Origin of the sequence: Bacillus cereus group sp. Sample62, assembly GCF_036851315.1 — a bacterium.
GTDB classification, from domain to species: domain Bacteria; phylum Bacillota; class Bacilli; order Bacillales; family Bacillaceae_G; genus Bacillus_A; species Bacillus_A wiedmannii.
On the sequence record NZ_JAFLPK010000001.1, the window covers coordinates 2,596,686 to 3,519,431 of the forward strand.

Sequence of the window (922,746 nt, forward strand, 5' to 3'; positions counted from 1 at the left end):
TGTAAAATTCACCTTTTCTTTTTACATGATTAAACTGATTTGGATTAATATTAGCTTTTTGTGAGAGTGCTACAATCTCTTCTTTTGTAATTGAATCTTTAGTATTTATAGATGCTATATTTGTATATTTTCCATCTTCTGTTTTTGGAATTTCTAAAATCCCTTTATTTACAAGATCAACTACAGCCTTATGCTCTGAAGAATGTGTATCTACACCAGTAATTTTCCAATTATGCATAACTTTTGGCGTATATACACCGTACTTTACCTCTTTTAAATATGTAGTAGCAAGGTTACGAATGGTTCCACCTGTTTCTCCGAATGCATTCTCTTGTTTAGATGACCAAGTTTGTTCAAATTTCCGCCCCTCTAAAGCTCCCCCTTTTGCCTGAAGAGCCTCCATTCTATACGCATTCATTCCTAGCGTCATAACATCGCTCATTTTGATTGGTTTATTTGTGCGAATAGAGCGTAAATTTGTAATTCTACTACCATATGGCTTTGTTAAGTCAATTTCGTATTTTACGCCTCCAAAGAAATCGTTCGTACTGTATTTAGACGCGCGACGGTTTTTATCAAAGCTAACTGTTACATCTCCAGCACGAGATGAGTTAAAATATCCTGCTGCCCATTCCATATAATCTTTTAAATCTTTTCCGGTTATCTTATATACTGTAATTTCTCCCAAGGCATATTGATAATTATACGCAATATCTTTCTTCTTTATAGGACCTATATCCAAACGGGCATAGTCATTATCAATTTGATGGGCTACTACATCCGCTTTGCTGTAATGGAGCATGACTTCATGAAAGAAATCTGATAAAGGTGTCTCTTGAATCTGCACACTTGGAATACCCTTTATTTCATTTTCAGGAACAAGGTTTCTACCCTTTAATTGAGCGACAACAACATTTGCATCTCCTCTCGCATACTCGTGAAAAGGTGTCAGTGTGTCTTCAAGTGTAGGATCAGATACTATTGTTGTTCCATCAGTATTTTTTACAGGTATAGCTGTAGCAGTTTTATTTTTTAGAACCAGCTTTCCATCTTGCTTTGTAAAAGTAAGGTCAATACGTGAAATATGCGTTCCATATTTATCTGGTTCTGTAATAATTACGCCATTTACAACTTCTTTTTTTACAAGTTTATGCATATGAGCCGCAAAAATAGCACTTAGTTCCGGACAAGCATTCGCAATATCTTGAACACCAGTACCTGGGATTCCATTCTCATTTTCTAGTCCCATATGCATAACCCCTACCATTACATCTACTTTACCTTCTAATTCTTTAATTGCCTTTTTTGTCTCTTCTACTGGATTTTTCACTACTAAACCATCCAAATGATCTGTCCCTTTTTCAAAATCACTAATCATTGGTGTATTCATACCAATTATCCCGACTTTAATTCCACCTTTTTCAACAATCGTATATGCAGGAAGAAAACGCTCTCCATTTTCCTTATAAATATTTCCTGCTAACGTCTTTCCCTTATATTGCTCACTAACTTTTTTCAATGTATCTAATCCAAAGTTGAATTCATGATTTCCAAATGCCCAGGCGTCATATCCCATTGTATTCATCGCTACCATCATTGGCGATTGTGGCTTATCATTGAATAATTCTACTGAGTTTCCTTGAATTGTATCCCCGGCATCTACTAATATGGTATTTGGATTTTCTTGACGTACCTTCTTTATAACCGTATAAAGCTGTGTCAAACTTCCACTCATATTTGCTCCATCAAGTGCATAATCCCAAGGCATAAATCTACCATGAATATCTGCCGTACCTAACAATGTAATATTAACATCAGGTTCCTCAGCCTTAGAAATAGCTGGTTTGGCTGTTACTACTGTTACAAGAAGCATAAGAATAATAAAATAGCATACATAGTTCTTCCATTTCATTTTTTGCATAATAACAATATTTCTCCCCTTTTTGTACTGCTATAAAGTTGCTTGAACTTTAAAAATGTAACTTATTATTCGGAAAAATTCAACTACAAAAGATAATTTTGGAGGTGGTACTGCTGTGAAAATATAGAGAATAAAATGCATATACCCCCTAGCAGAATAGTATTTACTTCTTCCTCCAACGTGTGAAGAGCGCTAAACCAACGATAGATGTATATGTACTGTCAAAATTATGGACATATAACTCATTTCCGGAAATCATTATAACGTAAAGATATAGTGTGTAATGCTAATTACATTTTCGGATTTCATTGCCAATTTATTTCCTTCTAAATGAAAATGCTGAGATCACTTCCAAAAATAATAACCCCGTTCTTCATTTAAGACGGGGTTACACTTATACAGCAATTCGGATTCAGTTTTTTTCGAATGTTCATTTCTTATTCAAGAGTAAGATCTGCTAGTTTCGTATTTTCTTCTGCTTATTGGTTGCTTTCAACTAAATTCATCATAATTTTAATCAGGACTTGTATTTTATCACTCGAACCCTTGATGCTTTCCTAAATCGCTAAATAAATAGATAATAATTTTTACTTTTCAACTTCACAAAGCAATTTAACCTCTTTGATTTGTTCTATATGACGCTGTTCATGCAAATAGATTAATTCTATCCACTGATCAAGAAATAATTCTCCAAGAGCTGGATGCATCACTGATTTTTTTGCCAATTTAGATTCATCTTCTATTGTACTCAGAAAACGCATCAATTCTTTTCTAGAGTCGTTTAACAAATCAACCATTTGCAGCACTTCAAATGGTTCTATACTTGGTTCAATCATTTCTGGTGCTATAAATTTTATCGATCTATCTAATACAATAGTATGAATTTCTTTACGCTCATTTTGGAAACTATCCATCTTTTTTAATCCTGACGAAATAACCGTTATAACTCTCTCATCTAATAAAACTAAGTGATGACACACTTGTGCTATACTCCATTTATCCTTATCTGGTTTTCTATTAAATTGAGCATCACTTAACAAAGTAATTTCCTCAAATAATTGATTTCTCGTTTCATAAAACTTGTCCTTTACAAATGTATTCATGTGAATTCTCCTTTCATTAGAACCTATATACTTAGATTCCTGCGTTAGAAATATTCTCTATAGAAGAAAGATTTTCCTTCACTACTGTTTCTCTAATTCACGACTAAATATATAAGTTTTCTCAACATCCTTGAAGATTTCATTGAGGTTATCATGTGCTACAGCTATACCATATTACTTTCCCGCCGAACCCTTTCAATACAACTACATAAAACGTTCCTAATTATCAATCTAGTATTACATAAATGTAAAAAATGCCCCTATACATTCATTTTTCATGCGTATGTATGTACATTTGTTAATTTATTCGATATATTATGTGTATTGAATGATTATGAAAAGTTTATAGGTCGCTTAAAAACCTTATATTTTTATATCCGTGAAAACTACAAAGTGTATGAAATTCCATTTGTCAAATGAATTTAATGCGGAAGGAGGTTTGTGGTTACTTCATCGGGATATAATAATCAGTTTTAAACTGATAAAAATATAGGAGGCGACATAATGTTTCGTACGATTTCAAATTTCATGAGAGTAGCTGAGATAAGAAACAAAATTCTTTTTACACTAGCGATGCTAATTGTTTTTCGAATTGGCACGTTTATTCCAGTTCCTCATACTAACGCAGAGGTATTAAAAGTACAAGATCAAGCTAACGTTTTAGGTATGCTAAACGTATTTGGCGGAGGAGCACTGCAACACTTCTCAATCTTTGCTGTAGGTATTACACCTTATATTACAGCTTCCATCATAGTACAATTACTACAAATGGACGTTATACCTAAATTTTCGGAATGGGCAAAGCAAGGAGAAATGGGCCGTAAGAAATCAGCTCAATTCACTCGATACTTTACAATCGTTCTCGCATTCATACAAGCCATTGGGATGTCTTATGGTTTTAATAATATAGCAGGTGGACAATTAATAACAGATCAAAGCTGGACTACATACTTATTTATTGCGACAGTTTTAACTGCAGGTACTGCATTTTTACTTTGGTTAGGTGAACAAATTACCGCTAATGGCGTTGGTAATGGTATTTCGATGATTATCTTCGCAGGACTTGTAGCAGCGATTCCAAATGTTGCGAATCAAATTTATTTACAACAATTTCAAAATGCAGGCGATCAATTATTCATGCACATCATAAAAATAGTTTTAATTGGTCTCGTAATTTTAGCAATAGTTGTTGGCGTTATTTACATTCAACAAGCTGTGCGTAAAATACCGATTCAATATGCAAAAGCTGTTTCAGGAAACAATCAATATCAAGGAGCAAAAAACACTCATTTACCTCTTAAAGTAAATAGTGCTGGTGTAATTCCAGTTATCTTTGCTTCCGCATTTTTAATGACGCCGCGTACAATTGCGCAGCTCTTCCCTGATTCAAGCGTATCGCAATGGTTAGTTGCAAATCTTGATTTCGCACATCCACTTGGAATGACGCTTTATGTCGGTCTGATCGTTGCTTTCACGTACTTCTACGCATTTATTCAAGTAAACCCTGAACAAATGGCTGAGAATTTGAAAAAGCAAAATGGCTATGTGCCTGGTATTCGTCCTGGTAAATCAACAGAACAATATGTAACTAAAATTTTATACCGTTTAACATTTATCGGTGCAATTTTCTTAGGGGCAATTTCAATTTTACCGCTCGTATTCACGAAAATTGCTACATTACCACCTTCTGCACAAATCGGTGGTACAAGCTTACTTATCATCGTCGGTGTAGCACTTGAAACAATGAAGACGTTAGAAAGTCAGCTTGTGAAACGTCATTATAAAGGGTTTATAAAAAAAGTAAATTAAGTAAAAAACACAGTTGGTTATTTTTCCAACTGTGTTTTTAATTCTACTACCTCTAATTTTCCCACTAATGTATCAATTACATTTTCCAACTTCACTATTTTTTCTTCTAAAGCTTGAATGCGTTTATCGCTATCTTCTACTTTATTATATTTCAAATCATCATTGGACGATTTGAACTGCTTCCATAATTCGAAAATAGTATTTTCGGTAGGTGACTTTGATTTTTCACTATTACTGGTTACTTCTTTATTTGATTCTAATTCAAATTGAAGTTCATATGTATTTCCAGTTAATTCTTTGGCTATTTGCAAAATTAAATCTTTATAAGACTTTTCAACCCATTCTTGTTGGAATTCATTTTCAAAATAAATGATCAATGAATTTTCATTTATTTTGGCTGTCGTTTCTTTCATCCACGTTTCATATGAAGGTCTTGAAATTATTAATTGCATTTTATCTTTTATTTGATTCCAAATTGTATTCGATTCCTCTTGTCCGGAAGTGAGTTGATTATTTTGCATATGATGAATTTGTGCTATTAAAGCGGTGTTTGATCCTATTTCAAACCATATTTGATATTCTTCATTAGTAATTTTCTGTACGGTAGTTGAAATTATATTTTTATACTCACCTTCAAGCAAATCACGATGAAACGCATCTTCACAAAAGATTATTAATGTATTATCTTCTATAGTAGCATTTGTATTTCTAATCCAGGTCATAAATGTTTTCTCTGCTAATTTTGGCCTTAACGCTTTCTTTACTTCATCCCAGCTATTAAGCCTTTCTTTTTGAACATCTTTCAATTTAGATGGTTCGCCATTACATAGATCAAACTGAATTTCAAACGTCGTATTAAACATTTCTCTTAATGTATGAAATACTAATTCTTTGTAGTGAGATTCTAACCAGTCACGAGCAAATTCATTCGGACAATAAATTGTTAATATATCATCCTCTAAATAAACAGTAGTATTAGTAAACCAAGTTTCATATGATGGTTTTGAAATTTGCGTTCGAATTTTTTCCTTTACTTCAGTCCAATTCATTTTCATAATAACTCCCCTCTTTTTACAGTTCTCTTTCATATAGCTTAATAATATTACGCCTTTCCAATAAATAAAGTCAATCCGTATCATGAATAAAATTCAAGCAGCCCTGTTATATACAGGGCTGCTTCTTTATACAACTACATTTCCTTCTCAAACAATTTCCCTTGCTTGAGATAGCTCCGGAGTGTGGATCGATTAGCTAAAAATACACCAACCAAAATAAAACAAGCACCTATTCCCATTGTAGGGTTTAAAGGTTCTCCTAATATGATATATCCTACTATAATAGCAATTAACGGTGATACATATAACCACGTTGACGGGAATACAGGGTTTGTTTTTGATAAGAGCCAGTAGTATAATCCGTGTCCGCCAATTGATCCAATAAAGATTAGATATAAAATAGGCCACTGTACACTCCATGAAGCTAATACAGATACATTCGGTTGTTCTACTATGACGGATACGATTAGTAATAAAACCCCTCCGTAAAACATTTGAATACCATTAATGAGAAATGGTGATACACTTTGTAAATCCGAAAGTATTTCTTTTGAGCGAATAGAGCCTATTCCGTAAAATAACTCTCCTATTATTAAAACAAAACAAGCGATACTCCATATGAGACTTACTTCTTGGTGCGTTCCTGGTAAAGAAACAAAAATAACACCTATTAGTGCAATAATTAATGCTACGAGTTGCTCCTTTTGTAATTTTGTCTTATTTCTCTTTGCTTGTAATAACAAAATCATCATCGGCCCCGTAGCAGAAAGTACAGCAGCTAAACCTGAAGAAATATATTGTTCTGCCCAGTACAGTGATGCGAATGTCATAAACGTTAAACAAAAACCAGCATACATAATACGTTTTGAAAATACATGTGGCATAATTTCTTTTCTTTTTAACTTAAATATAATCATCAGAATTAAGCCTGCTAACAAGAAACGAATTCCTGCTGAAAATAATGGAGGCGCCCCTGCTTCAATTCCGATTTTTATCGTTAAAAATGTTGTTCCGAAAATAATACATACTAAAATATAATTGAAAATGACCATTTTTCTTCCTCCTTTTTACTCTTAACATGAGTATAGAAGGTGTGGTGTATAACAGTGTAACTATGTATATAACAGTTACTTAAAATTGTAGTTGATTCTCTTTATATTTTTCGCTTTAATAAAATAAAAACGAAAAAGGTGAAACCATGAAGATTGTCCTTCGTAAAGAATCCAACATACCGTATTACCAACAAATATATATGCAAATCGTTGAAAGAGTACAAAGTGGCATGCTTGCGCATGGTGACGCACTTCCATCTTTACGCTCTATGGCCGAAGATTTACAGATTAGCCTATTAACTGTTCGTAAGGCATACAAGCAATTAGAAAAGAAAGAATATATACGCATTGAGCAAGGAAAAGGTGCTTATATACATAAACATGTAAGGAAAGATTTCAAACCAATTCCGTACAAATGGCAACAAACGAAAACGATTAATGTTATGCGATCTCAATATGCAATGAATCAGCACCGAAAATATTACGATTTTTCACAAGCGATTTTGTATCCTCGTTTATTGCCAAATCCATTCTTAGCAGACGAAATGCATAAAATACTTCATAAAGACCAGATGATCCTAGCAACTTATGGGCCAGTACAGGGTGATTATGAACTGCGAGTTGAAATAGTAAATTACTTAAGTGAACACCAAAATTTAGTGACCGATCCATCTAAATTACTAATTACAAGCGGAGCACAACAAGGAATTGATTTAATTGCTCAAACATTATTAAAACCTGGTGATATTGTATTAGTGGAAAGTCCTTGTTACAGTTCTGCACTTGATATTTTCATCAATAAAGGCGCTAAAATTATACCAGTTTCTCTTGATAATCATGGAGTTCGATCCGACTTAATCGATGATATTTGTCAAAGTAAAAATCCCGTATTATTGTATACGAATCCAACTTTCCAGAACCCGACAGGTACAGTAATGAGTAATGAAAGGCGAATGGAACTTATAGAATTAGCAGAGCTATATGAGTTTTTTATAATTGAAGATGATTCTTTCGGAGAAATATATTTTGAGGGTGCTACTATTCCCCCTCCTATCAAAAATTTTGATACGAACGGTCATGTAATATATATAAAAGGATTTAGTAAAACGTTAGCACCAGGATTGCGTATCGCATCTCTTATTGCCGATGGGCCTATTTTTGAATGGTTATTTGCTGTAAAAGGTTCAATGGATATCGGTAGTCCTTTATTAACGCAAAAAGCACTCCTTCCTTTTTTACGTGCAGAACGTATGAAAAATCATTTAGAAAAATTACGTACGGCTTTACAAATTAGACGTGATATAACGATTGAAATGTTATCACCACTTAAAGAATTACGATTTGAAATACCAAATGGTGGCTTTAATTTATGGATTACACTTCCTGATTCGATAGATTCCTTTACCTTATTACAAAAAGCAAATGAAGTAGATGTCTCTTTTTTACCAGGAACAGCTTGTCTATTAAATACCGATATAAGTAATAACCAATTACGGATTAGCTATTCAATGTTAAATGAAAAAGACATGTTGATTGGTTTACAGAAATTACATGATACAATACGAAACTGTATATTATAGAAATAACATTACATGTCCAATAAGAAATACTATCCAAAATGAAAATGTGACTTTTGGGATAGTATTTCTCTCTGAGTTTTTTGTGGTTCAACTTCACTTTCTCTACAAGCCACTATCTTCATTATTCTCCGACTTTTATTACAATTTTACCTCTAACATGTTGACCTTCACTCAAAATATGAGCTTCTCTAACCCCCTCTTCATTAAAAGGCACAACTTTACTTATAATTGGCTTTATTTTTCCGTGTACAATTAATTTTGATAATGCTTCTAATTGCTTCCCGTTTGGTTTTAGCCATAAAAACCCTGATTTTATCCCTTTTACTTTTTGAATGGGCTCATGAACAATCGAAACTAACACACCACCAGATTTTATAATTTGAAAGCTTTTTTCTTGTACTTCGCCACCTATTGTATCTAATACAATATCGAAATCTGATAATAATTCTTCAAATTTATCTTTTTTATAATCAATAACGAGATCTGCTCCTAAAGACTTTAAAAACTCTTCATTCTTACTACTTGCAGTTGTCGCAACAAAAGCTCCAAATGATTTTGCGATTTGGATTGCCAAACTTCCAACTCCACCAGCTCCAGCATGAATGAGTACTCTGTCATGTTCTTTTATTTTTGCGTAATCTACAAGACTTTGCCACGCTGTAAGTCCTGCCAGAGGAATAGAAGCTGCCTCTTCGAAACTTAGATTAGTAGGCATATAGGATACTAAATCCGATTTTACTGTAATGAATTCAGCATAAGAGCCCTTCCCTATATTTTCAGGTTTCGTAAATACTTTATCTCCTACTTTGAAGCACTCTACCTCTTCCCCAACTTCTTCAATTACCCCAGCTACATCCAACCCTAAAATAATTGGAAATGAAAATCGCAACTGTTCTTGTAAGTCTCCTTTTCTTATTTTCCAATCAACAGGATTAATAGATGTTGCGAGAATGCGTATCAATACCTCGTTACCTTTAACAATTGGTTTTAAAACTTCTCTTTCTTTTAATTCTTCAACATTACCATATTGATCTATAACAATTGTTTTCATTTCCATTCCTCCTTGCTATTTATTTTAATAACATATAAATATTTCTCAAAATTTTTTGCCTTAAATTATCATAAACTTATTTTTGGGGGTAATTACGTAAGAAGCATTATGAATTCCATAAAGAAACGTACACTCACCTTAGAATCGTTCAAAACTGTATTTTCAATTACATTCAAAAGAAATGGGGAGAACTCTATGACTGAAAAGATATTTAAAATAAACGGGATTGATATATGTACAGAAAGCTTTGGGAACCCTAAAAACCCAGCTATTTTATTAATTATGGGTGCTACGTGTTCAATGATTTATTGGGATGAAGAGTTTTGTGAACAGTTGGCTAACACGGGGAAATTTGTTATTCGTTTTGATAACCGTGATGTAGGATGCTCTGTTACATATGAGCCTGGAACTTCCAATTATACAGTTACAAATATGGCTGAAGATGCAATTGGGGTACTCGATGCTTATCATATTGATAAAGCACATCTATTTGGTATGTCATTAGGTGGTATGATCGCTCAAATTGCTGCTGTAAAACATCCCGAAAGAATTTTAACGTTAACATTATTAGCTACAAGTATAATAGGCTCTGACGATAATACGCGCGATTTACCTCCGATGGACGAAAGAATTTTAACACATCACGCAAATGGCACGCATTTAGATTGGACAAATGAAAATGTTGTAGCAGAATATTTAGTTTCCGGATCTCGCCTATTATGTGGATCCAAACGAACATTTGATGAAAAAAGAGTCTATAATCAAGTAAAACAAGAAATAGAACGCGCAAACAATCTATTAAGTATGTTTAATCACGCTTTACTTCAAGGTGATGATGCTTATGACGGTGTGCTTCACTCAATACAAGCACCTACATTAGTTATCCACGGAACAGACGATACAGCACTCCCTTTTGAACATGGTCTCGCACTTATTGATGAAATTCCTAAATCAGTCCTACTAACCCTTGAAGGCGCAGGACATGAAAATCATCCTGATGACTGGGCAGACATCATTCATGCAGTTACTGAACATACATCTAAAATATAGATAAATAACGAATAGAAGGAGCACACCATAATTTGTGCCCCCTTCTATTCGTTACATGTAAAAAAGCCCATCACTGTATCCGTATGTATAGTGATGGGCAATACTTATTTTCTCTATGTTTAAAAAAACGGACAATCTAATTGATCAACAGATTCCCATGATTTTTTTTTTATAGTATCGGTGGATTTATTAGCTTCTAGTGGCACGTTTTTAAAGGGATTTACTTCGACCTTTAATAAAGATGATGGCTCCACGTATAATGAGAAAACATGGCTACCTGGTATAGCTTTTGACACATCAATATCTCCTACTTGTTTAAAGAGTTGCTGCGCTGCAAAGAAAAAGAAATTGGTTGGGTTTGATTGTTTATTCAGCCATGCAATCATTTCAGGTGATACTGATTTATGAATATTGATTTTTACTCGATCACCACGTTTATATCGCCTAGATCGCATACTTCCACCAACTAACTTATCGTTAAGTTTGTAAATCCTAACTCTTTTTGCTTATGCTCTCTATATTTTGGCGAACAAGTGTAGACTAATAATCCACGTGCATTTGTAAATAACGGATTATCTACAAAGATTACATTTGTTAGTCGTCCTTTTTGTTTTAAAATCATTTTTAAACTGTTTTTAATAATTACTGCGCCCCCGCCATAAATAAATACGTATGGATCGTCTTTCATGTCATCAATTTTGTTTATGATATCCGTTGCGACACGCGCTGCTAAACCTAATAATGCTGGTTGTGATTCTTCAACTAGTAACGCATTTCTTGGGTGCTTTTCATGTAAATAAATTTGGTTAAACTCTGTAATACTATCAATCGTCTTTGTTGGATACTTCCGGTTCCATCTTGTAATAATTTGTAGTAACGTTTCTTTCACACCGTATGATAAGCCCTTACTTAGTTGTGGTCTAAAGTTCACACCTAGTGAAACCACTTCTTCTGTCGTCCCTGCACCAATATCAAAAGACAATAAAGTTTTATCAACAAAATCAATTTCTGAAACTTGATTTTGTTCACATTCTATTTTATGTTTCACTACATTTCCTTCTTCATCATATACAATGCCCCACGTACCAGAAGCGCCCTCAGGCAGGCATTTACAATATTCGATTGAAATATTAATTGTCACATCACGTCCGTTTGGATAATGGAAAACAACCTTATGATTGCCCATATAACGTTTCGCATTTTCCGCAGCTATTTCTTGTGTAATAAGCTGCATAGGAAGAGCAACAGATAAATCATAACGAATATTAATATGACTAGAAGTTGGACTTTGACGCATAGCACTCACCGCTAAACCAGATAGAATTGTAATAACCATTAACTCATCAGTTGACTTATTTGATTTCTTCTCAACCTCAGTACCTTTTAATTGATCTTGAATGACTTTTTCACCAACGATATACCGCACATTATTTAACATTAGCGATGGAGAACTAATGGTCACATCAATGTGATTTTCTAATTCGGATAATGAAACATCACTCTCATCTAATAATCCTGTAGGCTCTCCTATATATAAAGAATATATACTCGGAATAAAAATAGGGTCTTGCCCTTTCACCATTAACTTCAAACCGTTATTTCCTGCATCAGCACCAGCTTTTAATAGAATAGACATAACTACCCCCTAAATTAATCTGACATCCCTTCCAAATATATGCGAGCCCATTCTTTTACATTCAAATGTAATGTAATTTTTTATTAATCGTAAAAACAAAATATCATATTCTTGTCCCTTTATGTAAAAAGTATTTGACATAATACTTTTCCAATTTTATACTATTGGTGTAAAGAGTTTTTTACAACTATGGAGGTGTCATTTCTAATATGAATCGCAAAAATTTCATTTTACTAACAATCGTTTTATCGTTACTTGGAGTACTAATACATGGAGCCTTTAAATACATCTCTGAAGGTACGATTTTAGGCGGAACAATCTTCGCCAGCGCTATAATAATTAGCTACCTCATCAATCATATTACGTGGGGAGATCCAAACGGAGTATCAGAAGAAAGCAAAGATGAAATGGGACAACAAATTCAATATAAAAGCTTTAAAATCGCTTATTTTGCACTTATATGCCTTATGTTTTTTATTTTAATATTATCAGAAGGATTTGCATTCCTATTACTCGATGAAATAAAGAATCTTCCTCTTTTTATCGCACTTTGCTCTTCATTCTTTATTTATCCTATCGTCGAACTTATAGTCGCAAAACAATATAAATAAAAAGATGAGATTTTGTAAAGTGATAATAATGTTATTTAATTTTGACCAAAAAATATAAGAGCCTCGCTACAAATCATATTGTAGTAAGGCTCTTTAAAGTTGTTTAATTTCTAACCTTTTAAATGAGTTTGTAGACAAATTATTGAGATTCTTCTTCTAGAAAATTAAAATCACCATCAATAAGATTCTGTAAATATTCATCAAAGCTGTTTGCAATCACTTCATATTCATCAGGGTCGTGCAAAAAACGAATGATTTGACCACATACACCTTCATCAGAAGGGTTAAAATCAATATAGAGTCTTGATGTTCCACCATTGTTCATACAGTCTGAAAAATGAATATAAGTGCCAGGGAGAAGTCCTTTTGGATTTATCTTAGAATCAACAGCATCCTCGTCATCTTGGTATTCTAAAAGATAGGATACGTCTTCTTCTTCTTTTGAACTTTCGAGCATCTGCTGTGTAGAAAGCAAATAATATGGATACTCTTCAACATCTGAGCCTAAAATACATACCGCAACTTTGTCTTCTCCATATTTCCGCCAATATGTACCATCAATATTTTCAAGAAAAGAGATTAGTGATTCTGGACAATTTGGATATTCTGACCTTAATGTATCAATATCCTCTTTTGTAGCACCGCACGCTTTATTTAGTGTTTCGAGATCATCTGTTGATAATGCTGCTCTCAAGCCGTTTAAAAATTTGTTAACCAAATCCATTATTTTGTCCTCCAAATAATAAAATATAAAAAATTTTTATTAGTCTATATACCTAACATAAATAAGATTTGACTTTTAACTGTTTTCACATCTAATTTAATTTGTACCATTAAGCTCTATTCCTTCTCGATTAAAGTATTGTTCTAGTAACTCTTTACCTGTTTTGATTGTAGTATAGTACTCTCCACCATACAGTTTCCCTTCTGATGGATTGTGAAAATCTTCGTATTTCTTGAAGTCTTCATTTTCTTCAAATGATTTCTTTGCAAGTTCCATGTCTGTTGTTTCAATCGCACCAAAAACTCTACCAATATCAAAAACCCCTTCTTCAAAACTCTCTTCTAAAAGATAGTGTTTATCCTCTTCTATAGACGTTATCTTACCTTTTGTAAGTGAGTATAGGTGCTTCGTTTCTTCTACTTCTACCATGATAAAAATCCAACCAACTCTTATAACTGTACATGGTGCTAACCCCTCTAATGTAAATGCAACTACCTTTTGGTCTTTCAAAAATTTCCCCATCTTACCTACCCCTTAATTCGTTTTATTTTATACTATAACCATAGTCTCTTAAACATTTATCTACCCTAAGTAATACGTCTCTAAGAGTTTTCTTTTCTGTAGATGTTAGTCTATTGTCAATCGTATTCCAATATACTTTACCGTATTTCTTTACATACCCTCAACTATCGCTTTTAATTTATTCACAGTCCGCCAATTTCTTACTGTAGCTGGTGTATGTAACTTCTGAAACTGGTTCATTAATTTAGAATTTCGAATGCTATTTTTGAAAAATAAATACACAACTTTTTCATGAATATAGCAATCTTCAGTCTCATTTTTTTGCATAAGCAGCTGATCTTTTTCTTTTTCAGAAAGTTCATTTGCTAAGAAAGCAACATGTATACTTTCACCTTCTAGCAATGAATCGGCTTCATAAGGACAACTTTTTATAATATTTATAAATTCATCATGTGTTCTTAACATGACTGGAACATCAAAACCAAAAACATTTTTAATTTCCGATTGTATTCGTTTATTTAAAAAATCAATATCTTTTTCAGATTCGAACACGATATTACCGCTTTGAATATATGTTTTTACTTGTTTTAACTCTATTGATTCAAACATTTGTTTTAAATCCACCATTTTGATTACCTTATGCCCGCCTACATTGATTCCTCTTAGTAATGCAATATAAATTGTCATATCATTTCTCCTCGTTTAAATGTGTTTCAAAGTTGATGTAAAGTTATTTAATATAACCTATAAGAACCTTGCTACATTTTATTGTAGTAAGGTTCTTGGTGTTTAATTTCATTTAACGAAAGCACCTGTTTGTTGAATAAAAAGTGATTTTGTTATAGAGCCGTTGACTTTTTAAACAAAGGTATGTACCCGCCACTAGGCCCATAAGCAACTCCAATTTCTTCCCATCCATATTTTTCATAATATCCGTTAAGATCTGAAGTAAGATAAAGAAATTGATACCCTCTCTTTGCAGCTTCTAGCAGTCCATGATTCAACAATTTTGCTCCTATAGAGTTGCCCCTAAATTTTTCATCTACAAACACACTAACCACGGGCTCAAATCTTGACGACTATTTAAATCATTGCGAATTAATGCATACGTTCGGACAATCTTATCATCTACTTTTGCAATGTAAAAACTCGGTATGCCATTTGGATCAGTTAAAGCATTAATCATACAATCTTCATAAAATGCACGCCCACCTTCCTCACCCCATTCTTTCCAAAAAACATCTATGGCCTTATTAAATAAGTCATCTTTCTTTAGTAATTGAATAAATTCCATAAAGCTACACCCCCAAAAAGTATTATTTAATGATTGTAGAACTTACTAAATTTAAAGTTTTTCAAGTATCTTTATTTTTTTATGTAACTAGCTATAATTTCTTGACTCTTAAATATAGCCTTTTCATACATATTCTCTTATCGTTCTAAATAAAAAAACTTACTACTTTGTTATGCAAGAGTAAGTTTTTTTATTATTATTTCATGATAGATAAATGCATTATGATTTGTTGACCAATTGGTCCCATTCTTCTAAAACCTTTATCTTGGAAGCCGACTTTTTCATATAAATTTTGTGCCGGAATATTTTTTTCATTCACAGCAAGTACAACTTCATTTTTCATCGGAAAATAACGTTTTACAAACTCTTGTAATAAAGCCAATGACTTTTTAGCATATCCTTTTCTTTGTCTATTTTGATTTATAGAAAACGAAGTTAAAAGTAGAGCGCTTTCATTATCTGTAAACTCCTGTACTCTATCTCCCGTTTGCAATGCGAAAAGACCAACAGGTACCCCATTGTAATCTAAAATAACAATCACATTTTTTGTTCGATCACTTTTTGCTTTCTCCAATAATTCACCTGGATCTGATGTGAATTGAACTTGTTCACTTGGTAAAGTGAATGTTTGTATAACTTCTTTATATTTCTGCTTATACGGAACTAATTGAATTTCCCCTGTATGTATGTTCATGCGAAACTCTCCCATTTTTCAACTTATTAACTTAAACCTTGCTGCGCTTTTGAATGCACTTTTCCATCTAAAAAGGTAATTTCAACTAATGAAGTTGGATCGCTTCCCTTCCATGAAAAAATTTGTTTAATTTGTGTAGAATCTTCTACACCTTCTTCTATAAGTAAATTACCATCAAAACCAATTACATCTTTCACTTCTATATAAGTCATTCCTTCATTTATATTCGAGAAATGATTTATATTGATAGGCTCTTTCTTCTCACTTTCCAACACAGTAGAAGAAGTCGCTGTTTGTTTTTTCACTTCTTTCTTTTGTTCACACGCTGTCATACTGAAACCTAAGCATAAACTACATACTATTAATGCGCTTTTTTTCATCATAACAGTTGTCCCTCCCATCATAATTAAACCATATATTCCCTTAAAAATAAACTGAATATTAAATATTATATTGAAAAATCCCCGTACAATTAAGTACGGGGTTAACTTTATTTATTCAAATGATTATTTGATTGGTCATTCTGTTCTTTTCTTAGTTCTTGTTCTTCATCTTTTGGTAATTGTTTATCATTATCTTTAATTGGATTCGTTTCTCGATTTTCAATCATGTCATTTGGAACTTGTGGCATTACTCGGCCAACAATTGCTGCTAACTCATCAAGTATACCTTCACCTGTTTTGCCTTTTTTAATTTGCTTTCCAATTTGTTTGAGTCGTTCATACGTATCAACATCCGCTACAACGACTGCATTAGCACCATCCGGATCGTTTTTTAAACTTTCTGCTACAGAGTATTTAATGGACTCCACGCGAGTTCGATCAAGTTTCGCTTTTACATCAATACCTACAATAGCATATTTCCCCACAACTACCGCTGTTGCATCATTCACACCTGGCACACTCGCGGCTAAAGATGCTAAATGGTCCGCTGCTTTTTCATTTGGCTTATTTGGTTTGTTCGTATAATTAACATTTTTCGTCGAAACATTTTTTTGCTCTGGTTTTTCGTTTGGATTGTCCTTTTTTCCAATACTGCATCCTGTTATAAAAAAGCAAAGCATCAACAAATATATTAGGATTTTCATTATTCTCACCACTTTACTATTAAAGTTTAATCATAAATTTTTTCAACAGCTTGCATTTTCTTCACTTTTTCCTCTGCTCCGCTATTTGCATTAATGAAAATTTGGTACGTATCTTTCCCTAAAGTACCTATAAATTCATAGCAAAGTACTTCATTATGCAAATCATTTACAACTACAGCTTTACGTTCTTCCATAACTTTAACATCTGGATTGATTTTCTTTCTTGCTTCTGCTGCAGTTAGCTTTGCTGAGGGAACTGTTCGTTTTTGGTGTGATGCTAAATATTCTTTTGCGGAAAATCCAACGATGGAACCGTCATCTAAAGCAATTTTCATTTGGATTGCTTCTGGGTAAATTCGTATGCCATTCTCATTTACTACATACGTAAATACACCAACATTATCATATTGCGAGCTATCATAAAGCTCCATATTATTAAATTTATGGTCTTTTAAAAATGTCAAACCTTTACTACCAGCATCGTTTAAACTAATTTTCTGCTCTTTAATTTCTCGATTATTCATTACCCAAATTGGATATCCACCTTTTCCGGTAATATCCATATAAAACTCATTATTCGTTGCTTTATCTTTAATTTTCACACTATAGAAAGATTCTTTCGCACCTTTTCCGCTTTTCTCAACATCTACTTTTTCATTTCCTTTTAAGTTCAAAAATGATTTTGCAATTTTCGCTGCTTCATCTTTAGAGATTGCTTTCCCTTCTGCTTCAAATCCGCCTTTTTTATTTTTTTGTGCACTAGTAAAGGTCGGTCCGAAGTTTGTAGATGAATACGATGTTACGTTTTTCTCTACTGTTTTTAATCCGTCAATAATTGTGTTGTCTGCAGGATCACGATTTGATGCGAGTGCCATCTCAACATCCATCCAGCGTAAATTATTTTTCAAAACTAGATGCTGTACTTTTCGTAACTCATCTTGTATATTTCCTGCATTTGAATATAAAGTTTCCAACGTTTTGTATTCTTGATCATTTAACGGTTCTTTTTCTAAATCACGAATGGCTGCACGATAACTAAAATCGCCGATATTCGCTAAAAATTCTTCCGTTTTATTAAAAGGCATTAATGTTAAAGGAAGTTGTCCTACATCCGAACGAGCTTCAGATGTTAAACGCCATACATCTGCTAATGCAGGTGATAAAGATGCACGCGAATTCATTGCAAGCGTTGTTCCAATTTTATCGTGCAACAAATCAACTTCGTATGCTAAATCATGAAACGCACGTTGATAGCTATTTTCTGCTCGAATTAATACTGCATTCTTCTCTTGGTGCTCTTTATAGCCCCAGTATCCAGTTCCAACTACACCGATTGTTAATAATACGATTACAATACCTCGTAACACAATTCCACCTCCGCTCTATTTACAGAAAATATGTTTCCCAATCTTTTTAATTTGTGGACGAGTCCAAATCCATTTACTTGTTGCAGTATCTGGATTGAAATAATACAATGCGTTTCCTGTTGGATCCCATCCATTTATTGCATCTAATACAGCTTTTTTCGCTGTTTCATTTGGCGTTAAATATATTTGTCCGTCTGCTACTGCTGTAAATGCTCTTGGCTCAAAGATTACACCCGAAACGGTATTTGGGAACGATGCACTTGTAACACGATTCAAAATAACCGCAGCTACTGCAACTTGCCCTAAGTACGGCTCACCACGAGATTCTCCATATACTGCGTTTGCCATGAGCTGAATATCATTTTGAGAATAACCATTTGGAACATTTGTCCCTTTATTTTGAGGTGGTTTATTTTCTTGTGCAGTACCACCACTATTTCCTTTATTCGTAGTCGTTCCTTTATTAGCAGTTGACTTGTCATACTTAGTTGCCTTCACGAGCATTTGCTTCGTTTTAGCTCCAGCTAAACCATCAACAGGTAGTCCAAATTTCTCTTGAAAATTTCGAAGTGCCCAGTATGTACCCCATCCGAAAACACCATCCACTTTTCCCGTATAAAATCCGTTATATTTCAAACGAGATTGCAGCTCAATGACATCTTCGCCAGATGCTCCTCTTTGAATGACTTGATTAGAAAAAGCTTCTACATTCTTTAGTTGTATACTACTGACCATCAAAGATAGTCCTATGAACGCAAGTAAAACTGCTATTTTAAAAATAGCTTTTTGACGCATAATTTTCCCTCCTTAATTACGGAAATGATTTCTTGGTTATGTTTTGTAAAAGCCTCGCTTTTATGTAAAGAAGACAAAAAAATCCAAACTCATATCGTTGAAAAAATATGTAAACAATATGAAAAAAGGATAAAAGGAGTTCATCATGAAGAAATTGTTATTAAAGCGTGTCGCCCTCGTTATTCTGTTCATAACAACATGTTCAAATATATATATCGGTCCATCAATTGTTCATGCGCAGCCACCGTATGCAAAATGGGGTAAACTTGCTGTAGAAAAGACGAAAGAACAATACCCAAAAGCGGAGATTATTGATTATCTTCATATAGGTAGAAAACCAAAAACCGTTCAAATAACAGTTGAAAAATTTAAATTGTGGCTACGTGAAAATGGAAAAGAATATGGTGTTTTTGTTGATGTTGAGTTTGAAACGAAGACGGATAAATTTTTAAAAATGTCGTTTCATAAGACGAGTAGATAAAATGAAAGAAACCCCACTGTTAACATTTTAACAGTGGGGTTTCTTTCATTTCTAAAATTCTTTCCTAAAATCTCGATTCCCTAAAAATCTTACCAATATACAAATAGCACCAATTACAATCGCTATCCCTATACTGTATAAAAGCACTCTACCATATCCGCCTATTCTCGGATTTAAAAATGGATAAGGATACCAATTCACAATCGTGCCACGTATTAAGCTGTACACAACGTAAAAGAACGGGAATAAGAGCCAACTTGCAGCTTGTTTCCAAGTGATTTTCTTACTAGGTGGATTTATAATCCAATCTAAAAGCATGGCAATTGGCATGATATAATGTAGCACCGTATTTACCCATGGTATTGCGGTTTGAAGTGATTCTTCTAATCCTCTTAATAGCAAAAAATAAATGAGTCCTGTCGTAAGTATATATACAGTTGCGGCACCACGAAGTATACTAAACTGCTCTGACCGACCAAATGTAGCTGTTCCAATGCTACTTAAAAGGAGAATACATACAACTAAAATGTTACTTTCGATCGTAAAGAAACTAAAAAAGTTAACTGGATTGAACGGTTTCACTTGTGCCCTTATTATAAATTGCGTAATAATGGCGCTACATGCTAGAAGACTTAAACATAGTCTAAATAAAGATAATGTTTTTACACTTCTCATACATTCTCTCCTCTTCTTATTTCAACTTATCATTCTCTTGTACATGTTCAATAAATAATTTCAATGGAACGAGTCCACGTTTTGGCATATGACTACTTATTACAGCAACAAGCTCTAATTGAGGTATGATAACGATGTATTGTCCGCCGTACCCCATAGCAAAGTACATACAATACGGTATGTGAAATCTTTCGTTATTCAATACCCACCAGTGATATCCATATGCCCCGACATGTTCATACGTTTCAAATAGAGGTGTACTTGATTCTTCTAACCATTTCGATGATACAATTTCATTCCCCTGCCAATATCCATTCTGCAAACATAATATTCCGAGCTTTAATAAATCTTTAGATTTCATTTTCATACCGAAACCACCGACATGTATGCCTTGAGGATCTTGTTGCCACTCATATTCGGTAATTTCTAACGGATCAAATAAATATCTTTTTGCAAATTGTTCTGTCGACATTCCAGTAGCTTCTTGAATAATATAACTAAGCAAATGCGAAGACCCTGAGTTATAATTCATTTTTGTAGCGGGTTTTTCAATTTTTGTTTTTTCTAATATGTATTGCACCCAGTTTTCCGATTCTACAAAATCATTTGGGAACACTACTCCATTTCCGAACTCTTTCCACTCTTCACCTGTAGTCATCGTTAATAGATGATAAATTGTTAATTCGTTTTTTTCTTCTGGTATATTTGGAATCCATTTTGTAATTGGTGTATGTATATCATTTATATATCCTTTATCGATTGCAATACCTATTAATATGGATACAATGCTTTTTGTAATCGAATTTATTTTAAATAGATTATTTTCACACTCTAACGTTTTATAATACTCAGTTGTTAACTCACCTTTTTGATAAACGAGAAATGTATTTACTTTTTTCTTTTCAAATTTATTTTCTAGTTGCTTGAAATCCAAAACTTTACCTCCAATTAAATCATTACCTTATTTATTATACCTTGTAGCTTTAATTAAATCATAAATGTGTTCAAATAAAAAACAAACCTGTCAGTAATAAACTGACAGGTTTGTTTTTTATAATTTCGTACGAACATTCCAAAGCTCTGGGAAGAAACATTGATCAAGTACCCTTTTCAAATAAGATACACCAGAAGATCCACCTGTTCCCATTTTATGACCAATAATACGTTCTACCGTTTTCATATGACGGAAACGCCATTGTTGTAGCCAGTCTTCAATATCGATTAATTTTTCAGCAAGCTGATATAAATCCCAATATTTCTTCACATCTGCATACACTTCTATCCATGCCGCTTCTACCGTTGCATCTTCTTCATAAGGCTGCGTAATATCACGATTTAACACATCTTTATGAATAGGGAATCCTTCTTTTACAAGAGCTTGAATTGCCACATCATACAAACTTGGTGCATGTAGTGCTGTATGAAGTCGAGCGTGTAATTCTGGATCCTTTTCATAAATTTTTAATGCGTGCGGTGTTTTATAGCCAAGTGCATACTCAATCATACGATATTGATACGATTGAAACCCTGAGGCTTGACCGAGTGAATCACGAAACTCAATATATTCAGATGGTGTTAATGTCGCAAGAATATCCCAAGATTGAATGATTTGCGACTGAATTTTTGATACACGTGCTAACATTTTAAAAGCTGGTTGTAATTTATCTTGTTTAATAGATTCAATTGCTGCATTTAACTCATGTAAAATTAATTTCATCCAAAGCTCGCTTGCTTGGTGAATCACGATGAATAACATTTCATCATGATGATCTGATAATCTCTTTTGAGAAGATAGTAAACTATCTAATTGTAAATACTCCCCGTACGTCATATTCTCTTTAAAGTCCGTATGAATTCCTTTTTCCATAATTACCTTTTCGATTTCTTTCATATTAGCCAAACGCCCCTTTTATATATTTCTACTTATAATGGTCTAATAACTGCTCGAACTGGACTTCCATCTGCATCTGTTAAGGCAAGTGGTAATGCGATTAATTCATAATCACCGTCTGCTACATGATCTAGTACGACATTTTCTAAAATGTGTATGCCATGTTTAAACAATTGATGGTGCGCTGCTAATTCTTTATCATCTAATGGATCAACTGATGGTACATCAACCCCAATTAAACGAATTCCCTTTTCAGAAAGAAAGGGTGCGATATCAGCACGTAAATGCGGGATTACAACTGGGAATTCATTAGCTTTACCATGTGAAGATGTGCGTAACAACAAGCGTTCTACGCCTTCTAAATGAAAGTTTTCTAATTCCTTTTTCCCAATGCTTTCAAGATTAGAAACATCAATGATCCGTGCTGGACCGACATAAACTTGAACATCTAAATCTATTACTTTCTTTCCATCATTATCAAAATGAAACGGTGCGTCAATATGAGTACCTGTATGAATACTCATCGTTAACTTTCCGACATTTACTGAACCACTTTCTTCTTTTGACCATGAAACTTCATACGAGAACGGTGTATCGCCTGGCCAAGTGGCAATATCATTATTTAGCGGTTGTGAAATATCAATCCACTCTGATGATTTCATGTTTATGCCACAACCTCTCGCTTATTTTCAAACTGCTTATATTCTTCATCTTTCATGATTTTCTTTAAAATTTGAACAGAATGCCATACTTCTTCGTATGTATTATATAAAGCAACTGGCGCAAGTCTTACTCCATTAGGTGCACGGAAATCAGGGATAACTCCATTTGCTTTTAACGCTTTACAAATGCGTGCTGCTTCAGCGTGCTCTAAATAAATGTGTCCGCCTCGTTGTTCATCTTCTAATGGATTGCCAATTGTAAATCCGAAATCTTTTAATTCATGATCAATTAAATTAAGCATATATCTTGTTATATGTAGCGATTTTTCACGTAAACGTTCTATACCAGCATCTTTAAATATTTCAAGAGAACCAATTAAAGGTGCTGTACTTAATACGTGCGGTGTGCCAATTTGATAAGCACCTGCATGATCAGCAGCTGTTAATATATGTTCCATATCGAACTGCTTATCTTTTCTAGAACTAAACCACCCTGATAATCCAGGAAGTCTATTAAAATGCTCTTTATTTATATAAAGGCCCGCAACTCCACCAGGTCCTGCATTTAAATATTTGTAATTACACCAAATAGCGAAATCAACATCCCATTCTTTGAAATGATGCGGAATAGAACCGATTGAATGACATAAATCGAATCCAATATGAATACCACGCTTATGCGCTTCCGCTGTTAAACGTTTCATATCAAGAATTTGGCCACTTCTATATAGTACAGAAGGTAATAAAATTAACGCGATATCATCTGTCATTGCGTGAATAATATCATCTTCAGAAAGTGTTCTACCATCTCGGCTTTTCACTCGTACTAAATGCTCATCTGGATCTAATCCTTTTAAACGAATTTGACTTTGAAGTGCATATATATCTGATGGAAATGTTAATTCATCAGCAAGGATTTTTGTGCGTATTCCTTTCGGCTCATAAAACGTCGCAATAACTTGGTGTATATTCGTAGTAGTGGAACCGGTTACAATTGTTTCTTCCGGTAAAGCTCCAATAAGAGGTGCTGTCAATTCACCTAATTTCTCCGAAAGGAAAAACCACGGATGCTCACCCTCTGTCCAACCGTCAATACCATGTTCCTTCCATGAATCGAGTAACGTAAGTAACGATTTTTCTGCTCTTTTTGAAAGGAGTCCTAATGAGTTTCCATCTAAATATATAGTTCCTTCTTTTTTATAGAATTCAGTTTGAAAATCTTTCAGTTCATCATGTTTATCACATTCAAGCGCATATTCATAAGTTGATTGAAATGGTTCTTTATACATGGTGTCACCTTCTTTTAATTTTCTTTTTATTCTAACTAATTGAAATATATCACCTTAGTTGATATAACGTCAATGATATTGTGTCAGTTGACTTTATATATGAATTTCTTTTACAATACAGTTATATTTTCAGATATTTCAGTATAAAGAGGTGATTCTTTGAAAAACAATACTCTTTCATCAAGAAAACACCGCTCCTTAGAAACAAAGAAGAAACTATTACACGCCGGTTACACTATTTTTATACATAATGGATTTCAAAAAACGACAATTACACAAATTATTAAACATGCAGAAACTGGTTACGGAACAGCATATGTATACTTTAAAAACAAAGATGATCTCCTTATCGTTTTAATGGAAGATGTCATGAATCAATTTTATGATATTGCTGAGCGTTCCTTTTCGCCTCAAACGAAAGAAGAAGCACATAAAATGATTCAAAATCAAGTTAGAGCATTCCTACAACTAGCAGAAAAAGAACGAGCTATATTGCAAGTTGTTCAGGAAGCTATAGGATTATCAAAAGAGATACGTCAAAAATGGGACGAGATACGGGAACGCTTTATAAACAGTATTGCGCAGGATATTACATACTCTCAAGAAGGTGGATTAGCACATCCTGAATTAAATAAAGAAATTGTAGCTCGTGCTTGGTTCGCTATGAATGAGATGTTTCTTTGGACGATTGTGCAGAATGATAAAAAGATTGACTTAGAAGAGATTGTGCATACGTTAACTGAGATGTATACAGCGGGGTTATATAAATAGCACACCTTCAATAAGTAAGGTGTGCTATTTTACATCTATGAAAATATTTTATCTGGGTATGGTAACGCTAAAGGCGGCTTTTCAGATAAAGAGAAATATTGTAGTTTTAAAGATTCACCATCTATCGATTTTAGCTCGCCACTAGTAACTTCACACTCAAACACAACAACTATATATTCTACTTCATCACCATTCGGATATGTATGACGGTACTCTTCTCCTCCAAATACCCCTTTTTGTTTTTTTACTTGCACTTTCAATCCTGTTTCTTCCCAAACTTCCCGAACTACCGATTTTTCTGGAGTTTCTCCAGGTTCAATTGCTCCAGCTGGCAAGCTCCAGTATTCTCCTCCAGGATATTGAAATAAGATTTCTCCCTGCTCATTTTTAATAACTGCAGCTACACTCGGTATTAGAATTAGTTCATGGCCTAATTGCTCCCGGATCTTTTTATAATATAGCGACATAGACATATAATTCTCTCCTACTCTATAAATAACTGTATTTCCTGACATTTATTGTATAATAATACCAATAACAATTCCTATATAGAAAGGATAAGAAAATGTCTCAAGAACAACTAGTAAATAGCTTTCTATCATTTTTAGGTGCTACAAAACAGCCTACTAGCTTAAATTTTTTAAATGAGCTTATTAAAGCTCATCAAGAAAAAGTAAAGTGGGAAACTCTTACTAAAATAATTGACTAGGAAAAAGGTAATGAAACAGGGGATTATTTCCTTCCATTGAGACATACATAAACCGTATTACAACAAAAGGTTTGGGCGGTACTTGTTGGACGCACTCAATTGGATTCCATTGGTTACTATCCAATCTTGGTTTTGATGTTCATTATATGTATATAGACCCTGGACATTTATGTTTACGAGTTAACTTAGACAAACCATATTATGTCGATGTTGGTTACTGTGCGCCTTTATTCCAAGCTTATCCACTTTATAAATCATTTCAAGTAAGTAATGTACGAGAAACTTTCACTTATGAAGTCTCAAATAATAAGATAAAGATTACTAGCAATCCAGGTCCAGCAGAAGTTTTACATACAGAGCCAATACATTTATCAAGTATGAAAGAAATCATTACAAAGTCTAATGATTGGCGTATATCTCCTGTATTAAAGAAAATTCAGATTTTCGGTTATATCGATGGCATTCCGACTTCTATTAATAATAATGTTTTAAAACAATATTCCCAAGGTAAGAAAATAGAACAAAGCCTTATATCTTCTGAACTTAATTATTGGATAACAGAAAGATTTTGTATTAATCAAGAAATATTTGAAAGAGCTATTGAGATTTTCAATGAAAAATCTTCAAATAGAATATTACAAACAAGTTCCTTAATATCTTTAGGCTGAGGTAAATAGCTAGTTGAAGGAGCAATTTCAAAATTAAAGCTTATATGTCCACATCCAGTTAGCCACATATAGTGACATTTCAACTCTTCATCGAACATATATTTCACAATATCTATAGATAATAAATCTCCTGCGTATTGCAACAGAAACTCCATATTCGAGCTACAAGTATAATAATTGTCATTGTCATCGTCATCAAGATTTTTTATATTATATTCCGCCAAATCCCATAAAAAATCTTCTTTTAATATATTTTTAATTTTTTCAACAATGCTTATACACCCCGAATTTTCCCAAGAATAACTCTCCAATCTACTTAAAATAATTTCAGTAAATTCTTCAGCAATGTCCTTAGAAATCTCACCACGATTTTCAATAATATCCCAAGCAATATTAATTGAAGTCCATCTCATCAATGAATTCTTTTCAAATTTTAAAAACTCTATTATTTCCTCCTCTTTCATTTCACTTAGAATCGCTTTTAATTCACTTTCTTCTAATTTGCTTCTTTGATCATAATCAGTTTGATTTTGTATTTTTAAATATTCCTTACTTTCTTGATAAAAAGCAATCTTTACTTGTTCTGGTGATAAATCCGCTAATAGGCTTTCAATTTCTTCAGCGCCTATTTCTTTACCTTTATTTATACATTTGAAATAAATATGTTTTAATCCTGCTCGGTCTTCTTTGTGATACCAAGATAATATCCCAAAACTTAATATCCAAATAGAAATTAACTCTTCAATATCAGTAGCAATCTCCACAAAATCAAATAATTGATTATATATTAAATTTAACGAGAAACGAAATTCTTCATCATGTTGTCTAACTTGCCATATATCATTAATCCCACTTTTTACTGCAGCAGTTGCAATTTCTTTTTGTATATCGTACGAGGCTCTATTACTCCCCTTTATATCTGCTACACTAGATAATTTATACAGTTCTAAACCTCGCGTTTTCCATTCTTGTGAATCTTGTTTAATTATCTTTTTAAAATATTTTAGTAGTGGCCATAAAGCATACTCCTTATGATCTACATAACTAACAACATCCCATTTTAACTTTTCATTAATTTCACTCATAAGTTCGGGTATTACTACTTCACCATATTTTTTAAAACATTCATGAGTTTCTTCGTAATTTTAAAATAAAGTTTGATTAAAAATATCGTGTTAACCCGTATTCTATGGTAAATAAAAAGAATCCATTTTGAAAAAGATTGATCAAAATGGATTCTTATCCAGCAGGTTTATGTTTTGGTTTTATAAAAAAGTTTGATCATTTTCTATCAATGAAAACAATTAATTGACTATTTTTATTATGAAAAGGTCGGAGCAGGAAATTCATCAATTTTGATACGAAGTAAACTATAAGGTTTCTGTCGTAAGTCTTTTCCATAATGAAATCTAGGCTGTCGATGTAATTGGTTCACAATGACATACAAATATTGATCCGGACCAATTGAAAAAGTATCCGGCCACAAAATTCTCGGATCATGTGCGATAGTTTCCATTATGCCATTTGGCAATATCTTACGGATACTGTTGTTTTCATAATCTCCAGCATAAACAGTTCCCTTTGCATCGGTGATCATTCCATCAGACGCACCTTTTTCTCCCCAATACTCCACATGATAAGGTAAATTCATGTCCGGTATCGTTCTGTCTCTCAGGGCTTCTGTTGAGATCGAGAACAAATGCCGACTGGTTAGTGGAGCAAAAAATAATATCTTTCCATCGGGAGAAATCGCAAGACTATCAGACGCCAACCTAAATGGAAAAGTTGAACCGTCTTTGTTTCGATTCATTAAAATTTGACCTTCTACTTTCGGTAAAAAATAGGGATCGGGTGAAGTTGAATTTGCTCCATTTAACCGTCTAAACGCGTTTCCATTTGATAAATCTACGACGATAATAGCTCCTGGTCCTCTTGAAGGAGAATCCGTTATATAGGCATAACCTGCTTTTCCAACACGAAAATCAAAACGGACATCATTCAGATAAGTTGTAGGCAGGACAACATCTTCTGTAAAGGTATATACTTTTCTTATTGTATTGGTTTCTAAATCAACAGCGACTAATTTTGCCCCCCCTTTAATAGGTTCAGAAAAATTGGGTGCCGCTGTATCTAATATCCAAAGCGTTCCCCTTCCATCAGCAACTACACTTTGGACACTGATGAAAGTCATTGGGATATTCTCGGGGTTAGCCAAATTGGTTTGTAAATTAGGATAAGGCTGCAATTTATCCTCAAAAATTTCCGCCACCGTAAATTTAACATCGTCTCCCCACTTCGGAAAGCAAATGAAAAGACGACCGGTTTCTGAAACAGTAACACCTGTAGGCATAGCCCCATAAAATGCATAAACTAGTTCTAAATTACCGAAATATTTTTCACTAGGTAACATAGGTTTCATAATATCCTCCTCAAGCATTCAAACGGGATATCTCCTATATATGATTTATATTTTTTCTAGTGCATGTTTCTTAATAAGTTTTTCTATATGAAAAGATGATTGAATTGATTGTTTTCGAAATTTAATAAGTCTGTCAGAAGAAAGGAAACATTTTAATTTAAAGGTCTCCAGATGAAGTAGAATTCAATTAGCAGGTAGCGAAGTTCAATATTCCCGAATCAACGTTAAGCTGGTATAAAAAATGGGGAAATTTCCCCCTTTAAATTTGTGAAAAAATGTACTTAAGCTAAACTGCCCGTTAGTTTAAGTGTAACACTTCACAAACAATCTTTTGAGTATTCTTATTATTCCTGTTTCCTCAACAATCTGGCCCTTTAATTGAACAATACAACTGAAATTTAAGGGGCAAAAGAAAAACCTTATATTAATACAGGGTTTTATCAATCTTTTTTATAAATTATCAAACTTTATTTTAAATCAATACCACACTTTATTCCATGTTCCATGAGTGACTAACGGGTGCTTTGAACAAGAAAATAAAGGTGAGTACATATTATACATGACTAATATGCGCTCACCTTTATTTTTTTAGGATTTTTAGCTTTTAGGTCTTGATAATAATTTTTAGTGGTTTTATTAACAATTTATATTTAGTAAAATTGCTTTTTATGAATTTGATATAAGTCCAAAGAATTTCCTGGTCAATATAATAATGTATATCAGCACACTTTTTCTTTATTTATTCTACTTACAATTCCAACTATAAATTTATATTCAATCCTCCTCTTCTTAGTTTTTTTAAACCCTTCTTTCGTATCAAAAATAAAACACGTTTTCCGAAACCACATTCGTACATATAGTGACTCAAAATAAATAGGTTTTATAATTCCTCGTTCCTCAAATTCAGTTCCATCTTTATTTTCAGTTTCTGTTCGAACGAACCACCTATTTCCGAAGCCAATTTCAATATACTTCACATAAGTCCCCCTTTCGGAAATTAATTTCTAACTATTCTATTATTTCCCCGGTAAGCGCACATTCCGACAGAACGTGAGCCCACAAAGAAAAAGTAGATTACAAAAATCTACTTTATAACTTATATTTTTGCATTCGTTTATAAAATGTACTTCGAGGTACATCTAACAGTTTTGCAGCTAACGAAACATTTCCATTCGTCTTTTCTAGCGCTTCAATCATACTATCACGCTGTATTTTTTCACGAAAATTTAATGTATGTTCTGTTTTATTTTCTGTTTGCAATGCAAGTTGATGGTGATTTCCCATCATTGTTTGTAATAAAAAAGAGATTTGTTTTTCGCATATTTCCCGTCCTTGCGACAAAATGTATATGCGTTCTAATACATTTAATAATTCTCGAATATTTCCGGGCCATGTATGCTGTGAAAATTGATTACAAATACTCTTTGGAAATACAACATTCCAATCCTTTTGTTCACAAAAATGTTGTATGAAGTACGGTATATCCTCTTTTCTTTCTATTAACGATGGAACATATAATGGATACACATGTAAACGATAATATAAATCTTGACGGAACTTTCCTTCTTCAACTAATCGCAGTAAATCTTTATGTGTCGCAGTAATAATACGAATATTTACAGGTATCTCTTTTGAACTGCCAATAGGTGTTACTGTTCGTTCTTGTAAAACACGCAATAATGCTACTTGCATCTCTGGCGGCACTTCACCAATTTCATCTAAAAATATTGTTCCTCCGTCTGCTTGTTCGAATTTCCCTTTATATCCTTGGCGCCGCGCACCTGTAAACGCACCTTCAGCATAACCGAACAATTCACTTTCCATTAATTCTTTCGGCAATGAACCGCAGTTAACAGCTATAAAAGGACCATTTTTTCTTGGACTATTTTCATGAATCGCTCTCGCTACATATTCTTTCCCTACACCTGTTTCACCACAAACATATACACTAGCGTCAGTTGGAGATACAAGCTTAATTTCTTCTAAAGTATGTTGAAATGCATTGCTTGTCCCAATAACTCCTGGGAAAGTAATTCCGTTTATAAATGGGGAAGTAGAAAATAAATTCTCTCGCTTATTTTCTTTTACATAAATACATTTCCCGATCATTCTATCATTACTATATACTGGTACTTCTAATTTAGGCTTCAATCCATGTTGCATTAAATCTTCAAGTTTCATTCGTGACCAATTAGAAACACGTTCTCGAACCTTTTTGCTTGCGGAAACGATGACATCACGATGATTACAAATGACAACTTGTTCATCACTGTCAATTACATCTAAAAAACGATGGATTACATGTAGTTCATTTTGATGCACTCGAATACTACATTCACGTTCAATCGCATGTGCAATCGAAGTTACCATCCCGAGCATATACGGATGTGAAAATTCAATTGGACAGGAGAAATCTAGAACTCCAATTAATTTCCCGTCATCATTATGAATCGGAGCGGCCGCACAGCTCCAGCTATGAGATGCGACAGAATAATGCTCTGTACCACTAATCATAATAGCCTCTTCAATCTGTAACGCGGTTCCTATCGCATTTGTACCAACAGCTGCTTCCGTCCATTTCACACCTTCAATGAAGTTAATATGTTTCGCTCGTTTCAACGTTTGCTTATTTCCACTTAACGATAGAACATAACCGTCTGGATCAATTAATAATGCCATCATTTGCAGTTCGTCAATAGTTTTTCTCATATTTTGTATTTGAGGTATTGCTATATCAAGGAAGATTTCACTCTTTTTCTTTTGATTGTGAAAAATATTAGAAGACAAAATTTTCAGACCTTTATTCATATGAGGATTCACATTTGCTTGTTTACATCGATACCATGACTCTGAAATTCTTTCGTTCATACGGTTCGAATCAAGGACTCCTTCATCAACAAACTTTTTCCATGTATGTAAGTAAAACGGTGAAGCTAACATTGTATCATCTCCCTATTCATTATTTTGGAGATCTGTAAAAACATACTTTTATTATAAAACTGAATAAAAGCGTTTTCAATAAAACTAGAAAGACGACACAAATATGTTAATAATTTGAATATATTAATGCACTTCTTTATTCTTTTTTAGTAAAACTATATTTTGTATAATGGACGCAAAGAAAATACATAACCAAAACCACTTTTGTGGATTGCCGTCTATAAAAAAAACTATTACAGCTATGGCAAATAAAATAGTGGATGCTAAACTAAAATATAATTTTGTTTTAATTCTCATTCCCCCTCACCTCTTTATCAAATTACAGTACATACTAACTCTTCATTTTTCAACTCTAATATGTACTTCTGTAAAACATATTCTCTTCCGCCATGTTTTTCATACCAATCATGTATTCTTTTAACATGCATCTCATCACTTCTAATTTTCGATTCAATTTCTTTATACTGTTCATAACTATCATATTCCCATATGGCGAATATTTCTGTTGTACCATCATTATTATCTTTCATCCAGCGTCCTATTAACCTGGAACCATGCTTTAACTGATTAGGTAAGTTCGTGTGAGTAAAATGCTCATTAAATATTTTTATAAATTCATTCTTTACTATATAGTACTTCCTTCTATAAAACATACATTTCCACCTCTTTTATGAACAGACTCAAATACACCTTCCCATTACTACCGTATTATAATACTTCCCATTCGATAATCTTTTATCATTTTTTAAAATACCTTCTACTTCAAAACCTGATTTTTTATACAGCTGAATGGCTTTTTCGTTTGTCTCTAACACTTGTAATGATATCTTTTTCACTTCATTTTCATCAGCCCACTGAATAGATTGTTGCAATAGACTCTTACCCATTCTATATCCCCAAAACTCTCTTAAAATACAAACACCAAATTCTACCTTATGGGATAATCTCTTCAAATTTGATCCTTCACATCTTGAAAATCCTACGATTTGGTTATGCACTTCTGCAACTAAAAAGAGATTCTTCATCTCTTCACTATCTGCTTTTATTATTTTTTGAAAATCTACCTTGTCTATAAATCCCTCTCCAGCTTCTCTATCCATATTTTCAGTTTCGCCATCGATCTGAACTCTAATTTTCGATAACTGCTCAGCATCCGTTTCAGCTGCAGAACGAACTGTATAAGTTAATCCATTTATATGAAACTCTTGTCCTTTTATAATCATTACAAACTCCTTTTAAATGCAGTCTATTGATGCTATTACAATTTCTTTCCCTTGTTTCTCAAATTGTAGAATTGTTTCTTTATTAGCCTCTTCATCTGTTATGATAAGGTCAATTTCTATTAGTGACTCTCCTATTATAAAGCAGTCTATTCCGAGTTTATTATGAGGAGCTAAACAAATATTTCTTCTAGCAATTTTACTTACTCTTTTTCCAAAATAAGCAACTTCCGGAGTTGCAGTACTTATACCGTTCAATGAAATGCCACCACCTGTAGAGAAATAAAGATCTATAGATAATCTACTTATCATTTCAGAGGCAAGTGTATCTGTCATATTTCCTGATGGTTTCACCTTTCCACCAATTAAGTACGTATCAATCTTCTTATGTTCCCGTAAGGTACTAGCAATTTCTAAAGAATTCGTAATCACTGTAAATGGCATTTCAGGTAAATATTTTAACATAGCATAATGAATAGAAGCCTCGCCAATAAAAATGGAATCTCCTTCTTGTATGTAGGATGCAGCAACTTTTGCAATCGCTTCTTCATTTATAGAACGATTACTATAACGTTTCGATGGTTCGGCAGCTAAGTTTCTCACTCGCGTAAGTTCAATTGCACCTCCGTGCGTTCTTTTTAATAATCCATCCTTTTCCATAATAGACAAATCTCTTCTTATAGAATCAATAGACATATCGAAACTTTCCGCAAGATCTTTAGCAATTACCCTTCCATCTTTCTTAAGTAACTCTAAAATGTTCTCTCTACGCTCTTCAGTAAACATGTTCCCACCACCATTATTGAAGATTCAGAAATTTAATCTTTATTTTAATTATATGCATGCCTCTTCCGTTTTACAATATTTTCAATTCTTATTTATTCCGTTTTATACAGTTTTCCCCCTCTTTCTATCACGTTAACTTGACAACGAAATAAATGTATATTTATATATTCCGCAAATACACTTCCATTTAACCTCCTATTGATGTAAAATTATTCCTATGTTTTACTTTTTAATACAGAAAGGGATTACTATGAAATCTATAATTAAAGTAACTTGTACAGCATTATTATTTACAGGAATAATGGCAGGATGTAGTGGAAATACTGCACCAAAACAAGAAAAGAGCGCTTTTGAAAAGAATGCAATGCACTATGGGGAAATATTTAAAAACGAATACTATAGAGCAACTGTTGAAAATGCAAAATTCGATAAAATAGACAAAGAGTGGCGTCTCACAGCTCGCGTTACTATAAATAATGCTCGTGCTGAAGGACAAACGATAGATCTTTCAGAAATAAAATATTTCCTAAAAGATGCAAAAACGGGTGAAAAATACGAAGGTGAATTTATACAAAATGAAAATGCTAAAAAGGTTCCATCTGAGTTTTCTTTAACTACCGACATTGTATTTAATATGAAAACTTCTCCAAAAGATTTAAATAATATGTATTTATACATAGATAGCAAAGCTGCGCCGTTAACAGATACATATTGGAAACTTGATAATTTAGCATCTAAATAAAAAACAGTCATATAAGACTGTTTTTTGTTTGTAAAGTTATAAAGTTTACTAGTTACTTTTCTTAAGCAATACATCTTTTGCACAAATCGTCACTTCTTCAAATGGGCAATCAAATAAAACACCCAATTCGAAACCTTCATTAGTAAGATCTATTTCATGACATAACCACCAAGCACCTTCAAAATTTTCCGGAATAGAACATTTCGTTACGCCTGTAAAAGTTACTTCCAGTTTGTCAAATTCACTGAAAGTACCACTGCAATCTAAAGTAATAATTAGCGTATCTTTTGACCTTCTCTCTACTGATTTGACTACACTGTCATGTAGTGAGTATTCATGTAGTTGAACGACATTCTGCGCGAGCTTTTCTTTTATAGCATTATAATTATCTATATAAGCTTGTTCTAAATCATTCATTCTTTTCTCATAATCTTCTGTCCAATCAAGCATAAGTTTCTTTAACTTTTCTGATGGGTATTCTGACTTAATTGCATTGTCATGAATGTATGGATGTAGTGACTTAGGTAGAAACTTTAATAAATCTTCTTTCTTTTCTTCCACGTCTTCTCTCAAACTTTTCTTATAATCCATTCCTACCTTTTCGCTCTCTCGCAAAATCTCTTCCCATTCTTCTAATGTTTCTGAGAAAATTAAAAATCCAGATACTTGCATTTCTTTATACCAATCTTTATTGAAATACTTCAATGGCTTTCCTCCTAAAACATTTCAACATCCAACAATAGCAATATATCTATTTATTATATCATTCCAATAGCTATTTTTTCTAAAGAATAAATGCAAAACTGTAAATATTCCGCCTATTATTTCTAAAACTTCAGAATATTTACAAAAATACGAAATTAGAATACATTTTACATGTACAAGTTTTACCTGTACAAAAATCTAAACAAAAAGGGATGGTTATATGTTGAAGAAATTAGTAGCAGGGACATTAGTAGCAGGTTTTGCATTAACTGGAGGATTAGGAGTAGTAAGTGCTGCAGAAAAAGATAATACAATTAAATCATTTGATTATTTAAAAGTTGATGAAAAGAATGTTAATTCATTCACCAAATTAAGCGATCAATCAAAAAAAGACATCCAAATTACTATGGTACTACCTAAGCAAAATGAAAATGGAGATTGGTTAGCTTATGGCTTTACTAGCAGAGAAACATTGAATGCTTTTATTGAAAAGGATAAAAAGGCACTTAAAAATCAAATTAACCCTTTAGGTAGTGGTGCTGGTAGTACCGATTTTTATGAGCATCAAAATAAAGGTGGACAGTATATTTATTGGAGCAGTGGCTTTAAAAACCTACCTTCTAGCTGGAACGACAGAATTTCTTCTGTAAGTACAGCTTCACCTTCTGCAAGTTATTCAACAACGCTATGGGAACATTCTTCAACTCAAGGATATGGAAAAGGTGTCTCCTTTAGACACTCTGATTGGTATGGTCAAACTGCTAATTTAGCTGCAGATTGGAACGATATAACTTCAGCTATTGAAATTAAATAGTAATTGTATATTTGCTAATAAAAAATTTCAAACCACTATTCTCTTATTCATTTAGAGAATAGTGGTTTATTATATTTTCATCTAGGCATGTACAGCATGCCCTACAGCTTGCAATAATGCTTCATGAATCGCTTCAGATAAAGTTGGATGCGCTGCAATATAATCTCTCATTATATCAGCGGTGACTTCTGTATGAAGCATTACGGTTCCTTGTCCGATCAGTTCGGTTGCACGAGGACCGATAATTGAAATCCCAATAATTTCTTGATATTTAGGTTCCACAACGACTTTTACTTTCCCCGTTTGTTCTCCAATAATAAGCGCTTTTCCGTTCGCTGTAAAAGGAAATTCTCCAATTTGTATGTCACCGTACTGCTCTCTTGCATCTTTTTCATTTAAACCTACACTTGCGATTTCTGGAGATGTGTATATACATCGAGGTACTGCATGATAGTTAACTTTCACATCTTCTCCACTCGCATGTAATGCTGCTGTCGTTCCTTCATGGAAAGCAACGTGAGCAAGTTGTATTCCACCAATCACATCACCTGCTGCGTAAATATGTGATACATTTGTTTGCATATATTCATTCACAGAAATTCCTTTATTTGAAAACTGAACGCCTGCTTTTTCTAAATCTAATTGTTGTACACGCGGTTTTCGGCCGACAGAAACGAGAACATATTCCGGATTGGCTTCTTGGATACTTCCTTCATATTCAAATGAAGCTTGCTTCTTATAATTATTTAATCCTTTTAAAACAGCTCCTGTAAATATTTCAACACCATCATTTTCTAGTTTCTCCCTTAAAATATGTTCGATATCTTCATCTTCACCAGGTAATAATTGCGGTGCCATTTCAACAATCATAACTTTTGTTCCAAGACGACTATAAATACTTGCAAACTCGCAACCTATTACACCACCGCCAACGATTAATAATGATTTCGGTATATTTTCTAGGGACATTGCATGGCTACTATTTAAAATCCACTTCCCATCAAATGGAGCAAAAGGTAATTCAGTTGGTTCTGATCCTGCCGCTATAATGAACTGGTCTCCATCTACTATATCTACATTATCACCGTGTGTAACTCGCACACGGTGATCCGTTTCAAATTTCACTTTACCTTGTATGACTTTTATTTTATTTTTCTTCATTAAATATTGAATTCCTTGGACGAGCTGCGTTACGATTTGTGATTTCCTCACCTGTATTTGCTTCCAATCAATTGATATACTTCCATTGTTAAGTGTAATTCCATAATGATTCGCTTTTCTCACAATGTCATGTACTTCCGCACTTTCTAACAATAATTTTGTAGGCATACAACCGACATTTAAACAAGTCCCGCCAAGATCAGCTTCATCAATAAGAGTGACATCTTTTCCATTTTGAGCCGCGGTAATTGCCGCTACATAGCCAGCAGGTCCGCCTCCAATAACGACTAATTTACTCATTCTCTCACCTTCTCTTTATAAAAGAATTGTTACAGGTTCTTCTAAATAACGTTTAATTGTGCGTAAAAATGCAGCTGCTGGTGCGCCGTCTAATACACGATGATCGAAAGTTAAACTTAAAGGTAATAAACTTCCTTTTTTAAATTTTTTCCCTTTATATACTGGAACATGTTCAATTGCACCAACACCTAAAATACCAGTCTCAGGTGTATTTAATACTGGTGTGAAATATTCAATCCCAAAGCTACCTAAATTACTAATTGTAAATGTTGTTCCTTGCATATCGTCACTACTTAAACTACCTTCTCTTGCTTTTTGTGCCACATTTTTAATTTCTTTAGATAACTCTACTAAAGATAAATTATTAGCAAAGCGAATAGCCGGAACGACTAATCCTTTTTCTAACGCGACTGCCATGCCTAAATGAACATGTTCAAATTGATGAATTGCATCATCTATATAAGCGCTGTTCATTTCTTTATGCTCCGCAAGTGCTAATACAACAGCGCGAGAAACGAGATCCGTAATGGTTAGTTTGTTATCGTATCGTTTTTGTACAACTTCCGATATGTCTTTATGTAAAGCAACTAAATCTGTCACATCTACTTTCATCGTTAATGTTAATTGCGCACTATTTTGTAAGCTCGCATGCATACGGTTTGCGATTGCTTTCCTCATACCAGTAACAGGAATGACTTTACTTTCTTCTTGTTCAAGTACTTCTGGAATTGCAACTCTTTCCTCAAGTACCTTTAAAACATCTACCTTTGTAATTCTTCCGCCAGGACCTGTACCAACTAACGCATTGATATCCAGATTTTCAGACTTTGCAATTTTTTTCGCAACAGGTGAAATTTTGATTCTTTGCTTCGCCACTTCTTTCGCATATGGTTCTGGATGTTGTATATTTTTATGTTCTGCATTAGGTGTTTTTTCTTCAACAACATTTGTATTTTCATAGACTTCTACTTTTTCGTTCGGCTTACCGATGTAGCAAATAACAGTGCCAGGTGGAACTCCCTCATCTTCACTTACAGCTATATCAAGAACAGTTCCATCAGCCGGTGCTTCTATTTCAGTTTCGATTTTTTCCGAGTTAATGCTAGCAATTAGTTCACCTTTTGCTACGTTATCGCCTGTTTTAATATTCCAGCTCGTAATAATACCTTCTTTCATCGCCATACCTAACTTTGGCATTACAACTTCAACAGCCATGTTTCTCTCTCCCTTCTCGTCGTTTCATTACACATGTAATAAAGATTGGTCTCCGATCATTTCTGATACAGTTTCAATTACTTTCTCCGGCGTTGGTAAATATAACTTTTCAAGTGGTGGTGAGAACGGAACTGGTGTATGTGGTGCTGTAATTCGTTTAATTGGTGCATCTAACAAATCGAATCCTTTGTCCGCTACAATTGCTGCAATATCCGTTGCGATACTACATCTTGGATTTGCTTCGTCAATAACAATTAGGCGATTTGTTTTTTCAACAGATGCTAAAATCGTATCTTCATCCAGTGGTGATAAAGAACGTGGATCAATTACTTCTACTTCAAGTCCCTTTTTCGATAATTGCTTTGCAGCTGTAAGTGCTGTATGAACTTGTTTTCCAATTGCGACGATTGTTACATCAGAACCTTCTCGTTTAATATCTGCTTTTCCTAAAGGAATTGTATAGTACCCCTCTGGTACTTCGCCTTTCATATTGTAAAGTGTTTTATCTTCAAAGAAAATAACTGGATCGTCATCTTCAATTGCTGCTAATAATAAGCCTTTTGCGTCATACGGAGTAGAAGGAACGACAACTTTTATACCTGGAATACTCGTAAATAACGCATATAAACTTTGTGAATGCTGTGCCGCTGCGCTAAAACCAGCACCATGCATCGTACGTACTGTAACTGGCACTTTCGCTTTACCACCGAACATGTAGCGGAATTTTGCGCCTTGGTTTAACACTTGATCAAGACAACTACCGATAAAATCATTAAACATTAATTCGGCAATCGGACGTAATCCTGTTGCAGCAGCTGCCATCGCCGCTCCCATATAACCCGCTTCTGAAATAGGTGTATCTAAAATACGATTTCGGCCAAATTCTTGTACAAGGCCTTTCGTAACACCGAGTACACCTCCCCATGCTTCATCGTCTTGCAAGTGATCAACTTGTGCACCGCCTGCAACATCTTCTCCTATTAAAATTACATTTTCATCACGACGCATTGATATTTTCATCGCTTCATTAATTGCAGTTGACATACTTACTGTTCTAGTCATTATTTTTCACCCTCCTCTTATTTGTAAGAAACGTATACATCTTTTAATAATTCTTCATCCTCTGGATATGGACTATTTTCACTAAATTCAATTGATCTTTGCACTGCTTCATCTACTGCCTTTTCCATATCGACAAGTTCAGATTCAGTTAATAGCGCTTCATGAATTAAATGCTTACGGAAATTCACAATCGCATCTTTTTCATTTAAATGTTCTTCTTTTTCTTCTGAAGTTTTATACGTTTGTGCTTCACCTTCGAAATGACCGTAATTGCGATATGTCATACATTCAATTATTGTTGGGCCACCGCCATTACGCGCACGTTCCACCGCTTCTTCAGCAGCTTTGTATACTGCAAGTAGATCTTTTCCATCTACTTGAACACCTGGAATATTATAAGCTTTTGCACGATCAGCAATAGAATCACAACTTGAAGCATATTCAAATGTCGTTGCTTCACCGTAACCATTATTTTCTGCGATAAAAATAACTGGTAACTTCCATATCGCCGCTAGGTTGACCCCTTCGTGAAACGTCCCTTCATTATTTGCTCCGTCACCGAAGAAGCAAACACTTAGATCTTTTGTTCCTTTATATTTAGCTGTTAATGCCGAACCGCAAGCGAGTGGAAAACCGCCACCTACAATCCCATTTGCACCAAGCATTCCTTTATCTAAATCGGCAATATGCATGGAACCGCCTTTACCTTTACATAATCCTGTCGCTTTCCCGAAAAGTTCAGCCATCATACCATTTAAATCACAGCCTTTTGCGATACAATGCCCATGACCTCTATGTGTACTTGTAATACTGTCACTATCCGTTAAGTGGGCACATACACCAACTGCTACCGCTTCTTCACCTGCGTATAAATGAACGAAACCTGGCAGAACGCCTTGCGCGAATAATTCATGTACCTTATCTTCAAACTTACGAATTTCTAACATTTTTTCATACATCCAACGAGCTTGTTCTTTCGTAATTTCATTCCCTTTACTTTCAGTTGTTTTTAACATGTCCAGCCCTCCTATTTTCTTGTTCATCTTTTATATTGCAAGTACTGTGCCAAATTCTAAACCTTGATTTCATAGGTTTTCTCTTTTCTTTCATAATAAAAAAGTGGACAAAATGAGACTTATGTCTCGTTTTGTCCACTTTTGTTCACCTAATTTGAGAATTACGATCTTATTCATTATCAAAACTTTTCTGTAATTTTCGGATGTAAATAATTTGACCAATATGATAAGCATTATGAGTCGTTACATTACTAAGCACTTCCCACCACTTCGCATTTACGGGAAATCCAACTACATCGCTTTCAACCTTCTCTTCATTTATAAGCTTTTGCCATTGTAACAGTTTCTCTAGTAGTTTTTCTCTCAACTCATCGAAGGTTTGATTATTTGAAAGCATAAAACTTTTGTTATTATCACCAATAGCAGGCACGGCATCCACATTCGATTCTTTGTACCTAGTTTGCCACGTTGAATTCCAATAGAGTAAATGTTGTACAATTTCAGCTATACTATTACTCTCTTCATTCGGTTTCCAGATAGCTTCTCTCTCAGATAGATCTTTCACTGCATCTGAAAATGGCATATACCAACTAGGATCGTTTGCATTCGCTAATAATTGATCTGCTAAAACATCTTTCACATGAGCCATTTTTCTTCCCTCATTTCATTAAAGTATTAATACTCACTTCTCTATATACGCTGAGTCCGTATTATTCCCTCTTTTAAAAATCTCATAGAATATAGAATTAACGGGTATTACTCTCAAAACGAATGTAAGAATAATAGATTTTCTTTTCATAACTCGTTATGATAAAAGAAAAAGAAAGATGGCGGAATATGAATAAAAAAATCGCAATTATTACTGGATCCTCAAGTGGATTCGGACTATTAACTACACTCGAACTCGCAAAAAAAGATTATTTAGTTATCGCTACAATGAGGAATCTCGAGAAACAAGTGAACTTAATATCTCAAGCTACTCAGCTTAACTTACAGCAAAACATAAAAATTCAACAATTAGATGTAACCAATCAAAAATCTATACATAATTTTCAATTATTTTTAAAAGAAATAAACAGAGTAGACCTTCTTATTAATAATGCAGGATATGCAAATGGCGGCTTTGTAGAAGAAATTCCAGTAGAGGAATACCGTAAACAATTTGAAACGAACCTTTTTGGAGCTATATCAATTACTCAACTTGTATTACCTTATATGAGAGAACAAAAAATTGGAAAAATCATAAATATAAGCAGCATTAGCGGCCAAGTCGGATTCCCTGGTCTTTCCCCTTACGTTTCTTCAAAATATGCATTAGAAGGCTGGAGTGAATCCCTTCGTTTAGAAGTTAAGCCTTTCGGAATAGATGTTGCTTTAATTGAACCTGGTTCTTATAACACGAATATATGGGAAGTTGGTAAACAACTAGCTACAAACCAATCTGATACATCTTCTCCTTACAAAGAATATATGGGTAAAATACAAAAACATATTAATAGCGGCAGTGATACATTTGGTAATCCGATAGAAGTTGCTAATAAAATTGTAGAAATCGCTGAATCTAAGCGTACGAATTTACGATATCCGATTGGAAAAGGTGTAAAATTTATGATTTTTGTGAAGAAGATTCTTCCTTGGAGATTGTGGGAATACCTTGTTTTAAAGAGCTTTAAGAAAATGTAAAAGACTTTTTGAAAACCATTTTGAAAGAGGTGCTAATTAAATGTTAGGTTTACCGTATGGAAAAGTGTTTTTAGTTCCGTGGACTGAAGAATGGCAAATTGAATTTATGAAAGAGAAACACTTCATTGAGGAACAAATTGGCAAACATATTTTAGCGATACACCATATTGGTAGTACCTCTATCCCACATCTAAGTGCAAAGCCAATTATTGATATAGCAATCGAATTAGAAGATTATAAGGACGGTTTAAAATGTATTAAAAAGTTAGAACTACTAAACTATAAATACAGAAAAGATATACTGCCAGAAAGATACTATTTTAATAAAGGTGAGCCAAGAACTCATCAAATTCATATGTATGAACAAGGAAATACATATTTAATAGAGCAATTACAATTCAGAGATTACTTAATAAACAACAAAATTTCTCGTATACAGTATGAACAGTTAAAGATTCAACTTTCACAAGCTAACCCTAATAATAAACATCAATATGCAGAGGATAAAACAAATTTCGTTACATCTATTTTAGCTAAAATAGATGCTTAAATAAATAAGAAACCATTTAGCAGTAAGTGGTTTCTTATTTATTAGTTATTTCATTATTTGCACCATCAATAATAAAATCTGCACCGCCACAACCATCAATACCTATTATTATATGTGATTGCTTTTTACGTTTTTCATGAATACGTTTTAAAATTACGTTTAAGTCCAACCTCCTCCCTCTTATAGTTCTTGCATCAATCATTATCTTGTTATGCGGCAGATGGAAAGAAGTAAAATAGTATTGAAGTCATAAAAACAAACGTGAATATCCCAATTATTGAAAATATATATTCTTTCGATTCTCTATCAAATTTCCATTCCATCAATGCTCTTAATATCAACGTTCCCCCTAAATAAGTAAAAATGAAATAAGCAATATTAACGCTTTCGAATTTAACGATAAAAATAAAACTAGTTATTAAATAAATAAACATTAGTCCTATTTCTAATTTTTTGTGTAAACTATTTACATGTTTTTTATATCCCCAAAAACCACTCTTTGGCATATTCAATTTTTTTCTTAAATACTTATCCAATAAATAAACAACTATACAAAAAATAATACTTATAATCCAAAAAGTAGAAGTTCCCATTACTCCACCTCCTATTACTTTATTTATTTTTAGAAATAAAGTGGACTATATTATGGTTATCCTTTTCTAAATAACTTACAATCCCTTCAGGGTATGTTGGCTTCGTTTTTAATTCTTCTATACTTTTCCAAATTAATATAATATCCGCATGTTCTTTATGTCTTATTTCATTGGTAATTATCGCTTCAACAGTTCCCCAATGTAGCAATGTACAGTGATGTCCTTTTTCATTCTTCCACTCAAAAATATGCTCGCTTACAATTGCTAACTTTTGAACATCCACTTTCAAATCATATTCTTCCATCAACTCCCGCATTATTGCTTCTTGTGCCATCTCGCCAAATTCAATAGAACCTCCTGGAAAACGGTAAAATGATTCATTCTCATCACATTGAACAAGCACTTTAGAATGATCTTCATTTAAAATCATTACTTCAGCACGTAATTTAGGATTTTTCATTTTGTCTCCCCATTCATTCCACATATGATTAACTCCAATAGCTATAAAAGAAAAGATTAAGCATAATTCCTGTTATTATTAATAATGGCACCGTGCCTAAAGAAATGACATATTCCCTTGACTCTTTATCAAATTTCCATTCCATATATGATTGAAAACAGTATAAAGTTATTAAAAATAAAATGGGTAAATTACTAATATAAATAGGATTTAAAGTGGCACATATCATCGTTACAATTATATAAGGAATGATAAGACACCTAGTCCCCCATTTATGAGCGTTGTTTACATATTTACTATTCCATTCTGTTTGTTTCGGTATATTTAATTTTTTTCTCACTACTTTTTCCAAAACAACTAAGAATACGATCCATAATACTAATAAAATCCCTTTAACTACAAGCAGTGATGTCTCCTCCTTTACCTTTTCTCCGGTTGATCACTCGGATACGTAGCATGTATTTTGTTTTCTACGTCCCAACTAATAATTGTCGCACTATCTCGTCCGAATTGATGATGAACATGTTCTAATACATGATGAACACTTTCTTCAAGGTCTATATTATTTCTATTCATATCATTATATAGATTCAATGGTGTTTCATAATGACGTTCCCCGCATTCTAATACCCCATCTGTGACCATGACAATTCGATTCTTTCCAGCGCGTAATTCACGAATTCCTGTTGAATAGCAAGGGACTGGTAAATGAAATGTGTTTACATTTCCAATCCATTCATAAAAATGACGTTGATTTAATGCATATTGTCCTAACTTATGTAACTCTTCATGAAAAACATAAATGAGACAATCGCCAATAGATAACCACCATATATAATTTTCTTTTCTTACACATAATAAGCAAGCTGTTTCACCTTTAATTTTTTGGCACTTTTCTTTAAATGAAGAGGACTGAAAAATTGTAAGTATATGATTTTCAACAAATCGAAATGCTGTATCAACCGATTCATTCATTATTACTTTTATATTTTCATATTCTTTTTGGATTGTATTTACTACTAAATCAACACTTTCTGCACTATTATGTCCATCTAAAATAGCCGCAAATTCCCAATCACCATTCGACCAAACTAACGCACCATCTTCATTCTTTTTTGCTCCAGCGCTTATATTCCCACCATATGTACCGAGCACAATGTCACCATATTTTTTTACTGAAACTTCATCTAAACACATCTTCGTATTTCCAACCCATGAATATTGTCTATTATCAGTTGTATTCATATCCATCACCGACCTTTTCATATATAATATCATAAAAAAAGGAAAAACAGGATTTATATTCCGAAAATTCATTCTTTTAATAAGGGAATTTTTTGAAATAAATTTACAACTTCCTTATTTCTTCAAAAACGCAATCCCAATTACAATTCCTATCACAATTCCGATTACTAAATTATTAGTAAAGAACCCTTGAAACACACCGATTACAACGCCTATACCGACACCTATCGCCATTGCATCATTTCTTTTTTTATTTTTAGTCAAAATTGCATCTCCTCCCATCATTTCTTCCTAAATAACATACATTTACTTGAATGTATTAATATATTCACTATCCCATTTGAATATTTCCAAAAAATATACTTTAACTTCACATATAATATTTTCCATTTTCTGTACATACTCCTTTTATCATAATAAAATTTCAAGTAACCATTAATTATACATAGGCATTTACTATAAGAAAGCTTCGTAATTTATTGAAGGAGGAAAGATTTAAATGCATCCTCACTGGAATCCAAATATAAATCAACAATATGTGTACTCCCCTCATCCCGGAAGAAATACACTGCTTCATGATTCACAATATATGATGCAGCGTATCGCAAGTCTTGAAAGCCAATTAGCGAAACTAATCTCATTAATCGAAGAAAATAATCAATTAATTAAATCAATGGAACAACAACAAAACCAAGTTTGCGCACCAGCTGGCGGTTCTGTTATCGTTCGTATGTAATCTTTTCAAACAAAAAACACACTTTGTATAATAAAGTGTGTTTTCTTTTTATCTTCTTTTTTGATGAAATCCTTGTGTAATGCGGTCTAATATAATCGCAATGACAACAATAGCTAGTCCGGCTTCAAATCCCATTCCGATATTAACTTGTGTTACAGAGCGGTATACATCAACTCCAAGACCTGGTGCTCCTACAAGAGATGCTGTTACTACCATTGATAAAGAAAGCATAATGCTTTGGTTCACACCAGCCATGATCGTTCCAGTTGCAAGTGGCAATTGTACTTTAAATAATTTTTGTGATGCGGTAGAGCCAAACGCATTCGCTGCTTCAATTAAATCTTCTGGAACTTGTCTAATTCCTAAGTCAGTAAAACGAATTGTCGGTGGCATTGCAAAGATTACGGATGCAATAATCCCAGGTACTACACCTACTCCGAAAAATGTAATCGCGGGAATGAGATATACGAATGCCGGCATTGTTTGCATAAAATCTAATGTCGGTTTTAAAAATTTTGAAAAACGTTCATTTTGAGAAGCTAAAATTCCGATTGGGATTCCTACAATAATTGAAATAATAACAGACGTAAGTACAAGTGCTAATGTTTGCATCGTCTGTGCCCAGTAGTTAATATTTAAAATAAATAATAAACCGATGAGTGTAAAAACAATTAAAGATACTTTTCTCGTTGTGTACCAAATGAGGAAACAAAGGATAATAATCATCAATATGGCCGGTATTATTGTTAAAAAATTAGTGAGTAAATCAACGAATCCACCGATAATATAAGAGAATCCGCGGAATAAGCCTTCAAGGTGCTCATATAAACTTGCAACAAATGAATCGACCCATTCCCCTAATGGAATACGGGGTATACTACTCATCGTCTTTCACCTCTTCCTCAATATTACCTGCAAGAGCTTGAATGACACTTTCGCGTTTAATAATTCCTCTTAGCCTTTTCTTCTCATCAATTACGGGTAACGGATATTTCATCTCCGCCATTTTTGCATATGTTTCTTCCAGTAAAGTATCTAAATACACATGCGGAATATCGTTAAGTAATAAATCAGCAATTGGCCATTGTTTTTGAACGGCTTTACTCGCATCATCCGCGGTTAATATACCTAAAAATTCATATTTTTTATTTACAACATATACAGTTGAAACACCTGCATTCCTCATAATTTGAAGTGCTACACGCGGTCCACGATCAATTAATAAAGTCTCTGGTCGTTTTAATATAGATTCCGCCGTAATTACTTTTCCTAAATTTACGTCCGCAACAAACTTCTCAACAAATTCATTGGCAGGGCTCATCATAATTTCTTCCGGCGTTCCAATTTGAACAATCTCTCCATCTTTCATTAACGCAATCCGATCACCAATTCGAAGCGCTTCATCTAAATCATGCGTAATAAATATAATTGTTTTCTCCATTTTATCTTGTAGCTCTAACAATTCATCTTGCATTTCTTTGCGAATCAATGGATCTAAAGCACTAAATGACTCATCCATTAACAATACATCTGGATTATTTGTTAATGCCCTTGCGATTCCAACACGCTGCTGCATACCGCCGCTAAGTTGACTAGGATAATTATCTTTATGATGATCAAGTCCTACTAACTGTAGCGATTCTAACGCTTTATTCTCTCGTTCCTCTACTTGAACTCCTTGAATTTCTAACCCGTACGCAACATTTTGTATCACTGTACGATGTGGAAATAAAGCGAACTTTTGAAACACCATACTCATCTTCGTTCTTCTCACTCTTCGCAACTCTTCTTTTCCCATCGTTGCGATATCTTCACCATCTATGTATATATGCCCCGCTGTTGGTTTAATTAATTGGTTTAACATCCGAACTAACGTAGATTTACCGCTACCAGACAAACCCATAATAACGAAAATCTCTCCAGTATATACTTCAAAGGTTGCCTTTTTTACACCAACGTTCATTCCTGTCTCTTTTAAAATTTCTGACTTACTTTTTCCTTCTTTTAATAAAGACAACGCTCTTTGCGGGTGTTTCCCAAATACTTTTGTTACGTTTTCAACACGCACCTTTGTATTATCCATGTCACTACTCCTTTTCTACCCATCTATTCATATAGTGTTGCGATTTTGCAAAGAAATATTACATAAAAATGACATTCATAAGATTTCTTTAAAATTCGCGTTTCCGTTCATAATAAGAATGCTTACTTATACATTTATTTAAAAAGGCAAACGTTTCTTAGGAGGGTTTCGATGAAAAAGAAAATATGGCTTATATGCCTTGCATTATTTATTACTATGATTTTCTCTTCATGTAATGCAACAAATGCAAATTCGAAAGGAAAAATTAAACTTGGTGTAACAAGTTGGAAAGAAAATATTGCAACGGCAAACATGTGGAAAGTTCTATTAGAACAAAAGGGCTACAAAGTTGAACTCATGTATTTAGAAAAAGCGGCAATTTGGACTGGCGTTGCTCGCGGTGATGTTGATGCTAATTTAGAAGTGTGGCTACCCGTTACGGATAAACCGTTAAATGCTCGTTATAAAGATGATATTGTCCTAAAATCCAAATGGTATGAAGGTACTGGACTTGGCCTCGTCGTCCCTTCTTATGTGAAAAACATTAACAGTATTGAGGATTTGAATGCACATAAAGATGAGCTAGATAACAAAATTGTCGGAATCGAACCCGGTAGTAGTCTTATGAATTTAACGAACAAAGCAATGAAGGAATATGATATAAAACTAAAACTTGTCCAATCTTCTGAAGCTGCGATGATGAGTGAACTAAAGAAAGCATATACGAAAAAGAAACCAATCGCTGTTACGCTTTGGAATCCGCATTGGGGCTTTTCAGAATTTGACTTAAAATATTTAAAAGACCCTAAGAAAGTATATGGTGAAAAAGATGACATTTATTACTCTGTTCGTAAAGGTTTCGAAAAAGATCATCCCGATATCATAAAATACTTTGACAAATGGAAAATGAACGATGAACAGCTTGGTACATTAATGGTCGAGTTAAATAAAACGAAAGATCCCGAAGAAGCGGCGCGCAAATGGATTGAAAAGAATCAAGCGCTAGTTGATGAATGGGTAAAAGATTAAGAAAACAGGCTAGAGGATTAACATATCCCCTAGCCTGTTTTTATCTTATTTTTTCGTAACAACATCATCTACTATCCCATATGCCTTCGCTTCTTCTGCAGTCATAAAATAATCTCTTTCTGTATCATGTGCTACTCTTTCAATCGGTTGCCCTGTTTTTTCTGCAATCATTTTATTAATATCACGCTTTAACTTTAGTATTCTTTTCGCTGTTATTTCAATTTCTGTTGCCTGCCCCTGTGCACCACCAAGTGGCTGATGAATCATAATTTCACTATTAGGGAGTGCAAACCGTTTTCCTTTTGCACCTGATAATAATAACAATGCACCAAATGATGCTGCAAATCCCATGCATAGCGTTTGTACATCTGGTTTAATGAGATTCATCGTATCTAATATGGCAAAACCCGCTGTTGTTGAACCACCTGGGCTATTGATGTATAAATATATATCTTTCTCTGCATCTTCCGCTTCTAAAAATAATAATTGAGCTACGACACTACTCGCTACTTGATCATTTATTTCTGAACCGATAATAATAATACGATCTTTTAATAACCTTGAATATATATCATAGGAACGTTCTCCTAATTTCGTTTGTTCTACTACATATGGAATTGCATTCATTTTAAATCCCTCCAATAATTGTTATGCCGCACAAAGCATACAACTGTAGGAAGAAGGGTTTTTCGCATAAAACAATAAGACTGGCTGTATAGATGGTAACTTAGTAAAATCTATTGTCGGAAGGAGTTTCGTTAATAATTCTGGTCTCTCCTCACGAATAGACGTTACTACAACTTCAATATCATCTGTGAATTCGACAATCTCTATCCCTTCTTCGCTTACAGTTTTCAGCCTATTTCTACTCCGAAATAAAGAGGCTTTTACTGCACCTTCTGATACGGAACATACTTTAGCAATATCAGTGATACTATATTGAAAAACATCTTTTAATAATAAAATTGTGGATTGTTGTACATTTAATGACGATAATACTTTCCCTACCATTTCATGCAAATCTGCAATATTCTCTTGTGGGGCATCAAAAATAATTTGTTCCTTTATTTTTTCATGAACTGATTTTGATTTCATCTGGTCTATCCAGCGATTTCTAGCTATTTTATATGCAAGCGTCATACAAATATCTTTATTACTATATTTTTGAAGAACTTTACAAACTGTTTCTTGAGCAAGATCTTCGCCGTCCCATTTGTTTTTCGTTAAAAATGTACAGTACCTTTTCAATTCTCCATATTGCTCAATTAAAAAATTTATATTTGAATGATTCATATCGATATGATTCTTTAAAATATGAGTTACTTTTGTGCACAAAATAACCACTCCTTTTCAGCGCTTACTTAATTAACGATTCAACAAATAAAAAAGTTACGGGGCATATAAAAAAAATTATGTTTATGTTCAATAATTCGCGGTCATAAATATGTTATGTACAATATTACTTGAGGAGGAACAAATTTGCCAAAATTAACAATTGAAGGTGCGGGAACTTTTGATGTGAAAGAAGGAACAAAGTTAGTATTAGCAATTGAAGATCACGGTGTACATATTCTCCATCGTTGCGGTGGTAAAGCACGTTGCACTACTTGTAGAGTTGAAATTATAGCGGGTGATTTCTGTGAAGCGAGCACAAATGAAAAAAATGCGATTACAGAAAAGGGAATTGAAGATCACTTACGTTTATCATGCCAAATGCACGTACATAAAGATATAGTCGTTCGTCCTATACTTACAGTAGAAAATTCAGGTCTTGATGCAGGCCCACGTCCAGCAGAATGATATGCTGAATTTCAAACAGCTCGCTGGTGAATATGCTGCTAACTTTGTAAAAGATGGGATGAAAGTTGGACTTGGTACAGGTTCTACTGTATATTGGACGATACAAAAATTAGGTGAGCGTGTAAAAGAAGGCTTATCATTTCAAGCTGTACCAACGTCAAAAGAAACGGAAGTATTAGCTAAACAACTAAATATCTCTCTAATTTCGTTAAACGACGTACAAAGTCTTGATCTTACAATTGATGGAGCGGATGAAATTGATGCTAATTTACAGCTTATAAAAGGTGGTGGTGGCGCATTACTTCGCGAGAAAATTGTTGCCACTTCCTCCAAAGAACTAATTATTATTGCTGATGAATCGAAACTTGTAACACATTTAGGTACTTTCCCATTACCTGTTGAAATTATACCTTTTTCATGGAAACAAACCGAAAGGAAAATTCAATCTTTAGGTTGTCAAACAACGTTACGTTTAAAAAATAATGAAACGTTTATTACCGATAACAATAACGTGATTATCGATTGTATATTCCCTCATAACATAACTAATCCTGCCAATTTACACACTCAATTAAAAATGATTACAGGTGTAGTTGAAACAGGGTTGTTTGTTAATATGACTAGTAAGGCGATTATTGGAACAAAAAATGGGATAAAGGAATTATAATGAAAGCTGACTCTTACAGTCAGCTTTTTATATTTTCTCTTTATTGCGTATCATTATGATATACTATGAAAACAAAAGCACATCACACTAGAAAGGGCTGAACAATTTGCACTCCAAACTCATAACAGAACTTACAGATTTAGAAACTACCTTTCATATTCGAAAAGAAGTATTTGTAAAGGAACAAAATGTACCTCTTGAAGATGAATTCGATACATTCGATGAAATCGGTGAGGAATGTAAACATATTTTAGTTTATTATAACGAGCTTCCTGTAGGTACAGGTCGTATACGATTTGTTGACGGCGCAGGAAAATTAGAACGTATTTGTATTTTAAAAGACTATCGTAAATATGGATTAGGAAAAGTAATTATACAATCGTTAGAAGAGATTGCTCGTGACAAAGAAGCTACGAAAGTAAAACTACACGGTCAAACACAAGCTGAAGGATTTTATAAAAAACTAGGTTATCAAACTTCTTCTGATGTATTTATGGAAGATGGCATTCCGCACGTTCTTATGATGAAAGTATTGTCATAATAAAAAGGGTAGTATATGAACCTACTTTATGTATTCATATACTACCCTTTTATATTAATAGAAAAGTGAATTCTCAAGAATTCTTTTTGCATCAAAGCCCATTATCTCTTAGTTCATACCTAGGTAAAGCTTACACTGTTTTCCATAATGATAAGGCATAAATCCAGTTTGGATCCCCATTTCCTTGATAGCTCTGGACTGCTTCATATACTTTTCCTTCGTGTAGAACTCTATCTCCCTTTTCATATGCTTTCTTTGCATCCCAACCTTCATATGAAGCGCTTTCAGTTTTTGTAGTAATTGTGAATATATCACTCTGTACAGATTCATTTCCAGCTACATCAACAGCTTTCACTACATATTTATAAGTAGTATTAGAGAGTAAATTTTTATCCATATAAGAAGTCGTATTAGATGTTGCAATCTTTTTCATTGATCCTTCTGTTTCTCTATAAATATCGTAATGGTCTACACCAATATTATCGTCAGATGGACTCCACATTAAATCAACACTTGATGCTGTCGTTCCCATACTATGTAATCCTTTTGGCTGTGTTGGTGCTTCTGTATCAGGAGCCTCAACTGTTGTTTTTACTGTAAGCGTTGCACTTTCTTTCGAGACATTTCCAGCTACGTCAATTGCTTTTACAGTATAAGAGTATTCTGTACTTGGTTGTAATTTTTTATCAATAAAATGAGTTCCTGGTACTGTATCAATCATCTCTCCGTTACGGAAGATTTGATACCCTTTTACTCCTACATTATCCGTAGAAGCGTTCCATGCTAGTTCTATACTATTCGCTGTTACTTTTTGTGCCTGAATTCCATTTGGAATACTTGGAGCTTCTGTATCTGGTTTTACGTCATTGATAAGATTAACATCGATTACATTATAGAATGCATTTGCTGTATCAGCTACATCCCATACTGCTAAAATCACATGATATCCACTACGATCAGTAGGTACATTGATTTTGTGAGTTACATGATTTGAGGCTGCAGAACCATCATGTTGTACAGTTCCAATTGGTTCAAAATCTGCTCTTGTGAGCGCTTTATTTGGATTCCATCCTTTTTTTGTAATATAGTAATGCCATTTGCTCGTTAAGTGAGGCGCTGTATACTTCCAAGTAAATGTATTTTCTCCACCAGTGATTGTATTTTTAAACCAACGATTTGCTGTTTGTTGATCTAAAATACCACCAAATTTACCACCTGCAGAAGCGATTTGTCCATCAAGTGGGCCACCTTGCGGGAATCCTTTTGGTGCTTCTAAGCTTTGCGGTTCATACATAACACTTCCGCAGTTTACATTTAGTGCACCATAAGTTGGACTACATAAAGCAGATCGACTGCCAGGCTTTTCAACAAAACCATGCGCGTATGCGTTTTGAGGAATAAGTGTCGTGCCAATAATTCCGGCTGTTAATGCAACAGCTCCTAGACTTTTTTTGTTCATTTTCATGTTTTGTAGTTGTTTTAAAAATCGATTATTCATGTTCCTGTCCCCTTCTTGTTATACTTCGTAGTGTAATGTGGGCTTTGATGTAAAAGAATAACAAGAGACAATCTTGTATCGATGTATGTGTTAGTAATTCATACACCATAGCGAGAATATATTTCGTTTCTTGTGAAATATTTCACTTAATGAATATATCATGACATAGAAATCACCAAAGAATGTGCAGAAGTTGCGCAGAAATAGTGACATCATTACTAACATGTGAAATTACACCCTAAGTAACAGTACTTACTGCGGATTTCAGGTGCTTTTGTCAAAATTAATATTCATCCTTTTTCTTTTTAAATAGTAGAAAAGTGCCTATATCATTTAATATAGGCACTTTTTCATGTGTAATTTTATACTTATTACCGACCTATAAATGTAAAAATAATATCAACAGCTTGCTTATATCCACCAGACTTCCGGAAAGACTCCTTCAAATTCAAAGCAGATTCTTTATATGAAGGATTATATAATACAAGTTCTACACTTTCACGTAGTTGTTCCTCAGTCAATTCTTTCATGTGCAACTTAACCCCAGCTCCGAGATTCTCCACTTGCTTCGCGATAACTGGCTGATCTGCACTTTGCGGAATTACAATAAGCGGAATCCCGTTATATAATCCTTCATGTGTACTGTTCATTCCGCCATGTGTAATAAATAACTTTGTATATGTAAGTAGTTTTGTTTGTGGTACATAGTTTTTTACAATGAAGTTTTTAGGAATTTCACCTAAATCACTTATTCTCGTTTTATTACCAATAGACATCACAATTGTATGATTACTATTCTCGAACGCTTTAAAACAAAGTTTATAAAAATCAAGTGCTTCATTAAAAACAGTACCTAGTGAAATGTAAATCGGGCTTTTCCCTTCAATTGTAGTAAAATCAAACTCTTCATTTTTTACTTGTGTAGAGATAGATGGACCTACAAATGTAAAAGTTTCATTAAACATATCTCCAAAAGGTTGGAACTCCTTTATTGTATACACTATAGTAAGTGGCGCTGGATTACAGAAAACTTCATATGGTGAGTTTATTTCAACACTATATTTATCCGCAATTCCCTTCGTTAAGCTTTCAAAATCATTATGTATCTTTTCCTGAACTTCCACTGGGATACTTTTAGACAAGTGGTCTAACATTTGTTCAAATGATTTTTCATCCTGTGCAAAAGACGTACAGGAATTTATTGCTGGAAGCTTTAGAATTTGAGCAATTATATGTCCACAACCAAACATTGAATCATGAATGATGTAATCAAAATGTTCCCCTTCGATTTGTTCAAGAACATTTGGTATAATAACATCTGACGTATGTAAAAGACCATTTATTCTCTCTGATAAATAATTTCGACCACCAGAAAGAAAAGCTTTTATAAACTTTTTCTCGTCAATTATTCGAACAGTAGCACCGGCCTTCTCAATACGCTCTCTAAAAGATTCTATTGAAAAATAAACTACCTCTTCCCCGCGTGAAACTAATTCTTCTACAACTTGCAATGTTGGATTTATATGTCCTTCTGATCCGGTATTAATGAATAAAACACGTGCCACTTTAAACACTCCTTAATTTAAATCTTGTCTATGTTACCATTAGTATTACAGGTATTTTGTCTTATTCTTCTAAATGGACCTAGCAAGCCTAAACCCAAGATCATCTATATGAAATGTAGGATGACTACGCCGACGACAGGTCGCACCACAACCTCTTGCAGCTTCAGCCCAGCTACCGCCACGGAAAATTCGGTATGATCCGTACACTTGTTCATCATATAAATCATAGCACCATTCCCAAACGTTTCCTAACATATCGTAAAGTCCCCATGCATTCGGTTCTTTTTTTCCGACCTCATGAATATGTCCACGTGAATTTTCATTGTACCAAGCAATCTCTTTCAGTTCTCCATATATGTATCCCGTAGTTCCTGCTTTACACGCATATTGCCACTCTGCTTCAAAAGGTAATCGGTAGCCATTTGAATCTAAATTACAACTAACAATTAGACCATCATCACTAATAGAATAATATTCTTTTAATCCCGCTTTTTTGGAAAGTACATTACAAAATATAATGGCATCATTCCATGAAATATTTATAACTGGTTTATTTTTATCTTTCAATAAACTTGTTTTATTATTCGCAATCGCATCATATAATTCCATCGTTACAACATATTTTGCAAGAAGAAATGGTTTTATTTGAACTTGCCATTGTTTTTTTATTCGATCATCTCTTAATTCTACTTTTCCTGCTGGAATTTTCACCATATTAGAATCAACCGGGCCAATGAATCCATTCAATCCTATCCCCCCATGTTACTTCTTTTTATAGTCTAACTATCTATGGTATCGTATTTCTCTAAAAATAGTCTTACTTCTTTTGAAGATTTTAAAATAATAACCTCTTTTTCCTTACTCAATTGATTTAGCCTTTTTAAAATTGAGGGTCGTTTCGTTTTAGGATATTGCCATATCCATTTGAAAAATTGCAAATCAAACCTTTCTTCACATCCAGCACCCATATCCGGTCTTGTTTTATTCCGATATTGTACAACCCTTTTAAAAGCACGATAAACACATATTGTTCTATGAATATCAAGAAAGATAATTGTATCAGCTGCTTTAATTCTTATGTCCATTGTCCCGCCATAATTCCCATCAATAATCCATTCATCTTCCTTAACTAATTCATTTTGAACCTTTCTTTGCTCCGCTTTCGGTACACCTTCCCAATTCGGTTTCCAAAATAACGCATCAAGATGATGCACTTTAATATTTAATTTATTCCCTAACTGTTTTGCTAATGTAGATTTTCCTGAACCACCAGAACCTATTAATATTATTTTTTTCATAAATACCCCTTCTTACATCTTTTATCTATTCCTTAACATAAACTCACAAAACATTCCAATCCCAATACCTATTGTATAAGCAACTAAATCACTCCACAAAAATCCGTAACCTAATACGAGTCCACCTAAAGTCGTTGCACGAATGCTATCTATCCATTCGGCATGGTACAATTGGCTCAATTCAATCCCATAGCAAAATAACAAACTAATAAAAACCACTTTCTTCGTTTCTATTTTAGGAAATAAAAATCCGAATACAGTAAAAATCATCAATGCCCATAAAGCATCACCTAAGTACGCGTTTAATAGATGAGGTAACGCAAAAGCTAGCTTTCTTGAGCTAAGACCTAAAATAATTATAACTATAGTAAATAGCACATATAATAATCTACTTCGTTTCTTATTCATCTCAAAATCTCCTAATATGTAATTTAAAACTGTAAATAGCTAGTAAAATATAATTATTTTACTAGCTATTTTTTAATCGATTTCATAATAAGAAAATGTGGATTTGTATTTAAATAATGATATGATTTTTCGTTTACTTCTCTCATTTTTTCAACTGGCCTCGGTTCCTCCATTTTATCTAACACAAAATAATTTGTTGTTTCATTAATTATATCTTGGAGTGATCTTCTAAAAAAGCTAACTTCTATTGTAATATTTGGTTTAACCCAAGTATCTACTAATAATTGTTTTTCGAAATAATGTTCACAAGGAAACTTTGTAAAATCCATAAAAGGATGATGAATGGAGTATATAAATTCGCCACCTGGCTTCAATACTCGATGAAACTCCTGGAATACTTTATTCCAATTTTCTAAGTAATGAAGCGTTAACGAACTTACAATAACATCAAAAGTATTATCTTCAAATGGTAATACTTCTTGCAAATCATGACAAAGAAGCGTTGCTTTATTACCTGTACTTTCCTTTGCAGCTTTTACCATTTCAGAACTTACGTCAATTGCAGTAACATTTGCTCCTCTTTCTACAAATTGAGTAGTATACCACCCAGCTGCACATCCAGCATCTAATATACTCTTCCCTTCTAAATTCTTTGGAATCATCTCCATCATCGCTGGTCTTTCATAATAACTGTTATATGGATTTGCCAAGTCTAGATTTTCTTTATATGTACTCGCTAATTTATCATATGTATCTTTGATCGTGTCTTTCATTACTTCCACCCCTTATACATACTAATCTAATAACTCTTGCTGCTTTTTCTTTGAAAATGATTGTAGAACTAAATCATATGACCAATCAATCATCTTATTAATTTGCTCTTGCTCTACATCTTCATGTATATACACTGTATTCCAATGTTTTTTATTCATATGATACCCCGGAATGATTGCTTCTGGATACTCTTCTCTTAATCTTAGTGCAAGTTCTGGATCACATTTTAATGTAATCGCAGCTTTTTCTCCTTCTTCATGGTTTATTATCGCAAATATTTTATTATTAAGCCTCATACATGTTGCATTCCAACCATCGGGAGAATCTTCAGTCGCTTTTCTTTTTGATAAACAATATGTTCTTGTTACATTCATTCTCATTGGCACCTCTTATTCTTTCACTATTTGATTACGATGCATCACAATTTGCTTTGTCGCTTGAAATTGCTGTTCACCATAAAACTTTATTAATTTCTCTCCACAAAATAGACTAACAATGTGAACATGAGATATTTCTTGAAGTAATATTGTAAGCATCTTCTCTCCAATACCTTTATTTCTTACATTCTCATGTACGACAACATCTTCTATGTACGCTCGAAAAACACCATCAGAAATAACTCTAGCAAATCCAATTAATTCATTTTCTTCCCATACCCCAATTGCTATACTATGCTTTAACATTTTTTGAATATCGATTTCTTTTCTTTCTGGCCACCAACCGACAGAGTCATAAAGTTTTTTTATTTTTTCTACGCAAATTGGTTGTTCATGTTGCAATTTATACGTGTACATTTTCCTTCTCCCATCAAATTGCTCATTATATATAATTTGTCTTACTTTACTTCTTTCAATATAAAACTATAGAATCCAACCTGTTACAAAAAAACTTCATAAAATAAATTTATAATATTGATTTTACAATTGCAATCGTTACTCTCATCCTTTCATATTAATTATATCAAATATACAGAATAAGAGAGAATCAATGAATATAACACCAAAAGTATTTCTATAATAATATTTAACTATTAAAACTTGAATTCCTTGAAAAAAATGGTAAAGTTAATTAGGTAAAAAACACACAAAGTGAGGCGATTTTTTGAAAAAGTTTAGTTTATTATTAACAGCATTTGTCATAATCTTATCATTATTCATCCCTAATTTTACAAGTGCTAAATCTTTCCCTGATGTCCAATCTAATCATTGGGCAATTAAAGAAATTAACTATTTATCGGATAAAGGTATCATTAAAGGTACGCCAGAAGGAACTTTTAAACCGAGTGATGATGTAACTCGTGGACAAATGGCCTTAATGCTAGATTTATCATTAAAATTAGAAAAACCATCTAGCTATAATCATATTTTTTCCGATGTATCCAAAGGTATCTATTACTATGATTCTGTACATAAGTTAGCACATAATAACATTGTACAACGTGAAACAAACTATTTCCCTGATCGCTCATTAACTCGTGCAGAAATGGCAAAAGTTTTAGTTAAAACTTTTGATTTGAAGCCTACAGGTACTGACGTCAATTTCCCTGATGTTCCATCTACTCACTGGGGTTACAATTATGTCAAAATTTTAGCACAAAATAATATCACCACTGGATTGCCTGATGGTACATTTGGTCCAGGTGTAAAAGTAACTCGTGAGCAATTCGCTGCATTTTTGGCTCGTGTATTAGAACCAAATTTCCGTCCCGCTCTTCCTAAGCCTAAAGGTAACTTAGAGGTACACTATATTGATATCGGACAAGGTGATGCTACTTTTATTAAATCTCCAAGTGGAGAAACGATCCTTATTGACGCTGGTAACAACGGCAAAGGTAAAGTAGTAGCAAATTATTTAAAAGGATTAGGATTCCAAACTATTGATTATATGATTGCCACCCATCCTGATGCTGATCATGTAGGCGGATTAGATGAAGTGCTTTATGCTATGAATGTAAAAAACGTTTACGCCCCTAAAGTAAGTCATACGACACAAACGTTCAAAGACTTCCTAACTGCAGTAGCTAACAAAGGATTAACAATTAAAGAAGCGAAATCTGAAGTAACTTTACCAATCAACGGTTTAAACTCACAATTTTTAGCTCCCGTAAAAGAATACGGTAACGACCTAAATGAGTGGAGTGCGGTATTAAAAGTAACACACGGTAGCAAATCTTTCTTATTTACTGGTGATGCTGAATCTAAAAGTGAAAAAGATATGGTTCTAGCACATGGTTCTAACCTAAAATCTGATGTATTAAAACCTGGTCATCATGGAAGTAAGACATCTTCTTCTCAGCCATTTTTAGATGCAGTGAAACCAAGTATCGCTGTGATCAGTGCCGGTGCAGGTAATCGCTATGGCCATCCTACACAGGAAACTTTGGCCAAGTTAAATGCAATGTCTGTTAATGTATATAGAACAGATTTAAATGGCACTGTAGTTATTAATAGTGATGGTTCAAATATTTCTGTAAGAACGGAGAGATAATTATGAAAAGAGGTATTATTGACCGTTTTGAAGGCGAACTAGCAGTTATTGAACTGAATAACGTGACAATTGATGTACCTAAATCCAAAATCCCTTCCACTGCAAAAGAAGGTGATGTTCTTATAATCGAAAATGATACGTATACAATTGATAAGAACGAAACAGATAAAAGAAGACGTGAAATCCAAGATTTAATGGATAAATTATTTGAATAGCAAGATTCAATAATAACTTGAGAAGAGCCGTCTTGTTTGATGGCTCTTCTTTTTTCACATATAGGAGCTATTTAACTTCATACCACCAACCTTTTTGATCAAGCCAGCCTTTCATAGCGTTTAATTGCGTATCACTAGTAGGTTCAGTAACAAAATACGTTAAACCATCCGATTGTAAAATGAAGGTAGCAGTCATTTTTAAAGAAGTTAATGCTCCCATAACATCTGGAGTTTCATAAGGTGAAAAGGCTCCAGATTGAATAATATTTTGTTTAGAAACTTGTGCTTGTATATTTTCTTGTTTTGGTACTGATTCAGTAAACCAGAAAAGTGGCTTATTTCCTATTAATTGATTTAAATCACATTTGCCAATACCTGGTACATCACCTGTCTCGGTGTATTGCCAAATATCACAAGGATATGCTGGTTTATTACCTCCATATCTAGGAATCCATACAAAATCACTTTTTACGTTCGCCATACCGAATGGTTCATATACATGATGACCAACATATAAGCCAACTTTCTTAGCTCCTAGTCGGCGTAATTCATCGATAAAAGCTTGTGTACCGGCTCTCATATCATCCATTGTTTTTACTTCTACATCAGCCGCCCAAACTGTAGCGCTCTTATCACCGCGATTCCAAAAATCTTGCGCTTCCTTCTTCGCATCAGCAATTGAAATAAATCGGCAAAATGCATAATTACCGAAAGGAATATTTCTTGTTTTCATTGCTTGTACGTAATTTTTATATAAAGGATCTACGTAATTTGAACCATCTTGTACCCTAGCGATTACGAAATCTAGTTGTGGAGCTGCTACATCCCAGTTAATGTTACCGTTCCATTTCGAAATATCTACAATATAACCCATTGCTTAACACCTCCTTTATCATTATTATATTCAGAGCTCGTCTTATTGCTCTTCCTCTCCTAAAAATTCAATAGTATTTATTAGTACATATAGTAAATACGACAAGTGTCTTTTACAAAGACAGTAACTCATTTACAGTAAAAAAGAAAATCATAGCTATACGAATCGTACTATTTGTCCCCATAATTACATCAGCTTGAGTAGTTGATATAAATTAAAAATAGCATCACCTTGTTTGGTGATGCTTTTAAAATCCACTTTCCTTCTAGAACACGAATACTATTACTATAACCACTTCTCTAAAAAGTGTTGACTATGTCCTTTAGGATGATCTTCAACTACACCATATTCTCGGTATCCGTGCTTTTTATAAAATTCTGGTGCTTGAAAACTAAATGAATCTAATAATATTAATCTACAACGTTTTTCCTTCGCAATGTCTTCAATTTTATGTAACAGTTGACTACCATAACCATCATGACGAACTGATTCATCAACCCACAAAAAATCTATATGAAGGTGATAAAAATACATCGTTCCTGTTACCCCGCCAAAGATTTTTCCACCCTCATCTTTCACTACGAAACTTACTTGTTCCATCGGCTGTTGTGCTTCATCTGTTAAAATAGACATGTTATATTGAATTACTTTATTTTTTATGTATTCTCCTTCAGCGCGAGTCCCATTCTCTATGTGTTTCATATATTTCTTCCTTTCAACTTAGTAAGCTACCTTTAATTTTTACTTTTTAAAATACTAATAAACACGAATCCACCATAAGTAACAAAACATGAAAAACCAATTATCCCCGGTACAGAGACGTAACCTGTTCTTATATAACTAATAACGGCAAAGCAAGCGATAGACAATAAAATAAATGGCCAAAATATAAGAGCTGTTTTTCTTCGTCTCTCTTTCGATGTACTTTCTTTCTCTTCAGAAACACGTGTGCCAAAAAGCAAAACAATACAAATAAGGATTGCTGCAAAGTAAATCGTATGTAATGACAGATTATGATCATAAATCGCGATTCCAACTTCCATAGCGATAATCGTTAAAATTAATATGATGATTGTTGAAATTTTTAAGTTTCTTTTCAATCGCTCACCCCTAGTATGCCTTTGCTATACTTTTTGTAAATACATATCCTTACCTCTTTTTATATAGTTTTATCATCTTCTCAAAATTCGATATAGAATATAAAAAACCTTTTTTGTTACGTGATATTTATGCATACAATAAATAAGGTAGCATGAAATTTCTCCATGCTACCTTTCTAAAAGAAATACTAAGCAAAACGCAAATATCTATTCTTCCGTAGGCCTTTTAGGACCATTAAGCTCCAATTGATAAAAAGCTAAATCTAACCACCTATTAAACTTATAACCAGCTTTTTTTATTGTCCCAGTATGAACAAATCCATAGTTTTCATGTAAGGCAATGCTTTTCTCATTTTCTGCATCAATTCCAGCAATTAAGGTCATATATTCTCTTTCTTTTGCAACTGTGATCAATGCTTTCATTAAAGAAGTTCCTATCCCATTTTTTCTATATTCCTTATGAACGTACACAGAATGCTCAATTGAATATTTATAGGCAGGCCAAGCTCTAAACGGGCCAAATGTCGCAAATCCTACTATTTTATTATCTAATTCACATACTAAAATCGGATAGCCGTTAGCCTTTTTTTGTTCATACCAATCTATTCTATTTTCAAGGGTTACAGGTTTATACGTATAGACGGCTGTTGTATTCAATATAGCATCATTATAAATATCTAAAATGTTTGTTATATCTTGTTTCGTTGCTTCCCTTATCATTGCTTTCTTCCTTTCATAAAGTATATCTTCTTTCCTTTCACTCCTACATACGAATACGAGCTTTTCGGAAACCATCAAATATATTTAATACTGCAGATAAAATATAAATGATTATACCTCCACCAATTAACCACTTTTTAAATTCCTCTGGAGAAGTAGTAAACACATTTGCCACATACGTAATAAATCCTTCGTTAAATAAATGCGGATTTACTACAATTACAATGAATACTATTGTTCCAGCTATTTGAAGAAAAGCATTCCCAATTGCCAACTTTTTTGTCCATTGTCCTTGTACTAACTTATAAAGAGATATACCTATTTCAAAAACAATCATAATTACAACGATTGGCCAATACTGAAGTAACACATCTTGATTAAAAGTTGGCGCGACAAACTTCAGTCCGTTTTCTGTACCATGATATACACCTACAAGATGATTCGCATAAAAGTAAAGTGTGGCCCATATTGCAGTCCACATCAAACCTCCAAACACTTCAAACTTTGAGATCGCCTTTTTCTTCGGGATATACGAAATATTTTTCAAATCATCTGGCGTCCATTTTTTTAAACTTGTTGTTAATGGTTGTGGGTCCTTTTCTTTATCCCTTCTTTCTATAACAGCAAATACAAGTGTCAACCAGAAAAATACATGAAGGCCTACTTCGATAATTTCCCCAAGTCCTTTACCTATCAAATTTAAAATAACATTTAATACCGCTTGCTCACCATTATATCCTACAAAATTTTCTGCAACCATTGCAATGAGTGCGATTACAGCTGCAATTGGTATAATCATTTTTAATAACGTCGTATATACATCAAAATAACGTGGTCCAATTAAATGCATCGGTCTATCCAGATAGCCATTAGCCAATGAAACTGGGCTTCCCAATTTTTCAAGGACACTCTTTACATCTTCCTCATTATACTCATCAGGTAACATATCCTCGATAGTTGACCGTAGTTCAAGAATAATATCTTCACGATTTTTTTCAGGTAATCTCTTCGCTACTTCTTCGACATAAATATCAATCAAATTCATTCTTGTCCTCCTCCTTTAATAAGTTATAAAGTTCTTTCGAATCCTTTATCCATGCCTTTTTTAACTGCAAAAATATCTCTAATCCATATTCACTTAAAACGTAATACTTACGAGGTCTACTCTCCGTTTTATCCCAACTACTCGTCACTAGCTCTTGCTTTTCTAATCGGCGAAGTAGTGGATATAGAGTACTTTGATCGATTGTGATCCCTGATTGCTCCAATAATTGGACAAGTGAATACCCATACTGCGGTGTTCTTAACTGGCTTAAAACCGCTAATGTTAATGTACCTCTTCTTAATTCAGTAATTAACGAATTTAATAAAGTATCCATTCACTCACCTCATTTCCATTACTATATGTCATACAGTATATGTTTTATACTATGTATCGTACAGTATTAGTGTGATAAAAACAATGCGTATTTACAAAAAATAGATAATAAAAAAGCACAAACTATATTATTTGTGCTTTTTTTGTTAATTTAAACGGCTATTACAATCTTAATTTTGTACCTCTTATAATATAAACTCTCCTTTTTCTTTAGTAAATGGAGTAACATCTACAATTGCCTCAATATGAATTACCCCATATACATGCGGATATTCTTGACCGTTAGAAGCAAGTTCATATTTTATATCTGCTTTTATTAAGGATGGATCAATTGTTAGTAATAAAACATCTTCTTCATGACTAAAATGTTTTACAGCAACTTTTAAAGCTTGCTGTAAAAATGAACAATGAATAAATCCCTCTTCTTTAAGTGAAGCTTCATTAACTTCTCCATCTACCTTTGCGATTTCCCAATTTCTTTTTGTTATTACTTTTGTTATCATAGTTATTTTCTCTCCATGTCTTTATATAGAAAAACAAGAGGTTCTTCTTATTGTTACTAGAAAAGCCTCTTGTTTTTCATATTTATTTTATTCCATTAATTAAAGGTGATACTTCTCCGCTATGGAAAATCCATAAATCATGAAGTGACCTTGTACATCCGACATATAGTAACTTCGCATCATGTTTCGTATTTTTATAATGTTCTTCATCAACATCGATTAATAGAACAGCATCAAATTCTAACCCTTTTGCCAAGTATACAGGTACTACTGAAATACCACCTTCATATTTACTTTGATCTGCTTCAATGACGTTTACAGCTAATCCTGCATTTGTTAATTTCTCATATAAATCGCGGCATTCATCGTCTGTTCTTCCTATTACCGCAATTGTTTTCACATCTTCATTTTGTAGATGTTTTAACGTCTTCATAATCTCATTAAATTGATCTTCTGTATGGATTACTTTAACATCTTCACCGCTGCGAAAAACTGGTGTTGCGAGCCCCACTGGAATCTCTGCATTTTTAATTATCTCGTTCGCAAATTCAATAATTTCTTTTGTAGAACGATAACTTCTTGTCAGTTCATAATAACCTGTTTCTTGGAACACTTCTTTAAAAGCACTCCAATCTTCAATCCCTTGATAATCATAAATTGCTTGAGATAAATCACCTAATATAGTAAAAGAATTACCTAGTGTAATTTCTTTTAATACGTAAACTTGGAATGGTGAAAAATCTTGCGCTTCATCAATAACGACGTGATGAAATTTCTGTCCGATTTCAATACCTGTTATGCGGAGATGTATGTAAATTAAAGCTGGTAAATCTTCTACATACACTTCTTTTTTACGACAACTCTTTTCAGTTTCTTTCACAAGTTCTTCAGGCAATACTTCGAGTATTTCTTTATTTTTCAATATTGAACTATATAGTGAAAGTGGGCTCATTTTCGGCCAAAACTTCATATAATTGTTCAATCTCTTTGTCGCTTCTTTTTTTAATAATTTCTTCTCGTTTGTTTCTCCATACTTTTTCAGTTCAATTTCAATCCAGCGCTTCATTCGGCCGACTAATCTTTCTCTTCTTTTCTTTAATGGATAATGTTTATATTCCACTTGCATCCATTTTTTTATGTCTTCTACTGGAATAATAGCTTTGTCCCATGCCTCAAAATCACTTGTTGGTACTAATTCATTTTCAAATTGAATCATTCTCTCTTCAATAAAGGACTTAAATTCTAGTGTACCTTTCAATTTACCGAGCATAACCTTTTCTTCATCACGATTAATAGAAAATGCTTCTATCAATTTTTCTTCTGTCTGCTTCAGTTTCACCGAATCATCTAACGTACGTAATGCCCAATCTGGAAATGTTGTTTGACTAATATTCCCTACACCTAATTCAGGTAGTACACTCGAAATATAGTCTAAAAACAGACTATTCGGAGCGAATACAATCATTCTCTCAGCTTCTAGCTGCTCACGATATTCATAAATTAAAAAAGCAAGGCGATGTAAAGCGATTGTTGTTTTTCCGCTCCCTGCAACCCCTTGAATTAATAATGGTAAGTTTCTTTCCGCACGAATAATATCGTTTTGCTCTGATTGTATCGTCGAAACAATATCCTTTAGTTTATTATCTTTATTCTCACCTAATCGATATAGAAGAAAATCATCGGCATGCGATACATCTTCATTTCCTTTCACGTATGTATCAACAACACGTTCTAGTTCTCTTTTTCGGATAGAGATATTTCGCTTTAAATACACATCACCTTCTACTAATCCGTCTGGTGATTGATAAAACGCTAATTCATCTCCACCGGTAAATGAATAAAACATACTTGCGACAGGTGCCCGCCAATCAATTACAATTGGTTTCATCGTATCTTTATCTGAAACACCTACTTTACCGATGTAAATCGGCATAACATCTTCCTTGCCATCCTCTTGAAAGTCTAGTCTCCCAAAGTATGGCTCATGCACACCAATACGTAAGTTTTGTCTATTAGACTCCCTCATACTTTCTAGAATCTGTTCTTTAAAATCATCTCCATAATAAACCGGAATTTTTTCGAGCTGTTCTAATTGATCATCCATCGTACTTAATGTATCTTTCATCCTTTGTAACTCTACCTCAAAAATGTTGTTCATTTGATGATTCCCTCCTGTCCGTTCTAATTTTTCAGTCGAAATATAATTGTATTAAAAATCCATTTATAAAGTCAATAGCTTTAGTAAGAATTTTCTAAATCAAAAAAGAGTAGAGATTAATCCCTACTCTTCCTTACTTTAATTCGATATGCCAAACATTCATTTAATGTTGCTAATTCTTTATATTTTCGTTTTTCAAAATCATATGCTCCACCTGGGAAGAACCCTACAATACTTAATCCAGCTTCAGCACATAGATTGCTAATCTCATCTACCGTATAACATCGTAAAGACTGTGTGACTATATCGTTGGGATTATTCGGATGCCACCAATGATCTAACATTCTTTCATTTATACTATCATATTCGTATTTTCGCATAGCTGCACTTAAGGTCATTTCTTGTCCACTTGCTTTTTTCCAATACAATGGTTGATACATATCAATAAGTGCACATCCATCATCCTTCATCCAGTTTTTAATGCGTTTTAATAGAATCAATTGTTCATCATCTGCTCCTACACCAAATCCATCTAAATAACTAACAACATCAAACTTTTCTTCAAAATTAATTTTATAAAAATCAGCGCAATGAATATCTATATCATTAGTAGAATGTTCTTTTGCAAACATAGCTAACTCTGGTACAAGCTCAACAGTAGTCATTTTTACATCTAACTTAGCCATCGCCCTTGCGAATCCACCATTTCCTGCACCTAGTTCCAACATCGACTGAAATGGATATCCAACTTGTTCTTTAACTTCTTTAGCAACTTGCTCTAACCAGCTTTCTGTATTGATATCGTAATTGGATAGTTTGAATTGTTTTTCGTAAAATTCTCTCACATCTAATTCGTTCATTATTATTCTCCTCCTGCAATAGTTTTTTCTTCTACAGGTGAAAAACTAAATCTCTGACACCCATGAAAAAACCATTCTAATTTCCCTATATTTACAATTTATCAAAATAATAAGAATTTTGAAAGTACCAATATAAAAAGCAGATAATGGATGATTCCACTATCTGCTCTTCCGCTACTTTTATTTACCTTTTTGATACATCACCCAATCACCAGAAATGATAACTTTTTTCAGTATCCCTATATCTTGAGCAACATACACAAATGCACGTATTTCTCTATCACCTAAATAAACCGTTTCGGTGATTCGGTCATATAAATCACTTTCTGCATTACCTGTATATTCTTCAAGTTCATCTAATTTTTGCAGAACAACCTCATTTACTTCATAAACTTCTCCGTATACTTTGTCCTCATTTGAACAAATCATTGCCGGATACCCCTCGTTTGTGTCAAATAATTTACCATACGTCCATGCTCCGTCTGCAATGCATATTGCGCCTTGCATAAAATGAGCATTCGTTTGCTCTTTTCTTAATGTGCCATACACGAAAACGTGATGCATATATCCCTATCCCCTTTATATATATCTACTTTCTAAATTGTAAATATGCACGAATCATAAAGTAACTCACTTCATTTGGAAGTTGTTCCTTAATTGATTTCAGACCACCCTCTGCATTTTGCACGGCAGTTTCAATCAGTGATTCATATTCTGCAGGAACAAAACTGTTCCAGTCTATTTCCATTCCATCTTCAAAAGAGCGAATTAAATGATTTTCAATTGTTTGTCTTGATAAGCCACGTTCTTTCGCAATTTCATCTAGATCAATGCCTTGTTTATACATTTCATACGTTTCTAAATGAGAATTTGCTGAAGCTTTCCCTGACTTTTTCCGCTCTGTCACTACTTCTGTTTTAACTGTTTCGGCATAGTTTGGATTATCCTTAATAAAGTGCTGAACTGCTTGTAAGAAGTGAGAGCCATACTTCACAAGTTTATGTTCGCCGATCCCTTTCACAGTTAAAAGTTCAGAGTCACTTTGCGGCATTTTTGCACACATATCTTTCAACGTTTGATCAGAGAAAATAACGAATGGAGGTACACCTTCTCCTTGCGCAATTTCTTTACGTACTTCGCGAAGCACTTCAAATAAAGGATGATCTTGAACAATTTGTCTTGTCTCTACTCGTTCTTTACGTAAAACATTCTCTTTACCTAATAATACATCTTTCCCTTTTTCCGTAACTTTTAATGTTGGATACGTACCATGTTCAACTGCAATTAACTCATCTGAAATTAGAAACTCAATAAATTCACTAACTTCTTTTACGCTACGATTTGATAGTAATCCGTATGTTGGTAACGTATGAAAATTAAATTCAATAACTTTCTTATTTTTAGATCCAGTTAAAACTTGTGCAATCATTTGTTTACCAAATCGTTGGTTCGTTCTAATCATGCAAGATAGAACCATTTGTGATTCTCTCGTCACATCGATACTTTCGCGGTCGTCCGTACAATTACCGCAACGTCCACAATCTTCTTTCGGTTCTTCTCCAAAGTATTGCAAAATAAATGATTGTAAACATTGTTCTGTATGACAGTAGTCAGTCATATTTTGCAGCTTTTCAAGTTCATTTGAAAAACGAGATTCTCCAGTCGATTGATCAATTAAAAAGCGCTGTACTTGCACATCCTGAGAAGAATATAACAATATACATGCACTATCTAATCCATCACGGCCTGCACGGCCTGCTTCTTGGTAATAACTTTCCATGTTTTTTGGTAGTTGATAATGGATAACGTAACGAATATTCGATTTATCAATCCCCATCCCGAACGCAGATGTCGCTACCATTACACTCACTTCATCACGTAAAAAGAGTTCCTGCTGCTCATTTCGATCGTTATCACTCATACCAGCATGGTATTTTGATACCGAAACGCCCGCTTTCATTAAATCTTCAAACAACTGATCAACTACTTTTCTAGTAGCTGCATATATAATCCCAGATTCCTTTTGATTTTGACGAATATAGTCCGCTAAATATGCATTACGATCTTGTCCTTTAATAACAGAAAATGATAAGTTCTCGCGCTCAAACGTTGTCATAATCGTATTTTCTTGATTAATTCCAAGCGTGTTGCAAATATCTTCACGAACTTGTGGTGTTGCCGTCGCAGTTAATGCTAGGACAAGCGGCTTTTCTGGAAGATAATCTAATATGCGATGTATATGTAAATAACTCGGACGGAAATCATGTCCCCACTGCGAAATACAGTGCGCCTCATCAATTGCAATCATCGGGATTTTCATATCGATAAGTTGGTCAACAAATTCCATTGAATCAAGACGCTCCGGCGCCACATAAAGTAACTTATAATGTCCTTGTTTTGCTAATTGAATTCGTTGATTCGCTTCCGCAATCGAAATAGAACTATTAATATAAGTAGCTGAAATACCGTTTTGTACTAATGTATCTACTTGGTCTTTCATAAGTGAAATCAATGGTGAAATAACTAATGTCGTTCCTTCGAATACTAATGCGGGAATTTGATAACAAATTGACTTACCACCACCTGTAGGCATAATACAGACAGTATCTTTCCCATCTAATACATTTTTAATTGTTTCATCTTGTCCTCTTCGGAATGACGAATAACCGAAATAAGACGCTAAAAGTTCTTGTGCTTTTGTAAACAAAAAAGAGTCACCTGCTTTTCTTTATCTTTCATCTACTCCTATTATATCATCTCTTATGCGTCATGAAAGTGATGAATACATAACTAACAGCCTGCTTTTTCATTATTTTATGCTTCTTTACGTTTTAGAGATTGATTAGCAACTATAACGAATTTCAAAATAAATACACATTTTATTAATTCTCCTTGAATACTACTAATCTTATACATATGAATTCAGGAGGTTGCTATATGAAGCACCGTGATATTAGGTTCATCAAACAGAAAACAGTACCGAACCAACTCCAATTCTCAAATAATGATGCGTGGAAATATGAATCATATTATAAGTACCAACCATTATTTTCTTATAGAAAGCTTTTTCATTTTCTTTCTCAACTTTTTAAACATTAATACACGTGCGAAATATATCATTCATAATAATTTTCTCAATATAAACCTTATAGACTTACTACAATACAGTTGTTAACATATGAGATATTCTGTTGGATAAACCCCTTAAGTTGACCTGCTTATTTGTGCAGGTCTTTTTTGATTTATATATATTTCAGTACACTTTTTGATGTGATTGTAAATCTTTTCTCCATTTTATAACCATACTCCACTTACACCAAATCGTGATAATAAAGAGATGTAAAATATAAATTCTAAACATCCAATGAAGTAAATCTTTTTTTCTCAATACACAAAACGAATTTCACTTGTTATTATAAAAGTACTCCAGATGAGTTTTTGCTCATCGACATTATCTAGTTAAAGGGATCTGCCGCGGGAAGCAGGTTCCTTTAACTTAATTAAGTATCTACTTTCATTTGGACACATTTACCAGGTTTTTTTAATAGAATTTTATGATAACATTACTTAGTCGAGTCCGACATCTCGGCAATACCCTTTTGAGGCTCTGCAACTTCCCTTGCAGAGCCTTGTTTATTATCATATTCATTTTATTTATATATACCACAATAAAATTCTTCATCTTTTTCCATATCAATTTCTGAAATTAATCTAGGACACGTAACTAAAAATAAATTCCCATCATACTTTGAGTTATACATGTTCAAAGGAGTGTTACCGTTTATGTATTCTTATTGGCAATCGTATTACTCCCCCTATCATAACCCTTATGTACACTTTGATACATCTGTACGTAATTACCGAATTAGTAAAAATGAAAACTTTTTAAAAGGTTATATGCGTTCTTTATGGGAACAACACGTCGCTTGGACGAGATTAGCTATTATAAGTATTGTCTTTAATTTACCAGACGTTAACGTTACAGTTGGGCGTCTTCTTCAAAATGCAACACATATGGGACTATCTCTTGAACCATTCTATGGTGAGGATGCTGTAAAAAAATATAGTGCACTAATTAAAGACCACTTAGTCATTGCAGCGGATCTAGTTAAAGCTGCAAAAGCTGGTGATCAAAATGCAGCTGCCGCTATAGAGAAAAAATGGTACGCTAATGGTGATGAAATTGTGGCGTTTCTTACTAGCATCAACCCATATATAGACAAAGAAGAATTTAGAAAAATGTTTTATGAACATTTAGCACTTACGAAAGCAGAAGCACTTGCCTTTCTAAATAAAGATTTTGAAGCAAGCGTAAAACTATACGATAAAATTGAAAAAGAAGCATTAGAAATGGCCGACATGATAACAAATGCAATCGTAAAACAATTCCCGCAAGTGTTTCAATAACAATAAGCCGATTTGAAAAACAAATCGGCTTATAATACTTTCTATCAATGAAATTTCACCTCTCCTCTTTACATTTAACGTATATCGATATATTTTATTAATATCCGTTTTTTATAGGAGGAAATAGTTTGATTAACGCCATTGGTCTCGTATTTATCCTCACAAATAAACACGAGAAAAAGAAGAAAGTTTATCTAAATGAAAAATTCGCATTAATAGACATTATTGATTCTAAAGAAGTAATTGATGATGAAGGGAAGTCACTAGTAGAACTAACATGTAAATACAGTATTTATTTAGATGAAAAATATTACTGTAAATCTCTCGATGATTATACTGGACAAGTATTTCCGTTCTTGAGCGCTAAAATAGGAAAAGGTCTTCTCAGAAACTTAAATTACTATTTCTCTTACGTTGATGCCTATGATAAAAAACCACCTGTTAAAGAAATTAGACCACTTATGAAACAAGTAACGAACAGATAGCGAAAAATACTAAAAAAGAAAGTATCTAACTTCGGATGCTTTCTTTTTTGAATCTAGAATAGAACTCGTTAAGTTCTATCCTTCTTCTAAAAGTATGTATCTAGGCATACTTTTAATTAAAAACAATGGAGGATTTAACTGAATGAAATACTCAGAAACGATTGTTAGTAAACGGCTTCGAACACTTAAAATATTTAGTATGTTTATTATGCTAGTTTTAATTGGATGGCTTGGATATACAAAATTACTTTATGAGAATGGATTTCTTCAAGAAAAGAAAAATTCTGTTGAAGTAATGAATACTAGCATTACAGGTGAAATTGAACAAAGTTTCCATGTGAATTTACAAGGTTACCGTAAAATAGACGTTGATACTATTATAGATGCAAGTAAAACCGATCCGAGCGAACTATCATTAATCGAGCTAATTAATACATCTTGTTCGCGAGATTGCATAAGTGAACCATTGACATATGTGGACGAAAACAATGGATATATCTTTTATAAGGAATCTACCGGAACTAATGTAGCTATCAAGATTAAAAAACAAGACACATGGGAAATTGTAAAAAAATCTGGTCAAGATGGAATATAACCTTAAAAAATTAAAGAGTACTTAGCGTACTCTTTTTTATTATTAATACCCTTCATGTTTACAATGACATTTCGGTTTCTCTTTACAATTGCATTTTTCACAATCACACTTCGGTTTCTCCTTGCAGCAACACTCGTCACAATTACATTTTGGTTTCTCTTTGCAACGACATTCGTGACAATCCCTGCATTTACATCCACATCTTCCAAACATTAAATCATCCCAAAATGAGCGCCTACAATTACAATGATTCCCCATGAATATGCATCCTCCTAAATAGAATTCATCATATTCTATGTTTAAAAGTAGAAAAAGGTTTGTTTACTAGTCTATGTTCTAGATTTATAAGTATAGTTATAAATGTTGTACTTTTCTATTAGTTGTACTTTATATATTTATAGGGACTACTATAAAGAAAAAAGCCCAATAGTTGGGCTTTAAATTCATATGTATTTTCTTTCTTCTCGCTCACAATATACGTATTGAAAAGCTCAAACAAATCGTTAACTATAATTCCTTCCCTTCCCCCACAGCCCCTTTCAACCTCTGCAACATATACCCAATTCCTTTACATCCTGCTAACGGATACGTAATAATTTCTTCTGCATATAATTGTGTCACTACTTTCTTATGCTTCTTGCCTGCAAGTAAAACTATTTCATCAAACTGATGTAAGTCTTTTTCAATCATCTGTTGTTTTAATTGTTCCACGCTAATAATCTCATCGCTTTTTGAATCAAATGCAAGATCATAGTTTTCTAAAACAATATCATTTGGTCTTAAAAATCCATGCTTCGCCGATAATATCACCCAATTCTCAAAAAACATAGTTGCATACACCTGACATGCTTTTCCGAACGGACTAATATATACTTCTTTTGCCTCCATCGATCCGTAATCTGGATACTTATCCCAAATTTTCTTTTTTCCGCATGGAATTATGCATAACCTTTTCATCGTTATTTCTTACCTCACTTCTAACTTTTTAAATTTAAAAATATAGAATTCCCTACTTCTTCATACTCAGCTTCTATATCTCCAATACCCACTACGTTCCAACCATTATTTGTTTCTATTGGCTTTTCATTCATTATAATATGAACTTGTTTCATATTTTTAAAATCTTCTTCAAAAGATGCTAAAACAGGTTGATTTATCATATATGTTTTATTATGTATACTTACACTTAAAAAAGTTTTATGTAACACTTTATTTTTGTTTAATTTTACATTCATCGGATTAAACGAATTTAATTTTATATCCCCTACTATATACAGATCATACCCTTCTTCAACATAAAATTGCTTAATATCCTTGTCTCTTTCGTTTTGAACAAAATGAAGGATTTGCTTCGTTTCTTTACTTATTGCAATTTCATTATTTAAACTTAAAACAACATTTATATTTTGTTTTAAAAAAGCATATAACGATTTATCACTATAAAAGAAGCTCTTTTTCCATTCAGGGAGGATTTCATCTAATAATAAACATAAAAGCATTCCTGAGCTATAGCAGCTCTTTCTAATGTTATAATTAGCATCATATGCATCTAAAATAAGTCCGCTATATTTTCGTAATGTTTCACTTTTAACATTTTTACATACTGCAATGTAAGTATTCATTTCAACATACCAAGCAGGCCCTTCTATACTTTCAACCATATACTCATATGTTATAAACTCTTCTCTCATAAATCTAGCTCTTTGCTCTCTTAGTTCAATAAATTGCTTAATATAATTACCTTTTTCAGCTTGTGACTTACAATGAACAGCATCATATAAACACTTTCGTTCTTTATTTCGCAATTCTATATTTTCTTCCATTATAGGATATTGAAATCCTAGAGATTCATTTGGAAATCTACTTCCTTTATTCGAATATTGATAGCAATGAAAAAGTTCATGCACCACCACTGCAAGTAGACTTTCATAATCTTTATGCCTATTCATATTCACGATGGCAGTTGGATAATCTTTTAATAAGATAAATGTATCAGCCTTAAATTGGTCATCTCGCTTTAAAACGGCATACTCACCATCATCTTTCAAATATAATGGATGATGAAATACATACACATGCTCATCATTATATAATGCAAATGCAGCCCTCTTAAAACCAGGCCATAGCCCATTCAATAATTCTATATTTACATCTTTCTTTATTCGATTTAATATATTGTTCATTATATGTAACACCCCTATATCATTCTACATACACCTATTCTATTCCACTTAATAACAACCCTTTTATTTACATAAATGTTAGAAAAACATATATCTTTTCTCAAACTATAATTTATTATATAAATATACATGTGATAATTTTATGAAAAGGGGGTGAACAAATGAAAAATATAATCCCTGCACTAGTACTCTATATTATCGTTTGCGTAATCGCTATGATTGCTCCAGCATCTGAAGGTTATAATCATGTTGGCTGGAAGTTGTTTGTTGGGCAAGCGTATGCTATACCTATTTTCCTCATTGCGGCTATTATTACATTTTATATAAACAAGAAAAAATCTACGAACAAGCAGTTATAAGGATAGCAAATGCTATCCTTATTTTATTCATTAATCAAATCCAAAATAACACTTGCAGTACTTTCTATCCTTTCTTCCGAAAAATCAAACGTGACACCTGTTTTTTCATATATTTCTTGTATGGATAAATTCCAATCTGCACTCGCACCTTCTTTAAAGAAAGCAATCGCTTTTTCTGGGTCTTCCCGGTAAATTTGAAACAATTGCATTGCTCCTATTTGAGCAATTGCATATTCAATTTTATAAAAAGGAAACTGAACAAAGTGAAATGACTCTAACCAACTCGAACCAATTTCATCTTTTAATCCAGCAATATTGACTGATGAATATTGATATCTTTTACATAGTTCAGCGTATTTCTTATCACGTTCTTCTGATGTATGGTTTGGATTTGAATAGAGCCAGTGCTGGAATACATCTCCTGCAACTGACGACATTAATAAAGACAAAGCACGGTATAATTGGACGCGCTGCACTTCTTTATATTCATCCTTTTTCTTATAAAAGATATCCAGCTTATCCGTTACTAGTAACTCAAGACTTAGGGAATAAAGTTCAGCCACCTCTTCACGAAGATATCTTTCCTGCATGCTACTATCATTGTTAAATTGTTTATAAAAATGAAATGCATGTCCCACTTCATGTATTAACGCGTTAATTGCATAAAATGATGGACTAAAATTAGAATACACAAAAACCTCTTTACTATGAGGCAAGGTAAAACAAGCGGCTCCTGGCGCTTTATTTTCACGTTCTTCTACGTCAATGAATCCCCCTTTTCTTATATGAATAAATTTCTCATAAAAATATAAATCTGTCTTCCGAAATATTTCTTCCACCCCATTCAATACATCAATGGCATTTTGAAACGGGATTTTTGGTAAATTACTTGGAGTAAGATCCCAAGGGCGATACGTTTTTACACCGAGATTCTTTTTAGAAAGAATCCCCAACTGTTCCCATATTGGTACAACATACTTTTCTATAGATTCATGAAGTTTATAACACTCTTCAATACTATAATCTCTATTTTTTTGTTTAAAAGCATATTCACTATAATTATTAAATCCTGCATGTAAAGCGATCTCATTCCGCAATTGTACGAGTTCATTCATAATACAATCTATTTCTATTTTCACTACACTTCTTGCTTCACATAAAGCATACCAAGCTTTTTCACGAATAACTCTATTGGGGTTATCTAACTTTGCTTTTATGTATGCATACGTCTTTAGCTCTCCTTCCCAATTAATAGATATGTTAGACATTATTTCTCTATACTGCGTTATAAGCTCTTGCTCTTTAATGGAAAGAGCAATGTTCTTTTCATTAAATGTTTTACTTTTCACCAATCTTGCTTTTTTCATAAATCCATATTTCTGCTCATCTAATAAATTTGAAAATGGACACTCTCTAAATTTCTGGTCAAATTTTGCATTGTATCTTTTTAAAAGTGGTTGAATTGTATTTTGATTATACATATGTAAATTACGTATATTTCTGTCATTTGTATCTCTATACATGGCGATTAAACTACTTGTTATCTCCTCTTCTATTTCAGCGTTTACACGCAATTCCTCCAAAAGCCAACGCTCTAATTCTGAAACAGAAGTAATATTTCGCTCTAAAAGTGACTGTAATTTACTTTCTAAATCATTAAGCATACACAATCCTCCCGTTTTTAATTTTCTGTTTTTTGGAGATAAAAAAGGACAAGTAGCCAATCTGACTACTTGTCCTTTTTTGTTAAACCATACCCAAGTATATTAAGCTTGGAATGCTTCTGTTAATACTGGTACGATTTGTTTTTTACGAGATACAACACCTTTTAAAGTCGCAGTGTTGTTTTCTAGAGATACGTTGTATGCTTTCTCAACAACGTTTGCTGCTTTACCGATCGCAAGACCGACAGAATCGTTAGTTAAGATATCAGTTACAACGAATAAGAATAGGTCTAAACCTTTTTCTTCAACTACTGCAGAGATAACTTTTTCAAGTTCCGCTTGGTGTACAAGAACGTCGTTTGTATCAACAGCGTTTACTTGTGCGATTTCAACTTTCGCATTACCCATTTGGAATTCTTTAGCATCAAGAGAGATTAATTGCTCCATTGTTTTTCCGCTTAAGTCAGCACCAGCTTTTAACATTTCTAAGCCGTAGCTATCAGCATCTACACCAGCGATTTCCGCTAATTCACGAGCTGCTGCTACGTCTTGCTCTGTGCAAGTTGGAGATTTGAATAGTAAAGAATCTGAAATGATTGCAGATAACATTAAACCTGCAACTTCTTTACGAATTGTAACGCCGTTTTCTTTGTACATTTTGTTTAAGATTGTAGCTGTACAACCAACTGGCTCACAACGGTAGTAAATAGGATCGCTTGTTTCAAAGTTAGCAATACGGTGATGGTCAATAACTTCTAACACACGAACAGATTCGATATCGTTAGCACTTTGTTGACGCTCGTTATGATCAACTAAAATAACGTTGTCCACTTCGCTTGCAACTGTCTCAACAAAACGCGGTCCTTCTACTTTAAAATGGTCTAACGCAAATTGAGTTTCACCGCTGATTTCGCCTAAACGTACAGGCTCAGCATTCATTCCTAATTCTTTTTTCAATTCTGCATAAGCAATTGCAGAACAAATTGCATCTGTATCTGGGTTTTTATGCCCGAAAACTAGTACTTTTTCCATGTTTTCCACCTCTTCATGAAAAGGATATCTTAAAGAAGCAAATATGACAATATTTAAAGCCCATTTTTTTATAAATAATTGTACTTTCTTCTATATTTTTCATCGTTTTTCGTAAAAAAGATCATCTAAAATGAATTAGATGATCGAAATGTATATTTTATTTAAAATAAGGTAGGAGCCTGCACTACATGATTTAGCGCGAAATTCGATGCCAAACCGTTATTTACAAGGTTAACATCTATAACTTGATAAAATGCATTCCCAGTATCTGCAATTTCCCAAACAGCTAAAATAAGGTGATATCCATTTCTATCAGTAGGTATATTTGCTTCATGTGTTACTGAAGTTCCTGGTCTAGTTCCTCCATCATTTTTCACATAGAACGGCACTAAATCTAAACTAGACCTTGTTAAAGGCATATTTGGATTCCAATCCTTCTTTGTAATGTAGTATTTCCATTCTTTCGTACTATGAGGAGCGGTTAGTTTCCACTTGAATGTATTCGTCCCACCGTTTAACGTAACTTTCTTCCACCTATCGACTGTTTGAACCTCTAAAGCAGGAAAATGGCCAGCTCCTGCGATTTGTCCATCAGAAGGTCCTAATTGCGGGAATCCACCTATTCCTTCTACACTTTGCGGCTCATATTGAATCGGTCCGCAATTTACATTTACCCCTTGCTTACATAAATAAGAACGGCTCGCTGGTGATTCTACATATCCATGAGCTGAAGCTTTTTCTGAAAAACCGAAAGTTAACAATCCCGTAAGTAATATACCACCACTTAATATAACTTTCTTCACCTTCTGTAAACCTTGCGTTCTCATCCCGTCATCCCCTTTCCCATAATAAAGCGAAAATAACTATAGTCGGCTAGTCATCTTCTCTACATCCATTATAAGTCGAAGAACATACCTAAAAGAACCCACTAAAAACTTTCTCAAATTCATTTAGTACATTAAATAAATTTTATTGATACATTCAAATAACACCGCTAGAGAAATATAGACGGTGTTAAATATACTCAATTAAACTATTCGTTTATAAATAAATTACGAAATTGGCAAAGTTAGTCTAGTTATCAAATAGCCCTCTCCCTCTCAGATTTGCGGAAACTGGCTCCTTTCCGATTTCACGTGCCCATATAGATAACTGGCCGATATGATGGATTTCGTGGACAATGACATGACGTATTAACTCTCCGTGTGTACATTCAATGACTCGGCGCCTAATTGGTGCGTCTCTTGAGCTAATCGGCTCTTCATTGAAGTCAGCTTTTGAAAGTTTCCGAGAATCCATTTCATTTGTCCAAGAGGTCACAAATGGCTTCACTTTCTCGTGGTACTGAGCTGAAAGATTTTTCACTTTTTGTAAGCTGGCATACTCTTCAAACAATGGCTCCTCAGGCACTGATTCACCACGCAACCCTAAGATCCACATATATTCCACATCTACAATATGAAATAGGGTATGTAGTATACTGCCGAATCCACCGACCCGTTTCTTTACCAGTTCTTCGGCCGACATGTCTTCGCACCATGTAAACCAATCATCACGAACTTGCCAGTTATATTGAAACAGTTTCAACATCACAGCAACCTCCATCTTTTAGATTAACATTTAATATTCACCAAAAGACTTCAAAATTCCTATGTGAACTACCACCCACTTAGTATCTCTTACTAGCTTACCCCGGAGTGGGGGCTTCTCGGTTCATCGTTACTTTTGATAGCTAACGAATTTGTCCTAGGACAGACAGCCGAGCTAACACGCTTGAGGAAGGAGACTTCTTTCGGATAATACGTTAAATAATAACTCTAAAAAACCTGTTATCCTCCTACAAACTAGCCCTTTAATTGAATGTTCCAGATGAAGTTACAAGGTTTTATCAAACATTGTTTTAAATTATCAATATTTTTTATAAATCAACGCACGAACATAATAACAAATGTGTTGTTTGAAATTATTTCCCTTTTTAAATAAAAAACTAAATCATTTTATAATAAATTACCGTTGCATCTAACTCACCATTCGGAGAAATTGCATACCCTGGTATTTTTCCGGATTCTTGATAGTCTAACAACTTATACAATCTATTCGAAGGATCTCCTTCTCTAGTATCTAGCACTAAAAGAGACCTTTTTTCTTGCTTTGCTCTTTCCTCTGCTTTTTGCATAAGCGAACGTCCAATGCCGTTACGTCTAAAGTTCGGGTGAGTCATTAACTTGCAAATTTCAGCTCTATGAATCCCATTAGGCTTTGTAACTAAATGTAATTGAATACTCCCTGCCACTTCATTATTTATTTTAGCGACATATAAGATCACTTCTGGTGCTAAGACTGTTTCCCAATACTTTACCGATTCTTTTTGTTCCAGTGGAGGTAAAAAGCCAATTGATGCCCCATCATCTACAACCGTTTTCAAAAGATTCGAAAGCTCCTCCACGCCATCTTTTATTTGCTTAATCTCTTCAATTACTAAATTTTGCATTACTAATCCCCCTTTTGTTTCATTGTACCAAGTTTTATAGAAGGAATAACAGATTACTAAAAGGAAATATATATTTAGATAAAACATACTTATAGAATGTATGGAAAGTGGAGGGATTAACCATTAGTAAAACAGGTTTTGACTTAATAAAACATGAGGACAACTTTGATCTTGGCTATGAAGATATCAAAGAGATATCTATGAGCTGTAAATTCTCTAACTGCACTCATACAAATGAACCACATTGCGCAATTAAAAAAGCTATTTCCGATGGATTTCTTACAGAAGAAATAATAAATAGTTACTATCGAGATAAGAATGAATTCGAATATGTATGTAAACAAAAGAACAAAACAAAAGCTATTGATTATATGAAACAATTGAAACTTTTTAGAAAATCTTAATACTAAATAAATAGTTGTTATTTCTCATTCCCACTAAATTTAAAATTCTTACTTTAATACATCACATACCAAATAATTTTTATACTCAAATTTAATCTCACGTAAAAGAACGTTTTAAACATAAAGTTTAAAACGTTCTTTTATATTCAATGCTTTTGATTTTTCAGTTCACTTAAACACTCTTGTACTAATGTTACTGCTTGACTCATTGCAGCTCCGCCAGCAAATGCTGCTGATACACCACATGCTTCCAGAATCTCTTTATCTGAACATCCTTGATCAAGACAACCTTTTGTATGATAAATGGTACAATATTCATCTTGCGTTGCTAGACTAATTCCTAATGCGATAAGTTGTTTTTCCCTTTTTGTTAAAGCGCCCTCTTGAAAACAAGCTTGCGTGAATGCATTATATGTTTCAGCAATTTCAGGAATTTGGTTTGTAAAACTACCAATTCCTTCTTTATAATGATGTAGAACATCATTTACTGAACTATGTTGTTCGTGTTCCATCTTATTATTACCCCCATTCAAATTATGTGTACCTATTGTAGTATGTGATGAAAAGAAGGCAATATACCTCGTTAAAAAGAAAGAATATTCAGTTTATTGTAGTTACAATTTCAGACTATCATCCACTACAGATTGTTCCTTATAGTTTTTCCTTTCAATCTCTTTACTTCTTTCTTCCCAAAACGTTAATCCTTCAATCCCAACATTTTTAGGATCAAATACTGGATCTTTCCCTTCTTTTTTCTGTGCTTCATAATCTTTTAACACTTTTAATGCGATTTTACTTAATAGTAGAATTGCAATTAAGTTTAACCATGCCATACTACCGATTCCTAAATCTCCAAGATTCCATAAAAGCGACGCTGATTCTACGCTACCGATGTAAACCATAATTAAAAAACCAATTTTTAAAACTGGTTTTAACCATCTAAGTTTAAGATCACGATCTAAATAAGTAAGCGTCGTTTCAGCGATATAGTAGTATGCGAGTAAAGTTGTAAATGCGAAAAAGAAGATTGCGATTGAAATGAATAATGGACCAAACCCTGTCATAACAGTTTCAACTGCTTGTTGTGTATAGATTGGACCTGCATCAACATTCCCTATATTCTTTACTATAGCGCTTTTCCCTTCAGGTATAACATTATACATACCTGTTATTAAAATCATAAGAGCTGTCGCTGTACATACAACAATTGTATCGATATATACAGAAAATGCTTGAACTAACCCTTGTTTTGCAGGATGGGATACTTCAGCAGCAGCGGAGCTATACGTCGCTTCTCCAACACCTGCAACATTTGAAAATACAGCGCGCTTTACGCCCCATGCAATTGCTGCACCGACGATTCCACCAAACATTTCATTTACACCAAAAGCACTAGAGAAAATTAAAGCGAACATACTTGGAATTTCTGTTACATTCGCAATTAATACGATACATGTAACAATTACATAACCAATTGCCATAAATGGAACAAGCATTTGCGAAACGCCCGCAATTCTCTTTACGCCACCAAAAATGATTGATGCTAATAATATAACTAATAATATTCCAGTTATATATTTGCTAATGCCATTAGAGTTTTCAAATCCAACTGCGATACTACTAGACTGAATACCTGGTAATAAAACGCCATATGAAAGTGTTACAACAACCGCTACAATGACTGCAAACCATTTCATTTTCAAGCCTTTTTCAATGAAATATGGTGTACCGCCCCGGTATTCATTTCCAACTTTACTTTTATACACTTGAGATAATGTTGATTCAACAAATGCACTCGCTGCTCCTAAAAGAGCCATTACCCACATCCAAAACACAGCTCCTGGTCCGCCAAAAGCGATAGCAGTCGCGACCCCTGCGATATTACCTATTCCAACCCTACCTGATAAGGCTAAACAAAATGCTTGAAAGGATGAAATTCCCGTCTCCGAGCTCTTCCCTTCAAATAATAGTTTAATCATCTCTTTAAAATAACGAATTTGCAGAAAACGAGTGGCAATTGTAAAATACACACCTGCCCCTAATGCAAAAACAACTAGCCCAATACTCCATACTTGCCCTACTAACCACTCTACTAATTGCTCCATCCAAATCCCCCTTATCATTCTTTTAAAAGCTATTTTATATATAAGAAAACGGACAACTATTTTTAACACTTACAGTTGTCCGTATCGCTCATTATTTCATCCCTCTATTTATTAACAGTTAGATTCTCTATTACTTTATATTTACCCAAACGCTTTTCACTTCTGTATAGTTATCAAGCGCATATGAACCTAACTCACGACCGATACCAGATTGTTTAAAGCCACCAAATGGTGCAGCTGCATTTTCTAAATTATAATCATTAATCCATACTGTTCCTGCCTTTAATTTATTAGCAACTTGATGTCCTGTTTTAATATTTTGTGTCCATACGCCCGCAGCGAGTCCGTATGAAGAGCGATTTGCTCTTTCTATGACCTCTTCTGTTGAATCAAACGAAAGTACAACGACAACTGGTCCAAAAATCTCTTCTTTCACAATTGTCATATCATCAGTAACATTTGTGAATACTGTTGGCTGTACAAAATAACCTTTTTCAAATGCACGTTCACCACCAGCAGCAACAGTAGCGCCTTCAGCTTTTCCTTGTTCAATGTAATGTAGCACACGCTCTTGTTGTTTTTTAGATACGAGCGGTCCCATTTCTGTTTCCTTCTCCATACCTGCTCCAAGTTTCACGTTATTCGCCATTTCTACTAGTTCATTTACGACTGTTTCGTAATGTTTTCGGTGAACGAACACGCGAGAACCGGCACTACAATTTTGGCCGTGATTATACATAATGCCTTGGAATGCACCGTTAATCGCTTCTTCTAAATCAGCGTCTTCTAAAATGATATTTGGTGATTTACCACCAAGTTCTAACGTTACATGTTTAATTGTTTCTGCAGATTGACGCATAATATATTTCCCTGTAACTGTTGAACCTGTGAAGGCTACTTTATCAATATCATGATGGTTTACGATTGCAGCTCCTGCTTCAGGGCCAAAACCTGGAACAAAGTTTACAACACCGTTTGGAAAACCTGCTTCTTTAAAGAGCTTGGCTGTATATAATAACGATAAAGGCGTTTGCTCTGCTGGTTTTAATACGATCGTACATCCTGTTGCTAGTGCAGCTCCCATTTTCCAAGAAGACATAACGAGCGGAAAATTCCATGGGATAATTTGACCTACAACGCCAACAGGTTCATGGCGTGTGTAATTTAAGTAATCTTTTGAAATCGGAATCGTTTGCCCGATAATTTTTGTAGCCCATCCCGCATAATAGCGATAATTTTCTACAGTCGCTGCAATATCATCATCCAGTGCTACTTGATATGGCTTCCCATTATCTAAAGCTTCTAACTGCGCTAATTCTTCTCCATGCTCTTCAATTAAGTCTGCTAATTTATAAATAAGGTGCGCTCTTTCAGCAGTAGTCATCTCTGCCCAAGGTCCTGATTCAAATGCAGATTTTGCCGCTTTTACTGCGACATCAATATCCTCTTCTTGCGCTTCACATACGACAGCTAGAACATCTTCTGTTGCTGGATTGTATGTTTCAAATGTCTTCCCGCTAATGGAAGGTACAAATTCACCATTAATAAACATTTTAATTTCTTCATTTAAAAACGCTTTCACTTTTGGTCTCAACTCAATATTTGTCGTTAACATATATGTTTTCCTCCTTATTTAAACAGCTGCATGAGCTGCAATTTTTGAAATAATCATTTGTAGTTTTTGATCTTCTTCTTCAGTTAATCCGAGTCTCGGATAACGAGAAGGTCCCCCAGCTTGCTCGTGTAATTCCATTGAGCGTTTAACAATTTGTACATATTTTCCTGATCCTTCAAGGAACTCGCAAAGAGGTAAAATAGCATCGTTTATTTCCCAAGCTTTTTCTAATTCACCATTTTGGAAATGCTCATACATTTTCGTAACAAGTCCCGGTACGATATTTCCTGCTACTGAAACCCATCCCGTTGCACCTACTAAATAAGATTCCATAACTAAATCTTCAGATCCACAGAAGACTTGAAAAGCACCTTCGCCTCGGCGTACTAAATCTCTTGCTTTACGAATATCTCCGCTAGATTCTTTAATATGTGTAACATTTTCACATTCTTTTCCAATACGTAGCATGAGCTCTGTACTCATATCAACACCAGATGTAAATGGATTATTGTATAACATAATTGGTATATTTACAGCGTTTGAGATTTCTTTAAAATGAAAATAAATTTCCTCTTCTTTCGGCTTACAATAGTACGAGTTAATAATTAATGCGCAATCCGCTCCGTGTGCTTCTGCATGTTTCGTATATTCAATCGTTTCTTTCGTCGTCTCCGCAGCAGTTCCCACAATAACTGGAATACGGCCATCAACTTCTTTTAATACTGTTTCTACCATTTTAAATCGTTCTTCTTTTGATAAACTAACAAACTCTCCTGTACTTCCATTAATAATAATGCCAGCTACCTTTTGATCGATAAAATAGTTTACGTTTTGTTTTACACCGTTCCAATTAATTTCTTGAAACTCATCCATCGGTGTGATTAATACTGGAAATGCCCCTTTAATGTTTTTCATATTTATCTCTCCCTTTAACTATTTTATTTTAATAAAAACCCTGTCGGAAAAGGATCTGTAGAGTCTAATAGAAACGTCTGCATTCCTGTAATAAACCCTCTACTTTCAAAGCGAAAAATGTATCCTTGTTCTTCTTTCTTCACTTGTTCCACTGTTATAAAGCTATTAAAAATACTTTCATTTTTAAAAGGTTTATCCGCTATATAATCATTTTTAAATAATGTATGAACATAAGATACAATAGTAGAAACAAAACCAGGCGAACGTACTATAAAGTTATCTTCATGAAATGTAATCGACTTTATATGGTTCTTTTCTGCTTGCATAGATTCTACTAAAATAAGTCTTTTTATTAATGACTGTTTTTGTATAGCTTGAAGTGTAACTTCACCCCATTTTTTTAATTTAGAGATATTTTCAATACTGATTTCTGGTGAATATGCATCCTTTTCTACAACTGCATATACTTTATCTGCCTGTATGAGAGAGTAACTTATATTACCCACTTGCAAATTTTTCTCAATCATATAACATAGTTTACTTTCAAACGAAACAGATACAACTTCATCATTCTCTACATACGCATGGATTGAAAATATACCAGATAGCGTTTCGATTTTGTATTGGTTCGTCTCTCTCTTTTTTAAATACCCGCTTTCTAGTAACATCGTTATTACTGCCACAATGCCTCCATAATGAAGCGGAATGGATCCTTCATGATTAAAAAATAATACAGCTGCATCGACTTCCATATGAATAGAAGGAACAACAATACATCCATTTAATCCGATAAAACCACGTGGCTCATTTAATAAAAGCTTCATTTCTTCTGCTAATTCACCTGAAAATTGTTCGTTTAATTGCTCTAAACTGTAGTAGTATTTGCATGGTACATCTTTCATTACACGAAATGCTTCACCATTTACATGTACGTCTACTGCTGTATACATTTTTTGAATGTTCATTTTACATCCTCCGTTTCATGTTCCATCGGCGGAATTAGCAAAAAGCCTTCTTTCAGTGGGTCCTTTTCATTATAAAAAAATCTATGCATCCCCATAAGCCAAGCTGAACCTGCAATTTTCGTTACGACAGCTTCAATATTTTCTACAGATGTTGTATTTATAACGCACCCTTTAAATAAAGAGCCCACGATACTCTCATGAATAAACTCTTCATCCACTTTAATTTTTTGATTTGCGTATAATACAGCTAACTTCGCTGATGTTCCTGTACCACATGGAGAACGATCAATTCCTCCTGGCGGAACGACAACTGTATTTTTCACATGAGCACTTTCATGAGTAGGATCTGTATAAAATTCAATATGTGTTAACCCTCTAATAAACGAATACTGCGGATGTATGATTTCAAATTCCTCATTAATGATATTTCTAATATGAATTGCCTTATCGATAATTGTAGATGCGTTTTCTGGTACTAATTCTAAACCTACTGACTTCGCATCGATAATGGCATAAAAATTTCCTCCATACGCAATATCTGCTTCTACAGTTCCAATTCCTTCGACTTGTACAGTAATATGTTTCAGTAAAAAAGCTGGTATGTTACAGAAAGAGACTTCTTTCGCTTTTCCATCTTGAACAAAGATATCCACTTCAACTAAGCCGGCTGGCGTGTCTAACTTTAACGAAGTAATCGGTTCCACTACCGGAATTAAACCTGATTCAATTAAAGCTGTACATACACCAATTGTATCGTGACCACACATCGGTAAATATCCACCTGTTTCTATGTAAATAACACCAATATCTGCTTCAGGATGACATGGATCTGTTAATAATGCTCCTGACATTACATCATGACCACGTGGTTCATTCATTAACAATTTGCGAATCCAGTCATACTCTTTTTTCATATGTAACATCTTCTCTGCCATCGTCTCTCCAATTAACTTAGGAAGTCCACTAATCAATGTTCTCGTTGGATTCCCACCCGTATGTGTATCAATCGTCGTAAAGACTCTTTGTGACCTCATCCGTTTAACACCCTTTCTGTAAAACGACTCAAACGAAGTGGTTCAATAGGAATAATTGTTTCTTTTTCATTTAATAATTCTTCAATCACTTTCCCAGTAACAGCTGCAAGGCTAATGCCATCTCCTTCATGCCCTGCTGCTATAAAGTAATTCGGGATATGTTCCACACGTGAAATGATCGGCAAATGGTCTTCTGTCCACGGGCGTAATCCAGCATATGAACGAATCACCATCATATCTGCCATTTTCGGATAAAAGCGAATTGCTCTGTTCGCAATACATTTAATAACCTCGTTATTTATCCTCGTATGCATCCCTACAAACTCTCTACTACTACCAATTAAAAAATTTTGACTTTCTGTCGGCTCAAATACAAGAGCTACCCCATATTTTTCAGTTAAAGCATCCACTTTTCGTTTTCCGCCAAATTTAGAAATTAAATAACCAAATTCCATTACTTTACGACAGCCAACGTGTTGTTGCCTTGAAGCTACAATAATATGCCCTTTTCTCGGTTCAATTGGGACATTTACATCCAACATTTGTCCGATTTTTGGAGCCCATACACCGGCTGCGTTCACCACTTGCTTCGCAGTAAACGTCCCATTTGTCGTTTCTACAATAAAAGAACCGTCTATATCCCTTTTCATTTCTTTTACTTCCGTATGATTAAAAGCTTTCGTACCAAATTTCTTTGATTCTGCAAGAAGTGAAAAAGCAAGAAGATATGGATTTACAGTTGAATCCGTTGCGCATTCTAACCCGCCTAATAAATCATCTGCAAAAAATGGCGATTCTTCTCGTATATCGTGTCTATCAAGCATTCGAAACGGTAATCCAGCTTCCTTTTGACGATTCACCCATTGCTGTGCAGCTTCCATTTCTTCGTCTGACTCACATACGAGAATGCTTCCTGGCGCTCTATATTCAAATGAGTGCTCCAGCTCTTCACTTAATTCTGTTACTAATTTTTGACTAACTAAAGACATTTGACTATCAAAGCCTGGATCTTTATCAATAGCCAAAATATTCCCGTCACACCGTGAAGACGTTCCACTGACAAATTCTCCTTTTTCAATGATTGTTACGTCTCTTCCGTATTTTGAAGTGTAATAAGCGATAGAACAACCTATAATTCCACCACCTATTATTAAAACGTCACAGTGCCTCACGTAGCACCCCTCCCTTCTTTTTATTCCCTCACTTTCTTTTATGCAATTGACATGCCAATTCTACTTACATACACTTTTTACAATAAATATTTTTATTTGTAAAAATATTTTAAATTTATCGTAAATAGGTGTATTATTTTTTTATCACTGTCAAAATTTTTATACATAACAGGAGGACAATATGGCATTCTCATTTCCTACAATAAAAGAATTTCTAAAAACTTTATCAATTGATCGTACATACAACATGCAACCTATTCAGCGAGTTGGCGAAACATTTTATTACTGCCCTTCTACTACAAAAGAATATAACTGTGCAGTTATACATGAAGATGATTCATTTAACGCTTTAATTAACGCGTTTTCCAATGAACGATTCATTATCATCATGAACGGAAATAAAGAGCCTATATGCTGTATAACGGCTCAACAAATCATTCCGTTTCTTGTTAAGACTTACAATGAACTACAATCTTTTTATAACACCGTAATACAAACAACGGATTCTTCTGTTACAGTTATCGATGATAAAGAATGTGTTCGCACTTGGACAGATGGCGCCGAAAAGATTTTTTCGGTCAACCATACTGAAATTATTGGACAACCTATCACTCGTTTTTTTGACTATAAAGATTTAGAAATCTTGCAATCATTACATGACGGAAAAAGCATAATCGCTCAGTTCCATCAGCCTCGTCCAGATTTGTTCGTATTAATTAATTCAAATCCAGTGTATTGTAACGATGAAATTATCGGAGCTGTCGTTTCAGAAACTGATGTAACAAATCAAGTCGCTTTAAATGAAAAACTATTTAATATGTCACATGAAATGCACCGTTTAGAACAGGAGGTTGCAAAGTACAAAGATGAATCCGATCCTTTCCTTGCGATGAATGGAAAAAGCCCTGTTATACAAAGAACGATTCAATTAGCTAGAAAAGTTTGTTCGGTGAAATCAACTGTTTTAATACTCGGCGAAAGTGGTGTTGGAAAAGAAGTATTTGCAAAAGCGATTCATGAAGCAAGTGAATCAGCTAAGGCACCTTTCATTTCAATTAACTGCGGCGCCATTCCAGAAGCGTTATTTGAAAGTGAATTATTTGGGTATGAACGCGGGGCGTTTTCTGGTGCAAGTAGTAAAGGCAAAAAGGGTAAAATAGAGCTCGCGCAAGGCGGTACATTATTTCTAGATGAAATAGGAGAAATGCCGCTCGATATGCAAGTAAAACTGTTGCGTGTACTACAAGAACGAAAATATTACCGAGTTGGTGGAGAGAAAGAGATTCATATTAATTTCCGCATTATCGCTGCTACAAATCGTGATTTACAAGAAGAAATGAGAAAAGGCACGTTTCGAGAAGATTTATACTATCGCCTAAATGTAGTTAGCTTGCATATTCCACCGCTGCGTGAAAGACGCGAAGATATTATTGAATTGACCTATTCTTTCTTAAACGATTTTTCAATCAACTATAACAGACCAATTCGTGACTTGCCTTCAAGCATTATGCATGAACTGCTTCATTACAATTGGCCAGGTAATATTCGCGAGCTCCGAAACGTTGTTGAAAGACTTGTCGTATTTGCAACTGACGGTATTATAAAACAAGAATATTTACCATTTCATACAACTGAAACGTTAGACAATCATACGGCTCATTCCCTATTACTCAGCAACAATAATACAATTCTCTCTTTGCAAGAAGAGATGGACGAACATGAGAAAAAAGTCATTGAGAGGGCTTTACGTATTTTGAATGGGAATAAATTAGAATGTGCGAAACAGCTCGGTGTTACGAGGGCCACTTTATATAACCGCCTAAAAAAACTCGGGTTACAATAAACCTTCCTCCTCTATTTTGGCATAGTTTTTGCATAATAATTTGTGCAAACCGAACTAGAGGAGGAATACATATGACGAATAAAGATCACTTAATTGTTTGTCGATGTGAAGAAGTTACATACGGACAACTTCAATCGACAATTGCTGAATATAAATGCTCGGCAAGAGAATTAAAACTAAGAACACGTGCTGGCATGGGATTTTGCGGTGGCCGCACATGTAGAATGATGATAGATCGAATGATTGAAAGTGCAAATCCCGACGTAAACACTAATGAAATTCCATTAAAATATCAACCACCCGTGCGCGCAGTTACCTTTGGAGCGGTAGGTGAAAATCAATGAATAGAATTACACACCACCCGATTTTAGGGAGTTTAAATAGTAGTAAGCGCATCACTTTCCAATTTAACGGGCAACAATATGAAGCATATGAACATGAAACCATTGCGGCGGCTTTACTTGCAAACGGGATACGAACATTAAGAGTACATGAAGATAGCGGAACGCCGCGAGGTATTTACTGTAATATCGGGCATTGTTCTGAATGCCGCGTGACAGTAAACAATCAAACGAACGTACGAGCATGCTTAACTGTTGTAGAAAAAGATATGGTAGTTGATAGTGGTAAACAGCATCCAAATATCGTGAGAGAGATGGTGAAAAAGCGATGAACGATGTCATTATTATCGGTGCTGGACCAGCAGGTTTGTCAGCCTCCATCTCTTGTGCTCGTTTTGGACTAAATGTACTTGTTATTGATGAATTTATGAAGCCTGGCGGAAGATTGCTCGGACAATTACATCAAGAACCTACTGGAGAATGGTGGAACGGAATAGAAGAATCAAAACGCCTTCACGAAGAAGCAAAATCACTTTCAGTTGATATTCGATGTGGTATTTCCGTCTATAATTTAGATAAAGATGAAAGTTCTTGGTTCGTACATACGAATATCGGTACGTTAGAAGCACCGTTCGTTTTACTTGCTACTGGCGCTGCTGAGTACTCAATCCCCCTTCCTGGTTGGACACTTCCAGGAGTCATGTCGATTGGTGCAGCCCAAGTAATGACAAATGTACATCGCGTTCAAGTTGGGCGAAAAGGAGTAATTATTGGCGCTAACATTTTGTCCTTCGCTATTTTAAATGAATTACAATTAGCGGGAATTAAAGTGGAACAGATCGTACTTCCTGAAAAAAGTGAATTAAGTCAAAAGGCTGGTGAACCAGAAGAAGTTTTAAACTCTCTATTACATGCTGCACACCTTGCCCCTTCGCCTTTATTACGTATAGGTAGTCGATTGATGAAATATAATTGGGCGAAACAAGCTGGATTAAACTTCTATCCAAATAACGGTATGAAAATAAATGGCACACCACTTCACCTTCGAAAAGCAGCTCTTGAAATTATCGGTACAGATCAAGTTGAAGGTGTACGCGTTGCTAATATTGATACGAAAGGAAACATCATAACTGGATCGGAACAAATATATGAGGCAGACTTCGTTTGTATTGCTGGTGGCTTATACCCTCTTGCTGAGCTAGCCGCTGTAGCTGGTTGTCCTTTCCGTTACATTCCGGAATTAGGCGGACATGTTCCACTGCATTCCGAAACAATGGAAACCCCTCTTCCCGGTTTATTTGTAGCCGGAAATATAACAGGCATTGAAAGCGGAAAAATCGCGATGGCACAAGGAACAGTTGCTGGATATTCAATCGTAAAACAAGCAAATACAAAATCCCATTCGGTTGAACAACACTTGCAACAGGCGATCCAACATGTACATACCGTACGACAACAAGCTGCCATTCAATTTAACCCGATGGTTGATGTTGGTAGAAGCAAAATGAATGAAATTTGGCGTGATTATTCCCTGGCATATGCACATACTAAAAAGAGCTGCTGAGATTACTCTCAACAGCTCTTTTTTCTACTCATCTGAGTTATTAAACTTTGCTAATGCGTAAATGCCTTCTTCATCATCTAATTCAAGTTGTAATCTTGCTGCGAATGAATTGACATTATATTCTCTGTCAAGCAATAAGCGTAGTGCTTCGATTAAGTTCGCTTGAATTAAAATTTGTTTGCGATCATTTACTTCTACTTCAGCAGAAAAACCGTAATCATCGTCATACATTAATTCAACTAAAACTTCTTCTGGACCAACTTGTCTTTTTTCAGCGATATATACGCAAAGTGCATTTATTAATTCTTGTTCAGAAATTTTTATTGTTTCCATGCTACTTCATCTGCCTTTTTCTTACGTTGATCTTTGAAGTATTTAAATGCACGAATTGCTAACATTACAATACCAGCCATTACTAACATATTTACCATAAATGCTAATACAGAACCAAGAGCTCCCATATTTGCAAATAAGCTACCCATTAGTAAACCACCAAGACCACCTAGTAATAAACCTTTCATAAAGCTTCCTTTATTACTTTTCGGCGCTGTGTTTGTTGCTTTTGTTTTTGAATCTGTTGTCGTTTTTTGTGAATTTACGTTACTATCTTTTTTGTTCAAATCAACTTTTGACTTTTGACCAGAACTTGGTGTGTATGATTTTTTACCAGATTTGTAACTCTTCGCTGCTGCGTGATCTACAAACATGAAGCTACTAGCTCCAAAGATAACCATGAATGCTGTCATGACTGCTACAAGTTTTTTCAACATATTATATCCATTCTCCTTTTATATAGATATATGTGAAATCTACCTTTCTAGTAAATTCAGAATGATAGATTTATTTTTAAGAACATTTAAAGGTTCTTATGAACTCATTATATGAACTTTTGTCGAAATATGCAAGCATTATTTACTTCCAACAGTTTAGTGACAAAGGAAAAATTAAGCAAAACTGAATTGACTTTAAATGAAACAAAACATATTATAAGTTCATAAGAACTTTTTATTATTTTGGAGGTGAAAAGATGGAAACATTTCATCTCACACGAAACGAAATGGCAACCCTCCTTCTATCATTAAGAGGATGGAATACGAAAAAGCCGCTCGGTATTTTACAAGAAGCTTGGGCAAAGTCACATAAAAAAGATATTGAAAGCGGACAAAGCGTAACTGCTTTTATTACTACCGCACTTTCACCTATTTTTGAAAAACTAATTAAGATTGAAGATACGGACGTTGGTTTTTCATTAAATGAAATAGTTGCGCTTGGAAATCAAATTGAAAATACAAGTTTCTCAGTAACGGCCATGCAAAACTGGGTGAAACGAGATATAAAAGAAATGATTGGCTCTCCTCAAAAAGGAAAAAAATATTCAATTGAACAAGCAGCCTTACTATTCATTGTTGAAGATTTAAAAACAGCACTTGATTTTGAATCCATTCGTAAGCTATTACGCCTTATCGTAAATGACCCAGCCGATCGAAGTGATGACTTAATCAATCCTGTTCATTTATATGGAGCATACTCTTCTCTATTTGAAGAACTCAATCAAGGTAATTGCTTACAACTAAATGCAACAGATACAATCCATACAATTGAAAATATCGTGAAAGAAAGAGCTGATAAAATTGCAAGCAAGTTCGATCAGGTTAATAACGAACAACGTGAAGCAATTCGTAACGCTATTATTATTGCGACACTTTCTGTACATACCGCTTATGTACAAATGTTAGCGAAACGTTACGTAACAGCAACTTTATTTTTACAAAATTTAGAAGTGAAACCGTAAAAAATAGGAGCAGAAATGCTTCTATTTTTTTATAATGAAAACAAGCATCCACCTGTTATATATTTAGAACAGGTGGATGCTTGTTTCTCTAAGTATTAATTATAAAAAACAATAAGCGCCTATTATTAATTCAAAAATGAATATTTCATTCTATTAAATTTCGAACAAATTTTCTCGATAAATTTAATTCCTTCATCTTTGTAACTCTTTACAAATTTCGATTTGAGCTTTTGAGCTATTAGCAAAACTTAACCAACCCTGTTCCACATTACTAGTGTTTTCAGTTACCAAAAGTTCAACGATATCTAGATGTGAAACATTCGTTGTTATCGATTTATTTATACCATTAACTTTAGCACCTGACATATATTTAGCAATCTCAGGTTTTAATGCGAAAGCAAAATCAATTACAGTAGAACCTTGCGGTAAGTTCACGGAATCTAACTTAGGAGTAAATGCTACAATGTTATCTTGGAATAGTTCATATGATACTAAATCATAAAATTCAATCGCATCTTGAGTTACTAGATCATTTGTCTTAATAAAATGATCCATCAATTTATGAATTATATTTTGCATATCCTTATCAGTTATACTTTTTGTAAGAATATGAAATACCCCTTTATCTCGTATCTCCTGATTTATTTTTGTTTCAATACATATCATTATTTCATGGTTATTGATTACCACTTTGGTCTTTAAGTATTTGTTTAATACATCACTTTCAATTGCTATATTATCTTCAAATTGATATGGAATTGGTTTGTATAGCTGATGTATAATTCCTAATATTTTATAACAGTCTAAATTATTTGAGGCCGTGATAATTATTTTTGACACTGCTGTAATATCTTGAATATCTTGGAGACGAGAATAAGCTGTATAAATAGGGCTTACTTCATAGTCAACTTCAAATATTAAAGATGTATTTAGAAAATTATTTATATCTTGCATGATATTTTGAGACAAATCCTCTAACAACTTAACATACTTTTGTAAAAGAATTTTCATTCCCTTATATTTAGAATGATTAAGATAAAAAAAGCCTAAATCTTCTAACTCGTGTTGAATATGAAATATCCCTAGCCTTTTACAAATCGGAGCGAAAATTTTGAGTGTTTCATTTGCATAAGGAATTTGTTTCTTTACAGCTTTCACCTGTAAAGTTCTCATGTTATGTAGACGATCTATCACTTTAATAATAGCTACTCTTATATCTCCTTGCGTAGCTAACAATAATTTCTTTAAGTTTATTGCTTCATACTCTTCTTTATTAGGGATTTGTTTTTTATCAATTTTAGTTAACCCTTCTACAATATCAGCCACTTTTTTACCGAATATATCACGTATATACTCAATTGTATAATCTGTATCCTCCACCACATCATGTAATAACGCTGCAACTAAAGTTATAATATCCGCCTTACAATCTAACAAAATTTCTGTAACTGCAAATGGATGAGTAATATACGGCTCACCTGAAACGCGAAATTGTCCTTCATGAGCTTTCTCGGAAACTAATATAGCTTTATGTAATTGTTCTAATTCTGCTTTATGTAGATATGAGGCCTTTTCTAATAATTCCTTTTTCATATTTTCACCTTCATCACGTTAATTTTCTATAAAAATTTTATTAACATTATAATTCGTTATTTGAAAGTGAAGTACCTGTCTAAGTGATAAGAGAATATTTATTATCTCTTCATGAAAACTAGGCTTATATACTTTACTATAATACCTATGAGAGACATAAAAGAATTGAAATAGCAATCCCCTATATAAATAAGGTATAATCTACATATGGTGAACCTTTTATGTTATTAAATAAATGGTTCACCTATTCAAAAATACATAAACTAGAAGGTGCAACAATGGTAAGTAGTTTTATTCATTCAGTATTAACGTTTTTTGAAGGATTAGGTTATTGGGGCATTATGCTTGGGCTAATGATTGAAATTATTCCAAGTGAAATCGTCCTAGCTTATGCGGGATTTTTAGTATTCAATGGTAGTATCTCATTTGTAGGCGCCGTTGTATTCGGTACAATTGGCGGTGTTATTGCCCAAATCTTTATTTATTGGATTGGACGATACGGTGGACGCCCTATATTAGAACGTTACGGAAAATATATTTTCATTCATAAAAAACAAATAGATGCAGCTGAAGATTGGTTTAATCGTTACGGAACTGGTGTAATTTTCACTGCACGTTTTATTCCAGTAGTACGCCATGCGATTTCAATACCTGCTGGTATTACAAAAATGCCATTACTACGTTTCACTACATTAACAGCACTTGCAATCATTCCTTGGTCTATCATTTTCATTTATTTAGGTGAAAAACTAGGTGAAAATTGGGAGAATATTAATGATATTGCTGGGCCATATGTGAAATCATTCGCAATTGGCGGTGTCATACTCGTTCTTTTATACTTCATTATTAAAAAATGGACGAAAAAACGTAAAAATCTTGCTTAAGATAAAAAATAAAAACCGCTATACATTCATTACGAACTATAGCGGTTTTTTATGTTTAAATTGACTAATCTTTAGAAATGACAAGAAAACCCCTCAGTTAACATTTACATGGATAAGCAACAATTCACTCGTCCATTTCGTATATTATCTCAAAAAGGAGTGATTTCCCTATGCATTGGCAACAAAAAATACAATACTTAATCGGACGCCCTATCGGCATTTCTTTCATGAACGGGCAAGGTACTTCTGGTGTATTATGTTCAGCACATGATGGTCAATTATATGTGTATGAATACCTTTATCAAGCTCAATTCGCAATGAAGCATTATGATTTTAGACAAATTCAAGATATACATGCCTTTCCGAATTGTCCACATCAAGATACTCTGTACTAAAAAAGGAACAGCTTATAGCCGTTCCTTTTTCTCCACACTTATTTCTCAGTATAAAAGTTTTGTACCGCTTCATCAAAGTAAATCCAGCCTTTCCAACCTAAATGAATTGTATCTTTTAAGAAATACTTATCATATTCATGGCCAGAGAAATCAACAACTGGGTATCCTGCATTCTCAACTTGTTCCCGAACTTTTTTATAATACACTTCACGGCGCTCTTTAGGGAAACCAGCGTAATCATACCATGGTCCGTTTACAGGTACAGAAATAAAGAGTGGCTTAACATTTTTCTCTTTAAAAATATTTAAAACAATTTGTAAGTCATCATATTCTGGTGATTCTTCATACGATTCATTTGCTCTAAAGTTTTTTAAACCTTTTAATTTTTTCTTTAAATTATGTTTATAGTAATACGGATTTTCAATTCCGAATGTGTTTGTAGTAGATTCCAATTTCCCTTCTTCCTCCGCATGTTTACGTGCATCTACCCAAGAAATTGAACGTAGCCCCATATTTGTTTTTTCTTTCATCGGTTCAATCTTAAATAAAGAGTTAAATAAATCTCTATGATCTAATATATTTCGATGCATATAAGCAAGTGGTTTAACTAAACCTGCTTTTATGTTATGTTTCGTATCATTATATACAATACCTTCTAATGAATGCTTTAATATATCATCTTTTTGAACAACTTTATAGTCTAATAGTCGTTTCGCAATTTGCTTCTTCATTTCAGCATTTATTTCATCATTAAAAATAAAATGATATGCTTGTTGCTTAGAGAAATTGTTCGTAAAATCCCCCTGTGATACCCCAGTCTTTGTAAACCATTGTGGTGATAGAACAAAGACTACTTTTTTACCTTCTAACTCATCCATTGTAGACGTCATATTTAATATATGAGCTAAACTTTGTGTACCGCCAATCCCCATTAAATATGGCGTAAAACCTGCGGGATTTACTTTGAAGTAATTAGACGGATGATATGCATCCATTCGTAAAAATTCAGATGAACCATACATCGGTAAATACTGCGAATTCTCTAACATTTTTTGCTGTAAGAAAACACTTTGCAATTTTTCTTTTTGCAAGGAAGTTGCTGCATCTTCTACCTTCTTATCACTAATAAGTGATACTAAACTTTTCGATGGGATGAGTATGATAATGAAAAAAAGCACACACGCTAAAATTATGGGACCAAAAGCATGCTTCATTTTCATCGTCTCTTCCTCTTTCTATCGCTATTAAATTGTAACCCTTGTTTTTGACACGCCATCATTTCTCTCCTTTTTCTCTATACATGTTCCATTCTATTTATCTATTATATACATGTATGTATTTCTTTCCTTGTTCTATTAAGTCCTATATAAATAGCACAAGAAAATGTTTCCATAGAAACACGTTAATTATACAAGATTCTACATAAATTTCACACTGGAATTTTACTAATAATTTTATTTTTAAGACATGAAAAAATATATAAAATGTCTATACATTTGAAACTGCACAAAAAAACAGACTATCACATACGTGAAGTCTGTTTCCCCATAATTTTATTTCTGCACATCTGCCCATTTTAAACTTGTAGCTGGACCGAATTGATGTACATATAAATCTTTCACATGCGGCTTTTGTAAGTAAGATAATCCGCGCTGGAATACCGGTGCAATTACTGCATCATCGAGTAGCATTTTTTCAGCGTCTTGCATTGCTTTCCAACGAGCTTTTTCATCATTACCTAATTCTGTTTTAATCTTCTTAATTAACGCATCATATTCTGGGTTTGCATATTCTGTATTGTTCACACTACTTCCAGAAAGGAATACTTCTAAGTAAGTCATTGGATCTGGATAATCCGGTAACCAGCGTGATAATGACATTTCATATTCTTTCTTCTTCTCTAACGCTAGTTTTTGCGTGTGTGGTTGTAATTTTACATTTACTTTTAAGCCTGGTAAGTTTTTCTCTAGCTCTTCTTTAATGTATTCTCCTACTTTTTTGAAGTTTTCTAAGTCATAGTTTAATAACTCAAGCGTCACTTCATTTGAACCGGTCTCTTGCTTCGCCTTTTCCCAATATTCTTTCGCCTGTTTTACATCAGTTTTATTAAACTCACCTGCTGTACTTCTAAAATCTTTTTTATCTGGACCTTTTAAAAATCCTTTTGGTACGTAATAGTTAGCAGCAACCGAACCATCATTTAAAAATGAAGTCGCAAGTCCTTTCTTATCAAACACTGTACTTAGCGCGAGCCTTGCGTTTTTATTTTTAAGAATCGGTACATTTTCATTGAATCGGAAGAAGTACATAACCGGATCTGTATATTGTTTTAGCTCTTTATTATTTTTATATTTATCGACGAATTCTGTAGAAATGACAGCTCTATCAACTTTATCTGTTTCATATAAATTTACCGCAGTTGAAATTTCTTTAACAATTTGATAGTTTACTTCATCTAGCTTCACTTCTTTTTTATCCCAATACTTATCGTTTTTCTTCATTGTAAAGCTTGCTTCATGCTTCCACTCTGATAATGTAAATGGCCCGTTATACACCGCTTTATTTGCTTCTAATCCGTACTTATCGCCCTGCTCTTTCGCATACTTTTCGTTAATTGGATAGAAGGACGGTAAAATAAGTAATTTCGTAAAATACGGCACTGGATGTTCTAGTTCTACAACGAATGTTTTATCATCCGCCGCTTTCACTCCTAATTCCTCTAACCCTAATTGTTTCTTATTTATTTTCTCCGCATTTTTCACATCGTACGCAATGTATGCATATTGAGAGGCAGTATCCGGATTAATAAGCTGCTTCCAAGCGTATACGTAATCTTGTGCTGTTACTTGATCTCCGTTAGACCATTTCGCTTCACGCAAGTGGAATGTATATGTTTTTCCATCTTTACTTACTTCATATTTTTGTGCTCCAGCCTCAATCACTTCATCATTTTTCGATAAACGGAATAATCCTTCCATTACGTTATTTAAAACGTTAAATGATACTGCATCTGTTACTTTCCCTGAATTTAATGACGGAATTTCACCAGTTTCTAGTAACTGTAATACTTTCTTTTCATCTTTCGGCTTTGTCGTTGTTTTTTCTTTTGCGCATCCTACTAAAAATGAAGAAACTAATAGAGTACTAACTAATGAGTAACGAACAACTTTTTTCATTTGAAAACCCCCTCTATTTTTTAAGGTAAGTAACGACGAGCACCAGCGTATTCTTCTATATATCCTGGTGTATTTAGCGGTATAATTTCAACTGATCTTTCAGCTCTTGGTGAGTGAATCATATTTCCGTCACCAATATACATAGCAACATGGTGAACACTACCTTTTCCTTGATCATGTGCAAAGAAGATTAAATCGCCTTTTTGTAAATTTTCTTTATCAACTGCAATTCCATTTCTCGATTGCGGACCAGAATCTCGCGGAATAGTAATACCGTGCGATTTATAAATCGTATGTGTAAATCCAGAGCAATCAAATCCAAAACCACTCGTACCAGCCCATATATACGGTAATCCTAAAAACATTTTTCCAGTGTTTATTAAATCATCAGCCGCCGGAGTTGGAATATCATTTTGCGAACGGTAAACCGTTCCATCATTTTTTCGTAGCCAAGCTTTCTGTCCGTTTGGTAACAACACGCGGTACGAAATTGTATCTTCACTTAGTAGCGGCAGTCGCGTATTATAACTCACTTCAATCGATTTATGTTTTTCAGAAGGGTTAATATACAAAATGGCTGTCGGTTTCGTTACTAATACGAAAGGTTCATTTGTTTTATCTGCAAAATCTTGATTATATGTTAATTGTTTTTCAGGCATCCATCCCGGGTAACCTTCTTCGTTTCGTGGTGTTGGTTGACCATGGACTAACACTTTCACCCAGTCGCCTTTTTTATCAACAACCGTTACTTCTTGACCTAATAGTGCTTGCGTTTCTAATTTATTTGCATTTGTTAACCAAAGTTTCTCGTCAAGCGTCATCGATTTCGTCCACTTCCACAAATCAACTGGATTTGTAGCGCTCGGTACATCTATCGGCCGTAATGAATCAGGCGCAGTCCAAAGTGTTGCGGCAGATACATCGATAAACGCTTTACTATCCTTCTTCTCTTCAGCATTTGCTGATGTAAACGATGAAAATATAAATAAAGTTGTTAAAAATGCAGTTCCTACTTTTTTCATACATATCCCCCTTAAAAGATAGTTTACTAGTCTCTTCTCCTAAGATTTACTATTCACTGTCGATTGAAGGTTTACCTTTGATCCAGAATAAGTCATTCCTTCCGGTTCTTCCATTAACCAAAGCGGTGCATCCAGATCGAAGTAATGAATATTAGGATGGGCAGCTGCTAAATGGGCTACAGCGCTAACAGAAAGTGAAGATTCCATCATACTTCCGACCATACATTTTACACCAGCTGTTTCGGCAATATCGGCAATACGCCACGCTTCACGTATGCCACCACATTTCATTAATTTAATATTAATTAAGTCTGCATATCCCCCTTGAACGATTTTCAATGCATCACGCGCTGAAAATATGCTTTCATCTGCCATAATGGGCGTTTGTACATGATCTTTGACATACTTTAACCCATCCCAATCTTTCGCATGAACAGGTTGTTCAATAAACTCGATATTTAAATTACGATTTTCCATCTCTTTAATGATCGTAACCGCTTCTTTTGGATTCCACCCTTGATTTGCATCTAATCGTAACGTCGTATTTTTTGGTACACTATTTCGAATTGCTTCAATACGTTCTAAATCTAAATGAGCAGATTTTCCCACTTTAATTTTTAAAGTTTGAAATCCTTTTTCTACATGTTGCTTTGCCTCTTTTGCCATAATAAAAGGCTCATCTACACTCACCGTAATATCTGTATGAATTTCTTTCTTCCCGCCTAATAATACGTAAAGTGGAACGTTTTGATGTTGACAATACACATCATATAAAGCAATATCTACTGCCGCTTTCGCACTTGGGTTTCCAATACAACTCATTTGAATGTGCTGCAGTAACTGCTGAAATTGAATGATATCTTGACCAATTAAACAAGAACGCATCGGTCCTAAAATTGCTCCTTCAATCCCGTTAGCGAAATCCCCCGTAATAACTGGTGTTGCGGTTGCAGCACCCTTGCCAACAATTCCTTTATCTGTATGAATATATACATCTATACTTTCTATTTCGGTTACGGTACGAAGCGCCGTTTTAAACGGTGTATGAAGATTTACACGTCTACGATTTACTTTTACATCGGTAATTTTCATATTGTTCATCCTTTCGTTGTCTGAGAAAGTGGAACCTTAATCCCCCAAAAAGAATTAATTTTTTAGGAACAATAAATCTCCTCTTTCGCTTACTTTTCATGTAGGAAGTTAATGTGAAATAAAAAAATCCAGCCATAAGAAGATTCTTATGGCTGGATTTTGTCTAGGAATGGGTAGACAAAGCAGCGATTTGATTATATTTTTTCTGTGCATCTTTTAATGCTACAAGGAGTGCTTTTTGAGACGAACCGAAGTATCTATTTTTTATTTCTGTTACCAATAGTGGATCATTAATATTTTTATGTAGAAATAAATATTTAACGAATTGAGATGTTAATGCAATTGTCGCTGAGCAATCTGCATCTACAATTTCCCCTGTCTCCTTAACAAGTACAAACGCTACAAAATAACTTTTGAACTTTTCGGTAATAGGATTATTTTGAGGTGCTTTCGCATCCCCTATGATATAAATTGTATTTGAAGCGTACACAGCTATCTTCCTTTCTAATACGGGATAACGGTTTTCTTAATAGTCGTATGAGTGATAAACTCAACGTTGATTAAGAAATGTATCCGCTCACCTTGTATTATAATACAATTGACAGAATTTTAACAACATTTATTTTGGTATATATTCCATAATTATAAAAACAGCTCAAACTCTTCATTTTTACAATATGTGATTGTTACTTGTACCATGCTATTTATACATGAAAAAACAGTTAGCTATCTATCGCTAACTGTTCAATTACACTACTTCGGCATCACAAATATAGTTTCATTTGACTTTGAAAATTGATATTCTTTTCTCGCAAACTTCAAAATCTCTTCCTCATCGTCTGTTAAATTTTCTATGTTAGCCTTTAAAGAGCCTTTATCTTTCTTTAAAGATACTAATTGTTTCTTTTGATTCATTATTGTATCTTTTTTTCCCACGATTATTTCTTGTTGTTTCGTTAAAATAAATTGAACGTACAATGTAGCCGCCGCAATAAATATAAACATGAATATAAATCGCCTTAGTTTCTTCTTATTAATTGCTCGATTCTCATTAGACTGTGATAGTTGTTCTTGTATATTAGGAACATTTATTCGCTTGAGTTTCCTCATTTTGAAATCCCCCTAACACATATATTTTTACTACCATCGGCATGATCTCTTACTAACTGTAATTCTATTCTTATAAAATAAGCTCCTTCACAAAAATATCTCACAAATTAACCAATTAAAGATAGCATTCGACGACATTTCCATATTTACATTGATTTTTTTTATGTATGCTGCCATAAAATAGTAGTTTCTGTTATTCTTTTTCTATTATTGTAGAAGAGTTTTTTTACATACGAAATTTCTCCTCGTTTTAACATGCTTACAAGGAGAAAAAAACTTCATTTTCGTACATTCGATAAAACCTGAATTATTGATTCAGAATTAGAAGTTGGATCATAGATCAACTCTTAAGGCACTTACCTATATACATTCAATATAAAAAAGCCCAAATTGGGCTTTTTTAATCTTGTAAATCAATATCATATTCCATACTTTTGGCTGTTTCCTCAGCAATCTCCACACCTAACAAATTTTTCACAATATGAAATGACATGTTAATACCAGCTGAAATACCTGCCGATGTAATAATGTGTCCTTCATCTACAAATTTTACATTCTCCATTACTTCTATATTCGGAAAGTCTTTTTTGAAAGTTTGAATACTGGCCCAATGCGTTGTTGCTTTTAAACCTTCCAATAAGCCGGCTTTCGCAAGTAATAGCGCACCCGTACAAACTGAAGTCATTAGCTTTACTTCTTTCATTTGCTGACGAACCCAATTTATTATAATATCATTTTGCATTTCATTTTCCCTAACGCCTTTACCACCTGGAATGATTAAAATATCAATTGGTGGTAAATCTTCAATACTATAATCCGGCTTTACCTTTAATCCATTTCTTGCTGTAATCATTTCTCCATTTTGGCTAACTGTATATACAGTAAATGGTTTTTCTTCATCCGCTTCGGTTACAGAAAAAACTTCAAATGGTCCTGCAAAATCTAACACTTCTACATCATTAAATAAAAATATGCCTACGCTCCATTTATTTATCATACGTTCACTTCCGATTTTAAATGATGTAAAAGGTGATCATATCCTTTTTCTAACGCAATATCATATGCTGTTTTTCCATCATTTTTCTTAATCGCTTTATTAGCTCCATTTTCAAGAAGTAGCATAACTATTTCTTCACTTCCTAATAATGCTGCTTCATGTAACCCTGCCCAACCACCACTTTGTATAACATTTACATCCAATCCTTTTTCAATTAAGAAAGTAACAAGTTCACTTTGCTTATTCGCGATGGCAGCTTGCAAAGGTGTATTTTCATTTTCGTTTTTTGCTCTATTATGTATATCTGCTCCACTTTCTAAAAGAAAACTTGCTATCTCTTTTTGTCCAAAATAACCCGCTAAATGAAGGAGAGTCCAGCCATCGTCACTAAATTCGTTAACAGCACTTGGATTCGTTTTTATAAACTCCACCACTTCTTCCTTATTACCAGTTATAACAGCTTGTACTATTGATTGTAAAATTCCCATAATAATCTCCTATCTTTCAAATATTTAAGCATACTCTTCTATATGTTCTATTGATTATGCTATTTTCCTGTAAATATAGAAGTTTACATAACAATATTATCTAACCGATCCCCATCTTTTATTTTAAATATTAAAATTTTTTGTTAAAATAAAATTATCATGTTTTATACGGAGGAGAAATTATGTTACAAGTAATGCCTTTAAATAGTGAAGACTATGATTTAATTACAGCTGCTGAAAAAGTAATTGAAAAAAACTATAAATATGGCCATCATCATATCGGTTCAGCTGTAAGAACTACAACAGGTAACATTTATGCAGCAGTGCATGTTGAAGCGAATGTTGGAAGAATTACAGTGTGTGGTGAGGCTATGGCGATTGGAAAATCTATTTCAGAAGGCGATCATGAATTTGATACCATTGTAGCAGTCGCTCACCCACACCCTCATGAAGATATAGAAAAATGTTGGGTTGTTGCTCCATGTGGTATGTGTCGAGAATTAATAAGTGATTATGGAAAAAATACGAACGTTATACTTTCTTATAATGGTGAACTTGTAAAATGTAACGTAATGGAATTATTACCTGAAAAGTATACAAGTGAAGTAGAATAATCATTCCTGTTTTCCATTCATCAAATAATATTATTCCAATAAAAAAAACAATCCATTTTTAAAATGGATTGTTTTTTTATTTCTTTTTTATGCAATTTATTTTATTTTTCTATTTTTAACAACAATAGAATTATCATTAATAAAAATGAAATCCAAATATTAAAGCGCACATTGTAGAGTGTTTTTCATTTGAAAACAAAAACGATATTTCTCATTACATTTGAAAAAACTTATTATAAACTCTCTAAAATCAGCAGTCTTATCATACCAATCTATAACAATTCTGTCTTCTTCCCTTACCTGTTTCCTTTAACACATATGATTTTAAAACGAGCGCCGTTAATGAATCTGTTAATGTTTTATATGATAAATTAGATAATGCTAATAGATCGTTCGTATATAACATTCTATGCTTCTCTAATAATAATAGTACTAATCGTTCAGACGGTTTTAATGCTTCGTCACTTTCTAGTATAAAGTCTATATTTTTCATTTCTCTAATTATTACTCCTTATATAAAAAAATACTTACACACCTAATTTAATATAAAAATAATACACAACAAAACTTGATTTATATTAAAATAATATCGTTTCAAAACACTATTATACTATAACATAGAAAAAGCATTTCCCGAAATAGGAAATGCTTTTTTAAATTGCTTATATGTTTTTTCCAAACCTACAATATATCTCAAACTCTTATCCGTACAATTCCCTCCTAATTTCTCTGGTCACCTAAAAGTATTTATAACAAATCAAGTCCTTCCAAAATGATTTAAATAAAAACGGCTAGTCATACATGCTATAAACATGATAGACTAACCGTTTTCCAGCTTCTTCTCAATTATCATGTTCTACCTTAAATATTTCTTGCGATATGCGGCTTACTGTAATGACTTGTTCCACCGCCGCCTACTACTACTTTACCGCCTTTTTCAAATATTAATAATTTACTTGAACCATCTGCAAGAAGTACTATTACTTCAGCATTATTACTTGTTGCTACATAAATTACATAACCACTTTTTGATATACATGTTTCCCAATTTCCATCAAATTCAGATCTTACTACCCGATTTGAATACACTTGATTTTCAATTCTTCCTTGTTCTACGTTTTCCAAATTTATCCCCCTACTGCTCTAAAATATCATTTATAGTAAAATAACAGCCCTATTTAAAATAATGACTGACTTTAACATAAATAGTATATGTAGCTACTAGAAGAATGCTTGGACAATGAATATGTAATGACCTGTAAAGAATTCACAACTAAAACAAGGGAGTCGATATAATATCGATCCCCTTGCTTTCATAAATAGTTCTTTATTCTTCGTTTCGCACAGCTTCAAAAGTAAACATTTGATTTGCATTTGACGGCTCTTTTCCATAAACATAGTCAGCAGAGCAAGTAACGTTAGAGAAACCTATACTTTCTAACAGAAGATTAAACTCTTCTATTCCATACCAGCGCAGCGCGAAGCGTTGTAATTCTGTTTGTACTAACTGTCCTTTACTCCATTTTTCATATTTTAAATATGATAGAGTAACTTGGTTCAGCCAATCTATTTCAATTGATTTATTTTCTAATGTAATTCCGTCTCCGCTTGGCAAAGAAAAAGTCGATGTATGAATTTTCCCAGTCTTCCAGTCATGCGGCAGCATAATATCTACGATTAGTCGCCCGCCTGGATTAAGATGTTCATAAAAACATTTCAATGCGTTTATAGAATCCGTACGATTTTCAATTAAACAAAAAGATCCAGTAGGAATGATAATTGCCTCGTATTTATGTGGCAGTGAAAATTGTTGTAAGCTTCCCTCATATAAATTAGGATGTAAGCTTCTCTCTTTACATCGTATGCGGCACGATTCTAGCATTTCAGGTGAATAATCTATCCCATCTACTGTAAAACCAGCTTCAAGAAGCGGGATGATAACGCGCCCTGATCCTACTGCCGCTTCGAGAATTCTTCCTCTACAATTTTTTAAACGTTCTTCGTAATACTCAATATCACCATTTAAAGAATAACCGACAGGCTTTGTGTAATCATAAAGTTCCGTGCAAAGTGTACTATAAAAACTAAACATTTATTTTCTCCTCCGTTTTTTACGTACGGAAGATTTTCTTTCAATTAATCTTCCTGTACCTTTATTTTTAATGAAAATTCGAAAGAGCTGACTGTCATAATATATCACTCGCTTTCCATACAATATAATTATATTGTATAATATTTCCTTCGAAATGAAAATATAGAAAATGAAAATTCAGACTTTTATCGAAAGGAGGATATGATGAATTCATTAATTGGATTTGTTTTTCTTCTTATTTCTTTTAATATACTGATTTTCTTTATAGCAAATAAATATCCACAAATATGGAAAATAGCGAGTGGTCTTTTCATTCTTTCTTCCCCTATTGTTTTCTTCGCCACTTTGCACGTAATTGGTGAAAAAGTAGGAGATGGATTTGCTGGAGGTTTTGCTGGGCTTACCTTTAGTGGTCTATTGATTATGAATGCGATTTTTTTATTTGTTGTAACCATTTTTGTATCTGCTAATAAAAATTCAAAATAAACTCCCCCTTTCAAAGTTTAAAGAGCTTACTATGCAGTAAGCTCTTTATTCATAACTATTTATTTCACAATCGGCAATGTTACTTCACTTAATTTTACTGTAAGCTTTGTGCCCGCTTTCGGTCTAAATGTATAATCATAGTCACTAGCGATTAAAATGACCCCTATTTGATGCCCCGCTTTAAATACATAATCATCAGGCTGCATATCCCATGTAAATGTATAATCTTTGCCCGGTTGAATCGCTGTTGAATTTTCTATACTCTTTAAGTTTTGTGGATCCATCCAGCCTCTCGTAACAATTTCCGGCTTTGCTCCACCATAATCAACAAGTAAAGCAGTTAAATTTGATACAGATCGATCAATATTTCCTGTAATTGAAATCTTTGGTGTACCGCTTATACGCGTATCTTTTTGGAGTACAGGCATTGTATACACTAATCGATTGGCTACTTCTAATTCTGGGTTTGCTATTAATTGATTTGATTTCATTTTTGCATCATCCACGAATGAAAAAACTTTATTTGCAGAGCCCATACTTAATGGCAAATTAACTGCTTTGTTACTTAAATACATACGAACTTTTGACGGTACAGCTGCTGGATCCGGCCAATTTTTTATTTTATCCCAAGTTTTATTTTCACGTTGAACATCAACCATTGGTTCATTCATAATTCCATTTTCAATTCCATACAACCAATAATCGAACCATTTATTTTGTGTTCTTTGCCAGTCATTCGTTGATGTTCCACCATGTCCACCTTGATGTAACCACATTTTACGAGGAACATTATTTTCTCCAAGCGCATCCCACCATTGCGCGAACTGCTTCGTCTTAACATTCCAATCATTTAAACCATGAACCACAAATACACTTGCTTTTACATTTTTAGCATCTTTTACATAATTACGTTTATCCCAAAAATTATTATAATTACCAGTTTTCCGGTCTTGTCCAGCTGTTAACTCTTTTATTACTTGTCCGCAAACTTCAGGATTTTCTCTTGTTAGTACTGCTTCTGCCATATTATCTGTATCTTCTCCTTGGTATCCACCTGGCGCAATGACTGCACCGTTTGCACGATAATAATCATACCAACTACTGATCGCTGCGATTGGAATAATTGTTTTTAAACCTTCAACGCCAGTCGTCGCAACAGCATTCGGTAACGTACCATTATAAGAAACTCCCGTCATCCCTACATTTCCTGTTGACCAATCAGCCTTAACTTCCTCACCATTTTCTGTATATGCTTTCGCACGCCCATTTACCCAATCAATGACAGATTTCGTCCCTAATATTTCTTGCTCATCCCCAGTAGTCGGACATCCGTCTGATTTTCCAGTTCCTATACTTTCACCTAAAATGACTGCATAGCCTCTTGGCACATAATAATTGCCGTATGAACCGAGATTAACAGCTCCATACGGTTTCCCTTCATACGCATACAATTCTTCGTCTACATTATATACAGGAACATCTTTTAAGCCAGATCGATATGGACTCATTTCATAAATAATGGGAACTTTCACATTCGACTCAGTTTTTGGACGCATAACTTTAACTGATACACGATCCTTGTTTCCATCTCGATCACTATCAACTTCCGTTTCTACAAATAGATTTTCGATAATTGCTTCATCAAGCGAGTAAATCGGCTTTGTCATCCCATTTTCTAATTCGATCTTCGTATTTGATTGTACCCCTTCTGAAACTTTCCCATTTAACTTCACGTCATTCTCATTTATGTAGTTTGTTTCTTTATTGTCTGCATACGCAGTCATACTAGAAACTCCTGATGTGACTGATAAAGATAAGATTGTTGATAATGTAATTGCTATTTTCTTTTTCCCCATACTTTTTCCTCCCCATGTATGTCTCCTTTTACTATACAACAAAATTACAGAAAATTCAGTTTATATTTTATGCAACAACTTGAAAAATTTGTAGAACACTCTTCACACGAGCTTTCAAGATTATTTATCCTGATTTACCACTCTCATATAATCAATAAAAAACATCGCCTAATAATAGACGATGCTTCTAACAGTATTGAATTAGTCATTCTTCATATTCATATAAAATCGTATTTCTCCATCTATAGTAGATACTCCATAGTCAAAACCATGTCTCTCTAAAATACTTTTCACTATCGCTAAGCCTAATCCTGTACCTGAATGGTCTTTACTACGAGAAGATTCTAAGACGTAAAAAGGTTCCCAAATTTTATCGATATCTTTCATCTGTTCCGCATTCATACCATTTTGAATTTGAAAATATATATTTTCATTTCGATTTTCTAAAGTAATTTTTATATTTTGATTTGCTGTATATTTTATCGCATTAGATATTAAATTTTGAAACACCATTCTCATTTTATTTACATCAGCATAAACAACTTCATCGCCAACATTATAGTTCACTTGCAAATTGATTTCTTTCGACTCCAGTTCAATCTTATGCTTATCTAATATACTTTGGACTAGTGATGTAATAGAGAATTCTTCTTTTTCTAAAACATCTCTTTCTAGTTTAGAAAATCGTAATAACTCTTCAATTAGGTTTGATATGTGATCAGTTTGTTTAATGATTGTATCTATGTACGTACCATCATCTAAACCATCTTTGATTCCCATAGAATATGCTTTCACTAATGCGATTGGAGTTTTTAATTCATGCGTCACATCACCCATAAATCGTTTTAAATGTTCATTTCGATCTGTTAAATCTTCATGCGCTTCATTTAGTTTTTCACTCATGATATTAATACTATTAGCTAAGTCCCCTATTTCATCATTTGTTTTCACTTTCGCTCGTTCAAATTTCAAATTTGAAATATCTTCTGCAACATTACTTAATTCTTTCAATGGTCTGGTGATTGTTGTTGAAAGCATCCATACAAGTACGATAATGAGAAAAATCGTAATGCCAAAAATGTAAAAATAAAATGAATTTAACGTTTTTATTACTTCATTAGAATGTGCGATTGAAACTCCTACTAAAATTAACATATCGTCTTTCGCAATGTATTTCACAAAAAAACTAGATTTAATCTTTTCTTGATCATATATTTTATTCGCTTGCCCGAAGTTCTTTACTTTCATTACTTCTTCTTTTGTAATCCAAAGTTTATTAAGGGCAACCCTTTTCCTTGTAAGTTGCATACGTAACTCATCATTAATTTGATCTTCCGAATTCTTAATTGATGTATACGCAATCGTAACATTTCCTTTATTTTCAATGCTAGTAATCGCTTCATCCAGTTGTTTGCTCTCTATGGACTGTATTTGTGCTGTAATACCTTCTAAACTTTCTCGCGTTTTGTAAATATTATATTTCGGTAAAAGATAGTTAATTAATAATAAAGATATCGAAAAAATAAGAATAACAGTTAAAGAAATGCTGAGAAATAGCTTTTTTCCAAGTTTATTCACTCTGCTCCTCCAAACTATATCCTAAACCACGATGCGTTTTTATAATATTTTCTCCTACTTTTTTACGTAATCTTCTTACATGTGTATCAACCGTTCGCTCTTCTCCATAATAGTCAAATCCCCATACGATATCTAACAATTTTTTACGAGTTAAAATCATGCCTTTGTGATTTAAAAAACACTTTATTAATTCTAGCTCTGTTTTTGTAATATCTAACTCTTTGTCATTTTTATAAACTTTATTTTTAGTGAAATCTATTTTCAAATCTTGAACTTGAATGACATCATCATGCTGTATTAGCTTTTTCGCTCGCGTAATCAGTACGCCTGGATGAAATGGTTTTTTTACGTATTCATCTGCCCCACTTTGAAGCGCTGCTAGCTCATCTTCACTTTCACTTTTCGCCGTAAGCATTAATACTTTAACGCTAGAGTTCTTCTTTATTTCTTGACAAACAGTAATACCACTATGTTTCGGCATCATCCAATCTAAAATAGCTAAATCAATTTTTTCATCAAAAAATATTTGAAGTGCTTCTTCTCCATCTTTCGCTAATAAAACTTCGAAGCCTTCTTTCTCGAAATAAGCCTTTAAAATCCTTAACATATCTTTTTCATCGTCTGCTATTAATACTCTCATACATTATCCTCCATTGCTATTAAACAAAAACCAATTGTATTATACAACTTCTTTGTTACATAAATATGACAGAAAAATATTTGAACATTTTAAGGGTATAGTAAAAACGAGGTGTTGTATTATGATTAAAAAAATCGGGGTCATTACTCTTCTTTGTTTCTTATTATCAACAAATGTGTTCGCAAATACAAATCAACAAATTGAAGTGTTTGATTGTCAAAAAGAAATGGTCATTCAAAAACAATCTTTAGATCCAGCTATTCAAAAAAAAGCTGTTCAATATGCTAAATCCATTACTGGCCCGTTCAAAAACTTAAATGTCGTTCCAAAAGATGGTCACATGATAAAAATCCCTTTATCTAAACCAATTTCTATTACAAATCAATGGCTACAAACAACAATTGATGAAGTACTTATTCTTCTACCACTTAACGAAAAACCTTATATTATGCTTTACGACGATGAAAACAATCCACATTTTTATTATGTGAAAGGTGATCCGAAGAGATTATTGAAGCAAATGAATGTTAAGTTATAATGTAAGAAAGATCCCACAAATATCATTCGCGGGATCTTTTTTTATCAATTAACAACTTGATTTTCATTTAAAAAATGACTAACCTGTCTTTTATGATGGTTATCATGATCTACAAATTCTTTAATAATATATATAAGAGAATACGGCGTTCCAGTATGAGGACAATGTGATACTCCATTGGCAGTTAAAGGTTTCTTTAGATTTTCAGCAGACAGTAATCTAAGTTCTTTTACGAGTAACTCTCTTTTAGCTTTTGCTTCTTCAAGAAGTTTCATCTTAGATATACCGGATTTGGCATAACTAGATGCTAGTTTATTATATATATCAAAATCAGGGAACTCCATTCCCTTTCCATCTCTCACTGATGATAATGTCTCACGTAATAGATAGTCATCCCAGTTCATAATATGAGATATGATTTCGCCAATAGTCCATTTCCCCTCTGATATTGGTACCACCCACAATTCCTCTTTCATACCTTTCAATGTATTTATCCAAATTGAATATTCATTGAAATCATTAATAATTTTATTTTCTCCCATCATCCAATTCCCCATTCTAATATTATATTCATATAAATTATAACATCAATCTACACAAAACAGAACAAAAGTTCTGTTGAAGAGGTAAAAAATAATTCACTACATCCTTTTATATAAGTTCAAATAATGGCTCGCTCCCATATATTTTGTCCCTTTCACAAATCCAATCGAAGTATAAAATTTGTCACCCTGTACTGTATCTGTATTTAAAACAACAATATTAAAATATTTTTTCGCATCGCTTATAATTCTCACTAATAATAACCTCCCTAATCCTTTCCGGCGGTATTCTTTTGCAATATAAAATCTTCTTACCCTACCAATCTTATTGTTTATTATATACGGATCCTCAGTTAACCCTCCTATTCCGATTAACTTTTCCTCATGAAAAATCCCATATAAGCATTCACCAGTTTTATTAAATGTGTTTATTTTATTTTCATATTCACTGATTAGTTTTATTAGGAAATAAAATCCTTCGTCTTTGCTTTCCTGAACAAGATATTCGTGTTCGTATATCATTAAATCTTCAACTTGTTGAATATGTATATCTTTCAAGTAAATCCCCCTTACTATGAAAATACATAAAAATGCTCTAGAATTATTGATTCTGAGCATTTTTATGATTGTTATCTTATTCAATTCGTAGTATGTGTATTCTTCACTTCAGATGTAAATCGATAATATAGTTGTTTAAGTATTATTGAACTAAAGCAGCTGTTTGTTTAAATGAATACATTTATAGTGTCTCTCAAATATAATATCAGTTTTTAAATTCACCATTCTTCTCTAACAGGTTCAAGCTAAGTTATAATTTGTTAATCTAAATGTTTATGTAACCACAGTTCAAATATCTTTAACTGTTCTTCAGTATGAAAATAATGTTCACCTGTCTCCACGACCTCTAATTCACAACGATGTTTTTTTGTAAAATAGTTTATAGTTTCAAATTCACACAGTTCATCCTTAGCTCCATACATAATATATGTATCTGTATTCCATTTATTAATGGGATGTTCTTTTACATAGCATAAATAATCCCAATATAACTTTTGACCAATAGGTGTCTCTATAGTCATTTCTTTTTGCAAAAGTTCTGGTGTTACATTAAACCATTTCATCATATTTTCGATAATTCGTTCCATATTAACTACTGGTGATAAAAATAATGCCTTTTCTATCACATCATTTTGATAGGCTAAAAGGCTAAAATAAGCTCCTATACTACATGCAAACACGCTTACTTCTTTCCAATGTTCTTTTGCGTAATTCATAATTATAGATAATTCACTAACACAAAACTGTACTTTGCAAGGAGTATTATCATTTGTTCTTTCTCCATGCTCAGGTAAATCAAAGCTTAATACTTGATAACCTTTTTGATTGGCTGCTTCAGCTAATATTTGAATAACTGCATCTTCCTTATTTGACATATTCCCATGTACGGCAATAAAAACTTTTTCACTTTTATCTCCCCACAAAACCGCGGGAATATTACTAATGTTAAAATTATTTTTAAGCATATTTCCTCCTCGGAATAAGATATACAGAAATCGGCAAAAAACTGCGCACACTTTATAATCCTCTACTTAGTTTTAAAACAAATCAAACTATTACTGATTTATCACAAATGAATTCTACTCCGCTAGTGGAAGAAGGCTTTTTATACAATTTTATAATTTTTGAAAATGATTTTATTACCTCTGCACAACAGGCAATATTCCCTTCAACTCCAATAAATCATCTATTACTTTATCCGCTTGAGCAAGCTCATCTTCTTGTGCAAAATCGAAATTGCATCCAATCGCAATCAAGCCATTATCTTTAGCTGCGTTTATATCAGATAAACGGTCCCCAACTACCGCTGCTACTTTTATATCATATTTGTTCAAAATACTTTTTACTAAGTCACTTTTATTAAGAGAGTTTATTTGTTCAATACTAAACGTTTCAGTAACCCATTGATCTAAATCATAATAAGATACGATTGCTCGTAAATATTCAGTTAAACCATTGCTAGCAATATAAATTGAACAATTATTTTCTTTTATATATGTAAAAACTTCTTTTACGTTCGGATATAAAGCACCTTTTCCCCTCTTAATGTTTTCAATTAGTCTTTCTAAAAAATATGCATCTGTTTTTTCTCTTACTTCAAGAGAATAATTCGGTAATAAAGCTTCCCAAACTTTCGGTAACGGCACACCCATAATTTCACGGTATTTTTCAATAGGTGTTACCGTATCCCATAACTGTAATGATCTTAAGTGATCAAATGTATCATCTAACGATAATTCTAAAATTTTATCTGTCTGAAATAACGTTCCGTCCATATCAAAAATTAATGCTTGTAACATGTCATTCTCTCCTTTTGAACTATAAGTATTACTCGATATATTTTTCAGCATCTCAATGATAATTTCTGAACAATAATTTGCAGCCGTTTTCGCGAAATCAACATAAGAAATTTGAGCTTCATCGTCTGCACTGTCTGAAATACATCTTATAACGAGAAATGGTACATCATTTATATAGGCAACATGTCCAATTGCTGCACCTTCCATCTCTGTACAATGAGGTGCATATTCGTCTATTAATTTCGCTTTTAGTTTTGAATCCTCAACAAAACATTCACCGCTGACGATTCTTCCTTCATGAATTTCCATATGTAAACTACTACTATTGCATGCTTTACGTGCTAACTCTATTAATTCCTTATTTGCATTAAACTTTTCTTGGAACGGGAATAAGTTTTTCATTTGAGTTTTACTTACATCATGGTGGGTAACATTCGTTGAAATAACGATATCACCAACTTTTACATCTGGGTGTAACCCACCAGCAACACCCGTATTGATAATAGCATCTACATGAAATTTATGAATTAATGTTTGCGTACATGCGGCTGCATTTACTTTCCCTACACCACATCTTGTAACAATCACTTCGGTTCCCATGAATTTCCCAGCGTAAAAAGGCATCCCCGCAATCGTCTGTTCGTCTTCTATAACTAGTTTTTCTAAAAGTAAGTCTATTTCAATTTGCATTGCTCCGATAATGCCGATTCTGTTCATGTATGTCGTCCCCTTTTTCACTCTAAATAAGCCTCAAATATTCATCAATATCTTTAGAAATTTGCCTAAAAGCTTTATCCCAGAACGCATAACTTGTTATATCTATTTCAAAATATTTTTTCATAAGCTCTTCCACTGGAGCCTTTCCTGTTTCTCTTAAAAACTCTTTATATTTCGAATGAAAAGTACTTTTACTTTCTTGAGCTATTTCTAATAAACTAAAACTAGTTAAATACCCAAATGTGTATGGATAATTATAAAATGGAACATCCGCTATATAAAACTGAACATATTTCATCCAAACAAACGGCTGATATTCTGATAATGCATTCCCGTATGCTTTTTCTTGCGCTACTATAGATAATCTCTCGATTTCATCAGCACTTAAAGGACCTTCTTTACACTTTTCATAAAAGTTCTTCTCAAATTCAAACGAAGCACGTATTGCCATTACATAATTAAAACAGTTTCTTATTTTCCAACTAAGCAATGACTTTTTCATATCTATACTATCTGTTGATTGAATTAAATAGTTTATGAGCATGGTTTCAAAGAAAATAGACGCTGATTCAGCCGTACTCATTGGCAAATAATCATCTAAAAAAGAAGTAGATTGCTCAAAACTCATATTATAAAAATGCCAAGCATGTCCTAGTTCATGCGCAAGTCCTCTTACACTATCAATACTTCCGTCATAACGCATTGAGATTCGTGATTCTTTTTCACTGAAAAAAGGAGCACAAAATCCACCAGGTGGTTTATCATCTCTCGGTTCCGCATCCACCCATCCACTCTCTATTGCATTCCGTGCAAATTCTGCTAATTCTTTATCAATATTTTGTAATGCATCGTATATGTTTTGAACTGCTGCTGAAAAAGGAATAATAGCCTCGTTGTTTTCCTTTACTGTCATAAGCTCATGCCATGTAATCGTTACTCTGTCTTTCTTATACACATTTAAAGCACTTACTAATTTATCAAGATTTTCTTCTGTCGCATTCCACATTTGTAATAATACAGTTTTAGAAATGTCATTCGCATAAAGAGATTGTGTTAAAATCTCTCTATCTTCTAATTCATTACTCTTTGTATTGCGTAATCTCCCTATTTGATTTAAGACAGTAGCGAAGATTTCTTTTTCCTTATGTAAGACACTTGTTAATAACTCGAATACTTCTAATCTTTCCTTTTCATTATCACTATTCATTGCAATATTATTTGCTTGGCCAAATGATAATTGCTTATTATCGTGCTCTATTTCTATTTTATTCCTTAATTGTATGTACATATTTTCCCATGCGTTAAGTTCATCTTTTATTAACCTAGTATTAATATTATCGGAAGTTTCCACTTCACTTTTTTGTATTACTTGCTGTACTTCTCTTTTCAAATCTTTTACTGTAGCAGTCAATATAGTAAGATCAGATGAAACACTTTCTTCAGCAGATCGGCAATACAAATAGTATTCTGCTTTTTCAATAGCTTGTATAAGTTTTGAAAGAATCTCTACATCTTGTGTCCCATAATATTGTTCTTTCAACCCCAATATTGGATTTAGAATATCCTCAATTGGATACAATCGATCTAAATCCCACTTAGCAATTTCATGCATTTTTATAGCCGCCTCCTATTTTTACAAATAGTTACAGATATTTCTCCCTACACAATTATATATGAAACGGAAAAATTTTAATATCTTTAAATATTTAGATTTCTAAAAACATATTCTTATTTATATTCTTTTCTTCTGCTACTGAAACACACATAGCATAAGCACATGAATGCTACGGCTACTGGAATCAGTATTACTCCTCCAATAAAAGGGTAAACAACTACACAACAAGTAAAAGCTACTATAGAAAAAATTTTGCCTAACTTATTCTTTATTAATTTCATCCCGGCCGCAGTACCGACTATATATGTAACAATTCCTAACGAATTCGGTATTAAAACAATTTTATCTATGCTAATATGGAAAACGAAACTTATTAACAGGCCTATTATTGCAATAAAACCTACAACTTTTACTGCATTTGTTGGTGTTTCTCTTTTTTTATTAATACGTGCTAAATAACGCGGTGCAACTTCTTCTTTTCCTAGTGAATAACCTAAGCGCCCCATACTTGCAATAAATGCATTTGTCGTCCCTAAACAAATGATAAAAGCTACAAATCCAATTATCCAAGCAAATTGGTCGCCTAATGTTTGTTTGATTACAAGCACGAGAGCTGTAGTATTATCAGCATTTATATGATAAGATTTCGTTCCAATTACTGAAAATACAATACCAATATATAAAACTCCAATAATAACAATCGCAAATCCTGTAGATAAAATAATATTTCTTTTTCTAGGTGATTTAAATTCAGGAGCTAAACTTGCAATTGCTTCCCAGCCGAAAAAAGACCAAAAAATTAATAATGATGCCTCTAAAATTGGATTTATTTCTTGCATAGAAATATGTACATTTATATTTTTTATTTCAATATAAGATAGTGAGCTAATAATTGTTACAATTAAAATAAAGAAAGTTAATACACCCATACATACTTGAAACCACCCACTCATTTTTAACCCGTATAAATTAAAACCAATTGAAATACTTGAAATAATAAGCGCTATAACGTAAGAGAAACATGGTGATAAAGCAAACACTTTCACTATATACATTCCACCAGTCATTGAGACTACGATTTGTCCAACGCTACCCGCAATAAAAAAACACCATCCTATAATAGCACCTATATTTTTACCGAAAGCTTTTTCTGCAAACGTGGCAATTCCACCTGCACTTGAGTACTCAATCGATAAAAAAGCGAATGTGAATGCAAGTGGAACACTAAGTAATATCATAATAAGCCAAGAAACAATCGCATTCCCTTCTGCTACACTCGCTGTCATACCAGGTAATATAAGAATTCCCGATCCTAAAACCGCCCCGACATATAAGGCTGTTCCCCTTTTAATAGAAATTGTTTCATCAAAATGATTAGACATTATAAGCACCTCCATTTATATTTTAATTATAGAAAGTTATCAGTCTATTCAATATACAAAAGTGTATGTATTTTTACATAAGGTTTTATATTATGTATTTGTTTAAGAAATTTACTTTCAATTTTGCAAAGGAGCATAATTCATGGATGAAATTGATAAGAAAATAACGCTATTACTACAAGAAGATGCCAGAATGACAATTACAGAAATGACCGAACACTTACACCTCAGCCGCCCTAGTGTTACAGAAAGACTAAAGAGATTACAAGATACTGGAATAATTGAAAAATATACCGCACGGATATCATTAGATGCAGTTGGAAAATCAATTCAAGCATTTTTAAGAATTGAAAATCTAAAGATTCCTTGTAAAAAATTTGAGGAGAAAATCTACGAAGAATATAGAATACTCGAATGTCATCGAGTAACAGGTGAAAGTAGCTATTACTTAAAAGTAGCGGTTCACTCTATGAAGGAATTAGAGGAATTAATTGATATCGTTATACCATATGGAACAGTCAAAACTTCGATGATTTTATCTTCACCGATACCATATCGACCGATTATTACTGATTAATAAGAAAAAAGGATTGATCAAAAGATCAATCCTTTACTCTACTTCATTTAAGAAGAACAATGTTAACGCACCAGGTCCTGTATGCGCTCCGATTGCTGCTCCAATTGTATTTACGATAAATACTTCACAGCCAAATCTTTCAGTAATTAATGCTTTTAATGCTTCAGCTGTTTCTAAGTCATCGCCATGAGTCATAGCGATTGTTTGACCTTTAAGGTCTTTTCCGCGCTCTTCCATAATATCTACAATTCGGCTTAGTACTTTCTTTTTCCCTCTTACCTTTTCAAGTGGTACAAGCTTTCCTTCTTGCACGTTTAAGATCGGTTTAATGTTTAGTAAACCACCGATAAAACCAGCTACTTTACTTAAACGTCCACCTCTCACTAAGTACTGTAAGTCAGCTACTGTGAAGATATGTTCTATATGGTTCATTAGAAAATCAACACGTTTTAAAATATCTTCTTTTGATGCGCCGTCTTTCGCCATTTTAGCAGCTTCTAATACGACAAGCCCTTGACCAAGCGAAGCACATTTCGTATCAATAATTTCTAAATCTAAATCAGCATATGTTTCTTTCACTTCTTCTTTAATAACAACTGACGATTGATATGTACCGGACAGTTCAGATGAAAAAGCTAAATATATACAAGGATTACCTTCTTTTGCATAAGAAACAAATTTTTCTTGGAAAGTTTCAAGTGAAGGCAATGACGTTCTATAAACAGCGCCTTCTCTCATATTTTGCAATAATGTAACTGACTCTAATGTAACTCCATCTAAATACTCTGTTTCTGCTTCATCATAAACACGGAGTGGAATTAAATCAATATCATATGCTTGCAGCAATTCTACCGGTAAATCCGCCGCACTATCCGTAATGATTTTAACACCCATTTTTAAACCTCTATTCTGTTATAAATATAAAAAATATAAAATAAAAATAGTACTTTTAAATTATATACGTAAAACTTAAATGAAGAAAGGAAAAGACTTTATATTGTATGCACTATTCTTCAAAACTTGAACCTTTACTAAAAATCATTCTATTTTAACTATTTATTATTCTTTCTATAACACAAATGATTTTATGATTATTTTGCATTTATATATTTTATTTTTTAATTCAATATAGTCTTTTCAAATTTATACTGTTTAAAATTAAAAAGCCAAATCCAATAAAGGAAACGGCTTTTTAATTTTTTAAAAAATAACCAAACTTTATTTTCCATCACATTGTTTGTTAACCTTATTATTTATGCAATGTTAAATATTAGTCCAATTATGATTAATATTTATAGCCTGTACTAGAATTAAAACAGTGAATATTTATCACTAAGAAGCAGCATATATATAAAATAGGTTAAATATTTTATAGAATATTTAATTTTACTAGTAAAGCTAATAAAATTTGGAGAAGAATTTGAACATTTACTGCTATGTCTGTATCCGTAGTCGTAACTGTAACATTTCTAGAATTTCTAATGACAGTTTCTTGTTTATTAACTTGTTTAACAGATGATTTTTGAAACAATTCTTGTGCTACACGGTCAGCTTTTTCACTATCTGCTATAGAAATACTTATTATAACCACGATAGCTGCTTGTAATGCTGCTTGAATAGATAACGCGGCTTTTGTATCTGTAGTAGTAACTTCTACATCTGCTGAATCAACAATTATAATAGATTCTTCAGAAATTTGATAAGTTTTACTTTCTTGCGCAGCTGCTTCTGAAACGCTAGCATTTTTAAAAGACGGATGAGGATTTGAGTAATCTAATGCACTCCACTTTTTATTTTCATCTGTATGGCATGCTTTGTCCATAAGTTCACCCCCTTTCAATCTAAATAATTATTAACCTGTGATTGTATTTCAGAAACAATACTTTTAATTTGCTGTTTTTTTTCTGGCGATAAATTTTTTAACCTTTCTTCATTTATCCCATGCCTATTAAAAATATCTGAGAGTAAAAGGTCTATGATTATATTCTTTTGATCCTTATCAAACTTAAAGGAAGAAAATTTGTTTAAATCATCCATTTACAATATTCACTCCAATCAATTTTCTATAAAAATTTTAAATAACTACGAGCATTATATGTAATTTAATAAAAATTGCTTGGACAAGTAACTTAATCTTCTATTTCCACTTCTTTTTCTAATAAAATCAAAAAGCTGGCTTCTAATAAGAAGACAGCTTTCCTTCACATAAACATAAGTTTCATTTACTTTTAAATAATGTATTTAACTTTTACTATTGTGTAGTTTTCTACACTTACTTTCCCATTAATCTTGAATGTTAATTCAGTCATAATAAGAAGTCCAAGCTTGTACCACATATTACAACAAAAAATATTTACTTAGAATGAACCTTTATAGCTAAATATAAACAGGTTAGAAACTTTATAAAATATTTAGTTTAACTAATAAAGCTAATAAAATTTGAAGGAGAATTTGAATATTCACTGCAATATCTGTATCAGTAGTTGTTACGGTTACGTTTCTGGAATTTTTAATAAGTGTTTTTTGTCTATTAATTTGTTTAATAGATGATTTTTGAAATAATTCTTGTGTTATTTTATCTGCCTTTTCACTATCTGCTATAGAAATACTTACAACAACCACAATAGCTGCTTGTAATGCCGCTTGGATAGATAACGCAGCTTTTGTATCTGTAGTAGTAACTTGTACATCTGCTGAATCAACTATTTCAATGTATTCCTCAGAAATTTGATCGATTTCATCTGTTTGTATAGCTTCCTCTAAAAAATTTGCATTTTTACTAAACGAATAATAATTTAATGATTCGCAATCTTCTTTCTTTGGTTCACGATCCTCTTTTTTCGGCTCACAATCCTCTTTTTTTGGCTCGCAATCCTCTTTTTTCGGCTCACAATCCTCTTTTTTTGGCTCAGGAACTCGTTTTTTCGGCTCAAACTCCCGGTTTAATGGATCCCGGTTTTTCTTTCTTCTACAAACTTCACATTCACACATAAAATCACCCCTTTTAGTCTTAAAAATTAGCAATATTAAAATATTGACTAACTACTAGCATTTTATGTATTTTTTTAAAATTTGTTTGGACAAGTAACTTAATCTTCTACTTCTTTTTCTAATAAAAAAAGCTGCCTTCTAATAAGAAGACAACTTTCTTTGTGACTACTCTAGAATAGATTTCATACAATATAATTGTTCCTTCCTTATAACCTGAGTTCGTCACTTTAGTTATAAAAATGTGGGTATATCCTATAACCTTTTTAGGGATCATCCATAATTTATTTCATAAAAAGTGCTTTATTTTACTGAAAGGTGGTTGCGGAAACAACCGCCTTTTTATTCGGAACAAAATAAAACTTTTATATAAAAGGCCCATAATTAAATACACTTAACTTCATATGATATATTGCATCCTTTCTTTTTAGAATGAGTAGTCGTTACTGAAGGGCACTTTTCGAAGTGCTCTTATCTTTAAATCCCTTTTCTTTTTCAGGAGGTTTTTTTCTAAATCCTAATACGATTTTTATCACTCAGGCTGGTGATTATTATATTTCCTTACTAGTTCCAATAATATAGTAGCTACACCAATTAAAATAAGCCTATAAACTCTATACGCTTAAATAATAATGCGTTACCAAACACACGAAATAGTTTTACACTAAATTCACAAGGTTCTTATCCTCTTTTAGTTGAAGTAATCATTTCAATACCAGCAAATCCACACCTTCAACTAGCAAATGTGCTATATCAAGGTTCTTTTGATATAGCATCTTATGTTTTATATAATAAAGATAGTGCTAGTATTCCGAAGGAGGGTGTCTATGAGTATTCAAATGGCTACATCTAACGATTTAGAATGGATTAATAATCAATATGACTCAATAGGATTTGTACGAAGTGATTTAAAAAGAGATAAAGTTGCAATCATTACATACAACAACGAGTATGCAGGTGTGGGACGATTAGTCCAAATAGATGATGATACTATAGAAATGGGTGGAATTTTTATTCTCCCTCAATTTAGAGGGTTACATTTAGCTGGGGAACTTGTATCATTTTTAGTAGAAACTGCGAAAAAATTACAAGTAAAAAATGTATATTGTCTTCCTTTTGAGGAATTAGAAAACTTTTATAAGAAATATGGCTTTACTGAAGTTGATGCTACAAAAGAGGTTATCCATCCAATTATTCTAAAAAAATATAACTGGTGTTTGGATACTTATGATAAACATGTTTTACTATTTAAGTTGTGAGTTTCTAAATTAGGATTTAACACCTTGTATTTCCCCACATGTAAAAAAGATTTATCACGTTTCACCTAGTTAATTAACGTATTGTTAATTACTACATTGGCAGTATTTCACTTCCAATGCATGTTAGCTAGCTTGTTTGCAGACTTGCTAGCACTTTTTGTGTTTTTCTATTACAAACTCCTAAAAAAATTCAACTGATTGATAGTGAAATAATCATTTATGTAATTCGCACACGAACTTCCTGTTCTTGTAATAATTGGACGTTTAGTTCCAATATAATATTTTGCATTAACTGGTAGATCTTATCATGATTTTCACTTTGTTCTGATGTAAATTCAATACACTGAAATATATAACCTTCTACACGTAAGCTTCCTTTTTCAATTATAGATGGATTTTTTCCTTTCTTTATTATTTTTGGCAATAAGAATTCTTTGTTTGTTACAATAATTTCTTGTGATACTTCTTTTATTTCTATAACTGTTTCTTTAAAAACGATCTTTTCTATTAGACTAATTTCACCTTTATACCTCCCTATTTCAATTGGTAATTTCGCAGTTATATAATTATTTACATCTGCTTCAACTTCCTTCTCTAATATTATACCGTGGATAGGAATCCATGAAGATGAGCCTACCCAACCCTCTTCAATATTCCCTTTTTCTTTTTGATTAGAAAGTTCTAAAAGTACCCTCTTTTCATGAAGGTTTGAAGAAACTAAATTACAATCAATCTCTCCATGATAATATTCCATTGTAGTTAGTAACGTAGAATCCAGCTCACGCCCTCTTGCATCTTCTTCATTACGAAATACATATACTTCTTGATTTTTCACATTCATATTAGGGGATTTTTTAAAACTAGTAACATCTGAAATAATAGAAAATGGGGTTTTCACTTCTATTGAACGTTCTGAATTCGCTATTTTTGATTCAGAATCTATACTTTTCCCCTCTAATCCACTCGTTTTATGTTCTTTTCCTAGGAAAATTTTTTCAATTTTTTTCTCAGATTCATTTGCTTTTTCTTCCTTTTGGGGCTCTGGTTCTTTATTTTCTTTCTCTGCTTGTATTGCTTTTTCTTCTTTTTTTGACTTTGTTTCTTTATTTTCCTTTTCTGCTTGTATTGCTTTTTCTTCTTTTTTTGACCCTGGTTCTTTACTTTCTTTCACTGCTTGTATTGCTTTTTCTTCTTTTTTTGACTTTGTTACTTTACTTTCTTTCTCTGCTTGTATTGCTTTTTCTTCTTTTTTTGACTTTGTTTCTTTATTTTCCTTTTCTGCTTGTATTGCCTTCACCTTACGTTCTGGTCCTTTACCTTCTTTCTCTACTTGTATTGCTTTCTCTTTTTTCTCTGAATCTGTTTGTTTACTTTTCTTATTTTCTCTTATTTCATGAGATTGCTCTTGATCAATCAGTATCTCTCCTTTGTAAACTTTGTTCCATATTTTCTTACCAACCCATGGATTTTTCATCACCATCCCCCCACCAATGAAACTCATAAAAATATATTTTTGTACGCGACCATTTCATTATTATATATGTTTTATAAAACGAAAAAAAACATTGTCTTTTTATCAAAGACAATGCTTTTTTAGTTTTACACTCGTACTTGTTGCACTTGTAAAACTTTTACAGTAAGATCCAGTACAATTTTCTCACGAAGAGTCTCAAATGATTCGTTTAATTCTGTTGGACAAGGAGAGAAGTCTAATTCAAAAAATTGAGCGCTAACTAATTCGCAATATGGTTGTTCATTATAAAAAACAGTATTTTCAAAGAAGTATTTGTCTAAACGTGGTAAGTCACCGTTATTAGGATTAATAAAGTGAGATGTAGTATCTGAGGAAGCAGCTACTATTGCTAGTGATAGAAAATCTGTTTCTGTTAAATCTGCAAAACCAGAAAATGGAACATTTGCGATACGATCAAATAGTACTGAATTACATCCACTACCTGCATATTCAATGTTTTTACGAATATATCCTTGTACAAATAACTTTGCTCTTGTAACTCGGCGGTAATTTGTACCTGGTACTGGAGTGAATGCTACTGGAACTAACTTACACTGTGTTAAAAATACGTTTTTTAACACACGTTTAATTTCGGATGCTGCAGGTGCTAATGGAACATCTGATTCTACAACAATTTGAATTGTTCTTTCGGCTAATACAACTGGGATTTTTACAATCGGTGCTCCTGGTGTAAGAATTGGTGCTGCTGCCTCATCACTTAATGGTGTTTGGGTTTGTCCTACTACCTGACATGGTACATTAATTGGACATTGTTCACTCATAATATATAATCTCCTTTATAAAAAAAAATTAGAGTTTTTCAACTCTCTATACTGTATATGTACTTTTTCTATTAATGCGTGGGTTTGTATCATAGTCACTTTTATCATTTGCAAAATAAGAGATTCATTTCCCCTTTATAGTTAAAAACATATAAATTAATAAAAGGAGCCTATACTGATATCTACCTATATAAAATAGAAGGTCACGACTAATTTATCTTTTTATAAAAAATAAAAACCGACTAAAAAAGCCAGTTTTTGCACTCAATATATTATAAAATCTTCTTATTATTGAACTAATTATTTTATTTTCTAATGTTTTGATAGATTTTTAAAAACTCTATCAAAACATTCTAGTCATCTGTCTTTCCCTTTAAACTCTATACTTTGTACAAATCTTACACTCTCTGCTCATTCATCTATTATCCACAAAATAAGTATCATATGCCTTATCAAAAACATATCCTAACTTTTCTGCTAGTTTTGCAGATGTAGTATTCGCTGCATCCCAGTTTGGATATATCTCTTTTTCTAAACAGTCCAAGATGAGTGCTGCACTAACTATAGTCGCCAATCCTTTTCTTCTATGATTGTGATCAGTCGCTACCTCAATTTCAATCCCTTTATCATAAATGCTATATGATGATGCACCGCATATAACTTCTCCTGTATACAAAATACAATACCCTATACCTCGGTTTATATAATCTTCAACTGATTGAAATTGACTTGTAAAATCTTCAGAGACTTTATGTAATGTAGGGTTATTTACGATATCTTCATCTATTCTTCTTAACTCGTATCCTTTTGGAAGCACTGATATAAAAGATTGTAATTTTGAACGATTAAAAACTTCTGCATTACGTTTGAATTTATAGCGTAAAAACTTATCTATTTTTCTTCCATAAAATGTTTCTAAACGCTTTTTCCACTCTTCACTATTTACGATTACTAACATTCTATCAGGAATGTTACGTACTAATTCTTCTGTTTCTTTCGCATTTGAATCCCCAGCATAAAATGTGAAAATCCCTATCGTAACTTGCGCTACTGTTGGATTTTCAAGATTATTTACCCAAGCGGTACCCATATGTCCTTGTAAATAAGAAAGTAAAACAACGTTATTGAAATCTTCGAACATAGTAACTAATTTTTCTCTTGTATGTATATTCGCTTCATATATCATTTACATTCCTGCTTTCTTTAGAATTAATGTACTTCTACTCTTTTCTACATATAAGCAAACGTCTACTACATTCCATATAATTATAAATTATTCATAAATATAAAATTATTATAACATTTCATCAAAAAGTAAATGACTTCCTAGTGTATAGGTTTATAGATAATATACTTAATAATAATTCACAATCTATAATCTTTTATTATGTAAAAACCCTCAACATTAGTCTAAGGGTTCATTTAAATATATATGTTATAACTCATTCTTATAAAGAAATGATTCTGTTGCCCCGCTTTTATATACTTTAGTCACTTGAACAACTGATGAGTACGTATTATCGTCATTCGATATCATCTTTCTCATCTCTTCTATCTCGGTATTACCAGCTCCACTTTCAATTTTCAAACAGTTCGATATGTTGAGGTATCCACTCGATGCGAAAAGAATAATAAACGTAAGATCAGGGAAATTAATGAACAGTATTCCAAACTTTAAAGGGTTCGTAGCCGTATCAGATAATACTAGTCGGAAACTTAATAATTCAGGCACTTGAACAAAATCTTTAGAAACAATTGCTTCACCTATTATAGTAATTTGCTTTACTATATTTCCCATCTCATCTATAAACTCAGTACAACTAGGTGCATCAATTGTTTTTGCTTGAAGTGATAAATTCAATTCTGGATTGTGAAAGTCAAAAAAGAGTGTACTTCCTTCGGTTAAACATTGCGGACAAATATTTCCAAGTAGACTAAAATCCTCTTCAATAAATTTAACTTTCGTTTTACAACTACAAACTTTTCCTATTCGAATTGCATCAATCTTAGAGCAATCTACAAAAATAACCTCATTGTCCTCTTGTACGAAGGATACGATACCATTCCTCTTATTAAATGAAAGAAAATAAGATACAACAATTCCATTTCCTGCTATTACAATACTCTCAACTTTAGTATACGGTTCAAGACTTTGTAAAAATTCACATATACTATTTTGGCAACATCCACAATCACGTTTCGGCTCACAATCCACTTACACTCCATCCCTTCCCAATATGTTTTTATCTAATACATATAATATGAGCGGAGTATAAAAAAAGCTTGGACAATATAACTTTAACGTAAGAATTCACACTAAGTATAAGGAATAACACATATTTTTTACTATAAATACATATAACAATTTCATCTTTCATGAAAAAAACGTTATAATAAGGTGTAGCCTCTACGATTACGTTATAAAGGAGATTAAAACAATGGCTAAAATTAAAGTATACCAAGCAAAAGAAGAAAATATGGAAGCAGTAAAAAACATCATTGATGTTGAGGAACAAAATCCAACTGCTGACAACTTACAAAATCTATACGCATGTGTATTAGAAACTGAAGATATGGCATTGCCTGAATCATACATTGAAGAAGATATCTTAATCGATTCTATGGAAGTTATGGTTAACGCTTCTCAAAGCAAGCTACGAGACTTAGGTACATATGATGTAATCGAAGTTCAAAACAAAGGTAAGAAAACACAAATATTATTATTAGCAGACGAAGAATACGAAATTATCGAAGGCTAATCTAAATCCGTACATACGAAAAAGCTCCTTTCCAATTGGAAAGGAGCTTTTTCATTACGCTTTTGATGTTTCACTCTTTTTATTCGTTTGTTTTTTCTTAATTACCATACGCTCATTTCCCATAAAGAAAATAAATATGAATGCTAGACCTGCTGGTACCAATGCCCACATAAATGTTTGAACAATGGAGCTAGAAAGAGCATCAATAATTTTATCTAATATTTGCGGCGGGATTTGAGATCTTGCCGATTCTGATAGAATAGCTCTTGAATCCCCTAAAGCGTTTGTATTCATTCCTCCGCTCATACCTTTAAAAGCTTCTTCTAATTGATCTTGGAAACCTGTTCTTTGAATCATTCCGAAGATTGTAATACCTAGTGTCATTCCTAATGAACGAATGAAGTTACTCGTTGAAGTCGCAGACCCTCGCTGTTCCATACCAAAGTTGTGAATAGCTGCCATACTTAGTACAGAGAATGAGAATCCAACTCCAAATCCGATAATAATCATATACACTGTTAATAATGCACGACTTGTTTCTGGTGTTAATGTACTTAATAAAAATAATCCAATTAGCATAATAACAGCAGAAATAATCATAATGTTTCGATAGCTAAGCTTCGTCGTTAAAAACCCACCTAACTGCGCTGTTACGACTGATCCTAACATCATCGGTAAAAGTAATAATCCTGAGTTTGTTGCGTTACCACCGTATACACCTTGAATGAATAACGGTATGTATACAGTTGCTGACATGAACGCAGCACCGTAACATAATGCAATAATGGTACTCATTCCGAATAAACGTTGTTTAAACATTTCAAATGAAATGATCGGTTCTTCTACTTTACGTTCAATAAAAATAAATGCAATAATTAAAATAGCGAATCCGCCAAATAAACTTAAAATAAAGTTAGAATCCCAATCATACTTTTGTCCACCTAGTTCTAAAGCAAACATTAGCGAAACTACTGCACCAACTAAAGTAATTGCGCCAAACCAATCAATTTTTTGCTTTCTATGAACTCGTGATTCCTTATAAAAGAATGTAATAAAAATAAGTGCTAAAACGCCAAGCGGTAAGTTAATGTAAAATACCCAGTGCCAGCTTATGTAATCTGTAATATACGCACCAAGCAACGGACCAAAAATACTTGATAAACCAAATACTGCTCCGAATAATCCACCCATTTTCCCTCGCTTTTCAGGAGGGAAAATATCAAAAACGATAGTAAACGCGATCGGCACTAATGCCCCACCGCCAATACCTTGAATGGCACGATAAATACCTAACTGTGTAATATTTTCAGCAGTACCACAAAGTGCCGAACCAATCATAAAGACGATTAAACCGAAAATAAAGAATCTCTTTCTACCATACATATCTGATAGTTTTCCAAATATCGGCATACCTGCCATTTCTGCGACCATATAGGCAGAAACGACCCATACAAAGTTTTCAAGGCCTCCTAAGTCACCAACAATCGTTCCCATCGCTGTTACGACAATGGTATTGTCCATTGATGCCATTAAAATACCTAGCAATAAGCCCGCCACAACAAAGTCGAGCTTATTATTCTTCTCAACCATAACCTTGCTCTCCCTCGTACTACTTATATTTGTTTATGTTCTTTTACGACTGCATTACCTTTTTGGTTAAAACTAGTATGATATTCTACAACACTAATTTCACATCCTGGACCAATGGTAACGTTGTTTCCTCTTACAACTTCAGCAATCGTATGCTCTAAATAAATTTCATCTCCTTCAATGATAGACGTTTGGAGGCTTCCCGCATGACTTGTAAATGGAATAAATCTCGCTTTTTTATGAACGGTAATCTTCTTACCACCAATCTCTCTCACTTTACTTCCTTCATAACGAAGTGAAATATCAATGTTTTCAGCATTAAGTAATCCATCACTTTCAAGGCCACCAGTTAGTGATAGTTCTTCAACTTCAATATCTCCTTTCACATTTAAAGCGCCTTTCACATCTACGAAATCACCAGTAAACTTCCCTTTAACTTCTATCATACCTCTTACTTTCGTTTTTTCAATATGGGCATCACTATTCATTTGTGTATTTCCGTATACTTTTACATATTCAGCAGTTACATTTCCTTGTACTTCACTATCTCCATACACGACATAATTTTTCACTTTCATATTACCGCGCACTTCACTCGTTCCGTACGTTTTAAATTCATTACAGCTCATATCATTAGAAATTGTTCCTTCACCGCGAATCTTCACTTTGTTATAATCCCCGCCTGCTGAACTACCAGAACCATTGACAGTAAGACTATGTTGATGTTCCATATTATTTTCTCCCTCCCATTAAACCTGCTTCATTTCTTTTACATTTGCGCTTTTATTAACAGTAAGAACACCAGTGTATTCAATCAATTCAATCTCACAGTTCGCTCCTACTGTAACATTATTTCCTCTTACCGTTTTTATGTGAGCATAATCAATATCGATATTGTCACCTTCTAATAGTTCAGCCTCTAATTGCATACCAAATACCGATTTAAACAGTCTACTAAAAGTACTTAGTCTATGTTTTACTTTAATCGTTTGACCACCAATTTCTTTCGCTCGACATGTACCGTGAATATTAATATTTATTTCATCGGCGCTTAATAATCCACCAATTGTAAATTGTCCTTCTGAAGAAAAAGTATCCACTTCACAATTACCATCAATCGTTGCTTGACCATTGATTTTAAATTCTTCACCAGTTACATTTCCACCTACTGTACCTTTTCCTGCAATTTTTAAACTGTTCGCCTTCACATCTTGCGTAATTGTTGCTTTTCCATCAATTCGCATCGTCTCCGCAATAACTGTACCATCGACTTTACCCGATCCACTAATTCTTGCATTACTACTTTTCAAATTTCCAGTAACAGCACCGTAACCGTTACATTCAAATTGATCACATTCAACATTTCCATTAACAGTCCCTTTTCCATTTAATTGCACTTTATGAAACTCGCCGCCATTCGATGAACCGTAACCATTTATAATCAAATTATCTGTACGCATACTTTCTCCTCCACTACAACAGTTTCGTTTTTAATGCTTCGGTATATTTCATAATCGCTTCGCGTAAAACAATTTTGGTACCTTTTTCAAAAATTAAATCGTCCACGTTTGAAACTAAGAAACATGTAGAAATCCCTAACTTTCGGACGATGATTAAGTCACAAGTTTTATGCTTAATCGCTTCATAATTTTCACGTAAAACTTGCAAGACCATTTTTCCTTCTTCTAAACTAATCTCTCCCGATTGTAGTAATTCTTCTAACATATACACATAAAGAATATCTACAAATTGAAACTCTGTTGTTTTATTCGTTTGTTCTATGAAGAATTGTAAAACTGGCTCTGATGCAATTCCTTTACGTAAGACGTCTTCCTTAGTTAAAAGGATTTCTCTTACACTCGGTGAAAACATATTTGCTAGTTCATCAAGTGATAAATCTTCTTTCATCGTTTGGATTTTATCAATACGCTCTAATATCTTTTCTTTCGGAAAAAATGTCTCTTGACCCGTGAATGTTGATTTTCGTACAAACCAATCTTCCGGTATTAAATTTTTTCTTTTCCACCTATATAACTGTCCGTATGAAATACCAGTTAGTTCTAATAAATCTTTTTTTGAAATTAAATCTGTACTCAACTGTATAACACTCCTTCCTGATAACAATGTAACATAACACTGTTACGCTGTAAATAGACTTTTATCGTAAGTAGCGTAACAATGTGTAAAACAAACCTGTTTCACACACAAAAAAAGGCTCTTACACATCATTTAAAACGTGTAAAAACCCTTATATATCAACATGTAAACCATATTTCATAGAAATCAATCCACCCTTGTGAATTAATCATTATATTTTGTACTTTTTCATGAGAAGTTACTTGTTGTTTGTTACGATATAAAGGAATAATATGAATGTGACGCAACAAAGTGTCCTCAATATCGCGTAACAATGTAACTCTATTCTCTAAATGTTCTTCTTTAAAATAAGGGGAGAACTTTTTATGAAAGTCCATGCTGCTTTGCCCATGAATAAAACTATTTTTTGTAAGAAACATATATAGCAGACTATCTTCTATTCGTTCGCTAATTGTTGCACTATCATGCATCATATCAGCCTTTTGTATCGTACTGATTTCCAATAACTCTTCAACTTCAAGAAAATTATTTTCTACACGAATCCCATACTTCGCACACTCTTTCTGAATCCATTGTGCATCTTCTACGTGATCTTGTCCTGTAAATGTGTAGAGTTGTAGCACTTCATGATGATACATACTCCTTTTCACTAAGCATTCTATCTCTTCCTTAATCTCTACTTTTCTTTCATTTGCTAATATTAGTTTCTTTGCCACTTCTCCACGTTCTCCGCCGAGTTCTTGAACAATTCTATCGCCATGAATGATTTTATGTAGTGCCTTTCGAAGCAGCTCATCTTGCATTGGTCCTTCTTTTACAAGATTGCACGTTACATATGTCACGTTCGATTCAAGCCGAGACAACTCTTTATTAGGCTTTTCTTTATCTTTATATTGCGCCTTTACTAACACGTCATACGTATTTACATTTTGCTCTACATTCATTAGTTCAATTCGGTCAAGAAAAGGTCTTTCACGATAATATAAATCATGCACTTCTAATACAAATAATTGTGCATTTTTCTCGCGTAATATAAAAGGTCCTGTACCAATAAAGTTTCCTGCTTCATCTACATTTACGATAGAACACTGTTCTGCACTTAACATATGTAAAAACATCCTATTTTCCGTATGTAATTGAATTTCAACAACAAATTCATCCACTGCACGGACATTTTCAACATGTTGCAACATCCATGCGTGTGGGTTGTTTTCCGCTTTCATAAATCGATTCAATGAATGTATAACATCATGTGCGGTAAGTCGTTTTCTATTATGAAGATGAACGCCTTTTCTTAAATAAAATGTCCAAACCTTTTCAGCGTCATTATATTGCCAGTGAAAAGCAAGTCTTGGCTCAATACAATTTGTTTCCTCATTCACATATACGAGTGTATCAAAAATATGTTTAACCATATGACATTCTGAGCGCATCGTGGCGTAGACCGGATCTAAAGCGATGTCTAGATTCATTTGTACTTGCAACCGAAGTACATCTTTTCTTCCTTCAGGTGTCCTTTCTATTTTATGACCAAATATGGAATCTACCCAAGCTTCATACTCTTTCTTTACTAATGGAAATTGTGAGCTGTATCGTTCCACAAATGAGATTCCACTTTTCACATCCCCTTTTTTCGTTAGTTCTTTTCCTCTGTCTAAAATTAATATCATCGGTTGCTTTTGAAATATTAATTTAGAACGATTCCCTCTTCCGCGCCCTGGAAACCAAGCGATCCAATTTAACTCTTCTAATTTTTTTATTATTAATTTACTATTACGCTCCGTACAAAATAATGTTTCTGCTATCATTTGTACGGTAACTTCTAATTGTTCTCCTTCTTGTCTACCTTTACCATAGGCACACCATAGTTCAATATATTGATTTAAAATAAACATCATAATCCCCCTAAAAGGTGAAAAATAACCCCTTTTGTTTCTACCCTTTTTCCACTTCTCCTTTCATCTTATCATTTCAATATAGAAAGGAGGAATTAATATTGAACAATCTCATACTACGTTATAATAAACCCATTATTATTAGACTGTGCGGCGAATTATTAACCCGAACGACTGAATCTATGTTAGCTCTCATTATGATTATTTACGTTAATAAAATGTTAAACGGTAATATAATAATAACTATGCTCATTTTCGGACTACAACCTCTCTCAGACATTGTATTTACACTTATTGCTGGAGGAGTGACGGATAAATATGGGCGAAAGAAAATTATGTTACTCGGCTTATTGCTACAAGGCGTTGCAATCGGCAGCTTCGTCTTTGCTCAATCTATTTTTATATTTGCTTTGCTTTACGTCATAAATGGGGTTGGCCGTTCCTTATATATTCCCGCTCAACGTGCACAAATTGCTGATTTAACAAAACAAAAACAACAAGCAGAAATTTTTGCTCTTTTGCATACGATGGCTGCAATTGGTTCCGTAATCGGTCCAATAATTGGTGCTATCTTTTATCATACTCACCCTGAATATTTATTTATAATGCAAAGCATTACACTTATGGTATATGCAGTAGTTGTATGGACTCAGCTTCCAGAAACCGCTCCAGTATTTACAAAGCCAAAGCAAAAAGTTGAAGTATCATCTTCAAAACAATTTGTAAGCAAGCATTACGCCGTTTTAGGACTTATGATTACTACACTCCCTATTAGCTTTTTTTATGCTCAAACTGAGACAAATTATCGCATTTTCGCTAAAGATATATTTCCAGATTTCGTATTCATGCTCGCTTTTATTTCAACATGCAAGGCTATAATGGAAATCTTCCTGCAAGTTTTCCTTGTGAAATGGTCTGAACGATTTTCTATGGCGAAAATTATTCTTATTTCTTACACCTGTTATACAATAGCTGCAATTGGCTACGGGATTTCAGCAACAATCACGTCACTATTCTTCACATTACTCTTTTTAGTCATTGGGGAAAGTATCGCCTTAAACCATTTACTTCGATTTGTTTCAGAAATCGCTCCTACAGATAAGCGTGGATTGTATTTTTCAATTTACGGGTTACATTGGGATATATCTCGTACGTGCGGTCCTGTACTTGGTGCGGTTTTATTAAGTAAACTAAACGGTAGCATGCTATTTTATATTTGTGCTTGTTTCTTAATAATGGGAGGGATTATTCAAGCACTGTTTATTCATAATGTAGAACGTAATAAAATAAATAAAGACGTTTCGGAGCATACCCCTCATATTTTATAGGATGCTTTCTTTATAAAAAAAAGGATGTCACAAAAGTCTCAAGACTTTTGTGACATCCTTTTTTATTACCCTGCCATTTTATTAATACTATCTTCTGGTGAAAATACCGAAATATGATTTACCTTACCAGTCGATTTTGGAATAATGAATTTTAACTCAAACTGATTGTTTACTTTATATAAGTATATTTTATCTTCCCCATTTACTTTAACTGAAGCTGGTTTTCCTAATGCTTTCTCTATTTCTTGTAATGTAATTGATTTTAGCTCTGCATGATAGGAGCGTACATCAAAAACTTGTGACCCTTTATTAAAACCGAAGGAAACATTTTTATTTGTAAAGGTAGCGTACATTCCGTTACCTGCTTGTTCCGTTTTATCTGCTTTACCCCAATCTTTTTCTATTTCTTCAATATCACCTGTATGTGCTGCGAACGGAACATTAGGTACTTTTCCTTCTTTCGCTAGTTCAAACACATCTTTAATGTGGTTAATTGATTTTTGATTTATAACTGTATCTTTCGTGCTTGAATCTGTCTTTGGTTTTGCTGATCCTTCATTATTTGATTTTGCTTCAGGCTCTTTCTTTTCTTCAGAAGAATTATTTTGTTCATTTTTACTATTTTCCGAGGTTGGGTTTGTTTCCTTTTTTTCGTCTGTCCCTTTACATGCTACTAATGCAAATATGCATGTAAAAGCGAGAAATAACATAGCTATCTTTACATACACTTTCATACATTTCAGCCCCCTATTATAATCTTATTCCTTTCTATAACCAATCCATGACACCGCTTTTCAAATTGTGTTTGTTCCAAAAAGTAAATGCTTCACTCTCTCCCAATGCTTGTACAACATATTCTACAAAAGCTGTTCCTAAAAAATAACCGAGTCGGTTGTATCCAAAATACTGTCCTCCAGATAACCGAAACCACTCTTTCTCTTTTTCAAACGTCCATCCTTCTATACAATCTTCCAAAAAACGATTCTTTATTTGTTCTTCATTTTCTATATAGCATTGTAACCAACGTTCGCCATCATTGTTATATGAGTAGTACACTGATTCATTTAAACCTCTCATAATTTGCTTTGATAAATATGTTGCAACACCTTCACGATACAAATTAACTGACCCGTCAGTCCAATCGGCTTTACCCCAATCCATTCCATCATTGTGTAACATAACATTATGATATATATGTCCTATTTCGTGAGCGACAATAACACGAAGGTGATTTAAATCTGGAGATAATTTTTCTGCCGAAAAGAATATGTCTCCAATAATTTCTCTTTCTACAAATGCATTAGAGCCAAACCCTCCAACAAATAGATGAAAATTCATATTTACATCAAAGTTATATTTATAATGATATTCATTCGTTATCTCTTGAATAATAGTCGGTAATGTTTCCGCAATGATACGAATTTCTTCTATTTTTGCGGGATATTGTTTAATCGCATTAGAAAGACGTTCTCTCGTTTTAGGACAATGATACTTAAAGTATTCTTCAAATATCTCTGGGTGCGAAGTAAAGTATTGGTTGAGGACTGCTAATTCTACATCGTTACTTTCCCATAATTTTAAAAAACTTGGAATCGTATTATTTATCATTTTTTCCATCTCCTTATATATCCCTTCTCGCCATTTACACTGCAATCCTTCCTGAAACGTAGAAAAAGCAACAAAGAAAGATGAGTCTTCTTTGTTGCTTTTTCTGTTTAATCAAACCATTTATCACCATCAGAAATCCATTTACCATTATGCAAATCATAACATTCATCATAATAATAAAAAAAGCTGTCCAAAAAGGACAGCTTTACATATGTATTTTTACACTTCGATTGACTTACCATCTTCAACAATATGATAAAGTAAGTGAGCTAAATGATGAATTGGGCCATACTCTTCCTCTTCCTCATCTGTTTCACCGTGGAATTCAAGATCATTTAAGTATAGTGCTAAAAATTGATAGTATAGTTTTAAATCAAATCCGTAGCACGCAGTTGGCTCTTCATGATCCCCTTCGTATTGTAACATTAAGTATTGATCATTACCTTCTGCATCTTCTGCGTCAAAGAATACGAAGAATCCAACGTTTGTATCTAAATCAAATAGATGACGAGTACCTTTTTCTGTTGCTTTATTGAAGTCTTCTTCACTTAATTTATGTACTGTTGTCGCTTTAGCATTATCTTCTTGATGGAAATTTACTGTAAATGTTTTCAATGCTGACACCTCCTGATTGTATAATACTAGCATAACATATAAAAAGGACTGCTTACAAATGTAAACAGTCCTTACATTCATTTTCGCATTGCTCGTAATAAGAAGCTTACGATGAAAATTAAAACAATCGCACCGATTAAAGCTGGAATAATTGCATATCCGCCAATGACTGGACCAAAACTACCAAGTAATTTCGAACCAATCCAAGAACCGATAATACCAGCAATAATATTACCAATTACACCACCTGGTACGTCTCTTCCAGTAATTAAGCTTGCAAACCATCCTAATAAACCACCAACGATTAAAGACCAAATCATATGATAACCTCCTTTAAATTTCACAGATCAAAATATAATTAGAAACAATTGCTTACCATTAGTTATGTTACATTTTTCATTAGTTATTCATAAAGGGTAACTATTAGATTATTTCAAAATAATGAACGACCAGTTTTTGACTTCCGGTTAATACATTTCGTATTTCACATATCAGGGACAGTCAGGCTTTAATATTGTCCGCATAAACTCTTCTTTAAAAGCTGGATAGTTAAAACCAACTGCAATTTTTTGAATAGGCCTATTATCAAACGTTGTCGGCACAGCTATTTTTCTAAAGTCTGCCACACTTTGTCCTCTTGTTACGTCATTTGTTGTACTAATCCAAACTGCAGATTTTTTGTATTCAAAAATATCATCATTTATAAATGAAATGAACGGAAGTAAATCGTGAATCGGACTTCCAGCAATACCCGGGTATTCTTTTTTATAAAAGTTCTCATAATAAAAATCGATCATTGGTTTAATAAGCTTCGCCTGCCCTGTTCCTTCTTTATTAATAATATCCACCATTTCTGGAGTAATGAGGGCTGCTTGCGTTACATTTAACGGATAAATAGTCGCATTTTTTGCGTACTTCATTACAATATTTGCGGCGATTGGATCTCCATAAAAATTAGCTTCCGATACAGGAGTAACGTTACCAGGAAATAAAAAAGCACCGCCCATAATATAATAGGAGCATACCTTATCCATTACATTTGGATATAATAAAAATAGCGTTGCCAATGTTGTTAAACGTCCTGTCGCTACGATAATAATATCTTCTGGACAAGGTTCAATTAATTTAATTAGTTCACAAAAATTTTCCCGTTTACAAATCCTCATATCAGGTGGAATAATTGGCCCTAAACCGTGATCTCCATGTATTTCAGGAAAGAACAAAGGTTCTTCAGCTGTCATCGGTCTTGCTGCACCCTCAATGATTTTTATTTCTGTAGCATAGTATCTTTCTAAAAAATACACATTTTCCGTTACAATTTCTCGCGATACATTCCCATATTCAGCAACAATACCTATAATATCCAATTCACATGTTTTATTTGCATAAATTAACGCCACCGCATCGTCAATACCAAAGTCTCCAAAAAAGATGATTTTCTTATTAACTATCCTCACCCCTCTTCAACATAATCTACTATTATTATTATGTAAAAAAGACAAGGCTGTGAAACGGTGCAAACTAAAAAAGCCGCCTATTTATTGGCGACTTCAATCTTTTTATAAGATAAGTATGCTAGTACATTTTTACTTGAATCGTATTTTGGATTATTCCCTTTTCTAGGTTCTCTCATATGTATTTTTTCAAATCCAGGAATATCCGGCATTTTCTCCATAAATTCAAGCATTTCTTCTTCAGTTCCTTCAATACGTACGCGAATCATTATTACTTTTCCTCAATTCTCATTTTCTCTGTACTAAGTATAACGTACTTTGAAAAGACTGCAAGAAGTTTATCTTTTTAATGTCGAGCTTTTTTTACATACAAACAATGCCATTTCAGTATAAAACGATTTAATTTTATTATTTTCATATTGAATGTTAAAGAATTCTTGCATTTCAACTGATGTTTTCATCATACACTCTGTTAACTTCACGCGTTTCTGCAAAGGTACATTCATCATATCGCACCACCAGTCAAATTCAAATTTCTTGTCAAAAGTAAGGCATGATTGCATCTGCAAACCGTTTTTTTCTAACAAGGTAATCCATTCTGTTTTTTTCAGCGCTCGTTCATGACTCGGATCTCGCTTTTTTTCTATAAAATTATAAAATGTATCAAATTCATTATTTTCCGGTGAAACATTATCTATTAAAATAAACAATCCATTATCTTCTAACGTACGATTTACTTCATAAATAAACTGAGCTGGATTCGTAAAATGATGTGCTGCAATTCGGCATGTAATCGTATCAAAAGAACTATCGGAAAACGGTAAAATTTCAGCGTTTCCAGCGACAAAAGATACATTTTCATGTCCATTACTGGTAATAAAGCTTTTCGCATTCTCTAACATTTTTTCTGTTAAGTCTAAGGCAACTACTTCTTTAAACAATGGAGCTAATACATTCGCAACATGTCCACCGCCAGTAGCAATATCAAGAAGACGATTATTATGACGAGACTCTACTTGTTGAACTACATATTGTAAATCCGGTCCTTTAGCATGAATTTCACTTTTCACATATTTTTCCGCATTATTACCAAACTGTTGTTTTACAAGCTCTTCTTTACTCATTTTATCATCTTCTTTCTATTGTTATTTACATATAGGATTCATGTAATAATTAAAGTTCTCTTTATGTATTTTCAAATCCTCTTTTCAGCTCACTTCTTATCCTGCTGTCCTATCATCAATATAATATAAATTTTATGTCTTATTACTAAACAAAAAAGGCTACGGGAACTTGTCCCCTAACCTGATTAAATATTTATTACATTTTTACTTTTTCATATACATCTATATAATATAAATCCTCTTTCAACTTCATAATAACGTCTACTTCGTTATAAGTAGCCTCACGAGCATGTAAACCAAATTGATCCATACCAATCCATATCCATCCAGGTGTATGATGTAGAACATCTATGTTAAAATAATCTAATTTAATAAGCTCCGATTTTATAAATTTATCTTTATTAGTGATTTGTTTATCTATTAAACCATATTCTTTTCCATTTTCAAGTAGCGATATAATTTTCCCTAAAATCGGATGTTCACGTATAATAAAATGATATTCCCTTTCGTCTACATTCGCCATAATTAAACGAGAATCAGATAAATCAGATCCTAAATTAGACATCTTTATTTATTCACCTCCTTTATGAGTTTCACAAACATAATAACAAATGAATATTCAAATAATATTAATATAATGTAAAAAATAAAAAAGCTGACTCCCTTTTAGAAATCAGCCTTTATATTTGAATCATCTGTTTACTTTTACAAACTATTATAATGTTTCTTTTTCCTCATCATTCCCGGAAACTAAATTCCCAATAGCATCAGCTGTTACTTCTACTACAAATTCACAAATACCTGCTACAACTTCTCCAATTACTTCATCCATCTTTTTACCCCCTTATTTTATGTAACATATTTGTAGTATAGGAGAGATTGGTTATTTTTAACTATCGGAAAACGTGACACCAACATTACAATTTTGTAATCTTTTATAATTTGTTTAGTTTCTATCCTTTGAAACTCCAAGTATGATTAACAAGCATATAGGCCATCATAATATTAATTAAGTTCCAATTATGCTAGAGGAGGCGTGTAAAATATACTACGTAAAATTAATTAAAGGTCAATCATTCTATGCTTTTGATCATCGTTTCTTAATGTCTGAAGAAGAACAGGTTTCCGAGAAAGTTTATAATTACTTACGTCGTAATGAATTTTTCGAAGTACGTAAAGAAGAATATTCTGCTTAATTACAAAAGCATCAAGAATATATCACCTAATTGTGCTATATCTTGATGCCTTCATTCGATCTCCCTCTTTTCAGAAATTGTGCTATATTCTCTTAATACATTCTATTATTTGTCCAAGCTATTTTATCGTAAATTTCATATTTTAGTATATGAGGAGGTGACAATTATGACTCATATCATTGATTACCAAGCTACTCAACCTATAAGTAAAACTGGTGAAACAACTTTTGCAATCCCAGCTTCTCCAAATAAAGCAATTCTAGCAAATTTGAAATTGAGAATTTCAAGTAGAGATTCACGTAATAATCGAGTAGAATTAATCGCTACAATTGGTGTAGAAGGTATAACTGGGACTTCACAAGTTTTATTCCGAATTTTCCGTGATAACATTGAAATTTTTAATGCACAAGTAGGTATTGAATCTACAGATTCTGAACAATTCTACGTACAAACATTTCAAGCTATAGATCAAAACGTTAGCAGTGGAACACACGAATATTCATTAACTGTAGAAAACCTTACTAGTGGTGCAAGCGCAGAAGTTGTTGGCCCACTATCTTTTAGCGCTTTAGCTATTGGACAAGAGCGTAAATGCTGCTAAGCCAATCTAATATTTAATTTTGTACTTGAGAAAAGCGAGACGTACTATGTGCGTTCTTGCTTTTTTATATGTATCCTTACTCTCAATAGTCAATTCATCATAAATTTTTTCACATTTTTATTGCTTATTTCACCAACTAATAAATCATTTTTTTGACAAATCAAAAAGATTGTAATCCACTCATGAAACACGTAATATAGACTCTGACTCTAAAAAAGTTCGTTATAAATTATACATAAAATAAGGAGGTTTTATATACGAGTTTTTCATTTTAAAAGACGGAGAGGTTTTACATTATGTGGCGTAATAAAAATGTTTGGATTGTGTTAATCGGGGAATTTATTGCTGGTCTAGGGCTATGGCTTGGTATTCTTGGCAACCTTGAATTTATGCAAAAATATGTCCCTTCTGATTTCATGAAATCAGTTATATTATTTATCGGACTATTAGCTGGTGTACTAGTTGGTCCTATGGCTGGTCGTATTATCGATCAGTATGAAAAGAAAAAAGTTCTTCTTTATGCTGGGTTCGGTCGCGTTATTAGTGTTATTTTTATGTTTTTCGCTATCCAATTTGAAAGCATTGCCTTCATGATTGCATTTATGGTTGCTCTTCAAATTTCTGCAGCATTTTACTTCCCTGCATTACAATCTGTAATTCCACTCATCGTACGTGAGCATGAGTTATTACAGATGAACGGTGTACATATGAATGTAGGTACAATCGCTCGTATTGCAGGTACTTCACTAGGTGGAATTCTTTTAGTTGTAATGAGTTTACAGTATATGTATGCCTTCTCAATGGCAGCATACGCTTTATTATTCCTCTCAACTTTCTTCCTACAATTCGAGGATAAGAAATCAACAACACCAAGTAAACAAGCTGCAAAAGATAATAGCTTTATGGAAGTATTTCGTATTTTAAAAGGAATTCCTATTGCTTTTACAGCACTTATATTAAGTATTATCCCTCTATTATTTATAGCTGGATTTAATTTAATGGTAATCAACATTAGTGAAATGCAACATGATCCAACAATTAAAGGCTTTATATATACGATTGAAGGTGTCGCATTTATGTTAGGGGCCTTCGTTATTAAACGTTTATCTGACCATTTCAAACCTGAAAAATTATTATACTTCTTCGCAGTTTGTACCGCTTTTGCACATCTATCATTGTTCTTTAGCGATATAAAGTGGATGTCTCTTACATCATTTGGTTTGTTTGGTTTTAGTGTCGGTTGCTTCTTCCCTATTATGTCGACAATTTTCCAAACGAAAGTGGAAAAAAGCTATCACGGCCGTCTTTTCTCATTCCGTAATATGTTTGAGAGAGTTATGTTCCAAATCGTTTTACTCGGTACTGGTTTCTTCTTAGATACGATTGGTTTACAGTACATGGTCTTAATTTTCGGTGTCATTTCATTATTAATTATTTTCATTTCATTATCTAAACAGAAACAATATGAAAAACAGCCTTCGCAATCTGCGAATTTATAACATAAATAAAGACGCATGGATCATATTAGATTAATCCATGCGTCTTTGTTATATAAATCCTTATTTATTACGCTTATTATAATTATTTAAAGGAGTACCCTTTTTCGCTTTCGAATACAGTAACAGTATACTAACATGATATATACAGGAGGTGCGAAATTGTCTGATGGTATGCAGTTATTTAGTATCTTTATTTTTGTATTAGTTCTGTTTAGCATCATAAACTTTTTAGCAATTTCCTTATCTGGACATAACCTTAAAAGAAGAATTATCGCAGGTTTCATTTTTTTACTACTAACTCCTATTGTTTTTTTTGCTACCGTAGCATTCGCTTCTATATTCGATAAAGCTGGATTTGGCGCAGGTGGGATAGCCTTCATTGTTGCAATTATATATATTTTAAATGGAATAATGATCTTACTTTCCTCATTACTTTTCCTCAAAAGAGACATAACATAGGCTATAGTACTCTGCATGAATCTGACTTTATACTAGATTCATGCTTTTTCAATTCCCCCCAAATTTTTATGTGAAATTAAATAATTCTTTATAAAAATTTAAACTTTATTTATTACAATATTTGTATCGTATTCGCACGTTTATTGAAAATGAAAAGAAAGGAGTACAAAATGAAAAAGATTCTATTAATTATTCCAATATTCATCGTTCTACTTAGCGGATGTAGCAATAATGATATATACGGTTCTTGGGAAGTCGTTGACAACAAAAATGGTCTTTGCCCTGCATCTTATAAATTTGAAACAGTTGTAAAAGAAGAAAAGAAAGAAAAAATTGTTCAATATTTAGTGGAGATGCAAACATCAAAGGAAAAAGAAGATTTATACAAAGGCTCATTTGTAAAAAATTCTAACGTATATCATATTGATTATGGTAACTCATTTACATCGGATCAAACTTTAAAAGTTGTCGATGGCAAATTAAATGTATACTTTTATGCAGTGGAAAAGTTATGTACATATAAAAAGAAATGATTACACTTCATATAAGACGCAGAAAATATTTTCTGCGTTATTTTTAATTTACAAAACCTCCCCAAAAACATTTTCCTCTTTTAAATCTTTAAATTTAAATGTATTATTATATAATAACAATATTTTAATGCGAGGTGCTTTTTTTGAGAAGTTTAAGTTCATTAATTGTATCAACAATCTGTTCCATTATCCTAATCCTATGGAGTGCACTTTCATTTTATGAAAGATTCACGACAGGAAATCCATACTATTGGCTTAGTGGTATATTAGGCCTCGTTTTCGTGTTCTTTTTCATCCAAAATATGCGAGATATACTTAATAAAAACTATAAAACATCCTAAACCGTATAGAAAGATATAATAAACAGTTCAGTTAACCAATCCTTATTTACAACGCCCTTTCAAAAAAGACTAATCCTCCCTCTAAATTTGTCAATCGTTTTAATTTTCATAAAAAAATGATAAAATGTAAACATGTGTTTTCAGAATAATTAAAAATGCAGAAAGAAAACACTGTTTTTAGGAGGGGTTTTGATGACTTACACGTTAGCAACTAGAATGAAAGCATTCCAATCTTCTATATTTAGTGAATTAGGGGCTTATAAAAAAGAAAAAATTGCAGCAGGTCACAAAATGATTGATTTAAGTATCGGGAATCCTGATATGCCACCTGCTGACTTCGTAAGAGAAGAAATGGTACATACAGCAAGTGAAAAAGAAAGCTACGGATACACATTAAGTGGTATTCAAGAATTTCACGAAGCTGTAACTGAATATTACAACAACACTCATAACGTTAAATTAAATGCCGATAAAGAAGTTTTATTATTAATGGGTTCACAAGACGGACTTGTTCATTTACCTATGGTTTATGCAAATCCGGGAGATATAATATTAGTTCCGGATCCAGGATATACAGCTTATGAAACAGGAATTCAAATGGCTGGTGCAACATCCTATTACATGCCTTTAAAGAAAGAAAATGAATTCTTACCTAATTTAGCAGCTATCCCCGAAGATATTGCTGATCAAGCAAAGATGATGATTTTAAACTTCCCAGGGAATCCAGTTCCAGCAATGGCTCATGAAGATTTCTTTAAAAAGGTAATCGCATTCGCGAAAAAGCATAACATTATTGTTGTCCATGATTTTGCTTATGCTGAATTTTATTTTGATGGCAATAAACCAATTAGCTTCCTCTCTGTACCTGGTGCTAAAGAAGTCGGAGTAGAAATCAACTCTTTATCAAAAAGTTATAGTTTAGCAGGTAGCCGTATTGGATATATGATTGGAAACGAAGAAATTGTTCGTGCACTTACTCAATTTAAATCAAATACAGATTATGGTGTGTTTTTACCAATTCAAAAAGCGGCATCAGCGGCACTAAGAAATGGCGCTGCGTTTTGTGAGAAAAATCGCGGTATTTATCAAGAACGTAGAGATACTTTAGTTGATGGATTCCGAACATTTGGTTGGAATGTTAATAAACCAGCTGGTAGTATGTTCGTCTGGGCCGAAATTCCGAAAGGCTGGACTTCTATAGATTTCGCTTATGCATTAATGGATCGTGCGAATGTCGTGGTTACACCAGGTCATGCATTTGGACCTCATGGAGAAGGCTTTGTACGTATTGCACTTGTTCAAGATAAAGAAGTGTTACAACAAGTTGTTGAAAACATTAGAAATAGCGGTATTTTTTCTCTTGAAAAAGTAAATGAATTAGTTAAAAATTAATGATAACTCCCCTGCTTAACTGTAGCAGGGGTATTATTTATTGGAGGTACTTTCATATGCATATTAAAGACACTCTTCCTCATCGTTATCCTTTTTTAATGATTGATAAAGTAACAAATGTAAAACATGGTGAATCCGTTACGGGATATAAACTCATTTCAAATAATGAGTGGTTTATAAATGATAATCAAAAACATATGCCTCATATGTTAATTGTAGAAGCACTTGCTCAGCTTAGTGCATTTGTAAATAAAAGGGACTCTGAAGGTCTAGGTTTCCTCTCCTCATTAGATGGGGTTGTGTTCCATGGAAAAGCATTTCCCGGTGATAAACTTGATTTACATTATAAGCTTACTCGCAATCGTCGTGGTTTTATTCTCGGTAAAGGTACTGTAACTGTTAACGATCAGCCGATTGTAACTATAGAAAAGCTATTAATATACCAAGCAGAATAGAGACGATGTAATTCGTCGGGATATCTCTCTCCTACAAATTCGTCTCACCAACATGAACAGAGTAAATAAATTACTTGGTTAGGAGCAGGAAAATGGAAAGTACTATCGGTATCGATGCTGGAGGAACATTAACGAAAATTGCTTATTTGAACGAACAAAAGCAATTAGCCTTTGAAAAATTTTATTCAAATGAACAAGATAAAATAATAGATTGGCTTAAGAAAAACACTCGTATAAAACAAATATGTATAACAGGTGGTAACGCAAAACGATTACAGCAACTACTTTCAGACTCATATAAAATAGTAGAATTAAACGAATTTGAAGCTACTCTTGTAGGTGTCCAATACATATTAAAAGAAGAGCAATATGATATAAACAACTTTATTTTAACAAATATAGGTACAGGTACTTCCATTCATTACGTTTATAATGACAAATATATTCGAGCTGGTGGAACCGGTGTTGGCGGTGGTACTATTATGGGGCTTTCAAAATTGTTAACAAATATAGATCATTTTGAAGACGTGATTCCTTTAACAAAAGTGGGTTCTAGAAATGAACTAGATATTACGGTTGGAGATATTTATGGTGGCATTCTCTCTCCTATTGATAATAGCTTAACTGCAAGCAATTTCGGAAAAGCTACCAAAACAGATTCAAATTTTAGTAGTGCTGATATACTAGCAACTGTGCAAGGACTTGTAGGTGAAGTTGTTACCGCATTAAGCCTTCAATTCGCCGAAACAAACAACATTGACCATATTATTTATATTGGTTCGACTCTATGTAATAACGTACACCTTCAAAATATTATTAGTAGCTACACAAAATATCAAAATAAAACACCAATCTTTTTACAAGATGGTGGTAATAGTGGTGCGATTGGTGCTTTACTTCATGTTACGAATAAAAAAAGCTGACACTTGTCAGCTTTTTTGCAACGGCACTTCAAATTCTATAATTAATTCCCCATTCTCTCCAATTCGCTCTACACTAATTCTATCAACTACACATTGTAACTTTTCAGGGAAACCATGAATATCCTTAGCTACTTCAGCAGCTAACTCAGCACTTTCTTTTCTCCCGACTGTTACATGCGGTATGTATGGAATATCTTCTTTCAAAAATTGTCTTAAAGGTCCTGTATACAACATATCATGTAGTTCTTCTATCTGTTTTCTTCCTCCCTCAACTTCTAAAAACAAATAGTTTCCTACACTAGTGATACGATTTGCAAACTCAATTTCAATTTTGCCTACCCCTTTTGATAAATTCAAAATATGAGATTTTAATTCATCATTTGAAATATTACTCTTAAATGGAAATAAAATTGTTATATGTGGTGGAATGAATCCAAATAAAGGATCATGTTTTTGTCTAATGTTCTCTATTTTATCGATAGACATGTTATTTAGAAAAACTAAAATTGTACGCATTTTTATACCCTCTACTTTCCCTCATCTTAATATGTATCATATTCTATGACAGCCTTGCACTTCAACAAATTGTTTTGCTTACATGTAAAAATAAAAAACTTCTCAAATGAGAAGTTTTCATATAGCATGATTACTATTTTCCCGCCAAACTTTCCTAAACTTTATATAACAAGCAATTCTCCACGGAATGATATACGATACTGCAACGACGTAAAATAATAAACCAATCGTTTGCTGATCTAAGTCAACAATATATTGTCTTGAACCATATCTTAAAATAACAATTCCGATAAAAGTAATTAAAAAGGCAGCACTTTTTTTCGTATAAATGTTTCCGTCTTCTCTTCGCTCATAGTTTGTTAGAAATATAAGTGGGATTGCGAAAATCACCCCAATGGATCCAGCTATAGTCACTTGTAATATAGCTGGATGTACTGGACCAAAAAACAATAAAATACCCGGTGTTAAAAATAGTAATGGCCACAAAATACGTTTTCCCGTTCCCTTTATCGGCTTATACATAGAACGATATCGTCGCCAAAAAATTAGCAGTGCCACGCATAAAAAGACGGTTATTAGTGAAGAAGTATCTCCCATTTATTATTCCTTCTCTCCCAAAGTATATATTTAATTATACTTTAAATCGTTTGCTCAAATGATACTTTTCGAATGAATATACCGCTAGTCACGATATAGACGATTGTTAATCCAATTGAAATGACAGTAAAATATGGGATATCTATTACAGATAAATTAGATGTAGAATTTAAATCCTGTATTCCTACTTCTCCATAAAGCACACTATTCAATGATATAAAAAGTGTTCCTCCTACCAAAAGACCAATCCACTTAAACCGTTTCTTAATTACTACTGCTACTTGAAAGAAAGTTGCTATTGTAACATACAATAATAGTTGTACAATAAACTGTTTTACTGAGTGTCCTCCTAAACTAGTATTAGCTGTACTATACAATGTATTTTGTAAAAGAATCACTTGAAGGAATGAGAAAACCGCAGCCTGTAATATAATATAGCAAACCGATCCAATGAAAAACTGTAACCTCGTTACTCCAAACGAAACAGCTAAATGAAACAGATCATCCTGTATAATGAAGGTGCTTACTACTATAAAAAATATAATTACAATCGAAGGATTACTTAAAATATGTTGTAAAAACCCTTCCTTTATTCCTTTTAAATCCATTACACTTGTTATTCCTTTTATAAGTAATACTGCAATCCAAAATATAATAAATGCCTTATAATGAAAATTTATATGTAACTTCAACTGCTTCATTAACATTTTCATTTTATTTCACCACCAGTTATATGAATAAATAGTTTTTGTAATGTAATGCTATCAATCAGTAACCCTTCTTTTTCAAGAGAGTAATAATCTTCATTAGAAAGTCCTTCCCATATAACAGCAATCCCCTTATTTCCATAAACTTCTCGATTTATTACTTTTTTATTGATTGAAAACTCATCCACTTTATCTTTTTTCCCTGAAATAATATGTCCTTGTTGTAATAGATCTTCCACTGATGATTGAACAACTAGTTTTCCTTCTTTTATGATGATTACATCTTCAATCACATGAGTAACTTCTTCTACTAAATGAGTTGATAATATAATTGTTCGTGGATATTCACCGTAATCTTCTAGTAGTAAATTATAAAATAACTCACGATGTGCTGCGTCTAAACCTGTAGTTGGTTCATCAAAAATAGTAATTGGCGCTCTACTTGCTAGACCTTGAATAATTCGGACGACTGTTTGCATGCCGTGTGATAGTTTATGGTATTTCTCTGTCATATTAAGCTGAAATTTATCAGCGAGTTCCTCAGCATACTTTCCATCCCAGTGTTTATAAAACATGCTGCACATCTTAAAAATTTCTTTTACTTTAAAACTTAAATGTGCTTCTTCTTTCACTCTAACAAAACAAATATTTTGCATCGCTTTACTATTCTCAAAAACATGTTCACCAAATATTGATACGCTACCACTACTTGAAGTGATTTAGCCTGCAAGTAAATTTAATAGTGTCGTTTTTCCTGCTCCGTTTCTACCGAGCAAACCATATATTTTATGCTCATCCAATGAAATCGTTACTCCATTAACTGCTACTATCTTTTTATATTTTTTCGTTACTTCTTTCGTTTCAAGTGCAATCATCCCTATTTCCCTTCCTTCATAATTTTTTGAATCATATCCATCAATTCGTCTTTGGATATTTCTAGTACTTTTGCTTCTTCCCACACTTTAGGTAAATATTCAGTCATAAAAGTATTTTGTCTTTTTTTAAGTACGACTTCTTTCGCTCCCTTTGCAACAAACATCCCGATCCCTCTCTTTTTATATAGAATCCCTTCATCCACTAATACATTTACCCCTTTAGCTGCAGTAGCTGGATTGATTTGTAACATCTTCGCAAATTGATTTGTTGATGGAACTTGTTCTTCTTCAAGTAATATGTCTTTTAAAATATCAGATTCAATCGTTTCTGCAATTTGTAAGTATATTAATTTATTTTGCTCCAGAGTAGGTTTCACAATTACACCACCTTAGGTTAATAGGTTCATTACTTATGCAATTAACCATATCACATTAAATTATTTATTTCCATAAATTTCTTTTACAAAAAAAGAGAGTCATTCGTTTAAGAATGACTCTCTTTTCTAAAATTCCAAAGTTTCAACTCTTGTTCTCAAACTCTTTTCATTTTATTACAACTGCTGCACCGGATATTTAACAAATAAATCTTTCCGAAAATCTTTATCATTTATAAGCAGTCTAATTTTTTCGTTATTATCGTTAAGGAACTTTACTACTTTCTTTGTATCCCATATATCATTTTCTTTTGGAAAATCATCAAATCTTTCATACATGATTGATAGTATTTCTTCTCTCTTTATCGCAAAATTTTTATTTTCTACTTGAAACTCGTAACTTTTCGCATTTGGTACTAAAATCGCTACATAAATAACGTTAAAGAGAAAATTCTTCTTCATCGTATCCTTACTATCAAACCAATACGTCTCAACCATATCTTCTGTAAGGGCTCCATTCCCTCGTGCACCATAGTTCACCTTTATACTTTCATTCTCTAAACTTATACTTTGAAATGTTTCACCACCGGGTAAATGATTAACAATTGCAACCGCATCTGAGTTATTACCAACATATGTCCCAGCATATTTCTTAAAAGCACCAGGTTCAATATCAGATATTTCTTTTATTCTGTCTCCGCTAGAACAAGCAGTAATAAGTAAAAAAATTGTTAGCATAACAACCACATTACGATGCATATATTTCATTTAGCATCCCCCATTTTTATCGATATTTCGTTCATTACAATACTTCTTCTCAAAACCCTTTAAAATATACGCACTTTAATCAAAATTAAAAATTTTCAATTTTTATGTTTACAATTATCCATTAATTGTATATACTTACTAACGTAAGAAAAAATTCTAAAAGGAGGTCGAAGGAAATGATGAAATTACAATTACATGCTTTAACTTTAGCGTTAACTGCACCTTTGTTTTTCGGACAATTAAATATGAATTCGACCACCCTAATGGAGAATTGAAAATCGCACTTTATTTCTATTAATTCATAAATTCGCCACAGGAGGTCGTATACTTTCCTGTGGCTTTTTGATGCCCAGCCATAGGAGAACTATATCTTCCTGTGGCTTTTTTGTGCGATTTTTTAGCCTCTTATATTATTTTTTAAAGAAAGGAGCAACATTCGATGACTATTAGCGTATTGTTTTTAAGTATTACGATTCAAAGAAATACAATTTCCAAAGATGAAATTTTTCATAATGAGCAAATTGAAAAAGCTATGAATGATGTTAAGGAGCGCCAAGCGCTTTATTGTAATCACCTGTAATTCCTTTTCGAAAGGAGGAATTCATTTATGACTTTTCATATTTTCTTTTTTACAACTGCACTTCAGAAAAACACTTTATCTGAAGATGAAATCATTCGTAAACAACAATTAAAACAACTGACTGATAAAATGACTGACATTAAAAGTTCATACTATACGCAAATGTATTAAAAATATATTTTAAAGGAGCATTACATTCATGAAATTTAAAGCATTCTTTTTAACAATCACCATTCAAAAACGTAAGCTTTCACAGAATGAGATTTTGCGTGAGCAACACATTCAAACTATTATGGACGAAGTGAAAGAGCACCAAGCTTCTTATTACAGCCGTCTTTTCTAAATAACTTTTAAAGGAGCAATACCTTCATGAAATTTAAAGCATTCTTTTTAACAATCACCATTCAAAAACGTAAGCTTTCTCAAAGTGAGATTTTGCGTGAGCAACACATTCAAACTATTATGGACGAAGTGAAAGAGCGTCAAGCTTCTTATTACAGCCGTTTTTTCTAAATAACTTTTAAAGGGGCAATATGTAATGAAATTTAAAGTATTCTTTTTAACGATCACCATTCAAAAAACTAAGTTCTCAGACAGTGAGATATTGCATGACCATCAAATTAATAAAGCTATGGAGGATGTAAAAGAACGTCAAAGTCACTACTGTAGCCATCTATAATTTCTTTCGAAAGGAGGAATGTATCATGAAGTTTCACCTTTTCTTTTTAACAATTACAATTCAGAAAAAAAACTATTCTGATGCGGAATTAAAACAAGAACAACAATATAAACAGGTTATAGACGAAATTCGAGATCGTAGAAGCAAGTACTACTCTCATCTATAATCTTTTAAAAATATAAAATTTGAAAGGGGTCGATTATGATGTTGCTAGCACGCTGTAAGGAAATGATTTGGATAGTTCAGAGGGATTCCACATAGTTTTATTGAGGCTATATCATACAAGTTTATCGTTATATTTGATATGTAATAAATATATAATAAAAGTTTATGCATACACTTTTTTACATTGATTAACAAACAAAAGATACACCACTTAAAAAGCGGTGTATCTTTCTCAACTTATACTATTTTCGATTACTTCGTTTCGTCTTAAACAATCTTACTAAGTTCGATACAACTGTTTTTGTTACTGCATAAACTGGTACTGCCAAAATCATTCCGATAATTCCCGCAAAGTTACCTACCCCTAAAATTAAAATAATAATTGTTAACGGATGGATATTTAATTTTGAACTCATAATACGCGGTGAAATGATGTTACTTTCAAACTGTTGTACAATTGTTACGATAATAATTACGTACAACGCTTGCATCGGAGATACGAACAGACCTACAATAACAGCTGGTGCTGCACCGATAAATGGACCTAAGTTAGGAATGATATTTGTAAATGCTGCTATGATTCCTAAAACGAAAGCGTACGGTAAATCGATAATTAAATAACCGATAAAAGTAAAAGCACCTACAAATATACAAACGAGCGCTTGCCCTTGAATATATGCAGATAATGTTTCGTTCGTTTCCTTAATGATACGAAGTCCTTCTTCACGGTAAGACTCAGGTAATAGACTAACTGCTTTCCCTGGAAACGCATGTCCATCTTTAAACATATAAAATAAAATAAACGGTACTGTGAAGATAACTAATGCAACGTTTGTGATAATACCAAATAAAGCCGTTGCACTCGACGTAATCGTGTTTGGTATATCCTTTAAGTATTCAATCGCGTTTTTCTCAATTGTTTCAATGGAAACATAGTTTTGTGTAGATAACCATTCAAATAATCTGTGATGGGATAAATCTTGTATGTATAGTTTTCCCTCTTTAATATAACCGGGCATATTTTTCACTAAATCCATTAACTGTTGTGAGATCGTTGGAACAACTACCCCAACTCCAACTGCAGTTAATGTTATAATAAAAAGATATAACAGTAAAATCGCTAAATTTCTAGGTACTTTTTTATTCTCCAAAAAGACTAACAATGGGTTAAATATGAAGTATAAAAATAACGCGATTAAGATTGGGAAAAACAACGTTGATATGAAGATGCCAATCGGTTGAAATAGAAACGATATTTTTGTGCAAATAAATATGATCGCTACAACCATTAGCACTTCTAATGTCCAAAAGTGCACTTTCGATTTCAAAAAAACGTCCTCCTTTAAACTAGCACTTCTCTTCATTGTACCAAAATAAGCAAGAATTTCACATAATATTTTCCTTTACAATATTCCAAAATACCAATAAATACACTACAATGAGATTACATACAAATTTGCAGGTAAAGGTGATAAAAATGACACAATGCATCATATGCAGAAAAGATACGAAAGAACTTAGTGAACAATATGTCATCCCCGAAATATTATGTGGATATTATTTCACAAACTCAATTTGTGATACTTGCCATGAACAAATGACAACAAATATTGATCGTCCCTTAATTCGGCATAAATTAAGTCAATTTAAGATTGAGCAAATGAAAAAACAAATTGATTCCCCGCTCTATACGAATGAACATGGTGAGGAACTTGCGGCTGCTGAGACAGATGTTGTTGAAGTAAGTGATGAAATACTTTATTCCAATGCATTAATTATGAAACTATGTAAAAAGCACGATATTTCACTTCATAATGAAATTTGGAAAGAAGAACGTGTAACGAAAGTAGCTAGCTCTATTCAACGTGAATTACTTTTAGATAACCGTAAATACAAAATGAGTGTATTAAAAATGGCTTATACTTTCGCTGTACAAGCAGTTGATGGCTATTTTGAAGATCCAGATGCGATTGATATTTCTAACATTCTATCAAATGCCGATTTTGTGGAATTAAAAGAAAAAAGTATAGTTCGCGATTTAAGTAAAAGTTCTTTATGGAATACATTAAATACAAATAGCGAGAACCATTACTTTATTTTATTAAGTGATAAAGATGGCCTGTTCTGTTTCATTCGTCTATTTGATATATTTGACGTTGTCGTTCATTTATCAGAAAAGAGATATGAACTTTCATCTCCAATTGTCGGCGTAAATGATGTAAATAGGCAGGAATTTTATGTCCAAACTTTAAAACAGTATATGGATGGGCTATTTAAAGAAAAAAAACCTACTATTTAATCGAAATAAGAACATACGGTCTCCTTTCTTGACGAAAAGACACTGTGTTATAATAAGCATGAAAAGAACAATACAATCACATAAACCAATTATTAATTGTAAATAAATAAAAAAGACCAGTGTGCGGCTACACACTAGTCCACGTAACTTAGCAGATTGGATTGTTCATTTATCCTATTTGTTTCTTACAAACAAAACAACCCACATTCTATTGGCATAGGTGGGTTGTTATTTTTTGAGCTTGTCTATTAAAACGACGACGAACGTTAACAATGCAACGAGAAACAGTCCACCCTGCAGTAGCAACGCTATTTCACTCACGTATTATCACCCCCCTCCTATTCGGAGAAGTGATAATTGAACAACCAACCGTACCTTAAGTTACTATTTAATTTTACCATATTTTCTAATAGTTTACGATGAAAACCCGCAAGTGAAATACTTGCGGGTTTTTTCAACCTGTATTAACAGGCAGTAAACAAAATGAAGCAAAACTTAGGTGAAACTTTAATTCTCACTATTTTTTTAGTGCAAATGCATCAGCAATCATTTCGCCAACAATTTTATTTTCTTGTTTCTTTTCTTCTTTCAATAAAGGGAATAACAGTTCTGCCACTTCATATGCCTCTTCTAAATGGGGGTATCCCGATAAAACAAATGTATCAATTCCTAACGCTTCATATTCTTTTATTCTTTCTGCTACTGTATGCGGATCTCCAACAAGCGCAGTACCAGCACCACCTCTTACAAGCCCAATTCCAGCCCATAAGTTAGGACTTATCTCTAACGACTCTCTCGTTCCTTTATTTAAATGTGTCATTCGTTTTTGTCCAACTGAATCATATCTTGCAAATGTTTTTTGAGCGAGCTCAATTGTTTCATTATCTACATATTGAATTAACCTTTCAGCCTCTTCCCATGCTTCTTCTTCTGTCTCTCTTACAATTACGTGTAGTCTAATACCAAATCGTACGTTACGCCCCTTCTCTTCCGCAAGTTTTTTTACTTCATCTATTTTCTCTTTCACTTGCTCTGGTGGCTCTCCCCAAGTTAAATATACATCACTATGTTCAGCCGCAACTTCTTTACCTGCAGCGGACGATCCGCCAAAATAAATTGGTGGATACGGTGTTTGAACCGGAGGAAATACAACTTTACTATCCGTAACTTTAATATGTTTTCCTTCTAAAGAAATACTTTCACCTTGCAAGGTCGATTTCCAAACTTTTAAAAATTCATCCGCTGCTTCATATCTTTCATCGTGTTCAAGATACAATCCATCACCTTGCAATTCAACAGGATCTCCTCCAGCTACTACATTAATAAGTAATCTCCCATCTGAAATTCTATCAAATGTAGATGCCATCCTCGCTGCAACTGTCGGTGACATAAGTCCCGGTCTAACTGCTACTAAAAATTTTAGCTTTTCTGTTTCAGCTGCAAGAGCTGACGCTAATACCCATGGATCTTCACACCCTTGACCAGTTGGAAGTAATACACCGGTATATCCTAAATAATCAGCTGCTTGTGCAACTTGTTTATAGTAACCATATTCAGCTGCTCTTCCTCTCTTTGTTGTACCTAAATATCGACCATCTCCATAAGCCGGAATAAACCATAATAATTCCATTTTTTTGCACACCCCTTTATTAATTTGAAACGTATATTAAAGAACTCTATATAAATTACCCCTAATAATTTATATGTTAATTCCCTGCCTCACCTTTAAAATTATCTCGCCATCTTAAAAACTTCACTTCTAATAAACGTACGAGTGAATCAGAAAACTTCCCAACGAATGCAAAGATGATAATACCGACAAATACGATATCTGTATTTGAAAATTGCCTTGCATCCATTATCATATAGCCAATACCTTCTGTAGATCCCATAAGTTCTGCTACTACTAAACTCACCCATGCAACTCCTAATGATAATCTTGCTCCAAGTAATAAGTTCGGCAATGCAGCAGGTAAAATCAATTTTGTAATTAATTTTCTTTTACTAAACTCTAACACTCTCGCAACATCATATAACTTCGAATCTACACCTCGTATTCCTAAAAATGCATTTACGTATAAAGGGAAAAATGCACCGTCCGCAATTAATAATACTTTCGATGTTTCTCCAAAACCGAACCATAATACGAAAAGCGGTGCAACTGCCAAATGAGGTACAGTTCTTAACATTTGTACAGATGGATCTAAATATTGCTCACTTCTCGTTGAAAATCCAACAATCGTTCCTAAAATAATTCCTAAACTCCCGCCGATAAAGAAACCAGCCGCAGCCCTGAATACACTGAAACTTAAATGACCGAATAACTCTCCTGTTTTTATAAGTTCTTGAAAAGCTAGTAATATATCTAATGGTGTTGGTAAAACTGTTTTAGAAACTAAATCGAATACGCCAGCTAACTGCCAAATAATTAATACGATAATCGGTATAGTAATCGCTCTTACTAGCACTTTTACATTCGTCTTTCGCACTTTCTTTACATTGTTTTTCTCAATCGTTATCCTCGTTGGTTTCATAACCGCTTTCGTATTTTCCAATTTATAAAACCTCTTTTCACTTCGCCTTTAACGCTTTTTCTACGAAAGAATTATCTACAACTTTATCTGTCTTAATTTCTTTCTTTATAGAACCGAGCTTATATTGAAAATCCGCTGTTTTTTGCTGTTCTGCTATTATTTCCTTCGTAACTGGAACTAAAATTGGTTTGTCGTGATTAAACACTTCTTTTACAATTTCTGCATCTATTTTCTTTGCAGAAGTATATATTTTTATTGCTTCATCTAAGTTTGACTCTTGCCATACACGTGCTTTTTCATAAACTTTGAGAAACTTCTCAACTAATTCAGGATGCTCTTTCGCAAACTTTGTTCTCGTAATTAAAAACTCTGGAGAAGATACATTTAATAGTTCACCATCTGCAATCACCTTCGTTCCTTTATTTACCGTATGTAATGATATGAAAGGATCCCAAATTGCCCATGCATCTACTGATCCTGCTTCAAATGCTGGCTGTGCTTCATCTGGTTGTAACTGTATGACATTTACATCTTTCGCATTGATACCTTCTTTATCTAGAGCTCGATACAATAAATTAAAAGCACTACTTCCTTTTGCAACTGCAATTTTTTTACCTTTTAATTCTTTTACACTCGTAATCTTGCTCTCCTTTTGTACAAGAATTCCTGTTCCTTTTCTCGCATAACTTGTATTAGCAATTTCGGTAAATTCAATACCTGCTGCTTGCGCAGAAATAACTGGGGAGTTCCCAACTTCACCAAAGTCTAATCGATTTGATGCGATCGCTTCAAAATAGGGAGGTCCGCTTTGAAACTCTGTCCATTTCACTTTAACCCCTTCTTTTTTAAACTCCTCTTCAAACCAACCTTTTTTTTGAGCCAGTAATAAAGGGCTTAATCCTTGCTGTATACCAATTTGTACTGTTACATCTTCCTTCTTACTACTTGCTGTGCTTTTTTCACATCCGAACAAAAATAAAGAAATAGCTAAAGCAAAAGAAAGAACTTTGATTTTTTTATACATATATACTCACTCTTTCCCTATATACTTGTTTGAATTAGTCCCCCGTGTTTAAACTGCTGTAATACTTTCTTTCGAATTTCTTGGAATGACTCCGAAGTTTTACTACGCGGATAAGGTAAATTATTTTCAATCACTTTATGTATTTTTCCAGGTTTTGCACTCATGATTATAATTCGGTTCGAAAGATATATTGCTTCGTCTATATCATGTGTAACGAATATCATTGTCGTCTTTTTTTGTTCCCAAATGTTGAGCAGCACTTCTTGCAAATGACTTCGGGTAAATGCATCCAATGCTCCAAAAGGTTCATCAAGCAATAATACATTTGGATCCCTTAACAACGCTCTTGCAATCGCAACACGTTGTGACATCCCGCCTGATATTTCTTTCGGATATGATTTTTCAAAACCGTCTAACCGAACGATTTCAACCCATTCCTTTACCTTACCCTTCACATATTTATCTTTTAATGACAAATCAGCTGCAATGTTTTCTTCAACTGTTAACCAAGGAAACAATCGATGCTCTTGAAATATAAACCCTTGCTTCTTACTCGGTTTTGTTATGTGCTCCCCATCAATAATAATTTCACCTTCAAAATCGTTGTCTAAACCAGCAACAATTTTTAATAATGTACTTTTTCCGCAACCACTCGGGCCAATTACTGTGACAAAATCCCCTCTCTCTAATTGAAAATTAATATTCTCTAATACTTGAACAGTACCAGTTTGTTTCGAAAAATATTTTGATACCTCATTAATTGAAACAGTCAATTCTTCCCCTCCTTGAAATGATTCATCTAAATGAATAGATTCGATATTTATACAATAAAAAAACCAAAGGCATTTTATCAACAGATAAAATGCCTTTGGTTTCTCCAATCAGCAATACGTTATGGAATTAAGTACATATTATACAAATATTTCCGATAAGTCAACTGGGTTTTATTAAAACATACGCATAATTTGTTTGAACATCTTGAATATTGTTTATTTGAAAGCTATTTTTTATGGTCCTTAATCCACTGTAGCCAATAAGAAAACTCACATGCTAAATGCATTTGATGCGATTTAATAAGACCATTAGGACAAAGTGCTGGAAACTCTACAACTAGACTTACTTCTATTCCAGTATCTGTATCTTTAAATTGATGTCGAACTCCACCAATAATAGTACCATCTTTCATACGTGCAACACCTGTTGATTGGTATTGATAAGACTTATCTCTAGGTGTCTTCAATCCCGTTTCGTCACCAAAAACAATAAAAAATTGAACTGGAAACGGAGAATTACCAGTAGTTTCGATAACCTCTAATTCATTTTCCCCAAAGGGTCTTAGTACATAGTGATCGGGACAAGCTGATAAATTCACTTGATCATTTTCACGTGATTGTTCAAGCATAAAACTATCAATCCCATTTATCGCTTCTTCTGCTGTAATCCCTTCTAAATAGATATTTGTTTTTGAAAATTTTCGTCTATCGCCAGATAAAACTGTACAAATACGCATACCCATTTCACTTAATTTAAGTTTAGATTTCAACTTATCATACATCTCATTGTATGAATAATTTAACTTTAGTTCTGTTAGTTTCTTTATCATAACGTCTGTATCATTTAATTCTGGCACTTTATGTCCTAATGTATTTAAAACTTTTTTAATCCGTTCTCTTTTCCACTTTGTAAGTTGATCATTCGAAATATTGTTTCCATCAATCATAATCTTCATATATATTCTCCTTCTCTTTGATCGTATCGTAGTGTATTTAATACTAAATTAATCATTTCTTGCTTCGTATCTAAATTCAAATTCACCTCTGAATGAGCAATACTGCTAAGACCGTATAAAATAAATCCAGAAGCTAATAATGAGTTATCAGTATTAAAAATCCCCGTTTTCACCCCTTCTTCAATCACTTGTCGAATTTGTGGCTGAATTCGTGTGAATAATTTCTGTTCCAGTTGAAAATGTTGTTCCGTCTGAAAAGAACTCACATTTTTATAGGGTGCTAATTTTTCAATAAATGTCCAAAATATATTTATAGAATCTTTCATCTTTTGCATGACAGACCGTTCATTTGAAACAAGTATTTCTTCAATTAACTCCATATTTTTCACAATAAACTCATTTAAAACTTCATCAACAAAATTGTCTTTAGACTTAAAGTAATAATAAAATAAACCTGTTGCTACACCAGCATGATTCACAACATCTTTTATGCTAAATCCTTTCATACCATTTTTCATATATAGTTCAAAGCCAATATCCATTAATTCTTGGCGTCTTACATCTGGATCTTTTGATATTCTTTTCATATGTTATCTCCTACTATGTTTTTTCCTATGACTGAATCTGATTCAGTCAATCTTTAGTTTCTATATTTAACAATCAATTTAAAAACTAAACAACGAAATTTCTATAAAAAAAGAGTACTCCCAAAAAATACGCTTCTAACCTTAGATTTATCAAAAAAGTTAGATCATATAACTTGAGACTACTCAATTCCATTAAACACGTATTCTATTTTCAAATCGATTACACTTTAGTTTAACCTCACCCTTTCTGTTTCTACAATCATTTGAGGTAGCGTCTTTTGAATTATTTCCTCTAATACATGAAGAGCTTCATTCACATAACCACCCTCAAAACCTTCTAAAGGCTCAGGTAACTCATCTTCATCTAAAATAAAATATTCTCCACTTGGAAGTACCAAAATATCAATAATTAAATCTTCAAATGACACTAATTCGTCTGTTATTTGTGTATTTTTTACAACATTAAAATAAGAGCCTAAATACATTCCATTCTTATCTCTCCATATGTATAAATTGTACGGACGATCTTCCCAGTAGTATGCAATAGTGTAACTTCCTTTTGGGATTGTTAGACCCTCACTACGTGCAGTCATTGTAAATGAATACTGAACCTCATGAAATAACACGATACTTTGCAACTGCTTTTCAAGTAATAAGCAAGTGTGATCTACTATTGTCGAGTCATATCGGATTTTTCTTTCTACAATTTTACTTTTAAGTGTTAGTAATTTATTCATTTTTTGTTTCCCCTTATGCTATGTCTAATCTTAATTATATCCATTTATATAGTCATAAAGAAGTATTTGATCTCCAATTACACAATAAAAACTCCCTCTTATTTTAGAAGGAGTTTTTCACTGTCCATGTTTCATATTTTTTCACTTCTAATGGAAGCTCATTTGTTTTCAGCCACTCTACTGCACTACATACAAGCGGAGATGAATTGCCTTCTGTAATGCTTTCGATAGGAATCCATCTAACTCCTGATGAATCTTGTTCTTCAAATTGTTCAGGTACTACGAATTCACCTTCGCACCTTTCAACACCGTAAAAAACTGCGATATGATGTACATGTGTGTACTCCTTGAATTTTGATGGAAATTGAAAATCAATTGTACCTATTTGTTTTACTACCGTTACATTTAGCCCGGTCTCCTCTTTAATCTCTCTATGCAGTCCAACTAATAATGATTCCCCATCTTCTAAACTACCACCAGGCAGATCATACCGACTTCTATATGGACCTTTAATTTTATCGATTACTAATATGTTATTACTTTCGATACAAATACCGTACACACCGAACGCCCGATGAAAATTAATAGCATTATTCACGTTACAACTTCTCCGTAACCGCATCATAAAATTTCCGTTCCTCATCAACATTTAAGTGAACACGACTTACTGTTTTAGAAAATCCATATAACAATTGAGCTTTCACTGGCTCTTTTAGTATGATTTCAAATGTTGGAGGTTCCTTTATAAATTCCATCACAGTTGCGTCAAGAACCTCTTTCTCTTCTTCTTTCTTTAAAGGTTCGCCTTTATAAAACGCAATTTTATCAATTTTTGTAAATGGTATAACAATTTTCTTTCCTAATCCGATTTGAATGATTACTCGTTCTTCTGTAACAATAATTGGATTTTTACGCATTGCTTGTATTTCAGCTAAAAAATAAAACATTGCATATACGTTTAATAAAAGTATAATCCATGCTATTACTGGATTCCATTGATGAAGCAAATAATGAAAACCGATACTTTCTATTAAGGTCGCATGAATGATCATAATATATACGCCTAGTGCACCAGTCTTTTTGTGATATGAGTATACAGATTCACCTTTCGGTACTGTTGCACGCCACGATAAAAATGAATAATAGATTAACTTACACTCTGTTACAATGATATCTACTAATTTATTTCTTTTCATAGTAGCATCAAACGCTGCATCAATCGCATAAGAAAATGAAGAATATTCTCTTCTATATTCTTTATATCTTTTGATTGTATTAGGGAGCACTTTAACGATTTTATAGAGAAGGAATAGTTCTAGACCTACAAAAGCAATTTCTCCTGCAACTATAATATAAGACACGTTTGAAAAAGCTTGTAAATAGTCGCTTGGAATAATAAATCTCGCAAATATATATCCAGCTATCACTACAGGAAATATATACGTTAATGAGTATCTTTTTCGAATAATAAAGAAATATGTAATAACCGGAATTACAAACATACAATCTAATAAAGAACCAAGTACTACTTCTTTCGGAGCGGCTGGTACAATCGGAAGGGCATACAATAAATAGTTTGATAACAAGATTAAAGATACGAGTCCAATCCAAATACCTTTTCGCCTTCGTGATAGTGTGGCATTCATACGTTCACTCCTCTATTTAAAAACCTCGTTTAAATGATCTTTATAAAATGTAATCGCACGTTCAAATTCTTTAACTTCGTCTACTTTTATAACCGTTTCAAGTAATAATTTCATCGCGGATTCATGATCGTTAACGTTATATTTTGCTAATGACAAAAATACTTTCATCACATCATTATCTGGAAACTGCTGCAAACCTGTTTCTAAAACAGTAATTGCTTTATCATACTCACCTATACAACGATATGTACTACCAAGGCCGATATATGCGCCGCAAAGTGATTCCCCTTCAAGACCGTTTGCAATTGCCTGTTCATAATACGGCATAGCTTCTGTTTCAAGACCCATTACATCATGTATCCAGGCACATTGATAAAGTACTTCTGCATCCCTCGTAAAGTTTGTTAATCCAATGAGTATCTCTTTAGACTGCGCATATTTCTTTTCTTTCCGGAGTTTAATAGCTTGCTTTAATAAATGTTCCATAGAATCCACTCCTCACCAATTATTTTATGTATTCATCTTAAATGGTTAACGTTTGTGTAAAAGTAAAATTCTCATAAATTAAAGTTTCGCTTACCCATATATACTATGCGGATTCACTCTTATCCAAATACTTAAAATTATAAAGCAGTAATGTGATTACATAGTACTTCTAACCTTTTGACAATTTCTTTCGCCGTTTCATCTTTCCCATTACATAACTTCCCATTACCGTCCTGTCCAATTACGTAGTGCACCGCTCCGCGTGAATATAAAGAATGCGGTGAATTTGCAATCATTACATTTGCCTTAGATTCTTTCATTCTATTTTTCGCTCTTTCAAACAATTCTTCTTCATTTACATCACTTTCAAGTTTAAAGCCAACGAGTACGATTTCTGGATCCCACTCTTTTATTTGCTTTAATACTTTTGGAGCCTTTTGAAAATGAATAATTGGCGCTATATCACTTGAGATTTTTCCATTCATATCAAGAACGCTTCCGTCTTGATCACAAATCTTATCCACAATCCAATCTGATCCAGCAGCTGCCATAATGACCGCATCGACCTTTTCATGCGTAATAATACTTTTCATTTTATCTTGTAAATCAACAATTCCTTCGAATGGGTGTAATTCTAATTGATTATTTATATCGTTTGGTTTCTCGGCAAAATAACCGTGTAAATATATAACATGTGCTCCTTTACTTATAAGCTCTTCTGCAATTATTCTTCCAATTGTTCCTTTTGCCATATTCGTATGACCACGCACTTGGTCCCATTTTTCTAAACAACCACCACTTGTAATTAATACCTTTTTCCCCTTCATTATAACCATCCCTTACTGATTTTTCTTGCGAAACCATTCTGTTCCAAAATCAACGATATCACGTTGTTTCATAAGACGGCACTTTGCGTTTCCTATTTTCCCCATTGTTACAGTACCCTTTTGCTCAAACTCTACACCGATTTCTACAAACTTATCAGAATCGTAATCCATATCAACAAACTCTTTCCATACTCTTTCACCATTTTCTATAATAGGTGCTCCTACTTTTATTAATTCACATGCACCAGAACGTACTTCAGATAAATGTACAGACGTGTTGGAATCATAACCAACACCAATTAATAATATGTACCCGTCTAAATCATATATTTTTCTTAATGGAGATTCCTCTCCTAAACTCATCGATAGTGACTGATTCATCGTTATTTCTTCTGCGTGTTTTCCCCATGCAGCAAAACTTCCTAATGGATGATTGCTGCGAACTACATTCGGATATGTACGAAAACATTCAACTACTTTTCCCATTGCCCTTGTTGGTGTTATATGTGGCTCAAACGCCGGGACGTTATCTCGAATAATTTGCCACCATTCTTCAGGTACAGGTGGTCTTGACCAATGTTTCGGATCAGATAAATCCGAAGATTGAGTTGGCATAATAATTGTTCCCTCTTCCGTAATAACTTTCATTAACGCCTCTACTACCGCAACGGCTCCGCCAGATACCCAGCCAATAGAACTGAGCGAAGAATGCACAATAACCGTCATTCCTTTTTCTAACCCTAATTCTCTTAAATCATTTGTAATTGTCTTGATTGTATTTGGCAATTGTGTACTTGCCACTATGTCATTCATTTTCACGATTGTTCCCCCATTTTTTAAAACTACTACATACATATATTATCATATTTTTCTTAATTTTTAACTTAATCATTTTTTCATACTTATAAAATATCGAACTATAAAAACAAATTGATTTTTAAAATATATAGCAAGGGCGTTTTACATCTCTTAAAAACATGTAGTTTTTATCAATTAACAAAAATTCTTAAAAATCAATTACAAATATAACACCTAAAAAAAGAATCACATATTATGTTAGTGATTCTTTTTCTATAAGAGAACGATGCCCCATTTCAACAAAAAAATGGCATGTTTAATTTTAAAATGTGCTTCTTATAAACATTTTAAAATTTATGTATTTAAATCTCGAACTTCAGGAACATTGGAAGTTATTTTTGCCCTTGTAGTTGTTCTACTATAGTTTTTGCCTGTGTATCGAGTCTCTGGGCCGCTTCACCAATACCATTGAATTCATGAACTGCTTGTTCTATACATGAGTAACTTTCAGTAACACTCTTTTCTGATTGTAGAGTCCCTGCACTAATCTTTTGTACCTGCTTAGTTATATTCTCTACATTAAAGTGTACATCTTTAGTTGCGTTTTTAACTTTATTTGCCAAATTACGAACTTCATTTGCAACAACATTAAAACCACTACCATAAGTACCCGCATGAGCGGCCTGAATTCCAGCATTTAATGCTAATAAATTTGTTTGTGTGGCAATTTCATTAATCGTTTTCACCATGTCGCGTATAATATTAGTTTGTTCGTTAAGCTCTTGTAATAATTTCATATTGTCATTAGTTTGTTCAACTATTTGTTTAATGACCGCGGAAACCATATAACTACGCTTAATCCCTTCTTGCGCACGTTCCTTTAGATTTTCCGCCATCTCTTGCAATTCATGCGTTATCTTTGCCGTGCCATCTTCACGTGCAGTAATATCTGTAGCGACTTTAATAACCGCTTGAATCTCTCCATTATTATCTACAACAGGGGTATATGTCGCTTCTAGCCATATAGTTTTCCCTTGTTTCGTAATTCTCTGTATTTTCCTTTGAAATGAAACTCCATTCCGAAAATTTCTCCAAAAGATATCATATTCTGGACTTTGAACAAACTGTGCAGTACAAAACTGGCGATGATGACTGTTTAATAGTTCATCCACTTCATAGCCCATTGCATATGCAAAATTATGATTTGCCCATATTACTTTTCCATAGGGATCAAACTCTATCATAGCTAGTGAACGTTCTAATGCTGCAAGTACCTCCCCTTGATTTAATACTTGAGTACTAAGTGAAGTAGTTTTGGAAATATACTCACTCTTCATATGTTTCTCCCCATTTCAAAAATAAATTAAATATCATCGCATCTCCATTTAATATGTCACTATCGAATTATACTAATATTTATATAATTTGTCCCACTTTAATTAGTATATATCAACGATTTTTAATAATATTTTTTTCAAAATAAAAAGAGCACTTTTAATTTCAAAGTGCTCTACCATTAATGCTTTTTTTCATATGTTTCTTACCCTTCAATTGTAACCCCTGTAAACATCGATAAGTTTCCCGTTATTTTCTCGCCTACACGTAAAAATAACCCTGCGGCTCTCCCGCTAATACAGTGTGAACCAATTAATAGTTTACCAGTATACGGACCATCCCATGTGTCAATTGTATAGTCAGGCATTTCTATGTATTGCTGATATATTTTCCGTTGTTCAAAGTAATACTCCGTTTTATCTTCAGCTAATAGTTCATCATTTTCGTATATAGATACCCCTCCGCCTTCACGGCCGTATAAAGGTTTAGAAACATATGATACATTTCTGTCTATAAACGGTTTATTTGTAAAATATGTTGGTAAGAAGTAGTTCTGAATGATTTCTCGCTCTTCTTTCTCAAAGAAAACTCCCTCTTCGAACAGTTGCCAAATTAATGCGAGTACACTTTTATTTTGCATAAGAAAAGCAGCAGGTGGATTAATAATTTTCACTCTTCCTTGCGCTATATGATCTAAAAGCTGAAGTCCAATTCTTTTCCCATTTTTATCGGTATCTGACACTAAATATTCGATTGGATATAGTCTATATAAATAATGGATTCGTTCACCATTTGGTGTATATATACCATCATCTGCAACGACGATATCTTGTATTCCTATATAGTCCGTTGATTGATCTAAGCAATAGTTTCTTAAAAATTGAACTGTTTGATGATCTTCATCATGCCAATCATAACTAGTAAAATATATCGTCTCTATAGGACTTATATTATAGTCATGTTTAATTTGTTCCCACGCCTGCACAATATGCTCTTCTATATGATTCGGATGGTTCACATCGTGATAACGGCACAACACTTCATTCGCGACAGACGGCTCTAAATAACCTGTTGGTGTGTCACAATTTACTTCTATTAACTTTATATCTTCACCATTTACGATAAAGTCAAACCTTGTAAAATATGAAAACAAACCAATATGTTTCATTCTCGCAATTTCCCACGTTTCAGCTGGAAATCCTAGTTTTTGAAAATCTTCTGTCGTATTGACAATATATTGATACGTTCTATATAACACGTACATAACTTCCTCTGTCGCTTTTGAAATAGCAGTATAAGTTTTTACTGGCATACGATACATACCTGTTGCCATATATTGATTCCATTCTTCATTTTCTAATAGACTCGGCCATGTAAAACCATCCCGACCAGCCTCTTCCGCAAGTGAAAACCATACTTTCATATACTCTTTCTGCTCTTGTTCTGTATACATGATCCTATTATCCTTTCGTGTTATGATCCGGCTGGCGCTTTTGCGTTTCCAATTCCACTTGAACCAGAATTCACTTTCGGCGTTTGAGTAGTAGATGATTTCGGCGTATTTGTATCTGGCGTCACTTTATTTGATGTACTCGGCTGTTGTTTGTTTAAATCTACTTTATTGGAAGAATTATTGTTGTTACTGTTAGTTCCACCGTAGTATCCTCCACCGCCGCTGCCACCAGTTCTACTTTGGTCTTTTTCACGATATGGAATAATATTATTTGCATACGGTTTCTTCATTACATTGGGTTTTGCTGTATAATTCATATTTGAAGTTCTGCTTGCTAATAAATATCCTGCTACGAATGGCAGTATCGGTAAATGTGAGTTTTCATTATACGATGAAAACGATGGATTAATTTCCTTGCATAACTCATCATTTTCTACATTTTCATTGGTAGGAGTTTTATCATCACAATGTAAAGCTTCTTGTTCATTGCCTTGCTTTGCACCATCTGTTTTAACAGCGGTACTTTCTTTCTGTGCAGTTTCTTCTTCATAATCACCACACCCAGTTAATAAAAATGATGATACTCCTATTGAAGCAGCGACTTTTATAAATTTACTTTTATCCATTCTCATGTGTTATACACCTAATTTCTTTTATCTATATTTTTCCATATAACTTTATTATATAATGTATATGTTAATTTTTTCAAACTAAACCCTATATGCACATTTGCATATTTCATGCTTTTTATTCCATGAATAAAAACAAACTATCATTAGATTATAATTTTATTTATAGACTATAAAAAATTGAAAGACGACCTAATACCCAGGTCGTCTTTCAATTTTTTTATTTTTATATATTAAACGTCTCAATAACATCTCTAATGGTCCATTCAGATTATTTTTTTCCATTATTGTAGCTAATATGACAGACAATATCCAAATACTTACAGCTATCAATGCAGCAAAAGCGTTACTTACATGCCCTCCTAAATCAAATGCTACAGGTGATAAAAGTATAACAAGCAGTGCCTCATTCAAAACAAAAAATGTTAATGAACGCTTTCCTAGAGCAATTAATGAACGGCTTAAGTACCCTAGATTTTTCAATCTGCTCCCTATTATACCGAAACCCGTTGCATATGCTAATCCTCCAACAATTCCAGTTAAAATATGAATTCCATTTATCATTCCAGCTGTAAATACACTTGGATACCATATAGTCCCTATAAAAGATAGAGGCAAAGCACCTATTAAGGATATTGTTAATCCTATAATTGTTATAAAATATAATTTTTTCAAATGTTGCTTTGGTTTTATTAATAACTGATATCTAGCAATCCACAAACCAAGAATTACCGAAGGAAGAATTGGGAACATAAAATGGATGAGAACAGGTATAACAGGAAAGAAAAGTAATCGTAACATTGTAGTACTTAGATACGTGTCTTTTGCTGAAACATCTGGTGAAAAACCGTAATCGCCTATTGCTTGCATATTAAATCCCCATATTATTGGAATAAAAATGGTATACAATATAGTGATAATCATAAATGTTCGAATTAATGTTTTCATTTTACACTTTAATAGTGGACTAACAAGAAGACCAGCTAAACCATACGCCATTAGAATATCTTGCCCTCCAATTAAGACCGCTAACACAATCCCAAACAGTATTAAATACCAAGAGCGTCTTCTTACTATTTTTACAGCTTGATTTTCATTTTTCCCTTTTGATATTTGCCCTTCAAGTGCTAGAACCAAACCGTAGCCTAATAATACGGCAAACATTGCTCTTGCACGGTTATCAATTATGAATATACCAAAAAGGTTTACAATTTGATCAAAGAAACTACCGCTTTCCACCCTATGCATAATTCCAGGATCTACAGCATATAAATAAAGCGGTGCATGAGCAAGTACGATTAATAGTAACATAGTACCCCTTGCTAAATCTAAAGAGACCGCACGCTTCTTCTCAATTGCTCCATTATTTATTGATTTACTCATATTTTACTTCCTTCCTTAGCATCAACTAACCTTTCTTACATTTTTGTCAAAAACTAATAACTAGTTGCTATTAAAATTAGAAAAAATAAAGTGAAACTTTAATCAGTGGAGCTTTTGTTCATCCACGCACTGATTATTATCCCCGTACCAATTGGCGTTTACGGGCTTCAGGGCTTCCACCTAGCTTCCTTACTCCAGCCGAATTTTGAGGTGGGAGTTTTACTGTCCACAAATAGCGGGATACATATAAAACGAACTACTTCTTCAAATTCTATTCCGGATATTATATTCTAAAATGATTTTAATATGTTTTATTTTTAAAATACAAATGAAATCTTTCAATCCCCGGATATTTTTCTCCTAAACTTTTAACCTGAAAACCAATTTTTTTATAAAATTCTACTGCCTCATTGTCTGTCTCTGCTTCTATATAAGTTAATTGAAGCATTTTTACTACTTCTTTTATCATTTGCAACGCAATTCCTTTATTACGAAATTGTGGAGCGACTGCTATGTGACATATTCTCGCTTTATTTGCTCCGATTATTTCAATACCTATACAAGCCTCTTCTTCATATCTGTACAAAGTCCCTTTATTACTTTCATAATATAATACTGCTTTCTTTAAGCTAGTTTCATTTGGCCCGACTGCATACTGTAACACATTTAAAATTGGATCTTTCTCAATTTGTTCCACTCGTTGCAAATTCATTTCTACATTCCTTTCCATGAAAAAAGATTAGCTCTTTCTATAAAGAGCTAATCTCATTACGCCGTTATTTTTTCTTCTTTTTTCACAACGACCGCTACATAACTATGTAGTATCATTCCGACAATAACAAGACTCATTCCGATCCAAGATAAAGATGACGGAATTGGCGCAGATAGCAAGATGAGCTCTCCTACTAGCGCAAATAAAACTTCACCGGACTGTGTTGCTTCTACTGTTGCTAGTTTTTGTGGATCATCTTTTACAAGATCTGTCGCAAAGAAGAATAGTACTGTCGCGATTAAACCAGAACTAACTGCTACAATAAAGCATTGGAAAACTTGACTACTTGACGGTAGCCCGCCTGTTGATACTTCATAACCTGATAGTAAAAACCAAAATGGTAAACTTGCTAATGTCATACCAAGAACCCGCTGGAATACATCTAATTCGCCTTTACAAACTTGCATCATTTTTCGATTTCCAAGAGGATATGCAAACGCTGCAATAAGTACAGGAACTACACATAAAACGGTTTCTCGAATTCCTAATGAAGAAGCATGTTCTACTTGCATGAGTACAACACCGCATAAAATAACCCCAGACATAACTAATTCCTTTATTGGAAGTTTTTTATGTAATGGATCTACTGCAAAAAATGGTGTTAACAAAATTCCTGCGACAATCGTAATTTGCCAAGTTGATGCAACAAGCCAACCAGGTCCAAATGCTCCGGCAAAACTAAGTGGTGCATAGAAGAGACCAAATCCAACGATACTCCACACTAACCATTCTTTCGGATTATTTTTCATATATTGAAAGAGTTGCTTTAAGTTCCCTCTATACATGACAATAAGTAAAAGCATTGGAACCATAAAATAGTACCGTAATGAAGCACTCCAAATCCAGCTTCCACCTTCTAAGTCCATCGCCCGGTTTAAAACAAAGGTAAAGGCAAAGAAAAATGATGCCAATATCCCTACTGCAATAGCTTTCATTATAAAACCCCTTGTTTAGTTTCTTCTTATACTATACAACAAATTAAATATAATTAAAATTCGAAATCTTTATCTCGCATCTATTCTAGCTCTATATAGTTTTCTTAACTGACTAATATGAGCTTGATGGTACCGATTATAATCGGCTATATGCCATATTCCCCACCTTATAGTCGCAGTTTCTCCCTTCTCATAAAAAACTTCCCTTGTTAAATCATTTTCTGTTAGTTTCATACACTCCTCATAAAACATATGTTGCACCGCTTCATAATCTTGCATTAATTCTTGTAATTTATACTTGCTTAAACTAGGCAATCCTCCCATTTCATTCAACATTGGTCCATATTTATTTTCAAATGTCGGTGGAACTTCCTCTCCTTTTAAACGGTACACCCAGTGTAAATCGACTATTGCTAAATGCTGAAGTAGTTGCCTAATACTGTTTTCATTATTTTCTGACCTTTTGAAGGACAGTTCTTTCACATTAGTACCTTCTACTACCTTTTGCAGTCGTTTAAATGTATCAGTAACCGTCGCATACAAAATCGCTACTTGCGGGTTCATGTTTTTTTCTAAATGGAGATCTTTCATACTAAACTCCCTCTATTAAAAGAACAAGACCATATGTTCATCATCACTATACATACCATTCATCTTTATAGCTCTCTTTTCAATTCCATACGTTTTAAAGCCCATTGATTCATACAATTTTTTTGCTGGTTCGTTTGTAGATACAACACCTAAGTTCAATTGTTCTAAGTTCATTTCTCTTGCTCTTTCAATTGCCTTACGTATTAACTCACGTGCAAGGCCACTTCTTCGATTACCTGCATCTACATACATCGCAACGATATGACCTTTATGTTTATACGCCTCTTTTTCTTCAGTTAGTAAAGTGACAACTCCAACTAATTGATGATCCTCATTAAAAGCACCGAATGTACAACTAGTAGTAGCTGTTAAATTACCTTCCACTCGTTTAATAGGATTTTCCTGGCGAATCGCCTCTTCATAAGTTGTTACAAATGCCTCTGGGTTTACTTGTAATGCTTGTAAACGTAAGTCCCAATATTGTTCCGCATCTTCTTTCGTAAGTAATCGGATCATATTTCTCCAGCCCCTTTAAGTTAACATAATATTTTTATAAACTACCATTTAAAGATTCGTATTCTTCTCTTAACATACTATAACGATAACGATGAATGAACTTCCCTTGACGTAATCGATCATTCCTCATTAGTCCTTCACAAACAAAACCAGCCTTTTCATAACTCTTTCTAGCTTGAAAATTATCTTCATCTACACGTAGCCAAACTTTCTCTAATTCAAATTCAAAGAATCCCACATGTAACATTCTATATAGGGCCGCGATTCCATACCCTTTACCCCAATACTCTTTATTACCAATCGCGACTCCCAGTTCTGCATTTTTATTTGTTTTATCAAAGTTTTTAAGATCTACCCAATATGTATGCCGTTCTCTGCAGTGATAGCCCTTTGTTCATAACCATTTTTTCGATTTATACATGCTTCAAGCCATTTTTCGTATCTTCACGAGTGAACGGTGGATATTGATCTGGTACCACTAAATGTTTTGTTACTTTTGTATCTAATGACCATTGATATCGATCTTCTACATCATTTAGTGTCAGTTCCCTTAATTGAACGAATGGTACATTCATTGCGTTATCTCCTTTTTATTTCCCTATAGAAAACCCTTCGAACATTCTTCCTCCATACTGTTCTAGCGTTTTTTCTACAAAAGCAATTAATTTTCTTTTCTCTCCCGTTTTATAAAAATGATCGAACGCTGCTACAAATTGGTCTGCATATTGTTCATCATACCTTCTAAGCATCCTTATAAACCATTTTGAATTTCCAAGCCACCTACCATTTACTCTTAATACATATTCATATAATAAATCAGCTAATAAATTCGCGATAAACAATTCTTCTTCCCTTTTTGATGCACCAATAAAATCATCCAAAGTATCTGTAATAAAATATCGCTTCTGCTTCATCATTTCTTCAGTCCATTTAGCTGGTCCTTTATTTAGTAAATCATTTGCTTCTCTTTTTAATTTCTCAACACTTTCATTTTCCCCTTTTAATACAATCCCCTCTGAAACTAATTGTGGTAACGAAGGTCTCCCGCGATTACAATCCATTTTAAAAAAGGTTTTATACGTTTCAAAATTATGTACAAACACCTCAACAGGCCATCCATTACTATAGAAGGATTCTCTATAACAAGACGTTAAACTTTGATCAACTATGACAATGTCCAGGTCAGATGTTTTTGTCGCTTCTCCTCGTGCAACGCTTCCTCCCAGTATAGCTACATCACAATTCGGAAATTGTGATGTAATGATTCTTTGTGCCGCTTCCATTGGTTTCATAACTGTTCCCCTTTTCTTATTTCACTTTCTTTTTTTCAACTCTTTCTCTCGCTTTTTTTATATAAGGTTCTGCGTCTGGAGTTTTGCATGATGTTGCCCCGTGATCAACCTGGACTTTTCCAATTTCACGTGCAATTTCAATCGCTTTTCTCTCTAAGTCTTCATTACGAATTCCTATCGCGATTAAAGCACTATTCATCGCTTCTTTTTTTCTATTTTTTTCATTATGTATATTTGATTTAATCTCTTCTAGATACGGAGAGAAGAAATCATCATGTAACTTTTTATTTTTAATCGCAATATTTGCTAATAAAGACCAGCCTGCTCTTCCAATCCATTCATCATCAGACTTTGTCCATTCTTCCATTCTTTCAATCGCGATTGGCGACGTACAAATAGCAGTCATCAAAACGTCCATTAAACAATAATAATCAACTTCCTCTACCCATTTATTTAGCTGTTCTGTCGTAACTTTCTTCGGATCTACAATCATCGTTGCTAAAGTCATTGCATCCATATTTTTTGTTTTCCATAACGAAATTGCTAAATCATGATCTTTTTTTATCTTCTTTTTTAACAATTTTAAATTTGCAAAACTAACTCCAAATAACGGCTCTTTCGCCCCATGATTTTTAAAGATCTTACGATTTTGTTCTGTTCCATATTCCTCTAGTCGCTGCAATACTTCTTCAAGTAACATATGTCCACCTCTTTATCTTTTATGTTGACCTCATATATGTATGTACGATATATTCTACATTACTTTTTGGTTTTCCTATATGTATTTTTTAAATACGGTATGTGAAATTTTATAGTTGCTATACATAACTAAAAAAACCACGAAAAACCTGTACATTTTACATATACAGGTTTTCATTTCATCAATTTCCCAAAGTGTAAGAAATAGAATATGAAAAAACTTTTATGTGTTTGATTTTCTCTTTATTTTTTGTAAGCTCTTTACATCTGACCACTCTCCTATAGACCCTACGTCCGGAAAAACTGTAACTACATTAAAATTCGCACCTTTCTCTTTTCCAATTTGTTTAGCAACTAATAAATTCACTGCCGCAGACGTTCCTATTTTTATACCAGTTTCATTATAAAAACGTGCCATTTCATACGAAAAGAGCTTCTTTATTCAAATGCGTTCATAAGCACAATTCTCCAACCATCTGGATCCTCTATTGTGGTCCCTTTCTCTATCCAATACGGATTTTCTGGTTCTACCTCAAGATAGCCCATATTACTTAATCGATTCACTATTGTTTCAATTTCATCTTTATTAGGCATATAAAAAACTAGTAAATTATCTTTTGTCGGTGCCGGACATGGACTTCCATTAACGTGCGTTGTAAACTCCAAATGATATTCGGCATCCGGTAATCCAAACATAACTCCATCATATCCTTCATGATTGTGAAATTCTCCTATACGCTTTAATCCTAACCCCGTCTCATAAAAACTTATAACTTCTTCAAATTTATCTGTTGGTCTTGCAATTCTAAATTGAACCCAATTCTTCATGCAAATTTCCTCCTTTTCATTTTCCAAAGCTTTATAGTAATTATTATAAGTTACATATATTTCCTTTCATATCCCTCATTAGTGTGAGAACTACCTAAGTTGAAAGACCTATTAGTTTATAAATAGTAAGACTTTAGTATTAAATTCATATAAAAGTAGTTATATAAATATTGAGATGAAATAAATAGTTCTTCCTTATATTTTATTACGTATGAAAAAGTTCTCCTTGCAGGGCCTTTATATACCGATCAGCAGATCTTTGTACAGCCTTATTCGCATCTTCCACCACACCATGAAATGCATTATATAGTCGACTAAATTGGATATCTTTTACTTTCTCTGCCATATCTCTAACTTTATTCGCTGGTAATGGGATGAGATTTGGATAACTATACATAAAACTTACCCATTTTTGATCGGAAACTACTTGTATAATATCACCTGATAACAAAATTCCTTTCCCTTCGTTACCTTCTTTCCAATGCATAACAGTCCCGCCCTTAAAATGGCCTCCTAAGCGATGCAATGTAAGTTCTTCCGATAATATCAAATGTTCCCCAGACCAAAATTTAATTTGTTTACTCGGGCGAACCACCCACTCTTTATCATCTTCATGAATATAGATAGGTACATTGAATGTTTCCGCCCATTTTACTTGTGTAGAGTAATAATGTGGATGAGAAAGTGCTATTGCTTGAATACCACCTAAATCATATATACTCTGAATCGTCTTATCATCTAAATAACTAATACAATCCCACATAACATTTAGAGTTTTACTTTGCATTAAAAATGCTGTTTGTCCAATTGCAAATTTAGGTTTTGTAGTAATGCTATACAAACCACTTTCTTCTTTTATTATTTCATTTTTGTATAAATTGCTATTTTTCATACTTTCTAATGTTGTCCATGACTGCCCAATTGGATTCACATATTGCCTTTCCTCATTACAAATTTTACAACGAGAAGGCGCTTCTTCACTTTCAGGATACTGTACTCCACATGTAGTGCAAATATAATTAACCATATTCCCACTCCCTTTTTAAATTTATTTTTTCTATACCAATATTTTAATAGAAAACAAAAATATTCAAATCAATAATTAGAACGAAAATGAAGTGATACGAAAGTATGATTAGTCCCCTTTCATTTTGATACCGATTCCCCTAAAAACCACCTACATCATTATTAGAAGAACCGAATTTGATTCTTAAAAATTTTCATAATAAACATTAAAATAACCCTGTTTTTTCAAGACTGCAATTGATACAAAATCTTGCATATTTTTTCACAAACTTTTTTGCGCTTGTAAAAAAGTTTTTTTGCAATTACCGCCCTATAATTGCTAATATAGTAGAGTAGAACTTTTATAGAGAGAAGGAAAATTATGCACAATGGAATTCGAATGACAACTTTAGTAAAAAGGGCTATGTTGATTTGCGCGGGGGTATTATTTACATACGAAGCAGCTTTAGGATCAGCACATACTGCTCTAGCAAGTACAGAGGATGAAGCAAAATCTGTTCAACTTGTAAGCGAAATTCAATCTTCTCTTGCACCGAAAGAAGCTCCAAAACAATATAACGGCCAAGTTAGAAAAGTCGCTTACTTAACATTTGATGATGGTCCTGGAAAATACACAGCTGAGCTTTTAGATATGTTAAAGAGAGAAAATGCAAAAGCAACATTTTTCCTAATTGGTTCAAACGTAAAAGCATTCCCTGATCTTGTAAAACGTGAAGATGCTGAAGGCCACTACGTTGGGATGCACAGTATGACTCATAACTACAAGAAACTTTACACAGAGGGTCATTACGTAGATGAAATGAAAGAAGATCAAGGCTTAATCGCTGGCGTTCTAGGTAAATCACCCGTATTAACTCGCCCGTCTTACGGTTCAATGCCAGGTTTAAATGAAGCGCTTCGCAACAAAGTTGTAGAGAATGGCTTAAAAGTTTGGGATTGGACAATTGATTCATTAGACTGGAGATATAACAAAATGCCTGTTGACGCTGCATCAGCTAAAATTGTAGAAAACGTTCTAAATGGTGCTAATAAACCAACAGAAGTTATTCTTATGCACGACATTCATCCACAATCCGTTAAAGCAGTACCTGGAATTATAAAAGGACTGAAAGAAAAAGGATATGAATTAGAAGCCTATAGTGAGAACGAACATTTCCCATTAAACTTCTGGCACGATAATCGTATGTAATGAAAAAGACTTGATTTCCTCTAGTAGGTTATTGAGTCTTTTTTCGTTTTGTTAATTCTCTCATATAGAAAACCTATACACGATTTCGGCATTTCTATTTTATATGTCCCTTCCCTTTTAGTAAAAAAAAGCAAATAAATGTACCTTTAAAAAATCACATGCTATACTATATCCTAGTTTAAATAAGTAGGTGTCACATGATCGTATATACAGTTCAAACTGAAGCAGCATGGAAACAATTTAAAAAACTTGGTTATTTAGAAGGCAGTAAAGAAAACATCGATCCCAATTTTATATATTCATACGATTGGATGGTACGTGTAGCTAAAAAAAGATTATCCCACTACGAAGGTAGATATCCTATTTGGGTCTGGGAAGCAAATAATTATCCAGATCGAAATGCTAAAGCCTGGGGTAGAGAAAATTCAAAAATGGTAATATTAACACTTGATGTGCCAAATGATTGGGTACTATGGAGTGATATTAGTTACTGGTGTTGTGCCATGACTGATAGCTCTATGTATTTTCATCAAACAAATAAACGAACATTAGAAGACTGGTTTACCTTTATGGATGAAGAGTACAGATTAATATTCGACTTCGAATATTTATTATCACATCCTGATTGGTATAAAGATAAAGAGGAATCATTAGAAAAACAAGGTGTTATCGGCAAAATCCCCCTTTCCTTCGTAAAAAAAGTAAGACGTTTCCGTGCTAAGGAAGATAAATCTATTAATGTAATCAGAAGTGATAACTCGGATAATAGAAAAGAAAACCGTATCAAAAAGATAAATCGAAAATTAAGAAAAAGAAACGAAAAGCAAAAAAGATTACACAAGCGACTTATACGAATTTAAAACATATATATCAAAATACAGTAAGAAATTATGGATTGAATATACAAATTCAATCCTATTTTTTATATTATCAACACTTTAGCACATATTACTCTTAAGGAGTGATGTGTATATGGATTTTCTTTCAACCGAATATTTGTCAGCATTACTTGCCATCATTGTAATTGATTTAGTGTTAGCCGGTGATAATGCCATTGTAATTGGATTAGCAGCAAGGCGATTACCGAAAGATCAACAAAAGAAAGTTATTATATGGGGAACTATCGGGGCAATCGCGATTAGAGCCCTCGCTACCTTAGTTGTCGTTTGGTTATTAAAAATACCCGGGTTACTTCTAATTGGTGGTGTACTTCTTATATGGATTGCTTACAAATTAATTGCTGAAGGCAAAGATCATGATATTAAGGCAGAAGAAGGATTTTGGTCTGCTATTAAAACCATTATTATAGCTGATGCATTAATGGGAATTGATAATGTTCTCGCTGTTGCAGGAGCTGCGCATGGTAATTTTTCTTTAGTAATCATTGGACTATTAGTATCTATTCCAGTAGTAGTATGGGGCAGTACATTAATTTTAAAATGGGTGGACCGATTCCCTGTCATCATTACGATTGGAGCAGCTGTTTTAGCTTATACTGCCGCGAAAATGATTGTAGATGAGAAATGGTTCGCTGGATTTTTCGAAAGTAACCCTTTCATAAAATGGGCATTTATCATTATTATCATTGCCGGTGTAGTATTCTTTGGAAAGATGAAACAAAAAACGAGAGATACTTCTATATAATGACAACGTTATATGTACAAACAAAAGCGCTACTCATATGAGTAGCGCTTTTTAATATTTATTTCGTTTCTCCGTCTTCAGTCGTTTTTACCTTCGTTTTATTTTTATCCCGATGGTTATAGTTGTACTTCGAACGATCGACCGGTGTAAATCCTTCCGGTGTATAGAATCGTAATAAGTCACCGTTTACGACTTGGTCAGAGTATTTCAGTGATTTTTGAACCATTTGTTCATTTTGTTTTATTTCGTCTGTTAATTCTACAGATTCACCAGTAGCTGTATCATAGTATTTTCCATTCAGTGCAGTAACTGTTGGACTTACGAAGTTACCGTTACGGAATGGTACAACTTGTTTATGCTCTGGTGATAATAAATCTGATCCGAACTGGACATAATTTTTCGTATCTGTACCTAGTAAGTGTAATAGTGTCGGAAGAACATCAATTTCTCCGCCGTATTGATGTTGTATGCCACCCTTCATTCCTGGAACACGAATGATTAATGGTACACGTTGCAGTTGTGCATTTTCAAATGAGTTCATTTCTTTACCCATTATTTGAGACATTGCTGCGCCATGATTATCTGAAATACCGTAATGGTCACCGTACATAACGATAATTGAGTTATCGTATAAACCAGATTGTTTCAAGTAATCCAAGAATCCTTTTACAGACTCATCTAAATAACGTGCTGTTTGGAAATACGTATCTACTGAAGAGTCACCTGTTTTAGCTGGTTCAATCGTCGCTTCCTCTTTATCAATTGGATAAGGGAAATGGTTCGATAGCGTAATGAACTTCGTATAGAACGGTTGTTTCAATGTTTGTAATAATGGTATAGATTCGTTAAAGAACGGTTTATCTTTTAATCCATAGTTTACTACATCTTTTTCGTTCATATCGTAGTATGACGCATCAAAGAATTTATTAAAACCAAATGATTTATAAATATCGTCACGGTTCCAGAACGTTTTATAGTTACCGTGGAACACTGCTGATGTGTATCCTTGTTGACCTAAAATAGCCGGTGCTGATTGATACGTGTTATGAGCTTTATTTGTAAAAACAGATCCTTGTGGTAGTCCAAACATTGAGTTTTCTAGCATGAACTCCGCATCAGATGTTTTACCTTGTCCTGTTTGATGGAAGAAGTTATCAAAGTATAACGTATTTGCATCTTTTGTAAATGAGTTTAAGAACGGTGTAACTTCTTGCCCATTTAATTTATAATCAATTAAAAAGTTTTGGAATGATTCTAAATGAATATAAATTACGTTCATTCCTTTTCCTTTACCAAAGTACTCAGGATTTGGACTTGCATATGTTGATGCAAGATAATTTCTAACCTCTGTCATATTATCTCCATCAGCTAACGCTCGTTCTGTTGATGCTTTCGCACTTTGAATGCCATCATAAATCGTATAGTTGTATGCCCCTAAATATTTCACAATATAATTACGGTCAAATGTTCTTGTTAATAATTCAGGACGATCCGATTCTGCAAGACCTAAGTTAATACTGAATAATAAAATACCTGCTACAAATACTAGTGATAATTTATGTTTCGCAACACGAATTGGTTTTGGACTTGCAAATTTTGTTGCGACTAAAGCAATTAAAATGATTGTATCTAAGAAATATAGTGGATCATAGACGTGTAGCAATGCAAAAATACTACCACCTAAATCTCCAAAGTTATTCGTTTGTGTTAATGTCGGGAACGTAATAAAGTCACTGAAAAAGCGATAATATACTACGTTTGCGTATAACAGTATAGACATTAACAAATTAATAACAATTAACCAAATGTAAGCACGTTTCCCCTTTGCGAATAATGCGAGCCCTAAAAATAAAACTGCTGAGCTTAACGGGTTGAAAAACAGTAAAAACTTTTGGATTGTGTTGGATATCCCTAAATTAAATTCTGTCACATATGCTGCGTATGTTTTTAACCAGAATAAAATAATGGCAAACACGAAAAATCCAAAGTGATTGCTTAACACTCGCTTACTCTTTAATAGTAATTGTTTCATCTCTCCACCTCTTTTGATCATCCAAGGCTTATTTTTTTATAAGTCTGTCTCTATTCAATTTTTTATCTTCAAATAGATTTTGTTTGTTTAACTAAATGAAGAATATTAGTAATTATAATTTGAAGCTAGTATTTATTCAACTATTTCTTTCTAGACATTTTGACCTTGGTTTCTATTTAATAAAATAAATTTGTAACATTTTCTGTTTTCTCCCAAGTCTCATCCACTAATTCTGACTCCACATACTATAAACCTTTCTTTACTGCTTCGCAAATAAATATGTCTCCAGTTCTGGAACATTAATGTAATATAATGAAATTCACAATAGATAGCATTTATTTTTTTCGGTGTAAATTAAATTCCTTCTTATATTTCAAGTTTATTCTTGATACAGTCATTTCTCTATATGTAACATCAAAAGGTCTTTTCTTCTCTAAAGTTATTTCTGTATAATTATTCACAATTCATAAAATCAAAGATTATAAAAAACCTCGCTCTCATAAAGAGAGCGAGGTTTTTTATCATTTATTATTGACCTTTGTACATTGCTTCTACTTGTTTTTGAAGTTCTTCATTTTCTAAGAACTCATCGTAAGTAGCCTCTTTATCGATTACACCGTTTGGCGTTACTTCGATAATGCGGTTTGCAATTGTTTGTACGAACTGATGGTCATGAGATGTGAATAACATTGTACCTTTAAATGCGATTAAACCGTTATTTAATGCAGTGATAGACTCAAGGTCTAAGTGGTTCGTTGGATCGTCAAGTGTGATTACGTTCGCACCACTTAACATCATTTTAGATAGCATACAACGAACTTTTTCGCCTCCAGATAATACAGAAACGTTCTTCTTAACTTCTTCACCTGAGAATAACATACGGCCTAAGAAACCACGTAAGAAGCTTTCTGACTCATCTTGTGGAGAGAATTGGCGTAACCAATCAACTAAGTTGGAGTCACTGTTCTCAAAGTATTTAGAGTTATCTCTTGGGAAGTAAGATTGAGATGTTGTAACGCCCCATTTGAATGAACCGCTATCTGGCTCCATTTCACCCATAAGGATTTTAAATAATGTTGTCATCGCAATATCGTTACGACCGATAAATGCAACTTTATCACCTTTATTTAAAGTGAAGTACACATTATCTAACACTTTTTCACCATCAATTGTTTTAGAAAGACCTTCAACAGTTAATAAGTCATTTCCTATTTCACGCTCAGGTGTAAAGCCAACAAATGGGTAACGACGTGATGATGGTCTAATATCATCTAATGTAATTTTATCTAATAATTTTTTACGAGAAGTTGCTTGTTTCGCTTTAGATGCGTTTGAGCTAAAGCGTGCAATGAAGTTTTGTAACTCTTTTACTTTCTCTTCTTTTTTCTTATTAGCATCTTGTGTTAATTTTAAAGCTAATTGGCTTGACTCATACCAGAAGTCATAGTTACCAACATAAAGTTGAATTTTACCGAAATCAAGATCAGCCATGTGCGTACAAACTTTATTTAAGAAGTGACGGTCATGGGATACAACGATTACTGTATTTTCAAAGTTCATTAAGAAGTTTTCTAACCATTGAATCGCTTTTAAGTCCAAGTGGTTGGTAGGCTCATCCAGTAATAGAATGTCAGGTTTACCGAATAATGCTTGAGCAAGTAATACTTTTACTTTCTCTGCCCCAGTTAATTCTGACAATTTCTTATCATGAACATCTTCACCAATACCTAAACCTTTAAGAAGGATTGCAGCTTCTGATTCTGCTTCCCAACCGTTAAGCTCAGCGAACTCACCTTCAAGTTCAGCAGCACGCATACCATCTTCATCACTAAAGTCTTCTTTCATGTAAATGGCATTTTTCTCTTGCATTACTTTATAAAGTTGCGTGTGACCCATAATTACTGTTTCTAATACTGGGAACTCTTCATATTCGAAGTGATTCTGTTTTAATACTGCTAGACGCTCACCTGGCGTAATATGTATATCACCTGTTGACTGTTCAATTTCTCCAGATAAAATCTTTAGAAATGTTGATTTACCAGCACCGTTCGCTCCGATTAAACCGTAGCAGTTACCTGGCGTGAATTTTATGTTAACATCTTCAAATAATTTGCGATCCGCGAAACGCAAACTAACGTTACTTACTGTAATCATTTGTGTCCTCCTACTAATACCGCTTATTTCAGCGTTTTCTCACCGATTGTCTTAAAAAATCGCATATTACGACTCAATTATTGTAGACTATAGCTATTATATAGTAGAAGATGGATGAATAGCAACGGTTGATTGCTATTCATCCATCTTCTATCTTGAATAAAATTTATATTTTTAACGAAACAATATTATATAGAAGCAAATTTCATAATGAATAGAGATATGAAAAATGAAGAATTTACAAAATATAAAGATGTGATGGACAAATTTATTAAATAAGAAAAATCCCCTTTTAAAAGGGGATTCTTTTATTTTCTTTTGCTTAATTTCTTTGTATAATCCTTCATTTTACTCGTTAACCCTATTAAAGCAGGTAACAATATTGGCATCACAATGATAGCTAATAGCAATAGTGCAACGCCAACAACAGATGCTACTTGTATAAGCGTCAATACACCTGAAGGAATTAATGCTGCAAATGTACCAACTAGAATAAGCGCCGCTGATAATACGACTCCTCCTATGTGACGAGATGCATTTACAATTTTCGTCGCTGAGTCCCCTTCTAACTCATTGTATCTCATCATTACAAAAATACTATAATCCACTCCTAAAGCGACAATCATTATGAAACTAAAGAATGGAACATTCCAGCTTAATGCATCTACATGTAATACATGCGTACTAATTTGTTCACTTATACCTAGTGATGCAAAGTACGCTAATATTAGCGATCCAATAATAAAGATTGTGTTTAATAATGAACGTGTAATCACGATTAATACGATCGCAATTCCAATTAACATAATTGTAGCCGTACGTAAGAAATCTTGCCCGGTTACTTCTTTTAGATCAACGTTTCTAGCTGTTGTTCCTCCGATTGCTGTTTTCACATTATTTAATTCGGTCCCCTTCAAAGTACCATCTATCGTTTTATTGATTTCTTGAATAATTGGCATCGCTTCTTTTGAATACGGATTTACGTCTAAAATGATTGTCATTTTAGCAGTCTTTCTATCATGTGACATGTACGTATTCAAAGCTTTTTGGAAATCTTCTCCCTCTAAAACCTCTTTTGGAATATAAAACTTCTCTGAGCTTTTTGATTCATTTAGCTCGCCTAAATATTTCTGTGCGTCATTTAGGCCGTTACTTACTTTCCCAAGCCCTTCAGTACTTTTAGATAAGCCTGATTGTAATTGCCCCATCTTTTCTTGCAAATCTTTCAGCCCAGTTAATAGCTGGCCTTGCCCATCATTTATTTTTGTTAATCCAGTTTGTAACTCTGATGACTTGTTCGCAATTTGTTTTGAACCGGAAGCACCTTCATTTAATCCATTTTTAAGATCAGTTGCCCCTTTTTGTAATTTAGTAACTCCATTTCTCATTTCTTTTAAGCCGTTATCGACTTTCAATAATGATTGATTTGCTTCTTTAAATGAGCCCATCGCCGCTTTATGCTGCGTTGCTAATTGATTTAATTCATTAGAAAGCACACCTAATTGCTTTTGAGCCTCTTTAGCAATTCCTATCGTTTGCAGTATGTTCCGATCATTTGCTAATTCTGGTTTCGTTTGAATGAAATTGGTCATTAACATTTCGATTTGTTCGTATCCTTTTTTCGCACCATCAATCGCTTGAGAAATGCTTCCGAAGTATTGATCGTAAGAACTTAAACCTTTTTCTAACTGTGCATAGCCAGCATGAAGCTGTGACGTTGCATTAGATAGGACATTTATATTTTCATTTACTGAAGTTAACCCGCTCTCAATTTGCTGTGCTCCTTGTGCCCCATCGTTTATTCCATTCGATAATTGATTCAACGCTGTTCCTAAAGCCGATACACCATTTTTCGCCTCGTTCGTTCCATCAATTAATTTTTGAACATTCGCGAGGCCGTCTGACTCATTACCATCCATTTTATTTTTAGCATCCGTTAAACCATCATTGATTTCTTTTATGCCACCATTGGCATCTCCTAATCCTGTATTTAGTTCTCCCGCTTGTTTATTTATATATAATTCTTTTATCTTATCTCCAGTTGGACGTGTCGGTGCATATACTTCTGAAACACCTTTCACTTTCGAAATTTTATCAGTTAACTCATCTAAAGTTTGTAGAGACGTTCCTTCATCTAATTTTTTGTTTGATTGAATCACTAACGTACTTGGTGAAGAAAAACCAGGCGGAAAATGATCTTCTATTACGTTAATCCCCATCTTTGATTCGTACTTATTGTCTACTTCAAATAAGTCATTGTAATTAAGTGTACTGGAATATTTTAATACGAAAGGAATCGATATCACGCATACAATAATTAAAGCTACAAATGGTCTTGCTACTGAGTTTTTCGCAAAGAATCCCCATAATCGACTGTCTTCATGACCTTTAAATGTTTTAACTGGATAAAACATTCCTTTTCCTAAAAGCACCATGAAAAACGGATTTAAAGTGGTTAAAACGAGTAGTAATACTAAAACACCAATTGCTACCGCTGAAGTAGATTGATATAATTTAAAACTTGCTAAAGCAAGTGATGCAAAACCAATTAGCACCGCAATCCCACTATACAATACGGTTTTACCTGCCGATTTAAATGTTTCTTTCGTAGCTAAAAATGCGGTTTCTTGTTTACTTAATTCTTCTTTAAATCTCGTAAATAATAAAATGTTATAGTCTGTTCCCACTCCAAACAGAACAACAACTACAAATACTTGCGTAAAGTTTGAAAATGGAAAATTAAATTGATCTACAAGATGAGCAATAATCCCCATTGAAACTAAGTACGATACACCAACTGTAAGAAGAGAAATTATCGGAACAACAGGTGAACGGAATACAATGATTAATACTATAAGAATGAAAATGATTGAAATAACTTCAGTCGTTTTCACTCCCTCTTGAGAGGATTTAAGAAAATCACCCGCTATTAAGTCACTTCCTGTTAAGTACGTTTTTACCCCTTTCGTTTGTACTTTTTTATGAAGATTATTTGCAACTTTTGATATTTCGCCATGCTTTTTATCTATTGATATTTGCGTTAAAATAGTCGTATTATCTTTAGAAACTAATTGCTTTTCCAAATCTTTATTATCTAAATGTGAAACAACTTCCTTTATTCCTAATTGTTCTTTTTCATTTTGCAGGGCGTTGATTGTTTTTGTTATTTCCTCTTTTTTCTCAGTTGTTAAAGCCGTTTTACTTCCACTATTAAAAACAGCTATAACATCATACTTTTCAGTCCCGTCTTTATCCATTTCTTTTATCATTTTGTCAGCAATACTACTTTGTGCTGTATTAGGAATCGTAATGTGCCCTTTTTCTTTCACTAATTTATCCATATTAGGCATCGTTACGATCATTGTAATAGTAATAAATATCCATAATAGAAAAGATACACTTCTCCAATTTTTCAGCTTGCTCATTTTAATCATCTCCCGTTTTGAAAGTTTCACGTAAGTTCAGGAATGAATATTCATTCCTATTATTCCGAAACTTTTTTAGGAATGAACGTTCATTCCTATCGTTCTATTAATTTATTTTATGAACCCTATTAAACTACTCTTTCCGGAATGAATGTTAATTCCCTTAGTTGCACAAATATCCTCTCCTACTTTCTTTTTTCAAATCTATTCAGGAATGAATATTCATTCCTATACTTATAAGCTATAGAATCAAATGATTCTAATAGCGTTCCAAGAACTTTCTTCCAATTCTTTTACTAATTCTTTTGAGTATTCTAATTGCCCTGTTGCAATTACCTTCGTTAGTTTTTCTAGCGGTTGATATACAATAATAATTAAAGCAACTGGAGGCAATGGACGAAGAAAACCTTTTGCGATTCCATCTTCAATAATATTCATAAAGAAGCCTATAAAATTGTCAAATATTTTCTTACTCTGTTCGTCAAGAAAATAACTATCGCAGTGAGAATTTGTAAACAAAAAAGCGTCCACATTGTTTCTCGCAAATTCAAATAAACGGTTGTACGTATGACTAAACTGTTCACGAATATTTGCTTCAACAGGAAAATCCGTTTTTATCACTTCAGAAAGCTCTAACATACTTTTTGAAAATAATGAGTTAACAAGCGCCTCTTTATTTTCAAAGTAGCGATAAATAGTACCCGCACCGACCTTTGCTTTTTCAGCGATCATTGGAATTGTCGTACCATCGTAACCACGCTCTGCGAAAAGTTGCATCGCAGCATCAAAAATATCCTCTTGTTTGTTTTTAGCCATTTTTTCCACCTCTATTTTCAGGAATGAAAATTCATTCCGTTTTTAATTATAAATTACATGGATTAAAAGTCAAGTGCGTGACTATGTATGTTGCGTCTTTAATTCCTTGTTTGTAAATAAAATAATATCAGCGATTCTCAAAATATATCGACTTACCGACAAAAGCGGGAACCAAAGAGAAAGCCGTCCCAAATTTTGTTTGAGACAGCCCAATTTCCTATTTATAACTTAAAAGAAATCATAAATAAATGCTTTACGTACCGGAACTATATTCTCAAACGCTCGTATTTCCTCTTCACTTCCGCTAATTAATTCTAGTTCATTAAGTTGTAACGGACGTTTGTATCCAAACATTATTGTAGATAATGCATTTATATCTAGCCTAATTCCTTTATCCTTTATTTCTTCTTCTATAATTGTTATTTCATGATTTGCAAGCCTCACTGTAACGTTATTCCACGGTGCAAATGAATCTGTAATATGTAAAATTACTTCTTGCTGTGCATTGTTCCAGTTCAACTCATATTGTTTTAAGAACTGCTCCACATCTACAATTCTGCCCATAAAATATGGTTTTATTTCTGCCTTCACTCGTGGCTCTTGCAGTGTATATAATAACGGTTCGTTTTCACTTACTGTCATTTCAAGTTCTTTAATCATAGAATCATGCTGACAAATAAAGTTCCACAGACCATTTCGTGCTTCATTATGCAGCGGAACAAATTCTTCTACTGTCATTTTGTAGTTTTCTATTTTATATAGCATGTAGCCAGTTGCCTTTTTATTTTCATCGTAATAAATCGCTAATGTTAAATCATCATAAACAGCTTGTAACCACCATTTTTCATCACGAACTAGCATACCAGAAAAACGTTCTGCAAATGTTTCATAAATCTTCTCGACTTCTTCTGAATGATTTTCTTTATTGAAACGTTTCACAGTACCATTTACTTGTTTTTTCATAACTAAATCACTCTTTGTCATATGACATACAAAGAGATTCGCACAAAGTTCCCAGCCGTATTTACGGTAAAATGAAACAGCAAATGGATGTAGCATCGATACTGTATATCCGTCATTTTTCATCGTTTGAAGTGAGTGTTGAAGCAATTCTTTTACATATCCACTTCTTCTATACTCAGGATACGTCGCTACCCCTGCAACGCCACCCATTTTAAATTTTTCTTTACCTATGTATATATGAAACGGAATAAGGTGCAGTTTTGCTGCTACATCTTCACCTTCCATAATACCGTATATTTCATGACTTTCTTTCATCTTTGTAAGTTGTTGCTGCAATCGTTCCTCATCAACTTTATATTGAAAAGCGTATTCCGATAAGCGTAATGCTTCTCTAAATCTATCTTCTTTTAATCGTATAACGTTCATATAGTTCTCCTCCATTCCTTGTTTGAATTGTACCATAATTCTCAATATTCCAGTGCGGCGAATGAAATTATATGAACTTAACGACACGAATCCAATATAAAAAGCAGATACATCCCGTATCTGCTTTTTATTACTTTATTTTGCTAACTTTTGAAGTTCTTCGAAGAATGTAGGATATGATACACCTACTGCTTCTGCGTCTTCAATTGTTGTTTTTCCTTCTGCTAGACAGCCGGCAATTGCAAGCATCATTCCGATGCGGTGATCACCGTAACTATTTACTGTATTACCTTTTAGTGCTGATTTTCCGTAAATAATCATGCCGTCATCAGTTGCTTCTATGCGAGCTCCTAGTTTCGTTAACTCCGCAACGACTGTATCGATACGGTTCGTTTCTTTTACTTTTAATTCGTGCGCATCTTTAATTACTGTAATTCCTTCTGCTTGTGTTGCCGCTAAAGCGATAACAGGAATTTCATCGATTAATCTTGGGATAATATCTCCGCCAATTTCAATTCCTTTTAATGAAGATGTTTCGATCGTAATGTTTGCTGCTGGTTCTGATGATCCTTCGTGAATTGGCTCTACAGTGAACATAGCACCCATTTTCTCTAAAACATCAATAATACCTGTACGAGTTGGGTTCATCCCTACATTTTGTAATACTAGTTTACTATTTGGAATGATTGCGCCTGCTACTAAGAAAAATGCTGCTGATGATACGTCACCTGGCACTTGAACGTCTGTTGCTTTTAACTTTTGCCCACCTGCAAGTTTCACTGTTTTTCCTTCGCGAGTTACTTTAACTCCAAATGCTTCAAGCATTCTTTCTGTATGATCACGTGAAATATGTGGTTCTGTAACAGCTGTTACACCTTCTGCTCGAAGTCCTGCAAGTAAAATAGCTGACTTTACTTGTGCACTTGCTACAGGTGAAGTGTATTCAATTGCTTTTAAATCTCCACCACGTATTGTTAACGGTGTAAACGTTCCTTCTTCGCGGCCATCAATGATTGCACCCATTTGTTTTAATGGATTTGTTACACGTTTCATCGGTCTTTTCGCGATAGATGAATCACCTTGTACGCAAGAGAAAAATGGTGTATTTGCCAAAATTCCTGACATTAAACGTATTGTTGTACCAGAATTACCAACATCTAATACAGCTTTCGGTTCTTGTAATCCTTCTAACCCTTTACCAACTACAGTGACTTCATCACCGTTTTGCACGATGTCTACTCCCATTTCTTTAAAGCAAGAAATCGTACTTAAACAGTCTGCACCAGGCAAGAAACCTTTAATTGTTGTTGTTCCCTCTGCAATCGCGCCGAACATGACAGCACGGTGTGAAATGGATTTATCTCCTGGAATTGTAATGTTGCCATTTAATCCGTTATTAACAGGTTGTATCGATCTTTCCTTCACGTTTTCACCTTCTCATTTAAATTGTTTCATAAGTTTGGTATTTTTCTTCTCCAAGCGCTAGCTTTGCTTTCATACGATCTTCTTCTCTTTGGAAGCTAATACGTAACACCCCAAGCAACCCTTCACGCGCTTCTAATATTTGCAAGTTCGTAATACTAATTTCTTCGCGCGCTAGAATACTCGTAATATGAGCCAATGCCCCTACTTTATCTAAGACATCGACGTATAAGTCGTGATAGGCAGGAATTGCCCCTCTCTTTCGTACTGGTAAAGAGTCACGGTATTCTTTCGCGTCTGCAAAATAGTTTTGAATCTCGCCTGCATCTCCGGTAGAAACTGTATCATATAAATCTTCCATTTCAGAGATCCACTCTTTTAATAATACCATTAAATGCTCACGATTTTGCTTAACAATATCACTCCACATTTTTGGGCTACTAGATGCGATACGTGTAATGTCTTTAAACCCTCCGGCAGCTAGTTGATGAATAAGTGGATTATCTCCTGCATGTTTCTCCACTTGTTTCACTAATCCTGCTGCGATAAGATGCGGAAAATGACTAACAATCCCTGTTACATAATCATGTTCTACCGTATTTAAAACGAGAAAATGAGATCCTGTTCCTTGTAACCAACGCTTTAGTTCTTCCACATGTTCATTTGGCACATGATTCATCGGCGTTAAAATGTAAAATGCATTTTCAAATAAATGCGCTTTTGCACTTTCAACTCCAGTCTTATGAGAACCTGCCATCGGATGTCCACCAATGAAAGATACTTCCTTTGAAAATAAAGCTTCCGCTTCATTCATAATCGTTCCTTTTGTACTACCAACATCGGTTACAATAACATCTTCTCTTAAACGAAATGACGCTAATTTGTGTAATAACTTCTTCGTTTCTTCAACTGGAGAAGCAAAAATAATTAAATGCGCCTCTTCGCATGCACGCTGTAAATCTACCGCTACTTCATCTACTACGTGTAATTCTTTTGCACGCCCTACTTGTTCTTGAAAAATATCATAACCTGTTATCGTTACATCGTGCTCTTTCTTAATTGCTAATGCGAGAGAGCCTCCTATTAAACCTGTTCCAATTAATACTACCTTTTTACGCATTTGTCTCATCTCGAGACTTTCTTTTTTTATTTTCAAAGTGTTGTTTTAACACCGAAATCACTCCTTCATTTTGCTCCCTTGTTCCGACTGTAATACGAACACCATTCGGGAACGGACGAATAATAAACCCTGCGTGTGCACAAGCTTCATAAATCTCCCCAGCATTCTCAACTGGCAAGAAGATGAAATTTGTTTGCGATGGATAAAATGGAATTTCATTTTCCTTACAAAAGCTTTCGTATTGTTGTAATCCCTCTGTATTCACACGAACTATTTCCTCAATAAATTCATCCTCACCAAAAGCGATCGTCGCTGCTTTTTGCGCTAATGAAGATACGTTAAATGGCAAACGTACGACATTTAATTTCTCGATTAGCTCTTCCTGTCCAACCGCATATCCAACGCGGAAAGAAGCTAATCCGTACGCTTTAGAAAATGTTCTAAGTACAAGAATGTTTTTATGCTTTTCTAAAAGCGGTAATGTCTCAGGGAAATCTTTTGCTGTTACGTATTCATAGTACGCTTCATCAATGACAATTAACGTATTTTCACTAATATCTTCAATAAATTGAGACAATTTTTGATCATTCACATATGTTCCTGTCGGGTTATTTGGATTACAAATCCATACGATTTTTGTATTATTATTTACCGCTAAAGAAATTTCGTCTAAATCGTATACGCCGTTATTTAAAGGGATTTCTTTCACTTCACAACCTTCAATAATTGCATGATGACGGTACTGAGGGAATGTTGCACCAGCCGTCACGATGTTATCTCCTGCTTTAAGTACTGCACGGCTTATTATTTGAATGACTTCATCTAATCCACTACCGCAAAGTACTTGTTCCATTTGTACATGTAACTTATTTGCAATTGTTTGACGGAGCGTTGTAGCACCTCCGTCAGGATATAAAGCATGTTCCAACCACGATTTTTGTAACTCATCTAAAACACGTGGCGAGCAACCGAATGGGTTTTCATTCGATGCTAATTTCACAAATGAATGATCTCCGTACACTTCTTTCATTTGTTCAGGTGATTTACCTGGTTTATATGGTTGTAATGATGATAGCTGATCTTTTACTTGCATGTTAAAACCACCTTTTTATTAAAATTCTTTTGCGTATTTGTTATGTTGCGTAATGTTTTGCTGAATTAAATCCATACGATCTTTTCCGAATTGTTCGACTAGTGCATGTGCAAGTTCCCATGCTACAACAGATTCAGCTACTACACCTGCTGCTGGTACTGCACAACTATCAGATCTTTCAATACTCGCTTGGAATGCTTCTTTCGTATCAATGTCAACACTTGCTAACGGTTTGTATAATGTAGGTATTGGTTTCATTACACCTCTTACGACTATTGGCATTCCTGTTGTCATACCACCTTCTAAACCGCCAGCATTGTTCGTTTTTCTCGTGTATCCTTGTTCTTCATCCCATAATATTTCATCGTGCACTTTACTTCCTGGCTGTCTTGCTGCTTCAAAACCAACGCCAATTTCAGCACCTTTAAATGCATTAATACTCATAATCGCACCAGCAAGTTTTGCATCTAATTTACGATCGTAATGAACGTAACTACCAACACCTATTGGCATACCTTCTGCAATGACTTCAACAATACCGCCGATCGAATCCCCGCTACTTTTAGCGTTATCTATCGCATCCATCATCTCTTGTTCTACTTCTTTATCTAAACATCGAACTGGTGAATTTTCAGTAATCGTTTGAATTTCTTCTATTGGTAAGTTTGAAATTCGTTTCGCTTGTACCCCACCAATTTCAAGAACATGCCCTGCAATTTCTACGCCTAATTCTTTCAAAATTTGTTTCGCAACTGCACCAGCAGCTACACGAACTGTCGTTTCTCTTGCAGATGAGCGCTCTAGTACGTTTCTTATATCACGATGTCCATATTTAATTGCGCCGTTTAAATCCGCATGTCCTGGACGTGGTTTTGTAATTGTACGTTTCATATCTTTACTTTCTTTTTCCGAAATTGGCTCTGCACCCATTACTTTCGTCCAATGTTTGAAATCATCATTTTTTACAATTAACGTGATCGGCGAGCCAAGTGTCATTCCATGACGAACACCACTTACAATTTCAACTGTATCAGTTTCAATTTGCATGCGTCTTCCGCGTCCGTGCCCTTTTTGCCTTCTTAATAATTCTTTATTAATATGTTCCGCTGTTAATGTTAAACCTGCTGGTACACCTTCTAAAATAACTGTTAACTGCGGCCCATGTGATTCTCCAGCTGTAATGTATCTCATTTCTCTTACCCCTTTACTATTTTTTTGTACAAAAAAGTCCCTACTGAGCGCTCAGTAGGGACGATGTTTATCGCGGTACCACCCTAGTTGTAGACAACTATCGTCTACCTCTCTTCTTCTTTAACGATCGTTTGACCGTCTTTCCCTCCATTTGCGGCGGGAAAGATGCTCCAAGGCTGTAATTCATGCTTACCTTTGTACTGATTCACACCGACCATCAGCTCTCTATAACAGGGAGATAAGCACTACTGTTTCCTCTTCAGTGCATATATGATATGGAATTAAGATAATTTATTTTTGAAACCTTTTAACTCATCCATGAATCTATGGAATTCTGGAATATCCATTTGTTGTGCAGAATCTGATAATGCAACCGCTGGGTCTGGGTGTACTTCAGCCATTACTGCATCTGCGCCAATTGCAAGTGCTGCTTTCGCTGTTGGTAATAATAAGTCTCTACGTCCAGTTGAATGCGTTACGTCAACGATTACTGGTAAATGTGTTTCTTTCTTTAAAATCGGTACTGCTGAAATATCTAATGTGTTACGTGTTGCTCTTTCGTATGTGCGGATACCACGCTCACATAGAATAATTTGGTCGTTACCTTGTGCAATGATGTATTCAGCTGCGTTAATGAACTCATCAATTGTTGCTGCTAATCCACGTTTTAATAATACTGGCTTGTTAACTTTACCTACAGCTCGTAATAAATCGAAGTTTTGCATGTTACGTGCACCAACTTGAATTACATCAACGTAGTCTAATGCCATTTCAACATCGTTCGGATTTAAAATTTCACTAATGATCGCTAAATCGAACTCATCTGCTACTTGACGTAAAATTTGTAATCCTTCTACTCCTAAACCTTGGAAATCGTATGGAGATGTTCTCGGTTTGAAAGCACCACCGCGCATTAATTTTAGACCTTGGTCTTTCATCGCTTGCCCTACTTGGCGAACTTGCTCTAAACTTTCTACCGCACAAGGTCCCATTATGAACGTTTGTGTTCCGTTTCCAATCAATTCACCTTTTACATTAACGATTGTATTTTCTTGTTTCTTTTTACGTGATACTAGTAATGCTTTACGGTTATCATCTTCTTGTAATTCTAAGCTAGCTTTGAAGATTGTTTTGAAAATATGTTGAACAGTTGACGTTTCGAATGGTCCTTCGTTATGCTCTGCGATCATATCAAGCACTTCACGCTCACGTACTGGATCAAAACGTTTCGTACCTTGTACTTGCTTTTGCTCCCCAATTTTTTGAACGATTTCACCACGTTTGTTTAAAAGGTGTAATAGTTGTAAGTTAATTTCATCTACCTGTTTACGTAATTGATCTAATTCATGATTTGCCATTTGGAAATCCTCCTCTAATGTTTTAAAAGTATAGTAAGAGAATGAAAAATTCTCTATTTTCTGAACTGATAAATTATACAAATTTTAAGTGGAATCGATACCTCTTCTTATTTTAAACGAATACTTACTATAAGGACACTATCGACTAGATAAAAACCCACTTTTTTGTACAAAAAATCCCTACTGATCCAATCAGTAGGGACGATATTTATCGCGGTACCACCCTAGTTGTAGACTTCTTTCGTCTACCTCTCTTCATTGTTAACGATCATCTGACCGTCTTTCCCTTCATAAAGACAATACTTATCTTTATTACGAAAAAGATGCTCTAGGACTGTAATTCGCTCTTGTTTTTGTACTGGTTCACACCAACCACCAGCTCTCTGTTACAGGGAAACAACAACTACTGCTTTTCCTTTCAACGCATATATATTTAATTTTCAAGTTGGACCACTAAAATACAAAAAGTCCCTACTGAATAAATCAGTAGGGACGATATTTATCGCGGTACCACCCTAGTTGTAGACTAACTTTCCGTCTACCTCTCTTCACTGTTAACGATCAATTGACCGCTTTTTCTTCATAAAGACGAAACTATCTTTACTGCGAAAAAGATGCTCCAAGACTGTAATTCATGATTATCCCTGTACTGGTTCACACCAACCACCAGCTCTCTGCTACAGTAAGACTAACCACTACTGTGATCTCTTCATTGCACTTTGTTTATTCAAATGTTTTTGAAATTGAATAAGTATGATTCGTATTATAGAACGCTTTTCAAAACACTGTCAACAACTTTTTATATATTTTTTAAAATTCCACTTCCGCCCTACATTTCTTCTTGTAAATTCTCCATAACAATTCCGATGCGAATTATCTCATTATCTATTGCATTTAATACATATTTTTCTACTCCATACTGGATTAATATTTCTTTTATTTGAATGATTTCAGTTTCAAGTAAATTGGCTTCCTGAAGCGTTTGTAATAAAGTAAAAAATACATTTGCATACAATTCTTTATACATTTCTATACTCTCTGTCTTTTCAAGTATTTCATTAAACAACTGTTTTAACTCCGTTTGATTCCCTTTTCCAACCACATCTGAAAATGTTTTTATTATAGATAATCCTCTTTCTACTATTTCATCCATAAATAAAATAATACGCAAAAGCATTACATATTCTCTAGCTGTGATTTCACCCATTTTCGGTCGCTCTCGCAAAAATACACTGAGCCATGATGCCCAAAATTTTTGTTGTTCTTTTGCACTTAGCGTTTTGACGTAATAGCATAAAAACTGCATAAATTTAATTTTATTTTCTTCATTTTCTTGTATAAGTAACGGGTATAACCAATCTGTTTTTTGCTCCCAATATAGTACACATTTAATAAATACAAAACTGAGCCATTTCAAGAAAGCTTCCCTCGTATGCGGATGTAATACTTTCAAATGTTCTACCGCATACTTAATAAATCGCTTCATCTCTGTAAATAAAGGTAAATTGATTTGCGTGTAACATAAGCCTGCCCATGCATATTTCGTAATCTCATTTTCCTTCTTTAAATCTAAATACGGTAGCAAATATTTTCGGCACCATTGCTTCTCGATATGATAAAGAAATGTAATATCTGCTACTAAACGCGCTAACATAAAATTTGTCCGTTCTGTACTAACTCTTACTTGTTCTTCAAATAAAAATAAATATTCATACACGTTACGATCGTATAAATGATCATATGATAACAGTTTTAATAATACAGCTGTCATTTTCCCAACAGGATGCTGGATCGATTCATTATAAAAGTCTTGTTTTCCAAGCTTAAAATCTGTATCACTTTTCATTACTTGAGGGAATACCGAAAAAGCAAAACGTTTCACACTGCGTATACTATTTTCCTCTAACTCTTCTAATCGATTACTAATTTCATATAGAAAGCTACTAATTAACCAATGAAAAGCAGTATTTCTGACAAATTTCTGTAATAGCGGAATTACTTTTTGGATTTGTTCATTTGTCAATCCTCGATTATTTCGCCACTCTCTAATACAAACGAACCATACTTCATTACTTATTTCGTGCATCCCAACTAATTGATAGGCAAATGAAATACTCCATTCTGTATTCAATTTACATGCTTTCGATAACATCTCTAAAAAATGGCTTTGTTCAAAAACACCGTCTTGAGAAAATTGACGAACTTGCTTCATAATTTCATCGTCTTTCAGCTGCAATAATCCATCAGCAGTTACATTACAAGTAATACTTTGATCTGCGGTCTCTTTCTTTTGTACACTATATCGATCAGAATGAAAGTGAGGATGTTTTTGCTTCATTAACTCATAACCTTTTGCTGTAGATGGACTATTCAAATCACAAGTGAATAATAAATCTAAAACTAAACAAACATCAAATGCTCTCTCCTCTGCAAGGTCCTTTAATACAATTTGAATAACCTCTTCCTTTGTTTTTTCTAAAGAGAGTACGAAATGATTTTTTATAAGTTGAAAAACTTCGTGTTTATACGTGACATCTAAAAGAAGTCCTTCCTGTAACAACCATTTCATTTTGGCATCGGCGCTAACGAATATATTTTTATTCATCGCATCAATTGCAATTCGGTTTTGAAGCATGCTGTTTGCTTCTATCATTTCTGTAATATAATAATTTGCTTTTTTTTCATTATTTTCACACAAATAAGTTAAACACTCTTTTACAATTTGAATTAAAAACGCAAGATCATTTTGCTGAAACTCTTTTTCAACATTTTCCTTATCCTTTTTTTTCAGTGCTGTTTGTCGTAGTGATAACATTCGCATCTTCTCTATTCCCATCATCATAATTGGTACGGCGTAATAGGAAATATAGGGTTTCATCTTCTCATTCCAAATTTGCTCCACATAAGAAAATGTAGACACTGGTAAACGACTCGATTCCTCGAGTTCTATTGATTCTTCTGTATCATTTCCCCATTTTCTCTCCCGCTTTAATTTAAGCTTTCCATCCAAAATAAACGTTAGTAATAATAAAGCAATCTCTTTATGCTCAGGAAAAGAACATTTTTGGAGTAAGTAAGAAATTTTTTCAATTGATTTACTATCTTTTTCAGCTGTTTCTAATAAAAGAAGTGTCCATCTTGCAAACAACAACGGGTCCATTTTAATTTTTGTTTCGTTTAAGTAGCTACAAATTGTTCTCCATAATAACGGAGATATTTTAGAATGATTTTTAAAAATTAATTGAAATAATTCTTTTTGATGACTAAAAAGAAATTGTTCCACTAACCATTCTGCAAGTAATTCATCTACCTCATTATCGTTTGATATAACTAAAAATAAATTTTGTAATTTCCCTTCCGCTTCAAGCCATTCCACCCATTCATAATCATGAGCAAATTCAACAAAGTAGCGGACTGTTTCAATTTTTTTTATGGATTGTTTTATGTATGATAATTGCTCCTGCTCTACTGACGGTGGAACTGTTACTATGTCACGAATCCGCATTCGTTTTGTAATATAATTATCTCCCATTAATTCTGCCCATCGCTTCACTGCTTTAACAAGAGATTGATGATTATTACCTTTATTCGGGTATACAATCGGCCGTATTCCTAAATGCTCCCAATGGTACGTATTTTCCCCTTGTGCAACAAATGCATAACGCCGTGTACTTGGCGGTAAACCAGTCGCTAAATATTTCATTACTGGGTCATTATGGCTATACCCAACGAATAAAACAGTATAATTCGAGAATAAATCAACTAAAAATCTTCTTGCCCATCCTTCGGTCAAGTAAGCCCTTCCAAAATCACCATCTGTTAAAATTAATGCCTCTTTCTCTTGTTCTATATTGCCATGTATGTAAGCGAGTCCTTTAAACGCTCTACCTGTAGGTAAAGCAGGTGCGTAATATACGTTTAATTCTCTATTCATTTCTTTCATCGCAGTTGTAAAATGTCCATCAAAATTTGTTGTTACAATGCGAACTTCCGTATCTAAAGGAAACAATCTCGGAATCGCATAATGCAGCGGATTTGGCTTTGACTTTTCAGTATGAACTAAATCTCTTGCAACTTGATGTACATCTTTTGTTTTCGCAATTTTACCAAGATAATAATCATGAGGTTCTGTTATTTCACGCGTTTCTACATATAACGTTTTTGCAATCTCATCAACTAGATCGTCAAAATTCGGTAAGTTTGATTTCCCTTTCATAGAAACTCCTGCTCCAACAAATAGTACTAACTTTCCTTGTTCAAGATGATCAATTAACTCATCTGGAATTTCTACTTCTGAAGTAATCCACACCCCGGATTCCCCCTTACCTAAAAATGTCATATACTCTCATTTTACTATAACATTTTTTCTTTGTTTTTTTAATATTTAGACAAAATTTGGACGTGAAAAAGTTTTATGTAAATATATTTGTTACAATGTATGAACTCCTAAATTTATTGTAAAACTATGTATAAATCGGAGGTGTAAATATTGAATGGTTTTACTGTAGTACTTATCAAATTTATATCGTGCATTATCGCATTTAGTATTGGACTCGCTTTATTTTTCCCTGCAACGTTCGTCCAAATTATTTCATTTAGTCTCTTTGTTACAATCGTATCCTATATGTTCGTCGATAAAATCATATTAAACCGAATAGGTAATACCGGTGCCATTATGTCGGATTTCTTGCTAACGTATTTAAGCGTATGGATTTTCGGTAATATTTTATTAGACAATTACATGCAAATTGCATGGGGGAGTTTCCTTTCCGCTACTGTCTTTACATTATCTGAAGTAATCGTTCATCGCTTTTCTAACTCCCACACAAGACACAACAATGATAACATTCATATTAATCGCCGCTTTGCATATGGTACGGAATTTGCTGAAGAACAGAATGTATTGGATAAAGATAAGAAGAAATAACATTGTGATGCAGGAGCACCCTTTTTAATTATGTGGTGCTCCTTTTGTGTCTTTTCATTATGGTGCGTGAAATTATACGAACGATTATTTCAAGATATCGATCTACCGAAAATATTTGATCCTATTTCTTACAATAAAAAACTGCCTCTTATTTAGAGGCAGTCACTTTCAAATCTTTTAACGCAACAACATTAGCAAACGCTCCAAACACTACATTATGATGTTTCACAATGTCTTCAGCACGTAACACTTCTGTATGAAACGTACTATGTGCATCACTCACTAACGTTACTTTATACCCTTCACTAAACGCTCTTCGCGTTGTCGTATCCACACAGTACTCCGTTTGCATCCCTGAAATAATTACGTGTTCAATCCCTTTTTCTTGTAATACTTCATTTAAGTTCGTCATATGGAATGAATCTGGCGTCGTCTTTTCAATGATACTGTCCCCTTCTTGCGGGGCAATTGCCTCATGCACTTTCCAACCAGCTGTACCTTTTTCTAACGGATGATCTTTTGGCCCGTTATGTTGTACATAAATAACTGGAATATCATTTGAACGACATTCCCCAATAAGCTCTTGCAATATTTCTAAAAACTTTTCCCCATTATGTACTGGCATTCCTGCTGTATACATACCTGCTTGCACATCAATTACTAGTAATGCTTTTTTCATTTCGCGCAGCTCCCTTTGTTTGTATTCCAACATCCAACAATCTTCTAATTTCCCCTCATGCAGCTCATGTTCCTTTAATATCTTCACTTTTTTAAAGCCGCATTTTTCATAACATTTTATCGCACGTTCATTATTTACTTTCGGATCCATTGCGATTGCTTCTGCTCCCGTGTTCTCCATAATATATGTAATTGCTGCCTGAACGAGTTTCGTTCCAATTCCTTTTTCCCAATAAGTCGGCTCTCCGATAAATTGATCCATTCCCCATACATTTTGTGATTCTTCATAGCCATATAATGTTTTCCACTCAGAATCAATTGAGTACATTTGTATGTAACCAATTGGAACAGCATCAAACTCTATTAAACATCTTTTTTCATGACTATTTGGATTATGTATAAAATGATTCAGTACCATTTCTACAGATTGCGGGTTATCGCGTCCTTCGTAATACCGCAAGACTTCTGGGTCTGTTAACCATTTTGAAATGATTGGTGCATCCTCTTCTATTACGTATCTAATCGATATATTACCTTTTTGAAATAGCATATAATACCTCTTTTTAATTATTTATATTTTTTCTTGTTGTGAAATCTTTCATTGCACCTATTAATGCGTATGGTAACAATGTAATCGCAAAAAATGCTGTAAACACATTAAAATGAGGAATTTCATATGGAGTGAACCATTCCGTGAAAAATTCAGAATGTAAAATTCTATTTAAAAACTCTCCACTTGGCTTAAAATTTGGTGCCCATCCTGTAATCTCACAAATAATAAATAGTAATTGAACAATTATAAATGCCCCTAGATAGCGAAACCATGTCCGTTTCCAAATCGGCTGCACCTTTTTTAATTTATATTCCATCTAGCTCCCACCTTTTTATTTCAATCCTATTAATTATACACTTTCCGCACTTTATTTGTTAAAATTTTCTATATACTCATTCACGCTGGGGGAATACATTCTGTCTAATCCTATACTTAAATCAACTTTAATCATTCTTAGAGGCAACTCCGCTTACTTTGATTTATCGTTAAAAGAAACGATTCGACGACATAACACAAGGGACCAACGACATGAATTTGGTGAGGATTCCCTAGAAAAATGGTATAATCCCCACGATACAATTGAAGTTCCCAGAGAAGCTGTTTTTACAGATAACTTCACGCAAAAAGATATATTTGATACGATTCTCACTGATGTTGCGATACAAAAATAAGACCGACAGAATATGTCAGTCTTATTTTCGTTATGTTATATTCTATATTTATTATAGAATTTTCACTTTAACAGTTTGTCTTCCCCAATTCATAGCTTTACTTTTTGAGCCCATTAAAACATCAATACGATTTCCTTTAATAGCACTTCCAGTATCACCAGCTATTGCTTCGCCATAACCTTCTACCCATACTTTAGATCCTAATGGGATTACTTTCGGATCTACTGCGATAATTCTCATATTCGGATTAGCCGTTAAATCATGCCCCATCGCAGTTAAAACGCGTCCACCATATGTACCATTTTCACTTGGATCAGCAGTATATGCAGTCGCTACTACCGTTAATTCACGTTTAGCAGACTGTATGTTATTTTTAGACTCTTCTTTTGCTTTTGCTTTTGCTATTTCTCTTGCTTTCGCCTCTTCCTTAGCCTTCGCTATTTCTCTTGCTTTCGCCTCTTCCTTAGCCTTCGCTATTTCTTGGGCTTTCGCTTCTTCCTTAGCCTTCGCTATTTCTTGGGCTTTTGCCTCTTCCTTAGCCTTCGCTATTTCTTGGGCTTTTGCCTCTTCCTTAGCCTTCGCTATTTCTTGGGCTTTCGCTTCTTCCTTAGCCTTCGCTATTTCTTGGGCTTTTGCCTCTTCCTTAGCCTTCGCTATTTCTTGGGCTTTTGCCTCTTCCTTAGCCTTCGCTATTTCTTGGGCTTTTGCCTCTTCCTTAGCCTTCGCTATTTCTTGGGCTTTCGCTTCTTCTTTAGCTTTTTCTACTTCTTGTACTTTCACTTCTTCTTTAGCTTTTTCTACTTCTTGTACTTTCACTTCTTCTTTAGGCTTTACTACTTCTTGTACTTTCACTTCTTCTTTAGGCTTTACTACTTCTTTTACTTTCGCTTCTTCCTTAGGCTTTACTACTTCTTGTACTTTCACTTCTTCTTTAGCTTTTTCTACTTCTTGTACTTTCACTTCTTCTTTAGCTTTTTCTACTTCTTGTACTTTCACTTCTTCTTTAGCTTTTTCTACTTCTTGTACTTTCACTTCTTCTTTAGGCTTTACTACTTCTTTTACTTTCACTTCTTCTTTAGGCTTTACTACTTTTTGTGTTTTAGCTTCTTCCTTAGCTTTAACCGTTTTTTGTACTTTCGCTACTTGCTTCGTTTTCTCTTCAGCTTTTTTTTCAACTGGTGCTGTACTTGATAGGAAAGAAACATTTGCATAAGCTGTTTTTCCTTTATACTCAAATTGCAGCCATCCGTCTTTTACTTGATGCGTTGATTCAATAACATCATCTTTTTTCAATCTACCAAGAATTTCTGATTCTGTATTTGCATCAGAACGGACATTTAACAAATTCGCTGTTACATGATACACATCTTTTGTAAACTCTGAACTGACAAACACTTCTTTACCGTTTAAATCAATTTTTGACCATCCATCTTCGGTATTTATTACTTTTAACTCTTGTCCCTCTTTTACCTTTTCAACAACTTTTGATTCCGTTGTCGGTTTTTCACGTACGTTGAGTACATCTGCTGTTACGATCGTTTCTGCGATAGCAGTTGTGGTAAAAGCCCCCAATCCCAAAACAGTTGCTGTTGCTGCGCCAATTACTTTTTTCATATTAGCCTCCATTACGTTTTTTGTATTCTATGAAAAATTTCCATAAAATCAGGAAATTTCACAGTGTATCAAAACATTTGCAACAGTATATTAATACCGCTTAATATACTGTTTTTAAAACTTCCTACTTCAATAGTATCAAATTCTCAATTCTAATTCTATACATTATCAATCTCCTCATCTTTTATAAACTCTTCATACCCTTCTTCATACTAAATAGTTGTCGCAATTCCCGCCAAAAATAAACTTACGATTGCTAAAAATTTTGTTCCGACTATAGCCCCTCTTAAATGAAACTTGTAATCTTTATAACCCTTCATCCCTTCTGTACTAGGAATAACAACAAATCTCGGGGTAATCCAGCAAAAGATTAGCCAATCAATTATAAACAAATCTACTAAATTAAAAATCATTAAAATACCAAAAATATGTAAATAGGCATCAATATATAATAATTTTTCATGTTTATGCAGTATATATGTAGAAACGAAAGGAGTACCGAAAAGAATAGCATTATATATGATATTAAAGTAAATCGTTTGCTTCTTTTCATCAATCGATTTTGGAAAAACTACCTTTTGAATATCTTTCGGATATTCAGTTAACGAAAGACGAGGATTATAATATAAAGATCCTAAAATCATTACGGATAGTACAATAGACATAATGACACCAACGTACATCATTTGCTCAAATGGATTCATATGCTTTATTCACCCTTTTCTGCATTCACTCCATAGTGCACGCACTTAATTACACATTGTATGTACGTTACTAACCAAAAATTAATAATTACCTTTAATAATCTTTTATAATTGAAATTATGATTTACGTGTCATTAAACTTTTCTGAAGAACATTAAAAATTAGTTTGGAGGAGTTATTATGAAGAAACTATATTTTAATAAATCTTTTCCCCTTGCTTTCCAGAATGGCAATTGATCCATATTCTGTCTCATTCTGATATACACGGGATTCATTCACAATTAAAAATTGGTTGCCACGCCTACATTCATACCTGTACAAACTACCCTTTTGATTCACTACTAACTTTTTACGATCAGGAATAATCGTTGATATATGCTCACCTATTATTTCATTTTCTTTACTCTGTAGCATGCTACAGAATAGTTTGTTGCTATATGTGATGATTCCATCATGACTTGTAACAGCAATTCCGTTATTCATTACCTGAAGAGCCTGACTAGTTACCTGCAAATTCATTCGTTCGTCCATATGCATTTGAAAGCCCCCTATCCAATTGTGCTCGTTCTCGCATGTATTATATATTCATTTTAAATATTTACTTTCCCTTGGTTTTTCCATTTGAAGTTATAAATTATTAAACTAGTAATATAGCCCATTAACCAGTGGCTTCTTTTTTTGGCACTAGCAAGAGTTTTATAATCTACTTTCTTTAGCTTCTTTTGAGAGAAGATTATTTCATGGGCTATTTGCAACATGCAGCAGGGACATGTTTAACACTTACATTTGATACATAAAGCAAGTTTAATAAAAATAAAAAACAGTTGACGTATTACCTTCTGTCAACTGTTTTTATTACGAATATTGGTGACGAAACCCATAATAGTTAGGTTTCCTTTAGCATAAAGTTCGGTCTCCTAGCTTCCAACTAAACCATCTCCCATGCCCTTCTGTTTCCCCAACCGTTTCACGATATTCGTTTCCGTTAATATAATAATCAATATGAAGGTCCCGGTCCCACATGTTGTTATACAGGTGGAATACATCACGTTTTGCACCGATTTCTTGTATTTGTTTTTCTAACTTATGTTTTACTTGTTCTGGTATTTGATTTGCGACGTGTGTATGGAAAATGCAGGTTACAGCATCTTCACTTATTTGTTCAATGATAGATGGTAATAACTCCACACCGTCTTCTTCTATTAATTGGACAGATTCGTTTTTTACTAAAGATGCTGCTTGGTCAAACATTTCAAGTCTTTCTTTATGTTCTGGCCAAATGAGTGCACGTAGCCATAAATAATCTTCCTCATTATGTAAATCATTCATATGTAAATCAAGCCCGATTCTTTCAACAACAGGTGGACTTACTTTTAGAAATTGGGGTACATTCTCCCCTCTTATTTCAGAAGTTAAATGTACATTTGAATTTATATTTCCGTATGTTTCATCTGTCCCGTACGAATAGCTATATTGATCCCAGAACAGTTGTAATCCAGAACTTGTCCCAATTTCAATTAACGCTAGCGGCTTTTTCACTTTATTAAATATGTAACAGAAACTTGGGTATAAGTACGCACATCGCCTTACTTCATTCGTTTGAACGAGTTTCGTTTGTACTAAAGTAATGATTTCTTCTCGATACTCTTTACAAAAATCTTTAAAGTGATCAAAAGCTTGATCTAAATTTGTATTCGTATTTTCAACTAAACTACTGTAATACGCTTTTAAAGGATGTTCTTTCCCTACTAGTAATAAATAATGTACGGCGCCTAATAATAAGTTTGGAATTGGTTGGCCTACTTGAGCGTAGGAAGATAGTGTAAGTACTTCCTCATCTTCAGCAATTTTTATTGATAAGTATTCATATAAGTCACTTGACCCTTTACATTCCTTTATTGAAAAATTTCGAAATAAGTTTGCGATTTGTTCTTGTGTACACATTGGTATCCCTCCTTTTTATTTTGCAGAATAATCATACTATTGTCAGGGATAAAATTCCATAAAAAGGTATCCTTTCTATCCATTCTACGATACGTAAGCTTTTTCGAGATAATTTCAAACTATAATTTTTTTCTATTTATCACCTTAAAAGAGCTTGTTAAATAAGATTTTTGGCGAATAAAACGTTAAATAGTTTAAAATTATCAGATAACACTAGATATTTTAGTCTATTAATTATTATAATAGAGTATGAGATGGTTATATAATTGAGACAAAAAAGGTATACACCTAGGTGGGGCCTAGGCGGTGTTTTCAATTTACGGCTTAGATATAAAAAAACACCTACTCTTTTTTGCCAATATAGGGGATGGAGAGATTATCATGAGCAACATGCAGCAAAAAACAGACGTTATCTTAATTGGTGCAGGAATTATGAGTGCAACGTTAGGCTCATTACTAAAAGAATTAGCACCTGAATGGGAAATTAAAGTTTTTGAAAAACTCGCAAGTGCCGGGGAAGAAAGCTCTAATGAATGGAATAATGCAGGTACAGGGCATTCTGCGCTATGCGAACTGAACTATACTTCCGAAAAATCTGACGGATCTATAGATATTAGTAAGGCTGTAAAAGTGAATGAGCAATTCCAGCTTTCAAGACAATTTTGGGCATATCTTGTAAAAAGCAAATTAATTCGTAATCCACAAGATTTTATTATGCCTCTACCTCATATGAGTTTAGTACAAGGTGAAAAAAATGTTGAGTTTCTAAAAAACCGTTTTGAAGCGCTTTCAAAAAATCCACTGTTTCAAGGCATGGAATTTTCCGATGCTCCTGAAACATTAAAAAAATGGCTTCCACTCATTATGGATGGTCGTACACCAAACGAACCGATGGCTGCAACGAAAATTGACTCTGGAACAGATGTGAACTTCGGTGCATTAACACGTATGTTGTTTGATTACTTACAAACGAAAAATGTCGAGCTTAACTACAAACATAGTGTCGAAAATATTAAACGTACGAAAAATGGTTTGTGGGAAGTGAAAGTACACGATATGAATAGTGGTAAAATCGAGCATCACACTGCAAAATTCGTCTTTATCGGCGGCGGTGGCGGTAGTCTACCACTACTACAAAAGACTGGTATTCCTGAATCAAAACATATCGGTGGATTCCCTGTAAGCGGACTGTTTATGGTATGTAAAAATCAAAACGTTGTAGAGCAACATCATGCGAAAGTTTACGGTAAAGCTAAAGTTGGCGCTCCGCCAATGTCTGTACCTCACCTTGATACGAGATATATAGACAATAAAAAAGCTTTACTATTTGGACCGTTCGCAGGATTCTCACCTAAATTCTTAAAGACTGGCTCAAATCTTGACTTAATTGGTTCTGTAAAACCAAATAACGTCTTAACGATGTTAGCTGCTGGTGTAAAAGAAATGGGACTAACAAAATACTTAATTCAGCAAGTTATGTTATCACATGAAAAACGTATGGAAGAATTACGCGAATTCATTCCGAATGCGAAAAGTGAAGATTGGGATATTGTAGTCGCTGGGCAACGTGTGCAAGTAATTAAAGACACTGATGCTGGCGGTAAAGGTACACTTCAATTCGGTACCGAAGTTGTTAGTGCGGCTGATGGATCAATCGCGGCGTTACTAGGTGCATCACCAGGTGCTTCTACTGCTGTTCACGTCATGCTTGAAGTATTAGAAAAATGTTTCCCAAGCCGCATGGTAGAATGGGAAGGAAAAATAAAAGAGATGATCCCTTCTTACGGCATTTCACTAACTGAAAATCCAAGATTGTTCCAAGATCTTCACACTTCTACTGGTCGTACGCTTGGATTAAATGAAAAAGAAACAGTTCATAATTAATGAAGGAATAAAAAACGTCCGATATATTCGGACGTTTTTTTGTTACTAAAAATTATATTTATCAATATTCTCTTTCGTAAATACAACCCGCTCTGGTAATACGATAATTCCATTTCCTTCTGCTTCATAATCATAACCTTGGATGGAATTTGGCTCTACTTTCACTTTTCCAATTCCTTTTACTTCAAAGCTATCCCCTACTTTTAACTTCTTCCCTTTTACAACGATTTCATTTGCTACATACGTTGCGAGTGCACCTTGTTGTTTTACATCCCATAATCCAAATTGCGCTACTGTTCCTCGTTTTACATAATCACGCATAACGTTAGGTGTCGAAAACCCTGTTACGACTACTTTTTTATCCATTTTTAAGTTTTCAGCTGCTTGTGCCATCGCTGGTAGTGCCGTTGCATCTGGACATATGACTGCATTAATATCCGGATACGTTTTTAATATATTCTCCCCTACGGATAAAGATTTTTGCGCATTATTTTCACCGTACTGCGTCGTTACAATTTCCCAGTTCGGATATTTCTTTTTAATAATTTCTTTCGCTTTCGTTACCCATTGATTTTGATCCGTTACTGTTGGACTAGAATAAAAGAAGGCTACTTTTCCTTTATCTCCAATTTGTTTGGAAGTCATTTCAATTAATAAGTTAGCAAGTTGGTCTGGTGTACCTTGGCTTATATAAAATGAACGGTCTTTCGGATTCACATCAGAGTCCCACGTTAACACCGTCATCCCTTTTTTCTTAGCACGTTGCAGTGATTGTGATAGTCCATCTACTGAAGTAGAAGAGACCATAAGTGCATCATAGTTTTGGTTAATAAAATTGTTTATATATTTCACTTGGCCTGATACGCTTGCTTCAGACGGTCCATCATATTTCACTTGCACCCCTAGTTTATCTCCCATCTCTTTTGCTCCTTCACCACCTGATGTAAAGAAGCCAACTCCAGTTAGTTTCGGAATGAATGCAAATTTCACATCATCTACTTTTTTCTTATCTGCCGTTTGACTAGAACAAGCGATTAAACCGATTAAGCAAATGCATACAATGAATACAATCCCTAGTTTTCTCTTCATGACATTTCCCCCTTATGCAAGTTCTTTCTTTTCCCCAGTGTGAATTGATGTAATTTGAAATGTCTCATAATAACTGAAAGAATAAGAATAATACCTATTACTACGTTGGATTGTTCATTTGTTAAACCTGTCATTTGCAAGCCATACTGCATTAGCCCTATAAAAATACTCGCCAGTACAGTACCGATAATACTTCCTTTCCCCCCTGTAATAAGTGTCCCGCCTAATACGACTGCAGTAATGATTGGTAAAATCGTTTCACTTCCCATATCAGCACGTGCGGAACCGAAATATGCAGTTAAGAAAGCGCCTCCTAATCCACCTCCTAACCCAGAAAGTATGTAAGCGATAATGACTACTTTTTTCGTTTTAATCCCAGTGTATTTTGCTGCATTTTCGTTCGAACCTGTTAATTTTACGTGGCGCCCATATATAGTACAGTGAAATAATATAGTACATAAAACTGTTAATACGATCAGAATCCATAATAAATTCGGTATTCCTATAAAACTACCGTTTGCAAGTTGTGCAAATGCGTCAGGTAAACCACTTATCCCTTCATATCCAGAAGCACCTGCCCCTCCTGAAATGACGAGTGCAATTCCGCCGTATAAAAACATCGTTCCGAGTGTAACGACAAGTGGCTCTACGTCTGTCATTTTTATAATGATTCCGTTTAAAGCTCCTGCTAAACAGCTGATTATAAGAGCTAATATGACCGCTAGCAAAATAGGTATTCCATTCATCCAAAGTACACCAATTATAATCGAAGTTAACCCCATAATAGATCCTACAGAAACGTCAATTCCTCCTGTTACAATAACGAAAGTCATTGGTATCGCCACGATTGCTATAAATAGAAAATCATTTGTACTAAAAAGGAGATTACTAATATTTAAGAAATCACTACTTATAAAACTAAAGAGAATGAATTCTATAAGAAGTAATACAATTAGAACACCTTCCCATCTGTACAAATACTTCATAGATTCATTCTCCTTTCCGCCTTCCACTTTTTCATAACACTATCTAATATAACGATTACTAATAGTAAAAAACCTGAAATAGCATTATTCCAAAATGCTGGTATTTTTAAAAAGACGAGTGAACTGCTTATCGCCTCTAAAAACAATGCTCCTAATGCGGCTCCAAAAATAGAACCTGTTCCCCCTTTTAAATGAATTCCTCCAAGCACAGCTGCTGCAATTACTTGTAATTCTAATCCTGTACCCGTTTGATTAGGGACGAACCCGATATTCATAACAAATATGCAACCAGCGAGTGCAGCGCTTATACCCGATATAATAAACGCATATATCTTTACTTTATTAACAGGTATACCAATGAGTCTCGCGCCATCTTCATTATCACCTACCGCATAAAAGTATCTTCCGAATGGCACTTTCCTTAAAAAGAAGTATAGTAGTAGTAAAATAATAAGAACAAGCCATACAATTATCGGCAAACCAAGTATGACGATAGATGACAGTTGCTTAAAATCGTTTGGTATATCTTCAATCCACTTTCCGCCTGTGAAAATTAACATCGCACCTCTAATGACCCCTAACATACCCAATGTCATGATAATAGCTGGTACCCGAAACTTTGCAACGCCAATCCCGTTTGCGAACCCGATAATAGCGCCAAGTAAAATAGCAGCCGTAATAGACAAGAATGCATTATATCCATCCGATAACAACATCCCGCAAACCGCTGCGCTTAATCCCATAATTGAACCAACTGATACGTCTATATTTTTCGTAAATAAGACGAACGATTGGCCAATTGCTAGCACGACTAAAATAACGCTTGATTTCATCATTAAAGATAACGAGTTAAGCTGAACGAAACTTGGATTTATCATTCCGACAATGGCAATGTAAATTAGTAATAACAGTATGATAGAGGTTTCGTGCATTTTATACATACGTTTCATTCCGTTACACCTCCGTATGCTAGACGTGTAACTTCTTCTACATTTATTTGTTCTTTCTCCATATGAGAAACAAATTTTCCATTTCGCATTACATATACACGGTTTACTAATTGAACAATTTCTTCAATATCTGAAGAGATTAATAATATTGCGAGTCCTTCCCTTTTCATTTTTTCTATCGTTTCATATACTTCAAGCCTTGCTTTCGCATCAATTCCGCGAGTCGGTTCATCAAGAATAATAATTTTTGGATTACACGCAAGATATTTTGCAAGAACGACTTTTTGCTGATTACCTCCTGATAAAGATGCTAGTACTTCATCCATGCTTCGTGCAACAATTCGAAACTGTTCTATATACGACTTCACTAAAGCGCTTTCTTTTTCTTGGTTAATAAAAAAACGACTATTTTGATGTAAACTTGCTGCAGTCATATTTTCTTTAACCGATGCAATTGAAAAAATACCATTTCTTGCTCTATCCTCTGGCACATAAACTAGTCCTTCACTTAGTCTTTTATGCAAAGAGTATGAATCAATTGATTTTCCTTCTAATAAAATAGAACCTGATTTTATAGGTTTCAATCCAAATATCGCTTCTGCTAATTCAGTTCTGCCTGATCCAACAATGCCAGCAATACCTACAATCTCACCAGTATGTACAGTGAATGAAATGTTTTCGAATGCGTGACTCGTTACATCAGTTACTTCTAATATTTTTTTCGTTTCTTTTGACTCTCGCACTATTTCTCTTTTCTCTTCTTGTTTATACCCTTTTGGTAATAATCCCTCCATCAACATGTCATATGTAAAGTTACATACATCCCCTTTGCTTACAATCATTCCATCTCGTAATATCGCCACTTTATTTGCAATTTCAAAGATTTCTGGAAAGCGATGCGTAATATATATCATCCCAATTCCTTTTTCTTGCAAACTTTTCATCAGCACAAAAAAACTCTTCATTTCGTGAGTTGTTAATGTCGATGTTGGCTCATCTAAAATAAGAATCTCGGCTTCTCTTATTAATCCTCTAACGATTTCTACTAATTGTTGCTGCGCAATGGATAGTGATCCTCCCAGTTCTTTAAGATCAATCCCCCATCCTAAACTGTCAATCAATTGCTTGATTTTTACTTTTAATTCCTTTTTCTTTCCTTTTAGTCCGATACATATATTTTCTTCAATGGTCATATGCGGAAAAATGAGTGGTTCTTGTGGTATTAAGTAAATCCCTTCTCGGTGGGCTTCTTTCGGATTTGCAAACTGTTTCCTCATTCCTTTTACATACATTTCTCCACGATCATACGAATATAACCCGGTTAATATTTTCATTAATGTTGATTTTCCAGCACCATTTCCCCCAACTAAAGCGTATATATCACCACGCTCTACTTGTAAGTCCACTTCTTTTAGCACAAGTTGATTTAAAAACGCCTTACTCATTTTCTTTACATGTAATAAAGGTACGTTCTTCACATGATGTCACCTGCCTTTATCCAGAACATTTTTTGAGAAAATGATTATTTGTTCTACTTGTTTTGTAGCATTGTATATTCCTTTTTTCATATCTAGAACACTTTTTTCACCAGACAATTAATCGTTTCAACTGGAATAAACAAAATATATGGCACATATGTTTAAGCAGTGGTCAATTGTTGAAAGGGATGAAGAGTATGACACAGCTGAACTTTGAAGAAAATTTATTAACGAAAGTCGCTTGGTACTATTATAAAGACCAATTAACACAACAGGAGATCGCTTCACTTCTTCATATTTCAAGAAATAAAGTCGTCCGATTATTAGATAAGGCTCGGAGTGAAGGTATCGTTACATTTCACGTAAAAGGGACTGGTTTGCACTGTTTAAGTATTGAGCGTGACTTAATGAAAAAATTCTACTTAAAAGATGCTTTTATTATCCCTACCCCAGTAAACAATTATCACGCGTCTCTCGGAAAAGCTGCTGCACAATATTTAGAAACTCATCTCCAGCAAGGCGATTTACTCGGTATTGGCTGGGGAGAAACAATTAGCAAAATGCTAGAAAACATTCATTTTGAAAGTTCTATTAATCTTTCAATCGTTACGCTAACTGGCGGAGTAAATCACTATCTCCCGAGAAAACAAAACTACTTACACTACATGCAGGGCGATCTTCACATTATCCCTACGCCGTTTCTAGCATCTACAACTGAAATGGCACAAAGTATTCTATCAGAACCGAGTGTAAAAGATATGCTTCATGTCGCTTCACTTGCTCATACGGCTGTTGTCGGTATTGGAGGATTATCTCAAGACGCTACGATTGTAAAAGAAGAAAAATTAACACTACGTGAGATGACATATATTCGTAGTCAAAACGGTGCCGGTGATATTTTAGGACAGTTTTATAATACAAATGGCGATTTATTAGAGCTCCCGCATCACAATCGTCTAATTGGCACGCCTCTCTCTATTTTGCGCAATATGAATCATGTCGTCGGTGTTGCTGGAGGTATAGAAAAGATAGATGCAATTTATGGTGCCTTAAAAGGAAAGTTTATTCATACATTAATTACCGATGAGGAAACTGCCCTCTCCTTATTACGAAAGGATGGTGATTGTTAATGTCTCATTTATTAGCTTTCGATGCTGGTACAGGAAGCATTCGAGCTGTTCTTTTTGATGTACTAGGTAATCAAATTGCAGTCAGTCAAAAAGAATGGGTTCATAAAACGGATCCTCGTTATCCAGGCTCTATGAATTTTGATGTAAAAGAAAACTGGCATCTTGTACAACAATGTACGAAAGAAGTTTTACAAAGAAGTAATGTCTCTCCCTCTTCTATTCAAGCCATTAGCGCTACTAGTATGCGAGAAGGTTTTGTTTTATATGATAAAGATGGGCAAGAAATTTGGGCTTGTGCAAATGTTGATGGGCGCGCATCTGCCGAAGTTAGTGAGCTAAAAGAAATTCGGTCGCATCTTGAAGAAGATTTATATACAAGATCAGGTCAAACTTTTTCATTAGGTGCTTTACCACGCCTACTTTGGATTAAAAAACATGAACCAAACGTCTATAATGCTATTCACTCTTTTACGATGTTAAACGATTGGATTTTATATAAATTAAGTGGCGTGCTGCAAATCGATCCCTCAAACGGATGTACGTCCGGTATTTTTGACTTACAAAATAGAGTATGGGATAACGATATCGCTATAGATTGCGGTCTAACTTTAACATTTTCACCAAAAGTAAATGAAGCTGGTACTGTTATCGGCAATGTTACAAAAGAGTGTGCATCATTAACTGGATTACGTGAAGGAATTCCTGTCGTTGCCGGAGGCGGAGATGCACAAATGGCCTCACTTGGAACAGGAGTCGTGAAACCTAATCAAACGTTAATATGCGGAGGTAGTTTTTGGCAACAAGAAGTGAATGTTACAGAACCGCTAACAGATCCATATGCTGCGATTCGGGTAAATTGTCACGTAGTTCCGAACCTATGGCAATATGAAACGATTGCATTTTTCCCTGGCCTTGTTATGCGCTGGTTTCGAGACGCTTTTTGCCAAGAGGAAAAGAAACTTGCTGACAAACTCGGTGTAGATGCTTATGAATTATTAGAAGAACAAGCGAAAGACGTGCCTGTTGGTTCACATGGCATTATTCCTACTTTTTCAAACGTTATGAACTACATTTCTTGGCGTCATGCCGCACCTTCTTTTTTAAATTTAAGTTTAGATGCTGACAAATGCGGAAAAAAAGAACTGTTCCGTGCTATTGAAGAAAATGCTGCCTTCGTTACACTTGGTAACTTAAAATTAATAGAAAATCTCACAGGAACATTCCCTTCTGAAGTCATTTTTGCTGGCGGTGCCGCTAAAGGAAAACTATGGCCACAAATTCTATCAGACGTACTCGGTATCCCTGTAAAAGTACCAGTTGTGAAAGAAGCAGCTGCTTTAGGAACTGCGATTGCTGCCGGAGTTGGCGCTGGTATTTATTCATCTATGGCAGAAACTGCCGAACAGTTTGTACAGTGGGAGCACATATTCGAACCAATTACTGAAAATCACGAACTATATAAAGAGTTCTATGAAACATGGAAAAACGTATATGACAGTCAGCTCGCTTTAGCTGATAAAGGGCTCACCTCACATATGTGGATTGCGCCTGGTGCACTGTAACAGATTACATAAGGGAGTGAAAAGTATGTTAAAAGCGAATGAAAATGATTTCTCCTATCGCTTCGGTGATAACGGGCCGAAATATTTAATACAAGGTCCTAATATTGATCTTGGCCTTGTTGTCATTCAGCCTGGGCAGGAGTTTCAAAATCACTATCATACAACTTGCGAGGAAGTCTTTTATGCATTAGAAGGTGAAATTGATTTCTATGTGAATAACGAAAGAGTCCCGATTAAACAAGGCGATGTATTGCAAGTTCGCCCTCATGAATCTCACTATCTTATTAACCATTCTGACAAACCTTTTAAAGCGGTTTTTATTAAGTCACCACATTTACCAAATAAAGATACGGTACAAACGGAAAATCCAACATTAACGAAGGAGTGATTTCAAATGACTTGGGGATTTAAAAATCGATTAAATACAATTTTACCTGATGGCAGAGCGGTTATGTTAGCGATAGATCACGGCTACTTTTTAGGGCCAATTCACGGGCTAGAACAGCCACTTGAAACGGTTAAAAACTTACTTCCATACACAGATTCCCTCTTTTTAACTCGAGGTGTACTTAGCTCCTGTATTCCTGAAAACTGCAGCACACCGATGGTTATGCGTGTTTCAGGCGGAGCTACTGTCGTCGGTAAAGATTTAGCGAATGAAACAATTGTTACACCTGTAAAAGAAGCGGTGAAACAAAACGCAATTGGCGTCGGCGTTTCTGTTTTTGTGGGATCAGACTATGAAACACAAACGGTTTCAAATCTCGCAAATGTAGTTTCAGAAGCTCACGATTACGGTTTGCCAGTACTCGGCATTACCGCTGTTGCGAAAGAATTACAAAAACGTGAAGCTCGCTTTCTAGCTCTCGCTTCCCGCGTTTGTGTTGAAATGGGAGCTGACATTATTAAAACGTATTACTGCGAAGGATTCGAAAAAATTACAAGCACTTGCCCTGCCCCAGTCGTAATCGCTGGCGGACCAAAACTTGACTCAATTGAAGACGCATTAAATATTACGTACAATGCACTGCAAGAAGGTGCGATCGGAGTAGATATGGGCCGAAACATATGGCAATCTGAACATCCTGCTGCTATGATTCAAGCGATTCATGGTATTGTGAAGAATAGATTGAATGTGAAAGAAGCTCTCCAATTATATGAAGATGTAAAAAATTAAGCTAAAATATATACAAAATCAATATTTACTATAAGGAAAAGCCTCTATGTTAGATTACTAAGTAACCTAACATAGAGGCTTTCTTTTACATTTTTTTGTTCCGAATTTGGTCAAATTTCTACAGATCGCGTACGTTCCAAACAATCTCACCGCGCTCCCCCCACGTACTATGATGCCGATGAAACCCTATCTTTTCTAATACCCGGAAAGACGCCGTATTCCAAGCGCCTACAGTTGACCAAAGTCTTTGGCGCCCCGTAGCAATCGCAGCCTCAAGCACTGCTGATGCTGCCTCTGTCGCATAACCCTTGCGATGAGCGCTTTGGAACAACTCATATGCAATCTCTGGCTCTTCAAGCGTGGAACGACCGATGATTAAGCCACAGTATCCGATGAAATCCCCTTCTTCTCGCCTACGTATAGTAAGAAGAGAAATACCATTTTCAGTTGCTTTCTTGCGCATTTCGATAAGATAGCTACGAACAGATTCAATGGTTGGCATGTCCACACCACGTTCACCAACTAATTTTCTCAGCCAGACTGCATCAGATTCCTCCCACATATTCAGGTCGAGTCGTTCCGTTTTTAGCTGGAATGCCATATCTTTAAATACAGCTGTCATAGCGATAACCTCCTATTCATTTTACTGTACTACTTATAATATTTTCGTACTTTACCCTATGGGAAACCTGCTTCATTCTCTAAATTTTCTTGCATCAGTAAACATTATTGTTATTTTATGCATAAGCAATTCCTTTGCAAAATAGACCTTGTTATCAAACTTCATTTTAAGTCTACAATATTTGATTTATGAATGATTTTAAATTTACACTTAATATTTATATCAAAAAAATGTATTGCCTTTTCTTTTTTGTTAAAATAAAGAAAAGGAGGAATGATTATGCAACGAATGAGTTTTGAACGCCCTACTGATTATTACAATGAAAGATTATATACTATCGATGAAAAAATTTGTGCCCTATTAAAAGAACGGAAAGAACTTTCAGGTGGTGATCCAGGTTTTCCACATGATGAAGCTATTTATAAATGGGCAAAGCAATACGGATTTTATCCAGACTATCTAAATTCACTATTCTCTTCCATGATGGACGAAGGTGAATTTAAACCTCGCGTCGAACCTATTACATTCAAAAAACATATACCTGTTTTTAAAACGTATGAACATAAAGGTATTATGTATACCGTAACTTTTATTCGGCAATATGCAAATGCTAGTGTCGTTTATTTATATAGCGATTGGGATTCCTCTGATGAAGTTTTTAATGAAAATAAGCCTCATAGTTTCTTCCAATTATCAATAGATGATACATATGACTGCTGGCCAGAAGGTGGCGGTGGCACTGATGGACATTTTAGTCATCATTTCGTTATATCTCCTTCCCTTCCTGATAATTTGTCTGGAATAAGCTTACGATTCAAAGAACTCAATATGCCGTTTAGGAAGGATCAAGCTGTACTTGAATTTGAAATTCAGATAAATTAATAAAGAAGTTGTCTTACAATTCATATACCTGACTAAAATTCGCTTGTTTTTTATTTTTTATGTCCCTTAAAAATAAATACAATAATCAAGCCCCTTTCCAAACTGGATAAGGGGTTATATTTACATCTTCAAACAATAACTCTTGTTTATTATTATAGAACTTTCTTACCATCTTTATAGTCAAGGCAGGACACTTCAATTAACAATCCGCTAAACATTGTAAAATAAAAACCATAACTACTACCTCTCATAGAATACGGTGCCTTTTCTATTTCAATGCCCCCAGCTACTAAACGATTATATGCTTGATCAACTTCACTTGAAGTATCCACTAAAAAACCAATATGAAAAGCTTCAGGATACATCACTTCCTTATTCCCCTTAAATGCTTTGGGGTCGCTTAGCACAAGTATAAATCCACTCTCATCACTCATTACTACTAGTGCCTTTCCCTTTTGCTCCAAAAATTGAAAATCAAAAAATGTTTCAAAGAAATGTCTCGCTTCTGATAAATCATCAACACATAGATTCAAATGATTTAACTTCATTCACTCATCTCCTTTTAAGCACAGGGTATGTAGACTCATTTTCATAACACCTAGATATGTAAGACATAATATTCAAGTGTTCCATCTAAGACTATGCTTTATAGTCTAATACTTTTCTCTATAGCCTAGAACGTTTTTTTAATGAATGCAATTACATGAACCATTCGACGTGAAATATTAATGTACCTATATATAATAGCCACATTATTTACTTTTCAAATTGTGTAAAATCCACTCAATCAAGAAGATTGCTGCAGAAGTACGTTCTGTCGTAGTACCTAAAAATAGTTTATGAAGCAATGCCTCCAATTGAATTGGTTTATTAGGCAACGCTTGAATATACCTTAAAACAGATACCGCTGGCGGTGTAGGTTTGTTATTAATAGCCCATATCCCTTCTAACAATGTCCACGTTGACGTATGAACGATGTATGAAGCTTTTAACTCATCATTTGTTTTCAAAGCAGACTGAATTTTAATAAGCGAACTATGCAACCAATGAGAAATACCTTTCACTTTGTCACTAGAAACACGATAGTTTTCAAATTCATATGTAGCTATCTCCTTTAACCTTTTCAACTCGCCGCTTTTATCAAATAAAATTTCCCCTTCTAAAAATGAGTATAGTTCCATCGGATTGTTTTTAAAGTTTACTAGTATTTGATTAACGTCTGCATACTTATATTCAACTGAAATTTCTTCTCTCGTTTCAGAATGAAACTTCTTCTTTTGTCCATCTTCTAACAGAATGTATAAGTCTAAATCCGAATCAGGATATGCATCACCTCTTGCGACAGATCCGATAAGCATACATCCAGTTACCTTATCTATTGATAAGATTTCAGCTACTATTGTTTGCACTAATTTTTTATGTTGTTCATGTTTAATAGATGTCTGTGCTTCTAACATTTGTAACCTCCAAACATATTATTATGGAGTTATTCCTCACCTAAATATATTGTACTTTTCTTATAATCTTCTACATACTTATTCAACAATTGTCAGTTCATATACAATTACATCTTCACTGCTTTTTGTTTTATCTTGAATCGTTACAATGTCTCCAGCCTTTATTTTCGAAGCGTTCACTACTTTTACCATCTCTGGTGGAACAACCCCTCCATCGTTCTCTTTATTTAGTGGTAACCACTTAACTGATTTACTAGTTGCTTCTAAAATTTTATATTTAATTGTACCATCATACTTTATTTCACCAACAAGATCTTTTACTAATGTAGGTGTGTATTTGCCCCCCTCTTTTTCCAAAGAGATATGATCACCTATATCTGGGATACCGTTTCTTACAGGTGCCTTCCATTTTGTTGAGTTTAAATCATTTAAACTTACTTTCACACTATCTTCTTTATTTGAACTAGCATCTTTTAGAAATATTTCATTATAATTCTTACCAATAATAATATACTCTTTCTGCTCTACTATTTTTGCACTACTTTCACGTTTTACTTCCTCATTGTTAGATACTTCTTCTTTCACCTCATTATTACTACACGCTGATAATATCGTTGTCGCTAAAGCTGTCATTAGTAACATTTTTTTCACTTCATTTACCTCCATTTATAACGAAACAATTAATCATATATCACATCCATATTTTACTATAAATCAAAAAAGAGGATATTTGTTTATTAATAAACAAATATCCTCTACCTTTACATATATATTACGACTGCTGATAAGCCGCTTTCGATGATTTTACATAATAAACTGCGTGATCAACGTTAATGATATGATCTGGTTTTGGTTTACCACGACTCGCTCTATGTCCTGCTAAATGTTCTTCACTTGTTTCCCAGTTTTTCCATGCTTCTTCAGATTCCCAGCGAATCATAACGACAACTTCTTCATCGCCGCGTCTTACTTTTTTCACAAGAACACTTAAGTCAATGAAACCTTCAAATTTTTCAATAATACCTTCTCCAGTGAAACGTTCTACAACTATATTTGATGTACCTTCTTTTACTGTAAATGTTTTCGTTTCGATAAACATATAATCCCACTCCCTCTTTGTAATACGAATACTACTATTCTTCTATTATAGTTGATTATGATAATTATTTTCAATTAAAAAGTTATAATTATTTGAATTATGCTGATTTCTCTTCTATCGCCTCATCTAAAAATTTGAAATACGGAAGTAATATTCCTATTAAAGAAGTGGTACATATAATCGCACCGATGATAAAGTATAGTGCTCTCACTCCCCATATTTCACTCAGTATGCCTCCTAATAACACACCTAACGGCATAGCGGATCGTATGAAAAATAACCGCACTGAAAATACTTGTCCTATCATATTGTTTGGTACTGTTTGTTGGCATATTGTCGTGTTATGAACATTGAAAAAGGCAATGCAAATGCCTGCAACTACTTCAATGAACACCGCAATTACTATACTGTGATTAAACCCTAGAGAAATATATGTTAGTCCTCCTATAAACAATCCCCCAAGCATAAGTATACGTCGGCTTTTATACGTTACTTTTCCGACTAGTATAGATCCAACTACATAACCAAGTGGGAAACCAGCCATAAAATAACCAAACTCCGCATACCCCGCTGAAAGCTCATCTTTTATATAAGGTAGATTTGTAACCAACGTTACCCCAACCCCAAATTGCACGAAAGTAAGAAATATACCGAGCCAAACAATCACTGGTTTTGTGAAAAAATATGTAAATCCGCGAAGAAACTGTTCTAGCCACGTTTTCCGAATAGGTTGTTTTGTTCTCTTTTCTTTTATATTAAGTAATAACGCACCACTAACAAATAGACAAATACATACGAAAGATAATGTAAGTTCTGTTCCAATCAAATGAATGACTACTCCGGCTAATATGGGCCCAAGAAACATCATAAGACGAGCCATCCCATCAATATACGCATTTGCGTCTTGAAGCTGTTCTTTACTTACAATGCTCGGTGTAATTGCTTGACTTGCAGGTGTATACAGCGGCGTAATAAGCCCGATTATTATTTGTACGACATACACATGCCAAACTTCTATACTGTTAGTAAGTAACATGACTAGCGGTAGTAAGAAAACCGAAGCTCGCACCCATTGCGAAAAAATCATAATCCACTTCCGGCTCCATTTATCAATAAATGGACCACTTATAAGTTGCAGTATGAGCGATGGGATAAAGTATAGTAACCACATACTACTTAATGCTGTTTTTGATCCTGTTAATTCGTAAACAAGAATCGAATTACATAACGTTCCGAAAGCCCCGCCTAACTCTGAAATTGCACTGCCAATCCACATATAAAAGAACGAACGGTTTTTCAATACATTTTTCAATTTCATACACCAACTTTTCTACTAGATTCCTCCCTCTATGTGCATTCTAGTTGCATATTATCTATTTAAAAACGCATCTAATTCTTTTGCTAACGACCGTACTGCTTTCTTTCTCAATACATATTTCCCGTCATGTATATCAACTAACTTCGCTGCACGTAACAATTTCAAATGGTGGTGTACTGTCGACTTACCGAGTTGCAGTCTCTCTGTAATTTCCTGCAATGTTCGTTCTTTTTCAAACAACATTTTTACAATGCGTAACCTCGCTTCATCCCCAAGCGCTTTATGTTTTTGAACTAAAAAATAATTCGGTTCATACAGATCTTCAGGATGAATGCTTTCGTTTGCGACTGGGTAATGAAATACTTTCGTATCTTCAATATCCGCCTCAATATTCCACGGTCTGTATGTCATTTGCGGGATAAGAAGTACGTAATGAACACTTGGCTCTGGCATATAATTCACGCCGCCAGTCGCCCACTCGACAAACTCTTCTGGTTTCACCTTTTTATTCATTTCATTTTTCGCTTCATAATCTCGTTTTAATATAGATAGTATTTGCTCTTCCTCTTTCTGAATAACACTCTCATACCAACCTGTCATAACAGCGATTAAGTGGGATTTCAGCTCTTGTACATGAACATCACATATAAAACGAATATACGTGGAGAAAAACTGATGATCACATGTCAGTTCCATTAGTTCATGTATTGCCATTACGTCTCCACTTGCTGCTAAACGTCTTTTCTCTTCATACTTCTCACCTAAAAACGGTAAACATATATACTTCAAATCTTCTTCTGAAAGCGAATCGATTTTAGCATGAAACTGTGATAAGTCCTGAAACTCTCCCATATACAACAACTGAAGTAACGCTTTCCACGTATTATGTTCTTCTACAAACTGTAAGTGCTCTCTCATTTCTTCTGTTAAGGATTCCTTAATCTCTTCCCATTCATTTTGACTCTTTTCAAGAGTATCGATTAACCTTTTATGAGTAATTGCCGCAATGCCAAGTGCGCATTCGAAAAGTATCGAATATTTCACTTGAACGTTATAAGTTTCCCTCTTTCTACTCGTTATGTGATAGACCTCCATTTTTATCCCCTCCTTTTTTGCTATATATTGAATTCTATTTTTATCGAATTTATCCTTCTATATTTTTAGAATCAATAAAATATGAGTTAAAATACATTCCTTTTAAATTAAGAAGAATAGGAGCTTTTTTATATACAAATAATAACTTTCAAGGAGTTGTTGACATGCATTTCATATTGAATATGTTAGGAATTATCATTGTAATCTTAATCGTTTTCCTCTGTTCGCCTAATAAAAAACATATAAAATGGAGACCAATCGTTATTCTAATTATATTGGAGCTCTTTATTACATGGTTTATGTTAGGCACGAAGCTCGGCAGTATTATAATCAATAAAATTGCGTCATTTTTCAGTTGGCTACTGTCATGCGCGAATGAAGGTATTCGGTTTGCCTTTCCTTCCGCTATGGAAAATCAAACAATTGATTTCTTCTTTAGCGCATTACTTCCTATCATTTTCGTTATCACCTTCTTTGATATTCTTTCGTACTTCGGAATCTTAACTTGGATTATTGATAAAGTAGGTGCAGTTATTTCAAAGATTTCTCGTTTACCAAAGTTAGAAAGCTTCTTTTCAATTCAAATGATGTTTTTAGGAAACACCGAAGCACTTGCGGTTGTTCGTGATCAGTTATCTGTTTTAAAAGATAATCGTTTATTAACTTTTGGAATTATGAGTATGAGTAGCGTTAGTGGATCCATTCTTGGCGCCTATTTATCAATGGTTCCGGCAACATATATTTTCAGCGCTATCCCTTTAAACTGTATTAACGCATTAATTTTAGCCAATGTATTAAATCCTGTAAAAGTTACAAAAGAAGAAGATGTCGTATATACACCTTCAAAAGATGAAAAAAAAGATTTCTTTTCTACAATTTCAAACAGTATGTTAGTTGGGATGAATATGGTTATCGTTATTTTAGCTATGGTAATTGGTTATGTAGCATTAACTGCATGTTTAAATGGGATTTTAGGCTTTTTCGTCACAGGTTTAACAATTCAAAAAATCTTCTCCATTATCTTTAGCCCCTTTGCTTTTTTACTCGGTTTATCGGGCAGTGATGCGATGTATGTAGCTGAATTAATGGGGATTAAAATAACGACGAATGAATTTGTTGCAATGATGGATTTAAAATCGAACCTAAAGTCTTTACAACCACATACAGTTGCAGTTGCAACTACATTTCTAGCTTCTTTTGCTAACTTTAGTACAGTAGGTATGATTTACGGAACTTACAATTCATTATTTGGCGGAGAAAAATCAGCCATAATCGGTAAAAATGTTTGGAAGCTTCTTGTTAGCGGGATGGCAGTTTCCTTATTAAGCGCTATGCTTGTTGGGCTATTTGTATGGTAAATAAATAATCTTTAAAACAAAAGACACCCAATCGAATTGAGTGTCTTTTATTATTAGTTTCGAATCTGACCATTTCCACGAATCACATATTTTGTAGAAGTCAATGCAGGAAGTCCCATCGGCCCCCTTACATGTAGCTTTTGTGTACTGATGCCAATTTCTGCTCCAAATCCGAATTCAGATCCATCAGTAAAACGAGTGGATGCATTATGATAAAGTGCCGCCGCATCAACAGATGTGAAGAACTTATTGACGTTTTCCTCATCCTCTGTAATAATCGCTTCGGAATGCATAGATCCATACGTATTTATGTGATAAATCGCTTCTTCTATAGAAGAAACTACTTTCACTGCCAGTGTGAGAGATAAAAATTCTGTACCCCAGTCTTCTTCTGAAGCAAATACAATTGAAGAATCAATTGCCAATGCTCTATGATCACCACGTAGTTCCACGCCTCTTTCCTTTAAAGCAGAAAACAGCTCTTTACCATATTGTTGCACCCACTCCTCATGAAGTACAATCGTTTCAATTGCATTACATACAGATGGACGCTGCGTTTTTGCATTAATAATAATATCAATTGCCATTTGTTTATTCGCTGTTTCATCAATGAAAATATGACAATTTCCTGCACCTGTTTCAAGTACCGGAACAGACGCTTCTCTTACTACAGTATCAATTAATTGTTTTCCACCTCTTGGGATTAGTACATCTAAGTACCCATTCAATGTAAACAACTGCTTTGCACTATCTCGCGTTGTATCTTCTATAAGCTGTACACTTTCTGGAGGCAAGCTTGTTTGTTTGAGCGATCGGTGAATAACGGCAACGATGGCTTTGTTAGAATTGATAGCAGAAGAACTGCCTCGTAATATTACTGCGTTTCCTGTTTTTAAACAAATTGTAGCAGCATCTACTGTTACATTTGGCCTTGCCTCATAAATCATCCCAACAACACCAAGTGGTACACGCATCTCCTGAATAGATAGTCCATTTGGTCGCTCCCATTCGCTTACACGTTCTCCAATAGGATCGCGTAATTCAATTAACTGCTTAATTCCCTCTGCCATATCAACAATTCGTTGTTCAGTTAGCATAAGTCGATCAAGGAGTGAATCAGAAAATCCTTTTGCCTTACCTTCTTCGATATCACGTTTGTTTTCCTCTACAATGTAAGCTGTTTCTACTATTAGCCTTTCAGCAATTGCAGCAAGTGCTTCGTTTTTTTGATCGGTTGATTTAAGCACAAGATCCCTAGCAATTTCTTTCGCTTTTTTTCCCTTTGCCAACACTTCATTCATTTTTATTTCCTCCTTCTTAACATCACTATTCTTAAAGTGAAACCCAATAATCTCTATGAATGACTTCATAATTATGCCTATCGCCTCTTGCTTGTATATCTTGGCTTTGCATACCTTTTACATCTCTTAGTTCCTCAGCACTATATGTGCATTGTCCTTTTCCAATTACGCGCCCTTGTTGCGTCATTACTTCTACGACATCGCCAACTTTGAAAAATCCTGACACATTCGTAACGCCAGCAGGAAGAAGACTCTTACCATGCTGAATGATAGCAGTAGCTGCTCCAGCGTCTACTTCAATTTGTCCACTAACAAGCGAATGCAAAGCAATCCATTGCTTATTCATCTTCATTTCTTTTTGAGGAGCATTTCCGACATACGTACCATCACCTTTACCCTTCAAAACATCTACAAATTTCTCTTGTCCACGTCCTGTTCCGATAAATACACTCACACCAAGAGAAAGTGCTGTCTTCGCAGCATCAATTTTTGACTTCATACCGCCAGTCCCAAGTTTTGAACCAGCATCTCCTGCAAGAGAAGCGATTTCTTCCGTAACTTCAGGAAGGAAATAATACTTTTTCGCATCCGCATTTTTCTGAGGATTTTTGTCGTATAAACCGTTCACATCCGTAAAAATCATTAGCATATCCGCCGAAACAAGCCCGCTTACTAAAGCTGACAGCATATCATTATCACCGAACGTTAGCTCCTCTAAAGAGATAGAATCATTTTCATTAATGATTGGTAGAGCAGAACGGTTTAGTAACTCTCCTAAAGTAGCATAAGCATTACTATATTGTTCTTTTCTAGAAAAATCACTTCTCGTCAGCAATAGTTGAGCTGTAACGATGCCATATTTACGAAATTCCTCCGTGTACGCCTGCATTAACAAACTTTGTCCAACAGCCGCAGCAGCCTGTTTTCCTTTAATTGTCACAGGTCTACTAGGATACCCTAGAGCTGAAAAACCTGCAGCGACGGCCCCAGATGTAATTAACAAAACTTCATGCCCTTCCTCTTTCAATTGAGCCAGTGCGGCAACGTGATCTGAAAGTTGTTCTTTAGAAATGCCTCCGTGACTATCTGCCAAGGAACTACTCCCAATCTTTACAACAATTCGTTGTTTTTTCACTTTTTTATCCCCCAAGTCTAAAATCAAAGTTTTTTATAAATTACACTTTTATTCATACAGCTTGCAGCGATTCTATTCTTTTCAATGCTCCGCCTAGCCTATTTAAGAGCAAAATAAAAATGACCGCTTCGCCCTTAATAAAATAAAAAGGACGAAACGGTCATTGTTCCGCGGTACCACCTTAATTGATATACATAGATATCCACTTGGCGCCTATAACGCAGGCGAACGCCTAAACTTTCATTTAAGACTCAGGGATAGGTTCGATATATTCTATACGAGGAATCTTTCAGCCGGTGAATTCCACTCTCTTTCGCAAGAAGACATATGTACTATTTCCCTTCAACGATTTTCGGTTTAATTTTTTATATTATGCGATATAATTTGATTTGGTGTCAAGAAGTATTTTTAAAAATAAATAGAGCGGCAAGTTACTTGTATGAAATTATTACCGTACTGAATGAAAATACAAATCGATATAAGTTTAACTCATATTCATCAACATAAAACCTAAAATTAAAGTGTATATATTTACATAATATCGAATATAATTGATTTTTAACTTTTAGTGTTGCAAAAAGGAATATATTCTCTTAGAATGTTTCTTTATATTACATAAAGATGTTATTGTTATTTTAAGATAGCAATTTCAAAATGATATAATTTATTATAAAAGGAGCAAGATTAAGTTATTATGGATAAACAAATTGGATTTATCGGTTGCGGGAATATGGGAATGGCTATCATTGGCGGGATGCTAAACAAAAAGATAGTGTCTGCAAATCATATTATTTGTTCGGATTTAAACACTACGAATTTAAAACATGCTAACGAAAAATATGGGCTAACTACAACTACTGACAACAATGAAGTAGCTAAAAATGCTGATATTTTAATTTTATCAATTAAACCAGACTTATACGCATCAGTAATTAACGAAATAAAAGATGTGCTAAAAAATGACGTTATTGTCGTAACGATCGCTGCTGGAAAAAACATCAAAAGTACAGAGGATTCTTTTGATAAAAAGTTAAAAGTTGTACGAGTAATGCCTAATACCCCTGCTCTCGTTGGAGAAGGTATGTCTGCTTTATGCCCTAATGAAATGGTGACAGAAAAAGACTTAGAAGATGTGCTAAACATTTTCACTAGCTTTGGTCAAGCAGAAATCGTAAGCGAAAAATTAATGGATGTTGTAACATCTGTAAGTGGTTCGTCACCAGCATACGTATATATGATTATAGAAGCAATGGCAGATGCAGCTGTATTAGATGGTATGCCACGAAATCAAGCATATAAATTCGCCGCTCAAGCTGTGTTAGGCTCTGCAAAAATGGTACTAGAAACAGGCATTCATCCAGGTGAATTGAAAGATATGGTTTGTTCTCCTGGTGGAACGACAATAGAAGCTGTCGCAACATTAGAGGAAAAAGGATTACGAACAGCGATTATTTCAGCTATGCAGCGTTGTACGCAAAAATCTGTTGAACTATCTGGTCAAACGAAAAAGTAAAACTATAAAAGAGATCGCGTTAGCTATGAATTCACTAAATGATAAACGGCAAAACTCATATATACTTGAGTTTTGCCGTTTCGGTTTTTAATTATATTAAAATAATTTAGTTCGAATCTTCTTTAAAAGTTCTAGTTTTATCCCTTACCTATTCCCTACTATAATTGTGTAATTTTATTAGAAACTAATAATTTTTCAATACATTTCGGCAACATATCTAATAATGTTTCAAATGCGTAATTTACATCTAAACGTTCTGTCCATTGATGTGCATCTTTCCCTACCGGCCCCATATTTAATACCGGAACGTCAAACTCTTCTAGATCCTGAAGTGGAATCGAATAACCTTTATCCCATAATGGCATATTGTCTACAAGTGAACTCATTGAATCTAGTGGATTTTGTAAGCCCACATAGCTCAAATCTGAAATTCCTCCAAAATAATTTTGGTTTTCAAATGTAATATTATGATTGAAGTGTGCATACTTTTCCATTTCTGTAACTACTTCTTTAATTAACGGATTGTTGCGTGAGCTTACAGCTGGATAATATGGCGGTGCAAAGAAAAGTACAATCATCGGTGCCTTCTCTTTACATAAAATAGATAGTTTATCTACTAAATCAATTGTTACCGCACGATCATCTTTATCTTTTCTATTTTTAATAATGCTAGATTGAATATCATCTATTTTCTCTTGTCCATGATGGTCAATTGCATAAGCGATAAGCTCTTCATACGTTAATACATTTACTTTCAGATTAGGCGGTATAAACGGATTATATTTAGAAAAACGATATGCTTGTTTTTCATATGATTCTTCTATTTTCTCTGCTACTTTCGTTACTTTTTGACGTAACAATGAAACGACATCAGTCATCGTTTTTTCTAGTAAAAATAAATTGAACAATGTGACGGCACGATGCGGAATTTGTACAGAATAATCCTCCTTTAAGTCCCGTTGAAGTAAGTTAGTTGGCGGAGGACTCGCTTCTCCTTCTACAACATCACAAAGATCCGTATTCAATTCTAATTCAGCCGTTAATAAAGCAGCCATATAACTCCCATTTAAACCTGCAAATGGTTCACCTACATGTGTCTCTTTTCCGTAGCACAGAAATCCTGGTAACACTTTACCAATAGAACCAGTGTAAATATACTTATTTTGGTCACCAGGATGTCGTGAAAACATAGGCTCTGAATTTAGTACCGTTTTATAATCTAAATCGTGTTCTCTTGCTAACTCTAGTAGTCTTGGGACAGCAGCTCTCATTCCTACAGAGTTTACTTCTTCATCTGGAACAGCTAATAAAAGAACATTCCCATCAAATCTTCCTTCACAGGCTTGCTCAATCATTGCCATTTGTAATGCGAGACCACATTTCATGTCCATTGTTCCTCTACCAAACAGCCAATTTCCTTGTTCTATATCTTCACGTACATGGGCTGGTAATTCATCTTTATGAGAATAAAACATAGATGTTAACTTTTTAGGATTAAATGCATCTTCTTTCCACACTCCGTAATCTTGCACATCTACAACATCAAAGTGACTAACTAGAATTACTGTATTTTTCGTACTTTCACTTTTCTTTACTAGGGCTGTAACAAAAAATCGTCCGTCCCCCGTCGGATTTTTTTGCAAATGATGTGGGTTTTCTTTGAAGTACTGTAAATCAGATAATTGTTCCACAACAAAGTCTGGCAATATCACTTCAGCTTCTGTACCTGTAATACTAGGAATTTCAACAAGACCGCTTAATAATTGAATCAATTGCTCTTTTGATTGCCACTTTGACATATAAATCCCCCTATTTTTCCACATTATGAAAATGAATTCCAGTATATGAATAAAAAATGACGACAGTTATCAAAATTATAGTTCTGATGTACTGCCGATTTTTATTGATATTTCATGAGCTGCTTGTTTTACCTTACTAATAAGAAAAGATAGTCGATCATCATTGATGCGATGACTAATTAACCCAACACTTAATGCTCCTACTACTTTATGATTAAACCCTATAATAGGTGCAGCAACTGACGCTGTCCCTTCTGTTTTTTCACCATAACTCACAGCATATCCTTCATTTCTTATTTGCTTTATTTGATCGAAAAGAATGCGCTTTTGTTCTGGCAAAGAAGATAGTAAATGTTCTAAAATTTGTTCCATTTCACTCGTTTTCATATTGGCAAGCATCGTTTTATTTGCTGCACCAATTGAAAGTGGAATTTGTTCCCCAAGATTATCGATAACTCGAATTTTTAAAGGGCTATCCATTCTTTCAATGATAATAGAATGTGTTCCGTTTGGAATGTTCAAATAAACACTTTCTTCCACTTCAAAAGCTAACCGCTTCATCACTTCTCTTGCAACTGATCTGTAGTCTACTTTCTCCAATTGACGTAATCCTATTTCCATCCACATTGGCCCAATTTTGTACTGTTTCGTTTCTGAAATTTGCGTAACTAACCCATGCTCGATTAAAGAGTTAAGTAATCTATGTACTGTACTAACTGGGAGATGTGTTCTGTCCGCTATATCAGAAATAGCCCAATAATCTTTTTCATTAATAGAATTTAACAACTTTATAATACTTATCGCTCGATCAATGGACTGTACCATAACTCACCTCAACTTGACTTGTAATATGTTAGTACGCTCAATTACCTATAAATTTAACAAAAATTCAAAATGAAATCAATTAATTTATTCAATTTTCTAAAAATAAAAATATGTTGCTAACAACAATTTGTAAGCGCGAACAAAAAAATATTGACTTTTCCTTTTAATTATCTGAAAATTATAACAAGATTTCACATCACGGAATACATTCCACAATACGGAAAAACATCAAACTTTATTCTATCAACTACGAAAGTGAGGAAAACAATGACGCAAGTAAGTAATACAAACAATGAATTAAAACGAACGATGAAAAGTAGACACTTATTCATGATTGCACTCGGTGGTGTGATTGGAACGGGGTTATTTAACGGATCTGGCTTTATTATTAGTCAAGCTGGACCTGGTGGATCCGTACTTGCCTTTATGGCTGGTGGATTATTAATGTATTTCGTTATGCTTTGTCTTGGTGAACTTGCTGTAGCCATGCCTGTTTCAGGTTCTTTTCAGGAATATGCAACTAAGTTCATCAATCCTGCAACTGGCTTTACAATCGGATGGTTGTATTGGTTAAGTTGGGCGAATACGACCGGTCTTGAATTTACAACTGCCGGCATTACAATGCAGCGCTGGTTTCCTGATATTCCTGTTTGGGTTTGGTGTTTAGTATTTGGCGTTACTATCTTCACTATTAACGCATTATCTGCTCGTAGTTACGCAGAAACAGAATTTTGGTTTTCAAGTATAAAAGTATCTGCTATTATAGCTTTTATTATTCTTGGCGGTGCCGCTATGTTCGGTTTTATTGACTTAAAAGGCGACGAACCCGCTCCGTTATTATCAAATTTCGTAAATCATGGCGGTTTATTCCCAAATGGACTTGCAGCTATTCTATTAACAATGGTTACAGTCAATTATTCCTTCCAAGGTACAGAACTTGTCGGAATCGCAGCAGGTGAAAGTGAAGATCCAGCAAAAACTTTACCTCGTTCTATTAGAAATATAATATGGCGCACGATGTTTTTCTTCGTCTTAGCAATCTTTGTTCTTGTTGCTTTAATTCCTTGGGAAGAAGCAGGATTAACAAAGAGCCCATTCGTTGCTGTATTTGATAATATCGGTATTCCATATGCAGCTGATATTATGAATTTTGTTATTCTTACTGCTGTTCTTTCTGTCGCAAACTCTGGACTGTACGCCGCAACTCGCATGCTTTGGTCATTATCAAAAAATGAAATGGCTCCGGCCTTTTTAAAAAAATTATCTTCACGAGGAATACCTTTAAACGCTTTAATTTTGACAATTTCTATTTCTGCTTTTTCTCTTTTAACAAGCGTCGTAGCTGCTGAAACAGTTTACTTATGGTTAATTTCCATTTCTGGAGTAATAACAATCATTGTTTGGATGTCAATTTGTGTCTCTCAATTCTTTTTCCGTAAACATTATTTAGCAGACGGTGGAAGATTAGAAGACTTAAAATTTAAAACTCCACTTTATCCACTTGTACCAATTCTTGGTTTTGGATTGTATGGCATTATATTAATTAGTCTTATCTTTATCCCTGAACAACGACTTGGAATCTATTGCACTGTACCATTTATCATCTTTTGCTACACTTACTATCACTTTAAAGTTAAGAAAAGAATTGCTACTAACACTCGTAGTGAAACTAAAATTAGCGAGACTATGTAATACTATACTTATATAAAAGACCGCACATGGCTTTCATTTCATATGCGGTCTTTTATCATTGTCATTTGTTCTATTCCCTTTTCATTCATTACCTCATACGAGTCAGTATTACTATATACCTTTACTTGGATTGCAAGTTCTTTGAAAAGTGATACCGATTTTCATAATGCGGTAAATACTACAATACTAGTAATTGGAATTTCCCACTTTTTATACGTTATTGATTTTCCTTACTGTTACTGTTTTGATATATTGAATATATATTGCTTAAAAATTTAAAAAAAGACAGGAGTTATCTACAATGATAAAAGGTTTCGGGGGAATATTTTGGAGGACTAACAATCTTGATGTTATAAAAAAATGGTACAGTGAAGTGTTGAAAATTGAAATAGAAAATTGGAATGGGACTGTGATTAAACCCCAATTAGGAAATGAGACTATTTTTTCTTTCTTTACCGAAAATGATAATTATTTCCCAATAGAACAGCAAGTGATGTTAAATTTTGAAGTACATAATTTAAATGAGACTATTCAGCATCTTGAACATATTGGTGTACCTCTTGAAAAGAAAGAAGAAATTAGTGAGTTCGGAAAGTTTATTTGGATTAAAGATCCTGAAGGTCGTCTAATTGAGCTTTGGGAGAAATAGACGGTTATAATCCTTTGCTATTAAGCTAACGGTTGCTTTCATTCAACAAAATAAATAAAAAAGTCGATTCCTTAACTCCACAGGAAATCGACTTTTTCTATCCCATCGCAATAATATGGAACTACTGCCCTTGATTAGATTGTTTTCAAACAAAAGATACGAAAAATAGTTTTTTCTGGCTGCTTATTTATCCCTTCTAATTCGCTTTAAAATTATATAATGGCTTAATAATGTGCTTTATATCTATTGTTTCTTTTGTATTTGCTATAATTTCATCCATTGGTTTGTATACCATTGGTGCCTCATCAATTGTGCTCTCTACTACCGATGTAGTCCAAACCTCTTTCATCGTATTTTGGAAGTCCTCTAGACTCAATAATTCTTTAGCCTTCTTACGACTCATGATACGTCCTGCCCCATGCGGACCAGAAAAGTTCCAGTCTGGATTACCTTTACCGAATGCAATAATTGAACCATCTCTCATGTTAATTGGAATAATTACTCGTTCATCTTTCTGAGCTGAAATAGCACCTTTTCGTAGAATCATATTTTCCATGTCAATATAGTTATGTATTGTAGTAAATTGATCAGTTACTTTCCAATCCATTTTAGTGACAATTTCATCAATCATTGCTTTACGATTGAACTCAGCATACTTTTGGGCTATATTCATGTCATTCATATAATCTTCGAATCCTTCTCCTTCTAAATAAGCTAGTTCTTTACGAATCTGTGGCTTCTTAATTCCACGTAAAGTTTCTTGTATTTCTTTTTCTCTCCCCTCTTTAGTTAATCTCTTAATAATCTCATCCTTCATTGATGTAACATGAATTAGTTGTTCATACGCGAAGTTCTGGTAATACTCTGCTATTTGTTTACCTAAATTACGAGAACCACTATGAATGACAATATATACATTTCCTTTATCATCTTCATTTAATTCAATGAAATGATTTCCTCCTCCAAGAGTACCTATACTTTTTTGAGCTCGTTGTAATGTATATGGGGCCTTCACACTATCAAAATCAATCATTTTTGAGAATCGATGTTCTTTATCTCTGATACGAAAACCACTTGGAACAAATTTACGAATCGTTTCGTCTAAGTAATCGAAATTAATTTCTTCTTTTTTCTTATCAATCACAACAACTTCCATACCACAACCAATGTCTACCCCTACAAGATTAGGAACAATTTTATCTTGTATTGTCATAGTTGTCCCAATCGTGCAACCTGCTCCTGCATGTGTATCTGGCATAATACGAATTTGACTATTCTTTACGAATTCTTGGTTACAAAGATCAATAATCTGCCCAGTTGCAGTCTCATCAACGTTATTAGTAAATACTTTTGCTTCATTGTATTTTCCTTGTAATTTCAACATCTTTCATGTCCCCTTCCTTTTGAAAGAATTATTTTATTACGTTGTATGTGTTCTTATAATTGCTATCATCCACCTTCCGCTTTCCATTATATATGTACTATATCCTTCACTATTATAAAAAATTATAATGATTCATTTTATTTAGATAATATAATTACTGTCTCTTTATATTTATACTTACACATAAGCATTCCCCCTCCTCAATATCGGTCATAAAATAATTAAACAAAAACTCCCCTTAAATCGAAAATGATTAAGGAGAGTTTTTTATATACGATGAAATTATAGTTCAGATTTCACTCGAACAGAAACATTGTTTTTAATTATTTTTTTGAATTCTTTAAAGGTAACAAAATTGTTACTTTTCTCATCCCAAAGACGAAAACGGAGTGATCGTAAGCTTGTAGCAAGTGTAATCGTTGGTACATTTTTTAACGGAAGCGTATTATTGTGTGCCTCTTCTAGTTTATAGTTAGGTACTCTTGGACTTAAATGGTGAACATGATGGAATCCAATATTACCAGTTAGAAATTGCAAGATTTTTGGAAGTTTATAAAATGAACTTCCTTCCACTGCCGCTTTCACATATTCCCAATCTTTATCCTCTTCAAAATAAGAATCTTCGAATGTGTGCTGTACGTAAAACAGCCAAATTCCTACTGAACCTGCTATTAAGAATATAGTGCCATGCACTAACAGAAACGATTGCCACCCAATTGCCCAGCAAAGTATAACTATTAAAGCAACGATTATAATATTCGTCAAATACGTATTCATACGTTCTTTCTGTCTAGCACCTTTTCGGTTAAATCTATTTTTAAGTAAGAAAACATAAATCGGACCTAATCCAAACATAACGAATGGATTGCGATATAAGCGATATGCTAAACGCAGTCTAAATGGAGCAGCTACATATTCATCCACTGTAAGCGTCCAAATATCTCCTGTACCTCTCTTATCCAAATTACCACTTGTAGCGTGATGAATAGAATGCTCATGTCCCCATTGATCAAACGGGAATAAAGTTAACACCCCCATACATGTCCCTACGATTCTATTTGCAGGTCGACTTTTAAAGAATGAATAATGGGTACAATCATGAAAAATAATGAAAATCCGTGTCATAAAACCAGCGGCTAACAGAGATGGAACTAACGATAACCAATAAGAAACGGACAAACTTTTATAAGCAAGGTACCATAAAATAATGAATGGCACGATTGTGTTAATAAGTTGCCACACACTTTTTTTAATCGTTGATTTTTCATAAGGAGCAACTTGTTTTTTTAAATTTTTAGTATTTTCTAATGTCATTGGTCTAATTCCTTTCCTTTATGTTGCTAATTCACATTATAGCATACTATTAGTATCAGGTGTTAAAAGTAGCTGTAATAAATATTATATAGTATAAAAATCTCTTTTTTCTTACTCATTACTTACAAATTACTTACGGTCAAAAAACCTTACATAATCGGACTGATGGAACATTTCAATTATAAAAGAAACATCTATTTTTTCCAATAAATATATAAAAAAGCAGAGGACTTTTTCACTTCTGCACATCTTTTCATTTCTTTAAATGGTAATTTTTTCAATTTGTATTTATGTAATAGTTTTTTCTCACAAGAAGAAAAGAGCTGCCATAAGTCAGGTTTCACCGACTTATGGCAGCTCCTTTTCATTTTATTTTAGCGATGGATCCAAACTGCACCTGCAGACTTGTCTTCAGCTTGACCTACTACTTCAAACTTCAATCCAAGTTTCGGCAACTTACGTCCGGCATCTGGAATAACACTATTGATGTATTGCTTAGAATCATCAAATTTCGCAACGCCTGGCAATCCTTTATAATCAAAGATACCGCGGGTTGGCGAATTTACTTTCCATGCTGGCGTTTGATCAAATGAGAATGCCGCATCGGCAATTTGATAACGTGTACTGCTCTTCACAGTTGGTTGTCCATTTAATGTTCCTACGATTGCCTCTGGATGAGAATCTACTACCCCAAGGAATCCTTCGCCTGGATGAACGCCTACCCAGTTATCTGTAAAGCTTTGATCCGCATACCATACAACCATTCCTGTATTAAATACTGGACCACGTGCATATTGTAATGCAGTATCAGCCCCAGCGTAATTACGCCACTCGATATAGTAGTTATGTTTTTTCTGTTCCAATCCGTTAGACACAGTAAATCCTTTTTGCGTCATTGCTGGCTGGCCTTCTGCATCATCAGAGAAAATAACTTTTCCATCTACCGTTAATGCTGCATTGTCTAACGCAAATCCTTTATAAGCTACTGCAATATCTGTTACATACTCAAATTGCAGTTTTACTTTCTTTCCTTTGAATTGACTTAAATCGTATGATTTATCAACCCACTTACCATCTGTTGTATCTACGCCGCCTTTTACATCTTTTTCGCCCATTCGATCAATACGTGTCTTCGTTCCATCTTCTGTAATCGCATTTACGTCAAGGAAATCATACTTCGCTTCCAATTCATAAAATGCCTTATAATCAAACTTAGCATCCGTTGCAGTCGTTAAGTCAAATACTGGTGTCTCAAGTGTTGTATGAATGTCATTTCCTTTTGTGCTGTAATAAAATTTCTTACCAAATGCTGATTCGATATTTTTTATATCTTTGTCTGGCAAGTTAACACGAACGATTCCTGGTCGATTTGATTTTGTAACACTTTGATCTAAAAATGTTGCAGTACCGATTCCTGTGCGCAGTTTATCATAATCTATCTCAACGATATTCGCCCAGTTACCCTTCATATTCTTTTGGAAAAACTCTTTATTTTGTGGCGAGAAACTTGTTGGCTCTGTTCCCGCAATTTTTCCAGCCCAGCTACCGCCGCTCATAAGGGACCATGATTCAACAGGTTCACCTTGCCCTGAATACTTTGTATCATATTCATCTGGTAAGCCTAAATCATGACCGTACTCATGTGCAAACACACCAACTGCTCCGTCTTCAGGCTCAATTGTATAATCATATGCAGCCATCTTTCCGCCCCAATTTGAAACAGAAGATTTTGTACCATCAATTGCATATGGCTTTGAGCCTAGTTTTGAACGATGAGACCAAATCGCATCATCTTTCAATTTGCCGCCGCCAGCTTCTTGACCTACGCCCGCATGTACAACCATTAAATGATCAATAATTCCATCTGGCTCGTTTTTATTTCCATCACCATCTTGATCGTATTGATCAAATTGATCATAATCAGCTAAATTAACGCCTTTTGCTACAGCTGCTTTTAATGCTTCTTTCACAAAATCTTTTGGTCCTAAAGGCCCCTTGTTATCATGACCAGTACCCGCATCCGCACCATAATCTGACGCTTTTCCTGGAACAGTAAGCCATTCTGTTACAGTTCCATCAACTGTGTAGCTTCCGCCCGATTGTTCTTCATAATATTGTTTAAATGTATTAATCTTCGATCCATCAAATAACGTAAATGGCTCATCACCAAATAACATTTTTTGATAATGTTCACGATTAAAGTCTTTAGAATACATGTAACCCGGTTCTTGATCAATATTATTATGCTTAAAATCGCTAAATTCTACGAGTAAAACAAGTACTTTATCTTTTCGAACAGCTCCATTGTACTCAGCTTGCTTCGCTGGTGTAGTAGGTACTTTTCCATTTAATTTTCTAGAATTCAATCCTGCATCTTGTCCAGCAACTGGTCCTACTTCTGGTTGCTGCGCCTGTTCATTCTCCTTCATTTTTGCATCTTTTACTTTTTTCATAAAATCTGAAGCTTCTTGCGTAAGGTTATCTCCTGTCAAGATTTCTTTTCCAGGGTTTTCCCCTTTCTTTTTCTCAACATAATTTTCGACAGCCTTTGATGTCTCAGCTTGTGATGCAGATTGATCAATTACTCCCCGTTGTTTCAGCGCTTCTGCCAAACGCTCCTCTGGAATTAAATGCTCATCTATTGGTAGAGATGGTGGCGTATCAGCATACGCTGCATGACTTCCAAAAGCAAACGTACTACTTAACACTGCCGCTGTTGCTAAAACTGATAATGGTTTTAACTTCTTATTCTTTTTCAATGCTTTTCCTCCCCAGTGTCTGCAAATTATCGTTTTTTTTGCCGATAGGAACATAATATTCGTTATAATACGAATATTCAATCTTTTTAAAGAACTAAAATGTTGAGAAATATTTTTCAGGGTGAAAAACCTATGATAAATAAATTTACAAGAAGTCCATTTTAGAATTTGTGATTCTCTTTACTCTTGTTTTCGAATGAAATTTCATCTACACAAAAAAAGCCAATTCCTAAGTACTAGCTAAGGAATTGGCTTTTTTTAATGAGAATATTTTATGAATAAATGGATTGCTTCTTCTGGTATATAAAACTTGCCATTGCTTTCTACAACGACACTACCTAATTTATATTCTTTATTCTTAATACGGATTATATTTTTATTTACAAATAATTGAGCTTTTACATTATTACGTTTTACTATGAGCACCGGGTTTTCTGCATCAGTATTATCTATTGTTACTGTTGCACCTTTTCGTTTAAAGGCTAATTCACTCTCTACAAATAATTTGTTTGTTACTTCTTCTAAGTTAAAGCCCATTGCTTTCGCCATCGTCTTCGCAATGTCTGTGTTTTGGATCAAACCGTTTGGCTTTTGAGGACCGTAAGAATATAAAAACACATCCTCACCTGTATGGCCTCCTGTTGTGAAGCCTATGTTCGCATGATTGGCCAATAATGAAGTAAGTATTGGACCTACATCCGATTTCTTTTTTGCTGCTTTTACTCTTTCTTTTTCATCATAAGTTAGATTGTCCAAACCGTATGATTTAGCTACATCTTCTACATTAGATAAATCAGATTTTAGTTTATTTGTAGCACCTTCAAGTGTCATTTTTGCTTTTTTTAATGGATCAATGTATGCAGAGACCGGCGTAATATTATAGCCTTTTGTTGTATTCGCATTCCCAATAGAAATACCGCTGTTACCATGATCAGTTACAGCTATTAACATCGTATTACCATCTTTTTTTGCAAATTCCAATGCTTCTGCAACTGCGTTATCAAATGCTAATACATCACTAATCATCCCTATTGGATCATTCACATGAGCTGCCCAGTCTGGCTTACTTCCCTCTACAAATAAAAAGAAACCATCTTTATCTTTTGATAGTGTTTGAATTGCTTTTTCCGTCATTTGAGAAAGTGTTGGTTGCTCCGGATTTGTTGCTTCACGATCCATATCAAACGCAAGTGCATTATGTGAGAAAGAGCCCCAAATTTTATTTGATTTAGAGTTCAATAATGCATCTTTCGTTTCAACAAAGTCGTATCCTTTGTCTTGAATCACCTTTACTAAATCTTCACCATCTTTTCTTTTTATAGGTAGCAGTACCTCTTTTCCCCCACCTAATACGACATCTATATTTTGATACACTTGCTGCTCCGCAATTACGTCAAATCGCTTACGGTTAATATGGTGAGCAGAAAATCCAGCGGGAGTAGCATGCTGAATTTCAGCTGTAGCAACTATTCCAGTTGCGCGACCAGTGCATTTGGCACCTTCTAAAACATTGGCAACTGGCCGTAACTTGTCCTCTTCTTTTATTGATTTTAAACCAGGTGAATTTACAATAGAAGGTAATATACCTACATATCCTGAATTCGATTTATTTCCCGTCGCTAAAGCTGTAGCTGCTGGGGCTGAGTCTGTTATAGCTGATTCCGCCGAATAGGTACGAACTCCTCCTGTTACAATTTCATCTAGTGCAAGTGGTTTCCCTTTATACAAGCGAGCTAATGTCGTTGCTGAAGAACTCGTTCCGTCCATAACCATTATGATTACATTTTTCGGTTGCCGTTCTACTTGTCTCACCTTAGCTTCCACCGTATGATAATTCATCATGCTTTCCGTACATAACATACTTAGTGTGATTGTTCCTACTAACAGTAACCTCTTCATCAATAAACCCAAATTCAACATTGTTGTTCCTCCGTATGTTTCACATTCATTTATATACAAAAAGATTTCCACAACCTATATATGTTTTATTAGTCCCCAATTTTCATGAAGCTAACAATCATTCCCTTCACTTTCTTTTATTAGTAAAGCAACGAACGGTACATATCATAGCTTTTTATGTTCAAATAACTAGAGACCACACCTTTTTTATAAAAACGTCTTATCACTCTCTTCACTAAAATTTGTTTCTCAATAAAAATCCGATTGAAATAAATAAGAATTTATTGTTAAACGATAAAATTTATGTTAAATTAAAATGATAATTTAAAAATGAGGTGCTTTATATGAAACAAGGATCAACACTCTTTTTAAAGACAGCAATTATCCTTATCGGTATTCCTGTTTTTACTTTGTGTATATTTTTAATTCCTAATATCGGGAATTATGCAGCAGACTTATACCCGGATATTGCATATATAAAATATCTTGTTTTAATCAATCTATATGCAACGGTGATACCTTTTTATTTTGCTCTATATCAAGCCTTTAAACTTGTAAGCTACATTGACAAGGGGAACGCCTTCTCGAAATTATCTGTTAGAGCTTTAAAAAAGATAAAACAATGTGCTATTACAATTTGTGTATTATATGTAGTAGGTATGCCACTTTTCTATCTTGTAGCAGAGAGAGATGATGCACCAGGTATTATAATAATTGGCATGATCCTTATCTTTTCTTCAATGGTTATCGCAGTCTTTGCTGCCGTTCTCCAAAGACTTTTAAAAGATGCGATAGATATAAAATCAGAAAACGATTTAACGGTCTGAGGTGAATAACATGGCAATAATAATTAATATTGATGTAATGTTAGCGAAACGAAAAATGAGTGTAACTGAACTTTCAGAGAAGGTTGGAATTACAATGGCTAACCTTTCTATATTAAAAAATGGAAAAGCAAAAGCAATTAGAATTACAACTTTAGATGCTATTTGTAAAGCATTAGAATGCCAACCAGGGGATATTTTAGAATATCAACCAGAAGAGAGTGAATAAAAAAAGTCCTTCATACGAGAAGGACTCTTTTTATTGCACATTACGGCGCAAAACTAATTTGACCAGTAAACAATAAAATAATTGCGATGATCCAAAATATAAAAAATGATAAGGACAGTATTAATGAAAGAATAGCGATCCCCTTTTTCTCTGTTTTTTTCGTCATCGTAATGATAGAAAGTATGATTCCTGCAACTGTAAGGGCAACTGTAATATAATCCCCAACTATATTACCTGCATTCGCAATCCTCGTCGGAGTTACAAAAACGAATAGAAAACATAAAATGCCGATGAGTAAAGATATATAGCTTATTATACTGTACTTCTTTTTAGGAACTATTTCAGTTTTCATACTAACCTACCCCTTCTCTATAGCTATGAATTTATATTAGCATAAATAACCATATTTTGGTTAAAACAAAAAACAGATAAAGTGGACACAACCACCTTATCTGCCATTACATTTCTACCTAATTACTAACCCAGCTATTTCTTCATTATCGTTATAAGTTACGATAAAGGTACGTTGTTCTTTACTATACTTTGCTACAAGAATAACAGTATATAAACCATCTTTTTCTTCAATCGATTTTTTCTCAATTTTTTCGAATGTACCAGCTTTTTCAATTATAGGAGTAAGTTCTTTCATTTGCTCTTCTGATAAGGCTGATTTCATTTTACTATCAAATTTTTCATGTACTTCTTTATACTTTGCTTCATTTAATAATGAAACAATTTCTTCTGCCTTCGGAATAAAGTTTTTTGATGTACTTTCATCTACTTTATTACCGGTACATGCTGCAAGCCCGAACGCCGCGATAGCACTTATAATAATAAGTAACATTCTTCTCATTTTCATACACCCTTTCTTTTTAAAATAAAACTATAACTAAAAACGAGTAAAGCACAAATTGCTATTGAAACTTCTGACATAATGATCCCGTTTTTCCCTGGTACATATAGAGATATAATGCCAGCTAATGCATTTGCGGTCACATGGATGAGAATTGCATATACAACATAACGGAATTTCTTTTGGACGACAGCTTGTAATACAATGAAGGAAAGTCCAATATGCAATATCATCGCGAAGATGCGCTCAATACCGCCGAAATAGTAACTGTCACCATTTTGAATGATTGTTTGTGACAATAATAGAGATATTACCGGGATACCAACTATCAACACTGCCTCAATACCACCATGCCCTGCTCCAAATAAAAAACCAGACTTCCAATCTCGTTGTTTCATAAAATAACGCATTGCGATAAAACGGGCTACCTCTTCAAAAATACCAGCTGATAAACTAAGCAAAATTACAAATAATACAGGCTGCATTACTGAAAACATTTGAAAATCTGTGCTAGTTCCATTTACATAATTCAGTATTGGTATGCGGATCAATATTTGTGATACAACAAAAGCCAATACACCTAACATATAAGGAATATAGCGTTTCTTCCAAACAGCATATAAAAGTGCTACAAGCGGTAAACCAAAGCTAATCATTGTTGTAAAAATAAGACCATTCATCTCGCTTCACCTCTTACTTAAAGTGTATATAAACGAGTGAAGGAAGTATGTAGTTCTTTCCTATTCGGTTTCATTTTCATCATAGATGGTCATTTCATCTCTTTTAATATGAATGTTTGCGTGAAATAAGGACTTACATAAGTTGTTTCTAACGTCGCGTTATTTGTTTTATTCATAATCCGTTTTAACGAAAATAGCCCGTATCCTCTCATTCCTGCTTTACTTGAATGGTTTTTCTCATAAATTTTTTGCAAATCAATCGCTTCACTCTTTGAACTATTACGTACGATAAAATATTGTCGTGAATCCATTTCAAAAAATGCGATTTGCAATATCTTTTCCTCACTATGTACTGCCTCTTCAATTGCATTGTCTACTAAAACTGAAATGATGCGAATAAATGAAATGATCGTCATCGAAACACTTTCAACGCTCTCCGGTATATCAAGCATTACTTTTATTTGATGCTGCTGGGCAGTGCCAACTTTCGCCCTTAATACACTTCTCACTTCAGGAATATGTATACGAGATAATTTCGCAATATCAAGTTCATGATCATTTATTGTTTTTAAGGTAGGAGCTATAACGTCATAATATACTTGCTCAATTTCTTTCACATTTTTCGTACGTATTCCCTCTTCTAACGATAGTAATACATTCATATAATCGTGACGGAAACTAGCAAGCTCATCATGCATATCCTCTAATTTCTCCACATAATCTAATAACTCTTTATCCAAACGTTTTTCATGCTCTTCTTGTAATTTTGCTTTCGATAAATGTGAACTTATAAGTACTATGATGACTAATAATAAAAATACAATAATCGCTGAAATATAACTTACATCACTGTATTGTTGATTTAACTTTGCTAAAAACGCAGAAGATGGCCGAGTTAAAATTAGTTCAATAATAAATCCGGCAATTAATAATATATAAGTTACATAGTATAGCGGACTACCTACTATATATTGAGCAATTTTTTGAATTCTTTTCCGAGCTACTAAAATACCGATAAAAGTAAGTGTCGATACGATACGATAAGATGAATAATACTACCTGTCCATAAATATAAATTAAATGTTGTTAACATAAAGATTTTCATTCCTAAATCAAAAAGCAACATTTTCACTAACGTTATAATTACCATACTCACTAGTGCAAAATATACATTATGCTTAAATTTCAATTCATTTTGCATTAATCCTAAACTTATTAAAAATAACACAATCGTACTATTCAACTCTGGATATCTCGTTACTGTTACGACAATAGCCAGTAAAATAATGAATACTGCACTTAAAGCTATTAACATTCTATATGATAATCTATTGTAACGGATTAATTGAATGTATAAAAACGTATGGCTTATACTAGTAAGCAGTATTGCAAATAAATCATAAATATACATTACACCTCACCCTTTAATATGTTACGTACTTTACTCAATAAACGACGTGATACTGGAATACGTTTCCCGCTTTTTAAAACTATCATTTTTTGCTTCGCATCGTAAGAAGACATTTGCTTCGTATTCACGATATATGATTGATGACAACGAAATAAACGTTCATCTACTAATTCAATTTCTTTTAAAGTCCCGTAAAAATAAACAATTCGATCTAACGTCACTAATGCTAAACGGTGCGGTTCATCAGTCATAACATATTCAACTTCATGAAATGGAACCCGTACAGTCGCATTACTATTTTCAACGATAAAATCATCGGACGGAATAATATGCTTATTACGCGCTTCATATTGGAGTAAACATTGTTCAAAAACGTTACGCCTCTCCTCGTATGGCAACCCTTTATCAATAAAAGTTAAAGCTGATACCATATATTGATATGAAATAGGTGCAAATTCAGAATGCGTCGTTACAAACACAATAATTCCTTGTGTATCATACTTTCGTATTTCTTGTGCCACTTGTAACCCTTTACGCTCTTCTCTTTTTATCTCTATATCTAAAAAATAGATTGGGATATACTTCGCCTTAGGAATGTTATTAATGATGGTTTCACTTTTACTAGTCACCTCAATAAAATCATAAGGCACCATATATTTCTCGCAAATCTCTTCAACTAGCCGCTTCATTTGCTGTGCTTGTATGACATCATCTTCTAAAATGAAAATACTCATGTGATCACTCGCTTTATTGAAATCTTTTCATCTATAGATTTATCTATAACTATATAATTCAAATCGTTATACCAATCTCCTCCTAAGTACTAGAAAGTATTAATTTTCTATCGTTTTTATAAAGCATAGAAAATAACCTCTACTTTCAAGTAAAAAGTAAAGGTTTTATTTGAATTATTTATAAAATAACCTCTCTATCAATCACTACGTTAAAAAATTCCGAGTAATGCGATAAAGCATAATCCGCTACATCACAATTCCCTTGAAACATACATGTTGAAATACCTAATTCTTTTGCAGGTAATAAATCTAATTCTCTATCCCCAATAGCTAAATCAATATTGTGTTTCTTATGTAGATGATCATAAGCTAAAGAGTTCGGTTTTCGGGGAAAGCCATCGTCAATTGTTACCATGTCTACGAAGTATTTGTCCCAGCCGTAATGCTTTAAAATAGATAATACCCCTGCTCTATCTTTATGAGTCATAATTACATTTTTATCGGCAAACTTTAAAACCTCTTCCACTTTTTCAAATGGTTTTATATCTTCTATCATAATGCGACTCTCTAATACATCAATTTCACTTTATTGGTTTTTAGAAATTTTGTAATAATCAATTGCGTGAGAAAGAATCTTTGTATAAACTGGATACGTATCAAATAACGTCCCATCAAAATCCCATAAAATATTCATTCAGTTCACCTTCTATGTTCCAATCATTGTATGACTAAATCCGCGCAATCCTTCGGCAATTCCGTTTCTAAGTAATAATCCTCTGCTTTCCAATACCTATTCTCAAACTTTGAAAGGTTCTTCTGCGTTTCCAAACTCTCCCGAAGAAAACGTGTCTCTCTTGGACAATCTAAATACACCATATAATGAAAGAAATCTCTCCACTCTTTTCGCTGTAGAAAAACACCTTCAATTACAATTACACCTACTATGGGGATCTGTATGTTTTTCATTTCGCATGAGTCTATCTCATTATTATAGAACGGTAATTTCAGTTTTGTTTCATTTTGTAACTTCTGAAAAAACTTCTGCCGAAGCGACTCAATATCCCATTGCAAATAATAATACTCATACCATTCTTCATAACCAGTATGATATCGTTTATTACGCTCTACTATATGATCATCAATATGAAAAATATGAAACGGAATGCTTTCTTGTTTCATATTTTCCTTTAAGTTTGCTACAAATGTTGTCTTTCCCGATCGACTTAAACCATCTATACCTAAAATGAATCTATTTTCTTTATGCTTCTTCATAATATTTATAAGCTCGTTTGTATTCATTACTTCTTCCACTCTTCTTTTAATAACGAGTATAAAATTGTATCATGAGCGACTCCATTTTGAATCATATGTTTTCGAAGTAATCCTTCTTCTTGAAACCCTGCTTTACTTAATAATTTTTGAGAAGCTTTATTTTCTACATATACAACAGCTGCAATTCTTATCAGTTGCAACGTTTCAAACCCGTAACCTAACATCGCCTGTAACGCTTCCGTTGCATACCCTTGTCCCCAATATGTATCGTCCAATTCATAACCAATTTCAGCTCGCTTATGATGCTTGTTGATTAAATGAAATCCGCACGTTCCGATTAATTGGCCCGTACCCTTTTTCTCAATTCCCCAGCGAAATACAGTTCCCTCTTCATAACGAGTTTTAAACGTTTGAATAGTCGTTTTCGCTTGCTCAATATTTTCGAAAGAATCCATTCCGAAATAACGTATAACAGATTCTTTTGAAAAATAATGGAACATCGTTTCTGCATCTAACAGTGTAAGTTCTCTTAATTGTAAACGTTCTGTTTCTAATTTCGGAAACTCCATCTCTTTTTCTCCTTCTATTCTAATGAACTGCAAATTTCAATATAATTCCCATCTGGATCGGCAATGTATGCAATTGTTTGTCCCCACGGTTTCACAATTGGTTCAACTAAAATCTTAATTCCTTGCTCTCTAAATTGTTCGATTGTTTCTTGTACATGATCAACAACGAATCCCAATTCAAAATGAGAAGATTGTAACTCGCCTTCTGTAAGTGGTAGTCCTGTTAATTCTTTCACATCTTGCCTCGTGTTCATCGCTAAAATTGTAGATCCAGTATTAAATTCAATATATGTACCGTGCTCTGCTTTTATAGGTAACTGTAAAATATCTTTATAAAACCTTACACATTCTTCAAACTTTTCTACATATAAAATGATGTACTTCATTTTTAAATTCATTTTACATCCCCCTTTATATCCATCCCTAAAATTTCGACAAATGTCTCATAAAAACCTTGTTTCTTATAATAACGAGCACAAAAAAATGAGGCCGATTTCTCGGCCCCCAGCTTATTGGCATAAAACAGGAGATTTGGTTTGGACATAACCAGTTCGTACTTTTATTATATTTTATTTTTTCTGAATTTTGAATACTTTAAATACCCATTTATATTGAGAAAGTTTTTTTCTTGCATAAAATTAATGAGTTTAAGAAATGCTACAAATGGAGGTGTATACATATGGAACCAATGCTATGTCCAAGCTGTAAAACGAACCGTACTCGCTTTAATATTCTTGAGCAACAAGTAAAACCAGTCAAGTTAAATCCACAAACTGGTCAAGTAGAAGAGGAATACACAAATGAAACGATGAATGCTTTTCATATGTCCTATCAAGGACCAACATACAGAGTCCAATGCGCTGTATGCGGACTTGTTGAAAACCCGGAACAATTTATTAAACCTGCGCAAAATCAATCTTTTTCTTAAACATTTTTATTACTCCCTACCGATTTTTTGTAGGGGGTTTTTCTGTTTAATATGTTAATAAAAAAACGTTTTTCTTCCTTATTATAAATTACACCTATTTAGCCTTCTTTTATTTTTTGATTTTCAATATGAATCGTTTTTTCTACATTTATTATTTTCGAGGTATATAACTTTTCAACTGTTAATTATTTACCTTCATATAGAGTTTTATTATATAAAAAAGAGCGAACAAAAATGCAATTATATAAAAACAAAAGAAGTTGATTCCGATTTCTCCTGCCTACAAAATCAACTTCTTTTTGATCCTACTCTTTATTATAATATTTCACTTTTTAATTTCTTAATTTTCCAAGTCAGTCTTATAAAGAAGTATATCCACATACAACCTGTAAGACCCGTCATAGCTTTCGCCCATATTGGCACTCTTGATTCCATCGGGCTTATAAATAGATTGTACATTGATGGTAATATACTTGCTGAAATAATAACAAGGAATACTAATAACTCATTTAGTTTTTGTACTCTCGTCTCCTTTTCTGAGTAAATATCAGGCAATTCATTTACCTCTTCTACTTCTTTACAAAAATAATTCCATCTCGTGAAACTTGTTACGCGTTTCCAACCAGACATTTCATATATTTCGAAGTACTCTTGTTGTTGTTCTTTCGAATCTCTATAAACCAATCTAAAATCAGCTTTATATATTACATCTTTTGGCTCAGTTTTCTTAAACTGATACATTAAATTGTATTTTTGTAATGCCCAACCTTGCTGATGCATCTTTCGTAAAAAAGCTTCTTCTTTTTCTAAATTCCATGCCGTAAAAAACTTAAATACCCTTTTAGTCTCCATCTTCCAATCACTCCCCTAATATACTATTTCCATTCCTTACAGATCTCTGCAACCTGTTATACTCTAGCTCTAACACTTCTCTACCAATGGGTGTTAACTCATAACACTTCTTCCTGTCTGTAGAAGCAACCTCAATAATTAACTTCTCTTTTAGTAACTTCGTCGTATTCCCGTATAAAGTACCAGGACCAAGCTTTACTTCCCCATTTGTCATCTCTTCTACCATTTGCATAATTCCATAGCCATGCATTGGCTTTACAAGTGACAATAGTATGTAATACGTTGCCTCGGTTAATGGAATATATTTTTGTGCTTTCACATTCATTATAACTACCTCCGATACATCGTCTTCTGATATATCGACTTGCGATACATCGTATACCGATATTATATATTCATATTCCAAAATATGCAAGGTTATAATTTAATAATCGGATATTTATTTCTTCGAATTGAAAAATCATATCAATTTTCTGAATAATTTGTTAAAATATAGAAATATCCGTTTTTATTTTGAAAGGAATGATACATATGATACATAAATTGAAAGAAAACATAGGGTCAGTTTTTGTTGGTAAAGAAAATGTTATTGATCTATTACTCGTTTCATTGCTTGCTGATGGACATGTACTGCTTGAGGATGTGCCTGGTACGGGGAAAACGTTACTTGCGAAAACACTTTCTAAAAGTATTGGTGGTAATTTTTCTCGTGTCCAATTTACACCGGATGTACTTCCGAGCGATGTAACAGGTATTGAATATTTCAATCCGAAAACGAGTGAATTCGAATTAAGACTTGGACCAGTTATGACCAATATTTTGCTTGCGGATGAAATTAACCGCGCTATGCCTAGAACACAGTCTAGTTTATTAGAATCGATGGAAGAACGACAAGTAACGCTTGAAAAGCAATCTACTCCTCTTCCGAAACCGTTCTTTGTTATTGCGACGCAAAATCCAATTGAATCACAAGGAACGTTTCCTCTACCAGATGCACAGCTTGATCGTTTTTTAATGACAATTTCAATTGGTTATCCATCTCCAGAAGATGAACTACAAATGATGCGACGTTTTCGTAGCGATGTACCTCTAGAAAGTGTCATATCTGTTATTTCTTTAGAAGACATTTTAGAAACACAGAAACGAGTAAAAGAAATTTTCGTATCAGAACCGTTAGAACATTACATTATTAAACTTGCTCACGCTACAAGAAATCATGATTACATAGCTAATGGTGTAAGCCCGCGTGCCACATTAGCTTTAGTACGCGCAGTTCAAGCACTAGCCTTTTTACGCGACAGAGAATATTGCACGCCAGAAGATATACAATTTTTAGTTCCTTCTGTTTGGAATCACCGTATCGTCTTATCAATGGAAGGTGCATTACGTACGACAAAAAATGAAATTATGCAAAGGATTTTAAAAGAGGTTGACGTACCAGTGGAGATTGAACAAACATGAATGGACAACGCGTTGTAACTGTACCTTTATTTTTCCAACTCCATATTATTCAACTAACTGTCCCAGGCGCTATACTATTTACATTTTTCATGCCACAACGAATCGTTATGTTTCTCTTTTTCTTCTATTATTTATTTGCGATTTTCATTTATAAATATGTCGCTTACATAGAGAAAACATTTGAAGTCGTAAATGAGAAACAAACTACTCGGCTTTTTCCTAATGAATCTGGGCAGTTTTTTATTCATTTAAAAAATGGCGCAAATATACCGCTCGTTAATGGTGTTTGTTATTTTCATTTGAATCCGTCACTACTACCACAAAAAGATCAAGGAATTGAACAAATATCAAAAACACTATTCTCTTTCCCGTTTTCACAACCTGCTCATTCGGCGCAAAAGTGGGATTTAACATTAACCGCAACGAAACGTGGTGTGTTTCAAATTGAACAGTTCGAATGTGTCTTGAAAGATCCTTTTCATCTTTTAACTGTACATTTGCCCATTTTTGATAAATTGAGGACTGAAATTATTGTGTACCCTTCTCCTAAAGAAGTAGCAGGCCTACAAGAACTACAGCAACTTTTAAACGGATCTTATCGAACGAATTTTTCTTTTTACAATGATGAAACATCTATTATTGGAGTTAAACGATATGAACGTGAGTCTTTCCGTTCTATTCATTGGAAAGCATCTGCTAAAATGCAATCATTACAGGCGAAGCAATATAAACCTGTAAAAAATTACAGTTGGACGATTTGTCTTTCATTAGCTGCTGATCGCGGATTTGGTTGGAAAGATAATATAGAAGACCTTATTTCATTTGCAACATACATTTGTCAATATGCAACGAAGCATCAAATACCGTTTGAACTATTTATTAGTGTATTAGCTGAAGGTGGTCCTCTGCACTTACCATTAAACGAAGGGCAAACACATTACGGAATATCTTTAGAGGAATTAGCGCGTATTTCAGATGATAGTACGTTACTTCCGAAACAAGGATTTCTTCATTATGTAACGAGAAAAAGAGAACGATCGTCTACAATGATATACATTGGTTTACAGAGAAATGAACTCCCTCTTCTCTCTCAGCCTACGTTTCTCATTAATAACGAAGGGATGGTGGAAAAGCTTGAAAACTTGGCTTTATCACGTTAATGACTTTATTCTGCTACTCCTCCTTTCGTTATTAACGGAAAGAGATGAACTCATCGGTATTGCTATATTTTTAGCAACAGGCTATATGGGAGTATTTCTTATCCATAAACTAATGAAGAAAAATACAACAGGTTTTGTCATACTGTTACTTACTCAAATAATCGGTTGTTCTTTCCTTCTACCTTTCTCTTTATTTGGCACAATTATGTTACCGCTTTTCTTCTTTATCGTACATGTAGTCGGACCAGGATATCCAGTTCAAAAATCATTAGGCGGTATTGTTTGGTTTGGTATTTCAGCTGTATTTTATGCGCCCTTTCCACCTTTATGGAAACTGTTACTGTTAGTTATACACATAATGATTACATTTTGGTTAACCGGGGCAAATCGTAATCAGCAGTTATTACGTTTCGCTTCTCTTATTACGATTGGAATCATTAGTGCTTTCCTCATTCCTATTTTCCCATACATTCGGCTTCTTTTTTCTTATGCCGTACAAGTAGTTGCTTTAGGATTTGGATACGCCATTAATCCGTTATTTTCGGCAGCTGAATCAAAAGAAACAGACGATTTGTGGTCGAATAAAGGGAATTTAAAGGATCCTCAAATTAAGGATGACTTTGGACAGCGTGCTTTTGATCCAACTCTCATAAATAGCATTACAATAATAGTATGTACAACCATTGCTATTTACGTCGTTTGGAAAATAATAAAAAAACGAAAATATTTAAGTTTACCAAATATGCCTGCCTTCGAATCTACTATTATCACTGATAAAGAAGGAATGAGTTTAAAACATTTTAAACGAAACAAACCACCACATAACGAAATTCGAAAAGAAATTTTTAAGCTGGAGAGTAAATTAACTCCTCCTTTAAACAGAAAACGAGGAGAAACTGTTGAAGCGTGGCTAGATAGAATAATTAGTGAAGAAGATGTAAATATTGAGAGTCATATTATTATAGATGCTTATAATACAGTGCGTTATTCAAATGGTGAGGATATGATGCTACTTCAGGAATTTAAAGAAGAGATTCATAAACTTTACTTGTATCAGAAGAGTTTGAAGAAAAGAAAGAAATAACATAACAAAAAAGACTCCTATTTTCATAGGAGTCTTTTTATACTTCAACGTTACTTTTTAAATTGAAGCGTTTTTCCCTGCTTCAATTTCTAACGACTCTTCATGCCACCAAAGTGTTTCTTCAGGGTCTTCTTTAGCGATTAGGTGTGCTTCCTTTTTCGTTTCAACTGTAGGATATGAACCTTTTAGCGCACGTCCTGAAGTTGTAACGAATAATACACTAAATACGACTAATCCAATAATACTTACACCTGCTAAATAAAATGCCGGTGCAAGTGGGTTACCGGTTGCATGAACTAAGTATGAACATACGAGCGGTGTTGTTCCACCGAATATCGATACAGAAATATTAAATGAGATCGAAAGTGCTCGATAACGTACATCGGTGAAAAATAGTGATGGTAATAATGACGGTAGCGTTCCTTCATATACACTTAGGAAGAATCCTAAAATGAAAATACCTGCAAATATAGCTGCAATATGTCCATTACCTATTAGTAAAAATGCTGGAATTGCAAATACTGTTAAACCAAGTAAACCAATTTGCACGACACGTTTATTACCAATTTTATCACTTAATTTACCGAAATAAAGGGCCAGTGGAATCATAAGTGCCATCGTAATAGAAATAATTAATAAGCCAGTTGTTTCTTTGACTTTAAGTACTTGAGTTAGATAAGAAGGAATATACGAAAGAATCATATAATTTGTAATGTTAAAGAAGGCAACAATAACTGTGCTTAATAAGAAGTCTTTTTTGTGATATTTTAATATATCCATAAATGAAAATTGTTCATTGTCTTCAGATTCCTCTTGTGCTTTTTCCATCTCTTCAAAGATGGGAGATTCATCTAAATGACGGCGTAAATATAAACCGACCAAACCAATTGGTGCAGCTATTAAGAAAGGAATACGCCAGCCCCAGCTGAGCATTTGCTCATCTGTTAACAATAACGTCAAAATGGTAACAATTACCGATGCAGCAATGTAACCTGAGAGTGTTCCAATTTCAAGACCACTACCGAGTATACCACGCTTTTTATCTGGAGAAGATTCTGCGATATAAACCATTGCTCCTGAATATTCTCCGCCTGTAGAGAAGCCTTGAATCATTCGGGCAACTAAAAGTAGTATTGGTGCCCATACACCAATTTGTTCATAGGTTGGTAGTAATGCGATGAATAATGTAGAAAGTGCCATTAAAATAATAGTAGTACTTAATACGATTTTTCGGCCGTACTTATCTCCTATTCTACCAAAGAATACACCTCCGATTGGTCGAACGAGAAAGGCCACTGCAAAAGTAGCAAATGTAAGTACAAGTTGCAATCCACTATTATCAACACCTGAGAAGAATAATTGACTTAAGATAACCGCTAAATACGCGTATAATCCGAAGTCAAACCACTCCATTGCATTCCCTATACCAGTAGCAACTACTGCTTTCCTGGCTTGTTTAGGATTGACAATATTAACGTCTTGAGGTTCAAAATTTAAATCATTATTTTGTTGCATACAATAAAACAGCTCCTTATTTAATTTAACTTCTTTAAGCACACCTTCTCTTATTGAATAAAATTAATTCGAAGCACTTAAGGAAAATTAATGTCTCCTTATCTGTTATTATTGTTTCACATAATTAATTATTTGTCCAATGAGATGCTCCTTAGGTTAAGTAATTTTAGTATTATAAAAAGCTGAAGAAGGCGCTATACGAGTACCTTTTTCAGCTTTTTATTTTAATACGTAAAATTATTTTTTTACCACTATTTTCTTCCTATTTGCATTAAAAATAAGGTGATTTTTCATTAAAGTTTTTAAACACTTGTAGCTGCTAAACTATGCATGCAAAAGATAAACTCATTAACAAATGTATCGATTTCTTCTTTTGTAATTATATATGGCGGAAGTAAACGGATGATGTTCCCTTGTGTAACATCAACTAACATCCCTTTCTCCATTAACTTTACCTGTAATTTCTTTACGTTTTCATTCGTATCATTCAAACTAATTCCAAACATCATACCAGCATGGCGTACTTCCTGAATATAATAAGAATTTTCTTTCTGAATTTCTTGCAATTTATCATTTAAATATAGCGACGTTTCATATGCATCTTGCATTAAACCACCGTCAATCAATGTATTTAAAACCGTTAATCCTAAAGCCGTTCCCATTGAAGAATGAGCAAACGTTGTGCCGTGATCTCCTGGTGCAAATACATCACATAACTTTTCACCTACAATAATTCCGCCAAGCGGTATCCCGCCTCCTGCTCCCTTACCAATTTGAATAATATCCGGTGTAATATTGAAATTTTGATAAGCAAATAGTTTACCCGTTCTCCCCATACCACTTTGAACTTCATCAACGATAAGAATGACATTATATTTATCACATAAGTTTTGAACACCATGTAAATATTCACTTGATAGAGGGTATATCCCCCCGCTTCCTAATACAGGCTCTAGCATAATCGCAATCGGATTTTCTTTAACAATTGTTTCTTCTAATTGCTCTATATTTTCACGCTCTACTTCATATACTGGAATCGATGTTTTAGGGAAATTTTGATATACACTTTCTTGTCTCGTAAAATGAAGTGCTCCTAATGTTCGCCCATGGAAACTATTCTTCAGCACTACGATTCCTTCACGTTCTACACCCGTATTAGCTCTATATTTATCAATTAATTTCAACGTCGTTTCTGTCGCTTCCGTACCAGAGTTTGTAAAAAAGACTTTTCCATTTTTTAATGAGCAATCAACTAATTTCTTTGCATACTCAATCGCAACTGGATTTAAAAAATGAAATGGAAGATGCAATGATTTCGTAACTTGTTCCATTGTCGTTTGCACGATTTTCGGATGATTATACCCTAATACGTTCACTCCGACACCAGAAAATAAGTCTACATACTCTTTACCATCCACATCATAAAGCTTGCATCCTTCTCCTCTTTCTATCGCAATCTTCGTACGACAATACGTAGACATCATATATTCTTTATCTAATTGAAACCAATCCGACATTTTAAATTCCTCCTAGTTATTTTCCCTGTTTATTTATGTTCATTCTCTATAAAGTCATGTATAAATTCATTTTTCAGATTAATATTTTAATAGTAATTTTCTTCCCGATATCCATTTTTCCATAATTTCTTCTATTTCAACAGGTCCACTACATGTGCATTTTTTTCATCTAGCGGTCTGTTACCGTTTTGGACTTTGCGTGTCATACATAATCAAGGCTATGAAATCATATATAGTAACAATGGATAAAAAAGATTTGGAGGCTATATCGATGGATGAAAACTATGATAAACAGGGGCAATCTTTACTAGGGAATGACTTTAATGAAAATGGAGAACGTAATGAACAAGCTTTACTACACTCTCAAACAGTTGGTTCACGTGGACCAGCTCTAGAGCAAGATAGTGTACTTCACGAGACGTTACAAGAATTTATTCACGAAAAAATTTTAGAAAGACCTGTTCATGTAAAAGGATTTGGTGCGTTCGGTTATTTTCAAACGATCTATCCCATGTCTGAACATACGAGACTAAGCTTTCTACAAAATTCTAATGAGAAAGTTCCTGTTATGGTGCGATTTTCATTAGCTGTTAGTACGAAAGGAACACCTGACACTTCTAGAAATGTACGCGGTTTTTCTACAAAGTTTTATACAGAAGAAGGCATTTTCGATCTTTTATGTAATCACATTCCTGTCTTTTCTGTTCGTGATCCGATGCGTTTCCCTGAAACGATTCAAGCGTTGTTACCTTCACCTATAAATAACTTAATAGATCCTAATAGATTTTGGAGCTTTGTCGCTAGCGCACCTGAATCCATTCATTTCGTTGTCCATTTATACTCTGATGCTGGTACAGCCAAAAGTCTGCGCCACATCCCAGGACATAGTGTTAATACATATGTATGGAGAAATGCAGAAGGTAATCGAAAGTATGTAAAGTATCATTGGTACCCCTTTGAAGGTGTACAATACATTACTAGTGAGGAAGCGAATAAACTGGCTGCTGAAAACCCTGATTATAGCGGGAAAGATTTATATGATGCAATTGCAAATGGTAAACCAGTGGAATATGGTTTATATGTCCAGCTCATGGATCCGAAAGATGAAGAACATCTTTCTTATGACCCTTTAGATGATACAAAAGTATGGGATGAAAAGTCGTATCCTCTTATACCAGTAGGCAAAATGATATTAAATAAAAATCCTGAAAATTATATGGAGCAAGTAGAAAAAGTCGCCTTCTCCCCATCTAATTTACTAGACGGTGCAGAACTATCAGATGATAAAATGCTGCAAGGGCGAGCTAACATTTATAGTGATTCTCAAAGAAGAAGAATTGGACCTGAATTCCGCAAATTAACGATTAACCAACAGCAAAATTGGACACCTGCTAATCAAATAACGAGTGGTGACGGAAGATACGTTGAAGGTAAGCTTGAAAGAACTTCTATTACGAAACAGGATGACTTTACACAGCCTAGTGAATTTTATGCAAAGTTAAAACCGGCAGAAAAAGAACATCTTGCTGAAAACTTAGCTAGTGATTTGAAAGTTATATCCGATGATATTAGAAAGGTCGTTTTGGGGTATTTTCATAAAGTGTCAGCTGATTTGGGGAATAAAATTGAGAGTGCAATGCAAAAGCTTTGAGAATATAAAAAAACGTCATTTTTAATCTTTAAAATGACGTTTTTTTTGACGAAATTACTAGTAATTTCTACCGCCTCATTTACAATTCTTAACGAAATTTTCCCCCTTCAAAATTTCCGTTATTTCATTTTAGATTATGTTACTCATTTCTCTTTTTCATATAATCTTTTTCACATTGCAACGGCTTGAATTTCACTTTTTTCCCTTTCTTCTTTTTCGTTTTTATAACGAGCCATTCCCCTTTTTCAACATCTAGGTTTAAGTGTTTCATTACATTGATATTATCTTCTTCCTTATAAAGTAAAAATGCTTCTTGTCCCCTCACGAATAAGCTAGGCTGCTCGCTAAATCCACCACTATCATAAATTTTAGTTAGCGAATTATAATAAGAATCATTTTCCTTTCCACCATACATCAAATGGGCAGCCTCCAGATTTCTTTTACTTACTTCCCAAAAACTATGTTCATCAATATTTAAATTAAACGTAGATTGAATGTCCCTCATAATGTTTTTCACATACTTCTCATCTCGAATTTTCCTTTTTTCAAGACAATCAGAAGATAGCTCTGGTGCATCTGTTTGAGAATGTACAACTTGTTGAATAGATACACATAATATAAATACACTTAAAATATACAATATTTTTTTCATATTTACATATCACCTCAAATGATTTAGATGCTATATTATTTGAGGCTTATAATATTCTTATGCTAACAATATGAAAATCCCTATAAATTAGACTTTTATAGGGATTTTCATTTTAATATTGCTTTATCAAATTCACTGGTGAAGCAATTACCTTACTACTTTTCACATCAAATAGTCCTATTGGCGTTACCCGTATAAATGGCAAGTGCGTAGCAGAAAAGAACAAAATAGTAAATGCAGGATCGTCATACGCGTAGCCACGCTCTTGCAATAATTTCACCATCTGTTTCTCTTCCTGTATTAATTCACTCATTTTTAAATTAGACATAATCCCGAGCAATGGTAATGCGATTTCGTGTAATACTTCATTCTTTTCAGCTATTACCATTCCCCCGCCAAGTTCTTTTACTCTATGAAAAGCTGTAAGCATATCTTCTTTATTCTTCCCGATAAGAATGATGTCACCGGTACCAGAATAAGAGCTAGCAAGGCCTCCTAATTTATTTGCAAATCCTTTTACAACTGTATTCACTCGCCAGGTGCCGTCTCGAGCAATCATTATAAGGAAACATTCATCATGCTCAATAGAAAGTTCATCACCGTTTAAGTCGATTTCAGTTACATATGGTTTTGTTATAACGTTATTTAATAAGTGTATACCTGTTTTATTAGAAAAAATCATATCCTCTTTTTCTATGGACCAATCTAATGATAATGGGGTTACTGTGAATTTACTCCACTCTATATGTAATGCTTCATTCTTGTTTACTCCGTCACGCTTCACCCATTTTCCCTTTGCAATTACACTTATTGGAACCGGGTTTTCTTTACTTTCTAAAATATTAATATTAGCAATTCTACCTATCGCAATTGAACCATATAGATGCTCCATGTTGTAATAACGAGCGATATTATAGCTTGCCATATGATATGCATCTACTACTGGAATACCTTGCTTTATAGCGGTAGCAATCATCACATTCGTCATTCCATTTTCATAAAAGGACGGATGGGAACCGTCTGTAGTAAGAATGAATCTATCAAACTGTTTTACTCCTAGTTCCAACAATTCTTTCAGTAACACTTCTAAATCTGGGCGGATTGAAGAATTTCTTAAGGAAACCGTGTAACCTTGCATAAGACGAGCAAAAGCTTCCTGCCCTGTCATCGCCTCATGATCACAATCTGTACCTAACAGTTTTAACTTCGCTAAAGTAGTTTCAGATGCTCCTGGAAAATGCCCTTCCACTTTTTTATGTAATCGTTTCGTTTCCTGCAACCAATGTAACATTTCATCATCGCCATGTAATAACTTTGGCCACGCTGTTAGCTCGCCGCCTTGAAGAACTGCTTCATGCTTAAGCCACTCTAGTATTTCTTCACGATTAAATAAAGATTCTCCGTTTTGCAATTCGGTTTGTCCATCAAAACGACACCACCAATACATACTTGCTGGAACCTTTTCAAATTCATCTAATAAACGAAATGCTTCTTCACGTTGTAATGTGAAAAACAAAGTTAAATTATCATTAATAAAAGTCGTTGTCCCAAATTGCATCGCATGATTTGCTAACGTCTCTGGGTTATATAATTGATACGGATGTGCATGCGGTTCTATGTAACTAGGAACTACATACTTTCCATCACAATCAATGACTTCACAATCATGTAGTTGCACTGGCAGTTTTTCTCCTACATATATAATACGGTCATCATAGATCCAAATATTTGTTTGCATCCATTCGCGCATATAGGAATTTAAATATGTTGCATTCCTTAATACAATGTGCGGACTTCTCGTTCCGTCTATTACTTCAACATGTTCTCTTAATTGCTTGTTACTCCATCTAAACTGATTTTCTCCCAATGAATTTCACTCCAAATCAATTTACTTTTATTTATTAAAATAAAAACAATTAACTAACTAAAGTATTCTCCATTCATAACTCCCCTGTATAACCCCTATACCTTTCATTATATGGAATGATTGTAAAAATAACAATTTTCAGAACAAAAAAGGATATCGTGTAACTGACATCCTTTTTTATACTTAACTATGCGATTGAATTACACTTGATGTCATACTATGAATGCTAATACTGTCCTTTAAAGTAGGAGCCTATTCGCATTCTATTCATCTATTTCTTAAATTCAATTTGCATCATTTTATTAAACTGTGTAAAAACATCCATCACACCTAAAGAGTTAATATTGGCAGCTAATGTATGTTTGCCTCCCATTACTCCGCCAACAAAAGTTGTAAATCCAGGAATTGCCCCTCCGTGACCCCAGACTGAAACACCGTTTGGAAGTTTAGTCTCATATATCCCAAGGCCATATCCATCACCAAGACCTTTTCCTTCTATAGGAACGGTAGTAAGCATTTCTTTCAGCTCACGTTCTTTCAATAACTTACCACCGAGTAATGATGAAAAGAACTTATTTAAATCGTCCGCATTAGAAATCATATCTCCAGCTGCGTTTGCTAAACTCGGATTATAATACGTCATGTCTTTCAACTCACTTGTTTCGTCAATTTTCATATACCCACGAGCATGATTCTTTCCAGGGATTACGGGTGAATTTCCTGGTAAAAACGTATTCGATAGATCCAAAGGCTCAATAATTCGCTTCTCAATTTCTTCTGCATAACTATTACCCGTTATTTTTTCAATAAGCATTCCTAGTATGACGTATCCTGTGTTTGAATACAGCCATCCCTTACCTGGCGAAAAATCAGATGGTTGAGAAAGTCCTATTTTTACTATTTCTTCTGCTGTATACGTTTTTTTCGAATTCATTATGTCAGCGTCTTTTGACTTTAAATATTCAGCTATGCCACTCGTATGATTCAAAAGTTGACGTATCGTAATTTGATTGCCATCATACCCGTTTCCTTGGATGAGACCCGGTAGCCACTTTTCAATTGGATCGTCAAGTTGTACACGATTTTCTCCTACTAATTGAAGTACAGTCGTAGCAGTAAAAGTTTTCGTCACACTACCAATCCGAAAGCGATAATCTGATTTTATTGGTTTCTTTGTACTTAAATCCGCCACGCCAGCAGTATAACTATTAGTTTTTCCGTTATTAGACGTTTTCGCTAATACCCCTGGTGTTCCAAGCTGTACTGATTCCTGCATTACTTGTTTCCAGCCATTCTGATTCTTTTGATCATGCACTTGTGACGAATTAGAAATATTTTGAGTAGATTCCGCTTTCATAGTAAAACCTGGTGTGAACAGAGTAGTACCCGCCAATAAAACTGCCAAACTCGCTAACTTAATTGAATTACATTTTTTCATAAGGTTCTCTCTCCTCTATTCATATCATATTGATTCAAGCTATACTTTCATCCTATATGATAAAACTCTCTTTTTTCTTATCCATTCCTTACGAAATACTTACTTTCAAAATTAGACGACCAGATGAGAAAAAGTAATGTATGAAAATAAAAAAAGAACGTGTTTTCAATTTATCAAAACACGTTCTCTTACATATTTAAAGCCCTATATCAACTTTTTAGTTCATTCACTTTTACCATCCTGCACTAGCGTTCATGCCATTTCCGATAATAGTAAGAAGTAACGGCCACAGCACTGGTGCTAATGTAAGAAATAGATTAAGCAGTATAAGTATTCTATATCTCCCAGGAATATTATTATTTTTACGATTAACAAATAATACAAAAACTAATAATATTATGGTCGTTACAAATAAAAGTAACACTAACAACCAATACCAAACCATTAAACTGAGACTCCATGGCTGTAATAGTTCGTGTACAATACCAAAGGTGATTCCCAATACTGCAAAACTAAAGGTAGTAACTGTTGCTTTGATAAACAATTTACTTAATTTTTTATCGTATGTATACTTACAATATAAATCTATTAACGTGTATAAAGATAAAAAGGCCATTAATACACCTATCCAAGACAATAACCAGTCTCCGCCTCCTCTAACTAACATAAACAGAAACCAACACATCCCTGCTGCAGAAAAAATAAAGGAAAGGAGTATGTTTTTCAATACCGGTTTCATTCTATTTTCACACCCTTACAAAAATTTAAATATAAATTATATTTTTTCACATGATACCCGTAATTGATTCATTTCTTTTTCATTCTATATTGATGAAGCGAAGATAAACTCATATAAATTTAACGTGCAATACTCTACTAAGGCAACCTTTTCCATTGGTAGAGATATAAAAAAGTAAGTATACATTACCATGTAATTAAATATAAGTAAATGAAATTAATTTATAGTTAATTTCATTTACTTATATTAATGTCACGCTTTCCCGTCTCGCTCTATCCATCGTACAGTCTTCTCTACATCTAACTCCGTATACGTCTTTTCTCCATATCGGACAGACTCATATATCGGAATAATATCCCTCGTTCTACAAATTCTGCTTAACCATTGTTGCATCGTTTCATAGGACCTTCTCTGTTCGTGAAATGGTAAAGTTCTTTCCCATTCAACTAACGTCTTCCTTATCGTATCTTTAGGTAACAGCTGTTCAAACTGATGCATCACTTTCTTGTTCTTTTCGGTTCTATCCGTATTTTCTTTTGTTATCGATTGTTTATCCTGTTCTATTTCTGATTTCGTTACCTTTTTCCTCATTAATTTATAAAAAGCATATAGAATAACCACTGCAATAATTACATAAAAAATGACACTAATCCATGCATTTGAAAGAACAGAAAACACATCATTCCATGAATTCCCCTGTTTGAAAAGCGGGATTTTCCTATCTATTTTCGTTCTGGTGTCTACAATTCCTGTTTCTTCATCTATAATTCTTTCAGGCTCATCAAACTGTTCGTTTATACTAGTAAAATCATAATTTCTTTCCGATATTATCTTAGTCTTACTAGAAAAACGTTCTTTCACTATTTCTTGCACATGCACAACACCTTGTGATAACGTTATCGCACTAACCGTAAAGAAAAGTATGATGAAAACTCTAATACTCCAAGTTTTCACTTTCATATGTCGCTCTTTATTAGCCATGACGTAAACCCCTTCTTATTCTTTAATTACGACCCATTTATTCGTTCTGCTGTATTTCCTTGGAGAAGTACCAAGAATTAATGGAACTGCATCTAGTTCCTTACGACGAAAGCCTGCTGTGTAAAAATAAGAAGAAGATACAGGCGTATCCTGATCCGATATTGAGGCGAGTACCTTTAATACATTTTGCAAATGTTTCCGGCTATCCCCATTTTTTATATGAAGCAAACCGTTATCTTTTACACTATTGATCCATACTTCAAATGAACAGTTTTGCATGAGCAGCTGTTTACATATGCCTGCCGTTAATTCGATTAGTTCCTCTGTATCATTTCGCAAAGAAACACCACTTTTGTTTTGCAAGTTGAGATAAATCGCGTATTTATCTGATTGCGTTCGCTCATACTTTTTCGCAGTTATCGTCCCTGTTTTCGCTGTTGCACTCCAGTGGATAGAACGAAAATCTTCATTTTCATAAGACTTCACTCCCATTACTTTCGTTTCATCATATAGCGGTGAAGACATCGCTTTTCGAAATCCCCGTGACCATTCTTGTAATTCAGGCACTTGTATTTTCGGCACAGCTGGTAAGACTAAATAGGAGGGCGTATCAACTTGTTTATATGTTATATGGTTCGTTATGAATCCAAAGAGATCAGTAATAACAATTTCAACTTCTTCCCATTTCGCAATTCCTCTTTTTAACGCTACAGCTTGCAAATCAAATGAAACTGACTCTCTTCCTTTTAAATTAAAATTCATATAATAATTTGAACCTGTACTATGATTTTTGTTTATTTCATCATGATTCCAAGTTAGCTTATTTTCACATTTAAATCGAAATACGATATTAAGAATAGGAAATATCGACTTGTTTGAAACGTTAATTTTGCACATATTCGTTTCACCTATAAAAACATTTGAATTCCCCTGACTGTATTCCCATTCAACACGAGATACTTTACGTATGTATACATACATAGCACCTATTAAAATTACATACAAAAATACGAGAGATAATATGAGTAGATTACTTGAAAATACACATAAAATAACGGCTACAACTGACATAACCCCTATTACGAAAGGCTCCGCTAAAGGTGTATACACAAGTTGTTGATTCATCGTACATTCTCCACTGGCACATTAATCGTATGAAGAATTTCTTTCATGATTTGTTCTTTCGTCGTTTTCATCTCCCCTTCAATCGTTAACGTTAAACGGTGAGCACAAACGGATGCAGCGAGTGTCTTAATATCATCTGGCGTACAATAATCTCTTTCATTTAATATTGCCCGTGCTTGAATCGCTCTCATAAATGCCAACGTCCCCCGCGGGCTTACACCAATTTCAATTAGCTCATGCTTTCGCGTTGCCTCAATGATTTCAAGAAGATAATCTTGCACATCATTTCCAACTAAAACTTCTCTTACACGTTTTTGCACTGTAATAATTTCTTCAGTTGAAATAATTGAATGTAACGTTTCTAACGGATCATTCATTTGAAAACGATTCATCATCTCCTTTTCTGCTTCTCTCGTAGGATAACCTTGACGTATAGTAAGTAAAAAACGGTCTAGCTGAGCATCAGGTAACGGAAATGTCCCCGCTGATTCTAGTGGATTTTGCGTTGCAATTACTAAAAAGGGTTCTGGTAATGAATGTGTCTGCTTCGCAATTGTAACAGTACGTTCTTCCATCACTTCCAATAACGAAGATTGTGTTCTCGGTACAGCTCGATTAATTTCATCCACTACTACTATATTTGCAAAAATAGGCCCTAACCTCGTTTTAAATTCTGATTCCTTCACATCAAAATATTCGAGACCAATAACATCTCCAGGCAAAGTATCCGCTGTGAATTGAATTCTTTGGAACTTAGCGTCCACACTTTTAGCCAAACTTTTCGCTAATGTTGTTTTCCCAGTCCCAGGTACATCCTCTAATAAGATATGCCCTCTTGCTATAAGAGCTATAGCTGCAAGTTCAATCGCTTCATCTTTTCCTATAATAACCTTTGAAATATTGTTCGTAATTTTCTTTAATGTACTCATATATGTATCTCCCACCTTTATTTATTCTGAAAATTAAGAATTATTTATTTCCAAATTATAACACATCGTAGTAGAAGTAAATATATTCCTATCAAAATAAAAAAAGATGACCCAGCAACACGCTAAAGTCATCTTTTTCACTATATTATTTTACTAAATCTCCATTATAAGCTTTTATATCTAGAGGAGCAGTTAAAAACTGTTTTACTTTACTAACGAAAGATGTGAAGTGTTCACTCGTATTATGACTCGCAACTGCCGCTTCATCTTTCCATATTTCTACCATCGTATACACATTTTCTTTTTCTGTATCTTTATATAAGTCATAAGATACATTTCCACTTTCTCCTCTTGAACCTTGAAGTAGTGGCTGAATTTCTTCTAAAAATGATTGTTGTTTCGCTGGATCTACTTGAAATATTGCGTGAATAATAATCATGGTGTTTCCCCTCTCATATCTCACTTATTTCTGTATTTATAAAATTACTTCCACTCAGCAACTTTTTCAATTGGAAGACGTACTGATTGGTAACCACTGTCAGCAGCTTTTCCGATTGAAATTAACATTACTGGTACGTGACGTTCTTTATCTAGTCCGAAAGCTTCTGCGATTTGATCTTTCTCAAATCCACCAATTGGGCAAGTGTCATAACCGTGCGCACGAGCTGCTAGCATAAATTGCATTGCTACAAGACCACCGTCAATTAGTACTGTATCTTTCATTACTTCTGGTGTAACCATTGAGAAGTAACCTGAAAGTTTCTTCATTTGATCTTCTTTTACTTCTGCTGGCATTAAACCGCGCTCTACTGCTGTACCGTAAATTTCTTCTGCGTTATCAAAGTTGTTTAAATCACCAAATACAGCAATCATTGCTGAAGACGTTTCTACTTGAGATTGATTAAATTTCGCAAGTGGTGCAAGCGTTGCTTTTGCTGCGTCACTTTCAATAACAAGGAATCTCCATGGTTGCATGTTTACTGAAGATGGTGCAAGTGTTGCTTCTGTAAGAATTTCAATCATTTCTTCTTTGCTAATTTTCACTGAAGGATCGTACTTACGGATTGAACGGCGTCCTGTTAAAATTTCGTTAAAATCATTTGTTTTTACTGAGTTAGTCATAGTTGTATTCTCCCTTTTTTAAAGTTCTTTTATATTTTCTTGAATGCGGTCTAACATCGTTAAAAGATTGTCGCGTTCTTCTTCACTTAATCCTTTAAATGCCGAAGTAGCGAAACGCTCTTTTTCCTCTTGATACACTTGAATTTTATTTCGTCCCTCTTCTGTAAGAGAAACTAACGTAATTCTGTTATCATCTGGATTTTTACGTCTTGTAATCATTCCGTTTGCTTCCAGTTGTTTTAAATGCCTCGTAATCGCGGCATTATCAATATTCACTTCTTGCTGAAGTTCTTTTTGGCTAATTTCACCTACTTCATATAACTGAAGTATAAGTTCTAGTCTAGATTGACTCATACCCGTACACCCTTCAAATTTCGAACTTACCTCTTTATTTAGAAAGTGTAATTTATATAAAATAATTGCTTCTTTTGAGCATGAACTTGTCAAATTACCCCTCCTTTACATCTAAACTAAAATCGTTTGATGTATCAATAGTTGATATGTCAATTAATATAATCTATATCGATTTAGAATGCAAGCATTTTGTTTTCATTTATATTTTTCCAAATTAAGGCGCTTTGTCGCGTTACAAATAATGTTAATTGCACTATAATAGTACTAATTTAAATGACTGGAGAGTGATTGTAATGCGGCAATACACAAATAGAAATGAGGAAATAAAAATGGAAAATGAAATGAGGATATTCACATATGACAACAATAAATATAGGGATTGTCGCGCACGTAGACGCTGGCAAGACGAGTTTGACTGAGCGTATTCTTTTTGAAACGAATGTAATTAAAGAAATTGGCCGAGTTGATAGTGGAAGTACGCAAACTGACTCAATGGAATTAGAAAGACAACGCGGAATTACGATTAAAGCATCTGTCGTTTCTTTCTGTATCAATGACTTAAAAGTAAATGTCATTGACACACCTGGACACGCTGATTTTATCGCTGAAGTGGAGCGATCATTCCGCGTTTTAGACGGTGCGATTTTAGTTATTTCTGCTGTTGAAGGTGTGCAAGCACAAACAAAAATTTTAATACGAACATTACAGAAACTAAACATACCAACCATATTATTCGTAAATAAAATTGACCGTAGTGGCGCAAATACTGAAAAAGTTGTGAAACAAATAAAAGAGATTCTTTCATATGAAGCATTCCCTTTCTACTCTGCTCTAAACGAAGGAACGAAAGAAGCCCGAATCATTGAGTACAAATCATATGACGATTGTATGGAACTGTTAGCACCATATAATGAATCATTACTTGCATCATATGTAAATAACGAAATAATTCCGGACGCACTATTAAGAAAAGAACTAGAAAAACAAATACAGCAAGCAAATGTGTACCCAATCTTTTTCGGTTCAGCCATGACAGGTATAGGTGTAACTGAACTGCTCGAAAATATTTCAACCTTATTTCCAGCTAATAAGTCGGCAGAAAACGAAATATTATCCGGTGTTGTGTTTAAAATTGAACGTGAACCTTCTGGGGAAAAGATTGCCTATGTAAGAGTTTTTTCTGGTAACTTACATGTTAGAAAATATATTGATATACAGCGCAATGAGTCTCTCCCACATAAAGAAAAGATTAAAAAACTGTGCCTATTTCATAATGGAGATGCCGTTCAAACTACTACCGTTCCTAGCAGTGAATTTTGTAAAGTGTGGGGACTGAATGATATTAAAATTGGTGATATTATCGGTGTACGAACTGATTATATAAAAGACATTCACTTTGCCGAACCACAAATGGAAGCTGCTATTGAAGCATTACCAAAAGAACGAATTCATGATCTATACGCTGCACTTATGGATCTATGTGAAGAAGATCCGCTCATTAAAGTATGGAAAGATCATATTCATAATGAACTATATATTTGCCTTTTCGGTGAAGTACAAAAAGAAGTAATTGCAACAACACTTTTTGAGAAATATAATTTGCAGGTTACTTTCTCAAATACGCGGGTTGTATGTATTGAGAAACCAATTAATGTAGGTAGTAGCGTTGAAGTAATGGGTGAAAAAGCGAATCCGTTTTACGCAACAATTGGCTTCAAAGTGGAACTTGGTGAACTGAATTCTGGCATAACGTATAACTTAGGTGTTGAGCTCGGCTCATTACCTTTAGCATTTCATAAAGCGATTGAAGATACAGTATTTCAAACGTTAAAACAAGGTTTGTACGGATGGGAAGTTACGGACATTATCGTCACGTTAACACATACAGGTTATGCTAGTCCTGTCACTACAGCGAGTGACTTTAGAAACTTAACACCACTCGTATTAATGGATGCTTTAAAGCATGCTAAGACATGTGTATATGAACCAGTAAACGAGTTTGAATTGACTGTACCGGAGCATGCAATTAGTACCGCAATGTATAAGCTTGCTGCTATTCCAGCAACTTTTGCAGAGCCTATATTCAATAATGATTCTTACCAGCTAACTGGATCATTACCTGTTGCGAAAACAGAGCATTTTAAGCGAATGCTCCATTCATTTACAGAAGGTGAAGGCATCTTTACAACAAAACCAGATGGTTTTAAAAAACTGAAGGCTCCCTTCCCTACTCGAAAACGTGTTGATTATAATCCGCTGAATCGTAATGATTATTTGCTTCATGTGTTGAAGGCTTATTAAGTAAAAAAAGAGGTGCAAATTGCACCTCTTTTTGCATGTATTGATAAGTTAGTTTGTCCTAACAACTTCTTTAAGTTTTCCTATTATTTTCGCTATCGCTTCAATTGAATTCTCGGTTTCATGTTCTCCAACATTTACAGAATGATTTGCATTTTTGACAACTTCAATCTGTAAATTCGTTTTATGTAATTGATCAATTTGATCTGCATTGTATTGGTGATCTTTATCTCCAATTACTAAAAGCCCTTTATGATTACTATGTAAGACAGAATCAAAAATCGTATCAAACGTCAGTAACGGTGTCATTAATATCATTTTCGACTGTAAAAACTCTTCTCTCTTCATTACATCATTTGCAATGGGAATTGTTCCGAGTGACTTCCCTAAAAACATTGTATGATTGTATTGCTCACCTTTTAATACTTCTTTTATTAAAGGATTAATATCATCCATCATTATTTTCGTTATTTCTTCCATTGGTTTATTCATTACTTGTTCGTCATAAGAATAATGAATATGTACAACATCTATTTTATGTTCAAGCATTAACATTGTTGCATAATAAAATAATGGTTTATCGTAATTGTATCCTGAACCTGAAAACATAAAGCAAACCCTACTAGAGCCTTTTTCGATATGTGTATAATGAATTACTTTGTCATTTATATGTATCTCTTTTTTAGTCCCTTTCATCGTTTTCCCCTCCCAATACATTTACTTTTGTAATACGATATGTTCTGTGTGAACTACTATATCCTTTACTTTTTCTTTTATAAATGCTGGTTGCAAGTTATATGCATGTAAATCTTCTACCGACACCCACTTAAACAAATATGTTCTACCCTCTTCTTCCAAAATATATTGTTTCGCTCCATTCGCGGGTAATTCATGCAGCTCTACTTCATAATAAAAACTAATCTCATGAAACTTCCGCTCAGAAAGTGTAAAGAAATTTTCTACTAACCATATTAATCTCATTCCTTTAATAGGAACAGCTAGTTCTTCTGCAAGCTCACGTTTTAATGCGTCTTCACTATTTTCTAGCATTTTCACTCGACCGCCCGGTACGTACCAAAAATCTTCACCGTCACCTTGCAGAATTAGTATTTTATTATCATGTTTACAAATTGCTCCGACGCGGTAATTAAAACATGTTTTTTCAACTTTAAATGTTAGATCCACACCGATTGCCCCCTATACTTCATTTAAAAATCACTATAAAGCTATTATGTATGTGCTGTACAAATAAGATTACTAAATTTTTCTATTTCATTCAATTTATCTTGAACTTTCTGATAATTATATTTATTTTTTATCATTACAGGGATATAGTTACTTTACACTTTATCATGTCTTATCTAATGAAAAATACGACGATATAGATATTGAGTTTGACTGCACTGAAGATGACGAAGAAGGTTTGAAAAAGATGTTTCCTAGGTTATGGGAAATATATATGGGGAAGAACCGATAGAGTTGTAGATAAATATTAGGACTCTGTTTAATCAATAGACAGAGTCCTGTTTTCATAGAATTCTTATTTACACACTCTTTGTTTCATTCCACTTATCTAGCAGCTCTTTTTCTCTTTCAATTGAAATACCTGCTTTTAATTCCCATTCGTCCACACTCTTCATCCACTCATATACATCTGTAACTGTATGTTCTAACCTTCTAAAAGTAAGTCCTTCTTTAACAGCACTCTCAATACTAATAGAAAAACCACCTTTCCACGGTTTCGTTTCACCTTCAAGTGAAAAAGTTTCAGGAAGCCATAAAGGCATCTCTGTCCAAGGCTGCACCTTATGTTCATTCATAAACAATTCATCTACCCAAACGAATTCAGCATCGCTATTCGTAACCTTTTTACACGTATTTAATAGTTCTTCCATCGTCAATTCATCATTCGGACCTGTTATATTGAATGTACCTGCTTTATTATTTTCTACCATGTTGAGTCCAAAGCTCGCGACATCTTTTATATCAACTATCTGCACTGGACGATCTTTTCGTCCTGGTACTAACACTTTCCCGCCCTTTGCTACACGCTGAATCCAGTATGGAAGCCGATCTGTATAATCAAACATTCCTGAAAGCAGTCCTGCCCTTACATGTAAAACACGCCCATGCCAATATTTCTCTGCTTCTTTTTCACATAATACTTTCAGCGCACCGTAATACTCATAAGGAGAAACTTCACCATTCTCTACAGCCTTTATTTGCTTTTCCGTTGGTTCAAGTTGTAATATATAGTCTTCTTTTATATGATGCGGAATCCAATCTTTATATACGGAAAGGCTTGAGATGAATATATAATGCTTTACATTATCTTTTAATACTTCGCCAACATTCCGAATATGGTGCGGAGAAAACCCACACGTATCTATGACAACGTCCCATTTTCGATTTTCTAAACTTGAGACATCATTATTTCTGTCACCAATTAACTGCTCCACTTTAGGAAAAATTTCTTTATTTGTTCCGCGATTAAATAATGTAACTTCATGCCCTCTTTTTAAAGCTTCTTCTACAAATGCTCTTCCTAAAAATCGTGTACCACCTAGAATTAATATCTTCATAGTTCTCCCCCATTCGTAATTGAAAATCCTTTCTTTTGTTAAACGCTTTTTTGTTGTGAAAAGTTACGGGGTTGGTCTAACTTTTTCTACAAGTTCAACATATGTAATTTCCATTTCATATATAATTAAAATATCGGATATTTGATTAATCACTTATACATACTTAGGTAGGTGAAAAATATTAATAGAAACTTAATTTATCATTCAACATTATGTATTTATCTTCTCACATCGCTTATTTATATCTTCTTACTGAACATAGAAAATAGTCGTAACTATTTAGGGTTTACGATGGTTGCTCCACTTTTAGCTGTTATTTTATATCAAAGATTATTTAAAAAACAAAAATTAGTTCACACATTTGGATTTTCACGTCCCAATATAAAAACACTAATTTTCTCTATATTATTGCCACTCCTTCTAGGACTATGTCTCCATTTTTATTTTTATATTTATAATATAAAGTTCTTATTTCATCATTGGAATGAATTAGGATTTCTCTTGCTCGTTGGTCTTACAATTGGATCTTTATCTGCATTATTAGAAGAGATTATATGGCGAGGGAATTTTCATTTCTATTTACGAAAAAAATATACATTCATGCAAACAGCTATTATTATAGCTTCAATTTGGTCTTCATGGCATTTACCCGTAGCAATCTTTTATAAAGATTATGAGTTTCACCTTGTAGGAATATTAAGTTATCTTTCTTTATTATTTATATTATCTATAATTTTGACGTACACGAGAGAATATGGCGATTCTGTAATATCACCCGCAATTTTACATGGTATGTTTAATGTATTTTATTTAACAGATGGAGTAGAAACAAAATGGGATATTAGCCTAATGGAATTAATTAAATTTATCTTGCTGGTAATTGTGTTTGGTATGATGTATCTAATACATCACAAAGTTAAAAAATAATTGAAAAGCTAAGAAAAAAGGTGTTTCCTCTTTTAGTTAATAGCGCCTTTAATAGATTATAAAGTACTTCAACACCTATTCGATAATTGAATAGGTGTTGAAGTTTTATAATCTTAGTTGCACAACTTGGTTAATACAACACTTTTTTCTATCGTAGAGAACAAAACAAGTTTAACTAAACCTTTCATTCTTATTTTTATAAAAATAACCATATTAATCTTTTAAATAAGGAAGTATGCACTCTTTAATTAACTTCCATCTATCCTCTGCATTTCGTATAACCTCAGAAGCAATCACCACCACCAATTCCTTCTCTGGAATACAACAAATCACATTCCCACCATCGCCCATTGCACAATATGAAAAGATTCCATCCTCTTCTCTTAACCACCATAAGTAACCATATTGATTTTGGTTCATTTCTGTCGATTCTTTTATCCATGATTTTGATAGTATTTGTTTTCCATTATGAATACCTTCATTCAAATACATCTGTCCAAACTTAGCCATATCCTTAACCGTTAACGTTAGTCCCCATCCGCCCGTCGAAATACCATTTGGATCATGAACCCATCCCTTTACATCTTTTCCGAATAAGTCATCAAATCCAAATGCTTTCATATTGTAGTTTGGAATTTCTCTTATGCCGAGTGGTTGAAATAAGTATTCATTCGCAAATTCACGCGCACTTTTTCCTGTTGCGCTCGTAATAATTGCTGATAGTACATGTGCTCCTGCAGATGAGTATTTAAAAGATCCGATTTCTCCGCCGTTCCCCATTCTATTAAGTGTATACTGTACCCAATCCTCTTGTGTACATAGTTCTTCTAACGGTTCCTGCCAGTCTACGAAAGGATGTGGGGTCGTCATTGTAAGAAGATGTCGTACTGTTATTTCAGATGAATTGACCGTATATTCCGGGAAAAACTCTATTACTTTTTGATCAACGCTTTTTATATAGCCTTTATCTATACATATCCCAATTAGGGCAGAGATTATCGTTTTTGTAACTGACACTATATGAAATGCATCATTTGGACCGTGACCGTTATAATAGTTTTCAAAAATAACATTACCTTTCTGTACTACTAACATCCCATTAACATTTTTATATTCTTCTTTTATAATCTGATCTAACTTTTCAGCAGTTTTCATTATTCATTCCCCTTTAACCTATGATTAAAAAGGTTCGATAGGTACATATATATCAACTATATGTTTATTTTCCGGGTGCTGCTTTGGGTCATTTTTATACATTTCAAAAGGATACGAATCTCTCGGTTTATATCCGCTATTTGGAAGCCACTCACCGTATAAGAAATCCCATGCTCCTTTATATTCATCTTGGAATATTTCAAAATGACCTACCGCATACTTTCCAGAAGGTATTACCATTATTCCAATGTCACTCGCTTCTACTGCGGACCCATTCGGAATTGTTATACATAAACTAGTTCTTAAATGATTGTCCTCAGTAAATTCATGATGATCGTGGTAAATGGTTAATACTTTCGTATCCTCAAATACATGACAGTTTTCCTCCGCTGCGTAATGAAATAATTTCTCTATCATTTTCGGAAAAGCTATCGTTAACTCTTCATATGTACCGATATGTCTTATGTATGCGACGTTTATATCGTCCGCTGATACAATTTCAACATTTCCTCGAACCTTCTTACACTCATTGTATTGAGAAGTTCCGCTTGCGTCTTTGCAATTCTTGCTATTGTCGTTTCGATATTGAGACGGACTTACACCGTAATAATTTTTAAATGTTCGGGAGAAAACTGCTGAATCTGTAAAACCAAAATGGTAAGCGATATCCGTAATCGTCATATCTGCGCGATATGTAAGTAGATGTGTTGCTCTTTCTAATTTTAATCGGTTTACATACCGTGATAATGGCTCGTCTACTATCCCCTTAAAAATCCGATGAAAATGAAACTTTGAAAATCCTGCTACATCCGCTAGCTCTTCAATTGAAAGTGAATCATTTATATGAGATTCTATATAATCTTGCACTTTATAAATGCGTCGTAAGTACTCTTTTCTACTTTGTTTACTCTCCATATTTTTACCTCCTCACAACAAAAAGGCTAACGTTAAGCTAGCCTACTTTTACACATTTTTCAAAAACAAAACTCTACTACCGCCGTTCCCATCATAATTTGTATGTACCGATACACCCTCTATCTCATCATCCCCGTCATCAATTCGAAAACCGATTTCTTGATGAAACTGTATCGATTTTTTATTAGTTGGTGACGTAATTGCTTTTACAACTTTACGATTATTTGCACGAGCGGCATCAAAGAAATAAGAATACAATGTCGATGCGATCCCTCTTCTTCTATACTTCGGATTTACACCGATAAAATGAACGTATGCTTCATCTTTATATGTTTGTGAAAAAAATCCACATAAGAAACCTAACGTTTCGCCATCTTCTTCAATAATAAAGCTCGTTTCTTGAAAATGAACGAAAAACAGTTTTGGCAACATAGCAGCCATTTCTCTTCCGTCCCACCAATCATTTAAAACCGAATGAATCTTTACATAATCTTCCCCTTGGATGTTTCTAACTCGCATATGCTTCTCCCTCTCACTCACTTCATTTTTTCATAAATTTTAATGACCGTTTCTACTAAAAGGATGAATACCCAAATCCCGCAAAATACAAGAACAGACTGGAATATAGAGCCTAACATAACAATACTTATTAGACCTAATTCTGAGCCTGAAATTGACATTTCATCAAATCCTATATTATGTATAAATGGACCGGTTGAAAAAGCCATAAAAATAGATGCTATTAAATAAATCACACTCATTATTTTTAATATTTTTATAGAAAGATACGAAGTTTGTTCTTGCTCCACTTGTGATAATTCGATTTCCCCGCTTGCAATTCCTTTTTGCAGACAATCTTCACACAAAAATTCTTCCTTTATTTTTTTACCCCCATGTATTGTACCCGTTATTTCTTTACATCTTGAACATTTTCGATTTATCATGTTGTTACCACTCCAATCTATTAAGATTATACTTATATCATTCTGCATTTACCTTAATATTCCTTTTATGTATTTTATAGAGAAAGGTCGTGTTTTAAGATTTCGAAACCCACATTTGGCTCAAAAAAACCTACTGTTCATTATGTATTAAGACCTAGTTGTTATGCGATTATTTTTCACTCATCTTCTTCAAAGATTGCTGTTATCCAAAAAGGAGACCGTTACTTTTTACCTGGTGGTGGTATGGAAGGTAATGAAACAAAAGAAGAATGTTTGCACCGTGAACTACTAGAGGAATTAGGATGGGCAATTGAAATTGATCAATATATCGGTAATGCGGCTCGATATTTTTATGCAGAGAAAGAAGATACATATTATATAAACGATGGGTTCTTTTATATTACGAACATGGTGCAAAAACAAACTGAAAATTGTGAGGAGGATCATGTTCTAAGGTGGATGTCTCCTTTACTTGCTATAGAGCTTCTCATTCATGAGCATCAAAAATGGGCTATTGAACAAGCGCTTTTATTACGAAATAAAAAATGATCTCCTTCTATATGAAAGAGATCATTTTTACTGTTAACTTACTTTTTTCAAATTAAGAGCAGGCTTTTTGATTCCGCCTTTTTTTACAACATATAAACCGATAAAGATAATAAGTCCGCCAACGAGTTGCATCATATTAATTTGCTCTCCAATTGTTACAGCTGCAAAGATAACTGCGAACAATGGTACGAGATACATATAAACCATTACTTTCGTTGAGCCTATTTGACTAATACCGACATACCACATTGCAAGTCCGAAAATTGTCGCAAAGACGACTGAATATGCTAGTGATCCCCAGCTTGGCGTATCTACTGGCCACGTTAAAGAATTTACGTTGAATAGACAGTATATAACTAGCGGTACAATTCCAATTAAAGTAGACCATGATGTGACTCTCATTGCGGAGTATTTTGTAATAAGAGGTTGCGCTAATATTGGATACCATCCCCACGCAATTGCTGCGACTAATCCAATTACATTTCCGAGCCACGCATATTCATAAGTAGCTCCTCCTGTATGTCCTGTTAATAAAACGAATGCTGCACCAATAAACGCTATTATTGAACCAATTTGTACTTTCATCGAAAAACGTTCTTGTTTGTGCAATACTGCTAATATCCCTGTAAATATAGGTGACATCGCAATTAATAATGAGGCGTTCGTTGCTGAAGTATATTTCACAGATAGCATAAACATCGTTTGATACATTGCCGTTCCAACGATACCGACTGCTATTAATCGTAACCAATCTTTTCTTTCAATACGTAATGAGCGTTCCATTAAAAATGTAATAAGTAATAATACCGGAGATGCTACTAAAAATCGTAAACTATTAAATTGAATGGATGACATATATGCCACGCCATACTTTCCAATTGTATAATTTGCTCCCCATACTAATGCTACTGATACTAGGAGCCATTCCATTTGCCATCGTTTCATCCGAATCTCCCCTTCCATATTTAGCATAGTAAAATTGGCTGGATATAGCACCGTCCAATTGGCTGTTTTTTTACCCAGCCAATTTGTTATACTTAATGTATATAAGATTTGCGGAGGCGTTTGTATGGAATGGAAGCTAGATAACGACAGTAAAATCCCTATTTATCAGCAAGTTGTTGACTTTATTGAAAAGCGTATTACATTCGGAGAACTTCCACCTGGTAGCTTCCTCCCTTCTGAACGGAAATTAGCTACGCAGTTAAATGTAAACCGAAGTACGGTAACGACTGCTTATAATGAACTACGTGCTATGGGAATTGTAGAAAGTACGACTGGTAAAGGTACACGTGTAAGTACACATATGTGGGGCGTTTCTCCAACATTAACGCCGAACTGGAGAAATTTCGTAGAAGGTGGCACGTTTTTACCAAACTTACCGTTACTTCGCCATATTCGGGCGGAAGTGCAACAAAATGAGAACATTATAGATTTCGCAAACGGAGAGCTCGGTTGTAACCTCTATCCTCACGATCAACTACAAACAATTTTACGAGAACAACCGTTAACACATTCATTAAGTTACGATCATCCGCAAGGGTATCTCCCGCTAAGACAAGCGGTAGTGAAATATATGAAGGAATATTTAAAAGTTGAAGCGACTGAACAGTCGATTATGATTACATCCGGCGCTCAACAAGCACTTCACCTTATCGTACAATGTTTATTAAACCCAGGTGATGCGGTCGCTTTCGAAAGTCCATCACACTGTTATTCATTACCGCTATTCCAATCAGCAGGTATTCGTATTTTCCCGTTACCTGTCGATGAACATGGTATTAATCCGGATGATGTACAAGAGTTATATAGAAAACATCGTATTAAAATGATTTTTTTAAATCCAAATTTCCAAAATCCTACGGGAACGATGCTTCATCCAAACCGTAGAAAAAAATTGTTATCACTTTGCGCAGATTTACGAATTGCGATTGTGGAAGATGATCCATCTAGTTTACTTACACTAGAAAAGAAACAACCTTGCCCTACTTTAAAATCGATTGATGAAAACGGAACTGTCATTTATGTACATTCCTTATCTAAAATGATTGCACCAGGCTTACGAGTTGGCTGGCTTGTCGCTCCGCAGTCTGTAGTAGAAAGGTTATCCGACGCAAGGCACCAAATGGAATTAGGTATGAGCATTTTCCCGCAGTGGCTTATGCAACAATTTTTCGAAACTGTACCATTTCAGTCTCATATCGTACCGTTACGAAAACAATTAGCAGAAAAAAGAGACGTTATCGTTCGCGCCTTAAATGAGCAACTTCACGACAAAATCTCTTTTTCAAACCCGACCGGTGGTATATACATATGGGGAAAACTAAAAGAACCGATAAACGAAAAACAACTTATTATGCAAAGTTTAAAACAAGAAATCGCTTTTATGCCAGGTAGTATTTTCGGCGCGAAAGATGGTTATATTCGTTTATCTTATGGAAAAGTGAATATTAATCAAATTGAGGAAGGTATTTCTCGTTTGCGGAAGGCTATTTTGGTTTGTGAAAAGTAACTTATGATAAAGGGGTCTCGTTTGACAAAACCTAAATCTACCATTATTATCAACACGAACCTAGTTATAGGAGTGATACCAATGAAAATTTACGTTGATGCAGATGCTTGTCCTGTAAAAGATGTGATTATTTTTGAAGCTACGAATGCAGAAATCCCTGTAACCCTCGTTACTAGTTTTTCTCATTATTCTAATGCTCAGCAACCAAAAGGTGTAGAAACAATTTATGTTGATTCCGGAGCAGATGCTGCAGATTACCGGATTATGCAGTTAGCAAAAAAAGAAGATTTAATCGTCACGCAAGATTACGGTCTTGCTTCGCTCGCTTTAGCAAAAGGCTGTATCGTACTACATCATAAAGGCTATAAGTATACGAATGATAACATTGAGCAATTGTTACAAACAAGATATTTAAGTGCAATGGTTCGAAAAAGCGGTAAGCGTACAAAGGGACCGAAACCATTTACAGCAGAAGATAAAGAGAAATTTAGAGTGCTCTTTAAAAGTATGATCGCACTTTAAAAATGAACATTCTATTTGCAAGGAAAACTTCGCAAAACAAAGAAGAGAATATCGAAATGAACATTCTCTTCTTGAGGTTTACCCTTTTAAAATGAAGGTAAATTATCTAAGTTATTTTCCTTTATTCCATCCGGTTCACTACGTATAATATCTCTACCATACTTATGAAATACGTCCACATGAGCTAACTTCCCTGATTTCGCTTCACTAAGAGCAGTCATATAATCTAACTCTCTCCCGCTACTTGTTTTAAACGCTATTAAATCACCATCATCATTTTTACGAACGGCAACAATTTGTTCTGCTCCTGAATTAACTTCATGATCTACTTCAAATTGCGCTTGCTCTTCTCCTTGATGTAAGTAATCATTATAAACTTTTTCAAAATCTTTTTTGTCCATAAAACTCACCTCCAACACATTTTATTAGTATGGTTGGGAGGTATTGGTTTTATGTACTATGCTCTTAATTTGGATATATTTTTAATACCTACGCAAACCCTTCAAAGTCTCCAATATATCATCTGTAAAGGCTGTACTACCTTCTGCCTCTAAAACTCTAAAATAAAAACTTCTTAAGAAAGTTCTAATATTTTGTACTAAAATAGCATGCTGTGGATGTCGGATATCTTCTACAGTTGCTATACTATGTAGCCAATTGCTCCACTCTTCTTCAGTTAAAATATTTTGGTGACGTAACGACATAATTGGCGCTACTAATCTCTCATCTTCAAAGTGCACATATACGTAATCACTTAATCGAGCCTTCTGGCGAACAGCAGCTAGTATTGCATATGAAAACTCACGATTTTGTATTGTACGTGCTAACGCATCGAGTGCATCCGCTGCATGCGCCGTAGAGTGTGCCCAGCCTTTTCCTTCTACGTAACCCCTTACATCTTCTTCTAAATAGACATATTCCAGCACTTGTTCTGCCACACTGTATAGTTGTTCTTCAGATAACAGTGGTTCTCTTTCATGAACAGATAAAATAAGTGGCGGAATTAATACAGAGAATGCACGTTTAAAAACAGAGTCTGTTCCCTTTTCACCAATTTTATAAAATAAATAATCAGGACTAATTGCCTGTAACATTAATCCTCGTAATTCTTTTTGTCTAAACACATCATTGGTAATCCATGTGTGAAGCGTACTATAAATTAAATCATCACGTAATTCAGCATCAGGTGAACCGATATAATCTAACATCCACTGCGCATATGGATATGCATCTACGTCTTCTGGTACAGCATAATTATTATTTTTAATTTGTAGTAGTTCTTCTTTTAATTCTAGTACTTCATTCATTATATTTCCTATCCCCTTTTTACTTTATTAACATATTTTCGCCTTATCCCCTGTAATTGCCTATCCTTATATGAACTTGATTCAATTATATATAATTTATCCTGATAAATAAAAGGAAATACTTTAGAACATCGCAGTCTCTCACTTTGTTTACATGCATCTCATGTAAGTTTAATTTATAACATAAATTATGTTTTTTCTTTTGTATTCAAACGTAGTTACAATCAAAAATTTAATCATTTTAGAACTTGTTTAATAAATTCTGTTTTAGCTTTTGTGTATGCTTCTCTATCTTGGTTATATCTTTTAGCTAAATCTTGTTTCAGATTTGAATACTCATAAACTAATTGTGGATTTTCTCGTAAGCGGTTACGAAATAAAAGTTGTTGCTCCCATCGCTCAGTTCCTTTAATCATCAAATGCAGGTGAGCTACACGCCTATTATTCTTAACTTTCACAAAGAACCTTCTCCAAGGTCTTTCATCTAATTCCGGGCTTACATAATGCCAATTATATATGGCCAATGTAGCTGAAATCTCTAGTACTCTTTCAAATGAGTCTATTTCAGCCATTAGATCAATGATAGGTTTTGCAGGTAAACCAGGTATGGATGTACTTCCTATATGTATTACTTTGCTTATACCAAGAGGCGCAAGCAGTTCATATAATTGCTGCTCTTCACATCGGCCTTTATCTTGCCAATCAGGATTTGCATTAACTATCTCTACTGACTCATTCGCCCATACAGGCCAATCGTTCGGATTATCTTTCTTATCCATCCAAAGCATCCCCTTCACGAATTTTTTGCTGTATAAACAATCTTAAATTTCTTTATATACAACTACTGGATCATCAAAGTTATTATTCCGAAATATAACATCCGCACAACTTTTCGGATTATGCTCATCTATATACACCTTACAGGCAACATGATATCTGTTTAAAAACATTTTCTTTGCTTTTTCATAACTTCCAAAAGCCTCCGTCTCGCGCTTTGCACCACGTTTTCTCGCAATCTCAAAATCTGTATCTACAAAGATTTTGTAATCAAATAAATACTCAACGTCTTTTTTCAATAGAAACGTTCCATCTACTATTAATATCATATTTTGCGTGGCCACTAATGGCTCATTATGTACAGGCATATCCGTTTTTAAATTATGAGAACTCGTTTCATATTGTAAATTCCCGTTTGGTCCTAAAGGCTTTAATAATCTTTCTTTAAAAGCTGTATAATCGTGTGCATCTTCATAATACCCTCTTGCAGATTCTTTACCTTGTGCATAGCGAATCACTTTTGGATTATGAAAATTGTCAATGCTAGCGCGTGTTACCGGTAACCCTCGTTTTTTTATTTCTTCCGCTAATTCGTTTGCAAATGTTGTTTTTCCTGAAGCTGTAATACCACTTACTCCAACTCTTGTTGGATGAGTTAAATTTAATTTTATAATATGATCTACAATTTCTTTCATGCGTTGTATTCGGTTCATGATATTTCCTCCTACAATTAGTTTACATAACATAATTACAGGTAATAATTCATGTCACTATTCGTCGGTAAGTCGATATCCTTTGTCGAATCGTCGATATATTTTAAGTTACGATAGATATATTTGAAAAATCGTTGATATATTATGATTGGCTTACTTCCCCTTAAACCCTCGATACAATGCAGTCCGTAACTCTTGTTTGTATTCCTCGATTTCGGGCATTTTTAGTTCTTCAGCTAACCGAATTGCCAATTCAATATCATACGGTACACGTACGAGTTGAACGGAAAAGCTCGCTGCTTCTTTTTCATTATAAGTTCCTTCAAATATTAAATAGGAAGCCTGTGTAATTTCAAGAGGATTACCTACACTACCAGCATTACATAACGTTTTCCCTCTGAAGTTTTGAACGAATGCTTGGTGAACGTCACCGTAGCAAACGACATCTGGTTTTCTTTCTCCTTCTATATTTTCTGTGAACTCACTATTTTCGAACATACTAATCCGCTCTTCTCTTGAGGCATGTGGTTGAATTCTTTCGTATAAACTTCTCGGTGAAGCGTGGAACATACGAATCAGTTTGCCGCTCATATAAAATTCGATTGAAAATGGTAAGCTTCTTAAATAATCATTTTGTTCTTCCGATAATTGTTTTTGATGCCATTTTAACGCTTCAAATTCAGTCGGTTTTGTAATGAAATCATCCCAATTTCCCATTACAACTCCATCACATTCTTTACGAATGATTTCAATCACTTCGCTAGAATGTGGACCTTTCCCGACTAAATCTCCAAGACAAATGATGCGCTCGATTCCTCTTAATTTAATATCTTGCAGCACAGATTCTAAAGCTGGAATATTACCGTGAATATCTGAAATTACCGCTATTTTATCCATATGAATCCCTCCATTACTTATTGTTTATTATATCCTCATGTTGTGATTGATACCATTTTGGAATATAGGATGAAAAATGATTATGATCTTCTAAAATTCCGTTCAATCTTTCCTTCATATCATCTACTAAATGCGGTGTACTCCGGTTTGTCCATACGATATCCGCTGGGAATGTCATTGCTGCATATAATGAATACAGTTGCCAAAAATGAAGTGACGGTTCTCCCCCGCAATAACCGTGAACTTGTCCAACCGCAAATGGTTTACTTATTCTTGTAGTAAAAATCGCTACGTTATAGAAATCGTGTATTGGATCGCCAAAATCATATCCACCAAAATCGATAACGATAAACTCTTTATTATGAATCATACTATTTGCTGGATGGAAGTCATCGTGTAAAAATGTGATTGGGCGTTTTTTCAATAATTGTTTATGCTCCCCTACAAAACTTAATACTGGCTTCAAATCAAGGAAGTCTATTTCATAGTTTGCTAACGCTTCTACGTATCTTTCGTATTTATTCCATCGAACCGTTTCCCATTTATTACTTGCACTTTCTCTCACAATTGAGTGAATCCTCTTTAATACTTCCCCTGCTTTTCTTCCTGCATTATACTGTTCTTCCACCGATAACTTCCCTAAACCTTCTTCACCATTTACACCTTGGGCCCATTCAAATACTTGAACACATTTATTTAATTCCTCAAGTTTTATGAAATGAATTAACTTGGGCGTTGGAATATGTAATAACTCTAATTGTTTCATATACGTATATTCTTCTTGTTTACGTTCAAAATGAACAGTATCACATACTTTCACAAAATAAGTTTCTTCGTTCTTTAATTCAACTTTATATTTTTCTTCATGTGAAAAACCTTTTGAAATAGCTGTACACTTTACAATACGAGGCCATTCTAGTTTTCTCCCTATCTCTCTAAGCATTTCCTTCACAACGTTCACCTCTATCAATATATGTACAAACTACCTAACACTTCATACTCTCGTTTATTTTCTCCTTTAAACTCCACTGCAAATGGATATTCGCCATGATTCTTCAAACGTTCTAGTACTAACCCTTCTCCTATTGGTTCACAAAACTGCACATGAACATCACCAAATGATACGCTTTGACACTCCGCATTCCATTCTTCATTCTTAACGACCTGGCTTGCAGTTAGCCCCATTACTTCTTTCCATTTCCGTACTGTTTCTCGAACATTTTTCACTGCGTAATGAATCGTTTCAATTTGTTGTACTTTGTTTTTATGTTCAGTGATCGTTCCTATGTTACGTAAATCATTTCGTCTTTCTTCATCCGTTTCATTCCATTGTATAAAGAAAGGTAATTTCGGTCCGTTCTTTTCTTGCTTTATAAATAACATTTTCCACTCTAAAAGGCGGCCATCTGTTCTCATACGTTTTCCTTCAAATGGTCCTATCGTATGTAAACCGTGCTTACTAAAATTATTTGCTAGGTCTTCAATGGCATCTGTTCGAATTGCGATTTGTAGCATTCCTTCTCCGTCTTCTAATTTTACTACTGTTTCTTGTACTAATGGATTGTCTGCTTTCTTCGCTTTATCTTCATGCTGAACTGCTAAAAATTCTATATATGATAAATCAAAATAACATAAACTATTCCAAGTACCCCAAGTAATATGCTCTCCGCCTAGTGCAGTATGAAATCCACGCTCCTGCATTTGTTTTGCCGCTTCCTCCGGTGTACCATGTACTGCGTGTACGAGATGATCAAATCGTAACATGTCTTTCTCCCCTTTCTCTCCATCCTTTTATTGTATATTTTATTTTTCTTTCGTTCAATTCAAAAAACTCAAAAACCTAGTTGATTTATATGATTAATGTGTATTATAATGAAACAAATTTCAATATTGCTGATTGGAAAAACCAAAGGCACTTTTCTCACACGGGAAAAGTGCCTTTTTCATTTACTATTACAGGGGGATTATTTATGCAGAAATTAATTGTCTTTGCTATTATTGGATTTTTTGCTCAATTGATCGATGGAGCGCTTGGAATGGCGTATGGGGTAACATCTACCTCACTATTATTAATGTTTGGTATCGCACCGGCTGTCGCTTCCGCATCTGTTCATTTAGCTGAAGTCGTTACAACCGCCGCTTCTGGTGCATCTCATATCAAATTTGGAAACGTTGATAAATATACCGTTTCCAGGCTTACATTACCAGGAGCAATTGGCGCATTTATTGGGGCATGTTTTTTAAGCAATTTACCAGGCGATGTAATTAAACCGTATATTTCCGTATTTTTATTTACTTTAGGGGTTTATATTTTATTACGATTCATCATTCAAAAACAAATTGTTACTTCAAAGAAACGTATGTCCGCTAAACAGCTTGTTCCGCTTGGCTTGTTCGCTGGATTCGTTGATTCAACTGGTGGTGGTGGCTGGGGACCGATTACGACACCTGTACTTTTAGCAAGAGGAAATGAAGCTAGAAAAGTTATCGGATCTGTAGATACGAGTGAATTTCCTGTTTCACTTGCTGCAACAATCGGATTTTTCATTTCACTTGGCTGGGAACAAGTAAGCTGGGTTTGGGTATTTTCATTAATGCTTGGCGGTATTGTCGCAGCCCCAATTGCTGCATGGTTAGTACGCATCGTTCCAGCACATTTACTTGGTGTATTAGTTGGTGGCCTTATTATCTTTACAAATATTCGTACACTGCTCACTACATTTAAAGTGGATCCAACTATTATTTCACTTTCTTACGTGGCAGTTGGCCTTGTCGTTATTATTTCTATTTTCATTGCTGTTCGCAATCATTCCAATCGTTCTAACGCATCAACAGATGGATATCCGAAAGATCAAAAACAAATGCTACCATAACGATAAAAATACCGCCCGATATACTTCGAGCGGTATTTTTTATTTTTCTATTTTCCAATTGATCATTGTTTCTGTAGTGCCTACTCTTTTCATATTTAATTTCTCTAATACACGAATCGAGCTAATATTTTCAAGAAGTGTCTCTGCAATAATTGTTTCTACCTGTCCTGTTTGAAAAGCCCAATTTATTAATTCTCTTACAGCTTCTGTTGCATATCCTTTATTCCAATATTTCTCAATAAATCCGTAACCAATTTCTACTGTATGTTCCTCATTTGGTTTCCCTTTAAACCCGATATCACCTAGAACGATGTCATCTTCTTCTCGAATGACATACCACGCCCCCCAAGGTAATACATTCTCATCTTTTTTTACATTTTCTACATGCCCTACAATATGTGGGCCACTATTGTATCCTTGCTCGTTAGCAACGCGAATACTCTCTTCTGTACACGGCACTATATAGAGCCTTTCTGTTTCTAATTTCATATTAATTTCCCCTTTTCAATTAAACAATACCTCAATTTTATCAGAAATAAAAAGAATATTCATTCTATTAATCAGGTTTATACTTATTCTTTGAAACGAATTTAAGGAATAATCCTCTTTTGTTAGTTATGTCGAATTATATTTTCTGAATTTTCTTTTAATTTTAAAGGGTTTTTCAATATTTTTTGCGAAACATTTGTATAACAATTTATTTCTTTATTTTTTGTTACATAACAGTAGGTTCGGGTGGAGTTATGCAAGCGTTTCCTATACAATAACCGATATTTTTAGACTTTTCCTAACAAAATATCTTGCAATATATTCAGAAAGTCATTACAATTGCCATATATTAAAAATCTTAGCAATATATAAATCCTCATCAATCCGATGAGGTAGAGGTTGCGACTTTTAAAAGTAAAATGGACGAGACACAGAGAATGTCACTGACTCCGTTTGAAAGGAAAAGTTGCCGAAGTTTATATTTCTTCTCTGGAAATATGAGCTGGGGCTGTCTCCGAAAGGAACAGAACTGTCACGTTTACAAAATTACCGTGTAAACGTGGGGTGCTATCTTAACGGAAGGGTATGATGGGGTGGTTATTTGTGAAACGTTCCGCCTAATTCCTTTGGCGGTTTTTTGTATTTTTCTCCCCCGCTCCTTCCTAACCTACAAGAAAAGGAGTGTTGAACATGAATAGCGCAACAAATCAATCTACCTCTAAAACGCAAACTACACAAGGACAAGGTGAATTAAAACGCGGATTAAAATCTCGTCACCTTACGATGATTTCTCTCGGTGGTACAATCGGTACCGGACTATTTCTTGCCAGCGGTGGTGTCATCCATTCAGCTGGACCTGGCGGTGCATTAGTTGCATACGCCGCAATTGGAATTATGGTTTACTTTTTAATGACAAGCTTAGCTGAACTCGCAGCATACATGCCTGTTACTGGATCTTTTAGCACGTATGCAACAAAATTTGTTGATCCGTCCCTTGGCTTTGCACTTGGGTGGAACTATTGGTATAACTGGGCGATTACAATTGCGGCAGAACTAGCGGCCGTAACATTAATTATGAAATTTTGGTTCCCTGATACCCCTTCCCTCATTTGGAGTGGGTTATGCTTAGCTATTATTTTCCTTTTAAACTATTTATCTGTTAAAGGTTTTGGTGAATCTGAATATTGGTTCGCACTTATTAAAGTAGTTACAATTATAATCTTTTTAATTGTCGGTTTTATGATGATTTTTGGAATTATGGGCGGCGAATCTGTTGGCTTTAAAAACTTCACTGTTGCAGATGCTCCATTTAACGGCGGTATCATGGCAATTATCGGTGTATTTATGGCAGCTGGTTTCTCATTCCAAGGAACTGAATTACTTGGGGTAGCTGCTGGTGAAACGTCTGATCCAGAACGCAATATCCCAAAAGCAATTCGTTCGATCTTTTGGCGTATTCTTTTATTCTATATCCTTGCGATTCTCGTTATCGGTTTATTAATTCCTTATACAACTGAAAGCCTTGCAGCAAGTGATGTTACAGTAAGTCCATTTACACTTGTATTTGAAAAAGCGGGCGTTGCCTTCGCTGCTTCTGTTATGAACGCTGTTATTTTAACGGCAGTATTATCTGCTGGTAACTCTGGTATGTATGCATCAACTCGTATGCTTTGGGATTTAGCTCGCCAAGGTAAAGCACCGAAGTTTCTTGGTAAATTAGATAGCCGTGGTGTACCTGTTAACGCTCTAATCGCAACATCAGTAGTTGGTAGCGTCGCTTTCATCGCTTCTTTATTCGGTGACGGTGTTGTATATATTTGGTTATTAAATGCTTCTGGTATGTCTGGCTTTATCGCATGGGTCGGCATTGCAATTAGTCATTACCGCTTCCGTAAAGCATATATCGCACAAGGTAAAGATTTAAAAGACTTACCATATAGAGCAAAATGGTTCCCGTTCGGTCCAATCTTCGCATTCACACTTTGTGTAATCGTAATTTTAGGTCAAAACTACGGCGCATTTATGGGCGAAGCAATCGATTGGAACGGTGTACTTGTTTCTTACATCGGTTTACCACTCTTCTTAGTACTATGGTTAGGATATAAATTTACGAAGAAAACAAAAGTGATTCCACTTGATAAATGTGAATTGAAATAAAGTGAAACGAGCAAACAAATATGTTTGCTCGTTTTTTATTCCAATGCTTCTCCCTTCCCTATTGCTCCTGTTTTTGCAATAATAAAGGAAATATACATAAAGGTTGGGATACCATGAACATTCGCATTACTGATGAAGCAAAAGCAGCCATACGTAGATTAGAACGTGAAGACAAAAAAATCATTCGCATTAGAGGAACAATGACAAACTCTTGTAGTATTTTCGTTGATGTGGATTTAATTTTGGATTCATATAATGCAGATGATGTTGTATATGAAGATCCTGAGTTTATCGTACAAATGGATTCATTCACGAAAGACTACACTGGTGATACGGTGAAACTTGATTATAAAACGACTGGTTTTAGTATTACGACTCCGAGTGAGACTTTGGTTTATGGATTGTCGATAAAAAAATAAAAATTGTTTTTAGCTGATCATTGAGGTGAAAACATGGGTAAATATGTTCCGTTGAAATTTTTATTTAATGAAGAATTAGCAGAAATAATGGCTGATTCTATTTGTAAACACGATCCTAATTTTCCGAAAAGAAACTTCGTATCTTCCGTAACATGTAAAGTTGAAAATTTAGAGTTAAAGCAACGTATAGAAGTAATAGCAGATGAATTACACGATGCATTACAAAAAGATTTTAATGAAGCAATACATATTTTACTGAAAACATTGGGACCAGAAAATACAACAGAAGTAGGTACATTTACAAACGGATATATGTACATGCCTATCGCAAAATACGTTGAAAAATATGGGCTTTACGATTTTGAAACTTCATTCAACGCCATGTATGAAATAACAAAAAGGAATACTGCTGAATATGCCATTCGTCCTTTTCTTGAAACATACCATGAAGACACACTACACATATTACAACAGTGGATTCATGATGAAAACAGCCACATTAGAAGATTAGTTTCCGAAGGTACAAGGCCCAGACTTCCTTGGGCTAAAAAGATAGGAGCTCTGAATGGTGACTTTAAGAACAATTTACAGCTTCTTGAACCATTAATGAATGATTCTTCTAAATATGTCCAAAAATCAGTAGCCAATCATATTAACGATATTACGAAAGAAGATAAAGAACTCGTTTTTCAATGGCTACAACAATTACGCGATAAACAGCATCCTGTTAACCCTTGGATTATAAAACATGGGTTAAGAACGGTAATAAAAAATGGTACTTTACCAAAAGATTTTTGTTTTTAAGTATTTTAAACAAAACCGCTTATGCTTCAAAAATGAAGTATAAGCGGTTTTCTCTTTCAAACATTATCCTTGCCTTAACATATTTTGAAACATTTCCGGCTTATTTCGTTCAAAGCTTTCTATAAGTTCTTTCCCAAATATCGTTATACTCTTCTCCCAAGGGTGGCCTAAATACCCCCACTTAAAGTCCTTCTGAATAAAGAAGTAGTACTCTCCATTCGGAAATACTGGTATAATCCACTCATCAAATTCATTTCTTTCAAACTCTAAATGCGGATTCACCCAATAACACTCATGTTGCCAATCCAGTGCCATGATATATTCATTCGATGCTGTAATTTCTTGAAAAGCTTGTAACGCTTTACTTTCCAGATTATCATATACATTTAAATGTACCGACTCTCCAAAGTAATGAGAAATATCATATGTAACAAAAGGGCTTGGCACCTTAAATGATGGAAAAGTAGAATCACTTGGTGAAAACTTTAGCTTACTATCTATCCTGTCCCAAATTTGATTGTCCTCTTTGTATGTAAACTCCATCCAGTTTTTCATTAAACAACTACCTTCCCTTATAACTTCAAAGGATTTCCACTCGATTATCCCGAATATATAAATAACCATTCTCACAAGGAGCGAATTTATATGAATCTATTTAAAAACGAAACGTAAAACCATTCCACTTTAATAAGAGGTCCTCCCTTTTTCTTTTCTCATCTTAGCATTTACTTACAAAATAGGAGGATACAATTATGAAACATGATTTATTATTTTCATCACTATTAGAAAGTGCAAATATAAATTTTAGCGGCTGGGATTTTTCTTTCATTTCAGAAACGGGTCGAATGAAGTGCGAGCCTTTATTGTGGTCGTACGGCAGCACTGCTTTTCAGCTTATGCAGCATACAGAATCAATGCTAGATATGGGTACTGGTGGCGGAGAGTTTTTATCTATGTTACAACCGTTCTCGTCAACTATTTTTGCGACTGAGGGCTATGCTCCAAACGTGCCAATCGCTCGGAAGAAATTAGAGCCTTTAGGGGTTACAGTTGTAGAGGTAACCGATGATACTACTTTACCATTTCAAGATGTTCAATTTGATTTAATCATAAATCAACATGAATCTTACGCTGCCTCTGAGGTAAACAGAATCCTTTCTCCAAATGGCATTTTCCTTACACAACAAGTTGGAGGTCTCGATTGTGCTGAACTTAATGAACAGTTTAATGCACCGCTAAATAGCGAATTTGCAAGTTGGTCTCTTGAAACTGCATGTAGTGAGTTAAAGGAAAATGGATTTACTATTTTAGAAGAAAAAGAAGAGTTCCCTTTTCAACGCTTTTACGACATTGGCGCTATCGTCTATTATTTAACAGCGATTCCGTGGCAAATTCCTGATTTTACTGTCGAAGGTTACAATGAGGAATTATATCGTATACATGAAATCATCTTACAAAAAGGTTATTTTGATGTGAAGCAACATCGTTTTATGATTAAAGCGATTCGCAGTTAATCATGGAGCATATGAAAAAGAGATGGATCTACCATCCCTTTTTTTATTTTCACTCAATATTTTCTATATTTAAACACTTCGTTTCACAGTAATAACCTTTGCCACCAACATAAACTTTTTCTATTTTATTCTCGCTATTGGTTGCTAATTTAACTAATATTTCGGAAGGCGAATGTAAAGAATGACCTTGTTCAAATACATAGACTTCTTTTTGTAAGTAGCGCTGTTCATAAAGGTAGCAAGCTAATGCACCGTTTGAAGTTCCAGTCGCTGCTTCTTCATTGATGTCGTATAGCGGAGCAAAGTTTCTGCATATAATTCGATTGTCATTAAAAGTATATAGATGCATCCCGACAACATTATAATACTTGCTGATTTCTTTAATTTTTTCAAAATTAGGTTGCATTGTATGTAATTGTGTTTCGCTTTTTATGGGAATTAAAATATCTTTTAAGCCCGTGGAGACAATTTGAATTGGGTATGTATTGTCTATATCTTTAATGTCAAAGCAGTCGATAAACTCATTTGGAGATATAACATCATAGAATATCGGTTCGTTTTGCTCCATGAATATGATGTCCTCTTTTATGGTAATAGTAAGAACACCGCTGTTCGTTTCAATCGTATAGCGATTCTTGAAAAGTTTATTTACATGCATCAGTATCGCGAAAGAGCCAATTGTGGCATGCCCACATAAATCAACTTCTTCTTTTGGTGTAAAATACTCAATTTTATAATCAGCAATTTCAGATTCTGATATAAATGCGGTTTCCGCATAGCCCAGTTGTTTGGCTATTGCCATTTTTTGAGTAGTGGTCAATGTATTCTCCATAAATACCACTCCTGCTTTATTTCCGCCTTTATGATCCTTGCTAAATGCACTTGCAACATAAACAGATATTTTCATAAGATACCTTCCTCCCCTATAATAAATTGTAGCATAGAACGTACTACATATATATATTGTTGGATAAATTAGCCATAAAGCAAGAGACAAACTATTTTTTAGCATCTGAACTCTCCAAAAATAGTTTGTCTACAGTCTGAAAGATGGATCTACCATCTCTTTTTCACCGTTTATTTTTAAAAATTTTGTGGTCGCTTCTAGATTGTTAAGTACGTTCACGTCTCGCAATCGCATCAGCTAATGTAATAAGCTGCTCGTACGTTATCTTTCCGGCTAACTTTTCTTTTATAACTTTTTCCATTTCTTTTGTAATAATCATACCTTCTATTGCTAGAGTCGCTTTAGCTGCCTCGAAAGCTTTATTTAGTTCTTCCTCGCTTTTGAATGCCATAATTTAAATTATCTCCTTCACATCATTTTATCTACTCTTTCAATACGAGAAAAGTAATATCATCCCATTTTTCATCTAATTTTAAAGTAGTCTTTTCAATACTAGTTCCAGTTAACAGATCATATCCTTCAATCTCAGCTACCAATTGTTTCGTTTTACTCTTTGGATTCATATCTTTGTATAAGATATACACCTTATTACCATGTACTTGTATATCAGAAATCCCTTTATCCTCTCTATTGATTTTTGTATTTTTGTCACTTTGTAATGAATATGTACGTATGATGTTCAAATTCTCATCTAACTCTTTCATTTTCTCATCATTATTTAAAACATACACCTTATTATCAATCACCTGCACTAGAACAGGTATAAATTGTTTTTTGTCTAATATCGTTTCTTTTTCTACTACTCTAGTCTTCGTATTTACCATAATTAATTTAGGTGGTAACTTTTGATTCACATTATCACTTAATACGAGTAATAATTTATCTTTATACTTTTGAAAAATTACTTTTTGAGCAGTTGGTGCAAAATACACATTTTCATTAGGAATTTCAAATTCGTTTATCTTTTTATTTGTCGCCAAATCTATTTCTGAAATATATACTTTGTCTAGCGTTTGTGAAAATGCGTATATGTGGTTCTCAATAATATGCGCTCCTTGAATCGTTCCCTTCAGTTCTACACTTTCTTGCCTTTTTTCATTCTCTTTCCAATATATGAGTTCACTTGTATACCCCTTCTTTTCATCTATCAGCCCAATGTTCACATCATAAAATTTATAACCTTGTTCTGCATGGATAAAATATGCCCCTGCGTTTACATCTTGTAATTGTTTCGGTCTATTGATTTCTTGCATCTTACCCATCTTATCAATTGCATAATGATTGTTGTTTCTATTTGATGAGAAGTAGTATCCCTTTTCATCTTTTGCATTGCTCATCATACTTTGCCCATCTACTTCTATTTTACTAATCTCATTTCCTTTCTTATCATATGCATATATGTAGCCACCGTTTTTCATTGCATTCGAATAAGATACAAGGTAATTTGCTTTTTGAATATCTTTAAGTTCTTTCTCACTTTTAGAACAAGCTACAAAAAGGAACATCGTACATATGACGATTATGCCTAATGAATTGTATTTCTGAAACATATAATCACCTCGCATATATAATGAGAGCAATCAACATAAAAATGCGGATTGCCCTATAAAAATATTATCTACTAGCGTATAAGATTGATTATTTTCATATTTTTTCTATTGAGAAACAAGTTGTTTTTCATACCGTTTGTTCACATCATCTTCCATTAAACATGCAGTTGTGTAATGAATATGCCGGTTATCATATGTAAATATATGATCCAGCTTATTTTCTTCTTTTAATATGATCGGTAAGTATTTTTGTAAATTGCTAACTACACCTCTATTATCACAATTTAATATCCAATCAATTTCTTTCCATTCTAATAACCCTTCCGCCGTACTTAATGGTGTATTCATATGTACTCCACCTGGCAAATCAGCAAGGAATACATACATTCCCTCACTATCCCAAGACTCGTCTTTATCTTTAAAAATAACATTCCCCTTATACGTTACACTTGGAAGCTCTATTCCCGTTTCTTCAAGCGTTTCTCTAATAATTCCTTCGTATGGCGTTTCATTATCTTCTATTTTTCCTCTGACACCATTCCACATTCCCATATTCGGCTTTTTATTTCTATTCAATAAGAGTATTTCATTTCCTTTTCTAATGAAGCAAATTGTGTACTTATACATACGTCCATTTCCTTTCATTTACACATGAGTTATTTAACTTATTTTTAAGTAAAAACACTCGCCTTACAATTCCTTACTACATAATATATAGTACAACTTTCATACGTAAGCACTTTACGTAAAACGAAAGAATCCTTTTTAGAAAGGAGAATTAACATCGATACTATAAGCAATGAATTTCTAAAACTTTATTACGACAGCAACGTTTGGTTACATGATACACACTGGCTCGGGGTCCCCATTCTCAAACTTCCCTCTGATCTTTTTTTGTATCAAGAAATTATTTATGAATTAAAACCCGATTTAATTATTGAGTGCGGCACTTGTTATGGTGGTAGCGCATTGTATTTGGCTTCTGTATTAGATTTAATTGGAAAAGGTCACGTTCTTACTATTGATATATTTCCTCAACCAAATCGTCCATCACATGATCGAATTACGTATGTAACAGCTTCTTCTGTTTCTGTACAGGCCGTTCAAACTATATTAAATATGCGCAAACCTGATGATGTGATTTTAGTTATTTTAGATTCTGATCATAGTAAAGAGCATGTATCAAAAGAACTTTTACTTTATAAATCTATCGTTACTACTGGTAGTTATATTATTGTAGAGGATACATCTATTAACGGAAATCCTATTTCTCCCGATTGGGGCCCTGGCCCAATGGAAGCTGTAGAAGAGTTTTTAGCTAAAAACAACAATTTCATAATCGATGAATCTAAACATAAGTTTTTCATTTCATTTAATCCAAAAGGTTATTTAAAGAAGATAAAGTGAAACTTTAATAAGTGGGGTTTTGTATAACCCCACTTATTCTATGATCTTCATTTTTGAAAAAGGATAATATACAAATTCCACTTTACCTATTATATTATCTTCTTCAATATATCCTAGGCCATTTCGACTATCTCTACTAAGTTCACGATTATCTCCCATTACAAATAACTTATTTGGCGGGATTTTTGTCTTTTGAAAATTATAAAACACTTGCGTATTATTGAATAAATCTTTATTTGTATACGGTTCTTCTTGCTTTTTATCATTCACATATACTGATCCATTCGTTATGTTAATTACGTCACCAGGAAGCCCTATTACCCGTTTCACATAATATTTCGACTCATCCTCTTCCTTTATAATGACAATTTCTCCGTGCTCTAAATTAGAAAAATGTACTGCTGCTTTATTTACAAATACGTAGTCTTCTTCATATAAAGTCGGTTGCATCGATTTTCCTTCCACTTTACATAAAGTAAAAGAATGATAGGCTACTACCAAAACAAACACGAAGAGTATGTATTTCCCCCAGCCTCTTTTAATCTCCTGTTTCATATCCATTCCCACCTTGTTTAAACGCTTTTTAACTCAAAAAATATATCACTGCACAATATGTCTCCATGCAGTGATACTATTTTTACTGGGCCTTGTTCGGCTGTTCTACTGGGACTGGATTTCCACCCGCTCTTTTCGTTTTCAATTCAAAATACGCATCCAAAATCTCTTTACCAATCGCGGAATTAATTCCTGATTTGTCATCATTCACCCAAGGTACAACAACTGAAAAAGCTACTTCCGGATCAGCATCATATGGTGCATAACCGGCAAGAGTTAAATTATAACATTTTTTTCGGTTATTGTTTTCATCTCTTCCAATATCACTTTCTCCACCGTATACAGTTTCAGCTGTTCCTGTTTTTCCAGCTGGTTTATACGGTAATCCTTTAAACGTTGCCGTACCTGTTCCGTCAGTTTCTTGAAAAACTCTTCTAAATCCTTCTTTTACATGATTAATGTATGAAGTGTCCATATCCACTCGATTTAAAATAACTGGTTCAATAGACCGAACAACTTTTCCAACATCCTCTGGTCTATGTGGTTGCTCTCTCACTTCTTGTACAATTTGTGGTTTCATTCGGTAACCACCGTTTGCAATTGTTGACATATATTGAGCAAGCTGAAGCGGCGTATATGTATCGTACTGTCCAATCGCATAATCAAGTAAAAAACCAGGTATGTCATCCGTTCTACCCATTTGACCAATCGATTCATTCGGTAAGTCAATTCCAGTCGGTACACCTAATCCAAACTGTCTAAAATAGTAGCGCATTTTATTAAATGTCTCTTTTTTAATATCTAGCGGATTGTTTGGTACATAATTTACACCTGCCATTTTTAATGCTGTATTAAACATATAAACGTTTGATGAAACTTGTAAAGCTCTTAAATCATCAATATCACCAAAATCTTTCCACGATTTCTTTGGCTTGACACTTCCTTTAAAATACATTGGTGCATCAAAGAAATGCGTATACGGCTTAATTGTTTCAGTTTGATATCCGGCTAATAACGTAGCCCCTTTCACGGTTGACCCTAATTCATAAGAACTTGTCATCGTCCCTAAAGCGAAGTCTTCTATTTGCATTCCGCCATCTTTATTTACAATTTTCTTTCCTGCCATTGATAAAATCTGGCCATTTTTCGGGTTCATCATTACAACGAACGCACGATCCATCATCGGCTCTGCAGAATGAAATGCTCGTAAATTCTTTTCAAGACTTTCCTCTACTTTTTTCTGTAACTCCATATCAACAGTTAACATTAAATTATTTCCGCTTTTTCCTTCAGTCACTTTTTCCGTCCGAATAATATTTCCTGCTTTATCCGTAATATTTTTAGACTGTTCTTTCGTTCCATGTAACGCATCTTCGTACTGTTTCTCGATGTAGCTCTTACCAATACGGTCATTGCGGTTATAATCACGCACTAAATAATAATCTAACTGTTCTCTTGGCAAACCCTCATTTTCAGTAGAAACGCTACCAAGAATAGAGCGAAGTATTTTATCATTTGGGTATTCACGTTCCCAATCCACTGTCGTATCCACTCCTGGTAAACTTGCCAATCTTTCACTTACGATTGCATATTCATTTTGACTTACATCTTTTTTAACAATTTGCGGCGTCATTTTATATCCCGCATTCATCCTACTTTTAATTGCTAGTACTTCTAAGTCCTCTTTTGAAAGTTCGCTTAATTCTTCTTGCGTAATTCTTTCTCGGCGCAACTCTTCTACTTTTTTATCTAATTCTTTCCCTTCTATCTCTTGCTTCCTAAATGTACTCTCATCTTCTTTCGTCACTTTTTCTGCTGCTCGTTTTTCGTTTAACTGCATCCAAAAATCTTTTTTATCTGTTTCTGTCAACTTATTTATATCTTCTGGCGACATTTCAATTAGCTGGGCTAAATTTCTTGCAACTTGTAAAACTTCTTTCGAATCTACTCCTTTCATTTTTGTATATGTAACGGTTCGTAGTGGTTTGTTATTTACAATCACTTGACCTTGCCGATCAAACATTTTCCCTCTCGGAACAGGAGTGCTTACCGTTACATCTTCCTTTTTGTTCACTTCATTTCTATACGTTTCTCCATCAATGATTTGTACTTTACCTAATTGAATTATAATAGCTGAAAATAAAAGAAAGACGATAAAAAATAGTACATTTAATCGAAAAGGAATATGAGTCTTTTTCTTTTTCGATTGTTTCTTCTGCTCCTTTTTCTGTCTCATTTCGCTCCCTCGCTTCATTCTATTAACATTTCTACGCAAAATCATTATGTATCAAATTTATTTATATGATATATATAGAATTTTATATTAATTACTAAAGAAATAAAAGATTTAATTTTCAGTATTTTAATTTTATAACCTATTTATTACCATTCCCTTATTAAGGAATAACATGAATGTTATTCAAACAAAAAAACTGAGGTGTTCTCTATACACCTCAGTTTTTCATAAAAATAATAATTTATTTAACCGACGATACCCCGTCAACAAACTCACCAATCTTATTTTGAAAAACAAAATCAAAGTTATATTCTTGTCCTGTTAACTCTTCATTTACTAAAATTGTCGTTGCTCCTATTTCCCTCTTTGCGATTTCTGGGAATGAAGCGACAGGTTGTACTTTTAATGACGTTCCCATAACGATAAGCACATCTGTTTCATATAAACGTGTTATCGCATTTTGATATTGCGGCAATGTATCTCCGTATAATACAACGTCTGGATTTAAAATGAAATGACACTTCTCGCAGCGAGGTACTTCATGATCAATCATATACTGCAAATCATATCCTGCTTTACACTTCGGACAATGTGCTGTTTGAAGTGTTCCATGTAAATCAATGACATGCTTACTACCGCCTAATTGATGTAAACCGTCAATATTTTGCGTTAAAATCGTAATATCTTTCCCTTGTTCTTCTAATTCCGCTAAAAAGCGATGACCGCGATTTGGTTTATATTGATGAAACGTATTAATTTGAAATATTTCTTTATAATGCTTCCAAAATTCTTTCGGGCTTCTATTATAATATCCCCTTGATAAATACATCTCCACATTCGCATCAGCATACAATCCATTTGCTGAACGAAAATCTGGGATACCACTTTCCGTACTTGCTCCTGCGCCTGTTAACACTGTAATTTTCTTCGCTTGCTCTAAAATTGAGCGTACTTCTTCAAATTGCACAAAAATCACCTCTATGTATATTGCTATACTTATTATACCAGTTGTTTACAGGAGGTGTTGTATGATTCGTTTTATTTAATGCGTCGTGCCCCCAATTTCCACAATATCCACCTCAACCGTCACCGTTACCTCAACTGCCAATTCTATCCCTTTACGAATAGTAGTAAGTGACATACTCGGTTGGCCTGGATAGTTACTCGCTTGTTCTGGTAAAAACGGAATATGAATAAATCCGCCTTTTATTTTCTTATCACGGTTCTCTATTTCATGCATAAGACCATAGAATAAGTGATTACAAACGAATGTACCTGCTGATTGTGAAACGGAAGCTGGTATCCCTTCTTCTTGAAGTTTTTTAACGATTGCTTTCATCGGAAGCGTAGACCAATAGGCAGCCGGTCCTTCTTCCACAACCGGTACATCTACCGGCTGATTCCCTTCATTGTCAGCAATTCTTGCATCATCAATATTAATTGCGACACGCTCTATCGTAATATCTGGTCTGCCTCCAGCTTGTCCAATACATATAATCATTTCAGGGTTTAGTTCTTGTATATATTCGTTTAGAACTTTTATTGATTTATGAAATACGGTTGGTACTTGTTTACTTATAATCTTGTACTCTCCGATTGTTTTTTCATGCAAACTTTTTGCGACTTCCCAAGCTGGATTGATACTTTCTCCACCGAACGGATCGAATCCTGTTAATAATACTGTTTTCATAGTTTTACCCTCCTAATTAGAAACGATATACTAAGCCGTACATAATAAACATATTTATGATAAAAATTGAAAGAGCAATTGGGACTTGCGCTTTAATAACCGCATTTTTATCTTTTAGCTCTAAAAGCATTGCCGGAACGATATTAAAGTTTGCTGCCATTGGAGTAAGTAACGTTCCGCAATATCCAGCAAACATACCAAGAGCTGCCATAATTGCTGGGTTTCCACCGTGCATTTGAACAATTAAAGGTAAGCCAATTCCGCCAGTAATTACGGCAAACGCTGCGAAAGCATTTCCCATTACGACTGTAAAGAGCATCATTCCTAAACAATACGCCATAACAGCTACAAACGGATACTCTGTCGGTAACACTTGTCCAACTAAATCAGAAACGACTTGTCCAACGCCAGACTTTGCGAAAATACCGCCAAGTGCCGCTAACATCTGTGGTAAAATAACAGCCCAGCCGACAGCTTGTAATAGTCTGCTTCCTTCTTGAACAGGCGTTGTTATTTTCGATTTTGTAATACGCATCGCCGCAACGAATGCAAGTAATGCTCCTAGTGCTAATGCTACTAGCGTTACTTTATCTGGATCAACAAGAGAAACATTTCCCCATTTGATTTTTCCTAACGTTAGCGTACCGATAATTGTAAAAATAGGAATTAATAGTGCAGGCATAAAAATTTTATTTTTTAATTTCTCCGCATGTTTCACACGTTCTTGCACCGGTACTTCTTTCTCCTCTGATTTTGTTACTTTGTTTAGTGAAGCTAACACGACCATAGCGAGCACGATACAACCAACGTAAAACGAAGGGATTATATTTCCGAATAAAAACGTAACTGCAAATAACGCCCAAAATAAGCTAGAACCAAATCGGTTTGGATGTTCACGATCAAATGCAATACGAACAGCGATAAAGGCAACGATTATACCTAATATGTAATAAATTGTATCCATTGTGATGATGTTCATTTTATATTGCCTCCTTCTCTTCTTTTTCTTTTGATTCCATCGTTTTCGCTATATATTTATCAAATCTTCTAAATCTGATCCAGCTCACGATAAGTGCTGATATTGCAGTTGGAATACCCCAAAGCGCCATATCCCATACACCGACATGCATACCTACTGAATCGAAGAACCCTTTCATTAATAAAATAGCTCCAGTTGCAATAAATATATCCTCTCCGAAAAACCAAGCTGTATTTTCCGCGGCTGCTGCATTCGCTTTAATCTTTTCTCTCAACTTTTCAGGAAGCTTACCATATTTTCCTTGCGCAGCCCCTTCTGCCATCGGTGCAACGAGCGGTCTTACTGTTTGCGCATGACCACCAATATTCAGTCCAAGTGCTGCTGATGATTCTCTTATCGTAAAATATGACATTAATACTCTTCCAGTTGTTGCGCCTTTTGATTTCGTTATAAGTGCTTCTGCTCTTTCTTTTAAACCGTAACGTTCTAAAATTCCGATTACCGGTAAAGTTAGTATAATAGGCATAGACATATATCTATTTTCTATGAAAAATTTACCGAACATGCTAATCACATCATAAAAACTTAATCCTGAAACCATACCAGTAACAATACCTGCAACCATAACTACTAAAAGTGTATTTAATCTAAATAAAAAGCCCACTGCAACAAGTAGTATCCCGATTAATTTAATCATTTCAGCACTTCCCCCTATTTTTTATTTCGGTGCACAAATAGAAATATCATTAAGTTCGAATGTTCTGTATATTTTTTTCGCAAATTGGACTGCTTTCTCTCCATCACCATGTAAACAAATTGTTTGTGCTTGAACTGCTACTTTCTCCCCATTCACCGAATTTACATATCCTTCTTTCACCATTTGAAGCACTTGCCTTATCGCTTCGTCTTCATTTTTTATAAGCGCATTTTCTTCCGTACGGCTCGTTAACGTTCCATCTTGCTTATACGTACGATCAGCAAAAGCTTCTTGTACGAGAGTTATATTGTATTTTTCCGCAGCCTGTATAAACGCCTCGCTATTTGCTAATCCGTAAAGTAATAGATTAGGATTACTATCATAAATTGCCTTCGTGATTGCATCTGCAATTTCCGGATTTGTCGCCGCCATATTATATAGGGCACCGTGCGGTTTTACATGATGCATTTTCCCGCCTGCCGCTTTCACAAAAGCGTCTAATGCACCGATTTGATATAAAACGTAATCGTATACTTCACTTGCTGAAACATTCATGTTTCTTCTTCCAAATCCAATTAAATCAGGAAAACCAGGATGCGCGCCAATTGCTACGTTATGCTGCAGTGCCTTTTCGACCGTTTTCCTCATTACAGTCGGATCACCTGCATGAAAACCACAAGCAACATTTATAGAGGAAACGAACGGAAGAATTTCATCATCATTCCCCATTTTATATGCTCCAAAACTTTCTCCTAAATCACAGTTTAAATCGATTGCCGTCAAGATATTTCCCTCCTAATGTCAGCTTCGTAAAGTGATGAATTTCTTTAATAGATTCATATTTACTTCTTGTTCTATGTACAATTGTTCCGCTTCTTCAAGCGTAATTTTCTCAAAAGAAACGTAGTCCCCTGGTTTTAACTGAGCAAGAAGTGGTAAATCTACTGAAATAATATTTCCCATTCTCGGATAGCCACCCGTCGTTTGCCTATCTACCATTAATATAATTGGCTGTCCACCATTTGGAACTTGAATCGTCCCAAATGTAACGGGACTCGATAAAATCTCTTTTTCTTCCACTCTATTTAAAACTTCTCCTTCAACTCTATAGCCCATACGGTCAGCGTAATTAGATACTTTATACTCTTTCGTAAAAAATGCCTGTTTACTTTCTTCTGTAAATTGATCATATTCAAAATTAGTTATGACGCGAAGCTTAGGATATTTCTTATACTTTGGCAGTACGCTGCTGCTAATTGCCCATTTCGTTTTCATTCGCTCATCCTTTTGTAAGTTTTGAATAAAACGACTCGCTATTTCGGAGTGCGTACCAATTTGAAAATAATCTCCTTTTTTCAGCATTCTTCCCTCAATACCACCAATTGCAGCACGTATGTAAGTACTTTTGCTTCCCATCGTACGATCAATATGTATACCACCTGCAAAAGTCACATACGCTCTGCAACCGCTTTTCACTTTCCCAAAACAAAGCATGCTACCTTCTTCCGCTAAAATGGGACGCCATAATGGAATACGCTTCCCATTGAGTAACGGCTCCATATTTGCTCCGCCAATCGCGAGTAACGTCGTTTTCTTTATTAACAATTTAGGTCCCATAATTGTCATTTCAAGTCCTGCTTCATTCTCTTCATTACCGACCAACATATTGATCATCCGAAGTGCACTTTGATCCATAGCCCCGCCAACTGGTACACCATATTGTTGATAATGAGACCGCCCTAAATCTTGGACTGTTGTAAACATCCCTGCATGTAAAACCTCTACATCCATTCTTTAGCCCCCTCAAGTGATACGTACTCTTCCTTCGTTATCGGGATAAATCGTAAATACATACCGCTTTGAATATAGGTTGGTGTTTCTTCTTCTGGATTAAATAAGGAGATCGGAGTTCGGCCAATAATATTCCATCCACCCGGTGTTTCAAGCGGATAAATACCTGTTTGATTTCCGCCAATACCTACTGAACCAGGAGAGATTTGCAACCGCGGTGTTTCTTTTCTAGGTGTTTCTAGTTCTTTTGATAGTCCTCCTAAATACGGGAACCCTGGTGTAAAACCTAGCATATACACAAAATATGTTGTTTCACTATGTATTCGAATCACATCTTCTACTTGTAAACCATGATAATGTGCCACCTCTTCTAAATCAGGTCCATATTCTCCCCCGTAACAAACGGGTATAGAAATATGTTTCACATCTCGTTTCAGCTCTTCCTTATACGTATCTAATATTCCAGTTATGTATTGGCATACGTAATCATACGGTCTTATCTTTCTATCATTTCCCTTCCATACTTCATACAAATTGTAGTAAACGGCTAATGAAGTAAACGATGGAACGCATTCAATCATTCCTGCAAACGGATGTTGCTGCAGTGCTTGAAATAGTCGTTGCACTTTTTCGTATGTATCCATCCCGATTTCTTCACCAAATGTAACAATAATTGCTTGATCCCCTAACGCAGAAAATTTCATCCTACTCCCTCTTTCTATGCCAAAAAACCGAGTTCTTTCGAAATGCGATGGGCTGTTTCTTTCACCTTCGCAATAAAATATGGAATGTTACTTTCTTTATACTCAATTGCTAATCCCGAAATACTAATTCCCGCTACAACCGTTCCATCGCTTGCAAAAATGGGCGCTGCTATAGCGGCTGTATGATTTTCTAACTCAGAGTAGCTAATTGTGTGTCCTTCCTTTTTCGCCATTTGTAACACTTCTAGCAATTGTTCCTTATCCACAATTGTTCCATCCGCAAACTGTTTTAAATCCGTTTCCTCTATGTACTTCCGTTTCTCCTCCTTAGAGAAATACGATAGTAAAATTCTCGGACATGCACCCGCATAAAGTGGAGCTCTTCTTCCAACCGCTGTATACACTCGTACAGGCTGAACGCCTTCCATCTTTTCCACATAAATCGCGTCATTACCATCTTGAATAATTAAATTAACTGCCTGCCCTAAACTATTTCTAAGCTCTTTCATATATGGAATCGCAATATTTCTTACAGATAATCTTTGTGAAACAAGTTGACCGAACCGTAAAAACACGACTCCTAAATGATATTTCCCCTTTTCGTTTTTTTGTAAAAACTCCATTTCTTCTAACGAGCCAATTAAACGATAAACAGATGTTTTCGGCATACTCGTAAGCTGAACCATCTCTGTTAAACTGAGCTCGTCATGCTCATAAAACAACTCTAAAATATCCATTGTTTTAACTGCCGTTTTATTTATACTCATTCTATCTCCCTCTTGTTCCGAATTTCGGAACTTAAATTCCGCTTTTCGAAACAAATATATAATTTAAAATTATAAAATATTCTTTCAATTCTATCAATATTTTTTTCACATACATAATCCGATATATTTTGTCCGCTATTAAAAAAACACAAATAATATGTGATTTATATAGAATGAAAGGCTCTTGAATGATTGACAGAACTTTAACACGTGAAGAACGAACTATTAGTGAATGTAATTTATATTGGAGTGATTCGCTTCCTGACAGTGAATATAAAATTAACTTTAGAAATCACGACGGTTCAATTTCTAGAGTTCACCTTTCATTAATAACACTGATATAAAAGAAAATATAAAGAGCATGTATTGATCAATTTTTGATCAATACATGCTCTTCTCATAGTTATTTAAAGTATTCTTTTTTTAACATGATTGATTGTTCCTTCGTACAACTAACAAGTCTATTAGTGACGTATTACTTATTTTTCAAAATCGTTCTTTTAGCTTTTTTAATAATTCTACTAGTTGATTTTATATCAGTATCCTTTTCCCATTCTTCACACAGGTTCATTACCCAATCCGGTTTCGTCTTACTTGCATCATTTAACCAGTTTCCAACCGAATCTTGTACATATTTTGATGGATCTGATTTAAGTAAATTAAGAATGGGAAGTGCTTTTTCAGGTTCTTGTTTTAATATTTCAATATGTTTACTCCATACACCTCGAGGACGAATAGATTCTACAGAGAACCTACGAATATTCTCATCTTCACTTTTTGCCCATTCTACTAACAATTCCACACTTTCTTCTATATTTTGTGAAAGATCTTCTCTAATAGACATCCAAGCAATTTCTCGAACACCAAAATGATGATCCGCCGCAAAAGATCGAATATACGTTAATGTATCTTTTAATGTGTTATTTGATTTTTTATTCATAAATGCTGCCCAACATCGTACACTATCTGAAATATGATCAGATAATTTTATCAGTATGTCTTCCTTGTTTCCTTCATACTCTTTGAGTATAATTTCATCCAATAAAGTTCCTGTTATTCGTATGACTTTCATTCCTGTTTCAACGTTCTGTTTTTCTAATTCAGCTACTATACATTCCAAACTATTCTTGAGTCCTATTGAAGGTAAGACATTTTTAAGTAGTTCAATATGATTTATAGCTAGCCATTCTGTTAGATTAACACTTTCTATTTTCCCTTGCTGTAGTAATTGTAAGACCTCTTTAGGAATTTCGTTTACTTTTCTGGCTCCTTTCCTGTTTAAAATAACTTCTGCTTCTTTCGTTATCATTTAAATTCCCTCCTTGCAATACTATCTTCAAATAAACAGAGGCCATTTTGAAAAATAATAATCAAAATGACCTCTGTCTTTCTTAAATGAACATTCAGTTTTACAAAAAATGTGATTTAAATCCACCAGAAGAATATTTCTCCCATACTTGCTTTATAATGCTCTTACTTGCTTCAACGGCCAGAAAACAGCTTGTCCTTTTCCGACAATTTCATCTTCTGAAATAAATCCGAACATACGACCGTCTTTAGAAACTTCACGATTATCGCCTAAAACAAATACTTGGCCTTCTGGCACTTTCGTTTTCCCTGTAATTTGTTCTAACGTAAAGTCTGGAGTTAATACACGGCCCGTCGCTTTTTCTTTAAATTCTTTTAAATATGGTTCTTCCATCGATTCACCGTTTACATATAAAACATCATTTTTATACTCCACTGTATCGCCTGGTAAACCAATTACTCGTTTTACTAAGTCGTATCCTTCTTTTCCGTGGAAGACGATAATATCAAAGCGATCTAATCCACTTATACTATAACCAATCTTATTCACGAGAACTCGTTCGTTATTTTCTAAAGTAGGCATCATCGATTCACCTTGCACTAATGAAGGTGTAAATAAAACACCGCGAATAATTACGATTAATACAAGAGTAAATCCTATCGTTTTAGCCCATGAGAATAATTCTTTCTTCGTATTTTCCTTCATCGTTTCTCCTCTTTCTTACGTGTTTATTGTATGATTTGAACTAATTCCTGTACTAAGTTAGGATCAATTTCAGAAAAACATGATTTTCCTTCTCTTACCGCTGTACCGACATGAGCTTGCGAAATTCCAGTTTCATCAAGCAATCGCTTTATATTTTCTTTCGTCACGCCAGCTCCAGCTACAAGTTGAATTTGACCATCGCTTACCTTTTGCATTTCTGTAAGCACCGGTATATTCTCTACTATATTTCCTTGTCCACCTGACGTTAAAACGTGAGTCACTTTATGAAACTTCTTTAAAGTTCCCATCGCTTCTACTGGATTTTCTATATCATCTATTGCACGGTGGTACGTTACATTTATTCCATCTACAACAGATAGTAAATCCGCTAATTTCTCTTCATCCACTTCATTTCGTTCGTTTAATACGCCTAATACAACACCAGCTGCACCTAACTTCTGCGCAATGATAATATCTTCCTTCATCATTTCAATTTCTTCTTCCGTATATGTAAAAGACTTCGCATGCGGACGAATCATAACGTGAATCGGTATATGTACTGCTTCTACCGCTTTTTTAATAAATGCATAACTCGGCGTTAAACCGCCTTCTGTATAAGATGTAATTAATTCAATTCGCTTCCCGCCAGCTCGTTCAATTCGTTTTACATCTTCTAAACATGTTGCAATAACCTCTAGCATGAGATGACCTCTTTTCGTGCTTTTTTCTTATTATAACATTAGTAAAAATAAGAAACCTAGCTTTCTCCTATAAAACTGTAAAAAGAAGAATGAAAAGAAAGATTTTTTCAATTGATGACGTTTATTGGTGATTTTATATTCTAAAAAAAAGAGTAACCCCTAGAACTTCTGACTAGGTATCACTCCTTTTTATTTTAGTTATTTTTCTTTGTTACCTCATTATAATAGTGGCTAAATGCTTCTACTAATGCGTCAACTGACGCATACAATTCTTCTGGTGTATTATCTACCCCTCCCATTTCAATAAGTAAAGCATTTGGAGAAAGATCTTGATTATATACTCCGTTACCGCTTTTACGATCTTTAATAAAAATCCCTCGGCTTAAACCGTAATACTTCTCATCTAAATATGAATTTATTGCTGTTACTATTTTTTTATTTTTTTCAAAGTTAGGATTTTCTCGTCCTAAAATAAAATAGAGCCGTGCATAATTCTTTCCGTTAATATTTTTTGTTGTAGTATTTTTTCGCGCATCGTCCCTATGTAGGTCCATTGGAAACATAATATTTTTATCTTGTGCTAATTTATCTTGTAATATTTGACGGGACCCTTTGTAAGATTGGGCCCAATTTAAATTTTTATTTCGCAGAAAATCCCTCATATTTGTCGTATCATGTGAAACACCTATTCCTTTTTCTTCTAACTTTTGTTTTAAATAATTTCCAACAAACGTAATATTCACTTCATTATTTGTACTAGAAGCATCATCGGGTATAGTGGCACCTGGAATTAGAGGAATAAACGACTCCCAACTATGTGTATGATAAATAAAAACTTTATTTTCACCGTTATTTTGAGTATTTGAATTGTTTTCTTTCTCACTCTTTGGGTGTTTTATAGCAGTACCTTTATTTTTAATATTCTCTAATGGAACACTAGATTCTTCGGGAATGTTAGTATAATCCGTTCCCTCTCCAGCAATTAATATTTCCGAATAAAATTGATTCATATTTGGAAGTTCTCGAGTTAATAAACTTCGGAGATCATTTACATTAATATTTGTAGAAAGTGAAAGCAAAAAAGATTCCAAAGACGCTCGTCCTTTTTCTTTATGAAATTCTTCTGCAAAATAACGATTTTCACTTCCTATCATATACATAAGACCTTTAGTAGAATTCGTTCCCAATAATTGATTAATATAATACGATTTAAATACGTTTGAATTACTAGAAATGAAGAATGAAGTGAGAATACATATAATGGTGAATAAAATACATATCATTACATACTTTATATTAAATACTTTCAGTTTCACTTTATTCATTTTATATCTCCCTTCATTTACTATATTCTTACGCATATTTTTTAAGTAATATGATTAATAATTTAATAGAACTACCTCAACTACTATGTTTTCATGTAACCTCTTTCCGTAAAGTGAATGAGGTTACATTTGCCGTGCGCAAATATCATCAAATATTTTAAAAAAAATTTAAATAACCTGAGTCTATATAAAATATAGAACTCAGGTTATTTAATACGGTTTACTCGACAGGAGGCGCTGCATTTTGATGGAATTTTTTATTTTTCAATCTTATTTTCCATGTCAATGCCTAATTGTTCTTTCAATAACTTCATACCTTTTTTTGTAAGATGGACGGCTCTATTCTTATCCGTTTTTGTAATCCATTCCTGTTCAAAAAATAGTTTTGCTATCGCAGGTCCTAACCAACCAGAAATATGGTAGCGTCGTTCACTCCAATCAAGACAAGGTTTTGCAAATACCCTCCTCTTTATTTCTGCTGTTTCAATATTTATTCCAAAATTCAGAAACCATTGCTTACCTTGTTCCGTTACAATGTATTCTCCTTCCTCTAAAATTATAAATTCCCTATGTAGTAACTTTTCAGTTATCTCTACACCGAGCCTGCCTGCAAGATGATCATAGCAAGTTCGAGCATAACGAATTTGTTTTAGCTGATCCGATTGTTTTAAAGACCGAACTTGGACTGTTGGTGCAATTGTTCCTAACTTTTCAAGAACTTCTGCTACCTCTTGATTAGCAAGTCGATAGTAACGATGTCTACCATGTTGTTCAACTGTAAGTAGATTCCCCTCTACTAATTTAGAAAGATGAGAACTAATCGTTGGATGTGAAACTTTTGCCTTATAAGCCAATTCACTAGCAGGTAGTGCCTGATTGTTCATTAAACAATCTAAGATAATTGCTCTTGTAGGTTCAGCAATTAGTTTAGCTATATATGAGATATTCGGATATACATTCATATTTCGATGATACTCTAACTGTTAAATTGATACAATTATTTTAAGTTTAATAGTAAAGGAGAATGTATTATGAATGCAATTGATCTTAGTATATTAAATTTGAAAGAAACGAGAAGGCGCTCAGAAAAATTATGGAATTCTCTTCCCGATAATTTTCTTAATTGGAAGCCTGATCATGAGGCTATGTCCTTTGGTGAGATGATTCGTCATGTTTGGACCTCAACTTTTTACTATCATATGATTTTAAAAAACAACGGCTCAATAAATGACATACATATCCCGTATGATAACGAGCCAATTACTTGTGTAAAAAAAGAAATTGAATTGGCACAATCATACTTTACTGACTTCATAGAATATGTTCAATCCATAAGCATAGCTGAGCTAGATTCAACCCTTATTGATCGAAGCGATGTTGGCTATCAAAGATATTTAGGCGACATGCTATTACGAATTGCCTATCATGATGCGGTCCATGCAGGTCAATTTTTACAATATTTACGAATGGTACACTTGGAAAGACCTTTAATTTGGGATTAAAAGTTGTCAAATTAACATTGCAATAAATATTCTTTCAGCCAATAACAATCCAAAATCATGATAATCATTTATACTAAAAATCTACATCTCAATTTGGTACGTCGCACACATAAAAAGCACGTGTTCGATTAGTAATCAAACATGTGCTTTCAAAACAACTATATTGTCCATAAACAATAAAATATAAGTTAAAAAAACTACGATTGAAACGCCGCATCCGCTAATATAGATAGTGTTGCATCATCCATCGGTGGATTGTGCAATCCTGCTCTGACGTTTAAATAGTAACGGTGAAGCGGATTTCTTTCTGATAAACTTTTGGCCCCTACGATGCGCATCGCTTTATCTACAATAGATATAGCCGCATTCGTTACGGCATATTTCACTGCCGCTAATTCTGCTTGCAATGATAATTTATCTTCTGCCTCATCGTACTTTTTCGCAATTTGATATAAAAAGACGCGAGCTTGCATAAGTTCGAGTTCTAATTCTCCAACCAATCTTCTAATATTCGGTAATAAACTAATAGAATGGTTTAAACTATTTGGCTTGTATGATCCCGCAAACTGAACTGCATAATTTCTTGCTGATTGTGCAATTCCTAAATAACATGCTGGTATATGTAGCAACCAGCCAATACCCTTTTGTTTCACTTTCCCGCCCTTTACATCTGTAAAAAAGCGACTTTCTATCTCTACATTTTGTAAGACAAGGTCGTGACTAGCAGTCCCTCGCATCGCTACGCTATCCCACGTTTCTTCAATGGATACACCGAGCGTATTTCTCGGAATGACAAACTCACCAACTTCTTCTCGGCCTTCAATACTCGCTAAAATAATAAAATAATCAAGTATTGGCGCCATCGTTGTAAAGGTTTTTCTTCCATTTATAATCCACTTCTCGCCTTGTTGAGTCGCCCTTGTTTCTGGTTTACCGCCACGCGTCGGACTCCCTGTTTTTGGTTCTGTTGCTGCCCGGTTAAAAAGTGCACCGTTACGCACTTCTTCGCAAAACCATTTGAACATCTCATCATTCCAAGAGTGATTTTCCGCTAGCTCTTTCACAATGCCAAGATGCCAGCCAATCGATAATGCAGTAGCTCCGCAGCCTTCCGCGATTTTCTCTTGAAATAAAACGAAGTCATATAAAGAAATCGCACTACCACCAAATTCCTTCGGTAACGTTAATTTCGTATATCCGATATCTTTCAAATCGCTCATATTTTCATACGGAAATGATCCTAATTCACTTAGTTGATGCTCCCTTTCCATGAACTTTGGAAGCAATTTATTTATTTGTGCAATAATGAAAGATTGTTCTTCTGTTTCAACAAATGAGAGTGCCATACTATAATCTCCTTTATGCTCGATTCATCAACCGCTCACTTTTTCATTATGATTATATGAAGCTACCTCTCTATTGTTTCACTATTCCGATAAAAATACAATGTTTTTGACTAATAAGAAAAGTTCCTATTTAAAGATAGGTTCTTTTCTTATATTAGTCTCCCTTCAATGCCTTTAATGGTAAAGAGGTTACATATCCAATGTACGAGAATAATTCTTTAAAGAAGAATGGAATTTCTGTATCTAACGTTTTATATGCTGATGTCGGCGTTGGTGAAGCATACGCTTCAATATTAATATGTTTTGCGATTCTCATTGCGCGTTTCATATGAAGTGGATCACTTACAATCGTGTATGTGCGTATTCCGTTCTCTATTCCAACTTCCTTCGCATTCTTTAAGTTTTCTTCTGTGAAAAGGGATTTTGTTTCAATTAAAATATCTTCCTCTTTTACACCTTGTTTCATTGCATATACTCTTGCAGTACGCGCTTCCTCAAGTTCTGCCTCGAACTTTGTACCACCTGTAAAAATAATCTTTTTAATATCTCCGTTCTTATATAAAGAAATCGCATGATTAATTCTTTCTTTAAATACAGGAGATGGTTTTCCGTTCCAAGAAGCTGCTCCTAGTACGATACCAGCATCCGTTTTCACGCCATCATTTGTTTTAAAACGATAACTCCAAATATCATAAGCTGCATAACTTACATATAAAATAGCAGAACAAATCATTAGTAAAAATACTTGAAAGATTCGTCTTTTCTTACTCTTCTTATTTTCTTTCATTTGTAATTGCCTCCGTACATCATCCATACTTCTATAAAAAAACATTTATATCAAATCGTTTTGTTTGAGTTTATTTAAAAGAAGGAACTTTACTTGTTATTTATGTATAAAAGGGTTTTCATTTAAAATTGAGGATTATCAATTCATTTTCATTTGCGGTTTTCATTACATGTTTTAAATTCATAAGTTTATTACCATACAACTACATTGTAACGAATTTTTTCTCAGAAGGGAACGATGAAACAAAAGGAATTAAAATAAAGTAGCATTTTGTAAGAAAAAAGGTATATTTTTCATGTCTCACGAACAATATACCTTTCAAAACACGAATTATAGCTTTTCTTTATACAACTCTAATTTTTCTAACAATTGTTCTTTTACGTTTGGCCATTCACTCGAGATAATACTGTACACAACTGCATCTCTCACATGACCACTTGGCAATTTTCTTTCATTTCTAAGCACACCCTCTTTTACTGCACCTAACCTTTCAATTGCTCGTTGTGCCTTTTCGTTTCTTGCATCCGTCTTAATTTGTACTCTCAGCATACGCAATTTTTCAAAAGCATACTGGAGAAGCATATACTTACACTCTGTATTTATACTCGTACGTTGCACACTTGGATGATACCAAGTCTGCCCTAACTCGACTGTTTTATCTTCTACTGAAATATTATATAGACGTGTACTTCCTACAATCGTATTCGTCTGTTGATCCACTACAACGAAAGGTATTTGAGTACCCTTCCCATAACCCTGTATCGCTTTTTGAACATATTGCTGCATATCTTGCACATTATCCATTTTAGAGATTAAATACGCCCAAATATCCCGATTTCCTTCTACAATCGAAAACAAAGTTTCGACATCATCACTATCTATTAACCGTAACTTTGCTCTTTCGTGAATCATTTCCATTTGTAAGCCCCCCTTTGTTGTTACTATATCACACAAAACAAAAACGTATTATAAGGGTGATTGAATACAATCTCCTCGTATAAGGTGTGAAGGCTCATCAATAATCGTTAATATTGCACCAATAAAATAATATTTGAATAATTTCCAATAAATACTATATAATAATAAACGGGAGGGGATAAAAATGCTAGATCAAATTACTTGGGGAACACCAGGCAGTTTATTATGCTTAGGATTCTTTTTTGCAGGACTAGGAATCTTCTTAAGAAGCATGACTTCATATTCAAAAAATAAATAAAAACATCTCAAAAACAGAAAATAGTATATTTTCACGTTTTAGGATATTTGATTTTCTTAGCATGATAGTGATGTGGGAATACCCCGCTTTTAAACAAAAAAAGCCTTCCTTTTACAGAAGGCTTCTTTTGTTATAGCTTTATCTTTGTAAAACTTTAAAGCAATAAATAAGCAATCGGCGTAATAATAAGTAACGTTAATATCGTTCTTTGTACATAGAGAATAATAAGTTCCGATACTTTTAAAGGAATATCTGTCGATAAAATACAAGGAATGGAAGCTGAGAAAAACAATATAGATGATACCGAAACAACCGCAATGACAAACTTTGTCACAAGTGGTGCACTTACAACTAAAAGAGAAGGTAAAAACATTTCTGCGATACCAACGGATGCCGCTTTAGCAGCTAGTTCTGCTTCTGGTAATTGTAATAGCCATGTAAATGGATAGAAAATATAACTGATCCAATCAAATATTGGCGTGAATTTCGCTAATACGATACCAATTAATCCTACTGACATAATGGATGGCAAAATTCCCATTGTCATAATAAATCCATCTTTTAAATTCACTGCGATATTTTTCATAATACTCGGTGCAGATTTCGATACTTCTAACGCATCTTCCCAAGCACGTTCTAACATTTTTTCTTTATAAACAGGTTCTGGAAACCCTTCTTCTGTTACATATGTATCTGGTTTTCTACTAAGTGGTGGGATTCTTACTGTGATAGCAGTTACGATGAATGTTACAACAAGAGTAGTCCAAAAATAAACATTCCATAAATGCATAATATCTAATGTTTTTGCGATGATAATCATAAATGTTGCGGATACTGTAGAAAAACCTGTAGCGATAATAGCAGCTTCTTTTGTCGTATACTTTCCTTCTTTATACACGCGATTCGTAATTAATAAAGCAAGCGAATAACTCCCCACAAAGGAAGCAACCGCATCGATTGCTGACCGTCCTGGTGTTTTCCATAACGGCCTCATAATTGGACGGCAAAACGTACCGATAAATTCAAGTAATCCATACCCGACTAATAACGCTAAAAAAGCTGAGCCAATTGGAACGAGTAAACTTACCGATATTACTAGTTTCTCATACAAAAACGGCCCTACATCTGGCGCAAAGAACCAGGCTGGCCCTACTTTCAAGCAATATAATACACCAAAGACAACACCAACTACTTTTAAAATCGAAAAACAAATGTCTACGATAGATGTATTCCATTTTTTCGTATAAAACGGATAAATCGCTCCCACTACCATAACGAGTAGAGCGTAATAAGGTACTACACTCGGAACAGAAGTCCTGATCCACGAAACGATATGATCAATCATAATGGACGAAGCACCATTTATCGTAACCGGTACGAAAAACATAAACAGCCCAACTAGACTAGCGAGTATAAAACGAAGAATGATCCTCTTCTCACTCCCTGTCTTAATTACATTCCTTTTTAATTCAATTTCACTCAAAATTCGACACCTCCCATTATCTAAATATTCTGTATAATCGTGTTAGATTCCTTCCATTTTGAATATTTAATTATAAAGACGCCAAATATAACAATATAAAAACTCCTTCGTTGAATTTATATAATAAGTATATAAATTCAACGAAGGAGTTTTTTCATGTAACACAATTAAGCATTATTAAAATTATAGGTATTTATATTCATTAATAGCATTACAGAATAAATAATAGCCGATCCAGTTGACGCCCCATGCCCATCAACTTAAAAATATTAATTACCTTCAAGTGTAAAAAAACGGTATTTTTATTTGTTAGTCTGATGGACATTTGACTGAACCCCTAATACTTTAATAATGACTCTTTTCATGAAATAAAACTCAGTTTATCAGTCTAAAACATTTTTTAGATTTAGCAATAACAAGCTTACATTTTTACTTTTCAGATAGCCTCTTTTATTCTAATTTCTTCATTTCTTTCAGCCGTTCTATATCCTTTTCTGAAGCATTTTCTATTTTATACAGTTCATAGCTACCCTTTATCTCATTTATCACTGCAAATTCAATTTCATTCCGAACATAGCTTTTAGTTTTTCCCTTTTTATAACCAATAACATTATCTAATATAGTTTCCCCACTATCTTTTTTATATAAATTATAGCTAACAGGTGGACAACCAATTACATACTTATTATCAGAAAATCCGACTATATCATCCCTCCCTAATCCTGTCGAAACACTCCAGACAAAAATAATCTGAAATATAGAAAAAATAACAGTACTGCATAAGAGCAAAAATAGGATTGATTTAAAAAATAACTTTAAAAGTATCCTGCCCAAAAACATTCCCTCCCATTTCATCTCGAGATAGCAAGAACAAAACGCGAATTTTTTAGATTGTTGAACTCACCCCCCCCCGTTAGTGCCATAAGAAAAAGAGTTACCGCAGTAACCCTATTGTTTTTAATACACGTCACTAGGAAAAGCTATGGATGAATAAAGTCAATCTATTCAATTTCCCACAATCTTTTAATCTCCACCAATTCCTGTCCATTGAATTCCATTCTGTATATATCTGGTTTTGATGTCTGTAGTAAAAAATTCAGACCATACTTACTATCATAATACCCCATCATCAAAGTCATAACAGCTCCATGGGTTCCTAATACTACTTTCTGTCCTCGATAGGTGTTTAATAATTCTTTTAAGACTTTTATAGCACGTTTCTGACAGTCGACATTAGACTCTCCCCCCGTTAAAGCAAGATCGGGTTCTAAAAATGACTTTGTTATCAAAGGGAATAATTCCTTATCCGACATTCGTTCCTCTTCAGCAATAAAAATTCTCTCTTTTAAGTCTTCAAATACTAAAACTTCTTGTCCTATTTGCTTCGCTAACTGCTGAACAGTTAGAATTGAACGATTGTATGGACTTGAGATAACAATGTCAATTCCCTCACCTTGTAATACATCTGTTATTCGTTGAACATCTAACTTTCCTTTTTCAGTTAATCCTCTTGTTTTTTCTTTTCCAGATTTCGGTGAATCCCCATGTCTCACCATATATATGAAAGTTTTCATAATTCCCTCCATTTTTAAAGGTTCCTTTACAATTCCTTTCTCATATTAGCATATATATCCAATTCAGTCCCTTAAAAAATAACAGAAAACTATGAATTCTAAATAAATTCACGATATTTGTAAGAAAGATGCGAAGTTTTCACTATCCTCTGGTATAAAAAAGCGTTATTCTTTCTAAACAGGCTAGATTAGAAAGGATGATGTTTTTTATAAATCTTTGGATCCAAAGTGAACTTCAATTATTTGCTGAAGAATTATATGAACATCTTACTCCTTCATTTCTGGAAAACCTCGCTCAAGAACTAGGGTTTGTACAACGGAATAGATAAAATTAATACACTCTTATGGGTTGGTTCTACTGCTAAAGGTTTATTTGCTCCTCTATTCAACCTGTTAATCAAATAGTATAAATTTAAAACCACCTCTAGAGAAAATTAAGCGCATACTAGCAAGCAAATTCTATTAGAAATACCCCCAAAATAAATAGCATAAAGCTGCAAACATCTCCCTCTCTAAAAAACAGTGCATATTTACAGAAATGAACACTTTTATAATAAAGTGAAACTTTAACCAGTGGGGGTTTTCTTCATCCCCCACTGATTATCAGCTCTCACCAATCGGACTTTTATGGGCAGTTGATCCCCCACCTAACTTCTTTGCTTTCGCTGAATTTTGAGGTGGGGGTCTTACTGCCCATTAAAGCGGGATAAATAATTCTATTACTTCCCATAATCATCCACAATCTCTTGAATGACACGATACGATTCTTCTGCCACTATCTTATTCGCATCGTATGTAATTAACGCCTTCCAAAGTGCCCATCCTCTCGCCCTATTCCACGTTTCTTCATCTATGCGCAATACTTCTTTAAATACGTTTCTACTATTCTTATCAAAAAACGTCCAAGCCATCGCCGCATCGCAAGCAGGATCCCCTACTCCTAAAATACCAAAATCAATTACGGCGCAAAGCTTTCCATCCTTAACGAGTAGATTTCCTGGTGCAACATCTCCATGAACCCAAACTGGTTTACTCTCCCACGTTGACTGAAGTGCTACATCCCAAAGATGCTTTAATACTATTTCATCAAAAACATTCTTATTATTTTCAATAGCATCTCTCGCCTCTTCATCATATACAGATATAAGCCCGCCTCGGTAAAAATTATGTGCTCCAGCTACCGGTCCATTACTCGCATCAATGGATTGCAATTCTACTAAAAATGATCCTAAGCCCGCCGCAAATTCATTTAGGTCACGAACATTTTGTTTCGTAACAGTATCTCCTTCTATCCACTTATTTATAGACCAAGGCCACGGATACTCTTCAGATGGATTTCCTTTTGCAAGTGGTGTAGAAATCGGTAAAGAAAGCTCCTTACTTAATATAGGTAGCCACTTATTTTCTTTCTCTACTTGCGGTGCATATGCTGCATCACTTGGCAATCTTACACTCATCTCATCCCCTAGATGAAACGTTCTATTATCATGCCCACTAAACTTTACAGGCTTCACTTCTAAATGTGCCCATTTAGGAAACTGTTCCCCTATCAACCTTTTAACTAAATCCGTATGAATTTGATTCATTCACTTACCCCCTTCTCTTTTGAAACTTACTAAGTCCATCTGTACTCCCAACATATTCAAAACCATTTTTCTTATAAAAATCATTCAACGTAAGATTATGTCCCACACAATCTAGTTTCAAAAACTCTTTGTCATGTTGTACATTCTCTTCTATCCACTGTAAAATCCATTCTCCGATCCCATTCCCCTTATACTTCCGTTTCACCGCAAATCTATGAATATATAATGAGTTAGAAACTTCCTCCTTACCAAAAATACGCTCATCCCATTCATTTTGTTTAGGAGATACTGTAACTGTACTGATTATTTCATCTTCTTTCATAACCACATATGTATATTTCTCTCTTATACCTTCTAGTATTTCAGCCGTAGCCTCTCCGCCTAATAAATACTTCCATTGATCTACTTCTTTATGTTGTAACTACTCTGCTACTTCTCTTAATAGAGTAATAATGCTATCGCTTTCCTCTTCCGTAGCAATTCGAATTGTATATTCTTTAACTGTATTTCTCCCCATATTACCGTTCCCCTTTCAAATTACTACTATACTGACAAACGCGTTCTACCGTCATTTTCGTCTGTCACGTATTCAACATAAAAACCTTGATTCAGTGCGTTTTCATACATCAATTCAATCGCTTTTTGATCTTTAGCGTAAACTGTTACGTATGTACAACCCGCAACTAGTAAAACTAATTCACACTTACTCTCTTTAAATTCTTCATATGTTTCAATATCTACTACTTCCTCTCCTTTTGGATACGCTTTTAAATCTGCAAAGATAACATAATATATTTTGTCTTTAAATAATCTTTTCAAATCTGATCCTTCCACTATACTTGGTTCTTTTGGAAATAATGCCTCATCCAATCCACCACGCGCTACTAAGTATGACTCCTCACTCCCCACTCGCCAATCAAATGAAGTAATATCGATCGGCTTTAACACTTTCCAAAGTAGATTATCATATTCATTTGGAATATCTACAATAATTCCTCTTTTCATTTATTTGCTCCTAGCTTATTTATTTTCGTTTTCATTTCATACATTATATACCAAATTCAACTACTATATTTCCTATGTAACTTGTATTTCACCGTGAAAAAACCGTCCCACTACTTATGAAACGGTTTTTTTCTGCTTATATTTAAGTTTTTCATTCAATTGTCGCACTGCGCTTTAAAATAATTTCTAATTTATTCATCACATCAGCCACTCATTCTTTATATTCACTTCGTCTTCACAAAATAATATAAAAACCACACCGCATGATTTTGTTCATCGGCAGCTATTCTGCGTATTAACTCTTTTAGATGTGCATCCGATGTTTCATCTGAAATTTCCAAGTAAAAATCTACTGTCTTCTGTTCATCTTGTATTGCAAATTCTAATCCTTGTAAGTACGTATTCGGGCATTCTTCTGTAATTTGTGGTTTCGGCTGCTGACCAGTCAAATTTGTATAGATTTGTACAAAATGATGAAAATGCTTTATTTCATCATTACGAATTTCAAGAATTTGATTTCGTTCCGCCCCATTTGGAGCCATGTTAGCTAATTTCGCATAACAATTTATAGCAGTAAACTCTCCATTAATTGCTTTTTCAATATCACGAATCAGCTTATCATTTTGCCTATACCAATCATAATAATTCGAATTATCCATCGTATCCCCTCCATTATTTCACATGACATTTTATGCAATTTGAAATAGTAGGAGCATGTATACAAAAAGAACCACAAATACGAACTTTTCATTTCACTATAAACTAATAATCATTTCACTACAAAAAAACGCTTCACTACGAGTGAAACGTTCTTTTTTCTAAGCGTTTAATTCTGTTGTATGTTCCTTTATTGCACTACGTTTGAAAGCAGTCATTAGAATAATAACGATACTTACCGCACCGATCGATACGAGCACAGTAAGGGGTGTGCTCCAGCTTAATCCTTTTCCGAAGAAGAAGATTTCTCTAAGTCCTTCAATCATAAATCGCATTGGCAACCATGCATACACCCAGTCTTGGTAAAATGGTGACAACATTTCAGGTGCTAATGATAATAACGGTGCACCGAAGAATAGTAAGAGAGCGAATACACCGATTCCTTTTAGTCCAACTAGTGAAAGTACCGCTGATATCATTAAGAAGAAACTAAACGATGTAATAGATAAAAATAAGGCCGTATCAGTGAAAGTTGAAATATTTAGTCCTACCATTCCATCCGCAATCCATGTAAGGCCAAATCCAATAATAAGTGCAGCAATTGCGCCTGTTACGATTTGCTTTAGTTTTAATACAAAGTTTTCTTTTCTTGTACGAATCGGCATTTTACTTATCGCAATAAAGATAATTGCTGCGCTCGCTAAACTTGCAATCCATAACGGCTGGAATAATGAAATTGGTGAGTTACCGTTCGCACTATTTTTACCGATTTCATTTACATTTGTCACGTTCTTTGTAATAGGTGTTACTAATTTCGCAGCTTGGTCTGTTGTTAAAATAGCCCCTTTTGCTTTCAATCCTTCTAATATTTGTGTACGAACAGTATTGTTCATATTATCAACTACCCCATTTAACATTTGTCCTGCCATAGTTGATGCAGCTGTATTCATTCCTTGATTTATGAATATTTCTACCTCTGGCGAAGATGGCTGTGGTGTTCGTAATGATGCTTGTTTTGTGCTAAAGTCTTTCGGAATAACTAATGCTGCATAATATTCTTGATTATTTAAGCCTTTTTGAACTGCTTCTTTATTTTTCACTTCTACCCACTTTACCGCAGGTTCTTCCTCTGATTTTGATGTCTTTTTCATATTATCAACAATCGTTTGCCCCATATTCATCTTCGGTTGATTCGGAATTTCTACTCCTTGATCCTCATTTACAATTGCGATTGGTAAGTTTTTCGGCTTAGGTTGAACGGTTGGAAATAATGTTAATGAAAAAATAAAAACAACAAGTAGTGCAATAACTGGAGATAACAATAAAAGTTTGTTTTTAAACATTTTCTTTTCTCCTCCTTTAATTTGATTTATAATAACCAACAACGTGTTGTTTATTTATATTTGAATTATATGTTCGAGTTGAACGTTATACAATAATCAAAAATCGTGAATGTGTCGGTTATAAGACATATCCTTGAAATGTGTTGGCTAAAATGAAGGAGGGACATACTTTGCGCGATAGTAATTTAGATTTACGTGTTATTCGTACGAAAACTGCCATACGAAATGCATTGGTGGAGTTAGTTGAGGAAAAAGGTTTTGACGCTATTACAGTGAAAGATATTACAACGAAAGCAAACATTAATCGCGGTACTTTCTATGCGCATTATCACGATAAATTCGATTTAATGATGAAATGCCAAGAAGAAATTATGTATGAGTTTTCTAGCATAGCCAAAAAGAGATTCCCAGAAGTGATTGCGGATCTTGGGTCAAACCCTTCCCCAACAATGCCGTTTATACTTATTACTTCTATTCTTGAATTTCTAAATGAAAATAGTGATTTTATGAAAGCTGTACTGAGCCCAAAAGGAGATTTATCTTTCCAAACAAAACTGAAAGACTTTATGTGGAAAACACTATTTGAAGATACGAATGGTGCTCTCATTAATAAGGAGAATTTACTCGTCCCAAGCCAATACTTAGCTTCTTATATGGCATCTGCTCATATTGGTGTTATTCAGCAATGGTTAAATAACGGACAAAAAGAAACACCTGAGGAAATTGCTCGTATTTTATCAACAATCGCAGTTCATGGCCCTTTTTATGCGGCTGGTTTAAAGAAATAACCAAGCCTGCATAGCAACATGTTTTCATCAATCTGACCATCAACAAATTGCTAAGTGTAATTTATGTTTCTATGAAAAAAAGCTGTTGAAAAGTATCCTCTTCAACAGCTTCTCCATTATTAACGATATAAACGAACTGCACCTGCAGTATTATCATCTGCTTGTCCAACTACTTCAAATTTCAATCCAAGCTTCGGTAATTTACGTCCTGCATCTGGGATTAAATCATTCATATACGATTTAGAATCATCAAACTTCGTTACACCTGGTAATCCTTTGTAATCATATGTTCCACGTGTTGGAGATACAACTTTCCATGCTGGCGCTTGGTTAAAGGAGAACGCAGCATCTGCGATTTGGTATCGTGTACTATTTTTAACTGTTGGTTTGCCGTTTAGCGTTCCAACAATTGCCTCTGGATGAGAGTCAACAACCCCTAAGAAACCTTCTCCTGGATGTAGACCAACCCAATTATCTGTAAAGCTAGAGTCTGCATACCATACTACAAGACCTGTATTATACGGTACACCACTACTATATTTTAACGCTTGATCCGCACCAGCGTAGTTTCTCCACTCTAAATAGTAGTTATGTTTCTTCTTATCAAAACCGTTAGATACAACGAAACCATTTAATTTTAATTCCGCTTCGCCTTCAGCATCATCAGAGAAAACAACATTTCCATCTACTGTTAATGTAGCGTTATCAAGCGTAAAACCGCTCGGTGCTAAACCACCATCTGTAATGTATTCGAATGCTAGTTTTATTTTTTGACCTTTAAATTTGCTTAAGTCATATGACTTATCAACCCATTTACCATCCGTTGTATCTAGACCATTTTTCACATTCTTTTCACCAACGCGATCCACTAACGTTTTCTTACCATCTTCTGTCACTGCATGTACTTCAAGGAAGTCATAATCTGTTTCAACTTCATACAATGTTTTATAATCAAACTTCACACTTGTTGCATTTGTTAAATCAAACACTGGCGTTTCTAATGTAGTATGAAGATTATCGCCTTTTGTACTATAGTAATATTTCTTACCGAATGCAGGCTGAATACCTTTTACATCTTTATCTGGTAAGTTTACGCGAATTAAACCAGGACGAGCTGATTTCGTTACACTTTGATCTAAGTACGTCGCCAAACCGATACCGCGATTTAATTTATCATAGTCAACCTCTACAATATTTGCCCAGTTCCCGCCCATGTTCTTTTGAAAATACTCTTTATTTTGCGGAGAGAAACTCGGTGGCGTTGTACCTGCAATTTTACCAGCCCAACTACCGCCACTCATAACAGACCAAGAGTTAATTGGCTCACCTGCGCCTGAGTACTTCGTATCATATTCATCTGGAAGACCTAAATCATGACCGAATTCATGTGCGAATACACCAACCGCTCCGTCTTCTGGCTCAATTGTGTAGTCGTATGCTGCCATTTTACCGCCCCAGTTATCAACCTTTGCTTTTGTCCCTTCAATCGGATATGGTGTTCCAAGGTTCCAGCGATGTGACCAAATTGCGTCATCACCTAGTCTACCACCGCCTCCATCTTGTCCAACTCCAGCGTGAATAACCATTAAATGATCAATTAGACCATCTGGTTCGTTTTTATTACCATCGCCATTATTATCATATTGATCGTATTGGTCAAATTCAGATAAATCAATTCCACTTTCTACAGCTGCATGCAATGCCTCTTTTACAAAATCACGTGGTCCTTTTGGTCCTTTATTATCATGACCACCATCTCCTGCATCTGCGCCATAATCCGCGGCATTACCAGGAACTGTTAACCACTTTGTTACTGTCCCATCGACTGTATAACTACCACCAGATTGCTCTTCATAATATTGTTTAAATGTTGGGACTTTTGAACCATCAAAGAGTGTAAACGGCTCATCACCAAATAACATTTTTTGATAATGTTCTGGATTAAAATCATTTGAATACATATAACCTGGTACTTGATCAATATTGTTATGCTTAAAGTCAGCAAACTCTACTAGTAATACTAAAACTTTATCTTTACGAACATCACCATTATATTGTTTTTGCTTCGCTGAAGTAGTTGGTACTTTGCCGTTTAATCCCCCTTTAACCGGCGCTTCTCCTACTACTGGGCCACCAGCAGGTTGATCAACTTTTTCTTTCGCATCTGCTTTTGCATCTTTAACTTTTTTCAAAAAGTCAAAAGCTTCTCTTGAGACACTATCCCCTGTTGCTGGTTCTTTTCCAGCATTTTCGCCCTTTTTCTTCTCTACGTATTTTTCAACAGCTTTTAATGTGTCTTCTTTCGACGTAGATTCACTAATTACACCGCGTTTCTTGAGCGCATCTGCTAAACGATCCTCTTGAATTAAATTTTCATCAATTGGACTTACAGTTCCTGTATGAGACGGCGTCGCCGCATAAACAGATTGACTACCAAATCCAAACGTGCAACTAAGCACAGCTGTCGCCGCAAGCGTAGACAGCACCTTAAAAGGTTTTTTCTTCATCCCTATTCCTCCCCAATATTAAATACGTTATAACGTTTATATAATAATGAAAATTCAGATAACTTACAAGATGTTGTCTGAATTTGTAATATTTTTGAAAATATTCTTTAGTTCAAATTGATATACATTCTGATTTAACAATGTTTTAGGTGGTAATAGCTGACTAAAAAAATAAAGAGATCATCCACTATAATTAGGGACTGATCTCTTTATTATCTAAGGCGAAACTATAACACTTCAATATACCCTTCTGTTCCATGTACCCGTATTCGTTGCCCATCTTTTATTAATTTCGTAGCATTCTCTACTCCGACGACTGCTGGTAATCCATATTCACGTGCGATAACTGCTCCGTGCGTCATGAGCCCGCCAACTTCAGTGACTAATCCTTTTATAGACACAAACAACGGTGTCCAGCCAGGGTCAGTAAATGCTGTAACTAATATATCTCCCTCTTCTAAATTCGCATCTTCCATGTTTAAAATAACGCGAGCTCTTCCCTCAATAACTCCTGAAGAAACAGGCAGACCTATGATTGCTTCGACCGGAAGATTTTCTCGTTTATATTTACCTGTAATGATTTCTCCATCAGACGTCATTACACGCGGTGGCGTTAGCTTTTCATATAATTTGTAATCATTTTTTTGTTTATGAATAAGCTCGTAATCTAGTTTATTCATACGGACGACTTCGTGAAGCTCTTCAAAAGTTAAATAGTATATATCTTCAATTTCAGCAATAACGTTATTTTGCACGAGTTTCTCAGCTTCTTTCAACAACGCCTGCTTATATATGAAGTAACGATTAATCATGCCGTATTTTGGATATTCACGATAACCGATACAATTACGGATGTTACGAATCATTCGCTTCGTCTCTTCTACTTTTTGTGTACCATCCGGCAAATGCTGCAATCGCTCTAATAACTCTTCTTCTTTGTTCAAAGCTTCTTGCAGCCCTTTTTCAAACTTCTGCTTACTAGCGCCAGCTTCAAAGTCTCTTATATTATTTAAAATCATTGCGATAATGATTGTTGGCTTTTCACTCCAGCGCGTTTTCGTAATGTCGATCTCTCCGCTGCATCTCATTCCGTATTTATTTAGAAAAGCTAGAATGGCATCTCGAGCTTTTTCTCCGCCTTTAAATTGAATTAATTCATCTAAAAAGTTATCATTTTCTACATGTTGTAAATACGCAATAACTTCTGGATATGGCCGAATCACATCAGCAACATCGAGTAATGCTAGCCCCATTTCAGACGTAATATTGTTTTGTACTGATTGAGAAAGTGTGTCTGCTGCATTCTTTTCGCCTAACCATTGCTCCATCTTTTCATTGATCCATGTTGAAGCATCCATACCTGCCATAATGACAGCCATACTTTGCGGATGAAATAATATTTTCTTTAATTGCTGAATATCTTCCAAAATAAAATCAAGTACATCCACCCCTGATTTCGTTTGCATGTTTCGTTTTAACTCTTCAATTGATGCTTGATTCATTTCTATTAAATCCGTAACGATTGCTGGATTGTTTTCGACTTGTGGTTGCGAACTTGTAGGTGGTCCACTTTTACCAACACTCTTTTCTTTTTCATCATCTCGTAACAATGTAATAAAATCATCTCGCTCGACTACAGTCGTTAATGCATCTTTAATAAGCGGTTCCGAATTCCCTATCATATTTAATAAAAGTTCTCTACTAGTAGGCGAAGCCAATCTTTGTGCAACATCAACAAACAACCTTCCTCCAGCTTGAAACCTCTGTCCAAAAGATGTTAACTGGAATAAAGACATTCCTAATGGCTTCAAGGGATCGGTCATCATTTGCTGGTGACCAACCGATACATACACATGATTTTCCCTATCATTTACTTCTGGTATTGGATATAAAGTCGTGATTGGACGACTTTGGACAATATAAAATGTATCATCCACTAAACACCATTCAATATCTTGCGGACAACCAAAATAGGATTCAATTTGTCTTCCTATACGTGCCAGGTGTAAAATTTGTTGTTCAGTAAGTGTTTGAATTTTTTGCTGGTTAGGTGCAATTTGCTTTGTCTCTGTTCCGCCTTCTTTCCGCCCGTAGATAGCTAGTTTTTTAGTTGCAATCATCTTATCGACGATTTCGCCTTCTTTTACTTTATAATTATCGGCAGAGACCAATCCTGATACCAATGCCTCGCCCAGTCCAAAACTGGCATCAATTGATAACACCTTTCGGTTAGAAGTAACCGGATCAGCAGTAAACATAATGCCCGAAGCATGCGGGAAAACCATTTTTTGAACGACAACACATATAGAAACTTGATTATGTTCAAAACTATTTTGCATGCGGTACATAACTGCACGCTCTGTAAATAAAGAAGCCCAGCATTTTCTTACATGCTGCAAAATCGCTTCTTTTCCGGTGATATTTAAATACGTATCTTGTTGACCAGCAAACGAAGCATACGGTAAATCTTCAGCCGTCGCACTAGAACGCACAGCATACGCATGTTCATTTCCAAAACGTGAGAGATAATGAGTTACCGCTTCCACTACATCAGAAGGGATTTCTACTGCCATAATGACTTCTCTAATCTTCTTACTAATTCCACCAATTTGAGTTCGGTCTTCACGTTTCAACTTTGTTAGCTGCTGCAACAAAGTTTGAAGCTCGTCATTTTGCTCGATGGCCTTTTCATATCCTACCGTTGTAACACAAAATCCTTCTGGCACTTGTATCCCTTGAATGTTGGATAACTTCCCTAAATTCAATCCTTTTCCACCAACGAGTGAAAGCTGCGTGTTTTCTATTTCCTGAAAATCGAGAACGAAAGAACTCATTTACCATCTCTCCTTACTATGCATGTGTTCTTGATTGTAGCAGTAGTAAATACGAATAAACAGTCTATTTCGAACTTGATTTACATGGTATAATTAAGTTAGGAAAAGATATTCCCCCTCTAATTCACTTCAATTATATCTCCAAACTTAAACATTCTTTAATTATGAAAAGCATCCGTACAATTAATCGCCTTATTTAATGGCGTTCTATTAGCTACTGTTATGCATTTTTTATATAAATACACATTGAAATATTAAGATGAATATTTTATTAACCCATCACCCTCCTCAAAAAAATTGTAGAAACTATTATATAAATTGATATGTCTCCACTTTAATTCTAGGACTTCATTTTTATTTTTTTGTAATCCCCCACTAATTCTTTGCTCAAATCCCCAAAATGGATTTTCAAAATTAGGGAACTATAATGTCGTATTACAATATGTTAAGGGGGATAAAAAGTGGACAAGGAAATGAATTACGGAAGTGATTACAAGTTTATTCCAGCAACTTCAATTGAAAGTGGTCATGGCATCGAAGTATTGCCTGATTTATTTTGCTACACGATTCAAATCGTCAACATATGTTTTGTTGGAAATCCGCATACTAATGATTTTGTTTTAATTGATGCTGGAATGCCTAAATGTGCAAATGAAATTATCTCTGTTACTGAGAAGCGATTTGGTACAAATAGCCGTCCAAAAGCAATTATTTTAACACATGGGCATTTTGATCATGTTGGAGGAATAATTGAACTCATCAAGTATTGGGATGTTCCAGTCTATGCCCATCAAATGGAGATACCGTTCTTGACTGGACAACAAAGTTATCCTGAACCAGATCCAACAGTTGAAGGTGGTATGATAGCGAAATTGTCTCCCCTGTTCCCTAATGAACCGATTGATTTAGGAAGTAGCGTAAAAGCACTACCTACCGATGGAACTGTTCCCCATATGGCAGAGTTTAGATGGATTCATACACCAGGACACACTCCAGGTCATATTTCATTATTCCGAGAAAAAGACCGAACTTTAATTGCTGGGGATGCTTTTGTTACAGTGAAGCAGGAATATCTATATAAGGTAATTACTCAGGAACAAGAAATAAGCGGTCCGCCTCGTTATTTAACAACAGACTGGAAAGCTGCTAAGGAATCCGTCATTAAATTAGAAGAAGTAAAGCCTCTGGTCGCTGTTACTGGACATGGAATACCGATGTCAGGTGAATTGCTATCAACAAGCCTCAAAACACTCGTTCAAGAATTTAATAAAATTGCTGTACCCGATTATGGAAAATATGTAGACAAAAAGATATATTAAGCACGAAAATACTTTTTATTCTTATATTTAAGCAACAAAATCATAACGGTAAAATTTATTAAGTCTAATAAAAAAACACTGTACTTAGGCAACATCTCTATTATAAGAATGGAACTACACTTTGTGAATAAAACTCGATTTTCCGCAAATACTATCCGTAGTATAAGCCTGCTTCTTACTCAGGTTGTACTTCTTACCATTTAAGGGTGATTAAAACGGGTTACGCTATATAGCATAACCTGTTTTTTATGAAATATTTTATTCCATATACGTTTAAACAATGGAGGAAAATGATGAAACATATTGTTGCTTTATTAATTAAATACACAGCGATAACTGCAGTATTGCTAATGGTACTCGGTATCTTTCAAGGCATTTCAATTCCTAGAGTATTACTCATTTCTCTTTTCCTAACAGGAGCTGCCTATTTAATCGGCGATCTCTTCATTTTACCTAAATACGGAAATATGATTGCTACAATGGCAGATTTCGGCTTAAGCTTCTTCGGCATTTGGTTACTAACATCCTTGTTTACTAATTTAGATGCTACTCGTAATATTGGACTTTCTTCATTCTTAGCTACTTTAATTATTGGCGGGATGGAGGTTTTCTTCCACATTTATATGAAGAGGTTAGTACTGCGTAACGACAATGAATTAAGAAATCAGAAGCATATTCATCATGATAAATATGCTATGGAAATGTCAGATGAATATATAGATCCTTCCACAATAAATAAATCCAAGCCTGAGGATACATCTAAAAAATAAAAAAGTGGTCAACGCCACTTTTTTATTTTTGTTTATTAAGCTTGATCTGAATTTCTTACATGTAACGGAGGTGGAACTACCCACCCTTTTTTCTTACTTAGACGCAGCAAAGTTACTCCTGCTTGCGCTTTTTTCATATGAAATTGTCCGAATAACATGCCTACATCTTCTCGAAGACATTTGCCCATTACTTGGCTACATGTCACAAGTCCAGCTGCTAATCCTGTAGAAACAGCTGCTGCTATTTCAGCATCATTAATACGTGCTCCTGGAGGAATGTCTTCGATAGATGCAACTGGACGTTCTGGAGGCGCTGGCGGTAAAGCGACCCCATTAACTTTTAAAAGTGCCTTTAATTCTTCTATCTCCGAATTCATATCATTTTCAATTAAGCTTTCTAAAAACTTCTTCAAATCTTCGTCACCTGTGTGATTCATAAATACTTGATGGCTTGCAATTGCCCCCTGTGCAGCAAGGAGATAACTCCAAATATCAAATACTTCTCCGTAATGTAAAGGTTCATTTTGAGGATTTCCACTTAATATACCCATTTTTAAATTCCTACCTTTCGAAAATATCATAATAAATATTGATTTCAATATTGAAATCAAATTTTTAATTATACTTTTTCCTGCAAAAGATTTTCTACTATGCATGGAAAACACCTTTCCAACACTGCGTGTTTATTGTTTAGGAAAGTAGTTTACAAATTAAATACTCAAAGATTATCAATAATCTTTGAGTGAGAATCTGTTTAATATAAGGGTTTTTATTTTTATAAATACACAAAAGAAATTGATTTACATATCTGCTATATTTTACACTAATTCTCTTAGCGGTTAGCTCTACCACCAAGTTGTTGTTCAGCCATTGCTACTAAACGTTTTGTAATTTCACCACCAACAGAACCGTTTGAACGAGCTGTTGCGTCTGCACCAAGTTGTACGCCAAACTCTTGTGCAATTTCATATTTCATTTGATCAAGGGCTTGTTCAGCGCCTCGAACTAACAATTCATTACGACTTCCACTATTATTGTTTGCCATATTGTTTCACCTCCATTGTTGTTAATATGCTACGAATCATGAAATAATAGTTATCCTTTTTATGGGAATTAGATTATGTATAAATATTGAGTTTTTTCTTAAAATAAGGCAAAAGATATAAGAAAGAAGAGTTGCTATAACGCACTTTCATAACAACACTATGTATAGATTTCTCTTTACTAAAGATTTCTGTTTTGCCAAGAGATACATATAAATTATGAAAAATGATTCCTAAGGAGATATGAGATGAAAGCTGTGACTTATCAAGGTCCAAACCAAGTACAAGTTAAACAAGTGGATGATGCAAAGTTAGAGAAAAAAGATGATATTATTGTAAAAATTACTTCAACCGCTATCTGTGGTTCTGATTTACATTTATATCAAGGCAACATGCCGTTACCTCCAGGGTACATTATTGGTCATGAGCCAATGGGAATTGTTGAAGAAGTTGGTCCAGATGTTACTAAAGTAAAAAAAGGAGATCGTGTTGTTATTCCCTTTAATGTTGCTTGTGGACATTGTTTTTATTGCCAACATGAAATGGAAAGTCAATGTGATAACTCCAATCCTCATTATGATTCTGGTGGATACTTTGGTTACACAGAGAAATTTGGTAACCATCCAGGTGGGCAAGCAGAATATTTAAAAGTTCCTTTTGGAAATTTCACTCCATTTGTTATACCAGAATCATGCGAACTTGAAGATGAATCTCTACTGTTTTTATCCGATGTTTTGCCAACAGCCTATTGGAGTGTAATAAACGCAGGTGTTAAGTCAGGTGATACTGTTATCGTTCTTGGTTGTGGCCCTGTTGGATTAATGACACAAAAATTTGCCTGGATGCAAGGTGCTAAGCGCGTAATCGCAGTCGATTACTTAGATTATCGGATAAATTATGCAAAAAAGATTAACAATGTTGAGGTATTTGAGTTCACAAAATTTCCTGATATGGGAGAACATTTAAAGGAAATTACGCATGGCGGTGCCGATGTAGTCATTGATTGCGTGGGCATGGATGGAAAAAAATCACCCCTAGAATTTCTAGAACAAAAATTGAAATTACAAGGTGGAACTCTCGGCCCTATTCAAATTGCTACGAAAGCCGTAAGAAAATACGGAACCGTTCAAATGACTGGTGTTTATGGTGGTAATTATAATGCATTTCCACTCGGGGCATTTTGGGTTAGAAATATTAATTTAAAAATGGGACAAGCACCTGTCATTCATTTTATGCCGGAACTATTTGAAAAAATAACAAATAAAGAATTCGATCCAAAGGAGATTATTACACACAAAATTCCTCTTGAAGAAGCGAGCTACGGTTATCAAATTTTTAATAATCGTGAAGATGATTGTATAAAAGTCATTTTGAAGCCTTGAAAATATATCCTTTTTAAATGATTATTTTTAACTATTCTTAAAGCTAAAGATAAGATTAAAATCCATGCCCTTATCTTTTTCACCCAAAACTAGTAGTTAATTTTGATTACATCCTACTTTCTTTTATGCCCTCTTTATTATACAAAAAATGCAAGTTGTAGCTTTTGTATAAGGCTTGATTCAATTAATTTAATAAACCTTGATAAAAGAACAAATAGAAAAAGTGTGTTTTGAAAAATTTTTTGATTAAAACACGCTTTTTCTATATTTAATTGAATCATCCTTTTATAAAAAAGTTTGATAATTTTTGTGATTCTTGCTCAATTAAAACGCCCTTTAACTGAAGGAAAAAATCAGTTTATCACTGATTTTTCTTCTCTAATTCTAATTGATTAACAATGTAAGATACTAATGTATTCAATGGATTAATAATAGTCTTAGATGTTTTATACTCAACTTGCTGAGATGCATCAACCATAGATAATTGAGCAACGGAGATAACTTTCTTTTCATCTTTAATGATTTGATTTAAGGACTTTGTAATTTCTTGGTTGTATTCTTCTTTTAGCCCTTGCATTATCAATTCAAAAATACTATCTATAACAATAACTTCTAAATCTAAAGATTTTTGATAGTTATTAGCATGATGTTTAAGACGTTTTACTGTACCTTCAACAGTTGCAGGATTTGTAAAAAGAATTGTCTGAGGTTGCTGTATATTGCTAATGTAATCAAAGAAAGGTTCATCAACTTTAATAATTGGCACTGATATTGAGAGTTGGTCTTCCTGTAAAATTGCAATATAGTTTGTACAAGTAATAAGGATAGCATCAACATTACATTGGGCAATCCATTCTATTTGCTCTTTAACTTTCAATTGAGCATCTGATTCTAGGAAATTTTCATTTGATGTAACTCGATACATTAATGCCGGGTCAACAAAATGTATTAATTCAATGTTAAATGAAGAAAGTGCATTTTCTATATATTCTATATTCGAATAATGGGCGTGTAAGCAGCCTAATCTTTTTCTCAATTCCATCCCACCTATATTATATTTCTGCTTATTCTATCAGTACGCGAATTAAAATGTCTATTAAAATTGAGAATGAGACCTTTCCTCTTATTTCACAAAATGGCCTTTTAATGAAACAACTTTCTTGTCACTTAACACAAAGGAGTAAATCATGGTAACTTTTTTATAAACATCTCGTCCTTCTTCAAAACAATGCTTCTTTTTTTAATAACATCGTGACTTTATTTAAAAGCAATACAAGTTCAAATCTCCCCACACTCATTTCAAATTTAAAATGGTTGTTTCACACCTTCACATTTTTGAGGAAAAACCCACAATCAGAGAAAAGAAGAATATAAGTAATAAACATCCTATTATTGGAAAATATAATAATGTTAACTATTTTAAAAAGAGGTGTACTTCATGTTTTATTATAAAGAAGAACTGATTAATATTATCAAGCCGGACAAACCAGATCCAGCTGCTGCAAAAGTTTTACAAGAAATATTAGGTGGGCATTATGGTGAAATGCGTACAATGATGCAATACTTTTTCCAAAGCTCAAATTTTAGAGGTAAAGAGAAGCAATATCGTGATTTACTTAGAGGTGTTTTTTTAGAGGAAATAAGCCATGTAGAGCTTGTACAACATACAATTAATCAACTATTAACTGGATCTGGTGAACATACGCCAGGAAATGCCGGTATTGACACAGCACCACTTGATGAAGCGGTTAAACATGCAAATCCTCACCACTTTATTGTAGGTGCTCAAAGTTCATTGCCTGTTGATGCAGCTGGAAACCCATGGAATGGATCTTGGGTATATAGTCATGGAAACTTAATTAGCGATTTACTAGATAATGTCGTACTTGAATCTACAGGTGTACTTCAAAAAACTAGAATTTATGAAATGAGTTCTAATCAAATATTTAGAGAAACTCTTGCATTTTTAATTGTACGTGATAACGCACATCAAAATGCTTTCGCAAAAGCATTAGAGACATTGGGTGTTGAATGGGGAAAACTCTTTCCTGTGCCGAACTATGATATTAATAAATACTCAGAATGCAGAAAGTATGTAGAAATGGGATTTCATAATGCACAATTTAATTTTAGATTGGACCCAACAAGAATGGGAGAAATATTCCAAGGTGAATCACCAAGTAGAAACAAAGGGACATTAACAGTAACTGACCCACCAAAAGGCTTTCCTGTACCAGAGCTTCCTGAAATGCCAAATGAGCATAGTCCCGGATTAAAAGATATGGACCTTTAAGATAATTATGGCCCACTATTGATTCATGGTTGGCCATAAACCTTTATATGGATTTAATTCACACTTTAATCGACCTCAATTACATCACCAAACTTAAACGTTCTTTGATTATGAAAAGCATCTCGGTACAAATAATTGTCTCATTTAATGGATTTTTATCAGCTACTGTTATGTAATTTTTATATAGATAGCTATTTTTATAATATGTAAGTAAAACCTGTTCCTCACCTAAATATGAAATTAACGGCTTATTTTCAATCCTTTCTTTAATACAGGCGAACTGCTCTGGCATACTAGCAACGATAAAAAGTAGGTATGCTAAAGAAGCCGATTAAGTTTGTTAAAAAATCGTTTTACTGCATGTATACAACGATATTACACAAAAGGTATTGTCCCCTTCTGAATTACCATTAATTCGGATTAATATATGTTATTATATATTTGTAATTAATGAAATAATAAGAAAGAAGGGGTTGTTGTGGAAACAAAGATTATAGAAACAGAGAAGAAAATTGATTCAAAATCTCTTTTGGCTTTAGGATTATTAATTATTTCAGGAATTGCATATCAATGTATCGCACTTATAGTCAGTCATATACCTGAATTATTAGCAATGATTCTTGAAGCTTCATGGAATCTTGTATTATGTGGAATTATAGGATACTATTTTTTAGGGAAAATATCTTTAGAGCAATTCAAACATTTTAAATTTAAGACATTACTCTGGGGTTTACCTTTAACGATTATCGTGGGCATGGGTTCAGGCGCACTATATAGTTATATTTTTGAACCCCCAACTACAAATTCTGTTGCTCAAGTAATAAGTGTTTCGATGATTTTAATCCGTGTACCATTCATGTTAATGGGTGAAGAATTGCTATGTACTAACATAATCATCGCATTACAAAAATTAGGATTAAAATTTGGTACAGCATCAATAATATGTAGCGTTCTGTTTGCCTTATGGCATATTCCTGCTTATGGTTTCGTGCCAATGCAATTATTGATAACTATAGTCCCTGTTAGGTTATTCCTGAATTATATATGGAAAAATTCAAAGAGCGTTTGGGTAAGTTGGATTTGCCATCTCACTTTCGACATTATTGGATTTTTACCGATGCTTTTTAAATAAAAAATTCCACTGTACTTATACGTAACAAACAATAACATAAAACAAAAAGAACCTTAGGGTTCTTTTTTTACTTAACAGAAAATGATTCATATTGAATTGTACAACCCATTTTTTTGCTAGGATATGTTCCACAAACATTATGCCGCCCACCTCCAACGCGACGTACAAGGTTAGAAACACGTATATAATTTATGAGTTTTTGGTTCATTCCGAATCCTTAAGTTGATGGGCATGAGGTAGCGCCACATACCCATCAACTTAAGAACAGAAACTTACGCTTGACATAATATCAAATTTAGATGAGCAAAGCTATTACAAATGAATAGAATCCACTCTTTAAGAATACATAAAATACATAAAAGCTTAGTCTGACCACTACATCATTAGTGAAAGTAGGATTCTATAGATTTGGGAGGAAGAGATATGCAAAAAAAGGTTCTTCTGTTTACAGATTTGGGGATTGATGATGCGTTTGCTATACTGTACACCTTTTTTCGTAAAGACATTCAACTTGTAGGAATTGTAGCCGATTATGGAAATGTATCAAGAGAAAATGTAATAAGAAATATTAACTATTTGAAGTACATTGCGGGAAGAGAAGAGATACCTGTATTCCTTGGTGCTTCTGTACCGTTGACAGGTATATTGATTCAGTATTTCCCTGAGGTACATGGAAAAGTCGGATTAGGCCCTATTATTCCCCCTGAAATTCCATATCCAGTTTATCCTTTAAATGATATTTATCAAATTATAGAATCAAATTTAGAAGATCTTACAATTATCAATTTAGGAAGACTTTCTTCGCTAGCTACGACTTTTGTATTGAATTTAGAAACAATGCGAAACGTAAGAGAATGCATTTGCATGGGGGGAGCTTTTTTCTATCCAGGTAACGTAACTGCTGTGGCTGAAGCTAACTTTTACGCAGACCCTTATGCAGCAAATTTAATTCTGCAGCATGCAAAGAATTTGACAATTATTCCTTTAAATGTGACTCAACATGCGATTGTTACACCCGAAATGGTCCAGAAAATCGATGCATTTCATCGGAATACACAGGATCCTGTAGGGCTTATCATCAAACCTATGTTAGATTATTATTATAATTTCTACTCCAAGTCTAATCCTGGTATCAGTGGAAGTCCTATGCATGATTTTGTAACAGTGTGGTATTTGCTGAATCAAGAGTCCATTGGCCTTTCAAAGGTACCCATTAAAGTAATTCCTGATCAAGGAGAAGGATTTGGTCAAAGTATTACAGACTTTCGTTTTGTTACTAATCCAGGCTATAAAACGCATAATGTAGCTTTTCAGTTTGATTATGAAAAATTCAAGAAGGATATTATGGAAACCTTCCTACAGAAAAGAGTGTAACAGACTTTATTAACTTCAGATAATACGGATTATGTAAATGAAATATTCCTGCACTTAACGTACAGGAATTCGACTAGCATACAAAACTTCTGAAATGTTCTGTATCATTCGGATGTTTGTTAACCATCAATTTTTCTTTCCTCTCCTATATATTCACGTTTATGTTTAGGCATACCGAAAATCCCAATTTCATTTTTCAATGAATCTCTAATTTCCTTATACTTATTAAGTTTTGGTTTAATCAATTCAATAGAACGAATACGACCGCTAGTTTGATATTTTATAATATCCTCTTCCATCTTCGATATCTGTACATTATAGTAATAAAAATTTTGAAAGAAAGTACATGATTCACAGTCATTTCAGAAGAAGATTTTGAAAATAAAAAAGGATTTGACCTTTAGGGCCAAATCCTTTTTATATTTATTATTTCGCAGCTAGTTTTTCTTTCACTTTCGCAGGAAGTTCTGTTTCCTTTACTTCTTCGTAATTCTTAACGAAGTGATTCCCTTCAGAATCTGTTGATTTTAGTACATTTACACGAAGAAATACGGACTTTTCAGACTTCTTATCAAATAAAGAAAAAGTAATTTTTTCTTTTTCACCATCTTTATTATATGCATTTAATATATACTCATTTGTTGTTGGATGCTGTTGTTTATCTTCATTACCTTGAATCTGCACATAATATTCTTTTGCTGTCGCCTTTTCATATAAACCGACTAGTGCACTTTTTTGCCATACTGCAAAAAAAATTATAAACAATACAAAAATCCCTAAATATTTTTTCATAGTAATATTCCTCCGCTTTCACTTGATTACATAATGAATTTATCATGAATCCTCCAATTGAAGGATTCATTTTTTTACATTAACATTACGATTTTGTAATATCTAAACGTACAATGGTATTATGAGACTTCTATATTAGAAGTCTTTTTATTTTCATTATTTTACTGCTAATTTTTCTTTCACTTTCGCAGGAAGCTCGTCCTTCTCCACTTCTTCCCAAGATGATACACCTTTTTCATCAGAGTAGTAGACACGTAGGAATGCATCTTTACGAAGGTTTTTTTGAGCATCGAATTCTAACTCTTTTTCTTTACCGTCTTTATCAAATCCAGTTATCTTATACATATACTTAAAGTTTTTATCACCTGAAATATAAACCCTAACTCTTTTTTTCTAAACTTATCTAGTGATTTTGATTTTATCCGAGTAATATCACTATTATTTATTATTATTTTTCCAGTAGTAACATGATCAATTGTTGATATACAGTTAAGCAATGTAGTTTTGCCACTTCCTGAAGGCCCCATTATCCCGACAAATTCTCCCGAATCTACCTTAAAACTAATATTATCTATAGCCTTTGTTACATTATCTTTATTACCGTAATATTTCTCGATTTTTTCCACACTTAATATATTTCTCATGTATACTTCCCCTTTGTCATTATAAGAATGCTTTAACTCCTAATCATTTATGTAATTTATTTTATATAATTTCATTCATAGTGTCAGTTGAATTACATTTCATTAACATTACATTTTTGTCATATTGACTAATCAGGATGTTTTTTCTTAATATATCCATACTAAACATAATATGAGATGATCATTTTATATTTAATGTAGATGTAAAAATGAGAATCGGTATTACATATTTTGAAAAATATTCCCTTAAATAGAGATAGACTCCATATTTAAACACGTTACAAAAGATTATCCACCAACATTTATTACTGTTGGAAATACTGCATCATTCAAAGATCAAGCCAAAGCATTAGCTTATGTATTGTAAGGGAGTACCTGTAGATAAGTTTTTCTTTGATAAAAATGTTTTTGGAGAGTTGGCACATGAATTTCAATTTAAAATGAATACACTAACAGGCCAACAAGTTTTTTACAAAGCTCTTGAGTTTTTAAATCCAAACAAATAATATGTCTTACGTTGGTTAAAAAAATAAAGTATTAACTAATATAAACGTTCGTGAAACAAGTATTAAACAAATTCATAAAAACCTTGCTACACTTCATATGCAACAAGGTTTTTATGAATGAATGTAATTACTTAAATTTATATGCTCCTAAAAAATTGATGCGCTCCAACTAGCATGTAATTAATAAATAAGCTAATTGAACATACATGTAATTTTGACCTTTGAACGCATATTTTTTAATTACACTTCTTATATTAAGAATCTGAATTTATATTATGTAAAATATTCTAATTTTGCATTTGGAAAAAATTTTTTCATATAAGAATATAGATGATTTTTTATATCCTCTTCTTCTTCTTTTTGATAAATATATTTACCAATTCCGTACTTTCCCCATTTATATCTTCTTCTCTCTTCATCTAATTCTAATTTTGTCATAGGATAATTTTTTTCAATCACCCTCTTAGCAGGCTTTGTAAAACGATGCTGAATAAATTCAAATGTAATATCATCTCTTGCATCAAGGGGTAATTCAGCGTCAAGACGTTCAAACATATGATAGTATCCCTCCTGCCAACCTTCATGAAGATAGATAGGAGCCACAATGAAACCTAGCGGATATCCTGCTCTGGCTACTTTTCCTGCCGCTTCAATTCGTTTAGCTAACGGAGAAGTCCCAGGCTCAAAATTTTTAATAACATAATCAGCATTTACACTAAAGCGAAATCTAGTTTTTCCGTTATGTTTTGCATCAAGCAAATGATCTACATGATGAAATTTTGTAACAAATCTCAACTTTCCATACTCAGATTCTCCAAAATGCTCAATTGCACGTTTAAGAGTATGAGTTAAATGATCAATTCCTACAATATCTGATGTACACGAGGCTTCAAACCTTGTTAATTCAGGTATACGAGCCTCCATATATTTGTCAGCAGCTTCTAGAATTTCGTCAACATTTACATAAGTACGGATATATGGCTTACTTCCCATCGTTGTTTGTAAATAACAATAATGACAATGTCCCATACACCCTGTTGCAAAGGGAATAGCATATTCCGCTGAAGGCTTTGAAGTATCAAATTTTAGTGTTTTTCTAACCCCTACGACAAGAGTAGATTTTGCTACTCGATATTTTTGAAAATCGTTTTCGCCTGGTAGGTCTCTTACTTGATTGTGGGAAGTAGTATGCCGAATTTCAACATCCATCTTTGAAAACTTCTCATAAAGCTCTTTCCCTAATGGATAATCTAATGCTTTGGGTTCAAAATATACAAGCTTAGGCATAAATGGGTTGTTCATTCTAACACCCCCTCTGAAGTATCCCCATAATAGTATGTGTAAGCTTGGTTTGCCTCTTCCTCAGTAGAATAAACAGCCATCTCATTTGTTAGTGGATAATAAGTTTCGTAAAGAAATAAAGCTAACTCATTTGGTCTCTCAGGATTATTTACAACTGCTGCGGCTTGTATATTTGCTACATCTTGAGCATGGGGGTTTCGGTAAAAAATATAGACAATATCTCCAGCATGATAAGCTATACTTTCATTAGAAAATTCCATTCAATCACCTTTTCTTTTGACAAATTTCAATATGTAAAGTAATACATTCTAAATTTTTTCCTATATTCCATAAAAATATGTCTTCTTTTATCAAGGAGAATCTAGGTTCTAATAATTGCAATCTTATTTGAGATGGACCGAATACAAAGAATTTCATTTTGGATTACATTTATGATTAACCCTATGGTGAGGTACCATCTGCTCATCGACTTAAGAATAGAAGCAAAATAAACTTTCGCTCATCAGGACTAAAGTATTCTTAAAGTAATGGTAAACTCTTAATTTTCTTTTTCATACTGAGCACACACCTTTTTTAAGTATTAGTACCAATATTGCCAGGTTTGAAAATTTCTTTCTAATAGCTTAAATTTGCTACACCATAACCAAATTAATTGAGCTGAATGGTGGTTCACATTGTTAAAATAAAAATTTGCACATAGAAAATAAGAAATTGTACAAATTAAGTATGAATCTATTACTTAATAGTGAGGTGATTAATTATGTCAGTACTAGACAATTTTGATCAATGGAAAAGCTTTTTAGGAGAGCGCTTAGAACAAGCAGAAGGAAAAGGGATTGCTGGTGAGGCTGTTTCAGATATGGCATTCCGTGTAGGGGATTATTTAGCAAATGAAGTAGAGGCGCGAAATGATCAAGAAAAATTATTAGCTGAGCTTTGGAAAGTTGCTGATGAACAGGAACAACATATAATTGCTAATTTAATGGTAAAGTTTGTACAACATAAATAGACAATCATAACTTGCCAGTCACACCTCTATATAAAAACGGTGTGACTATTTATTTTTCAAAACCTCCATCTCATTAAATAGATAATTTTTGTCTACCGTTTTTACGTATAAATTTCTCACCTTTAAAAACAATATCTATAAACAGGGGCTGTACTTTTGCTTTTCGAGAAATCATGAATAAATTTCTAAACTTGGCGGGTAGAATAAAATGCTATCTGTTTTTCTGTATAAGATTTTTCATTTCACATATACTACTTTTGCACCTGTCAACTAATACGAGCCATTTTGGTGTTTTGGATCTCCCTTCTTGGGATAAGTACTTTTTACTTATCCCTTTTTATATATTTACATAGACTTCGTTTAACAATAATTATGACCTGATTTTCTTTTTATGTGTGTTGTTCTAAACAACATAAATTTTTCTCCTCTAAAGGACACAGGTACAATTACTCTTGCTTTTTTATTCGTATCACATATTCCCCATGAAGAAGCGAGTTATGGTTATCAAATATTTAATAATCGTGAAGACGATTGTATAAAAGTTATTTTGAAACCTTAAAGGACTCCTTGTTAATTACTTAATATCAGTTGTTTTTTGTGCTAAAGATAAGATTAAATCCAAGATCTTATCTTTTTTACTAAAAAAATAAATATATTTAAGTTTGAAATAAAGTTTCTCATTTTAAGGGCTAGCCTATAAATACTTTCTTTTTGCCAGAAGCTCTTAGTTATCTTTAATTACTGCCTCTATAAAATAAAGCTGAACAATAGTATTTTTACTGTTCAGATTTATCCAATTAATCTGATTATAATATTGTGATTGCTGATTAATAGGCTGATAAATGCGTGCTATAGCTTTTATTTCAGCATCTGGTGCTGGTGATAATGGATAGTAACCTTTTTTCACCATGTATTGCCAAATATCATACGCATGTCTACTACTATTTAAAAAGGTTTTTTCTAAAAAAGACCTCAAATTTGGATTTGCACATTCCAATAAAGCTCTGGCATAATTTAATGCAGCTGATTTTTGATTTAAGAGATAGCCCGTAGCAATTGCTCGATCGTTCGAAGGTGCTCCGTTTATACTAGGTACAACAGGTGGATATTGTTCAATAGGTGCTTTTACATAAGAAACCAACCCTGGATTTAACTTAGAGGGCTGAAAACGCTCAATATCGGGCGTACTCTGGCTTTGGACAAATTCTATTTTAAAATTATAGTCTGCCACATGGAGTGGAAAATGTTGCTGTAATAATCGTTTTAATTCTAAATCTTGTGCTTGCTGAATGTATGTACTCATCGTATTAATTGTATTGTAACAGCCAGCAATTAATTCACTTCAATCACGTAACTCATGAGTAGCTAATTGCATCGGTGAAACCTCCCTTTTAAAGTTTTTTTATTCTCTCCCAAAATATAAAAAATATAAGGAATGCATATGATATTTCTTATTACCTCATAATATAGCTATTCATTTTCTTTTTATGAAAGGAGAAGTTTTAATGCATACGGTATGGAAAGGCTCTCTTTCACTTGGTTTGTTAAGTATCGGTGTGAGACTGTATAGTGCTGTCGAAGAAAAAGATATTAAATTTTTAAGTCTTCATAAAGAATGTCTTACTCCAATTAAGTATAAAAAGATTGCTCCTGATTGTACAGAAACTGAAGTAAGCGATGAAGAAATTGTGAAAGCTTATGAATATGCGCCGCATAAATATATAATTATTAATGATAAAGAATTAGAAACACTACAAAAAAAAGATGAGCCGCGAATTATTCGCATTTCATCTTTTATCCAAAATGATGAGATTGATTCAATTTTTTTCGATCGTTCCTATTTTATTGGTCCTACCAATGGGAATGAAAAGCCCTATTTGTTACTAAAAGAATCATTAGAGAGAACAAATAAACTTGGTCTTATTCATATTACTATCCGTAAGAAACCGCATCTAGCTATTATTCGTAGCTTTCAAGAAGGACTTATTCTACAGACTATCCATTATCCTGATGAGATTCGAAATATAAAAAACATGCCTGATCTTCCTAAGTTTGAAGAAAACCCAATACAAAAACAAGAATTAACTACTGCCATGAATCTAATTCATCACCTTACCACTCCATTTAAACCCGAAGAATATGCAGATGAATATAAAGAGGCGCTTTTTAATCTTATAGAAGAGAAAATTGAGGAACAAGAAAAGAACGAAATCATATCTCCAACCAAAAACATCATTAATATCATAGAAACATTAAATGCTAGCATTGAACAAGTAAAACAACAGAAAGAAAAAAATAAAAGAGGAATAAACGAAAAAAAAGCCAAATAATTGTGGCTTTTTTTACCTTCTCTTAAAGAGGATTACACTTTGGCATCTCTCCTCCAGATGATTGTGCTAATTTTAGTAAGTAGTAGCATTCTTCTCTTGCCATATGGTCTGCCATTCTTGCGGATAATGAACTTAATATTTGCTCTGATAATTCTAACTCTTCTATTTCATGAAGAAAATGCGAAAATAAATTAAGTTCTAATGAAACATCTTGCGTAAATTTCTTCAAAGCTGGAAAATGCTTAAGCTCTGTACGTAAATACCCCGTCATTTCAACAGCTTTTAAATAAAACTGTTCAAAGTGTTTGGCGTACATCTCACTCTTCTCTTTCAAACGTTTCTCTACAAGATCTAATTCACCTGAAATTGAACCAGCATGACCAGCCGCATCCGTTAACCATACAAGATGATAATGTAGTTCATGAAAAACAGGGGGTATTTCTCCTTTTATTAAATACTTTAATACGGTTATATACTCTTCTACTTCATTTACCATATGGTTAATAAAAGTTGGAGTAAAGTGAATAACTATTTTTCCTTCTAATTGCTTTTGTATAATACTTAACTTAAATTGCCTAATCTCTTCTGCCAATTGTTTAACATCTTTCGCAAATTCAATTAAACTAACAGTATTAATACGACTTAAAAACCCATCAAATTTCTCTACAAAATATATAGCTCTTTGAATATCTCCAGTTTCTTTTGGAGCTAATGCATCTAAAAGGAACTGTGCATGGTCTCCAAGAACTCTAAGCCAAAATTTATGTTCAAATAATGCGCTTTCTTCATAAGTTCGATTCATCTCATTTCTCTCCCTTACCAACATGTCTTTCTTACTGATTAATACTAATAAAATATATAAAATATGAATTTTAGCTAGTTTTAATTTATCTTCAAAGAATTAAAGGCTACTTTTATCTAGAGAATGTGCAGAAATACATTCAAATAGATTTTTAGTAGCATAAGCACCTCTGAATGCCACTCAAAATTATTATAAATATATACAAATAACATTAATAATAACTTAATCAATTCAAGGAATAAACCAACATCAATTAGATAAAATAGCCATTTTTAACTATCTAGAAAAAGAGTTATACAGTATGTTTTATTATAAAGAAGAATTAATTGATATTATTAAACCAGATCCAGCAGCCGCAAAGGTTCTACAAGAAATATTAGGTGTTCCTTCTATAAGTAATCTATTATATACATTAACTAGAAAGATTTTAGTTTTTATCAGGTTAAGTCTTAAATCAGTAAAATTTTCAATACCACTTATCCCCATACTTTCAACAGCCATTTTTAGCAGTTGTTGACGCTTAATGACATACTTACAACTTTACATAATATATAATTTGTGAAGAATTGATTTATATGATAGAAATTGAATGAACTATCTCCTATACTTACTAAATTTAATCTTTATCACCTGGCATACTTTCTAGAAAAAATGACATACTACGTATGTGCTATTACACTAATAGCTCAATTAATCTTTCATTCAACTGGCAGATAATCCATGTTTTTATCTGCCAAACTCTATTTATTGCCTTTTATTTTTAAAATCATTTATGTTCGGAGTTTATATAATTGAATTTTTCACATTCTAAAAAGGAAAAGAATAACTATTCCAAAAAATAACAACAAATGCTATTAACCCTATAATTCAACCTGTAAAACAAGCCATGAATGGATTGTATGGAATGCCAGAAACTGATATTGAAGATAAAGATCATCCCAAAAAAGGAATTCGAAAAATATTTAGTATTTTCAATATATTCTTTATTTCCCATACATATTTCAATAATGATAATAAACAAGGAAGATTAAATTATAAAGAAGGCAAGCATTAATATATGCTTGCCTTCTCTTCTAACGACGATGTTCTACAAGATCAATTACACCTAAAACAACGTGAGCTAAACCAAATCCAAATACTGTATTTGCAATCATTTTATTAGTTCCACGAGTTTGTTTAAGAGCATAACCTGCTGCTGTCACTGCTGTACCTAGTGCCGTTGGAATTAATCCTTCACGAATATCCACAGTGATTGCCTCCTTATATCGTAGTTAGTAATTTTGTTTTAATGTTTTAGAAGTAAAGTACTAAAACAGGTATTAGTATTTTTCTTTTAAGTAAAATTATGTAGGATTTCTATAAATAATTTTTTACAATCATTAAAATAATATAGACAGTAAAGAAAGATTCAATTCAATATTTTTATTAGTTTATTGTCCTTATCTAACATCAAGATCTTAGTAAATAAACGTCTTATTTCCAATATTTTTCTAGAACTTGTGTTGAATGTTTCAATCTTAATTATATGTCTTTACTATTTGACGCCAATAATTTCTGCCTTCTTTTATGCAATATTTTTAATTAAGTATGCAAAGTCCTTTACTGACTATCCAAAAATAATTTAAAGTATTCCCATTTTATATTTAAGCTTAAAATTATTATCTATTTTTCTTTTTGCAATTATGATTAATTAAAACTACTTACGCCCATACTATCCTTTGTTTAATACATACTACATATGGAGTTGAATTTAAAATGGAATATAAAGATAAAAATTCTACTGAAACTGCCCTATTACAATACAAACATGGGTTGAGTTTATTTGCTGAAAAAATGCCCAAACTTACTGAACAATTTAATTCTTTTACAGAAGAATGCTTTAAAGATGGTAAGTTATCAAAGAAGGAAAAACAATTGATTGCATTGGGTATAAGTCTTTATTCTCAGGATGAGTATTGTATCATTTATCATACAAAGGGATGTATGGATCAAGGTGCTTCAGAACAAGAAATCCTTGAAACGGTTGGAGTAACAGCTGCATTTGGCGGAGGCCCTACCATGAGTCAGGCGGTCACACTTGTTCAAGAATGTATAGAAGAATTAAGTAACAAAAATTAATTACAAAAAGATTTTCTTGAGCTTAAACTTTGTTTGTTTATTTCCACAACTTTTATATATTGACTAATAAACATAAAAAACTTGAGCATTTTTTATTATGCTCAAGTTTTCATTTACACATTTAATTCATACTATAAATTGTCCAAGATAAGTATGTAGCAAAGGTAGTCCATAACAGATAAGGAATTAGAAGCCACCCAGCTACTTTAGATAAGCGGAATGAATAAATGATAAGAAGAAATGCAGTAACAGCCACTAATAGACAATCTATTGTTGCTAAAAACAAATTTTTTTGACTGAATTGAAAGTAACTGAACGCTTGATTACAGATATAATTTAAAAGGAATAAAAACCAAAATGTTTTTGGATTAAATCCATACTTGTTGTAAATAATTGCAACTGACAATGCAATAAGTCCATATAATACAGCCCATATAATTCCGATCGTCATACCAGAAGGTGTCCAAGATGGCTTTTCTAACGCATCATACCAAATACGATCAATAGGGAATAAAATACTAGAAACATAAAACAAACCATATGTTAGTAAGAATACTATGACACTAGATTTTTTCATAAACATTCTCCTTTTTATAGAAGGTTTTAGAAACTCTATATGATTCGTATGTTCTTTCAATGAATAAAATTTTTATATTTAATATGCAAATAGACATTCTTATATTTTTAATTATAACCTTTACATATCAAATTTATATTGATTCGTTTATTTTATACAAATTCCTTCATATTTTTATATGCACAAAGCGCTCTCTCTCGTGCTGCCTTATGATCAACAATCGGAAAAGGATATGTATCACCAAGCTTTATATTGGCTTTTTGTAAAATTTGCTCAGATGCTTCCCAAGGTTTATGTATATATTTGTTTGGTATATCTCTTAATTCTGGTATCCAATTTCTTATATACTCTCCGTTTTCATCAAACTTTTCCCCTTGTGTAATCGGGTTAAAAATACGAAAGTACGGTGATGCATCTGCTCCACTTCCAGCAACCCATTGCCACCCCATTGTGTTATTTGCAATGTCAGCATCTAGTAGCGTATCCATAAACCACTTTGCTCCTTCTTGCCAAGGAATTAATAAATGTTTTACAAGAAAAGATGCAACGGCCATTCTTGCGCGATTATGCATAAAACCAGTTTGCCATAATTCTCGCATTCCCGCATCGATAAATGGATAACCAGTTTCCCCCTTCTGCCATACTCTTAATAATTCCTCGTCATTATTCCATGGGAATTTTTCGAATTTTTCATTAAGAGGCTTATATACTGTAAACGGATAATGGTATAGCAAATAATAAGAAAACTCTCGCCAAATTAATTGACGTATAAAACCATTAACTTGTTTTTCAAAAAGGCTACATTGCCTTTCAATACTTTTATTTGTTAAATAATGATATATAAACTTCACTGATATTTGACCAAATGAAAGGTAAGGCGCCAACATTGAATGAACGTTTTGATTAGGAAAATCCCTTCTTTCACTATAAGAGGGTAATTTATTAGAAAAAAATTGTTTGAATATTTTGTATGCCCCTTCTTCTGTAGGATTCCATATTGAGTCAATATGGGATGTCCAAGGTATAGTTGGAAGTAAGTTTAGCTCTGAAACAGATAAGCTTGCTGGTAGAGGACTTATCCCCTTTAAATTCTGCACTTTACTAATAGGTTCAGGTATTACTTGCTTTTGAAAGGCATTATAAAAAGGAGTAAAAACCTTATACTCTGTGTTATCTTTCTTTTTAATAATCCAAGGTTCTAATAACAAATGGGAATCAAATTCTCTACAGGTAATGCCTTTATCTTCAAGTACCTTTTTCATGTTTTGATTATATTTTAATCTCTCCGGATCATAACAAACATTCCAATATACAGCATTTACATTCATTTCTTCTATGAGAGATAGTATTTCTTCTTGTGTATTGCCTTTGCGAATTATCAAAGTAGAGCCTAATGCTTCAATCTGTTTTTGGACATCTGTTATAGCTTGATGTAGCCACCACTTTGAAGCACCTCCTACTAAAAAAGTTTCATCTTGTACATATACTGGAAGGATCTCACCCGACTGATTAGCCTCAAATAGGGCTAGGTTATCATATAAACGAAAATCTTTTTGAAACATAACAATAATTTTATTTTGCATGGTTATCCTTTCTTACTCTTAAAACATAATAGATTCTTTATGTGCATAAGTATCTCTTTTACTTTTGCATTATTATATTAATAATTCTTTGTGATCATAAATAAACTTTTCCATAGTTATTGGATTTCTATCTAGTAAATTTGATAAATCTGATGTGACTTTCTTAGCTAATCCTAATTTTGCGGTTGTATATATTCCAATCATAACCCAAATAAAGTCACTGTTAAGTCCCTTTTGAACCATTCTTTTTCTAAATGTAAATATACTTGGGTTTGTATAGACAATATGTTTATTTATTATTTTTGAAATAATAGCAGCAACTTCATAATATGTTAATGCCTCATTTCCTGTTAAAGAATAAGCTTTAAATTTATGTCCCTCTTCAGTTAATATCTTAGCTGCAACTTCTCCAATATCTCGTACATCTATAAAACTTGTTTTCCCTTTGCCGGCAGGTACCTCGATTATATTTTCATTTCTTAATTCATCACCATGTTGTGATAGTAAATTTTGCATAAAAAAACTCGGTCTTAGAAATGTATAAGGGATTCCAGAATCTTTTATTATAGCTTCAATTTTAGCATGAGGTACTATTGGATTTTTTTCTACTCCTAATAAAGATAAAAATATAATTTGTTTTATACCTATTTCTTTTGCAGCATCTATAACAGGCTGGAAATATTTTTTCGCATCAGCTAGATGTGGTGGTCGTATTAGAAATAATTTAGTAACACCTGTTAAAGCAGCCTTTACAGATGAGGGATTTTCAAAATCAAAATATACTCCTTCAGTTTCTCTACTGCGCGTTGCGACTTTGAAAGTAGCATTTCTTTTTATTAGTCCTTTTACAACCTCTTTTCCTACATTCCCTGTAGCACCTGTTACTAAAATCATTGTAATCACCCTCTATTTTTTTGTAAATTTCGAATCATACTTTGCAAAACTCGAACTGTATTTTCTACTTCCTCTTTAGGAATACTAGCTGTAGCACTTTTTATAACTTCATCGCTCACATTTTCTATTTCCTGTATTAATACCTTAGTTTCATCGGTTAAAAATATTAGATGTGACCGTTTATCTTTAGGATTATGTTTTATAAGAATCCATTCTTTTTGCAATAATCGTTGTATGATTCCAGTTACTGTTGGGCGGTCTGCCAAGAGCCTTTCAGCGATCATAGCAGGGGTGGTTCCATTTGGATAAAGAGATATATCCTTTAACACAGACCATTGCTGAGCTGTTATTTTATATTCTTTTAATTGATTTGATAATTCTGTTTTCGTCATTATACTTACCTTGTGTAATAAATAACCTAAATTATTCATATAACCCCCTATAGTTAGTGTACTAATTATATAGTTAGCATACTAACTATATTAAAAAAATGCAAATTTTAATTACTAATTTATATCTAAAAAAGATAAATCAAATTGTTTCTTAGATTTTAGTTTAATTTAACATTAAATTTTAGACTCACATTCTTAAATGGTTTAAATTTGTGCTATTTTATTAAAACATAACCTTCTTAACAGTGACATATCAGCGATAATTTATTTCTATTGCGTACAGTTGTTAACAAGTTCATTTGCAAACTTTTTAACAACTTTTTATATCTCTTCATAAATACAATCACCTTTACTACGATTGTTACAGCTTCTTTCATTTCCACTTCAGCTTTTAAGTTAAATAATCTATAAACTAAATCGAATTAATATTCCTATCCTAAGTTATATGGTATATATTCTTTTCAATGGAATACAGATACATATATTATGTATGGAGCCAAGGATGAACTGTGCGAATTTGAAACTATTAACTATTTTACAAAAAAACATCGTTGTGAATTAGAAGTCATGGAAACAGGTGAACATTACTTTCATACTGAGGAATAGTTAAAGATATTTAAACAGTGGTTACACAAACATATCGCTTAACAAATTACAATTTATCTTGAACCTGTTAGAGAAGAATCGTAAATATATAAACTGATATTATATTTGAGAGACATTATAAATGTGAATGTATTCACTTAAACAAACAGATGCTTTAGTTCAATAAGAATTAAACAACTTCATAATCACGCAGAAACGCCGCTGAAAAGCGGCGTCTTTAGTCAAAAAACTAAGTATACCTACTATTCCAACACATTACCGATTGGTTTTATGCATATTTCCTTCGAATTTTGCCAACCACCAATAACAGTAAGGGAATCCCTAGCTCATAAACGGGAAAAGCAATTGGAATTACGAAAAATATATAGTAATAATGGGTAAATGTCTGGATATTTTTAACTGACACAGCTATGATGAACGAAATAGGAGCAAGAACCAAAGCTACTTTTCGCCAATCCTTCAAATGAAACATTTGTGCTGTTCCATAACAAGCGATAAACATGTATAACGCCAGTTTAATAAAAATACTAAAAAACCAAATAATAACAATTAAAATATCCACATTTTGAATGAACTCCATGACGGATATGTACCGGCTCAGATCGTAAACTGGATATAAAAAACTTGAAGGTAAATTCGGACCGAATGTTAAAATGACCGCTAATGTTCCGATTGTTACCATGAAAACGGCTAGTCCTACTCCCCACATCGCCCTTGATGATGCTTGTTCTGGTTTGTCCATAAAGAAAACGAACATTGTCATCATGACAGCCTCTCCAAAAAATGCGGCTACAGGAGTATAGGAACCTTTAAGGATCGGAAGCCATCCAGAATCGTGATAAATAGGCCGCATATAATCCCAATTCATATTGCCAACATTCAAAATGATTACAAACATTATCATTAAAAGTACTATTGGTCCTATGATTTCACTTAAACGTCCAATCCCCTCTATCCCGCCTTGGTAAATAATAAAAATGAGCAATAACATCGCAGTGAAGACAATGACCCACAAAGGTGTATTATGAAATAAAGCGATAATAATGAACTCACCAAATTCACGGACGGTTATCCAAATTATCATGTACCAACCAAAGAAGTAGAAAATCATCAGTAGCTTGCCTAGCCATTTACCAAGAATGGTTTGGCTAAATTCAATTAGAGTTTGCTTCGGATAAAGCGAACCAAGTTTGGTTGCCAAAAAAGTAAGAGCAATCCCTATCGCTCCTGCAATCAAAATCGAGATCCACGCATTTTGTTTGACAGTACGAATCGTCGCTGGAATAACTAGAAGGAGGGACTGTCCCACTTCAAATGTGAACATCATCCAAAAGATTTGCCTGCCAGAGATTTTCATTGAATTTCTCACACTCTATATTCCTCCTTATTTTTTCATCTCATTTTTCTTTAACTGCAACGGTGGTCCAGTCAGTCCTACTCTTCGAATAGTAAGCTTTGTATGAACAGAAACCTGCACTTTTCGAAATTGTTTACTCCAATTCTTTTTTAGACCTTTCCATTCAGATGGATATTTTTGATGAATGGCTTCTCCAAATCCAAAGATATCGGTTCCGTATTGTTTTTGAATTTTTTTAATGATTTGAAGAGATTGCTTTTCGGATTGTTTTTCTAATACATGTTCTAAAAGAGTAAGATTTTTTGGTTGCGAAAGATCTAAATTCGTATTATTCTCCTGAATCGTTCCTTCACCAGAAAAAACAATGTCACACTTAATTGTGTCCCCTTGTATAGTAGGTATGATTTTTCTTTTGATTTTTGTCATATATAAACTTGCACTACCATTTCCTTTAGAGGCGCTTGCTGTAACCGTCTGTTTGCTTAAACGATTCACTACCCAAAGAGTCGTTAACCATTCCTGCATGTTTAAGTATCCTACCAATTTGAAATCGTTGTTAAATATAGCACCACCTACAATTTGAAAACCTTTGACCTCAGTTTTACCTTTTTTATGAGACACATTTAGTTTAATAACGGGCAAAATTGGGGTGATTCCATCACTCGTACCAGCAATAAGAAAATTTAATAAAGACATATCATATCTCCTAACGCCTCTATTTGCATCTGCTCTTTCAGTGCCCCAAGTGCCGGGATAGACTCTAAAGGGATGGATGCTTTCAGAAATTCTTTTGCAGTATTCCCTTTTATTACGAACGCACCTGCTCGTAATCGAATATCAGAATCGCGGCTATATGCATCTAAAACTGGAGCGAGACCGCTTTTAGCCATTTTTTCTCCGATCAATACAACACTGTCTGTATTATCTAAGCTTATTTTACTCTTTTCTATCCGACACTTACCAAAAATGGATATTTCCAATTAATTTCTCCCCGAAAATTTTTCTATTTTTGAGAAAAATTAAGATAACCTTTGATATCATTGTTAATATTAATTTAACTCTAAAAAAAACATCACTATAAAATCTTGCCATTTTCTTAATTCCTAACGCTTTTAATGGCGGTGTTGCTGCTAATACGATTGATCCACTACGGTTTATATCTCCTACAACAGCCAATTTTGTATATCGTGGATCCAGTCCTTTTTTAATACATGATACGCTTGCATAAAAGCTACGAAGATCTACACATAAAATAATACGATTCGGTAAAAGAGAATAATCATACACGGTTATCACTCCTAACAATAAGAACATTTGTTCTTATTGTATACGAACTCATGTTCTTTTTAAAGATATTTTCATGAAAATTTTGGTTAAAATAACCGTTATATCTGTGCGCTATCAATTAAGGCTGGAAAAACTATGTATACAAAACTGCTAGAATTTCAAGTAACTCATAAGCATAAAACTACTAAAACAAACCAATTAAACCTTTATTATCAAAACATAATTTATATAAATTTCTTTGTTTCTTATATGTGTGAAGATAATAAAATACTATTCCCAAAACAAAAAAGCATTCCTCTCTTCTATTAAAATTGTATAGATGGTTGATAGCAGTGTCATATACGAACCACACAGCTATCAATTCCCCCAATGATGAAAAGGCAACAATGCATTTGCAATCATTGTACCCATTATTTTCACAAAACACTCTTGTTACTGATTGTTTTATATGTAGGCCGTACTTATCCCCCCTTCACGCCTCCTTATATTTTTATCCTACACAATGAAAATCTCTTTTTCCTTACCTATCCCTTACATTCAAAATCGTTTCTATAATGAAAGGATTGAAGTAGCATCTGTGCCCAAAAGCACAAAAAACACCGATTTTTGTCGCTCCGGTGTTTTTTACACTTTAAATATTGAAGATTCATTTTACTCTTAACAGGTTACATTACTGATTTTTTTCTAATGTGATTATTTTTCTTGCTATATAACAAAATTTTATAGTGCTATATGAAACACTTATCACGTTGTCATTAAGACATATGATTCTACTTTTATTGATGCACTTGAGATGGACTCACTTTTTGAACAAGTATATCAAATGATTTCCCTAATGATATATCAACAGTTTTTGGTATATCAGACCCTTCGGTAGTTATCCCAGCGAAAATTGGATGTTGTTCGTTTAAGCAAGTTTTTGTTACTCCGTTCGCCTTGCGTACATCAATAAAAAATTGATCTTTTTTAACTTGTCCAAAGATGTAGTTATAACTGTTTGGATCATCTGATTTTAATGTTCCATAGGGGCCAAATTCACCATCACTATTAATTAGCCACAGTAAGACTTTATTTCAAACCCACAAAAAATAGATTACCTGTACACGAAAAAGTATAGGTAATCTATTTGTTTTTGAGATTAATAAAAACCTAATTTTTTTTTTGAATTCTTCCATCAATAATAGACTGAATTGGTTCTTTTGATTTTTTTATATAATCTACTAATGCTTCAAAATCAGTTGGTCCTGTTTCAGCATCTTTACCGTTTTTAAAGGATACAAATCCATCTCCACCTGAAGCTAGAAATGCGTTCGCAACGACGCTGTAAGTTTTAGAAGGAATAATTTCTTCTCCATTTGTTAAGCGAATACTTGTTACTTTTTCTCCATTAGGTTTGTTTGCATCCCAAGTGTATTGGATCCCTGAAATTTGAAGCATTCTTGTTATGTCTTTTTGCCATTGTTGATTTAAAATATCACGAATGTCTTGACCTGTTAAATTTACTTTTATTAATTGATTTCCGAATGGTTGAATACCATATATTTCTCCCCATGTAATATCACCAGCATCTAAATCATTACGAATACCACCAGGATTCATAAGTGCAATTTGGGATTGCATTGTTGTACGCTGGGCATCAGCAACTAAATTTCCAAGAGTAGATTCACCAGCCATATTGAGTTTGCGATCTAGTGGAGCAATAGACTTACCTACAACTTCATTGACAAGAGGTGCGATTTTTGCTTGATATTTCTCCATCTTCTTCTTTATTTTTTTATCAGGCTCCATGCCTTCATGGTAAGTTGTAACAATTTCTGCTTTTTTCTCAACAATATCTTGTGTTTTACGATCAATCTTTACATCAACATCAGCAAATGCCATACCATAAGAATTTGCTTGTACGACAAGTTTATTATTGACAGTTCCATTTACATAGGTGTGGCTATGCCCACCGAAAATAACATCGACTTCTGGATCAGTCTCATTTGCTAATCGGACGATATCACCATTTGTTACGCCGTTCCCATCTGTTATACCTCCGTTATGCGCAAGAACAACGATAGATTTAACGCCTAGTTTTTTTAATTGCTTTACGGATTTGTTAATAGCTTCAACTTCATCTGTAATTTCTACATTCTTTAGCATAGTAGGCATAACAAGGTTAGGAACATCCGTTGTTACGACTCCGATAAATCCAACAGGAACTCCTTGTACCTTTTTTATAGTGAATGGTGGTAAAAATAAACGACCAGTGGATTTATTATAGAAATTTGCGGCAACATATGGGAATTTTGCTCCTTTAAAATTTCCTGTTTTCTCATGGTATCCACCATAAATAAGGCGGTTCATTTCCTCAACACCTTCATCAAATTCATGATTTCCTATGGTTCCAACATCGAATTTCAAATCATTTAGAAATTCAATCGTAGGTTCGTCTTGTAATAATGCTGAAACAGGAGTACTTGCTCCAACAACATCTCCAGCATGTACCTTTAATGTATTCGGATTTTGTTTTTCACGATCACGTAAATAAGCCCCTAAGTACTCAATTCCCCCTGCATCTTTATTGTTAATTTTTTTTACAGTGTCTAGTTGCCCATGAAAATCGTTAATACCGAGCATTTGTACATCTATGTAGCGGTTTGGTTCTGTACTTGCTTGGGCTGAAGGCGCAGCAAATACACTAGTAAAAGTAACTGTACTTAATGCTAAAGCAACTGGAATGATTTTTTTCAACATAAAATTTCTCTCCCCTAATTGAAATCTGACATAATACGATGTTATTTTAATATATTAAGAGGATTATTTCTACAAAAATTCTACTAATTATAAAAATCAATAAGATTTTATTGTTTTCTGACAAAACGTTTCTTTGTTTTGAAGGTTATTCAAAATATTATCTTGATAGTAATATAACAATACTTCTAAGAAATCTAAAAAACTCTAATCAATACATTTTAGCTGTTAAGAAGAATATTCAATTCGAAACTAATGAGTATTTATCAAGCTAACATCTCAATATCACAATTTAAAAATGAATAAAAATTTTGTATGGAAGATTACGGTGGTGCACTACTCCGCATTTAAAAAGATGCTCGTGGATTTATCCAAGAGCATCTTTTATAAAGCTTTATTTTTACTTGTTTACAATTTATCAATTAACAATTATATAGTTGTAATCAGTCCTTTAAAAATAACAGGAGTGCTTCATTAAATTCTTTGGCATGCGTTGCATTTAGCCCATGCGGACCACCCTTTATTAACGCTACTTTAGAATTAGGAATTGCTTCATGTGTTAATTTCCCACTATATTCAAATGGTACAGTTGCATCTGAATCACCATGAATAACAAGGGTAGGTATATTAATCTTGGCTAAATCGCCTCTGAAGTCTGTTTTGCTGAAAGCAGCGATACAATCTAGTGTTCCTTTAGGTGATGCACCCGCAGCGATATCCCTATTGTAAAGTCGAAATGGTTCACTAACTAAGTCAGTTCGATCTCCAGCAGCAAAAAATCCTTTCGTAAACTCATCAAGGAATGCTAGGCGATCACTTTTTACTCCATTTTCAAATTCTTGAATTGCTACATCATCTAATACACCCTCAGGATGATCTGCTGACTTGTAAAGGAATGGTGGTACAGCTCCTGCAAATACAGCCTTCTCTACTCTATTCGTTCCATATTTCCCAATATACCGGGCTACCTCGCCTCCACCCATAGAAAAACCAACAAGTGTGACATTTTGAAGCTCTAACTGTTCTAATAGTTGATGTAAATCAGAAGTAAAGGTATCATATTCATACCCTTCCCACGGCTGAGATGATTGTCCAAAACCTCGACGATCATATGTTATAACTCTGTATCCAGCCTCAACAAGAGCGGGAACTTGGTATTCCCAAGATCGACCGCTTAACGGCCAACCATGAATTAGTACAACTGGTTTTCCTGTGCCATGATCCTCATAATATATCTCAATTGGTGCTTGATTTTCGGTTCCTACAGTAATTTTTGCCATTCTCCTACCTCCTTTAATATGTATCCTTTTCTTCAATAACCCGGATGAATCTCATAACCTATTTATGCACATTTATATTGTGGACTCTATGTATGAAACTCTATTGTTCCAATGATTCCATTTTCTCTTCATGGAACAATTCTCCATCTTATACCTTTTTCATCACGAAGTATTTGCTGAACATTCCTCCTATTCAATTCTAATAACAAAAATAGGTGACTATCAATATCATTCTATCTATAGAATGTATAGGTAAAATCAATCCATTTTATAGTGAAAATAACTATAGTTACCACCTATACAACTTATAGATAATTTAGAATTGATTAACCAATTAGTTTTCAAATACTATAAATTTGTATAGCGCTTCATGTTCCGTGAATGCTGCTATAACTAATATTAACGGTTAGTTTATTTATAAACTAACCGTAACAAACGAAGAATTTCGGGGTAATATTCCACTGTTTAAACTTTCTTCGATTACTTAATTTTTAGGAGGAATACATAATGACTGATCTCTATTCTCGTATTAACAAAGATGATGCTGTCGTTCTTTTAGTAGATCATCAAACTGGTCTTATGTCCGGACTAGTACGTGACTATGGTGTTGATGAATTCAAGAACAATGTTTTAGCTCTTGCTCACACTGCTAAGTTTTTTGATTTACCAGTTATTTTAACAACTAGCTTTGAAAACGGACCGAATGGACCTTTAATGCAAGAATTGGTTGATCTCTTTCCTCACGCACCCAAAATAGCTCGACCTGGACAAATTAACGCATGGGATAATGATGATTTTGTAAAAGCAATCGAAGAAACTGGAAAAAAACAACTTATCATCGCAGGCGTAGTTACGGACGTTTGTGTTGCTTTCCCGGCACTTTCCGCTATAAAAGCTGGATATGAAGTATTTGCTGTTACTGATGCTTCAGGAACTTTCAGCAAACAAGTTGCAGATGCTGCCAATACGCGTATGGCACATAATGGTGTGCAACTTATGAACTGGTTTAGCGTAGCTTGCGAATTACAACGAGATTGGCGCAACGATGTTGAAGGTTTTGGCAATTTACTTGCTAGTAATCTTCCAGGCTATCAAAATATAATTGGAAGCTATAGGGGAGCTCAGCGAGATTTTAGTAAACAAAATGCATAAATGTATTTCAAAGAAATAGCTTTAAATCACTTTCAAAAAATGGATAGTATACATTTAGTGCTGATTAAATCAGCACTCTCTTTTAATTTAAAAGGTATAGCAAAAATTTTATTTTTACGATTACAATTTTAAATTAACAGAAAATATATTATTTTCAATAATATATACATTTTAAACAATTAAAAAAGGAGCGTTTTATTATGAGTAATTTAGAATTGTTAAATCCGGAGAACAGTGCCTTAATTTTAATTGATTTTCAACCTCAAATGACTTTTGGAGTTGCAAGTATTGATAGACAAACATTGATTAATAACGTTATGTTGCTTGCTAAATCAGCAAAAACTTTTAACGTACCTACTATTCTTACTACAGTTGAGACACGCAGCTTTTCTGGTTATTTTTGGCCGCAAATTCTTGACATATTCCCAAACCATGAAATTATAGAACGCAGTTCAATGAATTCTTGGGAAGATCCAAAATTTGTTGAAGCAGTTAAAGCAACAGGTAGAAAAAAATTAATATTTGCAGCACTTTGGACTGAAGTTTGCCTTGCATTCCCTGTGCTTGAAGCAATTAAAGCTGGCTATGAGGTGTATGCAGTTGATGATGCTTCAGGTGGTACTAGTTTGACAGCACATAACGCTGCTATGCGTCGTGTAGAACAAGCCGGCGCAATTCCAGTGACAGCAATTCAAGTTTTACTTGAATACCAACGTGACTGGGCACACAAAGACACTTATGATGCTGTAATGGAGATTGTAAAGGAACATACTGGTGCGTATGGTCAAGGTGTAGAATACGCATATACTATGGTGCATGGCGCGCTTCCAAGTAGGAAAATATGAAACAAGAAGGAGTAGCTGTCGAAGAGACTCATACAGAGAACACAATGGATGCTGCCGATCCAGTAACAACGATTGTTACATGGGAAATTCAACAAGGTAAAGAAAAACAGTTTGAAACATGGAGACATGAAATCGAAGCTGCAGCTACTAAATTCCCAGGGCATTTAGGTGTAAATCTAATAGTCCCTAATAATGCATCCAGAGAGTATACTGTTATTTTTCGCTTTGATACGTATGAGCATCTACGTGCTTGGCAAGAATCAGATGTTCGCCGAGATTTGTTAAAAACGGCAGAACAATTTCAAGTTACTAATCCGAGTTACAAAACTGAAAGCAGTTTGGCTTATTGGTTTGTTACTCCGAAAACGCCAGTTCCACCGCCAAAATGGAAAATGTCTATCGTTACCCTTCTGGGTGTATGGCCTCTTAGCATGTTAGTTCCTAAATTGATAGGACCTATTATAAAACATATGAATCCTATTATGTCCGCTTTTTTCGTTTCTGTATGTATAGTGTCCTTGCTATCATGGGTAGTTATGCCGATTTTTGGTAAATTATTTCATCCATGGTTACAAAATAATAGGAAGTAGACGAGGTGTGAATATGAATGTACCGGATATGATCTTATATAACGGAAAAATTACTACCCTTGATCCCTCTCAACCTGAGGTATCTGCTATCGCCATAACTGATGGTTTAATAACTGCAGTAGGTGGAGATGAGATTCTTAATAGTGCCACAGAAAAAACAAAAAAAATAAACCTTAAAAGAAAGAGAGTTATCCCAGGCCTGAATGACTCTCATATACACGTTATTCGTGGCGGTCTTCATTATAATATGGAATTACGATGGGAAGGTGTACCTTCACTTGCCATAGCTCTCGAAATGCTCAAAGAACAGGCAAGGCGTACACCTGCTCCTCAGTGGGTAAGAGTAGTTGGAGGTTGGTCTGAATTTCAATTTAAAGAGAGACGGTTGCCAACTTTGGAAGAGATTAATGCTGTTTCTGAAGACACACCTGTCTTTGTGCTACATCTTTACGATAGAGCACTTGTAAATCGTGCTGGGCTGCGTGCACTGGGATACACAAAAGATACCCCAGACCCTCCAGGCTGCTTAATTGAGCGAGATAAACGAGGTAATCCAACGGGCCTTTTAATTGCAAATCCTAACGCTTCTATTCTTTATTCAAGTTTGGGTAAAGCACCAATACTTAATTTTGACGACCAGATTAATTCAACTCGCCATTTTATGCGCGAATTAAATAGATTAGGTATTACAAGTGCTATTGACGCAGGTGGCGGGTTCCAAAATTATCCTGATGACTACAAAGTTGTTGAACATTTAGCCGAGAAGGAACAATTAACTTTGCGTATTGCTTATAATCTATTTACCCAAAATCCTAATCATGAATATGAAGATTTTGCTTCATGGGCAAAAATTGTTTCTCCAGGTCAAGGAACTGATAAGTATAAAATGAATGGTGCCGGAGAAATGTTAGTATTCTCAGCAGCCGATTTTGAAAAATTTCAAATGCCACGGCCTGAACTAGCTACGATGATGGAAGCTGACTTAAAGAAAGTAATTTCTTTATTGGTGGAAAACCGTTGGCCATTCCGTTTACATGCAACTTATGACGAGTCAATCACACGTTTCTTAAATGTATTTGAGGAAGTCAATAAAGAAATTCCTTTTAATGGTCTACGATGGTGGTTTGACCATGCAGAAACAATCTCAGATCGTAGTATGGAACGTGTTAAAGCTTTAAATGGCGGTATTGCCATCCAAGACCGCATGGCTTTTCAAGGTGAGTACTTTGTTGATTTATACGGGAAGGAAGCTGCAAAGCGTACTCCTCCAATTTATCGTATGTTAGACCTAGGTATACCTGTTGGCGCTGGAAGTGATGCAACTAGGGTTTCTAGCTATAACCCTTGGGTCGCTCTTTACTGGATGGTTGCCGGAAAAACCATTGGTGGACTTTCAATATACGATGAAAAAAATAAACTTGATAGAAAAGTAGCCCTGGAATTATATTCAAAAGGAAGTGCGTGGTTCTCTGGTGATGAAGGTAAAAAAGGAACCCTTGCAGTAGGTCAGTTTGCTGATATTGCTGTATTGTCTGCTGACTACTTTACTGTGCCAGAAGAAGAAATCAAGAACCTTGAATCATTACTCACCATTATGGGTGGGCAGGTTGTTTATGGAAATGATGAATTTAAAAATTTATCACCTGGATTGCCGCCAGCATCACCTGATTGGTCACCGACGGGAGTTTATGGTTATGGTGGTGCTAACCTAGCCCACACTATACTTTCTCACGATGCCCATGATCACAAGTTACATAGTTGCAGTAACCCTCTCCATCAACACACTCATACCGTAATAGGAAAAGATGGAACTAAATGGGGTATTGGTTGTACTTGCTTTGCTTTCTAAGTCAAAACCACCGGTATAATGCCGGTGGTTTTCTTTCTACAATAAGGGTTTGGAGCCGAAGGCGGATCCAAATAGTATTGGTATTAAGATCATAATGGTAATATGGACTCTATGTAGATTCGAAATAGCAGTATATCCCTAATGGAATCTATTACTATGCAATAAGACCAAAGAGTTAATTGATTAACTTGACTTGTTTTTAACAGCCTTCTCTCCTTGCAAAGTCTGCCCTTTTCCCTTAAATAAAAGTCCATGGTATTCCCTTTTGAAATGACTACACCACACATATAAATTTACTTGCCCTTTGACTGTAATTTAGGTCTTCTCCCAAGACTTATGTATCATTTTTAATTCTCACACTATAATCATTTTTATACTAATACTTTTTCAGGATTATTTAACTTCTGCATAAAGATACGTGCTGCAAAACTTAAAAATTTATCATCAAAGTGAATAAGATTAATATCTTGACTTGGTGTTGGGTCAATAATACGAACTATGCTCAAAGTATCATTATTAACAAAGTTAACCAGTGAAAGAGGTATTATGGCAACCCCATGTCCATTGTATACAAGGCTCAATAGAGAAATAGAAGATTTTGTTTCTATATTTGCTTCAGATAAAGATAACCCTAAACTCTCACAATATATTTTAATAGATTCACGACAACTACATGAAACCATTATTCTACTCAGTCCTACTAATTCTCGAAAAGAAACAAATGATGTTTCATTCAAAGGATGATTTTTTGGAATGACAAGGACAAGCTCTTCGCTATACAAAAGGGTGCTTGTTAATGTGTCTGGAATTTGAGCACTACGCGTGATGCCTATATCAATATTTTTATCAACGATTTGATTTACAGCAACTTCAGATTCTATAATTTTTACTACAATGTTAGGATAATGTTGTTGAAACTTCATAATATAAGGTGTTAAATAAGTGAGATCCTCTAATAAACCTCCTATAGTAATTACACCTCTTCTTACCCCCTTTAATTCAAAAATTTCATTATAAACGTCATCAAATTGTTGCATGATAAATTTCCCTTTATCAAATAGCAGCTTACCCGCTTCTGTCATTTTGATACCTCTTCCAACTCGATGAAACAAGGGTGTATCAAGTTCACCTTCTAACACACGGATTTGTTGACTTAAAGTCGGCTGTGAAATACCTAGAACTTCCGCAGCTTTAGTAAAACTATTATTATTACAAACTTGAATAAAATACTCTAAATGACGTAATTCCATTCTTGATACCCACTCTCCGCTTTATGAAAGATTTATAATGAAAAGGACGATATGTATACGTTAACATAACAACTTTATTCCCTACTGTACTAATTGAAATTATATGATTTATTCATTTTGTATTATATTACATTTACTACCACTTATTAATTTTTCCTCCTATTTATTTAATTTATATTTAATTAGGATATTACTAAACAGAAATAGCCTCTACAAACTTACAATTTCTGTGCGTAATATCCTAACTTTTTCAACTGTTTCATTATCATTTTTTCTCAATATAGTCCAAACTACCAAATATTTGCCGAATCCCCTCTTTATGCTGAGGAAAAATAGTATCCACCAATTCAATACCTTCTGAAGTAATTGACGCATACGTGACACGGCGGTCTTTAGGACATGGTTTTCACCTCTTCTTTTCCAACCTATCCACTACATACGTGATACTACTACTTGCAAGTAATATTTTGTCCCAAATTTTTTTATAGGCTGATCGGCTTTACTGTATAGTAGCTCAAGCACTGCAAATTCAGTTGGATTAAGTCCATACATTTTTATATCCTTTTCAATACGTTTAGTGATTGACTGTAATTCCTTTGATAATATAACAAATAACTTTAAAGATAGGCTCTCATCGTTAATCACCCTCGTAATTACCAATCCTTTACAAGTTATCTTGAATTCGAGATTCATTATATTATCGTCAAAATATTATGTCAATCATTCATTTTAGCTTTACCAAGCCACTTATAATTTATTTCTCAACATAAGACATATGGAATTAGAAGAAAACAATTGTTAATATATAAGTATCTCAATTACGTTATTTCTTTTAAAGAGAGCTTGTTTTCTAACGCAAGTTCTCTTTTGTCGTATTCTAAATTGAATCGGGACAAATTTCAGATGGTGAATCTGCCCATGTGTATGATATAGTTTTTAAACAAAGATTAGAGCTCTCCTACAAGAAGAAGAGCTCTAATCTTTCATATAAATATTCACCATTTTTATCATTGCGGGGACATCAAAACTTTAACTTGATGGGGATATGATACTACCGCAATTAATAAATATTACTAACCATATATCTAGGTTAATATCTATCATATTTTTTATAAACAGGATTAATTGGATTTAAAAAAAGATTTCTTTTTCTTTACTCGTAATAAATCACCTGTCCATCCTTTGAATCGCATATACATATACATACCTCCTGTTGTGAAAATAATAAATAAGAGAGCAATTAAATAGCTATATTTCCATTCTAGTTCAGGCATATATTTAAAATTCATCCCCCACAATGCTCCTAAGGCCGTCAAAGGCGTACTCACAGCAGTTAATACAGTAAGAGCTTTCATAATTTCATTCCCACGATGAGAAGAAACAACTTCTTGTAAATGAATCATCGTGTCTAATTCTTCTTGGTACTCTTTAACAAGTTGTAATCCACGCTCTAATTTCAAGTATGTTTGTTTATAACAAAGAGTTTTTGTTATATTTTCTAACCAAGCTTCCTCCAAGCCTTGTAACACTTCTTGTATTAAGCGAAACACATGTGTGTTCATAAATAATTCATGACGAATATGATAAATTTTTTCTAAAACTGCTATGTTATTATGATGATAAAAATCCCATAATACATTTCTGAAATTGTTTTCGAAATAGTCAACCTTTCGCAAATAGTGAGATATAAACATTGATAAGATAGCACATAATCCTTCAGCGGAACTATTACAATTTTTTGTACCCATAGGGAAAGTATGTATTAATTTTCGGAAATCCTCTTCCTCTTTTTCTTGGACCGTTATCAGTATTCCATGAGCTACGAAATAATGAAGAAATTTTTGAATTTTGGCGTCCTTTTTATCTTGATCATATAAAAACGAACCATATACACAAGTTTGACTTGATGATAACGTATAAACATATAATCCATTTTCACAAGGAGAACTTATTTTCTTTACAAATTGAGAGAAATAAGATGTTACATCACGAGAGATTATAGAAGAAAGTTTTTCAAGCTCACTAGTTTTCACATGATACCAACTCCATTTCGGCATTTTTATGCATTCCATATTATTCTTCCTTTCTGAATAGTTTTATGTTCGATCGAATCATATCCGTAATATGAAATTTGTATGTAGATATTCATGTCTTGGAGGAAAAGTTTTTTGATCAACTAAATTACAAAATAAATGGCATAGGAGGTCTTATTCTGTTAAAAGGAAGCCCCCCTATATATTAGCTATTTTTATTCTCAATTTTAAACATTTCCTCTATACAAGCACTTTTTATCTTTTCTTATAAAGAATTTATTATATGTGGAAAAGAAGCTACATAATTTGGCACGTCTATTCAACGAACTCCATTTCGGTCGTTATTATAATTTAGATTCATATGCAGATTGATTGGTGATATCGTCAAATACTTGACTTCCAATAATATAGTATCCATGAAGTGCAGCCTCTTTCGAAGCGTCTACCATACGGAAAGAAGAAATTTCACCTTGTACTTTTTCAATTCGTTTTTTGTGGATATCTACTATTCCTCCTGTCCAAATAATAGTGTCATACTAGTCTAACTTAAATTGTTCCTGTAATACACGCATAACGTCTCGGAAGTGTGCCTCCAACTCTTTTTGAATCAAAGTATCAACCTGACTTGTCTGAGGATTTTCTTCTCGACCTCCATATCCTTTTTCTAAGATTTTTGGCATGTCGTTAATATGCAAGTGATTACTTTCACCCGCATGATTCTGCAGGATATTCTTAATATTTTTCAAAGGCTTGCTACATCCTAGTTCCGTCTCATAATGATTTAAAATGATATTTTGTTTCATATCTGTCATTTCTAATGTACGAAATCCACCATCAATAATTAAGATACGATCTCGTTCCTGAATGATTCCCTCTTTTAAGAAATAGGCATGTAAAGCGACTGGTTGCTGAAGAATCAAAGCATTTTCCACCGTAATATTAATAAATTTCCCATCAATTTGCACGGAAGTTTCTTTTTTTAGTGCACGTTGTAATTGCTCATGCTGACTACCAAAACAAGTAACGGGAAGCCCGGTAACAACTAAAGGTATCACGACATTTTCTTTATAATCCTTTGCAATGCAACCAAATATTTGTTGTTTAAACTGTTCGCTTTCATAATAATTTTCTATTTCTTCGTCAAATGGAGGAAGAAATGAAGCGTCAGATTGATGTGCTTCATTTCCCATGTAGTATGCAAAGTCTAGGTCTATAAAACTTACCTTTGTTAAATCTTCACTTTCAGCATGATTAGGTACAGGGGCTAGTGTGGAAGCTTCACTCTTGATCGTCATCTCAGAATCTACATCCTGTCGATATGCCCGCTTGGTAAAGCCAATTCCTACATCAATTGCATACAGAGATTTCATACTCTTTTCCTCACTTTCTATTTTTAGAATTAAATCTAGGCACTCTCTTCTTTCCCTTTTTTCATATATTTCGTTTCATTTTTCGTTTTTTCTCCGTCTATGTCCTTACTATTTTCATTTATTTCGTAATCCTTTTCATCTTTTTTCTTTTTGTTATTTTCGTTTTCTGTTAAATCTTTAATGGTAGAAATGACAACTGGTGTGGCTGTAAGCAGTTGTGGTGATGTTTGTTTTGCAACATTAGCTGCAGTTACAGAAAATTGTTTACTTGTCTCAGTTATCTTCTCTAATGTTTCCTTTATGTTCCCTTCTTGTAGTTTTTCTTTTACGCTTTTTCCTGTTGTTTGTATAGCTTTCCGATTTTCTTTTTTTAATAGGGAGACCATGATTCCGGTCGTAATCCCAATCACAGCATATTTAAATATTGTATGTTTCATTTTTCTCACCCTTCTCTACTTTATTTTTTTCAATGCTACACCCTAAAATAATTACCTTACCGATTTATCAGATGTTGCAATCTATTAGAGAGAATAATAGTTTTGTGGCTGCCTATCACTCGCCGTTGGTGTTTCAGCTGTTACTAGGAGTAAAATTGTCCCTTGATCTAATTTTCCTTCATATAAGTTAGCTTCCTCCTTCGACAACCCCATTTCCTCCATTTGATTTCGGAGTTCGTCCCCTTTTTTGGAGAAAAAGTTGATAATACTTGTGCCCAATCCTTGTTCTTTTACTCCAATCGTATTTGTGTTTGTATCATCCGCAATCTTTTTTGTTAGATGTTTTTCATGTGCTAAGACATAAATGTCATCTTGGCGAATCCCTTGCAATTCTAGCTCTTTTACTTTCATAACTACTTCCTGTTCATTTTCATATTCATGAACCACCGGTTTTCTTTCATTCTTATGCATGGTATTTTTCCTCCTTTAGATTTTTTATTTAGTTGTTATGTAATATGTAATACACCTATTTTAAAGATGTTAAACCTAAATTTTCAAAAAACTTTACACAATAGGTTATTAATGTTTTTGAATATCAAAGAGGTGTCATGAGAACTTTGCTTTGATAAAAGTGTTACAAATAACGATTTGTTTGGAAGGCAAGCCTCTTATTTTATAGAAAAATTCTATTTAGAAAAAGTTACAAAAGGAGTACAAGATACTTTTTTCGTTAATTAAATCAAAAGAAAAATAAAAAAACACTCCTTTTCAAAGAGTGCTTTTTAAAAACATATAACCTAATAAAAATGTTTCTATTTTGATTACAGAAAGAAAGTCTTTATTAAAACATATGGTTGCTAATTTAATTGCAATCTTCCTTGCACCCAAGCAGCAATATCATTTATAACATACTCAGGGATATTAGCAGAATTATAATATTCATCCGGTTTACTTATTTCGCCATAACCTTCTGTAAATAAGGGATTTAACTTTGGATATAGTCGATAATCAATGTTATCTCGTTCTTTTAATTGTTCTTTCCAAAGAGGGATTTCGATTTTCGATTGAACTTGATAGTCTCTTTCTCCTTGAATAATAAAAAGCGGTGTCTTTTGTTCTTTTGACATTTCCCCTGCTTTAATTTTACGGATAGAATCCTTACTTCACAGGATTTCTTTGCTGTTTTCACTATATCCTTACTATACAAATGAAAATATACAACGATACTAAATATACAAACTTTGCATAAAAAAATGATTTTATAGTATCTTTTTAATATCCATGTCCACCTTGCCAGCCACCATGTCCGCCTTGCCAACCACCGTGTCCACCTTGCCAACCACCGTGTCCACCTTGCCAACCACCGTGTCCACCTTGCCAACCACCGTGTCCACCTTGCCAACCACCATGTCCACCTTGCCAACCACCGTGTCCACCTTGCCAACCACCGTGTCCACCTTGCCAACCACCATGTCCGCCCGGCCAACCACCGTGTCCACCTTGCCAACCACCGTGCCCGCCTTGCCAACCACCGTGTCCACCCGGCCAACCACCCTGTCCGCCTTGCCACCAGCCTTCATAGCCTTGTCTCTGTGAGTTCATTCCTTCGCATCCCTTCTTATTAAAAATTCAAATACTGTAACTGGGTATTCTCTAAATATAATTATGTATCCCAAAAATAAATGTATCCGCAAACATCTCGATTATTGGTAAAGTAATTATCTAATAAAAAAACATTTATTATTGCAAATCTAAGCTCTATTATTTTTTTACTTTTCACTCCAGGATATCGAATCTTTTTTTAATTCTTATGGATCTAAACTGATCCAATAGTGATTCTGGTACAATTGTTCTGAAGTTTTTACACTAGAACCCTCTTATTTACGCATTGAAAAATGTTACCTATAACGAAAAAGCCCAATTTCTCTATTTAAACAAACTGCAAGTAACCACTTATCCTTAGAATGAGTGGTTACTCGGTATTTCTATATAAAGAACCATAAAAATAATGTCAGCATAAGAACCATCTTTGAACCTAATTTGGTTTATTCTCCTACCTTCTTCTTTAAACCCTAATCTTTTGTATAAATTTATAGCTCGTTCGTTGTTCGAAAATACATACAGGCATATTTTTTCTAATCCTTCTTGTTCTTTTGCCCATTCTATAAAATGAGAAAGTAATTTTGATCCAATCCCCATATTATAAAATCCTGGTTCAATCCCCATTCCAATAAACACTACTTTTTACTCCCTCAATTCCCATTACTTTCTCTATAAATAAAATTGCACGATCTATATTTTTCCACAACGAACTGAATACTAATCAAGAACAATCTTGCAATTAATTCACTTTGAACTTATAATGTTAAACCTAAATCAACAAATTTTACAGTATCAATAACTTTATCTTCCATCCACAGTTTGTAAAGTTCATCTTTACCTTCAAATACTTTTATTCCTCTTTCAATTATAGAAATTATGTATTTATACTCGTTAAATAACATTTTAGTTGGGCTCTATCTAACATATATAACTCCTTTCAGCCTTACCTAGTGTAAATTCAATTTTTTAAAATGTTATACAAGGAATGAGACACCACCTAGAATTAGTTCAATCATTATACATGAAAAAAGCGAAAGCTTCCTCGATGAAATCGAGGAAGCTTTCGCTTTTTAAACTATAAGAACTTTTTCAGTGCCCTAGACATAGCTAAGGACCTTTTTAATTAAATTTAACTACCAACTAACAATTCAGGGAATAAATAATGTAATACATACATAGTTAAACGTCTAGACTTTCCCTTATACGGATATATATGCATGTACATTGATGGATTAAAGTTTGCCTCAATAATTCCATAAGCATTTTTATTTGCTGCAGGAACTTCTGTATTTTCAATAATCAAATCTATACCACTAATATTAGCTCCAAGTGCAGCTACCGCATCTACAGCTAGTTTCTTATAATCGTCGGGAATTTGATCTGTCACATCAATTGAATCTCCACCTGTACTAACATTAGAATTTTCTCGCAGAAATACAATTTCGCCACTTGTTGGAATTGAATCTTTTCGATACCCTTGAGCTTTAAGCATTAAGAGTTCCAATTCACCTAATCGTATACTTTCTAAAGGGGTCCTATGGTCCATTCCTCTTAATGAATCTAAGTTTTTTTGTAGGACCAATTCTTCAATCGTATGTGTACCGTCCCCTACAACATTAGCAGGAATTCGTAATAAAACAGCATGAACTTTGTCGTCTAGTACAAAAAATCGATATTCTGTTCCATAAACAAATTCTTCTATTAATACGGATGAGTCTTCTTTAAATGCTAATGTGAGTGCTTTTTGATAGTCTTCGTAACTTGCTCCATCTTCTTTAAAGATAGATATTCCTAATCCATAATTTGTTGTTTTTGGTTTTACAACAAAAGGCTTTCTTGCAAATAAATCATAGGAACGTAAAGCTTTTTCTATGTCGTTAAATTCCTCACCTATTGGTACACGAAATCCATGTTGTTGAAGAATTTTCTTTGTTACTGTTTTATTTTCCATAATTAATGGTGATATATAACTATCTTTACTAGTCATATTCCCATTCTTCACATATTCGATATGATTTCCTAGCTTTAGTCTTAAAAATTGATCTTGTCGATCTAAAACGTCTACTTGTATTCCTTGTTGAATAGCATCAAACATTAAAATTTGTGTAGATAACTCCATGTCAGTAAATCCTGATAGCTGATACGGTTTATCCCATGATTTTTTATAATTTTCTTTAGCAATACGGGAAGCTACCTGTCTTTGACTACTTTTTATAATCTCTTTATAAAGTCGTCCAGCTAAAGTCTTACTTGGATCTGTTAGCATTTCTCTCAAGTTAGCAAATACTGTATTCGAAACCGTTATGCCTAACAGCTCTGTTACATGTTCCATCTCATCAACAATCCGCTCAGCATCTGTTTTAAATTGCGTATGTTCTAAAGGATGTTCAAGAGCCACTAAATTATTTTGAACATCACCGATTTTTACCCATTCATCATTATTATCACCTTGGTCAATCCAGAGTAAATAAATAAGGAAAAGGTGTAGAAATTCTGCTTGTTCCTGGCTAATTCCATATGTTTCAAAAGGATTTAAATCTAAGTTTCTTAATTCAATATAACGAATACCTTGATTATTGAAATCTGAGACTTGAGGACCGCCTCTTAAACGGACAGATGCATAAAATTCTTTTTCCTCTAATAAAACCCCTTTACGCACCAGCGAAGAAAGATCAGCTATATAGTTTTGTAAACTACTATAGGATACTTGAACATCATTTTCATTGCTATAACCATATTTACTATTTCTGATGCTTCTTACGGCGCCATTTAAAGGATTTTTTTCAAAGAAATTCTTTTCACTACTAGGAGAAGCACCGAAGAAATATGTTATTAGCCATTGATAGTGTAAATAATTCCTTGTGACTTTCAAATAAATTTCTGTTTTAAATTGATGATACTCTTTTATTTCTGATTGTAATTCAAATAATGTCTGAATTAAATCCTCACTAAATTCAAAATTAAAATGAATACCACTAATCATTTGTTTTCGTCGCCCATAAGAATTAGATAAATATCGGCGGTATAAAACATTTTCATGATTATTAAGTTTCGCAATCATAATATCTTCTTCTTTTTCGGGCAACTGTGGCGGCATACTTAATGGCCAAAGCATTTCGGTAACGCCCATAGAACGATAGGCAACATCATGAATAGCTGCTAAATAATTAAATAAATCTTCTAGTGTCTCGGTAACTGGTGTGATTAGTTCCATCTGTGTTTCAGAGAAATCCCGCTGAATATAAGGATGGTCATCTCTTACTGAAATACTATTGGGATGTTCTGTTTTAGCTAAACTTCCTGATAGATCCACTCGTTGACTTTCTTTTTCAACGCCAAAACGTGCTTTTAATACATATGGTTTAATACGGTCATTGTTTAACATTTTTTTCATTTCCATATAAACGGTACCCCCCATCAACTCAAATATTTGATATAGAAATCGCCAAAGTTATAGGCATTTTTTTGAATTTAGCATTTGGATATTAATGGCCACAGCATTTTATTCTTATCCACAGAAAGAGAAGGATTTTCGCGGATAGCTGCTAAGTAATTTATTTTGTCTTCTAATGTTTTAGTATTAAGTTGAATATATAACCTGGTATCTCTTATCGAAACGGATTTAGACGTTTCAGTTGAGCTTTCATCTAAGTCAACTTGTTGATTTCCCTTTTCAATCCCGTAACGAGCCTTTAATAAGGATCGTTTAACACGGTAATTAAATAGCATTTTTTTAATACACATAAACTCTTCCCCCACTTTAATTGTTTTTACAAACGATTAAACACGACAAAATATAACAATCAAAAATACCCACACCCCTACATGCGGATACTTTTGTTACTATATTTTGCTGGTAAATAAGAATCATCTTACATACTTCATATGGAAAGAGAAATGCTCATGTAAGAAAGTGGCAATAAAGAAGTAGCTATGATCATAGCCCTCCATTTTTTTATAAGTTACCATTTGACTATTTTTTTGAGCATTCTCTAAGAAAATATGCTCTTCCAATTGTTTTGGATAAAACTCGTCTTGACTACCTTGCATAATAAGAATAGGTGGAATAGTGTCTTCTTTAATTAATTCTGAAGCATCCCATTGTTTCCAAGAATTTTTGTCTTCACCTAAATAAGAGGTGAAAGCATTTATTCCCCATGGAACTTGACTAGGGGTTAGGATTGGCGAAAAAGCAGAAATCGCTTTGAATCTCTTAGCATTTTTTAAACCAATCACTAACGCCCCGTGCCCTCCCATTGAATGTCCCATTATGCTTTCTTCACCTGAAAAGTTAGGTACAATAGTCGCAGCAATGGATGTTAACTCATCTACTATATAGGAATACATTTTATAATGCTTTGTCCAAGGCTCCTCGGTAGCATTTACATAAAAACCTGCTCCTTGTCCAAGATCCCATGCCGCAACATCTGAAACGTGTTCTCCACGCGGTGAAGTATCTGGCATGATTACTGCAACTTGATGTTTTTCAGCCAAACGCTGAAATCCACTTTTTTGACTAAAATTATCATCTGTACAGGTTAAACCAGATAACCACCATATAAGTGGGATTTTTTTCTTTTTTTTATTTGATGGTAAATAGATACTAAATTTCATATCACCTTGCAAGACTTCTGAATAATGGCTATATTTACGTTGCTCTCCTTCAAAAGAACGATGTTGTTCAATACATGTAAGACTCATTATCTCACTCTCCATAAGTTAAAATCGTACGAATGGATTCACCTTTGTGTAATAAATCAAATGCCTCATTGATATCTTTAAATTCTAAATGATGAGTAATAAATGAATCTAAATCAATATCACCTTGCATATAATTTTCAACCATTTCTGGAAGCTCAGATCTTCCTTTAACTCCACCAAAGGCTGATCCACGCCACACTCGGCCCGTTACTAATTGGAATGGACGAGTATGAATCTCTTTACCAGCACCAGCTACACCGATAATGATACTTTCACCCCAACCTTTATGACACGCTTCAAGAGCGGACTTCATTACTTCAACATTACCAATACATTCAAAGCTATAATCCACGCCTCCATCTGTCATTTCGACTATGACTTCTTGAATTGGGCGATCATAATCCGCAGGGTTCACAAAATCAGTTGCTCCCATTTTTTTAGCTAGTTCCCATTTTTGAGGATTTAGGTCAACTGCAATAATTCGGCTTGCTTTCGCTTGAACTAGTCCTTGAATAGCAGCTAATCCAATCGCTCCTAAACCAAATACAGCTGTCACAGCTCCTTCTTCGACTTTTGCAGTGTTGTGTACAGCACCGATACCTGTAGTCACACCACACCCTAATAAGGCAACTTTATCTAACGGAGCGTTTTCGTCGATTTTCGCTAAATTAATTTCATTCACAACTGTATATTCACTGAATGTACTAGTTCCCATGTAATGATAAAGTGGCTCTCCGTTATAAGAGAATCGAGTTGTTCCATCAGGCATTAACCCTTTACCTTGTGTTTCTCGTACAGCACTACATAAGTTTGTTTTACCAGAACGACAGAATTTACATTCTCCGCATTCAGGTGTATATAGTGGAATAACATGATCACCAGGTTTTACTGAAGTAACTTCATCACCTACTGAAACGACAACACCCGCACCTTCATGACCTAGTACAGCAGGAAATACTCCTTCTGGATCGTCACCTGATAATGTAAAAGCATCTGTATGACAGACGGAAGTATATAGTATTTTAACTAATACCTCTTTTGCTTTTGGCTCTTCTACATCGATTTCTACGATTTGAAGTGGTTCTCCTGACTTAAATGCAACAGCAGCTCTACTTTTCAACTGAATCCCTACTTTCTTTTTCTATTGTTTACAACACTAAGATTACACTTTATAATTTTAATTACAATACTGACAAATTTGTCACTATAAACATTTTTTCACGAAAGGACGGACAAAAATTATGGTTATTCATTATAAGGACAAGGAATTTTTCACCGGAAAAGATTTAGCTTTATCTGTAATAGGAGGACGTTGGAAAATAGCAATTATATGGTGTTTGTTACAACGTTCACCTTTAAGATTAAGTGAAATACAAAAAAAGCTTCCTGATGTGAATCAGCGCATGCTAATCAGACAATTAAGGGAGTTAGAAGAAGATAAAATAATTACTAGGTGTGTATATCCTGTAGTACCTCCAAAGGTTGAGTATGAACTTAGTGAAGTAGGTCGTCGCCTAGAACGCGTAGTAACTGCCATCTGTGATTGGGGAGATGAATTTAGTGAATTTGTAGAAATGGACGCTACTCAAGCGCCGATTGAATAAAGCTTAATGCAATTTCAAGTAGGTCTGTAAAAGTTAGGGGACAATGTATAAAAATATGTACATGAATAGTTCAAAAAAGCCACTAAACGCTGGTATGAAGGCGTTTAGTGGCTTTTCAATGTCACCAAATGTATATCGAGTAATGATCCGATACTCTCTTCATGAATCTTAGTTTAGGTTTCTCTATTGCACCTGTAGCTACTGTTAAGCAATTCATACAAGAACAGATTTTATTCTCCTTTATCCACCCACTAGAAAAAATTAAAATAACCTTACAACTCTTTTTAAGAAAATCTTAAGAAAATCTCCCTTTATTCATAAGAATTTTTTTCTATACTGAAACATGTAAATGAACAAAAGGAGAAATAATCATGAAGAAATTTGTAATTTGCATAATAGGAATTGGTCTTCCTATATACTTACTACCTTTCATATTACGCGGGGATTTAGACAGATTTAATCCGATTGCTGAAGAAAAAAATGTATACGCCGTTGCGAAAGGATATGGCGTTCCGGATTACCATCATAAAGGAAGAGCTATGTACTCACTAAAAGGTGTTGATGAATTAAGGAATGAGAAAGAATATACAGTAGGAACAAACACTCCTAATGATTTTATAAAAAAAACTTACTTGAAAATTCATGTAAAAGGAAAGTATGTGTATTCTTACGATGTTATCGCTGAAAAGGACATACCGGAGAAAGTAAGAGAACAATTGAAAATTGTAGATAACTAAAAGAGCCTACTCGTATGAGTTGGCTCTTTATTACCTCTCCCACCTACCATTGAGCTAGGGGAAGAAGAGTTTTTCATAATTGTTTTAATAACCATTGTTCCATTACTTTCACTGTTTCATCTCGTTGTGCTTTTGCCGTAATTAAACTCGCATTATCCCCCTTTTGCTCACCATACATGCCAAAATGAGCATGGTTTCCCCCTTTTATCATGTGCATGGTTGCATTCTTTGACATGAACTTTTTAGTGTTCTCTATTTTTTCTACAGTTGCTAAAGCATCTACTTCTCCATAAATAGATAGCATCGGAATCGATTTGGTAGAGAAATCCTCTGCGGGATAAGAACCTAAGAAAATAATCCCGTCTACCTTGTCCTCATGTTGAAAAGCATACTTAGAAATCATAGCTCCGCCCATTGAATGCCCTGCAACATACCATTTTTGAACTTCAGGATACTGTTCAATTACACTGTCTACTTCATTGATTCCAAGTATCGCTAGATTTAATGGTAACTTAGGCATTACTACAAAATGTCCATCTTTTGCAAGAGCTTCTCCTAAGTAACTATAAGCCTCAGCTTCTACTTTAGCTCCTTGATAAAAAATAACCCCTATTTTAGCATCTTTCTCTCCAAATACTATATTATCTTCATCTTTTTTATCATTCACTAACGACAAAGCCTCTTTCGTTGGTTTATAACTAAACTGAGACCAAACAAAAAAAGTTATACTTCCCATAAGTAAAATGCCTAGTAAAGAGTACAAAATAATTTTCATCCACTTCTTCACAAATATGCCTCCCTAAGATGTATATATTTTATACTTTAATTATTATTAATAGGATTGTCGAATAATCTTAACTAATAAGTTTAGAAAAAATACTACTCTTTCTAAATAACATATTTATATCAAGATAATAGCATGACGGTATAAAGATAAAATGCAGAGATAGCCTTCCTATTAAAATGCTATTATAATTTTGTAATTGGAATGAATTTGAATCACATAAAAAACCAGAAGAAATACTATTATTTGGAGGTATCACGATGAGCTTTTTAATTAGAGAGTTAGAAACAAATGATTTAGATAATCTCCCGGAAATTGATGACAGTTTTATAGTGAATGCTCGGTTAGTTCTTTCTCTTTCAAAAGTAAATAGACGCATAGAATATACAGTAGAAGACGTTCCAAGTTATGAAAAAAGTTATTTACAAAATCAATATGATAATGAAGAACTGGCGTACAATGAATATATAAATAAGCCTAATCAAGTAATTTACATAGCACTGTTCCAAAACAAAATCATTGGATTCATAGTATTGAAAAAGAATTGGAATCACTATGCTTACATAGAAGATATAACAGTGGATAAAAAATATCGTACACTCGGAGTTGGTAAAAGATTAGTTGACCAAGCAAAGAAGTGGGCAAAAGAAGGCAATATGCCCGGTATCATGCTTGAAACGCAAAATAACAATGTCGCAGCATGTAAATTTTATGAAAAATGCGGATTTGTAATTGGTGGATTTGATTTTCTTGTTTATAAAGGTTTAGATATGACAAGTGATGAAGTTGCAATTTATTGGTATTTTCATTTCAAATGAAACTGTTTTTAACATGAAACAAAGTCAAAATAAAAACCCCAATCTCTCTATATAAAAATTGAGAAACTGGGGTTAAGTTATCTAACAATAGTTTTCATTTAAAACAAGTAGCTAATTAATAAGCCTGCCGATAATAAGAAGCCGAAAATCGTATTTGTCATCGCTGTCGATTTCATTGCGATGCGCATATATCCGGGATCCTTTGCTCCTTTTTGGAAACTTTGAATTGCAGAGATTGGTTTTCTCAAACCTAGGAACATAACTAATGCCCAAGGGCTTATATAACCCATTAATACAATTACAGCAATCCATAAATAAGCAATGAAAAAGGCTACAGCTAGTGTTACTACTGCTTTCTCTCTTCCAAGGAGGATTACTAATGTCTTTCTTCCACCTTTAATATCTTCTTCGATATCTCGGATGTTATTCGACATGTTAATTGCACCTACTAAAATTCCAATTGGAATGGAAATTAATATACTTTCAATCGTTATCGTATTCGTTTGAATAAAGAAAGCAATGAGTACAAAACATGTCCCCATTAACAATCCAGAAACTAGTTCTCCAAACGGAGTGTACGCAATCGGTAATGGACCACCTGTATATAAATAGCCAACCGCCATCCCAATTAAACCAATGACGACTAACCACCAGCTACTATTCATACAAATATAAACTCCAATAATTGCTGCTACCACATACAATAAAAGTGCAACTGTTAATACATTTTTCGGTTTCAATCCATGACGGACAATTCCCCCACCGATGCCAACAGAATCAGCGGTATCTAATCCACGTTTGAAATCATAGTACTCATTAAATAAATTCGTTGCTATTTGCAATGCTAAACATGCAACCATCATCGCAATAAATAAAAGCCAATGAACTTCTGCAACATAAAGTGATGCTACTGTTCCTAAAATTACAGGAGAAAACGTCGCCGTTAACGTATGCGGGCGCGTCATCTTCCATATTAATTTAGCGGAACTAATTTCTTTTTCATTCCCCATAATCCTGTTCAAGCTCCCTACATTTAAGTATAAATTACTAGCAGTATCTTTCTATCTATTTTCTGCTTCACATCTATTATATCAAAAAAAGAATTGGCGATAGAACTTTAATGCTCTTGCTTGCACGATAACTTTGCATCAAAATATCGTTTTTTCTAATATGGGGTGGTATCCCTAATACCCCATAAGAAAAAAAGAGTTTGAATCCTTTAACGTACAGGGCGTTCCATATATCATTGTAAAAGATCATGAAAATAACATTCAAAAATCAATTCTTGAATTCAGCACTCAATCATTAGAAGAGGCTATTTTATAATAATCATCCCCAAAAAAAAGAAACGAACAAAAATGTTCGTTTCTTTTTTTTGGTGTTTAATGCTCAAGAAAACTTATAACCGCATAAGTATATAGAACGACTAGAGCAAAGGCACATATTCCCATAATTATAATCGCTAGTGCGCTTTTCTCTTGTCTAAACCCTATAATTCCAAGAATAAATGCACTCAACATTGTTACCTTAAGCATTGTAGAAAGGTTGGGAATTGAATATCCGCTCAACCAGGTAGAGAAACTTACAATTACAGAAAAAGAGAAAAAAGTTAGAACAATAGATAATATATTAATGTGCTTCCCATACTTCAGTTGCATTTCGCTACCCCCTTTTCTTTTCATTAGTGAATAATAGGTAGGTGACTATATTTTAATTTTATTCTAAATTTTCTTTAAAATCTACAACAAAAAGAAGAGGTTGTCCCAAAATTCGCTGAATAGTTACTTTTAGGCAACCTCTTTTCTTTATTTTTTACTTTCCTCTAGTTTAGAGATACTTGTTTCTTTTTCAGGTAACGTATCAAGAAAATCCGTTGCTCAAATTCGAACAACGGACCTCCTTTATATGAACCAATGCAAAACATCCTCGGCAATCCCTTCCGGTCTATCCCAATGCATTAGGTGCCCTGTATCTGTATAAAGCTTAGTCGTAATATCAATATGCTTCCTAAATTCCGCAATCTGCAATTCTCTTATTTTTAAATAATTATGTGGAAGATCACAATACAATAGTAAAATATCGCTTTTAATTTTATGAGATTTCAATGTTTTATACACCGTATACTGGAACTTAATTACACCTCTAGCGGTATCACCAGTAGCATGCCATTTCACTTTATTATCTTCTTCTCGCATTAAATCATAAACCGCATGTTCTATTAATGGTTAACTACATCTTCACGCCTATGAAATGAATATAGTTTAATAATTGTAATATACGTTTATCATATGTGTGATGTTTCAAAGTTCGTTCCAGTCCATTTTTTGCTATTTGTTTTCTTTCTTGTACATGTTCCAAATAATACTCTGCTTTTTGTATAAACTCCCGTGCACTATTAAAAGTTTCTATTTCAACACCTGGTATGTAATGTTTTGCTACATCTGGTCGTATATCAGTTAATTGAAAAGAGCCTACAGCATTAATTTCAAACGTCCTATTGTTTACTGAATATGCTTGGATACTTGCAGAATTACAATTCAATTCCTGATCATTTGGTGAACGGTGTAAATTTATATTAATTTTAGTAGCTACGTAATATTGCAATGCATCCTCATACTTCGCAAGTGGCAAGACTTGTATTTTATCCTTTAATCGTTCATAATTCTTTAACTTCTCCCAACCGAACCCCACAATTTTTATGTTTTTTTCTGCTAAATACTCTGAAATAGAATCAACAAAAGCAATTCTATTTTCAAATGCTGTACCTATAAAACTAAGATCATATTTATATGTATCTTCTTTCTGAGATGGCTGAAACACATCTTGATTTGCTGCTAACGGGAGATGAAACACATTATTACATCCTAACCCCCTATAAAACTTGATACAATTTAAATCTTGCGTAAATATGTAATCATAATACGGAACAAGATTTTGTGTTACATCCGTATAATACGGATCATCTGTCAGCCAAAGTCCAATAGTAAAACCTGCACTCTTTAGGACTGGCATGACACTAATACATCCCTCATTTAAACCACTTAGTACCAAAATAAAATCCGGTTTCATTTTTAATGCAGTTTCTATCGCTCGTTCTGGGTTCACCATAATTGTATTACTGTTTACCTTTTGTAAACTATTCAAAATTGCTTCTTCGATCATTGGATAATAAAAAGGAATTCCTGATTGAATAAATAATATTTTCTTAGGAGCATTGTCTTTCATGTTGTTCCCCCTATTTCTACATAATCAAAGCACACGAAAATTAGCAGTCTTTATTCATTTTATGACATCTTACTTTACATGTATAAGCAACGTTTATGTCCATTATGTTGAACTCTCCTCTTTTCACAGGCTAACGATCATACTTCTTTTATTCATATCCCTAACATGATGTATCTATAATTTTTTATTGCTTATACAACTTCAAAAAAGAAAAACAAAATTATTTTCTCCTTTATTATCAGTTACACCATTTCGTAATACAAATTTGCGCTTTTTACTCATGCTTCTATATATATCAAAAGATACAATTCATATATAAATAGATGAAAAGGAGTAAATAAAATGAATGCATTAGTATCTGCAAGGAATGTAACAAAGATTTATAACAAAAACCAATTACCGGGACTTAATAAAGTGTCATTTGATATTAAAGCAGGAGAATTTGTAGGTATCATGGGGGCCTCTGGATCTGGAAAAACGACTTTATTAAATATTTTATCCACTATCGACACACCTACAGATGGCGATGTTTTTATAAACGGGGTCAATATCCAAACGCTTAACAATAATAAATCTGCTGATTTTAGGAGGGATTATTTAGGTTTTATTTTTCAGGAGTATTTTTTACTTAATAGCTTAACAGTAATGGAAAATATTGCGGTTCCCCTTACTCTGTTAAAAAAATCACCAAAGGAAATTGAATCAACAATAGAAAGTTTAGCAAGGCGTTTTGGAATATTTGAGCAATTAAGCAAGTATCCTAGTCAACTGTCGGGTGGACAAAAACAAAGGGTTGCAGCTGCAAGAGCCCTTGCGAAGCAACCTAGTATTTTATTTGCAGATGAGCCAACAGGCGCATTAGATTCAAATTCTGCAACAGAACTACTTCAAAAATTAAAAGAGGTAAACGAGGAGCTTCAAACTACAATTTTAATGGTAACTCATGATGCCTATGCAGCTAGTTTTTCTAGTAGAATTTTAATATTCAAAGACGGGAACATTATAAAAGAATTAAAGAAAAATAAGCAAAATAGAAAAGAATTTTTTGAAGAAATATTAAAAGGAATCTCTAAAATTGATGAAAATCGATATAACTAGAAATATGAAAGGAAGATTGAACTGTGGGATTATTTACAATCGCAAAAAAGAATTTAAAAAATAACTTCTCCTTCTATTCATTCTATTTTATTTCAGTAGCTTTTGTACTGATGGTATTTTTCTCCTTTATCTCTTTTTCCATGAACGACATTGTTATGGAAAAGATTTCGTCTGACGGTAGAGTAGAAACAATGTCAAAAACAGTGGCGATCTTTGTTATGGCATTTGTACTATTCTATATGTCATACTCTAATACATTTTTTATGAAAAAAAGAATGAACGAACTCGGCATTTACTCCCTTTTAGGATATAGAAAATCAACGATGCTAAAACTGTTAACTTTTGAAAATATTATCATTTGCTTTGCTGCCCTATTTGTAGGAATTATTTTTGGTGCTATTGCTCATAAAGGAATTGTAGGAGCGATAATCAAAATATTAAAATTACAAATAGATACTTCTAAAGTACCATTTATTAACCTTGATGCAGTACTATTCACTTTTGCTTTTATCTTTGCTGTTCTTTTTGTTTTATCTTTATCAAATTGGATTATCCTTCGAAAAAGTTCCTTACTAACTTTAGTACGTATGGAACAAAAGGAAGAAAATAAAGTGAAAATTAATACAGCTTTTTCACTACTAGGATTATCTTTAATTTTAACTGGCTATTTCTTAGCTCTCGATATTACGAGAGGCATGCAATCCTTTTGGAAAACAATTGGCTTTTCACCAATTGCTCTCTTAACAATGTTCAGTGTAATATTAGGGACAATCTTCTTTATTCATTCTTTTTTACCATATGCGATTCAAAAGCTAAAGAAAAATAAAATATGGTTTTATAAAGAATCCAATATTATTGTCATCCCAAACTTTATATTTAAAATCCGTTCAAAAGCAAAAACATTAATTTTGTTAACCTTATTAACCGCTGGAACTTTAGCTATTTTCAGTTCTACTTTACTAACACTTTACTATCCAGTTGCCGCTACAGAACGTATCGTACCTTCAGCTATTGAATTCCCATTAGAAGATAAAGAAGTAGCCAATAAATCACTACAAACTGTACAAAAAACTGTCGGTAAAGAAAGTATAAACTATACTGAAACAACCATTATTAACGTGAAATCTAATTCTGACAGTTTGCCAAAAGAATATAGTATAAAAAAGGAGAACGGATTTGATCTTATCTCTGAGTCCGATTACAGAGAGTTAATACATGTTCAGGATAAAAATGTAGAATTTAATCATTTAGCTAAAAATGAAAGCATCCTAGTAAAATATCGCCCTGAAAAAGAAAATCTAGATAAAGGGAAAATATATACTTTAAATTTAACCTCTACAACTAATATAGACGTTAAAGTAAAAGACACTACATTACTTAATCCCATTGGATTTGCAAATAGTGTAGGAACGCTTATTATCTCGGATCAACTGTATAAAGAAATAAAAGTTTTAGAGTTACCTCAAAAAACGATAGTAAGTTTTAATGGATTAGATATGAGGAATAATAAAACAGTTTATGAAAACCTAGCCCCACTATTTAAAAATAATATGTATTTCACAAGCAGTTATCAAAAAAATGATTATATCATTCAGCAAAATAGCTCAACATTCTTGCTTATTAGTTTCGTTACTATCATTTTCTTTATTGCAACAGGCAGTATTCTCTATTTTCATAACCTTTCAAGTGTAATGGCAAATAAAAACGAATTTATTATCTTAAATAGAATGGGCTATAACAAAAAGAAGATAAAAAGAATAATAAGTAAAGAGATTTTCACCTTATTTAGCATTCCTTACATAATAGGATTAGCACATAGCATGTTTGCATTAGTTGCCTATAAAACCGCGTTAATAGATGATCTATTAGGGAAAATCAGTGCCTTTATATTACCTATTCTTTTTGCAGTAATTATTTTTACTGTTGTATATATCGTTTATTATTTGTTAACAAAAAGGGCATGTTATAAAATTATATTTAACAATAAAAAATAAACACTTAAAAATAAAGCTGATGATAAATAAAAAAACATCAGCTTTATCTGTATGTAATTTAGCAAAGGTAAGTGAATTTATGAAAAACTACTATGAACAAAAGCAAATTTTAATTTTAATTAATCAACTTTGTATGATTATTTTTTTATGCTATGAATTTTCAATGAATAATATTATAGGAACAGCAAAATTACTCCCTTTACTGATTATAACGATCATGTCCATTTATGGATCATATATTAGTTTTATCAATTTAAAAAACAATACTCTATTATCACAGTTTTCTAGTTTACTACTTTTTACTTCTTGGCAGTTTTTACTTACACTAAATGATGAACAGATTTTTCGTACATTCAGTACACTGCTTAGTGTCTTGATTCTATATAAGATCGTACAATTTATACTCCTATTCTTTTTCCAAGATTCTATTTATAGTTATAAAAAAGAAAAGGATTGGATTTTACGAGTTACATGTTTACTAACATTAAGCGCATATTTAATAAACGATAGAATATTTTCCATTCTATTTTCATTTCAATGGCTTATTAGTGTTAGTTGTATTATTTTTCTGTTCCTGCAACATTACAAACGAATACAATTTGTTTGTAAAAGTGAAAAAAAGCATTTACTTAAATCTACTGCAATTCTTATCGTTCCTTTTATCGTATATGTTACGTTATTTGGAAAGAGTCCCGAATACGTAAATAATTTAGGATGGTACATAATAATTTTGTTTCCCCTATCTAGTATTCATGCAATAGCTTTTAAAAATCATATGTCTATGAAACAGTATTTCCCCTTAAAAAAAGGCACAATCACTTTTATGTTTTTATGCATTTTTATTTTTATGAGTGCACTCGGGGTACTATTTCAATTTAATATGATAACTTATTTCATTTTTATACATACAATTATTTGGTTCGTTCAACTTTATTTCACATTATTATTTCAAGACACAAAAAACACTATCTCAAATTTGAATACAAAAGAATTAAAAACTTTGCCAGACAGTTCTTATGTTCATAACTTAGTACAAATAGTGAAAGAAGAACAATTAAAAAATGGATTTTCTAATTATTTACACGATGAAATACTACAAGACATATTGGCTGTTAAAAATATGATGAACAAATCTAACAAAAAAGAAATTCATGACATGATCGTAGCGACACTGGACAACTTAAGTCATACGATACGCATTGAAATGCAAGAGTATCATCCAACTCTATTAAAAACACTTACATTAAAAGAAAATTATCTTAATTTACTCAAAATGATACAAAAAAAATATGAAATGAAACATGTTAATATATCCTTTAAGTGTAATGACGACTTATTTTTAGTAGAACCCTATCAGCTTGTCATATATCGAATTTTAAAAGAACTAGTAACGAATGCATTCAAACATTCAAATTGTTCACAGATACATGTAGATTTAACCCAACAAAATGGTGAAATACAACTTATTGTGAAAGATGATGGTATAGGTTTAACAACAAACGAAGCAGACATACTAAATGGTCATAAAGGATTGAATTCAATTAAAGAACAGTTACTTTTATTAAATGGTGAAATGACTATTTCAAATAGTCATCCTTCTGGCTTATGCATTACTATTCTTATTCCGATGAAAGGAGACGATTCCTATAAACATTTTATTAATAGATGATCACGCTTTGTTTGCAAAAAGCTTGGAGATAGCCTTAGAAGATTATCCTGAAATAGATGCCTTTCACTCATTACAAAATATCGAAAATACCATTACAATTATCAATCAGTTTAAACCAGATATTATCTTACTAGATATTAATTTAAGCAATATCAGTAGTGAAGATGGTTTGGAAGTAGCTAAAATGATTTTGGATAGTAAATGTAATACAAAAATAGTTATATTAACCGGTTATGATTTACCTGTTTACCAGTATGAAGCTCAAAAATTAGGTGTGAGTGGTTTTATTAATAAAAATATTTTGCCTGATGTATTGGTGCAAATATTAAATGACATTAATAAAGGCGCATTTCATTTTCCAACCTCTACAGAAATAATTGAAGAATTAACCCATAGTGAAAAACAAATTTTACAATTACTATGTGATGGCTATAAGCGCAAAGAAATTGCTTCTATGTTGTACGCTAGCGAACGTACAATTTCCAATCATATTCAGCACGTATTTGATAAATTAAATGTTTCTTCTTCTTTAGAAGCTGTCACAAAGGGAATAAAATTAGGGTATATTCAGCCAAATTATTAACCACATAAAATGAATACATAAAAGAAAGAGCCTACTCGTATGAGTTAACTCTTTCTCTTTTACAATATTTAAAATATGATTAAGCAAATAAAAAATTACTTCCAAACAACACCTCGCCTCTCATATTCCATTCTATATTCAACAGCAGCTGCAATTTTAGAACTTGCGAACTTTTCCGTAATCCAAAGACCTAAATCAATGCCTGAAGTAACTCCTCTTGCAGTAATAATATCGCCTTGATCTACAATTCTGTAATGAAGAAGCTCTGCTCCATATTTACTAATTTCAGTTTGTGCCAAATGATGCATTGTTGCCTTTTTATCATTTAATATACCGGATGCAGCAAGTAGCATACCTCCTGTACAAACTCCAGCAACAATCGTTCCTTCATTGTGCATCTCTTTAATCATTTCGGTCAAAGTACCAAGCTCTGCTTGCTTGCGTGCCCCGTACTTTGCTTTATGATTCCAGCCACCACCAGGTACAATTAACAAATCTGGACGATTATCCATTCGTAAAAAATCATGTAACTTAACCGTAACTCCAAACGAAGTAGTAATTTCTTGTTTTGGTTCACTTGATACGAGTTCAATCTTAAATGGAGCACCTTCTTCTATCGCTCTTTTCAATACTTCAAAAGGTGCAAAGGAGACAAGTTCTCCGAAACCATCAAACAACACAATTTGTATTTTCATTTTTAGAACACCTCATATTGTTTCTTTTTTGAATCCTAAATTTGTAGAATACATGTTATGTACAAATTAACAATGAAGATAGTCTTTCTCCTCTTACTCTGTAAACTTCCAAATGTTCTTCTAATTGCCTCTCATCACTTATTACACTTAGCGTTTCCCTCACAAAATTCCAATTCAAACTACCGGATAGCCATAGTAATGAAGACAGTCTTTTATAATCATTTATAGTTAAAATATCATGAGCCTTATACCCTTCTAAAAATGCACTAGCGATACTTGGACTAACTTCATGTGAATGTATTCCTTCTGTTCGAGAATACCACTTTATTAAAAAGGACAATCCTTCAATGCGGTCTACATAACTAATAGATTCAAAATCTACAATTCCTTTTACCTGTTGATTTGAGTCCCACAAAACATTTAGTGGATTCAAATCCGTTTGTGCGATAAACTCTAATTCACTCGCATATGCGCACTCTATATGATATTTAGCAAGCTCTATATACTCCCGTAATTCTTTACATGCGCTTGCCTTACTTTCTAACATATTAATAAACTGGGCATACCCATCCAAATGAGATTTCTTTTGAAAAATCGAGCTTTCAAATGGACTAGAAATATCGTGGATCTTTCTTGCTTCCTTTCCGAAGGCTTTTGCCATAGCTTCTGTACAATGTGTAATATGTTCTCCTTCAATCCAATTAGACAATACAAATCGGTATTGTTCATCATTCCAAGTGACAATTGTAAATGAATCTCCTGCCCTATTCTTGTTCATTTGCATAAAAGGAATCCCCTGCTCGCGTAAATAATACGTATACCGTACTTGCTCTATTAGTTGTTCGTTTGATAACGCCCCAAAAGCTGGATTGATTGTTCGCTTGCTATTTATAAACCTTGCGGAATACCGCTTTCCATTTACCATTATTTTATAATGCGGATCCGTATTCCAACTATCTTTATGTAACTCTTCTTCCACTGCTAGTGAATGAATTTCTTTAAAATAATTCATTACTACATTTCTTATTATGTGTTTCACCCCATTCTCTCCTTCCATACAAAAAATTAGGGTACATGTAATTCATTGCGCTTCCCATAACAAAATGTATTTCACTTAATTAAGCATAGCTAGGATATTTCAAATAGGAAATAGAATTATAGAAAATAGTAGATGGGAGGCATATTATTGAAGACCTTAAAATTCGGTATAATTGGAGCATTAAGTATCACCCTATTAATTGGATGTACAAGTAATTCAAATGAAACGAAAGCTTCCAATAAAAAAGCATCCACAGCAGTGAAAGAAAAAGAAATTGTATATCAAAACGTTATGTTTGAACAAAAAGAAGTGAGAAAACTTGAGATTAGTCCTGTAAATTCAAAAAGTAGTAATCAAGTAGTAAATACAGAAAATATAAAAACAATTTTCACAAGTATGGAAAGCGCAGAGAAAAAAACACTCCTTCTAGATCAAGAGGCCAAAAACTATATACATTCAAAAATGAAGGTTACTTATCAAGATAATTCTATACAAGAATTCTTTGTTTGGATAGAGTCTGATGGTGACATCGTAATAGCAAAAGCGAGCGATGAAACACACGGTGAAGGCTATGATCTACGTGAAGATAATTCTAAAAAAATCATTCAGTTTTTCGAAAAAGAACCCCAACAATAATTACAATACAAACAAAAAAGCCGCATTTGCGGCTCATAAACTTATTTAACTAACGTATGCCTATCGTTTAATCGCATCAACAAATTATTCATCAAATAGAAAATAATATCCTACATAATTAAAAACATTTGTAAACCCTACATTTTCCACAACTGCGACAGAAGACTTGTTCAATTCCATACAGTCCCAATATGGAGTAATGTCATTCTCCAAACAATCTTTCACAAAACTATGAGCTATCTTTTGAGCTAATTTTCTCCCTTGGTGCCCCTCTATTGTTTCAATATCTATGCAGTGTATATTTTCAAATACAAACCCTGAAAAACAAACACTCACAATTAGATTCATCATAATCAATGCAGTCATGCTTATGTATAGTAAAAAGAGCCAATCCCCTATGCAATAGAAGATTGACTCTTTCCTTTATTTATAAAAATTGTTTCATACATTGAAACTCAGACTACTCTTTTTCCTATCGAATCATCAAATCCCCAATGAACATGTGAGGGTATAATTGGGCACATATAATCCGTATGAATACAAAGAGCAACTATTAAATCAGCATCATTTAAAACTCAACCAAGCATCCGCCCAGTCCGCATGATCATTTCCATTTCCGTTACCTGCATCATCAACGACTAGTTTTAATTCTTTCTTGCCAGTAAGATTAACATCAACAAATTGGGCTGGCGTATTATAGTACATTGTGCCACTATTAAATACTTCGGCCCCATCAAGTAGCACCTTAAATACGACCGAACCTCCTTTACCACCAGATTCCTGGTCAATGCCTACGTACGAATTAAATTGTTTGTACGTTGCATTTGATATATCATAGGTAACTTCTGACTTCGAATGAGTTCCGATCCCTTTTTTATACGTAATCGGTCCTGTCGTTCCGAGTAGTGAAAGTGGGTTTCCATCGGTGCTTTTATCTTTTTGGACCGTTGCCCATCCAGCCGTTGCTTTTACCCACGGAATGTCACTAAGATAAATACCGCCAGAAGCGACTTGCACTTTCGTTGAAGTCACCACCGAATTCCCCAATTTTACGGAGACACCAACTTCTTTCATTCCTTTAAACTGATTTGGCGGAGTGATAATAAACGAGTATGTTTCTTCCCCTCCTGCTGGTAATTGAAAGTCCTTTGTTGATGGCTGTGCATTCCATCCTTCTGGTAATTGCAGTTCAATTTTGCCAGGTGTCACTTTTTCCTTTATTTCATTTTGAACCTTTACTTTTAATGTAGTAGAACCACCTTCAGCGCTAATTGGATTTGGTTCTACCTTTGCCGAAATGAGCTTTACTGCTGGCGTTACTTCTATTTGATTGGATTTACGAACCGTTCCGCTATCTGTATTTACTTCCGCTTCAATGGAATAGTTATTAGCAACTACATCAATTGGGACAGGTACATCTGCCTCAATTGTTTTCGATTGCCCTGGTTCAACGCCTTCAAAAGCTACTTGAATTGGTTTCACATTCCAGCTCTCTGGAGCCTTTACAACGACTTCTCCTGAAGAAGATTTCGATGTACCAAAGTTTGATACATGTGCCTTTACCTTAACTGTATTTCCTGCAATTACACTATTCGTAGATTCTAAATCGAAATTAAGCATAGACTCAATTTTATACTTTTTACCTTGTTCCGTTTTAAATGAAACCGTATCGCCATCTTTCGTAAATGGCACCGGTGTATTCGTTCCGACTCTTGTTACAGTAAATGGTGTATTGAACATTGGACTTTTTAACTTTACATCGTTTCCGTGATCAGAAGTCACCTGAATGACTGTAGGCATGCTGTTTTTCCAGTTCGCATCAATCGTAAATGCACCGCGTGCTCTTAGTCCTTTATAAGAACCGTCCTTCCAAGCTTTCGGAAGTGCAGGCAATAATTGAATGGAATCGGTATGGCTTTGAATTAACATTTCAGCAATTCCCGATGTTGCACCAAAGTTTCCATCAATTTGAAACGGTGGATGCGTATCGAACAGGTTACTAAGCGTACTTCCAGTAAGTTGCCCTTGCAGAATTTTATAAGCATGATCACCATCTAGCAAACGTGCCCATAAATTAATTTTATTCGCTTTACTCCAACCTGTTCCCTCGTCACCACGATGGTTTAAAGTAACTTTAGCAGCCTCAAGCCATTCCGGTGTATTGTGATTAATCATACTTCCTGGATATAGTGCAACTAGCTGGGATATATGCCTATGCGTTTCGCCAGGGTCATCTATATCATCCTTCCACTCTTGCACTTGACCATATCTACCAATTTGAATTGGTGGGAATAATTTATCCCTTTTAGCTTTCAATTCATCTCGGAACACCTTATCAATTTGCAAAACATCACTAGCTTCGATTACATTCGAGAACAACTCATACACTAACTGTTGGTCGAAGGCACAGCCATTCGAAATGCCACCAAGCTCTGGAGACCAGCACGGAGAAACAACCAACTTCTTATTTTGATCTTCAACTAAAAACTTACTATGAAACTCTGCCGCTTCTTTCAGTATCGGATAAATCTTTTCTTGTAAGTATTGTTTATCATCCGTAAACTTGTAATGCTCCCAAAGATTTTGACCAATAAAGGCGTTCGCACTAGGTGCCCATCCCCAGCCTAATCCCCAGCCAGGCGCAGTAAATCCAAATGGATTATTCATCGTATTAACGGTCCACCCGCCGCCTGTAACACCGAAATGTTTTTCCGCCGAAACCCTTCCTGGTGCTCTTAATGAATCAACATAATCCATTAATGGCACAGCTGTTTCAGACAGATTCGCCACTTCTGCAGGCCAATAATTCATTTGCAGGTTAATATTGAAATGATAGTCACTTTCCCACGGTGGTGTGTTTGAATTATTCCATACACCTTGTAGATTTGCAGGAAGCGTTCCAGGTCTTGAAGAAGAAATGAGCAAATATCTTCCATATTGGAAGAATAGTTCTTCTAAATACTTACTGTTTTGTTTACTATAAGATGCTAGTAGTTCATTTGTTGGAACAGATGGGTTTTCGCCTCCTAAATTTAAAGAAACACGATTATATAAAGAGTGATAGTCTTTAATATGCGTATATTTTAAAACCTCATATTTCTTGTTAGAAATAGCGGCCATGATTTTTTCAACCTTTTGATGTGGATCTTCTCCTTTATAAGTAGGGTATTTATTTTCATAATCAGTAGCCGCAGTCATTATAATTGTTAAGCTATCTGCATTTGCTACTTTAATTTTTCCATTCTCTGCTGTTAATGTACCGCCCTCATTCAGTACTTTGAATTCTGATTCATATTTCATTCCATTATTCGCTATTTGTCCTTTGATGGTAATTTTGTTATCTGTAGATGATACTTGCCCTCCCTGTGCGCTAGTGGGTCTAACATCTAATGAAAGCTGTTTAGATTCACTTGCAGTTAAACGCATGACCATAACGCGATCAGGATAACTTGCAAAATATTCCCTATTATATTGAACACCTTTATAGTTATAGGACACCGTAGCAATTCCCTCATTTACATTTAATTCCCTGCGATAATTGGAAAACGAAGACGCATCTGGCATATTAAAATCTAAGTATATGTCTCCAAAATTTTGATAGGAACCAAACCCTTTTTGAAGGCCTGTGAGAAATTGTGAGGATTCCCTTTCTGCCCCTGATTTATCACCTTTTTCTAACTTTTCTCTAATGCTACCTAAGTGACTCGCTGCCCCATCACGATTTCCGTAAGTATACTCACTCGTACTGCTTGGTCCGCCAGTCCAAAGTGTTTTTTCATTAAACTGAATACGTTCTTGCTGGACGCCGCCAAAGATCATGCCGCCCATATAACCATTACCAATTGGCAATGCTTGTTTTTCCCAATCTTTTGCCGGCTGATTGTACCAAAGCGACAGTTTCTTCCCCTCTGGTTTTGGATTTTCAATCGTAATAGGTGATGTTGCCTCTACCTTACTAAACTCTCCAGTGCTTCCTAAAGAGAATAATAAAGTACCAAAAAGCAATCCCCCTGTTAATACGTTTTTAAATTTCAAATTTCCATCCCCTTTTGAAAAGCGAATGTAAAATGTCCCCTTCTACACATTGACTTATTCTATTCTCTCCATGAAATTCGCTATTCTTTTATATGGAAGTGTAATAGACAAAAACATTTGTCTATTACACTTCTTTTTAAATACCTTTTCACAAGCGAAATAATTATCTAGTAAATGCCGCTGCTACGCCACCATCAACTGTAATCATACATCCTGTTGTTTTATCTGCCTTTGAAGAGGCAAAGAATGCAATCGATTCAGCGATGTCTTTCGAATAAATATTAACTAATAATGTTGTGCGTTTACGGTAATGCTCTTCTAACTGATCAGGCTCGATACCATATGCTGCGGCACGTTCTTCACGCCATTTTGAACCCCAAATGGCTGATCCTTGCAGAACCGCATCTGGAAGAACTGAATTTACACGAATACCATACTCACCGCCTTCAGCTGCAATACATCTCGCTAAATGCGTTTCAAGTGCTTTTACAGAGCTATATGCCGAAGCGTTTTTCCCTGCGTACACAGAATTTTTCGATCCGACAAATACCATATTCCCACCGATTCCTTGCTGTTTCATTTGCTTGAACGCTTCACGTGCCACTAAAAAGTAGCCCGTTCCAAGCACGTTCATATTTAAATTCCATTCCTGAAGTGTTGTCTCATCAAATGGACTAGATGTCGCAAGTCCTGCATTGTTTACGATACAATCAATGCCTCCGTAAACAAGAGCTGCCTGCTCAAATGCCTCCTTCACTTCTTCTTCTTTTGTTACATCCATTTTCACCGCGAGCGCACGACCTTCGCCATACTTCTCGTTAATTTCAGTCGCAATTTTTTCTGCTCCTTCAAAGTTCAAATCAGCAAGCACGACATGCGCACCTTCTGAAACGAGGCAGCGTCCTGTTTCACTTCCGATTCCGCCAGCGCCACCTGTAATAAAGGCAACTTTGCGAGAAAATTCCGCTTCCGCTGGTGCTAACGATAATTTATATAGCTCTAATGGCCAGTACTCCACATTGTAAGATTCATTTTCACCCAGAGAAACGAAACGTCCAAGTGTTGTGGAGCCTTTCATTACCGAAATTGCCCTATGATACAGCGCACCACTTACTTTTGACATCGCCACATTTTTACCGGTATTCACCATACCGATACCAGGAATTAAAATAACGCGAGGTGCAGATTCAAACATTTTGTCTCCTTCGTATTTATTACGTTCAAAGTAAGCTTTATACTCTTCTTTAAAGCTTTCCACACCAGCTTTTATGTTCTCTATTAATCCGTCCACGTTTTTTGTTTGCGGATCCCAATCGATATACAGAGGACTACGCTTCGTATGAACTAAATGATCAGGACAAGCCGCTCCAACTTGCGAAAGCTCTCCTGCATCGTGACTGTTTACAAATTGAAGGACTGCATCTGTATCGTCATAAGATAACAGCATTTTCTTTTCATCACTCACTGCCCCGCGAATAATCGGCATTACTTTTGCAAGCATACTTCTACGCTCTTCTGCTGAGAGTGCTTCGTATTTTTGACCTCCAAATACAGTACTTTCATTCACTCGCTCATGAATATATTGTTCTGCCTCATTAATGGCAGCAATTGTTTTTTCATAACTTTCCTTCGCCGTATCTCCCCAAACGACTAAGCCGTGTTTTTCCATTAACACTAGTTCAGCATTTGGATTATTTTTCACGCCTTCTGCAATCATTTTAGATAACGTAAATCCAGGGCGCACATACGGAACCCAAACGAAACGGTTACCGTAAATCTCCTCGGCAATTTGTCTTCCATTATGTGCGCAGCAAAGACTAATAATGGCATCTGGATGTGTATGATCCACATGTTTAAAAGGCAAGAAAGCATGCAATAATGTTTCGATAGATGCGCGCGGATGCTTATTGTCAATCATACAATGAGATAAGTACTCTACCATTTCTTCGTCTGGCATTTCTTCGCGCTCGATTAATAAACGAATGTCTTCCATTCTTAAAGCAGTAAAGTTTTGTGCTTTCATAGTCGCTAAATCAGATCCACTTCCTTTAACCCACATTACTTCTATATCGCGGCCACGAAAATCTTTTTCAAATGTCTTTATCGATGTGTTTCCGCCGCCCCAATTACATACTGCACGATCCGTTCCAATTAAATTTGAACGATACACTAATTCGTCTACTCCTTGCGACAATTGTGACCCCTTCGTTTCGTTCCATAAGCTATTAACCATATTTTTAACCCCCGTCGTTTTTTTATTGTTCTATTATTTCGGATACGAAAATAGTGTGTATCCATATGTTCAAGAGTTTTATATTATTTGCGACTCTTTTAAACACTACAATTGGTACACTTTCATTCCAATATGGAAAAATATGCTCTATAGTACCCCCCCCCGACATATTATCAGGGGGATTTTTAACTTAATGGTATAATGGCCCAAAGTTTTGGCAGGCACGGTAATCTGCTGCTTCTGGGTCTTTCGTTCCGAACATGCCCCATGCACTCGGTCTGAAGATATTCTCTTCTTTGACGTTATGCATATTTACAGGAATTCGGAGCATGGAAGCAAGAGTAATTAAATCATTGCCAATATGTCCATAGCTAATTACGCAGTGGTTTGCACCCCAATTATTCATTACGGTGTAAACATCTTTAAAGGCACCTTCCCCTGTTAAATTTGGTACAAACCAAGTTGTTGGCCAAGTTGGATCGGTTCTCTCATCCAATACGTCGTGAACCTCTTCTGGTATTTCAACCGTATAGCCTTCTGCAATTTGTAAAACAGGACCTAATCCTTTAACAAGGTTAAGACGGGCTGCTGTTACAGGCATATTTCCTTTTGTTAAGAAATCACTCGAGAATCCACCTCCGCGGAAATATCCTGTTGAAGCTGGTCTCCATGAAGTCGCTGCTAGACAATTTTGAGCTTCTTCCTCCGTAATTTCCCAAAACGGTTTTATAACAGGCTTTCCATCTTTCGTTTGTTGTCCTGTACCATCAAGCGCAGCAGAACCGGAGTTTATCATATGAATAAATCCATTTGCCGCCAATCCTTCAGGTTTATGCCCTGTCACACGTTCTACCGCCTCTGGACTCCAATACGTTCTTACATCCGCAAAAACTTGAGCCGTATTTGTTAATAAATGGCCAAATAACATCGTAACCCCATTTAAACTATCATTTTCAGTAGCCATAATGTATGGAGGACGAATTCCGTTCCAATCAAAGGACGAATTTAAAATTGTTTCCATAAAATCGCCATTTGGGAAATGATCCGTCCATTGGCGCTGACCTTGGAAACCTGCAGAAATGGCGTTATGTCCTAATGCTTCTTCACCATAGCCAAGTTCCTCTAGTCTTGGATTTCCAACCATAAGATCTCTTGCAATTAACGTCATTTTAACGCTAGTTTCCCAATCTTTATTCTTTTGCTCCCTTGATCGTTGCATCTCTTCCGCATTATTATCTCGGCCTTCTGGACAATATTCCTTCACCCAATTTAAAGCCATTTCATATTCTTCCTTATCATAAATTTCTTCATCTATCCTTCTTACAAATTCAGACATGTCGATGTATTCATTTCTCATTCCTAAATAATCTTGGAAAAATTCAGGTTGGACTGAACTACCGGCAATCCCCATAGAGACAGATCCCATCGAAAGATACGATTTTCCTTTTAAAGTAGCCACAACAAGACCAGACTTTGCAAATTGAAGTAACTTTTCCTGCACATCTTCAGGAATAGATGTATCACTTAAATCTTGCACATCTTTCCCGTATATACCGAAAGCAGGAATACCCTTTTGATTGTGGGCAGCTAGGACAGCCGCAAGATACACTGCCCCTGGACGTTCTGTTCCATTAAACCCCCATACTGCTTTTGGAATATCGGGATTCATATCCATTGTTTCAGAACCATAGCACCAGCATGGTGTAACAGTAATAGAAACACCGACTCCCTCTCCTGCAAATTTTTCAGCCGCTTTAGCCGATTCAGCCACACCGCCAATGCATGTATCAGCAATGACACATTCTACTGCTTCCCCATTATAGTGACGCAAATTTTCAGTTAATAAGTTTGCTACCGATTTTGCTAGATTCATCGTCATATCTTCCAGAGATTCACGTACACCATTTCTTCTCCCATCAACAGTTGGTCTAATTCCTATTTTTGGTAATTTATTGTAAAATCTATTATGAACAGTTTTCATTTTAAAACCCCTTTTTCATTACATTTTGGTCAATTATTTCGATAAAACGGCCGTATGCTTCCTGCCATTCTGATTGATTTTGAGGTTGATAATGTTTAACAGGAAACGAACTTTCAACAATTTCTCTACCTTCCTTTAAATCTTTTATTTTCCCAAGTGCAATCCATTGAGATAATGCATTTCCAATCGCACTCGCTTCAACCGGTCCTGCTATAACGGGGCGGTTTGTCGCATTTGCGGTAAATTGACAAAACAAATCATTTTGAATGCCACCGCCGCCCATATGGATAACCTCTATTGATTTTCCAGTTAAAGCTTCTAGTTTTTCTAAAACCCACCTGTACTTGAGTGAAAGACTTTCCAAAATACAACGGAGGAAACTCCCTTCCGTTTCAGGCAGCTGTTGACCACTCTTTATACAGAAATCCCGTATTTGTTTCGGCATATTTTCAGGATTGAAGAAAGAAGAATCATCGGGATCTATGAAATGTGTAAACGGTTTTGTATGTCGAATCAACTCTGCTTCTTCTTCGTAAGTAAAAATCGTACCTTCTTTTGCCCAAACCGCTCTACATTCTTGCATGAGCCATAATCCCATAATATTTTTGAGTAACCTGAACTCACCATCTGCTGTTCCTTCATTTGTAAAGCCCCATTCCAATGCCTGTTCATTGACGATTGGATCTTTTACTTGAACGCCCATTAAGATCCACGTACCACAACTCATAAACACAGAATTTTCTGACTTTATAGGTAATGCAGCAAGAGCACAGGCTGTATCATGTCCCGTTCCAGCAATAACCTTAACAGGCTGTATGCCAAATTCGTTATGAATCGAAGAAAGCGTCGGACCAAGAGTCGTTCCTGGCATCACAATATTTGCCATAATTTCTGTCGGAAGGTTCAGCTTCGTCATAAGGGAAGTATCCCAATTACGCTCATGAATATGAAATAACGATGTCGTTGTACTAATCGTATATTCATTCGCCTTTTCACCAGAAAATAAATAACTCAATAAGTTTGGTGTTAATAATAGAGTTTTTGCCTTTTCCATTAAATCTAGGTTATTCTTTTGTATCGTATACAGCTGGCAAATCGTATTAATTGCTGCTGGCGCGACTCCAGTTCGAGAGAACAAGACATCCCGTGGAATGACTTCCATGATTTCCTTTAGGCTGTCATTTGTATGCGGATCTCTATAAGAATACGGATTGCTAAGCAATTCACCTGTTTCAGAGAGTAGTCCGAAATCAACTCCCCACGTATCGATGGACAAACTTTCAATCGACTTATGTCCGTTTCTAATACTTTTACCAATCCCATTTTTCATCTCCTGGAATATCCTTAACACATCCCAATAGTAATGACCTGTTACGTAAACCGGACGGTTGGAGAACCTGTGAACCTCTTCAAGATAAAGGCGTTTCCCATCAAATCCACTAACCATTAAACGCCCATTGGATGCCCCTAAATCAAAAGCCCAAACTTTTTCCATTCATTCACACCCTTTAGAAACATGTAACTACTCCGCATCTTTTAGTAGTTGTAATCTATATTTCTCGGAAGATAGATTTCTTAATTCGTGACATTCATCCTCTGTCAGCACTCTTGGCACTCCTATTGTCGATGCAATCGTATATACCTTTGCCGCTTCTTCTAGAATTTGCATAAGAAAATATGCTTCTTTCATCGTTTTACCAACCGTCAGGACGCCGTGATTTCTCATTACTACTACATCATTTTCTTCAATTACGCCAGATACTGCGTTAGCCAATACTTCTGTAGTCGGTATCATATAGTCAAGATAAGCCACGCTTTGAATCATTGCCGGAAAATCTGGGAATAGACTCGGAATCGTATGGCCAGTACATGATACACCTACGGAATAACTCGGATGCGCATGTAAAACAGCTGTTATATTAGGGCATTTACGAAAACATTCCAAATGCATTAATATTTCAGAAGATGGTTTTAAATCATCTAATATCTCACCAGTTTCAATATCGACACGTACCCACTCGTCGTCTTCTATCTCTTGCAAATCAAAACCGCTAGGAGAGATATACATGATATTCCCATCTCTCATACTTAAATTTCCACCTGCCCCTACTACAAGGCCAGTTTGGACAATCTTATTTGCATATAATTTCAAATCATTTATTACATTGGTCAATGTTATACACCTCAGTTTCTATCTTATTTGTATTGCTAGTTTCGTTTTATATTTTATTGATATAGAACTTCCTTAATTTTTGGATCATCGATGTTCTTTTTATCGTACCAATAGAAACCAGTGTCAATTGTTTTTGATACTTGTTTCCCATCTAAGTTTTCAACAGCTGCTTTCACAGTTTCATAACCAATTCCAATTGGATTTTGTGTAATCGCACCTGCCATTACCCCGCTCTTAATCGCATCAATTTGTAGTTTACCAGAATCAAAGCCAACTACTACGACACTCTTTTTGTTCAATTCTTTAACAGCATTTACTACACCAATCGCAGAACCTTCATTTGTCCCGAAAATGCCTTTTATATTTGGGTACGCTTGCATAATTGCCTTAGCAGCGTCAGTCGATTTTAATTGATCACCGCTACCATATTGAATATCGACAATTTTGATGTTCGGATACTTTGATTTGATTGTATTTACAAACCCATCACGGCGTTCAACACCAGTTTTACTTGTCTGGTCGTGAGCAACTACTGCTACTTCCCCTTTTTCACCAATTAATCCAGCCATTTTCTCAGCTGCAAGAGCTGCTGCCGCTTTATTATCTGTTGCAGCTGTTGCTACAGGTATATCTCCTTCAACACCTGAGTCAAATGCAACAACCGGAATTTTTTTGTTTTTTGCTTGTTCTAATAAAGGAAGAGCAGCCTTAGAGTCTAATGCCGCAAAACCAATCGCATCAGGTTTTTTATCAAGTGTGCTACGTAGCATTTCCACTTGTTTATCAACCTGTGCTTCCGTCTCAGGACCTACAAATGTAATATTGACCTTATATTCATCTGCTGCTTGCTCAGCCCCTTTTTTAACTGCCTGCCAAAACTGATGCTGGAAACCTTTTGAAATAATCGCAACATAACGTTTGCCGTCATCTTTTGCAGGAGCATTACTATCCTTACTTCCCGTGCTTGCATTGTTTGAAGAACACGCTCCCATAAACATCGAGATTGCGAGAATTGACGATAAAACGATGCCTTTTTTTGCTTTTTTCATCTGAAATTCCCCCTATATATTGTTTGATTAAAAAACAGTATCACAGTTAATTCTTTGCTTTTTTGTTTCGTAACACATCTGCGTAAACTGCTAATAAGATAACAGCCCCCACAACTACTGTTTGCCATTCTTGAGGCACTGAAAGGATTTGCAGACCATTCGTTAACACACTCATAATCAATGCACCAATTACAGTACCAAGAATTGTTCCTTTACCACCACTTAAAGAAGTTCCTCCGATAACTACTGCTGCGATTGCTTCTAATTCATATCCTGCTCCTAAAGCAGGCTGAGCAGAATTTAAACGAGATGCCATGATAATCCCTGCAACACCAGTAAAAACACCTGCAATCATATAGATGATTATTTTCCATTTATCCACATTCACTCCAGAAAGACGAGTTGCTTCTTCATTGCTTCCTAGTGCAAATGTATATCTTCCGATTATCGTTTTATTTAAAATTAAGCTTGCGAAAATGGCCATTCCAAAAAAGATAAAAACAGCATTCGGAATAGCAAAACCAGGGATAATCGAACCCATCGCAATTTTGTTAAAACTCGGTATAGAAGTAAAATAGATTGGAGTAGCTTTCGAAATAACAAGTGCTAATCCTTTCGCGATCATCATCATCGCTAACGTTGCAATAAATGGTGGAATCTTCAATTTTGCAATTGCAGCTCCAGAAATCAAACCTACTACGGCACCTATTAAAATGCCTAAGGTAACAGCTACCCAAACTGGTAAGCCTAAGTTGACAGCAAACACACCTGTCATAACCGAAGACAAAGTCAGTACAGTTCCACATGATAAATCAATTCCACTTGTAACGATAATCATCGTTGCCCCTAAAGCGAGGATGCCTGTAACAGCTGTTGATAGAAAGATTCCTATAATATTATCAAATTGCAGAAAATTAGCTGAAGCAATTGAAAAAATGAAAACAAGTACAATTAAACTTGCAAATGCTAGAAGCTGCTGAAGAGCATTTGCATTAATTCCTTTCCCCATCTTCCCTTCAACTGGAAGTTCGACTACCTTTTGTATTTCCATTCTTGTTCACTCCTTTATCATCCGTTATTATCCATTACATAATGCGTTTTGTTGCAAGAGTCATAATCGCTTCTTGCGATGCTTTTTCATCATTTTTCAATTCTCCAGTTATCTTTCCTTCACACATGACAATTACACGGTGACTTATCCTTAATATTTCAGGAAGTTCTGAGGAAATCATAATGATAGATTTTCCTTGCTCAGCTAAATCATGTAGTAACTTATAAATTTCGTCTTTTGCCCCGATATCAATTCCGCGTGTAGGCTCATCAAAGATTAAGATATCTGAATCTCTAGTCAACCACTTGCCAATAACTACTTTTTGTTGATTCCCTCCTGAAAGATTTTTCACTAATTGATTACCTGATGGCGTTTTTATTTTTAACCTTTTAATGAGTTCCTCAGATTGTTGATCAATTTTAGAACCATGCATCAAGCCAAGAGGTTTTATATAATCTTTCATGGATGCCATTGCAATATTTGTTTTGACATCCATCCCAACTAGAAGCCCAAACTGTTTTCGATCTTCGGACAAATAGCCAATTCCATGTCGTACTGCATCCTTCGGGCTTTTTATACTCAGCCTTTTTCCATTTATGAAAATCTCCCCTGAATCTAATGGATCTGCCCCAAATATGGCACGGGCTACTTCTGTTCTTCCAGCTCCCATCAATCCAGCAAAACCAACGATTTCTCCTTTATACAGTTCAAAACTTACATCCTTTATCGTGTTCCCTCTCTTTAAATTTTTCACTTCAAACACTTTTTCTCGCGCTTTCTCTTTCATTTCTGGTTTTTGATTGTTATCAATTTTTCTTCCAACCATCATAGAAATAATTTGTTCAATCGTTGCATCTTTCGTGTTCATCGTCCCTACGTATGTACCGTCTCGCATAATCGATACACGGTCCGTAATTTTCTTTAGCTCTTCCATACGGTGAGAAATATAAACAATTCCTACACCGTCCTGCCGTAATTTGCGAATCATAACAAACAATGAATCGATTTCAGTATCAGTTAAAGCTGCGGTTGGCTCATCCATAATCAATACTTTTGAATCAAAGGAAAGAGCCTTAGCAATTTCCACCATTTGTTGTTTCGCAACCGTTAAATCACCTACCAATTCTCTTGGATCTAAATTTATGTTTAACCTTTCAAATAGTTTTCTCGCCCTGTTATTTAATTCTTTTTCATTTAAAAAAAGATTAAATAATCCTTTAGGTTCTCTTCCAATAAAAATGTTTTGGGCAACAGTTAAATGCGGAGCTAAATTAAGTTCCTGATGAATAATGCTGATTCCAAGTCTTTGTGCTGCTTTTGTATCTGGTACCTCTATTTCTTTTCCTTCGTATGCAATCGTTCCAGTATCCCTTTGATAAATCCCTGTTAAAATCTTCATTAATGTGGATTTGCCAGCTCCATTCTCCCCCAAAAGTGCATGAACTTCGCCTTTTTCCAATTCAAACTTCACGTCAGAAAGCGCTTGCACACCAGGGAACGCTTTACTAATTCCATCCATTTTCAGTAGCAATTCACTCATTCCATCACCTACTACCCCTATTAAATTTTTAATGAAACAATATATTAGTTTAATAATGCGTTAATCAGTAACCACGCCCTTTTTTAGAATCATATTAGCATAGAGAGCACTCTCACTCGTTGCAACAATTGCATAAGCATTCTTTGCTCTCTCATAAAATGCAAAGCGGTCAATCATCTCAAAGCTATCAAAATGAGTATCATATTGTTTAATCACTGCATCATACGTTTCCCAAATAGAGGGCGTGGTAGGATCTCCTTTTACAACCTTCATTAATGAAACGGAATGATTGCTATACGTATCGAGCGGAAAGAACTGTAAAATTGCATGTAAAACTTCAAGAACCCCATGTCCTTCACATCGAATGAGCTTCGCTCCGCAAGAGGCAGCGGGGAAATTTCCATCCGCTAAAACAATCTCATCCCCATGCCCCATTTCTAAAAGAATTTTCATTAAATCTGGACTAATTATTTTCGGTATTCCTTTTAGCATTTCTATCTCCCTTCCAATTTTTATTTCAATAAAAATCATCATTTCTAATCGTTTTAACTACGTACATTCTGTGCATCTATTAGTAATTTCGGTGTAAATATTTCATTAAAAGGACCTTCTTCATTGTTTAAACGCTTTAGTAAAATATCACCTACCCTTTCTCCCATTTCATATGGTTTGTGAGCTACCGATATAATCCCAGGTGCTTGTAATAATTGTGCTGCTTCAACATCACCAAATGAAGCTATCACAATATCCTCTGGTACAGAGTAGCCTCTCCTCGTTAATTCAAGAAGAACACCGAATGCCATTTCATTGTTCAAAGATAGAATAGCTGACGGTTTCTCAGTAAAATTAAGAAAATAATCAACTGCTTTCATTCCACCCTCTCTAGTGAAAGTGCTATTAAACGTATAGTTTTCATCCTCCTGAACCCCAAACTCTTCCAAAGCTTTCTGAAATCCTTCATAGCGCTCTTTACCTGTACTAACGTTTAACAATCCATTCACAAGACCAATCGATTTATGCCCCTGTTTTAAAAGATAGCTCGTTAATGTATAAGCACTTTCAAAATTACTTTCTATAACCGAATCTAATTTTGGACCTCCAATCTCAACAGTCCGGTCAACTAAAACAATTGGTACACCGGCTTGATGAATACTTCTTACTCTTTCTTCACAACCTCCAGCAGTCGCCAACACAATCGCATCTACCCGTTGTTCCACTAGTAGCTGCAACAATTTATCCTCTTTTTTAGGATTTTCATGACTGCTACAAAAAATAAGGTTATAGCCCTTTTGCTGTACAATATCTTCAATCGCCTTTGAAATTGTCATGTAATACTGGTTTGTGATATCTGGAATCACAACACCAATCGTGTATGTTTTATCTTGCTTTAAACTTCTAGCAATCGCATTTGGTTGATAATTAAGTTTTTTCACAGCTAAATGAACACGATCTTTAATGTCGTCACTTACAAATCCACTTGCATTTAACACCCGAGATACTGTAGCTGTAGACACATTCGCTTCCATTGCAACATCTTTAATTGTAGACTTAGCCATTTCATCACTCTTTCTAAGTTTTCAAGAAATCGTTTACTTCAGTTTCGTTTAAACCCTTACTTCATCCATGTAAACGATTACTTAGTAGTTTACATGGATAATAATAATTTAATTTTCAGAATATTACAAGACTTTTTATAAACATTTTTTTCACAAAAAATAAACCTATTCATCAGATGACCTGCAAAGTGTAAATGGACTCGTTATTTTCGTGATTAAATGGGCGTTTATTACACATTCTACTGTCGTAATATCGTTCTATTGTGAAGTTTCGTAGTACATAAAAAGTTGGATAAATGACAGTTGAATTTTAGTAATAATAAAAAAGAGCCAATCTCCAACACAATAGAAGATTGACTCTTTTCTTTATTTACTCCCTAGTTTCAGAAAATCGCTTTATACGTTCACCAATTTCATCACGCACATGTTGAAATTCAGACCACTCTTTTCCTGCTGGGTCATCAAATCCCCAGTGAACACGATTTACGTGCGGAGGTGTCGAAGGACAAACAGAATCTGCATGACTACAAAGCGTAACAACTAAATCAGCGTTATTTAAAATGTTTGCATCAATTATATCCGATGTTTGATTCGTTATGTCGATATTTACTTCTTTCATCGCTTTAATAGCATTTGGATTTACTCCGTGTGCTTCAATACCTGCAGAATATACATTCCACTTATCTCCTACATATTGTTTCCCCCATGCTTCTGCCATTTGGCTTCGGCATGAATTTCCTGTGCATAAAAAGTAAATTGTCTTTTTGTTTTCCATGTTGTTTTCCACCTTTGTTTTTAAATTATACTGGTTGATCATTAAAATATTTACGCTTAAACCAAAAAGCGACATTTACAAGTGCAATCATTACAGGGACTTCCACTAATGGTCCGATAACAGCTGCAAATGCTGCGCCCGAATGAATACCAAACACACCAACTGCTACAGCAATCGCTAACTCGAAGTTATTACTACCTGCTGTAAATGCTAACGTTGTTGTTACTGGATAACTTGCACCAATTTTTCTTCCCATAAAGAAAGAAACGAAAAACATCACGATAAAATAAATGAATAACGGAATTGCTATTCTTACTACATCGAGTGGTACACTCACAATCATTTCCCCTTTTAAAGAGAACATAACGATGATCGTAAATAGCAATGCAATTAATGTAAGTGGACTAATCTTAGGTATAAACACCTTTTCATACCACTGTCTTCCTTTTAACTTAACGAGTACAAAACGTGTCAACATACCTGCTATAAAAGGAATTCCCAAATAGATAAATACTGATTTCGCTACTTCTCCCATTGTAATATCAACAATAGCCCCTTCAATTCCTAACCATTCTGGAATGACTGTTACAAACACGTATGCATAAACGGAGAAGAATAACATTTGGAATACCGAGTTAAAAGCTACTAAACCTGCCGCATACTCTTTATCCCCATCTGCAAGGTCGTTCCAAACAATCACCATTGCAATACAGCGTGCTAAACCAATCATAATGAGTCCGACCATGTATTCTGGCTTATCCGGAAGAAAAATAATTGCTAAAACAAACATAAGTACAGGTCCGATAATCCAGTTTTGTACTAAAGATAAAACCAATACTTTTACATCTTTAAATACTCGGCCCATTTCCTCGTAACGAACTTTCGCTAATGGTGGATACATCATGACAATTAAACCGACAGCGAGCGGAATAGACGTTGTTCCAACTTGTAATGTATGTAGTCCGTCTACTACACTAGGAAATGCAAACCCTAAACCAATCCCAACAGCCATCGCTAGAAAAATCCATAGTGTTAAATATCGGTCTAGAAATGATAAACGTTTCATTTTATTTTCCATCTCCTATTAACAACAAGAATTTTTAGCTGCCTCATTTGAAGTCGTACAACAAGATGACTCTTCTATTTTGTGAACATCACTATCTGCTTTCGTATAAAAGAACTCCCACTCATTCCCATCAGGATCCGTTACCCAAAACTTATCTTGCACCGCATAGCAACAAGTCGTATCCATCTCATCACGCGCAAAGAAACCTTCTTTTTCTAATCTTTCTTTATGTAATGTAATCTCTTCAGCTATATCCACTTGGAAACCGAAATGATTTACCTGATTTCCCTTCACTTCATCTCGTACGTTCAGCGTGAAATTAAGACCTGGGTTTTCTAATAAAAATTTTGCATAATCTACTTTCACCTTAACTGGTGATACACCGAATACCTTTTCATAAAATTCAATAGACTTCTCTAAATTCGTAACGTTTATACCAACGTGAACATATCTCATAGCTTATTCCTCCTATATATATGTTATTAATCAATTTTTTTTGATTAATAGTGCAAAATTTTAACAGCAGCTACCTTTGCCTGTTTTTCTAAAGATACAACATAATTCTTCTGATAATAAATTGTTTACTTCCGCATCATTTAAATCATAATAACTCCACGTACCTTTTGTTTCTTTTACAATTAAACCTGCATCTAATAGAATCTTTAAATGATAGGACAACTTAGATTGCGTCATTTCAAAAATCTCTGTTAAATCACATACACAAGTCTGGCCTCGCTGGCAAAGTTCATACATAATCTCTAAACGCTTCTGATCCGCTAATGCTTTGAATTTTTTCTCATAGAGCTGAAAATCTTGTGCCACTGTAGTTCACTCTCCCTTCATCAATTTTTTTTGATATTTATAGTATATACGCTGTTTAGTTCTTTATGCAACTAATTCATCAAATTTTTTTGATTTATTAAAAAAACTTCCTCGCATCATATCTTTTTACAACTTAATAGTTAAAATATTTCCGAGGAATGGAGTCTCTATAACTGTTTTAAATTTTAATTTGACCATTATAGAGTAGTGCCCCATCAAGCTAAGAAAAACAAATACCTCCAAATGAAAAAAATCAATATAACTCTTCGGCAAATAAAGATAACTCTTGTTTTTGGTGCATATTCATAAAAAGCACGTCACCCTTTCTCAGTAACATAAGAGAATAGTAACGTGCTTTTAATTTCAAAAACAGTCTAAATCCTTAAGTTGATGGTTGTGAGGTGGGACCCCAATAAGAACGGTATCTAAGGTTGTATGAGAGGTGCTAGTTCCATTCTAAAGACCTCAGCCGACGATTAACTCAAGTACCTGTTTCGGATGACCCCCATGTGATGAAGTTCGTGTCCTGCGATGCCGTACGCGAGAGCGCGCGCCGTAATGCTTAGGTTGTTGGCTGTGCCCTTGCGGGTCCATGCCTCCGCCGGTAGCCCGCGCAGCAATGTGATCGTTGCTTGCCGTACGGCCCGGTAGTCTTCGGCCAATTGCGCCGTTGTCCAGCTTCCGAAAGGAGGCAGGAACAATTCCTGATCGAAACCGGTCAGAGGCGTCTGATCCCCTCTTGCGAACCGGAGCAGGCGGTAGGTCATGACGCGTTCCGCGTCTGCAATGTGGCCCACGACTTCTTTCAGCGTCCATTTTCCTTCCGCATACCGATATGCGGCCTGGCTTTCGGTCAACGATGCCAGGAGCTCAGTCATTTGCTTTTCCTGGGCAAGCAGAATGTCGATGATGTTACCGTCCGGCACCAAACGGATATATTCGCCGGAGTTCCCGGCGTATTCTTCTTCTGACGGTCTTTGATTCATGCGTAGTCACCTCTTTATGTAGATATAGAAAATTATAGCACTCGTCTATGTCTAATCAATTCGCGAAATGATAGAACTTCCCTTCTAATAATTGAGGATAAGCAACTATTTAGTCGGTCGGTCGCCACACTATCCTGATTCGTTAGCACAATAAGCAATGCTAATCAATAATGCATAAAATTATCTGTTATACAATATTTCGAAGTTATTAATATATAAAGGTAACACCTTCTTTTTTTAATTTAAAGATGAATTTTCAATTATATTTTGAAATGAACCGAAGTAAAACACACTAGTCTAACTACTTTTTTATAAACATCGTAACATTATTTCCCACCCATATTGCCATCAATTTGAGAAATGTATTCTTCTCAAAAATGAAAATCGACCTAAGATCCTATGGACAACTATGAAAGGATGAAATTTTCGTTTTGGGGATATTTCAGCAGTATAGCTTGATAGGTATGGGGTAGGGCCCCAAACAGTACGATTTTATTTCAAAGACACAACGATCTTACTACACACTTTTTATTTATCTCACACTCTCATCTGCTAGTATTACTATTTTTTATTACTAATGTTGCCGTTTCACTCGGATGGCTAAGAGGAAAATGATGGCCATATGGAACAAAATCAACCTTACCAAGATGCGATGGAGCAGAATAGTCTCTGTCATAATCCCCCCAAATAATGTGAAGATTATACTTTGTTACTTCATTGAAATCACCTTGATCGTTTTTCAGTAGTAAACTGTTAAGCTGAACCGTAGTATTTAAAATTCTAGGAGAAGTAAAACTGTTACTTATTTTTTCAATATAATTTTCAGGGATACTCTCCATACTTTCAAACAAACCATTACTTAATAAATAACGCCCTATCAAATTAGTAGTTGCCAATTTTAATGTCCATTTGTTCATAAATTGAGGAACATTTAGCGATTTAGCATTTTTTTTAGCAACAGGTGGCTGAAGTAAAGTGATTGAATACTTCTTATCTATGTACTCTTGTACCAATGCTTCCAGAAGAATAAACGCACCAAATGAATGGCCAATTAGATGTGCACCATTAGTAGCTTTCTCCAATAACTTTTTCACTACATTCAAATAGATATCTAGAAGATTTTTCTCTTGTTTAAAAGGAGAACGTCCCAAACCTGGAAGATCCACGATCCATACAGGTTGACCAGTTTTTTCATGAAGCTCTTGTGCTAAAGGAAATAAATCCTCTCCATCACTCAATAAACCATGTAATAAAATAAACGGTTTACCCTCTCCTTGTAATTGGTAAAGGGTCGTGTTATCGCATAATGTTCGTTTAAATAAATGATTATGCTGGCCATTTTGATACATCATTCGATAATCCAGATCAGCTACTACGGCAGGGAAAAATTTCATTACACTCGTCTTCTTAAACCAATCTCTTCCCATAATTTTTTTCGCTGAAACATTTGAAAATTTTCGTTTTGTAATAAAATTCAGTCCATCAGAAGGAATTTTTGTTATTTTACTTACTCCACTATTCATAATTGCTTTCATAAGTGGCATTGGGACAGAGATTCTTGGTGCCCTCATATTCATACTTTCCGACATAATACTTAATAATTCAGCAATGTTCTGATCGTGCTGTTTGTCTTCAACAAGTGTATATGTTTGAATAGTCGGTTGCTCCAATTTGAAAACCTGCACAATAAACTTCGCAAGCTCATCGTTTGAAATAAGTGGTAACCTATATCCCTTACCTCCAGGAATCACTGGCATGAGCCCTCTTCGCATACTCATCACAAGCAAACCTAATCCTGCTATCTGCTCTGTGCTCCCTGTTTTACTACTACCGACTACAGTTGGCGGATTAATTACAGAAAGCGGATAACCTACTGCTGATGCCTGGTGACGAATATAAAGATCTGCTAAAAATTTTGTTCTCTCATATGGATTTTTTATTTTCAAATAATTGTTTCCTTCTTTAAACACATCAATTGCAATCTTGCTATTTTTATCATCAAAGGGACTCATATAACCTACAACATGAATAAATTGTTGCAAGCCCTTCAATTGATGAATGCTTTTAGCTAATTCACTAATGTGTTTGGCGCCATTTAAAAATACGGAAGCTGCCTCTTTACTTGTCGCTTGAATATCCATGGGGCCTCCTGCGTGAATAATCACATCCGTTTTCAATACCCTCTCCTTATCTTCAGCACTTAGACCTAAATCTATTTTCGTCAAATCACCTTCAATAAAGTGCATAACTGCCTTTTTTAAGATGCCTCTTTCTTGAAAAAGGCGTATTGCTTTACTTTTCGACCTTACTAAAAGAAGAATTTTAACATCCTCTTTGGCTAATTCTTTCACTAATTGCTTTCCAATAAAGCCTGTTCCACCAATTAAAAATACTGTTCTCATATAAGATCTCCTTTTTAGTACTAATCAGTACTAATTTAATGTAAAAAAAATGCTTCTTTTATCGAAGCAATTTTAAAAAATGATCTGCTGTTTTCGTGATTACAGTTGCATCTTTCAATGTTTCTGAAATAAATAACGCTCCTTCAAGATTTGTAATAAAAAGTGATGCAACCTCATCAATATTAATCGTATTTCTGAATTCTCCATTCTCTACCCCTTGTTTAAGTAATAGAGAAACTTTCTTTTGTAATCCTATAAAAAAAAGACCTATTTTTTCTTTTATTTGCGTGGCCTGTGTAGGACTTTGAATATAAAGAGTAATAAATGGACAGCTCCCCTTATACTCTCTCGACTGAACTCCTTGTGATAATTGCTTTAAAAACAGTTGGATACGATCTTCAACTAAAAATTGGTTCTGAGAAAGTACGTCATCAATTGCAGATTGATACATTTCAATCCAATAATCAACGACCCCTTCTAATAATACTTCCTTATTAGAAAAGTGATAATACACATTAGACTTTGAAACTTTGCTTACACGTACTAATTCATCCATACTTGTATAAGCAAACCCTTTTTCTAAAAATAATGTTGCAGCTACTTCAATCACACGTTTTTGATTCATTAATTTTACCTTTGTCATAACTAGAACTATATAGTACTAATTTAAATATTGCAAGTATTTATGTTAATTTAGAAAAAAGTTTGATTAAAAAAGTTCCACTAACATTGATTTTACTGCAAAAAAATCTTATTTTGAATAAAGTTGAACTGAACCCCGAAATTGTTAATTCACTATCGTCTAATAGGGGTCACCATACATACCCATCAAATAAAGTGAAACTTTAATCAGTGGGGGGCTTCATCCCCCACTGATTATTAGTTGAACCAATCGGACTTTTATGGGCAGCCCGACCCCCACCTAACTTCTTTGCTTTCGCTGAATTTTGAGGTGGGGGTCTTACTGCCCATTCAAGCGGGATAAAATTTAAGGTTCATAGCGATGTGACGGTACTCCTATTAAAAACATTTCTCCTTCTAAAGTAGACAGTACTTGCAATCTTAGTACGAATCACAGTTGAATTCATGTTACTTAATCGTACCCATTCCGCCAATTTTAATCTTAACCTTGACGTTTACATCGCCTTTTGCTAATTCGTTACCCCAATCATTTTGTATTTTTTTCCATTCCGAATATGTGTATGTTCTTGCATATCCTCCAAGCCCAATAGGATCAATTTTGGCGATTTGTATTTTTTGTATTAATTGCTTGAAATCAGCTTCCAACTTAGTTTCAATCGCCTTTTGTAATTTTGCTGCGTCCTTTCTAGTGTTAAACGAAAAAAGTCGTTCTGTAATACCGATTCTCATCTTTACATCTACATTAAATATAAAATGATCATCATATCTTGCCTTTGTCTTTACTTTAATACCATAGGCAGTAAAACTTATCAAATCTTTATCTTTACTATCTGAATTTAGCTTAATTGGAACTGTAAATGGTAACTCTCCTGCAGTTCCTTGTTGCAAAATGCGTAAGAGTTTGTTTTCATCAGGTTTCAGCGTTAATTTATATTTTCCTTTTTCATCTAATAAAGCTGTACCTGTCACCCATATCTTATTCTTTTTTTTCACTTCAGTAATATTTGCTGTTAGCCCTTTGTCTGCTCTTTGCTCATATAGTTCTTGAAGAGTTGTTTTTACTGTGATATTTCTTAAAAAAGCGGTATCAACTAGTTTTGTTAAATATATAGGAAGTCGCGGTTTATCTTTTGGACTATAGAAGATGACGTCTGAAACAGGTCCATCTACAGCGACAACCCTTGCGGTAACTGTATTTTTGGGATCACGGTAAAATGGATCAAGGTAAATTTCCCAGTTTTTTTGTTTCAGTAGCCTTTTTCCAACTAAAATAACCTGTGTTTTACTTCCGGCGGTAAGTGCCATAACCGTAGCATCAAATTGGTCTCTTGCTTTTCGAACCGTAGCAGATTTCACACCAGTAGTTTCTTCTTTTATTTTTGCTTCTTTATTGAAAACAGGGCTTGATATATACACTAATAAATTATCATTACGATCTAAATCGATACCAAGAATAAGAGTAAGAGAAACATCTTCAACATTTCTTTGATCGAAGCATCCAGTCATCAAGAACACCAATAACCAAAGACAACATAGTACTTTTCTTTTCAATGTATTCTCCTCCGGCGAAACTTCTCATATAGACAGCAATACAACCATAAAATAATAGGTAATATATATGTTAATCCTAATCCAATATTCGATAATACCTGTTGCCAAATTTCAGATTCATTCCAACTAGGATGAGTCCAAAATGTGAATCCGATAATAAGCAATAAGAGAACAACTACATGAGAGCTGTGATCTTGTTTTCTAAGTAATTGGCTAGAACAAAATACCGAACAGTATAGGGCAGGGATCCATGATGTGGAAACAATGGTTAAGTAAACAGCCAATAAAATCATGTCAAAACGTTCTAAAAAACGAAATTCAATTACTTTCAGTAAATTTATTACTGGTTGATTATATTGCGTAATGCTATCAGGGCTAAAATAGGCAAAGCAAACAATAGTAGCAAATAAATAAAATAACATCGTTAAGGTGTTTGCTATAACCATTCCATGGACTGCATACTGTTTTTTTTGTAAAAATGGATATAAAAAGAAAGCAACATCAAACCCTAAATAAGCATAAACAGTGCTTGGTACAGCGGTTAATATCGGTTTCCATCCTTCTTTTAAAAGCGGAAAGAAGGGCATCCAACTTCCATTCCCTATAAGAGGAATTAAAAAAAATATCGGAATCCAAAGCGCCATATAAAAAAAAAGTTCGGCGTATCGTCCTAAAATACTAGGACCGTTACGTGCAACAAAATAGGTAGGAATCGAAAACAAAAAGATAACGATATAGTCAGGCGTTTTCGGGAGAAGCCATCCCTTAAGGTAAAGCATAGCATTTATAAGAACGATACAAGAATAAAAAGCGAAGTACATCATGTAAATAACAACAAATGCTCTCCCTACTATTTTTCCAAACAATCGTATAAGAATATCGTAAATCGTATCCTCAGGATATCTTGCAGCTATTTTCACTATAAATACACCTGATATTGTGGAGAATATCCAGCCAATCAATATAGCTATCCATCCATCTGTTCCAGCCTTTTCTGCAAGCACACGTGGAATTGATAGAACACCAGTTCCTACCTGCACTCCATTGATTAAAATAATATACTGCATAAGAGTGATTTCATTATAGGCATACTTTTTCATAATTTCACCTTTTATTACGATTCTTTCCTTGTCGAATAGATTGAATGGTTCCATTCCCCTTAGGACGCCTTCTTATTGTCCATAAAGGAAAGCGTATAAAAACATCTTTCATATCTGCAAAACGAAATGGTGCTAATGGTGTTCCGTAAGAAGTACCTAGCGATTTAAGACTACTTAGATGCCCAATTAAAGTCATCCACCCGATAACAAGTCCTACAATTCCAAATAAGGCAGCTGCTAGCATCATTGGAAAGCGTAAAAGTCTTACTGCCGCTCCCATATCATAGTTAGGGATAACAAAAGAAGAGATGGCGGTAACAGCAACAACAATAATCATAATATTGCTTACAATTCCCGCCTGAACAGCCGCCTGGCCAATGACAATACCACCTACAATTCCAACTGTCTGACCAATCGGAGTAGGTATCCGTAAAGCCCCTTCTCTCATCGTTTCCAATGTTATTTCCATGAGTAATGCTTCCATAACTGGAGAAAAGGGTACGCGCGTTCTTGATTCAGCAATAGATAAATATAGCTCTACAGGAATAACTTCAAAATTAAAGGAAATAAACGCAACATAACTCGCCGGCAGAAATAAGGCAACCATAAAGGCGATAAAACGAAGCAACCGAATAGACGAAGCAACTAACCACCTTGTACCGTAATCATCAACTCCTTGAAAAAAGGAAATAAAATTTGTTGGAGTAATTAATACATTAGGTGAATGATCCATTACAGTTACAAATCTGCCCTGTAAAATGTGAGATACAGCCAAATCAGGTCTTTCAGTTAATATAAATTGCGGAAACGGTGAGTAAGGGTGATCTTCAATGAATTCTATAAGTTCGCCATTACTAGTCACAGCGTCGATTATAATATTTTGAATTCGTGTTTCTAATTCCTTCAGCACATCTTCAGAAGCTACATCTTTCAAATATAAAATAGAAATTTTGGTTTTGCTTCGTACACCAATTACTATTTCTTTTATCGCTAATTCACGATGAGGAATATATCTTCGAATCATTGCGATATTTTGACTTCCAGTTTCTATGAATGCTTGATGTGCACCCTTTAGAGCTATTTCGTTATGTGCATCTTCAACACTTCTTTGTGGCCATCCTTTTGTATCCAATTGATGTGCTGTTGTTCGACTGTGGATTAATAAAACACTATCTCCCCCATAAATAGCATTTTCAATCTGACTCAATGTATTAATAATTTTAATTTGTCCTAATGGAATTGGAAGTTCTGTATTGGTATCAAAATCACTATTCATCAAAGGACTTAGGACATGATTCTGAATCAATTCTTTATCTGTTAATCCAGACAAATATACTAAAGCTGCTTCTAATCCATCTACTGTTATTTGAAACCGCCGAATTACTAAATCAGGCGCTTGACGAAATATATTCTGAATATCAGCTATGTTTTTGGTTAAATCAGCGTCTAAGAGGGCGTCTTCAATATTTTTTTCCTGAAAATGAGTATTGTCTAGTATTGGAAATGACTTAGGACTATCTCTATATTTTAAACGCCTCAAAAATTTAGCCATGATTCTCTCACTTTCTATGTACTTTTTATAGTATGTTTAGTATGCATATATTAAGAAAAAATATCCTACTAACTAGAGAGGTAACATTAGAATTATTACTATAAATTTTCGGGTGCATATTTCATAAAAATCAAGTTCAAAAATAGTCCTTTAAGTTGATGGATGTGTGGTACTACCAAGCTAGTAATGTGGTGCTCCCCCATCGCTATCAAGCTAAGCTCATGTAACGTCAATGATAAGCGAGATTGTTTCTTTTTTTCGAAAGTCTATATGTAGGTGCTTTAAAGATTTGCATACGAAATAAACCCTAACGGGTTTCCTTTTTTGAATTAAGCCGCTTGATTATCAGACATGGTACAATTGTAAACGACACCTAATATATCAAAGACTGTTTTCTTCACATATCGATGAGATTTTCGCCCGTTTTGCTGTAGAAGATTGAATAGGCGATATAGAACCTTTGATAGTTCTTGGGTGTCTTTCTGTATAGCTTGGAAAAGAAGAAGAAAATAATCTCTAATCATATATATGGCCTTATACTCACTCAGTTCTCGTTTCTTTTTCATAAGAAGTAATTGACGCATTTGAAACATGATAGAAGAACAGAGTAGAATGGCAATCAATTGTCCATACAAATGGCACTCCCATCTTTCTGGTTTTATCTTTTTACACTGATGAATTTGAAAGAATGACTTCCACGTTTTAAATAAAATTTCGATTTGCCAGCGTAAAGAATACCAATCATGTACTTGTCCCATCGGGACAATGTCTGTAGGTGTGTTTGTCATATATACATTGATGCCACTGAGTCGTTTACTACGAGTAGAATACTTCATTCCTTTCTTTTTTTCTCTTACAGTTTGATCTTGTAATCGTTTTTTTTGTTGTTCTTTGGTTAGTCGATGAACAATCACACGGGTTGGTACTTTATCAGTCATTCCTACATAAGCGTTGGATATTTCACATGTTTATCCTGGTTGAAGAGAGTTAGTTCATTAAGACCTCCATATCTATCTGTATATACTCTGTACCTTTCTTGATTCTTCCATCTTGAAAATAATCAGGAGTGGGATTTTTTTGATAAATACGTGTATTTGATTTAATACGAGAGATATAGTAAGCCTTTTTATCTTGTATATGTTGAAGATCTTTCAAGTGAAAATAACCTAAATCACGGATACATAAATCATTCGCTGTCACAGTTGGGGCACATAGAGAACCATAGGTTCGATCATGTTGTTTACCTGGGCCTGTATGAATATGTAGGAACTGTCCACTTAATAAATCATACTCAAGCTGAATCTTCACCCCAGCTGTATGGCTGCATCCTCCTGCACCTTGATAAACAGATGAAAATACATCGGGAAGTTGAAAGGCAGTTGAATCTAGGATACGAATACGTTTGAAAATAGAAGCGTATGGAGAAGTGAGCATCTTAGTTGAAGATAACTTTTGGTTGAGAAGTTCGGCTAACACTTGTTGTAGGAATTGCACGGCTTTGGCATTAAATCGTTGATGCTTCTAAACAGCTACATAAATGAGTTAAAGAGGTTTTAGCGACTTTTTGACTGATCCATACACATAAAGCGACTAAATCTTTTGCTTGGTACTTACTGGTTCTTTGCACAAAACCAACATTTCTAGCAAGATCTCGTAAGAAATTTGGAGATAAGAAGTTTTGAATTTCTTGAGCAAATAGTTGTAATTCATCAGATACAGAAATAGACATACAAAAACGCCATCCTTTCCTTTGATTCTACAGAAAGAATAGCGTATTTTTTCATTTTAGGGGGGATTTTATTTTGTTAGCTTGATAGCGATGTGACTCTACCCCTATATGGTCTTTTGTGAGAGTGATGGCAATCTTACATGTCAGAACGAGCGTCGCCTTTGATAGCAAGAAGTCCACTGGCGTTAGCCGGCTTGCCCCTTTAGAGGTCGGAGTGTCAATTCTTCTGTATATATTTGAAAAGATTGGCCTTTTTTTGCTGTTTACCTAACTGGGATACTATCAGGTCCCTCTAAGGGCCATTTCTCTTTCTATACTGTCTTTCTCAATGATTTTACATAACGTACTGTAATTAAAATCATACCAATGGTAAATGCAACTATTGATACCAATAATATAGCAATAGATAATATACCTTGATCAACTAATTCTATAGACTTGAATGGTAAAGACCATAAATATCCAAATCCCCACTTTGCTTCTGAAAAAAGAAATAAACCGATTAAAGATAGGATTATATTAACAAATGTAAAAGTGATAGATGTTTTTATAAATAAGAATAATAGGAGTTGCACTATTATAAGAGGAAATGTCGCAACAACAGAAATTAAAAATACTTTAATCATAAATTCTAAAGGAAATGGATCTGTAAAATCAAAATACATTCCTGATACATACAAGCTCATTAAAACTATTAAGTGTATTGCAGAAAATAATAACACACTAGATACAAATTTAGATAAAACAATTTTAAAATTAGTATTTGGAGATAGATGCATTATTTTCCAATTGGTTTTGTTTTCAAACTGACACAAGAAGGCTGTTACCATCCCTGAAATGACAGGGAGAAAAAAACCAACATAGAAAAAAGATATAAACATCCATACGCCCATCCATGAATTATCCAAACCGTGATTATACTCTCCTACCACGAATTTAGTATACATAATCATTGAATATATAGTCGGACAAAGTGCTAAGATGAAAAATGTAATTTGTTGTGGGTGTTTTCTTATTTTTATCCAATCGGAATAAATTAAATTTATCATTTGAGATCTCCTTTGTTAGTTTTTATTATCCATTTTAATAAATAAGATGTATCCAATTCCTAAAATAAGAATAGTAATAGGAATTCCTGCTAGCATGTACCATTTATCGTATGACCATAACGTATTAAAAACATCTAGATTATTCACATAATTGATTGGAAAATATAAGATTTGATATGAAATAGGAAACCACCAAAGCTTAGTTGAGCTTAATATATCGCCGAAAAGATACGAAGCTAGAGCTAGTGCAACGATCACTGATTGATTCGATACATTAATGGATATAATGAACGCCAAAGCGCAAAATGGGATGCTAATAAGAAATGGATATAACGTAAAAACAAACACATGCTGCATGGAAACCGCATCTAAAGAAACACCTAAACCTGGAAGTAATAACACTGTACAAATCATATGTATTACGGTTGTAATAATAAGAGCAACCACAACAACAAGGAACTTATTTATATACACACTAAATTTCTGTACTGGATACGTAAATGTTCTTTTCCACGTAGAATTTTTATATTCAACATTGTTTACACTAGCTATAATAAACACCATAAAAAAGTTTAATATGTATTTTAAAATTTGCAAGTTTATACCGAATATAGTTTCTAATTTAATAGTATGAGAATTACTATAGTAATTTAGTCCAGCAAATTCACCTAATGCAAGTATAATAGGTCCTAAGATAACCAAAAACCAAAAATGACTTTTTCTATATTTTATATACTCAGTGGCTAATACATTTCTCATACACTTACAGCACCTTGTTCAACAATATCTAAATATGCTTCCTCTAAATTTTGCTTTTTGGTTTGGAAAGATTGAATAAAAATCTGATTCGTTACTAATAGTTGTTGAATATCATTCAGTGATTTTTCATCGTTATATTCAATACTAAAGATGTTATTATTTACATTGAATGTATAATTGGATTGTTCAAGTAATTTATCAGTAAGAGTCATATTATTAACACTAATTTCAACAATATTTAATGATTGTTTATTTTGTAAAGAAGATAATAAACCTTGGTACTTTATTTCTCCATGATGAATAATCCCGATATGATCAGCCATTTGTTCCACTTCACTTAAAATATGACTTGAAAGGATTATGGTAGAATTAAACATTTTTGGAGCTTTTTTTATTAATTCTTTCACTTCATAAACTCCCTGTGGATCTAAGCCATTAGTAGGTTCATCTAATATTAATAATTCAGGGTTATTTATGAAAGCAGCAGCTAATCCTAAACGTTGTTTCATACCAAGAGAATATTTTTTAAAAGCACGATTTCGATCCTCATATAGTTTAAATAAATTCAAAAGTTCTTTTATATGTTCTTTATCATGAACATTTTTCATTTTAGAAGCAATTAACAAGTTTTCGTATCCAGATAAATGCTCGTAAAAGGTTGGAGCTTCAATTAATGAACCTGTTTTAGATAAGATTTCTATTCTATTCTTTTGTATATCCATTCCCAATACTTCTACAGTTCCCTCATCAGCCCCTATCAATCCTAAAATGATTTTAAAAAATGTAGATTTACCAGCGCCATTTGGGCCTAATAATCCAAATATTTCACCCTTTTTTATAGTTAAATCAATCCCTTTTAAAACATGTTTGTCTTTATATTTTTTATGCAAACCTTTAATGTTTAAAACTTGATTATTCATCATATCAACCACCTGACGTTAGAATTTTAAATCAATTACACGACTCTGGAGGCACATCTCCAGCACCCGCTATTTTTTTCAATTCATCTTCATCGATTGCACCAATTAATTTTTTTGTATCAAATTCTTGATTACGTAATTTAGCTAATTTTTCATTTTTAGACATAGTAACCATATTTTTCGGAATGTTAAGAAAATAAATATTAGAGTACTTCAAATTTCATTAACAAAGGTTGGTGACGGGTTTAGATGTTATAGAAGGTAATTTATGTTGCCTTCTATCTCCAACATCACCAACCTTTTTTATTCCTTTAATATAAAGCTGTCTGTTTAATCCATTGTAAGACGATTAAAGGTATCATTATTTTCTTGAAATCAAATGATAGCTGAATTTGCTCTTCTAACTCTCCATGTATCTGCAATTGCTTTTGTAAGGCTAACATACACTCTGTAGTTCGGTCCTGTAACTTTGGATACATAAATTCTTTTGAATGCTGAATGCTTTCGCTTTGGTTTATCATATATCCAATAGCTATAGGTCCTTTTTCTTCACCTATTCCAACCTTAAATTCTTGAATATTGATGCCTTTTAAATGAATAAAATAATCATTATAAAAATCTATTGCATAAGCACCTGGGGTAGATATACCAGTTACAATATTCGGTTGAAAAACAAATAGAATAGGTGCCAAAGCTGTAAATATTTGATTGTGAAATGCTTCATATAGAATTTGTGCTAAGGTATTAATATGAATAAATGGTTGAGCTAGACTAATCGATTCTTTTTGGGATGCTTGTTTAATCAATTGCTGTTTGTAAACATGATATGGCAATACGTCTTGTTCATTTAAAAAGTTTTTTAAACGTTGATTATTTTTCCCACCAAGATCCAAATGATAATTTATATTGTTTATCATATCTATAGAACTTTTTGTCTCTAGCATCAGATTAACCACCTCCTTGCTGTCTAACTTTCTGTACCTAAAATATACGTGTTAATTTATGTTAATAACAAGTAGTAAAATTCAGTTAAAAATATTTAAAATTATTGTTGTTTTTTTCTATATTATTTTACATGTTTTGTAATTCAGGAAAGTTTCTATAGGATTTAACCTTGTACAAATAAAAATATTGCTATCGTTGAAAATAAAATTAACTACTTAGTTTCGTTTAAAGCAACGTTAATATAATAAAAAAAACAGGTGGAACTTACTTTCCGCCTGTTTTTTATCTATGGATTATTTAATAAGGGTATGTATTTGAAGGAAATCTTGAATATGGGGGGATTAATTAATCAGCACCTGGTTGAATATCAGCGTAGAAAGTTGAGATGTCTTCTATACTAGTTTGTGCAGCTACATTTTGTGTAGTATCTGTACTAGTTATATTTTCAAATAAAGAAATAACGGATAACATAATAGCTGTAGTAAGAATGACATAATTTTCATAATTCCAACCTCCAGTAGTAGTTGCTTTGTTAATTTAAATACTAATGGATATCCTTTGTTACACGGAATTAGTAAAAAATTTTGATTTATAATTCCTTTTTTTATAAAAACAAGTTACCTATTTAACCAATTTTATTTGTGATTTATCTTATGTTAAATTATATTAATCCAATACCTACTATTACTGCAGAATCACATAGAGGGGATATTACGGATATCATTACCAAGATCCTTGATTAATCTCCCTCTATCTATGTATTTTTAGTTTGTTTTAATTCGTCGAATTTCCAATTGATATTTTTAGATATTTTGCTGACATTTTATAAGCGCGATTATCAAAAAAATAGTCTCCTAGTTCATGAGCCAGTTCACTTACTAAAGGATATTGTTTCTTTTCTAAACCAATTTCAATTGCTTTTTGCATCTGTTTTTCATATCCATAATCATCTCCTCTTAATTTAGATACCTTCCCCTTCAATCCATATAGTTGAACATTAGCGTAAGGTACATCAAAAATTGATAATATATCAAACGCTTCATCCATAAATTTATTAACAGTTTTCCAATCTTTAAATTCAATATGAATCTCTATTAAGCTTCGTAATGCGTATACCTTTTGATGTTTTTGTTCGAGAAACTCACTTAATTGCAAACATTCTTCATAGTACTTAATAGCATTAGTATAGTCTTTTAAACCTTGATAAATTTTCCCATAATTATACGAGATTATAGGTGAATACATAGAATCTCCTTTATCTTCCAACCTACTTTCTGCCTGCTGTAAGCATTCAAAAGCCCTGTCATATAATCCATCTAAATCATACAGTATTGCGAGCATTAACAAAGTATCTATTACTTTATTCTTTATATTAAATCTCAAAAATATTTTGTAAGCTTTCTGCGCATACAAACGACTAATGCTTTTATCTTTATACAGCGCTTTATTTACAAGACACAGATTATAATATACACTGGCGTGTTGAGTGGTTTCTTCTAGATCAAGCAAACTCTCTATCTTCACGTAGATTTCATGTGCAGCCATATAATCTTGTTTATTATAAAAATAATAACCTCGAGCCATTAAATAATATATATAATCTTCAGTATACTGGAGGTCTATTTGATTTGGAATAACTTGCACAGCCTGATTTACAATTGCTTCTACATATACTAAGTTATTATTTCGGGAATGATAGTATATTAAAACACCATAAGCCTTTAATAATAAAAGAATAGAGTCTATATCACGAACATACAGTTCTAAAGAAGATAAATCTTTTTCACTTATAATTTTATCATTTTTATACTTATTACATATTCCAAGGAACATATGTTCTATATGCCCATAACCTGCATCTACAAGAAAATTGTAATCAACTTCCATCTTTTTAGCGACCTTTTCTAAAAAAGAAACAGAAGGTTTAATTTGTCCATTTTCAATTCTGCTTAAATACGTTATAGAGCATATTTCTGATACTAATTCCCCTTGCGTAAATTCTTTATGTATACGGATTTGTCGAATACGTTCACCAATATTCATATTTCCACTCCTTTCTTCGAATAACCTGGTTTGATTATTTTAGGGCAATATAATAAGAATAACGCCTATATTATCTATCATAGTATGTGTATAGTTTTATGTTCAGAGAAGGAAATGTTATCAATACTTATTTGGATGCATATGAAATTTGTATGCCCGATTTACTAATATCAGATTTTCCACCTTCCACTTATATTACTATATTATACCAATTTACTCATACTTACGCCTAACAAAATTTATCTTTTATCCCTTCAGATCTTTAAAATAAAAGTCTTCTGTCTAAAAACGATAAAATAATTAAAGAACCTTATATGTTGCAGAAACTATCTCAAATCACGAAACATGTAAAACAATACAGAAAAAACTATAAAAAATTCACAATTTTTTAATTAAATTTTACTAATTGTTATTAACGGGGTACAGTCCCATCGCTATCAACCTAATAAAACAAAATACCCCCTAAAATTAAAAAATGAGCTGACTTCTCAAAATAAATAACTATAGAGAAAGAAAATTTTCATTTAGGGGGTACTTCAAAACCTTAGCTTGATGGGTATGTGGTGCTCCCCCATATAAAGAAATTTTAAACATCTTAATCTGCCTTTCCTTTATGTAAATATGGAAATAATGAAATTATCCCAAGGATAGCTAAACAAGCTCCAATCCATAGCGGAGATACAAAACCATATCCTTTACTGATCCCAAGACCACCTAGTGACGAACCAATAACAATACCTAGCGTAATAAAAGAACTATGAACGGTATTTATCATTATTCCATTACTAGCTGTTTTCATCACCCTCGCAACCATAGCTGGATTCAATGCTACACCAGTTAAACCAATAAAAATCGTAGAAATAACTGCAATGTATTTATTCTCTGCACTTAAAGCAAATAAAGACAACGCTATGATTAATATAATTAATCCACCCATAAGTATTTTCATTGTAAATTTATCAGCGAACTTGCCAATTATTATATTCCCAATTACCGTCGCACTACCATAGAGAGCAAGTAAATATGGAATACTTGCACTTGAAAAGCCTGTGATATTTGTAAAGATCGGAGTGAAATAACTAAATGCTGCAAACGTACCACCAATAATGAACATACTTGTTACGTACGCTGCCCAAAGATGAATATTCTTAAATCGCAGAAATTCATCTTTCCAACTTAATTGCTCTTTATTTGAAGATGATGGTAACAACCGTTGAATCATAATCCCTGATACTAGCACAAGAACAGAAACAGCCCCAAAACTAATACGCCAGCCAAAATAGTGCGAAATAACGGTTGTTATAGGTAAACCTAATACAGTTGCGAACATTAAACCTGCAAGTACAATTGATGCAGCTTTTCCCCTTGAATCAGAGTGAACCAATGTTGCAGAAAAGGAAATCGCAACTCCAAAAGCTGAAGCTGAAGCAATACCAGTTATAATACGTGAAATCATCATAATATTATAGTTCCAAGCAATAGCTCCGAGTGATTGACCAATTAAAAATACGAACATTAAAAACAATAATGCTTGTTTGCTGCGTATTCGTAAGAGGATTGCAGTTAAAATGGGGCCTCCTATTACCATTGCTCCTGCATAAGCTGAAATTAAATACCCAATAGATGATACAGAAACCTGGAATGCAAGAGCAAGTTCATTCATCATACCTGCAACCATAAATTCTGATGTAGTCATACAAAAGATTGCTAAAGCTAATAAATAAATAATCGATGGCATAAAAACACTCCTTATTCATTATTGTAATGATCGGTACAAAAATAGTGAGAAAAAAGAGCGCACTAAGCGCCACAAATAGACTCCACTGTTCCTTTGATAACTTGTTCAGACAACATCCGATTTTGCATCGATACATTAAGAACACGGAATCCGTAATAACTGCTTAAAAGCAGACTAGCTAATTCCTCAGCTGATTGCTTCTTTGAAATTTCACCTGTTTGCAATCCTTCCTCCATCACTGTTTCAATAGCTTGTTTAAGAAGTTCAACATGCTTCGAGAAAATTTCTTGTACCATTGAATCGTTTTTAGCACGTTCTATACTGGCGTTAATCAATAAACATCCTTTTTGATCCATATTCTCAAAGTCTTCTTTCAATGCCCATTCAAAAAAATTACTTAATCGTTCTTTAACTGGAATTGGAGTATGTAACAATTTTCTTTGTTCCCTAATCCCAATTTCATGGTAGCGTTCTAATACTTGTTTATACAGTTCATGTTTACTACCGAAAGTATTGTATAAACTTCCTTTTCCAAGTCCTGTATCACTGCATAAATCTTGTGTAGAACACCCTTCATATCCTCTTAACCAAAATGTTTTCATTGCAACATCTACAATTGAGGAATAATCAAACTCTCGAGGTCTGCCGCGTTTATTCAATCGTATCCTCCTCTCATTTTAAAGATAACATGAATAGAATACCCTTTTTTGTACCGTGTGGTCAACAATTTTGTTTTATTGTTACTGTAAAATAAAATTTGATTATGTTAGATTACGAATAATGAAAAATAGCTCCCTTATTCAAGTTGCCTAGCGAAAAAATCACGCTTTAATAGGCTTCTTTAGCATGCCTACCTTTCTATAAATTACGAGTTATGAAACAAGGATCGTTTCATAACTCGTAATTTACTTGATTAGCTTGATGGGTATGAAGTAGTGCCCCTATAAACAAAACCCACCAGAAGCATCTAAAATTTGCCCTGTTACCCAGCGGCTATCAGAGGAAGCAAGGAATGCGACTACATCTGCAATATCTTCAACTTGCCCTATTCGTCCGAACACAGATGAAGTCGTAGCAAAATTTCGTATTTCCGGATTATCTAGCAATTTCGCATTTATATCTGTCTTCGTATATCCAGGCATAATTGTATTCACTGTTATACCTCTTTCTCCAAGATGTTTAGCTAGAGGCAGTGTCATCGTATTTAGCGCACCTTTACTTAAACCGTATGCAATGGACCCTGCAAAACCAAGTCTTACTTCAGCTGATGAAATGTTAATAACTCGCCCCTCCGCTCGTAGTAACGGTAATGTTTGCTGAATTAAGAAGAACGGTGCTTTCATATTTACAGACATAATTTCATCAAAAACTTCTTCTGTCGTATTTTCAATCGTTCCTTGTGTGCCTATCCCTGCATTGTTTACTAAAATATCAATCTCTGATGTACCAACTCTTATTTGTAATTCATTCTTTAATTGTTCTACTAGATTTTTGACACCATCAATTGAATTGAGGTCAGCTTCAATTAAAAACGCCTTTCCTCCATTAGATTCAATCTCACTAATCGTTTCAACTGCAGCTGCTTTATTTCGGCCGTAGTGAATCGCAACTAATGCACCGTCGTTTGCCAATCTCATCGCAATCGCACGGCCAATGCCCCGACTCGCTCCTGTTACTAACGCTACTTTCCCATCAAAATTTTTCATGTTTTCCATCCTTCCTAAATTTCCGTGTAATAAAGTGAAACTTTAATCAGTCCTCACCAATCAGGCGTTTACGGACAGTTAATGTGAGATAAATTCCACACTTATATTTTCATGCAAAAACCAATCATTTTAAATATAGATTTATAGGTAATTTAGTTTGTTCACTTATGATATTATAGTTATAATTTGTAATTTACTTTAGAAAATATAACAAGGAGGCTACACAATGCAAAACACAGTAAAACTGGATGAAATCGATCATAAGATTATGAACTTGTTGTATGAAAATGCGAGAATTTCTGTTTCAGAAATAGGGCGAATTATATCCATGACACAGCCTGCTGTAAAAGAGCGTATTAATAAACTTGAGGATCAAGGTGTTATAGCGGCTTACCGAACAAAATTTGAGCCTTCTAAAATTAATAAAAACATTCAAGCATTCATCATGTTTAAAACGAGCCAATGCTCTGATTTTATCCAATATTGTAATGCCGCTCCTGAAGTAACAGATTTATATCGAATTAGTGGGGAGTTTAATTATATGATGAAGGTCATGAGCGATTCGATGGATTCTCTCGCTACATTTTTAGACTCTTTAATGCAATTCGGATTATCGTCTCCTTTAATTGTATTAAAGAGTGAGTTTGAGGAGAAATTGTCGTTCTGATAAAGGGATACGTATTATCCCCCGCTAACAGTAAAAGTTTTTCCTATATGAGAAAAACCAACAAAATCAATGATTAGTAAACAAAAAAGAACATTGATATTTCAATGTTCTTTTTTATATCTCTACTTATTAATTAGATTCCTCTTCGAATAGAGTACCCTTATCCCTGATTCCTCTGCGCCTCTCTAAACTCCTCCTTCACCTTCTCTAACAGCCCTTCTTCCGTAATTAATCGATACGCTGTATTTGCTAGTGCTTTTGCGGATGTAACTAACGCTTTATCTCCAAGTTCTGAACGTGCTGCTTCTCTAAATTCATTCGTATGCGCAATTAAGTCATCTGGACCGATTTTAATGTACGGGTGAATGGTCGGTACGACTTGACTTACGTTTCCTGCGTCGGTTGAACCGATACCCAGTCTTTCTTTTCGGTTTACGTCTTCACCTAGTAGTTCTAGTTCTTCGGCTACGATGTCGTTATATATTTTTGTTACGAGTAGTTCATCGATTTCATTTTGGAATTGATGAATTTTTACTTTTGCGCCTGTTGCTAACGCTGCTCCTTGTGCGATATTTTTTACTTTTTCTGTTACTTCCGCACATCTTTTTCGCGTTGCTGCGCGGATGAAGAATCTTGCTGCGGCATAGTCAGGAATAATATTCGGTGCTTTTCCGCCCTCAGTAATAACGCCATGAATTTTCACATCTGACGGAAGTTGTTGGCGAAGTGCGTTAATACTGTTGTACAGCTGAATAACCGCATCTAATGCGTTAATCCCTTCTTCCGGTGAAGCTGCGGCATGAGCTGTTTTTCCGTAAAAGTGAAAATCAAGTGGATCGACTGCTAGTGACGGACTCGTTGTCGCTGTTTTTCCGCTCGGATGAATCATAAGCGCCGCATCAACATCTTTAAATAAACCTGCTTTTACATAACTCGATTTTGCACTACCGTTTGGCCCACCTTCTTCTGCTGGCGTTCCGAATACGACAACTTCTCCGCCGATTTCTTCAAGCGTCTCTGATAATGCAATCGCTGCCGCAACGCTAATTGTGCCAATTAAATTGTGACCACACGCATGACCGAGTCCTGGTAAAGCATCATACTCAGCTAAAAATGCGATGACTGGTCCCTGTTTTCCTGAACTTTTTCGCGCGATAAATCCTGTTTCATGTCCAGCTATATTGTGCTGCAGTTGGAATCCAGCACTCCCCAGCAATAAACTTAACGTTCTTGATGCGTAAAACTCTTGATTACCAATCTCCGGATTTGCATGAATATCGTGACTTGTTTCTATGTACTTTTCCTTATTTCTTTCAATACTCTCTTCAATTGTTTTTCTTTGTGACGTTACTCCTGTCGCTCCCATTTTTCTTCCCCCTTATATTTTTACGTAAAAAAGCCTCTTTCTAAAAGATAGAAAGAGGCTTCTGTATATACAGTCAAAATGAGCTTCTTTCTTATCTTTCAAGTTACCTTGCTGGAATTGGCACAGTATTCATAAAGAATCCGCTGCCGAGGTGTCATAGGGCCAGTCCCTCAACCTCTCACGATAAGAATTTTCATAAAATTATATTAAATTACATTCATTCTAAGTTCATTCCGATTAAAAGTCAAGGAATTCCTATCCGAATTTACCGAATATCTAAAAATCCTTTTAACACACCAATTGTTTCCGGTGCTTGTAATCTTGCACATACGTACGGAAATTCCATACTACCTTCAAACATCATTTGAGATGTGAGCGGTGCTCCTGCCCAAAAGATTTCATCATCGATTACGATAAACGGGAATGCTTTATTTTGTCTTTGTAACTTTACATTTTTCAATGGAACTGGTCCATCACTATACACTGTTATTTGCGCATTTGTACGCATTAACGCTTGCCATACTCGTTTATCCACTTGCTTTGTGCTTGGAAGTGAAATAATAATTTTTCGTTTTGCAGCTAAAATATCTTTCAATAACCCTTTCGGCTCTTCAAGATTCATTTCCATAAACCAGCGTAAACGTTTCGAAATTTTCCGCTCCCACAATTGTCTTGATGTCGTGCGATCATATACATCTCCGTGCCGTTCTATATGAGCTGTTAATTGTGATAATGCTTGTTTTCTCGAAAGGTTTTTACGCATATAATGGCAATCTGATAATTGAATGAACTTCCCTCTCGCCCTTGTCACTGCAACGTTGACGAGGCGATGATTTTTATGGTCAAAGAATAACACGCCAGGTCGTTCTTGCGGATAACTATCAACCGTATCAAATATCATCATATCTCTTTCAGAACCTTGAAACTTATGAACCGTCGCCGCTAAAACTGGTATGTTTTGATATTTCGTTCTCTGCAACATTTCTCTAATACACGTTGATAAAAAGCGGGATTGTGCCCTGTAAGGTGTAACAACACCGATCGATTGAACACCATCTAACAGTCCGATTAACATCATTTGCATCGCTACTAAACCAGACATAATGTTAAATCGAGAACCAGAAGCAGCGTCCTTTAACGAAAAGGCTCCCATTAAGCTCGTATCAAATAAAACACTTGCCTCATTTGCGAACGGTTGTAGTTTCGCAAGTTCTTTACGCTCTGAAACAGACGGATGATCATATACTCTATTTTTATAAATAAATGAATTTGTAAACTTCGATATATCCGCATGCATACGTCTTTGTTCCTGCAACATAAAGAGGTTCGGATGTGCTTCTGATTTATTGACAGACTCAACAATCCCGGCATGGTAAAACATATCTTCCCCGAGCCATTTTCGAACGAGTTCATGGTTCGCCATCGCAATTGGAGGTAACTGTAAAAAGTCCCCACAAACGACAATACGTTTTCCAAGTGAAGCAGCTAATGCAATTTGCGGAACATATGCCATACTCACTTCATCTACGACAACTAAATCAAATGTACGCTCATAAATAAGTGAATCAATGGCACATTTCGATAAAGTTGCGCCGATTACTTTCGCATTTTCAATGTATTCTTTTTCTACTTCTTTAATTTTCGCTTTTTGCTTTCGAAGATCACTTTCAATCTCTTGTATACGCTTCTTATCAGCAGAAGTCGCTTTATATGATAAAATCTTTTCACGAAGATCTTGTCGTGTTTCCTCTAAATAGAGTCTTTCCTCTCCCCAAGATCCGTTCGTCGTTTCAACTAGCTTCGACGTAAGTAATGTTTCATGATTTCGTATATGTTCATGTTGACTATAACCGTAACGAACAATTTCGCCAGGCGTCCATTTCTTTTTCTTCTCAATTTGCTTCGTTACTTCACTCATTAATACGTCTACTGCCGCATTACTATGAGCTAATACAAGTACCGATTTTCCTTTTTGATAATGCGCCGAAATGATACGTGATAAATTGTAAGACTTCCCTGTTCCAGGTGGTCCCCACACGTACGTTGTCGGATTGTAAAACGAACGATACGCCAATTCATTTTTCGGATTTTTCATCTTCTCAATATGCTTCGGACTGCTCGTCCCATCAACAAGACGCTTTATACGATTACGTTTTAACTTATCTTTATGTGCCTCTTTCAATCGCTCTTGTAGTTGCTCTAACAATTGCCACGGTTCACTGTATAAAACAGCTTCTCGTATTTCACCTTGTATATAATCATTTAATTTCAGTTCTATTTCTAATCCATGTACAGATAATACTTCTCCTGTCGCTTCCTCACCATCAAACTCAATGCGAATTGGTGAACCTTCCGGTAAGCTTACTTCGGAAATAAGCTGAAATACGTATACTGTACTTTCATAATCTGTATATAAAAAACGACCGTTCATGATAGAAATTTTACTACCACCTATCGTTTTCCAATGTTTAATTTCATACGCTAATGCATAATGCCACTCTTTCATCGTTGCCGATAATGAAGGAGTTTGAGCAGGTGTATTCATCGTATAATCTCCTTCCTTCTCCCCAAACATACTTTCTCACTATACCATATAATACGCTAAAATTTGTAAGGTTTTTATCTTGCTTATTTTCTTAATTTTCAATAACATATTGTATATAATTTTCAGAAAGAAGGAATCTACATGCCAGTTAGAAGAATTGAACACGTTGGACTTATGGTTGCAAACTTAGAAACATCTATTTCATTTTATGAAGAAGTAGTCGGCTTACAGCTCATTAAACGTATGGGGCACCCGAATCCAGACTTAAAACTCGCTTTTTTAGGTGTGGAAGAATCGAAGGAAACGATACTCGAACTCATTGAAGGTTATAACTCTTCTCTTCCGGCAGAAGGAAAAGTACATCACATTTGCTTTAAAGTGGATTCATTAGAGGATGAAATTGAAAGAATACAAAAACACGGCGTAACATTTTTACTAGGAGAGGAAATCGAAACATTACCAGATGGAACACGTTACATATTCTTCGCTGGCCCTGATGGAGAATGGATTGAGTTTTTTGAGACTGAGAGATAAAACAAACCTTTATTTTGCAGGATAGAAAAGGAGCCGGAATTCCGGCCCTTGTTTTTAAATAGTGACAAGGAAACATATCTTCAATCCGAAGACTCCCCTATATTAAAAAACAATCATTTTGTTAGGAGGAGAGAATGGTAAATACATTCTTTATTATTGTTTTTTGGATACCTATACTATTTCCAATCCTTTATGTAATCAAGATAAAGGATTGGAATATAAAAACAACTGCCTTATTTGTTGGAAGAATTCTATTAAGTATAGTCTATTTTATAAATGGAATGGTATTAGGTCTGCAACGAAATTGGGTAGAACCTCCCTACGAAACAGAATGGGATTTCTTTGTAAAGTCTTTACTAAAAGGAAAAACTGATGCACTTATACACTTGTTACTTCTAATTATTATCATTACTTTGGATCTATTCATTGCATTTTATTATATTAATAAAAAGAAATAGGATATTCTCTCCTATTTCTTTTTTTATGAGTAGCGCCATATCGCTATCAAACTAAGGTTTTATGCTGCCCCTAAACAATAATTTTTTACATTTTTACTCTGGGGGTGTCAATTTTACTAGCTTGATGGGCATGGGGTTGATTTATTTTCTTAGGTTGATAGGCATGTGGTGCTATCCCATTGCTATTAAGCTAAGAATTTAAGTGTAATATCATTTAAGGGAATACTTAAGATACAAATAAAATATCTTTTCCATGTCGTACTGTTTTATTGAAGTCTATCCCGAGTTGTAGCTAGTTCAATGCGACTGTAAATTCGGAGTTCGGTGCGCCAGCAAATACAACCGTTCCGTTCTCTGGTAGTTTCACTTTGTTATTGTTACTAACGACGGTAAAATTGACGCATACTCCATTCTCATCATACACCGCGAATGAACTTCCTGATGGCAACTCCACATTCATCGTTTTCCCTGCTGCCTCTTGCGGGATTGTAAACCATTTCGCATGCCCATTTTTTTGCAGTGTAACTTTCGATAATTGACCTGTGTCAAGGGATTTTACGTTAGATTCACTGACGTATAAAAAGCTGGCCATATCCATATATTCCGTACCATCCTCTGTATAGAAATGGGCTTCCTTTGTATCCCGCCCATTCATCACGGGAATCTGAATTTGATGCGTCGCCGTATTCGGACCTGTAATTTTTTTGCCATCCCAATAGCCATCTTTGAGCGTAATTTGTGTGTTAAGAGGTATTAGTTGCCCTAGATAATTTATAGAATTAAATTTTTCGTTAACAAGGTAGAACTTGCCGCCCTCGCGCTTCGCCCATGCAGCAGCTGTTTTCTTCGGTAACACATTGTTTTCTAATTTCTGGGCTAAATAGTGAGTCATCACATTTTGCCCCAATCCCGGCGATAATTCATATGTGCTCTCTCTCAAATAAACTTTCCCATTCTTCTCTGTGACGAAGTTAAGCTTGGAAGTACCCTTCTCATTTATAAAGCTTCCATCCGCCGTATATACATATTTTTCTTCCGGTTTAGTTGGTAAAAACAGTTCTCCCTTCTTCGTAATTTCTATTTTGAAATGGCTGTAGCTATTTCCATACAATCCTGCTTTTTTTACCACGTCTTGGGGCACTTTAGCCTTGACTGGCTTGCCGAAAGATTTATCTGGTTTTATATCCTTAATTGTCCCTTTCTCTTTAAGCCTAGCTAGCAGTAATTTGTTTGCCAACAGTTGATTTGTCATGCTGCTGCCGCCGGAGGACAATACAGCTGCTGCCATCTTCTGTTCTGGAAGCACGACCAATGTAGCATGTTGCAGTATCGTATCCCCACCCTTAGCCAACGCTTTTATCCCATATTCACTGAATGGGTATAGTTTCACACTATCCCAGCCAAGACCATAGTTGACCACATTTTCGCTATCTCCCGGCCACATTCCTTTTTTATATTCTTCTTGTTCCATCGCCTTGACTGCTTTATTAGAGAGAATTTCTTTTCCCTGTCCCATAAATATTTGTGAGAATCGCACCACATCTTCTGCAGTAGAAGAGATTCCTCCTGTACCAATCACATTTACCATTTCACTTGGAAGCTGTCCCTGGTATGTCGGAGAATACTGTCCAGCCCGCTTTTCGTCTTCCCATTTGTCTTGCGATGTTATCGTATGGTTCAGTTTTAATGGCTCTGTAAACTTTTGATGTAGAAATTCAGTAAAACTCATACCGCTGACTCTTTCTACCAAGATCTCAGCCAGCGTAAAACCGTCATTACAGTATACTGAGAACGCGCCAGGGTCTGCCTTCAAGTTTTGGTTGGACAATTGTTGCAACAAGATATCATGGGCATAAGCATCATTATTTTTAAATAAAAATGCATTATTGAACGTCGAACCTTGCAAACCCGAGGAGTGGTTCAACAGCATACGCGGTGTAATACGCTTATATCGTTTATCTTTCATTTTGAAATCAGGAATATAGCGGGCAACAGGAGCATCCAAATCTACTTTTCCTTCGTCTACCAGTTTCATAACAGCCGCAGCTGTATATACTTTACTGGTTGAACCAATTCCGTATAGAGTATCTTTAGTTAGTGGCTCTTTCCCTTCTATGTCGTTTTTGCCTGTCTGCCCCGACAAAATAAGTTTACCATTATCAATCAGCGCATACTGCACGCTAGTCGTCTCATAGGACTTCGTGAGTAGTTCAGCGTTCTCTGCAGCAATCTTCTCCAAATCTTGGCTAGCAACTTCTTGGCTAGATACAACTGGAGTCTTACTGCTAGAAGACGCTATCGCTCCTGTTGGTAGGCTCATCGTTAGAGCTAAGGTAGCGGCTAACAATCCAGATAATTTATTTTCCATAAGAAAAATTCCTCCTTAGATAAATGATCGATTTCATCTTTTATTTGTTCAATTATAAACATCACATAAACTACTATTCTGGCTTTATCCCTACCGTCTATATTCAACAAGTAAAATACTTTTAAAAAGACCAGGATTCTCGGCTCTACCCATACACCATTCTGTCATAACCAAGGGTAAATCCTCTCTTTTTTACACATATGTTAGTACCATAAATTACTTTTTCATTTAGAATGCTCTTATTACTAGTTTATTTTTCGTATAAATGTATCCTATTTACCCTCCCTCTTTTACGTTTCTCTATATTTGTATCCTACATAATAAAAATTTCTTTTTTCTTATGCATTTCTTACAATTTCCTTACGTTCAAATCACTTCTATAATTAGGTAGGTTTTATTTTAAGATCTCCAGGATAATAAATGCTTATATAATCCCACGATTTCATAGAAGATGGATTAATAACCCTGCGCCAAATCATCATGCACATCTCTGATATTTCCTTGGATTCCCCCTCAACCTTTACCACAGTTCCAACCGGCATCAACACTTCTTCACGTTCTTATAAATAGTAATAACTAATCAACTCCTTACCTGGAAATAAATGAATATAGAAAAAGAGAGATAAGGTTAAAATACCTTTATCTCTCCTTTTCTCTCACATATTATGCGAAGGATTTTTTTGTGCGAGTCCCCTTACCATCAATTGAAGAATAAAAAAAGAAGGGGATTATCCCCTCCTTTTACGCTTGCTCCGACTGGCGGAATTATTTAATATACCCACGATTCAGTTCAGTTAACTTTTCATTGATGTTAAAAATTCTTACTCTAATATCTTTAACACCAGATGCTTGAAGTCTGTTTTTATGCATTTCCGCGTATTTTTCAGCATCTTGTTTTTCTTCAAATACATAAATGCCTCCAGCTTCTTTTGTTTCTTGATTCTCTGTCCATATTTTCCAGTGGAATCCTTCTTCTTCGTTAATACTATTTGCTAAATCCCAAAACGCTTTTTCCATTTCTTCACCAAAAGGACCTTCAAACGGAAAATCAACTTGTAATAAATAAGCCATTTTCACTCACTCCTATTTTTAATATAAAATTCATCAGGAATTCCTTTGTATAAAAATCCTTCCCATTCTTTTACTGATTATGATTCGAATGATAGTAATGTCTAAATTCGTATTGCTATTATTATTCAAGCACTAATTTGAGAATCCCCCTATTTGTAAAATAATCACAAAATGTTAGCAGCTTGAACGCATAAAGTGAAACTTTAATCAGTGGGGGTTTTGTTCATCCCCACTGATTATTAGTTGAACCAATCGGGCTTTTACGGGCAGTTGATCCCCCACCTAACTTCTTTGCTTCCGCTGAATTTTGAGGTGGGGGTCCTACTGCCCGACAAATAGCGGGATAAATAACATCATTACATTATTTTTTTTTCGGGAGTACAATTCCTTTAAATAATTGAACAGTAATCCAGTAATACATCGAGTAAATTACTACAAAAATAACAAGTGGTAACCAAATGCGGGAGTACGGATCGATTACAAGAGGGCTAAACATGTTCATACCAACTAATATATGAGTAATCCCTACAATTGCTGGGAATAAGAATATGAAGAATAACTCTTTATAAATTGATTTTGTTAATAACTCTCGGCGAACACCAATTTTATGAAGCATTTGATAACGTGTTACATCTTTTGATGCTCCCGACAGAACTTTAAACATTAAGCAGCTTGCCATCATTGCTAAAAATGCAATTCCAACGAAGAAACCCATAAACATTAGTCCGCTGGCAAAATCATGACTCATAATATATGTTTGATACTTACTACCCAATTCTTCCACATTTTTATATTTTGCTATCTGTAATTCATCAAGTTTTTTCCATTCTTTTATGTATGATCCAAAATCATCTGTTTTCCCCATAAACACAATACTTTCTTTACCCTTCAATCCATTGTATATGTTATAGTCTACAATTTTCATTTCATAATCAGGATATAAATAATTTGGCTGGATTGTTCTGAAAGCCTGAATCCATTGTTTTGTGTCTGTCTCTCCTTCAGCCCGTTTTATTGAAAATGCACCAATTGGTATTTCCTCTGAAACTTTCTCTATTTTCATACCTTGCAAGAAAGGGCGATTTTTCTCTACATCTTCTTTAAGATAATAAACATATCTATCATCAACTTTGTAATGATATTCAAGTTTTTCTTGAAATAAGATACTACCCAAAATTGTCTTTTCTTCCGCTGTTGGATTATGAATAACTGAATCGTAAATTTGTATTTGATCTGTAATTTTTAGGATGTTGTTTTTAAATGCCATACCACAAGCAATTCCACCAGCACCAAGAGCCACTAAAATTGCTACTGTTGCAAGCACATTTGTTAGACTATTAATGCGGAAATTTAATTGTGCAAAAGTAAAAGCATTAAGGCCTTTTTCACTACGTTTTTTATTACTCTTTAACTTGTTAATCATAACTGGAAGAAGTGATCCAAATATAAGGTAAGTACCAACGGTTGCTGAGATTAATCCAACAGCCATTAATCCCAAAACAATTAGCGAATTTGCATATGATATATAAATAAGTGATGCATAACCAATACCCAATAAAAGAATACCAAGGAATGCAACTACAACTGTCATTTTTCCTTTTATGGCAACACGTTCTGTTTGTTCATCAGCATGTACAAGTTGCAGTACAGAAATACGAGATAATTTAATACTATTCATAATTGCAGATAATACAAAGAGTGCAAAGAAAAAGATGCAAGTAATAGCTATAGATGGCAGATAAAATGCTTTATAACCTTCGCCAGCAAACTCGAGTTGTTTCATTAATAGCTGACCGATACCTTCTGCAAGTCCTACACCAATTGTAATTCCAATCAAAAGAGAGGTGGCACCTAATATGATTGTTTCAATGAACATAAGTAAGGTAACTTTATGCTTTTTTGCTCCTAACATCATATACATACCAAATTCTTTTTGACGAAGAGCTGATAAGAAAGAGTTTGCATATAAAATATAGAAAAATGTGATAATCGCTAACAAAACGGAACCAATTTTAAAGACAGCCACAATATCCCTAATAGAAGAGTTAGATTCAAGGAACGTTTTATTGGATGCTAGCGTTTGAAACATATAAAAAGTTGAAATAGAGACAATAAGACCAACCAGTAAAACAATGTAATCTTGCAACTTACTTTTTAGGCCTGACATAGAAAGCTTAAATAACATGATTGAACTTCCTTCCTTACGCTTTTTGTGTGCCTAAGTTTGCAAGCACATCTAAAATTTCTTTATAGAATTCTTCACGGGTACTACCGCGATGAATTTCTTTATATAACTCACCATCTTGAATGAATAAAATACGTTGACAGTAACTTGCGCTGTAAGGATCATGCGTAACCATCATAATGGATACACCTTGCTCTTTATTTAAGCTTGTCATGGCATTAAGTAAACTCGTTGCATTTTTAGAATCTAGAGCTCCAGTCGGCTCGTCTCCCAAAATAATTGCTGGTTCATGAACTAACGCACGTGCTGCTGCGGAACGTTGCTTTTGTCCACCAGATACTTCAGAAGGATACTTTTGAAGTATCGCTGTAATGCCTAACATATCAGCTACCTTTTCTACTTTCTTTCCAATATTACGAGATGAAACATCTTGAAGTGAAAGTGGAAGTGCAATGTTCTCATGAATAGATAAGTTCTCTAATAAATTAAAGTCTTGGAAAATGAACCCTAACTTTTGTGAACGGAAATCAGAAAGTTCACCTTGCTTCATTTTCGTAATATCCGTTCCTGCAATTTGAACAACGCCGCCCGTTGCTGTGTCTAACGTTGAAATTACATTTAATAATGTTGTTTTACCAGAACCAGAAGGCCCCATAATACCAACAAACTCCCCCTCTTGAATTGAGAATGATACACCTTTTAATGCGTGTGATTGATTCTCACCTTTTTTACCGTACAATTTTTGAATGTTTTTTACATCTACAACTGGATTTATCATTTATATCCTCCTACATTTTTTTATTTCATTACAATAAGCTACTAAATTTGTTTACTACTAACAAAATAGATATGTTACCTCCACCCTTAAGCTACAATGAAATCTTTCCTTTTATCTTCTTCACTCACCTCATCACTTTGAATACATCCATGATAAACTATGAAAATTAGGAAACACCCTGTAAAATTCTTAAGAATTCTTAAGTTTTATAAAAAAAAGCTTATGGAATCTGTAATTCCATAAGCCAGTCTATTTGATTGGATGTTCAACAATAAAGGACATCCAGCCGTCTTTATATTCTGCATGTATATTACCATGATGAAGTTCAACAATTCTTTTTGAAATAGCAAGCCCCAGTCCATTTCCCTGGTCATCTTTTCTTGCCTTGTCCCCCCTGAAAAACCTTTCAAACAATTTATTTGGATCGCTAACAGGCGGTTTCTCGACTTTATTTGACACTTTCAACATTGCCTTGTTACCTATTAGTTCAAGACATATAGATAATTCGGATGGTTTCATGCTGTACTTTATCGCATTCATAAAAAGATTTTCATAAACACGTACCATTTTTTCTACATCTATGAAGATAGGTATTGTTTCTTGCGTGATTGATTTTTGAACGATTAAGCTTTCCTTTTCAAATATAGGAATGTATTCTCCAACTATTTGCTCCAACAAACCCGATAAATCAACTTCATTAAGATTTAACTTAGCATCTATGCCTGATAAACGAGTATATTCAAACAGCTCATCAATTAAATATTTCAATCTCTTTGATTTTAAATAAGTGGTTTCAAGGTATTCCTGTAATTGTATTTTACTGTTGTATTGCCCTCTTTTTAATAAATCTATATAGCCAATAATAGATGTTAACGGTGTACGTAAGTCATGAGATACATTGGTTATAAGTTCATTTTTTGTACGTTCTAATCGTCTTTCTTGTTCAAATGTATTTTCCAATTCCTTAGACATATAGTTTATATTTTGAGCAAGCTGGGTCAATTCGTCCTTCCCCTTAACCCCAATTGTCAGACCTAGTTTTCCATTGGCAATATCATTCACATTATCAGAAATGAGCTTCAAATATACTATTTTCTTTCGAACCAATATTAAAAAAAGGATTATAAAGGTAAAGATTGCGAACGCGAATAAGAACAACAATACCAAATCGAATTCAAACATACCAAATTCTTCGTGTTTTATAAATAATGGATCTATGACGTATGCCAAAATGAGGATTGTTAAACCAAATGAAATAAAAAAACTAACTGCAACAGCACCAAGAAGTTTTATAATGATCTTATTTCTGAAACTAACATTCTTCATATTTTATACCCAATTCCCCAAACAGTTTTAATATAAATAGGATGTTTGGAATCCTCTTCAATTTTGTCTCTTATTTTTGTAATATGCACCATGACGGTATTATCTGATTTATAAAAAACTTCTTTCCAAACTGCTTCATATATTTTTGCTACACTCAGGACAATCCCTTTGTTGCGGGCAAGTAGTTCGAGAATAGCAAACTCTTTTGGAGTTAACCTTGTTTCTTTTCCCCTTACCCATACTTGACGAGTATCTGTATTTACGGTTAAGTCACCAATTTCTAGAATGCTTTTATTATGTTCTATGGACGTATTGTATTTTTTAAACCTTCTTAATTGGGATTTTACCCTAGCGATTAATTCTAGTGGGTTAAACGGTTTTGATAAATAATCGTCTGCACCAGAGGCTAGGCCCTGAATTTTGTCTATATCCTCAGATTTTGCAGATAGCATAATGATAGGCATATTGCGATCTTCCCTAATTTTCATACATGCTTCAATGCCATCCATATTCGGCATCATAATATCTAAAATAATCAAATCAAAGTCCTTTTCTTCTAACAGTTGTAAAGCTTGTATAGCATCTTCTACCTTTTGAGTTTTTAGGCCTTCATTTTCCAGATATACAGAGATAAGATTTCTAATCTCTTTATCATCATCAACAATAAGAATTTTTGAATCCATATTATTCCTCCACATTAAATGCAATAAGTATCCAATAAAGCATATATTTGTTGTTACTTAGTTAATAAACTTAATAGAGATGGTTTCTATCTTCTTTCTTTACTTCAGACGATTCTTTGTAAAGTACACAAAAAGACCGTCACAGTATTGTGACGGAAAAACAGGAAAATTTCAATAACTAATTACTATTATTATTTATTTTTAGCTTTCAAGGCATCTAACGCTATTTTGGTTGCTTCTGCAATAAGCTTATCATCGTATTTAGCATTCTCTTTATCATGATTAGAAAGTATCGCAAGAACAATTGGCTTTTTATTTGGTGGCCAAATAATTGCGATATCATTTCTGGTTCCATAAGATCCCGAACCCGTCTTATCAGCTACTTCCCATCCTCCTGGAACTCCAGCACGAATTAAGTTATCTCCCGTAGTATTCCTTTTCATCCAATCTATTAATAAATCCCGTTTCTCAGTTGAAAGTACATCTCCTAACGCAAAAGCCTGAAGACTAGTAGCTAATGCCTTTGGGGTACTTGTATCATGTACGTCCCCTGGATGCACTTCGTTTAATTGTGGTTCAAAGCGTTCAGGATTTGTAACGGTATCTCCTATTTCTCTCAGTGATTTTTTGAATTCACTAGGTCCACCTAATTGTTTAAGAATAAGATTTTGTGCAGTATTATCACTATATCGAAGGGAAGCATCTGCAAGCTCTTTCAGAGTCATACCTGTATCAACATACTTTTCTGTAATTGGATTGTAATTAACAAGATCTTCACGATTATACAAAACTCTTTGATTTAGATCTTCTATTGATTTCTTTTGTAAAAGTACTCCCACAGCTAAAGCTTTGTGGGTAGATGCGTATGCAAACCGTTCATCTGATTGATAAGTAACGGTTTGATTCGTACCAGTGTCCAATGCATAAATACCGAGTTTAGCATCAAATTCTTTTTCAAGTTTAGCAAAAGAATCATTACCAGTAGTTTCTTGTTTGATTTGATTTGTTTGTTTCGTTTGTTTAGGTGATTCAGATTGAGTATTACTATCGGAACAGCCTATAAGCGTTGCACATGAAAGAAATACTACAGGTACCATCTTTTTGTAATGTAAAATGTTAAAAAATTTGTTTAAGACTATCATACATTTTCAACCTCTTTCAAGAATATATGGTTTTTCTAGGTGTTATACATACCGATACAATTAAAGAATTTATAAGATATCACTCTTCTTGCATCTCACTTTTCATAAAATGAGCAAACTATCATGAACACCTGTTTTATACGTATACTTAATAGACAACCTAAGTAACAAGCTTGTTCCATTAATCCTATCTATATTTAAACGAATAAGATTAAATATATTTAAATTTTCTTGCTTTATCTAATAAATTGTTTAGGCACTTCTGTAACGTGCTTATCATCATCACGCCAATCATAGGTTTCTTTCTGTGAAATATCTAAAGTTTGCTCTCCAATTCTAACAATATTCTTATTTACCCATTCTATATATGGATCGGTATCTGGATAGTTCCAATATATATTTTTCTCTGAATCTGTATCAAGGTTAACTAATTCACCCCTAACAGCATCCGCACTTAATGATCCTGCATCATGAAAATAAGTCTTAATGAGATATTTTCCATCTGGAGATTTCACTGTTCGAATTAATTCCCCTTTTGGAACACCTTGCAAACTAAAAAATTTCCAATATCCAAATCCAATTATAATTACTAACATAGTAAGTATAGTTATTAATACTTTTCTTTTTGTTTTTTTAATTTCCCCTTTTGTATTTATAATACTCATTCAACTCCATTCCATAGAACGAATACCATATTATACCATTAAATAAATGGTATAATATATCAAAAATAAAAATCCTCCCGTAATAGTTTTTATAAAAAGGAAATATTTCACGTAGTTCTCGTTAACAGTAGTTAATAATGAATAGAATCTTCATTCTGGGAGACTTTACAATTTTAGGTTAATGGACATGTGATGGTACCCCTATCTACTAAAAGGGGCGGTAGATAGGGGTACATAATAAAACAGGACCTGATATATGAACATCAGATCCTATTAATTATTTTTAAATACATGAATACTACTAATAAATAAGCAACGCTACTAATAATGCCGACACACTTAAAATACACGTTAAGGTACGCAAGTGATTCAGCAACGTCCAACGTGATTCAAATCGGACTCTAAGTTCAGCCCAGCCAGAATCTCTTACAGGTAGTTTCGCCGAGATGATTGCTTTATTCATCGGGAGATTCCCTGTGAAAGTGATTAGTAGCGTGGCAACATAACCGATTACTGCAATTACTCCTAAAACGACTGTATCAAATTGCTGTAGGTAAACGGCTAATACAACAAAACCGATCTGCGCTATAAGAGCACCGTTTGACATGAAGAGAAAAATCGGATTAGCCACTGATGAGGTAAAGTGTCTAACGGAAAGAACGAAAGTACGATCATCCGCATTACGCAGACTAGGCATGACTGAATTAGAGTATGCAAAAACAATTCCAGCAACAATACTTGTCGTTAATATAGAAAGAAACGCTAAGAACTTAAATAATAATAATTCATTCATTTGTTTTCACATCCCCTATTTATAAAATAATTACAAAATGATATCAACTTGAACGCATAGAGTGTAACGGTTTTTATTTACGCTTAAAAAATATGATACAAACTTATCCCTAAACTAAGGACAAACAAAACAAGCGCAGGTATTGCTTTCTTAAAGGGATCTCTCGCTAATACAATTAGAGTTAATGCAGCTGCAAGCATCGTACCGCCTAACAACAATCCTGCCAATAAAGCTGCCATTGGGTACCAAATTCCGATCAACATTCCAATTGCTCCTACAATTTCAAAAGCTCCAGTTAAGAAATTAAAAAACGAAGGTAAACCAAATCGTTTAAACTCATCTGCCATTTTCCCAGATATAATTTTCGTACCTGTCATTAAAAAGAACAGAAACAATACAACTTTTACTACATTGATTAATATTAAAATAGCAATCACATCTTTCTTATTTATTTGATACATTTACATGCTATAGCATATACAATACGGAATTTTGACTGGTACTAGGAAAAAACGTGATCCTGAATCAAATATCATACAAAATAAAGATATCTCCACCATTCCTTAAAACAAAATTATATGCTATAGCATATATAATACATAAAACAAAGTTTGTTCCTTATGAATAGCATCAATAAGGAACAAATATTAATAGCGTGTATCATACAATTTGTTTAATAACGATTGTAATACTTTAATTTCTTCTTCGCTCAAATTACTCGTAACGAAATGGTGAGCGTCTGTCACCACAGGCAAGATTTCTTTTTTTAACTCATCACCTTTTTCAGTTAAAAAAAGGTTGTGTGAACGCCTATCTTGGTCATTCAAAGCCTTCTTTACAATCCCTTTTCTCTCCATTGACTGTATCATTCTTACGACAGTAGTTTGATCTTTATCAATCGCTTCTGCTAACTCTTTTTGAGTAGTGGCCCTTTGGCTACAAAGAACACTAATAATCCCCCACTGCTCTGGCGTAACTCCAAAAGGCTTTAATTTCTTCGTAAAATAATTAGTCATTTTCACATCAGTACGATGAACAAGATAACCTATTAAATCATGTAAGTTCATATATCACCTCTATAAATTAATATATAAAAGGGTACAGCATACCAGTCAATTCTGCACAGTGAATGAATTTGTTTTATTAATTATATGCTATGGCATACATATTAAATTAGATCATTTTAATTGTCAAATGAATTAGCTATTATTTTTCTACAGTATCAGTCCAGCTTATTAAAAATATGAAAATCCCGTATTTAATAAAAACACGGGATTTTTAAAATTAACACTTATTCAAAAGAAGTTCATTCGTTACATATTACTTATCTAATTAAGAAAAATTCATATACCAGCCCAAACATCTTTTCCATATCGCCCTTCATCTTGCACACGATCCAACCAATTCCTTGCTTCTTGTTCACTGGCTTTATGAATTTCTTGATATGCTTGACACAGGGTATCTTCTACGTCAGGAGCCATTTTACTTCCATCACCACATATATAAAGATGAGCTCCATTATCTAATAACGAAATTAAATTGATTCTATCTTGTTTTATTAAATGCTGTACATATGTTTTAGGATATCCTTCTAAGCGAGAAAAAGCTGTGTGTAAAGAGATTAATCCATCTCTTTCATCATTTTCTAGTTCTGTACGATAGAGATAATCCTTTTCAGGATGACGACAACCAAAATATAGATGTGCTTGTCCTAAGTTAATACCTTTTTGCTTTTGAACACGACGTGCTTGCAAAAATCCACGGAATGGTGCAATTCCAGTACCTGGTCCAACCATGATAATTGGTGTTTCTGGATTTTCAGGTAATTGAAAGTTTGATTGTGGCGTTCGAATGAAACAGGTAATCTCATCTTTATTATGACGCTGAGCTAAATAATTAGAAGCGACTCCTTCATATGTCCCTACCCCACTCCATGCAGGTGCATTAACAACACCAACCGTAATGCTCAGACGATCCTGTGCAACGATTGGAGAGCTTGAAATAGAATAGTAACGCGGTTTGAGCGCAGGAAGAAGTTCTAAAAAGCGTTCAAATCGGATTTCACAAGCCTCATACTTTTCAAGAAGATCCAACATTGACATACGTTTATTTAATATTTGTTCATGATAAACTCCCTCTTCCAATAATGATTCCAATTCCTTTTTATGAGGAGGGCATGCTGTAAATGCCACCATTTCTCGTATTTGTGCTCGAGTGGCTGCTTCTTGAATTTCTACACTATAACTAAGAAGGTCAAATAAACTAACAGGACTGTCTAAAGGTATGTGATTTACACTTCGTCCACTTGCACTCAATATGACTTGATCCTTCCCATTTAATGCAAAGCGTTTTAAAATTCGGTTGACATTTTTCTCACTATTAATTGGCAGCACCCCAAGGTGGTCACCTTCTTGATACGTAGCGCCTTCTGGCAAGGATATCTCAATATGTCGCGTGCTTCTTTCACTGCTAGATGATTGAAGTTCACGATTTTCTAGTATAGATGCATAAACTGCTTCATATGTTCGCGCAAGAGGAGATCCTCCAAGACGACTAACAAATTGTAAACTTAATGTACTACGTTCTTTCTCCATGTTTTTGTTAAGTTCCAATCCAAATGCCTTCATCGCATCAGACCACATGCTTTGTTTCCATTGCTCAAGCTGTTCCTCGAAATCACCACTTGCATCCGCTTCTCCACGTATAGAAAATCTTGTTGCTCCTTTTTGAGCCATTTGCTCATCAATGTATCTTGGAATCCGCTGATAGGTACTAGCCCAATTATGATCTCCACAACCAAAAACTGCGTATTGAACACCTTTTAGCTCATCCGGCTTTAATTCCTCCAACCACTGCACAAACTGCCCTGCATTACTTGGTGGCTTTCCATTATAAGAAGAAGTTACAATAAGAACCGCCCCTTCTTTTGGCAGACTTCCAATTCGATCGTTAAGAGCTACTACTTCCGTTTGAACACCTTCTAAGCTAGCTGTATCTGCTAGTTCCCTTGCAATACCTTCTGCTACCCCTGTATCCGATCCATATAGAACAAGAAGCGAAAGATTATCGGCTCCAATAATAGAAGGAGTCTTCTGAACTTGCTGTTCGATTTCATCGTTTTTCAGTTTCTCCTCTATAGGCGCAAGAACAGTAGGATGGCTAATAGTTTGATTTCGGGGTAGAATCCTAATCTTAAAATCACCGGGCTTTAGCGTTAATGTTTGTTTTACGTCCAACTGATAGTCTTGATAATCGATGAATTCAAAATGTTGAAGAAGCATTCCCATTACGAGAGTGGCTTCATGAAGTGCAAACTGCATACCGATACATGCTCTCTGACCATTTCCAAATGGCTTATAAGCATGGTGAGGAACCTTATCCAGCTCTTCAAATCGTTCAGGTTGGAATTCTTCCACATTGTCTCCCCACGCGTCTTTATCCCTATGTAGTTGTGGAATAAGAACAGAAATACGATCTTCTCCTTTCTTAATTGGGTATTTCCCACCAATGACTGTATCTTCTTTTGCATAGAGACTGAATGCTGGAGCAGTAGGCCATAGACGTAGCGATTCATTTAAAATCATCCGGATATACTTAAGTTTCATAACTTGTTGGTATGTTGGAGTGGGATCTGTTAAAACCCGATCTACTTCTTCATAGGCTTTTTTCAATTTATCTGGATTCTTTAATAAAAAATAGATTGCAAAAGATAATAATCCACTTGTTGTTTCATGCCCAGCTATTAAAAAAGTGATAATTTGGAAACGAATATTTTCATCATCTAATTTTTCACCAGTTTCCGGATCCTGCACATTTAACATACGGGAAAGTAAATCATTTTCTTCCTGATTTCCACTACTTTTACGTTCAGCAATAATATTATCTACTAAAGAAAACATAGATTGAATATCATGCTGAAATTGACGTTTCGTTCTCCACATGAGTTTATCTTCTATATCCAGCCGCTGCAATTGGTGCATCGCCTCATCTAGAGCACGGCTCATGCTAGTAATAAAAGGATGAGGGGTCTCACGATAATAGCTATTAAATCGATAATTAAAACCACATAGACCAATTGTATCCAATGTAAGGCGAGTCATATCCTCCGGAACATCTACGTCTTCATTCGGATTAAGCCGTTCCCATTTTTGAACGAGTTGTACAGCAATATCGACCATCATAGCATGATAATCTTTCATTGCTCGTTGGCTGAATGTAGGCATCAAAATATTATGAGCTTTTTTCCAGTTAGGCTCGTGAGTCTCGCTTGTAAATAATCCGTCTCCAGCAAAGGCGCGAACTTTCGCTAAAGCACCCTCTATACTTTTATCAAATCTTGTTTCGTCACAGACTTCTGCTACCAGTTCATGTCCAGAAACGACAATGATGGTATCACTTAAAGTTTGAATTCGAAAAATGGGACCATACTCTTCCGCTATCTTGATAAAGGATAAGGTCGGTTTATCTTTATCAATTAATGGGAGATTCCCCAGCGGTCCATATGTTTTCGGTTGAGGAATGGCAGATACTTTTTTTTCCATTAAAAACACCCTTTCAAAAAAGCATGAAATAAAATATCCCATTCAATAAAGAGAAGATAGCAATGCATCGCCTGGGATAAAGATATGTAATTGATTACCTTATTTTATCTTTTCCCTAACTATTCATGATTATGATATTGCTTATAAGGTTGGTAATCTAAGTTGTTTGTTGCTATTACATTTATAGCTTGCAGAGAAAATACTAAATTAATACGAAGCGAATTATTATAATGTTAATCAGAAATTGAGAGCTAAAGATTGTAGTATTGGGAATACCAGTAGTTTCTAATGTCAATTCAAACAAATACGATAAGCAAGTATACTGTGTGACTAATGAAAAAGGATCTGATATGAATATCAGATCCTTTTTACTATATATGATTATTTCACTGGTTCTTTTCCAGATTTAAATACCAGCGCCTTAGCAGCAGAAATTTACATTTCTTCATAGTCTAACTAAACAGCAAAAACTTATAGGAATCATGATCTTAAGTTTTATTTTACTCTACCGATTTAACCTCTCGACAGCTTCCGCACTTGTATCTACACGTTTAACGAAAAAAACTAATAGTAGTGCAACAACATTCATGCCAAGCGCTACATAGAATGAATATTGAATTCCGGATAATAAAGCCTTCTGAGTTAACATTGCCTTCGTAGCCTCTGTGAAGGCATTAGGATCTACATCAACCATTAGACTTTCAGCTTTTGTTTTTGTTACAGAATTCATAATCGTAACAAGAATAGCAGTACCAATCGAACCGGACACTTGTTGAGCTGTATTATTAACAGCTGTACCGTGCGGATTTAAACGAGTTGGCAATTGATTAAGGCCGTTTGTCATAAGTGGCATCATCACCATCGCCATCCCAAACATCCGCAGTGTGTAAATAAGAATAATATGTGTGTGACTAGAGTCGATTTGCAGGTTTGCCAGCATATAAGTTGAAACAGCTGTAATGGAAAGTCCTACTATACCAAGAATCCGAGGGCCATATTTATCAAATAGTTTACCTGTAATTGGTGACATAACCCCCATTATTACCGCACCAGGAAGCATCATCAGCCCAGAGCTCAGCGGCGAAATACCGCGGACGTTTTGTACATAAGCTGGTGTTAAAATCATACCCGAAAACATGGCCACTGCGTTAACAATCGCAATTACAGACGCAAGTGCAAACATTGGGTACTTGTAAACACGTAAATCCAATAACGGTTCATTCATTTTTAATTGACGGATAATAAAAGCAATTAGGGCAATAGCGCCTATGATTAAGGTTGTTAAAACAACTTTATTCGTCCAACCATCGGAGCTTGCAGAACTGAATCCATATAACAAACCGCCAAAACCGACAGAAGATAATAATAATGAGAGATAATCAAGTTTTGCATTTTTGTTTTGTCTCATGACATTCTCCGATTTCCAAACCCCTAACAGTAAGCTAATGATTGCTAACGGTAAAATCATCTCAAAAAGCAAACGCCAGTCATAATACTCTACAATATAACCCGATAGTGTCGGTCCAATTGCTGGAGCTGTAATCATAACTAATCCAAAAATCCCCATCGCTGTTCCCCTTTTTTCTCTTGGAAAGCTTACTAGCATAATATTCATTAACAAAGGTCCCATGACTGAAGAACCTGCTGCTTGAACCATCCGGCCAGTAAGTAATAAACTAAAGTTCGGTGCTAAAGCCGCTAAGGCCGTACCAAAAATAAAAATCACCATAGATGTAATAAATAAGCTCCTATTGGAGAAGCGGGTTATTAAAAATGCTGATGCCGGAATTAATATACCACTTACAAGCATATAGCCTGTAGAAAGCCACTGGATCGTCGAATAATCTTTAATGTCTAAATCCTTCATTATTGATGGCAAAGCTACATTTAAAAGCGAGTTATTTAGAAATGAAACAAATGCCCCAATAAAAAGGATTACAAGCATTAAATATGGTGGTTTTCTTTTATGTAATGTTTCACTCATATATTCATTTGCCCCTTCATTATAAATTCCATTGATTCGTTTAAATCTTTTGCATATCTGCACAAGAATACATTGTCCTTGCAGTATTTTGCCAAACTCTTCGAATGGATATTCTCTTTTTAGCAATTCTACTTGCTAGACATAACATTTTTAATTTTTTTTGTTGATTACACCTTTATAACCATTTAAATACAGGCTTGTAAATCTAGTTATGTAACCAGCCATAAAAAGGAATATTACATAGGCTAAGTCTAACATTACATTTTTAAAGTAAGGGGAATAAGCTTATGCACCAATATTGGTATTTGAATTCAATGGGAGACGAGGAACACTATAATAACCAAATTTCAATGTCATCATTATATTCACAGCCCCTAATAACTAAAGCTGAGGGAATGAATGGTCTGAGGATCTCTGCGAATTGTAGTCCTCGAGTCTATCCATTTGGTTGGGATTCACCAGCCAATTATACGGGTTTCAATACCCAAACCCCTCTCTTCCCTTTAGGTCAGCCAATCCATTATGCAGGGATGATGCCCCAAGGACATCCTGGTAATTGGACTCCATTACCAGGCCATGCAGGTTTTAATTTTCAAAAACCTCCCTCCCCCTGGGCCCAGCCATTCAATCATGCAGGGATGTTCGCACAAGGTCATCTTGCCGCTTTACTATCGCCGCCAGCCAAAGCTTTTAATTTTAATACCAATAAATGGGGTGTTTTCGGAAAGCCTCCAGGGTGGGGAGGACAGGTAAATCCCATGGGATGGGGGAATATCGGAGGGAACGGTCAACCAGGAATGCTTGGAAACTTACTTGCAGTAGGAAAAGGCAGCATGAATGGAATCGGAATGATTAGTAGTCTAATTGGTATGGGGAAGTTCTTCTTTTAGTTAATTAGAACGGGCGGATAGATCCATAACCCAGAACAAAAAAACACTTCCTTTAATTTCTCAAACATACTCCCTCCAAGCTCGTTTCCTCTCCTTTCAATTTATAAAAACATCTATTACCTTGTATGTGATAACTTGATAGAGGTGTGATGGCATCAACAAAACGCTAATTTCGTACGCTAAGCAAAACGCTACAAAAAACCGGTTCCTTTACGAAAGAACCGGTTTTTTGTAGCGTTTATTTATTTGAAAAGTAGTCAAATCTTTTTTCACTAGTTAACACTTTGAACACGGCCAATTTGTCCATCTTGTAATCGAACTTTAATGCCGTATGTATGTGTTTCACTATGTGTTAAAATGTCTTTCACAACACCACTTACAGTTTTACTATAGTCATTATCCAATTGAATAACTACATGTGAACCAACTGAAATGTGTGATCTTGTTGGTTTCCCACCTGTTGCTTGTGTTGTTTTTTCTTGTTTTTGTGTTCTCTCTTGCTGTATAGACTGTTGTTGCTGAGTCTTCTGCTTTTCTTGTTTACGTTTTTCTTCTTCTACTCTTTGCTGCTCTTCTTGCTTACGCTTCTCTTCTTCTACTCTTTGTTGCTCTTCTTGCTTACGTTTTTCTTCTTCTACCCTCTGTTGCTCTTCTTGCTTACGCTTCTCTTCTTCCGCTCTTTGTTGCTCTTCTTGTTTACGTTTTTCTTCCTCTGCTCTTTGTTGCTCTTCTTGCTTACGTTTTTCTTCCTCTGCTCTTTGTTGCTCTTCTTGCTTACGCTTCTCTTCTTCCGCTCTTTGTTGCTCTTCTTGTTTACGTTTTTCTTCCTCTGCTCTTTGTTGCTCTTCTTGCTTACGTTTTTCTTCCTCTGCTCTTTGTTGCTCTTCTTGTTTACGTTTTTCTTCCTCCGCTACTTTTTTATCTTCATCTATTTTTTGCTCATCTGATGCAACTTTTAATTTTTCTTCATCACCTTTACAAGCACTTAAAGCCATTACACATAAGCTCATAAGTACACATAATAACAATTTCTTTAACATTAAAAAATCCTCCTATATATACATCACAAATTAATAACTTTCATAGCATAACAAAAATATATGTGTTTTTTGTCAAAATTTGTCGTAAATATTTAATTTCTACTAAAAGACTGACACTACAATAAAAGCGGAAATTATTATATCGATTCGTGCACAGGAATTACGTTCGTTTGCTAATCATGTGAACTTAATTAATGAAATACAAGGAAAAACCTTCATCTTATGTATAAAAGGATCTTTCAATTAAAGATCCTTTTATATCGCTCATTTAACTAAATAGATTGGTTAATTACATAACGCTTTTCTAACTTTCCTTGCGAAGCTTAGCGGATCATCAACGTCTTCGATATTAACGTAAATTAAATTCGGCTCATCACATAACCACTCATTGTGTATAGACGAAACGATTATTCCTTGTTTAATAATTGTAGCAACAAACCCATTGACTTCTCTTTGCAATAGCGCTACCCGACCTAAACATAATGCTCGTCCAGTTTTATTATCTCGTGATTCGAATGAGAAGGAAGTTGTTACTCTAAAACGTTTTCCTAAGATAGTTGCTTGTATTTCATCCCGATTTATTGTAGCCACGCATTTTCCACCGGCGAACCCTTCTTGGCCACCTATAATTCTTGCAAACTGTTGACAAATTAATTCATCATGAAACGCCATACCTTGAATCATCCCCCCTTTTACTGTTAGGTTATGAATGAATACATAGTTATGAAACGGTAATGAATCTATTCTATTACAAAAAATATTATCGAAATCTATTATATGGTAAGGCATTTTTAGAGAGCACAAAAAAAACACCCTAAGGTGCCTCCGACTTGAGAATCATATATATGTATGGAGAAATTTAGAAAAGAGAAGGTTCTAACTATAATTTATAAAGCTATTATGCCATGAATTACATACATATTTCCTTATTTACTGGGAGCAGAATCCCGTTATATTACTTTCTGATCAGTCTCGTTAAAGCCATCCCAATAAATCCAGCCCCCATCCCTATTAGCCATCCAGCATGCGTATCGCCTAATATAGATCCCACTCCTCCGCCAAGAAACATGCAGCCAACAAATACTAATCCTCCAATTCCCCAATTCGGCTTTTCCATAATTCAATCACATCCTTTCAATAAAACATATGCTTTTAGCTATCTAAACTTTCTTGCATAGGATAGTTAATTTTTTTGCTTAAGTTTAGCATTTTCAGAGGATTCATAAGATGCGAAGATTGAACCATTTGAATGAATTACAGAAGGTGAATTTCATTTTTTCATATTAAATAACTTAAGAATGTGTTCCACAATTTATGACTCACCCCACCGCTATCCGGTTCAGAAAAGAAAGCAAACACGAAAATTATATGCATCATTGACTACTGTTAATGAGACGTTATGTTAACCTCACATGAAGACCCTATTCATCCAAATTTACACAAAGTTGTCCTTGCTGATGGTACAATTAAAATCATGGAGGGATATTATGGGAATTTTTTTGTAATAACACTACTTCTTATAAAAGGCACTGCAATATTCTTATTTTTCTTGTCTGTTTCACCAAAAATTAAGCCTAAAAACCTATCTTCAATAATGATCTGTTTCGGGATAAATCTAATCATAAGTCCAGCGGCTTTTCTTATAGGTTGGATAGCTGATTATGCAGGTGTAGCGGCTAATTATGGGGCTTATTTTGTGGGTGAGTCGGCAACAGCCCCTTCTCTAGTTAGTCGTGCACTTTATTTTTTGGGAGGATTTCTCTTTATTCAGGGAATTCCACTGCTCATACTACTTGCAGCTTTTTCGAAGTTTGCTAGAGCAAAGAAAATAAAACAAGTATAGAAGGATGAGTGGATGCTTTTTAGAGTAGGGGTCCGCTTTTTTCTCGCTACCAATAATAGGATTTCATGTCATACAATGGATTTAATATTAGAAAACTGTGAGGATGATTACGTTGATAAAATTTTTAATTAGTTATGCTGCAAATCTGTTTGCTTTTATTTTTGGATGGTTCTTGATTTCATATATTTCTCATCCTAGCTTTATTCACCCGAACGTTGTATTAGGATTCATTAAAACGATCTTCACTTATGGTAGTATACCGGCTCTTGTAGCCTGTCTAATTGGGGAAGTGTTATACAGGAAAATCAAACGATGTAGAGAATTTCAATTTGGAATTCCTATATTTATAGGACTAGCAGTTATCTATACACTTATACCATTTCTTTTTCTTTTTCCTTTTAATTTTTCCCATTTCTTTGATTTCGTTGCACCTGTTATTATGGGGTCCTTAGCTTTTTATTTAGTACGTAGAAAAATATAATTAACTTCAAGAGTGTGACAGAAAGAAGCCGGAGTGAGTATAACCATACAGAGCTCAAAGAACGCATCAATTCTTGCGAAATCAACAAGAAAAAGCATTTGTGGACTCTAGGTTTAAACAAAATGAGAACAATCAAAATGCCCCCATTGCTTCTCTTAAAAGAAGAATTGAAAAGCTAGAGAAAAAGAATAAAAGGTTTGAAGAAAACAAAGTAATTGCGTGAAAAAGGAAATGGAAAGCTTACTGATTACTTCATAAGGTTATAAAATTAGGACCGTACATATTAGACATATCTAAAGTGTACGGTCCTTTTGTTTACTAGTGGTTCACTTATCTAACCTAAAGATAAGTATGTGGTCCTTTTACCATTTGAATTTCTTTTTAAGCTTCTTATATTTTCTATACGAATGTCTAACAATGTTTAACATAAAATACGGTATTTTAATAGGGAAAGGGAATTTATAAATGAAAGGCAAATAAAATATAAAATATGCCTTTTCTAGGTCTCTCCACTTACTATCTTCTTTTGTTTTTAAGAAATCAGATACATCGACTACATATCCCCTTCCGTTTTCCATCATCACATTTTTCCCATGAACATCACAAGGAGTTAATCCTTGTTCCCTTGCATACTCTAAAGCTTCATTTATATCAAGGATCACCTGCTTAGGAATTTTAATTCCCTTATGAAGGGCGTCGTATAAGGTAATTTCTTTTAAACGTTTCAATACTATGAAATTTTCTCCTTTATATATAAGCTTCGAATAAGAAGGATGATTTCCGATTCTTCGGTATACTTCTGACTCTTTTTCAATTCCTTCTCCTTCTCGTGCGTAAACTTTCACTACCCAATCTTTATATTCTTTGTGCATAAATACTGCGGCATAATTACCCATCCCTAAACACTTCCAAAGTCTAGGAATATCTTTAACTACTACAGGCTCAAATTCATCCTCACTTCTTATACTTACCTCTTTTAATAATTCGTCCTTTATCGATCCCACAAAACTGTTTATACTCATCATTTCCACTCCGGTTTTGTTAAAAGGGGTCCCACCCACATTTTAACGAAAATATACACTAAGTGAATTTTAGCATAAAACGAGTCATCTTTTTTCTGAAAATAAAAAGATGACTCGTTTTATTTTAACTGTTGAATACTTAATATTTATTCCGCTATTCATAGCTAAAAACCTTACAACATAAAATATTTCCAACTATTTAGGTATTTTCATTTTTTCAAAGACAACCGTATAAGAGCTTTTAACAGAGGCCTCCCCTCATATCTCCTTATAGGGAGAATGATAAAGCTTTTTTTATTTACCCAATTACCGAGCTCTCAAATGTTTTAAATAGTTACAATACATGTATTGCTTCAACAATATATGATCATTCTTAAGAATGTCATTGAAATGTACCAATAGATGTTAGAAATTGTGTTATGATGTGAGCAAATATAAAACTATCTAACGGAGGGATTCACATGCCGCATGTTGTGTTTCGTGGAATTACTACTGAACAATTAAAACGCATAAGCAAGCCATTAGTAGAAGAGCTCGCAGAGATTTGTGAGTGTGGTACGGATAATTTTACGTTGGAACTACCAAGTTCTACGTTTGTATTCAATGGAGAAGAAATAGAAGCGTTTCCTCTTATTGAAGTGAAATGGTTCGAGCGTGGACAGGAAATTCGTGATCGATTTGCCAAGGCCATTACTACATATGTAATGGATTTTGGACTTCCAGAAGTAGAGGTTGTATTTACGGTTTTCACAGAATCAGCGTATTATATTAATGGGAAGCATTGTGCAAGTTAGAGCTATTTGAAAGATTTTTGTAACATTTATAAGGGGTAGAACCACATTGCCATCATGCTAAGAAAAGCGAATATCCAAACACAAAAAAATGAACTCAATTCTCATAGACAACTAGCTGTGAAGAGATAAAATTTTTGTTTGGGGGACATCAAAATATTAGCTTGATGGTGTTGTAGCGGTCCCCCTTTTAAAATAGTAGAATATAAACATGAAAAAACTCCTAACAAATTTCGTTAGGAGCTTTTTCAAATACGCGATATTTTTTTAATCTTCATTATTGATTTCTATTGTACCTGTTCTAGCACTAACTTTTAAACTATTTAACAGATTATCAGGTGTCTTGATTTCCACTTCATATTCAAATGTAGATTGTGCTAAGTTGTCATCTTCTAATTCGAATTCTTTTTTCACATTCATAATTTCTCCATTTGTATGCGCTAAAGAAATTTCACGAACTTGTTTCTCTGTGTAGTTTTCATTCTTTTTTGCATAATTGTAACCCATACCATAATATCCACCAACAATAGCAATACCACTTACTAAAATAGCAATTACACTTATCATTATTTTCTTTTTATGTTTTAACATTTTCATCCACTCCTTAATAATTAATCATCTATTCCAAATCTTGCTTCAAGCGCATTTTCTGCTTGTTCTAATTGATCTTCCAGTGTATCGTGTTCTCTTTCTTGCGCTTTATATTGTTCAATAGTTATCGTTCCGGCGTGATAATCTGCTTCAAGCTGATTATCAGATAGATCTATCTTGTCATCTAATTGATCAATTTCTTTTTTTGCTGCAAAGTACGTATTTAAGTTTTCTTCTTTAGCTCCAACTGGTTTCGTGTTATTTGCCTTTTCAACGATAGATGTGACTTCGTTTTTTAAATCTTGTATTTGCTTCGTATCATTCGTAGCAGGCACTGTTTTGTGTAGTTCTTGTTGTAGTTGAGAACTTTCTTTTTGCAATGTATCATTTTCCACTTTCAGTTGTTGTACTTCTGTATTGTTATCAGCTTGAGTAGAACAAGCTGTTAAGAATAAACAAGACATTGCTCCAATCAACATCCACTTTCTCATTCTGTTTTCCTCCCTTTACATGTGCACCTTATCCTTGCCTTTATATTACTGAACAAACATTAAAGGAAGATTAATGTACAAAAAAATAAAATGATATAATTAAATAGTTTCTAATCTTTCTTTAATGTTTTGGAATTATACTGATACATATTAATAAGAAGAAAAGGAGAATGTTAATGCGAGTTCTTATTGTCGAAGATGAACAAGACTTACAAAATATATTGGTAAAACGATTAAATGCAGAACATTATAGTGTCGACGCATGTGGGAATGGAGAAGATGCCTTGGATTATATAAACATGGCTACCTACGATTTGATTGTACTTGACATTATGATTCCCGGAATAGATGGTTTACAAGTATTACAAAGATTACGCGCGGACAATCATACAACTTCTGTCTTGCTTCTTACAGCTAAAGATACAATTGATGATCGCGTAACAGGACTCGACTTAGGTGCGGACGATTATTTAGTAAAACCGTTTGCTTTTGACGAACTGTTAGCAAGAATTCGCGTGTTAATGCGAAGAAATACAGGAAACACATCTAATGTGTTTGAAATCGCTGACCTAGTGGTAGATTGTAATATGCATAAAGTAACAAGAGGAGACCAAATTATCACTCTTTCCAGTAAAGAATTTTCTATTTTAGAATATATGATTCGTAATAAAGAAGTTGTGTTGACACGAGATAAAATTGAGCAACATGTGTGGAATTACGACTATGAAGGTGGCTCGAATATTATTGATGTTTACGTCCGCTATCTTCGCAAAAAAATTGATAGCCAGTTTGAAACGAAGTTAATTCATACAGTACGAGGAACTGGTTACGTATTGCGAGTAGAATCATGAAAAGACTATCAATCAAAATGAGAGTGACCCTGTGGTATACAGGGCTAATTATAATTATTATGGCATTCGTGTTAGCTTTTATTTTAACTTCTTCAGATCAAGTTTTGCTTTTTAATATGAAAAATCAATTGAAGAGCACAGTAAAAGAAAGCATGGAAGATATCGAATATAAACATGGACAATTAAAGATGGACGATGATTTTGAAACATTAGAAGATGGAGTAAATATCATCATTTATAATAAACAAGGTGAGCTGCTCGCAGGAAATAGTCCAACAAGCTTTAATAAAAAAATATCGCTTAAATCCGATGAAATACAAACCATTAAAGACGGTAATAAAGAATGGATTGTATATGATTTTCTCCATAATGCAGGTGGCGATGAGCAAGTCTGGATTCGTGGAATAATGACTATGGGCCAATTATCATCAACGATGAATACACTTATCGTGATAACACTCATCTCATTCCCATTACTTATTCTCATTGCCGCAGTGGGAGGATATTTTATTACACAAAGAGCGTTTCGACCTGTGCAACAAATGAGTGATTCAGCTAGTAAAATTGGTGATGGTAAAGACCTTTCCAAGAGAATTCATTTACAAGGTTCACCGAAAGACGAAATGTATCATTTAGCACAAACCTTCGACAAAATGTTTGAGCGATTGGAGACATCATTTGAAAGTGAAAAACAATTTACATCTGACGCATCTCATGAATTAAGAACACCAACATCTGTTATTATTTCGCAATGCGAATACGCATTATCGCAGAGGGATAATCCGAAAGAAATGGAAGAATCGCTAGAAGTAATTTTAAAGCAATCACGTAAAATGTCCGCGCTAATCTCACAACTTTTATTATTAGCAAGAGCTGACCAAGAAAACCATAATACTTTCCAATTTGAATGTATCAATATGAGTGAATTAACGGAAATCGTTGTAGAAGAGCTTTCATTAATGGTTCAAGAATCTTCGATTGATATAACAACTCATATAGAGGAAGACCTGTTTATGAAAGCAGATCAAACATTGATGATGCGTTTATTAATGAATTTATTGACGAATGCGATTGCTTATAGCAAAGCGAACGGCACTGTGCATATGCAACTGTTCCGTGATGAAACCAACATAATAGGTAAAGTCTCCGATAACGGCATAGGCATCAGTGAGCAACATATTACGAAAATATGGGACCGCTTCTATCGAGTTGACGCAGCAAGAACATCTTCAAACATCGGAAACACAGGTTTAGGATTATCGATGGTAAAATGGATTGTCGAACTACATGGAGGAGAAATTACGGTTGAAAGTGAACTAGGAGAAGGCAGTACTTTTACATTTAAACTACCAATTGAAAAACGAGAATAATTTATGAGTGTCTGTAGCTTCAGAATAAAGATCGATTCAAAAGCTCTCTTCAATCCTTATATAAAAGTAACCGATGCATTTTAATCAGCATCGATTTTATCATTTTTGACAACCTGTTCTGTTCAGTTGATATGCATATGGAAAAATATCGAAATAAAACCCCAGAAATCCAAAGGTCTCTGGGGTTTTATTATATATTTAGCTCTTTTTGCTTTTTGTTTTGTTTATGTCTATGCAGCAATTTTCGGCTTATGAGAGAAATCAGTAATAAGATCAGTACTAGTGCGAAAAGTTGCATAAATGATAAATTAAAATATTTAGCACCTGTAACGATTAAAAGTGTAGAAATCGTACCTTTTACAATGAAAAAAATAATAATCCATAATCCGCCTTTTTTCCAGTTCATTTTTATATTACCCTTTCCTACGTTTAAATTCTTAAATGGGACACCTTATTAGAAATCTATTATATTAATAAAAAAGTCATGTCTAATTAAATGCGACGATTCCATAATAAATGAAAATGATATTCAATGTCAATTTTATTGACTATTTGAATACTTATTTTTCATCTCAATCTCTTTCCAATTTGTTTCTTATAGACAATGAGCTCTTGTCTTCAAACAAAAAACACCTCCATTGAAATTGCACACTTAGTATGCAATTTCACGAGATGTTTTTTCATGTACCATCAAGTAAGATTTCCTGCTTTGTTTATTCGTCTAAGTTTTTGATACGTACCTATTTTCTAGTACACAATAACTGGATCATACGTGTTCAAACTATCATACACAGTTTTCGCAACGTTAGGAAGAAGGTTCACACACCCGCCTGATCCTCCTGTTAAATAAGCATTATTTGCCCAGTCTTTTCGCCAGCCTGCATCATGGAATCCTTGACCGCTATTTGTGAATGGAACCCAGTAATCTACTTTAACTGCATAATCAGCTTTACCTACTGCGCTTCCTTTCAGCGTGTATGGTGTTCGTTTATATAGAACGTACCACACACCTGGTGATGTATCTTCACTCGTGCTATGTTTACCAGTTACTACATTTGTTGTGACGACTAATTTCCCATCTTTATAAATCCAAATTTGTTGATCTGCAATGGAAACTTCTGCGTATGTATCTCCGATGCCATTATTCGATGTTGTTTTATAGCCGATCCCTTCCTTCTCCCAACCATTCCCGTAAATATTAGAAGCAGAAAGCGATTTTTCGCCTTTCTCAAAGGCTTGTTGAACTTGTTTTGTTTCTTTTTCCACATCTAGTGCCCAGCCGTATCCTTGTCCTTTTACTGATATGACTGAACCAGAATGTGTTTTAAAAGCGAAGTCTTTATGTAATGTAGATTTTGCCTTATTAATTTCAGCAACCTTATTCTTAATTTCGCTCGCATCGATTGTCACTTTCATGTCCTTTGACATAGAGGCATTTTGAATTAAATCTTTCGCTTTTAATGAATACACTTCATCCTGCACTTTATAATCAACGGACTGCCCAAGAAGATTCTGTAATGCTTTCTCTTCTTTTTTGATGATTGGATCGTCTTCTTTAATAGGCTGTATGTATGCAGACTTTAGATGAATTTCGCTTTTATGCTTCTGCTTATCGTAATCTTTTAGTAGATTCGTAACATCATATTGTTTTCCATCAACGCTCTTCGAAATTACAACTTTTCCTTGTTCGAGCTTCGCCATAGCATCTTGAGGCGCTTTTAATTTTTCATTCATAGAAACAAGCTTTTCTTCTACAAGTTTTTTCATCGTTTCACTACGATACTGATCCGCTTTTTCCGGTAGCAATGAATAATCTTTTTCCTTTGAGGAAGGGAAAAATGTCCACTGGCTTTTTAATAGTTTCTTAACTTGTGGCAAATCTTTTTCCGTCAGTTCCGTTTTTGTATCTTGTTCATCTAAAATTTGTTGTTGATCAATATAGATCTTGTTTGCTAGTCCAGATGTTTTTAATTCCTGTATTGCCTGATCAGCGCTCAAACCACCGACCTTTGTATCATTAATCGTAACATTTGAATTGAAGTGAGTTGCCTGGTAATAACTCATTCCCCCAATAAGAAGTGCAATTATACCGCCACCCGCTGCGATAAGCTTCCAATTTGTAAAACGTTTTTTTGATCTTACTCGTTTTTTCTCAACTTCTTCAACTGATTCATTTACTGTATTGTTATTCATTAATCTTTCCCCCGTATACATTAACGTCAATCGATTTTAAACCAAAACCATTGAATAGTGTACCTTATTTCCCCTGAAATTTCATTGTTTTTAACAGATTTCATCTCATTTAATCGATTAAAGTTAGATTTTTTAATAGACAGATACATTAAGATGGTAGATAAAGTGAAAAAAGGACCATATCAATCGAGCTACTACGGGTCCCTCGCACTCGCCGAATTTTGAAGGGCGACACTACTTAACTTGGTAAAATAATTTTCGGATGGTTCAAATCAGAGGAAGGCACCATAGAATGTCTATTATTTATGAAAAATATCCACAAAAAAAGGACTACATGTAGACTCTTTTTTGTGAATATTTTAATGTCGCATTTTTTATAAATTCAAATGCAAACTATGCTTCCCGCTTTTCACCAGGTTTCACAACCTCTACTATCAGCCTAACGAATTTCACCTTATGATCTTTATCATCAACAATTTCAAGTTTCTTTAAAACTATTATATATGTTTGTACCACGCTTTGTTGATACGTTGAATCTTTACAGGTGTTGAAGTTTTAGACTCATTCTTTGGTGTAATCCTATTATTAGAACATCCTGTAATGGTGAGACAGCATGTAGCCAATAAAACTAATAATATTAATTTCTTCAAATAGCCACTCCTATATAAGGAAAATATTATATTGAGAAAATTAAACATAACATCGAATCTTTGTAAAAACAATATATTTCCTAGTATTATTATTCATTAGCGGATTAATGGTCACCTTAAGGTTCTTTTTTTGCACTTATAAGCGTAAAACCTCACGCTCATCAAGTCAATATCCAATTTCCATTTTATCCTATTCTCAATGTTTATTCCAATATAAAAAGATAGCTATTTTTGTTGAAAACTACGTATCTCCAAAAATGAAAATATGAGATGAATTCCTATAACCCCATATACGTTTATTCAGCTAACTTCTTCCCTGTAACAATCTGAAACAAAGTGGCTGCATGTTTCCCTTCTAATTGAGCATACTGATTATCCCCCGCCTTAATTTCCAATTTCTCCTTATTAGTGCTTACCCAAATTTGATACAACACAGCTTTCGCCTCTATTTTCGGATTTTTAAATTGAAAAATAAAGTGATAATCAGCTGGCCGAGACATTTCCACTTTTTTATTTTCAAAATTAGTATCATTTAATATTTTCTTTACTTGCAACACTTCGTTATTATCTTTCACTACCTTAAGATCTTCATATTCATTATCACCAATATGTTTTTGCACTTCGATTCTTTGATCTTCATTTCCTGATATATTTGAACAGCCAGTTACTATGAATATACAGATAGCAATAAAAACTAGAGACCAATTTCTAACTCTCATATGAATACCCTCTTTTCAATACAAAATATCTAACATTGTAAAATAAAGGTAATTATTCTAAACTTAGAAATATAAACAATAAAGAGGAAGGAGTGTCGTTCTATGCAGTTACAAACATACACTTGGAAAAGTTATACGTTTCTCATTGTAAGTATATTCGTTACTATTAACCTCTTTCTCTTCTCACCTATTTTAGACAGAGTTGGAGTAGAATATGTCGCACCTTTCGCCTACTTCATATTAGCTTCCGCTATTATAGCAATCCCATTAGCAGTCGTCTCTTTTTGTAGCCGAGCTGAGAAGAAAATTTTAGCCATTATCGGTTTATGTTTTACCCTATTTAACACAGCAATTATTTTATTTTTCCTTTGGTTTGGTTACCATTTCGCTTAAGTGAGATATAAATAAATTCCATAAGCCACGAATAAAATTAACAGAATAGAAATGCTAAGTACCGTATATATGATCCACTTTAAATTTGAACTCATATAATCTCCCTTCTCACCTCACGATAATTCCATTATATAACAAAAAAGCATTGGATACCCAATGCTTTTCATACTTACGCAAATAAAGATGTATTCGCATATAACGCTGGTGAACCACCTGAATGTACGAATAAAATGTTGTCTTCTTTATTAAATGTACCTTTTTTAATTAAGTCGATTAATCCCGCTACCGCTTTACCTGTATACACTGGATCGAGTAAAATACCTTCTGTTTTCGCAAGTAATTGCACTGCTTCCACCATTTCTGGTGTTGGTAACGCGTAACCTGGTCCTACATATTCATCAAAGCATGTAACAGCTTCGCGCGGGATAAAGTTCGGAATACCAACGTGAGCTGACGTTTCCTCTACAAGTTTTACTACTTTCTCTTCTTGTTCTGCTTTTCCTCTACTTACGTTGATTCCGATTACAGGAATGTGACTTTGTGTTCCAGCAAAACCAGTAATTAAACCAGCGTGCATACCAGCACTACCACTTACGCAAACAACTGTACTGAAATCAATTCCTTGGTCAAATGATTGTGCCATAATTTCTTGCGCACAAGCAACGTATCCCATTGCACCAGTAGGATTTGATCCACCAACTGGTATTACATATGGTGTATTACCTTTTTCACTAACTTCTTTTGCTACTTTATGCATCTCTTCCATAAGATCTGCCCCGTTTGGTACGACAATTACATTTTCAGCACCTAGTAAATGATATAAGAAATAGTTTCCGTTAAAGTCTGGCTTCTCTTCTGGCTCAAGCCCTTCTTCTAATACAAGAATACATTTCATTTTTTCTTTTACCGCAGCCGCAAGTGTTAGACGGCAATGGTTTGACTGAATACCACCAGCTGTAATTAACGTATCTGCACCTTTTGCCTGTGCATCCGCAACTAGAAACTCTAACTTTCTCGTCTTATTACCACCAGCTGTTAAACCAAGTAAATCATCTCGTTTAAAATAAATAGTCGGCCCACCAAGTGCTTCAGAAAAATTGTTTAATTTTTCAATTGGTGTATATGACTCTGTATATTTTTTTCTCGGGAATTTAGCTAAATTCATAAATAACGCTCCTTTTGTACTTCTTTCACAATGTATGTAACGATACTATTATTGCATGTAAAAATGATGAAGTCATCTTTCTGGGGTAAAAATGTATTGGAATTCGGTTTTGGTTAGCGAAATTGCACAAACACTTCGGATTTCAATACGGTACATGAAATTATATTAATGATTTTAACCTAATTACGGTACATGAAATTTATATCGACGATTTTTCAAATATATCGTTCATAACTTGAAATATATCAACGATTTTTTCAATATATCGACTTGCCAACAAAAAGTGACAAAACAAAAAGAGCCCACTCATTCAAAAGTAGGCCCTTACCAATCACTTATTTGCCGAAAATCGAAGAAGCTGCGTTAATCCTGGTTCTAAATTCATTTCGCCTTTATGGCGTACGTATACAATTTTGTCCCCATCAATTTTTGGTGGATTTCCTGGATTATACGTATGCCACTCGTCCGTTCCTTCTATAGAGTACTCCATGTATTCTGTTGCACCGACGATTACATTTTTACTATCATCAGCGGTTACATTCGGTGCCATTTGTGCAACTTTCGAATCACTAATTAATAATTTTTTTATTTCCTTATCACGTTTGTAATCGTAAGCTGTCACCATTACATCGCTACCGTATGCTTTCACTTGCAACCCTTGTTTAAATGAATAGCCATCAGGAGCAGTCTTCTCTCCGCCATTTGGTCCAGCTGACATCCAGCCCGTTTCAATCCCGCCCGTATTTACAACCGTAAATCCTTTATTATCTCCGCCTGTAATTTTCTTTTTACCAGCCCAGTCTGGTAAGTTTAAATCCCAATGCGTATGACTCGTGAAGAAAACAACTTGCGGATAGTCTTTTAATATATCGTACAACTTATCAACGTTTAAATAATCTTGTAAATACGGATTTTGTCTTGATCCAGATACTGTATCAGGTAAAACGTGATGAGAGAAAATGAAGATTGGCTTATTTTTATCTTTTTGACTATATTCTTCTAAATTTTGTTTTAACCAACCTAATTGCTCATCACTCATAAATACTTCATCCCACATTTTTGAATCGTGGTATTTCATATATTTTTCAGTTCCTAAAAATAAAAGCGGATAACCGTCTAATTCTTTTTTATGATATACCTTTTCTTGCCCGCTAAATTGTAAGTAGCGACCAAATAGCGTTTCTTCCGTTACACCATTTGGCCATGTACTTTGAGAGAGCTTCCCATCAGCTGTCCATTTACCAGCATAAAACTCATGATTCCCAATAGTTGACCATACATTTTCTGGATGCTTATTTTTGTTTAACACACGCTTCACATCATCATATTGTGACTGTTGTCCGGTTGGCGTTATATCCCCATTCATAATAAGCGCTCTAGAAAGTGGTGTCACTTTGTTCATATCCTTTAATACGTGATCAAAATCCCCTAAATCCCCTTGAATATCACTAATAACGTTAAAAGTTGTAGCTGATTTTCGGCTTTGCTCCTTCCCTTCCGCATGCACTGAAAATGTCGGCAATAATGCCGCCATAACTGCTAACGAAGCAACTGTCTTTTTCATACAAATTCTCCCCCTAATAAATAATTGTACAAACTGACATATTCTGCTTTCTCTTAGGTGCTTGTCCAATTCACATTATAGGGGGCGATTGTAAATGTAAATTGGTTAAAAAATTAAGTGTTTTTTAAGAGATTTTGTCTTTTCATTGCACTCCACAATTCGAGATTCGCGTCAATCTAGCTTTCTAGCCTTTAACATTACATACATGTAAATTTTGATGTTAAATCTTTTCGTTTCATACGTTGTTTTTTATTACTTCTAATTTTCGGGAACAATCCACTAATTAATAATGTTATAATCCATACTATTATTAGAATAAAATTTATTGTATTACCGGAATTCAAGCTGAAAACTCTCCACAAATAGGCAGTACAAAATACGAGGATAGTAGTAATAGTAAGTAAAAATGTCCTAACTATTAATCCGATGTAGGATCTCTTCTCTTGCTTAAAAATGAACGTTCTTCTACCTTTGTACAATCTAATCACAAATAGCAGCAAATATAAACCAAGTGTAGCTCCAATAACAATTGATGTAATAGAGTTGTTTTTTCTCTGCTCAGCTAGAGAAAAGTAACTTTCAGGTAATTTTCCCGTTTCATATTCAATCCATACGTGGTAAATATCCTGTCTTAAGTCTATACCACCCTCACTATTCGTAAGGATTACCAATCCATCCTTTGTATTAGGAATAAAACCATAAAAAGAATGCCACCCTCGATTGTCACCAGAATGATAAAGTAATTTCCATTGATTAGATAGTTTTTTTTCAAATATACCTAAACCATTCTCCCCTAATACCGGCTTTTGCATTTCCGTAACACGTTCACTTTTGATGACACCATTCCCTTTATTATTTGCATCCATGCTTGCAAGTATCAATGTCATCATATCGGTAACATTTGTCTTAAGACCTGCAGCAGCCTGTTCGGTAAATTGGTAACTAGGGAGCTCCTCTCCAAAATATCCATAAGCTTTCGACAGGTTATGGTTTTCAGGACGTTGTAAGAATGAACTAGATTTCATTCCTAAAGGTTTCATAATTTGTTCTTCCATATAACGATCAAACGGTATTCCGGTAACCTCTTCAATTACAAGTTGTAAAATTGTATATCCACCACCAGAGTAAATTGTTTCTGAACCTGGTTTATTGGTAACCCCCACTGGTTCATTAAGCCATCCTTTTCCAGACAGAGATTCCTCAATAGAGTCAAGATGTTTCCCTGGTACAACCCCGAGGTATCCTTTATGTGCAGACAGCCCTGCTGTATGACTTAACAATCTTCTTATTGTGACTTCATTATTATTAAACTCTGAATTAGGTAATTTCCATTTGGTCAGATATTTTCCAACGGGATCATCTAGTAATAAACGTCCTTCATCTACAAGATGCAAGATTCCCCACGCTGTAAGGTTTTTAGATATGGAACCAGCTTGAAACAAAGTATCATCACTCACCGCTTTTTTTGTCTTTTTGTCTACATAACCATAGTTAAGTGTATAAGCAATACGCCCCTCATGTACAATCCCTATTGCAACCCCTGGCACCTCATATTTCTCCTGCCATTTTGGTACCTGTTCATCCATCTTTTTTTTGAAATCCTCTATACTCCTATTAGTCAACGTGCCCGATTCCGCCCTCACCACATTTGTAAACCATGCTTCATTCGTAATAAATATACAAATGATGAAACATAAAATACTTTTGCATATTATCGATGCTTTTTGTCTATTCTTCATTTGCTCCACCCCTTTTTTCAGAATATTCTACCCATCAATCAGAGTATCCCATTCTAATATCCCGTTCTATCGATTTTTATTACTTAACCTTACAAAATTGTAATAAAAATCAAAAATATGCATAAAAAAAGACACAGAGATTTCTCCCCATGCCTATTTATAGCTTCAAAAGTTAACTACTGAATATTTTTATTGCGCTCTAATTGGTTTTGAATTCCTGACCTATCAATTTGAATCCAATACTCTGCAATTTTCCCATCTTCTACTCTATATACTGCACTTGCTATTTGAATGATTGGAAGTCCTGTAGGTTCATATCCATCAATTTCTCCTACATGCATACCTACTTGTTTCCAACGTACATATACTTTACTTCCTTGTACTAAAAATTCTTGAATTTCTAAAGAAAAATTACCGTATACTTCAATCATCTCTCTTACATGTTCAGCATAATCTTCAGGTGTTCTGCAAACTGTTTGTTCTTCTTCAGATACAATTTGATGTGCCAATACTTTTTCTGCCATTAATTGATTTGAAAAGTCAGGATTATTCCCCGAACGTACTTCATCAAAAAATTTTCTAACAATTTGTTCTGGCGTCATTTAAAAACCCCCTTATTAAGAAATCCAATGCTAATCATATCATAGTTTATTTTAATCTACCTATTAAAGTAAACTGATTCATGTGTACAATAACAAGACAAAATCTCTTCTTTCTTAAGATATCCCGATTAATTCCCCTGAAAATTCACAATACTAATTATCTACTTCTTCACCGCATGCACATAATGCACCGTCTCAAAAGCTTCTAAATAATCGTTTCGTCCTTCAAAATATAATGTATGAATATCCTCTGGTGATAAGTGCTCATAAATGAGTAAGCCTGCCTTCTCTAACAGTGCTTCCATTTCGATATAAGAAAAACACGATTTCATCGGTTCCCCGCCTACTGCAGCCATTTTCACCATATTTTCAACTCGATTGGACAGTCCTTTTTCTGTAAATAAGTTTTCATCGGGATAATCGAAAACGATAGAACTCCCTGCTGGAACCAATTCGAATAATCGTACTATTAAACTAGAAAGCTCCTCTTTCGTTAAATAGTACGTAACACCTAATAGGCTAAAGAAAGTCTTTTTATTTTCAAATCCTTCATTCCGTAACTGTTCATAGGAAAATCCTTTCGTGAAATCCATCGAAACAAAATGAAGATTGTTTGGAATTTCATACTCTGCTTCTTTCACTCTTTGTATTTTAAATACTTGCGTAGAAGGATGATCCACTTCAAATATTTCTATTTCATTCTCTAATTCTCGATGTCTGAAACTAAACGTGTCTAAGCCTGCACCGAGTATGGCGTATTGTTTTGCTCCCAGTGTAATTTCATGTAGTAATACTCTTTCACAATATGCCGCACGTGCTAAAGGTGTTGGTGATAATTGAACTTGTGTAATCCACTTTAATATTTCTTTCGGATTGTCTTGAAACTGCTGTGCAATGTCTGTATTGAAAAACTGTATTCCTTGAACCATATTCGTTTCAATATCATTACGTTCTTTTTGTGGAATAAAATCTTTAGCTACATAATCATCAAAGATTTTAGGACGATCAAATTCACTATGATACGCTCTTCCGAAAGCTGATACTAGCGACGTTACACTTGCTTCACCTTTTTTCATGCACATACACTCCTTCATTTTCACAACAAAAATAGGGCTCCCCTGGCCAGGAGAACCCTATTATACACTTTATTTTTATTTTGGTAAATTATAGCATAAATAAGTTTTTTTGTCAAGTTTTCAGCCTACTATCACTCCAATCCTTTGTATATTCTCTAACAGGAAAATTGTCGATTCACACCGAATACCCCAAATGATAACAATACATATGGAGGCCAATATGAAAAGATTAGTGATTATTACCGTAGGAAAAACACACAGCGGAAAAACTACATTCGCAAGAGCATTAGAAAAAGAGTTACCCCATTCTTTCGTTATGGATCAAGATAACCAAGCAGAATTTATTAACACGCATTATGAAAAATTACAGCCGGCTGAAGGCGCTAATACATTTAAAAAACGGTCTTTCGAAATTCATTGTTGATTACGCAAAAGAACATACAAATTTACATCTTATTATTTGCAACTCCAATCGCAGTAAAAACGGAAGGTTATATTTACTAAACGAATTATTTACGCAAAATGAATATGTACGCATACTCGTTCACTTTGATATTCCATATGATGTACTTTACGAAAGAGTGACTCGAAGCACGCGAAGTACCAATATTTTTAGAGGTGGTTATTCAAATTTCAAAGAAGTACTCGATCGACAACAGGCCGAATCACTTCACGAAGATGTCGTAGATCCTATAGAAAACGAGGCTGATTATTTGTTTGTTATTCGTAATAGTAAGGATGTAAACTCTACTATAGAAGGAATTGTTCATCTAGCTAAAGATTTGTCCCCTACTCCAAAATAAGAGAATTTCATAATTATATAATCATAGATTATTATGCAAATACTTCCTCTAGACATCGTACATGGTATATAATGATAAGATAATCTACTTCTATATGCTCAATTTTACACAAAACAGCTCATGCATATGAAAGAAAAGAGGTACAAAAATATGAAAACAAAACAAACAATTGCTGCGTCTACACTAGCTTTAGCAATGATTGCTGGCGCAAACTCTGCTCATGCGGAAGTAACTGATGCTACTCCTCAGCAAAGTACGGGAGATCGATTAGCTGAAATTAAGCAACATAGACAAGAGTTAGATGCGAAATTGCAGCAACACAAACAAAACGTGGATCAAACATTGAATGAACTTAACCAAGTTAAGGAAAATGTTGATACGAAGGTTAATGAACTACATGAGCGTAAACAAGTTGCTGATGAAAAAATTAACGAAATGAAACAACGTAAACAAGAGTTAGATGCAAAACTTCAGCAAGACAAACAAATTGCCGAAGATAAAATCGCTGAAATTAAAGAGCATAAAAAACAAGTAGAAGACAAAGTTGCTGAAGTGAAAGAACATAAGCAAAATATCGATAATAAGGTTAATGAGATTAAAGAACATAAACAAACTGTCGATGAAAAAGTGAATGAAATCAAGCAACATAAAGAGAACATCGATCAAAAGGTTAATGAACTTAAGGAAGTTAAAAAACAGGTAGATGAAAAATTAGCTGAGTTAAAGAAAGCGAAACAAACTGCTGAGGACAAACTTGCTGAGCTAAAAGAAAACAAACCGAATACTGGTAACACGTTAGAGGAACTTAAGAAAATTAAAGGCAATTTAGATAGTCTTTCCGCTAACTTAGAACTAGCTAAACAAGATGTGAAAAACAAACTTGCTGAATTACAAAAAGCTAGACAAGATTTACTAAATAAAATAAACGAAATAAAACAATCGAAACAAACAGTTTCAGATGATTTAACAAAGAAAAAACAAGACTTAGATATTAAAATTAACGACTTTAAACATACTGAGAAAAAAATTGATGACAAATTAGCTGAGATACATACAACGAAGCAAAATGTAGACAACAAAATTAATGAAGTATCTCAATCGAAACAAACAGAGACAAAGACTGGTACTACAAATGCAAACAACAATGCTAGAGAACTTCCTAACGCTGGTAGTGAGCAATCAAATAATATGACTTTAGGTATGTTATCTGTATTAGGCGGGATTTTATTAGTAACACGAAATAAAATTAAAACGTTATTCTCAAAATAAAGCCATTATACTTCTTAAAAACAATTATACAAAGGCCAACCGCATATACGGTTGGCCTTTTTCTTTATATTAACTGTCCATCTCGAAGCGTCAATATACGATCACATACATCAAGCATTCTTTCATCATGTGTAATCATAATTGCTGCTTTTTGGCTTTCTTTTACTTCACGTTTCATCATTTCTACGACTTCACGTGCACGTTTTGAGTCTAAGCTTGCGGTTGGTTCATCTGCTAATATTAAATCTGGATTGTTCATGAACGCACGAGCGATTGCTACCCTTTGTTTTTCCCCACCAGATAGTTGATTTGGATAATGATTTTTTCTTTCTCCTAATCCAAATGCCGCTAATAAATGATCCGCACGCTTTTCTGAGTCTTGTTTGTTTTCTTTTTTAAGCTTTGCAATGTAAAGCAATTGTTCCTTCACATTTAAATATGGAACGAGATTTGCGAACTGGAAAATGAAGCCGATTTTTTTCAAACGAATATCTGTCATTTCCTTTTCTGATAACTGCGTAATATTTTGCTCACGAATGTAAATATCCCCTTTTGACGGTGATAATAAAGCACCCGCGATTGATAATAACGTACTTTTCCCTGATCCAGAAGGACCGACGATCCCGATAAATTCTCCAGCTTTTACATCAAGCGACATCGGATGAAGGGCTGTTACTTCCGTATTCCCTTCTCCGTACACTTTACTTACTTTGTCTAATTTCAATAATGAAGTCATTACATCCCGCCTCCAATTGCTTCTAATGCATCAACTTTTAATACTTGGTATAACGAAATAAGTGTTCCTAAAATACTAATGACGATAAAGATTGCTGCATATTGTGCAATCATCGGTGTTGTTAATAAGAACGGCATACCTGCTGGTAAAATTTGTTCTAATCCTTGTACAAGGACAATACTAATTACCATCGCAACGACTGATAAGAATAACGCCTGCACGACTAAGCTATTTGCTAAATAAGAATTCTTTGTACCGATTGCTTTTAATACACCTAATTGCTGTGTTTTTTGCAGTGTAATGACGTAGAAGAATACACCGATTAGTAACGCAGCGATAACAAGTAAGAACGCAATGATCATCGTTAATGTTCCTTGCTCTTCTTTAAATCCTGGAATACTTTGCAGTACTTCTTTTTTGTCGATAACGTGAGCATTTTTAATTTCTTTATCTGTATTCAGTGCAATTGCACTATAATCTTTTTGGTTTGGTTGTGAAATAGAGCCCCATACGTCTTCATTTACATACACGACTGGTGTATGGCTAAACATTTGGTCTTTCGTAAATCCAACAATTGTAAATTCTTTCTTTGAAACAGGATCAATAATTGTATCGCCAATATCGATTCCTTTTTCTTTAATTGATTCATCAGCAACCATTTCGTTATTTGCTGTACCTAATTTCTCACCTTTTACAATGTTCGGTTCTAAAAATGAATCACGTTCACTTGCGAAAATGGCAACATCCACTTTTTTCGAACTATCTTTCTTTTCATACGTTGAAACTTTCACACGAAACGGAACGGCCTCTTTCTCGCCTACTTGATTTACTACGTTATCTACATCGTCTTTCTTAATTTGTGAACGAAGTAATTTATTTTCCGCATCATCTGCTAAAACGAACTTATTTGCCTCCATATTTTGAATCGATGAAGCATTATCATATGATAGTCCATTTGCTAATCCTGAAATAACAAGGACTAAAAATGATAATAACACCATAATAAGTCCGATTAATCCGTATCTTAATTTTGATTGTTTCAATTCACGCAGAGCTAAAAACATTATGCCCGCCCCTTCCTCTTTCTTTCTATGCACTTATCATAAAAAAGAAATATGAACGGAATATGAACAGAAGATTACAGAAAGTAAAACTTAATTTTCAGAAATTATTGAAAATAATTGAAATCCTTGATACAATTCAGTCAAATAATATTGACCGAGTAATTTTATTTGAGGAGTTGATTATGTTGAAGCCCGTGTTAACACTAACTACTTATAGCCAACTAAAAGCATTAAGCGATCCACTACGTGCCGAAATGATGATACGTCTATGCGAACGTCCTTATACAGGACAACTGCTATCTGAGAAATTCGGCATTTCAAGGGCGAAAATTCATTATCATTTAAAAGAATTAGAAAAGAATGGGCTTATAGAGATCGTTTACACCGAAGAAAAAAATGGCATCATTCAAAAGTTTTATCAATCTGTCGCTAAGGGCTTCACCCCTGCCGCAGATCTATTACCTCATTTAGAAATATTAAGCGAATCAGGTCGCCAAATCTTTTTACAAATGATAGAAAGAACAAAAAGCCAAATTCTCGCTGCACCAGAAGAAGCTTTTACATTACGAAATGCAAGTGAAGACCCAGCTGAGTGGAATTACGTTTCATCCTGCTGGGAGTTTGATGCCACACCAGAACAATTTCAAGTGTGGGTGAAAAAGTTTTATGAATTGATGGCTGAATTAAACGAAATCACAAAAGGTGCAGATAAAGATCTGAATAGTAAACCTTACTATATTTCTACTACTGCACTTCAAATCGCTGAGAGAACAATGCAGCAATTTGTTAAAGAAGAAGAAAAATCGTAATACGATTTTTTTTACACTAACGGTCAAAATTATTTTACCGAATAATTTTTTTATAAAGGAGTGGATTAAATGGACATATTAAAAAACCGGAATTTCCTCTTACTGTTTTTAGGAAGAATTTTTACGAACATAGGAGATAGCTTGTATTATGTAGCTGCGATGTGGCTCGTATATGAACTTAGTGGTAATCCTTTTTATTCTGGATTGGCTGGTTTCCTTACATTATTACCTTCTGCACTTCAATTTCTTACTGGGCCATTCGTTGATAGATGGTCAATCAAAAACACCCTCGTCATTACACAAGTTTTGCAATGCATTCTTATATTAATCATTCCTATTACACACTACTTCGATTTATTAACAGTTCAACTACTACTCATCATTATGCCCATCGTAGCCTTTATCGAACAATTCGCCTATCCCGCACAATCAAAAGCTTTACCACTTCTACTGCATAAAACACAATTATTAAAAGGAAATTCACTCTTTTCATTTGCGTATCAAGGCATTGACTTAATTTGCACGACTCTTTCTGGCATATTAGTAGCACTACTTGGTGCCATTACTTTATATGTGGTCGATTCCTTAACATTCGCGATTACTGCCCTTTTGTTCTTTTCATTGAAAATGCCACAGCAAACCGAAACGGGCACATCACTTTCAACTAAACAATATTTCTCTGATTTAAAAGAAGGTTTTTCGATCGTCTTCCGTTCCTTAATGGGCGTATTCTTAATCGGTTCAGTAGTCGCTAATTTTTCAATTGGAATGACGATGGCGATACTCCCTTCTTTCGCTGATTCTTTAGGAGGCGTGAAATCATATGGCTTCTTCTTAGCTGCTATATCAGCAGGTAGTCTCATCGGTGCATTATTCAGTTCATGGGTTGGCAAACGTCATGTTGGCCGTGTCTCCATTATTAGCTTTGCGACTGGCGCTATCTTTTGGTTTCTCTCTACGATTGTACCGTTTCAATGGCTGTCTATTTTTTTATTCGGCCTAGCTTGGATCCCAATTGGTGCGACCAACATATTATTTGCGACAATTAGCCAAATTGTAATCCCAAATCAATTTATTGGACGCATCAATTCAGTCATGCGAAGTATGGGCACAATTGCTATGCCGTTTGGTTCTTTAATTGGCGGATACACCGCAAATGTATTTAGTAGCCAACTCATTTTCGCGCTCGCTAGCATCGGGATTTTATTCATTTCTCTCGTATGGCTGCTTCATCCAAAATTACGAGCATTGCCGAAAGCTGATGAAATTACAGCGGATACTTTTGGGGTTCGGTTTAAAGTAGAGCGCGGGAAAGGTACGGCTTTATAGCAGGAACAAATTTAACCCCGTTCTAAATTTGGGACGGGGTTATAATTATAGTTATTTAATTTTGAATGAAAAATCCTTCACTAAAAATATTACAATAGCACCAATTAAAACGTTCAGTTAACGATTTGATGGCCAAGACCCCTGCATTTTCCTTAATTGAATAATTTGGCCTGTATGATAAGCATCATGAAGCATAATGTCTAGTAATTTCCCCTCTAATGAATTTTGTTCCAGCTCTCTTTCGGAAATTGCACTTAATACCTGTCTTAAATTACGCTGAGCATTTTCAGAACGGTCAACGACTTCCTTCCATTCCGTATCATCATTAGATTGCTTAGTAAGATAAAAGGTGTCATTACCGTCAAGATTATGTTTCCATTCATGGCCTTCCAATTTTGCAGCAAGCCTCTCTTTGTAATAAATGAGATGATTAACGTTCTCCCAAATAGTATTCGTTGCCTCACCAGATGGTTTCCACATAGCCTGTTCGGCTGTAAGTCCTTCTATAGCATGTTTAAACGGTGCATACCAACTCTCTTTATCAAATGTTGAATCTAGTACGTTTAATAACAAGTCAATTCGTTTCAAAGTAATTTCCTCCCTACACAGTTCAAGTTTTAATACAATCCTTATAACTCTGTAGAAATTCTACATTTTCAAATAAACTTCCTGCTGAGCTCACTCCACAAACTCGTCCGATTATGTAATGAAAATGACTTACATTGTGTCACTTTACACGTATACTAGAGACCAAAAAAGAAGAGGCCGTTCCGAAGCAGCCTCTTCCATCTATTTCGGAAGCTCCACCTGAACAGTAGTCCCTTCCCCTTTCGTACTATACACTGAAACGTTTCCGTTATGCAGCTCAACAATTTTCTGCACAATCGATAATCCTAAACCACTACCTTCTACGTTTCTTGCCCTTGCCGTATCTACTTTGTAAAAACGATCAAATATACGATCCATCTCTTCTTTTTCCATACCAATTCCATTGTCTGATATAGAGATCATAATGCTCGACTCTAATTCTTCTACAACAAATTCAATTGTTCCAGCATCGTTTGAAAACTTAATGCTATTCGTAAAGATGTTACTCCATACTTGATGAAGTAAGTTTTCATCACCTTTTATAGCGATATTTGGTACATCAAATTCAACGGCGATATCTTTTTCACGCCATTTCCATTCGAGCATAAAAATGACGTCTTTAATTTGCTTCTGTAAATTGAATTCTTTTATTTGCAACACTTTCTCTTCTTTATCTAAAGAAGCGAGCGTAAGTAACTGTTTACATAAACTAGACATTCGCTTACTTTCGCCCTCAATAATTTGTAAGTAATGGTTTCTTTCTTCTGCACTCATCTCTTCTGACTGTAACGTTTTGGAGAACCCTTGTATGGAAGAAAGCGGCGATTGAAATTCATGAGAAACATTTGAAACAAATTCTTGTCTCATCTCATCTAATTCTTTAATACTCTTCGTCATCTTTTGAAAATTAGTTGCTAATGTACCAATTTCATCTTTTCGATTTTCATCTAATTCGATATCATATTCACCATTTGCAATCTTTTGAGTCGCTTTCGTAAATGTTCGAATGGGACGAACGATATAACCTGCTGCAATCGCTATAAAGATAATACTTAATAGTACGATAAACCCAAGTAATACCGCTAAGAAAATTCGCATCTCGCCAAATTGGTTCTGAATGTCAGGACGTATAAATAAAGCGTACTGTTTATCACTGTGTTGCACTGGTACACCAACACTATTTATTAATTCATTATCGAAAAAACCTGTAATAAAGAGACGTGTTGGATACGTGGAAACGCCATTAAACGTTTCTCCTTGCAATACTTTATGAACGGTATCATCACTAATAGACGTCTTACGAAACGCATTACCGATACGTTTTCCATTCTTTTGATCATCGACAATATAAATTTCATACCCTAGCTTCGCAATAGAATGTAAATATGCCTCTTTGTTTTCTTCACTTTGCTTTTCATATAACGATTTTACTTCTTCCGCATACATTAAAATCTTTTCACTGTTATACGGTTTTAACTTCACTTGATAGTACACATTTGTTAATAAAAAACCGATAATACTGCTAAGTAGCATGATCCCAACCGTCATAAAAACAAATCTAGAGTATAATGATTTCATTTTATTTCAACTCCAACTTATAACCGAGTCCGCGTACTGTCGTAATTTGAAAATCATCCGTTCGTTTTGAGAAGCGATCTCGTAGCCTCTTCACATGAACGTCAACTGTTCGTTCATCTCCTTCAAAATCCATTCCCCATACTAATTCAATCAGTTCTTCTCTTGAAAATGTTCTTCCAGGATAACTAGCCAGTTGCGATAATAATTCAAATTCTTTTAATGGAAGCAGAATCGTTTGACCGTTACACTTCACTTCAAACCCCTTTCGGTCAATTGTCGTACCGTGCAGCGTAATAATATCAGCACTCAGCATTTGATAACGACGCAGCAATGCTTTCATACGGAAAATGACTTCAGCTGGCTCAAATGGTTTTACAATATAATCGTCCGTACCAGAAATGAATCCTTTTTCTTTATCAACTAACTGATCTTTCGCAGTTAATAAAATAACCGGTATATCATGATACTTCCGGATTTCTTCACATAACGTATAACCATCAACAAACGGCATCATAATGTCTACTATCGCAAGATGAATATTTTCTTTCTCTAATACGCCTTGCGCTACCTTTCCATCTTCCGCTTCAAACACTTTAAACCCCTCTTTTTGTAAATGATAATGTAACAATTCTCTAATATGCTTATCATCATCAGCTAATAAAATATGTATCATCTTCATTAAACCCTCTCTTGTTCATCCTTCTACATCCTTACCTTAAGAAACAATTGGATTTTTTGCAAGAAAAAGAAAAAGAATCTATTTTGAAAAAAGATTATTCAAAATAGATTCTTACGTTTTAGTATTAAGATTATTTTAATGAAAAGTAATTTCTATGCTTTAGAAATATCAACGAATCCTTCTCCAAATACGTCACGAACATCGTGTATAGCGATGAACGCAGCCGGATCTGTAGTTTGAACAATCCTTTTCAGCTTTACTACTTCTTGCTTATTAATAACAACATAAAGAATTTCCTTCGGAGTTTTCGTGTAATAGCCATGACCTGAGTACACCGTAACCCCTCTGCCCATTAAGGTAGTTACCTTCCCGGCAATTTCATTCGGGTTATCAGAAATAATCGTAATGGCTTTCTTCGGATTTAAACCTTCAATTACAAACTCCATCACTTTCGTTGCTACATATAGCATAATAATTGTTATCATTAGTTTTTCTGCACCAATGATGAAATAAGATGAAAACGCAACAATTAAATCGAAGAACAGTAGACCGTAGCTAATGCTCCATCCTAAATATTTATGTGTCATCCTTGCTAAGATGGTAGTACCTGCAGTTGTTCCGCCAACGCGAATAATAAGACCAATCCCGCATCCAATAAATATACCTCCGAAAATGGCATTTACGAGCATTTCATCCGAAGCGATCGTCCAACCTTCTGTTAAATGAAGAAATAGTGAGTTCGTAACTACAGCGATAATCGTATAAATTGTTGTGATCTTATTTAAAAATTTATAACCGGCTATTAACAAAATCGCATTTAAAATTAAGTTAACTAAACCCGGTGACCATTCAAATAAATAGTACGTAATAATCGTGATACCTGTTACCCCGCCCTCACCAAACTCATTCGGGATAACAAACAAATTGACACCTAATGCAAAAAGAAATGCACCGATAATAATAAAAATAATGTCTGTCGTTCTTTTTTTCATACAGTACCTCACTTCTTATGTAAATATTTATTCTGTCATAAACTCTCACCATTATATCGTGGAATATTCAAATCGAACAGTGGTTTATTTTTATTTTAATATAGGATGATAAATCAACTTTATCCTATATCCACTTGTAATTAAGAAAGTAAAATAACTGTATTTATTATGTACTACAACTAAAGTTTTGATTTCACATGCAATTCAGCCTAAAAAATGAATATAAACACTCTCACTCGCACAAACTTCAAATACAAAGCAAATAAGCGAAGCTATAGAATAGACTTCGCATCAAGCGTGTGATCATAGAAATTCATATGGGATTTTATATTCATACGTTTCAGAAATAAATTCACTTATCTTTCTCCATATATTCTTTAATCTTTCGTTCTTCCCACTCTTTCCCGAATATCCCAACTGGAAAAGTTGTCAAACCGTGTATAATGATACCTATCCCCCAGCCTGCAAGTGGATATAAAAACCATAATTTACTTGAATCAGAACTTATATTTATAATAAAAAGCATTAAGTTCACTAGTATATAAACCGTTAAATGAATGTAAAAAGCTTTTAAATTCTCTACCCTTTTTTTAGCTCGTAAATAAACCTCATCTTGTTCCATCCTTAAACACCTCTTTCAATATTGTATTTTTTCACCTTCGCTCTAGTGTTAACATCATATTCTTATTGGAAATCCGTTATTCTCAAAAAAACACAAAACAAAAAGTACCCATCAAATTGTTATACACATAATAATTTGATGGGTACTACATGATACATTTAGTTTTTACATGTATTGTTTGGAGAAAATTGCAAATAACGACTTATACTCGCCTTATTAAGACCAAATCCATACATCATCATTATTTTCAACGTTCGTCTTTGCTTCATGAACTTTTTCAATATGGTCAACTGTGTTCCAGTTAATAGAACTTCCGCCCCACCCTACATACTTCATATCAATTTTCACTTTCTCACCCACATTAAATACTTGCCCCTTTGTTAAGAAAACATCAATAATATCTTTCTTCCCATTTAGCGATGGATACTCAACTACAACATATTTAGTAGCACCGTCTCCGTCTCCCTCATCTTCCATCGTTCCTACTTTTGATACTTCTCCAATTACATAATTAGGTGAGCCATCTTCTTTCATGTGCATACCTAACTTGTTTGTTGTATTTTCAACTGCAGTTGCAACCATATATTCTGTAAAATTACGCATCATAGATCCAGTAGCTTTTACTTCATCTCCTACTTTCACGTTTGAAAGTGAATCAATATACACACTAACAGGTTCCTCATATTGCTTAGATTTTACAACAATCACACCGTTATCTACTTCTACTACTCGTCCTTCTAACGTCGAGAAATTCGATTCAATAGAAGCTGCACTCGCTTTTGTTAGTTCTAATCCTGGTACATTTGTTCCTGATAATACTGCGATCCCTAAAGCACCTGCTAAAATTATTTTTTTCATACCCATATGTAACATCTCCATTCATGATGATTTTATTTTTTTGATTGGATACGACCAACCTGTAATCATTATAGTTACAGGTTGTAAAAATAACAACCGTTTTCCTCATGCAATGTTGCATACTGTAATTTTTAAATATATAACAATGAGTCTAGATTCTCGATTTACAGCAGGTGAAATTGTTGATGATGAAGAAGCTAATGTTATGCATCATATTTTTCAACTCTACGGTTTGTATAGCCGTAGTTCATTAAATTATGTAGGAGCGGGATTCATATGTTAATAAAGCCAAAGAGATTACAGCCAGGTGATATCGTGGCAACAGTAAGTCCTTCATGGGGCGGTGCAGGTGATTCTGAAATAAGATGGCGATATGAGCAAGGAGTAAAAAGATTAGAGGAAGTTTTTTGTCTTACGGTTGTTCCAATGCCCAATAGTTTAAAAGGTAGCGAATACCTTTATAACAACCCACAGGCTCGCGCGGAAGATTTAATGACTGCATTTAAAGATACGCGCGTGAAAGCAATTATTGCGAATATTGGTGGTGAAGATAGCATTCGCTTACTTCCCTATATAGATTTTAATGTAATACGTGAAAACCCGAAAATTTTTATGGGATACTCTGACGTTACCGTTTCACATTTGTTTTGTCATAAAGCAGGAATTTCCTCTTTTTACGGTCCAGCAATTTTAACTGATTTTGCCGAAAATGTAGAGATGAATCCTTATACAATTGAAATGGTAAATCGGACTCTCTTTTCAAATGAGACAATTGGCGAGATTCAACCAGCTCCTGAATGGACGAGTGAGCGTTTAGAATGGATAGAGGTAAATAAAGATACAAAGCGTACGATGAAACAAAACAATGGCTATGAGGTACTTCAAGGCTCTACTACCGTGCAAGGACGCTTAATTGGTGGATGTATAGAAGTACTGGAATTTGCAAAAGGAACGGAACTTTGGCCTGAGAAAAAACATTGGGAGGATAGCATTCTCTTCTTTGAAACTTCTGAAGATCATCCAGAACCAAGTTATATAAAGTATTGGTTACGAAATTATGCAGCGCAAGGCATTCTGCAAAAAGCACAAGGTATCATCTTCGGTAAACCGAAAGACGAAACATATTATGAAGAATATAAACATGAAATACTTACAGTTATGAAGGAACATCATTTAGAAGATTTACCGATTCTTTATAATTTTAATTTTGGACATACCGAGCCGAAGTTTATTTTACCTTACGGTGCAATGGCAGAAATTGATTGTGAAAATGAGTCTTTCTCTATTTTAGAGAGTGGCGTGGAGTAAAAGAAAACTTTAAATAAGTATAGCCATAAGTTTTATAATTATGTTTTCCTGATCCTAGAGGAAGAATAGCGTATTTTTTCATTTTAGGGATATTACTTATCTAATGATAAAGGGGGATTTACGTGTATGGAAGTAACATTTACAGTAAGTAAATGGGATGAAAAACTAATCGATGATACTAGAAAAGATTTCCCTATTAATATTGCCCATGTTGAATATGATATTGATGGGGAATTAAAAGGAAAAGCTTTTGTTGAATACTTATTATATTATTTAGACTCAAATATAAATGATGGTCACTTGGCTACTGCTAAAATTTCTGGATTTTTACACTTTGAAGGAATTTATAAGGGGCAACAAGGGACATTTACAGCTATAGAGCAAGGAATATTTGATAAAGGAAATTTAGATTCCCCAGGAACAATTATTAATGCTACCGGTAACTTAGAAAGTCTGAGAGGGGCCTATAACTATCAGTTTACAGGTCAAACCAGTAAACTAATTTTAGAATTTGAAATTTAGCAAAATACCTTATAATTTAGTGAAAAGGACATTTCTTGTAATACTAGGAATGTCCTTTTTGTTGACGAGCTTATTCAACGATGCATAAAATTTTCGTTATGGGGGGAATTAAAAATCTAAACCTGAGAGGCATGGGGCCCTCACTTATTCATTACTTTTCCTATCAATTAAAGAATAATCCCCGAGAAACTCCCCTTCATAACTTCTTTTTCAAGTTGATTCCTACATATAAACATTGCAATAATTTTTGTGCGATTTTTTTCATCGGGCTCAAATTGTTCAATGATTACGTCACAACGAATCGTATCACCGCTAAACACAGGACGTAAAAATTCAAAATCCATCTTGCGAGCTAGTACGTTATAGTCACCACCAATTTTTGTAGGCAACGTTGATGTTAACAGCCCTTGTACAACAAATCTCCCCTGCTCATCTGGTGTAACATGATGAACACCTTCATCTTTAGACACTTCCGTAAATAACGCAACATCCTCTTTCGTAAACGTTCGTTCAAAGGTGATTTTTTCGCCTACTTGCAATTTCATCCATACCCCTCCTCAAAAACACTTTTAACATAAGAAAAACCGAAACTATAATCATTTCGGCTTTTCAATCTAAAGAAGTCTATATTTATTTTAACGAATGTACAAACAACCCACTGCGCAGTTTCGGTTCAAACCACGTTGATTTTGGCGGCATGACTTCCCCAGCGTCTGCGATTGCTAATAAAGCTTCCATTGATGTCGGATATAATGAAAACGCTGCTTTATATTCACCGCTATTTACAAGGCGTTCTAGTTCTTCTACTCCGCGGATTCCTCCGACAAAATCGATGCGTGAATCAGATCGCGGATCATGTATTTCAAGTACTTGACTTAATAAATGATCTTGCAGAATAGATACATCTAAACCTTTCACGAGATCATTCGCATCAAACGTTTCCTCTTTCACTGTAAGCTTATACCACTTCTCGTTTACATACATTCCAAATGTTTTCGGCTCATTTGGTTTATACGGAGAAACAGCTGCTTCTTCTACATAAAAATATTGTGCAATTTGCTTTAAAAATTGTTCTTCTGATAAGCCATTTAAGTCTTTTACAACTCGGTTATAGTCCCAAATGGATAACTCATCGTGTGGGAATAAAACAGATAAGAAGAAATTAAATTCCTCTTCTCCTGTGTAATTCGGGTATTGTTCTCTTCGCATGAGCCCTACTTTTGCCGCTGATGCGGAGCGGTGATGTCCATCTGCAATGTACAAGTTAGGAATATCTTCAAATGCGTTTACTAACGTAGCCATTACTTCTTCATCAACTATTTTCCAAGCAACATGTTCCACGCCGTCTTCTGCTGTAAATGTATAGATTGGTGCATGTTCTTCTTTCCAGCTAGCAATGAAACGCTTTATCTCTTCTTTTGTACGATACGTTAAAAAGATAGGACCTGTATTTGCGTCACACACATCTACGTGACGAATGCGATCTAGTTCTTTTTCATGACGCGTTCTTTCATGTTTTTTAATTGTATCATCTTCATACTCATCAATCGATGTACAAACGACAAGGCCTGACTGCGTTCTTCCTTTCATCGTCAGTTCATAAATGTATAACGCTGGCTCTTCGTCTTGAATGAACACTTCTTCTCGTATAAATCGATTTAAATTTTCACCCGCTTTTTCATATACACGATCATCATACGGTGAAAGTGCCGGGTCTAAATCAATTTCTGCTTTATCAACGTGTAAGAAAGAATACGGATTCCCTTTTACAACCTCTCTTGCTTCTTCACTATTTAATACGTCATACGGTAAAGCTGCAACTTCCGCTGCTTTTTCTTCTACTGGACGAATGGCCCGAAACGGTCGGATTTTTGCCAAGTTTTCCTCACTCCTTTACACAATCATTCGAACGGCTACAACACCTGTAATTTTGCTTATATTTTCCACTATATTCTCTTTTATTATATCATCAATTCCGTTATCAATATCAATCATTGTGTATGCCCAAGAATGTTTACTACGATTAATCATATCCGCAATATTAATATGATGTTCTGCTAAACATCCTGTAATTTGTCCTACCATGTTCGGAACGTTTTGATGCATGATTGTAATACGTTTCTTTCCGATATAAGGGAGTTCGACTTTTGGATAGTTTACTGAATTACGAATATTTCCTGTCTCTAAATATTCACGTAATTGGCGCGCTGCCATGATCGCACAATTTTCTTCCGATTCAGATGTAGATGCACCAAGGTGAGGCGTCGCTGTTACATTTTTCATCTTTATCACATTTTCATTCGGGAAGTCTGTTACGTAATGCGCAATAACATCTTCTTCTAACGCTTTTTGAAGAACATTTTCATCTACAAGTTCTCCTCTAGAGAAATTGAATAAACGCATACCTTTTTTCATCTTCTCTACAGCGTGTTCACCAATAATTCCCTTCGTTTGATTCGTAAGAGGAATATGAAGTGTAATATAATCACATGTTGCGAAAATTTCATCTAAACTAAATGCTCTTTGCACATGTGTAGAAAGACGCCATGCAGTTTCAACTGAAATGTAAGGATCGTATCCGACAACGTCCATCCCTAAAGCTAACGCATCGTTCGCAACTAAAGCACCGATTGCGCCAAGGCCAATTACACCTAGACGTTTCCCTGCAATTTCTGATCCAACGAATTGTTTTTTTCCTGATTCAACAAGCTGCGGTACTTCTTCACCTTCTAAATTTTTCGTCCAGCTTACACCGTTAATAATGTTACGTGAAGACATAATAAGGCTGGCGATAATAAGTTCCTTTACTGCATTGGCATTCGCTCCTGGTGTATTAAATACTACAATCCCTTTTTCTGTACATCGCTCGACAGGAATATTATTTACACCAGCACCAGCTCTTGCAATCGCCTTTAAGTCTTTTGAAAAATCCTCTTGATGTAAAGAATAGCTGCGAAGTAAAATACCATCTGGATGGTCCATTCTATCCCCTACTTCATAACGCTCTCCGTCAAGTACTTGTAAACCTTTTTCCGCAATTTGATTTAACGTTTGAACACGAAACATATCCCCATCTCCCTATCTATTCTCAAGCTCAAATTCCTTCATATAATTTACTAATTGCTGTACACCGTGTACTGGCATCGCATTGTAAATACTTGCACGCATACCACCGACTGAGCGATGTCCTTTTAACGTAACAAGGCCGCGTTCTTTCGCTTTTTGTAAAAACTCATTGTTCAGCTCTTCTGACGGTGTTGTAAACGGAATATTCATAAGTGATCGATACGTAGGATCAACTGGTGAAGTAAACAATTTTGATTCATCTAAGAAATTGTAAAGAAGTGAAGATTTCATTCTATTCTGTTCTTCAATCGCAGATACCCCGCCTTGCTCTTTCAACCACTCTAGTACAAGTTTCGTTACGTAAATACTAAAGGATGGCGGTGTATTATATAAGGAGTTATTTTTGCTGTAAGTTTCATAGTTTAACATCGTAGGACAAGAGCGATCTGCTCCCCCAATTAAATCTCTTTTTATAATAGCAATCGTTAAGCCCGCTGGCCCTAAATTCTTTTGCGCTCCCGCATATATAAGGCCAAACTTCGAAACATCATATTGTTCTGATAAAATATTTGAGGACATATCCGCAACGAGCGGTACTTTATCTAAATGTGGAATGTCCACATATTTCGTACCCCCAATTGTATTGTTCGTTGTAATATGTATATAATCTAGTTTTTCATCATTTGGTAAACCATCCAGTTTAGGAATTGTAGTAAACTTCTCTTTTTCAGAAGAAGCAAGCACTTGTACTTCCCCTACTTTTGCAGCTTCTTGCATCGCCTTTTTAGACCATGAGCCAGTTAATACGTACCCTGCTTTTTTATACGTATTCATTACATTTAACGGTATCATAGAGAATTGTAATGACGCACCGCCTTGTAAAAACAGTACTTCATACTCATCAGGAATGTTCATTAATTCACGAAGTAGGTTACTCGCTTCATCTATAATACTTTGAAAATAAGAAGATCGATGACTCATTTCCATAATAGACATGCCTGTCCCGTTATAATTTACAAGCTCCTTTTGCACTTTCTCTAAAACTGGCAAAGGGAGTATTGATGGTCCAGCTGAAAAATTATATACTCTCTCCATCACCCTGATAACCTCCCTATTTCTTATTTTTATTTTTTTTAAACTTTCTGAATTATAACCTAAAATATAATACGTGGTCAATTTGTTTTCTATTATTACGGCGCAAGACGCAATGGAATCGCTTGCATGTGCAAACTATTTTTTATAAACATACAAAAAAGTGTTAAGTACATAATCGCACTTAACACTCTAGTAGTAAAAGAATGATAGCTAATTGTTCGTAAAGAACCGATCAAAAATTTGATAAATAGCAGAAAGACCAAAGAGCCAATAAATAGTGTCCACAAGCGCCGGCATAGAACCAAACCATTTCTCAACTACATTGTAATCTAACGCTACAAATAACCAATTCAAACCGCCAAGAATCACCAAAATTACTGTAAGGTAAGACAAAAATTTCATTCTGATTGCCCCCTAGGTGATAAGATGGTGAAAGGCCTTTCACTAGAAATATATGTAGTAAAATTCAAAACTTACCTATTTAATAAAAATTATTTTCGGTACCAGCCGTTAATAACTGCCTCTGCTTCTTTACTATGTATTTGATACGCATGCGTACTATTATGGGAGCCAATAAACCAAATTGAAAAACCTTTAAAATACGGTTTCGTTTCTAATACATCTCGGTAAGCACGCCATCCGTTTAATTGTATATCTTTTGAAAACACATTTGAAACATCTGGATTCCACGGATTTTGTAATCCAAGCTCTCGCGCCGGAACGTTAAATCCACCAAAATAAACTGGTTTTCCTGTTGCATTATGTAATTGTTCCAACTGCTGCACAACATTTTGCCCACGATTATACACTGTCGTCGCAAATAAACTTTGCTTTACTTCTTCGTATGTTGGATTTCTTTTTCCTGAAACTTCAAACCAACTATCAATACTTACAATATCCACCTTTTTTAAATACGGACGATTGATTTTCTCTTTAAACTTCGCTTCATAAGAAGGATCAAAGCTTGCTGTTAACCACCAATTCATTTGATACAAAACATTTCCTTTATACTGCTGACGGACGAAATCAATCGTATCGCTCCAATATCCTTCTGCATATTCCATATTCACAAAATTAGAAGCAATCTTGAGCCCGTACACATTGTATTTACTTGTAATTGAATGAAAGATGTCTTGTAGAATAACCGTTTTCCAATTCCAGAAGAAATCATTAATATTACTCGGATTCCATTCCGTTTCCCCAACATTTCCTTGCTGAATATACGGGAACGGTTCCACAATAACTTGAATATTACGCTTTAATAATTCTTGAATTAAAATAATAGCCTGTTTCTTTTGTGCTTGATTAATTACCATGTTCGTAGAAGTCACGTTCGGAATATCAACTTGAATCGGTACATTTACTGTATTTAAATTTAAGCGATTCACATCAGCTAACACTTTCGATACATTTCCAACTTCCCATACCGTTACGTTTCCTGACTTTATCTTTCCTGATTGAACAGTATTCACATCTGCCTGTATATTTCCTTGGAAACAAAAAGAAAACAACATCATACACACTCCTAAAAAACTTACTAAACTCTTATTTTTCTTCACAACTTTCCCCCTATAATTTTTGGCTTTCTTGATTATTTTATACAACGTTTCATATATATTCCACAAGAATATTTAATGAAATTTCATCAATAAAAATGCTATTCACTTTTTATCAATACCTTATTCATATTAACCTCCTAAAAATAGTAAGATAAATAAAAAAGGAGCGTATTTCCGCTCCTTTTTTATCTTTTCACAATTGAAGTTATTGAATTTTTTCTGATAACCTAACCGAATCTGTTTTTTCGTATAAATAAATTTTTATACTCATAAATGTATCAAAAAAATTTTATCTATATTCGTTTTTTGTTTGTATTACTTTCATATCTTTGAACACTCATGATCGCACCCCCATTATATTTGTATATAACATCCGTCTAATTATGATATTTGGTAAAATTCACTATTCGAGACGTAATTATTGCAGTAATTAAGATAATAATAGCGGTTATCAAGCCAGATTCTCCAATCCAAATCTCAGTTTGATATCCTGTACTTGCACGTGCGAAAGGTCCTTGTATAATGGCATTCCAAGTGGTATGGATGATAACCGAAGGCCAAACGCTACCTGTGATAAGTCGTAAATAAGCTGTAATATAACTGAATGGCACAATACAAAAATAGATGCCAAGCACTGAAAGTAGGACAGATGATCCCTCTACATATAGACCAGCAATAACAATTGGAACATGCCACGTTGCCCAAATCAATCCACTAATAAGGATGGGCCGTGAAAACTCTGCATCGACTAGCCTTGTGAGCATATAACCTCGCCAACCCATTTCTTCTCCCAAAACTGGGATTAAGTTAAGCAAACTTCCTAAAATGCCGCTCAATACTACTAGATAAATGAAAGTGAATGGTTCCTGTAGATACTGAAGTCCAAGTATATTGTAGATTGGTTCTAACATACCACCTTCGGGATGCTGAAACTTCGCAATTCCGCTCAACCAGGCGATAGAATAAGTAATTCCACATATTATCATAGGTATTAACAGAGCAAGACCAATCCCCTTCCATATCTTTAAGTTACCGAGACTAAAAGATACATCTTTAAATCCTTCTTTCAATATTATGCGAGTCAAAATAGAAGAAAATGCTGGGGTAAACATATATACCACAATAAGCGGCATACTTTTAGTAACCATTACTACTACATTTAGGATAATAGAAGTAATTGTTAAGATACTTAGAAAGAGTTGAAGTCCTATTTTAGCACGTTGGATTTTATCTTTATTGTGGAACGATTTTGCGTGTAATATCATTGTAATCCGCCCTTCCCCTTCAATTCACTTGTTTATCGAATTTACTTCTTGTCATTTCCACGGACACAACTTAGAATAAAAATATTTTGGCATACAGATCATTCATCTTTAAAATCCCTCCCAAACTCATAATCTAGTCTTACTTGCGACTCATCAATGTAATTATTATTTATAAGTTGTCATAGCCGATAGTACAAAAATGTAATGATTAACCTATGACTGGTGTCAATTTAACCTCATGACAATATGTAACTAGAAAATATGATATAGAATAGATAACAATTGAATTAAGGCAATTGATTCGTGCAAGTACATGAATCAATCTTGCTTTTAAAAATAATTCAATTGAGGTGGCAAAGATGAATAAGAAAAGAATGATTGCAATGGTTAGTACAGCTTTATTAGTCACAGGATGTGTGGAGGTAGGAAACGCTCAAACAGTAGCAGTCGAAAATTCAGGTCAATCAGTCCAAAAAAATATAGTTAAATCAATACAATCACAGGCTTACCCATTAAAAACGATAGAGCCATCAAAAACATTTGAGGATTTAAAACCACTTAAGAAAATGATTGGGAGCGCACAATATGTAGCATTAGGAGAGAATACTCATGGAAGCTCTGAAATTTTCACTATGAAGTTTCGCCTTGTGAAATATTTGGTTACTGAGATGGGTTTTACAAATTTCACAATGGAAGAAGATTGGGGAAATGGCTTAAAGCTAAATGAATATATCCAAACAGGAAAAGGAAACCCTAGGGATTTTTTAAACTTGTTATATCCTACTGATGAAATTATAGCCATGATTGAGTGGATGAAAGATTATAATGCTGATCCATCCAATAAAAAAAAGATCCAATTTATTGGGCTCGACTTAAAGGAGTTGGACCAAGGTTGCTTTAATAAAGTAATTGATTATGTAAGGCTGCATCGACCAGATTTGCTGGCAGAATTAGAAGAAAATTATAAAGAATTGTCGGCTTTTACTGGAAGTATACAGGAATATATGAAACTTGCTCCTGAAAGGAAAGAGAAGTTTAAAGCAAACGCTGAGAAAGTAGTCCGATTACTAAAAGATGAGAATAAGCAAGCCAACACAGAAATAGTTTCACCCGAGTACATCTGGGCGAAAGCAACGGCAAGTGCAATAGAGAAATTTACTACAATGCTACTCCCTAACGACTATCCAAGTATGATAAAGCTACATGAACAATACTTGGCCGATCATGCAATGTGGGCACAAGAGACATTGGGTGGTAAAACGATGGTATGGGGACACAATATTCATATAGCTAAAGGAATTATCGACGAGAAATTATACCCTTATGTTGCGGGGCAGTTTTTGAAGGAACGTTTAGACAATAATTATGTCACAATTGGTAGTACAACTACGGAGGGGAATTTCACCTTATACAGCGAATATGATCCTTCCACCGGGGGTAAGATTACAACGGATACGATTCCACAAAATGTAAATAGTTTTAATTATACTCTCGGGAAAGTACCATATAGCATGTTTTTATTGGATAACCGTCACCTTAAAGGACAAGCAGAGAAATGGGTTAAATCAAAAAGACCATTACTAAGTATAGGGGGACAAATCTTCCCGAACGAATCGGCATACTTTGATAAGTCATTGCTTGAGCAATTTGATATTATTTTTCATATTCGAAAAACAAGTCCATCTCATATTAAATAAAAGTACAAAACAATCCCGTTCTTGCATCTGCAAGAACGGGATTGTTTTATGGTAATTAATATAAGCATCTTTTTTAACCAGAAGTAGGCTGCTCTCCCCTTTTTAACATCATTTAGAACTGTCATATGACACTTTTACACTAGTGAGAATGACAAAAAAAGCAGTATGATTCGGTTATTACATAGATAGGAGCGATGAACTTTATGAAATCAAGATTCATACAGAATGGTTATTTTTTATTGCTAACTTTCGTTACAGGATTGTTTTATTTTTGTTTTTATCTAATAGCTCTGCTATTTAGTTTAACCCTTTCATTTACTGTTGTTGGAATTCCATTAATTATGCGTGTACTACAGACTACCACACCCTTTATCCAATTCGAGCGCATACAGACGAAAATCTATACAGATATTTCGACCGACTCTTACGATAGAAGTATAACAATGGATACATCGAACTGGGCTCAGGCGAAATTAGTGCTTACAGATCGTCGTACTTGGTCTGCTGTCTATTGGTTAATGCAGAAATTTGCGATTGGCATTATTAGTCTCATTAGTGCAACCATTTTTTATGTAATGCCACTTATGTTGCTGTTGGCACCACTACTATATCGATACATCGAAATGAACATTATATTCATACAGATAGATACTTTTTCCAAGTCACTCTTTGTAATGATTATAGGTATAGTATTTACCGCCATAAGTATTAGAATAGTAGATGGTTTGACAAAGAAAATTGGAGGCTATACACGTAGTATGATTCGGCAACTAAATCAATAGAAATTTGCAGTCTGTGAGTAGTATCGCAGTTTAAAAATAAAAAGTATAATAAGGCAGGAAGGATTAAATTATAATATAGGAAGTAAAACGGTAGGCTATTTAGGGGGTAAATGACTTGTTTGATATGGTTAAATATTGGTTTTGGTATGATTGGATTATGTTAGGAATCCGTCTACTTGCTAGTGTGTCTATCATTCTAGCTACATTAAATTTTCAGGATGGTTTAACATTACCACTTTGGATTATTATTCTTTGGGAAATTATTGCCTTCTCTGTTCCATGGGTAGCCTTACTATTCAATTATAAATATTATTTATTCACAGAAATATTGCTTTATGGTGGACTATGTATATATTTAACCTCTTTATTTCCAGAGGCTTACAATATTTTTCTTATATCAGTGTTTCTTATTGCAGCAAATAGTAAGCATTTGTCCTATTATTGGACAGCTCCAACAACAGTTTTTATAACAACTGGAATTTTCTATGCAGTTGCGCCAAGTAATAGCTATTGGGTTATGGTCATCTATTATGGATTCGCTTATGTAATGGGGTTCGCCTTTCATTTATTAATCGTCAATCATAAGCAAAATGAAGCAATTCGTAAACAAAACGCAGTACTTGAGCAGTATATGTCTCAGATCGAACGCATTACACTGGCAGAGGAACGAAACAGACTATCGAATGAGCTTCATGATACAGTTGGTCACGCTTATACTTCTATTATTATGGGGATGGAAACGTTGCGCACCGAACTTGCTACTGAAATGGGTATACAGAGGCTAGATTCTCTGCTTGAAATGGGACGTAAAAGTATTGAGGATGTGAGAGGTTACCTACATCAAATGGATTCTCCGTGTCAATCGTCTTCCTTGATTCAATCTCTACAAAATCTTGGAGCCGAATTTCAGGAGCACGCTCAGGTAAATGTAAGTTTTAGGACATTCGGAGAGGAATATCAATTGTCTCGGCAAGCGAAGATCGCATTCATTCGTTGCTTACAAGAGTCCCTTACGAATGCAGTACGTCATGGTCAAGGGACTGAAATTATAGTTTCATTGCAGTTTGAACAACAATATACGAGGTTAGAAGTTCAAGATAATGGAAAAGGAAATGTAGAATGGCAGGAAGGCTTTGGTATGAATGCGATGAAAGAGCGGACAATGAATTTGCAAGGTCAATTGTCTGTATATACAAAGCCAGATGAAGGTATGCTTGTTACTTGTACCATACCACGACAAACTGAAATAAAAGATGGACTTATTCGTTTGTTAATTGTAGACGATCAGCCATTTGTTCGGGAAAGTTTGAGGACACTACTCGATAGATATGAAGATTTAAATGTAGTCGGTTTAGCTGAGGGTGGCAATCAAGCCATCGATTTGTGTGGGCACCTTCAACCACATGTTATACTTATGGATTTAGATATGCAGCACATGGATGGAGTCGAAGCAACCAAAAAGATTAAGCAACAATGGCCACATATCCGCATATTGATTTTTACAACGTTTCAGGATACCGAACAGGCGTTGGAATCACTTCGCAACGGTGCAGATGGTTTTTTACTCAAATCTATTGAAACATTGGAGCTAGCTAATACGATCCGACTTATTCACAAAGGTGGGACACTGATTGATCAGGGAATGTCTCACAAAATATTTAAGAAGTTTGATGAGCAAAAAGAGACACCACATTCAAAAGCAACCGCTTATGAGCTAACAGCTAGGGAGATTGAAATATTGCAGCTAGTAGCAAAAGGACTTCGATACACTACCATAGCATCAAGGTTATATTTATCGAATGGTACGGTCAGAAATTATGCTTCCACAGCTTATACAAAGCTAGGAGTCCGTAACAAAGAAGAAGCTGTTCAAAAGGCTCTAGAAATTGGAATTATTGAATAACAAAATATTTTGCGGTGTATAAAAAGGAGTAACAAAGAAAAAGAACACTTTGTGTGGTTTCTTTTGTAACAGAGTAAATAAGGCCCGTTATCGTATAAGTAAATGTTAAAACACTTACTATTTTGTCATAATAAAATTATTGAAGCTTATCCTCTAAAATACAAAAGCCTACTATCATTTTAACTGATAGTAGGCTTTTAAAATTATTTAAGAACTGGGTTATGTTCTAGTCTATAAGTTTTCATCAGTGGAAATATTATCACTTCGGCTCTAAATTTAACACTCTCCCCTCTACCCCCTCCGTATTCAATGTAGTCGTATGATACGTTCCATTTACCCAATCATCGATTTGATCATGATACCAATCGCTTCTAAAATGTCCCGATTGCCCTGGCCCTACGATATGATAACCGTTTGACATATCTTTCGTATCAATCACAAATCGCCAAGAAGCTCCGTGATTGACAATACCGTTATCTCCGTAACTCGCTGCTTGAACGGTAACTTGGCTTCCGCCAATTGGAACGGGTTTTTCACGATTAAATGCAAGTAGTGCTAACATACTAGATGATTTTGAAATTGGATGTGTAAAAGCCAGTTGATGGTAATCGCCCCACTTCCACTCCGCAACATCGGGTCCATATTCCTTCTGTAATTTCTTCATTACATTCTCGTACGATGTATGCACAACTTTCGTGAAGCCTCCGTACTTCGTAAACCAAGCGCTATTTTCTCCTGCTACTTCTTTTCGAATCAATTCATCAACAACTTGTGACTTCCCTTCAAATAACTCCATCACATCTTTCGGTATTTCTTTTGAAAATAGCGTATTCGAAATCTCTTTCATTAACAAATGGAATATTAATGGTGCCGCTTCATCTTTACTATCGTAAAAATTCCACTTTGTTAATTGTTTTACGCCTTCTTTTTCTACTTCATTTAAAGATGCTTTATTTAACTCTTTTAACAATATAGGAATAAATTCTTTCCCGTATAAATTTTTTTGATCCATCTGTAACTCTTCTAAATCTTTCACCGTATACTTTTCTTTCTCTTGTAAAAATTCTTGAATACGCATTTGCCTATATGGCTGTGCCCACGTATTACTAATATGGTATGGATAATGATCATCCACAATTTTATTATTCGCAGTAGAAATAAACCCTTGTTTTGGATTTATTACTTTTGGAAGTTGATCATATGGGATATACCCTTCCCATTCATATTCATCTGTCCACCCTGGCACTGGCAAACTCCCATCACCTTTTTTACGCACTGGTATATTTCCATTCGCTTTATACGCAATTGTGCCGTCATTTGATGCAAATACAAAGTTTTGAGTCGGTGTATGAAAATCTTGAAGTGCCGTTTCAAACTCATTCCAATCTTTCGCTTTATTCATATTTAATACAGCCTTTAATTCAGCAGAAGGCTCCAAAGCAGTCCATTTCAAAGCGAATACTGTTTTCGTTTTCTCTTTCCCCTTATCCGCAAACTCTGAAATGACTGGACCATGCCTCGTAATCGTCACGTTATACGGAATTGTTTTCCCGCCTTTTACTTTAATAGATTCATCAACAATTGTAGCTTTTTCCCACTTATCGTTATACAAAAATTCATTTTCATTATTAGGATTTCGTTTCTCAATATATAAATCTTGTACATCAGGACCTGTATTCGTAACACCCCATGCTATTTTGTCATTGTGTCCTAATATAATACCCGGTACTCCAGCGAAAATAACGCCACTCACATTCAACTCTTTCATTTCAAGTTTTGATTGATACCAAATAGAAGGCGTCGCAAGAGATAAATGAGGATCATCTGCTAAAACTGGCTTACCAGACGCACTCTTCTCACCGCTTATGACCCAGTTATTGCTACCGTTAAACTCTGGCGGAATGATCGTTTTTGCAAAACTTTGCGCTACGTCCACATTTGTATTTTTCAGTTCAGCTAGCAATCTAGGTGCATCTTTCGGATATGTAGGAAATAGCTCATTTGCTTGCTCTTTCGGTAAATTTTTCAGCGCCCAATATCGAAACGCCTGTCCATGCCAATGTCCTCCTAAATCAAACGCCATATACTTTCCAATCGTTAAAGAATCCACAATTGACCACTCAGCAGGCTCATATCCTAATATAGTAAACTCAACTGGCAATTTCTTTTCCTCTTTCGCCTCGCGTATAAAAGCGTTCACCCCATCAGCAAATGACTGCAGGGCATATTTCGCTTCCCCGTCATATTGACTAACAGACGCTTCCGCTGCTCGCCGTAAACCGAGCGTTCGAAACAACTTATCTCGATCAACAGCTGCTCCCCCTACAACTTCACTCAACATCCCAGAAGCTTGCCTTCTACTTAAATCCATTTGAAACAAACGATCTTGCGCTTGTACATACCCTTGCGAAAAATATAAATCATGTGCATTTTCCGCTTTAATATGCGGTACACCTTTACTATCTCGTTTCACCGCAACAGCATGTTGTAAATCCTCTAGCTTTATCGTTCCATCTATCTTTGGTACAGAACTAAGCGTATATATGTTCAAAAAAATCGCTGTACAAATAACTAACAAAAGAACGATACTACTAGACCAAATAAAAATTCTCTTACCTCTAGTTCGTTTCTTCTTTATAACGACTTCCATTTTAACCCCCTCCTTTCTCAAACTATTCGCTTCTATTTTGATAGAACCTTTTAGAAAAGAAAAAATCCTTCCTTGCTCATGCTATGGATCATGTAAACTGAATACTCCTTCCTTTCCTTCACTCAAATTCCAGCTTTCTTTCTTACACCAATCCCTCAAAATCCCCTTCACATAAGCAAGCGTTCGCTTATTATGTTCAAGCGCAATTTTAAGAGCTTCTAATACTGTCTCTCCTGAAACCTTTTGTATCCACTCCTTCAATTCCTTTACGATATATAGGGATAAACTACTAATATGTTGTTCATAAAACTTATAAACTTCACTATGTGGAGCGGCCTCTTCTATACTTTCTACCTCTTCTACTTCTTTCTCTTCAATAACTTCTTGTAAACTACTAGTATCCTCTTCTATTGGCATACCAAAATGCTGCAATAACAATGGAATCTTCCATTCTTCTTCAAGACATTTACGTAAAAACATATGTATGAACTCTTTATTTTTCACATTCTTTAATTCACGTAACACACACTTCTCTACATTCGTATTTAAAATAGGGTTGTAGTGTAGCCAATTTACTATGTATAACTCTTTCGTTTCCGCATCGTATAAAATCTTTCCGTATGCAACAAATCTATTTAACAGCTTCTCAACAGTTTCCATACTGTATCCTGTTTCCAGTTCTGCCACACGCTTCGGTAATACGTAAATTCCACACTGCTTCGTTTTCGTACCAGTTAACAAATATATGTAAAAATAACGCTCCTCTGGCGTTAAATCTAATATGAATTCATCTTGCCAAAAGTTCACTTGCACATTACGGTACACCGCCATATGTTTACCTCCTCCTTGCATTCATAAAGTGAAACTTTAATCAGTGGGGGTCTTGTTCCTCCCCCACTGATTATTAGTTGAACCAATCGTGCTTTTACGGGCAGTTAATGCGGGATAAAAAGGCAGATTTCAATCCTTCAATATACATATAGGAATGCGGGGGTGGTTTTTGCATTTGAATTCCAAATTTTTTTAACTACTACAACGACGATTTTATTTTTTTCGCGCTTTTTATTCTTGTAGTTGTTTTTGTTTTGTTTTGTTTTTTCTTAGTGATTTATTACTTGGTAGGTGCTTATAAGGGGCTTGGAAGGGGCTTGATAGTAGTTAAAATAAAAAGGAGCTGTTCCAAATCCTCATTTTGGATAGCTCCTTTAAAATCCTTATTATTATTTTTTGCATCATTACAAATTTCTACATACCATTCATTTATTTCTGCATAGAGTCCAGCATCTTCACTAAAAAGGCAGCTGCCTCACCACGAGTTGTTGTACCTTTAGGATTAAACTCATTATTTCCAACACCAGTAACTACTTTTAAACTGTATAATCGTTGAACAGGCTGTTTGTATGTGATTAAATGTTGATCTGTAAATGGTAATGCGACTAATTTACCTGTAACACCTTTATACTGTAATGCGTTATCAATCATGATAGATGCTTCTTCACGAGTGATGGATGCGTTAGGATCAAAAATCCCTCCGCCACGACCGCTAATAATTCCTGCACTTGCACTACGTTTAATACCGCTATGAAGTGATGGATGCGCTTTGTTAATATCTACAAATGACTTATTTCCTTCTGGTAGCTTTAGAGCGTTTGAGATTAATGTCGCAAACTCAGCTCTCGTTACATTACGATAAGGCGCAAATACACCATTACCTTCGCCGTGCATAATACCTAGACTGTTCAGCTTACGAATATGTCCTTCAAACCAGCCACCTGTAATATCATCTTTTGGTTTTTGTACTTCTTTATTTAGCACATTATAGTTTATCTTAATCCAACTTGGGTTATAGAAAATCCACTCATCGTTACCTACTTTATACCAACCGTTTTTAACCGCTAACACTTTATAACGGTCTCCATTTGCAGCTTTACGAACGGTTTGATGTTCAAGCCCTGCACCGCTACGTACGTTTATCCCGTCACCATTCACTACAAGCTCCATATTAGGTTCAGCTGGATTATATTCATTTGAATCAAATAGCTCGTTTCTTTCTTTTAAAGGCGAGTCAATTTGTGCGTTAACATTTGCATACCATTGAATACCTTGTACGAAGCCAGTCCAATTTCCACGAGAAATTAAAATATCAGGACAGTTTTTTCCGCTCCATTGTTGATGCCTATAAATGTGATCCGCGCTAATTCCTTCTTTGTTCATTAAATAACCTGCAAGTCGCTTTGCATTCTCTAACGCTTTATTGTAATCTCCATCTTGGTTAACTGAAATTTCGATGCCGATAGACTCTCTATTTCCTGAGCCATCCCCATCTCCTGCATGCCAACCATTTTCGTTTGTTGGTAAGTGCTGATAGATTTGTTTGTCGTCCACAGTAAAATGCCATGAAGCTGTTCGGAATGTACCTTCCGTTGCTTGTTTATACAAATATTTCGCATGATTTTCAGCATTCGCACCACGAGCTGTGTTTGCAGTCTCGTGAATTGTAATATATCGTGCTTTCATCGGATTGGCAGGACGAATATCGGGGTTTCCTGCTGGAACAATCCACTCTACAAACGGGACACCTGCAAGTGTTCCATATTTCTTTGTAGTCATCGATGCACTATATTGAATAGCTCTTGGCTTTTCAACCGGCTTCATTTCGCGAGTAGAACCATCATTTCGACCGTCTACATGTTCAAATGCCTTTTCAATGTTTGAAATAGCTTCATCTTCTGCTACTTGACCTGTTTTGGCTTCTTTCATTTTATGTAACTCTTCTGTTTCATCATGTTTATGTTTATATTCTTCTAAAAGAATTTTCTCATTCTCTGATACTTCCGCTTCGTTAATTTGCATGTGATCTGGAGTTTCTAGATTGAAATTAGAATAACTTAATCCGCTCGTTCCACGTTCCCCTTTGGCAATACTAATTTGGTCAGTATGAGATTTGTTTATCTCTTCTGCTGATGTTGATAAAGGTGCACTCCCTAAAATTACTAGACTTGTTGATAGCGCCATTACTCTTTTTTTTATGATTTTATTCATTGCTGTAATCGACACCTACACTGTTCGTGTAGGTGTCTCAACCTCCCTTTATTTTCTCATTAGTGAAAGACTATGAATCTACTATGTATGTATAAAACTACGTTTATTCCACCCTTTTATAAATACTTTCATTTTATCCCCAGCAGGTAAATTATAGTTTCTATAAAATCCCTTAACAGACATTATTTTATAACCAATTGCAATCGCCGTCAAAAGCACTTATCCCCTTCACACTACTATTCCTCAAAAAATAGATTAGGATACCTTTTACTGATTTTCTTCATTATAATAGATTATATACTAGCGAAATACTTCTATTACAAATTCCCTTTAACGTTTTCGACAATCTCGTTTATCGTATTCCGATCAAACTTATCACTAATTTCGTATGGCTCACGATCTCCTACAAATTGTACGCCTACGATATCGCTGCGGTCCTTACCATACTGCACTTCAATAATAGATCCACGCTCTATTTGTTTCCAAACGAGACCTGCTTCATCTTTATTATCTAAAATAATACAATCCTCAATATTTTCATCAATTCCAATTAACTTATTGTCATCCATATATCCAACCTCGTATTGTTGACGTTCTTTCGCTTTGCCGCTTACTAATATACCTTTGCTTCCATACGAGTAATCCGTATAGTCCTTTTTCTCCGATTGTACCGCTTTCGGCTCTTTTTCTTCAGTTTTTTCAGCAGTTCCACAACCCGCAATAATACCAATTGGCATAACTGCAGTTAATATTACTCTCGTAAATTTCTTTATCATTTATAACCAACCTCACATATTTAACTTTAAATTCCATTTATCTCCTTACCAAATAATAACATGATAATACCGAGAAAGAGCCAAAGGTAAAATATTATTTTCATCCCAACAATCTATGTAAAAAGCTATACTTCTGTATTTCCTTCCCGTCTACTTTCATATAGTACACTTACAATTATAGATAGCTAGACTTTCAAAATTACTAACTGAATTATCGATAAATTATAGAAAGTAGACATCCTACTCACATAAGATTTAAAATTAGGAAGTATGGAAAACATGATAAAAAATTTAAACTAGATGCTCGCAATTAAAATGATTTTTATATGAAGGAAGGATGTGCACAGCTTTGGATTTTAAAACAGTTATGCAAGAGCTTGAGGCCTTAGGCAAAGAAAGAACGAAAAAAATATACATATCTAACGGTGCGCACGAGCCAGTTTTCGGCGTAGCCACAGGTGCTATGAAACCAATCGCTAAAAAAATAAAATTAAATCAAGAATTAGCTGAAGAACTTTATGCGACAGGCAACTACGATGCTATGTACTTTGCAGGTATTATTGCGGATCCGAAAGCTATGAGTGAGTCTAATTTTGATCGCTGGATCGACGGAGCATATTTTTATATGTTGTCCGATTATGTGGTGGCAGTAACTTTATCAGAATCAAATATTGCACAAGATGTTGCTGATAAATGGATTGCAAGTGGAGACGAGCTACGAATGTCAGCGGGCTGGAGTTGCTACTGCTGGCTTTTAGGAAATCGCAAAGACAATGAGTTTTCTGAAAGCAAAATTTCTACTATGCTTGAAATGGTAAAAAATACGATCCATGATTCACCAGAACGAACTAAATCCGCTATGAATAATTTTCTAAACACTGTAGCAATTTCATATGTGCCACTACACGAAAAGGCAGTTGAGATTGCAAAAGAAGTTGGTATAGTAGAAATTAAACGTGACAACAAAAAAAGCAGTTTGCTAAATGCTTCCGAAAGTATTCAGAAAGAACTTGATAGAGGAAGACTTGGTTTCAAACGTAAGTATGTAAGATGTTAAAAAAGAAAAAGGAGGTATCAATCTTTCTTGATTGATACCCCCTTTTTCTTTGACTACTGAACTCTCTTCTTAGAAAACATTTATTTACCTGTGGACAACTTATATGTTAGAAACTTCTTCATTCAATTTATAAACCCTATCTCTTTTCTCATCACTTTTGACAAAGATAAGCTTTCCTTCCTTAACAAAACCTTCTAATAGTAAGCATACTTGCCCATATGCTTTCGGCTTATTAGTTGTGAATCTTTCATCTGATATTTTGCCAGATCGTATTAATTGTTCACATAGCTCAAACGCACTTATTTCCTCAGAATCCACTAATTCCAATATATCTTTTTGTAATGGCGATAAAGGCTCTGGTATATTAGCTACCTCCACCTTTTCTGGTTTGTTTTCTTCTTCAAATAAATCTTCGAATGAAATTTGATTCATACTTCTTTTCCTCTCTAACGATTGATTTGTATAACATGAACTGAACACTATAGCGTAGTTATTATTATTATGTATTACTTACCTTTTTTCATAAATCACAAACTCATGTACATCGTTTCATATAGTATATTTCAATTATACCAAATATACGTTCTGTTTTCTATCACAGATTGGAAAATAGAACGTTTTACTGTATCTACCATTATTAAATAAAGATGAATTTTTATCCACATTACGGAAATTAATGTCAAATAATCACTATTTATATGTTACAATTACGATGTATATGTGTAATACGTATAATAAAGTTAAATGAAACTGGGGAGGCTTTCTCAAATGAGCAAAAAAACAAGCAAAGCTAAAAAAATTTTCGGATTCGTAATCACCGCAGCACTAGCAACTACAATGATGGTAGGCACAGCAAACGCACAAACAACTACGAATAGCTATAAAGTAGCTAGCAATGCGAACACTGTATTTACAGATGTACCAAAGGACCACTGGTCAAAAGATGCTATCGATTACTTAGCGTCAGCAGGAATTTATAAGGGATACGGAAATGGGAAATTTGGTTTTGGAGACAATGTTACTAGAGGACAGGTAGCTTCTTTAGTCAATCGACATTTAGGCTTAATAGCAGACGATAAACAGGCGAATATGTTTAGTGACATTACAAATCATATGTTTGAAAAGGATATTAAAGCCATTGCGCAAGCTGGAATTATGACAGGTGATGGATCAGGTACATTTCGTCCAGATGATGTATTAACTCGATATGAAATGGCAGTAATACTACAAAAAGCATTTCATTTAGAATCAAAAGGACAAGAGAAATTTAAAGATGTACCAAAAGGTCATTGGGCCTATGAAGCTGTAAATGCAGTGCGTAGTAACCGTATAGCACAAGGTGACGAGTCAGGTAATTTTAATGGAAACATGATTGTGAAGCGTGAGCAGTATGCACAATTTTTCTATAATGCAATAGCAAAGAACAGATCTTATAATTTCAACATTAATTCAAAAGAAGAACTGAAACAAATGTTAACAACAGCTTTACAGAATGGGACGTTTGGTCCATTTAAATTAAATGCACTGGGTAAAGATATATCTGAGGTAAAAAAAGAATATGGAGCGCCTGATGTTTTAAAGCAAGCACCATGTACAGAATGTGATGCACCTAATACAGCAGTATACGGAGATTATAATATTGACATGTACCCTTCGGACGCTAGATATATATGGGTAAAAATGGACATCACTATCAATGAATTAAAAGAGTGGTTTGGTGAACCAGATGAAATTGGAGCGGATATGACTAGTGAAGGCTTTATATATAATCGAGGAAGCTATTCTCTTTATTTCAGCTTCTCTGATGGTTATATTCAACGCGCTGAAATATCTAAAACTGAAGATCGTTAATACGTTACAAGCCATATAAAATATGTAAAGCATACTAAAATCCTTCAAGAACACTCTTATTCTTGAGGGATTTTATTTTGTTCCTATCTATTTTGCATAATATAAATCTATTAAACTCCCACTGATTAAACTTTATTTTTCTTGATACTCCGCATCCCATTCACTTAAATACGTTGCATATTCTAATTCATCTGGATCATCATATAGCATAGAAATAAACTCTAATTTATTTCCATCACAATCTAGAAAATATACGCTTGCAGCTGGTATCCACCTTTGAACGATCGGCTCTTCATTTCCTTTCCCCTGACTCCCTACTACCTCTATTCCACGCTTCTCTAACCACAATTTAGAAGTCTTTAAAAACTCTAAATCTACGCGAAAAGCGAAGTGTTTCGTCTCAAAATTTTCATTACTATGTACTTCCCATAACCCGAGCATTTGCTCTTTACTTTCTCCTACCCAAAAGAATGCAACTCGTCTTTTCGATAATTTTTTTGCTACTGTTAAGCCTAACTTATTTTGATAGAAATCTATTGCCTTTTCTAAATTTCTTACATGTAAATGAGTTTCATATATGCTTTGTATCATTATGTATCCCTCCCCTACATTCTGATTTTGAAAATATATTTTGTTTTTATCATACAAATAAATATATTTTTAATCATCCTACTTTTGTATCATTGTTCTTTCCTACAAAGGTATATATATTTAGCTTTATCATTTATGTCCCAACGCCAAAATCCCACTGATTATTCCCCAGCCAATGGGATGTTTATGAACTGTTAGCTCCCTCCTAACTTCCTCGCATTCGCTGATTTTGAGATAGAATTTTTACTGCTCACAAATAGCGGGATAAAAAATTTCATTTACATTCGTAAATTTTTATAATGTAATAAAAATAACATCTTAATAATAGAGGAGGAACCGTTCTGGATAAAACCAAAGTTATGGCTTATTTTAGTGTAACGGGTGATGCATTCCCTGTTGAAGCAATTAGTATCGAGCCTACAAGGACTTATAAAAAAGGGGATGTTGTTGCAAGGCATGATAATCCAAATCTTGTATCCACCAAAGTCATATACAGAAAAGAAACGGATTGGACTTTAAGCACTGGATATCAAGAATCATACGATATAAATAATCAGTTGCATGTTATTCTAAAATCCCTTGAAGGAAAAACAGAACAATTAAAACAACTTAAAGAGAAATATGATTTACAGTTTCTTTTTATGGTAGTGATTCAAGTGGAGAATAACGAATCACCCGCAATGTATTTACAAAAAGAGATTATTAATTTTGCTAGTTTCATTCAAGCAGAAATTCATTTTGATCTATATATTTTGTAACAATAAAAACGCTATTGATATTGGAATCAACAGCGTTTTCTTATGTGGCTATATGTTTCACCTTGCTTGTACCCCAAAGTAAATTCTTTTTATATAACTTATTACTTCAATTTCCCCTCAAAAACAATTTTTCTACCGCACGGTTCAACTTCTGTTTTGCCGTCTTTCTTCACTTCATGAAAGATTGGCTCTTCCATACGACGAGACGGTGCATAGCCTTCTTGTTCCATACGTGCTAAGCAGTCTGTAATTGTTTCGTTTTCGAGTACTTCAAATTTTTTCTTATTAGGTTGTTTTGTCATGCCCTAACCTACTTTCTATTTTTCTTGATGCGAATTGATTCTTCATGTAGATCATATATACCATTGCAAGAATTCCTATTATAATCATAACCGCAATAAAAAAGCTTGTATACTGTATTTTTTCTATAAATACGCCTCCTAATACAGGTCCCAGTATACTTCCTAAACTAAAGGCAATTCCAGATAATATATTACCTGCTGGTAGTAAGTGTCTCGGTAATAAATCTGTCATAAATCCAAGCCCTAAAGAGAAACACGATCCAATGACCATACCAGCTAACAGCATGCAGGCAAAGACGATCCAGTAATATTGATCAAATACGGCTGCCAGCAAGAAAATGCCCGTACTTATGCTGAACGTCCACGTTAAAATACGGTCTCTTCCATATTTATCACTTAATATGCCGAGCGGAATTTGTGTAATAATGCCCCCAACTGCAAATGCTGGTAATAAGAAGGATACTTCTGAAACAGACCATCCTTTACGAAGCGCGTATACTGGTAAGTTACTATTTAACATTGCTTCGAGTACGCCATATGCAAGTGGACCAAGTAACGCAATCCATCCTAATCCAACAACTTGTTTATAACGAGAAAATGATGATTCGCTCTTCACTTCTCTTTCATCTTGCGCTGGGAATGCATTTTTCGTTGGAAGTAATAGGAGCCAACCTATTAAACAAAGTATCGTAGATATAATAAATGGCGTTGCAAGACCGTACTGTACAGTGCTTGCTAAATACGGACCGACAGCAAAACCAATTCCGAAGAATACACCGTATATCGATACTTGTCTACCTATTTTACTTGGGTCTGATGTTGTCGTAATCCATGTTTGCGTTCCGACATGAAGCATATGATCTCCGACTCCAACTAGAAATCTAAGGATAAACCATACCCAAAATGAAAAAGTTTGTGTAAAGAAGAATAATGAAATAATAACGAGAAACCCACCAATAACGATAATTGGCTTCATTCCAAACTTTTGCATCGGTTTTTCAAGAAACGGTGAAATAACTAATATCCCAATGTATAATGCCGTCGCATGAATACCGTTAATACTTGAACTAACCCCTTCTTGTTCAAAAATCATTGCAATGGCCGGTAAGAGCATACCTTGTGACAAACCCGAGATTGCTACAATCCCAACCATAATCCAAAATGTAAAACGCATTGACATCCTCTTCCCTCTCCTTCTCACGCTGTCCACTTCTCATTATAAACTGTTTCTGCAAATGCGTGTACGAATATTCGCAATAAGAAGAAGCTAAAAGAATGAACCTTTTAGCTTCTTATCCTTCCCAAACTTGTGCTTTCACATTGTAATGAAAGTGCTTGAAATATGGATTTTCATAAAATGATGGTCCATATAAGTAGTGCTGTGCATGAGCTATTGGTGGCTGCGGGTATTGCATTTGTAAAGGAACTACAGCTGGTGAAACTTGCATATACATCGGAGTTATCATTATTTTTGTATATATATGATGATTATATGGTGAATAAGCGATTAAGGATGGTTTATGCATTGACTCTCTCCCCTTTTACATACAAATGTTATAGTATATGCAACACTTCTCATTTCGGGGATTCTTTCTATTCTAACCAATCCTCAACATGTTTTATAAATACATCTAAACAATCAATAAACGGCGAATGACCGCAATCCTCTAACACTTTCAATTCTGCATTCGGCAAATGTTTCGCTAACTCCTCACCGACTACTTGCGGTACGACGTAATCTCTGTCACCTTGTATAACAAGTGTCGGAGCTTTAATATGATGAATTTTCTTATTTCCCTCTATAACCCCGTTATGTTCATCCGAAATGTTAAATGTAATGAGCGCATAATTCACATCTACGAAATTACGCTGCGTCAACATATCGTCTAAATACTTTTCATAACGATCCGGTTCCGGTTGATTATGTGTATATATTAATAGATTCCATACTGTACGGTAATATAATTTATTCATATTTTTTATCGCATCTAGCACTGGAGCAATTTGTACGGGATCTTGTGCGATTTCTTCTTTCGTCTTTACTAAACTTGATACGATTGGCTGCCCGTTAATATCTTTTTTAAAAATTGGATATCCCTTCATGCCTACTGATTCTACTAAAATTAACTTTTCGACAAACGTTGGATGATCCGCTGTAAATTGCATCGCAACACCACCGCCCATTGACCAGCCCATTAATGAAAATTTCTCTAGTTTTAATTGATCGATAAATAGTTTTACATCAACCGCAAAGTCTTGTAATGAATCTACCGATTGATTATATGTTGATTGGCCAAATCCTCTTAAATCAAGAGCGTAAATATGGTATCGATCTTGTAGCTTTTCAATAACTAAATCCCAGTGTTGTGACGATGTCATGTTCCCGTGAATGAGTACAAGAATTTCTGTATTTTGCCTTCCAACTTCCTGATACGCAATCGTTTCTCCGTTCGATAGTGAAACAAACTCCATTGTTGCAGGCTTAATCATCACAAGTTCCCCCATTCTATTTAATAGAAAGAAAATTCTTTACTTACTTAAAGAATAACATACAGAATGTACGTTCTCAACATAAAGCCTATACGAAATTTTTACATAACTCAACATGTCTATTACTAGACAATTATAATAAAAAAGTATATAGTTAGCTAGGTAACTAATTTGAAAGGATCAAAATACATGGACGAAAAACAACATTTTTTCCACATTGTCAGCCAGACTTCTCGAAAATTCACAAAGAAATTTAATGAACGCGTATCTCCAACTGGACTATTCAGTGCGCAATGGGCTGTTATTTTCCGCATTAATCAAACCGGTTCTTGTACACAAACAGAATTATGTCAGTATTTAAATGTTGAATCACCAACGATGACTCGTACGTTAACACGTATGGAAACGATGGGCTGGATTATTCGTACAGAAGGAAAAGATCGTCGTGAGAAGCTCATTTCTTTATCAGAAACAGCGATAAAAATGATTCCGGTATGGCAAGAAGAAGTTGATACTTTCGAAGAAAAAACACTAGAAGATATTAACGAAGATGATTTACATCAAGCATTTGAAGTGTTACAAAAAATCATTAAAAATTTAGATTAAATTGGAGGGATGACGATGCAAAGTGAGAAACTTTGGACGAAGGATTTCCTCGGAACTTGTTTTAGTAGTCTATTTCTCTTCTTAACATTCTATATGCTTATGACTACTCTGCCTGTCTATGTAATAGACGGCCTAAAAGGAAAACCTGAGGAAATTGGTTTAGTTGCAACTGTTTTTCTTATTTCATCTGTTTTATGTAGACCATTTACAGGAAAATGGCTCGATGAATTAGGAAGAAAGAAAATTTTATTTATTTCACTTTCATTATTTTTAGCTGCTACCGTTATGTATTTCGGTGCACAAAGTTTATTTTTATTACTTGCCCTTCGCTTCTTACATGGTATTGGGTTCGGTATGGCAACCACTGCAACTGGTACGATTGTCACAGATGTTGCGCCAGCTCATAGACGAGGCGAAGCACTTGCCTATTTCGGCGTATTCATGAGTTTGCCGATGGTAATTGGTCCTTTTTTAGGTTTAACAATTATTTCTCATTTTTCATTTACTGTACTATTTATCGTTTGTTCCGTATTTTCATTGCTTGCATTTTTATTAGGACTACTTGTAAATATTCCGCATGAAGTACCAGTGAGCAAACAAAAACGAGAAAAAATGAAATGGAAGGACTTAATTGAACCATCCTCTATTCCGATCGCTCTGACAGGATTTGTTTTAGCCTTTTCTTATAGTGGTATTTTATCCTTTATTCCTATTTATGCGAAAGAGATCGGTTTAGGAGAAGTTGCTAGTTACTTCTTTATTGTATACGCACTCGTTGTTGTAATTTCACGTCCATTTACAGGAAAGATTTTTGATCGCTTCGGTGAAAATGTACTTGTTTACCCAGCTATCATTATTTTCACAATTGGGATGTTCATTTTAAGCCAAGCGCAAACTCCGTTTTGGTTCCTTGGCGCAGGTATGTTAATCGGTTTAGGTTACGGAACATTAATTCCAAGTTTCCAAACGATTGCGATCTCTGCCGCTGCAAACCATCGACGTGGTTCTGCGACAGCTACGTACTTCTCATTCTTTGATAGTGGTCTCGGTTTTGGTTCTTTCATTTTAGGTATCATCGCAGCGAAATCGAGTTACCATAATATGTATTTTATCGCAGCTATTATCGTTGCTTTCACTTTACTACTCTATTATGGATTACACGGACGAAAACAAAAATTCAAGAAACAACATACAGACGGAAAAGTTTCCGCTTAACATGAATAAGGAAAGTAAACTTCCCCGTTTACTTTCCTTATTTTGTATTTCTTTCAATAGACGCGTATACTAATAGTAGAAATAAAAAGGAGGGACCGATATGAAACTTAAAAAATCTCCCCTACTCTTACTCATAATCACATTTATATTTGTAATTACAGGGCTCGGTTTTACATACTTCAAACATAATAAAACAATCCCATCAAAAAATAACGTGACGAAGAAAAATTGGTTAGATGATCCTTACTTACGTTGGTCGTATACACATATGAAAGAATTCACTTTAATTAACGAGGTGAAAAATAACCCGGATCAAGTATCCCACTTCTCTACCGCATTGCAAAACTTAGACGATTTTGCTGTGGAGCGTAGATTTGGAAATACAGCTCCTCTAAAAAAACTTTTAGACGATAACAAAACGGATGCTTTTGTCGTGGTACACAATGGACAACTTGTATATGAACGATATTTCAACGGGTATAACGAGAGTGAACCTCATGGCATGGCGTCATTAGCGAAGGTCTTTACCGGGGCAATTATACAATCTCTCGCTGGTGAAAATCGTATTGACTTAGAAAAAACAGCTGACGCATATATAAAAGAATTAAAAAATACACCGTTCGGTAATGCCACACTTCAACAATTATTGGACATGCAAGTTTCTGTAGAATATCCTACTCACGGATATGAACATCCAGCGTTAGAAAATCAAGATGCACAACTATATTTAGCTAGCAATATTTTACCACGCGGTAAAAACTACGACGGCCCGATGAAAATTTATGATATGTTACGAGAAGCAGAAGAAACTGCACCGCCTGGTTCCGATTTTTCTTACGATAACGGATCAGCCGAAACACTCGCTTGGGTTATTCGAACGATCACTGGTAAATCATTAGCTGAAAATGTTAGCGAGCGCATATGGTCTCAAATTGGTATGGAAGAAAACGCGTATTACGTTACAGATGAAACAAAAGTAGAACAAGCAAGCGCGGGCTTAAATGCAACTGCTAGAGATATGGCTAGATTTGGGCAATTACTATTAAACAACGGGGAATATAACGGAAAACAAATTCTCCCTTCTTCTATTACTGAAGATATAAAAAATGTCCAAGAAGGTGAACTTGCAGTTGGCCCTGGAGCTTCCATTTCTTATCATAATCAATTGTGGATTCCGCACAATGAACAAGGTGCTTTTGAAGTGTTAGGTAGTTACGGACAAACACTTTACATCGATCCGAAAGCAAATATGGTCATTGTCCACTTCTCTTCTAACGCTACACCAAGTAATGAAATACATTCAGTTTACTCCAATATGTATATTGATATTGCACATCATTTAGAGAAGCTTCCACAGTAGTGGAAGCTTTTTCTTGTTGGGTTGTTTTATTTGAAACCATTACCCTCATCACGGTTATTCATAATTAAACTTTTTATTAGCAATCCAATAATACGTTACGAAGAGTGTCAATAAAATCCAAATTATAGTTAGTAATCCATTAATTATTGCGTTTGAATTTACTACCCCCGTGACTAACGTTTCCATTGCATACTTACTCATACTGGCTGGATTAACCTGATCTATTATTGGATTCAAACCGACAATTATTCTACAAGCTAAAAGAAAAACAATTGAAATTAGCGCAATAATACCTTGAGTTTGAAAAATAGCACTTGTCATTGTTGTGAAAGATACGATAAAAAGAACCCAAATTAAATAAAATAGTAAGCCAGTAATCATGTGCAAAAACGGAACAGCAGTAAAAAGGTAGTTTATATATAGATAAGAAGTAAAGTACCCAATCATTACACTGAACGATACGATTACATAATTTGATACTATTTTCCCCGCTATATATGAAGTAACCGTAACAGGTCTTGTTAAAATAAAGGCTAACATACCGTTAGCTTTGTCTGTTTGAATGGCACCCATCATAGAAATTACTAGAATCATAAGTCCGAGCTGATCAAACTGAGAACCCAAAGTACTCGCCAGTACTTCGCCCCCTTTTTGTGCTATCATACTCGGATCAATGGTAATTCCCTGTCCTCCACCTAACGCTTCTAGAATTGATGGTAAATAATGAGTTACTATCGGCTGTGTTGCGCCTAAAAATATAAAAACAATTGGTAGCCAAATGATCTTGAAATCACGTAGCATTTGAACACATTCTTTTTTTATCAATACCAGTAAGTTACTCATTTTTGCACCACCAATTTCAAGAAAATTTCTTCTAGAGTATCGTTACTTATTTCAAATTTAACGATGTTCACTTTATGTTCGAGTGCATTTTGCAGTAACATATTTTTGTTTATTTCGATACTTTCAACCTTCACTTTGATTTTAAGCCCAATTACTTCTACGTCCTTCACATAGGGCAACTTTTTTACAACATCAATCCACTCTCGATCTTTAGCTGTGATTTCAATGATTAATTTATTTTCGCTATTGCGGTGCAAAAGCTCAGTAATTGTTGTATCTTCTATCTTTGTTCCATCTTTAATCATGACAAATCGTTCACAGATTTCTTCCGCATCGCTTAATATATGGGTTGATAATAAAATGGTTGTATCTTTTTTTATTTCTTCAATCAAATTCAATACTTCCCGTCGGCCGATTGGATCTAATGCGGATACTGGTTCATCCATGACAATAAGCGCCGGTTTATGCAGTAATGCTTGTGCAATACCGAGTCTTTGTTTCATTCCCCCAGAAAAGGCACTCACCTTTGAACCTTCTTCTCCACTTAATCCAACTTTCTCCAAAATTTCTGGTATAGACTTTGACAACACTTCTTTTTTCACCCCTGAAAGTTGTCCCATAAACATAAGGGTTTCTCGCGCCGTCATCCAATGAAAAAAATTAGGGTATTGCGGTAAGTAGCCAATTTCTCTTTTCATTTTTGATATTTTTATCCCATTCAATAAAACTTCACCAACATCTGGATTAATAATATCCGAAATCACTTTTATTAATGTGGATTTCCCTGCTCCATTTGGTCCGATTAACCCTACACATTCCCCTGATTGCAGTTCCATCGAGAAAGTATTGACAGCAATTTTCCCTTTAAATGATTTTGTTACATTTTTAATCTCTAATTTCATAATTTCTCACTGTCCTTTCTCCCTATAATAAAGTACAGAATAGGTCCCAATACGTTAACAAAAATAATAATTAGCGTCCATACAAGTACATTTTTTCTTGTTTTTCTATTTCGGTATAAATCAATTAATGCAATGAAAACTAAAAGTGCCCCGACTGCAATAACTGGCAATATAATGGGTAGAAAAGCCATAATATCAATGTCTTTAAGATCATTCAATCCATAATGTATTTTCATTGTCATCACTCCTTTCAAATCTCATTATCATTATTGATAATGATAAAATAAAAACGGATGGATTGCAATCATTATTCTCATTATTTATAATGAGAATAAAAAAACAATACATAAGGTGATATAATGAGTAATAAAGTTGAAATTTTAATGCATCCTGTAAGAATGAAAATTTGCCAAGTGTTAATGAGAAATAAGGAAGATGGGCTAACACCATTAGAAATGGTAAAAATCATTAAAAATGTACCACAAGCAACACTATATAGACAGCTACAAACTATGGTTGATTCTGGTATCGTCCATGTAATTAACGAAAAAAAGGTGAAATCTGTTTCTGAAAAATATTACGCAATCAATGAAGAAGATGCAAAAATTGAAGGAAGTGAGTGGAAAGGATTATCTGATGATGACAAGTTAAACTACATTTCTTATTACCAGTTATCACTTATGACACAATATCAAAGTTACCTTAAGAAATTAGAAGAACAAAACAGTCAAGAAGATAAGGCTACTTTTTCTGTAGTAGAATTAAAGCTAGATGAAGAACACTTTGGAAAGTTTCAAAATGAACTTAACGAATTAATGATTAAATACTACAATAGCCAAAGTAAAGACGACGAAATAGAGGCTCCGGTTCGGACTGTCGCTATTACAATTATTCCAGAAACGTAAACTCACTCAATATACATAATACAGGCCGATGCTTCCTATATTAAGGAAACATTGGCTATCTTCATTTCAAAAATTGTTTAACTTCTATTTTTACTTCTGCTATATGGCTAGCGAAAAAACTGATCTAGAATTCGAATGTGCTTAAAGATCCTTTCTTTTTTATATTAAATGAACTCTTTTCTTTCTTTTCTCATGTTACTCTCATACCATCCACACTCTCTCCAAATACTTTTTAAAAAGAAGCATGGGTAAACTAATAAATATAAACTAGGAATCCACCAAGAAATATCGAAATCTAAACGGATTGTCCAAAATGCTAGAGCTTGTAATCCTGAACAAAAAGTTAAAATTAATGATAAGAATGCAAAGTGGCTCCAAATATGTTTTTGTTTAGAATGTAAATACATGAGCATACCCCTGTTGTTCCCTCTTATTAAAGGCGGAACTATTATGGGATTTGGTGGTAGTTGCGGTTTTTCTGAAGGATTTGCTTTATTAGTTATATTGTTTATTTTATTAATCATCATTGGAACTGCCTGCTTCTGCTAAAAAACTATAAGAAAAGACACTCTTATAGAAGGGTCTTTTCTACTCTCTTTAAAGAATTTATATCAACCTCATAAGTATTCCCATATGGTCTAAGCGATGGAATCTCTTCCTTTGGCCCATAAAATAATAGTTTCAAATCATCATCTTTATACTGAACTACGAAGAAATCATCAAAATGGTCAAATGTGTTTTGATTGATCGTGATAAACCCTTTTTCTTGGGCAGTTGTTTTAACACTTATTCTTCGCCCATCTTTAATGACATCATATCCATGCTGATTCGTCACTTTGGATAGCTCACCATTTGTGTAAAGAACACAAAAAATTCACCTAGACGACCTATAAGATGCCTTAATTCAGTCGCCTTACAACCAAGAACATTCATTTCAAATCGTAACATTTCAAAGTATGCCTCATATAACTTTTTAATTTGTGAGATTCCTATTTTATCCTTATCCTTATAGACAAGAAGTTTCCCATTATCCCACTCACCTACAACATATTCACAATCTGTCCCTTTAGGTTTGTGAAAAACTAATCCTGTATAAGGATAATTTTCACCTACATATCTATAAGTTTTTTTATTTATATATATAAACAGATTTTTATTAACCGCTCTCCCTTTGTTATAACGGTTATAACAATAATCAGCAGGATTAATACTCCCCGGTTCTGTATTAAATTTTGTTATTAATCTGTCCTTTATCTCTGCTGATGTTACAGTATCACCTATTTTTTCTTTAAGAGCCTCTATAAATTGCTCATAAATAGTCAATGTAACCCTCTCCTCATGTCTCTCAATATTTTTAGCCCTAGTAGAACTTTCACTCTATAATTTGGCCTGATTGTGGAATAATATATTTAAAGTTCTTCATAAATTTTTATAACTTACTATATAAATTTTAAATTTAATTAATTACATTTCATAGACTATTATAAAATATAAATTGGAGAATTTTATTAAATGCTCAAAATAAAGATAATACTCCATTAAGAGCTCGTTTATTTAGGAAACGTGTCTCTTTTTATTGGCTTTTTAAATAAGGTAAACGTGAAGAAGCATTATAAAAAGCAGGACAATAATATTAAATTAACTTCCATTCGAAGAAGTTTAAGCCTTGCATGAATGACTATAATGACTATTTGGTTGAGCAATCGATATGTTGTGCCGAAACGTCAATATATTAAAAAAAGGATCTCTCTTTATCAAGAGAGATCCTTTTTTTACTTCTTCTTCTTTTCTGTCGGTTGGCTTTGTTTAGCGAAATTAGATGAATCATCGAAATTCGGTTGCTTTTTACCAGCATTATTACTTCTACCTTTTCCCATATGTAATGCACCTCCTCTCGTCCTTACTATTCCCAATAAAAAAATCCTCTTGCATCCAAGAGGATTTTTTGTTGTGCTATTATTAATAATGCCCAACTGTTACCGCAGTACTTCCAACACGGTCCTATCCTAACTTTTAACCATGGTGTTGATCGTGGCCATCAAGCCTATGATTATCTATCCGTCTTGGCGTTTTCCTTTAAACGTACCCTATTCTTCGATTGCTTGATAGACCGTAGTCCAGAAGTCTTGGATAAGATGCGATGGGGCCGGAGTGGACATCCCAACCTGAGTGAACAGAATTCCAATAAACTGTTTATCTGGATCAGCGTAAGCTGAAGTACCGGTTCCACCATCCCAGCCGAATTGACCAATAGACGCGTAGTCTCCAAGATAGGTACGTACCGCCATCCCAAAGCCCCAGCCACCTTGGATCCCTTGTCCGAACGACAAATGGACGTTATTTTTGGCCAAATCGTCTCGGTATACTTGTTGTTCCGGAGTAAGACGGTTGGTGGTCATCAGCTGGACTGCGGGCCTAGACAGGATCCGTTTAGTACCGTGCATCCCTTTATTCAAAAGCATCTGCAAATACGCGTGATAATCGTCGACGGTTCCAAGCAGTCCACCACCGCCTGCTTGGAATGCTGGTGGTTTGCTATAACGTCCATCCGCCCCCTCATCCCACACGATGAATTCACCTGTCTGCGGATTGGGGTTGAAGGCTGGTGGAAGCCGATCAATTTTGAGCTGAGGTACGTAGAATCCAGTGTCCTTCATTCCTAGCGGGTCGAATATACGTTCGCGCAAGAACGACTCGAACGTCTGACCCGTGACCCTGGCAACAAGAACGCCGATTACTTCTATACTGATATGATACTGCCACCGCTCTCCGGGCTGATAGCTTAGCGGAAGTGCACCTAGGCGACGCATAAACTCATCTGGATCGGGCATATCCTGACCTGGCGTGTCGAATATCCCACTCTCGAAGAACGCGTTCATGATTGGAGAACCCATCAACGTGAGATCCACTCCAAGCCCGAATGTGGAGGTCAACAAGTCTCTTACAGTGATAGGACGTCGTGCTGGGACGGTCTCTTCTAGCGGGCCATCGGGCTGTTTCAACACTTGCCGGTCGGCGAGTTCCGGTAGCCATTTGTCTACTGGGTCGTCTAAATGCAGTTTGCACTCATCGAGCAGAACCATTACTGGTGAAACTGCGATTGGCTTGCTAGTGGACGCCAATCGAAAAATCGTGTCCCGACGCATTGGTGCACCACCATCATGCCTCATTGTTCCAAGCGCTTCGACATGCGTCTCGCCGTTTCGGCTGACTAAGGCGACGAGCCCAGGAATCTTTCCAGAATCGACATGCCGCGCCAATATATTGCGCATTTTGCGCAATCCTGTTTCAGAAAAGCCCTTATTATTTTGTCCCATTTTGTTCTCCTTTAGTTTAGATTGAGATTTCTAATACAAATTGACAATCAATTATTAGTTCTTCAAATAGAAAAATTCCCCTTTTTAATAATTTCGACAAACTGCATTTATATACATGGAGGCACCATGCATCACTATCAACCTAAGATAGGCTACATTTATGGGGATTTAATAATGGGGAATGCAATCATTAATAACATTGATACAGCCATAAAAAAATATGATTACAAGATTTGCGAATTGATTATGATACATCTAAAAACACCGATATTCTTTCAAACAAGTAAAAAAGCGCCCTATAACCAGGGCGCTTTACTCCAACCTAATGACTAATATTAGTAGTTGGGTATAATGTTGTTCCTCCAATTGAAACCTTTATTTCATTTGTTAGTGGAACATTTTGTTCATTAATAATGGTTCTCCACCATTCCCATGCAAGACCTGTACATTCTCTTGCTACGATTTTTATATTTTTTGAATTCGGAGGAAGTGGTATAACTGTAGAGTAATGAGCCGTTTTGTCTCTACCGCTTCCTTCCCATGTTTTATGTGTTAATATTTCTTTACCATTTTGATCAAATGTGAATTCATCCCAAGATACATCAAATTGAGCAACGTAAGCACCGTAATGATCAAGTGTCATTTTTGCACTTGAATACTCTGTAGTTGTAGTCTCGATATAATCTGTATTGTTATGAACAGCAGCAGTTGCATTATCTTTTAAGAAAGTACTTGTATATGAAATTGGGTATGCTGGATTTTTAAGACTTAATTCAGCATTATCTTTAATGATATTTCGAATTTCATTGAAATCTTTAGTAACAACCTTGTTATGCTCTTTCGCATCTCCACCTAATACTACAGCAGTAAAGGTACTTTCTTCAAAAATATCTTTGTACTGTCCACTCGTTTCGACGCTGTTATTCTTAAGTAAGGCTTTAAAAGCAGCTTGTACATCTTTGCTCTTAGATGTTGTTTCTAATTTTACATAAACTGTTCTACCATAAGCTACATTTGAAACCATAACAGGTGGAGCCGAATTACTTACTCCTTTACGAGTTAACTCATCAAAAGTAACACTATTATCAAAAAGATCGGATGGATTGTTAGGTAGTTCAGCACTTACGGTATAGAATATTTGCTTATACGCCGCCACCATCACTTTCTTCTCTCCATCTGCAACCGCATTAAAGTCAATATTTAGACTGTTATCGAGATATTTAGCGTTAACGTTAAGGGCACTTGCGATTTGTGATTTACTATAAACCATAGATTCTGTATACTGCATTCTTGCAGGTAACGTATGTGTTTTAGAATACTTTTCATTCCAAGTAGATACTAAATCATCTACTGCTCCAGCCACATTACCATATGTCGGATTTTGGACAGTGATTGTATTTTCTTTTCTCATGCCAGGTAAGTCTATACTAATATTCAAAGGCTTTCTCTTAGCCACTAATAAACTCGGTTGATTGTCTGCAAAAGCTTTATTGGCAAGTTGTACAGCTCCTGGATACGTGCGATTTGCTACAGAATCAATAATTGAAATATCGACTGGTGACGTTGTAAGTGATTTTTTCTCACGTTCCACTACTACAAATTTACCATTTGAATTGATACTTTCTTTCGGAACAAAACTCGCTACCTTATCACCATTTACAGCTAAAACCTCTTGATTATTATATTTAAGGCTTGCTATACCAGTATCAATGCTACTAGCATTTTTAGTTATATCAGTTGCATTTCCAGATTGTGTTTCTGCAAAAGAAATAGACGAATAATTAATGGTACATAGACTAACTAATAAACATGCAAGGAACTTTCTTCTTTTAGTGTTTTTCTTAATATTCAGAAAAATAACCCCGTTCTTTTTTAGTAAGATATAATAATGATTGATAAATGATAGCTAACGAATAAACTTACATAAATGCTTTTAAAAGCTCTTGGACTAAAGGAATTACTCCACCTAAAAATTTTAAAACTGCCATTGCGATTTCCATATTACTTCCTCCTCTTTGCTGTATTAAGATGTGTTGAGTATTTATGCTTTCATTATAATAAGCTTTTACATTTGTATCAATTCATTTTTATATGCAATATTTCATATTGGGGAAAAAGCAACTTTTTCTGTCAAGGTGATGATGGTACTCCTTATTTAAAATATTTCAATTCAAAATGAAGTAACGTATCGACGTAGAAGTTCAATCTCTTTAAAAATATCAGAATCTTCTAACTTTAAAAGGTTATCAACTAAACAACCTCGAATAATTGTAATAAATATACATAAGGAGGTTGATCTATTTTGTTTCGTTCTTTTACAAATGGTTGCGTCGCCTTAGTGCAACGTTTCTTGCCAGAACCGTTTATTTTATCATGTTTATTAACTGTTTTTGTTATCTTCTTCGGCATGTTTGCAACGCACCAAACGCCTGTCCAAATGATCACTCATTGGGGTGATGGAATTTGGGGACTTCTCGCCTTTTCTATGCAAATGGCACTTGTACTCGTGACAGGATCTGCTTTAGCAAACGCGCCTCTTATTAAAAAAGGATTAACGAAAGCTGCAAGGTTACCGAAAACGAATGGACAAGGTATTATTGCCATTTCAATCGTAAGTTTACTTGGGGCATACATAAACTGGGGATTTGGTATTGTTGTATCTGTTTTATATGCAAAAGAAGTGGCAAGGCAGCTCGAAGGATTGGATTATAGACTAGCCATTGCTTCTTCTTACTCTGGATTTCTCATTTGGCATGCGGGGCTTTCTGCTTCTATTCCTCTTACGTTAGCAACTGGCGGTGAAACGTTAATTAAAACGACAGCTGGAAGTATTAAAGAAGCGATTCCAATAACAGAAACGCTATTCTCACCATACGCACTTGTACCAGTTATTATTTTTCTCGTTACGATGCCTCTCATTAATAAAGCGATGCATCCAGATGAAAAACATACGATAACGGTAGATCCTAGCGTATTTCATGAAGAAGCTGCCGCTCAAGAGGTAGGGAACAATACGTTCGCTGAAAAAATGGAAAATAGTATCATTATTACACTTTGCGTTGGATTGTTAGGTCTCATTTATATTTTCAATTACTTTTATACGAAAGGCTTTAACCTTACTCTCGATATCGTGATTTTTATGTTATTAATTGCTGGACTTATTTTCCACCGTACTCCGATTCAATATATTCGCGCTTTTTCGGACTCTACGAAAAGTGCTTCTGGTATTTTACTTCAATTTCCGTTTTACGCAGGAATTATGGGAATGATGATTGGAGCAAATAGTGAAGGACTTTCACTTGGAGGAGCTATTTCGAATTTCTTTATTAGCATTTCAAACGAAACTACCTTCCCGCTCTTTACTTTTTTAAGTGCTGGCATTGTTAATATTTTCGTTCCATCTGGTGGCGGTCAATGGGCTGTCCAGGCACCAATTATGATTCCAGCTGGCGCTGAACTTGGTGTACCTGCTGCAAAAACAGCAATGGCAATTGCGTGGGGCGATGCTTGGACGAATTTAATTCAACCTTTCTGGGCATTACCGGCATTAGCGATAGCTGGTTTAGGTGCTCGTGATATTATGGGATTTTGCGTTGTTAACTTACTATATGCAGGATTTATCATTAGTCTATGTTTCTTATTTATCTAAACGAAAAGCTAGTTTTATACTAGCTTTTTTACATAATAAATCACTTATTTCCCATGAAATTTATTATGGCCTCCCACTCTATCTCCGTAAGATGTAATGCCTCACATGCAAAAAAATCTTCACATACTTTTTCAATTAAATGTGGATTTTTCTTAAGGAAATTCCACTGTAACGCTTTAGGAAGAAAATATGTATCATATTCTTTACTTCCTCTTACTACCTCATCAACTTCTCTTTCACAAATCCCTCTTATTAAATAATCATTTCTTAATTGAATCATCATTTGTTGAAACGTTTCACTGCATTTCTTCAATTGAACTAAGTGATTAATATATGTACGAAAAAGTTCGTTATCATACTGGCAACAATTTATAATACGTTCCATTTCATTCATAACGTACGAGCCTTTTCTTCTATTTGTAATAACCACTTTTCCCGCTTCTCTAGTTTACTCGTTTTCACTGATTGGAAAACTGACCGTTTTATATCGCGAATGCCGCAAAAACGTAACACGCCTCTCTTCATCATAATCCAATCTGCTGATCGGTATAATAATGCGACGTACCATAAAGGCGAGTCCAACGTATTAATCACCCACGCTTTCTTTCCGCTCAATAATCCTTTCGGCAGGGCACCTTCATATTTATAAGCAAATCCAGCTACGAAAATGCGATCAATAAATCCTTTTAAAATAGCAGGCATCCCCCACCACCATATCGGATAGATGAAGAGAAGCGTATCCGCTTCTTCCACTAACGTTCTGTACCGAGCTGTTTCTTCTTCATTTACTAAATCACGTCTTTTCTTCTCTTCATTAAATACAAGGACTGGATCAAATTGTTCCTTATATAAATCAAGTACCGTAACCGAATGATTTGTTTCTTGTAATCCTTTTTGCACATGCTTTAATATCGCCGCGTTAAAACTGGAAGGACTAGGATGAGCGTATACAATTAGTACATTCATTACAAAACAACTCCCTCTATAAGTTAAAGTTTCCCCTTCTTTAACATCTTCTCTACAATTTGCACGTTTTTCGAACTTTGTAATAAACGGTTTAATACGGTAAGTAACTCTTCCTTTTCTAAATCTTTCAGCTTCTCTTTAACCGTACTTTCACCAGCACCTTGAATATCATAAACAACTGCCGCCATATGCTTACAATAATTCTCATATGGACACTCGCAGCTACTTTCTGTAAAATTTTCAAGATCAATCATTACTTCATAGTTTCCTGCATTTCCAGTAACAAAAGCAAATATTTTCTTTTCTTGTATTTCAACATCTTCTACATGTCCTTCTTCATAATATTCATAACCTTTATCCATAATGTACTTAGGAATCCATTTCGTTATATCATTTAGTAAGTAAGCGTACATAACAACACCTCTTCCTTTAATTCCCTTTTGACTTCCAAAACCCTGCATGTTATTCTAATAACTGTCAAATAGCAAGTCTATATGACAAAACGACTGACACCTATTCGGCGGAGGTGTCTCTTTTCATTTGCAGCCGATATGAAGTGCCTCTTTCAGGCACATTCAATCTTTGACACTACACACTCAACACCATTCCCTTGTATCAGGCTGCTTAAGCAGTCTTTTACTCTACATACTTCAAAAAAAAGAGAGCTTAGCTCCCTTTTCCCGCCTTATAAAATACCCCTTTTTCAGTATAGAGATATTCATCAGCTAATGTAATTTTCCCATCCAGTTTCAGTTCATCTAATAGTCTTGATAAATAAAATTGATGTAACATCTTTTTCGTGAATTTTCCTTCATGATGCGAAACGATATGTTCTTGAATATCTAACAATGATATTGGCTTATCTTGCTCTATCATATATTCATAAACTGTACTACGCAGTTTTACGTATTTTTCGAGTGTCACAGTACTTCGCAACCCCTTTCTTCTTAATATAAATTTTCGTAATCGGTTTTTTTGCAACAAAAAAACCTCTCCGATAAGAAGAAGTTACGTATATATCTTCGTCTTATCTCCCAGAACAAATATGTTCTGCTGGAATTAGCACCTGCATCGCGGTTGCTGGGTTTCATCGGGCCAGTCCCTCCACCTCTCTGGATAAGAAAATATTCACTTAAATCCTACTATACGTAATTTCGTTTTAATTGTCAAATAAATATAACAAATTATATTTTGTTCCTTACTGTTCATACTATACATATATGAATATGCAAGGAGGATTATGAAATGCACGAAAATGCTCGCGGATATGTCCAAAATTCTTTTCAATCATTACAAGAAGCAAAACATTGTTTAGAAGAAGCGCTACAGACCGTTGAAAAAGATTTTAATCGCGCTCGTATTGAACAATCACTTTATGCGATCGAACAAGCTATTCAACGCTGTGATTACACAGTTCATATTTTAGAACAAGATTGAAAAAGCTTCCCATCATAAGGTGGGAAGCTTTTTCAAATGGCATACTTCATAATTATTACCGTTATGATTAAAAAATATACAGAATTAGCAATTTCTAAAACCCCTACTTTTATAATAGAAATTTTTTTGCCATACAACATAATTGCTCGAATGACACTCGGTATAAAAATAAGAGAACACCACGGATTCACAGAAAATACAATGATTGTTAATAGGATATGATACCCCCATGATATAAGACGATACTTCGGGTTATTTTTCTCGCGAATCATCGTTTTTACATAAAATGTACTTCCTAAAAAATATAAAAATAAAATAAGCGCAATAAATAATGCTGTTTTATCTATAAGTTTCATTGAAAAATAATAACTAACTAAACCACCAATACAAAAAATAATAATCGCACTTATGTCATTTAGTAATGCTCTTTCATTTTTTTGACGAGCGTAATACATATTTACTATAAAAAATGGAATTATTACTACTACGAATAAAAGAATTCGCCATTCATATAATAGAGAAATCATTCCAAATACGAACGCGATGATAAAATATACAATTGCTGCATGTAAAAACTCTTTTTTTCGTCTTTGCTTTATGTACGTAAGAAATGGATACGTAGCTAAATAGATAAAGAACCAAGCTAAAAACAATGGAATATGATAAATAGTAGGTTTCCCAAGTATGACACTTAATAGAAATGGTATAACGAGCATGGCCCATGCACCATGTTGCTTCGGAATAACTAACTTCATTAACTATACACCTCCCTTTTGAAAATAGTTCTCACCTGCTATTATACAAATAATTTTATATAATAACGGATATATATTGAATCTATTTTTTGACAATAAAAAATGCTCCTTACAATATGTAAGAAGCATGAAAGAGGCAAACGAATATGTAAGTCGCGACCCTACCTTATATGAGTATGCTTTTCTATGCCATGTTATGCTTATCTAATATGCCATATTTCTTTTTAAATCTTGTAAGAATCGTAATCCAAGACGTACTAAATAATAGTAAGAAAACAACATTCGAAATCGCATGGCTCAAATCGAAATAAAAACTTGCGATATAATACGAAATGACAGCTTCCCACGTTGCCTCACGTATGAAACCGAGAAGCCCCCAAAAGTTCATAATCCAGCCAAATAAAAATCCAACAAATAATCCGTATAGGAGTCTTCCCCATAGCTTTTTCATTAAAAATGTATTACGTAATAATCCAGCTATAAAACCAATCATACCCCACGAAAACATTTGCCACGGCGTCCACGGACCTTGTCCTAAAAAGATATTAGATACGATAGCCGCTGTTGCCCCAATCATAAAACCAGTTTCACTCCCAAACACAATTGCAGAAACGATAATAACAAAAGAAGTCGGTTGTACACTTGGTAAAATAGAAAATGGTACACGACTAACTGCTGCAATTGCCGCTAACACAGCAACGAGCACAATTTCACGTGAAACAAAAGCCTTTCTTTCAAAGCGGATATAGAAAGGTAACATAATAACAACTAATAAAAACATACTACTTAACATGTAATAACCGTCCATAATAAGTGTAGTAAAGAGTAATGTGCCTATTATCACTGCAAAAATACATATTATGAATGCAACATATCGTTTGGACACGCTTCATACACATCCTCCCACGTTAATGCATGTGGCAACTCTTTTCGAATGAATCGATTGATAGATGTTGTATAAAAGAAGTTTCCACTAAAAAATTCCTTCGGTGCATCATTCATAATAACTGCTCCGTCAAATAACATCATGCATTGATCAACGTATTTCGCTGCAAACTCAATATCATGCGTTGCCATTACAATTGTTGTACCTTCTTGTTGTAACTTCCTAAATAGCTCTCCTACTCTTTCTTTCTTCCATGGATCTAATCCTTTTGTCGGTTCATCAAGTAGTAATAAAGTTGGCTTTGATAATAACGTTGTACATAACGCAAGTAGTTGTTGCTCTCCCCCGCTACAATCGTGCGGATGGCGTTCTTTAAGCGAATGTAACCAAAACTGTTTTAGCATATCTTCTGCTATTTCTTTTCCTTGTTCTCCGTATAATTCACGTGCACGTTCATACACTTCTTCCCACACTGTATCAAATGTAAAATGATAATACGGATGTTGTGATACATACCCGATCCTTTTAAATCGTTCTTTCGAATCAATTTTATGTATGACTTTCCCATTCCACTTTACTTTCCCTCTTCTCGCTTTTTGCAATCCCGCTAAAATCGTTAACAGTGTAGACTTCCCTGTACCATTTTTTCCAACGAGAGCTACCCATTTTCCTTTTTCAATCGATACTGTTAAATCTCGTAAAATAAGTGAACTATTTTTTTCATATTGAAAAGATATATGCTCTGCATTTAAAATGACTTCTCGCTTTTCACTTTTTGCTACTGGCTCATTCACATATGATATCGCTGAAAAGTTATTCAGTTTCATTTGTGCTTCTCGCACTGTAAATGGAATATCTTCTACATTCCACTCTAAAAACAATCTTGGAATTTGCGGAATAAATGGACGGAACTGTTCGACTTCCCACATGTTCGCTATAACCGTTTTAGGGCTGCCATCATACACGATTTGGCCGTTATCCATACAAATAACGCGCGTAGCAAGTGGTATCACCTCATCTAAACGATGTTCACTTAAAACGATCGTAATGCCAAGTTCTTCGTTAATACGTTTTAACAATCCTAAAAACTCTTTCGCTGCAATTGGATCTAACTGCGCCGTCGGTTCATCTAATAATAATAATTTCGGCTGCATAACTAATACCGCAGCTAAATTGACGAGCTGCTTTTGCCCGCCAGATAACGTATGAACAGATTGATGCAATAAATCTTGAAACCCTAAGAAGCTAATAAGCTCTGCTATTCGTTTTTGAATAATCTGTGATGGTAACCCGATATTTTCTAAAGAAAATGCTAATTCTTGAATTACCGTATCCATTACGAGCTGATTTTCTGGATTTTGAAATACCATACCAATTTCTTGTGCAGATAATAAATCAGGTACTTCCTCTAATAAAACGTCATCATAAAAAATTTCTCCTGAACGTGTCCCAATTGGAAGTAATTCTTTTTTAAAATGTTTTAATAAAGTCGTCTTCCCAGAGCCTGATCCGCCGGCAAGTGCAATAAACTCTCCTTTTTGAATAGAAAGAGAAATATGCTGTAACGCATATTCGTCTTCATCAGCATATACAAATGATAAATTGTTTATTTCTGCATGCGCCACCATATCCATTCCCTTCCTTCCATTATAATTGGTAAACTAATAAACATCGTAAGTACGACAAACATCACTCCATCGTATTGCTGAAATAGAATAGATTCGACTTTCGGATAAATGATTAACTTTCCCCCGCCATACGTACTACATATAATAGCAATGATAAGTAGAATACTTAAATAACTGAGCGTATACCAATCTCGTCTTTCCATTCTATACCGAATATATGTCGTACGCTTCGTTACACCAAACCCACGAGCTTGCATAGAATCTGCTGTTTGCAGTGCATCTTCTAAAGAACAAATTAATAATACTTGCAGCAATTGCATACCATTTTTCACCCGTTCTACAATTGAACCTGCATCTACTTGTACACCTTTCGTTTTTTGGACGAGTGTTATTTTCTGTAATCGCCTCATAAACAAAGGAACAAACCGCACTGTAATCATCGTTAACAATGCTACTTTCGGTGAAATTCTAGAAAACAAATATAAAAATTTATGACTTGAAATAATATCATTATACGAAGCAAACGTAAACATAATCGCAACTAATAATAACCCCATTACTACTCCAAACATAATCGCCTCAAGCTTAATACGGCTATCACCTAACCAAAATAACGTAGTTCGACCTCTATGCGTTAATAACGAATTAAATAAAATGACCATAAAAAAGAAAATGATTGTGCTCGGTAACATCTTTCTAATCTTTTCGCTATTACCTTGCATTATATTTATTATAAAGATTAATAATATTGCCCCAATTAAAAAAAGAGGATGAAGACACATCATACATAGTATCATCACCCCGATATAATAGAAAAAATTCACAAAAGGATGTAAAGAAGAAAAACTTATTTTCATAGCCCTTTACCGAATGCCTTTCTTATTTTAATACAAACACCCACTCAATTGTATCGCCTGGCTTAACTGTTACTACACCAGCACTATGATTTGGAAAAGCACCATTCACACGATATTTCCATCCACTAGTAGCAGTAACATCTTTTTCATATAAATCATTAATCCCTTTTACATAAACTCCATCTTTAGAGCCCATTGCATCAACATCTAACCCTGTACGCTGCAATACTTTATACACTGTATCGCCTTCTTGTACATCCATCTTTTTCGCACCTAATAAGTATCCTTCATTACCTTTTACTGAAATTGTAACTTGTTTTGCTTTAGGTTCTGGTACTGGATCTGGTTTTTTCGGTTCAGGAGTTGGAACGGTCGGAGTCGGTATCGTTTTCTCCTCTTTATTCGGATCAACCTTCTGCTCCTGCTTCGGTGTTTCTTTCGGCTGATTCACAACCTTCGCTTCTTCTTTTACTTCTGGTGTTTTCGGTTGTTGTTGTTTCTCTTCTTGTGCTTTTTGTTGTTCTGGTTGCTTAGCGGCAGGCTGTTCCTGAGGTTTTTCTTCTTTCTTTACTTCCGGTTGTGCCTGTGGCTTTTCTTCTTTCGGCTTCTCTTCTACTTTTTGTTCTTGTTCCTCTTTCTGTTCGTCTTGCTTATTTTGCTCTTGTTCAGCTTGTTTTTCCTCCGGTTTTTCTTCCGGTTTCGCTTCATCTTTTTTCTCTTCTTGTTTTGCTACCTCTTCTTGCTTTGGTTCTACTTTCTTCTCAGGCTTTACAGCTGCTTCTTCACATCCGGCAAGTAACCCAAGTGAAAGCATTAAAGAAATGATCCATTTTATCTTACTCATGTTGTCTCTCACCTTTCATATTAAAAATTAGGAGCAAATGATTGCTCCTAATTTTTGTTAAGCTGCTTTACGTCTCCATAATACATATGCAGCAGCAATACATAATACACCCATACCTACTTCTGTAGCTGCACTATGAGAAGATGCTCCTGTTTTTGGTAACGTGCTACCGTTTCCGGATTTTTTATTTTTAACCGGTTCGTTATCGACAACAACTTTTAGCGTGTCATCTTTCGTTTCCTGTTGTACTTGTTTTTGTTCTTTTGGTTGTTCAATAACTTCTTTTTCTACTACAACATTTTCTGAATCCACATTTGGTTTCTTATCGATTTCAGGAACAGATACATTTGACCAGTCATAAATCGATTTCCCAAGGTCTTTAAACTGAAGTAAAGCTAAAAATGCTTGCTCTGTAGCCATTCCGCTACCGTTTTGATCACTTGGTAACCATTTGAATTCACCATTTGGAAGTTGGTATGATAGTAGATTTTGCATTGCCTTATGTAGACGATTTTCATCTACATCTTTCACAAGTGATAATCCAATAATCGCTTGCGCAACACTATTAGAATTTTCTTGTCCATCAGCAGAAAAACCACCATTTTCTAGCTGTTCGTTATATAAATAGGCAACAGCTTTTTCTACAGCTGGCTTCACATCTGGTCGATCTTGATAAGGAGCTAATGCTGATAAAACCATACCTGTTACATCAACGCTACTAGCACTGTCTTTACTGCTTGCGCTATCGTAAGTCCAGCCGCCATCTGTATGTTGTGCGTTTAAAAGCGCATCAACTAAAGCAACTCGATTCCATTTTGAATTCACTGGAACTTCATATTTCTTCGTATCAAATGCAAGTAAAGCAAATGTATAACCTGTAACAGAATTCACTTTATCTGATTCGTACAATTTTTGAACTAAATTATGTTCGCCTACCTTTGTAGGGTCTGCATGCATTGCATTCATCATAATAATTGTTCTAGCTAAATCTGTCGCTGAAAAACGATTAATGCGCTTTTCTACTTTTTCAGTTACAGACTTAATATAATTTAATTTCGCCTCAATTGGTATGTTCTTTCCAGAACGAGAAAGTCCTAAAGCTACCCAATCACTTTCAATTCCATCTTGTAACATCTTTTCAGACGTCTTAGAGATCGCTTCATTTACTTGCGCTGCTGGAATTTGAACGTTCTCTTGCTTTGGTTGTTCTGGTTTTTCTTGTTTTGGATCATCTGTTTTTGGTTCTTCTGGTTTTTCTTGTTTTGGATCATCCGTTTTTGGTTCTTCTGGTTTTTCTTGTTTTGGATCATCCGTTTTTGGTTCTTCTGGTTTTTCTTGTTTTGGATCATCTGTCTTTGGTTCTTCTGGTTTTTCTTGTTTTGGATCATCTGTCTTTGGTTCTTCTACAGTTTTACAAGTACCAAATTTATCTAATGTTTGCTGTAATGTTTCCTGGCTCATATTGCTCCAGTCTGCAACAAAACGAAAGACAACAACATCTCCAGCATTTAATTTATAACTATCTGCTCCAACTTCTGCAGATTTATCATTTACATCATATAACCAGCCGCTTGTGTCCCCAGCCATTAAACCGTCAATGCCTTTAACATACGTTCCAAAAGACATCGTCTCTGCTGTTACTTTGTCCCCCATGACTTTTTGCAGCAAACTTAAAGCTGTTTCCCCATCTTTAATTTGCTCTTCTTTCGGACATAACATAATGCCCTTTTGTGATTCACCAATAATTGCAAGTTTTGCTGTATTTCCTTCAGCAAACGTAATATGTACTGTATTCGCAAAAGAAACAAATACAAGTGTAACTGCCATTAACGACGTAAGCAGCCATTTTTTCAACATTGCCATCCCAAAATTTCCTCCCTTACTACTATTTACACAAAAAAAGGCCCTTCAAGGGCGTGCAATTGACACTCTTTTTTTTGTAAGTGTCGAACAAACTGCGCAACACCTCCGACCCGCATCATTCGCGGCTATATTTGTATAGGAAAAATAATTTTGTTTATGAACGTATCATTGTGATAACATTCACTTTTCTAGGCACAACTTACTTCCATTTAAGTTATCGTAAAACGATAAACCTATACATTCTGTTAATTATAAATTTCTGTATTATTTTACTATTGACAAAGAATTTTGTCCATGCTTTATCGGATTTATTTTCTAAGAATAGTAGTTTACTAGCCTTTAACGATGCAAACTCTTCTCACTAATAACGACGCCATCTTCATCCACATACACATATTCATTCGGATTCCATTCTACTTGTCCAAATTGCAATGAAATATCCCGCTCTCCTTTTCCTTCCTTTACACTTCTATTTGGCATCGTTCCTAACGCTAAAATACCAATATTAATATTCTTTAGTTCACTAGAATCACGAACATATCCATATACAATAATTCCTGCCAGCTTTCTCTCCTCAGCAATAGCTGCCAAATTATCACCAAGTAACGCACAATTCGTAGACGCTCCTCCATCAACAACTAATACCGTTCCTTCTGGTAATGTTTGCAATCCCTCTTTCACTAGTACATTATCATCCTTTACTTTTACCGTTGCAATTTTCCCGTGGAATTGTTCTTTCTTCCCAAAAGACCGAAAAGACTGGCGACATATTTGTAATTCATTCTCAAACTCATCACATAGATCGGTAGTTTTCCACATCTTTTTCCCCTCTTTTCCTTATTCCTTCTATATAACATATTCTTGGGTTATTTTCGTTTCCCTGTCTAACGTTGCAATAATTTGTATGTGCAGGAAAAGCATAGAAAAACTATTGCCTTAAGAAGCCACCTTTATTATAATCTATTTCACAGATAAATTTCAGAATATTAAAAATTAATCAAGTGAAAAAGGAGGGTTTTTATGCAATTACATACCGAGGTAAAAAAGCAGCCGAGTAAACGAAAGTTTAAAATGCCTGACGCGTACGTACTACTATTTTTTATTGCCTTACTTTGTGCCATTGCTACATATTTCGTTCCTGCTGGAGAATTTAAAAGAGTTACAAACGGTACTGTTACAACGACAATACCAGGAAGCTATCATTCTGTTCCACAATCTCCGGTAGGGTTTGTTTCTTTTTTTACCGCTATTGAAAAAGGGATGACACTTGCTGCTCCTATCATCTTCTTAATTTTATTTACAGGTGGAGCCATTGCAATTCTTGAAAAAACAGGTGCTCTTGACGGTTTAATCTATCATGTGATTAACAAATTTCGAAATCAGCAATTCCTTTTCATTTGCATTGTCGCTGCGCTCTTTTCTATTCTCGGCACGACTGGCATTATCGTTAACTCAGTTATCGGCTTTATCCCCATCGGCATCATCGTTGCACGCACATTAAAATGGGACGCTATCGTCGGCGTAGCAATTATTTATTTAGGCACTTATGCTGGTTTTAATGCTACTATATTATCTCCCTCACCTTTAGGCATTTCACAAAAGATCGCAGAACTTCCAATGTTTTCAGGGATTGGTTTACGTACGGCAATCTATATCTCTTTTTTAATTGCCACCATTTTATATATTAATTGGTATATAAAACGCTTAAAAAAATCGAATAAAGGCAGCATACTCGGAGATAACTGGTTTCCAAGTAACGCTCTTTCAAGTGAGAAAGATACAGAGAAAACAGAAGTTCCTTGGACAATACGTCATAAATTAATTTTACTCGTTTCAGCTTTATCCTTAATTGTATTTTTAATAGGCGCTTTCCGTCTACATTGGACAGACGCCGAAATGACCGCTACTTTTATTTTCATAGCAATTACAGCTGGAATAATAGGTGGCATGAAAGCGAACGATATCGCTTCTACTTTTCTAGCAGGCTGCCAAAATCTCATATATGGTGCTTTAATCGTCGGAATGGCTCGGTGTATTTCAGTCATTTTAGAACAAGGGAAATTACTTGATACAATCGTTAATCAACTCGCACAGTCTCTCGAAGGACATAGCCCTGTATTTGGCGTTCTCGGCATGTATGTAAGTAGTGCCGCATTACATTTCCTCATTTCATCCGGGACAGGTGAATCTGTTATTTTCATTCCGATATTAGCTCCATTAGCCGATTTCATGCACATTACACGCCAAGTCACAGTACAGGCTGTTATGCTTGGAGAAGGTGTAGTGAACTGCCTCAACCCAACTTCCGGTGTTTTAATGGGTGTTCTCGCAGCGAGCGGCATTTCTTACGGAAAATGGATTCGATTTATGGCTCCACTTGCATTCATTTGGTTTATCATTGGACTTATTTTTCTTATTATTGGCGTGAATATTGAATGGGGACCTTATTAAAAGACTCATATTATACTTAACTTGATAAAATAGCTATTCTATTATCCAATCCTATAAAAATTATTTATTCTAGTATAGATATAAATAGGGATTGATCATAGTGATCAATCCCTTCTCTCAAAGTAAAATACCTTTAAGTATTTTAGTTCCAAATTTTATTTACCCATTCCGGATGATCAATAAAAGGATTACGATTATGTTGATATTTCGTAAAAATCACTTCATTACGCTTTCGCTCTAAATCATCTACCGGGTCTTGTTCATTCCATTTTAGTAAAACGGATAGTTTGCCCATGTATGGATCTTTATTGTTATTCACCTTTTCATTTAATTCTAAGTCTATTTCCCCATTGTCTCCTTCATAACGAACAGCCATATAAAATAGCATTCTAGCGATATCTCCTTTTACACTATCACGAGGTTCCCAAGAATCACTATCATATTTACATTCTGTCGCTTCCGAATGATTCACACCACCATTATCAAAATCCAGATTTCCACGTGAGCTATTTACAGATACATCCGTCGCTCTTAAATGATGCAAATCAGTTCCAGCTCCTGCAGTCGTTCCAAAATTACCGTGAGATTTTGCCCAAACATGCTCTCGGTTCCAATTATCAACTCCTGAACCATTCGTAAGTTTCCCTTGCGAACGCCCAGTATATAAGAGTATCACATTGTTTTTATTATTTGGATCTTCATCAGTATCTCTTAGTGCTTCCCAAACCGCACTGTATGATAACTTTGTATGATCATCAATAATATTATGAAGTTCCTTCTTTAATTCTAAACCCGTTTTTCCTATTGCATTATTATAATATGTATCATCATAGCTTTTTACAGTAATCTCTTGTGGTGATGCAGAAGCTACTTCACCGTGTATGATATTTGTGAATGATAGAGATGCAGTACCTAAAATAAAAAATGAAGATAGTGTAACCATAGCAAGCTTTGTATTTCGAAACTTCATATACCCATTTCCCCTTTAACATATAATTTGAAGCTATTAACTAAAAAGTGCTTTCTAACCCCCCAAAACTTTTAGAAAGCCATACCCACCCTTTTCTTTTTATTTAATACAAAAACTCTATTGAGTCTGTATCATTTCCACACTTTTGGTTTATCTACTTTTCAAGGAATATCCTTCTCTAGTAAAAATTATTAAAGTATTCCTTACAATTAAAAAGTAGTTTAATGTTAACTCATAAATTTCAATTTTTTTATGCAATTATGCATATTTGATAAATCGACTTTTCCTTTTTCTATAACTGTCTTTATTTTTTGTGTAAAACCCTTCTTCCTCTGAAGAATAAGTACAAAAATAGATTGGATACCATGTAGGCACCAACCTATTTTAATTAAAGAAACTGTGTCAATTCTGAGTTCACAACACGTTGTGCAGTAATGATAACACTTTCAGCTGTTAGTCCATAAACACTATATAGTCCACCAGGTTGATTAGGAACAATTTGAACTTCATATTCAAATGCTTGTCCAAAAGCAGGATGAACTAAACTTAGAGTTGCAAAAGTAGAAGCATTAGAATTCACATTGAAGTTTATCTGTTCAATTAATGCTAATGAACCGTCAAGTCTAAAAACTCTAGCTACTCCAGTAAGTGGGCCCGCAGTACGGTTAAGGATCTTCACCCTAACTCTATTTGCATTAGCAGGTTGATTTCCTACGTTTTCAATTGGTCCTGTAGTAAGAGCCATATAACATCACCTCCATTATATTATTATGATATTCAATGATATACATTGATGTTATAGTTTAATTACCCAATTTATTTTAAATAAAAAAGCTTGTTTCTTATATTTTTTATAAGAAACAAGCTTTTCTTTTTCAACTACCATTCCTAAGACAAGTTTATCCGTCTCGAAAACATTTACAGTTACTTGACGTTTATGCTGGGACAGAACTACTACTATTTACTTTGCATTGAATCTATATATTTTTTAACTACTTCATATACATATTCTTGATTTGCCGCTGCTGTATTTGGGTTATATTTTCCGCCGTTTGTTTTATTGTTGGATAATACTCGAATTCCTAAAAATGGTACGTCATAAGCTTTTGCAATTTGAGCCGCTGCAGCGCCTTCCATTTCTTCTACAGATGTACCGTATTTTGTGTGGAACCATTTAATTCTATCAACTTCATTATTCCAAACATCTGCTGAACCAATCGTACCTTCCACTACTTTACCTTTTGTATATGTATCTTTTACCGCATTAGCTGCTGCAAGTAAATCCTTATCTCCCTCGTAGTATCGGATTTTCTCAGCATTTGGATCTTCTCCTGCACTTCCTTCAGAAGCCATTAAGTCCATAGAAATCCATTTTGTCGGCTCAATTCCTTGATTCTCATCCATATTTGTTGTTTTTAATGAACCTATGTTTGCTACTTGTTTTCCTAAAACAATATCAAATACGTTTAAATTTGGATCATGTCCACCCGATGTTCCTTGGTTAATAATCGCTATAGGCTTATATTTTTCAATAGCCACTGCTGTAGCGGCTGCTGTATTTTCCATTCCTTTACCTGTTTTCGCTACGATTACAGGATAATTGTCGACAGTGCCTTTATAAAATACGAAAGTTCCAGACTTTTCTTCTTTCACATTTTTTAATCTTTTTGCAAACTTCTCAGCCTCTATCGGCATTGGCCCTTGAATTAAAATAGGCTGTTGATTACTTTTTGCCTCAACTTGTTTTGGACCCGCATTACATCCCGCAAGTATTGAGAATGACAATGCAACAGTAGTTACTAGGGCAGCACATTTTTTCAACGTATTCTTTTTCATAAATAATCTCCTCTTTCTCTTGTTGTTTTCTATACTCGATGCTTTTGGTCCAAACAAAAAAGTTCTAGAAATTGTAGAAGAATCTCTACTTTCTAGAACTACGGTAGTCAAAGTTAATTAAGCACATGCAAAATTATAAATCGGTAGCGTACATTACATAGCACGGCCGAATACTTTAACCCGTAGTCCAGTTCTTTCATTGGGAACTAGGTAGAAACGCTCGGACCATATTACCGAGTATATACGAGTGATGATGTGTAAAATTATTATATTGGTAATATATCAAACTTTTAGTGTGTACGCAATCTAAATATGAACATTTTTAATAAAAGTATTTTTAATGTTCGTTTTTAAAAGGTCAATCGATCTAATTAACCATTCCAAAATGAAAAACACCATAAAAAAACTTATAATCCGAATGCCAAACTAAATCCACCTACAACAACCGAGCTTTTACAAGCAATTAAGCTTTCTCACATCCGCCTTATATTGAGCTGGAAGTCTTTTCACCCTCGTATTGCGAGATAAAACGCGCATCCATCCAATTCACAATTATTTCTTCCAACTCTGGATGAAGTGGCTTATCCGCACTTTCCACATAAATCTTTTTAAATTCTAACGCTTTAAAATCACCTTCAAAATATTTTAAGGTATGATCCATATTTTTTATTACATACACTTCAGAGTCACCTTGCACATAATCACCAATTCTCTTCGCTTTTTCAGAATCTGCCTGAAAGTCTTTATCACCAGCAATCGCTAACACTGGGCACGTTACTTTCATTAAATCTTTATAAATGTCATGCTGAAAATGCTCTCTAAACCATTTTGCGTTCATTGGCTTAAAACCAATTTTTACAATATCTTTTTTTGAGTTTATCATTTTCTCTGTTGCTTTTTGCGCCTGCTTTTCTCCTCGTTTCTCAATATTGAGCAGACGCATTAACTTTCCTTTTATTCCTTTTTGCTCTTTTAACTCCTTATAAATAATCTCTCTTTGTCTTTTCGTAGCCTCTTCTAATGATTCCGCAGCTCCTGTAAGAAGTATGAGTCCATTAACTGGTGTTCTTGCGTTTACTACAGTCGCTAACATACACCCTTCACTATGACCAACTAAAATGATATTTTCCGGATCAACAAATGGTTGTTCTTTTAAATACGTAATAACAGCTTCTACATCGGATACTAAATCCCACATCCCAACTTTCATAAATTCACCCCTACTCGCTCCAACACCACGTTTATCAAAACGTAATGTAACTACTCCGAGATTTGTAATTAGATGTGCCAAGTCTTTATACATATTCCCTTTCATATTCAGTGGCATTATCGTTCCATCACGATCAACTTCCCCAGATCCAGCAATAATGACAACAGCCGCATACTTCCCGTCGGATTTCGGTTTAGTAATTGTTCCTTGCAAAGTAAATTCACTATTTATCGCTACTTCATATTCATCAAAGATCATCCTTTTGCCCTCCCTCTATTCTTTTATACCCAATTTAAATTTCAAACTCGCTATAATATTTTTATACTCTAGTAAATCTTTCATCGATGCGAAAATCGGGTTCTCTGCAATGCCTTGTAACATACTCCGCTTTATAATCTCTTCATTTCTAACCGTTTTAGCGCCGAGCGGAAATTCTGCAAACCATCCATCAATCGCATCAAAATATGAATCACCGTGTAAATGTAGACTATTTACTGTGAAACTAGCCGCACAAACCGCTACATATTTCCGTAACATTTCTAATGCACTTTCATAGTTTTCTTGCATGCAATATACTTGCGCAACGGAATAGTAAACTTTTAAAGTCATATGCGGATGTAATTTTTCTATTTCATAAATGTCTATTAACTTAAAAGCTCTATTTAAAATTATCTTTACCTTTTCGGTATTTGAAGCATTTACTAATACATAATTCGGTATTGTCGCAACGAATTGTATTAAATGTTGGTACATACTAATTTGCATAATTTTATTCGCCTTTTCAGTATTTCCGAGAATTTGATACGCCTGTGCGATTAGATCTTCCTCTGGAAAGTTAGGACGAATCGTTTCACCAAGTAATTGAAGCACCTCATTTGGTTTATTGAGTATAAGATAGCAAGTTGCTTTAAACGTTACCGCCTCTTTCACAAGAGAAACATCATCACTTTCTTCCTGCACCCTGCTAAAAAGAGACATTGCCTCTTCTAAAATTTCAATTCTTTTATCCGTATCCTCTGTTAACATATGGTGGTTTATAAAAAGTAGTCCCACTTGAAGTAATAACGGAAAACAAGAATAATATTTTTTGATTATTTCTCTGCACTCTATCATTACTTCATGAAACGGTTCTTCACTAAATGCTTCCGCTAGTCGATGATATAAATTTTTAATATCTTCCTGCTCCATTTGTGGTGTATAACTAATTAGTTCATCAATACTTATGTTAAAGTACGAAGCTAACAGTGGTAAAAATGTAATATCCGGATAACTCTGCCCTGTCTCCCATTTGGAAACAGATGCCTTTGTAATACCGATATACGCCGCTAACTCTTCCTGTGTAATTCCCTTTTCTTTTCTCTTTTCCGCAATAATTTTATGAATCTTAATTTCTCTCACTGTATCACCTCATACTTTTATTATATGTACTATATTCTATACAAAATATGGATTTAAAGTCGACTTTCGTTAACAAAATCAACTGTTAGGAAACATCTCCCTAAAATGAAAGGCAGGAACATATTTGAAATGTTCCTGCCTTTTTATTGGGGGCTACCGATACGTGGTCATCTAGCTAAGATTTTGAAGTGCTGCAAAATCAAAAAATTCATCTCAATACAGTTTTTTATGAAAACCCAGTGAACAGCTTAATTGCATAATTTTCGATATAGGAAGTTATCAAATCTATTCAATTAAACCAACTATATCAAGAAAAATTATAGTAGTTATTATTGCGATAGCTGCTATAAGAAATTTAAATCTAAATTTAATCTTAATACCTAGCTTCTCTGGAATAAAATATATTCCCAAACCCATACTAATACGTCCTATTAATAAATATAATTGAAATAAAAATTCGTTATTTATTTTTTCCTTAATATATACTTTACTGTAATCAAACAATAGGAAATATATTAAAACAATAATTAAGTAAAGAATATATAATTTCACATAGTTTCTCATTTTAGTTTTTTTCAAAATACTTTATACTCCTTTTAGATGTCAATCAATTTATAAATTTTAATCTATTATTTCTCCCTTTATCGATGCCCCAAATTGTTTAAACATGTGATTCCCCCTTATTATCAAGACGTTCTCAATTATAATAGATTCGTGTAAGTAGTAAAGAGTTCCTCTTGTATATTCTATACACATCTAATTGACATAACGTCTCTCTGAAATGAAAGGCAGGAACATATCAAATATGTTCCTGCCTTTTTATTGTGGGGTACCGATACGTGGTCATCTAGCTGAGATTTTGAAGTACTTCAAAATCAAAAATTTCATCTCACCACAGTTTTCTATGGGAATCCAGTGATTAGCTTATTTACATCATTTTCGAAAGTGGAAGTTAAAAGTTTTTAGTTTCTTGCGCAATTAAAGCAATACATTAATCTAGAAATTTAAGTGATTCCAATTTTCCAATTATCATTGACTTATATTTGATAGCTTCATACTGTGAATTATCAATTTTTGTCTTTTTTATATTTAACATATCAAATATTTCTCTTTCAATATCTCTTCTTGCTTCTAAAACTTTAATTGTTCCGTCTAAACCGTGATAGCCTTTCATCTTCCCATACCCTTGATTTGTATAATACTCAATAAATCCAGAAGACCATTCTTTTGCTCTTTCATTAAATACCTTTCTGAATGAGAAGTCCAAATCATCTTGTTCTATATAAAACAATACTGGATTTAATTTCTCTATAATTTTCTCTAATGCATTAATATAACTTATAACTTTCTCTTTTTTTGCACCATATTTAACCATCCCAATTGTTAATGGATTTTGTATGAAGCAACATTCAAAAATATAAATTTTATTTTCGTTGTTGGCTATTTCAACAAAATCCCTCCATTTTTCAGTTATTAATTCAATATTCCTCTCTAGCGGTAATTCATATATATCATTTTTGAAAATGGTATTTAATAAATTTTCAGGAAAATTAGAGCTGTATTCATTTTTAATTTTTTTATATGGCAATAAATAATTGTTTTCTCGCTTCGTGACTCTATCACTAATTACTTCCTTAAAATTACCACTATTCACTAACAAACTTTCGAATTCACTTTTATCAAAACAAGATACCCCATCATAATCAGCAGGGTGGTCTGGATTCCCTTCAAGAAATAACTCAGCGTCAATATTTTTTTCAATTAGAATATCGTAAAGCAAGCTTGCAGTGGTGGATTTCCCAAAGCCAGGAAGCCCTTCTACTATGATTAATTTCGTATTCAAAAAATCTACACCTTTCTAAGACAAAACGGACTAATTATCCTAAAATCTTTATCTAAACTTAATAAAACTAGAACTTCTTTTCCTATATATCGTTATTTCGTTATTTCACCAAACTGCGCTCTCGTCACTTTCGCTAAGTCATCCACTTTCAGCTCAATTTGTATACCAATTTTCCCGCCGCTTACTATCATCGTTTCAAGTGATTGAGCAGTCGCATCAATGCATGTTGAAAGTAACTTCTTCATTCCGACCGGTGAGCAACCGCCGCGAATGTATCCTGATACTTTCGTAATATCTTTTACAGGAATCATTTCAATTTTCTTTTCACTGACTGCTTTTGCAGCAGCTTTTAAATTTAGTTCCTCATCTACAGGAATGATAAACACATGATAATTTTTACTATTCCCTTGAGCGATTAACGTTTTATATACTTCTCTCACTTCTCGTCCAATTTTCTCGGCTACTGATACGCCATCAATTTTTCCATCGTCCGGATCATATGACATCATCGAATATTCGATCTTTTCTTTATCTAATATTCGCATCGCATTTGTTTTATCTTTTTTCATGGGTTTCTCCTTAAAAGGTTATTTCATATTATTAAGTTTTATTATACACCTTTTTCCATTTCTCCTACATAACTTCACGTATATTTCAAAACTAAAAATATTGATAATTCAAATATCATCTGATATAATTTGGAAAAACTTATGTTAAGGAGAGATTTGTCATGCGAAATATTAATACTTCTTTCCAACTTCATCATCATACGTAATGCCGTGTATCCGAAGAAAAATTTTTCTTCGTGGGTACAGGGCTTTTCCTGTTGACCCACGAAGCGCTTATAAAGCTATGTGGGTATTTTTATACCTGCATAGCTTTTTTTATTTAAAAAGGAGTGATTACTATGGAAATGAAAAATGTAAAAGGAACGAAAGACTATTTACCAGAGGAACAAGTGCTAAGAAATAAAATTAAAAGAGCTTGTGAAGATACGTTTGAACAATACGGATGTAAACCGTTAGAAACACCAACGTTAAATATGTATGAGCTTATGTCTTACAAGTACGGCGGTGGCGATGAAATATTAAAGGAAATATATACGCTTCAAGATCAAGGAAAACGTGACCTTTCCTTACGCTACGATTTAACAATTCCATTCGCAAAAGTCGTGGCAATGAATCCGAACATCCGCCTCCCTTTTAAACGGTATGAAATTGGAAAAGTATTTCGAGATGGACCAATTAAACAAGGGAGATTTCGTGAGTTCATTCAATGTGACGTTGATATAGTCGGTGTAGAATCTGTCATGGCAGAAGCGGAACTTATGAGTATGGCGTTTGAACTGTTCCGAACGTTAAACTTAGAAGTAACGATCCAATATAATAACCGAAAATTATTAAACGGTATACTCGAGTCCATTAACATCCCTACTGAACGAACGAGTGACGTCATTTTATCATTAGACAAAATCGAAAAGATTGGGATTGATGGTTTACGAAAAGATGTATTAGAGCGCGGAATTTCTGAAGAAATGGCTGATACGATATGTAATACCGTTTTATCTTGTCTAGAGCTTACAATTGCTGACTTTAAAGAAGCTTTCAATACTCCACTCGTTGCCGAAGGAGTAAACGAATTACAACAATTACAACAATATTTAATCGCCCTTGGAATAAATGAGAATGCTATATTCAATCCATTTTTATCACGAGGACTTACAATGTACACAGGCACCGTATATGAAATCTTTCTAAAAGACGGCTCAATTACATCCAGCATTGGTAGCGGCGGTCGATACGATAATATTATTGGGGCATTCCGTGGTGATAATATGAGCTATCCAACAGTCGGTATTTCATTCGGTTTAGACGTTATTTATACAGCACTCTCACAGAAAGAAACGATATCATCTACAGCGGATGTATTTATCATCCCACTCGGGACAGAATTACAATGCTTACAAATTGCCCAGCAATTACGTGCTACTACTTCCTTAAAAGTTGAACTTGAACTAGCAGGCCGCAAATTAAAACGTGCCCTTAATTATGCCAATAAAGAGAATATCCCTTATGTGCTTATTATTGGAGAAGAAGAACTTAATACAGAAACCGTTATGCTGCGGAATATGAAGGAAGGTAGTGAGGTGAAAGTCTCCCTTTCTTCTTTAAGTAGTTATTTATAATACGAACCACCCTCGTTTGGGTGGTTTTTCTATTTTATAGATAACGAAACAATTAGTTTACATAAAATAATTACATTCTACTAAAAACCATAAGTATTCAATATCCAATTATCTATTATTTTTGGTAATATATAGATATTAATTATTTTAGGAGGATTTACTTTGAAAACTTACATACAAGCACTAAAGTGGGCCACAGGGATCTATCATCTTTTATTGATTCCTTTTTGTTATTTATTTCTAAATCATGCTAACCTATATGGGATACCTTTACTAGTGATTGCTTTACATATCACTACTATTTTATTATCCAAAAAAGCAGCCATGAATACGTACCCTCATTATATCGGTATTATCGTTACTCTAGTTGCCTTCTTTCCTTATATAGAAATCGTTCTACATATTATAGCAGCCGTTTTCCTTTTATTAGATGCAATTTCCACTACTAAAAAGAAAGTTTTTGATTCATAGCAAAATCAATAGCACATCCCAAGAATAGATTCACATGCATTTTAATGACAACCAAAATTTTAGAAAGTAAAAAATAAAAGGTGTCTTCACCTATGGAAAACACCTTTTATTTCTCCAACTCTTAACTATTATTTTTCGTATTCCTACTCTCCAAAACTTTCTCCATATTATGAGTTGCCCACTCCATCATTAATAGAATCATGGGACGTAGTGATTCACCAAGCTCAGTTAATGAATATTCTACTTTTGGAGGCACTTCACGGTATACTTCACGATGTATGATACCATCTGCTTCAAGTTCTCTCAGCTGCAGTGTTAACATTCTTTGTGTGATATTAGGTTTTAATCTTTTTAATTCATTAAATCTCTTTGTACCATCTAATAAATGATACAAAATAACCCCTTTCCATTTTCCGCCAATAACCTCAACCATAGCTTCCACTGGACAAGAATATTTATTTAAAAATGGGTAATTTATATTATTTTCGTTTGAACAATCCATAATAAATCCCTTCCCTTACCAATAGTATCTTTTTTGATACTATACCACATAAATGTGCGTACTTGTATCTATGTTACTTTAAAAATATAATTTACTTACAAAAATAAATTAACGAAAAGAGGAACTTTTATGACAAATACAAAACAAATTACAAAAGAGAAAATTATGGAGGCCTTTCATTTCAGACATGCATGTAAAGAGTTCGATCCTATGCACAAAATTTCAGAAGAGGATTTTAATTTCATTTTAGAAACAGGCAGATTTTCTCCTTCTTCTTTTGGTTATGAACCTTGGAAATTTATTGTCGTGCAAAATAAAGAATTAAGAGAAAAACTACAACCGTATTCATGGGGCGCTGGTGGGCAACTTGCAACAGCAAGTCACTTTGTCATTGTTCTTTCAAGAAACATTAAAGATATGCATTATGATGCAGAGTATATTAAATATATGATGAACGATATTATTGGATTACCTGAAGACACTCAAAAAATTAGATATGAATTCTTCAAAAAGTTCCAGGAAACAGATTTTAACTTATTACAATCCGATCGTGCTGTATTTGATTGGGCATCTAAGCAATCTTATATTGCTTTAGGGAATATGATGACGAGTGCAGCTCAAATTGGCATTGATTCTTGTCCAATAGAAGGATTTGATAAAGAGAAAGTAGATTCTTTACTTCGTCAAGAAGGCATTATAAAAGACGATAATCTTGAAGTGTCTGTTATGGTTGCCTTTGGTTACCGTAAAGAAGATCCAAAGCGTGATAAAACAAGACAAACTATGGATACAATTGTTGAATGGATTAAGTAATATAACACTCACAAATAAAACTCCTTCTAGCTAAATACTTATTCTATTGAATAATCAGTTGTTTTTCTAATGTATGAAATTGATTTTTCATGGAAAGATATGTTAGTATGTATACAGTTTGAGCGCTCTATTTTTTAGAGTCGAACAGGAGGAGAATGAATATGTCTGATATTGAAGTTGGCGAAGTGTTTACTCTCAGTGATGAGAATAATGAGGATCAGGAAGTAGAAGTACTCGGAGCGATGGATGTCGAAGGCGCAGAATATATTGCAGTTGCCTTCGTAGAAGACATTCAAACAGAATCTGAGGAAGACATTGATATTTTCTTTTTAAAAGTAGAAGAAGATAATGAGTTTTCATACATTGAAAATGATGAAGAGTTTGATAAAGTATCTGCTGCTTTTGATAAAATTTTGGACGAGCAAGAGCAAGAATAATATGAATGAAAAACACGAGGGTGGATGCATATCCACCCTCTTTTTATTTATCACTCATCCAAAGACTTATGCAACAATTCCAGTACATCTTTCATCACAAAAGGACCGTCTTTTTTCACATGCTCAGCGAATTCAGAAACGAGACGTAATGTTTTTACACTTTCAATCGGATGCTCGCCTGATGCACTTTCAGCGGAAAGCATAACAGCATTCGTTCCGTCCAGTACAGCTTGAAACACATCAGTTACCTCAGCCCTTGTTGGAACAGAATGATCTACCATTGATTGAAGCATTTGTGTCGCTGTAATAACATATGTATTCGTTCGATTACATTCCTGAATCATCATTTTCTGCAAGAGCGGAATAAATTGATACGGCAACTCTACTCCTAAATCGCCCCTTGCGATCATAATTCCGTCTGCTTCTATACATATATCTTGAAAATTCTCGATTGCTTCCATCGTTTCTATTTTGGCAATTAAATTAGGTGAAGTTTCTTTGTACTGTTGTATAAAATCTCGTATTTCTTTTATATGACTAGGTTTTCTTACGAAAGAACATGCGATAAAATCAACATCCTCTTCTAGAAGAAACTGAATGTCTTTTTTATCTTTCTCTGTAATAGCTGGTAAACTAACGATTGCCCCTGGTAAGTTCACCCCTTTATGAGATGAGATATTACCACCTGTTTTCACCTTTGTTTCTATTTTATCCGTACTTATCTTTTCAACAATTAATTCAACTTCTCCATCATTAATTAAAATTCTACTGCCAACTTTCACGTCATTCCCGATTCCTTCATAATCAACACTTGCTTCTCTATTGCTCCCTGAAACTGGTTGCGTATGTAAAATAAAAGAATCTCCAGCCTGAAGTGTAATTTGTTCTCCTTTTACTTCACCTAACCTTATTTTAGGACCTTGTACATCGCCTAAAATTTTAATAGAATCATCTAACGATTTTACTAAACGAATAATATCTTTATGACTTTCATGTGTGCCATGTGATAAATTCAACCGCACTATTTTCATACCATTGTTTATTAACTGCGCTAACGTTTCTTTATTATTACTTGCTGGCCCAATTGTACAAACTCGATCGATTGTCATTTTTATCACTATCCTTTTTTAGATAAGTTTCCCACATAACCTTAAAAATAACAGAGATCATAAAATGAATAGATTTAAATTTACACGAATTTCATAAAGTTAAACCTGTTTCCCTTGCTGTCTAAGCATTAGAAGAGATATTCGTTTTTTTACAAATGAAGAAATGTTGAATCAAAAGTAAAAGGTAAGTTAAGTATGGGACAAGTTATTGAGAGTTTCAAAATTTTCATATATTGTATGAATTGAGTTCGAACTCAAAAATTTAAAAAGGTGGGAAAATTAGTGAATATGAAAAAATCTTTAGCGGTGACAACTTTAGGGTTAGCAGTTTTAGGTTTTGGTTTTACTAATAACGCAAGTGCCTCAGAGGTGGGTGCTGCAGACAAGCAGCCTGTTTTAGTTGACTATGATACAGTTCAATCAGCAAAAACATCTAATGTTCCTAGTTTGGTTGTTGCAGCTGCACCTAAGAATGACTCTAACATTAGCGTGTATACTCCCTTTTTCGGTAACCCATATGCAGTTGCTAAATCGAAATCAACTACGACCGAAGACTATATTTATGCAAAAGCAAGAACTTTCAATGGCGATGGCTCAATAGTGAATACGAAAAGTAATAGTGCGAAAAAATCAACTTATGTAAGTGCTACAGCGACCAACACAAGTGTTTATTATGGAGATGATTATGCTATTGGTAATCATACCTATAAATTAAATGGTTATAATGATGTGAATCACGAAACAAAAGCTTCCTGGTAAGAAAGAGAAAAAAGATATGCATCTTGCATATCTTTTTTCTCTTATATTTTAAATATATTGAGGTGCTATTAATGAAACAAATGTATATTATTATCAGTGTTATACTTATTTCATTAATTATCATTTATATTTTATTCCATACTTCAATCATACAACCACATACATCTCCTAAAGAAAATAAGCGAGAGCAACAAACCAATACTATTTCTTACGGATTGAAGAATACTAAAGGTCAACATATTAACAATGGTAGTGAAATTACTATGGAGAATAATAAAATAAATGTATCGTTATCATTCATACATAATGTTGCTGAAGATCGAAAATATGGATTAATTGTCCTAGAAGATTACGAACAAAAACCTTTTAAAACAGATGAAGCTACTAATGAAGTATTACACTATTCTTTTGATATGAAACCAAATAGTTCAATTACTACGAGAATCACTTTACACACTTCTCCTAATGCAAGTGAATTAACCTTTTTAATAATTAAAAAACCTGAATATAAATTAAAAGATAATGACTTAAATAAAGCGGTTATATTAGAAGAGATTTTAAGTATGCGATACTCCATAAATTCCTCTCAGGAGAGAAGCAAAAAAATAAAACTCACCGTTATACAACCAAATACTATTTTAAAAGATGGTCTTTATGAACCATTATTTGTTACGAACAATGAAGAAAAATTACAAACTGTCTTCTCTGAAAAAGAAGGCAGACAATTAACCTTATCAAACGGTAATGAAACAAAAGATGAAATGACTTACGCAATCGTGGCATTTAAAGATTGGGAACAAGTTGAAATATGTAATGATAAAAAAATCGTTTATACTGCGGTCGCACCTGAAACGAGACAAATTTTCAATTTCACATTGCCTTCAGTAGATCAGGAAAGTAATTTTCAGCTCGTCGCTTTTCCATTTCCTTATAAAACTAGCGAAGAAGATTATGTCAGTCAACAAGCATTCGGTTCATTTCGTATCGTAATTGAAAATAAATAGACTTTTACAAAAAATACAAAAAAGCCTACTTTCACAGTAGGCTTTTGAAACTACGAAAGTTTCGTCAATAACTGATTTAAATCTTTTTTCGTTTTCGTCGTTAATGATTTCATTTTATTAATATCTATCTTTTCTTTCTCCGCTCCTACAATTAACGGATACATACTTTGTCCAATTGTTTTATATTCAGCTGGGTGAGATGCTTCTAACTCTTTCTCGATTACATCCCACTTTTCATTAATTTGTTTTCCAAGTTTATTTACTGTTTCTAATTTAGGATTTGCAGCTAATTGCTTGTCTAAACTTTCAATTAATGCAGCAACTTCTTTAACATTTGTTTTCACAGCTACGCTTTTCTTCGGATCTTTCGTTGTTTTTCCGTTTGAGTTTGTACTTGTACTTTGATCTGTCGTTTTTCCGCTAGTCGTTTCGTCATTCGTTTTTCCTGTCGTCTCTTTTTCTTTTGTTTTCACATTCTCATTTTGAGATGATGTTTTACCGTTACTTTCTGTTCCTGATGATTCTTTCGTATTTTTTGCATCTTTATCTGTTTTTTCATTTGACGAAGTATTTGTTTCTTTTTCAGTATCTTTCGTTGTTTTTGACGTCTCATCTGCACTTGTCGTTTTTGCTTCTCCTTCATTTTGCGCTGTTACTTGTTCTTTCTTTTCTGTCTCTTTCTCTGCTGAAGGACTACAAGCTGCCATAGTAAGCATTGTACCAATTGTTATCGATGCGATAGCGACCTTTTTCATTTTCATATAAATCCCCCTATGTTTACTTTATTTATCCTCCCCTTTACGATTCGATTTCCCCTTAAAAAATCCCTTTTCATACGAATTACCATCTTTCCGACAGTAATCTTCATAATAATACGTACAAAAACCGATAAACCAATTTGAATATTCGAGTTTCTTCTACTTCATTTTTCTTCTCTCTAGCAAAAGAAAAAGAGTATATTGTCACATGAAGAATTACTATCTTCATATGACGATATACTCTCCTATCAAATTTTTATCTTTCTTGACATTTTATTTACACAAAAAAATAAAATTTTCTTTTATTTTTTTGTTTCTCAACAATTGTTAACATAATATATTTATGAGTAACCACCGTTCGAATGAATGACTTGCCCAGTAATCCATTTTGCTTCTTCACTTACTAAAAAAGAAATTAAGCGCGCTGCATCCGCTGGTTCTCCTACTTTACCTTGTGGGAACTTCCATACTAAATGATGCTTCAGCTCCTCTGTTATCCACCCTGTATTCGTCGGCCCTGGATCAACAGCATTTACTGTAATCCCCTTCTCCATCGCAACTGGTGCTACTGATTTTGTAAATGCTTCAATTGCTCCTTTCGTCGCTACGTATGCTAGTTCATCAGGCATCGGCCCTAATGACTGCCCTGAAGTAAGATTAATAATACTGCCACTCGTTTTCAGTGCATAATGTTTTATAAATAATGAGCTTAATAACATAGTAGCGCGAACATTCACTGTATAATGTTTATCTAACTGTTCTACATTTAATTCTTCAATTCTCGTATGAGTTGCATACGCTGCATTATTAATTAAAATAGATGGACCACCTAAACGTTCTGAGACCATATAAAACAAACGATTTGGCGAATACGACTGCGATAAATTGATTTCTGCCATTTCACATCGAACACCTAAACTTTCAATCTCCTCTTTCAACAAAAAGGGCTCTTTGTCATGCATTCCCCACGGCATCGCTTTATCATACTGAGACCAGTACGTGAAAAAAATGTCTATCCCTTTTTGAGCAAGCACCTTGCATACAGCTGCACCAATTCCATTCAGACGAGTGGCCCCTGTTACAATTGCTATTTTCTTCACCTTTTCTCCTCCATCTATGGATAAATCCCCTGCACGAATACAGAGGATCTATCTTTTTATTCAATATTTGACAATATACGTTCTGCACCTAATTTCAAAATTTTAATGAAGATATAATTTACGATCGTAAACATTACAAATAAAACAATAAACATAACCCACAGTCCTACTTGAAGGAAGAAGTATAATAGACTTACTCCCGCTACAATAACTAAAGCTATAAAAATATTAGCTAAAAAATTCCACAATGTTGTATAGCGGCTCTTAAATAATTTCTGTTCTGTATCCCAATGTATATCTGCAGTTTGTGCATCCCAACGTGTACCGATTAAATTAATTAACAATAACCCGTTCGCACTTAGTAAAAACCACAGTAACATGAAAACAGGAGAAATCCCCGCTACAACTGCCATCGTAATACCGAATACTGCTAAAATAATTACATTAATTAACCAAGCAGTGATCGCTTTCGCAAAAAAGATGTCTGAAGCTTTTACTGGTAAATATCGATTCACAAACCAAGAGCTTCCATCTCGTGAAAATGATGTTGTTGCGATAACGTTACTTCCCATTAAAAATAACGATGCACAAAGTCCTACACCAATCGCCAATCCTGCTGATTTTGGATTATCAATATACCCTGTGATCCACTTTAAATTCCCATCTTGCACGAATAAAACAAAGAATAACATAATCGGCATAACAAAAGTTTGTACGATACAATTTAAGAAAAATTGCGGTGTACGGAATAACGTTTTAAATTCTTTTTTCACGTACGCTTTCAAATGTGAACTTTGTACCGTTGATTTCTGTAAGCCTTCTGCTGAAATGACCTCTTTTTTTGCTGTACTCGTTGAAAGTCCAATAACCCCTTTTAAATATGTACGCTCTGCAATGTAATAAAACAACACAAAAAATACAAATGAAATAAGTGCAAAGATGATTACGTATAAAGGACCCTTCCAATTTGCATTTTCTACTAATGCCACTGCTCCAAAATATGTAGTTGGAAAATAATTTGTCATTTGTACTAGAAGAGAAGATTCGTTGTTCGCAAGATAATTCGTAAGTGCATCTTCAGAAAAAGAACTTTTATTTTTCCACTGTAAAAATACATTAATTCCTACAATAAATAGTATACTTACGATTCCAATAAATATATTGCCTCGATCTTTATTTTTCGCTATATTCGTATACCTCATAATAACTGTCATCAGTAACGAAGCTAAAACTAACGGCACAATCGGGAAGAGTAAGTAAATAAAAATCATGTATATGTAATATGTAATAAATGCACTACTTTTTAACCCGTACGTAATAAAGATTGGTAATAAAATAAATGAACTCATTACGTATTGTGTAATTAATACCGTTAGAAACTTTGCCGAAATAATCTGCGCTGGTTTCAATGGTAACGGCAATAACATTTCAATGTCATTACTATAGTAAAATACAGTTAAAATGTTCGTTATACTCATTAAAAATACCCATATACTCGCAATCGCAAGTCCCATTGCGATAATCATTCCTGGATCTTGCCCTAAATGTTTCATACCTTCATACATTCCGTGCGTCATCGAACCAAATATTAAAAAGCCGACAAATAAAATGGCTGCAAATGAAAATACATACGCCCATCGCTTCTTCTTATCTGTTATGAAATCTGCATAATTTAATTTCAATAATACTTTCGTTAACGTCCAAATTTTACTCATTGCCCGTCATCTCCAAGAACATTTTTTCAAGTGATTCATTGGATTTAAAATGATCTCTCATTTCACCTAAATTCCCTTTAAACTGCAAATTCCCCTTATTAATAATCGCAACACGGTCACATATTTTTTCCGCCACTTCTAATACGTGTGTCGAGAAAAATACAATCTTTCCTTTATCCGCATGTTCTCTCATCATTTCTTTTAAAATATATGCGGATTTCGGATCAAGCCCCGTTAACGGTTCATCTAAAATCCATACATCTGGCTCATGCACGAGCACACCAATAATAACGATTTTCTGTCTCATTCCGTGCGAGTAACTTTGAATTTGATCCGATAACGCATTGTAAAGATCAAACTTCTTCGCTAAAGACTCGATTCGTTCTTGTCGTACCTCTTTCGGCACTTCATACATATCTGCCATAAAGTTTAAATATTCAATTCCCTTTAATCGTAAAAACATATCTGGGCTATCTGGAACATAACCAAACGTCTTTTTCGCTTCCATCGGATTTTTCATAATATCTTTACCGTTAATCGTAATCGTTCCTTTGTCCACCCCATGAATACCAGTAATCATCTTAATTGTCGTTGATTTACCCGCACCATTCGGTCCTAAAAATCCAAAAATTTCTCCGCTAGGCACAGATAAACTTAAATCTTTTACTGCATAAGTAGACCCATTATAACTTTTTGACACATTCGTAATTTCAATCATTACATCCAATCCTTTCCTTAATTACCAAATAACTATATCAACATTATAGCATACTTATATTTTTAGATTTTTATATTTTTTCAGTTTTTTTACCCTTTAAAATAAATATACACGCCTAATCCAACGATTAAAACGACAGCTAGTAAAATATAGATCATCGTCAGCCGTTTAATATTCCCTTTTGTCGCTTTACTATAATTCGCATCACCATTCCGCCCAATTAACACCGTTGCCACTACAGTAATCACTACAAGTAATACAACGATCATGATCCAAGTTAGCATTCCTTCCTCCCCCTTCTTACAACCATTTTACAATATTATCCTCTTTATTTCGCATTATATTTCCTCTTTTTACTATTATTATGAAAATAATTGGAAAACTATTATTACTATACATTTCCATATGTGATATATTTATAACATAACGTGATTTATTTCTAACATCGAAAGGAGAATCTATCGTGAAAACAACTTGGATAAAATATTTAGGTTTTCTCGGTTTCTTCGGTTTCCTCGGCTTTTTTTATGAAAAAGGGTTGTTTACTATGTTCTGTTTCTTCTCCTTTTTCACAACGTATAGAACGGTTCAACACGATGAACTATTTGAACAAATCGTCAATAAATCGTGCCGCAATGCATTTATCGTTACATTACTAACAACCGCTATCATTATGTTTATTGAAATGTTATTTCCAAACCCTACACTACGAGAGATTGATATCGCTCTTATTTTCAGCACACTCATTCTTACGTTCGGCTTCTCTATGTTCTTTTACGATAAACCAGTTGATGAAATGGAAGATGCGCCATGGCGTTCGTAACGAAAATAAAAGAATACCGCGCCAAATCGAACATGACACAAGAAGATTTAGCGAAAACTGTTGGTGTACGTCGTGAAACGATAAGCCATCTCGAAAAAGGAAAATACAATCCTTCCTTGCAACTTGCTCACGATATTGCGAAGGCACTTCATAGTACAATTGATGAGATTTTTATTTTCGAGGATTAATTGAAGACAAAAAATCATATAAAAATACCGGTATTCTTTCCATAAAGAATACCGGTACTTCTCATTTATCACCCATACAAAACAGCATGAAATACGCCTAACAGTAAATATTGATCCTCTATATAATCTTCATCATATACATCCATCTCGATATAATACATATCTTCCTCAAGACGAATATTCCAATCTGCGATTACATAGCCGTTTCGTAATAACTTTCCAAGCCCAATTGAAGTTTTGTGAACAACATATTCTTCTTTCTTATATGTAAAGGTAAATAAGAAATTTGCATCTAATAACTTTCCGTCACATACAAGTATTTCATGCTCTGCATCATTATTATCGATGTACGTTACTAAAATCCTTCTTTGACGCTGCCTACTTACATCCTTTGCAATGACGCGAATATTGTCCTTACTATCCTTTATTTCATAAATGATATTACTACCGACTTTCGGAATGAAGTCTAGCACTTTCATCAACGTATTTTTATAATAGCCTCGTACTACGCCTACTCCTTCGCTTCCATTGTAAACCTCTATCGACGTCGTATCTGCTTTACTATCACACAGTCGTTTGTAAGAAAGCTGCATCATTCGCTCTCCTCTTAAATACTGATCAAACGTAACAGGATATTCTATCGCGCGCAGTTCTTTATTTAGCTCATATAAATAACGTTGAACGCTCTCTACTAATACTGTAGTGGATATACGCTCTTGAAGTTCAAATTGCTGCCAACTGGAAGAAACTCGCCACTGATCTTCCTCTTCATAGAAGAACCCGAGAATTACTTCCTCACGGTCACTCGTTTCATAATTCAATTGTTCTTTCTGCCCATGTTGCACTTGTTCCATCCACTGTCCTAAATAAATGCCAAGCTCTGCAACCTTCATGCATGACTTATGAAAAAGTACGCGGTCACTCGTACGAATCGTTAAATCCCCTTCAATAAAGCCATTTGCATAAGCGGCATACCGTGGCTCATCCTTCTGCGGAATAGCCTTGTCTAACTCAAATAAAAACGTTAACATTCTTCACTCACCTCTAGTTGTTACACCGATCATAATTATAAATTGACCGCAACTCAAATTATATCAACACGATTAAAATGAAACTACCTTTTCTTCCGCTACTTCCACAATTTCTAAAATCTGTAGCAGACTCTCCACTTCATAAGTCGGCTTAACACTCGTCATGTTCTCTTTCAAACTCGGATTATACCAACACGTATCAATGCCGTAATCTTCTCCGCCTCTCATATCAGAAGTGAGCGAATCTCCAACCATTAGTACACTTGATTTATCCGTAATCCCAAACTTTTCAAACGCATAATCAAAAATCTCACGTGCTGGTTTTTGATGACCAACCTCTTCTGAAATAATAATATGATCAAAGAAATTACATAAAGGCGAGTTTCCAATTCTAGATTGTTGCACCTTCGTATATCCATTCGTAATAATACCTAACTTGCAATCTTGTAGATTTTCACATAATTGCACTGCACCTTCTATAAGGTGTACTTCTTTTCCTAAGTTTTCAAGGTATACATCACTAAATTGCTGTGCATCTACTTCTATATTATGAAGCATAAATAATTGTCTAAATCGATCTACCGCTAATTCACTTAGCGTAATCATTTTATTTTCTAAATCTCTCCATAGGCCATTACTAATCTCTTTATAACTTGCAAGATAATCACTATACCCTGTAGGCATGCCAAACTGTACAAACGCGTTATGTAATGCGGGTTTTTCCGTTTCAGGGAAATCTAATAATGTATCGTCTACGTCGAATAATATAACTTTATATTTCATTATGCTCTCCTCAACTAGTACGTTATTTACAACTTGTATTTTCTCACTAATTGTCTCTTAAGTCGAACTTTTTCCCTTTACGAATAGGAACTGTACAGTAATCTTAAAGTTGTTTAAGGCACACGAGTCATGTTATTCAAAAATAATTAATTGTGAAAATACTATAAATTTGAGATAATTTGGATAATAGGTTCAAATTTTAAACAGGCAATACAGGAATTGTATTACTACAGTTACTTTAGAAAGGGGCGGAAAAATATAGTAAATTCATGGGAAAGGCCTAAAATAAAAATCCCAAAAACAAAAAGTGAATGGGTTGGAGATATTGTTGGGTATTCATTGTTCTTTGGATCAATCATTTTTTTGATTATCATTTGGGGAAGATTACCCGAGGAAGTACCTGCACACTATAACGCATATGGGGCTGTAGATCGCTGGGGATCAAAGTGGGAACTTTTACTTCTACCAGGAATAGGAGCATTCATACTCCTATTAATGCAGACTTTAGAAAAGTTCCCAGAAGTTCATAACTACCCAAAAAGATTTAACGAATCGAATGCGAAGCAGTTTTATTTAAATAGCAGAAAAATGCTTAATCAACTAAAAAATGTCTGTTTACTTATATTTGCTTTCATCCAATTCGAAACAGTTTCAATAGCTTTAGATTGGAGCGGCGGTTTTGGAAAATTATTTTTACCGATATTATTAATTGGGACAGTTATTCCAATTGTAATAGGAATAATAAGGCAACGAAAAATTTCATAATAGAAACAGGAGGCTAATCCAATTAGCCTCCCTCCTCATTATTTATCTTCTAGCAATAACACTTTCATTTCCTCTAACGACTCTTTCGTAAAGCCAAGTGCTTTTTCAGCATACGCTTCAACTGAACCGTATTGCTTTTTCACTTCATTAATTGCAGCTTGTAAATACTCAGCGCGTGCTTCAAACATTGCACCTAATATTGCTCTACTTTCATCGTTTTGAAGTTTTGCACCTAAAAAGGCCATCATTTTTTCATTTAACTTTTCACGGAAACCGTTACTTAGTAAATAATCTTCCATCACTGTTTTCTCTGGTACACCTAGTAAAAGTAATAATAGTGCTGACCCAAATCCAGTACGGTCTTTTCCAGCTGTACAGTGGTTTACTAACGGTAAGTTTTCCGGGTTTTGCGCTAAGTTTAAGAAGCTCACGAATGCTTCATTACCACTTACGAAATCTTGATTCATTTTCACAAGGTATTCGCCTGGTTTCCCTAACATAGAAAGGTCACCAACTTGGAAAAACTCATTTATGTTCAAGTCTTTCGCTAATTCTTGCATAACTGGTAGGCACACTTGACGAGCACCCGTAATCTCTGGATTCGGCTTATGCTTCACTTCAAAGTCTGTACGGTAGTCACAAATTAACTTTAAGCCAGACTTTTGTAAATAGTCTATATCCCACTCTGTTAATCCTGCTAATTCTTCAGAACGGTATAATTTGCCCCATTTCACTTTACGGCCTTCTGTCGTTTCATATCCGCCCATATCACGGAAGTTAAACGCGCCTTGTAATGGCAATCTACGCTCAGCTACTGTCACTGCTTGTCCATTACTTCCTACCAGTCTAAAATATGGACGCTCATTTTCACTTGGGTTTTGAACTGTACATGATGATTCTCCATTTACCGTTGCAAGTAATTCTCCCGTTTCTTCAATATGATCTGGTGAAGTACTCCAGTAAATGCGAACTTCTTCTATATTATTTTCCCACTTTATATATAACGTATTATCTTCATTTCTTTCTACTGTTGCTTGTAACCAATTTCTTTGCTGCTCCATTCTTTCACCAACGCTTTCTCGTATAATTGAATCCTACTCTATTGTATTATAGGGATATCTACTTTGTCGTTCCCATTTTTCTTTTTATCTTACAAACAAGCAAAAAGTTCTTTTACTTGTTCAAAATTTGTACATGGATTCCCTCGAAATGAGTTCGAGAGAGTACATCCTTCATCCTTTAACCCTTCCTTACATACCGCTCAGTAGAACTCAGCAGTTGACATTCGTTCTTTTCAAAAACATCCTTCATCCACTCGTTTTTTACATTCGTCTCACCAATATAATAAGATGCACCTATTTCTTTTAAGACAAACATTGCCCCTGTAAAGAATGCTTCTTCATACCCTTTATTTCGCATAGTTGGAGCAATTGCAAAATACATAAGTTTTCCTTCTTCTAACGTACCTCTTTCAATATGCGGGATGACAATTCCAATTAGTTTATCATCGACACTCGCTGTTAAACAATGTTCTTTCCATTGCCCACCAATTTCTTGTAACATCATATTTACAAATTGATCATAATCGATTTGTTCTCCTGTCACTTCATTCCAAAGAGAATAAAAAACCTCTTCTCCAACTTCTTCAATCAACTTAAAATCAATGTCACTTTCTACATCTTCTACTTCGTATATATCTTTAAACACAATCATGTTTTCGGTAACATATTCAAATGAATACGTTTCGAAACATTTCTTATACACATCATAATTTGGGCTTTTTGAAGAGATCTCAAATTGTAATTTTTCACCCTCTTCTTTTTCAGCTTCAGCAACGCAATATTGCATCATTTCCTTTAATTGCTCTTCTGTAAAAACTTCTGCATTATTTTCTTTTATCATGATAGAAGAAGCACTTCTTCTTATTTTAAAATGTTTTTCTAACTGTTCTATAGTCATCATATACTTCCCTCATCTATGTCATTCTCGAATTTCTAATCGTTCTCCTTGCATGAGCAGGATTGTCCTTGAATATATAGAATACTAGAAAACATTGCATCTTTAAAGTGCGGAGGAGGTTCTCCATTGGATATTACAGCATTGCAACAACAGTTAGAGCTTATACAACAAAATGACTATACGCAACTGCATCATATAAATGTAAATGAGTTAACTTTGAACATGCTTCAGTATATCGGAACGACTGATAGTTACGTTCGTTACCAACTTATATATAAATGTTTTGCGCATTTCATTCATCATGAATTCCTTATGGATGATCAGCTAAAATTACTTCTACAAACTTGTTTAAGTGATGAGTATTTATATTGTGACATTTACACACCGCATACAGATGGGGTTTTCACACGTTCTTACACTGTTTCGTTACTTGCGTTAATACTACAATTCGCTAACTCGCACTACTTTTTTGCAGAAGAGGATATCGAAGAAATAAAAAACAAACTCATTACATACACAAACTTAGAAACGGATTTTCGAGGCTATATTGAAAATAAAGGATGGGCTCATTGTCTTGCCCACGTATCTGATGCCTTTACTGAAATTGTTCACAATTCCTATACGACCTTTGAATGGTATGAAGAATTAATTCATTGTTTATTAAATAAAATTTTTATCCCATCGGATCTATTTCATAATAATGAAGATGAACGAATTGTTACACCGTTACTATCGATGCTATATCATGATTTTCCGCAAGATGAGTTAATTTCAATTATTTATAAAAAAATAAAAAGGCTTCCTCAAATTAGAAAACGCCTTTCGCTTAACGAGTATTGTATTTTATGTGCCAACATTAAAACTTTTTTACGCACATTATTTTTTAGAACGAAAGATGATCATAACTTAGCATTTACATCGCGCAAAACAGAAAAAATGTTAAAAGAACTGCCTAACTATTATTAAATATAAGGAGAACAAGTATGGGTTATATTGAAGACATGAGAAATCTAGTAGGAAATCAACCACTTATTTTAATAGGCTCACACGCTATTATATTAAATGAGAAAAATGAAATATTACTGCAGCTACGTACAGATTTTAAGCGCTGGGGTATTATTGGCGGCGCCTTAGAATATAACGAAACGTTAGAAGACGCTTTAAAGCGAGAAGTATATGAGGAAACTGGACTTTTCATCAAAAATCCAGAACTATTCCGTACATACTCAGGACCAGATTTCTTTCAAATCTATCCAAACGGCGATCAAGTACACGGTGTACTCGTTGTTTATATTTGCCGAGAATTCCATGGTGAACTTGTGTGTGATCAAACAGAATCAAAAGAATTACGTTTCTTTCCGCTAGATGAGTTACCTAGTAATCTTCCTCCTGTTATTGAGAGAATTATTAAGGATTTTCAGCACTCCAATTAAAAAACATTACATATTAAGACAACCTCATTTCCCGTTATTATAACGAGAAATGAGGTTGTTTTATTTCACTGTAAATCCTAATTATCCCCTTAATAGTTAGATTGTTATCTCAATCTGATTTCCTTCAGGATCACTTACTACACTTTCATAGTAACCATCCCCTGTAGTACGCGGGCCGTTTAACACAGGGTACCCTGCTTCTCTTACTGTATTAGTTAATTCGTTCACCTTTTCTTTACTCCCTACAGAAAAAGCAATATGCGCATATCCTACTGTTTGTGTTTTTATTTTATCGTCTATCCCCACTTGCCTCATAAGCTCTAGACGCGCACCACCTTCAAAAGTTATGAAATAAGATTCAAACTGTTTTTTCGGATTATGATATAAGCTATTTTCTTCACCATTAAAGTACTGTTTATAGAAATCACGCATTCCTTCTAAATCATTCACCCAAATTGCTACATGTTCAATTTTCATAATCGACACCTTTTCTTTTATGTTATTCAACTGACAATTGGATGCTTCATTGCCAGTACCTTTACTTTTCTTTATTTGTTCTCGTGATCATAAGATCAAGTCCAAGGCTTTTTAACCCATATAAATAATCTTCTTTCCAATTACTCACTGTTATTTTCGGAATATGTTCTGCTGGAATGTACTGCGGACAACTTTTTACAATTTGATCTATTACAAATTGGTTCACTTCATCATCACAGAAGATAAAGGTATGAGGGTTAATAATAGCTATACATGTAGCTATTAAACGGGTAATAGCATCTATATTATATTTCTCTGGATTATTAGAATTTTCAACTTCGTCTTCACTTCTCAAAGCTTGCAAGAAATTTTTATTATCATATTGCGGAACAAAAGATATCTCTCCTGAGAAAAACGTACTTCCGCGTACGACATCTCCATTTACCATAATCCCCGCACCTGGGCCATTTTGACCTGAATACAAATATACAAGAGAGGAATTTTCATTGTTTCCAGTATTTTTATGATAGCCGAGTACTGCTGCATTCATATCGTTTTCTATTACTACAGGTATTGAAAACAGATCCTCCAAGTGACTTTTTAAATTAAAGTTTTGGAACTTTTCATAACCAGGTATATAAAAAATACGACCATTATCAACTGAACCAGGCACACCAATTGATATAGAGTTTATTTTCGGGAATGTAGCTATAAGACCTTCAATATGTTTAGATAATACATTTACACCAGTATCAATTAATACACTTGAAGTACTTCCTTGTTCTTTTACTTCCCCTAAACAGTTGAAAATTGTATAGTTCGTCTCATTTTTTTCTAAAAATATCGCTAATCCTAACATATATTCCGGATTATACGCATATCGTTTCGCTCTTCTGCCGCCACTCGAATCATCTAAGCCAACTAAAGTGACTTCACCGTCTTGTTTCATATTTTCTATAAATTTACTTATCGTTGGAAAACTAATTTCTAATGTATTACTAAGTTCAACTTTCGTCGCACTACCTCGCTCTAGAAGAGCTGTACGAATGCCGCGAAGGATCGTCTCTTTAATCGATTTTTGAGTAACAAATTGTTCACTCAAATCGCTCACCACCTTAATCAACATACTTATTAAACTCTTTTAATAAGTTGCGTTGACAATATATCATACATCATTTTCTAAAGCAATAGAGATGATATATTTAGGATGCGTGCAATCCTTATTTAGCTCGCTGTATTCTCTCTCGTAACAGATGATACAATTCCAGACAAAAGAACAAATAATAAAACCGCTAGCAAGGCATTACGTATTCCAAATGCTTCTCCAAGTATCCCTAAAAATGGTGGTCCGACTAAAAAGGCTGTATAACCAATGATAGAAACTGCAGCAACATTAGAAGTCGCATTTTCACGATTATCTCCAGCAGCTGACAGACCAATTGGGAAACCAAGCGCTGCACCAATCCCCCACAGTACTACACCAAATGCTAGAAAATACGAATTACTCCCAAATATTACGATTGAAATTCCTAGAATCGCCATCATAATAGTGGCACGTACGACAGCGACACGACCGAATCGATCAAGGAAATAGCTGCTACACATACGAGCTAACGTCATTGCCAATACAAAAATTGTGTACATAATAGAACCTGCCACTACACTTTGCTGATGTCCATCTACCATCACGATAGGTAGCCAATCATTTGCACTTCCTTCTGCAAATGCCATTCCAAGTACAAAAAGACCTATTAAAAGCACCTTGTTTTCCATGAGTAAGGAAGTACGTTTCACTCGCTTTTTGTTCCGCGATTTCTCCTTCTTTCCTGTTCCATGCGGAAGAAAACGATATACCATACATACAAGTAATAAAAACATAACCGAAATCGCAAGAAACTGATACAAAATTGGAATGTGAAGCGAGGCGGCAACAGAGCCACTGAGCGCACCTACTAAAGTTCCTACGCTAAAAAAACCGTGGAATTTTGGTAGAAGAGTTGTTCCTAGTTTCTGCTCAATAGAAGAACCTTCTACATTCAATGCGACTTCCGCCAATCCGTATCCTACTCCAAATACTAGTAAGCTACTAAAAGCCCCCATACTAGAAACAAAATAAATATTTATACCTAAACAAATCAATCCAACAATCATAAAAAACATACTGCCTATAATAACGTCTCTAGCTCCCTTACAGTCAATAAAGCGGCTTGCACTCAGTAAACCAATTATTGAACCGACAGATAGTCCGAATAAAACCCAGCCCATTTCTGCATTTGACACTGCTAAAATATCTCGAGTAGCTGCTGTTCTTGAAATCCATGTTGCAAATGCCACACCAGGCAAAGCAAATAAGAGAAACAGAGCGTTTCGAGAGGCAAGTAATGTCTTTGTATGATTATCCGCACTATTTTTCTCCATATGAAACACCTTTCACATTGTCTATACGATACGACACCAGTTTATTCATGTATCCGTAAAAAACGATTTCTATAAGTCTATCGTTTTAATAACTTTAGCTGGATTACCACCAACTACTACATTATGAGGTACATCTTTTGTCACAACTGCCCCTGAGGCAATTACAGCATTATCACCAATTGAAATACCAGGGTTAATAATAGCGCCCCCGCCAACCCAAACATTGTTACCAATCCTTACAGGCTTTCCATATTCTTTGCCAGAATTCCTCTCTACCGGATGTAACGGATGCGTAGCAGTGTAAATGTGAACACCAGGTGCAAACATACAATTATCACCGATTCGCACTTCACAAACGTCCAAAATCACACAATTGAAATTTGCGAAAAAGCTCTTTCCAACATGGATGTTGTAGCCGTAATCACAACGAAAATCAGGATTAATGTGAGGTTTTCCGTCAGCTGAAGAACCTAAAAGCTGATTTAACAACGTAAAATGTTGTTCATCTCCTGTCTCTATCGCCTCGTTATAAAGGCGTGTTAAACGTTTTGCCTCCACCCTATCAGCCACTAATTCTTCGTCATCCGCAATATACATTTCTCCCGCTAGCATCTTTTCTTTCTCTGTTTTCATATAATCATCTCCTTCGTTATCGAATAACCCCCACTTATTAAACTCCTTTAATAAGTGACTTTAATTTTACTTATTAAACACATTTAATAAGTATCCCTATATTAGCATACTTTTTAATATGTGCAACTAATAAATTTTGAAAAGAAATGTGAATTCTTACTTCACCTAATGAAATGTCGAAGAAATAATTAAAATTTATATCGGAAAATAAGGGAACGCTCAGCGTCCCCTCTCAAATCCAATCCGTTTTTTAATTTCTGCTAAATTCACCTTCGCGATTTCTCTTGCCCGCTCAGCACCTTGTTCTAACGCTTCATATAATAAATTTGGCTCCTGCATATACATTGCATATTTCTCCCGAGGTGCAGCTAACTCACGATCTACAACGCGGAATAACTCTTTTTTCACATCGCCCCATCCGATTCCAGTTTCATACTTTTCACGCACCGACTGTATTTCATTTTCTGTCGCAAATTCTTTATATATCATAAATAACGTTTCTAGTTCTTTCGGTTCATTTGGAAGTGAAGAATCTGTTTTGATTTTAAATATTAACTTTCGTAGTTTTTCTTGCTCTGCAAATAATGGGATTACATTTCCGTAACTTTTACTCATCTTCCTTCCATCAAGACCAGGTAAAATGGCACCTTCTTCTTGTATGACATACTCCGGAAGTGTAAATGTCATACCAAATGTATGATTAAAATACGTCGCAATATCACGCGCGATTTCAATATGCTGAATTTGGTCTTTCCCTACTGGCACATGAGTAGCTTGAAATAATAATATGTCAGCTGCCATTAAAATCGGATACGTATATAATCCCATATTCACTCCCGTGTCGACCTCTAACCCCGCTTCTTTATTTTGCTCTACCTTCGCTTTATACGCATGGGCACGGTTCATAAGCCCTTTCGGAGTTAGGCAAGCTAATATCCAAGCTAATTCTAGAATCTCCGGCACTTCTGTTTGTCGGTAAAAAATAACATCTTCTCTAAGTCCGAGTGATAACCAAGTAGCTGCTACCTCTTTCGTATAACTACTAAACTGACTTGGATCATGTACAGCATTTAATGCATGATAATCTGCTATAAAGTACAATGCTTTTCCTTCATCCTTCTTTGACATTTGCAATGCAGGTTTAATCGCACCAATATAATTTCCTAAATGAGGATAACCTGTCGGCTTAATTCCTGTTAACATTATTTTTTCGCTCACCCTAACTCCTCCTTCCTTAAAATAAAAAGAGCCCCTCATCCTATAAAAAGGACGAGAGACTCCCGCGGTACCACCTTCATTAGCTATCATTAATAGCTCACTTCAACTTCTTAACGTGAAGTAACCGTCTTTACCTACTCATTTCAGTTAGAAGCTCCAGAGCCCATTCCATATTCATCCCTTACTGATTTCCACCACATATCAGCTCTCTGAAAAGTTTTGAATATGTACTCTTCTCTTTCATTGCTTTTGATTATTTTTTACAGTTTATCACACTTTTCCTTCACGCAAAACTAAATATTCAAACTTTTTTAGCGTTTTAACAATAGCTATTACCAATTTATTCCGAACAATATATAATCAATATATATATAATCGATTTGCAATACAAAAACGAGGTGATGTCATGGGTTGGTTTACTAAAAAGAATGATACGTTTAAGATTGATGTATTTAAGAACGATGCTAACAGTCAAGATGATACTTTAGGGGTAATTATACATTTCACACCTATCGCTATATATTTATACACTTGCGATGAGTACATAGAAACATTTGAAGGTGCGCTCACTTTTGAAAATGAGAACGGAAATCAAGTAGAAATCGGGGGTACTTTCATTTCTCTTGAAGTAGATGCTAATTTTCGCATGGACGATTTAATATTTGATTACAAACTAAAGGAAAGCAATCTACCTATTATTGAATTAAAAGCCTACGCATAAGGTTTATTTGTTTACTACAACAAGGATATAAATAAAAAAAGCTAAAACAGTTTTATCTGTTTTAGCTCTTTTTCCTACGTATTTAACTTAACAAATCTATAACTATGCGTTACTAACACTTTTAATATCGCATATCCTGGAATTGCTAAAATAATCCCCATAATTCCAAATAAATTTCCGGCAGTTAAAATAATAAAAATGATAGTAATCGGGTGAATGTCTAGCTTTTTTCCCATAACTTGCGGAGAAATAAATTTACCTTCTGCTAATTGTACGACCATCATTACGATAATTACTTTTAACACCATTGATGGCGAGTCAATAAATGCGATAATTAATGCTGGTGTAATTGCAATGATTGGTCCTACGTACGGAACGATATTTACAATCATTGCTAAAATAGCGAGTAATACCGCATATTTAATACCAATAATAAGGTAACCGATTAATAACATAATACCGATAAACAAGCTAACGATAATTTGCCCTCTAATATACGAGCTAATCGCATAATGCATATCATCTAGTATTCTCATCGCTGCTGGGTGTCTTTGTTCTGAAATAAACTTTAAAAAGTGGTTCGGTAATTGTTCACCATCTTTTAAAAGATAGAACAATATAAATGGAACCATTACAAACGTTAAAACGACCTCTGTAACAGTACTTAAAAATCCAGTTACATTTCCAGTTACTGATGATAACGACTTCGTAAAATCAACTGTGTAGTCTTTTACCATACTCGCTACATCAATATTTAAATTCTCCTGAATTTTACCTAATAAATTACTTTCTCCAAATCTACGTGCTGCTCGTTCGATTTCATGACCGAAATACGGTAAGTTATCTATTAATGCATCGATTTGATCTTTAATAATCGGGATTACCGTAACAACTAAAAACACAAATAATCCTAGTACTATTATATATATAGAAGCGATTGATACGATTCTTGAAACACCTTTCTTTTCTAAAAGCGAAACGAATGGATGCAATATATAAAATAGCACACCCGCTAATAATACCGGGAAGAAAATTGTTTTTAAAAAGACGATAAACGGAGTAAAAACAAAAGAAATTTTCGTTAGCAGTAATATGTTAATGAACAATAACGCAAATCCAAGTAACACCGCTAAATAATTTTGTTCTCTAAAAAACTTTTTCAACTTATCTCTTTTTCTTATATTTACTTTTTCCAATGAAACCACCTCTTCGAATGATGAAAAGCCCTTATTCAGGGCTTTTTGTCATGATCTATATCTTTATTTTCTTGCAGCTTTCACTACAAATGATACAATAAGAATTAACACGATTGCTCCTAATAATGCTGGCACGACATGAATCCCACCAAATGATGGCCCGAAAGATCCAAATAATCTACCACCTAACGAAGCACCTAATAAACCTGCGATAATATTTCCGAACATACCACCTGGAAAATTTTTACCCGTTATAGAACCTGCAATTGCACCTATAATAGCACCAACTATTAATGTGATAATCCATCCCATTTTTAGTCCTCCATTTCTATTATAGTGTATTTCTTTTTGATACTAAATTATTATGTAACTATTATAATTATTATATCCAATAAAGAAAAATCTTGTCAAATCTATGAAAACAAAGCCTATAAGGAGGTTTTTACCCAGTGATTCAAAAATTAATAACAACTTCTCACAAAACCGCTACTTCTATTTTAAGCATTCAAATACCCGCTTATGAAATTGAGGCACAATACATAAATAGTACAGCTATCCCTCGCCTTTATGATACTGTAGCCGATATTCGATCATGTGATGAAATTTTCTATGGCTATTTTTATGAAGATACGCTTGCCGGGTTTATTTCTTTTAAAATGGATGAAGAGGAAGTTGATATTCATCGCTTAGTAGTATCCCCCGATCATTTTCATAAAGGAATTGCCACAAAACTACTACTTTATGTATTTGACATGTTCTCCCCTTCGCAAACATATATTGTACAAACAGGGAAAGAAAATACACCTGCTCTGTCTTTATATAAAAAACATGGCTTTATTAAAATAAATGATATTATATTACCCGATGGAGTGGTTTTAACCTCACTCGAAAAATCAGAAAAAATTAAATAGTTTGACTCATCAATTTATTTATGTTATCTTTTACTTTATAATACCTTTTGCTGAGTCCAATTTTTGGAGCGGGGGAACCATTTTTGTAGCTATGCTACTTGGGGCGAATCTTTTTTAAGTAGGGAAACTCTCACTTCCCGAGTCCGACAGCTAACCTCGTAAGCGTAATGGGAGAGGAAGGTGCTTTTTGCCTATGTTACACAGTGTACCTCCTTAATTATAAATATGGGATCGATACCAATAGACACCTATATTTATAGAAAAGGAGACATGTATAATGTTACGTTTATCTGATCACGCAATAAAAATGATGGAGCAAAGACTTCGACTCGAACAACATCGCACATATCAAGCTAATAAAGTTGTAGATAACTTACATCACAAATACTTCTTTCAACATATTTTTCAACCGAAAAGATAAAGAAAAAAACACAAGGTGTGTCTATACAGACATTCCTTGTGTTTTTTATATTCCTTATAGTATTCTCACTACATTTAAACTTGCCGTAATCGCACCTGCTATAGTCGTCACATGCCCTACACCTAACGGGCCATTTTGTAATATTAATGTTGAATTGGCACTCGTTACATTCACAAGAAGTGTATTTGAAATGGCTGGTTCGATTACTACCGTTGATGTCGTCACATTTTGTATGAAACTCCCTGTTACTTGTGTTCCATTTAATAGCAACCTAACGGATACTGTCTCATTCCCACCAGTCGCGTCCCCTTGGAAATAGTAGCTTACTAAATATATTCCTGGTGTGGATACTGTGACAGTTGTAGCACTAGTTAAAGATACACCCGTTCCATATACAGTTGATCCAGAATTAATTGGGATGTTGGCATTTGCTGCAATTGTACTTGTTGAGGTAGAGAAGAAATAGCCACCACCTGTTGATATGGCAGACAATCCAGTTGCTCCGGTTAAGCCGGTTGGGCCCGTAGCACCTGTTGGTCCTGTTACTCCCGTTCCCCCTGTTGCTCCTGTTATTCCTTGGATTCCTTGGATTCCTGTCGGTCCTGTTGCACCAGTCGATCCAGTCGATCCCGTTGCACCCGTTGGACCGGTTATCCCTTGTGGACCTTGGATTCCTTGTACTCCTTGTGGACCTGTTACTCCCGTCGATCCCGTTGCACCCGTTGGACCGGTTATCCCTTGTGGACCTTGGATTCCTTGCACGCCTTGTGGACCGGTTGCTCCAGTCGGTCCCGTTGCTCCGGTTGCTCCGGTTTCTCCTTGTGGGCCTTGGATTCCTTGAGGACCTTGAGGGCCCGTTACTCCCGTCGGACCTGTTGCTCCTGTTGCTCCGGTTGGACCCGTCGAGCCAGTTATACCTTGTATGCCTTGAGGTCCAGTCGGGCCTGTTGGACCAATCGGACCTTGAATTCCTTGAATTCCTTGAATGCCCTGTGGTCCTGTTGGGCCTTGTATCCCTTGTATTCCCTGAATTCCTTGCGGGCCTGTTGCACCTGTTGGACCAGTTGGACCCTTTGGACCTTGCACTCCTTGTATTCCAGTCGCACCGGTTGGACCTATATCTCCTTGTGGACCTTGAATTCCTTGGATTCCTTGAGGACCAGTTGGACCTGTTATACCACTTATCCCTTGTACTCCTTGTAAACCTTGAGGACCGGTTGGACCGATTGGACCTTGGATTCCTTGCAGACCTTGTAAGCCTGTTGGTCCAGTTGCTCCCATTACTCCTTGCTCACCTTGGATTCCTTGTATTCCTTGTGGGCCTGCCTGCCCAATTGGACCTTGTGCCCCTTGCACTCCTTGTTGACCGGTTGGGCCAGTTGCTCCTATCGGTCCCTGTACTCCTTGTAAACCCTGTAATCCGGTTGGACCTGTTAGCCCCATTACTCCTTGTGGACCTTGGATTCCTTGGTCACCCGTTGGACCAGTTGCCCCCATTGGTCCCTGTACTCCTTGCAAACCTGTTAAACCAGTCACCCCTGTCGGTCCCTGTATTCCTTGCACTCCTTGGATTCCAGTCGCTCCTGTTGCTCCGGTCGATCCAGTTGCTCCAGTTGCTCCAGTCGGACCAGTTGGACCTCCCGGTGATCCTGCTGGACCCGTCGGACCAGTTGGGCCTCCTGGTGGCCCTGTTGGACCTGTTGCTCCGGTTGGACCCGTTGCAGATCCAGTTGGGCCGGTTACCCCCGCCTGACCGGTCGAGCCTGTTGAACCTGGATCCCCTTGCAAGCCAGTTGCCCCTGTTGGACCTATTACACCTTGCACTCCTTGAATTCCTTGAGAGCCAGTTGGACCAGTCGGCCCCATATCACCTTGTGGACCTTGTAAACCTTGAACGCCAGTTGTCCCTGTTGGTCCCATCGGCCCTTGTTCCCCTTGAATTCCTTGAGAACCTGTTGGACCTGTTGGACCAATCGGACCTTGAATTCCTTGTATTCCTGTTATCCCTTGTAAACCACTACTCCCTAAATTACCTTGAACACCTTGTATACCCGTATTTCCAGTTGGACCAGTTGGACCGATTTCTCCTTGCACTCCTTGTATACCTTGTATTCCGGTTGGGCCGGTCAGACCAATTTCTCCTTGCACTCCTTGTATACCTTGTATTCCGGTTGGACCTGTTTCTCCCATTGGTCCAGGTATTCCTTGTATCCCTTGAATACCTGTTGGACCTGTCGGACCCCTTTCGCCTTGAATACCTTGAACACCTTGAATTCCCTGTGGACCTTGTTCCCCCATCGGACCTTGACTACCTTGAGCACCTTGTTGTCCTGTTAAGCCAGTTGGACCAGTTGAGCCAATTTCTCCCTGCACCCCTTGCACTCCTTGAATTCCTGTCGGACCTGTTGGACCAATTGGTCCTTGTACGCCTTGTATTCCTTGCGGGCCAGTCGGTCCACCTAAAGAACCTGTCGGACCCGTTGGACCAGTTGGCCCCGTAATACCTGACGCCGGAAAAGGAATAGGTGCTTGAAACTTACTACACTTATCTTGATCCCTCACAAGCATCTCCCCCGTTATAACTAACGTGTCAAACTATTTTTAATACATTTAAACTAGCTGTTATCACTCCAGATAATGTCGTTACATGCCCAATAGCTAATGGACCATTTTGCAAAGATAAAGTAGCATTTGAAGAAGCAACATTAATGACCATCGTATTAGAAATCGCTGGTTCTAATACAAAGGTACCTCCTGTAACATAAAAAATAAGACTCCCTGCGACTTGCGTTCCATTTAAAGTAAGACTCACAGAAATCGTTTCATTCCCCCCATTTGGATCACCTTGAAAATAATAGCTGACTAAATATATTCCCGGCGTACTTAACGTTACAGTTGTTGCATTTGTTAAACTGACACCGGAACCAAAAGTTGTAGATCCAGAATTGATTGGTATTAACGCATTCGCTGCAATTGCACTCGTTGAAGTAGAAAAGAAATAACCGCCACCGCTAGGTAAGCCAGTCGCCCCTGTTGCACCTACTATTCCTAAGAAACCTATAGCCCCTATACTACCAGTGGCTCCGGTAGGTCCCACAGCTCCAATCGGCCCTTGACTACCTTGCGCTCCGGCTAACCCTTGACTACCACTAACCCCTGTCATTCCACTTACTCCAGTTGGGCCTTGCAAACCTTGAATACCTTGAGCACCTTGTATTCCAGTTACTCCGGTTGCTCCGGTCGCTCCTGTACTTCCTGTACTTCCTTGTATACCTATAATCCCTTGAACGCCTTGTATACCTTGTGCCCCGGTCGCCCCTGTTTCTCCTGTCGCCCCTGTTGCTCCAGTTACACCTGTTATCCCAACATTCCCTTGTGGTCCCTCAGGTCCTTGACTACCTTGCGCACCTTGCACTCCTTGTAGACCTGTTATCCCGTTTTCTCCTAAATCCCCTTGGGGACCTCTAATTCCTTGCGAACCTGTCGGACCTGTTATTCCTTGTATTCCTTGCATACCTTGAGAGCCTTGCGCTCCTGTTGGTCCTACTATACCTTGTATTCCTTGAGGTCCCTGCAAACCGATAGCACCAGTTGGACCTATTATTCCTTGAATTCCTTGAAGACCTTGGGCACCTTGAGCACCAGTCAATCCAATTTCCCCTTGTATTCCTTGCACTCCTTGTATCCCTTGAACGCCAGCTGCTCCTGTTTCCCCTCGTATCCCTTGAGGGCCTTGTATACCTTGTGCTCCAGCTGCTCCTGTTTCTCCTCGTATTCCTTGTGGGCCTTGGACTCCTGCCGCTCCTGTTGTGCCTGTAGGACCTATTATTCCTTGTAACCCTTGTATTCCTTGTGCCCCTGTTGGACCTGTTACCCCTTGTATACCTTGCACACCTTTAGGACCTTCTGCACCAGTTGGACCAATTTCTCCCTGCGGGCCTTGAGTTCCTTGGGGGCCTTCTACACCAGTTGCTCCTGTTATTCCTTGGTTACCTTGAGAACCTTGTGCACCTTGCATTCCAACTACACCAACTACCCCTTGGGAACCTTGTGCTCCCCTTACACCTTGAGCTCCAGTAGGACCAGTTATGCCTTGTGACCCTTGTATTCCTATTGCACCTGTTCCTCCGGTTATACCCCGTGCACCTGTTCCACCCGTTGGACCTGTTGGACCCCCAGGTGGACCGGGTGGACCAGATGGACCTGTCACTCCACTAGATGGACCAATTGGACCGGTTGTTCCCGTCGGGCCACCCGGTGGTCCTTCTGGGCCTTGCATACCAAAACTCCCTGTTGCTCCTGTTATCCCTCGTACTCCTTTTGCTCCTTGAAAACCTGTGGATCCGCTTACTCCTTGTATCCCTTGAATACCTTGTGGACCTTGAGGGCCTATTACACCTGTTATCCCCTTTATTCCGCTTATGCCTTGAGGGCCTTGTATTCCAGTAGAACCAGTTGGGCCAGTTACACCTTGTATCCCTTGATCACCTTGGTGTCCTTGCTCTCCAGTAATTCCTTGTATTCCTTGTGGACCTTCTTCTCCTTGTATACCTGTAGTTCCGTCCTCTCCTTGTATACCTTGCGCTCCTTGGAGACCTTGAGGACCCGTTACACCTGATATCCCGGTTCCACCTATTTCTCCCTGCATCCCTTGTGCGCCCGTTTGTCCTCGCTCACCTATTTCTCCTTGTATCCCTTGGGCGCCTTGTATACCTTGACTACCAGCAGGGCCTGTAATTCCTTGTATTCCTTCTAGTCCTTGTAATCCAATATCGCCAACAGGACCTTGCTCTCCAATTAATCCTTGAGGACCTTGTAAGCCGACCGGACCAGTAATTCCTTGCTCTCCAGTATCACCAATGGCACCTTGTATTCCTTGAGCTCCCGTTGTTCCTCGCGAACCTTGTATGCCTTGAATACCTTGAGGGCCTTGTGGACCCGTTGTTCCTATAGGTCCAGTGATTCCCGGAGGTCCGACAGGACCTTCATGCCCTCCAGTTGGACCAGTTGGACCACTATTACCAGTAGGACCCGTTGCTCCTATAAGTGGAAGAGGCAGTGCCACTCCAAATTTTTTGCACTTTCTATGATGACGCACAACAATCCCCCTTCCCCAAAATAATTACACCTTTTATATGAAATGCATTTTTATAAGAAAAGTACACCTCTGACCTCATTTTTCAAAAAATAAAGAAGCCTATCATTTCATTTATTTGAAATGATAGGCTTCTTTTTATAAAGTACTTTACTTTCTCGCCTTAATAATAAAAGTCGTTGGCACCATTCTAGCTTTATATAACGAATAATATTTCGTAGACGGCTCAGCTCGTTCTTCATCAAATGAGCTAGATGGTTCAGGTTCTTCTATTCTCTCAATTGTAAATCCCGCTCTATTTAACTCATTTATGTATGTACTTATTTTTCTCTTATATAATGTCGCTCGTACATTTTCTCCTTTAAATGTTTCAAACGTAATAGGAGTTTCCTCATGATAAGAAGACTTTAAAAGGATTTCTTCTGTACCATACTGTAAGTTTGAATATACGGGATGTTCCCAGCTAAAAATAAAACTTCCTCCTGGCTTTAAATAGGAATAAATAAGCTCTACTGTTTTTCCTAAATTTGAAGTCCAACCTAATGCATAAATGGAATATACAATATCAAAATACCCTTTCGGAATATCTCCTTCTTCTTCCATTGCTCCGCATACTAACTTTGGATTCCAACACTTTAACGTTTCACTCGCTGTTTTAATTTGTTCACTTGAAAGATCAAGCCCCCATACTTCCTCTGCCCCGTGTTCTGCCATATATTGCAAAGAATGCCCACTTCCACATCCAATATCAAGAACTTTTTTATTTCTAATTGAATCGAACAAATGAATCTCATCTTCAGACGCTGTATACGGACCATATTTCGGTAAACAATCCACTTGAAAGAAATAAGGTGCAACTGTATCCCAACACTTTTTATTTAAAGCTAACATTTGTGTACTTTCCATATCCTTCATTCCCCCATCCTATCTTCTTCCCCTAATATTAATTACACATCATAACCCGATCTCCCTTTTCTCTTCGCTCGGTAGTTTTTTACTTTTGCAATCGTACCGCACGCTCTTCCTCCTGTTTCTCCAGCATACATACCGCACCATCTTTTACTTCCATTTCGCGAATGATCATAAAATACCCAGCGACAATCTGGGCATGCTTTTAACCTCCCCCACAAATTTTCTTGAATTGACATTAACACAATGCTTAATACTTTTGTATATACATTCTCTTCGTGCACAGGCTCATATGTAATACCTTTCATATCTTCCCTTACATGTACATGAAATGGGTATTTCTCTAACCACTTTTGCAATGATCCTTCGCCTTCAACCGTTAACCGAATATCTTCTCGAAAACTTTTTAATTCCTCTATCGTATGAAATGGAACCTCTTCATGAAAATATTCTTTCATAAAGAGCTTTATATCCTCTTCTGTTTGCAGCATGTCAATTGGCTCTCTCGTATCGTTTGGTATTTTCCATGTATTTAAAAATTCCCGAATATATTCTAATTCATTTGGTGCATTTTGATTCAATTCCATCCACCTTCTTCTTAAAATTTACTTTTTTCTGACTTTATGTATAATTATAATATAAAATAGTTAACCATTAAAAAAATTTACCGGTTACAATATTAGGAGGAGTTCTATGAAAAGTTTCTCAATACCGATACGTTTCATGCTTATTTCTTCATTTTTTATGTCTTTTGGGTATTTTGCAGTATACGCATTTTTAGCTATTTATCTATTAAGCTTTCTTCATTTTTCTGCTGTTCAAGTAGGAACAGTTTTGACGGTTATGACAATCACATCACGAGTTATCCCATTATTCTCAGGATTAATTGCTGACAAAATAGGCTATATCATTATGATGATATCCGGATTATTTTTAAGAGGAATCGGATTTATCGCTTTAGGAATATGCTCTGATTTCTATACAATTTCTATTTCTTCTGCACTTATTGGCTTCGGAACTGCATTTTACGAACCTGCTGCGCGCGCCATATTCGGCTCACAACCAGCTCATATGAGAAAAAATTTATTTACATATTTAAACCTTAGTTTTAATTGCGGTGCAATAATCGGACCAATTGCAGGAGGGTTCTTACTCTTACTCAATCCCATCTATGCTTTCTCTCTAACAGGATCTCTTATGCTGTTATTCGCTTTTATCTTTTACTTACTTAAAAATCACTTCCAAGTCACTACTGAAAACACGTCTATTACATTTGGAATACAGGCTATCTTACAAAACAAATCTTTCCTTTTATTTTCATTTATTATGATTTTCTTCTATATTATGTTTACTCAGCTTACTGTCGCACTTCCACTTCATATGAAAAACATTAGTAATAGCAACCAGCTTGCTACACTAGTTATTACGATAAATGCAATAACAGGCGTCATATTTATGGTATTATTTCGAAAACTATTTCATAAATACAATACACTTTCGATTATTAAATACGGTGTTTTATTAATGAGTATTTCCTTTTTACTCATTCCTTTATTTCAACACCCGTATTGGCTATTTATTTGTGTAATTTTATTTACAATTGGCGAAACACTCGTATTACCTAACGCTGATATTGCTATTGCAAACTACAGTAACGAATCCTATACAGCTACTTACTTCGGATTTTATCAACTATCACTCGCATTTGGTTTTATCATCGGTAATTATACCGGTACATCTTTTACATCCAACTTAGGCGGAATGTATACACCATGGCTTATTTTCGGTGGAATAGGACTTATTGGTTTTATTTCACTACATATTTTAAATATTAAAAAAAGATTCCCTAAAGAAGATATATACCTATGTAATAATACGAAACACCTTTAACACATTACAATTGAGATGGTACCTTTAGACAACCGGCCTATAATAAAAAGATTCGACCATCATATTTAACAGTCAAATCTTTTTATTTTTCATATTCAAGATGATTATGTCTTTTACAACCAAATAAATAGCAACCCCCTAAATGATAAGTTTCAAATTCTAACCCTGGAACATATCCAGATTTGATACGTTCTATCATTGTTTTATAACAATTATTCTCTTTTGTATATTCCTCAATTAACTCTGTCTTATCTTTTTCTGTCCAGTTTTCTTCTACTTCTTCATTTTGAACATCTTCTATTTCTGCTGTTTTCGCTTCGATAGATTCCCGTATAACTTCATTTATACGCGTGAAATTATTAGCTTTATATAAAGCATAAACAAATCTACCAATCCAATTGGGGCTTTTCCAAACTTCTTTGTATCCCTTTTCGAACCATTCAATTGCTTCTTTATAACAATTCAACTCAACATATAAATCTGCTACACGAATTTCTCCTACAAAATCATCAGCTTTCCTGTTAAAAGCATCTAACTTCTCTTTCGCTTCTGTCGTTCGCCCTAAATCAATTAAACATTTTACATAGCTATACATTATATAGTCCGAATCCCTTGCAACTCGCAAGAAAAATTCCGAAGCTTTTTCTAACTCTCCAAGGTTATAATGCGCTACAGCTACATTGTGAAATGCTTCACCCGATGGTTGCATCGAAATAGACTTTTGTAATACTTCTTTCGCTTCTTCCCACTTTTCTTGTTTCGTGTAAATTTCCCCTAAGATGTTATAAGGAAAGTATGAGGAAGGATTCAACTTAATAACTTCTCTTATTAATTCAAGAGCTTTATCATCATCCTCTTCCTCATAAAAGTACATCCAAGCAAGATTATTGAGAGATTGTATACCTCTAGATTCATGTACTGCTTGATGAAACAGTTCCATTGCTTCCACATATTTATTTTGTTCAAACATTTCAATTGCCTTCTCGTTAATGTTCAAGTAACTACCTCCGAAGTGAATGAATTCATCTATTCCTTATCATTATTTTAATATGAAAAAATTAGAATTCCCATAAAAAATAAGATCACTTCGCATTAAGTTCTTTCTCCTATCTACATGTCATCATATAGTTGGATATCCAATTCGTAATGATTTTAACAACACTGCTTTCTACAGAAAATATATACCTACTGTAAAGATAATGATTTAAAACAATAAGTAAACTTTTCAAACCCTTAAATTGGATATACAGCCTATTTAATTTTACATATTATGGTACAATCAAAAAGAGTGCTAGCTAAACATTTACGTTCCACACTAGCAGTCTAGCAATAGCAAAATCAAAAATCACTTGAAATTGGGGGATGTTATGAGAAAGAAATTAAGTGCTCTTCTATTCATCAGAATCATATTATCCGAATGTTCAACTATAGTAGGAAATTCTTTAGAAACTGGAAAAGGCAGTATGGAATTATTAACACCGACGATTACAACAAAAGATAACGAATTAGAAATTAAGACTGAAGGTATCGATGAAAATAAAGTAACGTTTATTTATGTTGCCAATAAAAAAGTATTGGAACAAAAAATTAATAATGGCGAATCCTAAAAAGTTAACATTAAAGATATCGAGCATGCTCATAGGACAGATTACAAACCAAAAGTTCAACTTTTGCAAACGAAAGATGATGATAAAGATGGAGAAATGGTAACGTTTAAACAAGTTAGATATACAGTTAAAAAAAATTAATTTTACAGGTATTTCATTATAAATGTAACGAACGAAAATTCACTTTTAACAGAGGGTAAATGTAAGGGGTGCTAGCATGAAAAGAAGATGGATTTATTGGTGGATTGGTAACATATTTTGGATTATAACTTTCGGGATATTGGCAGCTAGCATTTGGCTAAGAGCGGTTGATGGGACCGGTGTTACTCAAACACTTGAGCTGAAATTAATAGCCTTTATCGTTTTATTAATTGCATTTATATTACCACTAATTATTCAAGTTGTATGGTTACTTGTTAATTTGAGAAAGAGTAGAAAAAATAATACATAAAAAAGAGAGGAATCTTTTTTAAACTAGATTCCTCTCTTTTTATTTTGGGATTATGTCGTGCTTTTAAAGCTGCACTACTCCCTTTTCTTTACGATACATGTTCATCTTTCTTCTTCATTAACGCTCTTTTCTTCATCGCCTTCGTTAAATATCCGCCTTTAAATGAACGGATTTCATAAGAAGACATAAACGCTTTCGGTGCAATTTCATTAATAATTTCTAACAGTTCTTTTTCTCTAGAACGCTTTGCAACAATATCTAAACGATAACGTATAGAATTAATACCTTCACCTTCAAATACTGTAACGCCAAATCCTGAGTGACGTAATTCATCTACTAATTCATTACAACGGTCTAGTAAACTAACTTGATACGTAATATAACCAATTGCTAATTTGTTCTCTATATAACCGCCTAATAATAGTCCCGTACTAAAGCCAATGACATAGGCAATAATGTTCATCCAATTTGATAAATCTTGAAACACAATACCTAAACTGACAATGTAAATAGCTCCTTCTAACAATCCAACACCAGCAGCGGATCTTGTTTGATTCTTTACAAGCAAAATCGTACGGATTGTCAAAATTGGAACGTAAATAATTTGAAGCACAAAAATAAGTAACGCTTGTAACATTGGTATCCACCTCTTTCAAAAAGTCTTTTGTCATAATAACATACATAACCTTTAGAAATCGATGGGTTTTTAAATTTTTTTACATTATTTTTCATACTATTGAAAAACGTAAAAAAGAAGCGTATTATATTTGTCGTAAATTTGATTCCTTTCATTAGCTCGCTTAAACACAAAAAAGGAACCCCATTAGGCCCCTTTCATCATAGCTCTATGTTTTTCGAAGCATGTTCCCTTTGCTTCTCTTCCTCTTTCACTAACTGCATATTTGCATAAGCTAAATTTGCAATCATTAAAAAGTGGCCACCTAAAATGCCTGTACCAAATGCCCACATTTCCATTTCATGCTCAATTTCATACATGATGATAGCTCCTAAAATGGCTGCTGCAAATCGGTTTAGAACTCCTAATCCAGGAGCCTTTTCTTTCATTACGATACTTTTCCCAAGTTTCTCCACTCTGCGAGCTAATAACCAAAGGCAATATGCACTTACAGCTAATCCGATACCAAACCCTGTTACTTGTTTTCCAAACGGAGTAATCGTCCACATAAGTAGTAAACCACTAAAGATCGCATACAATTGTAATCGATATACACGTAAGGCTGCTTGAATCAAAATATCCGCTCCTAATTTCGCATTTTTTATACGTTAGAAGAAAAGCAGCAACTTACACAGTTGCTGCTTTCTCTTCTTCTTGTTCTTGTTCCATTTTACGAATTTCAACACGTTTAATTTGGTAAGCGTCTTTTTCTAACACTTTAAATTCATAACCTTCCGCCTCAACATGTTGTCCTTCTTCAATTTCATGATTTTGCATCATAATCCAGCCACCGATTGTATCCACATCATCTTCTTCAATGTGTAATCCAAACAAATCTTTTACTTCTGAGATAAGCACTTTTCCATCAACGATTTTATGGTGCTCATTCACATGCTGAATTGGTGGTGCTTCATCTTCATCATATTCGTCACGAATTTCGCCGACGATTTCCTCCAAGATGTCCTCAAGCGTTACAATCCCTGCTGTTCCTCCGTACTCATCATATAAAACAGCCATCGGAATTCGCTTCTTCTGCATTTGAAGTAATAAATCGTGAATTGGAGTCGTTTCCATCACTTCAATAATCGGACGCATATACGTGCGAATCGATGATAAATCTTCTTTATCGTTGTTCATATATCGAATAAAGAAATCTTTTACATTGACCATACCGATAATATCATCTTTATCTTCCCCAAAAATCGGATAACGTGTGTATCGTTCATTTTGGATTACTTTCATGTGTTCTTCTACTGAATCTTCCAGGTAGAAACCAATGATTTCTGTTCGCGGTACCATAATCTCTTTTGCAATACGATTATCAAATTCAAAAATGTTATTTACATACTTGTATTCAGCCTGATTAATTTCGCCACTTTCATAGCTATCTGAAAGGATAAGGCGTAATTCTTCCTCTGTATGAGCTACTTCATGTTCTGAAGCTGGTTTTAAACCGAATAAACCAGTTATCACACGCGCTGAACCGTTCAATACCCAAATAAATGGATACATAATTTTATAGAACATCATTAACGGAGTTGCCAATAATAGCGTTACTTTTTCAGCCTTTTGAATTGCCAGCGTTTTCGGAGCTAATTCCCCTACTACAACGTGTAAATACGTCATTAGCATAAAAGCAAGACCAAATGTTAATACTGATGAGATAGAAGGATTTATGTTCCATTTCTCAAATAACGGGTGTAATAACTTTTCAATTGTCGGTTCACCTAACCAACCTAATCCCATAGCTGTAACTGTAATACCTAATTGACAAGCAGATAAATATTCATCTAAATTTGTTGTTACTTTTTTCGCTGCTAAAGCACCGCGTTTCCCTTCCGCAACAAGCTGATCGATACGACTTGAACGTACTTTTACAATCGCAAACTCTGCTGCTACGAAAAATCCAGTAAATGCGATTAAAATCGCAACCATGACTAAATTAAATATTTCCAATGAATCCCCCTAGTTTAAAAAACTAAGGTGTCCACCTCCTGTATACTATAATGTTTTCTTATTTGTTCATTAGAAAACATAGCCCGATACAAAAATTAAAGAGGTCGGATTTCACTTTTTCTATAATAATAGAGCAAGTGTCTGTATTAAAGCTGTCGTTTGACCAGATAAAGATTTCGATATTTTTTCACGTTGTGAATCAGTCAATCCATCTAAAAGCGGCTTTAACTCCGTTAATTCTGCTTCTAATCGATGAATATGGTCTGTCACTTCATTCACATGTTTCGAAACGTGTTCATTGATACCGAGCAGCTTCTTCTTCTCCTCGATTTTCTCTTTAATCTCACAAAGCGGCATATGCATTTCTTTGCACTTCTCAATAAATTGTAATGTCTCAAATGCTGTTTCATCGTAATATCGATAATTAGATTGAGATCGCTCCGCTTTTAAGATTCCTAGATTCGTATAATAATCAATCGTGCGTTTCGACACGTGAGCCATGAGAGCCAACTGTCCGATTCGATACACCTTCCCAACGATCTTCCCCCCTTGTTTATATTACTAACATCATACAACACATAAACTGTACAGTCAAACGTGACGGTTTGTTATTCACAATTTATACAAAATTCCACATATTTTCTTACACTTACAAACTATGTTTTTAACTAAATAATTAGATTATCAAATTTATAAAACGACGTGCTAACGAAATATATTCATGAAATCACCTGTTCTTTTCAATCTTTCTTATTTTGGAACATACCATTTTCTAAAAAACAGCTACTCACAATAAACATCCCAATAAACTGAAAATTAAGTTATAATATTATTATAAAATATGAAGGAGGAATGCACGCATGTACTACAACACTTCATTCGAAAACGATCAACCTGTAGGCCGTCTATAAACTAAGGCGGGCATTCAAATAACACTTAACACTATGCCTCGTCTTAGGGAACTCATAATACCCTAAAAATAGACGGAGGTACTTCAAATGAAACAAACAATTTTAGGAGCTATATGCTTATCACTAGCAGCAAGTATATGGGGCGGTATGTATGTTGTTAGCAAATACGTACTCGACTTTATCCCACCACTGACACTCGTTTGGCTACGCTTTATCATTGCTTTTGTTGTTTTATATGGCATTTTGAAAATAGCTGAGAAAAAGCAAAAGAAAAAAGTAACCATTCACAAAAAAGATTGGCTATTATTCGCTTGGATTGGATTTATCGGCTATTTCATTTCGATTACTTGTCAATTTATCGGGACAAAATTATCCGACGCTCATACAGGCTCTTTAGTAACATCAGCTACACCTGCATTTATGGTTATATTTGCAGCGATCATTTTAAAAGAAAAACTAACCGCTCGTAGACTGTTATCTACTATAATAGCGACAATTGGTGTCATTATCGTAATCGGATGGGATATTGAAATTGGCTCCTATTTTATCGGGACAATCATATTAGTCGGAGCCGCTATTACGTGGGCTTTACTATCTATTTATGTGAAGGTTGCTGCAGCCAAATTTTCATCTTTAGTTATTACAACGTACGCTATATTCTTTTCACTCTTTTTCATTACACCTTTTATGATATGGGAATTCCAATCAAATCCTATTGAACATATGAACATGTATGTATTATTAGGCGTATTTTATTTAGGAATCGTCTCAACGGCAGGTGCATTTTTCCTTTGGAATAAAGGATTAGAATTAATGGATGCTAGCATCGGTTCCTTATTTTTCTTCTTCCAACCTATCGTTGGATCATTACTTGGCTGGCTCTTATTAAATGAGACATTAAATAATAATTTTTTTATTGGTGGTATTCTTATTATATCTAGCGTTTTAATTACTACTTTTGAAAAGAAATAAAAAACAGGCAGAGATTAAGAATCTCTGCCTGTTCGTATACACTCTTTACGCACTCCAATGCGATGGACGGGACAAAAATTTCGGTAATTTCGTATATTTGTCCCCTCTCGCCGCATTAACTTGAACTTGCGTCAGAAAAATACTATTTGTAAAGTCTGCTCCGCGAATATCTGCATCTCGCAAATCTGCCCCGATAAGATCTGCTCCTCGTAAGTCTGCACCATTTAAGTTAGCCGCAATTAAATATGCTCCTCTGAAATTCGCCCCTTGTAAATTTTTCTTTTTCAGATTTGCTCCCATAAGATCTGCACCGCGGTGAATGATTCGTTTCTTACGCGCAGCATTCATTTCCTTCCATACTAGTTCGCTCGTTTCTAAAAGGAGAATGTTCACTTCTGCTCTGTGCACCGGGACATATATTTCCATTAACTCATCTGGACTTAAATTCGAAAGTCGCTCTGTCTCTTCAATTGCTTCCTTTAATTCTTTATGGATTGACTGCGTCGCCTTTAAAAGAATAGCCTCATTCAAATACCAAAGCATTTCATGAAGCTGATGCATAACTGGAAAAGCATCATACATTTTTCTTGCATGCTTATTATCTTTCCGCCAATCAATTCCGTTAAATGTAACCTGAGAAATTTTCTGTCCAGCGCCGAAACATTCAAATACTGTACAACCTTTATACCCTTTTCCTCTAAGATTTTTATGTATACTGCATTTATAATCTGACTGTAAATTAGAACATGGTTTACCACCATCTTTATTCACTGCAAAATCTACTGATGCTGCGAACGGTAACGCCACGCAACATAGACCGAAGCATTTTTCACAGTTTGCTTTTAAATGATCGTTATGATTAGTCAAAATGTATACCCCCTGTTGTCTTTTGACTATTTCATAATATTCTAACTGCACAAAATAATCAATTTAAAAATAAACGAGCATCTTTCATTTCAAATCACAACTTTATCATCCGATTTCCTTTCAATTGAAAAAGACAGTTTCTACCCAATGAATTATAATTAAATTATAAAAATTCAAACTAAAACTAAAAGGAGAATTACTATGGCACTACAAATGAAAACAAACTGTCAAATTTGCGATCAATCGCTCGAGCAAAATTCTGAAGCTTATATTTGCGTGTATGAATGTACATTTTGCGCACCGTGTACAGAAGAAAGACTTAACGTTTGTCCAAACTGCGGCGGCGAGTTAGTACGCAGACCGAAAAAGAAACAGTAAAAAGCAAAGCGATATCGCTTTGCTTTTTTAGACAGCTGAAATTATATCAACGATTTTTCAAATATATCGAACACAACTTCAAATATATCAACGATTTTTTCAATATATCGACGTTTCGACAAAGGATATCGACTTACCGACAAATAACGACATCTCTATACCCATTCAACTTCGACACAACTTAAACATTTAAAAATTTAACACAAACAGGCTCTGGCACAACAACATCAGATTGTAACAATGTTAACTCCCCTGTCGTTTCATTTCTTGAAAATAACACAAGATTATGCGACTTTTCATTTGTAGCAACAAGGAACTTTTCAGTAGGATCTAATACAAAGTCTCTTGGCCAATTCCCTTCTGTAGATGTATGTTCAACAAATGTAAGCTCACCTGAGTTTTGATCCACACTGAAAACAGCAATACTATTATGACCGCGATTACCTGCATATACAAAGCGGCCATCAGAAGAAATATGAATAGCACTTCCTTGACTATTGTCATCAAATTCTTTCGGAACGGTAGAAATATACTGCAACTCTGTAAAGGATCCTTCTTCCGGATTATATGATAATACAATAACTTCCGAGCTAAGTTCAGTCATGACATAAGCATGTTTTCCGTTCGGGTGAAAAGCAATATGTCTCGGACCACTTCCTGGATTTACAGATAAACTATTCACTTCTTTTAATACACTATCTTTTATTTCATACGTAATTAATTTATCTATCCCTAAATCAACGCCCACTACATATTTTTCATCAGGAGTGTACCCCGCGTAATGTGCATGTGGTTTTTCTTGTCTTTCTTTATTCGGACCTGAACCTTCATGCATCATAATAGATGCGGCAGGATTTACAGTTCCATTTTCTTCATTTACTACGAAAGACTCAATCGTTCCTTTATGATAATTCGCTGTAACTACCGTATAATTTCCACTATCAACACTCACATGACAAGGAGAAGCACCTTCTACTACCTGTCTGTTTTCTGCTTTTAGCTCTCCAGTTTTACTATCGAGCGAGTAAGCAGCTACACCACCAGATTCGCCTTCCTTAACAACAGAATAGAGATATTCATTATTTCTGCTAATCGTTACATATGTAGGGTTATCCAGCTTGGCCGCAAGTGTTACATTACTAATTTTCTTTGCTTCCGTGTCTAACGTAAACTTATATATTCCTTCACTATTTTCTTTCGTGTACGTTCCAACATATCCAATAAACTCTTTGTTATCCGCCATTTTCATAACCCTCTCCCTATAGTTTTTATTCATCATATTTTTTACAGAACAACCGTGAACTATTTTTTGAAAGAACATCTTAAAAAACTTGAGTACCTCTTTATAAGTTACCATATTTCCCTGCCAAATAGCCTCTAAATCCACTTTTTTTGAAAAGCTGCTATACTCTCATATTCTTCTTCCAGATGACGGGCCAAACGAATATAGATTGGCGTTAAATCTTTATATTTTTCCACACTTTCCATGTTTGGTTCATGATAAAAATTTGCCCCAACCATTTCAGAAACTACATGTAACGTATCTACTTCACCTAAACTATATAAACCGAGGATTGCAGCTCCTAAGCAAGAGCTTTCAAAACTTTCGGGAACATATACGTCTTGATGGAAGATATCCGCCATCATCTGTCTCCAAAGTTCTGATCTTGCAAAGCCACCTGTCGCTTGAATTTTTTTCGGTTCACCAATTAGCTCTTTTAAAGCAAGAAGAACTGTATACAAGTTATAAATGATTCCCTCTAAAACAGCACGGATAAGATGCTCTTTCTTATGGTGTAGGCCAAGCCCAAAGAAAGATCCCCGCGCATTCGCATTCCATAAAGGAGCTCTTTCCCCTGCTAAATACGGATGAAATAATAAACCGTCAGATCCAGGATTCACTTTCGCTGCTATTTCAGTAAGCAATTCATAAGGATCTTTTCCTAAACGCTTCCCATGTTCAACTTCTAACGCACATAATTGGTCACGAACCCACCTGAAAATCATACCACCGTTATTAACCGGTCCACCAATTACCCAAAGGTCCTCAGTTAACGCATAACAAAAAGTCCTACCTTTCGGATCCGTTACAGGCTGATTTGTTACAACTCGCACCGCACCGCTCGTACCAATTGTAATAGCAACTACTCCAGGTTCTATTGCATTTACACCTAAATTTGATAGTACCCCATCACTCGCACCGACTATAAAAGGAGTAGTAACAAGTACATTCATCTCTCTTGCAAATTCTTCATCTAATCCTATTAAGCTGTGCGTCGTTGGAACGAGTTTAGAAAGCTTTCCCTCCGAAATTCCTGCAACACGAAGAGCTTCTTCATCCCATTTTAAAGATTTCAAATTGAACATCCCTGTTGCTGATGCTATTGAATAATCAATTACATATTCCTTATATAACTTATAAAAAACATATTCTTTGATCGAAATAAATTTATAACTTTTTGCAAACAATTCTGCCTGCTCATTCTGTAGCCAAACTAATTTCGAAAGTGGTGACATAGGATGAATTGGTGTACCAGTACGTAAATAAATTTCATGACCATTCATATCATTCTTTATTTTTTCTGCCCAGCTTGCACTTCTATTATCTGCCCATGTAATACATTTCGTTAATGGATTCCCCTTTTCATCTACAGCAATGAGACTATGCATTGCCGAACTAAAAGAGACACAAAGAATATCATTCGGCTGTACACTACTTGACTGTACAGTTTCTTTAATCGTATTTATTACCGCACGAAAAATTTCTTCTGGGTCTTGTTCTGCTGTTTCCGGCGTGGGAGAATATAAAGGATATTCAATTCCATGACTTGCAATAACAGATCCATCAATCGAAAACAGAACTGATTTTGTACTAGTTGTCCCAATATCTACACCAATCATATATTTCGAGTTCACCATGTAACCCCTTTCAAATTATTCCTATAACAAAAGAGCACTCTGATTTTGATTTATACAAAAAAGACTCTCCCTTATGAGAGGTACGTTTTTATAACCTATCCTCTCATAAGGGGGTCCTTTTCATAACCATTGTGCTATTCTGAGTTCCTTTTCATATTGCTGCTTTCACGTAATAAGATGCCAAACTCGAGATTAAGTTTATAGGATGAAGTTACATAGAGATTGGTCCTCTCGTGAAAAAAGCAATTGGCGAAACTTTACTTCATTATAACTTAGGTGCTTTCGCCCAATCAGCAGCGAACTTTTCAATACCTTGATCTGTTAATGGATGCATAGCAAGTTGTTCAATCACTTTATAAGGAATTGTTGCAATGTGAGCACCTGCCAACGCTACACGAGTTACATGATCTGGGTGTCTGACAGAAGCCGCAATAATTTGTGTATCTAATTGATGAACATCGAACAATTCAGCAATTTTCGCAACTAAGAGCACACCATCTTCAGAAATATCATCTAAACGCCCTAAAAATGGAGAAACGTACGTTGCACCTGCTCGAGCCGCTAAAAGAGCTTGGTTCACAGTGAAAATAAGTGTAACGTTCGTTTTCACACCTTTTTCAGTAAGATAGCGACAAGCTTCTAATCCTGCTAGCGTCATCGGAAGTTTTATTGTAACTTTTTCATCGCCACCGTTAATTTTAATCAGTTCCTCTGCTTGGGCGATCATTTCTTCAGCTGTAACAGCATCTGGAGTTACTTCTGCCGAAACAGATTCAACTTTAGGTACTGCCTGACAAATTTCTGCGATACGGTCTTCAAACTTAATGCCCTCTTTTGCTACTAAAGACGGATTTGTTGTAACACCCGCTAAAACTCCAAGTTTATATGCTTTTTTTATGTCCTCAAGATTTGCAGTATCAATAAAAAACTTCATGATTTATTCCCTCCATTTTTTTAACGTCAATGAGTTAAATTTTTAAGATGTTTATTTCTTCTCTACTGCATGTCCGCCAAATTCATTGCGCAGAGCTGCTACTACTTTTCCTGTAAATGTATCATTGTCTAATGAGCGGTAGCGCATTAATAACGACATTGCGATAACAGGAGTTGCTGTTTGAAGGTCTAATGCTGTTTCTACTGTCCATTTTCCTTCACCAGAAGAATGCATAACACCCTTAATTTCATCCAGTTTTGCATCTTTAGAAAATGCATTTTCTGTTAATTCCATTAACCATGAACGGATTACTGAACCGTTGTTCCATACTTTTGATACTTTTTCATAATCGTAGTCAAATTCACTTTTCTCTAGAATTTCAAATCCTTCACCAATAGCAGCCATCATACCGTATTCAATTCCGTTATGAACCATTTTTAAAAAGTGACCACTACCAGCTTTTCCTGCATATAAGAATCCATTTTCTACAGCTGTATCACGGAAGATAGGTTCAACGATGTCCCAAGCTTCTTGATCTCCTCCGATCATGTAACAAGCACCATTACGAGCGCCTTCCATTCCGCCAGAAGTTCCTGCATCCATAAAGTGAATGCCATCTTTCTTTAATTGCTCATATCGGCGAATAGACTCTTTATAATGTGAATTACCCGCTTCAATTAAAATATCTCCTTTTGAAAGCAATGGTGTAACCTCATCAATAACAGAATCAACAACAGCGTGTGGTACCATTACCCAAAGAATTCTTGGTGATTGTAATGACTGAACAAGTTCACTTAAACTAGATGTACCTGTTGCCCCATACTCTTTCATTTCTTCTACTGCGCTCGTATTTAAATCAAATGCTGCTACCTCATGTTTATGATCCATTAAATTTTTCCCTAAGTTTAATCCCATTTTACCTAAACCAATTAATCCTACTTGCATAATATAATTCCTCCTCAAATCATCTTTTATTAAAAATTCATATCACTACAATCTGAAATACCTTGCAGCACTGATATGTTGATATGTACAGAAAGGTATTCACAGTCATAGCTTAAGAATTCAATACATTTTTTGTAATTTGAACAACATTTTCTGTCGTAAATCCAAAGAGATTCATGACTTCAGCCCCAGTTCCTGAAGCTCCAAATGTTTCAATCGATAATATTTTTCCTTCTTGTCCTACATAACGCTCCCAGCCGAGAGATACCCCCATCTCAAGAGATACTCGTTTCGTTACAGAAGACGGAAGAACTGATTCTTTATATTCTTTCGATTGGTGATCGAATAGCTCCCAGCTTGGCATTGCAACGATACGAACAGAGACATTATCTTCTTCTAGTTTCGCTTTTGCACTAGCAGCTAAGGATACTTCAGAACCTGTTGCAATTAAAATTACATCCGGATTTTCATTTGTTTGCATTAATACATAAGCTCCTTTAGAAAGATTCTCTATGTTCGCTTTCGTTTCATGAAACACCGGTAAATTTTGACGGCTAAGTACTAAAACGACTGGACCATCCGTTTGCTGTAAAGCATAAGCCCAAGCATTCGCTGTTTCATTTGCATCTGATGGGCGGATAACTGTTAGACCAGGAATTGCCCGAAGAGCTGCCAATTGTTCAATTGGTTCATGCGTTGGACCATCTTCTCCTACAGCGATCGAATCATGTGTAAATACGTAAGTAACAGGTAACTTTTGCAATGCAGCAAGTCGAATGGATGGACGAAGATAATCATTAAATACAAAGAATGTACTTACGAACGGTTTTACTCCTCCATGAAGAGCCAGTCCATTCGCTGCCGCGCCCATTGCATGTTCACGTACACCAAAGTATATATTTCGGCCAGCATACGATTCTACCGCATACACTGCTTCACCTTTTATATCTGTCATCGTAGAATGCGAAAGATCTGCACTTCCACCGAAAATAGAAGGAATCGATTTCACATAATGATTAATAGCTTCTCCACTTGCAACGCGAGTTGAAATCGTTTTATCAGTATCGAAGGATAAAATGTCTTTTGCTTCGATTAAAACCTCACCGGTAATCGCTTTTTCTAATTCATCTGCTAGTGCAGGGTTCGACTCTCTGTATAAGTTGAACTGCTCATTCCATTCGTTCTCTTTTTCAGTACCTTTTTGTTTCAGTTCATTAAAATGAGCTGTTACTTCTTCCGGCACAAAGAAGTCTTCCTCATAATGCCAACCATACACTTGTTTTGTCGCTGTCGCTTCTTCTACTCCAAGCGGGTTACCATGTGCTTTGTTCGTTCCAGCAACTTTTGGACTTCCGTAACCTATAATGGTTCTAATTTCTATAAGAGTAGGTTGGTCCGTATTGTCTTTCGCTAATTGAATAGCTTTTGTAATAGCATCAACATCGTTTCCATCCTCAACTCTTACATATTGCCAATGTGCAGATTCTACCCTTTTCTGAATATCTTCAGAGAAAGCAATGTTTAATTCACCATCAAGTGAAATTTCATTTGAATCATACAGCACAATTAACTTGCCAAGTTTCATATGCCCTGCCATTGACATCGCTTCATAAGCGACACCCTCCATTAAATCACCGTCTCCAACTAAAGCGTACGTATTATGATCTATAATAGAGTGACCATCCTTATTAAACTTCGCTGCTAAATGCGCTTCTGCCATTGCCATTCCAACAGCATTGGCAATCCCTTGTCCTAACGGGCCTGTAGTCGCTTCAACTCCAGAAGTGTGACCAAACTCAGGATGTCCTGGTGTTTTACTATTTAACTTTCTGAAGCTTTTCAAGTCCTCAATTGAAACGTCATATCCAGTTAAATGAAGTAAGCTATATAGTAGGCTCGATCCATGTCCCGCCGATAAAACGAATCGATCACGGTTAAACCATTTTGGATGATTAGGATTGTGATTTAAATGATTCGCCCATAATGCATAAGCCATTGGTGCTGCGCCCATCGGAAGACCCGGATGACCTGAATTTGCCGCATTAATAGCATCAATCGATAACGTACGAAGCGTATTCACTGCTAATTGATTTATATTTTGTGCCATAGTAATTGTCCCCCTAAATACTTTCATTAAAGAAAGTACTTATTTTTCCGTTTTTTGATCTAACCACCATTTAAATTCACTTTCTTGCAATAGTTCATTAGACGCATCTGGACCATATGAACCCGACTCATATTCATGAAGTGGCAATAAGTTTTCCTCGAATGCTTCAAGAATTGGTTGTACCCATTCCCATGACAATTCAACTTCTCTCCAATGTGCAAAGAATGTAGCGTCTCCACTCACAGCATCATGAATGAGTCTTTCATACGCTTCAGGTACTCCCACATCTGCTTGCTCACAAGTAAAGTTAATACGGATCGGTTCAATTTCTCCATTTTTCAATGGATTTTTACTATTTAACTGTAATGAAACATTCTCACCTGGGCTAATTTCAATTATTAATAAGTTAGGTGCTGCATTTGGATTATTATCTTGATATTGTTGTTTTAACGTATTTTTAAATTCGATTACAATACGAGTAGACTTTTCTTTCATTCGTTTTCCTGTTCGTATATAGAAAGGAACGCCAGTCCAAAATGGATTATCGATCCATAAACGAGCAGCAACAAATGTGTCTATGTTCGAAGAAGGATTTACTCCTGGCTCCTCTTTATATGCTACAACTTGCCCGCCTTTTATCTCTCCTGAAGAGTACTGTCCGCGAATGATATGGTTCTGAACGTCTTCTTTTTTCACTTTACGAAGCGTTTCCATTACCTTTCGCTTTTCCTCTCGAATTTCACATGCGTTAATTTTTTCCGGCAGATTCATAGCAGTCATCATTAATATTTGTAACATGTGATTTTGAACCATATCACGAATGGCTCCTGCGTGATCATAATATCCGGCTCTTTCTTCAACCCCAACCGTTTCACTAGCTGTTATTTGTACATTCGCTATATGTTCTTTATTCCAAATCGATTGGAGAACAGGATTTGCAAATTCTAGTGCTTCAAGGTTTTGAATCATCGGTTTACCTAAATAATGATCAATACGGTATATCTCGTCTTCTTCAAACGTTTGACTAAGCTTATCATTAAGCTCACGAGCAGATTTAAGATCGTGCCCAAATGGTTTTTCAATCATCAGGCGTTTCCATCCATCCGTTTTATCAAGTCCGCTTTCCTTAATATTTAAAGCAATTGTCTCGAAAAATTCAGGTGCAACTGAAAGATAGAACATTCTATTACCTTGTATATGTAGTTCTTCTTCCCTTTCACGAACAACTTGTAATAATCTCTCATAGTCTTCCGGCTTACTCACATCTAATGGGCAATAACGAAAATTATCTAAAAAACTTTCGAGTTCTGGAGTACCTTCTTCTCTATGACGTGAAAACGTCTCTATTGATTCTTTTATTCTTTTTTGAAACTCTTCATGAGGTACTTGACGTCTCCCAAGCCCGATAACGGATATTTGCTTTGGAAGCTTTTGATCTCTATATAAGTTATATAGTGCGGGGTAAATTTTTCGTTTCGCTAAGTCCCCTGTCGCTCCAAATAAAACAAAGGTCATTGATTCCAATTTTAGTCCCCCTCTTGTTGTATAATCCTGGTCAATATATTAAAAATGAATTGTACAGAAGCTCATGTTTTTATAAAAAACAAAGAGTTATCAAATTCCAATTCTTTTTATACCTTTCGCTTTCTAATTGTCCCCAATATTAATAGTGGCAATTCAAAGCATTTCTACCACAACTTACTTATTTATAGAATTTAACGAAACATTTTATATTTGATTACTTTTAGTAATTAAATAACCTTACGTATAGTATATTAACCACATAAATTATCATCGTCAATAAAAATGTCTTGGATTAAAGATTTTTTATTTCGTAATACTTTTCTTGGAGTATTCCTAGTTACCATTCATGTTCAAAGATAATGATCAATACAATAAATATCAGCTTCATCAAAACCTTTAATTAACTTTGTATTTAACTCGCGAACGAATTTTAAACTATGATCAAAAGGCTTCTCTATAATAAGACGGTTCAATCCTTTTGTAGCCCACAATCCACTTTCCTTAATATTTAAAGCAATTACATCAAATACTTCTGGTATAACAGATAGGTAAAACATGCGGTTTTTCGGAATATTTAATTCTGTTTCACGCCTCTTTACAAGACTCAACAAATCTTGATAGTCCTCTATATTCGCTGTATCTAATTGAAAATAACGAAATGTGCTAATAAATTCTTCTACTCCTGATTCGTCATCAGTAGATATTCTAGAAAATGTAGCAAGGGATTGTTCTACCTTTGTTTGAAATTCCACATCTGACATTACCCTTCTGCCAATACCGATAATCGAAATAGATTGCGGTATATTTTGATTACTAAATAGTTTGTATAAAGCAGGGTAAATTTTTCGTTTCGCTAAATCCCCTGTCGCTCCGAATAAAAGAAATGTCATTGAATCCATTTGTTCTCTCCCTTTTAAAACAATTGCTAGAATAGAATATATAAGCTCATTCGCTACTTAGAAAAATACTGTCTCTAAAACCTCATACTTTACCAATGTTTCTTCAATACAATTTTGCCAAGAGCACGTTCTGACTCACTTATGTGGTGTGCTTTTTTTACACCTTCTACATGTAAAGGCAACACATGCGTTACAACGGGTTTAATCTTCCCACTCTCAATTAATTCTGTAATAAGAGAAAGTTCATATCCGTTAGGTTCAGTAAATATATGGTCACTCTCAATATTTTTCTCTCTTGATATTTCGGTTTGCGGAATTTCCATACCTTTCGGACCATAAATAGATGCTAACTTTCCATTTGGTGCAAGCACTTTATAACTATCCTTTAGTACATCTCCGCCTAACACATCAAATACAATATTGTAATTATGCAAAAGTAAAGAAAAGTCTTCCGTTTTGTAATCGACGACAGTATCAGCGCCTAAATCCTTTACAAACTGCATGTTTTTCGTACTAGTCGTAGTTGCAACATGTGCACCGAAGCTTTTAGTTAGTTGAATAGCAAACGTGCCAATTCCCCCGGATCCAGCATGAATTAAAACCTTATTTCCCTTTTGAACATTAGCGAATTTCACTAAACTTTGCCAACTTGTCAAACCTACAAGAGGGATTGATGCTGCTTCTTCAAAAGATAGATTTCTCGGTTTTTTCGCGACATGTTTCTCATCTACAGCCACGTACTCTGCATAAGTGCCGTTTCGTTCAATATCTGGACGACTATATACTTCATCCCCCACTTTAAATGCTGTTACGTTTGGCCCTATAGTAGCAACTACACCTGCAACATCCCATCCTAAAACGAGCGGGAAGTCATAAGAAATTACATCTTGAAGTAAACCTTCACGTATTTTCCAATCCACGGGGTTTACACCAGCTGCATATACTTCAATCAGTACATCGTTTTCTCCCAATAAGGGTGTTTGCATTTCAATCTCTTGTAGTACACTTTTATCTCCATATTGCATAAGTCCTATCGCTTTCATTCTTTCCACTCCTTTACAATGCTGGGAAATGAGGTAGTACTTCTTCTCCTAGCTCATCCAATACCTCGTCAGCTGGGCGTTGACCATCAAATAGAGCAAGGAACAAATGATTCACACCAATACTTTTATATATATCAAGTAATTCAATTAGTGCCTTACGTCCTGTACGGTAACCTAAACGTATCGGTGTAGGACGTTCATTTGGATCTTCAGATAAGTCTAAATGCATCGGTTGTATAAATGGTTTGAATACATCTGGATGATAATCCTCTACTCGTTCTCGCCATTGTCCAATTGCTGCCGCCTGATGCACTGGACTACGTGGGTAGTACATCCATCCATCACCATGTTCAGCGAACCAGTCCATATTTTGCTGACTAAAACCTGTAATAAAGGTTGGAACATGTTTAGACGGTTTTGGAACTAAATTCGCTCCATTCACTTCGCCTAGTGTCGACTGGATAGACGGGAAGTTTTTATACAAAATCTCTTCCAAGTAAGCAAACGCTTCTCTAAACTTTTCACCTCGTGTTTCATGACTAACACCTAAAGCCTTGAAATCGGCACGTCGGTCACCTGATGAAACGCCAAGCATAATTCTTTCTGGAAATAGTTGATCCAATGTCGCAATTTCTTTCGCTACACGCAATGGATGGCGAAGTGACAATACAGTTGCCGATGTTCCGAATGCTATTTTCTCTGTTTTACTTGCTAAATACGTTAAATAAATCATCATATCGTAAATTTGACCTGTTGCAGGATCACCAAAGTCAGGGTCTTGCAGTAAAACATCGCGAAGCCATACGCCTGTAAAACCATATTGTTCCGCTTTTTGTACCAACTCTACTTGTTTTTCCATCGTTGGAGCATGAAACTGATAATTTTCAATCGGAATGTGAACTCCTAATGTAAGTTGATCTTTCGCAAACATACGATTATATCCAAAATGATTCGCAAACTTTTCCATGTGTTTCACTCACTTTCCTTCATTCATATAAATCTATACTTTTCATATTTCTTCTCAAAATTCATAGGCAATACTGTATCACCACATTGTTGCCGATTGTCATCGTTATAACTTTCTTTGTGCTACGAGTGTTATTATAAATCGGTCATAACACGAATAACAGTACGTACTTTAAAGTGATGTAGGCACTTTTAAGTACCTATGCCAAATGACTGATTATAGTTTTAATCAATAAATCATGCTGCATAAAAATAATGCCCTTCGTCTAAAGTTGCTTCTGCAGGTGCGTTACACTATTTCACTCAAATCTCCTCAAAAAAATGATTGACTTGTAGTGAAAGGAGCACAATTACAAATAAATTATATATTCCAAATATCATATATTATAAAAAAAACAGGATTAAGTACAGACACAATTAGATACTACGAAAAATTAAGCTTCTTCCCCCAGCAAAAAGAAACGAGAATAGTAGGCAATACGTTCAAATAGATATCAATCGAATACTTTTCATTAATCATCTAAAGAGAACGCAAATGCCCTTACATACCATACAAAAATATATGGAATTCTCACGAGCCAGATTCATAATATTATACTTATTTTTTGTACTTTGCTATGCTATAACCACGAACAGGAGGTAAGGACCAATGAAAGCACAAATTATCCATTCTTTTGGAGATTCATCTGTATTTCAATTAGAAGAAGTTGCAAAACCTAAACTTTTACCAGGTCATGTTCTAATCCATGTAAAAGCAACTAGTGTAAATCCAATTGATACGAAAATGCGTAGTGGCGCTGTTTCATCAGTTGCTCCTGAATTTCCAGCTATTTTGCATGGTGATGTAGCAGGTATTGTTATAGAAGTAGGAGAAGGCGTTTCAAAATTCAAAACTGGTGATGAAGTATATGGATGTGCCGGAGGTTTTAAAGAAACTGGTGGTGCCCTTGCAGAGTTTATGCTTGCTGATACGCGATTAATTGCTCATAAGCCTAAAAATGTAACAATGGAAGAAGCAGCTGCCCTACCATTAGTTGCAATTACAGCTTGGGAATCTTTATTTGATCGTGCAACCATTAAATCAGGTCAAAATGTACTCATTCACGGAGCTACTGGTGGCGTAGGACACGTAGCCATTCAACTAGCTAAATGGGCAGGTGCTAAAGTTTTTACAACAGCTTCTCAGCAGAATAAAATTGAAATAGCTCATCGTCTAGGGGCCGACGTTTCTATTAATTACAAAGAAGAATCTGTTCAAGAATATGTGCAAAGACATACGAATGGCAACGGATTTGAAGTTATATTTGATACAGTAGGTGGCAAGAATCTAGACAATTCTTTTGAAGCTGCTGCAGTCAATGGAACTGTCGTAACAATTGCTGCTCGTTCAACACATGACCTCTCTTCTTTACACGCAAAAGGACTCTCTCTGCACGTTACTTTTATGGCGTTAAAAATATTACATACAGATAAACGTAATGCTTGCGGTGAAATCTTAACGAAAATAGCTCAAATAGTAGAAGAAGGAAAACTTCGCCCATTGCTAGATGCTAAAACTTTTACGTTTGATGAAGTTGCACAAGCACATGAGTATTTGGTGTCGAAAGAAGCAATTGGGAAAATAGTGTTAAAAAACGTTTGGTAACTTTCACTTCATAATACAAATAACAATTGTTTGTTGTTGGAAAATAATAGAGAGCTCGCTTTAAACGGTCATATCTTTTTCTTAAGAGATGCCACAACGCTAAAAGCTTTCCATCCTTTACAACAAGTAAAAAAATAACAGCCGAATTTTTCTTATAGTAGAAAATTCGGCTGTTTTCATGTCTCAATTTGCTTTTTGTATATTTCCGTTTATAGATAAAATACAATTCACTTGTCTTACCATCTTTACCTTCAACAGAATATTATGTTGTTTTTAATTTATTAAAATACACTACGTACTAATCCCCCGTCTATTCGCAACGCGGAACCATTAATTGCTGAAGAAAGTGGGCTACTTAAGAAAGTGACAAGATGAGCAATTTCTTCTGGTCGAATAAGTCTTTGAATGATAGAGGTTGGTCGATTCTCTTTCATAAATCGCTTCTCAGCTTCTTCTATTGTCAATTGCTCATTAGGATAAAGACTATTTAACATAGTCTCCACTCCTTCCGTTAAAGTCGAACCAGGCATTATAGTATTAACAGTCACATTCGTTCCTGTCGTCAGCTCAGCTAAACTGCGAGAAAGTGAGAGTTGCATCGTTTTAGTCGCACTATAATGAGCCATTTCTTGAGATGGCATAATGGCTGCTTCGCTAGCAATAAAGATAACTCTTCCTTCTTTTCTTTCAATCATTTTTTTTAAATACGAGCGAGTAAGTCGAACACCACTCATAATGTTAACTTCAAAAAATTTAAACCAATCTTCATCAGGGATATCAAAATATTCTACAGGTTCAAAAATTCCTAAGTTGTTAATAAGAATGTCTACTTCAGGGTACTTTTCAATCACATTTTGGCACCCTTGTTCTGTTCCTAAATCAGCTACTACGGGTTGAAGGATAGCATCAGGATACTGCGCTTGAATTTCTTTTATCGTTTGATTAACATTTTCTTCACGGCGTCCATTAATAAGTACAGTAGCTCCTTCCGCTACTAATGAAGTGGCAATTGCTTTTCCAATCCCTGCCGTAGATCCAGTAACCAGTGCTGTTTTTCCTTTTAATTGCATATGCATATAGATCCCTCCCAGATTCATGTGCTAGATTATTGACTATGTTGGAATAAATAATTACGTTTATATTGTGGTTCACTTCTCTTATTTTTAACAGAAAATAAGCAAATCCACCCTTTGTTCAAAAGAGTATAAACGAAAGTTATGTAGCTATTTCACTCTGTACTGAATTAAAAATCGAATTTATCAGCATTTTGATCTACTCGATAATTCTGATTCAAATCATTTTGCATTATTCTAATGTAAAAAATCACATCAACAGCAGCGTAAAGCTAAAACCAACTAGTAAATACCATTATGATCCATATTAATTAGAAAGAAAATTACGCACTTTAAAGTTCCATAGGAACAAAAAAGTGCCCTATATACCATAATTTCTAACTTTTTATATTTACTAACGTAGTCTCCTTTTCTATCATAGAAAAGAGTGTAAAATTACATATTCTTAAATACAGTTATAGAATTATTTTCATCCTAATTAACTAAAAAACTATATAATACATCTTATTGTCCAATGTTATAAGGAGTTTTATGCACTTAAGAAAGAGTAATTTAAAAACACCTTATTACTTATCCAAATTACCAATTAATGCGAGATAATAACACTTGAAGTAAAATGACATTCTAAAAAACCTTGCAGAAAAATTCTACAAGGTTTTTGTCTATGCATACAAATTAATCATTACATTAAAATAAAAGGGTTTATAATTCAGCACAATAGTATTAAATATAAGCTGCTTTAAAGGCTTGTTGGACAGCTTGTACTTCTAATGAGTTTTTACCATTTTCAAGAATTACTCATTATATAAGCTATCTTTATATTTATTCATATACGTTATTTTTTGTGGTTCTGCTAACATATTTATTGCCATCCACACATTCTTTTTCATTTCTAATTTTTGCATTGGTATCTCTTTTAAAACCGGATTACTTATAATTCCTTCCATTTCTCTATCAATTCTTTGCATAAGATTTTCTTCTGGATTATTTTGCAAAGAAGTATTTTTCAATCCCCATTTTGTCATTATAAATTCATTTGTTTTATTCATAGGATTAATAATAGTAGCTTTACTAGTTAATCGTTTTTTTATTTCATCATGATAGATTTTAATTCTATATCCTTCTTTTAGTGGAATGGTATCTTTTACAATCGTTACATTTGTTCCTTCCATTTCCCTCGTATAAATTTTTTCCCCTTTCTCATTAAACACCTCAATTGATGCATATTTTTCACCTGCATAATAGCTATGAGGCGTTTTAGTAGTAACTGTAAAAACAGCTCGCTTTTGCTCTAAGTCTGTATTTAATTCAGCAAACTGATCATCTCCTAATCCTAGGAATTGAATCGTTTGATTTACTAACTTGCTCATTTTCATTTCGTTAACATCAATCGTTAGACTATTATCTTTTTCTTTTACATAGGCATAATACGTACTGAAATGGTACATACTATCCGTTTTCCCACCTGAAATCTCAACCGTATAGATTCCATTTGGTACGTCTTGTAATTTGATATCTGCTGTTTCAATTGTTTTTTCTTGAATAACTGTATTCCCTTCTTTTAATTTAATTTTTCCTCCTTTCAATGTATCTATTTCATTTGTATTTAAATGGATATGCAAATTCCCTTTTAGTCCAAGTGAAGCAATTTGCTGATTCGTAACTATTTCAAAATTGGAGTTTATCGGAATATCAGGGTCAACTAGAGATCTCGCTTTAGCTAATTGTGATTCAGGCACTATATAAGCTAAAGAAGTAACAGCCGGATAACCTTTCGCCCTATTAATCTCTATTTGTTTATTATTAAGTTTAAAGCCCCATCTTTCAAAAACGGCTGTAAAATCAACTTGTGCATTTTCACTATAATACTGATTCATTAAATCTGGTAAAGAATGGTCGCTTTTTTTAAAAGCAATATTGCTAGCTAGTTTTCGATAACCTTGATACATTTTTACAAAGGCTTCATCGCCAGCTTTTTGTTTCGCCATCGTTAAAAAAATAAGTTTTTGTCGTAAATCTAAGTCATCATAATTTTTATTTTCTTTCATTAAAGCATTGTATAAATTCCGTTCTACCTGTTCCTTCTTCCCAAAATTAAATAACCAACCAACTTGATCTGCTTTTTTGCCGTATTTACTATATTGATATTGAACACCAAATAGATTATTAGAAACTTCTCCTGTAAATATTCCTTGATTATCAAAACCAGCTTGGTATCCATGAGCGATTTCATGTAAAGTTCCCCAACTTAGTTTATCTAACCACATCTTTGTACTATCTGTACTATTCGCTGTCCAATTTGCGCCATAATAGGCACCGCCAGCACCGGATATATCTGCTTTTAAGAAATAACGATTTTGACTTTTTTTATTTTCAACCGTTGAGCCATCTAAACCAATAATTGAATCATACATCGCAAAAATATCCTCATAATATGCAATTAACTCATCCAACGATTGAAAATCTTTTAAAGATCTTACTAACTCTTTATCTTTTTTAGGTACAAATAATTGAAAACTCTCCCCTTGAATTAACGCATACTCCCCATCAAATTGATCCCATGTACTAAAAAATTGAGATACACTTCCTTGTTGTTTATAAATTGGAAGAGGCTTAGTAGCACTTTCATTTCCTATTTGGTACTCAAGTGTAGCGTGCTCTTCACCATACGGAGTATCTATGAAAGGAACTAAAGGCGTATCACCTTGAATCGTAATCCATTCATTTCCTACTTGTATGGACTTTTCATTTTTTGAGTCATTAGATAATAAGCGTAATGTTAATTTGTCTTTAAAATTAGGATTCGTTTGTCTTACCTTTAATGGTGTATTTCTCTGCAAGATAAATCCTAAATCTTGTCGATCATGATATTTCCCCTTACTTATGCTTGCCTGAAATATCCACGTAGGCTCTTCTAAACTAGTAATTTCTTTTACATTTGTTCGTTCATCAGCATGTAAGTGTATATTTCCTATGAGGAGAAACATTGTATACATGATGCCTATAACAAGTAACCTTTTCATTTACATATCTCCTTTTCTATTTTTTTATATACAAAATACAATAAAATCCTCCTCCTCCTTCTTCACTTATAACTGTGTTCAGTAAGTTACTTATCAGTGTAATTATTATAGTTACATTAACTCATGATTATCAATCATTAAATGTATGAAATTTTGCATATATAAATATTTAATGATAAACCCCAAAATATCGTAAAACGTGTTATATAATTCTTTTTCTTTAGTAGAAATAACTTTAGCCTCAAACTGCTTTAAAAGATGATCATTTTCCTTACAGATTCCATCCCTTTCTCTTATTAATTCGTTCATTCTTTTTTCATCTTTTGATAACATTATTTCCATAAAGTTCATATTAACGTGATAAAAATTAGATTCTACAATCCCAATCCACTCAATTGGTAGTAACTTATCCTCATACATATTAAAGGAAGTACTTTTTCCTCTTTCTAATCTCCAAAACCCTATTAGGGATAATACTATACATGCAATACTTGATATAGTTATTAATATGTTTAGTTTTGTACCAACCTTACTGTTTCTTAATAATTCCATTTTAATTATATATTCTAATATATAATTAAAATAATGTGTTTTATACTAAGAATCCAAAAATTCATGATTATGAACACATCCCATTAATTCTTTAACTTCTCATCCAAAATATCCGCAAATACTGCGGCACCAGGGGAACCCATCATTGATATATAAATTACACTTCCATACAAGACTAACTTAAAAAAATTTTTTCTTATTTCTCATTTTTCTATTTCCTCTCTATTAGAAGTACTCCCAGCACATCACACTTTAAAGAAACGGTGGTATTCCCTCATGCCCATCAAGCTAAGATAATATACGTTTAATTTCAGGTAAGATTTTTTCTTTTTCTAAATATTTAGTACAAAATTCCAAATAGTTTATATTAAATTTTTGAAAAAAATCTAATATAGTTGATTTTTATTTAATCTTGGCTTGATAGCGACGGGGCGGTACCATTAGTACTGCCCTAATACGTTACAAATTTTTTATAAAAGGTTGTAACGTCCTACGTTTTTGACCATTCTGTACAATGATAACTTTGGTTTATTGATTTCACTTGTAATCTGGTAGCCTAATCTCTGATACAATTTAATGGCAAGTTGGTTTTCTTTCTTTACTGTTAGAGAGCATTTGGCAAAGCCTTGCAGGGAAGCCTGTTCCTCAGCAAACTCAAGTAGTCTTGTACCTATCCCCAATCCTCGACTTTCGGGAAATAAGGCGATTGTTCCGATGTGAAACTCGTCATCTTCTCCCTCCTTCAAGGTAATCATGGAATAAAGCATTTTGATATTCCGAATGTTATAAACAAGAAAACCAAACTTTCGGAATGAAAGTAGCTGTTTAAAAGTGGGCCAGGCAAGACGATTTAAAACGGGGATGGGATAGCAAGTAATCATCCCTAAAGTTTCCCCATCCATTTGAGCTTCATAAGCGTATTGATGACTAAAACGGTTGTTCCCCTGCCGCCATAGCTTACAAAATGCCCCTTCGACTGTGTTCTTCTCCTCAGATCCTGCAAGTGGAAACGCCATGTATTCCAATGCGATTATATTTAGCTGGGCGCCGACCATGGATTGTTGAACAGCCTTCACTATAGAGATTTGATTCATTTCCCAGTACTCCTTTTCGCTTTATATATTATTGATGTTAATTATCATGGATTTGTATTAGTTCACTCCCTTCTCAAATCATCCTTAGCTTTGAAACCATAATAAAATGTATTTAAAACAAGCTCTGCAGCAGATTTTTTAGCCACATTTCCTTCATGTACTTGTTCCCAAGTATGGAAAATCAGGGCATAAAGCGTATTCAAAATCCATTCGCTGCTAACCGTTTGCTGAAAGTAACCACGTTGTTGTAACAGCTCAATAACGCGTCGTATAGGTTCCCTCAGCTTCTCTTCGGCTTCACCTAATTCTTTGTTGTTAAATACAGATGCATCATGACCTAGAAAATAGATTTTGTCACCTAAAGGGATTAACGCTTCAATGAGTTCTGGAATATAGTTTTCGCTTCTTTCCTCATCCAGTGGGATCTGATTTACGGTATCACTTACAAGTTGTATAGCCCGATGGCCCAAGAACAGCATCAATTTCTCTCTGCTTTCGACGTAACGATGGAGTGTAGCAATGCCAATTCCCGCATATTCCGCAATTTCATTCATCGAAGCAGTAGGATTTTCAACAAGTAATATAGTAGCCGAATCAAGAATTGCGTTAAATCTCGCTTCCTTTAACGTTGATAAGTCTTTCTTCATCGTCAATCTCTCCCTTTTTCTATATAAAGTCGTCATTTTTTGATAGATAAATATATCATTTGATAACATGATAAACAATCTCAAACAAAGTGTCCAGCTGCTAAATTTAGCTTTTCCAAAAGAATTATATTACTGAAACTGATAGTACTTTGAATGTTTCATTTTTAGCATTTTTATTATGTAGATGACGATGAAGAAATTAATTTTTTGATGTAATACATACAAAAGCCAAAGGAAATGGCACGATTCGCTTTCTTAGTAGAGAAAACAATCACATTAGCTGGATTTTTTAAGCTATTTTTCGCGATGTTCCCTTGTGATATTTTTATTTTTTTCACTAATATGGTTATCCTTCTTGCTAATTTTTTCATGAAAAATTAATAATTACAGTAATTTTTCTACTTTTATTGAATCCATTTGTACTTCATTTAATTACTGAATATTTTATAATGAAGGTACTTTCTGCATAAAGTTATCGGTTTACTTTAAAATTCACTTCCGGGTATTTGGTCATCAACCTTTTAAGGGTTGAGCCGTCATCCTTCTGTTTTACATACTGGTCAAAAAATGCCAGGCTGAATTCGTTGATAACGCGATGAACTTCCTTTGGATTTTCACCTGGGCTCTGCAACAGAGGGGAGAACAAATGTAAATCAGTGAAGCTTGTATGATCCGTATGAGGAATGACCATTGACATACCACCGCCAGCTAACCCACGTCCATATCGCTCCCTCACTTTATCGGGATCTGCTTCATCAGGCTCTACTGCACTCATGAGCAGAAATGGTTTTCCAATCCCACTTTCAGGTAAAATTTCCCCATACAAAGCGCCATCCATATTGATAGCTGCTTTAACACGAGAATCTTTTGCAAGTATTTGTGCTGCGGTAGCTCCACCATAAGAGTGCCCAAACATTCCAATTCGTGAGGTATCAAGCCTTCCTGTAAAGAAGCCGGTCTCATCATTTTGGTTAAGTTTCTCTATCTGATTAAGCACAAAGGTGACATCTTCCTCCCATAATTTTATGTGGCTATCCCCTTCGTCATCAGTTAAATTGAAGGGCTGTACGTAAGCAGTTCGACCATCTGGAAAGACGGTAGCTGCAGTATCAAAAGTATGATCGATACTTAGAACAATATATCCTTGACTAGCCAACTCCTCAACTTCAAACGTGTTTTGATTACGAAAACCATTAAAACCATGAGAAAAAAGTAATATGGGATATTGATTCTCTGAGTCTGAGAGTTGTAAATCCATAAACGAATGAGATTTTACCAATTCCAAGTGGCTGAATGCAAATGCAGGAATAGACAATGTTTTTTCCAATCCCTTGGAGAGCTCATTTATGTTACGAATATAAGGTTCTTGATCCCCCTTGCTTTTTTCAGCTGCAGGATACCAAATTTGCACCATCAGTTCGCGTCGATCAGTTGGATTTTTCGAATATGGTTCATTTCTTTGATGATCAACCCAATGATATAGCTTCGTACCGACCCTATGTGGACCAGTTGGTTCTTCAAATGAAAATACTGGCATAAGTAAGGGTAGCGCAACTGCTACAGACAAATAGATGCACAACAACAAAGTCTTAACTATGAATATCCCCCCGCTTCTAAAGCCCTTTTTCCGTTCAGCTAATAAATAGCATAAAATCAAGATAACTGGGGATACATATGCCGGAATCATCTGCCATCTAAAACCTTCTGACAATAGCTGAACTGTAACCATTACAACAGCAACCAAAGTAGCTAATTTAGACCATTTTTTCGTTTCCCCGGCTACAAACAGTATCCAACTCAATAGACTAAAATTCACAACTATCAAAGCGACTTCCCAGAAATTCATTGGCCTATCTCCTTTAAATGCATTTTACTTCTAAATTAAAGAGGTAGTTTTCAGTCTCAGCAAAAACAGATGAAACACCTATATAGTTGCACCAATTATGCTTAATAATCGTTTCATCCACTATACTCTTTTCTTCAAATTAAAAACTTAAAATGCCCAGCTACCTTTACGGAAAATTGGCTCTACAGTTCCATCTGGTAGAATACCGTCGATGTCCATCTCACTACTGCCAATCATAAAGTCCTCATGTATTACTGAACTATTTGCACCTAACGTTTCAAGCTGATCGTTATCTAAATCCCTTCCACCCTCTAAGCAAGTTGGATAAGCTTTACCAATCGCTAAATGGTTCGAGGCATTTTCATCAAACAATGTATTAAAATATAAAATCCCCGATGCTGAAATTGGCGATAGATGTGGTACAAGTGCTACCTCACCTAAATAGCAGGCGCCTTCATCCACATTAATAAGCTCCTGTAATAAATCATGTCCTATCTGTGCTTCAGCTTTAATAATTTTTCCTTCTTCAAATGTCAGTTTAAAACCGTCGATAATATTCCCTTGATAAACTAATGGTTTTGTATTGCTTACATAGCCATTTACACCTTGTTTCATCGGTAACGTATAAACCTCTTCTGTCGGCATATTAGCCATAAAGATAGTATCATCTGGCGTTTTACCACCTCCAGTAATCCATTTATGCTGTGGCGCTAATGCAATTGTTAAATCAGTACCTGGCGCTGTATAGTGAAGCATCGCATATTTTTTATTGTTTAATAGGACCGCACGAGATTCTAAATTTGTTACATGTTCACACCATTTTTCAACCGCATTTCCTTCACCGATACGAACAGCTTTAAAAATAGCCTCCCATAATGCTGGTACTTGATCCTCAGCTGCTAAATTCGGGAACACCTTCGATGCCCACTTTGATGAAGGAACTGCTACCATCGACCAAGCTATTAAATCCTTCATTACGGCGTTGCGATTGTTTCCTAGAGCAGCTCCTGATACCTTTTGATAGGTAGCTAGACGATCAGCTGAAATATCTGTAAATCTATCGGGGTCTGTAGCATCTATTATTAATAGTGCGCCATTACGTTCAATCAGCTCATCATTCATTTTGACTATCCATTCTGGGAAACGATTAAATTCTTCATCTGAGGCATGATCAAAGTAAGCACGATCCATTTCCTCATCCGAAAAATTAACATGAACACGCCCAGCCCCAGCCTTATAAGCCTCTTTCACAACTATACGGACGAAATCCAATGCATCCACTGATGTATTGACTAATAAGTATTGCCCTGGTTGAATATTGACACCAATTTTCACCGTAAGTTCTGCATATTCTTGTAATTTTTCTTCAAAAGTCATATTATTTACCTCACTTTTGTCCAATTGTTTTTGAATTCACTTCACAAGCTTGCCTTCATACCATACTTTCTGAACAGGTTTTCCCAGGATTTTCTCTTGTCTATTTTTTACGTTTTTCATCAAGACATGATAACAACTTAGACAGAAATATATTTCAATGAGTTTCGATGTTTTTACCAAATAATCTAATACAAGGGTATCAAGCACTACATAAAGTTATAGCGTTCTTTATTGTGAAGGCTCACTCATTTCTTCCCAATCATTTCAATGCTGTTGCACCTAAATGCTTCCCATCAATGGGGCGTTTAACAATCTCAATCACACCTTTCTTTGTATAAAGTTATTTTTGATAGATAAATCTATCATTTAATACAAATATAAATCATTCGAAATGAATTTTCAAGCAATTAAATTTATTTTTTCAAATTTTTGGTAGCACCCTATGTAAAACTGGATTCTAACAAAGGCAGCGATAACGGTAAGATCTTTATGCATAAATGGATAAGAAATTACTGCTAAATATTAACGAGCCGATGTACTCTTAACTGGGTAAAAATCGGCTTTTTTATGTCAAAACTTTCTTAGCATATATTTTCGTTAAAATGTGGGCGGTACCCCAGGCCCATCAAGCTAACATTTTGAAGTGCCAAAAAAAAAATGAGGAAAGACATATGACATATGTCTTTCCTCTAAAATTGTAATACTCAATATACTCTTGGCTCTATTTGATTTTCTAATTAAATCCTTACATATCTTTCTTTATAATATCTCCTAACTCTGTCCAACTTGTAATACGCGGAATATTGAGATATTGATTGTAAGAAGTAGTTTTTGCATACACATTTATCGGTTTTCCTATTAACGTTTCTAAGACAGCCGGCTTATCATCAAAGAAATAGTTTAATTTTATTTCTTGTATGAAGTGTATTTTTTCTTCATCCTTCATTCCATAGAAAAAGCGATCTTCATGTACCGGAAATCCTTTTTCTATTAACCATTTTTTTGTTTGCTCTCCATGCTCTTTAGGTCGCGCCGTTATATAGTATATTTCATGTCCCTGTCTTTCTAATTCTTGCAAAGTCTCTACTGCATACGGAAACGGTGAACAAGAAGTATAATAAATCTCATCCAACAAACTATTCCACATATGACTGCCTTCCTCCGAAGTCATACCAAATGCTTCATGAATTTCAATTGTTTTCAAAGAATGAAATACATCCAATCCTACTTTTTTGTTTAATTTTTTATTATATAAATGAAAAGCATGCTGCCTTAAATCAATTAATGTATCATCGATATCAAATCCAAACTTCACTTTTCATCGCTCCTTTCTGCAATCCATTTATCGGAAAATATAAGTAGTTTTTATTTTCCTTATTTCTCATCTTTCCGATATTCTGGATAACCAATAAATCTATAATCTTTTCCAACCTGGGTAAATGATATATTCTTAAATTCAATTGCATCTTGCATTTTAGTAATACCAGTCCCCTCTACAAAGCTAGGCGCCAATCTGCCCCCAATAATTTTAGGTGCGAAATATAAAATAAGTTTATCCATCAATTCATTTTCAATAAACGAAGCATTTACCTCTCCACCACCTTCAATAAGCAGGGAGGAAACTCCTTTTCTCCCTAAAACATCAAGCATTTCATATAAGTTTATATGCTTTTCTCCGCTAGTAACAAGTACTTTAACTCCTGCATTTTCTAATGCCTTCCTTTTTTCCGCTGCATGATTACTTGTTGTAAATATCCAGGTAGGAGCTTCTCCATCTGTAACAACGTGAGCTTCCATTGGTATGCGTAATGTTGAGTCCAATATTACACGAATTGGATTTCTTCCATTTGGAATACGCGTTGTCAATGATGGATTATCCTTTTGTACAGTATTCGCTCCTACTAAAATGGCTGCATTTTCGTTTCGTATTTGGTGTACTTCCTGTCTTGCCTCTGTAGATGTGATCCACTTACTATCCGATAAGGAAGTAGCAATTTTCCCATCTAATGTAACTCCTGATTTAATCGTTACAAATGGGCGCTTTGTCATAATATATTTATTAAAGACTTCATTCATCTTTTTAGATTCTTCTTCACATACTCCTACAAGCACTTCAATACCAGCATCTTGCAGAATTTTAATTCCACGTCCAGAAACAAGTGGATTTGGATCAAGTGTAGCAATTACTACCTTCTTAATTCCTGCTTGTACAATTGCTTCTGCACAAGGCCCTGTTCTTCCATGATGAGAACAAGGTTCAAGAGTTACATAGATTGTACCACCACGGGCCTGTTCTCCCGCCATGCGTATCGCATGTATTTCGGCATGTGGTTCCCCAGCCTTCATATGTGCTCCGATCCCTACAATTCGATTATCATTTACAATTACAGATCCAACCAATGGATTTGGAGTCGTTTGTCCATTCATAGCCTTGGCATTTTCTAGTGCTAGCTTCATATATAATTCATGCTCAAGCATGTAAGTGTCCCCCTTCAAAATGTCCAGAACGTTGAATCTTCGTTTGTAAATATTTCTCATTAAACTCTGAGACATCACCCCATAACGGTTCACGACTCGTAACATTTAATCCAGCTTTTTGTAAAGCTTCTAATTTTTTCGGATTATTTGTAATAAGTTTTACAGGTTTTGAGCGTAGCGCTTTTAATACTTCAATTGTATCATCATAGTTTCGAACATCATCTTCAAAACCTAGGTTCAGATTCGCTTCTACTGTATCTAATCCATTTTCTTGCAAGAGGTACGTCATCGCTTTACTAAACAAGCCAATCCCTCTTCCTTCATGATTCGCTAAGTAAAATAAAGCACCTGAACCATGTTCTGTAATCATTTGTAAAGACTGCTTTAATTGGAATCCACAGTCACAACGTTTACTACCAAAGATATCACCGGTGTGACAAATACTATGCATACGAATTAGGGCATCTTCAGAATTCTCAAAATCACCATATACAAGCACACTAGATTGCTGCATATCAGCTAAATTAATAGATGAAAGTTTTTCAATAATTCCTTCTACACTATTTGTAACCTCACTACATTGTAACCAAGAATACCATTGGAAAACTTTAGTCTCCCCATATAAATTAATTGGCAATTTGATGGGACCTACTAAATAAATATCCTTTCCATCTTGATGTATAAATTGAATTTTATCTTCTAACATATGAATTGTATCTGTTGTAACCATTAGGTACCTCCTAGTATAGAGAATCTCTAAAAATTCCCTTCCATCATTATATTTTTTATTGTTTAACTTACACAACGTAAGTGTTTTTACAGATGCTATTCTTTTTTCTCTCAGCTTATATGCAATATGTATCATTACAACTTTGGCCATTTAAAGAAAAGAGTTTCAGTTACATAAAACAACTTAGTTACTTTATGTAAGTGAGTATACATTCGTAATTAATTTACGTCAAGTAATTAATTATAAAAACATTTGTTACTAATAGTAAGATGTTATATAATTTATTTTAGGAGGTGAAGGAAAATGAAGGATTCTACATTATGCCCTCGCTTTGAAAAAGGAATGAAATTTTTTAGTCAACGATGGACAGCACTAATTATTTACCAACTTTTTTCTGGATCTCAGCGCTTTTGTACACTTGAATCTTCTCTTCCTGTTAGCGGAAGATTACTTTCAGAAAGATTGAAAGAATTAGAACTAGAAGGAATTGTCGAACGTAAAGTCTTTCCTGAGACACCAGTTCGTATAGAATATTCTTTAACTCAAAAAGGATTTGCTTTAGAAGCTATTATTCGCGGAATAGAAGAATGGTCACAGGAATGGATAGAACTTGAGGAATAGCATAAAAGCTTTTTCGTATATAGTTTTAAATAATCAAATTACAGATACCTATAATTAAAACGCTAGTTTTTCAAACATTTATGAAAACCTAGCGTTTTTTAATAAATAAAATGTAAGAAATAAAGCAAGGTGATCAAAATGATCACCTTGTTCCCTTAAAGATTAAAATAGTGTTTTAAAACCTTTTTTCATACATACTCATGTATAGTGATAATAAAATTATCGAATTTTGATTAAAAAAGATAAGAGCCATACTACATTCTATATGCAGCAAGGCTCTTTAAAGTTGTTTCAAATTATATCCATCTGCTTATGTAATGCTTAAAAAATGAATAATAAAGTTGTTTACTTCTTATTAAACTAACGCCCCCGTTAGTTTAAGTGTAACTCTTCACAATTATTTGATATTATATAGATAAATCAGAATTTAGTTTATAATTATAAAAATAAGTTATTTATACCCTTATAATTCTTCAGAAAGGAGAGTGTATGAAAAAGACTATTGTTTTTGTATTAACGATATTTATATTATTCTCAGGATTCGCAACACAAAGTTATGCGTTGTCAGATTCGAAATCTGTGGCAATACAAGCATTGCTAGATGATGCCTGTCGTACGTCAGGTGTGCCTGGAATGTCACTCTCAATACTTGCTGATGGTGAAGTGTTCTACTTTTCTTCTGGGTATGCAGATCTTGAAAAGGGACTGTCTGCAAGTGAAAATACACTCTATGAGTTGGCCTCGGTGAGTAAAGCTTTTACTGGTATGGGGATTTTGCTATTGGAAGAGCAAGGGCTGCTATCAATGACTGACCCTATCCAAAAATATTTACCTTGGTTTACGTTAAAGTATCAAGGTAAACCTGTTGATATGCAAAACCTTACACTAAATAACTTTCTTCACCATACCAGCGGCCTAACAAATATTAGACATCTTCAAAATATTCCACAAGGTAATACGCCTGATATGTTGCAAAAAACTGTGGAAACGCTGGTAGATGCAGAATTGGCGTTCTCTCCCGGTGAACAATATAACTATGGAACCGTTAATTATGACGTATTGGGTTTGGTTATTGAGATTGTATCACGACAAAGCTATGAAGACTTTATGAAGGAACAGGTATTTCTACCCTTAGGTCTTCACCAGACGTATGTTTATAAAGAAGATACTCAAGCCACTGGACAGTTAGCACAGGGCTACCGTTCTTCCTTTTTTATAACAACTCCATTTAACGCTCCGGATTATGCTGGGAATAAACCTGCCGGCTATATCATTTCTAATACAAAAGATACGGCGCGTTGGATGGGCATACAGATGGGTATCGTGCAGGACATACCCGAAATATTTCACAGGGCCATCGAAAAATCACATAGAGGTGATATGTCTGTTTCGGCTGTCAATGATATGTATTATGCGGCAGGTTGGTCGGTAAACGCCGAACAAACGTTTATAGAACACACTGGGCGTAATCCAAATTTTAGTACCAAAGTAGCCATACTGCCAAATGAAAGAACAGCCATCTGCTTACTGAGCAACGGCGCAAATACCAATATAAACCTGGTACTACAAGTTAAAAATATATTAAACGGCAATCTAACTCAGTCATATGAGATAAGTGGCACACAGCTTTTGGACATCATTTTGTCGTCTACCACAATTATTCTTTGCCTATTAGCCGTTCTGTTATTTTTCTTAGGATTAAGAAAAAGGAAAACGAATGAGCAGCAGCCAATGACAAAAAAGAGAACAATCGTAACAATTATTTTCCTAATCGCTACGATTGCCCAGTGTATAATGTTTTTTGCCTTCGATTGGTCAACGATACTTATTTGGCAAACATATAGTGTTCTTACAGCTTTAATTTCGTCAACATTATTAACAGCAAGCATTACTTGGTTTGTATATACTCACCGATTAGATGCCTCGGTCCGAAAATAAGTATAATGTTAAGTAAATAAATCTTAATTTATCGATATCCTTAATTTAAAAAACAGAAGACACCTTGGTGTCTTCTTTAATGTCATCGACACTTCTCCTAGTTAAACCCACTTGCTATTTCTTCCACTAACCTGCCTCGTTAGTAGAAGAAGGATTTTTAAACAACTATATTATTTTTTAAATGACTTTATTGTAAATTAAACAACTTTATTATCTCTGTACAACTCAATTAATAAAAAGAACGAATAAGCTTTTTTATAACTATACAGTTTTATTTTCACAATACAGTTAGCTTCCCCTGCTATTTGCGTACAGTAAGACCGCTACTAATTAAAGTTTCACTTTATTACACTATAATGTTACTTATGAAATTTCACACGCTCTTCAAGTGGTTGGAATTCTTTTTCACCTGGTGCAGCCGTTGGATTACCAAATGGCATTTGTGCAATGAGTTTCCAATTAGCAGGAACATTCCATTCTTGTTTTACCTCATCGTCGATTAATGGATTATAATGTTGTAAAGATGCCCCTAATCCCTCTGCTTCTAAACCTGTCCACACAACTAATTGGTGCATACCTGATGCTTGGTGTGACCAAATTGGGAAGTTTTCAGCATATGCAGCAAATTTTTCTTGAAGCGATTTCACTATTGCCTCATCTTCAAAGAATAGTACTGTTCCATAACCAGCTTTAAAGGAATCCATTTTTTGCTGCGTTCCTGAAAAATCTCCATCTCCAACTACTTTTCTTAATGTTTCAGTCGTAATATCCCATAATTTATTATGAGCTTCACCAAGTAATACAACTAATCGCGCAGTTTGCGAATTGAAAGCTGATGGAGTGTATTTCACAGCAAATTCTACGATTTCTTTAATTTTTTCATCTGATACTTGTACCTCTTTATTAATCCCATAGTAAGTACGTCTTTCTTTCAGTGCAGTATAAAAATCTTTTGTCATAACTTCATCTCCTCCTGAGTTCTAATATCCTTCAAAAAATACATCTCGAAGATAATATGCGTTTAAATGAGTTCATTTTTGAATCATTGAACTCCATAACACCAATTGTCAGTAATCCTGAATCTAACTAAACTGCTCCATTTAAACCACTTCAGTTTACTTAAAAAAACATCTTATAACATCATTAATAAAATCTAGTCATCATTCGGTATTATTTTACCCATTCTCTATTAATGTATCCTGTGTGTTTCATATTTACACAAATATGTGAACTATAGCTACTTTAACCTTCAAAAAAGCCAAGAAGCGTTTATAACGCATTACCTGGCTTAATACATTTTAAATTCAACTAAACATTCTTAATGAATAGTAGTAAAAACTATTCCCACTACTTATTTAATAATTAACATCTCATAAGGATGTTGTTCCATAAATCTGTTCTCCCAAGGAATCTCTAATGACGTCCAATTTGAACCGCCATCTACCGACTGATAAACACCTTTATTACTAAATAAATAGAACGTTCCATCACTTGTTGCCTTTAATACTGGTATGATTGTTCCTTTAGGAGTTGGTAAACCTGCATTCATTTCTGCCCAAGGCTGATCTTTTTCTTTCTTATAAATATATGATTCACAATTTCCATTATTGTAATCATGTGCTACGTGTGGATTTGACGATGTCGCGATAATAATATTTTCTGGATTATTTGGGTTAACTGCCATTTGATATGCGTAATGATGCTTTAGCCCACTACACATATAGTTCCAAGTCTTACCTCCATCATTACTCTCCGCATACTCTTGACCTGGTTCTTTCAAGAATGAATCACCTAACACCCCGTATAAACGATTTGGAGCATTGCGATGTGATTTAAGAATGTGAATATCTTGAGGATAGTTCCCCTCTTTTTCCTCAGTCCATGTCTTACCTCCATCTACACTTTTAATTAATCCCCCAACCTCAATAGTCGTATAAATAGTTTCTGGATTATTAGCATCAATTTCAATATGTTTTACATGGTGTGTATATGTTCGTTGAGGAAAGAACCATGATGAATACGATGGCATTTGTCGATAATCCGTTAGCAATTCAAAACTGTCTCCTCCATTTTTGGATACGAACATTGCGCTCGGTTCAGTTCCTACATATATAATCCCGTTACCGTCATCCCCCTTCGCTGGAGATACAGAAACTGCTGTAATAGCTCTCATATGAATAGCATTGGCCGGGAACACTTCACCAAAGGAAGGTAACGTACCAATCGCTTCCCAAGAACTTCCTCCATCTTTACTTCTCCATAATCCCCTATCAAAAGTACCACAATACATTCTTTCTGGATCGTATGGATCAGAAGCTAAAGCAACTGGATTAGCACCTACAAAGTGCGACTGGACACTCCATGTTGAATCTTTTTTTTCTGCAATTACAAGTTCTCTATCAAACGCTAATATGAATTTTTCCATAATTAAAGTCTCCTCGTTTCATGAATTTCCTACTATATTATTTAAATTTTAAGCATTACAAGTTAAGAGGTGTCATTTATATGCTATAGCATATAAATGACACATTTTATAAGCAATATGTGATTCAAAACTTACATTATATCATTTGTTAACTTCACATCAGTACGATGAACAAGATGTCCTGTTAAATCATATAAGTCTATATGCCACCTCCAAATAAATTACAATATACATGCTATAGCATACATAATATAGAATGCATTATTTTATGTCAAACTTTAATACTGTTAATCAGTTCTTTAGATCGCCTAAAGTAATTTAAGAGTCATAATATAAACAGAAACATTTTATTGAATAGAAAATAAAAAAAGAGTGCAACTTTGCACTCTTTTTACTCATTTTTCTTAGAAATCAAAGTTATCAGGATCTGGACCAACGCGGTGATCTTGATTTAACGCATCGATTTTCTCCATATCTTCTTTCGTTAATTCAAAGTTAAACACATCGGCATTTGCAATGATACGGTGTTCTTTCGTTGATTTTGGAATTGTAATAACTCCATTTTGTAAATCCCAACGTAAAATAACTTGTGCTGTTGTTTTACCATGTTTTTCAGCAATTTCTTGTAATGTTTCGTTATCTAATAATTGTCCTTGCATTAATGGTGACCATGCTTCCATTTGAATACCTTGTTCTTTACAGAAAGCTTGTAATTCTTTTTGTGTCAAACGAGGGTGGTATTCTACTTGGTTAATCATTGGCTTAATTTCTGCATCTTTTATTACATCTTGCAGATGATGGATTTGGAAATTACTTACGCCAATTGCACGTACACGCTTTTCTTTATAAAGTGTTTCTAACGCTCTCCACGTATCTTTATATTTCCCTTCTACAGGCCAATGGACAAGATATAAATCTAAATAATCTAGTTTTAATTTTTTTAAGCTCTCTTCATATGCCGCAATTGTTTCTTCATATCCTTGATCTGCATTCCATACTTTTGAAGTGATAAACAATTCTTCTCTTGAAATTCCAGTTGCTTCAATACCTGCACGAATCCCTTCACCAACAGCTGCTTCATTTCCATAAATCGCTGCTGTATCGATGCTACGGTATCCTGCTTTAATTGCTGATTTAATTGCTTCTACAAGTTCTGGTCCTTCTTCTACTTTAAATACACCTAAACCGAACCAAGGCATTTCTACACCGTTATGCAATTTTGTTGTACTTTGTAAGTTTTTCATTTTATTTTCTCTCCTTTTATTTTACTTGATCTCGTTTTTCTAATGTCATACTCCACGCTGTTAAAATAACAGCACCTACTACCATAATGCCGCCTACCCAAGCTGTATGAATTAACCCGAATGAGTTCGTTACAATACCGCCTAAATAAGCACCAAGAGCAATCCCAGCATTAAACGCCGCAATATTAATTGCCGATGCAACATCGACAGCACTCGGTACAAATCGTTCAGCTAACATTACGACATATACTTGTAACCCTGGAACATTCATAAATGCGAATAGTCCCATTAAAATAATTGTGATTAGCCCAGCTACCTTAAATGGCGCTGTAAATGTTAAAACAAATAATATAATCGCTTGAATAAAGAACATGTAAAATAGCGCTCGAATTGGATTATGATTCGATAATTTCCCGCCAATCACATTCCCTATCGCAATGGCGATTCCATACACTAATAAAATGATAGTAACCGTATTTGTTTTAAATCCTGTTACTTCTTGTAATAACGGAGATAAATACGTAAATGTTACGAATGTACCGCCGTATCCAAGTGCAGTAATGATGAAAACAAGTAACAATCTTCCGTTCGTAATCAGTTTAAATTGATCGCGGAATGATACAGACGAACCTTTTTTCATATTAGACGGAATGAGAATACTATTTGCGATTAAAGCAATAACTCCAATTACCACAATTGCTAAAAATGATGTTCTCCAGCCAAATTGTTGACCAATAAACGTTCCAATTGGTGCACCTGTAATAGTTGCAACTGTTACGCCAGTAAACATAATCGCAATCGCGCTAGCACGTTTATTTTCTGGTACAAGTGCCGCAGCAATCGTTGAACCAATTGACATAAACACACCATGCGAAAGCGCAGACACAATTCTCGCAATAAGTAATACAGTGAAGCTTGTTGCGACAGCTGCAATTCCGTTACCAATAATGAAAATAATCATAATCCACATTAATAACGTTTTTCGTGACATATTAGCTGTTAATGACGTTAATACTGGAGCACCAAATGCTACGCCTAACGCATATAAAGAAACTGTTAAACCAGCTGTTGTCACCGATACATGTAAATCTTCCGAAATCGATGGTAATAAACCGACACTAACAAATTCAGTTGTCCCAATGCCAAACGCACTAATTGCTAGCGCTAATAACGCAAATATACTTCTTCGATTCGTCTGAACTTCTGAAGATGATACTGTATATGAATTCAATGAAGTTTCCCCTATTCCCTATAATTCCTATCATAATAGTGCGATAAAAAGGCCCTTTTATCTTTTAAAAAATATATTTAATCTCTACAAATACTATTATGAAGGGTTTCATTCTCTTTTTATAGAACGCACTTTAAAGTACTGTAGGCACTTTTTAGTACCGTACTTCTCGCTCTTCTCTCACATGTACTATTATGAAATACAATTAGCATAATGAATAGTACGTACTTTAAAGTGCTGTAGGTACTAAAAAGTAACATAGTTAATTACTAGTACCGTAAAGCTTGTTTCTCTCTTACATGTGCTATTATGAATGATAATCACCCTAATAAAAAGTACGTACTTTAAAGTACTATAGGTACTAAAAAGTAACATTTACATAACCTAGCTTATTTTGCTCAAAAATTGACATCTACATTCAACGAAGAAAGATAGCATATGAAGAAACACACTCTTCCTAGAGAGGCGACTTTAGAGGATATTACTTGAAAAGTAAAGAATCATATTCATTACCGCAGACAAATAATAAAAAAGGCAAAAACGAACAGGAATATGTTCATTTTTGCCTTTTTTATTTAATCATTAAAATGTACGACTTTTGGAAAGAAAGTCTTTATCGGCTCCTGTTACACCACTTTGTCCCCAGTTTCCTGGAATCATTTCACGAATAAGAATTAGCACTTTATCCAAAGGTGCATGTGTATATTTAGAGGTTAATTGTGTAAGTTCATTTATCCACTTATCCTTTGTCTCTTGATCAAATGTATTCCATATATCGATCTTAATGATAGCCATTCCATCAACGTTACGATCCGGTGTATCGTAAGACTCTTTTGTTTCCCAATTGGAAACCCTACTTTTCTCAGCAAAGGTAGCATCACTTGCTACAGCTCCAGCTTTCCCCCAATTTTCTTTCTCAAGTTCCGTGATCAACACTTGAATTTTGTCAGGGACAATTTTTAATCGTTTTATTGTAAGTTCAGTTACTTCATAAATAAATTCCTTTTTTTCTTCTTTTGACATCGTTGGCCAAGTATTTAGCTCAATTAATGGCATAGTATTGCCCCCTAAAATTAATTATCTATTCACTAGCTACAGCTATTGATTCAAATGATTTTTAACTGCTCTTATTACCAATTCGTGATCTTCTTCTGGCGGCAATCCTGAAACTGTTATCATTCCAATAACCCCTACGTTTTTTATCCTGATAGGAAAGCATCCACCAAACGCAGCATATTCCGAAGTATCTAAAAGATATTTTTCATTATATGAAATTCCAGTTATTTCACTTTTTATCTGCATATAATACGAGCTACGATCATGCAGGGAAACGACTCGTTTTTTACGCTCAATCCATTTCGTATTTTCCGCATTTGTCCCTGTCATCTTGAAATGAAATAATTGCACACCATTTTTCGTTATATCAACAGCAATCAATTTTCCCTCTCGCTTTGCTGTTTCAACGATAAATAAACCTAGTTGCAAGGCATCTTCATTTGTAAAAGAGGAAAATTGAAGCGTTTCCTCCTCTTTTAAAATTTGTTTACTTATTTCATTCAAATTTGAAGTACTCATATCTTTAACCTCCATAATTGTTTTATGCCACACCGACATTTTTTCGAAATTATTAGGCCATATAGTACAACCTTTCAATCAATCTGATTCCAAATAAACTGCTGTAACATCGTTGGTAACTAGTAGTACCGTAAAGCTTGTTTTTTTCTTACTGGTGCTATTATGAATGATATTCAAAGTTATAAAAAGTACGCACTTTAAAGTGCTATAGGTACTTTAAAGTACTATTCTACTTATCCCTATCTTACAGAGACTATTATGAAATATATTTAACATCTTAAAAATGTATGTACTAAAGAATAATATTTTTAATCACTAACTTTTTTGATCAATCGTTATAATCCAATTTCATCAAAATTTTTATCAATTATTACACTATCCAACAATAGGAGGAAACAAAGATGGATGAAAATATATCCAAAAGCTGAAAAGCAGTTGAGTCCCTTGAGGGAATAGTTATAATTCACTACTTATAGAAATAGACATACAAAAACGCCATCCTTTCCTATAATTTTAAAGAAAGAATAGCGTATTCTTTTCAAAAATGAATTCTTTTATTGAGAAACTTTGATTCTATATCATACATAAAAGGGCAACCAGTGCTAAAACAGCTGGAAGTCCTTGTTTCACAATAATTGATTTATTAGATGTGAAACCTCCGAAAATAGCTGCTACCACCACACAAATCACGAAAAATAATTGGACCATATAACCAATTGGATTGAGTCCAAGTACAAGTCCCCAAATGAGACCAGCCGCTAAAAATCCATTATATAAACCTTGGTTTGCAAACATAATGGCTACGTTTCGATCTCCTTCTAAATGCTTCGGTAATTTGAAAGCACGTTTCGCTACTTTTGAATCAATAAAAAACATTTCAAGGATCATGATAAACAAATGTTCTAATGCTACGATCCCGACTAAAATAGCTGCGATTATTTCCACACTATTCTGCCCCCTACACTCTCTATTCTTTAATATTCTCTACATTTTTTTGCATCTGTAATAGAACATGAATAAGTATTTTGCGTTCTTCTCCACTGATATTTACGAACATTTCCTTCATAAAATGTTCCTTTTCTTTCTTGTCAAAATATTAATTGATATATCAATTATTGATACATCAATTAATATACATCTCTCTTTTTATTTTTGCAAGTTTTTTTGCTCAATTGGTTTTATTTTGTTCTAGCAACTTTAAACCAATTCAAAACATCAGTTCGTATTTCTAGAAATCATAATTACTTTAAGTTCATTCTGACAATCATATTTAACTAAATATATAAAAGTATTGAGTTATATCTCCATCAATTTATAAAAATTAATTTTTTCTAAAAACAGATACTTTACGTTTTTTATAGTAATAAAAATCATTTTTTTGTTTCAGAGGCAATCCATTTTGTTAGCCTGATGGGCATAAGATAGCACCCATATGGAGAACCAATTATCTTTCAGGAAGACGGCTTGAAATCTGGATTTGGTACAGGCGTTGCCTACTTCCGTGATCCAGATGGTACTAATTTAGAGCTTATTGCTCCAAAAGGTCCATTTAGACGTGATTAATTTAAATATATTAATACCGAAAAAACCACCTCTTATAAAGGTGGCTTTTTGTTGCTAATGGTGAAGATTAATATTGAGGTCTGACTGACACCTATTCCTATTCCTTTTCCATATCTTTCATCATAGCATCGAAAGAATAGTCTTATAGCCATTTCAAATATTTCGGCAGCACTATATCGCTAGCAAGCTAAACTTTCATGGTACTCCCACAAAAAAATCTGCTGAATCATAACCAAAAAGTTCATTTTATCATTTTGAGGTAATTCGAAATTCTTAAGTTGTTGGGCACGGGGTACAGCTGAAAAACAGTGTATATTCATTAACTTCAAACTAATTTTGATGTAACAAAATTGTATTTATACCTTTTTAACAAATTCAGATTTTAATTTCATAGCTCCAAAACCATCAATTTTACAATCAATATCATGATCTCCATCAACTAATCGGATACTCTTTACTTTTGTACCAATTTTTACAACTGATGAAGTTCCTTTTACTTTAAGATCTTTAATTACCGTTACAGAATCACCATCGTTTAAAATATTTCCATTTGCATCTTTAATTACCTTTGTATCTTCACTATTTTCAGCTTCTAATTCTAAAGTCCACTCATGAGCACATTCTGGACAAACAAAAAGATTCCCATCTTCGTAAGTGTATTCTGAATTACATTTTGGACAATTTGGTAAACTAGACATATTTTTATTTCCTCCACTCGTTTTCGTGTATTCTATTAAATAAATATTATTTTTAATTTCCGTTTTTCGTTTAAATGTACGGAAGATATTCTCTTCTTGCTGTTTGATACTTATTTGTTGAATGTATAAAAAAACTACTTGTTCACACCTTGTAAAAAATCTTCTCCACATTCTCCAAAGTAAACTTTTTAATATTCTAATGCATTTTCTTTATTCTTTCTTGTATTCATTTCCTGAGAAAGCCCGGTACATTCATGAAAAGCGAAATGCTTACACCCTATACATTTTTTTACATTCAAATGTCTTAAAGCACAATCAATGGCTTCTCCTGTATGATCAAAGAAGTTTTCTTCCCCAATCTCAGCATACAATCCGTTCTTATCTAGAGCTACTTTTAGCTCTGATTGAATTCCTGAAATAAGAAGTACGCCACCTTGTTTTTGGAAATGCTGAACAATATTCCTAAAGTACGATTCTCCTGTCGTATCAATAAAAGGAACTTTTCCCATACGTAAAATTAAAACTTTAGGTTTATAATGAATAGTTGCTAAAATATTTTGTTCAAATGTTTGAGCAGCCCCAAAGAATAATGGCCCTTCTATTGTATAAATACTAATTTGTGGGCAGTCATGAGATTTATTTACCACATGCGGTAACAATTTTTCATTCTTTTTTGTATGATCAGGAAGCACTTTAGATATAACAAGCATATTACTCATACGTTTTGTAAACAAAATAACAGCTAAAATAAGACCGATCTCCACGGCTGTTGTTAAACTAGTAAATACAGTAAGTAAAAATGTTACTAGTAATACAAGGGAATCTCCTGTCTTCATTTTGAGTATGTGATAAAAATGTTTTTGTTCGCTCATATTCCAAGCTACCACCATTAAAATGGGAGCCATACTAGCAAGAGGAATATGTGAAGCAAATGGAGCTAACAGTAAAAGTGTAAATAACACAAATCCCCCATGAATAATACCCGACATCGGAGATACAGCCCCACTCTTAATATTAGTCGCTGTACGGGCAATTGCTCCAGTCGCTGGAATCCCGCCAAATAACGGGGTAACAATATTGGCAATCCCCTGACCGACAAGCTCTTTGTTACTGTTGTGTTTACTATTTGTCATACCATCTGCTACAACAGCGGATAAAAGAGATTCGATCCCGCCAAGCATCGCAATAACAAATGCAGGACCAATTAACTGTTCTATACGTTCTAGTGTGATTTCTGGTATATTAAACTGCGGAAGTGTATTTGGAATCGTACCGTATGCTGTACCGATAGTAGGTACATGACCTGAGAAAAATACAGTTGCAATTACAGTTGAAATAACAACACCTACTAATGAACCAGGCACTTTTGGTAAAAACTTTGGTGTTATGAGTATAACAAAAAAGCAAATCAAAGCAGTTATAACACTGTAAAAATTGGTAGTACTGATATGAGTGAAGAGTTCCTTCAAATTCGCTAAAAATTCCTCATGCTTTTTTATACCTGTTAAACCTAAAAAACTAGCAATTTGTCCCGTAAAGATAATAACAGCAATACCTGACGTAAAACCAATTGTTACAGGACGTGGAATAAACTTAATTAAAGAGCCTAGCTTGAAGATTCCCATAAGACATAAAATAATTCCAGCTAACAAACCCGCGAGTAGTAAATTTTCGTATCCATAGGTAATTACAATTCCTAAAAGAATTGGAACAAAAGCACCTGTAGGTCCTCCAATTTGATACTTCGAACCACCAAACAGTGAAATGAGTATCCCGGCAATACAAGTTGTATAAATCCCATACTCCGGCTTAACGCCAGAAGCTATAGCAAAAGACATAGCAAGTGGAATCGCAACAACTCCAACAATCATTCCTGAAAGAAGATCCTTTTGAAAATGCCCTAATGAATATCCTTCAAACCTTCCCGTAAATAAACCTCTCATTACAAACCCTTCTTTTCTATTTTTAATCAATCTGGATTACAAATGCATTTCTCGTTCCTTATACATGAAATCTTCATGTTTACAAAAGCTTAATATTCACTATACGTTTTGCTTAAATGGCACTCTAATTTACTTATATCGCCACCTTCTTGTACATAGGATTCCAATCTTCTCGCTAGCTGTTCTCCATCTCGGCTATCTAGCTTCTTCGTATCAATAAACGATGTAATCTTTACCGTATCTGGAGTAATATCTCTACGAAACATTTGTCCTGGAATTTCACTCCAAAAACGCTTCCAATCTTCTAGTAATCCTATTTGATCAAATAAAAAACCTTGAATCCCACACAACCAAGCTGTACAAGCTGTATTTCTTTGTTGACATCCAACTCCATCTTGTAAATGCTGGCATGAAAAACAACAAGAATTCCCACTGTTAATACAAACTTTACAAACGTGATAAGCTCCTGATAAGCGAAATATTTCAATCCCATGTTGGATGATGTCCACTTTCTTTACTTCAATACTCAACCTATCCCTCCTTGCCTATCAGTTCACCTTCTGCTTCATCTAGCTCTTCTAACATTGAAATCGTATCGATTAAATGATTGTTAAAAATCTTCCGTGCAACAACCAATAAATCCACAATGATAGGATCTCGTAAAGTATATAAAACTCTTTTCCCATCTTTCCTACCAACAACAATATTTTTCGAGCGTAGTACACTTAATTGCTGAGAAACAGCTGATCCTTCCTTATTTAAAATAGCTTGAATTTCATTTACGCTTTTTTCACCTTCTGACAATAATTCTAAAATACCTATTCGCAAAGGATGTGCTAATGCTTTAAAGAAATCTGCTTTAAATTGTTGCATTTCGTTTCCCATTGAAATCCCTCCGTTACTTTTCCTCAATTTCCAAAAGTATCATATACATCTTCAAATGTTTGAATATGTATATGATACTTTTAAAACCTCGAATTTTCAATACAAATTTTACAATATTAAATAAGCATCAAATAGAGATACTATTCAAATTCAGGTTCAAAATTTATTATCCAAAATAAAAGCGCCTAACATATTAGGGATATATAATACGTTAGGCGCTTGATATTTAAAATTTCTCGATTTAGGTCTTGATAATATTGGATGAGTATATAACCAAAACGCTAGATGACTAATATGAATAAACTTATTTGTAAAATTAATTCATTAGAATATTTTAAGAGCAAGTTTTGAAAAAAACTATTCAAAACTTGCTCCTTCTTTTCTCAGATCCAACTATTTTGATACTAAAACCAACAGTAACGAATTAGAATAATGACTTAATACTTGCTAAGACAGTAAGTACACCTACAATAATAACAAATACGTTACTCATTTTCCCTTTGTATTTAGCTAGTACTGGTACTTTTTGAATCGCATACATCGGTAATAGACATAAGATAGCAGCAACTAATGGACCGCTAAGTGAATCAATAATTCCAAGAATACTTGGATTTGCATAAGCAACATACCAGCATGTTAATACGACAAAAGTAAGGATTATTGTCTTAATTGTTTTTTCTTCTATATCTTTTCCACGTGTTTTACCAAACTTCATAATCACGTCACGCATTACCTCATATGCTCCAATATAGTGGCCAAGGAAAGATTTTGTAATAGCCACAAAAGCAATGATTGGAGCTGCAATCGTGATTACAGGTGAATTAAGCTCATTAGCAAGATATGAAAGGATTGATAAGTTTTGCTCTTTTGCCATTTTTAAATCCTCTGGAGTCAAACTTAATGTACTACTCCAAACGAAGAACATAACTACAACGAATGTCATAATATAACAAACTTTTTGTATTTGCGCACATTTAGCATCAGTAGCTTCTATTCCATACGTAGCTCTCTGTTTCACAACAAATGATGAAATCATAGGTGAATGATTAAATGAGAATACGATGATTGGTAGAATCAACAGTATCGTTCCAAAATATCCTGTTCCTGTTGAAGCAGTAGAAACAGCTGAAAAGCTAAGCATTGACGTATTCCACTGTGGAATTAAAGATATTGCGATAAAAAGTAGAGAAGCTATGAAAGGATACACTAGCATACTCATGATCTTTACAGTAATATCTTGACCAAAATTCAGTATAGCGATAAGACCAAGAACTAATACAAGTGATAAAATAGCCCTTGGAGGCTCTGGCATGTGCAATTGATGCACGATAAAACTACTTGCAGTATTTGTAAGCGCAACCGAATACATTAATACGATTGTATAAATTGAACCGAAATATACGATGTTAAAAATGATACTTGCTTTATTTCCGAAATACTCTCTAATTGTACCTGTGATCCCCTCATCAGCGGAATTAGAAGCGTATATCATTTTAGCAAGTGCCCTATGTGAGTAATACATAACTGGATATGCAAGCAATGTAATTAGTAGTAATGATAATAAACCACCTGAACCTGCATTAATCGGTAAAAAGAGCACCCCTGCTCCAATTGCAGTTCCAAATAGGCTCAATGCCCATGTAGTATCCTGCTTATGCCACTTTTTCGGATCTGCATATTGCTCATTTTTTAGTGCGATATTTTCAGCTTGAACTTCTATTTTCTTTGCAGTATTCCCGTTCATATAATAACTCCCCCTTGTATCTATTCCTGTGTCTCTCTTTATAACCAACAAATATTTCCTTTTTCGGAACATGAATTCCTTACAAGTTGCCCCACTTTGTATATCCTTCATCGTAATGAATCCAAATTGAAACATTCGCTAGTTAGCGTCCTAACATAATTGTTAGCGTTAACAAAAAAGTTTACTCGTACTACCCGCTCTTTATATAAAGACCGCTTAAGAGAACAATATTGAATAGACTTCATAAATACGTTGCAACATTTCTAATAACAATGTATTACTTTAATGGTTTCTCTTACTTACTTGTAACAGTAATTTCAGCTAAACCGGCCTCTCTTCATTTATGAGGCATTTCTTTCTCAATTCTACAAACCACTTTAATAACTTCGGCAGCATTTATGGTATTGATTACACAAGCCACTGAAGCACTTTACATACATTTCGCCTCTAATCACACACCTTTCTTACTAGTAATCGCATTTTTTATATTTTCTCCAGAGATCATAAAATTTCTCTCGACGCCCTCATTATAACGTGTATATTTATAAAATTAATATTTTTATATTTTCAGAAATATTTAATGGATATAATTTTATATGGATAATATTTTACAGTTAGCACGCAACCCTTGTTCCTATCGCTTATAACGGAATTAATCAGCAAAAAACACAGTAAAATATTATTTATTCAAGCTACTCATTTTAAAAATATTTATATTCTTCTTTACCGAAAAATTTTATTTCAAACTAAAAAAGATATTCTAATAAATAATTAACGTGGTTAAAAAGAAATATATTTTTGAATAAACAAACCAATTTTCAGGATATATATTATCGATGTTGTATTCATATACATTTTTAGGAAAATACATATTTTAACTTGATGGCAACGAGAGAACCGCTAACATTTTGCAAAACCTACGCTAAACGAAAAAATAAAATAAGCTGCCCATATCGGGCAGCTCATTGACATAATTATCGTTATCAGGAGTGGGCTAACAAATCATTTCAAAGTCATATTAATTTTAGTTTTTTTGATTATTCTTCAGGATAATGTAATCTTTAAACCCCCTGGTTAACCAGCTCTTTTATCGAGTTTAATTTTGAAGAAAGCTCGATAAACCATTCTTCGTCCCCTGTTAATAATGCAAGGTCTATAAGATAAAGGATTTGCTCCTTATTTATTACCTTTGATTCAGGGAGTTTGTTAACGTGTTTACTAAAGAGTAAAATCGCTTCGTTTATTGTGTACTTGTCATCACGTTTCACAATGCTAACTGTAACTACATCTTCCACTTCATCAAGTGATACAATGTAACCAACTATGAATTCACCCTCATTTGATATTCCACGAACCCAATCTCCTACTTTTAAAACTTGATTATTATTTGACATCATACCTTTTCACCTTCTTAGAAATATTTTTTGTAACGATAAAAAAGATATAAAAACTAACTCAAACTGCAATACTTTTTATTACAGTTATTTTTAAGAACTCACAGCTACATAATAATTAAGCCGCTTAACGTTCTTGATTAATAAGGTCAACAACTTCTTTCATTGTATAATTCTTTAAATATTCACCTAGATGTTCTTCCGCACCTAAGAAAATAGCAAAAAGAACTTTCCGCATGTTCGAACCTACAATACACTGATCATTTGATTCTGGACACTTCGGTTGCAATGCACCTTCAGAGGTTATTTGATACATATTCCAAAGATTAATTTCACTTAAATCACGGGCAAAAATAAAACCTCCACCAGTTCCCTCTTTTGATTGTATAAACTTATGTTTTTTTAACAAACTTAGTACTTTGCGAATACGTACTGGGTGAACACCTGCGCTTTCTGAAATATCATTACTTGTTGACATCCGGTCTGGCTGTAAAGCTAAATACGTTAAACTGTGAATGGCCAAGGTAAAGTCGCTGTTCATTGTTGTCCTCCTACGATAAAAAATATGATTTCTCGCTTAGTAACATACTGTAGCCATAAATATTACAGATAGGTTAGTCAAACGTTAAAATATATAAGAAGCATGCTTAACATGAAAAAATAAATCCCTTTATATTCTATCAGAACTCCCCTATATCTCCTAACTTCATTTAGCTTTTTAAGTTGCAAATAAATTTAAACAGTCCACTGTTTCTTAACTTGTTCTTCTGCCAACTGTTTAATTTTTGTCCATATCGTATCTTTATTCACAATAACATTTGTTTGATAATTTCTATCGTTATAATTAACTGTAACGCATACTTCAATCATCTTCTGCTTCCTCCTTTCAAAAACTTTTCCCTTATTTATATTTAATCCCTAAATAGTTTTGAACCTAGTTACAATCTCCAACCTATAACTTCATTTTTCAAATAATCAAATTTAGAAATTCCACTGTTTTTTGACTTGCTCTTCTGCCAATTGTTTAATTTTTGTCCATATCGTATCTTTGCTCACAATAACATTTGTTTGATAATTTCTATTATTATAATTGACTGTAACACATACTTCTATCATCTCCGGTTTCCTCCTTTCAAAAAACTTTTCCTAAAAAATATTATTTATTAATTAGCCAACTTTTGCAGTTCAATGTTCAAAAATGTTCGAACGCTACGTGGTAAAAACTTACGAATTTCTTCATCATTAAAACCAATCTGTAATCTTTTCTCGTCCAGCATAATTGGGCGACGCAACATTAGCGGATGCTCAATTATTAATTTATAAAATTCATTCAACGAAAGCTCATCTATATTTATATTTAAGTCTTGAAAAGTTTTGGATCTAGTTGAAATAATTTCAGTAGCACCCTCTTCAGTTAAACGAAGAATGGATTTAAGTTCATCCACTGTCATAGAATTGGATACGATATTTTTTTCAGTATAATCAATTTGATTCTCCTCAAGCCATGCTTTCGCTTTTCGGCATGAACTACAGCTTGTTGTTGTATATAAAACCACCATATTTCACTCACTCCTTTAATGTTCTTTATGAAACGTACATTTTAAATATCGGTTATTGAAATGTATTAAAAAAAATTACAGTTAAGAATCAAATTCACGTAATATTAGTTATTCAGCAATGTTTCATTTATCTCTATTATTCATGCTACATTTTTACAGACGATAACAACTCACTTTTAAAAATCTTACTGTAATTTTAAACTTTACAGTTCAATTAATCAACTGTTAAGTCTTGGATTAATTTTAGTAACACAACAAATTGTTCTCATGTAAAATTCCCCATAGCATGATGGCTCCTTCAAAGCACATTTCACTCATTTCTTGCTTACAAGTGCTATTATGGATTATATTCAGCCTAATAAAAAGTACGTACTTTAAAGTATTATAGGTACTAAAAAGTAACATATGCATTTTCAAGTGCCATTCTGCTTATTTCTCTCTTACATCGGTTATTATGGACGATATTTCGCACAATAAATAGTACGCACTTTAAAGTGTTATAGGCACTAAAAAGAAATAATTTTAGTATTACAACGTATTTAGGTCCAAAACTGTAATCTAAATTCATCAAAGGAGTTTTTTTATGAAAACATATAATATTCCTGTAGAAGCGACTTTAGAAGTTATTGGCGGAAAGTGGAAAGTTGTTATCCTTTGCCATTTAAAGAAAGGAACAAAAAGAACGAGCGAATTAAAACGTTTAATGCCTGGTATTACTCAAAAAATGTTAACACAACAATTACGTGAACTCGAAGAAGACGATGTAATCCAAAGAAAAGTATATGACCAAGTACCACCGAAAGTAGAGTATTCTTTAACGGATTACGGTTCGTCTTTAGGAGCCATACTCGATTCCCTGTGCACTTGGGGAGAAGTTCATCTTGAAAAAAACGGGAATACGTCCATGCTTATTACAGCTGATGAATAGTAACTGTTCCTACTATATTGAAAACAAAAAATAGGTTGAGGCAATACATGCCCCAACCTATTTTTTATGCCTCTTTATAATTTTTTGCGGTAATGACTGTTTCGAATTCAAAGGTTTCCGGTAGATGATCCGCATAAGAATATTCAAAAGTTCGTCCATCCGTTAAGTAGGCCACTTGTTCAACTCTCATTAGGAAATCTTGATTTGTTAAGTTCATAAACTGCTTTTCTTGATCATCTGGACGAACCCCTTTGACCCTAACAACAGATGTTCCCACTTCAAGTCCAAGTTTATTTTGAATGTGCGAATAGATCGACTCCTCTAAAACGGAAGCTTCAACACCTGGGATGACCGAAATAGGCATCCATGTATGCTCCATAATCGTTGGAATACTGTGAATGATGCGGAGGCGAATAATTTTATAAACAAAATCACCGACTGTAACACCCAATTTTTCAGCAACTATTTCATCAGCACCTACAATCGTAAACTCGATAATTTTACTTTCTACCTCACTGCCGTAAACAGCTTTCGTACCTGTTAAAGTTTGAATTATTCGTGCCTTTTCCTGTTGACGCCAATCTTGAACGACTGTTCCACTTCCGCGCCGGCGGATAATGTAGCCGTCTCTAACTAGCAAATCTAGCGCCTTTTTAATAGTAAGAGCTGAAACACCAAATTCTTCAGCAAGGACGGGGCTGCTCGGGATTTTTTCGTTAATTTTATATTCGCCGTCTAAAATTTGCTGTTTAATTTTTTGGTAAATGCCGAGGTATTTTACTTGTGTTGATCCGCTTGCCATTTCCATACCTCCTTTATGCTGTATTCCCTCTTCTATTCATTCAAGTTTAAAGCTTCAAGTTTGTAAACTGAAGGTGATGGAGCAGCAAATCCGTTTTCCAAGATTTCAATATTCGTTACCGCTTCTTCGTCTTTCACAAGTTTTGGCGCACCATTTACGATTGTTTCATACGCTGCATCATAGAAACGACCGTAATCACCAAGCGGCGTTTTAATTTGTTTTTCAATCCAATCACCATTTGCATTTCGATATTTCGCAACTCCATAGTACATCGGCGAATCTTCACCAAATCCTGCACTCTCAGGCATAATACCCGCTTTCAGATCATTTTCCTGCTGATCTTCACCGTATTTAATAAACGATCCATTTGTTCCATGAACGATAAAGCGTGGATAATCTTTCGCTACAACATGATTCGTTTTCAGTTTAATTTTCAGTTGATTTCCGTAATGTAGACCAACATCGAAATAATTATCAACCGCCCCTTCTACTTCATTATTACGAATATCGTATGTCACCGTATCCGGACGGCCAAATAATGAAATCATACGGTCCATCGTATGAATACCTAAACTGTAGAATGAACCTTCTTCTTTTGGAGCTTCATGAGAGATTGAACCAGGACGAAAATAATCAATATGTGATTCAACCTCAACAATATCACCAAGGAATCCTTGTTCCACAACTTGCTTAACAGCTAAGAAATCACCATCAAAACGACGGTTTTGATAAGGCATAACTACTACACCTTTCTCTCGTCCTAAAGCTAATAATTCTTTCGCATGTTCTACTGTATCGCAAAATGGTTTTTCAACGATAACCGATTTCCCGGCCAGTATAACTTGTTTCGCCAATTCATAGTGCGTATGTGCTGGCGTACAGATTGTCACTACTTGGATTTCTTTGTCATTCAACAATTCGTCCAAATCAGTAGTGAAACAAACACCTTTACTCTTATATGGAGCCGCTAACTCGTCACTAATTTGGCGGCCAAAAATCGTTTTTACTTTTATATTTTTACGTGTATTTACATAAGGTAAATGATAGCGGTTAGCTGATTTTCCAAATCCAATAAAGCCCATTGTTAATGTCATATTCTTCAACTTCCTTGCTCATAAATTTTCGATTCTATATTTATTATATATTTTTATTATTAAAAGTATATAGTTTTGTTTTTAAATATATATAATAAAGTAAAAAAGTCGGGATACAAATCATTTCGATTTTCATCCCGACTTTTTTACTTTAAGTTATGGATCTATACATTTAAACATTGCTTAAGAGCTATTAGATCACACTCTTATTCATACATATAAGAACGAGTCATCGGAATTGTATCGTTAATACCTTTTGTAAATACAAATTGATGTAAATCAATATTACCTGTAAAGAACGAAGCTGCACATGCATTTAAATATAAGCGCCACATACGAATGAATCGCTCATCTTTTGTTTTGCGAACTTCCTCCAGTACGTTTTCAAAATTTCGAGCCCAATGTTGTAATGTTTTCCCGTAATGTCTACGTAAGCTTTCCACATCAACAATGAAAAATTGTTCATTTGTCATGTTCGTGATTAATTCGTTAACAGCAGGAACATATCCGCCAGGGAATATATACTTTTCAATCCAACCATTCGTAGCACCACCATTAGCCGGAGAAGTAATACAATGAAGAAGAGAAATTCCGCCATCGTTTAGTAGTTCATTCACTGTCTCAAAGTATTGCGTAATGTTGTCTTTTCCTACATGTTCAATCATACCTACACTAACAATTTTATCAAATTTACGATTCTTAATATCGCGGTAATCAAGTAAGAATACTTCAACTAAATCTGTAAGTCCCTCTTTTTTAATTCGCTCGGAAGTTTTTGCATATTGTTCCTCACTTAACGTTACTCCCATCGCTTTTACACCGTACTGTTTAGCGGCAGCTGTAATGAGCTCCCCCCATCCGCAACCAATGTCTAATAGCGTATCACCTTTTTGAAGGTTCAACTTTTTCAAAATATGATTCACTTTATTATGCTGAGCTGTCGTTAAAGAATCTTGCTCATTTTGGAAATATGCACAAGAATACGTCATTGTTTCATCAAGCCATAATTTATAGAAATCGTTACCAATATCATAATGATGAGCAATATCATCTTTATTTTTTTGTTTTGAGAAATTCCATTTACTTTTGAAATATTGCAATTTACTATCCCCTAAAAAGCTATCCTGCCTTTTATAAATAGATTGAATTGCTTTTTCAAGGTTACCCTCTATTTCAACGTCCCCATTCATATATGCTTCACCAAATGCAATAGAAGGATCCTTAGCAAGCTCTTTTTTTGAAAGCGGCTTATGGAATGTTACATGAAATTGAGGTTCCCCTTCTCCATATTGGATTGTTTCTCCATTCCAAAGTGTAATTTGAACCGGATCTGAAAAAAGATTTTTGAGTATTTTTTTATAAAAAAGTTCTTCAACCATATAAACATCTCCTACTAAAAAAATTGAACAAAAAACTATTCTAGTTAATAAGTCTTTTTGAACATAGCTTAAAACCGTTATGGCTTCTTGCTACGAGTGTCATTATAAAACGGTTATATTATGAAGCATAGTACGTACTTTAAAGTGATGAAGGCACTTTTAAGTACCTATGATGAATGATAAATTAAACATTCACCCTACTAAAACAGCTGCTGATATGGTATAGACCCTTACTTTTCACCATAGTAACTTTCTAACGTTTTATACTGAAAAAACACCACCTCGTCATTAGGTGGTGTTTCAATATTACATATATAGATTTCATTTAACTTTACTATTTTTTCTATCTATGCATCGTTCTCCCCATACTGTTAATTGGTTTAATACATTTTGTAAAGACCAACCATAATCCGTTAAGGAGTATTCTACTCGAGGTGGAATTTCTGTATAGATTTTACGTGTAATCACACCATCTTCTTCTAACTCACGTAATTGCTGCGTCAACATTCTAACAGAAATTTCAGGAATCAAACGTTGCAACTCACTCGTTCTCTTTGTCCCTTTCGTTAAGTGACATAAAATAACGACCTTCCACTTTCCCCCGATAATTTCTAAAGTCGCTTCTATCGGTATATTATATTGTTTCACCCGTGCCCCTCTCCTTTTTTCTAAATTTCTTCTCTATTGTTGCGTAAAAACAAATAATTTTCTATACGGCACATTTTAGTTCCTACAGCACAAAAAAGTACCTATATTACTAAAAAGTAATTATGCTGCTTAAAAAATCTCCCTATATATACATGACAAAACAACAAGAAAAAAACGAACATATTTTTGTTCGTTTTTTTCCTTGTTTATTCAGCTGCTGTTATGAGCATAGATGTGTTCCCATTCTTGTCGAGATGATTTTCTCCCCAGTGACAAAGAGAATCGAGTATAGAATCTAAAGAATGACCGTAATCCGTTAAAGAATACTCTACTTTTGGCGGCACTTGGTTATACACTTTTCTTTGGATTACACCATCTTCTTCTAATTCACGTAATTGCTGTGTTAACATCTTTTGTGTAATACCAGACATTAATTGTTTTAATTCGCACGTTCTCTTTTTGTCTTTCTTTAAATGACAAAGGATAACTACTTTCCACTTCCCACCGATAACCTCTAAAGTCGCCTCTACAGGAATATTGTATGTTTTCATATAAAAATCTCCTTTAATAATGTTATAAGGCAAGTAAGCTAAAGATTTAAATATTACTTTTAAGTATCTATAGCACCTTAAAGTACGTACTTTTTATTGTGTTAAACATGTTTCATAATAGCATACGTAAACAGTAAATGAGTAGTACGGCACCAAAAAGTACCTGTATTACTTTTTAGTATCTATATCACTTTAAAGTACGTACTTTTCATTATGTAAAATACATTTCATAATAGCATTTGTAAGAGTTGAGTGAGTCATGCAGTATTAGAAATTACATTTTCGTACCCGTACTTTAAAGTGAGTATTTTTATCATGCATTTTGTCAAACGACGAAATGCTATATGTTGATTTTCAAAATCAGTAATCAATTTTCAAATACATTTTAGGAGGATATCTTTAATGAATAAATTACTAAAAGAAAAAATCGGTTTTGGTACAGCACCACTAGGAAATATGTACCGTAATATCCCAGAAGAAGAAGCAATCGCTACAGTTGATGCTGCTTGGGAGAATGGCGTTCGTTACTTTGATACAGCTCCACTTTATGGATCTGGTTTAGCAGAAATTCGTCTTGGTGAAGCACTATCAAAAAGAAATCGTGATGATTACTTTTTAAGCACAAAAGTAGGTCGAACGATTTCAGATGAACTAGAAGATCCATCTGCACGTGATTTAGGTGAAAAGGGCGGACTGTTCGAATTTGGTCGTAAAAATAAAATGATCAATGACTATAGCGCAGATGCAACACTTCGCTCTATCGAGCAAAGTTTGAAACGTTTAAAAACAGATCGACTAGACTTTGTTTTCATTCATGATTTAGCACAAGACTTTTATGGTGATGAGTGGATTTCACAATTTGAAATTGCTCGAACAGGAGCATTCCGTGCGCTAACACGCTTACGTGAAGAAGGCGTCATTAAAGGCTGGGGGCTTGGAGTAAACAAAGTAGAATCAATTGAACTTATGCTTGATTTAGAAGAAGCGAAGCCAAATATCTCCTTACTAGCTGGTCGTTATTCATTACTAGACCACGAGCGTGCATTGCAACGAGTAATGCCGGCAGCTGTAAAGCATAATATGGATATTGTCGTTGGTGGCCCATATAGCTCAGGTATTCTTGCTGGAGGTGCTCACTTTGAATACCAAAAAGCATCACCAGAAATTATTGCAAAAGTTGAGAAAATCAAAGCTCTTGCCGATCGTCACGAAATCAGCATCAAAGCTGCTGCATTACAATTTTCACTAGCAAATCCAGCAGTTGCTGCCGTTGTTCCTGGTGCAAGTAAACCGGAACGAATTGTAGAAGACCAAAATGCATTAAACACAGTAATTCCAGCAGCATTCTGGGAAGAAATGCGCGAACAAAAACTAGTAGCACCTAATGCACCACTACCAATCAACGGAAAATAAATTGAAACCTTAATCAGTGGGGCAATCCCCCCACTGATTATTTACTCGCAAATATCGGGATAAAAAGGAGCGTAATGAACATGGCACATACTACTACATCTATGGAAATTTTCGGTTCACCTGAACAAGTATGGCAATTAATCGGAGGCTTCAACTCCCTTCCAGACTGGTTACCTTATATACCTAGCAGTAAATTAACTGAAGGCGGTCGTGTACGTCACCTAGCTAATCCAGATGGTGATACGATTATAGAGCGCTTAGAAGTATTCAATGATAAGGAACGCTACTACACGTATTCAATCATGAATGCACCATTCCCAGTCACTAATTATCTATCTACAATCCAAGTTAAAGAAGGTACCGAAAGTAATACATCGTTAGTAGAGTGGTCAGGTACGTTCACTCCTGTAGAGGTTAGTGATGAAGAGGCAATTAATCTGTTTCATGGCATCTATAGCGATGGGCTCAAAGCATTGCAGCATGCATTTCTAGATTGAGCTATTAAAAACAACGAAAAGCAAAGCGATATCGCTTTGTTTTTCGTTGTTTTTAGGTATATGAAATTATATCGACGATTTTTCAAATATATCGTTCACAACTTGAAATATATCAACGATTTTTTCAATATATCGACGTTTCGACAAAGGATATAGACTTACCGACAAATAACGACATTTCAGCACTATAAAAACAGCAAAGCATCCAATGCTTTGCCGCTTATCAAATTACTTTTTACGTATGAAACAACTTTCCTTCTACCGCCTTAATATATCTTTCAGCAGAACGTTCAACTGCCTCATTTGCATTTTCTTTTACTACTCGATGAAAAGCGTTGTATAAACGATTAAACTGTAACGGGTTCACTCGATTCACCATTTCCTCCACTTTTCTCGCTGGTAATGGAATTAAGTTTGGATAGCTGTACATGAAACTCACCCATCGCTCATCTGCTACAACTTGAATAATATCACCTGTTAACAAAATCCCTTTTCCATCATTACCTTCTTCCCAATGTAAGACAGATCCTCCTTTAAAATGGCCACCTAAACGATGAATGACCAATCCATCAGCTAATTGTAAAGACTCACCAGACCAGTAAATAATACGACTACTCGGGCGCATTACCCAGTCTTTATCATCTTCATGTATATAAATTGGTACATCGAATGTCTCAGCCCATTCTACTTGTGTTGAATAATAATGAGGATGAGACAATGCAATCGCATCTAATCCGCCAAGCTCTTTTATCTTCTCAATTGTCGTTCCATCTAAATAAGTAATGCAGTCCCATAGTAAACGATATGACTCTGTTTTCACTACAAATGCCGTTTGACCGATCGCAAACCCTGGTTTTGTCGTAATACTATAAAGCCCGTTCTCCTCTTCGATTATTTCATTTTTGTATGTATCATCTGTTTGCAAGTTTTCTAAAGTCGTCCAAGACTGCCCTTTCGGATTAACATATTGCCTCTCTTCATCACAAATATGACAACTCACCGGTTCTTCTACACCCGCTGCATACTGCACGCCACACGTTGTACAAACGAAATTTTTCATCATAATTCCCCCTATCCCTATATTTTTATTAAGCTGATTTTTGTTGATAAAGATCTGATTTTTTATTTTCAATTCGTAAACTTATAAAAGTGAGTAAATAGACACCTGTAACCGATAATGGAATTACAGTAAATCCTTTTTCTGCAAAAAGAATTCCGCAAACTGACGTTACAAATACAGTCCCTACTGACAATAAACCATAACTTCTACTTTCATAAATCCATACGTACGGGATAAAATGAACACCTATTAACATTGCTACTACAAAAGGTAACCATTCTGGAAATTGAAAATAGGCAAGTAATACAAGCGGAATATTCAATACATTTATCCCACCAATTAATCCTGCCAAAACCCCTAACGGATTTTCTTTCGCAAACATATCAATTTTCAATATAGCAGCTATCATTAAGCCAAAAGGAAATACACAGCCCATACCGATTAAATATACCCATACCACTTGTTTTTCAGAAAGAACAAAGCCCGTTATACTCATAACAACCCAAAATAAAACGCCAGCTAATATAATTGGCAAGCCTCTCTTCGTTTTTACTGCTAAATCCTTTTTCGCTTCTGAAACATTCATCTCACCATCTCCCCAAAAATATTTGTGCTATAAAGTAGCCTCAACCTCGTCCATCCAATAACGCCAAGCTGCTAAATAATCTTCTAAATCTTTCGGATGGTGCCTTAAACACGTATCTATACGCAAATATAAGCCAATAACTATATCTTCATATAACTCACTGTCTTTTTTACGAAATACACATTGTTTCATCGCATAATTAATTGCTTCTTTCGTTAAATCTTCCGGAGTTGAACAAAACGCGTAAATTAAATCGTATATAGGATCTCCTAACACTGGTAAGGGATCAATTACACCGTTCAGCTTATTTCCTTGAAATATAAAATTATGGAATCCAAGATCACCATGCAATAAAAATGGCTGATTTATTCCAGCGTCCCTCTTTGCTAGTTTAAGAACAATTCTATACTCTTCTTTACTTATGTAACGTCTTACATTTTCATAAGCTTCCATCACATTTGTCGTTAAAAATTCATTCCAAAATTGAACCGGACTTTCTTTCCATCCCCAACCATCTTTACCTGAAACTATTTCATACTTATTAATAACTTCTTTTACAAGGGTACTAAGCGTAATTCGTTTATGTCCCTGTTTGCACGAAGTACTACCTTCAAGGAAAGAATACACAATATATGTATGTAAAGGCTCCTTATACAAAAGCTTTGCAAACAAAGTATTTCCTTCATAAAAAGAAAGAAAATGAGCTTCTTCACGTATTACTTCCGCTTCATTCAGTTTTACTACATATTTTTCGTCCAACAAATATACAGTACTTGTCGTTCCTCCGTTCAACGCTTTTACGCTATTTGGATCATGTGAAATAACCTTCTCCTTAACTAGTTGTGCAGCAATTATTGAAATGTCCATTCCCTCACCCTTCAATTCCGAAGATTCCTTCAATTCAAAAGACAACTTTACTATTATTTGACAAACAAATAGGAAACCCCTTCCAAAATCATAATATAACAAAAATTCATTCACTTTTACGTTTCAAAAATAAGGAAATACTAATAACAACGTTACATACATATTAGGAGGACAATATGAAACCTGAATTTTTAAAAGCTGTACATGATGCAATCGGAAATGTCGAACACATTCATATAGAAGAAAGTGGTGCCGACAGCTTACTTATCCATCATGATGATGCACAGCAGTTAAAACAAGTCGCTGAAACGTTAGAAAACAACAATTTCCGCTCTGCCTTAAGAACAACTGGAGATGCTTCGTATATTGAAGTATTGAACAGATAATGAAAGTCCGGATGTATTCCGGGCTTTCTTTTTATATTGAAACTTCAAACTCTTTCACATACACCGCTGTTCCCGCAATATCAATTTGTAAATTCTCATTTTCTACATCTTTCGTTACATATACCGTTACACGACCATCTTTATTCATTTCCTGTCCTTGTTCAACGATTAATTCCATTTCATGGCCAAAATCTTTCTCCAAATACGTCGCATAATACGCTCCCATTACACCTGAAGCTGTTCCTGTCACTGGATCTTCAATCGTTCCAGCATAAGCTGATGAGAAATGACGGCCATGCATTTGTACCTGCTCATCATAAGTTTCTAGACAAACTGGATGAATAGAAGCATTAGGGATTTCTTTTAATACCGCCGGAAATGCATCATTATGAAGTTTCATTCTCTCACATGCATCTAGATTTTTAATCGGTACAATTACAGTCCAGTTCCCCGTACTTCCATAAACAATCGGTAAACTTACATCTAAATCATTTACTTCTAAACCAATACTATGAGCTAATGCTTCTGTTGAACCTGCAAAATCTTTAAACTGAGGTGCTGCCTGCCCCATTTTAATAAAGGTTTCTTCATTTTCATTTACAACTATTTGTACTGGTAAAATCCCGGCCTTCGTTTCAATCGTAAGGTTTGCTTTCTCTTCTAATAAACCTCTTTCACGCAAGGCATACATAGTCCCAACTGTCCCGTGTCCACATAACTCCATTTCATAACCAGGTGTAAAATAACGCATTCTTATATCCGCTACTTCTGAAGAAAGAACGAAAGACGTTTCGTTAAATCCAACTTTTTCAGCAATACGCTGCATTTCCTCTTTCGTTAATCCATCTGCATCTAATACAATACCTGCTGGATTCCCCATATTTGGTTTATTTGTAAATGCATCGTAATGAAATACGTTTATAGTCTTCATTTTCTTTTCCCCTAACCTTCTTTAAAATTTTTATAATAAAGCTCTATCTCCGTTTTCACCGAACAATTATTTCTCCAAAATATCCTCTGCATCTTTTCATTTGAAGTATGTGTGCTTCCGATGTAATAAGTAGCCCCCATTTCCTTTAACATATGTAAAGATTGAAGATGCAATTGGGAAGCAATTCCTTTCCCACGATAATAAGGCATTACTCCAAAATAAAATAATCTTCCTTCACTTTCTGTTCCAGTTTCTATATGCGGTATGGACATACCAATCGGCTCATTTTTATCATAAAAAACAATACATGACTTTTCCCAGCCCTTACCTAACTCTGTTTGTACAGAATAAAAATGTTCATCGATAGTTAAAATTGAAGTTTGATTCCCTGAACCCGACATACATTGTTCCCAAATATATTTAAATTCTTTTTCCGGTAACGTTCCTTCTGCTATTGATCGATATGTATATTGTCTTTCAAGCTCTTCTACATTGTTCAATTCTCTACATACTTCTATCTTTGCGGCATACAAAGAAAAACCGGCATCAAGTAACACTCTCACACTTGAGTTATAACTACTAAACCTTTTATTTAATACAATACTCGCTCTTTTTAACTCCCAATTAAAACAAACCTCTTCAAATCTACTTATCTTTTCTTTATATGTTTGTACATCATAAAGAACATCCTCTTCTATTTCTTCAATTGTCACTGCATTTGGTAAGCCATTTAATACTTTTTTAGAAGGGCCAAACAGATTCTGAATGATGGCAAGATCGTATATCACCACTTTAATTCACCTACGCCTGGCTCAATAAACTTCCCTGAAACATCCTCGTTTGAATCTATTACCCAATCATATATATTTTTCGCTCCTTCAGCCGGAGTCATATTCGCATCAAAGGCACCAATATCAGTCTTTAATTTCCCAGGATGAATGGCAGTTACACTTATTCCTTTATTCTCAAACTCTTGTTGCAAGCAAAGTGTTAACATATTTTGCGCAGCTTTAGCAATTCGATATGAATATGAGAACTGGCCTTGCGGAAACTCTTTGTTCGCCATTTTATGTAATGATCCTAATCGAGAGGACACATTTATGATTCTCGGATGATCCGATTTAGTTAACGCCACATATGTACCTTTTACAGCCCGAATTACACCTAAGCAATGAATATTAAATAAGTCCGTTAACTCTTCTGAATTCGTATGTAAAACCTCAGTCTCCTTCCCAGTAATTCCAGCGTTATTTATAACTAGATCCAAATACTCTGTATATTCCGCAAGCTGATTCTTAATTTGCTCCGTACTCTCATCAATCGATAAGTCTGCCAATATAGGAAAACATCTACGACTAAACATTTTCTTCAATTGTTTTACCGCAACTTCAGCTCTAACTAACGGATAAACGATATGCCCATTTTCATGAAATACTTTCACTAACTGTAACCCTAATCCGCGATTTCCACCTGTAATAAACACCCTCATATATTCATCTCCTTATTTTTAAAATAAATAAGAAAATCCATCCACTTATCATTCTCTAAAGAAAACGCCTCTCTCTTGCATTCAAAAGAAAAACCTGCTCTTTCAGCAAGACGAACGGACGGATCATGAGTCTCTCTGTCTCTACTTCTAATAACGGTAGCTTCATTTACATCTCATCCCTCGATTATTAATTGAATATTCTTTACCATCTTACACAAAATACAAAATCTAGTAAATTATTATGTTTTTGATAGACAAAAACCCAGTCATGCTTTATACATAACTGGGTTCTTCATCTTTTAATAACATTTCTATTTCACAAGAACTACATCCCTTAATTCCCTCTTCAACACTTTCCCTAAAGCGTTTTTCGGTAACTCTTCTACGAGTACCACTTCTGGAATTTTGTAACTTGCTAATTTCTCCTTACAATACTGAATAATACTTTCTTCTGTTAATGTTGTTTCGCTATCCTTCACAATGTAAGCTCTTGGAATCTCTCCCCAAAAGTCATCTGGAACTCCAACTACTGCAACTTCTAAAACACCATGTAGTTCATGAATGACATCTTCTACTTGATCTGGATATACGTTATCACCACCACGTATGATAACGTCTTTATATCTTCCCATAATATGCAGGAATCCGTCATCATCTATCATGCCAGCATCGCCCATGTTAAACCAATTATCTTTTACTACCTTCTTTGTCGCCTTTTCATTATTCCAATATCCTTTAAACATGTATGGACTTCTTACGTGAATCTCCCCAACTTCATTTGTTGTTAGTTCATGTCCTGTTTCTGGATGAACAATTTTCACCTCTACATTTTTCAAGGTTTTCCCTACAGAAGACATCTTTTCTTTTCCCATCATTGGATGCCATGAAGTTACAACCCAACCTTCTGTACTACCATAGCCTTGCACCATATAGATTCCTTTTTCCATATATTTTTGAATAAGTGTTTCTGGCACTTTTGTTCCACCGCTTTGTGCTACTTTAAAGGTTGAAATGTTACGTTCTTTTTTATTTAGTTCATCAAGCATGTAGCTATAAACAGCCGGGAATGCAAGCATCGTAGTAATTTTCTCTTCTTCAATCTTATCCCAAATAAGAGTAGGATTCGAATCAGCTAAGAAAATCATCGTAACACCATGATAAATACAATTTAAAATAGAAAGCACGCCACTCATATGAAACAATGGATGCACGGATAAAAAGCGTTCACCTGCTGGAATTTCTCTTTGTCCCGCAACCTCAGCAAAATAATGATGTAAGTTTTTATGTCCGATTACACATGCTTTTGCCTGTCCAGTCGTTCCGGAAGTAAATAAGTAAATTGCATCATCCTCTTCATGCACTTCTACGTTCGGTTCTGTAATTGGCTGTTCTTGCAATTCTAATTCAAATGAACCAAAGCCTTCTTTTGTCGTTTTAATTACATAAGGAATTTCTTTAACGGCATCAATTTTTAATAAAACTTCACTAAATTCTTCATCAATAACTAATACTTTTAATTTCGCTTCTTTTACAATCGTTTCTAGTTCATAAACAGTAAGCTGATGATTTAGCGGAATAAATACCGCTCCAATTTTCAAGCTTGCCATCATAATGCTTGGAAATGGGTGATTATTTTTGCAAAGTATTCCTATACGATCGCCTCTTTGCACACCGTTTTGTAACAAATAGTGTGCAAACTGATTTACTCGTTCATTATACTGCTGAAACGAATACCTTTTCTCTCCCCCTACAAGCCCTTCCAAATTTGGTGATTGCATTGCTCTTTTTTGTAATAATTTTTGCATCGTTCTCAAGTAAAACTCCCCTTTATATATGTTAGGTTTTTTATTTTATCAGATTAACTATTAATTTACTAAAGATTACACTTAGTGAATATAAAACAAACAAAAAAACAGCCATCTACTTAACAAGTAAATGGCTGTTTTCCTTATACATTAGAATACTTCCTATTCATTACATATTGCACATACTTAGGCGCACTTTTATCAATCTCTTCATCACTTAGTTTATATTCTGCACCATATAAATAAAATGAAGGTATAAATTTCATGTCTGTATATAAGCACGTAGCTTGGAATGGTTTCGTCAACTCATCCATCGTAATTCCGCTATTTTCATAATCTTTTTCTAATCCACCTATAGAAATAGCCACACCAAATTCTTTCCCTTTCACCTTATCCCCTTTTGATCCGTACGCAAATCCATATGTTAATACATCATCAAACCATTTTTTTAATAATGGTGGTGAACTGTACCAGTAAAGCGGAAATTGAAATATATATCTATCATGTTCTAATAATAGTTTTTGTTCCTCTTCAATATTAAACTCCCAATTTGGTGCCACTTTATATAATTCATGCACCGTAATTTCATCCGAATGTTTCTCAAGTTCTTCTATCCATCTTTTATTAATTTGTGATTTTTCAATATCAGGGTGTGCTACAATTACAAGTGTTCTCATCATTTTCCATCCCCTTTATAAATTAATTAATCCTTTACGTATTAGTATGAATGAGTTACATATAATTGAAAAGTACGTACTTTCAGGTACTATAGGAACCTTGAGGTACCTTTGGAGGTGTTATATGAATCAAAATGATGGCTGCCCAATTGCAACGACACTTGATGTAATCGGCGGAAAATGGAAAGTTTATATTTTATGTGTTTTGATGGATGGAAAAATGCGAACAAATGAAATTAAACGAGAAATTCCAAACCTTACACAAAAGGTTCTTACACAACAACTTAGGCAACTTGAAGCTGATGGGATTATCCATCGTACCGTATATCAAGAAGTACCACCAAAGGTTGAGTACACACTAAGTGAGCACGGAAAATCTTTAATGAAAATTATGGATGAACTATTTGAATGGGGAAAAGGTCATCAGATCAAAAGATTAAATGACTAAAAGAACCCTACCTACTTTGTTACATCTTCTATGCAAAGAATTCTTTTGAAATTTTGTAATAGGAGTATTGTCACATAACTATTAAGTTAAGAAAATAGATTACCTCCAATTTGATATAGGTTTCATGAATTTCGTATGTTTATCCTGGTTGTAGCTGGAATGGATTTGGCAATTGTTACAGAAAAAAGAACCGACATTCTTACAAATCTGGAAAATCAAAAATGGTTGTTTATGAAACTTTCTATATTTATGCTCAAAGTTGGTGCTACTTCTTTATTGCATTAGATAGTAATGTAATTTATAATACGTTTAAATGATTAAATTATTAAACGGAAGGTAATGTTAACGAAATGAGCTGTAATGATAAAGTAATGCATATTTTAGAAAATTTAAGACCATGTTTCCAAGGGTTGGGAGATCCAACTCGTCAGCAAATTGTATCGCTTTTAATTGATAAAGATAGCTTGAATGTGACGCAAATTGCGGAGCATATTCCCATGTCAAGACCTACTGTATCTCATCATTTGAAAATATTGAAACAATCAGGGTTACTTCGAGTTCAGAAAAAAGGCACTGAAATGTATTATTGTCTTGAATTTAATGAAACAATAAATCTTTTAAAAGAACTTGTTTCTTTAGTTGAAGATGAATGTAAGAATTAGGTACTCATTTATAGTTTAGGGACACCTTTTGTCCCTTTTTTTAGCGACATTACGTTGAAATGTTTAAGTTTTTAATCATTTAAACTTATAATCTCACACTAATTAAAATGGAGGTTTCAGATGAATAAGAAAACAGTATTAATTGTTGGTGGGTATGGTGTTGTTGGTAGTCAAATTGCTCAAATTTTACATGATCGACATCCTGATTTGGAAATTAGATTAGGAGGAAGAACCTTAGGGAAAACGTTACCTTTTAAATCAGAGAGAGTAAAAATAGTCAATGTAGACAACACAACAGATGATCCTTTAAGAAATTCGGATGATAATTTCACAGTAGTTGTTAATGCAGTTAATGACCCGCAAGATAGACTACTTCTATCTGCAGTTCGAAAAAAAATTCCATTGATTGACATTACTCGTTGGACTGAACACTTTAAGAGTTCTATTGATCGATTAAAAAATGTTGAGGTCCAATCCCCTGTTGTATTAGCTTCAGGGTGGATGGGAGGGACAGCAGCCCTTTTTGCTAAAATTTATTCAAAAGATCTTCAAGAGGTTACGGTTGATATCAACGCACTATATTCTCTTCAAGACAAAGCAGGGCCAAATTCAACAGCATATATGGACCGGTTAACTATTCCATTTGAAGTTAAAGCTCGAGAGGGAATGCGACAGGCTTATCCAATGACTGATCCAATCAAAGTCCGCTTTCCTAACGGTTATATAACCAAATGTTATCGTTTGGATACTCCTGATCACGTAACCCTGCCAGAATCAATTCATGCTGTTTCGGCTAACTTTCGTATTGCTTTTGATAGTAAAATATCTACATATGGACTGGTTTCTCTGGTGAATACAGGGATTTGGAAAATGATTAGCGGAGAAAAATTTACCGATTTGCGGAAAAATATTCTCTATAAACCCGGAAGGGGAAGTGCACATAACATAGTTATTCACCTTAAAGGTTATGATGCTACTGGTGTATTGCATAGTCGATGTGTGAACATATCAGATCCGTTAGGACAGACACATCTTACCGCCTTAGGAGCAGCTGTCCAAGCAGAGAACATTTTACAAGCATCTGATATTGTGGTTCCGGATTCTGAAATTTACTTTCCGGAAAATCTATTAGATTTGGGTGTGAATCCATCTGCAATTTTAGATTTTTATAGGGAATATGGGGTTACTATTACGAAAGAAAATATGTAAAAGGTACCGTTCTATTCGTGGTAGTACACATATGGCTATCAAGCTAAAAAATACAAATATATCAAATGAGAGAATGTGCATTTTCATGTGAAAATGCACATTCTCTCGTTTTGCGGTGTTATAAAATTATTAGGCTGATAGGCATGGGTAGTATCCCCCAAAACAAAAAAATTCTTTTGGGAGATTTATTTTGTTAGCTTCATAGTCATTATGTATCGTCACATCACTATGAAGCTAACAAAACGCTGACTTCTCAAAAAAACTAACTGTAGGGAAAGAAAATTACATATTCTTATAAATATAGCTCTTGTATAAAACTCTTAAAAATTATAACCACAGAATTACTTTCGTAGCCTCTTCTTAATTTCAAAGTCTAGAAAGTCAGCATTTAAACTAAACATGCTAATATTGATTTTGTGCGATTGTCAGTTACCTCATAATAAATTTCTAATCCTTTCCGAGTACCTGTAACCATTTTAGCAGCTTTTAGTTTAGATAAATGTTGACTAATTGTACTTTGAGGCATTTGTAAATCCCCATACATTGTCGTTACATTAGTAGGACCTTTTGCAAGCATTATTTTCACTAAGGATAAACGAACAGGATGCGCCAATACCTTTAGTACTTCAGCGATTTCTTCAAACATTTCTTTTTGTTCTTTCATCTTATTTCTCCCCTTTTATATACACATTTATGTTATCCATATATATAATTCGAAGGTATATACGATTTTATGTCCGTCATTTTAAAAAAATATAAAAAAACTTTTTCCCGAAACTAAAGGAGTATCTTAACATAATGGCTCACTATCAGTAATCAATAAAAATCCCCTTATAGATACTGACGTATCTACTCTACACTCAGCTAACTAAAATCAATGAAAAAGAGAACAGATAATCTGTTCTCTTAAGATGCCTCCTTATGTTCCGTGGAATGTTTAACACTCCCCATTCTCTTTAATTTATTCCACCCTACCGCTACTCCTCGAATTGATGAGAATATAGATTTAATGACAACATAAGTCATAAATTGACGATAAATAAAGCGTTGTAAAATTAACCATGCTAGTGGTTTCGGATTCTCTTCCTCTAATTTAAATGCAAATAAAGATGCGAATAGATCCATTAAAAAGAATACAAAATAAAACCCTAAAACTTTTAGTGGATTGCTACTAAATAGCCCCATAATCATTAATATATCTGCTAAAGGAGCAATGAATTGCAAAACATATTGAAATAACCACATGTTAGGCAATGCAATAAACCCTAATGTTTTATGCTTTGAATGAAACAATGCTTTTCGATGTTTCCAAAGACATTGGAGTGTACCATATGACCAACGATATCGCTGTTTAATGAGACTTTTCACATCTTCAGGTGACTCCGTATAAGCATACGCGTTTTCTTCATATACAATTCTATGTCCTTGACGTAAAAATGTAATAGTAAGATCCGTATCTTCTGCTAACGTATCTTCGCTTAAATATCCAGATTCAACTACATTCTTCTTACGCCATGCCCCAATAGCTCCTGGAACTACTGTAATACAATTTAACTCATCAAAAGCTCTACGTTCTAAATTAAACCCTGTAATATACTCAACATGTTGCCAAGTAGTTAACAAGTTTCGTCTATTCCCCACTTTGACATTACCTGAAACTGCTGCTACATTCTGATCTTCAAAGTGTCTAACCATTAGAGAAATGGCGTCTTGCGCAATAATAGTATCCGCATCTAAAGTGACAATGATCTCTCCTCGCGATTGTTGAAATCCTAGGTTCATTGCCGATGATTTCCCGCCGTTTTCTTTCTGAATGAAACGAACTTTAGGGTGTTTATAAAATGTTTCTTGTATTACTTTTGACGTACCATCTGTCGATCCGTCATCCACAACAATAACTTCAAATTCTCTATAATTACTATCCAAAATTGAGCGAATGGTCTTAGCTATCACCTTTTCTTCATTATATGCTGCTATGACAACACTAACAAAAGGTTGATAGGACGAATTAATATAGCGAGATAGCGTTTTTCTTTTCTGCTTCCATGCAAAATAAATTAAGAATAAGAATCGAAAAATACCTAATCCAATAGCAACATAAAAAATAGTTGTTAATATATGCTTAAAATATCCCGCCCCTGAAAAGACAGCTTTATTGTAAAGTAAATATTGCTCACCCTCAGAAGAAACAGGAGGCATAATTTCATCTCGTTCTTTATTCATTAAATCTGAAATTGTTACAAAACTATATCCATGCTTTTTAAGGTCTTTTATAATGATTGGCAGCGCCTCTACTGTATGGGTACGATTCCCTCCCGCATCATGGAGAAGAATAATATTTCCCTCTCCCTTATAAACGGGAGTAAGAGCACGCTTGACTAATTCATTTGTTGATGGTGTTGCCCAGTCTTCAGGATCAACTTTTTCCGCCACCATTGTATAGTTCATATTTTGCGCACGCAAAATAGGCAATATTTCATTTGATGAGTCTGGGTTAGCATCCGCTTCATATGGTGGTCTAAATAAGACCGTAGAATGTCCAGTTATTTCTTGAATTAAACGTTGCGTCGTATTAAGTTCTAATTTTGTTCGTAGTAAAGACGTATCAGCGACGTTAGGATGCTTGAAAGTATGATTGCCAATTTCATGCCCTTCATCGTATATTCTTTTCACAATACTAGTATTTAGTTGCGCGTTTTCACCAAGTATAAAAAAAGCAGCTTTTATTTTATTCTCTTTTAATATATCTAAAATTTCTGGCGTATATTTCGGGTCTGGTCCATCATCAAATGTTAATACTACTTGTTTCCCATTTGGTTTTCCAGATCGTTGCACTTCATATGCAGATGGTAAGGATTCATATACTTCATCTGTAAGATAACCATCTTTGCCTACTTTAAAATCTCTCAATCCATTTTGCTTTTCATTCTCAACCTGTAAAATTTCACCTTGCCCAGAATAACTCACTTCATCTAAACTAGTGATTTTATGTAATACATCAGTTTTTTTTTGTGCCTCAATCGGATTTTTTAAAACTTTCCATATTGTAGGGTCTTCTGCTCCTAATCTCCATAACGCAAATCCCTTTGCGTTGTTGTCCATTGCGATTTTCACTTGATTATAGAGAGTAACACCGTCTAAGAACCAAGCAGTATGTTCTTTCTCTCCTGTTTTATATCTAAAATAAGGATTTCCACTAATCTTATCCCATTGAATTTTCATATTTGAATTATGAGCCATTGTCATAATTTCTGAAAAAGTTAAAGATTTCGCCGGTTCCTTACTATTCATTTTCCAATCATATCCATAGTTACCGAAAGCAACTATAAGTTTATTAGACGGAATATTCAGTTCTTTCAATGTGTGTTGGAACCATTTATTTGAAGCAATTGGGCCTGGTTCTCCCGCTCCATAGTGCTCATCGTACATCATTACAATCATTCGATCTATTATTTTTGCTAATGCACCATAATCAAAAGCCTTATCGTTAGCTGGAACATCTTGTGTAACGAGCAAATCATGTTGATGAAAGACCGTAGTAAGTTCTTTCATAAAATTTGTTAAGTTTTCCCTATCACTTTCAGGTACTGCCTCAAAGTCAATATTAATACCTGAAAACTGATTCTTTTTAACTTGGCTTACTAAATCATTAATAAACTTTGTCTTTACATCATTTGAGGAATTCAGTAACTTATGAATTAGCCCACTATCAGGACCAGAAGCTTCCTCAGCATAGTTAGTAAGTAAAGGCATAATTTTCACTTGATTTTTTTCTGCTAACTTTACTATCTCAGGTTTTATCTCACTTCTAATCGTTAAATCTGCTTTTAAATGATACCACTCTGGTACTAGCGTGGTTAATGAATCGATATTTTCTTTTAAAGAAGCAGTACTATTTTCATCCCAATTTACATAAAAACCATACACTTCTTTAGGTTGTTTACTATCGTTCTTCGAATTCACCAAATTTTTATTATCCTTCGTTTCGGTATTTGGTTTAAATTCTTCCTTCTTTACCTGCTGATCACTAAGTTTTTGATTAATTGGTACAAGTTTATTATCTTGTTGTACAGCGGTATTCATATTTGGAATTTCTGGTGTTGAAAAAATACTTTGAAAGAAAAAATAAAATACAATACTTACGCTAACTATTGAAATACATAGAAACCAAATAAAAGCTATGTTTCTCCTTCCTTTCGGATCATAAAAAACAGGTTTTGCTTTATCTTTCTCTTGTTGAATGTTTTTCTCCATTATATTTTTCACATACTCCTTCTTAATAGAACTATAGAATAATAAAGTGCAACTTTAAGCAGCCCAACTCCCACCTAACTTCTTTGCCCCAGCCAAATTTTGAGATGGGAGTTTTACTGCCCGCAATAGCGAGATAAGTCCTTTTAGCTTTGAAATGAATCTCTCACTTCCATATTCTATTGATTCTTCTTTTCATTCCCTTGCTGGTTGCCTCTATTCTCTTGTTGAGACCCCCTACCATTGTTCCCTTGTTGATTTCCAACATTTTCTTTCTGGGATCCTCTTCCATTGTCCCCTTGCTGATTTTCATTATTCCCTTGTTGAGAACCTCTACCGTTGTTCCCTTGCTGATTCCCATTATTTCCTTGTTGAGATTCTCTACCGTTGTTCCCTTGCTGATTCCCATTATTTCCTTGTTGAGATCCTCTTCCATTGTTCCCTTGCTGATTTCCATTATTCCCTTGTTGGGATCCCCTACCGTTGTTTTCTTGCTGATTTCCATTATTTCCTTGTTGAGATTCTCTACCGTTGTTCCCTTGCTGATTTCCATTACTCCCTTGTTGAGATTCTCTACCGTTATTCTCCTGCTGATTCCCTCTATTTTCTTGCTGAGATCCTCTACCATTATTTTCTTTTATTTGCCTAGATGGCTGTTCCTCTGGTTTCTTTTTTTCTTTATGCTCTGGTTTCTCATATTTTTTTTCTTTTACAGGAGACAAATCTGGTGATGCATCAGGAGCTGACTCCGGCTGCGATTGCACCTCTTCTTCGTTTTCCACCGGATTAGACGGCGTGGCAGGTGGAGTAAGCGATTTGTTCTTCTCATTCTCTTGCTTTATATAGACTCCTGTGCCAATTCCAGCTTTTCTAGCATCCTCTCGTACTTGCATCGTGCTACTTTGATATTCGACTGTAACATGTTTTATCTCATATTCTTTCTTTAATTCCTGCATAGCCTTTTCCAACTGTGGTTCTAGCGACTTATCCTTTGCAATAGCCGTTAGCATGACTTGCTTATCATTGGTTAAGTACTTATCCTCTTGACTCTGCTTTATAATAATACGTATTACGTCTTGCAGATGTTTATTTTCCCACCTGTTCATTTCTTGTAAAATACGCCTTCCATCATCATTACAAGCCCGCAAATCTATAACACGAAGATCCTCCGTTACGCTCGCCTCTATACTTGGATTTATATCAACTGAGACATAAGCAAATACTTTTTCTTCTGGTTGATTATAGAAAAACAGCAATACGCATAGAAAACCAGCAACAATTACTGTTGTAGGCTTTAAGAAAGGTGGTATGGAAAAACGCGGCGCTCTTTGTTCTTGTTTGTTAAACGAGATTTCCTCTCCTATCATGTATGGGTGCGCTTTTCTTTTAAATGTAATAAACTCTCCATTTGGAGTTAAAACAACTACGTTATGCTTTTTTATATCCATCACAATTCCTTTATTCATCATGCTTTTCCCCTCTTATATAATCAAGAATGTATGTATAGTTGTTTGCAAAAATAATACACATTGCAATAATGTATTTTCTATGTCGTTCCAACGTTTTACGACTTACCCTAACAAGTGGTTCAATATGTTTTAGGGGTAATTTTTTCTTTCGGAACAACTCTTCCATCATTTCCTCTTCTTTTATAATAATCTTCACAATTTCTATTAGATGTTCACGCGTATCACGATGCTTAGGAGATTCTTTAGCAAGCTCTGAAAATGTGATTTTAAACTCAGCTAACACACTTTGAAAATGAAGAATTTCCTCCTTGCGGTTACTATTTTCCATCTCTTTCATATACTCCGTAAGCGACACTTGCATTTCTAACATTTCCTCTTGCTCATCTTCTTTTAAAAAGACAAAGTTATGCTTAGACTCCTTGCGTATATAGTCAATTACATCTCTTTTTATAAGAAGGTCAGCAAACGCTAGAAAAGATTTCCCTTTTTTATATGAATACTGTTCAATTGCTTCGTTAAACGCAAACAGTCCAATACTATATTCATCATCCTGTTCTGTAATATATCGGCGACAGACAGACGATATTGATTTTTTAATAAAAGGCTGATACTGTACGATAAATGCTTCCTTATCTCCTCCATTGTTTTGTATGTCACATACGATATCTTCTATTTTCGGTTTTCTTAGGATCTTCATTACTAAACTCAACACTAGTAATCTCCCAGCCTCCTTCAAATAGCAAAAAGGCCACTAAACAAGTGACCATTCAACCACATTTTGTTAGTACTTTTCTTTTGGTTTGTCCTCTTGCTGTTGCTCATATTTTTCGAGGCCGATTTTTTTATATGACTATTTTTTCCACTTGTACTAAAGTGACGTCTGTATTTTGTACTGCTTTCTTGTTTTCTTTTGCAATGCCACTTGCTCTTTTCTATTTTAGCTGCAATCTTTGAATAACTCTTCGCTATATTTTTGGTAATTTTAGCTTTTTCTTTCATTTGTTTTCTTCTACGTTATATATATTCGAAAGAACAAATAATTTTATGGGGGTCAAAATTTTTTTTTTATAAAATAGTTATTTTTCCAAAAATAAAAACCATCAATTGGAAGAAACTCGTTATAACTCCTCCTTATGGTAATTCCTTTGTAAACCTTTTTATTTAAATGTATAATTGTATTAAAAGTCTAAAATTTCAGAATAGAGGGGACGGCGTCATGAAAAGTTTTGGTACGTTAGTAATCTCTACCGTCATTTCAGCAGGCTTAGTGTATTATAATATCGATTCCTTTTATAATAAATTTACATCCGGGAATACATATTACTGGGTAAACGGTATTCTAGCTGCTGGATTCCTTATATCCTTTATTATCAACATAAAAGATATCATCAAGAAAAACTACACAACTTCTGAATCAAATTAAGGAGCCTATTATGGTTCCTTTTTTCTATGCAAAATAAAAAAACAGCTGTTAAGCTACTTTGAATTCTTCTTATCCCCAAATGAAATGATATATATTCTCCCGTTACACGTTCATTAATTCCAGCGATCCTAGCGAATCTCATTAAGTCCGCCCCTTGAAGAAAATACACGGAGATCGTAACTGGTACTTGTGACCACATGAATTGATAAAGCTCATTCACTCTCTGATTCGTAGAAACGATTAAATCATTTACAGGTTCATGATTCCATGCAGAGGTTTGAACCGAAGTGAACGGAAGGTCTTTCCCATTAACCACTATTCTTACCACACTTTGAGTTATGTCCATAACAATCCCATCCACCATTACAGAATTTAGACCTGTTTCTATACTCATATTCTTGATTAATAATAAATGTTTAAGGCAAACCCCTATTTTCATTTCTACTCAAGAACAATTTATTTGATAAAATAAAAAAGCAGCGCATTCGCTACTTTAAAATGTCCATTTTGTTCAAATTCACGTTTAATGTGTACTAATTTATGTTTTTTCTTCTAAATAGACCAACGATATATTATAATCCTCTATATACCCAAGGAGGTTTACCATGCTTAATTTTCATAAAACATTCCCCATCTTAGGATTCTTTTGGTTTTTATACGGTTTCATTGGCCTCATCTTTTTATTACTCCTTAGCGTGTCGTAACAGCGCTTATAAATATATGTTTAATGTATAATTTCTATATAACAAAGAAAAAAGCATCCATGTCCCATTGTTATTCCTCGCTTTCTATTAAAAGGATTATTTTGTTAAAAAATTGATTCTTCTTTATAACCTCTATCTTTTTCTTTTATTTCCCATTAAAATTGAGTAAAACTATTTTGAAAACATAGGAGAAAGCTATGAAGCATAACCTCAATCTATGGTCCTTTATATACTCTTTGATTTGCGTTGGACTATTCCGTTTATATTTTGAAATTCCACTTGAATTATTCAATTTTTTCACGGATTCATTACACATTCACCCTTTATTTATATTACTAGTTTTAACAATAGGAACTTTTTTTGCTGGCATTATAGGATTTTCTAAGATGAATAATTGGATTGCGATGCTTAGGAGTGTAGCAACAGTCTTACTAACATTGTTATTATCAGTGTTTTTAACACTAACTTTGATTGTGGGTTATGCATTAAGTTAAACGTAGTTTTTTATGAGTAAAACTCAATATTCCGTCAATAATATAGATGACATTAGATTTTTCTCCTTGTTCCTCCTTGGAGCTGAGCAGTTAGTTTTTGCTAACTGCTCTTTTATTTATAACAAAGATAAGATTCTTTAGAATGATTCTTCTTTATTTCTCAATATAAGGAGCCTTGGATTTTCATTAAAACTCCTGTAGTATATGAACAAAGAGTAAGGTAAGAGTTACTCTTTGCCATTTTAGGAAAGGTTCTGTTGGAAACAACAGGACCTTTTTTCGTAAAGAGATGGTTTTGTTTAATTTCTCACCACTAACCACAAAAAATATCTTATAATCGTTATATAATAAATTAAAATAACGGATTAGGAGTAGATCAAATGCCAGTTACACTAGAACTTATTCTTTTCATTCTTCTAGCAATTAGCGCTATTGGCTATTTAGTAAAAGAATTTCAAAAAACTAGGAAAAGAACACTTGGAATTTCACTAGAATTCTTGGTTCTTTTCTGGTCAATATGGAGAATATCGACTATCATAATCTGATTTGTAAAACATGAATTCCTTCGAATAAAAATCAATATTATGTCCATAATGTTGATAGGCTGTATGCCAAAATCCATTTAGTTTTCTCTGTATCTCCTTGTATTGAGCAGTTAGTTTTTGCTAGCTGCTCTTTTATTTATGAAAAAAGATAAATTTTTTTATAATGATTCTTCTTTATTTCTCAATATAAGGAGCCTTGGATTTTCATTAAAACTCCTGTAGTATATAAACAAAGAGTAAGGTAAGAGTTACTCTTTGCCATTTTAGGAAAGGTTCTGTTGGAAACAGCGGAACCTTTTTTCGTGATTTAAAGGTACTAAGACAAAATGAAATATTTACCATGAAAGTAATTGTTAAATATTTTACGCTTATACAGTATAATGGGATAGTTATTGTGTATTGGCATTAAGAGGAGCGTCCTGATTAAGCGCTTCTCTTTTTTTATAAAATAGCTCCAAATTACTTGGACACATTTACCAGTTTATTCAACACAAATATCATGTTAAAATCCCTTGTGAATACGACATAACTCAACTTGGTGAAGCCCTGTAATATTTCCTATAGGGCTTCTTTTTTTACAAGCAGTTATTTCATTACACTGACTACCTTGTTGTGCAAAATAACGATTTTGTTCACTTTTTTGATACATTTATAAAACATTCATATGTTATCTTCAGTAAGTTCTATTTCCTTTATAATATTGTGTGAAGTATACCGACGAACGAAGCCTAAAAAACTCTAATGAAGTGATGAAAAAGTAGCATTCATAAACAATGAATACAGTTTAACTCTTCAATTCTATTTTCACAGATTCATATATTCTTCTAAAGTCAGTTTTTCCTTATATATATTTTCAGCAATATCTCCTACATAGCGAATATGCCAAGGTTCATATGCATAACCCGTAATACTTTCCTTCCCCTTAGGATAACGAATGATAAACCCTGCACGATGCGCGTTTTCTTTCAGCCATTTTCCTTCCTTCGTATTCGCAAAGGATAGCTCTAGTTCATTGTTCGCACTTTTAGAAGAAACATCCATCGTTAACCCTGTTTGATGTTCGCTATGCCCTGGCTTTGCAGAGAAGCGATCCGTATGCTCTTGCCCTTTCTTTTTAACATTGTTGGCATACAGACCTTTTTGATACTCATAGGAACGAAATCCTGAAACAGCATTCAACTGGATCCCATCTTGCTTAGCTAAAAGGAATAGTTTTTCTAACGCTTCCGCTGCTTCTTTACGAAGATGACTCTTTTCTACCGTTCCACTAAATGAGAACGGTACATTTGGTACAACTAAATCCTCTGGCATATAGTCTTCGGGTAAACCATATTCCTTATTTACTACAGCCTGTATACTAGCAAAGGAACTTGCTATCTTATTTGAAGTCCCATTTTGCTTACTATTTTTTTCTTTATTTATGGAGTTTTCACTAGTTTCATAGTTTGTCTTATATGGTTCTTTACCAATAGATATATTGGTGTAAATGATAAAGATACCTAACATTACTACTATACAAGTTAAGGTTCCTACTAATTTAAGTCTCATCATTCATTTCCTTCCTGCAACTCCTACTGTTACTCATTCATCATACTTCAACCATATCAAATCCATATTAATTCCCTGTGAACTTTTCTTCATAACGTATTCCTTAATAGATTGATAGTATATCTTCCCTTTCTTTTGGCACCCTTAAAATATCAGCTCTATTCATACATGTAGAAAAATAATCTAAAAATTTGTATAATAAGATAAGAAGTGTAGCATTCTATTATAGAAAGGTCTTGGTATAATGCTAGGTATTGATGTCAAAAAAACAAAAGAAAAGTTAATTATTTCATGGCAATTTGCGGAGGTCACGATTCCATTACGTGATATGATTGAGGTTACCGAAGATGCTACCTATGCGGGTGTTGAAGAACCAAGTGCAATCCGTATCGGAACAGCATATGTGGCAACTGATCGTATATTAATTAGAACTGTAAAACAGAATTATGTATTATTTACTACGAATAAAGTGTCGATTTTAAACGTAATTCACGCGTAACAATGAGTAGATAAACGCGCTTAAACAAAGTTCAAGTGAAATATGAAGGTGCAAAGTCATAGAATTGATATTGTATTGCTTTTTTTATTAATTCATTCATGACTAAATTCCTTCTATTAACGCTTTCTAAACTAGTTTAATTCATTTTCAGAAGTAAAAAAGACACCCATTTGGGTGCCTTTTTTACTTCTGAAAATGGTTATAAACAGAGATCATTTCGTTATTTTAGATACCGAAACAACTGGACTTACTCTAAGAGATCAAATTATCGGGATAAGTGTAATTGATTTAACGGGAAAAATCCTATTAAACTTTTTAGTTAAGCCAACTATAAATATTCCAGCTGAAGCAACCTCCATTCATGGTATTACTAATAAAATGGTACACAATGCACCATCATGGACAGTAATGTATAAAGAATTATGTGAAGTTATTGCAGGAAAAACTCTACTTATTTATAACGCTGAATTTGATCTAGGCATGATAGAAAACACTTGTATTGCTAACAATGTAGAATTTAAGGATTTTCAATCCACATGTGTTATGAAAATGTACGCTGATTATGTAGGTTCAAAAAGATGGATTTCATTAAGCGATGCAACGGAATTAACGATTAAACACCGAGCAGCAGCTGACTGTTTTGCTGTCCTGGAATTATTACAACAACTCAAAAATAATCAAATAGATTAATGTATAAGAATAATAAGGTTCTTTAATTTTATCTTCAGAAAGGCAATAACCTCCCATTAAACAGTTTAATGGGAGGTTATTTAAAGTTTGTTTTTTGTTTTAATGTTTTCGATTTTAACAAATAATAATATTGTTTAATTTGAGAAGCGAATTTTAAAAACAAACTTCTTTATTTCAAGATCATAATTTTTTCTTTTACAAATACTGCAAACCCCTCCAAGTCACCTTCTTCAATTAAATTCATCACTTCACGTTCGCCATCATGATAAAAAATGACTTTATTTCCTGTTAATAATCCCTTTTCTACCTCTATCGAATTAACTTTGGCATAATCAAATACTTTAAACGTTTCACTTCCCAAATATTCCGTATAAAAACACATACGTTCATTTGTAGCAACCAATATCCCTTTTCTTTGACCACCCATACCAAATACTTGATATTGAAACATTCCATATAGGCAATTTTCAATAACCTCATTTTCATTAAGATGTGATTGTACCAACGTCATAGCCGTTTTTACGTTTTTCATGACAACTCCTCCTACTTTCCCCTTTTATTAACTATAAGAATATTTGAATATCCTTATTTACATCATACAGGATAAAGAGCGCATATTCCAATTAATACCATCTACTTAGCGATCTATTTTATTTTTGAAATAACTACATTATTTTTTTACAACTTTTTTATTCGTGAACAATTAAGATACTGTAAATAGGACTAAATAACTAACATAAAAATAAGCACATCCTATAAAAACAGATGTGCTTATTTTTTAATTTTTATGCGTTTTTACGTTTTAAGAAAATAACTCCACCAACAATTAACAGTAATGCGCCTGCAGCCATAGAGATCCAACTTGTAAGGTCAGCACCTGTTTGCGGTAACCATCCAATTTTAGATTGAACTTCTTTCTTAGGTTGTGGTTGCTCTTTTACTTGCTCTTTAGGTTGCTCTGATGTTGGAGTATTTTTATCTGGATTCGGCTGTTCTGGTTTAGGTTGTTCCGGTTTCACCTCTTTGAATTTCACTGTTTGTCCCTTATCTTCAATGTCAACGTGAATAGCTACTAAGACATTATCTTGATACAGTTCTTCAAATACTACTACTTCTTTACCTTGTAATGCAGAAGTATTACATGTGAAATCTAATGTGATAGAACCATTTTTTTCTTTTGCAGTAAACTTAGATTCTGCTGTTACTTCTTTACCATCAACTAATAATGGTTTGTTTGTTGCTTTATCCATTAGTTTACCTTTTACAACGTACTCTTTACCCACGATTAAGTCTTTGTATTCCACTTTATCTTGGATTGTTACAGATTTTGTAGCGTCTAATTCTTTAGAACCATCAGCTTTGTTTGTAGCTGTTGTTTTTATTGAAGGCTCTACAAATCGAACTGTTTGACCTACATCATTAATGTCTGCGTGAGTTGCAATTACTTGACCTTCATGTAATAAGTCTTCAAACACAACCACTTCTCTTCCTTGCTGCTCAGCGCCAACGAAAGTAAAGTCTAATGTTACAAAACCATTCTTTTCTTTTGCAATAAATTTAGTCTCAGCTGTTACTTCTTTACCATCAATTAATAATGGTTCGTTAATAGCTTTGTTCATTAATTTTCCTTTTACAGTGTACTCTTTACCTACAACTAAGTTAGTGTACTCCACTTTATCCTGGATAGTGATAGAATCCTTTGAATGAATCTCTTTTCCACCATCAGCTTTGTTTGTAGCAGTTGTTTTTACTGATGGCTTAACGAACTTAATTGTTTGACCTTTATCATTGATATCAGCGTGTGTAGTAACAACTTTTCCGTCTTTCAGTAACTCTTCGAATACTACTACTTCTTTTTCTTCTAAACCAGTTGCATCAAAAGTGAAATCTAGTGTGATAGATCCGTTTGCTTCTTTTGGTGTAAACTTAGTTTCAGCAGTTACTTCTTTACCATTTACAACTAATGGTTTATTAGTCTTTTTATCCATTAATTTACCTTTTAAAGTGTACTCTTTACCTACTTGTAGGTCTTTGTATTCCACTTTATCTTGGATTGTTACAGACTTAGAAGTGTGCATTTCTTTTGTACCATCTTTTTTATCAGATGCTGTTGTTTTAATTGAAGGAATCTTCTCATCTTTGACGATATGTTTAATAATTTGACCATTCTCTTTGATTTCAAAAGAAAACGTCTCTTCATTTAAGATATAACCTTTTGGTGCAACAGTTTCTTTATATGTGTATTTTCCAAATGGTAGCTTTTCAAATTTAGCGATACCTTTATCATCTGTTTTACCTTTTACTACTTCTTTTCCTGCTTCGTTATAAATCGTAAATTCTGCATTTGGAAGCTTATTGTTTCCATCCGCAACATCTACCTTTGTAATTTCCAGATCACCTTTGATTAGATGATTAACTGCTAATAGCTCAATAATTTTTCCATGTTCCTTTATTTCGAACACAATTGGTTCTGTAACAAGAACGTAACCACTTGGAGAAGTCTTTTCTACAAATGAATACTTACCATACGCTAAATCTTTGACATTAATCTCACCATTTTTATCTGTCTTATATTCGCCAATCACTTTCCCACTTGCATCTTTTAATTCGAATACTGCACCTTCTAATTTTTTACTAATGTCTTCATTGTCTACTTTTAGTAATTTTACACTACCTTTTACTTCAGTATTTTCCACTGTAAAAGTAATTGTTTTATTGTGCTCTTTAATTTCAAAAGGAAACTTCGATTTATTTCCAATGTATCCATTAGGTGTTTTGGTCTCTAAGAAATAATACTTACCATACGTAAGACCCTCAACGTTTGCAATTCCATTTTCTTTTGTAACTACTTTTTTTACTTCTTTTCCATCTTCAGTGAAGACTGTGAATTCAACATTTGGTAAAACCTTTCCTGAATCACTAAGCTTTTTAATTTCGATATTACCTTTTACTTTGTTGTTTACTATCTGAATAGCTCCTGTTTCACCTGTCTTAACTTCAATAGTTTGCGGTTTATCACCTGTAACATAACCTGTTGGTGCTTTAATTTCTTTTAATGTGTAAGTACCAATTGGTAAGTTGTTTAATTCTGCCATACCATCAGCACCAGTCGTGATTTTTCCAACTGATTCATTATTTGCATTAAAGACCTCAAATACTGCCCCAGCTAACACTTCTCCATTTTCTCCAACCTTTTTAATTTTTAAAGAACCGGCTGCTTCCCAATTTACAGCAAGATCACTACTAAGCTTTTCTTCATTTTTTTCTAATAGTACTGTAGCATCCTGAACAGTATCAGTTCCGCGGTAAGCAATTGCTTGAACTTTAGTTAAGTTAGCAGCAACGCTTAAATTAAATTCACCTGTTTTTGTATTTTTAGGAATTTGGATACGGAATTTCTCTCCAACTGAAAGTTGATCTTTCACTTCACCATTTTCACTAACAATTTTTACTCCATTAGGTGCATTTTTCGCTACTACTTTATAAGAACCACTCTTAGCATTTGTTTGTACTGTGTATAGGTTTGTTTCAAAAAACTCACCCTTTAATTCTGCCTTTTGCTTTTCAGCAGGAATCACATTCATAAAAATATCTTGAGTATCTTCACTTGTATTCGCAGCATTAATAATTGTCTTAGCCGCTTTTTCAACATTTTTATTTTCATGCTTTAATTCATTTACATCAAGTTGACCTAATGCATTCCAAACCGCAAGCTGAGTTGCATAATGTGCTTCATTCTTATTAGCTACCCCCAGTTGTTCTATACTTTTTTGTGGGAAACCATTTAATAGAACCCTATATACTACATTATCTGTTTTCCCCATTTCAGGAAGATCTTCACCATTTGGTGATTTTAAGCCAAGAGTTAAACAATAGGCAATTTGACCGCTTGAATTTTTAATAATTTCAGTTCGAATGTACTTACCTAAACTGTTGCTATAACTCCAGTTCATTGAATACTTTTCATGCGTCATAACCTCCGCATTTGCCTTCGGTAGAAACACATTAAAGAATAATGCTAGTACTGATAATAATGCAAAAACTCTTTTAACAACTCTTCTCCCCAATTTTAAAACCTCCCTAGATAAAATGAATCTGATGTATTATTCAAATATTTAAAATAATCGCAACAAAGATATTTCATATTATAAGACATAAAGTTACAAATATTATATTATTTTTACAAATTATTTATTTTCTCAACATCCCCTATAAATTATGATATTAAAACATTTCAATTCACAAAAGTAACAATATTAGGATACCTTAACAAAATAAGAAACTTGGTAAAATACTAGAATAACGGTAGTTGGAGTACGGAAACGATTCTTGGCATGAAGGACCACTACAAAGACATTTTAATATGTAAACAGATATTTTCAGATTGAATATATGTATTAATAATGAATTTTTATTGCATTTACACCTGCAATGTTTATATAAAAGATAGTAAATTATGTTTTTATAGGATTTTTTCTATTAGTTTACTGGAAATTTGCATTATTATGTGACAATAAATATCATTGTATTTAATATAAAATGATAAAAAAAAAGATACGTAGATAATTATTTGAATTTTAAATCAATTAATTGATTATACTAAAATTAGTATTAAAAATATTAGTAAAAAAGTGACAACGTTATTACGAAGTTCGAATATTGGTCTAAGTACCCTAGCATCTCAATGATAACCTCTGGAATACTTTTACGTTTTTAAATAAATTAAAATAACAAAAAAATAATAATTTTTAATTTTTTCTTTGTAATTTAATAAGTTACATGTTAATATGGCGAAGGTTATAAAATAGATTTCGCCATACACAATGTTTTTTCGGAATATTCACTCCAGAGAAACGTAACTATTTCTGTAATTTGCTTCATCTTTTACCTATACAAGGGCTACTTTCAATTTTTTTATTCATAAGTAAAAGTAACTTTTTATTTCTATCTTCCTCATCGATTTTAATATAAATGGTAAAAAAGCACTTTTTCAAGTGCCCTTCCTTTTCTTTTTTAAAGATAGAAAATCTAATAAAACCAAACACCTAGATTAAACACATACATAATCCTACTTACAAACTCGCAGAGAGGCATAAACTATGGGAATTCCTACACTATTTTTAAATACATTTATTATTATTATTTGTATCCTTAGTTACCAAGTATTTTGGCTAGAACATAAAGAAAAAATGGCATGTAATAATATATTAATTTCTGTACTTTCCTCCATTGCAATTATTTTTTGTATGACTTTTCCTTTTCATTTACACGCTGGGTTCATTTATGATTTACGTTTTATTCCCATTATATTAGTTTTTCTATATGGAAATACAAAGAGCATTATTTGTATTGGAGTTTTATATCTTTCTTATAGATTTTACTTAGGTGGAAGCGGAGTCTTCCCATCATTTATTATCTTTACTATTATTTCTGTTATTACAATCATGTTTCGTTACTTGTCACCTACTTATTTCAAGGAAAAGAAGATATTATTAAGTATTCTACTTATTTTGATATGTACAACTTCCCTTTCTATCTGCGGTATTGTAACACAAATAAATACAGGTGGTAAAATTGACTCTACTCTCATCGAATTTTTATTCAATTATATAATCATAAATATTTTCACATTATTATTATCAGTTTATTTAATAGAAGGAATGATCGAGAAATATAAAATAAAAGAAAGAATGCAAAGAGCAGAAAAATTTTATATAGCTAGCGAACTAGCTGCATCGATCGCGCATGAAATTCATAATCCACTGACCACGGTACATGGATTCACTCAATTACTAAATGAAGATGAGAGTGCTAAGATGTCTCAAGATAAGTACTTAGAAATTATGTTACTTGAAATGCAGCAAATACAATCTACTATTAATAACTATTTATCTTTAACCAAACCACAAAACATTATAAAAGAAGAACTAGATATTAATTACATATTAAATCAAGTGAAAGATAATATTTCACCACTCGCTCTTTCATATAATGTTGAAATAAAACAGCATATTACAACAGATTCCCTTTACATAAATGCTAATCCTGAAAAATTAAAAATATGTCTAACCAACATCATACAAAATGGAATTGAGGCTATGAAAAATGGTGGCGTATTACAAATAAATATACAAAAAATAAAAGATAATATTGTAATTGATATTATTGATACAGGAATAGGAATGTCTTCCCAACAAATAAAACGTATTGCCTTGCCATTTTATTCAACAACAGAAAAAGGTACTGGGCTTGGTACTATGATTGCGTACAGTATTATTAAAGAATTAAACGGAGATATAGAGATAGAAAGTGAACTAGGAAAAGGAACACACTTTTCTATCACTATCCCCTGCTAATATAATAGAAGATTTATTTAAATGATATTATTTTGTAGCTAATATAACCATATAAAAAGAAGACGTAACTATTCGTCCTCTTTTTATATGGTTCTGGTGCAAAAATGTTAGTTAGAAACATAGAGTAACAATTTCCTTTTCCATACCGATCACACATCTTTTGTAGAGTAATAGTATCAGCATATCCCAGTTTAAGAGGTTACTTACAAAATATTTAGAATTTTTTTGCGAGAATCCTCCGAAATGTGATACGGACTTTAAATACTTTCATTTATAATTCTCTATTTGTCTATACTTTTCATATCGCTGTTGTATAAGCTCTTCCGAGGATAATAGTATCAATTTTTTTAGAGATGATTCAATTACAGATTCAATCATTTTTGCCTGTGATTTTATATCATTTTGTGCTCCACCTTTAATTTCAGGAATGATTTCATCAATAATTCCTAAATGTTTTAAATCTTTTGCTGAAATTTTCATATGTTCAGCAGCTTCTGGAGCATACTTAGCGTCCTTCCATAGGATAGATGCCGCTCCTTCTGGCGAAATTACCGAGTACCATGAATACTCTAACATATGGATATGGTTACCGACACTAATGCCAAGAGCTCCACCACTTGATGCCTCTCCAATTACAATACAAACAATTGGCACTTTAAGTGTAGTCATTTCAAATAGATTTCGAGCTATCGCTTCAGAAATTCCACGTTCTTCAGACCCTATCCCTGGATAGGCGCCTATTGTATCAATAAATGTAATAATAGGGCGATTAAATTTATCAGCTTGTTTCATAAGTCTTAGCGCTTTTCTATAACCTTCTGGATGTGCCATTCCAAAATTTCTTTCTATACTTTCCTTTGTATTTCTACCTCTTTGATGACCAATAACCGTAACGGGCATTCCTTTAAATTTTGCAATACCACCTATCATTGCTTTATCATCACCATATAATCGATCACCATGAAGTTCGAGAAAGTTTGTAAACAATAAAGGTATATAGTCCAATGTCGTGGGTCGGTTACGTAGCCTTGCAATTTGAACTCGTTGAAAAGGTGTAATATTAGAATAAATTTTATCTTGCATTTTATTTAAACGTTTTTCTAATTCATGAATTTCTGACGATAAATCTACATTATTTTCTTTCATAATTTTCTTTAATTCATCAAATTTCTCTTTTAATTCAATAATAGGACGTTCAAAATGCAAACTCATTTTATCCTCCAAATGTTATGACTTACCTCACTCTAATCAAAAGGCTTAGAAATAGAATCAATAAATAATTCAAAACCATCCACAACTATTTTTTGTTCTGATTCTGATAAATTATTGAGAATACTTTGATAAAATGTAATGGATTGCTCTCTTAAGCAATTAACAGTTATGTGACCTTTTTCTGTGAGGTGCAGAAAAAGTTCTCTTCTATTTTTTTCATTTACTTCACGATAAATAAGCCCCTTTTTTACTAACTTATCTACCAATCTACTTACAGTTGAAGTCTCTAATCTAAGTTTATTGGATAGTTGCCAAACAGTTAGTTTTTCCACCTCTAGTTCCTCTAACGCCATCATTTGAGAAGTTGGTAAAGGTTTTTCAAATGGTCCATTGGGCAAATTTTGAGATTCAAAAACCCCAGTTATTATAATCATTTTCTTAATATCTGTTCTTAGTTTTAAGGCATCTTCTCTTTTCAAAAAGGTCACCCTCCTACAACTAATGTATCATACATCAATTGTATTATACATGAATATGATTTTTTCACAAGCTTAACGTAAGTCAATATTACAACATGGACGAGATATTTTTTCTTGTTAAAATGGTATAAGTGGATTGTTTTCTACAAATGGCAGAACATCAATTATGTATCAAGGGCCTTTATGGGGTACCGCTCATCGAAATCAAGCTAAGAAAATAAAACTACCCCAAAAACGAAATTTTGTGATAACTTGTAACAAAATTTCGTTTTTGGGGGGGAATTCTAAATTCTTAAGTTGATGGGCATGTGATAGCGATGTGATGAGACCCATAAAGAAAAGACACCCTAAGGTGCCTTCCTCCGACTTGAACCACTTTAATTTAATAATATGTATTGGACATTAAGTAAACACGTCCTATAAAACAGAATCATTTATTTTCAACAGATTGTTAGTGTACAAATACAAGAGAATCGAGATTGTTTGTTTGGCTAGATTAAAGCAACGCCACACCTATATGGTTGAGATGTGTTACGCCTTCTAATCGGAGAATCAGCTTTATAGAACGTGTCCACAATTTATATTTTACTACATGTAATATTTATTTTATGTAATTTTTACAAATATGTATAATTACATAAAATTCACGAGAAAAAGAGAGTATACTTTGATATTGTTTAATAAAGATAAGGCCCACCTACGGAAATAGGTGGGTTTTTTGTTGGTCATTACTATCTCATTGCACAAAAGGGAATTTGCATTAAAATAATATCATATTCTTAGAGTTCTTATATTGAGAAAAAAGACACTCTTATGAGTGCCCCTTTTTTTAGTAACCGAATCCGCCGCCCCAACAACTACATCCTATAATGATTAACAGAATGAATAGAACGATCAGTAAAGCAAATCCGCCACCTAACTGTCTACGCTTAAAGACTAAAGTTACCTTTAGCCCTCCAAGACTCGCTACGAGCGAATGGCTAGTTCTTACTCGACGGGAATCCCACCCGTTATATGATACGACCTAGGCTCGGCCGCACACCTGCCTCGTTAGTTAATATGAAAATGAAACCCAATGGCTTTCAGGCGAAAGTATAATCTTGGTTTGGAAATATACAACTGTTTGGACATAAAAAAGACCATCGAAATGATGGTCTTGCAGACTGTAGACAAATGCATAAAATAACGAATGAACCTTTCTCTGAACACTTACTTTACTTCTTTCATAAATAGTCTAACATTTTCAGCGATTTCTTTGAATTTGGTATGGTGTAAATAATGTGATCCATCCATGGTTACTACTTTTCCATGTAACGAGTCTTTGATCTGCCCTTCATGCAGAGGTATCCATCCTGCTACATCTTCATTATTCGCTTGTACAAAGAGAAGAAGTGGAAGATATTTAGGGAAGATTAAACCTTGAGCCCCTTTAAAATTAGACGAAATGTGGTCCATCTCATTCAAGGTTGTGTCATTATAAATGTTTTTATTCGAAATCATTTTCATTTGCTCTACGGTTTTTTCATCAAATGACAGTCCAGCATAGGGGTCAGCACTGATTTTCATAGCCAATCTTAAGAGGCCTGATTTTTTGAGATATGCAAACGTTTTTAATGGGAAATTGATATCCATACCCGGTTGTGTTGCAACACTGCTATCGATTCCGACAAATGCAGTCACCTCGTTTGGATATTTGTTCACATAATCAATTCCATAAATACCTGTAATGGAGTGGCCCATGAGCATGTATCTGTTAATATTAAGCTGCTGTAGAGCTTCATGAACTTCACTTACCATATTCTCCGTGGTTCGCTCTTTTACAGTTTCATCACTTAATCCATAACCGAAAGGCTCCACCGCAACAACTTTGTAAAATGGAGATAATTCATCGATAAGAAGCTTAAAATCAAGCCCTGGAGTAGCTGTTCCATAACCAGGCAGGAGCACGATCGTTTCCTCGCCCTCGCCTTGAATTAACACATTCATGTTTTTCCCGTCTACAGATACGTGCTGCCCGTAGGGCACTATTCGTTTTTGCTCCGAATGACTACTCATCACATTTACGATATAAACAATACCTAAAAAAAGTACAATGGCTAGAACGATTACTCCTATGATTTTAAGTAAGATGTTTCGCACTTTCTTTATTTTCATTCCACTCAGCCTTTTCTTTTCCTCTTGTTGTGTCACTGTCATCTTCTCCTGTCCTGATCTGTTTGCCTTCCTTCATGTGCCTGTAATGAAAACTTAACCAATGAAGATGTACTCACCATGACGACAATATGAACTGAATATGAACTGCAAAAAAAATGCTACGTCTCTATATGCAAGTAAGCTTGCATATAGAGACGTAGCATAGAGAATGAATCTAACTAATCTGTTGGTGTAGTGATTGGTAAGGTGACGATGAAGGTCGTTCCTTGACCAAGTTCACTTTTCACTCGGATGTCACCTTGATGAAGCGACACGATCTGTTTAACGATAGCGAGTCCCATACCACTTCCGTCATACTTACGACTGTGGGAACGATCGGCCTTAAAAAAACGCTCGAATATACGCTTCTGGTCGTCAAGGTGAATACCAATACCAGTGTCGGATATTAGGATTGTCACGTTTTTGATATCTTGTTTGATGCTTACGTTAATCACGCCGGCATCCTCGGAAAATTTGATGCTATTTCTGAGGATATTCGTCCATACCTGATTTAACAGGTCATGATCAGCCGTTACTTTAACTGTCTGTAAATCAAGCTCGAAATGTATATCGCGAGCAGACCATTGTGGCTGGAGCGCCACAATTATCCGTCGGATTTGTTCATCGAGGCTGAGCGTGACGAGCCGCAGTTGCTTTGACTGCGATTCAAGAAAACTCAGCCTTAACAGGTTATCGCTCATTTTGGACATCCTTTTCGCTTCAGCGATGATAATATCAAGATAACGGCTTCGTTCGTATTCTGAGAGGTCAACTTGCTTAAGCACTAGAGCATAACCGGATATCGAAGTGAGCGGAGACTGAACCTCGTGCGACACGTTCGTTACGAATTCCCTGCGCATCTGCTCAAGTTGCTGCAGATCGTGCATCATTTCTTCGAAGCTGCGAGCCAAAGTACCCAGCTCACTCGTTTGCTTAATATTCAACTTGACGTTGAAATCTCCAGATGCTATCCGCCTGGTCGCTTTTGTCAGCTTTTTTATCGGTCTTACCAGGAATACAGAGGCAACTAGAATCAATAAGCTTCCTGCAATCAACGAACATGTTGCAAAGACCAATGCCCACTTTGTGACAAAAGAGGCTGAAGGAGGGGCGAGCGCTTCCAAAAATATCGCTTTCGTTCCCATCTCCGTTTTCAACGGCAACCCTAAGAGGACCGTGGCAATACCATTAGGAGTGTCCTGAACAACACCTCCATCTAATACTTTCTTTAGTTGCTCCATCGTCACAGGCGCAGGTTTGTGTCCGTGAAGTTTACCGTAAGACTTGAACTGACCCGTTGCTTCGTAAATTCGAATATAATAAGAATCGAGCTGCTTCATTTCACTTACGAACAAGTCCGCTTCACGTAACGGAAAGGTCTTGTAAATCCGGACAATGTCTTGGCCAAAGTTACGTGAGTTGATTTGAGCGTTTTCGTTCAATTTATCTTCGAATATCCAAGTTGACACAAAAAAAGAAATGGTCGTGCCCCCGATGATGGAGACTAAAAATGTCAGGACAACACGTATATATAAGGATCTGATCATTCATAAACCTCAAGCCGATACCCAAGCCCGCGCACCGTTTCGATCCGAAAATCGGGTGTTGTCGCGAACCGTTCACGCAGCCGTTTAATATGTACGTCTACCGTTCGATCATCTCCGGCGTAATCGATACCCCAAATCTGATCGATCAACTGCACGCGCGTATAGACTTGTCCGGGTGTTCCAGCGAGCTTATACAGCAATTCGAACTCCTTTAGCGGCAACGTAAGCGACTCCGTCCCTTTCATCACCTTATAGGTCTGTCGATCAAGGATGACGTTCCCTAAATGAATCGTCTGCGTGGAGCCAATCTTGTATCGTTTGAGTAGTGCCCTAACACGAACCGTCAACTCTAACGGATCGAATGGTTTGGTTAAATAATCGTCCGTCCCAAGTTCGAAACCTTTCACTTTCTCCCATGTTTCTCCTCTCGCAGTCAGCATAAGTAAAGGTAGATCAGGATTGGCTCTTCGGAGCTCCTTGCTTAACGTCCAACCATCCATAATCGGCATCATAATGTCTAGTACGACAAGATCGACATTCGTTGAGATGTAGACGGCCAGTGCTTCCTTGCCATCCGCTGCTTCAGCTGTTGCGAATCCGTCGTTGCGTAGAAATAAACAGACGAGTTCGCGAATGTTCGCATCGTCGTCAGCAACTAGTATAGTAGGCATCGTTTCCCTCTTTTCCCTGTTTTCCACCGCATTATTTCAAGCAATCATTATACTATAAATTAACACGTATGTTGATTAACCAAAGTAATACAGTTTCTTGATTTATCGACCTGTAGAATTCAAGTGTTTCTTTCAAACTAATTTTCCACTCAATTGACAAGGCTTCACAAAAAAACAGGCGTGTGAAACCTGCAAATGACAAGCGTTTATTTTGTCTTTTGGCCTTGTGCACGAAGAAATTTCAGCAAAGCATAGGCAATTATAGCTGTGAATAACTGATTGAACAACGCATTGGATGTTGTGCCAAACAATACGGAAACGTTCAAATTCAGCTAAATCCAGCGGAAAAATGATTCAATTGCCCAGCGCTATTTGTACATGGCGGCAATTCCTTCGGACAGATAGATTGGTAGAACGCATATTCCCCAAACTACTCCAGTAATTACAGCATCTAAAATAACACGTCCCATATCCACTAATTATTTTTCATCAAATGCGTAAATGGCGTATCAACTTTGATTGCACATTCATTCCAAATCATTACTTGTTAATTTAAGTGAATTCCACCATAAAGATTCATATAGGTTTAGTAATTAGTCAAAGTTATTAGGGTGTTCCGTCGTATAATTTATATATTACTATATAATTACCTCTTGATTTTTTATATTATAGTTCTACATCAACACATAATATATAACTTTTTCTCATTGCTTCTTGAACTAATCTGCTCCGTTCAAGAAGAACCCTATCAGTTTAAATAACTCAGATTTCGGAAAAATTAAATCAATTCAAATGATACCCACCTTTTAGTAATCTCAAAAAATTTCTTAGTCGCGAGTGAGGTTGGTTTTCTTATAGCTAATCCAATAGTTCGATAGCTATCACTTTCAAGTGGAATGGCTGCAAAAGAAATTTTTGATGTCGGTATAATCATTTCTGGCAATATACTAATTCCTAGATTATTCTCCACCATGGAGATCACTGAGTATTCATTCATATTTTCGAATCGAATATTGGGGCTAACTTTATTCTCCCTAAATATTTTTTGAATATCATCATAAAACTGATATGTTGGCATAATAAAAGGTATATTTTCTATTTGTTGCATTGATACTTGGTTTTCCTAACATAATGGGGATTGGTTAGATACAACACATAAAAGTCGATCCCTCTTCAATTGTACGATTTCAAAGGATTTTTCAAATGATTCAAAGTAAGTATCATTATTAATAAATCCACAATCTAATCTCCCGTTTTGTAACCAATTCTCAACTTCAGCATAGTTTCCTTCCAGTAATTCGATTTCAATATTTGGAAACTTTTCCTCCATTTTTTTAAGAATACCAGGAATCCAATTTTTAGAAATACTTGAAAAAACTCCCACTCTTACTGTTCCTTTTTGGAACCCATTGATAGCGGCTACTTCCTGCTTCAGCATGTTGTTATAGTATAAAATTTTCCGAACGCTAATTAAAAGCTCCTCTGCATTTTTGGTCAATGTTAAAGTAGAGTGATTACGAATAAATAAAGGAAAGGAAAACTCTTTTTCCAAACTGCTAATTGCATGACTTACGGCAGATTGGGTGAAACCTAACACTTCTGCAGCTTTTGTAAAACTATTGAGTTCTGCCACTTTGTTAAAGTCACTATGGTCCTCCTCATGAATTTTATTCATGTCTCCATTATATTTCTTCGTTTTATTTAATGCCATTACCAACATACAATAATTGCATGCTCTATTATATGACCTTTGACAAGGGATGTATTTTTTATGGAAGGATGAAGTGAAATGCAAAAAAATTTTAGTTACAGGTGCTGCAGGTAAGATTGGCCAAGACGTTACAAGGTTCCTAGATAAGCAAGGGAATTACTAGTTACGGCTAGCAGATATTAACTTATCTGCTTTAGAAACTTTTAAAGATACAAATCATGAAATCATATATTTAGAGTCTATCAATTGTGTACTGTACAACTTGAGTAAAATGAAAAACACCTCGATCCTTGGTATAGTGAGATTACCTAGAAATCACTACCACAGAAGAGGTGCCTTAACTACAATAGCTCAAAATAACCAATATCATCAACTACCAAAAGAACTTAATTCTATTTTTTCCGAGCTTGAAATGAAGATCCAGCTAAGGATGCAGTCTATCGCTTCTTATAAACGGTGCCAATGTTCAATTGGCGCCCTTTCCTGCTGCTGTTTAGTATGAATGCGATTAAAAAAGTAACTCGACTTATGAAAAAAAACGCTCCAAAGTGTTGATTGTGCTTATCATCGTAACTGCAGTAAAAAAGTTGAATTGCTAGCACACTATTTTGAAACCTTGGTTAACTATTCCACCTTTGAAATATTTCCTGTTTTTAATCAATGAGTAAGGGGCAAAATTTAAAGTATATGGTGGCACTATTTGTACTTCTTTCTGTAATCTCTACTCATCGAATAAATTTAGAGCTATCACTCATGCCTTCAGTTGAACCCCCCGATGAATGAACTAAGATAAGTTATGGATGAAGCGCCCGTGCCATCGCATCAAAATAATTCTGACTGGCACGCTGACTCACTTCGGCTTCAGGCACAAGTACTTCAAAGCAATGGAAGCAGCCGGGGTAGAGATGAAATTCAACATCTACTCCTGCTTGTGCAAGTCGTGTTACATATTCAATAATTTCATCTCGGAATAAATCGAGTTGACCTACACATGTATAAGTTGGCGGTAGTCCTGCTAAGTTGTCTGCTCTCGAAGGTACGGCATAGGGAGCTGGTTCGTTAGTATCGTTCTTCTTTCCCAAGTACATATTCCAAGCCGTTAAATTGTTTGATCTATTCCATGTTGCATTGTCTTCTATAATCTCATAGCTTGATGGTGTTATGTTGTGGCTATCAAGCATCGGATACAGCGGCATCTGAAAAATAATAGATGGACCTCCTTTATCACGAGTCATTAATGCAAGCGCTGCTGTTAGTCCACCGCCTCCACTTGCACCGGCGATCGCAACTCGATTCACATCAATTCCAAGCGAGTCTGCCTCATTTGTCATCCAAACCAAGCCTGCATAACAATCTTCAATAGCCGCTGGATAAGGATGTTCGGGCGCAAGTCGATAATCGACAGACACAACAACGCATTCAGCAGTCTGAACAAAGCGTTCACACAAAACATCGTCCATATCAGGGTGGCCCATTACGTATCCACCACCGTGAATCCACAGCATAGCTGGAAGGTTATCAAGATTCTTCTCAACGGGTTCGTAAATTTTAACTAACATCTCGCCGGCTGCGCCAGGAATCATTCGCTTGGTCATGTTTACAAGCTCTGATTTTTCCAAATGTGGATTCGACAAGAGACTTCGACTCGCCTCTAAATCCCCCTCTAATTGAAAGCCTGGAAATTGTGAGAAAGCCTGTTTTAATTCTGGTAATACTCGACTGTCAATTTTCATATAAATTCCTCCAGTTAAATAATGAGACTTGATGCAATCCTTATCGAATAATTAGCGGAATAGATGTGTCTCCTGTTCTCCTTCAGCTTCCCATTTGGCAATTTCCTCTCTTACACGAGGGGCAACTTCTGTTCCAAGCAATTCTATGGCACGCATGACTTGATCATGTGGCATGGTACTTAATGGTACATACATCATAAAGCGTGTAATCCCTACATGCTTACGAAGATGGATGATTTTTTCGGCGACTGTATCTGGATCACCAACATACAACGCCCCTTCAAAACTTCGTGCAGTATCAAAGCTGGAACGATCATAATAAGGCCACCCCCGCTCTTTACCAAGTTTATTCATGCCTGCCTGAGTGGAAGGGAAAAATGTATCTGCTGCCAATTCCGTATTCTCTCCAACAAATCCAATCGAATGAGACCCCACCTGAAGTTTTGATACATCATGACCAGCGTGAGCCGCCGCTTTCTTATATAGTTGTACAATTCGTGCAAAGTGCATTGGGCTACCACCAATAATCGCCAGCATAAGTGGTAATCCCAGAAAACCGGCACGGATAGCAGACTCCTGATTTCCACCGCTACCAACCCATATCGGTAAAGGATTTTGAACAGGTCTTGGATACACACCTAAATTATTGATTGCTGGTCGATGTCCGCCTTCCCAAGTCACTTTTTCGGACTGACGTATTTTGAGAAGTAGGTCCAAATGTTCTTCAAACAGCTCTTCATAGTCCTTCATGTTATAGCCAAACAATGGAAAAGATTCGATAAAGGAACCACGACCCGCCATAATCTCTGCGCGTCCATTTGAAATGCCATCCAGTGTAGAAAAATCCTGAAAAACGCGCACAGGATCAGCTGAAGAAAGTACAGTTACTGCACTCGCTAGCCGTATCTTTTTCGTTTGTGGTGCCGCCGCTGATAGAACCATCGCTGGAGAGGATGCTGCATAATCCTTCCTATGGTGCTCACCAACACCAAACACATCAAGTCCTACTTGATCAGCAAGAACGATTTCTTCAACAACTTCACGCAATCGCTGTGCGTGACTTATCACTTCACCACTATGTACATCTGGTTTCGTTTCTACAAAAGACGTAATCCCTATTTCCATTTGTCATCTCTCCTAGTTCAATTAGATTTTAAGTCAAAAAAATTAATCATTTCCTTTATAGTAGTAACGTGTTTCTCATATTGGCTAACACACGTTTATTTCATGAAATCTTAACTCGTCTGGTCATAGCCCAAAAAAGAAGAGCGAAAGCACTGACAGAGGCTCCGAGTAAGGAAACCCCACCCCAGCCAAAGTGTGCGTATATTTGAGTCGAAGCAATTGAACCACCAGCACTGCCGATAGAATAAAACACCATATATCCAGCAGTAAGTCGACTCCGTGCTTCTGTATGCAATGGAAGGATCATGGTTTGATTCGTGACATGTATTGCCTGTACGGCCAAATCAAGTAGAACTATCCCTATCACTAATGCGATTAATGACTGCTCTATATAACTGATGAACAACCATGAAATCAATAATAGAGCTAAAGCAATACCTGTCGTTCGTTGTCCGTAACCTTGATCGGCCCATTTCCCTGCCCGTGCCGCAGCTAAGGCTCCAGCCACACCTACAAGACCGAATGCGCCAATTGCACTATGAGATAGAGCAATTGGCGGTGTACTAAGTGGCAGTACTAGTGAAGTCCACAAAATGCTGAAATCAGCAAAAATCAGCATGGCTAGAACGGAGCGAACGCGTAACGTTCGTTCTTGAATAAATAAAGTAAGCACCGATCTAATCAACTGAGGGTAGGATAGCGATTTTACCTCGCGTTCAACATTGGGCAACATCTTTATAAACATAAAAACCATCAAAAGCATGAGCGCTGCAGAAAATAGATATACAGAACGCCATCCCGCAACATCTGTTAATATACCAGCAAAAGTACGTGCGAGAAGTATGCCAATAACTATCCCACTTGTTACAATGCCAACGACACGTCCTCTTTCTGTAGGGGAAGCGATGGTCGCTGCAAACGCCACGAGAGTCTGTGTCACAACTGCAAGCAGACCCACCAAAGCCATACCTGCGAAAAGTACCATGCTGGAGGAAGCAGTACCAACTATAACCAGAGCTGTTGTAGATAATAGCATCTGGCCGACAATTAGACGTCGCTGGTTTAACAAATCTCCAAGCGGTACGAGTAGTAGTAAGCCCAATCCATAAAAAATTTGTGTAATGGTAATAACAACACCAATAATGGAATGGTTAATACTAAACTCATTAGATAGTTGATCAAGCAACGGCTGTGCAAAGTAAATATTGGCAACAGACATTCCACAGGCAGTCGCAAACAATAATACCAAAGCGTGAGACATGGATGGTTGTTGATTCAAACTAGGTTTTGTTATGGAAGATTTATGACTTATCTTAGTGTAGAATGGCTCATCTTCTATATTTGTCTCTGTATTGCACATACCTTAACCTCCAATCACATTAGATTTTTACCAATAACATACCGTTCGGTACGATATGTTATTGGTAAATATAACTTAGCCTTATTCATGATGTCAACGATTTTTTGCACTAAAGTTAATATTTTATTAAATGAATGGAGCTTGATTTGACAGGAAGAATGGCTAATTATATAATAATTACATACTGTTTGGTAATAAAAACAACAATTGTAATTACCTACACACCTTTCCTAAAACAATTAATAAAATCAAAGTTTGAGGAGGAGAATTCTTAATGGCAAGAACCCGTGAATTTGATGAGGATCAAGTTTTAGATGCAGCAATGCAGTTATTTTGGGAGAAGGGATATGAGGCTACCTCATTAAGTGATCTTACTTCTAGAATGGGCATTCAACGCCCTAGTATTTATTCGACTTTTGGAGATAAGAAAGAATTGTTTGAAGCCGCACTTCGCAGGTATACAATGTCTCGGGCCTCTGATATACGAAATAGGCTTCAAAGTCACTCCTCTGTAAAAGAGGCATTTTCTATTTTCTTTGCCGATGTCGTCAATGAAGAATACGCAGGGGATCTTAGTAAAGGTTGTTTTTGTATCAATACAATGGTTGAATTAGCACCTCATGATGAGAGATTTGAAATTTTGACCAGAGAACATCAAATGTACCTAGCCGTCATTTTTCAGGAGACGATCGAACGAGGTATCCAATCAGGTGAGCTGGAAGTCAACACAGATGCAAAGTCTTTGGCACAGGCACTGATTGTAGCGTTAATCGGTCTAACGGTTATGATGAAATCTCGTCCCCAACGTTCATTTGTCGACAATGTAATAGCAGCGACGCTCACATTACTTAAGTGACATGATTGTATATGAAAGTACGAAAACTATACCTTTATAGGGGTAGCGTCAAATCTCCATCAAATCAAAATCTCATACCACCTCCAGAACGAAAATTTTATGCATGTTGTTCGTATTTATTGTTTGGGGATAAATCGTTCTTTAAGCTTGATGGCGATTCGGTGCTATCCCTAAAACATCTGGACTTTAATATCCAATTAAAAAAATGCAAACAAAACGACCTTTAATCAGTCGTTTTGTTTGCATTTCCTTTTTCTAAAACCACAGAAAAGATAAGTACTATAGTTAACAGTATAATAAACCTTACTTCACTTACAAAAAATGAATACAAAGTATAAATTAAAATTAATATTCCATAAATAACTTTGTGCAATGAACTCCCCCCTTTTTACCGTATATATTTTATTGTAAAAATTTAATTCAAGCCCTATATCAAAATGAAAATAAAAAGCACCTGTGATATACACAAAGTGCTTTTCTCTTGTCAATTTATCTATTTTCACTATATTTATCTATTTTCTTTTTATAACTCAAATTTCTTCGAATCGTACTTTTCTAGAGTTTGCTGCAATTCATTTTGTTCATATGGACTATGTTTATCTGTCTGTACATCTTCAACATTTTCTCCACCTGTTAATAATCTTCTGTACTTAAAAGAGTGCCCTGTTAATACTGTTGTAATCATTTTGTATTATCGCTATTAAGCTAAGAAAATACAGCTATCCCCAGAACGAGATTTTGTGCTAATTTGTAACAAAAAAGCTCATTTTTTCGTTTTGGGGCTAATTTGTTTTCTTAAGTTGATGGGCATGTGGCAATGGCCCATATAACAACAATTAGTTAAATTAATATTTTATTCGTTGTTTTATTTCTTTAAAACGATCATGTATTAATTTCTTGATATCCGTGTGATCCTTATATAAGGTGACAGTATACATGATGGAAGATGCAAGAATAGTAGACCATATTAACCAATCTCCAGCGTGCGAAAGAACTTTAATTACTTCACTCGTAAACTGTTCCTGTCCCGCATGAAATGTTGATACGAGAGAATTAAGGTTGAACAACAATAAAATAACAATCCTTCCCAAAAGCATAATAATCCATCCGATAATATACGAATAGCCTCCAACACTACATAATTGATTGTTATGATGAAAAACTTTCACCCTCTTAGCTTGCCAATAACCAACTATCGCTCCTAATATAAGCAAGCTAATTAATTCATTTGTTATTATAAAATCCAATCTATTTGGAAGACCGATATAAGTTCTAATTATAGCCATGATTGGTATACCGAGTAGATCAAAGCTATCTACTTTCTTAGGGATAAGCTGCCTAATAATCAATACAATAACGACTACAAGAATAATAATGAAAACTTTATTCATGCGATCAATCCTTCTTTTTTTCTATTAAATAATACTCAATAAGTTGATTTACTTTTTCTTCTGGATACAATTCTGGCTTTTGAAGAACATGGATTACTAGTCCATCGATAAATCCATACAGTATTTCTAATTCATAATCTCTATTGTAACCTTGTGTGACATAGCCTAGATCCTCCATTAAATCTAGAATGATTCCCATAAGGTATCTCGTATGATTATCCATTTTCTTCCGAAGTTCAATAAGTTTCGGGGAACTAAAAGATATCCCTAGAAATGTAATCCAAACCTTACCTTCCAACATTTCTTCTTTATTAGAAGGAATAATAAATTTCATTAACCTTCTAAGTGCTTCTTCTTTCGTTCCCTTAAATTCACTTGTACGAGTTTTCGCCCGTTCTTCCATTCGATTCAATACTAAATTCATTGCATAGTAAATTAATGCATTTTTAGACGAAAAATGATGCTGAACAAGGCCAACCGACATATTCGCTTCATCAGCGATTTGCTGTATGGAAGCTTTATCGATACCTTTTTCTAATATTACACGCCAAGTAGCGGTGGCTATCTCATTCTTCCTTTGTATTTGATCAACTATTTTAGGCATTCATCTCCCCCTCCTTTTTATAATATGGTTATATTATAAAAAAAGTACTTAAAACAATATGGACATATTATTTTAAATGTAATAGGGCTCTTTCCACATGGCTATTAAGCTAACAAAACAAAAATTGACGTTGTCTGAGCTTAGCTTGATGGCGATATGTTGGGCCCCTATATAAAAAAACCACAGTTCACACCAAAACTGTGGTTTTTTGAAGTACAAGGAATTACATGAATCATAAATCACTGTCTAAATTGTACTCCTCATTTATCAATATCTGTATCTAGTTTTCAACTTCGTAACAGAGCTAAGTTTAATTTCTTACAGAATGAAACCAAGGCAATTGTTTAACACATGTATCGCCATAACATATGCAAGGGATCTTTTAGAAATCAGATAAGCAATAGTAAGTATTACCGATCCTGGTAAATAGATAGCAATATCCGAAAGCTGGTTCGTATGAAGAAGTGTAAAAATTATAATCGAAATGATAGATGCAATAACAGTACCAACATAATGAGAAAAGCGATTTATTAAAATATAACGAAACACAATTTCTTCAAGTATTGGACCCAGAATACCAAATACAAGCAATGTAAATATAAGAGGTACCTCCGTGCCCGTTTCAAGGAGCTGTTCTTGGTTCTCTGGTTGACCAGTTGCTAGAAAACGCATAACAGCCTGTTCTACAATTACCGTAAATAAAACCACCATAGGAATACTTACTATTTTCAAAATTGTCTTCTCTTTAAAATAAGTAAAACTTTCAATAATTTCTTTCCTAAAGAAAATTATTCCCACAATAGCAGGTACAGTCAAACCGATGGCACTAAGAGCAAATTCTGATTCAACTAAATTGCTGTTAGTTAAAAGTGATATGCCAAATAATATGAACAAGCCAATTTGAAGTAGTGCAAACATTGTATAAACTATTAGCATAATAAGTTCTTTTGTATTCATTTTAATAAAGTTCACTTTATTACCTCCATAATTAAATTACCTAGAATCTTTGAATTTTCTTTCTGCATAACATACTCCTTCTAAATATATTTATATAAAATTACAGACCGGACGGTTCGGTTCGAAATCTAATGATACTATAAGTTTCTAATTTTTTAAACCCCCTTTACAAATTATTAACACAATCAAAACGGAAAAAAGCAAATGAATTTATATCTCAGTTTCTTATTTACAATCAAATTTCAGTACTCATTCATTATTAACGATTAATCTTTTATAGTATGAATTGATACGGCTTTTAACCGCAAGATATCCTAATTAAACAAAGTGAAAGTGGGAGTAGTTCAAACATTTTAGCTAAACATATTAATTAAAATTATATATACTACTCATATGTCTATACGTTAAAATTAACTATATATTTTTACACCTTGTACGATTTCAGTTAAAATTATTTGTATAAAGTGACTCAATTAAACAATTGGTCACGTTGTTTTCGACAGAAAATTCACTCGAATAATACTGATAATACAATTTGATTAACCTCTTTTCAAACTGTATCGTTTGAGGTTTCCATAAGATAGGGATTGATAAGATATTTTTGCTCCAAACTTATTTATACTTACAAAAAAATCAAGAAAATAGAGGGTAAACATTACCTGAAATATTAAGCTCGTTTTTATTAGGAGGATTACAAAGCATGACTAATGTTGATAAGGTAAAAGAAAAGATTATTGAAACATCTTTATATTTATTTAATACCAATGGAATAACTCGCACATCTATCCAGGATATAATGACAGCTACTGAACTACCTAAAGGATCTATTTATCGTAGATTCAAAAATAAAGAAGAAATTGTCCTTGCTGCCTACGATAAAAGTGGTGAGATTATTTGGAGGCATTTTCATAAAGCAATGGAAAATAAAAAGACAGCAATTGATAAAATCCTTGCAATTTTTCTTGTATATCAAGATGCAGCTAATAACCCCCCTATTGCTGGAGGCTGTCCATTGCTTAATAGCGCAATTGAAAGTACTGGAGTATTTCCAGAATTACAAAAAGCAGCAGCAAAAGGCTATGATGATACAGTAATGTTAATGGCTTCTCTCATAAAAGAAGGAATAGAGAAACAAGAACTTAAAGAAGATATAGACATTATATCGCTCGCTTCTTTTCTTGCCTCTTCAATGGAGGGCGCTATTATGGCAAGTCGAGTATCTAACGATAATATACACCATCATTATTTTATCGAACAAATAAAACATCATCTTTTCTCTTATTCTAAATAAGTGAGAACTTGCATTGCTTTTTTATAGACTTAAATTGGATACCCCCCTCATAAAAAGTATTTACTGTTTATGAGAGGGGTATTAGTTTTTAGCAAATGTAGCTTTTTAACGCTGTATATTATGCATACAATCAATCTGTTTTTTTACATAGTTTGTTTGTATATTTCTATGAAAACCATATCATCGCTAGTAAGTAGGAATTTTATTCATCATTGCATATTTTTCACATACCTCCCCCCTTTTCATCCTACCCCTAAAATAAAAAATTTTAATTTTTTAGATAACATTACTGTCGACGTTCAAAAGCAAGACGTATAGCAAGACCCGTTAAGACACTTGCCATAAGCCAACGTTGCACTCGTAACCACGTTGGGCGTGCGCCAAACCATGTAGCAATTTTACTTGCTGTAAACACAATTAGAAGGTTGACTATAAAACTAACAGTGATTTGCGTAAGGCCTAAAATTGCACCTTGTAGAAGCAACGATCCCTTTTCAGGATTTTCAAATTGAGGTAAAAGTGACACATACAAAATAGCAATCTTTGGATTTAGAAGATTAGTCATAAGTCCCATCAGAAATAATTTTCGTGGTGGCTCATTAGACATAGTACGAGGTTCCATAATAGATGTAGCACCCGGTTTTATCGAATTCCAGGCGAGCCAAAGCAAGTAAGCAGCACCTGCCCACTTGACTGCTTCGTAGACAGCAGGTACTGCAAGGAATAAAACTGTAAGTCCGAACATTGTTGCGATTATATAAATTACAAATCCGAGCATAATGCCCAAGAGAGAAATAAATCCTGCCATACGCCCTTGCGTAATGGAACGAGAAATGAGATAAATCATATTAGGCCCTGGTGAACAAACCATGCTAAGCGAAACAATTGCAAAAGCTAACAAAGTACTAAAGCTAACCATAACCCTTCCCCCTTTATGTTACATAAAATTTCCTATTGTACATTTTATCATGATTAAGGAGAGAAAAGATTAATATAAGCCGATGCAGCTAAGGAATATGATCGGATGGAATGTATGGTAATCACATACTTGTCCTTCTCTTAAAGAGAGATTTAAAAATAACCTATCCATAGCGATACTAAAGCAACTACTAACAAAGCAAAACAAATTGTGATATTTCGAACCCACTTTTGTATATCATCAAAATACCTTTCTATAAATATAGCGTTAATATAAACGATAAGAAATAGAACAACGAAAGTAAGGGAACCCAATTTATCGTTAAATTTTCCATTGGTATATGTGCTTACATGAAGGAATAGAAAAACAAACGCTACTATGAATAGCTCAAATATCCTTTTTTTATTCACCCTGCCACCCCTTACAAAAATTTCCTTTCATTCCGTTTTACCAGAACATAATGTGTAGCAGCATATGAATAATTTATTTATGTCAAAAAGGCCAACAATTTAATATTGTTAGCCTCTACTTTCCATATTCGTACCTTTTATCACTTTACTTCCTAACAACCGGGATCCACATTTCACCAAATACTAAGCCGTCTCTTTGCCCCATCTCAACTGTTGTATTTGGCCCACCAACATAAGCAACATCCGTTGCTTCTCGTAATGCTTGACCGAAGGCGATGCCAGTCAGCTTATTACTTAGCTCTTCAGCCGTTTTGTCTTCCCCTTTCACTACTAAGTATTCTCCCTTCGGAAACTGAATCACTCTAGATTCTTCTTCTATTTGTGCTTCTGTCATGACACCAGCATAATACATCATCTTATTATTCACCGCTTCGCTCACAGAAAAAATGTATTCGTTTGTAGCTAGAGCTTTTAAAGTGTCCAACCTTCCATCTTCTTTAACAGCTGACCAAAAGTCTTCCTTTTCTTTATTTATTCCAGCAAAGTCTGTATAGTCACTCTTAATTTCAGTTCCAATACCTAACACAATAAAGCTATCTTTTTCTTCAATCGTATAATTTTTCATATTCAATACCTTCCTTTTTTAAAATGAATCAAACGATTTATCTTTTCATCTGATGAGTTTATAATATCTTTAAATCATGTCAAAAAATGATACTGTTTAGGAGACTCCAATGAAAAAAGTTGAACGGATTAATACAATTATGCGGTATATCAACAATCGCTCCCACTTTACAATTACTGAAATCATACGAGAATTTAACATATCACGATCAACAGCAATTAGAGACATTAGAGAAATTGAAGCTATGGGCATGCCACTTGTCGCTGAAGTCGGGAGGACTGGGGGATATTTTGTCATGCATAACTCTATCCTGCCCGTTGTTCGCTTTACTGATAACGAAGTCAAAGCTCTTTTTATTGCCTTTATGGCTACAAGAAATCAACAACTTCCCTATCTAAAGAGTCGCCAATCTTTAGCCGAAAAACTACTAGGACTCATCTCAGAAACCCAGCAAGATGACCTCGTTCTTTTAAATCAACTCTTGCTTTTTGAAGGGACTAACCCACATAATCCCGATCTACTTGAGCTTTCTGACCTACCCCACCCTATATTAGAAAAACTCATCCAAAGCCTTCTTTTGGATAGACATTTATTGATTACTGTCAAAGAAGAAGAAATCAAGTCTTATCCAATATATCTATTACACCTTTATCAAGAAAAAAGCCATTGGATCATTGAAGGGTTTGACTTAATAGAAGAACAGAAGATGATGTTTCCTGTCGATGACCTCATCAATATCAAACCGTACACGACGAAAAAGAGGTTAAATAAGAAACAGATTTTAGAAAAACTCAATAAGAAGGATGAAGCAATTAACCTTGTACTTGAACTTGGTCCAAAAGCGATTGCCCAGTACAAAAAATACCATCCTTTAAAAATTTCAATTTCTTATACAAACCCTTACCAATCCACAGCCATTTTAAAAACTTTTATCGATGTTAACAATCCCGATGAAGTGACAGAGATAGCAAATTGGCTGCTTTTCCTAGGGAAGGATATTACAATCAGGGAAATGCCTGAAGAAGTATTAAACGATTTACAAGAGCGACTATCCTTATATTGCCCTTGAGCGATAATCCGTTAAACTAAAAATATTGAGTTCACTTCGTTACCAGTTGTCCATATTTTCTACCATGAGTGCGTAACAAATAATAAAAGCACGGAAAATCTTCCGTGCTTTTCTAAACATATATATTATTCCAGGAGGGTCAGTTACCTCAATTCTTACCCTAACTGACGTTTAAATGCTTTACTAGCGAAAAAGTAAGAGATGATCATGATGCCTACGCACCAAATGAGTGCAATCCATATATCGTTGCCAACAGTACCTTCATATAAAAGAGCACGAATCGCATTCACGATTGAAGTTACAGGCTGATTTTCTGCAAACGCACGAATAATTTTTGGCATCGTTTCGGTAGGTACGAATGCCGAACTAATAAATGGAAGAAAAACGAGTGGGTACGAGTATGCTGTCGCCCCTTCCATAGACTTCGCTGTCAGCCCTGGAATGATAGCTAGCCATGTTAGTGCCAACGTAAACATCCCCAGTATTCCAGCTACTGCAAGCCAATCTAGAATATTAGCACTAGAACGAAAGCCCATTAAGAGCGCAACAAGCATGACAACCACGATAGTAAGTACATTAGCAACAAGAGAGGTTAAAACGTGAGCCCACAATATCGATGAGCGCTTAATAGGCATCGTAATGAAGCGTGCCATCAGCCCACTCTTTATATCCGTAAATAATCGCACAGAAGTGTAAGCCACACCGGATGCGATGGCCATTAGCAAAATTCCCGGCAATAAATAATTGACGTAGTTATCCGTTCCTGTCTTTATAGCCCCGCCAAATACGTAAACAAACAATAACATCATCATAATCGGTGTAATCGCTACAGTAATAATTGTATCTGGACTACGCATAATATTGCGCATTAAGCGTCCTAGTAATACCCCTGTTTTGCTTTTCATTTACATTTCCCCCTTTTTACCGATAATCGCAAGGAAAATTTCTTCCAATGTCGGCTGCTTCTCGATATACTCCACCTTAGCTGGTGGGAACATCTCTTTCAGTTCTGTAAGAGTACCTGTCGTAATGATTTTTCCGCCATGCAAAATAGCGATATGGTCCGCCAGTTGTTCTGCTTCCTCCAAGTACTGAGTCGTGAGCAAGATCGTTGTGCCGCTGCCGGCAAGTTCCTTGACAGTATCCCACACTTCGATCCGCGCTTCCGGATCAAGTCCAGTCGTTGGTTCGTCTAGAAAAATAACTGCTGGCGCCCCGATCAAACTCATCGCGATATCAAGTCGGCGCTTCATCCCGCCTGAATACTGGTCTGCCCTCTGGTTGGCCGCATCAGTCAGGCTAAATCTTGCAAGTAGATTATCAGCAACTTGAGCTGGATTGGAAACACCACGTAACTTGGCGATCATTATCAAGTTTTCCCTCCCAGTAAGCATGCCGTCTAAAGCTGCGAACTGCCCTGTCAAACTGATGCTTTGCCGAACATGATCTGGTTGACGCTGAATATCAAACCCGCAAATACATGCTTCACCATCATCTTGTTTCATTAGTGTCGAAAGGATATTGACCGTTGTCGTCTTTCCCGCTCCATTTGAGCCTAGCAGCGCGAAAATTTCGCCACGCTGCACATCAAAATCCACTCCCTTTAAGACTTCTTTGTCTTTAAAAGATTTTTTTATCCCTTTTACAGAAATCGCTGCATTACTCATACTTTTTCCCCCTTATAAAATAAATTACCTATACCCTCTATTTAGTATCACTGATAATCTGTATTACTTAGTAGTGGTTTAAAAATATAACTGAATAGCGATGGCGGCATTTCACATTTGTAACCAGCTAATCAGTCGGTATGACTTATTCCACTTATTTTTTTCTCAATTTCTTCATAATGCTTTCATTCAAATCTTCACGATACTTGGAGACGTACGTTTTCGCATTTGCCACAAGTTCATCAGCAAAAGATGCTACGTCTTCCCCAGTAATGTCAAGCACTTGTCTGCCTTCCGCTGCACCAGCTTCAAACAAATCGATTAATTCATACTGTATGTGCAGCATATCCATCCCATTACCCGCTGAGAAATTCCACATGTAGTTTTGAATTTTCTTAAACACAAACTGATAATCCTCTGGCAGTGCTCCAACACGTGCCATCATCATTTTGTACTCTTTTTTATCACCGATTAATTTTTTAAACATTTCCAACATCTTATTTTCCTCCTTTTTTTAAAGCAGAACAAGAAACTCTCCAAATATGAGCCGGAACATTTTATATTATGAGGCTAGTTTGACTTCAAGACGTTAATTTTTGAAGATACAAAATCCCATTTTTTCCAAAACAGTTCAAGCTCCTGACGACCATCCTCATTTAATGAATAAAACTTACGAGGCGGCCCCATATCTGATGGCTTCTTTTCAATATTTACAAGCTTTTTCTTTTCTAATCGTACGAGGATAGTATAAACCGTCCCTTCCACAACTTCGGTAAACCCAAGATCATTCAGGTGGCGGGTAATCTCATAGCCATACGTTTCACGGCGACTAATGATTTCCAGCACACACCCTTCCAGTGAACCTTTTAGCATTTCAGTTAAATTTTCCATGTCCTGATCCTCCTTTACCCCCTATTCTGTCTGACTTATATTCAGTATCACAGAGTACTAAGGCGAATTTTTACTGAATAGCTTTTGAGTAAAACCACACTATTCAGTATTACTTATTACAACTACATTGTATGACTAAGTAGCTATAGATGTCAACTGATTTTCAAATTTTTTCTAAAATCCGCTATTACCTCTTGTTTACTGAAAACATTTTGAAAAACAACACTACTAAGTATCACCTATTACTTCTACATTGTATGACTGAGTAGTTGTAAATGTCAACACGATTTTTATATTTTTCTAAAATCAACTATTACCTATCAGTTACAGCCCATTTTCTTTTTAAAGAAATTTCGCCACATACCTATACCTATCCGGCCAAGAAAAGAAAATACCCCAAAACAAATATTCTACGTTTTTGTTTTGGGGTGCTATAGGTTAGCTCTTCTTCTTAATAAGACAGATCATCCTTTTGTTACGATAACATCATATCCATATCTTCCGCTGCAGTTGTAATCAGTTTCAAACCGAATGTTTCTTGTAATACATCAAGCACGCCAGGTGAAATAAATTCAGGCGCCTTTGGACCGATGCGAATATCTTGAATACCAAGACTAAATAGCCCAAGTAAAATGGCAACCGCTTTTTGTTCAAACCATGATAAGACAATACTTACTGGCAATTCATTCACTTCACATTGGAAAGCATCTGCTAAAGCGGCCGCTATTTTCACTGTAGAAATTGAATTATTGCATTGTCCTAAATCAATGTAACGCGGAATCTCCGTACCAGGTACAACACCATAACTTACATCATTAAAACGGAATTTCCCGCAAGAAGTTGTTAAAATAACCGTTTCTGGTGGAAGCGACGTTGCTAATTCACGATAATATTCTCCGCCTTTTCCCGGAGCATCACAACCTGCGATGACAAAGAAACGCTTAATCTTTCCTTCTTTTACTGCATTAATAATTTCCGGAGCTAATGATAATACTGTATTATGATGAAACCCTGTTACTAACTGCTCATCCGACTCCATATGTACTTCTGGAAGTTCTAGCGCTTTTTGAATCAATGGTGCAAAATCATCATTTTCAATTTTTTGTACACCCTCTAAACCTGCAATATCATATGAAAAGAATCGATCAGAGTATGACCCTTTAATTGGCATAACACAGTTCGTTGTCGCTAATATTGCACCTGTAAATTTTTCAAAAAGACGTCGTTGATCATACCATGCCTTACCGATGTTTCCTTTTAAATGTTTATATTTTTTCAACTGCGGATAACCGTGTGCTGGTAACATTTCAGAATGCGTATAAATATTAATTTCTTTTCCTGCTGTTTGTTTTAATAATTCTTCTAACGCAAATAAATTATGACCAGTAACTACAATTGCTTTACCTTCTACATGGTTTTGCGTAATTTGAACAGGCTCTGGAACACCAAAGTGATTCGTATGTGCCTCATCTAACAACTCCATTACTCGTAAAGCCGATTTCCCTACTTTCATAGCCATATCAATATGTTCTTGTTCATTAAAGTTAGAATTTGTTAATGTCATATACAATGCTTCTTGCGTTGTAGCATCTACAAATGCATCAGTATACCCTAGCTGAGCAGCATGCGTACGATAAGCTGCAATTCCTTTTAGCCCAAACACAATCGTATCTTGTAAACTTGCAATTGTTTCATTTTTACCGCAAACACCCATCACTTTACATCCACCTGTTGGCGTTTGTTCACATTGATAACAAAACATTATCATCCCACCCTCTCCCAATCATTCCTTACAAATCAATCATAACGCCCATTAGGAAAAAAGGATGTGATATCAATCACAATACTAAGTATAAATTTGTGACAGTTCATATTATTGACACCAAAAACATTACATAATCATATTGTTCAGGTTTTCAAATATCTAAACTATTGCTAAATCACATATTCAACTGAAAGAATAGCGTTTTTTCATTTTGAAGAACTATCAATTTTTTGATTAAAGATTTTATGAAAAATCACTTTATTTACAATACATTTACACTATCTTTACAATGTTTACATTATTTATATGATATATTTATATAGAATCTACTTAAGAAATTTCATGTACATTGTTATCTTTATAATCTCTGATCTGATTGATAAGAGATTATGTTATATTTTCATACCAGGGGTGAATTAGGATGACTGAAACTTTAAAAACACTTATAATGCTCGATATTACTTACGTTGTTATAGCAATTATGACGGTACTGGTATTTGTATACTTGGAATTAAAATCTCAGTAACGTATGCAGGCATAATTGATGGCTTCGCATTTAAATATAGCTAGAAGAAAGCGAGGAGAAAATTGTTTCTCCTCGCTTTTATATTCCAACAGTTTCTTATTTCAACAAATCCAATGTATGTAAAAGTAATCCTCTGTCCCCTACTTCTCCATGACCAGGCACTACTGCATTTATATTTCCATATCGTTTCAGCACATTTTCAATTGATGTGGACCATTCATTTACATAGGCATCAGCAACGTTTCCTAAATCTTTAGCTTCCGCAGATTTCACTAAACAACCTCCAGCTAAAATGTTATATTGCGGTAACCATACGACAATATTATCTTCTGTATGTCCTTTCCCTGGATAGAACGTTTCTACTTTCATATTTCCAAACTTTAATTTCGTAATGGTTTGTAAGTCTGCAAGTGGTTCCTCATATCCATTTTTCTTTGCTAGTTCTGCAGTCAATGCCGTACTATGCGCTTTAATGCCTCTTTCTTTCAACGTTTTTATTCCGCCAATTCGATCAGCGTGCGCATGTGTAATAATAACATCCGTTACGCGCTTCTTAAATTTCTTCTCTACCATCTCTATTAATTCCTTCGTTAACTTATCATCCCAAGAAGAATCGACAAGCACTAACCCTTTAGAAGTAGTAAGAACTAGACCATTCGAAGGAACTGCTTCTCCGTTAAAATAACCTAACTCCGTATGAACCCATACATTTTTGTTTAACTGAGAAATTGAAATAGTTCCTGTCTCATTTTTTATTACTTTTTGCTCTACCGTTCGTTCTGCTTGTACAGAAGAAATTGTACTAACAAATTGAGTTGTTCCTAGTAAACTAACACATACCCCTAATTTTAATAATGTATTTTTCATTTTCTCCACCCTTTCTTTCAAACGAAATAGTTATTACCTATATTAGACAATTCATCTTAACAGTTTGTTCCATCTTTTCTTACATATTTTTCATACCATTAATAAAAAAGATCACCCAAATGGATGATCTTTTTTATAATTTATCAACATATTGCTTCGCTTCTAATAAGGAAAAACCAAAAGCTTCTCTTACTCTCTTAACTGCTGTAACTGTTTTTCCTTCTTCCATAAGCTGACGCAACTCCTTATTAATTTCAGGTTCTCTATCTACAATTCCCATTTCTTTCGAAATTAACTGTAATCTATCTTCCATCCTCTTTAAACGTGCATCCGTTTTCTTTTCGATTCTATTTAATTTTTCAACGATATAAATAAACCCAAAGACCGCTATCGGTATGATCATCCAAAATTCCATGACTATTCCTCCTCATTAGCTTTCATTTGTTTTATTTCACTAACTTATGTAAATTTTACCATGAAACACATTTAATGTATAATAGTAATATACAACACTGTTGATAAAACCTTTTATTTTAGGAGGCACTTCATGAAAAGATTTTTTAAGACATTACTACAATTTGTAGTTCTTTCAATTGCACTACATTTATTATTTGATATCGTTGGCTGGCTTGTTTTCAATGCGCCAATTCAAAACAAACAAAGTATTATTTCCTTACTAACAGCCTCATGGTTAATGTACATGTACCGAGATAAATTTTTTAAAGCATTCACTTCGAATTAACTAAAAAACTTCATCGATAAAAGATGAAGTTTTTTCTTTTTCTCTCATTCTATCTATTTACTGCTGTATAATAGAACTAATATTCTGTCTTTTCAACGAAAGGAGTCACTATGAACTTACAAAGTAATAATATATATGAGCAAATGAGCCAATATTCCGTTGCAGGTTTAAGTCTTGCCGTTATACGTGACGGCACCCTAGACGAAGTCGCTACTTTCGGAACGCTTGAATCTGGAACAACTAGAACTGTCACTACGGATTCCATATTCAATTCTTGTTCAATTAGTAAATTCATCACTGCAATGCTCGTACTAACGTTAACAGATCAAGAAATCGTGCATTTAGATGAAGACGTAAATGATAGACTCACATCTTGGAACATACCTACCAATCTATTTACCTCACAGAAAAAAGTCACGTTGCGAAATTTATTAAGTCACCAATCTGGAATTATTGACCCTCCTAATAGTTTTGAACATTATACACTTGCACAAGGACGACCAAACTTGTCTGAACTCCTTGCCGGCAAAACATCATATTGTCCAGTACCGATTGAAGCGACTTATAAACCAGAAAGCGAATTTCACTACTCTGATGCAAACTTTTGTATTATTGAACTACTACTTGAAGATATAACTGGAAAACCATTCAACCTTTTACTTGAAGAGTATATCTTTCAGCCACTCCAGCTAAAGAATAGTACAGTATTCTCTACTGTAGATATAAATAAAATGGTGGCCTTTGCTTGTGGGCATAATAAAGATGGTACTGTTACAAATGAGAAGTATCCATTTTATCCATTCGCAGCTTCTTCAGGTATTTGGACAACACCAACAGACTTATCAACTTTAGTTATTGAAATCATTCATTCCTTGCAAGGACAGGGCAAGCTAAAACTTTCTCAAAAAACAGTACAAGACATGATTTCTCCTCAAGGTTGCTCAAAATGGACTGGGTTAGGTATTTTTCTAGATGATTCTAACGAAGACTTACAAATATATTCACTTGGATGGGGCGTTGGATTTCAATGTATGATGGTATGCTATCCATACCGAGGTAATGGTGCTGTTATTATGACGAATGCTGACTTAGGTGTTCATCAAATGGAAGGGATTATTGGTGACATTTTAAAAACATTATCCTTATAATGAAAATAAAGAAGCTGTTCCTTCCAGCTTCTTTATTTATATTACATTTTTCGCAACAATTTTTATATGTTCTGGCGCAATAATCTCCGTTATACTTTCTTGGAAATCTTCCTGCAACATTTCTTCAATATGTTCTAGCTGCACTTCAACATGTGTGCATTCTAAATTATGTATATTTAATAATGCATAATGATCTTTTTTCTTTACTACTAAATATTGATTTTCCTCTGTTACAAGTATAGAACCTAATCGTACTCCTAGTAGGCGTTGATCATCAAACTTCACAATCATTTCCTCCTTCATTAATCAAAAACGTGATTACTATGTAATAAAATAACATTTTAGGTAATCTATTATTTATAAACTATATCACAATTTATTAAAATATAAATATCATATTTCCTTTTACTAAAAGTCCCTATTCTTTTATATATTTCGATACAAAAAACTTTCTCAACATAAAATTAGAATTTTCAGTTTTTATTATCATGAAAATCTATTATAATAAAGTTAATAAATGTTTGACCTCTCCTAATTCATGTACATATGGATGATCAGTAGTTGTTGCTACTGATCTATTTTTTTGATTTCAGAAAGCAAATACGCTGCATCCTTTCCTACACCACAAATAAGTGCAGAACCCCTTTGAGATTGCCCCGGCAAACCGATATAATATAATCCTCTTACAGGACTTATTCCCTTTACATGATTAGGAAATCCTTTCTCATTCACTGCCTTTTCTAGTTCCATCCATTTATAGTTCTGAATAAAACCAGTTGACCATATAATGCTTTCTGCACTATACTTGCCACCATTTTGAAACATAATATTATTTTCAGATGCACTAACCACTTTTTCCTCTAGTTTAATTGCTCCATTACGAATAAGTTCTTTCCCTTCAAAACCAAAAATAGGATCCTTTCTCTTCTGAAACCATTTTCCCCTCTTAGTATTTACTTCGGCGTACAATAAACCCAATTTTTCTAGCCAATTAAAAATGCTTTTCCTAAAAAGATGTAACGGTAAAAATGTTAAAGGATGACCGATAGACATTGTAACTTCATGAGTTTTTGCAAGTTCTACTGCGATTTGCATTCCTGAATTCCCGCCACCTACTACTAGTACTTTTCTCTTAGGAATTTGTGATGGTGATTTATATTGTGATGAATGTATTTGAAAGATATGTGATGAAAGATGTTGTGAAAATGAGGGGATGTACGGTTGCTGAAAACCACCTGTTGCGATAACAACCTTTTTTGCTTGTAAAATTTCTGTAGGAGTATGTAATTCGAATATCTCTTTTTCTTTCTTTATTTTTAAAACTTCGGTTTGCAATTGGACGGGTAATTTAAAACGCCTTGCATATTCTTCTAAATATGTTGCCATTTCATCTTTACATGGAAATCCCTTTCCTTCTCCTTTTACTATCATACCTGGTAAGTTACTATGTTCCCTCGGTGTGAAGAGCTGTAAAGAATCATATCTGTTTCTCCATGAATCACCAACTCTGTTTCCTGCCTCAAGTAGTAAAAAATTATAGCCTTCTTGCTTCAAGTAATATCCCATTGTTAATCCAGCTTGACCCGCCCCGACGATAATTGCATCTAACATCCTTTTCCTCCTTCTCATTTCATATGAACATATGCTCATTTGTTCATATGTTTTATCATACGATTTATTTTTCAATAATTCAATCTGTTTAACAAAATGAAAAAGAGCAGTTCACTACTTTATGAACTACTCTTCATTCCATTCATTCAACACGTAATTACACTACTCAATTTAGGAAAACTTGTATATGAATCCCTTCCATTTCTACAATTTTTCCTCATAAAATATAATTCTATTTGAAAACGTATCAATCACAGTTAATTCCATTGTATCCCACGGTGTGCTCTCTATATCAGGTTTTGAATAAGCATAATCCTTACTTGATAAAATAGCATAATAACTTTTTAAATCCTCCATTTTCACACGAATCGCACCGCCTGGCGAAGCATCCCCATGGTGTTCTGATAAGTGTATGACAGCATCATGTAACGAAATTTGTATATATAATGGCATATGTTCCTCATACCGATGTTCCCAATCCATTTTAAACCCTAAAAAATCTATGTAAAATAGCTTTGCTTTTTCAACATCAAAAATTCTAAATATAGGTGTAATCATTATAACCTCCTCCTATTTATAAACATCTGCCGCCAATTCCCTCAAAACATCCACATTTACTACTTCGAAGCAACCATTGTTCTTTTTTATTATCTCTTTATCACAAAAAATATTTAATGTACGTAATAGATGACGATAACTCGTTCCTAACAATTCCGCTGTTTCCGTTAAATTCCCACTAAATACAATTCGATTTCCGTGCTGCACCGCTCGTTCCCCTGCTGCTAACATGTAACTCGCAAGTCTATTTTCAAGTGGATATAATAAATTAATTGTACTATTTTTTGAAAGTCGGTTTAACTTATGTGCTAACGATCCGCAAATACATCGTAAAAATTTCGCATCATGAAATAGTTGATTTCTCACTTTACCTAAAGGTAAACCAACACAATATGAATCTGCCATCACTTGTACGTTTGAAGCTGTCTTTTGAGAATGAATTAACTCCACATCTCCTAACAGCTGCAAGCTATCATAAAAGCATAATAATACAGATTTCCCGTTACTTAATGTATTAAACGCTTTCGCTTTTCCTTCAACGAAGAAAAATAAATAATCTATCTCTTCATTTTCTCTACAAATAAACTCATTCTTTTTAAAAAATATGAGTTCCATATATGGTTTCATATCATTACTAAAAAAGGAGTCAATATTATTTTGTTTCATATAATTTGCTAATTTAATAGAATTACATATTTTCTTCATAGTTCCCCCGCCTTTACAACTACTCCCCATTGTAATCAAAATTTTCTCCTTCCACTATGACATATGTCATAGTAATACACAATTTCAGCATGATACAGTCATTACAAATATGAAATACAAAGGGGATATTACATTGTATAACTTTCTTTCTGTCTTTATTGGTGTGCTCATCGCCGTTATGCTTCCATTGAATGGGATTTTATCTGAGTTAATTGGCAAGTATACAGCGAGCGTTGTCATTCACCTTGTCGGTTTAATTGCAGTTATCTTCATTTTAATCATAAACAAAAATAAAATTCATTTTGATAAAAGTATTCCACTTTTTTTATATAGCGCTGGTGCGATTGGAGTATTCACTGTTCTTTTTAATAATATAAGTTTCTCCGTCCTCGGTGCCTCTATTACGATCGCATTAAGTTTACTCGGTCAATCTATCGCTTCCATCGTTATTGACCATTTCGGCTTATTAGGAATGAAAGTCGCCAAGTTTGAAAAGAAAAAACTAATTGGATTATGTTTCATCTCTTCCGGAATTATAATCATGACAATTTATTAATGGAGGCAAGAAAATGTTATATATTACTATCGCTATTTTAGCTGGTGTTTCTATCGTTGTTGCTAGAATTATTAACGCAAATTTAGCAACGAAAATTGGAAATTGGGAAGGCACGTTTTTTAATTATATTACTGGATTATTTTTCTCTATGTTATTTTTAATTTTCAGTTCAGATTCAATGTACATTCCTAGTCATACGTTGCAATCTATTCCTATCGCTGTTTACTTAGGCGGATTAGTAGGCGTTATCGTCATCTCGTTATCGAACTATATTACGCCTAAAATATCAGCATTTTATTTAACGTTACTCATCTTTATCGGACAATTATTTGCGGGGACTATCATTGATTTCATCTTGTCACACGAACTCTCTATGGGAAAGGTTGTCGGTGGCATTTTCGTACTAATCGGACTCACTTACAATTTACTCGTAGATCGCCCTGTTAAAACTGTGCAGAATAACCAAGTCCAACTATAATACTTTACGCTTCCCTATCATATATTAATAGAAAAGCTCTTCATACGAAGTGATAGAGAGGAGAATATTCTATTAAAAAAATCATTTTACTGCTAGGTAGTGCATTGATTATTTTTGGAATCGCATGGTTTTTCAACTCTGGGAAATCTATTCAAGATTTCTATACAGCAAATAAACCAAAGAAAAAAGCTACTATCATTTCAACTCAAAGAGACCCAAATGAGCCCCCTATCTTTTTAGGAAAACAGAAAATAAAAGATATACATGTCGAGTCAATTAAAACAAAAAAGGATATCTTTCTCACAAAAACAGATGAATTAAAAACGTTCATTAACAGTATGGATACCGCAAAAAAAGGAAAATTAACATTAGATGAAGAAGGATCAGATTTAATAGACTGTGATATGTGGATTACTTTCGAGGATGGAACTTATAAAAAATATTTCATATGGGTAGTTGACCATCACAGTAACGAAGTGATGATTGCTCAACAAGATACTCCTGATGATGTAAACCTTACGTACTATCAATTAAATGAAGATAGTTCTAAAAAAGTTTATAACTTATTAAAAAAAATCATTTAAACGAAAAAGTCATGAGCAAGTGAGCTCATGACTTTTTGCACTATATATATTCAGGGAACACTTTACATCCCCTTTCCTGTTCTATATCATGTCCAAAGAAAACCATCGGCTTCTCTTTCATCACCACTTCTTTTAAACGTTTAATTGAAGATAAGGCTAATTCTGGATCAAATCCAGCAAACGGCACTTCATCTTCAAAATTCTCTTTCGTATAAGATGCATCAATCGTTAATAATACAGGACCGGATTTTTCTGTCTCAATTAATAGTGATTGATGCCCTGGAGTATGGCCTGGTGTATGCAATAATTGAACTCCTGGTACGACTTCATAATCGCCTTCAATGATTTTGTAGTTTAAATTCGGCAATATACATTCTTTCAAATATTCTTCGCTATGCTGCGCCGCCTCATATTCAGCACGCTGCACAATAATCGGTGTATTTGTAAAAGCACCATTTCCCCCTGCATGATCAAAATGCAAGTGAGAACTAATAATATAAAGAAGGTCTTCCGGCTTATAACCAACGCGTTTTAAAATATTCACGATTCTATCTTCTTCAGTCATTTTCGGTAAAATCTGCCCTTCAACAAATGTACCATCAAATAAATTTTCATTATTAACCGCACTTTCTGGCATACCTGTATCTACTAAAATAAGCCCCTCTTCCGTCTCCAAAAGATAACACCATACAGGTAAGTTCAATAAGTTCCCCGGCATAAGCCTACTATTAACTGAAGAATGATCTAACATACAACGACCTGCTGGGACGAAATAAAGCTTCTTTACTGTCATTATGTATCCACCTTTACATTTAGTTTTGAATAAAACAATACAGTAAAGAATTCCTCTTGCTAGAAATAAACTCCTTCTCACTTTTCATTGTTTCAGCTATTATTTTTGAGTCATTCACAAATTCTCCTTACACTATTAATTACTATTCGTTATTTCCCTAAAAATCGAGAGCAAGAAAACAACTGTTTGTATTTTAAAATATGAAAAGGATACACCCTTAAACGAATGTTACATATAAAAGAACCGACTACCTATATATCGAGAAAAGGAGTCGGTTCTTTTATTATTTATTATTACTCTTTATGTGCGGCGAGCTGAGTTTATAAAAGGTAATATGCTATTGTTTTTTCACTGTAATATTTCCGTTATGTGTGTTTAATTTAATTACATTTTCTCCTTTTCCAATAACCGTATTTCCATCATATTTATCAAGGATATTCGCGCTGCCGTTGTCGACAGAAACATTAAATTGAACATCAGTTGGTTCTTTTTCAGTCTCAATATTAATTCTTCCATTGTGAGTCGTAAAATTGAGATTTCGATCCAGTTCATTCGTTTTCAGAGTAAGACTTCCATTTTTAGTTTGCCCTTCTATTTCACCTTCTACATGGTCTAGCATTATTCGTCCGTTGTTCGATTTCACATGAATATTTTGTGCCAATACATCTTTGAAATCCATAATTCCGTTGTTTGTTTCTGCGATAATTTTTGGCGAATTGATTTCTCTTAATTCAACACGTCCATTGCTTGTATTGATATTAAAATGTGTTGCGTTTAGTTTTTTAGCAGCAACGTAGCCATTATTATTGGAAACTTTTAATGAATCATACTGTTTTTCGGGTAGATATACATTTAATGTTAATGGTGCCAATACTTCAGAAATATTAAAGTTGAACCAACTCTGTTGCTTTTCTTTGTAAGAAATCAGAAGCGTTGAATCTTTCTCATCCGTTGCTAATGTTCTTTTTACGTTAGGATTAATCTCGCCATCTAATTTCACTTTCACGTTACTATCTGTCGTAGGATTGATGTTAACACGAACGTTATTCGTATCGATAATGACGCTTGACACATTATTATTGTTAATGACCTTTTCTTCTGAAATTGGTACTGCAGCAATTGAACGATATGTGAATAAACTTCCGATAATACCAATAATAAAAATAATACCTGCAATGATTGAAAGACTCTTTTTATTTATCATGCTTCAAACCACCTTTTACTAATGCTATATTGAACTTTAAATAACGAACAAATCCATTCTTTGCTAGCTTCGTTAAAAATAACATAGCAATAACAATGAAATATCCAAGTCCACAAAGTGCTAAAGAAACGAAAAGATTAAATAACAAGAATGTATTTGGATGTATAATAGTATCAACTAAAACAAGTAATGGTGTGCCTAAAAATGAAATACCTAGAACCCATCCTGAAAAAATCAATGCCGCTAATGTAATTGCAGGTCCAAGCACGATTAACAAATTGAAAAAACCTAATCCAATTACTGCCCAAATTGCTCGGAAAACATTTCCTGTTGTCGCACTTGTTGTTACTTTCTCAATATGATAATCTGCTAATAATTCTTTGGCGATTTGAGATGGAGAACCTAATGAGGCTGCAATTTCTTCTTCGCTTTTCCCTTCCTCTAATCCGAAAGTAAAATGTTCTTCATAATCTTTTAAAATATCTTCACGCTCTTTATCAGATAACCTTTTTAGAGATACATTTAATTGTTGTAAAAATTTATCTTTCGTCATTACGTACACCTTCTTTAATTAATTGATTGACACCTTGTGAAAACTCATTCCATTCCTCCAAAAGTTGATACAAATACGTTCTACCTTTATCCGTCAGTGTATAGTACTTTCTTGAAGGCCCTTCTGAAGACTCCTGTAAATACGTTGTAAAATATTCTTCCTTAGTTAGCCTTCGAAGAAGAGGATAAACAGATCCTTCTGATATTTCAATTTGATTGGATATACTTCGAACTAATTCATATCCATAACGGTCTTGCTTATCAAGTAAGACAAGAACACAAAGTTCTAAAACTCCTTTTTTAAATTGTACATTCAATATTCATTCACCCTATTCTAATTGAAATCCACTACTGTTTATTGTTCAGTACTGTTTTATAATAAGTAACTACAAGTATAATATAACAGTTAGTATTGTTCAATGCAAGGTACACTGGAAAAATAAGTATACCTTTCATCCGACGCTTATAAAATCAAAACGGTGGGTGGTCCTCTCCAGTTGCAAAGTTCAAAATAAAGCTGAAACAAGTCTTTTACAAAATGGAAAGAACTCAACTTTTTTACATAATGACACTTTACCTACTATAATAAAGGAGAATGACTCTTACTTTAATGGAGGGAATAGAAATGAAAGCAATTGGTTTATATGAATACTTACCTATTGAAGAAGAAAACAGTTTAATTGATATTGAAGTTGAAAGACCTGTTGCTACAGGAAGAGATATACTCGTTAAAATTAACGCTATTTCCGTTAATCCAGTTGATACAAAAGTTCGCTCTCCGAAAGATAAAAAAGAAGATGTAGCGAAAATACTTGGCTGGGATGCTAGTGGTGTTGTCGTGCAAACAGGCGAAGGTTGTACGTTATTTAAAGAAGGCGACGAAGTGTTTTACGCTGGGAGCATTACGAGACAAGGTACATATAGTGAATATCATTTAGTTGATGAAAGAATCGTCGGTAAGAAACCAAAAACGTTAAGTGATGCTGAATCTGCAGCACTTCCGTTAACAGCTATTACAGCTTGGGAAGGTTTATTCGAACGTTTGGGAATTGATTATAATAAGAAAGATACAAATACATTTAAAAACATTTTAATTATCGGTGGAGCTGGTGGTGTAGGTTCAATTGTAATTCAACTTGCGAAATGGGCTGGACTGAATGTAATCACAACTGCATCTCGTAATGAAACGATACACTGGGTTGAAAAATTCGGTGCCGATTATATCGTTAACCATCACCAACCTTTACAAGATCAAATATTAGAATTCGGGATAAAAGATGTAGATTATATTTTCTGCTTAAACAATACAGATCAACATTGGCAAGCAATATGTGACCTCATTAAACCACAAGGAAAAATTTGCTCTATCGTAGAAAATGAGCACCCGCTTGAAATGGGTATTTTAAAAAGTAAAAGTGCTACACTCGTTTGGGAGTTTATGTTCACAAAAGCGATGTATGAAACTGGCGATATGATTACACAGCACGAACTATTAAATAAAGTAAGCGAACTATTAGATGAAGGTATTTTAAAGACTACTTTAAATGAAACATTCACACCAATTAATGCTGAAAACGTAAAAAAAGTACATGCACTACTTGAAAGTGGGCGTACAATTGGAAAAATCGTTTTAGAGAAATTTTAATAACAAAAAGTCCGATTTCTAAATAAGAAATCGGACTTTTTTCACCTTTATTTACTTGAAATCTCTTGATCATTTTGAACGTCTAACGGAGGTCGTTTCCCTATTCCGAAAGCATAGAAACTAATTGTTACGATAGCTAAGAAAACAATACCTACAACTAGTGAAATGCGCGTATCATCGTTAAACCACATTCCGATTAATACCATAATTAAAAAGGCAATTGTTAAATAGTTTGTAACAGGAGCAAATGGCATTTTGAACGGATGATCTTTCATCTCTGCCCCTTTTGCTTTTCTAAAATTAATTTGACTAATTAAAATGACGAACCATGGTACCATACCAGGAAGTACACTCGCACTATATACATATACGAATAAGTTTTTCGGTGCAATATAACTTAATACCACACCAACCGCTAAACCGATAATTACGCCAACTGTACCGAATAAAGGTACACCATTTCCAGAAAGTTTTGTGAAATATTTCGGTGCTTGTCCATTTACACCTAACGTATAAAGCATACGACCCGCACTATAAATACCACTATTACAACCAGACATTGCCGCTGTAATAACAACGAAGTTAATAAGTCCAGCTGCTGCCGTAATACCAACCTTCGCAAAAGTTGCTACGAACGGACTACCAATTGTACTTAATTGATCCCATGGATATACAGTTACAATAACGAAAATAGCACCGATATAGAATATTAAAATACGCCAAATTGTACTTTGAATCGCTCTTGTAAGTGTCTTTTTCGGATTTTTCGCTTCACCAGCAGTAATACCGATTAATTCCACACCTTGGTATGCACCAACTACAAGTGATAATGCAAAGAAGAATCCTGAAAAACCACCTGTAAAGAAACCGCCATTTGACCAAAGATTAGATATTCCAATCGCTTCTCCGCCGTTACCAATTCCAAAGAAAATAAGTCCAAATCCTGCAATAATCATTAATAGAATCGTAACGATTTTAATCATCGCAAACCAAAATTCAAATTCACCAAATGACTTAACAGAAATTAAGTTAGCTGCGCCAAGAATAACCATTGCGATTACACCTGGTATCCAAGCTGGTAATTCCGGGAACCAATATTTCATATATGCTCCAACCGCAATAATTTCTGACATCCCAACGATAACCCACTGGAACCAGTTACTCCACGCTGTCATATAACCAGCTAGCGGATGAATATACTTATGACCGAACGTCGCAAATGAACCTGTACTCGGCTCCATATACAACATTTCACCCATCGCACGCATAATGAAGAAGATAAAAATACCTGCAATTGCATAAGCAAGCATTACCGACGGACCTGTCCATTTAATCGTGCTGGCTGACCCCATAAACAAGCCAACACCAATCGTTCCGCCTAAAGCGATCATTTGAATATGACGTGCTTCTAAGCCCCTTTTCAATTCCTTGTTTGCCACTTCACTTCCCCCTCTTAGATGATTCATAGCCGCATTTTAATACAAGATGCTTTCCCCTAATTCCTTTCGGCCCTGAAAATGATGAAGCAAACGTCATTTTAGACTAACTTTAAAGCTATCCTAAAATCGTTTTTGGCCTCTTACAAAATTCTCAAAACCTTTCATCTTCCAATATTCTATAAATCTTAAAATTACTTACCTTATATTAATTCATTTATCTGAAAAGTTCAATTATTTTTTCGGTAAATCATTATACATAATCTGATTAATTTTTAACTAAATTAACAATAAAATACATCTATTCAATATGATTCCGGTATGAATATTATTACAGTATAGATAACCGAGGAAGATAGGATTTCCTCGGTTTCATACTGCATGTACTTCACTAATTATAGTTTGTACTATAATTACTTACACATGCAATTAACACATCACGCAAAAATTTAATATATTAGTAGAACTACAAAGTCACTAGCTTCTATATCTCTTTTTTATCCCGCTCCCACAACTAAAAATTCTCTATCTCCATCCCCTACTTTAAGAAAAATATAACTACACTTAAATCAATCAACAATACCTTTAATTTTTGTTCGTATATCCACTAATCATTTTCATAAAATATAAAAGAGTCTCATTAAAAAATGAGACTCTTTACCATTTCATATTTAAATCATTTTTGAAGTTTTTTTACCTAAAATAAACACTTTCGTAAACACCATCATGATAACTACTATAGCCAGAAAATAAAGTGGCATCACCAGTAACGAACCTGTATGCAGCTGGCTCATTCCCAAAATTGTCATCGTTACAATTACATAGTAGCCTAAGCTAAACAATGCTCCCGCAGTACCAATGACATCTTGAAAATCTACTAACGCTAAACTCAAACAGTTAGGTAATGCAACTCCAATTCCTAATAGCAAGATAAACATAGCTAGTAAAAATCCAATCATATATATTACATTCGGATTTGATCCAACAAACGTAATAACAGATAAAAGGATAGCTCCCCCTGTCATTACAAGACAACCGATATATATAATCTTCTCTGGTTTATACGTGGCAAGCAATCGTTTTGAAACTTTCGCTCCAATAATAGAAGCAGAAGCAACAACAATTCCTAAAAATCCATACATACTAGGCGATAACTGAAAGTATTCAATAAAGATAAACGGCGCTTCTGCATAATAGCTAAATAAAACACCATTCGCTCCTCCAATTAATAACCCATATGTTACTACTTTCGGATTTGTAATTAACCTCTTCCAGACTGAAAGCACATTTATTTTATTCGTTACTGAGTCCGTCTTTGTTTCGGGAAGAGAAACAAACGTATACAGAAAAATTCCGACACTCATAACTACTAAACTTAAAAATACGATTTTAAATCCAAACATTTGATCAAGAAAGCCACCAATTAACGGTCCTATCGCTGGTGTAAAAGCAATGACTGCCGAGATTTGAGCAAACATAACATGCCTCTTATGCCCTTCTACACTTTCACGAAGAATCGTTTGTGTAACAACAGAGCCAGCACTTGCTCCAAACGCTTGAATAAAACGACTTAGCAATAAAACTTCAATGGAATTTGCAATAAAGCATAAGAAACTCCCAACGCCATATACGACAATTCCAAATAACATTGCCGGGCGACGGCCAATTATATCCGATAACCATCCAATAAAAAATACACCTAAAGCAAATCCAGCGAAATACACACTAAGAGTTAACTGTACCTCATTATTACTTACATGTAGCGCCTGTGAAATGTCAGGTAAAGACGGTGTGTAAATCGTTTCACTAATTTGCGGAAATGCCACAAGAATAATCATTAACAAAAGTGATGGTACTGAGACTTTTTTCATTTTTCATACCCTCCTATAACTTTGAAAATCTCAGAAATAAAAAGACTTTCCTAAGCTACGGAACAGGAGGGGCCATTATAGAAATTCGATCATAAAACAACAAAGAAAACACCTCAATTACGTATGTTAATACTTATAGGAGGGTAATATTAACATTGATTTTAATATATACTTTTTCAATTATATTACATATTGCCTTTCTTTTTCTAGTGCTAGGCCTTAGAGTATTTGTTAAAAAGATAACTTGATGCTACCACCTTTTTATGGAATAATTAGGAATAGTTTGAATTGATAAATCAAATCATTGCACGATAGACTAGCATATTTTAATGTCGCAATGCTTATAAACAGGAGGACTTTTGTAATGATTGAAATTTTAAGGACAGTAATAAACTTCCTAATTTCTCTATTCTCAGGAGAATTACCAATTGTATATTATGTGTGGATTATTACCCTATTCCTAATTCAAATAAGCCAATCTACTCTGAATTATAAACTCTTTAACAAGAAAGATAATTTCAGCACTTATACATCGGAAGGATTACTTGCTTTTATTATTTTATTATTTGGAGGTATGTTAGTATCTAAGTTACTTGCTTACATAATAGACGATCCTACTATTAGTATGACAAATGTAACACATTATTTTATTTCTCTTATTATATTAACTATATTTGTCGTCATAAGCTGTCTTAAAGATTTTATAGAAATATCTATCAAAAATAAAAATGTGTCTCTTTTTAGCTTTTTAGTAGTTTCCTTAATAACTAGTATACTTTCATTCAAGTTTTTATCACCTTTAATCGAAGGTTCTTTTTCTCTTTCTAAATCTTTTATAACCACTTTAATCATTCTTGTAACTATATCAATTCCTCTATTAATTGCCTTAGAGGAAAAGTATGCAGATGAAAAATAATTCTTGAATTTATAGTTTGAAATTGAGTGTCTATTCTTTTTAACGGTATTACTAAAAAAATAACAGTCATTGAATCGAAAATTAAGCAGAAATGAGGAAATACAATTGAGCATTGAACAACAATTATATGATGCAGTGAAAAATTTAATTGAACAAAGGTATCCGCATAATTGGGGCGGAGCTGCAGCAATCCGTGTAGAAGATGGATCCATTTATACAAGTGTGGCCCCTGACGTAATAAACGCTTCAACAGAACTTTGTATGGAAACAGGTGCTATTTTAGAAGCACATAAATTTCATAAGAAAGTTACACATTCGATTTGTCTTGCAAGGGAAAATGAGCATTCTGAATTAAAAGTATTATCACCTTGTGGTGTATGCCAAGAACGTTTATTTTATTGGGGACCAGAAGTACTATGCGCCATTACAAATTCGAAACAAGATATTATTTTCAAACCATTAAAAGAGTTACAACCATACCATTGGAGCGAAGCATATCATGATGAATTCGTAAAAGAATGGAGTACGAGATAAAGTGAAGATTACTCTCAAATAGCAGAAAAATAAAAATTCCCCACTAAAAAAGCACCGTCACAAATGACGGTGCTTTTTCTATGTAAGAGCTACTAGAAGATATCTTCTAGCCTACTCCCATTTATAAGTCCAAAATTGTTCAAGTTGCAGCCATTTTAATGTTGCTGCATCTTTATTTTTGATTTTTGCATGTGTTTCTTCTAACATCGCTTCTGTTTGTGAACGATGCGCACCTAGTGCAGCTAATTTATGCTCGAATACTTCACTAATATTATTTACAACATCCGGCTCACCTAATAAAGCTTCACGATTTCTCGTAATCGCAACTGCATGAATGACTGGACGTTCTTCTTTTTGCATACGTGATACAGCACGAACGACTGCGCGGCCAAATGCATCATGATCTGGATGTACACCGTGCTCTGGATAAAATGTAATAATTCGAGATGGATTTACTTCTTGAATGATTGCTTCAATTTTATCTGCAACGAAATCAACATCTTCAAATTCTAACGTTTTATCATGGAAACCAAGCATTCTTAAATCTTGAATTCCCATCGCTTCACATGCATCTTTTAATTCTTTTTCACGGATATTTGGAATCGTTTCACGGTTAGCAAATACGTTTTTCCCCATGTTACGTCCCATTTGTCCTAAAGTACCACATGCATACGTTACAGGTACTCCTTGATCTGTTAATAAGCGAATTGTTCCTCCCGCAGCAAATGCTTCGTCATCTGGATGCGGAAATACAACAAGTACATGTCTCTCCATAAGTTTCCCTCCTTCTTACTTAAATGGCGTTAAGCTTAACTCAAGTGCAACTGCTAAGCGGCCTTGATTATCATGTCCTGCTAGTAATAAACGCTCTTTATCGTCTACTTCCCAGTGCGTAATACCTTCTGCATATACCCAGCCGTGATCCATTTTTAAACCAACTCGGTATGGATTCGTTCCAGTAATCTTCCCGCGTTCAAAGCGAATAATTGCATTTCGAATGAATGCCCCAACTGTCATCATCTTTTCGTTAAAATGTGACGCATACGCTCCGTTCGTTGTTTCTAAATGAATATATACATCTTTATTTACAAAGCGTTCAATTTCATTTTGAATAAGAGAACTATCTTTTACTATTTCCATCGGAATTCACCTCTTTAAACCATTTTACGCAAAAATAATGTAAATTGCTATCTCTATATTAGAGGACAACGCTCACTTTTCCTAATAATTTGCACTGTGTTTTTTATATTTTTTATATGATATGTAAAAAATATATTTTTTCCTTCACTTTGTTAAATAGTTTTCTTTCTTTTTTGAATTTGCTACAATATATTTTATCCCGTATTTATGCAGCGAGATACATTTCGACAATTCAATACATACTTTAAAGAAGGTGACATGATTGGAACAATCAGCACATGAAGTAGCAAATTGGCAATATTATTTTGCAATTGCCGTATTTTTAATCACGTACGGATTTATTATTTCTGAGAAATTGAATCGTGCTGTAATCGCACTATTCGGCGCTGCTATTATGATTATTTTTGGAGTTGTAGATTTACATACCGCTTTCACATCACATATTCAATGGGAAACGATTACTCTTTTAATCGGAATGATGATTCTCGTACATATTACGAGTCAATCGGGCGTATTTGAATTTGTAGCCATTAAAGCAGCGAAGGCAGCTGGCGGAAAACCAATCCGCATTTTATTATTACTATCCTTATTAACCGCAGTTGGTTCTGCATTTTTGGACAACGTAACAACCGTTTTATTAATCGTACCTGTTACACTATCCATTACACGTATTTTAAAAGTAAACCCTGTTCCTTATTTGATTTCAGAAGTGCTATTTTCAAATATAGGCGGAACAGCAACATTAATCGGTGACCCACCGAACATTATGATTGGATCAGCAAATAAACATTTAGATTTTAATGCCTTTTTACTGAACTTAGCTCCAATCGTAATCATTATCTCTATCGTTACACTTGGCATTATTTACTTTATGTATCGCAACAAACTAAAAACAACACCTGAGCAAATCGAAAAACTTATGGTATTAAACGAAAAAGATTATATTAAAGATCAAAGCCTCCTTTTAAAATCGATCACGATTTTGGGACTAACCATTTTAGGCTTTGTACTTCATTCTATTATTCATGTAGACGCTGCGGTTATCGCGATGACAGGCGCTACACTTCTCATGCTAATTGGAGTAAAAGAACATGATATTGAAGATGTATTTGCCCACGTTGAATGGGTAACCATTTTCTTCTTCGCTGGACTATTCATTCTCGTTGGCGGGTTAATTGATATCGGACTTATTTCTTCACTTGCAAAAGAAGTGCTTGACGTAACGAACGGTGATATCGGTTTCGCTGCGATACTTATTTTATGGGTATCAGGTATCGCATCTGCGACAATTGATAACATCCCATTTGTCGCAACGATGATCCCACTTATTCAAGACTTAGCTACAGGACTCGGATTATCTGTCGATTCTCCGCAAATTGAAGTACTATGGTGGGCGTTATCACTTGGAGCTTGCTTAGGAGGAAACGGAACATTAATCGGAGCATCCGCAAACGTAGTCGTTGCTGGTATTGCAAAACGTGAAGGACATGCTTTCTCGTATATGGACTTCTTAAAAATTGGTTTACCGTTAACAATCATTGCATTACTATTATCACATGCTTATATTTATTTACGTTATTTAATGTAAAAGTTGTAGTGCGTGAAATTATATCGTCAAATAAAAAAGGTTTGCAGCACTATGCTGCAAACCTTTTTTTCATCACCAAAATATACCAATAATTGCCAACCCACCTAATATCATACCGCCAATTTGTCCAACGATTGCCGGTGATAATTGAACACCTTTTCGCACTTCAACAACCGGTCTTTCGTGCCTTAGTTGCTGCACTTCACTTTGAAGTTGATGTACACTTCCGTGTAATTCTTTAATTAGCTCCTTTAATTCAGCGACTTCTTCATTTACTGGTTTTGCTTTTTCTAAATTCATTTTGCATAGCTCCTTTTTCTCTAATCAACACATTGTAAAAATTCTCCAACAAGTGCTCTTTTTCCTTTCTTCACAGTCTCATTTCTAAATTATTCATATAATAGGTTTAAGAATTAATTTTAGAAAAAACTTAAATTTGTAACTATACCTATTTATAAATCAGAATTTTCAGTTACAATTAATAGAATAATTACATTTTATACCAATTAATTAAAAAGGAGGAATTCTAGTTGACTATTCTATCTATCAATAATTTATCAAAAAGTTACAAACATAAAAAAATATTAGATGGAATTAATCTCACCATCAACTCACCAGGAATTTGGGCTTTAGTAGGTCCTAACGGTGTTGGTAAAACTACTTTTTTAAATGTAGTTACCAATCTTTTGCCCGCTACATCCGGAAATATTGAATTGATAGGAAAATCTAACAAAGATGTTTCAGTGTTTAAAGACGTTTCTTTTTTACAGGACAATTCTGTACTATATGACTATTTAAACGGCTACGATCATCTTGCATTCATTTGTGATGTGCAAAGAATTTCAAAAGAACGCATGAATGAAGTTGTAAAATATGTAGGAATGGAAAATTATGCGAAGAGGAAAATTAAAGATTACTCCTTAGGTATGAAACAGCACCTTCTCTTAGCGATGGCAATCTTAAACAAACCAAAGCTTATGTTCCTTGATGAACCTTTGAATGGTTTGGATCCAACTAGTGCGATACTGATGAGAAACATTTTATTACGCTTAGTAGAAGAAGGTACAACAATCATTCTTTCTTCTCATAATTTATCAGAAATTGACCGTGTTACAAAGAAGATTCTTTTTTTAAAAGACGGCAAATTAATAGAAGAAGATATGACAAAGTACGAAAAAATTTATTATCACTTCTTATTTTCAGATTTAAAACATGCACAACACGTTTTATTAGAAGAAAACGTACAAGCAGTGTTAACTAAGAACAGCCTTCGAGTCCAATTATAACACCACACCATTCAAGACCTTATTAATCTATTTCATTCCTATAAAATTAATATTATTGATATCCAAAAAGAAGTTATCGGTTCTGAAAAAAGATATGAAGAACTATTTAATGTATGTGGTGATACGACATGAAAATATTTCTATTCGAACTAAAAAAAATGCTCTACTCTAACATTCTCTTTACTTTAATCATTGCTACTATACTAATCATCTGCGGGTTATTTCTTCATAATGTGCTTAAACAAGAAATAATCCAAATGAAAAAAATTGAATTATTTTCTAAATACGAAACAGAAGTTTCTAATCAAGTTACAGGGGATCAAGATACATTAAAAAAAGGACCTAACGCAAAAATTGAATCTCGATTAGAGATCGGACTTCCGCTATTAAAACATTTAAATCAACTTATACAAGAAGTAAAGGATAACAAGTGGAAAAATGAATTAAAGACTGAAATGAAAGTTTATGACTTAGCTATGCACTTTCAACAAGTAGAAGGGGGCTTCTCAGCTAGCGAAAAAGATATGAAAAAAGCAATTCAACTGAATGAAAACTTATTACAACAAGGTGTGCCAAAAGAAGACCTTGACCTTTCCATTCAGCCATCTCTATTTATGAAAAAAGTAATTTCACTACTACTCAATGCCCCAGGATTTCTTATTTTACTACTCTTACTAGGTACAGTCATTACGAAAGAATTTGAAGACTATACAATTAAGTTAGCCTATACTTTACCTATTTCTCGTAGTCACTATGTCTTAATAAAATTTTTCAGTTTACTTGTTGTTAGTCTCCTATGGATTTTACTAGTATTTTCACTGTCTTATATATTACCGACAATATTCGGAAAATTTACCGGTAATATTTTTAATTACCCGCTTTTCACAAAAACAGAAACTATCATTAGTTCAGGTACATACTTAAAAACAGCTCTCACTTACAGTCTATGTTATTCCACTGTAACTATTTCCTTATTAGTGCTCATTGGATTTTGGATAAGAAATACTCTTGTTACATATTTAATTCTCACTTTTATTTTGAGCAGTGGTTTCATTTTATCAAAAATCGGCTTTAATCCGTTTCTATCCCCCCTTTCCTATCAACAAATAGATCGCGTCATTTTAGATAATAATGGATATTACCCATTAGGTGCAGTGGTGTTAATTGGAAGTACATTTTTGCTCTTACTATGTGCCATATGCATGAATCAAAAGCGGGGTGTGTAATATGAAACAACTCTTCCAATTTGAATTCAAAAAATATTTCAAGAAAAAAACAACCTGGATTGCAGTATTCACTTCTATTCTTTTCGTTAGTAGTTTATATGTCTTAAATTATTCTGTCGCGAAAGATATCCAGCGTGGAAATTTATCATTTGCACAAAATAGCGTTAACATTTCTCAACAGGCTTTAAAAGAACTAGAACTGCAAAAGATTGAAGCTGAACAGAATGGCGATGTTGAAAAAATTACAGAAAATAAATTAGCTATTCAAGAATATCAGCAATCTCTTTCCAAGAAGAACAAATGGATCGCGAACTATTCTCAAGGTAATTGGCAAGACATATATGAAGAGCATATAAATCATTTACAATTTATGTTTAAGAGTTCAAAAGGCTCAAACTCTTTCCCTCATGCAATTGAGAAACAAAATATTTCATTATTTACAGCACGGGCAACGTTGGAAGAATTATTATTACTGAAAAAAAATAAAGCTGAACCATTCATTCAAAATACCATTTATACACCCTATCTATTTACAATTTACGATCAATTTACAGGGAGTGCCTTAGAATATTGGGAAAAGAGTACTATGCGTTATGGCACAACTGGCTCTTTATTTTTATATCAAATAATCCAGTACTACTATATACCAGTACTCATTTTATTGGGATGCTTCATTTTTGGAAACAATATCTCTTCTGAAATGAATAATAAGAAGCGTGGTTTGCACTTTTACTATACTTTGCCTATTAAACGAAAATCATTATTTATAACAAAGTATTTTAGCGGCTTTCTTTCTACACTTGTTTTCGTTTTACTAATGCTACTCATTCCCTTATTATGTAGCTATTTCACGAAAGGAATAGGAAATTTTGATTATCCAGTCCTTGTATACGAAGGATCAGAACCTAATCCATTTGGCAGTGAGTATAATAGTTTAAATCCCATTAAAGATCAATTTCACTTTATCACTTTGAAAAATTACTTCGGACAAGTATTATTACTAACTGTTGTACTAACATTTTTTCTATATTCTTTTTACTATATTTCATCACTTTTACTAAAAAGCCTAAGTTTTACAACGTCTTTTGTAGGTATTATAGCTTTTATTGGCATGAAGAGTTTCTCTTCTCCTTACAATCCATTTACTTACGTGAATATTCACAGTGTTCTAACTGGCGAAACAGCGACTTTAGTTTTTAATCCTTCTATTAATCTTTCAACTGGAGTAATATTAACATTCGCTTTAGGCTGTACCCTTTTATTCACAGGATACAAACTATTCATAAGATCATATAATTAGTACCAAAAATAAAAAGGAAAACTAGTACCTACCTAGTTTTCCTTTTTATTCAATTATTCATAGTATGAATAATTAACTTGTTACCACCATTTTTATTTTTGTAGTTCTATCCACTCATCTCGCAATATCCCCATAATAATACGATCAAAACACTTCCCATCTCTTTGAACTGCTTCTCTCATACAACCTTCTAATTGAAAACCCATCTTTTTATACAACTCAATAGCAGCTTTATTATAAGAAATAACATCCAGACCGATGCGGTACAAATTCAATTCATAGAAAGCATATTTTAAGATAAGATGGATTGCTTCTCTTCCATATCCCTTCCCTCTATCATTTGCATCTCCTATACCAATTGCTAATAAACCCGTTCTGTTATTCCACTCTATACCATGAATCGCCACAAAACCAATTAATCGATTATCTTGAACTGTTCTTACCATGAAAGAAATGCTATTTGATCTCCGTCCCTTTAATAGCCCATCACTTGCTATTTCATGTAACGATTGCGGGAATGCTATATCTGTATCGAGATTTCTTACATACTCACTATCTTCTTGCCACATAGCCATTACTGCACCGTCTGCTTCTCTCATAACTGATAATTTAATCGATTTATTTTGAAAAAGATTCATTGTCATTTCAGGCTCCCCCTTTTTTAATAACGGGGATACTTATTTTAGCTTATTTATCCCCTTGTTCCATAAACTGTTTCTTAAACGGGATACTTACAATAAGCGCTGACATTGGCACATCTCCTCTACATTAAATTACATTCATTGTATAATTTTCCATTTATTCTAACAATAAAAAAAGACCCTCAAAATTTAGAGGATCTTCCTAACAACGAATCGATATTATTTCGTAAACATTTTCTCCGCTTCATCCATTGCCATTTTGTTACCTAAAGCAGAATAGTCAAGCCATGGTTGGTCATTAATGATGTATACGTGCTTACCTTTAACTGCTTTTAAGTCTTTCCAAATTGGTGTTTCTTGAAGTTGTTTAAATGCAGCTTTTGCCTTATCGTCTCTATTTACAACAACGAAAATAGCATCTGCATCAAAGTCAGGTAATACTTCTTGTGAAATGACTTCGAAAGGACGGTTTCCATCAATTTTCTCTACACCGTTTGCAGGTTGTAATCCTAAGTCTTGGAATAAAATTGGTCCCATCGGTCTTTTCGTACTAAATACACGTAATTCTTTTGCAGTAACACGAATTGCCATTACTTTTTCGTTATTACCTAATTCTTTATCTATTAAAATTTTCACTCGTTTTGATTGCTCTTCGTAATCTTGAATATATGTATCCGCTTCTTTCTCACGGTTTACAAGTTTACCAACTTGTTTTAACTGATTTCTCCACGTACCTTCATCTAAATTGAAAGAATGTGTTTTTGCAATTTTTTCGTATTTCGCTAAATCTTTGCCCGCATATTTTTCATCCACATAAATGTCAGTTGGCTTCAATTGAAGTAATGCTTCCATATTCGGATCTGTTACAACACCAAGTTTCTTCGTATCTTTCAACTGCTCTTTTGCATGCGGTAAGAAATCTTTTAAATCTCCACCAATAACAGAGCCTACAGGTGTAATTCCTAATGCCAGTAAATTATTCGTTAAGTGAATAGACATAGAGGCGATTTTCGGATCATTACTTTTTTCAGTTTTTTTCGTTGCCTCTTCATTAGATTTCGTTTGACCACATGCTGCTAATACTAAAATACACATCATGCTAAATAAAATAGTAAGTTTCTTTTTCATATGTTCTCCTCTTTGAAGTATTTATTTTGTTTTTGTAAGTAAATAAAGAAAATACGGTGCTCCTAAAGCTGCCACTACTACACCAGCTGGAATAGAATTTGGCTCGAATATAGAACGACCTATCGTATCTGCTAGTACTAAAATAATCATTCCGATAATGCCAGCAAGCGGAAGGAAATGTTGATAGGTAGCACCTACTAACTTTCTTGCAATATGCGGAGCAACTAAACCGATAAAACCAATTCCTCCTGCCATCGATACACTTGCGCAAGATAATCCAACCGCTGTAGCTAAAAGTAGTAACCGTTCTTTTTGAACAGAAACACCAAGCCCTGCTGCCACACTATCACCTAGTGACAATGCATTTAACGTTTTAGATTTTAGCCATGCATACGGGGTTAGTATGAAAATCCAAGGTAATAATGCTAAGACATGAATCCAATCCCTTCCCCACACGTTACCAACTAACCATCTAGAAGCGAATGTATACGTCTCATCATTTAACTTGAGGGAGAAAAATAACGAAATCGCACTAAATCCAGCCGAAATAGCAATACCAACGAGAATAAGTCTAATAGGAAGTAAACCTTTTGACCGATCATGCGCAAGTATAATAATTAAAAACGCAGCTAGTACTCCCCCGCCAAATGTAAATAACGGTATTAAAATCGATGCATTCTCATTAATAGAATGAAAGAAAGTAACGAATATAATTAGCCCGAAAGATGCACCTGAATGTAATCCTAAAATACCAGGGTCTGCAAGTGCATTACGTGATAGCCCTTGCAAAATCGCACCGGAAATCCCAAGGCCAATACCGGCTAACATTGTAATTATAATTCTTGGCATACGATAATCGTATAGCACTGTTGCGCTCTCAAAATCACCATAACCGAAAAGCGTTTGAATTACTTTGAGCGGTACAATGCTCAGTGTACCTGTATTTAAACTAATTAAAATGACAGCGATACTAATACAACCAAAAATTGTAGTTACAGTAATGGCTCTCTTTTTATCTGTGTTCAAAAGATCCTTCACTTATAGCTCCCTCCCAACTTTACGTGCTATATAGAGGAAGAACGGAACTCCAACAAGAGCTACCATAATTCCTATTGCAAGTTCTTTAGGAGGGTTTACTGTTCTTGCCCCTAAGTCAGCTAAAACTAATAACATAGCTCCTAAAAATGCTGACATAGGAATAATGAGTCGATAATTCACACCAACTAATTTTCTAGCAATATGCGGGATAACTAGTCCTACAAATCCGATAGAACCAACAGCTGAAACAGATACACCTGCAAGAATGACTACTATAATCATCCCTAGTATTCTCGTTCGGTTCGTTTTTACTCCTAAATTCGTAGCGACGTCATCCCCCATTGATATGAGTGAAATAGACCTCCCTATCACTGTAGCAAAAACAATTGTTATGAGAATAATAGGAACTAGAAATTTCAAGTGTTCCCACTTAACGCCTGCAACACCACCAGCGTACCAAAAAGCTAAATCTTGACTTAAGTCATAATAAATCGCGACACCTGAACTTAACGAATGCAAAAGCGCGGCCATAACTGCCCCTGCAATCGTTAACCTCATCGGTGTTAATCCGCCTGATGTTGCTGATCCGATAATAAAAATGAGTACTGTACTTAAAACCGCTCCAATAAAGGAAACAATCATTAAATAGGAATACGGCATATGCGGGAAAAAGGCAAAACTAAGTGCTACTACAAACATCGCACCTGCATTTATACCAAGCACACCTGCATCCGCTAAAGGATTTCGTGTTACTCCTTGCATAACAGCTCCAGCCACCGCAAAAGCAGCTCCTACAACTGCTGCACCAATTACCCTTGGGAGTCTTAATTCATAAATAATTTGGTGCTGCGTTAATTTCGGATTATAATCAAAAACCGCTGTCCATACGGTTTGCAAATGGATATCCTTTGCACCAAATGCAACAGCTAAAAATATAGAGCCGATTAAACATAAAATTGTTAAGCTCATGAAACATATGAACTTAATATGTAGCCAGCGATTATTGCCAGCATATACAGCAGGCTTATGTAACATGTTTCATTTCATCCTTTATATTCAGTTGTTTTTTATAATTATTTTTTATTTGTAATTATTATTGATAATAATTATCATTTTCATTTAGATATTATATCGCCACTTTTTTTAAATAGCAAACTATTTTTTCACTTCGCTAAATATTAAAATACTTATTACAATTCCCTTCCAAAACTTACAAATACACGCAAAATAGACTACTAGCTTATTTTTAAAAGTGTAGTATACCTAATAATTATTTTGAGTTTTCAAATAAAAATATCCAAGGTGATGCAATGTTATATATAAAACAACTACTCTATTTTACTTATGAACAAGCATTATCCTGTTTATTCCCTGTCGTTATTTTTTTAACACTAGCCCTTTCAAAAATCGTTTTTATCCCAGGATTATACCGATATGATTTCATACTCATCGTATGTCTTCTTATGCAGTGGATTATGTACAAGACTGGGCTTGAGACGAAAGACGAATTAAAAGTAATTACTGTCTTCCATCTCATCGGCCTTCTACTAGAAATATATAAAGTACATTTCGGTTCATGGAGTTATCCGGAAGAGGCATATTCAAAAGTTTTTGGAGTTCCGCTTTACAGTGGCTTTATGTATGCAAGTGTTGCAAGTTACATATGCCAAGCGTGGAGAAGATTGCACTTACAAATGCACCATTGGCCGAGGGCTATTTTTGCCATACCGCTAGGCGCTATGATTTACTTTAATTTTTTCACACATCATTTTTTATATGACTTTAGATGGGTATTAACTGTTCTTTTATTCATCGTTTTCTTTCGAACATTTGTAGAATTTTCATTACGAGGTGTTACATATAAAATGCCACTCGTTCTCTCCTTTTTCCTTATTGGTTTCTTTATTTGGATTGCAGAGAACATCGCAACTTTTTTCGGAGCATGGCAATATCCAAATCAACGGGAAGCGTGGAATCTCGTTCACTTAAGCAAAATTAGCTCATGGTTTTTACTTGTTGTTATTAGCATTATGATTGTTACACAACTCAAACGTTTGAAGGAGTTCAAAAAATAACGCTGATTATGTAAAAACAGGTAGCCCATCACTCATTAAAGAGTGATGGGCTTTTTTAATAATATTTTTTTAAACTGCTCGTTATAAATTCATCATAATTTACAAGAGCATAAATTATGAACTACTACTAGCAGAAGATGTTGCAGCAGATGTTGCAGCAATCGTTGCCATCATAGCTGCCTGTTGTGCTTGTATAAGGACTTCTATCATAGTTTGTAAACCTGTGTTGGTAGCTTTACTCTCCTCACCTTTCTGACTTACGAACAGCTGAATAGCAATAAGAATATTCGCATCTGTATGCCAACGGAATAATTTCTCCCCCTGCAATTTTTCAATCCATGCTTTAATAGAATGAATCTCTTTTTCTCCATCTTCAAGTAACGCTAATAGCCCGATTGCTGGATAATGCATCTGTTTCACTTTTACCTTTTCTTGTTTTAACAACTTCCATATGTTTGTACATGTTGCAACTAACATTTCTTCACGGACATCCTTCTTTAGTGAAAGAATGTGACTTAAAAATTGAAGATCGTTCCCCTTACGCAAACCCGCTTTCGCTAGTTTCTGATACAGACGTTCTACACGGTCCATAAGTGTTTCTACATTCTCTGATTGTCCTGCTAATAAAACCGCGAGCGGATAATCATTAGTACCTGTAAGAAAAAGATGATCCTCTTTCATCCGTTTATATACTTGCATCGAACGCTGAACGTGCGTGCCATGCTGTTCATTTTCTTCTGTTAAAAGCACAGCTGCTGCGAGATAAGTAAATATACTTCGGCTAAAACCACCAGCGACCAATTGTTCATATAAATCTAAAAACTTCCGGAAAGCTTCCTTGTAATCTGTAAAGTGAATATCTAAGGTTGCAGCCACTACAAAGCGATGATAAGACTTTAAGTATGAAAACATCCCTACCTGATTCTTAATATAACTACTAATTTCTAAAAAACGTCCGAGATCAAACAATTTATCACTACCTGCATACATAGCAGCAATCATCATTCCTGTTCGAGAATCACTCGTTTTCCATTTTAGTTCTCCCTTTAACTGTCCATACGTATGTGTGTATTGCTCCAACTTCTGTTCTAATGTAATCATAGTATTCACCCCTATTTCTAGTTCTTCTCTATTATTATACTTATATTTCATACAGATTTTGCAACCTTATTTCTGTATTAGCTTCAATATTTTTCTATTATGTAAAACAAAAAACAATAACTATTCCTACTTCATCAGTATCACGATGGTAAGCGTTCATAATCCTTCAAGAAGTTCAACAACAAAAAGGATAGATAATAAATTATCTATCCTTTTTGTCTTTATATTATTTAACATTATACCTGTATTGTGAAAAATAAGATTGTAACTACTTACACCTCAATTTTCACAAAACATCTGTGATTTCGTTTTTCATATGCAATTCAAACTAAAGAGCCTTAATAATTCGTTCCATCGCCTTCATTTGCCCAATATGATCAGCTTCATGATAAAGCATCATACCGTATAGTTCTCCTACTGTTTCCAATCCTAGGAATGGCTCTGGCAGTTTATTTTCAAATGCTTCTGCTGGAATTTCGTTAATACGTTTTGCTTGTTCTTTTAATTGAGCCGTTAACACTTCTAATGATGGCCCTTCTGTTTTCCATTTAGACGGTTTTGATCCATACCCAAACATACCTGGATATTCAGTTGGTAATTGTTTGAATTCTTTTCCAAACATGAAAACTTCTGCCGCTGTTAACACGTGACCAATATGCCAGCGAATTGTATTATTAAAACCCTCCGGCTGTGTATCTGCAGTTTTATCATCTAACGTTTCCATAAATTTAAGTAATGCCCCACGCGTTATTTCAAATTGTTTTAAACCAATTATTCTATTCACTTTATCGTTCCCCTTCTTGATGTACAATTTATTAAAGTTTCACCTTGTTTAATCTATCAGAAACAATGAATAAATACATCTAATATGCTTTGTAAACATAATAAAAGGTTCACCCCTCGTACATATAGAATTACTTACTACACAAATAGTTTAAAAGAGGAGTGTTAATTACATGTTACATATTTTAAAACAACAATATAATCTTATTAGTTCTACAAGAGAAACTCTATTTTCGTTTTTGGAAGAAATTCCACTAGAAAAATTACATAGCACTGTTCCAAATTTCGGGAGCGGTAGCATCATAAAGACACATATTCATGTAGCCGATTGCTATCGCTACTGGCTTGGATCATTCGCATTCAAGCTAAAGCGGGCAGATTTTTCATTTGCTAGTGATGATGAAATTGAGCATGCAGATGTCGAGAAAGTCCGTGCTAGATTTAAGTTAGTAGATGAGGTTGTACTACGTTTTTTAGATGAATACAATGACCGTTGGCTCGAAAATATAGCAAATGAAGTGAAATGGCAAAAAGAGCCTTGGAGTACAACTCCGCTATGGCTTTTAACCCATACAGAAACACATGAGTTTCATCATAAAGGACAAATTGTATCTATGGCTCGTCACCTTGGATATACTCCTCCGGATACAGATCTTAGTTAGTTCAATAGTTCTAAATACCTATCAAAAGCTTTAGTCAAATAAAAATCAAACAACTTTAAAGAGCCTTACTACAGTAAAATATAGCAAGGCTCTTTCATCTTCATATCAACATTAAATAAAAGCTCTTAGCACATTATAATACTATCAATACCAAATTGTCTCCGCATAATTATATGCATCACTATTCGGAATGGCATGTTTCCCTTGCGCTTGTGCCTTCCTTGGATCTAAATCATATACCATTGGCGTATAGCATGATCTTTGCCCTTTATTCACAACACCATTTCCTCCAGCACTCCCGCAAGTGTATGCCTTTCCATCTGTTTTTCTTACGATTCTTGCATCAGCTTCATTATTATAAACTGCTGGACGAGTTACAGTAACTTTTGCCCATGCTGTCTTACACGTCGTACTAAATTTTAATTCCACATAAGAATTTGAATCAATCCACTTCTTTTCTTTCGTTACTGCTGATTGATCACAACTATTGTAATATGGACTTTTCCCATCATACGAATGATCTTCTGCATATGCTTTATCATTATTCGTCGTACTAAACACACTAGTTAAAACGAGCAATGATAGACAAAAACATGCGCTTAGCTTTTTTAAAAGTTTCAAAGTATTCCACTCCTTTTTAATAGCGTCCAGTTTTTCCATAACCGTTATTAAAAGTAACCGCTTCAGCATCTGCTGTGTATCCAAAATCAGCAGTTAAATCAAATACCATTCCTGTATAAGTGCTCGTTTGACCTGTTTTTATTGTGCCGTTTCCCTGATTAGAAGTGACTGATTTTTGAAATACACCATTTTTGTATTTATTCACAACAGCGTACGCATACACTCCTCCAGAAACAGCTGGTGCTGGTTGATCTAAAACAAACTTAGCCCATGCTGCATGACATTTATTACTGTAACGTAAATACACTGTCCCTACTTTTTTACTACCCTCATACACCGCTGTAGACTTTGCATTAAATCCATCTGCATCACATGTTGTACTGCCTCCGTATACTTTTGTTGTAGCCGGATTTTTTCCGTCATAGTAACTACTTAAATCAGTAGCTGCAAATGTACTTCCTTGGAAACTAAATAATACCCCTACACTGGCCGCACTTAACACGCATACTTTCATTAATTTTTTAAACATTTTAAATTCCCCCCTCAAAATAAGTACGTATACTAAAGACAACCTATACCACTATGTAAGCCCTCCTTTCACGCTTCCTAGAGGCATCTTACAGAAACGAATAAACGTTGTAAATTTCCTTATGATTATTGGAATATACGAAGAAATTTACGTATCCGTCTAAGAAAAAAGTTGAGAAATACACATTTTATTGCATCCTTATTTAAAACATAAAAGAACCGATACTTATTTCACTCAAGCATCGGTTCTTTATACAAAATTGCCATTTTCCCTTTTATATAAATCAAATATTTCTCCACTTAATCCGTCGTAAAAAACTCCCTCGTCACATCAATAAATTGCTGCAGTGGCGCTGTCATCCATTTATCTTTATGCCAAGCAATTTGTGTATAAATTGGTGAAATTGTATTTTCTACATGTAACTCTTTTATCGTCCCTTCTCGTATATCTTTTTCTACTACTATCGCTGGTAAAACGGCTATTCCTAAATCTGCAATAACACATTGTTTAATTGCCTCGACACTAACGAACTCAATTTTATTTGCTGGATACACATCTTCCGTACGAAATAGCTCTTCAAATAAAGTCCGATACGAGCAACCAAGCTCCGTTAATAAAAGTGTCTCACTTTCTAAATCTTTTGTAGTAATGGAAGGTTGTTCAAGTAAACGATGCCCTGAAGCAGCTACTACTTTTAATTCTTCTTTCATAAGCGGCTCCACATGTAAAGCATCTTCTGTTTTACATTCGTCCAAAATAAATGCAAGATCGACTTTTCCCTCCATCAATTGTTCCTTCGCATCTTTATTGGAATGCGCAGGTTTAAATATAAGTTTTATTTGGGGAAATTGTGCTTTAAACCTCTTTAATATAGAAGGAAGTCTATATGTACATTGACTCTCTTGCGCACCGATTATTAACGTACCTGCTATTTCTTCATCATCTTTCACAGCCATTTTCGCTTCGTTACTAAGTGCAATCATCTTATCAGCATATAATTGAAACTTCCTGCCTGCTTCAGTTAAGAAAAGACGTTTTCCTAACCTTTCAAATAACGGCGTACCTAGCTCAGCTTCTAACGTTTTAATTTGCGCTGTTACGCTCGATTGAGCAAAGTTTAATTTCTTCGCAGTTTGCGTAAAATTCAAAGTGTCTGCCGCTACTTTAAATGTAATTAATTGTTTTATCTCCATTTATCGTCCCTCTTTTCAATCGATATTTTCGATTGATTTCATCGAAATAATCCTCTTTGTCTATTGATATTTGTATTGTATGATAAAGAGCATCGACAAACAATAAAAATGGGGGTATTCCATATGAAGGCACTTTATTTCGAACAATTTGGAAGTCCAGATGTACTACAATATAAAGAAATACATGATCCAATCATAAATCCAAATGAAATTCTTATCCGTACAAAAGCAATCGGTTTAAATTTCGCTGATATTTATAGACGCCGCGGCGATTATCACCTCGCTGGCAATCCGCCGTATGTATTAGGTTATGAAGGGGCTGGCATTGTTGAAAAAGTAGGAGCTGACGTTACGAATATTAATCCTGGAGAGCGTATTGCATTTGCTGATGTCCCATTTGCAAATGCAGAGCTAGTTGCTGTTCCATCGGAGAAAGCAATTAAGCTTCCAGATTCTATCTCTTTTGAAACAGCCGCTTCTGTCTTATTACAAGGATTAACAGCACATTATTTAACGAAAGATAGCTATCAAATAAAACAGGGTGATATAGCTTTAGTACATGCCGCAGCTGGTGGTGTTGGGCAACTTCTTATTCAAATAATTAAACTACTAGGCGGAAAAGTAATCGGTCTAACGTCATCAAAAGAAAAAGCACAGATAGCCACATTAGCTGGTGCTGATCACGTATTTTTATATACTGAAGCATGGCATACGAATGTACTTGAAATGACTAATGGCGCTGGCGTAAATGCTGTGTATGAATCCGTAGGTTCTACATTAGAAGAAAGCTTTAAAGCGACTAAAGTTGGTGGTACTGTCGTATTTTACGGAATGGCTGGCGGTAATCCAACGCCTGTAGATCCACGTATGCTTATGGATACTTCGAAAACTTTAACTGGCGGAGACCTTTGGAACGTACTTACTACGTATGAAGAACGTAAAAAGCGATCTACTCAATTATTTGATTGGATCGCTAGCGGAAAATTGAACATTGCGACTCCTACTACATTCGCCTTACAAGATGGTGCTCTTGCACATAAATTATTAGAGAGCAGAAAAAGTACAGGGAAGATTTTATTAATTCCATAATCGTACTAATAAAAAAAGGAAGCTAGATTTCTCTATCTTCCTTTTCTCTCCTTTATATTTCCACACTTTCTTTCCCTTTTGCAACATAACTCATATCTCCAACAGACTCGACTGTGTATGTTCCATCTTGATATACAATCTTCGTCACACTAGCATTTTCTACTCCAAGTTTTGTTTTGCTACTGTCTAACATTTCGATTAAGGTAGTAATCAAGAGCCCATGAACGACAACTAAAACATTACCGCCACCATTTGCGGCAGATTCTTCACTAATTTTATCAATCTCTTCTTTTATACGAGTAGAAAATAATTCCCAATCTTCCGCCTGTTTCGTAGGGTCTGCTGCTCTAATAAGATTAATCACTTCTTGAATAGAAAACTTCATAAGTTCTTCTGGTGACGCAACACCTGCAGCTTTTCCAACCACATCCCACATATTTTCAAGTTTTTCACCTTCAAAAATACCAAAATTTAATTCTCGTAATTTTTTTCTTTTCTCAAGCTTTAACTTTGATTGCTCACTATATTTTAATACTAAATTAGCGGTCTCAATTGCTCGGCCGCTATCACTACTATACGCATTCGTAAAAGAAACATCTTTTAATCCTGTTCCTAAATTAGAGGCAACTTCCACACCTTTTTCTACTAATGGAGAGTCTGCCCAACCTTGCGCGCGATGATTCGTATTTAATATCGTTTTACCGTGTCTTGTAACATATAACGTAACTACATTCTCATTGCTATCTGTTTCTCGATTCTTCATCATATTCTCTCCCTTTACATTTCTATATCAATTTTACCACCTTAATTATTCATTGAGCAAAATATACGTAAGTGAATTTGCTAAATAAAAAAAGCTATCTTTCTGTATATCTCTACAAAAAGATAGCATCTTTTATGATTACATTTCTTAACTGATACTCCTACTCAGCAAAAGCACTCGAATACTGTACAATTCCTTCTACACCTTGCAGAGCGTTCTCACTTAACTCCATCACCATAAATACTTCATCTGGCACTTCAAATGGTGCTTTTATATTCCACTCACTCGCTTTCTTAAAGCCAAATTTCGGATAGTATTCTGGGTGTCCTAATACTACAACTGATCCGTATCCAAGTTCTTTCGCTTTTTCTAACGCAGCTACAATAAGCTTTCCACCAATTCCTTTTTTCTGATGGCCCCTAGCAACTGATACAGGTGCAAGCGCTAACGATTCTACAGAAGTTCCATCCTGTTCTATCGTAATTTTAGATAACAGAATATGACCGACTATTTCCTCATCTACTGCAACGATTGATAACTCTGGAATAAATGCGTCACATTCTCTAATACGCTTTACAAGTTCATGTTCCTTTTTATCACTATACTCTTCATTTAAAAATGCTTCTTTTACAACTTCTTCTGTTTTTCTATAATCGCTTTTTTGTTCTTGCCTAATCGTTACCACTCTATATTACCCTCTATTCTTTCTTATTTCTTTTTGGATTTTACGAAGCGCTTTTTTCGATCCGCGCTCAATATCATGTTGCATTTTTCTTTCTTTATAATCGACAAATAGTGTATTTAGATCGTATCCCTCTGGATATAATTCCTTTGCTGCTACTTCTAACGTAATACGTTTTACATTTACCTCAACAAATTCACCGTTATAATATACAACGACGTTATAAAAATTATCTATTTCCTTATAGATAATACCAAAATCGTCATAATCTAATACATTTACACGATCGCCGATTTTATACTCGTAATGTTTTTCTCTTTTTTCTTGCACGAATTTCGGTTTTCTAATTTTACTTTCATTCACTTTTTCTAGGGCGTACTCTTTATTCCCCATATACTCTTTCGCTCTTTTCAGTACATGTTCTCTTACGTTCATTTTATTTGCAATCCAAAGTGCATTACTTTCACCTGATTTACCGATCACTAATTTATAAAGTGGTTCTAGTGTCTCACTATTAAATTGCATCGCTGCGTTCATAAAATCACCATGCATTTCTGAGAAGCGTTTAATTTCACCGTAATGAGTACTCGCAACTGTAATACATCCCGCAAGGTAGAACTCCTCTAAAATAGAAATTGCAAGTGCTGCCCCTTCATTCGGTTCAGTCCCGCTTCCTATCTCATCAAATAATAGCAACGTATTATTATTTGACATCCTCATAATCTCAGAAAGGTTTTTCATATGAGATGAAAATGTACTTAGTGCATTTTCGATACTTTGATTATCACCAATATCTACAAATACATTTTCGAAAATAGCAATTTCCGTTTCTTTATCTCCAGCGATATGAAGGCCTGACATTGTCGCTAATGTTAGTAGTCCAATTGTTTTTAATACAATTGTTTTCCCGCCCGCATTCGGTCCTGTAATAATTAAACTACGGTAATTTTGACCGATTTCAAAGTGTAACGGTACTACTTTTCCACTTAAAAGCGGATGCTTACAATTTACTAAATGAACGTAGCCGTGATCATTTAACTTCGGCTCTATTCCATTAATCGATTTACTAAACTTCGCTTTCGCAAATACCATATCATATTGACTAATCAGTTCCATATTAATTTTTATATGATAAATATTTTCTAATACCATCCCTGATAAAGTCGCTAAAATTTGATACTCTTCCATCGCTTCTTCAGCTTTCAAACTTGCGAGTTCCGCATTTAACTTCGTAACTGTATGTGGTTCTATAAATACAGTAGAGCCTTTAGCGGACGCTTCAACTATACTTCCCGCAACTTGATTTTTATAGGAAGATTTAATTGGGATCGTATAGCGATCATCTTTTTTACTAATAAAGAATTCCTGAATATACTTCTTATTTGCACTACTATTTAAAAACTTCGTTAAACGTTCTTTTATTTTTCCATCTACAGAATCGATGTTATTTCGAATTCGTTTTAACTCTTTACTAGCCGCTGCATCAATACTGTTACCTTTAATGGAAAAATTGATTTCCTCTTCAATACTTTTATATTCAGTCATTGAATTTGCATAAGAAGCTAATACTGGCGCAAAAAATTCTTTATCTAACATAAACTTTTTAATCTTTCTACAGCCACGTAAAAAGTCTGAAACACTTACTAACTCTTCAGGATCTAAAATCATCCCTTTTTCTAATTTTTGAATTGTACTAGCAATATTTGAAATGCCGAAGAAAGGAACATGCCCTTCTGCATCTACTATAGCTCGTGCTTCTGTCGTTTCATTCAAGCGATTCCTCACTACTTTTATACTCGTACTCGGCTCTAATTTATTTAATAATTCTTTACCTAACCCACTTACACAATAAGATTTCACTATATCCTTTAATTCGTTATATTGTAACTTTTCAAAAGTCATCGTATTCATTTTATTTCTCCTCACTTTGATTAATTTCTATCATAAATGAAGATACCTACTCATTAGATTCCAATTACCATTTTTATACATTCAAAATATATACAAAAAAGCTGCGGGGATACCGCAGCTTTTACATTTACAAGGCATGAGTAATAACATATGAGGAAATAAGCCATAAAAACGGATGGCAATCCCCTTATTACACGCTTTATAAAGTATTGTAGGTATCTTCATAGGTATCGAAATAAATCCATGACAAAATTAGGGGTATGATATACATAAAAATCCCCTGGTCTTATCCGATTTATTTCATTAAATTTTTCCTATTTAGTACCTACCGCACTCACAAAAAGCACCTCTCATTAATTTATATTATAGTCATTGAAATCTAATTTACTGAAATCATCATACTATATGTTTTGTGAGAAGTAAAGGTGTCAGACTATTCCCTTGCAGATTGTAAAGCTTTCATATAATCAACCTTTTTCTCAAGAGTCTTTTTCGCATCTTCAGCCGTTACTATATAATCTACCGCAATATGCAGTAATACATCCTTATTAGCATTTGGCAACTGAATCGTTATATCATCCACACTACTTTTACTATCTTCAATCGTTTTATTAAATTCCTGAATACTTCTTGCAACCTCAGCTAATGTCTCCATATGTGCACGGTTGTTTACATCCAAAAAGATATTACTTCTGAAAACTGCCGTAACATAATGCTTCGGATGTTTCTTCGCTATTTTTTTCTCTTCATTCTTACCGAAAACAGTATCCCCTGTCTGCATTTGCTCGAAAGTAAGTATAGTATTATTCCTTTTTTCTTCATAATATGTATTGAACCTTTCTCGTAAATCATTCGCTTCTTTTTTTATTTTATAGTTATCATTATTTACCTTTGGAGAGCTTCGTCCATCGAAGGATATTTGAAATTGTAAATATGGTTCATCTACTTGCTGTATATAAGCTGCCCGTTTGTTTGGGCCTAAAAAATCCTTACCTTGTTCGGGTATTTCAATTCGATCTAGTTTCACAGAAATCCCATGCTCCGATTTTGTATAACTTTGTGCTTTTCGTTCAATTTCTTCATCCGATATATCACATGATGTTAATAGTAATAAACTAAACATTATGCTATATTTCATTATTATTCTTTTCATATTGCCTCTCCTTTTGCTACTACTGCCTATACAGAAATGTCCTTATGGATTTTAAATTACGATTTATATAAAGAACTTCTTCTTATAACCCCAAGTGTAAAAACACTCATTTATTATCACTTTACACTTATAGTGTAATTTTACACTATAATCATTTTATCGTAAAGCAAATATAATATCTATGAAAATCACGTTAAAAACATACTACTATTTAGTTCTATAGCAATCACAATACAGTTTTTTATTGTATCGAACTTTAAAGTAATAACTTTAATTTCGCTGCAAAAAATTAAATAAGCGCCTCCGCTATTGCGAATGTCATTTACTTCCCCTAATACATTTAATAATTATGACAAGCAATCATAGGAGGTTACTATATGAGCGAACAATACATCATTTTACATGGGCCTGCTCTTGAACCAAATTTAATTGGCCCCACACTACCACCAATTCCACCATTCACATTTCCGACCGGACCTACTGGAATGACAGGACCTACTGGTGCGACAGGTTTTACTGGAATTGGAATAACTGGTCCCACTGGGGGTACAGGACCTACCGGCATTGGAACAACTGGTCCCACTGGGGGTACAGGGCCTACCGGCATTGGAATAACTGGTCCCACTGGGGGTACAGGACCTACCGGCATTGGAATAACTGGTTCCACTGGGGGTACAGGACCTACCGGCATTGGAATAACTGGTCCCACTGGGGGTACAGGACCTACCGGCATTGGAATAACTGGTTCCACTGGGGGTACAGGACCTACCGGCATTGGAATAACTGGTCCCACTGGAGCAACCGGTTTAGAAATCCTCCCCGTATTTGGAACAATAACTTCTGAAATAGGTATCGGTTTTTCAGCAGTAGTTAATACAAATGTTAATTTTACCGTTCCAGGACCTGTTAGTGGAACTACTCTAAACCCAGTAGACAACTCCGTTACAATTAATACCACTGGTGTATACTCTGTATCCTTTTCGATCGTATTTGCGATACAAGCTATCTCGTCTAATATATTAAATCTTACAATAAACGATTCTATTCAATTCGCCATTGAAACACGAGTTGGTGGTGGTTCTGGGGTAAGAGCTACATCCGCCAGAACTGATTTATTACCTTTAAACCAAGGAGATGTTCTTCGAGTACGAATAAGAGAAGCCACTGGTGACATTATTTATTCCAACGCATCTCTCGTTGTTTTAAAAGTCGACTAGTTCATTTATGAAAATAAAAATTTAGGAATGATAACAATATAAAAAGAAGAGGAAGACTTATATTTCAGTCTTCCTCTTTTTTTTATCACCAATTCACTGCTGAACATATATGGAAACTGATCCTCCACTTACATGGAACTGCCCCCATCCGTCCTTATTTATTGTTACAGTATTTGTTTGATTACCCGTCATATCGTACCATACTTCCCCTGCGTTATTCTTTCCAACTTCCATCCACTTTGACCCTCCTGGTCCATCTGAGATTAATGTTGCTAGACCGGAATCCGCATGTACACCATCACCTTCTCTTGTCCATCCAATTACATCTGGATGGTCTAAATAATCACGCTGCGTACCATATGCAAAATTTTTTCGTGCCATCAAAATCGGATCAATTTTATCTTTTAACGCTGGAATTTCATAACTGCTATTTCCACTTGTCCCATAGTAATCACCATAAAAAACTGAAGGATAGCCCTCTGCACGTGTTAAAATAAATGCATATGCCAACGGTTTAAACCACGGACTTACTACAGATTCCAATGACTGACCAGGCTGCGAATCATGATTCTCAACGAGAGTAACTGCGAGTGCAGGGTGATTTTGCATTACTGTTCCATTTAAAATATTTCTCATATCATAATTCCCATTTCCTTTTGAAGCATAATGAAAATTGTAATGCAGTGGTGCATCAAATACAGATTGATTATAATTGACTTTCGCTAAATAATTATTTAAAGTCTGGATATCATTTTGCCAATATTCAGCTACTGTAAACATTTCTTTCCCCGTTTGTTGTCTGACATGATTTACCCAATCGCGTAAATATTCATGATCAATATGTTTAACAGCATCTAAACGAAATCCATCTAAATTTAATTCGTTCGCATACCACGTCCCCCAATTTTTCATCTCATTCGCAACATCTGGATGATCAAAATCAAGATCTGCATACATCAAATAATCATAGTTTCCATTCTCGCTAGACACTTCCCAGTCCCATGCTTTACCTATACCCCTAAACTTATAAATTCGATTTAATTTCCTTCCTTCATCCCAATCGGTTCCGTCAAAATGATACCATTTCCATTTGAAATTAGAATGAGTATCTCCGCGCCCTGGAAAGTTAAACCCTGTCCATGCATTAATTTCATAATCACCTGATACTTCAATATTTCGATTGTTACGGTCTACCTCAACTGCTGTGACAGTTTCAGTATAATCAGCCCCACCTTTATGATTCATAACTACATCGCCATATACATTGATGTTTTGCTTATGTAAAGCTTCAATTGCAGATTTCAACTGTGCTTTTGTCCCATATTTCGTCCGCACCGTTCCTTTTTGATTGAATTCCCCTAAATCATATAAATCATACGCTCCATACCCTACGTCATTTTGCGTAGTTCCTTTATATGCAGGCGGTATCCAGACAGATGTAATTCCTTTCTGAGCTAAATTTCCAGCATCCGTATGCAATCGCTTCCAATGATTCCCATCATTCGGAGCATACCACTCAAAATACTGCATTAACGTTCCATTGTTTATCGTTGCTGCTTCCGCCTTATCCCCCTCATATATATTAGAGCAAAGCAAAATAAATGATAAACAGACTACCATAATCCTTTTCAACATTTTTATACCATCCCTTCAAGAAAACGTTTGCATAATTTATCAAAATTATTATAATATTCGTTCTAATATTAGTAAAGTAGCAATCTCTTAATCTCTCACATTATTTTTAGAGTAACTTCAAATATTCCATAAGTACCCCCACGTAGTTTTAATTTCACATCTCATTCAAGATTGTTTACAATTTATCTATAAAAGCATAACGGAGGGATTTATATGACAGACTTTCAAAAACAACTTTTCGCACGGTTACATATAGAAGAAAAAGAAACAGTTTCATTTGAAGATTTACCTAACATTATGTACGCAATGGCACAAACTGTCCCATTTGAAAACTTAAATGTTCTCGAAAAGAATTTTAAGGAAATATCAAAAGAAAATCTAAAAGAAAAAATTTTAGTAAACAACCGTGGCGGTCTTTGCTATGAATTAAACCCTACTATGTATTACTTCCTTAAAGACGCTGGATTTGATGTTCATCTCGTTTCAGGAACAGTGTACAATGCTGCAAATTCTATATGGGCTGTTGATTCTGGCCATATAGCAACCGTTTTAACACATCATAATGAACTTTATTTAATTGAAGTAGGATTCGGATCATACTTACCTCTTGCACCTGTCCCTTTCTCAGGTGAAGTCATTCACTCCGTTACAGGAGATTATCGTATTCGTAAAGAAATAACCGGAAAGGGAAACTACATGTTAGAAATGCGTAAAAACAATGAGTTTTTGGATCAATCTTCTGCTGATGATTGGACGTTAGGCTATGCATTTTATATAGAGAAAGTGGATGAAGAAAAAGCAAATGCAGCACAAGAAATTATCGTTGAAGATGAGGGCTCACCATTTAATAAAGTACCTCTTATTGTAAAACTAACCGAAGATGGGCATGCATCTTTAACAAAGGATAGTCTGACAATAGCGAAAAACGGTAAAAAAACGAAAGAAAATATTACAAATGCGCAATATAAAAATCTTTTACATTCAAAATTCGGAATTACATTATAATTTTTTAAGCCTTTCCATTTTAGCAAGGCTTTTCATTTTCCAGCAGGGATTTTTTGCAATTTGTTGTATTTCATAGTTATATAGGAATATAACTACATATTTAGAAAGGAAATGATTATGACTGAACTTAAAGATCGACTACAAGTAGATGAGAAAGAGAAATGGGATTTAACAGATATATACCATAGCATCGAAGATTGGGAAAGCGATTTTCATAAAATTGAAGTATTAACGAAAGAATTACATGAGTTTAATGGAAATATTCACGATGGCAATAGTTTATTAGCCTATTTAACAAAGAGTGAAGAAATTTCTAGCATAATATCTTTAATGTTCGCTTATGCACGATTACAATCTGATCTTGATACGCGCGATACTGACGCTCAATCTCTTGTCGATAAAGTATCACAATTACATGTGAAAGTAAGTGCGGCTAAATCTTTCTTTTCCCCATTCTTACTTAGCGTAGATGAAAACACATTACATGCTTACATAGAAGAAGCAGAAGGTTTACAATATTATAAAGAAGACTTATTTGAATTATACCGTTATAAAAAACACGTATTGAATAAAGACCAAGAAGAGATTTTATCACAAATGGGTGAAGCACTTTCCTCTCCGCAGCATACATATGGCATGTTAAATAATGCGGATATACTATTTGGTGAAGTGACTACTGATGATGGAGAAAAAGTTACTTTAACGCGCGGGATGTATGCAAAGTTAATAGAAGATGAAAATCGTGAGAAACGTAAAGAAGCCTATAAAGCTTATTACAAACCATACGTTCAATTAAAGAATTCTATCGCTTCTACTTTATCTGCTGCAATTAAAAATAATGTTACTGTTTCAAAGCTAAGAAACTATCCATCAGCTTTAGAAAAGTCATTATTTGGCGACATGGTTCCGAAAGAAGTATATGAAAATTTAATTGAGACGACGAAAAAAAACATTCAATCTTTACATACTTATAATGAACTTCGAAAAGAAAAATTAAATGTAGATGAACTACGTCAATACGACTTGGGCGTTGACTTAGTAGCGGGTGTAAAACAAGACATTCCATATGACAAAGCATTTAACATGATGATCGAATCACTAGCTCCATTAGGTGAAGAATATATTGAAACATTAAAAAGTTTTAAAGATAAACGCTATATCGACGTAAGAGAAACACCAGGAAAACGTTCCGGTGCTTATAACTTTGGTGTATACGGTGTTCATCCTTTCATTCTTTTAAATCATCACGATGATTTAAATAGCCTTTTCACTCTTACTCATGAATGTGGACACGGCATGCATACACATTACTCACACGGATACCAACCAAGAATTTCTGCACACTATACTATTTTTGTCGCAGAAGTCGCTTCTACAGTAAATGAAGTGCTATTAATTCATCATTTATTAAAAGAAGCCAAAGATGCTGATGTACGTAATCATTTAGTAAACCATTTCATCGATAAATTTAAAGGCACTTTCTTTACACAAATTATGTTCGCTGAGTTTGAAAAAATCACACATTCAATGGCTGAGCAAGGTAAACCATTAAATGCCCAAGTTTTTAGCGAAGTTTATGAAAACTTGTTTAGAGAGTATAATGGCGACTCTCTCGTATTTGACGAAGAAATAAAATACGGGTGGGCTAGAATACCGCATTTCTATCGTCCATTTTACGTGTACAAATATGCAACTGGATTCGCTTCTGCAATCCAAATTGCTGATAAGTTATTGAGCGGCGATCCAAATGCTCAGAAAAACTATATTGAATTCCTTAAAGGCGGAAGTTCTGACTATCCATTAGATTTACTGAAAAAAGCTGGTGTTGATTTAACTACGCCAGAACCGATTGAAAGTGCACTAAATCGTTTTAGCTCACTTGTTGAAGAGTTTTCAGCATTATAAAAAGCATGCAGAGTATATACTCTGCATGCTTTTTTCATTTCGGTTACTTTATGCTAAATGTTGCTGTGTCACACAGTGAATCATGCCACCATACGCAAACAGTTCATTTACATAAATACCAACAATTCTTCTTCCCGGAAACTGCCCTTCCATGATTTGAAGTGCTAACTTGTCATGCTCATCGCCATATATAGGAACTAATACAACTTCATTTCCAATATAAAAGTTCAAATATGAGCCCTTACAGTCTGCTTCTTTTACCATTTTTCTTGTCACCGGTACTGGTATGAGCTGAAATGGTTTTCCATCTATATTTCTTGCTTGTCTCAATTCTTGATAATGCTTTTCGTATGCCTCCAAAAGGTAGGATTCACTTCCCCCGAAAGGATCATATTCATAAAGAATTGTATTTTCATTTACAAAACGCGCTGCCCCATCAATATGGTAATCTGTATCTTCATCATAATTATCCTCTCCGCGAATACCAGTTATCCATATAAAATTCGTTACTCCCAGATACTTCGTTAACTCTATTTCAATCTCTTCCTGACTTAGTGTAGGATTTCGATTTTCGTTTATAATAGAAGTTTTTGCTGCCATTAAGGTGCCATTTCCGTTTATCTCTATTCCCCCGCCCTCCAAACAGACACTAGATTTAACTTTTGGAATGCTAAACATTCCACTTATTTCCGCCGGAATACCCGCATCATTTTCATACGGATATTTCTCACCCCATCCATTAAAAATCCAGTGTGTTAAGCAGAGATGCCTTCCTTATCTTTTACAAAAATCGGCCCATTATCTCTTACCCACACATCATCCGTCTCTTGAACTAAGAAATCAATTTTATCCATATCCACTTTCGCTTCCATTAACTTCGATTGGACATGTACTTTTTCTTCTTCATCATATACAACAATATGCACAATTTCTCCGTAATGAAGCTCCTTTGCCATCGTTACCCAAATATCATCTAGCTTAGCTCTGTAACCTTCACCTCTATGAGCTTTATCATGAGGCCATTGGAGCCATGTCCCCTCATGCTTTTCCCACTCAGCTGGCATATAAAACAAACTATTTCCCATATTTCTCATACATGTTCACCCCTTCTTCGAATGTAAGTTCAGTCTAAACTTTGACATCGTGTTAAGGTCAACAGGAATATATTCATTTCCTTGTAACTACTTTATAAGGTGTCTCTTTATTTCTCCTTGTGATACACTACTTCTCCTTGTAAAACCGTCACTAAAACTTTCGCATTCGGAATCTTATCGGCACTCATTTTAGTAATATCTTCATTTAGTAATACCATATCGGCTGATTTACCTACTTCAATTGAACCAGTAATATTATCAAGACCTAATGCTTTGGCGGGCTTAATTGTATATGCATCAATAGCTGCGTATACATCAGACAAGCCCTTTTCATCAATACTTAGTGCATTCGAAATCGTCACAAGTGGATTTAGTTCATTTACATCCCAATCACTGCTAAGTGATACGTTTGCTCCTGTTTTCCAAATGCGTCCTAACGGCATAATTCGTTTCATCTGTTGATCTGAGAAATACGTACTTGCCCAGCTTTGTTTTGGATCTTCCGCAAAATCATGACCTACTTGGAAATCAGCGCTAATACCTAATTTAGCAAAACGATTTATATCACTATCTTCTACCATCTCAACATGCGTAAGTGTATAAGGCTGATTCGCCCCTTCTTTTTTCGCTGCTTCAATTGCATTTAAACTCTCTCTTACCCCGCCATCTCCAATTGTGTGGATGAGTGCACCGTAACCAATTCTATTGAGTTCACTCAACCACCACTTCATTTTTTCTTCTGGAATATAGTTCAAACCGTACGGTGTTCCTTTAAACCACTCAAATTTATATTTTTCTAGTATTTTAGCTGTGCTGTTAATGCTAATTCCATCACTATACATTTTCACTTGATTAATAAGCATTCGAGATGATACATCATCGCGCTTAATTTTTTTGAAATACTCCATTTGTTCTGCTTCATTTAAGTTCGGATATACCCACGGACGAAGTACTACTCGCGTTGTTAACTTTTTCTCATCATTTACTTTATTCCAAACATCTAACCAACCTCGTTTCCAATAAAGACGTCCATCGCCAACTGTAGTAATACCATTCTTCGCAACCTCATCTAAACCGTCTAACAAACCTTCATAATTTTTTTCAAACAGATTAGGTTGGGAGTTCCATGCTTTTTCCATCACAATGTCTCCAGCTGTATCATAAAGAATTCCAAACGGCTCTCCTGTCTCTGGATCCCGAATAATTCTTCATGATGATAGGTAAGGCTTTGATGTAATCTCCACCTTTTCCCCCACCTCACACCGTACGTGCTAGTTTCCTAGCATACGGCGTTCCATCGTTTCCAACTGACTTTAAAATCAAATTATGTTACTATCGGTTCATTTCCAGCTTTAGTTCTTAGCACATTCAGTTTATCCATTTGTTTCTTGTTAAGTTTAAAAGACCGAAGGTAATGTGTAATCTTATTAAGATTCGTCATGTGAATCAGTTTGTGTATAAACCAATCTACAATTACCAAGTTGTTGTACTTGTCATCCCCACCTTGTTTAATGGGAACAATGTGATGACAATGAACACGTTCAATACCAATTTCCTCACCAGTTACATAACACTTACCATATTGAGCAACGTATTTTGATATCCTATTATCGTTGTACTCAATACTTTTATTCTTCGAATAAGTCCTCATAACTTGGTTGAGAACATCCTTAGGTATTGCCTTAAGATTACTATGTACTTTATTACGCCCCGTTTCCGTATAGTTACAGATAACCTGCGAAAAATTCCACGGGTTTTTATGATGTATTCCTGTAACTGGTAAGAGTGGAGTGTTCTGTACAACGTAAATCTTAGTGTTAGGTTGTATTCCTTTGGTCTTCCTTTTAAAATTCACAGATGTTTCACAGAACTTCATGTGCTTCATATTGTTTCTAAGTCTGGTTCTTATGACTCTTCGCAGAGAGTAATTTACCTCCGTTAAATCCATGTAAATTGTAACCGCATATTTAAAGTAATTTTGTATACCAAGAAGGGTTGAATTAAATTGAGTAACTTTCTCTGAAGTGGGCTCCTTTTGAATTCCTTTGATTCGTTCTTTTAGTTGTCTTTTAGCTTTTGTAATAGCTTTGTCGGACATACTGGTTTTTGCAATATATCCAAATTTAGCTTTACCTTGTTTAACCACTTTGATTTTGAATCCAAGGAAAACTGACGAGTTTTTCTTGAGATTAACCACTTTGGACTTTTTGGGGTTAATTTCTAATCCCAAGCGGGATTTGAGAAAATCAACTGTCGCATGATAAAAGCGTTGTGCTTCATCATAAGTCCGACACATTATTTTGAAGTCATCCGCGTATCTCACTACATAACCACATTTTAGATTCGTGTACTTCCTAGCATATTGTCGAAACCCTAAATGCCGAGTAGAGATTCTGTGAGGTTTGTAGGTTTCCCATTGGCTACTTATCCACCAATCAAGTTCATTTAGAACAATGTTGGAAAGTAAAGGAGAAATAATTCCTCCTTGCGGAGTACCCTTATTGGGAATACCCTCTCCTTCTATCTCAGATTTAAGGATTTTTGAAATAACACATAGAAGTGATTTGTCTCTTATTCCCAGAGTCCACATTTGCCTTAATAGCTTTTTGTGGCATACATTATCAAAGAACCCCTTAATGTCAATATCAACACAGTAGTGTTGGTGACCTATGTTAATAAGACTTACAACTCTACTTAGTGCATGGTGTGTACTTCTGTTCGGTCTAAATCCATAACTATGGTTATGAAACTTAGCTTCACAAATAGGTTCCAATACTTGGAGGATAGATTGTTGTACTAATCTGTCCCAAATTGTTGGAATCCCCAGGGGTCGCTTCTTATCACTGCCCTCTTTTGGGATAAGGACTCTTTTAACTGCTTGTGGTTGATAGTTATTTAATCGTTTCCTAACTTCATGAATAATCTTTGTATCGTTTAGGTGCCAAATATCTTTAATGGTTAAATTGTCAACTCCAGCCGTGTTACTCCCCTTATTAGTTTTGATGTTGCGGTATGCTAATCTAATATTTTCTTCCGAACCGATAATATCAATTAATTTATAGAAATTGTTACCATTAAGGCTATTAGAATATAACTCATCATACTTTCTTTGCATGTCGTAATATTCACTGTGCCTTAGTTTAGTTTTCTTTAACATGGGCTGTAACCTCCCCTTATTTACTGGAGGTTTACATCTCTTTAGTCTTACTCGAAACCATGTCAACCATAAGTAACAGTCAGTTTTCAATCGACTAGTGGCTATCCCTCCACGTTCATTACACGTTTCATAGGTACTGTGCCACCACTTTCACTGTCATAAACCTAGGTTATACAATTTACAATTGTTTTCCCTAGAACCACTTCATCGGAAGCAAGCCCTCAGTGTTGACAGCTTACCACGTTCCGTCATTCCTATCTGTGCATATACCGTTAGGTTTCTCCTATGAGCCTGCTACCTTGATATTGCCTGTAACAATATATGGACTTTCATAAAGGCGAGTTTTACTCATCCACAGTAGCGACACTAATTGTGTCAGTAAGCCTTTCGACTTACTTCCGATATAGACCCGTACCATCAGAGATTCGTCCGCACATACCATACTCTATTGGTTCATAGTGCATACTAACCATAGGTAATTTATAGACTTCCGGTTTATAGGTTACACCACCCACCTCTGAGTGACTTTCGTATCCTATAGGATTACGGTAACTCTCAACCGACTTCACCGAGCTTCATACAGTTCAGTTCTTGCTAACTTCACTGCATGTCGGAGTATTAAAGGAAGCCCTTCAAGGCGTTACCCTATCATTTGACTTCTTGGAATGACAGTTCACTGTTGAACTGTAAGTTCGACAATGCCTAAGCTTTTCACTTAGGAACGTGTCGCACCGCCTTGCGGATCTTTCGTATCTTTATTTATTCCCGCTAATTCCAATGCTTTTGAGTTAACCCATACAGAATGAGAAGTTCTTTCCATAATTAATACGGGATTATTAGGAAATAACTCATCAAGAACTTGTAATGGCGTTTGTTGTTCTGACTTTTCGTCCATATCTTTTAATAGCTCTTCCAAACTAAATCCCGTTCCACTGATCCATTCGCCATCTTTCACATCTTTTTTACAAGCCTTTAAATACGAGCGTTGTTTTTGCAGGGAAGCATCTGATGAGACACTACAATTCCCTGCTGCTGGTGATTTCGCTTCAAATATGTGATTATGATTGTCCACAAAACCAGGGAGGATAAATCGCCCTTGTAAATCCACCACTTTCGTATCTTCATTTATAAATCCCTCTACATCCTTGTTTGAACCAACAAATGTAATTTTCCCTTCTTTAACGGCTACAGCCTCTACAATGTCTTGCTTTCCATTTGAAGTATAGATTGTACCATTTTTAAACACTACATTTTTAGGCAACTGATTAGGTAGAACGAAGCTACCATTCTCACCTTCTCCAGGAGTACACGCTGAAACCCATGTCATACTTAGAATCAGACAAATAATCATGATTGTTCTTTTCATATTCTTTCTCCTTTTTATTATGATGAATTACTTACATAAATAGAATAAGGATTGACATAATGTTAATGTCAATCCTTATTCTCAGTCTATTTTTATAACTAAAAAACAAATTTGTGTCACATACTCCTCTACTAAACAATCACATTCAGGTCCCTTTATGTAGACCTCATATGGTGAATCATCTATTACATAACCATTTCTTTCAATCCATTTTTCTAACGCAATATAAGCGTAACCTATATAGTCATAACTTCCATAATGCATAGTAGTAACGATTTGATGTGGATTTAATTTTTTCATTCCATATTCTTGTACTACATCTTTATTGTTCCCATGCATGACCGGAATCATTAATTCAACATCACTTTCATTTGGAATATACTCTTCATCATAAAAGACCGTAGAGGGCGAACCAACTATTTGTAAGTTATGCTTTTGTACTTTTTCATATAAGTCATAAAAATAATCATCCATATCATCTATATTTATTTGCAGTCTTTGAGCAATTACTGTTATTTCATTTCTCATTCCAATAAATATATCGTAATTTCTATGGCGAGCAATATTCAGACCATTGTTCACATTTACCATTTCATTCATTTCTGAAATAACCTGTAAATTTTGCTTCACTTCATGAGACAACTCTATAATTTGCGCTTGCATATGGTGAATAAATGAATCTTGATCTGATGACTGCAGAATCACTTTAATTTTCGGCAAAGGAAACTTGTACTCCCTCAGCTTTTTAATTTTCAAGGCTATCTCTAGCTGCCCTTGCTCATAATACCTATATCCATTCACTGGATTTACATATGCCGGTTTCAATATTTCCTCTTTATCATAATGTCTTAACATCCGTGTACTCATTTTACAAATCCGCGAAAATTCAGTAATTGTATACATATACATACCCCTTGAACACATTTTCCTTTATAAACTTTATTATTAAAACCAATCAAAAAACTTTCTAATTGAAGAACCTTCATTCTGATTGTTTAATCTTTTCATTTTTGAAGGTAACAAATGACTCGGACAATACCACGTTAAACAATTCATTGCGCCTCCCATAGTTGATATTTCTCCAACATGAATTTGAATAACTTGTTTCTCCGTATATTGTTGAATATATCGTAAAACTTCCCCATCTTTAGCTAGTCCAAACTTAGGGACATAAAGAGTATCACATGTTTCTAACATATTTATATATAAACCTTTTGCCGATGCTATTTCTTGATCATATTGTCCTTTCTCTGTATATGAGGAAGGAACAACGATAAATTCAGCTTCTGGCATTTGCTCTTGAATTATTTCTTGAACATTATATCTAAATTCATGATCCCCTAAAAAATCACTAATAAACATCGTATGTTCATCAATAAATTTAACCATTCCGTCTGCATGTGCAAGTACGTCCCCTTCTTCAGCAGGAATAATAATAACTCGGCTCACATCCAAATCCCATTCCAGTTGCTCTATAATTTCTTCTTCCGTCCACTCATCATTATCATCAAATATGCGTTCCGTTAATATAACAGTATCTTTTTTATTCCAAATAAGATTACCACCATCTAATATTAACGGGGATTTCACATATTCAAAGTCGTTCTTTTTCAACCACTTATTAAATTGTTGATCTAAATATCGTCCTTGATCATCTGGCAAATAATTTGGTCGATATTTAAATTTAACTAAATGCTTTGTTACAACTGGTGCAACATCTCTTAGCCAAATATCATCATACTCAAAAAGGCTTGTATGAAAGTCTTGTTCTTCAACAGATAAAGAAATAAATTGATCTGTAACTCCCTTTTTTTTATTTAAATTTTCATTAAAATAAATAAGTTCTTCATAAAACGGTTCATAATATTCATTTGATTCATCTGGTATTGCAGTAAAAATAATTCCCTTTTGTTTTTGTTCCATCTTCTTTACCTCGCTTTTTTATAATACTTGGGTAGCCCGCTCTTCCTCAATACCCTTCACTTTTCATTACAACTTTTGAAACGTTCACATTTCTTGAATGGATTATAGCACGGGGAAATATTATATATTTATATAAAAAATATAAAGCTGTCATTGAGCCGTAAATTGACTCTTGACAAGATTTCAAAATGCAATAAGCTAACCACTTAGCCATTACATAATTTTTTCATCACAATTCATTTCCATTACTTCGAACAGACCATGTTGACATAAATTCAATATATGTGTTTCTACGCCTATACAAATCCCTTCTAACGGAAGATCGTTTGGATCCTGACCAAATGGATCCTCAATTTCAACTCCTATTGCCTCAATACCTATAAATGCAAAACTTATAAACGTAGTTGCAAGTACTGTAGACCATCCCAGGCTATCAACAAGACCAATTGGCAAAGTTGCGCAAAATATAATCAATAAAATTTTTATATGAGCAAAATACGCAAAAGGAATAGGTGTTGTTTTAATACGATCACATCCACCCACAGACGTAAGTAAAGTATTCAAATCAGTCTCCATATTAATTATTGCATTTGGATGAATTTGACCTGTTTTTAAACCTTTTGATAGTATAGTTTTTAACATATAAACTATACTAATTGGTAAATGAATAGATTTAGCCAAAATTTCTCTTTCCTTCTCAGAACAAATATCAAGCAATGATTTTATTTCAGATAAATCTTTTTCGTCTCTCAAATGTCCTTTCGCTATCTTTGGAAAAGCAATTAATAAATGTAAAAATTTTAGTTTTTCCTGATCCATCTTTTTCCCCTCGGACTCCCAATAACACAAAAAACTAACTGCTAAATTTCTAGTACAAGCACCAATCGTGCCAAATAACTTCCTACCTTCCCAGTACCGATCATAAGCAGTGTTAGTACGAAATACTAATAGTAATCCTAAAGCTCCTCCGACGATTACCCAGGGAGTCTGATTTATATTTATTTCTGCATAGTAATAATTAATCACAGCTACTATCGTTGAAACACACGTATAAAATACGATTTGCGGGAAAATATCTCTTATAATTGTTCCTTTTAATGTAAATATTTGATGTAAACTATTTTGATTATCGTAATGAACCATATTTACAAAAACCTCTTTCCTTATTAACCTGTTATTCTTTTAAATTATGAAAGTATACAATTAAATAGTAGGATCATAAACCCTATCATTATAAGGCTGGTTAAGATTATTTCTTTCAATACTGTTACTCCTTTTTCCAAAAAGATAAAATACCTTATTTAATTTCGATAACAAATATCTACTCTTCTAAATCACGACGCATTATTTTAAAGTTCGCAATGAATAAAGCACTAATTAATACAAAAATCGCACAGGCATATAACAATAAATCGACCGGACTATCGTGATTTATAATAATGAGACGAACGATAGCTGTTATACCTATATATATAAAATATCGTAACGGAAAATGAAAATTCATTTGGAAATACTTTATAATCATTACGATGAATTCAAAGTATAAAAAAAACACGACGATACTATCAATTAAATGATAACTAGATTCTTCACCATTTAATTTCAGTTCTTGTATAAATTGAATGACTTCTTTCATAAGAAACACACTTAATACAATCCCTAAACAAATCAAAGCTACATTTAAAATGTACTGTAGAACGATAGGGAAAAACGAAATTACTATTTTTAAGTTCTTTAACACAAATATTTTTCTCCTTTTCCATATAAAACAAAAAGCGAATACACACTAACATCCCTTTATCGTTATATTAAATAATCTTTGCAAATAATAAAGAATGACAAAATAGGCAAAGATACTATTTCACCTATTTTGTCTATATAGCAGCACACCGAAATTTCAATCCATTACTTCAATGCAATCGGTTGTTGCTGTGTAACACAATGAATCATGCCTCCATTTTTATAAAGCTCTCTTACATCAATACCAACCACTTTACGATCTGGGTATAATTTCTGAATCGTATCATTTGCGATTTTATCATTCGGATCATTATAATTAGGCACCAATACAACTGTATTCCCAATATAATAATTAATATATGACCCCTTATAATCGAGAGTTTTTCCATTTTCTAATACAACTTTTTCTTTACTAAGCGGTAAGTATTCATACTTATATTTCTTTCCTGAAGCATTTTTTGCATCTAACAATGTATCCATATCTTTATTAGATAAACCCCATTCAGCTAGGTCATCTTCTTTCATCGTTACAATGGTAGATTTATTATGGAATTTAGCAAATCCATCAATATGAAAGTCCGTAATATCTAAATTAGGCACTCCGTCTAACCAAATAAAGTTTGTCACACCCAGATCACTTATATATTTTTCAATCTCCTTTTCTGATAAATCAGGATTTCTATTTTTATTTGTTACTGCACTTCTAGTTAATAAAGCAGTCCCATTGCTGTCTAATTCAATTGCGCCGCCTTCAAGGACAAATTTCCCCCAATCAATTCTTTCAATCCCTGTTTGTTTACTAACATTTTCACGTACACGAGCATCATTTTTATAAGGTGTTTTCTTTCCCCATCCATTAAATGCCGGATCTAATATTTTTAAATTTTTATTATTGTCATAAACAAAAATCGGTCCACTATCTCGTGCCCATACATCATCAGTAGGAGCGATAAAGAAATCAATTTTATCCATATTCAGTCCTTTATCTATTAAAAGCTTATTGATTCGCTCTTTCTCCTCCTCATCGTATGCAACAATGTGGACTTTCTCACCTTCAGTTAAAGCACTTGCCATCTTAACCCAAATCGGTTCAACTTCCTGCTTATACTCTTCACCATATGTAAATTCATGAGGCCATTGTAGCCATGTACCTTCATGTTTATCTTTTTCATCTGGCATCGTATATTTCCCAGCATTTTTCTGTACCTCTACTTTTTCACTCTCTTTCCCTTTAGCATTTTCATTATTCCCCTCAAAAGAGCATCCACTAATAATCGTTGTAGATAATGTAGCCATTAAGCAAAACTTTACTATTTTTTTCATTTTGTAAACCTCCTGTTCTTGTCTCCAATAATGTAAAGCTTCACATAGTGTGAAGCTCAAGCTTTTTTGTAGATGTAAAATTTAACAATTAATCTTCCGCATAAATTCAATACGAACAGATGAACTTCACGCAGCAACTTTCCTATATTTAACATACATATCATTTAACTTCCTATATAAAATTATTCTAATAATCCCTCTTCATAATTACTTCTTCATTGAAATTTCCCAAATAAAAAATCGGTATTGATAATTACATATCAATACCGATTTACAAATTATTATTTTCCTTCTATTAAATCATTCGCCATTTTCCTAAACTCCTGATTAAACGTATCATTCATACCATTTTGTACGTTAGAGAATAATATTACAAACGTTCGTTTATCCCGGTTAAAATTATTAAATGTATTCCAACCAGCTAATACACCATGATTATGATAATAATCTGGATTAGTATAGAAACTAAATCCATATTTTCTTACAGGTGATGCAGTAAACATATCTGATACACTTTGTTTAGAAATCAATTTTCCATCCATAATAGCCTCATCTAATCTTTTCATATCTTCAACAGTCGTATACATTTCACCACACCCATATAGCCAATTCATTTTTAAGCGGGGTGCAGCTATTAACTCATTATCTTTTTTCGTATAACCTTCTGCTAAGAAAATATCTTCAGGAAGGGTAGCCCCCATTCCTGATTCATGCATTTCAACAGGCGTAAAAATATTTTCTTTCACATATTCAGCGAGCGGTTTATTCGATATCTTTTCTACAATATACGCAAGCACCATATAATTATAATCTGTATATTTCCACCCAGTCCCTGCAGGAAATTGCAATTTTTGTGCACCAATCCACGTTACTAACTTTAATCGTGACGCCGCATCAACCCTACCTTGTCCCTGATCTGGCAACCCAGACGTATGTGTTAACAAATTTCGTAACGTAATGTTTTTATCTGCCGGAAATGATGGAATATACTTATTTACATTGTCTTCAATATTTAATTTCCCTTTTTCTTTTAGCTGCATAATAGATATTGCAACGACTGTTTTCGTAATAGAACCAATGCGATATTTCGTTCTTGGCGTTGTTACTACTTTATCTTTCACATTCGCATACCCATAACCTTTTCGTAAAATCACATGATCTTTACTAGCTACAAGAACACTCCCATTAAATCCTTTTTCTTTTAAATATTGATCTAGTTTTCCAGCTACAACTTCATAGCGCTTTTTTTCATTTGCATCACCTTCTTGCATACCGTCCTTTTGCTTACTATTTAAATTAGAAAATGCCTTTATATCATATTTCTTACCTTTATTTACATGTATTAGTGCAACGACACTCCCACAAAAAATAGCAAAAATAAAGAAAACAATTAACCATTTCTTTAGCATAATAGGAACCCTCTTTTATCTAGTTTCACTTAACGCGCATCCATTCTATTCTATATCTTTTATTTTTCAAATATTTCATAATATTATCTATCTATTATTCACCTATTTAAACTAGATTCCTTTTTCTCATATTCAGTTTTTGGCTACTCTCTATTGTATTTCTTTCTTGCAAAATTTCCAGCTTACAATCGGATACACCCTACCATAATTTCAACAGCTTATGTAACATTTGTTACACATAATAAGAAATGGAGTTGTTACGATGAAAAATACTGATAAACACAATCGTTTAAATGATATGATGTTCCATTACAAAGTAACAAAAAAAAACATAGTTTTAATTGAATATTACGGAAAACAAATTAAAATATTAAAAGGAAATGATGCTGAAAAATTTTTAAACAAAATAAATCATGCACATAACGATACAGAAAAACAACTCATTATGGCTAAAGTAACAGGTAATTTCAAAAGAGGCAATGAACGTCATTGAAAACGAATCTCATTTTTTTTTTGATTATACAACATATAAAAAAGAAATGTCGCACATTCGGCATTTCTTTAGATTTTCTTCATATAAAATTTACATTACTAACTTTCTTTTATTTTTTGTTTTTACTATATAAACTCACTGCCGAGATACATAGTAATACCACTATACATAACCACGCATACGTATAGCCTTTTTCATCTACAATATAACCAAATAAAACAGGTGCAACAATAATCGCAATTTGATTGAATGTCAGTGCCAAACTAACTGTTATTCCAACACGTTCTTCACTTGCCAATTCAGCAACTTCGACGATAAAAAGACTAAACCATCCAATTGAAAAGAAGCCTAACAATGCACTTATACCATATAATACTCCACTCGTTACTGTATGTATGCACATTACTAACAATAGAATCAAACCGATAGAAGCGCAGACAGCTATAAATAAAGGTATGTGCCGATTCCCCTTATAAAACAAATCACTAATAGCTGCTAATATAACACGGCCAATCATTCCAGAGAAAAACATAACCGAAAATATTGTTCCGGCTACAATAGATGGAATTGATTGTTCCCTTACTAGAAATTTCATAAAGTGCCCAACTAACACCATTTGCAATGAAATCATGCAAATACCCGTTATATAAATTGGATACAACTCTTTTTTGCATATCACTACTTTTAGCTGCGTCCAAAAAGAAATTTTAATATGTTCTTTCCTTACTTCCTCCTGAGCATATGGCTCTTTATAAAACATAAAAAATAATAAACCTCCAATTATACAAATGCATGCCATACTATTTATCGCGTAAGTCACATTATATTGTATCGTAAGAAAAGGGATTAACACTCCCGCTAACGCACCACCAATCGGTATACCAGCTTGCCTTATTCCCATCGCTAATCCACGATTTTCTTTTGAGAACCATTTTAAAATCACTTTACTTCCTCCTGGCTGGAAAACACTATAAAACATTCCTACTAATAAAAGTACAAATAACAGTGCATTAAATCCACTTACTATATTAGTTAGTAAAAGCGAACCTCCTAGCAAAAATGAACTGATAGAAATTAATAATTTTTCATTATATTGATCAAGTAGCCGACCGACGAACAGCATACAAAATAGCGGTCCAACATTTACAACACTTACTAACAATCCACTCTCCGTATTCGTAAGCGCATATTCTTCTTTCCAAAATAACGCCAAAACTCCAACACCATACGTTATAAGTGTCGCTGTTGTTTGAGCAATCGTCGCAACAATCAACATCATCCACTTATAATTTCTATTCATCCTTTCTTCGATTAACAAAATAATCCCCCCATCCACTTCCATTGTATGAAAGTTCTGATATCATATAAAATAAAGATTCATCATATAATCCATCAAAAAAAATGATACCTTTTCGGAGGGATAATACGTGGACATAAAAGATTTAACTGTATTTTACGAAGTTGCGAAGGAAAGTAATATTTCTCACGCAGCTAAAAATTTGAACTATGTACAATCAGGCGTAACAATGCGTATGAAACAACTAGAAAATGAATTAGGTGTGCCTTTATTTTACCGTAACGGAAAAGGTGTAACTTTAACTTCTAACGGTGAGATTTTATTAACATACGCTAAACAAATTATCCACTTAATGGATCAATCTATAAAAGCGGTTCAAAGTAATGGAACTGAGCCAAAGGGCACGTTGAAAATTGGATGTACAGAATCTACAACTGCGGTAAGGCTTCCCTCTATATTAACGACCTACTATGAAAAACACCCAAAAGTCGAATTGATTTTAGAAACAAATACGACCGAACAACTAATTAGGCTAGTGTTAGAAAGAAAACTAGACGGAGCGTTTATAGCTGGCTCTACTCAGCACGCTGAACTTCATACAAGTGTATTTCGTGAAGAAGAATTAGTTCTCATTAGTAAAAAACCTTTATCCTCTCTTAAAGACATAGAAGATATGAATTTACTCGCTTTTAGTCACGGTTGCTATTATAGAAGTTTATTAGAAGACTGGCTTCAAGAAGTAGGAATCTCCCCTAAACGAATATTAGAGTTCGGAACAATTGAAGCGATACTCGCATGTGTAAAATCAAATATGGGCGTAGCAATTATGATGAAATCTATTTTAAATGGTCATGCACATAACTTATCATTCAACCCTTTACCAAATAGATTCAAAAAAGTTCCTACTACTTTTATTACTAGAAAAGATATATATCACTCAGCTGCATTACAAAAATTTATGGAGATGATTTAACAATGCGTGAAAGGAAAATACGTGGTATGAAGCGTAAAATTAACACTATGATTAAGCGAATTGAAGAAAATACAAAAACGTTCCCTTCTGCTTTCTGTGACGATGAATATTGGTATATGCCCTTACCAGTTTCCCAAGCTTTTATCAATTCATGTAAAACGCCTAGAAAAGTAAAACGATTGTGTATACAAACCTTATTAAATCAAGCAAAGCATTTAATAAAAATGAAACCGATCAATACACATACATATCGAGTTGTTGTTTTAATTTCTATAGAAAATTTGTGGGATTCCCAAATCATTGTATTTAAAAATGAGGGGTACTTTCATAATTTCTTTAATAGAAATAGTGAATTTCAAAAATGGATTCCTCTTTCAAATGAGTCTGATTTTTGGAAGTCTTGGGGAATTTCAATTTATCCTACTGTCCAAACATTGCACTTTCAAGAAGTCATTTATGATGAGGATACAATCGATGAAAAAGAGATTTGGTTTGTTGGAGAATTATCTTAAAAGGGGAACTTTACTTCTATCACCTGGCATAACAAAAAGGTATACCTAAAACAACGGTATACCTTTTCACCTATTTATTTTTCCTTTAGCACACTATGTAATCGATCAGGATAATTTGTAAACATTCCTGTAGCACCCCATTTAATTAACAATCTCATATCTGGTTTCTCATTAATTGTATACGGGTGAATTAACAGTCCATTTTTCCTAGCCATTTTCATATATGACTCGTCAATAATTAGTTCTCCGTTATCATTACGTAAGTTTGGTCCAATACCAGCTGCATATTTTTTAATTTCCTGAAAATCATCATTCGTTACACTTTTCGGTTCATGTGTAATGCCAGACCATTCAACAATCTCATTGTTTTCATTTGGATAATACCAAAGCAGTTGAACTAACGGAATATTTTCATTCATACTATGAATCTTTTTTAAACTGTCTTTACTAAATGATTGAATCATAACACGGCTAGAAGACATGTTTTGACCTACTAAATTATATTTATTTAACAACGCTAACAATTTCTCTTCCATTCCTGGATACACATCTGGTGATTTTGTTTCAATGTAATACTTCATGCTTCTTCCGTACTTTTGGAAGATTTCTTCAAGAGTCGGAACTTTTTGCCCAACATACTCTTGCTTAGCCTTTTCTGGATAAGCTTTATTGAACCAAGACCCTGCATCTAAGCTCTTTATTTCACTTAATGTTTTATCTCGTACTTCACCTGTACCATTTGTAGTGCGGTCAACTGCTGTATCATGCATTGCAATCAACTGGCCGTCCTTAGTTAACTGAATATCTAATTCCAAATAATCCGCTTTCATTTTTTTCACAAGATCATAAGAAGCAAAAGTATGCTCCGGTGCATGTCCACTTGCTCCACGATGTGCAATGTTTAAAAATTTATTCGTATTCCATTCATGCTTCCCTTCTGCTTTCGCATGAACAGCTCCCCCAGCAAAAATACTTCCCATCGTAAAGAAAATAACTAATAAGCTAATAATTTTTCTCATCCTTCTAACCCTTCCTACGTTGCAAATTTCAACAAGTTAATGAGATTTACACGAAATAGAAGATATACTTTTATTATTTTTATAAGTTTATATTAAAATTCCAATCTTACAAATATACTTTCCCTATGTTATTACTATACTATTTATTTTCTTTATCCCTCCATTTACATGTAACCCCCTATTGTTTACTGTTCGTTCAATAAAAAAAGCCATAAATTATTTAGAGGACACTTCTGTATCCCTAAATAAATTTATGGCTTATCTCAAATATCTCCGGCCTCGATTAACTTGTCGAAATTAATCATACCAAACCTATTAAAATTTGTGAATATTATTTTTTCAGTAAAGTGAGACATTTAAGAAAGTATTTCCGTAGTTACTTAAAAATCACATAATAAATTTCTCATTACCTCTTCCAGCACGAAATATGGATTTACTACCGCTTTTTCCGAACGCCATCCTATAAAACCATCTGGTCTAATTAATACAGCTCCTCCATTCTCTATTCCATATAATTTGCTAAAAATATCTTCTTGAGCAATAAAGTCTCCACTTGAACCAACGCGATACACTTTTATATTTACTCCTAATTTAGCTGAAACAGTATGTGCTGATTCAGCCCAAGAACCATTTTCTGCTCCAGTAAATAAAACAAAATCGTTACCTAATAAATCAAGTACAGAGACTTCTTTCCCCTCATACATTCCAACAAAATGTGGTGCCCGCGTACCAGGTCTTCCGTTCAACTGTACAATATCCATTCTATGCGGGGTAACTAAGTCATCTATAATCGCCTCTGAACTATACTGATACCCAGCAGTTACAGCTAAACCATCCATATTATTCAAACTGCCTTCCTCTCTATTCGCCGCACGAAACAGTAAACTACTCGCATAATCCGTCGTTAATTTTGCAACAGGATATCTCTCTTCATGATATGTTTCTAACAATTTGGGCTTTGCCTTTCCCTTTATAACAGCCGCTAATTTCCAAGCTAGATTGTGCGCATCTTGTATTCCTGTATTTGAACCAAACCCTCCAGTTGGCGGCATAATATGTGCAGAATCGCCAACTAAAAAAATGCGATTATCTTGAAATTTTGTAGCCGTACTTTCACTCGCTTCCCACGGTAAAACACTTAATATTTCTGACTCAACATTTATGCTTCCGATTGCGGTTTGAATAATTTGTTTACAACGTTTTAAAGTGAAATCCTCTGGTCGTTCTCCTTTTAATGGTTCGTAAGCTACATGATAAATCCATTTTTTTACGTTATCGACTGGAATGAGTGCACCGAGTACCTCCGGATGAAGTACCATAGAAAAACCAAATGCGTCTCCTTGTATAAATTCACTTAAATCAGCTTCAAAATAAATATTCATATAATAGCCACCGATTGTACCTCGCCCTTCGGTATTTATCTCTAGCTGCTCACGTATTTTACTTTTTGCCCCATCTGCTGCAATTACATAGTCACAATGAATAATACTTTCTTCTTCCGTTTCACGATTCCGAATCGTTGCTATTACTCCGTGCTCATTTTGTTTATAAGAAACTAATTCATGATAAAAAGATAATTCTCCGCCTAATGTTCTCGCTTCTTGTAACATCATCTCTTCTAAAGTAATTTGATAACAAGCCGTTTGTTTTGATGGACTAATCTCTTCTATTTTTTGAAGTAACTTTTCATCGTTTCCATACTGAGCGGTCCTCATTTTTGCCAATTCTTCCTTATTCGCCTCAGCTATTGTATGAACTGCTATTCTTCCTCGACAATTTTCTAACGCTTTACCCGCCGATCTAATTCTTTGTTCTAAACCCAATTCTCGAAATAACTCCATCGTACGAAAAGTGATTCCACCTGCTTTTGGATGAATTGCAGTAGACGGGTGCCTTTCAACCAGTAAATAATCAACGTTATGTTTTGCAAGGAATAACGCAGATGCTAATCCTGATAATCCTCCTCCAACAATTAAAACTGGTACATCATTCGATTTCATATATTTACCCTCCACATCATTGTTCTGAGCTCAGTGACATAAATATAATCAAAAAAAACAATAAAATATAGACTTATATTTCATTTTCAATTATCATATAGATAGATTACGCCCCAAATTACTTTTACTTTTCCATACATCTATAATCTGTTTGAATTATGCGTGTATGAAAGAGTAAAACGAAACAACTCACTTTAGTAGACACCAAAATAATGAAAACATTATAAGCGGTCGTAACCCTAAAAATTATACAGGGTTGCGACCGCTTAATTTGTTGGTTAATGGCTTAAGCTTTCTCATCTGTAAACAACGTATTATTCAAGCCTTTTCTATCCCCTACCATTTTCAACACATAAAATTTCATTCGTCTCGATTTTCTTTCCCAATATTGCAGCTCATTCAAGAATCTTGTAGCATTACCTTATCGACGGAATGGTTCATCATCTTAAACTTTTCGACTAATTACCAGGAGGTAAAGTGATTGAAATGAATAAACAAGAACAATTAAATGTTATAAAAAAAGATTTTATTGATTCTCAAAAAGTATTATTGGCAATTGGCGATGAAACACGTCAAGCTATTTTGTTTGTTCTCATGGAAACGGAATGTCAAACCGGATTACGTGTAGGAGAAATTACGAAACAAACACACCTTTCTCGACCAGCGGTATCACATCACCTTAGAATTTTACGAGAAGCCGGTATTATTTTAATGCGAAAAGAAGGTACAAAAAACTTTTATTATATTGATATACGTACAAAATTAGGCTTATTAAAAAATCTTGTATTAGATATTGAAAAGCTATTGCACAACTTTTATTGAAGTTTGGAGGTATAAGAAATGAAAGCAATGATAATTGAAAAGTACGGAAAAGTCCCAATGCGTATGACAGAGGTACCTACTCCTGAAATAAATGAGCATGAAGTGCTCGCAGAAATTCATGCAGCTAGTATTAACCCGATTGATTTTAAAATACGCGATGGAAAAGTGAAGATGTTACTTAAATATGAAATGCCTCTAATCCTTGGAAATGACTTTTCTGGTGTCATCGTAAAGGTTGGATCAAAAGTAACTCACTTTAAAGTCGGTGATGAAATATATGCACGCCCAAGAAAAAATAAAATCGGTACTTTCGCGGAATATATAGCCATTCACGAGGATGATGTAGCCTTAAAACCGAAAAATTTAAGTTTTGAGGAAGCGGCTTCGATTCCACTCGTTGGCTTAACATCATATCAAGCACTACATGACATCATGCACTTACAAAAAGGACAAAAGATTTTAATTCACGCTGGATCTGGTGGTGTTGGTACTTTCGCAATTCAGTTAGCAAAAATAATGGGGGCCACTGTTGCAACGACCGCTAGTGAAGCTGGTGCAAATTTAGTAAAGTCTCTTGGTGCAGATGAAATTATTAATTACAAAACAGAAAAATTTGAAGATATACTAACAAATTATGATGCGGTATTTGATACAATCGGCGGAACAACACTTGAAAAATCATTCAATATTATAAAAAGCGGTGGCAACATTGTTTCCGTTTCAGGAATGCCAAATGCTCGATTCGGTAAAGAATTTGGTTCAGGATTTTTTAAAACACTCTTATTTTCATTAGCAAGTAAAAAACTTACTGCACTTGAAAAAAAACATAATGCTCCATATTCATTTTTATTTATGAAGCCAAGCGGAGATCAATTACGTACTATTGCAAACTATATTGAAGCCGGCAAAATCAAACCGGTAATCGATCGAGTTTTCCCTTTTGAAGATGCTCAAAAAGCAATGGAATATTCAGAGGCTGGAAGAGCAAAAGGAAAAATAATTGTAAAAATTAAGTAGTAATAAACCTCCATTTTTTTAAAATGGAGGTTTATTACTTGCTGTTAAATAGACATAGGGCAATGAAGTCCTTACAATAGATTTCAAGGGGAAATATCATATTATACTTTTAGCTAATTTTACAAAGAATACATACGTACAAATACATAATAAAAAAATAAACATGGAGGAGATAAAATGACTAAAAAAAATGAAACTGCTTGGAATTTAGATAATAGTTATACGACTTTACCACAATCATTTTATACAGAAATCCCCCCTACTCCAGTAAGTTCACCGGAGCTAGTTAAACTAAATCATTCACTAGCAATATCTCTTGGCTTTAATCCTGAAGAATTGAAAAAAGAAGTTGAAATTGCTATTTTCGCTGGTAATGCTCTTCCAGAAGGAGCTCATCCGTTAGCACAAGCGTATGCCGGTCATCAGTTCGGACATTTTAATATGTTAGGCGACGGTCGTGCCCTTTTAATTGGCGAACAAATTACTCCTTCAGGTAAACGTTTTGACATTCAACTGAAAGGTTCTGGCCCTACTCCGTATTCACGCCGCGGTGATGGTCGTGCGGCACTCGGTCCAATGCTACGTGAGTATATTATTAGTGAAGCAATGTATGCACTTGATATTCCAACTACCCGCAGTTTAGCAGTTGTCACAACTGGCGAACCAACATATCGTGAAACAAAGTTACCTGGAGCAATTTTAACTAGAGTAGCTAGCAGTCATATACGCGTCGGCACATTCCAATATGCTGCAGCTCGTGGTTCTATCGAGGATCTTCAATCACTAGCTGACTATACGATAAAAAGGCATTATCCAGAAATTGAGGCTCATGAAAACCGATATACTGCATTACTACAAGAAGTCATTAAACGACAAGCAAGCCTTATCGCAAAATGGCAACTTGTTGGATTTATCCACGGCGTAATGAATACTGACAATATAACGATTAGTGGAGAAACGATTGATTACGGCCCTTGTGCATTTATGGACAATTACGACCAAGGAACTGTATTTAGCTCTATTGATACACAAGGTCGCTACGCATATGGAAATCAACCATATATGGCCGCATGGGACCTCGCTCGACTAGCTGAATCTTTAATACCGATCCTACATGAAGATGAAGAAGAATCATTAAAAATTGCTCAAGACGAAATTTCAAAATTTAGCGTACAGTATGAAAACCTCTGGTTCCTTGGAATGAAAAAGAAATTAGGACTATTTAGCAGTGAGGAACAAGATCAATCACTTATTGAGCAACTTTTAAAAATGATGGAGAAATTTAAAGCAGATTACACAAATACATTCCGTTCATTAACTCTTGATATGCTCGAAAATACAGCCCTATTTGAAAGTCCTGAATTTAAAGAATGGTACAAACTATGGCAATCTCGATTAGAAAGACAAGAAGAATCGAAAGAAAATGCCTACGAGATGATGAAAAATAATAATCCATCCATCATCCCAAGAAACCATCGCGTAGAAGAAGCACTAGAGGCAGCTGTCACCAATGGCAATTATAGCGTAATGGAAAAACTCCTTGAAGCTCTATCAAATCCTTATGCGTACTCTACAGAGCAAGAAGAATACTGCGTTCCACCTGTACCGACGAATCGTCCTTATCGTACTTTTTGTGGGACTTGATTGTTTAACATATAAAAAGGTGTGTTTATACAAATTGTGTGAACACACCTTTTTTATACCTTAACCTCTACTCTTTCTTTAATCCAAAACAAAATCCACTCTATTCCAATGAGCTGAATAACAACTCTACTATACAAATGTTGAGAAATATAAAACATCATTTCTAAATATTGTTATTTTTGATACTATATTTTATAAGAATATTCAAAAAGTGAGGGGATTTCATGAACGTTCAACTACAAGGTAATGAACAAGTTACGAAATTATTTAATGACTGGTATGCAGCTATGCTAAAACAAGATGTGTCCCAGGCGACAAACTTAAAGCATGAAATTGAGGAAAAGGAACTAAACTTTAAAGAAGATGACAACTTAGCATTATACTATTCTCTATTAAATTTTCGTTTCAAAGTTTTAACTGATGGTTTAAGTATTACAAAAGACAGTTTCAATAAGATAGATTCTTACGCGATTTCACCTAATCACCAACTTTCTTACTACTATCATTTATTTAAAGCGATTCATGCTACTTTAACAACAAATTATAATTTAGCAAGTGAACATTATGAAAAAGCTGGGAAACTACTAGTAAATGCTATTGAGGATCTAGAAAAAGGTGAATTTAATTATCGAATGGCTATTTTCCATTATCACTTTTACCAGCCAATTGAAGCTATTGAATATGCAACCAAAGCGAAAGAATTCTTCATAAAAGCTGTAGGGTATGAAAAGAACGTCGCCTCTTGTGAAAGTGTATTAGGTGCAGCATTTGTATATTTAAAACAATACGAGCAAGCAGAGGAAAAATATAATTCAGCAATCAACATTTTACAAAAACAAAATGAAGAATCTTTACTTTTAAGAGTGCGTAATAATTTAGGATGGCTATATGCCAATCAAAACTTATCGACACTAGCTATTCGTCATCTATCTGAAGTAACGACAAAAATGCCTACCCATTTCAAAGCAATTTTCTTACAAGCTAGGGAACATTCTAAACTTAATGAAATTAATATTGCTGATCAATTCATAAAAAAAGGATTAAAAATTTGTACAGAACTAAACAATGAAGAATATATGCTTCACTTTAAAATTTTAGAGTCTCTTAACAATAATGAGTCAACTGAAGACTTAGAAAATATTATTCTTGAAGGAATTGCGTATTTCGACAAAGAATCTTTATATAACTACGTTCAAGAATATTCAGAAAAATTAGCTATTAAACTTTACAATGAAAATAATCATATAAAAGCAAGTGAGTATTTTCATAAAGCGTTACAAGCAAAAGAAAAAACTTTTGAGAAAGGGGCATTAAAATGATAAAAAAAATTAGTTCTATCGTTTTAGGGTTATCTGTTATAGGTATTGTATCTATCGGTCTCAATAGTTCATTTACATATCAAGCAGGCCATGCAGATTTCCCTGCACCACAAAGACCTGACTTTGTTCAATCTGTTGACATAAGTAAAGACTACAACTCAACGACAGCTGAAAAAGCACTATAAAAAATGAAAGACCTTCAATTAAGAAGGTCTTTTTAAATACAATTATTTAGAATGTTTTTCTTTCATGTAGACTCTATTTTTTCATCAACTCCGCAATCCCCCTACTCCCCTCACTACCAACTTTCTCAAGTTCCTTAACAACTACATTCCGTCTCTCTACAGAATGATTTTGACTTAGCTTCGCTTTTCCTTCTATTTTATTTATCTTTATTTTGAATCCAACTATCCCCTTACTTAATCCTCCCATATAATTCGGGTCTACATCATTAAGTGAATAGGTACTCTGTGGATCTTCATATGTATGTACTAAATCTTGAAGAGAGTCTATTAATTCCTGTTCATCCTCAACAATTTCCAATTCTCCATATACATGCACTGCGACGTAATTCCATGTTGGCACTGCATTGTTTGTTTCATACCACGATGGTGATATGTAACTGTGTGGCCCTTGAAATATAGCTAATACTTCTTGATTCCCACTATCTTTCCACTGTTCATTCGGACGTGCGAAATGGCCATGTAAAGTTAGAGTCTCCCTATTTAATAACAACGGCAAATGCGTTGCATATGGTTCCCCGTTATGTTGAGAAAATAATGTCGCAAAGCTATTTTGTTCCATTATTTCGTACTTCATCTCTTCATCTTGTATTGCGAAATATTTTGGTATGTACATAAGCTCCCTCTTTTCCGCTCTTTTCTATTTTATTTCTTATTATATTTAGTAATCGTATCAATCAACAGGGCCAGATTGTATTTGTTTTACAATGGCAGTCTTCTATTTCAACAGAATAGGCAGCATGTATTCCATGCCGCCTTAGTTTATTTTTCTAATATATTTGTAATAAATGCCGTCTTATCTTCGCTATAGCTCACTCGATTTTTCGACTCTCTTGCTAACACTTTCTTTAAACTTCCATATTCAATAGCTACATCTTCATGTTCACGACGGTAATCTCGAAACACTATATGTCTTCTTAGCTCTTCACTATTCTTATCACACACATATAAATGATGTTCCATCCAAACTGTACTTTCCCCGTCCCACGGAACAAAAGCGTCCTTTCTGCCAAATGCTTCTCTCCCTTTGAAGCTCCATTCTGCTTGATGATAGTATCCTATCTTTCCAAGCATTTGTGCTACTTCAGGAAAAATCCCGTACTCTTCTATTACTATATCAATATCTAATATCGGCTTCGATGCAAGTCCTTTAACGGATGTACTCCCAACATGCTCAATGGACAAAGCAAGTTCTTTTATTACATTGTTAATGAGCGATTGTAGCTTATTAAATTCACTTTCCCATTTGATGTTATATTCTTCGATAGTAATTCTCTGTTTCAATGTATCCCTCTTTCCAAAACAATTTATAATCTTTGAATATGAGTATCTTTAAAATCCGTCTCATATTTCAATCCATATCCAAATATTCGATCCATCCCAATATGTGCTGTCCATATTAAGCCAATCATTATAACGGTATCTACCTTAAAATATACACCTATTATAGCTATTACTATCGATATAATATATGTGTGAAAAATATTATAAATTTTAGCACCTATATGATTATTTATACCGTATGCTAACATTGATAAATCCGGTGCTAAAAGGAATACCCAAAATATAATCCAACTAAATTCATATATCGAATACGTATAAATCGTAGCTAAGAAAACAACCAGTCCTTCAAACTGTACAATACGTTTTTGCATTCTTTATCATTCCTATTTTTCTATATTTATTGATAAATTTTCATCACTAAAATTTCCCTTTGCATTTTTTGACCAGATGGTTGCTAAAATCGGTCCTGCAATGTTATGCCACACTGCTGCTAATACACTTGGAAGTGCGGCAGCTGGTCCAAAATGTGCCGTTGCCAGCGCAACACCTAAGCCTGAATTTTGCATTCCTACTTCTATTGAAATAGCCCTTCTTGTTCCTTCGTCTAGTCCAAGTACGAGCGCTGTTATATATCCGAGTAAAAAGCCAAATGCATTATGAAGCATCACTGCAATAAAGATAAGCAGGCCCGAAGAAGTAATGCTACTTACATTCGCTGAAACAACTGCAGAAACAATAATAATAATTGCTACAACTGATATTAAAGGAATAACAGTCATTCCTTTCGTAACAGTTTTTGGGAAAAACTTCTTCACTACTAATCCTAAAATAATAGGTAGGATAATGACTTGTACGATAGAAAGAAACATAGACATAGCATTCACTGGCATCCATTGTCCTGCAAGTAATAATAAAATAAGAGGTGTAGCAATTGGTGCTAGTAACGTTGATAATGAAGTCATTGCAATAGACAACGCTAAGTTCCCTTTTGCTAAATAAACCATAACATTTGATGCAGTGCCACCCGGTACTGCACCGAGCAACACTAATCCAGCTGCTAACTCAGCTGGCAGATTCATAACGTAGGCTAGTACGTATGCGACAAGTGGCATAATAATAAACTGAGCACATACACCGATAATAACTGGCAATGGTTTTGTAGCAATGATTTTGAAATCAACAGTCTTTAATGTTAATCCCATCCCAAACATAACAACGCCAAGTAAAATTGTTATGTAACTAGTTAACCCAAGAAATGGAGCGGGAATGAAATATGCAATAGCTGCAATACAAATAACCCAAAATGCAAAATACTTTCCAGCTATATTACTTATCGCTTCTAGTACTTTCACCCCATCATCCCCTATCCTTCAACTGAAAAACTTTATTTGGATTCAAAATGTTTTGCGGGTCAAGAGCTTTCTTTATTTTTTCCATTACGAGTAACGCCGCCCCATGTTCTTCTTCTTGATACTTCCGTTTCCCAATCCCAACACCATGTTCTCCCGTACACGTCCCGCCTCGTTTAAGAGCATATAAAACGATACTTTCGTTTATTTCGTCCGCTTTTTCCACTTCTTCTTTATCGTTCGGATCGACCATTAAGAGCACGTGGAAATTTCCGTCTCCTACATGACCAAGAATACCACCGACAAGACCTACTTTATCTAATGTTTCTTTCGCATGTTGGATTGCACCAGCTAATTCTGAAATTGGTACACATACGTCTGTACTCATAAGCTTTTTACCAGGGTAGCTATGAACGTAAGAGTACGCTAGATTATGCCGTGCATCCCATAATTTATTTCTCGCTGCAGTTTCCGTTTCAAAAGCAACTTCTTTACATGTATGATCAAAAACAATTTCCTTCGTGAATTCAATATCTTGCTTTAGCCCAGCTTCATTACCGTGAAACTCTAAAAACAGTGTAGGCTCTTCTCTGTAACTTGTTTCATTATAACGATTTACTTGTTTCATAGATAATTCATCTACAAGTTCAATTCTCGCAATTGGAATACCCGCTTGTAGTATATTAATAACAGCTTCTACTGCATCATTTATAGTTGGAAACGATGCTCTCGCTGCCATAACATGTTCTGGTATGCCGTATACTTTCAAAGTTAACTCCGTAAAACATCCGAGCGTCCCTTCTGACCCTACGAAAACACCATTTAAATGGTAACCTGATGATGACTTCGCTGCTAAATTTCCAGTATGTATTACTTCCCCATCAGCAAGAACGACTTCTAAATCACGAACTTGATCACGCATTACCCCATATTTAACTGCTGTCGTTCCGCTCGCATTTGTGGCTGCCATTCCACCTAACGTTGCATCTGCACCTGGGTCTACACTAAAAAACAATCCATACTTTTTCAATTCTTTATTAAGCTGAGAGCGAGTCACTCCCGGCTGTACTCTTACAAGAAAATCTTTCTCTCTTATTTCGAGTATTTTATTCATGAGCGAAAAGTCCATTGTAATTCCTTTTTCATATGGAATGACATGTCCTTCTAAACTAGAACCTACCCCAAAAGGAACGACAGGTTTTTTATGCTCACCCGCTACTTTCATTAATCTACTAACCTCTTCAGTCGTTTTCGGAAAAACTACTACATCAGGTAAACTACTAGCATGATAAGATTCATCTTTACTATGTAACTCTCTTACTGTCGTATTCACAACTACTCGATCTTCGGGAAGTACTCTCTTTAATTCATTTACTAAACGCTCTATCGTTATTTCCATCGTACACTCGCCTACTTTCTATAAATTCGAATTACAAAATATGTTAACTATTTTATACATAATAATCCGAAAAATTAAATAATTCAAGTTTTATACATATGAAATTTGTTTCTTACTGTCGAATAAACAAAAAGAACTTGCAATAAATATTGCAAGTTCTTTTCTATAAAACTATATTTTAAATGACTTCTTTATTAACAACATAAACCAAACTAAAGTAACTGCCATTAACGAATGGGAAAATCCTACAATATAAGTTAACCCTTTAAAGTCCGCTCCATTTAGCTGAAGCAGCCCTCTCGCTGCCAATGAACCTAACATTAAAATTAATGCAATATTATGTAAAATAAACCACTTATTAAAAGTATTCGCTTCATGAAACGCGAATACTTTTGCTAATCCTAAAGCAATTAAAAAGAAGAAAAAGCCGAGTACAAGTGTATGTGTATGCAATAGATTTAACAAAGTAGAGCCTACAATCCCCTTATACTTTCCATACTCCCTAGCGAAAATTCCTGATAATAAACCGATAATCAAATACGTAAACGATGCATTATATAATTTCTTCATTATGTACCTCCTTGAGTAGAATGTGTAGTGTGTCATATTTAGTAATAATGATAGTTATATAGTAAAAACTCCTAGTTACCTAGGAGTCATTGTATAAGTATCTCACTCTTTACAATCAATTCTAATTATAAAATATCCCTTTATACAAAACAAACGAACTTTATGTGAACAAGTAGAGCACAATGAAAATATGTTGCACTTTTGTATTTCGCAATCCATACTAATTGTTATAACTATTAAAGGTGGTGCAATAGATTGATAGTTCTTGAAACTGAACGACTCGTTCTTCGCTGGTTTGATATAAAAGACGCTCCATTTATACTTGAATTAGTAAACGATCCTGCATGGATTCAGTTTATTGGTGATAAAAGAATTAAAAACTTAGACGATGCAAAAAAATACATCTTAAACGGACCCGTTGAGATGTATAATAAAATGGGCTTTGGTCTTTACTTAGTAGAGCGAAAAGAAGATCTCACTCCACTTGGTATGTGCGGTCTTATTAAAAGAGATTCATTAGAAGATGTTGATATCGGCTTTGCCTTTTTAGAGAAATTCCGTTCAAAGGGGTATGGCTTTGAATCAGCTTCTGCTGTAATAGACTACGGTGTACAAAAGCTCGGACTGAAACGAATTGTAGCAATTACTACTATCAATAACATCAACTCAGGCAAGCTTTTAGAAAAAGTAGGATTACAGTTCGAAAAGATAATTTCAGACTCAGGAGAAGATTTAAAGTTATTCGGGTATAACATATAATAAATTGTCAGATTTCTCTTTCAATCTAATCAAAAAACGTTTCTTACATATACATTCCTAAAAGTTATTATAATTCAAATACTCATCTATTTTTAACGTTATAACCACACTAATTTAAATCACAACTCTGATTTTCAGTACTGTATTTATTCTTAAAAACCCTCTATCTTGTTCTTAAAGTTGTCAAAACTCTTATGTAGTTACATGAAAAGTTTATGCTAATATGTTACTAAGAAACTATGCGTTCCCTTAACCCTGTATCCGGCCCTAGATTTTTTACAGGGCCTTTGTTTATTTAATTTACTTATCACGTGCTTATACACACTAAAAGTCATTTCAAATGTAATAAACGATAAATAATAAAATAACTTTAGATAGTATGACCTGCAACTGTAATACTATTCCTTCAAATTTCTAGACGAGAAGACAAGTCATAAAAAAGGAATCACTTAAGAACAAGATAACAGCTTGAGTAATGATACATCTTGATGCAAAACATTTTGGAAACCTAACTGCTAGTTAACTCAAAAAGAAGTTCTACTTAATATAGGTAGAACTTCTTTTCCCTTTACCCCACATGTACATAGTTCTCACTTATTCCTTGCTTAAAAACTTGAGAAACTCATCTTTCTTTACAGGTTTACTGTAATAATAGCCTTGAATTAAATAGCATGCATTTTGTTGTAACACTGTTAATTGTTTCTTCGTTTCTACTCCTTCCGCAATCACTTTCATATTTAAAGTATGGGCTAGCGAAATAATAGTTTGTATAATTTCATCTCCATCATTTGAAGTTCCAACCCTATTCACAAATTCTCTTGGAATTTTCAAAGTATCAATTGGATATAAAGGTAGATACGCTAATGAAGAATATCCTGTACCAAAATCATCAATTGATAAATGTACACCATATGATTTTAATGCTTTTAACTTCGATAAAGTTTCTTTTTCATCTACCATGGCAATTCGCTCTGTTAATTCCAAATCAATCAAATTAGCTGGTACTCCTATTTCTTCTATGGTAGATATAATTGTTTGAACAAAATCTTTCTGTTCAAACTCTATAGCTGATAAATTTATCCCCATTTTTAGATTTGTATAACCTGCAGAATTCCATTCTTTCAGTTGTAGACACGCTTGCTGTAGCGTCCATTTTCCAATTGAAATAATTTGCGATGTTTCTTCCGCGATAGGTATAAACTCAAAAGGTGAAATTAGCCCCAGCTCTGGATGTTGCCAACGTATTAATGCCTCTGCGCCAATAACCTTACCTGCCATACTATCAATTTGAGGTTGATACAATAAAAACAATTCATTATTCTCAATTGCATTTGGTAAATCCTGCTCTAATCGTAATCGTCTTGTTATTTTTTGAGATAATGTCTCGTCGTACATACAAACAGCATTGCTACCTTTTTCCTTCGCACTATACATGGCGATATCAGCATGTTGTAAAAGTGTTTTGGCATTTGTTCCTCCAAATGGATACAACGCTATTCCTATACTAAGAGATAAGTAAAAGCTATGTTGATTTACTACAAATGGTTTTTCAGTTATACGAAATAGTGTCTCACACAAATCCAATAGCTGTTGCTCTGTTTTGTTATGGACAATGATTGCAAACTCATCTCCCCCTATTCTTGCTAAAGGAATAACTGGTGACAGACATGTCCTAAAACGTTTGGCAACTTCTTTTAAAACACTGTCACCAATTGCATGACCCAGTGTATCATTAATGGTCTTAAAGCGGTTTAAATCTATATACAGAAGTCCAAACTTATCCTGTGTTTTTTGTACACGCTCAATGGATCTGTCTAATTCTTGTTGGAAGAATATTCGATTCCTAATCTCCGTCACCGTATCATGAAATGCTAGATAGTTTATCTCATCCTGTTGTTGCTTCATCCTTGTTATGTCTTTTACCATTACATAACTCCCAAAAGTTTGTCCTTCTATCATAATAGGAACAATGGTGACATACCAAAAATGTATATCCTTCTCATTATTATTTTTCACACGTAACTGTAATGCAGACGAACTACATCGTTTCCCCTTCTTTAGAGCTGTTTCCAATTCAAGTTTATCTTCATCTAAAAAAATAGAGAAGCACTCTTTTCCTATTAATGCACCACTATCTTTTCCTAATAATATACTTCCAGACTGGTTTATATTTAATACGATACCATTTGGATCAATTGTTAATATAGGATCTGGATGATACTCATATAAGGACTTAAACCTCTCTTGATTTTTTACCAAATCATTAGATTTTTTTATTAAATCTGCTGTTCTTTGAGATACTTTTTGCTCTAATTGATTATTAAACACTTTTAATGTTTCGGTTAAATCTTTGTTTTGCATGCGTACAATTGTATGACGAATCAGTACAAATACAAAGGCAATACAATTTCCCGTAATCAGTGTAGATGAAGAAGTTTGCTCTTTCAAAGTAAAACCAATTAAGATTGCAACTGCAAGATAAGGGAATATGACAAGAAGTTTCTTTCCAAATGTCGGATTAATAATAAAATAATTTCTTCTAGAAGTTGCACTCCTTGGGATAGTAGCAACAATGGCAATCAATAATAGAAAAACTCTATACAAACACCTTAATAATATGAGTGAACGATATGATAAATCATCTTGTAAATAGAAATATAAGTAGTCCGTAATGGACAATCCTGTTAATACTAAAATAAAAATAAATAATTTACTTTTCGCATTAAAAATTGCTGGTCGGAAGATAAGGCTAACTCCTAGTAAAAGAAGCAATAGATCTATAATTGGGAAAATAAATGAAAGAAAAACATCTCCAATTGATAAGAATAAGATATTTGCAGAAGGTTTATTAAATAGGTACCACTCTAAGGTAAAAATAGCAGTAACAACAATACATAAATCACAAATTAAATACGCTTTTTCCCACTTGTTACATTCCATAATGATTTTATAAAAGAACGCAAGGAGAAAGAAGAATAAGAAAAACAACAAAAATACATCAGAGATATTAAAGTTTTCTATTGGTAATTCTACATTAAGTACTTGAAAAGCAGATATAAAATTCCCTATCAAGAAACACCCTATTGCAATTGTAATACAAACCCAAAAGACTCCTAGTTTAATTTTTCTTGATGCTATAGAGTAAAGTAATGAGATAAATACTGTAATTTCAACAACTAAGGATGATAGTCGTATATTAAAATCTGATACAAAATAGTGATTCGGAAAAACAAATAAAAATATAAAGCAAAAGCTTAAATAAGCTATTAGAGCTAATATCAATACATAAAATTGTACATGTGAATATTTACGCAATGGACCACCTTCTTGATTTTTTCTAGACTTTTATTAAAAATGATTTGATAAGGCACAGCTCGTATTCATTAAAATGAGTGTTACCTATCATTCCATATTATGACCTTTTTTAAAAGATTTCTTTCTACATACCGCAGTCTTATTTACTCATCGTAAATTTGAATGATACAACTTAACTGTTCTTTAAATATGAGATAGAATCTAACCTTCCATTACAACATAGTTAGTCGCTTATTGTCACACTTAGAAAGAAGGGAAATATATTATCGTTAACTTAGAAATTCGAATTAAATTACTAAACTAACTGTAACTATTATAGTTACGGTTAGTGGTGCTGTCAATTTCAAATACCTCCCCTTTTAATGGACAAAAGAATGTTACTCTAAAAATAGAATGATGAAAGGAATGATGGATGAATAATGATTAACTAACTTATATTTTAAGTTGAATTTTATAACTTCAAACTACAAAATATAGGGTTAGTCTATCCATTTTTATAATTCACTTCATACTTTATTTGTCATGATTCAAATGATTAATAAGTACTTATTAGTATAAGCGAGAGACTAATCCTTCCGATTAAAAATTGGGGGATTTTTTTATTCCCTTTTATGTAAGTTAAAATTTATTAATCGCTAAATTTACCTAACAAATAAAGGAGCGAGAAAAATGGCTAATTCAGACACTATTGTTACACATGTAATGCTCTATATAAGTCGTTAATATCCATCAAACTTATATAGAGGAATTAAAAAAATGGATGGATGTTCCGACTTTATATGAAACGTTTCGATATATAAAGGAGGAATTATTATGTCAATGATAAAAGTTCAAAACTTAACTTTTTCATACCCAGGTAGCTTTGATAATATTTTTGAAGGTGTAAACTTTCAAATAGATACGGACTGGAAACTAGGATTTATCGGTAGAAACGGACGAGGTAAAACGACATTCTTTAATTTATTGTTAAGGATTTATGAGTATAGTGGAAAAATCCTTGCTTCGGTAGAATTCAATTACTTCCCCTACCCTGTTGCAGATAAGAACAAATTTACTCATGAAATTCTTGAAGAAATTTGTCCCCAAGCAGAAGATTGGGAATTTCTACGTGAAATATCCTATTTAAATGTTGATGCCGAGGTCATGTACAGACCATTTAAAACTTTATCAAATGGAGAACAAACAAAGGTGTTACTCGCTGCACTGTTTTTAAATGAGGGCCAATTTCTATTAATTGATGAACCAACAAATCACCTAGACACTGATGCACGAGAAATAGTCTCTGATTATCTAAAGAAGAAAAAAGGGTTTATTTTAATTTCACATGACAGAATCTTTTTAGATGGATGCGTTGACCATATCTTATCTATAAATAGAGCGAATATAGAAGTTCAAAGTGGGAACTATTCTTCTTGGGAATTAAATTTTGATAGACAGCAAGAGCACGAAGAAGCTACAAATGAGCGTCTACAAAAAGACATAGGCAGATTAAAACAGGCTTCCAAGCGTTCAGCAAGTTGGTCTCATGATGTAGAAGCTTCAAAAAATGGAACAAGGAATTCAGGTTCTAAGTTGGATAAGGGATTTGTAGGACATAAAGCAGCAAAGATGATGAAAAGAGCAAAAAACCTAGAATCAAGGCAACAAAAAACTATTGAAGAAAAGTCAAAATTACTAAAAAATGTGGAGAAAACTGAGTCATTAAAATTTGAAGCATTGAAGTTTAAGTCAAATGAATTGGTTACTTTGGCTGACGTGTCTGTTAAGTACGATGACCAAGTCGTGAATGAGCCAATTAACTTCGTAGTTGAACAAGGTGACCGAATTGTGCTTGATGGCAAGAATGGGAGCCGGAAAAGCAGTATCTTAAAACTAATTGTAGGGCATCCGATACAGCATACAGGTTTAGTTACTTTAGGTACAGGACTCACCATTTCCTATGTCCAACAAGATACTTCTCATTTGAAGGGATCGCTATCAGACTTTATCGAAGAGCACAAGATTGATGAGACGTTATTTAAATCCATCCTACTAAAGATGGATTTTGACCGAATTCAATTTGAGAAAGATATATCTCATTATTCTAGTGAACAAAAGAAAAAACTGCTTATCGCTAAAAGTTTATGTAAAAAAGCCCATATGTATATATGGGATGAACCATTAAACTTTATAGATATTTATTCACGTATGCAGATCGAAGAGCTGATTCAACAATTTAATCCCACAATGATTATTGTTGAGCATGATAAGGCATTTCAACAAACCATCGCAACAAAAACTATATCTATGTAACTCCACTCGAATAATTAATAAATCAAGCCATTGATCTATAAAGTATTTGAATGAAGTATCGAAAAAAAGCCTAATTTCTCTACAATACATTGAGAAATTAGGCTTTTTAATAGGAAAATTAGGATTCATAAACAATGAGTAATTTATATATTAGGCTTATCTGTTAAAGCAGAAATAATCCTGTTCACTAAGTCTTCTGGCATCCATTCATGATTCGTTTCATTCGTTTCATTTGGTCCTAAAGAATCAATGAACTTTTTAAACTTTGGAAATAAAACAATAGAAGTGATCCAATGTATCGTATGATTTATAGAGAAGAAATGAAATACTCCTTGTTTTTCCCCCTCCTGCAATATTTCCTTTAACTGTTCAAAACTACCTATAAAATACGGTTTAATCTTTTCTAATCTTGCACTTTCCTTAATAATCTCCTCATATGCCAATGTACCAATTTCAGGATTTTCTTTTATATGTGTAGTAAAGACTGTTAAATATTCTCTTAGAGCATTAATAGGATTAAATTGATTCTTCTCAAGAAAATTAGGTAACTCATTAGCAAGGCCATATTTCTTAAACACCTCATAATATAGGTTTTCTTTCCCATTAAAATAGTAAGAAGCCATAGCAACATTCACTTTCGCTTCTTTTGCAATTTCTTGTATGCTCGTACCTTCATAACCACGCTCTCCAAATTTTTTCTTAGCAGCCTTCAAAATATTTCCCATCGTCTGCTCTCGAGATTTCCCCATTTCACACACCTCAAATAATATATATTTCACTTCAAAAATCCAATAAGGACTTTGAATAGAGTATCTTTTTAATGAAATTTAATTATATATTTAAAGTAGTAACTTAACAACCGATGAAGTCTTGATTACTTTAAACTATTTGCCACACAACGTACGCCTCAAAAAGAAACATCTCCTGAATCTCTCCTACCCTATGTCATCATACAAAGCATTCATTTAAAAATGAAATAAAAATAAACACCACACCTAAAACAATATCCCCCTGTTTAGCATGAATAGCTTTCAAATACTTCACGCTCATTTCTAATTGAGTATAAGAATGAAAAAAATAATAAGGACCAGAGTTTATCTGTTTTTACAGATAAACTCTGGTCCTTTCATTACATTACACAAATTTCAAAAAACCTTTATACTCATATCTTGATGAAATAATTCTCCATCAATTGTACCTCATTTACTGATTAGATTTTTTTAATCTCAATATAAGGTCCTTTGATGTTTAATTTGTTAATGTCATTTGAGATATTACCTACAGTTGTTTTTTCATTAAACGTGTAGACCTTTTCACCATTTACAAAGATACCCCAATTTTTATCTTCGTAACTGATACCATAACCAGCATTGCTAGATGTCGCTTTGAGTTGATTTCCATTCATTGAAAAAGATAATTTCCCTTTTCCTTTGTTAAGTTGGTTATTCACATTGTTGATACTACTCATTTGTTCTTCAAGGGCTTTATGGTTATCAAGAGTGACTTGATGGTTTTTCCAGTCTAATTTATAGTTGTTTGTAAAGAACTCATTATATGTATCTTTATTATTTGTTCCCCACCATTTTGAACTTACCCATTCGATATTGTACTGATCTGAAATTCTACGATTTGTTATTTTTAAATCAGATGTAAATTCTGTTTTATCAGCAGTAATAACTGCTACTACATTAGGAGAAAAACCGTATCCTGTTAAAGATGGTACTGTATCTTTTGAAACAAAATTATTCGTTCCCTCATTATAACTACGTGATTTCATAAATAGTTGATTACCATAGAAAGTATTGAATGTATCACGATTATAAATTCCCCACTCTGGGAAATTAAACGATTGGAATCCTACTTTCCAATTTAATTTTTTATCTGTGTGAGTCTCTAATACCGTTTTATAGTCTACTTGATCATAAGATACACTTTCTTTCCAAGCGAAGCTACCTGTAATACTTGCATCGGCATTTGGCCCTTTATCATTTACCCCAACTTTAACACTTCCACCAAGTGTATACCCTACTTCAGAAGTAACCTTTGCTGAAGTCATTGTATTAACTGGGGCAGCTTTATGAAATTGAGCGCTATCACCACTTGTTATTTCTGCTTCAGTATGATATGCTGATGGCCATTTTAAACCTGCGTTATAGAATCCGCCATTAATTGTATATTTAGCATCTATATTACTACCATCTGTTGTAACAATTGCGATTTTTTTATCTGCATAAGGATCCTCAATAAAAGAAACCTTTATTGAATTTTTGATATTCTGCTTCATGTCATAAGTAGTTTTAAAACTATTATAGACTTTTCCACCATTTTGAAGATTTTCTACAGTTCCTTTAGAATCTGCAAATGCAGATGTTGCTTGTACACCAAGTGATCCAGACATAATAACGGATGCTACCGCAACACTTTTAGCTATTCCTTTTGCTTTTTTCATACAGACATCCACTCCTTCTTAAACATTTAAAAGGTATAAACATATTATTTTTAGCTCTCAATACTAGAGATAGGTTCATAACTTTACAATGTAGAAATTTATTAATCTTTATGACAATAACTATCAACACTTGTTTTTCTAATTTCCATCTCTTTTTTTACTGATAACTATTATCAATATTATTAAAACACATAATAACGATTTAAACAACAATTTTAAATATGTATTTAAAATTGTTGTTTAAAAAAGTTTAAAAAAATTATAGAATTCTTTATTTCGAGAATTACTATATTTTCATTTACTTATTGCAACCTATATTCAGATACATTATTCCCTTTCCATTCATAATAATCTAAAATCCCCTCATAAATGGCTTCTGCTGCAACCTGCCTTCCGTTTTCTGTAGATAACTTACTGTAATCAATACCATTATCTATAAAAGCAAGTTCCGTTAACACAGCTGGCATTTCATTTTCTCTTATAACATGAAGATCTCCATGTTTAACGCCTCTATCACGTGTTTGAAGAGCGTCTACTAATCGAGTTTGAATTTTTTCAGCTAAAACACGACTTTCTTCCACATGAGGATTTGTTTTTTCAGATTTAGAAGATTTATAGTAGTATGTTTCTGTCCCTTTTGCATTACCATTATAAGCATTTGCATGAACACTTATAAAGATATCCCCCTGATTTTGTTTAGCAAATTTAACACGTTCCTGTAAAGAGCTTTTTTGATCATGTCCAGGTCTAGTATCAGATTCACGAGTTAGTAAAACTGTAAATGGTGTATGTTTTTCAAGCAATTGTTGTAGACGTAAAGAAGTGTCAAGTACAATCTTACTTTCAGGTAATCCCTTTGTGTCTTTTCCAGGATCTGCGCCACCATGTCCGGGATCAATAATTATTGTCTTATTTTCTAAAGGATTACTTTGACTATATTGAAGCATATCTGTTTTTGCGGTTAGTTGTGCAGCTTCAGCGCGTGTTATGAACCTATTTGGTTGCCAACCATTATCTGTACCAACTGAAATTTTTAAATCAATTAAAGTATTTGCGAACTTTTCACCCCAATGTCCCTTTAAATCTTCAAATTTACTTTGTCCATTGCTAGTGTTTTTATTTTGTAGTTTATATGCATTCACTAGCATAGTAGCCATAGCAGCACGAGTAACTTTTCCAGAAGGATTAAATATTCCATTTCCTTCACCTTTAATTATTCCTGCCTTTTCAGCTGCGGCGATATAGGGGGTTCCCCAGTGGTTTTGTGAATCTTTAAAAGATGGTTTTGCATTTAAATCAATGTGTATACCAAGAGCCCTTGTCATAATGGTTGCTGCAGAAGCTCTATCTAGTGTATCACTTGAACCAAAGGTTCCATCTGGATAACCACTCAATACTTGTTTATCAACTAAATAATTAACGGATTTGTCAGCCCATGCAGGAACATCTGGAAATTTGTGAGTATCTGCAAAAATACTAGTAGAATAAGATAGTAAACTTCCAGCAAGAATTCCTGTAGCAATTAATTTGTTCTTCAAAATTTAGCACCTCTAAAAAATTATTACAAGTCGGTAAATTATGTGAAATATAGTTAATCTTTAAATAATATGAATTCGAATAAAGTATAGATTAAGTTGGCGTCATCACTATTATAAGATAAAGAATCTAGTATAGAATTATCATTCCGAAAAGAACCCTTCGACATACACTTATAGATTGAGACTATTACATATATTCACCAACATTGTGTAACTAGTATAGTTACTTATATATATGAGTGTCAATTAAAACAATCTTACATTTTTGTAAGGTAACCAAATTAATAATATATCAAGTAATTATTAAACAATGTAAATAATTATCTTTTATTTTAAGAAAAGATTGATTTAAAGCACACTCCTTCTAAATTATCATTGATGCCTCTTTCAATTCCTAATGCCCATCTTAAAAAGAGCACTTTTGAAAAGTGCTCTTTTTTTAAATTATGAAGCTACAAACCTAGAATTCCTACAATCTGGCGAGCCTTAACATTATCAATATAATAATGCATCTCTAATCCCCGTCTTTCTACACGGAGTACAGTTCCCCTTAATTTTGATAGATGCTGTGAAACAGTGGATTGTGGGAGTCCTAATATTTCTGTCAACTGTGTAACATTACACAGTTTATGGTGCATTAATTCATTTACAATTTTTAATCGAACGGGATGTGCCATTACCTTTAATACATCTACATCTTCCTCTCGGATTTTAGCTAGATCTCTATTAGATATTAATGTTGTCATTTCGCATTCCCCTTTATTATTAATTTCTATTTTCCAATTATCCTTATAAGTAGTACTTATAGATATTTACCATTTGTCCTGTTGAGAAAATGTATTCTCGTTCTTAAACAAAAAAAGACACCAATCCAATAAACAGCTTTTACTGTTACAATGAATTGATGCCCTCTAATTTTTAGCCAAACTATATTTTGTTTTAAAAGGATTATTTTATAGTCTATTATATGACTTTGAATGAGACTTAACATTCTTTGTTACATAAAAAGTAATACTTTTCTCCTTTGTTTAAGTACAAATTAAAATCCCGATTTTCCTTACACATATTGTAAAGTCCAAAAGAAATGTTTCTTCATTTTATCTTATACAGCATATATTATGTATTTCTCAACACCAATAAACGTAGCTAAATCCCCTATAATGGTATCTCTAGCTGGTAACTGTCATTCCTTTTTAAAAGATCACTGTCTTTAATAACAGATCCTTTTAATTTTCCTCAATTAAAATATCCTTTTTATTTCATTTTCTTTTTAACCTCAATGATATATAACCCCCTTTTAATCTATTAATCCCCTACTAAACTTCTCCATGTAGAGATAAAGGAGACTTCTCGTTCAAATAATAAGTTATGCAACATTGCATTTGATAATCATTTTCATTGTAACTATAATGATTACAGGATTACTATTAATCCAAATATTCCACGTGGAGGTTTTATTATGTTTAAAAAAATCATTGTATCTTCTATGGCGCTTACTATGTTGGGTGGGGCTGCAACTATGCTAGAAACACCTACTGCTCAAGCAGCTTCTTATAACTCAACAGCAGCTTCTTACTTTGATGTCACTCCCGAAGAAGCAGCTGCTTTTTATCAATCTCAGGACTATAAAAAATTCAAAGCCTTTATGGATGACTTTGAAGCTAGAAACCCTTATGTTCCTGGTGGAGGCTACGCTCAAGGTAGTGTCCGTATGCAAAAATTCAATGATGCCCTTAGAGATGCTAAATTAACAAATGTATACCAAGAATTTATTAGAATTTCGTACTACAATCATTATCCAGAACCAAAATAATCTAAATAAAATGCCCATTACTTTAACTTAGCCTAATTTTAAATGTATAACCTAAAACTAGAAAAAACCACTTATATAAGGGGTTTTTTCTAGCTTCCTATGTAATTTAGCTAAATATTTAGTTATCTTTATTTTGAAATTATTTAAAACCGACATCCTCTTTTTTTACACAAACTAGTAAATTAGCTATAAAAATATCAAAATGTATTTATAAATTGTTGAAAACAATTCTCTTCTGTTTAATAGTAAAAAGCGAGCACCCTCTCGTAATTACATAAGGTGCTCGTTTTTATTTTTATGTGTAATTCTCGATTTAATATAGTTACTTTCTAGTAAGTAAAAACTAAATTAACTTATAAACAAGGCTTTTTAAATTTAATTTATAGATCTTACTACAACTTGGAATTGTCCCTTAGAACCATCATCATTTGAAACGTAAATTTTATACGTTCCAATTGGTAATGGAGATAAAGCATTCCGTACATTTGTAACATTAATTTTTTGTTCTCCAGGTTTTATATAACCACCAACAATTAGCTCCATATTTGGACCTTTCACACTATACCCCATTGTATTTTGACCATTATTTTTCATAAAGAAGCTTAAATTTTCACTCCCATTATATACAAAAGAAGTTACAGCCTCTCCACTATAATCCATTGTTTGAGTTAATAATAAGTCTACAGGAACATGTTCGACTATATGAATTGTATCATTCGTTTTGTGTATTTCTTCAGCATAAGTATTATTTCCTAACACACCAAGTGTTAATGCTGAAATTACTCCACAACTAAGCACTAGTTTATTTAACTTCATTTTAAGTTCCCCCTTGATGTTTGTAATCTATTACCATCATACCTTCTTTTTCAAGTGCGTTTTTATGTAATAATTCATATCTTTAAACCTATATATTTTAACTTTACACCTTAACAGTTAGTGAGAATCTGATATAGATAAGGCTACAGTATTATGCTTCATAAAAAAGAACATGTAAATTGATATATTCCATGTTAATATAACGAAGGCTATAAAACAAAAGTCACCACACATATTATCTTCACAAAATATTCACACTTAAAAAATCATTATTTTATCAGTAACTCAATTCAAATTTCACCTATACAAAAATCAATTTCTAGTTTCATATGTATAAATATCTAAGTAGATTTTTTTATCTATTATTTTCTCTAACTTCCTTATCAATTCTAATACGAGTAATATGATAGTACTTTTTCAAGTGCGCTTCCTTTTTTTAGATAGAAAGTCTACTAATACTAAACATCTAAGTTTAACTCATACATAATCCAATATACAAACTATCGGAGATGCAAAACTATGGGAATATCTACTCTTTTATTAAATACCTTTATAATAATAATTTGTATCCTTAGCTACCACATATTTTGGCTAGAATTTAAAGAAAAAATAACATGTAATAATATATTGATTTCTATCCTTTCCTCCGTTGCTATTATTTTTTGCATGACTTTTCCTTTTCATTTACATGCTGGATTTATTTACGATTTACGTTTTATTCCTATCATATTAGTTTTTCTATACGGAAATACAAAAAACATTGTTTTTATAGGAATTTTATATCTTTCTTATCGATTTTACTTAGGCGGAAATGGCGTTCTTCCATCATTTATTATCTTTACTATTATTTCTGTTATAACAATGTTCTTTCGTTACGTATTACCTATGTATGTTAAAGAAAAAAAGTTATTATTAAGCTTGCTTCTTATTTTAGTATGTACAACTTCACTTTCTATCTGCGGTTTTGTAACTCAAATAAATACAGGTGGTAAAATAGACTCTACTCTCATAGAATTTTTATTAAATTATATAATCATTAATATTTTCACAGTATTATTATCAGTTTATTTAATAGAGGGAATAATTGAGAAATATAAAATGAAAGAAAAGCTGCAACGGGCTGAAAAATTTTATATAGCTAGCGAACTAGCCGCGTCCATTGCACATGAAATCCACAATCCACTAACCACAGTACATGGATTCACTCAATTGTTAAATGAAAAACATGCCTCTAAGCTACCTCAGGATCAGTACTTAGAAATCATGTTAATTGAAATGCAGCAAATACAATCTACTATTAATAACTATTTATCTTTAACAAAACCACAGAACACCCTAAAAGAGAAAATAGATATTAATCATATTTTAAATCAAGTGAAAGACACTATTTCACCACTCGCTCTATCATATAAAGTTGAAATAAAACAAAATAGTACAGATTCCTTTTATATAAATGGAGACCCCGAAAAATTCAGACTCTGTCTAAACAACATCATACAAAATGGAATTGAGGCCATGATAAATGGTGGATTATTACAAATAAATATACAGAAAATAAAAGGTAATATTATAATCGATATTATTGATTCAGGGATTGGAATGTCCTCTCAACAAATAAAACGAATTGCTTTGCCATTCTATTCAACAACAGAAAAAGGGACTGGACTTGGTACTATGATTGCTTATAGCATTATTAAAGAATTAAACGGAGATATAGAGATAGAGAGTGAATTAGGTAAAGGGACACGCTTTTCTATTAGTATCCCATGCTAATATGACGGAATTATTTAAATGATAAAATTTTACTACTTAACTTATTAAATAAATTTAAAAAATGCTGCTACTTGACTCATTAGTCATCTTGATTTCTTGAATGAATTAAAAGTAATAAGGACCAAAGTTTATCTATTTTTACGGATAAACTCTGGTCCTTTAATTAAATCAAACATACTTAAATTTTATTACTTTGCTCACATCTCTATGAAATAATGATTCATAGACTGTATCTCATTTACTGATTAGATCTGCTTAACTTCAAGATCAGCTCTTATTACTTAATTTCCATTCATTGAAAGACAATTTCCCTTTTACTATTTCACTTCTACTGTATAATTCCCTGTTCCCCCGCCATACTGATACACATGTAAATAATATTTTCCTGGATACGTGTAGTAACTTCCTACTAACTTATTTCCTTCTTGCTGGGCATACGTAACATAATTATTTAAATCCGCTTCTGAATAAAGAACCCAGTTTACTCCGATATTATTTTCCTTCGTTACATTAATTTGTAGGTTTTTCGCCGTTTCGATATTAATTTCAAAGTAATCACTCGTATCACCATTTCCTAAACTAGCACGTAAAATTTGATTTAATTGCAGTTTATTTGCTGTTTGGAATGAATTATTTGGCTCTTTTTCTACACTGTTATCTTCTTTCTTTTGAACCGTTACATTCGTTGTAACAGTATTCGTTAATCCTTTGTCATCTGTTACTGTTAATTTTGCCGTATATGTTCCTTCTTTTGTATACACATGAGTCGGATTTTGTTCATTACTTACAGTACCATCACCAAACTCCCATTTATAAGCAACAATTTTTCCATCTTCATCTTTTGATCCATCACTTTTAAAAGAGATTGCTTCATTCACATTTCCGCTATATGGGCCATTAATAACCGCAACTGGTGCTTTATTCACAGCACCTTCTTCTGTATTTATACCATGGAATACAACGTCATATTCAAATTGTCCTGATGCATTCACACGATAATTCACAAAGTACGCTGTTACTGTTTTATAGCCTGTCCATTCTTTTGCACTTAAACGTTTTAACGTATCATTCACGTTTTGTGTAATTGTTTTCCAGTCTTCATATTCCCCTTTCGCAGTAGTACCTGTATACGTTCCTTGTAGTGTAAATGTATTAAAGAACTGTGATTTATTTTTCTTAACTGATACATTGCTTAATTTTGCTTCTGCTGTAATTTCTGCCGCAATATCTGAAACTGGTTTTGGTGCATGAGTTGCTAAATAATCATCTGATACTAATGGAACATTATATTTCTCACGGTTATCGACTAACATTTGCATATAGTCTTGATACTCTTTATTTAAATTCGCATCTTTACTTAATGCAGAACGGTATGCATCATATGCTGTTACATCATTTTTTCTAATAAGATCATGAACCTTGTCAAACATATCGTACCTCTTATTGTACATGTACGATTGTAAAGCGAAGGAATAATTGTAGAAATCCCACGTTCCATACTTTGCATTTAACGTTCGTTCTGCCGTATAACGTTGTGCTGGATTTGAAGATATCCCTCCTATAATACTCTTTCTCGGTACAACATTATCTGTTCTCGTTGCCCCTGCAAAAAACTCCGCATTCCCTTCTTCAAACCAGGATAATCTCTCATTCTCATACATCTTACCTTGTCCCCAAAGCCCTGGTACTTCATATCTACCTTGCAAGTAATGCGTGAACTCGTGTCGGAACAATTCTTCTAAACTATAAATACTTTCTTCTGGCGTACGTTCATAAGTAAAGAACGTACCTGTTCCTTCTATATAAAGACCACCGTTATTCGTTTCATATCCGTATAATTGACGATTAAATTGATACTCAGCTGGACTATTATAAATAACCATCGTTAATACATCATCAGGATTTCCTTTTTCTAAAGGTTGATCACTTTCAACCGTGCGATGGAATTGTGCCTTCACTTCTTTTGCCGCCCAATATAGACGTTTTACTTTTTCCTCTGTCACTTTATCTCCAGCTTTTAGTACAATTGCACCATCATCAAACGTATACGTTTTCGGCAAATACTTTTTCTTCCCATCTTCTCGTATTTGATCTAAATTAACAACATTTCCATTTGCATCTTTCCCGCCATAATTCGTCGCGATTTGCTCAGCCGCTACGAAATATTGCTCTCCTAAATACGGATACATTTTCATCGCGTCTGTTACAACTTGCAATCCTTTCGTTCCTGTACTATGGAACGTACCGAGTCTACCTGTATAATAAATACCATTATTAATTAACCAACCACTCTTCTCTGTCACCGTTCCAATTAAAGCAAAACGACTTAATTCATTAATATAGCTATCAATTTTTTGGTACCATACTGTATCTTTCGGTGCTTTTCTCGTATCGTACAAATACGATTGAATGTCGTAATCAACACCTTGCATAATATCGTAAATCGCATTTCCAGCTGAAAGATTGTCTACCAATGTAGAAAAATTATCGTTATATTGTTTGAAAATCTTTGCAGCTGCTGTTATCGTTTCCACATCACTCGAAGCATTTCCTATTAATTTCCCATAAGAGGATACCACTCTATTTTGTTCTAATGTACCAAGCTTGAAATTCGGATTGTTCGCAATTATCTTTAATGCAGGTAAGCATTTATCGTGATAGCTCCGTTCATTTAGTTTGCTTAATTCTGTATTATAAAACCCTAAATAGAAACCAGATCGCAATACTTCTACTAAAGTCTCAATCCCTTTTGAATCATCTTTCGTATAAGCTTGTCCTTGTTGCTTCAATTTATCAATAATGGCCTGCATCCTACTATCATTTTGATAGAATGCAAGACTATCCTTATTAAACTGAAATAGACCCGTAATTTGCTCCCAATTGATTGTTACAAGCAAATCTACTAACTGCTGATTACTTAATTGATTTAATTCAGCAATTGTATAAGTTTTCGCTGCAACTAATTGCTTACTTTCTTTTTTTACTTCAGGTGGTCTTTGCGACAAATCAGCAAATTGTAGCCTTTTCTCAAAAGACTTATTTTCAAGCACTTTTGATGAATGAGCTAATTCTTGCACTGGCAGTTGCACACCAACTGGTTCCATTTTTAGCACATTCCGATAAGAAACTTGCTCTCCCTTTTTACTTTCTGCCAATGTGCTCCCTTGAAAACTCCCTAACATTAAACTAGCAAAACTTACCCCTACTAACACTTTTTTTGAATAGCCTTTCATGCTCTCCCCTACCTTACATTTTTTAGTGTCCCGCACCATTATTTTACTATTCTTACTTTTTATTCTGTATTGAGAAAAAATAAGGGAACGTTCACACATGTATCCATGCCTAGCAAAATTAACACTTGACTTTATGTGAATTTTATATCAAAAAAAGATAGATAATAGCGAAATGTCTGCTATATCTACCCTCGTTTTCAACGCTATGATTTTAACTTTATAAACGTAACTTCCGGTAATGTTTGCATATGCTGAATAAATTCATTCTTTTCTTCTGACGATATATTTTTCAGCTGCATCCCTATCTTATATACTATTTCTGCGCCTTGCTGTAAAGCTTCCACTTCATATGAAAGTATTGGAATGCCTTTCACTTGTAGTGTTTCTAATATTTGTTGTACCACCTCATGTTTATTTATATACATTTGCACTATTATATTTTGTGGAAATAAAAATTGCACCGTGAACTACTCACCACTTAACGTCCCTACGGACTATTTGAAGTGGGAGCTTCTTGGGAAGTAGATACTTTTATTAGCTATCTATATTTACCAAGCTATAAGGGTAGTACCTACCCCTAAAGAAAATACCAATTACGTGGCTAATTTTAGTAAGTTTATACTTGCGTTTACATCTCTATCATGATGGCTATTGCATTCAGGACAAGTCCACTCTCTAAGGCTTAGATTCTTGACTTCCTTATTTTTATAACCACAGCAAGAACACAATTGGCTACTCGCATAATTCTTAGGTGCGACTATCAAATCGCGACCTTTCCATATTGCTTTATAGTCAAGGTGCTCTCTGAATTTAGCCCAAGATACTTCACTGATTGCTTTTGCTAATTTGTAATTCTTTTGCATGTTCTTCACTTTCAAGTCCTCAATCACAATTACTTGGTTTTCGTTTGTGATTTCATTGCTTATCTTGTGAAGAAAATCATTGCGTTGATTTGCAATCTTCTCATGAAGTCCTGCAACTTGTAACCTGGCCTTGTTTCTATTGTTTGAACCTTTCTTTTTGCGCGACAAAGAGCGCTGCAGAAGAGCTAATCTTCTTTCGGCTTTTCTCAACCATTTAGGGTTCTCATATTTCTTGCCATTAGACAATATTGCAAAGTCTTTTAGCCCAACATCAATACCAACTTTTGCATCAACTTTAGGAAACATTTGCACATTTTCTTCTACTAAAATCGATACAAAGTATTTACCAGTAGGTGTTTGAGACACTGTAGTAGACTTAATTAATCCAAAGAATTGTCTGTGCTGTTTAATCCTTACCAAGGTCTTTAGTTTGGGCAGCTTGATATAACCACTCTCAATGTAAACCGTGCCTTTTTGGTTATTTGTTGTATAACTACGATGGTTATCTTTCTTACTTTTGAATTTCGGGAATCCAATAGATTTATCCCGGAAAAAGTTAGCGTATGCTTTATTCAAATTCATTTGAGCATTCGCCAACGCAAGACTATCAACTTCCTTTAGGAATGGAAATTCAGCCTTATATTGTGCAGGCGTAGGATATGTAACAGATTTATCAAGTTTATCCTGTGATTCTTGATAAGATTTGATTCTATCTGCAAGCATCTTGTTGTATACAAATCGAACACATCCAAATGTTTTTGAGAAAAACATTTGTTGTTCTTTATTTGGATAGATACGATATTTGTATGATCTTAACATTTCCTACACCTCACTTTCCCCTTGATTTTCAATATATTTCTTTACTACATCTATCGGTGAACCACCCATAGTAATCAAGCAAAAGCTTCTTGACCAAAACATTTCTTTCCAAAGTTTCTTTCTCACATGGGGAAAGTCTCTCTTGATGAGTCGAGAACTTGAATTTTTATAAGCATTAATGAACTTTGTCAGTTCTGTATTCGGATGTGCCTTGAATAAGATATGCACATGGTCTACATCATGATTCTATTCAATTAATGTAATATTATAGTTTTCAGATAGTTGGACAAACATATCTTTTGCATAGTCCGATATATCATCATCAAATACATTTCTTCTGTATTTCACGACCAATACAAGGTGATAATACAATAAGAACACTGAATGATTATTGCTATCTAACTTCATTGATATACCAACCTTTACCCTTTATAAGATTGATTATATTGGAGGTGAAAATAAAAGGCAAAGCCTTTTGGCTGCGCCAAACCGAAATTCATCTCCCACCTATCGTTGGGCTATGCCCTTCACACGCCCCAGGAAGGAGAATTCTTTCGGAAAATTCGTTAAAGCATTCCCTACCGCTACTAGGAAATGTGTTTTTAATCCCGCTTCTTTTGATCGAATTTCCCTTTCAATACCGATTATTGCTCCTAAAAAACCTGCAACACCGATTCGTATAATTAAATCAACATTTGCACTCACGAGCCCTTCCCCCTTTCATTCATTATAGATAGATAAAACAAAAATTATCACACACATCCTTTTATCGATATGAAGGAATCTTGCTAAAATACACTTAATACCCCGACCATTTTATGTTAATATTTTAAATATTAACATAAAATAAACAACTTATAATTTTAAAACTCCACTAATTTTCTAAAAAAGCAAAGGTGGATTACATGAAATGAGGTTGAGAAAGTTTAGAAAGCGCTTACGTTTTACACCGTATTTTTTTATACATACTACATAAATAAAGGAGCTTACTAACAATGAACGTCTCTTTACTTACACCTACTATCGATTTACAAGAAGAATACTTAGATTTTTATAACGAATGGAAAGATAGCGGTGAAACAATGATTCCGTGGGTTATCTCAAAAGATCCCTCTAATTTCACGGCAATGATTCAAGAACTTCACGATGCGCATAACGGAATAAACCTCCCTGAATCTTGGGTACCAGACTCTACGTATTGGCTCGTTACAGATGAAAATAAAATTGTAGGAGCTGTTAATATACGTCATAGTTTAACCGAGCATTTATTTAACGCTGGCGGTCATATCGGTTATGGCATTCGCCCTTCCGAAAGAAAAAAGGGTTATGCTACGAAGTTATTAAAATTATCCTTAGAAAAAACGAAGGAATTAAACATTACAAAAGTACTTGTCGTTTGCGACGAAGTGAATACAGCTTCAGAAAAAACAATTTTACATAACGGAGGACTTCGTGATGATGATTTCATTGAGGAAGATGGAAATGTAGTAAGAAGATTTTGGATTACGTATCAAAAAGAAGTCGGAAAGTGATTATACACCTTCCGACTTCTTTTATTCTGTCTCTACTTCAAACTGTACTGTAATACCACTAGGATCTACTACTCTAAATCCGTTTGTACTTTCGTTTACTTTATGTTGTTTTTCTATTAATCTTTCTTTCACTTCATCTAACGCTTCTTTATGTGGTAATACAATTGTATACACTTTAAGTCCAGTTGCATGTGCGGGTGGGTGTGGATTATTTACTCCGTTCCACGTATTTGCACCGATATGGTGATGATATCCTCCTGCAGAAATGAATAAGCAGTCATCTTCACGCTGTTGCACTTCAAATCCTACTGTCTCTACATAAAACTCGTGTGACTTCTCTACATCCGCTATTCGTAAATGTACGTGCCCAACGACAGTATTAGCAGGCAACCCATCAACCTCATAATCAACGAGTGTTGCCAGTTCTTTTAAATCAAGCGGCGTACTGCCTCCTGGTCCTTCTCCCCATTGATTGCGCGGACGGTCTGCATAAATTTCAATACCATTTCCCTCTAAGTCTTGTAAATAAAAAGCTTCGCTATACGTATGATCACTTGCACTATTAAACCTTGAAATTGGTAAAATTTCATTTGAATATGTATATCGCCCTTCTTGCTCAGCCGGGCTATCAATTACGTTTTTATTACGAATCACACCAAATAATGCCGAAGCAAACGCCTCACGAGTCGGAACTAAAAAGGCTACATGATATATACCAGTCGTACGCGGCTCTTGCAGTACCCCGTCCTCTAACTTTTCAAGAACAAGTAACGTGTTCTTTCCACCTTTTCCTGATAAATATGCTTTATTCGCCTCTTGCTTAATTACTTCTAAGCCTACTACATTCTCATAAAAAGCAATTTGGTGCTCTAAATTTTGCACTTTAAATTCAACATGACCAATACGTGTTTTCGGATGAATTTGTACCATGAATAACTTCCTCTCCAGTTCTCTTTTATTTTTATATAAGTTGATGGACAATAGCCACATTCAACGAACATACCTTAATTTTGTTTTTTCGTAGCATCAACTTTCAGCCATTTTTTTGATATTCCGCTTAATGTCCCATCTTGTTCTAATTCTTTTAACGCTTTATTTATATCTTCTAACTTTTCGCTCTTTTTTGCAAATGGAAATGCAATCTCTCCCCATTTAAGTGGACCAAATCCTACTTTTACATTATCTAAGTCCGCTTTTTTAATTGTTGTCTCTACTTGCACTTTATCATTATAGTAAGCATCTACACGACCAAGTCCTACTTCATTCAACTCCGCTGTTGGATCCTCTGAGAACGTTTTAATTGTAAAAGCATTATTTTTATTTAAAGCTTTTAATTCTTGTTCCCCGGCTGTACCAAGCCCAACACCTACAGTCTTTCCTTTTAGATCTTCTAACGATTTAATTGTATTATTATCTTTCTTCACTGCGAAAACAGATCCTGAATATACATATGGAATTGAAAAGTCATATTTCTTTTTTCTTTCCGGAGAAACCGATAATTCATTTGCAATCGTATCAATACGACCTGAATCTAATAGACCAAATAACCCTTCAAAATCAGAAACATTCCATTCAACTTTATATCCAGCCTTTTTAGCAGCCGCTTCAATAATTTCAGCATCAAAACCTTTTACTTTCTCACCCTCTTTAAAAATAAATGGGCTACGACCTGCAGACGTCCCAACTTTCACTACTTTTTCATCTGTCTTTTTGCTCGCTGTATCTGAACCACAAGCAGATAAAAGCCCAACCGCTACTGTTAATGCCAATGTTAGTAATAATGATGATTTCTTCATAATTATTCCTCCTAAATAACGAAATGATTGCCTTCTTCTGAAGCATTCAATTGGCGTAAAAACTTTTGCGTACGTTCATTTTGTGGGTTCCTAAAAATCTCCTCCGGCGTTCCCTGCTCTACAATAATGCCATCAGCCATAAATATTATGCGGTCCGCTACCTCTTTTGCGAAATTCATTTCATGTGTAACAATAACCATCGTTATATGCTGTCTTGCCAAATCTTTAATTACTTGTAATACTTCATTCACTAATTCTGGATCAAGTGCTGAAGTCGGTTCATCAAACAATAATATAGCTGGATTTAATGCCATCGCTCTCGCAATTCCAATCCTTTGTTGTTGCCCACCTGATAACATCGTTGGGTAGAAATCTTCTTTTTCAGCTAAATCTACTTGCTTTAATATTTCTCTTGCTATTCTTTTCGCTTCTTCTTCACTTTTTTTCTGTACAACTGTTAATGGCGTTGTAATATTTTGTAATGCTGTTTTATTTTTAAATAAATTATAGTTTTGAAAAACCATAGCTGTTTTTTGACGTAATTGTATTATTTCTTTTTTATAAAGCTTCTTTGCATGAATCTCTAAATCTTCAATTCTAATACTTCCATCCTCTGGTTGTTCTAATAAATTTAAACATCTTAATAATGTCGATTTACCTGAACCAGAAGGTCCAATAATAACTACCACTTCTCCTTTATTTACAGTAAGTGAGATTCCTTTTAATACTTCATTATTTTTGTAAGATTTATACAAATCACTTATCTCAATCACACATATCACCTCATTTCTGTTACAAATACGGTGCATCAAGTTTCTTTTCTAACTTTTTCTGTCCCCAACTAATTACAATTGTAATAATCCAATATACAATCGCTACCGCTAAGTAACTTTCCATATAACGATACGATTGTGCCGCTAGCATCTTCGCCTGCGCTAAAATTTCAGCCACCCCAAGTGCAAAAGATAACGAAGATTCTTTTAACAATCCGACAAAATTATTTCCAAGTGACGGTACTGCGACACGAATAGCTTGTGGAAAGATAATCTGTCGCATCGCTTGCGCCTTTGTCATTCCAACTGATAAACAAGCATCCATTTGTCCTGATTCCACAGCATTTAATGAGCCCCGAATAATCTCTGACAAATACGCTGCATTATTTAAACTGAGACCGATTAAAGTCGCTTGCATCGCTGTAAGTACTGTAAAGGTTGGAAATATTTGCGGCAACCCGAAATACAACACAAACAATTGAACTAATAAAGGTGTTCCTCTAAAGAAAGATATATATACTCTTGCAATAGAATATAAAAATTTCGTTTTGTTTTTCGTTATGATCGCCAAGCCAATCCCTATAACAAAAGAAATAATCATTGAAATTACAGTAATCCCTAAAGTTATGTATACATACTTAAATAATTGCGGAAAACTTTCTAAAAAATACGTTACATCAAACTTCACTTTATCCCCCCTCTCTAAACAAAAAACTCTTCTTACACATATAAGAAGAGTTGAATGTTAGTCCATTTCCCCTCATCTTCCAAACGCTTCATACGTTTGCTGGAATTAGCACAGTACTTTTGTAGCCTGTTGCTGAGATTTCATCGGGCCAGTCCCTCCATCTCTCTTGATAAGAAAACTAATAAATATTTCCATTTATTTAGTTGTTAATATGAAGAATACAGTTAATTACGTATAATGTCAATAGGAAAACTACGAATTAAATTCAATACTTTTTTTCGAATAGCTTATCCCTCACATTCACCCAGTCTTAAGGTGTATAATTTACACTGGATAAATTGCACAGAAAAAGCCATTATTTCTATTAAAAATAGAAATAATGGCTTTTTTATAGATTATTATACTTATCGCATTTTATGTACTTCGGCAACTAACTTTCCACCCTGAATGCCCATATAAAGTTTCACAGGTGCATCATTTGTGTTTTCAAATACTAAATCTAAGTATGGATATGCAATTGTAGCATCTCTTCCTTGTGGAACATAACCTACCGTTTTAGAATGTGTCGTTCTCTCTACCATTTTCAAACCAGCTTGATCTGCTGCATTGTATAATGTTGATGATGTTTGACAAACACCACCGCCATATCCATCTACTAATTTACCATCTACAATTTCTTTTCCTAGTTGATATCCTTTATCTGGCGTTGTATCACCAATTAATGCATTGAAAGAGAAACTGTCTCCTTTTGCTAATACAACTCCATTTATGCTCGCTGCTGACAAGCGAATATTCTCAATACGGCCACCTGCTGAGCCACCTAAATTCGTTTCATATCTACCAATTACCGTACCACTTCCTTGCGCATCACTTAATGTTGCGATAGGCTTTTTCTCAACAATAGGTAATTGATAGGAAGAGTCCCACATACCAACGTTTAATAATTTATCTACTAATTCTTTTTCCATTAATTCATAAGAAGGTTTTCCTTCTTGCCAACTTCCATCAGGTGCTACACGTGAAGGGACCATCTTTTTATCAACGCTTTTCCCAACCTCGCCAGCAACCTTCGTTACTGATTTTTTAAATTTTGCTTCGTCTTCAAAATAGCCTAGACTCGATAAATCTAGCTTTTTCACTTCCGTACCAGTACGACCATCTACTAAACTAATAGAATCCTGTACCTCTGCTTTAGCCTCTACCGTGTGGCCTCCAATATCACTTACTAATGCAACATCACTTACTTTTGCACCACACCCACTCACTATAGCTACACATAACACCCCAACTAATATACCCTTTACTTTACGGAACAATATACTCTCCCCTTTTTCCCAATATTACTTTTATGTATTATTTCATTTTTATGTATGTTTTGTTACAATCATTTTACAATATATTTATAAAATGTTACAAGTTATTTTTTACTCTATATAAATTACTCTTTTCTTTTCTAAATGTCTATACATATTTACATAAAAGTTGGAGTTCGATAGAATTGTAACTTTTATGTAACCTCATCTTTTTATCCAGTATATACCATAAAACAAAAGAAATACAAATGTAAAACTCCATATTCTTATTTATAAAGGAACATCCTGTGAACATAAATAGGTATTTGCCGTGCCACACTCCGCTTTTACACATACATTATGGTGAATTAACCTATTTTAAAGAAATGGAGGATGTTTTTATGTACCCCTACAATCCATACGATCCATATAACCAAAATGGTTATCAACCTCAATATGATTTACAAGCACAATACCAACAATATATAGATCCAGCAGAACAAGTTAATCCATATGATCAAAATCGACAATTCCAACTTCCAATCTCTTTTCCTGGTACTGGAAACCGTCAACTAGAAAGACGAGTAAATGAACTTGAGCAAAGAGTACGTCAATTAGAAAACACAGTTGAGCGTCATACACGTAGATTAAACCGCTTAAACCAACGTTTACGTACAGTAGAAAACAGACTGAACATTCCATTTTCAGCATTAGAAGACGGATTTTAATTTCGAAAATAAAAAATATGTGAAGGAAGGGGACTCCCCCTTCCTTATATAAATTGACGAAAGTTTTTTCCATCTCTATACTGATAAGAGTTAATGAAATGAAACAAGGTGATAAATATGGATTTTGAAATAAATTATCTTTCCTTTTATGTTGTACAGGTAGAAGGAAAAGGCGAAGCTGTTGATAAACGCTACAAACATTTTCAAACATTAGACGCTGAAGAGTACGAAGATAGCTCCTTAAAAGAATTTTTGAATGGTGAATTATTAAAAATTTCAAAGCGAAAAGTAGAACGCCATGCGAAAACAGAACAAGCTCCGACAAAGATTGGTCGTTTCATTGTAGAAGAAGGGCACGAACTTGATTCAAACCCTCATTACAACCTCTTTAATCGCATTCGCTTTGCGGAAACAAAGGAAAACTTCAAAGATATGAGTGAACCTCTCGTTTATACATATCTGGACACAAGCGCTGTACGCGGTGGTGTATTTTTAATTGCGCAAGCAAAACTACGCAAATACTTTGATGATCCATTCGTTTTCGTTATGAAATGTGACTTCGAACCGAAAGTCGCTTCAATTTCAGATGAATCTACACTAATTCGTAACGTTGAAATGGCCATCACAACAAAAAACATGAAATCTATCCAATATCCGTACATGCCTGAAGAAGGTATGGTCGAAGTGGGTGAGCTAAAGATTCACCAAGCATCCCACGCCCGCTACTTTGAAGACTTCTTAAAATTCGTCGAGTACGAACGCTCTATGCCTGAAATTATGAAAACACAAGTAATGGACATGGTATATGACCAAATTGAAGATGTATTTGAAGAAGGTACGGAAGAACGTGAACAATTCGACCAAGCAATGGAAGTATGGGCTGCCAGTCCGAAACGTGAAATTATGGAACAATTTTCAACCGAAGAAGTAATGGAAGCTACCGCTCAAATCGTCGAGCATGCTCCTGAAGTGGAATTAAAGCTAAAAGCAGATCATATCTCTGTGAAGGCCCTGCTTGCTGATTTCGGGGATCAAATACATATCGCAAAGGTAAATGACCGATACGTATTAATGATTGAGGCTGATACACTTACGTTTGAGAAAGGCTTCTCTCCTATTGAGTTTCTGAAGCCAGATGAATTGCAAGATGTGATTGAGCGGATTGAGAATAAGCAGCAGTATTCTTATGATCCGAACGGGATTGAATAAATGCTTCCATATAACTATTTTTCCTGAGCGCTGTTAACAAGCGCTCTTTTATTTGGGGCATAGTTGATATTTATAAAACAGAGCAACCGATTCTACTAAGAATCGGTTGCTCTGTTTTATAACAAAATATGCTTATTTTTTAATTTTTTTAACTCAAGATGATATTTGTTGCGGAATCAAGTAGATTCCTTCCTTATTGTACAAGCGTATTTCCATTAGAGTAGTCACTATGTATGTTATTAAAATGAAAATTTCACTTCACTACCTCAAATTTATTGTACTCGTAAAAAGATAATTGAAAACGATATTCTGGATGCTCTCTTACCCAATCATAGGCTTCTTCTAAAATATCCATTTTGTTTTGCAAGTCATTCAGTTCACTACATTCTTCCCTTTTCTGTTTGCACAGAGGGCAGAATCCATTCACTATTTCGGCACTCGTCGCCCTAATAGTTTTACTTTCTAAGTCAACTACTAGACGAAGAATAAGAGAATGCTCAGCTTTTGTAGTCACCGTCATTTCAGCAAGCCCATCCTCATTCCAAAAGACACCGTTTAATTCCATCTGTACGGTGACGTCTTTAATATCCAAGTCTATCACTATCACACCTCCCTTGTATAAAACTCATATTTACTCTTCGATTTTAATCTTTAATACACCACGCTTTAAAGATATATTAAGCTTTTTCCAATTCTTCTTCTTTACTATAAAAGGAAGTGTAATTACTGCTAATAGCGTGGTAAATATTATCCCAAAAACTAAAACTGTTACAATGTTAAAGATTGCTTCCATTTAACTCTACCCTTTTTCATTTCTATGGGCTCTAGTTTTATGAATGTATTTAAAAATTCTTACCACACCTTAATTTTCAAAGCAATTATAATGGCCCAATCACAACAAATCAATTCCTATTTAATATGAATACTTTATTCATCCATCAATACAATGACGTTAAATTTATGTAGCTAGAAATAGAGGAGAATGTCATTTAACCTCTACATTCTCCTCCATCTCAGCCAAATACCTAATCTGTCTTTCCGCTTTTCTAACCGCCGTACGAAAATGCTTTTTCAAAAGTTCTACTGTAGCTTCACTTATATAATATCTTTCTGTTATACTTTCCCACGTGTCACTACTTTCAAATGTACTCCAAGCGAAAGGACGCTCTGTATTTTTTCTCATTTCTTTAAATACCCATTTTCGCATCTTTTTTTTCGCTTTTTCTGTTAGTTTTCCGTTCTCTACAAGTTCAAGCTCGCCATGTCTTTTGTACCGTTTATGAATGTCTCTCTCGCTATATACTTTAAGAAGTATATTCGCTGTATTCTCAGCATCCGCTAAAGCTCGGTGCTGCTTCCCTTCCCACGTTAAACCGAGCTGTTCTACTGCAAATTGTAAACTTGGTGTATGCTCAAATAACTCTTCATAAGCTTGGAAAACAAACTTCTGCAAATCAAATTTGCTCTCTTTTTCCATACATGGGCATTCTACACCGTGTAACGTACAATCATGAGATAGAAAACGATAATCTTCTCTTCCCCATGAAACAAATACAGAGTCTTCTCCGATAAATTGAATAAATTTCTCTATAATTTGCGGGAATTTCTCCACACCAATTAAATCTTTCTTTGTAATTCCCGTTAATTTTGTCGTATGACGAGTGAGTTGTGCACTCGGCTTTACTAACTCCGAAAATTCTCCAATTACCTTCATTGTACTTGCTTCTATTTTTACAGCTCCGATATCAACTATCTCTGACGGATCTTCTGATTTATACGGCCTAAAATTTCTCTCTATATCGAACACAATAAAATGTGTAGCGTTTTCCAATTTATTTACCTCTTTCTAAATTCCTTTTCACACACATACTCTATTTTCAGTATTTATTTATTCATTCATGCACTTTATGCATGAAATACTTCGTCTAATAAACGAAAATTTAATCTCATTATTATATGTACATAGGAGGTTATTCAATAAAAATGCAAAAAAAAGAAGGGCAAGCCCTTCTTTTTTCCATAATTACTTCTTGTTAACGTTTGTAGCTTGAGGTCCACGGTTACCTTGTTCTACTTCGAAAGTAACTTCTTGACCTTCTTCTAATGATTTGAAGCCGTCGCCTTGGATAGCTGAGAAATGAACGAATACGTCTTCTCCGCCTTCAACTTCGATGAAACCGAAACCTTTTTCTGCGTTAAACCATTTTACTTTACCGTTTTGCATTTAAAAAATCCTCCTACAATGTACCTATATGTACATATTCATTTTCAACCACTTTACAATAATACTTCAAAAATTAAAAAACTGCAACCCCAGAGGAGATTTAACATTGCTATCCTCCTCGGAAGTTACAGCTCATTTAAATCTCTATATTATTAAAAGTAAAATGGTTTAAAGTAACTATATCATATCAATATAATAAAAGTAAAGTTTTTTTTGCTATATAATTTTTTTCTTCCATTGCATCGCTTTTGATTCACCTGATCCAGCTACAACATAACCCTCTTTTTGGTTAACGATGCGCCAGCCATGCCCTTTAACTGAGTCACATACTGTAACAAGTCTTTCTTCTAGAAGTACACGACAAACCGTACTAATCCCCGCCTTATTTTGCGTTGACGTTGTATATAGCACATGTTGATCTACACTCAAGGCTAAATAGCTACTTGCTTTCTGCTCACTTTGACATGTGTGCCAATATGTTTTTTCACTCTCAATACTTTCATCTATTTTACAAAAAGAAATATTCCCGCTAATCCCCTTGCACGATCCACTCGCTGCTACTATATAAGAATTGTGTACAGTCAACGCTGAGATCATCTGATTCATCACGATTTTAATCCTCTTTAATTTACGTGTCTCCAAATTAAAGAGCCAAACACCACCACATTTAGCATGTATTTTCGTACCGATAAATAAGTAATGTTTATATAAAAATAACGATCGAATAGATGGTGCCCCGCCACCATACTCAAGAAATGGATGAATGGTTTCCCATGTCGAACCAAAATCATTAGAATGATACAACGTTTTATCTCCATGAGCAATGACTATTCCTTGTACATTACTACACACATTCCAACTCGTTGCTTTTGTTGGAAAACGCTGAACCGTCCAATTCTCTCCACCATTCATACTACGAATAAAAATCCCTTCGTCACCTACACCATACACTACATTATCTTCGCTATGTAAATCCCTAATTCGTTTTTGAAAACCATTTAATATTTGTTTCCATTCTCCGTCTCGTTCAATAAATAAGCCATTATATGTAGTAGCTAACATAAGTTTTCCATCTCTTAACTTTGTAATAGCGGTCGCACTTAACATCGTCTCCACGTTGACACTCCCATTCTTAGAACTTCTCAGCAAATGCAATTGCAAAATTACTGCATTTTTCAACATCCTCTTCATCTTCTGGAGCTAGTTCGATTTTCAATCCTTCTTGTACAAGCTCTGCACCGCGTTCTACAAGTCTTTCTTCAAATATCGTTACCGCTTCACAAAATAGTTCATACGCCGTATCACCTGATCCGAATACCGCTACTTTCTTCCCTGATAAATCTATATTTTCTAAGTCCTCATGGAAATCTTCCGCCTCAAACGGTAATTCACCATCGCCCCACGTATAAGATCCTAAAATGATTCCATCATAGGCTAATAATTCTTCAGCATCCATGCCTTCCATTTCTTGCAATACTACTTCATGATCAAAAGTATCTAAACTAACTTTTATTAAATCAGCAATACTCTCTGTATTTCCTGACATACTTGCATAAGCTATTAAAATTTTTGCCACTTCGGCATCCCCCTCTTACAATAAATGATTCTCATTCTCATTATATTAATAATGAGAATCAATTTCAATTATATTTTTCATTTTTATTTATTCCATATAAAAAAGCACAGATGACTATACAATCACCTGTGCTTCTTTATTACTTTTTAAAAATACCAAACGGCTTTCCAACCGGTAATACAACTTTACCGAAGTGTGTATTTAACACTGCTGCTGCTGAACCATAGAAAGATAATAATGAAATACATAGTTCAGAATACGCTGCTAAATTATGCATTGCATGCGGCATAACACCTAAAGTACTTAATGAAAGACCAATAAATAAGAAATCAATAAGGACGAAAATCATAAATAATACTTTATGTGTTTCCATTGCACCAATTGTCATAAAGATTGTGAAAATCAAATATCCAATAAAGGCTACACCCAGCTGTTTTGAATCTGCAGCTTGTGCTAATTTTTCGCCAAATACTCCAAGTTGAATTAACCAAGTCATTCCAACACCTAACCAAAATAGGCCGTATGCACCGAATGCTGTTGTACCGAACGTATTGTTATGCTTTGCATCGTGAATGCACGCAAAGATTTGTGCAAATCCTCCTAAAAAGATTGCCCACGGTAATACAAGTGAAACGCCATCTGTTAAGCCTAACTTTTGAGATGATGCTACAAGTGTTACCATCGCTAATCCAAATAGACCAATTCCAGATGGATCTGCTGTTGTCATTTTCACATGATGTGTAGTAGTTTGATTGCTCATATAAACCTCCTGATTATAAACATACTCGAATACAATACTTAAATCAGAAGACTATGTCAATGGTTTTTTTTGTATGTTGTCAGACCTTACTTTTTATAATGATTGAATATACTTCCGACCACTTCATTCGGTTTTATATTCACTTTTTCCAACTCGTGTATCGGCAACCACAACGGAATATAACTCCCTCTATCTTTCAGTTTGAATTCTTCAGCTTTACCACTTCCGAAAACTCCATCTAAAATATGGGCATTAAAATAATACTGCGTACCTTTATACTCCACCTTTGCAATTAGATGCTCCACTTTTATATGTACCCCTAATTCTTCATAAATTTCTCGCTTCGTTGCTTCTTCAGCTGTTTCTCCTTCTTCAATTCCTCCGCCTGGAAAAACATAATATGTTTCCCCTTCTCGAATACGTTTTATAAGAGCAATTTTCCCTTCCTGCACAATGATAGCCCCGCCGCGATTTCTTATCATTTTATTACCTCAATACGAATCGCAACTGTTCCCCACTTTTTTTCTTGTTCTTTCGTATATATTTTGTATGTACTTTCTAGCATTTCCTCTAAACTATCATTTTCACAATCCAATAATTTGTGATTAATTTGTTCGTACATTGCTTTAAAGCTTGCGTATCGTTTTATTTCCGTTACTTTTACAGTCATCGTTGCTGCTGTCGTAAGGTTCGTAAATACAATATTATCGCCTTGTTTTATAAGTTGACGTTTTGTATCGTATAAACGTACTTCATATACTTTTTTTCCTGATTGAATTGACTGAAAAGGTTTATTATATAACCCCATTTCGTATATCATTCATTCCACTCCCTTTTTATTCGTTGCACCTATTAATATATTTGTGCATGACCATTTCATACAACACAGTTCGCCTTATTCCAAATTGCATATAATGTTCCATATCCATTACTTGCTTTAGAGAGGATGCAAAATTTGTTATGTTATATTTAAATCAAAAACCTGAATATAATAAATATGATATTGGTGATTATACTTATAGTAAAGTAGGGCCAACCATTTTTTCTTGGAACGATGAAACGAAATTAAAAATAGGTAAGTTTTGTTCATTAGGAGAAGAAGTCGTTTTCATACTTGGCGGTGAGCATCGTGCAGACTGGATAACGACTTACCCATTTAATGCACTTTTTAATGAAGGAGCGCATATTACCGGTCACCCTTCTTCAAAAGGTGATATCGTAGTCGGCAATGATGTATGGATTGGTTATCAATCCTGCATTTTATCTGGTGTTACAATTGGTAACGGGGCCATTATCGGTGCAAAGAGTGTTGTTACAAAAGACGTACCTCCATATACAATTGTAGCTGGTAATCCTGCAAAATTTATTCGATATCGTTTTCCGCAAGAAATGATTGACAAACTAGAGAATCTCGCATGGTGGGACTGGGACATTTCTGTTATAAAAGGAGCTATTCCACTTCTACTCTCAAACAAAATCAACGAGTTTTTTACCTCATCCGAAAATGAATCTATGTGATTAATACAAAAAGAGCATCCTATTCTTTCAGGATGCTCTTTTTCTTTTTATTTTTTATGTCCGTGCAACTGAATACACGGAGAACATTGAAATGGAATTTTATCTAAACAATTAAAGTTTGTTTCGCAAATTTGTTCAATCGTCGGAATAAACGGAATGACAACCATATTACTTTCTACTATTTGTGTAACAGGTGGTAACACTGTGCCCACTTGATGTTCGAAGCGAATACTCGCTTGATTAATATAATTCCCTGAACCATTTGGCGCGCTCTGAACTACTACTTGGAACGCAACTGTTCGCACTTCACCTGGATTTAAATCCCCTATAAGAAATCCTGATACTGGGTTTACATTTGGCACTGGCATATTATCAACCGTTACACTTCCAGGAACAAATCGAACACTACTATCTAACATATCTTGAAAACGAATATTTTGCATTACAGTATCACCCGTATTTGTAATGACTGTCGTAAACGTAATGACATCTCCAATCGTTGCCGTTTGAAGATCTGCCGTTTTTACGACTGTCGTTGAGACATTTTGAGGAATAAACGGGATAACAACTGTATTGCTATCACCTTCAACTACTACTGGCGGCTCATTCGGATTTACAATTGCGAGCCCATTTGCTATAGCAGTATTTGTGACTAAGTTATTTATTTGCCCTCCTGTTATTACAACTTGGAAATTAATAATTGCCGCATCATTTGGCTGAAAATCACCTAACGGAATACCGGTATTCGGATTAGCAAATGGAAGAGGTACATCATTTACCGTTACCGTGCCATTTATAAATAACGTATTCGGATCAACGATATCTGTTAACACGATGCTGGTCACAGGAACTGTACTATCATTTATAACGGCAATTCCGTAAGTGACAACATCCCCTACCATTGCTACTTCAAAGTTTGCTCCTTTTGCAACAAATAAGATTGCAGTATTTACCGTTACAATAACTGTATTGCTCGTATCCATCACTGTAACTGGAGGCTCCCCTGGTACTAAAATATATTCTGCTAACGCCCCAGCAACGTTCACTACTGTACCACCATCTGGAAAGCTCGTAATCGTAGCTTCATATGTTACAAGTGCCGTCTCACCGACTGGAATGTCTACAATCGTAAATCCAACCTGCGGATTTACTCCCGGACGAACTACTCCATTTACAGTTACACTATTTGGTACAAAAACAGCTTCCGGAGATAGGACATCGATAAATTGAACATTCATCGCATCAGCAGTACCTGTATTTAATATACGAACAGTATACGTTACCGTTTCTCCTACTCCAACAATCGGATGATCTACTTCCTTCAACATATCTAAACTGCCTCTATTTACTGGTGTGACTGTCGTATTACTTGAGTTCGTAATTGTAAACGGTGGTTCTCCTGGAATCAATTCGAAATCACCAGTTACTCTCGCTGTATTCATAATGCTACTAGAAGGCGGAACCGCGATTACATTTACTTCAAATGTAATTAATATACTATCCCCTACTGCAAGATTCGGTAATGAAAAGCCTACAAAAGGATCTAAACCTACTTGTGGAATCCCATTTATTTGTACGCTTCCTGGAACGAATTCTAAATCAGGCGATGGAATATCAATAAACTGAACATTTGTCGCAGCTACCGTTCCTGTATTTGTAACTTGCACACTATAAGTTAACGTATCCCCTAATCGTGTTGCTTCTTTATTTACAGTTTTTATAACATTAAATCGTCCTCTATTTACCCTTGTTATTGTCGTATTACTCGGCTCTGTTACTACAACTGGTGGCTCTCCTGGTACTAAAGTAAAGTTTCCCGTTATATTTGCAACGTTCGTAATGGTTCCTGATGACGGGATGTTTGTAACTGTCGCTTGAAACGTCACGATAACCGTTTCCCCAACGAGTATATCCCCAACTCCAAATCCAGTAATTGGATTTAAATTCGGTTGCGAAATTCCATTTATCGTTACACTATTTAGGACAAATGACGCTCCTACTGAGATCGTATCAATAAACTGAACATCATTTGCTGTTACTGTTCCCGTATTCGTTATTTGAACTGTATACGTTAATACATCTCCAACGAGAGTAGCTGCTCTATTTACTTGTTTAATAACATTAAATCGTCCTCTATTTACAGTTGTAAGTGTTGTATTGCTCGGTTGGTTTACTACAACTGGCGGTTCTCCTGGCACTAGTATAAAGCTTCCCGTAACGTTCGCGGTATTAGCAATTGTTCCGTTTGATGGAACACTGACAACTGTTACTTGGAATGTAACTTCTACACTTTCACCTGGATTTATATCTGGAAGTGGGAATCCATTATTAGGATTGAATCCAGGTTGTAGCACACCATCTATCGTTACACTATCTGGTACAAATGTGATCGAGGACAGTAATACATCACTATATTGAACATTTGTCGCTACCACTGTTCCTATATTTTGAACTACTGTTGTATATGTGATTGTATCGCCTACTGCAACAACCGGCTGACTCACTGATTTTAAAACATTCAAACCAGGTTCATTTATTTCTGTTAATGTCGTGTTACTTGTCGTCGTCTCCGTAATAGGCGGCTCTGTTTCACTTACAGCAAATGTCGCTGTAACGTCTACAAAGTTAACAACTGTTCCACCTTGAGGCACGCTCGTTACCATCTCTTGATATGTGACAAGCACAAAATCATCTACAGGTATATCAGGAACTGTAAAACCTATAAACGGATTTAATCCCGGTGCTGGTACTCCGTTTATACTCACACTTCCTGGTACAAACGCTACACCACTCGTACTAGAATCAAGAAATTGGACATTCGTTGCCGGCACTGTTCCAAAGTTAAAAATTAGTACATCGTAGGTTAATATTTCTCCAACCGTCGCTGCTTCTTTATCTACTAGTTTTAATGGGAAAATCGAAGCAATATTAATTGTCGTAACAACTAAATTCGTTAATATCGTTTGCGTAATCGGCGGTTCCTGCGGATTCGGTTGTGAAGTAAATGTAACGTCGGCATCATTTAATATGACTTCATTATCTGGAACCTCTGTAATCGTCACTTGGAATGTTACCGTAATACTTCCACCAGCATTTAATAATGGACTAACTGTAAAGCCTATTTCTGGATTCAAACCAAGTTGCTGTATACCACCTATCGTTACGCTATTGTCAACAAACGTCGTCCCTTCTGGAATGACATCTTGAAAGAGTACATCTGTAACTGGGATAATTCCTACATTCGTTATTAGCACTGTATACGTTAATACATCTCCAACAGCTCCAGCGGTAACATTTACTGTTTTTGTTGCTGTCACTTCACCAGGAGGAGGTAGTGGTATTGTAACGACTGTCGTATTACTTGTATTTGTCGTTGTTACAGGAGGCTGTAAAGGGTTTAATAAAAAAGTAGCAGTAGCAGATGCCGTGTTTAGTACGGCTCCGCGCGTGGATGGCGCAACTACTGTTACTTGGAACGTTACAGTCAATGATGTTCCAGCAGCAATATTAGGAAGCGTAAAACCTATATTTGGATCAAATCCAGGTTGAGGTGTTCCATTTATTACTACACTATTTGCTACAAATGTTGTTTCTGGAGCAATTGGATCAAGGAAAGAGACATTCGTTGCTGTTACTGTGCCGTTATTCCGAATGACAACAGTATACGTGTATGTTTCTCCAAGTGCTGCTTGTTGTACAGATGAAGATTTTTGTATATTTAACCGAGCTGTGTTTACTTGCGTCACTACAAAGTTACTATTCGTAACAGTCGTTATAGGAGGACCAGCCGGATTTATAAGAAAACTTGCAGTTACATTCGATTGATTTCTTATATTCCCACCACTCGGCACGCTCGTCACTGTAACTTGAAACGTAATTGTAGCAGTTTGCCCAACTGGAATATTAGGTACTGGGAAACCTGCCATAGGATTCGCGCCTTGTTGAACAACTCCATTTATCGTCACACTATTTGCTACAAACGCAGTACCAGACGGAATTGGATCTTGAAAAATAATATTCGTTGCAGGAACAGTTCCTGTATTTTGAATAAGAATCGTATACGTTAACGTATCTCCTACTCCTGCTTGTGGTGTATTTACACTCTTCATTACATTAAGTGTTCCTACATTCACTCGCGTCACAACAATATTACTAATCGTTACGATTGTAATTGGCGGCTGGAGAGGACTTACTTGGAAATCCGCAGTTACATTCGCATTATTTGGAAGAACTCTATTTGGTGGTACACTCGTGATTGTCACTTGAAAAGTAACTGTTACCATCCCTCCTACTGGAATATTAGCAAGTGGAAATCCAGTTGTTGGGTTTAAACCTGGTTGTGGCGCTCCATTTATCGTTACACTATTTGCTACAAACGTTGTTCCAGTAGGAATCGGATCAAGGAATGATACATTTGTTGCTGCTACTGTTCCACTATTCTGTATACGAACTGTATACGTTAACGTATCTCCTACTCCTGCTTCAGTAGCACTTACACTTTTCATTACATTTAATCCTGAAGAATTCACGACTGTCATAACAGTATTACTTGGTACTGTTACAGTAATCGGTGGCTCTGTTGGATTTACAAGGAAATCACCAGTTACATTCGCATTATTTACGACATTATTTCCTTGGGGAATTTCATCAATTAATACTTCAAACGTAACAATTACACTCGCGCCAGTAGGCAAATTATTTAATTGGAATCCAAGTTCTGGATCTGCCCCTTCTAGTAAAACACCATTAACAACTACACTATTTTCAATAAATAATGTCCCTTGTGGAATTGAATCTTGGAAAAATACATTTGTAGCTGGTACACTACCTGCATTTATGATTTCGATTGTATATACTAAAACATCCCCTACAGTTGCAACATTCGTATTCACTGCTTTCACAACTTCAAAGTTCCCTGATTGTACAGTTGTATTCACAATATTACTCGGAACATTGATTGTTACTGGCGGTTCGCTCGGATTCACTTGAAAACTTGCTGTTACATTTGCTTGATTTAAAATATCCTCATTTTCTGGATCCTGTACAATTAATACGTCAAATGTCACTACAACTGTTTGAGCCGCGGGAATATTAGGAAGAGAAAATCCTGTATTCGGATTCAATCCACTTTGCGGTACTCCATTAATTGTTACAGAATTTGCAACGAAAGAAACAGCGGAAGAAATAGTGTCTTGGAAAAATACATTTGTTAACGGAACGTTTCCTGTATTTTGAACGGCAATTGTGTATGTTAAAGTATCCCCTACCGCCGCTTGCATTGTATTCACTTCTTTTATTACATTTAAACCGCCTGTATTAACTTGTGTCACAACTGTATTCGTTTGTCTATTAATCGTTATCGGTGGCTGATTCGGAATAACGACGAAATTAGCAGATACATTTCCACGATTCGCAATCGTACCTCCTGATGGAGTAGATGTCACTCGTACTTGAAAAGTCACTGTCCTACTTCCGCCAGGAGATATGTTCGTTACTGTAAACCCAGTCGCTGGATTTGCTCCAGGCTGTGAAGCCCCATCCACAGTCACACTATTTGCGATAAAAGTCGTTCCAATTGGGATTGGATCTTGAAAAATAACGTTCGTTGCAAGTACATTTCCTGTATTTTCAATTGTTACAGTGTACGTAAGAATGTCATTTACTGTCGCAAAAGCTCTATCTACTGTTTTTCTCGTTCTTATGTCAGCTATATTAATAGTAGTAACTACGGTATTACTTGTCGCTTGCCCTGAAATTGGTTGTTGACCAGGCACTGGGGTAAAGGTAAAGGTTGTACTTGCACGGTTCGGAATTGGATTGACAAGAGGATTAGATGTTACTCGAACTTGAAAGCGCACTACCGTCGTTTGCGAAGCATTAATACTTCCTAGATTAATACTACTTGCTGGATTTGCTCCTGGACGTGCTACTCCATTTACCGTAACGCTGTTTGCTACAAATGTTGTTCCTGCAGGAATACTATCAACAAAAATAACATTATTTGCAGTAACGTTTCCATTATTCGTCACATTAACCGTGTACGTTAATACATCATTAAGCGTTGCCGTCTGTAAATCTACAGATTTTTGCATACTTATAGTTGCTTGATTCACTGTCGTTTGTACTGTATTGGAAGAAGAGGTACTTGTAATAGGTGGACTACCGACGAAAGGACGGAATTGATATGACACCATTGCACGATTTGAAATAGGATTTGGATTCGGGAATGATGTTATTCGAACTTGAAATGTAACAATTCTTTGCGTGTTATTTGGGATTGTACCTAAATTAATTCCATTAGCAGGGTTTGCATTCGGTTGTGTTACTCCACCTACCGTTACACTACCTGCTACAAATGTCGTTCCGTTCGGAATACTATCTTGTAATACAACGTTTTCTGCACTTCCTGTTCCTGTATTCGGGACCGTAATCGTATAAGTGAGAGTATCCCCTACCCCTGCGACTGTTCTATTAACCGATTTAACTGGATTAATAATTGGACCTGTCGCATCAATTTGAACACCAAAACCAGCTGCAGCGTATCCATCTCCATTTGTAACGAAGCGAACAGTTGCTGACGTTTGATTGTTTACTAAAGATGAGGAGGCATCTACATTCGTAATATCCCACCCTTGTCTTCGGACAGCCAAAGCTACCCCTAACGGCTGATTCAAATCTCCAAATGTACCGCTCGTATCTAAATTTCCACTGTCATTACAAATTTGTGACTGAAAGAAATTATTTGCAGGGTTTCTCGGTCCAAATAACGCAACTGTAGTATTCGCATTCGGCCCAAAGCGAAGTTGATCTCCAGAAATGTTAGAATCACCTTCTTGGGCAGTTACAAGTACCCTTCCTGTTACAGCTCCTGTAGCTGGAGTAGCAAAACCTGAAATAGTAGCATCAACTGGTGGTGATGAAGCATCAATAATTTCTTGACCTGCATACACTGACAAATTTCGAAGTGGTAAACTGGCATTTTGATACACAACCTCAAGCGTCCAGCCAGCTGAACGGCTAATTGTTGGGTCGGCTGAAGTTCTTGCAGCTGGCACAGCACCCGTTGTATATGCGCCTGCCCCACCTGCACTAACAAGATTCGTTACATTAGCAGAGCGAGCATAATAAAACTGATTTCCTACAGAACCTTGCTGCGCGGTAGCAGGATCTGGCGTAATAGAAAAGGTCCCTGCTGGCGTTGTAAATGTAATGTTATCATTTAAAAATGGTAAAACATCTTCCGTATCAGTCCGGAAAGTACCGGCCCAAACTAACTCTGCATACAAAATACTACTCCCTGCCGGAAGATTTAAAATTGCACTTGAAGAATTTAATTGCCAGTCATCCGTTGTTCCTGCTGGGAATCCTGGTACTTGCAGCGCTGTATTTACTGTCGTAAATACAGCAAGTGTACCAAAAATATTACCTGGTGCAGGCGATGTAGGACTAAGCCCCAGCGTGTTCCCAGTGAACGTGACGGCACCAGTTACTGTTGTTGTAAAGCGATTCAAAAAAGGCACGTAATCATCTCATTTCATTTATAGTAAAAAGTGCTCTATACTATAAAATGTAGACAAACTATGCAATGTACTTTGTCCAACAAAATTCCGCACATACGAGAGGAGCTTACTACACTATGCGTTATGTTATCGTAACAGGAACTTCACAAGGTTTAGGTGAGGCAATCGCCGCGCAATTGTTAGAAGAAAACACGAGTATCATCTCTATTTCTAGAAGAGAAAATAAAGAACTTACGAAACTCGCAGAACAATATAACAGCAATTGTGTTTTCCACTCCTTAGATCTTCAAGATGTACATAATTTAGAAATGAACTTTAACGAAATCATTTCATCTATTCAAGAAGACACTGTATCCTCTATTCATTTAATTAATAATGCGGGTACAGTTGCTCCTATGAAGCCAATTGAAAAAGCAGAAAGTGAACAATTCATTACGAACGTTCACATTAATTTACTTGCACCTATGATTCTTACATCTACTTTCATGAAACATACGAAAGAATGGAAAGTAGATAAACGCGTTATTAACATTTCATCTGGTGCAGGAAAAAATCCTTATTTCGGATGGGGTGCTTATTGTACAACGAAAGCAGGTGTAAATATGTTTACACAGTGCGTAGCGACTGAAGAGGTGGAAAAAGAATACCCAGTAAAAATCGTCGCTTTCGCACCTGGTGTTGTTGATACAAATATGCAAGCGCAAATTCGTGAAACAAATAAAGAAGACTTCATAAATTTAGACCGCTTCATCGCACTAAAAGAAGAAGGAAAACTACTGTCACCTGAATACGTTGCGAAAGCAATTCGTAGCTTACTAGAAACCGAAGACTTCCCTCAAGGCGAGGTTATTAGAATTGATGAATAACAAAAAGGCACGCTATAATAGCGTGCCTTTTCATTTTATTTCTCTAAAAATATAAGTACAGACTCCGCAATTTGTTCATAACCAATTTCTTGATAAATTTTATTAGACGTAGGGTTCGCTAGATCAGTATATAACGTAGTCGTCTTATATCCTTCATCTAACATACGTTGACTAAGTGCAGCGACACAACTAGATGCGTACCCTTTTTTTCGCGCTTCTTTCGGTGTATATACGAAATTAACTGTTATATTATTTGTAGTCGGTCTCGTTTTTGCAGCTACAGATACAAGCTGCCCATCTACATCTAAACCAAATAGCCGACGGTTCGTAATTAATGTATGAGCGGTTTGTTTCGCTTCTTCTTTCGTAGTAGGAAGCCTTACATCTTCGCAAAATTGATAAATCCACTGTTCTATTAATGGTAGCTCATCACTACCTATTTCTCGAAAAGCCCCATCCTCGGTCCACTTCTTCTTAACTTGGTGTAATGCATACACACCTTGTTCCATTACAACATTCGTTTTCTTATTTTCTAACACAGCAATCTCTTCCGCTAATTTCTGTACAATTTTCTTATTACCAATCAATCCAGGAACATTCGAATATACTTTCGTTAATTTTTTTGCAAGTTCCACGATATCCTCTTCCGCAATTTCAGACGTAGCAACAATGATTTGTTTCTTTTCTTCTGTTTGAAGAAATACAGCTACAATTTCTTCCTCTTGTTTTGCTACCCCCATAAATATCGGTTGTTGGACCATTTGCAATACACCTAATATGAGATTATTTTCCTGCTCATTCTTTTCTAAAAATGGTGTAACCTCTTCTTTAAAATTAAGAATCTCTTCATATACATGTAATTGAATCATCGACAATCTCTTCCCTCTATTTATAGTTTCATTAAGTATTGGCGATTAATTCATTAAATCCCTCTTTTACGATTCAATACTATGCGAAGTTAACATATTCAAATCAGTTTCAGCTTGTAAAATTCTCTGTTTTTCTTTTTCAAATACCTCTTCTTCTTTTTGAAATGACTCTTTTCGATTTTTAATCATACGCTCCATTTCTTTTTTACTCGGTCCACCGTATACATTTCTTTTTTGAATAAATGCTTCTGGCGATACAATTTCTTCCCACTCTTTTTCTAACAAATGTACTTTAAATTTTTCTTGTAAGTATATATTTACATCTTTGAAATGTAATTCATGTAGCTCCTTTTTCTGCTCCAATGACATTTTCGCAATAACACTCGCTGCATGATGCGCATGCCGAAATGGAATGCTATAGTTTTTTGTTAAAACATCTGCGAAATCAGTTATCGTAATTGCATGTTTATAAGAACGACTCTTCAACGTTTCTTCTTCTACTTTCATCGTTCGAATAACTGCATTCATAATACAAAAAACACGAATGGTCTTTTCAATTCCTTTATATAAATACGGCTGCAGGTCATCTTCCGTATCGACAATATCACCAAATGGTGTATTATGAATCATTTGAAATACTGTAAATGCTTCTCCTAAAGCACTACTCGTAATCGCACGGGCGTGTTCAATGGAAACTGGATTTCGCTTTTGCGGCATAATGCTACTTATTTGTACATATGGCTTCGCAACAGTAATACCATCATATTCTTTCGTCGCTAATAGTAAGAAATCATGAATCCATCTGCTCGTATTCGTCATAATTACCATCAGTAACGAGCTAACTTCTAATAAATAATCCGCTCCAGCAACAGCATCATATGAGTTCTCAATTACATTTGTAAACCCAAGTAAATTGGCAACTCGCTCTCGTTTAATTGGGAAACTTGTTGTAGAAAGAGCGGCGGCTCCCATTGGAGACTGATTTAAAAGTTTGTACGTTCGTTTCATTCGTTCTAAATCTCTCTGCATCGTATCATAAATCGCTAACGTATAATGACCAAATGTTGTGGGCTGCGCTGGTTGTGTATGTGTATAAGCTGGCATAATCGTTTCTTTATGATCAGCAGCAAGTTGTAGTATACTTTCTTGCAATAACAAATGATGCTCCATTAATCGTAGTACATATCGCCTTAAACTCATACGATACATCGTTACCCCCATATCATTTCTACTTCTACCAATATGCATATTACTTACAAAATCGCATTTCGCTTCTTGAGAAATTAAATGTTCGACTAGAAAAAAGAGATCTTCATGCTGCTCTGTATATAGCAATTGATCTTTTGGAATTCCCTCTATCTTTTTTAGTGCGTGTAATATAACTTTAGCTTCTTCCTTTTTCATTAAATTTTCTTCAGTCAGCATTGTAATATGTGCTTTATGCACTTGAAACATATCTTTTAATAAGTAATTTCGTTGAAAATGAAATACATGTTGTAATACACAATCCACATATGTTTTCCCAGGGAAATCAGCGCCTTCATTCTTTATAAATTCTTCTTTACTCTGTTTCATCACCTTTTCCCCTTTCACCTAAGTATTACTACCCATCATACCCAGAGAGAGTAAAAAAGTGCTTGTATATAAAAATAAACTCGGTGCTCTCTGCACCGAGTTTACTTAATAAAAGTCGCATCATACTTATCACTTTGCAACACTTGGAAATGTAAGTTTGCTAAATGTTTCCGTATTTCTGCACTGTCGTCTTCATTTAAATCATTTGCTAAGAACACTATTTCTGTACAGTTCCCGCGTTTATCCATCGCATAAACTGCTTTTGTAACTGTCCATGGCGTATAACCATTCTTTTGCCCTGCATGTCTAAATGTTTTACGGTATTTCTTAGCACTCATATCTGTTTCAACGATATTAGCCCACACTTTTTCTTCCGCGTCTGTTAGGCCACCTTTATGATTTGCCTTTTGAAGCAGTACCATATAATCGTTTGCAGAAGCTGCTGGTAATCGATCTGACCAAATTTTATCGTAACGTTCCTCTAAATAAAGAGGTATTTCCTTCTGTAATAATGGCCCCTTCTTTTTTAAGCGTTCATGAATAATCATCGCATATTCACGATATTGCTCTTGAGACATTTCTTTTAACTTTTTCTCAATTTTATATTTCGGTACATGTAGTTCTTTATGCAAATATCCAGGGATGTATAAAGATGAAACAATCGGAAATAGCGGCTGATGTGCTGGAAGCGATAAACTTTGTAAGTTACGATTAATATTATCTAATCCTAACACTTCCATTAAATATTCCGCATTCGCATTCGAACTAAACTTAACCATTCCTTTTGCCACTTCTTCTAAAGAAACTGCACCTTCTGTTACCTTGTCTTTCTTTTGCAAGTACCTTTGCCATCTATCTTGTGCACCGCCATCTGTATTCGGCACATAATAACGATTTATATCATTAATGGAAACGAAACTAGACGGATCAATTTTCCCTTCCGTAACTTGTTTCGTATATTCAAGCGCCACAATTAACTTCATCGTACTAGCAACTGGCAATACAACATTTGGATTTACAGAATAAACAACTTTATCATTTCTCTTCACGAGAAGCGCACTATTTTTTTCATCTTTATGTTCTTCAATAAAGGATGCGATATACTGTGCATCATCATTATTTGAACTCCACACTTTTTTCACTAAAAAATTACCCGATATTAGCAAAACGAAAATACCCACAATCACTGCGCATACTATAGTTTTTTTCAAGTAAAATTCCTCTCCTATTGTATAACTCTTCTCAATCTATCTATCTCTTACAAACAAAATAATGGAGACGATTATTTTAGTAATCATCTCCATTATTTTAACTTGTATTCTCCTATTATGTCTACGTCATAATTTTCACGAAGTCTTCGAGAAATTTTTTATAATGTAATGACCAACCAATTCGCACCCAATTCTTTAAGGATTTTGCATCAGGTTGTGGGCGGAAATCAGCAATACTTTCTCCCTTTGCAATCCCCACTGTATCTACATCGACACGACGGTACACATAATCCAAAATAGACGGATTCGCCGCTACCATCATTGTAACAACGTCATGTACTGGGCTACCTGTTATTTTCGGATTTAACTTTTTATACGCTTTATAATAATACGTAAATATCGGTTCAATTAATTTATTAAAATTCGTTTTAGAGTGTTTCGTAATATATTTCACCATTTCTTGCGTAATAATTGCTTCAGATGTAACGTTAAGTGGCACTAATGTCACATTCTTGGCATTTTGCATAACTAATTGTGACGCAATCGGATCACCATGAAAATTCGCCTCTGCGACTGGTGTCACATTGCCGGGCATTAAAAAAGCACCGCCCATTATATAATATTCTTTCACATACTTCATCATCGGCTTTTCTAAAATAAATGCTGTCGCTAGTGTCGTTGACCTACCAGCATCAACAATGATTAATTCTCCTTTATACTTTTCAAGAATATCAAAAAAAGCACAAAAAGGTTTTATATTTGGCGAAAAAGCTTTTGGTGGTTTAATTGGCCCTAATCCATCTGCCCCATGAATTTCTGGATAATACGTTGTTACATCTCCGGATAAAGGGATCTTTGCACCATTTATAACAGGTATATCTTCCCGCCCCGCCATTTGCAGCAAATATGCTGCATTACTCGTCGCCTTTTCTTGTGTTACATTTCCATATCCGGTTACAACACCAACAATATCAATATCAGGATGCATAATTCCATACATGATGGCTAAAGAGTCATCAATTCCTGGGTCTCCCAAAAATAACACTTTTTTCATCGACCTCAACTCCATCCCCTCAATTGTTATTAATTTATGAATAACCTTACATATACAGAATAAAAAAGAATAAATTCACACAAAAAAACGTAGTCCTCTATAAGGACTACGTTCTTCCTCTAACCTATACTGTTCTTCTTCACAGCACTCATACTTCCAATAATATAAGCGATAAACGCAAAACAAATTGGGAAGACAACTGTATGTATACCGAACGGATTTGGATAGAAAAGATGAATACACATATATGAGCCTACCCCAACAAAAATAGAGGCAAGCGCTCCTGTTGCATTTCCTTTTCTCCAATATAACCCTAATACGATTGGCCAAATAAATGCTGCTTCTAATCCACCGAAAGAAAATAAATTTAACCATATTAAAAAATCTGGTGGTTTAATTGCTGCTGCATAAACGAGCAGCCCTACGATACCAGTAATCCACAAACTTCCTTTTCTAATCGTACTGTCTGCTGCATCTTTATTTATGTAATTTACGTATATGTCTTTAATAATTGATGAACTTACAAGTAACAATAACGAGTTTACTGTAGACATAATTGCTGCCATTGGCGCAGCTAAGAAAACACCGGCTAACCAAGGTGGCAACACTTCCATCGCGAGTAGCGGCATGACTTTATCCGGTACTGTTATACCCGGAAGTACGACTCGCGCAAATACACCTGTTAAATGCATACCAATCATAATTGTACCTACAACAACCGTTCCAATTATTAACGCTTGGTGCATAGCTTTTGAATTTTTATAAGACATGGCACGCACGCTAATTTGCGGTAAACCAACAACACCAATTCCAATTAAAATCCAAAATGATGTCACATATGATTTCGTTAAACTACCATCCGCTCCGAATGGTGTAATTAAATTTGGATTGATTTGAATAAGTTCCTGCATAATCTTTTCAATTCCACCACCAGCAATGACAGTAGCAATTAAAATGATTGTCGTTCCAACTAACATAATGATTCCTAATAACGTATCTGATAAAGCAACTGCACGAAATCCACCAATTAATACGTACACAAGTACAGAAAAAGTAAATAAAAATAGTGCTGTTGTATAAGATAAACCCGTTAGTGATTCAATTAATCGGCCACCGCCGACCCATTGAGCTACTGTTGCTGAAAATAAGAAGATAATAATACATAACGCTGAAAGTATAACAACTGCTTTATTATTGTATCTTCCCTTTAAATAATCGATAAGAGTAATGGCTTCCATCTTCCTAGCGATAATTGCAAACTTTTTACCGATAACCGTTAAAACGATATACCCTGTTACAACTTGAATCGCAGATAATAATACCCATCCGAGGCCCATATTGTACGCAATACCTGGACCACCAATAAAGCTACTAGCACTACCGTACGTAGCAATCATTGTCATCGCTAATAATAAACCGCCAAGTTCACGCCCACCAAGAAAATATTCTTGTAAAAATTTATTATTAGCAGTCGCTTGTACGCGTCTTGAAGCATATACACCAATTAAAAACACAACGATAAATGAAATTATCATTGGAATGATTACATACCAATTCATCTATTATTCCTCACTTTTTTCTTCCTCATCGAGTGAAATATCTTGAAATACAAAACGAACAACTAAACTAAGTAAAATAACCATAACGACAAACCCAACGATACAGCTATAAAAAAACCATGCTGGAAAACCGAATACATATGTATATTCACTTGGATTTTTACTACCAAGCCCATAAGCAAATCCGTACCATATTATAAAATTAATAATAGCAAGTCCAAGACCAATTAACGCTTCTCTATGGGCGATTCGAAAGCGTGGATCATCATGATAATCCTTCATTTTTCTCCCTCCTCTCACGATGTATTATTGTACCATTGTTCTTCTAGTTTTTCCTACTAGAAAGCAAAAACAAGCAGGATTTTTTATAATCATATAGAAGACCCTCTTACATTACATATTTTTTACAATTGTAACACAAATGAAATTTGAATTTTCAGCATTTGTTAATTATGATTTAAATTAGAGGCTTTCCATCTAGTTCCCACATCCTTGATTTCGGAATAAACGCCGTCTCGTACTGCGTTTACATTATACTTTCAAGGGGGTTATACAATGAGTCAACTAGCTGTAAATCTTCATGAAAAGGTAGAAAAGTTTCTTCAAGGTACAAAAAAGTTATATGTGAATGGATCTTTCATTGAAAGCGCTTCCGGTAAAACATTTAAAACACCTAACCCAGCAACCGGCGAAACACTTGCCGTCGTTTCTGAGGCTGGTCGAGAAGATATTCATAAAGCTGTCGTTGCAGCTCGCATGGCTTTTGACGAAGGTCCTTGGTCTCGCATGAGCACTGCTGAGCGAAGCCGTCTTATGTACAAGTTAGCTGATTTAATGGAAGAACATAAAGAAGAGCTTGCACAGCTCGAAACATTAGATAACGGAAAGCCAATCCGTGAAACAATGGCAGCAGACATACCACTTGCAATTGAGCATATGCGCTATTATGCTGGCTGGGCTACGAAAATCGTTGGTCAAACAATTCCTGTTTCCGGTAATTACTTTAACTATACACGCCATGAGGCTGTTGGTGTCGTCGGTCAAATTATTCCTTGGAACTTCCCACTTCTTATGGCAATGTGGAAAATGGGAGCAGCGCTTGCTACAGGATGTACAATCGTTTTAAAACCTGCAGAGCAAACGCCACTATCCGCTCTATACTTAGCTGAATTAATTGAAGAAGCTGGATTCCCGAAAGGTGTTATTAATATTGTTCCTGGATTCGGTGAATCAGCTGGACAAGCTCTTGTTAATCATCCACTCGTTGATAAAATTGCATTTACTGGTTCTACTCCAGTCGGTAAACAAATTATGCGACAAGCATCTGAATCATTAAAACGCGTTACACTTGAGTTAGGCGGTAAATCACCAAATATCATCTTGCCAGATGCTGATTTATCTCGCGCGATTCCTGGTGCACTTTCTGGTGTTATGTTTAACCAAGGACAAGTATGCTCTGCTGGATCACGCTTATTTGTTCCGAAGAAAATGTATGATAATGTCATGGCTGATCTCGTCCTCTATTCTAAAAAACTAAATCAAGGTGTCGGTCTTAACCCTGAAACAACAATCGGTCCTCTCGTTTCTGAAGAACAACAAAAACGTGTAATGGGCTACATTGAAAAAGGGATTGAAGAAGGCGCTGAAGTACTTTGCGGAGGAAGCAATCCATTCGATCAAGGCTACTTCGTTTCTCCTACAGTATTCGCTGACGTAAATGACGAAATGACGATCGCAAAAGAAGAAATTTTCGGTCCAGTTATTTCTGCAATACCTTTTAACGATATTGATGAAGTAATTGAACGTGCAAATAAATCACAGTTCGGCTTAGCGGCTGGTGTGTGGACAGAAAATGTTAAAACAGCACACTATGTTGCAAGTAAAGTACGTGCTGGTACAGTATGGGTAAACTGTTATAACGTCTTTGATGCAGCATCTCCATTCGGAGGATTTAAACAATCTGGTCTTGGCCGTGAAATGGGATCTTACGCATTAAATAACTATACAGAAGTGAAGAGCGTTTGGCTCAACTTAAATTAACGAAAAAAGAACCTGGCCTATCCGGTCAGGTTCTTTTCATTATGTATTCCTTTAAACTTGTAGTCCTCCGCTCACATTCAATACTTCTCCTGTAATATAGGATGCGTATTCTGACGCTAAAAAGGCCGCTGCGTTCGCAATATCTTCTGGCGTTCCAATTCTACCAACCGGAATCGCGCCAACCATCTTTTCTTTCACTTTATCTGGTATCGTTTTTGTCATATCTGTATCCATAAACCCTGGACAAATAGCATTACAAGTAATACCAAAGCTTCCAACTTCTTTCGCCGCTGTTTTCGTTAAACCTACAACTCCTGCCTTTGTAGCAGCATAATTCGCTTGACCTATGTTTCCTTCCCTACTAATTGAAGATATATTAATAATACGTCCATACCCTTGTTGTCTCATGTAAAGAAGCGCTGGCTGCATACAATAAAAAACACCTGTTAAATTTACTTGCAGTACTTGTTCCCATGCAGGTTTCTCCATTTTATGTAACATTGCATCTCGTGTAATTCCTGCATTATTTACTAAAATGTGCAGTGTACCAAATGTTTGGACAGCGTATTCAATTAAGGACTTCGCATCATTTTGATTACTCACATCACAACGATACTGCTTCACTTCATATCCTTCATCTGATAATTCACGTGTCGTTTTTTGTAGCTTCTCTTCATTTACATCGCTAATTAATACTTTAGCCCCTAGTTTTGCATAAACCCTTGCAATCTCTTTTCCAATTCCCTGCGCAGCACCTGTTACAACTGCTGTTTTTCCATTTAACAAGTCCATCCCTATCCCCCATTTCTATTAGCTATACTGTATATTTCGGCTCTATGCTTTCCAAATCCTCTTTGTATAAAAAAGTCTATTTGTGTCAAACTAACTTTGCAACGTCGCATAAAACACAAGGAGATTGTGTCGAATGAACAAAAAAAATTTCAAGCAAAACAAAGCTGCTGATGGCATTGATGTTGAGTTCTCTCGTGAACTCGCTGACCACAATGACTTAGAAGCAAACGCACGTGCAAATGCCGCTGATGCACGTCAAAAACGCCAGTCAACAGAAAAATAAGGAACGCACAGCCTTATTCTTTTCAACAGGGACCTACTACCCAACAAAATAAACCGAGAGATATCTCTCGGTTTATTTTCTATATTTTTTTATATAATGTGCCAAAGTAAGTAGCGGATATATATAGGCATAGCTATGATAACGAATATAAAACCCACCTGGCAAACCTGTTCCGGTAGGATATTTTTCATTCACATAAGGATTCGCAAGCAAATATGAAATACCTTTTCGAATAGTTGGTGTTTCTTTATCGTGGTAAGAAATGAGAGCATCTAACGCCCATGCTGTTTGGGATGGTGTACTAAATGGTAAAGTAACGAACCTTTTTTCCACACTACTGTGGCACGATTCCCCCCACCCCCCATCTTCATGCTGTATATGTTCCAACCATAAAGCTGCTCGTTTCATTGATGGATTGCTAGATGGAATTCCGAGTGACCGTAAACCAGTCATAACAGCCCACGTACCATATATATAACAAATCCCCCATTTCCCATACCATGATCCATTTTCCTCTTGCACATTCATTAACCAATTTATCGCACTTTGTTTTTGTTTCTCAGGCAATTCATTTTGCGCGTATGTCCCGAAAAGCTCTAACACTCTTCCTGTAATATCTGGTGTAGAGGGATCTGTAATCATATCGCTTGCATTTTCGATTGGTAAATTTGCTAATAAATTGCTCGTCACACCTTTTTCAAACGCTCCCCAGCCACCATCATTATTTTGTAATCCTTTAACCCAATTAACCCCTTTCTTCCAAGCATTATCTACATTTTCGGTCCCTCTACTTCTTGCCAACGCTCTTAGCACAGCTGTTGTATCATCGACATCCGGAATTGTCGTATTCACATCCGAAAAACCCCAACCGCCTGGAGTCAGCGCCGGAGCATGTACGCTCCAATCAGATTTTTTTGTATGCTGTTTTTTTAATACATACGCTGCTGCATGTTGAATCATCTTATTATCTTTCGAAGCGTGGGCCTCTTGTAACGTATAGCAGAGTAAAGCCGTATCCCATACAGTTGAAGGAGAGTTTTGCAAATGACTCCCTCTTTCCATCTTCCATATATAAGATGTTATCCCTGCTATAGCTTTTTGAATCATCGATGATTGAAGAGAATGTCCTAACGCGAGTAAAGCATAAATCATATAAAATGAGGCAGTTGCGTAACTATATAACGTTCCATTTTCATCAATACGCTCTTTCATAAAACGTTCGACTTCCTCATATCCTTTATGGTGTAAAGAAAGTGGATACGATATTATTTGTTTTACATCACTTAATAACGTTTGAAACAACGGAGACCGCTCCTCCCGAAACCATTCCCCTCCCCCGCCTGCGATATGATTTAAATTTGGCAGTAACTTTTTTCCTACTCGAAATCTTTTATTTAAACAAACCATCATCGGAATTAAATGGATACGTGCTGAGCTACTCAATTCAAATATACTGAGGGGTGAATCATTTTGCAGAAACATAATCGGTGTTGGCAAATGAAAAAGCGAAGGGTATTCATATTCTCCATGAATTGCTAATAAAAACTTCGTCATAAAATGAGCACGCGCCACGCCTCCACGTTCCTTAATAAACATTTCGGCTCGCCTCATATTCGCATCTTCTTTTGTATATTTTTTTGAAGCTAGTAAGGCAGCATAAGATTGAATTGTAGCAGATAAATTGCCACCCACTTCATCTTCATACAATTTCCATGTTCCTTCATTCGTTTGAAGTGATGCTAATCTTTTTACAAACGGTTCTATCTCTTTATCTCTACCTAATAATTTTAATAAAAAAATCATATGGCAATCTGTTAATGGTGCTCCTTCAAAACAAAACTTCCACGTACCATCTTGCCGTTGCATCGTTTGAAGCGCAGTTGTTCTTCTCGCTATTTCTTCATGCACTTTTTCATATAATAACAAGTTACTCACCCACCCTTTCGAAATCCGTATAACGATATTCAAAAAGGTAGCTAAATATGTATGAAAACAAAGAAAAACAGAACATATAAAATGTTCTGCTCATAAGCAATATCCTACTCCGACAATAATCCCTACTAAAGCACCGACCACTACTTCATACGGTGTATGCCCGACAAGTTCATTTAACTTCTTATATTCTGTTTGTCTACCGTGAAAGAACTCATTCAATATTTTCGCTTGTTTACTAACTGCAAGTCTTACTCCTGAAGCATCATACATCACAATTATTGCAAAGATAGCAGCAATAGCAAATAAGGTACTTTCCACACCTTCCACAACGCCAACACCTGTCGCAAGTGCTGTAACAGTTGAAGCATGAGAACTCGGCATCCCACCTGAAGCGAAAAACTTTGCAAAATCAAATTCACCCGTTTTGAATAATTTAAAGACTACTTTCGTTAATTGTGCTAGAAACCATGAAATTACAGCGGCCATAAGCGGATCATTATGTAAAATTGTTTCCACGTTCTCAGCTCCCTACTGACTATAATGGAAATCTATATAGTATCAGTATAAAGAAAAATGCGTAGAAAATACTACGCATTATGATACTTTTGCTGATTTATTTTTTATAAATTTCGGTTGTTTCTGCACTAAAAACTTTGTTTTCGCTATTGAAAACACAAATAATGCAACCCATATACAGAAAAATGCCATCATATGAGTAGATGTGAAATGTTCACCAAATACGAATACACCTAAAATTAAACTAATCGTTGGTGCAATATATTGTAAAAATCCTACCATATAGAGCGGAATAAGTTGTGCTCCTTTTGCAAAATAAAAAAGTGGTAAAGCTGTAACAATGCCTGCTCCTATTAATAGTAACGTCGATAACATGGAAATAGATCCAAATGAACCGAATCCATGCGCTCCTGTCATAACGAGATAGATAATCGCAAACGGCGTCACTAACATCGTTTCCATCGTAAGACCAATTGTCGCATCATAGTTTAACAATTTTTTTGTTAATCCGTATAATCCAAATGAAAAGGCAAGTGATAAAGAAACCCACGGAATAGATCCAAAACGGACTGTTAAAATGATAACCCCTATTCCAGCTAAACCAACTGCAACATATTGCCAAAAGTTTAACTTTTCCTTTAAAACGACTGTACCAAGTAAAATACTAATAAGCGGATTAATATAATATCCAAGACTTGCTTCAATGACATGATTATGATTAACCGCCCATATGTAGACAAACCAGTTTCCGCTAATCAAGACTGAAGCTATTGTTAATGACATTAATAATTTAGGTCGTTTAAAAAGATTCACGAACTCCCCAATAAACTGACGAAACCTCTTCGTAACACCTAACACAAGTAACATAAAAACGAACGCCCAAACGATGCGGTGTGCTAATATTTCATCTGCTGGAACTTCCTCAACCCATTTCCAATAGATTGGTAGGATTCCCCACATCGTATAAGCACCAGCCGCATATATAATCCCTTTTTTTTGCTGTGCTGATTGACTCCCCATCTTCCCTTTTCTCCTCTTCTCGTTTTTCTCCATTATACGGTCCCGCATGCTCACTTTACCAATAATCAATCTGCAATTCTTTCGACATTTCTCATACAGTAAAAAGTAAACATACTGTTATAACGACAAGTAACGGTATACCGAAAACAAATTTCTTTTTATGTGTTTTATGGTGAAACATATACATACCAATCCAAGCACCAACTGCGCCTCCAGCTACCGCTGATAAAAACAACGTACTTTCTGGCGTTCTCCACTGTTTCTTCTTCGCTTTTCGTTTATCAAGCCCCATAAGGCTAAAAGCTATAACGTTAATAATAATAAAATAAATCCATTTCATTGCTTTCTCTCCCTATGAAAAATTCGCTTAATGGTAACATGAAAAAACGATGGAAACAACTAAAGAATACTTTTTATTAATTAGTTACCTTTATATTTAAATAACCAACTAAACTCGCAGTTAAAGCAATTAAATAGAAAGATATTATGAGCAGAATCTTATATTGCATTCCCTTCATCCACTACCATATCATCGAAAAAGTTTCTCTCAATCTCTTTTTCATCAAAATGCAGAACTACAATTAGTCCTACATATAAAGAAACGAAATTTAGAAACCATTCCCCACTATCATCTTTCTTAGCTAAACATTTAAATATCTCTTGAAATTGCATACGTTCATCTGCAGCAATAACCGGGCGCACACCAAAATATTTCAATACGAAATGTAGGTTCAGCTGCACGGATAATGATAAAATATATTTTAATAGCTCCTTATACTCCGCACTATCTTTTTGACTATACAACTTCACAAGCTTTTGATGTAAAGTAGAAATCGATAATTCTTCGTCAGTCACTTTAGTTGCTTCTATCGTTTCAATCATCTTTTTCATATCCATTACATTCACCCCTTCTGCAAAAAAACAAAAGCCAAAGCGTATTTATTTTATATTCAGCAATAATTGAGTATTTCTCATCTCTCTTTCTTCTTCACTAACTAAGTCATACTTCTTTAAAAGATGAAAGATATCATTTAAAATTTCCTGTGAATGATTACCTTGCAAAAATCCCTTCAATCCTGTAAAAATCTCTTTAGGCAAAAAACTCTTTTGACTTTCAAGCTTATTCATTACATCTTCCATAGAATGATCGATATTACACGCCATACTAAACTTCCCCCTCTATCCTCTATAAATAATATCCTCCGCTAACGATGTAAACACTTCTCCTACAAGAGAATCTTCATCATATACAGATGAACCGTTATTTTCTTCTCGTTTTGCAAAAGGTATTTGTGCAATCACTTCTGTTTGCAATTGTTCTGCAAGCATTTCGCCGCCACCTTTTCCGAAGAGATAATTTTTCGATCCATCTTGCTCTTCATAATAAGCCATATTTTCTACAATACCTAAAATCTCGTGTTTCGTATGTTTTGCCATAACACCTACTCTAGATGCTACGAATGAAGCTACGTTGTGTGGTGTTGTAACGATAATTTCTTGCGCCTGCGGGATCATTGCTGCAACATCAATAGCTACATCTCCTGTGCCGGGTGGTAAATCAAGAAGTAAATAATCTAATTCTCCCCAGTGCGTATTCGCAAGGAAATTTTGAATCCATTTATTTAACATCGGTCCGCGCCACATAACTGGGTTATTTCCTTCTGTAAAAAATCCCATCGACATAATTTTAACATCGTGACTAACAACTGGAATTGCCGTTTGATCGATCATCGTCGGTTTTTGATTCGTTTCCATCATAGCTGGAATACTAAAACCATATATATCCGCATCTAATATCCCCACTTTTTTGCCCATACGAGCTAAAGCAGTTGCAAGGTTAATTGTCACCGTTGATTTTCCAACTCCACCTTTACCGCTCGTTACAGTAATAAATCGTACCCCTGAATCACAGTGAAGCATGCTCGGCATACCAGTTTCTGTTCTACTATTTTTCTTTAATTTCTCTGTTAGCGCAGCTCGTTCTTCTTGTGTCATAGAACCAAATGTCAAATCTACTTTAGATGCACCAATTGCCTGAAGAGACTCTTCCACATCTTGTTGAATTTTTGCCTTTAATGGACAACCTTGAATCGTTAGCACTACTTCAAGTTTAACCTCTGTTCCATTCATTTGTATATTTCTAACCATATTTAATTCTACAATACTTTTGTGTAACTCCGGATCCTCTACATGTTTTAATGCGTTCATTATTTGTTCTTGAGTAATCATAGAACTCATCCCTTCTCGTATTCGAATTTATATACAACATCTTCTTGGCGAAAAAGCTTATTATCCCCCACTAACGGGCGGGATTAATGCGACTATATCTCCGGCTTTTATCATCTCTTCATCCGTTACAAATTCTTCATTAACAGCCACCATCACTCTATCAAGTGATTGTAAGCAATAGCTTGCTTTGAGCCATTCTTTTAATTGTTGCACTGTCATCTCTTGTTTTTCTAAAATTACGAATCGATCCGATCCGACTTCCTCACGTAAATTTGCGAACAATAAAATTGTAATCATCTTCTCATTCTTCCTTCTTCGGTTTTCCTTCCGGATATGCCGTATTTTCAAGTTGATCTCCAATCCACATCGTCCCATCTTCCCAAAATTCCTTTTTCCAAATTGGGACGATTTGTTTTATACGTTCAATCACGTATTCATTCGCTTCATACGCTACTTTACGATGCGGTGATGAAACTGCAATAACGACCGCAATATCCATGATTTCTAGCCGCCCTACTCGGTGCATAATTGCTACTTTTGCGTCCGGCCATTTCCCGTTAATTTCTTCTCCAATTTTCGTAAGTTGTTTTACTGCCATCGGTTTATATGCTTCATACTCTAAATGTAACGTTCGTTTTCCTTTCGTTAATTCTCTCACCGTACCAATAAATGTTGTAATTGCACCTGCTTCTCTTCTTACGACTTTATTCGTTACTTCTTCAACTACAATCGGTATATCTACAATCTCAAATAGCGCTTGTCCCATTAGAAACACCTCTCACTTTATAAAATGCCCAAGGCCATTCACTACCTTCGTTATCTTCCAGCAAGAGAACATCTACGAACATATCTTTTTTATAACCTCTTGTACCACCTGGAAGTACAATAAATATATTTGTCTCTGCTAGAGAAGAAACGGAGCTAGATTTATCAAACCCTGACGGATAAGCAATTAATTGCCCTTCGTTATATGTCAGTTTTGCTCGTACAAATCTTGTAAATGGATTTGGTTTTAGAAAATCTTCTCCTAATAACGCTTTTTCTCTTTTTACATGTGCTTTTTCACTAAACATATACGTCCGAATACATGGTCTTACAAATAATTCAAATCCTACGTAACAAGCAGATGGATTTCCTGATAAACCAAATAATAACTTGCCATTTAATTGCGCTACAGTCGTAACACTTCCTGGCCGCATTGCAACTTTATTGAAAAGAACCGATGCACCTAACTTTTCGTAAATAGCTGGTAAATAATCATAATCCCCTACTGATACACCGCCTGTTGTAATGAGCATATCCACTTGGCTTAACGCTTCTTTTACAGCTGTGAAACATGTATGAAAATCATCGCTAAACTTTCCAAAATATTTTACTCTTCCGCCCGCTCTTCGAATTTGAGACAATATCATATACGTATTACTATTTCGGATTTTCCCTGGCTGTAATGAATCATTTACATCCAGTAATTCACTACCAGTCGCTAACAATCCAATTACAGGCTTTCTTGCCACTGGTACCTCACTATATCCGAACGTAGCAAGAAGAGCCGAAATACCTGGATGAATGTATGATCCTTTTTTTGCAAGAACCGTTCCTTTACGAGCATCTTCACCTTGAAAAGAAATATTGTCACCCGTTTTGAATGATCGCTTCACTTCCATATAATTGTTGCCAGCTTCCTCATATTGACGAGCCAGCTCTAACATAACAACCGCATCACACCCATTCGGAATTTGTGCTCCCGTCATAATTCGAACTGCTTGAAACGGACCTACTTTCTCGTGGGATATTGATCCCGCACCAATTTCACCAACTACTTCAAACACAATTGGCGTTTCATAACTTGCTACATTCGTATCTTCTGCTCTAATAGCAAATCCGTCATACGGTGAACGATTGAATGAAGGTACGTCATGGTCAGCTATTAAATCCTCCGCTAATATACGTCCGTAAGCTAATTCAATAGGTAGTAGCTCCTTTAATCCCTCATTAGCAAATCCCATTACTTTACGAACAGCTTCTTCAACCGTAATTGGCACTCTTCTTTCCATTATTGACAACCCTTTCTATTAACCGAATACGCGATAATATAATTGTTTCGCTTTCGAAATATCATTTGTACCATGAATGAAAACACGACCATCCCGAAAAATAACGACGCGGTAATCATCTAGTTGGCAAGATAGTAAATACGGATTCCGCTCTACTTTCCCTAGTTTGTTTAATACCTTTTCCATATCGTCAAAATCGTACTTTCTATTTTCTACTGGCCTAATTTGCACTGTATTTCTTCCGCATAAAGCAGCCACCTTCGTTTGGTTTTCGTATGATAAATAAGGATAAGTTCGATTCAAACCACACGAGGGGCAATCGTCCGTTTTGATTTTCCCTAGTTTTATAAAATGGTTTTGATTACTCCATATATCAAACATGAAAAATGTTTTTCTAATTGCCGAGAAATCTCCGACTAAAATTTTGAGTGCTTCCGCCACTTGATATGCTGCGACGATTTGAACAGTCGGGCTAATAATTCCCGCGGTATCACATGTCACACCTGTAACAGGAACGTTCTTCAGCACACAATGTAAACACGGTGTCTCTTGCGGAATAACCGTATAACTCATACCGTACGATCCAACGCAAGAACCATATACCCACGGGATATTATGTTTTTGTGATAAGTCATTTATTATAAATCGAATATCGAAATTATCTGTTGCATCAATTATTACATCTACATTTTTTAATAGGTCCTCCATATTTTCTGCAACTGCATCCATTACGAAAGCATGTATTTGTACTTCCGAATTAATTTGTTCTAGCCGATTTTTAGCAGCGATTGCTTTCGGTATTTTCTCTCTCGCATCTTGTTCAGAGTACAATTGTTGCCTTTGTAAATTACTCCATTCAACGTAGTCACGATCAATAATCGTCAACTTGCCAATACCTGCACGTACGAAACTTTCGGCACTTGCACTTCCTAATGCGCCTGCTCCTACAATTAACACATGTTTATCTCGAATTTTTTCTTGCCCTTTACTCCCAATCGGTTTGAACAACTGTTGTCGTGAATACCGCTCAGCCATTACATACCCTTCCTCTCAAGAACTCTATTTCATATTAGAATGTTGTTTTTGATAACAAGCAAAGTAAGCAAATCCAACAAATCCAGCTCCTCCAATTACATTTCCGATAAAGACAGGAACAAAATTTCTAGCAAGATCCATCCACGTCAGATGACCTGCAAAAATAACTGCCGAGATGACAAACATATTTGCTACTACTTGCTGAAATCCAATCACTACAAATGCCATAATTGGAATCCAAATTCCGATTATTTTCCCGACAAAATCACTCGTCCCATAAGCAAGCCAAAGCGCAAGACAAACAAGCCAATTACATCCAATCGCTAAAATTAAAGTTCTCCCAAACGTTTCATGTAACTTTCCTTCTGCTATCGCTACCGTTTTATTTAAATAATCTCCCTCTGTTAATCCGCCAAGATGACCGAAACAATACGCAACAAAAATAGCTCCCACGAAATTCATGAAAGTAATCCAAACCCAATTATTTAATACACTTACCAATGTAATTTTCTTTGCATATAGCGCCATAGAAAGTGACATCATATTTCCAGTAATTAATTCTCCTCCCGCTAATACGACGAGCATTAGTCCAACAGGAAAAACTGCTCCTCCTAATACATTGACTAAACTCCCCCAGCGCTCAGGTAAATTACCTAAAACGCGAATGTTAAGTAAAAAACCGAGCGAAATAAACGCTCCTCCTAAAAAACCGAGAATAAGCATTGCTGGCAACGTCTGACTTACTTTTTGAACACCGGCCTCAATTACGAGTTCAGCAATTTGTTCCGGTTTATGAAATGCCATTACTAATTCCTCCATTTTCTCCAAATAAAAAAGCAGCTTCAAAAAACCTCCTCAAAATAAAGGTTTTTGAATGCTGCTTAATTTCTCTGCACATCTTTTACAGAGATATCAATCATCACTTTTACTATAAAATAGAAAATCTACAAACGTTGCAAATTTTCCATTTTGTATATACTTCATCATAGCGTCACTTATATATATCAACCACCAATATGTGACATTTCAATTTTAGGTATTCTTTTTTTACTTGTATTATTTAAGCGTTCATCTGAATAACGATCTTCTCGATTGTTCCATATATCGCGTACGATATATGTTATTTCCTCGTCAGTGTATCCAGATCGAAGTAGTTCTCTCAAGTCATTTCCTTTAGAAGCGAACAAACAAGTATATAATTTTCCTTCTGCAGAAATACGTGCTCTCGTACATGATGAACAGAAGGAATCTGTTACTGATGAAATAATACCTATCTCTTCATCACTTCCAATATAACGATAGCGAGTAGCAACTTCACCTGCATAATTCGCTTCTATCCGTTCTAATGGCATAACTTGATGAATGGCATCTACTATTTCTTGTTTAGAGACAACCTCTTTTAACTCCCAACCGTTATAATTTCCAACGTCCATATACTCAATAAACCGAAGAATATGCTTATTTTCCTTAAAGTATTGCGCCATCTGCAAGATGTCTTGTTCGTTTTTCCCTTTTTGAACGACCATGTTTATTTTAATTTTCATACCAACTTCAGCTGCAGCCTGTATTCCTTCCAGAACCCTTTGCACTTTGCTTCTATTACCATTCAAATAGAAAAATCGCTCTTCTTCTAAGGAATCTAAACTAACTGTCACACGCGATAAACCCGCCTTATATAAATCTGGAGCAAACTTTTTCAGTAGTGATCCATTGGTTGTTAAACCGATATCTTCCACACCTTCTATTTTATTAAGGCGCTCAATAAGCTGCGGAAGACCTCTTCGAAGTAACGGTTCTCCGCCTGTAATTCGTAACTTTCTTACACCTAAAGAAACAAAAATACGTGTTATCCTTTCAATCTCATCAAAAGATAAAATTTTATCATTAGACAAAAACGAATAATCAGGACCAAATATTTCTTCTGGCATACAATAACGACAGCGGAAATTACAGCGATCAGTAACAGAAATACGTAAATCCTTTAAAGGACGTTGTAGTTTGTCTAATGTGACAGATTTCATATTTATTGCCTCACTTTTACTTATTTTATATTTACAACACGCTCTGGATGCGTATATACATTTAAGGATTGATTCCGAATAAACCCTATCGTAGTAATACCTAATTCTTCTGCTAGCTGCAAAGCCAACTCAGTTGGAGCTGATTTTGACAATATAATTTCACAACCAATCTTTGCAACTTTCAATAATATTTCCGAAGAAATACGACCACTAAATACAATGATTTTATTCCTTATAGAAATATTATTTTTTAAACAATAACCGTAAATTTTATCTAATGCATTATGCCTACCGATATCCATTCGGCTTAAAATAATCCCATTCACATCGCACAAAGATGCATTATGAACACCACCTGTATGTTGAAACGTCTCCGCAGATTGCTGCATTTCTTTCATTAATCGAAAGCAGTCTTCTGCAGCAACCTGTACATGCATACCATTCATTTTTTTCGCGCTTAGTGCATCATTTGCAAAAACAAACCCTTGTCTACTCATACCACAGCATGAAGTAATATAACGTTTATTTTGCATTTGTTCGTAATACGGATTCACTTTTTTCGTTGTGACATGTACAAAGCCTTCTTTCTCTTGTACCCATACGTCATCAATATCTTCATACTTCCGAATGATTCCTTCAGATGCTAAGAAGCCGATTACCATGTCTTCTATATATTCTGGAGTACTAACCATTGTAACAAACTCCTGTCCGTTCATTTTAATCGTGACTGGAAACTCTGTTACAATGCTGTCCTCTATATGCTTAAACGACCCTTGTTCATAACGAAAGATTTCTCTTTCTACCTGTATCGGTTTCACGATCAGTACCCTTCTCTCACGTTATATTTTTATCAAAAACAAATACCGAAACCGCAATATCTTCCTCTACTTTCATATCTGAAAACAAATTCACTAATTTTGCACCTACAAGTTCTTCCAAATGTTCTCGGGAATTCGCAGCATACACTTCTTGAATCATTTTCGTTCTAGCCATATGAACCATTTCCGCACCGTCCATCGTACTTGAAATGAATTTTTCAGTAGGTGTTAAGTTTCCATAAAGGGTCGCAATCGCCATATTTTCAGCAAAAACAGTATGAATTCGTTCTGGCCCTTTTCCGAAAAGTTCCTTTCGAAGTTTTCGTATCATATCATTAAATTCATGTACTTTTTTTGACATACAATTATACCTCCCAAAAATCCTCATTTTACTTTATTATATATTTTACCAAAATGATCCTTCCGCCCAAACTATTTCGTACAAACATTTGGGCGGAAAGGTTCACTTCATGAAGTTTATTCGTCTTTTAACCCTTTCCCCATACCTTTTAAGAAATGAAGTCCAAACCCGATAGCACGGTTAATGTCTGGGTCTTTCAATACTTTCATAAGGTCAAATACCCCTACTTTTTTATTACTCTCTAGATGTTCATTACCTTCTTCTAACCCTACTAATAAGCTACCTATAAGCTTTTTCGTAAGTTCCGGATCTAGTTCTGTTAAAGCACCCGCAGCACCCATCATATTATTAATTAAATTTGTAACAGGCTCACGAGTCACTTGGCCAAGAACAATTTTGGCGATCGGTTCTTTCGCCTTTAACATAGAATTTGCAGCTTCTAGCATTCCGATGTCATTTAACTCACCAACAATATTAAACATTTGATTTAAAGCTTCTTCATTATTAGCTAGAAGCTCTTTTAAATCATCTAATTTTTGCTGTTTTATTTCTTCCTCAGTTAATTCTTGTTTTTGAATCACTTTTATAGGTGCAGCCATATTTTTCTCCTCCTACTTATCCGTTAAATGCACATACCCTGGACGTGCCCACTTACGATTTACCTCAATACCAGCTTGAGGATGACGTTTTTTGTTACGCGGGTTCGCTTTTGGCATCGGATTTGTGCCATCAACTTCTAGCACTTCCATACGCACTTTCGTTTGTTTATAAGCAGGTGTGTTCGTACGTACGTCCACAGCAGGACCTGTTAAGAAATTAATTGCTGTTTCATTATCTGTAGAGTTCATCGGTAAATATAACTCATTCGCTTTTACACGGTCTGTTACAAGTACACGTAATTTTAATGCTCCAAAAGGAGAAACAAGACGAACTAATGACCCTGTTTTCACTCCACGTTCTTTTGCAAGTGCTGGAGAAACTTCAACAAACACACCAGGTACTTTCGTTTGAATACCTGTTGATTTATTTGTCATATTCCCTTCATGGAAATGTTCAAGCATACGACCGTTATTAATGTGAAGATCAAACTCCGCTGGGAATTCAGCTGGACGTACCCAGTCAGCAATCGCAAAACGAGCTTTTTTATCTGGGAAGTTAAATCCATCTTGGAAAAGTAATGGTGTATTCGTTCCATCAAAACTTCCCCAATGGAAACTATTCCAGCCTTCAAGTACTTCATAATTTGCTTGTGAGAATAATGGTGATAAGCTTGCCATTTCAGCAAAAATTTCACTTGGATGGCTATAATTCCAGTTTGCACCTAATTTATTCGCAATCTCCTGCACAATCCACCAATCTGGCTTCGCATCTCCAAGCGTAGGAAGAACTTGATACAATCTTTGTACACGACGCTCTGTATTTGTGAAAGTACCTTCTTTCTCAAGAGACGGTGCTGCCGGTAATACAACATCTGCATATTGAGCAGTTTTAGATAAGAAAACGTCTTGCACAACGAAGAAATCAAGGCTTGATAACACTTCATGTACATGGTTCGCATTAGAGTCTACAAGAGCCATATCCTCTCCAACAAGATACATAGCTTTCATTTTTCCTTCCTCAATTGCGTGTAGCATTTCAATATTATTAAGACCTGGTTCACTATTAATTTTCACTCCGTAAGCCATTTCAAATTTCGCACGCTCCATATCGTTAGTAACGTGCTGATATCCAGGAAGCCATCCGGGTAAAGTACCCATATCACAAGCACCTTGTACGTTATTATGACCTCGAAGTGGATATGCACCAGCACCTGGACGACGATAATTACCTGTTGCAAGAAGTAAGTTTGAAATCGCAGCGGAAGTATCAGATCCACCTGTATTTTGCGTTACTCCCATACCCCAAAGGATACATGTACCATCTGCATCACGAATCATTTCAGCCATTTGAATAAGTGTTTCTTTTGAAATACCAGTCATTTCTTCTGCATATTCAAGTGTATATTCTTTCAGACTCTCTTTGAAATCTTCAAAGAAGTTTACATTCTCATCAATAAATCGTTGATCGTGCCAGCCTTGGTCAATCATATATTTCGTAACAGCCATTAACCATACTTGATCTGTTCCTTGTTTTGGACTAATAAAGACGTCTGAACGCTCTGCCATTTCTGTTTTACGAAGATCAGCCACAATTAATTTTTGTCCGTGTAATTTATGCGCACGTTTAATACGTGTAGCTAAAACAGGATGACCTTCTGTCGGATTACAACCTACAATGATAACAAGACCGGATTTTGCAATATCTTTAATCGTTCCAGCATCTCCGCCCATACCAATTGTACGGAATAATCCGTCTGTCGCTGGCGATTGACAATAACGTGAGCAGTTATCAATATTATTCGTTTCAAATACTTGTCGAGCTAATTTCTGAATTACATAATTGTCTTCATTCGTAATTTTAGATGAAGAAATAAAACCGATAGCATCTTTACCGTATTCTGCTTTAATAGATCCCAATTTACTTGCAACTACATTTAGTGCTTCTTCCCATGTAGATTCAACAAACGTTCCATTTTTACGAATTAAAGGTTTTGTAATTCTTTCTTTAGAATTTACGAAATCCCAACCGAATTTTCCTTTTACACAAGTAGAAATTGCGTTAACTGGCGCATCAGAAGAAGGCTGTACTTTAAGAATTTTACGCCCTTTCGTCCACACTTCAAATGAACAACCTACACCACAAAATGTACAAACTGTTTTCGTTTTCTTCGTACGAGTATCACGCATGGCCGCTTCCACTTCTGATACCGCAAAAATGCCACTATATCCAGGCTCAACTTCTTTAATTAAATCTACCATCGGTTCAAGAATATCTGGTTTTAATCCCGTCATAAATCCAGCTTCACCGAGCATCGTTTTCTCCATTAAAGCATTACAAGGGCAAATGGTTACACATTGACCACAGCTCACGCATGAAGAATCATTAATATTTACTCCTTCATCCCAAATAACTCGTGGGCGTTCCGCTTCCCAGTCTATTGATAACGTTTCATTTACTTGTAAGTTTTGACATACCTCAACACATTGACCACATGCAATACATTGATTAGGATCGTAGCGATAAAACGGATGCGTCATATCAACTCCACTTGCATCTACTTTTGGTTCATACGGATATTTTTGATGTTCAATCTCCATTAATTCTGCTGTATTATGCAGTTTACAGTTCCCATTGTTGTTGTCACATACTGTACAGTATAATAAATGATTTTCTAGTAACCGATCCATTGCCTCTGTTTGTGCTTCTTTGGCATGAGCAGAATTACGTTCAATGTTCATACCTTCTTTCACTACTGCCGAACAAGAGCGCACTAACTTTCCGTCAACCTCTACAATACAAGTGTCACATGTTTGAATAGGATCTACTTCTGGCACGTAACAAATTTGCGGATGTTCAATCCCGTTCTCATTAATAACACCCAATATCGTTGAACCAGGCTCCGCTGTATACTTTTTTCCGTCAATTGTAATATGAACCATGTTGTTATTCATGGTCTTTCCCCCTTTTTGAGAATAAAAAAACTCCACCACGAAAATATACGCACCACATTTCGGCACGTTATTATCATGGTGGAGTAGTTTATTAGCACATCTTGCTAAAATACCAATCCATTTATTCATAAATAAAACGATAGATTCATAACAGATCATATCACGATTCCATCTTTAACACTATAATTATAGCGTTAAAGATAAAAATATACAATATAAAATTTAAACTACGCATATGTCAGCACGGAACTATCCATAATAACCCATATAAAACATAACAAGGAGTAAACGAACAAATGGGGTCTTTTAATAAATGGATACGTGGTGAAAAATCTTTCTCTGCACAAGAACAAGCTGATCACCTTTTAAATAAATCTATCTCTTCCTCTCTTTCCATTAATCTAAAGCACTTGTCCAAACTTTTTAGCGGTATTCCAGAATTAATTACACGTACTTTTCCGTTAAAAAACGGAAAAGAGGCTGCAATTATATATATGGAAGGACTTGTAGACAAAACTGTTATCAACATTGATATTCTTCGCCCTCTGCTATTTAAAGAGTGGAATGAAGATGATTGTTGGGAATCCTCAGTTACAGTCGGGAATATACAGAAAGTTCAGCAGTGGTCCGATATTGAGCAGTCCCTTTTACATGGTAAAAGCATTTTATTTATAAATGGACAACTTACAGCATTAGAACTAGATACGCAATCGGCGCCAAAAAGAAGTATTGAAGAACCTACAACAGAAACTGCTATAAAAAGCTCACACGAAGGATTTAATGAAGTAGCGAGCGACAGTCTTGCACTTATTCGTCGATATATTCCAAATCGCGAATTGAAAGTGAAGGAATTCACTGTTGGTGAACGAGCTACTTCAAAGGTTTTTTTGCTGTACTTAGCAGACGTTGCAAACGAAGACGTTATACAAGAAATGGCATGCCGTATCGAATCAATCAAAGTGGATGCCATTATTACTACCGGAGAATTAGAAGGGTTTGTTGAAGATAATTCATATACTCTCTTTCCGCAATTATCAATAACCGAACGCCCTGATACAACGGCCCATCACATTTTGGATGGACGAATTGCTGTTGTTGTAGACCGCTCACCCGGCGTATTAATTGGACCTATGACCTTTTCATCTTTTTTTCAGACGATAGATGATTACAGCTTCCGACCAATGATTCCATCTTTCATACGACTACTTCGTTTTACCGGACTATTTATTGCAATATTTGCTCCAGCTCTTTATATTGCTATGATTTCCTTTCATTATGAAGTGATTCCACTTAAATTATTGTTAACAATTGGAGAATCTCGAGCTAAAATTCCTTTCCCCCCTATATTAGAAGCACTTTTGATGGAACTAGTACTTGAAATGCTCCGCGAAGCTGCGGTTCGGCTTCCTGGTCCTGTTGGACAAACGATTGGCGTCGTAGGAGGGATTGTCATTGGACAAGCTGCTGTCCAAGCAGGAATAGTAAGTAATGTTATGGTTATCGTCGTATCTATTACTGCAGTCGCTTCTTTTATCATCCCTAACATGGAAATGTCAGCAGGAATTCGGCTTCTTCGCTTTCCAATGATGATAACCGCTTCTTTGTTTGGGGTCATTGGAATTATGGTCGGGATGGCAGTTATCATCATCCATATTCTTTCTATGGAATCACTAGGTGTTCCTTATGGTAGTCCTTTTTCTCCGTCATTTGCTTCGGATTTAAAAGACATTCTTTTACGTTTACCATGGAAAATAATGAAGAAACGACCACTATCCCTTAACTTAAAACAAGAGAATCGACAACGCGATATAGAAGAAACGGAGGAAGATAAGTGACAAAGCGTGCAAAGAGGGAGATTAGTTTATTTCAATACATTTTAACGATTAGTGGTGTTCAAGTAGGGTTCGGTGTACTTACACTGCCACGTGAAGTTGCGCAAGGGGCGAATACAGATGGCTGGATGTCTATTATAATAGGATGCGCTATCACTACTTTAGTCAGTCTATGTATTGTAAAAATTATGGAAAAACATCCCGGGTATACTTTACTTGATGTGCTAACTCGTTATCTTGGGAAGTGGCTAGGAAGAGTAGCAATGATTTTTTGGATTTTATATGCTGTTCTTGCAGCTGTTTCCTTGATTTTTTCCCTCTTATACGTTATTCACATTTGGATTTTACCTAGATCTCCAATGTTTTTAGTCATGATATTATTATCTATCCCAATGGTTATGCTCGCATGTAAAGGTGTTCTTATTATTAGCCGCTATGCTGTTTTTACTGTCTTATTTACACTCTGGATGCCATTGCTATTATTTATCCCACTTAAAGACGGGCATTGGGTTTATCTTCTTCCTCTCCTTAAAGAGGGATGGCTACCAGTTTTCAACACAGTAAAATCAACTATTATTGCCTTTCTCGGATTTGAGTTTGCATTTGTCCTTTATCCTTATCTCAGTAATAAATCATCTGCAAAAAAAGGAATCGTTATTGCAAATATGATTACTTTATTCGTTTACCTGCAAGTTACGTTCGTTTCTTTCGTGTATTTTAGCCCAGATGGTATAACTAAGTTTTTATGGCCCACTCTTTCTCTTGTTACACCATTTCACTTTTCGTTTCTGGAACGGTTTGAAATTATCTTTTTGTCATTTTATCTCTTCATTATTTTTGATTCTTGCATTCCTTATATTTTCACTGCTTCAGATGGGATCAATCAGTTACTTAACAAAAAAGGGAGTTCATTACCTGTTTGGTTTTTATTATTCGGGTGTGTTTTCGTTTTATTTTTTTATATCCCATCCTCGTATCAAATAGGTGCCTTGCGGGAATTTTGGGGAACTGCAAGTTATTTTATCGTTTTTCTATTCCCAGTCGTATTTCTCTTATACATGACACTTTATCAGCATTGGAAAAGGAGAAAAATTTAAATGAGACGCTTTATTTTCACTATATTTTGCTTTCTCATAACCTTTTTAACAGGATGTGGAGGAGATCGGCTCGACCTAGAAAAACAATCCATTTCCTTAATTTACGGGTTTGACGCAAAAGCAAAAGGAAAATTAATTGTGTACCACGTAAACCCTATTTTTAATGAAGATGTGGAGAAAAAATACGAAACTCATGAAGCGACAGTACATACCCCTCGAGAAGCAAAAGCAACATTTAATAGTTCAAGTAGCGGTTTAGTATCTACAGAAAAGTTACAACTCATTTTATTTAGCACGAAATTTTTAAAACAAGAAGGAGCTATGCCTTACCTTGATGTTTGGTATCGCGACCCTAAAAATACTGGAAATATGCGCATGGTTGCAGTAGACGGTCCAATCTCTTCAGTTATATATAATAATTTTAAAGATAAGCCTGCACTTCCTGAATATTTAACAGATTTAATTAATACGAACAAACTATACAATCGAACCGCGTTTACGACATTCCATGAATTCCATAGGCAAACTTTTAATAAAGGTATAACACCTGCTATCTCAGAAATAAAAAAAGGTAAAAAAGATATTCTCGTTACCGGCTCTGCATTATTAACTTCTCGCGGAATCTATAAAATGTCTTTAAATCGATATGAAAGTGCCCTTCTTCTTCTATTACAAAAGAAAGCGAATATACCCGTTTCACTTACACTGAAAATCCCTTCTCATTCAGTTGAAAGTAATAGTCATCTAAAAGATACAGACGGCGACGATTTCGTAACAATAAATGTTCTTAGCATGAATCGTGACATTCACACAGGCTATAACGATAACCACTTCAAATTTAATATTGCAATGAATTTTAAAGTTTCCGTATCTGAACTTACATTCAACATGGATATAGACAAAGGTAGAAAAAAATTAACTGCACTTATTACAAAACAACTAAACAAAGATTTAAACGATTTAATCCACAAAATTCAAAAACAGCAACTTGATCCATTCGGGTTTGGTGATTATGCGAGAGCATTTCAATATAAAGAATGGAAAACTGTCGAAGATGATTGGCCAAGTGCCTTTTCAAAAGCTAATGTGAAAGTAACTCCTACTATTAAAATTTTAGAAAACGGGATTATTAAATAGTAAAAACACGCTACTTGCTCTTATACGTGTAAAGAGTAAGTAGCGTGTTATCATTTTTATTTTGAAGCTTCTTATACAGTTATACTTCTGTTTCTGGTTCTTCGTTTTCCGCTTGTTCCAATCTTTGTTGCTCCGCAAGTTCGGCTGAAATCATTCCATAATAAATTTCTGGATACAATCCAAATATTTGATATACACTTCCTAAAAACGGCATCGGAATCCCTCTTTTCTAAAGTTGTATTGCCACTTTTAAGGATTCCCTTTTCATTCATTATACATTCGTTTTTGGCGTTTCTTCTTCATCATGAACGCTTAATAAATTTTGCCACTTTTTATAAGGAGCACTATTTGGATCTACATAACCTTTCGCGTACGAACGATCCCACAATTGTTTAATAAACATTTCTTTCTCTTTCTTTGCCACCATATCGGCACCTGTACCGTAGTAGTTTTGGAAATATAACTCAATTTCATCAAGGAACAATCTTAATAATTCATCAGAAGTTTCTTCTAACGTTGGATCATATTTCGCCTCACGGTCATACATTAAAATCATATCTAAAATATTATGGACATGCTCTTTACGCAGCCATCTAATATCTTGAGCGCCTAATACGAACGGATGTGTATATAAATGTCCGCCTTGTATCATCGCCTTTTCTTGTTCTTCTTCAAATCTGGACAAGATGTTTTCATAAATAAATGGATTATGAAGCAATGCCCTGTGCAATTTGTAACTTTCGCTTGAAATATTTTTCCCCATCGACTGAATTAAGAAGCTACGTCCAACGCCGTTATATTGATAGACGAACTGGCCATCAACAGCTACTAAACTAATCCAGCGATACATATACGCATATAGAAGAGCGCGATTACATTTATCGTAATCTAACTTCGTTTGCGTTGCATTTAAGTCTGGCATGAAGGCTGGCAAGTGCCAGTATTTATCTAAATGTGGCGTTAAACTAGACTTTTTACTATTCAACTTGTTCACACGGCGATAGTAAGACTGAAAATAATCACCTTTATCATTCATAAATCCATTTGCAATATGCCCTGAGGAAAGCTTAGGAAAGTCTTGCAATGATAAACCGTAATGCGCACGATAACAAATAACTTCAAATGGCGAAAAAGCTTCATGTACTGTATCTTTTTCTTTAAACATTTCTTGAATTAATTCTTCTTGCAGTTCTTTCTTTAAGGATGGATGTATACCCCAATATTGTAATTCCCTATGGTGGGAAACTTTCGGAACGAATGGACTTGCTAAATGGAACAAGTCTTCAATTTTTTCACGGACATATTCATCACGATCACGCTTCTTATAATCTGCCTCTTTTCGTAACGCCTCAACGATATTTAGCTCTAATTTATCACGATAGCGTATTTGTAATTCATCGTAGCAATAACTTAGTATGTGCTCACGATAAAAGTCTTCTACCTTTTTCGATTGAATCTCTTCTGTTTTCGCATCCCGGCAATATTCTCCGTATAAACTCATATAAATTTCCGCAGATATATCTTTCGGTAATACACCTAAATTCAAATGTTGTTGCATATCTTGCCATATCTTTTCTTGCAACTTTTCTTCAGCTAATACGTATACATTCGTTGGGTTTGTTTTCCCTTCAAATTCCTTGCTTCGTTTTTGAATTTCAAACAATAAATTTTCACGCGTTTCATGTAAATTATCAAAAAACCTTTCCCAATATTGAATCATTTTATTAACTGCTTGATAAAGCGATTGATAAACGAGTTCTAATAGCATTTCTTTACGATACTCGTTTAATTTGTGTACGTACTGCGTTACAATATCTTCAAATTCTTTTTTAAACAAACGCTGCTGATTATTCATCATTTTTCCAAACCAGCCTTGTTGCTGCGCGATTTCTACTCGGCGAACAGCTGTTACTGTTCCATCAATATTACTTACATTAAATTTCTTATCGTAGTTTTGAATTAAATTACGCTTTTGTTCATTATTTTCATGTAGTCGATTCATTTTCTCGACTAACTGCTTTCGAATTTCATACAACATAAAACGAGCTGATACTGGATGAACAGGATCTGTTTTCTTTAAAAACCATGTATTTAATTGATAGGACTGCCCTTCAGAACCACTTGGTGAAAAACGGTCTGATTCAATCATGTCATACAATAGTGTCGTTACATGCTCATGTACGCGGCTCGGAATCGCATACGCATATAAACGAACCGCATGATCCACCCTTGCTACTTCACCTTTCATTTGCTCCATCATTTTCAATTTTGCAGCCGAAATTTTACACTCGTGTTGCAGACGGTTTAATTCCTCATCTTTTTGTACCGTTCGCTGTACATAGCTTTCTACAGCCTCTAAAAACAGTTTAGATTTCGCCACACCCACTTTACCGCCCTCTGCTCCTTCACGCGTTTCATTGTACATTTGTCTATAGAAAATATGGGCCTGTTCTGGACGAGTAGCAAGATGTTCTAAGTCTTCTAAATAACTTTTCCCACGCTCTGGCTTTTCACGCTGCATCCCACGTTTTACATCTTGATCATATCTTTGCTTCTTCTCTTGAAACAATTGATCTAAATGAAGCCACGATTCATCCAAACCTTGCACAGCCCATTTTAAAGCACAATATTTTAACACGTGCTCATACGGATAAATAATCTTTGCCGTTCCTGCCCCGCAATATCGTCCTTTCCCGCTTGATTCTGCTAATTGCTGAATTTGATTATCTTCCTGTGCAAAATGATTTGCAGACATCGGACTGAATAACTGTAAATAAATCGTATTTGCCATTTGCTCCATATAATCTGATAAATTGTGCAGATGGTGTCCATGTAGATTTTCGTAATCGTATAGGAAACAATAATTGTACGGTAAATGATGTTGTTTAATTGTATGATTCGTTCTTCCGTCTTCATCTACTTGATCAGGTCGATATTCTAATTCAATCGTCACACCGCCGCGTTTTGATAATTCTCCAGTGGAACCGAGTGTAATGGCATGTAATTCTTTTAACGAGGCATAGCCGTTTGCTTGCACTGTTTCAAACTCTTTCGCACTAACCGTTCTCGTCTTAACTAAAACGTCAGGCATTAAAAACGCACCACGTATTAAAATGTTGTGATGCTGCAGTTTTTTACGAAGCATTTCACGTAAATATAATGCAATTTGTAGAAACATCCCTGAACCTGTTCCACCCGCTAGTGATGTTACGATAATGACACGCACTCCATATTCTGTTTGATCGCTTGTAACCGGAAAAATCTTCTCGATTTCTTGCCAAAAGGATGTCAATTTATCTTCTTTCATCGCAGCAAGTAACGCTAAACGGGAAATGACGCGTAACTGTCCTGCCCCTTCTGTCAGTGGTTTATCAAGTATAGTCGGGTCCATCGGAAACCACTCTGGAATCGTTGGATCTCCCGCAATATACTCTCTTGGTGTTTTACTAGAACTCGTTTGCGTCTTAAACTTTCGAATATGATCAAATTTACTCAATGTATTCACATCTGTATCAAATACGTGCATTGCTACCTTTTTTCGGCGCTCCTCAGGTAGCCTTTCATATATTTGATGTGTCACAGTACTACCGATTCCACCTAAACCAATTAATATCGTTGGAACTTGTAACGTCATGTGAACCACCTTCCTATTCTTGCTTGTTTAAAAAGAGGGGAGAAAGATAAGACTCCCTCCTTTTCCCTATCTACTATTCACATTCATATTTGTAAATTTCTTTACCATACCCTCTATCAATTACTAAAAGTTCATTTGGATATAGCGTCTTATGTTCCATTCCAACCTCATCTTCTGTTATAAACATCCCATCAATAATCATTCCTACTACTTGTGACTCTTTCGCTACAAATATTGATTTCGATCCTTTCTTTGCTATAAACGTAACGGATTGCACAGTCTTTCTTTCTGCTCGGAATGGAATACCAAAATAGTGCTTCCACCATTTATTTTTAAGTAATTCTGGCTCAGATTGATATAACCAATCTTTCGCTACTTCTTGATCCCATTCGTAATACAATAGTGCTTTTCGGTGAAATCTTGGACGAACAATCCATCCTAAAACGATTATTCCTACTATTAACAATAATAAAGTGATAGGAATAACAAACTTAAAAATAAGCGCATATTTTTCATAAAACGGTGCATTTTGAATATGAAGTGATATATTTTTCTTTACTTCTTGTAATTTTGAATCTTGTATTGTGATGGTAGCTTCTACGGTGCCGGTATCTGTAAAATTGAATGTGTCGGAGTAATGAGGGCGAGGATAAATATAAATTTGATTATCCTGTTGTTTTATTTCATAGTTGATTGATTGTTTAGATGTGACACCAGTAGATTTTAATAGTTTCTTTACAGCTTCTTCTGTCATCGGCTTACCATCTAACTGTGGTTGTATAATAAACGGTTTACTATTCTCTAAATTCGTTACTTTTTCCTCATAATCTTTCGTAATAGTTTGCAATGATAATTTTGGTTTTTCAGTTACTTCGATTTTAAATTCCTTCGTCTGTCTGTAAAACCCCTTTATGTTCATATGAACTTTCCCGCGAACTAACCCTTTATCGATCTTCGTTTCATAATAAAATACATGTTTTTTATCGTCCCACTTCATCGGGTACTGTTTTCCGTCTATTTCTACTTCTGACTGAAAATATGAAGACTGGATTGGTAATTCCGTAGGCTTCGCTTCAATAACAGCAGTAACACCTTCGTACATTTTCTCCACATTTTTTTGACTACTATCGTTTTTGTCATAAGTAGAAACAGTATAGTTAAGCGCCGGTTCAACTAGTACTTGTAATCCTTCTTTCTCAATATCTCGATCCACTTCTATCGTATAAGTTCCTGGTTTAATAACTTCCTGATTTTCCGTACTTATATGGACTATATTTCCAAATAATTTCGCTTCTCCTGGTGCATGTATGGAATAAGAAGATTGTAATTGTAATGGTTTAGAAATTTGTGTGACCTGATAATTAGACAAAGAAGGCGATTGTCGTACAAGCGTCATACGCTTTAACGGAAATGGCGTTGTAATCTCTACTTTCTTCCCTACTACTTTCGTTTTTACAATCGATTCAACAGAGGAGAACGGATCACGGTTGGCAACTAACGCTGCTACTTGATTGACGCTTTTTACAATACCATCCTCTCCACTAGATGGCATCGTAACTCCGTTTATCTCTTTCTTCCATATTTCTTTAAACGTATTTAGTTGTGCCTTTTCTTGCTGTCCTAAATCCTCTTCCATCGTAATTAAAATTGGATGTAACGATATCTTTTTTGCATCCATATCCTTCTTAAATTGTGCTAACTTCTGTGTAATTTGTTCTTTTCCGTCAACTTTATCTTTCTCTAAATCATTAAATGCCCCGTCAGTTAAGACAATAAGCCAAAATTCACGTTTCCCATCTATATCTGCTTCCTTTTTTATAGATTGCATCGCCGTTTCTACTGCGCTAAACGGAGTATTTAAATACGTTTTCCATGCTCCAATTCCCTCAATTTCTGTTTGTCTCTTATCCTTCGTTAACGAAATGTTTAATGAATCATTCGGCTTGCTCATTGGAACATAAGAGAATTTATCTTTTTCATCTAATAGCGCAACTAAACTTTGCAAAGCATAATTGGCATATTTCCAGCGATCGTTATTTCTCATGCTGCCCGAATCATCATATACAAGTGAAACGACCCTTTCCTTTGCCTCCTCTCCTTTTGCAAAAGTCCAAAAAGGATGTAACCATATAAATAGAAACAACATAAATGTGGCACAAATTCGAATTTTCATGCTGAGGCTTCGCCACCTTTGTAGACAAATTCCTATGTTTAAATTTATGAGAGGATACAAGATATATGACTTGTATTTTAGGACAACTAACGCATCATAACTTTATTATGTAAACAGTTATATAAACTGAATATGATCCCTTCTAACGTTTTCTATCCGATAAAATAAGTAAAAAAGCCTGTTTAAGCTCTACACTTAAAACAGACTTTTCCTACTTTTCATATTGAAAACACATATTAAAAAGTTTGATTTATTGCTTCACATACACTTCAACAATCGGATTATCTTTATTATCCGCATGTAAGCGTAAATTCTCTTCACTTGTACTATAAATACTAGCTAATAACATAATCGTTAACACATTAGGAGTTTTTGCATCGCTCCCATATTTCCTTTCCAGCGCTTCCTTATATTCAAAATCCAAATCCCCCTGCACATATGTATACACTTCAAAACCATCTTCTAAATTGCAAACTACTGTATCAATAATGTCTGCCCCAACTTGCTTCTTCATTTCCTCTCGCAAAGCTTCAATAAACTCTTCCCACGGTACTTCGTATATCTGAAACTGATCTGTAGATTTCATTGCCTTTTCCTCCTTATATATCCTTCTCCTATATTTCCCCTTTCTATAACAATTATGATAGATAGGACATTCGTACAAGCCGCACTTGTCCCCATTACATATCGTATTACTGTAATGGGGAAGGAGGAAAGAACATGCATAGACAAAAATGTTACAATACGTGCCAACGTTATTTCGGTAAAGTCGTTCGAATTGAAGATCGTGATGGTCGCATTCATTTAGGTAAAATAATTGATGTGACAAACAGCTCTGTATGGATTGAACCGGTGCAACAGCGCTCATCTTTTGATACAGGATTTGGATACTATGACGCATATGCAAACGGTGGCTGTGATCTTTGCGGGGGCCTTAACAGATGTGATAGTTGCGGATTTGGTTGTGGTGGTGGATTCAGCGGCTGTGGATGTGGCGGTCGTGGTTGCGGTAGTTGTGGCGGCTGGGGAGGCGGCGGTTGTGGCTGGGGTGTTGAACTCGGATTTGGTTTCATCTTCGGAATTACATTAGCTGCATTATTTTTCATTTAACATAGTAAAGAGTTGACTACCTTTAGTCAACTCTCTTTCTTTATTTTTCACATATAAAAATACGATGCCCTAAAATATGTTGGTACATAAGTCGTACATTTTCATGCTGTACCCATGCCTCATATAATTCATTTGGAATATGCGAGGATACATTCCATTCTGGCTCTTCTATATAGCCTGAGATTGTTTCTGCAATTGTACCACCACCAGCAATGGTAATCCGCTTAAAGTTTGCTTTCTGAAATAATTGTACCCACTCACTCTCAGTTAATAGTTCTTTCATCCCGTATAGTCGGGCGATTTTTTCTTCTTCACTCTTCCCAAGGTGGGCATTAATAATCATTTCAATGACAACTAGCTTTCCATCCTTCTGTAATACACGATAGCACTCCGATATAACCCTTTCTTTCTCTGTAAAAGCGAGTATCGATTCTCCGAGTACGAACTCAAATGATTCATGCAAACAAGGTAATTGCTCTACATTCCCCTCAATTAATTGAATGTCTAGTCCTTCAAACGCCCATCTATCTTTCGCCTTTTGAATCATAATCTCATTCTTTTCAACCGCCGTTACTTTATAACCACACTCTTTTGTCATATACGCCGCTGTTTTCCCCGTACCGCATCCTATCTCAAGGACATTTGCTCCATATTGAAAAGGTAGTTGTGCTAACAATTGTTTCGTTAACGTAAAACCACCAGGATGAGCACTCCCTATTCCGTAATAAGCTAGGAAATCGATGTAAGCATTTCGTTCCATGGGATTCTCCCTTTTTTATTTTATATATTCGAGGAAGAAATAAAAGTGCATAGAAAAAGCATTTTCAAGTGCTCTAATACCGCAACTTGAAAATGCTTTTTTTTCTTATCCCACTATTAACCAGGCAGCCTGATTAAGGTTTCACTTTATTATTTCTCTTCTACATATGCCCATTTGAAACTATATTCCGGACTAATATTATGTTTCACAATTCCCTTTACAGTTGGCTTCATTACATATGATCTACCATTTTGATATAAAGGTACAAGCGCTACATCATCTTCAAGTAATATTTTCTCAGCCTTTCCTAACTCAGTCCAACGTTTTTTTGCATCCGCCATCCATTCTGTCTTACTTTTAGTAATAATGTCATCATATTTTGAATTTGAGTAGCTCATCTGGTTCTGCGAATTTTTTGTTTCAAACATATCAAGATACGTCATCGGATCCGCATAATCTGGATTCCAGCCACCATATGAAAAATCATAATCTTGGTCTGATTCTAATTTTAGTTTTTGCTTAAATGGTTGCAGTTTAATATTTACTGTCACGCCTTTTAAATTCTTTTCAACTTGATCTTTTACATACTCCCCAACTTTTTTCGCATTACCAGTATCATAATTTAACAGTTCAATTGTGACTTGATCTTTTCCAAGTTCTTTTTTCGCTTCTTCCCAAGCTGCCGCTGCCTTTTTGGAGTCTTGTTTTAAACCATTCTTAAACGTTTCTGCAAAATCTTTACCGTCTGGTCCACTCGCTAAACCTTTTGGTACTAAGTAATCCACTGGTTTTGAACCATCATTTAAAATGACATTCGTTAAAGCTTTCTTATCAATAGATAATGCAATTGCTTCACGTAGTTTTTTGCTCTTTAACGGTGTATCTTGCCCACCACGTTTTTGGTTTAGACGTAAGTAAAACGTACTTGTTTCCGAATATGCGCCAAACTCCTCTTTATTATTTCTATATTTATCAACAAATTCACCTGATAAAAGTGCAAAATCAATCGCACCTGTATCATATAAATTAACTCTAGTAGCTGGTTCTTTTACTACACTAAAGTTGATTTCATCTAGTTTTACAGTCTTTTTGTCCCAATACTGATCATTTTTCTTTAATTTCCAGCCTTGCTCATGCTTCCAATCAGTAAGAACGAAAGGCCCGTTATATACTGTTGTATCGGACTCTAAACCGTATTTATTCCCTTTTTCTTTTACGAACTTTTCATTTAATGGATAGTAAGACGCAAATGCCATTAAGTTCAAGAAATACGGTACTGGTCTTTCTAGTTCAACTTCAAGCGTATAATCATCTACCGCTTTTACACCTAATGTAGCAACTTCTGCTTTTCCTTGATTAATTGTTTCTGCATTTTTAATATAGTAAGCAATAAATGCATACTCAGCAGCTGTTTTTGGATCTACTAGACGTTGCCATGCAAATACGAAATCTTTCGCCGTTACTGGATCACCATTTGACCACTTTGCATCTTTACGTAGTTTAAACGTATATTTTTTACCATCCTCACTTTTTGTGCTAGATTCTGCTACAGCTGGGATTGGCTTATTATCTTTATCAAGGCGATATAAACCTTCCATCGTATTCCCTAAAATTTGTGCGCCTAGTGTATCTGTACTTTTTGAAGTATCCATCGTCGGAATTTCATTCGTTTCTGTACGATTCAGCACTTGCTTCGCCGCATATTTAATATCAGATTTCTTCTCTTCTCCACCATTATTAGACGTTGTAGTCGGTTTCTTCTCCCCACCAGATCCAGAAGAGCATGCTGTTAAAACCATACTCATTGCTAAAACTGGCACTACAACTGCCGTTAGTTTTTTCATTTTTTTCTTCATTCTTGTACCCTCCCCAATTATATGTACGAAACTAACTTTGAGAGATTTTCTATGAACTTAGTTATTAATACTTTTTCATCAATTAACATCTTGGTAATTATCCTCATTTTTGAAGTTTCCATTATTTTATTTTCATAGTAACTATGTATTTTACTATTACTACTATACGAATTCTCCCCCATCTACTATATGTCAGTACTACTTTTCTTATTCTTCTCTATTTAATTGAATAGAAAAAGAGCGTGTTCAAAGTAATGTTTCTACTTTGAACACGCTCTTTTTTATTATTTCCCTTCCGTTACATAAGCCCACTTAAAGCTATATTCTGGACTGATGTTATGTTTCACAATTCCTTTTACATTCGGCTTCATTACATACGCTCTTCCTGTTTGGTATAACGGAACTAATCCTGCATCTTCTTCAAGGAATAATTTCTCTGCTTTTCCTAACGTTTCCCAACGCTTCTTCGGATCAGATAATAATTCATTCCCTGCTTTTGCTACCATTTCATCGTATTTTGGATTCGAATAACTCATTTGGTTATACGGGCTCTTTGATTCAAACATATCAATAAATGTCATTGGATCTGAATAATCTGGGCTCCAACCTGCAAACGAAACTTCATAATCTTGTGCAGACTCTAATTTTAGTTTTTGTTTGAACGGCTGAATTTTCGTGTTAACCGTTACACCTTTTAAGTTTTTCTCAATTTGATCTTTAAAGTAATCAGCGATTTTTTTCGCAGTTCCATCATCATAGCTTAGTAATTCAATTGTCACTTGATCTTTTCCAAGTTCTTTTTTCGCTGCTTCCCAAGCTGCTGCACCTTTTTTCGGATCATATTTCAAACCATTTTTAAATGTATCTTGATAATCTTTACCGTCTGGTCCTGTCGCCAGCCCTTTTGGTACTAATTGATCTGTCGCTTTTGAACCGTTATTTAAAATTACGGTTGCTAAACCTTTTTTATCAATTGATAATGCGATTGCTTCACGTAGTTTTTTGCTCTTTAACGGTGTATCTTGTCCATTACGCTTTTGATTTAAACGTAAGAAGAATGTACTTGCTTCTGAATACTCACCGTACTCCTCTTTGTTCGATTTATATTTATCAACGAATTCTCCAGATAATAATGTAAAGTCAATTGATCCTGTATCATATAAGTTTACTTTCGTAGCAACTTCTTTTACTACACTGTAGTTAATTTCTTCTAATTTTACAGTCTTATTATCCCAGTACTTATCATTTTTCTTTAGCTGCCATCCTTGTTCATGTTTCCATGAAGCCATAACGAACGGTCCGTTATACAATGTTGTATCTGCTTCTAAACCGAACTTATCTCCTTTTTCTTTTACGAACTTTTCATTTAAAGGATAGTATGATGGAAATGCCATTAAGTTCAAGAAATATGGTACTGGCTTTTCTAATTCTACTTCTAGCGTATAATCATCTACCGCTTTTGCTCCTAAATCTGTTAGAGGTTTTTCGCCTTTATTGATTGCTTCTGCGTTTTTAATATAGTAAGCAATAAATGCATATTCTGCAGCTGTATTTTTATCTAGTAAGCGTTGCCATCCGTATACGAAATCTTTTGCTGTTACAGGGTCACCATTCGACCATTTTGCATCTTTACGTAATTTAAATGTATATTTTTTGCCATCCTCACTTTTCGTACTAGATTCTGCAGCAGCTGGGATTGGCTTATTATCTTTATCTAATCGATATAAACCTTCCATTGTGTTCCCTAAAATTTGAGAACCTAATGTATCAGTAGATTTTGAAACATCCATCGTCGGAATTTCTTGATTCTCTGTACGATTTAACACTTGTTTCGCTGCGTATTTAATTTCTGATTTTTTCTCTTCCCCACCACCACTAGACGTCGTAGTTGTTTTCTTCTCCCCACCAGATCCAGAACAAGCTGTTAACGCCATACTCATCGCTAAAACTGGCGCTACAACCGCCGTGAACTTTTTCATCTTTTTCTTCATTTTTGTACCCTCCCCAATTATATGTACGAAACTAATTTTGATAGATTTTCTAATAAACGGTTATCAGAAAATTCTTATTAATTAATATTCTACTAATTTTTCAGGTTTTGTAAAGTTATTTTTAAAATATTCTAAAAATTATTTTTTTGTGATAGTAACAAGTGTTTTGTACAATTATTACTATACAAATTCTTCCTATCCACTATATAAGTACCATCTTCCTTATATCTATTGCTTTATTTACATTTAATCTCATAATAAAAGAGCATTCCAAAAGTAAATAGTCTACTTTTGAAATGCTCTATCATTTTATCTTACTATTGTGGACGATGAAATTCTCACTACAAAACAAGCTAAGAAACGTGTATATATCCACTTAAAGATAGTATTACTGTTTAAAATTATTTTCCATCTTTTTCAGTCATGTATGCCCACTTGAAGCTATACTCTGGGCTAATGTTATGATGAACGATGCCTTTTGCATTTGGTTTTTGAACGTATGCATCACCACGTTGGTATAAAGGTACAAGTGCTACATCTTGCTCAAGAAGTAATTTCTCAGCTTTTCCTAGCTCTTCCCAACGTTTCTTCGCGTCACCCATTAATTCTCCACCAGCTTTTTTGATCATATCATCATATTTTGAATCAGCGAAGCTCATTTGGTTATGAGAATGATTAGACTGGAACATATCTAAGAATGTCATTGGGTCAGCGTAGTCAGGTCCCCAACCAGCATATGATAAATCATATTCTTGCTCTGTTTCTAATTTCAGCTTTTGTTTGAATGGCTGAAGTTTAATATTAACAGTTACACCTTTTAAGTTTTTCTCAATTTGATCTTTTACATATTCCCCAACTTTTTTCGCATTACCAGTGTCATAGTTTAATAGCTCAATTGTAACTTGGTCTTTTCCAAGCTCTTTTTTCGCTTCATCCCATGCAGCTGCTGCTTTTTTCGCATCTGGTTTAATACCATTTTTAAATGTTTCTTGGAAGTCTTTACCGTCTGGTCCAGTTGCTAATCCTTTCGGTACTAAGAAGTCAGCAGGTTTAGATCCATCATTTAAAATAACGTTTGATAAATTCTTTTTATCGATTGATAATGCGATTGCTTCACGTAATTTTTGGCTCTTTAACGGTGTATCTTGTCCGCCACGTTTTTGGTTCATACGTAAGAAGTAAGTACTTACTTGTGAGTATGTGCCAAATTCTTCTTTATTACTTCTATACTTATCAACGAATTCACCTGTTAATAGCGCGAAATCAATTGCATTTGTATCATATAAGTTTACTCTTGTAGCTACTTCTTTTACTACACTATAGTTAATTTCATCTAGTTTTACAGTCTTTTTATCCCAATATTGATCATTTTTCTTTAGTTTCCAGCCTTGCTCATGCTTCCAATCAGTAAGAACGAACGGTCCGTTATATACTGTTGTATCAGACTCTAAACCGTATTTATCCCCTTTTTCTTTTACGAACTTCTCATTTAACGGATAGTACGATGGGAATGCTACTAAGTTTAAGAAGTATGGTACTGCTTGTTCTAATTCAACTTCAAGAGTATTATCATCTACTGCCTTTACTCCTAATTCTGTTACAGGTTTTTCACCTTTATTAACTGCTTCTGCATTTTTAATTGGGAATGCAATGAATGCATACTCAGCAGCTGTTTTTGGATCTAATAGACGTTGCCATGCAAATGCGAAATCTTTCGCTGTTACTGGATCACCATTTGACCATTTTGCATCTTTACGTAATTTAAATGTATATTTTTTACCATCCTCACTCTTCGTGCTTGACTCTGCCGCAGCTGGGATTGGTTTGTTATCTTTATCTAATCGATATAAACCTTCCATTGTGTTCCCTAAAATTTGAGAACCTAATGTATCAGTATTTTTAGAAGTATCCATTGTTGGAATCTCATTTGTTTCAGTACGATTTAGTACTTGTTTCGCTGCTAATTTTTCTTCTGATTTACTATCTCCGCCAGAGCTAGAATTTGTGCTTGTCTTCTTATCTCCACCTGATGTAGAACATGCTGTCAATGCCATACTCATTGCTAAAACTGGTACTACAACTGCTGTTAGTTTTTTCATTTTTTTCTTTTTCACTTTCTGTACCCTCCCTAATTCTTAACGCTCTCATTTAAGAATTTTCTGATAATTCTATTTCTCTTTATATATTTATCAGAAGATTCTTATTAACTATTATTCTACTAATTTTTCGAGTTTTGTAAAGTGTTATTATTGAAAATTTTTAAAAAATTATTTTTTTACAGTAATATTCATAAAAATTCCATATTTTTTCGAAATACTATACATCATTGAATTATATGCACTGATTTGATAGTCTTTATATCTCTTCACGATACGGTAGTTATAAATTACCGCTAATAAATAATGCATACCACCATAAACATCTTTTCTACAAAAATAAAAAAGCAGACATTTCGCCTGCTTCAATTCTCCTCAATCTGCTTTTCACTTAATCCTAGATGTGTTCTAAGAGTATTACTCAAACTCTGTAGATCTTTTTTATTAGGATTATAATAATATACACGTTGCCCATTTGGACCATTAGGTAAATATAAATCATCTCCGCCTAATTGAATCTTTTCAACTGAACCATTTAAACCGTATTTATAAAAAGATAAAATATCATCCATTACTAAATTTGTTTTAAAATCGCCGTCAACCGCCTCAACTATTTTTTCTAGCTTCGTAATCGAGCCTACACTTTTTAATTTACTTAACATCGCTTCAATAACAAGTTGTTGGCGCTGACCTCTCATTGCATCACTATCAATATGACGCGTTCTTGCCAGTGCAAGTGCTTCTTCCCCTGTTAATTTTTGTAGTCCTTTTTTCAAATGGATTGCGTCAGGTTCATCTTTACTATTTTGCTCCGTAAATTCAACTGGGACATTTACTTCAATCCCATCTAACCCATCAACAATTTTAGTAAATGAATTAAAATTAAACTTCACAAAATAATCAACGGGCACCTGTAGCAACTTTTCTACCGCTTCCACTGAAGCTTGCGGTCCTCCATCTTTACCATTTTTAACGAAACCACTTCCATACGCATGCGTTATTTTATCTTTTTTCTTTTCAACCGGAACATATGTATATGTATCACGTGGTATGCTCGTTAATTTCACTGTCTTATCATCTTTATTAAAAGTAGCTAACAGTAGTGCATCTGTATGAAATGCACCATTATACTCCTTTTGTCGTTCTTGATTTTCATCAATTCCCATAATTAAAAGTGAAACATTGTTTGCAATTGGCTTTACAGTTTCCTCACGTAAATGTGATTTTTCACCACGCGCTAAATTCAAACTAGACTTTTGTACGAGATTAGAAGTTTTCATATATACATAAGTACCATATCCAACTCCGCCAAATAGTAATACCACTAACAATACACTTATTATCATTGTCTTTTTATATTTTCTTTTATTTTTCTTTTCTCTTGAAGAAGAGGTATTCTCCATATCGTTCCCTCCGTTTTCTATTCATCTAAAATATTTTTCAATTTTTCATAATTAGTGCTATCCTTTTGAAATACATTCTCTTTCAGCCCAGTGTTTATTTGTATCCATTCAGTCGTAATCGAATATTGAATCATACCTTCGTGGAAACTAAGGAACTTTAGCATAATCCCCGTATTTTTCTCTACAACCATTTCAAATTTCCCTCTTAAATCTTCAGATGTACTTACAGGCATTTCTATGTTTATTGTCCCTTCTATTTTGTAGCAATCCAGTCCGAGATACTTCGTTTCTTTATAGTTCCAATCTTTATATCGGATTAATAGATCAGCAAATTCTGATTGAATACTATACTTCGCAAATCCTATATATTCATCATCATATCTTTTTTTCTCGCCTGATTTTCTCAACAATCTTTCCGTAGGATTTAATTTTAGTAGTTCATAGTTTCTTTCTTTCGGGCTCCATTTTGTCTCTTTATATGTATACTTCTCATCATCAAATTCTTTTTTCTTTCCCTCGTTATATATAATTGTTCGTTTTTTCGCTAGTCTATCTTCTTTCGAAGAGATACCTCTTTGTTTCTCCGTATCAATCGCATATTTGTATGTTGTAGCAATTCTTGACGAACTAGAATATTCCTCAAATTGTCCTGAAATATTTTTAAAATGATCAATGGAATCTAGCATCTTTTCATGAATCTTTTCTTTATCTGGATAATTTACGTTCGATTTTATTTCTTCTTCATTTTCATAATCAGAAAACGCCTTTTTCTTTACATATTCAAATACTCCACCATTTTGAGCAAAAATTTGATCAGAGAACTCCGACATAGACACAATTGAAAGTGTTAGAACAGCAGCACTTATAACCATCATATAAGCTCTGTAACCTTTCTTTTTGACCGGAAGATTATGTAGTGTACCATTAATCTTTTCATTTAAATCTGGCGGTACTATAGCATTCTCTTCTTTTATTCTCTTTTTTAATTTCTCATCAAATAATTTTTCATCATCCATCCTTTGCACCCCCTATTCCATCTTTAATCGTTTTTGCAGTTGTTCCCTCGCACGTGACAATCTCGATTTCACTGTTCCTTTTGGTATTTCTAAAAGCTTTGCTATACTCTCTTGATTCATATCTTCATAATAATAAAGTACCGTAACAGCTCTTAATTCTTCATGTAACGATTGAATCGCATTACACAAATCTATATCTTCATACTGATCACACGCACTCATATTGTAATCATTCTCTTCTGTCACAATTACCTTTTTATACGCTCTAATAATATTGTTACACTCATTCATTAAAATTCGAATTAACCAAGTTTGAAAAAACTCTTCTTTGTTTAATTTTTTTATATTTTCATAGGCTTTTAAAATTGTTGCCTGTATCGCATCCTCTATATTTGTCTCATCACGTAACATAGCCTTTGCAATACGATACATCTTCATTTTTTCTGTATGTATAAGCGCCATAAACGCTTCATGATCACCTTTTTTTGCTAAGGAAACATCGGTTTCTTCTTTTACAATCATTTTATATAAAGGGATTACTTTCACAATTGCTCCTCCTGTTTCATCCTCACTTCAAATTTAACTTTACATGTATTAGACGGATGAGCCTAGAAAAAGGTTCATTTTTTTGAATATTTACATAAAAAAAGGTAAACATTCTTCATGTTTACCTTTACTCAGATGTAATTCTAAGGAAATATCCATCTGGATCAATAACTTTAAATCCTCTCATCTCCCACGGATAAGTTTGAATTTCTTCTTGTATTGTGCACCGCTTCTCTTTACAACGTTCATATACTTCTTCAATCCGATTGACAACAATAATTAATTCAAAGCCATTCCCCTTCATGTCTTTTCGATTGTAAAGATAGTGATTTTCACTCAATGTTGAATCAGTAGCTAGTAATAGAGAAAACTGATCGTGATTAAAGCGTGCTGCATGCATACTTCTTTTATACAACTGTAAACCAATTACTTCTTCATAAAACAATAATGACTTCTCAATATCATTTACATATAGCTTAACCCGGAACAAATGATTCATTCGTTTCCTCCCCATCAAAAAAAGCCCACTTTCTCAGTGGACTTTCTACTTTACAACGGTAAATCCCTTTTCCTAAATACTACAATTGCTACTATGAAAATACAAAGTGCTCCAGCAGTTAAACCTATACTCACTGGCCATATATTATACGTTCCTTCAGCAATTTCTTTCGGACGAAATAGCGTAAATAATGATATATTTCTCATCCACTCTAACTTATCGCTTAATTTACCTACCATATCCGTTACGAAAAATAAAATTGTTAAACTCGCTGAGTAGCTAAGTGCCTTTCTTTCGTCATTACATATACAAGAAAAGAAAAATGAATAAGCACTAACGACTAAAAATATGAGCCCTCCGACTACATTTATCTTCAGGAATAATTCTTTATTTAAGTTATTATCTTCTAAAAACCATTCTGCACCTACTATACCCGCTACATACGTAACAGCTACAATAATCAGTAGTCCCAATATAAGAATAGCCGCTTGCGTAATTGCAATTTGCACTCTAGATACAGGTGTTGCTAGCAAGTATGCCATAGCTCCTTTATCTATGTGACGAGCAATTAAATGCGTTGCAACTGTTACACAAAAAATTGTTAATATGATAATAAACAATAGACTATAATATTCGCCAGCTAAAAAATCCATTACGTTTTGAATCGGACTTTCCATGCCAACAATTTTTTTCACACTATCAGGCATAGCACCTATTAATTCATTTAACCCTTTCGCCGATACCATTGAAGGGAATATCCAAATTATCAACCATAAATATAAAGCTGCACCAGTTGCATAACTCAAAATACTTTTTTGTGTTTCTTTCAAACTAGCTAAAAACAATTGCTTATTCATGCTTTACCCCTTCTTCCTTATCGTAATAATGCATAAATAAATGTTCTAAATCCATTGCTCTCGTTTGAAGTGCCGTTACATTATAGTTTGAAAGTGTTTGTAAAACAGCTTGATAGTTTCCTTGTACAATAATCGATGCTTCTCTTCCTTTCACCGCTTCAAATTGCAAATTACATTGTGTAAGAGCGTCAATCTCTTCTTGCGATGATACGGTTACATCTATTACCTGTCGTCTCATACTTTGTAAATCATGAATATTTTCAACCGTTACAAGGCGACCATCTTTAATAATCGCTACTCGATCACACGTACGCTCAATTTCAGTGAAAATATGCGACGACATAAGAATTGTTTTTCCTCTTTTCTTTTCCTCTACTATTAAATCTATAAATACTTGCTGCATAAGCGGATCGAGTCCTGATGTCGGTTCATCTAAAATTAAAACTTCTGGATCATGCATAAAAGCAGCAACAATCCCTACTTTTTGCTTCATTCCTTTAGACATTTTTCGAATCGGTGTTTTCACATCAAATTGAAGACGTTCTATTAATTCATCTCGTCTTTTCGTATCCTTTAGCCCACGCATTCCTTGCATTAATTTTAAAAAATCTAATCCGTTCATTCCTTCAATAAAAGAAATTTCACCCGGCAGATAGCCAACTTCTCTTTGAATTTCCGCTGCTTCATTCCAACAATCTAATCCAAAAATTGTCGCTTTACCATCAGTCGGTTTTATAAATCCCATTAAATTACGAATCGTTGTGGATTTCCCGGCACCATTTGGTCCTAAGTAACCGAATACTTCCCCTTCTTTTACATCAAATGTAATATGAAACAAACCTTTTCCATTTGAAAACTGTTTTGTGACATTTTGAACTGAAATCATAATTCCACCTCATTTTTTGAAATATTTAATATGTGATATTTCAAAATTATTGTACTCCTCATCTTTCATATTCGCAACAACTTTTTGAAATATTTATATGTCCATATTTCAAAATTATTGTTTTCCATTATTTTTTCTTGTATATTTTAATTGAGGTGATCGCATTGAACGGCTTTGAAAAAGTGAAAGAAAAGAAAAAACGTGCCATTAAAGAAGCAGCTTTCCTATTATTTTCAGAACGCGGATTTAATGAAGTGAAAATAGAGCATATTGCAAAAAAAGCAAACGTTTCTCAAGTTACCATTTATAATCATTTCGGAAGTAAAGATGCGTTATTTCGAGAGCTTATACAAGAATTTATTATATCTGAATTTCAATATTATAAAGATCTTGCAGAGGAAAAATTACCTTTTCATGAGATGATGCAAAAAATGATTGTAAGAAAGATGAATACTGGTGGGTTATTTCAGCCAGATATGTTACTACAAATGATGCAAAGAGATGAAGAGCTCCGGGAGTTTATTTATAGTTATCAAAACGAAAAAATCCTGCCTTGGTATTTAGAAATACTAGAACAAGCACAGCAAAAAAATGAAATTAACCCTCACCTTACTAAAGAAATGATGTTACTATACATTCAAATGTTCACTAAACTAGGTGATGATTTCGGGGCTCAGCTTCTTGAAGGAAATCGCGAAAAACATATACAAGATATCGTTACGATGTTCTTTTATGGACTTTCTGTTCCAGAAAAATAATTTTTTCTAAAGAACAAATAAAATCACAAAAAAGCCCTTTGGATATTTAAATTTCAAGGGCTTTTTCATATCAAAAAATGTCTAAAACAAACTTTATCTTAAAGAAGTTAAATGCTGCTTTATAGATAACACCTTATTATAGATTAACTCTTTTAGCATAACTGGCTGAATTGAGATAATTGTTTCACCGAAATTCAGAAAGTAACTTGCAATAAACTCAACTTCTTGCTTGTTAAAATAGCCTGTTATACTATAATTTTCATTTTCTTTTTGTATCTTCATAGAAGGATAATTCTCTTTATCAAAAATGTCTTTTCCTTTTTGATTAACAATGACAATAAAATCAGTTGCATCAGGCTTTCTGTGAAAATTAGTAAGATAACTTAACAACTCTTCAAGATTTTTTGGATTCGTATTGCTTGTTTCCTCAATAGAAAGAATTTTATCACATCTAATTATTTGAACATGATTTGTCTCAAAGTTAAAGATTTTAGCATACCACTGGCCAAATTTAGATTCAATTCGAATAAATTGGGCGACCAATGCTTTCTCCTCGTCTCTTTTTAAATATGTTAAATGATAAACTCGCTCAGCAAAAATCCCCTGTAAAATTTCTTTTAAGAACGGACTAAAATTACTATGATTTGTTACTTCAAAAGAAAGTGTTCGCTCCATAATTGAAATATTTTTACTCACATTATCAGGTAATACATGTTTGAATTTATTTTCAAGCGCAATACTTTCTATATTAAATGGTTTCGTCTTGTATCCATTTAGTGTAAGAATCGAAAAATATAACGCATACATTTCATCCACACTAAAATAAATCGGCGATAACACACTATTTTCTATAATTTTGTAACTTCCATTTCTACCTAGTTCAGAATATATCGGTACACCTATTTGTTCCAATGATTGAATATCTCGTAAAGCTGTACTTTTAGAAATAGCATATCTAACCATTAAATCCTTTAAATTAAAATATCTTTTATTATTTAAGAAAATAAGCATATCATTTATTCGTTCCGTTTTTTTCATATTTCCCTCCCGAAAGGTGTCATGTATTGAAACCTTTTTAGTCTATATTATAATTATTAACTAATAAAGGAGTTATATATTTATGACATTAGAAATAGCTATTTTTCTTTCAATGAATGGGCATGCAAAGGAGGCAATTAATTTTTATACACGCAATTTAGAAGCTAAGCAGTTAATGATTGTTACGTATGGAGAACTGGCTAAAAGAGATCGTTCTTTTAACATTACAAGTGAAAATAAAGATCATATTGCTCACTCTGTTTTACAAATTGGGAATACAAAGCTAATGATAGCAGAAGATACAATGAAGCCTAATGAACGTTATAACGTTGGAAATAATATGTCACTTTGCATTCAAAGCGCTAATTTAGAAGAAATACAAAGATTTTATAATAATTTAATTTCCGATAAGAACGTGAAGATACTCTCTCCGCTAGAAAAAAATATATTTAGTGAAGCATATGGTATTATTGAAGATCCTTACGGCATACAAATCCAGTTAATGTATGACAAACGATTAAACTAAATAATTATCCATATTCACATATTCCTAATAAAAAAGACACGAAATTCTTAAAGACATATGAATAATAAGAGTAAAGATAGTAAGGATTGATTATCCCTACTATCTTTTTTTATCTAAACGGATAAATTTAAAATACATAGTAATAATAGATACTTTATGTTATTATCTGAATATTATATATATTATTTTTATGGAGGAAGACGTAGCCTCTGTGCGAGGACCTTGAATTTAAGTAAAGGAGTTAGTAGCTAAATGACAATATCTCGTAAGGAAAAAACAATAAAGGATAAATGGCATGAGATTGTATCTGTTAGAGAAGCACAAACAGGTAATGGGACAATGTACTATCTTATGGATGAAAACTTAGATTTTATACTATTAGTAAAAGAATATCTCGATATGATACAAGCAAGAGCAATACGAGAAGTATCTCCTAATACGATAAAAACATATTGCTACAACTTATGGTATTTCATTGTGTATTTGAAAATAAAGGGTTTGGGTATTTTGGACCTAGATGGAAAACCTGATATTCTTACTAACTTCAAATTATGGCTCAAGAACCCGTATAGATTTTATGAAAATGTAGAGATGCTAGATTATGAATACGTTGAAGACGACCTTAAAGTTTCTACTGTCAATGCCATCGTAGATAGGGTAAGTTCTTTATTCCTTTGGCTTAAAGCTAGTGGGAGGATTAAAGACAATCCTGTTGTGTATCGTAATGTCATGGTTACAAATGAGATGAGAGATAAAGATATGTTATCCCACACTCGGAAAAGCAGGACTGTTCAGAAGAACACTTTAAAATCAAAAGTTCCTCATATTATTCCTAAGACCATTGATCAAAAGGATTTTCAGACGTACCTGAAGGCAGTCAATCTCTTACGAGATAAAATCATTCTCTTAACTCTTAAAGAAGGAGGGGTAAGGTCTGGTGAGCTTCTTGGAGTAAAGCTTGAGGACATTGATTATGGCGAGCAAGGCATACATATTCGTTTCAGACCAGACAACGAAAATGGATCAAGGGCTAAGGCTGGGTATGGCAGGGACAGGTTTGTTCATCTCCCACCTGACCTTATGATTTTGATAGATAGATATATTAGTAGCTATTGGGTGAACAGTGACCCTGTTACTGATTTCCTGTTTGTTGTGGTTAATAGTAATAATCCTATGGATAATGGAAAGCCGATGAAGAAATCGACACTTACCTCCACCCTTAATCATTACAACAGGAAAACAGGGATTAAACTGAACACCCATAAACTAAGACACACGCACGTTACTGAATTAGCAAGAGAGTACATCAGTAAAGGTGAGCCTATCAACTGGAAGTATATCCAAGAAAGGGTTGGTCACAAAGATGTTGCAACCACGATGCAAATATATGCCCATTTAAATGCAGAAGACCATAAAAAAGAATACCAACGAATGAGTGAGTATAGAGAAGAGAAACGGAAGGAGCGAGAAAATGGCAAAAAATGAAGCAGCAAATTCATCAAAAGCAAATAACTCGAAGAGTTTGGGAACAAAGGCAACCTTTTCTCCTTTTCCTATTACAGCTATCGATACCTCTTGGATGACGAAGACACAGAAGAAGTTCTTCGAAGTCTTACAGCAATCTGAAAACCAAGATAAAAAGTATGACGTATTATCTAAATTAGCAGGATTTAAAAGCTCTGGTCCTTGGTATACAGCCATCAAAGATGAAAAGTTCGCTGAACTTTTAGAAAACATGGGTGTTCAGGTAAAACACTACGAAGATGACTACCCTCCCCATCACGAAGTTGAGTACATTAAAAACCCAAAAGAGCGAGAAGAATATCTCAAAGAAGATGTGTGGGATGTAAGAAGGTTATTTAAGAATTATCCAAAACATCTTTCTCCTGTTCAATTTATCGTTAAATTGACTAAATTGGAAAATATTCATTTACGCCCAACGGTAAAAAGGTATTTTGTAAATATGCTTGGAACTTGGGAAGCTAAAACGTTTAAAGAAAACATCCTATGCTTGAGTGATTTTTTTAGTATACTGCATGATAAATTTCCGAATATCAAATCTTTTAAGGAGCTAAATAGGCAGGAACATATCGAAAAAATTCTTCCTGACATATATTCACTTTCTAACTGCAAATCTATCAGAGCGATAATAACTACCCGTTCTATGTTCCGATACATGTACGAAAATAAATGGTCCGATGGACCAAAAACAGACGCTTTATTGATTAGTTATGATACGCCTAAAACGGTAGAAACCCTACCAAGACCCATTCCACCACATATTAAAATAAAATTGGATGATTACTTGGAAAATATAGTAATCCCCCTATTGGAAGATAGTGAGGAAACTCCCATTGTATCCCCGACTTATTGGGATTTAATTATCATTTTAAGATATACAGGAAGACGTTTTGAGGACATAGCTCACTTAATTGCAGATGGAAGTGATATTGATTGTTTGAAATATGATTTGGATGGAGATCCACAACTTTTCCTTGACCATCGTATTGCAAAAATCAAAAAAGATTTGGTCGTTCCATTAGCACATTTAAAAGACTCCAAAGGAAGAAATATAGTGGAACGGGCAATTTTACGCCAAAAGGAACGGGTAAAAGATTTACCTCCTACTTCTGATAAGCAAAAGTATTTATTTAGGGAAGTTATTACTTTCGTTCAAGAAAAAACTCTGATAACGGAGTCTGTTAGTTATGCCACTATTTATCATCATGTACTGTCTAAAATATGTAATCAAATCCCATTATCAGATATTGGTGCACAGTCTGGAGATATTTATAAAATAGCTTCACACCAGTTTAGGCATACAGTAGCCACCGAAATGATTGATGCAGGAGTCGATATATACGCTGTTAAAAACTTTTTAGGGCATTCATCAGTTAACATGACAGAAAAGTATATTAAGGTCTACCAACAACGTTTAAAAAAGGAGTTTAAAGATAAGCTTCTTAAATCTGATGCCACAGCAATTAAAGACAATCTCCCAGAGCAAGAAGAAACTTTCGGTGATAACAAATGGGTCAAAAACAAAATTATCGCTATTTTTGACCAAGGTGACGGATGTTGTGAGCATCCTTATAAGATGCCCTCCTGTCCTCATCAGGTGGCTTGTAAAACGTGCATTAAGAAAAAGATATTGCCGAGACATAAAAACGCAGTTATAGATACAATAGATGCCTTTACAACGCATTTAAACCAAGCGAAACAAATTGGACTAAATGAAAAAATTGAGGAATTTGACAAGGTAGTTCAGTTCTATCAAACCGCATTGGAAATCATTGAAAAGGGTGAAACATTCGATGCCTCAAAACATTTCTATACAGGAGGTGTCCATTAATGGCTAATATGAGTCCAAATACCTCTAAAATGGTTGAATCAAAGAAAATGGAAAGCAGGTTAAAGAAGCAAACTGTTTTAGCTGTTCTAAAGGAGCTAACGCTCCTTGATGATCCAATAAGTAACCCTATATCAAAAGCTGAAATTTGCCGTAAAGCAGGAGTAAGTAAAACGTTTTTGTACTCGTATCCAGAAGAACTTATAAAGCCAATTGATGAAGCAATAATAAAACAAAATCAGAAATTAAAGGTTATCACAAAAAAACAGACATTTAGTGAAAGTTCCAAGGACAAACTTATTGATTCCCTAAAAAGAAGAATAGGTAATTTAGAAGAAGAAAACAAAAAACTAAAAAGAGACAATTCTATTCTACTTGGAAAAATAGCGAATAAGTAAAAAAAGCCTGTATCGAAAATTACCAGGTAATCGTCGATACAAGCTTTATATTTTAATGTTTAATAATGGTTATATATATTTAACATATGGGTGTCTTTTTTACTTTACAGTGATGACTCTACCGGTTTCACTACTTTCAATCGCTAATTGAATAAGTCGAATAACTTCTAAGCCTTCTTGTGCTGTTACAGGTGGTTTCTCATCATTTACAATACTATCTCTTACACCTTTATAATACATGTCATAACAACCAACTTCTGTTGGAATACGCTCTAGCTTTTCTTCCGTATGTAAAGTAGCAAAATTCTCTTCAGCATCTACTCCATAACCGTTATCACCTGGCTTCATTCCATTTTTTAATTGTTCCTCTTGTGAATCCATACCACACTTCACGATAGAACCTTTTTCTCCATGCAATGTAAAATGTGGACCTGCTTGCTTTACGTAACTGCTACTATGTAAAGTGACACGTTTAACACCGTAGTGAAGTATAACATGGAAGTAATCATCAATTTCTGCACCTTGTCGTTGTTTGATTACATCTGCACTTATTGCATCTGGTTTCCCAAATAATGATAATGCTTGGTCAATTAAATGCGATCCTAAATCATATAATATACCTGATCCTGGTAAATTCTTTTCTCTCCAGCGATTACGTACATGTGGACGGAAACGATCAAAATGCGCTTCATATGCGTATAGACTGCCTATTCTATTTTCTTCTAACAATTTCTTAATCGTTAAGAAGTCATTATCAAAACGACGATTATGATATACACTCAATACCACATTATGTTGCTCTGCTAATGAAATAAGCTCTTCTCCTTCTTCAATTGAAACAACAAATGGTTTTTCTACAACAACATGCTTACCGTTTAATATTGCTTCTTTTACATATGGAAAATGAGTTGTATTCGGTGAAGTAATGACCACTAAGTCAATATCAGCTCGCTTCACCAATTCATCAATTGTACTAACGACGGTAGCATTCGGTAATGTTTCTTTTACTACCTCTTCTTTTGAAGATAATACCGCACGAATATCGTATTCTTCTATCGTTTGTAATAATGGGATGTGAAATGTTGTACTAGAAAATCCAAACCCTACAATCCCTACACCTATTTTTTTCATGTTGCCCCTCCATTTATCCTGCTATTTGTGGCGAGTAAGAACCCCACTGATTAAAGTTTCACTTTATGAGAACGATTTCATTCAGTTATTATAACAAGATTCATACTAATTTGCCTAGAAAAAAGCATCTTGCCATTATCCATAGCAAGATGCTCCCTTTATTCCGGTCTTTTTTTCGTCCACGTTTCAATAACTTCACCAGTATCATTAACATCTAGCACTAAACTACCGTTACTATACCGGTCTTTATTTCGATACGCTTTCGGATCAATTTCTTCTACAATGTGTTTCTCTGTCTTCATGTAAACTAGTTCATCGTCTCGAACAATTTCAATACCGACAATGCGGTATGGATTACGTTTTAACTCTTTGAAAATAACAAGTCCTCGCTTCGCCCTCGTTGATTTCTCAATTTCTGATGCTTTTAGACGTTTTACAGCACCGCGCTGCGTTACGAGAATAAGTTGATCTTTGTCACCATTTAACGGTTTACCAGAAGCGACGTAATCATCTTCTTTTAAGTTAATTGCTTTCACACCAGCGGCCCTTACACCGACTGGACTTACTTCATCTTCATGGAAAATAAGTGCATATGCACCATAGGTTGCAAGAACAATATCACTCGTTCCATCTGTTGCAAATATATCTACAACATAATCATCTTTTTTCAAATTCACAGCGACGAACGCTCTTGAATAACGCTGAACTTTATATTGGTTTAATTCTGTTTTCTTAATCATACCATTTCGTGTAACAAATACGATAAATCGTTTTTCTTCTTCAAAGTTCGGTACGACGGTCGCCCAAATAATCATTTCATCCCGCTCGAGTGAAACGAGATTCGCAACGTGTTGACCTAAATCTTTCCAACGAATTTCTGGCATTTCATATACTGGCAGATATATATAGTTTCCTTTATTCGTAAATAAGAGGACTGTCTCTGTCGTATTCGTATCGAATCGCTCCAGTAAGATGTCACCCTCTTTCATACCGAAGTCTTTCCCGTTCGATGCATTATGTGAACGCCAACCTGTTCGTTTCACATATCCTTCTTTCGTTACAGTAACGATGACATCTTCCTGCGGAATCATAACTTCCACATCGATTTTAATTTCCTCAATTTGTTCTTCAATAATAGCACGGCGATCATCACTATATGTTTTCTTTACTCTCTTCAAATCTGTTTTAATAACTTGAAGAAGCCTTTGTTCACTTTGTAAAATTGACTGTAACTCTATAATCTTCTTATTAAGCTCGTCTGCTTCTTGTTCTAGCGCCGTAATATCTGTATTTGTTAAACGATATAGTTGCAACGAAACAATTGCTTCTGACTGAGCTTCTGTAAATCCAAATTTCGTACTTAAATTATCTTTTGCATTACGCTTATCTTTAGAAGCACGGATTGTTTCAATCACTTCATCTAAAATCGATAATGCTTTCTTTAAACCTTCTACAATATGTTGACGATTTTCCGCTTTTCGTAATTCATATTGCGAGCGTCTCGTAACAACTTCTTTCTGATGCCCAATATATGCATCCAAAATCTTAGGTAATGTCATAAGTGTCGGACGACGATTATTTATCGCTACCATATTAAAGTTATATGGAATTTGTAAATCTGTATTCTTATATAAATAATTTAAAATACCTTCAGCATTTACTTCTTTTTTTAACTCTACAACGATGCGAAGACCTGTACGATCTGTCTCATCACGTACTTCAGCAATTCCATCTAGTTTTTTATCTAGACGTAATTCATCCATTTTTTTAACAAGGTTCGCTTTATTTACTTCATACGGAATTTCTGTGATAACGATTTGTTGCTTACCGCCGCGGATCGTTTCAACTTCTGCTTTTCCGCGAATAATAATTTTACCTTTTCCTGTTTCATACGCTTTTTTGATACCATCAATCCCTTGAATAATACCACCTGTCGGGAAATCTGGTCCTTTCATAACTGTTAATAAATCATCAACAGTACTATTCGGCTTATCAATACGCATCATCGTTGCATCAATTACTTCCCCAAGGTGATGCGGAGGAATTTCTGTTGCATAACCAGCTGAAATTCCTGTCGATCCGTTCACTAGTAAGTTCGGGAACATCGCTGGAAGTACAACCGGTTCTTCACTCGTATCATCGAAGTTTGACACGAATTCTACTGTTTCTTTATCGAGATCACGCAATAACTCAGATGCGATTGGTGATAATCGTGCTTCCGTATAACGCATCGCCGCTGCTGGATCGCCATCAACACTACCATTATTACCATGCATTTCAACTAAAACATTACGTACTTTCCAAGTTTGACTTAAACGTACCATCGCCTCATATACAGAGGAATCACCGTGTGGATGGTAGTTACCGATAACATTACCAACTGTTTTAGCTGATTTACGAAATGCTTTATCATGTACATTTCCTTCTACATACATAGAATATAAAATACGTCTTTGTACCGGTTTTAAACCGTCACGCGCATCTGGAAGCGCGCGATCTTGAATAATATATTTACTATAACGTGCAAAGCGGTCACCTAACACGTCTTCAAGCGGGAGGTCATGAAACTTCTCTGCCTGCATGTTATTCCACCTCCGTCTCCATAATCATTTCATTTTCTAAAATATTTCCTTCTTCTTGCATACCAAATTGTACATTTCGTTCGATCCATTTACGGCGAGGTTCTACTTTATCACCCATCAATGTCGTAACTCGGCGCTCCGCTCTTGATGCATCGTCAATTTTTACACGAATCAACGTACGTGTTTCAGGATTCATCGTCGTTTCCCATAATTGATCGGCATTCATTTCGCCAAGTCCTTTATAGCGCTGCAGCATGTAGCCTTTACCGACCTTTTTTGTTACACCATCTAATTCTTCATCAGACCATGCATACTCAATCACTTCACTCTTACCTTTTCCTTTACTTACTTTGTATAAAGGAGGAAGTGCAATAAATACTTTGCCAGCTTCGATTAGTGGTTTCATATATCTGTAGAAGAACGTTAATAACAATACTTGAATGTGTGCACCATCTGTATCAGCATCGGTCATAATTACAACTTTATCGTAGTTAATATCTTCAACAGCGAATTCATTCCCTACACCACCGCCAATAGCGTAAATGATTGTATTAATCTCTTCATTTTTAAAGATATCAGCAAGTTTTGCTTTTTCTGTATTGATTACTTTACCACGTAACGGTAATACCGCTTGGAAACGTCGGTCTCGACCTTGTTTCGCGGAACCACCCGCAGAGTCACCCTCTACTAGGTACAGTTCATTTTTTTGCGGGTTACGTGATTGTGCTGGTGTTAACTTACCACTTAATGTACCTTCTGATTTCTTTTTCTTTTTACCAGTACGCGCTTCTTCTCTCGCTTTACGAGCAGCCTCACGTGCCTGCGCTGCTTTAACTGCTTTTCTCACAAGAAGTGTAGCAACATCCGGGTTTTCTTCTAAAAAGTAAGCTAAATGCTCAGATACAATTGCATCAATTGAAGAACGAGCTTCACTTGTACCAAGTTTCCCTTTCGTTTGCCCTTCAAACTGAAGTACTTCTTCTGGTACACGTACAGAAACGATAGCCGCTACACCTTCACGAATATCTGTACCTTCTAAGTTTTTATCTTTTTCTTTTAGTAACGATACTTTACGAGCATACTCATTGAACACACGCGTCATTGCTGTTTTAAATCCAGCTTCGTGTGTTCCCCCATCTTTTGTACGTACGTTATTTACAAACGAAAGAATGTTTTCTGAATAGCCATCGTTAAACTGGAATGCTAACTCTGCTTCAATTCCGTTTTGTTCACCAGTGAAGTATACAACCGGATGAATCGAATCTTTCTCTTCGTTTAAGTATGAAACGAAAGCTTCAATTCCTGTTTCATAATGAAAGACATCTTCTAAATCATTACGTTCATCTTTTATCGAGATTTTCATTCCTTTTAATAAGAATGCAGATTCACGTAATCTCTCACATAATGTTTCATAATTGTAATTTGTTGTACTGAAAATAGTTGTATCTGGTTTAAAATGTATTGTCGTACCGGACTCTTTCGTCTTCCCGATCTTCTCCAGTGTCGTTGCAGGAATACCACCATTTTCAAAGCGTTGTTCATAAATATTTCCGTCACGTTTAATCGTCACTACTAACCATTCTGACAAGGCATTTACAACTGATGCCCCAACACCGTGTAAACCACCACTTGTTTTATAGCCACCTTGACCAAACTTACCACCGGCATGAAGTACAGTTAAAATGACTTCAGGTGTAGGTTTCCCAAGTTTATGCATTCCCGTAGGCATTCCTCGCCCTTTATCTATAACGCTAATACTATTATCTTTATGTATTACGACAGAAATTTCGTCGCCAAATCCCGCTAACGCTTCATCAACGGAGTTATCTACTATTTCATATACTAAATGATGCAATCCACGGCTATCCGTACTCCCGATATACATACCCGGGCGTTTTCGAACGGCTTCAAGTCCTTCTAGCACTTGAATTGCATCTTCATTGTATTGGAACTGATGCTTCGCCAAACTCCTTGCCCCTTTCCTAATCAAATCAGAACATATGTTTCTATTATAGAATAACGCCTCGACTATAGTTTTGGCAAGTTATCTTATCTCTTTTATATACCATTTTCAATAGAAAAATCCTTGTTTTTTCACAAGGATTCCTCTAGGCTACTATTTCAGAAAAATAATCGTTTGTCAACGAGAAATGGATATGTATGCCAAGATTATACATTCCAAACCTTTATCATGATCCAAATGATCAATATCCAAAATGGGATAACAAGTAACAATCCCCAAAAACAGCCTTTAAAAAATCTCATGATGAACACCTCGTTCATCGGCCCTACTTATTTATAAAGAGGGCTGAATCAATCTTTCTCTCTTTAAAACCTATACTATTTTGTCATCGCATGTTCTACTTTAATGCAACGATCCATTATTACAGTATAGCCTTTTTCTTTTAACAGTTTATATGTATCTTCATCTTGTACTCCTAATTGTGCCCAAAAAACATCTGCATCAATCTCTACAAACTCTTTCGCAACATCCATTAAAAATTCTGAACGGCGGAATACATTTACAATATCAACATGTTCCTTAATATCCTTTAGTGAAGAAACTGCTTTTTCTCCAAGCACCTCATCTACTGTTGGGTTCACTGGAATAATACGATACCCAGCATCTTGCATTGCTTTTGAAACCATATACGATGTACGTTCTGGCTTATCCGATAATCCAACAACTGCAATCGTTTTGCTTTTCTTTAATACTTCACCAATTTCCGTACGAGTTGGGTTTTCAATTGTCATAATTTATCCCTCCTATTCCTTTAGTATAGCCGATAAAGAAAGTCTCTTTCAATATGAAAGAGACTTTCTTTTATTTCAATTATTGATTCTTTGTAGCTGAATTATCTGCTAAAGTAGCTGTTTTCGTCATTTTTTGACCGTTACGATAGAATGTAACTTCTACTTTCTCGCCTACTTTTTTCTTTTCATATAAATATTTACGGAATTGAAGTGAATTTTCTACTTTTTGATCATCTAATGATACTACAATATCATATTGCTCTAAACCTGCTTTTTCTGCAGGTGATATTGGGTAAATTTTACCTAATACAACGCCGTTTGTTACTTCTTTCGGTACTTTCAATTGATTTACTGCATAAGCTTGCACATCTTCTAATGAAACGACACCTACTCCAAGAGCTGGACGTTTCACCACTCCGTCTTTTTCAAGTGATTCAATAACTGGTTTTGCAATATTAATTGGAATAGCAAATCCAATTCCTTCAACTTCTTGTTGTGCAATTTTACTTGAATTAATCCCAATTATTTCACCATTTTGGTTAAACAACGCACCACCACTATTACCTGGGTTAATTGCTGCATCTGTTTGAATAACTTGAGCATTCCAATCTGCACGCTTATCGCCATCGATATCTACTGGAATTTCACGTTCTTTGCTACTAATAATACCTTCCGTTACACTTCCATCAAACCCTAGTGGGTTACCAATTGCAATCGCTTTTTCACCCGCACGAAGTTTACTTGAATCACCTAAAGTGGCAACTTTATTTACATTAGATCCATCAATTTCTACAACCGCTAAATCTAACCAAGGGTCTTTCCCTACAAGTTTTGCATCTACCTTTTTACCATCACTTAGTTTTACAGCAAGTTTATTTGCTCCATCTACTACATGGTTGTTCGTTACAATATACGCTTTATTTCCTGCTTTTTTATAAATAACACCTGATCCTGAGCCAGCTTGTTGCTCTTGGCCTGTCGGTTGCATTGCAAATGGATCAACACTTTGTTGCATATTAATAACACCTACAACAACATCTTTCGCGCCTTCAATCATACCAGGTAAATCAGTTTCATTTTTTGCTTTATTGACAACAGGAACTACAGTACCTTCAACTTTTGAATCCGAACTGAATGATGATACAGCCGCTCCATTATTTTGAGCCCATGGCATATATGGTGCCGCAAAACTAATTGTGACAGCCCCAACTACAGCTCCGACTAAACCTGTGAAAAAATAACCTTTTCTACTACCTGATTTTCTCACTTCTCTCGTTTCACTATGCTCTTCATTTAAATTTGGTCCGTCGTAATATCCCATGTTTACTTCCCCTCTCTGGTGAATTCGTATTTTCAGTATAGTCACGTTTTGTGTCCTTCTTGTGAACTCATCGTGAAATCCAATTAAAAAAATACTCTTATCTAACATTGTAGACAAGAAAAGTATTTTTTGTACATTCCACCTACAAAAGAGAGTATAAATTTGCTATATCCCAAAGCCCATAGTAATTTAAAGGTTATTCTTCAAATTTGTAACCCACTCGAATAACAGTACCGATATGCTTCGCTTTATCTCCTAGCTTATTTCGTAGTTTTTTAATATGAGTATCCACCGTTCGGTCATCACCGTAGTAATCATATCCCCATAACTGATCTAATAAATGTTGACGTGACAACACAATTCCTTTGTTCTCCATTAAATAAACAAGAAGTTCAAATTCCTTATGTGTCAATATAATTTCTTCTCCATCTACTAAAACGGTTCTAGATAGACGGTTCACTTCTATTCCAGCTAAAGACATAGCATTTTCTTCCGCTACTCCTACCACACCATCCGCACGTTTCAATAATGTCTTCGCACGAGCTACTAACACTTTCGGGCTGAAAGGTTTCGTTACATACTCATCTGCACCTAATTCGAACCCTAGTAATGTATCATCCTCATCCGAACGGGCTGTTAGCATAATGATTGGTACTGCTGATTCTTTTCTAATTCGTCTACAAACAGACCATCCATCTATTTCTGGTAACATTATATCTAACATAATTAAATCAATTTCATGCTCTGCAAATAATTCTAACGCTATTTTTCCGTCTTCTGCTTCGATTACTTCAAAGCCTTCATTACGAAAATAATCACTAACGATTTCACGTAATCTTCTTTCATCTTCAACAAGTAATACTGTTTTATTCATATAATCTATCCCGCCTTTTTACTCTTTCAATCGAATAATACGTTGATTGGAGCTTCCGCGAAATGGAAGTGTTAAATCTTTTTTCTCGATTTCAAACCTTCCATCGACTAAAACATCCCCATAATGTAACAACTCTATCATATCATTATTTTGAGAACTCTGTATCTCTTCTAACGTATAACCTGTATACATCCAAAGATTTTTTTTCAAGTCTTTCACAGCTTTTGCTACTTTTTTCACTTCAGCAGCTTGGAAGAATGGATCTCCACCTGAAAATGTTACATCAGTTAATGAATTACTTGCAATCTCGTTCACAATTTCTTCTACTGTCATTTCAGTTCCATTACAAATATTCCACGATTTCGGATTATGGCAACTGAAACAACGATGCGGACAGCCCGCAAAAAACACGACTGTCCGCAACCCTTCTCCATCTACTACACTATCATGAATGATGTTCATCACTTTCATTTATGCTTCACCCGATCCATCTCTTCACTACGTTTTGCACTATTCCACTTCGACATATCTCCTACAAGATAGCCTGTAATACGGCGAATTCTTTCTATATTAGTTTCGTCTTCATTTCCGCAACTTGGGCATTCATTACCAATAACTCCGTGATAACTACAGCACTTACAACGGTCAACAGGATGATTAATTGAACCGTATCCAACGCCATGATCTGCCATCGCTCGTACAATTTGTTTTAACGCCTGTTTGTTATGCATAGCTGCTCCGTCTAGTTCAATGTACGTAATATGTCCCCCGTTACATAGAGCATGGAAAGGTCCTTCTAAACGAATTTTATTTATCGCTTGAATGCTATAGTAAACTGGAATATGGAATGAATTCGTATAATAATTATGGTTCGTTATACCGCTAATCACACCAAATTCTTCTCTATCTTTTTTCACAAACTTCCCTGATAACCCTTCTGCAGGAGTTGCAATTACTGAGAAATTCAGTTCATGTTCTTCCGTTGCTTTATCCATTCTATCTCTCATAAAGGAAATGATTTCATACCCGAGTTTCCATGATTCTTCATCTTCTCCATGATGCTTTCCTGTTAAAGCTACTAAGCACTCCGCAAGACCGATAAAACCAAGACTTAACGTCCCTTGCTTTAAAATGGATGCTACAGAATCTTCAGGCTGTAACTTTTCTCCACCGCGCCATACACCTTGTGAATATAAAAATCGAAAATCTCTCGCTCGCTTCGTACATTGATACTCAAATCTCTCTAATAATTGCTTAATTCCTAAATCTAAGTAATAATTTAATGCTTCAAAAAATGCTTCTTTTGAACCACTAATTAACGCTAATTTCACTAAGTTGATAGAAGTAAATGATAAATTGCCTCTTCCAATCGCTGTTTCTTCTCCATGTATGTTAGACATAACACGGGTACGACATCCCATGTAACATACTTCACTTTCCGGTCGTCCGTCATAATGCACTGCATTAAATGGCGCATCTAAAAATGAAAAGTTAGGGAATAATCGTTCAGCCGTTGTCTCTAACGCTAATTCAAATAAATCATAGTTCGGATCACATTCTTCAAAGTTCACACCTTTTTTCATTTTAAAAATTTGAATTGGAAAAATTGGTGTTTCCCCTTTACCAAGACCAGCTTGTGTCGCTTTTAAAAGTTGTCTAACTAATAACCGTCCCTCTTTTGATGTGTCTGTTCCATAATTAATAGAAATAAACGGTACTTGTCCCCCACCCCTACTGTGCATACTATTTGAATTATGAACGAAAGCTTCACATGCCTGATACGTATCATTTTCTGTTTCTTTCCATGCAAATTCTTCTATTTGTTCTTTCGTAAGCGGATATGACTGTAATCGTTTCTTATGTCTCGCTACTGTTTTTCTCACATATGGAGCTAAATCAATATCAAAGAGTGCAAATGATTGACCACCGTGCTGCATATTTTGATTCGCCTGAAAAATAATAGACGAAAGAGCCAATGCACTTTTAATATCCTGCGGTTGTCTCATATGCCCATGCCCGGTATGAAAACCGGTCGTAAGCATTTGCGCTAACGGAATTTGCGAACAAGTCGTCGTTCCTGTCGCATAAAAATCTAAGTCATGTGGATATAATATATTTTGATTTATCGCTTTTTTCACTTGATCTGACAATAAATTTTCAACTGTATAATATTTCGCACTCTCTGATGCGAACGTTCCCATTACTCCCATCGGAGAGCGGCCATCTACATTTGCATTTTCTTGCATTAAATCTTGCTCACTACCGTGGACAATCGTCTCAAACACTCTCATTAATTCTTCTCCACGTACATTTCGTTGTAACATTTATAACCCTCCACCAATATGTTGTTGTCTTTTGATTAAAATGTTACTACATATAGTCTTGGTGTTTCTGTGAGAAATGTAACATTCCTGTGAAATTTTTTTCACGAAATAATGAATTTTTCATTTACAAAAAAGAAATGTGCTCTTTACAAATGTATGGTACAATATACGGGAAAAACTCTTTTTACCCTTTATCAACACATTTGAATAAAGGAGACTGAACTTATGGTTACTACATATCTTTTATTTATCGTTGCCTACTTACTTGGCTCGATTCCATTCGCACTAGTCGTTGGAAAAATCGGCTACGGAATCGATATTCGTGAGCACGGAAGCGGTAATCTAGGCGGAACAAATACATTCCGCACACTAGGGAAAAAAGCAGGTTTTATCGTTACAATTGCTGACATTTTAAAAGGTACATTAGCAACAAGTCTACCGATTATTTTCGGATTAGATGTTCACCCACTATGGTTCGGATTAGCTGCTGTTCTTGGACATGTATATCCAATTTTCGCAAAATTCCGTGGTGGTAAAGCTGTTGCAACTTCTGCTGGCGTGCTATTATGCTACTCTCCAGTTGTTTTTGCAATATTAGCTGTTGTCTTTTTCAGCCTTTTATTTACAACAAGATACGTATCACTTTCTTCTATGGTAACAGCCGTCGTTGCTGTTATTGCATCCATTGTTAGCGGGGATAAAATCTTCATTATTGCGATGTGTTTATTAGCAGGTATGGTTATTTATAAACACCGTGCAAATATCGGACGAATTATAAATAAAACTGAACCGAAAGCAAACTTTTCAAAAAAGCAAAAATAAGATTGTAACCCACATAACGCAAAAAGAAAACGTGAAGCATATTAATAGCGTCTTTTTGCGTTATTTTTTATACTAAAGAAAAAGCAACATAATTTGGAGGAACTATACATGAATCTTTCCGTAACAAAAGAAGCAGCACAATGGTATAAAAATGAATTAAACTTACAATCGGGTGAAACACTACGCCTTTTCGTACAATACGGCGGTTGCAGTACTGTGCAAAAAGGACTTTCTTTAGGTATTCGTAAAGATGACCCTGCACATCCTGCTGTTCAAACTCAAGAAGAAGGTATTAACTTCTTTATTGAAGGCGATGATGAATGGTTCTTCGATGGACATAATTTATCTGTTACATTTAACGTCGGTGATGATTTCCCGCAATTTAATTATGAAAAATAAAAAAGCGTGGCTTCTGCCACGCTTTTTTATTTTTTCTTAATTTCCTCATATTTCGCATACCACTCTGGATATAACTTTTTAAATGATACGGGCCTGAACCCTTCTTTTTTTGCGCAAATATTCGTCGTACTTGCAGTAATACAAAGTTCACCTTCACCGTTATATATTTCATAACCATATACAACGCGAAGCGGACTCACAGTATCAATCCACGTTTTCACAATTGCTTTTTCTCCGTAACGCATCGCTTTACGATATGAAATTTGCAAGTCTAACACAGGAGAAATAATTCCCTCTTTCTCCATTTCAACATATGAAAATCCTAAATCTTGTATAAGTTTCGTGCGACCTAGTTCAAGCCACACCAAATAGTTTGAATGGTAAACAACACCCATTTGATCTGTTTCCGCATAACGGATTTCAACTTCATGTTCTGCTACAAACATATGTATTCGCCGTTGCCATAAACTTATAAAAATCTATAAATTTTGTTTATTTCCCTGTTCTACGTGTCCGATTTCACAGAAGCTACTTTCGTTTGATGTAACACTCCGAGGGCGTAAATTCGGATACAACGAATCCTACATATTAGCCGTAACTTTTTTTAGATGTTAACTGGCTAATTCATACCGTGACAAATTGATAGCCGCATTTAAATCCCTATCCATTTCGTGACCACAAGTGCATTTGTATACACGGTCAGAAAGTTTTAGTTCTTTGTTGATGCTTCCACAACTGGAGCACATTTTTGAAGAAGGATACCATGTATCAGCTTCTACAAATTCAATACCATATTTTTCACACTTGTATTGAATTTGTCTTTTGAACTCATATAAACACTGCTTCGCAATCGCTTTAGCTAGGTGTCTATTCTTCATCAGACCTTTCATATGCAACGTCTCCATCACAATGCGAAATGGCTTGGTTTTCACAATTTCGCTCGTGGATTGATGAAGATGATTCTTTCTGATATTTGATAACCTTCTATGTAGCTGTCGTATCTCTTTCTCGATTTTTATAATGTTGCTCGTTTTGACAAAACGGTTTCCCTCCTTATTCATTTCATATTTACGAGAAACTTGACGTTGCAACCTACGAAGGCGTTTCTCTGCCTGTCTTACCATTTTTGTTTTGTTGATATTGTTCTTCCTCTGCCCATCAGAACAATATGCTAATTCTTTGATTCCAATATCTATTCCTAACGAAACAGCCGTTAACTTCTCTTTTGTAAACTCCTGTTCAATACCGACAGACAAATACCAATACTTACCGTCAAAGCTAACGCGTGGATTAGAGTACTTAACCCCTACCGGTAACTTTTCGGATGTTTTTACCCAACCAACTTTCTCAATCAAAACTTGTTTTTCTTTTACTTTTAACTTGACATTATCATTGTAAAAAGAGAGTTTTGCTTTCCTTCTGCTTTTGAATCGTGGTTTATCAGCCAGTCCCTTAAAAAATCGCTTATATGCTTCACAAGCATCTTTAATCGCTTGTTTGGCTATATTATTTGAAACATTGTACAACCAAGCATATTCTTCAGTCTGCTTTAATACAGTTAATTCTTTCCGTAAAAAAACGTCTGATATGAACTTTCCGCCATTCTTGTAATTCTCTTCTTGCTTCGCCAGTGTCCAATTATAAGCCCATCTTGCCGTACCAACAGATTTCCAAAGTTGCAATTCTTGTTCTTTATTCGGCTTGATTCTCACTTTCTTCGCAAGCATCATTTTCCAGCAACCCCTTAACCATCTTCTTAGCTTATTTTCGCTTGAAGATGGCAACTAGTTTGTTCTATCCTACCTGCCTTTTTGCAAAATCACCAATTGAATATACTTTCATATTTTATCACTAATTATATATTTTTGTAGATATACACTAACTGTTTCTTCCCTTCTTTCACTTCTGCTACCTTGCATACATTTAATCATAATACAGTGACATCAAAAATAAAATAAAAACAGTCAATCTTTTACTGAAAGGGGCAAGCATATGATTCAAATTGTAACTGTTCGTAGCGGTGATAGCGTATATAGCTTGGCATCAAAGTATGGATCAACACCTGACGAAATAGTAAAGGACAATGGACTAAATCCAGCTGAAACACTCGTTGTAGGTCAGGCACTGATCGTTAATACGAAAGGGAATAATTATTATGTACAGCCTGGTGATAGCCTATATCGAATCTCTCAGACATATAACGTACCTCTCGCTAGTTTAGCTAAAGTTAATAACTTATCTTTAAAATCCATTCTCCATGTTGGACAGCAGTTATATATACCGAAAGGGACAAAACGTGCAGTAGAATCCATCGCTTATTTACAGCCTTCAACAATACCAATAAAAGAAAGTTTGGTTAACGCTACGCGTGCCATTAATCCATTTTTAACATATTTGGCTTACTTCAGTTTCGAGGCAAAAAGAGATGGTACGTTAAAAGAACCAACTGAAACAGCTAAAATCGCTAATATTGCAACGCAAGGCAAAACCATCCCGATGCTCGTTATTACAAATATTGAAAATGGAAATTTCAGTGCCGATCTGACATCAGTTATTTTACGCGATGCATCGATTCAAAACAAATTTATTACTAACATTTTACAAACAGCTGAGAAGTACGGTATGCGAGACATTCATTTTGATTTCGAGAGTGTAGCACCTGAAGATCGCGAAGCGTATAATCGTTTTTTACGAAATGTAAAAACACGCTTACCTAATGGGTACACATTGAGTACAACGCTTGTACCGAAAACAAGTTCAAATCAAAAGGGAAAATTTTTCGAAGCTCACGATTATAAAGCACAAGGGCAAATTGTTGATTTCGTCGTCATTATGACATATGACTGGGGTTGGCAAGGCGGGCCACCGATGGCTATTTCGCCTATCGGTCCTGTAAAAGAAGTACTTCAATACGCGAAATCTCAAATGCCTCCCCAAAAAATTATGATGGGGCAAAACTTATACGGATTCGATTGGAAACTTCCGTTCAAACAAGGCAATCCGCCTGCAAAAGCAATTAGCTCTGTCGCAGCTGTCGCACTAGCTCGTAAATACAATGTCCCCATCCGCTATGATTTCACAGCTCAAGCTCCTCATTTTAATTATTTTGATGAAAATGGTGTTCAACACGAAGTTTGGTTTGAAGATTCACGGTCTGTTCAAAGCAAATTCAATTTAATGAAAGAACAAGGTATAGGCGGTATTAGTTACTGGAAGATTGGCTTACCATTCCCGCAAAATTGGCGTTTACTCGTTGAAAATTTTACGATTACGAAAAAGGGCTGACATAAGTCAGCCCTTTTTTACTATTAAAAATCCGTCACAAAAAGAAGAATGACAACATTCTCCCTTTTTAACCGTTATCAACAATCGGTTGTTTGCCCGTTTGGTCTTGCATTTGCTTTCCTTTATTGCCACCAGCTTTTTTTGATTGTGTTCCAATATGATTCGGTGCAAAGTCTTTTGAATTCTTTTTCGGATTACCCATTACTATCGCCTCCTTAACACTAGTATCGTACTAGTGTTAAGAATTATTCAGCTTGCTTAAAAAGTTGCATTTCATAACGTTTTTCAATACGCTCTTCAATGCGATCGATTGCATCACGATCACTTAATAATTGTTGTTTATTTTCTTTCACAAGTTCGTCAAATGATTTACGGCGACTTCTTCTCATGCTGTTCACCCTCTCTCCTTCGCATTCTTACTATACATAGTATGAGCAAATGAAAAACTCTTTAATCAGATTTGTAAGAAAATTTTATGTTTTTTACACCATTATATTTAAATATTCTTTTAGCTTTTCATCTGCATTCATTTCAATTTGTTTATACTCACTTAGCGCTTGCAGCACGAAATCATACTGTCCTAAAATATAACTTTCTAATTTCAGGACATCCTCTAAGCTATTAAGCATAATTCTCGTATTACCAACTTCACTTTTTAACGCCGGTTCACAATTTAAACTCGTACATATTTCTTTCACATCATCTTCTAATATCTCTGTTAATACGTATTTCTTTCGCCCTTTTACTTTTACTCTCATAACTGGATAAAAAGCTTTTATATCTAAATAGCTTCCTACATTCATACAACGAATCCATTCGATATCACGTTTATTTCGTACAAGTATCTTTTTTACTGCTTCATATACTGCTGTTTCATCAAGTACTTCCGTATTCGATTTTCTTTTTTCCACTTCTTCAATAGATGAACATTTTTGATAAACAGCTGCACAAGTAATACAATCATCAAATGCATTATGAGAACTTAAACGAATTCCAAGCATTCGCTTTAACGTTTCAAGTTTATGATTAGGCGCGTGCTTCATATATTTCTTTGCTAAAAACACAGTATCAATCACTTTATTTTGAGGTTCCGGTAAACCAAGCATATTTACATTACTTTTCAAAAAACGCATATCAAACGATGCATTATGAGCGACAATTACATTTGTATGTAAAAATGCTAAAAATAAAGGTAATACTTCTTCAATCGTCGGTGCATCTGAAACACGATAATTTGTAATACCTGTTAAACTTGTTATTCGGTCCGGAATTGAACGCTCTGGATTCACATAGGAAACAAATTGATCTACTAGTTCATGATTACGATATTTCACTGCTGCGACTTGAATAATTTTATCATTATAAGGGTTAAATCCTGTTGTTTCAAAATCAATTACAACATAATCTAACGGTAAGGATATATTCCCCACTCCATACACTCCTTTATCTCTAAACGTTTATATTTCTTTTATCATAACATGCTGCTATCACTCCGTGAAAAAGAAAAGGCAGAAATGGTAACTTTCCACCTCTACCTTTTCGCCGTTATTTTAATTTAGCAATCCGTTTCTCCATCTCTTTTTGTGTCATCGGTCCAATAAACTTATCTTGAATGACACCTTTCGTATCTATAAAATACGAAGTTGGAATCGTAATTACTTTATACGCTGTTGTCACATCAATGTTCTTGTCCAATAAAATAGGAAAAGTAATGCCTTTCTCCTTGGCAAAATTGCTTACCTTTTCTACCCCACCACCTTTTTCTGAAGGCGTATAATTTATTGCTAAAATTTCTACGTTCTCTTTATGTTCTTTATAGAAAGCTTCCATATCAGGCATTTCTTGCTGGCAAGGTCCACACCACGTTGCCCAAAAGTTTAAAATTACTTTCTTTCCTTTTAAATCTGATAACTTTATATTCGTTCCATCTAACTTCGTTAATGCAAAGTCTGGTGCACTCTTCCCTATTTCAATACCATTACTTGCAATCATCTCTTTCATAGCAGCTTCACTTTTTTCTTGCTCCCCTTGTACCACCTGATCGTTTTTACCAAACTGTTCATAAGCTGCATATCCCGCTAAACAAAGTAACACTACAATAATCGTAAGTTTCCGCCACATTTTATATCACCCTAACGTGTTTATCTTCTTATAACTTAATCACCCAAATACTATATACCTTATTTTAGCTTATACGGACAAGCTTGGAAATATTCACAGTCAAAATAATTAGAATATTCTTATTTGAAGTGTAATTTTTCCCTTTTTATCATATAATTAGAAAAAACAGATGAAGTGTTGTTTATCTTCTTATGGACCCATTCACCTTTTTACTTTCTTATATAACCTTCAACAAAAGGGGGATTGTTTATGAATTCATTCGAAAAAATAACATTATATATTTTTAGTTTTCTTTTATACCCAATCGGTATTATTACATGGATCATTTCACTCTTTAGTAAAGATCTTGAAAAAAAGAAAGTAGGGCGTATTTGTCTCTACGTCTCTCTAGTCTCATTCGTCCTTTTCGTAATCCTTGGAATTGCCACTTTCCTTATGACCGCTACTTTTAACGTTGATCTGAATCACTCGGAATCTATCGAGTATCAAATAGATGACGCTGAATAAAGATAAGAGCAATGCTTGCAATATTTCTTACCTTTTTCCCCATCAATATCGGAACCGTTGCACTTAAAAATAAAAACGGAGTTACCCACAATATGAACTCTGTATCTATATGTTGTAGTGCTATGAACGCACCTATAAATTGCGCAATAGCGTGAATATATTCTATTAATATAGAACCATATAATCTGACCCAGTTTGGAATATCAGACACAACTAACTTCTCTAACTCTCCTTGTTTAATCTTCTCACTCTCTTCAAACGGTAATGAGAAAAAATGACGCAATACATCTATACGTTTCCTTTGCAATATTCGTTGACTTGCTTTGGAGCTCACATAATCAAATGAAAGATTGTTTATCCACATCAACAAGCGAATAGCTGCAAACATCCCGCTGCATACAGCTGCTATTACTAATAATTTTTCTTTCTGTAACGGTAACAATATTCTTTCATGATGTTCCCTCCATTTTTATAGTAAAAAGAAAGGGATGAAACCAATTGGTTTCATCCCTTTCCATAAAATAAGGAAGCTAACAGTTGTTAGCTTCCTTATCGTTCATTTCAATTATTTAGTTCGACACTTTTGACTCTTCAATTTTCTCACGAAGAACCATTTGTAGAATACCACCGTGACGGTAGTAGTCAATTTCTACTTCACTATCGAAACGAGCTACTACTTCAAATTGTTTTTCGTTGCCATCTGCATCAGTTGCAACTACTTTTACAAGATCGCGTGGTCTAACTGTTTTGTCAATTTGAATTTCAAATGACTCGTTACCAACAAGACCTAACGTTTCAGCGCTTTCGCCATCTTTAAATTGAAGTGGTAATACACCCATTAATACTAAGTTACTACGGTGAATACGTTCGAAGCTTTCTGCGATTACTGCTTTAATACCTAATAAGTTTGTACCTTTCGCAGCCCAGTCACGAGAACTTCCCATACCGTAATCTTTACCAGCAATAACTAGAAGGCCTGTGCCATCTTCTTTATATTTCATAGCAGCATCATAGATTGATGTTACTTCACCAGTTGGCCAATATGTTGTGTATCCGCCTTCTGTTCCTGGTGCGATTTGGTTTTTAATACGGATGTTCGCGAATGTACCACGCATCATAACTTCGTGGTTACCACGACGAGAACCGTAAGAGTTGAAGTCAACGGGTTGTACGCCGTTTTCTAATAAGTAGCGTCCTGCTGGTGTATGCTTACCAATTGAACCTGCTGGTGAAATATGGTCTGTCGTTACAGAGTCTCCAAATTTACCAACAATGCGTAAATCTGATAACGTTTCAACTTCACCTGGCTCTTTAGATAATCCTTCAAAGAACGGTGGGTTTTGAATATAAGTTGAATCATTATCCCAAGTATATAAAGCTTCATTTGAAGTTTGGATTTCATTCCAGCGCTCATTGCTGTTAAATACTTGTGCATATTCTTTCTTGAACAGTTCAGATGTAACAACGTTTTGAACTACATCTTCAATTTCTTTAGCTGATGGCCAAATGTCGTTGAAGTAAACAGCATTGCCATTTGCATCTTTACCGATTGCATCATTTTTCAGGTCAATATCAACAGTACCTGCAAGTGCATATGCCACAACAAGTGGTGGTGATGCTAAGTAGTTTGCTTTTACAAGTGGATGAATACGACCTTCAAAGTTACGGTTACCAGATAAAACAGATGTTACTAATAAATCGTTTGCTGCGATTGCTTCTTCTAATTCCTCTGCTAACGGACCAGAGTTACCGATACAAGTCGTACAACCGTAACCAACTGTTTGGAAACCTAATTGATCTAAATATGTTGTTAAACCTGATTTATCTAAGTATTCAGTAACAACTTTAGATCCTGGTGCTAATGATGTTTTTACGTACTCAGGTACTACAAGCCCTTTTTCAATTGCTTTCTTCGCAACTAGACCTGCTCCAATTAATACGTATGGGTTTGATGTATTTGTACAGCTTGTAATTGCAGCGATTGCAATTGCACCTGTTTTCATCGTTACTTCTTTATCTTCTAATGTAACCTTCACTTCTTTATCGAACTCTTGCTCATTAAATCCAAGTCCTTGTGTTCCAACTGGTGCTACAACAGCTTTATGGAACGCATCTTTCATATCTGAAAGTGGAATTAAATCTTGTGGGCGTTTCGGTCCAGAAAGGTTAGATTCGATTGTATTTAAATCAATTTCAACAAGATCAGTGTAAATTGGATCTTTGCTGTCTGCTGTATAGAATAAACCATTTGCTTTACAGTATTCTTCAACAATGCGAATTTGCTCTTCATCTCTACCAGTTAAACGTAAGTATTCTAATGAAATATCGTCAATTGGGAAGAATCCACAAGTTGCACCGTATTCTGGTGCCATGTTTGAAATTGTTGCACGGTCAGCTAAAGGCATGCTCTTTAGTCCACTACCGAAGAACTCAACGAATTTACCAACTACACCTTTTTGACGTAATACTTGTGTTACTTTTAATGCAACATCAGTTGCTGTAGTACCACTTGGAAGTGTACCAGTTAATTTCACACCGATTACTTCAGGTACTGGGAAGTATGAAGGCTGTCCAAGCATTCCTGCTTCTGCTTCAATACCACCAACGCCCCATCCAAGAACGCCGATACCGTTAATCATCGTTGTATGTGAGTCTGTTCCAACTAATGAATCTGGGTATGCAACTAAGTCACCTTCAGCATTTTTCACAGCATGAACAACTGGTGCTAAATATTCAAGGTTTACTTGGTGTACAATACCTGTAGCTGGTGGCACTGCGCGATAGTTATCAAATGATTTTTGTGCCCAGCTTAAAAATTTATAACGTTCTTCATTACGTTTAAACTCTAAGTCCATGTTGAATGCAAGCGCGTCTGCCGTACCCGCTCTATCAACCTGTACAGAGTGGTCAATTACAAGGTCTACAGTAATTTCTGGATTAATTTTATCAGGATCCCCGCCCATATCTGCCATTGCTTTACGAAGCGAAGCCAAATCTACAACGGCTGGAACACCAGTGAAATCTTGTAAAATTACACGAGATGGTTTAAATGGAACATCGATATCTTGCACATCTTTCGTTCCCCATTTCGCTAAATTTGTAACATGCTCTTCTGTGATTACACGTCCGTCTACTTGACGAAGTACTGATTCAAGTAAAACTTTCACGGAATATGGTAATTGTGATACGTTGCCAACCCCTGCATTTTCAAGCGCTTTCAAATCATAATAATGATACGTTTTTTCATCTACTTCAAAAGTTGCACGTGATTGAAATGGATTATGTTTGACCATTATGTTTCCCCCCTGTTAAACGTGACTAAGTTGTCTGAATATAAAATGTAGACAAACTTTTCAATACCTTACGATAATATCTTATTACAACTTTCTAAATAAGTAAATAATAAGAAACTTATAGATTATCATAAGTTTTCTTTATGTTTCTAAATTTGAATAGTGTTCACGGTCCTTATGAATACTATTACCATAAAGTAAAGTGCTCTATTAGTGCTTTACTTACAGTTCATACATACTATGAACTGCTCATCATTCAACATACAAAAAATGTTATAGAGGTGAAATAAAATGGGTAAAAGAAAAGCAAATCATACTATTTCAGGAATGAATGCGGCATCTGCACAAGGACAAGGAACTGGTTACAATGAAGAATTTGCAAATGAACCTTTAACTCCAGCAGAGCGACAAAATAATAAAAAACGTAAAAAGAACCAGTAACGAAAAATCCCAAAAGGCATATTTTCCTTTTGGGATTTTTGCTAATGTTTATAACGTAGTAATTCCGAAACCGTTACAAATCGATATCCTTGTTTTTTCAGCTCAGGTAAAATTTTTGCTAGCGCTGCTACTGTTTGACTACGATCATTTCCTCCATCATGTAACAATACAATATCTCCACTTTTAGCATTTTTCACTACATGATTTACAATGGATTCAACCCCTGGGTTTGCCCAATCACGTGGATCTTGATGCCACGACCATAGAACAGTTTGATAACCCGCTTCTTTCGCTGTTTTAAATACAGCATCGTTAATATATCCACCAGGAGGACGGAATAGCAGAGGTTCTTTCACCCATTTTTTAAAATATTTCTTTCCATCTAAAATATCATTTTCTAATTTTTCATCTGATGAATTACTCGCATACAAATGATTCATCGTATGATTTCCAATTTCATGTCCCTCTTTTAACACTTGTTTCACTAAATATGGATTACGCTGAACTCGAAATCCAATCATAAAAAAAGTCGCTTCTGCTTTATATTGACGTAATAAATGTAAAATTTGTGTTGTATAAGTCGGATCTGGTCCATCATCAAATGTAATGGCAATAATCTTTTCATTATTAGGTACTTCCCATGTTACATAGCCAGTTGGTTCTAGCTCTTTTCTGAGCAACATTTTCGCTTCCACTTTTTCCACTTGAAATATATGTACTGCGCATAATAAAGAAAAAACTACTAAAAAAATTTTCTGTTTTAGCATAATGTTCATTAAAGTAAAAGGTTGTCGAATACACAACAACCTCATTTACTTTTCTAATTGATCTACATTCCGCATAATGTTTTGGAGATTATTTTCGTATTGCTCAAGTTGTGGACGTTGTGTTTCTGAAGCTACTTCTAACGCATTTTGAATCTGTTCATACGCTTCCTGAACCTCTTGGCGTAACTCTTTTAAATCATGACCGTAGTTTGGATCATTTTTTACAATGTTGTTAAATGCATGTTCTGCTTGTGTAACCCCTTGCTGCGCTGCTTGAAAAGCTTGTTGTTTATCTTTATGATATGGCATTATATAATCCCCTTTCCATAATAGTTAGTCCCATTTATCTTTACCTTTTTTTCTAAAAACATTCTCGTATAAATTTGCAAACTTCTCTCATTCTAAAGAGAAAGAGGAGGTGTCACATACAATGGGAAAAAACAATCGTGAAGCGAAAGAAAAAAAGGGACAACCTGAACCATTAAGCGGATCTCATAAAGTAAAAAACCGTAACCATTCACGCCAAAAAAATCATGCACATCATGATATGTAAAACAAAAGGTTCACACTAGCTACCTTTGTCACATACAATGTTTATATTTTTCCATTTATTCTTCACCCCTACTTCATTCATGCATAACATAGTATGAATTGAGATTTTACGGAGGGTGTCTTACATGGGCAAGAAAAAGAAGGATTGTCTTTTTCATGTTGATGGTTTCGAAGAATGGATGGATCAGTTTTGTTCCGATTCTTGTAGTAACTTTAGTTTCCCAAATCAAATTCATATTGACCTTTGCGAAACTGAACAAGAGTACATTTTGGAAACAGATGTACCAAATGTATCCGAACAAAATGTAGTCATTAAAAAGATGGAGACAGGCCTAAATATTTGCATACTCCATAAAAATATTTCTTTGCAGCGGATCATTCCTTTACCCGCTACTATTATTTATAAGAAGATGCTAGCCTGCTTAGAGAATGGATATTTAGCCATTCATATTTCCAAAAACGAAGTTGCTAATAAACATGAAGAAAAAGTTCTTTTTCAAATTGAGAAGTAAAATAAAGTAAAACTGTAATCAACGGGAGTTTTACTGCCTGCAAATAGCAGGATAAATACAAAAATAAGCCCCAGTCATCTGCTGGGGCTTATTTTATTTCGCATGTAATTCTAAATTACAATTTTTATCATATCTTTTTTTCAATAAACCTTTTGTAACTAAAAGTACAGGAAATGCTACAGTTGAAATTATAGCTAGCGCTGAAAAGACAATAAATCCATTTTGATACCCGTAGTAATCGAGAAGTACGCCCCCAAACCACGGACCCATTACTGCTCCAATTCCTGAAAACCCCATCGCTCCAAAATACGTTCCTTTTAAATGCGAAACAGCTATATCATCTATAAACACATCCGTCATGGAAAACATGAGAACTTCTCCAATTGTAAAAATAATTGTGCAGACAGCAGCACCTAGCGTAGATTCTACTATTCCAAATCCAAACAATCCTCCGCTCACAAATAAGGTTCCCACCATAATAGATACTAACGGTGTATACTTTTTACATATTTGAATAACAGGGTATTGAATTACGACTACAACAATCGCATTTAAAGCTAACATGTACGAAAACAATTTCACTCCATCCTGAAATATATGTGAATTCGCAAAATATTGAGATACAGTTGTCGTTAAGTGTGAAAAGCCACAATTAATCAAAATAATACCGACTAAAGCAACTAAAAATACGACATCCTTTCGCAATATACGAACTGCATTTAACATTGTGACGGGCTTTTCTGTATTTACTTTCTTTTTTTCAATTGGATACTTCTTAAATTGGAATGCTAATATAGCTGTATATAGAATATATACTCCAGCTGCTACTAAAAAAGGAATTGTAGATTTTGCACTTCCAATCTGTAATCCGACAAGTGGGCCAATCGCTACTCCAACATTTATTGCACCGTAACGCAAATTATATACGAGTAAACGATACTCTGGTTTCGTTAAATCTGATAATAATGCTCTTGACGTCGGTTCAAAAAAAGATCGACATAATCCATTCAAAGCATTTAATAAAAAGAAACTTAAAACATGATTTGCAAGTGAAAAACCTACAAATACAAATACCCAAGCAATCATAGACCATATTATAATCATGTTTCGGCCGAATCGATCCGATAAATTCCCTCCGATAAAACTAGCAAACACTCCAACAAGTGCACTCGTTCCAATAATAGCACCCGTCATTCCAGCTGATACGCCTTTCACAGTCGTTAAATAAATTGCTAAAAAAGGAATACTCATTGACGTAGCAAACCTTGCGAATAAAGTCCCTATTATAATTGTCATTCCTAACGGATGAATATTTTGCAACTTCCCCTTCATCTTCAAACCTTCTCTCCCAATTCTTACATAAAAAAAGAAAGCAAAGGATCTGCTTTCTTTTCCCTTTTTATACTTGAGCTGTTGATACCCGGGCTGTTCTCGTTATGTCCATATCTATGCCATATGTAAACTGTAATTCTTTACAAACATCTTTAATTAAAATTGCAACATTATACTTCTCATTAAATTGTAAAACGATATTTTCTACTTCTTCATATGTATACTTATATTCCCCTGTAATGACACTTTTTAGATCAAAGCATTCATTTATACAAAGTTGCACAAGCAGCTGGTCATATTTCTCTATTACATCTTCTTTCTTCCACAGTACTTCTTTTACATATAACCGATCAAACTTCACACTTTCTCGATTACAATCCGTTAAAATCCGGGTCATTTCATTTAATTCTCGATACAATTCAGAAATATTTTTGCTTAAACTAAGAAGTTTATCTACGCCGTTTTCATATAACATATTCATTCCACCCCCGCATTTTCTTTTTCTTATTATAGCAAGAAAATTCTAAAAATAGTTTCTTTCTTCTGAAATATTAGGAAACTAATTTCAATTGCTATACAATGAAACTAGTGAACACGAAAGGGGAAAGAAAATTGGAGCAAAAATTATATTACACTGACGCTTATAAGCAAGACTTTACTACAAAAGTTATAAAACAAGATTATGATAAAGACGGTAACTTATACGTTGTTTTAAACGAAACGGCATTTTATCCGACAGGTGGCGGACAACCATATGATACTGGTACATTAAATGATATCGATGTAATCAATGTAGAAGAGATAAATGGAGAAATTCGTCACTTCATTGTAGAACAATTACATACTGAAGAAGTAGAAGGGAAAATTAATTGGGAGCGCCGTTTTGATCATATGCAGCAACATGCGGCTCAGCACATTTTATCTGCTGCTTTTTGGGATCATTTTAACATACCTACGATTGGATTCCACCTTGGAAAAGAAACGGTAACAATTGATTTAGAAACAGAAAATCTTCATACAGAAACGGTTGAAAAAGCAGTACAAATTGCAAACAAAATTGTTTTTGAAAACCATCCCATCCGCATCGAGTGGATGAACTTAGAAAAAGCGAAAACTTTCCCCCTTCGTAAAGAACCGACTATAACAGAAAATATACGTGTTGTTATAATTGAAAACTTCGACTACAACGGCTGTGGCGGAACGCATCCGAAACGTACAGGTGAAGTAGGTCCTATTCAAGTACTGGGGTGGGAGCGCAATAAAGGTGGCATACGATTAACGTTTATCGCCGGTTGGCGCACACTAAATTTAATGGGCCAACAACAACAAATTATGAAAGATGTTTCTAAACAATTAAATAGTAGCGAGAGTGATATCCCAGCAAAAGTAGCACAACTTCTTACTTCTCAAAAAGAAAATGAAAAAGCAATACAAACAATGAATGAAAAATTATTATTTGCAGAGGCAAATGAACTACTGCAACATCCTGCAGAAATGCATGCTGGCATACTTATTTCTAAAGTATTTACAAATCGTTCTATGCAAGAAATCGCAAAGCTTTCTGCCATTATTACAGAACAACAAGAGCATGCCATTACATATTTCGTTATTGAAAATGAGGACAAACTACAATGCATCCTCGCTTGCGGAAAAACAGTCACGCTCGATATGAATGCTCTTTTAAAAGAGGCACTTCCTACAATTGAAGGAAAAGGTGGCGGAAATAAAAAGAGTGCTCGTGGCGGTGGGAAAGCGATTATGACCGGGGATGAGTTTTTAAATCAACTTGTTTCTTCTTTACAGTCAGCGGTGTAAAACATTTTTAGGAAGGATAGCTAATAGCTATCCTTCCTCTATAGTTACAGGCCAATATTTTGTTTCAATCCTTGGTAACTCCCTGCATTTTCAAACTCTTCATTTACAAGATTTATAAAAGTTTCCGAAAAACCATGCTGACTTAATTCTTCTATTGGCACCATTTGCACATCATGAATCGGATTATGATCAAATTCATTTGATGGTAACATAATTTCCCCTGTAATCTTTTCCAGTAAAAATGTAATATGCAATAAAGATGGGCTAGCATCTGGTTTATCACAAACATAGAGTAGCTTCTTAATTTTAACTTCTAACCCTGTTTCTTCTCTCATTTCTCGAATCATTGCTTCTTCTAACGTTTCACCGTTCTCTACCCTTCCCCCGGGTAAAGACCAATTGCGATTAGCAACCTTTTGCTTTACTAACAAAATCTTTTCATCTTCAGTTAAAATTCCCGTAACACGAACTTGGATTACACTTTCCATATGCAATCGCTCCTCTTATTATATTTACAAATTAATCCTTTCACAAAAAGAACGTATGTTTTATAATTAAAGAAAATTATGGAAGAAAGAAGTTGTTACATTCATGCGTCCACCTTTAACAAAGTCTATATCACTTGAAGATTTCCAAAACTATTATTGGTTAAAAGCAGAACTCCAAACATTTTGTCGTGAGCATGGTTTGCCAGCTAGTGGCTCTAAGATTGAAATAACCGAGCGTATCTCACATTATTTACATACTGGTAAAATATTAAAAAACAGCTCTAGTCAAAAGGTGAGTAAAGCTTCCCTCTCTTATAAAGAACTTTCTCTTCAAACGATTATTACTAACAATCACCGCTGCAGCGAAGATGTTCGTGCTTTTTTCAAAGAAAAAATCGGAGCAAACTTCCGCTTTACAGTAGCTCTTCAAAAGTTTTTTAAAGAGAATGTCGGAAAAACATATGAAGACGCGATAACGTTTTGGTATGAAGAAAACGAACGAAAAAAAGATCCTACTTATAAAACAACTATTAGCTCGCAGTTTGAATACAATCGTTTCACTCGCGACTTTTTCGAAGACCCAAATAACAAAGGGAAATCAAAAGCTGATGCGATTACTGCTTGGAATGAAATAAAAGCGAAGCCTGGTAGCAACGCTTATATTCCTCAAAGAGTAGAAAACTAGTAGCACTACTATCAAGGCCTAAATCTAAAAAACTTTAAAAGATAATTAAATATTGAATAGAAATTAGTTGTTATTCAAGTATGTAATCACCGATATTAAGCATTTATCTCTTAGTTTGAATTTATATTTGCATAAATAGGCAATTGAGAAATAGATCCCAATTGCCTATTCAATTATTTAACTATCTCTTTTTCTTTCAGGAATAAAACTAGAAAGGAAAATGGCAACAACTAATGCCAGACTGAAGTTTTCAGTAGTATCAACCTCTAAACCATTTTTCCATTGATATATAAAGGATATCAATAATAAAAGTATTGCAATTCCACCCGTATATCTTACTACTTTTCGCTTAGTTCCCGTTTCGTTGCTTTTCATATGTATCCCTCTTTCTTATTTATTAAGTAAAGTATGCTGCATTGTATCTTCAGTGCCATCAATTTTTTTGTTCATCTCATTTGCATTTGCTTAAATACTGTCTTTTTCATCCATTCTTTTTGTGATGTATGTTTCCGCTATGAGTGTTTATAAACATGATATGGCAATACTTCACGTTCATTTGAAAGGATTTTAAAATATTGATTATAACCTTTACTCTAATTCAAATGATAATTTATATTGTCTATCATATTTGTAGATCATTTTTTCTCTTGCATCAGAATAACTCCCTCCTTGCTGTTTGAGTTTCTGTACTTAAAATATACATGTTCATTTATGTTAATAACAATTAGTAAAATTCCATTAAATTTTTAGCGAATTATCAATTGTTTTAAACTTGATATTTTACTTATTTTGAAATATAGGAAAGTTTTACTCCCCTAACTAGATATTTGACGAAAGTAATGTACTTGAATGGAAGCGTTATAAACATATTAGTTTTACTAGAATTAATTTCCTATTAGATCAATACATAAGAAAGCCCACTTAAGCGTAGCTTAAGTGGGGAGTTGACTGGATATTTTCAAGTACTTTGCTGACATTTTATAGGCACGATTATCATAAAAATAGTTTCCTAGTTCAGTAGCGAGTTCACGAACTAAAGGGTATTGCTTTTTTTCTAGGCCCATTTCAATAGCTTTTTGCATATTTTTCTCATATCCATGATTATCGCCCCTTAATTTGGATATTTTCCCCTTCAGTCCATATATCTCAACATATGCGTGTGGCATATCAGAAATTGATAACATTTCTAATGCATCATCCATCAGTTTATTAACAATTTTCCAGTCTTTAGATTCTATATAAATTTCTATTAAGTTTCTTACTGCGTATATTTTTTGAGCTTGATCTGGATAGAGATTGCTAGTCTGTAAACTTTTTTCATAGTATTTAATAGAATTGGTGTAATCTTTTAATCCTTGATATATTTTCCCATAATTATATGCAATCAAAGGTAAGTACATAGGATTAGCACTAACCTCTGCTTTAATTTCTGCTTGTTTTAAAGATTCAAGAGCTTTCTCGGGTAGATTATCTTTTTGATATTGTAGTGCAATGATTATAAGAATGTTTATTACTTGATTTTCTACATTTAATTTTTCATACAATCTGTAGGCTTTTTTAGCATACAAACGACTAATCGTTTGATCTTTATAAAGACTTTGATTTGTTAGACTTAGATTATAATATATATCAGCGTGTAGCATAGTTTCATCTAGACCAAGTAAACTCTCTGTCTGCATATAAATTTCATTTGCAGTCATATAGTCTTGTTTATTAGAAAAATAATAACCTCGAGCCATTAAATAATATATAAAGTCTTGAGTATAAAGGGAGGCTACTTGATTTGGAAGTACTTGCGAAGCCTCATTTACAATCGTTGCTACATGTAATAAGTTATTATTTCGAGAATGGTAGTATATTAAAACACCATAGGCCTTTAATAATAAGAGAATAGAGTCTGTATCGCGAACATATAACTCTAAAAATGATAAGTCTTTAGAGTTTATAATATTATCATTTTTATACCTATTACATATTTCAAGAATCTTAGCTTCAATATCCTCATAATCTGCACCTACAAGAAAGTTGTAATCAATATCTAGATTTTTAGCGATTTTTTTTAAAACAGAATTTGAAGGTTTAATTTGTCCATTTTCAATTCTACTTAAATAAGTTATAGAACATACCCCTGATACTACTTCCCCTTGCGTGAATTCTTTATGTATACGTATTTGTCGAATCCGTTCACCAATGTTCATATTCCCATTCCTTTCTTCAAATAAACTGGTTTGATTATTTTAGAGCAATATAATAAGAATAACGCCTATATTACCTATCATAATATGTGTATAGTTTTATGTTCAGAGAGAGAAATGTTATTAATACTTATCTGGATGCATTTGAAATTTGTATGCTCAATTTACTAATATCAGCTTTTCCACCTTCCACCCATATTACTACATTATACCAATAATCTGAGGCTCAAGCTTACAAATTCAACCTCAGGTAACCCCAAAATATAGAATAATATTTGTTTGTTTTTTAGTTACTAATAGAGGATATTAGCTCATATATTGAACTAATTATCCTCTATTAATCATAGTACAGTTAATACCTCACTAGTCTTCTACTTTCTCAAATAATAAAGCAAGCCCTATTCCGCCCCCAATTCCTAACGTCACAATTCCGTATTTCATATGTTCCCTTTGTGCCTGATAAAACAAACGTGTTACAAGCATAGCACCAGATGCACCGTACGGATGACCGAGCGCAATTGCTCCACCATTGACATTCAATTTTTCATATGGAATTTGTAACTCCTTTGCACAAGCAACAACTTTTGAAGCGAACGCTTCATTTATTTCAAAGTAATCGATGTCCTCTACTTTCATATTCATTTCGTTTAATAATTTGTTCACCGCAAATATCGGACCAGTCCCCGGAAGATTTGGATCCACTCCAACTACAGCACTACGAACGAAACGAAGTACAGGTTTGTATCCTAATTTTCGGGCTTGCCCCTCTTCCATTACAAGAACGGCACATGCTCCATCATTTACACCGCACGAATTACCTGCCGTTACTGTACCATTTTGTAAAAATGCCGGCTTAGTTCTTTTAATCATTCTTTCATACTTCATTTCTCGTTTTATAGCCTCGTCAAAAGATCCATTAAAAGAAAGTATTTCATCTTGTATATATCTATTTTCTAATGCTTGCAGTGTCCGTTTATAACTAAGACAAGCGTATTCGTCTTGCATTTCTCGCGTTATATTATAACGCTCTGCAACATATTCAGCCGCCACTCCCATATTAGGATCTCCAATTGTTTCTGGTGAAAATCGCGCTCTATTTTGAAAAGGTGATGTACTTGTACTCTCTACTCCTCCTGCAATATAACAATTACCTGCCCCGCCTTGAATGAAATGACATGCGGTGCGAATCGCTTCCAAACCCGCACCACATTGCCGATCAATCGTTACACCAGGAATATGATAGCCAAGTCCTGCCGCTAAAGCAGATAATCTTGCAACATTCCCTCCTGGCCCCACAATATTCCCTAATATGACATCGTCTATTTCTCTCTCAATTCCTTTACTTAAAAATGTAAGAAGCGGCGTTACTAATTGCTGAACTTCATAATCTTTCAACATCCCATTCTTCTTACCAATAGGTGTCCTTTTTGCTTCTACAATAACCGCTCTATTCATATATCTTCTCCCGGTTTTCAATCATATTTTTTGCTGCAATACGAGCGATTTTCCCGCTATCTGTATACGGTAGTTCATCTACAAAATGCCATTCTTTCGGTATTTTAAAAGAGGATAATCGTTGTAAGCAAAAACTTTTTAATTGTTGCCTCGTAGCACTTCCTTTTACGATGGCGACAGGTTTTTCACCCCAGTAACTATCTTTCACACCAATTACAACTATTTCATCAACAGCTGGGTGTTCATGTAATACACTTTCTATTTCTTCTGGAAAAATATTAATTCCTCCAAATAAAATCATATTCTTCTCTCTACCGACAATATAAATAAAGCCTTCTTCATCTTCATAACCTACATCTCGTACTGTCATCCAGCCATCTTCAGTCAACTCTGGAACTAAAACCTTATCCAATATGTATCCCATAAAAAACTGATCACTATTCACATAAACAGTTCCAATCTCGCCTTTTTGTACCTCTTCTCCTGCTTCATTACATATTCGAACTTGCACATTGTGACAAGGTTTCCCTACTGAATTTGGCCTTCTATCACTCTCTTCATCAACAAGTGCTGTTACAAAACTTAGTTCCGATGCACCGTAAAATTCATATTTTCGTGCATAAGGAAATATACTCTTTATTTTTTCTTTCGCTTCAGCTTCCCATTTCGCTCCTGAAGAAATAATTTTCATTTCATTTTCTATTACTCTGTTTTCTTTATATAAAGATTCTAGCATTGTCGGAACTGTATACATGACCGAGATATGTTCCGTTTCTAACTTATCCAACACTTGATCTGGAATAAACTTTCTCATAACGTGCACCGTTTGCCCTACATATAATGCACTTATTGCGCCATATAAGAAAAGAGAATGAACGAGCGTCCCAGCTATTAAAATAGAATCTTCTTTTTTCATATGAAAGTCCTTTATATTGCAATCAAAACTATGAACCCACGATTGTTGTGCACGTAAAAATGCTTTCGCCTTCCCAGTCGATCCTGATGTAAATCCCATATAGAACGGAGCATGTTGCACATTTTCTATAGGATAATATGTAGGCAGGTAGTTCTCTATCCTACTTTTCCACTCATCAATTTCTATTACTCTTTCTTCATCCGGTAAATCATTTACCTTATATCTCTCTATCACAATCATATCCGGATTACTGATTGCAATTCTTTCTTTGAGCTCATCCTGTTTCCACTTTATATCTAATGGCACACAAACCCATCCGGCCATAGCAGCACCAGCAAATAGTTGTAAAAATTCTATACTATTCTCTAATACAATTGCTATCGTTTTATTCTTCGATTCTTTTTCATTCAACCAGTTTGCTACTTTACACACTGACTCAAACCATTCTTTATATGTTAAAATTCGATCATTTTCCTTTATCGCTATTTTATTTGATTGTATAGAGAGATGTTTTTTATATTCTTTTGTAATTCCCATATAAGTTGTCCTTTCTCTACAAAATAATAAAAAGAAACACGCAATGAACGTGTTTCTTCTCTTTCTTATCCTGCATTTGTATATTTCCCACTCTTTAGAGCAGGCGTAATAATATGTTTCAATGAACGATGTAATTTCGTTACAAGAATCGCTGCTATAATCGCTTTTATGCAATCACCTGGTAAAAATACCGCACTTACTTTCATCGTCTGCCATATAGAAACATCCATAAAGAAAGCTTGTACAATAATACCAAATACATAAACTACGAAAATACCACCAATTATATTAATACATAATACCTTTATTATAGAAACTTCACGTAAACGCTCAATTAAATAACCAATGACAAACGCTCCAACGATATAACCGAGTAAATATCCTGCGCTTGGCCCAACAAATACGCCTGGACCACCGCGTCCACCAGCAAGTAATGGTGCTCCGACTCCAACTATAAGTAAGAAAATAAGCTGACTTAACGCACCAAGACGTGATCCTAACAATCCACCAGCAAGCATAACACCGAGTGATTGTAATGTAATCGGAACTGGTGTAATAGCAAGAGCAATTGGAGGTATTAACCCTAACACTCCCATAATAGAACTAAATAAAGCGACGAAAACTAAGTTTTTTGTATTCATATTTGCTTCTCCTATTTGTAAACTTAAAATGATTTTTAGATAACATATTATAGGAGTTATATTATCTTTCTATTTAGTCTTTGTCAACTTATTTTAAATATAGGTTTACAAATATTTTTTCAATTATTTCTCTTTATGCAAATGCTCAAGTTCTTTCCGAAGCGCCTGTTTTAAAAACTTCCCAACAGATGTTTTCGGAATTTCCTGCATAAATACAATATCGTCTGGTAACCACCACTTCGCAAACTGTGGTTTTAAAAATTCATATAGTTCTTCTTTTGTAACAGTGCTATTTGCCTTTTGTACAACGCAGGCAACTGGACGCTCTTGCCACTGCGGGTGTGGAACTGCAACAACGGCCGCTTCAAATATAGCATCATGTGCCATTAAAGCATTTTCAAGATCCACTGAAGAAATCCATTCTCCCCCGCTTTTAATAACATCTTTCGTACGATCAACAATTTTCACGCAGCCTTCCTCATCAACTGTAACAACATCACCAGTATATAACCAACCGTCTCGGAATCCTTCGACAGTACGATCATCGTTATAATAGCTTTCAGCGATCCAAGGTGCTCGTAAACATAACTCTCCCATCTCAGTACCATCCCACTTTACTTCACCGTTTGTACCGACTACTTTCATCTCTACACCAGGGACAAGATATCCTTGTTTTGAGCGGATTTCTAATTGCTCTTCATATGATAATTCTGTTTCATAACTTTTTAAACGTGCAAGTGTTACGAGTGGGCTTGTTTCAGTCATACCATATGCATGTACGAAAGGAACATTATATTTTTGCTCAAATGCTTTAATAACGCTTTTCGGTGCAGCAGCACCACCGCATAATATTCTCGTTATACTAGATAAATCGTAACTATTATTTTCTAATTCTTGTAATACACCGAGCCAAATTGTCGGCACACCTGCTGCTATCGTTACTTTTTCAGCTTGAATCATCTCTAATAAAATTTTTGGAGTAAACATTGGTCCTGGCAGAACTTGTTTAGTTCCAAACCAAGTAGCTGCAAAAGGAAGCCCCCAAGCGTTCACATGGAACATCGGTACAATTGCCATCGCCGCATCACTTTCCGATAAAGCAGCTGTATCCGCTAAACCGAGTGCCATACAATGCAATACAGTACTACGATGCGTATATACAACACCTTTTGGGTTTCCTGTAGTCGCTGACGTATAACACATACCAGCAGGTGTATTTTCATCAATATCTTTTACAAATTGGAAAGTTGGATCGCCTTCTTCTAATAGCTTTTCATAATGATATACAGGTTCTAGCGTAGTATTTGGAAGTTCATCTTTATCAGTCATAATAATGTAGGCTTGTACAGTCGATAATTGTGATTGAATATTTTCAACGAGTGGTACGAGATCTTCATCTATAAGTAGAATGCGATCTTCTGCGTGCTGAATAATGTATGAAATATGTTGAGGGGATAAACGAATATTAATTGTGTGCAAAACAGAAGCAATACCAGGAATAGCAAAATATGCTTCCACATGTCGATGATGATTCCACGCTAACGTTCCTATACGCTCGCCTTCTTTAATTCCTAATTTTTTTAACGCACTAGAAAGCCTTCTCGTCCTTTCACCTAACTGCTTATACGTTAACGTCGTAACTGTATCGTGTGTCCGTGAAACAATTTCTTTCTTTGAAAACAGTTTTTCTGCTCTTTCCATCATAGAACTAATTGTTAGCGGTACATTCATCATCATATTGGTTATATCCCCCTTTAAAGCGTTTTCATTTTTGTTTATTATAACAGACTTCTACAAATAATCACGACATTTTTCTGTATTTTCTGAATTATTTCTTTGGAAATAATTCAGAACGATAAAAAACATGTTTTGAATACATTGATTCAAAACATGTTTTTTATTTTTTATAAACTATCTAGCTTTTTTCTTACTTTCTTTTTCATTTTAAAAATAAAACGATTACTGTATTCCTTATTTTCTACTAAAATTCGATACATCTCCCACACTCCTACAACACGAACAAAAAGATAGACTCCAATTGCAATAAGTACAACACAGTACGGATAATACTGCACTAATTCTCCTGAAGTGATATGTTTTTCCTCAAACAAAAACGGTATTGCACCTGCGGCTATAAAACAAAATCCAACAATCATCACTGCAGCATACTTCTTCTTAAGAATCACATATCTTTTTGTCAATTCTTTTAGAAAGTTTTGATCAAATAGTAGTTCTTCCTTTTTCAATACATTGTATCGACTCTCTTCTATCGTTGCAGGTACCATCATTGCTCCAATTCCAAGGACAGCAATAATTATGACAAGAAATGTAGACATTGTTGCATTTTCTTTAAATAATAAATACGGTATTGTCGATAAAATGAGCAAACTAAACCCTAACGCTATATATTTTGAAATCTTTTGCCCATACACTATATACCCTTCTGCCATTTCCTGACTTACATAATAGCCATCCCCATTTTCATTACTTTGCTCTGCAGTTTCTTTTAATAAATAGTCGAGTGATACTTCAAATACATTTCCAATCATTATTAACTTTTCAGTTTCAGGAAAACCTTGACCGTTTTCCCATTTACTAACCGCTTGCCTTGTTGTGTTTAATTTTTCAGCTAATGCTTCTTGAGAAAGGCCCTTTTCCTTTCTTAATTTAAAAAGCTTTTCACCAAATCCCATATGTGTGTCCCCCTTTGTTTTCTTACCTAAATTGTATGTAAACATTGCCCTTAACTCTATCTTCCTGTGGTTGCACTTTGTCAACTTACGGTTGCAATTGTGTTATATAGCGGTTTTCTATACGATTTAGCTAGTTTTCTTCTATGATTATGGCGTTAATAAAACACCCTCTCCCAATAACCAATTATAACAATTAAAGGTAATTACTGTTACAAAAAAAAAAAAAAAAACAAAAACTCCCTTATTCATTTAAAGGAGTTTTCGATATGAAGTATTCCAATAAGGGTTAATTTGTCTTCCCCATATTGATTCACAATTTCTTCTATACATTTTTGTATGTCATATAGCGACAGTATATGTTGTCATCTCCTTATATAAGGCATACTCATATATATGTAAAATATTACTCCTATTAACTTCCCTAATAAAAACACTTCTCAATAATCATAACGGCTTCTGCTTAAACTTTTCATAATGTCGTACTTTTAATAAAAGGATATTTCCGCAATCTATACAAATATAAGCATCTACTGGAGATGATGTGAACATCGTCTCCTTTTTCCGTATTTGTGCATAACCGACAAACTCACCTTCTCCTATGTTATGAGAACCACAATTAGAGCATGTCTGCACGTCTTTCTGTTTCATGAGAGCACCACCTTTAATCTGTTTCCACTCCCTTCGACAGTTCACTTCCATTTCCCTTCCAAAAAACCTCTTATTCTCTTACATTTCAACAGGAATCTCAGAACAAACATCGTATATGTACTATGAAATATATTTATTGACGGAGGAATAGTATGAGTACAATTATGACACTCAATACAGCTCAAGAAATTGAAAACGCAGAAATACATATGCTCTCTTCTAGACTAAAAGCACTACAAGCGCTAGCTGAAAATCCAATGCAAGTACAAATGAAAAAGTTCGGGAGTGCCACTGCCTTTTCATCAAAAATAATTGCTGGTCCTGCTTTTAACACAGTAAAAGGCGTTACCTTTACAAATACAGATGAGATAGATGAAATCATCTCTTATTATCAATCGCTACAAATCCCTTGTCGTTTTGAAATTACACCCGCTCAAGGTACAGCTGAATTATTTCAATACTTATCTCAAAAAGGATTTTACCAATCCAGCTTCCATACCGCTTTATACAGTATACCGAGAGAAGATTCGCCCCTTCTTCCTTCTCATATTTCAGTACGCCACCTGAAAGAAAATGAGTTTGATACGTTTGCCGACATATATGTACGTGGATTTAATATGCCATCCTTTACAAAAGATGGCGTGCGCCAAAATAACGAAATTCTCTACAATAAACACGGCTGGCATTTTTTCATAGCCGAAGTTCAAAACGCTCCTGCTAGTATAGGAGTTCTCTATATAAATAACGGTGTTGCTTCATTAGCTGCTTCTGCTACTTTGCCAGAATTTCAGCGCAAAGGCTGTCATACTGCCTTAATTCAAAAACGAATAGAAAAAGCCCTAGCGAAAAACTGTCATTTAATAGTCGGACAAGCAAGGTTCGGTAGCGGCAGTCAAAATAATATGGAACGTGCCCATATGAAAATTGCTTATACAAAATCAATATGGACTGCAAAAGACATATAATTAACATTCTTTCTCCTTCCATTACAATCTTATACATTCTATGACAATTCCTTTTCTATCCTATTAATCATTTGAATATTCAAACTAGATTTGTTACGCTATTACTAGATACATCATTCAACTTGCAACATGAAAAGAGAATTCTAATCAAACTACAAGGAGGAGAAATGTATGAGTAAGCATGAACACGGTTTAAAAGAAAAAGTAGAAGGTGCTATTGATAAAGTAAAAGGTGAAGTGAAAGAAGTTGTCGGGAGAGTAACTGACAATAAAAAATTACAAGCTGAAGGAAAATGGGATAAAGTGAAAGGCACTGCTAAAGATACGGTTGGTAATGTAAAAGAGAAAGTACATGAATATAAAGAGCATAAAGAGAATAAATAAAAAAGAACTAGGATGTATGGTTGTGCAAGTAGTAAGTTACTAGATTTGAGAAAAGAGAGTTTGTATTTTATATTTGCCTATAAAATCATTTTAAAACGACAAAAAGATGCCTCAAGGCATCTTTTTGTCTATAAACAACTATTTTACATCCTACTTTGTGAAATTTGGTTTTAGGTCACCTGTATACGGTTCATGCTCAACAAAGATTTTTATATCTTTTCCATTCGCATCTTTCCCGATTCTTGTGTACGTAAATTTCTCTTTATTTAATTCTGTAAGTTCAAGGACCGCACCATATTTATTATTTCCTAACGAAACGTGAGCTCTTATTTTATTACCATGTACAACATCGAAGAAACCATAATCCCCACGACTTACCCCTGTGTTCACATTAAAAAACTCATATTTATTTGTATTTTTATCATATTTTGCTAGACTGATTAAGTTTGAGTTGTATTTTGTTACATTATTACCCTGTTCGTCTAATACCACCGTTCCGTTCCATAGTGTACTAGATAAAATTTCATCTCCATCAACGTCTGTAACTATTTTCCCTGTCGAGCTTTCTAAATTTTTATCAGGTTGCGTGAAAGAAAGTTCTTTTTCATGGTAAGGAACATGTTCAACAAACACTTCTACATCGTTCCCTTTTGCATCTTTCCCCATTCTTTTATATGTAAATTTCTCCTTATCTAATTGCGTTAATTCAACAACTGCTTGATAATTCTGTGTTTCAGAAATTAACACTCTTTTCTTTCCATCATTCGTTATAAAAAAGATACCGCTATTATTACGACTTTCTCCTGTACTTGCATTAAAAAATTCATACCTTGCAGTTTTAGCATCATATTTTGCAAGCCCGATGAAATTTTGATTTTCTTTCGTTACATCATTATGATCTTTGTCATAGACTTTTGTCCCTTTCCAATTTGTTTCACCAAGTATGCTAGCTAGTAGTTGCCCTTTCGTTTGTTGAGTTTGCTCAGTTCCTTGTATTGCATTGTATAAAAATTGTGCATACTGTTCACGCGTCACATCCACACTTGGAGCAAATTTCCCTCCTCCTACTCCTTTTGCAATATTATTTGTTTGAACAGCACTAATTGCATTTCTTGCCCATGAGTTCGTTGCAACGTCATTAAACGTGTGATCACTCTTTGCCTTTAAATGAAAAGCATTTGTAAGAACTTGTGCCATTTCTGCACGTGTTAAGGATGCCTTCGGTCTAAAGTTCCCATGCTCGTCACCCGTAAAAACGCCCATCTCTGTTAAAGACAAAATTTCCTTTATATAGCTTGTCGACTCTTCGCTTACGTCCCCATATGGGTTCTCATAATTTTTGTTTTCTGCCATATTAAAATAACGATACATTAAAGCTGCAACTTGTTCGCGTGTTACGTTATCGCCAAAACCAAATCTCCCATCATCATAGCCAAAAATGATTTTCTCACCTGTTAATTGCTGAATCGCCTCATATGCCCAATGCCCCTTTGGAACATCTTTGAATACACCAGTATGATTCGTTTTTGATGTAACCTCTTCTGCTTTCACCTCTCCATTCGTTTCACTTAATAGACTTCCACCTAAAACTGCTGATATGATACATGTTTTTAAAATTGTTTTATTCATAGCTTCCCAATCCCTTCCTTCATTTAACAAAGAATTACACCACTTATCTTCCAAAAGAAGATTCTATGTGAGCAATTCATGTTTTTAAATTTTGATTACAGCTAATTGGTTACACCTCCAAAGTTCTTTTTCGTAGTATCCATAGCTGTTATATATAGGAATTATAAATACCAACTATAAATTGCCCATAAATAAATTATTAAAAAAAGATAAAATTAAGATAATATATTTTTAATCTCAATCTAAAAAAACGTTATTCTTTCTCATCTAGCTTGTTAAGAAAGGATAACGTTTTTAGTTCTAGGGTTCTTTTTGACAAAAAAAGAGAAACTTTATTTTATATGCCCAAGAACAACTTCACGGCCTTTTCCAAACAGAACATCGGAAAAAGCCGTGGCATAATACTTATTTTATAATTGACGGAATACGGCTAAAATGGCTCTTTTTACTTCCCTTCACTCTTCTCTAACACATACAGATCTTCTTCAATATTAGATAATTTCTCTGTTACAAGCTTTCTAGCATCTCCAATTGCTTGATTGTATGCAAATGGTCCTACTAATTTAATCATTTCTTCTATTAAACGCTCTGCTTGGAAACGTCCAATTTCATCTAAATCTTCTTCAACGAAAAATTGCTGAATTTGTGCTACTAGCTCTTCTTTTTTATCATTTGGTATTTTTATATTCATCATCATTTCTTACTCCTCTATATTTAAGATAGTACGTTTCTTAACTCTACCATAGAAAAACGATTGCCAGGACAACTTTTTGTAACTCCTTCTAGCTCCCTATGACCGAGTATATTTTCTTCCTTTATAGCAAACTGCTTCATAAACATTTTACATAAAGAATACAATGCATTCATTTGTGCAGAAGTTGGATCATATTTATCAAAATTACCCGTCATGCATATTCCAATTGTATCTCTATTATTATCTTTCGCATGTGCTCCAATATGTAAACCTCGTCCTTCAACTACAGTTCCATCTTCTTCAATAAAATAGTTGTAACCGATCCCGCTCCACCCTCTTACTTTTTGATGAAATTCATGTGTTTTATACACATCCCAGCCATCTTCGGATGTGTGGTGGATAATCAGTTTATTTACTTTTTCTAAAGGAACTAATTCATCTTGAAATGTTAAATTAACACATTTAATTTCCATTTGAATATCCTCCCTTACAAATCAATGATCATCATTGTTTTATCATCTGGTCTTATTCTCTTTTCCCCTTCTAGCTCTTCAATAATTGCTACATATTCATTTATACTATTCTTTCTTATATATGCAACAGTTTGTTCAAGTGGCCAATCTGGATGGAATAACCCGTCTGAACAAATAAAAATCCCGCTCACTTCATCTATATGTAATTCCCCATGTTGTAAATAATGTATCGCTTCTTTCATTCCATTTGCAACGGAATACCCACCCTGCATATTTGCAAGATAACGATTGTATTTTAACTGTTCTTTCACATCTTGAAAAACATGTTCTTCTGGTACAGATACCCCCTTTTTACGATCTTCTTCTCTCTTCTTTTTTGCTCGTTTACTAATTCCTTCGACTGTGTCTTTCGTTAATACTTGCATCGTTCCATTTTGAAGTATTGCGACAATCATACAGTCCCCTAACTGTGCATATTCAATTTTCTCACCAACTATTTGAACGGCCGCAATACATGTACACCACAAATGTTCTTTCTTTCTCGTGTCTACTTCATATTCTAACATTTTGCTTTGCAATGCTTCATTTGCTTTTGCAACGGCAACTTGTAAACTATGAGTTTCTCGTAATGAAGTAAAATAACTTGCAAATAAATGCGAAGCGATGTATGCTCCATTATGTCCCTTTTCATCACGAAACGGGACGAGCGGTGTTGCACCATCACATACACCATACATCTTTTTTTCTTCATTACAAAAATAAGAATCCTCACATTCTTGCTTCAACGGGCTTTTCTGTTGATACGTTTTTATCCTCATATCTGTATCCCCTTTCAAATGAAAAAATACTCGAATTCTTTTGATTAATCTAATTTTCCGAAATAAACTGTTTTTACCCAAAACTTTCAATATCATATATAATCTTGAAATAATATGAATTTTTTAGTGAAGGACGGGAAAGAGATGGTCAGATTTCTTGGTGTTATTATCGGTTCTATTATTATTGCGATTGCATTTAATCTTTTCCTTATCCCCCACAAAATATTAAGTAGTGGAATTGGCGGAATTGCTATTATTTTAGGGATTGTGACTCCTGTAAACACAGGTATTATTAACTTTGTATTAAACTTACCTATCCTTATTTTAGGATACATAGGTCTTGGAAAAAAAGTAATTTTTAACACTGTTATCTCTGTTATTGTATTATCTGTTGCATTATACTACGTTCCAGTAAAAGTCGTAGCAACAGACCCACTTTTATCATCTATTTTTGGTGGTGTCATTGCCGGAGCTGGTATCGGTCTTGTTTTTAACTGTAATGGATCAACTGGTGGATTTGATATTATCGGTATGTTGTTGTCTCGCAAAAGAGATATTAAACTGGGCGGATTCCTTATTATTTTAAATGCAGTCGTTGTAATAATTGCAGGATTCTTCTTCACTTGGGATGTTGCTCTTACAAGCTTACTTTCAATTTATGTAACTGGTAAAGTGATCGATGCTATTCATACGAAACATCGAAAGGTTACACTTATGATTGTAACAAATGAAGCAGAAAAAATGAAAAAACAACTTCTTTCAACTGTTGTACGTGGAATTACATTACTTGATGGCGAAGGTGCTTATTCTAGCGAAAAGAAACGTGTACTTATGACCGTTGTTTCTCGTGAAGAATTGGCAAGTATGAAATTAACAATTTCTGAAATTGACCCTCATGCATTCGTTAACATTACCGAAACTGTTGAAGTATTAGGGTTGTTTAGAAAAGGTTAAAAAACTAGGTGGATTTCCACCTAGTTTTTATTTTCCATAAATTCAATTCGATTTCCGAACGGATCTGACACATAAAATCTAATTACATCTGGCCGTGCATGATCATCTATTACTTCAATATCTTTCTTTATTAACTCTTGTTTAAATTCATCAATTTTTAAAACATAAAAAGCCGGATGCGCTTTTTTAGCTGGATTGTAGTTTTGCTCAACTCCGATATGAATCTCTTGATTTCCACACTTAAACCAACATCCACCACGCTTCTTTAGTTCCTCTGGCTTCGGTATTTCCTCCATACCAATTTTATTACTATAAAACTCTCGTGCTTCTTCTTCACACCCTACAGGCGCAGCTACTTGTACATGATCGATACCTTGAATATAATTTCTCATTTTCTCTCCCCCTCTTCTACCCTAATATTATAAGGAAAGCCTTCTCCTGTAACTTACAAATGATTTATAAAACAATATAAGCTTCCCTTATTACCACCCTATACGCACTTTTACAAAATAAAGAAAACAAAATTTATTATATAACTTCCATTTTTTATAGAAATACACATTACATCTATATTATAGTTATGAATAGACAAATCTTTTTAGATGCTATTTGTACGGAGGAACTATTATGAGTCGTAAAAAATATTCATCAACTCAAAGAAAACGTCATCCGAACATTTCTAGACGTTTTCGAAACCATATACAAGATCGTTCATTAACAGAAATGTACGCATCTCTGTTTGAACACAATCCTGATAGTATTATTTCATTAAATTTAGAGGGAGTTATTCTACATATAAATCCTTCTGCCGAAAGAATATTAGGTTACACTTCTTTAGAATTAGAACAGAAAAATATTACCTCTATTTTAGAAGCTCATATTTCTGAGCAAGTATTACAAAATATAAAGAATACTGAAGCAGATAATCAACAAGAGTATATCTTATCTATTTATCATAAAAGTGGATTCTTATTAGACGTCGTGACAAAACTAGTTCCTATTTTTGTCCAAAATCGTCTAACTGGCGTATATACTATTATGAAGCCTCTTGAAAAATCAGAAAGAATTGAGAATATGCTAAAAGAAAGTGAGAAGAGGTTACGTACATTAGTGAACTCCATGCCTGCGTTTGTTATATTTAAGGATCATGAAGGGCGCTGGCTTGAGGCAAATGACTACGCACTTTCTTGTTTCAATTTCCATCATGTACCTTACCATGGGAAAAAAGATAGTGAACTCATTCAATATAACGAAGCGTACCGAGAGGCTTTTTTACATTGTGAAGAAGTCGACGAACTAGCATGGCAACAAAGACAAATTCTTCATGGTGAGGAATTTATTATTCATAGAGATGATTTCGATCTAATCTTAAGTATATCGAAAGTTCCACTTTATCATCCTGACGGCTCCCGTAAAGGTCTTATCGTAATGGGAAGAGACGTTACCGAGCTAAAAGAAACGGAAAAGTTATTACGAAAATCAGAAAAGCTTGCCGTAGTCGGACAACTGACAGCTGGAATTGCCCATGAAATTCGAAATCCACTCACTTCTCTAAAAGGTTTTCTAACATTGCTACTCCCTGAAATAAATGAGGAGCAGAAATGGTATATCGATGTTATGTTAAGTGAGATTTCACAGATGGAATCTATCACAAGTCAATTTATGGCGATGTCTAAACCACAAGTATTATCTATCCAAACTTGTAACATACAAAATTTAATTGAAGAGGTAGTTACATTTATTTTACCAACTGCTATTATGCATAGTGTTCATATCATTATGGATCATTTTGATTACAAACATGATATTCAATGTGATGGTAACCAATTAAAACAAGTTTTTATAAATATATTAAAAAATGCTATAGAAGCGATGCCAAATGGCGGAAATATTTACATCCAAACAAAACCATTGGATGATGCCTTTATTTTAATACGAATTATCGATGAAGGTTGTGGTATCCCAGAAGATCGTATCTCTCGTCTAGGCGAACCATTTTACAGTTTAAAAGAAAAGGGAACAGGACTAGGATTAATGATGTGTTACAAAATAATTGAGGAACATCATGGTAAATTACACATTTCAAGCGAATTAAATAAAGGTACGATCGTTGACATTCAATTACCGCTTTCTTCATCTCATCTTGCAATTCAGCCGTAAATAAAAAAAGAAGCATCTGCTAATGATGAGCAGATGCTTCTTTTTTATTTGTTTTTATAATACTGTATTGCCATACCATTCTTTTGCTTTTTCTACTTCACCCATTGTTAATTGATGCCCTCTATTTTCCCAATGCATTGTTACATTAGCATTTGCATTTTCTAATAGTACCTTCAATTCCTCTGACTCTGCTGATGAACAAATCGGATCATTTGTCCCAGCAGCAATAAACACAGATTTTTCTGCTAAATTAGGTAATTGCATTCCTCTTCTAGGCACCATTGGGTGATGAAGCACAGCACCTTTTAACGCATTTTCATAATGGAATAATAAGCTTGCCGCAATGTTTGCTCCATTTGAATAACCGATAGCAACAATGTTGTTTCTATCAAATTCATATGTTTTTGCAGCTTCATCTAAAAACTCATTTAATTCCTTCGTACGGAAAATCAAGTCCTCTTCATCAAAAATACCTTCTGCTAATCGGCGGAAGAAACGCGGCATCCCATTCTCTAACACATTTCCCCTAACGCTTAATACCGAAGCTTCCGGATCAATTATTTCTGCAAGTGGTAATAAATCTAATTCATTACCTCCTGTGCCATGAAGTAATAATAACACTGGTTTTGACGTATCTTTTCCTTTTTGAAAAACATGTTTCATCATAATCCTTTTCCCCTTTCAATCACTTTAATCTAAATTTCTCACTTCAAATGGTAAAAGTGTTTGTTCAATCTGTTTTCTATGTTGTTCATATTGTTCCGGTAACTTTAATTCCTCACCCATCGTCTCTAACGATTCATCATGAGCGAAACCAGGGGGATCTGTTGCAATTTCAAATAAAATTTCACCGTGTTCTCTAAAATAAATTGCGTTAAAATAATTTCGATCTTGTACAGGAGTTACGTGGTATCCAAAACGGGACACATGCTCTTTCCAGTCTAGCTGATCAGCATCGTCACTCGCTCTCCAAGCAATATGATGCACTGTACCAACACCCATTTGGCCACGACCAATTGTCGATAACCTCAAATCGATAATATTTCCAATATCAGCAGAAGAACGGAATCGAATAAATTCACCCTCTTCTCCAATTTTCTCAAGCCCCATAACATGCTCTAACAATTCAGCAGTTTTTTGAGGTTGTGCCGATAAAAGAACAGCACCGCCAAATCCTTTAATTGCTACTTCTGGCGTAACTTCTCCAAAAGTCCAATTATTTAATTCACCCTCTTCTCTTTCTACTAATTCTATATGCAAACCATGTGGATCATCAAATTCTAAATACTGCTCTCCAAATCGAGTCATTTTTGTATACGAAACATCGAATTTTTCTAATCTATTTTCCCAAAACTCCATTGCCCCTTTTGGTACAACATAAGAAGTGATTCCCACTTGACCGTCACCAATAACTCCTTGACGAGCACCTGCCCATGGGAAAAACGTAATGATTGTTCCTGGTTTTCCTCCTTCATTACCGAAATAAAGATGGTACGTACCTGGATCATCAAAATTCACTGTTTGTTTTACTAAACGTAAACCTAATACACCAGCATAAAAATCTACATTTTCTTGTGGATGTCCTACGATTGCTGTAATATGATGTATCCCCATTGTTTTCTTTTCCATTTCGTCCACTCCTTTTTTATCTCATTTTAACAATTGCTTTACATTAAAATTCATTATTCATTTTGTCCATACTGCAAAGTAAAATCCGTCATGATAATTTTATCTCGAATTCGAGATATTAATTATAAAATTATACTCTAGCATCTAAACTATTAAAATTATCTCGAATTCAAGATAATACTTAAAAAATATTTGTTCAATCTATTATCATGATAAATCTTGATTTGGAATGATATTTATCTCGAACTCAATATTTATTATAAGTTACTTACTTTTTATTGTCAATAAGTGACTTACTTCATTTCAAATTAAAAAAAGCCATACAAATGTATGACTGTTAACTTATTGACATCTCAATTTTCTCTTTCCCTGCATATACTTTACGAAATTTCATATAGCAGCCAATACGCCAAGGTACTATATAACAAACCGCAAGGGTGTAGAAAAGAATGCCGATTGACTTTGGATCTAAACCTTGTAAATGTCTTCTAAAATAAGCACGTAAAAGGACAATAATTAAAAATGTAGCAATAAAAGCAATACTTTTTTTCGCATAAATTTGACCATCTTCTCTCACTTCATATCCAGTTAAAATAATAAGTGGAATTGATAATAACAGTCCAATCCCAGCAGCTACCCCAATTTGCCAATCAGCAAGTTGTATCGGTGCCGCATATAAAGAAAAACCTGGTAATAAAAGGAATAATGGAAATAATAGTCGTCTTCCTTTATTTTTAATTGGTCGATTCATAGAACGCATACGCCCAAATATAACGAGCCCTATGACAAGTAAAAAAATTGTTATACTGTACGAACCTTGATCCAAATGAATCTCTCCCTAAAAATAGTCATTTTTAAAACCTTTCCCATTATACTCTTAATGTTTTCTAAAGAATATGATTATTCCTTCAAAAATTTTACATATAAAATATATTTTTAGGTTTTATTTATTATAGGAAACAATTCCGAAAGAGGCACCACCCGCCCTACCTCATCTTTAAACACAATATGCTCTCTCGTTAAATGACGCGGGCTCTTTACTCCCGCTGCTGCCGCAAGCGAGAACAAACTATATCTCATACTAACAACATAATTCATTACTCGCCATTTCTTCTCATACGGATCTAGCGCTTTTTGATAGTGCGGATTCGTCGTGGCAACTCCAGATGGACATTGCCCTGAATTACATTGAAGCGCCATAATACAGCCACTTGCCATCATAAATCCACGCGCTGAATTTACAGCATCTGCACCAATAGCTAAAGCAATTGCCACTTTATCTGGTGTAATTAATTTCCCCGAGGCAAAAACTTTGAATTTGTCCCGGACACCGTAATGATTCGCTGTATCAATACATGTCAGTAACGCTGGAATAAGCGGCATCCCCATACTATCTGCCATCGATTTATACGTTGCACCTGATCCACCTTCTGAACCATCAACTGTAATGAAATCTGGATAAATATTTAACTCTTTCATCGATTTGAATAAATCTTCCAACGGCTCCTGCTGTCCAATTACAATTTTCATACCGACTGGTTTGCCGCTGCTTTCTTGCAAATGTTGAATAAAATAAAGTACATCTACTGCATTCTTTAAAAATGGAAATCGATTCGGTGAATTAATCGTTTCTCCTTCTCGCACATTCCGAACAGAAGCAATTTTCTCATTTACTTTTTGTCCCTCCAGATGACCACCACGTATTTTCGCACCTTGCCCAAATTTCAATTCGAATGCTTTAATATTACTTTCTTTCGCTTTCTCCATAAATTTCTTCATTGAAAACTTACCATCCTCATCACGATATCCAAATAATCCTGGACCAATTTGCGCAACGATATTTGCACCGGTATGTAAATGTTCCGGTATTACACCACCTTCCCCCGTATTAATCCACGAACCGCCAGCCATCTTCGCGCCAAATCCACTTGCCAAAATATAATTTTCGCCAATCGCACCGTAAGAAGTTGCTGATGCGCCAAACATGCCATACAGTTTCCACGGATATTTGCGGTTTTCACCGACGATAATTGCATCGTCTTCTTCGTATAACCAAAGATTCGTTGTATCCGCTGTCAATTTTTCTCTTCGTGAAAATAACCCTTCCTTATGAATCACATACTTTTTCCCTTCACGTTCTTTCGTTACATTCACACTTAATTCATCTGTTAATTTCGGAAATAATGTATTAGCGATATAATATCCAGATGCATCAAAATCTCGTTTTGATCCAAAACCGAGTATTTCTGAACGGTATTTTGCTAGAAACATTACACTTTGAAAATCATAACGTGAAAAGGGCTTTCCATCCGTATCATGATCAAACCAATATTGCCTAAATTCCGGTCCTATCTTTTCAAGTAAATAACGCATCCTTCCTAAGTATGGATGTAACTTTAATATAGAATGATGCGTCCGTTTTTTAATAAAAAATGTAATAATAAAAAAAATGATTAATAGTAACATCAATAAGAGCAATATACTAATAATAACGAGTAGCGTTTCACTCATCCCGCTTCCTCCTATGAAAATCCATAATAAAAGGAGAACACCTGATGTGTTCTCCTTTTATCTTTATTCAAATTAATGTAGCAAGATGCTCTTTCGCATCATATTCAACTAAACTTTCAGCATTTTTAATTCGATGAACAAAATCTGGATTAGCTATTAAAGGTCTTCCGAATGCCACTACATCAATTGTTCCTTCTTGCAACGCTTCTTCAGCCTCTTTCGGATTTAAATTCCCTACTCCTACAATCGTACCCTCCCAATATTTTCTTACTAATTGATGAAAATTCTTTCCGTCAGCAATAACTGCCGTATAATTCATCGTTGAAGGGTGAATCATCGTTAATCCAACTTCGTTGAACATATTTACAAACATTTCAATTGCAAGTTCAGGGTTTTCCCACATATAAGTTGGATTATCACCTTTGAAAGCAGAGAAACGAAGAAGTGTTTTATCAGCCCCAACAGCTTCTATTACAGCCTCCGTTACTTCTTTCATAAACGTTAACCTTTTCTTTAAATCTCCGCCGTATTTATCAGTACGCTTATTTGCGAACTCATAAGTATATTGATCGATTAAATATCCGTGTGCCCCATGAATTTCTACTCCATCAAATCCAGCTTCGATCGCGTTTTTCGCAGCTTGTGCGTATTGACCAATCACCTCTTGTATTTCTTCTAACGTCATTGCTTCTGGCGTGTCGAACGGTTTACGAAAACGCGGAACATTTCCCTCTGCAGCGATAGCAGACGGTGCTTGTGGCATTTGCCCACCAATTATTTCGTGATGACTCATACGGCCAACATGCCATATTTGAGCAATAATCGTTCCGCCTTCTTTATGTACTGCTTCTGTAACAGGCTTCCACGAATCGATTTGTTCTTGCGTATAAATTCCTGGCACTCCCGGATTACCTTTTGCTCTTGGGCTAATGACGATTCCCTCTGTAATAATTAATCCAACTCCATCAGCTGCACGCTTTCTATAGTACTCAACTACATCAGTACCAACGACTCCCGTTTCATGATTTGCGAAACATCTCGTCATCGGTGCCATTGCTATGCGATTACGAAGAGACCAAGATCCAATTTGAATCGGATTAAACAACTTTATTTCTTCAATATTTCCAAAAGATCCCCAAGCGTTTATATTTGTTCCTTCATAAATACTTGCTGCTTTATTATTTGAACTTGTCATTTTTCTTCCCCCTAAAAAAATTCTTACTATAATCGCATCATACTTACTTTTAGATAGTAACGTCAATTTATACGCTTTAAACACAAAACATTCGAATATCAAACAAATAGAATGCTATAAATAAACTAAAAAAGGTTTCCTTAGTAGGAAACCTTTTTTAGTTGACCATATATGGGTATCAATTTCTTTATCTCTTTTATATAAAGAATTATTATCTCTTCACATATAAAAAATCCCTTATCAATAGAAGTGGAAATGGTTGAGTATTCTTCTAAAAATAATAACTTATAAACCTAAAACAATGAAAGCCCTACCTCTCTTTCATCCTTACGGCTCCTCGTCCGTGCCAGTGTGAATCAGGATTGCAAAAATCAAGTAACTATTCTATCGAAGTATTTAATTAAACTTCGAACATTCATAAAGAATTAAAAAATAAAAATGGATTTGATTGTAGTAATAACAAAAGAGGTTAATGCTCTAAAAGTGGTTTGAAAGAGTTGAATGTCTTTGAAATGATTAATTTTCTATAATTATGTTCCCAAAAAATTCAAAACCTTTTTTGGGATCTAATACATTATTTGTAATGAATCTTAACAAAAGCTTTTTATTTGACTTTCTGTGATACCTTCAATTAATCCCAGTTCACTAATCAAAAATTCGTGTGCGTTATCTAACATTTTCTTTTCGCTTGCATTAAGTGCTTTTTCTTTCTGCATACGTAATAAATCACGTACAACTTCAGCACCTTCTTGTATTTTACCCGTCTTTATTTTATCAGTGTTCAATTTATACCTTTGTTTCCACGTAAGTAATCTATCAGATTCTCCATGTTGAAAAATATCCAATATGTGTGCTATTGCCGTTATATCCGTGACTGGTCGTATATTTGAGCTCAATATTCTCCCTGCCGGAATCATTACTTCCATATTACTACCCGACATTTTTATAACATAATACTGTTGTTTTTCTCCTGCGATTTCCTTCTCTTCTACGGCTTTAATTATACCTGCTCCGTGCATAGGATAAACAATGTTATCGCCAATTTGAAACAAATAATCCACCTCCATATATGGTAACCTTCTCAATCTTAACACACAATCGCTTTTTTAGCAAAATTTTTATTTTATCATAAAATTATTTTTCATGTCAATCCTTTCGAACTAAGAAAATAAATTTGTGAAATATCACTGAAAACCCGCAATCTTATTAACTTTTCCACACATATATACATTCTAACTTTACCTTCTCTTTTTACATAAAAACACATTACTACTTATAAGTAGTAATGTGTTTTTTATACGGAATCGTTAAACATTCCCTATTAATTCCACGCCTATATACTAACCTGCTTACAGACTGTCTCTCTCGCTAAAAGAAAACCCATAATCACTTGCGCAGCTACTCGACTTGTCATATCTCTGAAATCAAGGGTTGGATCAATTTCTACTATATCCATCCCTTGAACAAGCGGTTCTTTACCAAGAAATTCAATCGCATCAAGTAAAGTCGTACTATCCATACCGCCAGGACCAATTGCTGGACAACCTGGTGCAAATGCTTGATCTAGTACATCCATATCAAGAGAAATGTAAATAGAAGTCACGCCTTGCTCTCTTAATACTTCAATACTTTCCGTGATAATATCTTTGATCTTTCGCTCCCGTACATCTTTCATTGTGTACACTGTCACGCCTTGCTCTTTTGCATATTCATGGTACGCACGTGCATTTGAAAAATTACGAATCCCGATTTGAACGAGTTGTTTTCCTGTAATGACACCATTTTCTAGTAAACTACGGAACGGTGTCCCATTTGATGGACCACCATCATCTAAATTACGTAAATCATGATGGGCATCAAATTGAATAATACCGACCTTCCCTTTACTATTTACAAATCCTGTTATACTCGGAAAACTAATCGAGTGATCCCCGCCAAGAACGATTGGTGTCATATTCGGATTTACTTTCGTTACGTGACCAACTGTTTTCGCAATTCGGTTATGACTTTCTTTTATATCCGTCACATGCATCGTGATATCACCGCAATCATATAAGACACTTTCTTTCATATCATGTTCTTCTGTAATTGCGTACGTGCTATATGCATCTAACATCGCACGAATTGTTTTTGGAGCAAAGCTTGCTCCTGAATGACTAATAGATGGTTTAGAAAGGGGTGCTCCAATTAAGGCAGCACCGAATATTTCCACGCCTTCCTCCCACTCTTTAATCATCTCACTCCATTTCGTCACTTCACGATCAATAAACTTTGCATTCTTCTTTAAATAGTGGCCGTGCTCCACGATTGTTCACCTCTTGTATATGCGATATTACCATTCTTCCATACTGTATTTACATGACTTACGCCGTAATGATACGGTACGTAAGCATAATTGTAAGCATCCCATAAAACTAAATCTGCCTTACGACCAACTCTAATTTTCCCAGCTACATCACCACGATTAATTGCGTAAGATGAGTTAACTGTTACTGCATTCCAAACTTCTTCTGGTGTCATTTTCAGCTTGAGCATCGCGATGCTCATAATAAGCTGAATGTTCTCAGTTGGACAGCTGCCTGGGTTAAAATCTGTAGCTAACGCAACTGCAACACCTTCATCGATCATTTTACGTCCACGAGCAAAGCTTTCTTTATTTAAATAGAAAGTTGTTCCTGGTAATAAAGTCGCTACTGTATTAGAGTTTGCAAGCATTTCAATTCCTTTATCAGAAGCGCCAACTAAATGGTCCGCTGATGCTGCACCAATTTCAGCCGCTGCTTCCGCACCACCAAGAGGGTCAATTTCATCTGCATGAATTTTCACATCAAAACCAAGCTCTTTCGCTTTTAATAAAAACTCTTTTGATTCTTCGACAGAGAACACACCTGTTTCGCAGAAAATATCAACGAATTCAGCTAGTTGCTTCTCTTTCATTTCTGGCAGTAGGTCTAACATCCATTGTAAAAATTCTTTCGATCTACCTTTATACTCTTTCGGAACTGCATGAGCACCTAAAAATGTGGAAACTAAATCGATTGGATGCTCTTTTTGTAATTGTGCAGTTGCCTCTAATTGTTTCCATTCCGTCTCATCATCTAATCCGTAACCACTCTTCGCTTCTACAGTTGTAACTCCGAAAGATAACATACGGTCTAAATGGAATTTCGCTTTTTGAACAAGTTCTTCTCTCGACGCCTGTTTCGTTGCATTTACAGTTGAAAGAATACCTCCGCCTTGTTCCAAAATTTCTAAGTACGGAACTCCTTGTAATTTTAGTGCGATTTCATTTTCACGAGATCCACCAAATACAAGGTGAGTATGCGGATCAACAAGACCAGGAGAAACCATTTTCCCGCCGCAATCAATAACTTCTTTAGCTTGTAATCCTTTCGCTTCTTCCGCTGTTCCAACGAAAGTAATTACGCCATTTTCAATTCCAACCGCACCGTTTTCGATAACAGGAAGCGTGTTCATCGCTTCACGTCTTAACAAGCCATCTTCTTGATCCATTGTTAGTAATTGACCGATATTTATTAGTAAAGTGTCCAGCATGTTTTCTCCTCCTTATTTCATCATTGGAATGTTAACGCCTTTTTCTTTCGCAGTTTCCACAGCTAAGTCATATCCTGCATCAACGTGACGAACAACACCCATACCAGGATCAGAAGTTAATACGCGCTCAATACGTTTTGCTGCCGCTTCTGTTCCATCTGCAACGATAACCATTCCAGCGTGAAGTGAATAACCCATACCAACGCCACCACCGTGGTGAACAGACACCCAGCTCGCACCGTTTACACTGTTAATTAATGCATTTAAAATTGGCCAGTCTGCTACTGCATCACTGCCGTCTTTCATCGATTCTGTCTCACGGTTTGGAGATGCTACTGATCCGCAATCTAAATGGTCACGACCGATAACGATCGGTGCTGATAATTCACCATTAGCCACCATTTCATTAATGATGCGGCCAAATTTTGCGCGCTCACCGTAACCAAGCCAACAAATACGTGATGGAAGACCTTGGAACTCAACTTGCTGACGAGCCATACGAATCCAGTTACATAAATGCTCATTATCAGCAAACTCACGTAAAATTACTTCATCAGTTTTATAAATATCTTCTGGATCACCAGAAAGCGCTACCCAGCGGAATGGTCCTTTTCCTTCACAGAATAACGGACGGATAAATGCTGGAACGAATCCTGGGAAATCGAATGCATTTTTCAAACCTTCATCGAAAGCAACTTGGCGAATGTTATTTCCGTAATCAAATGTAATCGCGCCTTTTTCTTGCATAGCAAGCATTGCTTCCACATGTTTTTTCATACTTTCTTTTGATAATTGTACGTAACGTTCTGGATCTTCTTCACGAAGTTTCGCTGCTTCTTCTAACGTGTAACCTACTGGAATGTAACCGTTTAATGGATCATGAGCAGATGTTTGATCCGTAACTAAATCTGGCGTGATATTACGCTTCACTAGTTCTGGTAAAATCTCCGCTGCATTTCCTAACAATCCGATTGAAATCGGTTCTTTCTTCTCTTTATACTCGTTCGCAATAGTTAATGCTTCTTCTAAAGACTCTGTATACAGATCACAATATCTCTTTTCAATACGACGATCGATGCTGCGCTTATCAACATCAATAGCAATTACAACACCGCCGTTCATCGTTACAGCAAGAGGTTGTGCACCACCCATACCACCTAAACCAGCAGTAAGTGTTACTGTACCTTTTAATGATCCATCGAAATGTTGACGTGCCGCTTCACCAAATGTTTCATATGTTCCTTGTAAAATCCCTTGTGTTCCAATGTAAATCCAGCTACCAGCTGTCATTTGGCCGTACATCATAAGACCTTTTTTCTCTAGTTCACGGAAGTGATCCCAGTTCGCCCATTTTGGTACTAAGTTTGAGTTCGCTAATAGAACGCGAGGTGCATCTTCATGTGATTTAAAAATTGCAACTGGTTTTCCTGATTGAACAAGTAATGTTTCATCGCTTTCTAACGTTTTTAATGAATCTACAATTGCATGGTAGCTTTCCCAGTTACGAGCTGCCCGGCCAATTCCGCCATATACAACTAATTCTTCTGGTTTTTCAGCAACTTCAGGATCTAAATTGTTCATTAACATACGAAGTGCAGCTTCTTGAACCCACCCTTTCGTTTGTAGCTCTGTACCTCTTGGCGCGCGAATTGTTTGTTTAACTTTTTCCATTTCAATCTCTCCCTTTTCTCATTTTATAGTGCTGCGTTTACATCTAATCTTTCTTTTATCGAATAATTCGTTTTTAACCAATACGCAATATTTTCAATATCCGTTGAGAATATGCGATCATTTGTAATAGAAGGTACTTGTTGACGGCCTTGATGGTAGAAGCTCTTCGTCACTGTACTCATGTTTTCAATACCGCGATATTCTGCTGCTTGCATCGCACAAATCATCTCAATTGAAAGAACACGTCTTACGTTTTGAATAATTTGATGTGCATGGCGTGAAGCGATTGTTCCCATACTTACGTGATCCTCTTGATTAGCTGATGATGGAATTGAATCAACACTCGCTGGATGTGCTAACGTTTTATTTTCAGAAACAAGTGACGCTGCAGCGTATTGCATAATCATTGCACCAGACTGAAGTCCTGGTTCTGGACTTAAAAATGGAGGTAAATCATTTAATTGCGGATTTACTAAACGCTCAATACGACGCTCTGAAATATTTGCAAGTTCCGCCATTCCTACTTTTAAGAAGTCCATCGCAAACGCAATCGGTTGACCATGGAAATTACCACCCGAAATTACTTTTTCCCCACCATCAAAGATTAGTGGATTGTCCGTTGCTGCATTCATTTCAATTTCTAATTTTTCTTTCACATAATTTAAAACTTGCCAAGAAGCACCGTGTACTTGCGGGATACAGCGAAGTGAATATGCATCCTGTACTCGTAGTTCTCCTTGTTTTGTTGTTAATTTACTATCATGAAGGATGTCACGAATTCTGCTCGCTACTTCCACTTGCTCTTTATAACCACGTGCTTTATGAACATTTTCATCAAATGCATCAATAATGCCTTGTAATCCTTCAATTGTCATCGAAGCAATGAATTCAGCTTGATAAGCCATTGCTTCTGCTTCTATATAAGAAAGAACTCCTTGTGCTGTCATCGCCTGCGTACCATTGATTAATGCCAGCCCTTCTTTAGCTTCAAGTTCAATCGGTTCAAGACCTTCTTCTGTAAGAGCAACCATCGCATGAACACGTTTTCCCTTATAGAACACTTCACCTTCGCCTAATAATACAAGCGCAAGATGAGATAAAGGTGCTAAATCGCCACTCGCACCAAGTGAACCTTGTTGCGGAACGACTGGGTGAATTTTACGATTTACAAACTCAAGAAGCATATTTACAACAAGCGGTCTAACACCAGATACTCCTTTAAGCATCGTGTTCGCTCGTAAAATTAACATACCGCGTGATACTTCTTCAGGGAATGGATCACCTATACCGCATGCATGTGACTGAATTAAATTGTGTTGAAGTGCCTTTACATCATCTTTTTGAATAAGCACATCACTGAACTTTCCAAATCCAGTTGTAATACCGTAAACGACTTTTCCGTCCTCTACAATTTTCTCAACAACTTCGCGGCACTCCGCCACCTTTTGCATACTATTTGGACAAGCTGTTACACCTTCCCCTTCAAGTAACAACCTCTTCATCTCTTCAATTGTCAATGTCTGTCCTGTTAACGTAATCATTCTTTTTCCTCCTTAAAAAGGCAAAAGGGGACCTTATCTTTTTTAAGACAGACTTCTGTCCTAAAAAAGTAAGGCCCCCTTCTAACTAATAGACTATGGGCAAATCATATGTGATTAATTCCTAAACCAATCGCCTCATGCTCAGATCCTTTTACAGGTGCACCAATCGTTCCATATAATGCAACAGCAACCCATTCGCCTTCTTTTTTTCCGTCGTATGGTGTACCGCGCACAATCGCAAAGCGAAGTCCTACTGTACGAAGAACGTCTGCTAACTGAATTTGACCTCTCGTCACTCCGTACAAAGCTTCCATAATTGCATGATAAAGTGCATGTGTTTCTCTGTAAACGTCTGTCTCAATAACTTGGGTGCTCTTAGCCGCTGTTTCCATTGCTGCTACAACTTTTTGCGAATTCATCGAACCCACTTTCCCCGTACAATACTTCCAACCTTTTGGAACAGATAATACAGGGCTTTCATTCTCATCCGCAAGTGCCAACAACATGGCCATACGACCAATTCGATGTGTTCCTTGAAGAAGCATGTGACTCTCTCATTTCTTTTAATTATTTGAATATTTCTTAATTTAAGAATATATGAAAACGGTTAAATCGTCAATAGTTTAAACTCACATTCAAACAATTTTTTCATCTCCTCCATTTGTGTACACAAATTATTTACACAAATTTTTCAGGCGTGCTATAGTCTCACTAACAGATGCAAAGGGGCGATATTTCAATGACGAAGCGAAAAGATATTCATTTTCGAATTGAAGAAAAATTACTTGAAAGGTTTGAATCTGCACTCCATTACGAAGGTTTAAAGAAAACCGACGTATTAACACATGCGATTCAGCAATTTTGCACGAAGGTGGAATGCGAAAAAATGAATGATGTAAAACGCCAATATAACGTAAGCAACCATTTACAAACACGTATCGATACGCATAAACATTACGAAGAAAAACAAGTAAATTTAGATGAACTCGTCATGGAACATTTACAACTTCAAGGAGAAGAAAAAATATTAGAGGTTGGGTGTGCTAATGGAAATTTCCTTTCCCTTTTACAAACTAACGGTCATAAAGGACAACTAACCGGTTTTGATCAATCGAAAACGATGCTTTCTGAAGCTGCAATAAAGAATAGCATAATTGAATGGAAACTAGGTGATGCTGGTAAACTTCCTTTTGAAGCTAATTGCTATGACTGGGTCATCACAAGACATATGTTATATCACATGAAAGATGTCGAAAAAACAGTTCAAGGATTCCATAAAGTAATTCGTCCCGGAGGCTCACTTTTAGCTACAACAAATTCTGACGTTACATTACCTCGTATAGTTGAAATGTGTAACCGCATGTTGGACGCATTTGATTTACCGAAAACAACATCATCAGTCACTCCATTTTGTTTAGAAAATGGTAAAGAGATATTACAGTCTGTTTTTCCAACTGTTGAAGTAACAGTTATTCATAATGCTCTTGTTTTTCATCACGCTACTCCGATTGTAAACTATATTTCTAGCATGTTTCCGTCGCTACATATACCTGATAATACATATCTTCACGCCGAAATGAAGGAATGGCTAAAAAAAGAAGTAGAAAATGAATTGTCACTTCATAACGGTATATGGCGCGACCCGAAAACGTTAGCCATTTATCGATGTCAAAAAGAAAAAAGCTAGCAAATGCTAGCTTTTATACATTCTCATGTAAAAGTTTGTCCATCATCATATTGCCCTTACCACCGTAAAAATTTATATTATATTCGTTCGCTACTCCAAAATAAGAAGCAACTGCTATTCCGAATGGTACGAAAGCATGTCCTTGTGCAGTAATAATATTTGAGTGTTGTACAACTTCTTTATATACAAAATTTTCTACTGGAAAACAATCTAACTTTTGATAATCTATAGTCGCTGTATAAGAAATCCCTTTAAATAAACCTGCTCTTGCTAACGCATACGGTCCAGCACAAATCGCAGCTACTAATTTTTCTTTTTCAGAAAATTGGCGAATGACTGAAAAGAGAATATCTGCGTTTTTCATATGTACTGCGTCTCCCCCTGGAATGATAATCCCCTCATATTCATCTACACGCACTTCACTTAATTCTATATGCGGTTGTACTTGCAAGCCTGTTTCACTTATAATCAACCCTTTTGTTAAGCCCGCAGTAATGATTTCATATTTCTTTTTCAGCAATGCTGTTGCTACTGTAATTTCAAACTCCTCAAATGTTGGGTATACGAATAATAATATTTTTTTCATAGTCCTTTCTCCTTTAACCAGCCCATAAAATATGCTTCTAACTCATCCACTGTTAATCTATTCGTGTCCACATAAGTTACAGGAAATTGTTTATACCATTCTTTTTCAGTTTCTACTAATTTAAATTGCTCTTCAAATGTACTTCGGTTTCTTGTCCTATCATTATTTTTTCTATCATATACATTCTTTTTCGTAACATCTAAATAAAAAATTGCATCTGAACGACATTCTCTTAATTTATATAATTCATCTTTTAATTCAGTTTCCATATCCCACTCTTCCCCTATAATCGTTGGATAAAAAAGCGTATAAAACTCAATATCTTCTGGTCCGCGATCAAAAATCACGACTGAATCTTTCACATTTTGAAACTCCTTTATTTTTGCTTCCATAAACATTTTTTGATTTATAATAAATCCTTCTTTTGAATTCATATCCAAATTTAATTGTTTTCGCTTTTCTACAATTAGATATGGATTTTCATATATAACTGAAAGCCCACATCTCTCTAACCTTTTAGCCAATGTTGTTTTTCCGCTTGCCATCGATCCTTGGATTGAAATTACATATGCCATTCCTCTCATTCCCTTGCACTTTAGTACACCTATAATATACAGAATTTTGAAAACTATCAACGATATACATATCATCTTGTTTCTTATTCTTATCTAACTTATAATAAAAATAGAGATTATGACGGACGCATCAATAATGTAAGCTTGGAAATCCAAGCTTACATTATTTTTTGCTTTCCCTTTTCTAATAAAAAGAGTATACTAGTTTAGAACGTATGTTCTTAATGATTACATACAGTAAGGAGATAGAACAATGGTATACGATACAAAAGCAATTTCTTGGAATGAGTCTTTAAAACAACTTCAACGCCGCTATACGAACAAACAAGTTGATCGAAAAGAATTTGAAGATATTGAACTGATGGAATTCTTCCGCGATAACGACTACATTTCTTTACCTACACATATAAGCGGCCTATCAACAGTACGTTTTACTTCTTACTCTATTTTCACAACTGAAGATAAAGATCGTAAAGTTGGCACATTAATCATTGAATATGTAGAAGATGATAATAATAATTTATGTGTTGAACAACTATACTTTGTTTAAATGATAACGCTTGGTCAAAATGACCAAGCGTTCTTGCTTTCTATGAATATCACTGTTTATAATATGAATAAAAGAAAACCGTAATCATTAAGGGGGGATAAGCTTGCTCGAAGGATGGTTCAGTTGGTTCATAGTGCTATGGACTATAATTTTATTAGGACTTATGTCTATCGGTGGATATTTCATGTTCAGAAAATTCCTAAAACGATTACCAAAAGAAGATGGTATGTCTGTTTTAGATTGGGAAGAGCACTATATTAATAAAACTAGGCATTTATGGGATGAAGAACAAAAACAATTGTTAGAAGAGCTCGTAAGTCCTGTTCCAGAACTATTTCGCGATGTTGCTAAATCAAAAATTGCTGGCAAAATCGGAGAACTAGCATTACAAGAAAAAGCCTCTCAAATTACACAAGATTTAATTATTAAAGGGTATATTATTGCTACACCGAAGCGTGATCATAAATTTTTAGTAAAAAAACTACAAGAAAAAGAAATTGATTATTCAAATTATAAAACTTTATTAGCAAAATAATCTTCATTTTTCAAACAAGTTAACCGCAAGACTAAACAATTTATACGTTGCAATTGGAACAAAAAATTATTAATAATATCAATAAAAAAACAGCGTCTTTGACGCTGTTTTTTCTGTACAGATATATACTTCACGTTAGTTTCATATCTTTTTCATTATAAAAACCATCTTCTTTTTCCATTTCCTTCTGTAATTTCGTAAAGGAACGGTACATAGCAATTCTCCATGACACAATCATCGCGAACGCCAGTAAGAAGAACATGCCACTAAGTTGTCCTAAATCAAGAGATTGACTTAAGTATGTTTTAAAAACAATCCGCACGACAAGTAATCCAATTAATATAAAAACAAATGCTTTTGAACGCTTCAAATAAATCTCTTGTCCTCTAATTTCAAATTTAGATGTTTTAATAAGAAAAATAGAGAAAAACAAACCGACGCCAATTGCTTCTAACATTTCTGCTGGAGTTAATCGAAATTCTGGAAAAACAAACATCAATGCTCCCGTACTCATAAAAAATGGTGGAAGTATAATTTTTTTCAATGTTGCCGGTTTCTTAGCTGCTTTTAAACGAATAAACATCGCACCAACAGCCATACAAACAGCAACGATACTGGATAAAACAACTATGTTCATATTTTCTCATCCTTTTTTGTGGCTATATGCAAAATATACTTTCATTATATGCTTTTCCGTTAGTATTTCCAACATTTTCACAGAATAATACTAAAAACCGGTAAAACCACCAAATAAACTTGAGAAATATACGATAATTTTCGTCATCCAGTTGAAATATAGGAAGATACCCATGACAATCATAACGTATCCTCCAATCTTCATGAATTTCATACTATTTCTTTTAATCCAAGACATTTTCGTAATAAAGAATGATAGCACGAAAAATGGGATAGCAAACCCAAGTATGTATGCTATCATATAAATCATTGCTGATTCTGGATTTGTTGCAGCTAATCCAATTACAGACACTAAAATAGGTCCAGTACATGGTGTCCACCCTGCAGCAAAGGCCAATCCAATTAGAACAGATCCAAAATAGCCACTCGGACGATTTTTAAACGTAAATTTGCGGTCTTGCATTAAAAACTTCGGCTTAAACACACCGACAATAATAAGACCGAACACGATGATAAATATACCACCTAACTGTCTAATTAAATCTTTATAATTTGTAAAGATGCCTCCAATAAAACTTGTACCAAATCCAATTGCAATAAATATAATTGAAAATCCAAGTAAGAAAAACGCTGTATGTATCATACTTCTTTTGCGAAGCATTGCATTTTCTTCTTTCAACTCAGAAACCGACATACCTGTTATGTACGATAAAAATGCAGGATAAAGCGGTAAGCAACATGGGGAAATAAATGATAAAAATCCAGCGCCAAACGCTAAAAAAATACTAATATCTTGCATGATTCCACTCCTCTCCTTACATATTGTAGCAAAAACAAATAAAAATACTATGAACAATTCGTGAACTCACTTTAACAACGTGATAATAAGAAAAACTACCCTTACAAACAGTTTCTAATAAAACGTTTTCATTTCCTTCTATTATATAGAACATTCGCAATTGGACTACTAAACTTCTCTAATTGTTATTAACATAACAAAGGTAACATAGTTTCTCAAATGATTAGCACACTATAATAGGCTACCCTTCTATCTCCCTAAAAAATATTTTTTTCAAATGCTGTCTTTATACAATACGAATCTGATTTTACAATACTTTTATTATTACTAATTTCAAGATTATGCATAAATATCATACTTTTATTATTATTCTATAAAATGTCACACTTTTCTTTTATTTGACCCTTTATTTTTAATTTTGTATACTTCCCTCTAGTTATATATGTCCGTTAGGAACAATTTCATATAGATGGGAGGAATTTTTCATGCTTCGTTATTCTCTTTTAGTTTTATTAGGAGCGTGTAGTTATGGGATTTTAGCCATTTTCGTTAAACTTGCATATGCGGAAGGATTTTCACTTGGAGAGGTAATTGGCAGCCAATATTTGTTCGGTTGGATTATTTTGCTTGCTATTACTCTTCTATTTTCTAGACATCGTGTTCCATTAAAACAAGCGTTAATTTTATTCGTTGCAGGTACATCTGCAAGTTTTACTGGAATTTTTTATTATGCTTCATTAAAAACTGTACCAGCATCTATTGCAATTATACTTTTATTCCAATTCGTTTGGGTCGGAATTATTATTGAAGCAGTCGCAACAAAAGCATTACCTTCAAGAGAAAAGGTTATTTCCGTTATTTTCTTACTTGCAGGTACATTTTTATCAAGTGGTGTACTAGAGAAATCAGCAGGTGATTTCGATATGACTGGAATCATACTAGGTTTATTATCTGCTGTTACATTCGCAACATACATTTTCGTGAGCGGAAAAGTTGCTGTTGAAGTACCTTCATTACCGCGCGGTGTTCTCTTAATGACTGGCGCTTTAACTTTAGTAATGATCGTATTCCCGCCAACATTTATTTTTAGCGGTGCAATTTCTGAAGGACTTTGGAAATACGGTTTAGGATTAGGAACATTTAGTATCGTTATTCCTTCTATCGCCTTTACAATCGGTATTCCAAAGATCGGTTCTGGCTTAGCGACTATTCTTGGTGCCGCAGAACTACCAGTTACAACAATTATGTCTGTATTCGTTTTAAAAGAAGCGGTGCTATCTTCACAATGGATCGGTGTATCACTTATTTTAATCGGTATTGCAATCCCGCAAATTGCCTATGCAATGCGTGGACGTTATCGTAAACATCATACACACAAAAAATTGGCAGCATAAAACGAGAGAGGATTTTCATTTGAGAATCCTCTCTTTTCTTATTGTATACTTAATGTAAATACTTTATTTAAGAAAGAAGGCATTATACGTGGCAGCAAATATAGAGCAATTAACTGAGATGCTAATTTCTATTCGTCGAAATTTACATGAACATCCAGAGTTATCATACGAAGAATTTGAAACGACGAAGACTATAAAAAATTGGTTAGAAGAGAAAAACATTACGATTATAAATTCTAGTTTAGAAACAGGCGTTATTGCTGAAATTTCAGGGAATAATAGCGGACCAATTATAGCAATCCGTGCTGATATTGATGCCCTTCCTATTCAAGAAGAAACAAATTTACCGTACGCTTCAAATATCCCTGGTAAAATGCATGCTTGTGGGCATGATTTTCATACAGCTGCTATTATAGGTGCCGCTTATTTATTAAAAGAAAAAGAATCTTCACTTAGCGGAACTGTACGCTTTATATTCCAACCAGCTGAAGAAAGTAGCAATGGTGCTTGCAAAGTAATTGAAGCCGGGCATTTACATGGCGTGCAAGCTATTTTCGGTATGCATAATAAACCTGATTTGCCAGTAGGTACAATCGGTATTAAAGATGGTCCACTGATGGCCGGGGTCGATCGATTTGAAATTGAAATTCACGGAGTTGGTACACATGCAGCTGTACCAGATGCTGGGGTAGACCCTATTGTCGCGTCCTCTCAAATCGTGATGGCACTCCAAACAATTGTAAGCCGAAATATAAGCTCTTCACATAATGCCGTCGTCAGTGTCACAAACATCCATTCAGGAAATACGTGGAACGTAATTCCTGAAAAAGCAACGCTGGAAGGAACTGTACGTACATTCCAAACTGAAACACGTGAAAAGATTCCAGCTCTCATGAAACGTATTATTCAAGGGGTTTCTGATGCATTAGGTGTAAAAACAGAATTTCGTTTTTATGCAGGTCCTCCTGCTGTTCATAACGATACATCTTTAACAAACTTATCCTCTCAAATTGCTGAAAAAATGAATTTAAATATCATCTCTCCTACCCCGTCAATGGCCGGAGAAGATTTTTCTTTTTATCAACAAGAAATACCTGGTTCATTCGTTTTTATGGGAACGAGCGGTACACATGAATGGCATCATCCAGCTTTTACAGTAGATGAGCAAGCATTACCTATCAGTGCAGAATACTTCGCTTTGTTAGCTGAAAAAGCACTTAAACACTTTGCATAAAAAAGAGCCGTTAAGAAATACTTAACGGCTCTTTTTTTTAAGTTAAATCACGTTTTAAAAATACTGTATAGGAAATGCTTAAAAATACAAATAAATATAGTAATAACATACATGAAGCAAACGGGAATGTTACTCCATCAATAAAACTTCCATTCTTTGAAATACTGTATAAATCTGTGTTTGCTGGCAATAAATATTTCGCCCAATCATATCTAGTTGCTGCTAATAATGCAATATTTCCTGATAAAGCAAGAAATAGCGAAATACCAATCGCGCCTCCACTAGATCTTGTTAATACAGAAATCATAAATGCAAACGCTGCGTACACAATGGTCGGCAACCACGATAAAATATAATACTTACTAGCTTCCACAAAAATATTTTGTTTTATAATATTTCCATCTTGGAAAATAAGCTCGCTCCATGCAGGCTGTTGAAATTTATAAATAACAAGTCCACATAAAGTGGAGAAAATCATATTAAATATAAACAATAACGCTGCAAATATCACAATTGCTAAAAATTTAGCTGTTAAAATTTTAAATCGACTCGCTGGTCGTATCGTTAAAAATTTATATGTTCCCCAGCTATATTCATTCGCAAAAATTGTACTTGCATACACGAGGATAAATGGGAGCAATATTGGAAATACGATAAAACCTGTATCTCTCATGAAAGAAAGCGGAGAACTGCTTGCCGGTGCTGTATCTGTATCTAAATGCTTCATCTTAAGCTGATATTCCTTTACAAGCTCGTCCCCAGATCGTTCTGCTAATATAGCTTCTTTTTTCATACCTAGCTTTTTCTCTATTTCTACAGTTCGTTCTGTATAATCGGCTTTCCATCCTTTTGTTTCCGGTTCTAAATACTTTACCGTAACCCACCCTAATCCAATTATTAATACTGCAATAACTGCAAAGGGAATAATCGTTCGCTTTCGCTTAAATATTTTATACAGTTCGTTATACACTAAATTAAACAATATCTTTTCCCCCTGTTAATTCTAAAAATTGCTCTTCTAACGTTTTTCTTTCTTCATATACACGATAAACTTGAATGTCCTTCTCAAGCAATGTACGAATAACATTTGGGATTTCTTCATCTTTTACATGAATAAGTAGATCATTACCTTTTATTAAAACATCTTGGTCTAACATTTCTGCTGCTTTATTTGCATCATCTACACGTATACGGATTGTCTCCATCTCTTCGCTTTGACTATGCTGAATATTTTGCGTCGCCACATATTCTCCATGCTGAATAATGATAACTCTGTCACACATTAATTCAACTTCTGAAAGTAAGTGACTAGATACAAGTACCGCTTTTCCTTGTTCATGTGCAATTTTCTTTATGTACATTCTCATTTCATGTATTCCACTAGGATCTAATCCATTCGTTGGTTCATCTAATATTAATACATCTGGATCGTGAATAAGCGCTTGAGCAATTCCTAAACGTTGTCTCATGCCGAGTGAATATGCTTTTACTTTGCGGTCAATTACTTTTCCCATCCCTAACAATTTCACTACTTCATCGATACGTTCTTCTGTCACGTTACCATTCATGCGTCCGAAATATGTTAAATTTTCATAGCCACTCAAAAATGGATAAAATTCGGGTGTCTCAATTACTGCTCCAATTTTAGAAGCAGTACTTTCAAATTGTTGTTTTACAGATTGGCCGTCAATCCAAACTTCGCCCTCTGTCATACGAATCATGCCGACCATCATTCTCATTAAAGTCGTTTTTCCAGCACCATTTGGTCCGAGCAAGCCAACTACTTCACCCTTTTTAACTTCGAAACTAATATTTTCTACAAGTGTCTTTGAACCAATTCGCTTCGTTAATCGCTCAACCTTTACAATCGATTGTTCATTTGTCATTCTATACAACCTTTCCTTCCCATTCTTTGTCAGGTCTTTACACTGTAACATGATTATTTTTATGTGTAAAATAAGAAAAGGCATGATTTCTCATGCCTTTTCCTTGAATGAAAACGAATTTTCATCTTGTAAACTTTGAACAAATCGAAAACATTGCATCACCGATAATAGGACGATAACGATCATAATTATACTAACAACTACGATTGCATATATTGTAATTGGTGCACTATTTATCCCTTGTATTCCTGCTATTTTCATAAAGATAATCGTAAATAATTTCAAAAATAACATCCCATTCACTAATCCAAAAACAAACGCTGCTCCATAAATAAATAATTGCTCCTGACATAATAAACATAGTACGTCATTTCTCTTCCTATTCTCTGCTACATAAGATTTAAGTTCCTCTTTCCTCACTTGCAGAAGAGAAAACGTTATTTTATATGTAGTAAAAATACAAATAAAAATGAATACAATAAACAGCATGTAAAAGCTCATTTGAAATAAAAGTGTAGTCTCTAATTTCCCAATAGCTCCTTCATTAAATTGGAGCGATATCATAAAAAATAAAATCATAGTACTCATAGCAACCCACATGAATTGCTTCATCCTTTTGGCAGCAAATGTTCTTATATTTTTTCTCACTAACTGACATAAAGACATATATTCTTCCCCTACCTTACTTCATACCATACTCATTCTATACTACTAGTGTATAAAAATATGACATTTTAAACATCGCACTACAATCTGAATTTTTTCTAAGTCTTTAGTCCTAGAAAATAAAATGGTAAAAAAATCATATTAAGAATATAATTGTAAAAAGGAGGGGGTTGCATGCGCATAAAATTACTATCAATCTTATTTTTATTATTTCTCACAAGTTGTAGCTCACTTAAAAACAATGCAGATGCCATTGTTGAGCCATACAAATTAACAGAAGAGCAATCTTCTATTTTACAAATGACTCCTTTTCAAGAAGGAGACAGCATATTTTATAACGTTACCCTAAAAAATGAAAAAGATGAAATACATGCTACGATTGATTATTATCAAAATGGTAAAAAAACAAACGTAATTGCGAATATAGCTACCTCCCATTTTCCAAAAAAGAAAGTAAAGCTTTCTTTTTTACCACCTCAATCCCAACTCGATAAAGATGTACAAGTGCAAAAACATTGGTATATTAATATTGAAGGTAGCTCCATGCTCGCTCCTGAAGAAGCACCTCCAATCGTAAATAGCTCTACCTCTACTACTCTTCAATCTGCAATAAACTTAACATA

Annotated in this window: 902 protein-coding genes, 49 pseudogenes, 6 riboswitches and 5 other annotated features (2 of these 962 running past the window's edge); of the genes and pseudogenes, 251 read left to right on the forward strand and 700 right to left on the reverse strand. The window is 34.6% G+C overall.

The features are described from left to right. Nucleotides 1-1,921 carry the 5' portion of a bifunctional metallophosphatase/5'-nucleotidase gene (locus J0835_RS13095; RefSeq protein ID WP_087980605.1) on the reverse strand. 26 nt of this gene lie to the left of the window's left edge, so 1,921 of the gene's 1,947 nt are visible here — the first part of the coding sequence; the start codon lies at nucleotides 1,919-1,921; its stop codon lies beyond the left edge, outside the window. 587 nt (nucleotides 1,922-2,508) lie between these two features. Next, nucleotides 2,509-3,024: a DinB family protein gene (locus tag J0835_RS13100; RefSeq protein ID WP_076538079.1), complete on the reverse strand. Its 516-nt coding sequence runs from the start codon at nucleotides 3,022-3,024 to the stop codon at nucleotides 2,509-2,511. 504 nt (nucleotides 3,025-3,528) lie between these two features. Here J0835_RS13100 and secY point away from each other — a divergent pair. Beyond that, entirely contained in the window at nucleotides 3,529-4,833 is a 1,305-nt protein-coding gene (gene secY / locus J0835_RS13105) for a preprotein translocase subunit SecY (RefSeq protein WP_087980606.1), read from the forward strand. A gap of 17 nt (nucleotides 4,834-4,850) precedes the next feature. Here secY and J0835_RS13110 read toward each other — a convergent pair whose 3' ends face one another. Both J0835_RS13110 and J0835_RS13115 read right to left on the reverse strand, forming a co-directional pair. Continuing rightward, the gene (locus J0835_RS13110) at nucleotides 4,851-5,888 is read right to left on the reverse strand and encodes a DnaA N-terminal domain-containing protein (RefSeq protein WP_087980607.1); all 1,038 of its coding nucleotides are present in this window, start codon (nucleotides 5,886-5,888) and stop codon (nucleotides 4,851-4,853) included. 134 nt (nucleotides 5,889-6,022) lie between these two features. After that, on the reverse strand, nucleotides 6,023-6,940 hold the full coding sequence (locus tag J0835_RS13115; RefSeq protein ID WP_087980608.1) for a DMT family transporter: 918 nt from the start codon (nucleotides 6,938-6,940) through the stop codon (nucleotides 6,023-6,025). Between the two features lie 146 nt (nucleotides 6,941-7,086). Between J0835_RS13115 and pdxR (J0835_RS13120) the strand changes: the two genes are divergently transcribed. Then, entirely contained in the window at nucleotides 7,087-8,520 is a 1,434-nt protein-coding gene (pdxR, locus tag J0835_RS13120) for a MocR-like pyridoxine biosynthesis transcription factor PdxR (protein WP_087980609.1), read from the forward strand. Nucleotides 8,521-8,641: 121 nt separating this feature from the next. Here pdxR (J0835_RS13120) and J0835_RS13125 read toward each other — a convergent pair whose 3' ends face one another. Beyond that, nucleotides 8,642-9,571, reverse strand: a complete 930-nt coding sequence (locus J0835_RS13125) for an NADP-dependent oxidoreductase (RefSeq protein WP_087980610.1) — start codon at nucleotides 9,569-9,571, stop codon at nucleotides 8,642-8,644. Between the two features lie 195 nt (nucleotides 9,572-9,766). Between J0835_RS13125 and J0835_RS13130 the strand changes: the two genes are divergently transcribed. Further along, nucleotides 9,767-10,621, forward strand: coding sequence for an alpha/beta fold hydrolase (locus J0835_RS13130; protein WP_087980611.1), 855 nt, complete (start codon nucleotides 9,767-9,769; stop codon nucleotides 10,619-10,621). Nucleotides 10,622-10,740: 119 nt separating this feature from the next. On the opposite strand, the gene J0835_RS13135 is transcribed toward J0835_RS13130, so the two are convergent. Both J0835_RS13135 and J0835_RS13140 read right to left on the reverse strand, forming a co-directional pair. Next, nucleotides 10,741-11,076: a hypothetical protein gene (locus J0835_RS13135; RefSeq protein WP_087980612.1), complete on the reverse strand. Its 336-nt coding sequence runs from the start codon at nucleotides 11,074-11,076 to the stop codon at nucleotides 10,741-10,743. 11 nt (nucleotides 11,077-11,087) lie between these two features. Then, nucleotides 11,088-12,257 carry a ParM/StbA family protein gene (locus J0835_RS13140; protein ID WP_046954076.1) on the reverse strand — a complete coding sequence of 390 codons (1,170 nt, stop codon included), beginning with the start codon at nucleotides 12,255-12,257 and terminating at the stop codon, nucleotides 11,088-11,090. A gap of 209 nt (nucleotides 12,258-12,466) precedes the next feature. On the opposite strand from J0835_RS13140, the gene J0835_RS13145 reads away from it, so the two are divergent. Further along, nucleotides 12,467-12,868 (forward strand): hypothetical protein, encoded by a 402-nt coding sequence (locus J0835_RS13145; RefSeq protein WP_087980613.1) that lies wholly within the window; start codon nucleotides 12,467-12,469, stop codon nucleotides 12,866-12,868. A 139-nt stretch (nucleotides 12,869-13,007) separates the two neighbouring features. On the opposite strand, the gene J0835_RS13150 is transcribed toward J0835_RS13145, so the two are convergent. From J0835_RS13150 to sleB, 9 genes and pseudogenes are all read right to left on the reverse strand, one after another. Continuing rightward, nucleotides 13,008-13,592: an SMI1/KNR4 family protein gene (locus J0835_RS13150; protein ID WP_140386774.1), complete on the reverse strand. Its 585-nt coding sequence runs from the start codon at nucleotides 13,590-13,592 to the stop codon at nucleotides 13,008-13,010. A gap of 96 nt (nucleotides 13,593-13,688) precedes the next feature. Beyond that, complete coding sequence (locus J0835_RS13155; protein WP_087980615.1) at nucleotides 13,689-14,114, reverse strand: hypothetical protein; 426 nt, start codon at nucleotides 14,112-14,114, stop codon at nucleotides 13,689-13,691. Between the two features lie 150 nt (nucleotides 14,115-14,264). Next, entirely contained in the window at nucleotides 14,265-14,801 is a 537-nt protein-coding gene (locus tag J0835_RS13160) for a DUF1697 domain-containing protein (protein ID WP_087980616.1), read from the reverse strand. A gap of 152 nt (nucleotides 14,802-14,953) precedes the next feature. Continuing rightward, nucleotides 14,954-15,408: pseudogene (locus tag J0835_RS13165) on the reverse strand (GNAT family N-acetyltransferase). A 196-nt stretch (nucleotides 15,409-15,604) separates the two neighbouring features. Then, nucleotides 15,605-16,102 (reverse strand): GNAT family N-acetyltransferase, encoded by a 498-nt coding sequence (locus tag J0835_RS13170; RefSeq protein WP_087980617.1) that lies wholly within the window; start codon nucleotides 16,100-16,102, stop codon nucleotides 15,605-15,607. Between the two features lie 26 nt (nucleotides 16,103-16,128). Further along, nucleotides 16,129-16,485, reverse strand: coding sequence for a hypothetical protein (locus tag J0835_RS13175; protein ID WP_087980618.1), 357 nt, complete (start codon nucleotides 16,483-16,485; stop codon nucleotides 16,129-16,131). A 107-nt stretch (nucleotides 16,486-16,592) separates the two neighbouring features. Continuing rightward, nucleotides 16,593-17,189: a YhcN/YlaJ family sporulation lipoprotein gene (locus J0835_RS13180; protein ID WP_087980619.1), complete on the reverse strand. Its 597-nt coding sequence runs from the start codon at nucleotides 17,187-17,189 to the stop codon at nucleotides 16,593-16,595. 26 nt (nucleotides 17,190-17,215) lie between these two features. Then, entirely contained in the window at nucleotides 17,216-18,556 is a 1,341-nt protein-coding gene (ypeB, locus tag J0835_RS13185; protein WP_087980620.1) for a germination protein YpeB, read from the reverse strand. Nucleotides 18,557-18,571: 15 nt separating this feature from the next. Further along, the gene (gene sleB, locus J0835_RS13190) at nucleotides 18,572-19,351 is read right to left on the reverse strand and encodes a spore cortex-lytic enzyme (RefSeq protein ID WP_001249053.1); all 780 of its coding nucleotides are present in this window, start codon (nucleotides 19,349-19,351) and stop codon (nucleotides 18,572-18,574) included. Nucleotides 19,352-19,496: 145 nt separating this feature from the next. Here sleB and J0835_RS13195 point away from each other — a divergent pair, with 145 nt between their 5' ends. Beyond that, nucleotides 19,497-19,832, forward strand: coding sequence for a DUF3889 domain-containing protein (locus J0835_RS13195; protein ID WP_087980621.1), 336 nt, complete (start codon nucleotides 19,497-19,499; stop codon nucleotides 19,830-19,832). Nucleotides 19,833-19,883: 51 nt separating this feature from the next. Here J0835_RS13195 and J0835_RS13200 read toward each other — a convergent pair whose 3' ends face one another. The 5 genes from J0835_RS13200 to kynU all read right to left on the reverse strand — a co-directional run bounded on the left by J0835_RS13200 (nucleotide 19,884) and on the right by kynU (nucleotide 24,349). Further along, entirely contained in the window at nucleotides 19,884-20,507 is a 624-nt protein-coding gene (locus J0835_RS13200) for a Pr6Pr family membrane protein (protein WP_087980622.1), read from the reverse strand. Nucleotides 20,508-20,523: 16 nt separating this feature from the next. After that, complete coding sequence (locus J0835_RS13205) at nucleotides 20,524-21,441, reverse strand: serine hydrolase domain-containing protein (RefSeq protein ID WP_087980623.1); 918 nt, start codon at nucleotides 21,439-21,441, stop codon at nucleotides 20,524-20,526. Nucleotides 21,442-21,558: 117 nt separating this feature from the next. Next, the gene (gene kynA, locus J0835_RS13210; protein WP_087980624.1) at nucleotides 21,559-22,398 is read right to left on the reverse strand and encodes a tryptophan 2,3-dioxygenase; all 840 of its coding nucleotides are present in this window, start codon (nucleotides 22,396-22,398) and stop codon (nucleotides 21,559-21,561) included. Between the two features lie 32 nt (nucleotides 22,399-22,430). After that, on the reverse strand, nucleotides 22,431-23,060 hold the full coding sequence (kynB, locus tag J0835_RS13215; RefSeq protein WP_087980625.1) for an arylformamidase: 630 nt from the start codon (nucleotides 23,058-23,060) through the stop codon (nucleotides 22,431-22,433). Between the two features lie 2 nt (nucleotides 23,061-23,062). Continuing rightward, a complete protein-coding gene (kynU, locus tag J0835_RS13220; RefSeq protein WP_087980626.1) occupies nucleotides 23,063-24,349 on the reverse strand; it encodes a kynureninase in 1,287 nt (428 codons plus the stop codon). 159 nt (nucleotides 24,350-24,508) lie between these two features. Here kynU and J0835_RS13225 point away from each other — a divergent pair, with 159 nt between their 5' ends. Continuing rightward, nucleotides 24,509-25,120 carry a TetR/AcrR family transcriptional regulator gene (locus J0835_RS13225; protein ID WP_087980627.1) on the forward strand — a complete coding sequence of 204 codons (612 nt, stop codon included), beginning with the start codon at nucleotides 24,509-24,511 and terminating at the stop codon, nucleotides 25,118-25,120. Between the two features lie 35 nt (nucleotides 25,121-25,155). Here J0835_RS13225 and J0835_RS13230 read toward each other — a convergent pair whose 3' ends face one another. Then, a complete protein-coding gene (locus J0835_RS13230; RefSeq protein ID WP_087980628.1) occupies nucleotides 25,156-25,593 on the reverse strand; it encodes an NUDIX hydrolase in 438 nt (145 codons plus the stop codon). A gap of 92 nt (nucleotides 25,594-25,685) precedes the next feature. Here J0835_RS13230 and J0835_RS13235 point away from each other — a divergent pair. Next, a pseudogene (locus tag J0835_RS13235) lies at nucleotides 25,686-26,497 on the forward strand (arylamine N-acetyltransferase). Here the strand turns inward: J0835_RS13235 and J0835_RS13240 are convergent. From J0835_RS13240 to J0835_RS13270, 7 genes are all read right to left on the reverse strand, one after another. Then, nucleotides 26,407-27,582 (reverse strand): hypothetical protein, encoded by a 1,176-nt coding sequence (locus J0835_RS13240; RefSeq protein ID WP_242250104.1) that lies wholly within the window; start codon nucleotides 27,580-27,582, stop codon nucleotides 26,407-26,409. The pseudogene J0835_RS13235 and the gene J0835_RS13240 overlap by 91 nt on opposite strands. 236 nt (nucleotides 27,583-27,818) lie before the next feature. Beyond that, nucleotides 27,819-28,916, reverse strand: a complete 1,098-nt coding sequence (locus J0835_RS13245; RefSeq protein ID WP_087980630.1) for an L-dopachrome tautomerase-related protein — start codon at nucleotides 28,914-28,916, stop codon at nucleotides 27,819-27,821. A 719-nt stretch (nucleotides 28,917-29,635) separates the two neighbouring features. Next, nucleotides 29,636-29,893 (reverse strand): DUF3977 family protein, encoded by a 258-nt coding sequence (locus J0835_RS13250; protein WP_087980631.1) that lies wholly within the window; start codon nucleotides 29,891-29,893, stop codon nucleotides 29,636-29,638. Nucleotides 29,894-30,005: 112 nt separating this feature from the next. Beyond that, nucleotides 30,006-31,856, reverse strand: coding sequence for a sigma-54-dependent Fis family transcriptional regulator (locus tag J0835_RS13255; RefSeq protein WP_087980632.1), 1,851 nt, complete (start codon nucleotides 31,854-31,856; stop codon nucleotides 30,006-30,008). Nucleotides 31,857-32,170: 314 nt separating this feature from the next. After that, on the reverse strand, nucleotides 32,171-32,509 hold the full coding sequence (locus J0835_RS13260) for an NIPSNAP family protein (RefSeq protein WP_087980634.1): 339 nt from the start codon (nucleotides 32,507-32,509) through the stop codon (nucleotides 32,171-32,173). 27 nt (nucleotides 32,510-32,536) lie between these two features. Next, entirely contained in the window at nucleotides 32,537-33,079 is a 543-nt protein-coding gene (locus tag J0835_RS13265; RefSeq protein ID WP_087980635.1) for a GNAT family N-acetyltransferase, read from the reverse strand. A 12-nt stretch (nucleotides 33,080-33,091) separates the two neighbouring features. Then, a complete protein-coding gene (locus J0835_RS13270) occupies nucleotides 33,092-33,862 on the reverse strand; it encodes a DeoR/GlpR family DNA-binding transcription regulator (RefSeq protein WP_087980636.1) in 771 nt (256 codons plus the stop codon). A gap of 250 nt (nucleotides 33,863-34,112) precedes the next feature. On the opposite strand from J0835_RS13270, the gene J0835_RS13275 reads away from it, so the two are divergent. Next, entirely contained in the window at nucleotides 34,113-34,604 is a 492-nt protein-coding gene (locus J0835_RS13275; RefSeq protein ID WP_087980637.1) for a hypothetical protein, read from the forward strand. Between the two features lie 48 nt (nucleotides 34,605-34,652). Here the strand turns inward: J0835_RS13275 and J0835_RS13280 are convergent, their stop codons facing one another. Continuing rightward, entirely contained in the window at nucleotides 34,653-35,309 is a 657-nt protein-coding gene (locus J0835_RS13280) for a DUF4085 family protein (protein ID WP_087980638.1), read from the reverse strand. 220 nt (nucleotides 35,310-35,529) lie between these two features. Here J0835_RS13280 and J0835_RS13285 point away from each other — a divergent pair, with 220 nt between their 5' ends. Further along, nucleotides 35,530-36,123, forward strand: coding sequence for a hypothetical protein (locus J0835_RS13285; protein WP_000914462.1), 594 nt, complete (start codon nucleotides 35,530-35,532; stop codon nucleotides 36,121-36,123). 81 nt (nucleotides 36,124-36,204) lie between these two features. Here the strand turns inward: J0835_RS13285 and lpdA are convergent, their stop codons facing one another. The 5 genes from lpdA to J0835_RS13310 all read right to left on the reverse strand — a co-directional run bounded on the left by lpdA (nucleotide 36,205) and on the right by J0835_RS13310 (nucleotide 41,526). Beyond that, complete coding sequence (gene lpdA, locus J0835_RS13290; RefSeq protein ID WP_087980639.1) at nucleotides 36,205-37,584, reverse strand: dihydrolipoyl dehydrogenase; 1,380 nt, start codon at nucleotides 37,582-37,584, stop codon at nucleotides 36,205-36,207. A gap of 15 nt (nucleotides 37,585-37,599) precedes the next feature. After that, nucleotides 37,600-38,799 (reverse strand): dihydrolipoamide acetyltransferase family protein, encoded by a 1,200-nt coding sequence (locus J0835_RS13295; RefSeq protein WP_087980640.1) that lies wholly within the window; start codon nucleotides 38,797-38,799, stop codon nucleotides 37,600-37,602. 27 nt (nucleotides 38,800-38,826) lie between these two features. Next, nucleotides 38,827-39,861, reverse strand: coding sequence for an acetoin:2,6-dichlorophenolindophenol oxidoreductase subunit beta (acoB, locus tag J0835_RS13300; protein WP_087980641.1), 1,035 nt, complete (start codon nucleotides 39,859-39,861; stop codon nucleotides 38,827-38,829). 17 nt (nucleotides 39,862-39,878) lie between these two features. Continuing rightward, nucleotides 39,879-40,877: an acetoin:2,6-dichlorophenolindophenol oxidoreductase subunit alpha gene (gene acoA, locus J0835_RS13305; protein ID WP_087980642.1), complete on the reverse strand. Its 999-nt coding sequence runs from the start codon at nucleotides 40,875-40,877 to the stop codon at nucleotides 39,879-39,881. 169 nt (nucleotides 40,878-41,046) lie between these two features. Continuing rightward, complete coding sequence (locus tag J0835_RS13310; RefSeq protein ID WP_087980643.1) at nucleotides 41,047-41,526, reverse strand: DinB family protein; 480 nt, start codon at nucleotides 41,524-41,526, stop codon at nucleotides 41,047-41,049. A gap of 188 nt (nucleotides 41,527-41,714) precedes the next feature. On the opposite strand from J0835_RS13310, the gene J0835_RS13315 reads away from it, so the two are divergent. Both J0835_RS13315 and J0835_RS13320 read left to right on the forward strand, forming a co-directional pair. Next, a complete protein-coding gene (locus J0835_RS13315) occupies nucleotides 41,715-42,560 on the forward strand; it encodes an oxidoreductase (protein WP_217894814.1) in 846 nt (281 codons plus the stop codon). Between the two features lie 40 nt (nucleotides 42,561-42,600). Beyond that, nucleotides 42,601-43,110 (forward strand): GrpB family protein, encoded by a 510-nt coding sequence (locus J0835_RS13320; protein ID WP_087980645.1) that lies wholly within the window; start codon nucleotides 42,601-42,603, stop codon nucleotides 43,108-43,110. Nucleotides 43,111-43,144: 34 nt separating this feature from the next. Here the strand turns inward: J0835_RS13320 and J0835_RS13325 are convergent, their stop codons facing one another. The 6 genes from J0835_RS13325 to J0835_RS13350 form a co-directional block, all read right to left on the reverse strand. Continuing rightward, nucleotides 43,145-43,279, reverse strand: a complete 135-nt coding sequence (locus J0835_RS13325) for a hypothetical protein (protein ID WP_254913057.1) — start codon at nucleotides 43,277-43,279, stop codon at nucleotides 43,145-43,147. A 40-nt stretch (nucleotides 43,280-43,319) separates the two neighbouring features. After that, entirely contained in the window at nucleotides 43,320-43,703 is a 384-nt protein-coding gene (locus J0835_RS13330; RefSeq protein WP_087980646.1) for a DUF4181 domain-containing protein, read from the reverse strand. Between the two features lie 19 nt (nucleotides 43,704-43,722). Next, nucleotides 43,723-44,163 carry an NUDIX domain-containing protein gene (locus J0835_RS13335; protein WP_140386797.1) on the reverse strand — a complete coding sequence of 147 codons (441 nt, stop codon included), beginning with the start codon at nucleotides 44,161-44,163 and terminating at the stop codon, nucleotides 43,723-43,725. A gap of 28 nt (nucleotides 44,164-44,191) precedes the next feature. Further along, entirely contained in the window at nucleotides 44,192-44,515 is a 324-nt protein-coding gene (locus J0835_RS13340; protein ID WP_087980648.1) for a DUF4181 domain-containing protein, read from the reverse strand. A 68-nt stretch (nucleotides 44,516-44,583) separates the two neighbouring features. After that, entirely contained in the window at nucleotides 44,584-45,408 is an 825-nt protein-coding gene (locus J0835_RS13345) for a PP2C family serine/threonine-protein phosphatase (RefSeq protein ID WP_087980839.1), read from the reverse strand. Between the two features lie 114 nt (nucleotides 45,409-45,522). After that, nucleotides 45,523-45,690 carry a septum formation initiator gene (locus J0835_RS13350; RefSeq protein ID WP_140386776.1) on the reverse strand — a complete coding sequence of 56 codons (168 nt, stop codon included), beginning with the start codon at nucleotides 45,688-45,690 and terminating at the stop codon, nucleotides 45,523-45,525. 217 nt (nucleotides 45,691-45,907) lie between these two features. Between J0835_RS13350 and J0835_RS13355 the strand changes: the two genes are divergently transcribed. Continuing rightward, nucleotides 45,908-46,144: a hypothetical protein gene (locus tag J0835_RS13355; RefSeq protein ID WP_140386777.1), complete on the forward strand. Its 237-nt coding sequence runs from the start codon at nucleotides 45,908-45,910 to the stop codon at nucleotides 46,142-46,144. Between the two features lie 48 nt (nucleotides 46,145-46,192). On the opposite strand, the gene J0835_RS13360 is transcribed toward J0835_RS13355, so the two are convergent. Beyond that, entirely contained in the window at nucleotides 46,193-47,029 is an 837-nt protein-coding gene (locus tag J0835_RS13360; protein WP_000095065.1) for an ABC transporter permease, read from the reverse strand. Then, nucleotides 47,022-48,227, reverse strand: coding sequence for a quaternary amine ABC transporter ATP-binding protein (locus J0835_RS13365; protein ID WP_000370615.1), 1,206 nt, complete (start codon nucleotides 48,225-48,227; stop codon nucleotides 47,022-47,024). The genes J0835_RS13360 and J0835_RS13365 overlap by 8 nt, the downstream gene beginning before the upstream one ends. A 171-nt stretch (nucleotides 48,228-48,398) precedes the next feature. On the opposite strand from J0835_RS13365, the gene J0835_RS13370 reads away from it, so the two are divergent. Continuing rightward, the gene (locus tag J0835_RS13370; RefSeq protein ID WP_087980651.1) at nucleotides 48,399-49,256 is read left to right on the forward strand and encodes a glycine betaine ABC transporter substrate-binding protein; all 858 of its coding nucleotides are present in this window, start codon (nucleotides 48,399-48,401) and stop codon (nucleotides 49,254-49,256) included. A gap of 45 nt (nucleotides 49,257-49,301) precedes the next feature. Here J0835_RS13370 and clpP read toward each other — a convergent pair whose 3' ends face one another. Continuing rightward, nucleotides 49,302-49,883, reverse strand: a complete 582-nt coding sequence (gene clpP / locus J0835_RS13375; protein WP_087980652.1) for an ATP-dependent Clp endopeptidase proteolytic subunit ClpP — start codon at nucleotides 49,881-49,883, stop codon at nucleotides 49,302-49,304. 21 nt (nucleotides 49,884-49,904) lie between these two features. Further along, nucleotides 49,905-50,591 carry an RNA polymerase subunit sigma-70 gene (locus J0835_RS13380; RefSeq protein ID WP_087980653.1) on the reverse strand — a complete coding sequence of 229 codons (687 nt, stop codon included), beginning with the start codon at nucleotides 50,589-50,591 and terminating at the stop codon, nucleotides 49,905-49,907. 144 nt (nucleotides 50,592-50,735) lie between these two features. On the opposite strand from J0835_RS13380, the gene J0835_RS13385 reads away from it, so the two are divergent. The 3 genes from J0835_RS13385 to J0835_RS13395 all read left to right on the forward strand — a co-directional run bounded on the left by J0835_RS13385 (nucleotide 50,736) and on the right by J0835_RS13395 (nucleotide 52,264). After that, the gene (locus J0835_RS13385; protein ID WP_087980654.1) at nucleotides 50,736-51,056 is read left to right on the forward strand and encodes a 2Fe-2S iron-sulfur cluster-binding protein; all 321 of its coding nucleotides are present in this window, start codon (nucleotides 50,736-50,738) and stop codon (nucleotides 51,054-51,056) included. A gap of 4 nt (nucleotides 51,057-51,060) precedes the next feature. Continuing rightward, nucleotides 51,061-51,723: a ribose 5-phosphate isomerase A gene (gene rpiA / locus J0835_RS13390; protein ID WP_087980840.1), complete on the forward strand. Its 663-nt coding sequence runs from the start codon at nucleotides 51,061-51,063 to the stop codon at nucleotides 51,721-51,723. Nucleotides 51,724-51,829: 106 nt separating this feature from the next. Further along, nucleotides 51,830-52,264, forward strand: coding sequence for a GNAT family N-acetyltransferase (locus J0835_RS13395; protein ID WP_087980655.1), 435 nt, complete (start codon nucleotides 51,830-51,832; stop codon nucleotides 52,262-52,264). A gap of 130 nt (nucleotides 52,265-52,394) precedes the next feature. Here the strand turns inward: J0835_RS13395 and J0835_RS13400 are convergent, their stop codons facing one another. From J0835_RS13400 to J0835_RS13435, 8 genes are all read right to left on the reverse strand, one after another. Further along, nucleotides 52,395-53,762 carry a lytic polysaccharide monooxygenase gene (locus J0835_RS13400; RefSeq protein WP_087980656.1) on the reverse strand — a complete coding sequence of 456 codons (1,368 nt, stop codon included), beginning with the start codon at nucleotides 53,760-53,762 and terminating at the stop codon, nucleotides 52,395-52,397. A 371-nt stretch (nucleotides 53,763-54,133) separates the two neighbouring features. Then, a complete protein-coding gene (locus J0835_RS13405; RefSeq protein ID WP_087980657.1) occupies nucleotides 54,134-55,327 on the reverse strand; it encodes a macrolide family glycosyltransferase in 1,194 nt (397 codons plus the stop codon). Nucleotides 55,328-55,396: 69 nt separating this feature from the next. Beyond that, nucleotides 55,397-56,074: a formylglycine-generating enzyme family protein gene (locus J0835_RS13410; RefSeq protein WP_176373349.1), complete on the reverse strand. Its 678-nt coding sequence runs from the start codon at nucleotides 56,072-56,074 to the stop codon at nucleotides 55,397-55,399. Between the two features lie 32 nt (nucleotides 56,075-56,106). Beyond that, nucleotides 56,107-56,625 carry a DNA topology modulation protein gene (locus tag J0835_RS13415; protein ID WP_087980658.1) on the reverse strand — a complete coding sequence of 173 codons (519 nt, stop codon included), beginning with the start codon at nucleotides 56,623-56,625 and terminating at the stop codon, nucleotides 56,107-56,109. Nucleotides 56,626-56,646: 21 nt separating this feature from the next. Further along, entirely contained in the window at nucleotides 56,647-57,033 is a 387-nt protein-coding gene (locus J0835_RS13420) for a ribosomal maturation YjgA family protein (RefSeq protein ID WP_087980659.1), read from the reverse strand. A gap of 65 nt (nucleotides 57,034-57,098) precedes the next feature. Continuing rightward, entirely contained in the window at nucleotides 57,099-57,806 is a 708-nt protein-coding gene (locus tag J0835_RS13425) for a class I SAM-dependent methyltransferase (RefSeq protein WP_087980660.1), read from the reverse strand. Nucleotides 57,807-57,827: 21 nt separating this feature from the next. Then, entirely contained in the window at nucleotides 57,828-58,181 is a 354-nt protein-coding gene (locus J0835_RS13430) for an MmcQ/YjbR family DNA-binding protein (RefSeq protein ID WP_087980842.1), read from the reverse strand. 15 nt (nucleotides 58,182-58,196) lie between these two features. Next, the gene (locus J0835_RS13435) at nucleotides 58,197-58,601 is read right to left on the reverse strand and encodes a GNAT family N-acetyltransferase (RefSeq protein ID WP_087980661.1); all 405 of its coding nucleotides are present in this window, start codon (nucleotides 58,599-58,601) and stop codon (nucleotides 58,197-58,199) included. A 307-nt stretch (nucleotides 58,602-58,908) separates the two neighbouring features. Between J0835_RS13435 and J0835_RS13440 the strand changes: the two genes are divergently transcribed. Next, nucleotides 58,909-60,294 carry an S-layer homology domain-containing protein gene (locus tag J0835_RS13440; protein ID WP_087980662.1) on the forward strand — a complete coding sequence of 462 codons (1,386 nt, stop codon included), beginning with the start codon at nucleotides 58,909-58,911 and terminating at the stop codon, nucleotides 60,292-60,294. Between the two features lie 2 nt (nucleotides 60,295-60,296). Further along, entirely contained in the window at nucleotides 60,297-60,509 is a 213-nt protein-coding gene (locus tag J0835_RS13445) for a DUF3006 domain-containing protein (protein WP_087980663.1), read from the forward strand. Between the two features lie 67 nt (nucleotides 60,510-60,576). On the opposite strand, the gene J0835_RS13450 is transcribed toward J0835_RS13445, so the two are convergent. From J0835_RS13450 to recQ, 11 genes are all read right to left on the reverse strand, one after another. Beyond that, a complete protein-coding gene (locus J0835_RS13450) occupies nucleotides 60,577-61,383 on the reverse strand; it encodes a GH25 family lysozyme (RefSeq protein ID WP_087980664.1) in 807 nt (268 codons plus the stop codon). Between the two features lie 285 nt (nucleotides 61,384-61,668). Further along, a complete protein-coding gene (locus J0835_RS13455; protein ID WP_087980665.1) occupies nucleotides 61,669-62,085 on the reverse strand; it encodes a GNAT family N-acetyltransferase in 417 nt (138 codons plus the stop codon). A 32-nt stretch (nucleotides 62,086-62,117) separates the two neighbouring features. Further along, nucleotides 62,118-62,483 carry a hypothetical protein gene (locus J0835_RS13460; RefSeq protein WP_087980666.1) on the reverse strand — a complete coding sequence of 122 codons (366 nt, stop codon included), beginning with the start codon at nucleotides 62,481-62,483 and terminating at the stop codon, nucleotides 62,118-62,120. A gap of 207 nt (nucleotides 62,484-62,690) precedes the next feature. After that, entirely contained in the window at nucleotides 62,691-63,203 is a 513-nt protein-coding gene (locus J0835_RS13465; protein WP_087980667.1) for a GNAT family N-acetyltransferase, read from the reverse strand. A gap of 43 nt (nucleotides 63,204-63,246) precedes the next feature. Further along, complete coding sequence (locus tag J0835_RS13470; protein ID WP_087980668.1) at nucleotides 63,247-64,248, reverse strand: HAAS signaling domain-containing protein; 1,002 nt, start codon at nucleotides 64,246-64,248, stop codon at nucleotides 63,247-63,249. Next, a complete protein-coding gene (locus J0835_RS13475) occupies nucleotides 64,235-64,582 on the reverse strand; it encodes a PadR family transcriptional regulator (protein WP_087980669.1) in 348 nt (115 codons plus the stop codon). The genes J0835_RS13470 and J0835_RS13475 overlap by 14 nt, the downstream gene beginning before the upstream one ends. A 184-nt stretch (nucleotides 64,583-64,766) precedes the next feature. Continuing rightward, nucleotides 64,767-65,084, reverse strand: a complete 318-nt coding sequence (locus tag J0835_RS13480) for a DUF952 domain-containing protein (protein ID WP_087980670.1) — start codon at nucleotides 65,082-65,084, stop codon at nucleotides 64,767-64,769. Between the two features lie 82 nt (nucleotides 65,085-65,166). Further along, nucleotides 65,167-67,242 carry a HelD family protein gene (locus tag J0835_RS13485; protein WP_087980671.1) on the reverse strand — a complete coding sequence of 692 codons (2,076 nt, stop codon included), beginning with the start codon at nucleotides 67,240-67,242 and terminating at the stop codon, nucleotides 65,167-65,169. 116 nt (nucleotides 67,243-67,358) lie between these two features. Next, nucleotides 67,359-68,102: a class I SAM-dependent methyltransferase gene (locus tag J0835_RS13490; RefSeq protein WP_087980672.1), complete on the reverse strand. Its 744-nt coding sequence runs from the start codon at nucleotides 68,100-68,102 to the stop codon at nucleotides 67,359-67,361. Between the two features lie 180 nt (nucleotides 68,103-68,282). Then, nucleotides 68,283-68,666 carry a gamma-glutamylcyclotransferase family protein gene (locus tag J0835_RS13495; protein ID WP_087980673.1) on the reverse strand — a complete coding sequence of 128 codons (384 nt, stop codon included), beginning with the start codon at nucleotides 68,664-68,666 and terminating at the stop codon, nucleotides 68,283-68,285. Nucleotides 68,667-68,691: 25 nt separating this feature from the next. After that, a complete protein-coding gene (recQ, locus tag J0835_RS13500; RefSeq protein WP_087980674.1) occupies nucleotides 68,692-70,809 on the reverse strand; it encodes a DNA helicase RecQ in 2,118 nt (705 codons plus the stop codon). Nucleotides 70,810-71,885: 1,076 nt separating this feature from the next. On the opposite strand from recQ, the gene J0835_RS13505 reads away from it, so the two are divergent. The 3 genes from J0835_RS13505 (at nucleotide 71,886) to J0835_RS13515 (ending at nucleotide 73,589) form a co-directional block, all read left to right on the forward strand. After that, the gene (locus J0835_RS13505; RefSeq protein ID WP_140386778.1) at nucleotides 71,886-72,509 is read left to right on the forward strand and encodes an acetylglutamate kinase; all 624 of its coding nucleotides are present in this window, start codon (nucleotides 71,886-71,888) and stop codon (nucleotides 72,507-72,509) included. A 128-nt stretch (nucleotides 72,510-72,637) separates the two neighbouring features. Next, nucleotides 72,638-72,994, forward strand: coding sequence for a cytoplasmic protein (locus J0835_RS13510; protein ID WP_087980677.1), 357 nt, complete (start codon nucleotides 72,638-72,640; stop codon nucleotides 72,992-72,994). A 142-nt stretch (nucleotides 72,995-73,136) separates the two neighbouring features. Continuing rightward, nucleotides 73,137-73,589, forward strand: coding sequence for a hypothetical protein (locus J0835_RS13515; protein WP_087980678.1), 453 nt, complete (start codon nucleotides 73,137-73,139; stop codon nucleotides 73,587-73,589). Between the two features lie 2 nt (nucleotides 73,590-73,591). Here J0835_RS13515 and J0835_RS13520 read toward each other — a convergent pair whose 3' ends face one another. The 3 genes from J0835_RS13520 to J0835_RS13530 form a co-directional block, all read right to left on the reverse strand. Beyond that, entirely contained in the window at nucleotides 73,592-73,789 is a 198-nt protein-coding gene (locus tag J0835_RS13520) for a hypothetical protein (RefSeq protein WP_395940791.1), read from the reverse strand. Between the two features lie 307 nt (nucleotides 73,790-74,096). Further along, complete coding sequence (locus J0835_RS13525; protein ID WP_087980679.1) at nucleotides 74,097-74,546, reverse strand: DUF6884 domain-containing protein; 450 nt, start codon at nucleotides 74,544-74,546, stop codon at nucleotides 74,097-74,099. A gap of 20 nt (nucleotides 74,547-74,566) precedes the next feature. Further along, on the reverse strand, nucleotides 74,567-75,772 hold the full coding sequence (locus tag J0835_RS13530) for a peptide ABC transporter permease (protein ID WP_087980680.1): 1,206 nt from the start codon (nucleotides 75,770-75,772) through the stop codon (nucleotides 74,567-74,569). 161 nt (nucleotides 75,773-75,933) lie between these two features. On the opposite strand from J0835_RS13530, the gene J0835_RS13535 reads away from it, so the two are divergent. After that, the gene (locus J0835_RS13535; protein WP_087980681.1) at nucleotides 75,934-76,131 is read left to right on the forward strand and encodes a DUF4017 family protein; all 198 of its coding nucleotides are present in this window, start codon (nucleotides 75,934-75,936) and stop codon (nucleotides 76,129-76,131) included. Between the two features lie 23 nt (nucleotides 76,132-76,154). On the opposite strand, the gene J0835_RS13540 is transcribed toward J0835_RS13535, so the two are convergent. The 5 genes from J0835_RS13540 to J0835_RS13560 all read right to left on the reverse strand — a co-directional run bounded on the left by J0835_RS13540 (nucleotide 76,155) and on the right by J0835_RS13560 (nucleotide 81,318). After that, nucleotides 76,155-77,795, reverse strand: coding sequence for a M3 family oligoendopeptidase (locus J0835_RS13540; protein ID WP_087980682.1), 1,641 nt, complete (start codon nucleotides 77,793-77,795; stop codon nucleotides 76,155-76,157). A gap of 102 nt (nucleotides 77,796-77,897) precedes the next feature. Beyond that, complete coding sequence (gene ppaC, locus J0835_RS13545) at nucleotides 77,898-78,827, reverse strand: manganese-dependent inorganic pyrophosphatase (protein ID WP_000416841.1); 930 nt, start codon at nucleotides 78,825-78,827, stop codon at nucleotides 77,898-77,900. A gap of 161 nt (nucleotides 78,828-78,988) precedes the next feature. Next, nucleotides 78,989-79,654, reverse strand: coding sequence for a lytic polysaccharide monooxygenase (locus J0835_RS13550; RefSeq protein WP_087980683.1), 666 nt, complete (start codon nucleotides 79,652-79,654; stop codon nucleotides 78,989-78,991). 247 nt (nucleotides 79,655-79,901) lie between these two features. Then, entirely contained in the window at nucleotides 79,902-80,417 is a 516-nt protein-coding gene (locus tag J0835_RS13555; protein ID WP_087980684.1) for a DinB family protein, read from the reverse strand. Between the two features lie 397 nt (nucleotides 80,418-80,814). Further along, entirely contained in the window at nucleotides 80,815-81,318 is a 504-nt protein-coding gene (locus J0835_RS13560; protein ID WP_087980685.1) for a GNAT family N-acetyltransferase, read from the reverse strand. A gap of 107 nt (nucleotides 81,319-81,425) precedes the next feature. Here J0835_RS13560 and J0835_RS13565 point away from each other — a divergent pair, with 107 nt between their 5' ends. Further along, the gene (locus J0835_RS13565; protein WP_087980686.1) at nucleotides 81,426-81,722 is read left to right on the forward strand and encodes a hypothetical protein; all 297 of its coding nucleotides are present in this window, start codon (nucleotides 81,426-81,428) and stop codon (nucleotides 81,720-81,722) included. A gap of 146 nt (nucleotides 81,723-81,868) precedes the next feature. Here J0835_RS13565 and J0835_RS13570 read toward each other — a convergent pair whose 3' ends face one another. The 7 genes from J0835_RS13570 to J0835_RS13600 all read right to left on the reverse strand — a co-directional run bounded on the left by J0835_RS13570 (nucleotide 81,869) and on the right by J0835_RS13600 (nucleotide 89,528). Continuing rightward, nucleotides 81,869-82,234 carry a carboxymuconolactone decarboxylase family protein gene (locus J0835_RS13570; protein ID WP_016087526.1) on the reverse strand — a complete coding sequence of 122 codons (366 nt, stop codon included), beginning with the start codon at nucleotides 82,232-82,234 and terminating at the stop codon, nucleotides 81,869-81,871. 102 nt (nucleotides 82,235-82,336) lie between these two features. After that, the gene (locus J0835_RS13575) at nucleotides 82,337-83,827 is read right to left on the reverse strand and encodes an alanine/glycine:cation symporter family protein (protein ID WP_087980687.1); all 1,491 of its coding nucleotides are present in this window, start codon (nucleotides 83,825-83,827) and stop codon (nucleotides 82,337-82,339) included. A 130-nt stretch (nucleotides 83,828-83,957) separates the two neighbouring features. After that, nucleotides 83,958-85,442: an aldehyde dehydrogenase family protein gene (locus J0835_RS13580; protein WP_087980688.1), complete on the reverse strand. Its 1,485-nt coding sequence runs from the start codon at nucleotides 85,440-85,442 to the stop codon at nucleotides 83,958-83,960. 18 nt (nucleotides 85,443-85,460) lie between these two features. Continuing rightward, a complete protein-coding gene (dapA, locus tag J0835_RS13585) occupies nucleotides 85,461-86,357 on the reverse strand; it encodes a 4-hydroxy-tetrahydrodipicolinate synthase (protein ID WP_087980689.1) in 897 nt (298 codons plus the stop codon). Nucleotides 86,358-86,380: 23 nt separating this feature from the next. Continuing rightward, a complete protein-coding gene (locus J0835_RS13590) occupies nucleotides 86,381-87,322 on the reverse strand; it encodes a proline racemase family protein (protein ID WP_087980690.1) in 942 nt (313 codons plus the stop codon). Next, nucleotides 87,319-88,356, reverse strand: a complete 1,038-nt coding sequence (locus tag J0835_RS13595; protein WP_087980691.1) for a proline racemase family protein — start codon at nucleotides 88,354-88,356, stop codon at nucleotides 87,319-87,321. The genes J0835_RS13590 and J0835_RS13595 overlap by 4 nt, the downstream gene beginning before the upstream one ends. Beyond that, nucleotides 88,353-89,528 carry an NAD(P)/FAD-dependent oxidoreductase gene (locus tag J0835_RS13600; RefSeq protein ID WP_087980692.1) on the reverse strand — a complete coding sequence of 392 codons (1,176 nt, stop codon included), beginning with the start codon at nucleotides 89,526-89,528 and terminating at the stop codon, nucleotides 88,353-88,355. The genes J0835_RS13595 and J0835_RS13600 overlap by 4 nt, the downstream gene beginning before the upstream one ends. A gap of 181 nt (nucleotides 89,529-89,709) precedes the next feature. Here J0835_RS13600 and J0835_RS13605 point away from each other — a divergent pair, with 181 nt between their 5' ends. From J0835_RS13605 to J0835_RS13620, 4 genes are all read left to right on the forward strand, one after another. Beyond that, nucleotides 89,710-91,371, forward strand: coding sequence for a sigma-54 interaction domain-containing protein (locus tag J0835_RS13605; RefSeq protein ID WP_087980693.1), 1,662 nt, complete (start codon nucleotides 89,710-89,712; stop codon nucleotides 91,369-91,371). A gap of 71 nt (nucleotides 91,372-91,442) precedes the next feature. Beyond that, complete coding sequence (locus J0835_RS13610; protein WP_016087518.1) at nucleotides 91,443-91,715, forward strand: (2Fe-2S)-binding protein; 273 nt, start codon at nucleotides 91,443-91,445, stop codon at nucleotides 91,713-91,715. Then, nucleotides 91,712-92,044, forward strand: coding sequence for a (2Fe-2S)-binding protein (locus J0835_RS13615; RefSeq protein WP_001080017.1), 333 nt, complete (start codon nucleotides 91,712-91,714; stop codon nucleotides 92,042-92,044). The genes J0835_RS13610 and J0835_RS13615 overlap by 4 nt, the downstream gene beginning before the upstream one ends. After that, a complete protein-coding gene (locus tag J0835_RS13620; protein WP_087980694.1) occupies nucleotides 92,041-93,276 on the forward strand; it encodes an NAD(P)/FAD-dependent oxidoreductase in 1,236 nt (411 codons plus the stop codon). The genes J0835_RS13615 and J0835_RS13620 overlap by 4 nt, the downstream gene beginning before the upstream one ends. A 24-nt stretch (nucleotides 93,277-93,300) precedes the next feature. Here the strand turns inward: J0835_RS13620 and J0835_RS13625 are convergent, their stop codons facing one another. Continuing rightward, entirely contained in the window at nucleotides 93,301-93,609 is a 309-nt protein-coding gene (locus J0835_RS13625) for a YxcD family protein (RefSeq protein ID WP_087980695.1), read from the reverse strand. Then, on the reverse strand, nucleotides 93,597-94,046 hold the full coding sequence (locus J0835_RS13630) for a hypothetical protein (protein ID WP_087980696.1): 450 nt from the start codon (nucleotides 94,044-94,046) through the stop codon (nucleotides 93,597-93,599). Before J0835_RS13630 ends, J0835_RS13625 begins: the two co-directional genes overlap by 13 nt. A 257-nt stretch (nucleotides 94,047-94,303) precedes the next feature. Here J0835_RS13630 and J0835_RS13635 point away from each other — a divergent pair, with 257 nt between their 5' ends. Next, nucleotides 94,304-95,068, forward strand: coding sequence for a DUF1836 domain-containing protein (locus J0835_RS13635; protein ID WP_087980697.1), 765 nt, complete (start codon nucleotides 94,304-94,306; stop codon nucleotides 95,066-95,068). Between the two features lie 192 nt (nucleotides 95,069-95,260). Here the strand turns inward: J0835_RS13635 and J0835_RS13640 are convergent, their stop codons facing one another. Next, on the reverse strand, nucleotides 95,261-96,661 hold the full coding sequence (locus tag J0835_RS13640; RefSeq protein ID WP_087980698.1) for an HD domain-containing protein: 1,401 nt from the start codon (nucleotides 96,659-96,661) through the stop codon (nucleotides 95,261-95,263). A gap of 278 nt (nucleotides 96,662-96,939) precedes the next feature. Here J0835_RS13640 and J0835_RS13645 point away from each other — a divergent pair, with 278 nt between their 5' ends. Together J0835_RS13645 and J0835_RS13650 are read left to right on the forward strand one after the other, a co-directional pair. Continuing rightward, the gene (locus tag J0835_RS13645) at nucleotides 96,940-97,545 is read left to right on the forward strand and encodes a DedA family protein (protein WP_087980843.1); all 606 of its coding nucleotides are present in this window, start codon (nucleotides 96,940-96,942) and stop codon (nucleotides 97,543-97,545) included. Nucleotides 97,546-97,715: 170 nt separating this feature from the next. After that, nucleotides 97,716-97,940: a hypothetical protein gene (locus J0835_RS13650; RefSeq protein WP_087980699.1), complete on the forward strand. Its 225-nt coding sequence runs from the start codon at nucleotides 97,716-97,718 to the stop codon at nucleotides 97,938-97,940. 38 nt (nucleotides 97,941-97,978) lie between these two features. Here the strand turns inward: J0835_RS13650 and dltD are convergent, their stop codons facing one another. From dltD to J0835_RS13690, 8 genes are all read right to left on the reverse strand, one after another. Further along, nucleotides 97,979-99,160, reverse strand: a complete 1,182-nt coding sequence (gene dltD, locus J0835_RS13655) for a D-alanyl-lipoteichoic acid biosynthesis protein DltD (protein ID WP_087980700.1) — start codon at nucleotides 99,158-99,160, stop codon at nucleotides 97,979-97,981. A gap of 333 nt (nucleotides 99,161-99,493) precedes the next feature. Further along, nucleotides 99,494-101,116 carry a peptide ABC transporter substrate-binding protein gene (locus tag J0835_RS13660; protein WP_087980701.1) on the reverse strand — a complete coding sequence of 541 codons (1,623 nt, stop codon included), beginning with the start codon at nucleotides 101,114-101,116 and terminating at the stop codon, nucleotides 99,494-99,496. Nucleotides 101,117-101,136: 20 nt separating this feature from the next. After that, on the reverse strand, nucleotides 101,137-102,138 hold the full coding sequence (locus J0835_RS13665; RefSeq protein WP_087980702.1) for a C40 family peptidase: 1,002 nt from the start codon (nucleotides 102,136-102,138) through the stop codon (nucleotides 101,137-101,139). A gap of 39 nt (nucleotides 102,139-102,177) precedes the next feature. Continuing rightward, the gene (locus tag J0835_RS13670; RefSeq protein WP_140386780.1) at nucleotides 102,178-103,239 is read right to left on the reverse strand and encodes a dipeptide epimerase; all 1,062 of its coding nucleotides are present in this window, start codon (nucleotides 103,237-103,239) and stop codon (nucleotides 102,178-102,180) included. A gap of 154 nt (nucleotides 103,240-103,393) precedes the next feature. Continuing rightward, nucleotides 103,394-103,720 (reverse strand): DUF3870 domain-containing protein, encoded by a 327-nt coding sequence (locus J0835_RS13675; RefSeq protein ID WP_087980704.1) that lies wholly within the window; start codon nucleotides 103,718-103,720, stop codon nucleotides 103,394-103,396. Nucleotides 103,721-103,983: 263 nt separating this feature from the next. After that, nucleotides 103,984-104,340 (reverse strand): FtsB family cell division protein, encoded by a 357-nt coding sequence (locus J0835_RS13680; protein WP_087980705.1) that lies wholly within the window; start codon nucleotides 104,338-104,340, stop codon nucleotides 103,984-103,986. A 400-nt stretch (nucleotides 104,341-104,740) separates the two neighbouring features. Beyond that, complete coding sequence (locus J0835_RS13685; protein ID WP_087980706.1) at nucleotides 104,741-105,337, reverse strand: DJ-1/PfpI family protein; 597 nt, start codon at nucleotides 105,335-105,337, stop codon at nucleotides 104,741-104,743. Further along, entirely contained in the window at nucleotides 105,334-105,825 is a 492-nt protein-coding gene (locus tag J0835_RS13690) for an ankyrin repeat domain-containing protein (RefSeq protein WP_087980707.1), read from the reverse strand. Before J0835_RS13690 ends, J0835_RS13685 begins: the two co-directional genes overlap by 4 nt. A 182-nt stretch (nucleotides 105,826-106,007) precedes the next feature. On the opposite strand from J0835_RS13690, the gene J0835_RS13695 reads away from it, so the two are divergent. Beyond that, nucleotides 106,008-106,439 (forward strand): cytidine deaminase, encoded by a 432-nt coding sequence (locus J0835_RS13695; protein ID WP_087980708.1) that lies wholly within the window; start codon nucleotides 106,008-106,010, stop codon nucleotides 106,437-106,439. A gap of 262 nt (nucleotides 106,440-106,701) precedes the next feature. On the opposite strand, the gene J0835_RS13700 is transcribed toward J0835_RS13695, so the two are convergent. From J0835_RS13700 to J0835_RS13710, 3 genes are all read right to left on the reverse strand, one after another. Then, nucleotides 106,702-106,932, reverse strand: coding sequence for a hypothetical protein (locus J0835_RS13700; RefSeq protein ID WP_000789031.1), 231 nt, complete (start codon nucleotides 106,930-106,932; stop codon nucleotides 106,702-106,704). Nucleotides 106,933-107,300: 368 nt separating this feature from the next. Then, on the reverse strand, nucleotides 107,301-107,564 hold the full coding sequence (locus J0835_RS13705) for a hypothetical protein (protein WP_087980709.1): 264 nt from the start codon (nucleotides 107,562-107,564) through the stop codon (nucleotides 107,301-107,303). 202 nt (nucleotides 107,565-107,766) lie between these two features. After that, nucleotides 107,767-108,531 carry a class I SAM-dependent methyltransferase gene (locus J0835_RS13710; RefSeq protein WP_333728128.1) on the reverse strand — a complete coding sequence of 255 codons (765 nt, stop codon included), beginning with the start codon at nucleotides 108,529-108,531 and terminating at the stop codon, nucleotides 107,767-107,769. Nucleotides 108,532-108,732: 201 nt separating this feature from the next. On the opposite strand from J0835_RS13710, the gene J0835_RS13715 reads away from it, so the two are divergent. Next, nucleotides 108,733-109,017, forward strand: a complete 285-nt coding sequence (locus J0835_RS13715) for a hypothetical protein (RefSeq protein WP_140386781.1) — start codon at nucleotides 108,733-108,735, stop codon at nucleotides 109,015-109,017. A 59-nt stretch (nucleotides 109,018-109,076) separates the two neighbouring features. Here the strand turns inward: J0835_RS13715 and J0835_RS13720 are convergent, their stop codons facing one another. The 3 genes from J0835_RS13720 to J0835_RS13730 all read right to left on the reverse strand — a co-directional run bounded on the left by J0835_RS13720 (nucleotide 109,077) and on the right by J0835_RS13730 (nucleotide 113,091). Beyond that, nucleotides 109,077-110,873 carry a Xaa-Pro dipeptidyl-peptidase gene (locus J0835_RS13720; RefSeq protein WP_333728129.1) on the reverse strand — a complete coding sequence of 599 codons (1,797 nt, stop codon included), beginning with the start codon at nucleotides 110,871-110,873 and terminating at the stop codon, nucleotides 109,077-109,079. Between the two features lie 201 nt (nucleotides 110,874-111,074). After that, a complete protein-coding gene (locus tag J0835_RS13725) occupies nucleotides 111,075-112,451 on the reverse strand; it encodes a sensor histidine kinase (RefSeq protein ID WP_087980713.1) in 1,377 nt (458 codons plus the stop codon). Next, nucleotides 112,444-113,091, reverse strand: a complete 648-nt coding sequence (locus J0835_RS13730) for a response regulator transcription factor (protein WP_087980714.1) — start codon at nucleotides 113,089-113,091, stop codon at nucleotides 112,444-112,446. The genes J0835_RS13725 and J0835_RS13730 overlap by 8 nt, the downstream gene beginning before the upstream one ends. Nucleotides 113,092-113,212: 121 nt before the next feature. Here J0835_RS13730 and J0835_RS13735 point away from each other — a divergent pair, with 121 nt between their 5' ends. Next, complete coding sequence (locus J0835_RS13735; RefSeq protein WP_087980715.1) at nucleotides 113,213-113,629, forward strand: hypothetical protein; 417 nt, start codon at nucleotides 113,213-113,215, stop codon at nucleotides 113,627-113,629. Between the two features lie 44 nt (nucleotides 113,630-113,673). Here J0835_RS13735 and J0835_RS13740 read toward each other — a convergent pair whose 3' ends face one another. From J0835_RS13740 to J0835_RS13765, 6 genes are all read right to left on the reverse strand, one after another. Beyond that, nucleotides 113,674-114,171 carry a DinB family protein gene (locus J0835_RS13740; RefSeq protein ID WP_087980716.1) on the reverse strand — a complete coding sequence of 166 codons (498 nt, stop codon included), beginning with the start codon at nucleotides 114,169-114,171 and terminating at the stop codon, nucleotides 113,674-113,676. Between the two features lie 99 nt (nucleotides 114,172-114,270). After that, the gene (locus J0835_RS13745; protein WP_087980717.1) at nucleotides 114,271-114,729 is read right to left on the reverse strand and encodes a GNAT family N-acetyltransferase; all 459 of its coding nucleotides are present in this window, start codon (nucleotides 114,727-114,729) and stop codon (nucleotides 114,271-114,273) included. 260 nt (nucleotides 114,730-114,989) lie between these two features. Then, nucleotides 114,990-115,694 carry an alpha/beta hydrolase gene (locus J0835_RS13750; RefSeq protein ID WP_140386782.1) on the reverse strand — a complete coding sequence of 235 codons (705 nt, stop codon included), beginning with the start codon at nucleotides 115,692-115,694 and terminating at the stop codon, nucleotides 114,990-114,992. A 174-nt stretch (nucleotides 115,695-115,868) separates the two neighbouring features. Continuing rightward, entirely contained in the window at nucleotides 115,869-117,245 is a 1,377-nt protein-coding gene (locus J0835_RS13755; protein WP_087980719.1) for a 5'-methylthioadenosine/adenosylhomocysteine nucleosidase, read from the reverse strand. Between the two features lie 22 nt (nucleotides 117,246-117,267). Then, nucleotides 117,268-118,857 (reverse strand): M3 family metallopeptidase, encoded by a 1,590-nt coding sequence (locus J0835_RS13760; protein WP_087980720.1) that lies wholly within the window; start codon nucleotides 118,855-118,857, stop codon nucleotides 117,268-117,270. Nucleotides 118,858-118,973: 116 nt separating this feature from the next. Next, the gene (locus J0835_RS13765; RefSeq protein WP_087980721.1) at nucleotides 118,974-120,242 is read right to left on the reverse strand and encodes an APC family permease; all 1,269 of its coding nucleotides are present in this window, start codon (nucleotides 120,240-120,242) and stop codon (nucleotides 118,974-118,976) included. Nucleotides 120,243-120,384: 142 nt separating this feature from the next. On the opposite strand from J0835_RS13765, the gene J0835_RS13770 reads away from it, so the two are divergent. Continuing rightward, the gene (locus J0835_RS13770; protein WP_087980722.1) at nucleotides 120,385-120,819 is read left to right on the forward strand and encodes an Lrp/AsnC family transcriptional regulator; all 435 of its coding nucleotides are present in this window, start codon (nucleotides 120,385-120,387) and stop codon (nucleotides 120,817-120,819) included. A 33-nt stretch (nucleotides 120,820-120,852) separates the two neighbouring features. On the opposite strand, the gene J0835_RS13775 is transcribed toward J0835_RS13770, so the two are convergent. The 4 genes from J0835_RS13775 to J0835_RS13790 all read right to left on the reverse strand — a co-directional run bounded on the left by J0835_RS13775 (nucleotide 120,853) and on the right by J0835_RS13790 (nucleotide 123,810). Next, a complete protein-coding gene (locus tag J0835_RS13775; protein ID WP_087980723.1) occupies nucleotides 120,853-121,713 on the reverse strand; it encodes a DegV family protein in 861 nt (286 codons plus the stop codon). 475 nt (nucleotides 121,714-122,188) lie between these two features. Further along, a complete protein-coding gene (locus J0835_RS13780) occupies nucleotides 122,189-122,641 on the reverse strand; it encodes a spore coat protein (protein ID WP_087980724.1) in 453 nt (150 codons plus the stop codon). A gap of 14 nt (nucleotides 122,642-122,655) precedes the next feature. After that, a complete protein-coding gene (locus J0835_RS13785) occupies nucleotides 122,656-122,856 on the reverse strand; it encodes a hypothetical protein (RefSeq protein WP_060487103.1) in 201 nt (66 codons plus the stop codon). Between the two features lie 363 nt (nucleotides 122,857-123,219). Beyond that, nucleotides 123,220-123,810 carry a spore coat protein gene (locus J0835_RS13790; protein ID WP_087980725.1) on the reverse strand — a complete coding sequence of 197 codons (591 nt, stop codon included), beginning with the start codon at nucleotides 123,808-123,810 and terminating at the stop codon, nucleotides 123,220-123,222. An 824-nt stretch (nucleotides 123,811-124,634) separates the two neighbouring features. On the opposite strand from J0835_RS13790, the gene J0835_RS13795 reads away from it, so the two are divergent. After that, nucleotides 124,635-125,066 (forward strand): GNAT family N-acetyltransferase, encoded by a 432-nt coding sequence (locus tag J0835_RS13795; RefSeq protein ID WP_060631217.1) that lies wholly within the window; start codon nucleotides 124,635-124,637, stop codon nucleotides 125,064-125,066. Nucleotides 125,067-125,283: 217 nt separating this feature from the next. On the opposite strand, the gene J0835_RS13800 is transcribed toward J0835_RS13795, so the two are convergent. From J0835_RS13800 to J0835_RS13815, 4 genes are all read right to left on the reverse strand, one after another. After that, the gene (locus J0835_RS13800; RefSeq protein ID WP_087980726.1) at nucleotides 125,284-126,540 is read right to left on the reverse strand and encodes a BC_2427 family protein; all 1,257 of its coding nucleotides are present in this window, start codon (nucleotides 126,538-126,540) and stop codon (nucleotides 125,284-125,286) included. A 125-nt stretch (nucleotides 126,541-126,665) separates the two neighbouring features. Next, nucleotides 126,666-127,361 carry a CsxC family protein gene (locus J0835_RS13805; protein WP_001975871.1) on the reverse strand — a complete coding sequence of 232 codons (696 nt, stop codon included), beginning with the start codon at nucleotides 127,359-127,361 and terminating at the stop codon, nucleotides 126,666-126,668. A 415-nt stretch (nucleotides 127,362-127,776) separates the two neighbouring features. After that, nucleotides 127,777-128,547, reverse strand: coding sequence for a GNAT family N-acetyltransferase (locus J0835_RS13810; RefSeq protein ID WP_087980727.1), 771 nt, complete (start codon nucleotides 128,545-128,547; stop codon nucleotides 127,777-127,779). 249 nt (nucleotides 128,548-128,796) lie between these two features. Then, nucleotides 128,797-129,576, reverse strand: coding sequence for a BC_2878 family exosporium-associated protein (locus tag J0835_RS13815; protein ID WP_087980728.1), 780 nt, complete (start codon nucleotides 129,574-129,576; stop codon nucleotides 128,797-128,799). Between the two features lie 223 nt (nucleotides 129,577-129,799). Here J0835_RS13815 and J0835_RS13820 point away from each other — a divergent pair, with 223 nt between their 5' ends. Continuing rightward, nucleotides 129,800-130,120 carry a hypothetical protein gene (locus tag J0835_RS13820; protein WP_060631222.1) on the forward strand — a complete coding sequence of 107 codons (321 nt, stop codon included), beginning with the start codon at nucleotides 129,800-129,802 and terminating at the stop codon, nucleotides 130,118-130,120. Between the two features lie 54 nt (nucleotides 130,121-130,174). Here the strand turns inward: J0835_RS13820 and J0835_RS13825 are convergent, their stop codons facing one another. The 5 genes from J0835_RS13825 to J0835_RS13845 form a co-directional block, all read right to left on the reverse strand. Beyond that, on the reverse strand, nucleotides 130,175-131,710 hold the full coding sequence (locus J0835_RS13825) for an MDR family MFS transporter (protein WP_087980729.1): 1,536 nt from the start codon (nucleotides 131,708-131,710) through the stop codon (nucleotides 130,175-130,177). 23 nt (nucleotides 131,711-131,733) lie between these two features. Further along, nucleotides 131,734-132,441 carry a hypothetical protein gene (locus tag J0835_RS13830; RefSeq protein ID WP_000401032.1) on the reverse strand — a complete coding sequence of 236 codons (708 nt, stop codon included), beginning with the start codon at nucleotides 132,439-132,441 and terminating at the stop codon, nucleotides 131,734-131,736. Between the two features lie 18 nt (nucleotides 132,442-132,459). Then, nucleotides 132,460-133,170, reverse strand: coding sequence for a bactofilin family protein (locus J0835_RS13835; RefSeq protein WP_087980730.1), 711 nt, complete (start codon nucleotides 133,168-133,170; stop codon nucleotides 132,460-132,462). Nucleotides 133,171-133,183: 13 nt separating this feature from the next. Further along, a complete protein-coding gene (locus J0835_RS13840; RefSeq protein WP_087980731.1) occupies nucleotides 133,184-133,807 on the reverse strand; it encodes a YhbD family protein in 624 nt (207 codons plus the stop codon). Nucleotides 133,808-133,965: 158 nt separating this feature from the next. After that, nucleotides 133,966-135,702: an SgrR family transcriptional regulator gene (locus tag J0835_RS13845; protein WP_087980732.1), complete on the reverse strand. Its 1,737-nt coding sequence runs from the start codon at nucleotides 135,700-135,702 to the stop codon at nucleotides 133,966-133,968. Nucleotides 135,703-135,803: 101 nt separating this feature from the next. Here J0835_RS13845 and J0835_RS13850 point away from each other — a divergent pair, with 101 nt between their 5' ends. Next, the gene (locus tag J0835_RS13850) at nucleotides 135,804-137,030 is read left to right on the forward strand and encodes an MDR family MFS transporter (protein ID WP_087980733.1); all 1,227 of its coding nucleotides are present in this window, start codon (nucleotides 135,804-135,806) and stop codon (nucleotides 137,028-137,030) included. A 65-nt stretch (nucleotides 137,031-137,095) separates the two neighbouring features. Here J0835_RS13850 and J0835_RS13855 read toward each other — a convergent pair whose 3' ends face one another. The 8 genes from J0835_RS13855 to J0835_RS13890 all read right to left on the reverse strand — a co-directional run bounded on the left by J0835_RS13855 (nucleotide 137,096) and on the right by J0835_RS13890 (nucleotide 142,396). Beyond that, complete coding sequence (locus J0835_RS13855) at nucleotides 137,096-137,764, reverse strand: YjgB family protein (RefSeq protein ID WP_087980734.1); 669 nt, start codon at nucleotides 137,762-137,764, stop codon at nucleotides 137,096-137,098. 34 nt (nucleotides 137,765-137,798) lie between these two features. Further along, nucleotides 137,799-138,638 (reverse strand): aminopeptidase, encoded by an 840-nt coding sequence (locus J0835_RS13860; RefSeq protein ID WP_087980735.1) that lies wholly within the window; start codon nucleotides 138,636-138,638, stop codon nucleotides 137,799-137,801. Between the two features lie 219 nt (nucleotides 138,639-138,857). Beyond that, on the reverse strand, nucleotides 138,858-139,253 hold the full coding sequence (locus J0835_RS13865; RefSeq protein ID WP_000847586.1) for a hypothetical protein: 396 nt from the start codon (nucleotides 139,251-139,253) through the stop codon (nucleotides 138,858-138,860). 77 nt (nucleotides 139,254-139,330) lie between these two features. Next, nucleotides 139,331-139,573 carry a GlsB/YeaQ/YmgE family stress response membrane protein gene (locus J0835_RS13870; RefSeq protein ID WP_087980736.1) on the reverse strand — a complete coding sequence of 81 codons (243 nt, stop codon included), beginning with the start codon at nucleotides 139,571-139,573 and terminating at the stop codon, nucleotides 139,331-139,333. 171 nt (nucleotides 139,574-139,744) lie between these two features. Beyond that, nucleotides 139,745-140,710, reverse strand: coding sequence for a nucleoside hydrolase (locus J0835_RS13875; protein ID WP_087980737.1), 966 nt, complete (start codon nucleotides 140,708-140,710; stop codon nucleotides 139,745-139,747). 77 nt (nucleotides 140,711-140,787) lie between these two features. Continuing rightward, nucleotides 140,788-140,976: a DUF3970 family protein gene (locus J0835_RS13880; protein WP_087980738.1), complete on the reverse strand. Its 189-nt coding sequence runs from the start codon at nucleotides 140,974-140,976 to the stop codon at nucleotides 140,788-140,790. Between the two features lie 69 nt (nucleotides 140,977-141,045). Beyond that, nucleotides 141,046-141,831, reverse strand: coding sequence for a class I SAM-dependent methyltransferase (locus J0835_RS13885; RefSeq protein ID WP_087980739.1), 786 nt, complete (start codon nucleotides 141,829-141,831; stop codon nucleotides 141,046-141,048). A gap of 196 nt (nucleotides 141,832-142,027) precedes the next feature. After that, nucleotides 142,028-142,396, reverse strand: coding sequence for a hypothetical protein (locus J0835_RS13890; RefSeq protein WP_087980740.1), 369 nt, complete (start codon nucleotides 142,394-142,396; stop codon nucleotides 142,028-142,030). A 478-nt stretch (nucleotides 142,397-142,874) separates the two neighbouring features. Here J0835_RS13890 and J0835_RS13895 point away from each other — a divergent pair, with 478 nt between their 5' ends. From J0835_RS13895 to coaW, 8 genes are all read left to right on the forward strand, one after another. Then, a complete protein-coding gene (locus tag J0835_RS13895) occupies nucleotides 142,875-143,027 on the forward strand; it encodes a YqbF domain-containing protein (RefSeq protein WP_078183406.1) in 153 nt (50 codons plus the stop codon). 166 nt (nucleotides 143,028-143,193) lie between these two features. Further along, nucleotides 143,194-143,628 carry an exosporium protein ExsC gene (gene exsC / locus J0835_RS13900; RefSeq protein ID WP_000148799.1) on the forward strand — a complete coding sequence of 145 codons (435 nt, stop codon included), beginning with the start codon at nucleotides 143,194-143,196 and terminating at the stop codon, nucleotides 143,626-143,628. Between the two features lie 296 nt (nucleotides 143,629-143,924). Continuing rightward, entirely contained in the window at nucleotides 143,925-145,127 is a 1,203-nt protein-coding gene (locus tag J0835_RS13905; RefSeq protein WP_000269247.1) for an MFS transporter, read from the forward strand. Nucleotides 145,128-145,286: 159 nt separating this feature from the next. After that, nucleotides 145,287-145,586, forward strand: a complete 300-nt coding sequence (locus J0835_RS13910; protein WP_087980741.1) for a hypothetical protein — start codon at nucleotides 145,287-145,289, stop codon at nucleotides 145,584-145,586. Nucleotides 145,587-145,756: 170 nt separating this feature from the next. Further along, on the forward strand, nucleotides 145,757-146,119 hold the full coding sequence (locus tag J0835_RS13915) for a hypothetical protein (RefSeq protein ID WP_064475563.1): 363 nt from the start codon (nucleotides 145,757-145,759) through the stop codon (nucleotides 146,117-146,119). Between the two features lie 533 nt (nucleotides 146,120-146,652). Then, complete coding sequence (locus J0835_RS13925; protein WP_140386783.1) at nucleotides 146,653-147,852, forward strand: LL-diaminopimelate aminotransferase; 1,200 nt, start codon at nucleotides 146,653-146,655, stop codon at nucleotides 147,850-147,852. Nucleotides 147,853-147,908: 56 nt separating this feature from the next. Beyond that, on the forward strand, nucleotides 147,909-148,307 hold the full coding sequence (locus J0835_RS13930) for a 3-hydroxyacyl-ACP dehydratase FabZ family protein (RefSeq protein ID WP_087980744.1): 399 nt from the start codon (nucleotides 147,909-147,911) through the stop codon (nucleotides 148,305-148,307). A 92-nt stretch (nucleotides 148,308-148,399) separates the two neighbouring features. Then, nucleotides 148,400-149,230 (forward strand): type II pantothenate kinase, encoded by an 831-nt coding sequence (gene coaW, locus J0835_RS13935; protein WP_087980745.1) that lies wholly within the window; start codon nucleotides 148,400-148,402, stop codon nucleotides 149,228-149,230. 6 nt (nucleotides 149,231-149,236) lie between these two features. On the opposite strand, the gene J0835_RS13940 is transcribed toward coaW, so the two are convergent. The 6 genes and pseudogenes from J0835_RS13940 to J0835_RS13965 form a co-directional block, all read right to left on the reverse strand. Next, on the reverse strand, nucleotides 149,237-149,746 hold the full coding sequence (locus tag J0835_RS13940) for a 2'-5' RNA ligase family protein (RefSeq protein ID WP_087980746.1): 510 nt from the start codon (nucleotides 149,744-149,746) through the stop codon (nucleotides 149,237-149,239). Between the two features lie 117 nt (nucleotides 149,747-149,863). Then, nucleotides 149,864-150,343, reverse strand: a complete 480-nt coding sequence (locus J0835_RS13945; protein WP_087980747.1) for a CcdC family protein — start codon at nucleotides 150,341-150,343, stop codon at nucleotides 149,864-149,866. A gap of 41 nt (nucleotides 150,344-150,384) precedes the next feature. After that, nucleotides 150,385-151,056: a DUF4052 family protein gene (locus J0835_RS13950; RefSeq protein WP_087980748.1), complete on the reverse strand. Its 672-nt coding sequence runs from the start codon at nucleotides 151,054-151,056 to the stop codon at nucleotides 150,385-150,387. Next, nucleotides 151,053-151,925, reverse strand: a pseudogene (locus tag J0835_RS13955) (ABC transporter ATP-binding protein). Before J0835_RS13955 ends, J0835_RS13950 begins: the two are co-directional and overlap by 4 nt. 2 nt (nucleotides 151,926-151,927) lie before the next feature. After that, nucleotides 151,928-152,302 carry a GntR family transcriptional regulator gene (locus J0835_RS13960; protein ID WP_087980749.1) on the reverse strand — a complete coding sequence of 125 codons (375 nt, stop codon included), beginning with the start codon at nucleotides 152,300-152,302 and terminating at the stop codon, nucleotides 151,928-151,930. Between the two features lie 174 nt (nucleotides 152,303-152,476). After that, nucleotides 152,477-153,067, reverse strand: a complete 591-nt coding sequence (locus tag J0835_RS13965; protein ID WP_087980750.1) for a DUF4825 domain-containing protein — start codon at nucleotides 153,065-153,067, stop codon at nucleotides 152,477-152,479. A 439-nt stretch (nucleotides 153,068-153,506) separates the two neighbouring features. Between J0835_RS13965 and J0835_RS13970 the strand changes: the two genes are divergently transcribed. The 6 genes from J0835_RS13970 to J0835_RS13995 are packed head-to-tail and all read left to right on the forward strand — an operon-like array spanning nucleotide 153,507 to nucleotide 154,492. Beyond that, complete coding sequence (locus J0835_RS13970; protein ID WP_087980751.1) at nucleotides 153,507-153,647, forward strand: YrzI family small protein; 141 nt, start codon at nucleotides 153,507-153,509, stop codon at nucleotides 153,645-153,647. Between the two features lie 27 nt (nucleotides 153,648-153,674). Continuing rightward, complete coding sequence (locus tag J0835_RS13975) at nucleotides 153,675-153,818, forward strand: YrzI family small protein (RefSeq protein WP_087980752.1); 144 nt, start codon at nucleotides 153,675-153,677, stop codon at nucleotides 153,816-153,818. Between the two features lie 28 nt (nucleotides 153,819-153,846). Beyond that, entirely contained in the window at nucleotides 153,847-153,990 is a 144-nt protein-coding gene (locus tag J0835_RS13980; protein WP_000668975.1) for a YrzI family small protein, read from the forward strand. Nucleotides 153,991-154,016: 26 nt separating this feature from the next. After that, nucleotides 154,017-154,160, forward strand: coding sequence for a YrzI family small protein (locus tag J0835_RS13985; RefSeq protein WP_087980753.1), 144 nt, complete (start codon nucleotides 154,017-154,019; stop codon nucleotides 154,158-154,160). Nucleotides 154,161-154,185: 25 nt separating this feature from the next. After that, nucleotides 154,186-154,326 (forward strand): YrzI family small protein, encoded by a 141-nt coding sequence (locus J0835_RS13990; RefSeq protein WP_000669812.1) that lies wholly within the window; start codon nucleotides 154,186-154,188, stop codon nucleotides 154,324-154,326. Between the two features lie 25 nt (nucleotides 154,327-154,351). Next, nucleotides 154,352-154,492, forward strand: coding sequence for a YrzI family small protein (locus J0835_RS13995; protein ID WP_064473550.1), 141 nt, complete (start codon nucleotides 154,352-154,354; stop codon nucleotides 154,490-154,492). A gap of 241 nt (nucleotides 154,493-154,733) precedes the next feature. On the opposite strand, the gene J0835_RS14000 is transcribed toward J0835_RS13995, so the two are convergent. Then, the gene (locus tag J0835_RS14000; protein WP_000837880.1) at nucleotides 154,734-155,819 is read right to left on the reverse strand and encodes an AI-2E family transporter; all 1,086 of its coding nucleotides are present in this window, start codon (nucleotides 155,817-155,819) and stop codon (nucleotides 154,734-154,736) included. 149 nt (nucleotides 155,820-155,968) lie between these two features. On the opposite strand from J0835_RS14000, the gene J0835_RS14005 reads away from it, so the two are divergent. Next, complete coding sequence (locus tag J0835_RS14005) at nucleotides 155,969-156,790, forward strand: HNH endonuclease (protein ID WP_087980754.1); 822 nt, start codon at nucleotides 155,969-155,971, stop codon at nucleotides 156,788-156,790. A 228-nt stretch (nucleotides 156,791-157,018) separates the two neighbouring features. On the opposite strand, the gene J0835_RS14010 is transcribed toward J0835_RS14005, so the two are convergent. From J0835_RS14010 to J0835_RS14140, 27 genes and pseudogenes are all read right to left on the reverse strand, one after another. Beyond that, nucleotides 157,019-157,111 (reverse strand): putative holin-like toxin, encoded by a 93-nt coding sequence (locus tag J0835_RS14010; protein WP_001289320.1) that lies wholly within the window; start codon nucleotides 157,109-157,111, stop codon nucleotides 157,019-157,021. A 196-nt stretch (nucleotides 157,112-157,307) separates the two neighbouring features. After that, a complete protein-coding gene (gene ssuD, locus J0835_RS14015; protein WP_087980755.1) occupies nucleotides 157,308-158,420 on the reverse strand; it encodes an FMNH2-dependent alkanesulfonate monooxygenase in 1,113 nt (370 codons plus the stop codon). Between the two features lie 76 nt (nucleotides 158,421-158,496). Further along, the gene (locus J0835_RS14020; RefSeq protein ID WP_087980756.1) at nucleotides 158,497-159,345 is read right to left on the reverse strand and encodes an ABC transporter permease; all 849 of its coding nucleotides are present in this window, start codon (nucleotides 159,343-159,345) and stop codon (nucleotides 158,497-158,499) included. Nucleotides 159,346-159,361: 16 nt separating this feature from the next. Continuing rightward, entirely contained in the window at nucleotides 159,362-160,348 is a 987-nt protein-coding gene (locus J0835_RS14025) for an aliphatic sulfonate ABC transporter substrate-binding protein (protein WP_087980757.1), read from the reverse strand. Between the two features lie 17 nt (nucleotides 160,349-160,365). After that, on the reverse strand, nucleotides 160,366-161,121 hold the full coding sequence (locus J0835_RS14030; protein WP_087980758.1) for an ABC transporter ATP-binding protein: 756 nt from the start codon (nucleotides 161,119-161,121) through the stop codon (nucleotides 160,366-160,368). Nucleotides 161,122-161,348: 227 nt separating this feature from the next. Beyond that, nucleotides 161,349-162,077, reverse strand: coding sequence for a hypothetical protein (locus J0835_RS14035; RefSeq protein ID WP_087980759.1), 729 nt, complete (start codon nucleotides 162,075-162,077; stop codon nucleotides 161,349-161,351). Then, a complete protein-coding gene (locus J0835_RS14040; RefSeq protein ID WP_087980760.1) occupies nucleotides 162,074-162,664 on the reverse strand; it encodes a TetR/AcrR family transcriptional regulator in 591 nt (196 codons plus the stop codon). The genes J0835_RS14035 and J0835_RS14040 overlap by 4 nt, the downstream gene beginning before the upstream one ends. A 227-nt stretch (nucleotides 162,665-162,891) precedes the next feature. After that, nucleotides 162,892-163,401: a DUF402 domain-containing protein gene (locus J0835_RS14045; protein ID WP_087980761.1), complete on the reverse strand. Its 510-nt coding sequence runs from the start codon at nucleotides 163,399-163,401 to the stop codon at nucleotides 162,892-162,894. Between the two features lie 103 nt (nucleotides 163,402-163,504). Beyond that, entirely contained in the window at nucleotides 163,505-163,999 is a 495-nt protein-coding gene (locus J0835_RS14050; RefSeq protein WP_087980762.1) for an NUDIX hydrolase, read from the reverse strand. Nucleotide 164,000: 1 nt separating this feature from the next. After that, complete coding sequence (locus tag J0835_RS14055; RefSeq protein WP_087980763.1) at nucleotides 164,001-165,047, reverse strand: hypothetical protein; 1,047 nt, start codon at nucleotides 165,045-165,047, stop codon at nucleotides 164,001-164,003. A gap of 12 nt (nucleotides 165,048-165,059) precedes the next feature. After that, nucleotides 165,060-165,533 carry a tetratricopeptide repeat protein gene (locus J0835_RS14060; protein WP_140386784.1) on the reverse strand — a complete coding sequence of 158 codons (474 nt, stop codon included), beginning with the start codon at nucleotides 165,531-165,533 and terminating at the stop codon, nucleotides 165,060-165,062. A 137-nt stretch (nucleotides 165,534-165,670) separates the two neighbouring features. After that, a complete protein-coding gene (locus tag J0835_RS14065; RefSeq protein ID WP_087980765.1) occupies nucleotides 165,671-166,360 on the reverse strand; it encodes a phosphopantothenoylcysteine decarboxylase domain-containing protein in 690 nt (229 codons plus the stop codon). Between the two features lie 12 nt (nucleotides 166,361-166,372). Then, nucleotides 166,373-167,173: a BA2930 family N-acetyltransferase gene (gene aacC / locus J0835_RS14070; RefSeq protein WP_140386798.1), complete on the reverse strand. Its 801-nt coding sequence runs from the start codon at nucleotides 167,171-167,173 to the stop codon at nucleotides 166,373-166,375. Between the two features lie 377 nt (nucleotides 167,174-167,550). Beyond that, complete coding sequence (locus J0835_RS14075) at nucleotides 167,551-168,495, reverse strand: methyl-accepting chemotaxis protein (protein WP_087980767.1); 945 nt, start codon at nucleotides 168,493-168,495, stop codon at nucleotides 167,551-167,553. A 203-nt stretch (nucleotides 168,496-168,698) separates the two neighbouring features. Continuing rightward, complete coding sequence (locus J0835_RS14080) at nucleotides 168,699-169,946, reverse strand: glutathionylspermidine synthase family protein (protein WP_087980768.1); 1,248 nt, start codon at nucleotides 169,944-169,946, stop codon at nucleotides 168,699-168,701. Between the two features lie 20 nt (nucleotides 169,947-169,966). After that, on the reverse strand, nucleotides 169,967-170,578 hold the full coding sequence (locus J0835_RS14085) for a hypothetical protein (protein WP_060749002.1): 612 nt from the start codon (nucleotides 170,576-170,578) through the stop codon (nucleotides 169,967-169,969). 189 nt (nucleotides 170,579-170,767) lie between these two features. Next, nucleotides 170,768-171,958: a DUF418 domain-containing protein gene (locus J0835_RS14090; RefSeq protein WP_087980769.1), complete on the reverse strand. Its 1,191-nt coding sequence runs from the start codon at nucleotides 171,956-171,958 to the stop codon at nucleotides 170,768-170,770. Between the two features lie 301 nt (nucleotides 171,959-172,259). Next, on the reverse strand, nucleotides 172,260-172,670 hold the full coding sequence (locus J0835_RS14095) for a GNAT family N-acetyltransferase (RefSeq protein WP_087980844.1): 411 nt from the start codon (nucleotides 172,668-172,670) through the stop codon (nucleotides 172,260-172,262). 56 nt (nucleotides 172,671-172,726) lie between these two features. Continuing rightward, nucleotides 172,727-173,665: a DMT family transporter gene (locus J0835_RS14100; RefSeq protein WP_087980770.1), complete on the reverse strand. Its 939-nt coding sequence runs from the start codon at nucleotides 173,663-173,665 to the stop codon at nucleotides 172,727-172,729. Nucleotides 173,666-173,734: 69 nt separating this feature from the next. After that, nucleotides 173,735-174,256 carry a DinB family protein gene (locus tag J0835_RS14105; protein WP_087980771.1) on the reverse strand — a complete coding sequence of 174 codons (522 nt, stop codon included), beginning with the start codon at nucleotides 174,254-174,256 and terminating at the stop codon, nucleotides 173,735-173,737. 15 nt (nucleotides 174,257-174,271) lie between these two features. Continuing rightward, on the reverse strand, nucleotides 174,272-174,772 hold the full coding sequence (locus J0835_RS14110; protein ID WP_087980772.1) for a GNAT family N-acetyltransferase: 501 nt from the start codon (nucleotides 174,770-174,772) through the stop codon (nucleotides 174,272-174,274). Nucleotides 174,773-174,806: 34 nt separating this feature from the next. Beyond that, a pseudogene (locus tag J0835_RS14115) lies at nucleotides 174,807-175,347 on the reverse strand (GNAT family N-acetyltransferase). A 15-nt stretch (nucleotides 175,348-175,362) separates the two neighbouring features. Beyond that, the gene (locus tag J0835_RS14120) at nucleotides 175,363-176,064 is read right to left on the reverse strand and encodes a nucleotidyltransferase domain-containing protein (RefSeq protein WP_087980773.1); all 702 of its coding nucleotides are present in this window, start codon (nucleotides 176,062-176,064) and stop codon (nucleotides 175,363-175,365) included. Nucleotides 176,065-176,080: 16 nt separating this feature from the next. After that, a complete protein-coding gene (locus J0835_RS14125; RefSeq protein WP_087980774.1) occupies nucleotides 176,081-176,764 on the reverse strand; it encodes a DNA alkylation repair protein in 684 nt (227 codons plus the stop codon). A gap of 222 nt (nucleotides 176,765-176,986) precedes the next feature. Beyond that, nucleotides 176,987-177,187 (reverse strand): annotated as a pseudogene (locus J0835_RS14130) (cysteine synthase); the annotation flags it as partial. Nucleotides 177,188-177,201: 14 nt separating this feature from the next. Beyond that, a complete protein-coding gene (locus J0835_RS14135; protein WP_087980776.1) occupies nucleotides 177,202-177,591 on the reverse strand; it encodes a VOC family protein in 390 nt (129 codons plus the stop codon). A 205-nt stretch (nucleotides 177,592-177,796) separates the two neighbouring features. Next, nucleotides 177,797-178,618 carry a hypothetical protein gene (locus J0835_RS14140; RefSeq protein ID WP_087980777.1) on the reverse strand — a complete coding sequence of 274 codons (822 nt, stop codon included), beginning with the start codon at nucleotides 178,616-178,618 and terminating at the stop codon, nucleotides 177,797-177,799. 360 nt (nucleotides 178,619-178,978) lie between these two features. Here J0835_RS14140 and J0835_RS14145 point away from each other — a divergent pair, with 360 nt between their 5' ends. From J0835_RS14145 to J0835_RS14155, 3 genes are all read left to right on the forward strand, one after another. Continuing rightward, nucleotides 178,979-179,806 carry a peptidoglycan-N-acetylglucosamine deacetylase gene (locus J0835_RS14145; protein WP_087980778.1) on the forward strand — a complete coding sequence of 276 codons (828 nt, stop codon included), beginning with the start codon at nucleotides 178,979-178,981 and terminating at the stop codon, nucleotides 179,804-179,806. Between the two features lie 197 nt (nucleotides 179,807-180,003). Next, on the forward strand, nucleotides 180,004-180,666 hold the full coding sequence (locus J0835_RS14150) for a DUF3841 domain-containing protein (protein WP_087980779.1): 663 nt from the start codon (nucleotides 180,004-180,006) through the stop codon (nucleotides 180,664-180,666). 112 nt (nucleotides 180,667-180,778) lie between these two features. Then, entirely contained in the window at nucleotides 180,779-181,450 is a 672-nt protein-coding gene (locus J0835_RS14155) for a TerC family protein (RefSeq protein WP_087980780.1), read from the forward strand. Between the two features lie 58 nt (nucleotides 181,451-181,508). On the opposite strand, the gene J0835_RS14160 is transcribed toward J0835_RS14155, so the two are convergent. The 11 genes from J0835_RS14160 to J0835_RS14210 form a co-directional block, all read right to left on the reverse strand. Beyond that, nucleotides 181,509-183,482 (reverse strand): LTA synthase family protein, encoded by a 1,974-nt coding sequence (locus J0835_RS14160; protein WP_087980781.1) that lies wholly within the window; start codon nucleotides 183,480-183,482, stop codon nucleotides 181,509-181,511. Between the two features lie 528 nt (nucleotides 183,483-184,010). Continuing rightward, a complete protein-coding gene (locus J0835_RS14165) occupies nucleotides 184,011-185,636 on the reverse strand; it encodes an ABC-F family ATP-binding cassette domain-containing protein (RefSeq protein ID WP_000633872.1) in 1,626 nt (541 codons plus the stop codon). 308 nt (nucleotides 185,637-185,944) lie between these two features. Next, nucleotides 185,945-189,061, reverse strand: a complete 3,117-nt coding sequence (locus J0835_RS14170) for an MMPL family transporter (protein WP_140386785.1) — start codon at nucleotides 189,059-189,061, stop codon at nucleotides 185,945-185,947. 249 nt (nucleotides 189,062-189,310) lie between these two features. Next, nucleotides 189,311-189,877, reverse strand: a complete 567-nt coding sequence (locus J0835_RS14175) for a TetR/AcrR family transcriptional regulator (RefSeq protein WP_087980783.1) — start codon at nucleotides 189,875-189,877, stop codon at nucleotides 189,311-189,313. 228 nt (nucleotides 189,878-190,105) lie between these two features. After that, the gene (locus tag J0835_RS14180) at nucleotides 190,106-191,266 is read right to left on the reverse strand and encodes a GNAT family N-acetyltransferase (RefSeq protein WP_140386786.1); all 1,161 of its coding nucleotides are present in this window, start codon (nucleotides 191,264-191,266) and stop codon (nucleotides 190,106-190,108) included. Between the two features lie 135 nt (nucleotides 191,267-191,401). Next, nucleotides 191,402-192,691, reverse strand: coding sequence for a 3-phosphoshikimate 1-carboxyvinyltransferase (gene aroA / locus J0835_RS14185; protein WP_087980784.1), 1,290 nt, complete (start codon nucleotides 192,689-192,691; stop codon nucleotides 191,402-191,404). A 16-nt stretch (nucleotides 192,692-192,707) separates the two neighbouring features. Then, the gene (tyrA, locus tag J0835_RS14190) at nucleotides 192,708-193,808 is read right to left on the reverse strand and encodes a prephenate dehydrogenase (protein WP_087980846.1); all 1,101 of its coding nucleotides are present in this window, start codon (nucleotides 193,806-193,808) and stop codon (nucleotides 192,708-192,710) included. After that, on the reverse strand, nucleotides 193,801-194,901 hold the full coding sequence (gene hisC / locus J0835_RS14195) for a histidinol-phosphate transaminase (protein WP_087980785.1): 1,101 nt from the start codon (nucleotides 194,899-194,901) through the stop codon (nucleotides 193,801-193,803). Before hisC ends, tyrA begins: the two co-directional genes overlap by 8 nt. An 18-nt stretch (nucleotides 194,902-194,919) precedes the next feature. Next, nucleotides 194,920-196,092: a chorismate synthase gene (aroC, locus tag J0835_RS14200; protein ID WP_087980786.1), complete on the reverse strand. Its 1,173-nt coding sequence runs from the start codon at nucleotides 196,090-196,092 to the stop codon at nucleotides 194,920-194,922. 53 nt (nucleotides 196,093-196,145) lie between these two features. Further along, nucleotides 196,146-196,364 (reverse strand) — a binding site (T-box leader). Between the two features lie 9 nt (nucleotides 196,365-196,373). After that, nucleotides 196,374-197,450: a bifunctional 3-deoxy-7-phosphoheptulonate synthase/chorismate mutase gene (locus tag J0835_RS14205; RefSeq protein WP_001273578.1), complete on the reverse strand. Its 1,077-nt coding sequence runs from the start codon at nucleotides 197,448-197,450 to the stop codon at nucleotides 196,374-196,376. Between the two features lie 194 nt (nucleotides 197,451-197,644). Beyond that, nucleotides 197,645-197,881, reverse strand: a binding site (T-box leader). A 54-nt stretch (nucleotides 197,882-197,935) separates the two neighbouring features. Next, nucleotides 197,936-198,172: a binding site (T-box leader), on the reverse strand. 107 nt (nucleotides 198,173-198,279) lie between these two features. Further along, nucleotides 198,280-201,789, reverse strand: a complete 3,510-nt coding sequence (locus tag J0835_RS14210) for a DUF4020 domain-containing protein (RefSeq protein WP_087980787.1) — start codon at nucleotides 201,787-201,789, stop codon at nucleotides 198,280-198,282. 150 nt (nucleotides 201,790-201,939) lie between these two features. On the opposite strand from J0835_RS14210, the gene J0835_RS14215 reads away from it, so the two are divergent. Further along, nucleotides 201,940-202,377 carry a YndM family protein gene (locus J0835_RS14215; RefSeq protein ID WP_001013096.1) on the forward strand — a complete coding sequence of 146 codons (438 nt, stop codon included), beginning with the start codon at nucleotides 201,940-201,942 and terminating at the stop codon, nucleotides 202,375-202,377. A 148-nt stretch (nucleotides 202,378-202,525) separates the two neighbouring features. Here J0835_RS14215 and J0835_RS14220 read toward each other — a convergent pair whose 3' ends face one another. The 3 genes and pseudogenes from J0835_RS14220 to J0835_RS14230 all read right to left on the reverse strand — a co-directional run bounded on the left by J0835_RS14220 (nucleotide 202,526) and on the right by J0835_RS14230 (nucleotide 203,924). Then, complete coding sequence (locus J0835_RS14220; RefSeq protein WP_242250108.1) at nucleotides 202,526-203,056, reverse strand: cysteine hydrolase family protein; 531 nt, start codon at nucleotides 203,054-203,056, stop codon at nucleotides 202,526-202,528. A 15-nt stretch (nucleotides 203,057-203,071) separates the two neighbouring features. Further along, a pseudogene (locus J0835_RS14225) lies at nucleotides 203,072-203,605 on the reverse strand (GNAT family N-acetyltransferase); the annotation flags it as partial. Between the two features lie 13 nt (nucleotides 203,606-203,618). Beyond that, nucleotides 203,619-203,924: a YfzA family protein gene (locus J0835_RS14230; protein ID WP_087980789.1), complete on the reverse strand. Its 306-nt coding sequence runs from the start codon at nucleotides 203,922-203,924 to the stop codon at nucleotides 203,619-203,621. 154 nt (nucleotides 203,925-204,078) lie between these two features. On the opposite strand from J0835_RS14230, the pseudogene J0835_RS14235 reads away from it, so the two are divergent. Beyond that, nucleotides 204,079-204,279, forward strand: a pseudogene (locus J0835_RS14235) (hypothetical protein); the annotation flags it as partial. A gap of 51 nt (nucleotides 204,280-204,330) precedes the next feature. On the opposite strand, the gene entB reads toward J0835_RS14235, so the two are convergent. From entB to J0835_RS14255, 4 genes and pseudogenes are all read right to left on the reverse strand, one after another. After that, nucleotides 204,331-205,893: a cell wall-binding protein EntB gene (gene entB, locus J0835_RS14240; RefSeq protein WP_333728130.1), complete on the reverse strand. Its 1,563-nt coding sequence runs from the start codon at nucleotides 205,891-205,893 to the stop codon at nucleotides 204,331-204,333. A 212-nt stretch (nucleotides 205,894-206,105) separates the two neighbouring features. Further along, nucleotides 206,106-206,597 carry a nitroreductase gene (locus J0835_RS14245; RefSeq protein WP_140386811.1) on the reverse strand — a complete coding sequence of 164 codons (492 nt, stop codon included), beginning with the start codon at nucleotides 206,595-206,597 and terminating at the stop codon, nucleotides 206,106-206,108. 207 nt (nucleotides 206,598-206,804) lie between these two features. Further along, nucleotides 206,805-207,134, reverse strand: a pseudogene (locus J0835_RS14250) (PAS domain-containing protein); the annotation flags it as partial. A 360-nt stretch (nucleotides 207,135-207,494) separates the two neighbouring features. After that, nucleotides 207,495-208,541 carry a DUF2332 domain-containing protein gene (locus tag J0835_RS14255; protein ID WP_087980995.1) on the reverse strand — a complete coding sequence of 349 codons (1,047 nt, stop codon included), beginning with the start codon at nucleotides 208,539-208,541 and terminating at the stop codon, nucleotides 207,495-207,497. 381 nt (nucleotides 208,542-208,922) lie between these two features. On the opposite strand from J0835_RS14255, the gene J0835_RS14260 reads away from it, so the two are divergent. Further along, nucleotides 208,923-210,425, forward strand: coding sequence for a malate:quinone oxidoreductase (locus J0835_RS14260; RefSeq protein WP_087981551.1), 1,503 nt, complete (start codon nucleotides 208,923-208,925; stop codon nucleotides 210,423-210,425). Between the two features lie 45 nt (nucleotides 210,426-210,470). Here J0835_RS14260 and lsrB read toward each other — a convergent pair whose 3' ends face one another. From lsrB to J0835_RS14280, 4 genes are read right to left on the reverse strand one after another with little or no spacing between them, the layout of a single operon-like run. Beyond that, a complete protein-coding gene (gene lsrB, locus J0835_RS14265) occupies nucleotides 210,471-211,514 on the reverse strand; it encodes an autoinducer 2 ABC transporter substrate-binding protein LsrB (protein WP_087980996.1) in 1,044 nt (347 codons plus the stop codon). Beyond that, a complete protein-coding gene (locus tag J0835_RS14270; protein WP_140386812.1) occupies nucleotides 211,511-212,500 on the reverse strand; it encodes an ABC transporter permease in 990 nt (329 codons plus the stop codon). The genes lsrB and J0835_RS14270 overlap by 4 nt, the downstream gene beginning before the upstream one ends. Then, entirely contained in the window at nucleotides 212,497-213,450 is a 954-nt protein-coding gene (locus J0835_RS14275) for an ABC transporter permease subunit (RefSeq protein ID WP_087980998.1), read from the reverse strand. The genes J0835_RS14270 and J0835_RS14275 overlap by 4 nt, the downstream gene beginning before the upstream one ends. Beyond that, on the reverse strand, nucleotides 213,447-214,928 hold the full coding sequence (locus J0835_RS14280) for a sugar ABC transporter ATP-binding protein (protein WP_140386813.1): 1,482 nt from the start codon (nucleotides 214,926-214,928) through the stop codon (nucleotides 213,447-213,449). Before J0835_RS14280 ends, J0835_RS14275 begins: the two co-directional genes overlap by 4 nt. 197 nt (nucleotides 214,929-215,125) lie before the next feature. Here J0835_RS14280 and J0835_RS14285 point away from each other — a divergent pair, with 197 nt between their 5' ends. From J0835_RS14285 to lsrF, 4 genes are read left to right on the forward strand one after another with little or no spacing between them, the layout of a single operon-like run. Beyond that, nucleotides 215,126-216,058 carry a sugar-binding transcriptional regulator gene (locus J0835_RS14285; protein ID WP_333728131.1) on the forward strand — a complete coding sequence of 311 codons (933 nt, stop codon included), beginning with the start codon at nucleotides 215,126-215,128 and terminating at the stop codon, nucleotides 216,056-216,058. Then, on the forward strand, nucleotides 216,058-217,620 hold the full coding sequence (lsrK, locus tag J0835_RS14290) for an autoinducer-2 kinase (RefSeq protein ID WP_140386814.1): 1,563 nt from the start codon (nucleotides 216,058-216,060) through the stop codon (nucleotides 217,618-217,620). Before J0835_RS14285 ends, lsrK begins: the two co-directional genes overlap by 1 nt. Nucleotides 217,621-217,645: 25 nt before the next feature. Then, nucleotides 217,646-218,008, forward strand: coding sequence for a cupin domain-containing protein (locus J0835_RS14295; RefSeq protein WP_000909986.1), 363 nt, complete (start codon nucleotides 217,646-217,648; stop codon nucleotides 218,006-218,008). A gap of 6 nt (nucleotides 218,009-218,014) precedes the next feature. Then, nucleotides 218,015-218,797, forward strand: a complete 783-nt coding sequence (gene lsrF / locus J0835_RS14300) for a 3-hydroxy-5-phosphonooxypentane-2,4-dione thiolase (RefSeq protein WP_000219781.1) — start codon at nucleotides 218,015-218,017, stop codon at nucleotides 218,795-218,797. A gap of 118 nt (nucleotides 218,798-218,915) precedes the next feature. Here the strand turns inward: lsrF and J0835_RS14305 are convergent, their stop codons facing one another. Next, nucleotides 218,916-219,419 carry a GNAT family N-acetyltransferase gene (locus J0835_RS14305; RefSeq protein ID WP_087981001.1) on the reverse strand — a complete coding sequence of 168 codons (504 nt, stop codon included), beginning with the start codon at nucleotides 219,417-219,419 and terminating at the stop codon, nucleotides 218,916-218,918. Between the two features lie 279 nt (nucleotides 219,420-219,698). Here J0835_RS14305 and J0835_RS14310 point away from each other — a divergent pair, with 279 nt between their 5' ends. After that, complete coding sequence (locus J0835_RS14310; RefSeq protein ID WP_140386815.1) at nucleotides 219,699-220,301, forward strand: hypothetical protein; 603 nt, start codon at nucleotides 219,699-219,701, stop codon at nucleotides 220,299-220,301. A 152-nt stretch (nucleotides 220,302-220,453) separates the two neighbouring features. Here J0835_RS14310 and J0835_RS14315 read toward each other — a convergent pair whose 3' ends face one another. The 6 genes from J0835_RS14315 to J0835_RS14340 all read right to left on the reverse strand — a co-directional run bounded on the left by J0835_RS14315 (nucleotide 220,454) and on the right by J0835_RS14340 (nucleotide 225,270). Continuing rightward, complete coding sequence (locus J0835_RS14315; protein WP_087981003.1) at nucleotides 220,454-220,849, reverse strand: VOC family protein; 396 nt, start codon at nucleotides 220,847-220,849, stop codon at nucleotides 220,454-220,456. 204 nt (nucleotides 220,850-221,053) lie between these two features. Then, the gene (locus tag J0835_RS14320) at nucleotides 221,054-221,758 is read right to left on the reverse strand and encodes a nucleotidyltransferase domain-containing protein (RefSeq protein WP_087981004.1); all 705 of its coding nucleotides are present in this window, start codon (nucleotides 221,756-221,758) and stop codon (nucleotides 221,054-221,056) included. 78 nt (nucleotides 221,759-221,836) lie between these two features. Next, complete coding sequence (locus J0835_RS14325; RefSeq protein ID WP_087981005.1) at nucleotides 221,837-222,424, reverse strand: hypothetical protein; 588 nt, start codon at nucleotides 222,422-222,424, stop codon at nucleotides 221,837-221,839. Between the two features lie 106 nt (nucleotides 222,425-222,530). Then, on the reverse strand, nucleotides 222,531-222,857 hold the full coding sequence (hmoA, locus tag J0835_RS14330) for a heme-degrading monooxygenase HmoA (RefSeq protein WP_000469503.1): 327 nt from the start codon (nucleotides 222,855-222,857) through the stop codon (nucleotides 222,531-222,533). A gap of 97 nt (nucleotides 222,858-222,954) precedes the next feature. Continuing rightward, on the reverse strand, nucleotides 222,955-224,175 hold the full coding sequence (locus tag J0835_RS14335) for an MFS transporter (protein ID WP_087981006.1): 1,221 nt from the start codon (nucleotides 224,173-224,175) through the stop codon (nucleotides 222,955-222,957). A gap of 51 nt (nucleotides 224,176-224,226) precedes the next feature. Next, nucleotides 224,227-225,270, reverse strand: a complete 1,044-nt coding sequence (locus tag J0835_RS14340; protein WP_087981007.1) for an ArsR/SmtB family transcription factor — start codon at nucleotides 225,268-225,270, stop codon at nucleotides 224,227-224,229. Nucleotides 225,271-225,434: 164 nt separating this feature from the next. Here J0835_RS14340 and J0835_RS14345 point away from each other — a divergent pair, with 164 nt between their 5' ends. Next, a complete protein-coding gene (locus tag J0835_RS14345) occupies nucleotides 225,435-226,628 on the forward strand; it encodes a nucleoside transporter C-terminal domain-containing protein (RefSeq protein ID WP_087981008.1) in 1,194 nt (397 codons plus the stop codon). A gap of 53 nt (nucleotides 226,629-226,681) precedes the next feature. Here J0835_RS14345 and J0835_RS14350 read toward each other — a convergent pair whose 3' ends face one another. Both J0835_RS14350 and proB read right to left on the reverse strand, forming a co-directional pair. Then, nucleotides 226,682-227,929, reverse strand: coding sequence for a glutamate-5-semialdehyde dehydrogenase (locus J0835_RS14350; protein WP_087981009.1), 1,248 nt, complete (start codon nucleotides 227,927-227,929; stop codon nucleotides 226,682-226,684). Nucleotides 227,930-227,960: 31 nt separating this feature from the next. Continuing rightward, nucleotides 227,961-229,064 carry a glutamate 5-kinase gene (gene proB, locus J0835_RS14355; RefSeq protein ID WP_087981010.1) on the reverse strand — a complete coding sequence of 368 codons (1,104 nt, stop codon included), beginning with the start codon at nucleotides 229,062-229,064 and terminating at the stop codon, nucleotides 227,961-227,963. A gap of 144 nt (nucleotides 229,065-229,208) precedes the next feature. After that, nucleotides 229,209-229,419, reverse strand: a binding site (T-box leader). Between the two features lie 339 nt (nucleotides 229,420-229,758). Here proB and proC point away from each other — a divergent pair. Further along, nucleotides 229,759-230,577 carry a pyrroline-5-carboxylate reductase gene (gene proC, locus J0835_RS14360; RefSeq protein WP_087981011.1) on the forward strand — a complete coding sequence of 273 codons (819 nt, stop codon included), beginning with the start codon at nucleotides 229,759-229,761 and terminating at the stop codon, nucleotides 230,575-230,577. 158 nt (nucleotides 230,578-230,735) lie between these two features. Here the strand turns inward: proC and J0835_RS14365 are convergent, their stop codons facing one another. Both J0835_RS14365 and J0835_RS14370 read right to left on the reverse strand, forming a co-directional pair. Continuing rightward, the gene (locus tag J0835_RS14365; RefSeq protein WP_087981012.1) at nucleotides 230,736-232,376 is read right to left on the reverse strand and encodes a M20/M25/M40 family metallo-hydrolase; all 1,641 of its coding nucleotides are present in this window, start codon (nucleotides 232,374-232,376) and stop codon (nucleotides 230,736-230,738) included. Nucleotides 232,377-232,451: 75 nt separating this feature from the next. After that, nucleotides 232,452-233,201: an IclR family transcriptional regulator gene (locus tag J0835_RS14370; protein ID WP_087981013.1), complete on the reverse strand. Its 750-nt coding sequence runs from the start codon at nucleotides 233,199-233,201 to the stop codon at nucleotides 232,452-232,454. 267 nt (nucleotides 233,202-233,468) lie between these two features. Between J0835_RS14370 and J0835_RS14375 the strand changes: the two genes are divergently transcribed. Together J0835_RS14375 and J0835_RS14380 are read left to right on the forward strand one after the other, a co-directional pair. After that, nucleotides 233,469-234,893 carry an amino acid permease gene (locus J0835_RS14375; RefSeq protein WP_087981014.1) on the forward strand — a complete coding sequence of 475 codons (1,425 nt, stop codon included), beginning with the start codon at nucleotides 233,469-233,471 and terminating at the stop codon, nucleotides 234,891-234,893. Nucleotides 234,894-235,194: 301 nt separating this feature from the next. Continuing rightward, nucleotides 235,195-235,542, forward strand: a complete 348-nt coding sequence (locus J0835_RS14380) for a VOC family protein (protein ID WP_087981015.1) — start codon at nucleotides 235,195-235,197, stop codon at nucleotides 235,540-235,542. Nucleotides 235,543-235,738: 196 nt separating this feature from the next. Here the strand turns inward: J0835_RS14380 and J0835_RS14385 are convergent, their stop codons facing one another. The 4 genes from J0835_RS14385 to J0835_RS14400 form a co-directional block, all read right to left on the reverse strand. Continuing rightward, nucleotides 235,739-236,926 carry an RtcB family protein gene (locus tag J0835_RS14385; protein WP_087981016.1) on the reverse strand — a complete coding sequence of 396 codons (1,188 nt, stop codon included), beginning with the start codon at nucleotides 236,924-236,926 and terminating at the stop codon, nucleotides 235,739-235,741. 282 nt (nucleotides 236,927-237,208) lie between these two features. Further along, complete coding sequence (locus J0835_RS14390) at nucleotides 237,209-238,240, reverse strand: fatty acid desaturase (RefSeq protein ID WP_140386816.1); 1,032 nt, start codon at nucleotides 238,238-238,240, stop codon at nucleotides 237,209-237,211. 374 nt (nucleotides 238,241-238,614) lie between these two features. Beyond that, nucleotides 238,615-240,999, reverse strand: a complete 2,385-nt coding sequence (locus tag J0835_RS14395) for an immune inhibitor A domain-containing protein (protein WP_087981017.1) — start codon at nucleotides 240,997-240,999, stop codon at nucleotides 238,615-238,617. Between the two features lie 258 nt (nucleotides 241,000-241,257). Next, nucleotides 241,258-242,919: an alkaline phosphatase gene (locus J0835_RS14400; protein ID WP_087981018.1), complete on the reverse strand. Its 1,662-nt coding sequence runs from the start codon at nucleotides 242,917-242,919 to the stop codon at nucleotides 241,258-241,260. A 323-nt stretch (nucleotides 242,920-243,242) separates the two neighbouring features. Between J0835_RS14400 and J0835_RS14405 the strand changes: the two genes are divergently transcribed. Beyond that, nucleotides 243,243-243,725, forward strand: coding sequence for a DUF2975 domain-containing protein (locus tag J0835_RS14405; protein ID WP_087981019.1), 483 nt, complete (start codon nucleotides 243,243-243,245; stop codon nucleotides 243,723-243,725). A gap of 10 nt (nucleotides 243,726-243,735) precedes the next feature. Next, on the forward strand, nucleotides 243,736-243,951 hold the full coding sequence (locus J0835_RS14410) for a helix-turn-helix domain-containing protein (protein WP_087981020.1): 216 nt from the start codon (nucleotides 243,736-243,738) through the stop codon (nucleotides 243,949-243,951). A gap of 40 nt (nucleotides 243,952-243,991) precedes the next feature. Here the strand turns inward: J0835_RS14410 and J0835_RS14415 are convergent, their stop codons facing one another. The 9 genes and pseudogenes from J0835_RS14415 to J0835_RS14455 form a co-directional block, all read right to left on the reverse strand. Continuing rightward, nucleotides 243,992-244,303, reverse strand: coding sequence for a hypothetical protein (locus J0835_RS14415; RefSeq protein ID WP_087981021.1), 312 nt, complete (start codon nucleotides 244,301-244,303; stop codon nucleotides 243,992-243,994). Between the two features lie 114 nt (nucleotides 244,304-244,417). Then, nucleotides 244,418-244,804 carry a DUF3887 domain-containing protein gene (locus J0835_RS14420; protein ID WP_087981022.1) on the reverse strand — a complete coding sequence of 129 codons (387 nt, stop codon included), beginning with the start codon at nucleotides 244,802-244,804 and terminating at the stop codon, nucleotides 244,418-244,420. Between the two features lie 2 nt (nucleotides 244,805-244,806). Beyond that, on the reverse strand, nucleotides 244,807-245,484 hold the full coding sequence (locus J0835_RS14425; RefSeq protein ID WP_087981023.1) for a YhfC family glutamic-type intramembrane protease: 678 nt from the start codon (nucleotides 245,482-245,484) through the stop codon (nucleotides 244,807-244,809). An 89-nt stretch (nucleotides 245,485-245,573) separates the two neighbouring features. Continuing rightward, nucleotides 245,574-246,895 (reverse strand): annotated as a pseudogene (locus tag J0835_RS14430) (GHKL domain-containing protein). Beyond that, nucleotides 246,895-247,629, reverse strand: a complete 735-nt coding sequence (locus J0835_RS14435) for a LytR/AlgR family response regulator transcription factor (protein ID WP_087981024.1) — start codon at nucleotides 247,627-247,629, stop codon at nucleotides 246,895-246,897. Before J0835_RS14435 ends, J0835_RS14430 begins: the two are co-directional and overlap by 1 nt. Nucleotides 247,630-247,807: 178 nt before the next feature. Then, nucleotides 247,808-248,323: pseudogene (locus J0835_RS14440) on the reverse strand (HAD hydrolase-like protein). A 23-nt stretch (nucleotides 248,324-248,346) separates the two neighbouring features. Further along, complete coding sequence (locus J0835_RS14445) at nucleotides 248,347-248,928, reverse strand: kinase (RefSeq protein WP_087981025.1); 582 nt, start codon at nucleotides 248,926-248,928, stop codon at nucleotides 248,347-248,349. After that, nucleotides 248,928-249,470, reverse strand: coding sequence for a GNAT family N-acetyltransferase (locus J0835_RS14450; RefSeq protein ID WP_087981026.1), 543 nt, complete (start codon nucleotides 249,468-249,470; stop codon nucleotides 248,928-248,930). The genes J0835_RS14445 and J0835_RS14450 overlap by 1 nt, the downstream gene beginning before the upstream one ends. Nucleotides 249,471-249,484: 14 nt before the next feature. After that, nucleotides 249,485-249,868, reverse strand: a complete 384-nt coding sequence (locus tag J0835_RS14455) for a VOC family protein (RefSeq protein WP_076538476.1) — start codon at nucleotides 249,866-249,868, stop codon at nucleotides 249,485-249,487. 281 nt (nucleotides 249,869-250,149) lie between these two features. On the opposite strand from J0835_RS14455, the gene J0835_RS14460 reads away from it, so the two are divergent. Next, nucleotides 250,150-250,398, forward strand: coding sequence for a hypothetical protein (locus J0835_RS14460; protein WP_048547666.1), 249 nt, complete (start codon nucleotides 250,150-250,152; stop codon nucleotides 250,396-250,398). A 315-nt stretch (nucleotides 250,399-250,713) separates the two neighbouring features. On the opposite strand, the gene J0835_RS14465 is transcribed toward J0835_RS14460, so the two are convergent. Both J0835_RS14465 and J0835_RS14470 read right to left on the reverse strand, forming a co-directional pair. After that, nucleotides 250,714-251,250, reverse strand: coding sequence for a DUF2812 domain-containing protein (locus J0835_RS14465; RefSeq protein ID WP_087981027.1), 537 nt, complete (start codon nucleotides 251,248-251,250; stop codon nucleotides 250,714-250,716). Between the two features lie 7 nt (nucleotides 251,251-251,257). Further along, nucleotides 251,258-251,575 (reverse strand): PadR family transcriptional regulator, encoded by a 318-nt coding sequence (locus J0835_RS14470; RefSeq protein ID WP_087981028.1) that lies wholly within the window; start codon nucleotides 251,573-251,575, stop codon nucleotides 251,258-251,260. A gap of 206 nt (nucleotides 251,576-251,781) precedes the next feature. On the opposite strand from J0835_RS14470, the gene J0835_RS14475 reads away from it, so the two are divergent. Genes J0835_RS14475 through J0835_RS14485 form a run of 3 tightly spaced genes read left to right on the forward strand, consistent with a single transcriptional unit; the run spans nucleotide 251,782 to nucleotide 254,955 of the window. Beyond that, nucleotides 251,782-252,711: an AAA family ATPase gene (locus J0835_RS14475; RefSeq protein ID WP_087981029.1), complete on the forward strand. Its 930-nt coding sequence runs from the start codon at nucleotides 251,782-251,784 to the stop codon at nucleotides 252,709-252,711. Then, nucleotides 252,708-253,871, forward strand: coding sequence for a DUF58 domain-containing protein (locus tag J0835_RS14480; RefSeq protein ID WP_087981030.1), 1,164 nt, complete (start codon nucleotides 252,708-252,710; stop codon nucleotides 253,869-253,871). Before J0835_RS14475 ends, J0835_RS14480 begins: the two co-directional genes overlap by 4 nt. After that, entirely contained in the window at nucleotides 253,846-254,955 is a 1,110-nt protein-coding gene (locus tag J0835_RS14485) for a DUF4018 domain-containing protein (protein ID WP_087981031.1), read from the forward strand. Before J0835_RS14480 ends, J0835_RS14485 begins: the two co-directional genes overlap by 26 nt. A gap of 57 nt (nucleotides 254,956-255,012) precedes the next feature. Here the strand turns inward: J0835_RS14485 and J0835_RS14490 are convergent, their stop codons facing one another. Both J0835_RS14490 and J0835_RS14495 read right to left on the reverse strand, forming a co-directional pair. Then, entirely contained in the window at nucleotides 255,013-256,470 is a 1,458-nt protein-coding gene (locus J0835_RS14490) for an MFS transporter (RefSeq protein WP_048560657.1), read from the reverse strand. A gap of 302 nt (nucleotides 256,471-256,772) precedes the next feature. Beyond that, the gene (locus J0835_RS14495) at nucleotides 256,773-257,987 is read right to left on the reverse strand and encodes an aspartate aminotransferase family protein (protein WP_087981032.1); all 1,215 of its coding nucleotides are present in this window, start codon (nucleotides 257,985-257,987) and stop codon (nucleotides 256,773-256,775) included. A gap of 271 nt (nucleotides 257,988-258,258) precedes the next feature. Here J0835_RS14495 and J0835_RS14500 point away from each other — a divergent pair, with 271 nt between their 5' ends. Beyond that, nucleotides 258,259-259,638 carry a catalase gene (locus J0835_RS14500; protein WP_087981033.1) on the forward strand — a complete coding sequence of 460 codons (1,380 nt, stop codon included), beginning with the start codon at nucleotides 258,259-258,261 and terminating at the stop codon, nucleotides 259,636-259,638. A 139-nt stretch (nucleotides 259,639-259,777) separates the two neighbouring features. On the opposite strand, the gene J0835_RS14505 is transcribed toward J0835_RS14500, so the two are convergent. The 10 genes from J0835_RS14505 to J0835_RS14550 form a co-directional block, all read right to left on the reverse strand. Next, nucleotides 259,778-260,290, reverse strand: a complete 513-nt coding sequence (locus J0835_RS14505) for a hypothetical protein (protein WP_087981034.1) — start codon at nucleotides 260,288-260,290, stop codon at nucleotides 259,778-259,780. A 112-nt stretch (nucleotides 260,291-260,402) separates the two neighbouring features. After that, entirely contained in the window at nucleotides 260,403-262,157 is a 1,755-nt protein-coding gene (locus tag J0835_RS14510; protein ID WP_087981035.1) for an adenine deaminase C-terminal domain-containing protein, read from the reverse strand. A gap of 271 nt (nucleotides 262,158-262,428) precedes the next feature. Beyond that, nucleotides 262,429-263,595 carry a serine hydrolase domain-containing protein gene (locus tag J0835_RS14515; RefSeq protein WP_087981036.1) on the reverse strand — a complete coding sequence of 389 codons (1,167 nt, stop codon included), beginning with the start codon at nucleotides 263,593-263,595 and terminating at the stop codon, nucleotides 262,429-262,431. 232 nt (nucleotides 263,596-263,827) lie between these two features. Next, the gene (locus tag J0835_RS14520; protein ID WP_087981037.1) at nucleotides 263,828-264,334 is read right to left on the reverse strand and encodes a DUF3902 family protein; all 507 of its coding nucleotides are present in this window, start codon (nucleotides 264,332-264,334) and stop codon (nucleotides 263,828-263,830) included. Nucleotides 264,335-264,586: 252 nt separating this feature from the next. Further along, complete coding sequence (locus tag J0835_RS14525) at nucleotides 264,587-265,315, reverse strand: signal peptidase II (RefSeq protein ID WP_140386817.1); 729 nt, start codon at nucleotides 265,313-265,315, stop codon at nucleotides 264,587-264,589. Between the two features lie 15 nt (nucleotides 265,316-265,330). After that, the gene (locus tag J0835_RS14530) at nucleotides 265,331-266,440 is read right to left on the reverse strand and encodes a DUF58 domain-containing protein (protein ID WP_087981038.1); all 1,110 of its coding nucleotides are present in this window, start codon (nucleotides 266,438-266,440) and stop codon (nucleotides 265,331-265,333) included. Continuing rightward, nucleotides 266,437-267,369, reverse strand: a complete 933-nt coding sequence (locus tag J0835_RS14535) for an AAA family ATPase (RefSeq protein ID WP_087981039.1) — start codon at nucleotides 267,367-267,369, stop codon at nucleotides 266,437-266,439. Before J0835_RS14535 ends, J0835_RS14530 begins: the two co-directional genes overlap by 4 nt. Before the next feature lie 145 nt (nucleotides 267,370-267,514). Next, nucleotides 267,515-267,808: a putative quinol monooxygenase gene (locus J0835_RS14540; RefSeq protein WP_087981040.1), complete on the reverse strand. Its 294-nt coding sequence runs from the start codon at nucleotides 267,806-267,808 to the stop codon at nucleotides 267,515-267,517. Between the two features lie 44 nt (nucleotides 267,809-267,852). Beyond that, on the reverse strand, nucleotides 267,853-268,491 hold the full coding sequence (locus J0835_RS14545; RefSeq protein WP_087981041.1) for a nitroreductase family protein: 639 nt from the start codon (nucleotides 268,489-268,491) through the stop codon (nucleotides 267,853-267,855). A gap of 18 nt (nucleotides 268,492-268,509) precedes the next feature. Continuing rightward, on the reverse strand, nucleotides 268,510-268,938 hold the full coding sequence (locus J0835_RS14550) for a MarR family winged helix-turn-helix transcriptional regulator (protein ID WP_087981042.1): 429 nt from the start codon (nucleotides 268,936-268,938) through the stop codon (nucleotides 268,510-268,512). Nucleotides 268,939-269,202: 264 nt separating this feature from the next. Here J0835_RS14550 and J0835_RS14555 point away from each other — a divergent pair, with 264 nt between their 5' ends. Then, nucleotides 269,203-271,146 carry an elongation factor G gene (locus J0835_RS14555; RefSeq protein ID WP_087981043.1) on the forward strand — a complete coding sequence of 648 codons (1,944 nt, stop codon included), beginning with the start codon at nucleotides 269,203-269,205 and terminating at the stop codon, nucleotides 271,144-271,146. A gap of 48 nt (nucleotides 271,147-271,194) precedes the next feature. Here the strand turns inward: J0835_RS14555 and J0835_RS14560 are convergent, their stop codons facing one another. Both J0835_RS14560 and J0835_RS14565 read right to left on the reverse strand, forming a co-directional pair. Then, entirely contained in the window at nucleotides 271,195-271,839 is a 645-nt protein-coding gene (locus tag J0835_RS14560) for an alpha/beta family hydrolase (RefSeq protein WP_087981044.1), read from the reverse strand. Nucleotides 271,840-271,860: 21 nt separating this feature from the next. Further along, entirely contained in the window at nucleotides 271,861-272,328 is a 468-nt protein-coding gene (locus J0835_RS14565) for an NUDIX hydrolase (RefSeq protein ID WP_087981045.1), read from the reverse strand. Between the two features lie 148 nt (nucleotides 272,329-272,476). Between J0835_RS14565 and J0835_RS29210 the strand changes: the two are divergent. Further along, a pseudogene (locus J0835_RS29210) lies at nucleotides 272,477-272,628 on the forward strand (DUF4240 domain-containing protein); the annotation flags it as partial. 59 nt (nucleotides 272,629-272,687) lie between these two features. Here J0835_RS29210 and J0835_RS14570 read toward each other — a convergent pair. Next, nucleotides 272,688-273,725, reverse strand: coding sequence for an SDR family oxidoreductase (locus J0835_RS14570; RefSeq protein WP_087981046.1), 1,038 nt, complete (start codon nucleotides 273,723-273,725; stop codon nucleotides 272,688-272,690). Between the two features lie 171 nt (nucleotides 273,726-273,896). Here J0835_RS14570 and J0835_RS14575 point away from each other — a divergent pair, with 171 nt between their 5' ends. Next, nucleotides 273,897-274,652 (forward strand): CPBP family intramembrane glutamic endopeptidase, encoded by a 756-nt coding sequence (locus J0835_RS14575; RefSeq protein WP_087981047.1) that lies wholly within the window; start codon nucleotides 273,897-273,899, stop codon nucleotides 274,650-274,652. A 213-nt stretch (nucleotides 274,653-274,865) separates the two neighbouring features. Here the strand turns inward: J0835_RS14575 and J0835_RS14580 are convergent, their stop codons facing one another. From J0835_RS14580 to J0835_RS14595, 4 genes are read right to left on the reverse strand one after another with little or no spacing between them, the layout of a single operon-like run. Next, nucleotides 274,866-275,807 carry a serine hydrolase domain-containing protein gene (locus tag J0835_RS14580; RefSeq protein WP_087981048.1) on the reverse strand — a complete coding sequence of 314 codons (942 nt, stop codon included), beginning with the start codon at nucleotides 275,805-275,807 and terminating at the stop codon, nucleotides 274,866-274,868. A gap of 24 nt (nucleotides 275,808-275,831) precedes the next feature. Further along, the gene (locus J0835_RS14585) at nucleotides 275,832-276,722 is read right to left on the reverse strand and encodes an AraC family transcriptional regulator (protein WP_087981049.1); all 891 of its coding nucleotides are present in this window, start codon (nucleotides 276,720-276,722) and stop codon (nucleotides 275,832-275,834) included. A gap of 48 nt (nucleotides 276,723-276,770) precedes the next feature. Beyond that, entirely contained in the window at nucleotides 276,771-277,241 is a 471-nt protein-coding gene (locus tag J0835_RS14590) for a GNAT family N-acetyltransferase (protein ID WP_087981050.1), read from the reverse strand. A 17-nt stretch (nucleotides 277,242-277,258) separates the two neighbouring features. After that, on the reverse strand, nucleotides 277,259-277,666 hold the full coding sequence (locus J0835_RS14595; RefSeq protein ID WP_000610482.1) for a DUF3980 domain-containing protein: 408 nt from the start codon (nucleotides 277,664-277,666) through the stop codon (nucleotides 277,259-277,261). Nucleotides 277,667-277,765: 99 nt separating this feature from the next. Between J0835_RS14595 and J0835_RS14600 the strand changes: the two genes are divergently transcribed. Next, nucleotides 277,766-278,215 carry an NUDIX hydrolase gene (locus J0835_RS14600; protein WP_087981051.1) on the forward strand — a complete coding sequence of 150 codons (450 nt, stop codon included), beginning with the start codon at nucleotides 277,766-277,768 and terminating at the stop codon, nucleotides 278,213-278,215. A gap of 33 nt (nucleotides 278,216-278,248) precedes the next feature. On the opposite strand, the gene J0835_RS14605 is transcribed toward J0835_RS14600, so the two are convergent. Then, a complete protein-coding gene (locus tag J0835_RS14605) occupies nucleotides 278,249-279,160 on the reverse strand; it encodes a DMT family transporter (protein WP_087981052.1) in 912 nt (303 codons plus the stop codon). A 124-nt stretch (nucleotides 279,161-279,284) separates the two neighbouring features. Between J0835_RS14605 and pdxR (J0835_RS14610) the strand changes: the two genes are divergently transcribed. Both pdxR (J0835_RS14610) and J0835_RS14615 read left to right on the forward strand, forming a co-directional pair. Continuing rightward, the gene (pdxR, locus tag J0835_RS14610) at nucleotides 279,285-280,727 is read left to right on the forward strand and encodes a MocR-like pyridoxine biosynthesis transcription factor PdxR (RefSeq protein ID WP_087981053.1); all 1,443 of its coding nucleotides are present in this window, start codon (nucleotides 279,285-279,287) and stop codon (nucleotides 280,725-280,727) included. Nucleotides 280,728-280,808: 81 nt separating this feature from the next. Next, a complete protein-coding gene (locus tag J0835_RS14615) occupies nucleotides 280,809-281,249 on the forward strand; it encodes a YaiI/YqxD family protein (protein ID WP_030026255.1) in 441 nt (146 codons plus the stop codon). Nucleotides 281,250-281,335: 86 nt separating this feature from the next. On the opposite strand, the gene J0835_RS14620 is transcribed toward J0835_RS14615, so the two are convergent. The 7 genes from J0835_RS14620 to J0835_RS14650 all read right to left on the reverse strand — a co-directional run bounded on the left by J0835_RS14620 (nucleotide 281,336) and on the right by J0835_RS14650 (nucleotide 286,707). Continuing rightward, on the reverse strand, nucleotides 281,336-281,650 hold the full coding sequence (locus J0835_RS14620) for a DUF3892 domain-containing protein (RefSeq protein WP_000358167.1): 315 nt from the start codon (nucleotides 281,648-281,650) through the stop codon (nucleotides 281,336-281,338). A gap of 81 nt (nucleotides 281,651-281,731) precedes the next feature. Beyond that, entirely contained in the window at nucleotides 281,732-282,556 is an 825-nt protein-coding gene (locus J0835_RS14625) for a DUF2785 domain-containing protein (RefSeq protein WP_087981054.1), read from the reverse strand. Between the two features lie 236 nt (nucleotides 282,557-282,792). Then, complete coding sequence (locus J0835_RS14630; RefSeq protein ID WP_087981055.1) at nucleotides 282,793-283,335, reverse strand: GrpB family protein; 543 nt, start codon at nucleotides 283,333-283,335, stop codon at nucleotides 282,793-282,795. Between the two features lie 42 nt (nucleotides 283,336-283,377). Then, on the reverse strand, nucleotides 283,378-284,046 hold the full coding sequence (locus J0835_RS14635; protein WP_087981056.1) for a uridine kinase: 669 nt from the start codon (nucleotides 284,044-284,046) through the stop codon (nucleotides 283,378-283,380). 153 nt (nucleotides 284,047-284,199) lie between these two features. Continuing rightward, complete coding sequence (locus J0835_RS14640) at nucleotides 284,200-284,943, reverse strand: metallophosphoesterase family protein (protein WP_087981057.1); 744 nt, start codon at nucleotides 284,941-284,943, stop codon at nucleotides 284,200-284,202. 13 nt (nucleotides 284,944-284,956) lie between these two features. Further along, on the reverse strand, nucleotides 284,957-285,895 hold the full coding sequence (locus tag J0835_RS14645) for an aminoglycoside phosphotransferase family protein (protein ID WP_087981058.1): 939 nt from the start codon (nucleotides 285,893-285,895) through the stop codon (nucleotides 284,957-284,959). Between the two features lie 14 nt (nucleotides 285,896-285,909). After that, nucleotides 285,910-286,707 (reverse strand): VOC family protein, encoded by a 798-nt coding sequence (locus J0835_RS14650; protein ID WP_087981059.1) that lies wholly within the window; start codon nucleotides 286,705-286,707, stop codon nucleotides 285,910-285,912. A 206-nt stretch (nucleotides 286,708-286,913) separates the two neighbouring features. Here J0835_RS14650 and J0835_RS14655 point away from each other — a divergent pair, with 206 nt between their 5' ends. Continuing rightward, on the forward strand, nucleotides 286,914-287,816 hold the full coding sequence (locus J0835_RS14655) for a sulfite exporter TauE/SafE family protein (protein ID WP_087981060.1): 903 nt from the start codon (nucleotides 286,914-286,916) through the stop codon (nucleotides 287,814-287,816). A 39-nt stretch (nucleotides 287,817-287,855) separates the two neighbouring features. On the opposite strand, the gene J0835_RS14660 is transcribed toward J0835_RS14655, so the two are convergent. Further along, on the reverse strand, nucleotides 287,856-288,305 hold the full coding sequence (locus tag J0835_RS14660; RefSeq protein ID WP_087981061.1) for a GNAT family N-acetyltransferase: 450 nt from the start codon (nucleotides 288,303-288,305) through the stop codon (nucleotides 287,856-287,858). 385 nt (nucleotides 288,306-288,690) lie between these two features. After that, a riboswitch (Lysine riboswitch) is annotated at nucleotides 288,691-288,883 on the forward strand. Nucleotides 288,884-288,995: 112 nt separating this feature from the next. On the opposite strand from J0835_RS14660, the gene J0835_RS14665 reads away from it, so the two are divergent. The 3 genes from J0835_RS14665 (at nucleotide 288,996) to J0835_RS14675 (ending at nucleotide 291,685) form a co-directional block, all read left to right on the forward strand. Next, nucleotides 288,996-290,462 carry an amino acid permease gene (locus tag J0835_RS14665; RefSeq protein WP_001083393.1) on the forward strand — a complete coding sequence of 489 codons (1,467 nt, stop codon included), beginning with the start codon at nucleotides 288,996-288,998 and terminating at the stop codon, nucleotides 290,460-290,462. Nucleotides 290,463-290,575: 113 nt separating this feature from the next. Beyond that, the gene (locus J0835_RS14670) at nucleotides 290,576-290,881 is read left to right on the forward strand and encodes an iron-sulfur cluster biosynthesis family protein (protein WP_140386818.1); all 306 of its coding nucleotides are present in this window, start codon (nucleotides 290,576-290,578) and stop codon (nucleotides 290,879-290,881) included. A gap of 33 nt (nucleotides 290,882-290,914) precedes the next feature. After that, nucleotides 290,915-291,685 carry a DNA alkylation repair protein gene (locus J0835_RS14675; RefSeq protein WP_087981063.1) on the forward strand — a complete coding sequence of 257 codons (771 nt, stop codon included), beginning with the start codon at nucleotides 290,915-290,917 and terminating at the stop codon, nucleotides 291,683-291,685. A gap of 63 nt (nucleotides 291,686-291,748) precedes the next feature. Here the strand turns inward: J0835_RS14675 and J0835_RS14680 are convergent, their stop codons facing one another. Then, nucleotides 291,749-292,240 carry a DUF2716 domain-containing protein gene (locus J0835_RS14680; protein ID WP_087981064.1) on the reverse strand — a complete coding sequence of 164 codons (492 nt, stop codon included), beginning with the start codon at nucleotides 292,238-292,240 and terminating at the stop codon, nucleotides 291,749-291,751. Nucleotides 292,241-292,437: 197 nt separating this feature from the next. Here J0835_RS14680 and J0835_RS14685 point away from each other — a divergent pair, with 197 nt between their 5' ends. Then, nucleotides 292,438-293,199, forward strand: coding sequence for a class I SAM-dependent methyltransferase (locus tag J0835_RS14685; protein ID WP_087981065.1), 762 nt, complete (start codon nucleotides 292,438-292,440; stop codon nucleotides 293,197-293,199). 49 nt (nucleotides 293,200-293,248) lie between these two features. On the opposite strand, the gene J0835_RS14690 is transcribed toward J0835_RS14685, so the two are convergent. The 4 genes from J0835_RS14690 to J0835_RS14705 all read right to left on the reverse strand — a co-directional run bounded on the left by J0835_RS14690 (nucleotide 293,249) and on the right by J0835_RS14705 (nucleotide 296,283). Further along, a complete protein-coding gene (locus tag J0835_RS14690) occupies nucleotides 293,249-294,106 on the reverse strand; it encodes a PhzF family phenazine biosynthesis protein (protein WP_087981066.1) in 858 nt (285 codons plus the stop codon). 205 nt (nucleotides 294,107-294,311) lie between these two features. Continuing rightward, complete coding sequence (locus tag J0835_RS14695) at nucleotides 294,312-294,497, reverse strand: antitoxin VbhA family protein (protein WP_087981067.1); 186 nt, start codon at nucleotides 294,495-294,497, stop codon at nucleotides 294,312-294,314. Nucleotides 294,498-294,528: 31 nt separating this feature from the next. Then, the gene (locus J0835_RS14700; RefSeq protein WP_087981068.1) at nucleotides 294,529-295,656 is read right to left on the reverse strand and encodes a hypothetical protein; all 1,128 of its coding nucleotides are present in this window, start codon (nucleotides 295,654-295,656) and stop codon (nucleotides 294,529-294,531) included. A 105-nt stretch (nucleotides 295,657-295,761) separates the two neighbouring features. After that, nucleotides 295,762-296,283, reverse strand: a complete 522-nt coding sequence (locus tag J0835_RS14705; protein ID WP_087981069.1) for an NUDIX hydrolase — start codon at nucleotides 296,281-296,283, stop codon at nucleotides 295,762-295,764. Between the two features lie 156 nt (nucleotides 296,284-296,439). Here J0835_RS14705 and J0835_RS14710 point away from each other — a divergent pair, with 156 nt between their 5' ends. After that, nucleotides 296,440-297,063 (forward strand): CmcI family methyltransferase, encoded by a 624-nt coding sequence (locus J0835_RS14710; RefSeq protein ID WP_140386819.1) that lies wholly within the window; start codon nucleotides 296,440-296,442, stop codon nucleotides 297,061-297,063. A gap of 33 nt (nucleotides 297,064-297,096) precedes the next feature. On the opposite strand, the gene lepB (J0835_RS14715) is transcribed toward J0835_RS14710, so the two are convergent. The 15 genes from lepB (J0835_RS14715) to J0835_RS14785 all read right to left on the reverse strand — a co-directional run bounded on the left by lepB (J0835_RS14715) (nucleotide 297,097) and on the right by J0835_RS14785 (nucleotide 311,484). Continuing rightward, complete coding sequence (lepB, locus tag J0835_RS14715; protein WP_000806886.1) at nucleotides 297,097-297,618, reverse strand: signal peptidase I; 522 nt, start codon at nucleotides 297,616-297,618, stop codon at nucleotides 297,097-297,099. An 82-nt stretch (nucleotides 297,619-297,700) separates the two neighbouring features. Beyond that, entirely contained in the window at nucleotides 297,701-299,854 is a 2,154-nt protein-coding gene (locus tag J0835_RS14720; RefSeq protein WP_087981071.1) for a peptidoglycan D,D-transpeptidase FtsI family protein, read from the reverse strand. A 241-nt stretch (nucleotides 299,855-300,095) separates the two neighbouring features. After that, complete coding sequence (locus J0835_RS14725) at nucleotides 300,096-300,830, reverse strand: NAD-dependent protein deacylase (RefSeq protein WP_087981072.1); 735 nt, start codon at nucleotides 300,828-300,830, stop codon at nucleotides 300,096-300,098. 66 nt (nucleotides 300,831-300,896) lie between these two features. Continuing rightward, nucleotides 300,897-301,544 carry a pyroglutamyl-peptidase I gene (pcp, locus tag J0835_RS14730; RefSeq protein ID WP_087981073.1) on the reverse strand — a complete coding sequence of 216 codons (648 nt, stop codon included), beginning with the start codon at nucleotides 301,542-301,544 and terminating at the stop codon, nucleotides 300,897-300,899. 16 nt (nucleotides 301,545-301,560) lie between these two features. Beyond that, entirely contained in the window at nucleotides 301,561-302,523 is a 963-nt protein-coding gene (locus tag J0835_RS14735) for a DUF979 domain-containing protein (protein ID WP_087981074.1), read from the reverse strand. Nucleotide 302,524: 1 nt separating this feature from the next. Continuing rightward, nucleotides 302,525-303,220 (reverse strand): DUF969 domain-containing protein, encoded by a 696-nt coding sequence (locus tag J0835_RS14740; protein WP_060631398.1) that lies wholly within the window; start codon nucleotides 303,218-303,220, stop codon nucleotides 302,525-302,527. A 21-nt stretch (nucleotides 303,221-303,241) separates the two neighbouring features. Beyond that, nucleotides 303,242-304,003 carry a 5-oxoprolinase subunit PxpA gene (pxpA, locus tag J0835_RS14745; protein ID WP_087981075.1) on the reverse strand — a complete coding sequence of 254 codons (762 nt, stop codon included), beginning with the start codon at nucleotides 304,001-304,003 and terminating at the stop codon, nucleotides 303,242-303,244. An 18-nt stretch (nucleotides 304,004-304,021) separates the two neighbouring features. Then, a complete protein-coding gene (locus J0835_RS14750; protein ID WP_087981076.1) occupies nucleotides 304,022-305,011 on the reverse strand; it encodes a biotin-dependent carboxyltransferase family protein in 990 nt (329 codons plus the stop codon). Beyond that, on the reverse strand, nucleotides 305,002-305,715 hold the full coding sequence (gene pxpB / locus J0835_RS14755; RefSeq protein ID WP_087981077.1) for a 5-oxoprolinase subunit PxpB: 714 nt from the start codon (nucleotides 305,713-305,715) through the stop codon (nucleotides 305,002-305,004). Before pxpB ends, J0835_RS14750 begins: the two co-directional genes overlap by 10 nt. A gap of 14 nt (nucleotides 305,716-305,729) precedes the next feature. Further along, a complete protein-coding gene (locus J0835_RS14760) occupies nucleotides 305,730-306,482 on the reverse strand; it encodes an IclR family transcriptional regulator (protein WP_087981078.1) in 753 nt (250 codons plus the stop codon). Between the two features lie 475 nt (nucleotides 306,483-306,957). Continuing rightward, nucleotides 306,958-307,791 carry a DNA alkylation repair protein gene (locus J0835_RS14765; RefSeq protein ID WP_087981079.1) on the reverse strand — a complete coding sequence of 278 codons (834 nt, stop codon included), beginning with the start codon at nucleotides 307,789-307,791 and terminating at the stop codon, nucleotides 306,958-306,960. Nucleotides 307,792-307,944: 153 nt separating this feature from the next. After that, nucleotides 307,945-308,496, reverse strand: coding sequence for a signal peptidase I (lepB, locus tag J0835_RS14770; RefSeq protein ID WP_087981080.1), 552 nt, complete (start codon nucleotides 308,494-308,496; stop codon nucleotides 307,945-307,947). Nucleotides 308,497-308,519: 23 nt separating this feature from the next. Further along, the gene (locus tag J0835_RS14775) at nucleotides 308,520-309,197 is read right to left on the reverse strand and encodes a copper homeostasis protein CutC (RefSeq protein WP_087981081.1); all 678 of its coding nucleotides are present in this window, start codon (nucleotides 309,195-309,197) and stop codon (nucleotides 308,520-308,522) included. Nucleotides 309,198-309,391: 194 nt separating this feature from the next. Then, entirely contained in the window at nucleotides 309,392-310,522 is a 1,131-nt protein-coding gene (gene spoIIP, locus J0835_RS14780) for a stage II sporulation protein P (RefSeq protein WP_087981082.1), read from the reverse strand. A gap of 257 nt (nucleotides 310,523-310,779) precedes the next feature. Further along, nucleotides 310,780-311,484: an ArsR/SmtB family transcription factor gene (locus J0835_RS14785; RefSeq protein ID WP_087981083.1), complete on the reverse strand. Its 705-nt coding sequence runs from the start codon at nucleotides 311,482-311,484 to the stop codon at nucleotides 310,780-310,782. A gap of 69 nt (nucleotides 311,485-311,553) precedes the next feature. On the opposite strand from J0835_RS14785, the gene J0835_RS14790 reads away from it, so the two are divergent. Beyond that, nucleotides 311,554-312,024: a DinB family protein gene (locus J0835_RS14790; RefSeq protein ID WP_087981084.1), complete on the forward strand. Its 471-nt coding sequence runs from the start codon at nucleotides 311,554-311,556 to the stop codon at nucleotides 312,022-312,024. Nucleotides 312,025-312,221: 197 nt separating this feature from the next. On the opposite strand, the gene J0835_RS14795 is transcribed toward J0835_RS14790, so the two are convergent. The 11 genes and pseudogenes from J0835_RS14795 to J0835_RS14845 all read right to left on the reverse strand — a co-directional run bounded on the left by J0835_RS14795 (nucleotide 312,222) and on the right by J0835_RS14845 (nucleotide 323,060). After that, nucleotides 312,222-313,370: an acyl-CoA dehydrogenase family protein gene (locus J0835_RS14795; RefSeq protein WP_087981085.1), complete on the reverse strand. Its 1,149-nt coding sequence runs from the start codon at nucleotides 313,368-313,370 to the stop codon at nucleotides 312,222-312,224. A gap of 154 nt (nucleotides 313,371-313,524) precedes the next feature. Beyond that, entirely contained in the window at nucleotides 313,525-314,157 is a 633-nt protein-coding gene (locus tag J0835_RS14800) for a YdcF family protein (protein WP_000662228.1), read from the reverse strand. A gap of 330 nt (nucleotides 314,158-314,487) precedes the next feature. Continuing rightward, the gene (locus J0835_RS14805) at nucleotides 314,488-315,075 is read right to left on the reverse strand and encodes a GNAT family N-acetyltransferase (protein ID WP_087981086.1); all 588 of its coding nucleotides are present in this window, start codon (nucleotides 315,073-315,075) and stop codon (nucleotides 314,488-314,490) included. A 452-nt stretch (nucleotides 315,076-315,527) separates the two neighbouring features. Continuing rightward, complete coding sequence (locus J0835_RS14810; RefSeq protein WP_087981087.1) at nucleotides 315,528-316,856, reverse strand: YjiH family protein; 1,329 nt, start codon at nucleotides 316,854-316,856, stop codon at nucleotides 315,528-315,530. 450 nt (nucleotides 316,857-317,306) lie between these two features. Continuing rightward, nucleotides 317,307-317,690, reverse strand: coding sequence for a hypothetical protein (locus J0835_RS14815; protein ID WP_140386820.1), 384 nt, complete (start codon nucleotides 317,688-317,690; stop codon nucleotides 317,307-317,309). Between the two features lie 167 nt (nucleotides 317,691-317,857). Further along, on the reverse strand, nucleotides 317,858-318,430 hold the full coding sequence (locus tag J0835_RS14820; RefSeq protein ID WP_087981089.1) for a histidine phosphatase family protein: 573 nt from the start codon (nucleotides 318,428-318,430) through the stop codon (nucleotides 317,858-317,860). Nucleotides 318,431-319,149: 719 nt separating this feature from the next. Further along, nucleotides 319,150-320,016, reverse strand: a complete 867-nt coding sequence (locus tag J0835_RS14825) for an aminoglycoside phosphotransferase family protein (protein WP_144536390.1) — start codon at nucleotides 320,014-320,016, stop codon at nucleotides 319,150-319,152. A gap of 4 nt (nucleotides 320,017-320,020) precedes the next feature. Further along, nucleotides 320,021-320,533: pseudogene (locus tag J0835_RS14830) on the reverse strand (GNAT family N-acetyltransferase). Between the two features lie 26 nt (nucleotides 320,534-320,559). Then, a complete protein-coding gene (locus tag J0835_RS14835) occupies nucleotides 320,560-321,021 on the reverse strand; it encodes a DUF2691 family protein (RefSeq protein ID WP_333728132.1) in 462 nt (153 codons plus the stop codon). A 224-nt stretch (nucleotides 321,022-321,245) separates the two neighbouring features. After that, nucleotides 321,246-321,680 carry a ferritin-like domain-containing protein gene (locus J0835_RS14840; protein WP_087981091.1) on the reverse strand — a complete coding sequence of 145 codons (435 nt, stop codon included), beginning with the start codon at nucleotides 321,678-321,680 and terminating at the stop codon, nucleotides 321,246-321,248. Between the two features lie 159 nt (nucleotides 321,681-321,839). Then, complete coding sequence (locus J0835_RS14845) at nucleotides 321,840-323,060, reverse strand: YhgE/Pip domain-containing protein (RefSeq protein WP_140386863.1); 1,221 nt, start codon at nucleotides 323,058-323,060, stop codon at nucleotides 321,840-321,842. Between the two features lie 131 nt (nucleotides 323,061-323,191). Between J0835_RS14845 and J0835_RS14850 the strand changes: the two genes are divergently transcribed. Then, nucleotides 323,192-323,809, forward strand: coding sequence for a TetR/AcrR family transcriptional regulator (locus J0835_RS14850; protein WP_087981093.1), 618 nt, complete (start codon nucleotides 323,192-323,194; stop codon nucleotides 323,807-323,809). Between the two features lie 119 nt (nucleotides 323,810-323,928). Here the strand turns inward: J0835_RS14850 and J0835_RS14855 are convergent, their stop codons facing one another. Then, complete coding sequence (locus J0835_RS14855) at nucleotides 323,929-326,316, reverse strand: immune inhibitor A domain-containing protein (RefSeq protein WP_087981094.1); 2,388 nt, start codon at nucleotides 326,314-326,316, stop codon at nucleotides 323,929-323,931. A 227-nt stretch (nucleotides 326,317-326,543) separates the two neighbouring features. After that, a complete protein-coding gene (gene ppsA, locus J0835_RS14860; protein WP_087981095.1) occupies nucleotides 326,544-329,150 on the reverse strand; it encodes a phosphoenolpyruvate synthase in 2,607 nt (868 codons plus the stop codon). Nucleotides 329,151-329,611: 461 nt separating this feature from the next. On the opposite strand from ppsA, the gene J0835_RS14865 reads away from it, so the two are divergent. Both J0835_RS14865 and J0835_RS14870 read left to right on the forward strand, forming a co-directional pair. Continuing rightward, a complete protein-coding gene (locus J0835_RS14865) occupies nucleotides 329,612-330,469 on the forward strand; it encodes an MBL fold metallo-hydrolase (protein WP_087981096.1) in 858 nt (285 codons plus the stop codon). A 293-nt stretch (nucleotides 330,470-330,762) separates the two neighbouring features. Then, nucleotides 330,763-331,239 carry a YndM family protein gene (locus J0835_RS14870; protein WP_140386822.1) on the forward strand — a complete coding sequence of 159 codons (477 nt, stop codon included), beginning with the start codon at nucleotides 330,763-330,765 and terminating at the stop codon, nucleotides 331,237-331,239. A gap of 35 nt (nucleotides 331,240-331,274) precedes the next feature. On the opposite strand, the gene J0835_RS14875 is transcribed toward J0835_RS14870, so the two are convergent. Continuing rightward, nucleotides 331,275-331,790 (reverse strand): DUF3231 family protein, encoded by a 516-nt coding sequence (locus J0835_RS14875; RefSeq protein ID WP_000512126.1) that lies wholly within the window; start codon nucleotides 331,788-331,790, stop codon nucleotides 331,275-331,277. Between the two features lie 281 nt (nucleotides 331,791-332,071). Next, a complete protein-coding gene (gene sasP, locus J0835_RS14880) occupies nucleotides 332,072-332,284 on the reverse strand; it encodes a small acid-soluble spore protein, SasP family (RefSeq protein WP_000002839.1) in 213 nt (70 codons plus the stop codon). Between the two features lie 246 nt (nucleotides 332,285-332,530). On the opposite strand from sasP, the gene J0835_RS14885 reads away from it, so the two are divergent. Continuing rightward, nucleotides 332,531-333,664: a zinc-dependent alcohol dehydrogenase gene (locus J0835_RS14885; RefSeq protein WP_087981098.1), complete on the forward strand. Its 1,134-nt coding sequence runs from the start codon at nucleotides 332,531-332,533 to the stop codon at nucleotides 333,662-333,664. Between the two features lie 361 nt (nucleotides 333,665-334,025). Here the strand turns inward: J0835_RS14885 and J0835_RS14890 are convergent, their stop codons facing one another. Beyond that, nucleotides 334,026-334,706, reverse strand: a complete 681-nt coding sequence (locus J0835_RS14890) for a hypothetical protein (RefSeq protein WP_087981099.1) — start codon at nucleotides 334,704-334,706, stop codon at nucleotides 334,026-334,028. Nucleotides 334,707-335,102: 396 nt separating this feature from the next. Here J0835_RS14890 and J0835_RS14895 point away from each other — a divergent pair, with 396 nt between their 5' ends. Continuing rightward, nucleotides 335,103-335,957, forward strand: a complete 855-nt coding sequence (locus J0835_RS14895; protein WP_087981100.1) for a manganese catalase family protein — start codon at nucleotides 335,103-335,105, stop codon at nucleotides 335,955-335,957. A gap of 65 nt (nucleotides 335,958-336,022) precedes the next feature. Here J0835_RS14895 and J0835_RS14900 read toward each other — a convergent pair. After that, nucleotides 336,023-336,249, reverse strand: a pseudogene (locus J0835_RS14900) (YolD-like family protein). A gap of 186 nt (nucleotides 336,250-336,435) precedes the next feature. Here J0835_RS14900 and J0835_RS14905 point away from each other — a divergent pair. After that, nucleotides 336,436-337,089 (forward strand): CPBP family intramembrane glutamic endopeptidase, encoded by a 654-nt coding sequence (locus J0835_RS14905; RefSeq protein ID WP_087981101.1) that lies wholly within the window; start codon nucleotides 336,436-336,438, stop codon nucleotides 337,087-337,089. A gap of 423 nt (nucleotides 337,090-337,512) precedes the next feature. Then, nucleotides 337,513-338,463, forward strand: coding sequence for a nucleoside hydrolase (locus J0835_RS14910; protein ID WP_087981102.1), 951 nt, complete (start codon nucleotides 337,513-337,515; stop codon nucleotides 338,461-338,463). A 119-nt stretch (nucleotides 338,464-338,582) separates the two neighbouring features. Here the strand turns inward: J0835_RS14910 and J0835_RS14915 are convergent, their stop codons facing one another. The 4 genes and pseudogenes from J0835_RS14915 to J0835_RS14930 form a co-directional block, all read right to left on the reverse strand. Further along, a complete protein-coding gene (locus J0835_RS14915) occupies nucleotides 338,583-338,762 on the reverse strand; it encodes a hypothetical protein (protein ID WP_240588613.1) in 180 nt (59 codons plus the stop codon). 127 nt (nucleotides 338,763-338,889) lie between these two features. Further along, complete coding sequence (locus J0835_RS14920; RefSeq protein WP_087981103.1) at nucleotides 338,890-339,255, reverse strand: YxeA family protein; 366 nt, start codon at nucleotides 339,253-339,255, stop codon at nucleotides 338,890-338,892. A 156-nt stretch (nucleotides 339,256-339,411) separates the two neighbouring features. After that, nucleotides 339,412-339,603, reverse strand: a pseudogene (locus J0835_RS14925) (YxeA family protein); the annotation flags it as partial. A 17-nt stretch (nucleotides 339,604-339,620) separates the two neighbouring features. Next, nucleotides 339,621-339,899, reverse strand: a pseudogene (locus J0835_RS14930) (ATP-binding cassette domain-containing protein); the annotation flags it as partial. Between the two features lie 250 nt (nucleotides 339,900-340,149). Here J0835_RS14930 and J0835_RS14935 point away from each other — a divergent pair. Next, nucleotides 340,150-340,405, forward strand: a pseudogene (locus J0835_RS14935) (alpha/beta hydrolase); the annotation flags it as partial. Nucleotides 340,406-340,678: 273 nt separating this feature from the next. Here the strand turns inward: J0835_RS14935 and splB are convergent. Continuing rightward, the gene (gene splB / locus J0835_RS14940; RefSeq protein ID WP_087981105.1) at nucleotides 340,679-341,707 is read right to left on the reverse strand and encodes a spore photoproduct lyase; all 1,029 of its coding nucleotides are present in this window, start codon (nucleotides 341,705-341,707) and stop codon (nucleotides 340,679-340,681) included. Then, nucleotides 341,704-341,967, reverse strand: a complete 264-nt coding sequence (locus J0835_RS14945) for a transcriptional regulator SplA domain-containing protein (protein WP_087981106.1) — start codon at nucleotides 341,965-341,967, stop codon at nucleotides 341,704-341,706. The genes splB and J0835_RS14945 overlap by 4 nt, the downstream gene beginning before the upstream one ends. Before the next feature lie 500 nt (nucleotides 341,968-342,467). On the opposite strand from J0835_RS14945, the gene J0835_RS14950 reads away from it, so the two are divergent. After that, entirely contained in the window at nucleotides 342,468-342,716 is a 249-nt protein-coding gene (locus J0835_RS14950; protein WP_087981107.1) for a DUF3243 domain-containing protein, read from the forward strand. A gap of 724 nt (nucleotides 342,717-343,440) precedes the next feature. Here J0835_RS14950 and J0835_RS14955 read toward each other — a convergent pair. Continuing rightward, nucleotides 343,441-344,049, reverse strand: a complete 609-nt coding sequence (locus tag J0835_RS14955) for a spore coat protein (RefSeq protein WP_242250107.1) — start codon at nucleotides 344,047-344,049, stop codon at nucleotides 343,441-343,443. Nucleotides 344,050-344,221: 172 nt separating this feature from the next. Here J0835_RS14955 and ku point away from each other — a divergent pair, with 172 nt between their 5' ends. Then, nucleotides 344,222-345,046, forward strand: a complete 825-nt coding sequence (gene ku, locus J0835_RS14960) for a non-homologous end joining protein Ku (protein WP_087981108.1) — start codon at nucleotides 344,222-344,224, stop codon at nucleotides 345,044-345,046. Nucleotides 345,047-345,068: 22 nt separating this feature from the next. Here ku and J0835_RS14965 read toward each other — a convergent pair whose 3' ends face one another. Beyond that, nucleotides 345,069-345,848: a DUF2935 domain-containing protein gene (locus tag J0835_RS14965; RefSeq protein WP_087981109.1), complete on the reverse strand. Its 780-nt coding sequence runs from the start codon at nucleotides 345,846-345,848 to the stop codon at nucleotides 345,069-345,071. A 301-nt stretch (nucleotides 345,849-346,149) separates the two neighbouring features. On the opposite strand from J0835_RS14965, the pseudogene J0835_RS29215 reads away from it, so the two are divergent. Both J0835_RS29215 and J0835_RS14970 read left to right on the forward strand, forming a co-directional pair. Next, nucleotides 346,150-346,230: pseudogene (locus tag J0835_RS29215) on the forward strand (manganese catalase family protein); the annotation flags it as partial. 409 nt (nucleotides 346,231-346,639) lie between these two features. Next, a pseudogene (locus J0835_RS14970) lies at nucleotides 346,640-346,800 on the forward strand (DUF4021 family protein); the annotation flags it as partial. Nucleotides 346,801-346,921: 121 nt separating this feature from the next. On the opposite strand, the gene J0835_RS14975 reads toward J0835_RS14970, so the two are convergent. Next, on the reverse strand, nucleotides 346,922-347,095 hold the full coding sequence (locus tag J0835_RS14975) for a hypothetical protein (RefSeq protein WP_000354585.1): 174 nt from the start codon (nucleotides 347,093-347,095) through the stop codon (nucleotides 346,922-346,924). A gap of 508 nt (nucleotides 347,096-347,603) precedes the next feature. Between J0835_RS14975 and J0835_RS14980 the strand changes: the two genes are divergently transcribed. After that, complete coding sequence (locus J0835_RS14980) at nucleotides 347,604-347,966, forward strand: carboxymuconolactone decarboxylase family protein (RefSeq protein ID WP_087981112.1); 363 nt, start codon at nucleotides 347,604-347,606, stop codon at nucleotides 347,964-347,966. Between the two features lie 121 nt (nucleotides 347,967-348,087). Here the strand turns inward: J0835_RS14980 and J0835_RS14985 are convergent, their stop codons facing one another. From J0835_RS14985 to J0835_RS15000, 4 genes are all read right to left on the reverse strand, one after another. Further along, complete coding sequence (locus J0835_RS14985; RefSeq protein ID WP_087981113.1) at nucleotides 348,088-348,543, reverse strand: TspO/MBR family protein; 456 nt, start codon at nucleotides 348,541-348,543, stop codon at nucleotides 348,088-348,090. 152 nt (nucleotides 348,544-348,695) lie between these two features. Continuing rightward, nucleotides 348,696-350,126, reverse strand: a complete 1,431-nt coding sequence (locus tag J0835_RS14990) for a cryptochrome/photolyase family protein (RefSeq protein ID WP_087981114.1) — start codon at nucleotides 350,124-350,126, stop codon at nucleotides 348,696-348,698. Between the two features lie 72 nt (nucleotides 350,127-350,198). Next, nucleotides 350,199-351,020 carry an SDR family oxidoreductase gene (locus J0835_RS14995; protein ID WP_087981115.1) on the reverse strand — a complete coding sequence of 274 codons (822 nt, stop codon included), beginning with the start codon at nucleotides 351,018-351,020 and terminating at the stop codon, nucleotides 350,199-350,201. A gap of 5 nt (nucleotides 351,021-351,025) precedes the next feature. Beyond that, nucleotides 351,026-351,451 carry a MarR family winged helix-turn-helix transcriptional regulator gene (locus J0835_RS15000; protein ID WP_048560574.1) on the reverse strand — a complete coding sequence of 142 codons (426 nt, stop codon included), beginning with the start codon at nucleotides 351,449-351,451 and terminating at the stop codon, nucleotides 351,026-351,028. A 426-nt stretch (nucleotides 351,452-351,877) separates the two neighbouring features. On the opposite strand from J0835_RS15000, the pseudogene J0835_RS15005 reads away from it, so the two are divergent. Further along, nucleotides 351,878-352,018 (forward strand): annotated as a pseudogene (locus J0835_RS15005) (alpha/beta hydrolase); the annotation flags it as partial. Nucleotides 352,019-352,286: 268 nt separating this feature from the next. Here the strand turns inward: J0835_RS15005 and J0835_RS15010 are convergent. The 8 genes and pseudogenes from J0835_RS15010 to J0835_RS15035 all read right to left on the reverse strand — a co-directional run bounded on the left by J0835_RS15010 (nucleotide 352,287) and on the right by J0835_RS15035 (nucleotide 358,678). Then, on the reverse strand, nucleotides 352,287-353,375 hold the full coding sequence (locus J0835_RS15010) for a GerAB/ArcD/ProY family transporter (RefSeq protein ID WP_087981554.1): 1,089 nt from the start codon (nucleotides 353,373-353,375) through the stop codon (nucleotides 352,287-352,289). A gap of 27 nt (nucleotides 353,376-353,402) precedes the next feature. After that, nucleotides 353,403-354,071: a Ger(x)C family spore germination C-terminal domain-containing protein gene (locus tag J0835_RS15015; protein WP_442893510.1), complete on the reverse strand. Its 669-nt coding sequence runs from the start codon at nucleotides 354,069-354,071 to the stop codon at nucleotides 353,403-353,405. Beyond that, on the reverse strand, nucleotides 354,059-354,265 hold the full coding sequence (locus J0835_RS29220) for a Ger(x)C family spore germination protein (RefSeq protein WP_442893511.1): 207 nt from the start codon (nucleotides 354,263-354,265) through the stop codon (nucleotides 354,059-354,061). The genes J0835_RS15015 and J0835_RS29220 overlap by 13 nt, the downstream gene beginning before the upstream one ends. Nucleotides 354,266-354,452: 187 nt before the next feature. After that, nucleotides 354,453-354,662 (reverse strand): annotated as a pseudogene (locus J0835_RS15020) (Y-family DNA polymerase); the annotation flags it as partial. A 286-nt stretch (nucleotides 354,663-354,948) separates the two neighbouring features. Next, nucleotides 354,949-355,089, reverse strand: a pseudogene (locus tag J0835_RS29225) (serine hydrolase domain-containing protein); the annotation flags it as partial. A gap of 349 nt (nucleotides 355,090-355,438) precedes the next feature. Next, nucleotides 355,439-355,711 (reverse strand): annotated as a pseudogene (locus tag J0835_RS15025) (erythromycin esterase family protein); the annotation flags it as partial. A gap of 100 nt (nucleotides 355,712-355,811) precedes the next feature. Continuing rightward, nucleotides 355,812-357,401 (reverse strand): bifunctional metallophosphatase/5'-nucleotidase, encoded by a 1,590-nt coding sequence (locus tag J0835_RS15030; RefSeq protein ID WP_087981118.1) that lies wholly within the window; start codon nucleotides 357,399-357,401, stop codon nucleotides 355,812-355,814. Between the two features lie 440 nt (nucleotides 357,402-357,841). Further along, the gene (locus J0835_RS15035) at nucleotides 357,842-358,678 is read right to left on the reverse strand and encodes an alpha/beta fold hydrolase (RefSeq protein WP_087981119.1); all 837 of its coding nucleotides are present in this window, start codon (nucleotides 358,676-358,678) and stop codon (nucleotides 357,842-357,844) included. A 507-nt stretch (nucleotides 358,679-359,185) separates the two neighbouring features. Here J0835_RS15035 and ycaC point away from each other — a divergent pair. From ycaC to J0835_RS15055, 4 genes are all read left to right on the forward strand, one after another. Continuing rightward, nucleotides 359,186-359,830, forward strand: coding sequence for an isochorismate family cysteine hydrolase YcaC (gene ycaC / locus J0835_RS15040; protein WP_087981120.1), 645 nt, complete (start codon nucleotides 359,186-359,188; stop codon nucleotides 359,828-359,830). Nucleotides 359,831-360,030: 200 nt separating this feature from the next. Beyond that, nucleotides 360,031-360,675, forward strand: a complete 645-nt coding sequence (locus J0835_RS15045; RefSeq protein WP_000067162.1) for a hydrolase — start codon at nucleotides 360,031-360,033, stop codon at nucleotides 360,673-360,675. Next, the gene (locus J0835_RS15050) at nucleotides 360,672-361,265 is read left to right on the forward strand and encodes an antibiotic biosynthesis monooxygenase (RefSeq protein ID WP_087981121.1); all 594 of its coding nucleotides are present in this window, start codon (nucleotides 360,672-360,674) and stop codon (nucleotides 361,263-361,265) included. Before J0835_RS15045 ends, J0835_RS15050 begins: the two co-directional genes overlap by 4 nt. A gap of 13 nt (nucleotides 361,266-361,278) precedes the next feature. Continuing rightward, on the forward strand, nucleotides 361,279-363,114 hold the full coding sequence (locus tag J0835_RS15055) for an amidohydrolase (RefSeq protein ID WP_140386823.1): 1,836 nt from the start codon (nucleotides 361,279-361,281) through the stop codon (nucleotides 363,112-363,114). Nucleotides 363,115-363,485: 371 nt separating this feature from the next. Here J0835_RS15055 and J0835_RS15060 read toward each other — a convergent pair whose 3' ends face one another. From J0835_RS15060 to J0835_RS15085, 6 genes and pseudogenes are all read right to left on the reverse strand, one after another. After that, on the reverse strand, nucleotides 363,486-364,364 hold the full coding sequence (locus J0835_RS15060; protein ID WP_087981123.1) for a LysR family transcriptional regulator: 879 nt from the start codon (nucleotides 364,362-364,364) through the stop codon (nucleotides 363,486-363,488). A 218-nt stretch (nucleotides 364,365-364,582) separates the two neighbouring features. After that, a pseudogene (locus J0835_RS15065) lies at nucleotides 364,583-365,057 on the reverse strand (MarR family winged helix-turn-helix transcriptional regulator). 428 nt (nucleotides 365,058-365,485) lie between these two features. After that, nucleotides 365,486-366,436, reverse strand: coding sequence for a magnesium transporter CorA family protein (locus J0835_RS15070; protein WP_087981125.1), 951 nt, complete (start codon nucleotides 366,434-366,436; stop codon nucleotides 365,486-365,488). Between the two features lie 305 nt (nucleotides 366,437-366,741). Continuing rightward, nucleotides 366,742-367,767 (reverse strand): annotated as a pseudogene (locus J0835_RS15075) (ParM/StbA family protein). Nucleotides 367,768-367,802: 35 nt separating this feature from the next. Beyond that, nucleotides 367,803-368,204 (reverse strand): peptidase U61, encoded by a 402-nt coding sequence (locus tag J0835_RS15080; protein WP_087981126.1) that lies wholly within the window; start codon nucleotides 368,202-368,204, stop codon nucleotides 367,803-367,805. An 84-nt stretch (nucleotides 368,205-368,288) separates the two neighbouring features. After that, nucleotides 368,289-368,675 carry a general stress protein gene (locus J0835_RS15085; RefSeq protein WP_087981127.1) on the reverse strand — a complete coding sequence of 129 codons (387 nt, stop codon included), beginning with the start codon at nucleotides 368,673-368,675 and terminating at the stop codon, nucleotides 368,289-368,291. Nucleotides 368,676-368,852: 177 nt separating this feature from the next. Here J0835_RS15085 and J0835_RS29230 point away from each other — a divergent pair, with 177 nt between their 5' ends. Beyond that, the gene (locus J0835_RS29230; protein ID WP_080468749.1) at nucleotides 368,853-368,942 is read left to right on the forward strand and encodes an acyl dehydratase; all 90 of its coding nucleotides are present in this window, start codon (nucleotides 368,853-368,855) and stop codon (nucleotides 368,940-368,942) included. A gap of 119 nt (nucleotides 368,943-369,061) precedes the next feature. Here the strand turns inward: J0835_RS29230 and J0835_RS15095 are convergent. The 7 genes and pseudogenes from J0835_RS15095 to J0835_RS15125 form a co-directional block, all read right to left on the reverse strand. Next, nucleotides 369,062-369,361 (reverse strand): annotated as a pseudogene (locus J0835_RS15095) (alpha/beta hydrolase); the annotation flags it as partial. A gap of 115 nt (nucleotides 369,362-369,476) precedes the next feature. Beyond that, nucleotides 369,477-369,806 carry a hypothetical protein gene (locus J0835_RS15100; RefSeq protein ID WP_087981128.1) on the reverse strand — a complete coding sequence of 110 codons (330 nt, stop codon included), beginning with the start codon at nucleotides 369,804-369,806 and terminating at the stop codon, nucleotides 369,477-369,479. Nucleotides 369,807-370,163: 357 nt separating this feature from the next. Continuing rightward, complete coding sequence (locus J0835_RS15105) at nucleotides 370,164-370,442, reverse strand: GNAT family N-acetyltransferase (protein ID WP_242250093.1); 279 nt, start codon at nucleotides 370,440-370,442, stop codon at nucleotides 370,164-370,166. Between the two features lie 493 nt (nucleotides 370,443-370,935). Next, nucleotides 370,936-373,206 carry a bifunctional glutamate--cysteine ligase GshA/glutathione synthetase GshB gene (gene gshAB / locus J0835_RS15110; RefSeq protein ID WP_087981129.1) on the reverse strand — a complete coding sequence of 757 codons (2,271 nt, stop codon included), beginning with the start codon at nucleotides 373,204-373,206 and terminating at the stop codon, nucleotides 370,936-370,938. A gap of 71 nt (nucleotides 373,207-373,277) precedes the next feature. Continuing rightward, nucleotides 373,278-373,550 (reverse strand): UDP-N-acetylmuramoylalanyl-D-glutamate--2,6-diaminopimelate ligase, encoded by a 273-nt coding sequence (locus tag J0835_RS15115; RefSeq protein ID WP_087981130.1) that lies wholly within the window; start codon nucleotides 373,548-373,550, stop codon nucleotides 373,278-373,280. 123 nt (nucleotides 373,551-373,673) lie between these two features. Next, on the reverse strand, nucleotides 373,674-374,507 hold the full coding sequence (gene fghA, locus J0835_RS15120) for an S-formylglutathione hydrolase (protein ID WP_087981131.1): 834 nt from the start codon (nucleotides 374,505-374,507) through the stop codon (nucleotides 373,674-373,676). A 4-nt stretch (nucleotides 374,508-374,511) separates the two neighbouring features. Continuing rightward, a complete protein-coding gene (locus J0835_RS15125) occupies nucleotides 374,512-375,627 on the reverse strand; it encodes an S-(hydroxymethyl)glutathione dehydrogenase/class III alcohol dehydrogenase (RefSeq protein ID WP_087981132.1) in 1,116 nt (371 codons plus the stop codon). 121 nt (nucleotides 375,628-375,748) lie between these two features. Here J0835_RS15125 and J0835_RS15130 point away from each other — a divergent pair, with 121 nt between their 5' ends. Further along, nucleotides 375,749-376,111 (forward strand): winged helix-turn-helix transcriptional regulator, encoded by a 363-nt coding sequence (locus tag J0835_RS15130; RefSeq protein WP_087981133.1) that lies wholly within the window; start codon nucleotides 375,749-375,751, stop codon nucleotides 376,109-376,111. A 371-nt stretch (nucleotides 376,112-376,482) separates the two neighbouring features. Continuing rightward, nucleotides 376,483-376,848: a YxeA family protein gene (locus J0835_RS15135; protein WP_087981134.1), complete on the forward strand. Its 366-nt coding sequence runs from the start codon at nucleotides 376,483-376,485 to the stop codon at nucleotides 376,846-376,848. Nucleotides 376,849-376,921: 73 nt separating this feature from the next. On the opposite strand, the gene J0835_RS15140 is transcribed toward J0835_RS15135, so the two are convergent. After that, nucleotides 376,922-377,635, reverse strand: a complete 714-nt coding sequence (locus J0835_RS15140; RefSeq protein ID WP_087981135.1) for an alpha/beta hydrolase — start codon at nucleotides 377,633-377,635, stop codon at nucleotides 376,922-376,924. A gap of 257 nt (nucleotides 377,636-377,892) precedes the next feature. Between J0835_RS15140 and satA the strand changes: the two genes are divergently transcribed. Then, the gene (gene satA, locus J0835_RS15145; RefSeq protein WP_087981136.1) at nucleotides 377,893-378,450 is read left to right on the forward strand and encodes a streptothricin N-acetyltransferase SatA; all 558 of its coding nucleotides are present in this window, start codon (nucleotides 377,893-377,895) and stop codon (nucleotides 378,448-378,450) included. 98 nt (nucleotides 378,451-378,548) lie between these two features. Here the strand turns inward: satA and menA are convergent, their stop codons facing one another. From menA to J0835_RS15165, 4 genes and pseudogenes are all read right to left on the reverse strand, one after another. Further along, on the reverse strand, nucleotides 378,549-379,460 hold the full coding sequence (gene menA, locus J0835_RS15150) for a 1,4-dihydroxy-2-naphthoate polyprenyltransferase (protein ID WP_087981137.1): 912 nt from the start codon (nucleotides 379,458-379,460) through the stop codon (nucleotides 378,549-378,551). Nucleotides 379,461-379,832: 372 nt separating this feature from the next. Continuing rightward, nucleotides 379,833-380,108 carry a hypothetical protein gene (locus J0835_RS15155; protein ID WP_087981138.1) on the reverse strand — a complete coding sequence of 92 codons (276 nt, stop codon included), beginning with the start codon at nucleotides 380,106-380,108 and terminating at the stop codon, nucleotides 379,833-379,835. A gap of 243 nt (nucleotides 380,109-380,351) precedes the next feature. Continuing rightward, nucleotides 380,352-380,675 (reverse strand): annotated as a pseudogene (locus J0835_RS15160) (alpha/beta hydrolase); the annotation flags it as partial. A gap of 4 nt (nucleotides 380,676-380,679) precedes the next feature. After that, on the reverse strand, nucleotides 380,680-381,675 hold the full coding sequence (locus tag J0835_RS15165; protein ID WP_087981140.1) for a CgeB family protein: 996 nt from the start codon (nucleotides 381,673-381,675) through the stop codon (nucleotides 380,680-380,682). A gap of 342 nt (nucleotides 381,676-382,017) precedes the next feature. Between J0835_RS15165 and J0835_RS15170 the strand changes: the two genes are divergently transcribed. The 4 genes from J0835_RS15170 (at nucleotide 382,018) to J0835_RS15185 (ending at nucleotide 387,019) form a co-directional block, all read left to right on the forward strand. Continuing rightward, on the forward strand, nucleotides 382,018-382,773 hold the full coding sequence (locus tag J0835_RS15170) for an ABC transporter ATP-binding protein (protein ID WP_087981141.1): 756 nt from the start codon (nucleotides 382,018-382,020) through the stop codon (nucleotides 382,771-382,773). Between the two features lie 23 nt (nucleotides 382,774-382,796). Further along, nucleotides 382,797-384,767 carry an FtsX-like permease family protein gene (locus J0835_RS15175; protein ID WP_087981142.1) on the forward strand — a complete coding sequence of 657 codons (1,971 nt, stop codon included), beginning with the start codon at nucleotides 382,797-382,799 and terminating at the stop codon, nucleotides 384,765-384,767. 79 nt (nucleotides 384,768-384,846) lie between these two features. Then, the gene (locus J0835_RS15180) at nucleotides 384,847-386,436 is read left to right on the forward strand and encodes an ATP-binding protein (protein WP_087981143.1); all 1,590 of its coding nucleotides are present in this window, start codon (nucleotides 384,847-384,849) and stop codon (nucleotides 386,434-386,436) included. Beyond that, complete coding sequence (locus J0835_RS15185; RefSeq protein ID WP_140386825.1) at nucleotides 386,414-387,019, forward strand: response regulator transcription factor; 606 nt, start codon at nucleotides 386,414-386,416, stop codon at nucleotides 387,017-387,019. Before J0835_RS15180 ends, J0835_RS15185 begins: the two co-directional genes overlap by 23 nt. A 95-nt stretch (nucleotides 387,020-387,114) precedes the next feature. On the opposite strand, the gene J0835_RS15190 is transcribed toward J0835_RS15185, so the two are convergent. Further along, nucleotides 387,115-387,714, reverse strand: coding sequence for a DJ-1/PfpI family protein (locus J0835_RS15190; protein ID WP_000701556.1), 600 nt, complete (start codon nucleotides 387,712-387,714; stop codon nucleotides 387,115-387,117). 55 nt (nucleotides 387,715-387,769) lie between these two features. After that, entirely contained in the window at nucleotides 387,770-388,753 is a 984-nt protein-coding gene (locus tag J0835_RS15195) for a phosphotransferase (protein ID WP_140386826.1), read from the reverse strand. Between the two features lie 147 nt (nucleotides 388,754-388,900). Here J0835_RS15195 and J0835_RS15200 point away from each other — a divergent pair, with 147 nt between their 5' ends. Then, on the forward strand, nucleotides 388,901-389,389 hold the full coding sequence (locus J0835_RS15200) for a hypothetical protein (protein ID WP_140386827.1): 489 nt from the start codon (nucleotides 388,901-388,903) through the stop codon (nucleotides 389,387-389,389). 84 nt (nucleotides 389,390-389,473) lie between these two features. On the opposite strand, the pseudogene J0835_RS15205 reads toward J0835_RS15200, so the two are convergent. From J0835_RS15205 to J0835_RS15355, 31 genes and pseudogenes are all read right to left on the reverse strand, one after another. Next, nucleotides 389,474-389,734, reverse strand: a pseudogene (locus J0835_RS15205) (GNAT family N-acetyltransferase); the annotation flags it as partial. A gap of 219 nt (nucleotides 389,735-389,953) precedes the next feature. Then, the gene (locus J0835_RS15210) at nucleotides 389,954-393,424 is read right to left on the reverse strand and encodes a glycosyl hydrolase family 95 catalytic domain-containing protein (protein ID WP_087981146.1); all 3,471 of its coding nucleotides are present in this window, start codon (nucleotides 393,422-393,424) and stop codon (nucleotides 389,954-389,956) included. A gap of 163 nt (nucleotides 393,425-393,587) precedes the next feature. After that, the gene (locus J0835_RS15215; RefSeq protein WP_087981147.1) at nucleotides 393,588-395,657 is read right to left on the reverse strand and encodes a bifunctional aldolase/short-chain dehydrogenase; all 2,070 of its coding nucleotides are present in this window, start codon (nucleotides 395,655-395,657) and stop codon (nucleotides 393,588-393,590) included. A gap of 190 nt (nucleotides 395,658-395,847) precedes the next feature. Further along, nucleotides 395,848-397,638 (reverse strand): L-fucose isomerase, encoded by a 1,791-nt coding sequence (locus J0835_RS15220; protein ID WP_087981148.1) that lies wholly within the window; start codon nucleotides 397,636-397,638, stop codon nucleotides 395,848-395,850. A gap of 1 nt (nucleotide 397,639) precedes the next feature. Further along, complete coding sequence (locus J0835_RS15225) at nucleotides 397,640-399,133, reverse strand: rhamnulokinase (RefSeq protein ID WP_087981149.1); 1,494 nt, start codon at nucleotides 399,131-399,133, stop codon at nucleotides 397,640-397,642. A 27-nt stretch (nucleotides 399,134-399,160) separates the two neighbouring features. Continuing rightward, entirely contained in the window at nucleotides 399,161-399,811 is a 651-nt protein-coding gene (locus tag J0835_RS15230) for a class II aldolase/adducin family protein (protein ID WP_087981150.1), read from the reverse strand. Between the two features lie 53 nt (nucleotides 399,812-399,864). Next, nucleotides 399,865-400,860: an ABC transporter substrate-binding protein gene (locus J0835_RS15235; protein ID WP_087981151.1), complete on the reverse strand. Its 996-nt coding sequence runs from the start codon at nucleotides 400,858-400,860 to the stop codon at nucleotides 399,865-399,867. A gap of 46 nt (nucleotides 400,861-400,906) precedes the next feature. Beyond that, entirely contained in the window at nucleotides 400,907-401,911 is a 1,005-nt protein-coding gene (locus J0835_RS15240) for an ABC transporter permease (RefSeq protein WP_176373368.1), read from the reverse strand. Between the two features lie 34 nt (nucleotides 401,912-401,945). Then, the gene (locus J0835_RS15245; protein ID WP_087981152.1) at nucleotides 401,946-403,451 is read right to left on the reverse strand and encodes a sugar ABC transporter ATP-binding protein; all 1,506 of its coding nucleotides are present in this window, start codon (nucleotides 403,449-403,451) and stop codon (nucleotides 401,946-401,948) included. Nucleotides 403,452-403,511: 60 nt separating this feature from the next. After that, nucleotides 403,512-403,943 carry an RbsD/FucU family protein gene (locus J0835_RS15250; protein ID WP_087981153.1) on the reverse strand — a complete coding sequence of 144 codons (432 nt, stop codon included), beginning with the start codon at nucleotides 403,941-403,943 and terminating at the stop codon, nucleotides 403,512-403,514. Nucleotides 403,944-403,996: 53 nt separating this feature from the next. Continuing rightward, the gene (locus tag J0835_RS15255; RefSeq protein ID WP_087981154.1) at nucleotides 403,997-405,007 is read right to left on the reverse strand and encodes a LacI family DNA-binding transcriptional regulator; all 1,011 of its coding nucleotides are present in this window, start codon (nucleotides 405,005-405,007) and stop codon (nucleotides 403,997-403,999) included. A 370-nt stretch (nucleotides 405,008-405,377) separates the two neighbouring features. Next, complete coding sequence (gene arsC, locus J0835_RS15260) at nucleotides 405,378-405,782, reverse strand: arsenate reductase (thioredoxin) (protein ID WP_333728133.1); 405 nt, start codon at nucleotides 405,780-405,782, stop codon at nucleotides 405,378-405,380. Between the two features lie 25 nt (nucleotides 405,783-405,807). Beyond that, complete coding sequence (gene arsB, locus J0835_RS15265) at nucleotides 405,808-406,848, reverse strand: ACR3 family arsenite efflux transporter (RefSeq protein WP_087981156.1); 1,041 nt, start codon at nucleotides 406,846-406,848, stop codon at nucleotides 405,808-405,810. An 18-nt stretch (nucleotides 406,849-406,866) separates the two neighbouring features. Beyond that, a complete protein-coding gene (locus tag J0835_RS15270) occupies nucleotides 406,867-407,304 on the reverse strand; it encodes an ArsI/CadI family heavy metal resistance metalloenzyme (RefSeq protein WP_087981157.1) in 438 nt (145 codons plus the stop codon). Nucleotides 407,305-407,364: 60 nt separating this feature from the next. Further along, nucleotides 407,365-407,670 (reverse strand): arsenical resistance operon transcriptional regulator ArsR, encoded by a 306-nt coding sequence (gene arsR / locus J0835_RS15275; protein ID WP_000046014.1) that lies wholly within the window; start codon nucleotides 407,668-407,670, stop codon nucleotides 407,365-407,367. A gap of 476 nt (nucleotides 407,671-408,146) precedes the next feature. Beyond that, nucleotides 408,147-408,656, reverse strand: coding sequence for a DinB family protein (locus J0835_RS15280; RefSeq protein ID WP_087981158.1), 510 nt, complete (start codon nucleotides 408,654-408,656; stop codon nucleotides 408,147-408,149). A gap of 545 nt (nucleotides 408,657-409,201) precedes the next feature. After that, nucleotides 409,202-411,058 (reverse strand): alpha/beta fold hydrolase, encoded by a 1,857-nt coding sequence (locus tag J0835_RS15285; protein WP_087981159.1) that lies wholly within the window; start codon nucleotides 411,056-411,058, stop codon nucleotides 409,202-409,204. A 58-nt stretch (nucleotides 411,059-411,116) separates the two neighbouring features. Then, nucleotides 411,117-411,683: a TetR/AcrR family transcriptional regulator gene (locus tag J0835_RS15290; RefSeq protein WP_016087243.1), complete on the reverse strand. Its 567-nt coding sequence runs from the start codon at nucleotides 411,681-411,683 to the stop codon at nucleotides 411,117-411,119. Between the two features lie 464 nt (nucleotides 411,684-412,147). Beyond that, nucleotides 412,148-413,251 (reverse strand): Ger(x)C family spore germination protein, encoded by a 1,104-nt coding sequence (locus tag J0835_RS15295; protein WP_087981160.1) that lies wholly within the window; start codon nucleotides 413,249-413,251, stop codon nucleotides 412,148-412,150. Then, nucleotides 413,248-414,351, reverse strand: coding sequence for a GerAB/ArcD/ProY family transporter (locus J0835_RS15300; RefSeq protein WP_087981558.1), 1,104 nt, complete (start codon nucleotides 414,349-414,351; stop codon nucleotides 413,248-413,250). The genes J0835_RS15295 and J0835_RS15300 overlap by 4 nt, the downstream gene beginning before the upstream one ends. 4 nt (nucleotides 414,352-414,355) lie before the next feature. Next, nucleotides 414,356-415,903: a spore germination protein gene (locus tag J0835_RS15305; RefSeq protein ID WP_087981161.1), complete on the reverse strand. Its 1,548-nt coding sequence runs from the start codon at nucleotides 415,901-415,903 to the stop codon at nucleotides 414,356-414,358. A 329-nt stretch (nucleotides 415,904-416,232) separates the two neighbouring features. Next, nucleotides 416,233-417,632, reverse strand: a pseudogene (locus tag J0835_RS15310) (IS4 family transposase). Between the two features lie 311 nt (nucleotides 417,633-417,943). Next, the gene (locus tag J0835_RS15315; RefSeq protein WP_087981162.1) at nucleotides 417,944-418,681 is read right to left on the reverse strand and encodes an ABC transporter permease; all 738 of its coding nucleotides are present in this window, start codon (nucleotides 418,679-418,681) and stop codon (nucleotides 417,944-417,946) included. Nucleotides 418,682-418,696: 15 nt separating this feature from the next. After that, nucleotides 418,697-419,440: an ABC transporter permease gene (locus J0835_RS15320; RefSeq protein ID WP_087981163.1), complete on the reverse strand. Its 744-nt coding sequence runs from the start codon at nucleotides 419,438-419,440 to the stop codon at nucleotides 418,697-418,699. Beyond that, entirely contained in the window at nucleotides 419,437-420,363 is a 927-nt protein-coding gene (locus J0835_RS15325) for an ABC transporter ATP-binding protein (protein WP_087981164.1), read from the reverse strand. Before J0835_RS15325 ends, J0835_RS15320 begins: the two co-directional genes overlap by 4 nt. 37 nt (nucleotides 420,364-420,400) lie before the next feature. Next, nucleotides 420,401-420,526 (reverse strand): annotated as a pseudogene (locus J0835_RS15330) (class II lanthipeptide, LchA2/BrtA2 family); the annotation flags it as partial. A 145-nt stretch (nucleotides 420,527-420,671) separates the two neighbouring features. After that, complete coding sequence (locus J0835_RS15335; protein WP_087981165.1) at nucleotides 420,672-421,304, reverse strand: hypothetical protein; 633 nt, start codon at nucleotides 421,302-421,304, stop codon at nucleotides 420,672-420,674. Nucleotides 421,305-422,079: 775 nt separating this feature from the next. Continuing rightward, nucleotides 422,080-423,348, reverse strand: coding sequence for a helix-turn-helix domain-containing protein (locus J0835_RS15340; protein WP_087981166.1), 1,269 nt, complete (start codon nucleotides 423,346-423,348; stop codon nucleotides 422,080-422,082). 595 nt (nucleotides 423,349-423,943) lie between these two features. Continuing rightward, nucleotides 423,944-425,086, reverse strand: a complete 1,143-nt coding sequence (locus tag J0835_RS15345; RefSeq protein WP_087981167.1) for an MFS transporter — start codon at nucleotides 425,084-425,086, stop codon at nucleotides 423,944-423,946. Nucleotides 425,087-425,148: 62 nt separating this feature from the next. Then, a complete protein-coding gene (locus J0835_RS15350) occupies nucleotides 425,149-425,745 on the reverse strand; it encodes a TetR/AcrR family transcriptional regulator (RefSeq protein ID WP_087981168.1) in 597 nt (198 codons plus the stop codon). A gap of 282 nt (nucleotides 425,746-426,027) precedes the next feature. Beyond that, nucleotides 426,028-426,792, reverse strand: coding sequence for an SDR family oxidoreductase (locus J0835_RS15355; protein WP_140386828.1), 765 nt, complete (start codon nucleotides 426,790-426,792; stop codon nucleotides 426,028-426,030). A gap of 226 nt (nucleotides 426,793-427,018) precedes the next feature. Between J0835_RS15355 and J0835_RS15360 the strand changes: the two genes are divergently transcribed. After that, complete coding sequence (locus J0835_RS15360) at nucleotides 427,019-427,459, forward strand: Lrp/AsnC family transcriptional regulator (protein ID WP_071710651.1); 441 nt, start codon at nucleotides 427,019-427,021, stop codon at nucleotides 427,457-427,459. Nucleotides 427,460-427,619: 160 nt separating this feature from the next. On the opposite strand, the gene J0835_RS15365 is transcribed toward J0835_RS15360, so the two are convergent. Next, nucleotides 427,620-428,825 (reverse strand): M20 family metallopeptidase, encoded by a 1,206-nt coding sequence (locus J0835_RS15365; RefSeq protein WP_087981170.1) that lies wholly within the window; start codon nucleotides 428,823-428,825, stop codon nucleotides 427,620-427,622. 88 nt (nucleotides 428,826-428,913) lie between these two features. Beyond that, nucleotides 428,914-429,015, reverse strand: a riboswitch (SAM riboswitch). Between the two features lie 75 nt (nucleotides 429,016-429,090). Next, the gene (locus J0835_RS15370; protein WP_140386829.1) at nucleotides 429,091-431,400 is read right to left on the reverse strand and encodes an AAA domain-containing protein; all 2,310 of its coding nucleotides are present in this window, start codon (nucleotides 431,398-431,400) and stop codon (nucleotides 429,091-429,093) included. A gap of 111 nt (nucleotides 431,401-431,511) precedes the next feature. Here J0835_RS15370 and J0835_RS15375 point away from each other — a divergent pair, with 111 nt between their 5' ends. Together J0835_RS15375 and J0835_RS15380 are read left to right on the forward strand one after the other, a co-directional pair. Then, the gene (locus J0835_RS15375; protein WP_001145279.1) at nucleotides 431,512-431,904 is read left to right on the forward strand and encodes a VOC family protein; all 393 of its coding nucleotides are present in this window, start codon (nucleotides 431,512-431,514) and stop codon (nucleotides 431,902-431,904) included. 134 nt (nucleotides 431,905-432,038) lie between these two features. Then, a complete protein-coding gene (locus tag J0835_RS15380; protein ID WP_087981172.1) occupies nucleotides 432,039-432,362 on the forward strand; it encodes a hypothetical protein in 324 nt (107 codons plus the stop codon). 292 nt (nucleotides 432,363-432,654) lie between these two features. Here J0835_RS15380 and J0835_RS15385 read toward each other — a convergent pair whose 3' ends face one another. The 10 genes from J0835_RS15385 to J0835_RS15430 form a co-directional block, all read right to left on the reverse strand. Further along, nucleotides 432,655-434,730 (reverse strand): serine hydrolase domain-containing protein, encoded by a 2,076-nt coding sequence (locus tag J0835_RS15385; protein ID WP_087981173.1) that lies wholly within the window; start codon nucleotides 434,728-434,730, stop codon nucleotides 432,655-432,657. Nucleotides 434,731-435,113: 383 nt separating this feature from the next. Beyond that, entirely contained in the window at nucleotides 435,114-435,272 is a 159-nt protein-coding gene (locus J0835_RS15390; protein ID WP_140386830.1) for a DUF4176 domain-containing protein, read from the reverse strand. A gap of 223 nt (nucleotides 435,273-435,495) precedes the next feature. Next, on the reverse strand, nucleotides 435,496-435,801 hold the full coding sequence (locus J0835_RS15395; RefSeq protein WP_087981175.1) for a monooxygenase: 306 nt from the start codon (nucleotides 435,799-435,801) through the stop codon (nucleotides 435,496-435,498). A 361-nt stretch (nucleotides 435,802-436,162) separates the two neighbouring features. Continuing rightward, nucleotides 436,163-437,986, reverse strand: coding sequence for an FtsX-like permease family protein (locus J0835_RS15400; protein ID WP_087981176.1), 1,824 nt, complete (start codon nucleotides 437,984-437,986; stop codon nucleotides 436,163-436,165). 16 nt (nucleotides 437,987-438,002) lie between these two features. Further along, nucleotides 438,003-438,764 (reverse strand): ABC transporter ATP-binding protein, encoded by a 762-nt coding sequence (locus tag J0835_RS15405; RefSeq protein ID WP_087981177.1) that lies wholly within the window; start codon nucleotides 438,762-438,764, stop codon nucleotides 438,003-438,005. Nucleotides 438,765-439,013: 249 nt separating this feature from the next. Beyond that, nucleotides 439,014-440,090, reverse strand: a complete 1,077-nt coding sequence (locus J0835_RS15410; protein WP_087981178.1) for a sensor histidine kinase — start codon at nucleotides 440,088-440,090, stop codon at nucleotides 439,014-439,016. After that, entirely contained in the window at nucleotides 440,087-440,773 is a 687-nt protein-coding gene (locus tag J0835_RS15415) for a response regulator transcription factor (RefSeq protein WP_087981179.1), read from the reverse strand. Before J0835_RS15415 ends, J0835_RS15410 begins: the two co-directional genes overlap by 4 nt. A 191-nt stretch (nucleotides 440,774-440,964) precedes the next feature. Beyond that, nucleotides 440,965-441,915 carry a class A beta-lactamase gene (gene bla, locus J0835_RS15420; protein ID WP_087981180.1) on the reverse strand — a complete coding sequence of 317 codons (951 nt, stop codon included), beginning with the start codon at nucleotides 441,913-441,915 and terminating at the stop codon, nucleotides 440,965-440,967. Nucleotides 441,916-442,151: 236 nt separating this feature from the next. After that, complete coding sequence (locus J0835_RS15425) at nucleotides 442,152-442,580, reverse strand: DUF5412 domain-containing protein (RefSeq protein WP_087981181.1); 429 nt, start codon at nucleotides 442,578-442,580, stop codon at nucleotides 442,152-442,154. Nucleotides 442,581-442,881: 301 nt separating this feature from the next. Continuing rightward, nucleotides 442,882-443,187 (reverse strand): DUF1772 domain-containing protein, encoded by a 306-nt coding sequence (locus J0835_RS15430; RefSeq protein ID WP_313897874.1) that lies wholly within the window; start codon nucleotides 443,185-443,187, stop codon nucleotides 442,882-442,884. Here J0835_RS15430 and J0835_RS15435 point away from each other — a divergent pair. Continuing rightward, entirely contained in the window at nucleotides 443,186-443,398 is a 213-nt protein-coding gene (locus tag J0835_RS15435; RefSeq protein ID WP_242250099.1) for a hypothetical protein, read from the forward strand. The genes J0835_RS15430 and J0835_RS15435 overlap by 2 nt on opposite strands. Before the next feature lie 58 nt (nucleotides 443,399-443,456). On the opposite strand, the gene J0835_RS15440 is transcribed toward J0835_RS15435, so the two are convergent. The 4 genes from J0835_RS15440 to J0835_RS15455 form a co-directional block, all read right to left on the reverse strand. Next, on the reverse strand, nucleotides 443,457-443,834 hold the full coding sequence (locus tag J0835_RS15440) for a DoxX family protein (RefSeq protein WP_140386831.1): 378 nt from the start codon (nucleotides 443,832-443,834) through the stop codon (nucleotides 443,457-443,459). Nucleotides 443,835-444,020: 186 nt separating this feature from the next. After that, nucleotides 444,021-444,440 carry a MarR family winged helix-turn-helix transcriptional regulator gene (locus J0835_RS15445; RefSeq protein ID WP_001048549.1) on the reverse strand — a complete coding sequence of 140 codons (420 nt, stop codon included), beginning with the start codon at nucleotides 444,438-444,440 and terminating at the stop codon, nucleotides 444,021-444,023. A gap of 276 nt (nucleotides 444,441-444,716) precedes the next feature. Next, complete coding sequence (gene cypD, locus J0835_RS15450) at nucleotides 444,717-447,914, reverse strand: bifunctional P-450/NADPH--P450 reductase (protein WP_087981183.1); 3,198 nt, start codon at nucleotides 447,912-447,914, stop codon at nucleotides 444,717-444,719. Between the two features lie 505 nt (nucleotides 447,915-448,419). Continuing rightward, nucleotides 448,420-449,898, reverse strand: a complete 1,479-nt coding sequence (locus J0835_RS15455) for a DHA2 family efflux MFS transporter permease subunit (RefSeq protein ID WP_087981184.1) — start codon at nucleotides 449,896-449,898, stop codon at nucleotides 448,420-448,422. Between the two features lie 287 nt (nucleotides 449,899-450,185). On the opposite strand from J0835_RS15455, the gene J0835_RS15460 reads away from it, so the two are divergent. Then, a complete protein-coding gene (locus J0835_RS15460) occupies nucleotides 450,186-450,788 on the forward strand; it encodes a hypothetical protein (RefSeq protein ID WP_087981185.1) in 603 nt (200 codons plus the stop codon). A gap of 272 nt (nucleotides 450,789-451,060) precedes the next feature. Here J0835_RS15460 and J0835_RS15465 read toward each other — a convergent pair whose 3' ends face one another. From J0835_RS15465 to J0835_RS15475, 3 genes are all read right to left on the reverse strand, one after another. Next, a complete protein-coding gene (locus J0835_RS15465; protein WP_087981186.1) occupies nucleotides 451,061-451,828 on the reverse strand; it encodes a YwbE family protein in 768 nt (255 codons plus the stop codon). 285 nt (nucleotides 451,829-452,113) lie between these two features. After that, nucleotides 452,114-452,500, reverse strand: a complete 387-nt coding sequence (locus J0835_RS15470; protein ID WP_048566088.1) for a DUF1259 domain-containing protein — start codon at nucleotides 452,498-452,500, stop codon at nucleotides 452,114-452,116. 283 nt (nucleotides 452,501-452,783) lie between these two features. Continuing rightward, nucleotides 452,784-452,945, reverse strand: coding sequence for a hypothetical protein (locus tag J0835_RS15475; RefSeq protein WP_170930143.1), 162 nt, complete (start codon nucleotides 452,943-452,945; stop codon nucleotides 452,784-452,786). Between the two features lie 357 nt (nucleotides 452,946-453,302). On the opposite strand from J0835_RS15475, the gene J0835_RS15480 reads away from it, so the two are divergent. After that, entirely contained in the window at nucleotides 453,303-453,671 is a 369-nt protein-coding gene (locus tag J0835_RS15480; RefSeq protein WP_087981560.1) for a hypothetical protein, read from the forward strand. Between the two features lie 103 nt (nucleotides 453,672-453,774). Then, nucleotides 453,775-454,152, forward strand: a complete 378-nt coding sequence (locus J0835_RS15485) for a hypothetical protein (RefSeq protein ID WP_087981187.1) — start codon at nucleotides 453,775-453,777, stop codon at nucleotides 454,150-454,152. A gap of 362 nt (nucleotides 454,153-454,514) precedes the next feature. Here the strand turns inward: J0835_RS15485 and J0835_RS15490 are convergent, their stop codons facing one another. Then, nucleotides 454,515-455,174, reverse strand: a complete 660-nt coding sequence (locus J0835_RS15490) for a serine/threonine protein kinase (RefSeq protein ID WP_087981188.1) — start codon at nucleotides 455,172-455,174, stop codon at nucleotides 454,515-454,517. 461 nt (nucleotides 455,175-455,635) lie between these two features. Here J0835_RS15490 and J0835_RS15495 point away from each other — a divergent pair, with 461 nt between their 5' ends. Continuing rightward, the gene (locus tag J0835_RS15495; RefSeq protein ID WP_001120967.1) at nucleotides 455,636-455,968 is read left to right on the forward strand and encodes a DUF1904 family protein; all 333 of its coding nucleotides are present in this window, start codon (nucleotides 455,636-455,638) and stop codon (nucleotides 455,966-455,968) included. Nucleotides 455,969-456,232: 264 nt separating this feature from the next. Here the strand turns inward: J0835_RS15495 and J0835_RS15500 are convergent, their stop codons facing one another. Continuing rightward, nucleotides 456,233-456,556: a PepSY domain-containing protein gene (locus J0835_RS15500; protein WP_087981189.1), complete on the reverse strand. Its 324-nt coding sequence runs from the start codon at nucleotides 456,554-456,556 to the stop codon at nucleotides 456,233-456,235. A 20-nt stretch (nucleotides 456,557-456,576) separates the two neighbouring features. Next, the gene (locus J0835_RS15505; protein ID WP_087981190.1) at nucleotides 456,577-457,047 is read right to left on the reverse strand and encodes a hypothetical protein; all 471 of its coding nucleotides are present in this window, start codon (nucleotides 457,045-457,047) and stop codon (nucleotides 456,577-456,579) included. A 176-nt stretch (nucleotides 457,048-457,223) separates the two neighbouring features. On the opposite strand from J0835_RS15505, the gene J0835_RS15510 reads away from it, so the two are divergent. Together J0835_RS15510 and J0835_RS15515 are read left to right on the forward strand one after the other, a co-directional pair. Beyond that, on the forward strand, nucleotides 457,224-457,898 hold the full coding sequence (locus tag J0835_RS15510; protein WP_087981191.1) for a response regulator transcription factor: 675 nt from the start codon (nucleotides 457,224-457,226) through the stop codon (nucleotides 457,896-457,898). Next, a complete protein-coding gene (locus J0835_RS15515) occupies nucleotides 457,895-459,268 on the forward strand; it encodes a sensor histidine kinase (protein ID WP_087981192.1) in 1,374 nt (457 codons plus the stop codon). The genes J0835_RS15510 and J0835_RS15515 overlap by 4 nt, the downstream gene beginning before the upstream one ends. A gap of 190 nt (nucleotides 459,269-459,458) precedes the next feature. Here J0835_RS15515 and J0835_RS15520 read toward each other — a convergent pair whose 3' ends face one another. From J0835_RS15520 to J0835_RS15530, 3 genes are all read right to left on the reverse strand, one after another. Then, nucleotides 459,459-459,674 carry a hypothetical protein gene (locus J0835_RS15520; protein WP_048559906.1) on the reverse strand — a complete coding sequence of 72 codons (216 nt, stop codon included), beginning with the start codon at nucleotides 459,672-459,674 and terminating at the stop codon, nucleotides 459,459-459,461. 341 nt (nucleotides 459,675-460,015) lie between these two features. After that, nucleotides 460,016-461,461: a L,D-transpeptidase family protein gene (locus tag J0835_RS15525; RefSeq protein WP_087981193.1), complete on the reverse strand. Its 1,446-nt coding sequence runs from the start codon at nucleotides 461,459-461,461 to the stop codon at nucleotides 460,016-460,018. Between the two features lie 946 nt (nucleotides 461,462-462,407). Next, nucleotides 462,408-462,830 (reverse strand): hypothetical protein, encoded by a 423-nt coding sequence (locus tag J0835_RS15530; protein ID WP_087981194.1) that lies wholly within the window; start codon nucleotides 462,828-462,830, stop codon nucleotides 462,408-462,410. 102 nt (nucleotides 462,831-462,932) lie between these two features. Between J0835_RS15530 and J0835_RS15535 the strand changes: the two genes are divergently transcribed. Continuing rightward, a complete protein-coding gene (locus J0835_RS15535; RefSeq protein WP_087981195.1) occupies nucleotides 462,933-463,223 on the forward strand; it encodes a hypothetical protein in 291 nt (96 codons plus the stop codon). Between the two features lie 169 nt (nucleotides 463,224-463,392). On the opposite strand, the gene J0835_RS15540 is transcribed toward J0835_RS15535, so the two are convergent. From J0835_RS15540 to J0835_RS15560, 5 genes are all read right to left on the reverse strand, one after another. Then, a complete protein-coding gene (locus J0835_RS15540; RefSeq protein WP_087981197.1) occupies nucleotides 463,393-464,388 on the reverse strand; it encodes a D-cysteine desulfhydrase in 996 nt (331 codons plus the stop codon). Nucleotides 464,389-464,719: 331 nt separating this feature from the next. Further along, nucleotides 464,720-465,952, reverse strand: coding sequence for a DUF4073 domain-containing protein (locus J0835_RS15545; RefSeq protein ID WP_087981198.1), 1,233 nt, complete (start codon nucleotides 465,950-465,952; stop codon nucleotides 464,720-464,722). A gap of 197 nt (nucleotides 465,953-466,149) precedes the next feature. Further along, on the reverse strand, nucleotides 466,150-467,691 hold the full coding sequence (locus J0835_RS15550; RefSeq protein ID WP_087981199.1) for a serine hydrolase domain-containing protein: 1,542 nt from the start codon (nucleotides 467,689-467,691) through the stop codon (nucleotides 466,150-466,152). A gap of 176 nt (nucleotides 467,692-467,867) precedes the next feature. Beyond that, nucleotides 467,868-468,293 (reverse strand): ester cyclase, encoded by a 426-nt coding sequence (locus J0835_RS15555; RefSeq protein ID WP_087981200.1) that lies wholly within the window; start codon nucleotides 468,291-468,293, stop codon nucleotides 467,868-467,870. 161 nt (nucleotides 468,294-468,454) lie between these two features. Further along, nucleotides 468,455-469,369: a class I SAM-dependent methyltransferase gene (locus J0835_RS15560; RefSeq protein ID WP_140386832.1), complete on the reverse strand. Its 915-nt coding sequence runs from the start codon at nucleotides 469,367-469,369 to the stop codon at nucleotides 468,455-468,457. Between the two features lie 220 nt (nucleotides 469,370-469,589). On the opposite strand from J0835_RS15560, the pseudogene J0835_RS15565 reads away from it, so the two are divergent. Together J0835_RS15565 and J0835_RS15570 are read left to right on the forward strand one after the other, a co-directional pair. Next, nucleotides 469,590-470,172 (forward strand): annotated as a pseudogene (locus tag J0835_RS15565) (AAA family ATPase). A 150-nt stretch (nucleotides 470,173-470,322) separates the two neighbouring features. Next, nucleotides 470,323-471,441, forward strand: a complete 1,119-nt coding sequence (locus J0835_RS15570) for an LPXTG cell wall anchor domain-containing protein (RefSeq protein WP_087981202.1) — start codon at nucleotides 470,323-470,325, stop codon at nucleotides 471,439-471,441. Between the two features lie 64 nt (nucleotides 471,442-471,505). Here the strand turns inward: J0835_RS15570 and J0835_RS15575 are convergent, their stop codons facing one another. Continuing rightward, nucleotides 471,506-472,177: an ABC transporter ATP-binding protein gene (locus tag J0835_RS15575; protein WP_087981203.1), complete on the reverse strand. Its 672-nt coding sequence runs from the start codon at nucleotides 472,175-472,177 to the stop codon at nucleotides 471,506-471,508. After that, a complete protein-coding gene (locus J0835_RS15580; protein WP_087981204.1) occupies nucleotides 472,177-473,241 on the reverse strand; it encodes an ABC transporter permease in 1,065 nt (354 codons plus the stop codon). Before J0835_RS15580 ends, J0835_RS15575 begins: the two co-directional genes overlap by 1 nt. Before the next feature lie 185 nt (nucleotides 473,242-473,426). On the opposite strand from J0835_RS15580, the gene J0835_RS15585 reads away from it, so the two are divergent. Beyond that, entirely contained in the window at nucleotides 473,427-474,050 is a 624-nt protein-coding gene (locus J0835_RS15585; protein ID WP_087981562.1) for an ArsR/SmtB family transcription factor, read from the forward strand. Nucleotides 474,051-474,119: 69 nt separating this feature from the next. Next, entirely contained in the window at nucleotides 474,120-475,379 is a 1,260-nt protein-coding gene (locus tag J0835_RS15590; RefSeq protein ID WP_087981205.1) for an MFS transporter, read from the forward strand. A 117-nt stretch (nucleotides 475,380-475,496) separates the two neighbouring features. On the opposite strand, the gene J0835_RS15595 is transcribed toward J0835_RS15590, so the two are convergent. From J0835_RS15595 to J0835_RS15620, 6 genes are all read right to left on the reverse strand, one after another. After that, complete coding sequence (locus J0835_RS15595; RefSeq protein ID WP_087981206.1) at nucleotides 475,497-475,967, reverse strand: DinB family protein; 471 nt, start codon at nucleotides 475,965-475,967, stop codon at nucleotides 475,497-475,499. 201 nt (nucleotides 475,968-476,168) lie between these two features. Next, nucleotides 476,169-477,545, reverse strand: coding sequence for a sensor histidine kinase (locus J0835_RS15600; protein ID WP_087981207.1), 1,377 nt, complete (start codon nucleotides 477,543-477,545; stop codon nucleotides 476,169-476,171). A gap of 1 nt (nucleotide 477,546) precedes the next feature. Beyond that, entirely contained in the window at nucleotides 477,547-478,224 is a 678-nt protein-coding gene (locus J0835_RS15605) for a response regulator transcription factor (protein ID WP_000781971.1), read from the reverse strand. 152 nt (nucleotides 478,225-478,376) lie between these two features. Then, complete coding sequence (locus tag J0835_RS15610) at nucleotides 478,377-479,216, reverse strand: YitT family protein (protein ID WP_000747488.1); 840 nt, start codon at nucleotides 479,214-479,216, stop codon at nucleotides 478,377-478,379. A gap of 352 nt (nucleotides 479,217-479,568) precedes the next feature. Next, a complete protein-coding gene (locus J0835_RS15615) occupies nucleotides 479,569-479,838 on the reverse strand; it encodes a 2TM domain-containing protein (RefSeq protein ID WP_087981208.1) in 270 nt (89 codons plus the stop codon). A 216-nt stretch (nucleotides 479,839-480,054) separates the two neighbouring features. Next, nucleotides 480,055-480,702 (reverse strand): ATP F0F1 synthase subunit alpha, encoded by a 648-nt coding sequence (locus tag J0835_RS15620; RefSeq protein ID WP_087981209.1) that lies wholly within the window; start codon nucleotides 480,700-480,702, stop codon nucleotides 480,055-480,057. Between the two features lie 34 nt (nucleotides 480,703-480,736). Here J0835_RS15620 and J0835_RS15625 point away from each other — a divergent pair, with 34 nt between their 5' ends. The 3 genes from J0835_RS15625 (at nucleotide 480,737) to J0835_RS15635 (ending at nucleotide 482,526) form a co-directional block, all read left to right on the forward strand. Continuing rightward, the gene (locus J0835_RS15625) at nucleotides 480,737-480,979 is read left to right on the forward strand and encodes a hypothetical protein (protein ID WP_087981210.1); all 243 of its coding nucleotides are present in this window, start codon (nucleotides 480,737-480,739) and stop codon (nucleotides 480,977-480,979) included. Continuing rightward, nucleotides 480,973-482,004, forward strand: a complete 1,032-nt coding sequence (locus J0835_RS15630) for a S66 family peptidase (RefSeq protein WP_087981211.1) — start codon at nucleotides 480,973-480,975, stop codon at nucleotides 482,002-482,004. Before J0835_RS15625 ends, J0835_RS15630 begins: the two co-directional genes overlap by 7 nt. A gap of 126 nt (nucleotides 482,005-482,130) precedes the next feature. Next, a complete protein-coding gene (locus J0835_RS15635) occupies nucleotides 482,131-482,526 on the forward strand; it encodes a DUF3224 domain-containing protein (RefSeq protein ID WP_087981212.1) in 396 nt (131 codons plus the stop codon). A gap of 167 nt (nucleotides 482,527-482,693) precedes the next feature. Here J0835_RS15635 and J0835_RS15640 read toward each other — a convergent pair whose 3' ends face one another. From J0835_RS15640 to J0835_RS15670, 7 genes are all read right to left on the reverse strand, one after another. After that, on the reverse strand, nucleotides 482,694-483,071 hold the full coding sequence (locus J0835_RS15640) for an enoyl-CoA hydratase (protein WP_087981213.1): 378 nt from the start codon (nucleotides 483,069-483,071) through the stop codon (nucleotides 482,694-482,696). Nucleotides 483,072-483,156: 85 nt separating this feature from the next. Next, nucleotides 483,157-484,404 carry a DUF1015 domain-containing protein gene (locus J0835_RS15645; protein WP_087981214.1) on the reverse strand — a complete coding sequence of 416 codons (1,248 nt, stop codon included), beginning with the start codon at nucleotides 484,402-484,404 and terminating at the stop codon, nucleotides 483,157-483,159. A gap of 15 nt (nucleotides 484,405-484,419) precedes the next feature. Further along, nucleotides 484,420-485,592, reverse strand: a complete 1,173-nt coding sequence (locus J0835_RS15650; protein WP_087981215.1) for a 3-phosphoglycerate dehydrogenase family protein — start codon at nucleotides 485,590-485,592, stop codon at nucleotides 484,420-484,422. 12 nt (nucleotides 485,593-485,604) lie between these two features. Further along, a complete protein-coding gene (gene serC, locus J0835_RS15655) occupies nucleotides 485,605-486,687 on the reverse strand; it encodes a 3-phosphoserine/phosphohydroxythreonine transaminase (protein ID WP_333728186.1) in 1,083 nt (360 codons plus the stop codon). 210 nt (nucleotides 486,688-486,897) lie between these two features. Beyond that, on the reverse strand, nucleotides 486,898-487,089 hold the full coding sequence (locus tag J0835_RS15660; RefSeq protein WP_000670802.1) for a DUF378 domain-containing protein: 192 nt from the start codon (nucleotides 487,087-487,089) through the stop codon (nucleotides 486,898-486,900). 89 nt (nucleotides 487,090-487,178) lie between these two features. Continuing rightward, complete coding sequence (locus J0835_RS15665; protein ID WP_140386833.1) at nucleotides 487,179-488,246, reverse strand: glycoside hydrolase family 113; 1,068 nt, start codon at nucleotides 488,244-488,246, stop codon at nucleotides 487,179-487,181. Nucleotides 488,247-488,623: 377 nt separating this feature from the next. Next, entirely contained in the window at nucleotides 488,624-489,511 is an 888-nt protein-coding gene (locus J0835_RS15670) for a CPBP family intramembrane glutamic endopeptidase (protein ID WP_087981217.1), read from the reverse strand. A 359-nt stretch (nucleotides 489,512-489,870) separates the two neighbouring features. Between J0835_RS15670 and J0835_RS15675 the strand changes: the two genes are divergently transcribed. The 3 genes from J0835_RS15675 (at nucleotide 489,871) to J0835_RS15685 (ending at nucleotide 493,893) form a co-directional block, all read left to right on the forward strand. After that, nucleotides 489,871-491,208: an erythromycin esterase family protein gene (locus tag J0835_RS15675; protein ID WP_087981218.1), complete on the forward strand. Its 1,338-nt coding sequence runs from the start codon at nucleotides 489,871-489,873 to the stop codon at nucleotides 491,206-491,208. A 203-nt stretch (nucleotides 491,209-491,411) separates the two neighbouring features. Next, nucleotides 491,412-491,990 carry a sensor domain-containing protein gene (locus J0835_RS15680; protein WP_087981219.1) on the forward strand — a complete coding sequence of 193 codons (579 nt, stop codon included), beginning with the start codon at nucleotides 491,412-491,414 and terminating at the stop codon, nucleotides 491,988-491,990. Between the two features lie 115 nt (nucleotides 491,991-492,105). Further along, nucleotides 492,106-493,893, forward strand: coding sequence for a helix-turn-helix transcriptional regulator (locus tag J0835_RS15685; protein WP_087981220.1), 1,788 nt, complete (start codon nucleotides 492,106-492,108; stop codon nucleotides 493,891-493,893). A 259-nt stretch (nucleotides 493,894-494,152) separates the two neighbouring features. Here J0835_RS15685 and J0835_RS15690 read toward each other — a convergent pair whose 3' ends face one another. The 5 genes from J0835_RS15690 to J0835_RS15710 form a co-directional block, all read right to left on the reverse strand. Further along, entirely contained in the window at nucleotides 494,153-496,543 is a 2,391-nt protein-coding gene (locus J0835_RS15690; protein WP_087981221.1) for a penicillin acylase family protein, read from the reverse strand. A gap of 81 nt (nucleotides 496,544-496,624) precedes the next feature. Continuing rightward, nucleotides 496,625-497,374, reverse strand: a complete 750-nt coding sequence (locus tag J0835_RS15695) for a DnaD domain-containing protein (RefSeq protein ID WP_087981222.1) — start codon at nucleotides 497,372-497,374, stop codon at nucleotides 496,625-496,627. Nucleotides 497,375-497,803: 429 nt separating this feature from the next. Continuing rightward, nucleotides 497,804-499,585, reverse strand: coding sequence for an S-layer homology domain-containing protein (locus tag J0835_RS15700; protein ID WP_087981564.1), 1,782 nt, complete (start codon nucleotides 499,583-499,585; stop codon nucleotides 497,804-497,806). An 81-nt stretch (nucleotides 499,586-499,666) separates the two neighbouring features. Further along, entirely contained in the window at nucleotides 499,667-499,798 is a 132-nt protein-coding gene (locus J0835_RS15705; RefSeq protein WP_254913094.1) for a hypothetical protein, read from the reverse strand. Between the two features lie 104 nt (nucleotides 499,799-499,902). Beyond that, nucleotides 499,903-500,361: a hypothetical protein gene (locus J0835_RS15710; protein WP_087981223.1), complete on the reverse strand. Its 459-nt coding sequence runs from the start codon at nucleotides 500,359-500,361 to the stop codon at nucleotides 499,903-499,905. A gap of 349 nt (nucleotides 500,362-500,710) precedes the next feature. Here J0835_RS15710 and J0835_RS15715 point away from each other — a divergent pair, with 349 nt between their 5' ends. Then, a complete protein-coding gene (locus tag J0835_RS15715; protein WP_087981224.1) occupies nucleotides 500,711-501,418 on the forward strand; it encodes a DNA alkylation repair protein in 708 nt (235 codons plus the stop codon). Between the two features lie 99 nt (nucleotides 501,419-501,517). Here J0835_RS15715 and J0835_RS15720 read toward each other — a convergent pair whose 3' ends face one another. Then, on the reverse strand, nucleotides 501,518-501,850 hold the full coding sequence (locus tag J0835_RS15720) for a DUF3895 domain-containing protein (RefSeq protein ID WP_087981225.1): 333 nt from the start codon (nucleotides 501,848-501,850) through the stop codon (nucleotides 501,518-501,520). A 336-nt stretch (nucleotides 501,851-502,186) separates the two neighbouring features. On the opposite strand from J0835_RS15720, the gene J0835_RS15725 reads away from it, so the two are divergent. After that, nucleotides 502,187-503,269, forward strand: a complete 1,083-nt coding sequence (locus tag J0835_RS15725; protein ID WP_087981226.1) for an S-layer homology domain-containing protein — start codon at nucleotides 502,187-502,189, stop codon at nucleotides 503,267-503,269. Nucleotides 503,270-503,401: 132 nt separating this feature from the next. Here the strand turns inward: J0835_RS15725 and J0835_RS15730 are convergent, their stop codons facing one another. Further along, nucleotides 503,402-503,860: a VOC family protein gene (locus J0835_RS15730; RefSeq protein ID WP_087981227.1), complete on the reverse strand. Its 459-nt coding sequence runs from the start codon at nucleotides 503,858-503,860 to the stop codon at nucleotides 503,402-503,404. A 359-nt stretch (nucleotides 503,861-504,219) separates the two neighbouring features. On the opposite strand from J0835_RS15730, the gene J0835_RS15735 reads away from it, so the two are divergent. Continuing rightward, complete coding sequence (locus tag J0835_RS15735) at nucleotides 504,220-504,618, forward strand: DUF4279 domain-containing protein (RefSeq protein WP_087981228.1); 399 nt, start codon at nucleotides 504,220-504,222, stop codon at nucleotides 504,616-504,618. Nucleotides 504,619-504,719: 101 nt separating this feature from the next. Here the strand turns inward: J0835_RS15735 and J0835_RS15740 are convergent, their stop codons facing one another. From J0835_RS15740 to phaZ, 4 genes are all read right to left on the reverse strand, one after another. Further along, nucleotides 504,720-504,920, reverse strand: coding sequence for an NETI motif-containing protein (locus J0835_RS15740; protein WP_000166302.1), 201 nt, complete (start codon nucleotides 504,918-504,920; stop codon nucleotides 504,720-504,722). Beyond that, nucleotides 504,904-506,100, reverse strand: a complete 1,197-nt coding sequence (locus tag J0835_RS15745) for an MFS transporter (protein ID WP_060631545.1) — start codon at nucleotides 506,098-506,100, stop codon at nucleotides 504,904-504,906. Before J0835_RS15745 ends, J0835_RS15740 begins: the two co-directional genes overlap by 17 nt. Nucleotides 506,101-506,212: 112 nt before the next feature. Continuing rightward, entirely contained in the window at nucleotides 506,213-506,446 is a 234-nt protein-coding gene (locus J0835_RS15750; RefSeq protein ID WP_087981229.1) for a hypothetical protein, read from the reverse strand. A 67-nt stretch (nucleotides 506,447-506,513) separates the two neighbouring features. Continuing rightward, entirely contained in the window at nucleotides 506,514-507,425 is a 912-nt protein-coding gene (gene phaZ / locus J0835_RS15755) for an intracellular short-chain-length polyhydroxyalkanoate depolymerase (RefSeq protein ID WP_140386834.1), read from the reverse strand. A gap of 174 nt (nucleotides 507,426-507,599) precedes the next feature. Here phaZ and J0835_RS15760 point away from each other — a divergent pair, with 174 nt between their 5' ends. From J0835_RS15760 to J0835_RS15770, 3 genes are all read left to right on the forward strand, one after another. Continuing rightward, nucleotides 507,600-508,016 carry a MarR family winged helix-turn-helix transcriptional regulator gene (locus J0835_RS15760; RefSeq protein ID WP_064475837.1) on the forward strand — a complete coding sequence of 139 codons (417 nt, stop codon included), beginning with the start codon at nucleotides 507,600-507,602 and terminating at the stop codon, nucleotides 508,014-508,016. Nucleotides 508,017-508,031: 15 nt separating this feature from the next. Further along, a complete protein-coding gene (locus tag J0835_RS15765) occupies nucleotides 508,032-509,231 on the forward strand; it encodes an MFS transporter (protein ID WP_087981231.1) in 1,200 nt (399 codons plus the stop codon). Nucleotides 509,232-509,331: 100 nt separating this feature from the next. Next, entirely contained in the window at nucleotides 509,332-510,591 is a 1,260-nt protein-coding gene (locus tag J0835_RS15770) for a serine hydrolase domain-containing protein (protein WP_087981232.1), read from the forward strand. A gap of 54 nt (nucleotides 510,592-510,645) precedes the next feature. On the opposite strand, the gene J0835_RS15775 is transcribed toward J0835_RS15770, so the two are convergent. The 3 genes from J0835_RS15775 to J0835_RS15785 are packed head-to-tail and all read right to left on the reverse strand — an operon-like array spanning nucleotide 510,646 to nucleotide 512,572. Next, nucleotides 510,646-511,434 carry an ABC transporter permease subunit gene (locus J0835_RS15775; RefSeq protein WP_087981233.1) on the reverse strand — a complete coding sequence of 263 codons (789 nt, stop codon included), beginning with the start codon at nucleotides 511,432-511,434 and terminating at the stop codon, nucleotides 510,646-510,648. Next, nucleotides 511,431-512,336: an ABC transporter ATP-binding protein gene (locus J0835_RS15780; protein WP_087981234.1), complete on the reverse strand. Its 906-nt coding sequence runs from the start codon at nucleotides 512,334-512,336 to the stop codon at nucleotides 511,431-511,433. Before J0835_RS15780 ends, J0835_RS15775 begins: the two co-directional genes overlap by 4 nt. Next, nucleotides 512,333-512,572 (reverse strand): PLD nuclease N-terminal domain-containing protein, encoded by a 240-nt coding sequence (locus J0835_RS15785; RefSeq protein ID WP_087981235.1) that lies wholly within the window; start codon nucleotides 512,570-512,572, stop codon nucleotides 512,333-512,335. Before J0835_RS15785 ends, J0835_RS15780 begins: the two co-directional genes overlap by 4 nt. 123 nt (nucleotides 512,573-512,695) lie before the next feature. Here J0835_RS15785 and J0835_RS15790 point away from each other — a divergent pair, with 123 nt between their 5' ends. Beyond that, the gene (locus J0835_RS15790; protein ID WP_087981236.1) at nucleotides 512,696-513,241 is read left to right on the forward strand and encodes a transcriptional regulator; all 546 of its coding nucleotides are present in this window, start codon (nucleotides 512,696-512,698) and stop codon (nucleotides 513,239-513,241) included. A gap of 164 nt (nucleotides 513,242-513,405) precedes the next feature. On the opposite strand, the gene J0835_RS15795 is transcribed toward J0835_RS15790, so the two are convergent. After that, nucleotides 513,406-513,762, reverse strand: coding sequence for a DUF5360 family protein (locus J0835_RS15795; RefSeq protein ID WP_313897876.1), 357 nt, complete (start codon nucleotides 513,760-513,762; stop codon nucleotides 513,406-513,408). Here J0835_RS15795 and J0835_RS15800 point away from each other — a divergent pair. Next, a pseudogene (locus J0835_RS15800) lies at nucleotides 513,740-513,790 on the forward strand (YjcZ family sporulation protein); the annotation flags it as partial. The gene J0835_RS15795 and the pseudogene J0835_RS15800 overlap by 23 nt on opposite strands. 22 nt (nucleotides 513,791-513,812) lie before the next feature. Here J0835_RS15800 and J0835_RS15805 read toward each other — a convergent pair. The 3 genes and pseudogenes from J0835_RS15805 to alo form a co-directional block, all read right to left on the reverse strand. Further along, nucleotides 513,813-514,564: pseudogene (locus J0835_RS15805) on the reverse strand (DUF7225 domain-containing protein). A 764-nt stretch (nucleotides 514,565-515,328) separates the two neighbouring features. Beyond that, nucleotides 515,329-516,558: a serine hydrolase domain-containing protein gene (locus tag J0835_RS15810; RefSeq protein WP_087981239.1), complete on the reverse strand. Its 1,230-nt coding sequence runs from the start codon at nucleotides 516,556-516,558 to the stop codon at nucleotides 515,329-515,331. A 322-nt stretch (nucleotides 516,559-516,880) separates the two neighbouring features. Continuing rightward, on the reverse strand, nucleotides 516,881-518,410 hold the full coding sequence (gene alo / locus J0835_RS15815) for an anthrolysin O/cereolysin O family cholesterol-dependent cytolysin Alo (protein ID WP_242250097.1): 1,530 nt from the start codon (nucleotides 518,408-518,410) through the stop codon (nucleotides 516,881-516,883). A 450-nt stretch (nucleotides 518,411-518,860) separates the two neighbouring features. On the opposite strand from alo, the gene J0835_RS15820 reads away from it, so the two are divergent. Beyond that, nucleotides 518,861-520,207: a short-chain fatty acid transporter gene (locus J0835_RS15820; RefSeq protein WP_087981241.1), complete on the forward strand. Its 1,347-nt coding sequence runs from the start codon at nucleotides 518,861-518,863 to the stop codon at nucleotides 520,205-520,207. Nucleotides 520,208-520,247: 40 nt separating this feature from the next. Here J0835_RS15820 and J0835_RS15825 read toward each other — a convergent pair whose 3' ends face one another. From J0835_RS15825 to J0835_RS15840, 4 genes are all read right to left on the reverse strand, one after another. Then, nucleotides 520,248-520,601 carry a group-specific protein gene (locus J0835_RS15825; RefSeq protein WP_140386865.1) on the reverse strand — a complete coding sequence of 118 codons (354 nt, stop codon included), beginning with the start codon at nucleotides 520,599-520,601 and terminating at the stop codon, nucleotides 520,248-520,250. Beyond that, on the reverse strand, nucleotides 520,598-521,173 hold the full coding sequence (locus tag J0835_RS15830) for an NAD(P)H-dependent oxidoreductase (protein WP_087981243.1): 576 nt from the start codon (nucleotides 521,171-521,173) through the stop codon (nucleotides 520,598-520,600). Before J0835_RS15830 ends, J0835_RS15825 begins: the two co-directional genes overlap by 4 nt. A gap of 23 nt (nucleotides 521,174-521,196) precedes the next feature. Further along, a complete protein-coding gene (locus J0835_RS15835; RefSeq protein WP_087981244.1) occupies nucleotides 521,197-521,586 on the reverse strand; it encodes an SWIM zinc finger family protein in 390 nt (129 codons plus the stop codon). 253 nt (nucleotides 521,587-521,839) lie between these two features. Further along, the gene (locus J0835_RS15840) at nucleotides 521,840-522,157 is read right to left on the reverse strand and encodes a hypothetical protein (protein ID WP_002096439.1); all 318 of its coding nucleotides are present in this window, start codon (nucleotides 522,155-522,157) and stop codon (nucleotides 521,840-521,842) included. Nucleotides 522,158-522,197: 40 nt separating this feature from the next. Continuing rightward, nucleotides 522,198-522,296: riboswitch (SAM riboswitch) on the reverse strand. Nucleotides 522,297-522,418: 122 nt separating this feature from the next. Between J0835_RS15840 and J0835_RS15845 the strand changes: the two genes are divergently transcribed. Further along, nucleotides 522,419-522,610 carry a hypothetical protein gene (locus J0835_RS15845; protein WP_000545003.1) on the forward strand — a complete coding sequence of 64 codons (192 nt, stop codon included), beginning with the start codon at nucleotides 522,419-522,421 and terminating at the stop codon, nucleotides 522,608-522,610. A gap of 32 nt (nucleotides 522,611-522,642) precedes the next feature. Here J0835_RS15845 and J0835_RS15850 read toward each other — a convergent pair whose 3' ends face one another. The 7 genes from J0835_RS15850 to rraA form a co-directional block, all read right to left on the reverse strand. Beyond that, on the reverse strand, nucleotides 522,643-523,365 hold the full coding sequence (locus tag J0835_RS15850) for a YwiC-like family protein (protein ID WP_087981245.1): 723 nt from the start codon (nucleotides 523,363-523,365) through the stop codon (nucleotides 522,643-522,645). A 184-nt stretch (nucleotides 523,366-523,549) separates the two neighbouring features. Further along, nucleotides 523,550-524,251 carry an ECF transporter S component gene (locus J0835_RS15855; protein WP_087981246.1) on the reverse strand — a complete coding sequence of 234 codons (702 nt, stop codon included), beginning with the start codon at nucleotides 524,249-524,251 and terminating at the stop codon, nucleotides 523,550-523,552. Then, nucleotides 524,224-525,885 (reverse strand): ABC transporter ATP-binding protein, encoded by a 1,662-nt coding sequence (locus J0835_RS15860; protein WP_140386835.1) that lies wholly within the window; start codon nucleotides 525,883-525,885, stop codon nucleotides 524,224-524,226. Before J0835_RS15860 ends, J0835_RS15855 begins: the two co-directional genes overlap by 28 nt. After that, nucleotides 525,858-526,736 (reverse strand): energy-coupling factor transporter transmembrane component T, encoded by an 879-nt coding sequence (locus J0835_RS15865; protein WP_087981248.1) that lies wholly within the window; start codon nucleotides 526,734-526,736, stop codon nucleotides 525,858-525,860. Before J0835_RS15865 ends, J0835_RS15860 begins: the two co-directional genes overlap by 28 nt. Nucleotides 526,737-526,758: 22 nt before the next feature. Then, nucleotides 526,759-527,580 (reverse strand): DUF4430 domain-containing protein, encoded by an 822-nt coding sequence (locus J0835_RS15870; RefSeq protein WP_087981249.1) that lies wholly within the window; start codon nucleotides 527,578-527,580, stop codon nucleotides 526,759-526,761. A gap of 57 nt (nucleotides 527,581-527,637) precedes the next feature. Beyond that, nucleotides 527,638-529,443 (reverse strand): DUF4430 domain-containing protein, encoded by a 1,806-nt coding sequence (locus tag J0835_RS15875; protein WP_087981250.1) that lies wholly within the window; start codon nucleotides 529,441-529,443, stop codon nucleotides 527,638-527,640. Between the two features lie 339 nt (nucleotides 529,444-529,782). Further along, nucleotides 529,783-530,262 (reverse strand): ribonuclease E activity regulator RraA, encoded by a 480-nt coding sequence (rraA, locus tag J0835_RS15880; RefSeq protein ID WP_087981251.1) that lies wholly within the window; start codon nucleotides 530,260-530,262, stop codon nucleotides 529,783-529,785. Between the two features lie 201 nt (nucleotides 530,263-530,463). Here rraA and J0835_RS15885 point away from each other — a divergent pair, with 201 nt between their 5' ends. After that, nucleotides 530,464-531,894, forward strand: a complete 1,431-nt coding sequence (locus tag J0835_RS15885; RefSeq protein WP_087981252.1) for a YfcC family protein — start codon at nucleotides 530,464-530,466, stop codon at nucleotides 531,892-531,894. A 142-nt stretch (nucleotides 531,895-532,036) separates the two neighbouring features. Here the strand turns inward: J0835_RS15885 and J0835_RS15890 are convergent, their stop codons facing one another. The 8 genes from J0835_RS15890 to ybaK form a co-directional block, all read right to left on the reverse strand. After that, on the reverse strand, nucleotides 532,037-532,864 hold the full coding sequence (locus J0835_RS15890) for an endonuclease I family protein (RefSeq protein WP_087981253.1): 828 nt from the start codon (nucleotides 532,862-532,864) through the stop codon (nucleotides 532,037-532,039). A 388-nt stretch (nucleotides 532,865-533,252) separates the two neighbouring features. Beyond that, the gene (locus tag J0835_RS15895) at nucleotides 533,253-533,609 is read right to left on the reverse strand and encodes a hypothetical protein (protein ID WP_016129918.1); all 357 of its coding nucleotides are present in this window, start codon (nucleotides 533,607-533,609) and stop codon (nucleotides 533,253-533,255) included. Nucleotides 533,610-533,821: 212 nt separating this feature from the next. After that, nucleotides 533,822-534,700, reverse strand: a complete 879-nt coding sequence (locus tag J0835_RS15900) for a 5'-methylthioadenosine/S-adenosylhomocysteine nucleosidase (RefSeq protein ID WP_087981254.1) — start codon at nucleotides 534,698-534,700, stop codon at nucleotides 533,822-533,824. A gap of 163 nt (nucleotides 534,701-534,863) precedes the next feature. Continuing rightward, nucleotides 534,864-534,967, reverse strand: a riboswitch (purine riboswitch). Nucleotides 534,968-535,184: 217 nt separating this feature from the next. Beyond that, nucleotides 535,185-536,168 carry an alpha/beta hydrolase family protein gene (locus J0835_RS15905; RefSeq protein WP_087981255.1) on the reverse strand — a complete coding sequence of 328 codons (984 nt, stop codon included), beginning with the start codon at nucleotides 536,166-536,168 and terminating at the stop codon, nucleotides 535,185-535,187. Between the two features lie 15 nt (nucleotides 536,169-536,183). Beyond that, complete coding sequence (locus tag J0835_RS15910; protein ID WP_087981256.1) at nucleotides 536,184-537,308, reverse strand: helix-turn-helix domain-containing protein; 1,125 nt, start codon at nucleotides 537,306-537,308, stop codon at nucleotides 536,184-536,186. Nucleotides 537,309-537,593: 285 nt separating this feature from the next. Beyond that, on the reverse strand, nucleotides 537,594-537,887 hold the full coding sequence (locus tag J0835_RS15915) for a hypothetical protein (protein WP_087981257.1): 294 nt from the start codon (nucleotides 537,885-537,887) through the stop codon (nucleotides 537,594-537,596). Nucleotides 537,888-538,299: 412 nt separating this feature from the next. Further along, a complete protein-coding gene (locus tag J0835_RS15920) occupies nucleotides 538,300-539,151 on the reverse strand; it encodes a hypothetical protein (RefSeq protein ID WP_087981258.1) in 852 nt (283 codons plus the stop codon). A 92-nt stretch (nucleotides 539,152-539,243) separates the two neighbouring features. Next, nucleotides 539,244-539,720: a Cys-tRNA(Pro) deacylase gene (gene ybaK / locus J0835_RS15925; protein WP_087981259.1), complete on the reverse strand. Its 477-nt coding sequence runs from the start codon at nucleotides 539,718-539,720 to the stop codon at nucleotides 539,244-539,246. Nucleotides 539,721-540,058: 338 nt separating this feature from the next. Between ybaK and J0835_RS15930 the strand changes: the two genes are divergently transcribed. Both J0835_RS15930 and J0835_RS15935 read left to right on the forward strand, forming a co-directional pair. Beyond that, complete coding sequence (locus J0835_RS15930; RefSeq protein WP_087981260.1) at nucleotides 540,059-541,336, forward strand: histidine--tRNA ligase; 1,278 nt, start codon at nucleotides 540,059-540,061, stop codon at nucleotides 541,334-541,336. A 162-nt stretch (nucleotides 541,337-541,498) separates the two neighbouring features. Continuing rightward, entirely contained in the window at nucleotides 541,499-541,807 is a 309-nt protein-coding gene (locus J0835_RS15935) for a hypothetical protein (RefSeq protein ID WP_087981261.1), read from the forward strand. 121 nt (nucleotides 541,808-541,928) lie between these two features. On the opposite strand, the gene J0835_RS15940 is transcribed toward J0835_RS15935, so the two are convergent. Further along, nucleotides 541,929-542,309, reverse strand: a complete 381-nt coding sequence (locus J0835_RS15940; RefSeq protein WP_000340656.1) for a winged helix-turn-helix transcriptional regulator — start codon at nucleotides 542,307-542,309, stop codon at nucleotides 541,929-541,931. 129 nt (nucleotides 542,310-542,438) lie between these two features. On the opposite strand from J0835_RS15940, the gene J0835_RS15945 reads away from it, so the two are divergent. Then, on the forward strand, nucleotides 542,439-543,122 hold the full coding sequence (locus J0835_RS15945; protein WP_087981262.1) for an NAD(P)H-dependent oxidoreductase: 684 nt from the start codon (nucleotides 542,439-542,441) through the stop codon (nucleotides 543,120-543,122). A 155-nt stretch (nucleotides 543,123-543,277) separates the two neighbouring features. After that, the gene (locus tag J0835_RS15950; RefSeq protein WP_098413156.1) at nucleotides 543,278-543,559 is read left to right on the forward strand and encodes a DUF1292 domain-containing protein; all 282 of its coding nucleotides are present in this window, start codon (nucleotides 543,278-543,280) and stop codon (nucleotides 543,557-543,559) included. A gap of 50 nt (nucleotides 543,560-543,609) precedes the next feature. Here J0835_RS15950 and J0835_RS15955 read toward each other — a convergent pair whose 3' ends face one another. Then, nucleotides 543,610-544,668, reverse strand: coding sequence for a pyruvate kinase (locus J0835_RS15955; protein WP_087981263.1), 1,059 nt, complete (start codon nucleotides 544,666-544,668; stop codon nucleotides 543,610-543,612). Nucleotides 544,669-544,950: 282 nt separating this feature from the next. Between J0835_RS15955 and J0835_RS15960 the strand changes: the two genes are divergently transcribed. Then, nucleotides 544,951-545,427 carry a XoxI protein gene (locus J0835_RS15960; RefSeq protein WP_087981264.1) on the forward strand — a complete coding sequence of 159 codons (477 nt, stop codon included), beginning with the start codon at nucleotides 544,951-544,953 and terminating at the stop codon, nucleotides 545,425-545,427. A 71-nt stretch (nucleotides 545,428-545,498) separates the two neighbouring features. Continuing rightward, the gene (locus J0835_RS15965) at nucleotides 545,499-546,431 is read left to right on the forward strand and encodes a hypothetical protein (RefSeq protein WP_087981265.1); all 933 of its coding nucleotides are present in this window, start codon (nucleotides 545,499-545,501) and stop codon (nucleotides 546,429-546,431) included. Between the two features lie 50 nt (nucleotides 546,432-546,481). On the opposite strand, the gene J0835_RS15970 is transcribed toward J0835_RS15965, so the two are convergent. The 5 genes from J0835_RS15970 to J0835_RS15990 all read right to left on the reverse strand — a co-directional run bounded on the left by J0835_RS15970 (nucleotide 546,482) and on the right by J0835_RS15990 (nucleotide 551,006). Next, entirely contained in the window at nucleotides 546,482-547,192 is a 711-nt protein-coding gene (locus tag J0835_RS15970; protein ID WP_087981266.1) for a hypothetical protein, read from the reverse strand. A 338-nt stretch (nucleotides 547,193-547,530) separates the two neighbouring features. Continuing rightward, nucleotides 547,531-548,289, reverse strand: coding sequence for an SDR family oxidoreductase (locus J0835_RS15975; RefSeq protein WP_087981268.1), 759 nt, complete (start codon nucleotides 548,287-548,289; stop codon nucleotides 547,531-547,533). 56 nt (nucleotides 548,290-548,345) lie between these two features. Further along, nucleotides 548,346-550,004 (reverse strand): putative ABC transporter permease subunit, encoded by a 1,659-nt coding sequence (locus J0835_RS15980; RefSeq protein WP_087981269.1) that lies wholly within the window; start codon nucleotides 550,002-550,004, stop codon nucleotides 548,346-548,348. Beyond that, nucleotides 549,997-550,722: an ABC transporter ATP-binding protein gene (locus tag J0835_RS15985; protein ID WP_046957932.1), complete on the reverse strand. Its 726-nt coding sequence runs from the start codon at nucleotides 550,720-550,722 to the stop codon at nucleotides 549,997-549,999. The genes J0835_RS15980 and J0835_RS15985 overlap by 8 nt, the downstream gene beginning before the upstream one ends. A gap of 89 nt (nucleotides 550,723-550,811) precedes the next feature. Then, a complete protein-coding gene (locus J0835_RS15990; protein WP_000958866.1) occupies nucleotides 550,812-551,006 on the reverse strand; it encodes a hypothetical protein in 195 nt (64 codons plus the stop codon). Nucleotides 551,007-551,185: 179 nt separating this feature from the next. Between J0835_RS15990 and J0835_RS15995 the strand changes: the two genes are divergently transcribed. Then, on the forward strand, nucleotides 551,186-551,545 hold the full coding sequence (locus J0835_RS15995; RefSeq protein WP_087981270.1) for a DUF3796 domain-containing protein: 360 nt from the start codon (nucleotides 551,186-551,188) through the stop codon (nucleotides 551,543-551,545). Next, nucleotides 551,533-551,733 carry a helix-turn-helix transcriptional regulator gene (locus J0835_RS16000; RefSeq protein ID WP_061678929.1) on the forward strand — a complete coding sequence of 67 codons (201 nt, stop codon included), beginning with the start codon at nucleotides 551,533-551,535 and terminating at the stop codon, nucleotides 551,731-551,733. Before J0835_RS15995 ends, J0835_RS16000 begins: the two co-directional genes overlap by 13 nt. 68 nt (nucleotides 551,734-551,801) lie before the next feature. On the opposite strand, the gene J0835_RS16005 is transcribed toward J0835_RS16000, so the two are convergent. Next, nucleotides 551,802-552,764, reverse strand: a complete 963-nt coding sequence (locus tag J0835_RS16005) for a tubby C-terminal domain-like protein (RefSeq protein ID WP_087981271.1) — start codon at nucleotides 552,762-552,764, stop codon at nucleotides 551,802-551,804. A 72-nt stretch (nucleotides 552,765-552,836) separates the two neighbouring features. After that, nucleotides 552,837-553,547, reverse strand: a complete 711-nt coding sequence (locus tag J0835_RS16010) for a YjjG family noncanonical pyrimidine nucleotidase (protein ID WP_087981272.1) — start codon at nucleotides 553,545-553,547, stop codon at nucleotides 552,837-552,839. Between the two features lie 339 nt (nucleotides 553,548-553,886). On the opposite strand from J0835_RS16010, the gene J0835_RS16015 reads away from it, so the two are divergent. Then, the gene (locus J0835_RS16015; protein WP_087981565.1) at nucleotides 553,887-554,312 is read left to right on the forward strand and encodes a DUF1648 domain-containing protein; all 426 of its coding nucleotides are present in this window, start codon (nucleotides 553,887-553,889) and stop codon (nucleotides 554,310-554,312) included. Nucleotides 554,313-554,350: 38 nt separating this feature from the next. On the opposite strand, the gene J0835_RS16020 is transcribed toward J0835_RS16015, so the two are convergent. Both J0835_RS16020 and J0835_RS16025 read right to left on the reverse strand, forming a co-directional pair. Beyond that, nucleotides 554,351-555,373, reverse strand: coding sequence for a tyrosine-protein phosphatase (locus J0835_RS16020; protein WP_087981273.1), 1,023 nt, complete (start codon nucleotides 555,371-555,373; stop codon nucleotides 554,351-554,353). A gap of 178 nt (nucleotides 555,374-555,551) precedes the next feature. Further along, complete coding sequence (locus J0835_RS16025) at nucleotides 555,552-556,274, reverse strand: N-acetyltransferase (RefSeq protein WP_087981274.1); 723 nt, start codon at nucleotides 556,272-556,274, stop codon at nucleotides 555,552-555,554. Nucleotides 556,275-556,397: 123 nt separating this feature from the next. Here J0835_RS16025 and J0835_RS16030 point away from each other — a divergent pair, with 123 nt between their 5' ends. Further along, the gene (locus J0835_RS16030; RefSeq protein WP_087981275.1) at nucleotides 556,398-557,237 is read left to right on the forward strand and encodes a DUF2785 domain-containing protein; all 840 of its coding nucleotides are present in this window, start codon (nucleotides 556,398-556,400) and stop codon (nucleotides 557,235-557,237) included. Between the two features lie 17 nt (nucleotides 557,238-557,254). Continuing rightward, on the forward strand, nucleotides 557,255-557,704 hold the full coding sequence (locus J0835_RS16035; protein ID WP_087981276.1) for an NUDIX hydrolase: 450 nt from the start codon (nucleotides 557,255-557,257) through the stop codon (nucleotides 557,702-557,704). Nucleotides 557,705-557,800: 96 nt separating this feature from the next. Here J0835_RS16035 and J0835_RS16040 read toward each other — a convergent pair whose 3' ends face one another. The 5 genes from J0835_RS16040 to J0835_RS16060 all read right to left on the reverse strand — a co-directional run bounded on the left by J0835_RS16040 (nucleotide 557,801) and on the right by J0835_RS16060 (nucleotide 562,489). Then, complete coding sequence (locus J0835_RS16040) at nucleotides 557,801-558,181, reverse strand: VOC family protein (protein WP_074650879.1); 381 nt, start codon at nucleotides 558,179-558,181, stop codon at nucleotides 557,801-557,803. A 61-nt stretch (nucleotides 558,182-558,242) separates the two neighbouring features. After that, nucleotides 558,243-559,283 carry an ROK family transcriptional regulator gene (locus J0835_RS16045; RefSeq protein ID WP_140386836.1) on the reverse strand — a complete coding sequence of 347 codons (1,041 nt, stop codon included), beginning with the start codon at nucleotides 559,281-559,283 and terminating at the stop codon, nucleotides 558,243-558,245. A 122-nt stretch (nucleotides 559,284-559,405) separates the two neighbouring features. Further along, nucleotides 559,406-560,599: an MFS transporter gene (locus J0835_RS16050; RefSeq protein ID WP_087981278.1), complete on the reverse strand. Its 1,194-nt coding sequence runs from the start codon at nucleotides 560,597-560,599 to the stop codon at nucleotides 559,406-559,408. 69 nt (nucleotides 560,600-560,668) lie between these two features. Next, on the reverse strand, nucleotides 560,669-561,232 hold the full coding sequence (locus tag J0835_RS16055; RefSeq protein ID WP_087981279.1) for a maltose O-acetyltransferase: 564 nt from the start codon (nucleotides 561,230-561,232) through the stop codon (nucleotides 560,669-560,671). A 219-nt stretch (nucleotides 561,233-561,451) separates the two neighbouring features. After that, nucleotides 561,452-562,489, reverse strand: a complete 1,038-nt coding sequence (locus tag J0835_RS16060; protein WP_140386866.1) for a tryptophan--tRNA ligase — start codon at nucleotides 562,487-562,489, stop codon at nucleotides 561,452-561,454. Nucleotides 562,490-562,494: 5 nt separating this feature from the next. Next, nucleotides 562,495-562,703: a binding site (T-box leader), on the reverse strand. Nucleotides 562,704-562,856: 153 nt separating this feature from the next. Between J0835_RS16060 and J0835_RS16065 the strand changes: the two genes are divergently transcribed. After that, complete coding sequence (locus tag J0835_RS16065) at nucleotides 562,857-563,171, forward strand: hypothetical protein (RefSeq protein WP_087981281.1); 315 nt, start codon at nucleotides 562,857-562,859, stop codon at nucleotides 563,169-563,171. Between the two features lie 74 nt (nucleotides 563,172-563,245). Here the strand turns inward: J0835_RS16065 and J0835_RS16070 are convergent, their stop codons facing one another. Both J0835_RS16070 and J0835_RS16075 read right to left on the reverse strand, forming a co-directional pair. After that, nucleotides 563,246-564,367 carry an AI-2E family transporter gene (locus J0835_RS16070; protein ID WP_000416918.1) on the reverse strand — a complete coding sequence of 374 codons (1,122 nt, stop codon included), beginning with the start codon at nucleotides 564,365-564,367 and terminating at the stop codon, nucleotides 563,246-563,248. Between the two features lie 63 nt (nucleotides 564,368-564,430). Next, the gene (locus tag J0835_RS16075) at nucleotides 564,431-564,679 is read right to left on the reverse strand and encodes a GlsB/YeaQ/YmgE family stress response membrane protein (protein WP_000539721.1); all 249 of its coding nucleotides are present in this window, start codon (nucleotides 564,677-564,679) and stop codon (nucleotides 564,431-564,433) included. A 137-nt stretch (nucleotides 564,680-564,816) separates the two neighbouring features. On the opposite strand from J0835_RS16075, the gene J0835_RS16080 reads away from it, so the two are divergent. Together J0835_RS16080 and J0835_RS16085 are read left to right on the forward strand one after the other, a co-directional pair. Beyond that, nucleotides 564,817-565,278 carry a GNAT family N-acetyltransferase gene (locus J0835_RS16080; RefSeq protein ID WP_087981282.1) on the forward strand — a complete coding sequence of 154 codons (462 nt, stop codon included), beginning with the start codon at nucleotides 564,817-564,819 and terminating at the stop codon, nucleotides 565,276-565,278. 38 nt (nucleotides 565,279-565,316) lie between these two features. Then, nucleotides 565,317-565,459: riboswitch (cyclic di-AMP (ydaO/yuaA leader) on the forward strand. Nucleotides 565,460-565,555: 96 nt separating this feature from the next. After that, the gene (locus J0835_RS16085; protein WP_000945246.1) at nucleotides 565,556-565,699 is read left to right on the forward strand and encodes a hypothetical protein; all 144 of its coding nucleotides are present in this window, start codon (nucleotides 565,556-565,558) and stop codon (nucleotides 565,697-565,699) included. A gap of 54 nt (nucleotides 565,700-565,753) precedes the next feature. Here the strand turns inward: J0835_RS16085 and J0835_RS16090 are convergent, their stop codons facing one another. The 4 genes from J0835_RS16090 to J0835_RS16105 all read right to left on the reverse strand — a co-directional run bounded on the left by J0835_RS16090 (nucleotide 565,754) and on the right by J0835_RS16105 (nucleotide 572,284). Further along, nucleotides 565,754-568,267, reverse strand: coding sequence for a BC_3345 family exosporium-associated protein (locus J0835_RS16090; RefSeq protein WP_087981283.1), 2,514 nt, complete (start codon nucleotides 568,265-568,267; stop codon nucleotides 565,754-565,756). 22 nt (nucleotides 568,268-568,289) lie between these two features. Continuing rightward, nucleotides 568,290-570,797, reverse strand: a complete 2,508-nt coding sequence (locus J0835_RS16095) for a collagen-like protein (RefSeq protein WP_140386837.1) — start codon at nucleotides 570,795-570,797, stop codon at nucleotides 568,290-568,292. A 147-nt stretch (nucleotides 570,798-570,944) separates the two neighbouring features. After that, complete coding sequence (locus tag J0835_RS16100; RefSeq protein ID WP_087981284.1) at nucleotides 570,945-571,700, reverse strand: class I SAM-dependent methyltransferase; 756 nt, start codon at nucleotides 571,698-571,700, stop codon at nucleotides 570,945-570,947. Nucleotides 571,701-571,741: 41 nt separating this feature from the next. Continuing rightward, nucleotides 571,742-572,284 (reverse strand): CGNR zinc finger domain-containing protein, encoded by a 543-nt coding sequence (locus J0835_RS16105; protein WP_140386838.1) that lies wholly within the window; start codon nucleotides 572,282-572,284, stop codon nucleotides 571,742-571,744. Between the two features lie 112 nt (nucleotides 572,285-572,396). Between J0835_RS16105 and J0835_RS16110 the strand changes: the two genes are divergently transcribed. After that, nucleotides 572,397-573,593: an MDR family MFS transporter gene (locus J0835_RS16110; RefSeq protein WP_087981286.1), complete on the forward strand. Its 1,197-nt coding sequence runs from the start codon at nucleotides 572,397-572,399 to the stop codon at nucleotides 573,591-573,593. A gap of 82 nt (nucleotides 573,594-573,675) precedes the next feature. Here J0835_RS16110 and J0835_RS16115 read toward each other — a convergent pair whose 3' ends face one another. Beyond that, entirely contained in the window at nucleotides 573,676-574,590 is a 915-nt protein-coding gene (locus J0835_RS16115; protein WP_087981287.1) for a tetratricopeptide repeat protein, read from the reverse strand. A 370-nt stretch (nucleotides 574,591-574,960) separates the two neighbouring features. Between J0835_RS16115 and J0835_RS16120 the strand changes: the two are divergent. Then, nucleotides 574,961-575,341, forward strand: a pseudogene (locus J0835_RS16120) (hypothetical protein). A 76-nt stretch (nucleotides 575,342-575,417) separates the two neighbouring features. Then, on the forward strand, nucleotides 575,418-575,651 hold the full coding sequence (locus tag J0835_RS16125) for a DUF3923 family protein (RefSeq protein WP_087981288.1): 234 nt from the start codon (nucleotides 575,418-575,420) through the stop codon (nucleotides 575,649-575,651). Between the two features lie 88 nt (nucleotides 575,652-575,739). Here the strand turns inward: J0835_RS16125 and J0835_RS16130 are convergent, their stop codons facing one another. The 4 genes from J0835_RS16130 to J0835_RS16145 all read right to left on the reverse strand — a co-directional run bounded on the left by J0835_RS16130 (nucleotide 575,740) and on the right by J0835_RS16145 (nucleotide 578,811). Further along, nucleotides 575,740-576,288 (reverse strand): DUF2179 domain-containing protein, encoded by a 549-nt coding sequence (locus tag J0835_RS16130; protein WP_000938437.1) that lies wholly within the window; start codon nucleotides 576,286-576,288, stop codon nucleotides 575,740-575,742. Between the two features lie 200 nt (nucleotides 576,289-576,488). Continuing rightward, complete coding sequence (locus J0835_RS16135; protein WP_046957915.1) at nucleotides 576,489-576,902, reverse strand: ATP synthase subunit I; 414 nt, start codon at nucleotides 576,900-576,902, stop codon at nucleotides 576,489-576,491. A gap of 52 nt (nucleotides 576,903-576,954) precedes the next feature. Beyond that, nucleotides 576,955-578,283, reverse strand: coding sequence for a hemolysin family protein (locus J0835_RS16140; protein ID WP_087981289.1), 1,329 nt, complete (start codon nucleotides 578,281-578,283; stop codon nucleotides 576,955-576,957). 120 nt (nucleotides 578,284-578,403) lie between these two features. Continuing rightward, nucleotides 578,404-578,811, reverse strand: coding sequence for a MerR family transcriptional regulator (locus J0835_RS16145; RefSeq protein WP_087958918.1), 408 nt, complete (start codon nucleotides 578,809-578,811; stop codon nucleotides 578,404-578,406). A 470-nt stretch (nucleotides 578,812-579,281) separates the two neighbouring features. On the opposite strand from J0835_RS16145, the gene J0835_RS16150 reads away from it, so the two are divergent. Then, the gene (locus J0835_RS16150; RefSeq protein ID WP_087981290.1) at nucleotides 579,282-580,166 is read left to right on the forward strand and encodes a DMT family transporter; all 885 of its coding nucleotides are present in this window, start codon (nucleotides 579,282-579,284) and stop codon (nucleotides 580,164-580,166) included. 45 nt (nucleotides 580,167-580,211) lie between these two features. Here J0835_RS16150 and J0835_RS16155 read toward each other — a convergent pair whose 3' ends face one another. Next, nucleotides 580,212-581,033, reverse strand: a complete 822-nt coding sequence (locus tag J0835_RS16155; RefSeq protein WP_087981291.1) for a pentapeptide repeat-containing protein — start codon at nucleotides 581,031-581,033, stop codon at nucleotides 580,212-580,214. A 201-nt stretch (nucleotides 581,034-581,234) separates the two neighbouring features. Here J0835_RS16155 and J0835_RS16160 point away from each other — a divergent pair, with 201 nt between their 5' ends. After that, on the forward strand, nucleotides 581,235-581,411 hold the full coding sequence (locus J0835_RS16160) for a DUF1272 domain-containing protein (RefSeq protein ID WP_087981292.1): 177 nt from the start codon (nucleotides 581,235-581,237) through the stop codon (nucleotides 581,409-581,411). A 181-nt stretch (nucleotides 581,412-581,592) separates the two neighbouring features. Here the strand turns inward: J0835_RS16160 and J0835_RS16165 are convergent, their stop codons facing one another. The 9 genes from J0835_RS16165 to J0835_RS16205 form a co-directional block, all read right to left on the reverse strand. After that, complete coding sequence (locus J0835_RS16165) at nucleotides 581,593-582,660, reverse strand: lactonase family protein (protein ID WP_087981293.1); 1,068 nt, start codon at nucleotides 582,658-582,660, stop codon at nucleotides 581,593-581,595. 128 nt (nucleotides 582,661-582,788) lie between these two features. After that, nucleotides 582,789-584,330, reverse strand: coding sequence for a gluconokinase (gene gntK, locus J0835_RS16170; RefSeq protein ID WP_087981294.1), 1,542 nt, complete (start codon nucleotides 584,328-584,330; stop codon nucleotides 582,789-582,791). A 265-nt stretch (nucleotides 584,331-584,595) separates the two neighbouring features. Next, on the reverse strand, nucleotides 584,596-585,264 hold the full coding sequence (fsa, locus tag J0835_RS16175; RefSeq protein WP_087981295.1) for a fructose-6-phosphate aldolase: 669 nt from the start codon (nucleotides 585,262-585,264) through the stop codon (nucleotides 584,596-584,598). Nucleotides 585,265-585,315: 51 nt separating this feature from the next. Further along, entirely contained in the window at nucleotides 585,316-586,209 is an 894-nt protein-coding gene (gnd, locus tag J0835_RS16180; RefSeq protein WP_001195919.1) for a phosphogluconate dehydrogenase (NAD(+)-dependent, decarboxylating), read from the reverse strand. A gap of 112 nt (nucleotides 586,210-586,321) precedes the next feature. Next, nucleotides 586,322-588,316, reverse strand: coding sequence for a transketolase (gene tkt / locus J0835_RS16185; protein WP_087981296.1), 1,995 nt, complete (start codon nucleotides 588,314-588,316; stop codon nucleotides 586,322-586,324). Nucleotides 588,317-588,355: 39 nt separating this feature from the next. Next, entirely contained in the window at nucleotides 588,356-589,840 is a 1,485-nt protein-coding gene (gene zwf, locus J0835_RS16190; protein WP_087981297.1) for a glucose-6-phosphate dehydrogenase, read from the reverse strand. Nucleotides 589,841-590,190: 350 nt separating this feature from the next. After that, the gene (locus J0835_RS16195; RefSeq protein WP_087981298.1) at nucleotides 590,191-590,739 is read right to left on the reverse strand and encodes a glucose-6-phosphate dehydrogenase; all 549 of its coding nucleotides are present in this window, start codon (nucleotides 590,737-590,739) and stop codon (nucleotides 590,191-590,193) included. Nucleotides 590,740-590,828: 89 nt separating this feature from the next. Further along, nucleotides 590,829-591,782 (reverse strand): NADP-dependent oxidoreductase, encoded by a 954-nt coding sequence (locus tag J0835_RS16200; RefSeq protein WP_087981299.1) that lies wholly within the window; start codon nucleotides 591,780-591,782, stop codon nucleotides 590,829-590,831. A gap of 13 nt (nucleotides 591,783-591,795) precedes the next feature. Further along, on the reverse strand, nucleotides 591,796-592,749 hold the full coding sequence (locus J0835_RS16205; protein WP_087981300.1) for an LLM class oxidoreductase: 954 nt from the start codon (nucleotides 592,747-592,749) through the stop codon (nucleotides 591,796-591,798). 492 nt (nucleotides 592,750-593,241) lie between these two features. Here J0835_RS16205 and J0835_RS16210 point away from each other — a divergent pair, with 492 nt between their 5' ends. Both J0835_RS16210 and J0835_RS16215 read left to right on the forward strand, forming a co-directional pair. After that, a complete protein-coding gene (locus J0835_RS16210; RefSeq protein WP_242250095.1) occupies nucleotides 593,242-593,391 on the forward strand; it encodes a hypothetical protein in 150 nt (49 codons plus the stop codon). Between the two features lie 6 nt (nucleotides 593,392-593,397). Next, complete coding sequence (locus J0835_RS16215) at nucleotides 593,398-594,393, forward strand: zinc-dependent alcohol dehydrogenase family protein (RefSeq protein WP_087981301.1); 996 nt, start codon at nucleotides 593,398-593,400, stop codon at nucleotides 594,391-594,393. Nucleotides 594,394-594,674: 281 nt separating this feature from the next. Here the strand turns inward: J0835_RS16215 and J0835_RS16220 are convergent, their stop codons facing one another. From J0835_RS16220 to J0835_RS16265, 10 genes and pseudogenes are all read right to left on the reverse strand, one after another. Continuing rightward, nucleotides 594,675-595,469, reverse strand: coding sequence for an SDR family NAD(P)-dependent oxidoreductase (locus tag J0835_RS16220; RefSeq protein WP_048525128.1), 795 nt, complete (start codon nucleotides 595,467-595,469; stop codon nucleotides 594,675-594,677). Between the two features lie 791 nt (nucleotides 595,470-596,260). Then, nucleotides 596,261-598,489: a putative mucin/carbohydrate-binding domain-containing protein gene (locus J0835_RS16225; protein ID WP_087981302.1), complete on the reverse strand. Its 2,229-nt coding sequence runs from the start codon at nucleotides 598,487-598,489 to the stop codon at nucleotides 596,261-596,263. 189 nt (nucleotides 598,490-598,678) lie between these two features. Then, nucleotides 598,679-599,041 (reverse strand): annotated as a pseudogene (locus J0835_RS16230) (MCP four helix bundle domain-containing protein); the annotation flags it as partial. 470 nt (nucleotides 599,042-599,511) lie between these two features. After that, nucleotides 599,512-600,135: a GNAT family N-acetyltransferase gene (locus J0835_RS16235; RefSeq protein ID WP_087981303.1), complete on the reverse strand. Its 624-nt coding sequence runs from the start codon at nucleotides 600,133-600,135 to the stop codon at nucleotides 599,512-599,514. A gap of 62 nt (nucleotides 600,136-600,197) precedes the next feature. Continuing rightward, nucleotides 600,198-600,782, reverse strand: a complete 585-nt coding sequence (locus J0835_RS16240) for a TetR/AcrR family transcriptional regulator (RefSeq protein ID WP_087981304.1) — start codon at nucleotides 600,780-600,782, stop codon at nucleotides 600,198-600,200. A gap of 472 nt (nucleotides 600,783-601,254) precedes the next feature. Beyond that, nucleotides 601,255-602,628, reverse strand: a complete 1,374-nt coding sequence (locus tag J0835_RS16245) for an alpha/beta hydrolase family protein (RefSeq protein WP_087981305.1) — start codon at nucleotides 602,626-602,628, stop codon at nucleotides 601,255-601,257. Between the two features lie 147 nt (nucleotides 602,629-602,775). Then, complete coding sequence (locus J0835_RS16250) at nucleotides 602,776-604,005, reverse strand: aminopeptidase (RefSeq protein WP_087981306.1); 1,230 nt, start codon at nucleotides 604,003-604,005, stop codon at nucleotides 602,776-602,778. Nucleotides 604,006-604,750: 745 nt separating this feature from the next. Then, on the reverse strand, nucleotides 604,751-605,320 hold the full coding sequence (locus J0835_RS16255) for a 5' nucleotidase, NT5C type (protein WP_087981307.1): 570 nt from the start codon (nucleotides 605,318-605,320) through the stop codon (nucleotides 604,751-604,753). Between the two features lie 59 nt (nucleotides 605,321-605,379). Beyond that, entirely contained in the window at nucleotides 605,380-606,483 is a 1,104-nt protein-coding gene (ribD, locus tag J0835_RS16260; protein ID WP_140386839.1) for a bifunctional diaminohydroxyphosphoribosylaminopyrimidine deaminase/5-amino-6-(5-phosphoribosylamino)uracil reductase RibD, read from the reverse strand. Beyond that, nucleotides 606,476-607,213, reverse strand: coding sequence for a GTP cyclohydrolase II (locus J0835_RS16265; protein WP_000258865.1), 738 nt, complete (start codon nucleotides 607,211-607,213; stop codon nucleotides 606,476-606,478). The genes ribD and J0835_RS16265 overlap by 8 nt, the downstream gene beginning before the upstream one ends. A gap of 303 nt (nucleotides 607,214-607,516) precedes the next feature. Here J0835_RS16265 and J0835_RS16270 point away from each other — a divergent pair, with 303 nt between their 5' ends. Together J0835_RS16270 and J0835_RS16275 are read left to right on the forward strand one after the other, a co-directional pair. After that, the gene (locus tag J0835_RS16270) at nucleotides 607,517-607,834 is read left to right on the forward strand and encodes a winged helix-turn-helix transcriptional regulator (protein WP_087981308.1); all 318 of its coding nucleotides are present in this window, start codon (nucleotides 607,517-607,519) and stop codon (nucleotides 607,832-607,834) included. A 489-nt stretch (nucleotides 607,835-608,323) separates the two neighbouring features. Further along, complete coding sequence (locus tag J0835_RS16275; protein WP_087981309.1) at nucleotides 608,324-609,772, forward strand: serine hydrolase domain-containing protein; 1,449 nt, start codon at nucleotides 608,324-608,326, stop codon at nucleotides 609,770-609,772. Between the two features lie 359 nt (nucleotides 609,773-610,131). Here J0835_RS16275 and J0835_RS16280 read toward each other — a convergent pair whose 3' ends face one another. The 7 genes from J0835_RS16280 to J0835_RS16310 form a co-directional block, all read right to left on the reverse strand. After that, nucleotides 610,132-610,731 (reverse strand): nitroreductase family protein, encoded by a 600-nt coding sequence (locus J0835_RS16280; RefSeq protein ID WP_087981310.1) that lies wholly within the window; start codon nucleotides 610,729-610,731, stop codon nucleotides 610,132-610,134. A gap of 392 nt (nucleotides 610,732-611,123) precedes the next feature. Continuing rightward, complete coding sequence (locus J0835_RS16285) at nucleotides 611,124-612,197, reverse strand: WD40/YVTN/BNR-like repeat-containing protein (protein ID WP_087981311.1); 1,074 nt, start codon at nucleotides 612,195-612,197, stop codon at nucleotides 611,124-611,126. Between the two features lie 404 nt (nucleotides 612,198-612,601). Then, nucleotides 612,602-613,441, reverse strand: coding sequence for an aldo/keto reductase (locus J0835_RS16290; protein ID WP_087981312.1), 840 nt, complete (start codon nucleotides 613,439-613,441; stop codon nucleotides 612,602-612,604). Between the two features lie 16 nt (nucleotides 613,442-613,457). Continuing rightward, complete coding sequence (locus J0835_RS16295; RefSeq protein ID WP_087981313.1) at nucleotides 613,458-614,672, reverse strand: MFS transporter; 1,215 nt, start codon at nucleotides 614,670-614,672, stop codon at nucleotides 613,458-613,460. Nucleotides 614,673-615,254: 582 nt separating this feature from the next. Continuing rightward, entirely contained in the window at nucleotides 615,255-615,728 is a 474-nt protein-coding gene (locus J0835_RS16300) for a tautomerase family protein (RefSeq protein ID WP_087981314.1), read from the reverse strand. A 42-nt stretch (nucleotides 615,729-615,770) separates the two neighbouring features. Beyond that, nucleotides 615,771-616,286: a heme-degrading domain-containing protein gene (locus J0835_RS16305; RefSeq protein ID WP_140386867.1), complete on the reverse strand. Its 516-nt coding sequence runs from the start codon at nucleotides 616,284-616,286 to the stop codon at nucleotides 615,771-615,773. Nucleotides 616,287-616,820: 534 nt separating this feature from the next. Further along, complete coding sequence (locus J0835_RS16310) at nucleotides 616,821-617,192, reverse strand: DUF1304 domain-containing protein (RefSeq protein ID WP_000402473.1); 372 nt, start codon at nucleotides 617,190-617,192, stop codon at nucleotides 616,821-616,823. A 483-nt stretch (nucleotides 617,193-617,675) separates the two neighbouring features. Here J0835_RS16310 and J0835_RS16315 point away from each other — a divergent pair. Next, nucleotides 617,676-617,810: pseudogene (locus J0835_RS16315) on the forward strand (VOC family protein); the annotation flags it as partial. A 356-nt stretch (nucleotides 617,811-618,166) separates the two neighbouring features. Here J0835_RS16315 and J0835_RS16320 read toward each other — a convergent pair. The 10 genes from J0835_RS16320 to spxA form a co-directional block, all read right to left on the reverse strand. Further along, nucleotides 618,167-618,508 carry a zinc ribbon domain-containing protein YjdM gene (locus J0835_RS16320; RefSeq protein WP_016123063.1) on the reverse strand — a complete coding sequence of 114 codons (342 nt, stop codon included), beginning with the start codon at nucleotides 618,506-618,508 and terminating at the stop codon, nucleotides 618,167-618,169. A 188-nt stretch (nucleotides 618,509-618,696) separates the two neighbouring features. Next, complete coding sequence (locus J0835_RS16325; protein ID WP_087981316.1) at nucleotides 618,697-620,451, reverse strand: SulP family inorganic anion transporter; 1,755 nt, start codon at nucleotides 620,449-620,451, stop codon at nucleotides 618,697-618,699. An 89-nt stretch (nucleotides 620,452-620,540) separates the two neighbouring features. Then, nucleotides 620,541-620,981, reverse strand: coding sequence for a hypothetical protein (locus tag J0835_RS16330; protein WP_000021469.1), 441 nt, complete (start codon nucleotides 620,979-620,981; stop codon nucleotides 620,541-620,543). A gap of 1 nt (nucleotide 620,982) precedes the next feature. Next, entirely contained in the window at nucleotides 620,983-621,336 is a 354-nt protein-coding gene (locus J0835_RS16335) for an ArsR/SmtB family transcription factor (RefSeq protein WP_087981317.1), read from the reverse strand. A 424-nt stretch (nucleotides 621,337-621,760) separates the two neighbouring features. Further along, nucleotides 621,761-623,080, reverse strand: a complete 1,320-nt coding sequence (locus tag J0835_RS16340; protein ID WP_087981318.1) for an aromatic amino acid transport family protein — start codon at nucleotides 623,078-623,080, stop codon at nucleotides 621,761-621,763. Nucleotides 623,081-624,141: 1,061 nt separating this feature from the next. After that, on the reverse strand, nucleotides 624,142-624,477 hold the full coding sequence (locus J0835_RS16345; protein ID WP_087981319.1) for an IDEAL domain-containing protein: 336 nt from the start codon (nucleotides 624,475-624,477) through the stop codon (nucleotides 624,142-624,144). Between the two features lie 124 nt (nucleotides 624,478-624,601). Continuing rightward, entirely contained in the window at nucleotides 624,602-625,015 is a 414-nt protein-coding gene (saiR, locus tag J0835_RS16350) for an Rrf2-family transcriptional regulator SaiR (protein ID WP_087981320.1), read from the reverse strand. Nucleotides 625,016-625,209: 194 nt separating this feature from the next. Then, entirely contained in the window at nucleotides 625,210-625,344 is a 135-nt protein-coding gene (locus J0835_RS16355) for a BA3454 family stress response protein (protein WP_087981321.1), read from the reverse strand. 111 nt (nucleotides 625,345-625,455) lie between these two features. Continuing rightward, nucleotides 625,456-625,590 carry a BA3454 family stress response protein gene (locus tag J0835_RS16360; protein ID WP_087981322.1) on the reverse strand — a complete coding sequence of 45 codons (135 nt, stop codon included), beginning with the start codon at nucleotides 625,588-625,590 and terminating at the stop codon, nucleotides 625,456-625,458. A 47-nt stretch (nucleotides 625,591-625,637) separates the two neighbouring features. Then, a complete protein-coding gene (gene spxA, locus J0835_RS16365; RefSeq protein ID WP_087981323.1) occupies nucleotides 625,638-626,033 on the reverse strand; it encodes a transcriptional regulator SpxA in 396 nt (131 codons plus the stop codon). Between the two features lie 583 nt (nucleotides 626,034-626,616). On the opposite strand from spxA, the gene J0835_RS16370 reads away from it, so the two are divergent. Beyond that, nucleotides 626,617-626,961, forward strand: coding sequence for a winged helix-turn-helix transcriptional regulator (locus J0835_RS16370; protein ID WP_000860825.1), 345 nt, complete (start codon nucleotides 626,617-626,619; stop codon nucleotides 626,959-626,961). A gap of 64 nt (nucleotides 626,962-627,025) precedes the next feature. Here the strand turns inward: J0835_RS16370 and J0835_RS16375 are convergent, their stop codons facing one another. From J0835_RS16375 to J0835_RS16395, 5 genes are all read right to left on the reverse strand, one after another. Beyond that, a complete protein-coding gene (locus tag J0835_RS16375; protein ID WP_087981325.1) occupies nucleotides 627,026-627,763 on the reverse strand; it encodes a GntR family transcriptional regulator in 738 nt (245 codons plus the stop codon). Nucleotides 627,764-627,795: 32 nt separating this feature from the next. Then, nucleotides 627,796-628,857, reverse strand: a complete 1,062-nt coding sequence (locus J0835_RS16380) for an oxidoreductase (protein WP_087981326.1) — start codon at nucleotides 628,855-628,857, stop codon at nucleotides 627,796-627,798. 206 nt (nucleotides 628,858-629,063) lie between these two features. Beyond that, nucleotides 629,064-630,236, reverse strand: coding sequence for a cyclopropane-fatty-acyl-phospholipid synthase (locus tag J0835_RS16385; protein WP_087981327.1), 1,173 nt, complete (start codon nucleotides 630,234-630,236; stop codon nucleotides 629,064-629,066). 321 nt (nucleotides 630,237-630,557) lie between these two features. Next, nucleotides 630,558-630,884: a winged helix-turn-helix transcriptional regulator gene (locus tag J0835_RS16390; RefSeq protein ID WP_087981328.1), complete on the reverse strand. Its 327-nt coding sequence runs from the start codon at nucleotides 630,882-630,884 to the stop codon at nucleotides 630,558-630,560. 206 nt (nucleotides 630,885-631,090) lie between these two features. Beyond that, a complete protein-coding gene (locus J0835_RS16395; protein ID WP_087981329.1) occupies nucleotides 631,091-631,435 on the reverse strand; it encodes a winged helix-turn-helix transcriptional regulator in 345 nt (114 codons plus the stop codon). Between the two features lie 402 nt (nucleotides 631,436-631,837). Here J0835_RS16395 and J0835_RS16400 point away from each other — a divergent pair, with 402 nt between their 5' ends. Continuing rightward, the gene (locus tag J0835_RS16400; RefSeq protein WP_087981330.1) at nucleotides 631,838-632,848 is read left to right on the forward strand and encodes an aldo/keto reductase; all 1,011 of its coding nucleotides are present in this window, start codon (nucleotides 631,838-631,840) and stop codon (nucleotides 632,846-632,848) included. Nucleotides 632,849-632,928: 80 nt separating this feature from the next. Next, complete coding sequence (locus tag J0835_RS16405; RefSeq protein ID WP_087981331.1) at nucleotides 632,929-633,345, forward strand: SRPBCC family protein; 417 nt, start codon at nucleotides 632,929-632,931, stop codon at nucleotides 633,343-633,345. Nucleotides 633,346-633,580: 235 nt separating this feature from the next. Here the strand turns inward: J0835_RS16405 and J0835_RS16410 are convergent, their stop codons facing one another. From J0835_RS16410 to J0835_RS16420, 3 genes are read right to left on the reverse strand one after another with little or no spacing between them, the layout of a single operon-like run. Beyond that, on the reverse strand, nucleotides 633,581-634,408 hold the full coding sequence (locus J0835_RS16410) for an MBL fold metallo-hydrolase (protein WP_087981332.1): 828 nt from the start codon (nucleotides 634,406-634,408) through the stop codon (nucleotides 633,581-633,583). A gap of 25 nt (nucleotides 634,409-634,433) precedes the next feature. Then, nucleotides 634,434-634,991, reverse strand: coding sequence for a DUF7010 family protein (locus tag J0835_RS16415; protein WP_087981333.1), 558 nt, complete (start codon nucleotides 634,989-634,991; stop codon nucleotides 634,434-634,436). Nucleotides 634,992-635,018: 27 nt separating this feature from the next. Beyond that, nucleotides 635,019-635,858: a phosphotransferase gene (locus J0835_RS16420; protein ID WP_087981334.1), complete on the reverse strand. Its 840-nt coding sequence runs from the start codon at nucleotides 635,856-635,858 to the stop codon at nucleotides 635,019-635,021. Between the two features lie 176 nt (nucleotides 635,859-636,034). Between J0835_RS16420 and J0835_RS16425 the strand changes: the two genes are divergently transcribed. After that, complete coding sequence (locus tag J0835_RS16425; RefSeq protein ID WP_000801648.1) at nucleotides 636,035-636,244, forward strand: hypothetical protein; 210 nt, start codon at nucleotides 636,035-636,037, stop codon at nucleotides 636,242-636,244. A gap of 31 nt (nucleotides 636,245-636,275) precedes the next feature. On the opposite strand, the gene J0835_RS16430 is transcribed toward J0835_RS16425, so the two are convergent. From J0835_RS16430 to J0835_RS16455, 6 genes and pseudogenes are all read right to left on the reverse strand, one after another. After that, nucleotides 636,276-637,175, reverse strand: a complete 900-nt coding sequence (locus J0835_RS16430; RefSeq protein ID WP_087981335.1) for a PhzF family phenazine biosynthesis protein — start codon at nucleotides 637,173-637,175, stop codon at nucleotides 636,276-636,278. An 11-nt stretch (nucleotides 637,176-637,186) separates the two neighbouring features. After that, nucleotides 637,187-637,963, reverse strand: coding sequence for a GNAT family N-acetyltransferase (locus tag J0835_RS16435; protein ID WP_140386840.1), 777 nt, complete (start codon nucleotides 637,961-637,963; stop codon nucleotides 637,187-637,189). Beyond that, a complete protein-coding gene (locus J0835_RS16440) occupies nucleotides 637,960-638,664 on the reverse strand; it encodes an SDR family NAD(P)-dependent oxidoreductase (protein WP_087981337.1) in 705 nt (234 codons plus the stop codon). The genes J0835_RS16435 and J0835_RS16440 overlap by 4 nt, the downstream gene beginning before the upstream one ends. Beyond that, nucleotides 638,661-638,792 (reverse strand): annotated as a pseudogene (locus J0835_RS16445) (GNAT family N-acetyltransferase); the annotation flags it as partial. The pseudogene J0835_RS16445 and the gene J0835_RS16440, both read right to left, overlap by 4 nt. A gap of 183 nt (nucleotides 638,793-638,975) precedes the next feature. Then, nucleotides 638,976-640,478, reverse strand: a complete 1,503-nt coding sequence (locus J0835_RS16450; RefSeq protein WP_140386841.1) for a class I adenylate-forming enzyme family protein — start codon at nucleotides 640,476-640,478, stop codon at nucleotides 638,976-638,978. Between the two features lie 134 nt (nucleotides 640,479-640,612). Next, the gene (locus J0835_RS16455) at nucleotides 640,613-641,146 is read right to left on the reverse strand and encodes an NAD(P)H-dependent oxidoreductase (RefSeq protein WP_140386868.1); all 534 of its coding nucleotides are present in this window, start codon (nucleotides 641,144-641,146) and stop codon (nucleotides 640,613-640,615) included. A 124-nt stretch (nucleotides 641,147-641,270) separates the two neighbouring features. Here J0835_RS16455 and J0835_RS16460 point away from each other — a divergent pair, with 124 nt between their 5' ends. The 3 genes from J0835_RS16460 (at nucleotide 641,271) to J0835_RS16470 (ending at nucleotide 643,465) form a co-directional block, all read left to right on the forward strand. Next, nucleotides 641,271-641,594 carry a winged helix-turn-helix transcriptional regulator gene (locus J0835_RS16460; protein ID WP_087981339.1) on the forward strand — a complete coding sequence of 108 codons (324 nt, stop codon included), beginning with the start codon at nucleotides 641,271-641,273 and terminating at the stop codon, nucleotides 641,592-641,594. 350 nt (nucleotides 641,595-641,944) lie between these two features. Continuing rightward, nucleotides 641,945-642,256 carry an ArsR/SmtB family transcription factor gene (locus J0835_RS16465; protein ID WP_087981340.1) on the forward strand — a complete coding sequence of 104 codons (312 nt, stop codon included), beginning with the start codon at nucleotides 641,945-641,947 and terminating at the stop codon, nucleotides 642,254-642,256. A gap of 120 nt (nucleotides 642,257-642,376) precedes the next feature. Continuing rightward, nucleotides 642,377-643,465: a saccharopine dehydrogenase gene (locus J0835_RS16470; protein ID WP_087981341.1), complete on the forward strand. Its 1,089-nt coding sequence runs from the start codon at nucleotides 642,377-642,379 to the stop codon at nucleotides 643,463-643,465. A 388-nt stretch (nucleotides 643,466-643,853) separates the two neighbouring features. Here J0835_RS16470 and J0835_RS16475 read toward each other — a convergent pair whose 3' ends face one another. From J0835_RS16475 to J0835_RS16495, 5 genes are all read right to left on the reverse strand, one after another. Beyond that, nucleotides 643,854-644,129: an ArsR/SmtB family transcription factor gene (locus tag J0835_RS16475; protein ID WP_087981342.1), complete on the reverse strand. Its 276-nt coding sequence runs from the start codon at nucleotides 644,127-644,129 to the stop codon at nucleotides 643,854-643,856. Nucleotides 644,130-644,371: 242 nt separating this feature from the next. After that, nucleotides 644,372-647,719, reverse strand: coding sequence for a glycosyltransferase (locus J0835_RS16480; RefSeq protein ID WP_087981343.1), 3,348 nt, complete (start codon nucleotides 647,717-647,719; stop codon nucleotides 644,372-644,374). A gap of 176 nt (nucleotides 647,720-647,895) precedes the next feature. Next, nucleotides 647,896-649,185 (reverse strand): anti-sigma factor domain-containing protein, encoded by a 1,290-nt coding sequence (locus tag J0835_RS16485; RefSeq protein WP_087981344.1) that lies wholly within the window; start codon nucleotides 649,183-649,185, stop codon nucleotides 647,896-647,898. Continuing rightward, on the reverse strand, nucleotides 649,175-649,897 hold the full coding sequence (gene sigI / locus J0835_RS16490; protein WP_087981345.1) for an RNA polymerase sigma factor SigI: 723 nt from the start codon (nucleotides 649,895-649,897) through the stop codon (nucleotides 649,175-649,177). Before sigI ends, J0835_RS16485 begins: the two co-directional genes overlap by 11 nt. 20 nt (nucleotides 649,898-649,917) lie before the next feature. After that, nucleotides 649,918-650,184 carry a hypothetical protein gene (locus J0835_RS16495; RefSeq protein ID WP_087981346.1) on the reverse strand — a complete coding sequence of 89 codons (267 nt, stop codon included), beginning with the start codon at nucleotides 650,182-650,184 and terminating at the stop codon, nucleotides 649,918-649,920. A 217-nt stretch (nucleotides 650,185-650,401) separates the two neighbouring features. On the opposite strand from J0835_RS16495, the gene J0835_RS16500 reads away from it, so the two are divergent. Further along, nucleotides 650,402-650,608, forward strand: a complete 207-nt coding sequence (locus tag J0835_RS16500) for a hypothetical protein (RefSeq protein WP_087981347.1) — start codon at nucleotides 650,402-650,404, stop codon at nucleotides 650,606-650,608. A 69-nt stretch (nucleotides 650,609-650,677) separates the two neighbouring features. Here J0835_RS16500 and J0835_RS16505 read toward each other — a convergent pair. Then, nucleotides 650,678-650,954 (reverse strand): annotated as a pseudogene (locus tag J0835_RS16505) (hypothetical protein). A gap of 555 nt (nucleotides 650,955-651,509) precedes the next feature. On the opposite strand from J0835_RS16505, the gene J0835_RS16510 reads away from it, so the two are divergent. After that, on the forward strand, nucleotides 651,510-651,806 hold the full coding sequence (locus J0835_RS16510) for a hypothetical protein (protein WP_087981348.1): 297 nt from the start codon (nucleotides 651,510-651,512) through the stop codon (nucleotides 651,804-651,806). A 1,349-nt stretch (nucleotides 651,807-653,155) separates the two neighbouring features. Here J0835_RS16510 and J0835_RS16515 read toward each other — a convergent pair. Further along, nucleotides 653,156-653,899: a M15 family metallopeptidase gene (locus J0835_RS16515; protein ID WP_087981568.1), complete on the reverse strand. Its 744-nt coding sequence runs from the start codon at nucleotides 653,897-653,899 to the stop codon at nucleotides 653,156-653,158. A gap of 244 nt (nucleotides 653,900-654,143) precedes the next feature. On the opposite strand from J0835_RS16515, the gene J0835_RS16520 reads away from it, so the two are divergent. Next, nucleotides 654,144-654,398, forward strand: coding sequence for a SunI/YnzG family protein (locus tag J0835_RS16520; RefSeq protein ID WP_087981349.1), 255 nt, complete (start codon nucleotides 654,144-654,146; stop codon nucleotides 654,396-654,398). 192 nt (nucleotides 654,399-654,590) lie between these two features. After that, nucleotides 654,591-655,088: pseudogene (locus J0835_RS16525) on the forward strand (3'-5' exonuclease); the annotation flags it as partial. A 169-nt stretch (nucleotides 655,089-655,257) separates the two neighbouring features. On the opposite strand, the gene J0835_RS16530 reads toward J0835_RS16525, so the two are convergent. Further along, nucleotides 655,258-655,620, reverse strand: coding sequence for a PH domain-containing protein (locus J0835_RS16530; RefSeq protein ID WP_087981350.1), 363 nt, complete (start codon nucleotides 655,618-655,620; stop codon nucleotides 655,258-655,260). 253 nt (nucleotides 655,621-655,873) lie between these two features. Further along, complete coding sequence (locus J0835_RS16535) at nucleotides 655,874-659,155, reverse strand: VaFE repeat-containing surface-anchored protein (RefSeq protein ID WP_087981351.1); 3,282 nt, start codon at nucleotides 659,153-659,155, stop codon at nucleotides 655,874-655,876. Nucleotides 659,156-660,187: 1,032 nt separating this feature from the next. Here J0835_RS16535 and J0835_RS16540 point away from each other — a divergent pair. After that, the gene (locus tag J0835_RS16540; protein WP_087981352.1) at nucleotides 660,188-661,444 is read left to right on the forward strand and encodes an ATP-binding protein; all 1,257 of its coding nucleotides are present in this window, start codon (nucleotides 660,188-660,190) and stop codon (nucleotides 661,442-661,444) included. Nucleotides 661,445-661,711: 267 nt separating this feature from the next. On the opposite strand, the gene J0835_RS16545 is transcribed toward J0835_RS16540, so the two are convergent. The 8 genes and pseudogenes from J0835_RS16545 to J0835_RS16580 form a co-directional block, all read right to left on the reverse strand. Next, nucleotides 661,712-662,656, reverse strand: coding sequence for an acetyl-CoA carboxylase carboxyltransferase subunit alpha (locus tag J0835_RS16545; RefSeq protein ID WP_000052085.1), 945 nt, complete (start codon nucleotides 662,654-662,656; stop codon nucleotides 661,712-661,714). A gap of 32 nt (nucleotides 662,657-662,688) precedes the next feature. Continuing rightward, a complete protein-coding gene (locus tag J0835_RS16550) occupies nucleotides 662,689-663,135 on the reverse strand; it encodes a MarR family winged helix-turn-helix transcriptional regulator (RefSeq protein ID WP_000817662.1) in 447 nt (148 codons plus the stop codon). A gap of 829 nt (nucleotides 663,136-663,964) precedes the next feature. Further along, nucleotides 663,965-664,051: pseudogene (locus J0835_RS16555) on the reverse strand (YjcZ family sporulation protein); the annotation flags it as partial. Between the two features lie 293 nt (nucleotides 664,052-664,344). Further along, complete coding sequence (locus J0835_RS16560) at nucleotides 664,345-665,325, reverse strand: alpha/beta hydrolase (protein WP_087981353.1); 981 nt, start codon at nucleotides 665,323-665,325, stop codon at nucleotides 664,345-664,347. 182 nt (nucleotides 665,326-665,507) lie between these two features. Beyond that, nucleotides 665,508-666,875: a sensor histidine kinase gene (locus J0835_RS16565; RefSeq protein ID WP_087981354.1), complete on the reverse strand. Its 1,368-nt coding sequence runs from the start codon at nucleotides 666,873-666,875 to the stop codon at nucleotides 665,508-665,510. Continuing rightward, nucleotides 666,872-667,546 carry a response regulator transcription factor gene (locus J0835_RS16570; protein ID WP_001142154.1) on the reverse strand — a complete coding sequence of 225 codons (675 nt, stop codon included), beginning with the start codon at nucleotides 667,544-667,546 and terminating at the stop codon, nucleotides 666,872-666,874. The genes J0835_RS16565 and J0835_RS16570 overlap by 4 nt, the downstream gene beginning before the upstream one ends. 386 nt (nucleotides 667,547-667,932) lie before the next feature. Beyond that, nucleotides 667,933-668,178: pseudogene (locus J0835_RS16575) on the reverse strand (GNAT family N-acetyltransferase); the annotation flags it as partial. Nucleotides 668,179-668,324: 146 nt separating this feature from the next. Next, a pseudogene (locus J0835_RS16580) lies at nucleotides 668,325-669,221 on the reverse strand (LysR substrate-binding domain-containing protein). Between the two features lie 85 nt (nucleotides 669,222-669,306). On the opposite strand from J0835_RS16580, the pseudogene J0835_RS16585 reads away from it, so the two are divergent. After that, nucleotides 669,307-669,495: pseudogene (locus J0835_RS16585) on the forward strand (hypothetical protein); the annotation flags it as partial. 556 nt (nucleotides 669,496-670,051) lie between these two features. Here J0835_RS16585 and J0835_RS16590 read toward each other — a convergent pair. From J0835_RS16590 to J0835_RS16600, 3 genes are all read right to left on the reverse strand, one after another. Continuing rightward, nucleotides 670,052-670,990, reverse strand: a complete 939-nt coding sequence (locus J0835_RS16590) for an alpha/beta hydrolase (RefSeq protein WP_087981355.1) — start codon at nucleotides 670,988-670,990, stop codon at nucleotides 670,052-670,054. Nucleotides 670,991-671,041: 51 nt separating this feature from the next. After that, nucleotides 671,042-672,115: an LLM class flavin-dependent oxidoreductase gene (locus tag J0835_RS16595; RefSeq protein WP_087981356.1), complete on the reverse strand. Its 1,074-nt coding sequence runs from the start codon at nucleotides 672,113-672,115 to the stop codon at nucleotides 671,042-671,044. Nucleotides 672,116-672,215: 100 nt separating this feature from the next. Then, nucleotides 672,216-673,475, reverse strand: coding sequence for an MFS transporter (locus J0835_RS16600; protein WP_087981357.1), 1,260 nt, complete (start codon nucleotides 673,473-673,475; stop codon nucleotides 672,216-672,218). Between the two features lie 274 nt (nucleotides 673,476-673,749). Between J0835_RS16600 and J0835_RS16605 the strand changes: the two genes are divergently transcribed. Continuing rightward, on the forward strand, nucleotides 673,750-674,331 hold the full coding sequence (locus tag J0835_RS16605) for a TetR/AcrR family transcriptional regulator (protein WP_000124675.1): 582 nt from the start codon (nucleotides 673,750-673,752) through the stop codon (nucleotides 674,329-674,331). A 523-nt stretch (nucleotides 674,332-674,854) separates the two neighbouring features. On the opposite strand, the gene J0835_RS16610 is transcribed toward J0835_RS16605, so the two are convergent. From J0835_RS16610 to J0835_RS16625, 4 genes are all read right to left on the reverse strand, one after another. After that, complete coding sequence (locus J0835_RS16610) at nucleotides 674,855-675,016, reverse strand: hypothetical protein (protein WP_172805434.1); 162 nt, start codon at nucleotides 675,014-675,016, stop codon at nucleotides 674,855-674,857. A gap of 160 nt (nucleotides 675,017-675,176) precedes the next feature. Next, entirely contained in the window at nucleotides 675,177-675,722 is a 546-nt protein-coding gene (locus J0835_RS16615) for a hypothetical protein (RefSeq protein ID WP_087981359.1), read from the reverse strand. A gap of 4 nt (nucleotides 675,723-675,726) precedes the next feature. Beyond that, entirely contained in the window at nucleotides 675,727-676,326 is a 600-nt protein-coding gene (locus J0835_RS16620) for a TetR/AcrR family transcriptional regulator (protein WP_087981360.1), read from the reverse strand. Nucleotides 676,327-676,644: 318 nt separating this feature from the next. Then, nucleotides 676,645-677,298, reverse strand: coding sequence for a CPBP family intramembrane glutamic endopeptidase (locus J0835_RS16625; protein WP_087981361.1), 654 nt, complete (start codon nucleotides 677,296-677,298; stop codon nucleotides 676,645-676,647). A 685-nt stretch (nucleotides 677,299-677,983) separates the two neighbouring features. Between J0835_RS16625 and J0835_RS16630 the strand changes: the two genes are divergently transcribed. Next, complete coding sequence (locus J0835_RS16630) at nucleotides 677,984-678,574, forward strand: TetR/AcrR family transcriptional regulator (RefSeq protein WP_087981362.1); 591 nt, start codon at nucleotides 677,984-677,986, stop codon at nucleotides 678,572-678,574. A gap of 286 nt (nucleotides 678,575-678,860) precedes the next feature. Here J0835_RS16630 and J0835_RS16635 read toward each other — a convergent pair whose 3' ends face one another. The 3 genes from J0835_RS16635 to J0835_RS16645 all read right to left on the reverse strand — a co-directional run bounded on the left by J0835_RS16635 (nucleotide 678,861) and on the right by J0835_RS16645 (nucleotide 680,528). Beyond that, complete coding sequence (locus J0835_RS16635) at nucleotides 678,861-679,493, reverse strand: LysE family translocator (RefSeq protein ID WP_064057410.1); 633 nt, start codon at nucleotides 679,491-679,493, stop codon at nucleotides 678,861-678,863. Between the two features lie 152 nt (nucleotides 679,494-679,645). Next, nucleotides 679,646-679,903 (reverse strand): DUF3963 domain-containing protein, encoded by a 258-nt coding sequence (locus tag J0835_RS16640; protein ID WP_087981363.1) that lies wholly within the window; start codon nucleotides 679,901-679,903, stop codon nucleotides 679,646-679,648. Between the two features lie 145 nt (nucleotides 679,904-680,048). Then, entirely contained in the window at nucleotides 680,049-680,528 is a 480-nt protein-coding gene (locus J0835_RS16645) for a GyrI-like domain-containing protein (protein WP_087981364.1), read from the reverse strand. 109 nt (nucleotides 680,529-680,637) lie between these two features. Here J0835_RS16645 and J0835_RS16650 point away from each other — a divergent pair, with 109 nt between their 5' ends. Next, complete coding sequence (locus J0835_RS16650) at nucleotides 680,638-681,597, forward strand: helix-turn-helix transcriptional regulator (RefSeq protein ID WP_087981365.1); 960 nt, start codon at nucleotides 680,638-680,640, stop codon at nucleotides 681,595-681,597. Between the two features lie 155 nt (nucleotides 681,598-681,752). Here J0835_RS16650 and J0835_RS16655 read toward each other — a convergent pair whose 3' ends face one another. The 7 genes from J0835_RS16655 to J0835_RS16685 form a co-directional block, all read right to left on the reverse strand. Continuing rightward, nucleotides 681,753-682,502 (reverse strand): ABC transporter permease, encoded by a 750-nt coding sequence (locus tag J0835_RS16655; RefSeq protein WP_087981366.1) that lies wholly within the window; start codon nucleotides 682,500-682,502, stop codon nucleotides 681,753-681,755. Beyond that, nucleotides 682,503-683,264, reverse strand: a complete 762-nt coding sequence (locus J0835_RS16660; protein WP_087981367.1) for an ABC transporter ATP-binding protein — start codon at nucleotides 683,262-683,264, stop codon at nucleotides 682,503-682,505. Nucleotides 683,265-683,418: 154 nt separating this feature from the next. Beyond that, entirely contained in the window at nucleotides 683,419-683,760 is a 342-nt protein-coding gene (locus J0835_RS16665) for a DUF1048 domain-containing protein (protein ID WP_000891990.1), read from the reverse strand. Nucleotides 683,761-683,834: 74 nt separating this feature from the next. Then, nucleotides 683,835-684,155: a PadR family transcriptional regulator gene (locus J0835_RS16670; RefSeq protein WP_000429486.1), complete on the reverse strand. Its 321-nt coding sequence runs from the start codon at nucleotides 684,153-684,155 to the stop codon at nucleotides 683,835-683,837. A 475-nt stretch (nucleotides 684,156-684,630) separates the two neighbouring features. Further along, complete coding sequence (gene hcp, locus J0835_RS16675) at nucleotides 684,631-685,917, reverse strand: hydroxylamine reductase (RefSeq protein WP_087981368.1); 1,287 nt, start codon at nucleotides 685,915-685,917, stop codon at nucleotides 684,631-684,633. A 625-nt stretch (nucleotides 685,918-686,542) separates the two neighbouring features. Next, nucleotides 686,543-687,313 carry a BcII family subclass B1 metallo-beta-lactamase gene (gene bla2 / locus J0835_RS16680; RefSeq protein ID WP_087981369.1) on the reverse strand — a complete coding sequence of 257 codons (771 nt, stop codon included), beginning with the start codon at nucleotides 687,311-687,313 and terminating at the stop codon, nucleotides 686,543-686,545. Nucleotides 687,314-687,446: 133 nt separating this feature from the next. Then, nucleotides 687,447-687,728, reverse strand: a complete 282-nt coding sequence (locus J0835_RS16685) for a hypothetical protein (protein WP_048560080.1) — start codon at nucleotides 687,726-687,728, stop codon at nucleotides 687,447-687,449. A gap of 132 nt (nucleotides 687,729-687,860) precedes the next feature. Here J0835_RS16685 and J0835_RS16690 point away from each other — a divergent pair, with 132 nt between their 5' ends. Then, nucleotides 687,861-688,055 (forward strand): hypothetical protein, encoded by a 195-nt coding sequence (locus tag J0835_RS16690; protein WP_087981370.1) that lies wholly within the window; start codon nucleotides 687,861-687,863, stop codon nucleotides 688,053-688,055. Nucleotides 688,056-688,165: 110 nt separating this feature from the next. Continuing rightward, on the forward strand, nucleotides 688,166-689,203 hold the full coding sequence (locus J0835_RS16695; protein WP_087981371.1) for a serine hydrolase domain-containing protein: 1,038 nt from the start codon (nucleotides 688,166-688,168) through the stop codon (nucleotides 689,201-689,203). A gap of 36 nt (nucleotides 689,204-689,239) precedes the next feature. Here the strand turns inward: J0835_RS16695 and J0835_RS16700 are convergent, their stop codons facing one another. The 4 genes from J0835_RS16700 to yeiL all read right to left on the reverse strand — a co-directional run bounded on the left by J0835_RS16700 (nucleotide 689,240) and on the right by yeiL (nucleotide 692,077). Next, a complete protein-coding gene (locus tag J0835_RS16700) occupies nucleotides 689,240-689,488 on the reverse strand; it encodes a hypothetical protein (RefSeq protein WP_000666939.1) in 249 nt (82 codons plus the stop codon). A gap of 282 nt (nucleotides 689,489-689,770) precedes the next feature. Next, nucleotides 689,771-690,814, reverse strand: a complete 1,044-nt coding sequence (locus tag J0835_RS16705; protein WP_087981372.1) for a flavin-containing monooxygenase — start codon at nucleotides 690,812-690,814, stop codon at nucleotides 689,771-689,773. A gap of 204 nt (nucleotides 690,815-691,018) precedes the next feature. After that, nucleotides 691,019-691,372, reverse strand: coding sequence for a glyoxalase superfamily protein (locus tag J0835_RS16710; RefSeq protein WP_087981373.1), 354 nt, complete (start codon nucleotides 691,370-691,372; stop codon nucleotides 691,019-691,021). A 12-nt stretch (nucleotides 691,373-691,384) separates the two neighbouring features. Then, complete coding sequence (gene yeiL, locus J0835_RS16715; protein ID WP_046957857.1) at nucleotides 691,385-692,077, reverse strand: transcriptional regulator YeiL; 693 nt, start codon at nucleotides 692,075-692,077, stop codon at nucleotides 691,385-691,387. A gap of 109 nt (nucleotides 692,078-692,186) precedes the next feature. Here yeiL and J0835_RS16720 point away from each other — a divergent pair, with 109 nt between their 5' ends. The 3 genes from J0835_RS16720 to J0835_RS16730 all read left to right on the forward strand — a co-directional run bounded on the left by J0835_RS16720 (nucleotide 692,187) and on the right by J0835_RS16730 (nucleotide 693,695). Next, the gene (locus tag J0835_RS16720) at nucleotides 692,187-692,633 is read left to right on the forward strand and encodes a DMT family transporter (protein WP_140157144.1); all 447 of its coding nucleotides are present in this window, start codon (nucleotides 692,187-692,189) and stop codon (nucleotides 692,631-692,633) included. 13 nt (nucleotides 692,634-692,646) lie between these two features. Then, nucleotides 692,647-693,111 (forward strand): DMT family transporter, encoded by a 465-nt coding sequence (locus J0835_RS16725; RefSeq protein ID WP_087981374.1) that lies wholly within the window; start codon nucleotides 692,647-692,649, stop codon nucleotides 693,109-693,111. 89 nt (nucleotides 693,112-693,200) lie between these two features. Further along, nucleotides 693,201-693,695 carry a hypothetical protein gene (locus J0835_RS16730; RefSeq protein WP_140386843.1) on the forward strand — a complete coding sequence of 165 codons (495 nt, stop codon included), beginning with the start codon at nucleotides 693,201-693,203 and terminating at the stop codon, nucleotides 693,693-693,695. A 40-nt stretch (nucleotides 693,696-693,735) separates the two neighbouring features. Here J0835_RS16730 and aiiA read toward each other — a convergent pair whose 3' ends face one another. From aiiA to J0835_RS16750, 4 genes are all read right to left on the reverse strand, one after another. Then, nucleotides 693,736-694,488, reverse strand: coding sequence for a quorum-quenching N-acyl homoserine lactonase AiiA (gene aiiA, locus J0835_RS16735; RefSeq protein WP_087981376.1), 753 nt, complete (start codon nucleotides 694,486-694,488; stop codon nucleotides 693,736-693,738). A 337-nt stretch (nucleotides 694,489-694,825) separates the two neighbouring features. Then, nucleotides 694,826-695,692, reverse strand: coding sequence for a DUF4097 family beta strand repeat-containing protein (locus J0835_RS16740; RefSeq protein ID WP_087981377.1), 867 nt, complete (start codon nucleotides 695,690-695,692; stop codon nucleotides 694,826-694,828). Next, the gene (locus J0835_RS16745) at nucleotides 695,682-696,245 is read right to left on the reverse strand and encodes an HAAS signaling domain-containing protein (protein WP_087981378.1); all 564 of its coding nucleotides are present in this window, start codon (nucleotides 696,243-696,245) and stop codon (nucleotides 695,682-695,684) included. Before J0835_RS16745 ends, J0835_RS16740 begins: the two co-directional genes overlap by 11 nt. Further along, nucleotides 696,232-696,561: a PadR family transcriptional regulator gene (locus J0835_RS16750; RefSeq protein WP_073515771.1), complete on the reverse strand. Its 330-nt coding sequence runs from the start codon at nucleotides 696,559-696,561 to the stop codon at nucleotides 696,232-696,234. Before J0835_RS16750 ends, J0835_RS16745 begins: the two co-directional genes overlap by 14 nt. Before the next feature lie 308 nt (nucleotides 696,562-696,869). On the opposite strand from J0835_RS16750, the gene J0835_RS16755 reads away from it, so the two are divergent. Continuing rightward, complete coding sequence (locus tag J0835_RS16755) at nucleotides 696,870-697,889, forward strand: zinc-binding alcohol dehydrogenase family protein (RefSeq protein WP_087981379.1); 1,020 nt, start codon at nucleotides 696,870-696,872, stop codon at nucleotides 697,887-697,889. Between the two features lie 47 nt (nucleotides 697,890-697,936). Here J0835_RS16755 and J0835_RS16760 read toward each other — a convergent pair whose 3' ends face one another. Next, on the reverse strand, nucleotides 697,937-699,328 hold the full coding sequence (locus J0835_RS16760; RefSeq protein ID WP_001284400.1) for an amino acid permease: 1,392 nt from the start codon (nucleotides 699,326-699,328) through the stop codon (nucleotides 697,937-697,939). A gap of 668 nt (nucleotides 699,329-699,996) precedes the next feature. Beyond that, entirely contained in the window at nucleotides 699,997-701,196 is a 1,200-nt protein-coding gene (locus J0835_RS16765; RefSeq protein WP_087981380.1) for a multidrug effflux MFS transporter, read from the reverse strand. A gap of 364 nt (nucleotides 701,197-701,560) precedes the next feature. Here J0835_RS16765 and J0835_RS16770 point away from each other — a divergent pair, with 364 nt between their 5' ends. Next, entirely contained in the window at nucleotides 701,561-702,112 is a 552-nt protein-coding gene (locus J0835_RS16770) for a DUF5823 family protein (protein WP_087981381.1), read from the forward strand. A gap of 105 nt (nucleotides 702,113-702,217) precedes the next feature. Beyond that, a complete protein-coding gene (locus J0835_RS16775; RefSeq protein ID WP_087981382.1) occupies nucleotides 702,218-702,646 on the forward strand; it encodes a cytidine deaminase in 429 nt (142 codons plus the stop codon). Between the two features lie 111 nt (nucleotides 702,647-702,757). On the opposite strand, the gene bshB2 is transcribed toward J0835_RS16775, so the two are convergent. Beyond that, on the reverse strand, nucleotides 702,758-703,420 hold the full coding sequence (gene bshB2 / locus J0835_RS16780; RefSeq protein ID WP_087981383.1) for a bacillithiol biosynthesis deacetylase BshB2: 663 nt from the start codon (nucleotides 703,418-703,420) through the stop codon (nucleotides 702,758-702,760). Between the two features lie 15 nt (nucleotides 703,421-703,435). Continuing rightward, nucleotides 703,436-703,786 (reverse strand): YojF family protein, encoded by a 351-nt coding sequence (locus tag J0835_RS16785; RefSeq protein ID WP_000407039.1) that lies wholly within the window; start codon nucleotides 703,784-703,786, stop codon nucleotides 703,436-703,438. A 262-nt stretch (nucleotides 703,787-704,048) separates the two neighbouring features. Here J0835_RS16785 and J0835_RS16790 point away from each other — a divergent pair, with 262 nt between their 5' ends. Beyond that, nucleotides 704,049-705,374 carry an ArsB/NhaD family transporter gene (locus tag J0835_RS16790; protein WP_087981384.1) on the forward strand — a complete coding sequence of 442 codons (1,326 nt, stop codon included), beginning with the start codon at nucleotides 704,049-704,051 and terminating at the stop codon, nucleotides 705,372-705,374. A gap of 72 nt (nucleotides 705,375-705,446) precedes the next feature. Here the strand turns inward: J0835_RS16790 and J0835_RS16795 are convergent, their stop codons facing one another. Next, nucleotides 705,447-705,674 carry a hypothetical protein gene (locus tag J0835_RS16795; RefSeq protein WP_001047302.1) on the reverse strand — a complete coding sequence of 76 codons (228 nt, stop codon included), beginning with the start codon at nucleotides 705,672-705,674 and terminating at the stop codon, nucleotides 705,447-705,449. Between the two features lie 230 nt (nucleotides 705,675-705,904). Here J0835_RS16795 and J0835_RS16800 point away from each other — a divergent pair, with 230 nt between their 5' ends. The 3 genes from J0835_RS16800 (at nucleotide 705,905) to J0835_RS16810 (ending at nucleotide 709,186) form a co-directional block, all read left to right on the forward strand. After that, nucleotides 705,905-706,660: an ABC transporter ATP-binding protein gene (locus tag J0835_RS16800; RefSeq protein WP_333728134.1), complete on the forward strand. Its 756-nt coding sequence runs from the start codon at nucleotides 705,905-705,907 to the stop codon at nucleotides 706,658-706,660. Nucleotides 706,661-706,917: 257 nt separating this feature from the next. Continuing rightward, entirely contained in the window at nucleotides 706,918-707,886 is a 969-nt protein-coding gene (locus tag J0835_RS16805; protein ID WP_242250088.1) for an ABC transporter permease, read from the forward strand. Nucleotide 707,887: 1 nt separating this feature from the next. After that, nucleotides 707,888-709,186 carry an ABC transporter permease subunit gene (locus J0835_RS16810; protein ID WP_176373370.1) on the forward strand — a complete coding sequence of 433 codons (1,299 nt, stop codon included), beginning with the start codon at nucleotides 707,888-707,890 and terminating at the stop codon, nucleotides 709,184-709,186. A gap of 92 nt (nucleotides 709,187-709,278) precedes the next feature. Here the strand turns inward: J0835_RS16810 and J0835_RS16815 are convergent, their stop codons facing one another. From J0835_RS16815 to J0835_RS16830, 4 genes are all read right to left on the reverse strand, one after another. Beyond that, nucleotides 709,279-709,830: a GNAT family N-acetyltransferase gene (locus J0835_RS16815; protein ID WP_087981387.1), complete on the reverse strand. Its 552-nt coding sequence runs from the start codon at nucleotides 709,828-709,830 to the stop codon at nucleotides 709,279-709,281. A gap of 216 nt (nucleotides 709,831-710,046) precedes the next feature. Continuing rightward, nucleotides 710,047-710,955: an iron-hydroxamate ABC transporter substrate-binding protein gene (locus J0835_RS16820; protein WP_087981388.1), complete on the reverse strand. Its 909-nt coding sequence runs from the start codon at nucleotides 710,953-710,955 to the stop codon at nucleotides 710,047-710,049. 21 nt (nucleotides 710,956-710,976) lie between these two features. Further along, nucleotides 710,977-711,993, reverse strand: a complete 1,017-nt coding sequence (locus J0835_RS16825) for a FecCD family ABC transporter permease (protein WP_087981389.1) — start codon at nucleotides 711,991-711,993, stop codon at nucleotides 710,977-710,979. Continuing rightward, nucleotides 711,994-713,028, reverse strand: a complete 1,035-nt coding sequence (locus tag J0835_RS16830; RefSeq protein ID WP_087981390.1) for a FecCD family ABC transporter permease — start codon at nucleotides 713,026-713,028, stop codon at nucleotides 711,994-711,996. A gap of 275 nt (nucleotides 713,029-713,303) precedes the next feature. Here J0835_RS16830 and J0835_RS16835 point away from each other — a divergent pair, with 275 nt between their 5' ends. After that, nucleotides 713,304-714,068 (forward strand): DUF817 domain-containing protein, encoded by a 765-nt coding sequence (locus tag J0835_RS16835; RefSeq protein ID WP_087981391.1) that lies wholly within the window; start codon nucleotides 713,304-713,306, stop codon nucleotides 714,066-714,068. A gap of 114 nt (nucleotides 714,069-714,182) precedes the next feature. Here the strand turns inward: J0835_RS16835 and J0835_RS16840 are convergent, their stop codons facing one another. Continuing rightward, complete coding sequence (locus tag J0835_RS16840) at nucleotides 714,183-715,220, reverse strand: DUF4003 domain-containing protein (RefSeq protein ID WP_140386844.1); 1,038 nt, start codon at nucleotides 715,218-715,220, stop codon at nucleotides 714,183-714,185. 277 nt (nucleotides 715,221-715,497) lie between these two features. After that, on the reverse strand, nucleotides 715,498-715,974 hold the full coding sequence (locus J0835_RS16845) for a DinB family protein (protein WP_240514115.1): 477 nt from the start codon (nucleotides 715,972-715,974) through the stop codon (nucleotides 715,498-715,500). A gap of 151 nt (nucleotides 715,975-716,125) precedes the next feature. On the opposite strand from J0835_RS16845, the gene J0835_RS16850 reads away from it, so the two are divergent. Continuing rightward, a complete protein-coding gene (locus J0835_RS16850; protein WP_087981393.1) occupies nucleotides 716,126-716,614 on the forward strand; it encodes a DinB family protein in 489 nt (162 codons plus the stop codon). A gap of 144 nt (nucleotides 716,615-716,758) precedes the next feature. Here the strand turns inward: J0835_RS16850 and J0835_RS16855 are convergent, their stop codons facing one another. The 3 genes from J0835_RS16855 to J0835_RS16865 all read right to left on the reverse strand — a co-directional run bounded on the left by J0835_RS16855 (nucleotide 716,759) and on the right by J0835_RS16865 (nucleotide 718,957). Then, nucleotides 716,759-717,235, reverse strand: a complete 477-nt coding sequence (locus J0835_RS16855; RefSeq protein WP_087981394.1) for a DUF2690 domain-containing protein — start codon at nucleotides 717,233-717,235, stop codon at nucleotides 716,759-716,761. 16 nt (nucleotides 717,236-717,251) lie between these two features. After that, entirely contained in the window at nucleotides 717,252-717,764 is a 513-nt protein-coding gene (locus J0835_RS16860) for a YjfA family protein (protein WP_000473742.1), read from the reverse strand. Nucleotides 717,765-718,063: 299 nt separating this feature from the next. Beyond that, nucleotides 718,064-718,957 (reverse strand): LysR family transcriptional regulator, encoded by an 894-nt coding sequence (locus tag J0835_RS16865; RefSeq protein WP_087981395.1) that lies wholly within the window; start codon nucleotides 718,955-718,957, stop codon nucleotides 718,064-718,066. Between the two features lie 123 nt (nucleotides 718,958-719,080). Between J0835_RS16865 and J0835_RS16870 the strand changes: the two genes are divergently transcribed. Continuing rightward, nucleotides 719,081-720,046 carry a quinone oxidoreductase family protein gene (locus J0835_RS16870; protein WP_087981396.1) on the forward strand — a complete coding sequence of 322 codons (966 nt, stop codon included), beginning with the start codon at nucleotides 719,081-719,083 and terminating at the stop codon, nucleotides 720,044-720,046. 52 nt (nucleotides 720,047-720,098) lie between these two features. On the opposite strand, the gene J0835_RS16875 is transcribed toward J0835_RS16870, so the two are convergent. The 4 genes from J0835_RS16875 to J0835_RS16890 form a co-directional block, all read right to left on the reverse strand. Then, the gene (locus J0835_RS16875; RefSeq protein WP_087981397.1) at nucleotides 720,099-720,809 is read right to left on the reverse strand and encodes a histidine phosphatase family protein; all 711 of its coding nucleotides are present in this window, start codon (nucleotides 720,807-720,809) and stop codon (nucleotides 720,099-720,101) included. 160 nt (nucleotides 720,810-720,969) lie between these two features. Beyond that, nucleotides 720,970-721,494, reverse strand: coding sequence for a GNAT family N-acetyltransferase (locus J0835_RS16880; RefSeq protein WP_087981398.1), 525 nt, complete (start codon nucleotides 721,492-721,494; stop codon nucleotides 720,970-720,972). Nucleotides 721,495-721,500: 6 nt separating this feature from the next. After that, nucleotides 721,501-723,402: an endonuclease MutS2 gene (locus tag J0835_RS16885; RefSeq protein ID WP_087981399.1), complete on the reverse strand. Its 1,902-nt coding sequence runs from the start codon at nucleotides 723,400-723,402 to the stop codon at nucleotides 721,501-721,503. A gap of 433 nt (nucleotides 723,403-723,835) precedes the next feature. Beyond that, nucleotides 723,836-724,555 (reverse strand): hypothetical protein, encoded by a 720-nt coding sequence (locus tag J0835_RS16890; protein ID WP_087981400.1) that lies wholly within the window; start codon nucleotides 724,553-724,555, stop codon nucleotides 723,836-723,838. 377 nt (nucleotides 724,556-724,932) lie between these two features. On the opposite strand from J0835_RS16890, the gene J0835_RS16895 reads away from it, so the two are divergent. Beyond that, a complete protein-coding gene (locus J0835_RS16895; RefSeq protein WP_144537674.1) occupies nucleotides 724,933-725,772 on the forward strand; it encodes an exosporium leader peptide-containing protein in 840 nt (279 codons plus the stop codon). A gap of 93 nt (nucleotides 725,773-725,865) precedes the next feature. Here J0835_RS16895 and amyS read toward each other — a convergent pair whose 3' ends face one another. Further along, entirely contained in the window at nucleotides 725,866-727,407 is a 1,542-nt protein-coding gene (gene amyS / locus J0835_RS16900) for an alpha-amylase (protein ID WP_087981402.1), read from the reverse strand. A 213-nt stretch (nucleotides 727,408-727,620) separates the two neighbouring features. Here amyS and J0835_RS16905 point away from each other — a divergent pair, with 213 nt between their 5' ends. Together J0835_RS16905 and pepF are read left to right on the forward strand one after the other, a co-directional pair. Further along, nucleotides 727,621-728,412 (forward strand): arylamine N-acetyltransferase family protein, encoded by a 792-nt coding sequence (locus J0835_RS16905; RefSeq protein WP_087981403.1) that lies wholly within the window; start codon nucleotides 727,621-727,623, stop codon nucleotides 728,410-728,412. Nucleotides 728,413-728,529: 117 nt separating this feature from the next. Next, a complete protein-coding gene (gene pepF / locus J0835_RS16910; protein WP_087981404.1) occupies nucleotides 728,530-730,317 on the forward strand; it encodes an oligoendopeptidase F in 1,788 nt (595 codons plus the stop codon). 48 nt (nucleotides 730,318-730,365) lie between these two features. Here pepF and J0835_RS16915 read toward each other — a convergent pair. The 10 genes and pseudogenes from J0835_RS16915 to J0835_RS16960 all read right to left on the reverse strand — a co-directional run bounded on the left by J0835_RS16915 (nucleotide 730,366) and on the right by J0835_RS16960 (nucleotide 742,329). After that, nucleotides 730,366-731,411: pseudogene (locus tag J0835_RS16915) on the reverse strand (agmatine deiminase family protein). 107 nt (nucleotides 731,412-731,518) lie between these two features. Continuing rightward, nucleotides 731,519-732,619, reverse strand: a pseudogene (locus J0835_RS16920) (amidohydrolase); the annotation flags it as partial. Nucleotides 732,620-732,735: 116 nt separating this feature from the next. Beyond that, the gene (gene ltrA / locus J0835_RS16925; protein ID WP_000914978.1) at nucleotides 732,736-734,568 is read right to left on the reverse strand and encodes a group II intron reverse transcriptase/maturase; all 1,833 of its coding nucleotides are present in this window, start codon (nucleotides 734,566-734,568) and stop codon (nucleotides 732,736-732,738) included. 730 nt (nucleotides 734,569-735,298) lie between these two features. After that, nucleotides 735,299-735,934: pseudogene (locus J0835_RS16930) on the reverse strand (amidohydrolase family protein); the annotation flags it as partial. A gap of 81 nt (nucleotides 735,935-736,015) precedes the next feature. Continuing rightward, on the reverse strand, nucleotides 736,016-736,837 hold the full coding sequence (locus J0835_RS16935) for a MerR family transcriptional regulator (protein WP_087981407.1): 822 nt from the start codon (nucleotides 736,835-736,837) through the stop codon (nucleotides 736,016-736,018). 42 nt (nucleotides 736,838-736,879) lie between these two features. Then, nucleotides 736,880-737,857, reverse strand: coding sequence for an agmatine deiminase family protein (locus tag J0835_RS16940; protein WP_087981408.1), 978 nt, complete (start codon nucleotides 737,855-737,857; stop codon nucleotides 736,880-736,882). A 213-nt stretch (nucleotides 737,858-738,070) separates the two neighbouring features. Then, nucleotides 738,071-739,000 (reverse strand): bestrophin family protein, encoded by a 930-nt coding sequence (locus J0835_RS16945; RefSeq protein WP_087981409.1) that lies wholly within the window; start codon nucleotides 738,998-739,000, stop codon nucleotides 738,071-738,073. A gap of 178 nt (nucleotides 739,001-739,178) precedes the next feature. Then, nucleotides 739,179-739,598: a phosphate-starvation-inducible protein PsiE gene (gene psiE / locus J0835_RS16950; RefSeq protein ID WP_140386845.1), complete on the reverse strand. Its 420-nt coding sequence runs from the start codon at nucleotides 739,596-739,598 to the stop codon at nucleotides 739,179-739,181. A 164-nt stretch (nucleotides 739,599-739,762) separates the two neighbouring features. Next, a complete protein-coding gene (locus tag J0835_RS16955) occupies nucleotides 739,763-740,920 on the reverse strand; it encodes an agmatine deiminase family protein (protein WP_140386846.1) in 1,158 nt (385 codons plus the stop codon). A gap of 281 nt (nucleotides 740,921-741,201) precedes the next feature. After that, nucleotides 741,202-742,329: a serine hydrolase domain-containing protein gene (locus J0835_RS16960; RefSeq protein ID WP_087981411.1), complete on the reverse strand. Its 1,128-nt coding sequence runs from the start codon at nucleotides 742,327-742,329 to the stop codon at nucleotides 741,202-741,204. A 262-nt stretch (nucleotides 742,330-742,591) separates the two neighbouring features. Between J0835_RS16960 and J0835_RS16965 the strand changes: the two genes are divergently transcribed. Beyond that, nucleotides 742,592-742,822, forward strand: a complete 231-nt coding sequence (locus tag J0835_RS16965; RefSeq protein WP_087981412.1) for a hypothetical protein — start codon at nucleotides 742,592-742,594, stop codon at nucleotides 742,820-742,822. Between the two features lie 109 nt (nucleotides 742,823-742,931). Here the strand turns inward: J0835_RS16965 and J0835_RS16970 are convergent, their stop codons facing one another. Beyond that, complete coding sequence (locus J0835_RS16970; protein WP_140386847.1) at nucleotides 742,932-744,164, reverse strand: MFS transporter; 1,233 nt, start codon at nucleotides 744,162-744,164, stop codon at nucleotides 742,932-742,934. A gap of 85 nt (nucleotides 744,165-744,249) precedes the next feature. Here J0835_RS16970 and J0835_RS16975 point away from each other — a divergent pair, with 85 nt between their 5' ends. Beyond that, the gene (locus J0835_RS16975; protein WP_087981413.1) at nucleotides 744,250-745,092 is read left to right on the forward strand and encodes a LysR family transcriptional regulator; all 843 of its coding nucleotides are present in this window, start codon (nucleotides 744,250-744,252) and stop codon (nucleotides 745,090-745,092) included. A gap of 2 nt (nucleotides 745,093-745,094) precedes the next feature. Then, nucleotides 745,095-745,604, forward strand: coding sequence for a DUF3916 domain-containing protein (locus tag J0835_RS16980; protein ID WP_087981414.1), 510 nt, complete (start codon nucleotides 745,095-745,097; stop codon nucleotides 745,602-745,604). A gap of 74 nt (nucleotides 745,605-745,678) precedes the next feature. Here the strand turns inward: J0835_RS16980 and J0835_RS16985 are convergent, their stop codons facing one another. Both J0835_RS16985 and J0835_RS16990 read right to left on the reverse strand, forming a co-directional pair. Further along, nucleotides 745,679-746,623, reverse strand: a complete 945-nt coding sequence (locus J0835_RS16985; RefSeq protein WP_087981415.1) for a glycerophosphodiester phosphodiesterase — start codon at nucleotides 746,621-746,623, stop codon at nucleotides 745,679-745,681. 380 nt (nucleotides 746,624-747,003) lie between these two features. Continuing rightward, nucleotides 747,004-748,623 carry an FAD-dependent oxidoreductase gene (locus J0835_RS16990; protein WP_140386848.1) on the reverse strand — a complete coding sequence of 540 codons (1,620 nt, stop codon included), beginning with the start codon at nucleotides 748,621-748,623 and terminating at the stop codon, nucleotides 747,004-747,006. 477 nt (nucleotides 748,624-749,100) lie between these two features. Between J0835_RS16990 and J0835_RS16995 the strand changes: the two genes are divergently transcribed. From J0835_RS16995 to J0835_RS17015, 5 genes are all read left to right on the forward strand, one after another. Next, complete coding sequence (locus J0835_RS16995; RefSeq protein ID WP_000571875.1) at nucleotides 749,101-749,445, forward strand: ArsR/SmtB family transcription factor; 345 nt, start codon at nucleotides 749,101-749,103, stop codon at nucleotides 749,443-749,445. A gap of 18 nt (nucleotides 749,446-749,463) precedes the next feature. Then, nucleotides 749,464-750,462 (forward strand): NADP-dependent oxidoreductase, encoded by a 999-nt coding sequence (locus J0835_RS17000; protein ID WP_087981417.1) that lies wholly within the window; start codon nucleotides 749,464-749,466, stop codon nucleotides 750,460-750,462. Nucleotides 750,463-750,639: 177 nt separating this feature from the next. Then, nucleotides 750,640-752,106 (forward strand): protein adenylyltransferase SelO, encoded by a 1,467-nt coding sequence (locus tag J0835_RS17005; RefSeq protein WP_087981418.1) that lies wholly within the window; start codon nucleotides 750,640-750,642, stop codon nucleotides 752,104-752,106. 224 nt (nucleotides 752,107-752,330) lie between these two features. Next, on the forward strand, nucleotides 752,331-753,425 hold the full coding sequence (locus J0835_RS17010) for a Rap family tetratricopeptide repeat protein (protein WP_087981419.1): 1,095 nt from the start codon (nucleotides 752,331-752,333) through the stop codon (nucleotides 753,423-753,425). Continuing rightward, the gene (locus J0835_RS17015) at nucleotides 753,422-753,610 is read left to right on the forward strand and encodes a Phr family secreted Rap phosphatase inhibitor (RefSeq protein ID WP_087981420.1); all 189 of its coding nucleotides are present in this window, start codon (nucleotides 753,422-753,424) and stop codon (nucleotides 753,608-753,610) included. The genes J0835_RS17010 and J0835_RS17015 overlap by 4 nt, the downstream gene beginning before the upstream one ends. A 73-nt stretch (nucleotides 753,611-753,683) precedes the next feature. Here the strand turns inward: J0835_RS17015 and J0835_RS17020 are convergent, their stop codons facing one another. From J0835_RS17020 to J0835_RS17045, 6 genes are all read right to left on the reverse strand, one after another. Beyond that, a complete protein-coding gene (locus tag J0835_RS17020) occupies nucleotides 753,684-754,283 on the reverse strand; it encodes an FMN-binding negative transcriptional regulator (RefSeq protein WP_087981421.1) in 600 nt (199 codons plus the stop codon). Nucleotides 754,284-754,429: 146 nt separating this feature from the next. Further along, nucleotides 754,430-754,951, reverse strand: a complete 522-nt coding sequence (locus J0835_RS17025; protein WP_087981422.1) for a GrpB family protein — start codon at nucleotides 754,949-754,951, stop codon at nucleotides 754,430-754,432. 23 nt (nucleotides 754,952-754,974) lie between these two features. Further along, on the reverse strand, nucleotides 754,975-755,322 hold the full coding sequence (locus J0835_RS17030; RefSeq protein ID WP_087981423.1) for a DUF4260 domain-containing protein: 348 nt from the start codon (nucleotides 755,320-755,322) through the stop codon (nucleotides 754,975-754,977). 12 nt (nucleotides 755,323-755,334) lie between these two features. Beyond that, nucleotides 755,335-756,303: a bile acid:sodium symporter family protein gene (locus J0835_RS17035; protein WP_087981424.1), complete on the reverse strand. Its 969-nt coding sequence runs from the start codon at nucleotides 756,301-756,303 to the stop codon at nucleotides 755,335-755,337. Nucleotides 756,304-756,307: 4 nt separating this feature from the next. Continuing rightward, complete coding sequence (locus tag J0835_RS17040; protein ID WP_087981425.1) at nucleotides 756,308-757,699, reverse strand: FAD-binding oxidoreductase; 1,392 nt, start codon at nucleotides 757,697-757,699, stop codon at nucleotides 756,308-756,310. A gap of 171 nt (nucleotides 757,700-757,870) precedes the next feature. Then, nucleotides 757,871-758,269 (reverse strand): DUF2871 family protein, encoded by a 399-nt coding sequence (locus tag J0835_RS17045; RefSeq protein WP_087981426.1) that lies wholly within the window; start codon nucleotides 758,267-758,269, stop codon nucleotides 757,871-757,873. A gap of 255 nt (nucleotides 758,270-758,524) precedes the next feature. On the opposite strand from J0835_RS17045, the gene J0835_RS17050 reads away from it, so the two are divergent. After that, nucleotides 758,525-759,028 carry a GNAT family N-acetyltransferase gene (locus J0835_RS17050; RefSeq protein ID WP_087981427.1) on the forward strand — a complete coding sequence of 168 codons (504 nt, stop codon included), beginning with the start codon at nucleotides 758,525-758,527 and terminating at the stop codon, nucleotides 759,026-759,028. A 594-nt stretch (nucleotides 759,029-759,622) separates the two neighbouring features. On the opposite strand, the gene J0835_RS17055 is transcribed toward J0835_RS17050, so the two are convergent. Next, nucleotides 759,623-762,343, reverse strand: coding sequence for a sensor domain-containing protein (locus J0835_RS17055; RefSeq protein ID WP_087981428.1), 2,721 nt, complete (start codon nucleotides 762,341-762,343; stop codon nucleotides 759,623-759,625). An 813-nt stretch (nucleotides 762,344-763,156) separates the two neighbouring features. On the opposite strand from J0835_RS17055, the gene J0835_RS17060 reads away from it, so the two are divergent. Further along, the gene (locus tag J0835_RS17060) at nucleotides 763,157-764,635 is read left to right on the forward strand and encodes an Lsa family ABC-F type ribosomal protection protein (RefSeq protein WP_087981429.1); all 1,479 of its coding nucleotides are present in this window, start codon (nucleotides 763,157-763,159) and stop codon (nucleotides 764,633-764,635) included. Nucleotides 764,636-764,778: 143 nt separating this feature from the next. Here J0835_RS17060 and hlyIIR read toward each other — a convergent pair whose 3' ends face one another. From hlyIIR to J0835_RS17080, 4 genes are all read right to left on the reverse strand, one after another. Further along, nucleotides 764,779-765,384 (reverse strand): hemolysin II regulator HlyIIR, encoded by a 606-nt coding sequence (gene hlyIIR, locus J0835_RS17065; RefSeq protein ID WP_087981430.1) that lies wholly within the window; start codon nucleotides 765,382-765,384, stop codon nucleotides 764,779-764,781. A 461-nt stretch (nucleotides 765,385-765,845) separates the two neighbouring features. Continuing rightward, on the reverse strand, nucleotides 765,846-767,084 hold the full coding sequence (gene hlyII, locus J0835_RS17070) for a hemolysin II HlyII (protein WP_087981431.1): 1,239 nt from the start codon (nucleotides 767,082-767,084) through the stop codon (nucleotides 765,846-765,848). Nucleotides 767,085-767,386: 302 nt separating this feature from the next. Continuing rightward, the gene (locus tag J0835_RS17075) at nucleotides 767,387-768,622 is read right to left on the reverse strand and encodes an N-acetylmuramoyl-L-alanine amidase (protein WP_087981432.1); all 1,236 of its coding nucleotides are present in this window, start codon (nucleotides 768,620-768,622) and stop codon (nucleotides 767,387-767,389) included. 452 nt (nucleotides 768,623-769,074) lie between these two features. Then, complete coding sequence (locus tag J0835_RS17080) at nucleotides 769,075-769,368, reverse strand: ArsR/SmtB family transcription factor (protein ID WP_087981433.1); 294 nt, start codon at nucleotides 769,366-769,368, stop codon at nucleotides 769,075-769,077. Nucleotides 769,369-770,081: 713 nt separating this feature from the next. Between J0835_RS17080 and J0835_RS17085 the strand changes: the two genes are divergently transcribed. Beyond that, complete coding sequence (locus J0835_RS17085; RefSeq protein ID WP_087981435.1) at nucleotides 770,082-770,435, forward strand: hypothetical protein; 354 nt, start codon at nucleotides 770,082-770,084, stop codon at nucleotides 770,433-770,435. A 375-nt stretch (nucleotides 770,436-770,810) separates the two neighbouring features. Here J0835_RS17085 and J0835_RS17090 read toward each other — a convergent pair whose 3' ends face one another. Beyond that, on the reverse strand, nucleotides 770,811-771,251 hold the full coding sequence (locus J0835_RS17090; RefSeq protein WP_087981436.1) for a hypothetical protein: 441 nt from the start codon (nucleotides 771,249-771,251) through the stop codon (nucleotides 770,811-770,813). Between the two features lie 519 nt (nucleotides 771,252-771,770). On the opposite strand from J0835_RS17090, the gene J0835_RS17095 reads away from it, so the two are divergent. Next, nucleotides 771,771-773,024, forward strand: a complete 1,254-nt coding sequence (locus J0835_RS17095) for a sensor histidine kinase (protein ID WP_087981437.1) — start codon at nucleotides 771,771-771,773, stop codon at nucleotides 773,022-773,024. A 317-nt stretch (nucleotides 773,025-773,341) separates the two neighbouring features. Here the strand turns inward: J0835_RS17095 and colA are convergent, their stop codons facing one another. The 5 genes and pseudogenes from colA to J0835_RS17120 all read right to left on the reverse strand — a co-directional run. Then, a complete protein-coding gene (gene colA / locus J0835_RS17100; protein ID WP_087981438.1) occupies nucleotides 773,342-776,257 on the reverse strand; it encodes a collagenase ColA in 2,916 nt (971 codons plus the stop codon). Between the two features lie 203 nt (nucleotides 776,258-776,460). Next, nucleotides 776,461-776,724, reverse strand: a pseudogene (locus J0835_RS17105) (MgtC/SapB family protein); the annotation flags it as partial. A 126-nt stretch (nucleotides 776,725-776,850) separates the two neighbouring features. Next, the gene (gene tnpB, locus J0835_RS17110) at nucleotides 776,851-777,939 is read right to left on the reverse strand and encodes an IS200/IS605 family element RNA-guided endonuclease TnpB (protein WP_144537676.1); all 1,089 of its coding nucleotides are present in this window, start codon (nucleotides 777,937-777,939) and stop codon (nucleotides 776,851-776,853) included. 3 nt (nucleotides 777,940-777,942) lie between these two features. Continuing rightward, a pseudogene (gene tnpA, locus J0835_RS17115) lies at nucleotides 777,943-778,347 on the reverse strand (IS200/IS605 family transposase). A gap of 132 nt (nucleotides 778,348-778,479) precedes the next feature. Next, nucleotides 778,480-778,644 (reverse strand): annotated as a pseudogene (locus tag J0835_RS17120) (MgtC/SapB family protein); the annotation flags it as partial. Between the two features lie 290 nt (nucleotides 778,645-778,934). On the opposite strand from J0835_RS17120, the gene J0835_RS17125 reads away from it, so the two are divergent. Next, a complete protein-coding gene (locus tag J0835_RS17125) occupies nucleotides 778,935-779,471 on the forward strand; it encodes a GNAT family N-acetyltransferase (RefSeq protein WP_087981439.1) in 537 nt (178 codons plus the stop codon). A 21-nt stretch (nucleotides 779,472-779,492) separates the two neighbouring features. Here J0835_RS17125 and J0835_RS17130 read toward each other — a convergent pair whose 3' ends face one another. From J0835_RS17130 to J0835_RS17150, 5 genes are all read right to left on the reverse strand, one after another. After that, nucleotides 779,493-780,401, reverse strand: a complete 909-nt coding sequence (locus J0835_RS17130; protein WP_087981440.1) for a VOC family protein — start codon at nucleotides 780,399-780,401, stop codon at nucleotides 779,493-779,495. A gap of 74 nt (nucleotides 780,402-780,475) precedes the next feature. Beyond that, nucleotides 780,476-781,267, reverse strand: coding sequence for an amino acid ABC transporter substrate-binding protein (locus tag J0835_RS17135; protein ID WP_087981441.1), 792 nt, complete (start codon nucleotides 781,265-781,267; stop codon nucleotides 780,476-780,478). An 11-nt stretch (nucleotides 781,268-781,278) separates the two neighbouring features. Next, a complete protein-coding gene (locus tag J0835_RS17140) occupies nucleotides 781,279-782,040 on the reverse strand; it encodes an amino acid ABC transporter ATP-binding protein (RefSeq protein ID WP_176373372.1) in 762 nt (253 codons plus the stop codon). A 19-nt stretch (nucleotides 782,041-782,059) separates the two neighbouring features. Then, nucleotides 782,060-782,728 (reverse strand): amino acid ABC transporter permease, encoded by a 669-nt coding sequence (locus J0835_RS17145; RefSeq protein ID WP_087981443.1) that lies wholly within the window; start codon nucleotides 782,726-782,728, stop codon nucleotides 782,060-782,062. 69 nt (nucleotides 782,729-782,797) lie between these two features. Beyond that, nucleotides 782,798-782,904: riboswitch (SAM riboswitch) on the reverse strand. Nucleotides 782,905-783,132: 228 nt separating this feature from the next. After that, nucleotides 783,133-784,044: a VanW family protein gene (locus J0835_RS17150; RefSeq protein WP_087981444.1), complete on the reverse strand. Its 912-nt coding sequence runs from the start codon at nucleotides 784,042-784,044 to the stop codon at nucleotides 783,133-783,135. 362 nt (nucleotides 784,045-784,406) lie between these two features. Here J0835_RS17150 and J0835_RS17155 point away from each other — a divergent pair, with 362 nt between their 5' ends. Both J0835_RS17155 and J0835_RS17160 read left to right on the forward strand, forming a co-directional pair. Next, entirely contained in the window at nucleotides 784,407-784,748 is a 342-nt protein-coding gene (locus tag J0835_RS17155) for a hypothetical protein (protein WP_098761138.1), read from the forward strand. Between the two features lie 117 nt (nucleotides 784,749-784,865). Next, a complete protein-coding gene (locus J0835_RS17160) occupies nucleotides 784,866-785,957 on the forward strand; it encodes a DUF3900 domain-containing protein (protein ID WP_000345047.1) in 1,092 nt (363 codons plus the stop codon). A gap of 253 nt (nucleotides 785,958-786,210) precedes the next feature. Here the strand turns inward: J0835_RS17160 and J0835_RS17165 are convergent, their stop codons facing one another. The 9 genes from J0835_RS17165 to J0835_RS17205 form a co-directional block, all read right to left on the reverse strand. Continuing rightward, a complete protein-coding gene (locus tag J0835_RS17165; protein ID WP_140386849.1) occupies nucleotides 786,211-786,558 on the reverse strand; it encodes a hypothetical protein in 348 nt (115 codons plus the stop codon). A gap of 30 nt (nucleotides 786,559-786,588) precedes the next feature. Continuing rightward, nucleotides 786,589-786,750, reverse strand: coding sequence for a hypothetical protein (locus J0835_RS17170; protein ID WP_087981446.1), 162 nt, complete (start codon nucleotides 786,748-786,750; stop codon nucleotides 786,589-786,591). Nucleotides 786,751-786,942: 192 nt separating this feature from the next. Continuing rightward, a complete protein-coding gene (locus J0835_RS17175; RefSeq protein WP_060487874.1) occupies nucleotides 786,943-787,788 on the reverse strand; it encodes an exonuclease in 846 nt (281 codons plus the stop codon). A gap of 192 nt (nucleotides 787,789-787,980) precedes the next feature. Beyond that, nucleotides 787,981-788,181: a cold shock-like protein CspB gene (gene cspB / locus J0835_RS17180; RefSeq protein ID WP_001179147.1), complete on the reverse strand. Its 201-nt coding sequence runs from the start codon at nucleotides 788,179-788,181 to the stop codon at nucleotides 787,981-787,983. A gap of 216 nt (nucleotides 788,182-788,397) precedes the next feature. Beyond that, nucleotides 788,398-789,297 (reverse strand): WD40/YVTN/BNR-like repeat-containing protein, encoded by a 900-nt coding sequence (locus J0835_RS17185; protein ID WP_087981447.1) that lies wholly within the window; start codon nucleotides 789,295-789,297, stop codon nucleotides 788,398-788,400. A gap of 16 nt (nucleotides 789,298-789,313) precedes the next feature. Continuing rightward, complete coding sequence (locus J0835_RS17190; protein ID WP_087981448.1) at nucleotides 789,314-789,757, reverse strand: flavodoxin; 444 nt, start codon at nucleotides 789,755-789,757, stop codon at nucleotides 789,314-789,316. 139 nt (nucleotides 789,758-789,896) lie between these two features. Further along, on the reverse strand, nucleotides 789,897-790,517 hold the full coding sequence (locus J0835_RS17195) for an acetate uptake transporter (RefSeq protein WP_000070936.1): 621 nt from the start codon (nucleotides 790,515-790,517) through the stop codon (nucleotides 789,897-789,899). An 86-nt stretch (nucleotides 790,518-790,603) separates the two neighbouring features. Then, nucleotides 790,604-790,999: an NUDIX hydrolase gene (locus tag J0835_RS17200; protein ID WP_087981449.1), complete on the reverse strand. Its 396-nt coding sequence runs from the start codon at nucleotides 790,997-790,999 to the stop codon at nucleotides 790,604-790,606. Then, nucleotides 790,996-791,337: an ASCH domain-containing protein gene (locus J0835_RS17205; RefSeq protein WP_087981450.1), complete on the reverse strand. Its 342-nt coding sequence runs from the start codon at nucleotides 791,335-791,337 to the stop codon at nucleotides 790,996-790,998. The genes J0835_RS17200 and J0835_RS17205 overlap by 4 nt, the downstream gene beginning before the upstream one ends. Nucleotides 791,338-791,477: 140 nt before the next feature. Here J0835_RS17205 and J0835_RS17210 point away from each other — a divergent pair, with 140 nt between their 5' ends. Beyond that, nucleotides 791,478-792,035, forward strand: a complete 558-nt coding sequence (locus J0835_RS17210) for a CatB-related O-acetyltransferase (RefSeq protein ID WP_087981451.1) — start codon at nucleotides 791,478-791,480, stop codon at nucleotides 792,033-792,035. A gap of 47 nt (nucleotides 792,036-792,082) precedes the next feature. Here the strand turns inward: J0835_RS17210 and J0835_RS17215 are convergent, their stop codons facing one another. Continuing rightward, nucleotides 792,083-799,555, reverse strand: coding sequence for a DUF7507 domain-containing protein (locus J0835_RS17215; protein ID WP_087981452.1), 7,473 nt, complete (start codon nucleotides 799,553-799,555; stop codon nucleotides 792,083-792,085). Between the two features lie 116 nt (nucleotides 799,556-799,671). On the opposite strand from J0835_RS17215, the gene J0835_RS17220 reads away from it, so the two are divergent. After that, the gene (locus J0835_RS17220) at nucleotides 799,672-800,421 is read left to right on the forward strand and encodes a (S)-benzoin forming benzil reductase (protein ID WP_087981453.1); all 750 of its coding nucleotides are present in this window, start codon (nucleotides 799,672-799,674) and stop codon (nucleotides 800,419-800,421) included. A 35-nt stretch (nucleotides 800,422-800,456) separates the two neighbouring features. Here J0835_RS17220 and J0835_RS17225 read toward each other — a convergent pair whose 3' ends face one another. The 6 genes from J0835_RS17225 to J0835_RS17250 form a co-directional block, all read right to left on the reverse strand. Continuing rightward, nucleotides 800,457-801,290 (reverse strand): GNAT family N-acetyltransferase, encoded by an 834-nt coding sequence (locus J0835_RS17225; protein ID WP_087981454.1) that lies wholly within the window; start codon nucleotides 801,288-801,290, stop codon nucleotides 800,457-800,459. 66 nt (nucleotides 801,291-801,356) lie between these two features. Further along, nucleotides 801,357-802,883 carry an argininosuccinate lyase gene (gene argH / locus J0835_RS17230; protein WP_140386850.1) on the reverse strand — a complete coding sequence of 509 codons (1,527 nt, stop codon included), beginning with the start codon at nucleotides 802,881-802,883 and terminating at the stop codon, nucleotides 801,357-801,359. Nucleotides 802,884-802,966: 83 nt separating this feature from the next. Beyond that, entirely contained in the window at nucleotides 802,967-804,076 is a 1,110-nt protein-coding gene (locus tag J0835_RS17235) for a serine hydrolase (RefSeq protein ID WP_087981456.1), read from the reverse strand. A gap of 121 nt (nucleotides 804,077-804,197) precedes the next feature. Further along, nucleotides 804,198-805,130, reverse strand: coding sequence for a nucleoside hydrolase (locus tag J0835_RS17240; RefSeq protein ID WP_087981457.1), 933 nt, complete (start codon nucleotides 805,128-805,130; stop codon nucleotides 804,198-804,200). A 119-nt stretch (nucleotides 805,131-805,249) separates the two neighbouring features. Continuing rightward, the gene (gene panF / locus J0835_RS17245; protein WP_087981458.1) at nucleotides 805,250-806,689 is read right to left on the reverse strand and encodes a sodium/pantothenate symporter; all 1,440 of its coding nucleotides are present in this window, start codon (nucleotides 806,687-806,689) and stop codon (nucleotides 805,250-805,252) included. 3 nt (nucleotides 806,690-806,692) lie between these two features. Beyond that, the gene (locus J0835_RS17250) at nucleotides 806,693-806,971 is read right to left on the reverse strand and encodes a YhdT family protein (RefSeq protein WP_000656242.1); all 279 of its coding nucleotides are present in this window, start codon (nucleotides 806,969-806,971) and stop codon (nucleotides 806,693-806,695) included. A gap of 273 nt (nucleotides 806,972-807,244) precedes the next feature. Here J0835_RS17250 and dhaS point away from each other — a divergent pair, with 273 nt between their 5' ends. Beyond that, nucleotides 807,245-808,729 (forward strand): aldehyde dehydrogenase DhaS, encoded by a 1,485-nt coding sequence (gene dhaS / locus J0835_RS17255; RefSeq protein WP_000080285.1) that lies wholly within the window; start codon nucleotides 807,245-807,247, stop codon nucleotides 808,727-808,729. A 51-nt stretch (nucleotides 808,730-808,780) separates the two neighbouring features. Here the strand turns inward: dhaS and fabG are convergent, their stop codons facing one another. Next, nucleotides 808,781-809,521 carry a 3-oxoacyl-ACP reductase FabG gene (gene fabG, locus J0835_RS17260; protein ID WP_087981459.1) on the reverse strand — a complete coding sequence of 247 codons (741 nt, stop codon included), beginning with the start codon at nucleotides 809,519-809,521 and terminating at the stop codon, nucleotides 808,781-808,783. A 133-nt stretch (nucleotides 809,522-809,654) separates the two neighbouring features. Here fabG and J0835_RS17265 point away from each other — a divergent pair, with 133 nt between their 5' ends. After that, complete coding sequence (locus tag J0835_RS17265; protein WP_001035806.1) at nucleotides 809,655-809,804, forward strand: YfhD family protein; 150 nt, start codon at nucleotides 809,655-809,657, stop codon at nucleotides 809,802-809,804. Nucleotides 809,805-809,876: 72 nt separating this feature from the next. Here J0835_RS17265 and J0835_RS17270 read toward each other — a convergent pair whose 3' ends face one another. The 17 genes from J0835_RS17270 to fdhF all read right to left on the reverse strand — a co-directional run bounded on the left by J0835_RS17270 (nucleotide 809,877) and on the right by fdhF (nucleotide 825,344). Next, nucleotides 809,877-811,730, reverse strand: a complete 1,854-nt coding sequence (locus tag J0835_RS17270; RefSeq protein ID WP_087981460.1) for a terpene cyclase/mutase family protein — start codon at nucleotides 811,728-811,730, stop codon at nucleotides 809,877-809,879. A 99-nt stretch (nucleotides 811,731-811,829) separates the two neighbouring features. Further along, the gene (locus J0835_RS17275) at nucleotides 811,830-812,255 is read right to left on the reverse strand and encodes a divergent PAP2 family protein (protein WP_000447816.1); all 426 of its coding nucleotides are present in this window, start codon (nucleotides 812,253-812,255) and stop codon (nucleotides 811,830-811,832) included. Between the two features lie 78 nt (nucleotides 812,256-812,333). Next, entirely contained in the window at nucleotides 812,334-813,275 is a 942-nt protein-coding gene (gene rarD / locus J0835_RS17280; RefSeq protein WP_087981461.1) for an EamA family transporter RarD, read from the reverse strand. Nucleotides 813,276-813,366: 91 nt separating this feature from the next. Next, complete coding sequence (locus J0835_RS17285; protein ID WP_087981462.1) at nucleotides 813,367-813,615, reverse strand: DUF1294 domain-containing protein; 249 nt, start codon at nucleotides 813,613-813,615, stop codon at nucleotides 813,367-813,369. A gap of 158 nt (nucleotides 813,616-813,773) precedes the next feature. After that, complete coding sequence (locus tag J0835_RS17290; protein WP_087981463.1) at nucleotides 813,774-814,172, reverse strand: hypothetical protein; 399 nt, start codon at nucleotides 814,170-814,172, stop codon at nucleotides 813,774-813,776. Between the two features lie 42 nt (nucleotides 814,173-814,214). Then, entirely contained in the window at nucleotides 814,215-814,439 is a 225-nt protein-coding gene (locus J0835_RS17295) for a group-specific protein (protein ID WP_087981464.1), read from the reverse strand. Nucleotides 814,440-814,454: 15 nt separating this feature from the next. Then, nucleotides 814,455-815,504 (reverse strand): P-loop NTPase, encoded by a 1,050-nt coding sequence (locus J0835_RS17300; protein ID WP_087981465.1) that lies wholly within the window; start codon nucleotides 815,502-815,504, stop codon nucleotides 814,455-814,457. 60 nt (nucleotides 815,505-815,564) lie between these two features. Further along, entirely contained in the window at nucleotides 815,565-815,801 is a 237-nt protein-coding gene (moaD, locus tag J0835_RS17305) for a molybdopterin converting factor subunit 1 (RefSeq protein ID WP_087981466.1), read from the reverse strand. A gap of 4 nt (nucleotides 815,802-815,805) precedes the next feature. After that, on the reverse strand, nucleotides 815,806-816,270 hold the full coding sequence (gene moaE / locus J0835_RS17310; RefSeq protein WP_087981467.1) for a molybdopterin synthase catalytic subunit MoaE: 465 nt from the start codon (nucleotides 816,268-816,270) through the stop codon (nucleotides 815,806-815,808). Further along, nucleotides 816,251-817,558, reverse strand: coding sequence for a molybdopterin molybdotransferase MoeA (moeA, locus tag J0835_RS17315; RefSeq protein ID WP_087981468.1), 1,308 nt, complete (start codon nucleotides 817,556-817,558; stop codon nucleotides 816,251-816,253). The genes moaE and moeA overlap by 20 nt, the downstream gene beginning before the upstream one ends. Nucleotides 817,559-817,576: 18 nt before the next feature. Then, nucleotides 817,577-818,593 (reverse strand): molybdopterin-synthase adenylyltransferase MoeB, encoded by a 1,017-nt coding sequence (locus tag J0835_RS17320; RefSeq protein WP_087981469.1) that lies wholly within the window; start codon nucleotides 818,591-818,593, stop codon nucleotides 817,577-817,579. Between the two features lie 24 nt (nucleotides 818,594-818,617). Beyond that, nucleotides 818,618-819,397, reverse strand: coding sequence for a formate/nitrite transporter family protein (locus J0835_RS17325; RefSeq protein ID WP_002107908.1), 780 nt, complete (start codon nucleotides 819,395-819,397; stop codon nucleotides 818,618-818,620). 200 nt (nucleotides 819,398-819,597) lie between these two features. After that, on the reverse strand, nucleotides 819,598-820,614 hold the full coding sequence (gene moaA, locus J0835_RS17330) for a GTP 3',8-cyclase MoaA (RefSeq protein WP_217894815.1): 1,017 nt from the start codon (nucleotides 820,612-820,614) through the stop codon (nucleotides 819,598-819,600). Between the two features lie 20 nt (nucleotides 820,615-820,634). Further along, the gene (fdhD, locus tag J0835_RS17335) at nucleotides 820,635-821,432 is read right to left on the reverse strand and encodes a formate dehydrogenase accessory sulfurtransferase FdhD (RefSeq protein WP_087981471.1); all 798 of its coding nucleotides are present in this window, start codon (nucleotides 821,430-821,432) and stop codon (nucleotides 820,635-820,637) included. Between the two features lie 16 nt (nucleotides 821,433-821,448). Continuing rightward, nucleotides 821,449-821,793, reverse strand: a complete 345-nt coding sequence (locus tag J0835_RS17340) for a DUF2294 domain-containing protein (RefSeq protein ID WP_000039582.1) — start codon at nucleotides 821,791-821,793, stop codon at nucleotides 821,449-821,451. 116 nt (nucleotides 821,794-821,909) lie between these two features. Further along, nucleotides 821,910-822,392, reverse strand: a complete 483-nt coding sequence (locus J0835_RS17345) for a DUF1641 domain-containing protein (protein WP_087981472.1) — start codon at nucleotides 822,390-822,392, stop codon at nucleotides 821,910-821,912. Nucleotides 822,393-822,404: 12 nt separating this feature from the next. After that, nucleotides 822,405-825,344 (reverse strand): formate dehydrogenase subunit alpha, encoded by a 2,940-nt coding sequence (gene fdhF / locus J0835_RS17350; RefSeq protein ID WP_087981473.1) that lies wholly within the window; start codon nucleotides 825,342-825,344, stop codon nucleotides 822,405-822,407. Nucleotides 825,345-825,640: 296 nt separating this feature from the next. Here fdhF and J0835_RS17355 point away from each other — a divergent pair, with 296 nt between their 5' ends. The 3 genes from J0835_RS17355 to J0835_RS17365 are packed head-to-tail and all read left to right on the forward strand — an operon-like array spanning nucleotide 825,641 to nucleotide 829,410. Next, nucleotides 825,641-827,179 carry a spore germination protein gene (locus tag J0835_RS17355; RefSeq protein ID WP_087981474.1) on the forward strand — a complete coding sequence of 513 codons (1,539 nt, stop codon included), beginning with the start codon at nucleotides 825,641-825,643 and terminating at the stop codon, nucleotides 827,177-827,179. After that, complete coding sequence (locus tag J0835_RS17360) at nucleotides 827,176-828,273, forward strand: endospore germination permease (RefSeq protein WP_087981475.1); 1,098 nt, start codon at nucleotides 827,176-827,178, stop codon at nucleotides 828,271-828,273. The genes J0835_RS17355 and J0835_RS17360 overlap by 4 nt, the downstream gene beginning before the upstream one ends. Next, complete coding sequence (locus tag J0835_RS17365) at nucleotides 828,274-829,410, forward strand: Ger(x)C family spore germination protein (protein ID WP_087981476.1); 1,137 nt, start codon at nucleotides 828,274-828,276, stop codon at nucleotides 829,408-829,410. A gap of 79 nt (nucleotides 829,411-829,489) precedes the next feature. Here the strand turns inward: J0835_RS17365 and J0835_RS17370 are convergent, their stop codons facing one another. The 4 genes from J0835_RS17370 to J0835_RS17385 all read right to left on the reverse strand — a co-directional run bounded on the left by J0835_RS17370 (nucleotide 829,490) and on the right by J0835_RS17385 (nucleotide 835,803). Further along, nucleotides 829,490-829,624, reverse strand: a complete 135-nt coding sequence (locus J0835_RS17370; protein WP_001116179.1) for a hypothetical protein — start codon at nucleotides 829,622-829,624, stop codon at nucleotides 829,490-829,492. A gap of 57 nt (nucleotides 829,625-829,681) precedes the next feature. Next, nucleotides 829,682-833,044 (reverse strand): tubulin-like doman-containing protein, encoded by a 3,363-nt coding sequence (locus J0835_RS17375; protein ID WP_000175132.1) that lies wholly within the window; start codon nucleotides 833,042-833,044, stop codon nucleotides 829,682-829,684. Nucleotides 833,045-833,117: 73 nt separating this feature from the next. After that, nucleotides 833,118-835,217: a vWA domain-containing protein gene (locus tag J0835_RS17380; RefSeq protein WP_087981477.1), complete on the reverse strand. Its 2,100-nt coding sequence runs from the start codon at nucleotides 835,215-835,217 to the stop codon at nucleotides 833,118-833,120. Nucleotides 835,218-835,467: 250 nt separating this feature from the next. Beyond that, nucleotides 835,468-835,803, reverse strand: a complete 336-nt coding sequence (locus J0835_RS17385) for a hypothetical protein (RefSeq protein WP_064476959.1) — start codon at nucleotides 835,801-835,803, stop codon at nucleotides 835,468-835,470. A gap of 134 nt (nucleotides 835,804-835,937) precedes the next feature. On the opposite strand from J0835_RS17385, the gene J0835_RS17390 reads away from it, so the two are divergent. Beyond that, nucleotides 835,938-836,327 carry a hypothetical protein gene (locus tag J0835_RS17390; protein ID WP_087981478.1) on the forward strand — a complete coding sequence of 130 codons (390 nt, stop codon included), beginning with the start codon at nucleotides 835,938-835,940 and terminating at the stop codon, nucleotides 836,325-836,327. A gap of 40 nt (nucleotides 836,328-836,367) precedes the next feature. Here J0835_RS17390 and J0835_RS17395 read toward each other — a convergent pair whose 3' ends face one another. From J0835_RS17395 to J0835_RS17440, 10 genes are all read right to left on the reverse strand, one after another. After that, nucleotides 836,368-837,087: a class I SAM-dependent methyltransferase gene (locus tag J0835_RS17395; protein ID WP_087981479.1), complete on the reverse strand. Its 720-nt coding sequence runs from the start codon at nucleotides 837,085-837,087 to the stop codon at nucleotides 836,368-836,370. Nucleotides 837,088-837,236: 149 nt separating this feature from the next. Beyond that, nucleotides 837,237-838,943, reverse strand: coding sequence for a peptide ABC transporter substrate-binding protein (locus tag J0835_RS17400; protein WP_087981480.1), 1,707 nt, complete (start codon nucleotides 838,941-838,943; stop codon nucleotides 837,237-837,239). Between the two features lie 284 nt (nucleotides 838,944-839,227). After that, nucleotides 839,228-840,934 (reverse strand): peptide ABC transporter substrate-binding protein, encoded by a 1,707-nt coding sequence (locus J0835_RS17405; RefSeq protein ID WP_087981481.1) that lies wholly within the window; start codon nucleotides 840,932-840,934, stop codon nucleotides 839,228-839,230. Between the two features lie 401 nt (nucleotides 840,935-841,335). Then, a complete protein-coding gene (locus J0835_RS17410) occupies nucleotides 841,336-843,048 on the reverse strand; it encodes a peptide ABC transporter substrate-binding protein (RefSeq protein ID WP_140386851.1) in 1,713 nt (570 codons plus the stop codon). 347 nt (nucleotides 843,049-843,395) lie between these two features. Then, nucleotides 843,396-844,433: an LCP family protein gene (locus J0835_RS17415; protein ID WP_087981483.1), complete on the reverse strand. Its 1,038-nt coding sequence runs from the start codon at nucleotides 844,431-844,433 to the stop codon at nucleotides 843,396-843,398. A 17-nt stretch (nucleotides 844,434-844,450) separates the two neighbouring features. Next, nucleotides 844,451-845,449, reverse strand: a complete 999-nt coding sequence (locus tag J0835_RS17420; RefSeq protein ID WP_087981484.1) for an anti-sigma factor — start codon at nucleotides 845,447-845,449, stop codon at nucleotides 844,451-844,453. A 12-nt stretch (nucleotides 845,450-845,461) separates the two neighbouring features. Further along, the gene (locus tag J0835_RS17425; protein ID WP_087981485.1) at nucleotides 845,462-845,995 is read right to left on the reverse strand and encodes a sigma-70 family RNA polymerase sigma factor; all 534 of its coding nucleotides are present in this window, start codon (nucleotides 845,993-845,995) and stop codon (nucleotides 845,462-845,464) included. A gap of 127 nt (nucleotides 845,996-846,122) precedes the next feature. Then, nucleotides 846,123-846,494, reverse strand: coding sequence for a VOC family protein (locus J0835_RS17430; RefSeq protein WP_087981486.1), 372 nt, complete (start codon nucleotides 846,492-846,494; stop codon nucleotides 846,123-846,125). 50 nt (nucleotides 846,495-846,544) lie between these two features. Next, the gene (locus J0835_RS17435) at nucleotides 846,545-847,351 is read right to left on the reverse strand and encodes an ABC transporter permease subunit (RefSeq protein ID WP_087981487.1); all 807 of its coding nucleotides are present in this window, start codon (nucleotides 847,349-847,351) and stop codon (nucleotides 846,545-846,547) included. Next, nucleotides 847,344-848,237 (reverse strand): ABC transporter ATP-binding protein, encoded by an 894-nt coding sequence (locus J0835_RS17440; protein ID WP_087981488.1) that lies wholly within the window; start codon nucleotides 848,235-848,237, stop codon nucleotides 847,344-847,346. The genes J0835_RS17435 and J0835_RS17440 overlap by 8 nt, the downstream gene beginning before the upstream one ends. Before the next feature lie 137 nt (nucleotides 848,238-848,374). Between J0835_RS17440 and J0835_RS17445 the strand changes: the two genes are divergently transcribed. Continuing rightward, a complete protein-coding gene (locus J0835_RS17445) occupies nucleotides 848,375-848,995 on the forward strand; it encodes a TetR/AcrR family transcriptional regulator (protein WP_140386852.1) in 621 nt (206 codons plus the stop codon). Nucleotides 848,996-849,088: 93 nt separating this feature from the next. Here J0835_RS17445 and J0835_RS17450 read toward each other — a convergent pair whose 3' ends face one another. Next, the gene (locus J0835_RS17450) at nucleotides 849,089-850,033 is read right to left on the reverse strand and encodes a helix-turn-helix transcriptional regulator (RefSeq protein WP_087981490.1); all 945 of its coding nucleotides are present in this window, start codon (nucleotides 850,031-850,033) and stop codon (nucleotides 849,089-849,091) included. A gap of 82 nt (nucleotides 850,034-850,115) precedes the next feature. Between J0835_RS17450 and J0835_RS17455 the strand changes: the two genes are divergently transcribed. The 4 genes from J0835_RS17455 to J0835_RS17470 all read left to right on the forward strand — a co-directional run bounded on the left by J0835_RS17455 (nucleotide 850,116) and on the right by J0835_RS17470 (nucleotide 854,306). After that, the gene (locus J0835_RS17455) at nucleotides 850,116-850,559 is read left to right on the forward strand and encodes a VOC family protein (protein ID WP_087981491.1); all 444 of its coding nucleotides are present in this window, start codon (nucleotides 850,116-850,118) and stop codon (nucleotides 850,557-850,559) included. Nucleotides 850,560-850,811: 252 nt separating this feature from the next. Further along, nucleotides 850,812-852,044: a tyrosine-type recombinase/integrase gene (locus J0835_RS17460; RefSeq protein ID WP_000156041.1), complete on the forward strand. Its 1,233-nt coding sequence runs from the start codon at nucleotides 850,812-850,814 to the stop codon at nucleotides 852,042-852,044. Beyond that, nucleotides 852,031-853,911: a tyrosine-type recombinase/integrase gene (locus tag J0835_RS17465; RefSeq protein ID WP_001096999.1), complete on the forward strand. Its 1,881-nt coding sequence runs from the start codon at nucleotides 852,031-852,033 to the stop codon at nucleotides 853,909-853,911. Before J0835_RS17460 ends, J0835_RS17465 begins: the two co-directional genes overlap by 14 nt. Continuing rightward, a complete protein-coding gene (locus J0835_RS17470) occupies nucleotides 853,911-854,306 on the forward strand; it encodes a DUF6262 family protein (RefSeq protein WP_000002619.1) in 396 nt (131 codons plus the stop codon). Before J0835_RS17465 ends, J0835_RS17470 begins: the two co-directional genes overlap by 1 nt. Nucleotides 854,307-854,405: 99 nt before the next feature. On the opposite strand, the gene J0835_RS17475 is transcribed toward J0835_RS17470, so the two are convergent. From J0835_RS17475 to J0835_RS17510, 8 genes are all read right to left on the reverse strand, one after another. Continuing rightward, nucleotides 854,406-855,437, reverse strand: coding sequence for an oxidoreductase (locus J0835_RS17475; RefSeq protein ID WP_087981492.1), 1,032 nt, complete (start codon nucleotides 855,435-855,437; stop codon nucleotides 854,406-854,408). Nucleotides 855,438-855,595: 158 nt separating this feature from the next. Then, on the reverse strand, nucleotides 855,596-858,019 hold the full coding sequence (parC, locus tag J0835_RS17480; protein ID WP_087981493.1) for a DNA topoisomerase IV subunit A: 2,424 nt from the start codon (nucleotides 858,017-858,019) through the stop codon (nucleotides 855,596-855,598). A 1-nt stretch (nucleotide 858,020) separates the two neighbouring features. After that, a complete protein-coding gene (gene parE, locus J0835_RS17485) occupies nucleotides 858,021-859,985 on the reverse strand; it encodes a DNA topoisomerase IV subunit B (RefSeq protein ID WP_001062190.1) in 1,965 nt (654 codons plus the stop codon). A gap of 374 nt (nucleotides 859,986-860,359) precedes the next feature. After that, the gene (locus J0835_RS17490; protein WP_000151391.1) at nucleotides 860,360-860,773 is read right to left on the reverse strand and encodes a CoA-binding protein; all 414 of its coding nucleotides are present in this window, start codon (nucleotides 860,771-860,773) and stop codon (nucleotides 860,360-860,362) included. 79 nt (nucleotides 860,774-860,852) lie between these two features. Beyond that, complete coding sequence (locus tag J0835_RS17495; protein ID WP_087981494.1) at nucleotides 860,853-862,094, reverse strand: S1C family serine protease; 1,242 nt, start codon at nucleotides 862,092-862,094, stop codon at nucleotides 860,853-860,855. Nucleotides 862,095-862,290: 196 nt separating this feature from the next. Continuing rightward, on the reverse strand, nucleotides 862,291-862,968 hold the full coding sequence (locus tag J0835_RS17500) for a response regulator transcription factor (protein ID WP_001044675.1): 678 nt from the start codon (nucleotides 862,966-862,968) through the stop codon (nucleotides 862,291-862,293). Nucleotides 862,969-862,986: 18 nt separating this feature from the next. Beyond that, a complete protein-coding gene (nrdG, locus tag J0835_RS17505) occupies nucleotides 862,987-863,439 on the reverse strand; it encodes an anaerobic ribonucleoside-triphosphate reductase activating protein (protein ID WP_087981495.1) in 453 nt (150 codons plus the stop codon). Continuing rightward, nucleotides 863,436-865,292 (reverse strand): anaerobic ribonucleoside triphosphate reductase, encoded by a 1,857-nt coding sequence (locus J0835_RS17510; RefSeq protein WP_087981496.1) that lies wholly within the window; start codon nucleotides 865,290-865,292, stop codon nucleotides 863,436-863,438. The genes nrdG and J0835_RS17510 overlap by 4 nt, the downstream gene beginning before the upstream one ends. Before the next feature lie 225 nt (nucleotides 865,293-865,517). Between J0835_RS17510 and plsY the strand changes: the two genes are divergently transcribed. Together plsY and J0835_RS17520 are read left to right on the forward strand one after the other, a co-directional pair. Further along, nucleotides 865,518-866,114: a glycerol-3-phosphate 1-O-acyltransferase PlsY gene (plsY, locus tag J0835_RS17515; protein ID WP_000258967.1), complete on the forward strand. Its 597-nt coding sequence runs from the start codon at nucleotides 865,518-865,520 to the stop codon at nucleotides 866,112-866,114. 108 nt (nucleotides 866,115-866,222) lie between these two features. Next, nucleotides 866,223-866,513: a HesB/YadR/YfhF family protein gene (locus J0835_RS17520; RefSeq protein WP_087981497.1), complete on the forward strand. Its 291-nt coding sequence runs from the start codon at nucleotides 866,223-866,225 to the stop codon at nucleotides 866,511-866,513. A gap of 26 nt (nucleotides 866,514-866,539) precedes the next feature. On the opposite strand, the gene J0835_RS17525 is transcribed toward J0835_RS17520, so the two are convergent. Beyond that, nucleotides 866,540-866,959 carry an acyl-CoA thioesterase gene (locus J0835_RS17525; protein ID WP_000495804.1) on the reverse strand — a complete coding sequence of 140 codons (420 nt, stop codon included), beginning with the start codon at nucleotides 866,957-866,959 and terminating at the stop codon, nucleotides 866,540-866,542. A 165-nt stretch (nucleotides 866,960-867,124) separates the two neighbouring features. Then, nucleotides 867,125-868,243, reverse strand: a complete 1,119-nt coding sequence (locus J0835_RS17530; protein WP_087981498.1) for an RNA-guided endonuclease InsQ/TnpB family protein — start codon at nucleotides 868,241-868,243, stop codon at nucleotides 867,125-867,127. A gap of 262 nt (nucleotides 868,244-868,505) precedes the next feature. On the opposite strand from J0835_RS17530, the gene J0835_RS17535 reads away from it, so the two are divergent. Then, nucleotides 868,506-869,798, forward strand: coding sequence for a glycosyl hydrolase family 18 protein (locus J0835_RS17535; RefSeq protein WP_046954571.1), 1,293 nt, complete (start codon nucleotides 868,506-868,508; stop codon nucleotides 869,796-869,798). 67 nt (nucleotides 869,799-869,865) lie between these two features. Here the strand turns inward: J0835_RS17535 and sspN are convergent, their stop codons facing one another. The 4 genes from sspN to J0835_RS17555 all read right to left on the reverse strand — a co-directional run bounded on the left by sspN (nucleotide 869,866) and on the right by J0835_RS17555 (nucleotide 871,919). Beyond that, entirely contained in the window at nucleotides 869,866-870,000 is a 135-nt protein-coding gene (sspN, locus tag J0835_RS17540) for an acid-soluble spore protein SspN (RefSeq protein ID WP_000527987.1), read from the reverse strand. Nucleotides 870,001-870,043: 43 nt separating this feature from the next. Beyond that, nucleotides 870,044-870,187 carry an FbpB family small basic protein gene (locus J0835_RS17545; RefSeq protein WP_001254698.1) on the reverse strand — a complete coding sequence of 48 codons (144 nt, stop codon included), beginning with the start codon at nucleotides 870,185-870,187 and terminating at the stop codon, nucleotides 870,044-870,046. A gap of 93 nt (nucleotides 870,188-870,280) precedes the next feature. After that, on the reverse strand, nucleotides 870,281-871,228 hold the full coding sequence (locus J0835_RS17550; RefSeq protein ID WP_333728143.1) for a 3'-5' exonuclease: 948 nt from the start codon (nucleotides 871,226-871,228) through the stop codon (nucleotides 870,281-870,283). 115 nt (nucleotides 871,229-871,343) lie between these two features. Further along, nucleotides 871,344-871,919, reverse strand: coding sequence for a redoxin domain-containing protein (locus J0835_RS17555; RefSeq protein WP_087981500.1), 576 nt, complete (start codon nucleotides 871,917-871,919; stop codon nucleotides 871,344-871,346). A 249-nt stretch (nucleotides 871,920-872,168) separates the two neighbouring features. Between J0835_RS17555 and J0835_RS17560 the strand changes: the two genes are divergently transcribed. Next, nucleotides 872,169-872,426 carry a hypothetical protein gene (locus tag J0835_RS17560; protein ID WP_087981501.1) on the forward strand — a complete coding sequence of 86 codons (258 nt, stop codon included), beginning with the start codon at nucleotides 872,169-872,171 and terminating at the stop codon, nucleotides 872,424-872,426. A 7-nt stretch (nucleotides 872,427-872,433) separates the two neighbouring features. Here the strand turns inward: J0835_RS17560 and J0835_RS17565 are convergent. Further along, nucleotides 872,434-872,868, reverse strand: a pseudogene (locus tag J0835_RS17565) (ABC transporter transmembrane domain-containing protein); the annotation flags it as partial. A gap of 127 nt (nucleotides 872,869-872,995) precedes the next feature. Then, nucleotides 872,996-875,719, reverse strand: coding sequence for an aconitate hydratase AcnA (gene acnA / locus J0835_RS17570; RefSeq protein WP_087981502.1), 2,724 nt, complete (start codon nucleotides 875,717-875,719; stop codon nucleotides 872,996-872,998). Between the two features lie 291 nt (nucleotides 875,720-876,010). Between acnA and sspO the strand changes: the two genes are divergently transcribed. Next, nucleotides 876,011-876,160 carry an acid-soluble spore protein SspO gene (gene sspO, locus J0835_RS17575; RefSeq protein WP_000518057.1) on the forward strand — a complete coding sequence of 50 codons (150 nt, stop codon included), beginning with the start codon at nucleotides 876,011-876,013 and terminating at the stop codon, nucleotides 876,158-876,160. 41 nt (nucleotides 876,161-876,201) lie between these two features. Here sspO and pdaB read toward each other — a convergent pair whose 3' ends face one another. Together pdaB and J0835_RS17585 are read right to left on the reverse strand one after the other, a co-directional pair. Continuing rightward, entirely contained in the window at nucleotides 876,202-876,927 is a 726-nt protein-coding gene (pdaB, locus tag J0835_RS17580; RefSeq protein ID WP_140386853.1) for a polysaccharide deacetylase family sporulation protein PdaB, read from the reverse strand. Nucleotides 876,928-876,972: 45 nt separating this feature from the next. After that, nucleotides 876,973-877,236, reverse strand: coding sequence for a hypothetical protein (locus J0835_RS17585; RefSeq protein WP_001146292.1), 264 nt, complete (start codon nucleotides 877,234-877,236; stop codon nucleotides 876,973-876,975). 121 nt (nucleotides 877,237-877,357) lie between these two features. Between J0835_RS17585 and J0835_RS17590 the strand changes: the two genes are divergently transcribed. Further along, nucleotides 877,358-877,480: a small acid-soluble spore protein P gene (locus J0835_RS17590; protein ID WP_000517650.1), complete on the forward strand. Its 123-nt coding sequence runs from the start codon at nucleotides 877,358-877,360 to the stop codon at nucleotides 877,478-877,480. 124 nt (nucleotides 877,481-877,604) lie between these two features. Next, nucleotides 877,605-877,991, forward strand: a complete 387-nt coding sequence (locus tag J0835_RS17595) for an Hsp20/alpha crystallin family protein (protein WP_140386854.1) — start codon at nucleotides 877,605-877,607, stop codon at nucleotides 877,989-877,991. Between the two features lie 93 nt (nucleotides 877,992-878,084). On the opposite strand, the gene J0835_RS17600 is transcribed toward J0835_RS17595, so the two are convergent. Together J0835_RS17600 and J0835_RS17605 are read right to left on the reverse strand one after the other, a co-directional pair. Continuing rightward, nucleotides 878,085-879,323: an MDR family MFS transporter gene (locus J0835_RS17600; RefSeq protein WP_087981503.1), complete on the reverse strand. Its 1,239-nt coding sequence runs from the start codon at nucleotides 879,321-879,323 to the stop codon at nucleotides 878,085-878,087. 67 nt (nucleotides 879,324-879,390) lie between these two features. Then, the gene (locus tag J0835_RS17605; protein ID WP_000965140.1) at nucleotides 879,391-879,798 is read right to left on the reverse strand and encodes a hypothetical protein; all 408 of its coding nucleotides are present in this window, start codon (nucleotides 879,796-879,798) and stop codon (nucleotides 879,391-879,393) included. 137 nt (nucleotides 879,799-879,935) lie between these two features. Here J0835_RS17605 and J0835_RS17610 point away from each other — a divergent pair, with 137 nt between their 5' ends. Continuing rightward, the gene (locus J0835_RS17610; RefSeq protein ID WP_176373374.1) at nucleotides 879,936-881,138 is read left to right on the forward strand and encodes an alanyl-tRNA editing protein; all 1,203 of its coding nucleotides are present in this window, start codon (nucleotides 879,936-879,938) and stop codon (nucleotides 881,136-881,138) included. Nucleotides 881,139-881,182: 44 nt separating this feature from the next. On the opposite strand, the gene J0835_RS17615 is transcribed toward J0835_RS17610, so the two are convergent. Then, nucleotides 881,183-881,626 (reverse strand): NUDIX hydrolase, encoded by a 444-nt coding sequence (locus tag J0835_RS17615; protein ID WP_087981505.1) that lies wholly within the window; start codon nucleotides 881,624-881,626, stop codon nucleotides 881,183-881,185. A gap of 103 nt (nucleotides 881,627-881,729) precedes the next feature. Here J0835_RS17615 and J0835_RS17620 point away from each other — a divergent pair, with 103 nt between their 5' ends. Then, the gene (locus tag J0835_RS17620; RefSeq protein WP_087981506.1) at nucleotides 881,730-882,311 is read left to right on the forward strand and encodes a DUF6434 domain-containing protein; all 582 of its coding nucleotides are present in this window, start codon (nucleotides 881,730-881,732) and stop codon (nucleotides 882,309-882,311) included. Nucleotides 882,312-882,488: 177 nt separating this feature from the next. On the opposite strand, the gene J0835_RS17625 is transcribed toward J0835_RS17620, so the two are convergent. The 8 genes from J0835_RS17625 to J0835_RS17660 all read right to left on the reverse strand — a co-directional run bounded on the left by J0835_RS17625 (nucleotide 882,489) and on the right by J0835_RS17660 (nucleotide 891,396). After that, nucleotides 882,489-882,686 carry a hypothetical protein gene (locus tag J0835_RS17625; protein WP_000840055.1) on the reverse strand — a complete coding sequence of 66 codons (198 nt, stop codon included), beginning with the start codon at nucleotides 882,684-882,686 and terminating at the stop codon, nucleotides 882,489-882,491. 557 nt (nucleotides 882,687-883,243) lie between these two features. Next, nucleotides 883,244-884,509 (reverse strand): helix-turn-helix domain-containing protein, encoded by a 1,266-nt coding sequence (locus J0835_RS17630; RefSeq protein ID WP_087981507.1) that lies wholly within the window; start codon nucleotides 884,507-884,509, stop codon nucleotides 883,244-883,246. A gap of 360 nt (nucleotides 884,510-884,869) precedes the next feature. Continuing rightward, nucleotides 884,870-885,961, reverse strand: coding sequence for an acetyl-CoA C-acyltransferase (locus J0835_RS17635; RefSeq protein ID WP_087981508.1), 1,092 nt, complete (start codon nucleotides 885,959-885,961; stop codon nucleotides 884,870-884,872). Further along, nucleotides 885,954-887,414: an acyl-CoA synthetase gene (locus J0835_RS17640; RefSeq protein WP_087981509.1), complete on the reverse strand. Its 1,461-nt coding sequence runs from the start codon at nucleotides 887,412-887,414 to the stop codon at nucleotides 885,954-885,956. The genes J0835_RS17635 and J0835_RS17640 overlap by 8 nt, the downstream gene beginning before the upstream one ends. Nucleotides 887,415-887,479: 65 nt before the next feature. Further along, nucleotides 887,480-888,055 (reverse strand): biotin transporter BioY, encoded by a 576-nt coding sequence (locus J0835_RS17645; RefSeq protein WP_001093321.1) that lies wholly within the window; start codon nucleotides 888,053-888,055, stop codon nucleotides 887,480-887,482. Nucleotides 888,056-888,178: 123 nt separating this feature from the next. Next, entirely contained in the window at nucleotides 888,179-889,792 is a 1,614-nt protein-coding gene (locus tag J0835_RS17650) for a long-chain fatty acid--CoA ligase (RefSeq protein WP_048562572.1), read from the reverse strand. 167 nt (nucleotides 889,793-889,959) lie between these two features. Then, complete coding sequence (locus J0835_RS17655) at nucleotides 889,960-890,748, reverse strand: helix-turn-helix domain-containing protein (RefSeq protein ID WP_087981510.1); 789 nt, start codon at nucleotides 890,746-890,748, stop codon at nucleotides 889,960-889,962. A gap of 444 nt (nucleotides 890,749-891,192) precedes the next feature. Continuing rightward, nucleotides 891,193-891,396: a hypothetical protein gene (locus tag J0835_RS17660; RefSeq protein ID WP_087981511.1), complete on the reverse strand. Its 204-nt coding sequence runs from the start codon at nucleotides 891,394-891,396 to the stop codon at nucleotides 891,193-891,195. Nucleotides 891,397-891,548: 152 nt separating this feature from the next. Between J0835_RS17660 and J0835_RS17665 the strand changes: the two genes are divergently transcribed. Both J0835_RS17665 and J0835_RS17670 read left to right on the forward strand, forming a co-directional pair. Continuing rightward, on the forward strand, nucleotides 891,549-892,361 hold the full coding sequence (locus J0835_RS17665) for a GNAT family N-acetyltransferase (RefSeq protein ID WP_087981512.1): 813 nt from the start codon (nucleotides 891,549-891,551) through the stop codon (nucleotides 892,359-892,361). Nucleotides 892,362-892,532: 171 nt separating this feature from the next. Continuing rightward, nucleotides 892,533-892,745, forward strand: a complete 213-nt coding sequence (locus J0835_RS17670; RefSeq protein WP_087981513.1) for a CsbD family protein — start codon at nucleotides 892,533-892,535, stop codon at nucleotides 892,743-892,745. A gap of 150 nt (nucleotides 892,746-892,895) precedes the next feature. Here J0835_RS17670 and J0835_RS17675 read toward each other — a convergent pair whose 3' ends face one another. The 4 genes from J0835_RS17675 to J0835_RS17690 form a co-directional block, all read right to left on the reverse strand. Beyond that, on the reverse strand, nucleotides 892,896-894,374 hold the full coding sequence (locus J0835_RS17675; protein ID WP_140386855.1) for a DUF4822 domain-containing protein: 1,479 nt from the start codon (nucleotides 894,372-894,374) through the stop codon (nucleotides 892,896-892,898). Between the two features lie 445 nt (nucleotides 894,375-894,819). Beyond that, the gene (locus J0835_RS17680) at nucleotides 894,820-895,071 is read right to left on the reverse strand and encodes a DUF2164 domain-containing protein (RefSeq protein WP_001983516.1); all 252 of its coding nucleotides are present in this window, start codon (nucleotides 895,069-895,071) and stop codon (nucleotides 894,820-894,822) included. Between the two features lie 17 nt (nucleotides 895,072-895,088). Then, entirely contained in the window at nucleotides 895,089-895,541 is a 453-nt protein-coding gene (locus J0835_RS17685) for a peptidoglycan recognition protein family protein (protein WP_087981515.1), read from the reverse strand. 14 nt (nucleotides 895,542-895,555) lie between these two features. Beyond that, nucleotides 895,556-896,359, reverse strand: coding sequence for a protein phosphatase 2C domain-containing protein (locus J0835_RS17690; RefSeq protein ID WP_087981516.1), 804 nt, complete (start codon nucleotides 896,357-896,359; stop codon nucleotides 895,556-895,558). 144 nt (nucleotides 896,360-896,503) lie between these two features. Between J0835_RS17690 and J0835_RS17695 the strand changes: the two genes are divergently transcribed. Continuing rightward, entirely contained in the window at nucleotides 896,504-897,313 is an 810-nt protein-coding gene (locus J0835_RS17695) for a YitT family protein (RefSeq protein WP_000251342.1), read from the forward strand. 20 nt (nucleotides 897,314-897,333) lie between these two features. On the opposite strand, the gene J0835_RS17700 is transcribed toward J0835_RS17695, so the two are convergent. Next, nucleotides 897,334-897,705, reverse strand: a complete 372-nt coding sequence (locus J0835_RS17700; protein WP_333728153.1) for a VOC family protein — start codon at nucleotides 897,703-897,705, stop codon at nucleotides 897,334-897,336. Between the two features lie 235 nt (nucleotides 897,706-897,940). On the opposite strand from J0835_RS17700, the gene J0835_RS17705 reads away from it, so the two are divergent. Continuing rightward, nucleotides 897,941-899,473, forward strand: a complete 1,533-nt coding sequence (locus tag J0835_RS17705) for a BA3702 family sensor histidine kinase (protein ID WP_087981518.1) — start codon at nucleotides 897,941-897,943, stop codon at nucleotides 899,471-899,473. A 54-nt stretch (nucleotides 899,474-899,527) separates the two neighbouring features. Here the strand turns inward: J0835_RS17705 and J0835_RS17710 are convergent, their stop codons facing one another. The 11 genes from J0835_RS17710 to hutP all read right to left on the reverse strand — a co-directional run bounded on the left by J0835_RS17710 (nucleotide 899,528) and on the right by hutP (nucleotide 912,120). Further along, nucleotides 899,528-900,139, reverse strand: coding sequence for an alpha/beta hydrolase (locus J0835_RS17710; protein ID WP_087981519.1), 612 nt, complete (start codon nucleotides 900,137-900,139; stop codon nucleotides 899,528-899,530). 24 nt (nucleotides 900,140-900,163) lie between these two features. Further along, complete coding sequence (locus tag J0835_RS17715) at nucleotides 900,164-901,102, reverse strand: ring-cleaving dioxygenase (protein ID WP_087981520.1); 939 nt, start codon at nucleotides 901,100-901,102, stop codon at nucleotides 900,164-900,166. A gap of 337 nt (nucleotides 901,103-901,439) precedes the next feature. Then, nucleotides 901,440-901,928 (reverse strand): cytochrome c biogenesis protein CcdC, encoded by a 489-nt coding sequence (locus tag J0835_RS17720; RefSeq protein ID WP_087981521.1) that lies wholly within the window; start codon nucleotides 901,926-901,928, stop codon nucleotides 901,440-901,442. 110 nt (nucleotides 901,929-902,038) lie between these two features. Next, on the reverse strand, nucleotides 902,039-903,613 hold the full coding sequence (locus tag J0835_RS17725) for an FMN-binding glutamate synthase family protein (RefSeq protein ID WP_087981522.1): 1,575 nt from the start codon (nucleotides 903,611-903,613) through the stop codon (nucleotides 902,039-902,041). Between the two features lie 67 nt (nucleotides 903,614-903,680). Next, nucleotides 903,681-904,808 carry an alkene reductase gene (locus J0835_RS17730; RefSeq protein ID WP_144537678.1) on the reverse strand — a complete coding sequence of 376 codons (1,128 nt, stop codon included), beginning with the start codon at nucleotides 904,806-904,808 and terminating at the stop codon, nucleotides 903,681-903,683. A 590-nt stretch (nucleotides 904,809-905,398) separates the two neighbouring features. Continuing rightward, nucleotides 905,399-905,860, reverse strand: a complete 462-nt coding sequence (locus J0835_RS17735; protein ID WP_176225740.1) for a CarD family transcriptional regulator — start codon at nucleotides 905,858-905,860, stop codon at nucleotides 905,399-905,401. A gap of 281 nt (nucleotides 905,861-906,141) precedes the next feature. Next, nucleotides 906,142-907,113 carry a formimidoylglutamase gene (hutG, locus tag J0835_RS17740; RefSeq protein WP_087981524.1) on the reverse strand — a complete coding sequence of 324 codons (972 nt, stop codon included), beginning with the start codon at nucleotides 907,111-907,113 and terminating at the stop codon, nucleotides 906,142-906,144. Next, nucleotides 907,092-908,363, reverse strand: coding sequence for an imidazolonepropionase (gene hutI, locus J0835_RS17745; protein WP_000887534.1), 1,272 nt, complete (start codon nucleotides 908,361-908,363; stop codon nucleotides 907,092-907,094). The genes hutG and hutI overlap by 22 nt, the downstream gene beginning before the upstream one ends. Nucleotides 908,364-908,375: 12 nt before the next feature. Further along, nucleotides 908,376-910,034, reverse strand: coding sequence for a urocanate hydratase (gene hutU, locus J0835_RS17750; RefSeq protein WP_087981525.1), 1,659 nt, complete (start codon nucleotides 910,032-910,034; stop codon nucleotides 908,376-908,378). A 23-nt stretch (nucleotides 910,035-910,057) separates the two neighbouring features. Further along, the gene (gene hutH, locus J0835_RS17755) at nucleotides 910,058-911,575 is read right to left on the reverse strand and encodes a histidine ammonia-lyase (protein ID WP_087981526.1); all 1,518 of its coding nucleotides are present in this window, start codon (nucleotides 911,573-911,575) and stop codon (nucleotides 910,058-910,060) included. A gap of 104 nt (nucleotides 911,576-911,679) precedes the next feature. Beyond that, a complete protein-coding gene (hutP, locus tag J0835_RS17760; protein ID WP_087981527.1) occupies nucleotides 911,680-912,120 on the reverse strand; it encodes a hut operon transcriptional regulator HutP in 441 nt (146 codons plus the stop codon). 194 nt (nucleotides 912,121-912,314) lie between these two features. Between hutP and J0835_RS17765 the strand changes: the two genes are divergently transcribed. Continuing rightward, nucleotides 912,315-913,262, forward strand: a complete 948-nt coding sequence (locus tag J0835_RS17765) for a class I SAM-dependent methyltransferase (protein WP_140386857.1) — start codon at nucleotides 912,315-912,317, stop codon at nucleotides 913,260-913,262. A 13-nt stretch (nucleotides 913,263-913,275) separates the two neighbouring features. Here the strand turns inward: J0835_RS17765 and J0835_RS17770 are convergent, their stop codons facing one another. Next, entirely contained in the window at nucleotides 913,276-913,848 is a 573-nt protein-coding gene (locus tag J0835_RS17770; protein ID WP_087981529.1) for a DJ-1/PfpI family protein, read from the reverse strand. Continuing rightward, entirely contained in the window at nucleotides 913,845-914,432 is a 588-nt protein-coding gene (locus tag J0835_RS17775; protein WP_140386858.1) for an AAA family ATPase, read from the reverse strand. The genes J0835_RS17770 and J0835_RS17775 overlap by 4 nt, the downstream gene beginning before the upstream one ends. A gap of 244 nt (nucleotides 914,433-914,676) precedes the next feature. Between J0835_RS17775 and J0835_RS17780 the strand changes: the two genes are divergently transcribed. Beyond that, complete coding sequence (locus tag J0835_RS17780; RefSeq protein WP_000262405.1) at nucleotides 914,677-914,973, forward strand: hypothetical protein; 297 nt, start codon at nucleotides 914,677-914,679, stop codon at nucleotides 914,971-914,973. 103 nt (nucleotides 914,974-915,076) lie between these two features. Next, nucleotides 915,077-915,508, forward strand: coding sequence for a DUF2621 domain-containing protein (locus J0835_RS17785; RefSeq protein WP_087981531.1), 432 nt, complete (start codon nucleotides 915,077-915,079; stop codon nucleotides 915,506-915,508). A gap of 130 nt (nucleotides 915,509-915,638) precedes the next feature. Here J0835_RS17785 and J0835_RS17790 read toward each other — a convergent pair whose 3' ends face one another. From J0835_RS17790 to J0835_RS17800, 3 genes are all read right to left on the reverse strand, one after another. Then, a complete protein-coding gene (locus J0835_RS17790) occupies nucleotides 915,639-916,145 on the reverse strand; it encodes a CcdC family protein (protein WP_001028637.1) in 507 nt (168 codons plus the stop codon). A gap of 90 nt (nucleotides 916,146-916,235) precedes the next feature. Next, nucleotides 916,236-916,943 carry a cytochrome c-type biogenesis protein CcdA gene (gene ccdA, locus J0835_RS17795; protein ID WP_001152684.1) on the reverse strand — a complete coding sequence of 236 codons (708 nt, stop codon included), beginning with the start codon at nucleotides 916,941-916,943 and terminating at the stop codon, nucleotides 916,236-916,238. 16 nt (nucleotides 916,944-916,959) lie between these two features. Continuing rightward, the gene (locus tag J0835_RS17800; RefSeq protein WP_087981532.1) at nucleotides 916,960-917,097 is read right to left on the reverse strand and encodes a peptidase T; all 138 of its coding nucleotides are present in this window, start codon (nucleotides 917,095-917,097) and stop codon (nucleotides 916,960-916,962) included. Between the two features lie 331 nt (nucleotides 917,098-917,428). On the opposite strand from J0835_RS17800, the gene J0835_RS17805 reads away from it, so the two are divergent. Next, nucleotides 917,429-918,337, forward strand: coding sequence for an EamA family transporter (locus J0835_RS17805; protein ID WP_087981533.1), 909 nt, complete (start codon nucleotides 917,429-917,431; stop codon nucleotides 918,335-918,337). Nucleotides 918,338-918,425: 88 nt separating this feature from the next. After that, the gene (locus tag J0835_RS17810; RefSeq protein ID WP_087981534.1) at nucleotides 918,426-919,571 is read left to right on the forward strand and encodes a M20 peptidase aminoacylase family protein; all 1,146 of its coding nucleotides are present in this window, start codon (nucleotides 918,426-918,428) and stop codon (nucleotides 919,569-919,571) included. A 37-nt stretch (nucleotides 919,572-919,608) separates the two neighbouring features. Here J0835_RS17810 and J0835_RS17815 read toward each other — a convergent pair whose 3' ends face one another. The 3 genes from J0835_RS17815 to J0835_RS17825 form a co-directional block, all read right to left on the reverse strand. Next, nucleotides 919,609-920,553, reverse strand: a complete 945-nt coding sequence (locus J0835_RS17815) for an ABC transporter permease (RefSeq protein WP_000482782.1) — start codon at nucleotides 920,551-920,553, stop codon at nucleotides 919,609-919,611. After that, nucleotides 920,546-921,457 carry an ABC transporter ATP-binding protein gene (locus tag J0835_RS17820; protein WP_140386859.1) on the reverse strand — a complete coding sequence of 304 codons (912 nt, stop codon included), beginning with the start codon at nucleotides 921,455-921,457 and terminating at the stop codon, nucleotides 920,546-920,548. The genes J0835_RS17815 and J0835_RS17820 overlap by 8 nt, the downstream gene beginning before the upstream one ends. A 90-nt stretch (nucleotides 921,458-921,547) precedes the next feature. Next, nucleotides 921,548-922,123 (reverse strand): ABC transporter permease, encoded by a 576-nt coding sequence (locus J0835_RS17825; protein WP_087981536.1) that lies wholly within the window; start codon nucleotides 922,121-922,123, stop codon nucleotides 921,548-921,550. Between the two features lie 174 nt (nucleotides 922,124-922,297). Between J0835_RS17825 and J0835_RS17830 the strand changes: the two genes are divergently transcribed. Next, nucleotides 922,298-922,746: the 5' portion of a histidine kinase gene (locus tag J0835_RS17830; RefSeq protein WP_087981537.1), read on the forward strand. Its footprint extends 151 nt past the window's final position; 449 of the gene's 600 nt are visible here — the first part of the coding sequence; its start codon is at nucleotides 922,298-922,300; its stop codon lies beyond the right edge, outside the window.

Excerpts from the sequence above, each read along its gene's own strand:
- J0835_RS15970 (WP_087981266.1), bottom strand. The coding sequence starts at position 547,192 with ATGAAAATGAAAAAGGTCGCTATCGCATCGATAACAATTGGTACAATG.
- J0835_RS13495 (WP_087980673.1), bottom strand. The coding sequence starts at position 68,666 with ATGCATCACGTTTTCGTGTATGGCACATTAAGAAAAGAGCAAACGAAT.
- J0835_RS14125 (WP_087980774.1), bottom strand. The coding sequence starts at position 176,764 with ATGTTACTTGAAGAAGTATTGCAGCGACTAGAGGAATATGGAACAGAA.
- J0835_RS15385 (WP_087981173.1), bottom strand. The coding sequence starts at position 434,730 with ATGGAAAATAAATTATCTGGATTGTTAGCCGCTACCTTAGCTCTAACG.
- cspB (WP_001179147.1), bottom strand. The coding sequence starts at position 788,181 with ATGCAAAACGGTAAAGTAAAATGGTTTAACGCAGAAAAAGGTTTCGGT.
- J0835_RS14420 (WP_087981022.1), bottom strand. The coding sequence starts at position 244,804 with ATGAGAAGAATGTTACTTATTATTATAAGTGCTATCGCGGCGTTCGGG.
- J0835_RS14375 (WP_087981014.1), top strand. The coding sequence starts at position 233,469 with ATGACGCAAGTAAGTAATACAAACAATGAATTAAAACGAACGATGAAA.
- J0835_RS16220 (WP_048525128.1), bottom strand. The coding sequence starts at position 595,469 with ATGCATATGCAATTAAAAGGAAAAACAGCACTGGTTACTGGATCTACG.
- J0835_RS13295 (WP_087980640.1), bottom strand. The coding sequence starts at position 38,799 with ATGGCTGTTGAAGTTGTAATGCCAAAGTTAGGTATGGCGATGAAAGAA.
- J0835_RS15155 (WP_087981138.1), bottom strand. The coding sequence starts at position 380,108 with ATGCAACTGAAGTATGGGAAGCACATTAATATATTATCTATTGTTCTA.
- J0835_RS14530 (WP_087981038.1), bottom strand. The coding sequence starts at position 266,440 with ATGAATCAACAACTTGTGTATACACCTTTAGCGGAGCCTTTCGTAATA.
- J0835_RS16040 (WP_074650879.1), bottom strand. The coding sequence starts at position 558,181 with ATGAAAATTGAACATGTAGCAATTTGGGTGAATGATTTAGAAGGAATG.
- J0835_RS15570 (WP_087981202.1), top strand. The coding sequence starts at position 470,323 with ATGAAAACAAAACAAACAATTGCTGCGTCTACACTAGCTTTAGCAATG.
- J0835_RS17265 (WP_001035806.1), top strand. The coding sequence starts at position 809,655 with ATGAACAAAAAAAATTTCAAGCAAAACAAAGCTGCTGATGGCATTGAT.
- J0835_RS16010 (WP_087981272.1), bottom strand. The coding sequence starts at position 553,547 with ATGAAATATAAAGTTATATTATTCGACGTAGACGATACATTATTAGAT.
- J0835_RS14120 (WP_087980773.1), bottom strand. The coding sequence starts at position 176,064 with ATGAAACCAATGGAAGCGGCACAAAGAATCATTACATCACAATTTCCG.
- J0835_RS13465 (WP_087980667.1), bottom strand. The coding sequence starts at position 63,203 with ATGATAAGGGAAGCAACGAAACAAGATATAACAAACATTTTAGATATT.
- J0835_RS13470 (WP_087980668.1), bottom strand. The coding sequence starts at position 64,248 with ATGAATTTGATTGATATTTATGTCGAAGAAGTAGCGAAGAGATTACCT.
- J0835_RS14635 (WP_087981056.1), bottom strand. The coding sequence starts at position 284,046 with ATGAACCGAATACAACGCATGAAAGAAATTGTAGATCATATTATAAAA.
- J0835_RS15845 (WP_000545003.1), top strand. The coding sequence starts at position 522,419 with ATGCACGAAAATGCTCGCGGATATGTCCAAAATTCTTTTCAATCATTA.
- J0835_RS14165 (WP_000633872.1), bottom strand. The coding sequence starts at position 185,636 with ATGATTACAGTAAGTAACGTTAGTTTGCGTTTCGCGGATCGCAAATTA.
- J0835_RS17695 (WP_000251342.1), top strand. The coding sequence starts at position 896,504 with ATGGTCAGATTTCTTGGTGTTATTATCGGTTCTATTATTATTGCGATT.
- J0835_RS14540 (WP_087981040.1), bottom strand. The coding sequence starts at position 267,808 with ATGATTATTATTCACGCAATATTTCAAGTAGATCCAGCGAAACAACAA.
- J0835_RS13665 (WP_087980702.1), bottom strand. The coding sequence starts at position 102,138 with ATGAAAAAAGTAGGAACTGCATTTTTAACAACTTTATTTATATTTTCA.
- J0835_RS13735 (WP_087980715.1), top strand. The coding sequence starts at position 113,213 with ATGATTAAAAAAATCGGGGTCATTACTCTTCTTTGTTTCTTATTATCA.
- J0835_RS17385 (WP_064476959.1), bottom strand. The coding sequence starts at position 835,803 with ATGAAATCTACAGATCAGTTTCAGATATACGAAGTACCGTGGGAAGAG.
- J0835_RS14470 (WP_087981028.1), bottom strand. The coding sequence starts at position 251,575 with ATGAATGTGAAAGCACAAAAATATATTCCATTAACCGAGGCAACGTAT.
- J0835_RS15905 (WP_087981255.1), bottom strand. The coding sequence starts at position 536,168 with ATGATCTTTGATGAATATGAAGTAGCGATAAATAGTGAATTTACTTTG.
- J0835_RS16650 (WP_087981365.1), top strand. The coding sequence starts at position 680,638 with ATGAAAAAAGTTGAACGGATTAATACAATTATGCGGTATATCAACAAT.
- satA (WP_087981136.1), top strand. The coding sequence starts at position 377,893 with ATGAGCTTTTTAATTAGAGAGTTAGAAACAAATGATTTAGATAATCTC.
- J0835_RS13980 (WP_000668975.1), top strand. The coding sequence starts at position 153,847 with ATGAAATTTAAAGCATTCTTTTTAACAATCACCATTCAAAAACGTAAG.
- J0835_RS15630 (WP_087981211.1), top strand. The coding sequence starts at position 480,973 with ATGTTAATAAAGCCAAAGAGATTACAGCCAGGTGATATCGTGGCAACA.
- J0835_RS15500 (WP_087981189.1), bottom strand. The coding sequence starts at position 456,556 with ATGTTAAAACATAAAAAGAAAATAATGATAAGTGTAATTGCTATTTTA.
- ppsA (WP_087981095.1), bottom strand. The coding sequence starts at position 329,150 with ATGAGTTCTTTCGTTCTCGATTTTCAGGAAATAGAAAACACGCAGCTT.
- lepB (WP_000806886.1), bottom strand. The coding sequence starts at position 297,618 with ATGAAACAGGAGATTAAAAGAGGCTGGGGGAAATACATACTCTTCGTG.
- J0835_RS14085 (WP_060749002.1), bottom strand. The coding sequence starts at position 170,578 with ATGAGAATGGATAAAAGTAAATTTATAAAAGTCGCTGCTTCAATAGGA.
- J0835_RS15100 (WP_087981128.1), bottom strand. The coding sequence starts at position 369,806 with ATGAACTCACAGAGACAAGGCTATGAAGGCTGGTGGCAAGGCGGACAG.
- J0835_RS17530 (WP_087981498.1), bottom strand. The coding sequence starts at position 868,243 with ATGATGCTTGCGAAGAAAGTGAGAATCAAGCCGAATAAAGAACAAGAA.
- J0835_RS13970 (WP_087980751.1), top strand. The coding sequence starts at position 153,507 with ATGACTATTAGCGTATTGTTTTTAAGTATTACGATTCAAAGAAATACA.
- J0835_RS16690 (WP_087981370.1), top strand. The coding sequence starts at position 687,861 with ATGAAAAGATTTTTTAAGACATTACTACAATTTGTAGTTCTTTCAATT.
- J0835_RS16805 (WP_242250088.1), top strand. The coding sequence starts at position 706,918 with ATGAAAAAAATTGAATTATTTTCTAAATACGAAACAGAAGTTTCTAAT.
- J0835_RS13505 (WP_140386778.1), top strand. The coding sequence starts at position 71,886 with ATGTATTCTTATTGGCAATCGTATTACTCCCCCTATCATAACCCTTAT.
- J0835_RS13635 (WP_087980697.1), top strand. The coding sequence starts at position 94,304 with ATGGAAACATTTCATCTCACACGAAACGAAATGGCAACCCTCCTTCTA.
- J0835_RS16710 (WP_087981373.1), bottom strand. The coding sequence starts at position 691,372 with ATGATTACACCTATATTTAGAATTTTTGATGTTGAAAAAGCAAAGCTA.
- J0835_RS15430 (WP_313897874.1), bottom strand. The coding sequence starts at position 443,187 with ATGTCAAACGGTGCTCTTATAGCGCAGATCGGTTTTGTTGTATTAGCC.
- J0835_RS13605 (WP_087980693.1), top strand. The coding sequence starts at position 89,710 with ATGGCATTCTCATTTCCTACAATAAAAGAATTTCTAAAAACTTTATCA.
- J0835_RS16540 (WP_087981352.1), top strand. The coding sequence starts at position 660,188 with ATGGGAATTCCTACACTATTTTTAAATACATTTATTATTATTATTTGT.
- J0835_RS13335 (WP_140386797.1), bottom strand. The coding sequence starts at position 44,163 with ATGAAAAATCCTAAATTACGTGCTGAAGTAATGATTTTAAATGAAGAT.
- J0835_RS13100 (WP_076538079.1), bottom strand. The coding sequence starts at position 3,024 with ATGAATACATTTGTAAAGGACAAGTTTTATGAAACGAGAAATCAATTA.
- J0835_RS13455 (WP_087980665.1), bottom strand. The coding sequence starts at position 62,085 with ATGAAACACATAGAGAATGGGACTCGCGCTGAAGGAGAATACATAAAA.
- J0835_RS14580 (WP_087981048.1), bottom strand. The coding sequence starts at position 275,807 with ATGAAAACTGCTGAAAAGTTAGATCAGATTATAAAAGAAGAATATAAA.
- J0835_RS17590 (WP_000517650.1), top strand. The coding sequence starts at position 877,358 with ATGGGAAAAAACAATCGTGAAGCGAAAGAAAAAAAGGGACAACCTGAA.
- J0835_RS16100 (WP_087981284.1), bottom strand. The coding sequence starts at position 571,700 with ATGGAAAGTACACAAATGTTAGCTTTAAATAAAAAGTGTTGGGATACA.
- J0835_RS13890 (WP_087980740.1), bottom strand. The coding sequence starts at position 142,396 with ATGTCTAATTTAGGATCTGATTTATCTGATTCTCGTTTAATTATGGCG.
- acoB (WP_087980641.1), bottom strand. The coding sequence starts at position 39,861 with ATGACTAGAACAGTAAGTATGTCAACTGCAATTAATGAAGCGATGAAA.
- J0835_RS14670 (WP_140386818.1), top strand. The coding sequence starts at position 290,576 with ATGAACATTCGCATTACTGATGAAGCAAAAGCAGCCATACGTAGATTA.
- J0835_RS16965 (WP_087981412.1), top strand. The coding sequence starts at position 742,592 with ATGAAAAATACTGATAAACACAATCGTTTAAATGATATGATGTTCCAT.
- J0835_RS16430 (WP_087981335.1), bottom strand. The coding sequence starts at position 637,175 with ATGAAGACTATAAACGTATTTCATTACGATGCATTTACAAATAAACCA.
- J0835_RS15540 (WP_087981197.1), bottom strand. The coding sequence starts at position 464,388 with ATGAATTTAGCTAAATTCCCGAGAAAAAAATATACAGAGTCATATACA.
- hlyII (WP_087981431.1), bottom strand. The coding sequence starts at position 767,084 with ATGAAAAAAGCAAAAGGAATAGCTAAAAGTGTTGCGGTAGCATCCGTT.
- J0835_RS16940 (WP_087981408.1), bottom strand. The coding sequence starts at position 737,857 with ATGGAACAAAAACAAAAGGGAATTATTTTTACTGCAATACCAGATGAA.
- J0835_RS14245 (WP_140386811.1), bottom strand. The coding sequence starts at position 206,597 with ATGAATCCATTTGAGCAAATGATGTACGTTGGTGTCATTATGTCTATT.
- J0835_RS13595 (WP_087980691.1), bottom strand. The coding sequence starts at position 88,356 with ATGAGGTCACAAAGAGTCTTTACGACGATTGATACACATACGGGTGGG.
- J0835_RS16795 (WP_001047302.1), bottom strand. The coding sequence starts at position 705,674 with ATGAATTTAGAAAAAGCAAAACCAGTAAATGAAGAAGTCGCTGAATTA.
- J0835_RS16050 (WP_087981278.1), bottom strand. The coding sequence starts at position 560,599 with ATGGAGAAAAATAGTGCGGATAATCATACAAAGACATTACTTGCCTCT.
- secY (WP_087980606.1), top strand. The coding sequence starts at position 3,529 with ATGTTTCGTACGATTTCAAATTTCATGAGAGTAGCTGAGATAAGAAAC.
- J0835_RS16395 (WP_087981329.1), bottom strand. The coding sequence starts at position 631,435 with ATGAAAACATACAATATTCCTGTAGAGGCGACTTTAGAGGTTATCGGT.
- J0835_RS13330 (WP_087980646.1), bottom strand. The coding sequence starts at position 43,703 with ATGGGAACTTCTACTTTTTGGATTATAAGTATTATTTTTTGTATAGTT.
- J0835_RS15865 (WP_087981248.1), bottom strand. The coding sequence starts at position 526,736 with ATGAAAATAAGTTTTTCTTCTTTACATCCTTTTGTGAATTTTTTCTAT.
- J0835_RS15720 (WP_087981225.1), bottom strand. The coding sequence starts at position 501,850 with ATGAATCAAATTTCATTCGAAGATTTATTTGAAGAAGAAAACAAACCA.
- J0835_RS13795 (WP_060631217.1), top strand. The coding sequence starts at position 124,635 with ATGAGTATTCAAATGGCTACATCTAACGATTTAGAATGGATTAATAAT.
- J0835_RS17710 (WP_087981519.1), bottom strand. The coding sequence starts at position 900,139 with ATGATGAAACATGTTTTTCAAAAAGGAAAAGATACGTCAAAACCAGTG.
- J0835_RS14740 (WP_060631398.1), bottom strand. The coding sequence starts at position 303,220 with ATGATTAAATTAATCGGGATACTACTTGTTGCAGTGGGCTTTTTATTT.
- J0835_RS13365 (WP_000370615.1), bottom strand. The coding sequence starts at position 48,227 with ATGGATAATACAAAGGTGCGTGTTGAAAACGTAACAAAAGTATTTGGG.
- J0835_RS14875 (WP_000512126.1), bottom strand. The coding sequence starts at position 331,790 with ATGGGTATATTAAGTGGAAATCCTCAAAATGAACCTTTACATTACGGA.
- J0835_RS14260 (WP_087981551.1), top strand. The coding sequence starts at position 208,923 with ATGAGCAACATGCAGCAAAAAACAGACGTTATCTTAATTGGTGCAGGA.
- J0835_RS14490 (WP_048560657.1), bottom strand. The coding sequence starts at position 256,470 with ATGCAACAAAATAATGATTTAAATTTTGAACCTCAAGACGTTAATATT.
- J0835_RS13820 (WP_060631222.1), top strand. The coding sequence starts at position 129,800 with ATGGCTAAAATTAAAGTATACCAAGCAAAAGAAGAAAATATGGAAGCA.
- J0835_RS15000 (WP_048560574.1), bottom strand. The coding sequence starts at position 351,451 with ATGAATAATTTAGGTTATTTATTACACAAGGTAAGTATAATGACGAAA.
- J0835_RS17295 (WP_087981464.1), bottom strand. The coding sequence starts at position 814,439 with ATGGCGTGTAATATCGATCATTCTATGGAAGATGTAATGAATAAGCTT.
- J0835_RS16495 (WP_087981346.1), bottom strand. The coding sequence starts at position 650,184 with ATGAAAGAAAAAGCTAAAATTACCAAAAATATAGCGAAGAGTTATTCA.
- bshB2 (WP_087981383.1), bottom strand. The coding sequence starts at position 703,420 with ATGGAGAGACATGTACTTGTTGTATTTCCGCATCCAGATGACGAAGCA.
- J0835_RS15660 (WP_000670802.1), bottom strand. The coding sequence starts at position 487,089 with ATGAAATTTTTGTCTTACCTTACAGTAATTTTGGTGATTCTTGGCGGT.
- fabG (WP_087981459.1), bottom strand. The coding sequence starts at position 809,521 with ATGGACTTGTTAAATGGAAAAACAGCAGTTGTAACAGGTGCTGCGCAG.
- J0835_RS14775 (WP_087981081.1), bottom strand. The coding sequence starts at position 309,197 with ATGCTAGAGGTTATTGCAACATGTTTAGAAGATGTAAAACGAATTGAA.
- J0835_RS17615 (WP_087981505.1), bottom strand. The coding sequence starts at position 881,626 with ATGGAAAGTGTAATCCAAGTTCGTGTTACGGGAATTTTAACTGAAGAT.
- J0835_RS14365 (WP_087981012.1), bottom strand. The coding sequence starts at position 232,376 with ATGTCAAAGTGGCAATCAAAAGAGCAATTGATTCAATTATTAAGCGGT.
- J0835_RS16865 (WP_087981395.1), bottom strand. The coding sequence starts at position 718,957 with ATGGAGATAAAACAATTAATTACATTTAAAGTAGCGGCAGACACTTTG.
- J0835_RS13480 (WP_087980670.1), bottom strand. The coding sequence starts at position 65,084 with ATGATAACAAAAGTAATAACAAAAAGAAATTGGGAAATCGCAAAGGTA.
- pepF (WP_087981404.1), top strand. The coding sequence starts at position 728,530 with ATGACTGAACTTAAAGATCGACTACAAGTAGATGAGAAAGAGAAATGG.
- lepB (WP_087981080.1), bottom strand. The coding sequence starts at position 308,496 with ATGAAGGAAAATACGAAGAAAGAATTATTCTCATGGGCTAAAACGATA.
- J0835_RS17345 (WP_087981472.1), bottom strand. The coding sequence starts at position 822,392 with ATGGCTGCACCTATAAAAGTGATTCAAAAACAAGAATTAACTGAGGAA.
- J0835_RS14135 (WP_087980776.1), bottom strand. The coding sequence starts at position 177,591 with ATGAAGAATTGGGTTCAATTTAGAATTGCAAGACCAACAGATAAATTT.
- bla (WP_087981180.1), bottom strand. The coding sequence starts at position 441,915 with ATGATAGTCTTAAACAAATTTTTTAACATTTTACATTACAAAAAGATG.
- J0835_RS14160 (WP_087980781.1), bottom strand. The coding sequence starts at position 183,482 with ATGAAACAATTACTATTAAAGAGTAAGCGAGTGTTAAGCAATCACTTT.
- J0835_RS17355 (WP_087981474.1), top strand. The coding sequence starts at position 825,641 with ATGGGGTCTTTTAATAAATGGATACGTGGTGAAAAATCTTTCTCTGCA.
- J0835_RS14595 (WP_000610482.1), bottom strand. The coding sequence starts at position 277,666 with ATGATAAATCGAAAATGTTCAAGATGTAAAGAAATAACGGGTACAATA.
- J0835_RS15015 (WP_442893510.1), bottom strand. The coding sequence starts at position 354,071 with ATGTCTTTATTAAATTTTCTTATTGCTGGTACGAGTGATGGAATCACC.
- moaA (WP_217894815.1), bottom strand. The coding sequence starts at position 820,614 with ATGAAATCTGTCACATTAGACAAACTACAACGTCCTTTAAAGGATTTA.
- J0835_RS14985 (WP_087981113.1), bottom strand. The coding sequence starts at position 348,543 with ATGAAAAAATCTAGTGTCATAGTATTCTTACTAACATATGGTTTGTTT.
- J0835_RS13195 (WP_087980621.1), top strand. The coding sequence starts at position 19,497 with ATGAAGAAATTGTTATTAAAGCGTGTCGCCCTCGTTATTCTGTTCATA.
- J0835_RS13950 (WP_087980748.1), bottom strand. The coding sequence starts at position 151,056 with ATGAAAATGTTAATGAAGCAGTTGAAGTTACATATAAATTTTCATTAT.
- J0835_RS15895 (WP_016129918.1), bottom strand. The coding sequence starts at position 533,609 with ATGGCTCTTACTACAGGACCAATTGAAAACGTAGGAAATCAACCTGCT.
- J0835_RS14675 (WP_087981063.1), top strand. The coding sequence starts at position 290,915 with ATGGGTAAATATGTTCCGTTGAAATTTTTATTTAATGAAGAATTAGCA.
- J0835_RS16370 (WP_000860825.1), top strand. The coding sequence starts at position 626,617 with ATGAAAACATATAATATTCCTGTAGAAGCGACTTTAGAAGTTATTGGC.
- J0835_RS15620 (WP_087981209.1), bottom strand. The coding sequence starts at position 480,702 with ATGGGTATGAAAAAAATAATTTTAGCAGGTGCTTTAGGGATCGCAGTA.
- J0835_RS14690 (WP_087981066.1), bottom strand. The coding sequence starts at position 294,106 with ATGAAAATATCTGTTTATGTTGCAAGTGCATTTAGCAAGGATCATAAA.
- J0835_RS16200 (WP_087981299.1), bottom strand. The coding sequence starts at position 591,782 with ATGAAAGCGATAGGACTTATGCAATATGGAGATAAAAGTGTACTACAA.
- J0835_RS13730 (WP_087980714.1), bottom strand. The coding sequence starts at position 113,091 with ATGAGAGTATTAATAGCAGACGATGAAAAAGATATGTTAAGGATTTTA.
- J0835_RS17705 (WP_087981518.1), top strand. The coding sequence starts at position 897,941 with ATGAGTCGTAAAAAATATTCATCAACTCAAAGAAAACGTCATCCGAAC.
- J0835_RS13975 (WP_087980752.1), top strand. The coding sequence starts at position 153,675 with ATGACTTTTCATATTTTCTTTTTTACAACTGCACTTCAGAAAAACACT.
- J0835_RS17820 (WP_140386859.1), bottom strand. The coding sequence starts at position 921,457 with ATGACAAATGAACAATCGATTGTAAAGGTTGAGCGATTAACGAAGCGA.
- J0835_RS13670 (WP_140386780.1), bottom strand. The coding sequence starts at position 103,239 with ATGAACAATATGAAAATTACCGATGTAAAAGTAAATCGTAGACGTGTA.
- J0835_RS16075 (WP_000539721.1), bottom strand. The coding sequence starts at position 564,679 with ATGGGATGGATTATCACATTAATAGTTGGTGCTATTATAGGTGCAATT.
- J0835_RS13435 (WP_087980661.1), bottom strand. The coding sequence starts at position 58,601 with ATGTACACGTATAAATTGCAACATGAACAACCAATTTGCGTAGAAAAA.
- J0835_RS17210 (WP_087981451.1), top strand. The coding sequence starts at position 791,478 with ATGTTATATTTAAATCAAAAACCTGAATATAATAAATATGATATTGGT.
- J0835_RS13660 (WP_087980701.1), bottom strand. The coding sequence starts at position 101,116 with ATGAAAAAAGTTGTTCGTTACTCATTAGTTAGTACTCTATTAGTTTCT.
- J0835_RS17560 (WP_087981501.1), top strand. The coding sequence starts at position 872,169 with ATGAATTCATTCGAAAAAATAACATTATATATTTTTAGTTTTCTTTTA.
- fsa (WP_087981295.1), bottom strand. The coding sequence starts at position 585,264 with ATGAAGTTTTTTATTGATACTGCAAATCTTGAGGACATAAAAAAAGCA.
- J0835_RS15545 (WP_087981198.1), bottom strand. The coding sequence starts at position 465,952 with ATGAAAAAGACAGTTGCTTCGTTAGCAGTTATGGCGGCATTATTGCCG.
- J0835_RS17775 (WP_140386858.1), bottom strand. The coding sequence starts at position 914,432 with ATGAGAGGAATGGCATATGTAATTTCAATCCAAGGATCGATGGCAAGC.
- J0835_RS15115 (WP_087981130.1), bottom strand. The coding sequence starts at position 373,550 with ATGTGTATTAAAAAAATGCTATTTAATTACCGTGTTAAACGATCCTTA.
- J0835_RS13765 (WP_087980721.1), bottom strand. The coding sequence starts at position 120,242 with ATGTCTAATCATTTTGATGAAACAATTTCTATTAAAAGGGGAACAGCC.
- lsrB (WP_087980996.1), bottom strand. The coding sequence starts at position 211,514 with ATGAAGAGAAAACTAGGGATTGTATTCATTGTATGCATTTGCTTAATC.
- J0835_RS16250 (WP_087981306.1), bottom strand. The coding sequence starts at position 604,005 with ATGACTTTTGAAGAAAAATTACAAGAATATGCAGAACTTACGGTGAAA.
- J0835_RS15435 (WP_242250099.1), top strand. The coding sequence starts at position 443,186 with ATGAAGAGAAAAATCGGATTAGCCACTGATGAGGTAAAGTGTCTAACG.
- J0835_RS17780 (WP_000262405.1), top strand. The coding sequence starts at position 914,677 with ATGGTATACGATACAAAAGCAATTTCTTGGAATGAGTCTTTAAAACAA.
- J0835_RS17160 (WP_000345047.1), top strand. The coding sequence starts at position 784,866 with ATGGATTTTGAAATAAATTATCTTTCCTTTTATGTTGTACAGGTAGAA.
- J0835_RS13690 (WP_087980707.1), bottom strand. The coding sequence starts at position 105,825 with ATGGGAATTTTACAATCAATAGTACAAGCTGTTATAACTGGTAATAAG.
- J0835_RS14920 (WP_087981103.1), bottom strand. The coding sequence starts at position 339,255 with ATGAAAAAATATTTAGGGATTTTTGTATTGTTTATAATTTTTTTTGCA.
- J0835_RS16420 (WP_087981334.1), bottom strand. The coding sequence starts at position 635,858 with ATGGACATTTCAATAATTGCTGCACAACTAGTTAAGGAGAAGGTTATT.
- serC (WP_333728186.1), bottom strand. The coding sequence starts at position 486,687 with ATGGAGAGAGTATATAATTTTTCAGCTGGACCATCAATACTCCCTTTG.
- J0835_RS15400 (WP_087981176.1), bottom strand. The coding sequence starts at position 437,986 with ATGTTATTTAAGCTTTCTATGTCAGGCCTAAAAAGTAAGTTGCAAGAT.
- J0835_RS17470 (WP_000002619.1), top strand. The coding sequence starts at position 853,911 with ATGGCTAATATGAGTCCAAATACCTCTAAAATGGTTGAATCAAAGAAA.
- J0835_RS15640 (WP_087981213.1), bottom strand. The coding sequence starts at position 483,071 with ATGAAATTGCAAGTAGGCGAAAAAATCACCTTTGAACGAACGTTTACG.
- J0835_RS16375 (WP_087981325.1), bottom strand. The coding sequence starts at position 627,763 with ATGGCAAGCGGATCAACACAAGTAAAATACCTCGGCATTTACCAAAAA.
- J0835_RS15650 (WP_087981215.1), bottom strand. The coding sequence starts at position 485,592 with ATGTTTCGTGTTCAAACGTTAAATCAAATTGCGGAAAAAGGTTTACAA.
- J0835_RS16480 (WP_087981343.1), bottom strand. The coding sequence starts at position 647,719 with ATGGAGAAAAACATTCAACAAGAGAAAGATAAAGCAAAACCTGTTTTT.
- J0835_RS16770 (WP_087981381.1), top strand. The coding sequence starts at position 701,561 with ATGATTGAAATTTTAAGGACAGTAATAAACTTCCTAATTTCTCTATTC.
- J0835_RS13285 (WP_000914462.1), top strand. The coding sequence starts at position 35,530 with ATGTTGAAGAAATTAGTAGCAGGGACATTAGTAGCAGGTTTTGCATTA.
- J0835_RS16990 (WP_140386848.1), bottom strand. The coding sequence starts at position 748,623 with ATGAAATCGAATGATGTACCAGTTTTAATTGTTGGAGGAGGATTATCA.
- J0835_RS16895 (WP_144537674.1), top strand. The coding sequence starts at position 724,933 with ATGAGCGAACAATACATCATTTTACATGGGCCTGCTCTTGAACCAAAT.
- J0835_RS15710 (WP_087981223.1), bottom strand. The coding sequence starts at position 500,361 with ATGATAAAGAAATTTACGAGAGTAATATTAACTGCAGTTATGCCAATT.
- J0835_RS15365 (WP_087981170.1), bottom strand. The coding sequence starts at position 428,825 with ATGGGAGCGACAGGAGTAACGTCACAAAGAAAAACAATTGAAGAGAGT.
- J0835_RS14535 (WP_087981039.1), bottom strand. The coding sequence starts at position 267,369 with ATGAGTACATTAAAGAAAATTACGAACAATATTTCAAAGGTTATTATA.
- J0835_RS13855 (WP_087980734.1), bottom strand. The coding sequence starts at position 137,764 with ATGAAAGTGTATGTAAAGATAGCTATGTTATTTCTCGCTTTTACATGC.
- ssuD (WP_087980755.1), bottom strand. The coding sequence starts at position 158,420 with ATGGAATTATTATGGTTTATTCCGGCTTATGGAGATGGTCGATATTTA.
- J0835_RS17630 (WP_087981507.1), bottom strand. The coding sequence starts at position 884,509 with ATGAACATTGGTGAACGGATTCGACAAATACGTATACATAAAGAATTC.
- J0835_RS15270 (WP_087981157.1), bottom strand. The coding sequence starts at position 407,304 with ATGAGATATGTTCACGTTGGTATAAACGTTACGAATTTAGAGAAGTCT.
- J0835_RS14230 (WP_087980789.1), bottom strand. The coding sequence starts at position 203,924 with ATGGAATATAAATTAAAAAAGGTGCAGCCGATTTGGAAACGGACATGG.
- J0835_RS13245 (WP_087980630.1), bottom strand. The coding sequence starts at position 28,916 with ATGAAACCTATGTTACCTAGTGAAAAATATTTCGGTAATTTAGAACTA.
- J0835_RS15405 (WP_087981177.1), bottom strand. The coding sequence starts at position 438,764 with ATGATAAATCCAGTTGTAGATGTAAAAAACATTCAAAAATTGTACGGT.
- J0835_RS14525 (WP_140386817.1), bottom strand. The coding sequence starts at position 265,315 with ATGGCTAATAAAGAGCGACATATGAAAGTGAAAACTTGGAGTATTAGA.
- J0835_RS15360 (WP_071710651.1), top strand. The coding sequence starts at position 427,019 with ATGCAAAACACAGTAAAACTGGATGAAATCGATCATAAGATTATGAAC.
- dhaS (WP_000080285.1), top strand. The coding sequence starts at position 807,245 with ATGAGTCAACTAGCTGTAAATCTTCATGAAAAGGTAGAAAAGTTTCTT.
- J0835_RS17670 (WP_087981513.1), top strand. The coding sequence starts at position 892,533 with ATGAGTAAGCATGAACACGGTTTAAAAGAAAAAGTAGAAGGTGCTATT.
- J0835_RS15320 (WP_087981163.1), bottom strand. The coding sequence starts at position 419,440 with ATGAGAAATGTATTAGCCACTGAGTATATAAAATATAGAAAAAGTCAT.
- hmoA (WP_000469503.1), bottom strand. The coding sequence starts at position 222,857 with ATGTTTATCGAAACGAAAACATTTACAGTAAAAGAAGGTACATCAAAT.
- J0835_RS16725 (WP_087981374.1), top strand. The coding sequence starts at position 692,647 with ATGTTATATATTACTATCGCTATTTTAGCTGGTGTTTCTATCGTTGTT.
- tyrA (WP_087980846.1), bottom strand. The coding sequence starts at position 193,808 with ATGCGTAAAAAGGTAGTATTAATTGGAACAGGTTTAATAGGAGGCTCT.
- J0835_RS13755 (WP_087980719.1), bottom strand. The coding sequence starts at position 117,245 with ATGAACAGAATCGGCATTATCGGAGCAATGCAAATTGAAATAGACTTA.
- J0835_RS16635 (WP_064057410.1), bottom strand. The coding sequence starts at position 679,493 with ATGGTTAGCTTTAGTACTTTGTTAGCTTTTGCAATTGTTTCGCTTAGC.
- J0835_RS16160 (WP_087981292.1), top strand. The coding sequence starts at position 581,235 with ATGGCACTACAAATGAAAACAAACTGTCAAATTTGCGATCAATCGCTC.
- rraA (WP_087981251.1), bottom strand. The coding sequence starts at position 530,262 with ATGTGGAAAACTACCGATCTATGTGATGAGTTTGAGAATGAATTACAA.
- J0835_RS15990 (WP_000958866.1), bottom strand. The coding sequence starts at position 551,006 with ATGCTAACTTGGATCATGATCGTTGTATTACTTGTAGTGATTACTGTA.
- J0835_RS16740 (WP_087981377.1), bottom strand. The coding sequence starts at position 695,692 with ATGATAAATAAAAAGAGTCTTTCAATCATTGCAGGTATTATTTTTATT.
- J0835_RS16360 (WP_087981322.1), bottom strand. The coding sequence starts at position 625,590 with ATGATAGAAGTATGTGTTACAGTCAATTATAATAATAGAAATTATCAA.
- J0835_RS14665 (WP_001083393.1), top strand. The coding sequence starts at position 288,996 with ATGAATAGCGCAACAAATCAATCTACCTCTAAAACGCAAACTACACAA.
- J0835_RS16945 (WP_087981409.1), bottom strand. The coding sequence starts at position 739,000 with ATGGTTCATTACGATAATCAAAATAGTTTACATCAAATATTTACATTA.
- J0835_RS13835 (WP_087980730.1), bottom strand. The coding sequence starts at position 133,170 with ATGCGTACAGATAATTTGATTATAAATGGTTACGGTTCATCGAATGGC.
- J0835_RS13680 (WP_087980705.1), bottom strand. The coding sequence starts at position 104,340 with ATGAGGAAACTCAAGCGAATAAATGTTCCTAATATACAAGAACAACTA.
- J0835_RS16815 (WP_087981387.1), bottom strand. The coding sequence starts at position 709,830 with ATGACAATGAATCTTTTTCAAAATAAATCGATTAAATTATCAGTTATG.
- J0835_RS15600 (WP_087981207.1), bottom strand. The coding sequence starts at position 477,545 with ATGAAATCATTATACTCTAGATTTGTTTTTATGACGGTTGGGATCATG.
- panF (WP_087981458.1), bottom strand. The coding sequence starts at position 806,689 with ATGAATTGGTATGTAATCATTCCAATGATAATTTCATTTATCGTTGTG.
- J0835_RS14320 (WP_087981004.1), bottom strand. The coding sequence starts at position 221,758 with ATGTTAGAAGCACAGACATCTATTAAACATGAACAACATAAAAAATTA.
- J0835_RS16980 (WP_087981414.1), top strand. The coding sequence starts at position 745,095 with ATGCGTGAAAGGAAAATACGTGGTATGAAGCGTAAAATTAACACTATG.
- J0835_RS14045 (WP_087980761.1), bottom strand. The coding sequence starts at position 163,401 with ATGAATAAATTACTAACACTTAAAAGTAAAATTGTAGAAAGAAAAATC.
- J0835_RS16130 (WP_000938437.1), bottom strand. The coding sequence starts at position 576,288 with ATGTTACAAGCGTTACTTATTTTTGTGCTTCAAATTATTTACGTTCCA.
- J0835_RS16570 (WP_001142154.1), bottom strand. The coding sequence starts at position 667,546 with ATGCCTACTATACTAGTTGCTGACGACGATGCGAACATTCGCGAACTC.
- J0835_RS16065 (WP_087981281.1), top strand. The coding sequence starts at position 562,857 with ATGGGTTGGTTTACTAAAAAGAATGATACGTTTAAGATTGATGTATTT.
- J0835_RS15235 (WP_087981151.1), bottom strand. The coding sequence starts at position 400,860 with ATGAAAAAAGCAAAAAAAGGCATCGTTTTATCGTCAATTCTCGCAATC.
- J0835_RS13310 (WP_087980643.1), bottom strand. The coding sequence starts at position 41,526 with ATGGCTCATGTGAAAGATGTTTTAGCAGATCAATTATTAGCGAATGCA.
- J0835_RS14340 (WP_087981007.1), bottom strand. The coding sequence starts at position 225,270 with ATGGAGGTCTATCACATAACGAGTAGAAAGAGGGAAACTTATAACGTT.
- J0835_RS13275 (WP_087980637.1), top strand. The coding sequence starts at position 34,113 with ATGAAATCTATAATTAAAGTAACTTGTACAGCATTATTATTTACAGGA.
- J0835_RS16960 (WP_087981411.1), bottom strand. The coding sequence starts at position 742,329 with ATGCTAAAGAAATGGTTAATTGTTTTCTTTATTTTTGCTATTTTTTGT.
- J0835_RS14615 (WP_030026255.1), top strand. The coding sequence starts at position 280,809 with ATGAAAATTTACGTTGATGCAGATGCTTGTCCTGTAAAAGATGTGATT.
- J0835_RS17800 (WP_087981532.1), bottom strand. The coding sequence starts at position 917,097 with ATGTTCTATATAATAGAAGGAAATGAAAACGTTTTATTAGAAACTGTT.
- sleB (WP_001249053.1), bottom strand. The coding sequence starts at position 19,351 with ATGCGTCAAAAAGCTATTTTTAAAATAGCAGTTTTACTTGCGTTCATA.
- J0835_RS16670 (WP_000429486.1), bottom strand. The coding sequence starts at position 684,155 with ATGGAAAATTTAACTGAAATGCTAAAAGGTTCACTGGAAGGGTGTGTG.
- J0835_RS14145 (WP_087980778.1), top strand. The coding sequence starts at position 178,979 with ATGCACAATGGAATTCGAATGACAACTTTAGTAAAAAGGGCTATGTTG.
- J0835_RS16205 (WP_087981300.1), bottom strand. The coding sequence starts at position 592,749 with ATGGAAAAGTTTGCGAATCATTTTGGATATAATCGTATGTTTGCGAAA.
- J0835_RS15055 (WP_140386823.1), top strand. The coding sequence starts at position 361,279 with ATGAATGTACCGGATATGATCTTATATAACGGAAAAATTACTACCCTT.
- J0835_RS15590 (WP_087981205.1), top strand. The coding sequence starts at position 474,120 with ATGGACATATTAAAAAACCGGAATTTCCTCTTACTGTTTTTAGGAAGA.
- J0835_RS17095 (WP_087981437.1), top strand. The coding sequence starts at position 771,771 with ATGGGAATATCTACTCTTTTATTAAATACCTTTATAATAATAATTTGT.
- J0835_RS13115 (WP_087980608.1), bottom strand. The coding sequence starts at position 6,940 with ATGGTCATTTTCAATTATATTTTAGTATGTATTATTTTCGGAACAACA.
- J0835_RS15340 (WP_087981166.1), bottom strand. The coding sequence starts at position 423,348 with ATGAATATTGGTGAACGTATTCGACAAATCCGTATACATAAAGAATTT.
- J0835_RS14055 (WP_087980763.1), bottom strand. The coding sequence starts at position 165,047 with ATGAATGCCACACTATCACGAAGGCGAAAAGGTATTTGGATTGGACTC.
- bla2 (WP_087981369.1), bottom strand. The coding sequence starts at position 687,313 with ATGAAAAATACATTATTAAAATTAGGGGTATGTGTTAGTTTACTAGGA.
- J0835_RS14445 (WP_087981025.1), bottom strand. The coding sequence starts at position 248,928 with ATGAATACAAACGAGCTTATAAATATTATGAAGAAGCATAAAGAAAAT.
- J0835_RS16380 (WP_087981326.1), bottom strand. The coding sequence starts at position 628,857 with ATGACATTAACAATGGGCTTTATTGGATTTGGAAAATCAGCTAACCGC.
- J0835_RS15220 (WP_087981148.1), bottom strand. The coding sequence starts at position 397,638 with ATGAAAACTGTTCATAATAGATTTTACAATAAATTACCAAAAATAGGA.
- lsrF (WP_000219781.1), top strand. The coding sequence starts at position 218,015 with ATGACTTGGGGATTTAAAAATCGATTAAATACAATTTTACCTGATGGC.
- J0835_RS16465 (WP_087981340.1), top strand. The coding sequence starts at position 641,945 with ATGAGCTGTAATGATAAAGTAATGCATATTTTAGAAAATTTAAGACCA.
- J0835_RS14915 (WP_240588613.1), bottom strand. The coding sequence starts at position 338,762 with ATGGAAGAGGATATTATAAAATATCAAACTAGCGGTCGTATTCGTTCT.
- J0835_RS16685 (WP_048560080.1), bottom strand. The coding sequence starts at position 687,728 with ATGGAATTTTGGATGATCATACCGATAGCGGTCTTTGGGTTTATTTAT.
- J0835_RS13615 (WP_001080017.1), top strand. The coding sequence starts at position 91,712 with ATGAATAGAATTACACACCACCCGATTTTAGGGAGTTTAAATAGTAGT.
- J0835_RS13780 (WP_087980724.1), bottom strand. The coding sequence starts at position 122,641 with ATGGACAAAGCATGCCATACAGATGAAAATAAAAAGTGGAGTGCATTA.
- J0835_RS13350 (WP_140386776.1), bottom strand. The coding sequence starts at position 45,690 with ATGGGAGGAGATGCAATTTTGACTAAAAATAAAAAAAGAAATGATGCA.
- acoA (WP_087980642.1), bottom strand. The coding sequence starts at position 40,877 with ATGTTAAAAACAACTGAAAGTAAAGGGAATGAAATTACGAAAGAACAA.
- J0835_RS16265 (WP_000258865.1), bottom strand. The coding sequence starts at position 607,213 with ATGGTTACAACAGATACAATTCATATGTTAGAAGATAAAATTCAATTT.
- J0835_RS15345 (WP_087981167.1), bottom strand. The coding sequence starts at position 425,086 with ATGCCATCGATTATTTATTTATTAGCTTTAGCAATCTTTTGTATGACT.
- J0835_RS17790 (WP_001028637.1), bottom strand. The coding sequence starts at position 916,145 with ATGAACATAGTTGTTTTATCCAGTATCGTTGCTGTTTGTATGGCTGTT.
- J0835_RS15900 (WP_087981254.1), bottom strand. The coding sequence starts at position 534,700 with ATGAAAAAGAATACGTTGAAAAAATGTGCTGCCCTAGTAACTACTGTT.
- parC (WP_087981493.1), bottom strand. The coding sequence starts at position 858,019 with ATGCAGGCAGAGAAGTTTCATGACCTCCCGCTTGAAGACGTGTTAGGT.
- J0835_RS13695 (WP_087980708.1), top strand. The coding sequence starts at position 106,008 with ATGTTACAAGTAATGCCTTTAAATAGTGAAGACTATGATTTAATTACA.
- J0835_RS14455 (WP_076538476.1), bottom strand. The coding sequence starts at position 249,868 with ATGAATTTAAAAATGAAGTACATCATTTTATATGTAGAAAAGTTTGAA.
- J0835_RS17620 (WP_087981506.1), top strand. The coding sequence starts at position 881,730 with ATGCGTCCACCTTTAACAAAGTCTATATCACTTGAAGATTTCCAAAAC.
- J0835_RS17005 (WP_087981418.1), top strand. The coding sequence starts at position 750,640 with ATGACTAAAAAAAATGAAACTGCTTGGAATTTAGATAATAGTTATACG.
- J0835_RS17040 (WP_087981425.1), bottom strand. The coding sequence starts at position 757,699 with ATGGAAATAACGATAGAGCGTTTAGTAAATGAATTAAAGAGAGTACTT.
- J0835_RS16005 (WP_087981271.1), bottom strand. The coding sequence starts at position 552,764 with ATGTTAACGTTTTTATTTGAGTTAGACAAGGCTATTCCGCAGAAGGAT.
- J0835_RS14345 (WP_087981008.1), top strand. The coding sequence starts at position 225,435 with ATGCATTTCATATTGAATATGTTAGGAATTATCATTGTAATCTTAATC.
- J0835_RS14855 (WP_087981094.1), bottom strand. The coding sequence starts at position 326,316 with ATGAAGAAAAAACCTTTTAAGGTGCTGTCTACGCTTGCGGCGACAGCT.
- J0835_RS13830 (WP_000401032.1), bottom strand. The coding sequence starts at position 132,441 with ATGGAACATCAACATAGTCTTACTGTCAATGGTTCTGGTAGTTCAGCA.
- J0835_RS16340 (WP_087981318.1), bottom strand. The coding sequence starts at position 623,080 with ATGAACGGGAATACTGCAAAGAAAATAGAAGTTCAAGCTGAAAATATC.
- J0835_RS13415 (WP_087980658.1), bottom strand. The coding sequence starts at position 56,625 with ATGAAAAAAATAATATTAATAGGTTCTGGTGGTTCAGGAAAATCTACA.
- J0835_RS17460 (WP_000156041.1), top strand. The coding sequence starts at position 850,812 with ATGACAATATCTCGTAAGGAAAAAACAATAAAGGATAAATGGCATGAG.
- J0835_RS16020 (WP_087981273.1), bottom strand. The coding sequence starts at position 555,373 with ATGGAGCAGCAAAGAAATTGGTTACAAGCAACAGTAGAAAGAAATGAA.
- J0835_RS15525 (WP_087981193.1), bottom strand. The coding sequence starts at position 461,461 with ATGAATAACAATACAGTAAATGAATCAGTTGAAGAAGTTGAGAAAAAA.
- J0835_RS16985 (WP_087981415.1), bottom strand. The coding sequence starts at position 746,623 with ATGAGAAAAATTATTAGCTTATTAGTTATTTTCTTTACGATGGGAAGT.
- J0835_RS16745 (WP_087981378.1), bottom strand. The coding sequence starts at position 696,245 with ATGACGAAAGATAAATTTTTACAACAATTAAATGTATCTCTAAAAAGG.
- J0835_RS14255 (WP_087980995.1), bottom strand. The coding sequence starts at position 208,541 with ATGTGTACACAAGAACAAATCGCAAACTTATTTCGAAATTTTTCAATA.
- J0835_RS15130 (WP_087981133.1), top strand. The coding sequence starts at position 375,749 with ATGGTTATTCATTATAAGGACAAGGAATTTTTCACCGGAAAAGATTTA.
- J0835_RS17400 (WP_087981480.1), bottom strand. The coding sequence starts at position 838,943 with ATGAAGAAAAAAATGAAAAAACTAACGGCAGTTGTAGTGCCAGTTTTA.
- dltD (WP_087980700.1), bottom strand. The coding sequence starts at position 99,160 with ATGAAAATGAAGCATGCTTTTGGTCCCATAATTTTAGCGTGTGTGCTT.
- J0835_RS15810 (WP_087981239.1), bottom strand. The coding sequence starts at position 516,558 with ATGGGACAAAATAATAAGGGCTTTTCTGAAACAGGATTGCGCAAAATG.
- moaD (WP_087981466.1), bottom strand. The coding sequence starts at position 815,801 with ATGATTACAATTTTATTGTTCGCAAATTTACGTGAGGAAGTCGGATCG.
- sspO (WP_000518057.1), top strand. The coding sequence starts at position 876,011 with ATGGGTAAAAGAAAAGCAAATCATACTATTTCAGGAATGAATGCGGCA.
- J0835_RS17440 (WP_087981488.1), bottom strand. The coding sequence starts at position 848,237 with ATGATTTCAGTTCAAAATGTCACAAAACAGTTTTCAAATGGAAAAGGT.
- J0835_RS17665 (WP_087981512.1), top strand. The coding sequence starts at position 891,549 with ATGAGTACAATTATGACACTCAATACAGCTCAAGAAATTGAAAACGCA.
- J0835_RS17660 (WP_087981511.1), bottom strand. The coding sequence starts at position 891,396 with ATGAAACAGAAAGACGTGCAGACATGCTCTAATTGTGGTTCTCATAAC.
- J0835_RS16695 (WP_087981371.1), top strand. The coding sequence starts at position 688,166 with ATGAACTTACAAAGTAATAATATATATGAGCAAATGAGCCAATATTCC.
- J0835_RS13760 (WP_087980720.1), bottom strand. The coding sequence starts at position 118,857 with ATGCATGAAATTGCTAAGTGGGATTTAGATCGATTGTATCCAATTGAG.
- J0835_RS15290 (WP_016087243.1), bottom strand. The coding sequence starts at position 411,683 with ATGAATCAAAAACGTGTGATTGAAGTAGCTGCAACATTATTTTTAGAA.
- ltrA (WP_000914978.1), bottom strand. The coding sequence starts at position 734,568 with ATGTTAAAGAAAACTAAACTAAGGCACAGTGAATATTACGACATGCAA.
- J0835_RS13110 (WP_087980607.1), bottom strand. The coding sequence starts at position 5,888 with ATGAAAATGAATTGGACTGAAGTAAAGGAAAAAATTCGAACGCAAATT.
- J0835_RS14545 (WP_087981041.1), bottom strand. The coding sequence starts at position 268,491 with ATGACTAACTCAGTAAAAACAAATGATTTTAACGAAATTTTAACAGGA.
- J0835_RS14720 (WP_087981071.1), bottom strand. The coding sequence starts at position 299,854 with ATGAGACAGAAAAAGGAGCAGAAGAAACAATCGAAAAAGAAAAAGACT.
- J0835_RS13255 (WP_087980632.1), bottom strand. The coding sequence starts at position 31,856 with ATGTTAGCTTCACCGTTTTACTTACATACATGGAAAAAGTTTGTTGAT.
- pcp (WP_087981073.1), bottom strand. The coding sequence starts at position 301,544 with ATGAAAACAGTATTATTAACAGGATTCGATCCGTTCGGTGGAGAAAGT.
- J0835_RS14895 (WP_087981100.1), top strand. The coding sequence starts at position 335,103 with ATGTTTTATTATAAAGAAGAACTGATTAATATTATCAAGCCGGACAAA.
- J0835_RS16345 (WP_087981319.1), bottom strand. The coding sequence starts at position 624,477 with ATGATGTCAAATAATAATCAAGTTTTAAAAGTAGGAGATTGGGTTCGT.
- J0835_RS16195 (WP_087981298.1), bottom strand. The coding sequence starts at position 590,739 with ATGGATTCAATGACATTTCTTTTATTCGGAGCGACAGGGGATTTAGCG.
- J0835_RS14315 (WP_087981003.1), bottom strand. The coding sequence starts at position 220,849 with ATGAAGTTAAATCATTTGAATCTATGTGTTGATGATTTATCAGAAGCG.
- J0835_RS13155 (WP_087980615.1), bottom strand. The coding sequence starts at position 14,114 with ATGGGGAAATTTTTGAAAGACCAAAAGGTAGTTGCATTTACATTAGAG.
- J0835_RS15395 (WP_087981175.1), bottom strand. The coding sequence starts at position 435,801 with ATGGCTTATTTATTACAAGTTGATTTTCCGTTTGAAGGTCCTTTTGGT.
- J0835_RS14150 (WP_087980779.1), top strand. The coding sequence starts at position 180,004 with ATGATCGTATATACAGTTCAAACTGAAGCAGCATGGAAACAATTTAAA.
- J0835_RS15675 (WP_087981218.1), top strand. The coding sequence starts at position 489,871 with ATGAATAAGAAAAGAATGATTGCAATGGTTAGTACAGCTTTATTAGTC.
- J0835_RS16355 (WP_087981321.1), bottom strand. The coding sequence starts at position 625,344 with ATGATTGAAGTATGCGTTACAGTTAATTATAACGATAGAAATTATCAA.
- J0835_RS15735 (WP_087981228.1), top strand. The coding sequence starts at position 504,220 with ATGGCTTATTTTAGTGTAACGGGTGATGCATTCCCTGTTGAAGCAATT.
- J0835_RS14950 (WP_087981107.1), top strand. The coding sequence starts at position 342,468 with ATGTCAGTACTAGACAATTTTGATCAATGGAAAAGCTTTTTAGGAGAG.
- J0835_RS17090 (WP_087981436.1), bottom strand. The coding sequence starts at position 771,251 with ATGAAGTTAAATAAACTAGTGCTTAGTTGTGGAGTAATTTCAGCATTA.
- yeiL (WP_046957857.1), bottom strand. The coding sequence starts at position 692,077 with ATGAAGAAAATATGTAATTCTATTAAATTAGCAAATTATATGAAACAA.
- J0835_RS14835 (WP_333728132.1), bottom strand. The coding sequence starts at position 321,021 with ATGAAAAGAGGAATTATTGTAGATATTCCAAATGAATATGATAATCTA.
- J0835_RS16970 (WP_140386847.1), bottom strand. The coding sequence starts at position 744,164 with ATGGAAGTGGATGGGGGGATTATTTTGTTAATCGAAGAAAGGATGAAT.
- J0835_RS14425 (WP_087981023.1), bottom strand. The coding sequence starts at position 245,484 with ATGAATGGTCTTATTTTTACAACAATGATTAGCTTTGGTTTACCGCTT.
- J0835_RS13530 (WP_087980680.1), bottom strand. The coding sequence starts at position 75,772 with ATGAACAATATATTAAATCGAATAAAGAAAGATGTAAATATAGAATTA.
- J0835_RS13905 (WP_000269247.1), top strand. The coding sequence starts at position 143,925 with ATGTGGCGTAATAAAAATGTTTGGATTGTGTTAATCGGGGAATTTATT.
- J0835_RS13450 (WP_087980664.1), bottom strand. The coding sequence starts at position 61,383 with ATGGGTTATATTGTAGATATTTCGAAATGGAACGGTAACATTAACTGG.
- ybaK (WP_087981259.1), bottom strand. The coding sequence starts at position 539,720 with ATGAAAAAAGATAAAACAAATGCGATGCGAATATTAGATAAAGAAAAG.
- kynA (WP_087980624.1), bottom strand. The coding sequence starts at position 22,398 with ATGAAAGAAATCGAAAAGGTAATTATGGAAAAAGGAATTCATACGGAC.
- J0835_RS16110 (WP_087981286.1), top strand. The coding sequence starts at position 572,397 with ATGAAAAGTTTCTCAATACCGATACGTTTCATGCTTATTTCTTCATTT.
- J0835_RS16165 (WP_087981293.1), bottom strand. The coding sequence starts at position 582,660 with ATGAAAATGGCGGATAACAAAGAGTTTATTGGATATGTTGGAACGTAC.
- J0835_RS13650 (WP_087980699.1), top strand. The coding sequence starts at position 97,716 with ATGCATTGGCAACAAAAAATACAATACTTAATCGGACGCCCTATCGGC.
- J0835_RS17320 (WP_087981469.1), bottom strand. The coding sequence starts at position 818,593 with ATGGCTGAGCGGTATTCACGACAACAGTTGTTCAAACCGATTGGGAGT.
- J0835_RS15440 (WP_140386831.1), bottom strand. The coding sequence starts at position 443,834 with ATGTATCAAATAAATAAGAAAGATGTGATTGCTATTTTAATATTAATC.
- J0835_RS17390 (WP_087981478.1), top strand. The coding sequence starts at position 835,938 with ATGCATAGACAAAAATGTTACAATACGTGCCAACGTTATTTCGGTAAA.
- J0835_RS15010 (WP_087981554.1), bottom strand. The coding sequence starts at position 353,375 with ATGAAAATCTCTGGCAGGCAAATCTTTTGGATGATGTTCACATTTGAA.
- saiR (WP_087981320.1), bottom strand. The coding sequence starts at position 625,015 with ATGAACAGCGACTTTACCTTGGCCATTCACAGTTTAACGTATTTAGCT.
- J0835_RS17435 (WP_087981487.1), bottom strand. The coding sequence starts at position 847,351 with ATGAATAAGCAATTGTTTTTAGCTAGTTTGAAAGAAACACAAAAAAGT.
- J0835_RS16820 (WP_087981388.1), bottom strand. The coding sequence starts at position 710,955 with ATGAAAAAGAAACTTACTATTTTATTTAGCATGATGTGTATTTTAGTA.
- J0835_RS17675 (WP_140386855.1), bottom strand. The coding sequence starts at position 894,374 with ATGAATAAAACAATTTTAAAAACATGTATCATATCAGCAGTTTTAGGT.
- J0835_RS13790 (WP_087980725.1), bottom strand. The coding sequence starts at position 123,810 with ATGTGTGAATGTGAAGTTTGTAGAAGAAAGAAAAACCGGGATCCATTA.
- J0835_RS16305 (WP_140386867.1), bottom strand. The coding sequence starts at position 616,286 with ATGTCGGTGTGGCATAAAACAATTATGGAGGTTAAAGATATGAGTACT.
- J0835_RS17700 (WP_333728153.1), bottom strand. The coding sequence starts at position 897,705 with ATGAGAAATTATATTCAAGGTATCGATCATGTACAAGTAGCTGCGCCT.
- J0835_RS16270 (WP_087981308.1), top strand. The coding sequence starts at position 607,517 with ATGAAGGATTCTACATTATGCCCTCGCTTTGAAAAAGGAATGAAATTT.
- J0835_RS13230 (WP_087980628.1), bottom strand. The coding sequence starts at position 25,593 with ATGTCTATGTCGCTATATTATAAAAAGATCCGGGAGCAATTAGGCCAT.
- J0835_RS17205 (WP_087981450.1), bottom strand. The coding sequence starts at position 791,337 with ATGATATACGAAATGGGGTTATATAATAAACCTTTTCAGTCAATTCAA.
- J0835_RS16840 (WP_140386844.1), bottom strand. The coding sequence starts at position 715,220 with ATGAAATATAAGTATAATAATAGAGAAGAACTAGAAATAGGGGTGAAT.
- J0835_RS17490 (WP_000151391.1), bottom strand. The coding sequence starts at position 860,773 with ATGACAATTGAAAACCCAACTCGTACGGAAATTGGTGAAGTATTAAAG.
- J0835_RS17000 (WP_087981417.1), top strand. The coding sequence starts at position 749,464 with ATGAAAGCAATGATAATTGAAAAGTACGGAAAAGTCCCAATGCGTATG.
- J0835_RS15060 (WP_087981123.1), bottom strand. The coding sequence starts at position 364,364 with ATGGAATTACGTCATTTAGAGTATTTTATTCAAGTTTGTAATAATAAT.
- J0835_RS16545 (WP_000052085.1), bottom strand. The coding sequence starts at position 662,656 with ATGAGTTTGCATTTTGAACGTCCTATTATTGAATTAAAAGAGAAATTT.
- J0835_RS14735 (WP_087981074.1), bottom strand. The coding sequence starts at position 302,523 with ATGAACATCATCACAATGGATACAATTTATTACATATTAGGTATAATC.
- J0835_RS13985 (WP_087980753.1), top strand. The coding sequence starts at position 154,017 with ATGAAATTTAAAGCATTCTTTTTAACAATCACCATTCAAAAACGTAAG.
- J0835_RS16620 (WP_087981360.1), bottom strand. The coding sequence starts at position 676,326 with ATGCCTAAAATAGTTGATCAAATACAAAGGAAGAATGAGATAGCCACC.
- J0835_RS16485 (WP_087981344.1), bottom strand. The coding sequence starts at position 649,185 with ATGATGAATAAAGGAATTGTGATGGATATAAAAAAGCATAACGTAGTT.
- J0835_RS14205 (WP_001273578.1), bottom strand. The coding sequence starts at position 197,450 with ATGGCAAATCATGAATTAGATCAATTACGTAAACAGGTAGATGAAATT.
- J0835_RS13785 (WP_060487103.1), bottom strand. The coding sequence starts at position 122,856 with ATGGATGATTTAAACAAATTTTCTTCCTTTAAGTTTGATAAGGATCAA.
- coaW (WP_087980745.1), top strand. The coding sequence starts at position 148,400 with ATGGAAAGTACTATCGGTATCGATGCTGGAGGAACATTAACGAAAATT.
- J0835_RS13555 (WP_087980684.1), bottom strand. The coding sequence starts at position 80,417 with ATGTTGAAACTGTTTCAATATAACTGGCAAGTTCGTGATGATTGGTTT.
- J0835_RS13620 (WP_087980694.1), top strand. The coding sequence starts at position 92,041 with ATGAACGATGTCATTATTATCGGTGCTGGACCAGCAGGTTTGTCAGCC.
- J0835_RS15950 (WP_098413156.1), top strand. The coding sequence starts at position 543,278 with ATGAATATGTCTGATATTGAAGTTGGCGAAGTGTTTACTCTCAGTGAT.
- J0835_RS15985 (WP_046957932.1), bottom strand. The coding sequence starts at position 550,722 with ATGATTGAAATTACGAATGTGTCAAAAAGTTATAATGGGTCTACTTAT.
- J0835_RS15870 (WP_087981249.1), bottom strand. The coding sequence starts at position 527,580 with ATGAGTAAGATAAAATGGATCATTTCTTTAATGCTTTCACTTGGGTTA.
- J0835_RS15785 (WP_087981235.1), bottom strand. The coding sequence starts at position 512,572 with ATGAAAATACATTATGGATTGAATGATCTTAAAGACATTGATATTATG.
- J0835_RS14765 (WP_087981079.1), bottom strand. The coding sequence starts at position 307,791 with ATGATAACGAAAGAAGCAGAAGTTATTTTAAACAGGAAAGGAGCCAGA.
- J0835_RS16280 (WP_087981310.1), bottom strand. The coding sequence starts at position 610,731 with ATGACAAAAGATTTTTATACTGCACTGAAAGAAAGACGTACTTACTAT.
- J0835_RS17240 (WP_087981457.1), bottom strand. The coding sequence starts at position 805,130 with ATGAAAAAAGTGTTATTTTTGGGAGACCCAGGAATTGATGACTCTTTA.
- J0835_RS13805 (WP_001975871.1), bottom strand. The coding sequence starts at position 127,361 with ATGAGTGAACAATGTCCAATTAATGTACCATGTCAGGTAGTAGGACAA.
- J0835_RS15955 (WP_087981263.1), bottom strand. The coding sequence starts at position 544,668 with ATGACAATCGATCGAGTTTGTACAATTGGGCCAGCAAGTAATAATAAA.
- J0835_RS15560 (WP_140386832.1), bottom strand. The coding sequence starts at position 469,369 with ATGAAAAAAGGTGAAGCAAGTGTAACGTCGCTAGTATCAGCTTTCGGA.
- J0835_RS14560 (WP_087981044.1), bottom strand. The coding sequence starts at position 271,839 with ATGAAAGGGACTAAAAAAGAGATACATATAAATGACAAAGTAATTCAT.
- J0835_RS13685 (WP_087980706.1), bottom strand. The coding sequence starts at position 105,337 with ATGATAAATAAATGGAGCGTAGGCATATTTTTATTTAATGATGTAGAA.
- J0835_RS16415 (WP_087981333.1), bottom strand. The coding sequence starts at position 634,991 with ATGAATGTTTCAGAAGCGAAAAAGGATTTAGCAGTAAAAACGAAGAGA.
- J0835_RS13775 (WP_087980723.1), bottom strand. The coding sequence starts at position 121,713 with ATGGGTGTTAAAATCATTACGGATAGTGCGGCGGATTTACCGGTAGAA.
- J0835_RS15885 (WP_087981252.1), top strand. The coding sequence starts at position 530,464 with ATGCAATTACATACCGAGGTAAAAAAGCAGCCGAGTAAACGAAAGTTT.
- J0835_RS16605 (WP_000124675.1), top strand. The coding sequence starts at position 673,750 with ATGGCAAGAACCCGTGAATTTGATGAGGATCAAGTTTTAGATGCAGCA.
- J0835_RS13425 (WP_087980660.1), bottom strand. The coding sequence starts at position 57,806 with ATGAAAGACACGATCAAAGATACATATGATAAATTAGCGAGTACATAT.
- J0835_RS15080 (WP_087981126.1), bottom strand. The coding sequence starts at position 368,204 with ATGAAACATACAATATTTAAATATGCTGTGATTGGGATTACGACCGGA.
- J0835_RS17045 (WP_087981426.1), bottom strand. The coding sequence starts at position 758,269 with ATGAAGAAATTATATAATGCATCGTTTACGTATTTGATTATCGGTTTA.
- ku (WP_087981108.1), top strand. The coding sequence starts at position 344,222 with ATGCATACGGTATGGAAAGGCTCTCTTTCACTTGGTTTGTTAAGTATC.
- J0835_RS14310 (WP_140386815.1), top strand. The coding sequence starts at position 219,699 with ATGCAACGAATGAGTTTTGAACGCCCTACTGATTATTACAATGAAAGA.
- J0835_RS15165 (WP_087981140.1), bottom strand. The coding sequence starts at position 381,675 with ATGAAAGACAATGCTCCTAAGAAAATATTATTTATTCAATCAGGAATT.
- J0835_RS14285 (WP_333728131.1), top strand. The coding sequence starts at position 215,126 with ATGACACAGCTGAACTTTGAAGAAAATTTATTAACGAAAGTCGCTTGG.
- J0835_RS17405 (WP_087981481.1), bottom strand. The coding sequence starts at position 840,934 with ATGAAGAAAAAGATGAAAAAGTTCACGGCGGTTGTAGCGCCAGTTTTA.
- J0835_RS17730 (WP_144537678.1), bottom strand. The coding sequence starts at position 904,808 with ATGACAAGTTCAAATAATAAAGCAGCAAGTATTTATGAAGGAACAAAT.
- J0835_RS13720 (WP_333728129.1), bottom strand. The coding sequence starts at position 110,873 with ATGGGGAAAAAGAAAATAGCAATTACATTATCAACAATCTTATCTTTA.
- J0835_RS16890 (WP_087981400.1), bottom strand. The coding sequence starts at position 724,555 with ATGAAAAGAATAATAATGAAATATAGCATAATGTTTAGTTTATTACTA.
- J0835_RS16595 (WP_087981356.1), bottom strand. The coding sequence starts at position 672,115 with ATGGAAATAGGGATTACGTCTTTTGTAGAAACGAAACCAGATGTACAT.
- J0835_RS15730 (WP_087981227.1), bottom strand. The coding sequence starts at position 503,860 with ATGATACAAAGCATATATGAAACTCATTTACATGTAAGAAATTTAGAA.
- J0835_RS17250 (WP_000656242.1), bottom strand. The coding sequence starts at position 806,971 with ATGAAGGATTATCATGATGATCCACGCTTTCGAATCGCCCATAGAGAA.
- ccdA (WP_001152684.1), bottom strand. The coding sequence starts at position 916,943 with ATGCAAGATATTAGTATTTTTTTAGCGTTTGGCGCTGGATTTTTATCA.
- dapA (WP_087980689.1), bottom strand. The coding sequence starts at position 86,357 with ATGAAAAACATTAAAGGGGCATTTCCAGTATTAATCACACCGATGGAT.
- J0835_RS14140 (WP_087980777.1), bottom strand. The coding sequence starts at position 178,618 with ATGGTTAATTATATTTGCACTACATGTGGAGTACAGTATCCTGAAAGT.
- J0835_RS16660 (WP_087981367.1), bottom strand. The coding sequence starts at position 683,264 with ATGAGTAATGCAGCGATTTCTGTAAAAGGGATAAAAAAATCTTTTAAA.
- J0835_RS13535 (WP_087980681.1), top strand. The coding sequence starts at position 75,934 with ATGAAAAATATAATCCCTGCACTAGTACTCTATATTATCGTTTGCGTA.
- J0835_RS17725 (WP_087981522.1), bottom strand. The coding sequence starts at position 903,613 with ATGAGTGAAACGCTACTCGTTATTATTAGTATATTGCTCTTATTGATG.
- J0835_RS15555 (WP_087981200.1), bottom strand. The coding sequence starts at position 468,293 with ATGACGCCAGAACAAATTGTTAGAAAATTTTTTGATGAAGTACGTTCG.
- J0835_RS15250 (WP_087981153.1), bottom strand. The coding sequence starts at position 403,943 with ATGCTAAAAGGAATACCGAAAATAATTAGTCCAGATTTAATGAAAATT.
- pdaB (WP_140386853.1), bottom strand. The coding sequence starts at position 876,927 with ATGCTAAAACAGAAAATTTTTTTAGTAGTTTTTTCTTTATTATGCGCA.
- J0835_RS16530 (WP_087981350.1), bottom strand. The coding sequence starts at position 655,620 with ATGAAAAACGTAAAAACGGCTATGACGTTGGTACAATCACATCTTAAT.
- arsB (WP_087981156.1), bottom strand. The coding sequence starts at position 406,848 with ATGAAACGTTTATCATTTCTAGACCGATATTTAACACTATGGATTTTT.
- J0835_RS16215 (WP_087981301.1), top strand. The coding sequence starts at position 593,398 with ATGAAAGCACAAATTATCCATTCTTTTGGAGATTCATCTGTATTTCAA.
- J0835_RS16645 (WP_087981364.1), bottom strand. The coding sequence starts at position 680,528 with ATGAAAAATTATACGATTGAAGAAAAAGATAGCTTTATTGTGTTAGGT.
- J0835_RS15460 (WP_087981185.1), top strand. The coding sequence starts at position 450,186 with ATGCACCAATATTGGTATTTGAATTCAATGGGAGACGAGGAACACTAT.
- J0835_RS15485 (WP_087981187.1), top strand. The coding sequence starts at position 453,775 with ATGATTACGTTGATAAAATTTTTAATTAGTTATGCTGCAAATCTGTTT.
- J0835_RS13515 (WP_087980678.1), top strand. The coding sequence starts at position 73,137 with ATGAAATACTCAGAAACGATTGTTAGTAAACGGCTTCGAACACTTAAA.
- J0835_RS16090 (WP_087981283.1), bottom strand. The coding sequence starts at position 568,267 with ATGCTTGTGAGGGATCAAGATAAGTGTAGTAAGTTTCAAGCACCTATT.
- J0835_RS17010 (WP_087981419.1), top strand. The coding sequence starts at position 752,331 with ATGAACGTTCAACTACAAGGTAATGAACAAGTTACGAAATTATTTAAT.
- J0835_RS14405 (WP_087981019.1), top strand. The coding sequence starts at position 243,243 with ATGAAACAAGGATCAACACTCTTTTTAAAGACAGCAATTATCCTTATC.
- J0835_RS14785 (WP_087981083.1), bottom strand. The coding sequence starts at position 311,484 with ATGAATGTATATCCGAATATCTCATATATAGCTAAACTAATTGCTGAA.
- J0835_RS17420 (WP_087981484.1), bottom strand. The coding sequence starts at position 845,449 with ATGGATGATGAAAAATTATTTGATGAGAAATTAAAAAAGAGAATAAAA.
- J0835_RS17060 (WP_087981429.1), top strand. The coding sequence starts at position 763,157 with ATGTCAATGATAAAAGTTCAAAACTTAACTTTTTCATACCCAGGTAGC.
- J0835_RS14840 (WP_087981091.1), bottom strand. The coding sequence starts at position 321,680 with ATGGATAATTCGAATTATTATGATTGGTATAGGCAAAATGATAAGCTG.
- J0835_RS15515 (WP_087981192.1), top strand. The coding sequence starts at position 457,895 with ATGAAAAGACTATCAATCAAAATGAGAGTGACCCTGTGGTATACAGGG.
- J0835_RS13320 (WP_087980645.1), top strand. The coding sequence starts at position 42,601 with ATGTTAGGTTTACCGTATGGAAAAGTGTTTTTAGTTCCGTGGACTGAA.
- J0835_RS16055 (WP_087981279.1), bottom strand. The coding sequence starts at position 561,232 with ATGAAAACAGAGAAAGAAAAGATGCTAGCGGGAGAAATGTATATTGCG.
- J0835_RS14495 (WP_087981032.1), bottom strand. The coding sequence starts at position 257,987 with ATGTCGGATTGGTTTCAATTAGATAAAGAATATATGATGTCTACGTAT.
- J0835_RS13800 (WP_087980726.1), bottom strand. The coding sequence starts at position 126,540 with ATGAAAAATCCATGGGTTGGTAAGAAAATATGGAACAAAGTTTACAAA.
- J0835_RS14450 (WP_087981026.1), bottom strand. The coding sequence starts at position 249,470 with ATGGAGTTTCCGAAATTAGAAACAGAACGTTTACAATTAAGAGAACTT.
- J0835_RS15760 (WP_064475837.1), top strand. The coding sequence starts at position 507,600 with ATGGACGAAAAACAACATTTTTTCCACATTGTCAGCCAGACTTCTCGA.
- J0835_RS14035 (WP_087980759.1), bottom strand. The coding sequence starts at position 162,077 with ATGAAGATTATGATTGATGGAAACAATATTTCGAATGATCAACTTACA.
- J0835_RS16475 (WP_087981342.1), bottom strand. The coding sequence starts at position 644,129 with ATGAAAGAACAAAAAGAAATGTTTGAAGAAATCGCTGAAGTACTAAAG.
- J0835_RS16285 (WP_087981311.1), bottom strand. The coding sequence starts at position 612,197 with ATGGAAAAATTCATATTAGCGTTTGATAGAGAACTTGTAATTGCAGAA.
- J0835_RS13940 (WP_087980746.1), bottom strand. The coding sequence starts at position 149,746 with ATGCGTACAATTTTAGTTTTTCTAAATAACATGTCTATCGATAAAATA.
- J0835_RS16290 (WP_087981312.1), bottom strand. The coding sequence starts at position 613,441 with ATGAAAAACTTACAAAGTACAACAAAATTGCATAACGGTGTAGAAATG.
- amyS (WP_087981402.1), bottom strand. The coding sequence starts at position 727,407 with ATGTTGAAAAGGATTATGGTAGTCTGTTTATCATTTATTTTGCTTTGC.
- J0835_RS15085 (WP_087981127.1), bottom strand. The coding sequence starts at position 368,675 with ATGCATAAGAATGAAAGAAAACCGGTGGTTCATGAATATGAAAATGAA.
- J0835_RS13475 (WP_087980669.1), bottom strand. The coding sequence starts at position 64,582 with ATGGATACTTTATTAAATTCGTTAATTACTGAATTAAGAAGAGGTACA.
- J0835_RS29220 (WP_442893511.1), bottom strand. The coding sequence starts at position 354,265 with ATGGCTAAAAGCGGTCTCGCTCCAGTTTTAGATGCATATAGCCGCGAT.
- cypD (WP_087981183.1), bottom strand. The coding sequence starts at position 447,914 with ATGGAAAAAAAAGTATCTGCCATTCCTCAACCGAAAACATATGGACCG.
- J0835_RS15300 (WP_087981558.1), bottom strand. The coding sequence starts at position 414,351 with ATGAAAAAGTATGCCTATAATGAAATCACTCTTATGCAGTATATTATT.
- tkt (WP_087981296.1), bottom strand. The coding sequence starts at position 588,316 with ATGGCACAAAATATAAATCAATTAGCAGTGAATACGCTTCGTACGTTA.
- rarD (WP_087981461.1), bottom strand. The coding sequence starts at position 813,275 with ATGGGGAGTCAATCAGCACAGCAAAAAAAAGGGATTATATATGCGGCT.
- J0835_RS17290 (WP_087981463.1), bottom strand. The coding sequence starts at position 814,172 with ATGGATATGAAAAAGATGATTGAAACGATAGAAGCAACTAAAGTGACT.
- J0835_RS13400 (WP_087980656.1), bottom strand. The coding sequence starts at position 53,762 with ATGAATAATCGATTTTTAAAACAACTACAAAACATGAAAATGAACAAA.
- J0835_RS13640 (WP_087980698.1), bottom strand. The coding sequence starts at position 96,661 with ATGAAAAAGGAATTATTAGAAAAGGCCTCATATCTACATAAAGCAGAA.
- J0835_RS17225 (WP_087981454.1), bottom strand. The coding sequence starts at position 801,290 with ATGATTCAATTACATGTATATGAAGAGATTCTTAATTTTAAAGAAGAG.
- J0835_RS15135 (WP_087981134.1), top strand. The coding sequence starts at position 376,483 with ATGAAGAAATTTGTAATTTGCATAATAGGAATTGGTCTTCCTATATAC.
- J0835_RS16085 (WP_000945246.1), top strand. The coding sequence starts at position 565,556 with ATGTTACGTTTATCTGATCACGCAATAAAAATGATGGAGCAAAGACTT.
- plsY (WP_000258967.1), top strand. The coding sequence starts at position 865,518 with ATGGTTACTACATATCTTTTATTTATCGTTGCCTACTTACTTGGCTCG.
- J0835_RS15475 (WP_170930143.1), bottom strand. The coding sequence starts at position 452,945 with ATGGAAAAGCCGAATTGGGGAATTGGAGGATTAGTATTTGTTGGCTGC.
- J0835_RS15830 (WP_087981243.1), bottom strand. The coding sequence starts at position 521,173 with ATGAATGTACTAATTGTATACGCTCATCCTAGTCCTTCCAGTTTTAAC.
- J0835_RS13355 (WP_140386777.1), top strand. The coding sequence starts at position 45,908 with ATGCATCCTCACTGGAATCCAAATATAAATCAACAATATGTGTACTCC.
- J0835_RS14175 (WP_087980783.1), bottom strand. The coding sequence starts at position 189,877 with ATGGCTAAAAACAAACAAGAGGATATTTTTGATGCTGCGATGCAACTT.
- J0835_RS17825 (WP_087981536.1), bottom strand. The coding sequence starts at position 922,123 with ATGTCTTTATGTCAGTTAGTGAGAAAAAATATAAGAACATTTGCTGCC.
- J0835_RS16385 (WP_087981327.1), bottom strand. The coding sequence starts at position 630,236 with ATGGTTGAAGAACTTTTTTATAAAAAAATACTCAAAAATCTTTTTTCA.
- J0835_RS13965 (WP_087980750.1), bottom strand. The coding sequence starts at position 153,067 with ATGAAATATATGCATCGTAATGTGGTTGTTATGCTAACAATTTTTTTA.
- J0835_RS15825 (WP_140386865.1), bottom strand. The coding sequence starts at position 520,601 with ATGAATGAAATGGAACGTATTATAAATTGTTGCCAGTATGATAACGAA.
- ppaC (WP_000416841.1), bottom strand. The coding sequence starts at position 78,827 with ATGGAAAAAGTACTAGTTTTCGGGCATAAAAACCCAGATACAGATGCA.
- clpP (WP_087980652.1), bottom strand. The coding sequence starts at position 49,883 with ATGAATGCAATTCCATATGTAGTAGAACAAACGAAATTAGGAGAACGT.
- J0835_RS16835 (WP_087981391.1), top strand. The coding sequence starts at position 713,304 with ATGTTATATATAAAACAACTACTCTATTTTACTTATGAACAAGCATTA.
- J0835_RS16830 (WP_087981390.1), bottom strand. The coding sequence starts at position 713,028 with ATGTTACATAAGCCTGCTGTATATGCTGGCAATAATCGCTGGCTACAT.
- nrdG (WP_087981495.1), bottom strand. The coding sequence starts at position 863,439 with ATGAAAGTGATGAACATCATTCATGATAGTGTAGTAGATGGAGAAGGG.
- J0835_RS14400 (WP_087981018.1), bottom strand. The coding sequence starts at position 242,919 with ATGTTGAATTTGGGTTTATTGATGAAGAGGTTACTGTTAGTAGGAACA.
- J0835_RS15170 (WP_087981141.1), top strand. The coding sequence starts at position 382,018 with ATGAATGCATTAGTATCTGCAAGGAATGTAACAAAGATTTATAACAAA.
- J0835_RS17625 (WP_000840055.1), bottom strand. The coding sequence starts at position 882,686 with ATGAAAAGCAACGAAACGGGAACTAAGCGAAAAGTAGTAAGATATACG.
- J0835_RS13540 (WP_087980682.1), bottom strand. The coding sequence starts at position 77,795 with ATGCTTAATGATTTAGAAAGTAAATTACAGTCACTTTTAGAGCGAAAT.
- J0835_RS17545 (WP_001254698.1), bottom strand. The coding sequence starts at position 870,187 with ATGAGAAGAAGTCGCCGTAAATCATTTGACGAACTTGTGAAAGAAAAT.
- J0835_RS15945 (WP_087981262.1), top strand. The coding sequence starts at position 542,439 with ATGACAAATACAAAACAAATTACAAAAGAGAAAATTATGGAGGCCTTT.
- J0835_RS15035 (WP_087981119.1), bottom strand. The coding sequence starts at position 358,678 with ATGGCAAAAATTACTGTAGGAACCGAAAATCAAGCACCAATTGAGATA.
- J0835_RS17170 (WP_087981446.1), bottom strand. The coding sequence starts at position 786,750 with ATGGAAGCAATCTTTAACATTGTAACAGTTTTAGTTTTTGGGATAATA.
- aiiA (WP_087981376.1), bottom strand. The coding sequence starts at position 694,488 with ATGACAGTAAAGAAGCTTTATTTCGTCCCAGCAGGTCGTTGTATGTTA.
- spxA (WP_087981323.1), bottom strand. The coding sequence starts at position 626,033 with ATGGTGGTTTTATATACAACAACAAGCTGTAGTTCATGCCGAAAAGCG.
- J0835_RS17475 (WP_087981492.1), bottom strand. The coding sequence starts at position 855,437 with ATGAAAAAAATAGGTGTAGGGATTGTAGGGTTTGGATTTTCTAGTACA.
- J0835_RS17655 (WP_087981510.1), bottom strand. The coding sequence starts at position 890,748 with ATGGGATTTGGTGAAAAGCTTTTTAAATTAAGAAAGGAAAAGGGCCTT.
- J0835_RS16335 (WP_087981317.1), bottom strand. The coding sequence starts at position 621,336 with ATGGGAAACGAAATGCAACAATTTAAAGCAGATTTCTTTAAAGCATTA.
- J0835_RS13170 (WP_087980617.1), bottom strand. The coding sequence starts at position 16,102 with ATGAACATACATACAGGGGAAATTCAATTAGTTCCGTATAAGCAGAAA.
- J0835_RS17535 (WP_046954571.1), top strand. The coding sequence starts at position 868,506 with ATGATTCAAATTGTAACTGTTCGTAGCGGTGATAGCGTATATAGCTTG.
- J0835_RS15050 (WP_087981121.1), top strand. The coding sequence starts at position 360,672 with ATGAAACAAGAAGGAGTAGCTGTCGAAGAGACTCATACAGAGAACACA.
- acnA (WP_087981502.1), bottom strand. The coding sequence starts at position 875,719 with ATGGTCAAACATAATCCATTTCAATCACGTGCAACTTTTGAAGTAGAT.
- J0835_RS13930 (WP_087980744.1), top strand. The coding sequence starts at position 147,909 with ATGCATATTAAAGACACTCTTCCTCATCGTTATCCTTTTTTAATGATT.
- J0835_RS15510 (WP_087981191.1), top strand. The coding sequence starts at position 457,224 with ATGCGAGTTCTTATTGTCGAAGATGAACAAGACTTACAAAATATATTG.
- J0835_RS14990 (WP_087981114.1), bottom strand. The coding sequence starts at position 350,126 with ATGCAAAATAAAATTATTGTTATGTTTCAAAAAGATTTTCGTTTATAT.
- J0835_RS15605 (WP_000781971.1), bottom strand. The coding sequence starts at position 478,224 with ATGAAGATGATACATATTTTATTAGCTGATGATGATAAGCATATTAGA.
- J0835_RS16720 (WP_140157144.1), top strand. The coding sequence starts at position 692,187 with ATGAAATACAAAGGGGATATTACATTGTATAACTTTCTTTCTGTCTTT.
- J0835_RS16955 (WP_140386846.1), bottom strand. The coding sequence starts at position 740,920 with ATGAAAAAAATAGTAAAGTTTTGCTTAATGGCTACATTATCTACAACG.
- J0835_RS15455 (WP_087981184.1), bottom strand. The coding sequence starts at position 449,898 with ATGAGTGAAACATTACATAAAAGAAAACCACCATATTTAATGCTTGTA.
- J0835_RS14460 (WP_048547666.1), top strand. The coding sequence starts at position 250,150 with ATGGAACCAATGCTATGTCCAAGCTGTAAAACGAACCGTACTCGCTTT.
- J0835_RS14275 (WP_087980998.1), bottom strand. The coding sequence starts at position 213,450 with ATGAAACGTATGTATAAAATGCACGAAACCTCTATCATACTGTTATTA.
- kynB (WP_087980625.1), bottom strand. The coding sequence starts at position 23,060 with ATGAAATCATCAGAGTGGATTGATATTTCACAACCGCTAAATAATGAT.
- J0835_RS17340 (WP_000039582.1), bottom strand. The coding sequence starts at position 821,793 with ATGTCAAAAAAAGTACATGAATTTAATGATATGATACGAAAACTTCGA.
- J0835_RS17415 (WP_087981483.1), bottom strand. The coding sequence starts at position 844,433 with ATGGAGAATACCTCTTCTTCAAGAGAAAAGAAAAATAAAAGAAAATAT.
- J0835_RS15670 (WP_087981217.1), bottom strand. The coding sequence starts at position 489,511 with ATGATATTACACGCAAAATCGTTCCACAATAAAGATAAAATCCAACGT.
- J0835_RS16405 (WP_087981331.1), top strand. The coding sequence starts at position 632,929 with ATGGCACATACTACTACATCTATGGAAATTTTCGGTTCACCTGAACAA.
- J0835_RS14760 (WP_087981078.1), bottom strand. The coding sequence starts at position 306,482 with ATGAGTATAAATAAAACGGCAGTTAAAACAATGGATATTTTAGAGTTG.
- J0835_RS14585 (WP_087981049.1), bottom strand. The coding sequence starts at position 276,722 with ATGGAGAGTAAACAAAGTAGAAAAGAGTACTTACGACGCATTTATAAA.
- J0835_RS13590 (WP_087980690.1), bottom strand. The coding sequence starts at position 87,322 with ATGAACATTCAAAAAATGTATACAGCAGTAGACGTACATGTAAATGGT.
- J0835_RS15225 (WP_087981149.1), bottom strand. The coding sequence starts at position 399,133 with ATGGAAAAAGTTTGGGCTTTTGATTTAGGGGCATCCAATGGGCGTTTA.
- J0835_RS14100 (WP_087980770.1), bottom strand. The coding sequence starts at position 173,665 with ATGAAAGCTATTGCAGTAGGGATATTGGCATCATTTTTCTTTGCCTTT.
- J0835_RS14475 (WP_087981029.1), top strand. The coding sequence starts at position 251,782 with ATGATACATAAATTGAAAGAAAACATAGGGTCAGTTTTTGTTGGTAAA.
- J0835_RS14500 (WP_087981033.1), top strand. The coding sequence starts at position 258,259 with ATGGATGAAAACTATGATAAACAGGGGCAATCTTTACTAGGGAATGAC.
- J0835_RS16510 (WP_087981348.1), top strand. The coding sequence starts at position 651,510 with ATGAAGCATAACCTCAATCTATGGTCCTTTATATACTCTTTGATTTGC.
- J0835_RS14390 (WP_140386816.1), bottom strand. The coding sequence starts at position 238,240 with ATGACATTAGAAAATACTAAAAATTTAAAAAAACAAGTTGCTCCTTAT.
- kynU (WP_087980626.1), bottom strand. The coding sequence starts at position 24,349 with ATGTATAAAGAACCATTTCAATCAACTTATGAATATGCGCTTGAATGT.
- J0835_RS14945 (WP_087981106.1), bottom strand. The coding sequence starts at position 341,967 with ATGGAATTTTCTAATGAAAGTATAGCTTATCATGCTGGAGATATTGTC.
- arsC (WP_333728133.1), bottom strand. The coding sequence starts at position 405,782 with ATGGAAAACAAAAAGACAATTTACTTTTTATGCACAGGAAATTCATGC.
- J0835_RS16025 (WP_087981274.1), bottom strand. The coding sequence starts at position 556,274 with ATGATGACTATAGAACAGTTAGAAAAACATTTTAAAATAAGAAGAAGT.
- J0835_RS17380 (WP_087981477.1), bottom strand. The coding sequence starts at position 835,217 with ATGAAAATTCGAATTTGTGCCACATTTATGTTGTTTCTATTTATATGG.
- J0835_RS15280 (WP_087981158.1), bottom strand. The coding sequence starts at position 408,656 with ATGAATCAAAGACCGTCAGAAGAAGAATACGCCGGGAACTCCGGCGAA.
- J0835_RS17365 (WP_087981476.1), top strand. The coding sequence starts at position 828,274 with ATGAGACGCTTTATTTTCACTATATTTTGCTTTCTCATAACCTTTTTA.
- J0835_RS14465 (WP_087981027.1), bottom strand. The coding sequence starts at position 251,250 with ATGGAGACTAAAAGGGTATTTAAGTTTTTTACGGCATGGAATTTAGAA.
- J0835_RS15505 (WP_087981190.1), bottom strand. The coding sequence starts at position 457,047 with ATGAGAAAGTGGATGTTGATTGGAGCAATGTCTTGTTTATTCTTAACA.
- J0835_RS14520 (WP_087981037.1), bottom strand. The coding sequence starts at position 264,334 with ATGAAACCGGTATTGAAAAACATACTCCTTTCCTTTATTTTTTCTGCA.
- J0835_RS14555 (WP_087981043.1), top strand. The coding sequence starts at position 269,203 with ATGACAACAATAAATATAGGGATTGTCGCGCACGTAGACGCTGGCAAG.
- J0835_RS16850 (WP_087981393.1), top strand. The coding sequence starts at position 716,126 with ATGTTACATATTTTAAAACAACAATATAATCTTATTAGTTCTACAAGA.
- J0835_RS14995 (WP_087981115.1), bottom strand. The coding sequence starts at position 351,020 with ATGATTTTAGTAACAGGTGCTACAGGGAATGTAGGAAAAGAGGTTGTA.
- J0835_RS14795 (WP_087981085.1), bottom strand. The coding sequence starts at position 313,370 with ATGGCACTCTCATTTGTTGAAACAGAAGAACAATCTTTCATTATTGCA.
- J0835_RS13445 (WP_087980663.1), top strand. The coding sequence starts at position 60,297 with ATGAAAAGAGGTATTATTGACCGTTTTGAAGGCGAACTAGCAGTTATT.
- J0835_RS16870 (WP_087981396.1), top strand. The coding sequence starts at position 719,081 with ATGAAGGCACTTTATTTCGAACAATTTGGAAGTCCAGATGTACTACAA.
- J0835_RS15520 (WP_048559906.1), bottom strand. The coding sequence starts at position 459,674 with ATGAACTGGAAAAAAGGCGGATTATGGATTATTATTTTTTTCATTGTA.
- J0835_RS17155 (WP_098761138.1), top strand. The coding sequence starts at position 784,407 with ATGGAGGATGTTTTTATGTACCCCTACAATCCATACGATCCATATAAC.
- J0835_RS14080 (WP_087980768.1), bottom strand. The coding sequence starts at position 169,946 with ATGTATACAGAACAAGAGCAGAAAGAGTATATGAAAGTATGGTTTTCA.
- J0835_RS15315 (WP_087981162.1), bottom strand. The coding sequence starts at position 418,681 with ATGATAAATTTAATTTATTCCGATTGGATAAAAATAAGAAAACACCCA.
- J0835_RS15490 (WP_087981188.1), bottom strand. The coding sequence starts at position 455,174 with ATGAGTATAAACAGTTTTGTGGGATCGATAAAGGACGAATTATTAAAA.
- J0835_RS17325 (WP_002107908.1), bottom strand. The coding sequence starts at position 819,397 with ATGGCATTTCATAAACCGGAACAAATTGCTGAACTCGTAATTGAGGCC.
- J0835_RS14680 (WP_087981064.1), bottom strand. The coding sequence starts at position 292,240 with ATGAAAAACTGGATGGAGTTTACATACAAAGAGGACAATCAAATTTGG.
- J0835_RS17220 (WP_087981453.1), top strand. The coding sequence starts at position 799,672 with ATGCGTTATGTTATCGTAACAGGAACTTCACAAGGTTTAGGTGAGGCA.
- J0835_RS17465 (WP_001096999.1), top strand. The coding sequence starts at position 852,031 with ATGGCAAAAAATGAAGCAGCAAATTCATCAAAAGCAAATAACTCGAAG.
- lpdA (WP_087980639.1), bottom strand. The coding sequence starts at position 37,584 with ATGAGTAAATTAGTCGTTATTGGAGGCGGACCTGCTGGCTATGTAGCG.
- J0835_RS15470 (WP_048566088.1), bottom strand. The coding sequence starts at position 452,500 with ATGGCGTTTCATGATGAATTAATTTGTCAACAGTTTGCAAGAATTATA.
- J0835_RS17600 (WP_087981503.1), bottom strand. The coding sequence starts at position 879,323 with ATGAAGGGGAAGTTGCAAAATATTCATCCGTTAGGAATGACAATTATA.
- J0835_RS13740 (WP_087980716.1), bottom strand. The coding sequence starts at position 114,171 with ATGGGAGAAAATAAAATTATTAATGATTTCAATGAATATTCAATTTGG.
- J0835_RS14805 (WP_087981086.1), bottom strand. The coding sequence starts at position 315,075 with ATGGAAATGATTCACGAAAGAGCAAAGTTACGGTTAATAGATAGTGAT.
- hlyIIR (WP_087981430.1), bottom strand. The coding sequence starts at position 765,384 with ATGGGGAAATCTCGAGAGCAGACGATGGGAAATATTTTGAAGGCTGCT.
- J0835_RS17130 (WP_087981440.1), bottom strand. The coding sequence starts at position 780,401 with ATGGTACAAATTCATCCGAAAACACGTATTGGTCATGTTGAATTTAAA.
- pdxR (WP_087980609.1), top strand. The coding sequence starts at position 7,087 with ATGAAGATTGTCCTTCGTAAAGAATCCAACATACCGTATTACCAACAA.
- J0835_RS15245 (WP_087981152.1), bottom strand. The coding sequence starts at position 403,451 with ATGAGTGAATTGCTACTGAAAATGGATGGAATTAGTAAAGCGTTCCCT.
- J0835_RS15890 (WP_087981253.1), bottom strand. The coding sequence starts at position 532,864 with ATGAAGTTTCGAAATACAAAGCTTGCTATGGTTACACTATCTTCATTT.
- J0835_RS16520 (WP_087981349.1), top strand. The coding sequence starts at position 654,144 with ATGCTAGGTATTGATGTCAAAAAAACAAAAGAAAAGTTAATTATTTCA.
- hcp (WP_087981368.1), bottom strand. The coding sequence starts at position 685,917 with ATGTTTTGTTATCAATGTGAACAAACGCCAACAGGTGGATGTAAAGTG.
- J0835_RS14605 (WP_087981052.1), bottom strand. The coding sequence starts at position 279,160 with ATGAAACGATGGCAAATGGAATGGCTCCTAGTATCAGTAGCATTAGTA.
- J0835_RS16875 (WP_087981397.1), bottom strand. The coding sequence starts at position 720,809 with ATGAAGAATCGAGAAACAGATAGCAATGAGAATGTAGTTACGTTATAT.
- aroC (WP_087980786.1), bottom strand. The coding sequence starts at position 196,092 with ATGAGATACATTACAGCTGGAGAATCACATGGGCCGCAGTTAACAGTT.
- J0835_RS13240 (WP_242250104.1), bottom strand. The coding sequence starts at position 27,582 with ATGAGTGAAATTAATGAAAAGTTAAAATGGGATGTTGTTAGTTATGTA.
- J0835_RS14660 (WP_087981061.1), bottom strand. The coding sequence starts at position 288,305 with ATGAAATTAGAAACAGAAAGGCTCTATATAGTGCCGTGTACAGAAGAG.
- J0835_RS15780 (WP_087981234.1), bottom strand. The coding sequence starts at position 512,336 with ATGAAATTAGAGATTAAAAATGTAACAAAATCATTTAAAGGGAAAATT.
- J0835_RS14090 (WP_087980769.1), bottom strand. The coding sequence starts at position 171,958 with ATGAGTAAATCAATAAATAATGGAGCAATTGAGAAGAAGCGTGCGGTC.
- J0835_RS15425 (WP_087981181.1), bottom strand. The coding sequence starts at position 442,580 with ATGAGTATTATAAATACAAAAGGGGAAATTAAAAAAACAAAAAGAAAA.
- tnpB (WP_144537676.1), bottom strand. The coding sequence starts at position 777,939 with ATGTTAAGATCATACAAATATCGTATCTATCCAAATAAAGAACAACAA.
- J0835_RS14105 (WP_087980771.1), bottom strand. The coding sequence starts at position 174,256 with ATGAAAGATCTCCATTTAGAAAAAAACATGAACCCGCAAGTAGCGATT.
- J0835_RS17805 (WP_087981533.1), top strand. The coding sequence starts at position 917,429 with ATGCTTCGTTATTCTCTTTTAGTTTTATTAGGAGCGTGTAGTTATGGG.
- J0835_RS14820 (WP_087981089.1), bottom strand. The coding sequence starts at position 318,430 with ATGAAAACTTTCATATATATGGTGAGACATGGGGATTCACCGAAATCT.
- J0835_RS13610 (WP_016087518.1), top strand. The coding sequence starts at position 91,443 with ATGACGAATAAAGATCACTTAATTGTTTGTCGATGTGAAGAAGTTACA.
- J0835_RS14620 (WP_000358167.1), bottom strand. The coding sequence starts at position 281,650 with ATGGACAAAAAAGATTTTGAAAAAGTTTATAATGATTACTTACATCAA.
- J0835_RS17450 (WP_087981490.1), bottom strand. The coding sequence starts at position 850,033 with ATGAAAAAAACGGAACGAATAAATGATATGCTTATTTTCTTAAATAAT.
- J0835_RS16150 (WP_087981290.1), top strand. The coding sequence starts at position 579,282 with ATGAAACAAACAATTTTAGGAGCTATATGCTTATCACTAGCAGCAAGT.
- J0835_RS17765 (WP_140386857.1), top strand. The coding sequence starts at position 912,315 with ATGACGAAGCGAAAAGATATTCATTTTCGAATTGAAGAAAAATTACTT.
- J0835_RS14505 (WP_087981034.1), bottom strand. The coding sequence starts at position 260,290 with ATGAAAAAAATATTGTATATTTTAAGTGTATTTATATTATGTGTATCT.
- J0835_RS14025 (WP_087980757.1), bottom strand. The coding sequence starts at position 160,348 with ATGTATAAAAAAATCAAAGTTCTTTCTTTTGCTTTAGCTATTTCTTTA.
- J0835_RS16245 (WP_087981305.1), bottom strand. The coding sequence starts at position 602,628 with ATGAATTTCTGGGAAGTCGCTTTGATAGTTGTGAATTTTAGTCTATTG.
- J0835_RS13525 (WP_087980679.1), bottom strand. The coding sequence starts at position 74,546 with ATGAAAAGGTTATGCATAATTCCATGCGGAAAAAAGAAAATTTGGGAT.
- J0835_RS15305 (WP_087981161.1), bottom strand. The coding sequence starts at position 415,903 with ATGGCTAAATTTTTGAGGCGTTTAAAATATAGAGATAGTCCTAAGTCA.
- J0835_RS14305 (WP_087981001.1), bottom strand. The coding sequence starts at position 219,419 with ATGACAGCTGTATTTAAAGATATGGCATTCCAGCTAAAAACGGAACGA.
- J0835_RS13845 (WP_087980732.1), bottom strand. The coding sequence starts at position 135,702 with ATGTTTATTTTAAATCAATATATTGAACTATGGTGTGCCTATGGTAAA.
- J0835_RS15415 (WP_087981179.1), bottom strand. The coding sequence starts at position 440,773 with ATGGATTCAAAAATTCTTATTGTTGATGATGATAAAGAGATTAGAAAT.
- J0835_RS15240 (WP_176373368.1), bottom strand. The coding sequence starts at position 401,911 with ATGGAAATACAAAAGGTAGTCGAACTTCCAGTTGAAGGGAAGATGGGG.
- J0835_RS15775 (WP_087981233.1), bottom strand. The coding sequence starts at position 511,434 with ATGAGTAACTTACTGGTATTGATAAAAAAAGAATGTGTTCAAATGCTA.
- pdxR (WP_087981053.1), top strand. The coding sequence starts at position 279,285 with ATGGAATGGAAGCTAGATAACGACAGTAAAATCCCTATTTATCAGCAA.
- J0835_RS17370 (WP_001116179.1), bottom strand. The coding sequence starts at position 829,624 with ATGCCGTTTTTAGGAAGTGTATATCAAATATTTGGATTGTATCCAGAA.
- J0835_RS16665 (WP_000891990.1), bottom strand. The coding sequence starts at position 683,760 with ATGTTGGAAATGTTTAAAAAATTAATCGGTGATAAAAAAGAGTACAAA.
- J0835_RS14415 (WP_087981021.1), bottom strand. The coding sequence starts at position 244,303 with ATGAAAACTGAAATAGTTCCTAAAAAGAAGTACAGTATAATAAGCTAT.
- splB (WP_087981105.1), bottom strand. The coding sequence starts at position 341,707 with ATGAACAACCCATTTATGCCTAAGCTTGTATATTTTGAACCCAAAGCA.
- J0835_RS15030 (WP_087981118.1), bottom strand. The coding sequence starts at position 357,401 with ATGTTGAAAAAAATCATTCCAGTTGCTTTAGCATTAAGTACAGTTACT.
- J0835_RS16460 (WP_087981339.1), top strand. The coding sequence starts at position 641,271 with ATGAATCAAAATGATGGCTGCCCAATTGCAACGACACTTGATGTAATC.
- J0835_RS16755 (WP_087981379.1), top strand. The coding sequence starts at position 696,870 with ATGAAAGCAATTGGTTTATATGAATACTTACCTATTGAAGAAGAAAAC.
- J0835_RS15680 (WP_087981219.1), top strand. The coding sequence starts at position 491,412 with ATGAAATCAAGATTCATACAGAATGGTTATTTTTTATTGCTAACTTTC.
- J0835_RS16785 (WP_000407039.1), bottom strand. The coding sequence starts at position 703,786 with ATGGAAATAGTAAAAGATAGTTCTCTTATTCAAAATGAAATTGAACGC.
- J0835_RS15380 (WP_087981172.1), top strand. The coding sequence starts at position 432,039 with ATGGTAAATACATTCTTTATTATTGTTTTTTGGATACCTATACTATTT.
- J0835_RS15850 (WP_087981245.1), bottom strand. The coding sequence starts at position 523,365 with ATGAAGTTAGTTATTCCGAAGCAACATGGTGCATGGGCCATGCTCGTT.
- J0835_RS17680 (WP_001983516.1), bottom strand. The coding sequence starts at position 895,071 with ATGATGATGAATATAAAAATACCAAATGATAAAAAAGAAGAGCTAGTA.
- J0835_RS16655 (WP_087981366.1), bottom strand. The coding sequence starts at position 682,502 with ATGAAAAGCAAAACAGGGGTATTACTAGGACGCTTAATGCGCAATATT.
- J0835_RS15070 (WP_087981125.1), bottom strand. The coding sequence starts at position 366,436 with ATGGAATGCATAAAAATGCCGAAATGGAGTTGGTATCATGTGAAAACT.
- J0835_RS17200 (WP_087981449.1), bottom strand. The coding sequence starts at position 790,999 with ATGATAAGAAATCGCGGCGGGGCTATCATTGTGCAGGAAGGGAAAATT.
- J0835_RS17195 (WP_000070936.1), bottom strand. The coding sequence starts at position 790,517 with ATGAGCAATCAAACTACTACACATCATGTGAAAATGACAACAGCAGAT.
- J0835_RS17595 (WP_140386854.1), top strand. The coding sequence starts at position 877,605 with ATGGGCAAGAAAAAGAAGGATTGTCTTTTTCATGTTGATGGTTTCGAA.
- pxpB (WP_087981077.1), bottom strand. The coding sequence starts at position 305,715 with ATGAAATTTTCTGCGTTAGGGGATCAAGCAATTATTGTTACATTTGGT.
- J0835_RS13700 (WP_000789031.1), bottom strand. The coding sequence starts at position 106,932 with ATGAAAAATATAGACTTTATACTAGAAAGTGACGAAGCATTAAAACCG.
- J0835_RS14060 (WP_140386784.1), bottom strand. The coding sequence starts at position 165,533 with ATGGAACATTTATTAAAGCAAGCTATTAAACTCCGGAAAGAAAAGAAA.
- J0835_RS15610 (WP_000747488.1), bottom strand. The coding sequence starts at position 479,216 with ATGAAAAAAAGAACGACAGACATTATTTTTATTATTATCGGTGCATTT.
- J0835_RS14210 (WP_087980787.1), bottom strand. The coding sequence starts at position 201,789 with ATGACATTTTTAGGTAAGGGGGAATCCGGGGTGTGGATTACTTCAGAA.
- J0835_RS16325 (WP_087981316.1), bottom strand. The coding sequence starts at position 620,451 with ATGAGAGGTTTATTTACGGGAAGGTTTGAAGGATATTCATTAGGGCAT.
- J0835_RS17585 (WP_001146292.1), bottom strand. The coding sequence starts at position 877,236 with ATGCCATATCATAAAGATAAACAACAAGCTTTTCAAGCAGCGCAGCAA.
- J0835_RS16125 (WP_087981288.1), top strand. The coding sequence starts at position 575,418 with ATGAAAAGAAGATGGATTTATTGGTGGATTGGTAACATATTTTGGATT.
- J0835_RS17520 (WP_087981497.1), top strand. The coding sequence starts at position 866,223 with ATGAATCTTTCCGTAACAAAAGAAGCAGCACAATGGTATAAAAATGAA.
- J0835_RS13570 (WP_016087526.1), bottom strand. The coding sequence starts at position 82,234 with ATGGAACACGAACAACATAGTTCAGTAAATGATGTTCTACATCATTAT.
- J0835_RS17020 (WP_087981421.1), bottom strand. The coding sequence starts at position 754,283 with ATGTACATACCAAAATATTTCGCAATACAAGATGAAGAGATGAAGTAC.
- J0835_RS15410 (WP_087981178.1), bottom strand. The coding sequence starts at position 440,090 with ATGAAGAATGTTAGTTTCAGAAATAAGATCATTATAAAACTTCTTGGT.
- J0835_RS15215 (WP_087981147.1), bottom strand. The coding sequence starts at position 395,657 with ATGGTTAATAGCTTATGGAACGAAACGAAGGGGTCACAATTGTCGCAA.
- J0835_RS13925 (WP_140386783.1), top strand. The coding sequence starts at position 146,653 with ATGACTTACACGTTAGCAACTAGAATGAAAGCATTCCAATCTTCTATA.
- moaE (WP_087981467.1), bottom strand. The coding sequence starts at position 816,270 with ATGGGACAAGCGCTATTTGAGATTGTAGATATACCGATTGTAGTTGAA.
- J0835_RS17030 (WP_087981423.1), bottom strand. The coding sequence starts at position 755,322 with ATGCAAAAACGTATTGTACAGTTTGAAGGACTGGTTGTTTTCTTAGCT.
- J0835_RS13145 (WP_087980613.1), top strand. The coding sequence starts at position 12,467 with ATGAATCGCAAAAATTTCATTTTACTAACAATCGTTTTATCGTTACTT.
- J0835_RS15740 (WP_000166302.1), bottom strand. The coding sequence starts at position 504,920 with ATGACAAAACAACCTAATAAGAAAAAATTTGAAGTACTCGAAAACGAA.
- J0835_RS16470 (WP_087981341.1), top strand. The coding sequence starts at position 642,377 with ATGAATAAGAAAACAGTATTAATTGTTGGTGGGTATGGTGTTGTTGGT.
- J0835_RS15535 (WP_087981195.1), top strand. The coding sequence starts at position 462,933 with ATGCAGTTACAAACATACACTTGGAAAAGTTATACGTTTCTCATTGTA.
- J0835_RS17300 (WP_087981465.1), bottom strand. The coding sequence starts at position 815,504 with ATGATTACTCAAGAACAAATAATGAACGCATTAAAACATGTAGAGGAT.
- J0835_RS14570 (WP_087981046.1), bottom strand. The coding sequence starts at position 273,725 with ATGAAGATATTAATTCTAGGTGGTACACGATTTTTAGGAAGAGCATTT.
- J0835_RS14630 (WP_087981055.1), bottom strand. The coding sequence starts at position 283,335 with ATGGATAAGAAAGATAATCCGAACGATTGGCCTGTATGGGCGAATGAG.
- J0835_RS14380 (WP_087981015.1), top strand. The coding sequence starts at position 235,195 with ATGATAAAAGGTTTCGGGGGAATATTTTGGAGGACTAACAATCTTGAT.
- fghA (WP_087981131.1), bottom strand. The coding sequence starts at position 374,507 with ATGAGTCTTACATGTATTGAACAACATCGTTCTTTTGAAGGAGAGCAA.
- J0835_RS13870 (WP_087980736.1), bottom strand. The coding sequence starts at position 139,573 with ATGATTTGGTCTTTAATCGTTGGTGGTTTATTAGGATGGTTTGCAAGC.
- J0835_RS14075 (WP_087980767.1), bottom strand. The coding sequence starts at position 168,495 with ATGAAGAGTGAGTATATTTCCAAAACTACTTCACTTAGTACTCAAGTA.
- J0835_RS13885 (WP_087980739.1), bottom strand. The coding sequence starts at position 141,831 with ATGAGTAAAGAAGAGCTTGTAAAACAACAGTTTGGTAATAATGCGGAA.
- J0835_RS16235 (WP_087981303.1), bottom strand. The coding sequence starts at position 600,135 with ATGAATCAAATCTCTATAGTGAAGGCTGTTCAACAATCCATGGTCGGC.
- aacC (WP_140386798.1), bottom strand. The coding sequence starts at position 167,173 with ATGAATGACATAGTGGCAAGTACACAATTGCCAAATACAATCAAGACA.
- spoIIP (WP_087981082.1), bottom strand. The coding sequence starts at position 310,522 with ATGAATAAAGTGAAACTGAAAGTATTTAATATAAAGTATGTAATGATA.
- J0835_RS14590 (WP_087981050.1), bottom strand. The coding sequence starts at position 277,241 with ATGCGAGTTAGAAACATCCAAGGGGAAGATTATGTAAAGATTCATTCG.
- J0835_RS13270 (WP_087980636.1), bottom strand. The coding sequence starts at position 33,862 with ATGTTTACTGAAGAGCGTAGAGAGAACATTTTAGAGTTACTTAAGAAA.
- J0835_RS16275 (WP_087981309.1), top strand. The coding sequence starts at position 608,324 with ATGAAAAAGACTATTGTTTTTGTATTAACGATATTTATATTATTCTCA.
- J0835_RS17555 (WP_087981500.1), bottom strand. The coding sequence starts at position 871,919 with ATGTGGCGGAAACTTACGATTATTGTAGTGTTACTTTGTTTAGCGGGA.
- J0835_RS15285 (WP_087981159.1), bottom strand. The coding sequence starts at position 411,058 with ATGAGAACAGTATTTTTAATTGGTGGAACAGGCTTTATTGGAAAGCAA.
- J0835_RS15480 (WP_087981560.1), top strand. The coding sequence starts at position 453,303 with ATGGAGGGATATTATGGGAATTTTTTTGTAATAACACTACTTCTTATA.
- J0835_RS15835 (WP_087981244.1), bottom strand. The coding sequence starts at position 521,586 with ATGTACGCTTACTTACTAAATGATATAACGAAATGGATTCCTAAGTAC.
- J0835_RS16300 (WP_087981314.1), bottom strand. The coding sequence starts at position 615,728 with ATGCCATTAATTGAGCTAAATACTTGGCCAACGATGTCAAAAGAAGAA.
- proC (WP_087981011.1), top strand. The coding sequence starts at position 229,759 with ATGGATAAACAAATTGGATTTATCGGTTGCGGGAATATGGGAATGGCT.
- J0835_RS15390 (WP_140386830.1), bottom strand. The coding sequence starts at position 435,272 with ATGCCGGTTGGAACTGTGGTAAAGGTTGAGGGGGAATCCAAGGAAATA.
- J0835_RS17510 (WP_087981496.1), bottom strand. The coding sequence starts at position 865,292 with ATGTTACAACGAAATGTACGTGGAGAAGAATTAATGAGAGTGTTTGAG.
- J0835_RS13645 (WP_087980843.1), top strand. The coding sequence starts at position 96,940 with ATGGTAAGTAGTTTTATTCATTCAGTATTAACGTTTTTTGAAGGATTA.
- J0835_RS13360 (WP_000095065.1), bottom strand. The coding sequence starts at position 47,029 with ATGAGTAGTATACCCCGTATTCCATTAGGGGAATGGGTCGATTCATTT.
- J0835_RS15765 (WP_087981231.1), top strand. The coding sequence starts at position 508,032 with ATGCAAAGTGAGAAACTTTGGACGAAGGATTTCCTCGGAACTTGTTTT.
- hutI (WP_000887534.1), bottom strand. The coding sequence starts at position 908,363 with ATGCTGGACACTTTACTAATAAATATCGGTCAATTACTAACAATGGAT.
- J0835_RS13710 (WP_333728128.1), bottom strand. The coding sequence starts at position 108,531 with ATGTTTAGTTTTTATAGTACACTTTGCACGGAACTTTATGATTACACA.
- J0835_RS15180 (WP_087981143.1), top strand. The coding sequence starts at position 384,847 with ATGAAAAACTACTATGAACAAAAGCAAATTTTAATTTTAATTAATCAA.
- J0835_RS14750 (WP_087981076.1), bottom strand. The coding sequence starts at position 305,011 with ATGGATGTAGAGGTTTTACATGCAGGGATGTTTACAACAGTCCAAGAT.
- J0835_RS16060 (WP_140386866.1), bottom strand. The coding sequence starts at position 562,489 with ATGAGGGGCTCTTTTTATTTTAAGGAAGGAGGAGTTAGGGTGAGCGAA.
- colA (WP_087981438.1), bottom strand. The coding sequence starts at position 776,257 with ATGAAAGGCTATTCAAAAAAAGTGTTAGTAGGGGTAAGTTTTGCTAGT.
- J0835_RS14700 (WP_087981068.1), bottom strand. The coding sequence starts at position 295,656 with ATGTTTCAGAAATACAATTCATTAGGCATAATCGTCATATGTACGATG.
- J0835_RS13345 (WP_087980839.1), bottom strand. The coding sequence starts at position 45,408 with ATGAATACAACTGATAATAGACAATATTCATGGGTTGGAAATACGAAG.
- J0835_RS13825 (WP_087980729.1), bottom strand. The coding sequence starts at position 131,710 with ATGGTTGAGAAGAATAATAAGCTCGACTTTGTTGTGGCGGGCTTATTG.
- J0835_RS17640 (WP_087981509.1), bottom strand. The coding sequence starts at position 887,414 with ATGGGAATTACAAAAGAATATAAAAAACATCTCTCTATACAATCAAAT.
- J0835_RS13490 (WP_087980672.1), bottom strand. The coding sequence starts at position 68,102 with ATGAACGAATTAGATGTGAGAGAATTTTACGAAAAACAATTCAAACTA.
- J0835_RS14650 (WP_087981059.1), bottom strand. The coding sequence starts at position 286,707 with ATGTTACGATTTGATCATCTCGTACACGCAGTACATGGTACACCGGAG.
- J0835_RS15980 (WP_087981269.1), bottom strand. The coding sequence starts at position 550,004 with ATGAGTAAAATTTGGACGTTAACGAAAGTATTATTGAAATTAAATTAT.
- J0835_RS14655 (WP_087981060.1), top strand. The coding sequence starts at position 286,914 with ATGCAGAAATTAATTGTCTTTGCTATTATTGGATTTTTTGCTCAATTG.
- J0835_RS17080 (WP_087981433.1), bottom strand. The coding sequence starts at position 769,368 with ATGACAACATTAATATCTAATAGAGATCTAGCTAAAATCCGAGAGGAA.
- J0835_RS16600 (WP_087981357.1), bottom strand. The coding sequence starts at position 673,475 with ATGTGCAATACAGAGACAAATATAGAAGATGAGCCATTCTACACTAAG.
- J0835_RS16885 (WP_087981399.1), bottom strand. The coding sequence starts at position 723,402 with ATGAATACGATGACTTTTGAAAAGTTACAATATAACGAATTAAAGGAT.
- J0835_RS14890 (WP_087981099.1), bottom strand. The coding sequence starts at position 334,706 with ATGGAATTGAGAAAAAGATTAGGCTGCTTACACGCCCATTATTCGAAT.
- J0835_RS14435 (WP_087981024.1), bottom strand. The coding sequence starts at position 247,629 with ATGAGTATTTTCATTTTAGAAGATGATGTCATACAAGCACAGCAAATG.
- J0835_RS14350 (WP_087981009.1), bottom strand. The coding sequence starts at position 227,929 with ATGAATGAAGTGTTGGCAAAGGGAAAAAAAGCGAAAGAAATTGCTAGG.
- J0835_RS13990 (WP_000669812.1), top strand. The coding sequence starts at position 154,186 with ATGAAATTTAAAGTATTCTTTTTAACGATCACCATTCAAAAAACTAAG.
- J0835_RS14480 (WP_087981030.1), top strand. The coding sequence starts at position 252,708 with ATGAATGGACAACGCGTTGTAACTGTACCTTTATTTTTCCAACTCCAT.
- lsrK (WP_140386814.1), top strand. The coding sequence starts at position 216,058 with ATGTCTCATTTATTAGCTTTCGATGCTGGTACAGGAAGCATTCGAGCT.
- J0835_RS14220 (WP_242250108.1), bottom strand. The coding sequence starts at position 203,056 with ATGAAAAAAGCATTACTAGTAATTGATGTGCAAGCAGGTATGTATACA.
- J0835_RS13160 (WP_087980616.1), bottom strand. The coding sequence starts at position 14,801 with ATGACAATTTATATTGCATTACTAAGAGGAATCAATGTAGGCGGGCAT.
- J0835_RS15790 (WP_087981236.1), top strand. The coding sequence starts at position 512,696 with ATGAGTAATAAAGTTGAAATTTTAATGCATCCTGTAAGAATGAAAATT.
- J0835_RS13430 (WP_087980842.1), bottom strand. The coding sequence starts at position 58,181 with ATGAATGTAACAAGAACATATTGTTTATCAAAAAGAAAAGCGACTGAA.
- J0835_RS15615 (WP_087981208.1), bottom strand. The coding sequence starts at position 479,838 with ATGGAACAAGATGAGGTTTATTTACGAGCTAAAAAAAGGGTAGAGAAT.
- J0835_RS14385 (WP_087981016.1), bottom strand. The coding sequence starts at position 236,926 with ATGTTGAAATTACAAGGAAAATACAATGAAGCAAAAGTATTTACTAAT.
- J0835_RS17650 (WP_048562572.1), bottom strand. The coding sequence starts at position 889,792 with ATGATGATGAATGTACCGCTAACAATTAGTTCTATGATGGAAAGAGCA.
- J0835_RS15965 (WP_087981265.1), top strand. The coding sequence starts at position 545,499 with ATGAAACAAATGTATATTATTATCAGTGTTATACTTATTTCATTAATT.
- J0835_RS15190 (WP_000701556.1), bottom strand. The coding sequence starts at position 387,714 with ATGAAAATACAAATTGTGTTGTTTGATGGTTTCGGAGAACTTGTCTCC.
- J0835_RS14800 (WP_000662228.1), bottom strand. The coding sequence starts at position 314,157 with ATGAAAGAAAATAAGAAGAGTAAGAAAAGACGAATCTTTCAAGTATTT.
- J0835_RS13265 (WP_087980635.1), bottom strand. The coding sequence starts at position 33,079 with ATGATTATAAAAGGACAAGAGTTTCATATAAATGGATTAACTTATACA.
- fdhF (WP_087981473.1), bottom strand. The coding sequence starts at position 825,344 with ATGAATAACAACATGGTTCATATTACAATTGACGGAAAAAAGTATACA.
- J0835_RS16425 (WP_000801648.1), top strand. The coding sequence starts at position 636,035 with ATGAAACCTGAATTTTTAAAAGCTGTACATGATGCAATCGGAAATGTC.
- gshAB (WP_087981129.1), bottom strand. The coding sequence starts at position 373,206 with ATGGAAATGAAAAAAATGTTAAACAATGACCGTATTAAACCATATGTA.
- J0835_RS15355 (WP_140386828.1), bottom strand. The coding sequence starts at position 426,792 with ATGAAAAATTTTGATGGGAAAGTAGCGTTAGTAACAGGAGCGAGTCGG.
- J0835_RS14910 (WP_087981102.1), top strand. The coding sequence starts at position 337,513 with ATGCAAAAAAAGGTTCTTCTGTTTACAGATTTGGGGATTGATGATGCG.
- J0835_RS17690 (WP_087981516.1), bottom strand. The coding sequence starts at position 896,359 with ATGAGGATAAAAACGTATCAACAGAAAAGCCCGTTGAAGCAAGAATGT.
- J0835_RS17395 (WP_087981479.1), bottom strand. The coding sequence starts at position 837,087 with ATGGAACGAAATGCTTACATCGATTTCCTAGCTTATTACGGAATAGGG.
- J0835_RS16590 (WP_087981355.1), bottom strand. The coding sequence starts at position 670,990 with ATGAAAATTGACAGTCGAGTATTACCAGAATTAAAACAGGCTTTCTCA.
- J0835_RS16455 (WP_140386868.1), bottom strand. The coding sequence starts at position 641,146 with ATGAGAACACTTGTAATTGTAGCACACCCTGATATTGAAAAATCACAA.
- J0835_RS14685 (WP_087981065.1), top strand. The coding sequence starts at position 292,438 with ATGAAACATGATTTATTATTTTCATCACTATTAGAAAGTGCAAATATA.
- phaZ (WP_140386834.1), bottom strand. The coding sequence starts at position 507,425 with ATGGGGGAACTTGTGATGATTAAGCCTGCAACAATGGAGTTTGTTTCA.
- J0835_RS17455 (WP_087981491.1), top strand. The coding sequence starts at position 850,116 with ATGACATTAGAAATAGCTATTTTTCTTTCAATGAATGGGCATGCAAAG.
- J0835_RS13860 (WP_087980735.1), bottom strand. The coding sequence starts at position 138,638 with ATGATAAATAATACGATTCCAAGTTTTTTAAAATTATGGGAAAGTAAC.
- J0835_RS13135 (WP_087980612.1), bottom strand. The coding sequence starts at position 11,076 with ATGCGATCTAGGCGATATAAACGTGGTGATCGAGTAAAAATCAATATT.
- J0835_RS16320 (WP_016123063.1), bottom strand. The coding sequence starts at position 618,508 with ATGTCTAGTTTACCAAATTGTCCAAAATGTAATTCAGAATACACTTAC.
- J0835_RS13130 (WP_087980611.1), top strand. The coding sequence starts at position 9,767 with ATGACTGAAAAGATATTTAAAATAAACGGGATTGATATATGTACAGAA.
- J0835_RS13770 (WP_087980722.1), top strand. The coding sequence starts at position 120,385 with ATGGATGAAATTGATAAGAAAATAACGCTATTACTACAAGAAGATGCC.
- J0835_RS13560 (WP_087980685.1), bottom strand. The coding sequence starts at position 81,318 with ATGCAAAATTTAGTAATTGAAGAGATTAAGCAAATAAAAGATGGCGTG.
- J0835_RS13420 (WP_087980659.1), bottom strand. The coding sequence starts at position 57,033 with ATGAATAAGAAACGAAGTAGATTATTATATGTGCTATTTACTATAGTT.
- J0835_RS16610 (WP_172805434.1), bottom strand. The coding sequence starts at position 675,016 with ATGATTACAACAGTATTAACAGGGCACTCTTTTAAGTACAGAAGATTA.
- J0835_RS16565 (WP_087981354.1), bottom strand. The coding sequence starts at position 666,875 with ATGATCAGATCCTTATATATACGTGTTGTCCTGACATTTTTAGTCTCC.
- J0835_RS14370 (WP_087981013.1), bottom strand. The coding sequence starts at position 233,201 with ATGGTACAGTCCATTGATCGAGCGATAAGTATTATAAAGTTGTTAAAT.
- entB (WP_333728130.1), bottom strand. The coding sequence starts at position 205,893 with ATGAAAAAAGTAATTGGCGCAGCAACAGCAACTGTTTTGGGATTGGGG.
- sspN (WP_000527987.1), bottom strand. The coding sequence starts at position 870,000 with ATGGGTAATCCGAAAAAGAATTCAAAAGACTTTGCACCGAATCATATT.
- hutP (WP_087981527.1), bottom strand. The coding sequence starts at position 912,120 with ATGCTTCTTCAAGGAACACATCGAATTGGTCGTATGGCCATGTTGTTG.
- J0835_RS14410 (WP_087981020.1), top strand. The coding sequence starts at position 243,736 with ATGGCAATAATAATTAATATTGATGTAATGTTAGCGAAACGAAAAATG.
- J0835_RS14110 (WP_087980772.1), bottom strand. The coding sequence starts at position 174,772 with ATGATCCGATTACTTACGAAAGAAGATGCGGAACAATATTGGGACTTA.
- J0835_RS13915 (WP_064475563.1), top strand. The coding sequence starts at position 145,757 with ATGAAAAAGATTCTATTAATTATTCCAATATTCATCGTTCTACTTAGC.
- J0835_RS13140 (WP_046954076.1), bottom strand. The coding sequence starts at position 12,257 with ATGTCTATTCTATTAAAAGCTGGTGCTGATGCAGGAAATAACGGTTTG.
- J0835_RS15860 (WP_140386835.1), bottom strand. The coding sequence starts at position 525,885 with ATGGATATGGTGGCGCATGCAGAAATAAACAATTTATCATTTGTATAT.
- J0835_RS16000 (WP_061678929.1), top strand. The coding sequence starts at position 551,533 with ATGGCGTTCGTAACGAAAATAAAAGAATACCGCGCCAAATCGAACATG.
- J0835_RS15695 (WP_087981222.1), bottom strand. The coding sequence starts at position 497,374 with ATGGCGGTGTACCGTAATGTGCAAGTGAACTTTTGGCAAGATGAATTC.
- J0835_RS16400 (WP_087981330.1), top strand. The coding sequence starts at position 631,838 with ATGAATAAATTACTAAAAGAAAAAATCGGTTTTGGTACAGCACCACTA.
- J0835_RS15255 (WP_087981154.1), bottom strand. The coding sequence starts at position 405,007 with ATGGCTAAGTCTACAATTAAAGATGTTGCAATGGAAGCGAATGTGTCT.
- J0835_RS15940 (WP_000340656.1), bottom strand. The coding sequence starts at position 542,309 with ATGGATTGTTCAAACGAAAATAATATAAATTACCCATTTTTAAATAAA.
- J0835_RS15550 (WP_087981199.1), bottom strand. The coding sequence starts at position 467,691 with ATGAAGAATAGACAAAAAGCATCGATAATATGCAAAAGTATTTTATGT.
- J0835_RS15530 (WP_087981194.1), bottom strand. The coding sequence starts at position 462,830 with ATGAGAGTTAGAAATTGGTCTCTAGTTTTTATTGCTATCTGTATATTC.
- J0835_RS13995 (WP_064473550.1), top strand. The coding sequence starts at position 154,352 with ATGAAGTTTCACCTTTTCTTTTTAACAATTACAATTCAGAAAAAAAAC.
- J0835_RS14180 (WP_140386786.1), bottom strand. The coding sequence starts at position 191,266 with ATGAACGTTATACGATTAAAAGAAGATAGATTTAGAGAAGCATTACGC.
- hutH (WP_087981526.1), bottom strand. The coding sequence starts at position 911,575 with ATGATTACGTTAACAGGACAGACATTGACAATTGAAGAGATGAAGAGG.
- J0835_RS15335 (WP_087981165.1), bottom strand. The coding sequence starts at position 421,304 with ATGCTAGAGACAAAAAGTTCTATAGATATGATAAACAATATAAATTAT.
- J0835_RS14170 (WP_140386785.1), bottom strand. The coding sequence starts at position 189,061 with ATGAGCAAGCTGAAAAATTGGAGAAGTGTATCTTTTCTATTATGGATA.
- J0835_RS13200 (WP_087980622.1), bottom strand. The coding sequence starts at position 20,507 with ATGAGAAGTGTAAAAACATTATCTTTATTTAGACTATGTTTAAGTCTT.
- J0835_RS15370 (WP_140386829.1), bottom strand. The coding sequence starts at position 431,400 with ATGTTTGGGGAGAAGGAAGGAGATTATACGATGAATACACCTGCTCAA.
- J0835_RS16515 (WP_087981568.1), bottom strand. The coding sequence starts at position 653,899 with ATGAGACTTAAATTAGTAGGAACCTTAACTTGTATAGTAGTAATGTTA.
- J0835_RS15875 (WP_087981250.1), bottom strand. The coding sequence starts at position 529,443 with ATGGCAATGTTGAAAAAATGGCTGCTTACGTCGTTAATGGCAGTTACA.
- J0835_RS14980 (WP_087981112.1), top strand. The coding sequence starts at position 347,604 with ATGGAATATAAAGATAAAAATTCTACTGAAACTGCCCTATTACAATAC.
- J0835_RS14625 (WP_087981054.1), bottom strand. The coding sequence starts at position 282,556 with ATGAATGAAGTACTAGAATTAAAAGAAGAACTACTACAAATTAAAAAT.
- J0835_RS15325 (WP_087981164.1), bottom strand. The coding sequence starts at position 420,363 with ATGATGAATAATCAAGTTTTAAACATTAAAGGTTTGCATAAAAAATAT.
- J0835_RS15770 (WP_087981232.1), top strand. The coding sequence starts at position 509,332 with ATGAAACTTAAAAAATCTCCCCTACTCTTACTCATAATCACATTTATA.
- J0835_RS14335 (WP_087981006.1), bottom strand. The coding sequence starts at position 224,175 with ATGAAATTGAAAAATGTATTGAAAAACCGTTCGTTCTTTTATATGTGG.
- J0835_RS13880 (WP_087980738.1), bottom strand. The coding sequence starts at position 140,976 with ATGATTCGCGTACGTATTGAAGGAACTGAAGAAGAAATGCTTGAATTT.
- J0835_RS14870 (WP_140386822.1), top strand. The coding sequence starts at position 330,763 with ATGAAACATATTGTTGCTTTATTAATTAAATACACAGCGATAACTGCA.
- J0835_RS17525 (WP_000495804.1), bottom strand. The coding sequence starts at position 866,959 with ATGTTTGTAGCAGAACATGAAGTTGAAATCCGTTATGCGGAAACAGAT.
- J0835_RS17085 (WP_087981435.1), top strand. The coding sequence starts at position 770,082 with ATGTTTAAAAAAATCATTGTATCTTCTATGGCGCTTACTATGTTGGGT.
- J0835_RS13945 (WP_087980747.1), bottom strand. The coding sequence starts at position 150,343 with ATGGGAGATACTTCTTCACTAATAACCGTCTTTTTATGCGTGGCACTG.
- J0835_RS14295 (WP_000909986.1), top strand. The coding sequence starts at position 217,646 with ATGTTAAAAGCGAATGAAAATGATTTCTCCTATCGCTTCGGTGATAAC.
- J0835_RS14705 (WP_087981069.1), bottom strand. The coding sequence starts at position 296,283 with ATGTATAAGTACACAATTTGCTTCATTAGAAAAGGAAATGAAATACTC.
- moeA (WP_087981468.1), bottom strand. The coding sequence starts at position 817,558 with ATGGAAAGAAGAGTGCCAATTACGGTTGAAGAAGCTGTTCGTAAAGTA.
- J0835_RS16905 (WP_087981403.1), top strand. The coding sequence starts at position 727,621 with ATGACAGACTTTCAAAAACAACTTTTCGCACGGTTACATATAGAAGAA.
- J0835_RS13125 (WP_087980610.1), bottom strand. The coding sequence starts at position 9,571 with ATGAAAACAATTGTTATAGATCAATATGGTAATGTTGAAGAATTAAAA.
- J0835_RS16765 (WP_087981380.1), bottom strand. The coding sequence starts at position 701,196 with ATGAAAAAAGTCTCAGTACCATCACTTTTGTTAATGATTATTCTTGTG.
- J0835_RS16615 (WP_087981359.1), bottom strand. The coding sequence starts at position 675,722 with ATGAATAAAGTTTTCATTATTATTCTTGTAGTCGTTATTGTATTGATT.
- J0835_RS13260 (WP_087980634.1), bottom strand. The coding sequence starts at position 32,509 with ATGTTTTATAGAAGGAAGTACTATATAGTAAAGAATGAATTTATAAAA.
- J0835_RS13180 (WP_087980619.1), bottom strand. The coding sequence starts at position 17,189 with ATGAAAATCCTAATATATTTGTTGATGCTTTGCTTTTTTATAACAGGA.
- sasP (WP_000002839.1), bottom strand. The coding sequence starts at position 332,284 with ATGGCAAACAATAATAGTGGAAGTCGTAATGAATTGTTAGTTCGAGGC.
- J0835_RS13580 (WP_087980688.1), bottom strand. The coding sequence starts at position 85,442 with ATGTTAACGACAAATATTGAGTTGAGACCAAAAGTGAAAGCGTTTTTA.
- J0835_RS13630 (WP_087980696.1), bottom strand. The coding sequence starts at position 94,046 with ATGTTGAAAAAACTTGTAGCAGTCATGACAGCATTCATGGTTATCTTT.
- J0835_RS16705 (WP_087981372.1), bottom strand. The coding sequence starts at position 690,814 with ATGTTAGATGCAATTATCGTCGGGGCGGGTCAAGCTGGATTAACAATG.
- J0835_RS13750 (WP_140386782.1), bottom strand. The coding sequence starts at position 115,694 with ATGCTTAAAAATAATTTTAACATTAGTAATATTCCCGCGGTTTTGTGG.
- J0835_RS15465 (WP_087981186.1), bottom strand. The coding sequence starts at position 451,828 with ATGTTAAAGAAATTGTTATTATGTGTACTTATGAGCTTATGTGTAATG.
- J0835_RS17375 (WP_000175132.1), bottom strand. The coding sequence starts at position 833,044 with ATGACGTTACAAGTTCCAACGATATTAATTGGTTTAGGTGGAATCGGT.
- J0835_RS15930 (WP_087981260.1), top strand. The coding sequence starts at position 540,059 with ATGGAAATGAAAAATGTAAAAGGAACGAAAGACTATTTACCAGAGGAA.
- J0835_RS15575 (WP_087981203.1), bottom strand. The coding sequence starts at position 472,177 with ATGACTTCATTATTGAAATTAGACAAAGTAAGTAAAGTGTACGGAGAA.
- J0835_RS17015 (WP_087981420.1), top strand. The coding sequence starts at position 753,422 with ATGATAAAAAAAATTAGTTCTATCGTTTTAGGGTTATCTGTTATAGGT.
- J0835_RS16860 (WP_000473742.1), bottom strand. The coding sequence starts at position 717,764 with ATGTTTAAAAAATTAATGAAAGTATGCGTGTTAAGTGCGGCCAGTGTA.
- J0835_RS17285 (WP_087981462.1), bottom strand. The coding sequence starts at position 813,615 with ATGAAATGGATTTATTTTATTATTATTAACGTTATAGCTTTTAGCCTT.
- J0835_RS17495 (WP_087981494.1), bottom strand. The coding sequence starts at position 862,094 with ATGGGATATTACGACGGACCAAATTTAAATGAAGAGCATAGTGAAACG.
- J0835_RS16500 (WP_087981347.1), top strand. The coding sequence starts at position 650,402 with ATGAAAAGTTTTGGTACGTTAGTAATCTCTACCGTCATTTCAGCAGGC.
- J0835_RS17430 (WP_087981486.1), bottom strand. The coding sequence starts at position 846,494 with ATGAATCATTTGTTCCGGGTTAAGCTATATGTAAATGATATTGAGAAG.
- J0835_RS14515 (WP_087981036.1), bottom strand. The coding sequence starts at position 263,595 with ATGAAAAAATGTAATTCAATTAAGTTAGCGAGTTTGGCAGTTTTATTG.
- J0835_RS13150 (WP_140386774.1), bottom strand. The coding sequence starts at position 13,592 with ATGGATTTGGTTAACAAATTTTTAAACGGCTTGAGAGCAGCATTATCA.
- J0835_RS14965 (WP_087981109.1), bottom strand. The coding sequence starts at position 345,848 with ATGAATCGAACTTATGAAGAAAGCGCATTATTTGAACATAAATTTTGG.
- J0835_RS13715 (WP_140386781.1), top strand. The coding sequence starts at position 108,733 with ATGATGAATTCATTAATTGGATTTGTTTTTCTTCTTATTTCTTTTAAT.
- J0835_RS17125 (WP_087981439.1), top strand. The coding sequence starts at position 778,935 with ATGAACGTCTCTTTACTTACACCTACTATCGATTTACAAGAAGAATAC.
- J0835_RS15445 (WP_001048549.1), bottom strand. The coding sequence starts at position 444,440 with ATGAACTTACATGATTTAATAGGTTATCTTGTTCATCGTACTGATGTG.
- J0835_RS14095 (WP_087980844.1), bottom strand. The coding sequence starts at position 172,670 with ATGAATTTGCAACGAGTGGAACAAATTGAGAAAGATCCAATTTTAAAT.
- J0835_RS14695 (WP_087981067.1), bottom strand. The coding sequence starts at position 294,497 with ATGGCATTCAAAAGCGAGGAAGAACTAAATAAAGCTTTCGAGGCAGCT.
- J0835_RS14040 (WP_087980760.1), bottom strand. The coding sequence starts at position 162,664 with ATGAAAAGAATATCAAAAGATCCAGATGTAAGACGCCAAGAATTAATG.
- J0835_RS17605 (WP_000965140.1), bottom strand. The coding sequence starts at position 879,798 with ATGTTATATGAAAACGGCGTAGATAAACTTCTTAGTTTAAGCAAAAAT.
- J0835_RS17635 (WP_087981508.1), bottom strand. The coding sequence starts at position 885,961 with ATGAATAGAGCGGTTATTGTAGAAGCAAAAAGGACACCTATTGGTAAG.
- ribD (WP_140386839.1), bottom strand. The coding sequence starts at position 606,483 with ATGCTTGAGCATGAATTATATATGAAGCTAGCACTAGAAAATGCCAAG.
- J0835_RS15635 (WP_087981212.1), top strand. The coding sequence starts at position 482,131 with ATGGAAGTAACATTTACAGTAAGTAAATGGGATGAAAAACTAATCGAT.
- J0835_RS16225 (WP_087981302.1), bottom strand. The coding sequence starts at position 598,489 with ATGAAAAGGTTACTTGTTATAGGCATCATGTATACAATGTTTCTCCTC.
- J0835_RS14885 (WP_087981098.1), top strand. The coding sequence starts at position 332,531 with ATGAAAGCTGTGACTTATCAAGGTCCAAACCAAGTACAAGTTAAACAA.
- J0835_RS17715 (WP_087981520.1), bottom strand. The coding sequence starts at position 901,102 with ATGGAAAAGAAAACAATGGGGATACATCATATTACAGCAATCGTAGGA.
- J0835_RS16810 (WP_176373370.1), top strand. The coding sequence starts at position 707,888 with ATGAAACAACTCTTCCAATTTGAATTCAAAAAATATTTCAAGAAAAAA.
- J0835_RS13550 (WP_087980683.1), bottom strand. The coding sequence starts at position 79,654 with ATGAGAACGCAAGGTTTACAGAAGGTGAAGAAAGTTATATTAAGTGGT.
- J0835_RS16035 (WP_087981276.1), top strand. The coding sequence starts at position 557,255 with ATGGGTTATATTGAAGACATGAGAAATCTAGTAGGAAATCAACCACTT.
- J0835_RS14790 (WP_087981084.1), top strand. The coding sequence starts at position 311,554 with ATGAATGCAATTGATCTTAGTATATTAAATTTGAAAGAAACGAGAAGG.
- hisC (WP_087980785.1), bottom strand. The coding sequence starts at position 194,901 with ATGCAAGTAAAAGATCAGCTATCATCATTACAACCATATAAACCAGGT.
- J0835_RS17685 (WP_087981515.1), bottom strand. The coding sequence starts at position 895,541 with ATGGAAATTAAATGTGTTAATTTAACATTTCAAGATGAATTAGTTCCT.
- hutU (WP_087981525.1), bottom strand. The coding sequence starts at position 910,034 with ATGGAAAAAGTTAAACAAACAATTCGCGCGCCAAGAGGTACAGAGCTA.
- J0835_RS16410 (WP_087981332.1), bottom strand. The coding sequence starts at position 634,408 with ATGATGAAAAATTTCGTTTGTACAACGTGTGGCGTGCAGTATGCAGCG.
- J0835_RS15750 (WP_087981229.1), bottom strand. The coding sequence starts at position 506,446 with ATGCATAAACCATCCTTAATCGCTTATTCACCATATAATCATCATATA.
- J0835_RS14325 (WP_087981005.1), bottom strand. The coding sequence starts at position 222,424 with ATGGAGGTAAATGAAGTGAAAAAAATGTTACTAATGACAGCTTTAGCG.
- J0835_RS15375 (WP_001145279.1), top strand. The coding sequence starts at position 431,512 with ATGCCAGTTAGAAGAATTGAACACGTTGGACTTATGGTTGCAAACTTA.
- J0835_RS15690 (WP_087981221.1), bottom strand. The coding sequence starts at position 496,543 with ATGGAAGTCGTTATAAAGAAGAAACGAACTAGAGGTAAGAGAATTTTT.
- J0835_RS15700 (WP_087981564.1), bottom strand. The coding sequence starts at position 499,585 with ATGAATAAAATCATAAAAAAAAGAGTAATGGCGCTATCAACAAGTCTA.
- J0835_RS13810 (WP_087980727.1), bottom strand. The coding sequence starts at position 128,547 with ATGATATATGAAGCGAATATACATACAAGAGAAAAATTAGTTACTATG.
- J0835_RS15580 (WP_087981204.1), bottom strand. The coding sequence starts at position 473,241 with ATGTTTTTAGCTCTGCGTGAATTGAAACAATCAAAATTAAGATACGGA.
- J0835_RS14005 (WP_087980754.1), top strand. The coding sequence starts at position 155,969 with ATGACACAATGCATCATATGCAGAAAAGATACGAAAGAACTTAGTGAA.
- menA (WP_087981137.1), bottom strand. The coding sequence starts at position 379,460 with ATGGGGAATGAAAAAGAAATTAGTTCCGCTAAATTAATATGGAAGATG.
- J0835_RS14065 (WP_087980765.1), bottom strand. The coding sequence starts at position 166,360 with ATGAAGGGGAAAAAGGTATTAATTACAAGTGGTGGTTGTTTAGAAAAA.
- J0835_RS13370 (WP_087980651.1), top strand. The coding sequence starts at position 48,399 with ATGAAAAAGAAAATATGGCTTATATGCCTTGCATTATTTATTACTATG.
- J0835_RS17770 (WP_087981529.1), bottom strand. The coding sequence starts at position 913,848 with ATGAAAAAAATATTATTATTCGTATACCCAACATTTGAGGAGTTTGAA.
- exsC (WP_000148799.1), top strand. The coding sequence starts at position 143,194 with ATGACTCATATCATTGATTACCAAGCTACTCAACCTATAAGTAAAACT.
- gntK (WP_087981294.1), bottom strand. The coding sequence starts at position 584,330 with ATGGTGAACTCGAAATATATGATTGGTGTAGATATTGGGACAACTAGT.
- J0835_RS16240 (WP_087981304.1), bottom strand. The coding sequence starts at position 600,782 with ATGAAGAAAGACTTATCAACGTTAAAGGAAGCGAGATTTAACGCAATT.
- J0835_RS13315 (WP_217894814.1), top strand. The coding sequence starts at position 41,715 with ATGAATAAAAAAATCGCAATTATTACTGGATCCTCAAGTGGATTCGGA.
- J0835_RS15045 (WP_000067162.1), top strand. The coding sequence starts at position 360,031 with ATGAGTAATTTAGAATTGTTAAATCCGGAGAACAGTGCCTTAATTTTA.
- gnd (WP_001195919.1), bottom strand. The coding sequence starts at position 586,209 with ATGCAAGTAGGATTAATTGGTTTAGGTAAAATGGGATTAAACTTAGGG.
- J0835_RS15725 (WP_087981226.1), top strand. The coding sequence starts at position 502,187 with ATGAGCAAAAAAACAAGCAAAGCTAAAAAAATTTTCGGATTCGTAATC.
- J0835_RS17645 (WP_001093321.1), bottom strand. The coding sequence starts at position 888,055 with ATGAATACAAAAAACTTAGTTTTCGTCGCTTTATTTAGTTCTATTATG.
- J0835_RS13625 (WP_087980695.1), bottom strand. The coding sequence starts at position 93,609 with ATGGAAACAATAAAAATTTCTGAACAAGAATTAATAAATGCACTTTGC.
- J0835_RS13175 (WP_087980618.1), bottom strand. The coding sequence starts at position 16,485 with ATGATGAAAAAAAGCGCATTAATAGTATGTAGTTTATGCTTAGGTTTC.
- J0835_RS14155 (WP_087980780.1), top strand. The coding sequence starts at position 180,779 with ATGGATTTTCTTTCAACCGAATATTTGTCAGCATTACTTGCCATCATT.
- J0835_RS16630 (WP_087981362.1), top strand. The coding sequence starts at position 677,984 with ATGACTAATGTTGATAAGGTAAAAGAAAAGATTATTGAAACATCTTTA.
- J0835_RS17500 (WP_001044675.1), bottom strand. The coding sequence starts at position 862,968 with ATGAATAAAACAGTATTACTTGTTGAAGATGAAAGAAGATTACGTGAA.
- J0835_RS13575 (WP_087980687.1), bottom strand. The coding sequence starts at position 83,827 with ATGGAGCAATTAGTAGAGTGGTTAGTAGGGCAAGTATGGAGTATTGGG.
- J0835_RS13485 (WP_087980671.1), bottom strand. The coding sequence starts at position 67,242 with ATGAACAACATTTTTGAGGTAGAGTTACAAAGGATGAAAGATACATTA.
- J0835_RS14640 (WP_087981057.1), bottom strand. The coding sequence starts at position 284,943 with ATGGATAAAATAGCGGTAATTTCAGATATTCACGGTAATATTCCAGCT.
- J0835_RS16935 (WP_087981407.1), bottom strand. The coding sequence starts at position 736,837 with ATGTATACAATTACTGAATTTTCGCGGATTTGTAAAATGAGTACACGG.
- J0835_RS15495 (WP_001120967.1), top strand. The coding sequence starts at position 455,636 with ATGCCGCATGTTGTGTTTCGTGGAATTACTACTGAACAATTAAAACGC.
- J0835_RS15745 (WP_060631545.1), bottom strand. The coding sequence starts at position 506,100 with ATGTCAATGCGTTTTACATTTTGGATTATGGTTGGGATTGTAGCAATC.
- J0835_RS16440 (WP_087981337.1), bottom strand. The coding sequence starts at position 638,664 with ATGAGGGTGTTTATTACAGGTGGAAATCGCGGATTAGGGTTACAGTTA.
- J0835_RS14825 (WP_144536390.1), bottom strand. The coding sequence starts at position 320,016 with ATGAATCAAATTCATACGGATTTAGTTAAAAGGTTGATAGGGGAACAG.
- J0835_RS17135 (WP_087981441.1), bottom strand. The coding sequence starts at position 781,267 with ATGAAGAAATCATCATTATTACTAACATTGGCATTAACAGTAGCGGTT.
- J0835_RS14270 (WP_140386812.1), bottom strand. The coding sequence starts at position 212,500 with ATGAAGTATTTGTACAGATGGGAAGGTGTTCTAATTGTATTACTTCTT.
- ycaC (WP_087981120.1), top strand. The coding sequence starts at position 359,186 with ATGACTGATCTCTATTCTCGTATTAACAAAGATGATGCTGTCGTTCTT.